Source organism: Desulfuromonas versatilis (genome assembly GCF_019704135.1).
Taxonomy (GTDB): domain Bacteria; phylum Desulfobacterota; class Desulfuromonadia; order Desulfuromonadales; family NIT-T3; genus Desulfuromonas_A; species Desulfuromonas_A versatilis.
On the sequence record NZ_AP024355.1, the window covers coordinates 2,446,978 to 3,369,723 of the forward strand.

The 922,746-nt window shown below is 61.9% G+C and carries 797 protein-coding genes, 8 tRNA genes, 2 other RNA genes, 5 pseudogenes, 2 CRISPR repeat arrays, 3 riboswitches and 1 other annotated feature (1 of these 818 only partly in view); of the genes and pseudogenes, 178 read left to right on the forward strand and 634 right to left on the reverse strand.

The window, feature by feature from the left end:
- The 12 genes from surE to murJ form a co-directional block, all read right to left on the reverse strand.
- Window positions 1-503 carry the 5' portion of a 5'/3'-nucleotidase SurE gene (gene surE / locus DESUT3_RS11010; protein ID WP_221248528.1) on the reverse strand. 277 nt of this gene lie to the left of the window's left edge, so 503 of the gene's 780 nt are visible here — the first part of the coding sequence; it begins with the start codon at window positions 501-503; its stop codon lies off the left edge, out of view.
- Between the two features lie 34 nt (window positions 504-537).
- Entirely contained in the window at window positions 538-909 is a 372-nt protein-coding gene (locus tag DESUT3_RS11015; RefSeq protein WP_221248529.1) for a MerR family transcriptional regulator, read from the reverse strand.
- A 33-nt stretch (window positions 910-942) separates the two neighbouring features.
- On the reverse strand, window positions 943-1,224 hold the full coding sequence (locus tag DESUT3_RS11020; protein WP_221252527.1) for an integration host factor subunit alpha: 282 nt from the start codon (window positions 1,222-1,224) through the stop codon (window positions 943-945).
- Window positions 1,225-1,306: 82 nt separating this feature from the next.
- Window positions 1,307-3,721, reverse strand: a complete 2,415-nt coding sequence (gene pheT, locus DESUT3_RS11025; protein ID WP_221248530.1) for a phenylalanine--tRNA ligase subunit beta — start codon at window positions 3,719-3,721, stop codon at window positions 1,307-1,309.
- Between the two features lie 60 nt (window positions 3,722-3,781).
- Window positions 3,782-4,798 carry a phenylalanine--tRNA ligase subunit alpha gene (gene pheS, locus DESUT3_RS11030; RefSeq protein WP_221248531.1) on the reverse strand — a complete coding sequence of 339 codons (1,017 nt, stop codon included), beginning with the start codon at window positions 4,796-4,798 and terminating at the stop codon, window positions 3,782-3,784.
- Between the two features lie 263 nt (window positions 4,799-5,061).
- Entirely contained in the window at window positions 5,062-5,418 is a 357-nt protein-coding gene (gene rplT, locus DESUT3_RS11035) for a 50S ribosomal protein L20 (protein ID WP_221248532.1), read from the reverse strand.
- Between the two features lie 113 nt (window positions 5,419-5,531).
- Window positions 5,532-5,729, reverse strand: coding sequence for a 50S ribosomal protein L35 (gene rpmI, locus DESUT3_RS11040; protein ID WP_221248533.1), 198 nt, complete (start codon window positions 5,727-5,729; stop codon window positions 5,532-5,534).
- Between the two features lie 73 nt (window positions 5,730-5,802).
- Window positions 5,803-6,318: a translation initiation factor IF-3 gene (gene infC / locus DESUT3_RS11045; RefSeq protein ID WP_221252528.1), complete on the reverse strand. Its 516-nt coding sequence runs from the start codon at window positions 6,316-6,318 to the stop codon at window positions 5,803-5,805.
- 11 nt (window positions 6,319-6,329) lie between these two features.
- On the reverse strand, window positions 6,330-8,246 hold the full coding sequence (gene thrS / locus DESUT3_RS11050; RefSeq protein WP_221248534.1) for a threonine--tRNA ligase: 1,917 nt from the start codon (window positions 8,244-8,246) through the stop codon (window positions 6,330-6,332).
- Between the two features lie 72 nt (window positions 8,247-8,318).
- Window positions 8,319-8,393 (reverse strand) — tRNA-Val (locus tag DESUT3_RS11055).
- Between the two features lie 101 nt (window positions 8,394-8,494).
- Window positions 8,495-9,028 (reverse strand): methylated-DNA--[protein]-cysteine S-methyltransferase, encoded by a 534-nt coding sequence (locus DESUT3_RS11060; protein ID WP_221248535.1) that lies wholly within the window; start codon window positions 9,026-9,028, stop codon window positions 8,495-8,497.
- A 4-nt stretch (window positions 9,029-9,032) separates the two neighbouring features.
- Window positions 9,033-10,598, reverse strand: coding sequence for a murein biosynthesis integral membrane protein MurJ (gene murJ, locus DESUT3_RS11065; RefSeq protein ID WP_221248536.1), 1,566 nt, complete (start codon window positions 10,596-10,598; stop codon window positions 9,033-9,035).
- Between the two features lie 261 nt (window positions 10,599-10,859).
- Between murJ and rpsT the strand changes: the two genes are divergently transcribed.
- On the forward strand, window positions 10,860-11,123 hold the full coding sequence (rpsT, locus tag DESUT3_RS11070; protein WP_221248537.1) for a 30S ribosomal protein S20: 264 nt from the start codon (window positions 10,860-10,862) through the stop codon (window positions 11,121-11,123).
- 47 nt (window positions 11,124-11,170) lie between these two features.
- Here the strand turns inward: rpsT and holA are convergent, their stop codons facing one another.
- The 21 genes from holA to rnc form a co-directional block, all read right to left on the reverse strand.
- The gene (gene holA, locus DESUT3_RS11075) at window positions 11,171-12,187 is read right to left on the reverse strand and encodes a DNA polymerase III subunit delta (protein ID WP_221248538.1); all 1,017 of its coding nucleotides are present in this window, start codon (window positions 12,185-12,187) and stop codon (window positions 11,171-11,173) included.
- A 24-nt stretch (window positions 12,188-12,211) separates the two neighbouring features.
- On the reverse strand, window positions 12,212-12,736 hold the full coding sequence (gene lptE / locus DESUT3_RS11080; protein WP_221248539.1) for an LPS assembly lipoprotein LptE: 525 nt from the start codon (window positions 12,734-12,736) through the stop codon (window positions 12,212-12,214).
- A complete protein-coding gene (gene leuS, locus DESUT3_RS11085) occupies window positions 12,733-15,288 on the reverse strand; it encodes a leucine--tRNA ligase (RefSeq protein WP_221248540.1) in 2,556 nt (851 codons plus the stop codon). Before leuS ends, lptE begins: the two co-directional genes overlap by 4 nt.
- Window positions 15,289-15,454: 166 nt before the next feature.
- The gene (gene infA, locus DESUT3_RS11090; protein ID WP_221248541.1) at window positions 15,455-15,673 is read right to left on the reverse strand and encodes a translation initiation factor IF-1; all 219 of its coding nucleotides are present in this window, start codon (window positions 15,671-15,673) and stop codon (window positions 15,455-15,457) included.
- A 189-nt stretch (window positions 15,674-15,862) separates the two neighbouring features.
- Window positions 15,863-16,243 carry a response regulator gene (locus tag DESUT3_RS11095; RefSeq protein WP_221248542.1) on the reverse strand — a complete coding sequence of 127 codons (381 nt, stop codon included), beginning with the start codon at window positions 16,241-16,243 and terminating at the stop codon, window positions 15,863-15,865.
- A 21-nt stretch (window positions 16,244-16,264) separates the two neighbouring features.
- Window positions 16,265-17,101, reverse strand: a complete 837-nt coding sequence (locus tag DESUT3_RS11100) for a GAF domain-containing protein (RefSeq protein WP_221248543.1) — start codon at window positions 17,099-17,101, stop codon at window positions 16,265-16,267.
- Between the two features lie 34 nt (window positions 17,102-17,135).
- Window positions 17,136-18,206: a protein-glutamate methylesterase/protein-glutamine glutaminase gene (locus DESUT3_RS11105; RefSeq protein WP_404826967.1), complete on the reverse strand. Its 1,071-nt coding sequence runs from the start codon at window positions 18,204-18,206 to the stop codon at window positions 17,136-17,138.
- Window positions 18,185-19,063 (reverse strand): CheR family methyltransferase, encoded by an 879-nt coding sequence (locus DESUT3_RS11110; protein ID WP_221248545.1) that lies wholly within the window; start codon window positions 19,061-19,063, stop codon window positions 18,185-18,187. The genes DESUT3_RS11105 and DESUT3_RS11110 overlap by 22 nt, the downstream gene beginning before the upstream one ends.
- A gap of 7 nt (window positions 19,064-19,070) precedes the next feature.
- Entirely contained in the window at window positions 19,071-21,053 is a 1,983-nt protein-coding gene (locus DESUT3_RS11115) for a HEAT repeat domain-containing protein (protein WP_221248546.1), read from the reverse strand.
- Window positions 21,054-21,094: 41 nt separating this feature from the next.
- The gene (locus DESUT3_RS11120; RefSeq protein WP_221252529.1) at window positions 21,095-21,970 is read right to left on the reverse strand and encodes a zinc-ribbon domain-containing protein; all 876 of its coding nucleotides are present in this window, start codon (window positions 21,968-21,970) and stop codon (window positions 21,095-21,097) included.
- A 64-nt stretch (window positions 21,971-22,034) separates the two neighbouring features.
- Window positions 22,035-22,568: a chemotaxis protein CheW gene (locus DESUT3_RS11125; RefSeq protein ID WP_221248547.1), complete on the reverse strand. Its 534-nt coding sequence runs from the start codon at window positions 22,566-22,568 to the stop codon at window positions 22,035-22,037.
- Window positions 22,565-22,936, reverse strand: coding sequence for a response regulator (locus DESUT3_RS11130; RefSeq protein WP_221248548.1), 372 nt, complete (start codon window positions 22,934-22,936; stop codon window positions 22,565-22,567). Before DESUT3_RS11130 ends, DESUT3_RS11125 begins: the two co-directional genes overlap by 4 nt.
- A 22-nt stretch (window positions 22,937-22,958) precedes the next feature.
- Window positions 22,959-23,675 (reverse strand): chemotaxis protein CheW, encoded by a 717-nt coding sequence (locus tag DESUT3_RS11135; protein WP_221248549.1) that lies wholly within the window; start codon window positions 23,673-23,675, stop codon window positions 22,959-22,961.
- Window positions 23,650-24,501 (reverse strand): ExeA family protein, encoded by an 852-nt coding sequence (locus tag DESUT3_RS11140; RefSeq protein ID WP_221248550.1) that lies wholly within the window; start codon window positions 24,499-24,501, stop codon window positions 23,650-23,652. Before DESUT3_RS11140 ends, DESUT3_RS11135 begins: the two co-directional genes overlap by 26 nt.
- On the reverse strand, window positions 24,494-26,572 hold the full coding sequence (locus DESUT3_RS11145; RefSeq protein ID WP_221248551.1) for a chemotaxis protein CheA: 2,079 nt from the start codon (window positions 26,570-26,572) through the stop codon (window positions 24,494-24,496). Before DESUT3_RS11145 ends, DESUT3_RS11140 begins: the two co-directional genes overlap by 8 nt.
- Window positions 26,573-26,581: 9 nt before the next feature.
- The gene (locus tag DESUT3_RS11150) at window positions 26,582-26,950 is read right to left on the reverse strand and encodes a response regulator (RefSeq protein ID WP_225911484.1); all 369 of its coding nucleotides are present in this window, start codon (window positions 26,948-26,950) and stop codon (window positions 26,582-26,584) included.
- 72 nt (window positions 26,951-27,022) lie between these two features.
- Window positions 27,023-28,741 carry a response regulator gene (locus DESUT3_RS11155; RefSeq protein WP_221248552.1) on the reverse strand — a complete coding sequence of 573 codons (1,719 nt, stop codon included), beginning with the start codon at window positions 28,739-28,741 and terminating at the stop codon, window positions 27,023-27,025.
- 115 nt (window positions 28,742-28,856) lie between these two features.
- The gene (gene der / locus DESUT3_RS11160) at window positions 28,857-30,170 is read right to left on the reverse strand and encodes a ribosome biogenesis GTPase Der (protein ID WP_221248553.1); all 1,314 of its coding nucleotides are present in this window, start codon (window positions 30,168-30,170) and stop codon (window positions 28,857-28,859) included.
- 66 nt (window positions 30,171-30,236) lie between these two features.
- A complete protein-coding gene (gene era / locus DESUT3_RS11165; protein WP_221248554.1) occupies window positions 30,237-31,139 on the reverse strand; it encodes a GTPase Era in 903 nt (300 codons plus the stop codon).
- A 5-nt stretch (window positions 31,140-31,144) separates the two neighbouring features.
- Complete coding sequence (locus DESUT3_RS11170; protein ID WP_221248555.1) at window positions 31,145-32,158, reverse strand: elongator complex protein 3; 1,014 nt, start codon at window positions 32,156-32,158, stop codon at window positions 31,145-31,147.
- A gap of 3 nt (window positions 32,159-32,161) precedes the next feature.
- Window positions 32,162-32,857, reverse strand: a complete 696-nt coding sequence (rnc, locus tag DESUT3_RS11175; RefSeq protein WP_221248556.1) for a ribonuclease III — start codon at window positions 32,855-32,857, stop codon at window positions 32,162-32,164.
- A gap of 181 nt (window positions 32,858-33,038) precedes the next feature.
- Here rnc and tmk point away from each other — a divergent pair, with 181 nt between their 5' ends.
- From tmk to DESUT3_RS11200, 5 genes are all read left to right on the forward strand, one after another.
- Window positions 33,039-33,686, forward strand: coding sequence for a dTMP kinase (gene tmk, locus DESUT3_RS11180; RefSeq protein ID WP_221248557.1), 648 nt, complete (start codon window positions 33,039-33,041; stop codon window positions 33,684-33,686).
- The gene (gene holB / locus DESUT3_RS11185) at window positions 33,683-34,651 is read left to right on the forward strand and encodes a DNA polymerase III subunit delta' (protein WP_221248558.1); all 969 of its coding nucleotides are present in this window, start codon (window positions 33,683-33,685) and stop codon (window positions 34,649-34,651) included. Before tmk ends, holB begins: the two co-directional genes overlap by 4 nt.
- 49 nt (window positions 34,652-34,700) lie before the next feature.
- On the forward strand, window positions 34,701-35,750 hold the full coding sequence (locus DESUT3_RS11190) for a PSP1 domain-containing protein (protein WP_221248559.1): 1,050 nt from the start codon (window positions 34,701-34,703) through the stop codon (window positions 35,748-35,750).
- Window positions 35,751-35,765: 15 nt separating this feature from the next.
- A complete protein-coding gene (metG, locus tag DESUT3_RS11195; protein WP_221248560.1) occupies window positions 35,766-37,295 on the forward strand; it encodes a methionine--tRNA ligase in 1,530 nt (509 codons plus the stop codon).
- Between the two features lie 67 nt (window positions 37,296-37,362).
- Window positions 37,363-38,754 carry a TatD family hydrolase gene (locus tag DESUT3_RS11200; RefSeq protein ID WP_221248561.1) on the forward strand — a complete coding sequence of 464 codons (1,392 nt, stop codon included), beginning with the start codon at window positions 37,363-37,365 and terminating at the stop codon, window positions 38,752-38,754.
- A 93-nt stretch (window positions 38,755-38,847) separates the two neighbouring features.
- On the opposite strand, the gene DESUT3_RS11205 is transcribed toward DESUT3_RS11200, so the two are convergent.
- The 6 genes from DESUT3_RS11205 to DESUT3_RS11230 all read right to left on the reverse strand — a co-directional run bounded on the left by DESUT3_RS11205 (window position 38,848) and on the right by DESUT3_RS11230 (window position 45,267).
- Window positions 38,848-40,131 carry a uracil-xanthine permease family protein gene (locus DESUT3_RS11205; RefSeq protein ID WP_221248562.1) on the reverse strand — a complete coding sequence of 428 codons (1,284 nt, stop codon included), beginning with the start codon at window positions 40,129-40,131 and terminating at the stop codon, window positions 38,848-38,850.
- Window positions 40,132-40,188: 57 nt separating this feature from the next.
- Entirely contained in the window at window positions 40,189-40,815 is a 627-nt protein-coding gene (gene upp, locus DESUT3_RS11210; RefSeq protein ID WP_221248563.1) for a uracil phosphoribosyltransferase, read from the reverse strand.
- Window positions 40,816-41,026: 211 nt separating this feature from the next.
- Window positions 41,027-41,539 carry a ferritin-like domain-containing protein gene (locus DESUT3_RS11215; protein ID WP_221248564.1) on the reverse strand — a complete coding sequence of 171 codons (513 nt, stop codon included), beginning with the start codon at window positions 41,537-41,539 and terminating at the stop codon, window positions 41,027-41,029.
- Window positions 41,540-41,751: 212 nt separating this feature from the next.
- Window positions 41,752-42,252 (reverse strand): ferritin family protein, encoded by a 501-nt coding sequence (locus DESUT3_RS11220; protein ID WP_221248565.1) that lies wholly within the window; start codon window positions 42,250-42,252, stop codon window positions 41,752-41,754.
- Between the two features lie 77 nt (window positions 42,253-42,329).
- Complete coding sequence (locus tag DESUT3_RS11225) at window positions 42,330-44,720, reverse strand: DUF748 domain-containing protein (protein ID WP_221248566.1); 2,391 nt, start codon at window positions 44,718-44,720, stop codon at window positions 42,330-42,332.
- A gap of 46 nt (window positions 44,721-44,766) precedes the next feature.
- Window positions 44,767-45,267 carry an EVE domain-containing protein gene (locus DESUT3_RS11230; protein WP_221248567.1) on the reverse strand — a complete coding sequence of 167 codons (501 nt, stop codon included), beginning with the start codon at window positions 45,265-45,267 and terminating at the stop codon, window positions 44,767-44,769.
- A gap of 258 nt (window positions 45,268-45,525) precedes the next feature.
- Between DESUT3_RS11230 and hcp the strand changes: the two genes are divergently transcribed.
- Both hcp and DESUT3_RS21330 read left to right on the forward strand, forming a co-directional pair.
- Window positions 45,526-47,136 carry a hydroxylamine reductase gene (hcp, locus tag DESUT3_RS11235; RefSeq protein WP_404827046.1) on the forward strand — a complete coding sequence of 537 codons (1,611 nt, stop codon included), beginning with the start codon at window positions 45,526-45,528 and terminating at the stop codon, window positions 47,134-47,136.
- A gap of 340 nt (window positions 47,137-47,476) precedes the next feature.
- Window positions 47,477-47,674, forward strand: coding sequence for an FmdB family zinc ribbon protein (locus tag DESUT3_RS21330; RefSeq protein ID WP_221248568.1), 198 nt, complete (start codon window positions 47,477-47,479; stop codon window positions 47,672-47,674).
- 191 nt (window positions 47,675-47,865) lie between these two features.
- Here DESUT3_RS21330 and DESUT3_RS11245 read toward each other — a convergent pair whose 3' ends face one another.
- Window positions 47,866-49,287, reverse strand: coding sequence for a phosphoglucomutase/phosphomannomutase family protein (locus tag DESUT3_RS11245; protein WP_221248569.1), 1,422 nt, complete (start codon window positions 49,285-49,287; stop codon window positions 47,866-47,868).
- 42 nt (window positions 49,288-49,329) lie between these two features.
- On the reverse strand, window positions 49,330-49,644 hold the full coding sequence (locus DESUT3_RS11250; protein WP_221248570.1) for a CxxCxxCC domain-containing protein: 315 nt from the start codon (window positions 49,642-49,644) through the stop codon (window positions 49,330-49,332).
- 202 nt (window positions 49,645-49,846) lie between these two features.
- On the opposite strand from DESUT3_RS11250, the gene DESUT3_RS11255 reads away from it, so the two are divergent.
- Entirely contained in the window at window positions 49,847-50,137 is a 291-nt protein-coding gene (locus DESUT3_RS11255) for a PxxKW family cysteine-rich protein (RefSeq protein ID WP_221248571.1), read from the forward strand.
- 65 nt (window positions 50,138-50,202) lie between these two features.
- Here the strand turns inward: DESUT3_RS11255 and DESUT3_RS11260 are convergent, their stop codons facing one another.
- The 19 genes from DESUT3_RS11260 to rimI all read right to left on the reverse strand — a co-directional run bounded on the left by DESUT3_RS11260 (window position 50,203) and on the right by rimI (window position 69,576).
- Window positions 50,203-50,898 carry an LrgB family protein gene (locus tag DESUT3_RS11260; protein WP_221248572.1) on the reverse strand — a complete coding sequence of 232 codons (696 nt, stop codon included), beginning with the start codon at window positions 50,896-50,898 and terminating at the stop codon, window positions 50,203-50,205.
- The gene (locus DESUT3_RS11265) at window positions 50,888-51,241 is read right to left on the reverse strand and encodes a CidA/LrgA family protein (RefSeq protein ID WP_221248573.1); all 354 of its coding nucleotides are present in this window, start codon (window positions 51,239-51,241) and stop codon (window positions 50,888-50,890) included. Before DESUT3_RS11265 ends, DESUT3_RS11260 begins: the two co-directional genes overlap by 11 nt.
- A 31-nt stretch (window positions 51,242-51,272) precedes the next feature.
- Window positions 51,273-52,061: a tetratricopeptide repeat protein gene (locus tag DESUT3_RS11270; RefSeq protein ID WP_221248574.1), complete on the reverse strand. Its 789-nt coding sequence runs from the start codon at window positions 52,059-52,061 to the stop codon at window positions 51,273-51,275.
- A 10-nt stretch (window positions 52,062-52,071) separates the two neighbouring features.
- The gene (locus DESUT3_RS11275) at window positions 52,072-52,713 is read right to left on the reverse strand and encodes a lactate utilization protein (protein ID WP_221248575.1); all 642 of its coding nucleotides are present in this window, start codon (window positions 52,711-52,713) and stop codon (window positions 52,072-52,074) included.
- Window positions 52,714-52,753: 40 nt separating this feature from the next.
- Window positions 52,754-54,043 (reverse strand): DUF512 domain-containing protein, encoded by a 1,290-nt coding sequence (locus DESUT3_RS11280; protein ID WP_318835924.1) that lies wholly within the window; start codon window positions 54,041-54,043, stop codon window positions 52,754-52,756.
- Window positions 54,044-54,099: 56 nt separating this feature from the next.
- On the reverse strand, window positions 54,100-54,651 hold the full coding sequence (gene pgsA, locus DESUT3_RS11285) for a CDP-diacylglycerol--glycerol-3-phosphate 3-phosphatidyltransferase (RefSeq protein WP_221248576.1): 552 nt from the start codon (window positions 54,649-54,651) through the stop codon (window positions 54,100-54,102).
- A gap of 103 nt (window positions 54,652-54,754) precedes the next feature.
- On the reverse strand, window positions 54,755-54,988 hold the full coding sequence (gene hfq / locus DESUT3_RS11290) for an RNA chaperone Hfq (RefSeq protein ID WP_221248577.1): 234 nt from the start codon (window positions 54,986-54,988) through the stop codon (window positions 54,755-54,757).
- A gap of 11 nt (window positions 54,989-54,999) precedes the next feature.
- Window positions 55,000-55,935 carry a tRNA (adenosine(37)-N6)-dimethylallyltransferase MiaA gene (gene miaA, locus DESUT3_RS11295; protein WP_221252533.1) on the reverse strand — a complete coding sequence of 312 codons (936 nt, stop codon included), beginning with the start codon at window positions 55,933-55,935 and terminating at the stop codon, window positions 55,000-55,002.
- Window positions 55,936-55,943: 8 nt separating this feature from the next.
- On the reverse strand, window positions 55,944-57,815 hold the full coding sequence (gene mutL / locus DESUT3_RS11300; protein WP_221248578.1) for a DNA mismatch repair endonuclease MutL: 1,872 nt from the start codon (window positions 57,813-57,815) through the stop codon (window positions 55,944-55,946).
- A gap of 83 nt (window positions 57,816-57,898) precedes the next feature.
- Entirely contained in the window at window positions 57,899-58,804 is a 906-nt protein-coding gene (locus tag DESUT3_RS11305; RefSeq protein WP_221248579.1) for an ExeA family protein, read from the reverse strand.
- A gap of 27 nt (window positions 58,805-58,831) precedes the next feature.
- A complete protein-coding gene (locus tag DESUT3_RS11310; protein WP_221248580.1) occupies window positions 58,832-61,156 on the reverse strand; it encodes a tetratricopeptide repeat protein in 2,325 nt (774 codons plus the stop codon).
- 251 nt (window positions 61,157-61,407) lie between these two features.
- Complete coding sequence (locus DESUT3_RS11315; protein ID WP_221248581.1) at window positions 61,408-62,118, reverse strand: pseudouridine synthase; 711 nt, start codon at window positions 62,116-62,118, stop codon at window positions 61,408-61,410.
- Window positions 62,119-62,176: 58 nt separating this feature from the next.
- Window positions 62,177-62,767, reverse strand: coding sequence for an SMC-Scp complex subunit ScpB (gene scpB, locus DESUT3_RS11320; protein WP_221248582.1), 591 nt, complete (start codon window positions 62,765-62,767; stop codon window positions 62,177-62,179).
- Window positions 62,754-63,524 (reverse strand): segregation and condensation protein A, encoded by a 771-nt coding sequence (locus tag DESUT3_RS11325; protein ID WP_221248583.1) that lies wholly within the window; start codon window positions 63,522-63,524, stop codon window positions 62,754-62,756. Before DESUT3_RS11325 ends, scpB begins: the two co-directional genes overlap by 14 nt.
- A 102-nt stretch (window positions 63,525-63,626) precedes the next feature.
- The gene (locus DESUT3_RS11330; protein ID WP_221248584.1) at window positions 63,627-64,304 is read right to left on the reverse strand and encodes a site-2 protease family protein; all 678 of its coding nucleotides are present in this window, start codon (window positions 64,302-64,304) and stop codon (window positions 63,627-63,629) included.
- A gap of 124 nt (window positions 64,305-64,428) precedes the next feature.
- On the reverse strand, window positions 64,429-67,092 hold the full coding sequence (locus tag DESUT3_RS11335; protein WP_221248585.1) for a CBS domain-containing protein: 2,664 nt from the start codon (window positions 67,090-67,092) through the stop codon (window positions 64,429-64,431).
- 81 nt (window positions 67,093-67,173) lie between these two features.
- Window positions 67,174-68,124 (reverse strand): dihydroorotate dehydrogenase, encoded by a 951-nt coding sequence (locus DESUT3_RS11340; RefSeq protein WP_221248586.1) that lies wholly within the window; start codon window positions 68,122-68,124, stop codon window positions 67,174-67,176.
- On the reverse strand, window positions 68,121-68,978 hold the full coding sequence (locus DESUT3_RS11345; RefSeq protein ID WP_221248587.1) for a dihydroorotate dehydrogenase electron transfer subunit: 858 nt from the start codon (window positions 68,976-68,978) through the stop codon (window positions 68,121-68,123). Before DESUT3_RS11345 ends, DESUT3_RS11340 begins: the two co-directional genes overlap by 4 nt.
- 76 nt (window positions 68,979-69,054) lie before the next feature.
- Window positions 69,055-69,576 carry a ribosomal protein S18-alanine N-acetyltransferase gene (gene rimI / locus DESUT3_RS11350; protein WP_221248588.1) on the reverse strand — a complete coding sequence of 174 codons (522 nt, stop codon included), beginning with the start codon at window positions 69,574-69,576 and terminating at the stop codon, window positions 69,055-69,057.
- Window positions 69,577-69,784: 208 nt separating this feature from the next.
- Between rimI and purM the strand changes: the two genes are divergently transcribed.
- From purM to rpmB, 5 genes are all read left to right on the forward strand, one after another.
- Complete coding sequence (gene purM / locus DESUT3_RS11355) at window positions 69,785-70,834, forward strand: phosphoribosylformylglycinamidine cyclo-ligase (protein WP_221248589.1); 1,050 nt, start codon at window positions 69,785-69,787, stop codon at window positions 70,832-70,834.
- Window positions 70,835-70,902: 68 nt separating this feature from the next.
- Window positions 70,903-71,562, forward strand: coding sequence for a phosphoribosylglycinamide formyltransferase (gene purN, locus DESUT3_RS11360; RefSeq protein WP_221248590.1), 660 nt, complete (start codon window positions 70,903-70,905; stop codon window positions 71,560-71,562).
- 74 nt (window positions 71,563-71,636) lie between these two features.
- Window positions 71,637-72,107, forward strand: a complete 471-nt coding sequence (locus DESUT3_RS11365) for a DUF523 domain-containing protein (RefSeq protein ID WP_221248591.1) — start codon at window positions 71,637-71,639, stop codon at window positions 72,105-72,107.
- A gap of 74 nt (window positions 72,108-72,181) precedes the next feature.
- Complete coding sequence (locus tag DESUT3_RS11370) at window positions 72,182-73,465, forward strand: hypothetical protein (RefSeq protein WP_221248592.1); 1,284 nt, start codon at window positions 72,182-72,184, stop codon at window positions 73,463-73,465.
- Between the two features lie 141 nt (window positions 73,466-73,606).
- Window positions 73,607-73,798: a 50S ribosomal protein L28 gene (gene rpmB, locus DESUT3_RS11375; protein WP_221248593.1), complete on the forward strand. Its 192-nt coding sequence runs from the start codon at window positions 73,607-73,609 to the stop codon at window positions 73,796-73,798.
- A 103-nt stretch (window positions 73,799-73,901) separates the two neighbouring features.
- Here rpmB and DESUT3_RS11380 read toward each other — a convergent pair whose 3' ends face one another.
- The 52 genes from DESUT3_RS11380 to DESUT3_RS11635 form a co-directional block, all read right to left on the reverse strand.
- The gene (locus tag DESUT3_RS11380) at window positions 73,902-74,288 is read right to left on the reverse strand and encodes a RidA family protein (RefSeq protein ID WP_221248594.1); all 387 of its coding nucleotides are present in this window, start codon (window positions 74,286-74,288) and stop codon (window positions 73,902-73,904) included.
- A 49-nt stretch (window positions 74,289-74,337) separates the two neighbouring features.
- On the reverse strand, window positions 74,338-76,491 hold the full coding sequence (locus tag DESUT3_RS11385; protein WP_221248595.1) for a RelA/SpoT family protein: 2,154 nt from the start codon (window positions 76,489-76,491) through the stop codon (window positions 74,338-74,340).
- 143 nt (window positions 76,492-76,634) lie between these two features.
- Window positions 76,635-76,841 carry a DNA-directed RNA polymerase subunit omega gene (gene rpoZ, locus DESUT3_RS11390; RefSeq protein ID WP_221248596.1) on the reverse strand — a complete coding sequence of 69 codons (207 nt, stop codon included), beginning with the start codon at window positions 76,839-76,841 and terminating at the stop codon, window positions 76,635-76,637.
- 48 nt (window positions 76,842-76,889) lie between these two features.
- On the reverse strand, window positions 76,890-77,504 hold the full coding sequence (gene gmk / locus DESUT3_RS11395) for a guanylate kinase (RefSeq protein ID WP_221248597.1): 615 nt from the start codon (window positions 77,502-77,504) through the stop codon (window positions 76,890-76,892).
- Between the two features lie 6 nt (window positions 77,505-77,510).
- On the reverse strand, window positions 77,511-78,389 hold the full coding sequence (locus tag DESUT3_RS11400) for a YicC/YloC family endoribonuclease (RefSeq protein WP_221248598.1): 879 nt from the start codon (window positions 78,387-78,389) through the stop codon (window positions 77,511-77,513).
- A 62-nt stretch (window positions 78,390-78,451) separates the two neighbouring features.
- Window positions 78,452-79,864, reverse strand: a complete 1,413-nt coding sequence (locus tag DESUT3_RS11405) for a sugar transferase (RefSeq protein ID WP_221248599.1) — start codon at window positions 79,862-79,864, stop codon at window positions 78,452-78,454.
- 7 nt (window positions 79,865-79,871) lie between these two features.
- A complete protein-coding gene (locus DESUT3_RS11410) occupies window positions 79,872-80,792 on the reverse strand; it encodes a glycosyltransferase family 2 protein (RefSeq protein WP_221248600.1) in 921 nt (306 codons plus the stop codon).
- A 14-nt stretch (window positions 80,793-80,806) separates the two neighbouring features.
- On the reverse strand, window positions 80,807-84,589 hold the full coding sequence (locus DESUT3_RS11415; RefSeq protein WP_221248601.1) for a glycosyltransferase: 3,783 nt from the start codon (window positions 84,587-84,589) through the stop codon (window positions 80,807-80,809).
- On the reverse strand, window positions 84,586-85,908 hold the full coding sequence (locus DESUT3_RS11420) for an ABC transporter ATP-binding protein (protein ID WP_221248602.1): 1,323 nt from the start codon (window positions 85,906-85,908) through the stop codon (window positions 84,586-84,588). The genes DESUT3_RS11415 and DESUT3_RS11420 overlap by 4 nt, the downstream gene beginning before the upstream one ends.
- The gene (locus tag DESUT3_RS11425) at window positions 85,898-86,695 is read right to left on the reverse strand and encodes an ABC transporter permease (protein WP_404827047.1); all 798 of its coding nucleotides are present in this window, start codon (window positions 86,693-86,695) and stop codon (window positions 85,898-85,900) included. The genes DESUT3_RS11420 and DESUT3_RS11425 overlap by 11 nt, the downstream gene beginning before the upstream one ends.
- Before the next feature lie 253 nt (window positions 86,696-86,948).
- Window positions 86,949-87,560 (reverse strand): D-glycero-beta-D-manno-heptose 1,7-bisphosphate 7-phosphatase, encoded by a 612-nt coding sequence (gene gmhB / locus DESUT3_RS11430; RefSeq protein WP_221248604.1) that lies wholly within the window; start codon window positions 87,558-87,560, stop codon window positions 86,949-86,951.
- Window positions 87,557-87,919 carry a four helix bundle protein gene (locus DESUT3_RS11435; RefSeq protein ID WP_225911485.1) on the reverse strand — a complete coding sequence of 121 codons (363 nt, stop codon included), beginning with the start codon at window positions 87,917-87,919 and terminating at the stop codon, window positions 87,557-87,559. The genes gmhB and DESUT3_RS11435 overlap by 4 nt, the downstream gene beginning before the upstream one ends.
- 10 nt (window positions 87,920-87,929) lie before the next feature.
- Window positions 87,930-89,402 carry a bifunctional D-glycero-beta-D-manno-heptose-7-phosphate kinase/D-glycero-beta-D-manno-heptose 1-phosphate adenylyltransferase HldE gene (gene hldE, locus DESUT3_RS11440; RefSeq protein ID WP_221248605.1) on the reverse strand — a complete coding sequence of 491 codons (1,473 nt, stop codon included), beginning with the start codon at window positions 89,400-89,402 and terminating at the stop codon, window positions 87,930-87,932.
- A gap of 72 nt (window positions 89,403-89,474) precedes the next feature.
- Complete coding sequence (locus tag DESUT3_RS11445) at window positions 89,475-90,431, reverse strand: hypothetical protein (RefSeq protein WP_221248606.1); 957 nt, start codon at window positions 90,429-90,431, stop codon at window positions 89,475-89,477.
- A gap of 20 nt (window positions 90,432-90,451) precedes the next feature.
- A complete protein-coding gene (locus DESUT3_RS11450) occupies window positions 90,452-91,333 on the reverse strand; it encodes an alpha-1,2-fucosyltransferase (RefSeq protein ID WP_221248607.1) in 882 nt (293 codons plus the stop codon).
- An 18-nt stretch (window positions 91,334-91,351) separates the two neighbouring features.
- Window positions 91,352-92,479 carry a DegT/DnrJ/EryC1/StrS family aminotransferase gene (locus DESUT3_RS11455; protein ID WP_221248608.1) on the reverse strand — a complete coding sequence of 376 codons (1,128 nt, stop codon included), beginning with the start codon at window positions 92,477-92,479 and terminating at the stop codon, window positions 91,352-91,354.
- The gene (locus DESUT3_RS11460) at window positions 92,476-92,889 is read right to left on the reverse strand and encodes a sugar 3,4-ketoisomerase (RefSeq protein ID WP_221248609.1); all 414 of its coding nucleotides are present in this window, start codon (window positions 92,887-92,889) and stop codon (window positions 92,476-92,478) included. Before DESUT3_RS11460 ends, DESUT3_RS11455 begins: the two co-directional genes overlap by 4 nt.
- Before the next feature lies 1 nt (window position 92,890).
- Window positions 92,891-93,355: an acyltransferase gene (locus DESUT3_RS21230; protein ID WP_221248610.1), complete on the reverse strand. Its 465-nt coding sequence runs from the start codon at window positions 93,353-93,355 to the stop codon at window positions 92,891-92,893.
- A gap of 41 nt (window positions 93,356-93,396) precedes the next feature.
- The gene (locus DESUT3_RS11470; protein ID WP_221248611.1) at window positions 93,397-94,308 is read right to left on the reverse strand and encodes a glycosyltransferase; all 912 of its coding nucleotides are present in this window, start codon (window positions 94,306-94,308) and stop codon (window positions 93,397-93,399) included.
- Window positions 94,309-94,346: 38 nt separating this feature from the next.
- On the reverse strand, window positions 94,347-95,837 hold the full coding sequence (locus tag DESUT3_RS11475) for a glycosyltransferase family 39 protein (protein ID WP_225911699.1): 1,491 nt from the start codon (window positions 95,835-95,837) through the stop codon (window positions 94,347-94,349).
- 123 nt (window positions 95,838-95,960) lie between these two features.
- Window positions 95,961-96,545, reverse strand: coding sequence for a D-sedoheptulose 7-phosphate isomerase (gene gmhA / locus DESUT3_RS11480; RefSeq protein WP_225911486.1), 585 nt, complete (start codon window positions 96,543-96,545; stop codon window positions 95,961-95,963).
- A gap of 18 nt (window positions 96,546-96,563) precedes the next feature.
- Window positions 96,564-97,766 carry a lipopolysaccharide kinase InaA family protein gene (locus tag DESUT3_RS11485; RefSeq protein ID WP_221248613.1) on the reverse strand — a complete coding sequence of 401 codons (1,203 nt, stop codon included), beginning with the start codon at window positions 97,764-97,766 and terminating at the stop codon, window positions 96,564-96,566.
- A complete protein-coding gene (locus DESUT3_RS11490; RefSeq protein ID WP_221248614.1) occupies window positions 97,763-98,524 on the reverse strand; it encodes a lipopolysaccharide kinase InaA family protein in 762 nt (253 codons plus the stop codon). The genes DESUT3_RS11485 and DESUT3_RS11490 overlap by 4 nt, the downstream gene beginning before the upstream one ends.
- 41 nt (window positions 98,525-98,565) lie before the next feature.
- Window positions 98,566-99,474 carry a glycosyltransferase family 2 protein gene (locus tag DESUT3_RS11495; protein WP_221248615.1) on the reverse strand — a complete coding sequence of 303 codons (909 nt, stop codon included), beginning with the start codon at window positions 99,472-99,474 and terminating at the stop codon, window positions 98,566-98,568.
- A 19-nt stretch (window positions 99,475-99,493) separates the two neighbouring features.
- A complete protein-coding gene (gene rfaP, locus DESUT3_RS11500) occupies window positions 99,494-100,324 on the reverse strand; it encodes a lipopolysaccharide core heptose(I) kinase RfaP (protein ID WP_221248616.1) in 831 nt (276 codons plus the stop codon).
- Window positions 100,321-101,454 (reverse strand): glycosyltransferase family 4 protein, encoded by a 1,134-nt coding sequence (locus DESUT3_RS11505; RefSeq protein ID WP_221248617.1) that lies wholly within the window; start codon window positions 101,452-101,454, stop codon window positions 100,321-100,323. The genes rfaP and DESUT3_RS11505 overlap by 4 nt, the downstream gene beginning before the upstream one ends.
- Complete coding sequence (locus tag DESUT3_RS11510) at window positions 101,451-102,611, reverse strand: glycosyltransferase (RefSeq protein ID WP_221248618.1); 1,161 nt, start codon at window positions 102,609-102,611, stop codon at window positions 101,451-101,453. Before DESUT3_RS11510 ends, DESUT3_RS11505 begins: the two co-directional genes overlap by 4 nt.
- A gap of 30 nt (window positions 102,612-102,641) precedes the next feature.
- Complete coding sequence (gene waaC / locus DESUT3_RS11515) at window positions 102,642-103,682, reverse strand: lipopolysaccharide heptosyltransferase I (RefSeq protein ID WP_221248619.1); 1,041 nt, start codon at window positions 103,680-103,682, stop codon at window positions 102,642-102,644.
- Window positions 103,679-104,710 carry a lipopolysaccharide heptosyltransferase II gene (waaF, locus tag DESUT3_RS11520; RefSeq protein ID WP_221248620.1) on the reverse strand — a complete coding sequence of 344 codons (1,032 nt, stop codon included), beginning with the start codon at window positions 104,708-104,710 and terminating at the stop codon, window positions 103,679-103,681. Before waaF ends, waaC begins: the two co-directional genes overlap by 4 nt.
- Window positions 104,711-104,745: 35 nt before the next feature.
- Window positions 104,746-105,993, reverse strand: a complete 1,248-nt coding sequence (gene lpxK / locus DESUT3_RS11525) for a tetraacyldisaccharide 4'-kinase (protein WP_221248621.1) — start codon at window positions 105,991-105,993, stop codon at window positions 104,746-104,748.
- Between the two features lies 1 nt (window position 105,994).
- Complete coding sequence (locus DESUT3_RS11530; protein ID WP_221248622.1) at window positions 105,995-107,287, reverse strand: 3-deoxy-D-manno-octulosonic acid transferase; 1,293 nt, start codon at window positions 107,285-107,287, stop codon at window positions 105,995-105,997.
- Window positions 107,271-107,942, reverse strand: a complete 672-nt coding sequence (locus tag DESUT3_RS11535) for a lysophospholipid acyltransferase family protein (protein ID WP_221248623.1) — start codon at window positions 107,940-107,942, stop codon at window positions 107,271-107,273. The genes DESUT3_RS11530 and DESUT3_RS11535 overlap by 17 nt, the downstream gene beginning before the upstream one ends.
- A 3-nt stretch (window positions 107,943-107,945) precedes the next feature.
- Complete coding sequence (msbA, locus tag DESUT3_RS11540) at window positions 107,946-109,679, reverse strand: lipid A export permease/ATP-binding protein MsbA (protein WP_221248624.1); 1,734 nt, start codon at window positions 109,677-109,679, stop codon at window positions 107,946-107,948.
- Window positions 109,680-110,825: a lipid-A-disaccharide synthase gene (lpxB, locus tag DESUT3_RS11545; protein ID WP_225911701.1), complete on the reverse strand. Its 1,146-nt coding sequence runs from the start codon at window positions 110,823-110,825 to the stop codon at window positions 109,680-109,682. It lies immediately after the preceding gene.
- Between the two features lie 117 nt (window positions 110,826-110,942).
- On the reverse strand, window positions 110,943-112,037 hold the full coding sequence (locus DESUT3_RS11550) for a DegT/DnrJ/EryC1/StrS family aminotransferase (protein WP_221248625.1): 1,095 nt from the start codon (window positions 112,035-112,037) through the stop codon (window positions 110,943-110,945).
- 135 nt (window positions 112,038-112,172) lie between these two features.
- A complete protein-coding gene (locus DESUT3_RS11555; RefSeq protein WP_221248627.1) occupies window positions 112,173-113,105 on the reverse strand; it encodes a Gfo/Idh/MocA family protein in 933 nt (310 codons plus the stop codon).
- A 19-nt stretch (window positions 113,106-113,124) separates the two neighbouring features.
- Complete coding sequence (gene lpxA, locus DESUT3_RS11560; protein ID WP_221248628.1) at window positions 113,125-113,895, reverse strand: acyl-ACP--UDP-N-acetylglucosamine O-acyltransferase; 771 nt, start codon at window positions 113,893-113,895, stop codon at window positions 113,125-113,127.
- A 14-nt stretch (window positions 113,896-113,909) separates the two neighbouring features.
- Window positions 113,910-114,344: a 3-hydroxyacyl-ACP dehydratase FabZ gene (gene fabZ / locus DESUT3_RS11565; RefSeq protein WP_221248629.1), complete on the reverse strand. Its 435-nt coding sequence runs from the start codon at window positions 114,342-114,344 to the stop codon at window positions 113,910-113,912.
- 5 nt (window positions 114,345-114,349) lie between these two features.
- Complete coding sequence (gene lpxD, locus DESUT3_RS11570; protein ID WP_221248631.1) at window positions 114,350-115,387, reverse strand: UDP-3-O-(3-hydroxymyristoyl)glucosamine N-acyltransferase; 1,038 nt, start codon at window positions 115,385-115,387, stop codon at window positions 114,350-114,352.
- A 4-nt stretch (window positions 115,388-115,391) separates the two neighbouring features.
- The gene (locus DESUT3_RS11575) at window positions 115,392-115,922 is read right to left on the reverse strand and encodes an OmpH family outer membrane protein (protein WP_221248632.1); all 531 of its coding nucleotides are present in this window, start codon (window positions 115,920-115,922) and stop codon (window positions 115,392-115,394) included.
- A gap of 32 nt (window positions 115,923-115,954) precedes the next feature.
- Window positions 115,955-118,249: an outer membrane protein assembly factor BamA gene (bamA, locus tag DESUT3_RS11580; RefSeq protein WP_221248633.1), complete on the reverse strand. Its 2,295-nt coding sequence runs from the start codon at window positions 118,247-118,249 to the stop codon at window positions 115,955-115,957.
- A 152-nt stretch (window positions 118,250-118,401) separates the two neighbouring features.
- On the reverse strand, window positions 118,402-119,085 hold the full coding sequence (locus tag DESUT3_RS11585; protein WP_221248635.1) for an ABC transporter ATP-binding protein: 684 nt from the start codon (window positions 119,083-119,085) through the stop codon (window positions 118,402-118,404).
- On the reverse strand, window positions 119,082-120,332 hold the full coding sequence (locus DESUT3_RS11590; protein WP_221248636.1) for a lipoprotein-releasing ABC transporter permease subunit: 1,251 nt from the start codon (window positions 120,330-120,332) through the stop codon (window positions 119,082-119,084). The genes DESUT3_RS11585 and DESUT3_RS11590 overlap by 4 nt, the downstream gene beginning before the upstream one ends.
- A gap of 88 nt (window positions 120,333-120,420) precedes the next feature.
- Entirely contained in the window at window positions 120,421-121,905 is a 1,485-nt protein-coding gene (gene lysS / locus DESUT3_RS11595; RefSeq protein ID WP_221248638.1) for a lysine--tRNA ligase, read from the reverse strand.
- Window positions 121,906-122,148: 243 nt separating this feature from the next.
- Entirely contained in the window at window positions 122,149-123,039 is an 891-nt protein-coding gene (locus DESUT3_RS11600) for an Ig-like domain-containing protein (RefSeq protein WP_221248640.1), read from the reverse strand.
- Between the two features lie 29 nt (window positions 123,040-123,068).
- A protein-coding gene (prfB, locus tag DESUT3_RS11605) for a peptide chain release factor 2 (protein ID WP_221248641.1) occupies window positions 123,069-124,164 on the reverse strand; the annotation gives its coding sequence in 2 pieces (ribosomal slippage) (window positions 123,069-124,094 and window positions 124,096-124,164; 1,095 coding nt in all).
- A 98-nt stretch (window positions 124,165-124,262) separates the two neighbouring features.
- Entirely contained in the window at window positions 124,263-125,792 is a 1,530-nt protein-coding gene (lnt, locus tag DESUT3_RS11610; RefSeq protein ID WP_221248642.1) for an apolipoprotein N-acyltransferase, read from the reverse strand.
- A 4-nt stretch (window positions 125,793-125,796) separates the two neighbouring features.
- Entirely contained in the window at window positions 125,797-126,660 is an 864-nt protein-coding gene (locus DESUT3_RS11615) for a hemolysin family protein (RefSeq protein WP_225911487.1), read from the reverse strand.
- Between the two features lie 56 nt (window positions 126,661-126,716).
- The gene (locus tag DESUT3_RS11620; protein WP_318835929.1) at window positions 126,717-127,430 is read right to left on the reverse strand and encodes a diacylglycerol kinase; all 714 of its coding nucleotides are present in this window, start codon (window positions 127,428-127,430) and stop codon (window positions 126,717-126,719) included.
- Window positions 127,427-127,828 carry an rRNA maturation RNase YbeY gene (gene ybeY, locus DESUT3_RS11625; protein WP_264082205.1) on the reverse strand — a complete coding sequence of 134 codons (402 nt, stop codon included), beginning with the start codon at window positions 127,826-127,828 and terminating at the stop codon, window positions 127,427-127,429. Before ybeY ends, DESUT3_RS11620 begins: the two co-directional genes overlap by 4 nt.
- Entirely contained in the window at window positions 127,782-130,262 is a 2,481-nt protein-coding gene (locus tag DESUT3_RS11630; protein ID WP_221248644.1) for an HD family phosphohydrolase, read from the reverse strand. Before DESUT3_RS11630 ends, ybeY begins: the two co-directional genes overlap by 47 nt.
- Before the next feature lie 109 nt (window positions 130,263-130,371).
- A complete protein-coding gene (locus tag DESUT3_RS11635; RefSeq protein WP_225911488.1) occupies window positions 130,372-131,301 on the reverse strand; it encodes a PhoH family protein in 930 nt (309 codons plus the stop codon).
- Here DESUT3_RS11635 and DESUT3_RS11640 point away from each other — a divergent pair.
- The 3 genes from DESUT3_RS11640 (at window position 131,290) to DESUT3_RS11650 (ending at window position 134,193) form a co-directional block, all read left to right on the forward strand.
- Window positions 131,290-131,499 (forward strand): hypothetical protein, encoded by a 210-nt coding sequence (locus tag DESUT3_RS11640; protein WP_221252613.1) that lies wholly within the window; start codon window positions 131,290-131,292, stop codon window positions 131,497-131,499. The genes DESUT3_RS11635 and DESUT3_RS11640 overlap by 12 nt on opposite strands.
- Before the next feature lie 62 nt (window positions 131,500-131,561).
- Window positions 131,562-132,854, forward strand: a complete 1,293-nt coding sequence (gene eno / locus DESUT3_RS11645; protein ID WP_221248646.1) for a phosphopyruvate hydratase — start codon at window positions 131,562-131,564, stop codon at window positions 132,852-132,854.
- Between the two features lie 104 nt (window positions 132,855-132,958).
- A protein-coding gene (locus tag DESUT3_RS11650; protein ID WP_404826969.1) for an IS3 family transposase occupies window positions 132,959-134,193 on the forward strand; the annotation gives its coding sequence in 2 pieces (ribosomal slippage) (window positions 132,959-133,328 and window positions 133,328-134,193; 1,236 coding nt in all).
- Between the two features lie 73 nt (window positions 134,194-134,266).
- Here the strand turns inward: DESUT3_RS11650 and DESUT3_RS11655 are convergent.
- From DESUT3_RS11655 to DESUT3_RS11690, 8 genes are all read right to left on the reverse strand, one after another.
- Complete coding sequence (locus tag DESUT3_RS11655) at window positions 134,267-134,716, reverse strand: hypothetical protein (RefSeq protein WP_221248647.1); 450 nt, start codon at window positions 134,714-134,716, stop codon at window positions 134,267-134,269.
- A gap of 14 nt (window positions 134,717-134,730) precedes the next feature.
- Window positions 134,731-136,638, reverse strand: a complete 1,908-nt coding sequence (gene ftsH / locus DESUT3_RS11660) for an ATP-dependent zinc metalloprotease FtsH (protein ID WP_221248648.1) — start codon at window positions 136,636-136,638, stop codon at window positions 134,731-134,733.
- 140 nt (window positions 136,639-136,778) lie between these two features.
- Complete coding sequence (locus DESUT3_RS11665; protein ID WP_221248649.1) at window positions 136,779-137,726, reverse strand: GGDEF domain-containing protein; 948 nt, start codon at window positions 137,724-137,726, stop codon at window positions 136,779-136,781.
- A 196-nt stretch (window positions 137,727-137,922) separates the two neighbouring features.
- Complete coding sequence (locus DESUT3_RS11670) at window positions 137,923-138,240, reverse strand: zf-TFIIB domain-containing protein (protein WP_221248651.1); 318 nt, start codon at window positions 138,238-138,240, stop codon at window positions 137,923-137,925.
- 89 nt (window positions 138,241-138,329) lie between these two features.
- On the reverse strand, window positions 138,330-139,283 hold the full coding sequence (gene cas6 / locus DESUT3_RS11675; protein ID WP_221248652.1) for a CRISPR system precrRNA processing endoribonuclease RAMP protein Cas6: 954 nt from the start codon (window positions 139,281-139,283) through the stop codon (window positions 138,330-138,332).
- Between the two features lie 262 nt (window positions 139,284-139,545).
- The gene (locus tag DESUT3_RS11680; protein ID WP_221248653.1) at window positions 139,546-140,298 is read right to left on the reverse strand and encodes a succinate dehydrogenase/fumarate reductase iron-sulfur subunit; all 753 of its coding nucleotides are present in this window, start codon (window positions 140,296-140,298) and stop codon (window positions 139,546-139,548) included.
- The gene (locus DESUT3_RS11685) at window positions 140,298-142,211 is read right to left on the reverse strand and encodes a fumarate reductase/succinate dehydrogenase flavoprotein subunit (RefSeq protein ID WP_221248655.1); all 1,914 of its coding nucleotides are present in this window, start codon (window positions 142,209-142,211) and stop codon (window positions 140,298-140,300) included. The genes DESUT3_RS11680 and DESUT3_RS11685 overlap by 1 nt, the downstream gene beginning before the upstream one ends.
- A gap of 11 nt (window positions 142,212-142,222) precedes the next feature.
- Entirely contained in the window at window positions 142,223-142,897 is a 675-nt protein-coding gene (locus DESUT3_RS11690) for a succinate dehydrogenase cytochrome b subunit (protein ID WP_221248657.1), read from the reverse strand.
- A 573-nt stretch (window positions 142,898-143,470) separates the two neighbouring features.
- On the opposite strand from DESUT3_RS11690, the gene tgt (DESUT3_RS11695) reads away from it, so the two are divergent.
- Together tgt (DESUT3_RS11695) and DESUT3_RS11700 are read left to right on the forward strand one after the other, a co-directional pair.
- On the forward strand, window positions 143,471-144,592 hold the full coding sequence (gene tgt, locus DESUT3_RS11695) for a tRNA guanosine(34) transglycosylase Tgt (protein WP_221248658.1): 1,122 nt from the start codon (window positions 143,471-143,473) through the stop codon (window positions 144,590-144,592).
- Between the two features lie 32 nt (window positions 144,593-144,624).
- On the forward strand, window positions 144,625-145,428 hold the full coding sequence (locus DESUT3_RS11700; RefSeq protein WP_221248659.1) for a hypothetical protein: 804 nt from the start codon (window positions 144,625-144,627) through the stop codon (window positions 145,426-145,428).
- Between the two features lie 31 nt (window positions 145,429-145,459).
- Here the strand turns inward: DESUT3_RS11700 and DESUT3_RS11705 are convergent, their stop codons facing one another.
- The 17 genes from DESUT3_RS11705 to DESUT3_RS11785 form a co-directional block, all read right to left on the reverse strand.
- Window positions 145,460-146,218 carry a septal ring lytic transglycosylase RlpA family protein gene (locus DESUT3_RS11705; RefSeq protein ID WP_221248660.1) on the reverse strand — a complete coding sequence of 253 codons (759 nt, stop codon included), beginning with the start codon at window positions 146,216-146,218 and terminating at the stop codon, window positions 145,460-145,462.
- Between the two features lie 155 nt (window positions 146,219-146,373).
- Entirely contained in the window at window positions 146,374-147,294 is a 921-nt protein-coding gene (locus tag DESUT3_RS11710; protein ID WP_221248661.1) for a PfkB family carbohydrate kinase, read from the reverse strand.
- A gap of 33 nt (window positions 147,295-147,327) precedes the next feature.
- Window positions 147,328-148,281: an acetyl-CoA carboxylase carboxyltransferase subunit alpha gene (locus tag DESUT3_RS11715; protein WP_221248662.1), complete on the reverse strand. Its 954-nt coding sequence runs from the start codon at window positions 148,279-148,281 to the stop codon at window positions 147,328-147,330.
- 113 nt (window positions 148,282-148,394) lie between these two features.
- Window positions 148,395-151,868: a DNA polymerase III subunit alpha gene (gene dnaE / locus DESUT3_RS11720; RefSeq protein WP_221248663.1), complete on the reverse strand. Its 3,474-nt coding sequence runs from the start codon at window positions 151,866-151,868 to the stop codon at window positions 148,395-148,397.
- Window positions 151,869-152,008: 140 nt separating this feature from the next.
- Complete coding sequence (locus DESUT3_RS11725) at window positions 152,009-152,614, reverse strand: Maf family protein (protein ID WP_221248664.1); 606 nt, start codon at window positions 152,612-152,614, stop codon at window positions 152,009-152,011.
- A gap of 87 nt (window positions 152,615-152,701) precedes the next feature.
- On the reverse strand, window positions 152,702-153,139 hold the full coding sequence (locus DESUT3_RS11730) for a hypothetical protein (RefSeq protein WP_221248665.1): 438 nt from the start codon (window positions 153,137-153,139) through the stop codon (window positions 152,702-152,704).
- A gap of 121 nt (window positions 153,140-153,260) precedes the next feature.
- On the reverse strand, window positions 153,261-154,256 hold the full coding sequence (locus tag DESUT3_RS11735) for a helix-turn-helix transcriptional regulator (RefSeq protein WP_221248666.1): 996 nt from the start codon (window positions 154,254-154,256) through the stop codon (window positions 153,261-153,263).
- A 42-nt stretch (window positions 154,257-154,298) separates the two neighbouring features.
- Window positions 154,299-154,709 carry a nucleotide pyrophosphohydrolase gene (locus DESUT3_RS11740; protein ID WP_221248667.1) on the reverse strand — a complete coding sequence of 137 codons (411 nt, stop codon included), beginning with the start codon at window positions 154,707-154,709 and terminating at the stop codon, window positions 154,299-154,301.
- Window positions 154,710-154,983: 274 nt separating this feature from the next.
- Entirely contained in the window at window positions 154,984-156,540 is a 1,557-nt protein-coding gene (gene guaA / locus DESUT3_RS11745; protein WP_221248668.1) for a glutamine-hydrolyzing GMP synthase, read from the reverse strand.
- Window positions 156,541-156,639: 99 nt separating this feature from the next.
- Window positions 156,640-158,112: an IMP dehydrogenase gene (gene guaB / locus DESUT3_RS11750; RefSeq protein ID WP_221248669.1), complete on the reverse strand. Its 1,473-nt coding sequence runs from the start codon at window positions 158,110-158,112 to the stop codon at window positions 156,640-156,642.
- 199 nt (window positions 158,113-158,311) lie between these two features.
- A complete protein-coding gene (locus tag DESUT3_RS11755; RefSeq protein ID WP_221248670.1) occupies window positions 158,312-159,382 on the reverse strand; it encodes a M42 family metallopeptidase in 1,071 nt (356 codons plus the stop codon).
- Between the two features lie 113 nt (window positions 159,383-159,495).
- The gene (locus DESUT3_RS11760; protein WP_221248671.1) at window positions 159,496-160,149 is read right to left on the reverse strand and encodes a histidinol phosphate phosphatase domain-containing protein; all 654 of its coding nucleotides are present in this window, start codon (window positions 160,147-160,149) and stop codon (window positions 159,496-159,498) included.
- Window positions 160,150-160,236: 87 nt separating this feature from the next.
- A complete protein-coding gene (locus DESUT3_RS11765) occupies window positions 160,237-161,685 on the reverse strand; it encodes a DUF4388 domain-containing protein (RefSeq protein WP_221248672.1) in 1,449 nt (482 codons plus the stop codon).
- A gap of 50 nt (window positions 161,686-161,735) precedes the next feature.
- The gene (locus DESUT3_RS11770) at window positions 161,736-163,622 is read right to left on the reverse strand and encodes a response regulator (protein WP_221248673.1); all 1,887 of its coding nucleotides are present in this window, start codon (window positions 163,620-163,622) and stop codon (window positions 161,736-161,738) included.
- A 58-nt stretch (window positions 163,623-163,680) separates the two neighbouring features.
- Window positions 163,681-165,015 (reverse strand): tRNA (N6-isopentenyl adenosine(37)-C2)-methylthiotransferase MiaB, encoded by a 1,335-nt coding sequence (gene miaB / locus DESUT3_RS11775; protein WP_318835933.1) that lies wholly within the window; start codon window positions 165,013-165,015, stop codon window positions 163,681-163,683.
- Window positions 165,016-165,345: 330 nt separating this feature from the next.
- Window positions 165,346-165,870, reverse strand: coding sequence for a hypothetical protein (locus tag DESUT3_RS11780; RefSeq protein WP_221248676.1), 525 nt, complete (start codon window positions 165,868-165,870; stop codon window positions 165,346-165,348).
- Window positions 165,870-167,177 (reverse strand): M48 family metalloprotease, encoded by a 1,308-nt coding sequence (locus DESUT3_RS11785; RefSeq protein ID WP_221248677.1) that lies wholly within the window; start codon window positions 167,175-167,177, stop codon window positions 165,870-165,872. Before DESUT3_RS11785 ends, DESUT3_RS11780 begins: the two co-directional genes overlap by 1 nt.
- Before the next feature lie 399 nt (window positions 167,178-167,576).
- Between DESUT3_RS11785 and typA the strand changes: the two genes are divergently transcribed.
- Both typA and DESUT3_RS11795 read left to right on the forward strand, forming a co-directional pair.
- A complete protein-coding gene (gene typA / locus DESUT3_RS11790) occupies window positions 167,577-169,388 on the forward strand; it encodes a translational GTPase TypA (protein WP_221248678.1) in 1,812 nt (603 codons plus the stop codon).
- A 436-nt stretch (window positions 169,389-169,824) separates the two neighbouring features.
- Window positions 169,825-169,998: a hypothetical protein gene (locus tag DESUT3_RS11795; protein ID WP_221248679.1), complete on the forward strand. Its 174-nt coding sequence runs from the start codon at window positions 169,825-169,827 to the stop codon at window positions 169,996-169,998.
- Between the two features lie 214 nt (window positions 169,999-170,212).
- On the opposite strand, the gene DESUT3_RS11800 is transcribed toward DESUT3_RS11795, so the two are convergent.
- Window positions 170,213-171,232 (reverse strand): hypothetical protein, encoded by a 1,020-nt coding sequence (locus DESUT3_RS11800; protein WP_221248680.1) that lies wholly within the window; start codon window positions 171,230-171,232, stop codon window positions 170,213-170,215.
- Window positions 171,233-171,477: 245 nt separating this feature from the next.
- Between DESUT3_RS11800 and amrA the strand changes: the two genes are divergently transcribed.
- Window positions 171,478-172,023: an AmmeMemoRadiSam system protein A gene (amrA, locus tag DESUT3_RS11805; protein ID WP_225911490.1), complete on the forward strand. Its 546-nt coding sequence runs from the start codon at window positions 171,478-171,480 to the stop codon at window positions 172,021-172,023.
- Between the two features lie 146 nt (window positions 172,024-172,169).
- Here the strand turns inward: amrA and DESUT3_RS11810 are convergent, their stop codons facing one another.
- A complete protein-coding gene (locus DESUT3_RS11810; RefSeq protein WP_221248683.1) occupies window positions 172,170-172,796 on the reverse strand; it encodes a response regulator transcription factor in 627 nt (208 codons plus the stop codon).
- 646 nt (window positions 172,797-173,442) lie between these two features.
- On the opposite strand from DESUT3_RS11810, the gene DESUT3_RS11815 reads away from it, so the two are divergent.
- A complete protein-coding gene (locus tag DESUT3_RS11815; protein WP_221248684.1) occupies window positions 173,443-174,351 on the forward strand; it encodes a hypothetical protein in 909 nt (302 codons plus the stop codon).
- Between the two features lie 124 nt (window positions 174,352-174,475).
- Here DESUT3_RS11815 and prsR read toward each other — a convergent pair whose 3' ends face one another.
- The 9 genes from prsR to DESUT3_RS11860 all read right to left on the reverse strand — a co-directional run bounded on the left by prsR (window position 174,476) and on the right by DESUT3_RS11860 (window position 184,581).
- Window positions 174,476-175,870 carry a PEP-CTERM-box response regulator transcription factor gene (gene prsR, locus DESUT3_RS11820; RefSeq protein ID WP_221248685.1) on the reverse strand — a complete coding sequence of 465 codons (1,395 nt, stop codon included), beginning with the start codon at window positions 175,868-175,870 and terminating at the stop codon, window positions 174,476-174,478.
- Window positions 175,871-175,979: 109 nt separating this feature from the next.
- Window positions 175,980-176,393 (reverse strand): GxxExxY protein, encoded by a 414-nt coding sequence (locus DESUT3_RS11825; RefSeq protein WP_221248686.1) that lies wholly within the window; start codon window positions 176,391-176,393, stop codon window positions 175,980-175,982.
- Window positions 176,394-176,432: 39 nt separating this feature from the next.
- On the reverse strand, window positions 176,433-178,514 hold the full coding sequence (gene prsK / locus DESUT3_RS11830; protein ID WP_221248687.1) for an XrtA/PEP-CTERM system histidine kinase PrsK: 2,082 nt from the start codon (window positions 178,512-178,514) through the stop codon (window positions 176,433-176,435).
- A 142-nt stretch (window positions 178,515-178,656) separates the two neighbouring features.
- Window positions 178,657-179,727, reverse strand: coding sequence for an SDR family oxidoreductase (locus tag DESUT3_RS11835; protein WP_221248688.1), 1,071 nt, complete (start codon window positions 179,725-179,727; stop codon window positions 178,657-178,659).
- A 160-nt stretch (window positions 179,728-179,887) separates the two neighbouring features.
- Window positions 179,888-181,204 (reverse strand): nucleotide sugar dehydrogenase, encoded by a 1,317-nt coding sequence (locus DESUT3_RS11840; protein WP_221248689.1) that lies wholly within the window; start codon window positions 181,202-181,204, stop codon window positions 179,888-179,890.
- Between the two features lie 774 nt (window positions 181,205-181,978).
- A protein-coding gene (locus DESUT3_RS11845; RefSeq protein WP_221248485.1) for an IS3 family transposase occupies window positions 181,979-183,135 on the reverse strand; the annotation gives its coding sequence in 2 pieces (ribosomal slippage) (window positions 181,979-182,886 and window positions 182,886-183,135; 1,158 coding nt in all).
- A 604-nt stretch (window positions 183,136-183,739) separates the two neighbouring features.
- Window positions 183,740-184,060 carry a helix-turn-helix domain-containing protein gene (locus DESUT3_RS11850; protein WP_221252539.1) on the reverse strand — a complete coding sequence of 107 codons (321 nt, stop codon included), beginning with the start codon at window positions 184,058-184,060 and terminating at the stop codon, window positions 183,740-183,742.
- A gap of 12 nt (window positions 184,061-184,072) precedes the next feature.
- The gene (locus DESUT3_RS11855) at window positions 184,073-184,366 is read right to left on the reverse strand and encodes a type II toxin-antitoxin system RelE/ParE family toxin (protein WP_221248690.1); all 294 of its coding nucleotides are present in this window, start codon (window positions 184,364-184,366) and stop codon (window positions 184,073-184,075) included.
- A complete protein-coding gene (locus DESUT3_RS11860; RefSeq protein WP_221248692.1) occupies window positions 184,363-184,581 on the reverse strand; it encodes an addiction module protein in 219 nt (72 codons plus the stop codon). Before DESUT3_RS11860 ends, DESUT3_RS11855 begins: the two co-directional genes overlap by 4 nt.
- Window positions 184,582-184,943: 362 nt before the next feature.
- Between DESUT3_RS11860 and DESUT3_RS11865 the strand changes: the two genes are divergently transcribed.
- Window positions 184,944-185,213, forward strand: a complete 270-nt coding sequence (locus tag DESUT3_RS11865) for a BrnT family toxin (protein WP_221248693.1) — start codon at window positions 184,944-184,946, stop codon at window positions 185,211-185,213.
- Window positions 185,194-185,424: a type II toxin-antitoxin system BrnA family antitoxin gene (brnA, locus tag DESUT3_RS11870; protein WP_221248694.1), complete on the forward strand. Its 231-nt coding sequence runs from the start codon at window positions 185,194-185,196 to the stop codon at window positions 185,422-185,424. The genes DESUT3_RS11865 and brnA overlap by 20 nt, the downstream gene beginning before the upstream one ends.
- Window positions 185,425-185,832: 408 nt before the next feature.
- Here brnA and DESUT3_RS11875 read toward each other — a convergent pair whose 3' ends face one another.
- The 29 genes from DESUT3_RS11875 to DESUT3_RS12015 all read right to left on the reverse strand — a co-directional run bounded on the left by DESUT3_RS11875 (window position 185,833) and on the right by DESUT3_RS12015 (window position 222,064).
- Window positions 185,833-186,465 carry an exosortase C-terminal domain/associated protein EpsI gene (locus DESUT3_RS11875; protein WP_221248695.1) on the reverse strand — a complete coding sequence of 211 codons (633 nt, stop codon included), beginning with the start codon at window positions 186,463-186,465 and terminating at the stop codon, window positions 185,833-185,835.
- A 517-nt stretch (window positions 186,466-186,982) separates the two neighbouring features.
- On the reverse strand, window positions 186,983-187,384 hold the full coding sequence (locus DESUT3_RS11880) for a GxxExxY protein (protein ID WP_221248696.1): 402 nt from the start codon (window positions 187,382-187,384) through the stop codon (window positions 186,983-186,985).
- 391 nt (window positions 187,385-187,775) lie between these two features.
- Window positions 187,776-188,624 carry an exosortase A gene (gene xrtA, locus DESUT3_RS11885; protein WP_221248697.1) on the reverse strand — a complete coding sequence of 283 codons (849 nt, stop codon included), beginning with the start codon at window positions 188,622-188,624 and terminating at the stop codon, window positions 187,776-187,778.
- 145 nt (window positions 188,625-188,769) lie between these two features.
- The gene (locus DESUT3_RS11890; protein WP_221248698.1) at window positions 188,770-189,861 is read right to left on the reverse strand and encodes an acyltransferase family protein; all 1,092 of its coding nucleotides are present in this window, start codon (window positions 189,859-189,861) and stop codon (window positions 188,770-188,772) included.
- A 2-nt stretch (window positions 189,862-189,863) separates the two neighbouring features.
- On the reverse strand, window positions 189,864-190,559 hold the full coding sequence (locus DESUT3_RS11895) for a GDSL-type esterase/lipase family protein (protein WP_221248699.1): 696 nt from the start codon (window positions 190,557-190,559) through the stop codon (window positions 189,864-189,866).
- Between the two features lie 59 nt (window positions 190,560-190,618).
- The gene (locus tag DESUT3_RS11900; protein WP_221248700.1) at window positions 190,619-193,039 is read right to left on the reverse strand and encodes a hypothetical protein; all 2,421 of its coding nucleotides are present in this window, start codon (window positions 193,037-193,039) and stop codon (window positions 190,619-190,621) included.
- Between the two features lie 93 nt (window positions 193,040-193,132).
- A complete protein-coding gene (locus DESUT3_RS11905; protein WP_221248702.1) occupies window positions 193,133-194,446 on the reverse strand; it encodes a nucleotide sugar dehydrogenase in 1,314 nt (437 codons plus the stop codon).
- Window positions 194,447-194,466: 20 nt separating this feature from the next.
- Window positions 194,467-195,717: a glycosyltransferase family 4 protein gene (locus tag DESUT3_RS11910; RefSeq protein WP_221248703.1), complete on the reverse strand. Its 1,251-nt coding sequence runs from the start codon at window positions 195,715-195,717 to the stop codon at window positions 194,467-194,469.
- 66 nt (window positions 195,718-195,783) lie between these two features.
- Window positions 195,784-196,293 carry a serine O-acetyltransferase gene (locus DESUT3_RS11915; RefSeq protein ID WP_221248705.1) on the reverse strand — a complete coding sequence of 170 codons (510 nt, stop codon included), beginning with the start codon at window positions 196,291-196,293 and terminating at the stop codon, window positions 195,784-195,786.
- Window positions 196,290-197,432: a glycosyltransferase gene (locus DESUT3_RS11920; protein WP_221248707.1), complete on the reverse strand. Its 1,143-nt coding sequence runs from the start codon at window positions 197,430-197,432 to the stop codon at window positions 196,290-196,292. Before DESUT3_RS11920 ends, DESUT3_RS11915 begins: the two co-directional genes overlap by 4 nt.
- Window positions 197,429-198,526, reverse strand: a complete 1,098-nt coding sequence (locus DESUT3_RS11925) for a glycosyltransferase (protein ID WP_221248708.1) — start codon at window positions 198,524-198,526, stop codon at window positions 197,429-197,431. Before DESUT3_RS11925 ends, DESUT3_RS11920 begins: the two co-directional genes overlap by 4 nt.
- Window positions 198,516-199,886 carry a phenylacetate--CoA ligase family protein gene (locus DESUT3_RS11930; protein ID WP_221248709.1) on the reverse strand — a complete coding sequence of 457 codons (1,371 nt, stop codon included), beginning with the start codon at window positions 199,884-199,886 and terminating at the stop codon, window positions 198,516-198,518. Before DESUT3_RS11930 ends, DESUT3_RS11925 begins: the two co-directional genes overlap by 11 nt.
- A 12-nt stretch (window positions 199,887-199,898) precedes the next feature.
- The gene (locus DESUT3_RS11935) at window positions 199,899-201,398 is read right to left on the reverse strand and encodes a lipopolysaccharide biosynthesis protein (protein ID WP_221248711.1); all 1,500 of its coding nucleotides are present in this window, start codon (window positions 201,396-201,398) and stop codon (window positions 199,899-199,901) included.
- Between the two features lie 7 nt (window positions 201,399-201,405).
- Complete coding sequence (locus tag DESUT3_RS11940; RefSeq protein WP_225911702.1) at window positions 201,406-202,683, reverse strand: O-antigen ligase family protein; 1,278 nt, start codon at window positions 202,681-202,683, stop codon at window positions 201,406-201,408.
- Between the two features lie 4 nt (window positions 202,684-202,687).
- Window positions 202,688-203,815 carry a hypothetical protein gene (locus DESUT3_RS11945; RefSeq protein ID WP_221248714.1) on the reverse strand — a complete coding sequence of 376 codons (1,128 nt, stop codon included), beginning with the start codon at window positions 203,813-203,815 and terminating at the stop codon, window positions 202,688-202,690.
- Window positions 203,816-203,832: 17 nt separating this feature from the next.
- Window positions 203,833-204,654 carry a glycosyltransferase family 2 protein gene (locus DESUT3_RS11950; RefSeq protein ID WP_221248715.1) on the reverse strand — a complete coding sequence of 274 codons (822 nt, stop codon included), beginning with the start codon at window positions 204,652-204,654 and terminating at the stop codon, window positions 203,833-203,835.
- Window positions 204,655-204,847: 193 nt separating this feature from the next.
- Window positions 204,848-205,981: an IS4 family transposase gene (locus tag DESUT3_RS11955; RefSeq protein ID WP_221248716.1), complete on the reverse strand. Its 1,134-nt coding sequence runs from the start codon at window positions 205,979-205,981 to the stop codon at window positions 204,848-204,850.
- A gap of 106 nt (window positions 205,982-206,087) precedes the next feature.
- Window positions 206,088-207,266: an XrtA/PEP-CTERM system-associated ATPase gene (locus DESUT3_RS11960; protein ID WP_221248717.1), complete on the reverse strand. Its 1,179-nt coding sequence runs from the start codon at window positions 207,264-207,266 to the stop codon at window positions 206,088-206,090.
- A 158-nt stretch (window positions 207,267-207,424) separates the two neighbouring features.
- The gene (locus DESUT3_RS11965; protein WP_221248719.1) at window positions 207,425-207,796 is read right to left on the reverse strand and encodes a GxxExxY protein; all 372 of its coding nucleotides are present in this window, start codon (window positions 207,794-207,796) and stop codon (window positions 207,425-207,427) included.
- A 46-nt stretch (window positions 207,797-207,842) separates the two neighbouring features.
- Complete coding sequence (locus DESUT3_RS11970) at window positions 207,843-209,075, reverse strand: TIGR03016 family PEP-CTERM system-associated outer membrane protein (protein WP_221248721.1); 1,233 nt, start codon at window positions 209,073-209,075, stop codon at window positions 207,843-207,845.
- Window positions 209,076-209,399: 324 nt separating this feature from the next.
- A complete protein-coding gene (locus tag DESUT3_RS11975) occupies window positions 209,400-210,221 on the reverse strand; it encodes an XrtA-associated tyrosine autokinase (protein WP_221248722.1) in 822 nt (273 codons plus the stop codon).
- 355 nt (window positions 210,222-210,576) lie between these two features.
- Window positions 210,577-212,082, reverse strand: a complete 1,506-nt coding sequence (locus DESUT3_RS11980; protein ID WP_221248723.1) for an XrtA system polysaccharide chain length determinant — start codon at window positions 212,080-212,082, stop codon at window positions 210,577-210,579.
- A gap of 367 nt (window positions 212,083-212,449) precedes the next feature.
- A complete protein-coding gene (locus DESUT3_RS11985; RefSeq protein WP_221248724.1) occupies window positions 212,450-213,241 on the reverse strand; it encodes a polysaccharide biosynthesis/export family protein in 792 nt (263 codons plus the stop codon).
- A gap of 7 nt (window positions 213,242-213,248) precedes the next feature.
- Window positions 213,249-214,613: a TIGR03013 family XrtA/PEP-CTERM system glycosyltransferase gene (locus tag DESUT3_RS11990; protein WP_221252540.1), complete on the reverse strand. Its 1,365-nt coding sequence runs from the start codon at window positions 214,611-214,613 to the stop codon at window positions 213,249-213,251.
- 362 nt (window positions 214,614-214,975) lie between these two features.
- The gene (prsT, locus tag DESUT3_RS11995) at window positions 214,976-217,624 is read right to left on the reverse strand and encodes an XrtA/PEP-CTERM system TPR-repeat protein PrsT (RefSeq protein WP_221248725.1); all 2,649 of its coding nucleotides are present in this window, start codon (window positions 217,622-217,624) and stop codon (window positions 214,976-214,978) included.
- Window positions 217,617-217,991 carry a DNA-binding transcriptional response regulator gene (locus DESUT3_RS12000; protein WP_221248726.1) on the reverse strand — a complete coding sequence of 125 codons (375 nt, stop codon included), beginning with the start codon at window positions 217,989-217,991 and terminating at the stop codon, window positions 217,617-217,619. The genes prsT and DESUT3_RS12000 overlap by 8 nt, the downstream gene beginning before the upstream one ends.
- Window positions 217,992-218,089: 98 nt before the next feature.
- Window positions 218,090-218,186: riboswitch (cyclic di-GMP riboswitch) on the reverse strand.
- A gap of 360 nt (window positions 218,187-218,546) precedes the next feature.
- Window positions 218,547-219,905: a sigma-54-dependent transcriptional regulator gene (locus tag DESUT3_RS12005; protein WP_221248727.1), complete on the reverse strand. Its 1,359-nt coding sequence runs from the start codon at window positions 219,903-219,905 to the stop codon at window positions 218,547-218,549.
- A gap of 204 nt (window positions 219,906-220,109) precedes the next feature.
- Complete coding sequence (locus DESUT3_RS12010) at window positions 220,110-221,150, reverse strand: ATP-binding protein (protein ID WP_221248728.1); 1,041 nt, start codon at window positions 221,148-221,150, stop codon at window positions 220,110-220,112.
- Window positions 221,151-221,368: 218 nt separating this feature from the next.
- Window positions 221,369-222,064 carry a PEP-CTERM sorting domain-containing protein gene (locus DESUT3_RS12015; RefSeq protein ID WP_221248729.1) on the reverse strand — a complete coding sequence of 232 codons (696 nt, stop codon included), beginning with the start codon at window positions 222,062-222,064 and terminating at the stop codon, window positions 221,369-221,371.
- A 395-nt stretch (window positions 222,065-222,459) separates the two neighbouring features.
- Here DESUT3_RS12015 and DESUT3_RS12020 point away from each other — a divergent pair, with 395 nt between their 5' ends.
- The gene (locus DESUT3_RS12020) at window positions 222,460-222,906 is read left to right on the forward strand and encodes a hypothetical protein (RefSeq protein ID WP_221248730.1); all 447 of its coding nucleotides are present in this window, start codon (window positions 222,460-222,462) and stop codon (window positions 222,904-222,906) included.
- A 257-nt stretch (window positions 222,907-223,163) separates the two neighbouring features.
- Here DESUT3_RS12020 and DESUT3_RS12025 read toward each other — a convergent pair whose 3' ends face one another.
- Entirely contained in the window at window positions 223,164-223,949 is a 786-nt protein-coding gene (locus DESUT3_RS12025; RefSeq protein WP_221248731.1) for a choice-of-anchor N protein, read from the reverse strand.
- A gap of 238 nt (window positions 223,950-224,187) precedes the next feature.
- Window positions 224,188-226,458 (reverse strand): GAF domain-containing protein, encoded by a 2,271-nt coding sequence (locus DESUT3_RS12030; protein ID WP_221248732.1) that lies wholly within the window; start codon window positions 226,456-226,458, stop codon window positions 224,188-224,190.
- 271 nt (window positions 226,459-226,729) lie between these two features.
- Between DESUT3_RS12030 and DESUT3_RS12035 the strand changes: the two genes are divergently transcribed.
- The gene (locus DESUT3_RS12035) at window positions 226,730-227,407 is read left to right on the forward strand and encodes a CAAX prenyl protease-related protein (RefSeq protein ID WP_221248733.1); all 678 of its coding nucleotides are present in this window, start codon (window positions 226,730-226,732) and stop codon (window positions 227,405-227,407) included.
- A gap of 129 nt (window positions 227,408-227,536) precedes the next feature.
- On the opposite strand, the gene nrfA is transcribed toward DESUT3_RS12035, so the two are convergent.
- Window positions 227,537-229,042 carry an ammonia-forming cytochrome c nitrite reductase gene (gene nrfA / locus DESUT3_RS12040; RefSeq protein ID WP_221248734.1) on the reverse strand — a complete coding sequence of 502 codons (1,506 nt, stop codon included), beginning with the start codon at window positions 229,040-229,042 and terminating at the stop codon, window positions 227,537-227,539.
- An 18-nt stretch (window positions 229,043-229,060) separates the two neighbouring features.
- Window positions 229,061-229,588 (reverse strand): cytochrome c nitrite reductase small subunit, encoded by a 528-nt coding sequence (gene nrfH, locus DESUT3_RS12045; RefSeq protein WP_221248735.1) that lies wholly within the window; start codon window positions 229,586-229,588, stop codon window positions 229,061-229,063.
- A gap of 296 nt (window positions 229,589-229,884) precedes the next feature.
- Here nrfH and DESUT3_RS12050 point away from each other — a divergent pair, with 296 nt between their 5' ends.
- Together DESUT3_RS12050 and DESUT3_RS12055 are read left to right on the forward strand one after the other, a co-directional pair.
- Window positions 229,885-231,438: an ATP-binding protein gene (locus DESUT3_RS12050; protein WP_221248736.1), complete on the forward strand. Its 1,554-nt coding sequence runs from the start codon at window positions 229,885-229,887 to the stop codon at window positions 231,436-231,438.
- A 17-nt stretch (window positions 231,439-231,455) separates the two neighbouring features.
- Entirely contained in the window at window positions 231,456-232,799 is a 1,344-nt protein-coding gene (locus tag DESUT3_RS12055) for a sigma-54-dependent transcriptional regulator (RefSeq protein ID WP_221248737.1), read from the forward strand.
- A gap of 44 nt (window positions 232,800-232,843) precedes the next feature.
- Here DESUT3_RS12055 and DESUT3_RS12060 read toward each other — a convergent pair whose 3' ends face one another.
- The gene (locus DESUT3_RS12060; protein ID WP_221248738.1) at window positions 232,844-233,251 is read right to left on the reverse strand and encodes a hypothetical protein; all 408 of its coding nucleotides are present in this window, start codon (window positions 233,249-233,251) and stop codon (window positions 232,844-232,846) included.
- 283 nt (window positions 233,252-233,534) lie between these two features.
- Here DESUT3_RS12060 and DESUT3_RS12065 point away from each other — a divergent pair, with 283 nt between their 5' ends.
- Both DESUT3_RS12065 and DESUT3_RS12070 read left to right on the forward strand, forming a co-directional pair.
- Entirely contained in the window at window positions 233,535-235,247 is a 1,713-nt protein-coding gene (locus DESUT3_RS12065; RefSeq protein WP_221248739.1) for a zinc-ribbon domain-containing protein, read from the forward strand.
- A gap of 328 nt (window positions 235,248-235,575) precedes the next feature.
- Complete coding sequence (locus DESUT3_RS12070) at window positions 235,576-236,106, forward strand: DUF3750 domain-containing protein (RefSeq protein WP_225911492.1); 531 nt, start codon at window positions 235,576-235,578, stop codon at window positions 236,104-236,106.
- 45 nt (window positions 236,107-236,151) lie between these two features.
- On the opposite strand, the gene DESUT3_RS12075 is transcribed toward DESUT3_RS12070, so the two are convergent.
- The 6 genes from DESUT3_RS12075 to DESUT3_RS12100 all read right to left on the reverse strand — a co-directional run bounded on the left by DESUT3_RS12075 (window position 236,152) and on the right by DESUT3_RS12100 (window position 239,935).
- Entirely contained in the window at window positions 236,152-236,340 is a 189-nt protein-coding gene (locus tag DESUT3_RS12075) for a hypothetical protein (RefSeq protein WP_221248741.1), read from the reverse strand.
- A 399-nt stretch (window positions 236,341-236,739) separates the two neighbouring features.
- Window positions 236,740-237,129, reverse strand: a complete 390-nt coding sequence (locus DESUT3_RS12080) for a type II toxin-antitoxin system death-on-curing family toxin (protein WP_221248742.1) — start codon at window positions 237,127-237,129, stop codon at window positions 236,740-236,742.
- Between the two features lie 3 nt (window positions 237,130-237,132).
- Entirely contained in the window at window positions 237,133-237,360 is a 228-nt protein-coding gene (locus DESUT3_RS12085) for an AbrB/MazE/SpoVT family DNA-binding domain-containing protein (RefSeq protein ID WP_221248743.1), read from the reverse strand.
- A gap of 134 nt (window positions 237,361-237,494) precedes the next feature.
- A complete protein-coding gene (locus DESUT3_RS12090) occupies window positions 237,495-237,779 on the reverse strand; it encodes a hypothetical protein (RefSeq protein ID WP_221248744.1) in 285 nt (94 codons plus the stop codon).
- A gap of 294 nt (window positions 237,780-238,073) precedes the next feature.
- Window positions 238,074-239,303, reverse strand: coding sequence for an Arm DNA-binding domain-containing protein (locus DESUT3_RS12095; RefSeq protein WP_221248745.1), 1,230 nt, complete (start codon window positions 239,301-239,303; stop codon window positions 238,074-238,076).
- A 200-nt stretch (window positions 239,304-239,503) separates the two neighbouring features.
- Window positions 239,504-239,935, reverse strand: coding sequence for a hypothetical protein (locus DESUT3_RS12100; protein ID WP_221248746.1), 432 nt, complete (start codon window positions 239,933-239,935; stop codon window positions 239,504-239,506).
- A 102-nt stretch (window positions 239,936-240,037) separates the two neighbouring features.
- On the opposite strand from DESUT3_RS12100, the gene DESUT3_RS12105 reads away from it, so the two are divergent.
- The 7 genes from DESUT3_RS12105 to DESUT3_RS21335 all read left to right on the forward strand — a co-directional run bounded on the left by DESUT3_RS12105 (window position 240,038) and on the right by DESUT3_RS21335 (window position 250,307).
- Complete coding sequence (locus DESUT3_RS12105) at window positions 240,038-240,232, forward strand: helix-turn-helix domain-containing protein (protein ID WP_221248747.1); 195 nt, start codon at window positions 240,038-240,040, stop codon at window positions 240,230-240,232.
- A gap of 532 nt (window positions 240,233-240,764) precedes the next feature.
- On the forward strand, window positions 240,765-241,181 hold the full coding sequence (locus DESUT3_RS12110; RefSeq protein WP_221248748.1) for a phBC6A51 family helix-turn-helix protein: 417 nt from the start codon (window positions 240,765-240,767) through the stop codon (window positions 241,179-241,181).
- Window positions 241,182-241,391: 210 nt separating this feature from the next.
- Window positions 241,392-244,784, forward strand: coding sequence for a type I restriction-modification system endonuclease (gene hsdR, locus DESUT3_RS12115; protein WP_221248749.1), 3,393 nt, complete (start codon window positions 241,392-241,394; stop codon window positions 244,782-244,784).
- Between the two features lie 12 nt (window positions 244,785-244,796).
- Window positions 244,797-246,239 carry a class I SAM-dependent DNA methyltransferase gene (locus tag DESUT3_RS12120; protein ID WP_221248750.1) on the forward strand — a complete coding sequence of 481 codons (1,443 nt, stop codon included), beginning with the start codon at window positions 244,797-244,799 and terminating at the stop codon, window positions 246,237-246,239.
- Window positions 246,236-247,582, forward strand: coding sequence for a restriction endonuclease subunit S (locus tag DESUT3_RS12125; RefSeq protein ID WP_221248751.1), 1,347 nt, complete (start codon window positions 246,236-246,238; stop codon window positions 247,580-247,582). The genes DESUT3_RS12120 and DESUT3_RS12125 overlap by 4 nt, the downstream gene beginning before the upstream one ends.
- Window positions 247,583-247,586: 4 nt before the next feature.
- Window positions 247,587-249,983 carry an SEC-C metal-binding domain-containing protein gene (locus DESUT3_RS20950; RefSeq protein ID WP_225911493.1) on the forward strand — a complete coding sequence of 799 codons (2,397 nt, stop codon included), beginning with the start codon at window positions 247,587-247,589 and terminating at the stop codon, window positions 249,981-249,983.
- Between the two features lie 27 nt (window positions 249,984-250,010).
- Complete coding sequence (locus DESUT3_RS21335) at window positions 250,011-250,307, forward strand: Ada metal-binding domain-containing protein (RefSeq protein WP_221248752.1); 297 nt, start codon at window positions 250,011-250,013, stop codon at window positions 250,305-250,307.
- Window positions 250,308-250,465: 158 nt separating this feature from the next.
- On the opposite strand, the gene ssrA is transcribed toward DESUT3_RS21335, so the two are convergent.
- The 8 genes from ssrA to DESUT3_RS12175 all read right to left on the reverse strand — a co-directional run bounded on the left by ssrA (window position 250,466) and on the right by DESUT3_RS12175 (window position 256,357).
- Window positions 250,466-250,817: a transfer-messenger RNA gene (gene ssrA, locus DESUT3_RS12140) on the reverse strand.
- 147 nt (window positions 250,818-250,964) lie between these two features.
- Window positions 250,965-251,423, reverse strand: coding sequence for an SsrA-binding protein SmpB (gene smpB, locus DESUT3_RS12145; RefSeq protein WP_221248753.1), 459 nt, complete (start codon window positions 251,421-251,423; stop codon window positions 250,965-250,967).
- Complete coding sequence (locus DESUT3_RS12150) at window positions 251,413-251,886, reverse strand: SoxR reducing system RseC family protein (protein WP_221248754.1); 474 nt, start codon at window positions 251,884-251,886, stop codon at window positions 251,413-251,415. Before DESUT3_RS12150 ends, smpB begins: the two co-directional genes overlap by 11 nt.
- A 145-nt stretch (window positions 251,887-252,031) precedes the next feature.
- Entirely contained in the window at window positions 252,032-253,297 is a 1,266-nt protein-coding gene (locus DESUT3_RS12155) for an amidohydrolase family protein (protein WP_221248755.1), read from the reverse strand.
- Between the two features lie 19 nt (window positions 253,298-253,316).
- Window positions 253,317-253,718 (reverse strand): aspartate 1-decarboxylase, encoded by a 402-nt coding sequence (gene panD / locus DESUT3_RS12160; RefSeq protein WP_221248756.1) that lies wholly within the window; start codon window positions 253,716-253,718, stop codon window positions 253,317-253,319.
- Between the two features lie 4 nt (window positions 253,719-253,722).
- The gene (gene panC / locus DESUT3_RS12165) at window positions 253,723-254,574 is read right to left on the reverse strand and encodes a pantoate--beta-alanine ligase (RefSeq protein ID WP_221248757.1); all 852 of its coding nucleotides are present in this window, start codon (window positions 254,572-254,574) and stop codon (window positions 253,723-253,725) included.
- A 101-nt stretch (window positions 254,575-254,675) separates the two neighbouring features.
- Window positions 254,676-255,479: a 3-methyl-2-oxobutanoate hydroxymethyltransferase gene (panB, locus tag DESUT3_RS12170; protein ID WP_221248758.1), complete on the reverse strand. Its 804-nt coding sequence runs from the start codon at window positions 255,477-255,479 to the stop codon at window positions 254,676-254,678.
- Between the two features lie 296 nt (window positions 255,480-255,775).
- Window positions 255,776-256,357 (reverse strand): flavin reductase family protein, encoded by a 582-nt coding sequence (locus DESUT3_RS12175; RefSeq protein WP_221248759.1) that lies wholly within the window; start codon window positions 256,355-256,357, stop codon window positions 255,776-255,778.
- A 168-nt stretch (window positions 256,358-256,525) separates the two neighbouring features.
- Between DESUT3_RS12175 and DESUT3_RS12180 the strand changes: the two genes are divergently transcribed.
- The gene (locus DESUT3_RS12180; RefSeq protein WP_221248760.1) at window positions 256,526-256,780 is read left to right on the forward strand and encodes a hypothetical protein; all 255 of its coding nucleotides are present in this window, start codon (window positions 256,526-256,528) and stop codon (window positions 256,778-256,780) included.
- 225 nt (window positions 256,781-257,005) lie between these two features.
- On the opposite strand, the gene DESUT3_RS12185 is transcribed toward DESUT3_RS12180, so the two are convergent.
- The 19 genes from DESUT3_RS12185 to DESUT3_RS12275 form a co-directional block, all read right to left on the reverse strand.
- Window positions 257,006-261,772, reverse strand: coding sequence for an NAD-glutamate dehydrogenase (locus tag DESUT3_RS12185; RefSeq protein WP_221248761.1), 4,767 nt, complete (start codon window positions 261,770-261,772; stop codon window positions 257,006-257,008).
- Window positions 261,773-262,154: 382 nt separating this feature from the next.
- Entirely contained in the window at window positions 262,155-263,039 is an 885-nt protein-coding gene (locus DESUT3_RS12190; RefSeq protein ID WP_221248762.1) for a peptidylprolyl isomerase, read from the reverse strand.
- Window positions 263,029-263,856: a 16S rRNA (adenine(1518)-N(6)/adenine(1519)-N(6))-dimethyltransferase RsmA gene (gene rsmA, locus DESUT3_RS12195; RefSeq protein ID WP_221248763.1), complete on the reverse strand. Its 828-nt coding sequence runs from the start codon at window positions 263,854-263,856 to the stop codon at window positions 263,029-263,031. The genes DESUT3_RS12190 and rsmA overlap by 11 nt, the downstream gene beginning before the upstream one ends.
- 67 nt (window positions 263,857-263,923) lie before the next feature.
- Complete coding sequence (locus tag DESUT3_RS12200) at window positions 263,924-264,412, reverse strand: DUF2062 domain-containing protein (RefSeq protein WP_221248764.1); 489 nt, start codon at window positions 264,410-264,412, stop codon at window positions 263,924-263,926.
- Window positions 264,413-264,447: 35 nt separating this feature from the next.
- Window positions 264,448-265,464, reverse strand: coding sequence for a tRNA (adenosine(37)-N6)-threonylcarbamoyltransferase complex transferase subunit TsaD (tsaD, locus tag DESUT3_RS12205; protein WP_221248765.1), 1,017 nt, complete (start codon window positions 265,462-265,464; stop codon window positions 264,448-264,450).
- A 102-nt stretch (window positions 265,465-265,566) separates the two neighbouring features.
- Window positions 265,567-266,883 (reverse strand): PhoH family protein, encoded by a 1,317-nt coding sequence (locus DESUT3_RS12210; RefSeq protein WP_221248766.1) that lies wholly within the window; start codon window positions 266,881-266,883, stop codon window positions 265,567-265,569.
- 42 nt (window positions 266,884-266,925) lie between these two features.
- Complete coding sequence (locus DESUT3_RS12215; protein WP_221248767.1) at window positions 266,926-267,210, reverse strand: hypothetical protein; 285 nt, start codon at window positions 267,208-267,210, stop codon at window positions 266,926-266,928.
- A gap of 29 nt (window positions 267,211-267,239) precedes the next feature.
- Window positions 267,240-268,391 carry an aminotransferase class V-fold PLP-dependent enzyme gene (locus DESUT3_RS12220; RefSeq protein WP_221252542.1) on the reverse strand — a complete coding sequence of 384 codons (1,152 nt, stop codon included), beginning with the start codon at window positions 268,389-268,391 and terminating at the stop codon, window positions 267,240-267,242.
- Between the two features lie 25 nt (window positions 268,392-268,416).
- Complete coding sequence (locus tag DESUT3_RS12225; RefSeq protein WP_221248768.1) at window positions 268,417-269,364, reverse strand: SPASM domain-containing protein; 948 nt, start codon at window positions 269,362-269,364, stop codon at window positions 268,417-268,419.
- Between the two features lie 243 nt (window positions 269,365-269,607).
- Window positions 269,608-270,612: a GeoRSP system radical SAM/SPASM protein gene (locus tag DESUT3_RS12230; RefSeq protein WP_221248769.1), complete on the reverse strand. Its 1,005-nt coding sequence runs from the start codon at window positions 270,610-270,612 to the stop codon at window positions 269,608-269,610.
- Window positions 270,605-270,919, reverse strand: a complete 315-nt coding sequence (gene pqqD, locus DESUT3_RS12235; protein WP_221248770.1) for a pyrroloquinoline quinone biosynthesis peptide chaperone PqqD — start codon at window positions 270,917-270,919, stop codon at window positions 270,605-270,607. The genes DESUT3_RS12230 and pqqD overlap by 8 nt, the downstream gene beginning before the upstream one ends.
- Window positions 270,920-270,951: 32 nt before the next feature.
- Window positions 270,952-272,019 (reverse strand): YedE family putative selenium transporter, encoded by a 1,068-nt coding sequence (gene yedE / locus DESUT3_RS12240; RefSeq protein WP_221248771.1) that lies wholly within the window; start codon window positions 272,017-272,019, stop codon window positions 270,952-270,954.
- 2 nt (window positions 272,020-272,021) lie between these two features.
- Window positions 272,022-272,564 carry a hypothetical protein gene (locus tag DESUT3_RS12245; RefSeq protein ID WP_221248772.1) on the reverse strand — a complete coding sequence of 181 codons (543 nt, stop codon included), beginning with the start codon at window positions 272,562-272,564 and terminating at the stop codon, window positions 272,022-272,024.
- Window positions 272,565-272,571: 7 nt separating this feature from the next.
- On the reverse strand, window positions 272,572-273,510 hold the full coding sequence (locus DESUT3_RS12250) for a phosphate/phosphite/phosphonate ABC transporter substrate-binding protein (protein ID WP_221248773.1): 939 nt from the start codon (window positions 273,508-273,510) through the stop codon (window positions 272,572-272,574).
- A gap of 164 nt (window positions 273,511-273,674) precedes the next feature.
- Window positions 273,675-274,784 carry a right-handed parallel beta-helix repeat-containing protein gene (locus DESUT3_RS12255; protein WP_221248774.1) on the reverse strand — a complete coding sequence of 370 codons (1,110 nt, stop codon included), beginning with the start codon at window positions 274,782-274,784 and terminating at the stop codon, window positions 273,675-273,677.
- A complete protein-coding gene (locus DESUT3_RS12260) occupies window positions 274,781-275,614 on the reverse strand; it encodes a right-handed parallel beta-helix repeat-containing protein (RefSeq protein ID WP_221248775.1) in 834 nt (277 codons plus the stop codon). Before DESUT3_RS12260 ends, DESUT3_RS12255 begins: the two co-directional genes overlap by 4 nt.
- Window positions 275,611-276,084 carry a hypothetical protein gene (locus tag DESUT3_RS12265; protein WP_221248776.1) on the reverse strand — a complete coding sequence of 158 codons (474 nt, stop codon included), beginning with the start codon at window positions 276,082-276,084 and terminating at the stop codon, window positions 275,611-275,613. The genes DESUT3_RS12260 and DESUT3_RS12265 overlap by 4 nt, the downstream gene beginning before the upstream one ends.
- A 118-nt stretch (window positions 276,085-276,202) precedes the next feature.
- Window positions 276,203-277,567 carry a sigma-54-dependent transcriptional regulator gene (locus tag DESUT3_RS12270; protein ID WP_221248777.1) on the reverse strand — a complete coding sequence of 455 codons (1,365 nt, stop codon included), beginning with the start codon at window positions 277,565-277,567 and terminating at the stop codon, window positions 276,203-276,205.
- Between the two features lie 10 nt (window positions 277,568-277,577).
- Window positions 277,578-278,621, reverse strand: a complete 1,044-nt coding sequence (locus DESUT3_RS12275; protein ID WP_221248778.1) for a sensor domain-containing diguanylate cyclase — start codon at window positions 278,619-278,621, stop codon at window positions 277,578-277,580.
- A 362-nt stretch (window positions 278,622-278,983) separates the two neighbouring features.
- Here DESUT3_RS12275 and DESUT3_RS12280 point away from each other — a divergent pair, with 362 nt between their 5' ends.
- Entirely contained in the window at window positions 278,984-281,218 is a 2,235-nt protein-coding gene (locus DESUT3_RS12280) for a vitamin B12-dependent ribonucleotide reductase (protein ID WP_221248779.1), read from the forward strand.
- Window positions 281,219-281,389: 171 nt separating this feature from the next.
- Here DESUT3_RS12280 and DESUT3_RS12285 read toward each other — a convergent pair whose 3' ends face one another.
- Window positions 281,390-282,082, reverse strand: a complete 693-nt coding sequence (locus DESUT3_RS12285) for a response regulator (protein ID WP_221248780.1) — start codon at window positions 282,080-282,082, stop codon at window positions 281,390-281,392.
- Between the two features lie 240 nt (window positions 282,083-282,322).
- Here DESUT3_RS12285 and DESUT3_RS12290 point away from each other — a divergent pair, with 240 nt between their 5' ends.
- From DESUT3_RS12290 to DESUT3_RS12310, 5 genes are all read left to right on the forward strand, one after another.
- Window positions 282,323-282,766 carry a hypothetical protein gene (locus DESUT3_RS12290; protein ID WP_221248781.1) on the forward strand — a complete coding sequence of 148 codons (444 nt, stop codon included), beginning with the start codon at window positions 282,323-282,325 and terminating at the stop codon, window positions 282,764-282,766.
- Window positions 282,767-282,844: 78 nt separating this feature from the next.
- Window positions 282,845-283,120 (forward strand): YkgJ family cysteine cluster protein, encoded by a 276-nt coding sequence (locus tag DESUT3_RS12295; RefSeq protein ID WP_225911494.1) that lies wholly within the window; start codon window positions 282,845-282,847, stop codon window positions 283,118-283,120.
- Between the two features lie 53 nt (window positions 283,121-283,173).
- The gene (locus tag DESUT3_RS12300; protein WP_221248783.1) at window positions 283,174-283,887 is read left to right on the forward strand and encodes a DsbC family protein; all 714 of its coding nucleotides are present in this window, start codon (window positions 283,174-283,176) and stop codon (window positions 283,885-283,887) included.
- 404 nt (window positions 283,888-284,291) lie between these two features.
- A complete protein-coding gene (locus tag DESUT3_RS12305) occupies window positions 284,292-285,593 on the forward strand; it encodes an MFS transporter (protein ID WP_221248784.1) in 1,302 nt (433 codons plus the stop codon).
- Window positions 285,590-286,387, forward strand: coding sequence for a glycerophosphodiester phosphodiesterase (locus DESUT3_RS12310; protein ID WP_221248785.1), 798 nt, complete (start codon window positions 285,590-285,592; stop codon window positions 286,385-286,387). Before DESUT3_RS12305 ends, DESUT3_RS12310 begins: the two co-directional genes overlap by 4 nt.
- 65 nt (window positions 286,388-286,452) lie before the next feature.
- On the opposite strand, the gene DESUT3_RS12315 is transcribed toward DESUT3_RS12310, so the two are convergent.
- The 10 genes from DESUT3_RS12315 to ilvA form a co-directional block, all read right to left on the reverse strand.
- The gene (locus DESUT3_RS12315; protein ID WP_221248786.1) at window positions 286,453-287,412 is read right to left on the reverse strand and encodes an RluA family pseudouridine synthase; all 960 of its coding nucleotides are present in this window, start codon (window positions 287,410-287,412) and stop codon (window positions 286,453-286,455) included.
- Window positions 287,409-288,704: a tRNA (N(6)-L-threonylcarbamoyladenosine(37)-C(2))-methylthiotransferase MtaB gene (gene mtaB / locus DESUT3_RS12320; RefSeq protein ID WP_221248787.1), complete on the reverse strand. Its 1,296-nt coding sequence runs from the start codon at window positions 288,702-288,704 to the stop codon at window positions 287,409-287,411. Before mtaB ends, DESUT3_RS12315 begins: the two co-directional genes overlap by 4 nt.
- Window positions 288,701-289,783, reverse strand: coding sequence for a tRNA 2-thiouridine(34) synthase MnmA (gene mnmA / locus DESUT3_RS12325; RefSeq protein WP_221248788.1), 1,083 nt, complete (start codon window positions 289,781-289,783; stop codon window positions 288,701-288,703). Before mnmA ends, mtaB begins: the two co-directional genes overlap by 4 nt.
- A 155-nt stretch (window positions 289,784-289,938) precedes the next feature.
- The gene (nifU, locus tag DESUT3_RS12330; protein ID WP_221248789.1) at window positions 289,939-290,310 is read right to left on the reverse strand and encodes a Fe-S cluster assembly scaffold protein NifU; all 372 of its coding nucleotides are present in this window, start codon (window positions 290,308-290,310) and stop codon (window positions 289,939-289,941) included.
- Between the two features lie 42 nt (window positions 290,311-290,352).
- Window positions 290,353-291,561: a cysteine desulfurase NifS gene (nifS, locus tag DESUT3_RS12335; protein WP_221248790.1), complete on the reverse strand. Its 1,209-nt coding sequence runs from the start codon at window positions 291,559-291,561 to the stop codon at window positions 290,353-290,355.
- Window positions 291,562-291,646: 85 nt separating this feature from the next.
- Complete coding sequence (locus tag DESUT3_RS12340) at window positions 291,647-292,078, reverse strand: RrF2 family transcriptional regulator (RefSeq protein WP_221248791.1); 432 nt, start codon at window positions 292,076-292,078, stop codon at window positions 291,647-291,649.
- A 3-nt stretch (window positions 292,079-292,081) separates the two neighbouring features.
- Window positions 292,082-292,777 carry a serine O-acetyltransferase gene (cysE, locus tag DESUT3_RS12345; protein WP_221248792.1) on the reverse strand — a complete coding sequence of 232 codons (696 nt, stop codon included), beginning with the start codon at window positions 292,775-292,777 and terminating at the stop codon, window positions 292,082-292,084.
- 202 nt (window positions 292,778-292,979) lie between these two features.
- On the reverse strand, window positions 292,980-295,031 hold the full coding sequence (locus tag DESUT3_RS12350) for a hybrid sensor histidine kinase/response regulator (protein ID WP_221248793.1): 2,052 nt from the start codon (window positions 295,029-295,031) through the stop codon (window positions 292,980-292,982).
- A 171-nt stretch (window positions 295,032-295,202) separates the two neighbouring features.
- Entirely contained in the window at window positions 295,203-295,391 is a 189-nt protein-coding gene (locus tag DESUT3_RS12355) for a DUF2007 domain-containing protein (RefSeq protein ID WP_221252543.1), read from the reverse strand.
- Window positions 295,392-295,457: 66 nt separating this feature from the next.
- Window positions 295,458-297,011, reverse strand: coding sequence for a threonine ammonia-lyase, biosynthetic (gene ilvA / locus DESUT3_RS12360; RefSeq protein ID WP_225911495.1), 1,554 nt, complete (start codon window positions 297,009-297,011; stop codon window positions 295,458-295,460).
- A gap of 212 nt (window positions 297,012-297,223) precedes the next feature.
- On the opposite strand from ilvA, the gene DESUT3_RS12365 reads away from it, so the two are divergent.
- Entirely contained in the window at window positions 297,224-298,840 is a 1,617-nt protein-coding gene (locus DESUT3_RS12365; protein WP_221248795.1) for a fumarate hydratase, read from the forward strand.
- A gap of 278 nt (window positions 298,841-299,118) precedes the next feature.
- On the opposite strand, the gene DESUT3_RS12370 is transcribed toward DESUT3_RS12365, so the two are convergent.
- Window positions 299,119-300,003, reverse strand: coding sequence for an AraC family transcriptional regulator (locus DESUT3_RS12370; RefSeq protein WP_221248796.1), 885 nt, complete (start codon window positions 300,001-300,003; stop codon window positions 299,119-299,121).
- 184 nt (window positions 300,004-300,187) lie between these two features.
- Between DESUT3_RS12370 and DESUT3_RS12375 the strand changes: the two genes are divergently transcribed.
- Window positions 300,188-301,279 carry an alpha/beta hydrolase gene (locus DESUT3_RS12375; protein ID WP_221248797.1) on the forward strand — a complete coding sequence of 364 codons (1,092 nt, stop codon included), beginning with the start codon at window positions 300,188-300,190 and terminating at the stop codon, window positions 301,277-301,279.
- 289 nt (window positions 301,280-301,568) lie between these two features.
- Here the strand turns inward: DESUT3_RS12375 and DESUT3_RS12380 are convergent, their stop codons facing one another.
- The 10 genes and pseudogenes from DESUT3_RS12380 to DESUT3_RS12425 form a co-directional block, all read right to left on the reverse strand.
- Complete coding sequence (locus tag DESUT3_RS12380) at window positions 301,569-301,925, reverse strand: hypothetical protein (protein ID WP_221248798.1); 357 nt, start codon at window positions 301,923-301,925, stop codon at window positions 301,569-301,571.
- Between the two features lie 152 nt (window positions 301,926-302,077).
- Window positions 302,078-302,269, reverse strand: coding sequence for a cytochrome P460 family protein (locus DESUT3_RS12385; protein WP_221248799.1), 192 nt, complete (start codon window positions 302,267-302,269; stop codon window positions 302,078-302,080).
- A gap of 4 nt (window positions 302,270-302,273) precedes the next feature.
- A pseudogene (locus DESUT3_RS21340) lies at window positions 302,274-302,492 on the reverse strand (alpha/beta fold hydrolase); the annotation flags it as partial.
- Between the two features lie 149 nt (window positions 302,493-302,641).
- Window positions 302,642-303,046 carry a RidA family protein gene (locus DESUT3_RS12395; protein ID WP_221248800.1) on the reverse strand — a complete coding sequence of 135 codons (405 nt, stop codon included), beginning with the start codon at window positions 303,044-303,046 and terminating at the stop codon, window positions 302,642-302,644.
- Window positions 303,021-303,338, reverse strand: coding sequence for a hypothetical protein (locus tag DESUT3_RS12400; protein ID WP_221248801.1), 318 nt, complete (start codon window positions 303,336-303,338; stop codon window positions 303,021-303,023). The genes DESUT3_RS12395 and DESUT3_RS12400 overlap by 26 nt, the downstream gene beginning before the upstream one ends.
- A gap of 180 nt (window positions 303,339-303,518) precedes the next feature.
- Window positions 303,519-305,270, reverse strand: a complete 1,752-nt coding sequence (locus DESUT3_RS12405; RefSeq protein WP_221248802.1) for an MOSC domain-containing protein — start codon at window positions 305,268-305,270, stop codon at window positions 303,519-303,521.
- A 146-nt stretch (window positions 305,271-305,416) separates the two neighbouring features.
- On the reverse strand, window positions 305,417-305,878 hold the full coding sequence (locus DESUT3_RS12410; protein ID WP_221248803.1) for a YHS domain-containing (seleno)protein: 462 nt from the start codon (window positions 305,876-305,878) through the stop codon (window positions 305,417-305,419).
- Window positions 305,879-306,162: 284 nt separating this feature from the next.
- Window positions 306,163-306,645, reverse strand: coding sequence for a nuclear transport factor 2 family protein (locus tag DESUT3_RS12415; protein WP_221248804.1), 483 nt, complete (start codon window positions 306,643-306,645; stop codon window positions 306,163-306,165).
- Window positions 306,646-306,738: 93 nt separating this feature from the next.
- Window positions 306,739-307,419: a cysteine hydrolase gene (locus DESUT3_RS12420; protein WP_221252544.1), complete on the reverse strand. Its 681-nt coding sequence runs from the start codon at window positions 307,417-307,419 to the stop codon at window positions 306,739-306,741.
- A 213-nt stretch (window positions 307,420-307,632) separates the two neighbouring features.
- On the reverse strand, window positions 307,633-308,196 hold the full coding sequence (locus DESUT3_RS12425; protein ID WP_221248805.1) for a carboxymuconolactone decarboxylase family protein: 564 nt from the start codon (window positions 308,194-308,196) through the stop codon (window positions 307,633-307,635).
- 225 nt (window positions 308,197-308,421) lie between these two features.
- On the opposite strand from DESUT3_RS12425, the gene DESUT3_RS12430 reads away from it, so the two are divergent.
- Window positions 308,422-310,020, forward strand: coding sequence for a sigma-54-dependent Fis family transcriptional regulator (locus DESUT3_RS12430; RefSeq protein WP_221248806.1), 1,599 nt, complete (start codon window positions 308,422-308,424; stop codon window positions 310,018-310,020).
- 52 nt (window positions 310,021-310,072) lie between these two features.
- Here DESUT3_RS12430 and DESUT3_RS12435 read toward each other — a convergent pair whose 3' ends face one another.
- The 26 genes from DESUT3_RS12435 to DESUT3_RS12560 form a co-directional block, all read right to left on the reverse strand.
- The gene (locus tag DESUT3_RS12435; RefSeq protein ID WP_221248807.1) at window positions 310,073-310,510 is read right to left on the reverse strand and encodes an HAD domain-containing protein; all 438 of its coding nucleotides are present in this window, start codon (window positions 310,508-310,510) and stop codon (window positions 310,073-310,075) included.
- Between the two features lie 435 nt (window positions 310,511-310,945).
- On the reverse strand, window positions 310,946-311,551 hold the full coding sequence (locus DESUT3_RS12440; protein ID WP_221248808.1) for a hypothetical protein: 606 nt from the start codon (window positions 311,549-311,551) through the stop codon (window positions 310,946-310,948).
- A 191-nt stretch (window positions 311,552-311,742) separates the two neighbouring features.
- Window positions 311,743-312,162, reverse strand: coding sequence for an acyl-CoA thioesterase (locus DESUT3_RS12445; protein ID WP_221248809.1), 420 nt, complete (start codon window positions 312,160-312,162; stop codon window positions 311,743-311,745).
- A gap of 154 nt (window positions 312,163-312,316) precedes the next feature.
- A complete protein-coding gene (mutM, locus tag DESUT3_RS12450) occupies window positions 312,317-313,132 on the reverse strand; it encodes a bifunctional DNA-formamidopyrimidine glycosylase/DNA-(apurinic or apyrimidinic site) lyase (RefSeq protein ID WP_221248810.1) in 816 nt (271 codons plus the stop codon).
- 18 nt (window positions 313,133-313,150) lie between these two features.
- Window positions 313,151-313,636: a WbuC family cupin fold metalloprotein gene (locus DESUT3_RS12455; protein ID WP_221248811.1), complete on the reverse strand. Its 486-nt coding sequence runs from the start codon at window positions 313,634-313,636 to the stop codon at window positions 313,151-313,153.
- A gap of 27 nt (window positions 313,637-313,663) precedes the next feature.
- On the reverse strand, window positions 313,664-314,170 hold the full coding sequence (locus tag DESUT3_RS12460) for a YchJ family metal-binding protein (RefSeq protein ID WP_318835936.1): 507 nt from the start codon (window positions 314,168-314,170) through the stop codon (window positions 313,664-313,666).
- Between the two features lie 31 nt (window positions 314,171-314,201).
- Complete coding sequence (opp4C, locus tag DESUT3_RS12465) at window positions 314,202-315,053, reverse strand: oligopeptide ABC transporter permease (protein ID WP_221248813.1); 852 nt, start codon at window positions 315,051-315,053, stop codon at window positions 314,202-314,204.
- A 185-nt stretch (window positions 315,054-315,238) separates the two neighbouring features.
- Window positions 315,239-315,898, reverse strand: coding sequence for a GspE/PulE/PilB domain-containing protein (locus DESUT3_RS12470; protein WP_221248814.1), 660 nt, complete (start codon window positions 315,896-315,898; stop codon window positions 315,239-315,241).
- A 236-nt stretch (window positions 315,899-316,134) separates the two neighbouring features.
- Window positions 316,135-317,301 (reverse strand): OmpA family protein, encoded by a 1,167-nt coding sequence (locus DESUT3_RS12475; protein WP_221248815.1) that lies wholly within the window; start codon window positions 317,299-317,301, stop codon window positions 316,135-316,137.
- A gap of 124 nt (window positions 317,302-317,425) precedes the next feature.
- The gene (gene galE / locus DESUT3_RS12480) at window positions 317,426-318,415 is read right to left on the reverse strand and encodes a UDP-glucose 4-epimerase GalE (RefSeq protein WP_221248816.1); all 990 of its coding nucleotides are present in this window, start codon (window positions 318,413-318,415) and stop codon (window positions 317,426-317,428) included.
- Window positions 318,416-318,517: 102 nt separating this feature from the next.
- The gene (locus DESUT3_RS12485; RefSeq protein ID WP_221248817.1) at window positions 318,518-319,852 is read right to left on the reverse strand and encodes a UDP-glucose dehydrogenase family protein; all 1,335 of its coding nucleotides are present in this window, start codon (window positions 319,850-319,852) and stop codon (window positions 318,518-318,520) included.
- Between the two features lie 45 nt (window positions 319,853-319,897).
- Complete coding sequence (locus DESUT3_RS12490; RefSeq protein WP_221248818.1) at window positions 319,898-321,565, reverse strand: MraY family glycosyltransferase; 1,668 nt, start codon at window positions 321,563-321,565, stop codon at window positions 319,898-319,900.
- 307 nt (window positions 321,566-321,872) lie between these two features.
- Complete coding sequence (locus tag DESUT3_RS12495) at window positions 321,873-323,219, reverse strand: phosphohexomutase domain-containing protein (protein WP_221248819.1); 1,347 nt, start codon at window positions 323,217-323,219, stop codon at window positions 321,873-321,875.
- A gap of 46 nt (window positions 323,220-323,265) precedes the next feature.
- Window positions 323,266-324,684, reverse strand: coding sequence for a mannose-1-phosphate guanylyltransferase/mannose-6-phosphate isomerase (locus tag DESUT3_RS12500; RefSeq protein WP_221248820.1), 1,419 nt, complete (start codon window positions 324,682-324,684; stop codon window positions 323,266-323,268).
- Window positions 324,685-324,760: 76 nt separating this feature from the next.
- Window positions 324,761-325,303: a dTDP-4-dehydrorhamnose 3,5-epimerase gene (gene rfbC / locus DESUT3_RS12505; RefSeq protein ID WP_221248821.1), complete on the reverse strand. Its 543-nt coding sequence runs from the start codon at window positions 325,301-325,303 to the stop codon at window positions 324,761-324,763.
- On the reverse strand, window positions 325,303-326,181 hold the full coding sequence (gene rfbA, locus DESUT3_RS12510; protein WP_221248822.1) for a glucose-1-phosphate thymidylyltransferase RfbA: 879 nt from the start codon (window positions 326,179-326,181) through the stop codon (window positions 325,303-325,305). Before rfbA ends, rfbC begins: the two co-directional genes overlap by 1 nt.
- A 20-nt stretch (window positions 326,182-326,201) precedes the next feature.
- Entirely contained in the window at window positions 326,202-327,113 is a 912-nt protein-coding gene (gene rfbD / locus DESUT3_RS12515) for a dTDP-4-dehydrorhamnose reductase (RefSeq protein WP_225911497.1), read from the reverse strand.
- Window positions 327,100-328,179, reverse strand: a complete 1,080-nt coding sequence (gene rfbB, locus DESUT3_RS12520; RefSeq protein ID WP_221248823.1) for a dTDP-glucose 4,6-dehydratase — start codon at window positions 328,177-328,179, stop codon at window positions 327,100-327,102. Before rfbB ends, rfbD begins: the two co-directional genes overlap by 14 nt.
- Before the next feature lie 109 nt (window positions 328,180-328,288).
- Window positions 328,289-329,182, reverse strand: coding sequence for a tyrosine-protein phosphatase (locus tag DESUT3_RS12525; RefSeq protein ID WP_318835937.1), 894 nt, complete (start codon window positions 329,180-329,182; stop codon window positions 328,289-328,291).
- A gap of 40 nt (window positions 329,183-329,222) precedes the next feature.
- Entirely contained in the window at window positions 329,223-331,556 is a 2,334-nt protein-coding gene (locus DESUT3_RS12530) for a GumC family protein (RefSeq protein WP_221248825.1), read from the reverse strand.
- 62 nt (window positions 331,557-331,618) lie between these two features.
- On the reverse strand, window positions 331,619-332,671 hold the full coding sequence (locus DESUT3_RS12535; RefSeq protein ID WP_221248826.1) for a polysaccharide biosynthesis/export family protein: 1,053 nt from the start codon (window positions 332,669-332,671) through the stop codon (window positions 331,619-331,621).
- A 331-nt stretch (window positions 332,672-333,002) separates the two neighbouring features.
- On the reverse strand, window positions 333,003-334,118 hold the full coding sequence (locus tag DESUT3_RS12540; RefSeq protein ID WP_221248827.1) for a hypothetical protein: 1,116 nt from the start codon (window positions 334,116-334,118) through the stop codon (window positions 333,003-333,005).
- 135 nt (window positions 334,119-334,253) lie between these two features.
- On the reverse strand, window positions 334,254-335,228 hold the full coding sequence (locus DESUT3_RS12545) for an ABC transporter permease (protein WP_221248828.1): 975 nt from the start codon (window positions 335,226-335,228) through the stop codon (window positions 334,254-334,256).
- A gap of 108 nt (window positions 335,229-335,336) precedes the next feature.
- Window positions 335,337-336,959 carry a peptide-binding protein gene (locus tag DESUT3_RS12550; RefSeq protein WP_221248829.1) on the reverse strand — a complete coding sequence of 541 codons (1,623 nt, stop codon included), beginning with the start codon at window positions 336,957-336,959 and terminating at the stop codon, window positions 335,337-335,339.
- Window positions 336,960-337,003: 44 nt separating this feature from the next.
- The gene (locus DESUT3_RS12555; protein WP_221248830.1) at window positions 337,004-337,855 is read right to left on the reverse strand and encodes a LolA family protein; all 852 of its coding nucleotides are present in this window, start codon (window positions 337,853-337,855) and stop codon (window positions 337,004-337,006) included.
- Window positions 337,852-339,597, reverse strand: coding sequence for a tetratricopeptide repeat protein (locus tag DESUT3_RS12560; RefSeq protein WP_221248831.1), 1,746 nt, complete (start codon window positions 339,595-339,597; stop codon window positions 337,852-337,854). Before DESUT3_RS12560 ends, DESUT3_RS12555 begins: the two co-directional genes overlap by 4 nt.
- A 418-nt stretch (window positions 339,598-340,015) precedes the next feature.
- On the opposite strand from DESUT3_RS12560, the gene DESUT3_RS12565 reads away from it, so the two are divergent.
- From DESUT3_RS12565 to DESUT3_RS12585, 6 genes are all read left to right on the forward strand, one after another.
- Complete coding sequence (locus DESUT3_RS12565; RefSeq protein ID WP_221248832.1) at window positions 340,016-341,584, forward strand: bifunctional aminoglycoside phosphotransferase/ATP-binding protein; 1,569 nt, start codon at window positions 340,016-340,018, stop codon at window positions 341,582-341,584.
- On the forward strand, window positions 341,581-341,832 hold the full coding sequence (locus DESUT3_RS12570; protein ID WP_221248833.1) for a hypothetical protein: 252 nt from the start codon (window positions 341,581-341,583) through the stop codon (window positions 341,830-341,832). Before DESUT3_RS12565 ends, DESUT3_RS12570 begins: the two co-directional genes overlap by 4 nt.
- On the forward strand, window positions 341,829-343,895 hold the full coding sequence (locus DESUT3_RS21235; protein ID WP_318835938.1) for a sodium:solute symporter family protein: 2,067 nt from the start codon (window positions 341,829-341,831) through the stop codon (window positions 343,893-343,895). Before DESUT3_RS12570 ends, DESUT3_RS21235 begins: the two co-directional genes overlap by 4 nt.
- A 21-nt stretch (window positions 343,896-343,916) precedes the next feature.
- Window positions 343,917-345,041 (forward strand): PP2C family protein-serine/threonine phosphatase, encoded by a 1,125-nt coding sequence (locus DESUT3_RS21240; protein ID WP_318835939.1) that lies wholly within the window; start codon window positions 343,917-343,919, stop codon window positions 345,039-345,041.
- Between the two features lie 209 nt (window positions 345,042-345,250).
- Window positions 345,251-345,586: an STAS domain-containing protein gene (locus DESUT3_RS12580; RefSeq protein ID WP_221248834.1), complete on the forward strand. Its 336-nt coding sequence runs from the start codon at window positions 345,251-345,253 to the stop codon at window positions 345,584-345,586.
- A gap of 121 nt (window positions 345,587-345,707) precedes the next feature.
- A complete protein-coding gene (locus DESUT3_RS12585; RefSeq protein WP_221248835.1) occupies window positions 345,708-346,130 on the forward strand; it encodes an ATP-binding protein in 423 nt (140 codons plus the stop codon).
- Window positions 346,131-346,133: 3 nt separating this feature from the next.
- Here DESUT3_RS12585 and DESUT3_RS12590 read toward each other — a convergent pair whose 3' ends face one another.
- Genes DESUT3_RS12590 through DESUT3_RS12600 form a run of 3 tightly spaced genes read right to left on the reverse strand, consistent with a single transcriptional unit; the run spans window position 346,134 to window position 348,462 of the window.
- On the reverse strand, window positions 346,134-346,784 hold the full coding sequence (locus DESUT3_RS12590; RefSeq protein ID WP_221248836.1) for an HAD family hydrolase: 651 nt from the start codon (window positions 346,782-346,784) through the stop codon (window positions 346,134-346,136).
- Entirely contained in the window at window positions 346,781-347,566 is a 786-nt protein-coding gene (gene lgt, locus DESUT3_RS12595; protein ID WP_221248837.1) for a prolipoprotein diacylglyceryl transferase, read from the reverse strand. Before lgt ends, DESUT3_RS12590 begins: the two co-directional genes overlap by 4 nt.
- Before the next feature lie 17 nt (window positions 347,567-347,583).
- On the reverse strand, window positions 347,584-348,462 hold the full coding sequence (locus tag DESUT3_RS12600) for an RluA family pseudouridine synthase (protein WP_221248838.1): 879 nt from the start codon (window positions 348,460-348,462) through the stop codon (window positions 347,584-347,586).
- A 238-nt stretch (window positions 348,463-348,700) separates the two neighbouring features.
- Between DESUT3_RS12600 and DESUT3_RS12605 the strand changes: the two genes are divergently transcribed.
- Window positions 348,701-349,804 (forward strand): Glu/Leu/Phe/Val family dehydrogenase, encoded by a 1,104-nt coding sequence (locus DESUT3_RS12605; protein WP_225911500.1) that lies wholly within the window; start codon window positions 348,701-348,703, stop codon window positions 349,802-349,804.
- Window positions 349,805-350,064: 260 nt separating this feature from the next.
- Window positions 350,065-350,243: non-coding RNA, 6S RNA (ssrS, locus tag DESUT3_RS12610), on the forward strand.
- 273 nt (window positions 350,244-350,516) lie between these two features.
- Here ssrS and DESUT3_RS12615 read toward each other — a convergent pair.
- The 9 genes from DESUT3_RS12615 to pheA all read right to left on the reverse strand — a co-directional run bounded on the left by DESUT3_RS12615 (window position 350,517) and on the right by pheA (window position 359,017).
- Complete coding sequence (locus DESUT3_RS12615; protein WP_221248839.1) at window positions 350,517-350,906, reverse strand: PaaI family thioesterase; 390 nt, start codon at window positions 350,904-350,906, stop codon at window positions 350,517-350,519.
- A gap of 49 nt (window positions 350,907-350,955) precedes the next feature.
- Entirely contained in the window at window positions 350,956-351,243 is a 288-nt protein-coding gene (locus DESUT3_RS12620) for an integration host factor subunit beta (RefSeq protein WP_221248840.1), read from the reverse strand.
- A 12-nt stretch (window positions 351,244-351,255) separates the two neighbouring features.
- The gene (gene sppA, locus DESUT3_RS12625) at window positions 351,256-352,146 is read right to left on the reverse strand and encodes a signal peptide peptidase SppA (RefSeq protein ID WP_221248841.1); all 891 of its coding nucleotides are present in this window, start codon (window positions 352,144-352,146) and stop codon (window positions 351,256-351,258) included.
- Between the two features lie 64 nt (window positions 352,147-352,210).
- On the reverse strand, window positions 352,211-353,953 hold the full coding sequence (locus DESUT3_RS12630; protein ID WP_221248842.1) for a 30S ribosomal protein S1: 1,743 nt from the start codon (window positions 353,951-353,953) through the stop codon (window positions 352,211-352,213).
- A 105-nt stretch (window positions 353,954-354,058) separates the two neighbouring features.
- Entirely contained in the window at window positions 354,059-354,898 is an 840-nt protein-coding gene (gene ispH, locus DESUT3_RS12635) for a 4-hydroxy-3-methylbut-2-enyl diphosphate reductase (RefSeq protein ID WP_221248843.1), read from the reverse strand.
- 12 nt (window positions 354,899-354,910) lie between these two features.
- Window positions 354,911-355,609, reverse strand: coding sequence for a (d)CMP kinase (gene cmk / locus DESUT3_RS12640; RefSeq protein ID WP_221248844.1), 699 nt, complete (start codon window positions 355,607-355,609; stop codon window positions 354,911-354,913).
- Between the two features lie 67 nt (window positions 355,610-355,676).
- Window positions 355,677-356,978 (reverse strand): 3-phosphoshikimate 1-carboxyvinyltransferase, encoded by a 1,302-nt coding sequence (aroA, locus tag DESUT3_RS12645; RefSeq protein ID WP_221248845.1) that lies wholly within the window; start codon window positions 356,976-356,978, stop codon window positions 355,677-355,679.
- A 66-nt stretch (window positions 356,979-357,044) separates the two neighbouring features.
- Window positions 357,045-357,908 (reverse strand): prephenate dehydrogenase, encoded by an 864-nt coding sequence (locus DESUT3_RS12650; protein ID WP_221248846.1) that lies wholly within the window; start codon window positions 357,906-357,908, stop codon window positions 357,045-357,047.
- 26 nt (window positions 357,909-357,934) lie between these two features.
- Window positions 357,935-359,017, reverse strand: a complete 1,083-nt coding sequence (gene pheA / locus DESUT3_RS12655; RefSeq protein WP_225911501.1) for a prephenate dehydratase — start codon at window positions 359,015-359,017, stop codon at window positions 357,935-357,937.
- Between the two features lie 200 nt (window positions 359,018-359,217).
- Here pheA and DESUT3_RS12660 point away from each other — a divergent pair, with 200 nt between their 5' ends.
- On the forward strand, window positions 359,218-360,405 hold the full coding sequence (locus tag DESUT3_RS12660) for a pyridoxal phosphate-dependent aminotransferase (RefSeq protein WP_221248847.1): 1,188 nt from the start codon (window positions 359,218-359,220) through the stop codon (window positions 360,403-360,405).
- Between the two features lie 44 nt (window positions 360,406-360,449).
- Window positions 360,450-360,857, forward strand: coding sequence for a bacteriohemerythrin (locus DESUT3_RS12665; RefSeq protein WP_221248848.1), 408 nt, complete (start codon window positions 360,450-360,452; stop codon window positions 360,855-360,857).
- Window positions 360,858-360,887: 30 nt separating this feature from the next.
- On the opposite strand, the gene recJ is transcribed toward DESUT3_RS12665, so the two are convergent.
- The 9 genes from recJ to DESUT3_RS12710 form a co-directional block, all read right to left on the reverse strand.
- The gene (gene recJ / locus DESUT3_RS12670) at window positions 360,888-362,618 is read right to left on the reverse strand and encodes a single-stranded-DNA-specific exonuclease RecJ (RefSeq protein ID WP_221248849.1); all 1,731 of its coding nucleotides are present in this window, start codon (window positions 362,616-362,618) and stop codon (window positions 360,888-360,890) included.
- The gene (locus tag DESUT3_RS12675) at window positions 362,606-363,478 is read right to left on the reverse strand and encodes a right-handed parallel beta-helix repeat-containing protein (protein ID WP_221248850.1); all 873 of its coding nucleotides are present in this window, start codon (window positions 363,476-363,478) and stop codon (window positions 362,606-362,608) included. The genes recJ and DESUT3_RS12675 overlap by 13 nt, the downstream gene beginning before the upstream one ends.
- A 56-nt stretch (window positions 363,479-363,534) precedes the next feature.
- On the reverse strand, window positions 363,535-364,107 hold the full coding sequence (locus DESUT3_RS12680; RefSeq protein ID WP_221248851.1) for a tetratricopeptide repeat protein: 573 nt from the start codon (window positions 364,105-364,107) through the stop codon (window positions 363,535-363,537).
- The gene (gene secF / locus DESUT3_RS12685) at window positions 364,104-365,039 is read right to left on the reverse strand and encodes a protein translocase subunit SecF (protein WP_221248852.1); all 936 of its coding nucleotides are present in this window, start codon (window positions 365,037-365,039) and stop codon (window positions 364,104-364,106) included. Before secF ends, DESUT3_RS12680 begins: the two co-directional genes overlap by 4 nt.
- Window positions 365,040-365,052: 13 nt before the next feature.
- Window positions 365,053-366,651: a protein translocase subunit SecD gene (secD, locus tag DESUT3_RS12690; RefSeq protein ID WP_221248853.1), complete on the reverse strand. Its 1,599-nt coding sequence runs from the start codon at window positions 366,649-366,651 to the stop codon at window positions 365,053-365,055.
- Window positions 366,652-366,734: 83 nt separating this feature from the next.
- The gene (gene yajC / locus DESUT3_RS12695; protein ID WP_221248854.1) at window positions 366,735-367,064 is read right to left on the reverse strand and encodes a preprotein translocase subunit YajC; all 330 of its coding nucleotides are present in this window, start codon (window positions 367,062-367,064) and stop codon (window positions 366,735-366,737) included.
- A 60-nt stretch (window positions 367,065-367,124) separates the two neighbouring features.
- Window positions 367,125-368,273: a tRNA guanosine(34) transglycosylase Tgt gene (gene tgt / locus DESUT3_RS12700; protein WP_225911502.1), complete on the reverse strand. Its 1,149-nt coding sequence runs from the start codon at window positions 368,271-368,273 to the stop codon at window positions 367,125-367,127.
- A gap of 39 nt (window positions 368,274-368,312) precedes the next feature.
- A complete protein-coding gene (queA, locus tag DESUT3_RS12705) occupies window positions 368,313-369,347 on the reverse strand; it encodes a tRNA preQ1(34) S-adenosylmethionine ribosyltransferase-isomerase QueA (RefSeq protein WP_221248856.1) in 1,035 nt (344 codons plus the stop codon).
- A gap of 89 nt (window positions 369,348-369,436) precedes the next feature.
- Window positions 369,437-369,622 carry a DUF2065 family protein gene (locus DESUT3_RS12710; RefSeq protein ID WP_221248857.1) on the reverse strand — a complete coding sequence of 62 codons (186 nt, stop codon included), beginning with the start codon at window positions 369,620-369,622 and terminating at the stop codon, window positions 369,437-369,439.
- Between the two features lie 336 nt (window positions 369,623-369,958).
- Between DESUT3_RS12710 and DESUT3_RS12715 the strand changes: the two genes are divergently transcribed.
- Both DESUT3_RS12715 and DESUT3_RS12720 read left to right on the forward strand, forming a co-directional pair.
- Entirely contained in the window at window positions 369,959-372,016 is a 2,058-nt protein-coding gene (locus DESUT3_RS12715; RefSeq protein ID WP_221248858.1) for an HD domain-containing phosphohydrolase, read from the forward strand.
- Window positions 372,013-374,229 carry a diguanylate cyclase gene (locus DESUT3_RS12720; RefSeq protein WP_221248859.1) on the forward strand — a complete coding sequence of 739 codons (2,217 nt, stop codon included), beginning with the start codon at window positions 372,013-372,015 and terminating at the stop codon, window positions 374,227-374,229. The genes DESUT3_RS12715 and DESUT3_RS12720 overlap by 4 nt, the downstream gene beginning before the upstream one ends.
- A 59-nt stretch (window positions 374,230-374,288) precedes the next feature.
- Here the strand turns inward: DESUT3_RS12720 and DESUT3_RS12725 are convergent, their stop codons facing one another.
- The 30 genes from DESUT3_RS12725 to rpsB form a co-directional block, all read right to left on the reverse strand.
- Window positions 374,289-376,043 (reverse strand): YgiQ family radical SAM protein, encoded by a 1,755-nt coding sequence (locus tag DESUT3_RS12725; RefSeq protein WP_221248860.1) that lies wholly within the window; start codon window positions 376,041-376,043, stop codon window positions 374,289-374,291.
- 29 nt (window positions 376,044-376,072) lie between these two features.
- Window positions 376,073-376,267, reverse strand: a complete 195-nt coding sequence (locus DESUT3_RS12730; protein ID WP_221248861.1) for a DUF6485 family protein — start codon at window positions 376,265-376,267, stop codon at window positions 376,073-376,075.
- Between the two features lie 21 nt (window positions 376,268-376,288).
- Complete coding sequence (argC, locus tag DESUT3_RS12735) at window positions 376,289-377,326, reverse strand: N-acetyl-gamma-glutamyl-phosphate reductase (RefSeq protein WP_221248862.1); 1,038 nt, start codon at window positions 377,324-377,326, stop codon at window positions 376,289-376,291.
- A gap of 94 nt (window positions 377,327-377,420) precedes the next feature.
- On the reverse strand, window positions 377,421-377,813 hold the full coding sequence (gene rpsI, locus DESUT3_RS12740) for a 30S ribosomal protein S9 (protein WP_221248863.1): 393 nt from the start codon (window positions 377,811-377,813) through the stop codon (window positions 377,421-377,423).
- A gap of 20 nt (window positions 377,814-377,833) precedes the next feature.
- Complete coding sequence (rplM, locus tag DESUT3_RS12745; RefSeq protein WP_221248864.1) at window positions 377,834-378,262, reverse strand: 50S ribosomal protein L13; 429 nt, start codon at window positions 378,260-378,262, stop codon at window positions 377,834-377,836.
- 143 nt (window positions 378,263-378,405) lie between these two features.
- On the reverse strand, window positions 378,406-378,858 hold the full coding sequence (locus tag DESUT3_RS12750; RefSeq protein WP_221248865.1) for a universal stress protein: 453 nt from the start codon (window positions 378,856-378,858) through the stop codon (window positions 378,406-378,408).
- Between the two features lie 117 nt (window positions 378,859-378,975).
- Window positions 378,976-379,710, reverse strand: a complete 735-nt coding sequence (gene truA, locus DESUT3_RS12755) for a tRNA pseudouridine(38-40) synthase TruA (protein WP_221248866.1) — start codon at window positions 379,708-379,710, stop codon at window positions 378,976-378,978.
- The gene (locus DESUT3_RS12760; RefSeq protein WP_221248867.1) at window positions 379,710-380,501 is read right to left on the reverse strand and encodes an energy-coupling factor transporter transmembrane component T family protein; all 792 of its coding nucleotides are present in this window, start codon (window positions 380,499-380,501) and stop codon (window positions 379,710-379,712) included. Before DESUT3_RS12760 ends, truA begins: the two co-directional genes overlap by 1 nt.
- Window positions 380,502-380,568: 67 nt before the next feature.
- Window positions 380,569-381,588: an aspartate-semialdehyde dehydrogenase gene (locus tag DESUT3_RS12765; RefSeq protein ID WP_221248868.1), complete on the reverse strand. Its 1,020-nt coding sequence runs from the start codon at window positions 381,586-381,588 to the stop codon at window positions 380,569-380,571.
- An 86-nt stretch (window positions 381,589-381,674) separates the two neighbouring features.
- Window positions 381,675-382,763, reverse strand: a complete 1,089-nt coding sequence (gene leuB, locus DESUT3_RS12770; protein ID WP_221248869.1) for a 3-isopropylmalate dehydrogenase — start codon at window positions 382,761-382,763, stop codon at window positions 381,675-381,677.
- 238 nt (window positions 382,764-383,001) lie between these two features.
- Complete coding sequence (locus DESUT3_RS12775) at window positions 383,002-383,196, reverse strand: hypothetical protein (RefSeq protein WP_221248870.1); 195 nt, start codon at window positions 383,194-383,196, stop codon at window positions 383,002-383,004.
- Window positions 383,197-383,316: 120 nt separating this feature from the next.
- A complete protein-coding gene (locus DESUT3_RS12780; RefSeq protein WP_221248871.1) occupies window positions 383,317-383,847 on the reverse strand; it encodes a 3-isopropylmalate dehydratase small subunit in 531 nt (176 codons plus the stop codon).
- A 26-nt stretch (window positions 383,848-383,873) separates the two neighbouring features.
- Window positions 383,874-385,169, reverse strand: coding sequence for a 3-isopropylmalate dehydratase large subunit (locus tag DESUT3_RS12785; RefSeq protein WP_221248872.1), 1,296 nt, complete (start codon window positions 385,167-385,169; stop codon window positions 383,874-383,876).
- 122 nt (window positions 385,170-385,291) lie between these two features.
- Complete coding sequence (locus DESUT3_RS12790) at window positions 385,292-386,830, reverse strand: 2-isopropylmalate synthase (protein WP_221248873.1); 1,539 nt, start codon at window positions 386,828-386,830, stop codon at window positions 385,292-385,294.
- Between the two features lie 197 nt (window positions 386,831-387,027).
- Window positions 387,028-387,260, reverse strand: a binding site (T-box leader).
- Window positions 387,261-387,404: 144 nt separating this feature from the next.
- The gene (locus DESUT3_RS12795; RefSeq protein ID WP_221248874.1) at window positions 387,405-388,049 is read right to left on the reverse strand and encodes a phosphatidylserine decarboxylase family protein; all 645 of its coding nucleotides are present in this window, start codon (window positions 388,047-388,049) and stop codon (window positions 387,405-387,407) included.
- Between the two features lie 93 nt (window positions 388,050-388,142).
- Window positions 388,143-389,159: a ketol-acid reductoisomerase gene (gene ilvC, locus DESUT3_RS12800; protein ID WP_221248875.1), complete on the reverse strand. Its 1,017-nt coding sequence runs from the start codon at window positions 389,157-389,159 to the stop codon at window positions 388,143-388,145.
- Between the two features lie 146 nt (window positions 389,160-389,305).
- A complete protein-coding gene (gene ilvN / locus DESUT3_RS12805) occupies window positions 389,306-389,803 on the reverse strand; it encodes an acetolactate synthase small subunit (protein WP_221248876.1) in 498 nt (165 codons plus the stop codon).
- Window positions 389,804-389,844: 41 nt separating this feature from the next.
- Complete coding sequence (gene ilvB / locus DESUT3_RS12810; RefSeq protein ID WP_221248877.1) at window positions 389,845-391,542, reverse strand: biosynthetic-type acetolactate synthase large subunit; 1,698 nt, start codon at window positions 391,540-391,542, stop codon at window positions 389,845-389,847.
- Window positions 391,543-391,603: 61 nt separating this feature from the next.
- The gene (ilvD, locus tag DESUT3_RS12815; RefSeq protein ID WP_221248878.1) at window positions 391,604-393,448 is read right to left on the reverse strand and encodes a dihydroxy-acid dehydratase; all 1,845 of its coding nucleotides are present in this window, start codon (window positions 393,446-393,448) and stop codon (window positions 391,604-391,606) included.
- Between the two features lie 295 nt (window positions 393,449-393,743).
- A complete protein-coding gene (locus tag DESUT3_RS12820; protein WP_221248879.1) occupies window positions 393,744-393,965 on the reverse strand; it encodes a YdcH family protein in 222 nt (73 codons plus the stop codon).
- Between the two features lie 72 nt (window positions 393,966-394,037).
- On the reverse strand, window positions 394,038-394,754 hold the full coding sequence (gene tsaB / locus DESUT3_RS12825; protein ID WP_221248880.1) for a tRNA (adenosine(37)-N6)-threonylcarbamoyltransferase complex dimerization subunit type 1 TsaB: 717 nt from the start codon (window positions 394,752-394,754) through the stop codon (window positions 394,038-394,040).
- On the reverse strand, window positions 394,754-396,085 hold the full coding sequence (gene rseP, locus DESUT3_RS12830) for an RIP metalloprotease RseP (protein WP_221248881.1): 1,332 nt from the start codon (window positions 396,083-396,085) through the stop codon (window positions 394,754-394,756). Before rseP ends, tsaB begins: the two co-directional genes overlap by 1 nt.
- Before the next feature lie 11 nt (window positions 396,086-396,096).
- Complete coding sequence (locus DESUT3_RS12835) at window positions 396,097-397,254, reverse strand: 1-deoxy-D-xylulose-5-phosphate reductoisomerase (RefSeq protein ID WP_221248882.1); 1,158 nt, start codon at window positions 397,252-397,254, stop codon at window positions 396,097-396,099.
- 3 nt (window positions 397,255-397,257) lie between these two features.
- Window positions 397,258-398,091 (reverse strand): phosphatidate cytidylyltransferase, encoded by an 834-nt coding sequence (locus DESUT3_RS12840; RefSeq protein ID WP_318836032.1) that lies wholly within the window; start codon window positions 398,089-398,091, stop codon window positions 397,258-397,260.
- Window positions 398,057-398,803 carry an isoprenyl transferase gene (locus DESUT3_RS12845; protein ID WP_221248883.1) on the reverse strand — a complete coding sequence of 249 codons (747 nt, stop codon included), beginning with the start codon at window positions 398,801-398,803 and terminating at the stop codon, window positions 398,057-398,059. Before DESUT3_RS12845 ends, DESUT3_RS12840 begins: the two co-directional genes overlap by 35 nt.
- A 136-nt stretch (window positions 398,804-398,939) precedes the next feature.
- Window positions 398,940-399,098 (reverse strand): 4Fe-4S binding protein, encoded by a 159-nt coding sequence (locus DESUT3_RS12850; protein WP_221248884.1) that lies wholly within the window; start codon window positions 399,096-399,098, stop codon window positions 398,940-398,942.
- A 37-nt stretch (window positions 399,099-399,135) separates the two neighbouring features.
- Entirely contained in the window at window positions 399,136-399,693 is a 558-nt protein-coding gene (frr, locus tag DESUT3_RS12855; RefSeq protein WP_221248885.1) for a ribosome recycling factor, read from the reverse strand.
- Window positions 399,694-399,698: 5 nt separating this feature from the next.
- Window positions 399,699-400,424: a UMP kinase gene (pyrH, locus tag DESUT3_RS12860; protein ID WP_221248886.1), complete on the reverse strand. Its 726-nt coding sequence runs from the start codon at window positions 400,422-400,424 to the stop codon at window positions 399,699-399,701.
- 21 nt (window positions 400,425-400,445) lie between these two features.
- Window positions 400,446-401,363 carry a translation elongation factor Ts gene (gene tsf, locus DESUT3_RS12865; protein ID WP_221248887.1) on the reverse strand — a complete coding sequence of 306 codons (918 nt, stop codon included), beginning with the start codon at window positions 401,361-401,363 and terminating at the stop codon, window positions 400,446-400,448.
- Window positions 401,364-401,525: 162 nt separating this feature from the next.
- Window positions 401,526-402,308, reverse strand: a complete 783-nt coding sequence (gene rpsB, locus DESUT3_RS12870; protein WP_221248888.1) for a 30S ribosomal protein S2 — start codon at window positions 402,306-402,308, stop codon at window positions 401,526-401,528.
- 207 nt (window positions 402,309-402,515) lie between these two features.
- On the opposite strand from rpsB, the gene lptF reads away from it, so the two are divergent.
- The 3 genes from lptF to DESUT3_RS12885 all read left to right on the forward strand — a co-directional run bounded on the left by lptF (window position 402,516) and on the right by DESUT3_RS12885 (window position 405,755).
- A complete protein-coding gene (lptF, locus tag DESUT3_RS12875; RefSeq protein WP_221248889.1) occupies window positions 402,516-403,703 on the forward strand; it encodes an LPS export ABC transporter permease LptF in 1,188 nt (395 codons plus the stop codon).
- Window positions 403,700-404,782, forward strand: a complete 1,083-nt coding sequence (lptG, locus tag DESUT3_RS12880; protein ID WP_221248890.1) for an LPS export ABC transporter permease LptG — start codon at window positions 403,700-403,702, stop codon at window positions 404,780-404,782. The genes lptF and lptG overlap by 4 nt, the downstream gene beginning before the upstream one ends.
- 64 nt (window positions 404,783-404,846) lie before the next feature.
- Window positions 404,847-405,755 carry an IPT/TIG domain-containing protein gene (locus DESUT3_RS12885; protein ID WP_221248891.1) on the forward strand — a complete coding sequence of 303 codons (909 nt, stop codon included), beginning with the start codon at window positions 404,847-404,849 and terminating at the stop codon, window positions 405,753-405,755.
- A gap of 73 nt (window positions 405,756-405,828) precedes the next feature.
- Here the strand turns inward: DESUT3_RS12885 and ahcY are convergent, their stop codons facing one another.
- From ahcY to DESUT3_RS13040, 31 genes are all read right to left on the reverse strand, one after another.
- Window positions 405,829-407,133, reverse strand: a complete 1,305-nt coding sequence (gene ahcY, locus DESUT3_RS12890) for an adenosylhomocysteinase (protein WP_221248892.1) — start codon at window positions 407,131-407,133, stop codon at window positions 405,829-405,831.
- A 39-nt stretch (window positions 407,134-407,172) separates the two neighbouring features.
- Complete coding sequence (locus tag DESUT3_RS12895; protein ID WP_221248893.1) at window positions 407,173-408,105, reverse strand: ArsR/SmtB family transcription factor; 933 nt, start codon at window positions 408,103-408,105, stop codon at window positions 407,173-407,175.
- 130 nt (window positions 408,106-408,235) lie between these two features.
- Window positions 408,236-408,970: a hypothetical protein gene (locus DESUT3_RS12900; protein WP_225911503.1), complete on the reverse strand. Its 735-nt coding sequence runs from the start codon at window positions 408,968-408,970 to the stop codon at window positions 408,236-408,238.
- A gap of 73 nt (window positions 408,971-409,043) precedes the next feature.
- Complete coding sequence (locus DESUT3_RS12905) at window positions 409,044-409,454, reverse strand: PaaI family thioesterase (protein ID WP_221248894.1); 411 nt, start codon at window positions 409,452-409,454, stop codon at window positions 409,044-409,046.
- Window positions 409,455-409,498: 44 nt separating this feature from the next.
- Window positions 409,499-410,587, reverse strand: a complete 1,089-nt coding sequence (locus DESUT3_RS12910; protein WP_221248895.1) for a TIGR04283 family arsenosugar biosynthesis glycosyltransferase — start codon at window positions 410,585-410,587, stop codon at window positions 409,499-409,501.
- A gap of 98 nt (window positions 410,588-410,685) precedes the next feature.
- Window positions 410,686-411,855 (reverse strand): methionine adenosyltransferase, encoded by a 1,170-nt coding sequence (gene metK, locus DESUT3_RS12915; RefSeq protein ID WP_221248896.1) that lies wholly within the window; start codon window positions 411,853-411,855, stop codon window positions 410,686-410,688.
- Window positions 411,856-411,977: 122 nt separating this feature from the next.
- Window positions 411,978-413,765, reverse strand: coding sequence for a phosphoenolpyruvate--protein phosphotransferase (ptsP, locus tag DESUT3_RS12920; protein ID WP_221248897.1), 1,788 nt, complete (start codon window positions 413,763-413,765; stop codon window positions 411,978-411,980).
- Window positions 413,743-414,009 carry an HPr family phosphocarrier protein gene (locus DESUT3_RS12925; RefSeq protein WP_221248898.1) on the reverse strand — a complete coding sequence of 89 codons (267 nt, stop codon included), beginning with the start codon at window positions 414,007-414,009 and terminating at the stop codon, window positions 413,743-413,745. Before DESUT3_RS12925 ends, ptsP begins: the two co-directional genes overlap by 23 nt.
- Window positions 414,010-414,074: 65 nt before the next feature.
- A complete protein-coding gene (locus tag DESUT3_RS12930; RefSeq protein WP_221248899.1) occupies window positions 414,075-414,869 on the reverse strand; it encodes a PTS system mannose/fructose/sorbose family transporter subunit IID in 795 nt (264 codons plus the stop codon).
- Window positions 414,870-414,876: 7 nt separating this feature from the next.
- Window positions 414,877-415,569, reverse strand: a complete 693-nt coding sequence (locus DESUT3_RS12935) for a PTS sugar transporter subunit IIC (protein ID WP_221248900.1) — start codon at window positions 415,567-415,569, stop codon at window positions 414,877-414,879.
- A gap of 1 nt (window position 415,570) precedes the next feature.
- Window positions 415,571-416,059 (reverse strand): PTS system mannose/fructose/N-acetylgalactosamine-transporter subunit IIB, encoded by a 489-nt coding sequence (locus tag DESUT3_RS12940; protein ID WP_221248901.1) that lies wholly within the window; start codon window positions 416,057-416,059, stop codon window positions 415,571-415,573.
- A 91-nt stretch (window positions 416,060-416,150) separates the two neighbouring features.
- Window positions 416,151-416,552: a PTS sugar transporter subunit IIA gene (locus DESUT3_RS12945; RefSeq protein WP_221248902.1), complete on the reverse strand. Its 402-nt coding sequence runs from the start codon at window positions 416,550-416,552 to the stop codon at window positions 416,151-416,153.
- A 4-nt stretch (window positions 416,553-416,556) separates the two neighbouring features.
- Window positions 416,557-417,423 (reverse strand): RNase adapter RapZ, encoded by an 867-nt coding sequence (gene rapZ, locus DESUT3_RS12950; RefSeq protein WP_221248903.1) that lies wholly within the window; start codon window positions 417,421-417,423, stop codon window positions 416,557-416,559.
- Window positions 417,420-418,394 (reverse strand): HPr(Ser) kinase/phosphatase, encoded by a 975-nt coding sequence (hprK, locus tag DESUT3_RS12955; protein WP_221248904.1) that lies wholly within the window; start codon window positions 418,392-418,394, stop codon window positions 417,420-417,422. Before hprK ends, rapZ begins: the two co-directional genes overlap by 4 nt.
- Window positions 418,395-418,408: 14 nt before the next feature.
- A complete protein-coding gene (locus DESUT3_RS12960; protein ID WP_221248905.1) occupies window positions 418,409-418,870 on the reverse strand; it encodes a PTS sugar transporter subunit IIA in 462 nt (153 codons plus the stop codon).
- 93 nt (window positions 418,871-418,963) lie between these two features.
- Window positions 418,964-419,509, reverse strand: a complete 546-nt coding sequence (gene hpf, locus DESUT3_RS12965; RefSeq protein WP_221248906.1) for a ribosome hibernation-promoting factor, HPF/YfiA family — start codon at window positions 419,507-419,509, stop codon at window positions 418,964-418,966.
- Between the two features lie 98 nt (window positions 419,510-419,607).
- Window positions 419,608-421,068: an RNA polymerase factor sigma-54 gene (rpoN, locus tag DESUT3_RS12970; RefSeq protein ID WP_221248907.1), complete on the reverse strand. Its 1,461-nt coding sequence runs from the start codon at window positions 421,066-421,068 to the stop codon at window positions 419,608-419,610.
- 60 nt (window positions 421,069-421,128) lie between these two features.
- Window positions 421,129-421,854 (reverse strand): LPS export ABC transporter ATP-binding protein, encoded by a 726-nt coding sequence (gene lptB / locus DESUT3_RS12975; RefSeq protein WP_221248908.1) that lies wholly within the window; start codon window positions 421,852-421,854, stop codon window positions 421,129-421,131.
- A complete protein-coding gene (gene lptA / locus DESUT3_RS12980; RefSeq protein WP_221248909.1) occupies window positions 421,851-422,348 on the reverse strand; it encodes a lipopolysaccharide transport periplasmic protein LptA in 498 nt (165 codons plus the stop codon). The genes lptB and lptA overlap by 4 nt, the downstream gene beginning before the upstream one ends.
- The gene (lptC, locus tag DESUT3_RS12985) at window positions 422,345-422,926 is read right to left on the reverse strand and encodes an LPS export ABC transporter periplasmic protein LptC (protein WP_225911504.1); all 582 of its coding nucleotides are present in this window, start codon (window positions 422,924-422,926) and stop codon (window positions 422,345-422,347) included. The genes lptA and lptC overlap by 4 nt, the downstream gene beginning before the upstream one ends.
- 84 nt (window positions 422,927-423,010) lie before the next feature.
- Complete coding sequence (locus DESUT3_RS12990) at window positions 423,011-423,526, reverse strand: KdsC family phosphatase (protein ID WP_221248911.1); 516 nt, start codon at window positions 423,524-423,526, stop codon at window positions 423,011-423,013.
- Window positions 423,526-424,497: a KpsF/GutQ family sugar-phosphate isomerase gene (locus tag DESUT3_RS12995; RefSeq protein WP_318835940.1), complete on the reverse strand. Its 972-nt coding sequence runs from the start codon at window positions 424,495-424,497 to the stop codon at window positions 423,526-423,528. The genes DESUT3_RS12990 and DESUT3_RS12995 overlap by 1 nt, the downstream gene beginning before the upstream one ends.
- Before the next feature lies 1 nt (window position 424,498).
- Complete coding sequence (kdsA, locus tag DESUT3_RS13000) at window positions 424,499-425,326, reverse strand: 3-deoxy-8-phosphooctulonate synthase (protein WP_221248913.1); 828 nt, start codon at window positions 425,324-425,326, stop codon at window positions 424,499-424,501.
- A complete protein-coding gene (locus tag DESUT3_RS13005) occupies window positions 425,327-426,931 on the reverse strand; it encodes a CTP synthase (protein WP_221248914.1) in 1,605 nt (534 codons plus the stop codon).
- 119 nt (window positions 426,932-427,050) lie between these two features.
- A complete protein-coding gene (gene kdsB, locus DESUT3_RS13010; protein ID WP_221248915.1) occupies window positions 427,051-427,806 on the reverse strand; it encodes a 3-deoxy-manno-octulosonate cytidylyltransferase in 756 nt (251 codons plus the stop codon).
- A gap of 163 nt (window positions 427,807-427,969) precedes the next feature.
- Entirely contained in the window at window positions 427,970-429,283 is a 1,314-nt protein-coding gene (locus DESUT3_RS13015) for a nitrite/sulfite reductase (protein WP_221248916.1), read from the reverse strand.
- Between the two features lie 50 nt (window positions 429,284-429,333).
- Window positions 429,334-431,271 (reverse strand): sulfate adenylyltransferase subunit CysN, encoded by a 1,938-nt coding sequence (gene cysN, locus DESUT3_RS13020; protein ID WP_221248917.1) that lies wholly within the window; start codon window positions 431,269-431,271, stop codon window positions 429,334-429,336.
- Window positions 431,272-431,373: 102 nt separating this feature from the next.
- Entirely contained in the window at window positions 431,374-432,279 is a 906-nt protein-coding gene (gene cysD, locus DESUT3_RS13025; protein WP_404826973.1) for a sulfate adenylyltransferase subunit CysD, read from the reverse strand.
- A 93-nt stretch (window positions 432,280-432,372) separates the two neighbouring features.
- The gene (locus DESUT3_RS13030) at window positions 432,373-433,080 is read right to left on the reverse strand and encodes a phosphoadenylyl-sulfate reductase (protein ID WP_221248919.1); all 708 of its coding nucleotides are present in this window, start codon (window positions 433,078-433,080) and stop codon (window positions 432,373-432,375) included.
- Between the two features lie 21 nt (window positions 433,081-433,101).
- Window positions 433,102-434,550: an SLC13 family permease gene (locus DESUT3_RS13035; protein WP_221248920.1), complete on the reverse strand. Its 1,449-nt coding sequence runs from the start codon at window positions 434,548-434,550 to the stop codon at window positions 433,102-433,104.
- Window positions 434,550-435,332 carry a hypothetical protein gene (locus tag DESUT3_RS13040; protein WP_221248921.1) on the reverse strand — a complete coding sequence of 261 codons (783 nt, stop codon included), beginning with the start codon at window positions 435,330-435,332 and terminating at the stop codon, window positions 434,550-434,552. The genes DESUT3_RS13035 and DESUT3_RS13040 overlap by 1 nt, the downstream gene beginning before the upstream one ends.
- A 375-nt stretch (window positions 435,333-435,707) precedes the next feature.
- Between DESUT3_RS13040 and DESUT3_RS13045 the strand changes: the two genes are divergently transcribed.
- Entirely contained in the window at window positions 435,708-436,922 is a 1,215-nt protein-coding gene (locus DESUT3_RS13045) for an ammonium transporter (RefSeq protein ID WP_221248922.1), read from the forward strand.
- A 127-nt stretch (window positions 436,923-437,049) separates the two neighbouring features.
- Here DESUT3_RS13045 and DESUT3_RS13050 read toward each other — a convergent pair whose 3' ends face one another.
- The 7 genes from DESUT3_RS13050 to DESUT3_RS13080 form a co-directional block, all read right to left on the reverse strand.
- Window positions 437,050-437,361, reverse strand: coding sequence for a hypothetical protein (locus DESUT3_RS13050; RefSeq protein ID WP_221248923.1), 312 nt, complete (start codon window positions 437,359-437,361; stop codon window positions 437,050-437,052).
- Window positions 437,358-437,612 (reverse strand): zinc ribbon domain-containing protein, encoded by a 255-nt coding sequence (locus DESUT3_RS13055; protein WP_221248924.1) that lies wholly within the window; start codon window positions 437,610-437,612, stop codon window positions 437,358-437,360. The genes DESUT3_RS13050 and DESUT3_RS13055 overlap by 4 nt, the downstream gene beginning before the upstream one ends.
- Before the next feature lie 12 nt (window positions 437,613-437,624).
- Entirely contained in the window at window positions 437,625-438,329 is a 705-nt protein-coding gene (locus DESUT3_RS13060) for an ABC transporter ATP-binding protein (RefSeq protein ID WP_221248925.1), read from the reverse strand.
- Between the two features lie 43 nt (window positions 438,330-438,372).
- Window positions 438,373-439,530, reverse strand: coding sequence for an ABC transporter permease (locus tag DESUT3_RS13065; protein WP_221248926.1), 1,158 nt, complete (start codon window positions 439,528-439,530; stop codon window positions 438,373-438,375).
- 9 nt (window positions 439,531-439,539) lie between these two features.
- Window positions 439,540-440,058, reverse strand: a complete 519-nt coding sequence (locus tag DESUT3_RS13070) for a DUF2318 domain-containing protein (protein ID WP_221248927.1) — start codon at window positions 440,056-440,058, stop codon at window positions 439,540-439,542.
- Window positions 440,059-440,159: 101 nt separating this feature from the next.
- Window positions 440,160-441,005 carry a cation transporter gene (locus DESUT3_RS13075; protein WP_221248928.1) on the reverse strand — a complete coding sequence of 282 codons (846 nt, stop codon included), beginning with the start codon at window positions 441,003-441,005 and terminating at the stop codon, window positions 440,160-440,162.
- 285 nt (window positions 441,006-441,290) lie between these two features.
- Complete coding sequence (locus DESUT3_RS13080) at window positions 441,291-442,013, reverse strand: DUF5714 domain-containing protein (RefSeq protein WP_221248929.1); 723 nt, start codon at window positions 442,011-442,013, stop codon at window positions 441,291-441,293.
- A gap of 233 nt (window positions 442,014-442,246) precedes the next feature.
- On the opposite strand from DESUT3_RS13080, the gene DESUT3_RS13085 reads away from it, so the two are divergent.
- On the forward strand, window positions 442,247-442,390 hold the full coding sequence (locus tag DESUT3_RS13085) for a hypothetical protein (RefSeq protein ID WP_221248930.1): 144 nt from the start codon (window positions 442,247-442,249) through the stop codon (window positions 442,388-442,390).
- A gap of 122 nt (window positions 442,391-442,512) precedes the next feature.
- Here DESUT3_RS13085 and DESUT3_RS13090 read toward each other — a convergent pair whose 3' ends face one another.
- The 11 genes from DESUT3_RS13090 to DESUT3_RS13140 form a co-directional block, all read right to left on the reverse strand.
- Window positions 442,513-443,160 (reverse strand): metal-dependent transcriptional regulator, encoded by a 648-nt coding sequence (locus DESUT3_RS13090; RefSeq protein ID WP_221248931.1) that lies wholly within the window; start codon window positions 443,158-443,160, stop codon window positions 442,513-442,515.
- 4 nt (window positions 443,161-443,164) lie between these two features.
- Window positions 443,165-443,317 (reverse strand): hypothetical protein, encoded by a 153-nt coding sequence (locus DESUT3_RS13095; RefSeq protein WP_225911505.1) that lies wholly within the window; start codon window positions 443,315-443,317, stop codon window positions 443,165-443,167.
- 34 nt (window positions 443,318-443,351) lie between these two features.
- Window positions 443,352-445,313 carry a ferrous iron transport protein B gene (feoB, locus tag DESUT3_RS13100; RefSeq protein ID WP_221248933.1) on the reverse strand — a complete coding sequence of 654 codons (1,962 nt, stop codon included), beginning with the start codon at window positions 445,311-445,313 and terminating at the stop codon, window positions 443,352-443,354.
- Window positions 445,314-445,376: 63 nt separating this feature from the next.
- Complete coding sequence (locus DESUT3_RS13105; protein ID WP_221248934.1) at window positions 445,377-445,808, reverse strand: Fur family transcriptional regulator; 432 nt, start codon at window positions 445,806-445,808, stop codon at window positions 445,377-445,379.
- A 151-nt stretch (window positions 445,809-445,959) separates the two neighbouring features.
- Window positions 445,960-446,709: a cytochrome c biogenesis CcdA family protein gene (locus DESUT3_RS13110; protein WP_221248935.1), complete on the reverse strand. Its 750-nt coding sequence runs from the start codon at window positions 446,707-446,709 to the stop codon at window positions 445,960-445,962.
- Window positions 446,710-446,715: 6 nt separating this feature from the next.
- Complete coding sequence (locus DESUT3_RS13115) at window positions 446,716-447,252, reverse strand: TlpA disulfide reductase family protein (RefSeq protein ID WP_221248936.1); 537 nt, start codon at window positions 447,250-447,252, stop codon at window positions 446,716-446,718.
- A gap of 70 nt (window positions 447,253-447,322) precedes the next feature.
- On the reverse strand, window positions 447,323-447,742 hold the full coding sequence (locus DESUT3_RS13120; protein ID WP_221248937.1) for a metallopeptidase family protein: 420 nt from the start codon (window positions 447,740-447,742) through the stop codon (window positions 447,323-447,325).
- Window positions 447,739-448,200, reverse strand: a complete 462-nt coding sequence (locus tag DESUT3_RS13125) for a PaaI family thioesterase (RefSeq protein WP_221248938.1) — start codon at window positions 448,198-448,200, stop codon at window positions 447,739-447,741. Before DESUT3_RS13125 ends, DESUT3_RS13120 begins: the two co-directional genes overlap by 4 nt.
- A gap of 56 nt (window positions 448,201-448,256) precedes the next feature.
- Window positions 448,257-449,588 (reverse strand): trypsin-like peptidase domain-containing protein, encoded by a 1,332-nt coding sequence (locus DESUT3_RS13130; protein WP_221248939.1) that lies wholly within the window; start codon window positions 449,586-449,588, stop codon window positions 448,257-448,259.
- 45 nt (window positions 449,589-449,633) lie between these two features.
- The gene (locus tag DESUT3_RS13135; RefSeq protein ID WP_221248940.1) at window positions 449,634-450,989 is read right to left on the reverse strand and encodes a sigma-54-dependent transcriptional regulator; all 1,356 of its coding nucleotides are present in this window, start codon (window positions 450,987-450,989) and stop codon (window positions 449,634-449,636) included.
- A 15-nt stretch (window positions 450,990-451,004) separates the two neighbouring features.
- Window positions 451,005-452,093 (reverse strand): two-component system sensor histidine kinase NtrB, encoded by a 1,089-nt coding sequence (locus DESUT3_RS13140; RefSeq protein ID WP_221248941.1) that lies wholly within the window; start codon window positions 452,091-452,093, stop codon window positions 451,005-451,007.
- Window positions 452,094-452,355: 262 nt separating this feature from the next.
- On the opposite strand from DESUT3_RS13140, the gene DESUT3_RS13145 reads away from it, so the two are divergent.
- The 10 genes from DESUT3_RS13145 (at window position 452,356) to DESUT3_RS13190 (ending at window position 460,746) form a co-directional block, all read left to right on the forward strand.
- Window positions 452,356-453,300, forward strand: a complete 945-nt coding sequence (locus tag DESUT3_RS13145) for an AEC family transporter (protein WP_221248942.1) — start codon at window positions 452,356-452,358, stop codon at window positions 453,298-453,300.
- A gap of 2 nt (window positions 453,301-453,302) precedes the next feature.
- Window positions 453,303-454,304, forward strand: a complete 1,002-nt coding sequence (locus DESUT3_RS13150; protein ID WP_221248943.1) for a glycosyltransferase family 2 protein — start codon at window positions 453,303-453,305, stop codon at window positions 454,302-454,304.
- Between the two features lie 74 nt (window positions 454,305-454,378).
- Window positions 454,379-454,972 carry a 50S ribosomal protein L11 methyltransferase gene (locus tag DESUT3_RS13155; RefSeq protein ID WP_221248944.1) on the forward strand — a complete coding sequence of 198 codons (594 nt, stop codon included), beginning with the start codon at window positions 454,379-454,381 and terminating at the stop codon, window positions 454,970-454,972.
- Window positions 454,973-455,216: 244 nt separating this feature from the next.
- Window positions 455,217-456,230 carry a [citrate (pro-3S)-lyase] ligase gene (locus tag DESUT3_RS13160; protein ID WP_221248945.1) on the forward strand — a complete coding sequence of 338 codons (1,014 nt, stop codon included), beginning with the start codon at window positions 455,217-455,219 and terminating at the stop codon, window positions 456,228-456,230.
- Window positions 456,230-456,493 (forward strand): citrate lyase acyl carrier protein, encoded by a 264-nt coding sequence (gene citD, locus DESUT3_RS13165; RefSeq protein ID WP_221248946.1) that lies wholly within the window; start codon window positions 456,230-456,232, stop codon window positions 456,491-456,493. The genes DESUT3_RS13160 and citD overlap by 1 nt, the downstream gene beginning before the upstream one ends.
- Before the next feature lie 3 nt (window positions 456,494-456,496).
- Window positions 456,497-456,970, forward strand: a complete 474-nt coding sequence (locus DESUT3_RS13170; RefSeq protein ID WP_221248947.1) for a PPC domain-containing DNA-binding protein — start codon at window positions 456,497-456,499, stop codon at window positions 456,968-456,970.
- A 2-nt stretch (window positions 456,971-456,972) separates the two neighbouring features.
- Complete coding sequence (locus DESUT3_RS13175) at window positions 456,973-457,893, forward strand: HpcH/HpaI aldolase/citrate lyase family protein (RefSeq protein WP_221248948.1); 921 nt, start codon at window positions 456,973-456,975, stop codon at window positions 457,891-457,893.
- Window positions 457,880-459,418, forward strand: coding sequence for a citrate lyase subunit alpha (gene citF / locus DESUT3_RS13180; protein ID WP_221248949.1), 1,539 nt, complete (start codon window positions 457,880-457,882; stop codon window positions 459,416-459,418). The genes DESUT3_RS13175 and citF overlap by 14 nt, the downstream gene beginning before the upstream one ends.
- Window position 459,419: 1 nt before the next feature.
- A complete protein-coding gene (locus tag DESUT3_RS13185) occupies window positions 459,420-459,896 on the forward strand; it encodes a citrate lyase holo-[acyl-carrier protein] synthase (protein ID WP_221248950.1) in 477 nt (158 codons plus the stop codon).
- Complete coding sequence (locus DESUT3_RS13190; RefSeq protein WP_221248951.1) at window positions 459,868-460,746, forward strand: triphosphoribosyl-dephospho-CoA synthase; 879 nt, start codon at window positions 459,868-459,870, stop codon at window positions 460,744-460,746. Before DESUT3_RS13185 ends, DESUT3_RS13190 begins: the two co-directional genes overlap by 29 nt.
- A gap of 302 nt (window positions 460,747-461,048) precedes the next feature.
- Here the strand turns inward: DESUT3_RS13190 and DESUT3_RS13195 are convergent, their stop codons facing one another.
- The 7 genes from DESUT3_RS13195 to DESUT3_RS13225 form a co-directional block, all read right to left on the reverse strand.
- Entirely contained in the window at window positions 461,049-462,089 is a 1,041-nt protein-coding gene (locus DESUT3_RS13195; protein ID WP_221248952.1) for a hypothetical protein, read from the reverse strand.
- Between the two features lie 58 nt (window positions 462,090-462,147).
- Entirely contained in the window at window positions 462,148-463,002 is an 855-nt protein-coding gene (locus DESUT3_RS13200; RefSeq protein WP_221248953.1) for an REP-associated tyrosine transposase, read from the reverse strand.
- An 8-nt stretch (window positions 463,003-463,010) separates the two neighbouring features.
- Entirely contained in the window at window positions 463,011-463,355 is a 345-nt protein-coding gene (locus tag DESUT3_RS13205) for a DUF3024 domain-containing protein (protein WP_221248954.1), read from the reverse strand.
- 58 nt (window positions 463,356-463,413) lie between these two features.
- Window positions 463,414-464,103, reverse strand: coding sequence for a retropepsin-like aspartic protease (locus DESUT3_RS13210; RefSeq protein ID WP_221248955.1), 690 nt, complete (start codon window positions 464,101-464,103; stop codon window positions 463,414-463,416).
- 266 nt (window positions 464,104-464,369) lie between these two features.
- On the reverse strand, window positions 464,370-467,816 hold the full coding sequence (locus tag DESUT3_RS13215) for a pyruvate carboxylase (protein WP_221248956.1): 3,447 nt from the start codon (window positions 467,814-467,816) through the stop codon (window positions 464,370-464,372).
- A gap of 333 nt (window positions 467,817-468,149) precedes the next feature.
- Window positions 468,150-468,878 (reverse strand): slipin family protein, encoded by a 729-nt coding sequence (locus DESUT3_RS13220; RefSeq protein WP_404827048.1) that lies wholly within the window; start codon window positions 468,876-468,878, stop codon window positions 468,150-468,152.
- A 56-nt stretch (window positions 468,879-468,934) separates the two neighbouring features.
- A complete protein-coding gene (locus DESUT3_RS13225; RefSeq protein ID WP_221248958.1) occupies window positions 468,935-470,314 on the reverse strand; it encodes an NfeD family protein in 1,380 nt (459 codons plus the stop codon).
- A gap of 157 nt (window positions 470,315-470,471) precedes the next feature.
- Between DESUT3_RS13225 and DESUT3_RS13230 the strand changes: the two genes are divergently transcribed.
- Entirely contained in the window at window positions 470,472-471,860 is a 1,389-nt protein-coding gene (locus DESUT3_RS13230) for a sigma-54-dependent transcriptional regulator (protein ID WP_221248959.1), read from the forward strand.
- Between the two features lie 655 nt (window positions 471,861-472,515).
- Here the strand turns inward: DESUT3_RS13230 and DESUT3_RS13235 are convergent.
- The 4 genes from DESUT3_RS13235 to DESUT3_RS13250 form a co-directional block, all read right to left on the reverse strand.
- The gene (locus DESUT3_RS13235; RefSeq protein ID WP_221248960.1) at window positions 472,516-472,881 is read right to left on the reverse strand and encodes a response regulator; all 366 of its coding nucleotides are present in this window, start codon (window positions 472,879-472,881) and stop codon (window positions 472,516-472,518) included.
- A gap of 110 nt (window positions 472,882-472,991) precedes the next feature.
- Entirely contained in the window at window positions 472,992-473,801 is an 810-nt protein-coding gene (locus DESUT3_RS13240) for an ABC transporter permease (protein WP_221248961.1), read from the reverse strand.
- Window positions 473,798-474,565, reverse strand: a complete 768-nt coding sequence (locus tag DESUT3_RS13245; RefSeq protein ID WP_225911506.1) for an ABC transporter ATP-binding protein — start codon at window positions 474,563-474,565, stop codon at window positions 473,798-473,800. The genes DESUT3_RS13240 and DESUT3_RS13245 overlap by 4 nt, the downstream gene beginning before the upstream one ends.
- A 2-nt stretch (window positions 474,566-474,567) precedes the next feature.
- On the reverse strand, window positions 474,568-475,311 hold the full coding sequence (locus DESUT3_RS13250; protein ID WP_221248962.1) for a uracil-DNA glycosylase: 744 nt from the start codon (window positions 475,309-475,311) through the stop codon (window positions 474,568-474,570).
- Window positions 475,312-475,565: 254 nt separating this feature from the next.
- Between DESUT3_RS13250 and DESUT3_RS13255 the strand changes: the two genes are divergently transcribed.
- The gene (locus DESUT3_RS13255) at window positions 475,566-476,477 is read left to right on the forward strand and encodes a zinc dependent phospholipase C family protein (RefSeq protein ID WP_221248963.1); all 912 of its coding nucleotides are present in this window, start codon (window positions 475,566-475,568) and stop codon (window positions 476,475-476,477) included.
- 50 nt (window positions 476,478-476,527) lie between these two features.
- Here DESUT3_RS13255 and coaBC read toward each other — a convergent pair whose 3' ends face one another.
- The 23 genes from coaBC to DESUT3_RS13370 all read right to left on the reverse strand — a co-directional run bounded on the left by coaBC (window position 476,528) and on the right by DESUT3_RS13370 (window position 505,043).
- The gene (coaBC, locus tag DESUT3_RS13260) at window positions 476,528-477,724 is read right to left on the reverse strand and encodes a bifunctional phosphopantothenoylcysteine decarboxylase/phosphopantothenate--cysteine ligase CoaBC (RefSeq protein ID WP_221248964.1); all 1,197 of its coding nucleotides are present in this window, start codon (window positions 477,722-477,724) and stop codon (window positions 476,528-476,530) included.
- A 48-nt stretch (window positions 477,725-477,772) separates the two neighbouring features.
- Complete coding sequence (locus DESUT3_RS13265) at window positions 477,773-478,402, reverse strand: MBL fold metallo-hydrolase (protein WP_221248965.1); 630 nt, start codon at window positions 478,400-478,402, stop codon at window positions 477,773-477,775.
- A gap of 3 nt (window positions 478,403-478,405) precedes the next feature.
- A complete protein-coding gene (locus DESUT3_RS13270; protein WP_221252551.1) occupies window positions 478,406-479,560 on the reverse strand; it encodes a 3'-5' exoribonuclease YhaM family protein in 1,155 nt (384 codons plus the stop codon).
- 2 nt (window positions 479,561-479,562) lie between these two features.
- Window positions 479,563-481,149 (reverse strand): NAD(P)/FAD-dependent oxidoreductase, encoded by a 1,587-nt coding sequence (locus DESUT3_RS13275; protein ID WP_221248966.1) that lies wholly within the window; start codon window positions 481,147-481,149, stop codon window positions 479,563-479,565.
- 76 nt (window positions 481,150-481,225) lie between these two features.
- Window positions 481,226-482,392: a response regulator gene (locus DESUT3_RS13280; RefSeq protein ID WP_221248967.1), complete on the reverse strand. Its 1,167-nt coding sequence runs from the start codon at window positions 482,390-482,392 to the stop codon at window positions 481,226-481,228.
- Window positions 482,393-482,675: 283 nt separating this feature from the next.
- Window positions 482,676-483,122 carry a universal stress protein gene (locus DESUT3_RS13285; protein WP_221248968.1) on the reverse strand — a complete coding sequence of 149 codons (447 nt, stop codon included), beginning with the start codon at window positions 483,120-483,122 and terminating at the stop codon, window positions 482,676-482,678.
- A gap of 29 nt (window positions 483,123-483,151) precedes the next feature.
- A complete protein-coding gene (locus DESUT3_RS13290; RefSeq protein ID WP_221248969.1) occupies window positions 483,152-483,544 on the reverse strand; it encodes a sigma-54-dependent transcriptional regulator in 393 nt (130 codons plus the stop codon).
- A 162-nt stretch (window positions 483,545-483,706) separates the two neighbouring features.
- Window positions 483,707-484,528 carry a purine-nucleoside phosphorylase gene (locus DESUT3_RS13295; RefSeq protein WP_221248970.1) on the reverse strand — a complete coding sequence of 274 codons (822 nt, stop codon included), beginning with the start codon at window positions 484,526-484,528 and terminating at the stop codon, window positions 483,707-483,709.
- On the reverse strand, window positions 484,529-485,089 hold the full coding sequence (locus DESUT3_RS13300) for a response regulator (protein WP_221252552.1): 561 nt from the start codon (window positions 485,087-485,089) through the stop codon (window positions 484,529-484,531).
- A complete protein-coding gene (locus tag DESUT3_RS13305) occupies window positions 485,086-486,054 on the reverse strand; it encodes a helix-turn-helix domain-containing protein (RefSeq protein WP_225911507.1) in 969 nt (322 codons plus the stop codon). The genes DESUT3_RS13300 and DESUT3_RS13305 overlap by 4 nt, the downstream gene beginning before the upstream one ends.
- Window positions 486,055-486,058: 4 nt before the next feature.
- The gene (locus tag DESUT3_RS13310) at window positions 486,059-486,808 is read right to left on the reverse strand and encodes a tetratricopeptide repeat protein (protein WP_221248972.1); all 750 of its coding nucleotides are present in this window, start codon (window positions 486,806-486,808) and stop codon (window positions 486,059-486,061) included.
- Window positions 486,809-486,818: 10 nt separating this feature from the next.
- Window positions 486,819-487,370, reverse strand: coding sequence for a hypothetical protein (locus DESUT3_RS13315; protein ID WP_221248973.1), 552 nt, complete (start codon window positions 487,368-487,370; stop codon window positions 486,819-486,821).
- 25 nt (window positions 487,371-487,395) lie between these two features.
- The gene (locus DESUT3_RS13320; RefSeq protein WP_221248974.1) at window positions 487,396-488,307 is read right to left on the reverse strand and encodes a PfkB family carbohydrate kinase; all 912 of its coding nucleotides are present in this window, start codon (window positions 488,305-488,307) and stop codon (window positions 487,396-487,398) included.
- Window positions 488,308-488,385: 78 nt separating this feature from the next.
- Window positions 488,386-489,249, reverse strand: coding sequence for an S-methyl-5'-thioadenosine phosphorylase (gene mtnP, locus DESUT3_RS13325; RefSeq protein ID WP_221248975.1), 864 nt, complete (start codon window positions 489,247-489,249; stop codon window positions 488,386-488,388).
- 102 nt (window positions 489,250-489,351) lie between these two features.
- The gene (gene rlmN / locus DESUT3_RS13330; protein ID WP_221248976.1) at window positions 489,352-490,407 is read right to left on the reverse strand and encodes a 23S rRNA (adenine(2503)-C(2))-methyltransferase RlmN; all 1,056 of its coding nucleotides are present in this window, start codon (window positions 490,405-490,407) and stop codon (window positions 489,352-489,354) included.
- A gap of 110 nt (window positions 490,408-490,517) precedes the next feature.
- A complete protein-coding gene (gene ndk, locus DESUT3_RS13335; protein WP_221248977.1) occupies window positions 490,518-490,931 on the reverse strand; it encodes a nucleoside-diphosphate kinase in 414 nt (137 codons plus the stop codon).
- A 152-nt stretch (window positions 490,932-491,083) separates the two neighbouring features.
- Complete coding sequence (locus DESUT3_RS13340) at window positions 491,084-494,125, reverse strand: OmpA family protein (RefSeq protein ID WP_221248978.1); 3,042 nt, start codon at window positions 494,123-494,125, stop codon at window positions 491,084-491,086.
- Window positions 494,126-494,152: 27 nt separating this feature from the next.
- The gene (locus tag DESUT3_RS13345; protein ID WP_221248979.1) at window positions 494,153-495,007 is read right to left on the reverse strand and encodes a DsbA family protein; all 855 of its coding nucleotides are present in this window, start codon (window positions 495,005-495,007) and stop codon (window positions 494,153-494,155) included.
- Between the two features lie 94 nt (window positions 495,008-495,101).
- Complete coding sequence (locus DESUT3_RS13350) at window positions 495,102-495,959, reverse strand: hypothetical protein (RefSeq protein ID WP_221248980.1); 858 nt, start codon at window positions 495,957-495,959, stop codon at window positions 495,102-495,104.
- A gap of 156 nt (window positions 495,960-496,115) precedes the next feature.
- Window positions 496,116-497,438, reverse strand: coding sequence for a putative metal-binding motif-containing protein (locus tag DESUT3_RS21245; protein ID WP_221248981.1), 1,323 nt, complete (start codon window positions 497,436-497,438; stop codon window positions 496,116-496,118).
- A 44-nt stretch (window positions 497,439-497,482) separates the two neighbouring features.
- A complete protein-coding gene (locus tag DESUT3_RS13360) occupies window positions 497,483-498,427 on the reverse strand; it encodes a thrombospondin type 3 repeat-containing protein (RefSeq protein ID WP_221248982.1) in 945 nt (314 codons plus the stop codon).
- A 548-nt stretch (window positions 498,428-498,975) separates the two neighbouring features.
- Window positions 498,976-503,235, reverse strand: a complete 4,260-nt coding sequence (locus DESUT3_RS13365) for a translocation/assembly module TamB domain-containing protein (protein ID WP_221248983.1) — start codon at window positions 503,233-503,235, stop codon at window positions 498,976-498,978.
- A complete protein-coding gene (locus DESUT3_RS13370) occupies window positions 503,229-505,043 on the reverse strand; it encodes an autotransporter assembly complex protein TamA (protein WP_221248984.1) in 1,815 nt (604 codons plus the stop codon). Before DESUT3_RS13370 ends, DESUT3_RS13365 begins: the two co-directional genes overlap by 7 nt.
- A 222-nt stretch (window positions 505,044-505,265) precedes the next feature.
- Here DESUT3_RS13370 and DESUT3_RS13375 point away from each other — a divergent pair, with 222 nt between their 5' ends.
- The 6 genes from DESUT3_RS13375 (at window position 505,266) to DESUT3_RS13400 (ending at window position 529,287) form a co-directional block, all read left to right on the forward strand.
- On the forward strand, window positions 505,266-506,261 hold the full coding sequence (locus DESUT3_RS13375) for a L,D-transpeptidase family protein (protein WP_221248985.1): 996 nt from the start codon (window positions 505,266-505,268) through the stop codon (window positions 506,259-506,261).
- A 301-nt stretch (window positions 506,262-506,562) separates the two neighbouring features.
- Window positions 506,563-509,385: an FG-GAP-like repeat-containing protein gene (locus DESUT3_RS13380; protein ID WP_221248986.1), complete on the forward strand. Its 2,823-nt coding sequence runs from the start codon at window positions 506,563-506,565 to the stop codon at window positions 509,383-509,385.
- A 36-nt stretch (window positions 509,386-509,421) separates the two neighbouring features.
- Window positions 509,422-510,225 (forward strand): hypothetical protein, encoded by an 804-nt coding sequence (locus DESUT3_RS13385; protein WP_221248987.1) that lies wholly within the window; start codon window positions 509,422-509,424, stop codon window positions 510,223-510,225.
- Between the two features lie 43 nt (window positions 510,226-510,268).
- Window positions 510,269-515,773, forward strand: coding sequence for a CxxxxCH/CxxCH domain c-type cytochrome (locus DESUT3_RS13390; protein ID WP_221248988.1), 5,505 nt, complete (start codon window positions 510,269-510,271; stop codon window positions 515,771-515,773).
- 107 nt (window positions 515,774-515,880) lie between these two features.
- Window positions 515,881-524,352, forward strand: a complete 8,472-nt coding sequence (locus tag DESUT3_RS21150) for a CxxxxCH/CxxCH domain c-type cytochrome (RefSeq protein ID WP_221248989.1) — start codon at window positions 515,881-515,883, stop codon at window positions 524,350-524,352.
- A 243-nt stretch (window positions 524,353-524,595) separates the two neighbouring features.
- A complete protein-coding gene (locus DESUT3_RS13400) occupies window positions 524,596-529,287 on the forward strand; it encodes a CxxxxCH/CxxCH domain c-type cytochrome (protein ID WP_221248990.1) in 4,692 nt (1,563 codons plus the stop codon).
- Window positions 529,288-529,452: 165 nt separating this feature from the next.
- On the opposite strand, the gene DESUT3_RS13405 is transcribed toward DESUT3_RS13400, so the two are convergent.
- Together DESUT3_RS13405 and DESUT3_RS13410 are read right to left on the reverse strand one after the other, a co-directional pair.
- Complete coding sequence (locus DESUT3_RS13405; RefSeq protein WP_221248991.1) at window positions 529,453-530,148, reverse strand: hypothetical protein; 696 nt, start codon at window positions 530,146-530,148, stop codon at window positions 529,453-529,455.
- A 50-nt stretch (window positions 530,149-530,198) separates the two neighbouring features.
- Window positions 530,199-531,557, reverse strand: a complete 1,359-nt coding sequence (locus DESUT3_RS13410; RefSeq protein ID WP_221248992.1) for a tetratricopeptide repeat protein — start codon at window positions 531,555-531,557, stop codon at window positions 530,199-530,201.
- A 155-nt stretch (window positions 531,558-531,712) separates the two neighbouring features.
- On the opposite strand from DESUT3_RS13410, the gene DESUT3_RS13415 reads away from it, so the two are divergent.
- Both DESUT3_RS13415 and DESUT3_RS21345 read left to right on the forward strand, forming a co-directional pair.
- The gene (locus DESUT3_RS13415) at window positions 531,713-531,946 is read left to right on the forward strand and encodes a ribbon-helix-helix domain-containing protein (RefSeq protein WP_221248993.1); all 234 of its coding nucleotides are present in this window, start codon (window positions 531,713-531,715) and stop codon (window positions 531,944-531,946) included.
- Entirely contained in the window at window positions 531,933-532,190 is a 258-nt protein-coding gene (locus tag DESUT3_RS21345) for a type II toxin-antitoxin system RelE family toxin (RefSeq protein WP_221248994.1), read from the forward strand. The genes DESUT3_RS13415 and DESUT3_RS21345 overlap by 14 nt, the downstream gene beginning before the upstream one ends.
- 198 nt (window positions 532,191-532,388) lie before the next feature.
- Here the strand turns inward: DESUT3_RS21345 and DESUT3_RS13425 are convergent, their stop codons facing one another.
- The 5 genes from DESUT3_RS13425 to larA all read right to left on the reverse strand — a co-directional run bounded on the left by DESUT3_RS13425 (window position 532,389) and on the right by larA (window position 537,598).
- Window positions 532,389-532,697 (reverse strand): hypothetical protein, encoded by a 309-nt coding sequence (locus DESUT3_RS13425; RefSeq protein ID WP_221248995.1) that lies wholly within the window; start codon window positions 532,695-532,697, stop codon window positions 532,389-532,391.
- Between the two features lie 135 nt (window positions 532,698-532,832).
- Window positions 532,833-533,315, reverse strand: coding sequence for an SRPBCC family protein (locus DESUT3_RS13430; protein ID WP_221248996.1), 483 nt, complete (start codon window positions 533,313-533,315; stop codon window positions 532,833-532,835).
- Window positions 533,312-534,841, reverse strand: a complete 1,530-nt coding sequence (locus tag DESUT3_RS13435) for an SDR family oxidoreductase (protein ID WP_221248997.1) — start codon at window positions 534,839-534,841, stop codon at window positions 533,312-533,314. Before DESUT3_RS13435 ends, DESUT3_RS13430 begins: the two co-directional genes overlap by 4 nt.
- 278 nt (window positions 534,842-535,119) lie before the next feature.
- A complete protein-coding gene (locus tag DESUT3_RS13440) occupies window positions 535,120-536,229 on the reverse strand; it encodes an aminopeptidase (protein WP_221248998.1) in 1,110 nt (369 codons plus the stop codon).
- 91 nt (window positions 536,230-536,320) lie between these two features.
- Window positions 536,321-537,598: a nickel-dependent lactate racemase gene (gene larA, locus DESUT3_RS13445; protein WP_221248999.1), complete on the reverse strand. Its 1,278-nt coding sequence runs from the start codon at window positions 537,596-537,598 to the stop codon at window positions 536,321-536,323.
- A 330-nt stretch (window positions 537,599-537,928) separates the two neighbouring features.
- Between larA and DESUT3_RS21350 the strand changes: the two are divergent.
- Window positions 537,929-538,235 (forward strand): annotated as a pseudogene (locus tag DESUT3_RS21350) (putative metalloprotease CJM1_0395 family protein); the annotation flags it as partial.
- A 135-nt stretch (window positions 538,236-538,370) separates the two neighbouring features.
- Here DESUT3_RS21350 and DESUT3_RS13455 read toward each other — a convergent pair.
- The 9 genes from DESUT3_RS13455 to DESUT3_RS13495 all read right to left on the reverse strand — a co-directional run bounded on the left by DESUT3_RS13455 (window position 538,371) and on the right by DESUT3_RS13495 (window position 547,974).
- Window positions 538,371-539,204: a DUF547 domain-containing protein gene (locus tag DESUT3_RS13455; protein WP_221249001.1), complete on the reverse strand. Its 834-nt coding sequence runs from the start codon at window positions 539,202-539,204 to the stop codon at window positions 538,371-538,373.
- Window positions 539,205-539,529: 325 nt separating this feature from the next.
- A complete protein-coding gene (locus DESUT3_RS13460; protein WP_221249002.1) occupies window positions 539,530-540,120 on the reverse strand; it encodes an XTP/dITP diphosphatase in 591 nt (196 codons plus the stop codon).
- Window positions 540,121-540,122: 2 nt separating this feature from the next.
- Window positions 540,123-540,857, reverse strand: a complete 735-nt coding sequence (gene rph / locus DESUT3_RS13465) for a ribonuclease PH (RefSeq protein ID WP_221249003.1) — start codon at window positions 540,855-540,857, stop codon at window positions 540,123-540,125.
- Window positions 540,854-541,927, reverse strand: coding sequence for an N-acetylmuramoyl-L-alanine amidase (locus tag DESUT3_RS13470; RefSeq protein WP_221249004.1), 1,074 nt, complete (start codon window positions 541,925-541,927; stop codon window positions 540,854-540,856). The genes rph and DESUT3_RS13470 overlap by 4 nt, the downstream gene beginning before the upstream one ends.
- Window positions 541,928-542,003: 76 nt before the next feature.
- The gene (locus DESUT3_RS13475; protein WP_221249005.1) at window positions 542,004-543,044 is read right to left on the reverse strand and encodes a DHH family phosphoesterase; all 1,041 of its coding nucleotides are present in this window, start codon (window positions 543,042-543,044) and stop codon (window positions 542,004-542,006) included.
- A 3-nt stretch (window positions 543,045-543,047) separates the two neighbouring features.
- Window positions 543,048-543,551 (reverse strand): TIGR00725 family protein, encoded by a 504-nt coding sequence (locus DESUT3_RS13480; protein ID WP_221249006.1) that lies wholly within the window; start codon window positions 543,549-543,551, stop codon window positions 543,048-543,050.
- Window positions 543,552-543,701: 150 nt separating this feature from the next.
- Entirely contained in the window at window positions 543,702-546,380 is a 2,679-nt protein-coding gene (locus tag DESUT3_RS13485; protein WP_221249007.1) for a heavy metal translocating P-type ATPase, read from the reverse strand.
- A 20-nt stretch (window positions 546,381-546,400) separates the two neighbouring features.
- Complete coding sequence (locus tag DESUT3_RS13490) at window positions 546,401-547,642, reverse strand: tetratricopeptide repeat protein (RefSeq protein ID WP_221249008.1); 1,242 nt, start codon at window positions 547,640-547,642, stop codon at window positions 546,401-546,403.
- 113 nt (window positions 547,643-547,755) lie between these two features.
- Window positions 547,756-547,974 (reverse strand): tautomerase family protein, encoded by a 219-nt coding sequence (locus DESUT3_RS13495; protein ID WP_221249009.1) that lies wholly within the window; start codon window positions 547,972-547,974, stop codon window positions 547,756-547,758.
- 387 nt (window positions 547,975-548,361) lie between these two features.
- Here DESUT3_RS13495 and DESUT3_RS13500 point away from each other — a divergent pair, with 387 nt between their 5' ends.
- Window positions 548,362-548,988 carry a hypothetical protein gene (locus DESUT3_RS13500; RefSeq protein WP_221249010.1) on the forward strand — a complete coding sequence of 209 codons (627 nt, stop codon included), beginning with the start codon at window positions 548,362-548,364 and terminating at the stop codon, window positions 548,986-548,988.
- 525 nt (window positions 548,989-549,513) lie between these two features.
- Complete coding sequence (locus DESUT3_RS13505; protein WP_221249011.1) at window positions 549,514-549,819, forward strand: hypothetical protein; 306 nt, start codon at window positions 549,514-549,516, stop codon at window positions 549,817-549,819.
- Window positions 549,820-549,880: 61 nt separating this feature from the next.
- Here DESUT3_RS13505 and DESUT3_RS13510 read toward each other — a convergent pair.
- The 6 genes and pseudogenes from DESUT3_RS13510 to DESUT3_RS13535 all read right to left on the reverse strand — a co-directional run.
- Window positions 549,881-550,060 (reverse strand): annotated as a pseudogene (locus DESUT3_RS13510) (SelT/SelW/SelH family protein); the annotation flags it as partial.
- A 144-nt stretch (window positions 550,061-550,204) separates the two neighbouring features.
- A complete protein-coding gene (locus tag DESUT3_RS13515) occupies window positions 550,205-550,924 on the reverse strand; it encodes a TVP38/TMEM64 family protein (RefSeq protein WP_225911508.1) in 720 nt (239 codons plus the stop codon).
- 100 nt (window positions 550,925-551,024) lie between these two features.
- Entirely contained in the window at window positions 551,025-551,369 is a 345-nt protein-coding gene (locus tag DESUT3_RS13520) for a toxin (RefSeq protein WP_221249012.1), read from the reverse strand.
- Between the two features lie 92 nt (window positions 551,370-551,461).
- Entirely contained in the window at window positions 551,462-551,851 is a 390-nt protein-coding gene (locus DESUT3_RS13525) for a hypothetical protein (protein ID WP_221249013.1), read from the reverse strand.
- A gap of 24 nt (window positions 551,852-551,875) precedes the next feature.
- Window positions 551,876-552,325: a nucleoside recognition domain-containing protein gene (locus DESUT3_RS13530; RefSeq protein WP_221249014.1), complete on the reverse strand. Its 450-nt coding sequence runs from the start codon at window positions 552,323-552,325 to the stop codon at window positions 551,876-551,878.
- On the reverse strand, window positions 552,322-552,771 hold the full coding sequence (locus DESUT3_RS13535; RefSeq protein ID WP_221249015.1) for a hypothetical protein: 450 nt from the start codon (window positions 552,769-552,771) through the stop codon (window positions 552,322-552,324). Before DESUT3_RS13535 ends, DESUT3_RS13530 begins: the two co-directional genes overlap by 4 nt.
- A 186-nt stretch (window positions 552,772-552,957) precedes the next feature.
- Between DESUT3_RS13535 and DESUT3_RS13540 the strand changes: the two genes are divergently transcribed.
- Window positions 552,958-553,677, forward strand: coding sequence for a UDP-2,3-diacylglucosamine diphosphatase (locus DESUT3_RS13540; RefSeq protein WP_221249016.1), 720 nt, complete (start codon window positions 552,958-552,960; stop codon window positions 553,675-553,677).
- Between the two features lie 158 nt (window positions 553,678-553,835).
- On the opposite strand, the gene DESUT3_RS13545 is transcribed toward DESUT3_RS13540, so the two are convergent.
- The 9 genes from DESUT3_RS13545 to DESUT3_RS13585 form a co-directional block, all read right to left on the reverse strand.
- Complete coding sequence (locus tag DESUT3_RS13545) at window positions 553,836-555,194, reverse strand: YihY/virulence factor BrkB family protein (RefSeq protein ID WP_221249017.1); 1,359 nt, start codon at window positions 555,192-555,194, stop codon at window positions 553,836-553,838.
- A 107-nt stretch (window positions 555,195-555,301) separates the two neighbouring features.
- The gene (locus DESUT3_RS13550) at window positions 555,302-555,859 is read right to left on the reverse strand and encodes a YkgJ family cysteine cluster protein (RefSeq protein WP_221249018.1); all 558 of its coding nucleotides are present in this window, start codon (window positions 555,857-555,859) and stop codon (window positions 555,302-555,304) included.
- A gap of 63 nt (window positions 555,860-555,922) precedes the next feature.
- Window positions 555,923-557,329 carry a M16 family metallopeptidase gene (locus DESUT3_RS13555; RefSeq protein WP_221249019.1) on the reverse strand — a complete coding sequence of 469 codons (1,407 nt, stop codon included), beginning with the start codon at window positions 557,327-557,329 and terminating at the stop codon, window positions 555,923-555,925.
- Window positions 557,330-557,332: 3 nt separating this feature from the next.
- A complete protein-coding gene (locus DESUT3_RS13560; protein WP_221252555.1) occupies window positions 557,333-558,814 on the reverse strand; it encodes a M16 family metallopeptidase in 1,482 nt (493 codons plus the stop codon).
- A 199-nt stretch (window positions 558,815-559,013) separates the two neighbouring features.
- Window positions 559,014-559,991, reverse strand: coding sequence for an MlaD family protein (locus DESUT3_RS13565; protein ID WP_221249020.1), 978 nt, complete (start codon window positions 559,989-559,991; stop codon window positions 559,014-559,016).
- A complete protein-coding gene (locus DESUT3_RS13570) occupies window positions 559,988-560,740 on the reverse strand; it encodes an ABC transporter ATP-binding protein (RefSeq protein WP_221249021.1) in 753 nt (250 codons plus the stop codon). The genes DESUT3_RS13565 and DESUT3_RS13570 overlap by 4 nt, the downstream gene beginning before the upstream one ends.
- Window positions 560,737-561,513, reverse strand: coding sequence for an MlaE family ABC transporter permease (locus tag DESUT3_RS13575; protein ID WP_221249022.1), 777 nt, complete (start codon window positions 561,511-561,513; stop codon window positions 560,737-560,739). The genes DESUT3_RS13570 and DESUT3_RS13575 overlap by 4 nt, the downstream gene beginning before the upstream one ends.
- A gap of 49 nt (window positions 561,514-561,562) precedes the next feature.
- On the reverse strand, window positions 561,563-563,947 hold the full coding sequence (gene lon / locus DESUT3_RS13580; RefSeq protein WP_225911509.1) for an endopeptidase La: 2,385 nt from the start codon (window positions 563,945-563,947) through the stop codon (window positions 561,563-561,565).
- 21 nt (window positions 563,948-563,968) lie between these two features.
- Window positions 563,969-564,199 (reverse strand): hypothetical protein, encoded by a 231-nt coding sequence (locus tag DESUT3_RS13585; protein WP_221249023.1) that lies wholly within the window; start codon window positions 564,197-564,199, stop codon window positions 563,969-563,971.
- Between the two features lie 201 nt (window positions 564,200-564,400).
- Here DESUT3_RS13585 and pfkA point away from each other — a divergent pair, with 201 nt between their 5' ends.
- The 7 genes from pfkA (at window position 564,401) to DESUT3_RS13620 (ending at window position 574,383) form a co-directional block, all read left to right on the forward strand.
- On the forward strand, window positions 564,401-565,363 hold the full coding sequence (gene pfkA, locus DESUT3_RS13590; RefSeq protein ID WP_221252556.1) for a 6-phosphofructokinase: 963 nt from the start codon (window positions 564,401-564,403) through the stop codon (window positions 565,361-565,363).
- 114 nt (window positions 565,364-565,477) lie between these two features.
- Window positions 565,478-566,071, forward strand: a complete 594-nt coding sequence (locus DESUT3_RS13595; protein WP_221249024.1) for a superoxide dismutase — start codon at window positions 565,478-565,480, stop codon at window positions 566,069-566,071.
- A gap of 241 nt (window positions 566,072-566,312) precedes the next feature.
- A complete protein-coding gene (locus DESUT3_RS13600; RefSeq protein WP_225911710.1) occupies window positions 566,313-567,287 on the forward strand; it encodes a lytic murein transglycosylase in 975 nt (324 codons plus the stop codon).
- A 182-nt stretch (window positions 567,288-567,469) separates the two neighbouring features.
- A complete protein-coding gene (locus tag DESUT3_RS13605; protein ID WP_221249026.1) occupies window positions 567,470-569,917 on the forward strand; it encodes a mechanosensitive ion channel family protein in 2,448 nt (815 codons plus the stop codon).
- A gap of 543 nt (window positions 569,918-570,460) precedes the next feature.
- Window positions 570,461-571,342 carry a universal stress protein gene (locus tag DESUT3_RS13610; RefSeq protein ID WP_221249027.1) on the forward strand — a complete coding sequence of 294 codons (882 nt, stop codon included), beginning with the start codon at window positions 570,461-570,463 and terminating at the stop codon, window positions 571,340-571,342.
- A gap of 26 nt (window positions 571,343-571,368) precedes the next feature.
- On the forward strand, window positions 571,369-573,738 hold the full coding sequence (locus tag DESUT3_RS13615; protein WP_225911510.1) for a cation:proton antiporter: 2,370 nt from the start codon (window positions 571,369-571,371) through the stop codon (window positions 573,736-573,738).
- A gap of 141 nt (window positions 573,739-573,879) precedes the next feature.
- Window positions 573,880-574,383, forward strand: coding sequence for a YqhA family protein (locus DESUT3_RS13620; protein WP_221249028.1), 504 nt, complete (start codon window positions 573,880-573,882; stop codon window positions 574,381-574,383).
- Between the two features lie 116 nt (window positions 574,384-574,499).
- Here DESUT3_RS13620 and DESUT3_RS13625 read toward each other — a convergent pair whose 3' ends face one another.
- From DESUT3_RS13625 to DESUT3_RS13700, 16 genes are all read right to left on the reverse strand, one after another.
- On the reverse strand, window positions 574,500-575,009 hold the full coding sequence (locus DESUT3_RS13625) for a GNAT family N-acetyltransferase (protein ID WP_221249029.1): 510 nt from the start codon (window positions 575,007-575,009) through the stop codon (window positions 574,500-574,502).
- Between the two features lie 94 nt (window positions 575,010-575,103).
- Window positions 575,104-575,925 (reverse strand): alpha/beta fold hydrolase, encoded by an 822-nt coding sequence (locus DESUT3_RS13630; RefSeq protein WP_221249030.1) that lies wholly within the window; start codon window positions 575,923-575,925, stop codon window positions 575,104-575,106.
- 33 nt (window positions 575,926-575,958) lie between these two features.
- The gene (locus DESUT3_RS13635) at window positions 575,959-576,939 is read right to left on the reverse strand and encodes a Vgb family protein (RefSeq protein ID WP_221249031.1); all 981 of its coding nucleotides are present in this window, start codon (window positions 576,937-576,939) and stop codon (window positions 575,959-575,961) included.
- A 137-nt stretch (window positions 576,940-577,076) separates the two neighbouring features.
- Entirely contained in the window at window positions 577,077-577,604 is a 528-nt protein-coding gene (locus DESUT3_RS13640; protein WP_225911511.1) for a DUF1579 domain-containing protein, read from the reverse strand.
- A 328-nt stretch (window positions 577,605-577,932) separates the two neighbouring features.
- A complete protein-coding gene (locus DESUT3_RS13645; RefSeq protein WP_221249032.1) occupies window positions 577,933-578,340 on the reverse strand; it encodes a putative toxin-antitoxin system toxin component, PIN family in 408 nt (135 codons plus the stop codon).
- Entirely contained in the window at window positions 578,337-578,600 is a 264-nt protein-coding gene (locus tag DESUT3_RS13650; RefSeq protein ID WP_221249033.1) for an AbrB/MazE/SpoVT family DNA-binding domain-containing protein, read from the reverse strand. Before DESUT3_RS13650 ends, DESUT3_RS13645 begins: the two co-directional genes overlap by 4 nt.
- A 442-nt stretch (window positions 578,601-579,042) precedes the next feature.
- Entirely contained in the window at window positions 579,043-580,362 is a 1,320-nt protein-coding gene (locus DESUT3_RS13655; protein ID WP_221249034.1) for a CDP-alcohol phosphatidyltransferase family protein, read from the reverse strand.
- 160 nt (window positions 580,363-580,522) lie between these two features.
- Window positions 580,523-581,872 (reverse strand): sigma-54-dependent transcriptional regulator, encoded by a 1,350-nt coding sequence (locus tag DESUT3_RS13660; protein ID WP_221249035.1) that lies wholly within the window; start codon window positions 581,870-581,872, stop codon window positions 580,523-580,525.
- Entirely contained in the window at window positions 581,854-583,851 is a 1,998-nt protein-coding gene (locus DESUT3_RS13665) for an ATP-binding protein (protein WP_221249036.1), read from the reverse strand. The genes DESUT3_RS13660 and DESUT3_RS13665 overlap by 19 nt, the downstream gene beginning before the upstream one ends.
- 91 nt (window positions 583,852-583,942) lie before the next feature.
- Window positions 583,943-585,811 carry a hypothetical protein gene (locus tag DESUT3_RS13670; protein ID WP_221249037.1) on the reverse strand — a complete coding sequence of 623 codons (1,869 nt, stop codon included), beginning with the start codon at window positions 585,809-585,811 and terminating at the stop codon, window positions 583,943-583,945.
- Between the two features lie 193 nt (window positions 585,812-586,004).
- Entirely contained in the window at window positions 586,005-586,613 is a 609-nt protein-coding gene (locus DESUT3_RS13675; protein WP_221249038.1) for an MlaC/ttg2D family ABC transporter substrate-binding protein, read from the reverse strand.
- A 22-nt stretch (window positions 586,614-586,635) separates the two neighbouring features.
- Window positions 586,636-587,400, reverse strand: coding sequence for an MlaA family lipoprotein (locus tag DESUT3_RS13680; RefSeq protein WP_221249039.1), 765 nt, complete (start codon window positions 587,398-587,400; stop codon window positions 586,636-586,638).
- A gap of 54 nt (window positions 587,401-587,454) precedes the next feature.
- Window positions 587,455-587,901, reverse strand: coding sequence for an outer membrane lipid asymmetry maintenance protein MlaD (gene mlaD / locus DESUT3_RS13685; RefSeq protein ID WP_221249040.1), 447 nt, complete (start codon window positions 587,899-587,901; stop codon window positions 587,455-587,457).
- The gene (locus DESUT3_RS13690; protein WP_221249041.1) at window positions 587,888-588,691 is read right to left on the reverse strand and encodes an ABC transporter ATP-binding protein; all 804 of its coding nucleotides are present in this window, start codon (window positions 588,689-588,691) and stop codon (window positions 587,888-587,890) included. Before DESUT3_RS13690 ends, mlaD begins: the two co-directional genes overlap by 14 nt.
- Before the next feature lie 39 nt (window positions 588,692-588,730).
- Window positions 588,731-589,519: an MlaE family ABC transporter permease gene (locus DESUT3_RS13695; protein ID WP_225911512.1), complete on the reverse strand. Its 789-nt coding sequence runs from the start codon at window positions 589,517-589,519 to the stop codon at window positions 588,731-588,733.
- A 149-nt stretch (window positions 589,520-589,668) separates the two neighbouring features.
- Complete coding sequence (locus tag DESUT3_RS13700) at window positions 589,669-590,424, reverse strand: sulfite exporter TauE/SafE family protein (protein WP_221249042.1); 756 nt, start codon at window positions 590,422-590,424, stop codon at window positions 589,669-589,671.
- 186 nt (window positions 590,425-590,610) lie between these two features.
- Here DESUT3_RS13700 and mscL point away from each other — a divergent pair, with 186 nt between their 5' ends.
- Both mscL and DESUT3_RS13710 read left to right on the forward strand, forming a co-directional pair.
- Entirely contained in the window at window positions 590,611-591,048 is a 438-nt protein-coding gene (mscL, locus tag DESUT3_RS13705; protein WP_221249043.1) for a large conductance mechanosensitive channel protein MscL, read from the forward strand.
- 36 nt (window positions 591,049-591,084) lie between these two features.
- On the forward strand, window positions 591,085-591,489 hold the full coding sequence (locus DESUT3_RS13710; RefSeq protein ID WP_221249044.1) for a DUF4332 domain-containing protein: 405 nt from the start codon (window positions 591,085-591,087) through the stop codon (window positions 591,487-591,489).
- A 54-nt stretch (window positions 591,490-591,543) separates the two neighbouring features.
- On the opposite strand, the gene fdhD is transcribed toward DESUT3_RS13710, so the two are convergent.
- From fdhD to fdnG, 4 genes are all read right to left on the reverse strand, one after another.
- The gene (gene fdhD / locus DESUT3_RS13715; protein WP_221249045.1) at window positions 591,544-592,956 is read right to left on the reverse strand and encodes a formate dehydrogenase accessory sulfurtransferase FdhD; all 1,413 of its coding nucleotides are present in this window, start codon (window positions 592,954-592,956) and stop codon (window positions 591,544-591,546) included.
- Window positions 592,957-593,134: 178 nt separating this feature from the next.
- Window positions 593,135-594,364: an NrfD/PsrC family molybdoenzyme membrane anchor subunit gene (nrfD, locus tag DESUT3_RS13720; protein ID WP_221249046.1), complete on the reverse strand. Its 1,230-nt coding sequence runs from the start codon at window positions 594,362-594,364 to the stop codon at window positions 593,135-593,137.
- Window positions 594,365-594,368: 4 nt separating this feature from the next.
- On the reverse strand, window positions 594,369-595,208 hold the full coding sequence (locus DESUT3_RS13725) for a 4Fe-4S dicluster domain-containing protein (RefSeq protein WP_221249047.1): 840 nt from the start codon (window positions 595,206-595,208) through the stop codon (window positions 594,369-594,371).
- Window positions 595,205-598,210 (reverse strand): formate dehydrogenase-N subunit alpha, encoded by a 3,006-nt coding sequence (gene fdnG, locus DESUT3_RS13730; protein WP_221249048.1) that lies wholly within the window; start codon window positions 598,208-598,210, stop codon window positions 595,205-595,207. Before fdnG ends, DESUT3_RS13725 begins: the two co-directional genes overlap by 4 nt.
- Before the next feature lie 410 nt (window positions 598,211-598,620).
- Here fdnG and DESUT3_RS13735 point away from each other — a divergent pair, with 410 nt between their 5' ends.
- The 9 genes from DESUT3_RS13735 (at window position 598,621) to DESUT3_RS13775 (ending at window position 609,497) form a co-directional block, all read left to right on the forward strand.
- Window positions 598,621-599,997: a sigma-54-dependent transcriptional regulator gene (locus DESUT3_RS13735; protein ID WP_221249049.1), complete on the forward strand. Its 1,377-nt coding sequence runs from the start codon at window positions 598,621-598,623 to the stop codon at window positions 599,995-599,997.
- Window positions 599,994-601,979, forward strand: coding sequence for a cache domain-containing protein (locus DESUT3_RS13740; RefSeq protein WP_221249050.1), 1,986 nt, complete (start codon window positions 599,994-599,996; stop codon window positions 601,977-601,979). The genes DESUT3_RS13735 and DESUT3_RS13740 overlap by 4 nt, the downstream gene beginning before the upstream one ends.
- Before the next feature lie 822 nt (window positions 601,980-602,801).
- Window positions 602,802-604,142: a nucleotide-binding domain-containing protein gene (locus tag DESUT3_RS13745; protein ID WP_221249051.1), complete on the forward strand. Its 1,341-nt coding sequence runs from the start codon at window positions 602,802-602,804 to the stop codon at window positions 604,140-604,142.
- A gap of 185 nt (window positions 604,143-604,327) precedes the next feature.
- Window positions 604,328-604,885, forward strand: a complete 558-nt coding sequence (locus DESUT3_RS13750; RefSeq protein ID WP_221249052.1) for a Pycsar system effector family protein — start codon at window positions 604,328-604,330, stop codon at window positions 604,883-604,885.
- A 338-nt stretch (window positions 604,886-605,223) separates the two neighbouring features.
- Entirely contained in the window at window positions 605,224-605,385 is a 162-nt protein-coding gene (locus DESUT3_RS13755; protein WP_221249053.1) for a hypothetical protein, read from the forward strand.
- A gap of 172 nt (window positions 605,386-605,557) precedes the next feature.
- Window positions 605,558-606,346, forward strand: coding sequence for a hypothetical protein (locus tag DESUT3_RS13760; protein ID WP_221249054.1), 789 nt, complete (start codon window positions 605,558-605,560; stop codon window positions 606,344-606,346).
- A gap of 195 nt (window positions 606,347-606,541) precedes the next feature.
- Window positions 606,542-606,706, forward strand: coding sequence for a helix-turn-helix domain-containing protein (locus DESUT3_RS21355; protein WP_221249055.1), 165 nt, complete (start codon window positions 606,542-606,544; stop codon window positions 606,704-606,706).
- A gap of 7 nt (window positions 606,707-606,713) precedes the next feature.
- The gene (locus DESUT3_RS13770) at window positions 606,714-607,586 is read left to right on the forward strand and encodes a transposase (protein WP_221249056.1); all 873 of its coding nucleotides are present in this window, start codon (window positions 606,714-606,716) and stop codon (window positions 607,584-607,586) included.
- 231 nt (window positions 607,587-607,817) lie between these two features.
- Window positions 607,818-609,497 (forward strand): hypothetical protein, encoded by a 1,680-nt coding sequence (locus tag DESUT3_RS13775; protein WP_221249057.1) that lies wholly within the window; start codon window positions 607,818-607,820, stop codon window positions 609,495-609,497.
- A 59-nt stretch (window positions 609,498-609,556) separates the two neighbouring features.
- Here the strand turns inward: DESUT3_RS13775 and DESUT3_RS13780 are convergent, their stop codons facing one another.
- On the reverse strand, window positions 609,557-609,850 hold the full coding sequence (locus DESUT3_RS13780) for a hypothetical protein (protein ID WP_221249058.1): 294 nt from the start codon (window positions 609,848-609,850) through the stop codon (window positions 609,557-609,559).
- A 197-nt stretch (window positions 609,851-610,047) separates the two neighbouring features.
- Here DESUT3_RS13780 and DESUT3_RS13785 point away from each other — a divergent pair, with 197 nt between their 5' ends.
- From DESUT3_RS13785 to DESUT3_RS13800, 4 genes are all read left to right on the forward strand, one after another.
- Window positions 610,048-610,317, forward strand: a complete 270-nt coding sequence (locus DESUT3_RS13785) for a hypothetical protein (RefSeq protein ID WP_221249059.1) — start codon at window positions 610,048-610,050, stop codon at window positions 610,315-610,317.
- Between the two features lie 411 nt (window positions 610,318-610,728).
- Entirely contained in the window at window positions 610,729-612,726 is a 1,998-nt protein-coding gene (locus DESUT3_RS13790; protein WP_221249060.1) for a hypothetical protein, read from the forward strand.
- A gap of 69 nt (window positions 612,727-612,795) precedes the next feature.
- Window positions 612,796-614,655, forward strand: coding sequence for a HEAT repeat domain-containing protein (locus tag DESUT3_RS13795; protein WP_221249061.1), 1,860 nt, complete (start codon window positions 612,796-612,798; stop codon window positions 614,653-614,655).
- A gap of 298 nt (window positions 614,656-614,953) precedes the next feature.
- Window positions 614,954-616,351 (forward strand): sensor histidine kinase, encoded by a 1,398-nt coding sequence (locus DESUT3_RS13800; protein WP_221249062.1) that lies wholly within the window; start codon window positions 614,954-614,956, stop codon window positions 616,349-616,351.
- Between the two features lie 235 nt (window positions 616,352-616,586).
- Here the strand turns inward: DESUT3_RS13800 and cydB are convergent, their stop codons facing one another.
- From cydB to DESUT3_RS13815, 3 genes are all read right to left on the reverse strand, one after another.
- A complete protein-coding gene (gene cydB, locus DESUT3_RS13805; protein WP_221249063.1) occupies window positions 616,587-617,717 on the reverse strand; it encodes a cytochrome d ubiquinol oxidase subunit II in 1,131 nt (376 codons plus the stop codon).
- Window positions 617,714-619,237, reverse strand: a complete 1,524-nt coding sequence (locus DESUT3_RS13810; protein WP_404827049.1) for a cytochrome ubiquinol oxidase subunit I — start codon at window positions 619,235-619,237, stop codon at window positions 617,714-617,716. The genes cydB and DESUT3_RS13810 overlap by 4 nt, the downstream gene beginning before the upstream one ends.
- An 86-nt stretch (window positions 619,238-619,323) precedes the next feature.
- Window positions 619,324-619,548 carry a DUF4492 domain-containing protein gene (locus DESUT3_RS13815; RefSeq protein ID WP_221249065.1) on the reverse strand — a complete coding sequence of 75 codons (225 nt, stop codon included), beginning with the start codon at window positions 619,546-619,548 and terminating at the stop codon, window positions 619,324-619,326.
- 480 nt (window positions 619,549-620,028) lie between these two features.
- On the opposite strand from DESUT3_RS13815, the gene DESUT3_RS13820 reads away from it, so the two are divergent.
- Complete coding sequence (locus tag DESUT3_RS13820; protein ID WP_221249066.1) at window positions 620,029-622,326, forward strand: Ig-like domain-containing protein; 2,298 nt, start codon at window positions 620,029-620,031, stop codon at window positions 622,324-622,326.
- Window positions 622,327-622,341: 15 nt separating this feature from the next.
- Window positions 622,342-623,496, forward strand: a complete 1,155-nt coding sequence (locus DESUT3_RS13825; protein ID WP_221249067.1) for a hypothetical protein — start codon at window positions 622,342-622,344, stop codon at window positions 623,494-623,496.
- A 74-nt stretch (window positions 623,497-623,570) separates the two neighbouring features.
- On the opposite strand, the gene DESUT3_RS13830 is transcribed toward DESUT3_RS13825, so the two are convergent.
- From DESUT3_RS13830 to pdxR, 9 genes are all read right to left on the reverse strand, one after another.
- Entirely contained in the window at window positions 623,571-624,155 is a 585-nt protein-coding gene (locus DESUT3_RS13830; RefSeq protein WP_225911513.1) for a cytochrome P460 family protein, read from the reverse strand.
- A 217-nt stretch (window positions 624,156-624,372) separates the two neighbouring features.
- Window positions 624,373-625,374: an RT0821/Lpp0805 family surface protein gene (locus tag DESUT3_RS13835; RefSeq protein ID WP_221249068.1), complete on the reverse strand. Its 1,002-nt coding sequence runs from the start codon at window positions 625,372-625,374 to the stop codon at window positions 624,373-624,375.
- Window positions 625,375-625,586: 212 nt separating this feature from the next.
- Window positions 625,587-626,192 (reverse strand): superoxide dismutase family protein, encoded by a 606-nt coding sequence (locus DESUT3_RS13840; protein ID WP_225911514.1) that lies wholly within the window; start codon window positions 626,190-626,192, stop codon window positions 625,587-625,589.
- Window positions 626,193-626,331: 139 nt separating this feature from the next.
- Window positions 626,332-626,559: a DUF3820 family protein gene (locus DESUT3_RS13845; protein ID WP_221249069.1), complete on the reverse strand. Its 228-nt coding sequence runs from the start codon at window positions 626,557-626,559 to the stop codon at window positions 626,332-626,334.
- Between the two features lie 53 nt (window positions 626,560-626,612).
- A complete protein-coding gene (locus DESUT3_RS13850; protein WP_221249070.1) occupies window positions 626,613-628,037 on the reverse strand; it encodes an MATE family efflux transporter in 1,425 nt (474 codons plus the stop codon).
- A 221-nt stretch (window positions 628,038-628,258) separates the two neighbouring features.
- Entirely contained in the window at window positions 628,259-628,987 is a 729-nt protein-coding gene (locus DESUT3_RS13855) for an amino acid ABC transporter ATP-binding protein (RefSeq protein WP_221249071.1), read from the reverse strand.
- A 49-nt stretch (window positions 628,988-629,036) separates the two neighbouring features.
- Complete coding sequence (locus DESUT3_RS13860; protein WP_221249072.1) at window positions 629,037-629,708, reverse strand: amino acid ABC transporter permease; 672 nt, start codon at window positions 629,706-629,708, stop codon at window positions 629,037-629,039.
- Window positions 629,709-629,836: 128 nt separating this feature from the next.
- Window positions 629,837-630,580, reverse strand: a complete 744-nt coding sequence (glnH, locus tag DESUT3_RS13865) for a glutamine ABC transporter substrate-binding protein GlnH (protein ID WP_221249073.1) — start codon at window positions 630,578-630,580, stop codon at window positions 629,837-629,839.
- Between the two features lie 297 nt (window positions 630,581-630,877).
- Complete coding sequence (pdxR, locus tag DESUT3_RS13870) at window positions 630,878-632,272, reverse strand: MocR-like pyridoxine biosynthesis transcription factor PdxR (RefSeq protein ID WP_221249074.1); 1,395 nt, start codon at window positions 632,270-632,272, stop codon at window positions 630,878-630,880.
- A gap of 56 nt (window positions 632,273-632,328) precedes the next feature.
- On the opposite strand from pdxR, the gene DESUT3_RS13875 reads away from it, so the two are divergent.
- From DESUT3_RS13875 to secD (DESUT3_RS13885), 3 genes are all read left to right on the forward strand, one after another.
- Window positions 632,329-632,700, forward strand: coding sequence for a pyridoxamine 5'-phosphate oxidase family protein (locus tag DESUT3_RS13875; RefSeq protein ID WP_221249075.1), 372 nt, complete (start codon window positions 632,329-632,331; stop codon window positions 632,698-632,700).
- 189 nt (window positions 632,701-632,889) lie between these two features.
- Window positions 632,890-633,216 carry a hypothetical protein gene (locus DESUT3_RS13880; RefSeq protein ID WP_221249076.1) on the forward strand — a complete coding sequence of 109 codons (327 nt, stop codon included), beginning with the start codon at window positions 632,890-632,892 and terminating at the stop codon, window positions 633,214-633,216.
- A gap of 135 nt (window positions 633,217-633,351) precedes the next feature.
- Window positions 633,352-635,952: a protein translocase subunit SecD gene (gene secD / locus DESUT3_RS13885; protein ID WP_221249077.1), complete on the forward strand. Its 2,601-nt coding sequence runs from the start codon at window positions 633,352-633,354 to the stop codon at window positions 635,950-635,952.
- A 128-nt stretch (window positions 635,953-636,080) separates the two neighbouring features.
- On the opposite strand, the gene DESUT3_RS13890 is transcribed toward secD (DESUT3_RS13885), so the two are convergent.
- From DESUT3_RS13890 to DESUT3_RS13930, 9 genes are all read right to left on the reverse strand, one after another.
- Complete coding sequence (locus DESUT3_RS13890; protein ID WP_221249078.1) at window positions 636,081-637,139, reverse strand: GSU2403 family nucleotidyltransferase fold protein; 1,059 nt, start codon at window positions 637,137-637,139, stop codon at window positions 636,081-636,083.
- 189 nt (window positions 637,140-637,328) lie between these two features.
- Window positions 637,329-638,534: direct repeats of the CRISPR family, unit length 37 nt; unit sequence GCTTCAATGAGGCCGGGGCGGAAATGCCCCGGAAGAC.
- 109 nt (window positions 638,535-638,643) lie between these two features.
- Window positions 638,644-639,185: direct repeats of the CRISPR family, unit length 37 nt; unit sequence GCTTCAATGAGGCCGGGGCGGAAATGCCCCGGAAGAC.
- Window positions 639,186-639,391: 206 nt separating this feature from the next.
- Window positions 639,392-639,679, reverse strand: a complete 288-nt coding sequence (cas2, locus tag DESUT3_RS13895) for a CRISPR-associated endonuclease Cas2 (RefSeq protein ID WP_221249079.1) — start codon at window positions 639,677-639,679, stop codon at window positions 639,392-639,394.
- Window positions 639,680-639,684: 5 nt separating this feature from the next.
- Window positions 639,685-641,355 (reverse strand): CRISPR-associated endonuclease Cas4g/Cas1g, encoded by a 1,671-nt coding sequence (gene cas4g/cas1g, locus DESUT3_RS13900; protein ID WP_221249080.1) that lies wholly within the window; start codon window positions 641,353-641,355, stop codon window positions 639,685-639,687.
- A gap of 133 nt (window positions 641,356-641,488) precedes the next feature.
- Window positions 641,489-641,860 carry an endonuclease domain-containing protein gene (locus tag DESUT3_RS13905; protein ID WP_221249081.1) on the reverse strand — a complete coding sequence of 124 codons (372 nt, stop codon included), beginning with the start codon at window positions 641,858-641,860 and terminating at the stop codon, window positions 641,489-641,491.
- 147 nt (window positions 641,861-642,007) lie between these two features.
- Window positions 642,008-643,624, reverse strand: a complete 1,617-nt coding sequence (csb2, locus tag DESUT3_RS13910; protein ID WP_221249082.1) for a type I-G CRISPR-associated protein Csb2 — start codon at window positions 643,622-643,624, stop codon at window positions 642,008-642,010.
- 14 nt (window positions 643,625-643,638) lie between these two features.
- Window positions 643,639-644,697 (reverse strand): type I-G CRISPR-associated RAMP protein Csb1/Cas7g, encoded by a 1,059-nt coding sequence (cas7g, locus tag DESUT3_RS13915; RefSeq protein WP_221249083.1) that lies wholly within the window; start codon window positions 644,695-644,697, stop codon window positions 643,639-643,641.
- A 2-nt stretch (window positions 644,698-644,699) separates the two neighbouring features.
- Window positions 644,700-645,533 carry a hypothetical protein gene (locus DESUT3_RS13920; RefSeq protein WP_221249084.1) on the reverse strand — a complete coding sequence of 278 codons (834 nt, stop codon included), beginning with the start codon at window positions 645,531-645,533 and terminating at the stop codon, window positions 644,700-644,702.
- Entirely contained in the window at window positions 645,533-648,241 is a 2,709-nt protein-coding gene (gene cas3g / locus DESUT3_RS13925) for a type I-G CRISPR-associated helicase/endonuclease Cas3g (protein WP_221249085.1), read from the reverse strand. The genes DESUT3_RS13920 and cas3g overlap by 1 nt, the downstream gene beginning before the upstream one ends.
- A 338-nt stretch (window positions 648,242-648,579) precedes the next feature.
- The gene (locus tag DESUT3_RS13930) at window positions 648,580-649,551 is read right to left on the reverse strand and encodes a helix-turn-helix transcriptional regulator (protein WP_221249086.1); all 972 of its coding nucleotides are present in this window, start codon (window positions 649,549-649,551) and stop codon (window positions 648,580-648,582) included.
- A gap of 486 nt (window positions 649,552-650,037) precedes the next feature.
- Between DESUT3_RS13930 and chrA the strand changes: the two genes are divergently transcribed.
- The 4 genes from chrA to DESUT3_RS13950 all read left to right on the forward strand — a co-directional run bounded on the left by chrA (window position 650,038) and on the right by DESUT3_RS13950 (window position 652,753).
- Window positions 650,038-651,390: a chromate efflux transporter gene (chrA, locus tag DESUT3_RS13935; protein ID WP_221249087.1), complete on the forward strand. Its 1,353-nt coding sequence runs from the start codon at window positions 650,038-650,040 to the stop codon at window positions 651,388-651,390.
- 265 nt (window positions 651,391-651,655) lie between these two features.
- Complete coding sequence (locus DESUT3_RS13940; RefSeq protein WP_221249088.1) at window positions 651,656-651,919, forward strand: muconolactone Delta-isomerase family protein; 264 nt, start codon at window positions 651,656-651,658, stop codon at window positions 651,917-651,919.
- 202 nt (window positions 651,920-652,121) lie between these two features.
- Window positions 652,122-652,400: a ribbon-helix-helix protein, CopG family gene (locus DESUT3_RS13945; protein ID WP_221249089.1), complete on the forward strand. Its 279-nt coding sequence runs from the start codon at window positions 652,122-652,124 to the stop codon at window positions 652,398-652,400.
- Window positions 652,397-652,753, forward strand: coding sequence for a hypothetical protein (locus tag DESUT3_RS13950; protein ID WP_221249090.1), 357 nt, complete (start codon window positions 652,397-652,399; stop codon window positions 652,751-652,753). The genes DESUT3_RS13945 and DESUT3_RS13950 overlap by 4 nt, the downstream gene beginning before the upstream one ends.
- Window positions 652,754-652,877: 124 nt before the next feature.
- Here DESUT3_RS13950 and DESUT3_RS13955 read toward each other — a convergent pair whose 3' ends face one another.
- The 14 genes from DESUT3_RS13955 to DESUT3_RS14020 form a co-directional block, all read right to left on the reverse strand.
- Window positions 652,878-654,272, reverse strand: a complete 1,395-nt coding sequence (locus DESUT3_RS13955; RefSeq protein WP_221249091.1) for an NADH-quinone oxidoreductase subunit N — start codon at window positions 654,270-654,272, stop codon at window positions 652,878-652,880.
- Window positions 654,262-655,926: a complex I subunit 4 family protein gene (locus DESUT3_RS13960; protein WP_221249092.1), complete on the reverse strand. Its 1,665-nt coding sequence runs from the start codon at window positions 655,924-655,926 to the stop codon at window positions 654,262-654,264. The genes DESUT3_RS13955 and DESUT3_RS13960 overlap by 11 nt, the downstream gene beginning before the upstream one ends.
- A complete protein-coding gene (nuoL, locus tag DESUT3_RS13965; RefSeq protein ID WP_221249093.1) occupies window positions 655,919-657,835 on the reverse strand; it encodes an NADH-quinone oxidoreductase subunit L in 1,917 nt (638 codons plus the stop codon). Before nuoL ends, DESUT3_RS13960 begins: the two co-directional genes overlap by 8 nt.
- 3 nt (window positions 657,836-657,838) lie before the next feature.
- A complete protein-coding gene (nuoK, locus tag DESUT3_RS13970) occupies window positions 657,839-658,141 on the reverse strand; it encodes an NADH-quinone oxidoreductase subunit NuoK (RefSeq protein WP_221249094.1) in 303 nt (100 codons plus the stop codon).
- Window positions 658,134-658,631, reverse strand: coding sequence for an NADH-quinone oxidoreductase subunit J family protein (locus DESUT3_RS13975; protein WP_221249095.1), 498 nt, complete (start codon window positions 658,629-658,631; stop codon window positions 658,134-658,136). The genes nuoK and DESUT3_RS13975 overlap by 8 nt, the downstream gene beginning before the upstream one ends.
- Window positions 658,628-659,188 carry a NuoI/complex I 23 kDa subunit family protein gene (locus DESUT3_RS13980; RefSeq protein WP_221249096.1) on the reverse strand — a complete coding sequence of 187 codons (561 nt, stop codon included), beginning with the start codon at window positions 659,186-659,188 and terminating at the stop codon, window positions 658,628-658,630. The genes DESUT3_RS13975 and DESUT3_RS13980 overlap by 4 nt, the downstream gene beginning before the upstream one ends.
- A 1-nt stretch (window position 659,189) precedes the next feature.
- Window positions 659,190-660,356 carry a complex I subunit 1/NuoH family protein gene (locus DESUT3_RS13985; RefSeq protein ID WP_221249097.1) on the reverse strand — a complete coding sequence of 389 codons (1,167 nt, stop codon included), beginning with the start codon at window positions 660,354-660,356 and terminating at the stop codon, window positions 659,190-659,192.
- Window positions 660,353-661,762, reverse strand: a complete 1,410-nt coding sequence (locus DESUT3_RS13990) for a 2Fe-2S iron-sulfur cluster-binding protein (RefSeq protein WP_221249098.1) — start codon at window positions 661,760-661,762, stop codon at window positions 660,353-660,355. Before DESUT3_RS13990 ends, DESUT3_RS13985 begins: the two co-directional genes overlap by 4 nt.
- A 145-nt stretch (window positions 661,763-661,907) precedes the next feature.
- Window positions 661,908-663,191 carry an NADH-quinone oxidoreductase subunit NuoF gene (nuoF, locus tag DESUT3_RS13995; protein ID WP_221249099.1) on the reverse strand — a complete coding sequence of 428 codons (1,284 nt, stop codon included), beginning with the start codon at window positions 663,189-663,191 and terminating at the stop codon, window positions 661,908-661,910.
- On the reverse strand, window positions 663,188-663,652 hold the full coding sequence (locus DESUT3_RS14000) for an NADH-quinone oxidoreductase subunit NuoE family protein (RefSeq protein ID WP_221249100.1): 465 nt from the start codon (window positions 663,650-663,652) through the stop codon (window positions 663,188-663,190). Before DESUT3_RS14000 ends, nuoF begins: the two co-directional genes overlap by 4 nt.
- The gene (nuoD, locus tag DESUT3_RS14005) at window positions 663,649-664,860 is read right to left on the reverse strand and encodes an NADH dehydrogenase (quinone) subunit D (RefSeq protein ID WP_221249101.1); all 1,212 of its coding nucleotides are present in this window, start codon (window positions 664,858-664,860) and stop codon (window positions 663,649-663,651) included. Before nuoD ends, DESUT3_RS14000 begins: the two co-directional genes overlap by 4 nt.
- A gap of 10 nt (window positions 664,861-664,870) precedes the next feature.
- On the reverse strand, window positions 664,871-665,335 hold the full coding sequence (locus DESUT3_RS14010; RefSeq protein WP_221249102.1) for an NADH-quinone oxidoreductase subunit C: 465 nt from the start codon (window positions 665,333-665,335) through the stop codon (window positions 664,871-664,873).
- A 64-nt stretch (window positions 665,336-665,399) separates the two neighbouring features.
- Entirely contained in the window at window positions 665,400-665,891 is a 492-nt protein-coding gene (gene nuoB / locus DESUT3_RS14015; protein ID WP_221249103.1) for an NADH-quinone oxidoreductase subunit NuoB, read from the reverse strand.
- On the reverse strand, window positions 665,882-666,247 hold the full coding sequence (locus DESUT3_RS14020; protein ID WP_225911515.1) for an NADH-quinone oxidoreductase subunit A: 366 nt from the start codon (window positions 666,245-666,247) through the stop codon (window positions 665,882-665,884). The genes nuoB and DESUT3_RS14020 overlap by 10 nt, the downstream gene beginning before the upstream one ends.
- Before the next feature lie 450 nt (window positions 666,248-666,697).
- On the opposite strand from DESUT3_RS14020, the gene DESUT3_RS14025 reads away from it, so the two are divergent.
- On the forward strand, window positions 666,698-666,877 hold the full coding sequence (locus tag DESUT3_RS14025) for a hypothetical protein (RefSeq protein ID WP_221249105.1): 180 nt from the start codon (window positions 666,698-666,700) through the stop codon (window positions 666,875-666,877).
- A gap of 99 nt (window positions 666,878-666,976) precedes the next feature.
- Here the strand turns inward: DESUT3_RS14025 and DESUT3_RS14030 are convergent, their stop codons facing one another.
- Both DESUT3_RS14030 and DESUT3_RS14035 read right to left on the reverse strand, forming a co-directional pair.
- Window positions 666,977-667,393 (reverse strand): Spy/CpxP family protein refolding chaperone, encoded by a 417-nt coding sequence (locus DESUT3_RS14030; RefSeq protein WP_221249106.1) that lies wholly within the window; start codon window positions 667,391-667,393, stop codon window positions 666,977-666,979.
- Between the two features lie 134 nt (window positions 667,394-667,527).
- On the reverse strand, window positions 667,528-668,709 hold the full coding sequence (locus tag DESUT3_RS14035; RefSeq protein WP_221249107.1) for a PQQ-dependent sugar dehydrogenase: 1,182 nt from the start codon (window positions 668,707-668,709) through the stop codon (window positions 667,528-667,530).
- A gap of 335 nt (window positions 668,710-669,044) precedes the next feature.
- Here DESUT3_RS14035 and DESUT3_RS14040 point away from each other — a divergent pair, with 335 nt between their 5' ends.
- On the forward strand, window positions 669,045-669,347 hold the full coding sequence (locus tag DESUT3_RS14040) for a MoaD/ThiS family protein (RefSeq protein ID WP_221249108.1): 303 nt from the start codon (window positions 669,045-669,047) through the stop codon (window positions 669,345-669,347).
- Window position 669,348: 1 nt separating this feature from the next.
- On the opposite strand, the gene DESUT3_RS14045 is transcribed toward DESUT3_RS14040, so the two are convergent.
- Both DESUT3_RS14045 and DESUT3_RS14050 read right to left on the reverse strand, forming a co-directional pair.
- Entirely contained in the window at window positions 669,349-669,648 is a 300-nt protein-coding gene (locus DESUT3_RS14045; RefSeq protein ID WP_221249109.1) for a hypothetical protein, read from the reverse strand.
- A gap of 182 nt (window positions 669,649-669,830) precedes the next feature.
- Window positions 669,831-670,262 (reverse strand): DUF995 domain-containing protein, encoded by a 432-nt coding sequence (locus DESUT3_RS14050; protein ID WP_221249110.1) that lies wholly within the window; start codon window positions 670,260-670,262, stop codon window positions 669,831-669,833.
- Between the two features lie 429 nt (window positions 670,263-670,691).
- Between DESUT3_RS14050 and DESUT3_RS14055 the strand changes: the two genes are divergently transcribed.
- Entirely contained in the window at window positions 670,692-672,221 is a 1,530-nt protein-coding gene (locus DESUT3_RS14055; RefSeq protein WP_221249111.1) for a SulP family inorganic anion transporter, read from the forward strand.
- Between the two features lie 13 nt (window positions 672,222-672,234).
- On the opposite strand, the gene DESUT3_RS14060 is transcribed toward DESUT3_RS14055, so the two are convergent.
- The 7 genes from DESUT3_RS14060 to DESUT3_RS14090 form a co-directional block, all read right to left on the reverse strand.
- Entirely contained in the window at window positions 672,235-673,134 is a 900-nt protein-coding gene (locus DESUT3_RS14060) for a sensor domain-containing diguanylate cyclase (protein ID WP_221249112.1), read from the reverse strand.
- Between the two features lie 130 nt (window positions 673,135-673,264).
- Window positions 673,265-675,604, reverse strand: a complete 2,340-nt coding sequence (locus tag DESUT3_RS14065) for a PAS domain S-box protein (RefSeq protein ID WP_221249113.1) — start codon at window positions 675,602-675,604, stop codon at window positions 673,265-673,267.
- 187 nt (window positions 675,605-675,791) lie between these two features.
- On the reverse strand, window positions 675,792-676,970 hold the full coding sequence (locus tag DESUT3_RS14070; protein ID WP_221249114.1) for an LbtU family siderophore porin: 1,179 nt from the start codon (window positions 676,968-676,970) through the stop codon (window positions 675,792-675,794).
- 164 nt (window positions 676,971-677,134) lie between these two features.
- On the reverse strand, window positions 677,135-677,260 hold the full coding sequence (locus DESUT3_RS14075) for a FeoB-associated Cys-rich membrane protein (RefSeq protein WP_221249115.1): 126 nt from the start codon (window positions 677,258-677,260) through the stop codon (window positions 677,135-677,137).
- Window position 677,261: 1 nt separating this feature from the next.
- Entirely contained in the window at window positions 677,262-679,505 is a 2,244-nt protein-coding gene (gene feoB, locus DESUT3_RS14080) for a ferrous iron transport protein B (protein WP_221249116.1), read from the reverse strand.
- Entirely contained in the window at window positions 679,505-679,729 is a 225-nt protein-coding gene (locus DESUT3_RS14085; RefSeq protein WP_221249117.1) for a FeoA family protein, read from the reverse strand. Before DESUT3_RS14085 ends, feoB (DESUT3_RS14080) begins: the two co-directional genes overlap by 1 nt.
- A complete protein-coding gene (locus DESUT3_RS14090; protein WP_225911517.1) occupies window positions 679,726-679,995 on the reverse strand; it encodes a FeoA family protein in 270 nt (89 codons plus the stop codon). Before DESUT3_RS14090 ends, DESUT3_RS14085 begins: the two co-directional genes overlap by 4 nt.
- A 206-nt stretch (window positions 679,996-680,201) precedes the next feature.
- On the opposite strand from DESUT3_RS14090, the gene DESUT3_RS14095 reads away from it, so the two are divergent.
- Window positions 680,202-680,918 carry a TVP38/TMEM64 family protein gene (locus DESUT3_RS14095; protein WP_221249118.1) on the forward strand — a complete coding sequence of 239 codons (717 nt, stop codon included), beginning with the start codon at window positions 680,202-680,204 and terminating at the stop codon, window positions 680,916-680,918.
- Window positions 680,919-681,090: 172 nt separating this feature from the next.
- Window positions 681,091-682,578 carry a dihydrolipoyl dehydrogenase family protein gene (locus DESUT3_RS14100; RefSeq protein WP_221249119.1) on the forward strand — a complete coding sequence of 496 codons (1,488 nt, stop codon included), beginning with the start codon at window positions 681,091-681,093 and terminating at the stop codon, window positions 682,576-682,578.
- A gap of 195 nt (window positions 682,579-682,773) precedes the next feature.
- On the opposite strand, the gene hypF is transcribed toward DESUT3_RS14100, so the two are convergent.
- The 10 genes from hypF to DESUT3_RS14150 all read right to left on the reverse strand — a co-directional run bounded on the left by hypF (window position 682,774) and on the right by DESUT3_RS14150 (window position 697,795).
- Window positions 682,774-685,041: a carbamoyltransferase HypF gene (hypF, locus tag DESUT3_RS14105; RefSeq protein WP_225911518.1), complete on the reverse strand. Its 2,268-nt coding sequence runs from the start codon at window positions 685,039-685,041 to the stop codon at window positions 682,774-682,776.
- Between the two features lie 320 nt (window positions 685,042-685,361).
- Window positions 685,362-687,107 (reverse strand): SLC13 family permease, encoded by a 1,746-nt coding sequence (locus tag DESUT3_RS14110; RefSeq protein ID WP_221249120.1) that lies wholly within the window; start codon window positions 687,105-687,107, stop codon window positions 685,362-685,364.
- 432 nt (window positions 687,108-687,539) lie between these two features.
- Window positions 687,540-689,282 carry an SLC13 family permease gene (locus DESUT3_RS14115; protein WP_221249121.1) on the reverse strand — a complete coding sequence of 581 codons (1,743 nt, stop codon included), beginning with the start codon at window positions 689,280-689,282 and terminating at the stop codon, window positions 687,540-687,542.
- Between the two features lie 328 nt (window positions 689,283-689,610).
- Window positions 689,611-690,996, reverse strand: coding sequence for a sigma-54-dependent transcriptional regulator (locus tag DESUT3_RS14120; RefSeq protein WP_221249122.1), 1,386 nt, complete (start codon window positions 690,994-690,996; stop codon window positions 689,611-689,613).
- A 222-nt stretch (window positions 690,997-691,218) separates the two neighbouring features.
- The gene (locus DESUT3_RS14125; RefSeq protein WP_221249123.1) at window positions 691,219-691,887 is read right to left on the reverse strand and encodes a sensor histidine kinase; all 669 of its coding nucleotides are present in this window, start codon (window positions 691,885-691,887) and stop codon (window positions 691,219-691,221) included.
- Window positions 691,787-693,724 carry a HAMP domain-containing protein gene (locus tag DESUT3_RS14130; protein ID WP_221249124.1) on the reverse strand — a complete coding sequence of 646 codons (1,938 nt, stop codon included), beginning with the start codon at window positions 693,722-693,724 and terminating at the stop codon, window positions 691,787-691,789. Before DESUT3_RS14130 ends, DESUT3_RS14125 begins: the two co-directional genes overlap by 101 nt.
- Before the next feature lie 70 nt (window positions 693,725-693,794).
- A complete protein-coding gene (locus DESUT3_RS14135) occupies window positions 693,795-694,031 on the reverse strand; it encodes a hypothetical protein (RefSeq protein WP_221249125.1) in 237 nt (78 codons plus the stop codon).
- A gap of 221 nt (window positions 694,032-694,252) precedes the next feature.
- The gene (locus tag DESUT3_RS14140; protein WP_221249126.1) at window positions 694,253-695,221 is read right to left on the reverse strand and encodes a polyprenyl synthetase family protein; all 969 of its coding nucleotides are present in this window, start codon (window positions 695,219-695,221) and stop codon (window positions 694,253-694,255) included.
- Between the two features lie 33 nt (window positions 695,222-695,254).
- On the reverse strand, window positions 695,255-696,796 hold the full coding sequence (locus tag DESUT3_RS14145; protein WP_221249127.1) for a sensor histidine kinase: 1,542 nt from the start codon (window positions 696,794-696,796) through the stop codon (window positions 695,255-695,257).
- Window positions 696,797-696,817: 21 nt separating this feature from the next.
- Complete coding sequence (locus tag DESUT3_RS14150) at window positions 696,818-697,795, reverse strand: helix-turn-helix domain-containing protein (protein WP_221249128.1); 978 nt, start codon at window positions 697,793-697,795, stop codon at window positions 696,818-696,820.
- A gap of 263 nt (window positions 697,796-698,058) precedes the next feature.
- Between DESUT3_RS14150 and DESUT3_RS14155 the strand changes: the two genes are divergently transcribed.
- The 6 genes from DESUT3_RS14155 to DESUT3_RS14180 all read left to right on the forward strand — a co-directional run bounded on the left by DESUT3_RS14155 (window position 698,059) and on the right by DESUT3_RS14180 (window position 704,323).
- Window positions 698,059-698,379: a cytochrome c3 family protein gene (locus tag DESUT3_RS14155; protein WP_221249129.1), complete on the forward strand. Its 321-nt coding sequence runs from the start codon at window positions 698,059-698,061 to the stop codon at window positions 698,377-698,379.
- Window positions 698,380-698,580: 201 nt separating this feature from the next.
- A complete protein-coding gene (locus DESUT3_RS14160) occupies window positions 698,581-700,326 on the forward strand; it encodes a histone deacetylase family protein (RefSeq protein ID WP_221249130.1) in 1,746 nt (581 codons plus the stop codon).
- A 364-nt stretch (window positions 700,327-700,690) separates the two neighbouring features.
- Complete coding sequence (locus tag DESUT3_RS14165; RefSeq protein WP_221249131.1) at window positions 700,691-701,770, forward strand: D-alanine--D-alanine ligase family protein; 1,080 nt, start codon at window positions 700,691-700,693, stop codon at window positions 701,768-701,770.
- Complete coding sequence (locus DESUT3_RS14170) at window positions 701,748-702,764, forward strand: D-alanine--D-alanine ligase family protein (protein WP_221249132.1); 1,017 nt, start codon at window positions 701,748-701,750, stop codon at window positions 702,762-702,764. The genes DESUT3_RS14165 and DESUT3_RS14170 overlap by 23 nt, the downstream gene beginning before the upstream one ends.
- Complete coding sequence (locus DESUT3_RS14175; protein ID WP_221249133.1) at window positions 702,751-703,233, forward strand: GNAT family N-acetyltransferase; 483 nt, start codon at window positions 702,751-702,753, stop codon at window positions 703,231-703,233. The genes DESUT3_RS14170 and DESUT3_RS14175 overlap by 14 nt, the downstream gene beginning before the upstream one ends.
- Before the next feature lie 4 nt (window positions 703,234-703,237).
- On the forward strand, window positions 703,238-704,323 hold the full coding sequence (locus DESUT3_RS14180) for a KamA family radical SAM protein (protein WP_221249134.1): 1,086 nt from the start codon (window positions 703,238-703,240) through the stop codon (window positions 704,321-704,323).
- 360 nt (window positions 704,324-704,683) lie between these two features.
- Here DESUT3_RS14180 and DESUT3_RS14185 read toward each other — a convergent pair whose 3' ends face one another.
- From DESUT3_RS14185 to DESUT3_RS14200, 4 genes are read right to left on the reverse strand one after another with little or no spacing between them, the layout of a single operon-like run.
- Window positions 704,684-706,933 carry a transglutaminase family protein gene (locus tag DESUT3_RS14185; protein WP_221249135.1) on the reverse strand — a complete coding sequence of 750 codons (2,250 nt, stop codon included), beginning with the start codon at window positions 706,931-706,933 and terminating at the stop codon, window positions 704,684-704,686.
- A gap of 41 nt (window positions 706,934-706,974) precedes the next feature.
- Window positions 706,975-707,736 carry a hypothetical protein gene (locus tag DESUT3_RS14190; RefSeq protein ID WP_221249136.1) on the reverse strand — a complete coding sequence of 254 codons (762 nt, stop codon included), beginning with the start codon at window positions 707,734-707,736 and terminating at the stop codon, window positions 706,975-706,977.
- A gap of 6 nt (window positions 707,737-707,742) precedes the next feature.
- Window positions 707,743-708,723 carry an alpha-E domain-containing protein gene (locus DESUT3_RS14195; protein WP_221249137.1) on the reverse strand — a complete coding sequence of 327 codons (981 nt, stop codon included), beginning with the start codon at window positions 708,721-708,723 and terminating at the stop codon, window positions 707,743-707,745.
- Window positions 708,724-708,766: 43 nt separating this feature from the next.
- The gene (locus DESUT3_RS14200) at window positions 708,767-710,218 is read right to left on the reverse strand and encodes a circularly permuted type 2 ATP-grasp protein (protein WP_221249138.1); all 1,452 of its coding nucleotides are present in this window, start codon (window positions 710,216-710,218) and stop codon (window positions 708,767-708,769) included.
- Between the two features lie 165 nt (window positions 710,219-710,383).
- Between DESUT3_RS14200 and DESUT3_RS14205 the strand changes: the two genes are divergently transcribed.
- Window positions 710,384-711,019: an HAD family hydrolase gene (locus tag DESUT3_RS14205; protein WP_221249139.1), complete on the forward strand. Its 636-nt coding sequence runs from the start codon at window positions 710,384-710,386 to the stop codon at window positions 711,017-711,019.
- 459 nt (window positions 711,020-711,478) lie between these two features.
- Complete coding sequence (locus DESUT3_RS14210) at window positions 711,479-713,632, forward strand: thioredoxin domain-containing protein (RefSeq protein ID WP_221249140.1); 2,154 nt, start codon at window positions 711,479-711,481, stop codon at window positions 713,630-713,632.
- 35 nt (window positions 713,633-713,667) lie between these two features.
- Here the strand turns inward: DESUT3_RS14210 and DESUT3_RS14215 are convergent, their stop codons facing one another.
- From DESUT3_RS14215 to DESUT3_RS14225, 3 genes are read right to left on the reverse strand one after another with little or no spacing between them, the layout of a single operon-like run.
- Window positions 713,668-715,317 (reverse strand): putative manganese-dependent inorganic diphosphatase, encoded by a 1,650-nt coding sequence (locus tag DESUT3_RS14215; RefSeq protein ID WP_221249141.1) that lies wholly within the window; start codon window positions 715,315-715,317, stop codon window positions 713,668-713,670.
- 13 nt (window positions 715,318-715,330) lie between these two features.
- The gene (locus tag DESUT3_RS14220; RefSeq protein ID WP_221249142.1) at window positions 715,331-716,146 is read right to left on the reverse strand and encodes a DUF3108 domain-containing protein; all 816 of its coding nucleotides are present in this window, start codon (window positions 716,144-716,146) and stop codon (window positions 715,331-715,333) included.
- An 8-nt stretch (window positions 716,147-716,154) separates the two neighbouring features.
- Window positions 716,155-717,096 (reverse strand): calcium/sodium antiporter, encoded by a 942-nt coding sequence (locus DESUT3_RS14225; RefSeq protein ID WP_221249143.1) that lies wholly within the window; start codon window positions 717,094-717,096, stop codon window positions 716,155-716,157.
- A gap of 248 nt (window positions 717,097-717,344) precedes the next feature.
- On the opposite strand from DESUT3_RS14225, the gene DESUT3_RS14230 reads away from it, so the two are divergent.
- Both DESUT3_RS14230 and DESUT3_RS14235 read left to right on the forward strand, forming a co-directional pair.
- Window positions 717,345-717,647, forward strand: a complete 303-nt coding sequence (locus tag DESUT3_RS14230; protein ID WP_221249144.1) for an ArsR/SmtB family transcription factor — start codon at window positions 717,345-717,347, stop codon at window positions 717,645-717,647.
- Window positions 717,644-718,819, forward strand: a complete 1,176-nt coding sequence (locus tag DESUT3_RS14235) for a class I SAM-dependent rRNA methyltransferase (RefSeq protein WP_221249145.1) — start codon at window positions 717,644-717,646, stop codon at window positions 718,817-718,819. The genes DESUT3_RS14230 and DESUT3_RS14235 overlap by 4 nt, the downstream gene beginning before the upstream one ends.
- 225 nt (window positions 718,820-719,044) lie before the next feature.
- On the opposite strand, the gene DESUT3_RS14240 is transcribed toward DESUT3_RS14235, so the two are convergent.
- The 4 genes from DESUT3_RS14240 to DESUT3_RS14255 are packed head-to-tail and all read right to left on the reverse strand — an operon-like array spanning window position 719,045 to window position 722,638.
- A complete protein-coding gene (locus tag DESUT3_RS14240; RefSeq protein WP_221249146.1) occupies window positions 719,045-719,863 on the reverse strand; it encodes a methyltransferase domain-containing protein in 819 nt (272 codons plus the stop codon).
- Entirely contained in the window at window positions 719,860-720,663 is an 804-nt protein-coding gene (locus DESUT3_RS14245) for an alpha/beta fold hydrolase (RefSeq protein WP_221249147.1), read from the reverse strand. Before DESUT3_RS14245 ends, DESUT3_RS14240 begins: the two co-directional genes overlap by 4 nt.
- Window positions 720,664-720,665: 2 nt before the next feature.
- A complete protein-coding gene (gene bioF, locus DESUT3_RS14250) occupies window positions 720,666-721,835 on the reverse strand; it encodes an 8-amino-7-oxononanoate synthase (protein WP_221249148.1) in 1,170 nt (389 codons plus the stop codon).
- Window positions 721,836-721,837: 2 nt separating this feature from the next.
- Window positions 721,838-722,638 carry a 6-carboxyhexanoate--CoA ligase gene (locus tag DESUT3_RS14255; protein WP_221249149.1) on the reverse strand — a complete coding sequence of 267 codons (801 nt, stop codon included), beginning with the start codon at window positions 722,636-722,638 and terminating at the stop codon, window positions 721,838-721,840.
- A gap of 153 nt (window positions 722,639-722,791) precedes the next feature.
- On the opposite strand from DESUT3_RS14255, the gene ccsA reads away from it, so the two are divergent.
- The 5 genes from ccsA (at window position 722,792) to DESUT3_RS14280 (ending at window position 729,254) form a co-directional block, all read left to right on the forward strand.
- A complete protein-coding gene (gene ccsA, locus DESUT3_RS14260) occupies window positions 722,792-723,583 on the forward strand; it encodes a cytochrome c biogenesis protein CcsA (RefSeq protein WP_221249150.1) in 792 nt (263 codons plus the stop codon).
- Window positions 723,584-723,589: 6 nt separating this feature from the next.
- Window positions 723,590-724,642, forward strand: a complete 1,053-nt coding sequence (locus DESUT3_RS14265) for a cytochrome c biogenesis protein ResB (RefSeq protein WP_221249151.1) — start codon at window positions 723,590-723,592, stop codon at window positions 724,640-724,642.
- Between the two features lie 241 nt (window positions 724,643-724,883).
- A complete protein-coding gene (locus tag DESUT3_RS14270) occupies window positions 724,884-727,712 on the forward strand; it encodes a DUF4388 domain-containing protein (RefSeq protein WP_221249152.1) in 2,829 nt (942 codons plus the stop codon).
- A gap of 144 nt (window positions 727,713-727,856) precedes the next feature.
- Window positions 727,857-728,252: a response regulator transcription factor gene (locus tag DESUT3_RS14275; protein ID WP_221249153.1), complete on the forward strand. Its 396-nt coding sequence runs from the start codon at window positions 727,857-727,859 to the stop codon at window positions 728,250-728,252.
- 6 nt (window positions 728,253-728,258) lie between these two features.
- Complete coding sequence (locus DESUT3_RS14280) at window positions 728,259-729,254, forward strand: response regulator (RefSeq protein WP_221249154.1); 996 nt, start codon at window positions 728,259-728,261, stop codon at window positions 729,252-729,254.
- Between the two features lie 97 nt (window positions 729,255-729,351).
- Here the strand turns inward: DESUT3_RS14280 and DESUT3_RS14285 are convergent, their stop codons facing one another.
- The 7 genes from DESUT3_RS14285 to xseA form a co-directional block, all read right to left on the reverse strand.
- Window positions 729,352-730,551 (reverse strand): sensor domain-containing diguanylate cyclase, encoded by a 1,200-nt coding sequence (locus tag DESUT3_RS14285; protein ID WP_221249155.1) that lies wholly within the window; start codon window positions 730,549-730,551, stop codon window positions 729,352-729,354.
- 2 nt (window positions 730,552-730,553) lie between these two features.
- Window positions 730,554-731,384, reverse strand: coding sequence for an HDOD domain-containing protein (locus DESUT3_RS14290; protein WP_221249156.1), 831 nt, complete (start codon window positions 731,382-731,384; stop codon window positions 730,554-730,556).
- Between the two features lie 188 nt (window positions 731,385-731,572).
- Entirely contained in the window at window positions 731,573-733,498 is a 1,926-nt protein-coding gene (dxs, locus tag DESUT3_RS14295; RefSeq protein WP_221252564.1) for a 1-deoxy-D-xylulose-5-phosphate synthase, read from the reverse strand.
- A 55-nt stretch (window positions 733,499-733,553) separates the two neighbouring features.
- The gene (locus DESUT3_RS14300) at window positions 733,554-734,444 is read right to left on the reverse strand and encodes a polyprenyl synthetase family protein (protein ID WP_221249157.1); all 891 of its coding nucleotides are present in this window, start codon (window positions 734,442-734,444) and stop codon (window positions 733,554-733,556) included.
- Window positions 734,445-734,469: 25 nt separating this feature from the next.
- On the reverse strand, window positions 734,470-734,697 hold the full coding sequence (xseB, locus tag DESUT3_RS14305; protein ID WP_221249158.1) for an exodeoxyribonuclease VII small subunit: 228 nt from the start codon (window positions 734,695-734,697) through the stop codon (window positions 734,470-734,472).
- 75 nt (window positions 734,698-734,772) lie between these two features.
- Window positions 734,773-735,615, reverse strand: a complete 843-nt coding sequence (locus DESUT3_RS14310) for a M23 family metallopeptidase (RefSeq protein WP_221249159.1) — start codon at window positions 735,613-735,615, stop codon at window positions 734,773-734,775.
- A complete protein-coding gene (xseA, locus tag DESUT3_RS14315; protein WP_221249160.1) occupies window positions 735,612-736,811 on the reverse strand; it encodes an exodeoxyribonuclease VII large subunit in 1,200 nt (399 codons plus the stop codon). Before xseA ends, DESUT3_RS14310 begins: the two co-directional genes overlap by 4 nt.
- Before the next feature lie 114 nt (window positions 736,812-736,925).
- Between xseA and DESUT3_RS14320 the strand changes: the two genes are divergently transcribed.
- On the forward strand, window positions 736,926-738,317 hold the full coding sequence (locus DESUT3_RS14320) for a ParA family protein (RefSeq protein ID WP_221249161.1): 1,392 nt from the start codon (window positions 736,926-736,928) through the stop codon (window positions 738,315-738,317).
- Between the two features lie 27 nt (window positions 738,318-738,344).
- On the opposite strand, the gene DESUT3_RS14325 is transcribed toward DESUT3_RS14320, so the two are convergent.
- The 49 genes and pseudogenes from DESUT3_RS14325 to DESUT3_RS14565 all read right to left on the reverse strand — a co-directional run bounded on the left by DESUT3_RS14325 (window position 738,345) and on the right by DESUT3_RS14565 (window position 790,332).
- Window positions 738,345-739,583 carry a divergent polysaccharide deacetylase family protein gene (locus tag DESUT3_RS14325; RefSeq protein ID WP_221249162.1) on the reverse strand — a complete coding sequence of 413 codons (1,239 nt, stop codon included), beginning with the start codon at window positions 739,581-739,583 and terminating at the stop codon, window positions 738,345-738,347.
- Window positions 739,584-739,650: 67 nt separating this feature from the next.
- Window positions 739,651-740,976 carry a S41 family peptidase gene (locus DESUT3_RS14330; protein ID WP_221252565.1) on the reverse strand — a complete coding sequence of 442 codons (1,326 nt, stop codon included), beginning with the start codon at window positions 740,974-740,976 and terminating at the stop codon, window positions 739,651-739,653.
- Window positions 740,977-740,999: 23 nt separating this feature from the next.
- Window positions 741,000-742,112 carry a murein hydrolase activator EnvC family protein gene (locus DESUT3_RS14335; protein WP_221249163.1) on the reverse strand — a complete coding sequence of 371 codons (1,113 nt, stop codon included), beginning with the start codon at window positions 742,110-742,112 and terminating at the stop codon, window positions 741,000-741,002.
- 62 nt (window positions 742,113-742,174) lie between these two features.
- A complete protein-coding gene (gene ftsX / locus DESUT3_RS14340) occupies window positions 742,175-743,071 on the reverse strand; it encodes a permease-like cell division protein FtsX (protein ID WP_221249164.1) in 897 nt (298 codons plus the stop codon).
- Between the two features lie 78 nt (window positions 743,072-743,149).
- Window positions 743,150-743,860, reverse strand: a complete 711-nt coding sequence (gene ftsE / locus DESUT3_RS14345; protein WP_221249165.1) for a cell division ATP-binding protein FtsE — start codon at window positions 743,858-743,860, stop codon at window positions 743,150-743,152.
- Window positions 743,861-743,866: 6 nt separating this feature from the next.
- Window positions 743,867-744,277 (reverse strand): type IV pilin protein, encoded by a 411-nt coding sequence (locus DESUT3_RS14350; protein WP_221249166.1) that lies wholly within the window; start codon window positions 744,275-744,277, stop codon window positions 743,867-743,869.
- Window positions 744,278-744,284: 7 nt separating this feature from the next.
- A complete protein-coding gene (locus DESUT3_RS14355; RefSeq protein WP_221249167.1) occupies window positions 744,285-744,788 on the reverse strand; it encodes a prepilin-type N-terminal cleavage/methylation domain-containing protein in 504 nt (167 codons plus the stop codon).
- 7 nt (window positions 744,789-744,795) lie between these two features.
- Entirely contained in the window at window positions 744,796-747,375 is a 2,580-nt protein-coding gene (locus tag DESUT3_RS14360; RefSeq protein WP_221249168.1) for a secretin N-terminal domain-containing protein, read from the reverse strand.
- A 101-nt stretch (window positions 747,376-747,476) separates the two neighbouring features.
- On the reverse strand, window positions 747,477-748,373 hold the full coding sequence (locus DESUT3_RS14365; RefSeq protein WP_221249169.1) for a hypothetical protein: 897 nt from the start codon (window positions 748,371-748,373) through the stop codon (window positions 747,477-747,479).
- Window positions 748,370-748,942, reverse strand: coding sequence for a type 4a pilus biogenesis protein PilO (pilO, locus tag DESUT3_RS14370; RefSeq protein WP_221249170.1), 573 nt, complete (start codon window positions 748,940-748,942; stop codon window positions 748,370-748,372). Before pilO ends, DESUT3_RS14365 begins: the two co-directional genes overlap by 4 nt.
- Window positions 748,943-749,497 carry a PilN domain-containing protein gene (locus DESUT3_RS14375; protein ID WP_221249171.1) on the reverse strand — a complete coding sequence of 185 codons (555 nt, stop codon included), beginning with the start codon at window positions 749,495-749,497 and terminating at the stop codon, window positions 748,943-748,945.
- Window positions 749,498-749,507: 10 nt separating this feature from the next.
- The gene (pilM, locus tag DESUT3_RS14380) at window positions 749,508-750,422 is read right to left on the reverse strand and encodes a type IV pilus biogenesis protein PilM (RefSeq protein ID WP_221249172.1); all 915 of its coding nucleotides are present in this window, start codon (window positions 750,420-750,422) and stop codon (window positions 749,508-749,510) included.
- A 2-nt stretch (window positions 750,423-750,424) separates the two neighbouring features.
- Window positions 750,425-752,149 carry a GspE/PulE family protein gene (locus tag DESUT3_RS14385; RefSeq protein WP_221249173.1) on the reverse strand — a complete coding sequence of 575 codons (1,725 nt, stop codon included), beginning with the start codon at window positions 752,147-752,149 and terminating at the stop codon, window positions 750,425-750,427.
- Between the two features lie 10 nt (window positions 752,150-752,159).
- Window positions 752,160-753,368 carry a type II secretion system F family protein gene (locus tag DESUT3_RS14390; protein WP_221249174.1) on the reverse strand — a complete coding sequence of 403 codons (1,209 nt, stop codon included), beginning with the start codon at window positions 753,366-753,368 and terminating at the stop codon, window positions 752,160-752,162.
- 107 nt (window positions 753,369-753,475) lie between these two features.
- A complete protein-coding gene (locus DESUT3_RS14395) occupies window positions 753,476-754,600 on the reverse strand; it encodes a multiheme c-type cytochrome (protein WP_221249175.1) in 1,125 nt (374 codons plus the stop codon).
- Between the two features lie 35 nt (window positions 754,601-754,635).
- Window positions 754,636-755,457, reverse strand: coding sequence for a cytochrome C (locus tag DESUT3_RS14400; RefSeq protein ID WP_221249176.1), 822 nt, complete (start codon window positions 755,455-755,457; stop codon window positions 754,636-754,638).
- An 85-nt stretch (window positions 755,458-755,542) separates the two neighbouring features.
- The gene (locus DESUT3_RS14405) at window positions 755,543-756,601 is read right to left on the reverse strand and encodes an SMP-30/gluconolactonase/LRE family protein (RefSeq protein WP_221249177.1); all 1,059 of its coding nucleotides are present in this window, start codon (window positions 756,599-756,601) and stop codon (window positions 755,543-755,545) included.
- Window positions 756,598-757,563 carry a peptidylprolyl isomerase gene (locus DESUT3_RS14410; RefSeq protein WP_221249178.1) on the reverse strand — a complete coding sequence of 322 codons (966 nt, stop codon included), beginning with the start codon at window positions 757,561-757,563 and terminating at the stop codon, window positions 756,598-756,600. Before DESUT3_RS14410 ends, DESUT3_RS14405 begins: the two co-directional genes overlap by 4 nt.
- A gap of 151 nt (window positions 757,564-757,714) precedes the next feature.
- Window positions 757,715-757,791 (reverse strand) — tRNA-Asp (locus DESUT3_RS14415).
- Between the two features lie 41 nt (window positions 757,792-757,832).
- Window positions 757,833-757,908 (reverse strand) — tRNA-Val (locus DESUT3_RS14420).
- A 13-nt stretch (window positions 757,909-757,921) separates the two neighbouring features.
- A tRNA-Asp gene (locus DESUT3_RS14425) sits at window positions 757,922-757,998 on the reverse strand.
- Window positions 757,999-758,128: 130 nt separating this feature from the next.
- The gene (locus tag DESUT3_RS14430; RefSeq protein ID WP_221249179.1) at window positions 758,129-758,401 is read right to left on the reverse strand and encodes an HU family DNA-binding protein; all 273 of its coding nucleotides are present in this window, start codon (window positions 758,399-758,401) and stop codon (window positions 758,129-758,131) included.
- Between the two features lie 103 nt (window positions 758,402-758,504).
- Window positions 758,505-760,928, reverse strand: coding sequence for an endopeptidase La (gene lon, locus DESUT3_RS14435; protein ID WP_221249180.1), 2,424 nt, complete (start codon window positions 760,926-760,928; stop codon window positions 758,505-758,507).
- A gap of 50 nt (window positions 760,929-760,978) precedes the next feature.
- Window positions 760,979-762,229 carry an ATP-dependent Clp protease ATP-binding subunit ClpX gene (clpX, locus tag DESUT3_RS14440; protein WP_221249181.1) on the reverse strand — a complete coding sequence of 417 codons (1,251 nt, stop codon included), beginning with the start codon at window positions 762,227-762,229 and terminating at the stop codon, window positions 760,979-760,981.
- Between the two features lie 24 nt (window positions 762,230-762,253).
- Window positions 762,254-762,838, reverse strand: a complete 585-nt coding sequence (gene clpP / locus DESUT3_RS14445) for an ATP-dependent Clp endopeptidase proteolytic subunit ClpP (protein ID WP_221249182.1) — start codon at window positions 762,836-762,838, stop codon at window positions 762,254-762,256.
- Between the two features lie 11 nt (window positions 762,839-762,849).
- Window positions 762,850-764,169 (reverse strand): trigger factor, encoded by a 1,320-nt coding sequence (tig, locus tag DESUT3_RS14450; RefSeq protein ID WP_221249183.1) that lies wholly within the window; start codon window positions 764,167-764,169, stop codon window positions 762,850-762,852.
- A 109-nt stretch (window positions 764,170-764,278) separates the two neighbouring features.
- Window positions 764,279-764,361 (reverse strand) — tRNA-Leu (locus DESUT3_RS14455).
- 177 nt (window positions 764,362-764,538) lie between these two features.
- Window positions 764,539-764,614: transfer RNA gene (locus DESUT3_RS14460), tRNA-His, on the reverse strand.
- An 80-nt stretch (window positions 764,615-764,694) separates the two neighbouring features.
- Window positions 764,695-764,771: transfer RNA gene (locus tag DESUT3_RS14465), tRNA-Arg, on the reverse strand.
- Window positions 764,772-764,775: 4 nt separating this feature from the next.
- Window positions 764,776-764,852 (reverse strand) — tRNA-Pro (locus DESUT3_RS14470).
- Window positions 764,853-764,988: 136 nt separating this feature from the next.
- Entirely contained in the window at window positions 764,989-765,450 is a 462-nt protein-coding gene (locus DESUT3_RS14475; RefSeq protein ID WP_221249184.1) for a hypothetical protein, read from the reverse strand.
- 208 nt (window positions 765,451-765,658) lie between these two features.
- Window positions 765,659-767,995, reverse strand: coding sequence for a tetratricopeptide repeat protein (locus DESUT3_RS14480; protein WP_221249185.1), 2,337 nt, complete (start codon window positions 767,993-767,995; stop codon window positions 765,659-765,661).
- 177 nt (window positions 767,996-768,172) lie between these two features.
- Window positions 768,173-770,365 carry a GumC family protein gene (locus DESUT3_RS14485; RefSeq protein ID WP_221249186.1) on the reverse strand — a complete coding sequence of 731 codons (2,193 nt, stop codon included), beginning with the start codon at window positions 770,363-770,365 and terminating at the stop codon, window positions 768,173-768,175.
- A 36-nt stretch (window positions 770,366-770,401) separates the two neighbouring features.
- Complete coding sequence (locus DESUT3_RS14490; RefSeq protein WP_221249187.1) at window positions 770,402-771,202, reverse strand: SLBB domain-containing protein; 801 nt, start codon at window positions 771,200-771,202, stop codon at window positions 770,402-770,404.
- 63 nt (window positions 771,203-771,265) lie between these two features.
- Window positions 771,266-772,618: an outer membrane beta-barrel protein gene (locus tag DESUT3_RS14495; RefSeq protein ID WP_221249188.1), complete on the reverse strand. Its 1,353-nt coding sequence runs from the start codon at window positions 772,616-772,618 to the stop codon at window positions 771,266-771,268.
- A gap of 153 nt (window positions 772,619-772,771) precedes the next feature.
- Window positions 772,772-774,715 carry a polysaccharide biosynthesis protein gene (locus tag DESUT3_RS14500; RefSeq protein WP_221249189.1) on the reverse strand — a complete coding sequence of 648 codons (1,944 nt, stop codon included), beginning with the start codon at window positions 774,713-774,715 and terminating at the stop codon, window positions 772,772-772,774.
- Window positions 774,716-774,920: 205 nt separating this feature from the next.
- Entirely contained in the window at window positions 774,921-775,577 is a 657-nt protein-coding gene (locus tag DESUT3_RS14505) for a response regulator transcription factor (RefSeq protein WP_221249190.1), read from the reverse strand.
- A gap of 53 nt (window positions 775,578-775,630) precedes the next feature.
- A pseudogene (locus DESUT3_RS14510) lies at window positions 775,631-776,910 on the reverse strand (DegT/DnrJ/EryC1/StrS family aminotransferase).
- Between the two features lie 391 nt (window positions 776,911-777,301).
- On the reverse strand, window positions 777,302-778,102 hold the full coding sequence (locus DESUT3_RS14515) for a GNAT family N-acetyltransferase (RefSeq protein WP_221249191.1): 801 nt from the start codon (window positions 778,100-778,102) through the stop codon (window positions 777,302-777,304).
- On the reverse strand, window positions 778,086-778,727 hold the full coding sequence (locus DESUT3_RS14520) for a sugar transferase (RefSeq protein ID WP_221249192.1): 642 nt from the start codon (window positions 778,725-778,727) through the stop codon (window positions 778,086-778,088). Before DESUT3_RS14520 ends, DESUT3_RS14515 begins: the two co-directional genes overlap by 17 nt.
- A 382-nt stretch (window positions 778,728-779,109) precedes the next feature.
- Entirely contained in the window at window positions 779,110-780,045 is a 936-nt protein-coding gene (locus tag DESUT3_RS14525; RefSeq protein ID WP_221249193.1) for a GNAT family N-acetyltransferase, read from the reverse strand.
- Between the two features lie 132 nt (window positions 780,046-780,177).
- Window positions 780,178-780,786: a sugar transferase gene (locus DESUT3_RS14530; RefSeq protein WP_225911519.1), complete on the reverse strand. Its 609-nt coding sequence runs from the start codon at window positions 780,784-780,786 to the stop codon at window positions 780,178-780,180.
- Window positions 780,787-780,828: 42 nt separating this feature from the next.
- A complete protein-coding gene (locus tag DESUT3_RS14535) occupies window positions 780,829-781,968 on the reverse strand; it encodes a glycosyltransferase family 4 protein (protein WP_221249195.1) in 1,140 nt (379 codons plus the stop codon).
- Between the two features lie 135 nt (window positions 781,969-782,103).
- Complete coding sequence (asnB, locus tag DESUT3_RS14540; protein ID WP_221249196.1) at window positions 782,104-784,086, reverse strand: asparagine synthase (glutamine-hydrolyzing); 1,983 nt, start codon at window positions 784,084-784,086, stop codon at window positions 782,104-782,106.
- An 8-nt stretch (window positions 784,087-784,094) separates the two neighbouring features.
- Window positions 784,095-785,255 carry a glycosyltransferase family 4 protein gene (locus tag DESUT3_RS14545; RefSeq protein ID WP_221249197.1) on the reverse strand — a complete coding sequence of 387 codons (1,161 nt, stop codon included), beginning with the start codon at window positions 785,253-785,255 and terminating at the stop codon, window positions 784,095-784,097.
- 159 nt (window positions 785,256-785,414) lie between these two features.
- Window positions 785,415-786,539 carry a glycosyltransferase gene (locus tag DESUT3_RS14550; protein ID WP_221249198.1) on the reverse strand — a complete coding sequence of 375 codons (1,125 nt, stop codon included), beginning with the start codon at window positions 786,537-786,539 and terminating at the stop codon, window positions 785,415-785,417.
- On the reverse strand, window positions 786,536-787,669 hold the full coding sequence (locus DESUT3_RS14555; protein WP_221249199.1) for a glycosyltransferase: 1,134 nt from the start codon (window positions 787,667-787,669) through the stop codon (window positions 786,536-786,538). The genes DESUT3_RS14550 and DESUT3_RS14555 overlap by 4 nt, the downstream gene beginning before the upstream one ends.
- Complete coding sequence (locus DESUT3_RS14560; protein WP_221249200.1) at window positions 787,659-788,849, reverse strand: O-antigen ligase family protein; 1,191 nt, start codon at window positions 788,847-788,849, stop codon at window positions 787,659-787,661. Before DESUT3_RS14560 ends, DESUT3_RS14555 begins: the two co-directional genes overlap by 11 nt.
- Before the next feature lie 19 nt (window positions 788,850-788,868).
- Complete coding sequence (locus DESUT3_RS14565; protein WP_225911520.1) at window positions 788,869-790,332, reverse strand: lipopolysaccharide biosynthesis protein; 1,464 nt, start codon at window positions 790,330-790,332, stop codon at window positions 788,869-788,871.
- A gap of 328 nt (window positions 790,333-790,660) precedes the next feature.
- Between DESUT3_RS14565 and DESUT3_RS20985 the strand changes: the two are divergent.
- Window positions 790,661-791,486: pseudogene (locus tag DESUT3_RS20985) on the forward strand (integrase core domain-containing protein); the annotation flags it as partial.
- A 104-nt stretch (window positions 791,487-791,590) separates the two neighbouring features.
- Here the strand turns inward: DESUT3_RS20985 and DESUT3_RS14580 are convergent.
- The gene (locus DESUT3_RS14580) at window positions 791,591-793,018 is read right to left on the reverse strand and encodes a hypothetical protein (RefSeq protein WP_221249204.1); all 1,428 of its coding nucleotides are present in this window, start codon (window positions 793,016-793,018) and stop codon (window positions 791,591-791,593) included.
- A 575-nt stretch (window positions 793,019-793,593) separates the two neighbouring features.
- Here DESUT3_RS14580 and DESUT3_RS14585 point away from each other — a divergent pair.
- The 4 genes from DESUT3_RS14585 to DESUT3_RS21160 all read left to right on the forward strand — a co-directional run bounded on the left by DESUT3_RS14585 (window position 793,594) and on the right by DESUT3_RS21160 (window position 794,527).
- Window positions 793,594-793,926, forward strand: coding sequence for a transposase (locus DESUT3_RS14585; RefSeq protein WP_221249205.1), 333 nt, complete (start codon window positions 793,594-793,596; stop codon window positions 793,924-793,926).
- 86 nt (window positions 793,927-794,012) lie between these two features.
- Window positions 794,013-794,204, forward strand: coding sequence for a hypothetical protein (locus DESUT3_RS14590; protein WP_221249206.1), 192 nt, complete (start codon window positions 794,013-794,015; stop codon window positions 794,202-794,204).
- The gene (locus tag DESUT3_RS14595) at window positions 794,183-794,362 is read left to right on the forward strand and encodes a hypothetical protein (protein WP_221249207.1); all 180 of its coding nucleotides are present in this window, start codon (window positions 794,183-794,185) and stop codon (window positions 794,360-794,362) included. Before DESUT3_RS14590 ends, DESUT3_RS14595 begins: the two co-directional genes overlap by 22 nt.
- 30 nt (window positions 794,363-794,392) lie before the next feature.
- On the forward strand, window positions 794,393-794,527 hold the full coding sequence (locus DESUT3_RS21160; protein WP_264082173.1) for a hypothetical protein: 135 nt from the start codon (window positions 794,393-794,395) through the stop codon (window positions 794,525-794,527).
- Between the two features lie 944 nt (window positions 794,528-795,471).
- Here the strand turns inward: DESUT3_RS21160 and DESUT3_RS14600 are convergent.
- Window positions 795,472-796,866 carry a pectate lyase family protein gene (locus DESUT3_RS14600; RefSeq protein WP_221249208.1) on the reverse strand — a complete coding sequence of 465 codons (1,395 nt, stop codon included), beginning with the start codon at window positions 796,864-796,866 and terminating at the stop codon, window positions 795,472-795,474.
- Between the two features lie 252 nt (window positions 796,867-797,118).
- Window positions 797,119-799,983, reverse strand: coding sequence for a Calx-beta domain-containing protein (locus tag DESUT3_RS14605; protein ID WP_221249209.1), 2,865 nt, complete (start codon window positions 799,981-799,983; stop codon window positions 797,119-797,121).
- A gap of 139 nt (window positions 799,984-800,122) precedes the next feature.
- A riboswitch (cyclic di-GMP riboswitch) is annotated at window positions 800,123-800,198 on the reverse strand.
- Between the two features lie 1,033 nt (window positions 800,199-801,231).
- Here DESUT3_RS14605 and DESUT3_RS14610 point away from each other — a divergent pair.
- From DESUT3_RS14610 to DESUT3_RS14630, 5 genes are all read left to right on the forward strand, one after another.
- Window positions 801,232-801,954 carry a PHP domain-containing protein gene (locus DESUT3_RS14610; protein ID WP_221249210.1) on the forward strand — a complete coding sequence of 241 codons (723 nt, stop codon included), beginning with the start codon at window positions 801,232-801,234 and terminating at the stop codon, window positions 801,952-801,954.
- Entirely contained in the window at window positions 801,942-802,985 is a 1,044-nt protein-coding gene (locus tag DESUT3_RS14615) for an ATP-grasp domain-containing protein (RefSeq protein WP_221249211.1), read from the forward strand. The genes DESUT3_RS14610 and DESUT3_RS14615 overlap by 13 nt, the downstream gene beginning before the upstream one ends.
- 400 nt (window positions 802,986-803,385) lie before the next feature.
- A complete protein-coding gene (locus DESUT3_RS14620) occupies window positions 803,386-804,060 on the forward strand; it encodes a succinate dehydrogenase cytochrome b subunit (RefSeq protein WP_221248657.1) in 675 nt (224 codons plus the stop codon).
- Between the two features lie 11 nt (window positions 804,061-804,071).
- A complete protein-coding gene (locus DESUT3_RS14625) occupies window positions 804,072-805,985 on the forward strand; it encodes a fumarate reductase/succinate dehydrogenase flavoprotein subunit (protein WP_221248655.1) in 1,914 nt (637 codons plus the stop codon).
- Window positions 805,985-806,737, forward strand: a complete 753-nt coding sequence (locus DESUT3_RS14630; RefSeq protein ID WP_221249212.1) for a succinate dehydrogenase/fumarate reductase iron-sulfur subunit — start codon at window positions 805,985-805,987, stop codon at window positions 806,735-806,737. The genes DESUT3_RS14625 and DESUT3_RS14630 overlap by 1 nt, the downstream gene beginning before the upstream one ends.
- Window positions 806,738-806,808: 71 nt before the next feature.
- On the opposite strand, the gene DESUT3_RS14635 is transcribed toward DESUT3_RS14630, so the two are convergent.
- The 25 genes from DESUT3_RS14635 to DESUT3_RS14755 form a co-directional block, all read right to left on the reverse strand.
- Entirely contained in the window at window positions 806,809-807,903 is a 1,095-nt protein-coding gene (locus DESUT3_RS14635) for a radical SAM protein (protein WP_221249213.1), read from the reverse strand.
- Window positions 807,904-807,988: 85 nt separating this feature from the next.
- Window positions 807,989-808,693: a hypothetical protein gene (locus DESUT3_RS14640; protein ID WP_221249214.1), complete on the reverse strand. Its 705-nt coding sequence runs from the start codon at window positions 808,691-808,693 to the stop codon at window positions 807,989-807,991.
- Window positions 808,694-808,926: 233 nt separating this feature from the next.
- Window positions 808,927-809,322, reverse strand: a complete 396-nt coding sequence (locus DESUT3_RS14645) for a response regulator (RefSeq protein WP_221249215.1) — start codon at window positions 809,320-809,322, stop codon at window positions 808,927-808,929.
- Window positions 809,323-809,384: 62 nt separating this feature from the next.
- A complete protein-coding gene (locus DESUT3_RS14650; protein WP_221249216.1) occupies window positions 809,385-811,232 on the reverse strand; it encodes a sensor histidine kinase in 1,848 nt (615 codons plus the stop codon).
- A gap of 96 nt (window positions 811,233-811,328) precedes the next feature.
- Window positions 811,329-812,609 carry a FecR family protein gene (locus DESUT3_RS14655; protein WP_221249217.1) on the reverse strand — a complete coding sequence of 427 codons (1,281 nt, stop codon included), beginning with the start codon at window positions 812,607-812,609 and terminating at the stop codon, window positions 811,329-811,331.
- Window positions 812,610-812,635: 26 nt separating this feature from the next.
- The gene (locus tag DESUT3_RS14660; RefSeq protein WP_221249218.1) at window positions 812,636-822,511 is read right to left on the reverse strand and encodes a tandem-95 repeat protein; all 9,876 of its coding nucleotides are present in this window, start codon (window positions 822,509-822,511) and stop codon (window positions 812,636-812,638) included.
- Between the two features lie 45 nt (window positions 822,512-822,556).
- Window positions 822,557-823,159 carry a hypothetical protein gene (locus DESUT3_RS14665; RefSeq protein ID WP_221249219.1) on the reverse strand — a complete coding sequence of 201 codons (603 nt, stop codon included), beginning with the start codon at window positions 823,157-823,159 and terminating at the stop codon, window positions 822,557-822,559.
- Between the two features lie 98 nt (window positions 823,160-823,257).
- Window positions 823,258-824,670 (reverse strand): WD40/YVTN/BNR-like repeat-containing protein, encoded by a 1,413-nt coding sequence (locus DESUT3_RS14670; protein ID WP_221249220.1) that lies wholly within the window; start codon window positions 824,668-824,670, stop codon window positions 823,258-823,260.
- An 86-nt stretch (window positions 824,671-824,756) separates the two neighbouring features.
- Window positions 824,757-826,193, reverse strand: coding sequence for a WD40/YVTN/BNR-like repeat-containing protein (locus DESUT3_RS14675; RefSeq protein ID WP_221249221.1), 1,437 nt, complete (start codon window positions 826,191-826,193; stop codon window positions 824,757-824,759).
- 41 nt (window positions 826,194-826,234) lie between these two features.
- Window positions 826,235-827,758 (reverse strand): HD domain-containing phosphohydrolase, encoded by a 1,524-nt coding sequence (locus DESUT3_RS14680; RefSeq protein ID WP_221249222.1) that lies wholly within the window; start codon window positions 827,756-827,758, stop codon window positions 826,235-826,237.
- Window positions 827,759-827,889: 131 nt separating this feature from the next.
- Window positions 827,890-827,969: riboswitch (cyclic di-GMP riboswitch) on the reverse strand.
- A gap of 48 nt (window positions 827,970-828,017) precedes the next feature.
- Window positions 828,018-829,541, reverse strand: a complete 1,524-nt coding sequence (locus DESUT3_RS14685) for an HD domain-containing phosphohydrolase (RefSeq protein ID WP_221249223.1) — start codon at window positions 829,539-829,541, stop codon at window positions 828,018-828,020.
- Between the two features lie 704 nt (window positions 829,542-830,245).
- On the reverse strand, window positions 830,246-830,962 hold the full coding sequence (locus DESUT3_RS14690; protein WP_221249224.1) for an ABC transporter ATP-binding protein: 717 nt from the start codon (window positions 830,960-830,962) through the stop codon (window positions 830,246-830,248).
- A 101-nt stretch (window positions 830,963-831,063) separates the two neighbouring features.
- A complete protein-coding gene (locus tag DESUT3_RS14695; RefSeq protein WP_221249225.1) occupies window positions 831,064-831,822 on the reverse strand; it encodes an ABC transporter ATP-binding protein in 759 nt (252 codons plus the stop codon).
- The gene (locus DESUT3_RS14700; RefSeq protein WP_404827050.1) at window positions 831,819-832,778 is read right to left on the reverse strand and encodes a branched-chain amino acid ABC transporter permease; all 960 of its coding nucleotides are present in this window, start codon (window positions 832,776-832,778) and stop codon (window positions 831,819-831,821) included. Before DESUT3_RS14700 ends, DESUT3_RS14695 begins: the two co-directional genes overlap by 4 nt.
- Window positions 832,778-833,683: a branched-chain amino acid ABC transporter permease gene (locus DESUT3_RS14705; RefSeq protein ID WP_221249227.1), complete on the reverse strand. Its 906-nt coding sequence runs from the start codon at window positions 833,681-833,683 to the stop codon at window positions 832,778-832,780. Before DESUT3_RS14705 ends, DESUT3_RS14700 begins: the two co-directional genes overlap by 1 nt.
- A gap of 88 nt (window positions 833,684-833,771) precedes the next feature.
- Window positions 833,772-834,896 carry a branched-chain amino acid ABC transporter substrate-binding protein gene (locus DESUT3_RS14710; protein ID WP_221249228.1) on the reverse strand — a complete coding sequence of 375 codons (1,125 nt, stop codon included), beginning with the start codon at window positions 834,894-834,896 and terminating at the stop codon, window positions 833,772-833,774.
- A gap of 430 nt (window positions 834,897-835,326) precedes the next feature.
- Entirely contained in the window at window positions 835,327-836,121 is a 795-nt protein-coding gene (locus tag DESUT3_RS14715) for a c-type cytochrome (RefSeq protein ID WP_221249229.1), read from the reverse strand.
- Between the two features lie 75 nt (window positions 836,122-836,196).
- Complete coding sequence (locus DESUT3_RS14720; RefSeq protein ID WP_221249230.1) at window positions 836,197-836,982, reverse strand: hypothetical protein; 786 nt, start codon at window positions 836,980-836,982, stop codon at window positions 836,197-836,199.
- 50 nt (window positions 836,983-837,032) lie between these two features.
- Window positions 837,033-838,799, reverse strand: coding sequence for an ABC transporter ATP-binding protein (locus tag DESUT3_RS14725; RefSeq protein ID WP_221249231.1), 1,767 nt, complete (start codon window positions 838,797-838,799; stop codon window positions 837,033-837,035).
- Window positions 838,800-839,918 carry a hypothetical protein gene (locus tag DESUT3_RS14730; protein ID WP_221249232.1) on the reverse strand — a complete coding sequence of 373 codons (1,119 nt, stop codon included), beginning with the start codon at window positions 839,916-839,918 and terminating at the stop codon, window positions 838,800-838,802.
- 243 nt (window positions 839,919-840,161) lie between these two features.
- Window positions 840,162-841,943, reverse strand: coding sequence for an amino acid ABC transporter permease (locus tag DESUT3_RS14735; protein WP_221249233.1), 1,782 nt, complete (start codon window positions 841,941-841,943; stop codon window positions 840,162-840,164).
- Window positions 841,944-842,039: 96 nt separating this feature from the next.
- The gene (locus DESUT3_RS14740; RefSeq protein WP_221249234.1) at window positions 842,040-842,867 is read right to left on the reverse strand and encodes an ABC transporter substrate-binding protein; all 828 of its coding nucleotides are present in this window, start codon (window positions 842,865-842,867) and stop codon (window positions 842,040-842,042) included.
- Between the two features lie 79 nt (window positions 842,868-842,946).
- Window positions 842,947-843,675, reverse strand: coding sequence for an amino acid ABC transporter ATP-binding protein (locus DESUT3_RS14745; RefSeq protein WP_221249235.1), 729 nt, complete (start codon window positions 843,673-843,675; stop codon window positions 842,947-842,949).
- Window positions 843,676-843,795: 120 nt separating this feature from the next.
- Window positions 843,796-844,854: a threonine aldolase family protein gene (locus DESUT3_RS14750; RefSeq protein WP_221249236.1), complete on the reverse strand. Its 1,059-nt coding sequence runs from the start codon at window positions 844,852-844,854 to the stop codon at window positions 843,796-843,798.
- Window positions 844,855-845,324: 470 nt separating this feature from the next.
- Entirely contained in the window at window positions 845,325-846,254 is a 930-nt protein-coding gene (locus tag DESUT3_RS14755) for an electron transfer flavoprotein subunit alpha/FixB family protein (RefSeq protein ID WP_221249237.1), read from the reverse strand.
- A gap of 210 nt (window positions 846,255-846,464) precedes the next feature.
- Between DESUT3_RS14755 and DESUT3_RS14760 the strand changes: the two genes are divergently transcribed.
- On the forward strand, window positions 846,465-846,875 hold the full coding sequence (locus DESUT3_RS14760; protein WP_221249238.1) for a helix-turn-helix domain-containing protein: 411 nt from the start codon (window positions 846,465-846,467) through the stop codon (window positions 846,873-846,875).
- Window positions 846,876-846,998: 123 nt separating this feature from the next.
- Complete coding sequence (locus tag DESUT3_RS14765) at window positions 846,999-848,132, forward strand: IS4 family transposase (RefSeq protein WP_221248716.1); 1,134 nt, start codon at window positions 846,999-847,001, stop codon at window positions 848,130-848,132.
- A gap of 376 nt (window positions 848,133-848,508) precedes the next feature.
- Here DESUT3_RS14765 and DESUT3_RS14770 read toward each other — a convergent pair whose 3' ends face one another.
- The 5 genes from DESUT3_RS14770 to DESUT3_RS14790 all read right to left on the reverse strand — a co-directional run bounded on the left by DESUT3_RS14770 (window position 848,509) and on the right by DESUT3_RS14790 (window position 857,627).
- A complete protein-coding gene (locus tag DESUT3_RS14770) occupies window positions 848,509-850,287 on the reverse strand; it encodes an acyl-CoA dehydrogenase family protein (RefSeq protein ID WP_221249239.1) in 1,779 nt (592 codons plus the stop codon).
- A gap of 268 nt (window positions 850,288-850,555) precedes the next feature.
- The gene (locus tag DESUT3_RS14775; RefSeq protein ID WP_221249240.1) at window positions 850,556-851,728 is read right to left on the reverse strand and encodes a thiolase family protein; all 1,173 of its coding nucleotides are present in this window, start codon (window positions 851,726-851,728) and stop codon (window positions 850,556-850,558) included.
- A gap of 150 nt (window positions 851,729-851,878) precedes the next feature.
- Entirely contained in the window at window positions 851,879-854,266 is a 2,388-nt protein-coding gene (locus DESUT3_RS14780; RefSeq protein WP_221249241.1) for a 3-hydroxyacyl-CoA dehydrogenase/enoyl-CoA hydratase family protein, read from the reverse strand.
- A 258-nt stretch (window positions 854,267-854,524) separates the two neighbouring features.
- Window positions 854,525-855,916: an OmpP1/FadL family transporter gene (locus DESUT3_RS14785; RefSeq protein ID WP_221249242.1), complete on the reverse strand. Its 1,392-nt coding sequence runs from the start codon at window positions 855,914-855,916 to the stop codon at window positions 854,525-854,527.
- Window positions 855,917-855,980: 64 nt separating this feature from the next.
- Complete coding sequence (locus tag DESUT3_RS14790; RefSeq protein WP_221249243.1) at window positions 855,981-857,627, reverse strand: fatty acid--CoA ligase; 1,647 nt, start codon at window positions 857,625-857,627, stop codon at window positions 855,981-855,983.
- A gap of 360 nt (window positions 857,628-857,987) precedes the next feature.
- On the opposite strand from DESUT3_RS14790, the gene DESUT3_RS14795 reads away from it, so the two are divergent.
- The 5 genes from DESUT3_RS14795 to DESUT3_RS14815 all read left to right on the forward strand — a co-directional run bounded on the left by DESUT3_RS14795 (window position 857,988) and on the right by DESUT3_RS14815 (window position 863,863).
- Window positions 857,988-858,824 (forward strand): SDR family oxidoreductase, encoded by an 837-nt coding sequence (locus DESUT3_RS14795; RefSeq protein ID WP_221249244.1) that lies wholly within the window; start codon window positions 857,988-857,990, stop codon window positions 858,822-858,824.
- Between the two features lie 651 nt (window positions 858,825-859,475).
- A complete protein-coding gene (locus DESUT3_RS14800; RefSeq protein WP_221249245.1) occupies window positions 859,476-859,676 on the forward strand; it encodes a cold-shock protein in 201 nt (66 codons plus the stop codon).
- 149 nt (window positions 859,677-859,825) lie between these two features.
- The gene (locus DESUT3_RS14805; protein WP_221249246.1) at window positions 859,826-860,281 is read left to right on the forward strand and encodes a MarR family winged helix-turn-helix transcriptional regulator; all 456 of its coding nucleotides are present in this window, start codon (window positions 859,826-859,828) and stop codon (window positions 860,279-860,281) included.
- Window positions 860,282-860,336: 55 nt separating this feature from the next.
- Window positions 860,337-860,780: a DoxX family protein gene (locus DESUT3_RS14810; RefSeq protein ID WP_221249247.1), complete on the forward strand. Its 444-nt coding sequence runs from the start codon at window positions 860,337-860,339 to the stop codon at window positions 860,778-860,780.
- Window positions 860,781-860,905: 125 nt separating this feature from the next.
- Complete coding sequence (locus DESUT3_RS14815) at window positions 860,906-863,863, forward strand: insulinase family protein (RefSeq protein ID WP_221249248.1); 2,958 nt, start codon at window positions 860,906-860,908, stop codon at window positions 863,861-863,863.
- A gap of 109 nt (window positions 863,864-863,972) precedes the next feature.
- On the opposite strand, the gene hrpB is transcribed toward DESUT3_RS14815, so the two are convergent.
- The 3 genes from hrpB to DESUT3_RS14830 form a co-directional block, all read right to left on the reverse strand.
- Window positions 863,973-866,468 (reverse strand): ATP-dependent helicase HrpB, encoded by a 2,496-nt coding sequence (gene hrpB / locus DESUT3_RS14820; RefSeq protein ID WP_221249249.1) that lies wholly within the window; start codon window positions 866,466-866,468, stop codon window positions 863,973-863,975.
- Window positions 866,469-866,562: 94 nt separating this feature from the next.
- Entirely contained in the window at window positions 866,563-867,732 is a 1,170-nt protein-coding gene (locus DESUT3_RS14825; RefSeq protein ID WP_221249250.1) for an aminotransferase, read from the reverse strand.
- Between the two features lie 49 nt (window positions 867,733-867,781).
- Complete coding sequence (locus DESUT3_RS14830) at window positions 867,782-868,918, reverse strand: M20/M25/M40 family metallo-hydrolase (RefSeq protein ID WP_221249251.1); 1,137 nt, start codon at window positions 868,916-868,918, stop codon at window positions 867,782-867,784.
- 336 nt (window positions 868,919-869,254) lie between these two features.
- Between DESUT3_RS14830 and DESUT3_RS14835 the strand changes: the two genes are divergently transcribed.
- The 5 genes from DESUT3_RS14835 to DESUT3_RS14855 all read left to right on the forward strand — a co-directional run bounded on the left by DESUT3_RS14835 (window position 869,255) and on the right by DESUT3_RS14855 (window position 873,950).
- Window positions 869,255-870,508, forward strand: coding sequence for a M23 family metallopeptidase (locus DESUT3_RS14835; RefSeq protein WP_225911521.1), 1,254 nt, complete (start codon window positions 869,255-869,257; stop codon window positions 870,506-870,508).
- Window positions 870,509-870,688: 180 nt separating this feature from the next.
- Window positions 870,689-871,783: a GspE/PulE/PilB domain-containing protein gene (locus DESUT3_RS14840; RefSeq protein WP_221249253.1), complete on the forward strand. Its 1,095-nt coding sequence runs from the start codon at window positions 870,689-870,691 to the stop codon at window positions 871,781-871,783.
- Window positions 871,784-871,820: 37 nt separating this feature from the next.
- Window positions 871,821-872,150: a hypothetical protein gene (locus DESUT3_RS14845; protein WP_221249254.1), complete on the forward strand. Its 330-nt coding sequence runs from the start codon at window positions 871,821-871,823 to the stop codon at window positions 872,148-872,150.
- A gap of 48 nt (window positions 872,151-872,198) precedes the next feature.
- Window positions 872,199-873,332 carry a tetratricopeptide repeat protein gene (locus tag DESUT3_RS14850; RefSeq protein ID WP_221249255.1) on the forward strand — a complete coding sequence of 378 codons (1,134 nt, stop codon included), beginning with the start codon at window positions 872,199-872,201 and terminating at the stop codon, window positions 873,330-873,332.
- Between the two features lie 27 nt (window positions 873,333-873,359).
- Complete coding sequence (locus tag DESUT3_RS14855; RefSeq protein ID WP_221249256.1) at window positions 873,360-873,950, forward strand: acyl carrier protein phosphodiesterase; 591 nt, start codon at window positions 873,360-873,362, stop codon at window positions 873,948-873,950.
- Between the two features lie 2 nt (window positions 873,951-873,952).
- On the opposite strand, the gene DESUT3_RS14860 is transcribed toward DESUT3_RS14855, so the two are convergent.
- The 9 genes from DESUT3_RS14860 to DESUT3_RS14900 form a co-directional block, all read right to left on the reverse strand.
- The gene (locus DESUT3_RS14860; RefSeq protein WP_221249257.1) at window positions 873,953-874,819 is read right to left on the reverse strand and encodes a carbohydrate deacetylase; all 867 of its coding nucleotides are present in this window, start codon (window positions 874,817-874,819) and stop codon (window positions 873,953-873,955) included.
- Complete coding sequence (locus DESUT3_RS14865; protein WP_221249258.1) at window positions 874,819-875,658, reverse strand: rhodanese-like domain-containing protein; 840 nt, start codon at window positions 875,656-875,658, stop codon at window positions 874,819-874,821. The genes DESUT3_RS14860 and DESUT3_RS14865 overlap by 1 nt, the downstream gene beginning before the upstream one ends.
- Before the next feature lie 202 nt (window positions 875,659-875,860).
- On the reverse strand, window positions 875,861-876,565 hold the full coding sequence (locus DESUT3_RS14870) for a TIGR04211 family SH3 domain-containing protein (protein WP_221249259.1): 705 nt from the start codon (window positions 876,563-876,565) through the stop codon (window positions 875,861-875,863).
- Between the two features lie 113 nt (window positions 876,566-876,678).
- Window positions 876,679-877,161, reverse strand: coding sequence for a hypothetical protein (locus DESUT3_RS14875; RefSeq protein ID WP_221249260.1), 483 nt, complete (start codon window positions 877,159-877,161; stop codon window positions 876,679-876,681).
- Between the two features lie 319 nt (window positions 877,162-877,480).
- Window positions 877,481-877,975, reverse strand: a complete 495-nt coding sequence (locus DESUT3_RS14880) for a hypothetical protein (RefSeq protein ID WP_221249261.1) — start codon at window positions 877,973-877,975, stop codon at window positions 877,481-877,483.
- A gap of 410 nt (window positions 877,976-878,385) precedes the next feature.
- On the reverse strand, window positions 878,386-879,738 hold the full coding sequence (locus DESUT3_RS14885) for a sigma 54-interacting transcriptional regulator (protein WP_221249262.1): 1,353 nt from the start codon (window positions 879,736-879,738) through the stop codon (window positions 878,386-878,388).
- 18 nt (window positions 879,739-879,756) lie between these two features.
- A complete protein-coding gene (locus DESUT3_RS14890) occupies window positions 879,757-880,359 on the reverse strand; it encodes a hypothetical protein (RefSeq protein ID WP_221249263.1) in 603 nt (200 codons plus the stop codon).
- Window positions 880,356-881,801: a HAMP domain-containing sensor histidine kinase gene (locus DESUT3_RS14895; protein ID WP_221249264.1), complete on the reverse strand. Its 1,446-nt coding sequence runs from the start codon at window positions 881,799-881,801 to the stop codon at window positions 880,356-880,358. Before DESUT3_RS14895 ends, DESUT3_RS14890 begins: the two co-directional genes overlap by 4 nt.
- Before the next feature lie 135 nt (window positions 881,802-881,936).
- A complete protein-coding gene (locus DESUT3_RS14900) occupies window positions 881,937-883,271 on the reverse strand; it encodes a radical SAM protein (RefSeq protein WP_221249265.1) in 1,335 nt (444 codons plus the stop codon).
- 278 nt (window positions 883,272-883,549) lie between these two features.
- Between DESUT3_RS14900 and DESUT3_RS14905 the strand changes: the two genes are divergently transcribed.
- Window positions 883,550-885,268 (forward strand): B12-binding domain-containing radical SAM protein, encoded by a 1,719-nt coding sequence (locus DESUT3_RS14905; protein ID WP_225911522.1) that lies wholly within the window; start codon window positions 883,550-883,552, stop codon window positions 885,266-885,268.
- A gap of 37 nt (window positions 885,269-885,305) precedes the next feature.
- Here DESUT3_RS14905 and DESUT3_RS14910 read toward each other — a convergent pair whose 3' ends face one another.
- Window positions 885,306-886,211 (reverse strand): patatin-like phospholipase family protein, encoded by a 906-nt coding sequence (locus DESUT3_RS14910; protein WP_221249266.1) that lies wholly within the window; start codon window positions 886,209-886,211, stop codon window positions 885,306-885,308.
- A gap of 30 nt (window positions 886,212-886,241) precedes the next feature.
- Entirely contained in the window at window positions 886,242-887,936 is a 1,695-nt protein-coding gene (locus DESUT3_RS14915) for a DUF6178 family protein (protein ID WP_221249267.1), read from the reverse strand.
- Window positions 887,937-888,106: 170 nt separating this feature from the next.
- Here DESUT3_RS14915 and DESUT3_RS14920 point away from each other — a divergent pair, with 170 nt between their 5' ends.
- The 10 genes from DESUT3_RS14920 (at window position 888,107) to DESUT3_RS14965 (ending at window position 899,357) form a co-directional block, all read left to right on the forward strand.
- Window positions 888,107-888,931, forward strand: coding sequence for an XdhC family protein (locus DESUT3_RS14920; RefSeq protein ID WP_221249268.1), 825 nt, complete (start codon window positions 888,107-888,109; stop codon window positions 888,929-888,931).
- Between the two features lie 235 nt (window positions 888,932-889,166).
- Window positions 889,167-890,696, forward strand: a complete 1,530-nt coding sequence (locus DESUT3_RS14925) for a MopE-related protein (RefSeq protein ID WP_221249269.1) — start codon at window positions 889,167-889,169, stop codon at window positions 890,694-890,696.
- Window positions 890,697-891,032: 336 nt separating this feature from the next.
- On the forward strand, window positions 891,033-891,773 hold the full coding sequence (locus tag DESUT3_RS14930) for an outer membrane lipoprotein-sorting protein (RefSeq protein ID WP_225911523.1): 741 nt from the start codon (window positions 891,033-891,035) through the stop codon (window positions 891,771-891,773).
- 6 nt (window positions 891,774-891,779) lie between these two features.
- A complete protein-coding gene (locus DESUT3_RS14935; RefSeq protein WP_221249270.1) occupies window positions 891,780-893,003 on the forward strand; it encodes an ABC transporter permease in 1,224 nt (407 codons plus the stop codon).
- 10 nt (window positions 893,004-893,013) lie between these two features.
- Window positions 893,014-894,246, forward strand: coding sequence for an ABC transporter permease (locus DESUT3_RS14940; protein ID WP_221249271.1), 1,233 nt, complete (start codon window positions 893,014-893,016; stop codon window positions 894,244-894,246).
- Between the two features lie 108 nt (window positions 894,247-894,354).
- Entirely contained in the window at window positions 894,355-895,098 is a 744-nt protein-coding gene (locus DESUT3_RS14945; RefSeq protein ID WP_221249272.1) for an ABC transporter ATP-binding protein, read from the forward strand.
- Window positions 895,099-895,127: 29 nt separating this feature from the next.
- Window positions 895,128-896,324 carry a hypothetical protein gene (locus DESUT3_RS14950; protein WP_221249273.1) on the forward strand — a complete coding sequence of 399 codons (1,197 nt, stop codon included), beginning with the start codon at window positions 895,128-895,130 and terminating at the stop codon, window positions 896,322-896,324.
- Between the two features lie 114 nt (window positions 896,325-896,438).
- Window positions 896,439-896,885 carry a transposase gene (locus DESUT3_RS14955; RefSeq protein WP_225911524.1) on the forward strand — a complete coding sequence of 149 codons (447 nt, stop codon included), beginning with the start codon at window positions 896,439-896,441 and terminating at the stop codon, window positions 896,883-896,885.
- Window positions 896,886-897,287: 402 nt separating this feature from the next.
- Window positions 897,288-898,004, forward strand: a complete 717-nt coding sequence (locus DESUT3_RS14960; protein ID WP_221249274.1) for a DUF4197 domain-containing protein — start codon at window positions 897,288-897,290, stop codon at window positions 898,002-898,004.
- 150 nt (window positions 898,005-898,154) lie between these two features.
- On the forward strand, window positions 898,155-899,357 hold the full coding sequence (locus tag DESUT3_RS14965) for an OmpA family protein (protein WP_221249275.1): 1,203 nt from the start codon (window positions 898,155-898,157) through the stop codon (window positions 899,355-899,357).
- A gap of 201 nt (window positions 899,358-899,558) precedes the next feature.
- Here DESUT3_RS14965 and DESUT3_RS14970 read toward each other — a convergent pair whose 3' ends face one another.
- The 5 genes from DESUT3_RS14970 to crcB form a co-directional block, all read right to left on the reverse strand.
- Window positions 899,559-900,266 (reverse strand): lipid-binding SYLF domain-containing protein, encoded by a 708-nt coding sequence (locus DESUT3_RS14970; protein WP_221249276.1) that lies wholly within the window; start codon window positions 900,264-900,266, stop codon window positions 899,559-899,561.
- Window positions 900,267-900,289: 23 nt separating this feature from the next.
- A complete protein-coding gene (locus tag DESUT3_RS14975; RefSeq protein ID WP_221249277.1) occupies window positions 900,290-900,937 on the reverse strand; it encodes a class I SAM-dependent methyltransferase in 648 nt (215 codons plus the stop codon).
- Between the two features lie 5 nt (window positions 900,938-900,942).
- Entirely contained in the window at window positions 900,943-901,404 is a 462-nt protein-coding gene (locus DESUT3_RS14980; protein WP_221249278.1) for a tellurite resistance TerB family protein, read from the reverse strand.
- A gap of 187 nt (window positions 901,405-901,591) precedes the next feature.
- Entirely contained in the window at window positions 901,592-901,924 is a 333-nt protein-coding gene (locus DESUT3_RS14985) for a DUF190 domain-containing protein (RefSeq protein ID WP_221249279.1), read from the reverse strand.
- 144 nt (window positions 901,925-902,068) lie between these two features.
- A complete protein-coding gene (gene crcB, locus DESUT3_RS14990; RefSeq protein WP_221249280.1) occupies window positions 902,069-902,440 on the reverse strand; it encodes a fluoride efflux transporter CrcB in 372 nt (123 codons plus the stop codon).
- A gap of 256 nt (window positions 902,441-902,696) precedes the next feature.
- Between crcB and rpoH the strand changes: the two genes are divergently transcribed.
- The 3 genes from rpoH (at window position 902,697) to DESUT3_RS15005 (ending at window position 906,341) form a co-directional block, all read left to right on the forward strand.
- Window positions 902,697-903,545 (forward strand): RNA polymerase sigma factor RpoH, encoded by an 849-nt coding sequence (gene rpoH, locus DESUT3_RS14995; RefSeq protein WP_221249281.1) that lies wholly within the window; start codon window positions 902,697-902,699, stop codon window positions 903,543-903,545.
- Between the two features lie 110 nt (window positions 903,546-903,655).
- Window positions 903,656-904,393 carry an outer membrane protein assembly factor BamD gene (bamD, locus tag DESUT3_RS15000; RefSeq protein WP_221249282.1) on the forward strand — a complete coding sequence of 246 codons (738 nt, stop codon included), beginning with the start codon at window positions 903,656-903,658 and terminating at the stop codon, window positions 904,391-904,393.
- A gap of 379 nt (window positions 904,394-904,772) precedes the next feature.
- Window positions 904,773-906,341: an acetyl-CoA hydrolase/transferase C-terminal domain-containing protein gene (locus tag DESUT3_RS15005; protein WP_221249283.1), complete on the forward strand. Its 1,569-nt coding sequence runs from the start codon at window positions 904,773-904,775 to the stop codon at window positions 906,339-906,341.
- Window positions 906,342-906,562: 221 nt separating this feature from the next.
- Here the strand turns inward: DESUT3_RS15005 and DESUT3_RS15010 are convergent, their stop codons facing one another.
- From DESUT3_RS15010 to DESUT3_RS15055, 10 genes are all read right to left on the reverse strand, one after another.
- Entirely contained in the window at window positions 906,563-908,464 is a 1,902-nt protein-coding gene (locus DESUT3_RS15010) for a CHRD domain-containing protein (protein WP_221249284.1), read from the reverse strand.
- Between the two features lie 113 nt (window positions 908,465-908,577).
- Window positions 908,578-910,257: a CHRD domain-containing protein gene (locus DESUT3_RS15015; RefSeq protein ID WP_221249285.1), complete on the reverse strand. Its 1,680-nt coding sequence runs from the start codon at window positions 910,255-910,257 to the stop codon at window positions 908,578-908,580.
- 267 nt (window positions 910,258-910,524) lie between these two features.
- The gene (locus DESUT3_RS15020) at window positions 910,525-912,228 is read right to left on the reverse strand and encodes an alkaline phosphatase family protein (protein ID WP_221249286.1); all 1,704 of its coding nucleotides are present in this window, start codon (window positions 912,226-912,228) and stop codon (window positions 910,525-910,527) included.
- A 128-nt stretch (window positions 912,229-912,356) separates the two neighbouring features.
- Entirely contained in the window at window positions 912,357-912,869 is a 513-nt protein-coding gene (locus DESUT3_RS15025) for a peptidylprolyl isomerase (RefSeq protein ID WP_318836035.1), read from the reverse strand.
- Between the two features lie 223 nt (window positions 912,870-913,092).
- On the reverse strand, window positions 913,093-914,241 hold the full coding sequence (locus DESUT3_RS15030) for a hypothetical protein (RefSeq protein WP_221249288.1): 1,149 nt from the start codon (window positions 914,239-914,241) through the stop codon (window positions 913,093-913,095).
- 150 nt (window positions 914,242-914,391) lie between these two features.
- Window positions 914,392-916,398, reverse strand: a complete 2,007-nt coding sequence (locus DESUT3_RS15035; protein WP_221249289.1) for a cytochrome-c peroxidase — start codon at window positions 916,396-916,398, stop codon at window positions 914,392-914,394.
- A gap of 164 nt (window positions 916,399-916,562) precedes the next feature.
- The gene (locus DESUT3_RS15040; protein WP_221249290.1) at window positions 916,563-918,704 is read right to left on the reverse strand and encodes a CHRD domain-containing protein; all 2,142 of its coding nucleotides are present in this window, start codon (window positions 918,702-918,704) and stop codon (window positions 916,563-916,565) included.
- Window positions 918,705-918,883: 179 nt separating this feature from the next.
- A complete protein-coding gene (locus tag DESUT3_RS15045) occupies window positions 918,884-919,561 on the reverse strand; it encodes a response regulator (RefSeq protein ID WP_221249291.1) in 678 nt (225 codons plus the stop codon).
- Complete coding sequence (locus DESUT3_RS15050; protein WP_221249292.1) at window positions 919,558-920,601, reverse strand: sensor histidine kinase; 1,044 nt, start codon at window positions 920,599-920,601, stop codon at window positions 919,558-919,560. The genes DESUT3_RS15045 and DESUT3_RS15050 overlap by 4 nt, the downstream gene beginning before the upstream one ends.
- Window positions 920,602-920,722: 121 nt before the next feature.
- Window positions 920,723-921,925 (reverse strand): class I SAM-dependent rRNA methyltransferase, encoded by a 1,203-nt coding sequence (locus DESUT3_RS15055; protein WP_221249293.1) that lies wholly within the window; start codon window positions 921,923-921,925, stop codon window positions 920,723-920,725.
- Window positions 921,926-922,072: 147 nt separating this feature from the next.
- Between DESUT3_RS15055 and DESUT3_RS15060 the strand changes: the two genes are divergently transcribed.
- Complete coding sequence (locus DESUT3_RS15060) at window positions 922,073-922,723, forward strand: hypothetical protein (RefSeq protein ID WP_221249294.1); 651 nt, start codon at window positions 922,073-922,075, stop codon at window positions 922,721-922,723.
- Window positions 922,724-922,746 lie beyond the last annotated feature (23 nt).

Sequence of the window (922,746 nt, forward strand, 5' to 3'; positions counted from 1 at the left end):
GGTCTGCCGGGAGGCACATTGACGTTGAGAAAGGTATCGGGCGGCAGTTGGCGATCCTGGACCAGGCGCCCCAAACTGAGGGCGAAATCGGCAGCGGGGAGAAAATCGGCTTTGCTAAAGGAATCTCCGGCGAGCGACACGGCAAAGGCGGGGACGCCCATCAAAGTAGCTTCGAAAGCTGCGGCAACGGTTCCGGAGTAGGTAATGTCGTCGCCCAGGTTCCCTCCGCGGTTGATGCCGGAGACCACCAGGTCGGGTCGAACGGAGAGCAGGCCGTGGATCCCGAGGTTTACGCAGTCGGTGGGGGTACCGTCGATGGCGAAGAAACCGGGGCGGACCTCTTCGGCCCTGAGTGGGGAATGCAGGGTCAGGGAGTGGCCGACGGCACTGCGCTCCCGGTCGGGGGCGACCACGACCACCTCGCCGAGATCATTCAGTCTCTCGGCAAGAACCTGGATGCCCGGAGAGAGGATCCCGTCGTCATTGGTTACCAGTATCAGCAAGTATTCCTCGACTAAACCTGCCGTGGAGGGGGAGTCAGTCTGGTTTGCCTGAAGTGGACAGAGAGTCCCTGAGTCGCTTCAGATCCTCCCGCAACTCAGCCAACGCCTGCTGTTGGGGCGTTTGCGCAAGGGGAAGACTCATCTGGGAAATATTGACTGGACCGTCTTCGCGGAGCTTTTTCCTGGCTCCAGCGATGGTGAAACCCTGCCGGTAGAGCAAGTCCTTGAGATACAGAACCAGCTCGATGTCCTTGCGCCGGTAAAGCCGTTGTTTGCTCTGGCTCTTGGCTGGCCGGAAAACGCCGAACTCCGATTCCCAGTAGCGCAAAACGTGCGGCTTGATGCCGGTAAGTTCGGCTACTTCGCCAATCTTGAAATAGAGCTTGTCGGGAATCTCGATGTCCATGCCCCACGCCACAGAGCCGGGACGGGAGGAAGGTTATTCCCCCCCGTTGATAGCTGCCTTAAGGACCTGACTGGGCTTGAAGGTGAGGATTTTCCGCGAACTGATTTCGATTTCATCGCCGGTCTGCGGATTGCGACCACGCCGGGTGGCTTTGTCCTTGACCACGAAATTGCCGAAACCGGCGATCTTGATCTTTTCCCCCTTCTCGAGGTTATCTTTCATCAGGTCGAAGACTGTTTCAACGATTTCGGCGGATTCCTTTTTGGAGAATCCGGTTTTCAGGTACACATTTTCGATAAGATCCGCCTTCGTCATATAGCCTCCACTTCCCGTAGTGCACAGGTCCTTGAATTTGCTGGTTTTATACCACAGGAAAATACAGTTATCAACCTGTTTTTCAACGTATTTCCGCATTCAGTTCGCGACAGAGGGTTGCCACGATCCTGCCGTGAGCGGCCTGAATTTCCTCGTCGGTAAAGGTCTTCTCCAGGGACCGATAGCGCACCCGGATGGCCATGCTCTTTTTCCCCTCCGGGATCCCCTTGCCCCGGTAGACATCAAAAAGCACAACATTTTCAATATGTTTGCTCTTGACACCCTGAATCTTCTCGAACAGATCCGCGGCACTTACGCTTTCATCGACGAGCAGCGCGGTGTCTCGATAAACATCCGGAAATTTTGAAATCTGGCTGAACCCGGGGTGAGACTGGGCCAGCGAAAATACCATTTCCAGGTCGAGGTCGGCCAGGTAGACCGGGGATTCGATTTCAAAATTCCCCAGCACCCGCGGATGCACCTCCCCCAGGGTGCCGAGGATTTTATCCCCAACGCGCAGGGTGCAGGACTTGCCCGGGTGCAAAAAGGGTTCGCTGCGGCTGCTGTCGAAGACCAGGCTGCCGACGCGGAATTGTTCGAGCAGCGATTCGATGACCCCTTTCAAATCGTAGAAATCTACCGTCTGGCCGTTTTGGGCCCACCCCTCGGGTTCGCGCCGGCCGCACATGGCCGCTACCAGGCGGGCCTTTTCCCGGGGAAGTTCCTCCTGGGGATCGACACAGAAAACCGGGCGCACCTCGACCAGGCGCAAATCGAGCGAGCGGTAGGCGAGATTGCCGGCCACGGTTTCCAGAACGCTCGGCACCAGCGTGGTGCGCATGACCGACTGTTCCTCGGTCAAGGGGTTGAGGATTTTAACCATCTGCCGTCGCGGGTCCTGGCCGTCGAGACCGATCCGTTCCAGCGCCGCGGGAGCGATGAACGAATAATTGATGACCTCGGAAAAACCCACTTTGACCATGTGGTCACGGGCGGATTTCACCTGCCGCTGGTGCTCAGGCAGCAGGTGGCAGAGGCTGCGTCCGACGGGCATGGTTACCGGAATCCGGTCGTAGCCGCCGAGCCGCGCCACTTCCTCGATCAGGTCGATCTCCCGCTCCAGGTCCGGGCGAAAGGAGGGGACGGTCACGTACAGGGCACCATCCTCGCGGTCGATGGCCAGTTCGCAGCCCAACCCGATAGAGCGCAGCATCTGCTTGATGTCCAGGGCGTCGATCTTAAGGCCGAGCACCTCACTGGCCTTTCTGGCGGTGATGGTCAAGCGGCGCTCCGCCAACACGCTGGGATAGACGTCGATGGCCCCCCGGGCAATGGTCCCCCCGGCCAGCTCGGCGATCAACGCCGCGGCGCGGTCCAGCGCAACCCGGGCCATGTTGACGTCGGCCCCGCGCTCGAAGCGGTGAGAAGATTCGGTATGGATCCCCAGTCTTTTGCTGGTTCTCCGGATGGTCGCAGGATTGAAATAGGCGGCTTCGAGCAGGATATCGACCGAGTCGGGCTGAACTTCGGAATTCTGCCCCCCCATGATCCCGGCCAGGGCGACCGGGCCCTCGGCGTCGCAGATGGTCAGGTCACCCGCTTCCAGCACGTGCTGCTTGTCGTCCAGGGTAGTGAATGCCTCCCCCTCCCCGGCCCGACGAACGACTATCCGTCCTCCGCGCAGCAGGTTGTAATCGAAGGCATGCAGCGGATGGCCCAACTCCATGAGCACGAAATTGGTCACATCCACCACGTTGTTGATGGAACGCATCCCCACGGTCTGCAGTTTGCGAACCATCCATTCCGGCGAGGGTCCGATCTTGACTCCCCGGATCAACCGGGCGGAATAACGCGGACAGAGACCGGGTTCGTCCACCGTCACGGAGCTCTGCCCGCGGATGTCGTCGCCGTTCTCCACCAGCTCGAATTTGGGCAGGCCAAGGGGGGCGCCGACCATGGCCGCCACCTCCCGGGCAACGCCCACCACGCTCAGGCAATCCGGGCGATTGGGAGTCAGGCCGATTTCGTAGCGCACGTCCTTCAGGCCGAGCGCGGCCATCACCGGCTTACCGAGGGCAAGGCCCGGCGGCAGGATCATGATTCCTTCCGATTCCTCGGCGAGACCCAACTCCTTTTCGGAGCAGAGCATACCCATGGACTCCTGGCCGCGAATCTTGGATTTCTTGATCTTAAAGTCGCCGGGAAGAACCGAACCGACCTGGGCGAAGGCCACCAAATCCCCGGCCCTGTGGTTTTTTGCGCCACAGACCACCTGCACGGTATCGGTGCCGGTCTCAACGCGGCAGACGGTCAGCCGGTCCGCATCGGGATGGCTGTCGACGGCGGCGAGCCTGGCAACGATAACGCTGTCGAGCCCGTCCCCGAGCTTTTCCATGGCGTCGACCTCGAGCCCAGCCATGGTCAGCCGATGGGAAAGCTCCTCGGGGCTGAGATCGAAATCAACAAATTCCTTGAGCCAGTTATAGGTAACGATCATCGGTTCAGATCCTTGGTTATCAAATAGTTGCCAACTGCCCTTCTATAAGGGAAAAACCGCTCAGAACTGCTTCAGGAACCGCAGGTCGTTGGCAAAGAACAGACGCAGGTCATTGACACCGTATTTCAGCATGGCAATTCTCTCCAGACCCATCCCGAAAGCGAAACCTGAGTAGACCTCGGGGTCGTAATTCACGGATTTGAAGACCTCGGGGTCGATCATGCCGCTGCCGAGAATTTCCAGCCAGCCGGAATTCTTGCACACCCGGCACCCGGAACCTCCGCAGATGACGCACTGGATATCGACTTCGGCGCTGGGTTCGGTGAAGGGAAAGAAGGACGGCCGGAAGCGGACCCCGACCCCCTTGCCGAAAAACTGGGTCACGAAGGTGGTCAGAACGCCCTTGAGATCGCCGAAGGTAACGTGGCGGTCGACCAGAAAGCCCTCAATCTGGTGGAACATGGGGCTGTGGGTGAGGTCCGAGTCGCGCCGATAGACGGTGCCGGGCGCGATCACCCGTACCGGCGGCGCCTGGCGCAGCATGGTGCGGATCTGCACGGGCGAGGTATGGGTGCGCAGCACCACATCGTCGGAAACGTAGAAGGTGTCCTGCATGTCCCGGGCAGGATGATCCTTGGGGATGTTGAGGGCTTCGAAATTGTAGAAATCCTTCTCCACTTCCGGCCCCTCGGCTACCCCGAACCCGAGAGAGGCGAAAATCTCGGTTATCTGCTCGGCGACCAGGGTGATCGGATGTTTCGACCCCAGCGCCCCATGACGCCCGGGCAGGGTTACATCGATCTTTTCTTCCTCAAGACGGCGGCGCAGGTCGCTTTCCTGAACGACCTCGAGCCGGGTCTGAAAGAGGGATTCAATCTGCTCCTTGACCCGGTTGGCAAGCGCACCGACAACCGGCCGCTCGTCAGCGGAAAGTGCGCCCATCTCCTTCATGATCCGGGTCAGCTCCCCTTTTTTGCCAAGGAATCGTACCTTGATCTCCTGCAGCGCGGGTTCACTGCCTGCCGCTTCCAGGGCAGCCAGAGCGTCCTGCAACATCGCTTCAAGTCGTTGCTTCATTTGCAATCCCAGGTGTGTATGGTTTGACTTCCATCCCCGCAAAGCCATGACGGAGGCAATGTCCAACCTCCCCGAATAACAGGGGGCGGATGGCCCGGATTCGGGACGTCGGGCTGTCAGGTATTGATCCTGGAGGCACGGGGAGAGTTGGGATAGTCGGGTGTAGAGAAGTATCGGGGCAGGTCCGCCCAATCGGTCCCGCCCCTCCGTCCACCGCAAAAAAAAAGAGATGAGGGAGGCCCTCATCTCTTTTTTTCAGAGTCTCACTGCAACTGGGCCTTGGCCTTGGCGACAATGGCACTGAATCCGGTGGGATCGGTGACCGCAAGCTGTGCCAGGATTTTCCGATCCAGCCCGATTTCGGCCTGCTTCAGCCCGAAAACCAACCGGCTGTAGGAGAGGCCGTTTTCGCGGGCGGCTGCATTGATCCTCGCGATCCACAGCGCCCGGAAATCCCGCTTTTTGACCCGGCGATCGCGGAACGCGTAATTCAGCGCTCTGTCGACGGCCTCGGTGGCGCTGCGAAACAGTTTGCTGCGCGCCCCACGATAACCTTTGGCGAGCTTTAGAACCTTGTTGCGTCTGCGTCTCGCTTTTACTCCACGTTTTGCTCTCGGCATTTTTTGCTCCTTCTGTGTTCAAAATAAACGGCATCACTGCCGTTGCCGGATCTGAAGGGGGAGACAAGTGTCCCCTCAGTTCACGGACTTAAAGCCGAGCCGGAACTCTCGCCCTAGAGATAGGGGATCAACCGGCTGATATTCTTGTGATCGCGCGCATCGACGACGGTGGACTGGCGCAGGTCGCGCTTGCGCTTGGTGCTCTTCTTGGTCAGAATGTGGCTGGTAAAAGCCTTGTTGCGGCGGATTTTGCCGGTTCCGGTCTTGCGGAAACGCTTTGCAGCGCCGCGGTTGGTTTTGATTTTGGGCATGACCCATCTCCTTCCGGGTGGTTATTTGATTTCGTTTTCGACTCGGCGGGAATTCCCGCACGGCCGCAACGGTCTATTTCTTACTGGGGGCAATCACCATGTGCATGAACCGGCCCTGCATGCGGGGCATCGATTCGACCTGGCCGAGGTCCTTGACCTCTTCGGCGACCTTTTCGAGCAGGTTCCTGCCGAACTCGGGGTGAGTGACTTCGCGGCCGCGGAACATGACGGTGACCTTAACCTTGTTCCCTTCCTCGAGGAAGCGCCGAGCGTGCTTGACCTTGAACTGGAAGTCATGCTCCTCGGTCTTCGGGCGCATCTTGACTTCCTTCAATTCGACCTTGGCTGTCTTTTTCCGGGCCTCCGCGGCACGCTTGCTGGCCATGTACTTGTACTTGCCATAGTCCATGATCCGGCATACCGGAGGCGTTGCCCCCGGGGAGACTTCCACCAGGTCGAGGCCGCGTTCAGCCGCGGCAGCCAGCGCGTCCTCCAGACGCAGGATGCCAAGCTGCCCGCCCTCGTCGTCGATGACGCGAACTTCCCGGGCGCGAATGGCGCGATTGACGTTGGTCTCTTGCTTAGCTATGGTGCCACCTCCTAGTGGTATTGCCTGCACTCTTCCTGAACGAAGCGGACGAACTCGGCAGGCGTCATTGGGTCAAGGGTCTTGCCGTTGCGGAAGCGCGGGGCCACCGTCCCGTCGGCCATTTCCTTGTCCCCGACAACAAGCATATACGGGACCTTTTCCACCTGAGCCTCGCGGATCTTGAATCCGAGTTTCTCATTGCGGAGGTCCTTCTGCACACGAACACCCTCGGCCCGCAGCGCGCTGTAAACCTTTTCTGCGTACTCGGCCTGATTGTCCGTCACGTTTACCACGACGGCTTGCACGGGCGAGAGCCAGAGCGGGAAGTTGCCTGCGAAATGCTCGATCAGCACCCCGACAAAGCGCTCAATGGCCCCGAGGATCACTCGATGCACCATGACCGGACGGTGCCGCTCCCCGTCACGCCCTACGTAGGTGAGATCAAAACGCTCGGGCAGGGTAAAATCGCACTGGATTGTAGCACATTGCCACCTTCTGTCAAGCGCGTCCTTCAGCTTGATATCGATCTTCGGCCCGTAAAAGGCGCCGTCCCCCTCGTTGATTTCATAGGGGAGCCCCGAGTCGTTCAGGGCGCTCATCAGGGCACCGGTGGCACGCTCCCAGTCGGCGTCGCTGCCGATGGACTTCTCCGGGCGGGTGGAAATCTCCATTTCGTATTCGAAGCCGAAGATCCCCATGACGTCCTGGACAAAACGCAGCACTCCCTTGATCTCGGCGTCGAGCTGTTCGGGCATGCAGAGAATATGGGCATCATCCTGGGTAAAGCCGCGCACCCGCAGCAGGCCATGCAGCACGCCGGACTTTTCATGCCGATGCACCGTACCCAACTCGAAGTACCGCAGGGGAAGATCCCGATAGGAGCGCATCTGCGACTTATAGATGAGCATATGGGCCAGGCAGTTCATCGGCTTGATGCCGAAGCTCTGTCCTTCGACCTCGGTGAAGTACATGTTTTCCCGGTAGTTTTCGTAATGCCCGGAAGTCTTCCAGAGGTCGGTGCGCAGGATCTGCGGCCCCATGACGATATCGTAGCCGCGCTTGAGGTGCTCGCGGCGCTCGAAATCCTCGAGCAGGGTACGCAGCAAAGCCCCTTTGGGATGCCAGATTACCAGGCCCGGCCCGGCTTCCTCATTGAACGAGAACAGGTCGAGTTCGCGCCCGAGGCGGCGATGGTCGCGCTTTTTGGCCTCTTCGAGCCTGAGCAGATAGGCCCGAAGCTCTTTTTTGTCCGGAAAGGCGGTGGCGTAGATGCGCTGCAGCATGGCATTGCGCTCATCGCCCCGCCAGTAGGCCCCGGCCACGCTGATCAGCTTGAAGGCCTTGAGATGCCGTGTGCTGGGCAGATGCGGACCGCGGCAGAGATCGACAAAATCTCCCTGCCGATAGAGGGAGACGGTTTCGTTGGGAAGGTCCTCGATCAACTGGACCTTGAAAGCCTCACCCATGTCCCTGAACAGCTGGATGGCGCTGTCCCGGCTCATCTCCTCGCGGACGATGGGCAGGTCCTGTTCGGCGAGCTCACTCATTTTTTGTTCGATGCTGTCGAACTCTTCGGGAGTGAAGGTGTGCTTTTCGCTGAAGAAATCGTAATAGAAACCAGTCTCGATGGCCGGACCGATGGTCACCTGGACCTGGTCACCGTAGAGAGACTTGACCGCATGGGCCATCAAGTGGGCGGCCGAATGCCGGTAGACCTCGAGGCCGAGCGGCGTACCAAGAGTGACAAGCTCGAGCTTCGAATCGACGTTGAGAGGGGTGTTGGCGTCGACCAGGCGTCCGTCGACCTTGGCGGCAACGGTATCCCTGGCCAGCCTCTCGCCAATGGAGCGGGCCACGTCGAGCGGGGTGCTCCCCACGGGAAACTCCCTGCGAGATCCATCCGGCAATGTCACATGAACCTGGTCCATACTGCTCTCCGCGAATGAAAAGAGGCATCCGGGGATGCCTCATTCTTCTGCTGACGGTTGTCGCGATTTAAATGGTAGGCACGGGCGGGATTGAACCGCCGACCCCTACCGTGTCAAGGTAGTGCTCTCCCACTGAGCTACGTGCCTACAACCGAAACGCCGACAACATTTATCAAAAGACCCCGAGAGATGTCAAGCACTTTGTTTTGCAGATCAATTTTTGCCGGTTTTGTTTCAGGCTTCAGGTTTCAGGTCTCACCTCCCGATTGTTCGAACCTGAGCAATTGCTCTTTTGAGGCGATGCCAGCCCCGCCCGAGTAGCCGACCATCTTGCCTGCGCTGCCAAGCACCCGGTGGCAGGGAACAATGATCGGAAAAGGGTTGCGGGCCATGACTCCGCCTACGGCTCGCGCCGCCCGAGGGCTGCCGGCCAGGGAGGCAAGCTCGGCATAACTCAGAGTCTGGCCGAAGGGGACCTCGCGCAGGGCTTGCAGGACACGAACCGCAAAGGGGCTCAGCCCCCGAAAATCCAGGGGCAGGTCGAAACTCCTGGAGCGCCCCCCGAAATAGCCGGCCAGTTGGGCTATGGCCAGCTCGAGCAGCGCATTGTCCTGCAGCAGGGCATCAGGGTAAGCTTGCCGCAGATGCGCCAGCACCTGCTGCTTCTGGCGATGGAAGAAAACCTCCACCAGCCCCGCCCTGCCCGCCGCCAGGCCCAGCCAGCCCACCGGCGAAAACCAGAGGCGACACCTGGCGCCGTCGACCTCGACTTTCCTGTTCACCGTTTCACCTCGCGACTTTTCGCCGCAGCATCGAAAAAACCTCCTGGGCCTCGCCAACGCGCATCAGCAGGCACCCGCCCCAGTATACCAGAGCCCCGGCGCCAATGCCCGCCGCCAAAAGCGCGGCCTTGAATGCGCCCCTTCCCGCCTCGGCCCAGGGGCCGAAGGACAGCGTGAACCACACGACCAGCCCCATGGCGGCGGTAGGCAACAGGATTTTAAGCAGGGTCAGGTAGACCGCCCTCAAACCCAGCAGCCCGAGTTTCCGGCGAAGGGCTACCAAAAGAGCTACCGCGTTGAACAGGGAGGACAGGGTCAACGCCAGTGCCAGCCCGACATGCTGCAAAGGCCCCATCAAGGCCAGCCCAAGCCCTGCGTTGACCAGAAAAGTGAAGAAGGAGATCAGAACCGGCGAGCGAGTGTCCTTCAAGGCATAGAAGGCCGGCACCACCACCCGGCTGACCCCGAGGAACAACAGACCCGGAGCGTAGGCGGCAAGCGCCAGGGCGGTCTGCCTGACCTCTTCGTAGCCGAATGCCCCTTTCATGAAGAACAGGCTGTAAACCGGGACGGCACAGAAAACCAGACCGACGGCCGCCGGAAGAGTGATCAGAATGATGATCGACAGGGCGAAGCGAAAAGAGTCCTTGAGGCCTTCATGGTCACCGAGGGAAGCCTGGCGACTCATGGACGGCAGCACCGCCTGGGCCAGCGCCACAATGAAGATGCCCTGAGGGAACTCGAACAGGCGCTGGCTGTAATAAAGATAGGAAACGCTCCCTTCGGGCAGAAAAGAGGCCAGCAGCTTGGTCACCACGGCGTTGACCTGGTAAATGGCCACCCCGGCGAGCCCCGGCAGCATCAACCGGCTGACCCGGACGACGGCCGGATGCCGGAAATGAAAATCCGCCCGCAGATGAACCCCCATCCTCCGCAGCACGGGATACTGCATGACCAGTTGCACCACCCCGCCGACCAGAACGCCGACGGCCAGGGCCATGATCGGTACCTCGAAATAGTCACGCAGGAAAATCGCACAGAAAATCATCGCCAGATTGAGCAGCAATGGCGAGACCGCGGGATAGAAATAATGCCCCTTTACGTTGAGCACCCCGGTCAACAGGGCCAGCAGACTGACGAAAAAGATGTACGGGAACATGACGCGGTTCAGCAGATCGGTCAGGGCAAGCTTGCCCTCGACGGCGCCGAAGCCGAAGCCGATGGCCCTTACGATCAGCGGCGAGCAGAGCACGCCGACCACCACCACGGCGCCCAGGACCAGAAACAACAGCGTCCAGCAGATATTGGCCACCCGCGCGGCTTCCTCTTCCCCCTGTCGATGTTGAACATCGGCGAAGGTCGGCACAAAGGCGGCGGTCAAAGAGCCTTCGGCGAAAAACCTCCGCAGCAGATTGGGAATGGTGAAGGCCATGAAGAAGGCATCGGTGGCAAAACCGGCGCCGAACATCCCGGCAACCACCATATCCCTGATCAGTCCGGCGACCCGGCTCATGCTGGTGGCTAACCCCATGACGCCGGTAGCCCGCGTTATCTGTTTTTTTTCCGACATACCTGCAGCCCTGCCCTCCCCGGGCGGAAATAACAGTCAGGATCGGCAGCGCGCCGACCGCCAACCCTTCAGAAAATCCCCCAACAGTGGATTATTTTTATTTAATTCCCCATTGCGAGTAAATAAGTTACTGATGCCATTGATCATTCCAATTTCGATTGGAGTATTTTTAACTTGACGAGGCCATCAGCCGGTGATATAAATCTAGCGCTGCAAACAATTACAAAAAAAATTTTCATCCCTGTTTCGGAGGAAAGAACCTTGGCCAATCACAAGTCAGCGCTTAAACGCAACAAGCAGAACGCGGTCCGCAACGCCAGAAACACCCACATCCGCTCCACCATGCGGACTTATGTCAAGCAGGTTCGCGAGGCCGTTTCCGGCGGCGACCAGGCAGCGGCGAAAACCGCCCTGGAAAAAGCTATCCCGTTTATCGACAAGGCTGCCACCAAAGGCGTGATTCATAAAGCCACCGCCAGCCGCAAGATTTCCCGCCTGACCAAACTGGTCAACGTCATCCAGTAGTAACCCAGCTTTGCCAATTTAAAAGGGGCCCGTTCAGGGCCCCTTTTTTATTCTCTCCCCGCAGCCGCGTCCCGATGAGCCGCAATGGTGAGAACCAGGTTCTCCAGGACCGCCGATGGATGGGCGCCACTGGACTTGAGTGCCAGGTCGGCGGCGAGAAAAATATCGAAAAACACCGGGTATTGCCGGGGTCCGAAGCTTTTACACTGGCGGACCAGCCCATCGATGAAGTAGGGATTGACCCCGACGCGACGGGCCAAATCCCTGTGGGGCACGCCCTGCTCAACCAGCTCCCGGGTTTTCCAGAGCTGGCGAAAATGCCGGACCATCATGTTAAGAATCAGCAGCGGCGCCACCCCTTCGTCCAGCAGGCGCCCCAGCAGGCGCAGCCCCTCGGCCGCGTCCCTCCTGCCGAGGACGTTGGTCAGATCAAAAATGCTGTCCACTCTGGTATCGGAGACGATGGCGGCGACGTCGGCCGTATCGACCAGGGTCTTGGCGCCGAGGTAGTCGAAAAGCTTGCCGAGTTCGCCGTGGACCTCCTGCAGGTTGCTCCCCACCCGCCGGCAGAACAGGGCCAGGGCATCCTCGGTAAAACTGCGCTGCCGCTCCCGTGCCTGTTCCTGAACGAAGGCCGGGATCTGGTTTTCGTATAACTTCTTGAATTCGACCAGCGCCCCGTGCTTCTTGAACTCCTGGAAGAATTTCTTGCGCCCGTCGATCTTGTCGCCGACAAAGGTAAGACAGGTTTCGGCGACGGGGTCTTTCAGGTAGGGGATGAAGGCTTCGAGCTGGGCGGCAGGGATCTCCTGGGCATCCTTGATCAGCACCAGGCGGTGGCTTGCCAGCACCGGCAAGGTGCGAGCGGTGTCGAGAACCGCTTCGGCCTGCAGGGTCTTGCCGTGATAAAGGCTGAAATTGAAATCCCTGGTATCGGCCGCGACCAGCGCCTCGCGGATAGTCTGCACGGCCTTGTCCAGATAGAACCCCTCCTCACCGTAGAGGAACAGCAGTTCGGGGATCTTTCTTGCCTGGATGGCACGTTTAAGCTCTGTCGGAGTCATTCCACCTCAACCCGGCAGCCAGGGTCAGAAGTCATCGCTAAGCCTGAAATAGAGCTCTTCGGCGAGTCGCCTGCTGATCAGGGCGATGGCCGCGGCCTCGTTGTCCTCCTGGATGTTCTTTTCGAGGCCGGCCGGGTATTCCTGGGCCCAGGAAACGAGCCCTTTCCAAAGCACCCGATCGTCGGCAGAGCGCCGCAACAAGGCGTTTACACTCATGCTCGAACGAAATTCGAGGATGTTGTCGTCCTGGTCGTAGGAGATGGCGTCGGTCCGGTAACTGGTCACCGCCCCGGACAGGACCGCGTCGGCCTCCTCGAGCGCCTCCACCACACGAAAACCACCGCGCCTGGAGAACTCGCTTACCAGCGCATTGGTGAAACTGACCTCGAGAAACGGCTCAGACCCGGGGTTGACAAAAGGCTCGATGCGCAGCTTTCCCACTGCGGCGAGGGCCCCCTGCCCCTCTCCCCTGCCAGGCGGATGATACCCGCAGCCACCCGCCGCCAGCAGCAGGGCAAGGCCCAGCACGATAAGCCAGAAGCGGATCACCCTGCCACCACGTTGACCAGGCGCCCCGGGACCACGACCACCTTGCGGACGCTCTTGCCTTCAAGAAAGCGTGCGACGTTGGGGTCGCCAAGCGCAGCTTCACGGACGGCGGCTTCGTCGGCACCGGCAGGCACGGTCACCTTTCCCCGAACCTTGCCGTTGACCTGGACCACGATCAGTTTTTCATCCTCGACCAGCGCCGCCTCGTCCCAGCTGGGCCAACCGGCCAGCAGCAAATCCTCCTGGTGCCCCAGCCGGGCCCAGAGCTCCTCCGCGATATGGGGCACGAAGGGGGCCAAAAGCCGGACCACAGCTTCGAGAGATTCGCGCAGCACCGCGGGGTTTTCCCGTTTGGCCTCGAAAGCGTAGATGGCGTTCACAAGCTCCATGACCGCGGCGATGGCGGTGTTGAAGTGGAAGCGGCCATCGATATCCTCGGTGACTTTTTTTATGGTCCGGTGAGTAATCCGGCGCAGGGTGCGGGCCTCCCCCTCGGAACCTGGATGCTCCTGGGGGCCCTGCATCAACTCGAGATTATCATAGACCGCCCGCCAGACGCGGTGCAGGAAACGGTAGCAGCCCTCCACCCCCTGCTCGTTCCACTCGAGATCCTTCTCCGGGGGGGCGGCAAACAGCGAAAACAACCTGGCGGTGTCCGCCCCGTAACGATCGATCAGCCCGTCGGGGTCGATGACGTTCTTTTTCGATTTGCTCATCTTCTCGGTGCGGCCGACCTTGGCCTCGCTCTGGCATTTCACGCAGCGGCCGTCGACGAGTTCCTCGGGAAAGAGCCAGCCGTGCTTCGGGCAGGACCAGGTTTCCTTGCAGACCATGCCCTGGGTGAGCAGGTTGGTGAAGGGTTCGTCCACCTGCATCATCCCCAGGTCGCGCAACACCTTGGTGAAGAACCGGGCATAAAGCAGATGCATGACCGCATGCTCGATGCCGCCGATATACTGGTCGACAGGCAGCCAGTATTCAACGGCCTGGCGGTCGATCGGCCCGGAGGGGAAATCGGGGCAGGCGTAGCGGGCAAAGTACCAGGAACTCTCGACAAAGGTGTCGAAGGTGTCGGTCTCGCGCCTGGCCGCCTCGCCGCACTGGGGGCAGGTGACGGTCAAGAAGGATTGGTTTTTTGCCAGGGGCGAGCCCCCCTCGCCGGTAAATTCGACGTCGGTCGGCAACACCACCGGCAAATCTTTTTCGGGGACGGGGACCGTCCCGCAGACGTCGCAGTAAATGATGGGGATCGGCGTACCCCAGTAGCGCTGCCGGGAGACCCCCCAGTCGCGCAGGCGGTAGTTGATGGTCTTTCTGCCGATGCCCTCCACTTCCAGGAACTCGGCGATCTTTTCCTTGGCCGTCTCGTTTTCCAGGCCGTCAAACTGTCCCGAGTTGACCAGGCGGCCGGGACCGGTCCAGGCCTCGGTCATGGTTTCCGGGCTCAGGGTCTGCCCCTCGGGCTGGATGACCACGCTCAGGGGCAGCCGGTATTTCCCGGCGAATTCGAAATCCCGCTGGTCGTGGGTGGGGACGGCCATGACCGCGCCGGTCCCGTATTCCATCAGCACGAAATTGGCCAGGTACACGGGCATTTTCTGCCGGGTAAGCGGATTGATGCAGCAGGTTCCGGTGAACACGCCCTCTTTTTCGAAATCATCGCTGGTACGCCGGGCCTTGTCCTGCCGCCTGACTTTGGCGATGAACGCCTCGACCTCAGCGCGTTGCCCCTCGGTTACCAGCTCCATGGCCATGGGGTGCTCAGGCGCCAGGCTCATGAAAGTGGCGCCGAACAGGGTGTCCGGCCTGGTGGTGAACACCCGGATCTTGTTGACGCTGTGTTCGATGGGAAACTCGATCTCGCATCCCGTACTGCGACCGATCCAATTGCGCTGCATGGTCAGCACCGGCTCGGGCCACCCCTCGAGGTGCTCGGTCCAGTCGAGCAGTTCCTGCGCATACTCGGTGATTTTAAAGAACCACTGGTCCAGTTCCTTGGCTTCAACCTCGCTGTCGCAGCGCCAGCAGCAGCCGTCTTCGACCTGTTCGTTGGCCAAGACGGTCTGGCAGTCGGGGCACCAGTTGACGGCACTGGTTTTCTTGTAGGCCAGCCCCCGCTCGAACATTTTCAGAAAGACCAGTTGTTCCCATTTATAGTAGTCCACATCACAGGTGGCGAATTCGCGGTCCCAGTCGTAGGAAAGGCCCATTTTCTTGAGCTGGGAGCGCATATTGTCGATATTTTCATAGGTCCACTTGGCCGGGTGCGTGCCGTGCTGGATCGCCGCGTTCTCAGCGGGCATGCCGAAAGCGTCCCACCCCATCGGGTGCAGCACGTTAAAACCCTGCATCCGCTTGAAGCGCGCCACCACATCGCCGATGGAATAATTTCTGACATGTCCCATGTGAATGCGCCCGGAGGGATAGGGGAACATCTCCAAAAGATAGTATTTTTTCCGGGTGGGGTCTTCGCAGACCTTGAAGGACTTGTTTTTCTGCCAGAAACTTTGCCAGGTGGATTCCACCGACTTTGGATTATAGCGCTCTTCCATGAATCCTCCGCAGCCATGAGGCCTGCTGGTTACAAACAGGAAAACCGGCCTGAGCCGGTATGCAGCAACAACTGGGGCACGAGGGTCTTCCCGCCGGCGGTCCGGGGACGCACCCTCGCCGCCGCTCCTCATCCTCCCGGCCCGGGTTATGGACCTTCCGGCGGACCTATTTCTCCCGGTAGGTAATGCGGCCCCTGGTCAGGTCGTAAGGCGACAACTCGACGGTGACCCGGTCCCCCGGAAGAATACGGATATAAAACTTGCGCATCTTCCCGGAAATGTGCGCCAGTACAACGTGGCCATTATCGAGCTTGACCCTGAACATGGCATTGGGCAGAGGTTCGATTACCTCGCCCTCGACTTCGATCGCTTCTTCTTTGGCCAAAGGTTCCTCCTTGAAGGTTTAAATGCCGCGCGAACCAGCAGGTCCCGCTGCGGCAATTCAGTGGTTTTGCGACTCGGGCACGCTATTTAACAAGATTTCACAGGGAAAAGTCAACCCTCGGACGAGGGTCGGCAAAATTTTCGGCAACAACGAGGGAATCCAACATTGCCTCGGCAACCCGGTCGGGTTCTATACCTTTAGAAGCCTTTTCACGGCTTCGAGAACCCGGGTCGGCTGGATCGGTTTGGTGAGATATTCATTGGCTCCCAGGGCCATGGCCCGTTCTCTGTCCTCCTGGGCACCTTCGGTGGTGATGATGATGATGGGAACATCCTTGTTGGCGGGATCATTACGCACCAAGCTGACCAGTTTCAGCCCATCCATGATGGGCATATTGATATCGGTCAGGATAAGGTCGAAGCGGTTGCCAGCAATTTTCTTCAGCCCGTCAACTCCGTCCGAGGCCTCGACAATCGTAAATTCCCTTACCCGCTTCAGGGCAAAGACAATCAACTGACGCATGGTCGGCGAATCTTCGACGATAAGAAGCTTGAAATTTTTCGCGGACACGAAGAACCTCCCCCTCCAGGGCTATTTGGTCAGCAGCTCAATGAATCCCTGCATGGTTGAAAGTTTTCTCTCGGATTCGGAATACAACTTGGACGAGAAAATAGCAGTCGCGGCGTGGCCGGCAAGCAGCGTGAACAACTCGTAGTCCACCTCGGCGAAATGGTCCTTCTGCACCAGTAGTTTATAAATGACAATGACGCCAATGACCTGCTCTTTGATCTTCAGCGGGATGCAAACCATGGGCCGGGAAAGTTCCCGGCTGTAACCGGCTATCTCCTCGATGAAATAGTTTTCCCCGGTTTGGGCTGCCTGACCGATGATTCCCTTGCCCATGGGGACTATCGGAAAATCTCCCGTGGCGATCCCCTCGCTGGCAACGGCCTGCAGTTTTTTGGCTTTCTCGTCAAGCAGAAGAATGCCGAATTCTTCCCCACCGATCAAATTAATGATGATTTCCATGATGATCTGCAGGACTTCACGAAAATCCAGGGTCGAATGCAACTGGTAGGAGGCTATGTAGAGGTTGGCGAGTTTATTGTTCTCAGCTTCGATCTCGACATATCGGTTGGCGAAATCGAGATTTTCCTTTTCGACCTGCCTGATCCGGTCGAGAATTTCCACTCTTTCCTGTTCAAGGTCCCTTACCTTACGCCTGAGATGATCTTTCTCAGGGTCCTGGCTATCCGAGGGGTACGATTTTTCCGGGCCCCTCAGGGACTCCTTGAGCTCCAGCAGTTGGAAACGCAGCCGTTCGTTCTCCTTGAGCAACTCCTGGGTGAACTCGGCCCCCTTCTTGAACGCCTGGAGAAACTCTTCGGCGCGTTTCACTATCGAGCGGTCGTCATCCCGTTCGGTCATCCCTCATCTCCCGTGGTATATCTGTCTGCTGGAATCAGTTGTAACAGCGGCGCAGAATTTCGCTGCAAATCAGCGGCAAGGGCACCACCTTGTCCACTTTGCCGGTGGCGATCGCCTCTTTGGGCATGCCGAACACGACGCTGGTCTCCTCGGCCTCGGCCAACGCCTGGCCGCCTGCCTTCTTGATGTCCAGGACCCCCTGGGCCCCGTCGTTGCCCATGCCGGTCAGGACCACGCCAAGCAGGTCAGCCCCGAAAACCTCAGCGGCGGATGTGAACATGGCATCCACCGAGGGAACGTAGCGCTGCCCCTCCCTGGGTTCGACGACCTGCACCGACACCTCATCTCCGACCCGGGTAAAAACCAGGTTCCTGCCCCCAGGCGCAACCAGCACGCGACCAGGCAGCAGCAGGTCGCCCGATTTGGCTTCGGCGATTTCGAGATGGCTGTACTTGTTGAGCCGCTCGGCAAAGGCGCGGGTGAAGACCGGCGGCATATGCTGGGACACGGCAAAGGCGATGGGCACCGGTTCCTGGATCGCGGAAAAGATCGCCTGGAGCGCCGGCGGCCCTCCCGTCGAGGCCCCGATCACCACATGGGAAATGGCCTGGCGGGCACTGCTGTTGGCTAACCGGGTGCCGGCACTGCAGGGTGGCTTGACCATGGTGCGCGTGAGCACCTTGCGCAAATCGGTTCGCGCCACCTGGAGAACCTTCTGCACAAGATCCTCGCGGATCTTGACGAGCTCGGGGGAAACCCTGGCGGAAGGCTTGGGTATGAATTCGACGGCGCCCAACTCGAGTGCCTTGAATACGTTTTCATCCTCCGCCAGTGCCGAAACGACGATGACCGGCGTCGGGCGCTGCTCCATGACAATCCGCAGAAAGCCGAACCCGTCCATGCGAGGCATGGCCAGATCGAGGGTGACCAGGTCGGGCTGCAGGTCGAAAACCTTGCGCAGCCCTTCTTCGCCGTCGCAGGCATCCCCGACCACCTCCACGCCGGGGATGGCCTCGAGCATTTTGGCAATAGTCCTGCGGTTGAACGCAGAATCGTCAATAACCAGTATTCGCAGCGGCGAGGTCATGACACCCCTTCCGGGCATTCGGACAGCGAAGGCCTCTGATACACCATGTCGTGGGTAAAATGCCTCAGGGCAAATGCGTTGGAAATATTCATCAAAGATTCCGAGTGACCGAGCAACAGGTACCCCTCGGGTCGCAGCCGATGGTAAAAGCTCTCGATTACCCTGCGCTTGGCGGCCAGATCGAAATAGATGATCACGTTGCGGCAGAAGACCACATCCATTTTACCCAACAGGGCGACCCGCGCCGAATCGAACAGGTTGAGATAGCTGATGGACACCAGGTCCCTCACCCGATCTGAAATCCGGAACTTGCCTTCCGTTTCGGAAAAATAACGTCTCTGGTAATCGGGCTTGGTGCTGCGAAAGGAGCTGGCACCATAGAGCCCTTTCCGGGCGATCTGCAGCACCCGTTGGCTGATATCCGTGCCGATGATTTCGATCTTCCAGTCCCGCAGGGAAGGTTCTTCGAGCAGCAGCATGGCCAGAGTGTACGGCTCCTCGCCGGAAGAGCAGCCGGCGCTCCAGATTCGCAGACTCCGGTCGCCGTTTCGTTCCTTGCGCTCGCGGATTTCGGGAATGATTTCCTCGCTGAAGGTTCTCAGCTGAAAATCTTCGCGGAAAAAATAGGTTTCGTTGGTGGTCAATGCATTGACCACCTCGGTCAACTCCTGGTCACGGTCCTTGTTGTACCGCAGCAGATAATAGTAATCCTTGAACGACTTGAGTCGATGCTGCTGCAGCCGTTTTCCCAACCGCCTTTCCAGCAGGTACTTGGAATCGGGCGTGAAATGAAGTCCGCAGTGCTGGTACACCAGGTCCCGCAGCAAGCGGAACTCTTCATCGTTCATGGGGATTTCGGGGTTGAAAAAAAGCATTTCTACCTCACCCCCGAGTCTGGGTCAACTCTTGGAGAAAATCCTGCAACAGTTGGCGGACCAGTTCCTCACCTTCCACCAGCAGGCGATCTTCCAGAAATTTTCTACAGGCCGGCCCCTCCAATTCGACCATGGCCCGGATAAAGTTGGCCCTGACATCCCAGTGCCGGTGATTGATCAATCCCTGCCGATTCGCGCCGACCCATTCGCGCCGGCCGCTGCCCGCCAGGATCTTGACCGCCGCGGTTACGACTTCCTCATCCTCGTGGGCCAGGGCCTTCTGGGACAGTTCATAAGCGAGCTGAGGAGAGGATTCGCCCAGGGTCTCCAAGGCGGCAATGCCCACCAGGCCGACCGGGTCGAAAAGAGCCTGGCTGATGAGAGTCGTCGCCCGCTCCCCCCCAAGACGCCCCAGAGAACGAACCGCCGCGGCACGCACCCAGATATCCTCGTCCTGCAAAGCAAGTTCCAAAGGCGCCAGTGCCTCCGGATCACCGGTGGAGCCGAGAACCTCGGCGGCCAGTCTGCGCACATCGGCATCCTCGTCGGTCAGGGCGAGCCGCAGGGTGTGCAGATGGCGACTGCCACAGTGTCCCTCCATTGCCCGCACTGCCGCGCGACGGACGTCCGCTGATTCGTCTTTTAGTGCGAAGGCGAGATGCTCCGCGGTTTGGCTGTCCTGACACTGCCCGATAATGACAACCCCGTGCATTCGCAACTGCGGATCGTCTTTTTCCAGCAGGGGTACAACCTCCTGCAGCAGAGTTCCTCCAGCCAGGGGGGCGAGTTCCATCAGTGCCTGGGCGGCAGCCTGTCGTATCTCCTCGGATTCCGCTGCCAGAGCCCCGATCAGATCGGGGATGGAGCCTGGGTCGCCGATCTGCCCCAGGGAGCGGGCACAGACCTGAACCAGGTCGGAATCCCCGGAATGCAGTCCCGATACCAGCAGGGGCCGCGCCGCCCCGCAACGGGCAGCACCGTAGATGTAGGCCAGATAGATTCGCCGGTCAACCCCTGCGGTCTCCCAGAATTCAAGCAGAAGGTCAGCCGCCACGTTGCAGAGTTTAACCAGGCCGGCAAAAGCATCCTGGCGAAGTTCGACGTCTTCCAGCAGATCGAGAAGCTCGGCGGCAAATCGTCCATCGTCAAGCAGGCCGACAATTTGCAAAGCCGCCTCCTGCACCTGGCGGTTCGGGCTTTTGAGCAGGCCACCTACCGCCTGCCTGGCGGATTCGCCGACCGAACCGGCAAGCTGGGCCGAGACTGCCGGAAACTCATGGCTGATTCGCGCCAGGGCGACGGCGGCAGCTTCGCGGACGTTGCGCATGGGGTCAATCAGGCCCTCAACCAGGGGCTCAAGACCGCCGGGGCCGCCGATTCGACCCAGGCAGTCGAAAAGAGCCTTGCGCAGCAGCGGTTCATCCCCAAAAGGGAGAAGCCGACCCACCGGTACGGGCGCTCCGATCTGCCCGAGGGCCTCCAGAATGGTGAAGCGATACAACAGGTCCGCGTTTTCCATGGCCAACAGCAGGGCCGGAACCGCATCGGCCAGTTTGAGCTTGCCGAGATTTTCCGCACCGGCGGCCCGAACGTTCTCGTCGGAATCCTTCAAGGCCGCGATCATCGGCTCAAGGCAGGAGTTGTCGCCGATTTCCCCGAGGATGTCCAGCACGAATTTGCGCACGTCAGGATCACCACAGTCGACCTCCTCGAGCAGAAAGGGGATTGCCTGACGACCCAATCTCGTCAAAATGTCGACGGCCGCATTGCGCAGACCCGCATTGTCGTGGGCATGCAGCAATTCGACGATTTGCCCGGCAAGTTCGCCGGCGCTCGGCAGGGACAAAAAGAGGTCGCTGGCTTCTTTGCGCACCCGCCAGCTCTCATCGCCGAGCGCCTGCAACAGGTGATCGGGTGGGGTTTGAAATCCGCTGCGCGCCAAAAGCCGCAGACCATTCAGCCGCTCTTCCTCCCTGGAGGATTGCAGCAATTGTAAAATCTTCCCGCTCTCTTCCACCGCAGCTCCCGTCATTATTTCTGTTGTTTAGCCTGAAAAAGCTCATTGCCGCGCCGGGCAATCATTTTCTCAAGGGCCAGACGAAGGTAGACTTCGCCGCCGGAGATGCCAGGCAGTCGCCTGGCGAATGTCCTGTGCCCCTCGGCGATCGGGTCGGCCAACAGGTCGTAAACCCTCCCGGAACGGACTCCCTCATCGACGAGATCCTGATGAAAAAGCACGATATCGGCCGCGATCATTTCCGCAAGCTGCCGCGCCTTTTCCCGGTCCGCCGCCGGCGCCGAATCGCCTCCGGGCGGCTTGCCCGGGGTGGCGGCAGGCTCGGCGATGCCCGATTGCCCCGGATCCCTCTGCTCTTCGCTGCCAGTTTTATGCCGGAGACGGCCCGTCAACTCCGAAATAAGGGGTACGAGATCGGATTCCAACCGATGGACTTCTATGCAGGCATCGGCCCCATACAGATCGCCGGGGGGGCGCTTGTAGGCCTTACGATTGTAACTGGATGAAATCAATATGACTTTTGTATTCTCAAGATAACTGTCGTTGCGTACCTGCTCCACCAGTCGAAAACCCGGGACGCCGGGTAAGGCAACATCGATCAAGAGAACCTCGGGGGTCCAGGATTTGAGGGAGGGCAGGACCCGCATCCCATTTTGACAGGCCTGCCAGCCTATCCCGCCCCGGGTCAGGAGGTCACCAATGGCGAGGCACAGGGTGCGATCCCCATGCGCCACCAGGGTTCTCAGCTGATTGTGCGGGTACTGCTCCGCCCGGATTTCCTGGCTGAACACCCCCCCGCACTTCGCGCAGCGAATCTTCACCCGCTTGCCGTCCAGGCGCCGCTGGTCGAAGCTGAAACGAGTTGAGCAGAATGGGCATTCGATGACCATGAAATCCTCTATTATCGACGAACGAATATCTCGGGGGGGGGAGGCTGACAAGGACCAGGACTAATCAGGCACCGGAAACCGAACCGGCGCTTTGCCTGATCATATCCAGATCGATTTTCTCATCGGTGGACAGAATCCGCTCAAGATCCAGGATCATGACCAGGTCCTCCCCTCGGCGACAGACACCGAGAAAGAATTCCGAACCTTTGCCTTTGAGAAAATGGGGGGCGGGTTGAACTTCCTTCCGGGAGTAGCGACGGACCTCGAACACCTCGTCGACCAGCAGCCCGGCGATACGACCGGAGAGAGTGCAGATGATGATGCGCGCCTTGCCCTGCAGGCCACCTGCACCATGCTCGAAGCGTTTGCACAGGTCCACCACGGGGATGACGGATCCCCTGAGGTTGATGACCCCCTCGATAAATGATGGGGCCTTGGGCACCGGGGTAAGTTTCTGCGGTCGGATGATCTCCTTGATCCGCATGATGTCCAGCGCGTAGGACTCCGCGCCGATTCGAAAACAAGCCAGCTGGATTTCCTTGCGCCCCTCCTTGTGCTCGCCGGAGCCCCCCTCTTGCGTCACCAGGCTTTTGTTCATCTGGCCAGAAACCTCTGAATTGTCTCGATCACCATGGCGGATTTAAACGGCTTGGTAATGTACCAGTCGGCCCCGACCCTCTCTCCGCGGGTCATATCCTCACGGCTCTTCTTGGCCGTAAGCATGATCACCGGGATGTGTTTGGTCGCGGGATTTTTCTTGATCCGCTGACAGACCTCAAACCCGTCTATTTCTGGAAGCATGATGTCGAGCAAAACCAGATCAGGCTGTTCCTGGGCCAGAGAATCCAGCGCCGCCTGGCCGTTGGAGACCCCGGTTACTTCATAACCTTTGGAGGTCAGAAGGATACTTTCCAGCTTAAGCAGGCTCTCCTCGTCTTCGACGATAAGGATTTTTTTCTTGGACACTGGGACACTCCTTCCTCAAGGATCAGATCAATTCCGGGTCCAGTACATTCTGCAGATTCAACAGGATCATCATGCGTCCATCCTGCCGGCCGACACCTGCGATCAACTCACGTTCATGCCCGGTCAACACCGAGGGTGGCGGCTCGATGCCATCCTCGGCAATCCCCACTACCTGATTAATGCAGTCAACCAACAAACCCGCCGTTCGGTCATCATTTTGACAGACAATAATCCGACTGGCGGGGGTGATCTCTGCGGTACCGAGCTTCAAGCGCCGTTTCAGGTCGTACACCGGTACAATGATGCCACGCAACGAGATGATTCCCAAGATGAATTCGGGCACCCGGGGAATATCAGTTATTTCTCTGGGCTTAATTATCTCGTGGATGGCCACGATGTCCAGTGCGTATACCTCTTTTCCTAGCTCGAAGGTCAACCACTGCCGCTTTTGCTCCTGCTGATTCTCGCTTTGCGAGAGGCCCTTGAGATATTGCTCCTCGGTGGCAAGCTCCAGCGATCCGCAACCCGAGAACAGCGCCTCCAGGGGGTCGACAGTCGCGGTCGCCGTACCGGCGGGCTCGGGCGCTGGGGTCTCCATGGCTTCGAGATCGAATTCCAGCGGCTCACCCTGAATCGAGGCGGCAGGTCTGCCCGAGCCCCGCCCCACGGAAGGTTCGGCCTCGGTGGCACCCTTTTGGTCCGCCTTGGCTTTTTTACGGATGTCGGCAAGATCCATCATTCAGCTTCCCTTGCATGGGCTCAGCGGTCAGGTCAAGTTCGGCCATGACCGCATCCAGTACCGCCGCATTCACCGGTTTAACCTCCCGGCCAAATGCCTCAAGCAGGGCCAGAGAGGCGGCATGGTTGATTTTCCGGGGGATTCCCCCCGAAAAACGGAAAATTCCCGCAACCGCACCAGGGTCGAACAACCCGGGGGCACCGCCGGCAATCCCGACCCGGTAATCCAGGTATTCGGCAGTTTCCTCCAGGGAAAGCGGCTCCAGGTGAAACTGCATCCCGATACGCTGCCGCAGGGGTTCGTACACCCGGTGGGCCAGCCGTTTGCGAAGCTCCGGTTGCCCCATGACTACGATGCTCATCAGGTTCCGGTCATCCAGTTGAAAATTGGTCAGCAGCCGGATCTCTTCAAAGGTGTCCTTGTGAGGCACCAGTTGGGCCTCGTCAATCACCAACACCGGGCAGAGGTTCTGCCGATACAGCCCGTAGAGTTCGGCACCGATCTGCTCGAGCAATTCGGTTTTGAACCTGGCCGGTTCCGCGACTCCGAGCCGCAGGGCCAGGGTGCGCAAAAACTCCAGCGGAGTGAGCCTGGGGTTGATGAACAACAGGATCTTGAATCCCTCGCCCAGCTCGTCCATCAGGGCCCTCGAAAGGGTGGTTTTTCCGCAGCCGATCCCCCCGGTCAGGAGAATCAGATCCCTTTCCTCCACAGCATAGTGCAGCCTGGCCATGGCCTCGCGATGCATCCGACTCATGAACAGAAAACGCGGGTCGGGCGTCTTGCTGAAGGGTCTCTCGTTCAGCCCGAAAAACCGTTCATACATAGAATGAGGCGTCCCCACGCAGGGCTTCGCTCATCAACCCGCCGACATCGAGAACCAGGATGGTCTTCTGGTTGCCCAGATCGGCCGCCCCGGCAATCCCCCGGACAAAAGACAGGCTGTCGCCGAGAGACTTGATGACCACATCCTGCTGGCCGAGCAGTTCATCGACGACGATCCCGATTTTCTTCTCCGCCAGACCGACAACGGCGATGAAATGTCTCTTGCCCTCGCCGGGTTCGGCGGAAAGTTTGAAGGTCCTGTCCAGCCAGAGCAATGGCAGGGTGCTATTGCGCAATTCGATCACCTCGCGGCGCTCGATGGTCTTTATGGAGCTGGCCTCCACCATGAGGGTTTCCAGCACAGAGGTAATCGGGATGGCGTAGGTGTTCCCCCGCACCTTGACTATCAGGGCCTTGATGATGGCCAGAGTGATCGGCAGGGTGATGCTCAGGGTCGTTCCCTGCCCCGGGGTGCTGTCCATCTCGATCATCCCCGAAAGCATGGAGATATTGTTTTTCACCACGTCCATGCCGACCCCCCGCCCGGACAGATCGGAAACCTGGTCCTTGGTGGAAAACCCTGGGGAAAAGATCAGATCGAAAACCTGGTCCCTGCTCAGTTCAGCATGTTCGCTGACCAGGCCCTTTTCCACGGCTTTGCGTCGCACTTTTTCCGGATCGATGCCGCGCCCGTCGTCGCGGACCTCGATCACCACGTGGTTGCCCTTCTGGGAGGCCCAGAGGCAGATCGTCCCCTTTTCAGGCTTTCCATTGGCACGCCTCTCGGCGGCCGATTCGATGCCATGATCCAGGGAGTTGCGGATGATATGCATCAAAGGGTCGGAGAGATCCTCGACTATCAGTTTATCCAGCTCTGTATCAACCCCCCGCACATCGAGGGTAACCTTCTTTTTCAGTTCGCTGGATACCCGGCGCACGATCCGGTTCATCTTTTCGAACAGCTGCCCCACCGGCACCATGCGGACATCCATCACCCCTTGCTGCAACTCGTGCAATCGGCGCTCGAGTGTCCGGGTCGCCTTGGCCAGATCACCTGCCAGAGAGCTGTCGCCCTCCGACTTGAGGTTCTGGCAGATGTTGGCGATGGTCCCCTTGGAAAGGACCAGTTCACCAACGATATTCATCAGGTGATCGAGTTTGTCGATGTCCACCCGTACGGTACGACTGATCGAGCGCAGCGAGCCCCCCCCGGCCTCACCATTTTCGGCTCCGAGGATATCGTTTCTGACAGGGATCGATTCGCCGCCGCTTTCGGCCGAGGGACGCGGCGCCGCTGCAGGTTGAGAAGCAGGGGATTTTCTGCCCTCCCCGCCGCCACAGAGGGTTTCGACCACCAGGTCTGTGTTCTCGAGCTTTTCCCTGATCTGCTCAGCGCCCAGGGAGCTCCCGCAAATAAGTTGAAAGGCGATCTTGTCGGCTGAATCGCCGGCACAGGGAAGAGTGCTGATTACTTCGCCGTGCTTTTTGAGCGTTTCGGAGATCTCGGCGAGTTCCTGATCGAAGGTGGTCAGATCGAAAGTCGCCCTGACCCGGAGCAGAGTGCGCCCTCTCTGTGCGTTGTCAAGAAGTCGATGTTCTTCGTATTCGGTCAGGACACTGAGAATTTCGGGGGTGATGCCGAATCTGGAAAGAGAGATGTCCTCCTGGCCCGGGCCGTTTGCGGCCGCCTGAATGCGCGCCAGGACAGGGTTCAGGTCGAGGGAAAAATGGTCATCCTCGCTTTTTCCGTGAACCAGTCGGGTCAGCGATTCCAAGCCGTCGAACAGCGTCTCAACGAGACCGGGACTGAGACGTACCTTGCCCAGGCGCAGACAGTCGAGCAAGTTTTCCATCTGGTGGGCCAGGCCGGATATATCATCGAACCCGAACATGCCGGCCAGCCCCTTGATGGAATGGGCTCCCCGAAAAATGCCGTTGACCAGGTCGGGGTCGCTGTCGCCATTTTCCGCCGAATCGCCGAGTGACACCAGGTCGACGTTCAATTTTTCGATGATTTCCTCGGCTTCCCCGAGAAAATCCTTGATGGCCTGCGCTGACGCCTTATCTCCCACCCACGCCTCCTAGCCCAGGTATTGCCGGATCAGGGCCTGCAATTCATCCGGTTCGAAGGGTTTTACCAGGTAGGCATTGGCACCCAGTTTCAGCCCTTTTTCCCGGTCTCGTTGACTCCCTTCGGTACTGATGATGATTAGCGGGGTCGACTGGTAGTTCGGATTGCTGCGGACGAAGCTGACCAGTTCCAGCCCATTGATATCTGGCATGTTGATATCGGTGATCACCAGATCCACTTTTTCCCTGGGCAGCAGCCGCAGCGCTTCGAAGCCATTGGCTGCTTCGAAGATCTGGTAGTCCCCCATGACCGCGATGCTCGAGACGATGAGCGCGCGCATGGTCGAGGAGTCTTCGGCTATCAAAATCTTTTTCGGCACAGGATCCTCTCGTTCTAATGGGTTCCCGGAGCGGCAACCCGAAATTCTATTTCATCGAATCCGCAAGGGGCATCACAGCTCGCCATTGCCGCGAAGTCGCCGCTCCAGTAATGCCTTATCCATGGCAAGACCGGCCTGAGAGAGGAAGATCTCCAGGGCCTCGGTTTCACCGATCCGCTTTTTCTTCGGTAGATTGTCACCGTACAATATGGCCGCAACCTCCCCCTCACTGACAATGGGTCCCAGGAAAATCTCCTCGGGGGTTCCCCCCTCCAATTGGTCCTGCAGGTAATGGTCCCATTGACTCGCGCCGGGGCCGACCAGCAGGGGGGTCTTTTCCTGAAGAACTCTCTGGAAGATGGAGTCCTCGCCGCAGGGGATCTGCATCCGCCTGACCCGGGTGTCCGCCTCAGCTCCCTCGCCGTCGAGACCGAACTGGCCAAGGCCGAAAATCTGTCCGTTTTTCACCAAAAAGATCACCGCGCGGTTCATGAACTCACTGGCGAAGCGCAGTACCAGCAGGATTATCCCGCCCCCCAAAGCCGGATTGTTCAGTTCCTGGAGCATGCCGCGCAGCAGGTTCAGACCGGTCGAAACAGAGGATGCGCCGCGTTGCTCATCGGGGGCGACCTCACCGAGCTCCCGCAGCAGTTCCTTTCCCAGGTTTATGGTGACGGCGGAAACCGACCCGCCCCCGGACAGGGCCGCAACGGCATCCCCACTACCTCCGGCAGCCTTGACGATCGCGGTGGCAAGGGCCTCGAGCGACCCCTGCCCGCCCGTCCCGGCAAGATCCGGTTTTTTGGGTTTTTCAAGGATCGTTTCAACCCCCAGGGCCCTGGCCCTCTGCTGCGCTTCCCGGTGGGGATGGTCGGTGATCATCACCACCGGCACCCGCGGGTGGGAGCGCCGCACCTGCTCGAGCAGTTCCAATCCACCCAGCAGGCCTTCGCCGTCCATGCGCGGCATAATCAGGTCGATCACCAGCAGCGTGTTTTTTTCCCCGCCTGGGCATTCACCGAGCAGTTGCAGAAACTCCCCGGCACTGCCGCAGCTGTCTGCCCAATAACCCTTTGCGGTCAGAGCGTTGACCAGCGCAAGGCTGACCCCAGGATCATCGTCAATCAACAGGACGCGAAAGCCATCCGCAGGCGAAACCGGGTCCGCTGCGGCGTTGGCGGCAGCCTGGGCACCGGAACGGGGAAGCGCTTCTGCCTCTAGCAGACTGTCAAGTTCAACCCCCGACTCCGTGGCGTCCATCTCCAGCGACACCCCGCGGTGGCGGGCCTCATCCAGCACCCGGCTCCCTTCCAGGGCCAGCCACTGGGGGTTGAGGCCTTGCTCCAGCATGAACTGAAGCGGGTTGAGGCAGGCATCGGCAAGGTCCGCCGGTTCGCCCAGTTCGAAGGAAAAGGACCCCTCGTTCCAGCCGAAAAAGCTGTAAACCGTGGTTTCAATTTTCTTTCGGACGATGGCGTCGATGGCCTCCCGGAGGACGCCGAAATTTTCTGCGAGAATCGTGCCGATTCTTGGCGCGGGATGGCTGTTGCGCTGCAGGGAAAGGGCTTTTTTCAGCAGTTCGAGATCGACAAGCCCCTCACGGAGCAACAGATCCCCGAGGTTTTCGCGGGAGACGCTGGAGGAGGCGCGAATGACCTGTCCGTTGAGGAAAATGATTTTTCCCTCCCGGCCATTGCTGCGCAGCAGGAGGACGCCGGACTTTCGGCTCAGGCTGACAATCTGGAGAATATCCCCAAGCCCCAGGTCTTCAAGATTACCGACAAGGCTCATAACTCAAAGGGCAGCCTTCAGGTGCGATCTGCCATCTCAAGGTGTAAGAGGCTAGAATTAAACGACAATCAATATATCCCAGGCGGTAGCCGAAGTAAAGGCTTTTCCTGGCCCCTCACCGTTCCCGGTCCTTGAAGATCAGCCGCAGGGGGCTCCCCTCGAAGTCGAAAGCCTCGCGGAACTTGTTCTGCAGATATCGCTGGTAGGAAAAGTGAACCCCCTCCGCCTTGTTGACGAAAATCGTGATGGTCGGCGGGCGCACCCCGGTTTGGGTGGCATAGAACAGCTTGACGCGCTTGCCCTGAAAAACAGCGGGCGGATGGGTTTTTTCCGCCTCTTCGAGAACCCGGTTGAGAGCTGAGGTCTGAATCTGTTTGTCGAACTCGGCGGCAACCTTCTCCACCGTGGCCATGATTTTCCCGACCCGCTGTCCCGACTGGGCGGAGACGAACAGCACCGGCGCGAAACTGAGAAACTTGAAGGAGATGCGCAGCTTTTCCAGGTAGCGCCCCATGGTGGCGTTGTCCTTTTCGACCAGGTCCCATTTATTCACCACCAGGACCACTGCCCGCCCCTTCTCGAAGGCGTAGCCCGCGACCGTCAGGTCCTGATCGGTGATCCCCTCCTGCGCGTCAATCACCACCAACACCACGTGGGCCCGATCCATGGCCTTGAGGGCATGGACCACGCTGTACTTCTCCAGAGCGAGGCTGACCTTCCCCTTGCGCCTGATCCCGGCGGTATCGATCAGCACATAGCGCCGCCGGTTATAAATGAAGGGCGTATCGATGCTGTCCCGGGTGGTCCCGGCCACGGGGTTGGCAACCACCCGCTCAAAGCCGAGCAGCCTGTTCACCAGCGAGGACTTCCCGACATTGGGCCGCCCGATGACCGCGAGCCTGGTCTCCTCGGAATCCTCCTCGCGCGGGGCGCAGGGGGGCAGCAGCTCCAAAACCCGGTCCATCAATTCGCTCACCCCGCGGCCATGTTCGGCCGAAGCGGACCAGAGCTCTTCAATCCCCAGCGCATAGAACTCGCCCAGAGACGCTTCCTGCTTGGCGCCGTCGATCTTGTTGACCACGTAAAGGACGGGCTTTTCCACCTTGCGAAGCATTTTGGCGACTTCTTCATCGGAGGGGGTTAGCCCCTCCTTGCCATCCATGACGAACATGATCAGGTCCGCCTCTTCCACGGCCAGTTGCGACTGTTCGCGCATCTGGATGAGCATCCGCTCCTGGCTGATCGGCTCGAACCCGCCGGTATCGATCAACGTAAAGGGGGTACCGTAACGATTCACCTCGGCATAGTGCCGGTCACGGGTGACGCCGGGCAGATCCTCGACGATCGCCTTGCGCTGGCCGAGGATTCGGTTGAACAGGGTGGACTTGCCGACATTGGGACGGCCGACTATGGCAACAACGGGTATCATGGCAAAAAACCTTGGATAACGGACTTTTGGGGGCCGAGAATCAACAGGGGTGGAACAACGCGCGGGCTACTCGTAGCCGAGTTCCTTGAGCATGCGGGCCGACTGGGTCCAGTTCTTCTGCACCTTGACGAACAACTCGAGAAAGACCCGGGTCCCCAGGAAGCGCTCGATCTCCAGCCTGGCCGCCTTGCCCAGGCTGCGGATCCGGGACCCCTGCTTGCCGAGCAGAATTCCCTTGTGGGTATCACGCTCGACCAGGATCACCGCCTGGATCACCACCAGATTTTTCTCCGGCTCCTCGGAAAACCTCTCCACAGTGACCGCGACCCCGTAGGGGATTTCCTCCCTGGTCTGCTTGAGTATCTGCTCGCGGATCATTTCGGCGGCAATGAAGCGCTCGGGAAGATCCGTCACCATATCCTCGGGATAATAGCGGGGCCCTTCCGGGAGCATCGGCAGGATGGTGTCGAGAACCCGCTCCACGCCATTGCCGGTCAAACCCGAGGCGGGGATGATGGCATGGAAGGAAAAGCGTTGCGAGTAGCTGTCGATCAGTGCAAGCAATTCAGGCTTGGGGACCAGGTCGATCTTGTTGATGACCAGTACCACCGGGACTTGCCCCTTGCCGAGGATTTCGAGGATGAAGTCATCGCCGCCGCCGACCCGGTCGGTGGCCTCGACCAGAAACAGGATGGCATCGACGTCGGAGCAGGCTGAAATGGCCTGATCGACCATATAGCGGTTGAGCTTGCCCTTGCCGCGATGAATCCCGGGGGTGTCGAGAAACAGAATCTGCCCCGTGGGCAGGTTGTGGATCCCAAGGATGCGGTTTCGGGTGGTCTGGGGTTTGTCGGTGGTGATGGCGATCTTCTGCCCGAGAATCCTGTTGAGCAGGGTCGATTTTCCGACATTGGGCCGCCCGATAATGGAGACAAAACCGGAACGGAAAGGCGGGTGTTGGGTTTCCAAATTTTCTAATCCTCGTAAAATGCCAGGTCCATGATCGGGAAACGCCCCCGGCTGCAGGCAAGCGCCCCCCTGGGGATGCGCTCATCCCGGGTGATTTCGATGAAACCGAACTCCGATTGCAAAACTTGCAGATTTTTCCGCCGATGTCCGATGGCATCGCTGAAATCGGCCGGATGAACCGAAATCTCACACTCTCCCTGCAGAGTAGCACGACGCAATGCCCGTTGCCACAGTTGCGAGCGGACCAGCTGGCCGAAGGCGGGATGGTAAGGCCCGGCGGCGATCACCGAACCGTCGTTGAGCCCGGTGGTAGCCTGCAGGCCCATGCGAATCACCGGCACTCCGGCGCCGTGGCAAATCCAGAGCATCTCGGCACAGACCTCCACGGCCTCCTCCAACTCCAGCGGCCGAAAGCCTCCCTGCCGCCAGAGCCGCTCGAGCCCGGTCCCCTTGAGGACCACGGCGGGGTAGATGCGCAGAAAGTCAGGCTTCAGGGCGAGTGCCCGGGCCAGCGACTCGAAGGCTTCGCGGGGCCCTCCGCCGGGCAGCCCTGGCATCAGCTGCAGTCCGAGACGCAGCCCGGCTGCCCGCACCCGCGCGGCGGCCTGCACCACGGCTTCGGCCTGGTAGCCCCGCCGGCAGGTTTCCAGCACCTCAGGGGCAAAGGACTGGCAGCCGATCTCCACGGTGCGCACGCCGTGGCGCCGAAGCAGATCCACCTGGGAGGGATCCAGCCCGTCCGGACGGGTGGAGATGCGGATTCCGCCGAGCCTCCCGCTCTCAAGATAAGGCCGAACCGCTTCGAAAAAGGCGATTTGCCGCGCTGCCGGCTGCAAGGTAAAGCTGCCCCCGTAAAAGGCCACCTCCCCGTCTCCACGTTCGGGCAGAACCTTTTCGAGGGCGGCGCCGACATCCCCGGGCTGCGCGGAATCCCCAACTCCCGAGATGACCTCCTGCCGGCAGAACAGGCACCGCTGGGGGCATCCAGCATGGGTGACAAAAAAGGGATAAACCTGCACGCGCTAACCGCCCAGGCTGGCGAGGGCCTCCCGGGCCGCCTCCTGCTCTGCCGCCTTCTTGGTGCGGCCGCTGCCGCGGCCGATGACCCGGCCTTCGGCCACCACCTCGACGCTGTAGATCCGTTCATGGTCAGGCCCCTCGGCCTGGGCCAGCAGATAACGGGGAGGCCGGCCGCAGCGGGCCTGAAGGATTTCCTGAAGCCTGGTTTTGTGATCCTGCCCGACCTTGCTGCGGGCGGAGCGCTGCAGCGAGTCGAGAAACAGCCCCTCGGTCACCCTGCAGGCCGAATCGAGACCGCTGTCGCGGAAAACAGCCCCCAGCAACGCCTCGAGAGCGTCGGCGAGCAGACTGTCCTTATTGCGCCCCCCGCTGCGCGCCTCCCCCTTGCCAAGCCGCAGGCAGGCGCCCAGGCCGAGCTTGCGCCCGGCCCTGGCGAGGCTTTTTTCGCTGACCACCTCGGCTCGGATGCGGGTCAGCTCCCCCTCGGGGGAGTCCGGATAATCTCTGAACAGGCGGTCACTGATGATCAGATCGAGCACCGCGTCGCCCAGGAACTCGAGCCGCTCGTTGTGCGGGCAGACACGGGCGACCTGCTCATTGCTGAAGGATTTGTGGGTCAGGGCCTCCAGCAGCAGATCCGGGTTGCCGAAACGGTAGTCTATTTTTTCCTCAAGCTCTTTCAACACATCGGTGACCACAGGGGCAATCTCCTTTTCCGCCGGCCTTTCACAAGCAGTCGGCCAAGGGAAAAAATCCGGCTGCAGTATAACGGAATCGGCCCTGCTTATCAATGCAAAGCGTGTCTAAACCAGCTTTTTCCTTGATTCCCTGCCACACAACCCCATATAATAATTTGATTTGCCGAAGCGCTGGGTGACCATGTCATTATTCATCACATTCGAGGGGATCGAGGGTTGTGGAAAGACGACCCAGATCAGCCATTTGGCCGACTACCTGCGGCAGCTGGGGCATTCCGTGGTCACCACTCGCGAACCGGGGGGCTGCGCCATCGCGGACGCCATTCGCAACATCCTTCTCAACCCGGACAACAAAGGCCTCGTCCCCCGCGCGGAACTGCTGCTGTACGCGGCAGCCCGCGCTCAGCACGTTGACGAGGTGGTCCGCCCCGCGCTGAACAGCGGCGCGGTCGTGCTCTGCGACCGCTATTCGGATGCCACCCTGGCCTACCAGGGATATGGCAGGGGTCTCGATAACGCATTGATCTGCCACCTCAACGAACTGGCATCCGGCGGGCTGGTGCCCCGCCTGACCCTGCTGCTGGACATGCCCGCGGCCGATGGCCTGGGCCGGGCCAACCGCCGCAACACCGAGCAGGACAACGCACAGGAAAGCCGCTTTGAAATGGAGTCTCTGCTCTTCCACCAGCGCATCCGCCAGGGCTATCTGGAGTTGGCGCAGCGCGATCAGCAGCGTTTCCGGGTGATCGATGCCCGGGGGGGCATCGAGGAGGTCGCCCTGCGTATCCGCCAGGCCGTCGACCCCCTGCTGTCCAGGGATTGCTCATGACCTTCGCCCAGGTATTGGGACATGAACGGCAGAAGGACATTCTGCGCCGGGCTCTCGACTCCGGCCGCCTGGCCCATGCCTACCTGTTCGAGGGGCCCGAAGGCATCGGCAAGCGCCTGATGGCCCTCGCCGTCGCCAGGGCGGTGGCCTGCGCGGAGGGGAACGGCTGCGGGGATTGTGCCGCCTGCCGCAAGATCGACCACAACAACCATCCCGATCTGCACATTGTCGAATCCGAGGGCGCATCGATCAAGATCGACCAGGTGCGGGCCCTGCAGAAGGAGCTCTCCTACCGCCCGCTGGAGGCCCCGAAGAAAATCTGCCTGATCGACGGCGCCGAGAAGATGAACCCTGCGGCGGGCAACGCCCTGCTGAAAACCCTCGAGGAACCCAGCGGGGACGCCCTTCTCATCCTGCTCACCTCGAGGGCCGAGGGGGTTCTGGCCACCATCCGTTCTCGCTGCCAGCGCCTGCCCTTTGCCAGGCTGCCCAGGCCGACGATCCAAAAGGTGCTTCTGGAGCGGCTCGGAGTCGACGAAACCCAGGGACATATCCTGGCTGCTTTGTCCGAAGGCAGCTTCAAAAAGGCCCTCGGCAAAGACCGGGACCTCTACCTGGAAAAACGCCGCGAGTTGCTCAAGGCGCTGACCGCCCTTTCGACCGGCAGCGTCCTGCCCTTGTTCGACCTGGCCCAGGTACTTGCCGACGAAAAGGAGCGACTTGGGGAAATTCTGGAAATTTTCCAGGCCTTTTACCGTGACCTGCTGCTGGTGCGCCATGGCCGGCCGCAAACGGAACTGGTCAATATCGACCTCCAGGAAAAGATCCACCGCAATGCCCAGCGACATTCGGTGGCCGCGATATTGACCAAACTGGACGCCGTCGCCGCCGCCCGTCGCCATCTTGACCGCAACGTCAACCGACAGTTGGCGATGGAGGTTCTGCTGTTGAAGCTGGCAGCCTGAGCCGCCCGAGGTTTTTCTCCCAAGCAAAGCACAAGGACTATTTCTTGATATGATTCGCATTGTCCCTGTCAAATTCCGCATTGCCGGAAAACATTACACCTTCAAGTCCCTGGATCTGGAACTGCGCACCGGAGACCAGGTCGTCGTCGAAACCGATCGCGGACGCGCCCTGGGGATTGTCGTCAGCGCCCCGAGAGAGGTCCCGGAGAGCGATGCGCCGGATGGACTGAAGACCGTGCTGCGCCTGGCCACCGACGAGGACCGCGCCCTGGCCGACACCAATGCCGCCCGGGAGGAAGAAGCCTTCCGGTTCTGCCTGCAGCGGATTCATGAGCGGAAAATGGAAATGAAGCTGGTCCGCGCCGAGTACCTCTTCGACGGGTCGAAAATCGTCTTTTTCTTCACCGCCGACGGCCGGGTCGATTTTCGTGAGCTGGTCAAGGACCTGGCGCACCATTTCCACACCCGGATCGAAATGCGCCAGATCGGGGTCCGCGACGAGGCCAAGCTCACCGGCGGTATCGGTATTTGCGGCCGGGAGCTGTGCTGCTGCACCTTTCTGACGGATTTTGCGCCGGTTTCGGTGCGCATGGCCAAGGAACAGGGCCTGGCCCTCAACCCCAGCAAGATCTCGGGGCAGTGCGGCAGGCTGCTGTGCTGCCTGAACTACGAATTCGAAACCTACTGTGCCTTGCGAAAGGCCTTGCCCAAATCCGGCCGCAAGGTCCAGGTCGGCGGACGCGAAGCCGAGGTGGTCGGCCAGAATCTGCTGGGCCAATCGGTCACCGTCCGCTTCGCCGATGGCCAGAAAGCCCAGGTGACCCCGGCGCAGCTTGAAAAAGGCGAGCCCCAGGCCGCCGCGGCCGGCGCCTCTGGGCAACCCGCAGCCGGGGAACCCGAGCCGCGCCGGGAGAGGCCGCAGCGCGAAGGAACCGGACGCCAACGCGGAGGCAAAGCCCCCGGCGACCGCCAGAAAAAGCGGACCCGCCCCGCTCCTGCCGAGCAGGCCCAGGAGCCGGCCGCAGAACCCTCGGATGCCGAGGCCGCAAAGACCGCAAAAAAACGGAGCCGGAGCAGACGCCGCCCGCGCCGGAAATAATTCCAGGAGACTTTCATGGACAAGCGCTACTACGTCACCACGCCCATCTACTATGTCAACGACGTGCCGCATATCGGTCACGCCTACACCACCCTCGCCTGCGACGTTCTGGCCCGCTACAAGCGCCTCCGCGGTTACGAGGTTTTCTTTCTGACCGGCACCGACGAGCACGGGCAGAAGGTCGAGAAGGCTGCCCAGGCCGCCGGTGAAACCCCCTTGGAGCTTGCCGACCGGGTGGTCAAAAGATTCCAGGCGCTGTGGGAAAAACTCAACATCTCCAACACCGACTTCATCCGCACCACCCAGGAGCGCCACAAGGAAGGGGTGGCAGAGCTGTTTCGCCGCATCGAGGCCAAGGGAGACATCTACCTTGGCCATTACGAGGATTGGTACTGCACCCCCTGCGAAACCTTCTGGACCGAAACCCAGCTGATGGACGGCAACTGCCCCGACTGCGGCCGGCCCACGGATAAGCTCAAGGAGGAGTCCTATTTCTTCCGCATGAGCAAGTATCAGGACGAGTTGCTCCGGCACATCGAAGCAAACCCGGACTTCATCCAGCCCCGCACCCGCCGCAACGAAATTCTCAACTTCGTCCGCGAGGGGCTGCGCGACCTCTCCATCTCACGCACCACCTTCAGTTGGGGGATTCCGGTGCCGGGCAACGAGAAACACGTCATTTACGTCTGGTTCGACGCCTTGACCAACTACATCACCGCCCTCGGCTACCCCAACGAACAGTCCGGCAATTTTCCCAAGTTCTGGCCGGTGGACGCCCACGTCATCGGCAAGGACATCCTGCGTTTCCATACCGTCTACTGGCCGACTTTCCTGCTCGCGGCGGGGCTGCCGCTGCCGAAAAAGGTCTTCGCCCACGGCTGGTGGACCGTCGAGGGGCAGAAAATGAGCAAGAGCCTGCGCAACGTGGTCGAGCCCAACATGCTCGTCGACAAATACGGCGTGGATGCGATCCGCTACTTTCTGCTGCGCGAGGTCCCCTTCGGCCTCGACGGTGACTTCTCCCACGCGGCGCTGATCCACCGGATCAACTCGGACCTGGCCAACGACCTGGGCAACCTGGTCAGCCGCTCCACCGCCATGGTGCACAAATATTTCGGCGGTACGCTCCCGGTCCCCGGCCCTGCCACGGCCATGGACCAGGATTTTTGCCGCCGATTCCCCGAAGCCGCCAAGACCGTTGACGGGTTCATGGACGAGTTGGCCTTCAACAAGGCCCTGCAGGCCATCTGGGAGCTGGTTGGCGCCGCCAACAAGTACATCGACGACACCGCCCCCTGGGCCCTGGCAAAAGACCCCGACCAGCGTGAACGGCTGGGCACGGTGATGTATAATCTGGCCGAGGCGGTGTTCTGCATCGCGCGGTTGGTTGCCCCCTTCATGCCGGATACGGCCGCGAAAATGCTCGAGACCCTCGGCACCCCCGAGGCCGTCCCACAACCCGTCGGCTCTCCCTGGGGACAACTCAAGTCGGGCACCGTCATTGAAAAGGCCGCCCCGCTGTTCCCTCGTATCGAGAGCGAATAATCCGGGAGATAGAATTACCGCAGTTCTTCAAGGGGCGCGTGGCGCCCCTTGCTTTTGGAGCCTGTAGATGAGCCAATCCCTGCCCCCCCTGATCGACACCCACGCCCATCTCGACCACGACCAGTTCGACAGCGACCGCGAAGCGGTCATTGCCCGCGCCGCCGCGGCGGGAATAAGCCATATGCTCAGCGTGGGTTGCGACCTTGAGAGCTCGCGGCGGGCCATCGAGCTGGCCCGCCGCTACCCCAACATCTACGCCACCGTCGGCATCCACCCCCACGACGCGCTCCAGGCCGACGAGCATGGAATCGCCCAGTTGCGCGAAATGCTCGGGAGCAGTTCCAAAGTGGTGGCCGTGGGGGAAATCGGCCTTGACTTCTACCGCGACCGCGCCCCCCGCGACATCCAGCGCCAGGCCTTCCGCCGCCAGCTGGCCCTGGCCCGCGAGGTCGGTCTGCCGGTGGTCATCCACGACCGCGATGCCCACGATGAGGTACTGCAGATTCTGCGCGAGGAGCGCATCGGGGAGATCGGCGGGGTCATGCACTGCTTCAGCGGCGATCTGCAGATGGCCCGCGCCTGTATCGAGCTCGGCCTCTACCTCTCCTTTCCCGGGACCATCACCTACCCGAAAAACCAGGCGGCCCGCGAGGTGGTCCGGGCCATCCCCATCGACCACATGCTGGTGGAAACCGACTGTCCCTACCTGGCGCCGCAGATTTTTCGCGGCAAGCGCAACGAGCCCGCCCATGTGCGCCACACCGCGGAAATGGTGGCCGAGATCAAGGGGCTGTCCCTGGAGGATGTCTCGCGCATCACCTCTCTCAACAGCTTCAACCTGTTCGGCATGGGCGAGATCGACCAGACCACCAAGATCGCCTACCGCATCCGCGACTCGCTCTACCTCAACATCACCAACCGCTGCACCAACGCCTGTACCTTCTGTGCCAAGTTCAAGGACTTCACGGTCAAGGGCCACCACCTGCGCCTCGACCACGAACCCACCCCAGCCGAGGTCAGGGCCGCCATCGGCGACCCGGCCCGCCACCAGGAGGTGGTGTTCTGTGGCTACGGGGAACCGTTGATCCGCCTCGACCTGGTCAAGGAAATCGCCGCCTGGCTCAAGGAAAAGGGGGTACGCGTCCGGATCAACACCGACGGCCAGGCCAACCTGGTGCATGGGCGCAACATCCTGCCCGAACTGGCCGGACTGGTCGATGCGATTTCCGTCTCCCTCAATGCCCCGGATGCCACCACCTACCAGCACTGGTGCCGCTCGCGCTTCGGCGAGCGGGGCTTCCAGGGGGTGAAGGAATTCCTGGCCGATGCGCCCAGGCACATCCCCTCGGTCACCGCGACGGCCGTTACCCTCCCCGGCATCGACATCGCCGCCTGCCGCAGGGTTGCCGAAGAGCTCGGCGTGGCATTTCGCGAGCGGGAATACAACGAGGTCGGCTGAGACCGCCGCCAAAGCGCAACGACAAAGGCCGGGCTTCTCGAGGGAAGCCCGGCCTTTGTCGTTGCTTGAACCAGTCGCGGTGTTGCCAGCGCCTCAGTGGGAGACGGCGGTAATCCGCTCCTCGTCTTTCTCCGCGCCTTTTCGACCGGGAAGAACCAGGTTGAGAACCACGCCGAGCACCCCGGCAAGACCGATCCCCTTGAGGCTGATCGCCCCCAGGGTAAAGGACAGCCCGCCGACCCCGGAGACCACGATCAGCGAGACGATCGCCAGGTTGCGCGCCTCGAGCAGGTCCTCGCCGGCCCTGACCAGGGTGTTGAGCCCGACGGTCATGATGGCGCCGAACAGCAGCAGCATGATCCCGCCCATCACCGGCACCGGGATGGTCTGCAGCAGCGCACCGACCTTGCCGACGAAGGCCAGCACGATGGCGGAGATTGCCGCCCAGGTCATGATCGCCGGATTGAAGGCCCGGGTCAGGGCCACCGCCCCGGAGACCTCCGAATAGGTAGTGTTGGGGGGACCGCCCAGCATGGCGGCCAGGGAAGTCGCCAGACCGTCGCCCATCAGGGTGCGGTGAATGCCGGGATCTTTCAGGTAGTTCTTGCCGGTGATCGAGCCGATGGCCAGCACGTCGCCAAAGTGTTCGATGGCCGGGGCCAGGGCCACCGGCAGCATGAAAAGCACCGCCTCCCAGTGCCACTGGGGAAGCACGAAAGCGGGCATGGCCAGCCAGGGGGCTTCTTTCACCGGGGTGAAATCGACCAGGCCGAGGAACAGCGACACCAGGTAACCGGTGGAGAGGCCGCAGAGAATGGGGATCAGCCGCAGCATGCCGCGCCCCAGCAGCGACACCAGCAGGGTCACGGCCAGGGAAATCCCGGCCACCCAGACCGCCGTCGACTCGGGGACCAGCACCGCGCTGCCGTCGCCGGTACGCCCCATGGCCATGTGCACCGCCACCGGGGCCAGGATCAGGCCGATGACCATGATGACCGGTCCGGTGACCAGGGGCGGAAAAATCCGGGCGATGAAGCGCGTGCCGCGCCACTTGACTACCAGGCTCAAAACCACATAGAACAAGCCTGCTACCGCCAGACCGCTCATGGTAGCGGGAATCCCCCAGGTCTGCACCCCGTAGATGATGGGGGCGATGAAGGCGAAGCTGGAGGCCAGAAATACCGGCACCCTCCCCCTGGTGAGTACCTGGAACAACAAAGTACCCACCCCGGCGGTAAACAGGGCCACGTTGGGATTGAGGCCGGTCAGCAACGGAACCAGCACCAGGGCACCGAAAGCGACGAAAAGCATCTGGATGCCGACGAGGCAGTCCCGTTTGCGAAAATTGTAGGAGGTGGCAGAGGGTCCTTCGGTCATGGGGAATTCCTTGTTTGCGTTGGTGTCCAAGTTCGCTTGAAAGGATTGGGCAGGGGTTTACTTCGTTCCGAAAATTTTATCCCCGGCGTCGCCCAGGCCGGGCAGAATGTATCCTTGTTCATTCAGCCCCTGGTCGATGGAGGCGACATAGATATCGACATCCGGGTGGGCATCCTGAAGACGTTTGATCCCCTCGGGGGCCGCCACCAGAAACAAACCCTTGATGTTGCGGCAACCGGCGGCCTTGAGCATGTCCACGGCTGCGGAGACGCTGCCGCCGGTGGCAAGCATGGGGTCGAGCACCAGGGCGCAGCGGTCGCGCATTTTGCTGGTGAACTTTTTATAGTAAGCCACCGGCTTCAAAGACTCCTCATCCCGGTACAGACCGACCACGCTGACCTTGGCGCTGGGGATCAGGTCGAGCACCCCGTCCATCATCCCCAGGCCGGCCCGAAGAATCGGCACCACGGTGACTTTCTTGCCCTTGATCTTTTCGACCAGAACCGGTCCCGCCCAGCCGCTGACTGTGTCCTCCTCGGTTTCCAGGTCCTTGGTCGCCTCGTAGGTGAGCAGGCGGGCGACCTCGGAGGCCAACTCTCTGAAATCCTTGGTGCTTATGGTTTTCTTTCGCATCAGGCCCAACTTGTGCCTGACCAGCGGGTGGGTCACTTCGATAACGGCCACGGGTATCTCCTTGGGTCGAATTTCCAGCGGGGAAAAGGGGTTTCCCTATCGGCCATGCAGGATATACGCAACCGCCTTGAATGGTCAAGCCACTTGACCTTAACCTGAATCCATTTGCTCGGCGCCCAGGTTCCCCGACTCAAAACAAATAAAAAGCGGGCCATCCAACCGGCCCGCTTCCCCTGCAGTCTATCCAGTTCGCAAAAACTGGTCAATCGACATCCCTGCCGAACTGTTTGTACTCCTCGATATTGCTGAATTCACCCCAAGCCAGGAATTCATTGGGGGCGTTCACGAAATCGTAAACGTTCTGGATGATATTGAAGTGTTTCTTTTCCTCCTCGGCGATGCGCAGCAGCAGCTTTTTCACCTCGGAGTTTTTCTCACGCTTGGCGGCGTCCTCGTAGAACTTGACTCCCTGGGCCTCGGTCTGCAGGGCGTACCGGTAACCCTCGAGGTCCCCCTGGATCTGCCCCAGAGAGGCTTTTTCCTTGATCAGCTTTGCGAAGACGTTTTTGGCATTGTCCAGGGCCGGGGAATCTTCCATTGCCGTTGCCTGGGTCTGCGCCTTGAGGGCCTGAAACATCTGGAAGTGCTTTTTCTCATCCGCGGCCAGATCGAGGAAGATCTTCCTGATTCCCTGGACTTTGCTTTTTTCAGCGACCTGCTTGTAAAAAGCCTCCGCGTCGGTTTCCATCTTCATGGCGAAATCGAAAACGTTCATCCTTTCCTCCAGTGTCTTTCGGGTTGCAGGCTATGACTGAGCGATAATCGTGGTCGGGGACAAAGCCATCAAAGTTGCGTCAGTGGATATCCATTTGGAAAACTTTAGCTTGCGACGCGATCCTGTCAAGACACGGCGAAATGGTGAATGGCAAAGAAAAAGGCGCCCGGTGAAGGACGCCTTCGGTGACCCGAATCGGCTTTTGGCTGTTTTCAGCGGGCCAGGGACCCGGCAATGGTGTCCCGGCGCTCTCGCAGCACCCGGGCGTGGCGGTCCTCCTCGCCGGCAAGCCAGGCAAAGGCTTCCTTGCCGTCGCTGCTGCGAGCATTGGCGGCAGCCAGGTGGAAATATTCGGCGAATTTCTCTTCGGCTTCGATGGCCAGGTCGAGAGCCTTCAGATCGGAGGTTTCCTCCCGGAGGACCTCATCGAGACGCTCGGGTGAAGGGAAGATCTCGCTGTCGGCGAAGCGCCGCAAATAGGGAAGAAACTGATCCTCGTCTTCCCAGAAGGCGCCATCCTGGTACTTGGGAACCAACGCTTCAAGGGTTTTCAGATGCTCGATCTCGTCCTGGGAGAGCCAGGAAAAGAGTTCCTTGGCCAGTTCACTGGTGGCCCTTTGGACCATCGCCGTGTAGAAGCGGTGCCCGTTCCTCTCAACCTCCATGGCGGCGCGAATGACCTCAAAGCCGCTATAGTCTTCCAATCCTGTCATTGACCCTGAACTCCTGTGGTGAATTTCGTATCGACTTGCCCTGACAGTCAGGAGGCTAGCCTAACCGGGCGGGCCTGTCAATTGCCCAGGATCCCTTTAAGAGTGTCACGCAACAATTGCTTCGCCGGCTCCTCCTTGCCGGGTTCGCCCTCGGCAGGCGCGAGTTTGTCGAGCACCTTTTCCTGGAGTTTTTTCTGCACCTCCTGCTTGACCTTCTGTTCCACCTGTCCCTTGATCGCCGAGGTGTCCAGCGCGAAGCTCGGCCTGGCAGCGGTACCTGTCACCAGCACCGGCACCTGACCCCAACCCTCCTGATCCTTGAGGAACTGGGTGAATTTCCCCTTTTTGTCCAATTTATCGGTCAACGCCGGGGAAATGCGGGCGTCGAGTCGCACATCGAGGGACCCGTCGAGCCCGACGCTCCCCTGCGGCGCCATCCGCAGGTCCTTGCCGCTGAAGTCGCTGGAGAGTTTGACCCGCCCGTTCTCCACGGTGAAGCTGCCCTTGGCCTGGCTGAACTGCAGGTCGCGCAGCTCTTCCAGGTTCAGGAACTGGGAGAACCCCTGCACCAGGTTAGAGCCGGTAAGTTTGCCGTCGGCCAGCACCAGCTTGCCGTTTCCGCCGAGGCTGCGCTTGATCGCATCCGGCAGGGTCCCCGTGCCACTGAACTCCCCGTTGATATTGAGGGTGCCGAACACGGTACCGGAGGCCTTGGGCATAAAAACAGCCACTACCGGTTCGGCCTTGACCCCCTGGACGTTCAGGTTGGTTTTGTAAGCCAGGCCCTTTTTGCGCAGGTCGACGGTAGCGGTTTCACTGAAGGTTCCACCCGCCACATTGCCGGTCATCTTATCGATGGTCAGCACGTTGTCGATCAGTCGGTAGGCCATATCGAAATTATCGATGCTGAGCCCCTGGTAGAGAGCCTGCTTGATTTTCACCGTCCCGTCGGCCTTGAGGGGCAGATCGAAGGGTCCGATTTCACTCGCCGGAGCGCCCTTGGCCGCAGGAGCCGGTTTTGCCTCCTCGCCGGCCACTGCGGGAGCGGCGGCGCCTTTGAGCAGGGGATCGATCAGGAAGCGCTCTGAGGTAACCGCGCTGCTGATCACGATCGGCTTGCCGAAAAGGTTGCCGGCCTTCAGGCCGATGTTGGCCTGGTTGTCGCCAAGCTTGAGCTGCAGGTTGTCAGAGGCGACCGAGTCCCCCTTGAGAGAAAACACACCGCTCAGCGACGGTCGCTCCCCCCCGGCGGTCACCTGCACCCCGTCGAGGGTGAGTTGGCCCTCCTGCAACAGCTTCAGGGGAGCGTCGGTCGTCCCGGCAAGGTGTATCCTGGCATTGAGCTTTCCGGAGGGGTTCAATCCCGCAGCGCCCTGGACCAGTTCCTTGGGCACTGCGGCAAGCGCACTGCGCAGATCGAGGTCGGGGATGGCCAGGGTAACATCGAGCAGAGGCTTGGCCTTGAGATTCTCCACCTTGCCGGCGAGATCCGCCTTGATGCCGTTGAGATCGACCTTGGCCGTCTCTATATCCAGGCGCGAAGCCGCCAGGTCGGTCCTGATCCGGTACTCCAGCCCCAGCCGGGTATCCCTGATGGGAGCATCCTGCATGGCCTCGAGCACCAGGTCGATGTCGCGCAGCAGAATCTTGCCGTTCGAGGCTACCGAGCCGGCTCCGGCCTGGGCCTCGAGGTCGAGATCCACCTTCAGCGAGCCGAGCTTGCCGGGCAACTGCTCGCGAAAATAAGGGGCAAAAGCGGTGACATCGAAATTGGTAACCTGCACCTTGGCTCGGCCGCCCTGTTCCTTGATGCTGGCCTCACCGTCAATGGCCAGGGTCGACCCGTTGAGGCGGGACTTGACGCTGAAGGGAAAGCTCTTCTCCAGGGAGATGTCCCGCGCGCTCACCTGCAGTTCGGAGAGCTTGTAGCGGTAGGGCGCCTGGGCATTGATGCCATAGTCCAGAAACATCAGTTCGCCGTTGTCGATCCCGACCTGGGACACCAGCAGGTTGATGGGAGTGGCGGCCTTGTCCGCATCAGCCGGCGGCGCCTCGGCCTTACCCTCCTCCTGCGCCCCTGCCCCGGCCAGGTCGCTGAAGTTGAAGCTCTTGTCTGCGAGCCGGGCCACGCGGATCTTCGGCGCCACCAGGCGGACCTCGTCGATCACCACCTGGCCGAAAAGCAGGGGCCAGAGCTGGTAACGCAAGACCACCTGGTCGGCGGCGACAAATGGCTCGCTGCCGTCGCGCTCCTGGATGACGAGGTTTTTCAGGTTGATCCCCGAGAACAGGCTGACCTCGATCTCCCCGAGCTGCACCTCGCGCTGCAGCGCTTTCTGGGCCAGGGGCAACACGGCATCGCGGACCCGCTCCGGGGTAATCAGGAATTTGGCCAAAACGGCCGCCGCGATGGCCAGGACGACCAGCAACGCAGCTATCAGGCCAAAAATCTTTCCGAACTTTTTCATTGTTTCCTCCAGAAGCGGATGTATGGCGCGGGCAATACGCCTGAGCTCAGAGGTCTTCGAGGGGGTCGCCAAGCCCGGCAACCTCGATCAGCGCACGCCACTGCTCCAGGGTCACCGGTTGCACCGAAAGCCGGTTGCCCTTGCGCAGCACCTCCATGGCCGAGAGCGTCGGATGACGGGCGAGGTCACCGCGGGTCAGGGGGACGGGAAGCTTGGCCAGGAACTGGACATCTACCATGAACCAGATGGGTGCCGCTTCGGTGGCCCGCGGATCGAAATGCTCCGAACGGGGATCCAGGGCCGTGTGATCGGGGTAGCCGGAACGAACGACCCTGGCCAGGCCGACCACCGCCGGGTCCTTGATGTTGCTGTGATAGAACAGCACCCCGTCGCCGCAGCGCACTTCGTCGCGCAGCAGGTTGCGGGCCTGGTAGTTGCGAACGCCGTCCCAGGGTTCGGTCCCCTTGGGGCGTTTTTTCAGATCGTCGATGGAGAAACAGTGGGGTTCGGACTTCATCAGCCAGTAGCGGCGCTTGGAATTTTTCATCGGTTCGCGAAAAAAATCTCCCTTTTTTGAAAAATTGACCTCCGTCAAGGTCGGAAAGCGGCGAGACGCGTAATGTGGCATCACCATCAGGCGACAACGGGTAAATTATACAACAATTATCGGCCTTCGCCCGGAGCCACAGGCAACATTCGGGCGACAATCAATGAAAAGGAGCAAGCAATGGGCATTCTGGATTTCCTGGGTCTCGGTAAGAACAAACCCACCACCAACAACACCAGCGCAGCAAAGGAGATGAACATGTTCTGTTACCAGTGTGAGCAGGCAGCCAACGGCGGCTGCACCAAGATTGGCGTCTGTGGCAAGCAGCCGGACGTCGCCGCCCTGCAGGACCTGCTGGTCTACGGCCTCAAAGGGATTGCCTTCTGGGCCAACGAGGCCCGCAAGAATGGCAAGAAGGATACCGAAATCGACCGCTTCATGATCGAAGGGCTCTTCACCACCGTCACCAACGTCGACTTCGACGCCGAAGCCATCGCCAAGATCCTGCGCAAGGCCGGCACCATCCTGAATAAGGCCAAGACCCTGGCCGGCCCCGTCAGCGGCGCCGTTCCCGCCGCCGCCCAGTGGCAGCCCGCCGCCGACACCGCCGGCCTGGTGGCCCAGGGCGAAGCCCACGGCGTCAAGAGCGACCCCATCGATGCCGACGTCAAATCGGTGCAGGAGATCCTGATCTACGGCATGAAGGGCTACGCCGCCTACGCCGACCACTGCCTGATTCTCGGCCGGGAAAGCGACGAGATCTACGCCTTCACCCACAAGGCCCTGGCCGCCACCCTCGACAAGAGCCTCGGGCTGATGGATTTCGTCAACCTCGCCATGGAGTGCGGCCGCATCAACCTGGTCACCATGGAACTGCTCAACAAGGCCCACACCGACGCCTACGGCCACCCGGTCCCGACCCCCGTCCAGCTCGGCACCAAGGCCGGCAAGGCGATCCTGGTCACCGGCCACGACCTGAAGATGCTTGAAGAGCTGCTCAAGCAGACCGAGGGCAAGGGGATCAACATCTACACCCACGGCGAGATGCTGCCGGCCCATGGCTACCCCGGCCTCAAGAAGTACCCGCACCTGGTCGGCAACTTCGGCGGCGCCTGGCAGGATCAGGCCAAGGAGTTCGTCAACTTCCCCGGCGCGATCATTTTCAACACCAACTGCATCCAGCGCCCGGCGGACAGCTACAAGGACCGCCTCTTCACCTGGGGCCTGGTGCAGTGGCCTGACGTCAAGCACGTGGACGGCTGGGACTTCTCCGCGGTCATCAACAAGGCCCTCGAATGCCCCGGTTTCCCCGAGGCCCCCGGCAAGGAAATCCTCACCGGCTTCGGTCACAACGCCGTGCTCGGCGTCGCCGACAAGGTCATCGGGGCGGTCAAGGGCGGCCAGATCCGGCACTTCTTCCTGGTGGGCGGCTGTGACGGCGCCAAGAGCGGCCGCAACTACTACACCGAGTTCGCCGAGAAGGCGCCCAAGGACACCGTCATCCTGACCCTGGCCTGCGGCAAGTACCGCTTCAACAAGCTCGACCTGGGCGACATCGGCGGCATCCCCCGTCTGCTCGACGTCGGCCAGTGCAACGACGCCTACAGCGCCATCCAGATCGCGGTGGCCCTGGCCAACGCCTTCGAGTGCGACGTCAACGAGCTGCCCCTGTCGCTGGTCCTCTCCTGGTACGAGCAGAAGGCGGTGGCGATCCTTCTGACCCTGCTCCACCTGGGAATCAAGAATATCAAGATCGGCCCGAGCCTGCCGGCCTTCATCACCCCGAATGTTCTCAACTTCCTGGTCGAGAACTTCAACATCGGGCCCATCACCACCGCCGAGCAGGATCTCAAGCAGATCCTCGGCTAAGCAAATCAGAGTCCGATCAGCAACGACAAAGGCGGGGCATTTTGCCCCGCCTTTGTCGTTGCGTTGCACCCATCCTGGCCCGCCTAATCAAGATAGTTGCGAACATATTGCCGGCCCAGGTAAAGCCCCGCCGACGCCCCGAGCACGCTCAGAAGGTATCCCACCATCAGTCCTAACCTCGAGCCCAGAGCCCATCCGAGCCAGCCTCCCAGGGATATCGCCAGCGTGACAAGAAATGTCTTCATCTTTCCCTCCCCCATATCCCTTCCCCGGGCTGAATCTTCCCTTGCCTATATCTTTTTTTCATATATAAGAAATTTACACTGCAAGGAGGTTCAGCATGCCGATTTTCGAATTTTTTTGCGAAGAATGCCGCCACCGCTTCGAACGCATCACCCGTTCGGGGCAGAAACAGGCCGATTGCCCCCAGTGCGGGAAACCGGCAGCGAAACAGGTTTCGGTTCCCTCGATCGGTTCCTCCTCCCCGGGCATCCCCTCCTCCCCACCCCCGGGATGCGGGAGTGGAGGCTTCACTTGAGGCTGAGCGAATGCCGGCAGTTCGCCGGCAAAAACCTCTTACGGCAACTGACGTTACCGCCAAAAAGCTCATGCACTTTGGGAGGCATGTTTCCTGCCCCGAAAGGCCAGGACCTTTCCCCCCGACCAGGCCGTCAAGCCGCCCCCCCCCCTGCCCCGGTGGGCAACGGCAAACTTTGCCGATAAGGGTGATTATTCGGTGAGGAATCCGTTGGCCCACTTAACCAGGCGTTCCGCCCCAGCCGGGCTGGTCGATTCGCAGTAGACCCGGACCAGAGGCTCGGTTACGGACCTGCGGAACAACACCCAGGAGCCGTCCTCGAGAAGAAACTTGACGCCGTCGATGGCGACGGTGCCGACCACCCTCCTCCCCTCGACCTGGGTCGGGGGGGTGGCCAACTTGGCGGCGTAACCCGACTCGACCTCGGCACAGAGCCGGATGTTGTCCCGGCGGTGGTAGACCTCCCCCACCCGGCGGCCCAGATCGACCAACTGCTCCTTCAGGGTTCTGCCCTGCACAGCCACCATCTCCGCCACCAACAGGCAGGCCAGAATGCCGTCCTTGTCCGGGACATGACCTCGAATGGTCAGCCCGGCACTCTCCTCGCCGCCGAGCAGGACCTGTTTTGCGCTGACATAGGGTCCGATGTGCTTGAAGCCCACCGGGGTTTCGTACACCCTGCGCCCGTGGTGCCTGGCCACCGCATCGACGAAATGGGAAGTCGCCACCGAGCGGACCACGTCCCCGGCCTGCCCCTTGACCCGAATCAGGTAATCGAGCAGCAGCGGCAGGATGTCATTGGGTTCGATAAAGGTGCCGTCGGCATCGATGATGCCATAGCGGTCGGCGTCGCCATCGGTGGCCAGGCCCAGAGCCATTTCGGGACTGGACTTGACCAGTTCGATGAAGTCGCCGAGGCGCGAGGCGCAGGGTTCGGGCGCCGCGCCGCCGAAATAGGGATCGGGGTGATTGTTGACGCTCACCACCTTGACCCCGGCATCGGCAAGAACGGCGTCGAGATAGTCGCGCCCGGCGCCATGGAGAGCATTGACGGCGACGGTCATGCCGGAGGCGGCAATGGCCTGAAAGTCGACCAGTTTGCCCAGGCCCTCCAGGTAATGGGGGCGAGGGTCGATGTCCTCGACCAGGCCGGCAGCATACGCCTGGTCCATGGGCATCTCCTTGAAACAGACCTCGCCCAGCATGGCGTTGGCCCGACCTTCGAGGTCGTGGGTGATTTCCGGCAGGGCCGGGCCGCCCGAAGCCAGGGAGAATTTCAGCCCGTTGTAATCGTAGGGATTGTGGCTGGCGGTGAAATTGATGCCGCCGCAGGCTTTTCGGCGCAGAATTTCATGGGCGATTACCGGACTCGGCGTATCCCGGTTGCAGAGATAGGACTTGATCCCCGCTGCGGCCAGCACCCTGACGGTTTCCCTGGCGAAGTAGCGCCCCATGAACCGGGTATCGTAGCCGACCACCACCCCCCGTTCATGCTCCCCGCTTTCGCGCAGATAATCGGCGATGGCCTGGGAGACGACGCGAACGTTTTCCAGAGTGAAGTCGTCGCAGAATATTCCCCGCCACCCGGAAGTGCCGAACTTTATCGAATGCATAGCAACCTCTCCTGCGAAGTGTAAACCAAGGGGCCGGGGGTATTATCCCCGGCGGGTTCGGGAGCGCCGCTGCTTCTCGTCCCAGGCGCCTGGCGCCGGGTAATCAATGATTCCCTCGACGTAGGGACAATCCTCAGGCAGGATCCCCCTGCGGGCGATCTCCGGAGTGATTTTGACGCAGCCCGGCCGGAGCTTTTCGCGCTGCGGATAGACCGTGCACAAACCGCTACGCCTGTCGAGCTTCTCACAGGGGACGTCGGTATAGTAGACCTGCCCCTGGTATTCCAATTTTTCGTAGCAGCAACGCCCGCAACGCAGGCATTTGCCTTCCCATTCCTTATCCTTGTCGATGGACAATTGTTTCCTCCGTCCTGACCCACACATCCGGGTCCAAACTCCAGAGGTTAAAAGTACTCCATGGATGCATCCGGGTCAACGGGGCCCTGCAGCCAAAGTGCCCCAAGGCTGAATAATTTATCATTGACTCGAAAAGGCAAAATGGCTATAAATAGTGATTCTGGGCACCAAAGAAAAACGCGAACGCAAGGAGGCATCACCCATGCAGTGTCAAACAGTTCTTCCCGGTACCGAGTGTACCTTTTGGTCTAAAAACGGCTGCACCTTCGAAGGAAACTCCTGCCAGAACGTCGTCGAAGCCTGTCAGGGCTGCGAGCGTATCGTCAACGGCACCATCGGCCCGGTCTGCTCGGTAGCCCCGGCACCCGCCCGCAAGTGGTTGGGCGGCCTGTGCAACTTCGCCACCCATCAGAAGGTGGAGATCAAGAACATCGAGCAGAAGATCAACCCCCTCAAGGCCTCCAAGAAGGCCGCGGCAGGCAAGAAGAAGTAAACCGGGAAACCGAATCCGGCTTTATCCTGGCAGGGCAGGCGAAAATCGCCTGCCCTGTTTTTTTTTTAGCGGAAAAAAACAAACATCAGCGGCAGGAGAAACGCCGTGGCCAGCCCGTTGAGGCCGATGGCCAAACCGGCGATGGCCCCCCCAAGGCGATCGATCTCGAGCATCCTCGCAGTGCCGATGCCGTGCGAGGCGGTACCGACCGCCAACCCCATGGCGGCAAGGTCGCGAATCCCGATAAGGCGGCAGAACTCGGGACCGCAAATGGCCCCCAGGCACCCCGTCAGCACCACCAGCGCAGCGGTGAGCGGCGCGACCCCGCCGATCTTTTCTATGATACTGATCGCGATTGGGGTGGTTACGGATTTGGGGGCCAGGGACAGCACCACCTCACGACTTCCCCCCAGCAGCCAGGCCAGCCCCGACGCCGAAACGACCGAGGAGACAGACCCAGCCAGGATCCCGGCCAGGATCGGCCCCTTGCGCGCCAAAATCTCCTGGCGCCGGGTATAGAGGGGGACGCCGAGGGCCACCACCGAGGGCCCGAGCAGAAACAACACGTACTGCCCTCCCTCCGCGTAAACCTCGTAGGGAATGTCCAGAATCAGCAGGAAAACTATGATGGAGACAATCGAGACCGCGACCGGGTTGAAGAAAATACTTCCGGTCCGCAGGTAGAGTTTCTGTCCAAGGGCGTATGCCAGAAGGGTCAGGCCGACGCCAAACAGCGGGGAATGAAGCAGTTCATTCAGCATCGCCCCCCCTGCCCCGGTCAAGCAGGAGCGCTACCCAACCGGTGACCGCCATGACCACGAAGGTGCTCACCAGGGTGGCCACCACGATGGGCAGCCATTCGCGTCCGATCAGTTCGAAGTAAACCATGACTCCGACCCCGGCAGGGACGAAGAACAGGGCCAGATGGGACAGCAGCAGGTCCGTTGCCTCACGCACCCACTCCACTTTGACGATCCCCGTGGCCAGGGCCAGCAGCATCAGGCCCATCCCCAGCACGTTCCCGGGGACGGGGATTCCGAAGCCACGGGAGATCATCTCTCCGAGAAACTGCAGGGCGAGCAGAATCGCGAATCCACGAACCATCCGGCCCTCCTCGACATATTGTCAGATCAACTCATTCCAGTTCAGCCTTCAGCCCCTCGACCACCGCGGCCACTTCGGCCCTTATATCCTTGGCGCCTGCGGAGCGCTCCAGAAGCAAAAACTCCTGAAAACTCTGCAGGGCCTCCTCGTTGCGGTCCAGGTCGAGGCAGATGTTGCCGAGAGTCAGGTAGGCAAAGGCGAACCCCTGGTCAAGGCGCAGAACCTCCCGGCATTCGCGCTCGGCCCCTTCCAGGTCGCCGGTATCGTAATACATCTCGGCAAGGTTGTAATGAGCCTGGGGATCTTCCGGCTCAAATTCGATTCCCTGGCGATAGTACTCCAGGGCCTTGTCGTTCAGTCCCTGGGCAAAGCAGGCATCACCCAGGGAATTGAGGGCGAAAATCGAATCGGGTTCGAGCTGCAGGGCCTTGTGGTAACACTCCATGGCCTCTTCGACCCTGTCCTGGTTGAACTGGACAAGACCCAGGCTTACCCAGGCTTCGGCCTGTTCGGGATCGAGTTCGAGAATCCTGCGGTAGGCGGCCATGGCCGCCTCGGCCTGCTGCCCCTCGAAATAGGCATCGCCGAGAGTGTATAGAATCTCGACATCCTCGGGAGCAAGCTTGCGCGCAGCTTCCAGGGCCTTGAGGGCCGGGCCCACCTGCCCGTCCTCGATCAGCGCCTCACCGAGCAGGTAATTGAATTCGGCGGAGCCGGGCTCGGCCTGCAGCGCCTTGCGAAACGCCTGGATCGCCTTCCGATAGTCCCCGCCATCCAGGGCTTCGCGCCCCTCCTTGACAATCTTTTCAAGTTCTTGCATGAATTTCACCTCAATATCCGAGATTTTCGTTGATCAGGCAGACGCGCAAATCTGTGGCCCTGGGCCGGCGCTCCAGGATCGTGGTAATCCGGCAGATGCGCTGGGGCGAGTTGCAATCGCTGCACAGCCCCGTCTTGGCGCAGGGGGTGTCGTTGCCAAGCCGCTTGGCGTTGGGTGGAGACGCGACCTGTTTGACCCTTTTCAAAGCCGCCTCGAGATCCATGACGATCTTGTTGACCCCGGCGACGACGATCACCTTTTTCGGCCCGAAGGCCATGGCACAGACCCGGTTGCCGGTGGCATCGATATTCACCAGGTTGCCGCTGACGGTCAGGGCGTTGGTGCTGGTGAAAAACAGATCGCAGTTCAGTTGCTCCTGCATGATCTGCCGGCGCTCTTCCGCCGTGAGCCCCTGGCTGCCATGGATCAGGGTAGTTTTCCCCATCTCCCGCAGGCGCCCGGCCAGTCCCAGCTCGGCGACGGTCATGGAGCCGCCGAAACCGACGGTGACGGCCTCGCCGGCCTCGCCCAACAGGTACTCGAGGGCCTCCTGCCGCAGGTCGAAGACCACGGTGGAAAAGCCGTTTTTCTCCAGAGCCGAAGCCGTCTGGTCGAGCAGGCGGCGCCGATGCCAGCTCAAATTAAGATCCATGGTAAGGGTACTCCCTGAAATGGCTTCGCACCGGCGCCCCTCAGCTTCCGGGGTGCTCCAGTGCCTCGTAAATCCCCCAGGGGGAAGCGGAAATCTTCTCCACGGCAACCCCCAACTCCCGGCCCAACTGCTCGAGAGTCATATCATCGAGGAAAACATCTTCCCCCTCGCGCAAAACGACATCGGGAACCAGCAACCGGGCCCCGAGATCCCTGCCCTGCAGCTGGCTGACGATGTCGCGCCCGGTCAGCAGGCCGGTCACGGTGACAAAGCCGCCGAAGAACTCGTTTTTCACCCCGTGCACCTGAATGCTGATGCCGGTTTTCTCGGTGAGCCTCGCGATGAAGGCCGTCAATTCGCTCAGCATCGACTCGCCCGTAAAAGTGGATACCCCGGGGCGTTTCATGGAGACGGCCTCGGCCAGCACCTCAGCGGCCTCAGCCCGGAACACCGGAATCAGGCCGACGCCGTTTTCGATCTGGGCCAGCTCTTCGTAGGCCTCGACCTCCGGGAACTCCCAGCCGGCCTTCAGGTAGAGCTCATCGGCGGCGAACACGAACCTCGACCCGCATTCGGCCACAAAACGCTGCTGGTAGCCGTGCAGGGTTTGCAGAATACCTGCGGCCTCCTCCGTGCTGGGCGGGCGCAGCTCGGGCAGGCGCTTGCGGTAGCCGGTCAACCCGACCGGCACCACCGCCAGGCTCAGCACTCCGGGGTGCAGCCGAAAGAGGTCTTCGATGGTGCGCGCCAGAGCCTCTCCATCGTTGATCCCCGGGCACAAAACCACCTGGGTGTGGAGTTTGATTCCGGCAGCGGTCAGCCGCTGAAGCAGTTCGAGAATCGGCAGTCCCTGCCGGCCGAGCATCCGGGTTCTCAACTGTTCTTCGGTGGCGTGCACCGAGACGTAGAGCGGCGAGAGACGCTGCTGGATAATCCGCTCCACCTCCTCTTCGCCGATGTTGGTCAATGTGACGTAGGCCCCGTAGAGGTAGGAGAACCGGAAATCCTCGTCCTTGACGTACAGCGTCCGGCGCATCCCCCTTGGCAACTGGTGAACAAAACAGAAGATGCAGTTGTTCCCGCACTGTGTCGGCTCCGGGTGGGGGAAATGAAGGCCCAGGGAGTCGAAGGAATCCTTTTCGAACTCGAGGTCCCAAAGTTCTCCGTTTTTCTTCCGGACCTCAAGCAGCAACTCCTCGTCCTGCACATGCAACTGGTAATCGAGAAGGTCGCGCACCACCTCGCCATTGATCGAAAGAAGGCTGTCCCCCGGCTCGAGCTCAAGCTCCTCGCCGATGCTGCCCGGTTCAACGAATATGATTTCCAGCACTGCTTTTTGATACCTCGGTTGGGGCCGTCCACAGCCGGCCGGTTGTTCAATGAAAGTCACCCGGGAGGGGCGCTGCCCATCCGCCGCACCCCATAATAGATGTACTGCAGCACGCAGGCAACGGTCAGGGCGCCGGTCAGGGCGAAAAGTAGCGGCAGTACCTCGCCAGCCAGGCCGGAAACCGCGTTCAGCAGGGCCATGGCCACGGTCACCATCTGCAGGCAGGTAGCGGTTTTGCCGAGCGTCGACGGCAGGGCCCGAAAATCCCCGCCGGAGAAATACAGGATGCCGGCCCCCAGGGAAATGAACAGATCCTTGGAGACCGCAACCACGGCCAGCCAGGCGGGTACGACCCCCGTCGCAGCCAGGGCGATGAACGCCACGGTCATCAGCAACTTGTCTGCGACCGGATCGAGATAGGCGCCCAGTGCAGTGGTCTGATGCATCCGCCGGGCCAGATAACCGTCGAGCAGGTCGGTCAGTCCGGCCAGAACGAACAGCGCCAGGGCCAGAGACAGCCAGTTGTAGATGATCCCGATCAGAAACACCGGAATCAGCAAGATCCGCGACAGGGTCAAGACATTGGGAAGATTCAGTCTTGCGTCCATGGCAACCCCGGGCCCACAAAAGACAAAAGTCCCCGCTGGAGGGCCACTGACCTTCCGTGCAGGGACTTTAGCGAACCGGATCGGGCGGAGTTCGCCCGGAAAATCAGTCTTTGCCGCCGTGCAGCCGGAATGATCCGTCAGTTGAGGTAATGGAGGAAATGGCGTGTTTATAAAGCAGGATGTCGCCACCGCTTTCGATCAGCACGCAAAAACTGTCGAACGACTTGATATATCCATCCAGTTTCTCACCCGACATCATCACTACGGTCACACGAACCCGTTCCTTGCGCGCCTGATTAAGATATTGGTCCTGGATATTGAATGGTGTCTTGGCCATGTCCACTCCTTTTACGGGGCATAAAAATAGTCAATCAACGCTTGAATTCTAGCAAACTCTCGCCGGGAATCAACCCAAATTATTGAATTCTCTTTGCGAAACCAGGTCAGCTGACGCTTGGCGTAGCGCCGGGTATCGCGCCGTATCAATTCAAGCGCTTCCGCCAGCGCGATGCGCCCCTGGAGGTGCTCGACCGCCTCGCGATAGCCGATGGTCTGCAGGGCCTTCAGGGTGGGCTCATAGCCTCGGTCGAGCAGGCCGCGGACCTCTTCGAGCAGCCCCTGTTCCACCATCTGCTGCGCGCGCTGGTCGATCCGCAGATACAGCTCGTCGCGCTCCAGGCTGACCCCGAAACGCAGGACCCGAAAGGGGCGCTCGCCGAAGGCGTGTTCGCGCTGCAGCGCCGAGAGCGGACGCCCCGCCAGGGTGAACACCTCCAGGGCCCTGACGATCCGGACCAAATCCCCCTCGGGCAGACGCTCGGCCATGGCCGGGTCGACCTGCTGCAGGCGCCGATGCAGGGTCCCCGCTCCGCCCTCGGCCTCCAGGGCGTGAAATTGGCGTCGCAAAGCGGGGTCACCCGCGGGGGCATCGATCAGCCCCTCGGTAAGAGCGCGAATATAGAGCCCGGTGCCGCCGACCACCAGGGGGAGCCGGCCGCTGGCGAAAATTCGGTCGATGCAATCCCGGGCCTGACGACAGAAATCGGCGGCCGAAAACGTCTGGTCGGGATCGATCACGTCAATCAGGTGATGGGGAACCCTGGCCCGCTCCTCCGGGGTCGCCTTGGCGGTGCCGATGTCCATGCCGCGGTAGACCTGCCGCGAATCGGCAGAGATGACCTCGAAGGGGTAACGCTCGGCCAGCTGCAGGGCCAGCGCGGTCTTGCCCGCCGCAGTCGGCCCGCACAGCACCACCAGCGGCTGCGGCCCCTGCCCTTGTTCCATTCGGCTCATCAGGTCCTCTTGAACATCCGCTCCACGTCGGCCAGGGCGAGCCGTTTCATCACCGGGCGCCCGTGCGGGCAGTGGCCATTGAAATCGACCTGGTCGAGCTCCGCGAAAAGCGCCCTGATCTGCGCCGGAGAGAGATCCTGATTGGCGCGAATAACGCTGTGGCAGGCCATCAGGGCCAGCACCTCGTCGAGGGCTTCTTCCACCAGCCCGCTTTTGCCGACGCTGCCCAGCTCGCCGGCGACATCCCGCACCAACTGCTCGGCGCGGGCGTCGCCGAGAATCCTCGGCACCGCCTTCAGGGCAAAGGACTTGCCCCCGAAGGGCTCGAGGTCGAAACCGAGCCGGTCGAGATCCTGGCGAAACTCGGCGAGCAGGGCGGCTTCGCGGAACTCTAGCTCGAGGACGGCGGGAAACAGCAGGGCCTGGCGCTCGATATTCCCCTGACGGTACTGAGCCCGCAGCTTTTCAAAACCCACCCGCTCATGGGCGGCGTGCTGATCGATCAGCACCAGGTCGTCCTCGTCCTGGCAAAGCAGGTAACTGCGCCGGTACTGCCCGATCAGCCGCAGCGAGGAGAAAAACCCCGGCGGTCCCTGCTCCGCGGGTTGGGGCTCAGGCATGGCGAAGGGGCCATGCTGCCGGGCCCCCGCGAACCGCGCTGCGTCAGGGGCCGCCTGGCCGAGTTTCCGGCCATAGTTTTCCAGGGCCTCCTGGACCCCCCTGCGGGCCTGGTCGTTCGCGGGAGTGGGCGCCTCCACCGGGAGCACCCCGCGCCCCCCCTCCTGCCGCTCGGCCAGGGGCATCACCAGGGGTTCGCTGTCCCGTTCCTCGGCAGGCTCCACCGCCATGGGCGCAGATCTACCGGACTCAAGCCATCCGGAAGGACGCAGGGCATCCCGGACCGAGTTGGCGATGAAATCGTGCACCAGGCGCTGATCGCGGAATCGAACCTCGTGCTTGGTGGGGTGCACGTTGACGTCGACCAGTTCCGGATCGAGGGACAGAAACAGCACGACGATGGGGTAGCGCCCTTTGAGGAGCAGGTTGCGATAACCGTCCATCAGGGCATGCTGCACCACGCGGTCGCGAATGAAACGGCCGTTGATGTAGGTGTAGATGGAGCCGGTCCCCGAGCGATTGGCGTCCGGCCGAGACAGGTAGCCCGACAGGCACAGCCCCTCGGGGCCTTCCTGCCGCAGCTCGATCAGGTCCTTGAGCAGGGGCCGGCCGAGAATCGCCGCGACCCGCTCGGCGAGGTTCCCGTGACGGTTGACCTCGAGCAGAGGGCGGCCGTTATGCACCAGGCGAAACTGCACCTCGGGGTGCGCCAGGGCCAGTTTGGTCACCACATCGGCAATATGGCCGATCTCGGTTTCGTCGCGCCTGAGAAATTTGCGCCGCGCCGGGGTGTTGAAAAACAGGTCGCGCACCTCGATGCTGGTGCCGGCCGGGATGCCCACCGCGCCGGCCCTTTTGACGGTGCCGCCCTCGGTGTAGATCTCCCACCCCTCCTCGCTTTGCATCGAACGGGTGCTGAGGGTCAGGCGGGAGACCGAAGCGATGGACGGCAGCGCCTCCCCCCGGAAACCCAGGGTCCCGAGGCGAAACAGGTCGGACTCGCTCTGGATCTTGCTGGTGGCATGGCGCTCCAGGCTCAAAAAGGCATCGTCCTGGCTCATGCCCGTGCCGTCGTCCATGACCCGGATCAGGCGCTTGCCGCCGCGTTCGACTTCGATGCGGATTTCCAGGGATTCGGCATCCAGGGAGTTTTCAAGAAGCTCCTTGATGACCGAAGCCGGGCGCTCGACAACCTCGCCGGCGGCGATCTGGTTGCACAGTTTTTCAGGGAGGATCCGGATCTTCTGGGGCATCGAACTCCTCGGGAGTTTTGCGGGTGGAAACGCCAACGGCCGGTAGCACCGGCCGTGGACACATCGATGATATTCTCAACCGGTCAGATTTTCTGCTCGAGCCGGTCCAGCATGTTTTCGATCTCGTCCAGATCGTCCAGCTTCTCCTGCGCCGGCACGCCTCCGGCCAGGGGCTGCTTGAGCAGTCCGAGGTCCCCGGCGACGCTGTGGACGATTTTCAGGTCGACCTCATCGAGCCGGCGCAGATAAGACTCGAAGAGGCAATTGTCGCAAATGGTGTTGATCAGCCGCGGCACCCCGTCGGCAAAATGGTGGATGGCCGGAATCGCCGAGGCACTGAAAAGCATGCGCTTGGCGCCGGCGACCTGCAACCGATGCTTGATATAGGATTCGGTGGTTTCCACGGTCAGCGCACGGAGGTGGTACTTGACCGCGACCCGCTGGGCGAGGGGCTCGTCGAGCTGCAGGCACTCTTCAACCTCGGTAAGCCCGAAGAAAACGATATTCAGCAGTTTTTTCCCGGGGATTTCCAGGTTGAGCAGCCCCCTGAACTCTTCCATCAGCTCACGGGTCTGCAGCATCTGCGCTTCGTCGATCAGGACCACCGCGCGGCGCCCGGACTCCTCGATCTGCAGCAACCGGTCGTAGAGTTGCTTGAGCAGGGTCACCCGGTCGGGGGCCGGCGCCTCGACACCCAACTGCATGGCGATCCGGGTCAGGATCCATTCGGGGGTGATCCCGGAATGCACCATCACCAGCAGAGAGGACTCGTAGCGATCATCGGGCAGGTTGTCGAGCATCCGCCGGGCCAGGGTCGTTTTGCCGGTCCCGACCCCGCCGACCAGGACCGCCAGGCCCTTGTTGGAATCCACCGCGTACATCAGGCGGACCAAGGCCTGGCTGTGCTGCTCGCTGTTGAAATAGAAGCGGGCGTCGGGGGCGTTGGAAAACGGCTCCCTGTCCAGCCCGAAATGCGCTGCGTAACTCATCCACCCTCCCCGCTGCCGGCTGTAATCTTAGACATAGGAGACCCGGTCCTTGTTCCCCAGGGCCTTGCCGGAAGCCTTCCCCTCCTGGTCGTCTTTGCCCAGCTGCTTGCGAACCGCGGCAACCCGGTCGCCGACATTGCGATAAAACAGGTCGCAATCCGCGACAAACAGAAAACAGTCGAGAGCCTCCTGGGGCTTGCCGCTGGTTTCGTAGAGAAGGCCCAGTTCGTACTGAAGGCTGATTTTTTCCCCGTCGCTGAGCTCCGCCGAGCCCAGGCCAGCTTTGAATGCGGCCTCGGCCCCGTCGAAATCCCCCTTGCTGATCAGGCAGACGCCTTTGAGTGTCAGGCAGTCGACACGTCGGTCGGGGTTGCGCAAGGCATGGTCAAACTCGGCGATCGCATCGTCGAGCAGCCCCATTTCCTTGTAGGCGATGCCCAGATTATAGTGGGACTCGCAATCATCCACGTCGATTTGCGACTGAACGCCCTTTTTGAATTCGCCCAGGGCGGTATCCAGGCCGAAACGGTCGGCGCGTGCCGAAGCCTTGGCTGCGGGCTTACCACTTGCGCCGGGTCCAGCGGCTCCTGCGCTTTCGCCGGGAGACGCCTGGGTAGACAGCTTTTTCTTATCGATTTCTTCGAGTTTTGCCTGGGCCTGCCGGCATGCCGGATCGGCCTCGAGAATGCTGCGGCAGACACGCTCGGCGTCGTCCAACAGCCCTTGCTGAAGATAGAATTCCGCCTCCTCCAGGTCGGTCGCGATATCGGGCTTCGATTCACCACCGGAGGTTTCGCTCAGTGCCGCGTCCAGATCCAGATCGAGAAGGTCATCGTCGGCATCAAGGGCCAGCTCGACGGATTCCAAATCGTCATGCGCGGAACCCACCTCGGCGTCGGCAATGACCTCGGGCTCTTCAGCAAGGAAGTCTTCAGCAGGTACGCAGGCCGCTTCAAGATCGTCGAGGTCGTCCTCGAGTTCCAACTCCAATTCCAGTTCGAGAGACTCAGCCTCGACCAGCTCGCCGCCTGCGTCTCCAGAATCCTCTTCGAGGAATTCCAGGGGGATCTCTTCGAGAAAATCCTGGGTTTCCTGCTCTTCCCGAGCAGCGGTCTCCTGGGGCTCCGCGCCGGGAGCATGCCTGCTTCCTGAGTCGGCGCCTGCCAAGAGGCCTGCAGAGGGCAATTCGAGTTCATCCAGGGGCTCCAGGTCTTCAACCGCCTCGTCAAGCAGCGAGTCATCCAGGGTGGGGGTGCCGGAAAGGGCCTCCCCGCCGGGGACGGACAGGGATCCGCTCTCCGAGGCCGGGGCGCTGGAAAGGAAATCGAAAAGTTTGTCACCCTCGCCGGTGACTTCATAGATGGAATGTAGGGTATTGGCAATTTTCCCGTTGCCGGGAAGAGCCTTCTCAAGCCGTTCGTAGAATGCCTTCAGGGACGCAACCCGCCCGCCATCGAGAAACTTCTCCTTCCATTCCTCGAGATGCTCCAGGGCCTGTTTCTCCTTACCGGCATCCAGACTTGCCTGGATGAAACCTTCGCGCAGTTCGAGATCTTCGGGTTGCAGCTTGAGCAGCCTCTCGAAGGTCTTGAGGGCGCTGGCAAAATCCTCCCTCTGCCGATAGGCTCGAACCAGCGCTCGCAGTATCTCGGGGTTGTCCGCCGCCCCTGCAGATAGCTGCTGCAGAACTTCCAGGCCCCGTTCTATGTCGCCCTTGGCAATGAGGGCCTGGGCCTGTCCAAGCAGCATTTCGGAATCTTTGGGAAACATGGGCAGAAAGATTTCGAAAAGCTTGAGGACCTTGGCAAAATCCTTTTTTTGCATCAGGAATTTGCGAACTTCAAACACCTCGGCCCGGGCCTTGTCGGTCATCTTGGCCTGAACGAAGGTTTCGGCGATTTTCACCCGGATGTTGAGGTTCTCGGGGTCAACATCCCTCATTTTCTGCAGAATGTTGATGGTTTCGGGGACCATCCGCTGTTTTTCATAATAGGAGACCAGGCTGCGGTATTCGGCCAGCGCGTTCCCCTTCAGCCCCTGTTTTTCATTGAGCTCGGCAAGCCGGTGGTAAATGTGCACCAGCGAGGGCTCGAGCTTCTGCATCTGCTTGTAGACTGCTATGGATTTGAGATAGAAACCGTTTTCGGCATAGTACTTGGCAACGGCCTCATATTCGGAGAGCGCCTGCTCGTTGTTTTTGACGCGACTGAACAGTTCCGCGAGTTTCTGGCGATTTCGAACGTCCTTCGGGTCCAGCTCGACGATCTTCTGGAAGTCCTTGATTGCCTTGGCAATCTGGCCCTTCTGCAGACTTTTCTGAGCAGAGGCGAGGAGTTTTTCCTTATTGGCCAATATGGTCACCTGAACGGTAAAAGGGCATTTAAATACCTTTGTGAATCTAAACCATCACCTGCGGAACTGTCAAGATTAAAGAAGCTTTCAATTGTGCTGATAAATCCAGACATTAGCGGCATTTCCCGGCGCCCCGCCGGGTAAGGAATTCGTCCGGCCACCCGAGGGTGTTTTCAGCAAAGCTCCGCACCACTACCAACACATGAACCGCCGTCTCTCCCCGGCAGGCTAAAACACAAGTTATTTAAATTTCACATTTTTTTCAGTTTGCCGACTTCTTCGGCAGTGAGCATCCTGAACTTGCCCGGTTGCAGAGTTCCAATTTCGAGAAACCCGATGCGGATCCGGCGCAGCCGGCTGACCGGGCAGCCGACCGCTTCGCACATCCGCCGAACCTGCCGGTTTCTCCCCTCGCGCAGGGATATTTCGAACCAGGTGTGGCTGCCGGAGGCGCGGACCCGACCCACCCGCGCCGGTGCGGTCATCCCATCCTCCAGGCGCACCCCGGTCTCCAGGGACCTGCTGGCCTGCGCCGAGAGCATCCCCCTGACTCTGACCAGGTAGGTTTTCTCCACCTGGTGGCGCGGATGGGCCAACCGGTTCGCCAGTTCGCCGTCATTGGTCATCAGCAGCAGCCCGTCGGTGGTCAGGTCCAGCCTGCCGACCGGGAAGACGCGTCCGGACAGCTCTTTCACCAGGTCCATCACCGTGGGCCGGCCCTGGGGGTCGCGCGCGGTGGTTACATACCCTACCGGCTTGTTGAGCAGCAGGTAGAGCTTTTTCTCCGCGAACTCCAGGGGACGGCCGTCTACCTCGATCCGGTCCAACTGCGGGTCGGCAGTGTCGCCGAGGCTGGCCAGCTGTCCGTTGACAGATACCCGGCGCTCGTCGATCCAGCGTTCGGCCTCGCGGCGCGAAGCAAGCCCCGCCGCGGCAATCAATTTCTGCAAGCGTTGTTTCATCAGGTCAAATCCCCAGGACAACGGGGCTGGAAATGCCGGAAACTCATCCCGGCTATGGTTAGTTGAGTTCCTCTCGCGACGGGGCGGAAGATTCCGTGACGCCCTCCTCCTCGAGCGGGGAAGAATCCAGCGAAAGTTCGCTGAATTCCTTCAGCGTGGGCAGCCCGCGCAGGTCGCGCAGACCGAACAGCTCGAGAAACTCCCGGGTGGTGCCATAGATCATGGGCCTGCCCGGGATATCCTTCTTTCCCAGAATCCGCACCAGGTGCTTTTCCAGCAGAGTCTTCACCACCCCTCCGGAATCGACACCCCGCAGGTACTCTATCTCGGCCCTGGTGATCGGCTGGCGGTAAGCGATGATGGCGAGGGTTTCCAAGGCGGCGCGGGAGAACCGAAACGGCCGGTTGCGCAGCACCCTGCGCAGCCACTCGCCGTGCTCGGGCCGGGTTCTGAACTGATACCCTTCGGCCGCCTCGAGCAGCACAAACCCCCTCCCCAGTCTCTGGTATTCGCCTACCAGGTCGTCGAGGACGGCCTTGGCCGCAGACCTGTCGATTTCCAGAGCCTCGGCAACGCGTTCCGGCCTGAGGGGCGTCTCGGAGGCGAAAACCATGGCCTCGATGACCACCTTGAGTTCAGCCGTATCCAAAGACCTCGTCTCCAATTTCCAGCCGCTCTTCCAGTGCCTCTTCCCGCACGGCGGGCAACAGCAGAATCACGCCGAAGCGGGCATTCTGCATCAGCCTGACCATGCGCAGCTTGACCAGTTCGAGCATGGCCAGAAAGGTCACCACCAGCTCCTGGCGCTGCGGATGGCTCGGGAACAGCTCGTCGAAGGCGATCGATTCCCTCCCCCTGAGCAGTTCCAGGATACTGTTGATACGTTCGGTTACCGAGAGCTGTTCGACGCTGACCTCGTGAAAAGAAGCCTCCGGTTTGCCCTTGAGCAACTTTTGCAACGCCTCGACCAATTCGAACAGCCCCACCGCCGCGAACTCGCCTTCGTCGGCCCCTTCCAGCTCGGGAGCGGGAAACCGCCGGGCGAAAACCTCGCGCCCCAGAACCGGGAAACTGTCCAGGGCGGTTCCAGCCTCCTTGTATTTCTGGTATTCGAGCAATCGCCGGACCAGTTCCGCCCGAGGGTCGGCCTCCTCCTCTTCGGCCTCTTCTACGCCGTCGGGAGGCAGCAGCATGCGGCTCTTGATGTGGACCAGGGTAGCGGCCATGAGCAGAAATTCCCCGGCAACATCCAGGTTCAGGGTCTGCATGGCATCGAGGAAGGCCAGATACTGGGAGGTGATCTCCGCCATCGGGATGTCGGAGATTTCCATTTCATTCTTCCTGATCAGGTGAAGCAGCAGGTCGAGGGGACCTTCGAAATTGTCGATTCTTATCTCGTAGGACATTCAAGAGCTCGCGTCGGACCAGGAAGAGTCAATGGCAAGCTGGCCGGGGCAAGGGTTTCCATCCATCTGCTCCGCTTAGCGTTGTTCCGCCTTGCTCTTCCTCTACCGCCCCAGCAGAAAGTGAATGACCCTTTCGACCATGAAAATCTGCGATCCGGCCAGCATCCCGGTCAGGTTGGATATTACGGGCGAGAGCACCAAGCGCCAGAGGTCGGTGAAAAACACCAGAAAGATGATGAGAACAAAACCGAAAGGTTCAAGCCGGCCCAGCATCGCCGCCTGCTTCTGGGGCAGCAGCCCACTCAGAACCCTCCCCCCGTCCAGAGGCGGGATGGGGAGCAGGTTGAAGACCCCGAGGATGACGTTGATATAGAGGCTGAAAGCCGTCATCAGGCCCACAGGCTCCAGCATCATTGCCAGAGAGCTCCCCGGCCCGACCGAAAGCAGGGACAATCCCTTGAGCGCCAGGGCCGAGAGCAACGCCAGCGAGAAGTTGGTCCCCGGGCCGGCGAGAGCCACCCAGATCATGTCCTTCTTGGGGTTGCGAAGGTTTCCGTAATTGACCGGAACGGGTCGCGCCCAGCCGAACCCGAAGACCAACAGGGCCAGGGTGCCAATGGGATCGAGGTGCTTGACGGGGTTCAGGGTCAGGCGCCCCAGCAGCCGTGCGGTGGGATCGCCGAATTTTTCGGCCACATAGCCGTGGGCCACCTCGTGCAGGGTGACCGCCAGCAGTGCCGGCACCAGCATGATCGAGATTTTTGCGAGAATACTTTCCATGTCTCCATCTATGGAATTCGGGCTGGAAAAACAGCAGGATTTTTCACCCTTTTTACCAGATGCCGGGGGACCAAGTCAACGAAACCGGCAGCCGGTGCCTGGCTTCACAGAGCCCAACGGCCGCTCAGGTTTTTGGGCCGCCCCGGTTGAAGTAGCGCTTGCGCACCAGGGCCAGCTCGTCGTCGCGGGTGAGCACCCGGCCGTCGAGCCTGGCCTGCAGCAGATGGTGGAGGATGACCTTGTATTGCGGCCCCGGCGGGATGCCCAGGGCCAGAAGGTCGTTCCCGTCCAACAGGGGAGAAACATTGCGCAGGTGGGTAAAGAAATGGGAAATCTGCTGGCGCACCTCGTCGGTTCCGGCCTGGGCCATCATCGCCAGAAGCACCTCGGTGGCCAGGGGCTTCAACCATTGATACAGCTCGCTGGCCTTGGTACGGGTCCCCCTGGCCCGCCGCCGCTCCAGGGACTGAAGGCGGGAGCGGGCCTCGGCGCGCTGCTCGCAAAGCATCCCGACATAACGGGCCGGCACGGCCAGCCGCCGGCATATCCCCTCCATGGCGTCCTTGTCCAGCTCGACAGTCAGGCAGAGGAAGTAGACCAGCCACCCTTGGCACGGCTCCCCCGTGTACAGAAGTTCGTGCCAGTGGATGACCCGGCTCGCCTCCTCGAAGCGTTGCCGGATACGCGGGGTCAGTACCAGGGCCGGGTGCAGGTACTTGAGCAGCTGCAGCTCCGCCATCCGGGCCACGGCCGGCACGGGGTTGGCTTCCTTGAGAATGATCACCAGCTCATTGAAGACCCGGGCCCCGCCAACCTTGTCGACAAACCCCATGCGCACCGCGCTGCGCAACAAATGCTCGGTGTGCACCCCGATCCGGAACCCGAGCCGCTGCTCGAAGCGGATGGCCCGGAAAACGCGGGTGGGGTCCTCGACAAAGCTTAGGTTGTGCAGCACCCGCACCGCCTTCTCCTCCAGGTCGCGCTGCCCGCCGAAAAAGTCGAGCAACTCCCCGTAGCGGGGGCCGTTAAGGGCTATGGCCAGGGTGTTGATGGTAAAATCGCGACGGTAAAGGTCGAGCTTGATGGAGGCGTCTTCGACGGTGGGCAGTGCGCCCGGTTCGAGATAGTACTCCATCCGGGTGGAGGCAACATCCACCTTGAAACCGTCGGGGAAGATGATCACCGCGGTGCCGAATTTCTGGTGACTGCGGATTCGACACCCCTGCCGGCGGGCGAACTCGCTGGCGAAGGCGATGCCGTCACCCTCGACGACGATGTCCACGTCGAGGTTGGGCTGGCGCAGCAGCAGATCCCGTACGAAGCCGCCGACCGCGAAAACCTCGCATTGCAGCGCATCGCCGACCACGCCCAGTTCCTGCAGGACCTCCAGCACACGGGAAGGGAGCTGCTCCCGGATCAGCCGCGCGACCTGCCTTTTTTTCAGCGTCAGCGCGCCTTCGTTGATCCCCGTTTCGATTTCGCGGCGGCGCCCGGAGCGCATTCCCGAAACCATGTGGCGCAGCAGGTCGGTGCGGGTGACTACCCCGATGGCCCGCCCCTTCTCGACGACGGGGACAAAGCGCTGGCTGCGCACCACGATCAGCTCCTTGAGCTCGTCCACCGTGCTATCGGAGGCAACCGAGGCGAACTCGGTGCTCATATATTCCCTGGCGGGGACGTCGGCAAGGCCGTGGTGGGCAGCCTTGTCGGCGACCTGCCTCGACAGCAGGCCGACCACCCGGGGACCGTCCATGACGGGAAGGGTGTTGATGTTGTACCGGGTGAGCAGGGTGCGCGCCTCGCGGATGGTGGACTCGGGACCGATTCCCTTGACCGGGAAGGACATCAGATGGCGGGCCTGCCACTGGGGGTTGACGTGGCGCCGGAGAATCTCGGGCAGGCGATCGAGGACCTGAACCAGGGTCAGGTCCCTTACCGTGCCCGAGCCGGCAAAGCTGTGTCCGCCTCCGCCCAGCTCGGCGAGGATCTCGCCGACGGGCACCTCGGGAACCCGCGATCGGCCCACCAGGAAAACCCGGTCCCCCATTCGCGCCGCAACCAGCAGCGCGTCGAGGTTCTCCATGTCCTTGAGCTTGTGGGTGAGCACCGCAAGGTCACCGACAAAATTCTCGACCGAAGCGTGGGCGATGGAGATATCGACACCGTTGACGTTGAGCACGGTGCGGTTCTGAATCAGCTCATGCAGCAGCGCCACCTGCTCCGCCGACATCTCCTGGGTCAGAAAATCGGCGACGGTGTTGAGGTTGGCCCCATGCTCGAGGAGAAAAGCGGCGGCCTGGTAGTCCTTGGCGGTGGTGGAATTGAACAGCAGGCTCCCGGTGTCTTCGTAGAGACCCAGCATCATCATGGTGGCTTCGTCGGGAGTCGGGACGATCCCCTTTTCCATGAACAGCTGGCAGAAAACCGTGACCGTGGCCCCGACCGGCCGGATGACCTCGAAATCCGCCTGCAGATCGGCCTTGCCCGCCGGATGGTGGTCGTAGATGTGCACCTCGACCCCCTTGCGGCGCGCCACTTCGCCGAAAGGTCCGATGCGGTCGGACTGGCGTACGTCGACCAGGATCAGGCGGGTCACCGCGGCGAGGTCGATATCCCGCACCCGCTTGAAGCCATGGGCGTAGACGGCGCTTTGCAGAAAAAACTCACGCAGGCTCCGCTCCTGGGCGCCGGCGAAAACCATCTGGGCCTCGGGATAGAGCTTGCGCGCCGCGATCATGCCGCCCAGGCAGTCGAAATCCGCGTTGACGTGGGTGGTGATGACATCCATAGTCGTGAGGCGTGAGGCGTGAGGCGTGAGGGGAAAAAGCTTTTACGCCTCACCCCTTACCCCTCACTCCTCACCAGAAAGTTAAACCTGCAGGCTGCCGACCAGCTCGTTGATATCGTCGATCCCTTCCTCGATGCAGTACTGTTCGATACCCTCGACGATGGCGGGCATGATCCCGGGGTCGACGAAATTGGCCGTCCCCACCTGCACCGCGGTGGCGCCGGCGATGAGAAACTCGATGGCATCGGAGGGGCGCACGATCCCGCCGACGCCGATGACCGGCACCTTGACGGTCTGGGCCACCTGGTGGACCATGCGCACCGCGATGGGGCGAATGGCCGGGCCGGAAAGCCCCCCGGTCCGGTTGGCCAGGCGCGGGCGGCGGGTCTTGATGTCGATGGACATCCCGGTCAGGGTGTTGATGCAGCAGATGGCGTCGGCCCCCGACTCTTCCACAGCCCGGGCGATGACCGTAATGTCGGTGACGTTCGGGGTCAGCTTGGCGATCAGGGGCTTGGCCAGGTTCTTCCGCACCAAACTGACCACTTCGGCCGCGGCCTTGGGGTCGGTGCCGAAAACGATCCCGCCTTTTTTGACGTTGGGGCAGGAGATGTTGAGCTCCACCCCGGCAACCTCGGGAATGTCGGAGAGCCGCTTGGCCACCTCGCCGTACTCCTCGAGGGTATTGCCGAAGAAGTTGACGATCACCGGGGTGGTGACTTCGCGCAGAAAGGGCAGCTTGTACTTGATAAAGGCGTCCACCCCGACGTTCTGCAGGCCGATGGCATTGAGCATGCCGCTGATGGTTTCGGCGATGCGCGGGGTGGGATTGCCCGCCTTGGGCTTGAGGGACAGGCCCTTGGTGACGATGGCGCCGATGTTCTCCAGATCGAGAAACGGCGCATATTCTTCGCCGTAGCCGAAGGTGCCCGAAGCGGGCATGACCGGGTTTTTCATTTCAATCCCGGCGATGTTCACCGCGAGGCGGGGACCAGTTACGGACTGGCTGGCTTTGGTCGTTTCGCTGCTCATGATTTGCACCCCTCGCAATATCCGGTTTCCTCGCCCATCCGGGCCCAGTCCAGCTGCTCGGCCCGGAAAACCGGCCCTTCCTTGCAGGTGCAAAGGTAGCGCGGGATCTCCTCGGAGTGCCCCGCCCCCTTGACCACACACCCCAGGCAGGCGCCGAGGCCGCAGGCCATCAGCGCCTCCAGGGAGACCTGCAGGGGCACCTTGCGCTCGGCGCAGATCCGCTGGACCGCTTCGATCATGGGCATCGGCCCGCAGGCGTAGACGCTGGCCCCGGGGAACTTTTCCAGCTTGCGCTTGAGGACCTCGGTCACCAGACCTTCTTCGCCGAGGCTGCCGTCGTCGGTGGAGACGTAAGTCTCGACGCCGAGCCGTTCAAATTCGGTCACCGCCAGGATGTCCTCCCGGGTGCGCCCCCCCATGAGCAGGCGCACGCTGCTGGTCTTGGTCAGGTGGCTGGCCAGCATATACAGGGGCACCAGGCCGATGCCGCCGCCGACCAGGATCTTCTCCTCGGCGGGGTTGCCGGGGTCAAACCCCCGCCCCAGCGGTCCGAGCACCTCGACCCGGTCGCCATGGTGAAGCCCGGCCATGATGTTGGTGCCGCGCCCGACCACCTTGTAGAGCAGTTCCAGGTATTCCTTGGGCGGCTGCCCTTCACAGTCGGGGGGCAGAAAACCGGTGCGGAAAATCCCGAAAGGACGACGCAGCAGCGGCGGCAGCGAGGTCTGCACCCGAAACATCACGAACTGTCCCGGACGGGCGCTGGCGCCGAACCCCGGGGCCAGGATCCGCATCCGGTAATAGCCGGGTGATATTTCCTGGTTGGACAGCACCATGGTCTTATAATTCTTCATCTCTCTCACTCTCTCCTGTCACTTGCTCGAATAATCGGCCGAATTAAAACCAGGCCATAGCATGTTCTGGACCGTCTCAAGAAGATGCCAACTCCATCACCAGGGCGTCTTCGCCGTCGGGGTAGTAGGCGCGCCGACGGTAACTGGGGCGAAACCCAAAGGATTGGTAAAGGGCCACAGCCGCCAGGTTGCCGGCGCGCACCTCGAGATAAGCGCTGTCCATCCCCTTCTGCGCCGCCTGCCCCAGCACGTGGCTCAGCATCTGCCTGGCCACACCCAGCCGCCGGAACCGGGGAGCCGTTGCCACGTTGAGGACCTCCAGCTCGCCCTGAAGATACCTGCTGCAGAGAAACCCCGCAAGCTCCCCGTCGACCAGGAGCAAGTCCACGGAAGAGAAGGCGCCCTCCATCTCGCAGCGGAACTGGGGCTCGCTCCAGGGGTGGGTATAGCACTGCCTTTCGACCTCCAGGACCGCAGGCAGATCGGCCTCGTCCATGGGGCGGATGATCCGGAGTTGGTCAGCGGCCCCGGCCACGTCAGCCTCGCCACCGGCCAGGTCGCGACCCAGGGCGGCTGCCCGGCAACGAAGAGCGGTCAAGATTCGGAGCCGGGCCCGCGAGGGGGGCAATCGAAAACATAAATGCCTTTTGTTATCAGGAGCTTTCCGGCCTGCAATCATATGTCACCACCCGGTTCCTGTAAAGGCATAAAGTTGGCCGCGGGGCCCGGCCGGGGACTTTGGCGTTGACAATCCCCGGGCCGTTGATTTAATAATTATCCATTTTCGCTGCAAGGAGTCTCGGGAATTGAACGACAACAATAAGGCCACCTACAAGGATGCCGGCGTTGACATCGATGCCGGCAATCGTTTTGTCCAGATGATCAAGCCCCTGGTGAAAGCCACCTCGCGTCCCGAGGTGCTGACCGACATCGGCGGCTTCGGCGGGCTTTTTTCTTTGAACGCCGAGAAATACAAGAAACCGACCCTGGTCGCTTCCACCGACGGCGTCGGCACCAAGCTGAAGCTGGCGTTCATGACCGACAAGCATGACACGGTGGGGATCGACCTGGTGGCCATGTGTGTCAACGACATCGTCGTGCAGGGGGCCGAACCCCTGTTTTTCCTGGACTATCTCGCTACCGGGAAGCTTTCTCCTGAAAAGGCCGCCGAGATCGTCAAGGGCATCTCCGAGGGGTGCGTGCAGGCCGGCTGCGCCCTGATCGGCGGAGAAACCGCTGAGATGCCCGGGATGTACGCCGAGGGCGAGTACGACCTGGCCGGCTTCACCGTGGGCGTGGTGGACAACAGCCGGATCATCGACGGCTCCACCATCACCGTGGGGGACGTTCTGATCGGCATCGGCTCGAGCGGCCTGCATTCCAACGGCTACTCGCTGGCCCGCAAGGTCTTCTTCGAGAGGATGAAGCTTTCGGTGGACAGCCGGCTCCCCGAACTGGAAAAGCCCCTCGGCGAGGAACTGCTGACCCCCACGCGGATTTACGTGAAAACCATTCTCAACCTGCTGCGCGACTTCCAGGTCAAGGGGATGGCTCACATCACCGGTGGCGGTCTCACCGAAAACGTGCCCCGCATCCTGCCCAAGCATTGCCAGGCCGTGATCGAGAAATCCAGCTGGAGCAAACCGGTGATTTTCGACCTGCTCCGCCAGGGCGGCAACATCGAGGAACTGGAGATGTACCGGACCTTCAACTATGGCGTGGGGATGGTCCTGGTAGTGCCCCAGGCCGAGGCCGACGAGGTCATGGTGCGGCTTTCCGGGCTCAAGGAAAAGGCCTGGATCATCGGCGAGATTGCCAAGTGCCCCGAGGGGGAAGAACCCGTCCGACTCGTTTAACCGCCGCGCTGCGGCACAGGGACGACGGCGAGCAGGATAACGCTCGGGTCGCCCATCCTGGAGGATTCGTGGCAAAGAAACTTCGCATCGGCGCCCTCGCATCTGGAGGCGGCACCAACCTGCAGGCCATCATCGACCGCTGCCAGGAGGGGTCCATCGATGCGGAGATCGCCCTGGTGATCAGCAACAATCCTGACGCCGGAGCCCTGGAGCGGGCGCGCAAAGCCGGCATCCACTGCTGCTGCATCGATCATCGCCAGTTTCCCCAGCGGGAAGATTTCGATCGGGCGGTGGTGGCGCAACTGCGTGAGGCGGGCGTCGAACTGGTGGTCCTCGCCGGTTTCATGCGCCTGATATCCCAGGTATTTCTCGAAGCCTTCCCGGGGCGCATCATGAACATTCACCCGGCCCTGCTGCCGGCCTTTCCGGGGCTGCACGTACAGCGCAAGGCCCTGGAGTACGGCGCCCGGTTCTCCGGCTGCACCGTGCATTTCGTCGATGGCGGCTGCGACACCGGGCCGATCATCATTCAGGCGGTGGTGCCGGTGCTGGACGACGATACCGAGGAAAGCCTCTCCGCCCGCATTCTCCAGCAGGAACACCGGATCTACCCCAGAGCAATCCAGTTGTTTGCCGAGGGGCGCCTGCGTATCGAAGGCCGGCGGGTCCTCGTCGAGGGCCCCCAGCCCCCTGCGTCAGCGGCACTCTGCAACCCGCCGACTGAATAAAATAGACTCGAAGTTCGAGGTTTCAAAGCCTCTAGATACGTCGAACCTCGAACGCCGAACCCCGAACGGTTCCCATGCCCCGTCCCATTCTGGTCAGTGCCTGCCTGCTCGGTCTTTCGACCCGTTACGACGGCTCCTCCAAAAAAGACGAGCGGGTCGAGCAGTTCATCCGGGAAAACGATCTCCTGCCGATCCCCGTCTGCCCCGAGCAGTTGGCCGGTCTGCCGACCCCCAGGCCCGCCGCCCGCTTCATTTCGGGTGACGGTTGTGCGGTTCTGGACGGTACGGGTCGACTGGTCGACGCCAACGGCGACGAGTTGAACCAGGTGTTTCTCAGGGGGGCGGTGGAGACCATGAAAATTGCCCGACTGACCGGAGCCACCCAGGCTCTACTCAAGCAGCGCAGCCCTTCCTGCGGAACACGCCAGGTCTATCGCGATGAAACCCTGGTTCCCGGTCAGGGGGTCACCAGTGCCCTGCTTTCGCGCAATCGAATTGAGGTTTTCAGCGAAGAGGACCCCGAAGGCCTTGAGCTGAACCGTTGATCCGGACAAAGCCTGCATGGCCCCCGGCAAGTTGATATTCGAACCCGCTTTCAATTCCACCCCAAACAAGCGCCGTGTCCCAGTACTACTACGATGTCATAATTGCCGGGCAGAGCCTGGCGGCGACCCTCGCCGGAACTCTCCTCGCCCGAGGCGGCTGCCGGGTGCTGTCGATTTCGGCCCCTGTCGAGCCGCCCAAGGGCTGGCTGTCCAGCTCCTTTCACCTGGAAAAGGTTCTCGAGGGGATGGGGGGACGCTCGTGTTTCGCCCCGCCTGTGCCGTTTCAGGTACTGACCGACCAGGTCCGCCTGGAGGTTCTTGGAAGCTGCCCATTCGAGGACGAGCTGCGCCGGGAATTCCCTGACAACTTCTCCGCCGTTTCCGGTTTATTCCAGGACCTTCAGGCTCTGGGCCAGCGCCTGGAACAGACTCTCTGGGACGCTGGGGGGCTCCCCCTGCTTGGGCTTTCCAGCCGGCTGCGCTTTTTTCGTAAGGGCTTGGGCAAACAGCTCTCCCTGCGGGCGTTGGCCAAGCCCCTCGCCAGCCGCTGGGCCGGCATTCGCCATGCGCCCACCCGAAACGCCCTGGAGACCCTGTTCGCCGGGCTGGCCCTGGCCGATCCGGGCAAGCTGTCCCTGGCTGAAGGGGCATTGCTCTGGAGCGGCGCCCATCGCCCCGACGGCATCTCCTCCCAGGCCTTGCTAGAGTTTCTCCAACTGCGCTTCGAGCAGTTCCACGGCGTCACGGAAGACCCCGGGAAGATGCGGCCCCTCGAACACCAGGGAGAGCGCATCACCGGGCTGTCGGTCAAGGAAGGGGCCCGCTGTGCCGGCGGCCATTTCATCCTGGCCGATCGGAGCATGCTGAAATATTTTCCGGAAAGAATCGCCGCAAGGATCAAATCCTCCCCTCGGCCAGTCCAACGCTCCGCCGTCGAGGTTCAGGGCGAAAAATCCCCCCTGCTCGCGCCCCGGGTCATTCTGCAGGGCAGTTCCCCGCTTCGCCTCGAGATCGCCTCGGGAACTCAGGATATCTCTAGCGTCCTCGAGTATCGCCCCTGCGATGGGGATCCAGAGTTCGACCCTGCTGCCATGCACCAGCGCCTCGGCCTGGCCTTCCCCTTTGCGCGTATGGAATTCCCCGACCTGCCGTCGACTCCTGGTGAGGCCAGCGGGGCGACCGGGGCGTCGAATCCCAGGCTGGGTTTTCCCGGGGCCTTCAACCGGCTGCAACTGGGTCACAACTCATGGCTTTGCCATGGCGAGAGCGTCCTGCCCCACCTCGGGGCAATCGGCGAAATGCTGGTCGGGGTGGCCGTGGCCAATCACCTGCTGCGGATAATCAAGCCCAGGAAATAATCTTTCCCGAATAACTTGTTCAAACCCACTGCAGGGGCGGCACTTGCCTGCCGTGGGCGACATGGCGGACAAAAAGGTGTTGCAATCCGCCGCAGTTCATGTTAGTTATTTGCGTTCTATACTTCCAGGAGGTTGCTCATCATGGCCAAAGTTTGTGAAATCTGCGGAAAAAAACCGACCACTGGCAATAATGTCAGCCATGCACATAACAAAACCCGCAAGGTTTGGTACCCCAATCTGCAGAAGGTGAAAGCGCTGAACAACGGCACCGTGCGCTCCGTCAAGGTCTGCACCCGCTGCATCCGCAGCGGTGCGGTGACCAAGGCCGTCTGATTCAGGCCTTTTCCGGAGCGAAAAAACCGACAGAGGGGTGGTTCAAGCGAACCACCCCTCTGTCATTTTCCCCGACCGCGCCGGAAATCCGACTGGCCCCTATCTACTTGCCGGCGTAGGCGACCCACTCGATCTCGATGGAGACCCCCTTGGGCAGGGCGGCCACCTGAACCGTGGAGCGTGCCGGCGGAATCGCCTTGAAGCGGCTGCCATAGATCGCGTTTACCGCGGCGAAGTCCTTTAAATCCGTCAAAAAGATGGTGGTCTTCACCACTTGTTCGAAGGTGAGGCCTGCGGCAGCCAGGGCGGCCTCCATGTTGGCCATCACCCGCTCGGCCTGCGCCTCGATCCCCCCGGCGACAACCTCCCCCGTAGCAGGATCAAGGGGGATCTGCCCCGAGAAAAAACAGAACTCACCAGCCCTGATCCCCTGAGAATACGGGCCGATGGCGGCAGGCGCCTGGCTTGTCTCGATTTTCCGAATTGTCATTGTCTCCTCCCCTGAATCCCCGCCGGCTGCATACAACAGAAACAGCGGCTCAATTTCTCATCCGCTCCACCTTGTATACCCCCTTGAGCTGCATGAGGGCATTGATCACCTGGTTGAGATGCTCCAGGTCCTGAACATCGACCTCAAAGGTATTGACCCCGCGGCGATCGGGGGTCGAGTGGACATTGGCACTGATGATGTTGGCCTCGCAATTGGAAATCGCACCGGTAATCCCGGTGAGCATCCCCTTCTGGTCGAAGCAGTAAACCCGGATTTTGGCCGCTCGGGTTGCCTTGCGCTTCTTGTCCCATTCCACCTCGATCCGCCTTTCCGGATCCCCCTCCATGGCATGGGGGCAGTCCGAGGTGTGCACCGTAACCCCGCGGCCACGGGTGATAAACCCGATGACAGGGTCTCCCGGCAGGGGGTTGCAGCATTTGGCGAACCTGACCATGATGTCTTCGACGCCCTGGATCTTGATGGCGCTCGAGGGCTTCTTGCGGATTTTCTCGAAAACTTTACCCAGCCTGCTTGGCTTGGGCTTTTCGGCCTTGAGCTTGTCCTGGGGCACCACGCGCCCGATAACCTGCCCCAACGGCACTTTGCCGTATCCGACGCCGGCGAGCAGATCGTCGGCGGCCTTGAACCCCAGATCCTCTACCGCGTGGGCAAATTCGTCCGAGCTCAACATCCGCTTCAGGCCAAGGCCGTATTTGCGCAGCTCCTTATCTACCAGATCCTTGCCGAGCTCGAGGCTCTTCTCCCGCTGCTCGGTCTTGATCCATTGCCGGATCTTGTTGCGGGCCTTGGAGGTGCGGACAAATTTCAGCCAGTCCTTGCTCGGCGTCTGGTTGGGAGCGGTGAGAACCTCGACGATATCTCCGTTCTGCAGCTTGGTTTTGAGAGGAACCAGCTTGCCGTTGATTTTCCCGCCGATGCAGCGATGGCCGATGTCGGTGTGAACCGCGTAGGCAAAGTCGACCGGGGTCGATCCGATGGGCAACTCCTTGACATCCCCCTGGGGGGTGAAGACATACACCTCCTCGGGAAACAGGTCGACCTTGACCGAATCCATGAACTCGCGGGAATCTTTGAGCTCCTGCTGCCATTCGAGCATCTGCCGCAGCCAGGAAAAACGCTTATCCTCGCGCCCCGCGGCAGAGGAGACCCCTTTTTCCTTGTATTTCCAGTGGGCGGCGATCCCCTCCTCGGCGATCCGGTGCATCTCGTGGGTGCGGATCTGCACTTCCATCCGCTCGCCGTAAGGCCCCATGACCGTCGTATGCAGCGACTGGTACATGTTGGCCTTGGGCATGGCGATGTAGTCCTTGAACCTCCCGGGGATCGGCTTCCAGGCTGCGTGAATGATCCCCAGCGCCCCGTAGCAGTCGCGCACATTGTGCACGAGAATCCGAAAGGCGATCAGGTCGTAGACCTGATCGAAATCGATCCCCTGCCGCTCCATCTTGAGGTAAACGGAATACAGGTGCTTGTAGCGCCCGTAGACTTCTCCCTCGATCGTCTGTTCGGCAAGCTTCCCGGAAATGGTCTTGCGCACTTCCTCGATGTAATTGACCCGTTCCTGCTTGCGCTTGGTGACTTTTGCGCCAAGCTCCTTGTACGACTCGGGCTGCAGATAACGAAACGCGAGATCCTCGAGCTCACTCTTTATCCAGCTGATACCCAGGCGGTTGGCCAGCGGGGCGTAGATATCCAGGGTCTCCTGGGCAATTTTCCGCTGGCGCGCCTCGGCCTGAAAATCGAGGGTACGCATGTTGTGCAGCCGGTCGGCGAGCTTGATGAGGATGACCCGGATGTCCCGGGCCATGGCCAGGAGCATTTTGCGAAAACTCTCGGCCTGGCGCTCCTCCCGGGTGCGGAAGGTCATCTTGCCGATCTTGGTCACCCCGTCGGCAAGCCGGGCCACCTCGTCCCCAAAGACATTGGCCACCTCGCCCAGGCTGGTCAGGGTATCCTCGAGGGTGTCGTGGAGCAGCCCCGTCACCACCGTCGGGACGTCCATCCGCAACTGGGCGAGAATATAGGCCACCTCCATCGGGTGGGTAAGGTAGGGCTCCCCGGACAGGCGCACCTGTCCCTGGTGGACCTTGGCGCTGAACACGTAGGCCTTGCGCACAGAGTCGAGGTCGGCGTTGGGATCGTAGCTGCGTATTTTCTCGAGAATGTCGTCTAAACGGACCATGGGGACTCTACCCGGGAAGCGAATACCGGAATCGGCCGCCAATCACTGCCCTGGCAATGGCGTAGAGCCTGTTGGGGAGGGGAATTGCGGGCGCAAAAAAGGCAGACGACCGGCGGCCGCCTGCCCCAGGAGCATTTGCCGGGCTACCTTTTCCGGGCAGGCAGTTCGTACTCGACCTTGCCGGCCGCCACCTCGCGCAGAGCCAGGACGACTTTTTTGTTCGCCGCTTTGTTCTCGATAAGAGGCTGGGCCCCCTTGTACAGCTGCTTAGCCCGCTTGGCCGACACCATAACGAGCAGGAACCGGTTGGGAATCTGACGCAAACAATCTTCAACGGTAATACGTGCCATTAGAAGCTTTTCTCCTTGGGATAAATCGGCTCGGGCCGCCTGGGCCCGTCATGCCCCGAATTCAAACACATCCTTCAGCCCGTCGAGCACCCTGCCGCTACGGCAGCCCTCGGCGAGGACGATCGACTTCAGTTCGGCAAGCGCCTGCTCGAAGTCGTCATTCACCACGATGTAATCATACCAGGCCGCCTCGCGGATTTCTCCCCGGGCGTTGGCGATGCGCCGCTCAATCACTTCGGCCGAATCGGTGTTGCGCCCGACCAGGCGCCGACGCAGTTCCTGAAAATCCGGCGGCAGGATAAAGACGAACACCCCCTGCCGATAGTTCTTCTTCAACTGGGCCGCGCCCTGACAATCGATGTCGAGCAACACGTCCTGGCCGGCGGCCCGGGCCTCTTCCAATGTCGCCAGGGCCGTTCCATAGCGGTTGCCGTGAACCTCGGCCCACTCGGCAAACGCCCCCTCGGCGACCATCTTCTCGAAGGCCCCCGCGGAGACAAAGTGGTAATCGACACCATCTTTTTCACCGGGTCGCATCGGCCGAGTAGTGTACGAGACAGAATGCCGCAGCCCTTGGAAAATGTCAATTATTTCCTTGCAAAGCGAGGTTTTACCAGCACCTGAAGGAGCGGAGACTACAAAAAGAATACCTTCCCGTTTCATCTTGTCCTACTCGATATTTTGGACTTGCTCGCGGATTTTTTCCAACTCAGCCTTGATGCCGACCACCGTCCTGGTCAACTCGGAATCATTGGACTTGGACCCCATGGTATTGACCTCACGGTTAAATTCCTGGGTCAAAAAATCCATCTGCCGCCCGACGGGTTCCTCCGCCTGGAGCAATCCCCTGAACTGCTCGAGATGGCTCTTGAACCGGGTGATCTCCTCGCTGATATCACAACGATCGGCAAAGATGGCCACTTCCTGGGCCACACGTTGAGGATCGAAGGCGACATCTCCGCCCAGCTTTTCCAGCCGCTCGGAAAGCTTGCCCCGCCACTCCTCGGCGACCCGGGGGGCGCGCGCCTCGATCTTGCCGAGCATCTCTTCGATCAACCTGAGGCGCTCCTCGATATCCGCACAGGTGGCCGAACCTTCCGCCACCCGCATGGCCTCCAGGGCATCGACGGCTTTGCCGATGGCGGCCTCCAGGGCTTGCCGGAGCAGGCTTTCCGAAAGCGCCCCCTCCTCCAGGGAAATGACGTCGCGCTGCTGCACCAGCAAAGACAAGGGAATGCCGCCGTCCACCGGGAAGCTGTTGCGCATTTCCTCGAACAGTTCCACGTACGCGGCCACCAGGGGCCGGTTCATGACCGGCTTGGCCGCGGCCAGCCCGGTGAACTCGAGGTTCACGAACACATCGATTTTGCCGCGCCGCAACCGCTCCCCTACCCGCTTCTTGGTCTCGTTCTCCAGCGCCATCAGGGAGCGGGGCGCCTTGACGGTAATGTCGCAGTAGCGGTGATTGACGGATTTGATTTCTACGGAAACGGAAAGTTCGGCGCTGGCGCCCTCCCCTTTGCCGTACCCGGTCATGCTTTTAATCATCGAATGCCACCTTGTAGAAACTAGTTATCGACCATCGAGATTGACAAGCCGCAACCTCGAATCTAACAGCTCCCCTGCCGGGTAAATACCACCACCAGGGTTTTCAGAAGTATCCTAATATCCAGCCAAAGGCTCCAATTGTCAATGTATTGAAGGTCGAGTTTGACGATTTCATCGAAATCGTCGATGCGACTGCGCCCGCTTACCTGCCATAGGCCGGAGATCCCCGGCTTGATGCTGATCCGCCGCCGCTGCCAGTTTTCATAGCGGTCCACCTCGGCCGGCGTCGGCGGACGAGTGCCGACCAGGCTCATCTCCCCCTTGAGCACGTTCCAGAACTGGGGCAGTTCATCCAGGCTGGTCCTGCGCAAAAACCTACCGACCCGAGTGATGCGCGGGTCGTCTTTGATTTTGAAAATGGCCCCATTCATTTCGTTGCGGGATTCCAGATCTTTCTTCCGCGATTCGGCATCCGCCTGCATGGAGCGGAACTTACAGCACTTGAAGGACCTGCCGCCCTGGCCGACCCGCGGCTGGCAAAAAAATACCGGCCCCGGGGAATCGAGCTTGATCGCAAGAACGATAAGAGGACTGAGCACCAGGGTTAAGCCCAGCCCAACCAAAGCGCCGCAGATATCCAGACAACGCTTGGCGAGCAGTTGCTGCGCGTCGAAACACTTGGAATGAAACGTCAGAATCGGGATTTCCTCGTGGAAAAAGCTGAGCTCCTTCCGGGAGAGGCCGATCTCGTAGAAATCGAGCACCATTCGCACCGTGATCCCGAGCTCCTCGAGGTCCCGGACATAGCCGTCGGCGTCGAGAAACAGGTCCTTGGGCAGGCAGAAGACCACCTCATCCACCGTGTGGCGCTTGCAGATCTCCAGCAAATCGTCAACATGGCCGAGAACCCGGATCCCGTCGACGTCCTCCAGCAAGGGAGGATCGGTCACCTGGACAAACCCGGCGACCCGCAGGCCCCAATCAGCGTGGTCGATAAGCAACTGCTGAAAGCGGCGAGCCTTGTCCCGGGTACCGACAATCAGGATCTGCCGGAAGTTGTAGCCCAGCCTCCTCAGGACACCCAACCCGGCCCGCAGAAGGCCTTTCTCAAGGGTTAATAGCCCAAAGGAGGCCAGGACGAAGATGAGAAAAAAACTGCGGCTGAAAACTTGTCGATCGGTGAAAAAAATAACCGCAGCGACGATAAAAGCGCCCCAGACATGCACCGAAGCGATGCGCGCGACTATTTCAAATCGCGAAAGCCGGCGGATGGAAGCAAACATTCCCTGGCGGGCCAGCAGGTATACCCAAACCGGAATGATTACCAGCAGCGTCCAGATATATTCATGAAAGGCAAAGAGATCCGGGTTGAACTGGCGTCGAATTTCATAGGCAAGCAGGAAGGCCAGAATGATGACCAGCACATCGAGAGCGATGGTCAAACGGGTGAAAAGTGTGGATTGCTGGCGCAGCATGAAAACCCTAAAGCTCCTTCCCCCAGAAAGCCTTCTGCATGCTCAACCGGCGTTTGACGGCCACCGGCAGAAGCTTTTCGGCAAGCCCTGCCCGAAACCCCAGATAGCGGATGGGAGTCCGGATGAGGGCCGATGGGATCAGCCAAGGCGCCTTGGCCGCTAGATATTTCATCTCCGACTTGAGAAACCGCAGCCCCTCCCCTTCTGCACCGCCGAACCGCTCACGGACCCAGGGCTCACGAGCGTGAAAAACGCCGATATCGAAATAGCGTTGAAACTCCTGTCGGAAATTGTAGTTGTGAGAATGATAGACCTGCGCCTCGGCGCAGTAAGCGATCTTCCACCCGGCCAGGATCATTTTGGCGGCCACGTACGTATCCTCGCTGACGATGCAGCGCTCCGGAAATCCGCCAACAGCCTCCAGCGCGGTTCTGCGATAAGCAGCGAAGGAGTTGGAGCTGAAGGCGGTTTTAAGTCCCCAATTCCTGGTATCGTCTAAAGATTTTTTTAAACTCCTTTTCGAGTAGTTAAAAACTCGAGCATGGGCTTCAATCGGACCTGATCCCAAATGTGGCAATTGGCGACCATAGGCGAGGCCAACAGATGCATCGTCAAAGCAATCCAACAAGTGACCAAGAGCCTGAGGGTCAGCAAGAAGAACGTCTTGTGTCAAAAAAATTATGACTTCGGCCTCATTAAGTGCTTCAATAGCCCTATTTCTAACACCCCCGTGGTCGAAATTTTCTCTTTTGATAACCTCCACTAAAAAACCATTATCTAAAGCCTTTTCCACGGTTGCATCCGCGGAACTGGAGTCCACTATTAGCACACAATACGGTCTATCGATCTGGCAATTAAAAGAGTCTAAAAACTTCTCCCAATTGTTTCCAGGATTCAATGTAGGTAAACAGATCGCAAACTTCTTCATCAAACCTCTTAATTTTAATATTCTCCAATAGATGACAAGGCTCGATTCAGACTTTCGTGATAAGCTCTGTGTAAATCGAGATGTCGTTCTAATCTTTTTCTGGCATCTGCTGGAGTCCTAAAAAGACTGGTTGTTTTTTGAACAAAAACAAATGAATTCCGATACCCATATCTAAGCCACAAATTCCAATCTTCTAACTGCTCCAAGGACAGATCGAAACCACCCCTTTCTAAATATATATTTTTATTAAATAGAATCGATTGTATAGGGATAAAGTTGTGATCTTTTAGAACAGAATAATTCCACTCCTGATTAAAAACACTTGGACTACTGTACGATACCTCCTCATAAGACCTGCCATGGATATTTGTTTGAACTTCAAACGCCAGGGAGTACGCTGCTGAGGCATGAGGATTTTTTAGCAGACAACTAATCAAAGTTTCTACATGATCTGCATAAAGAAGATCGTCATCATCTAAAAACATACAATAGTCGCCTGAGGCTACCTCAAGGCCCTTGTTGCCTGCGAAAGACCGACCATTTTTTGGACAGGGGATAAATTTAATAGATACAGTTGGAAGCTGGTCTTGTAACTTCTCGATCAAAGGAGCCACCGAGTCCCCGCCATCCTGAACAACAATCCATTCAATATTTCCATAGGTTTGATTGGCTACACATCGTGCAGCTTGTCTCAAAAACACATCCCTCCCTTCGCATTCAAATGTTCTCGTTATTATAGAAACTTTAGGGCCACAAAGAACCGGAGACACTCGATACGTCGCACCATCTCGCGTATTCTCATAATCAAAAAACCTAAAAGGGTAATAAGCTTTGCAAGGGCCCTTACCTTGAAGGAAATGTGGTGTGTTTTTTAACAACCTATATAGGTTAGAAAAGGTGGATTTCTTTGCCCCCGGGAAAGGCTCCTCAGGCCTTAAGGCAAGCCAGGCCAGCCCGATAAAACCGGTAAGTTTGTCTTTCAGGTTCCCATATCTAATTCGAATGGCCGCATTGGCATAGGTGCTTCCAATAAATTGAAGCGGCTTCAACAATACCCCTGCCCCACTACAACCATCCTCATAACTGTAATGATAAACGAAAGCACTCGGACAATAACGTAATTTATACCCAAAAAAACGAAAACGATACGACAACTCGACATCTTCGCCATACATGAATATTTTTTTGTCATAGCCCCCCACCTGAAAATAGGCAGACCGCCTCATCAAAACGCATGCATGAGATTGCCATGTTGTTTCTAAAGTAACTGGATCATAATGTTTTGGATGCTCATAAGGGACCTGTCTAAATTCCCATGAGGCAACATCGTCTTCATCATTTAGAGCAAATTCCACTATATTCTTTATGGATTCTGGGGAAAATTCCAAATCAATATTACTTATTATAAAAAAGGCACTACTTCCTTGACAGATAGCCCTGTGATGTCCAGTTCCGTATCCAACATTGCCCTGCCTAAGAATAATTATATTTTGAAATTGATCTATATGTTTGGCCCTTAATTTCTCTAGCTGTTCTAAAGTTCCGTCACTTGACCCATTATCAACAAAAATTAGACTTATCTTTCCATTGTCATAAGACTGGTTTGCAATTGATGGAAAAAATGAATCAATCCATTTTTCGCTATTATAGGTTACTATAGTCAGATCAATCGAAGGATATTCGTCTATATTACTACAAAAAGGGATAACGACGTCTCTATTTTCAACGATTGCATTATGGGACAATTTGTTTTGAGATGAATAGGCAAGACTCTCAAGTGCTTTTGAAATTTTCTGAAAGATATTTCCCCTAAAAGATCTTACCCGGACAAGAAAAGGGAACTCTTGATAGATCGATCTGATGCGAATTGTTCTAAACCGACGAAAAATATTTGCTATTCTCCTAAGCGGAAATGTTATCTTCCAAGACCTCGAATTAACAACTTCCGCCAACTGAGAATCTAGGACTCTGGAGGTCTCCTGGAGATTGTTGATAATTGACTCATACTCAAGCAATTTTTTATTGAGTTTAGACACACTCTTTTCCAACCCGACCACCTGTAGACTTAGGTGATCAATGCTTTTTTCCTTTTCTATCAATGCTTTTTGAATGTTATTGTATTGAATCGGCAAATTTTGACCCCAATCAATATACTGTTGGAACTTGCCCCCATGAACTTCTGCTTGAAACACTGCTTCCATCTCAGAGTACTTCTCTATCAAGTGACTATCAAAATGAAAGCCGACAGCCTTGAATGCCCCTGCAACGAATTCGACCCTTGATTTAAAATTGCAATTAGAACATTTCGAGAACCGGCTCACCGAACCCAACAAGGACAATAGAGCCCTAAACAACAAAAATCCTACTGGGAATTCAGCACTCACCACCCATTCCTGGTCTATTACTTTCCAGTCACCTCTGCAATCCTTAATAAGATTTTGAGGAATTAAATCAATACATCGACCAGAAATTTTTGAATCCAGTGAATCAATTTCCACTCCTCCAGTAATTTCTGAAGGCAATGAGTTAAGAATCCCCAAATATTTTTTTAAAAATGCTCCAACATCCTCAAGTCGCCATCCCTCTCTGGCAACAATTAAAAGTAACTCTTTTTGCAAGTTCTCACCACTAATGTATTCCGTTTTTTCATTTATGCTCCAGACTACATTATTTCCAACAACTGTATTGATCCTATCAAATGAAAGGGGAAATTTAACAACTTCAATCTCCCCGGTGTCGGTAATAACGAATTGCGTTTCTGTACAATATTTATCTTCCCGATTAGTACTAAAGTGGTACCCTAAATTATTTGATGAAAATTTTTCTGAACCTTCCTCAGTTGCCAAAACAACAAACGAGTTCCCTAACTCGAGTGCAATTCCATTATCAAAAAGATGCTCCCAAACCAATTCCGGGGAAAATGCAAGAACAGGGGGCAGTTGGGGGTCACGTCTTACGCTTTGCCAGGCAAGGGCAGCTGCATCAAAGTCATTACAGAAGAATCCGGCTTCAGTAACAATTGACTGAGGGAATTTATAATCGGGGAACGGGACCATGAATTCCATCATTGGGAAACCGGCTTTTGCCAACAAATTTTCGAGCACCCGACGGCCATATGTTTGGGGTTGCTGGCCATTGTAACGGCCCTCAATTCCATACATGGGTTCTCCCAGGTGGTCTTCTGGAGCACCAGCAAAGTATTTTAAACCCAATTGATTTTCTATCGCCAAGATCAGCCGCCCTTTAGGCTTAAGGAGGCTTTTGACTTTATCCAGCATCGAGAGAGCGGGCTCTTCACCTGGCACAAACAGATTGGCATATTCCAACACACCAATCAGGGTGACAACATCGAATTGTTCTCCACAACTAAAAAGGTCGAACCGATCAGCAATTACATCCACATTACTTAAGTCCCTAGTGCGAGACCTTGCAATAGAAGCCCGCCGAGTCGACCCCTCCAACGCCAATACATTAGCACCGCATTCCCCCAGATATCTTGTAATTGCGCCACAGCCTGCACCAACCTCTAAAACCCTTGCACCCTTCAAAAGGCCCACAAACGGCCTAAGCACATTAGACCGATTGCGACTAAGGTGGTAAAGGGATGGCCAATCAGTGCAGTGTTGGCGCAATTCAACTGAAAAAACACCGAGATCATTTGCGTTATTTATAATATCATAAATACGTCCCTCTACTTCATCCCCATCGCTATAAGAAATATCTTGATAATTTGACTTCGACCAAACATAAGTATCTGTTTGAAGTTCGTATCCATACTTCTCAAGGGCCGCCTTCATGATACAGTTTCCTTTATTTCCAATTTTAGATTCAAATCAATTATTCCGAAAACCTTGTGATTCGGCCTTACCTGAAAGTGTATAGCGTCATATCTACGATCATGCGGCGTTACCATATCACCACTGGCAGTTGCAACGCCCAATGAAATAAAGTAATCACCAGGTGCCAAGCGACAAACAAAAGAAGCTTCGACAAAAACGGTTTGTCCTTCCTGACCGAGCCTATTAAAACTTTCCACACCTAGAGTTTCGGAATTTGCCCCATATACCGTAACTCCTTCCAAGGTTTTGACAGTGATTCCTAGAATAGGACGTATTATTTTATTTAATATTTTAAATGAGACACCCAGGACAATCTTTTGCCCTGTTGAAATAGCAGAAGGATATAATTCACCATCGGCAAGTAGATAAAAGTCCAATATTTTAACTGCACCATCACCCCATCTATATTCATGCTGATTGTACCCAGGACGAGTAGAAAATATGTCCTTTTCAAGGCTCAGCACAATTCCAGACTTTTTCACCCCTTCAGGTCCGGCTCCAGACCCGACCACTTGATTTTCATGCATTGGAATTTTGTCTTTTCCAAACAAAATATCCATATAACGGTTGACGACACCCCTTGGCTCCCCACCCTCAACAACCTCCCCCTTCTCGAGGAGTAGTGCTTTAGAACAATGAGTAACGATTTGCTCACTTGAATGGGTAACCAATAAAATACTTGTTCCGTTATCTTTAAGCTTTTTCAGTCTATCGAAGCACTTGGCTTGAAATTTTGCATCACCAACAGCCAAGGCCTCATCGACAATCAAAATATCCGGTTCTACCTGTGCCTGAACAGCAAAAGCAAGTCGCACCATCATCCCACTAGAATATGTTTTTACAGGTTGATCTATGAAATCGCCGATGTCGGCAAATTCAACAATATCCTTGAATCGACCATCAATTTCCTCATTAGTTAACCCTAGAAGCGAGGCATTCAGGTAAACATTTTCACGGCCGGTAAATTCAGGATTAAACCCTGACCCCAACTCAAGCAAGGCAGCAATCCGCCCTCGGGTTGATATGTTTCCAGAGGTAGGATTGAGAGTACCACAGATCAACTGCAGCAGAGTAGACTTCCCGCTCCCATTCCGCCCTACAATGCCTACAGTTTCTCCCCTCTCAACAGTAAATGAAACATCTCGAAGCGCCCAAAATTCTTTAAAATAACTCCTACGCCCGCGAGCCAACATCTGCTTTAAACGATCACGAGGACTGTCATATATTTGATAGCATTTACTTATGCCTTCCACACTTATCGCAATATCAGAGGACATCCGCAAAACCCTTTCTTGTCTTCTGAAACCAGGCGAATCCAAGCCAGGCTACCAAACCCGATAGGACGACAGAAAATAACCAAATTCTCGGATTTATGAGTTGCCCCCAGAACATAGCGTTTCTAATCACTTCAATGATATGGGTCAAAGGGTTTAGAAAAAGAAAAATATGATATTTTTCGGGTAGAGAACTCAATGGGTAGAAAATGGGTGATAAAAACATCAGAACTGTAGTCAAAACAGAAACAACTTGAGTAACATCTCTTAGATAAACACCCAAAGATGCCAAAAACCAGCAAAGACCGGTAGTCAGAAAAACCAAAGGGAGCAACTCCAAAGGAAGAAAAAGAATGGTTATTGGCGGAGCACCAAAAAAAACCAAATAAAAAATCACCCAGACGATAAAACTAATAAAAAAATGGAAAAGTGCTGACCCAATAGTAATTACTGGAAGAATTTCCAAGGGGAAAACAACTTTTTTAACAAAATTTCCATTATTCAAAATCAACCCAGGTGCTCGATTGATGCATTCTGAGAAAAAATTAAAAACTATAAGCCCTGAGAAAAGAACCAGCGCAAACTCGGTCTTTGAACCAGACCCGGAAGCCCCCCACCGTGCCTTGAAAACAACACTAAAAACAAACGTATAGACAGCAAGCATAAGCACAGGGTTAAAAAACGACCAAAGCAACCCCATGACTGAACCGCGATAACGACCAATCACCTCACGTTTAGTCATTTGAAATATCAACTGTCGATTCCACCACAGGCTTTTACATAGAGCCATGAGTGAGATCGGTTGGGCTGCGTGGGGATTACCCAACGAGTGATTAACCATTGCTATCACACTCCATATTAAAATATTGGAATTTGGGCATACATATGAGAAAAGCCCTCGATATCCTGGCCTACCAGTTTCAAGGGCTTTCTGAGGGTGCAAAATATTCGGCCAGATTTTGCCCACTTACAGCATCTCATTTTGGGCGAGTCTTGACGAACATCATAAAAAACAAGGCTGAGTCAAACAATATCGGGTGAAATTATCCATTCACTTTTTCTTTCTCAACAATTCTTGCCGCCGCATGTGCCAAGGTATCGGCAATCTGCACTTTTTGCAGTTCCATCCGGTCAATTTCGATATGCCCATAACCCGTCAGCACTAAGATTTGGGCGCACCCCGCTGCCTTGCCCGCCTCAATATCCGCGATTTTGTCCCCTACCATGAAAGAAGCTACAAGGTCAATCTCATGCTCCCGAGCAGCCTCCAAAAGCATCCCAGGCTTACCCTTCCGGCAATTGCACTTTCTGCGAAACTCACCAAAACCCTCTGTAGGGTGATGGGGGCAGACATAGAAGGCGTCGATTGAAGTACCAATTTTCGCTAATTCGTCCTGTATGTGTCGGTGCAAGACCTCGACATCCTCGAGGGAATAAAACCCCCGGGCGACGCCGGACTGGTTGGTGACCACAATCACCAAAAAGCCGGCTTCCTTGAGCTTTTTAATTGCCTCCGGAACTCCAGGAATGAACTCAAAATCTTCTATTTTGTACAGATAGTCTTTCTCAACGTTAATTGTGCCATCCCGGTCGAGGAAGACTGCCCTGCGGGCGGTCTTTGTGAGGAGTGAGGGGTGAGGGGTGAGGGGTTTCATTCGGAAAACCTTTTTTGAAGCGAGGTTAGCAAGCCCCCGGCAAGGGAGAAAACGGAACCAATGCGCTCAAGCAAGCTACTGGTTTCATCGAGGTATCCCAAATCTTGTGCGAGGACAACTTGAGTTTCGAGTTCACTCAATGATCCCCTGGCGATCGACAGAAACTGAATAAATTCCCGCACACCATTACGCCCAGCTCCTTCGGCAATTTTACTAGGTATGGAAACCGCAGCCCTGCGCATCTGGCCAGTCAAACCGTAGATCTCTTCGCGGGGGAAATCGCCTGTTGCCTCGTAAACTTCCTTAACCAGAGCCCTGGAATCTTGCCAAAGTTTGAGATTATGGTGCTTTCGCCTCACCCCTCTCTCCTCACGCATCACGATATTGCTCGAGAATCCTCTCGATGATATTGGTCGTGGACTTGCCATCCACAAATTGGATCAACTCCACCTTTCCGCCATAGCTTTCAACCAGGTCCTTACCCACCACACCTTCAGGCGTGTAGTCTCCTCCCTTTACCAGAATATCCGGCCGCAGGGCCTCGATAAGCTGCAGAGGGGTGTCCTCGTCGAAAATCACGACGTAATCTATGCATTTAAGAGCGGCCAAAACATGGGCCCGCTCTTCCTGGCCGATGAGGGGCCGCTTGGGGCCCTTGAGGCGCTGGATCGAGTCGTCGGAATTGAGTCCCAGCACCAGCAGATCGCCGAGGCGCCGCGCGTGCTGCAGGTACTTGACGTGGCCCACGTGCAGCAGGTCGAAGCAGCCGTTGGTGAAGACGATTTTTTTCCCGGCATCCCGCTCACGCTCGAGAACGCCCTTGAGAACCTGGCGGTCCTTGATCTTGAGGTCGGTGTCGGGGTGCTGGCGCCCCACCACCTCGAGGATTTCGGCCGGCGCCACGGTGGAGGTGCCGACCTTGGCGACGACGATGCCGGCACCGATATTGGACACCCTGGCCGCATCGTCCAGCGACAGTCCGGCCGCAAGGCCGACGCCGATGAGCGAAAGCACGGTGTCGCCCGCCCCCGAAACGTCGAAGACCTCCCGCGCCTCGGTGGGCAGGTGAATCTCTTCGCCACTGCGCAGGAAAAGGCTCATCCCCTCCTCGCTGCGGGTCAGAACCAGGGCCTCCAGGTCCAGGGTCTGCTGCAGCTTGCGGCCGGCCCGGACCAGGGAGGCCTCATCGGAAATGGCAATCCCCGAGGCGGCCTGGGCCTCTTTGCGGTTGGGGGTGAGCAGGGTCGCGCCGGCGTATTTGCGGTAATCGGCCCCCTTGGGGTCAACCACCACGGGAATGCCGTGCGTCTTGCCCGCCTCGAAGATCGCCTTGAGCAGACCTTCGGTCAGAACCCCCTTGAGGTAGTCGGAGACCAGGATGACCTGACAGCGCCCGGCCGCCGACCTGACGTAGTCGGCCAGTCTCTGCTCGAGAGCGGGGTCGATGGGGTCGCGGCTCTCCCGGTCGATGCGCAGCATCTGCTGGTTGCTGGCCAGAACCCGGGTCTTGCGGCTGGTGGTCCGCCCGGGCGAAAGAAAAACACCGCCGGTGGCGATCTCCTTGGCCTCGAGAAGCCGGCGCAAATGCCGGCCGTCCTCGTCCTCGCCGAGGGCGCTGGCCACCTCCACCTGGCAACCGAGGGTCACCAGATTGTTGAGCACGTTGCCGGCGCCGCCCAGGCGCAGGTCCTCGCGGGCGACATCCACCACCTGCACCGGCGCTTCGGGGGAAATCCTTTCGGTCTTTCCCCAGAGATACTCATCCAGCATCAGGTCGCCCACGACCAGGGCGCGGATCCGGCAGAGACGGTTAAGAAAATTTTCGACTTTTATACGATCCATCAAAAGCATCCGTTACTGGTGAATGGTGATTCGTGACTGGTTAAATCCTGAGACCAGAATTCACAAAAATATCTACGCTTTCAGGCGATTCAGCACTGCCATTGCAAACAGCGGGATGTTTATCTCGTGGTGTCCGGTAATGGTGAAGCCCTTGCCGCCGCCGGAAGTCGGCCTTTTGACCACGTTCTGCAGCGGCCGGTAATGCTGCTGCATGTCGAAGTTGGCGGTGCTGAAGTTCTCCACGTGGTATCCCAGGTTCTGGGCGATGGAAAGGGCCTTCAGGAAAACTTCAGGCATCAGGACCGCGGAGCCGACATTCAGCCAGACCCCGCCGTTGCCCAGGTCGGCAACCACCGAGCTCAGCAGCCGGAAATCCCGAAAGGTCATCTCTCCGGTCACCGCGCCATCGGCCTCGGGGTGCTGGTGAATGATGTCGGTGCCCAGGGCGACATGGACCGTCACCGGGATCCCCTTCTGCACGCAGGCCGCCAGCAGGCTGTGCTCCCGGTGAGGGTGCTCCCCTTCCAGAATCCTGCGCCCGATCGCCTCGCCAAAGCCGATCCCCTTGGCCAGCCCCTCTTTGAGGATGCGGTTCATGCCGCCCCCGGTCTCTTCGGAAAACCCGAAATCGCCCGAATGCAGCACCGCGCCGACGTCCTCGGAGGTGGCGCCCACCAGAGAAACCTCGAAATCGTGGATGGCGGCCGAACCGTTCATCGCCACCGCGGTAATGACATCGGCCTCGATCAGGGATTTCAGCACCGGCTGCAGCCCGCACTTGATCACATGGCCGCCCATGGCCAGCACCACCGGCCGGCCTTTTTCGCGGGCCCCTACCACCGCATCGACCACGCCGCGCAGGCTGTCCGCGCCCAGCAGCCTGGGCAGGGAATCGAAAAACTCCCCGAAGGAGAGGCCTGCCTTCAGGGGCTTGGCAAAATGCTCCTTAATGTTCACCTTGTTGTCGCGGGTGTGAATCGAGTAGGTCTTGATCTTGGCGATATCCAGCGGATGGTATTTTTTAGTCATGGTCTACTTTTGGCAGAGGTTTAAAGGCGCAGCCACCCTTCGGGGATCAGGCTGCTGGTGTCGTATTTGGGCGTGGCGAACCATTTTTTGGGGGCCAGCACAATTTTTCCCGGGTCGGGATTCAACCAGGCGCCCCACCAGGAGAAACCGCTGTTGGCAATGATATGGTGCCGGCAATGGCTCATCAGCCGCAGGTCCTCGTGACCCTGATCGGGACCGTTGTGGGTAACGTAGGTGCTGGCGAAGGAGAGCCTCAGGTTGTCCATAACCCACTGGGGATCGTCGCTGAACACAAAAAAATGCGGCCGATCGACGGATTGGGCTAATTTTTCCACGCATCGGTGATAATAATCAAGACTGCAGGTTCCGTGGACCTCATTGACCTTGGAGATGGAGACATAGTCCCCGCGGCGCACGTGAAGGCTTACCGCATTGACGGACGCTATCTGCTCGATCAATTCGAGGTTTTTCCCGGAAGGGGCCTGCTTGAAGGAAAACTCCCGGCGCAATATATCCGAGATGTCCGAAAAGTATTTTTCGCTGTTCCAGTTGCCCTGAAGATACACATCCCCGGAAAGCTCCAGCACGCCCGGGTCGAAGCCGAAACCCTTCTCCTTGACGTAGCTGGCCGGGCGCCTGGGCTTTTTCCCCAAGAGGCGCCGAAGCAACGTGTTCTCCCCCTGGGTCAGGGCGGCAACCTCCTCGGCCGAGGCGAACCGCTCCTGGATATTGAACACCCCGAGCCCGTATTTCCTCGGGGCCAGGTCTGGATTGCCGGCATAATCGGCGAACCCGGAAAGATCCAATTTCAGTTCGGTCCCCAGGGCGTGAGCCAACCTTCGGCCCGCCGCATAAGGGAACATCTGGTTGGCCAGCCCGCCACTTACCTTGGCAATAACCATTGAAACCTCAAACAAAAGTTAGATTGAACTTTTTGCCCCCTCCAGGGATTCGGCCGTGCGTCTGATTGCATCAACCACCAGAGCGGCATCCTGGACGCTCAGATGGGGGCCCAAGGGGATGCTGAAAACTTCCTTGGCCAGCTGTTCGGCAATCGGCAGTCTCCCCTCATTGATCCCCAGGGGCGCGTAGGCCTCCTGCCGGTGCGGGGGGATGGGGTAATGGACCAGGGTGCCGACCCCCGCCTTGGCGAGCTCCTGCAGGTACAGATCGCGCTGGCGGCTGCGCAGCACGAACAGGTGCCAGACAGGCTCCATTTCACCGGCTACCTTCGGCAGGGCCGGGCCCACTTCGGGAAGCTGGGAGAGGTAGTAGCCGGCCAGGGCGACCCGACGCGTGTTCCACTCGTCAAGCCTGCCCAGCTTGACCCGCAGCAAAGCGGCGTGAAGCTCATCCAGCCGGGAATTCACCCCCTGAACCTGGTGATAGTACTTTTTTTCCGAGCCGTAATTTCTCAGAATCCTTATTTTTCTGGCCAACTGGTCGTCGTTGGTGGTGATCGCCCCACCGTCGCCCAAGGCGCCGAGGTTCTTCCCGGGATAAAAGCTGAACCCGGCGGCATCCCCCAGTCCGCCGACCCGCCGCCCCCTGAAACGGGCCCCGTGGGCCTGGGCGGCGTCCTCCAGCAGCCTGAGACCGTGGCGGTCGGCAATTGCCTTGAGCCGCTCCATCTCTGCGGGCTGGCCATAGAGGTGGACCGCGATAATGGCCCTGGTGCGGGGGGTAACGGCCTCCTCGACCCGGTCCGGGTCGAGGTTGCAGGTCTCCGGATCGGGCTCGACGGGCACGGGCCTGGCACCGGCGTAGGAGACCGCCAGCCAGGTCGCGATGTAGGTATTGGAGGGGACGATGACTTCGTCCCCGGCGCCGATGCCCATGGCCAGCAGGCTCAGGTAGAGGGCATCCAGCCCGTTGCCGACCCCGATGCAGTGCCTGGTCTCGCAATAGGCGGCGAACTCGGCTTCGAAGGCCTCGACTTCCGGACCGAGCACATACCACCCGGACTCCATGACCCGGCGATAGGCGGCATCCAGCTCTTCGCGCAACTCCAGGTAGGGGGCCTTGAGATCGAGGAAGGGCACTCTCATGGCCGACCCCGCAGGGCAGCCTGGAAATCGCTGTATTCCCGATAGTAGTCCGATTCGTCGTACAGGTTGGAGGCAAGCACCATGCAGACCGAGCCGGAAGAGAAGTTGTCGATCTCCCGCCAGATCATGGGGCAGACATAGAGCCCGTAATACGAGCGGTTGAGGTGAAACCGCTTCTTTTCCCGGCCATCGTCGAGAACCACGTCGAAGCTCCCCGACATGGCGACGATCAACTGGTGCAGCTCCTTGTGGGCATGCCCGCCGCGTTCGGCACCGCCGGGAACGTCATAAAGATAGTAAACCCGCTGGATCCCGAAAGGGACATGACGATTTTCCTCGATGAACGTCAGGTTCCCGCGGACATCAGTAATCTTGGGAAGGTCAATGATGCGACAATCGGCCAATGGCATTTCAGTCCTCCAGTTTCTTGACAACGCGTGCGGGATTGCCCGCGACCACCGTTTTGGGGGGGACATCCCGGGTCACCACGGCACCTGCGGCGACCATGGCTCCCTCCCCGATGACCAGGCCGGGGAGCAGGGTGGCATTGGCGCCGATGGAGGCGCCGCGCTTCACCAGGGTCGGTTTCAGTTCGAAGGGTTGGCGGCTGCGGGGGAACAGGTCATTGGTGAAGGTCGCATTGGGCCCGACGAAAACGTCGTCCTCGAGGGTAACCCCGTCCCACAGCTGCACGCCGCACTTGACGGTGACCCGGTCGCCGACCACCACCCGGTTTTCGATAAATACGTGGTCGCAGATGTTGCAGTCATTGCCGATCCGCGCACCGGGGAGGACATGCACGAAGGCCCAGATGCGGGTCCCCTCGCCGATTTGCTCGGATTCGACCAGGGCTTGCGGATGCTCAAAATGTCCCATGAATTCTTCCTCCACGACAAGGCCGGGGTGGTCTGCCCCTGTCAGCCCGTCCGCCTGCTCCCAACCAGCTTCCACCACAGCAGATACCAGAGCAGGCGCACATCCTGCCAGGCGAATTCCCAGCCGCCCTGGAACAATTCCCTTTCCCGCTCCGATCCCCCGCCGCTGTTGTGCAGATAGCGCCCCAGGGCGAGGTAGTGCCGCCGCAGCCGGTGGCGAATCAGCTTCCTGTAGGGCGCAAGCCTGGGCACCTCCTCGAGATACTTGCGAAAGCAGAGAACCTTGTCGGCCCTGGCGAGTTGGGGATTGGTCAGGGAGATATTGGCGCCGTGCAGCCGGTAGCAGTAAACCGGGGTGTCGACAAACCCGACTTTCCCTTCGAGGAAAAGCAGCAACTGAACGTCGAGATCCTCGCAATACCGGTAGCGGGAATCGAACCCCCCGAAACGCAGGAAAACGTCCCGTTTCGCCATCATGGTGTGGATCGGCAGGTTCAGCCCCTTGAGAAACCCGGGTATCGGGTCGGAGTGGCTGAACAACTGGCGTCTGCGCTCATCGAGAATGCGTTCGCCCGGCTCCGCATCCTCCAAAATTCTCAACCCGTCCGCGAACACACCGACATGCCCCGGATGCTCGACCAGAAACTCGGCCCGGGAACGAAGGCTTCCTGCCGGCAGATAGTCGTCCGAGGCGAGCAGGCAGAAATACTCCCCACTGGCCATGGAAATCCCCTCGTTGAGGGTCCTTATGAGGCCGCGGTTTTCCCTTGCCACCAGGCGGAACCCGCCGCGGCGATCCAGCAGCTCCCCGATGACCTCGGCACTCCCGTCCTTTGAACCATCATCGATGACAATCAGGTCGATGTCGGGCCAGTCCTGATCGAGAACGCTCTCGATGGCTTCGACTACATACTGCCGGTGGTTATATGAGGGGATTACAACGGAAACCTGCATCTAAAAAGTATCTCTCCAAATTAGACTGAGGGCAGTTTTCAATAGGGCTTTTTCTGAAAAATCAGGCTTAAATATTTTCCATCAGCAAATTTCTTCCGGAGCCCAAAGGACCCATAGTCGGGAATATCACTTTCATAATTATCTTTGACAACTATCCCGATCAATTCTGCCCCTTCATCGAGTGCGATCTGCTCCATCCGTTTGAAGTCTTCCTCCCCCCTGGTGAGGACGTGAATTATTTCTTCGCGACTTCTCCCTGAGTAAAAGGGAATTTCACCGTTGTTGGTCACCATTTTTTTCTGGTTCAACCCATCCTGCTCACCCAACCAGATTCCCGCTTCCTTCCCAGAGACCACCTGATGTTCGAGTTTGGCAATCGACTTGTAAGGGGGAACCAAAAACAGGCCGAGGAAAACCAGGGGAATCGCAATCCCAAGTCGGGGGTTGCGATTTCTTAAATCCCACATTTTTTGTAGGCCGAAACCAATCCAAGGGAACAATAAAACTGCAGGAGCAAAAACGTAGCGTGATTCGATGAAATTCATGTTCAACAGGAAAACAAAACAAACCAACAAGTATACTGCGGCCGAAAATAGTAAAATCAGGCTGCCTCTAGAAAACTTCTTGCAAAACAAAACCCCGGCAACGAAAACTATCGAGAAAGGAGAAAAAATCGTCCTCGCCAGACAAAACAACAATCCAATAAAATAGATAAGTCGAATGTGCTCTCGAGCAATCGAGGCAAAATCGTTATGATTCCACCCAAAAGGCGTTGCCATCTCCATGTTTTTCAACCCGGTTTTAATCTCCGGGATGATGCTGAAGATACCACCGCCGAGAACCTGGTGCAGATAATAAGACAAATTGTTGTAATCGGCTATGCCTGAATTTTTCAGGTCAGACAGATGGTAGGCCCCTGCAAGAGAAGAGAGAACGATCAGTAAAACGACAGCCTGTCTGATGCAAGATGCTCTTTTTCCAGGCTCCGAAAAGCGTACCAACCAAAGATAAATGAAGAATATTACCGGGAACAGGATCCCTTCAACACGAAAGAAAGCCGAGATTACCGCTGAACCAAGAAAGAGGAAACCATACACGATGCGCTTGTCGATTAAAGCGCGCCACGCAAAATACCCCGCCCAGGCAAAAAGACAAAGGAAGGTCGGGTCGCGCATGACCTTGACGGCACAGTCGTTGAAACCCGGTGCGACCACAAAAGCCAATCCACCCCAAAATGCGGCGGCGGGACCAAACAATCCGCGGGTGAGAAGGTAGACAGGGACCAGGGCGAGAACCGATGTCGTCAGGGAGATCAACTGGCCGGCCAGGACCATATCGCCCACCAGGAAATGGGCCCCGGCAATCAGCAGCGGGTAAAGGAAAAGGGAGCGATTTAATGCCAATCCATCTTGCCAGGCTCCCTGGGCGAATTTTTCCGCCTGGGCGATGAACAAAGGCCCATCATCGGGAAGAACCTCCATGAGGTTCAGCAACAGGAGCTTCAAACCGAAGGAGAAAAACAGCAGCACGATCAATGCCCTGTGCTCTTTCAATCGGTCGGGCCAGGACTGCGGGGGCATTAAGGTTCCCTTGAAAAGCTGGTTGACTGGGCAACTCGACTGCTCCGAGAGGCCCCGGCGGTCTGCGTGGATTCAATCCTCTCCAAGCTTGAACAGAATCTGCTCGACCAGGTCGCAAACGATATGCAGGATCACAATGTGTGCTTCCTGGATCCTGGGCGTCTCTTTTACCGGGATTGTCAGGCACAGGTCGGCGAGTTGCTTAATGGTCCCCCCGTCCCTGCCGAGCAGCCCGATGGTATGACAACCGATGCCCCTGGCCCGCTCGAGGGCCTGGTGAACGTTGGGGGAATTGCCGCTGGTGGAAAGGCCGATCACCACATCCCCGGAACAGGCCAGGGCTTCGACCTGGCGGGTAAAAATCGCCTCGTACCCATAGTCGTTGCCGACGGCAGTCAGAATCGAAGTGTCGGTGGTCAACGCGATCGCCGGCAGCCCTTTCCTTTCCATGGCGAAGCGCCCCACCAGTTCGGCGGCGAAATGCTGGGAATCAGCGGCCGAGCCGCCATTGCCCATGATCAGCACCTTGTTGCCCTTGGCCAGGGCCTGCCCGATCAGCCGGGCACACTCGAGGACGGTGCCGGAGAGCCGATCGGCGACCATTTCCATGGTCTCGATGTTTCTGGCGAATTGCCCTTTGATATATTCCACGTTCATGCAAAGACTCCAAACGGATTAGATTTCGCTGCGGACACCGGACCAGCGTTCCCAGCAGGCTCGAAAACCTCGATCCAACTCGTGATCCCCGGGGCTTAGGCGGTGAAGATCGCGAAAGACATGCTTGATGTCCTTGCGGACCTTCGCCTCGCGAACCCGCCCATAGACCCGGCTGCAATCCATGTCCACCAGGAACAGATCGTACCCTGCGCCCCTGGGTGCCGCGAGAATGTTGTCCCAGTTGGTATCGCCGTGAATCGCCCCCAGGCGGTGGAGCCGCCCGAACAGGACCGCCAGCTGAACCAGGCAGGATTTTTTTCCGCCAGCCGAGAGCGACTCCCAGAGCCGGGTCAGGGTCTTGGTGCCTTCTAAATATTCGGACAGGATATACGAATGGCCGAGAAACCGGAAGCACCTTTCTTCCACGCACAGAATCGGGTCCGGGATGGCCGCCCCCCGGGCGCGGAACCCCCAGGAGGTGATCCACCCCCGCAGGGCCCGCGAGCGCCGGAAAACGTGCCGAAGGCTGTAAGCCCAGCCTCGGCGGTTGTAGCGCTTGAGGACATAGTTACGCCCGGCCGCTTCGATCTTCACCGTCAGGCAGCTGTTGCCCCTGCCCGGCAGGCGCTCGCCGGAACCGATCAGGCCATCGGGGTCGGCAACAAGCCTCTCCAGCAGCGCCTGGGCCTCGTCCGAATCCCGACGGTAGTACTGCAGGCGCCCGCTCCTGCCGGTCACAAATCCCTGCCCGGACCGCAGGCAGGCGCGTTCCGCCTGCTTCCAGCGGGCCGCCGCCATGCGCCTGGCAGCACCGTCGACTTGCAGGGCCAGGGCCACGCAGTCCCGCAAGCCCCCCCCGCCACCAAGGTAATGGCGGAGAAAGCGAAATCCGCAGCTTCGACTCAGCCGGGGAAGCAGGCTCGCGTACAGCCTGGCGAGGTCGCGTCTGCGCCAATCCCGCCAGGCAAGGCGGATGGCCCGCGAGGCAGGAATCCGCAGCCGAAAATCTCCCGCCCCGCCGCTGACCAGCACCCCACCCAACCCCGGGGGGCCAAGGACACGGCGACGCTCATGACTCTCGCGAATCAGGGTGGCGAGCTTCTCCACCAGGCGCAACTTCTCCCTGGGCGACAGGCCGCCCCCCGCCTGCCAGAGTTCCGCGAAGCTTGTTTCGGCTGCCGACTCAAGACGTGTCGGCGGTTGATCGAATTGCCCCGTCACTGGACCCTCCCCCGCCAGGCAGCCTCCGCCGCGGCCTCCAGTTCCAGGCCCGAGCGTTCCTTGCGTAAATCGCGCAGAAACCGCTCCAGGTCTTTGCGCAAACTGGCGAAGCGGGCCCGGGCCGGCAGCCGCCCGCCATCCAGGTCGACCAGGCAGATTTCTTCATCCCCGGCCGTGCCGGCGACCAGGATGTTGTTCCACTTCAGGTCGCCATGGACACACCCGCGGCGGTGCATATCCCCCAGAACCGCCGTCACCCTGCCCAACAGGGACACGCAGGCATCGCCGCTGCGGGTTGCCCAGGCCTGCTGCAGGTTGCAGGAGCCTTCGGCGAATTCAGTCAGCAGGTAGGACCTGCCCAGCAGACGGAACCTGCGCTCTTCCAGGCACAGCACCGGGCGCGGCACCGGCACCCCCCGAAAGAGGAATCCCCAGTTGACGCACCAGGTGCGCAGGGCCCGCGATCTGCGCAAGGCGTTGCGCAGCCGGTACCCCCAGCCGAGGCAGTTATAGGCCTTGAGGAAATAGGAACGTCCGCCGATTTCCACCTTGACGGCAAACCCCCGGCTGCCGGGCTTGAAAACCTCCCCCTGCCCGAGCAACAAGTCGGGGTCGGGCAACAGCGCCTCCAAGGCCTGCAGCGACGCCGGGGAATTCTCCCGGTAGATGGTAAACCCCTGGCGCAACTCGCGTACCCAGCCAGCCGCCCCGCCCAGACAACGTTTTTTTACCTGCCGCCACGACAGGGCCTCGTTCATCGAAGGCTCGCTTTTATCGAAGGATCCGCCGGCAGAAGACATCAGACAGTGGGCTGCTCTTTTTTCACGAAGGAACGCAGAAATTTCCTGAGATAGGACCACTCCAGGAGCAGGGTCGGCCGGGCCGCGATCCCCTGGAGGTAATAACGCCGGGCTTCGACTTGCCGGCCGGCCAAAGACAGGGACCGGGACAGGGACAGGCACTGCCTCCCGAACATTTCGGCCCGCAGGGCCATGAATTCGGCCGGCAGCACCTTGGGATCGAACAGGACGTCGATAAGCGCCGTGCCGGTTTTCATGATCAATTCGATGTTGTTGCGCAGACTGTCGTCATGCTTGAAGATTTCCAGGACCGGTTCCGCAAAGGAGCTGCAATCGTAGAGCGCCAGGGCCTGGGCGAAAACCGGGATATCCTCGCTGTTGCGGATATGGACCGGATAGCGGATGCTCTGGAAGATTTCCCGGGCCATGATGGTCGCACCGTTGGAAAGGCCGAAACGCCGCTGGACGTAGCGGCGGAAGTTCTCCATCCGGTCGGCGGACAGGGATTTGGCCGGATGGGTTTTCCGCCGGCCGTCGGGATGCACCGAGATGTGCCCAGCGGTGACCATCTGCTTGGCGCCGTTGGCGGCCAGATAGCCCCTGAACTTCTCCAGGGCCCCGTCCAGCAGCCGGTCGTCGGCATCGAGAAATATCAGGTACTGCCCCGCCGTTTCATCGATGCCCCGGTTTCGCGCCGCAGCCGGCCCCTGGTTCTGCTGGCGGACATAACGGACCCTGTGGGGGTGAGCCTCGGCCAGCCCCCTGCCGACCGCAGGGGTCTCGTCCTGCGAGCCGTCATCGATGATGACCACCTGGTAATCTTCCCCCCCCTGGGCCAAAACCGACTCGACCGCGCGGGGGAGCAGATGCCCGTAGTTATAGGCGGGGATGACAATGGAAAAGGTCATGCGTCGCTCCGGCTTCGGCCTATCGACCGAGACTGGGGTTCGAAGCGGGGTCGCGCCCGAACTCCTTGCGGTAAAGGGCCAATGCGCGCCGCTCGACCCGCTCCCAGAAAACCCGCTCGTCCTGCAGCAGGCTGCGCAGCGCGCGCCTGCGGTAGGCGCGCATGAAGCGCAGTATATCACGCCGGGTCAGGCCGATGTCCATGCTGGAAAAATAGAGTCCTGCCACGTCCTTGACGATCCAGCGCTGCGGGGTGCGGGGCCGCAGCTGCACCCGGTGCAGGTCGATCAGGTGCAGCCGGAAGGCCTCCTGCCTGCTCACCCGCTCGAGGTCGGCCAGGGGCAGCAGGAAGTGGCAGATGTAGAAATCCCGATGATTGACGCCGTTCTCATGCAGCGCCGCGGCCATGCCGGCAACCTTCTCGATCAGGGCCTTTTTCAGCCCGAAGGGCGGAGGATTCGTCTTCCAGTCCCGGCACAGGTCCTCCAGGCTGATGGTATCGGCCAGCTCTTCGGTCACCAGGAACGACTGGATCCGCGCCGGATTCCAGCCGCGGCAGCCGTAGCCGGCGATCCGCATGGTCTCCACCCCGAGTTCTTCGCAGCGGCGGATCGCCCGCCGCTCGTTGTCCGCTCCGAGCACCGGCAGCTTGAAGTGGCTGAGATTTTTCAGAATCTCCTTCCAGCCGACCCCAAAGTGAAGCTTGGCGAAGTACCCTTTTTCCCCGAGGAAAAAACGCAGGGTCCGGCGTCCGGCGAGCTCCCGGAAGACTTCCCCCTCAAGGGAAAGCATCTGCTCGAAGCTGGGCGGCTCGGCGAAGCGGCCGCGAAAATCGGGCTCCAGCTGCATCATGCCCCCCTCCCCTTCAGCGCCTTGGCTTCGATAATGTCGGCGGCCCGCTGGGGCAGGCTGAAGATATCCGCCTGCGCGGCAAAAGCCAAGGCATTGCTGCGCCAGGTTTCCCGCTCGGCGGAGTTCAGCATCAGGGAGAGCATCCGGTCGAGTTCCTCCTGGCGAAACGGCGAGGGGACCAGCAGCCCGGCCCGACTCTGCCGAACATAATGGGCATAGCCGCAGATCTCGGTGGCCAGCACCGGCAACCCGGCGGCCAGCGCCTCCACCAGCACGGTGCCGGTGTTTTCATAGTAGGAGGGGTGCAGCAGCAGATCCGCCGCGGCCAGAAAACGGGGGACGTCGCCCCGCCCGCCGAGCAGGCTCAGGCGCTGTTCGACACCGAGCTTGCGGGCCAGTTTGAGGAAGGGCCCGGCTTTCCCCTGGCCGATGACCACCAGCCGGGAGCGCTGGCGCAGCTTGTCGGGGAGCGCGGCCAGGGCCCGCAGCGCGCGGTCAAGCCCCTTGGTCTTGAAGCCGGAGCCGACCATCAGCACCAGCAGCTCCTCTTCGGCCATCCCCAACTCCCGGCGCACCTCAAGCCGGGTCGCCGCGTCCTCGGGCTTGGCGATCCGGTCGCGGTCGATGCCCGGGGGCAGAAAGTGAAACCGCTCCTCAGGGGTGCCGTATTGGGCGATGAAATGGGGTTTCTCCACCTCGGAGATGAGCAGGATCTCGGTGGCCGCCGCCGGCGCGAAGACCGCCCGCTCAAACTCGGCGTAGCAGCGGTAGCGCCCCCCCAGCCGGTACAGGGGACCGTGTTTCTGGCGCACCTTGGCTTCAAAGCAGGGGTCGGCGGCAAAGTAGACATCCAGCCCCGGCATCTTGTTGAAGCCGACCACCGCGTCGAATCCGCCCCCGGCGATGGCGGTTCGGGCCCGGCGGGCGAACTCCCGGCAGCGCCCGTGGTTGGAGAACTTGCCGGAGGGGAGCAGGTTCACCTCGAGTCCGGGGGGAGGTTCTCCATCCCACGCCATGGTGAAGACCGCCACCTGGTGCCCGCGCCGCAGGCACTCCTCGGCGATGCGCCGAAAGTCCCTCTGCAGCCCGCCGAAGGGGAAATATTTAAACAGGCAAAAAGCGAATTTCATAGTCCAGAGGTTGGATCGCCGGGGCCTTGTCGGCGCAGGCTCAGGGCGGCATCGGTGTAGACCTGTTCGTAGGCGGCGATCATCCGCGCCGCGGAAAAATCCTCTACGGCCCGCCTGCGGGCCGCCTGGCCCCAGCTCTGCAGGCGCTGGGCGGAACTTCCGGCGACCTCGGCCAGCGCCTCGCCGATCTCCTCGGGGGACTCGGGAGAAACCAGCAGACCGATTTGCGCATCGCCGAACACCTCGGGAATCCCCCCTACCCGAGAAGCGATCACCGGCAGCCCGGAGGCCATGGCTTCGAGCAGCGCCAGGGGCAGCCCCTCGCGCAGCGAAGGGAGCAGAAAGGCATCCAGCGCCTTCAGAAACTCCGGGATATCGCGGCGAAAGCCGAGCAGGTGCACCCGTTCGGTCAACCCCTTGGCGGCGATAAGGCCTTCCAGTTCCGGGCGCAGTTCCCCTTCGCCGGCGATCAACAGGTTCGCCGCGGGAAACCGCTCGGCCATATGGGCGAAGCCGAGGATCAGGTTGCGGTGGTTCTTGACCTCGGAGAGCCGCCCCATGGTGCCGAACCAGAAGCCGTCGGCCTGCCCGGGGGCAAACCGGCTGCGGGCCGCGTTTTTTTCCAACGCCGCGGGAAACCGGTCGTACTCGAGACCGTTCTGGATGGTGACGGTGCGCTCCTCGCTGAGCCCCCAGTTGGAGGCGACCACGTCGGCGCTCACCCCCTTGGAGATGCCGATGATCCGGTGCAGCCGCCGGTAGAGCAGCCAGTTGAAGGCCCTGCGTCGCCAGGTTTTGGCCGTCCCCAGCCCGTGCAGCGTGGCCAGCACGGCCGGTTTGGGCCTGGCGAGCATGGCGGCGAGCACCCCGATGGGGGTGGAGCGGTGCTGCTGGCAGTTGACGACCTGGACGTTTTCGCTCTCGATGATCCGCTTGAGCTTGAGCAGCAGCGGCACGTTGGAGAAGCGCAGGTTTTTCCCCTTCAACCCCAGGTAATAGGTCTTGTAGCCCAGCGCATCCAGCTGGTTTTTGCCGTCGTTCTCCCCGCTCATAAAGCAGATCACGGTCCGGAAGCGCCTGGGATCGAGCCGGACCTGGAGATTGAGCAGCGGGTAATCCCCCCGGTAACGGTGGATGATGTGCAGAATATTTATCATCGCCTCAGCGCCTCCTCCTGCCCGGCCGGCCTACCCCCTGAGGAGCCGGCGCAGGGCGGAAAATACCTCGTCGGTGGTGATACTCCGGCCGCATTCCCCATCCCGCGGGCAGCTTTTGCGCAGGCAGGGCGAGCAATCCAGGGGCGCCTGCAGGCGGATGTGCGCCTCCCCCCGCGGACCGTTGCGGCGGGCATCAGTCACCCGGAAAATGGAGACCGTCCGCGTCCCCAAGGCGGCGGCGATGTGCACCGGGCCGGTGTCGGCCCCGACCACCAGGTCGGCCTCGTCGAGCAGCGCCACCAGCTCGGGCAAGCTCCCGCGGGGCCAGATGACCGCCTGGCCGCCGCAAGCCTCGCCGATCGCCTCGGCGGCGGCGTTTTCCTCGGTATTCCCCCAAGTCAGCAGCGGACGAATTCCCAGCTCACCGCACAGCCTGGCGGCCAGTTCCTGCCAACGCTCCAGCGGCCACAGCTTGGTGCCCCAGGTGGTCCCGTAATGCAGCACGACCACAGGCTTCCCGGCAAGCGCCAGGGCCTCGAGTTGCTGCCTCACCCGGGCCAGGGCCTGGTCGTTGACGTGCAGGGGGCCGGCCGGCAGCACCTCGACGCCACCGGGGACCGCGGCCCTGCCAAGGGCCAGGGAGCGGTCGCTGATGTGGAAATCGCCCTGGGAAAGGGGCACCCTGCGGTTGGTGGCGAGCAGGTTGGGCCATTCGCGTACCGCGTCGCGGGCGAAGCCGAAGCGCTGCGGGGCGCCGCACAAGCCGGTGAACAGGCCGCTCTTGCTGTTGCCCTGCAGATCGAGCACCAGGTCGTAGCCTTCGGCGCGCAGCTCGCGGATCGTCCCCCAGGCGCCACGCAGGGCGGCCAGAGCCCCGGCCTTGCGCCAGGCCTTGGTGCGCAGCCTGTGCACTTTGCGCAGCAGCGGATGGCCATCGAGCAAGGGCGCGAAGGACTCCTCGACCAGCCAGTCGATCTCCATGCGGGGGTCGGCGCTTTTCAACCAGGCGAGCACCGGCAGGGCATGCACCACATCGCCGAGCGCACTCACTTTGACGATCAGAACTCTCATCGGGTTTTATTCAGCAGCGAACGGGCGCCTTCCAGCACATCGTCGGCGCTGATCGCCGTCATGCAGCGGTGGTCAAGGGGGCACTCGCGCAGCAGGCAGGGGGCACAGTCGCAATGCTTCCGGATGATCCGGCAGGTCTCGGCCAGGGGCGAGGTCGTCGTGTGGTCGGTGGGCCCGAATACCGCGACGATCGGCACCGCGAAAGCCGCGGCCACGTGCATGGGTCCAGAGTCGTTGGTGACCATCAACCGGCAGCGGGAAAGCAGGGCCATCATCTGGCGCACCGAGGTCTCGCCGATCAGGTTGAGGGGCCCGCAGGTCATGGCCCGGGCGATGTCCCGGCCGATCTCCCGCTCGCCGGGGCCGCCGGTCAGCAAGACCTTGACCCCGAATTCCCGGGCCAACTGGTCGCCGACGGCGGCGAAACGCTCGGGAATCCAGCGCTTGGCAGAACCGTAGGCGGCGCCGGGGTTGATGGCCATCCACTCCCCGTCCCCCAGAGTGCTCTCGGCCCAGGCCGACTCCTCTGCGGTGCTTTCAAGGCGCAGCAGGCCGTCTCCCCCGCTGATCCCGAGGCGCTCGAGCATGGTCAGGTAATAGCGGGTATGGTGCAGTTTCTTGTCCGCCTCGCTGATGGGGACCGCGTGGCTGAGCAGAAACCCTCGCCCGTCGGTGCGAAAGCCAGCCCGGCGGGGAATCCCCGCCAGGGCGGCCATGATCCCGGCCTCGATGGCATTCTGCAGCAGAATGGCCAGATCGAAGCGCCCCTGGCGCAATTGGCCGCAGAACCGCAGCATCCCCCGCCACCCCTGGTGCGCACCTTTCTTGTCGAAGACCAGGACCTCGTCGCAATAGGGGTGATGACGGAACAGTTCGGCCACCAGCGGATTGGCCACCACGCTGATCGTCGCATTCGGGAAGTGGGCCCGCAGGGCCCCCAGGGCCGGGGTGGTCATGACGGCGTCGCCGATCCAGTTGGTGGAACGCACCAGGATACGGCGGATATCATTGTTTTTCAGCGGTTTCAATACGGTTACTCGTTGAGCGCCGGAGGTGGCTTATATCATGCCTGGTCGAGGCTTTGCGCCTCGTCGATGAGCATCACGGGGATATCGTCCCGCACCGGGTAGAGCAGGCGGCAGGCCTCGCAGACCAGGGCATCGCCCCCTTCACGCAGCTTGACCTCCCCCTTGCATTGAGGGCAGGCGATTATTTCGAGCAATTCGGGGGAAAGGGGCATGGTGTTCTCCTCAAAAAGGGCGTTGAGCTTCGCTTCGAGTCCGCCTGGTTGAAAAAACTCCAGGGACAAAGGCACCTGGTAGCAGGGGATGGAAAAATCCCCCTCGCCAAGCTTGACCCCGTCCTTTTCCGTGGTGATCAGGTAATCGACTTCCGCCGCCACCCGGGCAAGCCTCTCAAGTTCCCGAGGCCCGTAGCCGGCGTGATCGGCAAAGCCGATGGCGTGGCTTAGGGCCAGGCCCGCGGCGCGCAGATCGCGAAAAAAGCCTTCGGGGTCGGCGATCCCGGCGAAGGCAGCGCCCCGCAGGCCCGCCAGGTTCGCGAGCTCGAGAGGCTCCCCGGCAAGCGAGATGGCCTCCCCGGCCAGCCGATGCCGGCAACGCAGCACTGGCCGGGACAGCCCGCGCGGCCCCGGCTCGTCCCCCCGGCTGCGGGTCAGCAGGAAGAGGTCGGCGCGGCCCAGAGCCAGCGGGAATTCCCGCAGCAACCCGGCTGGAAGCACCTTGCCGTTGCCCAGCGGCCGGCGGCCGTCGAGCAGCACGATGTCGAGGTCGCGCTGAACCGCCAGGTGCTGAAAGCCGTCGTCGAGCACCACGACATCTGCGCCGAACTCCTCCTGCGCGACGCGCACCCCCTCGGCCCGCCGGGGGGCGACGAGCACGATCGCCTCGGGGAGGCGCCTGGCCAGCAGATAGGGCTCGTCGCCACAGATATCCGCTGCCACCAGCGGCCCCTGCCCGCCGCAGACCAGCGTCACGCCGCTGCGGGCGCTGCCGCCGTAACCGCGGCTGACCACCGCCACGGTTTTTCCGGCCCGCAGCAGGTGCCGCACCACGAACTCGACTGTGGGCGTCTTGCCGGTGCCGCCGACGCTCAGGTTGCCGACGGACACCACGGGCACCCCGGCCCGATAGGAAGCCAGCGCCTGCCGCCGGTAGAGAGCGACCCGCAGCAGACCGGCCACCCCGTAAAGCCAACCCAGGGGGGTCAACAGCACCAGCAGCAACCGCTCGGCGCCACCGCGGGCACCCTCGCTGGCCAGACGCCGGTAGAACCCCTGCAGGCCCCTCATCTCAGGGCCCCAGCAGCGAGTCGATGACCTTCAGGGTCTCGGCGGTAGCCCCGGCGTTTTCACTCAGCAGGGCGTTGCCACGCTCGCCCATGCGCTCCCTGGCTTCGGCGTTGACCAGCAGACGCCGGACCGCGTCCGCCAATTCGCCTCCGCCGGCGACGGCCATCCCTCCGCCGGACTCCAGCAGAAGTCTCGAAATCTCTTTAAAGTTATGCATGTAAGGGCCGAACACCACTGGCTTTTTAAGCAGCGAGGCCTCAAGGACGTTGTGGCCGCCGACATCGATCAGGCTACCGCCGACGAATACCAGGTCGGCCACGGCATAGAACTTCAGCATCTCCCCGAGGGTATCACCCATCAGCACTTCACCGGGGACCAGCTCGCGCCCCAGGGCCTGGCTGCCGCTGCGCGCATGGCTGGTAAGCCCCTTCCCTGCGAGCATCTCGGCCACCGCCCGGCAACGCTCGGGATGGCGCGGCACCAGGATCAGGAGCAGATTCAGCCCCTCGTCCAGCAGTCGCCGGTAGACCTCGGCGATGATCTCCTCCTCACCGGAATGGGTGCTGCCCGCCACCCAGACCAGCGTCCCGGCAGCGAGTTTAAATTCCTCTTTCAGCCGCTGCACCTCAGCCGCATCGGGGGCGCTCCCTTTCATGTCGAACTTGAGGTTGCGGGTCACCCTGATTTTGTCTTCCGGAGCCCCCATCCGGGCAATCCGCTCCGCATCGAGGGCGGTCTGCATGCAGAAGGCCGTGAACATTTCCAGGATCGGGCGGACCACACCCCGGGCCAGTCGGTAGCGGGGAAAAGAGCGATCGGAGATCCGGCCGTTGACCAGCACCACGGGAATTCGCTGCTGCCGTGCGACGCGGACGAAGTTCGGCCAGATCTCGGTTTCGACAATCACGATAAAGGCCGGCCGCACCTGCCGAAACACTCTGCGCACGACCCAGGAGAGATCGAAGGGGAAGAACAGGCACAGATCGATCTCCCTGATCCCCTCGGCGATGGCGTGCCCGGTCTCGGTCACGTTGGACAGCACCAGCGCCGCTTCAGGATAGGCCTGGCGCAGACCCTTGAGCAGGGGGATGGCGGCGCGGGTTTCGCCCACCGATACGGCGTGCACCCATATTACCCGCTTCCCGCGAATCCCCGCAAGCCGCTCCGGCCCATAAAACCCCAGCCGTTCGCGAATGCCCCGGCGGACCTTGCCATGGCGCACGCCCCGCAGCAGATAATAGGGGACCAGCACCAGGGCCGACAGGCTGAGGATCAGATCATAAAGCAGATACACCGTGTTTCTCCAGCTGTGCGCAGGCGCGGCGAACGTTCATCTCCATGGCCTTTTCAAGCCGCTCCCGGAAATCCCCGACGTCCTCGCCCGGTTCGAACACCAGCGGCTCGCCAAAGGCATAAACGCCCCTTGAGAAAGGGTACGGCAGCAGGAACCGGTCCCAGGACCCGAAGCGGTGCCCGCGGCTGCAGACGAAGGCCATGGGGATGACCGGACGGCCGCTCAGCCGGGCAAGCTGCACCACCCCGTCCTTGACCTGGTGGCGGGGGCCCTTGGGGCCATCCGGAGTAAGCACCAGGTCGAAAGGCTGCCGGCCCAGCTCGACCAGTTCGCGGAATGCCTTGCGCCCGCCCCTGGAAGAGGAGCCGCGCACCGCGTCCTGGCCGAAGCAGCGCATGGTCCGGGCGATCAGTTCGCCGTCTTTGGAGGCGCTGATCAAAATCCTCGCGCCCGGGCCCCGGTAGCCCTTGACCATCAGCAGCAGCTGATCATGCCAGAAGGCGAGGATCACCGCCTGCCCGGCATCCCATAAGCGCCGCGGATGTTCTTCGCCGATGGTCTCGATGCGCATGCTGCGATGCAGCCAACGAATGATCCTGGCGGCCAGCGGCGGCGCCAGACTGAGAAGCAGCCGGTCTCCGAGATGCGCGGCCATGGCTCAGCCCTCGAACTGCATATCGTAGAGCTTGCGGTAGAGGCCCCCGGCCTCGAGCAGCTCACGGTGGGTGCCGATTTCGCGGATGGCCCCCTGCTCCATAACCACGATTTTGTCGGCGTGCATGATGGTCGAAAGCCGATGGGCGATGACGAAGGTGGTGCGGTTCTTCATCAGGTTGGCCAAGGCTTTCTGCACCATGGTTTCGCTTTCGGTGTCCAGGGCGCTGGTGGCTTCGTCCAGAATCAGCACCGGGGCGTCGCGCAGGATCGCCCTGGCAATGCACAATCTCTGGCGCTGACCGCCGGACAGGCGCAGCCCGCGGTCGCCGATGCTGGTGCGGAACCCTTCGGGAAGGGCATTGATAAAATCGTCGGCGAAGGCCTTGCGGGCGGCCTCGAGGATCTCCTCGTCGGTAGCCTCCGGCTTTCCGTAACGGATGTTCTCGGCAATGCTGGTGTTGAAAAGAAACGTCTCCTGGTCCACCAGGGCGATATGGGAGCGCAGGCTGTCCAGGGTGAACCGCCGCAGGTCGACCCCGTCGATCCGGATGGCTCCAGCGATGGGATCATAGAACCTGGCCAGCAGGCCCGCCACGGTCGATTTCCCGGCACCGCTGGGGCCCACCAGGGCGACCACCTCGCCGGGGGATGCCACGATGGAGAAATCCCGGACCACCGCTTCATCGCCGTAGCTGAAGCTCACCCGGTCGAAGGCCACCTCGCCCCGCACCGAGGAAACCTCGACGGCGTCGGGAGCATCGGCCACCTCCGGCACCTCGTCCATCACCTCGAAGACCCGCTCGGCGGCACCGACGGATTTCTGCACGGTGTTGCTGACCTTGGTGAGCTTCTTGACCGGGCCGTACATCATCAGCACGGAGGCGACAAAGGAGAACAGCTCGCCCTGGGTCATGGCGCCGGAGATAACCCGGTGGATGCCGTACCAGACCACCGCCGCCACGCCGAAGGAGGCCAGCAGCTCGATGACCGGGGCGGAGGCCGAATCGTACTTCAGCACCTTTCGCATATAGCGGTAAAAGCTGAGATTCTCGTCCCGGAAACGGCGATCCTCGGCCCTCTCCGTGCCGAAGGCCTTGATCACCTTGATGCCGGAGAAGGTTTCCTGGAGCACCGCGGTCAGGTTACCCATGGTGGACTGCCCCTTGCGGGTGTTGTCCTTGATCTTGCGCCCGATCACCGAGGCGGGCACCACCGCGACCGGCAGGATCACGAAGGCCAGGCAGGCGAGCCGCCAATCGGTGTAGAAAGCCAGTCCAGTGAGGCCGACCAGGGTAAAACCCTCGCGCACCGCTTCGACCAGGATGTCGGCGGCCGAGCGCTGCATGATGCCGACGTCGTTGAGCACCCGGGACATGAGCCCGCCGGAGGAATTTTTCGAGAAAAACCCCATGGACAGGGACAGACTGTGGCGATAGAGGTCATTGCGCACGTCCTGAACCACGAGCTGGCCGGCGGTTTTGATGAAATACTCCTGAACGTACCGGGCGCCCCCCTTGAGGGCGGCCAGACCGATGACGAAGACCGGCACCAGGGCGGCCAGGGCGGCATTGCGGTCGGCAATGATCAGGTCGATAAAGGGCTGCACCAGCTTGGCCGAAGCGACGTCGGTGCCCGCAACCACCAGCGAGGCGGCGAGCGCCAACGCGATTCGTCCGGCATAGGGGCGGGAGTACTTCAGCAGCCGGGAATATATTTGCTTGCTAGTCAGTGCCATTCAAACCGCTTTTCCACCGGGCGTTCTCCGGCTCAGATCCGAGGCCATCCGCGCCACCCGCAGCGAACACCCCCCCTCCCCCATCCGGTCTTTTACCGTGGCCAGCCCTTCGCGCATCCGGGCATTGTACTGGGGATCGTCGAGGATCCGCAGGATCTCCTCGCTGATGGCTTCGGGGCTTGCCGCGTCCTGGATGAACTCCCGGACCACGCCCCGGCCGGCGACGATGTTGGCCAGACCGATGAAGGGGACCTTGATCAGGCGCTTGCCGATGGCGAAGGTCAGCGGCGCCATTTTATAGATGATCGCCATCGGGGTTCCGACCAGGGCGGTCTGCAGGGTCACGGTGCCCGAAACCGAGATGACCGCATCACAGGCGTTGGCGACATCGTAAATGCTCTCTTCGACCAGGGTAACCGGTAGGGACCGACCCGCCAGAGCCGTGCTGAACTGGTCGGACTCAAGCGAAGGCGCCACGGGGAGCAGAAACCGGGTATCGGGTTTTTGCTGAAGGATCCGTTCGGCCGAGGCGAGGATGGTTTCCAGGCAGTAGCGAAGCTCGTTCTTCCTGCTCCCCGGGAACAGCCCGACCACGGGCCCCGGCCCGGGGATGCCGTGCCGCGCCCTGACCTGCTCGGCGGTCTGCTCGACGTGGACCTCGTCCAACAGGGGGTGCCCGACATATTCGACCTCGATGTCGTGCCCGGCGTAGATCTCCGGCTCGAAAGGGAACACCGCCGCCAACCGGTCGACGATCCGGGCGATCTTTTTCACCCGCCCGCGGCGCCAGGCCCAGACCTGGGGGCTGACGTAATACAGGACAGGCACTCCGGCCAGCTTGGCCTGGCGGGCCAGGCGCAGGTTGAAATCGGGAAAATCGATGAGGATCAGCAGGTCTGGACGCTCCGGTCCGTGCAGAATCCCCTTGAGGCGGTTGAACGCCCGGTAGATCTGCGGGAAATGGCCCAGGACCTCGACCAGCCCCATAACGGAAATCTCTTCCCCGGGAATCAGGATTTCGCAACCGGCAGCCGCCATGCGCTTGCCGCCCACCCCGAAAAAGGCCAGTTCGGGATCGATTTGGCCGGCCGCCCTGATCAGGTTCGCGCCATGCAGGTCTCCGGAGGCCTCCCCAGTGACGATCAGGGCCTTGCGCGCGGTTCGGTGAGGAGTGAGGGGTGAGCAGTGAGTTGTAAAAGCCTCACTATGTTCCCCCCCCCTGGATATTTTCGCCCCGTGCTTCACGCCTTACGCCTCACGCATTTACAGAGCCCCGAGAATGACGTCGCAGACCCGGTCGATCTGGGCCTCGGTCAGTTCGGGAAACATCGGAAGAGAAAGCACTCGCTTGGCCACGGATTCCGCGACCGGCATGCTCACTCCGGCGTAAAGCTCGCGATAGACTTCCTGGCGGTGCAGGGGAATCGGGTAGTAGACGGCCGAGGCGATCCCGGCGGCGGTCAGTGCCTGGTGAATGGCATCGCGGGCATCGCTCAGAACCGTGTACTGGTGATAAACGTGCAGGCCCTTGCCGTCCTCGGCCGGGGGGGTGACCTTGGTTCCCTGGAGCCGGGCCGTATATCGGTGGGCGTTGCGCCGGCGCTGCTCGTTGTATCCGTCGAGATGCTTGAGCTTGGCGCGCAGCACCACGGCCTGCAGTTCATCGAGCCGGCTGTTGTAGCCGATCACCGAATGATGGTAGCGCTCGCGGCTGCCATGGTTGCGGTAGACCCGCACCTCCTCCGCCAGACGATCGTCGTCGGTGACGATCATGCCGCCGTCGCCGTAGCAGCCGAGGTTTTTGCTGGGGAAAAAGGAAAAGCACCCCAACTCGCCGTAGGCACCGGACCTGCGGTCCCCGTATTCGGCACCGAAGGACTGGGCGCAGTCCTCGATCAGGCGCAGCCCGTGTTTCCGGCAGAGTTCGCGGATCGGTGCCAGGTCCGCAGGCTGGCCGAACAGATGCACCGGGAGGATGGCTCGGGTCCTGTCGGTAATGGCCGCCTCGATCAGTTCGACGTCGATATTGAAGGTCAGCGGGTCGATGTCGACGAATACCGGCCGACCGCCCACGTAGGAGATGGCCTCGGCGGTAGCGATAAAGGTGAAGGGGGTGGTGATCACCTCGTCCCCCTCCCCGATTCCCGCGGCCCGCAGGGCCAGGTGCAGGGCGTCGGTCCCCGAAGCCACCCCGATGGCATGGCGCACTCCGCAATAGGCCGCGACCTCCTCCTCCAGGGCTTTTCCCTGGGGCCCGAGAATGAAGTGGGTTGTCTCCAGAACCGTGCGAAACCCCGCTTCGATTTCCTGGCGCAGGGTTTCGTACTGACCTTTCAGGTCGACCATGGGAATCTGCATGACGGTTATCCTCGACTGGTTGTTTTTTTTGCCCCGCACGATGGCGGGGGGGTAAAACAAAAAGCGGGGCCGGTTCGGCCGAACCCCCGCCCCTGCTAAACGGCCGGGCACCCCCGGCATGTAGTGCTGTGGCAACTACAGTTTCTGGTTGATCAGATGGGCCAGCTCCAGGGCCCGTTTGCCGTCTTCCCCGGAAACCATCGGTTCGGTTCCGCCGCGCACCGCCTCGGTGAAGGCGCTGATCTCCGCCATCAGGGCATCGCCCTGCTCGAAACTCTTCATTTCCATCACCACGTCCGGCAGACCGGGAATCATCTGGGTGCCGGGCTGTTTGCGGTAGATGGCGATCTGCCGTGCCTGGTAATCGATGGAGATGTAGGCGTCGGCCTGGAAAATCCGGATCTTGCGAACCGCCTCGCGGCTGACCCGGCTGGCGGTGACATTGGCAACACAGCCGTTCTCGAACTGCAGCCGCGCGTTGGCAATGTCCACCTCTTCGGAAAGCACCGGGACACCGATGGAATTGACGGTTTTAACCGGGGAGCCGACCATGCTGAGGATGATGTCGATATCGTGGATCATCAGGTCCAGCACCACGTTGACATCGGTCCCCCGGGGTTTGAAGGGGGCAAGCCGTTGGGATTCGACGAACCGCGGTTGATTGAGAACCCCCTTGAGAGCCAGGATGGCCGGGTTGAAGCGCTCAAGATGCCCGACCTGAAAGACCAGGTTGCGGCTGCGCGCCAGGGCGATCAACTCCTCGGCCTCGGCAACGGTGCGGGTAACCGGCTTCTCCAGCAGGATGTGACAGCCGGCTTCGAGGCACTTTTTGGCCACTTCGAAGTGGTACTGGGTGGGGACCGCGATGGAGACCAGGTCCACCTCGCCAATCAGTTGGTCCAAGTCGGAGTAGGCCCGGGTGCCGACTTCGTCCGCCACCGTCTGCGCCCGAGCGGGGTCATGGTCCACCACACCGACCAGGTCGACCTGCTCGAGCAGTGCATATTTCTGTGCGTGGAACCGCCCCAGGTACCCGACCCCGATGACACCGGCACGAAGTTTTCCCATGGCCCCTCTCCGGCACCCCTCAGCGGGCGATGCCACGCTCGCTGTTGCGGATGAAGTCAATGAACACCTTGAGCTCCGCGGTCTGTTCCAGTTCGGCATCGATCCGCGCCAGAGCCTCGTCAAGCCGCAGGCCCGAGCGAAAAACGAGCTTGTAGGCCTTTTTGATCCCGCGAATGGCCCCTTCGGAAAATCCCCGCCGCCCGAGGCCGACCAGGTTCAGCCCCACGGTCCTGGCCCGGTCGCCCTGCGCCAGGGTGTAAGGGGGGATGTCCTGGGTGACCATGGCGCCGCCGCTGATCATGACATGGCAACCGACCCGGGAAAATTGGTGAACCGCCGAGAGCCCGCCGAGGATGGCGAAGTCGTCGACCGTCACGTGTCCGGCCAGGGTGGCGCCGTTGGCCAGGATCACCCGGTTGCCGACAATGCAGTCGTGGGCGACGTGGGAGTAGGCCATGAACAGGTTGTCGTTGCCGACCACGGTCTTGGAGCCGCCGCTTTCGGTACCCCGGTGCATGGTCACGAACTCGCGGATGGTGTTGCGGTCGCCGATTTTCAGGCAGGAGTTCTCGCCATGGAATTTGAGGTCCTGGGGGGCAGCGCCCACCGAGGCGAACTGGAAGATCCGGTTGTCCCGGCCGATTTCCGTAGGGCCCTCGATCACCGCGTGGGCCCCGACGCTGGTGCCGGAACCGATGCTGACATGGTCGCCGATGACCGCGTAGGGTCCGACCTGAACGCCTTCGCCGAGAACGGCCCCGGGATGTATGATCGCAGTTGGATGAATCATGCTCAACCTTTGCCTCAGCGGTCCGCGAAGGTGGCCTTCAGGTCGGCCTCCGCGACCAGGGTCTCACCAACGAAAGCCTTGCCCTTGAAACAGTAGAGTCCCCTTTTGCAATTGACCAGCTCCAGTTCCATCCGCAGCACGTCCCCGGGGACCACCGGCTTGCGGAACCGCGCGTTGTCGATACCGGCGAAGTAGGTGACCTTGTCGGTACCGACCTTGTCGGTCATCATGGCGAACACGCCGCCGACCTGGGCCATCGCCTCGATGATCAGGACCCCGGGCATGATGGGGTGCCCCGGGAAGTGCCCTTGGAAGAAAGGCTCGTTGATGGTGACGTTCTTGGCGCCGACGATCCGCTTCCCTTCCTCGATTTCGAGGATCGAATCCACCAGCAGGAAAGGATAGCGGTGGGGGAGCATCTCCATGATCTGTTGGGTGTTGAGTACCATACAAACTACCTCTCTTTTAACGACTTTTCCAGATCCTCGAGCTTCTGCCTGAGGCTGGTGATCTCCTTGCGCATTTCCGGCAGCTTGGGAACGCACATCTGGGCCTTGAGCCATTCCTTGTGCGGCATGACCGGCAGGCCGGAGAGCACCTGGTTGGGCTCCACGTCCCGGGTCACACCGCCGCGGCCGCCGATGGTGACGTTGTCACCCACCTTGAGATGGCCGGCGGTGGCGGACTGGCCGCCGAAGGTGCAGTGGCGGCCAACCGTCGTGCTGCCGGAGATGCCGACCTGGGAGACCATGACGGTGTCCTCCCCGATCACGCAGTTGTGCCCGATCTGCACCAGGTTGTCGATCTTGGCGCCGCGCTTGATCCGGGTGACCCCGAGGGCGGCGCGGTCGACACAGGTGGCGCTGCCGATTTCGACATCGTCTTCCAGGACGACGATCCCGACCTGGGGAATTTTGAAATAGCTGCTGCCATCCGGGGCGTAGCCGAACCCGTCGGAGCCGATGATCGCCGATGGCTGAATGATCACCCTGTTGCCGATCCGACAATCTTCGCGCACCACGACATTGGCGTGCAGGGTGCAGTCCTCGCCGACGGTCACGCCTTCGTACAGCACCACCCCCGGATAGAGGATGGTGCCACGACCGATGCTGACCCTCTCGCCGACCACGCAGCCGGGGTGGACGGTGACCCCTTCGCCGATCACGGCACTCGCGGCAACCCTCGCACCGGCCATGATCCCCTGCGGTTCGGGCCGCCGAACCTGCAGGTGGGTCAGCACCTTGGCGAAGGCCAGGTAGGGATTGGCGCAAATGACCTGGGCTATGGCCAGCCCCTCGACGGGGTGGCTGAGGATGACCGCCGAGGCGCGGACCTGGGACAGTTTGGCCAGGTAGCGCTTGTGGGAGACAAAGGTGATATCCCCCTCTGCGGCCTCATCCAGCGAAGCAAGCCGCCGGACCTGCAGATCCGGATCGCCAATTACCCGGCCGCCGACCAGGGTAGCCAGTTCTCCAAGCGTTGCCGTCGCCACGAGCCTAGTTCCCTTTTTCCTTCTGGTACTGGGCGTCGTAGGCCTTGATCAGCTGGTCGGTCAGGTCCACCGAATCATCGGCGTAAAGGACCGAACTTTCGGTCTTCTCGAGGACCATGGCGTAGCCTTCCTTCTTGCCAAGGTCCTTGAGGACGTTGAACAGCTTCTCGAGAATCTGCCGGGTGAAGTCGGCATCCTTCTGCTGCAGCTCCTCCTGGATGTCCTTGGTGAAGCGCTGGAACTCTTTGAGCTTCTGCTGATAGTCACGCTCCTTGGCGGCGCGGGCGTCCTCGGAGAGCAGCACAGCCTGTTTCTCGAGCTCCTCCTTGAGCTTCTTGATCTCCTTCTGCCGGGAGTCGACGGTACCTTCGTATTCCTTGACCTTGCCGGCAATCTTCTCCTTGGCCTCCTTGCCGGCCTGGGAAAGATTCAGGGCCTTCTGCAGATCGACATAGCCGATTTTGCCATCAGCCCCGAAGGCGGGACCAGCCATCAGGAACGCCGCTGCCACAGCCAAAACGAAAAAACGCTTCATTGCCATCTCCTTCTTGGGTCTATGAATTATCGCTAAAAGAACTTGCCGATGGAAAACTCAAACTTGCTGCGGTCCTCGTCCTCGCGGGGATCGAGGTTGTAGCCCCACTCCAGCCGCAGGGGCCCCATGGGGCTGAACCAGCGGATCCCGGTGCCGACACTGTAGCGCATTTCGGAAAAATATTCCTGGTCTTCCGACCATGCGTTGCCGGCATCAAAGAAGAGAAGCCCCTTCACCCCCATTTCCTTGACCAGGGGGAAAGTGTACTCGAGGTTGAAAATCGCCTCCTTGGTCCCGCCTATGAATTCGAAATCGTCTACGAGCACGGTCTCGATGTTCCCGGTGTTGGGGTTGACCTGCTGGCTGGTGCGGCGCACCCGCGGCCCGACCTCCCGCGAATTGAAGCCGCGCAGGGTATTGATGCCCCCGAGGAAGAAACGCTCGTCAATGGGAATTTCCTGCCCCCCGATGCGCTGCACGTACCCAAGCTGGCCGTGCATCGAGAAGACGGTCCCCCACTTGAAGGGGAAGAAGTGTCGATAGTCGAGGATGTACTTGCTGAACTTCTCCGAGCCGCCGAGGCCGGCGAATTCGACGGACCCCTCCGCCACGTACCCGGTAGTCGGGTCGAGCCGGTAGTCGGTGGTGTTGCGGGTCAAGGAGCTGTAAATGGACGAGAGCGTCGAGGTTCCCTCCTGTTCGCGAATGAACAGCGAGGCGTCGTCATCGACATCCATGATCTCCTTCTCTTCGTAGCGATAGATGAAGAAGGCACGGTTGTACTCACCGACAGGAAAGCCGAGCTTCACGTCGCCGCCGGTGGTCCGCTTGGTGAAGTCGCTCCACTCTCGCTCGGTCTTGTAGACATCAAAGCCGAGGGAGAGGTTCTTGTCGAGGAAATAGGGGTCGAGCAGGCCGATCTGGTAAGTCGTACTGCTGCTGCCGAAGGCCCCGGAGAGATTGAGCTTGAGTGCCCGGCCGAGGAAGTTCTCCTGGGTAATGGAGCCCTGGCCGATGACGCCGTCTACGGAAGAATAGCCGAAACCGAGGCTGAAGGTGCCGGTGGGGCGCTCTTTGACCTCGACGTTGACGTCCATGTGGGCTTCGTCGGAGCCGCGCGCGGTGGAGATGTTGACCTCCTCGAAAAAACCGAGGTTGTTGACCTTGCGCCGGCTGTCCTTGAGCTTGGTCGCGCTGTACAGGTCGCCTTCGTCGAGTTTCATCTCGCGGCGGATGACCTTGTCGCGGGTCTTGGTGTTGCCGCTGATCTGGATCCTTTCGATGTGGACCTTGATCCCCTGTTCGATGTCGAACTTGAGGTTGACCAGCTTCTTTTCCGGTTCGATGTTGGTCAGCGGAGAAACGTTGACGTAGGCATATCCCTGGTCGGCATAGAGATCGTTGACCGCGAACACGTCTGCCCGCAGCTGCTTGCGGCTGAACACATCACCGGGCCGCAGCAATACCAGCTCCAGGATCTCCTCGCGGCTTTTGAGCAGGTCACCCTGGACCTCGACCTCGCCAACCCGAAACTGCTCCCCCTCCTCGACCTCGATGAGGATATTCAGGTACTTGCCGTCTTCGGTGGGCGTGACCACGGGCTGCCTGACCTTGACCTGTACGTAACCCTGGTTGTAGTACTGGTCGGCGATGATCTCCAGGTCGTTCTGCACCACCTCTTCCTGGTAGGTCCCCCGCCCGGTGAGCCAGGACAGGAACCAGCGCTCCTTGGTCACCATGACCTTGGCCAGCTCCTTGTCGGTGAACACCTTGTTCCCCTCGAAATCGATACGGTCCACCAGGACCTTGTCGCCCTCCTTGATCTCGAAGGTGACCGAAGCCTCGTTCTGGTCGTCGATTTCTACTTTGGGAGTTATTTCGGCGGAGTAGAACCCCTCCTCCAGATAAGCGGCCTTGATCGCCTTGACGCTTTTGTCGACCACGCTGGGGTTGTAGATATCGGGAGTCTTGAGGGCCGAAAGCGGCTTTAGCTTGTCGGTGGAGAGTTCCTTGTTGCCGGTGAATTCAACCTTGCGGACCAGGGGGCGTTCGGCGAGGCGGTAAACCAGCGTGACTGCGGCATCCTGTTGCCGGATCTCGGCCTTCACGTCCTCGAAGCGCCCCAGTTTGAAAATGGCGCGAATATCGGTGTCGATCTCATCGAGAGAGATGGTTTTGCCGGGTGCGGCCTGCAGCACCGACCGAATGGCGCTGGTTTCAACCCGCCTGTTGCCCTCGATGACAACCTCACTGAGCTGATAGGTCTGCGCCAAAGCGGCCGCCGGAAAAAACAACAAAACCAGGGCGGCCAATACCCTCATCAACATACCAGAAATTCTCCGTCCTGACAGGCTTTTAAAGCGGTTCATTATAGGGAAATGCCCTTGGGGTGTAAATCAAAATCTGCCCGTCCGAGGCCTTTGCCGGCCCGGGATGCCAGCGCGGGACAGCCTCCTGCGGCGCCCGTTCGGCCCCAGGCTCAGGTCCGGACCAGACCGTCCTCCATGTGCACGATGCGATCGAGGCGCCCGGCTAGTGTTTCACTGTGGGTAACGATGATCATGGTTAGGCCATGGGCCTGATGCAGCTGGTGCAGCAGACGGTAGATCTCGTCCGTGGTGCGACTGTCGAGATTGCCGGTCGGCTCGTCGGCCAGCAGGATCCGCGGCGACATGACCAGGGCCCGGGCAATGGCGACCCGCTGCTGCTCGCCGCCGGAAAGCTGCCCGGGCTTGTGCTCGAGCCGGGGCCCCAGACCAACCTCGCAGAGCAGCTCCCTGGCCCGGTCTGCCGCCTCGCGGGGTGACTTGCGTGCAATCAGGGCCGGCATCATGACATTTTCCAGCGCGGAGAATTCGGGGAGCAGTTGGTGAAACTGAAACACGAACCCGACCGTCTGGTTGCGGAACCTGTCGAGCGCCGCCCCCCTGAGGGAGAAGATGTCGGTCCCTTCGATGTGCACCGATCCGCTGGTGGGGTGATCGAGCGCCCCGGCGATGTGCATGAACGTGGTCTTGCCGGCCCCGGAGGTGCCGACAATGGCAACCCTCTCGCCGGAGGCGATGTTCAGGTCGATGCCGCGCAACACGTCGACCTGGCCCTGGCCTCCGGAGAAGCTTTTCGTCAACCCCTTGATTTCGATCATCGCAGCGTCCCCGGTCATTCGTAGCGCAGGGCCTCGGCCGGGTCCATCTTGGCGGCCCGCCAGGCAGGGTATATGGTGGCCAGCAGGGAAATGGTCATGGCGACCGCCATGACCGCCAGCACATCCGAGGAGTTGACCACGGAAGGAAAATGATCCATGCCGTAAACGCTCTGGTCGAAGATCCGGATACCGAACAGGTTCTCCAGCGCCTTGATGATGGGGTCGGCGTTTTTGGCGATAAGCAGCCCCAGCGCTGTGCCGAGGACCGTCCCCATGACCCCGATGATCAGCCCCTCCAGGATGAAGATCTTCATGATGCTTCGGGAGGTCCCCCCCATGGCGCGCAGGATGGCGATATCCTTATGCTTTTCCATGACCACCATGATCAGGGTGGTGGCGATGTTGAAGGCGGCGACCAGAACGATGATGCCAAGCACGATGAACAGCCCCAGCTTCTCCAGCTTGAGGGCGGAGAGGAAGGACCCGAAGAGATCCTCCCAGGAGCGCACCACGTAGGGGTAGCTGAATTCAGAGCGCAGGGTCGAGGCCACCAGGTTGGCGTGATCGAAGGAGTCTACCTCGATCTCGATCCCGGAGACTCCTTCGGCGGAATCGAAAAAGCGCTGCGCCTGGCCGAGGGCGACGTAGGCGAAGTAGGTGTCGAGGAAGCCGCCGCGCTGTTTGAAAATCCCTACCACCCGAAACGGCTTCATCTTGGGGATCATGCCGAAGGGGGTGATGGTGAACATGGGGGGGATCACATTGACCGAATCGCCCACCGCAATACCGAGGGAGGTGGCCGTGTCGAGGCCGATGATAATCCCGGGGATGCCCGACTGATCGTCGTAGAGCAGCGTCTGGACATCCTGGTCTTCAATGGACAGGAATTTCTGCTGGAACACCTTGTGCCCGGCCTCGATCCCCTTGACGTTGACCGCCGCCACATTGCGCTGGGAGAGCAGCATCGCCTCCTTGGCCACAAAAGGCGAGGCCGACAGGACATGGGACGCGGCCTTGACCGTACCGATGACCTCCTGGTAGCCGGAGAGTTCCTCGCCGTGTTTCTGGATCAGCACATGGGGGATATTGCCAAGAATCTGCTGGCGCACTCCGTCATGAAAACCGGTCATGACCGCGAGCACCACGATCAGGGCGGCAACCCCGAGGGTCACCCCGGCGATGGAGATGAAGGAGATGACGGAGATAAAGGTCTGCTTGCGCTTGGCCCTCAGATAGCGCAGGCTGACAAACCATTCGTAGCCCATGGGACTCCTGTTTGGGGCCAGGGGTTTGAGGCCGGTGCCTGAACGCAGTTCCGGCCGCCGATCCCCAGTCCCCAGCCTCTGCTAATTCCTACCGGCCTTCCGGCCGAAGCTGCGGGAAGAGAATCACATCGCGAATCGAGGCGGAGTTGGTCAACAGCATCACCAGCCGGTCGATGCCGATCCCTTCGCCAGCGGTGGGCGGCAGCCCGTATTCGAGAGCCCGAATGTAGTCCTCGTCCATGGCATGCGCCTCTTCGTCGCCCGCCTCTTTTTCGGCCAACTGCTTGACGAAGCGCTCCTTCTGGTCGAGCGGGTCGTTGAGCTCGGAAAAGGCGTTGGCCAGCTCCCGGCCGACGACGAACAGCTCAAAGCGATCCACCACCTCAGGGCGCTCGTCGTTCTTGCGCGAAAGGGGCGAAACCTCGGTGGGATACTCGGTGATAAAGGTCGGGTTCCACAGCTTGGGCTCGACCACCTCGTCGAAAATCTCGGTGAGCAGCTTGCCGTGGCCGATATTGCTGTCGAGCTCAAGGCCGAGGGAGCGGGCATACTGCAGCAGTTTTTCGCGGTCCTCGAGAACGGCAGGATCGACCTTGCCGTACTTGACGATCGACTCGCGCACGGTAAGCCGGTCCCAGGGCGCGGTAAGGTCCACCTCGCGCTCCCCGTAGGTGAACTTCAGGCTGCCCACCACCTCCTGGGCCAGGTGGCAGATGAGCTCCTCGGTGAGGTCCATCAGCTCGTGGTAGGTGGCATAGGCCTGGTAGAACTCCATCATGGTGAATTCCGGGTTGTGCTGGATGGAGATCCCCTCGTTGCGGAAATTGCGGTTGATTTCAAAGACCCGCTCGAAGCCGCCGACCACCAGGCGCTTCAGGTAGAGCTCGGGAGCGATACGCAGAAACAGGTCCATCTTCAAGGTGTTGTGGTGGGTGATGAACGGCTTGGCGGTCGCGCCCCCGGCGATCGGCTGCATCATCGGGGTTTCGACTTCGAGGAAATCGCGCTGCTGCATGAACTCGCGGATCAAGCCGATGATCCTGCTGCGCTTGCGGAACACTTCGCCCACCTCGGGGTTGACCATCAGGTCGACGTAACGCTGCCGGTAGCGGGTCTCCACGTCGGTGAGCCCGTGCCATTTTTCCGGCAGCGGCTGCAGCGACTTGGTCAGGATGCGCACCTGGTCGGCGCGCAGGGAGAGCTCGCCGGTCTTGGTCCGGAAGGGGGTTCCGGCCACGCCGATGACATCGCCGAGATCGAAACGGCGGAATTGCTCGAAAGCCTCTTCGCCCACCTTGTCCTTACCGATATAAACCTGGATACGGCCGCTGCGGTCCTGCAGTTGAACGAAGGCCGCCTTGCCGAAGTCGCGCCGGGCCATGATCCGCCCGCCGAGCACATAGCGCTCGCTGCAGCTCTCGAGGGCTGCGGCGTCCTGGTCGGCGTGGGCGGCAGCCACCTGGGCCGCCGTATGTTCAACCGGGAAATCGTTGGCGTAGGGGTTGATCCCCTGCTCCCGGAGGTCCTCCATCTTCTTCCTGCGCTGAAGCAGGATATCGTTGAGTTCTTCCATAAATTCCAATACCTTTCGTGCCCAATTTACAAGGGAGCTACCTTATACCCCGGGGCCGGGCAAGTCAAGGGAAAACCAGGATTCCCGGCCCCTTGCGGCCCCAGTGAAAACGGCCCGCCGGGGCGGGCCGCATGGCGGATCGTTGCTCTGCAAGCCCCCCCTCCCCGCCTGGCCGGCGGCTGGGGAAAGGCGGCTCGCTACCAAGCCCGGGAGAGGACCCGGGCGCTCGCCGAGGCCAAAACCTCAGGGCTTGAACAATACCGAGGTCGTGCCGCTGGCCGTCGTCAGGTCGGCGCCGGTGACCGTCACCAGCAGGGTGTTCTCCCCAATGGGAAGGGCGGTTGCCGAAAATGACCAGTTGGCCCCGTCCTGGGTGAACTCATCGACCTCCACTCCGTTGAGAAACAGGCTGATGGACTGGCCCGAATAGGCTCCGGAAAAATCGTGGCTGGCGCTGCTGACCTCGGGGACGAACGGGTCGAGGGTCAGCAGGGGAGCATCGGCCAAGACATTGAGAGTCACCGAAGCGGTGTTCGCCACCCCGGCCCCGTCGGTCGCGGTGGCGACCAGCACATAATCGCCATCCTGGGGGAGACCGGTGATGTCATAGCTCCAGGCAACCCCGCTGATCTGGGCAGCCCCTTCCGAGACCACCGTCCCGGCAGCATCGCTGATGCTGACAGCGACCGTATTGTCGGCCGCCACCCGCCCGCTGACCGTCTGCGCCCCGTCCGGGGTGGGCGACACGAACTGTTCGATGGTCACCACCTCGCGCACGACCACCAGCGCCAGCGAGTTGTTGTTGCCGATATCATCGGTAGCCCGCACCTCGATCACGTTGGCGCCCACCACGAGATTGTTGACCGTGGCCGACCAGTCACCACCGATCACCAGGATCTGCCCGGAATCGATTTCATTGTCGTTGAGGAAAACCTCCACCGTCGCCCCCGGCTCCACGGCTCCCTCCAGGGTGATGGAGGTGGTCTGGATCGGGGTCCGGAACACGCCCCCCTGCAGGGTCAGGGACGGCGGGTCGAGATCCCCCTCGCCCCCACCGCACCCGGCGAAGGCCAGGGCCCCGACCAGGGCCAGCGGGAGCAGCAGATATCCGGTCAGTTTCTGGAGCAGCGTCATGTCTTTTTCCTTGAAATTCGAAGAGCTGGCTACTTTTTGCTCAGCAGGTAGGCTTCGATGAAATCCTCGATATCGCCATCCAGCACCGCATCGGTGTTGCCGACCTCGTACCCGGTTCGATGGTCCTTGACCAGCCGGTAGGGGTGCAGCACATAGGAGCGGATCTGGCTGCCCCAGGCGATCTCCTTCTTGTCTGCGCTCAGGGCGGCGGACTCTTCCTCTTTTTTCCGCAACTCCAGTTCGTAAAGCCGAGCCTTGAGCTGCTTCATGGCCGTGGCCCGGTTCTTGTGTTGGCTGCGCTCGTTCTGGCAGGCCACCACGATCCCGGAGGGGATGTGGGTGATGCGGATCGCCGAGTCGGTCTTGTTGACATGCTGCCCCCCCGCCCCGCTCGAGCGGTAGGTGTCGACCTTGAGATCCTTCTCGTTGATCTCGACTTCGATATCGTCGGAGAGCTCGGGAAACACGAAGACCGAACAGAACGAGGTGTGACGCCGGGCGTTGGAGTCGAAGGGCGAAATGCGCACCAGGCGATGGATGCCGATCTCCGCCTTCAGGAAGCCGTAGGCGTAATCCCCCTCGACGGTGAAGGTCACCCCCTTGACCCCAGCCTCCTCACCGGGCTGGTAGTCGGTGATCTCGGTCTTGAACCCCTTGGTCTCGCAGAAACGCAGGTACATGCGCAGCAGCATTTCGGCCCAGTCCTGGGCCTCGGTGCCGCCGGCGCCGGCGTTGATGCTGAGGATGGCGTTGTTGGGATCATGCTCGCCGGAGAGCATGCGGGCGAATTCCATTTTCCCCACCCGCTGCTCCAACTCGGGCAGCAGGCCGCGGACTTCGGCCAGGGTCTCTTCGTCCTCGCCCTCCTCGCCCAGTTCAACCAGCACCAGCAGGTCCTCGAGCTCCTGGGCAGCGCCCTCCCAGCCTTCGACTATTTTCTGCAGCCGGGTGCGCTCCTTGAGCAGCTCCTGTGCCTGGTCGCCCAGGTTCCAAAACTCGGGGCGGGCGATTTCGGCTTCCATTTCGGCGACGCGCTCTTTCTTGGCGTCGACGTCAAAGATACCCCCTCAGCTCATTGAGCTTGACCTGAAGTTGTTTCAGACTTTCTTTTTCTTCACGGAACATGGCGATTTCCCCTGCGTAGGTTATTTGAGGTGCGGATTATAACGGGCGAAGCGGCTAAGGACAAGGCCTTTGCCGAATGCGCTGGCCCCGGTGGAAAATCAGGAAGCCGGTTCCAGCCGGCGCCGGGTGCGCGCCAGCCACCAGATAGCCAGCACCAGGAACGCTCCGGGCACCAGGTCGCCGATGCGCGCATACAGCGATCCCCCGGCCCCCAGGCCCACCTTGCCTTCGAGGTACAGGGTCTGGAAAATCGGGGATTGGGTCGAGATCGCCCCCGAAGGCGCAATGAAGGCGGAGATGCCGGTATTGGCGGCGCGGGCGACCCAGATGCGGTTTTCAATCGCTCGAAACCTGGTCATGGCCAGATGCTGATAGGGCGCGGAGGAGCGCCCGAACCAGGCATCGTTGGTGATGTTGATCAGAAAATCGCTCCCCTTGCGCACGTAATCCCGGGCCAATTCAGGAAAAATCCCCTCGAAGCAGACCAGCACCCCGGCCCGGTGGCCGTTGAGCGGCAGAGGGCTGACCGTTCCCGGGGAAAAATCCCCGATCCCCACCACCAGCTTGTCGATAAAGGGGAGATACCGCCCCAGGGGGACGTATTCCCCGAAGGGGACCAGGTGCACCTTGTCGCTGCGCCCCAGCGCCTGCCCCTGCCCCGAAAGCAGGAAGGCGCTGTTGAGATAATGGTACTGGCGATTGACGACCTCGTAGGCCGGGCTGCCAAAAAGCAGAAAGGCACCGGTCTGCCTGGCCGTGCCGGTTACCGCCTCGGCCAGTTCGCCACCGTCCTGGTAATAAAACGGGGTGGCGCTTTCGGGCCAGATGATCAGCTCCGCGGCCGTCGCGGCATGGGCCTCCAGGGAGAGCTCGCGGTAGGTATCGACGGTTCGGCGCTGGTTGGTCGGGTCCCATTTGATCGACTGGTCGATGTTCCCCTGGACCAGAGCGGTCTCCAGGGTCTGCGCCCGGCCGTCGAGGTCCTGGCCGAGACGCCAGTAACCGTAGCCAAGGTTGGCGGCGAACAACAGGGCGCAGGCGATCAGCCCGGCCCAGGGCAGAGCGCGAACCCGGCCGGCCTCTTTGCGCCGCAGACACTCTGCGAGCACCGCGTTGACCAACACCAGCAGGAAGCTGATGCCGTAGACCCCGAACAGGTCGGCCGACTGGATCATGCTCAGCACCGACTGCTGGGAATAGCCCAGGGTGGCCCAGGGAAACCCGGAAAGAAAAAAGGAGCGCAGAAACTCCAGCGCCACCCAGAGTACCGGCAGGGTCAGCACCGCAGAGAGCCCGAGGTGCTGGCGCAGGCGGCAGGCCGCCCAGGTGGCGGCGCCGAAAAACAGGGCGAGATAGGCGACCAGCAGCAGGTAGGCGACCACCGAGAAGACCGGGTGCAGGCGCCCGTAGGTGGTCATCACGATATTCAGCCAGTAAAGAACCAGCCCGAAAAAACCGACCCCCGCGACAAAGCCGCTGCGGAAAGGCCGCCGCTCCATGACCAGAAACAGCGGCACCAGCCCGACCCAGGCCACCGCGGCAAGGTCGATCCGGGGAAACGACAGGGCCAGAACCAGCCCCGACGCCAGGGCCCAACAGTTGGTTGGATCAGGGAGCAGGCGCTTCATGGCGTCAGTTGCCGTTGTCCGCCGGGGGCTTCTGGGCAACGCGCAGGATGCTGACCTTGCGAATTTTGCGGTCGTCTCCCTCGATGACCTTCATGACCAGGGCGCCATCCTGAATTTCCTCGCCTTCGCTGGGTACGTGCCCCAGCAGGTTGAACAGGTACCCGCCGACGGTATCGAACTTGTCCTTGGGAATCTCGAGGTCGAAATGGTCCTCGAGGTCCTCGATGTTCAACCGGCCGTCCACCACCACCGAGCCGTCCTCCTGCTCCTGGAGCCAGTCCTCCTCCACGTCGTACTCGTCCTGGATGTCCCCGACGATCTCCTCGATCAGATCCTCGATGGTGACCAGGCCCGAGGTGCCGCCATATTCATCGATGGCGATCGCCATGTGCACCCGCTTGGTGCGAAACTCCTGAAGCAAATCCTCGATGTTCTTGGTTTCCGGGACGAAGTACGGGGTGCGCATCACCCGGGTGATCTTGACCTCGTCGTCCCGCCGCCCCCAGAACCGCAACAGGTCCTTGGCGTAAACCACCCCCACGATCCGATCGTTGGTCCCCTCGTAGACCGGAACCCGCGAGTGCCCCGAGGAGAGGATCGCCTCGAGCAATTCCTTGAGGGTCGCCACGGTGCTGCAGCAGACCATGTCGGTGCGCGGCACCATGATTTCACGCACGATGGTTTCGCCGAATTCGAAGATGGAGTGGAGCATCTCCCCTTCTTCTTCGTTGATAAGCCCTTCTTCTTCGGATTCGTTGATGATCTGCTGCAGCTCTTTTTCCGTCATCGCGCGGCGTTTGCGGAAAAACAGCCAACGCCAGGCGTCGAGCCACGAACCGGATCTGTTGTTGGGACTGTCGTCGTCCAAAAAACCTTTCCTCCTTGCAGGATTAAATTGATCTTGCCCTTTGGGCACCGGCCCGGTCAGGCAAACAACAGGTGAAGGGCCAGGGTGACCGCCGCGCCCAACCCGGCACCGGCTAGGACCTCCTGGCGGCTGTGAATGCCGAGCAGCAGTCGGCTGTGGCTGACCATGGCGGCCATCGCCAAGGCCAGCAGGCCGATAATCAGATCGACGCGGGCCAGAACGACCGAAGTGCCGATGGAAAACGCAACCGCCGAATGGCCGCTGGGCATCCCCCCGTGCAGCGGGGTTCCCCGGCCGAGACAGGACTTGAGAAGCACCACCAGGATGACCACCGCCAGGACCGATATCACCGGCAACAGGCCGGGAGCCGGCCCCAGACCGCTGAAGCCATCCTGCAGCCCGGGCAGAAAGTACCGTGACAGGGCCAGGTAACCGATCACCACGGCCCCGATGCTGGCCACCAGCACCGCGCCTGCGGCTACGTCCTTGGCCCGGCGAGCCAGGGGATGGTAATCGGGGGATACCAGATCGACCAGGGCTTCCAGGGCGGTATTGAGCAACTCGGCCAGCATGACCATGGTCACCGCAATGCCCAGCAGCACGAATTCCAGAGCCGATATCTTCAACTGCAGCGCCAGCAGGATGACCCCGACGGCGGCGAAAAAATGAAACCGCATGTGGCGCTGCGAGCGGACCGTCCAGAGGATCCCCTCGATGGCACAGTTTACGGCTTCGAGCCAGCCATTCGGTTTCAGCCTGTCGTTCTTCACCCGTTCAGAAACTCCTCTGCGAGCATGGCGAAAATCTCCCGCTCGCGCTCCTCCATGATCCGGGCCTGCTCCTCGGTGCCGCGCTCATGGTCATACCCCAACAGATGAAGGATGCCATGCAGCAACAGAAAGTACAGCTCGCTCTCGAAGCTGACCCCCGCCTCGGCGGCATCGCGGGCGGCGGTATCGGCGGAAATGACCACATCTCCGAGGATCTCCGGGTTCAGCCCCGCCCCGTCCCCTTCCTGCATGGCGAAGGAGATGACGTTGGTGGGCTTGTCCCGCTGCAGATAGTCCCGGTTCAGGTCGCGAATCTGCTCGTCGTCGACCACCACCACCGAGAGTTCAGCATCAGGACATCCCGAGGCGCTTAAGATCCTCCGGGCTACCCTTCGCAGGGGCAACTTCCTTATCTTTTGCCGGCTTTGCCGGTTCTCGATGTGTATCTTCACCGTTTTTCCTTTTGCCTGTCTCCTTGTCCCGCTCCTTGTAGGCGGGTTCGGGATAATCGATCCGGTGGTGGAAAATGCCGGCCAGGATCCGGTTGAAACTCTTGGCGATATTGTGCAGGTCCTTGAGGGTCAGCTCGCACTCGTCGAGCTGGCCGTCGATGAATATGTTGTTGATGATCTTCTGCACCATCCCCTGGATGCGTGCCGGGTTCGGGTCGGTCAGGGTGCGGCTGGCCGCCTCCACCGCGTCGGCGAGCATGATCAGCGCCGCCTCCCGGGTCTGCGGCTTGGGTCCGGGATAGCGGTAGTCACGCTCGTCGACCTGCTGAACCCCGGGATCCTCTTTGCTCTTGGCCTTGTCGTAAAAGAACTTGATCAGGGCGGTGCCGTGGTGCTGGCGGATGATATCCACCAGCGGCTCGCCCAGCTTGCTCTCCCGGGCCAACTCCACCCCGTCCTTGACGTGGGACATCAGGATCAGCGCGCTCATCGAAGGCGCAAGCTTGTCGTGGCGATTATCCTGCCCGTGCATGTTCTCGACGAAATACAGCGGTTTACGGATCTTGCCCACGTCGTGGTAGTAGGCAGCGACCCGGGCCAGCAAAGGGTTGGCATTGATCGCTTCGGCCGCGGCTTCGACCAGGTTGCCGACGATAATCGAGTGGTGATAGGTGCCCGGGGCCTGGATCATCAGTTCGCGCAGTACCGGCTGGTTCATATTGGCCAGCTCCAGCAGCTTGATGTCGGTGGTGTATTTGAAAGCCGATTCGATCAGGGGAATGGTGCCGTTGACGATGATGGCGCAGACCAGGCCGCCGGCCAGGCCGAAGCCGAACTTGTAGAGCAGTTGCATATCGAAGGCGCGCCCGGCCATGACATGAATGCCGAGAATCAGCGCCATGTTGATCAGCGAAAGGCGGAAGCCGGCCCGGTACAGCGTGGAGCGCTCTTTGCACTGGCGCACCCAATGGGCGCCGGTCAGGCTCCCCACCAGGGCGTAGAAGCAGATCACCAGGCTGTTGCCGAACAGGGTCCCCAGGACCAGCGCCGAAAGGATGGCGAAAACCAGGGCGACCTCCGAATTGAGCACGATCCTGACCAGCATCGCGCCGACGGCGAAGGGGAAAACGTAATAGTAGGTTGCGGAATCGATATAGGGGAAAGCGCTTTCCAGTGCGGTGGAGATGAAAATGGCCAGCTTGATCAATACGAACAGGCCAAGGAAAGTCATCACCAGGAAGGTCAGGTCCCGATTGTTCGGCCGGTACTTGCGCACGTTGCGGCGGGCAAACAGGTGGGTGCAGTAGAACAGCAGCAGAATGCAGAGCAGCAGCCCCAACCCCGACCTGAGGGTGCTGTAGTCGCTGCCGATTTCCCGGAGAGCCTTGAGCTTTTTCAGCTGGTCTTCCGAGACCCGCTCCCCCTCGCGGACGACCATCTCGCCCTTCTTCACCTGGAAGAGGACCGGGGTCACGGCCTCGCGGGCCTGCCGCTTGCGGGCCTCGGTTTCGTTCTTGTTGAAAGTCAGGTTGGGCCGCAGCAGCTTCTGGATGACCACGAACAGCGCCTGGCGGTGCCGCGCCCCGAGCCCGCGAACCTCCCGGAGATGCTCCTGCAGCAGGTTCATGGCGTCGCCGACCCCGACGACCGCCGCCAGATCGGTCTCTTCCCATTCGGCCTGGGAAACCAGGTCGCGAATGACCACTCCGCGCTCCCGATCCGCCCTGAACAGCTGAAGGTTGCCAACCACCATGGGGCCAAGGGATTGGGCTATCACCTTGCGCAGCTGCTGATAGAATTCCTGCTCCCGTGCGCTGGGTGGGGACTCCGCACTCTCCGGCGCGGTTACCGCCAGGGCATCGGGCTCAGCCTGCGCCTCCCGCGCCTGGGGGCGCTCTGCGCGGATGGGCAATTCGGCCAGGGGACCCAGCTCCTCTGCGCCGAAATTAACCCCCAGGTGGGTTGCGATCTCCTTGAACAGGTCTTCCCGCGGAACCGATTTGGCCAGACCGGAGTTCAGCTTCCTGATCGCCCCGATCAGCCGATCGGCGATCTCCTGACCAGCGTTGGGATCGAAATCATAGAGCGAGCGCACCTCATCCTCGGCCTCCTGGCGCTTTTTTTCGGTAAGCGTCTCGTCGGGGATGAGCAGGTCGCGCGGCGCTTTTACGTCCCGCGAGGCAATATCCCCCGCGGCGTAATAGTCAGGAATGAATCCCCCCTTGGGGATAATGATGATGGTGAGAAACAGGGCGAGCAGAAAGACCAGCAGGTTTCCCTGAAAACGTTCGCCGAACCAGGGCAGGCGACGCTGGGATACGCTGCCGGATTTGGCTTTACCGCGGGATCCGGCTTCCTGCTTACGATCACTTTTGGTCATGAATTCAGTGCCTCAAATTCAAATCTGGCAACTCCGGGCCACCCTCTCCGCACCCGTGCCGGTTGGAGCCGGGCGGCAAGGCGGGATCAGCTGCCGGATACAAAGGGAGTCAATTATCCGCAGGTTCCGCAACCGGTTTTTTCTGTGCCCGGTCGTAGGCCTGGACAATGGCCTGCACGATGGGGTGGCGGACCACATCGCGGTCGGTGAAACGATTGAAACAGATCCCCTCCACTCCCTTGAGTATCTGCCCGGCCTGCACCAGGCCGGAAATGCGCCCGGCCGGCAGGTCGATCTGGGTGACGTCGCCGGTGATCACCGCCCGCGAACCAAACCCCAACCTGGTCAGGAACATCTTCATCTGCTCGGCCGTGGTGTTCTGTGCCTCATCCAGGATGACAAAGGCGTCATTGAGGGTGCGCCCACGCATGAACGCCAGGGGCGCCACCTCGACGACCCCCTTCTCGATCAGGGCCTGGCCTTTTTCAAAATCCATCATGTCGAACAAGGCGTCGTACAAAGGGCGCAGATAGGGGTTGACCTTTTCCGCTACGTCGCCCGGGAGAAAACCGAGCTTCTCGCCGGCCTCCACCGCGGGCCGGACCAGAACGATCCGGCTGACCTCCTTTTTCATCAGGAAGGAGACCGCCATGGCCATGGCCAGATAGGTTTTCCCGGTTCCTGCCGGGCCGACCCCGAACACCACGTCGTTCTGGCGGATGGCATCGATGTATTTCTTTTGCGCGAGACTCTTGGGGGCGATGATCTTTTTTCGGGCGGAGATGAAGATGGTGTCCAGAAAGATGTCCTTGAGCCGTGCCCTGGAGTCGGCGCTCAGGATCCGTATGGCATAGTCGATGTCCGTGGAGTAAAGCGGATATCCTTCTTTGAGCAGCGACAGAAGCTCATCCATCAACCTCTCGACGAGCTGCACCTGGATGGGTTCACCCTCGATCTGCAGTTCGGTTCCCTTGGAGCCGACCCGCACCCCGAGCAGGCGTTCGATCTGGCGGAGGTTTCTATTTTGTTGGCCGAACAACTGGTTCGCCAGATGGGGATCATCCGCGGCGAATTTGGTTCGGGCTATGCTCTTATTCAAAAAATATCCCTTTGTTTTCGCAAAGATTCAACTGCGAAAAATAACATCGTCCGCGCAGAAAAATCAATTAAATTTATGCCGGCGGCTCCAGGGGGGCAGGCCAAAAAGGGGTTTCAATTTAGCGTCTTTGTGCTATAAATAGGGCCTCATAAAGACCGACCCTGTCGGCATTCAAATCTATTTCCTGCAAGGGGGCTTAAATGAGCGAAATCGTCGATATTTACGCCAGAGAGATCCTGGACTCCCGGGGCAACCCAACCGTTGAGGTCGAGGTCTACCTCGAAAGCGGCGCCATGGGCCGTGCCGCGGTGCCCAGCGGCGCCTCGACCGGCGAGCGCGAGGCGCTGGAACTGCGCGACGGTGACAACACCCGCTACCTCGGCAAAGGGGTGACCAAGGCCGTTGAAAATGTCAACGAAGTCATTTCCGAAGCCCTGATCGGCTGGGAGGCCTCTGACCAGGCCGGCATCGACCGCAAACTGCTGGCCCTCGACGGCACCGACTTCAAAAGCAATCTCGGGGCCAACGCCCTGCTGGGGGTCTCCCTGGCCTGTGCCAAGGCTGCCGCCGAAGAGGCCGGACTGCCCCTCTACCAGTATGTCGGCGGCTCCAACGCCAAGGAACTCCCCCTGCCGATGATGAACATCATCAACGGCGGCGCCCACGCCGACAACAACGTCGATATCCAGGAGTTCATGATCATGCCCGCCGGCGCGGTTTCCTTCAAGGAAGCCCTGCGCATCGGGGCGGAGATCTTCCATGCCCTGAAAAAGGTGCTCAAGGGCAAGGGGTACAATACCGCCGTAGGCGATGAAGGCGGCTTCGCTCCCGACCTCAAAAGCAACGAGGAAGCTCTCGAAGTCATCATGGAAGCCATCCGCGCTGCCGGGTTCAAACCGGGCGAGGACGTTCTGCTGGCCCTCGACGTTGCCTCCTCGGAACTTTTCAAAGGGGGCAAGTACGTCCTGGAGAACGAGGCTCAGCCGGAAAAAACTCCCAAGGAGCTGGTCGACTTCTACGAGGACCTGGTCAATCGCTACCCCATCGTCTCCATCGAAGACGGCATGGCTGAAAACGACTGGGAGGGCTGGAAACTCCTGACCGAACGCCTCGGCAAGCGCATCCAGCTGGTGGGCGACGACCTGTTCGTCACCAATACCAAGATCCTCAAGGAAGGGATCGACAAGGGGATCGCCAACAGCATCCTGATCAAGGTCAACCAGATCGGGACCCTGACCGAGACCCTGGAGGCCATCGAGATGGCCAAGCGGGCCGGCTACACCGCCGTGGTATCCCACCGCAGCGGCGAAACCGAAGACACCACCATCGCCGACCTGGCCGTGGCCACCAACGCCGGGCAGATCAAAACCGGCTCCCTGTGCCGCACCGATCGCGTCTGCAAGTACAACCAATTGCTGCGCATCGAGGATGAACTGGCCGAAGTCGCCGTCTTCAACGGCAAGGACGTTTTCTACAACCTGAAGAACCGGTAGCCCTGCCGGCACACCAGACAAAAAGCCTGCGGCGAAATTCGCCGCAGGCTTTTTTATTTTCTGGGTCCCGTCCTGAAATAAGTTTACACCTGGGAGACTTATTTATGGACGAGTTAGAGGGCAAGCGGAAGAGACGGAGTCAGCGTGATTACACCATGGGCTTTAAATTGCAGGTGGTCGCCGCAGTCGAAAAGGGCGATATGACCTACAAGCAAGCCCAAAAGATTTATGGCATCCAGGGGCGCTCCACAGTGCTAACATGGCTGAGAAAGCACGGCAAGCTGGATTGGACCCACTCTGTGAGGCTGACCATGTCTGATTCTCCCAAAGCCAAAGAGACCCCCGCACAGACCATCAAACGGCTTGAGCGCGAACTTGAGGATGAACGTCTTCGGAATCTGCTTTTGAATGAAGTCGTGGATATTCTCGATGCAGAACATGGGGCCGGACTGCGAAAAAAGTATTTGGCCAAGGAGCGAGACGCCTTCAAAAACAGGAAGGGCTGAGTTTAAGCCATGCTTGCAGGCTTCTTGGCATTACCCGGCAAGCCGTCTATCAACGAGAAAAGCGCATCCGGCAGCGCAGGGTCGAACTGGCACCGGTCCGGGGCATGGTGATGGAGGTCAGGCGATTCATGCCGAGACTTGGTGGCCGGAAGCTCTACCACCTGCTGAAACCCCGGCTTGATGAACAGGGCATCAAATTGGGGCGTGATGGTTTCTTTGACTATCTGCGAGCCCATCAACTGCTGGTAGTACCGGTCAAACGCTACACAAAAACAACGCAGAGCAGACACTGGATGAAGAAACATCCAAATCGATTGGAGAACCAGGAGATCGGGCGTGCTGAGCAGGCCTTTGTGAGCGACATCACCTATGTTGAAACGGATGAAGGTGTTCACTATCTGTCGTTGGTCACCGATGCGTACAGTCGAAAAATCATGGGATATGACGTCAGTGACAATATGCGCGCTGAGAGTGTCGTCAAGGCGTTACAGCGAGCGGCCAGGCAGCGGCAGACCCGCAGATCGCTGATTCACCATTCCGACCGAGGTCTGCAATATTGTTCAGCGATCTACCAAGACGAGCTCAGACGTCAGGGCATGACGCCATCCATGACCGATGGCTATGACTGTTACCAGAATGCTCTTGCAGAGAGAGTGAACGGCATATTGAAGCAAGAGTTTCTGATCAACAGATGCCGAAACTTGCGGGATCTGAAACGGCTGGTTGGGGAATCCATCGACATTTACAATCGACTTCGGCCCCACCTTAGCTTGGGCATGAAAACACCCGATGAAGTGCATAGGAAAGCCACCTCCGAGAGGGAGGTGGCTTAGGTAAAACCTGTCAACCTATTTTAGGACGTGACACTGTGGCCCTCTTCCCCCCGATCGACCAGTCCACTTGTCCTTAGCTCTTTTTGCTTTTGGGCGCAAAAAGCCGATAGGTGCTCTTCTCTTTTTCCCGCTTCAGGGTTCCATCCGCATCCATGGCGGCCAGAACCTTTTGCAGATGCCGGCGGTCCTGGTCGGGGAACTTGCCATAGAGTTCGGTCTGCAACATCCCCTTAGGCCCCTTGATCTGCTTTAGAATCTGCTCCTCCAGGGCGATTTCGACCGATGCCCGGACAGTCTCCGTCGCCGGTGGTTGCGCTGGTGAAGGGACAAGGTTTTTTTTCTCCCGAGGCTGCTCGACGGCCGCGGCCGCCTTTGGAGCCGCTGGCGGTTTCACCTCGCCGCCGGTTGGGGCCTGCCCCAACTCCCTGCGGATGTCCTTCTCCATGCCACTCAGAGTGGTAAAGGCAAAGTAGGCGAAATAGGCCATTCCGGCCAGACCCAAAAAAATCAAAAACCCACCCATCAGTCCCTCCTTCATTACGGGTTCAAGCCGGAGGCGCTCTCCGGCTTGGGTTTGGCGTCGGACGCATCTTCCTGCACCTCGAGTATTTCATTCACTCGACTGCTGTCCAACACCTCTTCCTCCAACAGTACTTCGACCAAGGCATCCAGTTTATGGCGGTGTTCGGTGACGAGTTCATCGGCGGTCTGCTCGGCCTCGCGGATCAGCTTGTCGATTTCCTGGTCGATAAGCCAGGCCATCTGTTCGCTGAAGGTTTTTTCCGTGGCCAACTTGCGCCCCAAAAAGGGATGTTCTTCGCCGCGGCTTACCGTGACCGGCCCGATCTTGTCGCTCATCCCCCATTGGCAGACCATTTTTTCGGCCAATTCGGTGACCTGCTTGAGATCGTTCTCGGCGCCGGTGGAAAGATCGTTGAAGACCACCTTCTCCGCGGCCCTTCCGCCGAGGCTGACCGCAAGCCGGGTCATCAGGTAGCTCTTGGAATAATGGTACCTGTCGTCCACCGGCAACTGCTGCGTGACCCCGAGGGCCCTGCCCCGGGGAATGATCGACACCTTGTGGATCGGATCGGCGCCCTCGAGGAATTTTGCGACCAGCGTGTGCCCCCCCTCATGGTAGGCGGTGATCCGTTTTTCCCGCTCGGAAAGAACCAGCTTTCGCTCGGCACCCATGAGGATCCGGTCCTTGGCCTGCTCGAGGTGGATCATGGAAACGCTTTCCCTGTCCTGCCTGGCGGCGATCAGTGCAGCCTCGTTGATCAGGCTCTCCAGGTCTGCACCGCACATTCCAGGCGTTCCCTTGGCGATGGTTCTCAGGTCGACATCCTCGGCCAGGGGCACCTTTCGGGTGTGGACCTTGAGGATCTCCTCCCGGGCGCGCCAGTCGGGACGCTCCACAACCACCTGCCGGTCGAAGCGCCCCGGCCGCAGCAGGGCGGCATCGAGGACATCAGGGCGGTTGGTGGCCGACATGACTATGACTTCTTCGTGGGGCTCGAATCCATCCAGCTCCGCCAGAAGCTGATTCAAGGTCTGCTCGCGTTCGTCGTTGCCTCCGCCCAGGCCGGTGCCTCGCGAGCGGCCGACCGCGTCGAGCTCATCGATGAATATGATGCTGGGGGCCTGCTTTTTGGCCGTATTGAACAGATCGCGGACCCTGCTGGCGCCCACGCCGACGAACATTTCGATAAACTGGGAGGCGGCGATGGAGAAAAACGGAACCCCGGCCTCCCCCGCAACGGCCCGGGCCATCAGAGTCTTGCCTGTCCCCGGCGGTCCTACCAGCAAGATTCCCCGCGGCACCTTTCCGCCGATCCGGGCGAATTTTTTGGGATTGCGCAGAAATTCCACAACCTCCAGCAGTTCCTGCTTGGCCTCCTCCAGGCCGGCCACATCGGCAAAGGTCACCCGGCTGGTTTCCCGGGTATAGAGGCGGGCTCCGGACTTGCCGAAGCTCCCCATGAGCCCCCCGCCAGGGCCTCCCTTGCCCCGCATCCCCTTGAGAATGAACCACCAGACCCCGATGATCAACACCCAGGGCAGCAGATAGATCAGGGCCGAAGTCCAGGCCGAGGGTTCGGGTTCGGGCCTGACGTCGACCTCGACCTGGCGGGCTTCAAGCTGCTCCATCAGCCCCGGGTCCTGCACCGGCGGCAGGTTGGTGGCAAACAGCCTGTAGCGGGGGGCCGCGTCTGCCATCCCCCGGGTGGGGATGTCGATTTCCTTTTTGAATTCTCCGCTGAGCTTGCTCCCCTCGAAAGTGACCCTGGCGACGTTATCCGCTGCCAGCTCGGCCTTGAAACGGCTGTAGGTGACCTGCACCGGCGCAGCGGATTTCTCCGGCGAATACACCATATACAGGTAGTTGAAGGCGATGATCAGAATGATCAGCAGAAGGATCTGCTGGCGCACGTTTTTGTTCATTTTGGATTCCAGAGCCATCCCCCTGGCAGAACCCCTCTCTCCTCTTGTTCGAGACAGGGACGCGACCACCCCCGCAGCCCCGATCTTCAAAGCGCCCCCTTGCGTCAGGGGCGGCCCGGGCTGAATGTCGCAGAGCGTTTTCAGCGTTTGTTTCGACGCCTGTCCACCAGGTAGTTGCTGCCGGGGAGAGTCTTGACGAAATCCTTTATCTCGGCTGCGACCTGGGCAATTTCGGTAGGTGAGGCAATTTCCCGGTGAGCATCGCTCACCACCGCGATGGAGATGGTCATAATCGGAAACTGCCTTTCCACCCCGTAGCGGTCAATCCCCACCACAAACCCCCGTTCGAGATCTTCCGGAGAATAATACCGGGGAATCAGCTTATCGAAACCATGGATGATATTTTCGCATAGCGCCTTGATATTCTCCGGGGCGGTGATCAGGACGAAATCATCCCCGCCGATATGGCCGACGAAGTCGCCTTCCCGACCATAGGATTTTCTCATATTATAGACCAGTTCGCCGGTGGCCTTGATGATTTCACTCCCCTTGGCGTAACCGTAACGATCATTGTAGGCTTTGAAATTGTCGAGATCGATATAACAAAGCGCGAATTTTTCCCCCTTGCGCATCTTCTCGAGCAGCGATCGCTCGATGGCGATATTCCCCGGGAGCCTGGTCAGGGGGCTGGCATCCAGGCACATTTGCTCGTACTGCTTGAACTTCTTGGCCATCACCGACAGCTCCCGGGCCAGATCCCCGATCTCGTCCCGACTGCGGATCTGAGGCTCCAGGTCAAAAATCCCTTCGGCTATCAAATGGGTAGCATATTTCAACTTGCCAAGCGCGGAGAGGATATGAAACACCGCAAGCAGCGCAAGAAAAAAGCCGCCGACAAGCCCCGCCGCACCGAGTATCACCACCCACAGGACGGCTTCCCGGGCCAGGCCGGAGATTTCCAGCAAAGGCCCTGCAAGGGGCTTCCAGGCGGTAGCATCCCCTGATCCGCCAAGCGCCGAGAAGGCGTCGATCCTGGCCGAAATATCGTTCAGGGTGGATACCGCAACGATGCAGACCGCACCCAGCAACGCCGCAAAAACCAGGTTCCCCGAAATGATTTTAAGGGTCAGCGGAAAACGCATGCCATCCAAATTCCCCGGCAGAAATACCTTTCATCACATGCCCGTCCATGACTGGTCCCTGTTGGCCCTCCCTCCATGAATCAGGTCCCAAATACATTCAAAGGCGGCGGATTACTCCGCCGCCCTTGAACCTGTCGGATGCCTACTCATCATCCTTGAGGATTTTCTGTTCTTGCTTGAACCACTTGTCGAACCAGGTTCGGTGATCCTTTTCCGCGAGCATGGTCAAGTCGCGCGGGCCCAGCCAGACGCCTCCACAACTGGGGCATTTGTCCAATGGGACCCCGCGGAACTCCATGGCTTGGATGGCATCGCCGCATTTCGGGCACCTGTTTCTGCACATTTCCCGGGTGAGCTTTTCCCGAGCTTCTTTTTTCAATTGCTCGATCTGCTCTTTTTCCAGGTTGTAAAAGTACTGGTTCTCCAGGGCCTTTTTCCGTTCCTCCCAGGCATTGGTCATGGCAGCACTCCCCCGATATGTGTTGCTGTTACTCCAAAGTATAACGATTTCGCCGGCTTTGGCAAGTTAAACGGGCCCGCTCGGCAGGATCAGCCTGTCTTTCTCCATAGATTGAACCTCCCCGCCCCGTAGGCCGCTCCCTTGCCGATATTCATCAACGACCCAAGGCTCAAAATCCAGGCAACATCGCAAAGGGCCTCTCCCTCAAGCTCCAGGTCCCCCATAAGTCCGCCAAGATCCTGAATCCGCTCTTCGCCCTCCAATTGACGCCAGTCCTGCCAGCGCAGACGGTTGCCTCTCTGGACAACCAGGTCGCTGGATTCGAACAGAATCCGAGGGTCGTGGACGAGCTCCAGGCCGCAGTGTGTGTAGGCCATGGAAGTAACCCTGCGCAGGATAAACGGAAACATTGCCTGGAATCCGGCTTTGAATACCGGCCTGCCCCGCGAGATCAGCCTGGCGGGGGTCAGCATCTGGACGACCAGCCCACTGGCCTCGCCAAGGGCGGTATCAACCCACCATCCAGCATCCTGGAACGGCGGCGCCAGCCCCCGAAGATCATCCCCGGGCCGCCAGATTACGCTCGGGCTGCCCGAGGCATCGAGGGCATCGATACCAGCCAGCCGAAACGGGCCCTGGCCCATGTGCAGCCCCCGGGGACCCAGCGCCTCGAGGACCCGCCCAAACAGCTCCAGGAGCAAAATGCCCTTCCCCCAGAAGGAGCAGCGGATAGCCAGCGACTCCCCCTGTCGGTAGTCCTTCCAATCGGCTGCGCGAGGCAGCAGGGCAAATGGCGGTCCGGGGCGCTGATAGCGCTTTAGGGCCAGCGGATCGGAGGGCAAAGGGGGGTCGAACAGATCCCGGAACAGGCCCCCCTGGGCGCCCTCCTCCGAAGCGCTCAAGGCCCTCCCCAAGGCGGCCCTCAGGTCCCGTCGCAGCCTCATGGATGCCGCCATGTCGAAGCGGCAGGCCTCGACAAATTCCAGATGGAAATTCACCAAGGCGAACTCCATCCTCTTCAGAATATCCGGATACTCAGACATGGACCCGCCAACCCCTGCGAAAATGTCGTGCCAGTATACCAGCCCTCCCGCAGCCTGGTACAGCAGGAATCCGGGGCGATTTCCGGAGCCTGCCGGCGATCAGCGGGCGGCGCCTTGCTGAACCCCATCCCCCTCCCACCCTCCCCCTTGAAAGGGGAGGAGAGCCTATCCTTAGTAGCCTCTGACCTGCTTGATATGGAGGCAAAAAAATGGGGCGGGCCATTGGGCCCGCCCCGACTGTTTCAGGGTATGACAGCTGCGCTTACTTGTTGTTGCCCGGCAGCATCGCCTTGAGGTACTCGCGGTTGAGCTTGGCGATGAACTTGACGTTGATGTCCTTCGGGCAGCTCGCCTGGCACTCGTAGTGGTTGGTGCAGTTGCCCATACCGCAGGCCTTGGCCTCTTCGGTCATCGAACGCACCCGCCGCGCCGCCTCGGGCACGCCCTGGGGCTGGATCGCCAGCTGCGCGACCTTGGCGCTGGTGAAGAGCATCGCCGAGCTGTTCGGGCAGCCCGCCACGCAGGCCCCGCAGCCGATGCACTCGGCGGCGTCCATGGCGTAGTCGGCGTCCCCCTTGGGGATCAGCAGCGCGTTGCCGTCGGGAACCCCGCCGGTCTTGGCCGAGGTGTAGCCGCCGGCCTGGATGATCTTGTCCAGCGCGGCGCGGTCGACCACCAGGTCCTTGACGATCGGAAAGGCGCGCGCCCGCCACGGCTCGATGAACACGTCGTCGCCGTCCTTGAACTGGCGCATGTGCAGCTGGCACACCGTGGTCTTCTCCTGCGGGCCGTGGGCGCGGCCGTTGATCACCTGCGAGCACATCCCGCAGATCCCCTCGCGGCAGTCGTGGTCGAAGGCGATGGGGTCCTTGCCCTCTTTGATCAGCTCTTCGTTGACCTCGTCGAGCATCTCCAGAAACGAGCTGTCGGCGCTGACGTTCTTGGCCTGGTACACCTCGAGCCGGCCCTTGTCGTTGGCGTCCTTCTGACGCCATACATGCAGTGTCAGATTCATTATTTGTAGCTCCTTACGGCAAGGTGGACGTTTTCGAATTTCAGCGGCTCCTTGTGCAGCTCGGGCTCCTTGTCGGCGCCCTTGAACTCCCAGGCCGCGGCGTAGCAGAAGTTCTCGTCGTCACGCATCGCCTCGCCGTCCTCGGTCTGGTGCTCGACGCGGAAGTGCCCGCCGCAGCTCTCGTCGCGGTGCAGCGCGTCCTTGGCGAACAGTTCGGCGAACTCGAGAAAATCCGCCAGGCGCCCGGCGTTCTCGAGCTGCTGGTTGAACTCGGCGCCGGAGCCTGCGACCTTGAGGTTCTTCCAGAACTGCTCGCGCAGCTCGGGGATCTGCTTGAGCGCTTCTTTGAGGCTCTGCTCGCTTCTGGCCATGCCGACGTTGTTCCACATGATCTTGCCCAGCTCGCGGTGCAGCTCGGCCGGGGTCTTCTTGCCGTTAATCGAGAGCAGCTTCTTGGTCTCGTTCTCGACGGCGGCCTTGCTCTCCTTGAAGGCGGGGTGGTCGTCCTTGATCTTGCCCGGGGTGATCTGGGCCAGGTAATGGGCGATGGTGTAGGGGATGACGAAGTAGCCGTCGGCCAGCCCCTGCATCAGCGCGCTGGCGCCCAGGCGGTTGGCGCCGTGGACCGAGAAGTTGGCCTCGCCCAGCACGAACAGGCCCGGGACGTTGCTCATGCAGTTGTAGTCGACCCACAGCCCGCCCATCGAGTAGTGGGGGGCGGGGTAGATGCGCATCGGCTCTTTGTAGGCGTTCTCGTCGGTGATCTTTTCGTACATCTCGAAGAGGTTGCCGTAGCGCTCGCGGATGGTGTTCTCGCCCAGGCGCTTGATGCTCGCGGCGTAGTCGAGATAGACGCCGCGGCCCCCGGGGCCGATGCCGCGCTTGTCGTCGCAGGCTTCCTTGGCCGCGCGCGAGGCGATATCGCGCGGGGCGAGGTTGCCGAAAGAGGGGTACTTGCGCTCCAGGTAGTAGTCGCGCTCCTCTTCGGGGATCTCGTTGGGGTGGCGCTTTTCGCCCTCTTTCTTGGGCACCCAGATGCGTCCGTCGTTGCGCAGCGACTCGCTCATCAGGGTGAGCTTGCTCTGGTGCTCGCCGGACTGCGGGATGCAGGTGGGGTGGATCTGGGTGTAGCAGGGGTTGGCAAAATAGGCGCCCTTCTTGGCCGCCTTCCAGGCCGCGGTGACCGAGCAGCCCATGGCGTTGGTCGACAGATAAAAGACGTTGACGTAGCCGCCGGTGGCCAAAACCACCGCGTCGCCCCAGTGGGACTCGATCTCGCCGGTGATCAGGTTGCGGCAGGTGATGCCGCGGGCCACCCCGTCGACCACCACCAGATCGAGCATCTCGCGGCGGGCGTGGATCTTGACCGAGCCGGCCTTGGCCTGGCGGGCAAGGGCGCTGTAGGCGCCCAGCAGCAGCTGCTGGCCGGTTTGGCCGCGGGCGTAGAAGGTCCGGCTGACCTGGGCGCCGCCGAAGGAGCGGTTGTCCAGGTACCCGGCGTAGTCGCGGGCGAAGGGCACGCCCTGGGCGACGCACTGGTCGATGATGTTGTTCGAGACCTGGGCCAGGCGCCAGACGTCGGCCTCGCGGGCGCGAAAGTCGCCGCCCTTGACGGTGTCGTAGAACAGCCGATAGATGCTGTCGCCGTCGTTGGGGTAGTTCTTGGCGGCGTTGATGCCGCCCTGGGCGGCGATGGAGTGGGCGCGCCGCGCGCTGTCCTGGTAGCAGAAGGCCTCCACGTTGTAGCCCAGCTCGCCCAGGGTCGCCGCGCCGGCGCCGCCGGCCAGGCCGGTGCCGACCATCAGGATCTTGAATTTACGCTTGTTGGCCGGGTTGACCAGTTTCATTTCCTGGCGATGCTTGTCCCAGCTCTGCTGAATCGGTCCGGTTGGACATTTGCCATCTAGAATCACGGTTCAACCCCCTAAATTTTGACGAAGCCGATAACGATGAGAAGCGGAATGGCGATGTAGCCCAGAAGCAAAATCGCCGAGAGCGCCTTGCCGCCGACGTTGACCGCAGGCAGGGTGTTGGCGTTGGTCAGCCCGAAGGTCTGCACAAAGCTCTGCGCCCCGTGGGACAGATGCAGGAACAAAAAGACCATCGAGACCACGTAGATCAGGCTGACGAAGATTTTCTGAAAGCCCTTGACCACCATCAGGTACACATCCGGGCGCCCCAGCGCATCGAGGTTGGCCTTGGCGCTGATCGCCGGGTCGGTCACCTGCACGGTGAAGTGCAGCAGGTGGTAGATCACGAAGGCCAACAGCACCAGCCCCGAGACGATCATGGTGCTCGAGGCGAAGGTGGCGCGCTGACGCTTCTGGATGGCGTACTTGGCGGGGCTCGCCGCACGGTTCTCCAGGGTGAGCTGGATGCCGTAGATGATGTGGATGGCGAAGGCCGCCAGCATCACCAGGCGGAAGATGTAGACCACCGGCCCCAGGCTGTGGAGCTTCTCGGCATAGGCGTTGATCCCGTCGGGCCCGACGAACACCGAGGTGTTGCCGAGCAGGTGGACGATGACGAAGCCGAGCAATACCAGCCCGGTGACCGCCATCAGAATCTTTCTGCCCACTGAACTTTGTGTCATCTGCATATCCCCTTGTGTTGGAATGGTTCAACGGCTCTTTCTTAAGAGCCCTGGACTGCAACAGCATTACTAAAAAAGCAGTGGCTGCCCCCGCTGGCGCGAAAAACCGAAACGCCCAACCGCACCAGGATGGCCCCACCAACGGCCACCGCTACCCCCGGGAGGATCCCGCCAACTGCTCTCTGTCCGCATCGTTCTCTCTCCTTGAACTGCCAAGGGTAACCGCCCGCCAAAACAGGTGAACCCGCCCTCCGGAGACGGCCACCACAAAAGAGATAAATAACGGTTTTTAGTAACATTGCGGCGTATACATGTCAACTGTTAAGTTGGACACTGTATGCAATTTAGCGTATCTCTGCGGGGCACTTTGTGCCACTTTATGCACAGGTTTTCATGGGACAATTTCTCAAGCAAATCTGGATATTCCGAGGCAACCACAGGCAGTTGCCAAGCCGTTCCGGTTCTGCTAATGTGAGCTTGCCCGGGGTGCAGAACCCCATCCGGCAGCTCAGCCCTGTCTTCAGCCATAATAAAACCTGAGCAGGTAAAATTCACTTCACCAAGGAAACATCCGCACCCATGCTTCAATTTGAACTTCTGGCCAAAGATAAATCCACTGCTGCCCGCCGGGGCCGCATCACCACCCCCCACGGGGTGATCGAAACCCCGATCTTCATGCCCGTCGGCACCCACGCAGCCATGAAGGCCATGACCCCCGCCCAGGTGGAAGAAACCGGAGCGCAGATCATCCTCTCCAACACCTACCACCTGCATCTCAAGCCCGGCGAGGGGTTGGTGCAAAAGGCCGGTGGCCTGCATCGGTTCATGAACTGGAACCGGCCGATCCTGACCGACAGCGGGGGGTTTCAGGTCTTCTCTCTTCCGAAAAAGAAAATCACCGAGGGCGGAGTGTTTTTCCGCCACGAGGTCACCGGCGAGGAGATCTTCCTCGGCCCCCGCGAGGCGATCGCCATCGAAAACGCGCTGGGCGCCGACATCATCATGGCCTTCGACGAGTGCATCCCCTACCCTGCCACGCACGATTATGCCAGCAAGTCGATCCGCAAGACCATCCGCTGGGCCGAGGAATGCCTCAAGGCGCACAGCCGCAGTGACCAGGCCCTGTTCGGCATCGTGCAGGGGAGCATCTACGAGGACCTGCGCCGCGACTGTGCCCGCGAACTGACCGCCCTTGATTTCCCCGGCTATGCCGTCGGCGGGGTGAGCGTCGGCGAAGGACTCGAGCTGCTGAAAAAGGTGGTCGAATACACCGCCCCCTTCCTCCCGGAACACAAGCCGCGCTACCTGATGGGGGTCGGCCTGCCCGAGGACATTCTGGAGAGCATCGAGCGGGGCATGGACATGTTCGACTGCGTCATCCCCACCCGCTACGCCCGCAGCGCCACGCTGTTCACCAGCCGCGGCAAGATCCGCCTGACCAATCGCCGTTACCGGCGCGATTTCTATCCCGTGGATGCGGCCTGCGACTGCTACTGCTGCCGCAATTTCACTCGGGCCTACCTGCATCACCTGTACAACGCCAACGAGATCCTCTCCGCCATACTGGCGGCGATCCACAACGTGCACTTCTACCTGAGGCTGGTCGAGGGGGCGCGCACGGCCATCGAGAAGGGGGAATTCGCCGACTATAAACGCGAGTTTTATGAGCAGTACGGCTTCGGGGGGGATTCGGACGCTTGAGCGCGTCCGCAGGGGGGGGGATGATTTAATCCATGGATGAGGCGGCGAAACGGAGCGGACTCGACCCGGCACTGGCCAGGCGCCTCCAGGGCGCTCTGACCGCCGGCGGCGAAGAGCTTTTTCAGGTCATCACCGACCCCGCTCCGGAGGTGCTGCGGGCGGCGCTTCGCAACCGCAGCCTCACCGAGGATCACCTGCTGGCCCTGCTCAAACGGCGGGATTTGCCCGAGGACCTGCTGAAGGCGCTCTATGGGCTGAAAATAAGCGACTCGAGCCGCCGAATAAAGCTGGCCCTGGCCAGAAACCCCGCCACCCCCTCCCAGGTGATGCAGGCGATCCTGCCCCAACTCTATCTGTTCGAGTTGGTGGGGCTCTGTTTCCTCCCCGGGGTCACCCCGGATCAGAAAGTGGCTGCCGAAAGGGTCATTCTGCAACGGCTGCCGACCACCCCCCTGGGCACCAAGATCACCCTGGCCAGGCGTGCCACCAGCGTCGTAACCGGCGAACTGCTCAAGGAGGGGAACAGCGCCCTGATGGAAGCCTGTCTGAGCAATCCGCGCCTGAAAGAGGTTTCGCTGTTCCAGTTTCTCAACGGAGCCAACGCCACCCCGGATGCCATTTCCAGCATCGCCCGGCATCCCAGGTGGAAGTCCCGCCCCAACCTGCAGATGGCCATCCTCAAGAACCGCAAGACACCGGCGATCTGGTTCACCCTGTTTCTCCCCGGCACCCGCACCCCGGATCTGAACAACCTGCTCGCTTCGCGCCGCCTCACCCCGCCCCAGAAGAAGCTGGTGGAAGAGGAACTGGGCAAACGGGGAGTCAGGCGAAAATAGCCCCCCGTCACTCCTCACTCCTCACTACGCCTTACTCCATCGCCACGACGAAGCTGTTGCGGTGCCCGCGGGCCTCGAAATCCACCTTGGCGGCTTCGGCCTCTTCCAGGGTCTTGTACCTGCCCACCCGCACCCGGTGGAAAAGCTTGCCCCCGACCCACCCCTGCTGAACACTCGAAACACCGTAGCGGCTTTTCAGGTCGGCGGCCATGCGCTGGGCGTTTTCCGCAACGGTGAAGGCGGCGACCTGAATCGCGTAGCTGTCCACCACATAACTCTTGGGATGCTGATAGGTGACGCGGCCGGCCTGGTCGGTCTTCTGGTAGCCGAGGGCCTCGATTCGAACCGGGGCCGTGCCCGGCCCCACCACGCCGAGCTCCTTGGCGGCAGTAAAGGACAGGTCGATGATCCGCCCCTGGACGAAGGGCCCGCGGTCATTGACCCTCACGGTGGTCTCCCGGCCGTTGGCCTTGTTGTGGACCTTGACGTAAACCCCAAGGGGGAGGGTCTTGTGCGCCGCGGTCATGGCGTACATGTCGTAGATCTCACCATTGCTGGTTTTTTTTCCGTGGAAATCCTCGCCGTACCAACTGGCAATCCCATCCTCGACAAACCCCTGGTGGCTGCGCAGCGGATCGTAGCGGGTGCCGTTGACCAGATAGGGCTTTTCATGCCCCTTGAGTTCGCGGTTCTGGGGCGTGTCGATGACCCGGACGTCGTACTGAGGACCGGCGCAGGCGCTGAGCAGGACGAGAACGACGCAATAGAGCGGAAAATTCTTTAATTTCATATTGTTTTTAACCCAAAAAGAAAAAAAACATTCACCACGAAGCACACGAAGTGCACGAAGAACGACAAAAAACAGCGACCCAGGAATTTAACTTCATGTCCTTCATGTCCTTCATGTCCTTCGGGTCCCTTGTGTCCCTCATGGTTTTCCTCAATTTATTTCCTGAGAATCGACTGTTCCAGAAGCGACCGCACCTCCTCAAGGCGAGGGATAGCCGTCCGCCCTCCCAGCGCCCGGGTTTTCAGGGCCGCGCAGGCCGCCGCGAAGCGGACCGTCTCGCGCAGGGGCCACCCTTGCAGCACCCCGTAGATATACCCGCCGTGGAACACGTCGCCGCACCCCGTGGTATCGACGGCCTCTACCCCGAAGGCTGGCTGATGGAAGGGCTCCCCTCCCCTGAGGAGGGTATGACTGCCCGCCGCTCCCAGGGTGACTGTCACCGCCTGGGCGCCGTTCTTCAACAGCGCCTCCAGGACCGCCGCAGGGTTCATCTCCCCGAACGCCTGCCGGGCGAATTTCTCGCTCACCACCAGATGGTCGATGAATGGCAGCAGTTCGGCCGTCCCCTCGCGAAAGCTCCCGCCGTCGAGCACCGTCGGGACACCCTGCTCCCGCGCGAAACGTGCGGCCGCCAGAGATGCCTCGACCTCCAGGCCGTCCAAATGCAGCACCGCGGCGCGACGAATCACCTCCCGCGCCGCGGGGGTAAAAGAAAAGGGGCGTTTTCCGCCCCTGGTCCAGAAAATGTTGCGATGCCCGGTGGTCTTTTCAACAGCAATGAAGGCGAACTGGCTGGTGCCCTGCGGGTCGACCTGGAGATGGGCGCAGCCAACCCCCTCGGCAAGCAGGCCGGCGCGGATTTTTTCGCCGATATCGTCCCCGCCGACCACCCCGAGGTACTCGGTCGACACGCCCAGACGCGCCAAAGTAACCAGGGCGGTGGCCACCGGCCCCCCGCCCTGCTGAATCATATCGGTCAATTCGGCCTTCTGGTCGACTGGCGGATAACACCCTACCCGCCCCAGCACATCCCAAGAGCACTGCCCAAGCCCGACAACCAAAGCTCTACCGACCACCGATCACGCCTTACGCCTTACGTGTTACGGACTTTACTCCTGCACCCGGCTCATGGCGCGGAACTTCTGGTAGCGCTGTTCCACCAACTCCTCGGGGGAGAGTTTCTTGAGTTCCTCAAGGTGCTTCTTGATGCATTTCTTCACCTCGCTGGCGGCTGCGGATACGTCATTGTGCGCGCCGCCCAGCGGTTCGGGAATCACATCGTCGATGACGCAGCCCAACTCCGCGATGTCGGCGGCGGTAAGCTTCAGCGCCTCGGAGGCCTGCGGCCCCTTGGTGCCGTCGCTCCAGAGGATGGCGGCGCAGCCTTCGGGCGAAATAACCGAGTAGACCGAATATTCCATCATCAGCACCCGATTGCCCACGGCAACGGCCAATGCCCCGCCGGAACCGCCTTCACCGGTGACGGTGACGATGACCGGCACAGTCAGCGCAGCCATCTCGCGCAGGTTGCGGGCAATGGCCTCGGCCTGTCCGCGTTCCTCGGCACCGATGCCGGGAAAGGCGCCGGGCGTATCGACGAAGGTGAAGATCGGCAGACCGAACTGCTCGGCCATCTGCATGACCCGCAGCGCCTTGCGGTACCCCTCGGGGTTGGGCATGCCGAAGTTGCGGTAAACCTTCTCCTTGGTGTCGCGCCCCTTCTGGTGGCCGATGACCACGCAGGGCTCGCCGTCGAGCCGCGCAAAGCCGCAGACCAGCGCCGGGTCGTCGCGGAAGTTGCGGTCGCCGTGCACCTCGAACCAGTCGGTGAAGATGTGCTGGACAAAATCCAGGGTGAAGGGGCGGTTGACGTGGCGGGCCAGCTGAGTGCGCTGCCAGCGGGTCAGGTTCGAAAAAATATCCTCACGCAGCTTCTGAGCTTTCTTTTCCAGCTTCTTGATGTCATTGGAAAAGCTAACTTTCTCCGTGGAAAATTCCCGCAGTTCGCGGATCTTCTGCTCCAGCTCAACTAGCGGTTTTTCAAAATCGAGATGAAATTGCATTCCTGGTCTCCTGGTCAATTATTCCGGGAAAACGTCCCCAAAATCACACGCGCCCCCCTTCGGGCCGGCAAGTGGCATCGCCCGGAAGGAAAGGCGCTCGTAGAGCCCGCCCCCTATTCGAAAGTAACGACATTATAGCCGAACAGTTTTTCCGTATCATCCAACATTTCGTCACAGGCCGCAACCTTTAAACCATCGGGCAGCCCGATCACGGTTTCGCTGCGGTTGGGGATCACCAGGTGCAGCAGCACCTCGCAGCCACCCCGGTATTTCTCCACCACGCCGCGCAGGGCGCGCAGCTGCCTCTCCTCCAGTCCCGGGGTGGTCAGTCGGATGTGCACCTTCTTGGTCATCCGCTCCTTCACTTCGCCAAGGGAAAGGACTTCGGTCGCCAGGAGCTTACACGATTCTTCCCCGACATCCAGGGTGCCGCTGATCAGCAGAGGCTCCTCGCTCTTCAGCAGGTCCATGGCTGCGGCGTAGGCTTCGGGAAAAACCACGACCTCAACGAAGCCACTCAGGTCCTCGAGGGTGACGAAGGCCATCCGGTCGCCCTTCTTGGTGGTGAGCTCCTTGAGGCCGGTGACGATGCCGCAGACCCGGACGTCCTCGCGGTCGGCCCGCTCGGAAAGGCCCGAGGTTTCGCAGGTCGCGAAGCGCTTGATGGTGGCGCTGTGCCGTGCCAGGGGATGCCCGGTGATGTAGAAGCCGAGAGATTCCTTCTCAAAGCTGAGCAGAATCTTTTCCTCCCACTCCTCGACATCGGGGAGTTTCCCGTAGCCGTTGCCCTTGCTGGAGACGATCTCCTCGGCCCCGAACAGCGACTCCTGCCCCATGGCCTTTTCGCGCTGAACCTTCTGGGCCGCCTCCATCACGTCCTCTAACGCTGCCATGTACTGGGCGCGCCTGCCCTGCAGCGAATCGAGAGCCCCGCACTTGATGAGCGCCTCGATGACCTTCTTGTTGACCTTCTGCAGGTTGACCCGCTCGCAGAAATCGTTCAGCGAGGTGAACTCCCCCTCCTTGCGGGACTCGAGGATCGTCTCCAGAGCGGCGGAGCCGGCGCCCTTGACGGCGCCAAGCCCGAAGCGCATGGATTTGTCGTGCACGGTGAAGGTGCGGTCCGAGGCGTTGATGTCCGGGGGCAAGACCTCGATCCCCATGGAGCGCACTTCGCTGATGTTCTTGATGACCTTGTCGGTGTTCTCCATGTCCTCGGTCAGCAATGCCGCCATGAACTCCACCGGGTAGTGGGCCTTGAGATAGGCGGTGTGGTAGGCCACCAGGGCGTAGGCCGCAGAGTGCGATTTGTTGAAGCCGTAGGCGGCGAACTTCTCCATCAGGTCGAAGACCCCCTCGGCCTTCTTCAGGTCGAGCTTGTTCTCCTTGGCCCCCTTGAGGAAGATCTCCTTCTGCTTGGCCATCTCCTCGGGTTTCTTCTTGCCCATCGCCCGGCGCAGCAAGTCGGCGCCGCCGAGGCTGTAGTTGCCCAGCACCTGGGCGATGAGCATGACCTGCTCCTGGTAGACGATGACCCCGTAGGTGTCCTTGAGGATCGGCTCGAGCTGGGGGAAGTCGTAATTGAACTTCTCCAGGCCGTGCTTACGCTTGATGAACGAGTCGACCATCCCCGAACCGAGCGGGCCGGGCCGGTAGAGGGCGACCATGGCGACCAGGTCCTCGAAGCAGGAGGGCTTGAGCTTGACCAGGTACTCCTTCATCCCCGAGGATTCGAGCTGAAAAACCCCGGTGGTCTCCCCCTTGCTGAGCAGTTCGTAGGTCTTGGCGTCGTCGTCGCCGACCAGCTTCAGGTCGAAGTCGGGATTTTTCCCCTCGCGGATCAGCCGCACCGCGTTGTTGATGACGGTCAGGGTCTTCAGGCCGAGAAAGTCGAACTTGACCAGGCCGATCTTCTCCACGTAGCTCATGGAGAACTGGGTGACCTGTCCGCCCGACTTGGGGTCGGTGTACAGCGGGCAATACTCGGGGAGCGGCTTGGGCGTGACCACGACCCCGGCGGCGTGGGTCGAGGCGTGCCGGGTCAGCCCTTCCAGCGCCAATGCGACCTTGATCAGCTCCTTGCCCCGGGGGTCTTTTTCCGAGAGTTCCTTGAGCTTGGGCTCCTGGGCCATGGCATCTTTGAGGGTGATGTTGAGGATCCCCGGGACCAGCTTGGCGACCTTGTCCGTCTCGGCGAAGGACATGCCGATGGCGCGGCCGACGTCGCGGATGACCCCCTTGGCGGCCATGGTGCCGAAGGTGATGATCTGGGCCACGTTGGCTTCGCCGTATTTCTGCCGCACGTAGTTGATGACGTCTTCACGCCCGTAGATGCAGAAGTCGACGTCGATATCGGGCATCGAGATGCGCTCGGGGTTGAGAAACCGCTCGAACAGCAGGTTGTAGGGCATCGGGTCGATATCGGTGATGCGGATGGCGAAGGCCACCAGGCTGCCGGCGGCGCTGCCGCGCCCCGGGCCGACGGGGATGTCGTGGTCCTTGGCCCAGTTGATGAAGTCGGCGACGATGAGAAAGTAGCCCGGGAACCCCATCTGCTTGATACAGGCCAGCTCGATGGCCAGGCGTTCGCGGTATTTTTTCTCTTCTTCGGCCGAGAACTCGGGACGCACCTTGCGGATGTCCGCCAGGCGCTCCTCCAGTCCCTCCCAGGACTGCTCCTCCAGAACGTCATCCAGGGTTTTTTCCGCGGGCTTTTCGTACTGGGGGAAGTGGTAGGTGTTGAAATCGAGCTGCAGGTTGCAGCGCTCAGCGATCTTTACCGAATTCTCCACCGCCCCGGGATAGGCTTTGAAGAGCTCGGTCATCTCGTCGGGGGTCTTGACGTAGAACTCGTTGTTCGGGAAACGCATCCGCGACGGATCGTCCATGGTCTTGCCGGTCTGGATACAGAGCAGCACCTCGTGGGCGTAGGCGTCCTCGCGGGTCAGGTAGTGACAGTCGTTGGTGGCCACCAGGGGCAGTCCCAGTTCCTGCGAGATCGTCACCAGGCCCTTGTTGACCACCTCCTGCTCGGGGATGAAATTTTCCTGCAGTTCGAGGTAGAGCCGCTCGTCATCGAAAATCTCGGCCATCTCCCGGGTGCGCTGGAGAGCCTTGTCCATCTGCTTTTCGAGAATCAGCGAAGGGATCTCGCCGCCCAGGCAGGCGGTCATGGCGATCAGCCCCTCGTTGTGCTTGCGCAGCAGTTCCCAGTCGACCCGGGGCTTGTAGTAGAAGCCCTCTCGGTAGGCTGCGGAAACCAGGTAGCAGAGGTTGCGATAGCCGGTCTGGTTCATGCACAGCAGCACCAGGTGCCCCGAGGCCTCGGAGGAGACCCGGGCGTTGCCCTTTTCGAAGCGGGAACCCGGGGCGACGTAGATCTCGCAGCCGATGATCGGCTTGACGCCGGCGGCGGTCGCCTTGGAAAAGAACTCGATGGTGCTGAACATGTTGCCGTGATCGGTCACGGCGACGGCGGGCATTTTATAGTCCTTGCAGCGCTGGATCAGGTCGGGGATCTTGATCGCCCCGTCGAGCAGGCTGTACTGACTGTGCAGGTGGAGATGGACGAAATTGGCGTGTTCCATAAAAAACCAGTGGGCAGTGGACCGTGGTCAGTGACCAGACAAAACCAGATCCCATGAAAACAAAAAAACCGAATTACGCTTGCCGGAAGGCGCTGCGCTAGACGGTCTAGGGAGGCTGGGGCATATTACCACCGGAGGGGCTAAAGGGCAACCTCCGGTTCGTCGCTGAGGGTCTTGACGCCGAACTCCTCGAGCATGCCGTTGAGCTTGATCAGCGGCAGGCCGATCAGGGCGGTGTAGTCCTCCCCCTCCATGCGCTGCATCAGGGCGATGCCCAGCCCCTCGATCTTGAAGGAGCCGGCACAGTCCAGGGGCGATTCACGGCGAACGTAGTCGCGGATCTGGCCCACAGAAAGTGCTTTAAGGGTTACGGTATAAGTTGCCAGTTCGGTGAGAGATTTTCCCGATTTACTGTCAAGCACCGACACCCCCGTATAGAAGGTGTGGGAGCGCCCCGCCATGTCCTTGAGCTGCTCCACCGCGCGCTCGAAGCTGCCGGGTTTGCCGAGGATTTTGCCGCGCGAGCCGACGAAAACCTGGTCGGCGCCGATGATCAGGGCATCGGGGTAGCGCTCGACGAGGCTCTTGGCCTTGTGGTGGGCCAGGTGCTTGACCAGCAGTTCAGGGGCGACCTCCTGGTCGATCTCCTCCTGGTAGAGGGGCGCGGCGACATGAAACTGCAGCCCCAGCTGCCGCAGCAGCTGAAGGCGGTAGGGACTGGTCGAGGCCAGTACGATGGTGCGCATCGGGGCAATCCTCGGTCTGGGCAAAGGGGAATTTCCCTCTTTTTAACCCACGCCGGGACGAATTGCAACGACTTTGCCCGTCAGGGATCAGGACTGCCATTCCCCCTGCTGCTCCCGGACCTCCTGGGCCAGGGCGCGCGGGCGACGATAGGGGTGAGGCCTGGGAACATCGCGGTGTGGGCGCTGCTGCGAGCGCTCTCCGGCTTCCTCAGCGCCTTCGGTGAGCAGGCGGACCTTTTCCGCAAGGCTAAGGCCCGCCACGGCCTCGGTAAGGGCCGTCTCCAGTTCCCCGCGCGCGGCGTTGCCGAAAAATTCCCGGAGGCTCGCCCCATCCAGCCATTCATCGGCAAACGTCACCCCGGTCCGGGCGCCTACCTCGACCAGAACCTCCCCTTCATAGCGCCCATCGCCCACCGTGCCCGAAACGGCAATGACCGTCCCGCCGGCAACCCCGCGCGGTTCGATGCCGTGGATATCAAGATAAAGCCCGCTGCCGTTTTCCGCCATCATGTTCAACCAGACCATGGTTCGCCTCCCTGGGGTGAGTTTGTTTTGTCATGATGGAAGGATAGCGGAGGCCTGCGACAGAAAGTGTCACAACACGTGAGGCGTGAGGCGTGAGGCGTGAGGCGTGAGGCGTGAAAGGCTAACTGCCCTGGTGGTGCTTGGCGAGGGCCTCTTGCAGGCCGCCAAGGAAGGCTTCCCGCAGGGTGGCGGGCTCCAGGACCTGGACGTGAGGGAGGTAGGAGTAGAGCCAGGAGAGGATCTCCTTCTCGCCACTGGCTTCGAGGGTGAGAAGCACCGAGCCGTCGGGCTCATCGACCAGGCTCTGGGTGGGGTGCCAGGTCCGTTCGCGGATCAGGTGGGCGATCTCGGGGGCGAAGCGGATGCGGATCTCCATGGGGGTGTCGTCGATCAGGCCAAAGGCACCGCCGGTCACCTGCTCGGCGGAAAAGTCCTCGGGGACCTCGAAACGCTCCCTGCCGACTTCAACGGCCTGGATGCGGTCGATGAGAAACAGCCGCAGGTCCTGGCGGTTGTGGGCGTAGCCGGCCAGGTAGAGCGAGTCCTTGTAGAACAGCAGGGTGTAAGGATCGAAAAGGTAATCCTCGGCTTTGCGGTTAGGCGGAGCGTAGCGGATGGTGCAGCGATACTGGTAGAGCAGAGCCTGGCGCAGCCCCTGCAGGGCCTCGCGCTTCTCCCGGTAGTCCCGAAGCCCCTGGAAACGCGGCGCCCCGGCCTCGGCGATCCGCTCGAGATGCGCCACACTGCGCGGCGGCAGACTGGAACGGATCCGCCCGAAGATCGCGTCGAGGTCGTCCTGAAACGGGGTCCCCCGCAGAAAGGCGAGCTGCCCCCGGCAGAGGTAGAGGGTCATCAGCTCCTCCAGAGAGAAGGTGATCGGGGGGATTTTTTTGAAGCCGGTGAGAAACCGGTAGAGCACCCGGCCGTCGGCTTCGCGGTCGGATACGAGCGGGTACCCGGCGTCGCGGATCGCCTGCAGGTCGCGAAAGATGGTGCGGCGGTTGACCTGGCATTCCTCGGCCAGGTCGTCCACCGTCGCTCCGTAGCGCGCCTCGAGGATGCGGATGACATCGTGCAGCCGCGCCGCCTGGCTGTATTTTTTTGAGGGCTTGGTCACGCAGCCTCCGGCTGCGGGGTTTCAGGTCCCAGGTCTCAGGTTTCAGGGTTCAGATTTATCCTGACCTCTGTCTCCTGATTCCTGATTCCTGTCTTGATAATACGTATACTTGTGCGCCTTGCCCCGCACCTTGTCCTTGGGGTACTTGCGGATGTTCTTCTCCATCTTGGCAAGGACCACCTCGGAAAGGTCGAGGCCGAGGAAATTGGACAGGGACAGGGAGTAGATGACGATATCGGCGAGCTCCTCGCCGATATCCTGCAGCGCCTCGGGGCTGAGGTTCTTGGACTGCTCGACGGTCAGCCACTGGAAGTGCTCCATCAGCTCCGCCGCCTCGATGGCGATGGACATGCTGAGGTTTTTCGGGGTGTGGTACTGCTCCCAATCCCGTTCGCGGACGAACTGCGCCATCCGCTCCTTGAGCTCCTGCAGGGTGGTCTGCGCGTCGGTCATAAAACCTCCGTGGGCCGTGGGCCGTGGGCCGTGGGCCGTGATCCGTGGACCGTGGGCCGTGGGCCGTGATCCGTGATCCGTGGGCCGTGATCCGTGGGCCGTGGACCGTGGGCCGTGGGCCGTGATCCGTGATCCGTGATCCGTGATCCGTGGGCCGTGATCCGTGGGCCGTGGACCGTGGGCCGTGGGCCGTGGACCGTGGACCGTGGGCCGTGGGCTGTAAAGCCCTAAAAGCTTCTTCGGATCACTGTCCACGGTCCACTGATCACCGCTTTTACTCCCACTCGATCGTCGCCGGGGGCTTGCTGGAAATGTCGTAGGTGACCCGGTTGATCCCCTTGACCTCGTTGATGATGCGGCTGCTGATGTGGGCCAGGATGTCGTAGGGCAGCGGGTACCAGCCGGCGGTCATGAAGTCCTTGGTCTCCACGGCGCGCAGGGCCACCACGTACTCGTAGGTGCGGCCGTCGCCCATGACGCCGACGCTCTTGACCGGCAGGAAGACGGCGAAGGCCTGGCTGATCTTGTGGTAATGCCCGGTGCGGTAGAGCTCCTCGATGTAGATGGCGTCGGCCTGGCGCAGGATATCTGCGTACTCCTTCTTCACCTCGCCGAGGATGCGCACTCCAAGGCCCGGCCCGGGGAACGGGTGGCGCCAGACCATGGCGTGGGGCAGGCCGAGCTCTTCGCCGATAGCGCGGACTTCGTCCTTGAACAGCTCGCGCAGCGGCTCGAGCAGCTGCAGCTTCATGTAATCGGGCAGGCCGCCGACGTTGTGGTGGCTCTTGATGCTGTGGGCCTTGCCGGTCTTGGCCCCGGCCGACTCGATCACATCAGGGTAGATGGTCCCCTGCGCCAGCCACTTGGCGTCGGTGAGCCTGCCGGCCTCTTCCTCAAAAATGTCGACGAACTTGTTGCCGATGATCTTGCGCTTGCGCTCCGGATCGGCGACCCCGGCCAGGGCGCCGAGGAAGCGCTCCTCGGCGTCGACGCGGAGCACCTTGACCCCCATGTTCTCGGCGAAGGTGGCCATCACCTGGTCCCCCTCGCCGAGGCGCAGCAGGCCGTTGTCGACGAACACGCAGGTGAGCTGATCGCCGATGGCCCGGTGGATCAGCGCCGCCGCCACCGAGGAGTCGACCCCGCCGGAAAGCCCGAGGATCACCTGGTCGGTGCCGACCTGCTCGCGGATGCGCGACACGGCATCTTCGATGATGTGTCCCGGGGTCCACTGGCCGGAGCAGCCGCAGATCTTGCGCACGAAGGTGTCGATGAGGATCTCGCCGCGCGGGGTGTGGTTGACCTCGGGGTGGAACTGCACGCCGTAGAGCTTGCGGGCGACGTCCTGGATGGCGCAGACCGGCGCGTTGCCGGTCCCGGCGACGACCTCGAAGCCGGCCGGCACCTTCTCCACGTGGTCGCCGTGGCTCATCCACACCGGGCTCTTGCCGTCGATGAAGAACCCGTCGAACAGCGGACCCGGCTTGCCCTGGGCCAGCAGGTCGGCGTGGCCGAACTCACGCTTGCCCGCCGGCACCACCTCGCCGCCGAAATGCCGGCTCATCAGCTGCATGCCGTAGCAGATGCCGAGCACCGGCACGCCGAGCTCGAACAACGCCTCCTCCACCGCCGGCGCCCCCTGCTCGTAGACCGACTTGGGGCCGCCGGAGAGGATGATCCCCCTGGGCGCAAAATTCCGGATCGCCTCCAGCTCCATGTCGAAGGGGTGCAGCTCGCAGTAGACATGGGCCTCGCGCACCCGCCGGGCGATCAGCTGGGTGTACTGGGAGCCGAAGTCGAGGATGAGGATTTTTTCGTTGTGGATGTCCATCAAATTACCTTATTTGGAAAGGCTGGTGCCTTGGGTTTCCCTAGGTCCCATGCGTCCCATAGGTCCCATGAGACGAATGGGCCTTATGAAGGCAGAAAACTACGAGTTTCGTTCAACGCGGTAGTTAGGCGCCTCGTGGGTAATCGCCACGTCGTGCACGTGCGACTCGCGCAGGCCGGCGTTGGTGATGCGGATGAACTGCCCTTTTTCCTGCAGCTCCTTCAGGGTGGCGCAGCCGGTGTAGCCCATGCCGGCACGCAGGCCGCCGATCAGTTGGTGGATGTTGGCCGAGAGGCTGCCGCGATAGGGGACGCGCCCTTCGATCCCCTCGGGGACCAGCTTGACATCGCTTTCGACATCCCCCTGAAAGTAGCGGTCCTTGCTCCCCTGCTTCATGGCGCCGAGGCTGCCCATGCCGCGGTAGGTCTTGTAGGTCCGGCCCTGGTAGAGGATGGTTTCGCCCGGCGACTCGTCGGTGCCGGCGAACAGCGAACCGATCATGATCACGTCGGCGCCGGCGGCGATGGCCTTGGGCAGCTCGCCCGAGTACTTGATGCCACCGTCGGCGATCAGCGGGATGCCGGCCCTGCGGGTCACCCTGGCGACGTCGGCGATAGCGGTGATCTGCGGCACCCCGACCCCGGCGACCACGCGGGTGGTGCAGATCGAACCCGGCCCGATGCCCACCTTGACGCAGTCGACCCCGGCCTTGATCAGGGCCTCGGCCGCTTCGGGGGTGGCGATGTTGCCCGCAATCAGCTGCAGCTCCGGGTAGGCGCGGCGGGTGTCCACCACCGCGTCGATGACCCCCTGCGAGTGGCCGTGGGCGGTGTCGACGATCACCGCGTCGACTCCGGCGCGCACCAGCGCCTCGAGGCGCTCCTCACGGTCGGCGCCGACGCCGACGGCCGCCCCGACCCGCAGGCGACCGAAGTCGTCTTTACAGGCGGAGGGGTACTTGCGCACCTTCTCGATGTCCTTGATGGTGATCAGCCCCTTGAGGGCATAGCTGTCGTCGACCACCAGCAATTTTTCGATGCGATGTTGGTGCAGGTGATACTTGGCTTCTTCGAGGGTGGTTCCCGGAGGGACGGTGACCAGTTTGTCCTTGGTCATGACATTGGAGATGGGCTGGTCGAGCTTGGTTTCGAAGCGCAGGTCACGGTTGGTCAGGATGCCGACCAACTTGCCGTTCTTGGTGATGGGGACCCCGGAGATGCGGTATTTCTCCATCAGCTCGAGAGCTTCGTAGATCTTCTGGTCGGGATCCATGGTGATGGGATCGACGATCATCCCGCTTTCGCTCTTCTTGACCTGGTCGACCTCGAGAGCCTGCTCGGCGGGGGTCATGTTCTTGTGCACGATCCCCAGCCCCCCTTCGCGGGCCATGCAGATGGCGGCGCGGGCCTCGGTCACCGTGTCCATGGCTGCCGAAAGCAGCGGGACGTTCAACTTGATTTTCCGGGTCAGGTGGGTGGTGAGGTCAACTTCCTTGGGAAGAACGGTCGAATGGGCGGGAACCAGCAGGACGTCGTCGAAGGTCAAACCCTCGCGGATCTCAAGATCCAGCATCTCCATCTCCTTGTGCGGGGTTAATCTTTATATGGTGGGAAATATTAATCGGCGAATATAGTCAAGCCAAACGCCGAAGGTCAAGTTAAAAGGGTCCAAAGCGTGAGCCCCCTCACTCCTCACTCCTCACTCCTCACTCCTCACTCCTCACTCCTCACTCCTCACTCCTCACTCCTCACTCCTCACTCCTCACAGCATCTCAATTCGGAATAAACTGCTTCCGATCCTCGATCCGGTAGACCAGGCCCGCCAGCAGACGCACCGTGTTTTCCAGATCCGCCAGCGAAAGGACCTCGGAGGGGGTGTGCATGTAGCGCAGCGGCACGCTGACCAGGGCGGCGGCGACGCCGGCGCGGGTCAGCTGCATGACGTTGGCGTCGGTGCCGGTGGCGCGGGGGGCGCCCATCACCTGACAGGGGACCTCGTCCTCGCGGGCGGTGCGCATCAGCAGCTCGAACAAGGCCGGGTTGATGTTGGGTCCCCGGGCGATGATCGGCCCGCCGCCGACCTTGAAATCGCCGGGGTCCTTCTTGTCCATCTCCGGGTAGTCGGTGGCGAAGCCGACTTCCACGGCGATCCCCACGTCGGGGTCGATGCCGTAGGCGCTGGTGGTGCCGCCGCGCAGGCCCACCTCCTCCTGCACCGTCGAAACCCCGAACAGCTCCACCGGCGGGGCACCCCGGCGGCGGACCTCCTGCAGCACCCGGGCGACGATATAGGCGCCCATCTTGTCGTCGAAGGCCCGCGAGGTCACCCGGTCGCCCTGCAGGCGCTCCAGGCCCACGGCGAAGGTCACCGGGTCGCCGATGGCCACCAGCGCCTGGGTTTCGGCCCGGGTGCTGCTGCCAATGTCGATAAACTGGTTCTTGAGCTTGATGACCGTCTCGCGGTCCTTGGCCTCGATCATGTGGATCGGCTTTTTGCCCACCACGCCGAGCACCCGGCCGCCGGCGGTGTGGACATAGACCCGCTGCCCCGGGACCAGGTGAGGATCGACGCCGCCGATGGGCGCGAAGAAGATGTAGCCGTTGTCGTCAATGTACTTGACCATCAGGCCGATCTCGTCGCAGTGCCCGGCCAGCATCACCCGGGGGGCGTCCTGCCCTGCCCCGCCGATGCGGGCGATCAGGTTGCCCATCACGTCGGTACGCAGTTCATCCGCCACCCCTTCCAGCTCGCGGCGCAGAATGCGCTGGGCGGGCTGCTCAAAGCCCGAAGGGCTGGGGGTTTCGACCAGTTCTTTCAGAAATGCGAAGTTTTTATCGTCCATAACCAAATTCCATCCCTTAAAAAAAACCAGGGTGGAGCTGGTGCCCCACCGCTGAAACAGCCTAACACAGTCGGCCGGCCACTGATTACTAATTACTGATCACTTCTCACTGCTCACCTACCCACCGCCTTGCGCACCAGCGCCTCGGAATTCTTTCGCGCCTGTTCAAACTGCGCCTCGCTCAAACCGGCGCCGAGAGCGATCTTTTTCGCCATCTCCAGCGAAACCAGGTCCCCCGGTGCGTGGGCATCGTTGTTGACCACCAACTTGGCGCCGTGGGCCAGGGCCATCCTGGCGACATGGCCGTTGGTCAGGCTGTGCCCCTTGCGGGTGGTGATCTCCAGACAGATTCCGCGCTGGGCGGCAAGGGCCGCCTCATCACCGGTAATCAGGCCAGGGTGAGAGAGGATGTCGATATCCGCCTCCAGCGCAGCCAGGTTGGTCCCCGCGGCCACCGGCTCGACGATGGTTTCGCCGTGACAGACCACGATCTTCGCCCCCAACCGGCGCGCTTCGACCGCGGCGGCCTGGATTTCGGCAGGCGGGATGTGGGTCAGCTCGATACCGGGGATCACGGTGATCCCCCAGGCTCGGCCAAGGTCATCAGCCACCTTGAGCAGACGGGGAATGATCAGATCCATGTTGGACAGATCCCCATGGTCGGTGATGCCAAGGGCGCGATACCCGGCCACCGCCGCACGGCGCACCAGTTCGGCGGGGATCAGTTCCCCGTCGCTGAAAAGGGTATGAGTATGCAGATCGATCATCAAAGCCTCCGAAAGAATCCTGCCGGGAGGGAAAAATCCATCCCTCCCCGCTGGTGAAACCGAGGACTGGAGCGGGCTGCTCGGGTCTCAACCGGCAGTGGCCCCTGCGGCCGGTGCCGGGGCATCCGGGCCCTGCTCCGGCCCGACGAAGCGTCGCGCGAAAAGTTCCAAAAGCCGCCGCAGCGACTTTCGCTCCCCCTCCTCGAGAACAAACACTCCGGGAGAATCGCCGGAGAAAGCCAACTTTATCACGGGCACCCGCGCCCGAAACTTGAAAAACTCCTCCGCCTTGGCCAGGTTCCCCAGGGAAACCACCCCGAAAAGACGCCTGCAGAAAGGCGTCCAGAGCGGGGCCGCCTCGTCCGTGGCCGGCAGAGAGAAGAGCCGCAGGCTGAAGGTTTCGGCGACATTCAACCGCCCCACCTCGCCCAGCCCCAGGCTGACGTCGCTGAGAAGAAAATCCCCCTCCGGCTCGAACTCGGGGATTCCCTTGAGGCTCTGCACGAACCTGCGGATATCCGCGGCGCAGGAGGCAAGCAGGATCAGCTTGGCCGAGGCCTCCTCAAGCAGCACATCGCGCTCGCCCAGGTGGTCCTTCAGGGCGATCACCTCCGCCGAGGAGAGCAGCGGCAGCTGCATCGGCAGGCCGCCGGGCTCCTCGCGATGCTCCTCGATCAGCCCCTTGGCCAGCAGCACCTTGAGAACCTGCAGAATCTCGAAATCCGAGCGCGGACAATGGTCCAGGATATCCCGCACCCGGGGATAATACTCGAGGATCATGAGGATTTCCTGGGTCGCCGGCCGCAGCCCCCGTGGCAGCCGGTCGCGGGGTACCTTGAGAACCAGCAGGGAATCGGGGTGCGGCATGGCCTCGGCCTGGGCGATCAGTTCGTCGATCTGGCGCAGGCCGTCCATGATCAGGTGGTCCATGGGCCGGGCGATGCGCGCCTCGGACTCGACCCGTCCCGGATTGAACCGGAACTGGCCTTCTTCCCAGCGCAGCAGCCGGTAAAAGGCCTTCTCCCCTTCGGTCCTGCCGCAGCGGGCGTTCACCACCGCCCCGCCCATCAGGTGGATGGAGGCACGCTCCTCGCCCCGCACCAGGTTGAGCACCCCGTCCTTGCGGTTGAGACCGAAGATCTGCAGCAGATCGACCAGGGAGACCTGGTTGAGGCTCCCCTCGATGTCCTTCTCCTGGCGGCTGACCCGCTCGGTGCGTTCTCTGCGCTTGAAATGACCGAAGATCAGCCCCAGCACCTGCTCGGCGTTGAAGGGGCGCGGCACGAAGTGATCCTTGTGGCGCCTGAAACCTTCAATCAGCTCGCCTTCGCGGCCGATGTAGAAAAACGACATCCCCTCGGTGCGCGGGTTGGCGAGCAGAATCTGCGAGAGCCGTTCTGCGGGCAGCAGGGGGATGCCGGTATCGACCACCATCAGGTCGGGGTACCAGGTCAGCGACAGCTCCAGGGCCTTGGCACCGTCCCGGCAGACCTGGACCTCGAACCCCTGCTGGGAGAGGACCTCCGTCAGATTCAAAAGCGCCTCCTGGGCACTGGCCAGGAGGATTTTGGTGAACATTCGCCTCATCAGATCTGCGCCTGCAACTGGTACTGTTCCTGGAGTTTGGTGATCATGTTTTCGACGAAATAGAAATCCGAGGTGTGGAAGCCGACAAGTTCATCCCCCCGCCTGCGGGCGAACAGGGCATAGGCATAATCCTCGTTGAGGTAGAGCACGAAGGAGATCTTGCCAAAATACTCGTCGGGGATGAAGATCGGCACGATACGCTGATAATCCCAGGTGACCCGCCGTTTGCCGCCGAGCAGAAACAGCGAGGTGGCGGATTTTTCCAGGGCCTCGGTAAAGCGCAGCGATTGCTTGACCCTCTCGAAGTCATCACAGCCGCGGTAGATGATCCCCCGCACCCGGTGCGACTCCACCAGCTCCCGGCAGAAGGAGCGCATGATTTCTTCGAGCCGCTTGGCGGGCATCCGGAAAAAGCGACCGCGCTGGGGATCCTCGTAGGCGGCCAGTCGCGATGAGACCTGAAGCTTTTCCCCGTCAAAGCTGTAATCGGCGGGCGCCCCGAGCAGCCGGGCGACCACCGGCCAGAAGGGAGCATCCTCCATGTTCTCACGGTGAAACAGGCTCTCCTTGAGCCGTTCCAGGCGCCGCTCCGCGGCCCGTCCCAGGTCCTCGAAAGTGCTGCCGTCCCCGGGAACCGAGCCGGCCCGCAGGTAGACCCGGATCGGATAGCTGCGTTTCAGGTCACAGAGGGTGAGCTTGCCGCGCAGCGCCTTGCGAATCCGTTTCTGGGTCACCAGGGAACCCCAGTAGTCGGTCTCCGGCAGCAGGATGTAGAACTCGTTGGGCGAAGCCTGGGCCATGATATCCGCGTCACGCAGCGCGGTGTTCACCGTTTCGATGAGCCGCCCCATGGCCGCCTCGAGCTCCCGGTCCAGAAAGTGGCTGTTCAGCTCGGCGTAGTTCTCCACCACCAGCTTGACGAAGGAGAGATTCCGCCCGTAGCGCCGAGCCTTGTGCAACTCCTTTTCCACGTGGTCCCGGAAAAAGGCCATCTTGTAGGCCTCCCCCCGCGGCACCCGCAGGCTGCTCTGCTCGAGGTTGCGGTAGAGCAGCACGTTGTGCAGCGTGCTGGCGGCGAATTCGGCAACCATCCCGGCTACCTTGAGGTCGCGCCGATTGAAGGCCTCGCGGCCGGCCGGGGCCTCGATGCGCACCAGCGCCACCGGTTCGAGCCCCGAGAGCAGCGGCACCCACATGGCCGCGCCCTGCCCGATCAGGGTCGCTTGCCCGGAAAGCATGACTTTGCGTTCGGCGCCGGTGGGGTTGAATGCTTCCTCCCCGGCCGCGAGCTTGACCAGCCCGCGACGGCAGCGTACCCGGTACTGCTGGCCGCCGTAGCCCGGCAGCCAAAGCACGCCCCCCTCGGCCCGCAGCAGATCCATCAGGGTATCGAGAATCAGGTCGCCGAGCCGGTCGATGTCATGCACCTTGAGAAAAGCGAGGCACTTCTGGTAGTAGGAGAGAATGGAGAGATATTCGATATTTTCGTCGACGAGTTTCTTGTGTTCCACCCGCAGCGACTGGCGGAACAGGGCCTTGTTGACGACCAGCAGAAACTCCTCGGGATTGATCGGCTTGAGCAGGTATTCGGAGACGCCCCGCTTCATCGCCTCGACGGCTTTCCCCACCTCCTGGCGGCCGGTGACGACCAGCAGCTCCTGGTCGGGGTTGAAGCGCTTGACCGCCTCGGTGATCTCCACGCCGTTCACCGCCTCGACCTCGGGGTCGGTGATCACCAGGTCGAAATCCTCGGCGCGCAGGCACTCCATGGCTTCGGCTCCCCTTGCGGCGGCACGCAGGTAATACCCCTCGGGCTCCAGCGTATCCTGGTAGAGCTTGCGGAAAAAGGGGTCGGAGTCGATGACGAGGATTCGGCCTTTGGCCATACTTGTTAAAACCCGTGATCAGTGACCCGTGGGCAGTGGTCCGTGAAAACCCGACGGTTCAATTCTCGGTGCCGGTGGCGAGTTCTCCGAGTTGGGAGTTCTTGAAATTGGTTGTCACCTTTACCGGCACGACTTTGCCGACCAGTTCGGTCGGGCCGTCGAAGTTGACGATGCGGTTCCAGGTGGTGCGGCCGAACAGCTGGTCGCCCCCCTGGCGGCTCTGTCCCTCCACCAGCACCGGCAGGGTGCGCCCGACATCCCCCTCCCAGGTGGCACGGCTGACCGCTTCCTGCTGCTTGAGCATGCGGTCGAAACGAGCCTGTTTTTCCTTGGCGCCGAGATCGTCGGCCAGCTGCGCCGCCGCCGTTCCCGGGCGGGGCGAGTAGAGAAACGAGAAAACGTCGGCGTAGCCGACCTCGGCCATCAGGCTCAGGGTGTCCTCGAAATCGGCCGCCGTTTCACCGGGAAAGCCGACGATGATGTCCGAAGTCAGCCGGATCTCGGGACACACGGCCTTGAGCCGTCGCACCTTGCCGAGATACTGCTCGCGGCTGTAGCCGCGGTTCATCAGCTGCAAAATGCGGTCCGAGCCGCTCTGCACCGGCAGGTGGATATGCTTGCAGAGCTTGACCAGTTCGCCGAAGCAGTCGATGAGCTCGTCCGACAGGTCCTTGGGATGCGAGGTGGTGAAGCGGATCCGCTCGATCCCCTCCACCTCGTGAACCTGGCGCAGCAGCTCGGCAAAGCCGATCTCCCCCTGTTCCTTGCAGCCGTAGGAGTTGACGTTCTGGCCGATCAGGGTCACCTCTTTCACCCCGGCGGCGGCCAGAGCCCTGACCTCGTCGAGAATCTCGGCGCTGGGCCGGCTCACCTCGCGGCCCCGCACGTGGGGGACGATGCAGTAGGAGCAGAAATTGTCGCACCCCTGCATCACGGTGACAAAACGCGTGATCGAATCACCCTCGGTGCGCTGGGGGAAAAGCTGGATGCGGGTCTCGCGATCCAGAAACTCGGTCTCATGGCAGCGCCCCCGGTTCTCCTCCACGCTGCGGACCATATCCGGCAGTTTGTGAATGTTGTGGGTGCCGAACACCAGGTCGAGATAGGGCAGCTTTTCCAGCAGGCGCTCCCCCTCCTGCTGGGCCACGCAGCCGCCGACCCCGAGAATCAGCTGCGGATTTTCATCCTTGAGGGGCTTGAAACGGCCGAGATGGCCGTAGACCTTGCGCTCGGCCTTATCACGCACCGAGCAGGTATTGAGCAGGATCAGTCCCGCCTCCTCGGCGCTATTGACCTGGCTGTAACCGATCTGCCGCAACAGGTCGACAATCCGTTCGGAGTCGACCACGTTCATCTGGCACCCGAAGGTCTCCAGGTAGAATTTCTTGTCCATGAACACGCTGTTGAAGTCCTCTGTTCGTAAGGCGTAATGCGTAATGCGTGAGGCGTAAGGCGTAAGGCGTGAGGCGTGAGGCGTGAGGCGTGAGGAGTGAGGCGTAAAGGCCCTTGCAGTCACCCATTACGCATTACGGATTACGCCTTACGAGCTTTCAGATATCCGGAAATGGTAATCAATGGAGAGGGAAAAAGTCAAACGATTAAGGCTCGTGACTGGTGACTCGTGACTCGTGACTCGTAACCACGGTCCACGGTCCACGGTCCACGGACCACGGTCCACGGTCCACGGTCCACGGACCACGGTCCACGGTCCACGGTCCACGGTCTACTCCCCACGCTGCACGGCAACGCCGTTGGCGCGCAGGGCTTCCTCGAGCAGGTCGGTCATGCTCCGCGGGTGTTCGATGCAGCAGACGACGAGGGGGCTGGGTGAATCGCTGCAGCTCACCCGCACCGTGCCGAGAGACTCGCCGAGGGGTTTAATGCGGAAATAGCTCAGCTGCGCCAAGGGCATGGATTGGAAGCGGATGCTGCGCAGCCCCCGCAGGGCCAGGATGCGCCGATCGGTGACGGCGTAGTAGACCTTCTCCCATTCGAGGCGGGCCAGCACCAGGTGCCCGACAGAGAGGTAGAGAGCGATGATGATAAAGGGCAGCGGCATCCAGCCGAGCCAGGCAGCCTCATACACCTTGGCCAACTGGTAGCCGACCACTTGCCAGTAGAGCGCCAGGACCAGAAGCAGGATGCCGAACAGGGAATGTTTCCAGTTGCGGAAGGTAAAGCAGCGCGGAGCGGGCCGCCCCTCCCAGCGCAGCACCTCCCCCGCTTCCAGGTAGCTCGACCAGTCCATCAGCGCCCCCCGAGGGCCTGGGCGCGCTTGGCGGCGGCCTGGCCGAGCTTGCCGTTCGGGTCGGCCTTGGCCACATCCTGGTAGAGCGAGAGAGCTTTCTGCCGCTGCCCGGTCTTCTCGTACCCTTCGGCCAGAAGATAAGCCCCCTGCAGGGTGGGCAACAGCTTCATGCTCGCTTCGAGTTCGCTCACCGCCTGGGGGTTCTGCCCGCCCTGCAGGTAGGCGTACCCCAGCCCCAGCCGGGTCAGAAAATATTCAGGTTGCAGCTGTGCGGCCTTCTGCAGGTGGCGGCGCGCCGACTGCGTGTCCTCGGCTTTGAGGTAGGCCATCCCCAGGCCGGTGAGGATCAAGGACTCCTCCGGCGCCGCGGCGGCGGCCTTCAGGTAGCTTGCCACGGCCCCGGAAAGATTCCCCTGCCCCTCAAGTTTGCGGGCCTCGTCATAGAGCTCGTAAGCCCCCTTGACGCTTCTCAGGCGCGCCGTGGCCTGCTGCAGGGGTTGGGGCAGCAGCGAGTAGTTGGGGTTGTTGAGGGTCTGCGGGTACTGGCGCCGCACGTAGTCGCGGTTGGCATCGAGCCGCTCTTTGGAAAAAGGGTGACTGCGGAACAGCCCGGTCAGCCACATGGGCTCGGCGCCCCCTTCGATCTTGCGGTAGAAGAACTCCTGGAGCTGAATCGCCCCCTGCGGGTCATAGCCCGATCGGACCATGTAGTCGATGCCCAGGGCATCGGATTCGCGCTCCTGGTCGCGGCTGTACGACTTGTCGATCAGGTTGGCCGCCAGCCCTCCGGCCTGCTGGGCCAGAGTGCCCAGGCCGGTATCTCCGGCAACCCCGGAGAGCACCGCCATACCGACGTTCAGCAAGGTGCCGCGCTGCATCCCCTGCACCGAATGCCGCGCATCGACGTGCCCAACCTCGTGTCCGAGCACCGCGGCGAGTTGGGCTTCGTTCTCCATGTTGACCAGCAGCCCCCGGCTGACGGCGATAAAACCGCCCGGCAGGGCGAAGGCGTTGGGCGAGGAATCATTGACCACCTTGAACTGGTAGGGCAGGTCGCTGCGCGCGCTCACCCGCCCCAACCGCTGCCCCACCCGGTTGACGTAGGCGGCCAGGGCCGGGTCGGGGTATTCGCCCCCCATCTGCTGAATCACCTGAGGAAAGGTCTTCTGGCCGATGTCGACCTCTTCCTGGGTCGACACCTGCATCAAGGCCAGCTCGCTGCGGCCGGTGACCGGGTTGACGGCGCAGCCGCCGGCGAAAAGGGTCAGGACCAGCAGAGCGAGGAAAATCCCGTTGCGGATATTCATGAAGTTGATCTCCTTGTTATTTAGAGCCAAGGGCTGGAGCAACCGCCCGTTCGCTGCGCTCCCTCAAGGCGAAAAGTACACAAAGAAAAACCAAACAATCGCGCCCCTGCCCATCGTTCTCCTTGAAGTCCCTGGAGTCCCTGGAGTCCCTGGAGCCTTTGGCGGCAACCGGCTCATCCACTTCAGATTGGGCCCACCAAGCCCACCCAGCAAAAACAATTTGCAAGGTTAAATTCTAGAATGGTTCGGCGGGGATGGCAAGCCTTGCGTACTCGGCGGGAAAACCTGGACGAGATTTTTTCCTGGCGTATCTCCAAGCTTTTGCCTATAGTGGTAAGGTTTTGCAGAAACCGCAACTTAAAAGATCAAAGTGCCAGCAAGGAGCCCTGAATAAACGTTATGCCGCAGAATATCCGTAATATCGCCATTATCGCCCACGTCGACCACGGCAAGACCACCCTGGTCGACGCCATGCTCAAGCAGTCCGGCGTCTTCCGTGAAAACCAGGTCATCACCGAGCGCGTGATGGACAGCAACGACCTGGAAAAAGAGCGGGGCATCACCATCCTGTCGAAAAACCTCTCCATCCACCACGGCGGGCTCAAGATCAACATCGTCGACACCCCCGGCCACGCCGACTTTGGCGGCGAGGTGGAGCGCGTCCTGAAAATGGTCGACTCGGTGCTGCTGCTGGTCGATGCCTTCGACGGGCCCATGCCCCAGACCCGCTTCGTGCTGAAGAAATCCCTCGACCTGGGCATCAAGCCGATCGTGGTCATCAACAAGATCGACCGCCCCGGCGCGCGCCCCGAGAAGGTCGTCGACATGGTTTTCGACCTGTTCTGCGAGCTCAACGCCACCGAAGAGCAGCTCGACTTCCCCATCGTCTACGCCAGCGCCAAGCAGGGCTTCGCCAAGCGCGAACTCGACCAGGAGTCGGCCGACCTCGAGCCGCTGTTCCAGATGATCGCCGAGCGGGTGGCGCCCCCCGAGGCCAACCCCGACGCCCCCCTGCAGATGCTGGTGACCAGCATCGCCTACAACGACTACATCGGCCGCATCGCCACCGGCAAGATCTTCAACGGCCGCATCAAGGCCGGCGAATCCGTGGCCCTGGTGCAGCGTGACGGCAAGGTGATCCGCGGCCGGATCTCCAAGCTGCTCGGCTACGAGGGGCTCAAGCAGGTCGAGCTCGCCGACGCTATCGCCGGGGACATCGTCACCGTGGCCGGCTTCGACGACGTCGGCATCGGCGAGACCTTCGCCGCCGCCGACAAGCCCGAGGCCCTGCCCTACGTCGCCATCGACGAGCCGACCCTGTCGATGAACTTCATCGTCAACAGCTCGCCCTTCGCCGGCCGCGAAGGCAAGTGGGTCACCTCACGCAACATCCGCGACCGGCTCATGAAAGAGCTGCGCACCAACGTCTCGCTGCGCGTCGAGGACACCTCCAACACCGACACCTTCAAGGTCTCCGGCCGCGGCGAGCTGCACCTGTCGATCCTCATCGAAAACATGCGCCGCGAAGGCTTCGAGCTGGCCGTCTCCAAGCCCGAGGTCATCTTCCGCGAAATCGAGGGCGAGCGCTGCGAGCCCTTCGAGTACCTGGTCATCGACGTCCCCGAAGAGCACCAGGGCACGGTGATCGAAAAGCTCGGCCCGCGCAAGGCCGAAATGGTGGCCATGCATTCCATGGACGGGGTCAACCGCCTCGAGTTCGTCATCCCGGCCCGCGGCCTCATCGGCTTCCGCACCGAGTTCATGACCGACACCCGCGGTACCGGCGTGATGAACCACACCTTCCACGGCTACGCCCCCTACAAGGGCCCGATCCCCGGCCGCAAGAACGGCGTGCTCATCGCCATGGAGGCCGGCGAGACCGTCGCCTACTCGCTGTTCGGCCTGCAGGACCGCGGCATCCTTTTCGTTCCGCCCGGAATCGAGGTCTACGAGGGGATGATCATCGGCCAGCACGCCAAGGAAAACGACCTGGTGGTCAACGCCAGCAGGGGCAAGAAGCTCACCAACGTCCGCGCTTCCGGCAGCGACGACGCCATTCGCCTGACCCCGCCCCGGATCCTGACCCTGGAGCAGGCGCTGGAGTACATCGACGAGGATGAACTGGTCGAGGTTACCCCCAAGTCGATCCGCCTGCGCAAGAAGCATCTCGATGCCAACGAGCGCAAGAAACACGAGAAGAAAAGCAAATAGTTTTCACCACTGCTCCGAAATAGAACGGGAGGCCGCCATCGGCCTCCCGTTTTTTTTTCCTCATCCATCCCCCCTCTAAATGCCGGGACGGCTTTGCATAATGCTGTTCTCAAGTCTGCTGAGCGAAAATTTTTATATATTTTTTTCCGATCCCCTCGAAATGGTCTGACCAAATACATCATTTTTTCCCAGATAGTATTAACCCGTTGCACTTACCTGAAATACCTGGGGTTTCATTCTTTTATTTCATTTTTTTAACTTTTTCAAAAAAAAACACTTTCCCCCTGGTACACATGTCAAACCTGAAATTCTACCCAAACCCATGTTATTGCATGGTTTTATCAATTTTTCCCCTTGCAATGGGGGCCTTTGGGCCCTATCCTTCACACATGGTCTGGAAATAATAACCAGATATTGCACGGAGGAGGAACAAGCCATGGATGTTGAATGCCCGGTCTGCAAATCGAAGAACAAGGTCGAAATTGACACTCACTCGGACGGGTTCGCCGAGAACCTGGAGGAATGCGGCAACTGCGGCGCGGTATGGACCATGAAGGGAACCGTTGAAGTCCTGCTCCACAAAGCGAACGCGGCCTGGTCCCAGCTATAAATTCTCACCCGGGAGCGGCCCACCCGGACCTTGTCCGGCAGCGGGCCATCGCTGGATTCAGAATCCGGAAACCACCAGGGCGAGCCCTGGCTGCCCCACACTCCCCATTTGTTTCCGGGTCCTGAGTCCGGCCCGCGGACCTTCCCCGCGAGGAACGCCCTGGTCGGCGAAGCAAAGCAAGAGCCGCTGTCCGGCCGCCGGCCAGCACAATATCTCAGCCGCCCTGGAGAATTTTCTCCACGAGCAGGGAGGCTAGCTTTTCCCCCAACGCCCCAAGAGCCTCCCCCCCGGTGTCTTCTCCCGAGTTAGATTCCCTTCCAGCAGAAAAGCGCCAGGTTCCAAGCGACCGTTGCCCCTCGGCAATCACCTCCACGGCGCAGGAGACCCCGACATCTCCCCTTCCGGACCCTGGAAACTCCTGCAGCGTTCCCCGCAGCTCCAGGTCCCGATCCCATGGGGGAGCAAGGGTCATCCCCAGCCCCGTCAGTTGCCGGATAACCATTCCCCGCAAATTCTCCGCCCGAGGTCCGCGGATTTCCACCCCGAAGCGGATCCCGGCAACCGCCGCATTGGCCCTGGCACGCACTTCGGCATCGTCCAGTGCGGTTGGTGCCACCGCCGAACCCGGCTGGAGGGTTGCCAGCGCCCTGGCGACAGCCTGCCGACGGTCGAGGTCCTCCAGCGTCCGGATATAACCCGCGGCCGCCTCCAGGGGCGAAGCTGCGGCTCCGGCCTGGTCCCAATGGGCCACGAGCTTCGCATCCGCCTCGGCAAGCAGTTTCCGCAGGCGTTTGGCTCCCCGTTCACGCTCCAGAAGGGCCAGGGCGTGGAACAATTCGCCGTCATATCCGGGCCAGACATCGCCGATCGCCACTTCCTTTTCAACCGACTCGAAGATTTGCTGCCGCACGGCCTCCATTTTTTGCGCATAGCGGTCCCGGGAGGACTCCCCGCCCCGCCGGTGCCAATCCCTCGCAAGAGCCTCCCCAGGCTCCCCCGCCTCGGCCAAGGGCCCAAGGACCTTGGCCCTGGCCATCGACTCGGCCTGCCCCCGCTGCGGGTCCACTCCCACCGCCAGCAGATAGCTCGCCGAGGGGTAGCGTGGGTCCTGCCCGTCGATCCAATCCGGCACCTTTCCGCTGCAGGCGGACAGGGCCGCCAGCAGGACCAGACCCACCCAGGCCAGCGGACGCAGACATCCTCTCCAGGCGCCCTGATTATCCTTTTTCTCCATGTGCTCCTGTTCCATAAGCAACAAACTCAATCCCTTCATGGACCCTGTCGTCCCGGGGCCTTCCCCTCGCGCCCAGGTGTCAAAAGTCTAACGTGCCCAGGGTCCATGGCAACCCGCAGCATTAAACGGTGGTCGACCGGCTTGATATGGCTTGCCGAAAATTCTTGAAAAAACCGCACATTCCCTTTATAGTGCGCACTCGTTGGATGATCGATTGCGATGACAGGATCAACCCGGGAGGGTACGTGGAAAAAGCCTTGACCGAAAAGGAAAAAAGCGTCCTTTTGAACATCGCCCGAAACGCCATCGAGACCTTCGTGCGAACCGGCAATAAGTACGTCGAACCCCGCGAGGAAAAAGCGCTCAACATGCGCAACGGCTGTTTCGTCACCGTCAAGCAGAAAGGGCAGTTGCGGGGGTGCATCGGCAGCTTCCAGTCCGAGTTGCCCCTGTTCAAGGAAGTCGCCGAAATGGCCGTGGCCTCGGCAACCAAGGATCCCCGGTTCTACCCCATGAAGGAGCCTGACCTGGCCGATTTCCAGCTTGAGATCACCGTCCTCTCCCCCCTGCAGAAAATCGAGAACATCGAAGAGATTGAAATAGGCAAGCACGGCATCTACCTGGAGAAGGGTTACTACCGGGGCGTGCTGCTGCCCCAGGTGGCCACCGAACACGGCTGGGACCGTTTGACCTTCCTGAAACAGACCTGCCTGAAGGCCGGCCTTCCCACAAACTCCTGGCAGGCCGAGGATGCCGAGATCTATATCTTCAGCGGCCAGGTTTTCTCCTGAGCCGAGCCGGCACAACCCCGAAACTGAAAAAGCCCTCCGCGTGAGGGCTTTTTTATTTGGCACTTTCCGGCGGTGACCTTATCGGCACTCCGCGCCGGCCGGATTCCGGAACAGCCGCTGATTTCTGCGAGACTCCCGATCAAGACTTAGTGGAACGGACGGGAGCTTCGGTCGGTGGCCTGCAGGACCAGCTTCAGGCGTGAGGAGACGCCGAATTTTTTGTACAGGTTGTTGCAGTGGGACTTGACGGTCTGGACGCTGATGCTCATGCGCCTGGCCGTCTCCTTGTTGGAATAGCCGGAACAGAGGTAATGGAGTATTTCCGCCTCTTTCCTGGTCAGCTTGATGTTTTCTGGCCCGGAGGTCGGTGTGCTGATCGACTTCTTGATGGTCTTGTGGTCGATCCAGAGATCGCCGCCGTACACCTTCTGAATCGCCTTTTCCAGCATTTGGGAATCGGCGTTCTTGGTCATGATGCCTGCCAGGCCCTTGGCCACCATGGCCTGCAGGCCGCCATGGGCGAGAAAGGGGTCCGCCGCATCGGTTATCAGCAGCATCTTGGCCGACTCTCCCTTTTCGAAGGCCTCGAATACCGACTGGCAACTCCGGTCATCGGCAATGACGATATCGGGCTCGTAGGCCATCATCTGCATCAGGTCAAGGTCGTTGCAGGCAATTCCAATGACGTTTATATTCTTGTTCTCCTCGACCATGGTCCGGATGCCTTCTCCGAACAGGTAAATTCCGCAACTGATTAGAAGATTGATCGACATCCCCGGATCTCCTTCGTCTGGTCCCTGGTTTGCCTTGCGGATTTCCAGCCAAGGCCATCCTGGCCTGGCCAGCCTCGCGAGTTATCTGGAACCTCTTCTGGACTTTTCTTAAAAAAAACACATTTAAATCCTCTGTCAAGTTTTTTGCTTCAGGTAAAGCCCGGATACAGTATTTTTTGTACCCCATCTAAAGGGTTAATTTTTTGAGGCAATTTCTCCTTCAGAGGTTTTGGATTCGATTCCAGAAAGCAGGATGTGCCCCATCAGCCAGGACCACGAATCTTGCTAAAACCTCCGAAAATCGCCGGATTCAGCAGGAGAAGTTCTGTTTGGCCCGATTGGCACCCAGACTACGGCAAACACACCCCGGGCATTTTTGACACTTGATTCGCAGCGAAGGCGCGAGTGGAATTAGCCCTGACAATTGTCAAATTAATTTTTGCCAAGCGTTTTATTAGCGCTTATAATTAGCCCCGGCTTGCAGAAATGGCCCAAAATGCGCGATTAAGTTCGTCGCCCGCGGAGGCGGGGGTCATCCGACGCGCCTGCATTCCCGTGGGTCCGGCACCGGGATGACAGCTGCCTGAATCCAATTGGCATTTTTTTTGCTGAAAACCCTACCGACACCACCAGGAGGGGAAACCTTATGACTATCCTTTTCCGGGCACTGCTTATCGCCCTTTGCTTCGTCATTCATACCGGCTCGGCGGTCCGCGGCGCGGAGATCACCCTTGCCTGGGACCCCAACACCGAACCCAACGTGGCCGGCTATAAACTGTATTACCGGTCCGACGCCCCCGACCTCCCCTTCGACGGGGCCGAGGCCGATAATGGCCAGAGCCCTTCCCCCATCGATGTCGGCAACGCCACGACCGCTTCCGTGGATCTCCCCGACGACGGGAAAATATATTACTTCGCCGTCACCGCCTACGACACCTCGGGGTATGAATCCAGCTATTCAAACATAGTCGCCAGCGACTGGGTGCCCGGCCTGCTCTCCCCCATCGGCGGTGAGCTCGCCTCCACGACCCGGGTCACCTTCAGTTGGACCACCCCGCCGGCCGGCTACAATGTCACCTGCACCCTGGTGTACGGCACCGATCCGGCCCTGCCCGTCGCCGGCTCTGCGGTGGCGTCCCCCGCTCTCCCGACGTTCCCCGGCCTCCCGGCGGCCCCGCTCAGCGCCCTCGCCGGCGTCATGGCCTTCGGGATCGCCGGGCTAAACCTGGCCCGCACCCGCCGTGTCCGGCAGTGGCTCGCTCTGGCAATGCTCGTTGCAGGTTTCGGTTTTGCTGCGGCTGGCTGCGGCGGTGGCGGTGGCGGAGGAGGCGGTGGCGAGCTTCCCCCCATCACCGACGGAGGCGATCCCCTCCCCGACCCGGGGCAGGATCCTGTAGATGGTCTTGGCGACACGGTGGTCGTATCGGGTCTCACCAGCGACTACCACGACGCCTTTGATCTCGCACCCGGGAAAACGTATTACTGGAAGATCATCGCCGAAGATGATCAAGGGACGGTCTTCACCAGCGTGACGGAGAATTTCGTAACGGAATAGACGCAAAAAAGCGGGCTCATGGCCCGCTTTTTTGTGGTCGGTGGTCGGTGGTCGGTGGGCCGTGGGCCGAAAAGCTTGCAACTCCCCTTACTCCTTACTCCTTACTCCTCACTCCTCACCGCCTTCAAACATGCATCCCGTGCTTCTTCATCAGGTCATAGAAGGTCGGCCGGCTGACCCCCAGCAGTTCAGCCGCCCGGGCGATGTTCCCGCTCTCCTGCTCCAGCGCTTTCACCACCAGTTCCTTTTCCACCAGGCTGCGGGCATCCTTCAGGCTCATACCCTCCAGGTTCAACCCGCTGACGCCCCCTGCGGGCAGGTCCGGTTCCGCCGGAGCGGCTGAAGCGGCGAAGCCGAGATCCTCGGGCTCGACAATCGGATTTTCGGCCATGACCACCGCGCGCTTGACCTTGTTCTCAAGCTCCCGCACGTTCCCCGGCCAGTGGTAGTCCCGCAGGCAGCGCAGCGCGGCGGCGCTGTACCCCCGCACCCGCTTGTTGAAATCACTGCTGAAACGGCGCAGAAACAGGTTCGCCAACAGCACCACGTCTTCGCCCCGCTCGCGCAGAGGCGGCAGGATGGCGGTAATCACCCCGATGCGGTAGTAGAGGTCTTCGCGAAAATCCCCAGCAGCGATGGCTCTCTCGATGTCGATGTTGGTGGCGGCGATAATGCGGGTATCCACCGTGATGTCCTCCCGACCGCCAACCCGCTGGAGCACCTTCTCCTGAAGAAAGCGCAGCAGTTTCACCTGCAGTTGCGGGGGCATTTCTCCAATCTCGTCAAGAAACAGGGTGCCGCGGTGGGCATACTCCACTTTGCCCTGCACCCGGGCCTGGGCGCCGGTAAATGCCCCCTTCTCGTGGCCGAACAGTTCCGATTCGAGCAGGTTTTCGGGGATCGCGCCGCAGTTGATGGCGACAAACGGCCCGTCCTTGCGCAGCCCCTGCGCATGGATGGCCCGGGCCACCATCTCTTTGCCGGTCCCGCTTTCGCCGAGCACCAGCACCGGCACATCGGCCGAAGCGACCTTGCGAATGGTGGTGAACACCTCCTCCATCTGCAGACACTGGCCGAAAACCCCGTGCATCCCGCGGGCCTCGCCCTGCAACTCTTTCTGCAGGCGCAGGTTGTCCTCCTCGAGGGCCGAAAGGTGAAAAGCCCGCTGCAGGATCACCTTCAGCTCCGCCAGTTCGATGGGCTTCTGGTAAAAGTCGTATGCTCCCAGGTGCACCGCCTTCAGGGCGTTCTCCCGCTCCTCGTTCCCCGAAAGAACTATCACCTTGGTATCCGGACTGATCCGCAGCACCTCATCCAGGCAGCGCAGCCCCTCCGTTGCCCCGTCCGCGTCCGGCGGCAGCCCCAAGTCCAGAGTCATCACCTTCGGCCCATGCTCGCGAAACAGTTTCAGCGCCTCGGTCACATCCCCAGCGGGTATCACCCGGTAATTCTTCCCCAGGCCCCACTTGAGCTGTTTGCGAATTTCAGGGCTGTCGTCAACGATAAGTAGTTTTTCCAATTCGAAAATCCTTGGAAAGCAGTTCAATTGGACGCTGATAAAATCTGATAAATACCGATCAAAAAATAATTGAATTCATAAACTTGGATATTTTTCGGTGTAAAGGCTATTATTTCCTTCTGTTTTCAAAAACTTTACGTTTAATTTCAGGTTTAGGACCGAAATTCAACAAAAGACCAACTTCTGCCTTAGTCGCTTTAAGGTAATTTAACAACTGAGCTTCATGGTCAATGGACAATGCTTTAGCGGCTTTAATTTCAACAATCAATTTTCCTTCAACAAAAAGATCGACAAAATATTCGCCAACAGAATTTCCATTATAATAAACGTTGATCGGGTACTCACTATCAGCAGCAAGCCCTTTTCCCTGCAATTCAAGGAGAAGAGCCTTTTGATAAACTTTTTCAAGAAAACCGTATCCTAATTGATTATAAACATTATAAAAACAGCAGATGACCAAATCAGTCAACGAGGCATGTTTGTAATTACAATATCTTCTGCTTTTGCGGTTATCAGCGTTCATCAGATTTGATCAGCGTCCAATTCGCTTTTTCAAGCCATTCTAAACCGCCTCAACGCCCTCAGCGGCTAACTCTTGCTCCGCCAGGGGAACCCAAACGGTGAACACCGCCCCCTCCCCTTCCCGGCTCTCGACCTCGATCCTGCCCCCATGGGCCTCGACAACCTGCCGGCACTGGTAGAGGCCGATGCCGAAGCCCTTCTTCTTGGTGGTCTGGAAGGGCCTGAACAGCCGGGTGCGGATGAACTCCTCGCTCATGCCGCTGCCCTGGTCGCTGACCCGAACGAAACCCATGCCGTTGCTCCCCACCGCGACCCGCACCGGGACCTCCCCCCCGCAGGCTTCGCGGGCGTTGACCACCAGGTTCAATACCACCTTCTGGATCTCGACGGCGTCGATCAGGGTCAGCACCGGTTCGCCGCTCAGCTCGATGCCATCCCCTCCGGCGAGGCGGATGCCGTCGCGGGCGGTTTTTAGCAGGTCCTCGGGGAAGAGCTGCAGCGAGGACTTGCCTTCCATGTTTTTCAGTCGGGCGATAAGGTCTTTCATTTTTTTGACGGTGCCGTCCAGGGTTTCCAGCATGTCCTCCTGGAACTCCGGGTCGTCCAGGTAGCTTTTGGCATTGTCCACCACCAGGGCCAGGCTGGAGACGAGGTTCTTCAGATCGTGCATGACAAAAGCCGAAACCTTGCCCATCGCCGCCATTTCCTGCGCGGTTGAGAGCTGGGCCGAAAGGTGCAGGCTGAGCAGCGACGAGGTGGCCTGGTGGGCCAGCACCTTCATCAGGTCGTAATCCTCGTAGGTCAGGGTCTCGCCGGGGTTGATGCGCTGCCCAAGGAAAACAATTCCTTCGAGCTGTTTTTCAAACAGCAGGGGCACCGCCAGCTCAATCCCCTGCTCCCGGCAGAAATACTCGATATCGGCGAGCTCGGCCGAATGCTCGTCGGCCACGTTGAACACCCAGTCCTTATCCGCCAGGTGCCTGGCAAACGCCCCCTCGCCGGCGAACCTTCTCGTCGGCAGCCCCATCTGGCTGCCTGCGACCGCCTCGAAGCGCTCCCCTTCCGGGTCGGCGAGGAAAAGGAGCGCACCCTGCACCGCGAATGTCTCGCAGTAGGCGCCCAGAATGGCCTGCTGCAATTCCACGATGCTGCGGGCCGAGGAAAGGCGTTCGGTGAACCTGAGCCATTCCTTGCGATAATCGAATTTGGCGCGATAAAAGTGTTTGTGCAGAAACACCTTGACCTTGCGCCGGTACCTTTCCGAGAGCATCACCAGCAAAACGGCCAGGGCGGCCAGCACCGCCACCAGCACGAACACCGAGCGCTGGGCGGAAAACTCCAGGTAGCGCATCCCCTCGCCGAGCAGGCCCAGGCCCACCAGGTAGATCCCCACCGCCGCCACCACCAGCGAGCGGTAGGCTACGTCCCGCGAAACCCGCACCGCGCTCGCCTCGCCCCGACGCAGCCGCGAATAACCCATCATCCCGACGCCCAGGGCCAGCAGCAGCGAGCGCGCCGGCACCAGGTTCATGTCCAGCGAGCGATAGAGCAGCGCCTGGCTGTAGTAGAGAAGCAACACGCCGAACACTGTCCCCGCGCCGACGATTTCCAACTTAATGCGCCAGGCCACGGCCCGCGGTAAAGCCACCAGGGTCCGCTCCAGGTGAAAGAGCGCCACGGCCAGGTAAAACATCAGGCCGACGTAAAAGAAGTATCCCGAAGGCCCGAGAAACAGCATCCGCTCCTCGGCAAAATCGGGTGAATAAAAAACCCTCTCCACCGGGGCCAGCGCAGCAAAAACCGGAAACGACAGCGCCCCGGCCAGCAGGACCCGGGAAAACCAGGAAAACCCCCGGATCGCCTGTTCCCTGGCAAAACTCAGCGAAAACAACAAAAAGCAGAAGGGCAGCAGCGACTCGGCTATCAGCGCGCCTTTTTTCAGCGAACGCAGATCATCCGTCCGGTACAGACAAAGCAGATCCAGAATTTCCAACGCGGCAAAGCCCGCCAGCCCCGCCAGCAGAGAAAACACGGCAATGTCCCGCCGCTTCTGGACAAGCAGAAAGGCCATGAAGGCGAAAACGGCGATAATCCCGGTTATGGAGGGCAGGTTGGTTAGCATTTGATACAGTGATCAGTAATTAGTAATGAGTGATTAGTTGAAAGGCCGTGATTCGTAAGGCGTAAGGCGTGATGCGTAAAAATCAAAGACGACTTACTCATCACTTATTACTCATTACTACTCACGCCTTACGATTTACGCCTTACGGCATTTTCTGCCCACGGCCCACGGCCCACGGTCCACGGCCCAAAACCAAATGCGTCTCATACCACCCCAGCGCCTCGTTGAGCCCCTCTTTGATGGTGTGGGTGGGCGCGTAGCCGAGCAGCCGCCGGGCCTTGCCGATATCGGCCTGGGAATGCAGCACGTCCCCGGGGCGGAAATCGCGGTGAACCGGCTTGGCTTCCGCCAGCTGGGGGTGGCGGGCCGCCAGTCCGTCGCGCAGCAGGTCGAAGAGTTCAACCAGGTTGGTGCGGGCATTGACCGCGACGTTGTAGACCTGGTTGAGCGCCTCGGGGTTGTCGGTCAGCGCCGCGAGGATGTTGGCCTGCACCGCGTTCTTCACGTAGCAGAAATCCCGGCTCGTCTCCCCGGTGCCGTTGATGAACACGGTCTCGCCCTGCAGAAGGGCCGCCGTCCACTTGGGGATCACCGCGGCATAGGCCCCATCCGGGTCCTGCCGGGAGCCGAACACGTTGAAATAGCGCAGTCCGATGGATGCAAAGCCGTAGCAGCGCGCGAACACCTCGGCGTACAGCTCGTTGACATACTTGGTCACCGCATAGGGGGAGAGCGGCCGGCCGATGACATCCTCGACCTTGGGCAGCCCCGGGTGGTCGCCATAGGTGGAGCTGCTGGCGGCATAGACGAAGCGCCTCACTCCGCAGTCGCGGGCGGCCACCAGCATGTTGAGAAACCCGGTGACGTTGCTCGCGTTCGAGGTGAGCGGATCGTCGATCGAGCGGGGGACCGACCCCAGCGCCGCCTGGTGCAGCACGTAATCGACGCCGGCGCAGGCCTTTTGGCAATCGACAAGTTCCCGAATATCACCCTCGATGAAGGTGAACCGCGCCCACTGCTCCGGCGTCAGCAATGCCCGAACATCGTCAAGGTTGGCCTGTTTTCCGGTCGAAAAATTATCCAGCCCCACCACCCGCTGCCCATGGGAGAGCAGAAACTCCAGCAGGTGCGAGCCGATGAACCCCGCCGCCCCGGTCACCAGCCAGGTTTGGGGGCTGCGCTTGAGTTGTTCTTTGATTTTGTTGAATTGCATTTTTCCCTGTAATCCGTAATTCGTAATACGTGATGCGTAAGTCGTAAAGGGCTAAGACCCGTGATGCGTGATGCATGATGCGTAATCAGTTTAAATGCAGTCCTAAATACTTATTACCTATCACGCCTTACGCATTACGCCTTACGGGCCCTCCCCCCCCTCAAAGCCGCCAGTAAACCATCCCCTGCCCTTCGACCGCGCCCTTGTCGAAGAACGACTTCACGTCGATGACCACCCCGGCGCCGTTGCCGTTGGCGCAGACCTCTTGCAGCCAGGCGGCGTCCAGCTTTTTGAAGGCCTCATGCGACACCGCCAGGATCACGCAGTCCACCTTGCCGATGCCGTCGAGGCCGGTCAGCTCCACGCCGTATTCATGACGCGCCTCCTCGGCGTCGGCGAAGGGGTCATGGACCAATGCCTCGACGCCGTACTCCTGCAGCTCGGCGAGGATGTCCACCACCTTGCTGTTGCGGATGTCGGGGATGTTTTCCTTGAAGGTCAGGCCCAGCACCAGGATCCGGCAACCCTTGACGGCCTTGCCGGACTGGATGAGCTTCTTGACGGTCATCTCGGCCACGTACTTGCCCATGCCGTCGTTGATGCGGCGGCCGGCCAGGATCACCTGGGGGTTGTAGCCGATGGCCTCGGCCTTGTGGGTCAGGTAGTAGGGGTCGACGCCGATGCAGTGGCCGCCGACCAGGCCGGGGGTGAATCTCAGGAAGTTCCACTTGGTGCCGGCCGCTTCCAGCACCTCCATGGTGGGGATGCCCATGCGGTTGAAGATGATCGCCAGCTCGTTCATCAGGGCGATGTTCAGGTCGCGCTGGGTGTTCTCGATGACCTTGGCCGCCTCGGCCACCTTGATGCTCGAGGCCCGGTGCACCCCGGCGTCGACCACCAGCTCGTAGGTCCGGGCCACGGTTTCCAGGGTCTCGGCGTCCTGCCCGGCCACCACCTTGACGATCTTGTCGATGGTGTGCAGCTTGTCACCGGGGTTGATCCGCTCGGGGCTGTAACCGACCTTGAAGTCCACCCCGCATCGCAGGCCCGACTCCCGCTCCAGAATCGGCACGCAGACCTCCTCGGTCACCCCCGGGTAAACCGTGGACTCATAGACGACGATCGCCCCCTTGGCCAGGTTGCGGCCGATGGTGGCCGAGGCTTTTTCCAGGGGCGAGAGATCCGGCTTGCGGAACTCGTCGATGGGTGTCGGCACCGTCACGATGATGAACGAGGCCTCCTTGAGCTGTGCCGGGTCGGTGGTGTACTGGATGCGGGTATCGGCCAGCTCTTCCCGCGTCATTTCCCCCGTCGCGTCAAAGCCCTTGCGCAGCTCCTCCACCTTTTTCACGCTGATGTCGAACCCCACCACCTCGGCCTTCCTGCCGAAGGCCACCGCCAGCGGCAGACCGACATACCCGAGCCCCACCAATGCAATCCGCGCCTTGCGCGCCTTGATATCCTCCACAGAAACCATGAGTCAATCTCCTGAATTAAAAAATCTGCCGCGTTGCAGCAGTCAAAACCCTTAAGTTGGAAGCTGACCAAGCAAAAACCGAAAGGCAATTGTACGCAGATCAAATCTGATTTTCGCGGATAAAGCTAAAAACACAAACAAGAACCAACAAATTCAAAATTGGACGCGGATGAACGCAGATAAACGCCGATCAAACCAAAAACCGCTCTAAAATCACTGGTCTTAAATCCGCAATTATCAGCCCTTATCAGATGTGATCCCCGACCAATTGCCCTTAATTCCCAGACCCGGCCTTAAGCCTTTGCCCCATCAGACTTGATCAGATTTGATCAGCGTCCTATTGCCCTAGGTTGTGCCTGTCTAAAAGAAAAAAACAAAAGCAAATTGGACGCGGATGAACGCAGATAAACGCCGATCAAACCAAAAACTTCTCTAAAATCCCCGGTCTTAAATCCGCAATTATCAGCCCTTATCAGATGTGATCCCCCACCAATTGCCCTTGATTCCCAGACCCGGCCTTAAGCCTTTTGCCCTATCAGACTTGATCAGATTTGATCCGCGTCCTATTGCCCTAGGTTTTGCCTGTCTAAAAGAAAAAAACAAAAGAAAATTGGACGCTGATGAACGCAGATAAACGCGGATCAAACCAAAAACCGCTCTAAAATCCCCGGTCTTAAATCCGCAATTATCAGCCCTTATCAGATGTGATCCCCCACCAATTGCCCTTGATTCCCAGACCCCGCCTTAAGCCTTTTGCCCTATCAGATGAAGTGGTCAACTATTTCCGGACAGTAAAATAGGATTTTTTTCCGCGACAGCAGGAGCACGCCCGCCATTTCTCTGATGGGGGCGGTACCAGTTGTAATAATCCATAAGATATCGGCCAATATCCTTTTGGGCCTCATCGAAAGATGTGTAACCGGCTGAAGGCATCCATTCACTTTTATAGCTGCGAAACACACGCTCCATCGGTGCGTTGTCCCAGCAGTTGCCCCGCCGGCTCATGCTCTGTTTTATCCGATAACGCCATAAGCGTTGGCGAAATGATTTGCTGGCATATTGACAGCCTTGATCTGAGTGAAACGTCACAGCCGTAGGCTGCCCGCGCAACTGGTAAGCATGGTCAAGTGCCGCAATAGTTAAATCGGCATCGACTTTTTCAGACAGACTCCAACCAACGACTCGGCGGCTGTACAGATCCAGGATCACGGCGAGATATATCCATCGCCCTTGTGCCCAGACATAAGTGATATCGCCACACCAGACCTGGTTTGGCTGCTGAACATCGAACTGTCGATCTAAGTGATTCGGTATGTCCGGCCTCTCAACTTTTGCCACTTTGTAGGCGGGTGGCCTGGGTTGTTTACTGACGAGATTAGCTTCTTTCATCAGCCGCCGAACTTTAAAGCGCCCGACAATTTCACCGTCTTGGCGTAGCTTGCTCATAATGCTTCGGCTGCCTGCGGACTGGCGACTTTTGTTGAATATTTCAGTAGCTTTAGCGCGCAACCGCAAACGCTCGACATCAATTTTTTTGCGGCGATCCCGATAGTCGTAATAGCTCGAACGGGGAATTTCCAATAATGAACACAGCTGCTGGACGTTTCCATGCTCCCTTAAGTGGTCGATCAGCGCGAAGATTTTAGATCGTCCGACATTAAGAGAGCGGTAGCCTTTTTTAGGATCGATTTCTCTCTTTCCAGTTTTCTGACTTGTTCCTCTAGCTCTTGGATTCGTTGTTGCTCGGGTGTCAACGCCTGTGCTTTCGGTGTCACTCCGCCATATTCGCCCTGAAGCTGTTTAACCCAGCGGCTCATGGCCGTTGACCCGACACCTGTCGCACGACAGGCTTCGGCTATTGAATAGCCCTGATCCACAACAAGTCCGGCGGCTTCGCGTTTGAACTCTTTGGTAAAGGTCCGTCTTCCCATAACTCTGAACACTCCTTGAAGGTGGCTCAATATACCACCTTAGTTGGTGTCCGGGGTTAGTAGACCACTTCAAGACTTGATCAGATTTGATCAGCGTCCTATTGCCCTTGATTTTGCCTGTCTAAAAGAAAAAAACAAAAGCAAATTGAACGCGGATGAACGCAGATAAACGCGGATCAAACCAAAAACTGCTCTAAAATCCCCGGTCTTAAATCCGCAATTATCAGCCCTTATCAGATGTGATCACCCACCAATTGCCCTTAATTCCCAGACCCCGCCTTAAGCCTTTGCCCTATCAGACTTGATCAGATTTGATCAGCGTCCTATTGCCCTTGATTTTGCCTGTCTAAAAGAAAAAAACAAAAGCAAATTGAACGCGGATGAACGCAGATAAACGCGGATCAAACCAAAAACTTCTCTAAAATCCCCGGTCTTAAATCCGCAATTATCAGCCCTTATCAGATGTGATCCCCGACCAATTGCCCTTAATTCCCAGACCCCGCCTTAAGCCTTTGCCCTATCAGACTTGATCAGATTTGATCAGCGTCCAATTGCCCTTGGTTTCCAGATTTTTCCAACCCCTCGTCAGGATCGCCAAGGGACCTCAATCCGTCACAACTTCCAACGGAACGCCCAAAGCGCTTGCGGTTGCAGTTGCAGTTGCAGTTGCAGCAAGAGTATCGACGGTCCCCTGCCGCTTGCCGGGTTCAATTTGGGACAGGTAGGGTTTGCTGTTTCCGGCTTTATCTGCGAGGTCCTGCTGAGTCAGGCCCCGGTGCTCGCGCCATGACTTTACCGGCGACTCTCCGTCGAGCTCGCGGCGAAGGATTTCAGCGGGAACCACAAACTCGCGGCCAGCCTGGTAGGCTTCCTGGAATTCTGCCACAGCTTGCGCATCAGTCTTATCCTCAAGCAACTCCAACATGCGCAATTATTCTCACTCCCTCTCAATCCAATAGGCAGGCTTTCGCCTCAAGTGAGCAACGGCGACAACTGTAATAGCATCACCGTTCAAACCATAAAAGATCCCATAGGGAAAGCGGTTGACGAGGCAACGTCTGACTTTTTCACCAACCAGCGGCTGGAGGGTTGGAAAACTCGCTATGAGCCGGATTGTTTGATCGATTTCGTCGAGAAACTCGTACCCGAGACCGACTGCCTGTTCTTCATACCATGCAAAGGCATCGTCAAGTTCAGCCTGCGCCAGCGGGAGAAAAGCGATTTTCATCATTTCTTGCGATACTTGGCCATGACCGAATCGTAGGAAACAGCCTCGACCTCCCCACGCTCAAAAGCATCCCAACGAGCGCTCGCTTCTTTAACCCAGATCTTTTCAATCGCCTCGTCAGGCTTGATAGTGTCCCGAATGAGGAGATCGATTATTTTAACCCGCTCAGAAGGGGCAAGTTTTTCAATCTCTTTCACCAGTTCTTTCGTGGTTGGCATCTTTTTTTGCTCCCTATCCTCATCAAATTTCTTGGGTTTGGCCTCTCATCAACTCTTACCTTGTTGAAGCCAAGAGGTCAAACTCTTTTAATCTTACTTATCGGCCCCCCTCCCCCCCGTCAACCCCCAGATTTAAAATAAACCAGCACGTTTCATGGCTTGACCATATCTGCCCTTGTCAGATTTGATCAGATGTGATCCCCAACCAATTGCCCTTGATTCCCAGACCCCGCCTTAAGCCTTTGCCCTATCAGACTTGATCGGATTTGATCAGCGTCCTATTGCCCTTGGATTTCCGACCTTGCCTTCTCTAAACACCCAAAATTGACAACCATATACCTAACAGGTATATTTCAAACACCATGCACTTCGAATTCGACCCGGAAAAAAGTGCCGCCAATCTGGCCAAGCACGGCATCGACTTCGTCGAGGCGCAGGCCCTCTGGAGCGACCCAGACCTGCTTGAAATCCCTGCAAAAAACCTCGATGAACCGCGCTACCTGGTCATCGGCAGGATTGGCAAAAAACACTGGTCCGGGATCATAACCTACCGCCAGACTATAATTCGGATCATCTCCGTCCGGCGGTCACGAGCAGAAGAGGTTTCTTTGTATGAAAACGAAAGCATCTGACTTCGACAAGAAATTCGATGCCGGAGAAGACATTACCAAGCACCTGGATCTCAGCAAGGCCCGGCGCCCGGAGCAGGAACAGAAAAGGGTAAATGTGGATTTCCCCCTCTGGATGCTGCAATCCCTCGACAGGGAGGCACGGCGCCTCGGCGTCCCCCGCCAAGCCGTTATTAAAATCTGGATCGCCGAACGCCTCGAAAAAATTGCCTGACAATCAGGCTACCTGATTTTTTGCCTTATTAACCCACTACTGCAAAGATCATATTTGGACGCAGATTTCCAGGATAAACGCGGAAAAAAAAGCCAAAACCAGATCTTCGACGGGTTTGCCTTATCCGCGTTCATCAGATTTGATCCGCGTCCCAACCAGCCTTGCGCCTTTAGCCTTATCCGCATTAACCAGACTCGATCAGATGTGATCCCCGACCAATTGCCCTTGATTCTCAGACCCCGCCTTGAGGCTTCTGCCCTATCAGATCCGATCAGACCTGATCAGCGTCCCATTCCGCCTTTCGCTTTTAGCCTTAATCAGACTTTATCAGATTTGATCAGCGTCCAATTGCCCTCGATTTTCTGATCCCGCCCTCACTCATCACTCATCACTCATCACTCATCACAATCAGTTAGGCAAAACCCGCTGAATATGCGGATAAAAATCCCGGATAAACCGCTCCCCCACCGCCACGGCCTGCTCCACATCCTCCTCGAACGGCACCGAGACCCGAACAAAGGCCGAGTCCCTCCGGTTGTGCAGGATCGAGTTCTTCACCTCGGCGAACTTCAGCGCGTACTCGTCATTCAGAGTCCGCCCCTTCACCTGGTACCAGTAAAGGAAAAGCTCCTTCGCATAACCGTTCTGGTAAGTCGACCGAACCAGGTTAATCCGCTCCCCGCCCAGGTTCATCTCCCCCGAAACCGACGACATCTCATGCCAGCCGCTGCCCGGCAGGCAGTGCTTCGGCGAATGAATCGGCCCGCTCTCCGGCCCGCCGCCGTGGTAGCCCAGGTAGATCGAAACCCTCTTCCCCTCCCCGTCCTGGTACATCCGCGAGATATAATCCGTCGGCTTCAGCACCTCCAGCACCCGCTCATCAAAACGCGTCTCCTCCGCCATCCGCCAGCCGTTCTCATGCCGGGGAATCTCCTCGAGCGGCTTGCTGGAGGGCACGTAGACGTCACCGTGGGTGTGGACGAAAATGGCCGCGGCGATCAAGAGCCCGTAAACAATAAATAACCTATATTTTGAGATCAATGGACTCTCCTAATCTTGTCAAACAAGCCAAGCTTCCAAAGGAAAAGGAATAAACCAAACCATGTTGGGACGCGGATTTTCAGGATAAACGCGGATTTAAAACAAAAGCCGAATCTTCACAGGGTTTGACCTTATCCGCGTTCTTCCGCGTTCATCCGCGTCCAATTGGGGTTGCCAGTTTTTTCTTTGTCCCCATCTCCGACAAAACCACCCAAGTGGTAACAAAACCAAAACGAAAGGCATTTCTGGACGCGGATTTTCAGGATAAACGCGGATTTAAAACAAAAGCCAGATTTTCACAGGGTTTGACCTTATCCGCGTTCTTCCGCGTTCATCCGCGTCCAATTGGGGTTACCAGTTTTTTCTCTGTCCCCATCTCCGACAAAACCACCCAAGTGGTAACAAAACCAAAACGAAAGGCATTTCTGGACGCGGATTTTCAGGATAAACGCGGATCAAACCAAAAAAACAATAGTAGAACTTGAAAGGAATTGACCCTATCCACGTTCATCTGCGTTCATCCGCGTACTCTTTGACTTTTCTTCCTCCCATTCTCAAAGGCCTTACGCACAATTTGAGGTTTTGGACCAAAATTCAAAAGAAGCCCCACTTCAACATCAGTAGCCTTAAGATAGTTCAGAAGTTGCGCCTCATGTTCTGGAAGAAGCGTTTTCACTGCCTTTATTTCAACAATTACCTTGTCCTCAACAACCAGATCGGCAAAATATTCTCCAACGACTTGGCCGTTATATGAAACAATAATGGGGCTCTGGGCTACAGCCTTGAGATCTTTGGCTGCGAGTTCAAGTCCCAAGGCATTTTCATAAACTTTTTCCAGAAAGCCATAACCAAGCTGCCCATAAACATTATAAAAACAACAAATAATAAGATTGGTTAGATCGTATTCTTTTAATTCCATAACAAATAAGATTTCCTTCAGGCCCTGTCCTTATCCGCGTTCATCTGCGTCAAATTAAGCCTTTTGCCTCTTCCCTTAATCCAGTATCTTTACAACCGAAAACAATATGGGACGCGGATTTTCAGGATAAACGCGGATCAATCAAAAAGAGTTCAAGAGCTCCTTATGCCTAAAAAGGTGTTGCCCTATCAGCGTTCATCTGCGTTCATCCGCGTCCAATTAAGCCTTTTGCCTCTTCCCTTAATGCAGTATCTTTAAAACCGAAAACAACATGGGACGAGGATTTTCAGAATAAACGCGGAACAACTAAAAAACCTAACAGTTCCTCAGCCTTGAAAGGTTTTGCCCTATCCGCGTTAATCCGCGTTCATCCGCGTCCAATTACAGCTTTTCAAGCCTTTCTCTCACCCCCAACCTTCCGCAACACAGCACCAGTTCCGACCAAAAGCACCATCGCAAGCACAAACACAGCCATCCCCGCAAACTCGTGAAAAAACCCCTCCGCCGCAGCCGCACCGTAGTACTGCGCCAAAAACCCGGTCACAATCACCCGCACCATGTTGGTGAAAATCGCGATGGGGATCGCCATCAGGATCAGGAAGGTCTTTTTGAAGGCGGTCTTCTGCGACATGAAGGCAAAGGCTACCGCCAGGGCGATGAGCGACATCAGCGAACGCAGGCCGCTGCAGGCGTCGGCGACTTCGAGGACGGTGTTGGGGAACATGATGATGTTCCCCTCGCGCATGACGATGACGCCCAGGGCCTTGAGGGAGATGACGGAGAACTTGGCGACGAAGAGCTTCAGGGGGAAGGCGGCCGCATCATAAACAATGTACGGCAGCGGGACCATGAAGATCAGAAAACCGATGGGCAGGGCCAGGATCTTGAAGACCTGCCAGCCGAACAGGTAAAGGACGATGCCGGCCAGCAGAACAACCAGCGACGAGCGCATGGTGAAATACTCGGTACCGGCGATACCGACGATCAGCATTGCAAGGCCGCCGAGGATGACCAATAAGCCCAGATTGCTTGGGCGAACCGGGGAGGCGTTGAGCTCGGCCTTCTTCTGCAGGAGGAAATAAATCGAGATGACCGGGACCAGGAAACCGTGGGAATAGTTGGGGTCATTGCTCCACTGATCGACCATGCCAGGGAAGATTGTGGCATAGGCCGCGGCTAACAACGGAAGGGACAACAGAAGCGGAAACTTGTTATTGGAAATAGCTCTTGAAAATGTCAAAAGTCCCCCCCCACCAAAAAGGTCAAATGCGAATTTGATTCCGATTTATACCCCGAAATTGGCATATAAGCCTAAATTAGGCCTGATATTCACTTGGTTCTTTATGTTTGTCAGCAGTTACCTTGCTCCAACCCAAGGACCACCCTTAAGAGGGCTCGGGTTCGCTAGCAGCCACCTGCTCCCTCTTAATAGTTCCAAGAGGTTCCGGTTTTCTAAATTTGGTCCGCAAACCTAAAAAGGGCTGCTCAACTAAATGATACGAAAAAATTGCCGCAGCAAATGCCAGGATAATATTTAGTGGAAATGCGCATAATATTGATTCTGACGCCCTATTAAGGAAAGGCTGCTGCCAAAGATATAGGGAATAACTTAAAGCTCCCAAGTATGCAAAAATTCTTGAGTTGAGAACATGCCCTGTTCTTGTTTCAGGATTTCGAATTGCCCAATCAATTAAAAGGGCAATGACAAAATTCATCAAAGTGGTCCCTACCGTATAACTAATTGAAATATAGCTACTAAAATAATTCAGAGTTAAAACACCAAATGCGATTAGCGGGACCCATACACCACCAATACATCGGTCTTTAATTTTAGGTGCTCCCCAGTAATGTCGAAGGCCAGCTAAAAGGCAACCGGTGGCAAGAGCATCGCAGACAGTCTGAAAACTTTCTCCAATACCTGGACGTTGAGATGGGAAAAACTCCCAAGTCAAAACCCGGATAATCGGTACTGCGACAACTACTCCAAGGGCAAACCAAAGCCCCCTCCGGTTCCCAAAGAAAATGAGAGCAATAGGCCATAGCAAATAAAATTGCTCTTCCACAGCCAATGACCACAAATGACCAACCTCCCAACCACGATCATAATGATAATTCATGGTATAGGTGAGGGAGTGCAATACATCAGAAAACGAAAGTTGTATCCAACCAAATGAATTCGCAGTGACGACGCATGCGACAAAAAAGTATAAAGCTGGGAAAATCCTTATGGTCCGACGGATGTAAAAATTTTTGAGAGAAATCTGTCCATATTTTTCTCGCTCCTGGAGAAGGAGGGTTGTTATCAAAAACCCAGAGAGAACGAAAAAAATCCGCACCCCAAGGTTACCTACATGAAGTAAGTCACCAAGGCGACCTGGCAAAGTGAAGTAACGCGTGCCATTGCAATGGGCAAGCAGGACAAAGGCCACGGCAATACAGCGAATGCCATCCAGGCAAGGGATGCGTGATGTACTCACATCTACTCCTTTTGTTTCAAAAGGTCTTTGATTGCGTGAGCCCATTGAATATATCCGGATCCGTTAAGGTGTATTCCGTCATTAGTGTAATTCGCGCTTAAATTTCCGTCTTCATCAACCAATTGAGGTGTTATATTAAGAAAAATTGCAGAATGCCTTGCGGCTAACTCTTTTAACTTTGAGTTCAGCAATGCAATTTTCTGATTATTGACATCACCTCTGTAGATTGAACTATTAACTGGGAATACGGCATTTATTACAATAAGGGAATCTTTGGCAACCTTAGGGATATCGGTAACCAAGGCTTCATAGTTGTCTGCAATAGAGGTTGGGTCAAGTCCCTTTGCTAAATCGTTAAAACCAACCATCAATATTGCTACAGCAGGTTTCCCGTAAATGGCTTCAGACAAACGATCCAGTACACCACCAACGGTATTCCCACCAATCCCACGGTTATAAACGTTGCAAACCTCAAGGAGTTCGGACCACTCTCCTCTGTCAATGTGGCTGTCCCCAAGTAAGACTATCCCCCCTGGCTTTACTTCCCCCAATACTGAGAATTGCGAAATGCGATCGGCAGAATAAAGTTGACTACCAGGAATCGGTCGCCAAAGCATTGGACGGATTGAAACAACAGCAGCCAGTACCCACCCTCCTAATACCAAGACATTAATAGGCTTAAAATTTTTTTGTATCATTAATTTTAGAATTAAACAGCAGGAGTTTATAAGATTGGCATATTAATTATATAGTCAAACTAGTCTGTCTCCCCTGTTAAATTTTTCAGCAATATAGGAGCGCTGAGCCTTCCGGTTGCAATGACACCGCTGTCAGAAGCATAGTAGACTCTCCCTTCCTCTGGATAGCTGCCAGCCTTAAGAGTAAAGACTTGGTCAACATTCTTGTTCTTTGGGGCAATGAAGGTGTATTCGACATTGGGCACAAGATCAACAAGTATGTGCCTTGGCCCGTAACCATAGGGAGGGTACCCTGGATCTGCAGGGACGACATAGGTGACATCCTCGCTCACCAAAGCGCCGTCCTTGTCAGCCGAGAACATGGCTACCCAGCTGCCATCGGGGTTGATAGGGTCAGAGATGAAGACGCCCCGCATGTTTCCGGATGCCGCATCAATTCGGGCAGTCTCAGTCATGTCCTGTTGGTTTTTGTCAGTCGCCTCGATGACGTGGAGGAACTGGTCGTACTCCTGCGTCACGGCGGGGGTGTATTTGACCCGCCAGTAGCCGGTTGCCGGAACTGTTTCGGTGAACGTGCCGCCAGTCGGGTAAAGGGTTTTGGTGAAAGCCTTGCTACTTCCCTTGGTGACGGTAATGGTGTCGCTAGAAGTCGTCGGATCGGCCATGTATTGTGTGTACCATTCCTTGAGGTTTCCCGCAGCCGAGTTGCTTTGTGTTACGTCACAAACCACGAAGAATCCGGGCCGGATATGCAACATGGAGCGCCTGAAAAGTTTTGCTTTGTCGGTTTTCCACACCCGTTGGTAGGCGTTAGTAATGTCCCCAGAAACATACGAATAAGCCAAACCGTCCTCCACCCTGTCAACGGCTGGCACTGTTTGATCGGGGTTTGAAGCCCAGTGGTCGGAGTTGTTAAAAACTACCGTATTATGCGATGCGGAAGCCCGATTCATGTTCTCATGTGTCAACAAACGATCCGCCCCGCGCTGTATGGTAAAATGCCCCTCGTCAAAGACTTCATGCCCCGAATAGGATTTCCCTTCAAGCCGAATCGAAGAAAAAATCGAACCTACACTATTATCCCAATCCGAGCGACTGGTGAAAAAGCCCGTGCCTTTGGCTAGATATGAGAGAGGCTGGGTCGAAAACCCAGCGGAGTCAATATCTGTTTGATACCATAGGGTTTTGACCCAAAGAGGGGGCGCCGTGTCAGCAAAAGGAACGGTATCCACAAGGGTCTGGGCGACCTTGCCAATTTGTGAAGAGGGGTTTAGCCGCTGGTGTATCCCTGTAAATGTATAGGCCGGATAGCGGCGATGCACACCAATTGTGTTCCCGGTCCACTCGCCGTAAATTGGGACACTGACCAAATCGGGGCCAGTCCGGTGTACAAGAGCGTGAACCAATTCCTCGGGCCAGGCGGAGCCAGATATAAGTGGATCGCCGGTGGCAGTATAATAACCATAGATTCCGGGGAGGGCATAAATCCAACCACTGCCGTAGTTCCACCCCTCTGAGGTGTCCCCGCCGGATAACTTCAGGTCGTTTTCTACCTGTTCGAGTATCGTCCCGGTGAGGATTGACTTGTATGCAGACAAATAAGTCGCTGCATCTGGATTGCTCCCGTATGTGGCCACTGGGATCAAGGACATAAGGTAAGCATGCCCACCCATGAAGTTATTGGCCATATCTCCATAGGTATATGCCTTGGTTGATTTATCAGAGACATCAGTGCAGTTGTTTGTCCCTGTGCAATCTCCATTCCGGTCTTCATGGTATCGAACACCGCTTACTAAAACGCCATTGTTATAACTTGACCGAACCCCCCGAATCCAATCGAACCAGCGATACATCATAGATTCAAGGTCCAGCCGATCTTGTGGGCTCAAGGTGTCATAAATCCAGTCATAGACAATCGGAACGGCGGCAATCCCACGGGATGAATACCCGAGCTTATAGGAGTTAAGGGGGGTCCCTATTGCCGCAGATTCGCCGGCATTAACCGTGACACCATTCCGCTCCCCAGGCCTGATGGCGTTGAGGCCGTTATACTCCTCCCCCACGCTAAGGCTTTTGTATATGCCTTCGATCAGGATTTCTCGCAGATAAGCCGCATAGCTTGCTGCCTTTGATGGGTTATCATCTTTAAGCACCTGATATGCAAGCCCAAAATTCATCAGGTATTCCGCATACCCGTTCATCCGATAACCCATCCAGTAAACCTGGCCAGAGTCATAGGAGATGCCGCCCTCGTTGGAATCGGCTGTATTTCCCAGACGGGCATCGCACCACGCCTCCAGGGCAACCCAGTCGGCATCGCTTGCTGATTGCTTAGCATTTAACCGGGAAAGCTCTGCAGCATTCAACCAAATGCGTGGGTGCGCACCATCAGGAAGGTAATCGGGAGGACCAAATGAAAATGCAATACCCTGCAATCCAATACAACTGAGAATCAAGGTTAAAAGGAAATGTTTTCTCACTTTAACACTCCTTTTGGAGGAATATCGCCGAACAAAAAAAGAATTCATGCCTCATAGAACTTAACAGCCACCCCTATTGATATAATTACATTTTTACCAACAAATCCCCTCGTAACGACCTTTTTGGGTTCGATTAGACCCAATCCTAACAAAATCAATTACAATTTGACCACTGTTGATATGCCTTAAAACATCGGAAAATTCTTTTGATCCATTTCCAATTACAATTACTTCAGAGTTCTCCAATACGTCCTGAACGCTTCTAACCATTAACCGTGAAATATGTGGAATATGATTTAAAATATAGTCACGATTCGCGCCAGTTATGGTGGCCATATTCACGTTTTTATCGTAAAGCTTCAGTTCATATCCTTTTCCAATCAAACTTTCTATAACATCTACAATAGGGCTTTCGCGCAAATCATCAGTACCCTCCTTAAAACTAAACCCAAGGACCCCAATTTTACGTTTTCCATGGCCCATAATCATTTTAAGTCCACGCTGTACTTGCAATTGGTTTCCTGGGAGGATTGCATTAAGTACAGGGGTTTCTATATCAAGAATTTTTGCCTTATAGGTTAGCGCTCGAACATCTTTGGGAAGACATGAGCCGCCGAAGGCAAAGCCGGGCTTTAAATAATAAGGCGAAAGGTTCAACTTTTTATCTTGGCAGAAGATGTCCATTACTTGGTGCCCATCAATTTCCAAGGCCTTGCAAATATTACCAATTTCATTTGCAAACCCAACTTTTAATGCATGCCATACATTGTCTGTATACTTGACCATTTCCGCTGTAGCGACATCGGTGCGAACAAGAGGAGCATCTAGGGATGCATAAATTTGGGCTAACATCTCACCACTTTTTTCATCTGTCTCACCTATTACAGTCTTAGGAGGGTTAAAGTAATCGTTAACTGCCGTGCCTTCGCGCAAGAATTCTGGATTATTACAGACACCAAAGTCAATGCCCGCTTTCTTTCCTGAACTCTCCTCAAGCGTTGGGATAACAACATCTCGCATAGTTCCAGGCAATATAGTCGATCTCGCAACGACCACGTGGAAAGCCGTCTTCTTTGCGATCGCAGCACCAATCTCTTCACAAACACGGCGAACATACTTTAAATCAAGGCTACCATTTAGCTGACTGGGTGTCCCTACACAAATAAGTGAGATTTCGGTTTTAAGAACAGCAGCAACAGAGTCATTTGTGGCTGAAAGTCGTCCTGACTTAAGACCATCTGAAATAATTTCACCAATTTCATTCTCAATAATGGGCGAAAGCCCCCGGTTAATTAGATCTACTTTTGTTAGATTAGGGTCAACGCCAATTACGACATGGCCATCTCTAGCTAAGCAACCTGCGGATACAGCACCGACATAGCCCAAACCAAAAACACTAATGTTCATTATATACCCCCCAATTTTTATTAGTTCTTAACTCCGCCAACCACCCCAAGGCACATCTGATCAAACTTATCAACTACAGGGCCCCACGTGAATTGCTCACGTACCAGTTTTTGTCCAGCCCTTCCTATTTCCAGTGCACGATCTTGACCCTGCAGTAATTCAATCACCCTACTCGCAAACATTTCAGACTTATCGGCGATAAATATATTTTCGCCATCAACTACAGGCAACCCTTCAGCCCCTATTGTCGTAGACACTACAGGGACTCCCATTGCCATGGTTTCAAAAATTTTAATCCTCGTACCACCGCCGACGCGAAGTGGCACAACAGAGACTGCAGCACGGGCAATAAAAGGCCTTATATCGTCAACACTTCCCGTCACAGATATGCTGTTATCCAAATTTGCAAGTTTACGCACTGCGGAGGTAGGGTTACGTCCAAGAATTGTAAGCTTGGCAGTCGGAAACGATTCCCTAATTAGGGGGTATATATTTTTCGAAAATTCAATTATACCATCAATATTTGGCATCCAATCCATCGACCCTAAAAACACTATATGACCCGGCTCTGGCTGATAAACACATGAAGAGAAAAAGTCAACATCGACGCCAGTAGGGACATAACCAAGCACGTTTTCCAACCTAAACTGATCTTTAAACTGTTTTTGATCGGCTTCACTCACAGCAATGACACCTGCAAATTGAGAACATGTTTTCGCCTCATAACTTTTATAACGTTGCCACTGCAAATACATGTAAGCTTTTTTCAGTAAATTTCCTGAAACTTCGTAATGTCTTTTCCAAATCTGGCTCTCGACATTATGTTGAAAAACAATTGACTTAGCCATTGGAAAGTCTTTACTAATGATATTTCTACTCATTGACAAAAAATCTAGAACAACAATGTCGTAATTGTATTCTTTTACAATTTCACTAATTTTTTGATGGGCCTCTTTTTTGTAGTATTTATCAATAACATAAGGCATGTCCGAAAATAATAGATTTTTTAAAAGTTCAAGATAGAATTTAAAGCTTCCCTTGGGCTCATCCTCACAAGGGATCCAAAATTGCTTGGAAGAATATTCCCCTGCCCGTTCTTTGGCTTCATTCGGAGTAGATTTAGTTATTAAAGCTATGTATGTAATATTGTGCCTCTTGTGCCACTCTTTCAACATTTGATAGGTTCTTATTTTACCGCCTGAATCAAGTGGATGAAGTGGGTCGGCCTTAATCCAAAGTATTTCTTTTGGACAAGATTTTTCCTGCAGCATATGGTATGTATCCCCTCAGTTTATTATTGAAAAATATCAAATATTTACCTTACATAAATCCCACATTCACGACTCAATATTTTTCAATATTTTCGCCGGAACTCCTCCCATCACAACATTTGAAGGTACGTCTTTAACTACAACAGCATTCGCTCCAATAATTGAACCATCATCTATTCTAATGTCTCCCAATACTTTGGCACCTGATCCAAAAAAGATTTTACATCCCAATTTAGGACTTTTCCCTTTCTCAGCACCTATCACAACACCACTCTCTATTACAACATCATCACCAGCCGTAACAGCCGAATTAACGACCACACCGACACTATGCAGAATAATGAAGCGCCGACCGAACTTAGCATCTAAACCGATGACACAACCACATAGAACCGAATTAAGCTTATGGAAAAGAAGGGCTATAGGCTTGGCCCACAGGCGTCTATTCGACCATGCCATAGCCCGATAGAGGACCATACTGAGGGTCGCATCGCTCAGCCAAGCCCTCGCAACCAGCCCGTGTGTATCTGCGCCATAAAGCCAACGCGCTTTGGCCTTGATGTCCTCAAAAATCATCCATCCTCCCCGGACAAAATAGATGCCAATGTGGCGGCATTCACCCGCCAGGACTGAACTGCTATTCGTCGCTCACCCAGCATGGGTCCAAGGAATACCTTTTCAAGAGCCACCTTCAAACTCTCTGGATTCCTTGGTTGGACCAATGTAATCCTATCATCTTCTCTGGCCAACTCTGGCACGCCACCTACCGCTGTTGCGACAACCGGGGTATTGCATGCAAGGGCCTCAAGAATCACATTTGGGACGCCCTCCATATAGCTGGGAAGACAAAGAACGTCCGCAGCATTCATCCAAATAGCGATATCCCGATGGCTGATGCTCCCCGCAAAATAAACCCTTTCCGCTACACCTTCCCTGGCAATGCATTCACGAAAGCACCTCTCCCAAGGCCCAGCCCCGACCACAATCAGCCTTTCGTTGGAATTCACCCGCGCCCTGCGCGAGAAAGCGACCGCTAATTCCCCCAAGCCTTTTGTTTTCAAAAGGTTGCCAACATAAAGGAGCAGTCGTTCTCCAGCGCCCAACCTCAGCGTCTGCCGGCAATCGGCTTTATCTCGTGGATAGAAAATCTGGTCGTTGACACCATTGTAAACAACGTGACACTTGGCCGCTGGAACACCAAAGTCAACCAATCGGCTTTTCAATGCCTGACTAACACAGATGACCCCCCTCGCTCGGGCGATTGCCTGCAACGACACCTTGGTCAATACCCCACCAGGAGAAAGACGGTTAACGTCAGTACCATGAACTTTCAAGTAAAATGGGACCCGCCACTTTTCGGCCAACCTTCCAGCCGCCCAGCCATCCGGGTAAAGCCACGCACCAATAACCAGAGCGAAGGGGCGTTGCCGATGCATGGCTTCTGCTGTAGCACTGACGGATCTCAACAGCATCTTTCCATAGTAAGCCCGCATTATTCCTGGTGGGTACCAATAGACAGGGTACGCATGAGAATTCTTATCTGCCACCTGCCTACCAACTTTGGCGCCAATTCGATCCACCCATGGAATTGGCGAAAGAACAGACACATCGAACAGGTCGGAAAGGGCCTTAACCTGTTGGTAGTTAAAGGTGGCCTGATTCGGATGGGCAGGATTTGGATACAGATTCGATAGAAACAAAAGACGCTGTTTCATTTAGGCCTCAACACCGCTTGATAAATCTCAAGGTACTGCCTAGCCGCGCCTTCTATGCCGAATTTCCCTAAAACGCGTTCCCTACCGGCCTGTCCCATCCTCTTTCGAAGGTCAGGGTCCCTTAATAAGGTGGAAATTTTGTCAGCGACGGCTTCATACTGGCCAGCCGGAACGATGAATCCGGTCACACTGTCCGAAACTACCTCGGGGTTGCCACCAACATCGGTCGCAATAATCGGTATCTGACAGCTCATCGCCTCCAAGAGGGTCAGGGATACCCCTTCCGTGCGCGAGGTAAGCGTAAAAACATCGAACTCGGGCACCAACTGCGGAACGTCATGCCTGGTGCCCATGAACATAACAACCTCATCGAGCCCTTCTTTAGCGACAAAATCTTCCAGTTCCTGTCGCATAGGCCCATCACCGACCAGCATTAAGCGAAACTTGTGGCCAGCTCGCGTGAGCACCAAACAGGCCTTCAGCAAGGTGATGTGATCCTTTTCCGGAACCAGCCTAGCAACTGTTCCAACGACTGGGGTGGCATCATCGATACCCAGGCTTTTCAGCAGGCGCCTCTCCCCCTTGGGCGAAAAAACCTCCGTGTTTATCCCATTCAGAATCGTCCGAACTTTCCCTTTCGGGATCTTTTCAATCTCCCGACAAACCAAGGCTGAGTCTTCTGATACCGTGACAACCATTTTGGTCAAGGCTGAAGAGATTCGGTTGAGCCATACTTTTTTCTTATGCGTTGGGCAATTACGCCCATGTTTCGTATGCACTACCGGTACGCCGCAGACCAGACCTGCCAGGGAACCGTAAAAATGCGGGGCAGGATTGTGCGTATGGATTATATCGATTTTCTCCCGTTTCACGATTTTAGCCAGTTCGGCAATAATACCCAGACGTAGACCAGGAGTCTTTCCGATTTCAAATACGTCCTTAACGTCTAAAGCACGGGCAAGCCCACCGGCCTCTTCCAGACACACAATTTTCGCATCGACTGTAAGACCAAGAGCGAAAACAAGGTCAAGGACGAACTTTTCCAGGCCCCCAACATGTAGACCAAGTGTTACATGCAGGACTTTAATTTTCATGGCTAACAGGCTGCAAATTTGAAATGGTGACTCGATATTTTCCTGATGCAGTTAAGGGAATATCAGGGACAATATCAAATCGGATCTCCATATTTTGCCCGACGCCACATTTGATATGATGTTTAAGTTCTTCCATTTTTTTATTAGAAAATGGTTCGCATAGAACTAACTTTATAACAAGCAGCTTTAAACTTTCTTGTGTGACCTGAAATCTATAAACTTCTGGCAGTTCCCGAAACAACCGAGGAAAAAATTCACCAGGAAGATTTCTGCCATTGACCGTTTGGATGGCGTCTAAGGATCGCCCAACAACATCACCGAGCAACTCCAACCCGCGCCCACAAGAGCAAGGCAGATCGGATACTAACCCTAAATCACCTATTTCGTATCGGACAAAGGGCATCCCATAATTATGAAGATCTGTGATCACGATCCGCCCCATCTCCCCTGGCTTGGCGTGCCTGCCGTCATCCTGAAGGATTTCTACTATCAAGTTTTCCATACTTATGTGAAGGCCCTCTCGTTTTTCGCACTCGCAAGCAATTAGCATAAACTCCCTGCAACCATATGTATTGTAAGCCTTACAACCGAAGGCGTTTTCAATAGATTCTCTTTGAAATGGGTAAAGTTTTTCTGCAGCGCTAAGAATTGATTTTGGCTGGAAAAGTGTTTCTCCGTTACTAGATATGAACCTTGCAAATTCGTACAATGGGTTGGTATAGCCGATTATCGCGTCAGGTTGAAATTTTTCAAGGCTTTTCATACAACACAGCATCTGTTCAAAATCGAAATCAAAGCAATTGAAGTAAATATGCCTATCGAACCGTTGGTGAAAATATTCTTTCAATTTTTTTATTGTTGACCTGGATTCTAGGCTTACTCCCCATATATGCGCCTGCTTTGTCCCGGGGCCAGCCCCCAACCATGAATACCCCCTTTTCGACATGGCAACCCGCCATTCGTAACTCTCCTTGGTATAGCCAAAGTGCAGGGGTTGGCCGGTGGACCCTCCGGTTGATTTTTTCCAAAGCGAAGCACGATAGGGTGCGCAGACGAGGTCGTTGAAGTTTTTCCTGATGAGATCCTTCGTCAGAATCGGGAGCTTTTCCAGATCGCCTAAAGATTGGAGGCGATCCGGTTTGAAGTCCCAAGCCGAAAAAAGCTGCCTGTAATAGGTTGAATGCTTTTGGGCATAAACAAGGAGTTTCCTAAGGGAATCAAGCTGGTTTGAACGAAGTTCATCGAGGGAGCGCCATTGGCTCTGACAAGCCGCCTCGTAAAGAGCCGCAGTATTTCTGCCCTTTCCTGCTTCGAAAGCAGGAAAAAGAACCCTCTGGTATAACTTCTGATAAATATCCATTCCAAACCATCCTCAACTGACAAAAGAAAGCCCGAATTTCCTGAAAACTTCTTTTCGGCCTTCCGTATCCATGTAAAAAGCGAAGCAACAGATTAAATAAACAACAACTGAAACAAAAATCATCCCTGAAAATTTCAAGTAGGAATCAATTGAAATTGCTCGATGAACTAAGAGGCCAGGGATAGAAAAAAAAATGCCGGCACTAAGCGGAATCAAAACACCACGGAAAAGATAGTCCCTGACGGGGACCTTAAGGACTCTGCAGGTGTACCAGATGAGGCCAACGGTGTTCACAAAATTTGGAACTGTCATCCCCCAAGCCACCCCATAAAGCCCATAGACCGACCCCCACCAGAGGCTCAGAAGAAGGTTCAGCAACGCCGTCCCGGCCATCAAAAAGGTTGGGAACCGCAGATGCGACGTCCCCATCAGGATCGGGAAGGCCACCCCCCTCTGCACGAGGAAAAAGAGAGATGAGAGAGTGAGAACTGAAAGAATATTGCCCGACACCTCTCGGTATCTCTCCCCCATCCAGAGAGCAATGAAGTCGCCGCCAAAAATAAAGAGGCCGAAGCAGACCGGCACCACGATGAAGGCGGTTAGCCTGCTGTACTTCAAATAAATATCTTGCAATCCACTTTTTTTGTTAAGCGCGTCAAACTGGCTTACCCTAGGCATTATGGCATTGGATACACCAGACACCAGTTGCATGAAATAGATAATGAAATTATTGGCAATCGTGAAAAACACGATTGCTTGGACCGAAATTACCGACCCGACAACCATTGAGCTAGTATTAAAGCTAATTTTACTAGCGAATTGAAATAATAAAACATAAAAACTGTAGCCGGCCACCATTTTGAAGACATCAAAGTTAAAATATTTTTTTCTAATTCGTATCTCTGGGTGCTTGAATCGAACAAAGATATAAAAGAAAGCAGCCTGCAGTAATGTTACCCCCATAAGCAACTCACCAAGGACCAGCATCCCGTTTTCGTATTTCAGAACGACAAAGGTTAGAACAACCCGCACCAAGAGCAGCAGGTTCTTGACCATGTTGAAATAAACGAATTTTTGTAACCCATGCAGCAACCCCTCGAATACTTCGAAGGAAAAACTCAAGGCAACATTAAGAGAGACAATAATGGTCGCCAACCTGGCAACCCGCCGGAACTCTGGCGGCACTTGGAAGACGACATCAATCAAAAAGGCAATACCGATACCGCAGATGAACACCACGGCACCAGAGATTGAAAAAAAAAGGAAGTTCGAGCTGACCACTTCGTTAACTTTTTCCATCTCCCCCCGAGCATAGTATTTGGAGATGAAACGGACGTTGGCCAACGGGACGCCAAGTTGCAACAGGGCAAAGTAGCCGGTAATCGAGGAGATGAGCAGCCATATCCCATACTGCTCCTCCCCTAGAACCTGGACGCAGAAAGGGTAGAGAAAGAATACGGAAACTACTGAAAGGATGATATTGGACCAGTTGGCAAGAACGTTTTTCAGCATGTCGCGCTCACAACATTAATCTTACGATGATATTAATCCCGACAATCTGCGCGACGACCATCCCGCCTACGCTGCCCCAGCTGAAACGTTCAGCAACCTCTTCCCGCGAGCACCCTATTAAGCCCCCCCCCCGGCCGTAAATGCTTGCCATCATCAGCGCGCACACCATAAAGGGCAGGAGGATATAGGATCTGCTGAGAAAAAATATAGCCGCCAGAAGTCCTACGCCGCCAGCAAGGCAGGCGGCCACGAAACGCCGCCTCCGTTCGGCTTCCAGTGATTCGGTTTCGCGAAAAAGGTTCCGCTTTCCCCAGCGCAAGGGGTAGAAGAATAGCCCGAGGAAAAAGAAGGAACCGACAAAGCCCAACTCTGCAAGTACCAGCATGTAGGAATTATGCGCCGTCAAGTAATGGTAGTCGGTGAACATTCCCTTCCCGACCCCGAAAATTGGATTAGACTTAAACATCTGAAAACCAGCGTGCCAAGCCTCCACCCGTCCATAAGCCGATTCCTCTTCCGCCGAAATTTGCGCCATCCGGCTCGGCCCGAACACCATCAGAGCCGTTGCCAGAACCAGCCCGACCGCCACCCCCTTCACGCTTCTAAAACGCAACACCAGGTAAGTAAACACCGAAGCGAGCAACGCCAACACCGCCCCCCGCGAGTTGGTCAAATAGAGTGCATAAATCAGGGGAGGTAGGCAGAGGGCCAAAAGGTATTTGCGATTTACCAGTAGGTTAACCAGAAATGGCACCGGCAATACGAGGGCCAGCCCGAAGTCGTTCGGATCGTTAAACGGGCCAAACCAGCGGACACGAAGCAATCCAACCCTCCCCTCCTCGGCATTCTGATACTGAATTAACGGCTCCATCCCCCCCCACGAAACCCCATGCACCGACTGTAGCCACGCCTGGTAAGCGAGAAAGATCGTCAAACCTGTCAGCAGGAAAACGAACCCGTTGACCTTCTTTTCCGAGTCAAGGGCATGCGCTACCAGAAAATAGCCAACGATTGATGGCAAGAAGTCCCGCACCCCGTCAATAGCCCCGCCGATGTAACCGTGACTGAGATGAGAAAGAACGATCGCAATTACGAAACCGACCATCATGACGTCGGTTTTGTATCTGAACAACTTAATCTTCCCGCTCCCCCAAGCCATAAGGAGGGCCACAATCGAGACCACCCCAAGCACCATGAAAATCGGACTGCCATACAGCCCCGGCATCCATTCAAATGGCCGGATGTAATACAGTGAGATATACAGGCAGAGCAAAAAGAACAGCATCAAATCAGGCAGCCTCGCCAGATGGCAAGCTCCTCCGTCCCACACCGAAAAGGTGATCGCGCATCAAATCCAAGCCCATCGGGCTTTCAGATTCCAATGCTCGGATAACGTTGGTCATCTCCCTGGCACTTACGTAGTGTCGGGCTGCACCGGTTTCTTCCGCACCCCCTGAAAGATGAGCGAAAAGAGCGTCAGCACCCTGCTGGTCGAAAAACCACTTCAGGTTTTCCTCCTGGGTACCATGGGCATACAACTTCACGAAAATGTGCTCTTCTGCTCCCCGCACGCAAATGCCCTGATTGATCCAGTCCCGCACCCGCCCTTCGGTAACCGGATTGCTTGCAATTAGGCCACTATTTTCGATTCTCGGCACAATACCAAATTTTCGGTTGTGCCATGCCGGGCAGAGCGGACCCTGAACCATCAACAACCCTTCACCGCTGTCCCCTACCTGGGCATCCCTGCCCCAATCATGGGATTTGGGCCTGCCAGGATCATCCACCGCATAGTAAATACTATTCACCTTACGGGTCTGGGTATTGCTCGGCGCCGAAGGCATGGTGAAATCGGCATAGCACCCCGTTTCCTGCAAGATGGTGATCTCGTCATTCACCCCGCACCAGCGCCCATCCGGCCGCGAGTTATCCAAAGCCCAGTTGCCATGGATAAACCCGTAGACGATCTCCCCGGTGCGCTTATCCACCGAAAGCAGCCCATGCTCTTCATGCAGCCGCTTCTTGTAATCGAGAAGCGTCCGCCGCAGGTTCTCTGACGTGTCGTTGTCGTGGTGCAGGTGGATCTCAACCTCGCCATACCCTGCATGGCAAAGCTCTGCCAAAGCGTCGAGGTCGTCTTTCTGGTACTCCTCTTCGGGATAGAAAAAGCTGTATTTCAGCATCTCACCATCAGAGTCCCGGTACTTCTCGGCGATCTTCGGCCATTCGTCCAGCCAGCGCTGTAGCCGTCTGCGGGCCGTCGCCTTGTCGGCCTTATTCCAGTAAGGCTCGAAATGGTCGCAGATGCAGAAGTAAATATGCTTCGGCTTTACATGCGGCCCCAAAAACCGCCGCTTGAGGTCGCGGGCGAAATAATGGGGGAGCCAGTTCAGGTTGTCGGCAATTTTGCGAATCATTCAATATCCAGAAAAAATCAGGCGCCCGTCTGTCGGTAAAGCCCCTTGGCGGAAAACCATCCACCGTGCTTGCGGTAGTAATAGAGCAGCCCGCCGAAATGGCTGAGCGACACCTTGGAAAATGGCTTTTTGTGCGAAATCTGTTGGGTGTGATGGAGGACCGTAAAGCCGGGGTAGAAGAGGATGCGTTTTTTCGCCTTGCGGACCCGCACGCTGTAATCGAGGTCTTCAGGGGAATAGAAGATCTTCTCGTCCAGGTACCCGACCTGGTCTGTCAACTCGCGACGAAACAGCCAGCAGGCGGAGATCGCCGTATCCACATCGGTTTCTTCGGTGAAGGGAAATTCGGAATAGAAATCGAGATTCGGCACCTGCACCCCGAAGACCGCCTTGGGGATTTTGCTCAGCTTCTGCCAGAAGGTCGGGAACCTTTTCACCGAGTTCTGCACCGACTGGTCAGGGAGCAGCAGCCTCGGCACCAGAAGCCCGATGGAGTCATCCCGGTCAAGCCTGCTCAAGGCATCCATCAGGCTCCCCTCCCCCAGCTCGGTGTCGGAATCAAGGATGCAGATATTGCGGCCGTTTGCTTCCCGCATGCCGATATTTCGCGGATAGGTCGTTCCGGTATTCTTGCCGAGCAAAACGGAACGAAAACGCCCAGGGTTCTCCTTTTGGAATTTGCCGAAGATGGCCTCGCTGCCATCCGTTGAGCCGTTGTCGACGACGATGATCTCGAAGTCGATCCCCTCCGACTGGCACTTGGACACGATCGACCCGAAACAGTCATCGAGGAACTTTTTCGAATTCCAGGTCAGGATAATGAATGAAATATCTCGCATTTTAGAACCCATACTTGGATAACTTATTGTTTTGGACGCGGATCAAATCTGAGTTACGCGGATTTAAAAACAAAAAAGCTTTCAAGTTATTCCTCATTTCTTGATTTGCCCTTAGATCTTATCCGCGTTCACCTGCGTTCATCCGCGTCCAATTAGGCCTTTCGTCTTTCTCACCCACTGCTGTCTCACAAATTCACAGCAGGGCTAACTGATTGTTTCGTATAGTGTTTTTGCGTGGAGACGGCTTGAATAGCTCTTCTAAATCGCGCTTCTCGAATAAATTTAGCTGTAATATCCGCAACATGCGCTGTAACGAAGCTCCGACTTTCGACTGGAACTTCAGGAACGAGAGTACCAAGTAGGCACATAGGGCGATCCAAAGCTGGGTCTTCACCGCGTTCATGGATGTGCCCAAGAAGCTCTTCACCTTCAGGTTCTGTTTGATCCACTTGAAGAAGAGCTCGATCTGCCAGCGTTCTTTGTAAAGATCGGCCACCGTTTGGGCCGGGATCTCCAAGGCATTGGTCACGAACTGGTAAATGATGCCCGTTTCCTCGTCCCGATACGTGACCAAGCGGAAGGTTTCGGGCAGCTTGCCCAAATGGATTTCTCGGTCCTCGATCACCCCCGGGCTCTTGCGGCCACGGCGTTTTTTGCCGGGCGTGACGATGGCGTTGCTCTTGAGGCGGGTGACAAAGAATACCCCGTCCTCACACAGTTCCTGATACCAGGTGTAATCGGTGTAGCCTCGGTCGAAGACCACATAGGAGCCCTTGGGGAGTTCGAGCTCTCTGGCATGGTTGATTTCATGCTCCTTGCCTTCGGTCAGATCGACAAAGGCGGGTAAATAGCCGTCGGCATCGAGCCCGACATGAAGCTTGGCCGCCCCCTTGTTCTTCTGGTACTTGGCCCAAGGAAACAGGGAGAGTGTCAGGTCGAGCAGGGAAGCATCCAGCAGGTAGATTTTTCCGTCGAGTTTGAAGCTTTTGTTCCGTGGCGCCATTGACTGGCAGCGGGCCAACAGGCGCTGAAACAGCTCTTCGTAAAGAGTGTGCGGCTGACTTTCGTTACAGCGCGCCAAGGTGGCTCTGCTGAACACCTTGACGCCCAAGTGGTAGAGCTTGCTGCCCTGAACGCTGAGATTGTCAACGACATCCCGCAGGCTGCTCCGACCTGTCAGCTGTGCTGTCAGCATGGCGACAAACTGGGTCCAGCGGGAGAACGAACGAAACTTCTGCCCGACGTGATGCTTGTTCGCCAGGGATTGAAATTCATGTCTCGGAAAAATTCGTACAATTTGAGAAAGAACGGTGCTACAATGGGCCACGGCTCGGAACTCCTTATTGTTATTATGGTTTTGGCGAACTCATTATAACATTTTGGAGTCTCCGGGCCTTCTATTTTTTGATCAAACTATGAGACAGCAGTGTTTCTCACCCAAAAATCCGCGCCCAGACCCCTCTTTTCTGCACCTGCACCCGAGGCTCCAGAATATCGATCGGTTTGGGCTTCGCCGCGGCAGCCTTCTCCGCCTTCCCCTCTTTGCGCATCTCCACCAGGACCTCGGCGATCTTGGCCAGGCCATCCTCCAGCCTGCGGAAATCTTTCTCCTGCCTGTCCACCAGCTTCTTCAGGATCACCTCCTGGGCGGCGAGGCGTTCGGCGAAATGCTCCTTGCCGAGCTGCACGGCGTCAAGCTGGGAGAAGCGCTCCTCGAGGCGGTCGATACGCTCGATGATTTCTTCGAAATTTAGTGATGAGTGATGAGCGATAAGTGATGAGTTCTCGACCGCAGGGACATTGGGCGGTACCCAGGCGACGTCGCCGATGACTTCCTCGACCATGGCGAGGGTCAGCTGGCGAGTCTCTTCGACGAAGGCGGCGAGCAGCACGAAATCGCAGAAGACGTTGATCAGGCGGGGGATCCCGCCGCTGTAGTTGAACAGGGCGTCGAAGGTCCCCTTCTGCCAGTCGAGGGCCGCGCGGTTGCCGGCGGTCTCGAGGCGGTGGTAGACGTAGTCCTCGGTCTCCTGCCGGCTCAGCGAGTCGAGATGACAGTTGATGCTGATGCGCTGGCGCAGCTGGCGCAGTTCATTGCGGGAGAGAACCTTCTTGAGCTCGGGCTGGCCGACCAGGATGATCTGGATCAGCTTGAAACTGTCGGCCTCGAGGTTGGAGAGCAGGCGGATCTCTTCCAGCGCCTCGGCGGAGAGGTTCTGCGCCTCGTCGATGATCAGGATCGGCCGGACCCTCTCGGCGGCCCGCTCGACCAGAAAATCGTTCAACTCGCGCAGCAGCTCGACCTTGCCCTTCCCCGTCGCCTCGAGCCCGAAGTCCTCGTTGATCATGGCGATCAGTTGCTCACCGTTGACCGAGGTGTTGAACACCAGCGACAGCGCCACGTCGTCCTCGAGATTGTTGACGATGTCGCGGATAATGGTGGTCTTGCCCGCACCGACCTCGCCGGTGAACAGAATAAACCCCGCCCGCTCCCTGATCCCGTACTGCAGGTAGTTCAGGGCCTTTTTGTGCGACGCGCTGGGGAACAGGAATGCCGGGTTCGGCACCAGCTCGAAAGGTTTGGATTTCAGACCGAAAAAGCTTTCATACATACTTTAAAAATCCTTATTTAGCCACGGATCAAATCTGATAAAATCTGATTTATTTAACAATCGAAAAAGGCTTTTCCAAGTAAATTAATATTCTTTTCACTCTTTTGACTTATCCGATTTAATCAGATCTTATTCGTGGCTAATTTCATCCTTTAGGATTATCCAAAAACCCTTCTTCTAAACTCTGGCTTTGGTCCAAAATTCAACAAGAGACCTACTTTTCTTCCTGTTGCTTTCAAATAATTAAACAACTGAGCATCATGTTCAGATACAAGCTTTCTGCATGATTTAACCTCAATCACAATACAATTATTTACTAGCAAATCAGCGAAATACTCACCAACTATGGTCTCTTTATAAAAAACAGAAATAGGATATTCACTTTCAACTTCAAGGTCCTTTTCTTCCATTTCTATCTGGAGCGCATTTCGGTAAACCTTCTCTAAAAATCCATGGCCTAACCGATTATAAACATTGTAAAAAGAACAAATTATCAAATCGCTTATTTCAGAATGTTCAATGTTTTTCATTTTTAATCAGATCTGATCAGACCTTATCCGTGGCTAATTCCCGCAGTTAAAACCTGAAGTTTGCTTCTGCGAAGCAGATGTTATTGCGGTAATCATTCACATCCACATTCGAGCTGTTCTCCCGGTACTTGTACCCCAGCCCCAGCCGCACGACCTTGAACTGCCAGCCGATGTTGGCGCCGCCGCCGTAGCGGTGGGCGGTTTCGTCTTCGGGGAGGAACTTGAGGTATTCCCAGTCGCCGTGAAGGTCGACGGTGACCTTGCCCCGCAGGGGGATGCTGATGACCAGGTCGCCGCCGGCGGCGCGGTCTTCGCGGTCGAGCCGCTGGTAGAGGCTGCGCCGGGCGTCGCCGGAGAGGATCACCGAGACGCGCTCGGTGAAGGCCAGCGAGGCGGTAGCCTTGCGGTTTTTGTAGGAGCCGTCGTTGACCGAGACGTTGAACTCCTCGGAGTAGTAGGCGCTGCCCGCCCAGCGGCTGCTGAACTTGTAGGCCCCGCCGACCCTGCCGGTCTTGATCCAGAAATCGTCGCGCCCGCTGTACTCGATGCGGGTCACCCCGGCGCGGCCTTCGAGGGTGAGCTTGGGGTTGACCCGCCAGATGCCGCCGCCGAAGGCGTCTTCGCGGTGGTAATCGTCGGTGCTGTCGGCGTCGTGCAGGGCGGCGGAGACGCCCCCGAGCAGGGTGAAACTGTTATTCAGCAGGTCTTTCTCCAGGTCGAGGCTGGCCGCGTGCCGCTCGGAGTCGTCCCCCTCGGAGGAGTCGTAGTCGATCTTTTCGTACTGGTAGCCGGCCGTGGCGCGAAACTTCTTGATCACCCGGAGCCGATACTGGGGGTTGACCAGCAGGCGGTTGCGGTTGGTCTTGTTGACGACGGGGTTGTCGTCCACCACCTGCCGCCGCTCGTCGACGGTGACCCGGGTCAACTCGTCGCTGACCCGCAGGGTAAAATCCCGCTCCGGGAAAAAGTCGGCCACGGCCCGGATACGCTGGGTGTCGCTCGGGTCCGTCTCTTCTTCTTCGGTATTCCTCTCGTAGAACTGAAACTTGAGCCCGTAATCCAGATCGAGGTTCAGGTAATTGGAGTCGAACAGCAGCCCCAGGCCCGGCAGGACCGTGGTGATGTAGTCCGACGACTCGTCCGCCGGGTCGAGAAACAGGTTGTCGGTGTACTCCTCGCGCAGGGACACATAGGGCTTGAAGTCCACCCGCGCCCACGATTCGGTCAGGTTGCCGAGGATCAGCCCTATAACAACAATGCAAACAACAAAACGATTCAAATCATAAACCTTTTAATTGGCCACGGATCGGATCTGATCACGTCTGATCAAGCAAAACCTCTTTGGCCACGAATGGACACTAATGTTCACGAATTTTCTGCTAATCAATGCCCACTTATCACTGGTTTTTATTGCCCACTGTCCACGACCCACTGACCACTTCATTTTGGACGCGGATAAAATCTGATGAACGCGGATTTAAAACCGAAACATAAAAAAGCTTTTTTTTTCGCCTTGATCAGCGTTTATCTGCGTTGATCCGCGTCCAATTGCCTTGGTTTTTGCAGTGAATTCAACGGCCCACTGTCCACGGCCCACAGACCACTAGTAGTAATAATAACTCCCCTTCTTCTGCCGCACGCTGGAGTCGTTGTACACCACCCCGAGCAGATTGACCCCCTTGACCGTCTCCAGCGCTTCTTTGACATGACTCGCCTTGGCGCAGCCTTCGCGGATGACGAAGAGCACGCCGTCGGCCTGGGAGGCGAGGACCTGGGCTTCGGCGAAGGGGAGCACCGGGGGGGTGTCGATGATGACGTAACGCTCGGGGTAGCGGGCTTTGAGTTCTTTGATGATCTGCTTCATCCGGTTGGAGGAGAGCAGCTCGACGGGGTCGGAGACCACCCCGCCGGCCGGCAGCACCACCAGCTTGCCGATGCCGGTCTTGACCAGGGCGTCTTCCAGCGAGGCGTCGCCCTTGAGGCAGTGGACCAGCCCGACCTGGGGCTGCAGGCCCAACAGCTTATGGATGCTGGGCTTGCGCAGGTCGGCGTCGACCAGCAGCACGGTGTGGTCGTACTCCTGGGCCAGGGTCGTGGCCAGGTTGAGGGCGGTCAGGGATTTGCCTTCCGCGGCGACGGTGCTGGTGACCACCAGGGAGTTTTTGAACTGCTTGCCCTTGGTCAGGCGGATCACCATCGACTTGAGCTTCTTGTACTCCTCCGCCACCGCCGGCAGCGCCTTGCCCGAAGCCACCAGGAACGGGTTGTCGACAGGCAGCGGTTCCACCTCCAGCAGCCGCTCCATGCGCCCCCTGCGCGGCGGCTCAACCCTTACCGAAGGCTCTACCTTCGGCGGAGCGACCGGCAATGGTGTGACATCCCGAAGCTGTGCGGCCTTTTCGATGGCCTTGTCGATACGACTCATTTACTGCAACCCCCTCTTTGGAAACCCGTAATTCGTGATTCGTAAATCGTAATTGGTGAAAATCTGAAACCTAAATTGGCCACGGATAAAATCTGATCAAACCTGATATGGCAAAACCCGAAAACGTTTTTCGAACACAGATAAAATCAGATGGACACAGATGAGAGCAAAATCGTTTTCCTTGCTGTTGGCTTTAAAGACTTTATCCGCGTCCATCTGCGTTCATCCGCGTCCAATTAGCTTTTTGCTTTCCCAAGTTTTTGCCTTATCCGTGAAAATCAGATTTTATCCGTGGCCAATTCAGCCTTTAGCCTTCGCCCTTCCCCCTCACGCCTCACGCCTTACGCCTCACGCCTTACGAGAGCCTTTTAAGCGCTTCCCAAGCCAGCAGCGAAACAATCCCCCCGAAGTAGAGCAGGGCGCAGGCGTAGACCAGGACATCCTTGCGGCGCACCGAGGCGGCGACGGCCTGGTCGGTGATGGTGGGGATGACGGCGAGAACTTCGACGCCGAACCCGTCGAGCTGGTTCACGTCCTTGACCGAGGTGTCGACGCTGTCGAGCAGGAACACCACCACGAAGCCGCAGCCGAAGCCGGCCGCGATGGCCAGCAAAAGCATCTTGACCATGTTGGGGGAGACGGGGACTTCAGGGAAAATGGCCGGGTCGACGATGCGGAAGGTGGTCGCCTTGTCGCCGATCTCCATCTGCTTGGAGACCTCGGACTGGCCCATGCGCATGAGCAGCTCTTCGTAGATCTTCTTGTGCGAATCGCGCTCCTGGATGAGCATGGTCAGCTGCTTTTTGGTTTCGGGGACGAACTGGAGCTCCTTCTCCCGCTCGGTGGACAATTCCATAAGCCGGTCGCGGCGCGCCTCCAGGGAGCTGATCTCGGCCTCGACGTCGAGGAGCTTCTGGGTCACATCCTGGTAAACCGGGTTGACGGAAAGGGTCTGGGTTTCCGCCGGCTTCGGGGCCCCCTCTTCCTGGATGCGCTTCTTCAACCCATCGAGTTCGGCCTTGAGCCGAACCACTTCCGGGTAGTTTTCCGTGTAGGAAAGCATCAACTGGGCGATCTTGGCCTGGAGCTGGGCGATGCGGTCGCTGTTCAGCTTTTCGCTGAAGATGGTCACCGTCGGCTCCAGCTCGGCCTGCTGGCTCTTCAGGCGGCGTTTTTTCGCGCCCAGGGTGTCGATGGAGAGGTTGAGGTTCTCGATCTCTTTCTGAAATTCCTTGACCTCCTGCAGCAGCACCTTTTCATCGCCGGAGTACATGATCCCCTGGCTGCGGCGGAACTCGATAATGGCGTTTTCGGACTCGTCGAGCTTTTTCTTGAACAGCACGATCTGCTCGTCCAGAAAGCGGTTGGCGCCGTAGGTCTCCTCCCGCTTGGCGGAGAGGTTCTCCTCGACATAGGTGCTCACCAGCGTGTTTATATATTTCTGGGCGAACTCGGGGTCCTGGTCGGTGATGGAGACGATGAACAGGTCGTTCCCCTTGATCTTGAGGTCGGTACGCCGCTGCAGGTCGGTGATCATGTCCTGCAGTTCGGCGCTGTTTTTGGCCCGGGTGTCCCAATCGAGCTCCGCCAGCACCTTGCCGATGATGTCGCGACTGAGCAGGGCATATTTAAGCACCCGGATGCGATCATCCATGTCCGGCGTGACGGCGATGCCTTTGATCAGGTTGTTGATGACGCTGCGCTCGATGAAGACGGTGCTGTCGGCCATGTATTGTTTGGGCCGATAGTAGCTTGCCCCGGTAACGCAGGTCATCACCAGCAAAGAGACGGCAAGAAACAGATACCGCCGCTTCTGGATCATTTTGAGGTATTTGAATATTTCGCTGAATTGGTTTTCCATCTGTAAAATCCAGTGGACCGTGGACAGTGGTCCGTGGTCTGTTTAAAATCCGGTGGACCGTGGACAGTGGTCCGTGGTCTGTTTAAAATCCGGTGGACCGTGGACAGTGGTCCGTGGTCTGTTTAAAATCCGGTGGACCGTGGACAGTGGTCCGTGGTCTGTTTAAAACTTATGAACCGTGATCCGTGGACAGTGGTCCGTGATCCGTTAAAACTTGTGAACCGTGGTCCGTGTTCAGTGATCCGTTAAAACTTGTAACCCGTGGTGAGTGGACAGTGATCCGTTAAAAGCTGGTACGCAGTGGCCGTGTTATGTTCCACTGCCCACGGCCCACGGTCCACTAGGCTTTTCTCCTGCCCACCGCCTTTCAAAACATCCCCTCCCGCACGATCACATAGTCACCAGGGGTCAGGGCCACGTTCTGGGTGACGTCTTTGCCTTCGGTGACGCTGCCGATTCTGACCTTGATCTGGTCTTTGTCCTGGCGGTGGATGATGACCGAGTTTTCTTTGGCGTATTCGGTGAACCCGCCCGCTTCGAGGATGGCGTCGAGGACCTTCATCCCTTCGCGGTAGATGATGTACTTGGGGGCCTGAACGGCGCCGACGACGTAGACCTTGTTGCGCTCGTTGGTGGGCAGGAAGATGATGTCCTCGGCCTTGAGGTCGAAGTCGCGGGAGAATTCGCCCTTGACGTAGATTTCGTAAAAGCCCCCCTTGCGCTCGCCGTCCTGGCGCAGCAGGTAGGCGCGGCTGAGGTCGACGTTTTCGAGACTGCCGAGGCTGCAGAGCAGCTTGAACAGGGAGGTGCGGCCGGTGAGGCTGATCACCTGGGGGGCGACGCCGCCCCCGGAAACATAGACCCGGTTGTTGGTGATGCGGCTGACCGAAACGGTGACAATGGGTTTTTTGACGAAGTTCTCCAGCACCACCGCGAGCTCTTTACTCAGGGCGACGGGGGTCAGGCCCGTGGCGACCACGTCGCCGGCGGCCGGCAGGGTGATCTTGCCGTCGGGGCGCACCGTGACCTCGACGCTCAGCTCGGGGACGCCCCAGACCGAAACCTTGAGCAGGTCGCCGTCGCCGATCACGTAATCGCCGGCCAGGGCGGAGCCGGCCCACATCAGCAGCATCAGTACAAACACCAGGCACTTGTTCATTTGGGGACTACCTTCCTCCGCGGCCGTAGAGCACGACCTTGACAGTTTCGAGAATGATCAGGAAATCGAGCATCAGGCTGTAGTTCTTGATGTAGTACAGGTCGTAGCGCAGCTTTTCGAGGGAGTCCTTGTCCGAGGCGCCGTAGGGGTAGCAGACCTGGGCCCAGCCGGTGACGCCGGGCTTCATGTAGTGGCGCTTGGCGTAATAGGGGATCTTTTCGCTCAGCCGCTCGACGAACTCGGGACGCTCGGGGCGGGGGCCGACGAAGCTCATGTCGCCACGCAGAACGTTGAACAGCTGGGGAATCTCGTCGAGGCGCGATTTGCGCAGGAACCCGCCGACCCGGGTGATGCGGGGGTCGTTCTCCGTGGCCCACTTGGCGCCGGTGTGTTTTTCGGCGTCGTTGCACATGGTGCGGAATTTGAGCACGTTGAAATGACGGTTGCGCTCGCCGACCCGGACCTGCTTGAACAGGGCCGGCCCGGGCGAATCGAGCTTGACGGCCAGGGCCACCAGGGGCCAGAACGGCAGGGCCAGGATGATGCCGAGGGAGGAGAGCAGAATATCGAACATGCGCTTGTAGGCCCGCATGAAGGGGGTGACGCGGAACCCGCTGGAATAGATGAACCAGCTCGGCTGGATGTTCTCGATAAGCAGCTTGCCGGTCATCTGTTCGTAAAACGAGACCGAATCGACCACCTCGACCCCGCCGGCGAGCTTGCAGCGCAGCAGGTCGCGAACCGGCAGAACCCCGCGGCGCTCGGTAACCGCCACCACCAGCTTGCTGGCCCGTTCCCGCTTGATGACCGCCTCGATCTCATCCTGGTGGCCGACGATTTTCTGCGGCGGGACGGTCATCAGGTCGGCCCCGGGCCTCACGAAACCGGCGAACTGGTAGTTGTTGCGGGACATGGGGATGGTCGCCTCGATGGTCCTGGCCAGGGGGCCGATGCCGAGGATCAGCACCCGCTGGGCGAAGCCCGGAAGGCCGGTCATCGCCAGAAAGGCCCGGTGCACCAGGTACTGGACCACCCCGCAGGCGATCAGCGAGAGCGACAACACCCCCCGGCCGATCATCATGTCGGGGAAAACGTAGTACACCGCCGACAGGAGCAGGAAGGCCAGGGACAGCGACACCGCGAGCCGCGCGGCCAGCTCGAGGCGGTCAACCTGCCGCTCGCGCCCATAGAGTTCGCAGAAATAGGCGGCGAACACGACGCAGGTGGCGAACAAGGCCACCTTGACCCCGCCGCCGGCGAACAGCTCCCCTACCCCAGCAAAACCCAGGAAGCGGAGTCCGTGGCCGAGGATCAGGACCAGCGCCGCAGCCAGGGCATCGGTCGCCAACAGAAGAATGATGGATCGCTGCATCAGTCGATTGGTCCCCAGGATATCGCCATGGGTTTCTGCGGCCCCGGCAATTGCCGCGCCGGCAGCGCTGCCGGCCGTATCATCCTGCCCCAGGGTCTTGTCCTCGAGCCCACCCCATCTAAACAGCGCGGCGCGAAAGGATTTTCCCATGACGTTGTCCCCCTCGTTAGAAGCCGTGGTCCGTGGTCCGTGGTCCGTGATCCGTGGTCCGTGATCCGTGGTCCGTGATCCGTGGTCCGTGGTCCGTGGTCCGTGGTCCGTGATCCGTGGTCCGTGATCCGTGGTCCGTGTCCACGGCACACTAGCTTTTACTGTCCACTGTCCACTGTCCACGGATCACTAGCTTTTACTGTCCACTGCCCTTACTGCTTCAACTCCTCCAACAACGCCGAGGCCACCTTCACCTCATCCGCCTGCCCCTTCTCTACCACCGTCTCCAGTGGGCCGATGGCCTCGTTTTTTTTGCCGGCGGCTTTGTAGGCCTGGCCGAGGTGCAACTGCACGGCGGGGACGTCCGGGAGCATGGCGGCGGCCTTTTCCAGGACTTTGATGGCCTCTTCGGCGCGACCGTTTTTGACCAGCACGTAGCCGAGGGTATCGAGCACGCTCGGGTCGGCGGGGGCATTGCGGTAGGCCTTGAGAGCCAGGGTCAGAGCCTCTTTGGGGTCACCATAGTTCTCGGCGTGGAGGTAGGCCAGATTGTTGAGAGCCGGGGTGAAATTCTCATCTTTGGCGAGCACATCCTGGTAGAACTTGCGCGCCTTGCGCTTGTCGCCGAGCCCGTCGTGCAGGGCGCCGAGGGCGAAGGTAGCGGCGACGAAGTCAGGGCTTTCCGCGATAATCGCCTCATAGATGCCGACAGCCTGGTCGCTGCGGCCGTCCGCGGCATGGAGGGCGGCGAGCTTCATGCGCAGGGTGACCTGATCCTTGACGGCGGCCAGCCCCTTCTCGATGACCGTTTGCGCCTTGGCGCGGTCGCCGAGTTTTTCGTAAACCGAGGCCAGCAGCCAGTAGCCGTAAGGGGCGTCGGCCGCGGCATCGATCCGGCCCTGGGCGAGAGCGATGGCCTTTTCCACCTCGCCCTGGCGCAGGTGGACGGCGATCAGCAGCGGCAGCCCCTTGCCGGCCTGGGCCTTTTCAAGCTCCTGGAACAGCTCTTTGGCTTCTTCGAGCTGGCTGCGATCCACCAGCAGCTTGCCGCGCATCTCGAGGATCTCGGGGTTGGCCGGCAGTGCGGTGTAGGCGGCATTGAGCACTTCCAGGGCCTGGCTCATGTTCCCCTGGCGCGCATGGAGCCTGGCCAGGGCCAGGAAACCCTCGGCCTGCCCGGTCTGCTTGGCGGCCTGCAGGGTTACGAGCGCCCCTTCGGCATCGCCGGAGAGTTCCTGCAGCGCGGCCATCCGCAGCAGCGCCTGGAGGTTCTGCGCATCGACGTGGAGGATCGCGCGGTATTCGGCGAGGGCCTTGTCAGGCTCGTTGGCGGCGGCGTAGAAACCGGCCAGGTTGAAATACGGGGCGAAATAATCAGCCCTGATCTTTTTGGCTTTCTGCAGGGCTTCTACCGCTTCGACGTTCTTCTTCTGGGCCAAATACGCGGCGGCCATGTAGTTGTAGAGAAGGGCGTCTTCATCCTTGCCGGTGAGGCCTTCCTGCAGGGTGGCGATAGCGCCGGGGTAATTCTGCTGGCGCAGATAGTAGGATGCGAGCAGCAACCGGGTGTTAAGGTGCTCGGGTGCGATCTGAATCGCCTTGACCAGTCCTGCCTCGGCCTGAATGGGGTTGCCCTGGGCGAGGCTGAACAGCCCCTTCTTCAGGTGGGCGTCAGCCAGGGTCGGGTCGATCTCGATCGCCTTGTCGAGGTTCTTCATGGCCTGGTCGAAGTCCCCCTTGGCCAGGTAGGCGCTGCCCATGATGTTGTGGGCCAGGCCGTTGCGGGGATCGGCATGAACCACCTTGACCGTTTCGGCGATGGCGTCATCGAGGCGCTTCTGCTTGAGCAGGGTCATGGCGACCATGAGGCGCGACTGAGCGTGGTCGGGCTGTACATCGAGCCCAGCCTGGAACTGGTTGAGCGCCAGCTCGAACTGTTCGAGCTTATAATGGGTCAGGCCGAGGAAATAGTGGCCCACCAGGTCGGGAAGGGATTTGAGGGAGTTCTGCAGGTTGACCACGGCCTGCTCGTAATCGCCATTCAGGTAGTCGACCATCCCCTGGAGGCGAACCCCGGCCGGATGCTTGGGGAACCGCCCCTGCAACTCGGCGGCAATACGCCCGGCTTCGGCCGGTTCACCGCTGTCGAGGAGGAGCACCCCGGCCATGAACAGGGCTTCGACGTTGTTGGAATCGATCTTGGCGATCTTGCGGTACAGGGCCAGGGCCGCGTCGCGGTTTCCGTCGCGAGCCTCAAGGCGCGCCAGGGCGAAATGGGCCGGGATGTTATTCCCGTCCTGGCGCAGGATCTCCTCGAGCTGGGCGCGGGCTTCGCCGGCACGATTGCCGATCAGGAAGACCCGGCAGAGATCGAGCCTGGCGGAAAAATTGCCGGGGTCGAGTGTGATGGCCTCCCGGTAATAGCCCTCGGCTGCGGCCATGTCGCCCTTGATGGCATGGCTTCGCCCCAGGGATTCGATAGCCCTGGAGGTCTTGTCGTGACCCGAGAGGTATTTATTAACCTGCTCGATGGCCAGGTCGGGTTTTTCCGTGGCATTGTAAAGCTCGGCCAGCTCGAGGGGGATGTCGCCATTATCCGGGCTCTGCAGAAGAACTTTCTGCAGCTCCTTTTCGGCCTTATCGAATTTGCCGGTCTTGATGTAGGCCTGGGCGAGCCGGTGACGGGCCTCGAAATAGTTGGGGTCCTTCTCGAGGGCGCTCCGGAACAGGACGATGGAACCTGTATGGTTCCCCTGGTCGACCAGTTTGACCCCCTCCATGAGCAGCTCTTCCTTGCTCTGGCTCTTGCAGCCGGCGACCAGGGCCAGCAACAGCATCATCAGTACGATTCGCTTAAACAATTCGGCACCCTCCCTCTAATCCGACCTCGCCCGACAGCACCTGGCCAATCAGCACGTTGAACCGATCGTAGTCGATCGGCTTGACCATGCAGTACGAGCGGGTCACCTTATTCATTTCCTCCATCAGCGAATCGCTGATGCAGTCCGACAGTACCAGGACCGGCACATCCGTCCCCTTAAGTGACTCGAATACCCCTGCCCCGTAGGGATAACTGGTGATCACCAGCCCGAAGTCCTCGGCCCGCATGGGGGCGGACGGCTTGAAGCCCGCTCGGTGCTCAGCCCGATACCCGTCCATTTCGAGCAGCGCGGAGCAGATGCGGCCAAATCCGTTCTCATCGACGATCAGTATTTTTTTCGGCTTCACCGCACTTCCCGAAAAAAGCGGGCCCCTTCCCACCTGGGAAGGAGCCCGGATTGCACTCAAGCAAAAAACAACCCGGAATTCGCAGCGCGTGGCGTCATCCCGGCAGCCAGGCTGTCCTCGCCATCCTGACCAGCAGGCGGCGGAGGACCCTTGGCTTTGCGTCACCAGGTCTCCCTGGCTTTGCCTTGAGCGGAACTAATAGCTATTTTTTTTGAATTTCCCCAAACGTGAGAATGGTCAAAAACACTTGCATATAAAGCGTTTCTTATCATTAGCAACCATTGTGCCATCTCCGCAACTCATTGAAATTGCCGATAATGGCCAATCCGCCAGACCAGCACCATGAAAAACCTGTAACCCTTGGGCACAATCGCGGCGCAACGAGTGTGTCCGATGGATACACTGCTCCTAAATACCTAAATTTTCGCAAATGGAGTGTGTCTTATGGAAACAGTTCGGAGGGGGGGGTGAGGCGTGAGGGACCGTAATACGTAAGGCGTAAGTCGTAATGGGGGGTAGAACTAACCACGAATTACGAATTACGAATTACGGCCCTCAAGAAATGCCATAATCCTTGAGCCGCTTATAAAGCGCCTTGCGAGAGAAGCCAAGCATCTGCGCGACCTTGGATTTGTTGCCGGCGCACTCTTCCAGCGCCTGGCGGATGGCATGGGCTTCCATCTCCTTGAGGGTCTTGCCCTCGGCGCGGCGCCTTTCTGTTTCGGGGTAGGGACGCTGGAAAATTTCTTCGGGAAGTTCCTGCTCGGTGATGTCCCTGCCCGGGGCAAGGGCGACGGCGCGCTCGATGACGTTGCGGAGTTGACGGATGTTGCCAGGCCAGTCGTAATTGCGGAAAATGTCCATCACCTTCGGGCTGAGCCCCAAAACCTTGTTCTCGCGCGCACAAAACTCCTTGAGGAATTCTGAAACGACCAGGGGGATGTCGCTTTTACGTTCGCGAAGGGCGGGCATATCGATCCGCACCACGTTGAGGCGATAGTAAAGATCTTCGCGGAATCGGCCGGCGGCAATCTCCTTGAGGAGATCCCGGTTGGTAGAGGAGACCAGCCGGAAGTTCACCGACACCCTTTGGTTACCCCCAAGCCGCTCGATCTCTTTCTCCTGCAGCACCCTAAGCAGCTTGGCCTGGACCGAAATGTCAAGTTCGCCGATTTCGTCCAGGAACAGGGTTCCCCCGGAGGCCTGCTCCACTCTGCCGATCCGCTGCGCTGAAGCGCCGGTGAAGGCCCCCTTTTCGTATCCGAATAGTTCGGACTCGATCAGTTCCTGAGGGATGGCGGCGCAGTTCACGGCGACAAAGGGCTTGTTTCTGCGGGCGCTTCCGAAATGCAGGGCACGGGCGACCAGCTCCTTGCCGGTCCCCGTTTCCCCATAGACCAGCACGCTGCTCTCCGAATCGCGGATGGCCTTGACGACCTCGAGGACCTTCTGGATGCCGAGGGTTTTTCCGACCAGTTGCGGCTGGTTGTCCTGCCCCGCAAGTTGCTGCTTGAGAGCATGCAGTTCCCGCTTCAGCTGTCGCTGCTCGACGGCACGGGCGAGTATCCCCTTGAGGTTGAGAAAGTCGGGCGGCTTTACAAAATAATAGAATGCCCCCCGCGTCATGGCCGACACTGCGGACTCTACGGTTCCGAAGGCGGTGAGAAAAATAACCGGCACGTCGGGGAAATGCTCCGCGACGTGATCAAACAGGTCAATGCCGCTGCGCCCGGGCATTTTCATGTCGGTAATGACCGCATCGACCTCATGGCTGTCGAGGGTATCGACGGCCTCGTCCACGTGACGCGCTTCGAAAACCCGGTATCCTTCCTCATTGAGAATAGCGGATAGCACGCGGACAGCATTCGGTTCGTCGTCCACGATGAGGACACTGCTTGCTTGGGATGGGGACATCTGGTCGGTTCCGTTATTTGTTATCCGTTATCCGTAATTCGTAATTCGTAATTCGTAATTCGTGATTCGTGATTCGTGGGCTGTGGGCTGTGGGCCGTGGGCCGTGGGCTGTGGGCTGTGGGCTGTGGGCTGTGGGCTGTGGGCTGTGGGCTGTGGGCCGTGGGCCGTGGGCCGTGGGCTGTGTTACTCCTTACTCCTTACTCCTTACTCCTCACTCCTCACTGGCAACTCCCCATCCCCAGCGGCCGGCAGGCACAACCTGACCACGGTCCCCTTCCCGCCTACGGTCTTCACTTCCAGAGATCCGCCGTGCTTCTGCATGATCTCCCTGGTAATGAACAACCCGAACCCCTTACCCTTGGCGAGGGCGGTTTCAACCTGCGGGATCTCGAACCCCTTGACTGCCCCTTCGGGCATCCCCGGCCCATTGTCCTCAATTTCGACGATTACGTTGCGCCTTCCGCCAAGCTCTTCCAGGCAGCTATGAACGGAGATACCCCCGCCACGGGGGAGCGCGAGGATGGCATTGTTGAGGACATTGAGAATGGCGTGCTCGACCTGGAATGGGTTCAGACGAAGGGGAACCACCTCGCCGTAGCTGAAATCAATGCTCACCCCTGCCGCATCGGCCTGCATGGAGACAAACAGCTCAAGTTTCCCCAGAAGGGTGTTGATATCAACCAGGCTCTGCTCGAAATCATAAAACGAGGTACTCAAAAAACCGGTGATGAATTTATCCAGCCGGGAAATTTCGTCCTCCATGATATCGGTGAATTCAACCAGGTTGGCCTCGTGACCGTAGCGTCCCTTGAGATAGACCACGGCCCCCTTGATGGCGTTGAGTGGGTTGCGCACGCCGTGGGAGAGGATGGAGGCGACTTTGCCGATGTCAATCAGGTGCTGGGATTGCTCAAGCTGGCTGGAAAGCGTGCAACCGGTAAAGCCCTCGACCCTTACCTTGGCCCCGATCACCTCCTGTTGCTCATTATCCAGGGGGGAAATCCGCACCATGGCATTGAATGCTTCGAAGGGGCAGCCGAAACGGTAGTCATCCAGGGAGAGCGCTTCGCCGGTCTTCAACACCAGCATGACGGCATCGCAGTCCTCGTGCAGGATCCGCGGGAGCACATCATAATAGAAGGCACCAAGCAGCGCTCCTGAAAGACCGACCCGGGTCTTTCGCAGTTCATCATTGCAGGAGACAATCCGCAGGGAATCGTCGACGGTAAATTCAACCAGGGGCATGGAGGTCTCACCATGTCGGTTTTTCTTACACCGGATACTACCCCGACCACCAGGACCAGAAACTCACCCGGAAACAGGATCGGATATCACCTTAAGGCCTATACCAATACCAAACCCCGAGCGGAAAATCAATACATTCTCATAATGGGCTGATTACCAAATAAGAAAGGCGGTGCCGAAGCACCGCCTTTCCAACCATCATGTATCAAATTTACGGATCAGGCCTTTTTGCGCCGCTTGAGGTAAGCCAGGCCGACCAGGCCGGAACCGAGCAGGATCAAGGTGCTGGGCTCGGGAACCGGGGCAGGGATATCGAACCTCTGAACCACGCCACCGGACCTAAGGTTATATTGGCTAACGATAACCTGGGGATTGGCCAGATTATCTCCGATGTAGATGTCAGTTGCCATAACCGGATTATTAGTCAAAACAAGGCTTTCCAAGTAAGTAGATCCTAGTTCAAACCCAACAACGGAAGAACCGACGGGACCGTCAATCACGAAATCGATTCCATCCCAATGGGGCCCTGAGAAGGAGGAAAAAGTTATAAACGGAAACGGAACTGACCCCTCGCCGAAAGTGTCAGGCCCCTCAAAAGAAACAGGAGTGACACTATCCAGACCAAACCCTGACAGCAGAATAGTGCCGTACCAAGTTGCGCTAATATCAGTCAACGGGTCATTGTACCCAGTCCATCTGATAGACCAGGATTTTCTCATGTCATCGTTTGACCATACATAGTAACCTGGACCATTTCCGCCGGCAATAGTCGGGTCAAATGGGACTTGATTCCCTTCCCAAATGGCAGTGAAATTCCCTCCATCCGTTGCGCCATAATAGGTTGGGATAGCCATAGCGGCGCTGGCAATACTAAGAATTGCCAAAAACATTGTAACAGCAAAAAACTTTTTCATCGAACCCTCCTCTTCCTAGTTTTATTCATTTCACCTCGAAATGACCGTCGTCATCCCCTCTTGCAAAACCCGGACCAGTGTTTCAGGTATTTGTTTTTCCGCCATTTTCCACCATAGGCGTTGTCCATTGTTAATATATCCGACAAGCCTATCCGTGAAAGAGGCAAAGGGGACGGGCAAAGGGGACGTTCTTGATTAATTAACTTTTTCACCCTATACTCCTACCCATGCCACGTTCATCCCGAATCGACATACCAGGCCTGCTACAACACGTCATCGTCCGCGGCATCGAAAGACGCCCTATCTTCAAGGACGAAGAAGACAAAGCCTCTTTTCTCTCCAGATTCTCAAAACTGCTGCTCCAAACGGAAACCGACTGCTTGGCCTGAGCGCTGATGGACAACCATTTCCACCTGTTGCTGCGCCACCAGCGCTCGGGTCACCTCTTCCAAGATCGCTACAAATCAATCGTCTGCGATAAGGACAACTATCTCCTCGAATTGATCCGCTACATCCGCCTGAATCCCCTCAGAGCCGGGGTGCTGAATCGCCTCGAAGACTTGGACAGCTCAGCCTGGACAGGCCATTCGGTGCTGATGGGCCACCAAGAATTGAATGGACAGCAAACGGATGCGGCACTTTCACTTTTTTGCAAAGGGCTCACAGAAGCGCGTAAAGAATACCGACAATTCATTTCCGAGGGTTTCGAGGCAGGACCGGATATCGCCTTGGATGGTGGCGGCAAGCGCCGAAGCAGGGCCTTGGACCCCGTCCTTGGGGAGGAGGATCTTTTTGACGATCGGATATTGGGCGGGGGGGCCGGTGGGCAATACCGACGATGATCTGGAAAAACTCCTGACGAAGGTGACCGAGAGTTTCCAGGTCGACAGGATCGCCCTTACACAACCTGATCGATACCGGAATCTTGCCCGGGCCCGGGCGGTACTCTGTCACCTGGCGATGAGATATTCAGGGGTCAAGGGTACTGAACTGGCGAAGCACCTTTCCATGACGCAGGCAGGTGTTTCTGTTGCCGCTGATCGTGGTGCGCCATAATGCTCGATAATTTACCACCGTCCCTAATTTGCGTATCCCGGCCCTAGTCGAACTTTCTTCGCCTAAGAAACAAACCCAGTCCGATCAATCCGGCACTGAAAAATAGTAGCGAACCAGGTTCGGGGACGGGAGCAGCAATCGTAGAGGCATCATGTGAAAAGGGCGCGAAGAGGTCCCTGTCGATATCTAGTGCACCATTATTTCCGGGCTTTTTGCTGTAGAGGTCAAAGTGCAGCAACAAATCATTACCGGCGTCGACCCCGATCAAACCCGTGGTGTCAAATTGAAATGCGGCGTAATAAGCCGTATTCTTCAAACTCGTCTGACTGCTGTCAAAATTTGCCCCTGGCTCGCTTTGGGTATTGTATGCAACGATTTTGTTGTCAGAATTGAATTGGAACTCAAACTCGAAAAAATAAGTATTGAAAATATCGTGAGGGCCTAAGTCTTTTCCGTCATGCGGTTGAACAATATCCAGATTTTCTATTGGTGGATTGCCCCAATTCATATCTTCTGTGGCGTTAATGGTCTTTCCATCGACAGTAAAATGGGCATTAAAGTCTTGACCGAATGAGACTTTTGGCACCAGCGCACTCGATATGTAATATGTCTTGTCGAGGTACGCGTCCACCTTGCTCGCATTATTCGTCCCTGGAGTCAAGATGGCGAACAGGGTAAACACACCATTTTCAATTTTCACATCCTCGTGGGAAGGGTCGTACCAACCCCCGCCGATATCAAGCTGGAGGGTGTTGATGGCAAGCGAATTGCGAGGAAACAGACTCAATGAAATCAGAACAAGGAATATACACAAAAATCTTGGTCCCATGGGACGACCCCCTCGCTTGGAAAATCTGATAATCACTTGATATATTCTTGGGCGTACAGAGCAGCAAAAAACGGGCCACGGCATAACTAGCTTAAAATGCAGATCTTTTTTAAAGCAAAAAAGATCTGTAAAAAGTGCCGACACTTTTTAGGCATTCCCACATTCCGTGAAATCCGTAAAGCGTTTTTATTTCAGATCACTTATTACTAATTACTTATCACGCTTTACGCCTCACGCCTTACGAATCCCCGCCAATCACCGCCCCTCGCAGCGCCTCAACCACCCTCGGATCATACAAACTCCCCGCCCCCTCCTGAATCTCGCGCAGGGCCTCGGGAACCGTCTTCGCCTTGCGGTAGGGCCGGTCCTCAGTCATGGCGCAGAAGGCGTCGACAACCGCCAGGACCCTCGCCAGAAAGGGTATCCTTTCCCCCACAAGTCCATCAGGGTACCCCTGGCCGTCGTATCTTTCGTGATGATGCAGGATGACCTGGCGAACCTCCTCCGAGAATTCCAGGCCTTCGAGAAGCTCCAGGGTCGTATAGGGGTGGCTTTTCAGGGTGCTGGCCTCGGCGGCGGTAAGTTTCTTTTTCTTTTCGAGAAGGTTTTTGTCGAGCAGCATCAGCCCAAGGTCATAGACCATGGCGACGTAAAGCGCCAGTTCCTTGTCCTTTTCGTTGGCACCTAGCTGGTCGAGAACCTTCCCCATCAAATCGGCGTGACGGGTGTCCTTTTTCGGGTAGCGGCTTTCTGCGTTGAGCAGCGCGTCAAGCGATCCGACCGTCCGCCGCAGGTCACCGCCCTGCCCGGCCTCAGCCTGGATTTTTTCGATAAACCTGGAAATCCGCTCACCGATGATGGTGGCGATTTTCAGGTCGCGCTCGGTGAAGGGCTGGTCGGTTTTCTTGTTGTTGAGGTTGAGCACCCCGATAACCTGGCCGCCGCATTTCAGGGGCAGGGAGATCAAGGACTTGGAGTTGTACTGTCGGTCGAAGTTTTTCTGCCCGAAACGGGGGTCGGCTTCGATGTCCTCGATCAGCAGGGGCTTGCCCTCGTAGGCGACCCAGCCGGCAATGCGATCACCGAGTTTGATGCGCGTGTTGCGGATGATTTCATCCTCGAGCCCGCGGGCGGAGTTGATCACCAGGTCGCCGGTCACGTGATCACTGAGCATCAGCGAGCAGGTATTCACCCCGAGCAGTTCGGAGGTGAACTCGATGACGCGGTCCATGGTCATAGCCAGGGCGGCTTCGATTTTCTGCCTCTCCCCCTTGGGTATCAGCACCGTGACCCGGAACCCCTCCTTGCGGTTTTCGGCAAACACCCGCCAGCCATTGACCTCGGCAGCCTTGCGGGCCAGGTAGAGCTTGAGACTGGGCTCGGCCTTGTCCTGGCTGAACAGGTTTTTCGAGGAAAAGAAATCGTCGACAACCCGTTCAGGCAGCGCTTCGCCGGTTTGCAGGACAACATCGAGCAGGTCGTTCTGAACGATGTGCAGGGAAATTTCGCCCTGCCGCTTCAGATGATAGCTGATTCCCTCGAAAAGATTCAGAAACATCTGGCTGACCAGGATACGATCGCCGGCGACCTCCGGGAGTTCTTCGGGAGGGGCCAGGTTGAGGGCAATCTTCTTTCTTTCGAGCAGTTGCTTCAGAAGATGCGAACGGAGGATTTCGCGCAGCAGCTCGGCCAGGGAGAAGAGGGTCTTGCGCAGCACCCGGTTTTCTTCGCCCAGACGAAGAAAATCCAGCTGCCTGTCGACGATGGAGATGAGTTTGTCGGTTTCGCTCTCGATGATGTCGTGAAACTCGCGCAATACGTCCGAGCCGGCCAGATCGGATTTTTTCAGGTAGTACACCGCTCCCTTGACCGAATTCAACGGGGTGCGCAGTTCGTGGGAAACCCGGGTCAGAAAGTCGGTCTTGGAGAGGTCCATGGAGATGAGCTTTCGGTTGAGCTCTTCCATTTCCGCGCTTTTTTCCCGGAACCGCCTGACGAGAAAAGAGTTTTTCAGGGCCAGGGCCGCCTGCCCGGCAATGACCTTGAGCAGGGAGAACTCATCTTCGCTGAAGGGTTGCCCGTTTTTTTTATCGTTGATGTTGAGGACGCCGAGGAGCTCCTCTTTGCCGATAATCGGACAGGAGATAAACGAGCGGGTTTTGTAACGGTCCCGTTGGCTGTTCTGAAAGCGAGGGTCGCTGTCGATATCTTTTACAAGGACGGCTTCTCCCCGGGCGGCCACGGTGCCGGCTATCCCCTCGCCGATCTTGATCCGATAAGACTTGGCAAGCTTGTGCTCGAGACCGCGGGCGCTGAGAATATAGAGCTCTTTTTGCCCCCCCACCAGCATCAGGGAGCCTTTTTCGGCGCGGGTGTGGTTGATGGCCAGATCGAGAATCAGGTAGGAGATGGTGCTGACGTCATCGGTAGCGAGAATCGCGTTGCCGATTTCCTCGATGATCGCCAGTTTTTTCTGGCAAAGATCGTTGGCGGTTTGTGAGTTGGTCATAGCCCTGCAACAATTCAGGCAAGGGGAACGTGGGTCCCGGCTTGAAACGAAAAATGCTTAATACGACTCAGCAAAATTCGCGCCGCGCCTCCAAGGTATTAGTTTCTCGTCAGTTTATCAGGAGTCATCGGCTTTTGTTAAAATCTTCGACAAAACCGGAGCCAAGCATTTTTTTTTGGTTGCACCCAAAAGTTGGAATAATCTTAACCCTATGTTAGCATTCGCTCCTGAATTGAACCTAAACCTCGACACAGGAGGCAAGACACCCCTCATGGCTTTGGCCCGCATTTTTCCTTTTGCCGTGTTCATGGGCTTCATCGGTGTCGAGGAGCTGCTGCGCATGGCCATCGACCAGGGGCTGATCAGCCAGGGCGGCTCCTTCCTGCCGTATCTTTACCCGGTCAAAGCGCTGGTAACCGCCGGGGTGGTGGTTTTTTTCCGGAAGAGATACGACGAACTCCGCCCTGCTGACCTGGGGAGGGTTGATCACACCCTGGCAAGCATCGTTGTCGGGCTGATTGTTTTTGCGCTCTGGGTCAACATGGACTGGCCCTTCGCCACCTTTGGCGACCCCAAGGGGCTCGACCCCTCAGTTTTCGAAGATACCCGCCTGCGTTCCTGGATGATTGCCTTTCGCCTGTTCGGAGCGGTGCTTGTGGTCCCGGTCATGGAAGAGTTGTTCTGGCGCTCTTTCCTGCTCAGATATGTCATCGGCAACGATTTCACCAAGGTGCCCATCGGGGCCTTTTCCTGGACCTCGTTCCTGGTCACCGTGGTTCTGTTCGGCCTGGAACACAACTACTACCTTGCGGGCATGATGGCCGGCGCGGCCTTCAACCTGCTGCTCTACTACACCAGGAGCATCGCTCAGTGCGTTCTCTGCCATGCCGTGGCCAACCTGGCCCTTGGGGTTTACGTGCTGCAGACAGGGCAATGGCGGTTCTGGTAGAACCTGCCGCGGCAGGCGCCGGGCCTGCCGTTGAATTCTGCGCATTACCTCCCCAAACAGACCGGGCCTGTCCGCTTGTGGCGAACAGGCCCGGTCCCGGTTGTACGGATCAATTGCGGAGGATCAACCTCAGTTGGGGTAGGAGGTCTTCAGCTCCATCCCTTCTCGCGATTTCGGGTCGTAAATCCCCTTCTCCGCACCCTGCTTGAACCACTCCTGCTTCAGCCCGTTGAGGAACTGCTGCTTTTCCTCGACCAGTTTGTCGTAGGGCAGGCCGATGATCTGCTGGGCCTTCTCCTTGGTGGAGAAGTCGGGAGCCTGGAAGTCGCCGGCGTTGTACTTGGCGAGGATCGCGCGCAGCTTGATGCGGGCTTCCTGGCCTTTGTTGATGGCGCTGCCGAGCACCCGCAGGGTTTCTTCAGGGGCGTGGAAGAAGGCGCCGTGGCCGGCGATGGAGTAGTCCCAGCGCCACTGGCCGTGACGGATGTCCTGCAGGGCGGGCTTCATTTCCTCTTCGGTGGCGCCCAGGTCCCAGGCCTGCTTGGCTTCGAGATGGGCCTTGGCGAGGATGTCCATGGCGGTGCGGGACAGCTCGTCCTTGCGGGCCAGTTTCTCTGCGATGGTGGCGCGGAATTCCTGCTCGGTGCCGCTGTGGCAGTTCAGGCAGGTGTTGGCGATGTTGTCCAGCGGGCTGCCGATCTGGTGGTTGGTGTACTTGACCCCGCCTTCACGCACATAGGGCATGTGGCAGTCGGCGCAGGAGAGCCCCTGCTTGCCGTGGGCGCCGGTGATGAAGGTTTCGTAGTCGGGATGCTGCGCCTTGAGCATGGGGGTTTTGCTCAGCGCATGGGTCCAGTCGACGAAGTTGCGCTGGTCGTAGTAGGTCTCGATGTCCTCGGCCACCATGCCGTTGTCCCAGGGGAAGGTGACCACCTTGGCGACCTGCTTCTGACCCTGGTCGTCGGTCCATTCGGTGTCCTTGAAGTAGTATTCGGCATGGCACTGGGCGCAGACCAGCGAGCGCATGTCCTGATGGGTGGCCTCGGCGAAGGGCTTGCTCCCCTCGGCATCGAGGGCCCGCTTCAGGTAGTCGCGGGTCAGGGTCAGCTTCATGGTGTCGTTGCTATGGCAGTCGGCGCAGCCGATGGGGTTGACGATCTCGCCGCCGTGACGGGCCCACTTGCCGGTGTAGAAGTCCAGCTCGCCCTTCTTGTCGATCAGCCGCGGCACGTCGGAGGACTTGCAGGTCCAGCAGGGGGTCGGCATCGGGCCGGTCTGGGGATTGAGGGGAGCGCCGGTGCGCAGGGTGTTCATGTTGTCCTCGAGCATGTAGAAGTGGCCGCGAGGTGCGTTGTAGTCCTTGGAGAAGCCGTAGCCGGCCCAGAGGATCACCAGCTCCGGGCTGCCCTGGAGCACGTCCTTGATTTCGTCGCTCTTCTTGGTGCCCATGTAGGTCTCGTACTGGCGGGGGAAGTACTTGCCCCACTCGGAGCTTCTCGGCTCCAGTTTCGGAATCTTCGGCACTTCGTTGATGGCCTGCTGCGCGGCCTTGTTTTCCTTGATGGAAACGCCCAGCAGCAGCATGGGAACCATGACGGTGACACAGACGATGGTCAGCAAGGTTGATTTTCTCATGTCTCTCTCCTGTAGTTTTTAAAGTTCTTTGACGCCAAGGTTGTTATGAGCGGTGGTCAGGTTTCTGGTAGTTCCGTGGGGGACCTCGCGGTGGCAGTCCCAGCAGCGGCGCCCCATCTGCACGTCAGCATCCCCGTGTTGGTAGAGCTCGCTGTTGGCCAGCATCTGGGAAACGGCCTCCTGGTGGCAGGAGATGCAGTTGTCCTGGATCCGGCGCGCCGCGTCGTCGGTGACCCGGAGATTGCTGCCGTAGCTGCCCAGGGTCATGGCCAGCGAATGGTTGAAGCCGTCTCTGGATTTGGCGATCATCTTGTTGAGGAAAGAATCGCGCGGCAGATGGCAGTCGACACAGGTGGCCTCTTCCCGATGGGAACTGTGCTGCCAGGTGGCATAATGGGTGTTCATCGTGTGACAGTTGATGCAGACCTTCGGATCGCTCGACAGGTACGACAGCATCCTGGATTCATTCACCAGGAAGGCCGCCGTTCCGATGACGGTCGCCACAGCACAGATGGACACATAGGTCATGAGTTTTTTGGTTTCCATAAGCAGCCCTTTGCAAAAATTGATGGTATGCCGATGCCCCCGGTCACTCTCTTGATTGATCAGCTTTACGCTTGCCCCCTTTCGGCTTGCAGCTTTATCTGAGCAACCCCCGTGCCAGATTTTTTATCAAGTTTTTTCAATAACTTACAGAATTGGAATGTTTTCCGGCGCTACCGGATGGTAGCCCTGGAGGCTGACTTGTGTTACCATCCGGTAGCATCGGTTAAACCTCTGCCCGCCCGTTGCGGGGAGAGGAAACCCACCACCTTCTCTTGCGCCAAGAGGCCATTCGTCCCATGCAGTTAAAAACCAAGTTCATCATTTTCGTGGGGCTGGTGACCTGCTGCTCTTTCGGGGTCACCTTTTACCGCACCTCCAGCTTTCAGGAGGAGCTGGTGGTGGAGCAGGCCACCCGCCAGGCCAAGATGCTCTTCGACCAGATCCGCATCACCCGGCAATGGGTGGCGGACCACAACGGCCTGTTCCTGGTCAAGGGGCCGGGGGTCGAGGAAAACCCCTTTTTGCAACAGGGGCAGATCAAGGACGAGATGGGCAACTGGCTGGTCAAGCGCAACCCGGCCATGGTCACCCGCGAACTCTCGGCCTACGCCGCCAGCGAAGGGATGGGGCAGTTCAACGTGACCAGCCTGCATCCGCTCAATCCGGCCAATATCCCCGACGCCTTCGAACGCCGCAGCCTGGAGATCTTTGAAGAGGGCGCCGCCGAAGCGGTGACCATGGAGCTGGTCGAGGGCAGGCACCGGCTGCGCTACATGGCCCCCCTGAAGGTGGAACGCACCTGCCTGAACTGCCATACCGACCCCGGCTACCAGGTCGGCGACATCCGCGGCGGGATGAGCGTCTCGATCCCCATGGACTGGGCCTTCGCCGAAATCAACACCAACAATCGACTGTTGTTGAATATCGGCCTGGCCACCATCGTCATCGTCTCGCTGACCATCTTTCTGCTGTTCGACCGGTTGGTGGTCAACCGCCTGAAAATTCTCGCCCGGGCCATGGACCAGTATCCCGAGCGGCGGGACTTCGAGCGCTTGCTGGTAGCCGACCCCGAGGATGAAATCGGCACCCTGGCCGCCCATTACCGCAATCTCTGTCAGCGCCTCGAACAGTCCCAGCGCGAACTCGACGCGACCCGCGAGCAGGTTTTCCAGAGCGAAAAGCTCGCCGCCCTGGGGCGCCTGGTGGCGGGGCTGTCCCACGAAATCAACAACCCCCTGGGCGGCATGCAGAACTGCATCCAGACCATGAAAAAGAGCCTGGACAAACCGGAGCTGCAGACCCGCTACCTGACCCTGCTCGGCCAGGGGGTCGAACGGATCAAGGGGACGGTGCAGCAGCTGCTGAAGATCGGCCGCAAGGAGCCGCTGAGCATCCAGCTGGGGGATGTGGACGAGATGATCCGCGAGTGCCTGGAACTCACCTGCATGGGCCGCCGCAACCTCGAGCTGAACCTGCAGCTGCAGGTCGGCAGGCCCCTGGTGGTCGGCCTGGAGGCCCTGCGCCAGGTGATCATGAACCTGGCGGGCAACGCCGTGCAGGCCATGGGGGCCGAGGGCGGCACCCTGCATGCGGAAAGCCGCATCGAGGAAAACGCCCTGGTGATCAGGATCGCGGATACCGGCCCGGGGATCGCCCCGGAGCATCTGGACAAAATCTTCGAGCCGTTCTTTACCACCAAGGAGGTCGGCGAAGGGACCGGGCTGGGGCTTTCGGTCTCCTACTCGCTGGTGGATCGCATGGGGGGAGAACTCAGGGCACAGAACGCACCCGAGGGGGGAGCCGTTTTCACGCTGCGGGTGCCGCTGGTGGAACAGGACGCAACCACTTGAACGGGATAGGGCAAAATATGACGGCACGACTGCTTGTCGCGGAAGATGAAGAGATCATGCGCATCACCGTCCTCGACCACCTGCGCGACCAGGGCTGGGAGGTGGATGAGGCGGCCAACGGCGCGCAGGCCCTGGAGCTGGTCAAGGCCAACCGCTACGATGTTCTGGTTTCGGACATCCGCATGCCGGTGATGGACGGCGCGAGCCTGCTGGCCGAGGTGAAAAAGCTCTCCCCCAGGACCGAGGTGGTGATGATGACCGCCTACGGCAGCACCGACGACGCGGTGAACTGCCTGAAAAAAGGCGCGGTCGACTACATCCTCAAGCCCTTCGACCTGGAGGACCTGAGCTTTCGGATCCGGCGCATCCTCGAGGTGCAGGCGGTCAAGGCCCGCTGCGTGTCGCTGGAGAACAGCTGCGGCCCGCGTCGTCCGCTCATCGGCTCGAGCACGCCGATGCAGCAGATGCTCAGGCTGGTCAGCCAGGTGGCGATGGCCGAAGCTTCGGCGCTTATCCATGGCGAGAGCGGCACCGGCAAGGAGCTGGTGGCGGCGGCCATCCACTACGAAAGCCGCCGCGCCGCCAAGCCCTACATCCGCGTCAACTGCGCCGCCATCCCCGCCGGGCTGCTCGAATCGGAGCTGTTCGGCCACGAAAAAGGCGCCTTCACCGGTGCCGACAAGCAGGTGATCGGCAAATTCGAGCTGGCCGACCAGGGGACCATCCTGTTGGATGAAATCGGCGACATGCCCCTCGACCTGCAGGTCAAGCTGTTGCGGGTGCTGCAGGAGCGCGAGATCGAGCGGCTCGGTGGCAAGGCGCCGATCCCGGTGGATGTCAGGGTGCTCTGCGCGACCGCGAAAAACCTCGCCGAGGAGGTGCAAAAGGGCAACTTCCGCCAGGACCTGTTCTACCGCCTGCAGGTCATCCCCATCAGCGTCCCGCCCCTGCGGGAACGCGGGGAGGACATCCTCGAGCTGGCCGGCTTTTTCCTGCGGGAGTTCGGCCGCGAGCGGGGCCTGCGCCTGGAACTCTCCGCCGAAGCCGCCAAGGCCCTGCAGGGCTACAGCTTCCCCGGCAACGTGCGGGAACTCAGGAACATGCTGGAGCGGGTTTCGGTGCTGGCCCCGGCCTCCAGGATCCAGCTCTGGGACCTGCCGGTGGAGGTCCGTGGCGCAGCCGTCCAGGCCGGAGCTGAGGAGGCCGAGGTGGAGGAGCTCGCCGCGGCGGTGGCCCGCGCCGAGAAGAAGTGCATCCTGGGGGCGTTGAAAAAGACCGACGGCAACAAGACCGAAGCGGCGGCGATCCTGGGAATCAGCCGAAAAAACCTCTGGGAGAAGATGAAGCAGTACGAGCTTTAGCCGCCTTACCCGCGGCACCGCTCGGCCGCAGGCGGCAAACGAGATCAGAGAAAGTCGATGCTCTGAACGTCCCCGCCACGGATCTGGAAGGTGCCGTAGCCCGGGCTGCCGTAGAAAAGATCCCCTCCCTGCAGTTGCAGCCTGACCGCGGAACCGGCGCGCAGTTGCAGGTCGACGGGAACCAATTCCCCCTCCGGGGCGGCAAAGGTCATCTTGCGGATGTTTCTGAAGGGTACGGTCAACTGCCCCTTGCCCACCTCTCCCTCCAGGAAAACCTTCCCCTTGAAGGAGAACTGCTCGAGCTCCAGGGACTGCCCGGAGCGGTCGATCAGCCTGACCCGGAAATTCTCCTCGGTTTTGGGCAGTGCGCCCTCCGGGGGCCCGCCCCGTTCGCCCATGCCGCACAGCAGCGCCGCTACCGATAATACGACCACGAAGATGAGTTTTTTCATTTCATCCCTCCCGCCTGCAAGACAAGCATAGCAATCCGGGTTGAGAATTCAATGCAACCGGTGCCCTACCCGTCCTCCCAAGGGCTTCTGATCCGTCTTTTCTCCTCACCGCCCCCCCCTGATCCCGGAAATGCCCGGCAATTGACCCGGGGGAGGACCTTCCTCCTGCAGAAGTCCATCGGCTGGATCCCGTAAACGACGGCACAACTTTTGCTGAAACACGAATTTCATATACAAGATCGCCATTTCCCCGGTGAAAAGACGAGCTACCCGGAGGTCTTCAATGAGAATCCTGGCCTGCCCCCACTGCGGTTTCAGCAAGCAGGTTCCCGCCGATCGTATCCCTGCGGGGACCAAGCGGGTGAGTTGCCCGAAATGCAAGCAGCTGTTCAACCTCGACGGGGGCACGCCGGCAGCGCCCCGACCGGCGCCACCTCAACCGCCCCCGCCTGCCGCTGCACAACCGAGCGCCCCTGCCCCGAAATCCCCCGCAGCCACCCCGAACCTGGCCGAGCAGGCGGTGATCACCTGCCCCCACTGCGGTTACCGCCGCGAGGTTCCCCGGGAGAAGATTCCGCCGCGGCCTGCCAAGGTGCTTTGCCGGCAGTGCGAGAAAGAATTCACCATCCGCGGGGAACTGTTCCGCGACGCCACCAGGCTGGCTGCCAACCCCCAGCACCCGACCCTGACGCCAGCTGCCGCCAGCGAGGATGCCGACGGCCCGGCTCCGACCCGGCTTGCCGGCCTGGGCGAGCTGTTCTCCCGGACCTGGGAGGTTTTCAAGCGGCGCATCCTGACCCTGATCGGCATCAACCTGCTGGCCATGGTGCTGGCCCTGGCCGCCTATTTTCTGCTGGGATCGGGGGCCGATCTGTTGCGGGGGATGTTCGGGGACAACCCGGTGGTCATGGGATTGGCCGCCCTGGTCATGGTCGGGCTGTCCCTGCTGGTGGTCACGGCGGTCTGCGCGGCCATGACCTACGCCATCGTCGACGAGGACCTCGGGGTCCGCGAGGCACTCGGCTACGGCATCCAGAATTTCCGCTCCTTCCTCTGGGTTTTCACCCTGGCCGGGTTCATCCTCTGCGGCGGCTACCTGGCCTTCATCCTCCCCGGCCTGCTGTTCACCGTCTGGTTCGTCTTTGCCCAGTTCGTGCTCGCCCACGACGACGTGAGGGGCATGGAGGCCCTGCTCAAAAGCCGCGCCTACGTGCGCGGCCACGGCTGGGGGGTCTGCGGTCGCCTGCTCTTGCTGGGGGTGCTGGGGACTGTCGTTTCGCTCATCCCGATCGTCGGCCTGCTGGCCAGCCTGCTGCTCGGGCCCTTCACCCTGATCTATTACCACGAGATCTTCCGCGATCTGCGCGCCATCAAAACCAACCTCAGCTATCCCGGATCGGGCCGCGAAAAGGCCAAATGGCTGCTCGCCGGGACAGCCGGCTACCTGGTGGTGCCGGTTTTCGGGCTGCTGCTGCTCGGCCCGGCGATGTGGCAGGGACTGAACCAGCTGCGCGGCTCCGGATCCTTCGAGGCGTATCAGGCTACCGCGACTTACCGGCCGCAACCCGCCTTCGTGGAGCAGGAGGCGCGGCCCCTTGCCGAAGCGGAACAGCAAACGGGGATGGGTGCTGCGGCCGCGCCGGCACAGTCCCCGACGACCCTGGTGGTCCCCCGAACCGGGGAGAATCCGGCGGAGGTGATGCTCTACGTCTATGCGATCAACTACCGGGGCAGCGTCCGGCTCAACGGCGAGGAGATCTACCCCATCGAGGGCGAGCGCGACATGAATTACAACTACACCGGCAGCGCCACCCTGCAGGACGGACGCAACGTCTTCGAAGTCGCTTACCAGGCCCTGCCCGATGCCTGGATGACCAAGCTGCAGCTCAAGGTCTTCCGCTACGACTGGACCAACGCTCAGGAGACCGTGTTCGCCGAGTGGACCATCGAAGACCCCGGCAGCAGCCGCGCCTTCGAGGTGATTCTCGGCGACTGAGGGAGGTCGGCTCCCCCGGGACGCGGCCAACGCACCGGTGCCGGTGCAGACGCCCGCCTGCCCGGCGGGCCGCGAGCCTAACCGCGCTCAGAGAATCAGGGCGAAGGGAGCCGATCAAGAAAGAGCCCGAACAGCTTCTGGATGACATCCATGCTGCGCATCAACCGATAGCCCGGTTTCTGAAGCCAATAATCTTCCTCCGGGCCGCTGAATGAACGACTCCGCAGCAAGCCGGGGGAGTTGCCGCCGGCCGAATACCTGTGGTAAGAGAGGAAGTAGCAGGCTGGCCGGGGGGGGGGGAGCCGGCTTATCCGGGAGGGAAGATGCCGTGAGAAAGCTATGCTGCTGCCTTTCACTGCTGCTGGTACTTGCGGGCTGCTCGGGGGAGCGGGACTGGCGCACCGCCAGCCGGGAGCCGGCGGGCATCGCCCCCGACCCGGCGCAGACCCGCGAGGCCGTGCTCCAGGTGTATGCCGCGCCGGCCTGGGGGTGGCGCGGCTGGTTCGCCGTCCACACCTGGATCGCCACCAAACGAACCGCCGAACCCTCCTACACCGTCTATGAGGTCATCGGCTGGCGCGAGCGAAGGGGCCTGCCGGTGCTGCGCATCGAAAAGGACGTCCCCGACCGCTTCTGGTACGGCGAAAAGCCGAGGCTGCTGGTCGACCGCAGGGGACCCGAAGCCCAAACCCTGATCGCCGCCGTCGAACAGGCGGCGCGCTCCTATCCCTGGCCCAAGACCTACCGCGCCTTTCCGGGCCCCAACAGCAACACCTTCACCGCCTGGGTGGCGCAGAAAGTGCCCGCCCTGGAACTGGACCTGCCGTTTTCCGCGATCGGCTCCGGCTACGCCGATTGATTCACCGGGCCCCTCAGCAACCTCCCCACTCCGCGGAAAATCCGCTCAGGGTTCGTCCTTTCTCTGGCTGAAAAAATGGATCAGGAAATCGGCGTCCCGGGGGGACAGGTTGAATTTGAAGATGGCTTTCTGAACCAGCGGGGAGACCGGTTGCCCCGGCTCGTCCTGGAGGTTGTCGGAAACCCATTTGACGGCACGCCTTACTTCATCTCCATCGGGCAGCAGGTCGCTCATGACGGGGTTCGCTCCTTGGGTTGGGGGATGGTCCTGGAGGCAGTCGGTCGATTTGTTCCGCCGATCTGCCCCAGGTGACGCAGGGTTGCGTTATAGATAACGTTTATATGGAATCCGGCCTGACCGGGGCCCTCGGTGTAAGAAAATATTTTTCCGGAAAATGCGCTCAAAACGGTGTCTGTCTACCCGGCTTCATTTCCTTGTCTTTTACTGCTGATGTTCGGATTTGTTTTATGTTGATAAAATCTCTTCCTGAAAGAGGATTTCTCAATTGATTATGGCCCCCATTTTGCCGCTCGAAATGGGGCTCCAAGCCAAATATTCGGCCAATTTGCCGGCTTTTTTAGCAATTTCGACAGATTGGCTTGGTCCGACCAAGCAATCCCGAAAGCATTCCGGTCAGATCCTTTTCGCCCAGCGGCGGAGAAAGACCGCCACCTCGGCCTTGTCGCGTTCACCTCGAGCCACCCCCAGAACGATTTCGGCCAGATCATCCTCCGGCGCCTCGAAGTCGTGCCCATTCAGGGCCAGAAAGACGAGCGCGGCCACCACACCGACCCGCTTGTTGCCGTCCAGGAAGGGATGGTTCTTTACCAGGTGAAACAGATAGGCAGCGGCCATTTCAAAGAGATCGGTGTGCAGAAACTCCCCGCCATAGGTGGCCGCCGGCATGCCGATGGCGGATTTGAGCAGGTCGAGATCCCGGATGCCCGGATTGCCGCCGTAACGGGTCACCTGATCCTGATGGATTTCCAGGAGCTCGGCCAGGCTGAGAAACTTTGGTTCCACCGCCTATTCCGCCAGTTTCTTCAGGGCCTTGGGATAGCGGGCGTTCACCTTCTCGAGGGCGGCTTTGAAGGCATCGCGGCGGTCGGCATCCCGCACCGGAGAAAGAATGAGGACCTGCCCGTCGGTGGACACCTCAAAGGGTGTATCGGCGTCAGCGCCCAAGAGCTCCAGGACGGGTTTCTCGATCACCAGCGCCAGGCTGTTCCCATGTTTGGTCAGCGTCTTGATCATGGCCGCTCCTCCAGGAGTGTTTATACATTGTCCATACAAAGATATAACAATGAATGAGAGCCCGTCAAGAACCAGACCTGGAGGTCTGACCCTGGGCCCTTGGCAACGTGGAGGAGCGACCCCGCGCCCCGACCCTAGGGATGTTTTTTGTCGACTTCGGGGGCGTTTTCACCAACCATGACTGGTTTGCCGTTCTGCCAGACCACAGCGTAATGGCTCAGGCGTCTAATCCTTTCAAGCAACGCGGGAAGGAGATAGGCCTTGCGGAAATGCTCATCGTCTTTGATCTCCAGCGCCTCTTTAAACTGTAGTCTGGTCGTCTCTCCGGTAAGGACCGAGAGTACCCCGACTTCCGGGGTTACTTCCGGTGCAACTTCCGGGGTTGAGGTGGTCACCGCATCCAAGGTCATCCACAGCATGAGTTGGGCAAAATTATTTAGTCTCTGAAAACACAAGAGATGGCAGAAATCCTCAACTCTGGCGATGCCATCCAGACCTCCCCTGCGTAGGCTCCCCTCCACTCGCTGACGCGACCTTCCCTGGCCGCTTTTCGTCCACTGGACGCGCTCGCTGCGCTTCGATCCCCGCGACGACGTCGACCAATTGAAAAGGGGCCCGCCCCTGGATGGGCGGACCCCTTTTCAATTGGTGGAGGTGGCGGGAATCGAACCCACATCCGAAACACCGCAACCGCCCAAAATATTTAGCACTTTTCAACCGTCATTTTGCTTAAGTGCAGTATGCGTGTAGTTTTGACCCAAATTCGACCAATCCGTAACCATCTGATAGCCGTTCTTCTTGGAGCTATCAGGTACCCACTTGCCATAGTGCTTCAGAATCATCTCCGTGTTGACGTGACCCATCTGAGTGGCTATCCACCAAAGGTTCTCCCCTTGGGATATTAAGAACGACGCATAGGTGTGCCGGGTCTGGTATGGGTTCCGATAACGGATACCACATTTCTTCAACAGTGGCTTCCATGCCGACTCCCTTATCTGCTTGTCGGTCAGCCACGGTACCCCCTTCTTGGGATGATGAAAAACAAAGTCAGAGTGAAGGAATGTATAGGGTTTCTGCGCCTTCAATGCTTCCAACGCTGGGGGGAGCAACACAACGGACCGGACACCTGCTTCGGTTTTCGTTGTCTTCTCCATACGTTCCACAACAGCACGCTGCACCTTCACCTCCCCCTTCTTCCAATCAATGTCTCCCCATTGCAATGCCATCAGCTCCGATGTTCGCAGTCCGGAAAACAGGGCAAACTGAAAAAGGTTCTTCACCTGGCCGGTTGCCTTACTGAGCAGCAGGTTGATTTCATCAAGTGACAGCGGGTCTACCTCGAACTTACTCTGGCTGGTTTTCTTGTCTAGCAACTGGGTCAAGACAACTTTGTCCAACGGGTTTTTATCAATAATGTCGTCATTGACGGCCTGCTCCAGCACCAGCCTTAATGGGGTCAGGATATTCCGAACTGTTTTTCCAGTTAATTGCAAACCAGAAATCCATGAACGGATCATCTGCGGGGTCAGGTCACGAACCCGGACATCTCCGAACAGGGGCCGTAAATGTGCTTTAACAACCCCCTTGTAACCCCGCACTGTACTGGCTTCCTTGGTCTTCTCCGACAAGGCGATAAAGTCAATCAGGAGTTCGCCTACAGTGACATTGGTAACGACATGCCCGAACACCTTAGCCCGCTTGGAGTCGGGGAAATAGTCCGAATATTTAAATGTCTCCTTCTCTATGCGGTTCAACACCTCAGCCCGAAGATTTGCTGCATACTTGATGTTCTGCTTGGTTGGCTCAAGCTTCAGCGTCTCTCGACAAGACACCCCCCGGTAGGAAAAATAAATTTGGAGGCTGGCAGAATGCTTGTGCTGGCGAACAGTAACACCCTTCGGAAGCTCTAGTTCTGACTTACCTTGTTTCCATGCTCCACCCATTTTTCCGTCTCCTCTGTATTGACCCACAACTTGCCATCGGGTGCCAGAGTTGTATGTTTACCGTCTAGCCATACCCCCTTCTTTCGTCTGGCGTGAACGGCGGCGGCTGTATCACCAGTAATCTCACAATACCGGTTCAGCCTTACCCACTTGTGGGGCTTTGAAGTCTTCTGAAAAATAATTGGCATAGTGCCCCCCCATCAGGAAGAATGAAGCTTCAGCAAGTCATCTGCCGTAGACTTGATCGACTCCCACCTATCACGAATTGCCTTAAACTTGGGGCCGTCCTCCCCAGTGTAGGCAGGGTCTTCCTGGATCACCTTCCAAATCACCTGCTCAAGGTCTGACAAAAATTCCGGCGCAATCAGGGCAAGCTTCACTATCCGATCTGGCTCTAGCGGGTCGTACACTTCATCTGGAATGTACGCTTCTACTTCCACCCCGCCTTCCCGCTTAATAATGGTCAGCCCTTGTTCCAGAGGCACCCTGATTGCATCCAATATCAAAGCCGATACTGTGGTTCCCTTCTTTTGGGCCAACAGTTCCAATGCAAACTTGTCTTTCGCACTGATCCTCAGTGCCAGCCTATCCGCCTTATCTGGACTAGACCTCCTGCCTTTCGCAGCCGTCATAGAACCTCCCTAGAGTTACTTATTTTTACACAATATATCTTGTTACTTTTTTGTTGTCAAGTGTACCTGTTTTGGGGTACATTGCAGGCAAAGGAGACAGGCATGAAAATTGACATCGAAATATTGCCGGACGGACGGATGGACACTGCCAACACGGCGGCCTACATCGGATATAAAGTCCACACCCTTGCGCAGTGGAGACATGAGAAGAAAGGTCCCCCCTACATCAAGCGTGGGCGTGTTTATTATTTCAAAGATGACGTTGATGCTTGGTTAAAAGAAGGTGGAAAACGCTAGACCAAAACACTGACCTAGACAGGTCAATTTTTCTCCCTATCTGTGGGCGGCTAAATACGTTGGCACAGATAGGCTACAAAGTCGTTACCAAGGGTCCCGACAAAGCGACACCGTGGGGCTAATTTCAGAGCGGGTCGGGGGCGGTCTTGCAGGCCGTGATAGTCTGAGAGAACCTAAACCACTGCAAGGGGTGTTTAGGTGCGACGTGAAAGAATCTGTTACGTTGCAAAAAAGCCGTCCCCCACTTTTAATTGTGGGTAGGGGGGCTTTTATGCTCTGTGAAAGAGAATTGGCCCCTGCGACGACGTAAGGAGGAGCCAGAGGAGGAGGGGGGTCCGGGGGGAGGAGGAGTAAAAGTAGTCTCGCAGCTGGACACCCCCCCCCCCGAAATTCAATATTCAATCACAATCCGGACTGAGCCTATCTGCGGCAGTCTGAATACTCCCAACCTACTCTTGATCACAGAGAAAAGCTAATGCTCCCATGACACGCGTGCAATTAATTGCACTGCCCCGAAGAAAGGCGAAGAAACATGAATAAACTGACCAGTAAACAGATCAAAGCCCTCCCCCTAATGGCTCAAGGCATGTCGGGAGTGGATGTTGCCAAAGAGGTTTCCGTTACCCCCCAAACTGTCTCCGGGTGGAAAAATGATCCTGAGTTCATGGCGAACCTCAACAGCATCAGGATGGAGTTTCTGGAGAGTGCGAGATGCCAACTTCAGCAATCCCCCACCAGAGCGGTACAGACATTGATCGATCTGATGGAAAACTCAGAAAATGAGGAAATCAGACGCAAGGCCGCCTTGGATGTTCTCCGGCTCACTGGTTTTGAACCGGGGAAGCATGGGTGCTATGCGTGGGGTGTCGGCCCCACCGATGTAGAATCTATGACCCACCAAATAAACGGCACTATGGATATTCACAATATGCTGAAAGGACTGCTGTAGCCTGTGCAATCAATTTCACCCGACTTGATGGCACACTTTACACAGTAGAAAGTCAGTCTCTGCTAGCCGTGTCATGAGGGCCAGTGGTTTGTTGCCACTGCAACAGGGGCCAACATAAAGCGGTCATTATTCCCCAATGATTGAACATCATTACCGGAATGTGGTAGATTTCGGTTTCGTCAATGATGTGTTATTCCAGGGAGGGAACAAATGACCGGGGCAGAGACACTACGGGGGCTGAAGTCACCGAACTTTTCCTTTCTTGCCAGTCATGACGCCCTGCTGGTCAAATACGCCGCCCAGGCTGAAAAGTACCTCTTCGAAGACCCCAACACCGCCCTGATCAAGCTGCGGCAGTTTGCCGAGGTTCTGGCCCAGCAGGCCAGCGCCTATTCCGGCCTTTACCTCTCCCAGGAAGATAGCTTCATTGATGTGCTCGACCGCTTGGGGGCCAAGTCGATTCTGACCCCTGAAGTCCTGCAACTGTTTCATGGTCTACGCAAGGCGGGCAATCAGGCCGTGCATGGCCATGGAGGGAGCCAGCGGGAAGCCCTCTACCAGCTGCGCATGGCCCGGACCCTGGCGGTCTGGTTTCATCGCTCCTTCGGCAAGGCCCCCAACTATAAGCCGGGTCCCTTTGTCCCTCCCCCTGATCCAGCGCAAGCCGAAGAGGCCTTGAAGTCAGAGCTTGAACGCCTGCGGGGAGAACTGACCGAACACCGCCACCAGACCGCTGCCCAGCATGAGGCCTACCAGAAGGAAGCCGAAGCCAAGATCAAGGCCGCTTACACTGAGCTGAACACCGCCCTGGAACTGGCAGAGGAGACCGAAGATAAGCTGCAAGCCGAGAAGCAACGCTTCCAGAACCATATCCAGTACCTTCAAACCCAGGCTGCTGCCCAGACCACGGACCAGAGCGCCGAAGTGGTCAAGCAGGCCCAGGCCGCTGCCCAGCATCTCGACCTGAACGAAGCCGACACCCGCAAGATCATCGACGCCCAGCTGCGAGATGCCGGGTGGGAGGTGGATAGCCAGGCCCTGACCTTCAAAGGCGGCACCCGCCCCCAGAAGGGGAAGAACCTCGCCGTTGCCGAGTGGCCGACCAGCAGCGGCCCTGCCGACTACGTGCTGTTTGTCGGGCTCACCCCCCTGGCCGTGGTCGAAGCCAAGCGCAAGGCTAAGGATGTTCCGGCCAGTATCGAGCAGGCCAAACGCTACAGCCGGGATTATGTCATCAAGGCCGATGAGGTCCTGCCCGGTGGTCCTTGGAGGGAGTACAAGATTCCCTTCCTGTTCGCCACCAACGGGCGGCCCTATCTCAAGCAGATCAGGACCAAGAGCGGCATCTGGTTTCTCGACGGACGCCTGCCGACCAATCACCCCCGCCCCATGCAGGGCTGGTATTCTCCTGCCGGTCTGGTCGGCCTGCTGGGGCACGACATCCCCACCGCCCACGACAAGCTCAAGGCCGAAGCCCCGGACTACCTCCCCCTGCGGGAATACCAGCTCGACGCCATCAAGGCGATTGAAAACGGGCTGACCAAGGGGCGTACCGAGATGTTGCTGGCCATGGCCACCGGCACCGGCAAGACCCGTACCTGCATCGGGCTGGTTTACCGGCTGGTCAAGGCCAAGCGGTTCCGCCGTGTGCTGTTCCTGGTGGACCGCACCGCTCTAGGGGAGCAGGCCTCCAATGCCTTCAAGGATGTGCGCCTGGAGAACCTGCAAACCTTTACCGACATTTATGACGTGAAGGAACTGGGCGACATCCAGCCCGATTCCGATACCCGCCTGCATATCGCGACCATTCAGGGAATGATGAAACGGCTGCTCTACCCGAGCGACGAGACCAAGCCGCTGCCGGTCGATCAGTACGACTGCATTGTGGTCGATGAGTGTCACCGGGGCTACAACCTCGACAAGGAAATGAGTGACGCCGAACTGACCTTCCGCAGCGAGCAGGACTACATCTCCAAGTATTCACGGGTACTCGACTACTTCGATTCGGTCAAGGTCGGGCTCACCGCTACCCCTGCCCTGCACACCACCGAGATTTTCGGTCCACCGATTTTTGAGTACAGCTACCGGCAGGCAGTCATCGACGGCTATCTGGTCGATCATGAACCCCCCATCCGCATCGTCACCAAGCTGGCCCAGAACGGCATGGGCTGGAAAAAAGGTGACGATATGGAGCTTTACCGGGTGAAGACCGGCAAGGTTGATCTGTGCCGGGTTCCCGATGATGTCAAGATTGAGGTGGAGGAGTTCAATAAGAAGGTCATTACCGAAAATTTCAACCGAGTGGTCTGCCAGGAGTTGGTCAAGCATATCGACCCCGACTTGCCCGGCAAGACTATGGTCTTCTGCGCCACCGACAGTCATGCCGACATGGTGGTGGACATGCTCAAGGAGGAGTTCACCAACCTTTACGGCGGCATTGACGATGACGCCGTGGTCAAGATCACCGGGGCCGCCGACAAGCCCCTGGAGAAAATCCGCCGCTACAAGAACGAACAGCTCCCCAGCATCGCGGTCACAGTCGATCTGCTGACCACCGGCATTGACGTGCCAGAGATCGTCAATCTGGTCTTCATTCGCCGGGTCCGCAGCCGCATCCTTTACGAGCAGATGCTGGGGAGGGCAACCCGTCTCTGTCCCGAAATCGGCAAAGAGCGGTTCCGCATCTTCGACGCGGTTGACCTCTATTCGGCAATTGAAGATTTCACCACCATGAAGCCGGTGGGTTCCCCCCAGATCAGCTTCGTGCAATTAATTGCAGAACTTTCCCAAGTTGAAGACGAGGCCGCCAAGCAGGAAGTTTTCGACCAGCTGGTGGCCAAGCTGCAACGCCGCAAGCGTTCCCTCAAGGGGAAAGACCTCGAAGACTTAACCACACTGGCCCGGATGCAGCCCGAGGAGCTGATCAAGCATATCCGCAAGGCGGGTATTGCAGGCACCATCACGTGGTTTGGCTCCCATGCGGGGGTGGCCGAAATACTCGACCGACAGAACGAAGGGCCGGGGGCTTCGCTGATCATCTCCAAGCACGACGATGAACTGGTGGAGGTGGGCCGAGGCTACGGGGACGCCAAGAAGCCGGAGGACTACCTGGAAGGCTTCCGCACCTTCTTGCGGGACAACATGAATCTGATTCCCGCCCTGAAGATCGTCACCACCAAGCCCCGAGAACTGACCCGGCAGCAGCTGAAGGAGCTGCGGCTGGCCCTCGACAAGGCCGGGTATTCCGAAGCCAAGTTGCGGGTGGCCTGGCATGAAATGACCAATGAGGATATTGCCGCTTCGATCATCGGCTTTATCCGCCAGATGGCCCTTGGTTCGCCGCTGATGTCCTATGAAGAACGGGTCAGGCTGGCCATGAAAAAGATTCTCGCCAGCCAGCCCTGGACCACCCCCCAGCGCAAATGGCTGGAGCGCATCGGCAAGCAGCTGCTGGCCGAAACCATCGTGGACCATGATGCCCTCGACCGGGGGGAATTCAAGGCCCAAGGTGGGTTTGCAAGGCTCAACAAGGTATTTGAAGGCAAATTGGATCAGGTCCTGAGCGACCTGAATGAAGCTCTCTGGCAAGACGCCGCATCCTAGAAAGAAGACCGTATGACCACCACCCACGACATCGTGCAAAAGCTCTGGAACCTCTGCAACGTCCTGCGGGACGATGGCATTACCTATCACGAGTATGTCACCGAACTGACCTACCTATTGTTTCTGAAGATGGCCAAGGAGACCGGCACCGAATCCCAGATTCCTGCCGGGTACCGCTGGGACGATCTGGCCAGTAAGGATGGCGTTGATCAGCTGAACTTTTACCGCAAGTTGCAGGTTTACCTTGGCACCGAAGCCAGCGGACGGGTGCAAGTCATCTTTGCCAACGCCTCCACCGCCCTGCGCCAGCCGAAGAACCTCAAGAAGTTGGTGGAAAGCATCGACGCCCTCGACTGGTACAGCGCCCGCCAGGAAGGGCTGGGCGACCTTTACGAAGGGCTGCTGGAGAAGAACGCCAACGAGAAGAAGAGCGGAGCGGGCCAATATTTCACACCCCGTGCCCTGATCGAATGTATGGTCAGGCTGATCAAGCCCCAGCCCAAGGAGCTGGTGCAAGACCCGGCAGCCGGGACCGGGGGTTTTCTGATCATGGCCGACCGCTACGTCAAGGAGCTGACCGACGATCTGTTTGACCTGCCCGAAGCAGTCCAGACCTTTCAGCGCAAGGAAGCCTTCTACGGCATGGAGCTGGTCCCCGATACCCACCGGCTAGCCCTGATGAACGCCATGCTGCACGGCATCGAAGGGGACCTGCTGCTGGGGGATACCCTCTCCCCCGATGGCACCACCCTGCCCAAGGCCGATGTCATCCTGACCAACCCGCCCTTTGGCACCAAGCAGGGAGGCGGCATTCCCACTCGTGACGATTTCACCTTCCCCACCAGCAACAAGCAGCTGGCCTTCTTGCAACACATTTACCGGGGGCTCAAGCCCGGTGGCCGAGCCGCCGTAGTGCTGCCCGACAACGTGCTGTTTGAAGGAAATGTCGGCAGGCAGATTCGGGCCGACTTGATGGACAAGTGCAACCTGCACACGATCCTGAGACTCCCCACCGGGATTTTCTACGCCCAGGGGGTCAAGACCAACGTGCTGTTCTTCACCCGTGGCAAGACCGACAAGGGCAACACCAAGGAAGTCTGGGTCTACGACCTGCGGACCAATATGCCGCAGTTCGGCAAGCGTACCCTGCTGACCCACAAGCACTTCGAGGAGTTTGAAGCGGCGTACGGTGAAGACCCCAAGGGGGCCGCCGAAAGTCTGACCCAGCGGGTCGATACCGGAGAAAAAGGACGCTTCCGCAAATACAGCCGGGAGTGGGTTGCCGAGAGGGGCGACAGCCTGGACATTATCTGGCTCAAGGATGAAAGCAACGGCGGCACTGAAGACCTGCCCGACCCCGAAGAGCTGGCCCAGGAAGCTCTTGGGGAGCTGGAGGCGGCTATGAACGAGTTACACGGGATTCTTGAGGAACTGGGAGCGGAGGTTGAGGCGTGAGTGATGTGCTCCCTGATGCTTGGGAATTAACAGAAATTGGTTCGCTGACTGTACCAACTGAACAAAGGGTCCCCCTCAAGGGGGAGGCCTTCACCTATGTCGATATTTCATCTATTGATCGGGAGACAAAACGAATAGCTACCCCCCAGACTTTGAATGGGGATAATGCGCCTAGCCGGGCAAGAAAAGGCATTATGCAGGGTGATGTCCTAGTCTCAATGACAAGGCCAAATCTAAACGCTGTGGCAATGGTTCCTAAAGAACTTGACGGCGAAATTGCCTCAACTGGCTTTGAAGTCCTCCGAGCAAAATTAGTAGACCCGAGGTGGTTATTTCACTACGTTCGCACCCCGATTTTTGTGGATGCCATGTCTAGTAAAGTTCAAGGGGCATTGTATCCAGCGATCAAGTCAAAGGATGTGCGAGAGTTCCAAATTCCCCTCCCCCCCCTCAACGAACAAAAGCGCATTGCCGACAAGCTCGACACGCTGTTGATGCGGGTCACGGCCTGCCAGGAACGGCTGGACCGTGTGCCGCTGATCCTCAAGAAGTTCCGCCAGGCGGTTCTTGCGGCTGCGACTTCGGGAGCGCTTACTGAGGATTGGCGGGGGGGATCTGAGTTTACAGTTTCACACAAGGTTTTTAGCGAGTTAGTCGCTGATGCTAGGACAGGATTAGTCAGATCATCAAAAGAACAGTCATCAAGTGGTCAGTATGACTATTTTAAGATGAATAACATCGACAATGAATGGGGACATGAAAAGGAAAACTTAGTTCGTGTCAATGCCACAAATTCCGAAGTTGACAATCATCGTTTGAAAAATGGTGATTTGCTCTTCAATACAAGGAATAGTCTGGAACTTGTAGGAAAATCATGTGTTTTTATGAACTACTCAAATGATAGCGTGGTTTATAATAACAACATATTAAGAATTAGATTTCATAAAAACATTAACCCTCATTATATCAATATTTGGCTGCGCAGCCCCAAAGGTAGTGATGTTCTAAATGGCATTAAATCGGCAACAACAAGTGTCGCTGCTATTTACCAAAAAAAATTGATGGCTATCAATATTCAACTGCCAAACTTCGATGAGCAGAAAGAAATAGCAAACCGAGTTGAAAAGCTCTTCGCCCTTGCCGACAGGCTCGAAGCCCGCTACACCACCGCCCGCAAGCAGGTAGACAAGCTCAGCTCGGCCCTGCTGGCCAAGGCCTTCCGTGGGGAGCTGATCGAGCAGGACCCGAATGACGAGGCTGCATCGGTGCTGCTGGAGCGGATCAAGGCCGAAGCCGCCAAGGCACCCCCGGTAAAACGCACCCGAGGCCGGAAGAAGTCTTAATCTGATGACTGACAATCCATCCTCTACAGAGCCACCCTCTCCCGACGAACTCTGGTTCAAGGCCCTCACGCTGAAGAATGGTGGCAATGCAGAAGAGGCCCGAAAAGTCGTTGAGGCCTTACGTCAGCGAATCGAGAACACCGCTTCCCAAATTAAGGATTTGATACTGGCTCAGACGCCGCAGAGCCTGCTTGGCTTTCTATGGGGTGGATTACTGATTGGAGTAATTAAGCAGCAGAAGGCAGAGGAAGTTGATAGACCAGAGCACAACCCTGAAAACCTTCAGGTTGCGCTTGAATATGTACATGCGGTCCTCAGCTGCTTCGTGGGTCACCCTGAAGGAAAGAATGTCCTCGAAGAAGAAGCTGCAAAAGAAATTGTCCGACTCTCAGAAGATCTGAGAAAATCGACCATGTTCTATTGCATGGCGACCACCGAGTACAGGGGTGGCGGAGAATTCGGCGAAGAAACCGGACACGTTGAATTCACTGCAAAAACGACCTGGGTACTCATCAGAGGGCATCGTTATCAGGTACTAGAGGAAGAGTTCTTCAATTACATGCTTGCCCCTCACAATGAAGCTCTTTTGAGCGTCTATGGCAATGGGGCAGCTGAAATTGCTTCAGGCGTTCAGGACATTGCCAATTCAATGCGTGATGGGTTTGAGCACGCCTATAAGGAATTGGACAGACAGAGGGAGATTGCTTGCGAACAATTACTTGAAAGTGAAGCACCCTCGGCTGAAGAAGCCATAGAAGCCTATCGAAAAGACAATCCCGAATTGATGACCAAAGGCTACGCCGCCATTCAAGACCTGTTCTTCGGTGGCATTTGCAACCTGAGCAAACATACGCAATTGCCCGAGCCCCTTCTTCAGGATCTTGCATATGAGCGTGGCACAAATACCGAGTTCTTTGAACCCGGCCCCCTCTGTGGAACGTTGCTTCGAACCCTTCCCGCCCGCATCAAACCCCTGGTTAAACTTGACGATGGCTACTATGCCCCAGACGCTCAATTTATCAGAGACGCAGCCTACCGGGCTATTCAGCGGGGCCTTCTGGCCCGGATGCCTGGATATAAAGAGGAATGGAATCGCCGCCAGAAGGCCCTGACCGAGGGGGCTTTTGCAGATATATTTCGTGGCCAGCTGTCAGGGGCAGAAATTCTGACCGAGGTTTACTACCAGGACCCGACAACGGGCAAGTGGGTTGAGAATGACACGCTGATACTGCTAGACGATGTGCTGCTTCAGGTGGAAGTCAAGGCGGGCCTAGGGGCCATGCATTCGCCTGCAACAAACTTCAAAAACCACGTCAGGGCAATTCAGAATCTTGTCGTCAATGCGTACCGACAAACCAGACGCTTTTTGGAGTATCTGAACTCAGCCGCTGAAGTCCCTCTATTTGAACTTCGGAACGGGGAGTATATCGAAGTTCGCCGTATCCGATTGAGTGATTACCGCTTCGTCGTGCCAATTGGACTTACGGTAGAGTCATTCTCTCCCTTTGCAGCGATGTGCAAAGTGCTCCCCGAGGTCGAACCGATCCTGGGCAAGCAACCCTTCATATCGATGTCGATTGACGATTTGTTCGTGCTCAATCGCTTCCTGCCGACGACCGGAGAACTTCTCCACTATTTGGAGGTCCGACAGGTCGTTGCGGGTATCAAGCAGGTCAAGCTGTTTGATGAGTTCGATCATTTGGGTGCATACATCCAAAAGAACCGCTTTGACTTCACCATCCAAGAACAACTAGCTGAAGGAATGGACGGGCTCACTTGGGACGGGTTCAGTGCCGAGGTCGATAGGTATTTTGAGGGGGACCGGTGGCAGAATGAGCCTCCACCTTCGCAGCCCTATCCTGACGAGGTAAAAACACTTCTCGCCGCACTGGCCGAAACACGCGCACCGGGCTGGATCAAGGCAGATTCAAGTATCCGCAACTTGGATATGGATACACGTGAAAAAATTGCCGAAGGCATCAATACGCTAGCTCCTACCCTCAGGCAACACCCCCACCGCTATTTCGCCCTTGATGTCGATCCGGCGCTATTGTTGTATATGTGTCGTGACAACCAGCCCGACTTCAATGGGGGCATCCGACAAGCTGAGATCGTTTCCCTCTCATTGAATCAACCGAGTGTCATGGTCATTTGCTTTTCATACCGACCAGACGGCGAGATAAACAAGGCGCAAGGCTTTACGGTTAAGCGGCCACCTATGATCAGGGCAGATTACACCGAGTTACTTGCCAAGGCAGAATCTATGAAGGCAAGAATCGTTAAAAATGTTCCTGCCTCTGGGATAGTCAAACAGGCAGTAGGCGGGAAAAAGATTCGGCCCAACGATAAGTGCTTTTGTGGCAGTGGCCGAAAATACAAGAAATGCCACGGGCGAAAATAGTTGAGAGGCTTGAGGAGGGGAATAAAAATGGACAAAACATACAAGCTTCTTGCCGCTGACGGCAGCACTATCATCAGCCCTGCCCCAGGCACCCTGGGCGGCAACAGCAAAGCTAAAATATACGGCCAGCTTAGCTGCTTAGCGGCCAACCGTGCCTTAGCTAAGGGGTATGCCCGCCATCGGGTATTTTTCGCCGATGAACGAGCCGCCATCGCTGCTGGGTATCGCCCCTGCGGAAGCTGCATGAGGGATCAGTATAAACGGTGGAAAGCTGGCGGGACTCCAAACACTCCAAATTACCCTTGGCTTGTAAGTCCGGCCTAGGATGGTGAACAGGATTTTTTCCGCGTGCAGTTTGCGTGCAGTACGGGAGACAATCTGAGCGCATCTAATGTATCCCAACATAGCAGTGCAATTAATTGCAACGCACTGAACACAAACAAGAAAAGGCCAGTTCATGGGAACCGGCCTTTTCTGCCAAATGGTGGAGGTGGCGGGAATCGAACCCGCGTCCGAAAATCTTTCACGTAAGGCTTCTACATGCTTAGTCTGTATTTTAAATTAACCTGGCAAACCTCCCACAGACAGGATTTTTGACAGGCGAGCCTGCTTTGGTTTCGCTTTCAGGCCACAGGCACTCCCGAAAACTATCCCGCTAAATTAACGTCTCAAGCCCTACACGGGCGATAAGTCAAGAGACGCGGCTGCAATTAAGCAGCCAGTGCGTAACGAACGTCGTTGTCGGCGTTTGTTTGTGTTGGGCTTTTTTACGGAGCCTGCCCACTCCGGCATGCCACCTTCGCTTCCAATCCCCGTCGAAACCTTGGCACCCCCTTAAAGACCGTGATTCGTGACTGGTTTAACTGGTTTAACTGGTTTAACTGGTTTAACTGGTTTAACTGGTTTAACTGGTTTTTTCGTAACTGCACCCCAATAGTCTCATAAATGGTGCAGGATTTCAAGCATTTGTCCTGCGGGCCACTATTTCTGGTGATCGCGGATGGCGCGGGCGGTTTCGCGGTCGTGCTGTTTGCGTTTGAGGGTTTCGCGCTTGTCGTGGAGCTTCTTGCCGCGGCCGAGGCCGATCTCGAGCTTGGCGCGGCTGTCCTTGAAGTAGATCTTGGTCGGCACCAGCGAGAGGCCGCGCTGCTCGACCTTGATGGTGAGCTTTTCGATCTCTTCGCGGTGCAGCAACAGCTTGCGCATGCGGGTCGGGTCCGCGGGGTTTTCGCGGTTGCCGTACTCGTAGGGGCTGATGTTCATGTTGTTGATGAACACCTCGCCGTCCTTGATGCGGCAGAAGCTCTCCTTGAGGTTCACCTTGCCCAGGCGCAACGACTTCACTTCGGTGCCGGTGAGCACGATCCCGGCCTCGTAGACCTCGTCGATGAAGTAGTCGTGGTAGGCCTTCTTGTTGGTGGCGATGATTTTAATTCCCATTTTTCAGATCGTCGGGCAAGTGTTCGTCCAGGGGGATGATTTCCACGATGCGGGGCATGTAGTTCTCTTTGGGGATCGCCCGGCTGCCGACCTTGATGACCATGTATGAGCCGGCCAGAAAGGCGGTCCCGAGAATGGCGGACAGCAGGTTGGGATCCACACCTTCGAGCTTTTCGCCGACCAGGTTGCCGATCACCGCACCGACCAGCAGGGCGATCAGCGGGACCATGTACAGCACGAAGGAGGACTGCAGGAAGTTCTTGGTGCTGGTGACCAGCCGAACCCGCTCGCCGACCTGGGCGCCGATGCTGTTGTGCGCTTCGATCACCTTGCTCTTGTTGTCAGTACCGACCTGGCAGGCTTCCATCGATGCGCAGTTTTTGCAGAAGCTGCTCTTCTCGCAGAGCACCGCGGCGATGTGCTTGCCGCGAAGCTCGATGACGGTTCCCTGTTCCTCGATCATGGGGTGGCCCCTGGGTTGCGGTTTTTCCTGAAGTTTACCACCCTCCCCATACCTGGGCGCGGAGCTGCGCTGCCGGGCGAGGATGACGTATTGCTTCTATCCACGGGGAGCATCCATCCGCAGAATTGCGAATTATAAAGAGGAGTCAGGATTTTTGCAACACTTCGCGCCCCTTGAGGTAGAGAGCCTCGACCTGCCCCCTGCGCCCTTCGGCGCAAAGGTGGGCTTCCAGGTCGTCCAAGCGGGGCACGGCTGCGGGGCGCAGCACCTGAAAGCTGGCCTCCATGCCTTCCGCCAGGGCTCCCATTCGGTGGTCAAGCCGCAGGGCCCGGGCCCCGTCAAGAGTCGCCAGGCGCAGCAGCTGGTGCGGCCCCAAGTCCCCCTGCAGCCAATCGGCGGCGAAGGCGATCTCGTCCCAGAGTGACAGGGAGTCGCAGCTGGCCAGGCTGTCGGTACCCAAGGCAAGAGGTACGCCGGCCTGCCGGTAGGCCGCCGCAGGAGCCCGGCCGACCCCGAGGTTGGCATTGGAGCGGGGACAAAGCACCACGGTAACCCCCGAGCCGGCGAGCAGCGGCATGTCGCGGGGCTCGACCTGCACCCCGTGCACCAGCAGCATGGGGGCGGCAAGTGCGCCGCGTTCGGCGATGTAGCGGGCCGGAGTGCGGTGGGCCGGTGGCGGCACCATATCGCCCCAACCGACGTAGGGAAAGAGGGTTTCGGCGACGGGACCGGCGGAGTCCTGCAGGAAATCGACCTCGTCGGGAGACTCGGCGAAGTGAACCGAAAGGGGGACCTTGCGGCGGCGGCCGAACTGCAGAACCTCCTCCAGGTAGTCCGCCGAAACCGAATAGGGCGAATGGGGCGAGATCCCCAGGAGCATTTCCCCGGCCTTGACTTCGCCGAGAATTTCGCCGATGCCCCGCAGCACCTTGCGGCCGATCAGCGGATCGCGACCCAGGGTTTCGAGGTACAGGTTGCCCGCCATCGGTGAGCGGCGATAGGCCTGCCGGGCGGGAAAGTAGGAGAGGATATCCCCCACCGCCCCGGTGCCGGCGGCCAACGAAAGGCGTATCCCCTCGGCCAGCGAGGGGATGAAGCGGGTGATCTCCACGCCGCGCTTGACCCGGATCACCCGCAGGATCCAGTCGACAAAGCTGCGCACCTCGGCGGCCTCGCCCACTTCGTTGAGCCAGCGGGGGAAGTGGGTCAACTCCAGGTGGGTATGGGCGTTGACCATGGGCGGGAGCAGGACCGCGTCCCCGAAATCGACCACCTCGGCCCCGCCATGGGCGGCGAGCATCTCCTTGCGGGTCCCCACCGCGACGATGCGCCCGTCGCGAACCAGCAGCGCCCCATCCTCGATGGGCGGGGCGCTGATGGGGGCTAGAAATCGTGCAAGGTAAAGAGTCATGGGCGAAGTTCGTGGTTTCTCAAATGGCTTTCTTGAGCTGGCCCTGGCCGGGGTTTTCCTGTTTGCGCTCCAGGTCCACCTGCTCGTTCTTCTCGTTGACGAAGACCAGTTTCGGCTTGTGGCCGCGGGCCTCTTCGGCGCTCATCTCCTGCCAGCTGGCGATAATCACCAGGTCGGTTTTGGAAACCAGCCTGGCGGCGGCGCCGTTGATGCAGATGGTCCCGCTGCCGGGCTGACCGGCGATGGCGTAGGTCTGGAAGCGGGTGCCGTAGGTGACGTTCCAGATGTCCACCGCCTCGTTCTCATAGATGTCGGCCGCCTCCATGAGCAGGGGGTCGATGGTGATGCTCCCCTCGTAATGCAGGTCGGCGCCGGTGACGGTGGCGCGGTGGATCTTGGACTTGAGCATTTTGCGGGTCATTGCACTAGGCCTCCTCGATTAGGTACTGGTTGTCGATCAGGCGGGTTTTGCCGATTTTAACCGCCAGCAGAATCACCGAATCGACAGTGACTTGGGCCATCTCCTCGAGAGTGCGCCCATGGCAGATCTTCAGATAGTCGATAACCGCGTCGGGCTCGGTCTCGATGCGCCGGCGCACCGCCTGGAGAATTTTCCCGGCATCGGCCTCGCCCTGGGCGACCATGCGACAGGCCAGGGCGATTGCCTCGCTGAGCGACAGGGCCTGGCGCCTCTCGGCGGGCGAAAGGTAGCTGTTACGCGAACTCATCGCCAGCCCGTCGGCCTCGCGGATAATCGGCATACCGAGCACCTCGACGGGGAGGTTGAGGTCCTGGGTCATCCGCTGAATAACGGCCAACTGCTGGAAATCCTTGCGCCCGAACAGGGCCACATCGGGCTGAACGATGCCGAAGAGCTTGGCCACCACGGTGGTCACACCGCGAAAATGTCCGGGCCGGCTCGCCCCGCAGAGGGTCTCGGTCAGCCCCTCGACATTGACGTAGCTGGCATACCCCTTGGGGTACATGTCGCGGGCCTCGGGGGCGAACAGCAGGTCGACCCCCACCGACTCGGCCATGGCGGCATCGCGGCTCAGGTCACGGGGGTAGGATTCGAAATCCTCCCCCACCCCGAACTGGGTGGGGTTGACGAAGATGGACAGGACCAGCAACTCGCCCCGCTCGCGCCCGGCGCGCAGCAGCGACAGGTGCCCCTCGTGAAGAAAGCCCATGGTCGGCACGAAGCTGATCCGCTGCCCCTGCCGCCGGGCGGCCAGGCAGAGCTGCTGCATCTGCTGGATGTCGGTTATTATTTTCATAAAACCAATAATCAGTGATTAGTAATCAGTGATCAGTGAAGAGCAAAAGCGCTTTTGATGTTTGCTAGTTACTCATCACTCTTTACTCATTACTCGAGGGTTTATTTGAAGGAATGCTCGTCGTCGGGGAAAATCCCCTCCTTGACCTCGCGGATGTAATCCCTGACCCCCTGGCTGATGATGCCGGAAACGTCGGCATACTTCTTGACGAACTTGGGGGAATATTTTTCGCACAGGCCGAGAATGTCGTGGATCACCAGCACCTGGCCGTCACAGTGGATCCCGGCGCCGATGCCGATGGTGGGGATAGATACCGATTCCGTGATGCGCTTGGCCAGGGGCTTGGGGATTCCCTCCAGGACCATGGCGAAGGCGCCGGCCTGCTGCACCGCCAGGGCGTCGGCGAGCAGCTTGTCGGCCTGCTCCTCCTTTTTCCCCTGCACCCGGAAGCCCCCCATGCGATGGACCGACTGGGGGGTCAGGCCGATGTGCCCCATCACCGGGACATCCATGTCGACGATGGCGCGGATGGTATCGGCGACGTTGGTCCCGCCCTCGAGCTTGACCGCGTGGGCCCCGCCCTCCTTGACCAGCCGCCCGGCATTCATCCGGGCGTCGCGCCGGTCGACCTGGTAGGAGAGAAACGGCATGTCGGTCACCACCAGGGCGCCCGAAGTGCCCCGCACCACGGCGCGGGTGTGGTAGATCATCTCTTCCATGCTCACCGGCAGGGTATTGTCGTAACCGCTGACCACGGAGCCCACCGAGTCGCCGACCAGGATCATATCGATGCCGGCCAGGTCCATCAGCCGGGCGAAGGGGTAGTCGTAGGCGGTCAGGACGGCGATTTTCTCGCCTTCGGTTTTCATCTTCTGGATGTCGAGAACGGTCTTCTGCTTTTTCACTGCTCGTCCATAATTGGGGAAAACGAAAAATGCCTTCCGGACACCGTCCGAAAGGCATGAACCGACGTAAGAGGGGCCGCCGCAAGGCTGCCGTTCCCGCATCGTGCCGCTATCGCCTTCCGTCCCGGTCCATAGGATCCAGGCGGTATCAGAAAGATTGCTGCGCGGCCGATCTGCTCCAGTGCCAGTACCGGGCCAGCCGCGATAAAGCTTGGTCTAAAAAAGCGTTCTAGTCTATAGCATATGCCGTTTACGGATGTCCACTGTTTTCTCCCGGCGGAAACTGCCGGGGATTCCTATTTTTTCTCGAACAACCGGACGCCGTCGCGGTAGGCCTCGGCGGCTTTTTCCCCCAGGCTCCAATACTGACGAATCCCCCCCAGGTAGACCAGGGGGTCGAAGGATTTGGCAGCGCCGCGTCCTTCGGCGTCAAAGGCCTGTTCCGCCGCGTGAATTTCCAGGATTTCGCCGAGGATCAACCGGTATTCACCCAGTTCGACTTCTCCGCTCACCCGACACTCCACGTTGAGCGGGGATTCGGCCACCAGGGGTGCCGCGACCTTCGACGCTGGGACGCAGTTCAGCCCCGCGGCAGCGATCTTGTCCTCGTCACGACCGGATTTCAACCCGCAGTAATCAGCCTCGACGGCCAGGGAGGCGGGGACCATATTGACCACGAAGCAGCCGGTCTCCTGGATGTTGCGGTAGGTCAGCCGGCCCTGGTTGAGGGCGACGGCCATGGTCGGCGGAGTCTTGCTGACGATGCTCGCCCAGGACGCGGTCATCAGATTGGCCTTGCCCGCCCCGTCGACGGAGGAAACCAGTGTGGTCGGCTGGGGGAAGAAAGTCACGCAGGGACCGAGTTGCCGTTTGTTCATCGCTCGATGCTCTCCATTTTAATTGGGGTGCCGGGCCGGTCCTCTTTATGCCAGACTTGCGGAGAAAAGACAAGGCCTCAATCGCCTTGCGGCAGGTTGCAAATAATCGCTTCGGGGATAAAAATGAAGATAGAAGGACCGGCCGGCCCGGTCAATGGAGGTGTGTTTATGAAAGCTCTGGAAATACTCGACGAGATCCGCTGGCATGATGGATGGTCTTCGCGCATCGGGCAGACCCTCGAGGTCAGGGACAGCACCAAGGACCTGTACATATTCAACGAAAAGCACCAACGGGAAGAGATCCTGAGAGTCCTCAAGGATGTGCCCGAAAACCTCTATCGGCTCTTCGACCTCGAAGAGGCACCCGAGGAGGATTGCGACTACATGGCGGATTCGGGGATGTGCTACCGCAAGCTTCACTGATGCGGCGGTCCACCAGAAAAAGGCGAATTTCGACCTGATGTAAGTGACCATGAAGGTCTTTTGCCCAGATCTTTGGCCACCACCCGTTCGCGCCGCTCGCTGAAGTTCACGAAGGGCACGAAGAGATGCCATGCCCGCTCTAAGCTACTTTTTGACCGGCGTGGCAAATCAATCTTTAACGGACCTTGCCGGGCCGAACCACCCGGCGTCCCTCCGCCCCTGGATTCAGGGCAGCATCCCCTCCAGGGCGTTGATCAGCACGGTGAAGGGGTTGTAGTTGACGGGGGTCACCCCCCGCAGCCCTTCGCGCAGCTTGTGGTAGAACTTAAGCTGCTGCCGGCGCCTGGCGAAATACCGCTCCGGGTTCCCTTCGGCGTTCTGGAGTACCGCCAGGGTCAGGCGGTAGCCGGCGTTCTGAAAACCATCGCGAATCGCCTGGTAGGCCATGCGATCCCAACGGTCGCGGGTCTGCACCGCCTCGGCATCGCGCAGGCAGTCGCGGATCGCCAAAAGCTGCCTGACCTCCCCGTAGATCCGCGCCACCGAGTGCAGATCGGCACCGGTCTGCTGCATTAACGAAACCACCGGCAGGAAATCCTCGAGATAGGGCAGCGCCGCAGCCTGCCTCGCCAGAGAGGCCGGCAGGCCCGCCTCTTCCAGTTCGGCCGCGTTGTCCTTGCAGTTCTGCCAGTCGGCCTCGGGGAGGATCCCCCCCAGTTTCTTCTCAAACGCCTGCACCTTGGCGGCATAGTCCTTCACCAGTTCGGGATCGGGCCGGACCGCCATCTCCTGGGCCATGGCCCAGCTGCAGAGATGGCCCAGGGTCTCCTCGAGGCGCAGCAGCACCTGGTACTGCTGGCGGGAGGGGATCTTGTTGTCGAGGGCGAAAAGCCCCTGTCGCAGGGCAGCCCCCTGGAGCACCTGGTCGAAGCTCAAATAGGCCGCGGCCGCATCGATGAGGGAAGTCCCCGCCTGCCTGGAGAGGCGATTGAGCATGGCGCTGCCGGCCTGGTTGACGATCGTGTTGGTGATCACCGTGGCGGTGATTTCCCGGGCCAGGGGGTGCTCCCCCAGGAGCTTTTCGAAGCGCTGGCGGATCGGTCCTGGAAAATAGCCGAGCAGGTATTCCTGCACCCCGGGCTGGTCGGGCAGGTCGCTTTCGAGAAGCTCCTGAAACAGCTGCATCTTGCTGTAGGCCATGAGGATGGCCAGTTCGGGCCGGGTGTACCCCTGCTTCTTGCGGAAGCGGATCTCTTTGCCGGTGGGCAGGAACTCGCCGCGCCGATCCATCATGCCGACGTTCTCCAGGCGGTCGGACAGGTCGAGGAAAGGTTCGACGTTGGCCGCGCAGCGTGCCTGGTCGAGAGACAGGCAGAGGCTCTGCCCGTAGTTGTTGTCCAGCACCGCCCGGCAGACCTCCTCGGTGACCTCCAGCAGCAGGCGGTCTCGCTCCTGCCGCTCCTCCACCACCTTGTTCTCCTTCAAATAGCGCATGAAGATCTTGAGGTTGACCTCGTGGTCGCTGCAGTCGACCCCGGCCGAGTTGTCCACCGCATCGGTGTTGAGGCGGCCGCCGCCCAGCGCGAACTCGATCCGCCCTTTCTGGGTCATGCCGAGGTTGCCCCCCTCGCCCACCACCTTGGCCCGCAGCTGGCCGGCGTCGATGCGAAGTCCGTCGTTGGCCCGGTCGCCGACATCCTCGTGCTTCTCGGTGCTGGCCTTGACGTAGGTGCCGATGCCGCCGTTCCAGAGCAGATCGACCTCCGCGCCGAGCAGCAGGCGAATCAGCCCCTGGGCGTCGAGCGACTGATGACGAATCCCCAGCCATTGGCGTACCTGGGGAGAAAGGGGGATGTCCTTGGCATCGCGAGGGAACACCCCGCCACCCTCGGAAATCAGCTTGCGGTCATAGTCGTCCCAACTCGAGCGCGGCAGGTCGAACAGCCGTTGGCGCTCCCGGAAAGAGGCTTCCGGATCGGGGTCGGGGTCAAGGAAGATGTGCCGGTGGTCAAAGGCTGCAAGCAGGCGGATCTGCCTGGATAAAAGCATGCCGTTGCCGAAGACGTCCCCGCTCATGTCGCCGATGCCGACCACGGTAAAGGGCTGGGACTGGATGTCCCGGTCCAGTTCGCGGAAATGCCGCTTGACGCACTCCCAGGCGCCGCGGGCGGTAATGCCGAGCACCTTGTGGTCGTAGCCGCGGGAACCGCCGCTGGCGAAGGCGTCATCCAGCCAGAAACCGTACTCGGCGCTGATGGCGTTGGCGGTGTCGGGCAGATGGGCGGTCCCCTTGTCCGCCGCCACCACCAGGTACGGGTCCTCCTCGTCGTAGGTGACGATCCCGGTGGGGCGGACGATGCCCTCGCCCACCCGGTTGTCGGTCAGATCGAGCAGCCCTCGGATCAGGGTCTGGTAAGCCGCCTTGGACAAGGCGGCCCCCTGCTCCCGGGTGGTGAAGGGGGTCTTGACCACAAACCCGCCCTTCGATCCCACCGGCACGATGAGGGCGTTCTTGGTCATCTGCGTCTTCATCAAGCCGAGAATCTCGGTGCGGAAGTCGTCGGGGCGATCCGACCAGCGAAGCCCCCCCCGCGCCACCTTGCCGCCGCGCAGGTGAATCCCTTCCATGTCCGCCGAGTGGACGTAGATCTCGTACAGGGGGCGGGGCGCCGGCATGTCGATGATGCCGATCGCACTGATTTTGAAGGAGAAGAAATAGTCGGGCCGCTCCCGCCGCAGGAAGAAATTGGTGCGCACCGTGGAATCGATGAGATTGAACAGGGTGCGAAGGATGTTGTCCTCGTTGACGTCCTTGACCGCGGCCAGGGCCTCGATCAACTGCTGGCGGATCGGCGAGAGGGCCTGCTCCTCGCGCTGCATGGGGTCGGCCAGGGCGGGGTCGAGGCGGAAGCGGGCCTCGAAATAGCGGAACAGCAGCTTGGCCGCCTGGGGATTGTTGATCAGGGCGAAGGCGACGCGGCGCTTGGTGTAGGGCGAGCCGAGCTGAAAATAGTAGTTGCGGTAGCCGCGGAAAACGTCGATGTCGCGCCAGGAAAGCCCGGTCAGCGGCAGCAGGCGGTTGAGAAAATCGTTTTCCGCCTCACCTCGGCGCAGCGCGCCAAGAGCTTCGAGCAGCTTTGCGCGCATGGCGTACAGGCGCCTTTTCACCTCGGGGGCGGGGCGAATGGCGAAGCTCTTGATATAGATCTCTTTGCCTTCCAGGCTGATGGAGAAGTCCACCTCGTCGATGACCCAGAGGTTGAGATTCTCCAGCAGCGGCATCAACTCGTTGAGGAAGCTCTTTTGCGGGCTGTAGTACTGAAGGCGGAAATATTCCCCCTGCTCCTGAAAGGGGCCCCAGAGATCGAAGAGCTCCTCGCCCGATTCGAACACCTTCTCGATCCCGTCGATATCGCGGATGGCGAAGCGCGGGTGAACCAGGGTCCGGTACTCCCGGGAAAAACTCTGGCTGTATTTGCGCCACAGCCGCCCCCCTTCCAGATCGCCGTGGGCGCGGTCTAGCAGCTTGCGCAGGCGCAGAATCCAGGGCCGGGTGATGTTGGTCAGCCCCCGCTCCAAGCGGTCGAGATCGAGGTGGATCTCGTCCTGGCCGGGGAGCACCGAAACATGCAGACTCAGGTAATCCGTGGAGATGTGAATGATCTTGGACTTGGCCGAGGGGGATTTGAAAAAGCGGCGCAGATAGGTCTCGATGCGCGAGCTGTACTCGGTGGAGTAAAAAGCCCGGGGCATGATGACCAGCAGGGTCAACCCCCGCACAGCCAGGCTCCTGGCGGCGACCACCTTGACCGCCCCCTGGCGGTAAAGCAGGGTGAAGGAGCGCACCGTCTGTGCCAGCTCCTCGGCCTCCATGAAGAACAGCTCCAACTTGGGGAAGGTGTTCAGAATCGCCATGGTTTTGCGGTAATCATGGCAATTCTTGGGAATCCCCAGGGTTTCGAGGGCTTTTTCGATCCGCTTTCGCAAAGAAGCGATGGCGGTGGTCAGCTCATCACTGGCCTTCTGCGGAAAGAGGCCGAGAAACTGGTGCTCGTCCCACCTGCCGGCGGAAATTTTCTCCCGGAAGCCCAGGTAGACCAGGCGGTCGTCGCGGTGCACCGGGCTGGTCCGCTCGATCTCCTCGGCGACCACGTCGGAATCGCGCAACAGGCGCTGCCTGAAGAACGGCTCGAACTCCTCGAGGCCGCGCTGTTCCCGGCAATCCAGCTTAGCCGGGTCTGAGGGGATCCCGAGGGACGATCCGTCCACCTCCTGCACCGAGCAACCGCGTCCCCTGGCTTTGCTGACCTGCAGGCGCCGGTAGGAAAACACCAGGAAGTTGTCCGCCTCCAGCCAGCGCATGAAATCACCGAAGGGGGCCATTTCCGGCAGCTTCACCATCTCCTTCAGGCGCCTGGAAAGCTCCTTGTGATCCCGGGCAACGACCAGGGCGCTCTGAAAAATCTCCACCACCCCCTGCTCAATGCCGGCGTAATGTTCTTCACCGACCCCTTCCAGCTCGATGACGATGAAGGATTCCTTGCTCCCCTCCCCGTCCAGGCCGGCCAACCGGGTCAGTTCCCCCTTGGTTCTGCGCACTCGGATTATGGGGTGGGACAGGACCTGGAACCGCACCTGCTGCCGGGCGAGATAGGCCTGCAGCGAATCGACAAGATAGGGGACATCGGGGCAGTTGGTCAGCAGCAGGGTGTGCCCCTTGTCACCGAAGGGGACGAGTCGGACAGCGACCTCGTCGCGCCTGCTTTCGATGAACAGGAGAAATTCCTTAACCCAATCGGCGAGCTGTCTGGCGGAGGGTGGCGCCAGGTAGGAGAAGGGGGTGCAGGCGAGCAGGATTTCTCCCAGGGATTTGAGGCATGCAAAGCGCTCGCCCCCGGTTTCGCCCTCGAGCAGGGCGAATACCTCGCTGGCCTTTTTGGCGAGATCCTCGTGGGAGATTAGGTTTCCCGGCGGTTCAAAAAGGATTTTCATGGCATCCTCGGGGAGGTTGAGGGACCCGAAGAACATCGGCAAAAAGCGCCCGGCCGTTCAGCCAAACCACCCGGCAGGGGCCGGGTCCCGGCGCGTCTGATGTGATTAAATCTAAATCATCACTGGGCTTTTGGCAAGAAATGGTTTGTCTGGGCGAAACGGGAGTGAGGAGTGAGGAGTGAGGAGTGAGGAGTGAGGAGTGAGGAGTGAGGAGTGAGGAGTGAGGAGTGAGGAGTGAGGAGTGAGGAGTGAGGAGTGAGGAGTGAGGAGTGAGGAGTGAGGAGGATTGCAGCTGATCTTAAACGGATTGAAAAGGGTTATATTCTGGCTCCTGAATCCTGGATGCTCCCCAGGGCGGGCCCTGCCCGCCCTGGGGTTGAACTCAGGCCTGCAGGATTTCGATATCGGCGCGGCGGCGGAGGTCCTCGACCCACTGCTTGAGCAACTGGGCACCGGCGGTCTCCTTGAGAAAACGGCGGATCGACGGGCGGGCTTCCTCGAGGCTCAGGCTGCTGTCAGGCTCATGATCGAGAACCCGGATCAGGTGGACGCCGAAGGGGGTCTCGACGATGTCTCCGACGGCCCCCACCTGCTGGGAGAACGCGGCGTCGGAGAAGGGTTTGACCATGTCGCCGCGGTGGAAATAACCCAGGTCTCCACCCCGCTGGGCACTGGGGCACTGGGAGTGTTCCCTGGCGAGGTCGGCGAAATTATCCGCGGTTGCCTGCTCCTTGATCCGGCGGATTTTTACCAGGGCCTCCTCCCGGTCGCCCGGCGGGGCCTTGACCAGGATGTGACAGGCCCTCGCCCGCCCCGGCTTTTTCATTTTCTCCGGGTGCCGGCGATAGGTTTCCAGGATCTCCGCCTCAGCCGGCTCGGCAACCTGGGCGAGCTTTTTCTCGCTCATCAGGTTCACCGTCAAATCCTGGCGCAGCATCCGGTAATAGGCGATGGGCTGGATCCCGGCCTTGGCGAGGGTGGCATAAAACTCCTCCTCGCTGGGGAAATTGGCGATGACCTTGTCGATCTCCGCCGACACGGCATCGTCGGCGGCCACCACCCCTTCAGCCAAGGCCTCCTGGTAGATCAGCTCGCGAGCCACCAGCTTTTCCATGGCGAGGGCGCGAATCTCCTCCAACTCCTCCACCGAAAGCTGCTCCATGGGCTTGCGGTGCATCTCCATGGCGAAGCCCTGCAGGGCGTTGTGAAAGTCGAATTCCGTAATGATCTTGCCGTTGACCACGGCGACCTTGTCGTCACTCACCATTATCTCCTTGATCCTCCGGCCTGCTGCCCGGATTGGCTTCCATCAGCACCTTCGCCAGGCGCGCGAACTCGGCCAGGTCCAGGGTTTCGCCACGGCGGCCGGGATCTATGCCCGCCACCTGCAGGGCCTCATCCAAACCTTCGAACCCGAATCCCGAACCGACCAGGGCGTTGCGCAGGGTTTTGCGGCGTTGCGAGAAAGCTCCCTTGACCACCCGGGCGAAGAACCGATGATCGGCAACCGGCACCCTGGGCGCTTCCAGGGGCTCGAAGCGAAGCACCGACGAGTGTACTTTGGGTGGCGGAAAAAACGCCCCGGGAGGCACGGGCGTTACCTTCTTGATGTCGAACCAGAGTTGAAAAAGCACCGAGAGGATGCCGTAGTCCTTCCCCCCCGGCGAGGCGCAGAGCCGGTCGCCGACCTCCTTCTGGAACATCAGGATCAGCCTGCTGAAACGCTCGCGGTGCTCCAGAACCTTGAACAGGATCTGGCTGGAGATGTTGTAAGGCAGGTTGGCGACCATCTTGTAGGGCGGATGGTCGAAAAGCACCGCCCAGTCGAGTCGCAGGGCATCGCCCTCGTGCACCACCAGGTTGGGCTCGGGGCGCTCGGCCCACTGGCGAGCCAGGTCCCGGTCGATCTCGAGCACGTGGACCCGACCGGCCGCCTCCAGCAGGTGTTCGGTAAGCGCGCCGAGCCCCGGGCCGATCTCGACAACCCGGTCCCCGGGCTCAAGTCCGGCAGCCGCGATGATTTTGCGAACGATATTGGGATCGCGCAGAAAATTCTGGCCGAAGCGTTTTTTGGGACGATGCATAAAAACCGTGAGGGGTAAGGAGTGAGGGGTGAGGGGTAATAGACGAAAGCATCCAACGCCTCAACCCTCACTCCTCACGTCTTCTCTTGGGTCTGGGCCAGCGCGGAATGCGCCAGGTTTTGACCACGGGGATCATGCGCAGGGTCAAGGCATAGGCAAGCACGGCGCAGATGACACCGTAAACCAGGCTCCCCAGGCAAAGCGGCGTCACCACCTCCCAGCCCAGGGTCTTGAAGGCCGTAAAGGTAAGCTCCTCGGGCAGGTTAAGCCGGGGCATCCCCAGCAACACACGCCCCGACTCGTATTCCAGCGCGTAAATGAAAGGGGCGGTAAAGGGGTTGGTGATCCAGACGCCGACCGCGGCGGCCAGCCTGTTTTCGCGCAGCAGAAAAGCAAAGAAAATGGCGATGGCCATCTGGAAGCCGAAGGTCGGGGTCATGCCGATGAAAATGCCCAGCGCCATCCCCTTGGCGATTTCGTCCGGAGCCCCCTTGAGCCGGCAGAATCGGACAAAAACCAGCTTCGTCTGCCTGATGAATCCCCACTGCCGCCACATATTCCGTTGCCGACGCACCCTCCCCCGATCGCAGCCTAGCGAATGCCTGCCCGGTCCAGGGACCAGGAGGCCACGGCGTTCAGATCGAGCGGGGCGCGATAGCCGGCGGCCAGGTAATGCTCCCCGGCCACGCCGAGCATGGCGGCATTGTCACCGCACAGCCCCGGGGAGGGGAAGAACACCTGGCCCCGGTTCTCCGCGGCCATCTCGCTCATCATCCGGCGCAGCCCGCTGTTGCAGGCGACACCGCCGGCCACCACGACCCGCTCCAGGCCGGTCTCGCGGGCGGCCCGCCAGGTCTTGCGGCACAGAACCTCGACCACCGCCTTCTGGAAGCTGGCGGCCAGGTCCTTGAGGTGCTCGCCCTCGATCGGTCCCGGCTGTCTGCGAACGTAATTGAGCACGGCGGTCTTGATGCCGCTGAAACTGAAATCGAAATTGTCCTGGTGCAGCAGCGGCCTGGGGAAGTCGATGGCGTCGGGGTTGCCCTGCGCCGCCAAGCGGTCGATGAGCACGCCTCCCGGGTAACCCAACCCGACCAGCTTGGCGACCTTGTCGAAAGCCTCCCCCGAAGCGTCATCCAGGGTGCGGCCGAGACCCTGGTAGCGGCCGATCCCGTCGACCCGGTAGATATGGGTGTGGCCACCCGAAACCGCCAGGGCCAGGTAGGGGAAGGCGATCTCCTGCTCCATCAGGGCCGCCAGGATGTGCCCCTCGATATGGTGCAGCCCGACCAGCGGCAGGTCGCGGGCAAAGGCGATAGCCTTGGCGGTGGAGAGTCCGACGAGCAGCGCCCCGACCAGCCCGGGCCCGCGGGTCACGGCAACCCCCTGGATAGCGTTGAGATCCACCCCGGCCCGTTCGAGGGCTTCGCCGATGACCACCGAGATTGCCTCGACGTGCTTGCGCGAGGCGAGCTCTGGCACCACCCCGCCGTAGCGGGCGTGCACGTCGACCTGGGAGGCGATCACGTTGGAGAGGATCTGCCGCCCGTCGCGCACCACCGCCGCGGAGGTTTCGTCACAGGAAGATTCGATACACAATAAAAGCATAAATCCAGTGATCAGTGATTAGTAATCAGTGACGAGTGAAAGCCGGAAACCAAGAGGGAAATACCAGGTTACTCCTACTCATCACTTATCACTCATTACTCGTTACAGTAAATTCGCCGCCAGTTCGGCCAGCTGCGAGCGCTCGCCTTTGGTCAGGGTCACATGCCCGGCGATTTCCTGGCCCTTGAACTTTTCCACGGTGTAGGTCAGCCCGTTGCTGGAGGAGTCGACGTAGGGGTTGTCGATCTGGTAGGGGTCGCCGGTCAGTACGATCTTGGTCCCCTCCCCGGCCCGGGTGATGATGGTCTTGATCTCGTGGGGCGTCAGGTTCTGGGCCTCGTCGACGATCATGTACTGCTTGGGGATGGAGCGGCCGCGGATGTAGGTGAGCGGCTCGATCTGCAGGATCCCCATGTCGACCAGTTCCCGGTAGCCGCGCTTGCGCTTGCCGCGCTCGTCCACCCCGCTGAGCAGCAGATCGACGTTGTCGAAGATCGGCTGCATCCAGGGCGAGAGCTTCTCCTCCACGTCGCCGGGCAGGAAGCCGAGGTCCCGCCCCAGGGGGAAGACCGGCCTGGAAACCAGCAGGCGGCTGAACACCCCGTCGTCGGCCGACTTGAACAGCCCGGCGGCGATGGCGAGCAGGGTCTTGCCGGTGCCGGCCTTGCCGACCAGGGTGACCAGTTGGATATCGTCGTTGAGCAACAGGTCGAAGGCGAACTGCTGCTCGCGGTTGCGCGGATGAATGCCCCAGAGCCCATCCTTGGGGGGACGGATCAGGGGCTGCAGCCTCTGGCTGGCATGGTTGTAGCGGCCTATGGCCGTATGCGAGGGGTTGGTGGACTCGGCGAGAGTGACGAACTGGTTGGGGAAATATTCTCCCGGAAGATCGATGTACCCCTGGCCGTAGAAACGATCGACGGCGTCCTTTTCGTCCAGGACCTCACAGGTCCCGGTGTAGAGCTCGTCGATCTCCACCTTGTCCGAGGTGTAATCCTGCGCAGTCAGCCCCACCGCGTCCGCCTTGATGCGCAGGTTGGTGTCCTTGGTGACGAACACCACCGGGCAGTCGCACTGCTCCTTCATCTGCAGGGCCACGGCGAGGATCCGGTTGTCGCCCCGGTCGCTGCGCAGTTCGGGGGGCAGCCGCTTCATGGACTGCTCGGTGTAGAGAACCACCTTCAGCAGGCCGCCCTTCTCCAGTTCCACCCCGTCCACCAGGTGCGATTTGGCCCGCAGAGAATCCAGAAAGCGGGAGATCTGCCGGGCATTGCGGCCGATCTCGTTGAGATCTTTTTTAAAGCCGTCAATCTCCTCGATGACCGTAATTGGAATAATCAGGTCGTTGTCCTCGAAACGAAACAGCGCCTGGGGGTCGTGCAGCAGAACATTGGTATCGAGGATGTAGGTTTTTTTCATTTCAGTCTTCCTGGCCAGAATGCGACCGCAGGGTCCGCCGGTTTATCGGTCGTAGGGGAGAACGTCGATGCCTTCCGAGGTAGCCAGCAGCTTGAGGTAAACCGGGTAGTTCTTGCCCGGGATATTGCGCTTGCTTTCCAGGATCACCTCTCCCTCGCTGTTGAGAGCGTTGAGAACCTGCTCAGGCGACTCGTCGATGATGTACAGGTTGTAGATCCGGGTGGACATCAGTTCGGCGCGGGTCACGGGTTTTTCCGGGGGGAGCGAGCAGGCTGCCAGCACGGCCAGCAGCAGGGCGCCAAGGAGGCGAACCAGTACATTTTTCATGATGGGACTCCTTGCTGGTGGATACCCGGTCAGGCCGGCGGATGGGCTGCCAGGGCGGCAACGGCGGCGACCAGGTGCTCAATTTCGTCCAGGGTGTTGAAATACCCCGGGCTGACCCGGACCGTTCCGCGCGGAAACGTGCCGATGGTCCGGTGGGCGTCGGGAGCACAATGCAGCCCGACCCTGCAGAGGATACCATGTTCGTGATCAAGAAGAAAACCGACTTCTGCCGGGTCGCGTCCGGCGAGGTTGAACGATACGGCGCCGCCATGCAGGTGCGGCTCCAGGGGGCCGTACAGTTCCACCTCGGGGATGCCCCGCAGAGCGCAGAGCAGGTGCTCCAGCAATTCCGTCTCGCGGGCGCGAATTGCCGCAATCCCCTCCTTGCGGATGAAGTCGATTCCAGCCTTGAGGCCGGCCAGGCCGGGTGTATTGAGGGTGCCGCTTTCGAGCCGCTCGGGCATCTGCTCGGGGGGAAGGTCGGATTGGGAGTTGCCTCCGGTACCGCCGTAAATAAGCGGAACCGGATTCAAGCCTTCGCGGGCATAGAGGAAACCAGTCCCCTGGGGCCCCAGCAACCCCTTGTGCCCCGGCGCGGCGAGCAGGTCGATCCCCATGGCCTCGACGTCGATGGAGAAAATCCCGGCGCTCTGGGCGGCGTCGACCAGAAAGAGAATTCCCTCCCGGCGCAGCCAGGGTCCGATGGCCTCGATGGGTTGCAGGGTGCCGGTGACATTGGAGCAGTGCGAGAGCACCACCATCCGGGTCTTTTCCGAACAGGCCTCCCGGATGGCCGCCGGGTCGACGAAGCCGCGGCGGTCGGCGGAAACCTTGATGACCTGCACCCCACGGTCCTGCAGCACTCGCAGCGGGCGGGCGACGGCGTTGTGCTCCATGCTGGAGGTCACCACCCGGTCGCCGGGCCGCAGGATTCCGAACAGGGCAACGTTGATCGCCTCGGTGGCGCTTGAGGTGAAGGCCACCCGGTCCTCGTTGCGGACGCCGAACAACTCGGCTACCGCCTCTCTGGCATCGAATACCAGGCGGCTGGCCGCCAGGGCGAGTTGATGCCCGCCACGCCCGGGATTGGCACCGCCGAAGCGCAGGGTGTTATCCACTTCGCGGTAGACGCTCTCGGGCTTGGGCCAGGTTGTGGCAGCGTTGTCGAGGTAGATGGCCATAGTGGTCAGCGACAGGGGGGTCAAGTCAATCGGAGCGGGGCTCCCGGCACATGAGGTCGCGGTAGCCCGCTTCCCGGTTGAAGAAACGGGCCAGGCCGCGGCAGCCTCCCAGGCACAGGGGGTAGTCGCGGCACCCGCGGCACCCCTGGGGGACTTCGGCGATCTCCTGGCGGATCTGCAGCCTTTTGGGCGAGCTCCAGAGCTCCTCGAGGGAGTGCTGGTGCAACGAACCGAGCTTCTCGGGCCACGAGGAGCAGGGGAGCAGGTGGCCTTCGGCATCGACATGCCCCAGGCTGTTGGCCGCCTGGCAGCCGCCGTACTCGCTGCGCCCGCCCTGTTCGCCGCGCGGAAACAGCAGCTCCCAGATGAACAGGTCGTGAACCTCCAGGTTCACTCCCCGGCGGTGGTTTTCCGGATCGGGGCCCAGCAGCCGGCGCAGCTTTTCGAGCTCATCGGGCCCCGGGATACCAGCCGCCGCAGAGGGTGAAAACCTATCACCGATGCGGGTGTTTGGCAACTTAATTCGCCCCACTCCCAGGTCCCTGCCAAACTCGAGCAGCGGCAGCAACAAGTGGAGATTGCCGCGGTGGGGGGTCATCTGCAGGGCCGGCTGGTAGCCATTTTCCCTGGCCTGTTCGACGACCCGCGCCAGGTCGGAAAAGTTTTCCCCGTTGCCGGAGAGGATCGCCCCGGCATCCAACAGCAGGGCGTCCAACGGCAACCCCGGAACCAGGCCGGCGACCTCTGCAGCCGAACCGGTGAAAACCAGCAGGATCCGCACCCCACCATGGCTGAGAACCTGGAGGATTTCGTGGATGCGGGGGTGGGCCAGCGGGCGCTCTTCCAGGGTCACGAAGAATACCCCGGCAGCGCAGAGCCGCTCGGCGATCCGCAGGGGTTCTTCAGCGGGGGTGGATTCTCGGGTACCGTGAAGTTCCCAGGTCACCCGTAGTGGCGTGTCAAGCAGATCCATAAGGCAGGCTGAACCGGTGGGCCTTGCGACCCTCCGGGCGAGGAAAAAAACGGGGGCAGCACAGCTGCCCCCTTGGTCCTTAGCAGGGATGGACGTTCGAGGAACCGACCACCCGGGGCTTCATGTACTTCTTCATATCCCTCACCTCCTTCAGTTTTGTGGGTGCCTTGACACCCGGCTGATACTGCGTTTCACCGACCATGGCCGACACGCCGAAACCGCCTTCGCATCGGCAGAAAGGTATCATTTCCAGCAGTGGGGGTCGGGCTGACTGAAGTCACCGGTGGTAGCAAAGGAGCGAGCCGTGCACCCCCCCAGGCACTGCTCGAACGCACCGCAACCGACACACTTGCCGGTCGCCTCCTTGTTGCGCATCCGGTTGAGGACAGGTGAGTCATACCAGATGCTGTCGAAATCGTCCCGAAGGATATTGCCGACCACCAGCGGGATGAAACCGCAGGGCGTAATATCCCCATTGGGGCGTAAATTAAGGGAAAGCTTACCACAGCTGCTGCCGTTTACCAACGAGTTTTCCTCGTAACCGGGCAGCGAGGCGATGATCGGGTCGTCGAAGGAGATCAGCAGATTTCTGGCCTCCTGCTTGGCCTTGAGGGCCTCGACATAGAACGCCTTCCACTCCTCGGGCGACAGGTCGAGTTCCTCGCGGTTTTTGAAACCCCGCCCGCTGCATTTGAAATTGTGCAGGTAGACCTGGCCGACTCCGCGATCCCGGGCCAGTTGCAGGAGATCCTGGAAGTTCAGATGATTGATCCGCGAGATCACCGAACTCATGGTACTTTTCAGCCCCACCTTGCGCAACGCCTCCAGGGCGCCCACGGCCCGCTCGAAAGAGCCCGGCATGCAGCGAAAATCGTCGTGCAGGGCGGCAGCGGCGCTGTCGATGCTGATGCCGACGCTCTTGAAGCCGCAGCGCTTGAGTTCAGCGGCGGCCGCTTCGTCGACCAGCCAGCCGTTGGAGTTCATCGAGACGTTGAGCCCCTTGCCGGTGGCATAGCTGGCGATCTCGAAAAGGTCCTCGCGGATCAGCGGTTCCCCACCGCCGAAATTGATGAAAGGGACCTGCTTCTCGGCCAGGACATCGATGATGCGCAGGATGTCCGCCGTGGCCAGCTCCTCGACCTGCTCTTCGCGGCTGTAGCAGTGCGAACAGCTGAAGTTGCAGCGGAACGACAAAGTCCAGTTGAAGGTCAGGGGGGCGGAAAACAGGTCGGTAATCTTTTCAGCCATGGCTCAGCCACCCTCTTTCCAGCAGATCGTCGACGAACTCGGCGACATCTCCGCTCAACTCCTCGCGCTCCACCTCGAACTGCTCGGCCAGGGCCTCGACCACCTGCCCCAGGTCCCGGGTCCCGTCGCACAGGGCCCAGATCCGTCCCCCGACCAGGTTGAGCTGGTGCATCATGCCGGAAATGATCAGGATGACCGCGCCGCGGTCTTCCACCTCTTCACCCCGCTCCAGGGCCTTGAGAATCTCTTCCTCGCGGCGCTTCTCGACGCGCCAGACGATATCGGGGTTGCGTACCAGAGCCTTCAAATCCCTTTCCTTTCACCGGTTCGGGGCGCCCTTCAGGCGCTCGCCCGCTCCCGGAACAACAGACAGCTGAGCAGCACGAAAACAAATCCAAGCAGCACCGCGGCCTTGCCGGCCAGCGAGACGCCCGCCGCGGTGGCGGCGATCCCCCAGGACTGCACCAGGCCACCGCCGATGAACATGCCGACGACCACCAGGCCGGCATCGGCGTCCCCCTCCCCGGCCTTGACCAACTGCCGGAAGGGGCAGCCGCCAATCAGCACCGAGATCCAGCCAACCAGAGCCATCCCCAAAAAGCTCCAGAGGTGCTCGAGGTGGGCGCCGGGTTGGCCGTAGAGACCGGGGTTGAAGCGCCCGGTGGCGGCATTGAAGGCCACCGCCGCGCCGACAAAGGCGAGCAGGCCCCAGAGCAGCGGCGAACGCCGTCCCATCAGCAGGGTGTCGCGGACGCTGCCGGTGATGCAGAAACGGCTGCGCTGGGCCAGCGCGCCGAGCGCCAAGCCGGCACCGAGGGCCAGCAGCCAGGGGGCGTGCTGGGCGGCGCTGCCGCGCCCGGAGAAGATCAGGAAGCCGGGGCGGGCCAGCAGAAATACCAGCAGCAGCAGGAAGAACCCGGGGACCAGCAGGCCGCTGCCGCCCCGCTCTTCGTGGTGGCGACCGAGGTGCACGCCGCGGGCGAGCCCCTTGAGGCCGATCCAGACGCCGGCAAGCAGGCCGGCCACCCCGCCGAGGGCGGTCAGGTCGCCGGCGGTGAAGCGCAGAAACAGCTTGATGGGACAGCCGATGAAGACCGCGCAGCCGACGATCAGAAAGATGCCGGAAACCAGCCTCGGCAGCGGCGCGCTGCCGCCCCGCGAGCGGAACTCGCGAAAGGCGCCGGCACTGGCCAGGGCGCCGAGCACGAAGCCGATCAGTTCCGGGCGCAGGTACTGCATGCGCGGGTTGTCGTGCAGCCCGAGAGCGCCGGCACTGTTCTCGATGAAGCAGGAGACGCAGATCCCCGAGTTCTCGGGGTTGCCCCAGACCGCCAGCAGCACCCCCAGCCCGCCCAGCAGCAGGCCGGCGGCGACCACGGTCCAGCTATGTGTCTCACGCCAGTTCATTCTTATTCGCACCCGCCGGCGAGCCGGCTCTGCAGATAGTAGAGGTTGCGCAAGGCGGTCTCAAGGGTGCGGTTGTCGGGGTTGGCGCGGGCCCGCCGGCCGATCTCGTCCAGCCCGCGATCCACCAGCTGACGGATTTCCGTCTGCATGGAGAGGGGGCTTTTCTCGTCGACGTAGTCGCCGTTGAGCTTCACCCCCTGCACGTAGCTGGCAATGGACTCCTCGAGCGCACCGAATTCCTGGAGAATCGCCCCCTTGAGCAGGTAGCCGTGGGCCTCGCCGGGGTAGGCGCGCCCCAGTTCCTCCAGCTTGAGCAGGGCCCGCTGGGCTTCCCCCTGGGCCCGCAACTCCTCCACCGGGCCGTAGATCTTCTGCAGAAAGGCGCTGCGGGCCTGGTAGGCCAGCTCCCGCTCGATCCCCTTGTCGAGGGAAGAGGCCTGGCGGGCGTCGCTGCCGCGCGGGGCGCCGAGCAGCAGCACCGCCAGCGCCGCCAGGGTGCCGGCGAGGCCAAGCCAGATCAGTCTGTCGAATCCGTCACGCGCCATTAGGGACTCAGAATTCCTGGTACGGGGGCATGTTGGCCCGCTTGGCCATCACGCGGATCGGGTCGTAATCGCTGTCCAGTAGCTGGTCGAAGCCGTCGATCCAGGCGGACTTGAGCACCTTGACCTGCTCGCCGTCGATGGTCACGGTCTCCTCGGGCTTGAGTTCGAGCAGCGCCTTGCGGAATTTCTCCACCAGCTCCGCATCAATCTGTTTGGAGGCGCCGAAGGTGCAATAGGGGATGATGGGGCTCTGGGCGATGATATGGAAGTCGTCGGCGGTGATCTTCCCTTCGCGGGTCATGACCTCGAGATCGAGGGCCGGGGCCGCCGCCACGTCGAAATCGCCGAAATAGACGCCGTAGACCACCTTCTCGTGCTTGAAGGAGCCGGAGGGAATGGCGTAGTAGCCCAGGTCCCGCTCGGGGTCGAGCCCGGCCTCCAGCATCAGGTCGTACTGGGCCAGATAGCCGGTGGGCGCCAGTTGCGGCCCGAACAGCATGCGCTTGCCCTTGAGATCTTCCAGGGTTTCGATGCCGCTCCCCTTGCGGGAGATGATCGCCCCGGCGGTGCGTGAGCCGAACTGCCCGCGCCGCTCGGCGGCCAGCAGCCGCAGGTCGTGGTTTTCCTTGAGGATGATATAGACCAGCGAGTTGGAGTGGGTGAACTCGAATTCCCCCTTGGCGAAGCGCTCCTCGAAATCCTGGGTGTCCACCGGCACCGTCTCGAAGTCGACCCCGAGCTTCTCCGACAGGTAGCGGGTCAGGGGGCGGAAGCGCTGCAGGGTCTCCTCCTCGCTGTTGCAGTTCATGTAGCCGATGCGCATTTTGGGGCGCTCGGCGGCCCGGTCGCAGCCGCTCAGGGCGACCAGGGCGAGCAGGCAGGCCGCTGCAATAACAGCAGGACGGGCAAGGGCGATCAGGGAGCGGGATTTGAGGATAATGTTCATGTTTTGATATTTCTGGCCCTTTGGGTTTTTTTTAAATACGAAGTCTTATTCACCACGAAGGCCACGAAGGCCACGAAGAAAACCGGATTGATTTTTATGCCTTTACTTCGTGACCTTCGTGTCCTTCGTGGTGTGCGCTTTATTCTTTATTGGATTTGATCTAACTAGGGTTTCCGTTCAGGCAGCGGCGGCACCTTGAAGGGCGGCGCCTCCTTCAATACGGGCTCGATTTCCACAGGGCCCATCCCTGGCCGCTGGCGGCCGTCGCGGATCATCGAGCGCAACTCCTGCGCGGAGGTTGTCCCCCACCAGTTGCCGGGGGCCTGGACCGGGCCGGCTCCGTCGTTGAGCAACGCGTAGATGCCGTTGTCCTGGATCAGGTTGCCGCTCAGCGCCCCGCTGGAATCGAGCCAGCGGATTCCGGCGCGGCCGTTGTCGGCGATCCGGTTGCCGCTTACCCGGACATCAGACTCTTCAAGAAAAATGCCATGTTCGCTGTTCCCGGACAGATCGTTTCCCTCGACCTCTCCGGTGCTGCGTTGCAGGTAGAGTCCCTTGCGGTTGCCGACAACGCGGTTGCCCCTGGCGACAAGGCTCGAATCGCGGAGGCTGACCCCGTTGATGAGGTTTTCCTCGAAGCGGCAACCGGCCATGGCGACCTCGCTGAAGACGCAGCGCATCCCCCAGTGGTTGCGGGCAACCACCAGGCCCTCGAGGTTCACCTCCGAGTTGCGGAACTGCAGGCCGTTGAGGTTGTCGACAACCTCGGAATCGCTGATATCCACGGTCGATTCCTGGAACTGGGCTCCCCGCACGTTGTAGCGAAAACGGGAGGTTTTGATGGCCGCCCGGGCGAAATGGGCATGGAAGCCGCGGTAGCCGTATTCGACGATGCAGTGCTCGAGCAGGTTGTCTTCCTCGGAGGCCATCATGTTGAGCGCCCCCCAGTCTCCGGGCGAGGGGGATGGCGCCGCGGAGGTAAACAGGATCGGCGCATCGGCGGTGCCCAGAGCGCGAAACACCCCCTGGATGAAAATTTCGTGTTCGCCGATTCCGTCGCCGTTGCTGTCGTAGGGGGTGAAGCGGACCACCGTTCCGGGGCGGATTTCCAGCGTCGCTTCCGGCGCAACCGTCAGGATTCCGTCAATCAGCACCTCCCCCTCCCAGACGGTATCCTGGTAGAGGGAGTTCTCCCCGGTGTAGCGAAGCGGCTCGCCGGAGTGGGCCGGAATTGCAGCCAGCAGGCCGACCAACAGGCACCACAGAATTCTCATGGCCCGCCCCCGCGCAGCCAGCGCAAGTCTTCGCGGTTGCCGGCGAACTGGCCGGGATCAAAGGGGAATGCGTTCTGGAAAGCGGCCAGGCCGATAGCATTACCGCTCACCCGGTTGCCCTCCAGGGCCGGGCGGCTGTCGCCATCGGCGAAAATCCCCTCTTCGTCATTGCCGGTGACCCGGTTGCCTTGCACCTGGGGGCTGGAGCCTCGCCAGCAGAAGATCCCCCCCTCCCCTTCGGCAATCAGGTTGTCACGGATCTGCGGAGAGCTGCCCTGCTGGGCCACAACCCCGTAACGACAGCCGAGAATCCGGCTGCCGCGGACCAGGGGGGAGGTCCCGATGCAGAGAATGCCGGTTTCCGCCCTGGCAATTTCCGCCCCTTCGATCACCGAAGGCTCCGCCCGGTCGAGCAGGACCCCGGCCCAGGCGACAGCCTCGCCCTCCGGCGCCCCCTCGGGGATGAAGCGGACCGGTTCCTGATCGGTGCCCGCTATTTCAAGGGCGCCCCGGACCAGCAGCTCAGTATCGGAAGAAAGGTATTCGGGGTCGATCTTGGTGCTGTCGTCATATCGCACCCGTACTGTAGTGCCGGCCAGGATCCTCAGGGTGCTGCCCCTGGGCACCAGCACATCGCCGACCAGCACCACCTCGCCGGACCAGACGGTCAAACCGGAGAGGACCCCGACCGCCTCCAGTGGCTCCCGGGCCGGGCCGGCCGGGCTCTGCGCCGCAGGTGCAGCCAGTCCGCCAGGCTCGGGAGCGCGGGAAACGGCGCAGCCGCCAAACCACACGCAAAGCAGCAGTGCTGCCAGCCGCAGCCCCGTCATATCCACCCCTGGTCCATGAGGAAACGACGCGCCGCGGCGGCCGGCGGAGCCCCCGCCTCGACCCGGGCGGCCAGTTCGGCCACCTGCTCGCCCCTGAGCAGGCGGGCCAACTTGCGCAGGGCCGGGGCGACGGTGGTGAACTGCAGATCCTGCAGGGGGCGCTTGCCCGAGATCAGGGCCGGTCCCCCCTCCACGACCAGCAGGGCCGGTTCAGCGACGGTATCTCCATCCCAGAACACCATGTCGACCCGCTCCGCCCGCAGCTCGACCAGCGGCTGCTTGCCGTTCAGCTCGACCCGCACCGATTCGGTGCCGGTCTTCTCCTTGACGTAGAGGGACACCACCTCGTAGAGCACGTCCGCCCGGGCACCGGTGCCGGTCCCAAGGTAGAGCTTCGGTCCGAAACAGGCCTCGGCAGGCAAGGCAAAGGCGAGCAGGGAAACGAGCAGCAGCAGGAGAGATTGTCGCATTGTTGAAATCCGGCCCGGGTAAGAAAAGGGAAACGGTTGTTGGCAGAAAAACCAGCAATTAGCGTACCATACCGGGCGCTTCGGAATCCAGAGGGGCAAATTGGAGAAAGACGGGAGCTCAGTCGAGCAGTCGGTATTTTTCCATCTTGTAGCGCAGGGTGGTGCGCTTGATCCCCAGCGCGGTGGCTGCCCGGGTCTGCGAGCCTTTCTCCCGATTGAGGGTCTGGATGATCAGCTGCCGCTCGAGGTCCTCGAGAATTTCGGTCAAACTGCCGCCGCGCTCGGGCAGCTCGAGGCAGATCTGATCCTGGCCGGAGAGCCCCTGCGGGAAATCTCGCGGGGTGATCACCTCACCCCGGGACAGGACCACCGCACGCTCCATGACGTTCTGCAGTTCGCGCACGTTGCCGGGCCATTCGTAGGCGAGCAGGCAGCTGAGCGCCCGGGGGGCGAGCTGATCCACCTTCTTGCCGGTTTCCAGGGCGTATTTCTGCAGAAAATGCCTAGCCAGCGCTTCGATATCCTCGCGCCGCTCCCGCAGTGGCGGCAGATGGATGTTGACCACGTTGAGCCGGTAGTAGAGGTCCTCGCGGAACCGCCCCCGTCGCACCTCCTCTTCGAGGTTCTTGTTGGTGGCGGCGACGATGCGCACGTCGCTATGGATGGTCTTGGTGCCTCCGACCCGCTCGAACTCGTGCTCCTGGATCACCCGCAGCAGCTTGACCTGGGCGTTGAGGCTCATTTCGCCCACCTCGTCGATGAACAGCGTCCCCTCGTGGGCCAGTTCGAAACGCCCCTTCTTGGTGGCCAGGGCCCCGGAGAAGGCCCCCTTTTCATGGCCGAACAGCTCGCTCTCGAGAACCCCCTCGGAGAGCGCCGCGCAGTTCAGCACGATAAAGGACTTCTCCTTGCGCGCCGAGCTGTAGTGGATGGAGCGGGCGACGAGTTCCTTGCCGGTGCCGCTTTCCCCGGTGACCAGCACGTTGGCGTTGCTCTGGGCAACCGAGGAGGCCACCTCGAACACCTGCTTCATCCCCTGGGAGGTGCCGATGATGCCGGAAAAGCTGTAGCGCTGCTCCAGTTCCTGGTGCAGGTAGCGGTTTTCGGCGAGCAGCCGCTCGCGCTCCAGGGCCTTGGCCACGGTCAGCTTGATCTCGTCGGTTTCGAAAGGCTTGGTGATGTAGTCGTAGGCGCCGGCACGCAGGGCCTGCACGGCGCTCTCGACGGTCCCGTAGGCGGTGATGACGATGATCGGCAAACCCGGATCGAAGGACTTGATCTCCCGAAGCAGTTCCAGCCCCCCCATCCCCGGCATCTTGATGTCGGTAATGACCAGGTCGAACTCCTCGGCCCCAATCTGCTGAAGTGCCTCTTCCCCGGACCCGACAGTCAGGGTGTCATGCCCTTCCTTGGCAAGGACCCGGGCCAGCAGGCGACGCATTCCCTCTTCGTCATCGACGATCAATATCCGTTCGGCGCCCATCCAATCCCCCTCATGAGACGTAGTAGACCTTGTTCTTCCCCTCGTGTTTGGCCTTGTACAGCAGCTCATCCACCGTCCCCATCAGGGCATCGGGATCTTTGCCGTCGATGGGGTAACAGGCGACGCCGGCGCTGACGGTCAATCCGCAGGCGGCAAATTCGCCGAGCAGGCCAGGCGTCTCCTTCTCTACGGCGGACCGGGCCCGTTCGGCGGCGACGATGGCATCGTCGATGATGGTCTCGGGCAAAATCGCAATGAATTCTTCGCCGCCGTAGCGAAATACCAGGTCGCATTCGCGCAGCGCGCTTTCCAGTATCCCGGTGACCGCCAGCAGGGCCTTGTCCCCGTTGGGGTGACCGTAGGTGTCGTTGAACTGCTTGAAGTTGTCGACGTCGAACATGACCAGGGCCAGCGGCTTATTGTGGCGCCGTGCCCTGAGCATTTCGTCCTTGAGCATCTTTTTGAACTGCCGGTGGTTGTACAGCCCGGTCAGCCCGTCGGTACAGGCGAGGCGCTGGGCCCTCTGGTGCAGGCAGGCGTTGTCGACACTCATTGCCGCAAAAGAGGCCAGCACAGAAAGCAATTGCAGACGTTCCCTGGAAAACCGCCGGGGTTCAAAGGCATCCAGGTAGAGGACCCCGAGGACCTTGTTCTGGATTTTCAGGGGGACGCAGATCAGCGAGCGAATCCCTTCCTGGATGGCCAGGGGATTATTGAAAAAAACTGCCGTTCCGGTGTCCTCGACCACAAAGGGCTCCCCCTCGCTGAGGATCCGGTCGGTCAGCCCCCCTTTGCTTACCAACCAGGTGCTTCTGGCCACGAAAGCCTTGCTCAGGCCGCTGTGAGCGTGCAGGGTCATTTCGTTGCGGGACTCTTCGTACAGGGCAATGCTCCCGGCGGGCATGTCCATGATGGCCATGGCGCTGCCGAGTATATTCTGCAGCACCTCGTCGAGGTCCAGCGAGGAGACGACTACCTGGGCGACACTCAATAGGTCCTTCAGGCCGCGAATTTCCTGCTCCAGAAACTGCCGATTCTGTTCCCTGCCCTCCATCGGCCCGCCTTTCAGAAATTCCAACTTGGACATTTAAAAACCAAGAGGCCCTGATTCTTAGCACGTCATGCGAAATATTGTAAAGCACTATTTAACTACTTGATTTTACAATAGGTGTTTACCCGAGAGCAAGTCAGTTGCCTGATCGGCCCCAGCCGGCTGGCCCAAGGCGCTGCGGGCCGTTCGCGCCTTAAGTGACGGGGATGAAATGATTTTTTCGAACTGCTTGACAGCCACGAGATATTGTGGTTTAAAAATGCAGCCACCACAGAATATAGTTTTTTTCTGAAATTTCAACTCGCACGCCCATATCCTTGTTTCACCGACTGAAAACCACCGACCCAGCAAAAGGACACCGACCGATGAAATTGACGGCCGACCAGAACACCCTGCCCCTGAGCAAAAACGCCCTCACCGTCCTCGAACGCAGGTACCTGAAACGGAACAGCGAGGGAAAGGTCCTCGAAACCCCCGCCGACATGTTTCGCCGGGTCGCCGAGGCGATCGCCGCCGCCGAATCGCGCCTTGGCACAGGAAACGATCCGCAATCCCTGGCCGCCGAGTTTTACCAGATGATGACCTCCCTCGAGTTTCTGCCCAACTCGCCGACCCTGATGAACGCCGGGCGCGAGCTCGGCCAGCTATCGGCCTGCTTTGTGCTGCCGGTGGGCGATTCGATGGAGAGCATCTTCGAGGCCATCAAGCAGACCGCCCTGATCCACAAAAGCGGCGGCGGCACCGGCTTTTCCTTCTCCCGGGTGCGCCCGGCTAACGACGTGGTCCGTTCCACCAGCGGCGTCTCCTCGGGCCCGCTCTCGTTCATGAAAGTCTTCGACGCCGCCACCGAAACCATCAAGCAGGGCGGCACCCGGCGCGGGGCCAACATGGGGATCCTGCGGGTCGACCACCCCGACATCATGGACTTCATCATGGCCAAGCGGGACCAGACGGTCCTGACCAACTTCAACATCTCCGTCGGACTCACCGAAGCGTTCATGGATGCCGTGGAATCCGGGGGGGAGTACGACATCGTCAACCCCCGCACCGGGGAGCCGGTGAAAAAGATGCCGGCGCGCAAGGTTTTCGAGCACATCGTCGACCTGGCCTGGACCAACGGCGAACCGGGGATCATCTTCCTCGACCGGCTCAACCGCGACAACCCCACCCCGCACGTGGGCGAGATCGAGGCCACCAACCCCTGCGGCGAGCAGCCCCTGCTCCCCTACGAATCGTGCAACCTGGGCTCGATCAACCTGGCCCGCCTGGTTACCCCCGAGGGCCAGGTGGACTGGGACAGGCTCAAGCATATCGTGGCGCTCGCGGCCCGGTTCCTCGACAACGTCATCGAGGTCAACAACTACCCCATCCCCGAAATCGACCAGATGACCCGCGCCAACCGCAAGGTGGGCCTGGGGGTGATGGGCTGGGCCGACATGCTGATTCTGCTTGGCATCGCCTACAACAGCCCCGAGGCTGCCGCCCTGGGCGAGAAGATCATGAAGTTCATCACCGAGGAGGCGCGCAGCACCTCCCGCCAACTGGCCGCCGAGCGCGGCGCCTTCCCCAACCACAAGGGGAGCATTTTCGACAAGAAAGGCGCCAAGCCCCTGCGCAACGCCACCAGCACCACCATCGCGCCGACCGGGACCATCAGCATCATCGCCAACACCTCCAGCGGCATCGAACCGCTGTTCGCGGTCTCCTACGTGCGCCAGGTGCTCGACAACGACGTGCTGGTGGAAGTCCATCCGCTCTTCGAAAAGCTCGCCAAGGAGCGCGGCTTCTACTCCCCCGAGCTGATGAAGGTCATCGCCGAACACGGCACCGTGAAGGATATCGCGGAAATCCCCGAGGATGTGCGCCGACTGTTCGTCACGGCTCATGACATCACCCCGGAAGACCACATCCGGATGCAGGCCGCTTTCCAGACCCATACCGACAACGCGGTTTCCAAGACCGTGAACTTCTGCAACACGGCCTCCAGGGAGGACGTGGCCACGGTCTATCGCCTGGCTTACCGGGAGGGCTGCAAGGGCGTCACCATTTACCGGGACGGCTCGCGGGACATGCAGGTGTTGTCGGTCGCCAAGAAAGAAGAAAAGCAGGAGGCCGAGAAGGCGGTGCCCATGGAATCGCACAAGGCCGGGCGCAAGCGCGAACGGCCCCGGGCCCTGCGCGGCGCCACCTACCAGATGGAAACCGGCTGCGGCCCCCTCTACGTCACCATCAACGAGGACACCTCGGGCCTGTTCGAGCTGTTCACCACCATGGGCAAGGCCGGCGGCTGCGCCGCTTCCCAGTGCGAGGCCATCGGGCGGCTGGTGTCCCTGGCCTGGCGCAGCGGGGTTCAGGCCCGCCAGGCGGTCAAGCAGATGATCGGCATCACCTGCCATAAGCCCGCCGGGTTCGGCGACAACCGCATCACCTCCTGTGCCGACGCCGTGGCCAAAGCGATCCAGCTGCACATGCTCCCCGAAGGGGAAGCCCCCACCAAGTACGTGCTCAACGGCGGCGCCTGTCCCGAATGCGGCGGGCCGGTCGAACACGAGGGCGGCTGCTGCGTCTGCCACTCCTGCGGCTACTCCGAGTGCGCCTGAGCCCAACGCGGCTCAAAGTCCGGCCCTGGAGCCAAAAATAAAATGGCCGTCTTTGCCGAACATGGGCAAAGACGGCCGTTTTATTTGAATTCCGTGCCGGTCGCGGAGTTTGGGCAAGTTACTCAAGCGTCCCGGAACCGAGCGCCGATCAGGCCCTCTTTCTTACCGCCCTCAGGAAATTCCTGCGCCTCCCAGGACCCGCGCGATCCGCTGCGCCGCCTCGGCCCGCAACAGGCGAAATTCCACTCCCACGCCTTGGGGAAGCCTGGCACTGCTGCGCACCGGCCCGCTGTTTTCCCAGGCAACCCGTGCGTTGAGTTCGAGCCCCTCGAGCCCAGGCAACTGCAGGGAGAGTTTCAAGCGGGCCTCGGCAGCCAATTTTTCCACGGTTTCCAGGAACAGCCCGTTCTGGCTGAGGTTGACCCCACGCGCCTCGAAGCTCTTGCCGTCCACCCTGACAGTGACCGCAAAAGAGGTGGCGCAGCGCGGCTCACGACGTTCGATAATCGGGTGGAAACGCCTCCCCACTTCCAGAAAAGCTCTGCGGTCCAAAGGTTTGGTGAGGACGCCGTCGCAACCCGCCGCCCGGCAATCATCGACCCCGGTTTCCCGGCTGGGAGCAAATACCATGATCACGGGGATGGATCGGTGTTCCGGGTTAGCCTTGAGAATCCGGCAACAGGTGATTCCATCCATCACCGGCATGTTCACATCCATGAAGATCAGGTCCGGGCGCTCCAAGGCAACACGTTCAAGGGCCTCCTGGCCGTTCCGCGCGGTCTGGATGGTCGCCCTGGTCGGTTTGAGGAGATCTTTTTGCACCTCGATAAAAAATTCGACATCATCAACCAGCAAAATGTTCAAGCTTACGTCCCCCTGCCGACAGCAAAATGGTGGGTTTAATAGATGACATTAATTCTCCGCGCCCAATAAAGCAATATTTTTAATAATTCAACCCGCTAGAGAGCCCGCCCTGCCCCCCCGGCCGCGGGTTCCTGGTCCGGGTGAATTGACCGGAATCGGGTTCGACTTGCCAAGGGGGAGTTTTTTCTGCTATTAACCAGGTCTACCTTCCAATACATTATTTCCCAAAAGGAGTACCCCATGTTGCGCGACAGGAAGAAAGGGTTCCAGCTGCTGTTCGCCACCATCACTCTCGTCGCCGCCTGCGGACTGCTGTCCCCCCGGGCCATGGCGGCCCAGGAGCCACGCGCTCCGGAACTGGCCATCGACGTGCTGAACGGCGGCATCATCATCAACATCGAAAACACCCCCAAGGCAGACTTCGAGGCCTACCACCCGCTGCGCAGCAGCATCATCTACATCAACGACCGCCCCATCTACCTCATCGATTACACCAGCAACCCCCAGGTCAAGTATCGAACCGAAACCTTCAACATGGACGCCAAGGTCAAAAGGTATGTGTTCCGCCACCAGCCGGCCATTTCGATCGAGAACGGCGACCGGATTTTTATCGAATGGATCACCAACGCCGACGAGAGGCACATCGGCCGGATCCTCTCCAACAGCGTGGTATGGCAGCAATGAACAGTCGCTTGCCGACGCCCGGGGTCGATTTTATACTGAATGGGCCCGCAATCTCGAACCATGGATGAGCGCAGGAAAATGATGGACAGCCCTTCCGAGCATGGCTGGGAGGACCTCTGCCGCCGCTGCGGGGAGTGCTGCTTCGAGAAGTGGGTGGATGACCACGGTGACATTCACCCCACGGCGATCCCCTGCCGCTTCCTCGACATCATCACCCGCGAGTGCAAGGTCTACCACAAGCGTCTCGAGGTCGGCGAAGGTTGTGTCAAACTTACACCCCAGGTGGTTGAGGTTGTCCAGTGGCTCCCCGAGAATTGTGCTTACCGGCGACGGGTGCACGGTTCGGACGGCTAGGAGGCTGCGGGACTGGCTCGGACAAGTTCCCCCACACATTCAGGAGCCTTCAAATGTACAGGAAACGCTTAGCACTGGTTTTTGCCATCCTCTGCCTGCTGGCGCAGGCAGGCACCGTCCTGGCCGCCGACCAGCCCGTCGCCGACCCGAAGGTCGCCGAGACCTTCCGCCAGGCCTTCCCCCAAGTCGCTTTCCAGGAGATCTACCCGAGTCCCATCCCCGGCCTGTATGAGGTCCTGGCCGGCAACAAGGTGTTGTATTTCGCTCCCGCCGGCAAACACCTCCTTGTCGGCGACCTCTGGGACAGCCAGGGGCGCAACCTCTCCCGGGAACGGATCAACCAGGTGATGTCGAAGAAGGTCGCCGATATCCCCCTGCAGAAGGCCCTGAAAATCGGCGACGGGCCGAAAACCGTTATTGAGATCACCGATCCCGACTGCCCTTACTGCCGTGAAGCCTCAAGGTTTTTTTCCACCCGAAAAGACGTGACCCGCTACGTCTTTTTCTTCCCCCTGAGCATCCACCCCGAGGCCGAGGCCAAGGCCCGCTACATCCTCTCCTCGCCCGAGCCCTCTAAGGCCTACGAGGAGGTCATGACCGGCCAGTTCGACAACAAGCCCCTTCCCGAGTTCAAGGACAACCACCAGCTCGAGACCCACCACCAGATCACCGAGTGGCTGGGAATCCAGGGGACCCCCAATTTCTGGATCAACGGCGTGTTCATCTCCGGGGCCAATTTTCAGACCATCGAGGAACTGCTCAAGTAACTCCCGCTCGCCCCGCTGCTTGTCTGCCTCCGCCCCGGCCCCGGCCGGGGCTTTTTTGTGCGCAACAGGCGGGAGCCGCAAGGGGTGTCAAAATTTGTTTTTGCCGCGGGCCAAATCCCCGGCAGGAACCTTAACCCCCCGGGGAAACCCCCGTCAACTCCCCGATTCCACGTCTTGAGCTTAATTGGCATTGCTCTTGCTATTTCTATCGGGCAAACAACGAATCCTTGGCCCCGGTGTTTCTCCTCCTGAACCCGGGGTCTTTTTTTATTTCCTGCATCTGCTGAAATGGTCTCCCCCCGGCCCCGCCAGATTCCCATGGGCAGACCAGCCCGCCTCTGCTATAGTTTTCACCTGAATTCATCCTGCGTTCGGCAGGCTCCCCACCACACGAAAGGTCTTCCATGTTCCGCACCCCCAGAGACAAGGCCTGGTTCGGCTGGTGCATGTACGATTGGGCTAACTCGGCCTTTGCCACCGTCATACTGGCTTCGGTTCTCCCCGTCTATCTGGCCGGGCTGGTCCCGGCACAAGGGGCGACCCTTTCCCTTTTCGGCCTGACCCATACCCTGCCGGCGAGCGCCCTGTGGGGCTACACGGTTTCGTTTTCCATGCTCCTGGTGGCGGTTTCGGCCCCCTGGCTGGGCGCCAGGGCCGACCATCGGGGGCTGCGGCGCCGGCTGCTGATCGTGTTCGGGTTGATCGGCGCCGTTGCTACCTCCCTGCTGTGTCTGACCGGACCGGGCGATTACCTGCTGGTGGCCGGCCTGTTCGTGGTGGCCAATGTCGGTTTTGCCGCCGGAAACATCTTCTACAACGCCTTTCTTCCCGCCCTGGCCCAGGGTCCGGAGCTCGACCGGCTTTCGGCAAGGGGCTTCGCCCTTGGCTACCTGGGGGGCGGCCTGATGCTGCTGATCGCCTTCGTGCTGATCCAGGGGTTTTCCTGGTTCGGCTTCAGCGACCGCGCCGCCGCCACCCGCGCCGCTTTTCTGCTCACCGGCCTGTGGTGGGGAGGGTTCGCCCTGCCGACCTTCTTTTTTGTGCGCGAGGAGGTCTTCGTCCACCCCCCGGGGCCGCTGCTCAAGGGGCTGAAGGGCTACCTGAACACCTTCGCCCAGATTCGCAGGTATCCGGATCTACTTATTTTTCTGGTGGCGTTCCTGTTTTACAACGACGGCATCCAGACGGTAATCGCCGTATCGGCCATATTCGGTCGGGAGGAGCTCGGCCTGTCGCAGACGACGATCCTCGGCACCTTCCTGATGATCCAGTTCGTCGCCATGCCGGGGTCTTTGCTGTTCGGCCGGGCCGCCGAACGCTGGGGGGCCAAGCGCGCGATCATGGTCGGGCTGGTGCTGTTCGTGGCGGTGACCATTTACGCCTACAGCATGCGGGAGGGGTGGGAGTTCTGGGTGCTCGGCTTCGTGGTGGCTTTGATTTTCGGCGGCTGCCAGGCGATCAGCCGCTCGCTCTACGCCGCCCTCATCCCCCCGGGTAAAACCGCTGAATTTTTCGCTTTCTACGCCATCAGCGGCAAGTTCGCCTCGATCTTCGGTCCCCTGGTCTTCGCCCTGATCGCCGACCTGACCGGCTCGACCCGCCTGTCCATCCTGGCCCTGGCCCTGTTTTTCCTGCTCGGCCTGGTTCTTCTGGCCCTGGTGGACGTCGCCAGGGGCACCGCCGCCGCCCAAGGAGAGATGCCATGACCTCGGTTTACCTGAAACCGCCCCCCCCGCGCCTCTTCGGCCACCGGGGCGCCTCGGCCCATTTTCCGGAAAACACCCTGCCGGCGTTCCGAGCTGCCGTCGAGGCGGGGATGCCCTACCTCGAGATGGACGTCTGGGCGACCGCCGACGGGGCGGTTGTGGTCCATCACGATGAAACCCTCCAGCGCCTCTGCGGGGTCGATCGCCGGGTGTCCGAAATCACCCTGGCTGAGCTCAGACGGATGGATGCCGGCTGGGGGTTCACTCCGGATGGAGGGGGCCACCCGTTTCGCGGCAAAGGAATCACCGTACCGACCCTTGACGAGGTGCTGAAAGAGTTTCCAACCGCCTTCTGCAACATCGAGATCAAGCAAAGCGCCCCTTCCATCGAGCAGCTGGTCCTGGATACGGTCAGGGGTGCAGGGATGGAGGCTCGGGTGCTGCTGGCTGCCGAACAGGACGCCATCATGACCCGCCTGCGCCCCCTGTGCGGCACCATCCCCACCAGCCTGAGCTACGGGGAGACCGCGGCGTTTTTCGCCTGGCTGGGCGGGGGGTGCAAGGGAGACTACCAACCGCCGGGGGTGGCCCTGCAGATCCCGGAGACCTGGGGCGGTCGTTTGCTGGTCAGCGCCGAGTCGGTGCAGGCCGCCCATGCGGTCGGGCTCGAGGTCCACGTTTGGACCGTCAATGACCCGCAATCCGTGGAGCGCCTGCTCAAGCTGGGGGTGGACGGCCTGATGAGTGATTATCCGGAGATGCTGGCTGGGGTGGCGGGGAAACACAAGGATTGATGAAAATCGAATAGCCCTCAAACGTTTTGTCTTTTCGAGCTAGAGATTGAAGAGTCGTCTCGGTCTTAGGCAGGATGGGCAGAACCGAGGGAGCGCTGGATTTCCTGGAATTGGGGATCGACAGCGAGAACAGCCAGGAAATCCTCCGGCGGGGGAGTGGTGAGGGTCAGGATCTCCGCCGAGCAGGGGTGCCGGAAGCTGAGGCGGAAAGCATGGAGCATATGCCGGGGTACCGGCAGGCTGCGGCTTCCGGCCTCAACCAGCATCGGCCCGCCATAGAGTTCGTCGCCCAGCAGGGGGAACCCCTCCCCGGCCAGGTGTGCGCGGATCTGGTGGGTGCGCCCGGTACGCGGCCGCGCCTCCACCAGGCTGAAGGTCGCGCCCCGGCCAAGCAGGCGAAAATCGGTCTGGGCCGGCTGGCCGCCGCTTCTCACCGCAAGGGTACGCCCCCGGGCAGCGGCCCGCAGGTGGTTGGCGACCGAAAAACTCACCGGCGGGTGCCCGGTCACCAGGGCCAGGTAGGTCTTTTGCACCTCGCGCCCGGAGAACTGCCGGGCCAACGCGAGGTTGGCCCCGCCGTCGAGGGCAAACAGCAGCAACCCCGAGGTGTCGACGTCCAGCCGGTGCAGCAGGATCGGCCTGCCGCCCCCGGTTTGGTCGAGGTGGCCGCAAACCCAGTCCAGAGCATTGGGGCGCAGCGAGCCCGTCGGGTGGCTTTCCATCCCCGCCGGCTTGCACAGGGCCAGCAGGTGCTCGTCGGCAAACACGACCTGGGGTTCGATTACAGTTTCAGCCGCGGTGCTGCGCTCCACGGTGAGCCGAACGGTTTCTCCTCCTGCCAGCAGGTGGGAGGCGCGCTTTACCACCCGGCCATCGACAAACACCTGCCCGCCGTCAAGGGCCCTTTTCACCGCCTTGCGGCTGACCCCCTCGAGGGAGCGGGCCAGAAACAGATCGAGCCGCTCGCCGGCCGCCTCCGGCCCGGGGCAGAGGGTCTCGCGGGACTGGACGGTGGCGGCGTTCAAAGCAGCTGCCCCTTGAGCCCGGCCAGCGTCCACTCCCGCACCCGCACCCGGGTCAAGGAGCCTTCCAAGCCCTCGGGCCCGGCGAACAGCACCGACAGGTAGTTGCGGCTCAGCCCCCGGTACAGCCCCCCTTCCCTCCCCCCTTCGACCACCACTTCGAGTTCCGCCCCGATAAACCGTTCGGCGAAAAGACGATTCTTCTCCTCGCCGAGGGCGCGCAGGCGGGCGGCCCGCAGCTTGACGACATCGCCGGACAGCTGCCCGCTCATGGTGGCGGCGGGGGTTCCCGGGCGGCGGCTGAAGGGAAAGACGTGCAGATGGCTCACCGGAAGGCTTTCGATCAGGCGGCAGGTGTTTTCGAACTCCCCTTCGGTTTCCCCGGGGAACCCGGCAATGACGTCGAGGCCGATGGCCGCGGTGGGCATCCGCCCGTGGATTCGGTCGATCAGCCCCTTGAAAAAGGCGGTGGTGTAGTGGCGGTTCATCCTCTGGAGCACCCCGTCGTCGCCGGCCTGCAGGGGGACGTGGAAATGCCCGCAGAGGATCGGCGATTCGGCGACCAGTTCGATGAGTTCTGGGGGAATCTCGGTGGGCTCGATAGACCCCAGCCGCAACCGGCGCAGGTCGGTTTCGCTCTGTACCCGGCGCACCAGCTCCACCAGGCTGCTGCGCGGCTCCAGGTCCTCGCCGTAGCGGCCGATGTGGATGCCGGTGAGCACGACCTCGGCATACCGGGAGTCGCTGAACCCTGCAACCTGCGCCACCACCTGGTCCGCGCTCAGCGAGCGGCTGCTGCCCCGGGCGTAGGGGATGATGCAGTAGGAGCAGAAGGCGTCGCAGCCGTTCTGGATCTGCACGAAGGCGCGGCTGCGTTCGGCGAAGCTGGACAGGGACAGGGGGACGGCCTCCCGGGAGCGGCGAATGTCCGAAACCGCGACCCGCTGCTCTTCGTCGTCCTCGTCGAGGTAGCGCAGAAAGTCTTTCTTTTCGTCGTTGCCGAGCACCAGCGCCACCCCGGGGATGGCCTTGAGCGCCTGGGGATCGACCTGGGCGTAGCAGCCGGTCACCACCACCCGGCAGTCGATGTTGAGCCGCCGGGCGCGGCGCACCAGGTTGCGCGACTGGGAATCGGTGGCCGCGGTCACGGTGCAGGTGTTGACGATCACCAGCTCGGCCCCTTCCTCGAAAGGGACGACCTGGTACCCGGCTTCGCGCAGCCGCTCCTCGATGGCGGCCGATTCGAACTGGTTGGTCTTGCACCCCAGGGTGGCGATGGAGACGGTACGGCTCATTCGATCCACCCCCCGCCGAGCACCTGGTCGCCTTGGTAGAAGACCGCCGCCTGGCCGGGCGTGATGCCCCGCTGGGCCTGGGCAAAGACGACCCGGGCCCGTCCTCCCGGCAGGGGGGTGATGGTCGCCGGCACCTCGCTGTGCCGGTAGCGGATGCGGCAGCGCGCCTCAATCGCCCCCGAGGGTTCGGGAATATGCCAGTTGACCTGGTGGACGCTGAGTTCCGAGCGCTGCAAGTGTTCCTGCTCGCCGACCACCACCTGCCTGTTTTCGGCATCGATGCCGACCACGAACAGCGGCTGATGCCAGCCGATCCCGAGGCCCCGGCGCTGGCCGACGGTATAGCGGTAGGTCCCCTGGTGACTGCCCAGCACCTGCCCGGAGACATGCACGATCTCGCCGTTCATGGCCCCTGCGCCCCGCTCCTCTTCGAGAAAGCGCACGTAATCGCCGTCGGGCACGAAGCAGATATCCTGGCTCTCGGCCTTCTCGGCGACCCGCAGGTTGAAGCGGGCGGCGTGGGCCCGCACCTCCTCCTTGGTCATCCCGCCCAGGGGGAAGAGCACCCGGGCCATCTGGGGCTGGGTCAGGGTGAACAGGAAATAGCTCTGGTCCTTGGCCGGATCGAGCCCCTTGCGCAGGCAATGGCGCTCGCCGTCCTGCTCGATCCGGGCGTAATGCCCGGTGGCCAGGCAGTCGGCCTCCAGCTCCCGCGCCCGGCGCAGCAGCAGCTCGAACTTGAGCACCTGGTTGCAGAGCACGCAGGGGTTGGGGGTGCGCCCGGCGAAGTAGTCGTCGCAGAAGCGGTCGATGACCTCGCGCTGGAAATCCTTCTCGAAGTTCACCACGTAAAACGGGATGTCGAGGCTCTCGGCCACCCGGCGGGCGTCATACACGTCGTCGAGGGAACAGCAGGTGCCGAAGGTTTCGCCGTGCTCCGCGGTAAAGGAGGAATAGTCCCAGATCTGCATCGTCATGCCGATGACCTCGTGCCCCTGCTCCTTGAGCAGTGCGGCGGTAACCGAGGAGTCCACTCCGCCGCTCATGGCCACGACGATTCGTTTTTTTCTTTCCAGCATGGAATTCCCGACAAGCACAAGGAGGGCGATCCGCCCCGGTCATCCCGGGGCGAAGGCCCTCCTTGGAAAACGGTGAACTGTGGACCGTGATCAGTGGTCAGTTTAAAGCTCCTGGCTTTTTCTGCTCACTGCCCACGGTCCACTGTCCACTGGTTTTAAGCCCCGTGCGTTTCCTTGTAATTCTTGATCGCCTCGTGCAGGGCGTCGGCGGCCAGGTTCGAACAGTGCATCTTCTGCGCGGGCAGCCCGTCGAGGGCTTCGGCAACGGCCGCGTTGGTCAGCTCCAGGGCCTCGTCGATGGTCTTGCCCAGGGCCATCTCGGTAACCATGGAAGAGGTGGCGATGGCCGCGCCGCACCCGAAGGTCTTGAACTTGATGTCCTTGATGACGTTATCCTCGACCTTGAGAAAGATCTTCATGATGTCGCCGCAGGAGGCGTTGCCGACCTCCCCGACCCCGTCGGCGTTATCGATCTCCCCGACGTTGCGGGGGTTGGAGAAGTGGTCCATGACCTTTTCGGTGTACATGTCTCGTGGCTCCTTTCGAATATCAGGCTGAAGTCTTGTGATTTATACGCTGCGAATCACCCGGCATTCGTCACAGGTGAGGGGTTTGCCCTGGCGGTTGTAAAGCGGGCTCATCTGCCGCAGGCGCTCGATGATTGCGGGGAGTTCCTGCAGCACGAAATCGATGTCTTCCTCGGTGGTTTCGGGCCCCAGGCTGAAGCGGGTGCTGGAATGGGCGAGCAGCACGTCGACGCACATCGCCCCCATCACGTGGGAGGGCTCCAGCGAGCCCGAGGTGCAGGCCGACCCGGAGGAGGCGGCGATCCCCTTCATGTCGAGGTTGAGCAGCAGCGACTCCCCCTCGATATAGGCGAAGCTGACGTTCAGGGTGTTGGGCAACCGCAGGGTGGGATGGCCGTTGACCTTGATCTCGGGGACCTGTTCGCGGATCCCCTGCTCCAGCTTGTCGCGCAGCCGCTTCATTTTGGCGGCGCACTCTTCGAGCTGGGCGCCGGCCAGATCGCAGGCCACGCCGAGCCCGACGATACCGGCGACGTTGTGGGTGCCGGCCCGGCGGTTGCGCTCCTGGTGACCACCGTGCAGCAGCGGGGTCATCTTGGTGCCGCGGCGGATGTAGATGGCGCCGACCCCTTTGGGAGCCCCGATCTTGTGTCCCGAGAGCACCAGCAGGTCGACGTTGGCCTTCTGCACGTCGACGGGGACCTTGCCCACCGCCTGTACGGCGTCGGTGTGAAAGCGCACCTTGTATTTGCGGGCGATGGCGCCGATCTCCTCGATGGGGAACAGGGTGCCGGTCTCGTTGTTGCCCCACATGACCGAGATCAGGATGGTCTGATCGGTGATCGCCGCCTCGAGTTCCTTGAGGTCGATCATGCCGTCGGCATCGACGCCGAGATAGGTAATCCGGCACCCCTGCTTCTCGAGGGCCTGGCAGGTGTTGAGCACCGCCGGGTGCTCGACCTTGGTGGTGATGATGTGGTTTCCCTTGTCCCGGAGAGCTTCGACGGTCCCCTTGATGGCAAAGTTGTCACCCTCGCTGCCGCAGGAGACGAAGACCACCTCCGCGGGCGAGCAGTTCAAAAGTTTCGCCACCTGCTCGCGCCCCTTCTCGACGGCGCCGGCGACGGCGCGCCCCGCCCAGTGCACGCTGGAGGGGTTGCCGAACTGCTCCCGGAAAAAGGGGAGCATGGCGTCCAGCACTTCCGGGCGCACCTGGGTGGTGGCATTGTTGTCAAGGTAAATCCGTTTCATTTCGGTTCCTCCGGTTTTTATTGTAGACGGCCCGCCGCGGCGGACCTCAACCTGATAAATTCTCTCCCTCGGCCGCAGGCGGCGCTCAGGCCCCCTCGCCGCCCAGCCGTCCCCTGGCTTCCCGGGTCAGGTCCTCGAGGGTGATCGAGGAGAGAAAGCCGCGAATCCGTTCGCCGAGGCCGTGCCAGACCGTGTGGGTGATGCACTGGTCGCTGCAGGCGCACTTGCCGTCGTTATCCATGCAGGAGACGGGGACCAGGGTCTCTTCGACGCTGTCGATGATCTGGTCGACCCGGATCTGCGAGGCGGGCCTGGCCAGCAGATACCCCCCGCCGGGGCCGCGGACGCTGGTGACGATCTTGCCCCTGCGCAACTTGACGAAGAGCTGCTCGAGGTAGGTCAGCGAGATCTCCTCACGGGCGGCGATGTCCCGGATCGACACCGGTTCGTCCTCGCCGTAGAGGTGCAGGCTGACCATGGCGCGCACCGCGTACTGGGCCTTGGTGGAAAGCCGCATGGATCAGACTTCCTCTTTTTCGTACACTTTGACCAGGCCGCGCAGCCTCTCCTGCTCTTCGGTGAGTTGGCGGACCTTGCGCTCCAGGGCGCGGATCTGATCGAAAAGACAGGAGATCGCCTTGGCTTCGGGGTCGGGGAGTTGACCGTGCTCCAGGTCGGCTTTGGGTTCGTCCACCTTCTTGCCCCCGGCCAGAACAACGCGGCCGGGAACCCCGACCACCGTCGAGTTGGGAGGCACCTCTTTGACCACCACCGAGTTCGAGCCGACCTTGCTGTCGTCGCCCACCGTGAAGGGGCCAAGGATTTTTGCACCCGAACCGACCACCACGTTGTTGCCCAGGGTGGGATGGCGCTTTTCCTTGGCCCAGGAGGTGCCGCCGAGGGTCACCCCGTGATACAGGGTGCAGTTGTCACCGATCTCGGCCGTCTCCCCGATCACCACCCCCATACCGTGGTCAATGAAAAATCCCTTGCCGATTTTGGCGCCGGGATGAATTTCGATGCCGGTGAAAAAGCGCCCGAGGTGAGAGACGAACCGCCCCGGGAAAAAAAGCTTGCGTTGCCAGAGAAAATGGGCCGCGCGGTGAAACAGAACGGCATGAAACCCCGGGTAGCAGAAGATGATTTCGAAGACGCTGCGCACCGCAGGGTCCCGCTCGAAGACCACCCTGAAATCTTCTTTCAACGTCTGAAACACGCCATTTCTCCTTTATCCACGGATAACAAAAGCCGGAAACGCCAGGTCTGACCCGGCACATGCCACACAGCAGTCCGCCTGCCCCGCTGAATTTTCATAACCGATAACATACCTGAGCAAAACTGTCAATTATTTTGGCGAGAGATGGCTGCACTGGAAAGCCCACGGCTGGAAATGCGCTGCCAGGCCAGGGGAAAGCGCTTCAGGAGCCTTGCTTGGGGAGGGTGAAGAAGAATCGGGTGCCACGGCCGACGGTGCTTTCGGCCCAGATCCTTCCGCCGTGGGCGTCGATGATTTTTTTGCAGATCGACAGCCCCAGGCCGGATCCGCGGCGGGCCTCGTCCCGATAGAGCTGGGAGAATGGCTCGAACAGCCTGGACATCAGGTGCGCCGGGATCCCCGCTCCGCTGTCCTCCACCATCACCCGCGCCTCTGTCGGCAGGTCGTGGAGGACCACCCGAATCCGGCCCCCGGGGCGGGTGAACTTGACGGCATTGCCCACCAGGTTGACGATGACCCGGTGCAGGCACTCGGTGTCGAACAGGGCGGAGCAGCGCTCGGGGACCGAGACCTCGAACTGCAGGTCCTGGGCGGCGGCGAGCGCCGGCATGTCCCGGCAGGCCTCGCGCAGCGCGCCGCAGAGATCATGCTGGGCGATTTCGAGGACCATCTTGCCCGCCTCGAACCGCGAGAGGTCCAGGATGTTGTTGACCAGTTCGACCAGCCGGTCGCTGCTGGCCAGGGCGGCTTCGAGAAATTCCTTCTGCTCCCCGGTCAGGTTGTCGGTACCCACCTCCTGCAACAGCGAGCAATAGCCGCTAAGGATGGTGACGGGGACCTTGAGGTCGTGAACCGCCGCATTGAGATATTCGGCCCGTTCCCGCTCGGCCAGGCGGAGTTTTTCGTTGACCTGCTGCAGGTCGGCGCGGGCGTCCCGTAGCTCCTGCTCCAGGCGCCGCTTTTCGGTGACCTCGCGAATGGCCGCCACCCGCAGTTCGCCGCGGATCGCTTGCCTGCTGAGACTCAACGAGAGCAGGCGCTGCTGGCCTCGGGCCGTGCGGACCGCCACATCGAACCGGGCGTTGGGGAGCACGTCCTCGGCGTCCTGTTTCTGCCAGGTCAGTACCCGGCGCAGCGACTTTTTGTCCAGGACCGAGGCGAGGTTGAACCCCGGCAGCCGGTCCCGGGGCACATCGAGGATCTCAAGGGCTGCCCGATTGGCGAAGACGGCTTCGGCGGCCGGGTTGAAGGCGATCAGCCCCTCCGAGGCGCACTCGAACAGCTGCTCGTAGATATCCTTGACCGAGAGTTCCTCCTCCACCTGGCGCTTGGCGCTGCGCAGCAATTCCGACTCTTCCCGGAGCTGGCGAAACTGCTGCGCGTTGCGCAGTGCGTTGGCCGAGGCATCGATGATCTTCTGGCACAGATTTAGCTCGTGGCCGGAAAAATCCCCCCGCGTCCCCTGCAACCGGGCCACCAGGGCTCCGGCCACCCGCCTTGCGCAGCGAACCGGAAAAGCCAGGGTGGTTTCCTTCTCCGACCCGCCGCCCCCTCTGCCACCGCCCCCCGGCTGAGGTGCCCCCTCACCTTCGACAACCAGTGCCTTTCCCGTTTCGATGACCTTCCGGATGGTCGGCGAGTGGTCGAGAAAAATCCGCAGACCCGCAAGGTTCGGATCATCGCTGGTGGAAAGTACGTAGCCGCCGCGACCGTCCTCCTGGACAAGGGCGGTGGTGCCCCCGTCGACCCCCTCCAGCAGTTGGGTTATCTTGCCGGAGACCTGGCGCAGGATGTCGCTGGTTTCAATCGAGGCGCTGACGCTGCTGGCGACATCGAGCATGGCCTCGTAATCCCTGGCCTTGCGGTCAAGGGTTTCAAGGGCCCGGCATTTCAGCAGCCCCCCCTGGATGCGGGCCACCAGTTCGGAGCCGTCCAGCGGTTTGGCGAGATAATCATCGGCCCCGGCCTGAAAGGGGTTGACCGAGGCTTCCAGGTCACTGCGGGCGGTCATCAGCAGGATCAGGGTGTATTTGAATTCGGGAAGGACACGCAGCCTTCGGCAGACATCCAGGCCGTTCAGACCGGGCATGACCAGGTCGAGGAGGATCACCTCGGGGTGATGGGTCCGGGCCAGGCTCAGGGCCTGCTCGCCGTCGCCGGCCTCGAGGGTGGCATAGTCGAACCCCTGAAGCAGATCCTTCAGGACCTGGCGGATGAAGCGGTCATCATCGGCGATAAGGATAGTGGGCTGCAAGCGGATCCCCTCCGGGGGGTGCGACAGTGATCATGACATTAAACATCTCAAAGTAGCATAGATCGTGCCGAAAATGGAGATATTTCGCAGAACCCGCGACAGCTGAACAAAAAAACGCCTCCCCACTGCCGGAAGCGTTGATCGAAATGAAGTGCTAGGGAGCCTCTCCCCTCAATGGCGCGTGGCCTGGCCCAGCAGTTCCTCGGCCCGGGGCAGGTCTTCCTCGGCTACATGGATCTGCTGAGGGCCGATGCCGCGAACCGGTTCGGGCCGCAGGGTGTACTCGATGGCCCCCTTGCGCAATATGGCCTCGACCCGGGAAAGGTCCCGGCTGTCCTTGGGATCGTAAAACAGCACCATGGTCATACCCCCTTTCTCTGGCTCACCCGATGGATTGCATAACTATTTTACCACCGGAAAGCCCAATTACAGAAAGAGCCGATAGGCGCTGTTTTCCGTTTCCTCCACGTAACGATAGCCCAGGTTCTCCAGAAACTCCTTTAACTTTCCCTCTTCCCCCGGCGGGATCTCCAGGCCGATCAGCACCCGCCCGAAATCCCCCCCCTGGGTGCGGTAGTGAAACAGCGAAATATTCCAGTCCTGCCCCATGGCGCTGAGAAACTTCACCAGGGCCCCGGGGCGCTCGGGGAACCAGAAGCGGTAGAGAACTTCGCTGAAGGCCTCGGCGGAGCGGCCTCCGACCATGTAGCGGATGTGGGTCTTGGCCAGGTCGTTGTCGGTGAGATCGATGTTCTGAAACCCGTGCCCGGTCAGCTGTCGGCCGAAGGCCTGCCGCTCCTCGGCGTCACGGATGGAGATGCCGACAAAGATATGGGCCTCGCTGCGGCTGGAGAGCCGGTAGTTGAACTCGGTGACGTTGCGGCCGTCGCCGAGTTCGGCGCAGAAGCGCCGCAGCGCCCCGGGTTTTTCCGGAATGGTCACGGCGAACAGCGCCTCCTGCTTTTCGCCGATCATGGTCCGCTCGGCGACGTAGCGCAGCCGCTCGAAGTTCATGTTGGCCCCCGAGTTGACCGCAACCAGGGTCTGCCCGGCGACCTTGCGCTCGCGCACGTATTTTTTCAGCCCCGCCACCCCCAGCGCGCCGGCCGGTTCGACGATGGAGCGGGTAGCCTGATAGACGCTCTTGATCGCCCCGCAGATCTCGTCGGTGTCGACCCGGATGATCTCGTCGACGAAGCGCCGGCACATGTCGAAGGTCAGCTTGCCGATCTCGCGCACCGCCACCCCGTCGGCGAAAATGCCCACCGAATCGAGCGACACCCTTCGGCCCTGCTCCAGCGAGCGCGCCATGGCGTCGCTGTCCACCGGCTCAACCCCGACCACCCGCACCTCGGGGCACAGGGCCTTGAGGTAGGCCGCCACGCCGGCGATCAGCCCACCGCCGCCGACGGGCAGGAACACGGCATCCAACTTTCCGGCGCTCTGGCGCAGCAGTTCGTCGGCCACCGTCCCCTGCCCGGCGATGACCAGCTCGTCGTCGAAGGGATGGATAAAGGTCATCCCGGTCTGCTCGACCAGCCGATCGCAGTGGTCCTGGGCCTCGGAATAGCTGTCGCCGTGCAGGATCACCTCACCGCCCAGGGCCCTTACTGCATCGACCTTGATCTGCGGCGTGGTGGCGGGCATCACGATGACCGCCCGGATGCCCATGCGGCGGGCCGAAAAGGCCACCCCTTGGGCGTGGTTGCCGGCCGAGGCGGCAATCACCCCGTTTGCCTTCTCCTGTTCGGAGAGATGGGCCACCTTGTTGTAGGCGCCCCTCAGCTTGAAGGAGAAGACCGGCTGCAGGTCCTCGCGCTTGAGCAGCACGCGATTGCCCAGCTTGGCCGAGAGGGCCGGGGCTTCCTCGAGGGGCGTCTCCATCGCGGCCTCGTAGACCCGGGAGGTCAGGATCATCTTGAGCATCTTCTGCATGGCGAAACCATTGGGTGAGGGTAAAGTCGACGATACAACGGCCACCGGGGGCGAGGCCTTTCGCCCACCTTTCCTAGCACAACTGGGCCGTCTCCGCCACCAATTTTCCGCGAGTCCCGCACCCGCCCCATACCCCTGTGAGATTAACCATTTTTGAGCTTTTCAAGTGTATACAATTTGTTTATACTTGGCCGGATACAGAATCTCGCGGCCTTGCGCCGCTGCCATACCACATTCCATCACAAGGAGAGAGAGACATGCCGGAATTCAAGTACCAGGATCCGTTCCCGCTGGGCAAGGACCAGACCAAGTACCGTCGGCTGGAGGGCTCCGAGAAGTTCGTTTCCGTCGCCAATTTCGATGGCAAGGAAGTGCTCAAGGTTGATCCCGAGGGGCTGACCACCCTGGCCAACCAGGCCTTCCGCGACGTCTCCTTCTTGCTGCGCCCCGAGCACAACGAGCAGGTCGCCAAGATCCTCTCCGACCCCGAAGCGACCATGAACGACAAGGGTGTGGCCATCGCCTTTTTGCGCAACGCCGAAGTTGCCGCCAAGTTCGAGCTGCCGACTTGCCAGGACACCGGTACCGCCACCATCGTCGGCAAGAAGGGCCAGCAGGTCTGGACCGGCGTCAAGGACGAGGAGTTTCTCTCCAAGGGGGTCTACAAGACCTACACCGAGGAGAACCTGCGCTATTCCCAGACCATCCCCCTCGACATGTACAAGGAGACCAACTCGGGCACCAACCTGCCGGCGCAGATCGACCTCTACGCCAGCGAGGGGATGGAATACAAATTCCTGTTCGTCACCAAGGGCGGCGGCTCGGCCAACAAGACCTATCTGTTCCAGGAAACCAAGGCCCTGCTCAACCCCGAGAGCCTGGAAAAATTCCTGGTCGCCAAGATGAAGACCCTGGGCACCGCGGCCTGCCCCCCCTATCACCTGGCCTTCGCGGTCGGCGGCACCAGCGCCGAAACCTGCCTGAAGACCGTCAAGATGGCCAGCACCAAGTACTATGACGCCCTGCCCACCACCGGCAACGAGGGCGGCCAGGCCTTCCGCGACCTGGAGCTGGAGGAGAAGCTGCTCAAGGCCGCGCAGGCAAGCGGCATCGGCGCCCAGTTCGGCGGCAAGTACTTCGCCCACGACGTACGCGTCATCCGTCTCCCCCGCCACGGCGCCTCCTGCCCGGTCGGCATGGGGGTCTCCTGCTCGGCGGACCGCAACATCAAGGCCAAGATCAACAAGGAGGGGCTCTGGATCGAGGAACTCGACCGCAACCCCGGCCGCCTGATCCCCGAGGCCTACCGCCGCAAGCACGAACACGGCGTGCGCGTCGACCTCAACCAACCGATGGCCAAAATCCTCGCCGAACTGACCAAGCACCCGGTCGCCACCCCGCTGCTGCTTACCGGCACCATCGTGGTCGGCCGCGACATCGCCCACGCCAAGTTCAAAGAGATCCTCGACAGCGGCAAGCCGCTGCCCGATTACCTGAAGAACCACCCGATCTACTACGCCGGCCCGGCCAAGACCCCCAAGGGCAAGCCCTCGGGCTCCTTCGGCCCCACCACCGCCGGTCGCATGGACTCCTACGTCGACCTGCTGCAGGCCAACGGCGGCTCCATGGTCATGATCGCCAAGGGCAACCGCAGCCAGCAGGTCACCGACGCCTGCAAGAAGCACGGCGGCTTCTACCTCGGCTCCATCGGCGGCCCCGCCGCCCTGCTGGCCGAAGAGAACATCAAGAAGGTCGAGTGCATCGACTTCCCCGAGCTGGGCATGGAAGCGGTCTGGAAGATCGAAGTCGTCGACTTCCCCGCCTTCATCCTGGTGGATGATAAGGGCAACGACTTCTTCAAGGGCCTGATGTAAGCCGAACGACAGGGCCGTATCCCGCAGGGAGCACACGGCCCTTATCCTGCAAATAGCTAAAGCACAAAACAGCAAGAGCCTCCCGGCCTTATTGATTGGGAGGCTCTTCTTGTTTTATGGCGCGAATCGAGGGCTGGATGCATTGCCTTCGGTGTTCCATAATTCCTTAGAAAATCCAGGAACCGATTATGAGAGGATTTATAGGAGACAGCTTCTTGTCGTCCTAAGCAGCTCCGAATATGGTCGTTTTTAGGATATGGTCACCCTATCTGCATACATCAGGTGGCACGCATCTCCTTCATCAACTCGGCAGGACTTTGTCCGAAATACCTTTTGAATTCACGGCTAAACTGGGAGGGGCTTTCATACCCAACCTTGTCGGCGGCAAGATAGGCTTTCATGTTTTCCTGCACCATGAAATCTCTTGCTTTTGTTAACCTGATTTTCTTCAAATATTGCAGAGGAGAATCGGAAGTGACCTCTTTAAAAGCACGATGGAAGGCAGAGACACTCATATGGGCCGTCTTGGCCAACTGTTCCACATCGAGCTTCTCTGCATAATCGTTCTGTATACTACTCAAGACACGTGCCACCTGGGAAAACGTGTCACTATACATGGCCAGCGAATGGAGCACCGGCGCCTGGGTGCCGCAAAGAGCCCGATAAAGGACTTCCCGCACGAGAGTTGGTCCTAAAATCTGTGCTTCCTTCACGGACTTCAAGCACTTGACCAGCCTCGTCGTTGCATCCAGCATATCCTCGTCCATGACTGCCGGGCCGACCCCACGTGGCAATGATCTATCCCCGCCATTACCGATCTCCGTTACAAGATCAATTCGACCGATCAGGTCACGCAACTGCCCAATATCAATATCTATGACGAGGCCGCGCACTGGTTCCTCAGGACTGGCAAAGGTCTCGTATTCCATCGGCATGGCCACCGAGACCACCAGGTAATGGTTCGCGTCATATCGAAACTTCTCACTACCCAAGTAGGCAATCTTATGGCCTTGAATAACGATGCAGATGCTGGGTTTGTAAACCGTCTTTTTCCTGGGGATATATGTTGTCTCTTGAAAAAAATGCACTCCGTTGAGCAGGGACGGAGACGGTCCGTCATCTTTCATCGGAAAACTTTGTAGCAGCTCAGCAATCTTGGACACGAAACACCTCCTATCCCAAATGTCATTTTAGGCAATACCAATAACGAAAATCCACCTGAAGGTCAATATCCAAGCAGAAATAGGCAAGCTTTTGAGAGAAACAGGTATTCCAGGTCAGCACCCGGGACGCTACATTTATTCGCAGAATATTAACAGAGTAAAAAAACGTAAAGGAGAAACGACTATGAAAAAGTGGAAAACCATCGGCTTGATTGCCGCAATGATTGGAGCGTTAACCATGGCCAACACCCCTGTGTCAGCAAAAGACCTCTCTCTTGAAACCAAATGGGACAAGACCTTCGACAAGAGCGCCAAGGTTGACCACAAGAAGGTCACCTTCAAGAACCGCTATGGCATCATCCTGGCGGCTGACATGTACCAGCCGAAGAATGCCACCGGCAAGTTGGCGGCAATTGCTGTCAGCGGCCCCTTTGGCGCAGTGAAGGAGCAATCGTCGGGTCTATACGCGCAAGCCATGGCCGAACGCGGCTTCGTCACGCTGGCGTTCGACCCCTCCTACACCGGGGAAAGCAGTGGCGAACCGCGCAACGTCGCCTCGCCGGACATCAACACCGAGGATTTCAGCGCCGCTGTGGATTTCCTTGGCTTGCTGCCGAATGTTGACCGCAACCGCATTGGCGTCATCGGCATCTGCGGGTTCAGCGGCATGGCACTGACTGCCGCCACCAGCGATTCGCGTATCAAGGCGCTCGCCACGATTTCCATGTACGACATGTCCCGCAGCATGAGTCGCGGCTACAAAGACAGCTACACGATGGAGCAACGCCAAAAGGTCATCGACTACCTGAGCCAGCAGCGTTGGGCAGACGCGGAAAGCGGCGAGAATGCACTCGGCTATCACGAGGTGCCGTTTGACGACAAGGGCAATATCGTGAAGGGGCAGCGCGTGTTGCCTGAATCATTGCCCGAAAACCCGAACCCGGTTCTGGTGGCATTCTTCAACTACTACAGGACTTCGCGAGGATTCCATCCGAGGGGCATCAATTCAACGACGGCGTGGACGGCCACGACCCCGATGTCCTTCTTCAGCTTCCCGATGTACGCGAACATCGAGATGATTTCGCCGCGTCCGATTCTGCTGATCGCAGGGGAAAACGCCCATTCGCGCTACTACTCCGAGGATGTTTACAAGGCGGCTTCCGATCCCAAAGAATTGCTGATCATGCCAAATGCAGACCATGTCGATCTGTATGACCAAATGGATAAGATCCCGTTCGACAAAATCACAGAGTTCTTCGGCACGCATCTAAAGTGACGTGATGGCCCGAGCGGGGATGAGTACAACAGCCCCCGGTTTTGCCGGGGGCTGTTCAAGTCAAAGAACAGAAGGAGTCCCGCATTTCGTCTTACTGGATTTTGACAATCCCTGAAATGCCAGACCACAGCTTTCTCACAGGTCCTCTGCTACAAGAAAGCGTTATCCCCCAATCCCAGGACGTTTGTCACTTTGCCCCACCATCCCCAGCTTGGCCCTGTTGTCAACAAATAGAATTGTCCGGTTTTGTAGCAAATGAATTGTCCACTTTGCCTGGCAGGGAGGGTACTCAGGCCGCATCCTCTTCTTGGCTCTCTTTGTTCAGCCCGTTGGGGTGGTAGTTGGCCAACCTTCGCGGGCCGTGAAAGATCGCCAGGGAGCCGTCTGGATAGCGATGGACCCGGACTTTAGCATTGATGTAGTTGCACCGATGCTGGTCCTGGGGGATCTGAAGGGTGAGCCGTTCGAAAGTGATGCAGTTGTTGCGGCCAACGGTTCTGTCGTACTGCTCGCAAAGAATGTCGTCGATCACTTGGCCGGCGAGCAGCGGGACGAAGCAGGATCCCTTCTCTGCGGCCGCTTCTTTGAATTCGGCATTGAAGGCGGGCAGGTAACGTTCGCGTAGGTAGCGGTTGGCCTCGGCCATTTCAGTGATGCCGGAAAAAAAAGGGGACGGATTTATTTTTGAGGCACCTCATCGCCGAAAAACTCAACTCAAATAAGACATGCGTGGGGGAAGGTTCCCCATTCCCCCCCCCCCAAAAAAAATCCTCGGCAATTGTCCTCTGCGACCATGTGTTAATTGAGGGGTGGATACCCGTAGGTATAAACCCAGTCGTTCTCCTTTACAGGGAGGTGGCACTGGATGCACTCGGTCTTGTAGTCTTTGGTTACGGTTGTGGCCGGATCGTCCGCGCTGAACAGCGCCCAGCCCCAGCCATCGCCCCAGGGCGGGTTGCCGGGAAAACGGCCTTTGGCGTCCTTGACCATCACGAACCACCAGGACGAACCGCTCCAGGTTGTCGATGTGGTCCTGCAGCAGGTAGCTTCGGTCCTGGGGCGTTTCGCTTTTGCCGAAGCCCATGTGGTTGGGGGCGATCACGCGATGTCGCGGCGAAAGAGCCTCGATGAGGTGCCTGAACAGGTATCCCCAGGTCGGCTCTCCGTGAAGGGCCAGAACCGTTTCGCCTCTACCCTCGTCCACGTAGTGCATCCTAAAACCCGGCGCCTAGCTGTAGCGGGCTTCGAAAGGCCAGGTGCCGTCGAAGGTCTCCTCGGGCGGGACGGCCGGCAGGTGCCGCAATTCGTTTTTGTCGGTTGCCATGTCTCACCTTCTGTAAATGGGGTGTGAAGTCACCGCTTTCACCTTCGCTCCACCGCCTCGTCGGCGACGGCGACCGCCTCGATCTCGAGCAGCGCCTCGGGGGAGTAGAGGGAGCTGACCTCGACGATGGTGTCGGCCGGATAGGGAGGCGTGAAATAGCGACCACGCAACTCGACGATCTTCGGAAAGTTCGACATGTCCCGAAGGAAGATCGTGACCTTGATGACGTTCGCGAGGCTTGAGCCGCCGGCCCGCAGAACCCGCTCAAGGTTGGCGAAGACCTGCTCCGCCTGGGCGTCGAAGTTGCCGGCGCCGACGATTTGTCCGTTGCCGTCGATCGCTGCCTGGCCCGAAATGAAGAGAAGCTCGCCGACCCGATAGCCCTGGGCGAGGCGGAAGGGTTCGTACGGGTCGGGGTCAATCGTGATCCTCTGGATCTTCATAGGTTTTCCTCCCGGATGAAGGTCTTGTTTGAGTTCCGGTTGTTGCCAAAACTCCCAATGCCAGCAGCAGATTCAGGAAAAGCAACAGGGGCACGACGATACTCGGCGCCAGCACCATCGGGAATTCAAAAATGAAGGTGAAGCCCGGCTCGTTCATCCAGTAGTTCGTGAACCCAAAGGTCGGCAGGATGATGATAGCGGGGCCGATGAGGCTCCAAAACCGCAGTGCGCGATGCCTGATGACCTTTCGCAGCAGCAGCCTGCCCACGAGGAGGGCGGAGAGGCCGTACAAACTTTGGGCCCTGCGGGCGATGAACAGGCAGAAGACGAAAACGGCAAACAACGGATATGGGGAGTAGGGGAAATTTCATGAATGGAAGTTCCCCTCTTTTCGTTGTTTCCTTCGCTTGTTCCGGTTCCCGGATTTTCCATCCCGTCGACGCGCTTCAACACACCCGGCGCGTCGGCAGGCTCACACATCGATCACCAGGTCCGTCCTGGGCCGGGCGCAGCAGAGGAGCACCCGTCCGGGATAGGGCGGATCCAGCGGCTCGACGACATAGTCCACCTCGCCTTCGAGAAGTTCATGCATGCAGGTCTGGCAGATCCCCGAGCGGCAGTCGAATTCGGGAAAGATCCCCTGGTCCTCGGCGAAGTCGAGCAGGTTGTCGTAATCGGGGTCCCACCGGGCCGTGACCCCCGATTTGAGAAAAACGACCTCGAAATCGGCGGCCCCTGAGGCCGGTTTGGGTTTTCGCAAGGGGATCCGGGTGCCCTCAGTCAGCAGGGAGGCGGGGCCGAAGAGTTCGTAACGAATCCGGCCCTCGGGAACGCCCCAGGCCCGCAGGTCTTGAAACAGCGACTTCATGAAAGGGGGTGGGCCGCACAGGAAGAAATCCATCTCCCTGTTCGGGAGCAGTCGCTTGAGCAGCTTAACGCTCACATGGCCGGAACTGTCGTAGTCCAGCCCCTTGATGTCGTCGGGACGCGGTCGGCTGTAGCAGATATGCACCCGGACATTGTCGTTCTCGGCGGCCAGTTGGCGCATGTGCTTGCACATGGCGTGATGGAGGCCGTTGCGGGTGCCGTGCACGAACCAGACCGGCCGCGTCTTGCCGACATGGACGATGGCGTTGAGCATGCTGATCATGGGGGTCAACCCCACGCCGCCGCTCAACAGCACCACCGGCGTCTCCTCCGCGGGATCCAGGTAAAAATCGCCGCGCGGCGCCGCCACGCTGAGCCGCGCGCCCGGCTCGACCTGGTCGTGGAAGTAATGGGAGCCCGAGGCGATCGAAGGGTCAACCGGGGGTGGTTCCCGCTTGATGGTGACGCGGTAATAGCCTTCGTGGCAGGGTCCGTCGGAGAGGGAATAGGTGCGGATCACCGGCCGGGGCCAGCCGGGGATGGCCAGCTTGAAGGTGAGATACTGCCCCGGCAGGTAGACCGGCAGGGGTACACGGTCTTCGGGAATGATGTAAAAGGAAGTGATGTCCCGGCTTTCAGGCACCTTCTTGTCGACGACGAAGGTCCGAAACCCCTGCCAGGCCCTGGCCGCAGCCCGGGGCTTTTTCGGGGCACCCTCCGAGGTCCCAATCAGCTCCGCGAAGGCGTCGCGCCAGCCCTGCGATAGGGCGGGGATGCGCAGCGCCCGGTGGAGCCTGTCGAGGTTGTCGTAGTCGAAATAGAGCAGATGGGCCGTTTCCCGCACCGACATCTGCTCCGGACCGGGTTTGACTCGCTCAATGGTGTCGCCGGCGCCGACCATACCCTCTTCCAGTACCCGGAAATAGAATCCCAGACGACCGCTGGCCAGAAACTGCCGAGAGAAGCCCGGCATCTCCATCTTTATCTCCAGCTTGAAGCAGGGGACCCGGGGCTGGCTCACCTCCAGCAGGGCCTCGCCGATCCGAAAGACGTCGCCGATGTGGACCTGGTCGTCGGGCAGGCCTTCAACGGTGAGGTTTTCGCCGAATTGGCCGTAGGCGAGATCGGCTCGCCCCAACTCCCGCTCCCAGTAGTGGTAGCTGGCGAGGTCATAGACGTAAACCGCCTTGTCGACGCCGCCGTGGACGGTCAGGTCAGCCTGGCCGTCGCCCTCCAGGTTGAGTTTTCTCACCATGACCCGCCCCGCCACCGACTCCTTAAAGATGCCCGAAGTCACCGATTTACCGTCGTAAGCGATGGTCTTGGGCTTGGAAACATTGACTGAGAGGAGTTTCATGACAGCAACCTCCATACTAACGGGTCAAAGGCTCTGAGCCTCCAAGGGCCTCTTGATATGACCGACGATCGTCTCCAGGTCCTCTTCCAGGCGCTTTTGCATGAAACAGGAGGCAGGCCTGATGCCTGCCTCCCTAGTGTCGGGCCCTACAGTTCGCTTGGAACCTTATCCTTGATCTTCGGCCAGTTGACATCCGCTTTCTGGATGTAGCCGGGGATGTCCTTCAGCCATTTGTTTTGGATATCGGCATCGAGATTGAGGTACAGCTTGCCGTCCACGATCCGCCAGGCCTCCGGATCGCTGTAGAATTTTTTGCCCACCGCGACCCCATAGGCGCAGTAGCCACCAAAGGCAGGCAAGTATTGTTCGGGGTTTTTGTCGAAACGCTCCTTATTCTTCTCGTTGGCAAAAAGGTAGGTTTCGCCATCGTGCTCAGAGACGAACCAGCCGCTGCCACGCATCGGTTCCTTCTCGGTGTGATAGGACACTACGTCAAAGCCTGAAACAGCGACGGTGGCCTGTTCTATGCTGCCTGCCAGTGCCGTTTGGCTGGTAACAACCAACAGCAGTGCAATCAGGGTGATGGAATAATATCGGAGTCCGAACATGGCTTTTCTCCTTTTTAACGGGTTTTCCTTCTTTTATTAACCCTGTTTGCAAGTTCATTCTACTTTCGCTCGATGAATTCGCAACATCCTCCAGGCGGTTTGGAAAGGCCACGCCCTAACCAGTTTTGCGGGCCTGTCCCGCCCCCTGCTAAGGCCCTAATTGACTTTTCATGGTCTTTCTCCTTCCCATCGGAAGGGGGCAAGCCCCTGGAAGCCTTTCGGCCAAGACAAACGAAAGTCGATCGTCCAGCGAGGCCTGCTCTTGCTGGACCCGACGGTCAAACTCAGGCACCCAGTTCGGAAAGGCCCGGGTGGTCATCGGGGCGACGACCCAGCGGCCAGTGGAATTTACGGTCCTCCTCCCTGATGGGCAGATCGTTGATACTCGCGATGCGCTGGCGCATCAGACCGTGCTCGTCGAATTCCCAATTCTCGTTGCCGTAGGCGCGAAACCAGTTGCCCGCATCATCGCGCCACTCATAGGCGAATCGCACGGCGATACGGCTTTCATCAAAGGCCCACAATTCCTTGATGAGACGGTAGTCCAATTCCCGCGCCCATTTGCGTTGCAAAAACTGCCTGATGGCCTCTCGCCCGGACAGAAACTCGCTGCGGTTGCGCCAGTCGCTGTCAATGGTGTAGGCGAGAGAGACCCGTTCCGGGTCCCGCGTGTTCCATGCATCCTCGGCCATGCGCACCTTCTTTATCGCTGTTTCCCGGGTGAAGGGGGGCAAGGGAGGACGGCTGATGCCCTCGATGTGTTCCATGGATTCTCTCCTTGTATATCGGTTTTCAAATAGTTTTCCTTACCTGTTGCGGGTGCCACCCGGACCGCCGGATCCGGGTGGCGGTAAGTATTGCTAGCGTCCAGCCATGGTCTGGATGGCCTCCTGGGTGGTCCAGACGGTGTTGGCCAGGAAGCGGAAATTCACCACCGCGGCGGCATAGCCATCACCCTCTTCGACCTGCGCGGCGGCGGTTGCGTCCTTCACCACGGCCACCTCAAACCCCTGCTCGAGCAGCTCGCGCAGATGCGACTCGGTACAGAGGTTGGCCGACATGCCGGCCAGGATCACCTTGTCGATGCCGCGCTTGCGCAGCTGCAGCACCAGATCGTTGGTCTCAGGGCCGTAAACCTTGTGCGGGCTGGTAACCACGGTCTCGCCGTCCTGAATGTACTTTTTGTAGCGCTCCAGCCAGTCCGCCCCCGAGCCTGCGAAGCCGGTTGTATCGAGGGCGTCCTTGCGGTCAAACATGCCGATAGTGTGCATCAGCTTCTCCAGCGCCCCTTCGAAACGCCAGCCGTGGTCGTGGGGGTAGTAGTAGTGCGGCGAGATGAATACCGGAATGCCGCTGCTCTTGGCGCTCTTGAACAGGGCCTCGATGTTTTCGACCGTGTTGTTGGCGACAACGCTCTTGCCGACCACGCCCCAGGTCACCCCCTTGGGGCTCAGGAAGTCATTCTGCGGATCGGTGATGACCAGCGCGGTGCGGCCTTTCTCGACTTGCATGCCCGGATCGGGGATTCCGGCCAGCGCCATGGCGGGAAGCAGTAAGGCGAAAACCAGCAGGGTGGAACCGAAGGTCTGTTTCGTGTTCATGGAATATCTCCTTTTTCATGGGTGTTGGGTCGATGAGCAGGAGCGCGCCAGTTGCCGGCGGTTTGTTAAGGGTGAGCGTAGTTTCTTTCATAGCACTTCTGCTCTTGGTTGCCGGACAGGGCACCCGCCCGGGTGCCCTGCCCCGATCAATGCTCAGGCGCTCTGCCGCTCCTGTTGATCGATCAGCGGCGCTACGGCCGGGAAATCGACCTTCGGGTCAGCCACGTGGTTGAAGTAGTTGGTGAACAGGTTCAGAGCGACGTTGGCCACGATTTCGGCGATCTCTCCGTCGCTGAACCCGGCCTTGCGAACCTGCGCCAGCTCATGGTCGTCAACGCGCCCGCGCTCGGTAACCAGCTTGCTGGCGAAACGCAGGGCAACGCGGGACTTGCTTTCCGATGACTCACCCCGGCGACTATCCAAAATCTCCTCCTGGCTCAGGCCGGCCATCTGCCCCAGGGCGCTATGGGCAGATAGGCAGTACTGGCAGCCGTTGGCTTCCCCGACGACCAGGGCGATCTGCTCCCGCAGCTTGCCCGGCAGGCTGCCACCCCCCAGGGCACCGCTGAAATTCAGGTAGGCGGTAAGGACTGCGGGCGATTGGGCCATGGTGCGCATCATGTTCGGGGTCATCCCGAGTTTTTTCTGGACACCTTCGAGAAGCTCCCTGGCTTTTCCCGTTGCCTCTTCAATTGCGATGGCTTTGATCCGTTCCATTGTTTTTCTCCTCTAGGGTTGGGCGGCTCAATGCCGCTTTGACTAGAAACAAGATCAATGACCATGCCAAATGAAAAAAATGCTTCAATGTGTCGATTTCAAAAGGTTTTTTTGATTCCACCCCAATGCGGAGGCGCAACCAAAACTGGTTGAAAAACGAAACTTGGTTGCACGGCAACCAAGAGTTGTTACCCTTGCCGTATGATTCGTTCGCTAGATCCGGAAATGGGGCTGGAAGATTACCGGTCACTGCTGCTTGACATGCCCCAGGAGCGCACCCTGGCCGGGGTTCTGAACCTCATTGTCCAGCGCCTGGCCGCCCGTTCCCAGGCCGCCCTCGCCAGAATCTGGCTGCTCAATCCGGCCGATATCTGCAGCGTCTGCCCATTGAAAGAGGAATGCCCCGGCGAGGAGGCTTGCCTGCACCTGGTCGCCAGCGCGGGCAAACCCCAAAATTCTCCCGGAGAGGACTGGTCGCGCCTGGACGGCGAATTCAGCCGGTTTCCCGTGGGCGTGCGCAAGGTCGGAACGATCGCGGCCACTGGCCAGCCAATCGAAGTCCTCGACATCGAGGCGGATGACGCCTGGATCGCCCGGCCTGACTGGGCGCGGCAGGAGAGGATCAGAGGCTTTCTCGGCCAACCCCTGGTCTGCCGGGGAGAAATGCTGGGGGTGCTGGCGCTTTTTACCCGGGCGCGGCCCGCTCCAGCGGAGGTGCAGTGGCTGCGGATGGTCGCCGACCACGCCGCCATGAGCATCGTCAATGCCCGAGCCTTCGAGGAAATCAACCGTCTGCACCGACAGTTGGAGCTGGAGAGCGATTTTCTGCGCCAGGAGATCGTCGAAATCGGCGCCATGGGTGAGTTCGTCGGCCAGAGCGCGGCGCTGCAGAACGTGATCCGCCAGATCGACATGGTGGCGCCGACCGACGCCAACGTCCTGGTCCTCGGCGAGTCAGGGACCGGCAAGGAACTGGTCGCCCGCGAAATTCACAAACGCAGCGAACGGCGCGAACGGCCGATGATCAAGGTCAACTGCGCCTCGATTCCCCGCGACCTGTTCGAAAGCGAATTTTTCGGCCACGTCAAGGGCGCTTTTACCGGGGCCCTCAAGGACCGTGGCGGACGCTTCGAGGCGGCCGATGGTGGGACCTTGTTTCTGGACGAGGTGGGAGAGATCCCGCTCGAGTTGCAGGGCAAGCTGTTGCGGGCCTTACAGGAAGGGCAATTCGAACGGGTTGGGGAAGAGCGAACCCGGCAGGTGAGCGTGCGGGTGATCGCCGCCACCAACCGCAACCTGAAAGAGGAGGTCGCAGCCGGCAACTTTCGCAGCGACCTGTATTATCGGCTCAACGTCTTCCCGATCGAGGTGGCCCCGCTGCGGGAGCGCAAGGAAGACCTCCAGCCTCTGTGTTCCCTGTTCCTCCGGCGGGCCGCCCGCAGGTTCGGCCGCTCGCTGCCGGGGCTTACCCAGGCCGACCTACTGCAGTTGCAGAATTACGACTGGCCCGGCAACGTGCGCGAATTGCAGAACATCATCGAAAGGGCGGTGATCGTCAGCAAGGGGAACCGACTGCGGCTGGACCTTGAAGATTCGCCCGGGGAACTTCAACAGGCGAAAACATTCGAAGTCAGCCAGGAGCCGGGCAAAATCCTCAGCGAAACGGAAATCCGCCACCTGGAGCGGCAAAACATCGAAACGGCGCTGAAACAGTGCTCGGGCAGGATTTACGGCCCGCAAGGCGCAGCCCGTCTGCTCGGCCTGCCGCCAACCACCCTGAACGCCAGGATCAAGAAAATGGGCATCAAAAAGGACAGAAACTGATGGTTTGCTTTTCCAGGTCCGGTGCGCACACCTCCCTGTAACGAGGCTCGGCTCAAGCGGCCAGCATCTCCGTCAGTTCACCGATATGCTCCTCGCAAAGCCCCTTCCCCGGTCTGGTCTGCAGCAGCCGGGATTTGAAGGGGGCCACATCATCGCGGTCATCCAGAATGGCAAAGTTGGATACCGGCTTCGGAGTCTGCTGCAGCCATGCCATAATCTCAGCCCCCCGAGTTTCGCCTTCCAGGTAAGGGGTTGTGCCGATAACCCGGCCATCGGCATGCAGCCCGGCGGTAATGAGCAGTTCTTCAAGCTCTTCGGCCGTGGCCCCCAGGCGCCAGGTTGAGGTGACCACGATCTCGAACTCGATCATTTCGGCAATGCGGTTCAAAACCTGAACCTTGTCAGGGTCGAACAGTTCGCCCCTCGCCAGGTTTTCACGGGTATTGAGAACGTCATCAAAATCGAGAAACAGGATTATCGAGGCTTGCATTGCGTTACCTCCCTTCCCCGGGCATGCCGCGCGACGCTTTCCCATGTGGGTACCAAGCCAGGAGCGTCGCGATTTATAAATGGCTGCGCCAGAAGGCCTTGCGACTTTTTTTACCCTCCGAATTGCATGCACAATGCCAACCTGAATAGCTCAACAAATCCCTGTAATTGCATTCACATTCTCTTCCCGAGAGCGGCATGGCCCGGAACCAGAAATTGGTGTTCGACGACTTCTCGTGGCCTGAGAAACGAAATTTGGTGATCAGGAGAAGACAAAGGGAAAGAACGTTGTGGGGTTAGTTCCGGGAACCGGATGCCGAATTGGGCGTCCCAGGTGATTGTCTGGCGGAAGAACGCCGCCGGATGAAATTCGCTTCGGAGAGCAATCCTCGCTTCAAAGGGAGGCGGTACCTGACCTGCCTGATGCGCAGCATCCTTAGTTCTTTCTTACCGGATAGTAAAAATCCCGGCACACAGGGCAAAGCCCGTGACTGACGTCCGGATGGGGGGCAGCCACCAGGGCGGGTATCCAGTCCCACCGGTCCTTGACCCGCAGATTCTTCACTCTCCTGCAGTGGGCGCACTGGTGAGCGAATCCGTGGGGGTCGAAGTAGTCATCGGGGTTCTCCTTTTCCGGCGATCTCTGCATCTCCCGCTCGATCAGGAGGCTGTTTACCACCAGGAACCCGGCGGAATTTCGCAGGGGGTAAACGATCTGGTGCATCAGCCGGTAGACCTCCGGGGAAGAGCATTCGTATTTATGTTCCCAGGGGCGCCCCGCGTCAAGACACCGGGCAAAGCCGTCGTTAAAAAAGTCCAGCAGTATGGCGGGAGTGGCCGTAAGAAGAGAGCTGCCCAGCGGCCACTCCCTGGAAATCAGCGGTTCCCCGCCGTTCTCTGCCGCAAACCTGAACCAGCCATCGTTGAAAAAGGAGAAGCTCAGATCCGGCCACAGCCCGAAGTTCGAGTGTTCCGGACTGTTCAGGATCTCGAATTCGAAACCCTCCAGAAGTCCCTGGAATGCGGGATGGATTTCGGGCATTGAAGGCTCCTCGTAGAACCAATATAACCGATTTTACTCTTTAAACCAGGGGCCTCCGAAACACCTCCAGTTTCTCCATCTTCCTTGTCAAAAAAAAGGCCACTCCATCCTGGAGAAGCCTCTGGCCCGATACCACCATCCCCTTCAAAAGGAGGCTGTATTTCGATGCTGATATGTCCGCAACCGATCGCTCACAAGGAGGCCCCCTCGAATTTCTGGAGCGCCCCCCTGAACCCGGCCGGAAGCCTCCGCGGCCTGCGCTTCTGGTAGTCGAAGGCGACCAGAGCCGTGGTCCCCTCGGCTGTCGCCCTCCCCTGCCGCTCGATGCGGTAGCGCATCACAAAGGAAGAATTGCGCAGCTCATCCACCCGCACGCCGATCTCCAGCTCCTCGCCCAGAAACATCTCCGCCAGGTATTTCACCTGGGCTTCGGGGAGGATGATCCCGCACCCCTCGCCGATGTCGATCTCGCCGTAGGGCCCGAGGTTGGCCAGGTAGGCGATGCGGGCGTCCTGAAAAAAATTGAGCACCGCCGAGTTGGCCACGTGCCCGCCGTAATTGACATCCACGACGCGCACCTTATAGGGGATGGTGAAGCGAAAACCTTCCATGGTGGGATCCTTTGCGAATGCTGTGACCACAGACACTACATGGGAGCAAAACGGCCTTGATTGCCACCACGAAGGGCACGAAGAAAAACCCCGAGGAACAAGGTCTTAACTTCGTGTCCTTCGTGTTCTTCGTGGTTACTAAAAAGGGGCCTCCTCACTTCTGGCAAGAAGCGCAGAAATAGCTCGCCCGCTGGCCCAGGCGCACAACCCTTATGGGCCGGCCGCACCCGGGACAGGGCTCCCCCTCCCGGCCGTAGACCCGCAGCTGGAGGGCGAAGTAGCCGGGCTTGCCCCCCTCGCCCCGAAAATCGCGGATCGTCGTTCCACCGGCGGCGATGGCTTCAGCGAGCACCTTCCGGATCGCCTCGGCGAGCAGTCGGTAGCGCTTGAGGCTGACGGCGCCGGCCTCCCGGCGGGGGTCGATCCCGGCGCGGAACAGGGCCTCGCTGGCGTAGATGTTGCCGACCCCGACCAGGACCCGCTGGTCCATGATGAAGGGCTTGACGGCCACTTTTCGGCCCCGGGAGCGCTGGAACAGGTAGTCGCCGTCCATCTCGGCGGCGAAGGGTTCGGGCCCCAGTTCGGCGAGCAGGGGGTGGTCCTGCGGGTCGTTGGGCAGCCAGAGCAGGGCGCCGAAGCGCCGCGGATCGTTGAAACGCAGGCAGTTGCCGTCGCTGAGGGCGATGTCGACGTGATCATGCTTGCCTGCCGGGGTCGCCTCGGGGACCACCCGCAGGTGGCCGGACATGCCGAGGTGAATCAGCGCCGTCCCCGCCCCGAAGCGCAGCAGCAGGTACTTGGCCCTGCGTTCGACTCCGAGGATGCTTTGGCCGCAAAGGGTTTCCTCGAGGGTCCGGCTGATGGGCCAGCGCAGCTTGGCCACGCGCACCACGACCCGGGTGACGATGCGCCCGGTGATCAGCGGCTCGATGCCGCGGCGGGTGGTTTCGACTTCGGGGAGTTCGGGCATAAGGTCAGTGGTCAGTGGTCAGTGGTCAGTGGTCAGAAGACCAGATTCAACGGTTTTCTGCAATTCCCGCAGGTAGGCAGCGGCCTCGGGGGTGCCCTCGGCGGGTGCCCAGGGGGCCCAGTCCTTGTCGGAGAGGGGAATATAGGGGCCGGGCTTGGTTTCGAAAAAAACCGAACCGGAATCCAGTGCGATCAGGCCATGCCAGGTCCCCGCAGGGATGTCGGCGCAGTTTGCCCCCGCCCCCAGGACGATCTGGTTTTCGACCGCACCTTCACCGGAGAAAACCAGCAGCGCGATCCGGCCGCGCAGCAGGACGAAGGTTTCGGATTTGGGGGGTTCGAGATGGCGATGGGGGCGAATGTAGCTGCCCGGTTCGACGGCGTTGAGAAGTCGCTGGCAGGGATCCTCGTAACTGTCGTGGATGTTGAAGTTCCTGCGCAATCTCGGGCTGGCCTGGGCTTCGCCCACCAGGCGATCGATCAGGTCGTCGTCGATAATTTTCATGGCCGGTCCGGATATTCGATAACGGGGTCAGAAGTAAACCTTGTCCTTGACCTTTTCGAAGTCATCCCAGCCGATATCGGCGATCTGGCCCGTGTATTCCTCACGGGAGAGCTTCTGGCTGGAATGGTAGCGCCAGCCCTCGGGCGTGCGCAGAAACAGGGAGAGCTCGAAACTCTCGCTGCGGGTCCCCTTGAACCGGGTATCCAGGTAAAAAATGACCCGGGCCTCGTCCCCGCCGGTTTTTTCCATGAGAATCCGGCATTCGAGGATCTCGAAGTCTTCGGCCAGGGTGCGCTGTCCATAGCGCAGATAGGCAGCCCGGTCGGGGAATTGCTCGATAAAGTAGGACTCGGGGTGGTAGGAATCGTAGATAAATTCAAAGTCCCCCCGGCCAAAGGCCCGGGCCCGGGCCTGGACCAGCTCGACAGGGGCAAGGTCCGGGATCGGACGAGGCTGCCCCGCTTTATCCAGGCAGCATTTTTTGTACTTTTTCCCGCTGCCGCAGGGGCAGGGGTCGTTGCGGCCGACGCTCATCCGTGGGCTCCTCGAAAAACCTCCATGCCCTTCACTCGCCTTCCTTGATGCGCGGATCCAGGGCATCGCGGATCCCTTCACCAAGCAGGTTGTAGCCGAGAACGGTGACCAGGATCGCAAAGCCGGGGAAGACCGAAAGCCACCAGGCGGTCCCCAGGGTCTGCTTGCCGGCGATCAGCATATTCCCCCAGGACGGGGTGGGAGGCTGGACGCCGATGCCGAGAAACGAAAGGGCGCTCTCGGTGAGGATCGCTCCGGCCACCCCCAGGGTCGCATGGACCAGCACCGGGGAGAGGGCGTTGGGGAGAATGTGTCTGAAGATCACCCGTAGATCGGCGGCCCCCAGGGCCAGCGCCGCCTGGACGAAGTCGCGCTCGCGCAGCGAGAGGAACTCGGCGCGCACCAACCGGGCCACCCCCATCCAACTGGTCAGGCCGATAATGATCATGATGTTCCAGATGGACGGCTCCAGAAAGGCGATGACCGCCAGGATCAGGAAAAAGGAGGGGAAGCAGAGCATGATGTCCACGAAGCGCATGATCAGCGAGTCGACCCAGCGGCCGTAATACCCGGCCAAAGCACCGAGCACCGTGCCGATCAGGGTGGCGATCCCCACGGCCACGAAGCCGACCAGCAGCGAGATCCGGGCGCCGTAGAGGATCCTGGCCAGTACGTCCCGGCCCAGGTCGTCGGTCCCTAGAGGATAGGCCCAGCTCGGAGCCTGCAGGCGGCTGGCGATGTCGATGGCGCCAGGGTCCCTGGCCAGGACAGGAGCGACCAGGGCCATGAGGAACATGAGCAGAACGATGACCAGGCCGCTCATGGCCATCCGGTTGGCCTGCAGGCGGCTCCAGAAAACATCTCGCAGGAAAAATGAACGCATGCTCGTCCCGAAAATACCGATTGAAAACCAGAGGTGTTGTAAAGCCTGAATCCATGGGTTCGGGGCGGGAAAAGACCATTGCCCGGGAAAGACGCACGGATTGGGGTAAAGGTTAAAGGAGAATGCCCGAAGGTTCAAGGGCAGAATCGGCATTTTCGGCGAAGCAGGCGCCGGGGCGCCTCTGGCTACTTGAGCCGCTCGTAGTCTTGAAGGGAGAGGACACCCCTGTCGCGCAGCAGAATCAGCAGCTGCTGCAGGCGCTGCTCCAGGCTCGCGGGGGGCTGGTCCGCCCCGGAGGACCCGGATAGCAGAAGCTCAGGCGATTCTTCCAGGTCGAAAAGCTCCGCCTTGTTCTCACGCACGGAGGGCGGTGCGGAGACCAGGTCCTCGTCGGCCGGAAGCGGTCCGTAGTGGCGCTCTATGGCCTCGAGGATCGACTTGCGCGAGGCGATGGCGGGCTTGACCCGGCAACCGGTGGCGAACTGAAGAGCGTCCAGCACATTGAGGTTGGTCGGATCCGACATGGCCACCAGCAGGTAGACCGTGCCATACATCTCCTTGCGGCCGATGGGGATGATGTTGTATTCGACCGCCTTTTCCATCGGCACATAGCCGAGCACGTCGGCGGGAATCTTGCGCCGCGCGGGGTCGATCTGGGGCAGTTCGAGCTGCTCGGCGAGAAAATCGAGCAATTTTTCCTCGGTCACGTAGCCGAGCCGGATCAGGGAGCCGCCCAGGCGGCCGCCCCAGTGCCGCTGGTAGGACAGGGCCGAGTCGAGTTGAAATTCGTCGATAATCCCGGCGTCGATGAGCATTTGGCCAAGTTTTACATTTTTTCTCGCCACGACAGATCCCTTCAGGTCCAGGTTGCAGTTCACATCCGTTCCGATGTTACGAGGTTCATGCAAAAAAGGTGCAAACCACCCGAAAGACCTGCCCCAACCAGCCAACCCGGCCCTTTTCAACCCCGAAGGGACGGAGCGGACACCGGCTGATGCTGCCGGAACCCTGGGCCGTGCCGCAAAAAGGCCGGGGAGCCCCCGGCCTTTTTGCGAACCAATGCTGGATTAGCGGTTGTCGATCAGGGCGCCACGGTCAGCACCACCCGCCGGTTGAGTCTGCGCCCTTCTGCGGTGGCATTGTCCGCCACCGGCTGCTCCGCGCCGAAACCCGCTGCCTTGATCTGTCCGGGTTCGATACCGAAATGCCGAATCAGGTAAGCCCGCACGCTTTCCGCCCGCTGCAGCGAGAGTTTCAGATTGGCCTCCGCGGCGCCGGTGCTGTCCGTATGGCCCTCGACCACGGCGTGGCTCCCCCCGCTCTGCTTCATGAAAGCGGCGGCGGCGGCGAGTTCCTGATGGAAGCGCTGCGCGACTTCGCTGCGCCCGGTGGCGAAATGAATGTCCAGCATCAGGGACCGGGGCTTTTCCAGAACCGGGGGGCAGCCCAGGTGATCCACCAGGACCCCTTCGGGGGTGCCGGGGCATTTGTCCATGGTGTCGAGGATTCCGTCGCCGTCGCTATCGGTGGAATCAACCATCACCGCCGCCTCGACCCTCCCCTGCCCGACTGCGGCCTTGTCGGCCATCTCCGCCTCGGAGAGCGCCGCCACCACCGGTGCCTCGGCCGGGGCCGGCACCGGGGCAATTTTCGAAGGCCCGCCCTGTTCCACGGATTTTACGGCCGGGGAACTGCCACCGAAGTGAAAGGTCAGACCGGCACTGTAGGCCAGGTTCTGAAAGGCATCCCGGGTGTGAGCACCCTCGTTCACGTTCAGCTCAAAAATATGGCGGGCGTCGAGACGCAGGGCGACCTTGTCGGAGACGAAATACTTGAGGCCGACGCCGTAATTGAGCAGCGGGTCCTCGTCCGAGCCACCGCGGTCCAGATCTTTGACCATGTAGCCGAGGCCGGCGGCAACATAGGGGACAAACCGGTTCTGCGGAAAAAAATGGTAGAGCAGATCAAGCTGACCGGCATAAAGAGTGAGGTCCTGGGACGAGTTTTCGAGATTGGTTTCGAGGTACCTGAGCAGACCCTCCACCGCGATATGCTCATCGATGTTGACCCCCAGGGCCAACCCGAAGACCGCATCATCGTCGATATTCTGATTTCCCTCGAAAACATAACTTCCGGCAAGCGGGGTCAGGGTGAAGGCGCCCGACGGGTTGGCGGCCAGGACAGGAGCGGCGGCAAGAACCAGGGCCGCAACCAGGCCCAGCAGCAGGCTGAAACAGCGTCGTTGCATGGAACAATCCTCCTTTTGGATAACAAGGCACCCCAACATGGGACACTATGGAATAAATAAAATGATGCAGTCCTGGGCTGCGGTGGGTGCTGTGGACCAGCCCCGGCGAGCCCGGCCGGCGAATCTACCCCTGGCGGCTGGCCAGTTTTCTCTCCCAGTCCCAGGCGGTCCGCAGGATGTAATCCAGATCGTCGAAACGGGGCTTCCAGCCCAGGGCGGCGACAATCTCGCGGTTGTCGGCGATCAGGTTGGGCGGATCGCCCTCCCTGCGCGCAGCTTCCACCACCGGAAAATCTATGCCGGTGACCTTCTTGGCGGCTTCGACCACCTCGCGCACCGAAAAACCGTGCCCGTACCCACAATTGTAGATCCCGCTCCGCCCGCCCGCGCCCAGGTGCCGGAGGGCCACCAGGTGGGCCTCGGCCAGGTCATCGACGTGGATGTAGTCCCTGATGCAGGTCCCGTCGGGGGTCGGGTAATCGGTGCCGAAGATTTGCAGCTGGTTGAACTGCCCCAGGGCGGTTTTTAGCGCCCGGGTGATCAGGTGGGTGGGGTTCTTGTAATCCTGGCCGATCCTGCACTGCGCATCGGCGCCGGCTACGTTGAAATAACGCAGGGCGATGTACTGAAAATTTTCATCGGCCTGGTCCAGGTCGGCCAGAAGCCGCTCCGTCATCATCTTCGAGGCCCCATAGGGGTTGATGGGGGCCAGGGGCGCCCCTTCTGCCACGGGAATCACCTCGGGGATGCCGTAGACCGCCGCGGTGGAACTGAAGATCATCCGGTCGATGCGCTGCTCGCGCATCACTTCGATGAGGTTCAGGGCATTCACGGTGTTGTTTCGATAATATTTCAGGGGGTTGGTGACGCTCTCCCCCACCTCGATGGCGGCCGCAAAATGCATGACCGCGGCGGGCCGGAAATCGGCGACGACCCGGCTCAACCGCTCGCGGTCCGCCAGGTCCCCCTCGACCAACCTGCCGCTCAGCACCGCCCAGCGGTTGCCCGTGGACAGGTTGTCATAGGTAAGCACCTCGTAGCCGGCTTCCCCCAGAGCTTTGACGACGTGGCTGCCAATGTAGCCGGCCCCGCCGGTTACCAGAATACGTTTCATCTCGATTTTCCTCTTGTTTTATAAAATCCGCACCGGATTAAAGTTGCGCCGGTGGGCAATCCCCCCCCTGCGACAACTGTCCAAAATCCCTGGAGAAGGCTCCTAACGCCTGCCAATACCCGTGTATTCGAACCCTTCGGCCTTGACCCTGGGGGGATCGTACTGGTTGCGGCCGTCGAAGATGATCGGTTGTTTCATCATTTTTTTCATGGCCGAGAAATCGGGGTGACGGAAGGGCTTCCACTCGGTCACCAGCACCAGGGCGTCAACGTCCTCCACCGCCTCGTACTGGTGTTTCGCCAGGGACAGGGAGCCGTTCTCGAACCAGGCCGCGGGGAATTCGTCCCGGGCCACGTCCATCGCAACCGGATCGTAGGCCCGAACCCGCGCACCGGCCCCGATCAGAGAGCGCAGCAGCACCACGGAGGGCGCCTCGCGCATGTCGTCGGTGCCGGGCTTGAAGGCCAGTCCCCAGACCCCGAAGACCAACCCGGAAAGATCGCTGCCGAAGCGGGCGGTGATTTTTCGGCTCAGCACGTGCTTCTGCTCTTCGTTCCGGCCATGCACCGCCTGCAGAACCACCGGTTCGAGCCGGTTTTCCTCGGCCATGCGGATCAGGGCCTTGACGTCCTTGGGAAAACACGAACCGCCGTATCCGCAGCCCGGGTAAATGAAGGAGTAGCCGATCCGGCTGTCGGAGCCGATGCCCAGCCTCACCTTCTCGACATCCGCCCCCAGGCTGTCGCATAGCCCGGCGATCTCGTTCATGAAGCTGATCTTGGTGGCCAGCATGGCGTTGGCGGCGTATTTGGTCATCTCGGCATCCTTGATCCCCATCATCAGGATGCGGTCGTGGTTGCGGGAAAAGTCCATGTACAGGGTGCGCATGAGTTCCCTGGCCCGGTCGCCGTCGGAGCCGATGATGATCCGGTCCGGCCGCATGAAGTCATCCACCGCCGCCCCTTCCTTGAGAAACTCGGGATTGCTGACCACGTCAAAGGGGATCTCTACTCCCCGCCGGGCGAGCTCCTCGCGGATGACGCCGCGGACCTTTTCGGCGGTGCCCACGGGAACCGTCGATTTATCGACCACGACGCAGTAATCCTGCATCTGTGTGCCGATCTCCCGGGCGACGCCGAGCACGTATTTCAAATCGGCCGAGCCGTCCTCGCCGGGCGGGGTCCCCACGGCGATGAAATAGATATTCGACTCCTTCATCGCCTCGGCCAGCGAGGTCGAGAAGCGCAGGCGCCCCTCCTTGAAATTGCTGACGACGATATCGTCAAGCCCCGGCTCGTAGATGGGAATCACCCCGTTCATCAGTTTCTCGATCTTGCCCCGGTCCACGTCGACGCAGGTGACGGTGTTGCCCATTTCGGCGAAACATGCCCCGGTCACCAGGCCTACATAGCCGGTGCCGATCACGGTCAGGTTCATAGGGTTCGACTCCTTTGCGTTATTTTCAGAAGGACTCCCCGGTGTTCAGGTGCCCGGACCGAGCCAGCTGCGCACCCCGAGAATCAGCAGCACTCCAAGGATGGGATAAACCATGTACCCGGATTTTATGCGGTTCTGGCCCGCCATGATCTTGAGGGCCAGGTACAGAACCAGCCCCCGCCAGATCAGGCTGGTGTAACCCATCAGGGCGGGGGTCTGAAACAGGACGATCGCCGCGAAGACGGTGAAGCTGAAGACCAGAAAATCCACCGTCGACAAAAAATGCGCTCCGCGCTTGGGGAAAATGGTCATGCCCAGCACCAGCAGGGCCATCGTCCCCAGGGTGAAATCGGCGATCCGCAAGGGGATGGGCCGGCCGGCACCGAGCGGGGTCTGATTCTCCAGGCAGAAGACGAAAACCAGCCCCACCAGGAAAAGGATGGCCAGCAGGTAACTGTTGGCGGTATCCCGGGTGAAATAGAGCAGCCCGGCGCCGCCGATGAACAGCAGCAGGCACACCTGCCACAACCGGCCGCCGGCCGCCTCCCCCCAGACCAGTGAAATGAGCAGAAATACCAGAAACAGGGCCGCCACCCCGGGCGGCACGAGCATCGCGCAAAGATCGGCAATCCGCCGGTAGGTGGCGGTTTCACGGATCCCCCCGGCGGAGTCCTTGGCGAAGAACCGGAACCGGTCGCGGTGGCGACTCAGGTAGCGCAGTCCGACGTAAGCGGCAACGGAAAAGAGCAGATAGAACCCGAGCAGAAAATATTCCGGCCGCTGATGAAAGAGGATGGCGAACAGGGCCCAGAACAGCGAGATGCCGTAGATCACCAGCACGGTAAAGCGGTGTTCCAAGCCCAGGTCGAGGAACTTGTGATGAACGTGGGTGCGGTCGGGGGCGAAGGGGCTCTTGCCCTCCACCACGCGACGGGTCATGACCCAGATGGTGTCGATCAGGGGGAGCCCGAGAATGAGCACCGGCACAACAGCGGGGATCGCGCTCCCCTGCCCCTGGGTGAGCAGCACGGCCAGAAAGCCGAGCAGATACCCCACCACCAGGCTTCCGGTGTCCCCCATGAAGATCCGTGCGGGATAGAAGTTGTACTTCAAAAACCCCAGGACCCCGCCTAGGGTGGCGGCACACAGCGCCATTGCGGAAGCGTTGCCGTCAAGATAGCCGAGGGTGAGAAACGCCGAGAGGGCGATAACGGAGACCCCCCCGGCGAGGCCGTCCAGGCCGTCGATCAGGTTGACCGCGTTGACCACCCCGACCACCGCAAAGATGGTAAACAGTACCGCGAGCAAGGGGTTCAACTGGATCGCTCCGGTTCCGAACAGGTTACCCAGGGAGTGAATCTTGAGATCGGCCACCGTGATGGTGATGACGCAGCCGAAAACCTGCCCGAAAAATTTCCACCGCGGGGAAAGACCGTGCAGGTCGTCGATCAACCCCGTCACGAACACCACGAAGCCGCCGGCGAGGATGCCCCGCAGGCGGAAATCGAAGTCGAAAAAAACCAGCAGCGAGAAAACCGCGGCAATGAAGATGCCGATCCCGCCGACCCGGGGAATAACCTGGGTGTGGACCTTGCGGGCATCGGGAACGTCGACGGCCCCTGTATCCAGGGCCCAGCGCCGCAGGGCGGGCACCATGATCAGCGCCGCAAACAGCGCGGTCATGAAGATAAACAAGTAGTTGGTCGAATCCACCCGCGGCACCCCTCCCCGCAAAGAAAATCCCGGCACACCGGGCCCCAATCAACAAAAAAAAACGATTCTCCTCCCCCGCAGGACCAGGAAGGGTATTGCAAGGATCACCGGGGTCCATTGACCATGCCCGGGCCCGAAGCGGACGCAGGCGTCGCACGGCTTTCCGGCCCCCTGTGGGCCGTTCCGCCTGCGCCGCCTGCGCCGCCTGTGGCTCCAGGCTCCCGATGGTCGGGAGGATGCATTATCAAGGACTTATGTTAATGCGCCAATGGGTATCTGACAACAAAAACTTTCACTCCATTTGGCATTAACCATCGAGCATGCCGAGGATCTCCCGGGTTCGGGCCTCCATCACCCGGGCATCACCCCGGGCCTCGACGTTGAGGCGCAAAACCGGTTCGGTGTTGGAACAGCGCAGGTTGAACCGCCAGTTTTCGAAGGCCATGCTCAACCCGTCGACATGTTCGACCAGCAGGGCCGCGGGGCGATAATGCTCCTCGACCCGGCGAATGGCCGCCTGGGGGTCCGCCAGGCGCCGGTTGATCTCGCCGCTGGCCGGATAGGCCTTCATCCGTTCGCTGACCAGGGCCGACAGCGGCTTGCCGGTTCGAGACATCAATTCCAGGACCAGCAACCAGGGGATCATGCCGCTGTCGCAGTAGGCGAACTTCCTGAAATAGTGATGGGCGCTCATCTCCCCCCCGTAGACAGCGTCCTCGGCCCGCATCCGCTCCTTGATGAAGGCGTGGCCGGTCTTGCTCTGCACCGCTATACCTCCGGCGGCAGCGACCAGGTCGATGGTGTTCCAGGTCAAGCGCGGATCGTGAATGATGCGCGCGCCCGGGTGGTGGACCAGAAGCGCCGAGGCAAGCAGGCCGACGATGTAGTACCCTTCGATGAAGCCGCCCTGTTCGTCGAAGAGAAAGCAGCGATCGAAATCACCGTCCCAGGCGATGCCTACGTCCGCGCCATGCTCGCGCACGGCAGCAGCGGTCGCTCCGCGGTTTTCCGGAAGCAGGGGGTTGGGGATGCCGTTGGGGAAGGTGCCGTCGGGTGCATGAAAGACCTTGATGAATTCAAAGGGCAGGTGCCTCTCCAGCAGGTCGATCACCGGCCCGGCGCAGCCGTTGCCGGCGTTGACCACCACCTTGAGGGGGCGCAGCGCCGCCACGTCGACGTAATCAAGCAGGTGCCGGATGTAGTCCGGCCTGCTCTCCAGGGGCCGGACCACTCCTTGGCGCCCTACGGGGGCGAAGCGGCCCGCGGCCGTCAGCTGGCGGATGCGTTCCAGGCCGCTGTCGCCGCTGATCGGCTTGGAGCCCTCGCGAACCAGCTTCATCCCGTTGTAGTCCATGGGGTTGTGGCTGGCCGTTACCATGATGCCGCCGTCCATTTTTTCGTGGAAGGTCGCGAAATAAATTTCTTCGGTGCCGCAAAGGCCGATATCGAAGACGTCGACTCCCCCTTCGGTGAGGCCGCGAGCGAGAGCGGCGCCGAGCCCTTCGCTGGTCAGGCGCACGTCGCGCCCCACCACCATCCGCGACGGCTGGAGAAACTCGGCACAGGCCCGCCCGATCCGGTAGGCGACGTCCTCGTTGAGTTCGTCGGGAATCCGGCCGCGGATGTCATACGCCTTGAAACAGCTCAATTTCATGAAATAACCTCTTGCCCTTAATCGGCGAACATCTCCGGAACGCGGGTCAGCGTCCGTAGACGTCCTCCATCCGTTCGATGTCGTCTTCCTGGAGATAACTTCCCGACTGCACCTCGATGATCTCCAGGTCGATCTTCCCGGGGTTTTCCAGGCGGTGCACGACCCCCAGCGGGATGTAGGTCGACTGGTTCTCCGAAAGCAGGAAAACCTCCTCCCCGCGGGTGATGCGCGCGGTGCCGCGGACCACCACCCAGTGTTCCGCCCGATGATGATGTTTCTGCAGCGAGAGCGAGGCTCCGGGCTTCACCGAAATCCGCTTGACCTGGAAGCGTTCGGCGCTGTCGATGCTTTCGTAAGACCCCCAGGGACGGTTGACCCGCCGATGCAGCAGGGCCTCGCCGCGTTTGCGGGCCTTGAGCTGCTCGACGATCGCCTTGACGTCCTGGACCCGGTCGCGACGGGCCACCAGCACCGCGTCGGCGGTTTCGACCACCACGTGATCCTCCAGGCCGACGGCGGCGATCATCCGGTTGTCCGCATGCAGGTAGCAGTTGCGCGAATCCTGCACCAGCACATCGCCGCGCAGCACGTTGCCGTCACCGTCGCGGGTGCCGACCTCCCAGAGTGCGGACCAGGACCCCACATCGTTCCAACCGGCATCCAGGGGGAGCACCACCGCATCGGCGGTTTTTTCCATGACCGCATAGTCGATGGAGTCGCTTGGACAGCCGGCGAAGGCGGCGGGTTCCAGCCGGGTGAAGTCAAGATCCCGCACCGCACCGGCAAAGGAGCCCCGGCAGGCCGAAACCATGGCGGGGGCCAGCCGCTCCAGCTCCTCAAGGTAACGGGAGGCTTTGAACAGGAACATCCCGCTGTTCCAGAAGTAGCCGCCTTCCTCGAGATAGCGCGATGCAGTGACCAGGTCGGGCTTCTCGACGAAGCGGGCGACCGCATAGGCAGGGGAGTCCACTCCCGTCTCCAGGGCCGACCCGGCCTTGATATAGCCGTAGCCGGTCTCCGGACCGGTGGGGACCACCCCGAAGGTGATCAGGCTCCCCTGCTCGGCAAGGCGCCGCCCGCCCTCCACCACGGTGCACAGCGACGCGGCGTCGCGAATCACGTGATCGGCTGGGAGCACCAGCAGCAAGGGGTCATCCCCGTCGGCAAGGGCCTGCAGGGCGGCCACCGCCACGGCTGGCGCCGTGTTGCGCCCAACCGGCTCAAGGATGATCGCGCTGGCGGGGCGCTCCACCAGCCGAAGCTGTTCCGCCACCATGAAACGGTGGCTCTCGTTGCAGACCACCAGGGGCGCGGCCAGATCGCTGACGCCCGCCAGGCGGCCGACGGTATTTTGCAGCATGGTCCCCTCGTCGACCAGGGGCAGCAGCTGCTTGGGGTAGAGTTCTCGAGACAGGGGCCACAAGCGGGTACCCGCCCCACCGGAAAGAATTACGGGAATGATCATGGCAGTTTCTCTGAACAGGGTTTCAGGTCAGTGGGCCGCTAAAGCCCGGCCTGCAGGCGATAGACCACGCAGGCCCTCAATAGGTCTCGGCTATTCGAAAGCTCCCCCCGGCGGCATCTTTGGCCGACACCAGGGGCTGTCCCTCGATGGGCCATTCTATGCCCAGGTCGGGATCGTTCCAGGCGATGCAGCGCTCGTGCTCGGGGCAGTAATAATCCGTGGCCTTGTAGAGAAAGTCGGCCACTTCCGAAAGCACCAGGAAGCCATGGGCAAACCCTTCGGGAATCCACATCTGGCGCATGTTCTCGGCCGACAGGTGCGCCCCGACCCATTTGCCGAAGTCCGGGGACGATCGCCGCAGGTCCACGGCGACATCGAAGACCTCGCCGCTGACCACCCTCACCAGCTTCCCCTGGGGACGGTGGACCTGGTAATGTAGCCCGCGCAACGTCCCCCGCACCGAACGGGAATGGTTGTCCTGGACAAATCGGGTCTGCAGACCGGTGGCCTCCTCCCAGCCCCTCTGGTTGAAGCTTTCGAGGAAAAACCCCCGGACGTCCCCGAAAACGCGCGGCTCGATAAGCAGAACGTCGGCTATCGAGGTGCGGAGGGTTCGCATTACAGGCCGTCCCGCAGGATCATTTCCAGGTAGTCGCGATAGCTGGATTTGGGGGTATTTTCGACAATCGTCCGCAACTCGGCCCGATCGATAAAGCCCTTGCGGAAGGCGATCTCCTCCAGGCAGGCGATCTTCAGGCCCTGGCGGGCCTCCAGGGTGCCGATGAAGTGGCTCGCCTCGAGCAGGCTCATATGGGTGCCGGTATCCAGCCAGGCGATGCCCCGTTCGAGTTTTTCCACCCGCAGTTCGCCGCGCCTGAGGTATTCCATGTTAACATCGGTGATTTCCAGCTCCCCCCGGGGAGAAGGCTTGAGCTCGCGGGTGATACCGATCACCCGGTTGTCATAGAAATACAGACCCGGCACCGCGAAATGCGACTTGGGCCGCTGCGGCTTCTCCTCGATCCCCAGGGCCCGCCCCGACTCGTCGAACTCGACGACCCCGTAGCGCTCGGGGTCCTTGACCGCATAACCGAATACCAGGCCGCCCCCATTGAATTCCTGGGCCAGGCGCGCCAGTTCCATCCGGCCGTAAAAGATGTTGTCGCCAAGAATCAGCGCCACCGAATCGCCGCCGATGAACTCCTCTCCGACCAGGAATGCCTGGGCGATCCCTTTCGGTTCGGGCTGCACGGCGTAGGAAATACGGATCCCGAAGCGGCTGCCGTCTCCAAGCAGGTCACGGAAGCGGGGAGTGTCCTGAGGGGTGGAGATGATCAACACTTCACGGATGCCTGCGCGCATCAGGGTGGCCAGCGGATAGTAGATCATCGGCTTGTCGTAAACCGGCTGAAGCTGCTTGCTGGCTACCAGCGTCAAGGGGTAAAGACGACTGCCGGCGCCGCCGGCCAGCACGATTCCCTTTTTGATCCCGGACATGCTTGACACCTCGTGGATGGTCAGTTGGATGTTCGTGTTTGCAGGTAATGCCGCAGGCTTTCCTGCCAGGGAGGAACGGATTGCCCCGTCACCGCGCGATACTTGGCCGTGCTGAGAACCGAATAGGCGGGCCGCTGGGCCGGCAGAGGATAGTCCTCGGTGCGAATCGGCGCCACCTGCCGGGCCTTCACCGGGCCCCCGGCCTCGCGGACCAGGCGGACTATTTCGGCGGCGAAATCGAACCAGCTGCACTGGCCGGCGTTGGCAAAATGATAGATTCCGTAAGGGCTTCGACCCTCCACCTGTTCCAGCTCGAGGAGCCGGAACAGCGCCCGGGCCAGATCCCCCGTGTAGGTGGGGGAGCCGACCTGGTCGGCGACGACGCGCAGCTCCTCGCGCTCGGCGGCCAGGCGCAGGATGGTTTCAACAAAATTCTTTCCGCCGGGGCCATAAAGCCAGCTGGTGCGGATGATGAAATACCGCTGCAGCCCACTGGCGAGAATGGCCCGTTCGCCGGCGAGCTTGGAGCGCCCGTAGGCAGAGCGGGGATCGGGCGCGTCCTGCTCCAGGTAAGGCTCGGCTTTCAGCCCGTCGAAGACATAATCGGTGGAGATGTGCACCAGGGTGGCGTCGAGCGCTGCGGCGGCCCGGGCCAGGTGCATTGCCCCGACGCCATTGACCCGGGTGGCAAGCTCCTCCTGACTCTCGCAGGCGTCGACATTGGTGAAGGCGGCGCAGTTGAGGATCAGCTCCGGCTGCAGCCGGGTCAGGGTTTGCCGAACTCCCTGCTCATCGGTCAGGTCGAATTCCGGCAGATCCAGCGGCAGGATTTCCCAATTCGCGGGGGCATTCTGCGCCACCATGGTGGCCAGCATCCCCTTGGCCCCGACCAGGGCAAGCCGCCGCGGGCCGGCCATTTCAGCGGCCCTCATACATTTTTCGGTAATATTCCTGATAGGAGCCGTCGAGCACGGACTGGATCCAGGCCCCATTGGCAAGGTACCAGTCGATGGTCTTGCGGATGCCTTCCTCGAAGCTCACCGAGGGGGACCAGCCCAGTTCGGTCCTGATCTTGTTGGCGTCGATGGCATAGCGGCGGTCGTGGCCGGGGCGGTCCTTGACGAACTTGATCAGGCCGCGCCTGGGCAGGCCTCCCGGCAACGGGCCGACCTTCTCGTCCAGAAGGTCGCAGATGGTCTGGACCACCTCGAGGTTCTGCTTTTCGTTGTTCCCCCCGATGTTGTAGGTCTGCCCGGGTTCGCCATTTCGCAACACACTGAGGATGGCCGAGCAGTGATCCACCACGTAGAGCCAGTCGCGCACGTTTTTCCCGTCGCCGTAAACCGGCAGGTCCTTGCCGTTGAGGGCGTTGTTGATGATCAAAGGGATGAGTTTTTCGGGAAAGTGGTAGGGACCGTAGTTGTTGGAGCAGTTGGTGATCACGGTCGGCAGCCCGTAGGTGTGAAAGTAGGCGCTGACCAGGTGATCCGAGGAGGCCTTGCTGGCCGAATAGGGGGAGCGAGGATCGAAGGGCGTCTGTTCGGTGAAAAGGCCGGTTTCACCGAGCGACCCGTAAACTTCATCGGTGGACACGTGCAGAAAACAGCGCCGGGTGGCGGGCGCCGGGCCGGGGGAAGTCTCCCCCAGCCAGAACCTGCGGGCGGCCTCCAGCAGAGTGAAGGTGCCGACGATGTTGGTCTGGATGAAGGCCGCCGGGCCGTCGATGCTGCGATCCACGTGGGACTCGGCGGCAAAGTGCACGACGGTGTCGATCCCCTCCTCGGCAAAGATCTTTTCGACAAGGGGAGCATCACAAATGTCACCCTGGACGAAACGGTAGCGGGGATCGGCGGCGATGTCCGCCAGGTTCGCTGGATTTCCGGCGTAGGTCAGCTTGTCGAGATTCACCAGCCGGCAGTCAGGGAGCCGGCCGAGGGCCAGGCGCACGAAATTGGAGCCGATGAAACCGCAGCCGCCGGTCACGAGGATGTTCTGCATGTTCTTGTCACCCTGAAAGATGGTTGAGGTGTGGCGGGCGGGAGTGAGCCCGGCTTGAATCCACCCGGGTTGTTTTATCGTTTTTTAATGCAAATGCCAAAGGAAAAATTCATCCGGCGGCGAAAAGCGCCGGACACCCTTCGGCTCCCTCGCTGTCAGCGATTATGAGGCCCTTTTCGAGCATGGAACTCAGGCCCGCGGGCTGGTGAGCGTCACTGCCGAAGTGGGTGTACATGCCGAGGGCCAGCAGTTGTTTTCCCACCTGCTGGACATCCTTGCCGTAACGGCCGGCGAAGCTGCCGAGGTTGCCCTGGAAACAGCACCCCATGTCGCTGAGGGCGAAAAGCAGTGGTTTGGCGGGATAATGAGCATCCACCGGGCGGTGGCGGGTGAGGAGCCTTTTGACCCGGAACAACACGCCGCTCCCTTCCTTCTGGGGAGCAAACATGGCATGGCGCTCGGGGTGAGCCAGAACGGGTTTGAGCCCAGCCCGAATGGCAGCGAAAATATTTTCCTTGATCAGGTCGGGGATGCCGCGGGAGGGGGATTCGACGAGGATGTAGTCGCTGTCGCCGAGGGTCTGCGGGTCGGTCAGAAACTGGGGGAAAAACTCATCGAGGTAATACTCCATCCCCGGCCGCAGTTTCAGCAAAATCCCCGCTTCGTCCAGCAAGACCTGCAGATCCCGAACGGCCCTGCGGACAATCGCCGGCGTGTTTTCCCACACCCCCTTGATGCAGTGGGGGGTGCAGTAGACCTCTGCAAATCCGGCAAGTTCCAGAGTGCGGGCAATCTTCAACGACTCGCTGGCCGAACCGGGCCCGTCATCAATCCCGGGTAGAATATGGCAGTGAAAATCGATTAGCCCTGCCGGGACGCCTGATTGTGAGTTCTTCGCTTCCAAAGGTTTGTGTACTGCCTGTATTTCGTTTACCTGGGCATCGACTCCCCTGCCCGCCTCCATCCGAAGCCCGCATAGGCAAAGGCCCCCGCCGGGGCTCATCGCCTGCCGGCGGCAGGCGGATAAGAGAGCACCCGCCTGGTCAGTCCCGTTTCTTCAACCACTTCCTCTTTTTCGTTGTCTCTTCGGAGCCGTCGCCATAATACCCGTAGGAGCCATAGTACCCGTAGGAGCCGTAATAGGCCTCCTGCTTGCGGGTCTTGTCGTTGAGGACCATGCCGGCAAAGGGAGCGGAAACGGATTCGAGGACCTCCCGCAGCTGGCGGGCGGCCTTGAGGGGGACCCGGCCGAGTTCCATCACCGCCACGACCAGATCGGCCATGGAACAGAGGATCTGGGTGTCGGTAACCAGCAGCGAAGGAGGCGCGTCGATTACGACGTGGTCGTAGATTTCCTTGAGTTCCCCAAGCAGTTGCCGCATCTGTTTGGAATCGAGAAGCTCGGCCGGGTTGGGCGGACTGGCCCCGGCGTTGATGAAGTCGAAATTTTCGATGCCGGCGTTGTGCAGGGCACCCTCGAAGTCGGCCTGCTTGGCCAGGATCTCGGTCAGGCCCGGGGTTTTCGGGGTGCCGAAGACTTCGTGCAGGGTAGCCTTGCGCAGGTCGCAGCCGAGCAGGATGACCCGGGCACCGGTCTGCGCGAGAATCACCGCCAGGTTGGAAGCGATGGTCGATTTGCCCTCCCCCGGGAAGGAACTGGTGACCAGAATCACTTTGTGGCTTTCATTGATCCTGCTGTAGTTGAGCGCGGTACGCAGGCTGCGGAAAGCCTCGGCGGCCGGCGACTTGGGTTCGAGATGGGCCACCAGCGACCCCTTGCGGCCCTGCTGCTCGCCCTTTTTCCCTTCGATGTGGGGGATGGTGGCAAGAATTGGCTTGCCCATGACGCGTTTGATGGCGTCGGGGTCCTTGAGGGTGTCGTCCATGTACTCCCGGAAAAAGGCCAGGCCGACCCCCAGCATCCCGCCGACGATGATGCCGAGCAAAAGGTTTTTCTTCTTCTGGGGCTTTACCGGCTTGTCGGGACTGACCGCGGGGTCAATGACGATGATGTTGCTGATGGTGGCGGCACGGGCGATGCGCGCCTCCTCGTGTTTCTGCAGCAAAAACGTGTAAATTTCGGCATTGACCGTGGCGAAGCGGGTCAAACGGGCCAGTTCCTGCTCGGCCTTGGGAAGCTTTTTCAGCTCTGCTTCGTAGCGGGCCATCTCGTCGCTCAGGGCAGCAATGCGCAGCGCCATGGCGTTACGGGAGGAAGTGAAGGTGCTCAGCAGTTTGCGCTGGATGCCGGCGATCTGGTCCTGGATGGCCTGGGCCGCGGGATGGGCCGGGGTGACCTCGACCAACAGGCCACGTTTCTGCACCTCCAGGTCGGCGAGTTTCTTGGCCATTTCGGCAACCACGGGCTCGTCGGCCAGAACCGCCGGGGCATAGGTTTCACCCCGGGCCAGGGCCGTCTCGAGAGCTTCGATGGCGAACTCGGCCTGTTTTTTCCGCAGGCCGACCGCGCTGCGCTCCTTTTCGGCCTCGGTGAGCCGTTCGATCAGGGCCTCGGCTTCGCGGTCAAGGCGCACCACCCCGGTGCTGGTTTTGAACCCCTCGAGGCTCTGTTCGGCGGTGTCGAGCAGACCCCTCACCTCTTCGAGTTGCTGCTCGATGAACTCGACGGATTTGCGGGCCTCTTCGGTTTTCAGGGAGATGCTGCGATCCAGGTAAACCTGCGCCAGGGTATTGACCACGTCCCTTGCGAGCTCCGGATCGGTGTTGCGGTAGGAGAGTTTGATGATGTTGGTCCCCTTGCCGACCTCCGAAGCACGAACCTCATCGCGAAGCGCGGTAACACTTTCGCTGAACGGAACCAGGGTAAGCCGGAAGCTGTCGCCGGATTCGCCCCGAATCCCCTTGAGCAGCAGGGACATGCCGTCCCCACGGGCCAGGGCTCCGTCTCTGCCGGTGGCGACCACCTTGCCCGCATCGTCCTTGACCTCGAAACTGTCGGCGCCGGTCAGCACGACCTTGTAGTCGGGCTCCTCGGCCGAGGAGAGAAACTCGAGGATTTCGAACTCAAGCCCGTCGCTGCGCCGCTCTACGCTCCAGTTGAGATGAAGGCGGCCGACGACCTCCTCGGCGTTGGTGCGGGATTTGAGTATTTCGATTTCTGTTTCGATGGGGTTTTCGCGGGAGAGCCCGAGATCGGTGAGCAGCCCCCCCTTGACCTTTTCGTCCCGTACGTGCAGGGTTGCCGTAGCCTCGTAAACCGGCTTGACCAGCAGTGTGAACAGGGTCACGCCGAAGACCACCGCGAAAAACGCGACCAGGATGGTTTTTCTTCGCCGGCGCAGGACCGCGAGATAATCCTGCAGGTGAACTTCCTCGAACTCGGGGTGGACATACTGATCGGGCTTATGAGTATCCATCGAATGCCTGGTCACAAAAGAAAGGTTGAAAAGAATTGTCCCGACTTGTCAGCCGATTCGCGTTATTCCTCGGTCAGAAACTTGATCTGGACGAAAGGCTGCAGCACAGCACTGATCGCCTGGAGGGAAGGCAGGATCTCCTGGATCGCCTGGTTCCAGTTCCCCACCGCGCTGCGCGGCAAATAGACGATGTCCCCCTCCACAAGGGGGAATGGCAGGCTGTCTCCCTCCAGGGTCTTTTTCAGGTCGAGAACCAGCAGTTGACCGCGGGTCGCCGACAGGGAGCGAATAATCCGCACGAACCGTTGGTTGCCTCCGGTTTCGTCGAGCCCGGCGCTGGCAAGGGCCTGGACCAGGTTCAACTGGCCGTTGGGCATGGGCACGGGGCCGGTTTTCTTGACGGCGCCGAAAACGAAAACATTCTGATTGCGGTCATCGGGTACGAAAATCGTATCTCCTGCCTGCAGCAGGACGTTCTGCTCTCCGGCGCCGTCACGGAGCAGGTGATAGATATCCACTGGCAGGGTCTGCTGGCCACGAATGAGGCGCGCACTGCGCAGATTGGCGGTATCGAGAAGCCCGCCACCGAGGGCCAACCCCTCAAGCAGGGAATAGGAGCGATCCATGTAATAGGTTCCGGGCACCCGGAACTGTCCAAGCAGGTTGACGCCCTGGCTTTTGAACTCCGCCACCTCCACCACGACCCAGGGGTCATTGAGGTACAGGGCAAAGACCTGTTCGAGATTCGTCTGGATTTCGCTCAGGGTCAGGCCGGCTACTGGCACGGTGCCGACCAGGGGCAGGCGGATATTGCCGTTGCCATCGACACGGCTGCCGACAACCTTGGTGTTGCCGGTCAGTTGCGGACTGCCCAGTTCGGCGCGGCCATTGACGTTAATGAACAGCGAATCCCCCGGGCCGACGCGGTATTCCCGGGAGCCCTCTGTTTCGCGTCGCAGGGGGGCGACTTCCACCGCCTCCTGCTCGACAACGGGGGAATCGACGACCTCCTTGACGGTCCCGGCAGGCAGGTCGACGTAAGAAGAACAGCCGAAAAGTTGACCAAGAGTCAAAAAAAGCGCCAAGGCCAGAAGTCTATGCCGAGCATGTAACATTTTCGGAAATCCTCGTTATGACTGGTGAAGCTGAGCAATTGCGAAGGCCCCAGAAACGCCGGGGCCGCACCGAGGGATCAACCTGCACGGACCGTGCCTTTCGGGCAGGCAGAGAGAGAGGGGGGGGGTGCTGCCGTTTCCCGACACAATACCCGGGAATACGCCCTCCGTCCGGAGAGAACAGCCCAAGCCCTGGGGACAGACCTGGTCACCGATCCCCGACAACAATTCCAACCCATGAATTTAAAAGAGATTTTTCAACACATGGTTATAGCAGAACCGGCAGATAATTGCAACGCATTATTAACCGACTGGAATATATTCCCCGAATCTAGTTAATGTCCCAGGTGCCGCTTAAGCCAAGGCGGGCAACCCCGTAGTCGTTATCGAAGGAACTTTGCGACTGCCGATTATAGGTAAAGGGGATCACGCCGTTGAACTGTCGCCGATAATAGGTTCCTCCCAGATGGAGGGCCAGGGTGTCGGTGAGAAAATAGCTCAACTCCGCACTGAGGATATGGTTGTCGTCAAAGTCGCTGAGATCATCACTACGGCTCAGTCGAATATAGCTGTAATCCAGGTTACCGAGCAGCCCCAGGGGCAGCGCGGCCTGCATGTCGAATCCGCCTTTCCAGTAATGCTCGTCCCGGTCTTCATCGACGGGGAACACCTCGGCCAGGGGACGGATTTCCTCGGGCAGAAGTTCGGGAAGATTACTGTCGAGTTCGGTGCGCACTGAGGTGGCGCCGTATTCGACATACAGGTTGGGCCAGAAATTTCCCAACCGGCTGCCCAGCGTCAGGCGCAGAAAGGCGGTCACATCCTGCATGTCCCGGAGCGCGACCTCCAGGCGGGGATTGCCGGCCTTGGGCACCGACAGCACGGTGCTGCCGTCACTGAACTGGTATTCGGAATCGGTTTCCCGAACCGAGAAGTCGGGGTCGACCTGCTTGACCCAGGCGTTGATGTGGCTGATGTTGGTGAAGCTCTCGTCGTTGGACTTGTTGATCCGCACTCCGGCATCAAGCACCAGCAGGGGCTCCTTTCCGGGCCCATTGCCAAGCAGTCCCTGGCGAACGGAGGCCTCCGCCGTATGGAACTGGACATCCACCACGCCCAGTTCAAGGTCGCGGTAGGAATATTCAAAATGGAGATTGGTTTCCGGAAACAGACCGTAGTTGACCAGCAGCCGCCCCCCGTAGAGATCCCCCAGGGACGGGCTTCTCACCTCCGGGTCCAGGGTCGACACGGCCGACCCGCGGAAATTAAAGACGTCCAGAGTCCCATTCATCAGCAGGTAGTCGGCCGAGATTTCCAGTCCGCCACGACCCAAAAAAAAGCTGCCAGGGTAGTCCCTGAGCAGCCAGGCCTCGTTCGCCCTGGCCGGCACTGCCGCCGCAAGCCCGACAAGGAAAGCCACCACCGCCAGCCCTACCCTGCCCTTCATGCAATCTCCCTCCCGCTCGAATTCCAAAGGTTTCTGCAGCCTGCAACTCATGCAGCTGCAACGATACCAGAGTTCGAAGGGATTACCACCGAATGGCTTAAAACTTTCTCATGACGGACACCTTCGAGCAGGAGGTCATGCCTTGCGTATGCGTGGGTCGGCCAGGGCATAGCTGATGTCGGCCAGCAGATTGCCCACCAAGGTGAGAACCGCGCCGATCACCAGAACCCCCATGATCAGTGGGTAGTCGCGCATCATGACGCCGTCATAGAAGAGCTTGCCCATACCTGGAATGGCGAAAATGGTTTCGAAAATGACGCTGCCGCCGATAAGCCCGGGGACCGACAGGCCGAGAATGGTAATGACCGGAAGCAGCGCGTTGCGCAAGGCGTGGCGGTAGATCACCGCCCTCTCGGAAAGGCCCTTGGCGCGGGCAGTGAGAATATAATCCTGCCTTATGACCTCGAGCATGTTGGATCTCATGTAGCGCGAAAACCCGGCCAGGCCCCCGAATGCGGAGACGAAAACCGGCAGGACCAGATGATGGATGCGGTCCCAGACCTGTTCGATCCAGCCGAGATATTCGTAGCCGAGGGACTTGACCCCGGCTATGGGAAACAGCCCCAGCCGCACGCCCAGATAGTCCATCAGCAGCAGGGCCAGCCAGAAGGAAGGTGTGGCGAAGCCGATGAAGACGAAAATGGTGGTGCCGCGGTCGAAGGCCGAGTTGCGCCGGGTGGCGGAAATTATTCCCAACGGCACCGCCACCGCCAGAATCAGGGCGATGGACAGGACGTTGATGAGTATGGTGATCGGCAGCCGTTCGACAATCTTTTCGAAAACCGGCCGACGGTCCTGAGCAAAGGAGTCGCCAAAGTCCAACTGCACCAGGCGACCCAGCCACTTGCCGTACTGCACCAGCAGCGGCTTGTCCAGATCGTACTGCGCCCGCAGCCGCTGCTGCAGTTCTACGCTTGCCTCAGGGTTGAGCTGGGTCTGCATGTCCGTCGGCTCCCCGGGCGCAAGATGAATGACCAGGAAGGAGATCAGGGTGATTCCCAGCAGCAGCGGTATCATGAGAATGCAGCGTTTCAGTATGTAGCGAAGCATGAGGGCCCTTCTTCCGAATCCTGGATCAGCTGCCTGGCTGGAGTTTGTGGAGCACCGCGCGGCGCATTGGGGTCACCGGGGCGCCCTGCCTTTTCCGGGCCCGGGTCATTACCTGGTGTACTTCTGCTCGTCCCGGGGTACGTACCACCTTATGAAATTGTGCATGATGCCGGCCGGAGCGGGTTCAATCCCGCGAAACCGGGAGGCCACCACCGGCAGCGCGTCGGGGACGTAGAGAAAGCAGTAAGGCTGCTCCTCGGCCAGAATCTCCTGGAAGCGGTCGTAGATCTTCTTGCGCTCTGCCTGATCCAGGGTGCGCCGGCCGCGGTCCAGCAGGTCGTCAACTTCGGGGTTCTGGTAATTGATGAAATTGAGCTCCCCAAGCTTGGTTTTGCTGCCGTGCCAGACGTTGTATCCGTCAGGATCCGGCGGGATGGTCCAGCCGAGGATGGTGGCGTCGAAGTTGCCCGGGTTGATGAACTCCTTCAGGAAGGATGCCCACTCGATGACCCGCAGCTTGACGTCGACCCCCACCTCCTTGAAGCGGCGCTGAATGATCTCCCCGGTTTTGATCCGCTGGTCGTTTCCCTGATTGGTGACGATGGTGAATGCCAGGGGTTTCCCTTCACGGTCGAGGACGCCGTCCCCGTCGCTGTCCCTCCATCCGGCCTCGGCCAGCAGTTTCCGGGCACGTTCGGGGTCGTAGGGGTAGCGCGCCACGTTGGGGTTGTGGGGCCAGGTCTGCGGTTTGTAGGGCCCGGTGGCCACCTGCCCGAGCCCCAGCAGCACCCCGTCGATCAGCTCCTGTTTGTTGATGGCAAAGCCGAGGGCCTGGCGCACCCGGACATCCTGGAACAGGGGGCGGCGCAGGTTGTAGCCGAGGTAGGTGTAGCTGGAGGCCGGGTAGCGGTACTTTTTGAAGCGGCGGTTGAAGGCCAGGGTGTCGGTCTGGGTGGAGTACTGGATCGGGTTCAGCCCCATGTGGTCGAGCCCGCCCGACTGCAGCTCGAGAAACATGGTCGACTGGTCGGGGATGATCCGGTAGACCACCCGCTTGATATAGGGAGTCCCCTCGAAATAGTCGGGGTTGGCCTCGAGGACGATCTTCTCCCCCGGGACCCATTCGGCAAACCGGAAGGGCCCGGTTCCGACGGGTTTGCGCGACAGGGGACTCTTGGTGATTTCGGTTCCCTCCAGCAGGTGCTTGGGCAGCACCTGCATCGCCCAGCTGATCAAGGCGGTGGCCAGGGGCTGTTCGTAGGTCACCTGGAAGGTGTAGGGATCAGGGGCTTCGGCCTTCTTGACCAGCAGGTAGCGCTCGGCATAGGCGGTCGGCGTATTGGGGTCGACATACAGCTGGTAGGTGTAGAGCACGTCCGCGGAAGTGAAGGGCGTGCCGTCGTGCCACCTGACCCCCTTGCGCAGATGGAAGGTGAAGGTCAGGTTGTCCGGGGAGATGTCCCAGGACTCGGCCAGTTCGCCTTCGATATTGAACTCCTTGTCGTAGCGGACCAGGCCGTTGTAAACCAGCCCGTTGATATCCGAGGAGGCCGAATCCGAAGCCAGGACCGGCAGCAGGTTGCTGGCGTCGCCGATGGACCCCATGATGAGGGTGTCACCAAAGGCAGGCGGCCCGGCGCTTTCACCGGTCACCGGGGCTGCCTCCTGCCGCTCGCAGGCGCTCAGCGCCAGGAGCGCGGCCAGAATCAAGAAGATCTTTGGAAAACGCATGAATAGTCCTTTAACCGCAGAGCAGGATGGTCGGTTGCCCGGGCTCAGGGGATGCTCCGGACCCTGTACCCCGGCGGCGGCGAGAGGGCGAAGCGCTCCGCGGGAATTTCCACATTGGTCTGCACTTCGGAAAAGGCCAGGGTCGCCACGACCTGCTGGGAGGGAACCTCCAGGCTGGCCTGGGACGGAAACTCCCCGCCGGGTTCGGCAAATCCCCCGTAGCGGATGCGCAGCATCAGCTCCTCGTCCCGGTAATAGACCGCCTCGACCAGGCGCAGCTCCCTGTCGAAACCGAGTTGCTGGCGGCGCCCTTCCCCATCTGCCAGTTCAAGCAGATACCCCCCTTCGGGGCGAAATTCCATGCGCCGCTGGTCATGCCCGATGACCGGCGCCTGGTAGAGCAGGATGTGGACCAGGTCGGCCAACCGCAGAGGCATGCGGATAAATCGCTGCAGGTTCCCTGGCGACGGCTCACCCCGGTAGAATTCACCCTCCCCGGGCACCAGAACCGACATTTCCACCCCGTCGGTGGCGAGCAGCAAGACCGGCTGCCCGAACCCGAAGGGGTTGAGGGTTTCTGCCCGCAGCCGATCGGGCTTCTGGGCGAATATCACCTGGGTCGCCGACAGGGAGCGTTCCCCGGCCTCCACCCGCACCTTGGCGAGCCCCTGCAGGGAATGGTAAGCCAGGCCAAAGTGTTGCAGCCTCTCCATCAGTACCCGCTCCATCTCCGGGGGGACGGGGGCAACCGAGGGCGGCGGAGCCAGCCGCGGCGCACAGGCCGACAGCAGCAGCCAGGCGAGGACACCCAGAGCGACGAGTCTCGAGAGTGGGGCGCGGACCGGCTGGACGATGAAATCTGCGGCCCGAAGAACCAGATCGTTCCGCGGGCTCATGGGCGATCCCCCTTCAATTGCTCCAGCAGCATGCGGGTCTTTTCATCCTCCGGTTTAAGTTCCAGCACCCGTTCATAGATCCGCTGGGCTTTCCTGGTGAGGCCCAGCGCCTGGTAGACTTCCCCGAGATGCTGCAGGACCACCGGATCTTCCGGCAATTTTTCCACCGCCTGTTCCAGTTCGATGCGAGCCTCGCGGTAGCGCCCCAGGCGGTAATAGACCCAGCCGAGGGTGTCGCGGATGTGGGCCTCGGGCTTGAGTTCAAGAGCCTTTCTGGCCAGGGCGTAGGCCTCCTCCAGGTTCTCTCCGGCTTCGGCATAGCCGTAGGCCAGAAAGTTGAGCGCCTCGGCGTGTTCCGGATCCGCCGCGATGGCCAGGCGCATGGCCGTCATGGCTTCCGCGCGCCGCCCGCTCCCTTCCAGGATAATGCCACGGTGGTAGAGCAGGCCGCCGTTGTCGGGAAACCTCTGCAGGCCCTCCTCCAGCACGGCAAGGGCCGGGTCGGTTTGCCCGGCAGCCTCGTACAGGGACGCCAGGTACGAAAAGAGCTCAGGCCGATCCCCATCCCGGGCGATACGGGTGCGGATGGCGGCTATGGCCTCGTCGGTGCGCCCCAACTGGTGATAGAGAAATCCCAGGTGAGAAAGGGCGTCTGGATATAGGTCGGACTCTTCCGAAACCGCCTGAAATGCCTCCAGAGCCCCTTCGTAGTCGCCCAGGCGCTCCAGCGCACTGCCAAGATAATAACGCGCCTGGGCCTGGGTCGGATCGCTCGCCAGGATTTCGGTGAAGACTTCGGCAGCCGCCTCCCAGTTTTCCAACTCGAGGTAAATCAGGCCGATCTTGCGCCGGGCCTCCAGATCTTCGGGGGACAACTCGAGAATGGCTTCCAACTCCACCAGGGCCTGATCGAGACGATCCTCGACCACCAGCATCCGGGCGATGTGGTGGCGCATGCCAATATTCAAAGGGTCTTGCTCCAGTGCCTTTCTGTACACCACCAGGGCCTGGTCGATCCGGTCCTCTTTTTCCAGCAACTCTCCGAGTTCGAGGTAGGCGGTATCGAGATCTGGCTGGCTCTCGAGAAGATCGCGATAGATCTGTTCGGCCAGACCGGTCAGGCCCATTTCCCTGTAGAGCCGGGCCAGGGTCAATTCAGCAGCGGTATAATCGGGGCTCCGTTCCAGCAGCTTCTTCAGAGTCCCCACCGCCTGCTCCAGGTCTCCGCCCCGGGCATGGGCAATGGCCAGGTGCAGAAAAGCGCTCTGCTCATCGGGAGCGAGTTCGGTAGCCCGTTGATAGTAGGCGGCAGCCTTGGCGAATCGTCCGCCGTTGAAATTGATGTTGCCGAGCAGCAGATTTGCCTGCACCGAATCGGGATTTTGGATCAGTGCGTCTTCGGCCGCCCGCAGGGCCAGTTCGACCTGCCCGGTTTCCAGGTAGATTCCGGCCAGGGAAAGGCGCAGAAAGTCCGAGTGCGGGTCAGCCTGGATCGCACTCTGCAAAGCTTCGACGGCCCCCTCCTGATCACCGGCCGCGGCCAGCATCCTGGCCTCGCCAAAATGGAACATGGCCAGCGATTCGCTGCTGGACACCCGGGGAAGAACCCCTTCGTGGCCGAATTCCTCGGCCGGAGCACGCCCGGTCGACGGTCCGCCGGTCATGCAGCCCGGCAAAGCGGCGAAGGCCACGGCAAAGGCAAGAAAGACAAGGAAAGGCCGCAGAACTACAATTTTCTTCAAGAGTGCGATCCCCGGGTGAGAGACTGGCGAATCAAGGGTTTGAATGCAAGGTCAGGCAGTAAGGTACCCGGCCGACGAGCGATGGACTCTGAACCCGTCCCGTTGCCAGCAACGTCCTTGGCTGTCCAGGTCGACCTGAACACCAAGGGGGCGATTGCCGGATAGAAGTCTGCCAAATCAAGCACTTTGCAACTATCATGCACCGCTAAAAATTACCACACCGCACCTGCAGCGTCAATTTATTATCGGGACGGCCTTCCTCTTTACACAACCTCGTTGTGTGATAGAGTTTTTTGTGAAATCAACGATTTAGATCCGATGCCATGGACCAGAGATCGGCGATCACTTCGAGAAGGGGGGCCAGGCGATTCGCCGCAACTGGGCGCAATTCTCCTCGATGGGATTTCGGAGGGTTTCGATGCCGCTGAACGACCTCCACAGGGCCCTTTTGAACCCGGCCTCCTACCCCGACGAGTCGGGTCCAATCGAATATCGGGAGACCCACGTCTCCCGTCTCTACCTGACCCCGCGTCACGTGTACAAGGTAAAAAAGCCGGTGGATTTCGGCTTTTTGAATTTCACCACCCTCGACCGCCGACGTTTTTACTGCCAGGAGGAGGTCCGTCTCAACCAGCGCTTCTGTCCCGACACCTACCTGGGAGTGGTGGAACTTCGTCGCCAGGGAAACCGCATACGGGTCGACGGCGATGGCGACATCATCGACTTTGCGGTAAAGATGAACCGGCTCCCCGAAAACCTCATGCTCGACCGGCTTATCGAAGCAGATGCTTCGGGACTCGAGGCGAAAATGGATCGGCTGGGGCGCAGCCTCGCCCGCTTCCATCAGGAATCGGAGATAATCCGCGGCGAGGGGGGGCGCAGCAACCTGGAAGTGGTCAGGCTCAACTGGCAGGAGAATTTCTCCCAGACCGAACCTTTCATCGGCCAATCCCTCTGCCCGCAGGCCCAGGCCCTGTGCGCCGGTTACGTCGCCGACTTCATCGAGGCCCACGGCCCGATGATGCTGCGGCGAGAGCAGCAGGGTTTCGTGCGCGAAGGCCACGGCGACCTGCACGCCGAGCACATCTGCATGAGTGACCCGGTGCGGGTCTACGATTGCATCGAATTCAACCAGCGCTTCCGGATTGCCGATGTCGCAGCCGACCTCGCCTTTCTGCTGATGGATCTGGACTTTCGCGGCCGCAGGGAACTGTCGGCCCGGCTCCTTCAGGCCTACCATGAAACAGCGGGCGAGGCTCCCGAGCTGCGAACCCTGCTTCCCTTCTACCAGATCTACCGCGCCTGGGTCCGCGGCAAGGTGGAGTCGTTCCTCGCTGCCGACCAGGATGCCGCGCCGCCGACCCGCGAGGCGGCCCTGGCCCATGCCCGGCGCTATTTCACCCACGCCCTCGGCTATCTCGGGCCACCGGTGCTGCTGCTGACCTGCGGGCTGATGGGGGTCGGCAAAACCACGCTCGGCGCAGCCGTGGCAGGGGCGCTGGGCACCTCAGTGCTGCGTTCGGATGTCCTGCGCAAGGGACTCGCGGGGATCAGCCCCGAGGTGCATCGGGCCGATGTCTTCGGCAAGGGGATCTACAGCCAGGCAATGACCCGCCGTACTTATGATCACTTGCTTGAGCAGGCCCTGGATGAGGTCTCTACGAACGGTTCCGCGCTGGTTGACGCCTCCTTCGGCCGGCGCTCCGAGCGCGAAAAATTCCGCCGGGCCGCCGCCGCGGCCGGCATCCCCTGCCTGACCCTCTACATGCGCTGCGATCGTCCGACCCAGTTGAATCGCCTGGTGGCCAGGCAGAGTCAAGCGGATGCCTCCGACGGCCGCCCCGAGCTGCGCGACCGGCAGGAGAAACACTTTGAATCGCCGGAAGGGGAAACCGGCCTGATCGTGGTCGACACTGCCCATGATGTCGATTATAATGCCAACCTCATTCTCGCCCAAATCCTTGAAAAGGCAGGGACCCGCCAATGAAGGGAGCGAACCCAAGCCATATCCGCCAGGCCTGGCTGTTTTTCTTTCTGCTCGGGGTAGTGATGCTCAACTATCCCATGATCCATATTTTCAACAAAATCACTCTCATAATTGGAGTGCCGGCCCTGGTGCTGTATTTCATGATCGGCTGGCCTGCTTCGATCGCCGTGATCTATATATTCTGCCGGAAAATCCGCGCCAGTGATGCCGAGGATTCCGGAGAACCCCCGGGGGACAACCAGGAATGATCCCTGTTTCCACCGTAGCCGCCATCTCCCTGCTCTATTTCGTGCTGCTGTTCGCCGTGGCCTTCTACGCCGACCAGCGCCGGGAGCAGAACAGGAGCATCATCTCCAATGCCAACATCTATTCGCTGTCGCTGGCGGTCTATGCCACCTCCTGGACCTTTTACGGCAGCGTCGGACGGGCAGCCACCACCGGTCTGGACTTTCTTCCGGTCTACCTCGGCCCGACCCTGATCGCCTTCATCTGGTGGTTTCTGCTGCGCAAAATGGTGCGCATCAGCAAAGAACACAATATTGTCAGTATCGCCGATTTCATCTCGAGCCGGTACGGCAAATCGATCCTTCTGGGGGGATCGGTCACCGTGTTCGCGGTGCTGGGGATCATGCCCTACATCGCTTTGCAGCTCAAGGCTGTGGCCCACACCTTCGATCTGCTGTCCCTGCCCCCCGATGCAGGGGGCAGGGGTGTCCAGAGCCTCATCCCCGAGCTGCCCGCCTACATCGACACCGGCTTCATCGTGGCGCTTTTTCTGGCGCTGTTCGGCGTCCTGTTCGGCGCCCGCCACCTGGACGCCTCCGAACGCCATGAGGGCCTGGTTGCCGCCATTGCCCTGGAGTCCCTGGTCAAGCTGCTCGCTTTCGTGGCCGTGGGCGTGTTTGTGACCTACGGGCTTTTCGACGGGTTCACCGATATCTTCTCCCGCTTCCTTGCCGAATTCCCGGACCGCTCCCACCTGCTGCTGCTCGACACCCAGCAGATCCCCTACATCAAGTGGTTCTCCCTGACCTTCGTCTCGATGATGGCCTTCATGTTCCTGCCCCGGCAGTTTCACATCATGGTCATTGAAAACTCGGACGAGTCCCACATCCAAAGCGCCATGTGGAAATTCCCCGCCTACATGTTCCTGATCAACCTGTTCGTCATCCCCATCGCCCTGGGCGGACTGCTTCTCAATGACGGCGACACCAGCCTTGCCGACTATTTCGTCATTCACCTGCCGCTGGCCAACGGCCAGCCCTGGCTGGCCATGCTGGTGTTCATCGGTGGATTTTCGGCCTCGGCGGGCATGGTCATGGTAGAATCGGTGGCCCTCTCCACCATGATTCTCAACCACCTGGTGATGCCCTTCATCATCCGCTTCAGCATCCAGGGTTCAGACATCTCGGGACTGCTGATCAACATCAAGCGGGTGGGAATCGTGGCGGTCATTTTCCTGGGGTATCTCTACTACCGCATCATCGGCGATTCTGCGGCCCTGGTGAACATCGGGCTGATCTCCTTTATCGCCGCCACGCAGTTCGCCCCCGCGGTGATCGGCGGTCTCTACTGGCGCAGGGCGACCCTGCTCGGGGCAGCCACCGGGTTGATCCTGGGATTCGTGGTCTGGTTTTACACCCTGCTGATCCCTTCCTTCGTGCGCTCCGGATGGTTGGAGAGCGACATCCTGGAACAGGGCCTGTTCGGCCTGAGCGCATTGCGCCCCCTCGAACTGTTCGGCCTGAGCGGATTCGACATCTGGTCCCATTCGCTGTTCTGGACGCTGTTCTTCAACATCGGCGCCTTCCTGGCGTTTTCCCTGTTCACCGCCCCCGGCAGGGCCGAGCTCGAGCAGGCCAGAAAGTTCGTCGACGTGTTCGGCAAGCCGGCGGAGACCGGCCCGCGCAAACGCTTCAGCAAAGCGCCTTCGATCATGGAGTTTGTCGAGCTGATGACCAAGTTCATTGGTGAGAAACAGGCCCATGCCGCCATCGCCGAATATCTGGGCGATCGCGAAATCGATGCCAAGGGGAGCCTCTCCGAATATGAAATCCCCGGCCTGAAGCGCTTTACCGAACGAACCCTGGCCGGCTCGGTCGGCGCTGCTCCGGCGCGGATCATCATCGAAAACTACCTGGCCACCAAGGGGAGCCAGATGGAGGACGTGTTCGACGTTTTCGGCACGGTCTCTCTCAGCCGCACCGCCAGCCGGGAGCAGTTGAGCGTTCTCTACGAGGCGGCCCGCATCGTCGCCAGCGGCGGCGAGCTCCAGGTGATCATGGACAAGATCCTCGAGATCTTCAAGTAGCAGTTCAAGTTCGACCTCTGCGTGATCCGGCTGCTGGACGAGGAGCGCATGTCCCTTACGGTGCGCAGCCAAAAAGGGATGAGTTCCGAGCACCTGGGCGAATCGGAGCGGGAGCTGAGCATGGATACCTACATCGGCTCCGCCTTTCTGACCAACTCGGTGACCATGGCCAACGACACCGACTGGCTGGAAAAGCCCGCTACCGCGGTGATCATCCACCGCGAGGGGATCAAATCCTTCGCCCATGCCCCGATCACCATCGAGGGCCAGCCCATCGGGGTCCTTTCGGCCTTCTCCAGATCGGCCAAGGGGATTTTCACCGAGGAGTTCCTGGAGCTGTTCAGCAACCTGGCCAGCCAGGTCGGAGTCGCGGTGCGCAACGCCCAGCAAACCAACAAGCTGATCTCCGCCCGGGAGAGAGAGCGCGAAATGCAGATCGCCAAAACCATTCAACTCGGCCTGTTGCCGGACCGAACCCCCGACCTGGCGGGAATCGGCCTGGCTGGCATCTGTGTGCCGGCCAAGGAGGTCGGGGGCGATTATTACGACTTTCTTACGCGCAGCGCCACCGAACTCGACCTGGTGATCGCCGATGTTTCGGGACACAATGTCGGCGCAGCCCTGATCATGGCCGAGACTCGCACCTTCATCCAGGCCCGCGCCACCGAGATCGAAAACCCTCGGGATATCATGGGCGCCCTCAACGAATTCTTTTTCGAGGACCTGACCCGGGCGGAATTGTTCATCACCATGTTTTACCTGCGCTTTGACAGCAATTCGCGCAAGCTTCGCTTTGCCAGTGCCGGCCACAGCCCGCCGCTGATCTGGCGGCCCGGAGCCGAGGCCTGCGAAAGGCTTGACGCCGAGGGTCTGATCCTGGGGATTCGCCGCGGGGTCACCTTCGAGGAGCACGAGGTCCAGCTGCGGGCCGGTGATCTGCTGCTGCTTTATACCGACGGGGTTACGGAAGCCGAAAGCGGCAACGGGGAGTTTTTCGGAGAAGAGCGGCTCTGCACCCTGCTGCGCGAGCACCACGGCAAATCACCCCAGGAGCTGATCGACACCATCCTCGACCAGGTGCGGCTCTTTTCGGGGGTGCAAACCTTTACCGACGATGTCTCCCTGGTGGTCATGCGAGTGGCTTGAGAGCAGGATTCTCAACTGAACCGTGGTCTTCTGGGGCTGACCTGTGGTATCTTTAAGCAAGCATCTAACTAGCTAAAAATATTGCCGGCCCCGGGCATTTTTCGGAACCTTCGGCCGATCGGCGGGCGGGCAGGCCAAATTTTCATAAGAGTGAACCGGCGGGGAGACGAAGTGCCTCGTGCCGGACCATGACAGGGAGGAGACAACTGATGATGGTAAAAATCGAGGAAAAAGGGTCGGTAATTCTCATCGAAGTCAAGGAAGAGCGGCTCGATGCCCACAACAGCGGGGAGTTGAAAACCCAGATGCTCAACCTCTTCGAAGAGGGAAAGAACGACATCGTGGTCGATCTCGGCGATGTACGTTTTGTCGACTCTTCCGGGCTGGGGGCCCTGGTATCCGGCTTCAAGAACGCCAGTGCCCGCAATGGGAACCTCAAGCTTTGCGGCCTGCAACCGCAGGTCAAATCGATGTTCGAACTGACCCGGCTGCATCGGGTATTCGAAATCTTTCCAGGCGCACAGGAGGCGCTGGACAGCTTCTAGCGGGTCGTAGTGCCGGCTTTCGGAAAAATCGAGCATTGCCACATCCGGGCGGCGGTCTCCAGACCGCCCCTCAGTGGAAAACCCGGCGTTGCCCAAGTGGAAAATCGCCTTCGGGGGGCCTATGAACGAAAAAATCGAGGTGGACATCCGGGTCCCGAACCAGACCCGCTACCTGGGGTTGATCGGCAAGATCGGTGAAGACATCGCCCGCACCCTGCGACGCTACAAGGGAGACCGGGAAGAGCTGGCCTATCACCTCAATCTGGTTCTGACCGAGGCCATGACCAATGCGATCCGCCACGCCAATGAGGACGACCCCAAAAAGGAGGTCCACATCGTCATCAGCATCCAGGATGAAAACCTCAATATCAAGGTCTTTGATCAAGGCCAGGGATTCGATGTCTGTGCCATCTCCACCCCCGATTTCAAAGGCCTGGACGAGCATGGCCGGGGCGTCTTCATCATCCGCACCCTGATGGATGAAGTGACCTATCGGAAACTTGACGGCGGCAACGTCCTGGAGATGATAAAAGCCCTCCGCTAAGAGTCAGGTACTCCCTTCCCCCTGCCCCCCCGGCATTCCCAGCACCCATTCGACAAGCTCCCCGTGCCCGGAAATCGTCCGGGCCCCCTCGGCCTGCCACTTGTAAGCCGCAAAAGGCACACCGGCGCTCCGGGCGGCATCCCGGTCCAATTCCGAATCACCGACAAACAGCAGCTCGTTCATGCCAAGGCCCAGCTCGCGGGCGGCCATCAGCAGCATATCCGGATAAGGCTTGGGCCGGGGTACATGGCGGCAGGTGACTACCGCGCTGAAGTAGCGGGAAAGATCGAAATATTCCAGGATCTCCGGCATGCTGGTGCCGCGGTTGGTGGCGACCGCCAAGGGCATCTTTGCCGAAAGGAGACTGAGCGCCTCGGCCATGCCTGGTTCGGGGGTCATATGCGGAATGAACCGGCGGTAATTCATGGCCGCGGCCACCTCGAGGGCCCGTACCGCCAGGGCCGGCCCCAACAGCACCTCGAACACCCGGGGGCTGGCGGCGGTGTGACAGAGATGGGCCCTCTCCCGGTCATCCGGGGATACCGGCGCGACCCCGAACTCATCCAGCACCGCATTGTAATAGGCCAGGTTGGCCTGGCGGCTTTCGAAAAGCACCCCGTCACAGTCGAAAATGATTCCCCGTGGTCCGATCATGGCTGAATTATTCGCCTCCGGCAGTAAAGGATTCCAGCCACTCCAATCAGAACCATCGGGATCGACAGCAGTTGCCCCATGGTTGCGCCGGCCCAGAGAAATCCCAGGTGGGCATCGGGTTGCCGGAAAAACTCGACGATAACCCGAAATCCGCCGTAAAGGGCAAAGAAGCTGAAAAACGGAACTCCGTGGGGCGCCTTGCGGGAATGCAGCCACCAGAGCACGGCGAACAGGACGGCCCCTTCGAGAAACGCCTCGTAGAGCTGGCTGGGGTGCCGGGGCTCGGGGCCGGCCCCGGGGAACACCATCCCCCAGGGGACATCGGTTACCCGCCCCCACAGCTCGCCGTTGATGAAGTTGCCGATCCTGCCCAGCCCCAGACCGATGGAGGCTGCGGTGACCAGGATATCGCCGACCAGCAGGGGCGGGAACTTGCGCCGCAGGCAGAACAGGCTCGCCGCGACGATCACCCCGAGCAACCCGCCATGGAAACTCATCCCCCCCTCCCACACGGCGAAAATCTCCAGGGGATGCCGGATATAATAGGAAAAATTGTAAAACAGGGTATAACCGAATCGCCCCCCCAGTATAACCCCCAGCACACAGTAGAACAGGAGGTCGGAGAGGGTGTCACCGGTCAGCCCGATGTTGCGCTTTGCTGCCAGGGCACGGATGACGAAATAGGCGATCAGGAAGCCGAGCAGGTACATCAGGCCGTACCAGCGCACGGCCAGCGGGCCTACACTGAAAATCACCGGGTCGATCTGTGGATAGGTAAGCATGAAATATCCTTGCAGTTTCAGCTCGGGTTTTGACGCAGCACCTTCATCAGATGCTCCATGTCAGCAGGGATGGGAGCTTCGATATCGAGCGCATCTTTGCTGACCGGGTGCGGTAGCGAAAGCCTCCAGGAGTGAAGCATCTGCCGGGGGATCGGCTCGCCGCAAATCCGGTCGGGCCCGCCGTAGCGGACATCGCCCAACAGGGGGTGGCCACGTTCGGCAAAATGCGCCCTGATTTGATGTGAGCGCCCGGTGAGCAGTTCGATCTCGACCAGGCAGGCGCCGGGGAAGCTCTCCACCACCCGATAACGGGTGATCGCCTCCTTGCCGCCCCTTGCGACCGAGCGCACCAGGTTGCTGGCCCGATTTCGGGCCAGTTGGGAGCGGATCTCCCCCGCGGCGGGCTCGGGCTGCCCCGCAACCAGCGCCAGGTAGAGTTTGCCCACGTCCCGCCCGGAAAACAGGGCGGTCAAGGGCCGATGGGCACGGGGGTGGATGGAAAAAATCATGACCCCGGAGGTATCGCGGTCGAGGCGCTGGACCATGCCCAGGGCCGGGCGCTGCTGTGGCCGAGCGGGGTCCTGCAGGTAGCGAAGCAGGGCATCGTAGAGGGTGCCCCGGTAGCGCGCCGGGGTTGGCTGGGTTTCCACCCCCGCGGGCTTGTCGATTGCCAGACAATAGCGGTCCTGGAGCAGAATCTGCCCTGCAGAAAGGGCGAAGGGCTCGAGGGGAAGCCCATCGAGAAAGACCTCCACCACCTCCCCAGCCCCTACCGGATGTGAACAGCGCCGCACCCGGCGCCCGCCGACGTGCACACCACCGATATCTACGACCTTGCGGAAAAAACTGCGCGACAGCTCATCGGTTGCCGCAGCTACGAATTGATCAAGGCGCATTCCCGCCACGTCGGAACCGGGAGTAAAGCGGTACAATTTTCTGCTCGGCGAATTCATCGGCTAAAAGAGCTCCGGGAAAAGACTCGATCGGGCTGGCATCCTAGCACAAAATCGCCCAGAACCAAAGCATCCGCGGGAGGCACCCATTGTTATTCGCCAGGTGTCACCCTCGCCGCATTGCGGCGCGAACCCACTGGGCTATAATGAAAAACAAATCAAAAATGACTCAGGAGGGTTCATGGAGATCGACACCCTGTGGGAAACGTTCTACGACGACCTCGGCCCGGAAAAGATCATTCACATCCATGACCCACGTTCAGGCCTTAAAGCGATCGTGGTGATCGACAACGTGGCCCGGGGCCCGGCCATCGGCGGGGTGCGCCTGGCCCCCGACATCACCACCGAGGAGGTTTTCCGCCTGGCCCGGGCCATGACCCTGAAGAACGCCGCCGCCGGCCTGCGCCATGGAGGGGCCAAGTCCGGCATCATCGGAGACCCCCACCTTGCCGACAAGGAGCCGCTGATTCGGGCCTTCGCCCGGCGGATCCGGACCCTGACAGACTACATCCCCGGCCCGGACATGGGCACGAACGAGCATTGCATGGCCTGGGTCAACGATGAGATAGGCCGTTGCGTGGGGTTGCCCAGGTCCCTGGGTGGGGTCCCCCTGGATGAGATCGGCGCCACCGGCTTCGGAGTGGCGGTGGCCGCCGAGTTGGCCCTGCCCCACGCTGGGCTCAGCCTGCAAGGAGCCAGCGTCGCGGTGCAGGGATTCGGCAACGTCGGCAGGCACGCCGCGCGGTTCCTCGAGCAAAAAGGGGCGAGGCTGGTTGCGGCCAGCGATTCCCGGGGCACAGCCTACAAAAAGGGCGGATTGGACGTCGCCACCCTGATCGACGCCAAGCAGCGGGGCGGTTCGGTCATCTCATTGCCGGGGGCGGAAATTTTGCCGAGCGAAAATGTGGTGGAAATCCCCTGCGACCTGCTGATCCCCGCAGCCAGGCCCGATGTGATCCACGACGACAATGTCGAACGGGTTCAGGCCCGGGTGATCATCGAGGGGGCCAACATTCCGATTACCGAATCAGCGGAAAAGCGGCTCCACCAGCGAAACATCCTTTGCATCCCCGACTTCATCGCCAACGCGGGGGGGGTCATCTGCGGTGCCGTGGAATATCGTGGCGGTAGCGAGGCCGAGGCGTTTGCGGTCATCCGGGAGAAAATTGCCGAGAACACCCGGGAAATGCTTGCCTTGATGGAGATAAAGGGGTTGCCGCCCAGGGGGGCGGCCCAATCGATGGCCGAGGCCAGGGTGCGTAACGCCATGGCCTTCAGGCGCTGAACCGGACCACCTGCATTCAGGCGGCCAGGCCATCCTCGCCAAAGGAAGGCAGCCTCAGGATGGGATAAGTTCCCCTGCCCGCGCCCCCCTGGGGATGCATAAACGGGCGATGAAGGGCGCGATCGCTCAAGAAGCGGAAAACGTCCACGCACCCCGGTCCATTGGGGCGGCCAGCGGGCACAACTATTTTTATTTCTGTACTTGACACTTCTTTAGGAAGTGCTAATATTCAAACCAAGTCGAAAGCTTCAGGTCTTTGACAATCTCTAGGATGCGCGACAAGAAGCCTCGTGGCGTTGGCCAACATTATCAACACCGGCCCTGGTCAAAGCAGCGGTGAGCCTGCCCATCTCGAATGGGACGCCTAAAGCGGCTTTCAGGGGCTTTCAATAGTTCCATGGTCGAGACTTCGAGCTGCTACCGGCATCCTGGAGGCCTTTCAGATTGGCATTACCCGGCCCACACGACCCAGGTTTACGCGCCAGTTCGCGGGGGTAGGATGGAAAGCCCCTGCAGCCAAGGAAAATCGAAAGATGTGTTGCCATGTCAGGTCCGCGCGGAGCTGAACCTGGAACCTTCGAGTAGAATTCGGGATGGGGCTGGCGAGAGGCGGGTCGTGGTAATGCCAATCCAGCAAAAACAAAGACCCCGTTCCTGGGAACGGGGTCTTTGTTTTTTTTTTGGGGGGGCTGGCAGGGGCCTCTGCTCCAGATCATCCCTGAGCGTCGAGGACATGCCCATCAAGCACGTAACAGGTAAACACCCCCTCGAAAACCACCTTCGAGGTCATTACCACGCATTCGACCTGGCGTTTTTTTCCTTTTTCTTCGACAACCCGGGCCGTTGCTTCCAGCACCTCTCCGCAGACTACCGGGGCGAGAAACCGGGTCTGAGCGGCCCCCAAAACGACATTGGGATCGTTGACCGCCAGCATGGCGGCATAATCGGCAAGCCCGAATGTGAATCCGCCGTGGACCAGTCCGCGATCGTCCGCGCTCATTTCTGCCAGCGTCTCGAGCCGGACGCGGGCAACTCCAGGGCTGATTTCGACCGGCTGGCCGACCAGTCGGAGGGAGATTCCGAGATGGGTTCTGGGCTCCATGAGATTCTCCTAGATGGCAGGACGTGTAGTGGGGTCAGAATCGCCGGAGTCAGTCCAGCTCCGAATTCACCCGCTCCCGAAGCTCCTTGCCGGTTTTGAAGAAAGGAGTCTTCTTGGCAGGAATCTTGACCACGTCGCCGCTTTTGGGGTTTCTGGCTTCCCGTGCGTTGCGCTCGCGGATGGTGAAGGAGCCGAAGCCGCGGATTTCCACCCGGTCCCCTTCGATCAGGGCATTGCCGATGCTATCGAATATGGTGTTGACGACCAGTTCGGCCTCCTTCTTGTTCACCATACCGTTACTGTAGGACAGCCTCTCGATAAGTTCACTTTTGGTCATGCGAATCGCCTCCTATTTTACACCAGACCACAAGAATTGAGGACCAGCCCCGCCCCTCTCCTGCAAACCGCGCTGCAGCTGGCTGGCTGTCTCTTCGATCAGGTAATCAAAAATTTTCGGTTTTTTTTCGGCCGGGTAGATGACCCTGGGCTCTCCCTCGATGCCGGCCATCCGGGCTGCGACGTCAATGGCGTCCTGCAGGTTGCCAAGCTCGTCGACTAACCCCTGCTCCAAGGCCTGCCGCCCGGTAAAGATGCGGCCATCGGCCAGGGGCGCGACCTCCTCGGTGGTCATTTGCCGGCCTTCAGCCACCGCCGAAACAAACTGCGCATGGACGTCGTCGATCAGGGACTGCAGAATGGCCCGATCCGCTTCGCTCATGGGGCGCACCGGAGAACCGATGTCCTTGTGTTCGCCGCTCTTCACCACCTGGCTTTTGAGGCCGATCTTTTCCAGCAGTTCCTGGAAATTGGTGAACTCCATGATCACCCCGATGCTGCCGGTGATGGTGCCGGGGTTGGCGAGGATGCTGCGGGCCGGAGCGGCAACGTAGTACCCCCCGGAGGCGGCGACGGAGCCCATGGAGGCCACCACCGGCTTGATTTCGTTGGCCTTGCGGACTTCCTCGTAGATTTCCTGTGAAGGCCCCACTCCCCCGCCGGGAGAGTCGATCCTCAGGACAATGGCCTTTACCGAGGAGTCCTCTCGGAAATTTACCAATTGTTCATTGATGGTCTTCGAAGCGGTGATCACACCCGCTATTTCGATGACCCCGATCTTTTCCCCGATGGGAAAGCTTCTGGAAGGACCTGACAAACCGGATACGGCGTACACCAGGGCCAGAAAAAAAAGAAAGATGGCGCCCAGAGTCAGGAATGCCATCAGGAAGGGACGCTTTTTCATAACCTAGTCCGGAAAAACCCCTGCGGCCTTGGCCGCAGGGGTTTTATCGCAGGCAAGAAATAGATTATTCTTCGTCTTTGCCGGTGTTGGCTTTGCCCAGCGCCCCCTGGAGAAGATCTCCCAGGTTCGAAGTGGCGCTCTTCTGGGCACCGAGGAACGCGTCGACCTCGGCCTTCTCCTTCTGGTCGGAGAGGTGCTTGATGGACAGGGCGATCTTGCGCTCGGCGGTGTCCACGTGCAACACCACCGCTTCGAGATCGTCGCCAACCTTGGCGAAGTTCTTGGGCGTGTCGATCTTCTCCTTGCTGATCTCGGAGACGTGAATCAGCCCTTCGATCCCCTCTTCAACCTCCACAAAGATGCCGAAGTCGGTCACCGAGGTGACTTTGCCCTTGATGATGGTGCCCGGAGCGTAGCGGGTGGGGATGGAAGACCAGGGGTCTTCGGCCAACTGCTTGACGCCCAGAGAGAAGCGCTCGTTCTCACGATCGATATTCAGCACCACGGCCCGCACCAGGTCGCTCTTCTTGTAGATTTCCGAAGGATGCTTGATGCGTTTGGTCCAGGAAAGGTCGGAGATGTGCACCAGACCGTCGATCCCCTCGTCGACCCCGACGAAGATCCCGAAATCGGTGATGTTCTTGACCTGACCCTCGATGATGGTGCCGATCGGGAATTTCTCGCCGATCACATCCCAGGGATTGGGCTCGACCTGCTTAAGGCCCAGGGAGATCCGCCGGTTGGGGATATCCAGGGCAAGCACCACGGACTCAACCTCATCACCAATGTTGAGGATCTTGTTGGGGTGCTTGATGCGCTTGGTCCAGCTCATTTCAGAGACGTGGATGAGCCCCTCGACACCCTCTTCCAGTTCGACAAAGGCGCCGTAATCGGTAAGGCTGACCACCTTGCCGGTGACCTTCTCCCCGACAGGGAATTTCTTCTCGACTTCGAGCCAGGGATCGGGTGCGATCTGCTTGAGCCCCAAGGAGACACGCTCCTTCTCACGGTCGAATTTAAGCACCTTGACCTTGATCTTGTCGCCCACCGAGATGATGTCCGAGGGGTGATTCACGCGGCCCCAAGACATGTCGGTGATGTGCAGCAGGCCGTCGATGCCGCCCAGGTCGATGAACGCCCCGTAATCGGTGAGGTTCTTGACCTGGCCCTCGACCACCTGACCCTCCTCGAGGGTCTTGAGGGTATCGGAACGCAGCGACTCGCGCTCCTCCTCAAGCAGCACGCGGCGCGAGAGAACGATATTACCGCGGCGCTTATTGAGCTTGATGATTTTGAAGCGGAAGGTTTCCCCAAGCATCTTGTCGAGGTTGCGAACCGGCCGCAGATCGACCTGGCTGCCAGGCAGAAACGCGTTGACGCCGATATCGACCGACAGCCCGCCCTTGATGCGGGAAACGATGCGCCCTTCAACCACGGCGTTCTCTTCCAGGGTGTTCCAGACCTTCTGCCGGTCGGCTTTTTCCTTGGAGAGACTGATCAGGCCGTTTTCGTTTTCGGTGCGCTCTATAAGCACGTCGAACTGGTCGCCGACCTTGAGTTCTTTGACTTTGCCGTTCTCGTCGGTGAACTCGGAGATGGCGATGATCCCTTCGGATTTCCCGCCGACGTCCACCACGACCGTATCAGGATTTACCTGTACGATGGTTCCCAAAACCACGTTGCCGGATTTGAGTTCCTTGAGGCTGCTCTCGAACAGGTCCTCGAAGCTCTGTTCCATGTCGTCGAACTCTTCGTCACTGTCCATCATTTCGTCTTCGTTGTTGAATTTTCCCTTGTTTTCCACCATCAGGTAACCTACCCCCTAGCGATTTTCCCGTCGTGTAAACGACAGCATGACTTGGAAGTCATGAAAAGGCACCATAGCATAGAGCCCTTTAAAAAACAAACCTTTTTATTTCCCGACCGTTCCGACCCTCTCGAGAACTTCCTCGATGATCCAGCGTGGAGTGGACGCCCCCGCGGTGATCCCCACGGTTTGGACGTTATGGAACCACCCGGGATCGATCTGCGAGGCCGTTTCGATGTGGTGGGTGGCGGGCAGGATCTCCTTGCAGATCTGCGCCAGCCGAGACGTGTTGGCGCTGTTGAAACCGCCGATGACCAGCATCAGGTCGGACTTGGCGGCAATCTCCCGGGCCTCGTTTTGGCGCACCGAGGTGGCGTCGCAGATGGTATTGTAGACCCGCAACTCCAGGCTCTTTTCCAGGCAGACGCCGACAATCTGCTGCAGATTCTCAAAGGATTGAGTGGTTTGTGCCACCACCCCGATGCGCTTCTTGCGCGGCAGGGCCTCTGCCTCGGCGCGGTCGGCAACGGTGAAGACCTCGCCGCCCGAGGCGTAGGAGACGATTCCCTGGACCTCGGGGTGCTCGGCCTCCCCCACCAGCACCACGACATACCCTTCGCGGCTGAGCTTGCGGGCGAACTCCTGTGCTTTTTTGACGAAGGGGCAGGTCGCATCGACGATTTCCAGATCGCGCCGGCGCAGCTCTTCGAGTTCATCGGCCGTGACCCCGTGGGAGCGGATGATGACCGCTCCGCCGGGGACATCCTCGACCCGGCGCACCACCTCGACCCCCTCTTCCTCCAGCTTCCTGACCAGCTGGGGGGAGTGGATGATCGGCCCGAGGGAACAGATGCGGCTGCATTTTCCCGCAGCATCGAAAGCCATGGTGGTCGCCCGCTTGACGCCGAAGCAGAACCCCGCGCTCTTAGCCAGAATGATTTTCATCGGCCCTCTCCTTCAGCGATCCGCAGGCAATCCAGCGAGCTCGCGGCGGCGCCTCACTTCCTGAAGCATCAGCTCCAGAACCGCTTCGATGCCCATGGAGGTGGAGTCGATGGCCACCGCGTCCGCGGCCTGCAGCAGCGGCGCGTGGGTCCGGGCGCTGTCGGCGGCGTCGCGGGCTTCGACCTCGGCGATGGTCTGCCCCAGGTCCACCTCCAACCCCTTGGCGATCAGCTCCTGATAACGGCGACGGCCCCGTTCGGCGGCGGTGGCGAGCAGGAAGAACTTCACCTCGGCCCCGGGGAATACCACGGTGCCGATGTCCCGTCCCTCAAGCACCACCCCCCCCTGCTCGCCCATCCCGCGCTGCAGGCGCACCATCGCCTGGCGTACCGCGCTGCAGGCCGAGACCCTGGAGGTGAGCAGGCTCACCTCGGGGGTGCGAATCGCCTCGGAGACGTCCTCCCCGTTGAGCAGCACCCGCTCCGCCCCGTCGCCGCGCAGAAACTCGATCCGCAGCCGCCCGCAGAGCTCCTCCAGGGCGACCTCGTCCGCCGGGTCGATCCCGGCGCGCCGCGCCGCCAGGGCAACCGCCCGATACATGGCGCCGGTGTCGATGTTGGTGTAACGAAGGGACCGGGCCAACAGTCGGCTCAGGGTACTTTTCCCGGCGCCGGAGGGTCCGTCGATGGCAATAATGAATTCTCGCTGCAACCTTCTGAAACTCCTTGCTTGCCTTTACTTTTGTTGTCTTATTTTATCCGCGCCTGTCCGCCAACCGCTACCCCTTGCCACCAGTGGCCTGGCCCAGCAGGTCCCAGAAGTTGGGGAAGCTGGTGGCGGTACAGGCGGTGTCCTCGATGGTTACGGCAGCCTTGGCGCACTGGGCTGCCACCGCCAGACTCATGGCGATGCGGTGGTCGCCATGGGAATTCACCGTCCCGCCCGAGAGGCCCTGACCGCCGTCGATAACCATACCGTCCTCGCGGGCCGCGACCCGGGCGCCCAGCTTGGTCAGCTCGGAGGTCATGGCGGCGATCCGGTCGGTTTCCTTGACCCGCAATTCGCGGGCGTCGCGGATGGTCGTGGTCCCCTCGGCAAAGCTTGCGGCCACGCTGACCACCGGGAATTCGTCGATGGCCCGCGGCACCACGGAGCCGCCGATTTCGACCCCCTTGAGATCGCTGGACCGCACCAGGATGTCGGCGACGGGTTCACCGGAAAGCTCCCGGGAGTTGAGCAGTTCGAGGGAGCCGCCCATCTGCTGAAGAATGTCGATGATGCCGCTGCGGGTAGGGTTGACCCCCACGTTGCGCACCAGCAGTTCGGACCCCGGGGTAACCAGGGCCGCAACCAGGAAAAACGCCGCCGAGGAGATGTCTCCGGGGACAAACACTTCCCGCCCGGTCAGTCGGGGGTGGCCGACCACGGTGACGCCGCCCTCGAAGGGGCGCACGTCGGCGCCGAAAAACCGCAGCATCCGCTCGCTGTGGTCACGCGAAAGATGGGGCTCGCGCACCGTGGTTTCCCCCTGGGCGTAGAGCCCGGCCAGCAGCAGAGCCGACTTGACCTGGGCACTGGCGATGGGGGAGTCGTAGACCGCCGGCTGCAACGACCCGCCCTGAATCGCCAGTGGGGCAAGATCGCCCCCCCCGCGGCCCCAGATCCGGGCGCCCATGGTCGAAAGGGGGCTGAGCACCCGCTTCATCGGCCGCTTGCGCAGGTACTTGTCCCCGGTCAATACGGAAAAAAAGCCCTGGCCGGCCAGCAGACCGGTCATCAGCCGGATGGTGGTACCCGAGTTGCCACAGTCGAGGATGTCGCCGGGTTCGGCGAGCCCATGCAGGCCCTTGCCGTGGATCTTCAGAACCCCGTCGGCATGCTCTTCGATCTCGATGCCCATGGCGCGAAAGGCGTTCAGGGTAGCGTGGTTGTCCTCACCGTGCAGGAACCCGTGGACCAGGGTGGTTCCCTCGGCAAGCGATCCGAGCATGATGGAACGGTGGGAAATCGACTTGTCCCCGGGCACGGTGATCTCTCCCCGCAGCCCTGGGGATGGTTGGATGGTTCTGGTTTCGGTCATGGCTGGCAGCCCCTGCAATGGGTTGGTGATTGGCTTGATGGCAACTTCCGCACGCCGGGCGCGGGCTCAGAGGATGGCATCGCGGCTTTGCTTGGAACGCAGGAAAAATTCGAACAGCCGCTCGGCGTCCCCCCGGCGCACGTCCTCCTTGAGTTCGGCGAAGAACCGTTCGAAAAGCTCCATCATCTCCAGCAGGGCCTCGCGGTTGGTCAGGGCGATGTCCCGCCACATGGTGGGGTCGGAGGAAGCGATCCTGGTGAAGTCGCGGAAACCTCCGGCGGAGTATTCAAGGATGTTCTCCTCGTAACGATCGTAGGAGCCGACGGCATTGACCAGGGAGTAGGCCACCATGTGCGGCAGGTGGCTGATGGCCCCGAGAATCCGGTCGTGTTTCTGCACGTCCATGACCACCACCTCGCTGCCGACACACCGCCAGACCTGCCTGACCAGTTCAAGGGCCCCCCGGTCGGTGCGCGCGGTGGGGGTCAGAATGCAGCGCCGGTTCCGGTAGAGCGTGGCGAAGGCCGCTTCGGCTCCGCTCTTCTCGGTTCCGGCAATGGGGTGGCCGGGGACGAAATGAACCCCCGCGGGGACCAGGGGCTCGATCGCCTTGACCACTGAGCCCTTGACGCTGCCGCCGTCGGTAAGAATCGCCCCGGATTTCATGTGGGGCAGCGCCGCCGCGGCAATGGCCGGAAGGGTCTGTACCGGCGTAGCCAGAAACACCAGGTCGGCGTCGGCGACCCCGTCTTCGACCCGGTCGCTGATGCGGTCTATCACCCCAAGCTCGAGGGCCCGTTCGAGATTGGCCCGGCCGCGGCCGATGCCGACCACCTCACCGACCGCTCCTGCGGCTTTCAAACCCAGGGCCAGCGATCCGCCGATCAGTCCGACACCTACCACGGCGAGCCTGGGAACCAGTACGTTCATTTCATTCATCCGCTCAGCCTTTGCCTTCACCGGGCGCTCGGATAGGAGCCGAGCACCTTGAGAAACTGGCAGTAGCCGCGCAGCTCCTCCACCGCCTCGCGGACATGGTCCTCGGCGATGTGCCCCTCGATATCGAGAAAAAAGATATATTCCCAGGCCTTTTTCTTGAGCGGCCGGCTCTCGATCTTGGAAAGATTGATCCGGCGCTTGCTGAACGGTTCGAGCATCCGGTAAAGAATGCCCGGCTCGTCCTTGACACTGAACATGACCGAGGTCTTGTCGCGCCCGCTGCGCGGCGGCGAGGCCTTGCCGATCACCAGAAAGCGGGTGAAGTTGTTGGGGTTGTCGGCAATTTTCTGTTTGACCACCCGCAGATCGTAGAGCGAAGCGGCCATTTCGCTGGCAATCGCCGCCGCCGATTCATCCTCGGCCACCATCTGGGCGGCCAGAGCGGTGCTGGCGACATCGACCAGGGCCACGTCAGGCAGATTATCCTCCAGCCAGTGACGGCACTGGGCAATGGCCTGGGGATGCGAAACGACCTTTCTGACATCCTCGATCCGTCCGGAGCGCGACAGCAGGTCGTGGGAGACTTCGAGCAGGATCTCGGCAATGATCTGCAGGTCGGACTCCATGAACATGTCGAGGGTATGGGAAACAATCCCCTCGTTGGAGTTTTCCACGGGGACCACCCCGTAGGGCGCCCGGCCGCGGATCACCTCGTCGAACACCGCGGTGATGCTCTTTTGCGGCACCAGGTGGGCCGACATGCCGAACTGCTGCATGGCCGCCACGTGGGTGAAGGTGGCCGGCGGCCCGAGAAAGGCTACCTTCATGGGCTGCTCGAGCGACAGGCAGGCGGAGATCACCTCGCGGAAAACCCGCCGCACCCCTTCGTTGGGAAAGGGTCCGGGGTTGGCGGCGGTGAGCCGCTGATAAATCGCCTTTTCTCGACTGGGGACGTAAAAATCGCTCCCCTGGCCGCTCTTGGCGGCGCCGACCCGGATGACGACCTGCGCCCTGCGGTTGAGCAGATCCAGGATCTCATTGTCGATACTGTCGATCTGATGGCGCAAAGCCGCCAGGGTTTCTTCGATATTTCCAGCCACGCATCCACCTCCCCTTGCCGAAGACAGGATTGGAAATGTAGCTTATCCGTCCTCAAAAAGCAACGCCCGCGGCCCCCCGGGCCGGGAGCCCGCCAGGGCGGAGGACCCGGGTGCCCGCTCTGCTTTCCCCTTGACCGCTGTGCCGCGGCCCGGCTAAACTTCCCAACCGAAATCAACCACATGACCCAGGGGAGTCGTCCATGTCCATTTCGATCAAGGTGCAAAGCTGTATCGAGCGAGCCTCGTGGATCCGCAAGATGTTCGAGGAAGGCGCCAGGCTCAGGCAGATCCACGGCGAAGAGAACGTCTTCGACTTCACCCTGGGCAACCCTTCGGTGGAGCCACCCGAAGCATTTCGGCAGAAGCTGCAGGAACTGGCCAACAACCCGATTCCCGGCATGCACCGCTACATGAACAACGCCGGCTACGAGGAGACCCGCGCGGCGGTCGCCAGCCGGCTCTCCGAGGATTCCCCCCGCAAGGTCGAAGCCCGCCACGTGGTCATGACCTGCGGCGCGGGCGGCGCCCTCAATGTGGCCCTGAAAACCATCCTCAACCCCGGCGAAGAGGTCCTCATCCTCGCACCCTACTTCGTCGAGTACAAATTCTATGTGGACAACCACGGCGGCGTGACCAGGGAGGTCTGGACCGACCGGGAGACTTTTCAGCTCGATCTCGACGCCATCGAGGCCGCCATCGGCGCCAATACCCGCGCCGTCATCGTCAACTCGCCCAACAATCCCACCGGCGTCGTCTACCCCAGGCAGGACCTCGAAGCCCTCGGACGGCTGCTGGAGCGCAAGCAGCAGGAGTTGGAGCGGACGATTTTCGTCATTTCCGACGAACCCTATGCCAGGATCGCCTTCGACGGCTTGCAGGTGCCGAACATCTTCTCCTGCGTGAAAAATTCCATGGTGGTCACCTCCCACTCCAAGGACCTGGCCCTGCCGGGCGAGCGAATCGGCTATCTCGCCGCTAATCCCGTGATGGAGGACGTGGAGCGGTTCATGGAAGGGGCGGTATTCTGCAACCGGGTCCTGGGTTTCGTCAATGCCCCGGCCCTCGCTCAGCGCCTGGTCGCCCAGCTTCAGCATGTCAGCGTCGATGTCGCCGAGTACCAGAGAAAACGGGACCTGCTCTACAATCATCTGGCATCCCTGGGTTTTTCTATGGTAAAGCCCGGAGGAGCGTTCTACCTGTTTCCCCGCTCGCCGCTGCCCGACGACCTGGAGTTCGTGCGCCTTGCCCAACGGCACAACGTGTTGCTGGTTCCCGGCACCGGTTTCGGCGCTCCAGGCTATTTCCGGATCGCCTATTGCATCGAAGAGCAGATCATCCGCCGAAGTCTGCCGGCCTGGCAGACCATCGCCCGCGAAGCGGGCCTTTAGGCCAGGCGGACAGGCGAGGGCACAACCTCGATGCGGGAGGGGGCATGAACATCTACTGGACAGCGGAACTGGCTACGGGGATGGAGCTGATCGACCAGCAGCACCGGGAACTGTTTGCCCGCATCGACCGCCTGGTCGGGGCCTGCATGGCGGGCAAGGGCCGCGAAGAAACCGGCCCGATGCTGGAGTTCATGGAAAACTACATGGAAGAGCATTTCGCCGCCGAAGAGCGGCTGATGGCTGATAGCGACTACCCCAGGGCCGAATTCCATGTGCAGGAACACGCCCTGTTCCGGGAGCGCCTGGAGGTCTTCAAAAGGGAGCTAGCCGACAAGGGGTCCGAGGCGGATCTGCTGACGGCCGTCAATCAGTCCATCGTCGACTGGCTGTTCGACCATGTCTGCATCGAGGACCGCGACCTGGGCGCACACCTCCGGGCGCAGCAGCGCTGACCCGCGCCACGGGCGCCTCACTTCCCGGCATCACCCTCCCCCGGTTGCGGGCCGCAGGTCCTTGACCCGCAACTGGACCGAAACCCGTCCCTGCCAGTCATTCAACCCCGGGGCGACCAGAAGGTCGACCTCACCTGCCAACTCGCTCAATCTGGATCCCAGGCCGAAACCGATACCGGGGAGCGTATAGCCTCCCTGGCGGGCGACAAACCGCAGATGGGCGTTTCCCACCACCTGTGCCTGCTGGGCCCGAACCCCTCGCAGGACGAAGGTGGGTTCAGGATTGCCGGCTCCAAAAGGGGCAAACCCGCCCAACTGTTCAACCGTCTCGAAGGTAAGTTCCTCGACAAGGGCCTCGCCGTCGTGGGCCAGGCAGGGCAGCAGCTCCTGCTCGCCCAGGGAGTTCTGGGCGAACTCCTCGAAGCGGGCGGCAAAGGGCTCCACATCGGGCCCCAGGATGCTCAGGCCTGCGGCATACTCGTGGCCGCCAAAGCCGGCCAGATGTTCCTGGCTGTGCTGCAGGGCCCGGTACAGGTGGAACCCCGGGATCGAGCGCCCCGAACCCTTCCCCTGGCCGTTTTCCAGGGCAATCAGCACGCAGGGTCGATGATAGCGTTCGACCAGGCGGCTGGCCACGATGCCGATGACTCCCGGGTGCCAGCGCTCGTCGGCCAGCACGATGGACTTCGCTCCGCCGGTTTGCCGCCCTTCGAGCAGCTCCAGCGCCTGCCCCAGGGTCTCCTGCTCGATCTCCTGGCGCTCACGGTTGAACCCGTCAAGCATTTGCGCCACCGGGCGCGCCTCGTTCTGGGAGCCGGCCAGCAGCAGCTCCACCCCGAGGGCCGCATCCTCCAGTCGACCGGCTGCATTGAGCCTGGGGGCAAGCCGAAAAGCGACATTGCCGCAGTTGACCTGATCCACCGCGGCGACCTCCTTCAATGCCTGAATGCCGGGGCGTCCGCCCCGGTTGAGCGCCTCGAGCCCGTAGCGGGTCAGGGTCCGATTGACCCCCTGCAGCGGCACGATGTCGGCAATGGTCCCCAGGGCCACCAGGTCCAGGGAGCGGCGCAGGTCCGGCTCGGGATGGTTCTCGAAATGTCCCGCCTCGCGAAGCGCCTTGCGCAAGGCGATGAGCAGGAAAAAGGCGACCCCTACACCCGCCAGGCTCTTGAAAGGAAACCGGCATCCGGGCAGGTGGGGGTTGATGATGGCGAAGGCTTCGGGAAGAGAATCCGGCGGCTGGTGGTGATCGGTGATGACCAGGTCAAGCCCAAGCTCGGCGGCCCGCCGGGCCTCGGCGCAGGCCGATACCCCGCAGTCCACGGAAAGGGCGACGCGGGCCCCGGATGCCGCGGCGCGCTCCAGGGCTTCGGCGGACAGCCCGTAGCCGTCCCTGAGCCGCAGGGGAATGTGGTACTCAACCTCGCCGCCCAGGGCCTGCAGGCTTTCCACCAGCAGTGCGGTGCCGGTGATGCCGTCCACATCGTAATCGCCGTGCACCGCGATCCGCTCCCCCGCGACGACAGCCCGAACCAGCCTCTCCACGGCCCGGTCCATGCCCTTGAGCAGAAAAGGATCGGGTAGATCGGCCAGCCGGCATTCCAGGTATCCCCTGGCTGTTCCGGGGGTGCTGATTCCCCGCAGCCAGAGCACTCGCGCCGCAAGTGGCGAGATGCCAAGTTGGCGGGAAATCCTCTCAAGCCCGGCGAATTCGGGTTCCGTTCCCCGCGCCTCCCAGCGCCGGCGAATCACGGGGTCCATGAAATACCCGCCCCTTCGACAGGCCCGGGCGCCGGAGGCAGATACTCTACCCTGCCCAGATGGGCCTCACGCCGGCCATCGAAAAAGCCCGCCTCGATCACTGCAGGATCCATGGTGCCCCAGTAATTGTGGGGCAGGGGAACGTCCTCCGGGACTTCCTCGCCGAACACCACACTGTACTCGCGACTGCGCAGGATGTTGTTGTGCTCGATACGAACATCGCGTGGGTGGGAGGTGATAAAGATCGCTCTCTGGTTATCCGCCAGTTCGTTGAGGCAGATTACCGGAGCGCCGAAATGGAAGCGGATGGCCGAACCATTGCGCCGCAGCAGGTTTTTTTCGGCCAGCAGTTGAGTGTTGTTGAAACGGATGCCGACCAGGTTGTCCTCGAAAAGAGAGTGCTCCACGTAAACCACCGAGTCACGGCCGTGCAGGGCACTGTCGGCCTGGGAAAAGCGGCAGTAGCGGAAAACGGCCTCCGGACTCCCCTCAAGGTTGATGGCCCCCCAGCTTCCGGGCGCTGCCGCGGGATCGCCCGCGCGAAACTCGATGGGGGATTCCGCGGTCCCCTCGGCAACCACCCTGCCGCGAATGATCAGTTCACTGCCAGGAAAATTTGGATGGTCGGTCCACTGGTCCTGGCCGTCCCGGGGAGGAAGGAACATTACCCGGGTTCCCGGGGCGATGACCAGGCGGGAGCCTTCGCTGAGCACCACGTCCCCGGCGATTCGAATGGTGCCGCTCCAGAATACGTCCCCGTCCAGGGAACCGGAGACCAGAACCGGACCGCCAAGGCAGCCGCCCAGAAACACGGCCAGGAAAACACCGGCGAGCCTGAATATCCTCGAGAGTAATGTCATATTTGTGGGTGCCAACGACGACGGGCCGGGGGAAGGCCCCGGCCCGTGGCTTGTTGTTACTGGTTGGCAGGGGCGCTGCCCGGCTGGGTCTGGAGCAACGACATCTCCCGCCGGATCTGGTCGGCCCCGGGCCCTGACGGATTTACCTCCAGGTAGCGGGTCCAGGCCTCCCGGGCCTTCTGCAAGTCCTGCAGATCGTAGCGATAGACGATCCCCAGGTTGAAGAGGCTCTGGTGATGGGAAGGGTTTAGCTGGTTGGCCTTGCTGAAATTCTCGATGGCCCGGTCGAACCAGCCCAGGCTGCGGAACATGACCCCCTGGTCGGTCAGCACGTTGGGGTCATTGGGATCAATCTCCAGCGCCTTGTTGTAGGCCTCCACCGATTTCATCGGGTTGTTGGCGTCGAAATAGGCATTGCCGAGCTCCACCCAGGCATTGCGGTTGCCCGGATCCTTGGCCAGGATGCCTTCGAGCATCTGGATCTGCTGCTGGCTGTTGACCGCCGGCCCTGCCGGGACCGAGGTCTGCGAAGGCGGCGTCGACTGCTTTCCGCCCTTGGTGACCAGAATGCCGACCAGGGCCCCGACCAGCAGGGCGATGATGACAATCAGGATATTCTCTTTTTTCATGCCGTCTTCTCCTTGGTTGGGACCTTCCCGGCATGTCCGGTCTTGCGCCCCTCCCAGTAGATGAGGATCGGGCTGACCACAAAGATGGTGGAGTAGGTCCCGGCGATGATCCCCACCAGCAGGGCGAAGGCGAAGTTGTGGATCACCCCGCCGCCGAAAATGAACAGGGCCGCAACCACCAGCAAGGTGGTTCCGGAGGTCAGCAGGGTACGGGACATGGTCTCGTTGATGCTGCGGTTGACGATCGCGGCGAAACCTTCTTTGGCGTGTTTGCCGAGGTTTTCCCGGATCCGGTCGCAAATGATGATGGTGTCGTTGAGCGAATAGCCGATGATGGCCAGGAACGCGGCGATGATCGGCAGGTCGATCTCCTTGTTGAACAGGGAGAAGGCGCCGAGGGTGATCAGCACATCGTGAACCAGGGCGACGATGGCCCCCACCCCGTAGCGGAACTCGAAACGCCAGGTAATGTAGATCAGGATGCCGATCATCGCGTAAAGGATGGCCATCAGGCCCTTCTCGCGCAGATCCTTGCCGACCTGGGGGCCGACCATTTCGGTGCGCCGCACCTCCACTTTACCCTCGCCGTAAACCTTCTCGAGGGCCTCGGTGACGGTCTGCGAGAGCCCCTTGAGCTCGGTGGTTGTCTGCTGGGCCCGGACCAGGAACTCGTTGGCGTCGTCGCCGAACTGCTGGACCACCACGTTGCCGAGTTCGACCTCTTTGAGCGCCTCCTTGATCTGCCCCGCGGAGGTCGGTTCGGCGAACTGGATCTGCACCAAGGTTCCCCCGGCGAAGTCGATGCCATAGTTGGGCCCGCCCTTGAACAGCAGGGAGGCCACCCCGATCAGGATCAGAACCACCGAAAGGATAATCGCGGCCTTGCTTTTGCCAATAAAATCAAAATTGATGTCAGGTCTGATGATTTGCATTCCGGGCTCCTTTTCAGATGCTCAGCCGCTTCACCTTGCGGCCCTCGATGAAGAAGTCAAAAACGACCCGGGAAACGAAGATCGCGGTAAACATGGAGGCCAGGATGCCGATGGAAAGGGTCACCGCGAAACCCTTGACCGGTCCGGTCCCGAACTGGAACAACACCAGGGCGGCGATCAGGGTGGTGACGTTGGCGTCGACAATGGTCAGCAGGGCTTTGCTGTAGCCGGCATCAAGAGCGTTCAGAGGGGTCTTGCCCAACCGCAACTCTTCACGGATGCGCTCGAAGATGAGCACGTTGGCATCCACCGCCATACCCACGGTGAGCACGATGCCGGCGATACCGGGAAGGGTCAGCGAAGCCTTGAACAGCGAGAGCATGGCCATGATGAAGACGATATTGAGCACCAGGGCGAGATTAGCCACCAGGCCGGACAACCGATAATAGAGAGCCATGGCCAGGATCACCAGGATGCCGCCGATGATTACCGAAAGCACCCCCTGGTTGATCGAGTCCCTGCCCAGGGAGGGGCCCACAGTGCGGTCCTCGAGGATCTTGACCGGAGCCGGCAGGGAACCGGCCCGCAGCACGATGGCGAGATCCGTGGCCTCCTGCTCGGTGAAGGCGCCGCTGATCTGCGCGCTGCCGCCGGAAATGCGCTCGCGGATGACCGGTGCCGAATAGACGGTATCGTCCAGCACGATGGCCATGCGTTTGCCGACGTTGGCCGCGGTGATCTGGTCGAAGCGCTTGGCACCGACCGAGTTGAAGTCGATGGCGACATAGGGCTCGTTGAAGCGGGTATCGATGCGCACCTGGGCATCGGCCAGCAGGTCGCCGGTCAGCACGGTCTTGTCGAAAACCACGATAGGGGTCTCGGTTACCGCACCGGTCCGGTTGTCCACCCGCCGCTCAAAGAGCAACTGGGTATTCGCGGGCAGGATCCCCTTGACCGCTTCCTGCGGGTTGGCCTCCTCGGCGACCATTTTGAATTCGAGCCGCGCGGTTTTGCCGAGCAGGGCGATGGCCCGGTCGGGGTCCTTGACGCCGGGGAGCTGGATCAGAATCCGGTTGCCGCTCTGGCGCTGCAGGGTCGGCTCGCTGACGCCGAACTGGTCAACGCGGTTGCGCATGGTCTCCAGCGCCTGGCGAACCGCGTAATCCTTGATATTGGTGATCTCGTTGTTGCTGAGTCGATAGTTCTTCTGGATGTATCCGCCCTGGTCGGTCAGGGTCATCGGCTCCAGGGTCGGGAAGTTGGTATCCATCAGGGCATCGACCTGGGCCCCGGCGGCCTCGTCATAGACGGTGATGGCCAACCGCTCGCCGGGCAGGCGCTCCACCCGCTTGAAGATGATGTCCTTTTCGTTGAGCAGAGCCTCGGCCTGATCGGAAACGCTGTCCAGACGGCTCTCCACGGCTTTGTCGACATCGACGCCGAGGACCAGATGCATCCCCCCCTGCAGGTCGAGACCCAGGTGAATGGGATCGAAAGCATCGGTCCACCAGCCAGGAAGACTATCCTTGAAAAAGCTGGGAGCGAGGGCCAAGAAGGACACAACCAGGCAGAGCAGGATCAAAAGCCCCCGGTATTTGACGCTTTTGGACATGGCGTTAATTTTCTCCTTTGGGTTTCATTCCAGGCCGCCCCCTCCGATGGCGAGGCCAGCCCCAGGTCTGCGGGCAATCCAGGTTACTGGTCCTGCCGGGCCGAAACCACCGAAGAGCGATTCACCTTGATTTTCACCCCGGTTGCCACCTCGATGGTGACCACGGTGTCCTGAACGGCGACCACTTTGCCGTGAATGCCCCCGGCGGTGACGACCTGGTCTCCCGCCTTGAGGGACTCGATCAGCTCCTTGTGCTGCTTCGCCCTTTTCTGCTGGGGGCGGATCAGCAGAAAATAGAAAATGGCGAACATGATCACCAACATGATGATCCCTTCGTAGCCGGAGCGGCCGCCCTGCTGCCCGGCAGCATTGCCTGCCATGGCAAAAGCCTCGGAAACGCCAAACAAATTCATGAAAACATCCTCCTTGGGGTATGAGATAACGCTTTAAGTGCCGCTGGTTAACCTTTTGTTTTACAAAGCATCTTCTGCGGCAGCTGGGGTAGCCGCCTGACGCCTGCGGTAAAAATCGTTTTTGAATGCCAGAAATCTGCCCGCCTCGATGGCCTGCCTGACTTCCTCCATCAGGTGGAGATAATAGTGCAGGTTATGGTGCGTATTGAGCACCGAGGCGAGGATTTCGCCACTCTGGTACAGGTGACGCAGATAGGCCCTGCTGTAGTTGCGGCAAACATAGCAGCCGCAAGCGGGATCGATGGGCAGCGGGTCCTCGAGGTAGCGCGCCTGCTTGATGCTGATCTTGCCGAAGGTGGTGAACAGCACCCCGTTGCGGGCGTTGCGGGTCGGCATGACGCAGTCGAACATGTCGACGCCACGGCTGACCCCCTCGATCAGGTTCTCCGGAGTGCCCACCCCCATGACGTAGCGGGGCTTGTCGGCCGGCAGCAGCGGAAGGGTCCAGTCCATCACGTCATACATGAGGCTGGCTTCTTCACCCACCGACAGTCCGCCGACGGCATAGCCGTGGAAACCGATTTCGAGCAGGTCCTCGACGCTGGCGGCGCGCAGGTCGCTGTGCATCCCGCCCTGCACGATCCCGAACAGGGCCGACCCGTCCTCGGCTCGATGCGCCTGCTTGCAGCGCCGCGCCCAGCGCGAGGAACGTCGGGTGGAATCCAGCACGTATTCACGGGAGGAGGGATAAGGAATGCACTCGTCGAAGGCCATGATGATGTCCGCACCGAGGGCCTGCTGAACCTCGATGGAAGACTCGGGGGTCAGCGTGTGGCTGGAGCCGTCCAGGTGAGACTGGAAACGCACCCCCTCCTCGCTGATCTTGCGCAGGTCGCCCAGGCTGAACACCTGGAAACCACCGCTGTCGGTGAGAATAGGCCGGTCCCAGTTCATGAAGCGGTGCAGCCCCCCCAACCGCTGCACCAGGTGGTGGCCGGGGCGCAGGAACAGGTGGTAGGTGTTGGCCAGGATAATCTGCGCCTGCACCTCCTTGAGGCTTTCCGGAAGCATGGCCTTGACCGTGCCCTGGGTGCCGACGGGCATGAAAACCGGAGTCTCGATGGTCCCCTGCCGCGTGTGGACTCGGCCCCGGCGGGCCTGGCTCTGGTCATCCTGTTTTAAAAGATCGAAGGAAAACTCTCTGGACAAAAATGTACCTGCTTGCATAAAAGGTCTGCAGCCGCCCTGTCAGGCAATCAGCATGCAGTCGCCATAACTGAAAAACCGGTAGCCTTCGCGCACCGCCTGACGATAGGCCTCCAGCACGAAATCCCGGCCGGCGAAGGCGGATACCAGCACCAGCAGGGTCGACTGGGGCAAATGAAAATTGGTGACCAGCGCATCCACGATCCGGAATTCGAAACCGGGGTAGATGAACAGGTCGGTAACACCCTGCCCGGGCAGCAGCCGCCCCTGGTCGTCGACAGAGTATTCAAGGGTCCGGGTGGTTGTCGTACCCAGGGCGACCACCCGCCGCCCCTCCCGCCTGGCCCGGTTGACTTCTTCCGCGGTGGTTTCGGGGACAGTGAAGACCTCGCCGTGCATTTGATGCTCGAGGAGGTTTTCCGTCCGCACCGGGAAAAAGGTCCCCAGTCCTACGTGCAGCGTAACCGGAACGATCCGCACACCCTTTTCGCGCAGCGCCGCGAGGATCGGCTCGGTGAAATGCAGACCGGCGGTGGGTGCGGCTACCGCTCCCTGGCTGCTGGCGAAAACCGTCTGGTAGCGGTCACGATCGAGATCCTCGTCGTCGCGCCGGATATACGGCGGCAGCGGAATCCGTCCGACCCTTTCGAGCACCTCGCCAAAGGCACTCCGACAATGGAAACGGACATGTCGAAAGGGGGGCTCGCCCCCCTCCAGGACTTCCCCTTCCAGCTCTCCGTTCCCCAGCAGCAGCTGGGTTCCGGGGCGTGGGGTCTTGGAGCATTTGGTCAGACAGACCCAGTCCTCGTGTTCGCCAACCAGCCGGCGGACCAGAAAGACCTCTACCTTCCCGCCGCTCTGCTTGGAACCGAGCAATCGGGCCGGAATGACCTTTGTGTCATTGTAAACCAGAACATCGCCGCTTCGAAAATGATCGACGATGTCGGAAAATTTTCCCGATTGAACCCGGCGCCGTTTCCGGTCCAGGGTCATCAGCCTCGAGTCGCCGCGTCGGGGGGGCGGATACTGGGCTATCTGGTCTGCTGGAAGCTCGAAATCAAAATCGCTGAGTTGCATGTAAATTCAATCTGCTGGTCGTTTTTCGACCCCCGAAATCAGGGTCTAAATCAATCACAATTAAGGGGTAAAGTCAATTCTTTTCCCCCCTAGCCACTGACCAGATAGACCGCCAGCAACCCGGCGAGCATCAGCATCAGGCCGAGACCGCGCAGAGTCGCTTCCGGGGCAGCCAGCATCCGTCGCAGATAGCGCTTCATGCCCGCCGGAGAGAGAAACCAGGGGATCCCCTCCAGCACCAGAACAACGCCCAAAACCTGGACCCAGAACTCCATCCGCCCCCCTGACTCCGCTGAAATTAAGGAACTTTTTGGCAGATATATTGCAGCCTTTCACCCTTGTTTAAAAGTGAGGTATATTAAGTAGCCGCAGGCGCCCTGTCAAGCAAAAGCCCGGAGGATATCCCCACAGCGCGGCGCCCCCCTGCGGTGGCGCACAACCGGGAGTCCCGGGTGCCAAGAGCCTGCCGAGACCTGCACAGAATTGGAAGAACAGGTTCAGCCGCCAGGCGACCATCCCGGCATTTGGCGGCCTGATCGGTCTTTTGGCGTTTACACCATCAGCAAGGGCGGGCCAACCCCTGATTTGGCCGCAATCCAACCGAGTTCCGGATGAATTCTCTGAAGATTAAAATCCTCAGCATTACCACGATCATCATGGTGATGGCGGTCGGGCTCACAGCCTGGCACAACCTGAGGACCCAACAGGCGATGCTGGCCCAGATCGCCATCCAGAACGGCCGCATCCTGGGCGAGACGATCCGCAACAGCATCATCACCGACATGGCCAATGGTGAGAATGCGGCCGTCGGCCACATACTGGAAAAAATCAAGAGGGAACCGACCATCGCGGCCGTCCGGGTGTTCGACGATTCCGGTCGGGTCCTGATTTCTGCGGCCCCGGAGGAAATCGGTGACATCGTCGATGCCGCCGACCTGTTGGCATTTCGCTCCGGGAAAACGTCCTATTCCATTGAAAAGCACGGCAGCAGCTTCCACAACACCAACCTTCCCATCTACAATGCTCCGGCCTGCTACAGCTGCCACGGTCCCGAGAAGGAAATCCTCGGTGTGCTGAGCGTGCATCTGTCGCTGAACGCCCTCGATAGTCTGCAGAGCGCCGGCCGCGAAGCCACTTTCCTGTCCTCCGTCGGCATGCTGATCATTCTCATCCTGGCCATTTCGGGCTTTATCCTGTTTTACGTCGACTCCCCCATCCGCAAACTGGTGGCTGCCATGACCCACCTGGAGCGGGGGGAATTCGACCGTGCCGAAATCAAGCTGACCAGCTCCCGGGAAATGACCCAGCTTTCCGGCAAATTCAATTCCATGGTAGAGCGGCTCAAAGACCTGATCCAGGCGACCGTACGCCATGAGCGGGAATTGGCGATAAGCCAGGAAAAACTGGCTCACCACGATGAAATCCGCAACATGAACATCACCCTCGCCGAACGGCTCAAGGAGATCGAGTATCTCAATATCAGCCTGGAGGAACGCATCGAGGAGATCGAGGAGGCCAATTACAAGATCGCGGACCTGGCCAGCGACCTCGAAAACAAGAACACCAACCTGGAACGGGCGGTAACCCGCCTCTCGGCTATCTACAAGTTGGGCCTGGCAATCAATTCAACCATGGATCTCAACCAGCTGTTCCATCTGCTGGTCAATCGCACGGTCAACACCCTCAAAGCCAGGGTCGGCTACCTGCTGCTGCTGGAGAAGGATACCTGGAGCGCAAAACTGGCCGGAGCGACGGGCCTGCCGCCTGGGGTCGATCCGGACATGCGCCTGGAGCTGAAACCCGGGGGGGTGGCCTACTGGGCGATAAGGAACTGCCAGCCCCTGCTGATTTCGAGCATGAACGAGGCGCGGGAATTCAGCAGGATCAGTCGCCTCGGCTATACCCGCGAAACGGTGATTTGCGCACCGCTGCTGATCAAGGACGAACCTATCGGCGCCATCACCATCGCCAACAAAGCCGACAATACCGCCTTCAGTCTGGATGATCTCGAGCTGCTTGGGACCATCGCCGCCCAGGCCAGCATCGCCATAAAAAATGCCCGGCTCTACGAGGAGCAGCAGCAAACCTACCTGAACACGGTCCAGGCCCTGGTTTCCGCCATCGAGGCCAGCGACGCCTATACCCGCGGGCATTCGGAGCGCGTCAAGCGCTACAGCGTTGCCCTGGCCAGACGCATCAACCTTGCCCCGACTACCATCAAACGCCTGGAACAGGCGGCCATTCTCCACGATATCGGAAAAATCGGCATCGATGTGGCGCTGCTCAACAAGCGGGAAACCCTCTCCCTTGAAGACGTCGACATGCTGCGCCAGCACCCGGCCATAGGGGGCCGGATCCTGGAACCCATCCAGTTCCTCAGGGAGGTGCGGGAAATCATCGAACAGCACCACGAACGTTTCGACGGTGGAGGCTACCCCCATCGCCTGACCGGCGAAAACATTAGCATAGAGGCCCGGATCCTCGCGGTCGCCGACACCTACGACGCCATGACCTCCGATCGCCCCTACCGCAAGGCACTCAGCCACCAGTTCGCCCTGCAGGAGATCGCCTCCCAGGCCGGCAGCCAGTTCGACCCCCAGGTCGCCAATGCGTTCCTTGGGATGTGCCAGGAGGAAGGTTTTCAACCCGGTCTTGCCAGAACCCCATGATCAAGTTCAGGCTGCAACCGCCCATGCTGTGGGGTACCACCCTGCGGAAAAAAATTCTCCTGCCGTTTTTCCTCGTCCTGTTCCTGCTGGGGGTCGCAGCCACACTTGGTTCGGCATTCTTCGTCACCGGGGCCCTGTACAGAACATCGGACGAGCGCCTTCTCACCAGTCAGGAGGCCACTTTCAGGGCGCTGAAACAGCAGGAGGCCCTCCTCCAGACCTACGCCCATCTGTTCAACTACACCAACGCCCGGGTCGCGGCCGATTCGGGCCCCTCCCAGGCGGCGGCGCTGCAGGAGACCCTGTTCGAATCCCTGCGCCAGGAAAACATCTCCATCGCCCTGGTCCCCTCAGGCACCGGCCTGGCGCTCCCCTACCCTTCGCTGCAAGAGCTGTTTTCAAAGGTGGAGAAAACCACCCTCCCGGCCTTCGGGTTTGCCGCGGACACCGGTTCGGTGCCCGCCCTGTGTTTTGCCGCTCCAGCCATCCAAAACGGCAAAGTCAGCCAGGTGAACCTGCTGCAAACCCCCCTTACGCCGGAATACCTGAAAAATCTCTCGCCGGATCGCCGCATCAATTTCTTTCTGCAGTCGCCCGAGGGAAAGCTGCTTGCGGGGACCAGGCCCGGTCGGGAAATCCCCCGGCTGGGCCCGGAGGAACTGAAGGCGGTGTTCGCCGGCATACCGGTTTTCAAAAATTCCCCCGATCCTCTGCCCTACCGCTTCCTGTTCCAGGCTATCCCCCTGGGAACCGATGGCCTGGCAATTTCGGTGCATGAGCTGCCACTTGCCGATGTCGAAATGCTGGTCAGCACCCTGGCCACCCGCTCCATTACCACCGTGCTGGCGGCGTTGCTGCTGGGCGCCTGGCTCTACTGCAGGACCATCCGCCGGATCCTTTTCCCGGTCCAGGAGCTGACCAAGGCCACCAACGCGGTCAGCCGGGGTGATCTGAACTACAGAATCCGGGACTGCGGGGCCGATGAACTGGGCCGAACCGCCGAGTCCTTCAATTCCATGCTGGCACGCCTCGAGACCCTCTACGCCGAAAAGCTGGAGCAGGAAAAACACCTGGCCCGCACCCAGGAGGAGCTGCGGCACCAGGAGTCGATGGCGCAAAAAAATCATGCAATCGCCAGGGCCAACCAGGAACTCAAAGGGAGATTGCGCGAGATCTCGGCCCTGTACCAGCTGAACCAGGCCATGATTTCGACTCTCGATCTGGGCGTTCTGTTCGACCGCATCCTGCAGGTACTCAAGGACGTGATCCGCTGTGAGGAGATGGTTCTGATGCTGTACAACCCCGGGGCCGAAGAGCTGGATGTGCGCAAAACGGTGGGCATCGACCCTGAACTGCTCAAAGGAGTGGCCTTCAGGCTGGACGAGGGGATCACCGGCCGGGCAGCGCGCAGCCAGCGATTGCAGTACATAGCCAACCTCGAGGCGGAGACCCAGAATCTGAACTACAAGGGCAAACGCCAGGGGCGCGGCTCCATGGTCGCGGCGCCCCTGGCGGTCAAAGGGCGCCTCGCCGGGGTGCTCAACTTGCACAAACCCACCACTCAAGGTTTTTCCGAAAAGGAGCTGCGCCTGATTCAGGCCATCGCCAATCAGGCCGCCATTGCCATCGATAACGCCCAGCTATACGAGAAGACCCGCAACCAGAGCAACACCGATGAGCTGACCCAGTTGGCGAACCGAAGGCAGTTCCAGGTCATCCTCAAGCGGGAGCAGGCCCAGGCCCGGCGCTACAGCTCGAATTTCAGCCTGATTATGATCGACATCGACCATTTCAAAAAGTACAACGATTTCCACGGCCACCTCCAGGGGGACCTGGTCCTGAAGCGGGTTGCCGACCTGCTGCTGCAGAATACCCGGGGGATCGACCTGGTAGCCCGTTTCGGTGGAGAAGAGTTCATCATTCTGCTGCCCAAGACCAGTGGCGAAGGGGCCGTCGCCGCCGCCGAGAAGCTGCGCCTGTGCGTTGCCGAGGACCCCTTCCCTGGTGCCGAGCACAGCCAACCCGGGGGGCAGCTCACCCTTTCGCTGGGGGTAGCCGAATTCCCCTCCCACACCAAGGATGTCTACGAGCTCATCGACCTGGCCGACCGTGCTCTGTACATGGCCAAGGAGTCCGGACGCAACCGCACCGTGGTCTGGAAACCACGACAGGACGCTCGGCCGGATTCCCCCCCGTTGTTTCCCGACCACTGAAAACCTGCAAAAACCACAACGCCGCGGCAAAATGCCCCGGCGTTTTCTTTTGTTTCGCGCTAATTCCCTCCCCGCCGCCGTTCCAGCAGCAGCCGGCCGTCCTCCTGGCGCCCGCAGCGCCTCAGAGCCTCGAGGACATCCTGGCGATGCTCGGGCAGATGCCAGAGCAACAGGGCCTTCTGCAGGCGCTTCTCCCGGGGGCTGCGGGGCACGTTTACCGGCTCCCCCGTGAAAGGGTCGCAGCCGGTGTGGTACATGCAGGTTGCCAGGGTTCCGGGTGTGGGGGTGAACTCCTGAACCTGCTCGACCCTGAGCCGGTTGCGCTTGAGAAACAGGGCCACATCCACCATGTCGGAGAGGGTCGAACCCGGATGACCGGCGATAAAATAAGGGACCACTCCCTGGCGAAGACCGAGTTTCCCGCTGGTCTGCCGGTAATAGGCCAAAAACTGCTCGAATGCGCCCGGCCCGGGCTTGCGCATGACCCGGGTGACCTTATTGCTCGCTGACTCAGGTGCCACCTTGAGCAGCCCCCCCACGTGATGTTCGAGCAAGGCCTCGAAATACTCCTGCTGATGTTCCATCAAATCGTAGCGGATACCCGAAGCCACGTAGGCATGCTTGACGCCGCGCTGGCGCCGGACCTTGCCTAGCAGCTGCGCCGCCCGCCGACCCGAGGTCACCAGGTGACGGCAGGGCCTCGGGTAGAGGCACCCGGCACGCCGGCAGGTCCTCCGGGCCTTGTCGCTGCCACATTCCAGTCCGTACATGTTGGCGGTGGGGCCGCCGATATCGGTAACCGTGCCGCGAAATTCGGGATGGTCCGCCAGCCGCTCCAATTCATCCAGGACCGACTGCTCGGAGCGGCTCTGGATCTGCTTGCCCTGGTGATGGGTGATGGCGCAAAAGGCGCACCCTCCGAAACAGCCGCGGTGGGTGGTAATGGAAAACCGGATCTGTTCGTAGGCCGGAATGGCCTCGTGGTAACTGGGGTGGGGAAGCTTCTGGAAAGGGAGTCCGTAGACCCGGTCGAGGGCCACCTCATCCAGGGAAGCGGCCGGCGGCTGCACCACCACCCAGCGGGGGCCATGCTGCTGGGCCAGCACCCGGCCGGAATAAGGGTTGGCCTCCCCGGCGGCCAGCCGGAAGGCTTCGCCGTAGCGCGCAGGGTCCTGGCTGACCTCTTCGAATGAGGGAAGCACCACGGCCTGTTCCGGCGGTTCCGGGGACAGGTGGGCGGTCCCGGAAATATCGCTCAGCGAGGACAACGACTCACCGCCCTGAACCCGCCGGGCGATCTCCAGCAAGGGCGTCTCCCCCATGCCGAAGACCAGCAGATCGGCCTTGCTGTCCACCAGCACCGAGCGGCGCACCCGGTCGTCCCAGTAGTCATAGTGGGCGAGCCGGCGCAGGCTGGCCTCGATGCCGCCGATCACCACCCCAAGCCCCTTGAAGGCCCCCTTAAGGGCGGCAGTGTAGGCAATCACCGCCCGGTTGGGGCGCCCCCCTGCCCTCCCCCCGGGGGTGTAGGCGTCGTTGCTGCGGATCTTTTTCGCCGCCGTGTAATGGTTGACCATGGAGTCCATGGCCCCGGCGGAGACCGCGGCAAACAGTCGCGGGCGGCCCATAATACGCAGGGCTTCGGGATCTTTCCAGTCGGGCTGGGCGATAATCCCCACCCGGTACCCCTCTGACTCGAGCAACCGCCCGAGCAGCGGGATGCCAAAGGCGGGATGGTCGACGTAAGCATCCCCCGAAACCAGCAGGATGTCGAGTTCCTCCCACCCCCTCGCCGCCATTTCCCGGCGGCTCATGGGCAGGAAGGCCTTTTGCGCGGCGGTGCTCAGCGGCTTTGATCCTTGATGAAATTGGCCACGGACCGATCGTAGCTGCGCTCACCCTCGGGGGTGAAAAAGCAACCGGGGATTTCCCCGCGCCCCTGGTGGCGGGCGACGCATTTACAGCAGTTGCCACGGATGTCGCAGGCGCTATAGGTGCAGGTACAGTGCTTGAGAGACTGGCTGGAAATGCACTCCATCAAACAACTCCTTTGCTAGGCTCAGGGAAAAACGGGCAGGCCGGTCAGGCCGGCACTTTCTTCGAAACCGAGCATGAGGTTCATGTTCTGAACGGCCTGCCCGGCCGCTCCCTTGACCAAATTGTCGATGGCGGAAACCACAATCACCCGCCCGGTGCGCGAATCGCTGACCACGCCCAGATCGCAGTAGTTGCTGGCCCGGACATAGGCAACGTTGGGCAGGCTGCCGGCGGGATGCACTCGGACGAAAGGCTCGTCGGCATACTCCTCGCGAAAGGCCGCCAACAGCTCGGCGGTGGTGCGCGACTCCTGCAGGCTGGCGTAGCAGGTGGAGAGAATGCCGCGGTTGACCGGCAGCAGGTGCGGGGTGAAATTGATCATGACCGGTTTGCCGGCCAGATCGCCGAGAGTCTGCTCGATCTCCGGAGTGTGCCGGTGTTTGGCCACGCCATAGGCCTGGAAACCCTCGTTGACCTCGCAGAACAGGCTGCCGACCTTGGCCGAGCGCCCCGCGCCGCTGGTGCCGGACTTGCTGTCGACGATCAGGCTGGCGGGGTCGATCAGGCCGCGCTTGAGCAGCGGCGCCAGGGCCAGGGCTACGCTGGTCGGATAGCAGCCCGGGTTGGCCACCAGCCGGGCGCAGCGCACCTGCTCGCGGTAGATTTCCGGCAGGCCGTAGACCGCCTCCTTCAGCAGCTCGGGGCTGCTGTGCTTTTGGTACCAGGCCTCGTAGACCGCCGCGTCCCGCAGCCGGTAGTCCGCCGAGAGGTCGATGACCTTCTTTCCCGCGGCGAGCAGATCCGGCACCACCGCCATGGCCGCCTGGTGGGGCAGCGCGGTAAAGACCACGTCGGCCTTTTCGATGACGACGCCGGTTTCCGAGCCGTCGCAGGCCAGGGTGATGCGCTCGAGCAGCGAGGGGAAAACCGCCGCGATCTGCTCGCCGGCGTTCTGCCGGGAGGTGAGGCAGGCGATCTCCACCTGGGGGTGATTGGCCAGCAGCCGGATCAGCTCGACCCCGGTGTAGCCGCTGGCGCCGACGATGGCAACCTTGATCATGGCAAACTCCGCGTAAAAGGAAAGGGAAACCCGAGGGTTTCCCTTTCCTGACTAACATATTGCGCTGTGAAACCGTTCCGGCGGTACGCCGCGATTAACGCTTGGAGAACTGGAAGCTTGCGCGGGCGGCACGACGCCCGTACTTCTTACGCTCTTTCGCGCGGCTGTCGCGGGTGATGAAGCCAGCCTTCTTGAGAACGGCACGCAGTTCAGGATCGGCCTCGAGCAGGGCCTTGGTAATGCCGTGCTTGATCGCACCGGCCTGGCCCGAGGGGCCGCCGCCGGCAACATTGACGAAAATATCGAACTTGCCGACGTTGTCGGTCAGTTCCAGGGGCTGCTGCACGACCATCTTGGAGGTTTCCCGCCCGAAGTAGTCGCCCAGAGCACGTTTGTTGACCACGATGTTACCGGTGCCGGGCTTCAGCCAGACCCGAGCCACGGAAGATTTCCGTTTACCGGTCGCGTAGAATTTCTGTTCAGCCATCTTTATCTCCTCAATTCAGCTTAAAAGGTCAGATCTTTGGGCTGCTGGGCGCTGTGGGGATGCTCACCGCCGCTGTAAACCTTCAGCTTCTTGAACATCTGGCGGCCCAGCTTGTTCTTGGGCAGCATGCCCTTGACCGCCTTCTTGATGAGATCTTCAGGCCTTTTCTCCAGCAACTTTTCAGCGTTGATCGACTTCAGCCCGCCGGGGTAGCCGGAGTGCTGGTAGTACATCTTGTCGGCCATCTTGTTGCCGGTCAGCTTGACCTTCTCGGCATTGACCACGACGACAAAATCGCCGGTGTCGACGCTGGGGGTGTAGATAGCCTTGTGCTTGCCGCGCAGCACGCGGGCGATCTCCGCCGCGGCACGACCCAGCACTTTGCCCTCCAGGTCAACAACGAACCAATTTCTCTTAATATCTGCCTGCTTGGCGACTTGGGTGCTCATCGAGTTCCTCTCTTCACTCCACTGTGATTTCTGTATCGGGGCTCACAGAAGCTGTGAATTTAGCTAAAAGCACCGGGCATGTCAAGATTTTTTTCGGCAAAAAAAATGCGCCGGATGGCAGGCCTGAATCCGTCTCGAACCACTCAGAGAATCCGCGGCTTGATGCTCAGAACCGGGCAGGAGGCGTGCTGCACTACCCGTTCGGCGGTACTTCCGATGAGCAGGTGGGAAAGACCGGTGCGACCGTGGGTCCCGATGACGATGAGCCCGGCATTTTCTTCATCGGCGAGTCGGCAGATCTCCTTGAAGGGGATTCCGGCGGTCACCCGGCATTCGATATGAATGCCGGGGTGTTCCGCCCGCCGGCGCTCGGCTTCTTTTTTCAGGCCAGCCTCGGCTTCACTGATGCGCCGCTTGCGGATCTCGAGGGGCTCGCCACCCAGGTTGGCGAAACTCTCCACTTCGCCGCTGGCCACCACATGGTGCAAAACCCAGGTGGCGGGGAACAATTTCCGCAGGCCGAAGGCAAACTCGAGCGTTTCGATACTGTAGGAGGAAAAATCGATGGGGACGATTATTTTCAACGGCTTTTGCATTTGCCCTCAAACTCTGGAGTAAGGCGCCTTTCCGGCGAACCAACTATACCCCGGAGAGGCGAATTTGCAACCTTCAGGACAGGGATTAAAAGGTCTCCCCCCGGGCTCGGCAGGAATTCAGTACCAGACTTCCATCAGGCACAGGCCCTGGGGCGGGGCGGTGCGCCCGGCGGCCGGCCGCCCCCCTTCCCGCAACAGGCGCGGCACATCAGCTTCCGGGCGCCGGCCAAGACCGATCTCCACCAGGGTCCCCACCATGACACGAACCATGTTCTTGAGAAATCCTGCGCCCTTGACATCGATGTGCAACAGCTCTCCCTCCCGCAGCAGTTCCACTGAGAACACCTCCCGCCGGGTGCTGCGCGCCTCGCAGCTCGAAGAACGGAAGGCCGAAAAATCGTGGCATCCGACAAAACCGGCGGCGGCCCTGGCCATGGCGATCTCGTCCAGGCGGGAACGCAGGTGCCAGCTGTAGCGTTCGGCCAGCGGCGAACGCACCGGCGCAAGATATAGGGAATACCGGTACCATTTGCCCCGGGCGCTGAACCTGGCGTGAAAGTCCTCGTTCACCTCCTCGACCCCGCGCACGGCAATATCCCGGGGAAGCAGGCGGTTGACCCCCTCCCGGTACGCCGATTCGGGAAGCTGCCTGAAGGTATGAAAATGGGCCACCATCCCCCGTGCATGCACCCCGGCATCGGTCCTGCCCGAGGAATGCAGCCGCACCTCTTCGCCAAGCACCCCGCAAAGTGCCTGTTCCACTACCTGCTGGACGGAAATCCCGTTGGGCTGAACCTGCCAGCCGACATAATCGGTACCGTCGTATTCTATGGTCAATTTGATGGTCGCCATCAGCCAAGCATCCACAATGCGCCCAGGACTGCGAGGCTCGCGCAGAACCAGAACAGTTCCCCCTTCGGCAGACGGGGCAAAGCTTCGATGGCGGCGCCTCCCTGCAGTCCGGCCTCCCCGCGGGCCATACACTGGGCCAGGGCATCGGCCCGATCGACCAGCCGCAGCATCAGCGGGGCGACGAGGCCACCGAACAGGCGAATCCGCGCCGGCAGACCCAATGGCGGTTTTTCTTCAGGTTGGCCGGACTGCTGCCGGTAAACCTCGAGGGCCTCGTCACGAAGGATCGGGATAAACTGCATGACCAGTCCAAGCAGCAGCGCCCACTCGCGTGCCGGCAGGCCGAAACGCTGCAGGGGCGCCAACAGCGAGGCGATCCCCCCAGCCAGATGCCCTGGCGAAGTCGTCAGGGTGAGGAGCGAGGAAAAAACCACGGCCAGCGACAATTGCCAGCAGACCTGCAGGCCCCGCAGCAGCCCGTCGAGGGACAGCCAGGCAAACCCGAAAAGCGTCCTGCCTGGCGAAAGGAATAGATGCAACAGGAGAGAAAACAGCAACAGCCAGCGCAGCACCCAGAGGCCCCGCCACCAGATGCGCCACTCGAGACGGCAGAGCAGTGCCAGCACCAGGGCCAGGGCGCTGAGCCCGCCAAGGCGCACCGGGCTGGGCCCGGCGAAGCAGGCGATGACAAACAGCGGCAGCCCGACCAGCTTGAGGCGTGGGTCGAGCCGGTGCAGCGGCGAGTCCCGGGGAACGTATCGCCCCAGGGTAAGGTCAGCGAGAAAAGCCATGGTCACGGGCAAGAAAAGGGGGCCCGAGGCCCCCTTTTCTTCAGTCAGTCTGCCGAATCGGTTTCGGCTACAGGTACCTGGCCGCCAGGATCTCGGCGATCTGCACGGCGTTGGTGGCGGCACCCTTGCGCAGATTGTCTGCCACCACCCAGAGGTTGAGGCCGTTGTCGATCGACTCGTCCTCGCGGATGCGCCCGACATAGGTCAGGTCCTGGCCGACGGCGTCGATCGGCATGGGGTAGAGGTTGTTGGCTACATCATCGACCAGTTCGACCCCGGGGGCAGCGGCGAGCAGTTCACGGGCCTTGGCGGCGCTGAGCTTGACCTCGGTTTCGATGTTCACCGATTCGCTGTGCCCGTAGAAGACCGGGACCCGCACCGTGGTGGCGGTCACCCGGATGCCGGAGTCGCCCATGATCTTCACCGTCTCCTGCACCATCTTCATCTCTTCCCTGGTGTAGCCGTTATCGAGGAAGACGTCGATGTGGGGCAGGCAGTTAAAGCCAATCTGGTGCGGGTAGACCTTGCACTCGACAGGTCGGCCGTTGAGCAGTTCACCAGACTGGATGCGCAGCTCGTCGATAGCCTTCTGACCGGTGCCCGACACCGCCTGGTAGGTGGAGACGACCACCCGCTTGATCCTGGCGAAATCGTGCAGCGGCTTGAGGGCCACCACCATCTGGATGGTCGAGCAGTTGGGGTTGGCGATGATCCCCTTGGCGCTGTAGCCGGCAATGGCCTGGGGATTGACCTCGGGAACCACCAGCGGCACATCGGGGTCCATGCGCCAGGCGCTGGAGTTGTCGATGCACACCGCCCCGGCTTTGGCGGCAACCGGGCAGAATTCGAGACTGCGCCCGCCGCCGGCACTGAACAGGGCGATGTCGATCCCCTTGAAGGAATCCTGGGTGAGCCGTTCGACCATCACCTCTTCGCCGCGAAACTCGAGAAAGCTCCCCTCGGAGCGCTCCGAAGCCAGCAGGCGCAGCTGATTGACCGGGAAATTGCGCTCGGCCAGCACCTCGAGCATCTGATTGCCGACGGCGCCGGTGGCGCCGACCACGGCCACATTGAAAGTTCTGGACATTTTCAAGCTATCCTCTCCCCCGTCCGGCCCGGACGAAGCAGGCTGCGGCAGCCGGACACCCTACAAAAGGGCGCCCGGCCCCAGGATCAGAGATTGGCGACAATGGCATCGCCCATTTCACGGGTGTTGATCTTCTTCTCGCCAGGCTTGCCCTGGAAGATGTCGGCGGTGCGCAGCCCCTGGTCGAGCACCTTCTCCACCGCAGCTTCGACGGCATCGGCCGCCTCGTTGAGGGCGAAGGAATAGCGCAGCATCATGGCGGCCGAGAGTATCTGCGCGATGGGGTTGGCGATCCCCTGGCCGGCGATGTCCGGGGCGCTGCCGCCGGAGGGCTCGTACATGCCGAAGGATCCCTCGGCGAGCGAGGCCGAAGGGAGCATGCCGAGCGAGCCGGTGAGCATCGCCGCCTCGTCGGAGAGGATGTCGCCGAACATGTTCTCGCACAGCAGCACGTCGAACTGCTTGGGCCAGCGCACCAGCTGCATGGCGGCATTGTCGACGTACATGTGGTTGAGCTTCACGTCGGGGTACTGCTTGGCCACCGACTCGACGATCTCGCGCCAGAGCACCGAGGTGGAGAGCACGTTGGCCTTGTCGATGGAGGTCAGCCGCTTGTCACGCCTCTGGGCCGCCTGAAAGGCAACGTGGGCGATGCGTTCGATCTCCGGGATGCTGTAGCGCATGGTGTCCACCCCGATGCGCTCGCGCCCCTGCCCTTCGATCCCCTTGGGCTGGGAGAAGTAGATGCCGCCGGTGAGTTCGCGTACCACCAGCACGTTGAAGCCGCCGGAGATCACCTCCTCCTTGAGGCTCGAGGCGCCGGTCAGAGCCGGAAAGATGATCGCCGGGCGCAGGTTGGCGTAGAGCCCGAAGATTTTGCGCAGCGGCAACAGGGCGCCGCGCTCGGGCTGCTCGTCGGGCGGAAGGCTCTCCCACTTGGGTCCGCCGACGCTGCCGAACAGGATGGCATCGGCGCCCTTGCAGATATCGACGGTGGTCTGGGGGAGGGCCTTGCCTTCCTTGTCAATGGCAATCCCGCCGACGTTGGCAAAGGTGCGCTCAAAGGCGACGGCGAATTTCTTTTCCACCGCATCGAGGACCTTGAGGGCTTCGGTCATCACCTCCGGCCCGATTCCGTCACCAGGAAGTACTGCCACTTTGAATTTCTGCGCCATGCTCTCTCATCTCCTTTTATCGGATTCAAATAAATATTCAAAGGAACAAAACACCATAAAGTCCCCTTTTTTCAAACGGTTGTCACTATAGGAAGGGACCCGGTCTTTGTCAAACCTTTTTTCCCCGGCAACCAGACCAGACCGCAGCACGGCGGGGGGCGCACCAAAAAAACAAACCGCGCCCTGAGGCCCGGCAAAGTGTTCATGATCCGATTATCCGGCATTCGCCGCGGGTTTTTCAGTGCAGGTCTTCCGGAGGGCGAGTGCGCACCTCGAACTCCCGAGTGGTCAGCTCCTTCATGCGCCGAGAGGCGTTGTAGGCCTCTTCCACGGTACCCAGGACGTCGAACTGTTTTTGGGGGGACAGGCTCCGGTAAAAACGGATCAAAGCCAGTTCGTCGCTACTGAGCAGCTGCCAGCGTTCTTTTTTCATGGAGCCTCCCTTCTGTACAGCCTAAGGAATTTCTTGCCCTTATATTCTAGCGTAGTGGAGGCATTTTTCAGCAGCAGAGACTAAATATCCCCCGCCGGCATACCGGCGGGGGGTATCAGATTAATAGCGTGCGTCGGCGAACTCGACCCAGCCGCCGGCCTGAACAAGAGCCTTATCGAAGGGGCTGATCTCGAAGGGAAAAGCCTCTTCGCCCTGGCCGCTGCGAGCCACCACCTTCTGCCCCTCGACATCCACGTTGACCTCGACATCCCCTGCTTGCTGCAGGGCGAACAAACGGTCAAGCTGCGCCTTGGGCAGTTCGATGGCGAGCATGCCGCAGTTGAACATGTTCTGCCGGAAGATCCGCGCATAGCTCTGAGCGATGATGGTGTGGATCTCGTTGACTTCGAACACCCAGGGGGCGTGTTCGCGGGACGAGCCGCAGCCGAAATTTTCGCGGGAGACCACCACCCGGGCACTTTTCAACGCCTCGCCCTTGGGATCGAACCCCTCGAGCTTGAGGTCCTCGAGGCAGTAGGGCTGCAGTGCCTCCTTGGTAACCTCGGTGAGGTACTTGGCGGGAATAATTTCATCGGTATTGATATCGGACCGGTCGAGAAAAATCGCCGGGCCGCCAAAGGTCTTCTTCATGGTACGGATCCTCCCTCTGTATGGGCTCAGGCTGCAGATTTCTGCAGGGTACGGGCATCGGTGATAACCCCGGTCACGGCGGTGGCGGCGGCGGTAGCGGGGCTCATCAGGTGCACCATTCCCCCCTTACCCATGCGGCCGTTGAAGTTGCGGTTGCTGGTCGAGGCGCAGACCTCGCCTTCGGCGAGCACGCCGTTGCTCATTCCCAGGCAGGCCCCACAGGTGGGGTTGGTGACACAGAACCCAGCGTCCATGAAAATCTGGATGATCCCTTCGGCGAGAGCGTCACTGAAGATCTTCGGCGTGGCCGGTGAGACAATGCCGCGCACGCTCTCGGCAATCTTGCGCCCCTTGAGGATCTCGGCGGCCTGGCGCAGGTCCTCGATACGGCCGTTGGTGCAGGTGCCGATGTAGATCTGGTCGACGGCGGTGCCGGCCAGCTCGCCGACCGGCTTGACGCAGTCGGGCTTGAAGCCGTAGGTGACCTGGGGCTCGAGGTTGGACACATTGAAATCGAGCACTTTCTCGTAGCTGGCATCGGGGTCCGAATGCCACTTCCTGAAGTCCTCGCAGGCCGCCTCGCGGCTGGCGTAATCGTTCTGGATAAAGGGCCACAGGTAGTCGACGGTGGTCATGTCGGGCAGGCAGATGCCGCAGGTGCCGCCGGCCTCGATGGCCATGTTGCACAGGGTCATACGCGCCTCCATGGACATGGCCTCGACAATCAGACCGTGGAATTCGAGCACGCGGTCAGTGGCGCCGTTGACGCCGATCTGCCCGATGACATACAGAATCACGTCCTTGGCGTAGACCCCCGCGGGGAGGTCGCCTACCAGGTTGACGCGGATCGTGGCCGGCTCGCGAAAGGCGCACACCCCCTTGAGGATGCCCACCTCCAGGTCGGTGGTCCCCACCCCGGCGGCAAAGGCGCCGAAGGCGCCGTGGGTGCAGGTGTGGCTGTCGCCCATGATGACGGTGAACCCGGGGCGGATGTAGCCCTTCTCGGGGAACAGGGCGTGGCAGACGCCGTTGTGGCCGACATCGAAGAAATCCTTGATCTGGTGGCGGCGGGCCCAGTCGCGCAGCATTTTCGCCTGCAGGGCGGTCTTGCTGTCCTTGGATGGGGTGACGTGATCGATCACCGCCTTGATCTTGGTGTTGTCGAATACCCGGTCCTTGCCCCGCCAGAGCAGGTCGGCGATGGCCACCGGGGTGGTGATTTCGTGGCAGAGGACGCGGTCGATGTCGAGAACCTTGGCGCCGGCAAACGGCTCGTCCCGAAGGTGCGCGTCAAAAATCTTTTCAGCGATGGTCTTTCCCATGACTTCTCCTCGGATCTGAAATGCGAAGCATAATTCTCGAATTTTAGCCCAGGGGCGGCATTTATCGCAACCCGCGGAGCCTGGCAAAGACGGGGGCCGGCCGGCCCCCGCCCGGCTGCGGATTACAGATGGACGCTGGTGCGGCTTTCCACCGAGGCCGCCTTGTTGAGTGCATTGACGTAAGCCTTGGCGCTGGCCACGATGATGTCGGGGTGGGCCCCCTGCCCGAGCACCTCGCTGCCGTTGGTCTCCAGGCGCACGGTGCACTCGCCCTGGGCATCGGTGCCGCCGGTGATGGCTCCGACTGAAAAGGTGAGCAGCCGCGCCTTGCTCTTGGTGAGCTTCTTGATCGCCTTGAAAGTGGCATCCACCGGGCCGTCCCCCATGCAGGCGGTGCGTTTGCGCTTGCCGTCGACTTCGAGCTCGACGGTGGCGGTCGGCGCCGCGAAGGAACCGGAGGAGACGTTCATCTGCAGCAGCTTGAACTTTTCGGGGACGCGGATGATCTCGTCGGCGACGATCGCGTCGAGGTCCTCGTCGAAAATCTCCTTCTTCTGGTCGGCCAGGGCCTTGAAGCGCACGAAGGCCTTGTTGATGTCCTCCTTGGAGAGCTCGTAACCGAGTTCGTCGAGACGTTGGCCGAAGGCGTGGCGCCCCGAGTGCTTGCCGAGAACCAGCTTGTTTTTGCTCAGGCCTATCGACTCGGGGGTCATAATTTCGTAGGTGGTTTTTTCCATCAGCACCCCGTGCTGATGGATGCCGGCCTCATGGGCGAAGGCATTGGCGCCGACGATGGCCTTGTTAGGCTGAATGACGATGCCGGTGATGGTGGAGAGCAGCTTGCTGGTCGGCGAGATGTGCTCGGTGACCACCCCGGTCTTGTAGGGGAGGATGTCCTGGCGGGTGCGCAGGGCCATGACCACCTCTTCGAGCGAACAGTTGCCGGCGCGCTCCCCGATGCCGTTGATGGTGCACTCGACCTGCCCGGCACCCGCCTGCACCGCGGCGAGGGAGTTGGCCACCGCCAGGCCGAGGTCGTTGTGGCAGTGAACGGACAGCACGGCCTTTTCGATGTTGGCAACATTCTCCTTCAGGTAGCGGATGATGTTGAAGTATTCCGAAGGGATGGTGTAGCCGACCGTGTCCGGGATATTGACGGTTTTGGCGCCGGCGGCGATGACCGCCTCCACCACCTTGGCCAGAAACGGCAGGCGGGTGCGCACCGCGTCCTCGGCCGAGAACTCGACATTCGGCGTATAGCCGGCGGCCCGTTTCACCGCCTTGACGGCCGTCTCGATCACCTGCTCCTCGCTCATCTTCAGCTTGTACTTCATGTGGATGTCGCTGGTGGCGATGAAGGTGTGGATGCGGCCGCGCTCTCCGGCGTACTTGAGGGCCTCCCAGGCGCGGTCGATGTCCATGTCGTTGGCCCGGCACAGCCCGGCGATCTCCGGGCCCTTGATGCTCTGGGCGACCCGCCTGACCGCCTCGAAGTCCCCCTCCGAAGCGATCGGAAAGCCGGCCTCGATGACATCGACGTTGAGCTTCTCGAGCTGGTGGGCGATGCGCAGCTTCTCCTCGATGTTCATGCTGGCGCCGGGAGACTGCTCGCCGTCGCGCAACGTGGTATCGAATATCTTGATGGTATGTTCCTTGCTCATGAGCTCCTCCATTCAAGTCCAGGCCCCGGGGGCCAGTGGGCCGGGGCAGTCCGTGTTGCTGCAAAGTGCGATCTTGATTCGATCAGGTGTCTGAGTGTGGAGATTTAGGTCTCCCAGGTCCGATTCCACGTGACCACCCCCTTTCCGGCCGTCAGCCTCCACAGAAGAAAGGCTGGGAAAAAAAAAGCTCCCGCCCCGTCAGGGGCGAGAGCTTGCGCTTCGCGGTACCACCCTGTTCCAGCCCCTTGGGAGGAGCCCTCAGTTGACCCTTTACGCAGGTTCACGGTGGAGATTACTGTGGCCACCAGATGGCAGCCGGTTCACATCCACGGCTCCGAGGCGAGTTCGAATCCTTACCGTACCGGCTCGCAGCAACCGCCGGCTCTCTGAAACGGAATTGGACTCTACTACTCCTCTTCCCAGCCTTTGTTCTTACATGAGCGTTAAATAAACCAGATATCCGCAGGATATGTCAAGGCTATTAAAACCATCAGGAATTAACAACCCTGTTTTTTCGACATCCCGATACCCGGTTTGGCGGGGTTGAAGCCCCGGGGCGTCTTACCCCCCGGGGCTATCTGAAATACCCCAGGATCGACTCCCCGGCCCGAGTCCGCTCGCCGAGGCCGACCTTGATCTCGGACCCCAGCGGAAAGTAGACATCGACCCGCGATCCGAAGCGGATCAGGCCGTAGCGCATTCCCCGCTCGAGAACATCGCCGACCACCGGGTAGGTGACGATCCGCCGGGCGATCAGGCCGGCGATCTGCACGAACAGCAGCCGCTGCCCCTTGCCGGTTTCCAGGAAGATCCCGCCCTGCTCGTTCTGCAGGCTGGCCTTGTCGAGGGCGGCGTTGAGGAACTCACCCTTGTGATAGAACATGTCGAGCACCTTGCCGGAACAGGGGGCGCGGTTGACATGCACATCGAAAACCGACATGAAAATGCTGACTTTGATCGCCCTGCTCTTGAAGTAGCGATCTTCGTTGACCTCGCCGACAAACACCACCTTGCCGTCGGCCGGGGCGATGACCGCATCGGCGTCGGCGGGGGCGCTGCGCTCGGGATTGCGGAAGAAGTAGATGGTGAACAGGGTCAGCCCCAGAAACACCAGGGTCAGCAATCCCCACCCCAGCAGGGCGAACACCAGGGTGACAAAGGCGAAAAGCCCGATAAATGGGTAGCCTTCGGTGGCCACCGGCTGATTCTGATTGCGCATGGCTCTCCAAAAACGTGAGGCGTAAGGCGTGAGGCACGAAGAGAAAGACTTCCCCTCCCCCTCACGCCTCACTCCTTACTCCTCACGGCAGTGTTAGTTACGTTCCTTGTCGACGATCTTGTTCTTGCCGATCCAGGCCATCATCGAACGCAGCTTGCCGCCCACTTCCTCGATCGGGTGCTCGGCACCCTTGCGACGCAGGGCCGAAAGAACCGCCTTGTTGGCCTTGTTCTCCAGCATCCATTCGCGGGCGAATTCGCCCTCCTGGATCTCGCGGAGGATCTCCTTCATGGCCGCCTTGGTCTGCTCGGTGACCACCCGCGGGCCGCGGGTCAGGTCGCCGTACTCGGCGGTGTTCGAGATCGAGTAGCGCATGTTGGCGATGCCGCCCTCGTACATCAGGTCGACGATCAGCTTGAGCTCGTGCAGGCACTCGAAATAGGCCATTTCGGGGGCGTAACCGGCTTCCACCAGGGTCTCGAAGCCGGCCTGGACCAGGGCGCTGGCGCCGCCGCAGAGCACGGCCTGCTCGCCGAACAGGTCGGTCTCGGTCTCTTCCTTGAAGGTGGTCTCGATGACCCCGGCGCGGCCGCCGCCGTTGGCGCTGGCGTAGGCCAGGGCGACATCCTTGGTGTTACCCGCGGCGTCCTGGTAGATGGCGATCAGCGAGGGCACCCCGCCGCCACGGGTGTATTCGTGGCGCACCAGGTGGCCGGGCCCCTTGGGAGCCACCATGAAGACGTTGACGTCAGAGCGGGGGACGATCTGCCCGAAGTGGATGTTGAAGCCGTGACCGAAGGCCAGGTAAGCCCCCTTTTTCATGAAGGGCTCGATCTCCTCGCGGTACATGTCGCCCTGGAGCTCGTCGGGCACCAGGATCATGATCACGTCGGCAACCTTGGCCGCTTCGGCGGTTTCGAGAACCTGCAGGCCGGCCTTTTCGGCTTTGGCCCAGGAGCTGCTCCCCTTGCGCAGGCCTACCAGCACGTCGATGCCGCTATCCTTGAGATTGTTCGAATGGGCATGCCCCTGGCTGCCGTAGCCGATCACGGCGACCTTTTTCCCTTTGAGCACGTCCAGATTGGCGTCCTTGTCGTAATAAACTTTCATCCCGGTTGTTCCTCCTTCTTGGTGGAAATCCACCTTTTAATTGACCTGGCTTTATACCACAGAAAACCTCCGCCTGCCAATGACCTTTTGGCGGCCCGTCGAGGTTCCTGCGCTTCGAAAAAAACCGGCTTGGAGCCGGTTAAAACTCATTCGGTCCCCTTCCACCCTTTCGAGCCCCGGCCGAGAACGATCGGCCCGGAGCGCACCAGCTCCTTGATTCCCATGGGCCGAAGCAGCTCGATGATTGCCTCGAGCTTGGAAGGTGCCCCGGTGATTTCGATGGTGTAGGTGCGGGGGGTCACATCCACCACCTTGGCCCGGAAGATATCGGCGATGCGCAGCACCTCGGCCCGGGTCTTTTCCGTCGCGGTGACTTTGATCATGGCCATTTCCCGTTCGACGTAATCCTGCCCCGTGAAATCGATGACCTTGATGGTGGAGATCAATTTATTGAGCTGCTTGTTGATCTGCTCGAGGACCTGGTCGTCCCCGCTGGTGACGATGGTCATCCTGGAAATGGTGGGGTCCAGGGTCGGGGCGACTGAAAGGCTCTCGATATTGAAGCCCCGACCCGAAAAAAGGCCGGCCACCCGGGTCAGGACTCCGAACTCGTTTTCAACCAACACTGTGATGGTATGGCGCATGAAACCAATCTCCTCCGAAAATTTTCAAATATTCCAAGCCGTTAGGATGCAAGAACCATTTCATTGAGCCCGGCCCCGGCGGGAACCATCGGCATGACGTTCTCCTCCCGGGCGACCTTGAACTCCATGATCACCGGGCCAGGGGTGTCCAGGGCCTTGCGGATGACCTCTTCGACCTCGTCGGGGCTGGTGGCCCGCAGGCCGGTGGCGCCGTAGGCCTCGGCCAGCTTGACGAAATCGATGGGCAGCTCCATGCAGGTCTGGCTGTAGCGCTTGTCGAAGAACATCTGCTGCCACTGGCGGACCATGCCGAGAAAATTGTTGTTGAGGATGGCGATCTTGACCGGCAACCGGTGCTGAACCAGGGTGGCGATTTCCTGGGAGTTCATCTGAAAGGAGCCGTCCCCGGAGATGTCGATGACCTGCCGGCCCGGGCAGCCGACCTGGGCCCCCAGTGCCGCGGGCAGCCCGTACCCCATGGTGCCGAGCCCTCCGGACGAAAGAAAAGTCCGGGGATGGCTGAAAGCGAAAAACTGGGCGGTCCACATCTGGTGCTGGCCGACCTCGGTGGTGATGACGGCATCGTCTTGGGTCAGCTCGCGGATTTTTTCGATGACGAACTGCGGCTTGATGACCGTATCGGAGGCCTTGTAGAACATGGGGTGCTGCTGCTTCCAGTCATCGATCTCCCGGCGCCAGGACTCGGTTTCCCGGACCTGTTCGTCGACCTCGTCGGCGGATTCGGCAAGCTTGAGCACCAGGCGGTGCAGCACCTCTTTCAGGTCGCCGACGATCGGCAGGTCGACCCGGACGTTCTTTTTGATCGAGGTGGGGTCGATATCGACGTGGATGATCTTGGCATGGGGAGCGAAAGTGGCGATCTTGCCCGTCACCCGGTCATCGAAACGCGCCCCGATGGCGATCAGAAGATCCGACTCGGTCACCGCCATGTTGGCGTAGTAGGTCCCGTGCATCCCCAGCATCCCCAGGGACAGCGGATGCCGCCTGGGAAAGGCTGACATGCCCATGAGCGTCGTGGTCACCGGAGCCTGGATGGCCTCGGCCAGATTTTTCAGCTCCCCGGTCGCATCGGCCAGCGAAGCGCCGCCGCCGACGTAAATCACCGGCTTGCGCGCCTTGAGGATCATCTGCACCGCCTTTTCGACCTGCCGCACATTGCCGCTGTAGGTCGGTTTGTAGCCGCGCAACTCGACGGTGTCCGGGTAGACGAATTTGGTGGTGGAGACCTGGACGTCCTTGGGCAGGTCGATCAGCACCGGGCCGGGACGCCCGGTGCGGGCGATGTAGAAGGCCTCCTTGACGATGCGGGCCAGGTCCTTGATGTCCTTGACCAGAAAATTGTGCTTGGTGATCGAGCGGGTGATGCCGATGATATCCACCTCCTGGAAGGCATCGTTGCCGATCAGCGGCGTGGGCACCTGCCCGGTGACCACCACCATGGGAATCGAATCCATGTAGGCGGTGGCGATCCCGGTGACGGTATTGGTGGCACCCGGCCCGCTGGTGGCGATCACCACCCCGACCTTGCCGGTGGCTCGCGAATAGCCATCGGCGGCATGAACGGCGGCCTGCTCATGGCGGGTGAGGATATGCCGAATGGGCGAATCCACCAGGTCATCATAGATATTGATGACCGCCCCCCCGGGGTAGCCGAACACGGTCTCCACCCCTTCGAGCCGCAAGCATTCGAGCAGAATTTTCGATCCGGTCATTTTCAAGAAGCACTCTCCTCCAGGAAACAAGCACTAAATAGCTGCGCAATGGATACTTGCCCGGTTCTCAACCCAGCTGGGAAACGTCCCGCACGGCCCCATCGGCCGCGCTGGTGGTCAGGGCCGCGTAGGCGCGCAGCGCCGGACTGACCGCGCGTTGGCGGTCGACCGGCTTCCAGGCCTTGTCGCCGCCGGCGTCCATCTGTTCACGGCGCTTCTGCAGTTCGGCCTCGCTCAGCTCCACCCGGATGCTCCGCGCCGGAATGTCGATCTGGATCATATCCCCTTCGCGGACCAGGCCGATGGCCCCTTTCTGAGCCGCTTCGGGCGATACGTGGCCGATGGAGAGGCCCGAGGTGCCGCCGGAGAACCGGCCGTCGGTCACCAGGGCGCAGGCCTTGCCTAGCCCCTTGGACTTGAGATAGCTGGTGGGGTAGAGCATCTCCTGCATGCCCGGCCCCCCCTTGGGCCCCTCGTAGCGGATAAGCACGACGTCGCCGGCCTTGACCTGATCCCCCAGAATCCCCTCGACCGCCGCCTCCTGGCTTTCGAAGATCCGGGCCGGACCGGAGAACGTCCAAATCGACTCGTCCACCCCGGCGGTCTTGACGATGCAGCCGTCGGGGGCCAGGTTTCCGTAAAGAACGGCCAGGCCGCCGTCCTTGCTGTAGGCATGCTCCAAGTCACGGATGCAGCCGTTCTCCCGGTCGAGATCCAGGGACCAGCGGGTCTCCTGGGAAAAGGGCTCGAGGGTCGGCCGGTTGCCGGGAGCGGCGCTATAGCGCTTCTTGGCCTCCTCTGCGCCGGTGGAGCGCACATCCCAGCGGGCGATGGCCTCGCCCATGCTGGCGCTGTGCACCGTGGGCACGTCGCGATGGATCAACCCGCCGCGATCGAGTTCGGCCAGGATGCCGAAAACCCCACCGGCGCGATGCACATCTTCCATGTGAAAATGCGCCACCGAAGGCGCCACCTTGCAGAGGTGGGGCGTATCCAGGGAGAGCCGGTTCATGTCGCGCATGCTGAAGGCCACTTCGCCTTCGCGCGCCACGGCAAGCAGGTGCAGCACGGTGTTGGTGGAGCCGCCCATGGCGATATCGAGACGCATGGCGTTTTCGAAGGCCTTGAAGTTGGCGATGGAGCGAGGTAGCACCGAGGCGTCGTCCTGCTGGTAGAACCGCCGGCAAAGCTCGACGATACGCTGACCGGCCTCGACGAACAGTGCGCGGCGATCGGCGTGGGTGGCGACCAGGCTGCCGTTGCCCGGCAGACTGAAGCCGAGAGCCTCGGTGAGACAGTTCATGGAATTGGCGGTAAACATCCCCGAGCAGGAGCCGCAAGTCGGGCAGGCGCTGCGCTCGTACTCGCCGACCTGCTGGTCGCTGATGCCCGGGGAGGCCGCCGCGACCATGGCATCGACCAGGTCCAGGGCCACGGCTTTGCCGGCGATGGTCGCCTTGCCGGCCTCCATGGGGCCGCCGCTGACGAACACCGCCGGGATATTGAGGCGCATGGCGGCCATCAGCATCCCGGGGGTGACCTTGTCGCAGTTGGAGATGCAAACCAAGGCGTCGGCACAATGCGCATTGACCATGTATTCGACGGTGTCTGCGATGAGCTCCCGGGAGGGCAGGCTGTAGAGCATCCCCCCATGGCCCATGGCGATGCCGTCGCAGATGGCCATGGTGTTGAATTCTTTGGCGATGCCCCCGGCCTTGGCGATTTCACCGGCGACCAGCTGGCCGAGATCCTTGAGATGGACATGCCCCGGGACGAACTGGGTAAAGGAATTGACCACCGCGATGATCGGCTTGCCGAAATCTTCGGTCTGCATGCCGGTGGCGCGCCAGAGCGCCCTGGCTCCGGCCATGTTCTTGCCCTGGGTAGTGGTGCTCGAGCGGTACTTAGCCATGGAATTCGCCTTCTGTCCCTTTCTGCATCAATTCCCCTCTCTGCGGGGATTAAATCGCCGGCTGCCTGCGGGACAGGCAGCCGGCGCGTGTTTTTTCAAACGGATTCAGGTGCCGGCCGAGGTCGCCGACCGGCGGGGTGAGCCTTTCTATCTGCGGGAGTGTTTGTTGCCAAAGCCCGGAGCAGCTAGGTTTGGCCCCGACGATGTTTTTTTCAACCCGGGCAAACTCCCCCTGATACAGGAAAGGGTCCGGGCAAACCACCCAAACCCTTTCGCAACCCTATCTCCAATCCGGCTACTGCCGGAACTGTCGCATCATGCGTTCCATCTCGTCCTTGCCGGCGAGTTTGAGTTTCTGCACTTTTTTTCGTTCCACTTCCTCTTCCGGGGTCAGGAAGGTTTTCTCGTCCAGCTGTTCCAGTTCTTTCTCAAGTAAATGGTGTTCCTCGTAGAGCATCCTGAAACGGGCGTTGCTGTCGAACAGTTGCTCCACAAGCGCCTGATCTTTCTCATCCATCGAGCACCTCCTTGACAAAGTTAAAAAGGGAGTGGAAACGCCATTTTAAGATAGCGGATGGGTATGCCGATGTCAACCTTCAATCGAGGCCTCTTCCTGCCTTCTGGCCCACATGATTTCGGCCTCTGAGGGGCGGATGTAAGCGGGGCGAAGCTGCTCCAGGGGAATGCTCCGCCCTGCCTCCAGCTCCTCGAGAGCAAGGGCCGCGGCGCTCGAGGCGCGGGGCAGGTTGAGCGGCCAGGGGACGAAGTGGGCACGCGAACCCAGCTGCCGAACGATGAGCGTCTGATAAACGACCGCACCGTCGCCGATGAACACCGTCTCCCCCTCCAGCCGGGAAAGCAGTTTCTCCGGCGGCAGGACGCTCTCGTCCATCAAGGGCTCCATGCGCCCCCCGGCCCCGCCGTAAAGACCTGCGTAGACCTCGCCTTTGCGGGCATCGAGCAGGGTGCAGACCGGATGCCGGGCGAAGGGTGCCTGCACGGCCAGGCTGCGCAGCGAAGAGACGCCCAGAACCGGTTTGGCGCAGGCCAGGGCCAGCCCCTTGACCGTTGCCAACCCGACCCGGAGGCCGGTGAAGGATCCGGGGCCGAGAACCACGCCGAACCCGTCGATCTCGCCCAGCTCGACGCCGGCATCACCGAGCAGCTGCCGCACCGTGGCCAGAAGCCTGTCGGTGTGGTTGGCCTTGACGTTGAGCAGGATCTCGCCGAGCAGCTTGCGCCCGCGGGTCAGGGCGACACTTCCCGCCTGGGTCGAAGTGTCCAGGGTCAGAAGGGTGGCGTCCATCACTGCCCCCCGAAAAACAGCCGGACGATATCGTTGTAGAAGGCCAGGCCCATGAGCAACAGCAACAGGATCAGACCGATCTGCTGAGCGATCTCCCGGGCCCGCAGGGACAGGGGGCGGCGCAGCACCAGCTCGAACAGGTTAAAGAACAGGTGTCCCCCGTCGAGGATCGGTATCGGCAGCAGGTTGAGGATGCCCAGCTGAATACTGAGAAATGCCAGGATGGTAAGAACGCTGGACAGGTCGGTCTGGGCAGCCTGGCCGGCAATCTGCACCACGGTGATCGGACCGCCGATATTCTTGGCGGACACATGGCCGGCAAACAGCTTCTGAATGAAGACCAGGGTCAGTTCGATCAGCTCCAGCGCCCTTTCGGCCCCGGCCCGGATGGCATCCACCAGGCCGAACCTTTTGAAAACAGTATCCTGATGGGGAGCTATGCCGATCAGGTAATCGGCCCCGTCGGCCTCTTCGCGCACGGGCGTGATGGTGAGTTCCAGGAGCTCACCTCCCCGCTCAACCACAAAAGCCTGCGGCTCGGCGCCCAGTTCCTGGATATTCACCTTGAGGTCGTACCAGGACTCGATGGGCCGATCGGCAATGGCGACGATCCGGTCGCCGACGGCCAGGCCGGCTTCCTGCGCCGGCATCCCGGGAGCGAGCCCGCCCACCACCGCATCCTGGCGGGGCAGCAGACCGAGGGACTGCAGCCCTTCGACGCCACCATCCTCGGGAGTCATGACCAGCCGGGTCAGGCTGCCCCCCCGGGCGACTTCGATATCCAGGGGCGATCCGGCATGGGAGATGATGGCATTGTTGGTAGCCGACCAGGTCGCCACCTCGTCGCCGTTTATGCTGACCAGGCAGTCGCCGGGCTCAAACCCCGCGCGCGCACCGTCAGTGCCAGCCACGACATGTCCGATACAGGGGGAACGATCGAGGTAAGCCGGCAAGTTGACGCCGACCAGGTAGGCAACCGGCAGCACCAGAAACGGCAGCAGCAGGTTCATGAAGGGGCCTGCGGCGATGATGGCGGTGCGCCGGGAGACCGGTTTGTTGGCAAAAGAACGCTCCAACTCCTCGGGGCTTAAAGGGGCCTCTTCACCCTCCTCCCCGCCCCCCTCGCCTAGCATCTGCACATAGCCCCCGAGGGGAATGGCGCAGATCATGTACTCGGTTTCCCCCCATTTTTTCGAAACCAGCCGGGGGCCGAAGCCGAGGGAGAACTTGAGGACCTTCACGCCAGCCATTTTGGCAACGCAGAAGTGTCCGAACTCGTGTACGAAAACCAGGATGCCAAGCATGATAATGCCAGCGATCAGGGTCACCATGAATCCTCCGGTCAATGGGCGGCGGCGATTATCCGGCGGGCTGACTGGCGGGCCTGTCGATCGGCCCGCAGATATCCGTCGATGTGGCTCAGCGGCTCGCCCGGATGGCTGTCGAGGGTAGCCCGGATGATTACCGGGATGTCGAGGAAAGCGATCTGGCCGTTGAGAAACGCCTCAACCGCCACCTCGTTGGCGGCATTGAGCACGGCGGGGGCCGAGCCCCCTTCCCGCAGGGCCTCGTAGGCCAGGCTCAGGCAGGCGAAGCGGGCCGGATCGGGTGTCTCGAAGGTCAACGACCCCAGCGAGCAAAGATCCAGCGGCGGCAGGTTCAGGGGCAGCCGTTCCGGATAGCTGAGCGCATAGGCGATCGGCGTCTTCATGTCCGGGATCCCCAGCTGGGCGATCACCGAACCATCAAGATACTCGACCATGGAGTGAACGATGCTTTGCGGATGGATGTGCACGGCGATCCGCTCGGCCGGCAGGTCGAAGAGCCAGCGGGCCTCGATCACCTCGAGCCCCTTGTTCATCATGGTGGCGGAATCGATGGAGATCTTGCGCCCCATGCTCCAGTTGGGGTGATTCAGGGCATCACCGGGAGTCACGCCCTTCAACTGGGCCAGCGAGTGGTTGCGAAACGGCCCTCCGGATGCGGTCAGGATCAGGCGCCGGACATCGCTGCGCCGGTGCCCTTCGAGAGACTGGAAGATGGCCGAGTGCTCACTGTCGACGGGGTACAGGCTGACCCCCTTGCGGGCCACCGCCTCCATCACCAGCGGCCCGGCGGTAACCAGGGTCTCCTTGTTGGCCAGCGCGATGTCCTTGCCGGCTTCGATGGCCGCCATGGTTGGCACCAGGCCCGCAGCCCCGACGATGGCGGAGAGCACCATATCCACCCCGGAAAGGGAGGCACAGGCGATCATCCCTTCAACCCCACAGAGGATCTCGGGCGCCTCTGTGCCGAGCCGCTGCCGCAAGGTGGCGGCGTCGGCCGGGTCGACCACCGCGACGAGCAGCGGGCGGAACCGGCGGATCTGCTCTTCGAGTCGCGTCAGATTGCTCCCCGCGGTGAGCGAGAGCACGCGGTAGCGATCAGGGTAGGCAGCGACGATCTCCAGGGCGCTCACCCCGATGGAACCGGTGGAGCCGAGAATGGCAAGATTTTTCATAGACTATCCCTGCCCCGCGAATTTCAGCAGGGCAAAGTAATAAGCGGCCGGAAAAGCGAACAACAGGCTGTCGAGCCGGTCAAGAATCCCGCCATGACCGGGGATCATGCGACCGGAGTCCTTCACCCCGAAGCTGCGCTTGAGCATGGATTCGAAAAGGTCCCCCACCTGGCCGAGCGCTCCCAGGCCCAGACCCACCACCAGGCAATCGAGCCACGAGAGCACAGGAAGAAAGGCTGCACTGGCCAGCGCCGCACCAAACACGCTCCCGGCAAGCCCCCCCAGGGCTCCCTCCACGCTCTTGTTGGGACTGATCGCCGGATAGAGTTTGCGCCGACCAAAGTTGATCCCCGTGAAATACGCGCTGGTATCGCCGGCCATCACCACCACCAGGACCAGAAAAATCCACTCCCGGCCATAGGGGAGTTCGCGCAGAAGAACCATGTGGCTGAGCAGCACGGGGATATACAGGTAGCCGAGCAGCACCAGGGACAGATGCTGCACCACCTTGGCAAGATCACCAAAACGAAACAGGAACAGGGTGGCGAACAGCAGCACCACCAGGGTCAGGGCCGCGGGGATGGCTTGGGCGCCGGCCAGGCAGCACAGCGGCAGCAGGACGCCTGTCCCGATGGCCAGGGCCCGTTCGCCGGAGCGCTCGGCGGCAAGGCTCATGGCATAAAACTCCACCAGGGCCAACCCGCAGGCCCCGGCGATCAGCAGGGCGAACCAGGTCGCATTGGCGTAGCCGATAAACCCGATCAGCAGCGGCAGGAGGATGAGCGCCGTAATGATTCGCTGTTTAATGATCGGCCTCCCCTTCTGAATCGGCGGAATCCTTGAGCTGAGCGCCGGTCAACCCGAAGCGCCTCTGCCGGTGGCCGAATTCGCCCAGCGCCTGGTGCAGGTCCTCGATGCCGAAGTCGGGCCACAGCGAATCGGTAAAGTAGAGTTCGGTGTAGGCCAGCTGCCAGAGCAGAAAATTGCTGACCCGCATCTCTCCGCTGGTGCGAATCAGCAGATCGGGGTCGGGGATATCCCTGGTGTCGAGAGCGCCGGAAAATACCCGGTCGTCAACCTGCTCGGGTACCAGCCGCCCTGCCAGCATCTCGGCCCCCAGGTGGCGCACCGCCCGCAGGATCTCGTCCCTGGCCCCGTAGGAAAGCGCCAGGGTCAAAACCATTTCACGGTTTTCAGCGGTGCGGGCCACGGTGTCCTTGAGCACCTGGGCGACTTCCCGGGGGAGCCGGCGGATGTCACCGATGACGTTGAGCCGGATGCGCTGGCGGAGCATGGTCTCCAGCTCGGAGCGCAGATAATGGCCGAGCAGCCCCATCAGGGCGTTCACCTCGTCGTCGGGGCGCCCCCAGTTCTCCGAACTGAAGGCGTACAGGGTGAGATATTCAACCCCCAGGCTGCGGCATTCCTCGACGATGGTCTGCACCGCCTCCACGCCGCGCTGGTGCCCGGCGATGCGGGGCATTTGACGAATCTCGGCCCAGCGGCCGTTGCCGTCCATGATGATGGCCAGGTGTCGTGGAATACGCATGCAGGATGGTTCTCGCTTGGTCGGGCTGATTTTTAAGGAGCCTAACCTAGCACGAAAACATCGGTTCAGGCAAGAAGGGATGCGCGGGAGGGGGAAAAGCACGGGGCGCCGTCGCCGGCGCCCCGCGGTCGCTACATTATTCGATGATGGCGTTGACCGGGCAGCTGTCCACGCAGGCTGCGCAATCGGTGCAGTCGTCATTGATGGCGTACTTGTCGCCGGATTCAACGATGGCGCCCACCGGGCAGGCGTCCACGCAGGTTCCGCAGGCGATGCATTCGTCATTGATCTTCATAGCTACTCTCCTTTGTTGTATTGGCCCGGGAAATCGTTCAGATTTCCATGACCTCCTTCTCCTTGGCCGCAATGGCCTCGTCGATCTTCTTGACGAACTCGTCGGTCAGCTCCTGAATCTCTTTTTCGCCGCGCTTGAGTTCGTCCTCGGAAATTTCCTTGTCCTTCTCGAGCTTTTTCATGGTTTCGTTACCGTCACGCCGGGCGTTGCGCACCGCGATCTTGGCATCCTCACCCATGCGTTTGATCAGCTTGACCATTTCCTTGCGCCGCTCCTCGGTGAGCGCAGGGATGATGATACGGATCAACTGGCCGTCGGAGGAGGGATTGAGCCCCAAGTCCGACTTGAGAATCGCTTTTTCGATTTCGGGGATGAGGTTCTTCTCCCAGGGCTGAATGGTGATCAGCCGGGGTTCGGGCACGCTCAGCGTCCCCACCTGGTTAAGCGGGGTGGGCGTCCCGTAATAATCGACCCTCACCTCGTCGAGCAGGGTGGTGGAGGCGCGCCCGGTGCGGACCTTGGTAAAGTCCTTCTTCAGGGCATCCACGGACTTGCTCATCCCGGTGCGGGTCCTCTTGATGACGTCTGCATACATGGCGGTCACTCTCCTTTGACAACCGTACCGATCGACTCGCCGAGCACCACTTTCTTGATGTTGCCCGTGGAGGTCAGATCGAACACGACAATGGGAAGATTGTTGTCCATGCACAGGGAGGTCGCCGTGGCATCCATCACCTGCAGTCCCTTTTTGAGCACGTCCAGGTAGGTCAGGCTGGGATACTTGACCGCATCCTTCACCTTGGCCGGATCGGCGCTGTAGACCCCGTCAACCTTGGTCGCCTTGAGAATCACCTCGGCGCCGATCTCCATCGCCCGCAGGCTGGCGGCGGTATCGGTGGTGAAGTAGGGGTTGCCGGTGCCGGCGCCGAAGATGACCACGCGGCCCTTCTCCAGGTGCCGAACGGCCCGCCTGCGGATATACGGCTCGGCCACTTCCTGCATTTCGATGGCCGACTGGACCCGGGTCACAACCCCCACCTTCTCCAGGGAATCCTGCAGGGCGAGGCTGTTCATGACCGTGGCCAGCATCCCCATATAATCGGCGCTTGCCCGGTCCATGCCGCGGGAAGCCGCAGCTACCCCCCGGAAGATGTTGCCGCCGCCGATGACCAGGGCGACCTGCACCCCCAGACCAACCACCTCCTTGATCTCGGAGGCGATGTTGGCGATTACCTCGGGGTCGATGCCGTACCCCTGCTGACCGGCGAGGGCCTCCCCGCTGAGCTTGAGCAGAATCCGCTGATATCTTGGCTTGGCCTCTGCCATGGACGTCTCCCCGGGAAAAGGTTATTTCGTGCTCAGCGCGGCAACCTCGGAGGCGAAGTCATCGGCTTTCTTTTCGATCCCCTCGCCCAACTGGAAGCGGCAGAAGCGGGTCAGGGCAACCTCGGCGCCAATTTCCTTGGCGAGGGCGGCGACAACCTTGTTGACCTTCTGGTCGGGATCGATCACATAGGCCTGCTCAAGCAGACAGATCTCGCCGAAGAACTTGTTGACCTGTCCTTCGAGAATCTTTTCGATGATGTTGTCGGGCTTGCCACTCTCCTTGGCCTTGACCCGCATGATGTCCTTCTCGCGATCGAGAACCTCGGAGGGAACCTCTTCGCGCTTGAGGTACTGGGGGTTGGCGGCCGCCACGTGCATGGCCAGTTGCCGGGCAAGGGCGACAACGCGCTCGTCGTCGGCCTTGGCGGTGGCCAGCTCGACCAGCACCCCGATTTTGCCGGCACCGTGAATGTAGGAGGCGACCACCCCGGGCTCTGCGGCGAAGCGGGCAAAGCGGCGGATGTTCATGTTTTCGCCGATGGTGGCGATCTGGTGGGTCAGCTCTTCGCTGACGGTGCGGCCGGTACCGGGAAAGTCGACGGCGCCGAGCGCCTCGATGTCTGCGGGAGCTGCCTTAAGAACAGCTTCGGCAACGCCGGCGGCGAACTGCTGGAAGGCTTCGTTCTTGGCCACGAAGTCGGTCTCGGCATTGACCTCGACAACCACGCCGAAGCTGCCTTCGCCGGCTGCCACGACCATCCCTTCGGCGGCGACGCGGTCGGCTTTCTTGGCAGCGGCCGAGAGGCCTTTTTTGCGCAGGAAGTCGATGGCCTCTTCGAGGTTGCCGCCGGTTTCGCCAAGGGCTTTCTTGCAATCCATCATGCCGGCACCGGTCTTGGCGCGAAGTTCGGCGACCATTGATGCGGTAATGTTTGCCACGTTTACCTCCTCTATGGTTACGGGTAAAACCCGATCAGTTAGTTGAGATTCCGCCCGACCAGGCGGACGTCACGTTCCCGGCAACCCATTTGGGCCGCCGCATTTAGGAGAAAGGGTGACCGGCGCCGGCCGGTCACCCCATTTTGTGGATTTGCGCTGCGATCAGGCTTCGGCGGAAGGAGCTTCAGCAGCCGGCTCGGCGACAGCTTCGGCCTCGGCAGCGGTTTCGCCGCCTTCGGCGTCGCTGCGCAGGGCGGTTTCACGGGACTGCCCCCCTTCGATGCAGGCATCGGCCATGCGCGAAGCGAACAGGCGGATGGCGCGGATGGCGTCGTCGTTGCCGGGGATGATGAAGTCGATTTCGTCCGGGTCGCAGTTGGTGTCGACCACGGCCACCACGGGAATCCCCAGCTTGCGGGCTTCCTTGACGGCAATCGCCTCCTTCTTCGGGTCGATGACGAAGATGGCCCCGGGCAGCTTGGTCATGCCCTTGATACCGCCAAGGCTCTTTTCCAGCTTGGCCCGCTCGCGCTCGAACTGCAGCGCCTCTTTCTTGGTCACCAGTTCGTAGGTGCCGTCCTGGGCCATGGCTTCGATCTTCTTCAGCCGGTCGATGCTGGCTTTGATGGTGGAGAAGTTGGTCAGCATGCCACCCAGCCAACGGTTGTTCACATAGAACTGCCCGGCGCGGAGGGTCTCCTCCATGATGGCGTCCTGGGCCTGCTTCTTGGTGCCGACGAAAAGGATCTTCTCGCCGCCCTCGACGACCTCCTTGAGGAAGGTGTAGGCGTTTTTGAAGTAACGCACCGTCTTCTGCAGGTCGATGATGTAAATGCCGTTGCGGGCCCCGAAGATGTAGGGCTTCATCTTGGGGTTCCAGCGCTTGGTCTGGTGGCCGAAATGCACCCCGGCCTCCAGCAGTTGTTTCATGGTGATCTGTGCCATTTGGTACTCCTTTTCCGGTTCGGTTTCCTCCGCCCCCTTCACGCCCGCCGGAGCCTCGGGCACCATGCCCGGGGACCCTCCGTACGGATCGGGGAGCGTGTGTTTTGAACAACGGGTGTGTATACCATGCGACCCTGGTCATGGCAAGGGAAAAATCACCCTCAAACCGGTTTACAACCCCGGGCAACTAGTCTAAGATTCCGGGTCATGTCCGCCTATCGCGTCTACCGCTACATTGCCCGGGAAGTCACTGTTCCTGCCATTCTCGGGCTGCTGATCTTTACCTTCGTGCTGCTCATGGGGCGCATCCTCAAGCTTGTTGAGATGGTCATCAACAAGGGCGTGCCGTTTGCCGACATCGCGCTGCTGTTTGCCTGCCTGCTCCCCGCCTTTCTGGTTATCACCATTCCCCTGGCCTTTCTGCTGGGGGTCCTGCTCGGTTTCGGTCGCCTGTCGGGGGACAGCGAAATCATTGCCATGAAATCATCGGGGATCAGTCTCTACCAGATGATGCGACCGGTGTTGGCTATCGCCTTTGCGGCCAGTCTGGCGACGGGGGCACTTACCTTGTTTGTCGAGCCGGTCGGCAATGCCGCCTTTCGCAGCCAGGTGTTCCAGATTGCCTCGAGCAGGGCCAGCGTGGGGTTGCTGCCCCAGGTTTTCAACGACGAATTCGACGGGCTGGTGATCTATGCCCAAACCATCGACGACCGCAGCAGCACCATGGGCGGGGTTTTCATTTCCGACGAGCGGGTCGGCAGTTCTCCCTCGGTCATTCTCGCCCAGCGGGGTAGAATCATCTCGGACTCCCAGGCGCTCACCCTCACCATGCGACTGGAGAACGGGGCGGTTCACCGGCAGCCCAAATCCGGGGGCCAGGACGCCTACCAGGTCATCGAGTTCAACACCTATGACGTCAACCTCAACATGGGGCAGGAGCTGGAGCCGACCGAGCGCCCCAAAAAACCGAAGGAGCTTACCCTCGGGGAATTGAACCAGTCCATCGCCAAAATCGATGACCCGGACCAGCGCCGCACCCTCCAGGTCGAATTGCAGAAAAGGCTGGTTCTGCCCTTTGCCCCCATTATTTTCGCCCTGGTCGGCGTCCCCCTGGGAATCCAGACCCAGCGCTCGGGGCGCGGCGGGGGATTTGCCATGGGGCTGGTCGTCTTCCTCGGCTACTACGTGATGTTCTCCTTCGCCGAAACCCTGGCCGATGAAGGTGGGCTGCCGCCGGCGGTCACCATGTGGCTGCCCAACCTGCTGTTTCTGACCGGGGGACTTTACCTGCTCCGACAGACCGCGCTGGAGCGGAGGCTGCGTTTTTTTGAACTGTTCACCCAGGGGCCCATCCGCTTGCTGCGGCAGTTGAGAATAGAGCGGAGGCGTCCGTGACCCTGCTCAACCGCTATATACTTTCCACCTACGGGCGGATCTTTCTCCTCGCCCTGGCGGCCTTCGTCGGCATCTATCTGCTGGTGGATTTCTTTGAAAAGGTCGACAACTTCATCTCTCACCAGGCCAGGCCGTCGCTCTACCTGTTGTACTTCTCGAACAAAATCCCCCTGATCGTGGCCCAGGTCACCCCCCTGGCGGTGCTCATGGGGGTATTCCTGACCCTGGGAGGCTTTTCCAGCAGCAACGAGCTGACCGCCATGAGAGCGGGGGGATTGAGCCTGGTGCGGATCAGCGCCCCTCTGCTGGGCGCGGCTCTGCTTACCACCCTGGCGGTAATGGCGGTCAACGAATACGTAGTTCCCTTAAGCGTAAAAAAGACCAATCACATCCTGCGCACCGAGGTCAAAGGCAAATCCGACCTCGCCTTGACCAAGGACCGGGTCTGGTTCCGCGAGGGCCAGGCCATCATCAATGTACGCCAGGCGCTTCCCGCCAGCCAGGCACTGCAGGGGGTGAGCATCTTCGACCTGGATGAGAACTTCAGGCTGAAAAAACGCGTCTCCGCTGCCAGTGCCATCTTCCAGAACGGCACCTGGACCCTCGAAAACGTCACCGAGCGTCGGTTCGAACCGGGCAACGGCGGCCAGCACGGGCTGGACAAGCTCCCCTCGCGCCCATTGGTTCTGAGCAAGACCCCCGAGGACTTCCAGGTCACCACCGAGAAAAACGAGGAACTCGGGTTTCGCCAGCTGCGCGAACTGGCCGGGCGCCTCAAGGCCGAAGGATACGACAACACCCGCTACCTGGTCGACATGCACAGCCGCCTCGCCACCCCCTTTGCCTGCCTGATCATGGCCTTTCTCGGCATCCCCTTCGCCCTGCAGAAGGGTCGCGGGGCGAGCCTGGCCATGGGGGTGACCATCAGCGTGGCCATCGGCATCGCCTACTTCATCCTCCAGGCCACCCTGCTCGCCTTCGGCTACTCCAACATCCTGCCGCCGCTGATCGCGGCCTGGTCGGCCAACCTGCTGTTCGCCCTGCTGGGGTTCTGGCTGCTGCTCAGGACCCGGAGCTGACCTTCACCTTGTTTTCAGCAGGGCCTGTGCTTTAATTACAGGAGGAACCCTCCGCGGGGGATCAATGCGAACTCTCATCACACTGCTTTTGCTGGGGCTTTTTCTGCAGCCGGCCTTCGCTGCGCCGCCGACCCTCACTTCGGTTCGACCCACGACCGTTTCCGCCGCCGGCGCCGTCACCATCACCGGCGGCCCCTTCACCACCGGCACCAGGGTTGTGCTCGGCGACCGGGAAATCGTTCCCGGCCAGGGGGGGCCCGGCCAGCTGGTTTTCAGCGTACCCCCCATGGAGCCCGGCGAATACGCCCTTTTCCTGCGCGACGGCGAGGAGTTCAGTCAGCAGTCCTTCACCCTGCGGGTGGTGGAACCGACGCCCCGCATCCTCTCCCTTTCGCCGAGCAACATCGATGCCTGCTCCTCCGAGGCCGAACGGCGGGTGAGCGTGGAATTGGACGACTTTCTGCCGGGTGCGACCCTGCTGCTCAACGGCTCGGCGCTCCCCTACTCCACCGCCGGCGGCGGCACCATCGCCTTTACCGCCCCGCCCCTGGAGGCCGGAATTTATGGTGTGCAGGTGGTCAACCCCGGCGGTGCCCAGTCCCTGCCCCACTCGCTGTGGTTCAACGACATCCCCGAGATCCAGAGCGTGGACCAGGGGACTGAGTACGTCAACTACTACGAGTTGGTCATCCGGGGGAAAAATTTCTTCTACAACTCGACCCTGGTGGTCAACGAATACCAGGCGGGCTTTTCCGACCTGCCGCCGCGCCAGCGCACCATCATCGCCCAGGGGCGAAGCTCGGGCCAGGAAACCGGCTACGCCAGAGCCCAGGCCGACAACGTCTTCTACGTCGACTGCAACACCTTGATCTACTACCGCTACCCCTACAGCACCCAGCCCAAGCCCCTGGTGCTGCAGGTGATCAACCCCGACGGGAAAAAAAGCTCTCCATATCAGGCCTCGCTTCCCTGATACCAGGTGCGGTGAAACAAAAAGCCCCGCTTGCAAGGCGGGGCTTTTTGTTTGGGTATCGCGATAACCTGGATCAGTAGCGATAGAATTCGGGCTTGTACGGCCCTTCCACCGGGATGCCGAGGTAGTCGGCCTGCTTGGCGGTCAGTTGGGTAAGCTTCACGCCCAGCTTGTCCAGGTGCAACCGGGCCACCTTCTCATCGAGCAGCTTGGGCAGCACGTACACCTTGTTCTCATAATCGCCGGCGTTGCCCCACAGTTCGATCTGGGCGATCACCTGGTTGGTGAAGGAGGCCGACATGACGAAGGAGGGGTGCCCGGTGGCGCAGCCGAGATTGACCAGGCGGCCTTCGGCGAGCACGATGATCTTCTTGCCGTCCGGGAACACCACGTGGTCGACCTGGGGTTTGATGTTGACCCATTCGAGGTTGCGGATGCTGGCGATGTCGATCTCCAGGTCGAAGTGACCGATGTTGCAGACGATGGCCTGATCCTTCATGGCCTCCATGTGCGGGCGGGTGATGACGTCGCGGCAGCCGGTGGTGGTGACGAAGATGTCGCCGAGGGCGGCGGCCTCTTCCATCGTGGTCACCTGGTAACCTTCCATGGCGGCCTGCAGGGCGATGATCGGGTCGATCTCGGTGATCAGCACCCGGGCGCCGAGCCCGCGCATGGCCTGGGCGCAGCCCTTGCCGACGTCCCCGTAGCCGGCGACGACCACGACTTTGCCGGCCACCATGACGTCGGTAGCCCGCTTGATGCCGTCGGCAAGCGACTCGCGGCAGCCGTAGAGGTTGTCAAACTTGCTCTTGGTGACCGAGTCGTTGACGTTGAAGGCGGGGCACTTCAGGGTGCCGGCCTTGGCCATCTGGTAGAGCCGGTGCACACCGGTGGTGGTCTCCTCGGACAGGCCGCGGACCTCCTTCATCAGTTCGGGGTACTTCTCGTGCATCACCTGGGTCAGGTCGCCGCCGTCATCCAGCAGCATGTTGGGGGTCCAGCCCCCCGGCCCCTGGATGGTCTGCTCGACGCACCACCAGTACTCATCCTCGGTCTCGCCCTTCCAGGCGAACACCGGGATGCCGGCCTTGGCGATGGCCGCGGCGGCATGGTCCTGGGTGGAGAAGATGTTGCAGGAACTCCAGCGCACCTCGGCGCCGAGGTGGATCAGGGTCTCGATGAGCACGGCAGTCTGGATGGTCATGTGCAGGCAGCCGGCGATGCGCGCCCCCTGCAGCGGCCGACTGGCGCCGAACTCCTCGCGCAGGGCCATCAGCCCCGGCATTTCGGTCTCGGCGATCTCGATCTCCTGGCGGCCCCATTTGGCCAGTGCAAGGTCCTTTACCTTGAAGTCGTCCTGGGTGATGCTAGCTTCCATGATGTTTTTCCACTCCTTGAAGGTTAATGGCGGTTCTGTTCAATCAACGGCCGCGGCGGCCCTCGCCGCGCTAAGGATGAATGCCCCCTGCTCGCCGGGCTGCCCGACGAGCGCCTGATAGTCCTGCACCGTGAACCCCGTGGCGCTCAGCCACCCTTGCAGCTCTTTTTGCTCGAAACCGAGCCACTGATCGGCCAGCCGCTCGCGGACCCATTCGAGCTCGTGGCGCTGCAGGTCGGCAACCAGCAGCCGGCCGCCAGGGGCAAGCACCCTGTTGAGTTCGCACAGCACCGTCTGGGGCTGAAGAGCATGGTGAAACACCATGTTCAGCAGCACCACGTCAACCTCCCCATCCGACAGGGGGAGATGATCCATTTCGCCAAGCCGCAGGTCGATGGAAGCGAGCCCCGCGCCGGCCAGCCGCTCTCGGGCCTCGCGCAGCATGGCCGGCGAATGGTCGACGCCGATCAGCCGCCCCGCCCTGGATGCCAGGGCCGCCAGCAGGGCGCCGCTGCCTACCCCCACCTCGAGAACGACCCGGCCCGGTTCGACCATGGCAACCAACTGATTGCGATAATCGGCCACCGGCAAGATCTTCCCGGCCAGCTCGTCCCAGTCCCGGGCATGCTGATCAAAGAAACGCTGGCTGCGGTTGCGCTGCTCCTCGAGCAGCCGGGCGAGCTCGGCCATGTCCCGCCGGTGCTCAGGCAGGCCCGCCTGGCGCCGCTGCAGGCTCGGCCAGATTTCACCGAACAGCCCCTCGGCGCCGTTCACCCGGTAATACCCCCAGGTCCCCTGGCGTTTGACCGAGAGGATGCCGGCCCCGACCAGGATCTTGAGATGGCGCGATATCCGCGACTGGCCCATGCCCAGGACCACGGTCAGGTCCTGGACGGTCAGTTCCCCCTGCGAGAGCAGGGCGATCAACCGCATGCGGGTGGGGTCGGCGAGAGCTTTCAGGGTTGCGAGCATATAAATCAGGTCCGCGAAGATTACTAAATCAACTTTTCCTGATTTAACATATCGACCCTGGCTGGTCAAGGGACAAAAAAGGGGCGGATCGTTTCGATCCGCCCCCTGCCGCTTCAGGCGCAGCTCCCGACTACATCGCGAGCATCAGGTTGTGCAGGACACCGGTGTTTTTTTCCACGAGCTGCAGGCGCAACTGAACCGCGGAGGGAGCTTCCCCCGGGAAGAAGAGGAACCCCCGGGCGAGGGTCCCCGGTTGGATGGCTCGGTTTTCCAGTTGCTTGTTGGCCAGGTCCCGGGAAATCTGCCGGCCTGTCTCCTCGGAGCTGGCCGCATTGGCACCACCGATGATCGCGCCACCGGCCACACCGGCCGCCGCCCCCTTCATCGCAGCATCGCCGACATTTTCCCCGGCCAGAATGCCAATGGCCGCACCGATCAGGGCACCGCCGGCGGCCCCGAGGGTGGCCCCCTTGCCGGCCCCCTTGCCGATGGTTCCGAACTCGGAACTGCTCTCCACCCGGCTGTAAGCCGTCCGGCTGTCGAGCAGATTCCAGTAGTTGCCCTGGGCATCGATCAGGAAGGTTTGACTGGGAACGATCTCGAGCGCGTGTTTGCCGGCGTTGTCGATCACGATCTGCACGGGCAACAACCCGGCGCCCCGAATGTCGAAGCCGAAAGCCTGCTTGGCTGCCTTCTTGTCAACGAAGGGCTCGGCGGCGACCTGGGCGCCTCCGGCCATCTGCATCCCCTGATAGGCTGCCGGTGGCCTGAAGGGCACCTCCTGGCTCGTATAGGTGGTGCACGCGACCAGCAGAAGCGCGCCCAGCATTGCGAACAGAACCTGATACCAAGACTTTCTGGACATAGACACCCCCGTATAAGAAAACTCTTGCTGATATTTTACCACAGCTGGTAGGCCGAACAACAACATCAAGCCCTCAGCCCTGCCCAGGTGGCGAAATAACCTGCAGCGTCGCGGTACCGTGGGCCACCAGCCTCCCCTCCCCGTTGACCACCCGCACCGCCAGGCTCACGGTGCGCCGGCCCAGGTGGAGTATTTCCGAGCGGGCGACGAGTTTTTCTCCAGGCTCGGCGCCGCGCACGTAGTTGACGTTGAGGTTGGTGGTGGTCACCTTGCGCCCCGCGGGGAGCAACGGCCGCGGGAAAAAACAGACCGTATCGACCAGGGTGGCGATAAGACCGCCGTGGGCGCCGCCGAAATAGTTCAGATGCGCCGGCCCCACCTCCACCTCCATGACGGCGAAAGCATCGCCGATCTCCGTCAGCCGGATGCCGAGGGTTTGCAGCAGGGGGATAGCGTTGCCGGACTCCAGGGTGGCAGGTTTCATGCAGACTCCTCCGAAGACAAGAGCGGCCCAGGGGACTGGGTGAATCAGCGCTGCGCCCGGCGCAGCCGCAGGAGCAGCCACAGGGCGTTGAACCAGCACCAGACCAGCAGGGTTGCCCCCAGGTGCCCCGCCGGATTGTCGGTCAGGCGGTCAAACCAGCGATCAAATACCCTCAGCACAGCCAGCGGCCCCTGCGCCGGGGGGATGTAACGGCGGAAACTGCGCCAGGCATCCCAGGCCAGGGCCAACTGCCATCCGTGGCGCCGGACATAGCCACCGGTCCGCCACCAGAGCTGCAGGCGCTCCGCTACGCCCTTGGCGCGCAGCAGTTCGCGGATTTTATCGAGAAAAGGCAGCAGATCCAGCCCCCTGGCCTGGTCCTGGCGCCGATAAATCGCCGCCGCCTCGCGGAAGAACTCGCTCCAGCCGATGGCCGCGAAGTTCATGATGAGGGCGTTGAGGACCTGTCGGGCCAAAAGTCCTTCGGTGACGAAGCGCCTGGACGAAGTCTCCACCTCGGCCGGAAGCAACAGCCAGCGCCCCCGCTGCCTGATCCGTTCGGCCAGCCGGGTGTCCTCCATGATCGGCAGGGTTTCGTCAAAGGGGCCGACTTCGGCGAAATAGCGCCTCGCCAGCAAAAACCCCTGGTCCCCATGGGTGCATTCCGGCCGGTCGAGACGGGCCTTGGTCTCGTAATAGTAATAGGCAAAAGGAGCCCGCCCCTCGTGGTCGTAAAAGCGCAGGGCAAAATGCCCGGCAACGCCCTGGTGGCCCTGGGCCTCGATCGCCGCCCCCAGCGCATCGATCCCCCGCCGCAGGGCCAGCGGGTCGGGAAACCGGGAATCGACATGCAGAAACAGCAGCCAGGGTGCCTGCACCCCCTGCGCGGCGGTGTTGAGCTGGCGGCTGCGCCCGGCAGCAGAGCTGCGCAGGATAATGGGAAAGTCGAAGCGGCCGGCGAGCCGGCTGATGTTCTTCAGCGTGTCGTCGCTGGAGCCCCCGTCGGCGAAAATCAGCTCGAAGCGAACCTCCCGCTGTTCGGCGAGCGCCTCGACAAAAGGCCCGACGGCGGCGGACTCGTTGAGCACCGGGACGATGACGGCAAGTTCGGGGCAGGCACCGGCAGCTAGCATAAACGACGATTGTTCGACGAAGGTTGAAACGAAGCGCCCAACAAAAAAGCGGACCCTTGCAGGTCCGCTTTTTTGCATGGCGACAGGATCATCGCGGCCTAGAGCCCGGCGCGCTTGCGCAGAGACTCGGCCCGGTCGGTGCGCTCCCAGGTGAACTCGGGAAGCTCGCGCCCGAAGTGGCCATAGGCAGCGGTTTTCTGGTAGATCGGCCGCAGCAGGTCGAGGGTCTTGATGATTGCGGCGGGGCGCATGTCGAACTCCTCGCGGGCGATCCGGGCGATGTCGTTGGAGGGGATCTTGCCGGTGCCGAAGGTGTTGATCATGACCGAGACCGGCTCGGCGACCCCGATGGCGTAGGCCACCTGAACCTCGCACTTGTCGGCAAGCCCCGAGGCGACGATGTTCTTGGCGACGTAGCGGGCCATGTAGGAGGCGCTGCGGTCGACCTTGGAGGGGTCCTTGCCGGAGAAGGCGCCGCCGCCGTGGGAACCCTGACCGCCGTAGGTGTCGACGATGATTTTGCGCCCGGTCAGGCCGCAGTCCCCCATGGGACCGCCGACCACGAAGCGGCCGGTGGGGTTGATGAAGTACTTGGTTTTCTCGTCGAGCAGCTCGGCGGGGATGATCTTCCTGACCACTTCCTCGACGATCCCCTCCTTGAGGGTTTCGTAGGTCACCTCCGGGGAGTGCTGGGAGGATACCACCACCGCATCGACACGGATCGGCTTGTCGTTGATGTACTGGATCGAGACCTGAGATTTGCCGTCGGGACGCAGAAACGGCAACAGGCCGCTTTTGCGCACCTCGGAGAGCCGCTTGGTCAACTTGTGAGCGAAGGTAATCGGCATCGGCATCAGCTCGGGGGTCTCGTTGCAGGCGTAGCCGAACATCAGGCCCTGGTCGCCGGCGCCCTGCTCCTTGAACATCCCCTCGCCTTCGGTAACGCCCATGGAGATGTCGGGGGACTGGCGATCGATGGAGGTCAGTACGGCGCAGGTTTCGTAGTCAAAACCCATGGAGGAATCGTCGTAACCAATCTCCTTGATGGTCTGGCGGACGATCCCCGGCATGTCGACGTAAGCCGTGGTGGTGATTTCGCCTGCGATCATGGCCATGCCGGTGGTCACCAGGGTTTCGCAGGCCACCCGGGCCTTGGGGTCCTGGGCGAGGATGGCGTCGAGAACGCCATCGGAAATCTGGTCGGCGATTTTGTCGGGATGCCCCTCGGTTACGGACTCGGACGTGAAAAGAAAATCGGTCATTGCCATGGAGCAGAATCCTCCTGTCTGGGTTGGTTTTGAACAAAGTTGCAATTTAAGGGGAATTGTTCGAAATTGTCAAGCCCTTAACCGGCCCTTAAACGGTTGGGTACAAAGCGGCCGGAAAATGCTCAAATCGGCATGGGAGCGAACAACTCGGGAAAACGCTTGCCCATCTCCTCCTCGAGCAGGCGCGAGACATCCTGCGCCGTGGGCAGACTCGAGAGACGGGCCAAAAGCTGCTCTCCGTCCTCCCGCGTCACCTGGCGCAGCACCCTCTTCACCCGCGGAATCCCCGGGGCATTCATGGAGAGCTCGTCGATCCCCAGCCCCAGCAGCACCAGCAGATAGAGGGGATCGCCGGCCATCTCGCCGCACATGGCGACCGGGATCCCTTTGTCCCTGGCCGCCTGGCAGATCATCCGCAGGGCCCGCAAGATGCCCGGATGCATCGGTTCGTAGAGGTAGGCGACATGTTCGTTGCCGCGGTCCACCGCCAGGCAGTACTGGATCAGGTCGTTGGTGCCGATGGAGAAGAAATCGGCCTCCTGCGCCAGCATGTCCGCCACCAGCGCGGCCGAGGGGGTTTCGATCATGATCCCCACCGGAAGCTCGGCGGCGAATGCTACCCCTTCGGCAGCCAGCTCGGCCCGTGCCTTTTCGAGACACTCACGGCAGGCCCGCAACTCGGCCACCCCGGAAATCATCGGGAACATAATGCGCGCGGGGCCGAAGGCCGAGGCCCGCAAAATGGCCCGCAACTGGATGTGGAACAGGCGACGCTCTTTGAGGGAGAAGCGGATCGCGCGCAGGCCCATGGCCGGGTTGGCCTCGTCGGCCAGGTTGATCTCGGGCACGAACTTGTCCCCGCCGACATCCAGGGTGCGGATGGTCACCGGGTTGGGGGCCATTTTTTCCAGAATATCCTTGTAAACCTCAAACTGCTCCTGCTCGCCGGGGGGAATCCTGCGGTTGAGAAACAAAAACTCGGAGCGGAACAGGCCGATGCCCTCGGCGCCCTGGGCCAGCACCAGGGGGATCTCGTCGGGCAGTTCGACGTTGCCCCGCAGCGCGACATGGTGCCCGTCCCGGGTTTCCGAGGCGAGTTCGCGATAGCTGAGCAGTTCCTTCTCCAGGTAGTCGTAATTCTGTTTCTTTTTCAGGTATTCACGAAACGTCTCGTCGGAGGGGTTGAGAATCACCGTGCCGTGGCTTCCGTCGATGATCACCGGGGTCGGCTCCTTGACCAGAGCGGTGATGTTCTCCAGGCCGATCACCGCGGGAATCCCCATGGAGCGCGCCAGGATGGCGGTATGGGAGGTTCGGCCGCCGACATCGGTGACAAAACCGATGATCTGCTCTTTTTCCATCTGCATGGTGTCGGCGGGGGAAAGATCGTGAGCGACCACCACCACCTTGCGGTCGAGGCCGGCAATCGCCTGCTGTCCCTCTCCCAGCAGGTTGCGCAAAAGCCGCTCGCCAATGGAGTCGATATCCGACCCGCGCTCGCGCAGGTACTCGTCCTCGATGCGCTCAAACACCTCGCGAAAGCGGCGCAAGGTTCGTTTGAGGGCCCCCTGGGCGTTGATCTGCTCATTGCGGATCAGCTCCAGGGTGCTGTCGATCAGCATCTGGTCCTCGAGGATCAGCAGATGGGTATCGATAATATAGAGATGCTCGGCCAGCTGGCGGTCGGAAACGGCGGCCTTGACCTCTTCGAGCTGCATTTTGGACTGCTGCACCGCCTCCAGAAAGGCGTTGACCTCGAAGGGGATTTCCTCGGCGGCAATCGGCCGCTCCACCGCCCTCACCCGCTCCCGATTGACCGAGTGGGTCTCCCCGATGCTGATCCCGGGGGAGGCCCCGATGCCGATCAGGAAAGTGTCCAGGGGTATTTTATTCTTCCCCGAATCCGTCATCGATCAGTTGCCCGATGGCACTCATGGCCGCCGGGCCATCCTCCCCGTTGATGGTTACCAGTATCTTCGACCCCTTGGGAGCAGCCAGCATCAATATGCCCATGATGCTCTTGCCATTGACCTCCACCCCCTCCTTCTCCAGGGTGATGTCGGAGCGGAAACGATTAGCGGTCTGCACCAACTGGGCGGCAGCCCTGGCGTGCAGGCCGAGCCGATTTTTGATGATAAACTCTTTTTTCTCCATAACCCTTCGCAGCTTTCGAAGTAACCACCAGAGCAACGGCCGGCGTCCGGGTCCGCGCCGGCCGGTCAGAATTTGAGCCAATCCCCTCCAACCCATGCGGGCAAATGCTGATTGAGCTGAACCGCCAGCAGTATCATCCCGGCAATACTCAGGACCAGCAAAAGGGTGGAAACCCCCTTGCGCACCAGCCACCCCACCAGCACCACCGCCGGAATCACCGCCAACCCCCATGCGGCCCGCACCCCTTCGCCGTGCAGGGAGATAAAGGCCAGATAAGCGCAGAAACAGCCGAGCAGGACCACCGTCCCTTCCTTGCAGCGGATGGCCAGATCCGGCAGCCTTCTGGCCTGGATGAGCTCGACCACCTTGAGACCGAGCCGGTACCCCCCGAACAGCCCGGCGACCCGAAACACCAGGTGAGGAAGGTTGAACAGCAGCAGAAACGCCACGGGAGCCCAAAGCGACCCTTTTACCGCAAAAAACAAGGCGATGCCCGCGGCCAGAGGGCGGATCCCCCCCCAGAACAGGGCATCTCCCATGGCGGCATACGGGGCCATGATCATCCCCTTGAATTCCTTGACCTCGAGATAGGTCTTCTCGCCCCGTGAGCGCTTTTCCTCCAGGGCCAACGCGGTCCCCAACACCGCTGAGGCCATGAAGGGGTGGGTATTGAAGTATTCCAGATGCCTCCGGTAAGCCAGGGCCAGTTCCTCCTCCCGGTAATAGAACCGCAGAGCCGGTGCCAGCACATAGAGTGTCCCCAGGCTCTGGAGGCGCTCGAAATTCCAGCTCGCCTGAAGAATAAAGGAGCGCAGCAGCACCCTCAGCAGGATGGCGGCTGGGAGTTTTGAAGGGGCCACACTCACCTCACAACAGCCAGAGCATCAGAAATGCCGAGGTAAAGGATGCCCCGAACAGGGTCAGGGAACGACTCACGTTGATGGTCCCGAGAATGACCGCGGTGCCCACCAGCGGGAAAACCATCCAGAGCCAGCCCTTGGCCGGGTCCACCAACTGGAGCAGCGGCGAGCCGAAAAGCAGCAGCACCGCCGACCCTGCCCCAATAATCACCAGGTAAGTGGCCAGCGAAGCCAGGGCGAAATGCGACAGCCCCAGCAGATGACTCTTCTCCGCAGCCTCCAGCTGGCCGGCATCCAGAGAATCCAGGGCGCGCTTCAGCAGTTCGCCGTTGCGGGTCCGCGCCCAGCGGTCGAAAGCCTGGCCGATTCGCCCCAGCGGCAGGGCGACCAGGGTGCAGAGAACACTCGGTGCCAACCCCGTGAGGCCGAGCGGCCCCTGAAAAACAATGGCCAGGGCGGTTGCCCCGACGGCCACCTGGGTATCATCCGGGGGGATGGCTGCCCCTACCGGAAGCCGCCCCAGCCAGAGCAACTCCACCAGCGCCCCGACCTGCAGCCCGACTGCCGGTTCTCCCAGCAGCAGGCCGGTAAGGGGGGCGGCGACGATAGGCCGGGACACCATCACCTGAAGAACCGCGGTACGATCGAGGCCGACAAACACCGAAACCAGTCCGGCTATGAGAAAGTCGACCCCGGGCATGTCACCCCTCCACGCTGTGCAGCAGGTGCTTCCAGCTTCGTTCCCGGTCGGGCGGCACGCATTGGCAGACGATCCGCACCCCGTCCGCCTCGAGCTGCTGGAAATTCAAGACATCCGCGGGGTCAAGAGCGATGGTGCAGGAGTAGCGCACCTTGCCTTCCCCGCCGTGCATGTTGCCCAGGTTGAGTTCCTTGAAATCGACCCCACAGCGGTGGGCCTTGACCGCATCGCCGGAGCTGGCGAAAAGCAGCAGCACCTTGCTCGCATCAAGAGCGTGGGAGTGGAAGGCCCGGGCCACGTTTTCGACGCTGTCGATAAGCACCTTGATTCCCTTGGGCACCGCGGCGGCCATCAGGGTTTTCTGGAAACTCACCCGGGCCACCTCATCGTTGGCCACCACGATGCAGTCAGCGCCGATATGCGGCACCCAGGCCTCCAGGACCTGGCCGTGAATCAAACGATTATCGATGCGGGTTAGAACGAGACTCATGTCTTTTGACTGCCTCCTGTCGGAACCAGTGCCTGCCGAGGGGCGGTGGCTGGAGGGGGAACCTGCCCGAAGCCGGTCGATGGGTCACCAATCAGTTTTGCAGAAATTCGCTGGCAAGGGAGATGCTTTGCTGACCGTAGGCCTTGAGCATTGCAGCCAGCTCGAACAGGGATAGCCCCTCCTGGCTGTTGAAGAACTTGAGAACCATGGGCAGGTTGACCCCGGTCAGGACCTCGATTTTTTTTGGCTCGAGCAGCGAAAGACTGATATTGGCCGGCGTCCCGCCGAACATGTCGGTCATCACCACAACCCCCTCCCCATCGCCGCCAACGGTAGCGATGGCTTCGATCACCCCGCTGCGGATGGTCTCCACGCTGTCCTCCTTGCGAATACAGACAGCCTTCACGTTCCTGGCCGGACCGATGATCATCTCGGCGGCGTTGATAAGCTCCTGGGCCAGGTTGGAATGGGTGGCGATTACCAGTCCGATCATGGGTTCATACCTTGGCAATGTCCCGGTGAAGCACCTGGAGTTGGATCCCCTCGCCAAGAACATGGGCCCGAAGAGCCTCCACGATCGCCACGCTGCGATGACGCCCGCCGGTGCAGCCAATGGAGATGGTCAGGTAGCTCTTTCCCTCGTGGCGATACTGGGGAAGCAAAAAGTCGAGCAGCGACTGAAAGCGGTTGAGAAAATCCTGACAGGCGGCCTGCTTAAGCACATAATCGCTGACCTCCCTGTCCAGTCCGCTCAGCGGCTGAAGTTCCGGCACGAAATGCGGATTGGGGATAAACCGCACGTCCAGCACCAGGTCCGAACCCGCCGGGATCCCGTTGCGAAAACCGAAGGACTGGAGTTGCACCAGCATCGGGGTGGCCTCGTCATCTCCCCGGGCCAGCTGGGAAATCTTGGCCCGCAACTGGTGGGGGGTGAACCACGAGGTGTCGATGATGTTGGTCGCCCTTTTGCGCAGTCCGGCCAGCAACTGGCGCTCGTTGCTGATTCCCTCCTCCAGCTTGGCGGTGAGGGCCAGCGGATGGCGGCGACGGGTCTCGGAATAACGGCGGATCAGCACATCGTCCGAGGCGTCGAGAAAATAGACTTCGGGCACGTAACCGGCGCGGCCGAGAGCCTCCATGGTGGTCTCGACGCCGGCCAGAAAATCCCGGTTGCGCACATCGATGACCACAGCAAGATTGGCCGTAAACCGCACCCCCTGTTCGGCCAGTTCGAGAAACTGCGGCAGCAGCGCCAGCGGCAGATTGTCGACGACGAAAAAGCCCTCGTCCTCCAGGGCCCGCGCGGCGGCGGTCTTACCCGAGCCGGACAGGCCGGTGATGATGATCAACCGCTTGCGGCTCATTCGAGATTGTCCCCGATGATGGTGTGGGCATGCAGGTGGGCCATCTCCGCCATACGCCGCTCCAGACGATCCTGAAACTCCAGGGCGCTGTGGTACCCCATCTCCTTGAGCAGCTGATTGCGGGCGGCCACCTCGACAATGGTGGTGATATTGCGGCCGGGGCGCACCGGAATCCGCAGCAGGGGTATCTCTATCCCCAGCAGGGAATAGGACAAGTCCTCCAGGCCGAGCCGGTCGTATTCGACCCCTTCCTGCCACTCGACGAGTTCGATCGCCAGATCGATCTTCTTGCGCTCGCGGATTGCGGCAACCCCGAACAGGTGTTTGATGTTGATGATCCCCAGTCCGCGGATCTCCATGTGGTAATGCAGCAGATCGCTCCCCTCGCCGAAGAGCACTGCGGGAAGCTTCATGCGCACTTTGACCACATCATCCGCCACCAGCCGGTGCCCCTTGAGCACCAGGTCGAGGGCGCATTCACTTTTGCCGATGCCGCTTTTTCCAAGCAGCAGCACCCCGACACCCAGCACATCCACCAGCACGCCGTGCACGGTGGTTGCCGGGAGCAACCGCTCCTCGAGAAATTTGGTAACCAGGGAAATGAAGGTCGAACTCTGGTGATGGGAACGCAGCAGGGGGATTCCCTGGCGCTCGGTCTCCTCCACCAGCATCGCCGGGGGCGTTTGCCCCTTGGTGATGATGAAGCAGGATATATCCAGGGCGCAGAGCTGTTTCAGGTTGGTTTCCGCCAGGTCCCGGGGAAGATGATTGAGATAGGTCAGTTCCGTGGAGCCGAGCACCTGGATGCGGTCGGGGTGCAGGTTGGTCGTGTACCCCGCAAGGGCGAGCCCCGGTTTCTGAATGCGCGGGACCCTGACTGACTTGAGAAGACCGCGCTCCCCGGCAAGCAGTTCGAGGTCGAGCCCGGCCTCCTTCTCAGCCAAAAGTTCCTGGATACTCAGTCCCGCCATAGCTTCCGGAGGTATTAGAGGTTAGCTTCTTCCTCGGCGATGATGTCGTAGATCCCCTGACCGTCGCCGGCCTCCATCAGACGGCGGCGCACGGCGGGGTTTTTGAGCAGTTTGGAAATCCTCGCCAGGGTCTTCAGGTGCACCCCGACCGACTCCTCAGGAGCCACCAGCAGAAAAAAGAGGTGGGCCGGCTTGCCGTCCATGGAGTCGAATTCGACCCCAGCCTTGCTGCGCCCGAAGGAGATGAGCAGGTTGTCGATGTCCTTCAATTTGCCGTGGGGGATGGCGACTCCCTCGCCGATGCCGGTACTTCCCAGCCGCTCCCTCTCCTGCAGGACCTGGATCACCTCATCCCGGTCAAGACTGCTTGCGGCTTTGCGCATGGCGTCGGTCAGTTCGGCAAGAACCTCATTCTTTCCCTCGGCCTTCAAATCGGCCACGATGGCCGCAGGATTAAGCAGATCAACGATCTTCATACCCATCCATCAAGATACCAGTGCAGTGAACCGTTAAAATCCGCGGGGGGACGGGCAGCCGCCCCTCCCCCCTTGCAATTTGTATCCGGCCGATTATTTCTGAGGGACAATGACACCGTAGTTGCCGTCTTTGCGACGGTAGACGACATTGATCTCCTCGGTAGCGGAGTCGGTGAACACCAGGAATTCCTTCTCCAGCAGATCCATCTGCATGACCGCCTCTTCAACCGCCATGGGCTTTACCTGAAAGCTGTTGCTGCGAATGATGACCGGCTCCACGGCCCCCTCTTCGACGCTCTCGGCGGCAAAAACGGTTTTGCGGATTTCACGGCCGCGACCCGCTTCGGGTTTGTGGTTCTTGATTTTTTCCTTGTAGCGCTTGAGCTGGCGCTCGATCTTGTCCAGGACCGCATCGATGGCGGCGTACATGTCGTTGGTTTCCTCGGAGGCCTTGATCCCGATCCCCTTGGCGTTCATGGTGACCACGGCCTTATGGCGAATCTTCTTCTCGACCGAAAGAACCACCTGCACGTCGATCGGCTCATCGATATACTTTTTGACCCGGGCAAGCTTTTCATCCGCGTAGGCACGCAGAGGCTCGCTGGTTTCCATATGACGAAAAGTGACATCAATCTGCATAAGAAAAAACCTCCTGGTGATAGTCCCCTTCGCGGGGACGCTGATACCTTTATCTGAAGTATATCGCTCCCGGGGCCAATGACCAACGGGGAGAGGGGTTAAAAAAGCCTCTTTCTTTCGGTGGAGGAACCCACCCCGAGCATCTCGCGGTATTTGGTGACGGTGCGTCGCGCGATATCGATGCCGTGCTCCTTGAGGATCTCCACGATCTTCTGGTCGGAGTAGGGTTTTTTGGGATTCTCCGCGCCAATGATCTCCTTGATCTTGCTCTTGACGCTCTCCGAGGCGATGGATTCGCCCTGGGTGGTGCTTATACCGCTGTTGAAGAAAAACTTCAACTCAAACAATCCCTGCGGGGTCTGCACGTACTTGTTGGTGGTGACGCGGCTGATGGTCGACTCGTGCATCTCGATGTCCTCGGCCACATCCCGAAGAACCAGCGGCTTCAGGTATTCGATCCCCTTGTCGAAGAATTCCCGCTGAAACTTGACGATGCTCCTGGTGACCTTGTAGATGGTCCGCTGGCGTTGGTGAATGCTCTTGATCAGCCAGACCGCGCCGCGCAGTTTCTCCTGGATGTATTCGCCGGCCTTCTCGTCGACCTTTTCGGCACCGGAGAGGGCGTTGCGGTAAAAGGAATTGATGCGCAGGTTGGGCAGGCCCTCGTCGTTGAGCACCACCACGTACTCCTCGCCGATCTTGTAGACGAAGATATCCGGGGTGATGTAATGGACGTCCTCCTGGCCAAAGGCGCTGCCGGGCCTGGGGTCGAGATTGGAAATGATCTTGGCCGCCCCCAGCACCTCGTCGAGGGGCACGCCGAGGGCCCTGGCGATGACGGGGTATTTGCGGTTCTCCAACTCGCCGATGTGATCACGAAGTACGGCCTCGACGATGGAGCCCTCCATCCCCAGGCTCTGCACCTGCCTGAGCAGGCACTCCTGGAGGTTGCGGCAGGCAATGCCGGGCGGATCCAGTTCCTGCACCAGCCTCAGAACCGCCTCGACCTTTTCGGGTTCGACCCCCGTACTGCCGGCGATCTCCTCGGTGGTGGCCCGCAGGTAGCCGTCCTCGTTGAGGTTGCCGATGATCTCGCCGGCGACGGCCCGGTCCGCGTCATTGATGCGGGACAGGCTAAGCTGCCACATCAGGTGATCGAAGAGGGTACTTTTTTTGGTCAGCAGGTTCTCGTAGGAGGGCCGGTCCTCATCCTCTTCGTAAAAGTCGGCCGTCGAACCTCCGAGGTTATACCCTTCGAGATAGGTCTGCCAGTCGATGTCGCTGAGCCCCTCGCTTTCCCCGGCAACCTCCTTAACTTCCTGGGCCGGGGCTTCGCCTTCCTTGTTCTCGGGCCCGCTTTCGCTGACTTCCTCCCTCAGTTCCTTTTCATCCAGGGTCTCGACCCCTTCTTCCAGAACCGGGTTCTCCTCCAATTCCTGCTGAACCATGTCGACCAGTTCCATCCGCGACAGCTGCAACAGCTTGATGGCCTGCTGCAGTTGCGGCGTCATGACCAGTTGCTGGCTCAGTTTCAATTGTTGGCGGATCTCTAGTGCCATGCTGCTCCCGGGGGGCGGGCCCCGCTTGTTTTGATGGATTGACTGAACCTGCCGGGCGTCTCAGAGCCTGAATTTTTCACCCAGGTAGATGGCCCGCGCACGGGGGCTTTCCGCGATTTGCTGCGGTTGCCCGTATTCAAGGATTTCCCCTTCGTTGAGGATATAGGCCCGGTCGCAGACACCGAGCGTTTCCCGGACGTTGTGATCGGAAATCAGGACACCGATGCCCCGGGACTTGAGTTCGGAAATAATATTCTGGATGTCAATGACGGCGATCGGGTCTATGCCGGCGAAGGGCTCGTCGAGGAGGATGAATGCAGGCTCGATGACCAAGGCCCTGGCGATTTCAACGCGCCTTCGCTCGCCGCCCGAGAGCGCATAGCCCGGGGACCTGGCCACATGGGTCAGGCGGAAATCCTCCAGCAGCTGATCCTTTCGCTTGCGCCCCTTCTCCTGGGAAAGTCCCAGCGTCTCGATGATCGCCAGCAGATTCTCCTCAACGGTCAACTTGCGAAAAACCGACGCCTCCTGGGGCAGGTAGGCGATGCCGGCCTTGGCCCGTTGGTACATGGGCAGGTCGGTCAATTCCAGGTCGTCGAGAAACACCTTGCCCCGGTCCGGCCTGACCAGCCCGACCACCATGTAGAACGAGGTGGTTTTCCCCGCGCCGTTTGGCCCGAGCAGCCCGATCACCTGGCCCGAGGCCACCTCGAGATCGACCGAGCGCACCACCTGCCTGCCACGATAAGCCTTGCAGAGTTCCCTGGCCCTGAGCCGGCGACTCAAGGTTTTTTCCCCTGGGGATGGAATATCGCATTCACCCGAGAGGAGCCGCCACCCTTGACGATGCTCTTTTCTTCGTTCAGAAAAACGGTGATCTCCTCACCCTCAACGAAGTCGGCACCATCGTTGACCCTCGGCGATCCGGTCAGCACCACCTTCCCCTCGCGATTGTAGAAGACGGCCTTCTGACCCGTGGCCACCCGGTCGCCCTGCACAATCCGCACCCCCTGCTCGGCTTCGACCCGATCGATCTCCCGCCCCTTGGGGGTGTAGACGATGATCAGTTTCTCCGCATAGATGGAGATCGGCCCCTGGGTGGCCATGACGTTGCCGAGAAAGGTGACCAACCCCCTGGAGTCGTCACCCTCGAGACGGTCGGACTTGATCTGGATGGGCTGATCGTTCGAATACCCCAGGCCCGCGCCGGTCTGCGCATGGATCGGGCCGGCAACGAATATCGCTAACGCCGCAAGGGCCAGGACTGCCTTATTCCTCATCGTCTTCTAACGTCACTTTCGCCTGGGATCAGAGCGGTAACCTCGGCCAGCAACTCGTAGGTGTAATCCTCGACATTGAGGCGCATCCCTCTGCCGGTAACCTGGAGTTCCTTCCCGACCACGCGCACCCGATCCACCGCGGAAATCATGTTCTCGTCGTTCCGGTACGCCAAGCGCTCCGTGTAGAAGGCGTCTCCCCGGGGGTTGGTGACCACGACCTCCCCCTCCACCTCGACGAGCCCGACCTCATGATTGATCTGCCCGAGGTTCGCCTTCAGAGTGCCGTTCTCCTCACCCTTTTCGTCGAAGAAAGTCAGCTCGACATTTTCGATGCTGGTGACACCCTGCCGCACGCTGTGGGCAGCCGAATCGGCCACCAGGGTCCAGCGGCGGACCCCATCGCGGGTCTCTGTATAGTTGATCTTTTTTAAAGCCAGGTCGATGTTGCTGGGGAGCGAGTCCAGAACCTCCTCCGGACCGCCGCCGCGGAAATTGACCGCCACCGTCACGGCCAGGCCGCAGGCCAGCGAAAACATCAAAAAAACCAAGAAATTACGAACATTTAACTTTCGTGCCATGGTTGGATAGAGTATACCATCATAGAACAAGGGTGTAAAGGCGATTTTCCGGAGGTTGGCACGGGATTTGAATCTGATGTATGGTCAGGCGAAATACCTGGCGGTCAGCTCTTCCCAGCGGCCGGTCTGCTTAAGGATCAGGTCACACAGTTCGCGCACCGCGCCGCGGCCGCCGGGCCTGGAGGTCACGTAATGCACGCAGGACTTGACCTCCTCGACGGCATCGGCCACGGTTGCGGCAAAGCCTACCCTGCGCAGGATCGGCAAATCGACCACGTCGTCACCGACGTAGGCCACTTCCCGGTCGCCGATCCCCAGTGTCTCGAGGATTTCCCGGTACGGCACCAGCTTGTCCTTGGCCCCCTGGTAGAGGATTTCGATGCCCAGCTCCTCGGCGCGCCGATTGACCACCGTCGACTCTCGGCCGGTGATGATCCCGACCCGGATGCCGACCCGCTGGATCAGTTTGAGCCCGTGACCGTCCTTGACGTCGAAGGCCTTGGTCTCCACCCCGTTGGCGTCGTAGATGATCCGGCCGTCGGTCATCACTCCGTCGACATCGAGCAGCAGCAGCTTGATCGGCTCCAGACGCTCCCTCATCACACCACCCCCGCCTTGAGCAGGTCGTGCAGGTGCACGATCCCGACCGGTGCCTGATCCTCATCGTGCTCGAAAACGAACAGCGAGGTGATGGAGTGCTGCTCCATCTTCTGCAGGGCCTTGGCGGCAAGGTTCGAGCGCAGAATGCGCTTGGGGTTGCGCGACATCATTTCGCCGATGGGGCGGTTGAGCCCGTCGAAACCTTTTTCGATGACCCGGCGCAGGTCGCCGTCGGTGAACACGCCGAGCAGCGCCCCGGCAGGATCGACCACCCCGGTGATGCCGAGCTTCTTGCTGGTGATCTCGAACAGGGCCTCCTTGACCGGCGTCTCCGGTTTGACCAGGGGGATGGCCGCACCCGCGTGCATGATCTCCTCGACCCGCAGCAGCAGGCGCTTGCCAAGGGATCCGCCGGGATGATAGAGAGCGAAGTCCTCCTCCCTGAAGCCCCGCTGCAGCAGCAGAGCGACTGCCAGCGCATCGCCCATGGCGAGGGTGGCGGTGGTGCTGGCCGTGGGCGCCAGTCCCAGCGGGCAGGCCTCTTCCTGGATGGAGATGTCGAGGAACACGTCCCCGGCCTTGGCCAGGGTGGAGGAGGGGTTGCCGCTCATGGTGATCAGCGGCAGGCCCATGCGCTTGATGATCGGCAGGATGCGCACCACCTCCTCGGTCTCACCCGAGTTGGAGACCGCCACCACCAGGTCGCCCTTCATCAGCATCCCCAGGTCGCCGTGAATACCCTCGGCCGGGTGCAGGAACAAGGCCGGCGTGCCGGTGGAGGCCATGGTCGCCGCCACCTTCTGGCAGATCAGGCCCGACTTGCCCATGCCGGTGATGACCACCCGCCCCTGGCAGGCCAGGACCATTTCCACGGCTTTGGAAAAATTGCCGTCGATCCGCTCGATCAGCGCCGAGACCGCTTCGGCCTCGATGCGCAGGACCCGCTTTGCCGATTCAACAATATCGTTCACTTCAGTTGCTTTCCTTGACAATGGCGTCGATCGCCAGGATTTCCTTGAGCATCTTGGGCACATCGCCCAGCGGCAGCGAGTTGGGTCCGTCGCACAGGGCCTTGTCGGGATTTTCGTGGACCTCCCAGAACAGCCCATCGATGCCGGTGGCTACAGCCGCCCGGGAAAGAGCCCCCACATACTGCCGCTGCCCCCCAGAGGAGGTGCCGGCGCCGCCTGGCAACTGCACCGAGTGGGTGGCGTCGAAAATCACCGGGCAGCCGGTTTCGCGCATGATGACCAACGAGCGCATGTCGGTTACCAGGTTATTGTAGCCGAAGGAGGCGCCGCGCTCGGTGAGCAGGATCTGGCGGTTGCCCGTCGACTCGATCTTGCCCACCGCGTTGCGCATGTCCCAGGGGGCGAGAAACTGCCCCTTTTTCACGTTGACCACCCTCCCCGTCTCGCCGGCGGCGACCAGCAGGTCGGTCTGGCGGCTGAGAAAGGCGGGGATCTGGAGGATATCGAGAACCTCGGCCGCAGGGGCGACCTGGCTGAGGTCATGCACGTCGGAGATGACCGGCACATCGAAATCCCGCTTCACGCGCTCGAGAATCCGCAGCCCCTCCTCGATGCCGGGACCGCGGAAGGAGGTGACCGAGGTGCGGTTGGCCTTGTCGTAGGAGGCCTTGAACACCAGGCCGATGCCCAGATCCGAAGTGAGCCGCTTGAGAAACTCGGCAATGCGCAGGGTCAGCCCCTCCTCCTCGATGGCGCAGGGGCCGGCGATCAGAACCAGGGGGCGGCCGCCGCCGAACACGGCGTTGCCGACGGTGATCTCGCGAACCATCTACTTCTCGCTCCTCTGCTTGAGACAGGCGCCGACGAAGGATTCGAAGAGCGGGTGGGGAGCCATCGGCCGCGACTTGAATTCGGGATGGAACTGGCAGCCAAGGAACCAGGGGTGTTCGGCCAGTTCGACGATCTCCACCAGGTCCGACTCGGGGTTGATCCCCGAGAGCACCAGGCCGCTCTTCTGCAGTTTCTGACGATAGGTGTTGTTGAACTCGTAGCGGTGGCGATGGCGCTCGGTGAGACTCTGCTGGCCGTAAATGCGCCGCGCCAGGGTCCCCTTGCCCAATTCGCAGGGATAGGTTCCAAGGCGCATGGTCCCGCCCTTGCCCTTGACCTTCTTCTGCTCCTCCATGATGTGGATCACCGGGTTCTTGGCGTCCTCACGGAATTCGGAGGAGTAGGCCTGTTCGATGCCGCAAACGTTGCGGGCGAATTCAACCACCGCCATCTGCATGCCGAGGCAGATGCCGAAAAACGGCTTCCCCTTTTCCCGGGCATACTGGATGGCGGCGACCTTCCCCTCGCTGCCGCGTTCGCCGAAGCCGCCGGGGACGAGGACCCCGTCCACGTCGTCGAAGGTGCCGTTGACCCCGTGGCGCTCCAGCGACTCCGAGTCGACGTACTTGAGATTCACCCGGCAGTCATTGGCGATGCCGCCGTGAATCAGGGCCTCGGAGAGCGACTTGTAACTCTCGGTGAGCTCGACGTACTTGCCGACGATGGCGATGCGGATTTCCGAAGCCGGCTCCTTGACGCGCTTGACGATCCGCTCCCAGGGGGTGAGGTCGGGAGCCTTGGTCCAGATGTTGAGATAATCGACGATACGCTCGTCGAGGCCCTGCTCGTGGTAGGCGATGGGGACCTCGTAGATCGACTCGACGTCCCGCGCGGTGATGACCGCCTCCTCCTTGACGTTGCAGAACAGGGCGATCTTGGCCTTCATGTCCCGGGGAATCTCCCGGTCGCAGCGGCACAGCAGGATGTCGGGCTGGATGCCGATCTCGCGCAGCTCCTTGACGCTGTGCTGGGTCGGCTTGGTTTTGAGCTCGCCGGCGGTGGGGATGTAGGGGACCAGGGTCAGGTGGATATAGAGCACGTTTTCGTGGCCGCGGTCGGTGCGGAACTGGCGGATCGCTTCCATGAACGGCAGCGACTCGATGTCGCCCACGGTGCCGCCGACCTCGACGATGGCCAGATCGACCCCCTTGGCGTTCTCCAGGATCTTGGCCTTGATCTCGTTGGTGATATGCGGGATGACCTGCACGGTGCCGCCGAGGTAGTCGCCACGGCGCTCCTTGCGGATGACCGAGTCGTAGACCTGGCCGGTGGTGAAATTGGACTTGCGCGACAGTTGGGCGGTGGTGAAGCGCTCGTAGTGGCCCAGGTCGAGGTCGGTTTCAGCTCCGTCATCGGTGACGAACACCTCCCCGTGCTGGAAAGGGCTCATGGTGCCGGGGTCGACGTTGATGTAGGGGTCCATTTTCTGCATGGACACCCGCAGCCCCCGCGCCTCCATCAGGGCGCCGATCGAGGCGGCCGCCAGGCCCTTGCCCAGGGAGGAAACCACGCCACCGGTGATGAACAGAAACTTGGTTTTCATTGAAACTCCTTTTGCTGGTACAGGATACGATAAGCGCGCAACTGCGGCATAAAATCAAAGAAAGAATCTTACACAGATGCCCCTAAAAAGAAAACCCCAAATCTTTCGGGGCTTTTATTTCAAATTCGGTTAATTTTCAGATATTCCCTGACCTTCTCGAGGTCTTCGGGAGTATCCACTCCCAGCGAACTCAGCGAGGTCTCCACCACGCGGATTTTATGCCCGTGCTCCAGGGCCCGGAGCTGTTCGAGCTTTTCCAGGTTTTCCAGGGGGGTGACGGGCAGCCCGGGGTAGGCGAGGAGAAAATCGCGGCGGTAGACGTAGAGGCCGATATGCTTGCAGGCCTGCAGCTCTTGAAACTGCTCCTGCAGACCGTCGGCAAAATCCCGGGGGTGGGGGATGGGCGCGCGGGAGAAATACAGGGCAAAGCCCTCCCGGTCGGTCACCACCTTGACCACGTTGGGGTTGAGAAACTCTTCCACCGAGGCTATGGGGGTTTTGAGCGTGCCCATGGGGATGGAGGGGTCGGTGGTCAACGGCTCCACCGCCATGTCGATCATCCGCGGGTCGATCAGCGGCTCGTCCCCCTGGACGTTGACTACGATATCGGTCTCGATCCGGGCCGCGACCTCGGCCAGCCGGTCGGTGCCGGTGGGGTGGTCGCTGCGGGTCATCTGCACCTCTCCGCCAAAAGCCTGAACGGCCTGGCGGATTCGCTCGTCGTCGGTGGCCACGATCACCCGGTCGACCAGCGCGGAGCGGGAGGTCCGCTCGTAGACCCACTGGATCATCGGCTTGCCGGCAATCTCCGCCAGCGGTTTGCCGGGGAAACGACTCGAAGCGTAACGGGCGGGAATAAGGGCGGTGACGCGCATGGGAGGTTCCTTTCGGGAAGGATAAAACCGCCCGTAGAGTAATGAAATACCCGGGGGTTGTCAAGCCGGGCAAACGCCCTCGGGGGTTAGGTTTTCGGCCCGATGCGAAAAGGGGCGGCCACCTGGGCCACCCACTTTTTTCTCCTCACGGCTCACCTGCGGTTCAGGTGAGTTTGCCTACCGCCGCGACCAGCTCCTCCAGGCCGATCCCTTGCTGCACCGGCTCGCCGAAACCCTCGCCCTCGCGCCGCAACAGGTCGAAGAGCGGCCGGCGCTCGCCATCCTCGCCGGCGACCTTTTTCACCGTGACGATGCCGAAATCGGCCAGCTGCGGCTGGGAACAGGAGTTGGGGCAGCCCGAGATCGCCCAGCGGCCCGAGCGGGCCTGTCCGCCCATGGCGCCGATCAGCTCGCGGGCGACATCGCGCACCGGGGCCAGCCCCATGCGGCACTCGTGGCTGCCGGGGCAGATCCGGAAGCTGACCGCCTCCTCGGGCGCCGGTCCGGCCAGCCCGACCGCGGCCAGCGCTTGGCGCACCGCCTCGACAGGACGCCCCTCGCCCGGCAGCAGCGCCAGGTTCTGGTCGGCGGTCAGGGCCAGGAAACCCTCTGCCTGTTGGGCGGCGACCCGGGCCAGGGCACGGAGCTTCTCTGCCGAAATCTCCCCGGCGAAAACGGGCACTTCAACAAATTCCAGAGAATCCGCCTGAGGTTTTGCCGTCAGCTGCTCGGGCAGGGGGTTGGCAATCTCGAGGGCGCTGACAGCCGCCATCTCGGCGGCCACCAGGTCGCGAAGCCGAGCCTCGCCGATATCGTTCAGCAGGTGCTTGAGACGCTTGCCGGCCTGGCCGTTGGCCTTGTAGACCCGCACCACCGCCTCGATGATGGGGAGCAGGCGCTTCTCCGCCACCCGGTTGGCGAACAGGAACCCCGGCTGGGGCTGGCGGCCGAGCCCCCCGGCCACCCAGACGTCGTAGAGCTCGCGCCCCTCTTCGCTGCCGAGATAAACCAGGCCGACGTCCTGGATCAGGTGGCGGGCCCCCTGATAGCCGGCGTCGACGCCGATCTTGAACTTTTTCGGCAGCCCCTCGAAATGGGGGTTGCCGGCAAAATGCCGGTGCAGCTTGCGGGCCAGCACCTGGGCGGTGCCGAACCCGGCGGCGAAGGTGGTGCTGCAGGAGATCCCGCGCACCGCGCCGCCGCAGGCCCCCCGGGAGGTCAACCCCACCGCGGCGAGCATGCGCGTCACCTCGGCGAGGTTTTCGTAGCGCAGCCAGTGGATCTCGATGCTGCCGCGGCTGGTCAGGTGAAGCTTGCCGTTGGAAAACCGCTCGGCGATAGCGCAGACCTTCTCCGTCTGTTCGGCGGAGATCACCCCGGCGGGGACCTTGACCCGCAGCATCAGGTCCCCCTCGGCATTCTGCTGATAGATGCCGTTGATCCGCAGTTTCTGGTAGTCGATGGTGGTGTCGGACATGGACTCGATCCCTTCGATGTTTACTTGGACAGACCCTTCGGGCCGCCTCATTATATGCCTGCGGTCCCCTCAAAGGTCAACGGCGCGGCGTCGCAGCCGGTCAGCCGGTAGAGCTCGTGGACGAGCTTTTCGGCCAACTCCTCCGGCGCCCCCTGGGCCCCGTGCACGGTGATCTCGGGGTTCTCCGGCGGCTCGTAGATGGCGTCGATGCCGGTCACGTCCTTCAGTTCGCCGGCCCGGGCCTTCTGGTAGAGGCCGGTGGTGTCGCGGGCCTCGCAGACCTCCAGGGGGGTGTCGACATAGATCTCGACGAACTCCCCGGGTTCGAGGATCTCGCGGGCCGTGGCCCGCTCGCTGCGGAAAGGCGAGGTCACCGAAGCGAGCACGATCAGGCCGGCATCGACGAACAGTTTGGAAACCTCGGCCACCCGGCGGATGTGTTCCACCTGGTCGGGGTCGCTGTAGCCCAGGTCGTGGTTCAGGCCGTGGCGCAGCTGGTCGCCGTCGAGGATGTAGGTGTGCTTGCCGTGGGAATGCAGCTTCTTCTCCACCAGGGCGGCCAGGGTCGACTTGCCCGCCCCGGGCAAGCCGGTGAACCAGAGCACCTTGGGCCGCTGCCCCTTGAGAACCGCGCGGGCGGTCTTGTTGATCTCGATGGCGTGCCAGTCTTCGCCCGCTGCGCGCTGCAGGGGAGCGTCGATCATCCCGGCGCCGACGGTAGCGTTGGTGAAGCGGTCGATGAGAATGAAGTTGCCCATGCCGCGGTTGTCGCCATAGGGGTCGAAGGAGATCCCCTTGCTGACGCTCAGGCTGCACACCCCCACCTCGTTGAGCGCCAGGGTCTTGCCCGGCTCGTGCTGCAGGGTGTTGACGTTGACCTTGAAGTGCAGATCGCTTACCTGGGCCGGGGCGGTGCTGGAGCCCGCCTTGATCAGGTAGCTGCGCCCGGGCAGCAGCGCCTCCTCGTGGAGCCAGACGATCTTGGCCTCGAACTGGTCGGTGTGGAAGGGGCGGTTTTCCGGCGTCGCCAGGGTATCGCCGCGGCTGATGTCGATCTCGTCGCTCAGGGTCAGGGTCACCGCCTGGCCGGCGGCGGCCTGGTCGAGATCCCCGTCCATGGTGACGATGCGCGCCACCTTGCTGGTCTTGCCCGAGGAGGTGACCGCCACCTCGTCGCCCGGGCGGATCGAACCCGAGGCGATGGTGCCGCAGAAGCCGCGGAAATCGAGGTTGGGCCGGTTGACCCACTGCACCCGCATGCGGAAGGGCTTGCCCGCCGAGGCATCGGCCACCTGGACGGTTTCCAGATACTCCATCAGGGTCGGGCCGCCGTACCAGGGGGTTGAGTCGCTGCGCACCAGGACGTTGGCCCCCTCGAGGGCCGAGATGGGGATGGGAGCGATCTGCTCGAAACCCAGCCCCTCGGCGAAGGCCTCGTATTCGGCGCGGATCTGCTCGAAGCGCTCGGCGCTGTAGTCCACCAGGTCCATCTTGTTAATGGCCAGCACCACGTGGCGGATGCCGACCAGCGAAACCAGGTAGCTGTGGCGCTTGGTCTGGGTCAACACCCCCTTGCGGGCGTCGATGAGAATCACCGCGACCTGGGCGGTGGAGGCGCCGGTGACCATGTTGCGGGTGTACTGCTCGTGGCCGGGGGTGTCGGCGACGATAAACTTGCGCTTGTCGGTGGAGAAGAACCGATAGGCCACATCGATGGTGATCCCCTGCTCGCGCTCGGCCTGCAGGCCGTCGAGCAACAGGGCGTAGTCGATATTCTCCCCCTGGGTGCCGACTCGCTTGCTGTCGGCTTCCAGCGCGGCGAGCTGGTCCTCGAAGACCATCTTCGAATCCCACAGCAGCCGCCCGATCAGGGTGCTCTTGCCGTCATCGACGCTGCCGCAGGTGATAAAGCGCAGCATCCCCTTCTCTTCCTGGCTCTTCAGGTAGGCGTGGATGTCGCGGGCGATCAAATCGGATTGGTGAGCCATTGCAACCTCTTTTATGAACAGAAAAACCTCTTTGGGGGCGCGCCTGATTCGGCTGATCCGTCGGATCGGACCGATCGGTCGGATCCGTCGCGACCCAAGCTCCTAGAAATAACCTTCCTGCTTCTTCTTCTCCATCGAGCCGCTCTGGTCGTGGTCGATGAGCCGGCCCTGGCGCTCGGAGGTGCGGGTGAGCAGCATCTCCTGGATGATCTCGGGCAGGGTGGCGGCGGTCGATTCGACGGCGCCGGTCAGCGGGTAGCAGCCCAGGGTGCGGAAGCGCACCGACTTCATCTGCACCTGCTCGCCGGGGCGCAGCTGCAGGCGCTCGTCGTCGACCATGATCAGCATCCCGTCGCGCTCCACCACCGGGCGCTGTTTGGCGTAGTAGAGCGGCACGATGGGGATGTTCTCCAGGTAGATGTACTGCCAGATGTCGAGCTCGGTCCAGTTGGAGAGCGGAAAGGCGCGGATGCTCTCGCCCTGGCGCACCTTGGCGTTGTAGATGTTCCACAGCTCGGGGCGCTGGCTCTTGGGGTCCCAGCGGTGGCTGGCGCTGCGGAAGGAGAAGATGCGCTCCTTGGCCCGCGACTTCTCCTCGTCGCGGCGGGCGCCGCCGAAGGCCGCGTCGAACTTGAACTTGTCCAGGGCCTGCTTGAGCGCTTCGGTCTTCATCACGTCGGTGTGCAGGGCCGAACCGTGGGAGAAGGGGCCGATCCCCTGGCGCACCCCCTCCTCGTTGACGTGCACCAGCAGCTCGAAGCCGCATTCGCGGGCCATCCGGTCGCGAAACTCGATCATCTCGCGGAACTTCCAGGTGGTATCGACGTGCAGCAGCGGAAACGGCAGCTTGGCCGGGTAGAAGGCCTTGCGCGCCAGATGCAGCATCACCGCCGAGTCCTTGCCGATGGAGTAGAGCATCACCGGCTTTTCGAACTCGGCGGCGACCTCGCGGATAATGTGAATGCTCTCGGCCTCGAGCTGGCGCAGGTGGGTCATTTTTGGGGTCATCGTTGTTGTCCCTTGTTTCATCGTAGGGGCGAACCTGTGTGTTCGCCCTTGTTCGAAATGCGGGCGAACACACAGGTTCGCCCCTACGGATGCTCAACGTTTATGTAATCCGCATTCCTTGTTCGCTGGATCTTCCCACCACCAGCGCCCGGCCCGGGGGTGCTCGCCAGGCTGGACGGCCCGGGTGCAGGGGGCGCAGCCGATGGAGGGGTAGCCCTGCTTGTGCAGGCGGTTGACCGGCAGGCGCTTCTGCTCGGCGTACTCCCGGACCTGCTTTTCGCTCCACTCGAGCAGGGGGTTGATCTTCACGATGCCGCCGTTGGCCTGGTCGATCTCGATGGCGCGCAGGTCGCTGCGGGTCACACTCTGCTCGCGGCGCAGGCCGGTGATCCAGCCGGCAAGCCCCTGCAGGGCCCGGCCCAGGGGCTCGACCTTGCGGATGCGGCAGCACTCGTGGCGATTCTCGAGGCTCTCGCGGAAGGAGAACAGCCCCTTCTCCCGCTCCAGCTTTTCCACCGCCTCGCGCTGGGGGAAGTACCAGTCGATGCGGATGCCGTAGCGCTCGGAAACCGCCTCGGCCACCTCGTAAGTCTCTTCGTTGAGCCGGCCGGTGTCGAGGGCGAACACCCGGACCTCGGGGGCGATTTGGCGCAGCAGGTCGATGATCACCACGTCCTCGACGGAGAACGAGCAGGCCAGGGCCACAGGGCCGCCGGCGGCGGCGACGCCCGCGCGCAGGATCTGCTCGGCGCCGGCGTCGGCAGACAGTTGGGGAAGGGTTGCAACGTGCTCTTGGCTCATCGGTTCATTCCTTTTCTATCGTCAGATATGCAGGCCGAGCAGCGGCCAGACCAGCCAGGCCGATGCCAGAAACAACAACCAGGCGAGGGTCATGATGAGCGCGCCCGGCAGGACCATCTCGCGCATCTTGAGGACCCCGGAGGAGAAGACGATGGCGTTGGCCGGGGTGCCCATCGGCAGGCAGAATGCCAGCCCGGCCGGCAGGGCGATGGTCAGGGTCATCACCCGCGGGTCGATCCCCATGCTCTGCTGCAGGCTCATCCCCACCGGCATAAGGATGGCGATCACCGCCGCGTTGCTGATGCACTCGGTGAGCACCAGCGAAAGCAGGGAAAATGCCGCGATGACCAGAAAGGGCCGATCCAGCCACCCCGCCAGCACGCTGTCCGCCAGCCATTTGGCGGCGCCGCTCTTCTCCAGGGCCGAGGCCAGGGTGATGGCGCCGCCGTACATCAGGATCACCCCCCAGTTGACGTACTCCTCGATGGTCTGCCAGGAGACCACGCGGAAAACGAACAGGGCGGCTACCGCGAAGATGCCGATGCTGGCCAGCCCCAGCTTTTTGCCGAGAAACACCCAGGCGAGGATGGTCAGCACCATGATCAGGGCGACGATCTGCTCGTTGAAGCTCATCCGGCCCATCTCCAGGCGCTGGCGGCGCAGAAACAGGATGCCGCTCTCGACGCTGGCGATGTCCCGGGGAAACAGCTTGAGCAGCAGGACGAAACCGACCAGCAGCAGCGGGATGACGATCGGCAGGGCGGCCGCCATCCACTCGAAAAAGGTGAAATCGAGCCCCGTCGCCTCGCGCAGCATCCCCACCGCCAGCGGCGCCCGGGCGCCGCCGAGGAAAGTAGCAATGCCGCCGATGACGCAGCCCCAGGCGATGGCCATGTAGAGCAGCTTGCCGAAGCCGCTCTTTTCGGCGGGCAGGTCGAGGCTGCGCACGATCTCGACCACCACCGCGAACATCATCGCGGCCACCGCGTGCTCGCTCATGACGAAGGAGAGCAGCGCCGAAAGGGAGAACACCGTCAGCGCCAGCCGGGTCGGGGTGCTGCCGAAGCGCGCCAGCATCGCCCGGGCCAGGCGGGTGGAGAGCCCGCTGCCGGTCATCACCGCCGCCAGCACGAAGGCGCTGAGGATGAAAAAAACCGCCTCGTTGCCGAACAGGGCGTAGGTCTTTTTCGCCTCCATGATGCCGAGCACCGGGATGGCGGCCATCGCCAGCAGCGAGGTAACCGCCAGCGGCACCAGCCCCGACACCCAGAGCACCACGCAGACCCCGAACACGATCAGCGAGTGGTACCCCTGGTGGGAGAGCCCCGCCGGGGGAGCGAAGCAGAACAGCACCCCGCCCACCACCAGCAGGGCGGCGATGACCTGGTAGCGCAGGGTCCGGTCGGCCAGGATGCGCCACAGCGGCCGCCGGTCGATCTTCAGCGGCTTGTCGAAAACCACCGGCTCCATCACAGCCCCGCCGACTCGAAAGAGGCTTCGACTTCGCGTACCCGCAGCTGGCGCCGCAGGTCCGAGGCGGTGCGCAGCCGCGCATCGTCGACCTTGTCGAGCAACGCCCCCAGCCCCCGTGGGCGCGGCGGGGTCACCAGGGGGGTGGCCAACTCGATCAGCGGCCGCAGCGGCTTGAGGGCAACCCGGTACTTCCGCCAGCAGCGGGCCAGGCCCTGAAAGGCATCGTGCAAATCCGCTTCGCTCGCCTCCCCGCCGGTATCGTCCAGGCTGAGCATCGGCACCACCCCCCGCTCAGCCAAGGCATCGAGCCGCGGCAGGGAGCGAGGATGGGCCGCAAGGGAGCCCACCACCGACCAGCGGGGGAACACCGAGCAGGCATGCTCCAGGGCAGCCTCTCCAGCCAGGCTTGGCATCTGGCCCTCCGCTGGGATCTCCAGCAGATCGAGTCCGGCGGCATAGGCCCTGTCGATCAAGCCATGGGCGGGCGGTGTTTCGAAACGCCCGAGGACGAAGCCGCGAAAGTTGCGCTTGATCTGCCGCACCAGCTCCTCGGCGCCGAGGTACGCCTCGTCATCGGAGAAATCGAACCAGAACAGGTCGACCGGGCACTGGCAATCACTCTCGAAAATCGTTTCCAGGGTCGGCCGGGTCGGCAGGTCGGCCCCCACGAAAAACACCTGATCCACGCGACGCAATTCCCCGGGCACGGCGGGAGTGACCGGCGCGGAGCGAAGTCGATAAATTTTCTGCGGATCCAGGTTCATAGTTGCCAGGCCCATGGGGGCATCTCGAGCCCCGCAAATTTTCTTTAGTATGTCGTTCGGGTTTTATGTTGCAGAGCCTACCCTAAACCAGGCTGCACGGTCAAGATTAAAAATTGTACCGGCCAATTTTTTGTTGATATTTTTACTGTATTTTATTTCGCGGTCTTTTGTACGGTGGATTCTCGTATTTTATAGAGCCACGTCCGCCTGCCCAATTGCAAGGCATGGCTGCCTGCTTTTTCATCACCAGGATAGGACCCTGCCCTTTCCAACCCACTCAAGCCATTGAAATCACATGGCAAGCCTGCTGGCACAAGACTTGTAAACCGGCAATCCTTTAATCCTGCGGCAACGGAGCCGCAGACCTATAGACGAGGAGGTCTGAAGACAATGGAGTCTGCCATCGATTCCCTGCGCCATGGCGGGGACGTATTGTTTCTCATGCTCGGCGCGGTCATGGTGTTTGCCATGCATGCCGGGTTCGCCTTCCTGGAAGTGGGCACGGTCCGCAAAAAAAGCCAGGTCAACGCCTTCGTCAAGATCCTTTCCGACTGGTCCGTCTCCACGGTGGTCTATTTTCTGATCGGTTACCCCATTGCCTACGGGACCAATTTCCTGCGCCCTGCCGGGGAATTGCTCGGCGCCGACATGGGGTATGAACTGGTCCGCTTCTTCTTCCTGCTCTGCTTCGCCGCCTGCATCCCCGCCATCATCTCCGGCGGCATCGCCGAACGGGCCCGCTTCTGGCCCCAGGTGCTGGCCGGCGCCATCTTTGCCGGCATCACCTACCCGCTGTTCGAATCGCTGATCTGGGGCCAGAACAGCGGCGGGCTGCAGGGCTTTTTCGAAAATACCTTCGGGGCCCCGTTTCACGATTTCGCCGGCAGCGTGGTGGTCCACTCCATGGGCGGATGGCTGGCCCTGCCCGCGGTGCTGTTTCTCGGCAACCGCCAGGGGCGTTTCGTGCGCGGCAAGAGCCACCCCATCCCGATCAGCAACATCCCCTTTCTGGCTCTCGGCAGCTGGATCCTGGCGGTCGGCTGGTTCGGCTTCAACGTGATGAGCGCCCAGAAACTCGAAGGGATCTCCGGGCTGGTGGCGGTCAACTCGCTGCTGGCCATGGTCGGCGGGGTGCTGTTCGCCCTGGTGGCCAGCCGCAACGACCCGGGCTTCGTTCACAACGGCGCCCTGGCGGGGCTGATCGCCATCTGCGCAGGCTCGGACCTGGTGCACCCCCTGGCGGCCTTTTTCATCGGCGGCCTGGGGGCCCTGATCTTCGTCTATGGCTTTCAGTGGGAGCAGGAGAAACTCAAGATCGACGACGTGCTCGGCGTCTGGCCCCTGCACGGCATCATCGGCACCTGGGGCGGCATCTCGGCGGGGATTTTCGGCAGCACCGCGCTCGGCGGCATGGGCGGGGTGTCCTTCGTCTCCCAGCTGGCCGGCAGCCTGATGGCCGTGGCCTACGCTTTGGCCACCGGGGCTCTCATCTACGGGGTGATTACCAAGACCATCGGCTTTCGCCTGGACGATGATCAGGAGTTCCGCGGTCCCGACCTCTCCATTCACAACATCCATTCCTACCCCGAGGATTACGTCCGCTGACGCCTCCTGGGACCTGGACAAAAAAACGGCCGCCCGGTTCTCCCGGACGGCCGTTTTTTATTGCGAAGAGCTCAGGTGTACGCCCGGCAAGGCGTGGGATCTCTGGTCTGTTCGGGTCCAGGCCGGCTCAGCCCTGCCGGCCTGGCTGCCGCGAGCAGCCGCAATCGGGACAATACCGCCATTCAGGCACCAGCAGAACCCCGCAGCCGCAGCGCAGCCGGCTTATTCTCCTGCGGGTACGGAGCTTGAGCGCCAGCAGCAGGCCTCCGGCTGCCAGGCTCAACCCGATCAGCCCGGTCCCGAAGGGGCCAAGGGTCATCAGGGTGCTGGTCGTGCAGCGCCCGCAGCAGAACGACCAGAGGTTGTAGCAGAATACCGTTCCGGCAGCCCCGAGGCCGGTGGCCAGGGCCGCGGCGCCGAACACCAACCCGCGCTTCATGGCTTCGCCCCCTTGGCGGTGCCGCAATGGGGACAGAAGCGGTGCACCCGGGAGGTGCCCTGGCCGCAGCCGCCGCAGGGCTCCATGACCTGGGTCCGGCAGCGCGGGCAGATCAGCCAGTCGGCTTCCACGGTCCCCGAACATCCGGGGCACCGGCCTGCTGCCGGCGCGGGGACCTCCTGGGCCCGCTCGAGTTCGCCGAGGATGGCGTAGGCCAGAAAGGCCAGTATGACCAGAAAGACCAGAACCAAGGCCCTCTCTCCCTATCCGGCAGCCTTCAGGGTTTCGGCGGCCGATTCGTCCTCGGCGACCCGCCCGTCGCGCAGCACCACGGTGCGATCGAAGTAACGACGATTCTCCGGGTTGTGGGTCACCATGATGATGGTCAGCCCCTCGTCGTTCAGTTCCCGAAACAGGGCCATGATCTCCTCGGCGGTGGCGGTATCGAGGCTGCCGGTCGGCTCGTCGGCCAGGATCAGCGGCGGTCGGTTGACCAGGGCGCGGGCGATGGCCACCCGCTCCTGCTCGCCGCCGGAGAGCTGGCTGGGCAGGTGCAGGGCGCGCTCGGCGAGGCCGACCCTTTTCAGCACCTCCAGGGCCCGGTCGCGTTTCTCGGCGGAAGGCATCTTCTTGACCGCCAATGGCAGCATGACGTTTTCCACCGCGGTCAGGTACGGCACCAGGTTGAAGGACTGGAACACGAAGCCGAGGTACTCCCGCCGGAAATCGGCCAGTTTCTCCCCCCCCAGGGCGTACAGGTCGATGCCGTCGATGACCAGCTTGCCCGAGGTGGGGTGCGCCAGGCCGCCGAGAATCGACAGGAAGGTGCTCTTGCCCGATCCCGAGGGGCCCATCACCCCGAGAAACGTCCCCTCGACGACGGCGAGATCCACCCCCTTGAGGGCCTCGACGCAGTCCGCCTCGCTGGTATAGTGCTTTTTCAGTCCCGTTATCTGAATAAAGGCCATAGTTTTTTTCCAATCACCAGTCACGAATTGCCAGTTACCGGTTTCAGAGTGCTCTAAGCGCCTCGTTGGGGTCCATGCGGCTGGCGTGCAGCGCCGGGTAGAACGAAGCCAGGGTACCGACCACCAGGGCCAGCAGGATCGACCCGGCGGCCAGTTCGGGGCTCCAGATCAGCATCGGATGCTCCTCGGCGAGAAACGGCAGGATCAGCCGGGTCGCGCCCATGCCGACGAAAAAGCCGAGCAGCCCGGCCAGCAGGCTGACCGAGGAGGCCTCCATGAGGATCAGCCCGATGACGTGCCCGCGCCGGAAGCCGAGGGCGCGGAAGATGCCGATTTCGCGGGTGCGCTCGTTGACCGAACCCATCATGGTGACGAACACCACCAGGGCGCCGATCAGGATCACCACCCCGGCCACGCCCAGCGAGAAGGTCTTGAACTGCTCCAGGGCGTGCATGCGGGTCTTGACCACCTGCTGGATGGCGCTGACCTTGGCCTCGGGCAGCGCCGTGGAGATCTGGTTGACCATGTCCTCGATCGGGCAGTCGCCGCACAGGGCCGCGACCTCAACCAGCGAAACCTTCCCCTGCTTGCCGAGCAGCCACTGGGCCGCGGGGAGCGAGACGATGAGCAGTTCGTCGTCCTGCGAGCCGGTCTCGCGCAAAATGCCGCTCACGGTGAACTCCTCGTCGCCCAGCTCCAGGGTGTCGCCCATGGCCAGGCCGAGGCTGCGCGCCGCGGCGCTGCCGGCGACCAGCTCGTTGTCGTTGGCCAGGGGCCGGCCGTCCACCGACCACCAGCGCTTGATGTGGAACTCTTTTTCGTAGTCCACCCCCATCACCAGGGCGCGCTTGTCCCCGATCGGCACGGCGCCGAGCACCTTGGGGGCCACCGCCGCCACGTTGCGGGCGTTGGGGATGCTGGCGATGCGCGCCAGGTCCTGCTCACGGATTTCCTGCTGGTCCACCGTCACCCCGCCCAGGGAGATGCCGCCGTAGGAGAGCGAGAGGCTGTCGCTATGGGGGGTGATGACGATGTTGGCGCCGAAGCTGTCGAGCTTGTGCTCGGCCTCCATGGTCAGCGAGCTGGTCAGGGAGAGCAGGGTCACCACCGTGGCGATGCCGATCAGCAGACCGGTCACCAAAAAGGCCATGCGGGCCTTGCGGCGGCGCAGGTTGTTGAAAGCGATATTACGCAGTCGCATGATCGATCCCTACTTGCCGGTGCCTTCGAAATACCAGGCCCCCTGCAGCAGGTCGGCGGCGGCGATGACCACCTGGTCGCCCTGCACGGTGCGGTTCAGCGGCGCGGGGTTGCAGCCGCCCTTGGCCTCGTTGATCATGTTGGAGCGGAATTTCTGGTCGCAGTTGTTGCAGACCATGTGGTTGCCTTCCTGGCGATACCCCTTTTTCTCCCGGTAGCAGACATCGCAGGTATCGAGTGCGGCGCGGATCACCCCGTCCTCGCTCTTGAGAACGAAGAAGTCGATGATCTTTTGGCCATCCTGGAAGCTGAAGAAGTGGGCCTGGCCGTCGCTGACCTTGGCTACCGGGATGGTGATCTGCCCGCCCGTGGCGCTCACCAGCGGATACTTGCAGGCGTTGGCGCCCATGTACTGCCAGCCGAGAAACCCGCCGCCGACCAGCAGCACCAGCGCGATGACGATGACCGGCAGCAAGCTCTTCTTCTTGCCCTGCTCGAATTGAGCGCGTTTTTTGTTGCGATCTGACATATCTGTAGGCTCCTTATTCCCTGAATACTTCTAAAAATGCTTAGATTTTTTTCCAGAGGTTTTCACTGATCACTAATTACTCATCACTTCTCACTGATTTTTCACCCGCAGCACGACCCGCCGCAGCCGCCGCCGGCAGCGGCCTTGAGAGCCGGATCGTAAACCTCCACCGAGGTGGTGCTGGAGAGGTTCTTGAACCAGCTGTTCAACTTGACCTGGCGCGCGGCGGGGTCGGTCTCCCCGGCCACAACGTGGTCCTCGATGTTGCGGTTGATGATCAGGTCCTCCTTGACCCGCGCGGCGAATTCCTCCTCGCCGCCGAAACGGGCCTGGATCATGGCATCGAAATTGGGCATGCCGGCGCGCATCTTCTCGATCTCCGCGGCCACTTCGCCATCCTGAACCACCACGCGGTTCTGCTCGGCGGCCAGCAGCAGCAGTTCGCGCTGCAGCATTTCCTGCCAGACGCCGCGCCGCAGGCCCGGCTCCATGTCGGCGGTCGCCTTGGGGCTGCGACGCTCGGCGAGGCGTTTTTCGAAGTCGGCGCGGCTGACCAGGCGATCGCCGATCTTGGCGACGTAGTCCTTGGCCAGGCGGCTGGCATCCTCGCGCAGGGCGCGGTAGTCGGCGGCTGAGAGATTGCGGCTGAGCTCGGCCGGATAGCCGGCTTCGCTGATCCTGGCGGCGATCGCCTCGGTATCGATGCTCGCGGCCGCGTATTCGACCTTGGCCCGGCCGCTGGTGACGTTGACATCGACACTGCCGACGCCCTCCACCCCGGCCAAAGCGTTCTGGATGTTCTTGGCGCAGGAGCCGCAGGTCATCTTCTGCACCTTATATTCGGCCAACCCGTATTCGCCGCCGTCGGAAAAACCCGACCAGGCGAAGGCACCGATCGCCACCAGGGCCACAACAACCACCAGACTGAGTACAACGCGCATCTTCATGGGATAACTTTTCTCCTTTTGAAAAAAATGAGCCTTTTAGTGTCGTGCTCAGGACTTCAGGAGGCGAACCGAAGAACTGTTTCGGTCTCCGTAGACCACTTCACAAGCCGTGCCAGCCAGAAACAAGGGACTGGGCTTAACAATATCGGGGAGTTGGAAGGTTAAGCCAGCCGCAGGAGAGTCCTTGTCTGTTGGATATCCCCCAGCGGATGTTGAATATTCTGCAGTCGCTTCACCTTCGGAAGTGCGGTCGAAACAACCAGTGGCAGGCCCCGAGCCCCGGGTTCAGAGGGGTCCTTCGCCAGGGGGAAAATAACTGCACCTTGTCATGGCGCATTCCCGGTTGCGGGCCACATCCCGGCAAATGGCCCGGCCGGTAGCCGCAGGCAGATCAATGCCCAACTCCTCCCCAAGAAACCGGCGCCCCTCACGCACCGCGTTGCGCAGCGCCCGCTTGCAGCAGCGCGCCTCGCCGTCGCCGGCGGCGATCAGCCCCAGGGCTGAGGCGCGGTTGGCCAGGGCCCGCTCTTTGCCCTTGAGCGGGGTCGCACCGGTCAGCAGACTGACCGCCACCCCCAGGGAGATCCCCGCACCGCAGCCGCCCAGATAGCCGCAGGCTCCGCCGGGGACCTGCATGCCGCGGCGCAGGGCTTCGGCAACCGCGTTGTCGGGGATGTGGCGCCCTGCTTTGGCCACCGCCAGCAACAGGGCCAGGGCGACCATGGGATGGTGCTCCGGGCCGTGCATGGGCAGGGCGGGCAACTGCAGGAGTTCCTCGAGGATCTGCTCGGGCGCTGCACCCCGCACCCGCCCGGCGAGTTTTTCCAAAACCGCCAGGGAACCGGCGCCGTGACAGCTATCGCAGACGTAATGCCCATCGGGACAGCAGATGAGAGAGGTGCCGGCCTGCCCGCAGTACTGGCAGGAAACCGCTTTGGCCTCTTGGGCGTAAATCAGATCCGCGCCGCAGACCATACAGTGTTGCGCCTGTGGAACTTGTGGTGGCATGAGGGGCTCTCCTTGAATGTGATCACAACCTCCAAATTAACCGATGATGCATTGCGGAGTCAAAGTGGAGGTTTTTTTGCAGATACACCGGAGCGGCCCACCGCCAAGGGCTGACAACGCGGTGGCAGCAAAGGGGGCGGGAATTTAAAAAGGTATAATTCCGACCTTTACGAAACTCAGACGGGGAAAAAGCTTGCTAAAATGGAATTGAAACCACCAGGCAGGAGGACGCTATGAAAATATCCCAAGTGCTTCTCGATCATCCTCTCGAAGTCTGTTTCTGGGGTTTTTTTCTCGGCCTGGTGGTGATGGGCCTGGTCAAGGGGCTGCTAAATACCTGGTCGTGGCGGGACGAGGAGCATCTGCATGATCATTGAAGCGAGGGGACCCAGCGGCCCACCCTCACCCCGCCCCTCTCCCTGAGGGAGAGGGGGATTAAACGCAAAAAGGGAGCGAAAGCCGCTCCCGTTTTGCCTTTCTCATCTTTGCCCCCTCGGGGTCACCCCTTGCGCACGAAAATCTCCCGGGCCAGTTCGGTGTCCACGGCGAATTCGGAATGGCCGACCTTGAAGACGAAGGTCGGGTAGGTGCGGGTCAACAGCAGCTGGTTGCCCGGCAGCACGCCCATGCTCATCAGCTTTTGCATCTTCTTGGTGTCGCCGGTGGCGAAGTAGGCGATCTCGGCCTTTTCTCCCGCCTTGAGTTCGGTCATGGCGACCACCCCCACCTCCCCCTGGCGGCGGGCCTGTTCGCAGCACTCGCCGGGCGGGATGGGGTTGCCGTGGGGACAGGTGGTGGGGTGGTTGAGCAGGGTGCAGATCTTGGTGTCGACCCCCTGGTGCAGCAGGTGCTCGAACTCGCAGGCCTTGGCGTTTCCGGCGGCCCCCTTGAGGTTGAGCACGTCCATCATCAGCCGCTCGGCGAGCCGGTGGCGGCGCACGGTCATGCGCGCCTCGGGCCTGCCCTCGGGGCGCAGGTAGACGCGCTCGTCCTTGACCTCGACATAGGCGAGCCGATCGAGCTCGCCCAGCGCTTCGTCAGTCGGGCCGATCCCCAGGGTTTCGAAACTCGCCGCGTTGTCCCCCTGCTCCTCGGTGGCGATCCACAGGGCCTCGAGAATTTCCTCTGCCTTGGCGGAAATCTTCATCAGACTACTTCTCTCCTTTTTCGGGGTCGGCCTTGAGCCAGCGCTTGAGCAGCCGGGGCGGCGCCGGGTTCTCGTAGCCGCAGTGGGGACAGCAGATCTTGTGGCAGCCGCCGGACATGGGGCAGCCACCGCACCCTTTCTTGGTCTCGCTGTCCAAGGATATCTGCTTGCCGCAGAAGCCGCAAATCATATCAGAGAATTCCGGTGAGCAGCAGGAAACGGTTGAGCAGCCAGCCGCTGCTGAAAGCCAGCAGGGTGACGAAGGCGAAAATCCCCAAGGAGACTTTCCAGCCGCGTTCCTTCTTCATCATCAGAAACTGGGCCACGCAGGGGACAAACAGGGTCAGGGTCACCGCCGCCACGGTCAGCTGAACCGGCGACAGCAGCCCTGCGGTCTGCAGGTCGTAGAGCCCGGCGGCGCCGAAATCCCGGCGGAAAAAGCCGAAAATGAAGGCGGCCGAGGCCTGCGAAGGGAGCCCGAGGGCGCTCATGACCGGATTGAGCAGGGCGACCAGCCCGTCGAGAACCCCGGTCATCTTGCCGGCCCAGAGCAGCACCGAAGCGATGATGAACAAGGGGAAGATCTCCAGGAAGTACCACTGCATCCGGGTCAGGGTCTTAACCAGCACGTTGCGCGCCTGGGGCAGGCGCAGCGGCGGCAGCTCCATGTAGAACATCGGCCGCTCGCCGGGGACGACCTTGGCGGCCAGAAAGCCGATGACCAGGAAAATCAGCGCCATGCACAGCGACCAGACCCAGAGCGCCCCCGGGACCTCGGAGAGCAGGCCGAGGATCACCCCCAGTTGGGCGCTGCAGGGGATGGCCAGGGCCAGCAGCACCGTGGCGATAATCCGCTCGCGCACCGTCTCCAGGGTGCGGGTGACCATGGTGGCCATGGTGTCGCAGCCGAAGCCGAGCACCATGGGGATCACCGCGCGGCCGTTGAGCCCGATTCTCTTGAAAATCCGGTCGACCAGCATGGCCAGGCGCGGGAAGTAGCCGGTATCCTCGATGACCGAAAAGACCAGGAAAAACGTGCCGACGATGGGCAGCACCAGGGCCACCGCGTAGCGCACCCCGAGGGTGAACACGCCGTACTCGCCCACCAGCAGCTCGTTCAGCCAGTACCAGGGGATCCAGCGGTTGGCATGGTCGATCACCCAGGGATTGATGCTCTCCTCGAACAGCGACCCTTCGAGAAAATCGACGATGGTGCCGGCGCCGAACCCGCCGACGAAATGATACAGCCCGAAATACAGCACCGCCAGCAGGATCGGGAACCCCGTCCAGGGGTTGAGGGTCAGGTTCGATAACCGCTCGCCCAGAGTCGGCCCGTGCCGGTCGTCCTGCTTCACCACCCCGTCGAGCAGCCCCCTGCAGACCCGCTTGCGCTCCAGGTTGATGCGCAGGTGCAGGTCGGTGCGCCGTTCAAAGACCGTCCGGTTGACCTCCTGCTCGATCTCGGCGAAGCGTTCCGCTTCGGCGCTCCTCACCAGTTCGAGGACCTCCTCGTCCTTTTGCAGCAGCAGCAGCGCCAGGGCCCGGCCGTTCAGGGCGTATTCGCCCTGCAGAAGGGAGCCCACCCGCAGGATGTCCCGTTCGAGGTCGGTGGCATAGCCGAAAACCGCGCGCCGGGAAGAGTCGAAGGCAGCAATGGCCTCGCGCACTTCCTTAAGCCCGCGGCGCCGGGCCATGGCCGCGCCGATAACCGGGATGTTGAGCTTTTCCTGCAGCAGGGACAGATCGATCTGCATGCCCAACCGCGCGGCCTCGTCCATGATGTTGACCACCAGGATCAGCGGCAGGCCGGCCTCGGCGAGCTGCAGGGTCATCGGCAGCATCCGGTCGAGGTTGCGGGCGTCGATGACATGAAGAACGACGTGGGGAGTTTCCTGCAGCAGAATCTGCCGGGCCACCCGCTCTTCCTCGGTAATCGGCAAAATCGAATACATCCCCGGCGTATCGAGAACCTCATAGCGGGTGCCGGCGATTTCACAGTGGCCGCGGGAAACCTCCACGGAGGTCCCGGGGTAGTTGGAGACGGTGGTGTAGGCACCGGTAAGGGCGTTGAACAGAACGCTCTTGCCGACATTGGGATTGCCCACCAGGATGATCTTGCGGACCCGCGTTTCAGTTGATATGCCAGAAGTCATTAAGGAATGCTCAGCTGCTTAAGATTGAAAATCATTATCAGGCCTGGGTAAAAAAATTTTTGCTCAGGTTTCTGAGCATTTGGCGCACAGGCCGTAAAGTTCGAGGCGGTGCCGGGAGATCTTGAAGCCGTGGGTCCGGGCCACTTCGTCCTGCAGCTGCTCGATGCGGGGGTCCTCGAACTCCAGGATGGCCCCGCAAGCGGTGCAAACCAGGTGGTCATGGTGCTCCTCGCTGGTACTCGACTCGTAGCGGGTCTGGCCGTCGCCAAAATGGCGCTCCTCGGCGATACCGCTTTCGGCGAACAGCTTCAGGGTTCGATAAACCGTGGCATAGCCGATGCTCGGATGCTTTTTGCGCAGCCGCAGGTAAAGCTCTTCGGTGGAGAGGTGCGAAGGGCAGCGCAGGAATTCATCGAGAATGATTTCCCGCTGCCTGGTCGTTTTCAGTCCCTTTTGGGCCAAGTAGTCGGAAAAACTCTTTTTCAGTGGAGCCATCAGTCTCTCATCCGGTTGAATTCGAAATTCAACTTAAGGCAGCCCAGGGGAATCTGTCAAGGGCAAACGAGCGGAGGGCGCGGACCGACGGCACACAACGGCCGACGCCCTGAGCGTTGCCCACCCCGCCCCTCCCAGCCGGTTCCCAGTTTCAGCCGGTCATCGGGACCCAGCGGTACAGGTACCCGGAGAGCATGCCGAACATGTCGAAGAAAAGCAGAACCCCGGCGATCATCAACAGCACCCCGGTAATGATCTCCAGGATCCGGATATGCTTGCGGAATTTGTTGAAGAAACCCAGAAAGCCGTGGAAGAGCAAGCCTGAGAGCAGAAACGGCACACCCAGGCCGGCCGAATAGGCGCTGAGCAGAACGATTCCCTTGGTGGCGCCGCCCGAAGTGCCGGCCACCAGGGTGAGGATGCCGCCGAGAATCGGGCCGATGCAGGGGGTCCAGCCGGCGGCGAAGGCCAGCCCGACCAGGAAGGTGCCGACAAAGCCGTGAGGCTTGTTGTGAATCTGCACGCGTTTTTCACCGAGCAGGATGCCGAAATGGAACAGCCCGCTCATGTGCACCCCGAACAGAAAGATCAGGATGCCGCCTATCTTCTGCACCCAGCCCAACCCCTCGCGCAGGTGCTCCTGAAAGGTGAAGGAGGCGAGCCCCGCCACCGCGCCGAGGGTGATGAAGACCGCCGAAAAGCCGCAGATGAAGATCAGCGAATGGAACAGCACCGCCAGACGCACCTTGGCGTCGGGGTGGGCGTCCTTGAGCTGGCCGAAGGACAGCCCGGTGATATAGGTGATGTAGGAGGGAATCAGCGGCAGCACGCAGGGGGAAAAGAAGGAAAGGATCCCTGCCGTGAAGGCAATCCAGAGTGTGATGTCGGCGCCGCCTTCCATACGTGACTACTCCTTCACCAGCGACTGCAGATAGCTGACCATGTCAGGGGCTGCCCAGTCGCGAGCGCCGATGACGTGCTTGACGATGATGCCGTTGCGATCGATGATGAAGGATTCGGGGAAGCGGTACACGCCGTAGCGGGCCTGGACTTCGGCATCGGTGTCCAGCAGCACGGTGAAGGAATGGGGCTGTTTTTTCAGGAATTCGCCGACCGTTTCCCGGCCGTCGGCCTCGACGTTGACCGCCAGCATGACGAAATCCTCTCCCGCCATCACCCGGTTGAGTTTTTCCATGGAAGGCATCTCGGCCAGGCAAGGGGGGCACCAGGTGGCCCAGAGGTTCAACAACACCACCTTGCCCTGCATCTGCGCCAGGGTTACCACCTCATCCTGCATGTTTTTCAGGGCGAAATCGAGGGCCGGCTGGCCGACCCTGACGCCCTGAGTGGGCGTCTCCTGCGGCCGTTGCCCGGCTGCATACCCCAAATAACCCGCCCCTGTTGCCAGCAGCAGTACCACCGCCGCGATTAACGCCTTGCGCATTCCGGGAAAATTCCTTTCATATAGAAATTACGATGTCAGCTGCCATTTCTAACCCTTGACCGGGGAAAAGTCAAGAAGCGTCCTGACCTTCGGGGCTAAAATCACCTTCGTCCCCGGCCCACAGCCGTTCGATCTCATCCATCTCGTCCTCGCTGAAACCGAAGTAGTGGGCCAATTCGTGGATGAGGGTTTCCCGGATCACCTTGAGCAGGGGGTCGCCGGTTTCTTCGACGTAATTTTCCACCGCCATCTGGTAGATGGTGATGACATCGGGGAGGCACTGGCCGTACTCGTGGCCACGCTCGTCCAGCGGCCAGCCGCGGTAGTAGCCGAGCAGGTCCCGGGGGTCGTCGAAGCCGACCTCCTCGAGGGTCTGCGGATCGGGCCAGTCCTCGACCTGTATGCTCAGGTTCTCGACCCGCTCGAGAAAATCGACCGGTATCGACTGGAGGGCCCGCTGCACCAATCTTTCGAAATTCTGCCGATTCAATCCTCATACCCCTGACCGCGGGCGACGCGGAACACCGCACAGAAAGAGGCAACCGCCCTCCCCTGCTCGTCACTCAGCAGCGCCTCGCCATGAAAGGTGCGTCCCTTCGGGCCGCTCACCCTGGCCCGGGCGGTCACCCGGCCTTCCAGGACCGGCGCCAGGAAGGTCAGCCCGATCTCGGTAGTGGCAAAGTGGGTCCCCTCGGGGAGCAGCGACTTGATGGCCATGGCCACCGCCGTGTCGGCCAGCGAGGTCAGGGCGCCGCCGTGCATCAACCCCGCCCCCTGGGCCAGCTTGACCGTAAAGGGGACAGAGAGCACCGCTTCGCCCCCTTCGGCCTTCTCGATGGTCAGCCCGAGCAGCTGCTCGAAGGGGGCGGTGTCCAGCCAGCCCTCCAGCTCGAACTGCCGTTGCTCCGGATCACGAAGGGTTTCCCTGTCAACCAACAGCCTGGACATCGTTATCCCACCCCCGCTCCTGCCGCCTCACTCCTCACGCCTCACTCCTCACTGCCTCAAGGCAGATCCACATAATAACCTCTATTGCCGCGGACGATCAGGAAACTGACCGGGAAGCGGCCGAGCCGTTTGAGCAGCAGCTCGCCGAACTGCTTGGCGCCGGTCACCCGCTCGCCGTCCATTTCGGCCACCAGGTCGCCGCGGCGGATCCCCACCCTGTCCGCAGCCGACCCGGACAGGACCCGGTCGACCACCACCGAGCCGTCGCGATCCCCGACCGTGAAACCGAAAACCTTCTCTGCGTAGCGCGCCCCGTACCCCTCGGGCATGGCGGCCAGCCGCACCTCGCTCTGCAGCTCATCGGTGCCGCGCAGCAGGGAAAGGCGGATCCGGTCATCGGGGGTGTAGGTGGCGAGCAGGTTGGTGAACTCGGTGGGCGATTCGACGGCGATGTCGTCCAGCGCCAGAATCACATCAGCGACCTGCAGGCCGGCATTGGCAGCCGGCGAACCGGCGTCGACCTCGGTGACCAGCACGCCCCCCGCCCCCCGCGAGCGGGCCAGGGCCCTGCCGATATTGCCGGGGATCAACCCGAGGTAGGCCTGGCGGATGCGGCCATGTTCGATCAAATCGCCCAGCACCCGCTTGGCGATGTCGATGGGCACCGAGAACCCGATCCCCTGAGCCTGCTGGGCGATGGCGGTGTTGATGCCGATCAGTTCGCCGTTGATGTTGAGCAGCGGCCCCCCCGAATTGCCGGGGTTGATCAGCGCGTCGGTCTGGATGAACACCGAAACCACCCCGCCCCCCACCGGCAGGCGCCGGCTGGTGGAGCTGACGATGCCTGTGGTGACCGAATGGTCGAGCCCCAGCGGGTTGCCGATGGCGATCACCGTCTCGCCGAGCATCAGGTCGGCCGAGCTGGCCGGGGGCAGATACGGCAGGGGCCCTTCGACCGCGATGCGGATAATGGCCAGGTCGATGCGTTCGTCCTCGCCGACCAGGGTCGCCTCGACCTCCTTTTGGTGGCCGGGCACGGCGACATAGATCTTCGAGGCTTGCTCGATGACGTGGGAGTTGGTCAGGATGTAGCCGCGCGGGTCGATGATGACCCCCGAGCCGATGGACTGGGTCTTGTAGGTACGCTGCGGAGCGAAGCCGCGGAAAAATTCCTCGAAGATCGAGTCGCCGAACCCGAACAGCGGCGAAGCCTGGCGGCGCACGATCTGCTCGGTGCGGATGTTGACCACCGCCGGTCCGGCCTTCTCCACCGCCGCGACGACGGGAGATCGCCGCTCGAAGGCCGCAGCGGTCGACACGACGCTCAAAAGCGCCAACAGCAGCGTCAGCGTCGCGAAGATTCCCCTTGTTTGCTCCTCACTCCTCACTCCTCACTCCTCACTCCTCACTCCTCACTCCTCACTCCTCACTCCTCACTCCTTACTGATCCTATACTTCTCCATCCGGTAAATCAGGGTGTGCCTGGGAATGCGCAGAAAGGCCGCGGCCCGGGTCTGGTTCCAGCCATTGCGGGACAGGGCCTCGCGCACCGCCTCCTTCTCGAGATCCTCCAGGGAATAACCATCCTCGGGGAGGTTGAGCACCCGGTTTTCCGGGGCCGAGGCCCGGCGGGTGATTTTGGGGGGCAGGTCTTCCTTTTCGATCCGGTTGCCGTGGCGCAGAATGATCATCCGCTCCACCACGTTCTCCAACTCGCGGACGTTGCCTGGCCAGCCGTAGGCCTCCAGGCACCCCAGGGCCTCGTCGGAAATGCCGACCTCCAACCCGCCGCCGTGTTTTTTCAGAAAATGCTTGACCAGCAGCGGAATATCCCCCTGGCGGGCCCGCAGCGAGGGGAGGTCGACGGGGATGACCGCCAGCCGGTAGTAGAGATCCTCGCGGAAGGTCCCCTCCTCCATGGCGGCATCAATATCGAGGTTGGTGGCGGCCACCAGGCGCACATCGACCTTACGGGGGGCCCCGCCCACCGGTTCGATCTCCCGCTCCTGCAGGGCGCGCAGCAGCTTCGGCTGCAGCTCCAGCGGCAGCTCGCCGACTTCGTCGAGAAACAGGGTCCCCCCCTCGGCCAGCTCAAATTTCCCCTTGCGGTCCTTGATCGCCCCGGTGAACGCCCCCTTGACGTGACCGAACAGCTCGCTTTCGAGCAGTTCGCGGGGGATGGCGGCGCAGTTCACCGCGACAAAGGGCCCCGCTTTACGCTCGCTGCCGGTGTGGATGGCCCTGGCGATCAACTCCTTGCCGGTGCCGCTCTCGCCGGTGATCAGTACGGTGGCTTCGGTGCCTGCCACCCGCCTAACCACCGAGAATACCTTCTGCATCCCGTCGGACATCCCGACCAGGTGCGAAAAATCGGCCTTTTGATCCAACTCCTCACGGAGCCTGGTGTTCTCGTCCTTGAGCCCGCGGAAGGAAAAGGCCTTTTCCACCACCAGGCAGAGTTCGTCACGGCCGAAGGGCTTGGCCAGGTAGTCGTAGGCGCCCAGTTTCATCGCCTCGACGGCCTTCTCCACCGTGCCGAAGGCGGTGATCACCAGCACCAGGGTCTCGGGCCTGCTCTCCTTGATACGCTTGAGAACCTCGTAACCCGAGAGTCCCGGCATCTGGATGTCGGTAATCACCACCGCCGGGGTTTCCAGGTTGAAAATCCGCAGCCCCTCCTCTCCGTCGGCAGCGGTCACCACCCGGTAGCCGGCCTCGTGAAGGGTGAATTCGGTGACCCGCCGCAGCGAATCGTCGTCGTCGATGACCAGTACGGTCTTGCGTTCCAAATGCGGCTCCTAATTTCAATCTATGGGAATATGAATGAGAAACCGGGTCCCCTCGCCGAGGCGGCTCTGTGCCTGGATGCGCCCGCCGTGCCCCTGAATGATGCGGTGGGTGATGGCCAGACCCAGGCCGGTACCATCCCTGCGGGTGGTGAAAAAGGGGTTGAAGATCCGCTGCAGGTTTTCCGCGGGGATACCCTGGCCGGTATCCGTGAATTCGATGGTCGCCAACTTGGCCTCGCAATGGGTGCGAACGCTCAGAACCCCGCCTCCGGGCATCGCCTGCAGGGCATTGAGCACCAGGTTGAGAAAGGCCTGCTTGAGCTGTTCCTGGTTGCCGGCCAGACGGGGGATCTCCTCCGCCTCGAAGTGGACCTCCACGGCGGCTTTGAGCGCCTGCTGGGCGGTCAGGGTCAAAACCTCGCGCAGAGCCTCGTTGACGGACACCACGCCCCGCTCCGGCGAGGCCGGACGGGCGAATTCGAGAAACTCCTGCACCACCCGGTTGAGGCGATCGACCTCCTTGATCAGGATCTGGCTGAACTCGTAGCGCTTGTCCGCAGGATCGATGCCGTCGCGGAGAATTTCGGCGGTGCCGCGGATCGACCCCAGGGGGTTGCGGATCTCGTGTGCCATGCCGGCCGACAGCTCGCCCAGGGCCGAGAGCCGGTCGGCCCTGCGCAACTGCTCCTCGATCTCCAGGATCAGGTCGGCCTGCTCGCGCAGCTTGCCGTAGCTCTCCTCCAGATGCTGCGCGGTCCGCTGGTAGCGCAGCTTCTGGGTCAGTTCGCGCTGGCTCAGAAAACCGGTGAGAAAGCCGATGATGTTGTACAGCAGGATCTCCAGGTACTGCTCCACGTCCGTGGTCGGATGGTGGCCCCACTGGAACACCACGTGGGGGGCGTAGAGCACGGAAATCCCGATCGCTGCGGCGATCCCGCCGCGCAGGTTGAACCAGAGCCCGCCGAGGACGATGGGAATATAGTAGAGCCGCCGGTAGATATCGTGAAAGAAGACCTCCTGGGTCGCGGTCAGGTAATGCAGGGCCGTGATGCCGAGAATCATTCCCAGCAGGATGGTCAGCCGAATCCAGTCTTGTCTGCGCATACCCTGATTTTTAATCGAAGCGGGGCACGGGTTCAAGTGAATTCACAAGGTTCGCCTGGTCCAGGGAGATTGGCAGCCGAAAAAAACGCCCCCTCCCTGCGGTCAAGAAGGGGGCAACAGGAGACAAAAGCGTTACGCGCGCTTTTGCTTAGAAAAACTTTAGCAGCAATTCCTCCGTAGTGAAGCGAGCGGGAGAAATTATTGTTGGACAGGTGCGGAAACCCTGAGTTATTCTTGGAGGTTCCAAGTCGCGGAGTGCTTCATGCCCCTGTTCCTCGAAATCCTGACCATCGTCCTGCCCGTCTTCCTGGTCATCGCCCTGGGGTACCTGCTGAAACGCTTCGCCCTTATCGACGCCGCGTTCCTGTTCCAGACCAACCGCCTGGTCTACTATATCTGCCTGCCCCTGCTGCTGTTCTACAAGATCGGCACCGCCGATTTTTTCGCCAATTTCAACGGCACGCTGGTCATCGGCTCCAGCCTCGGCCTGGTCCTGGGGTTTCTCGGCTCCTACGCCTACGCGGCGCTGCGCCGCTACCCTCCCGAGGCCCGGGGGGTGTTCAGCCAGGGCGCGTTTCGCGGCAACCTCGCCTACATGGGGCTGGCCATCACCATGAACGCCTACGGCGAAGCCGGCTTCACCCGGGCCGGCATCCTGATGGGCTTTCTGGTGCCGGTGCTCAATGTGCTGGCCATCCTCGCCCTGATGATGCCCCACCGCCAGGCCGACGCGGGGCGGGGGACCGGGTTCTGGCTGCAGCAGATCGCCCTCAACCCCCTGATCCTGGCCTCCTTCGCCGGAATCATCTGGAGCTTTTTCTCCCTGCCGATGCCGGTCATCCTCGATCGCAGCCTGCGCATCGCCACCGGCATGACCCTGCCGCTGGCGCTGATCGCCATCGGCGGCTCCTTTTCCCTGGAAAAACTCAGGGGCGACCTGGTCCGGGCCGCCTTCGCCACCGGCATCAAACTCTTCTGGCTCCCCCTGCTCACCGCCCTGCTGCTGCTGCAGTTGGGGGTCTCGGGGATCGACCTGGGGATCGGCGTGCTGATGGCCGGCACCCCGGCGGCAACGGCCACCTACATCATGGCCCACCAGATGAAGGGCGACGCCGAGTTGGCCGGCTCCATCGTCATGATGTCCACTTTGGCCTCGGCGGTCACCTACACCCTGGCCCTGTTGCTGCTGCGCAGCCAGGGGATCTGAACATGCCGCGGATCTCGGTCCTGCTGCCGGTGCGCGACGAAGAGCGGCTGCTGCCCGCGGCCCTGGCCTCGCTGCAACGCCAGAGCCTCAAGGACTGGGAACTGGTGGCCGTCGACGACGGCTCCAGGGATTCGACTCCGCGCATCCTGCAGCGGGCCGCCAGGCTCGACCCCCGGATCCGGGTGCTGCGGCGCCCGGCCGAAGGCCTGGTCCCGGCGCTCAACGCCGGGCTCGCCGCCTGCGGCAGCGCCCTGGTGGCGCGCATGGACGGCGACGACATCAGCCACCCCCAGCGGCTGCAGAAGCAGGTCGAACTGCTCGAGGAGCGGCCGGAAATCGACCTGGTCGCCTGCGGGGTGCGCCACTTCCCGCGACCGCTCCTGCCTCCCGGCATGCGAGCCTACGAGGCCTGGCAGAACAGCCTGCGCGAGGAAGCCGAGATCCGCCGCGACCTGTTCGTGGAATCGCCCTTTGCCCACCCTGCCGTGGCCTTTCGGCGCGATCGGGTGCTGGCCCTGGGCGGCTACCGGCAGATGGGCTGGGCCGAGGACTACGATCTGTGGCTGCGCCTGGCCGCGGACGGCGCCCGCTTTGCGAAGAACCCCGAAACCCTGCTGTTCTGGCGTGATCGTCCGCAGAGGCTGACCCGGATTTCGCCCCATTGCAGCGCCGAGGCCTTTCGCGCCTGCAAGCTCCACCACCTGCGCCGGGGTTTTCTGCGCGGGGCCAGCGAGGTCACCCTGTGGGGCGCCGGCAGCGAGGGCAAGGCCTGGCGCCGCACCCTGGCCACGGCGGGGATCGCGGTGCGCCGCTGGATCGACATCGCCCCGGGGCGCATCGGGCAGAGGATCCACGGCGCCCCGGTGGTCCATCCCGGGCAGGTGGCGCCGGACCAGGGGAAAATCCTGATCACCGTCGGCACCCGCGGCGCGAGAAACGAGGTTCGCAAGCGGGCAACTGATGTTAAACTGTCAGAGTGCGTGGATTTTCTCTGCGTCACCTGACCAACCGTCCGGCCCAGGTGTTTCCCCCGACCTGAACGGGCAGCGCCCACCACCGACCGAGGAACCAGAGATACATGGGCAGAGAATTCCGTCCCTTCGACATTGGCCGCCGCTTTCGCGTGCTCCCCGAAAAAAGTCCCATCTCCTCCATCGACCGGCTCGACCTGATCATGGCGGCAGGGGCCTTCGGCTCGGGCGAACATGAAACTACCGCCAGCTGCCTGGAGCTGCTCGAGACCCTGCCCGCCGTATCCGGCGCCAACCTGCTCGATCTCGGCAGCGGCACCGGCATCCTCTCCATCGCCGCCCTCAAGCTGGGCGCCGGACAGGCGGTGTGCGTCGATATCGACCCCGCGGCCATCGCCACTTGCCGCAAAAACTGCGAGCTCAACCGGGTCTCCGACCGGGTCAGCCACATCCAGGGCACCCTGACCGACGTGCCGCAGAACGGTTTTGACATGATCCTGGCCAACATCTACGGCGACATCCTGCTCGAGGTCGCCGAGCAACTGGTCGCCAAGGCCAGGCCAGGCGCCTCCCTGGTCCTTTCGGGGATCCTCTGGGAATACAACTTCGATGTCCGCCAGCGCTACGAACGGCTCGGCTGCGAAGTGCTGAAAAACCGCATGCTGGAAGAATTCAGCTCGGTCCTGCTGCAGAAGCGCTGAAGCGTTCCCTCCCGCATTTTTCTACCTCTTTCCCATTTCTCTTTTCCTCCCCGGCATTTAAATTCCCCCATCCCGATTTTTGCGCCCAATTGCAGGCGTCGAGAAAATTCCCTTGGGCCTTCAGCCCGACCATGGTAAGATCTTTCACTGGTCAGACCAATTTCCTGCCGACCGGTACCGAAAAAAAAATTTCCAGGCGCAACTCGTCCATTGGTATACGGCAGGCCCATGGTAAGTTTGTTTCATGGTCGTCGAACTCATCGGCAAGCGCGATTATCAATTGGCCCGCCAACTGATCGAAGGCAGCGGCCTCACTTTCGAGCAGGACTTCGACAATCTCGTCGGGGTCTTCGAAGGGGGGCGACTGGTCGCGGTTGCGGCACGCTCCGGGCGCATCCTCAAGATGTTCGCCATCGACCCCGACCACCAGAGCGGCTCGCTGCTCGGGGAACTGGTCACCGAGCAGGTACGGCTCGGCACCCTGGCCGGACTCGACACCTTTTTCGTCTTCACCCCGCCGACCAGCGCCCCGTCCTTCCAGGCCCTGAACTTCACCCCGCTGGTGCGCCACCACGAGGCCTTTCTGCTCGAATACGGCAACGGCCTCGGCCGCTACCTGGAGGACTGCCGTCCCTTGCTGCGCCCGGGGGCCAACGGGGCGGTGGTGGTCAACTGCAACCCCTTCACCCTGGGGCACCGCTACCTGATTGAGGAAGCGGCCGGGCGGGTCGATACCCTGTATGTCTTCGTGGTCCGGGAGGACCGCTCGATCTTCCCCTTCGAAACCCGGTTTCGCCTGGTCAGGGAGGGGGTGCGCGACCTGGAAAACGTGGTGGTGCTCGACAGCTCCCACTATGCGGTGAGCGGGGTAACCTTCCCTTCCTACTTTCTGAAGGATCCCTCCAGGGCAGCATCGCTGCAGATGGAGATCGACCTCACCCTGTTCGGCCGGCATCTGGCGCCCTTCTTTCAGGTCGCGAAACGCTTCGTCGGCAGTGAACCCTTCTGCCGGACCACCCGCCTGTACAGCGAGGAGATGTTCCGGGTGCTGGCCGCCTTCGGCGTCGAGACGGTGCAGCTCGAGCGCCGCGAAGCGGCCGGCGAGGTGATCAGCGCCTACCGGGTGCGCGACGCCATCCGCCGCGAAGCCTACGAAACAGTGCGCCGCCTGGTGCCGCCGAGCACCTTGGCCTACCTGCTCTCGGACGAGGCCCGCGAGCTGCGTGAAAAATTGAAAACCCATCACAGGAGGCATTGATGGAAATCAGGAAAAAAGCCCAGGCCGGGACCATGCAGTCCAGCGACCTGATGGTGTTTCTGGAGCCGGCGCAGACCCTGCGCATCGACATCGAGTCGACGGTGAAAAAACAGTTCGAGCACCTGATCAGGCAGCAAATCGAAACGGTGCTGGAAAAACACGGCGTCAGCGCCGGCCTGGTCCGGGTCACCGACCGCGGCGCCCTCGACTACGCCATCGTCGCGCGCCTCGAAACCGCCCTGCAACGGGCCGCGGAGGGTTGAGCCATGGAAGGGTTCTGGTACAAGGAATGGTCCCAGGGGCGGCGCTTCGTCATCAAGATTTCCCCGGGGGAGCCGCTGCGCAAGCGGCTGCTCGAGTTCGCCGCCAGCGCCGGGGTGAAAAACGCGGTCATCGTCTCGGCCGTCGGCTCGGTTAAGAACGTGCGTTTCCGCGGCATCAAGGCCGGCGCCCGGCTGCCGATCACCGAGCCGCGCATGCACCAGCACGAAGCCGCCGGCCCGCTGGAGCTGCTCGGCCTCGAGGGGAACCTGATCACCGACGAAAAGGGCGAGATCGACAGCCACCTGCACGTGCTGCTCGGCAAGTCCTCGGGCGAGGTGGTCGGCGGCCACCTGTTCGACGCCGAGGTCTTCGCCACCTGCGAGATCCTGCTCACCGAGATGCTGGTCGAGGGGATCGAGCGCCACCCCTCCAAAAGCGGCGGGGTATCGACCATCTTCATCGACGAGGAGGCCTGACCATGGCCGGATTCCAACTGCGCCGTTCACTGCTTTACGTGCCGGGCAACATGCCCTCGATGCTGCAGAACATCCCCATCTTCCAGTGCGACGGGGTGATGATCGACCTGGAGGACGCGGTGCCGCTCAGCGAGAAGGACGCCGCCCGCAGCCTGGTGCGCTCGTTTCTCCAGACCTACACCGAGCGCAACAAGGAAGTGCTGGTGCGCATCAACGCCCTGGACACCAAGTGGGGCCATGACGACCTCAAGGCGGTGCTGCCGGCGCTGCCCGACGGCATCCGCCTGCCCAAGGCCGACCGCCCCGAGATCGTCGAGACCCTCGACACCCTGCTCACCGAGTTCGAGGAAGAGCTGGGCCTGGAGATCGGCCGCTTCCGCATCCTGCCCTCCATCGAAAGCGCCGAGGGGGTGATCAACTGCATCAAGACCGCGCGCAGCACCAAGCGCCTGATCGGCCTGGCCTTCGGCGCCGAGGACTACACCGCCAGCCTGGAGATCGAGCGCACCAAGCGCGGCGAGGAGCTGTTCGCCGCCCGCACCCGGGTGGTCTGGGCCTGCAAGGCCGCCGGCATCCAGGCCATCGACACCATCTTCTCCGACGCCGGCGACATGGAGGGGCTGCGCCGCGAGACCGAGCTGATCAAGACCCTGGGCTTTTCCGGCAAGTCGCTGGTCAACCCGCGGCAGATCGAGGTGATCCACGAGGTCTTCGCTCCCAAGCAGGCCGAGGTCGACTACGCCCTGCAGGTGGTCGAGGCGATCCAGCGGGCCCGCGAGATGGGCACCGGGGTCATCTCCCTGGGGGGCAAGATGGTCGACGCGCCGGTGGTCAAGCGCGCCGTGCGGGTGCTCAAGACCGCCCAGGCCCACGGGCTGATCGACATCGAACTTAACGAAGAGGTGATCTATGGTCAGGAATAGCCTGGGGCGGCTGCTCCCCGAAACCTTCAACGGCCGGCCGGTGCTCCCCTACGCCGACCCCTTCTCCCTGCGCCTCGAGCGCGACCACGCCAGCCGCCCCCTGCGCCGGGTCAACCCCGGGCAGAGCAAGCTGCTCGGCAGCCTGCGCGAGGCCGTCGAGGCCAGCGGCCTCAAAGACGGCATGACCATCGCCACCCACCACCACCTGCGCAACGGCGACGTGCTGCTCGGCCAGGTGGTGCGCGAGATCGACGCCCTGGGCATCCGCGACATCCGCATCGCCTCGAGCTCGGTGCACCCGGTGCACGCCGAGCTGATCCCCTACATCGAAAAAGGGGTGATCAGCGCCTTCGAGTGCGGGGTCAACGGCCCCATCGGCGAGCAGGCCTCCAAGGGCGAGCTCAAGTGCCCGATCATTGTGCGCACCCATGGCGGGCGGGCCCGCTCGATCATCAGCGGCGAGGTGCAGGTGGATGTCGCCTTCATCGCCGCGCCGACCTGCGACGAGTACGGCAACATGAACGGCGCCTTCGGCCCTTCGGCCTGCGGCAGCCTCGGCTACGCCCACACCGACGCCCTCTACGCCAAGTGCGTGGTCGCGGTCACCGACAACCTGGTCCCCTACCCGGCCGCGCCGATCTCCATCCCCCAGACGCTGATCGACTACGTGGTCCCCGTCGAGACCCTGGGCGACCCGAAGAAGATCGTCTCCACCACCACCCGCATCACCCGCGACCCGGTCGGCCTGCAGATCGCCCATTACGCCGCCCAGGTCATCGAGGCCTCGGGACACCTGAAAGACGGCTTCTCCTTCCAGACCGGCAGCGGCGGCATCTCGCTGGCGGTGGCCGACAACGTGCGGCGCATGATGCGCGAGCAGAAGGTCAAGGGGAGCTTCGGCTGCGGCGGCATCACCGGCTATTTCGTGGACATGCTCGAGGAGGGGCTGTTTCAGGCCCTGTTCGACGTGCAGTGTTTCGACCTCAAGGCGGTGGAATCCATCGGCCGCAACCCGGGGCACATGGAGATCAGCGCCGACATGTACGCCAACCCCTTCAACGCCGGCGCGGTGGTCAACCGCCTGGACTGCGTCATCCTCGGGGCCACCGAGGTCGACGTGAACTTCAACGTCAATGTCAACACCGAGTCCACCGGCTACCTGCTGCACAACACCGGCGGCCACTCGGACACCGCCGCCGGCGCCAAGCTGGCGATCATAGTCGCCCCCTCGATCCGCGGCCGGCTGCCCATAGTGCGCGACGAGCTGACCACCGTCACCACCCCCGGCGAGACCGTGGACGTGGTGGTCACCGAGCGGGGGATCGCGGTCAATGAGAAACACGTGGAGCTGAAAAGGGAACTGGAGCGGCGCAAGGTGCCGGTCAGGGACATCCGTCAGCTGCAGGAGGAGATCTACAACGTGACCGGCCGCCCCCGTCCCCTCGAATTCGAGGACGAAGTGGTGGCCCTGATCGAATACCGGGACGGTTCGATAATCGATGCTGTACGAAAAGTTAAGGAATAAATTGCTGGCCGCCCGCGACCGCCGCCACCTGCTGCTGCAGCTGGCCCTGCGCCCTGAACGCGCCGCGGTCCTCACCCTGTCGCTGAACATCCCCGGGGCCGAAAAGCAGCCTGCCGGCAGCAAGGGGCTGTTCCAATGGGCCGAGCGCCGCCTGGGCGAAGCTTTGCCCGGGCTCAAGCTGCTCTACCGCAAGACCGACGGGCTCGGCCCCTACGCCCTGTTCGCCACGGGACAGCAGGCCCCCGAGGCCAAGCGCCGCTGCATCCAGATCGAGAACGCGGAACCCTTCAGCCGCCTGCTCGACATCGATGTCTACGACCCCACGGGGCGGGCCATCGACCGGGCTGCGCTGGGCCAGACCGAGCGCAGCTGCCTGGTCTGCGGCAAGCCGGCGCGCGAATGCATCCGCCTCGGCCTTCACCAACCCGAGGAACTGACCCGGAGAGTCCATGAACTTATCGCACCTTTTGCAGGCTGAGGAGCTGGCCGAGGCGCTGGTCGAAGGACTGCGCAGGGAGCTCTACCTGACCCCCAAGCCGGGGCTGGTCGACCTGTGGGACAATGGCTCCCACAGGGATCTCGATCTGGAGATGATGGATGCCTCCATCGAGCTGATCGAGGAATACCAGCACCGACTGCTCGAGGCGCTCCGCAGGGACGCGCCCCTGAAAACCCTGGTCGCCATCGGCCAGGACGCCGAAGTGGGCATGTTCAAGCGTTTCGGCACCAATACCCACAAGGGGGCGATCTTCCTCTGCGGATTGCTGGTGGCTGCCCAGGCCCGCAGCGGAGCGCGGGAGCCGGCGCAGCTCAGCGCCGCCACCGCCGAGCTGGCCGAAGAGTTCTTCGCCCTTGGCCAGGTCCCGCCCAGCCACGGCAAAAAGGTTCGCCAGCGTTTCGGGCGCGGCGGCATCATCCTCGAGGCGCTGCGCGGCCTGCCCGCCCTGTTCCAGACCGCCCTCCCCGCCTGGCGCGACGGCATCGCCCTGTGCGGCGATCCGGCCGAAGCCGGCTTCTTCGTCCTCGCCAGGCTCATGCAGCAGGTGGAAGACACCACCGCCCTGCATCGCTGCGGCGAGCTCGGCCTGGCCCGCCTGCGCCAGGACGGCCGGTTCCTGGAAGCCGCCCTGAGCTCCGGGCGCAGCGTGCGCCAGCACCTGACCCTGCTCAACGAGGAGTATTGCCAGATGAACCTGACCATGGGCGGGGTCGCCGACCTGCTCGGGGTCGCCTTCGGCTACCTGGAGTACCGCGGCGAATTAAAAGCGGAGGAACGTGCGCAGAGACTGCCGGGGATGGCACTGCCCGGCGGCTATGTCTGCCTGTAGAGGGGAAAGCGCCCTAAAGCCTTTTGTTAAGAAAGGGGCTCGTGGCGGATTCAAGCAAGGGGACGCCGGTCTCGGAACTTTGGGTTTTCCTGCTGGGGAGCGTTCTGATAATCCTTAGCCGAAGCAGAAGCTTTGTGAAACAAAAGATAGGAGCGGCCCTGCCTGTTTTTCGGGTAGGGCCGCTTTTGGCTTATTAAATAGTGAATTATTGAAAATGCATCCCAAAACCTTGATAACTTGGAAGCCTGACCCTCTGTCCCTTTTAAAAAATTATCCCAGGGGCAAGTCTTGTAAAATAATAATCATTTCAACTTCCTGCGCTTCTGATAGAAGTCGCCCATGTCGTCATATATGGGCTCGAGATTGATTTGATAAAATCCCAGTCCGCCTTTTCTCAGGCCAATGTCGAATACATGGTCTGTTGGAAAGGATTCCCAGTAACCATAATCGTTCCTGATCTCAAGTTCTGGTGGGCCGACATTCACAGGCGACAGGATATTGTCGCCGGCGTAAATGTACCGGTAATACTGGAGACCTACCTTGTCCGTCAGTTGGTTGACTCTTAACAGCCCGGGATAAAGCGCCAATGAGGCGGAGATACCGATCAACATGGCAAGCGTAACGGCTTCTGGGGTCGGAACCCTGCCAAGCATCAGCAACAGAAAACTCGCCATGAGCAGGCAGAAACCTCCTGCGGCCATGTAGAGAAAGGCTGGCCGCCCAGCATAGCCCTCGGAAATAAACGCTCCGTCGGTAAATGCGTAAAGAGCAAGAAGTGCCATCGTGGCCATGGCCATGATGGCCGCCTTATCCTTACCCAAATCGAACAATGGTACATCATCGGGGGTGGTCTTTTTTCCGACCGTTTCTGCCAGATATGTATGCAATCGAAATTGATCCACTTTGGGCGAGATCAGGATCTTATGGGTAACGCCGGACTTGTCCAAGATTTCAAGTGCGCAGCGTCCTTTGGGGTCGCTCCCATCTGTGACAATGCTGAAGTGTTCTATGTCCTCCAACTTGATCTGCAAGCGGTCTTGGTCATCATCCTTGGTGTTGCCGGCGGAAAAGACATTAATGGTATTTCCGGTTATTGCAACGGAGCGCCATTTATATCTGGCCGTCAGAATGTAGATGGCAACAATGACAACAGCGGTGGCGACCCCTGCAGCGCCCTCAACCACCTTGTCCTGGTCAAAAATTCCGGCGGCAAAAGCAATCAGGAGCCCAAGGGTTGCAACAAGAGCCGTCTCCCTCAATGATAGGGCTTTCAGTTTGAAGCCGGGCTCTATCCAGCGGAATTCAGATTTATAGGTATAGGGATTGGCGTATCTACGGCTCATCTTCGGCACTCCAGACAAAAAAGCCACCCATCGCGAGCTAAGAGGGTCGCTAAGAGGGTCAAGTCTTTACTCTTGCATTTCCGATGATCCGGCTCACTGCCGAATAGTGCAGGCCAAGCCGGTCGGCGACCTCCTTTTGGCTGTACCCCCACTTTTCCACGGCTTCGACAATCTTTCCGTTTCGTTCATCGCGGCCCTGAACGGCCGAGAAAAACTCATCAAGTTCCGGCCGCCCGGCAACTCGTTGGAACCTGGGAATCTCGCCGATCTCTGATTTGTCTTCGAGAAATGGTTGGAGCATCTCGAAAAAGCTCTCACTGCCGAGTGCGACCTGCCCCCTCACCTTTTCGAAAGGACTGCCGGCCTTCATTCCGTCCCGGACGAAGGATTGGAACCGGCTGACAGCCGTTTGCCTCTCCTGCCCGAAATTTGCGAGCACCCAGTCGACGCTGAGGCATGGGTGAACCTCACCCATTCTGCAGGTTCCCCTATAGCTGCTCCAAAGCCAGTCCTCCGGCGCCTTCGTAGCGCCGGCCCGCACCGGGTTGAGAGCGACGTACCGAATAACCTCCAGCAGATGTCTTTCCTTCTCGATGAGAATGGCCCTGTAGCGCCCCTGGAAGAGGTGCCCGCTCTTGCCGTGCCGGCGGTTGAAGGCCTGGGTGTAGACGCCCCCCACCTGCCGCATCCCCTTGGAGAGATTGCCGTCAGGGGTTTCGATGACAAGGTGGAAGTGATTGTTCATGAGGCAGTAGGCATGGCAGAGCCAGTTGTAACGCCGGGCGGTATGGGCAAGGATGCCAAGGAACCGCTCCCGATCCCCATCATCGAGGAAGGTGTCCTGGCGATGGTTGCCACGGGAGGTGACGTGATAGAGGGCACCGGGAAATTCGATGCGCAGCGGGCGGGCCATTTCTCCTCCTATCCCCAGTAAATCCCGGTGGAGTCCTGATCGATCTCCTGAAGGAGACGGTCGAAGTTCTTCACCGGGTCGATATTCATGTCGGGATGCCAGCGGGAATTGCGATCGGCGCAGTAGAGTGCCCAGAGGTTCTCTTCGGTATCGTAGCGGAACTGCGCCACTGATATTTCAACCCACTTCTCCGGCATCCTGAATGCGGGGCGGCTTTCGAAAAGGGTGATGGTGTTGCCGCGGAATTTGAAGCTGAGGCGGATTTCGTTGTGGAGATGATTGGGGATTTTTTTCTGGCAGTAGGCGGAAAGCTTCTTTTCGACGAGTTGTTTGACGAGAGGGGGGAGAGGCATGGGTTGGGTCCTTCCAGGGATGGATTTTCGGAAAGGATAGAGGGGATGGGTTACAACCTCACGGCTGCTCCCAGCGGATCACCTGCTCAGCGAAATCGACCTGAAACTGCCGGTGCTTGAGAAAATCCATCCCCAGCAGGCCGTCGACGGTATCGGTCGGATCGGCATTGTCGATGATGTAGGCGGTAAACCCCTTCATCTCGTAGGGGCCGATGCGCAGCGCGGCGATTTGGACCTGGTCGGACTGGATGACCTGGCCAGAGGCCAGTTTACTGTGGGCCTTTCTCTGGGCGACAAGCCCCAGCCCGCGGATGGATTTGCGGTAAAGAACCGTGTGGGTCGCTCCGGTATCCAGCAGCATGTTCAATTGGACGCTGCGCGGACCGTAATTGAGCGAGACCGGGATCAGGATCTGGTGCCCCTCGATGATGACCGGGGTTTCCTGCGGCTCGAGCACGGCAAGCCGGGCCGTTTTCCGCTTGTTCTCCGAACCCTGCTCCTCTTTCGCGAGGCCGTTGCGCCGCTCGAGTTCCAGCGCCCTCTGCTGCGGCGAGAGATCGTCGAGGGCCTCTCGGTAGACCTTGAGCTTCTCCCGGTACTGCTGGGGGATGCGGGTTTCGTCGTCGACGAACACGATGCTGCCGTTCTGGTCAACGTACCTGTAATACTTCGCCTCCAGGGTCCCCGGCATCCCCGTCGCTACCAGTGCCAGAAGCCCGAGGGTCAGCAACTGCCAAACCCTGCCCATCCGCCTGCCCTCCGATTGTTCATTTAAATTTCTTGAATGAGCCCTATTTTAAGCAGATTCCTTTCCAAAAGCCAACCGCTTGTTTTTCAATAATCTTATCCCTGCATAGGGATATTGCCACCGGCTGCGGAAAAAGTTTCGCCACACGGAACTCCGGGTGGCCGGGGGCCAGTAAAAAATCTCTTACAGCGGGATTCTTACCGCGTCAAAACAACAAAGCCGGCCCCTGTCGAGGCCGGCTTTGTTGTCACTTATTTCGGTTTGGATCAGTCAAGAACCACCAAAAGGTCGCCCTGCTGCACCTGGTCGCCTTCTTTGAACAGCACTTCCTTGACCACCCCGTCCTTCTGGGCCTTGACGTTGGTCTCCATCTTCATCGCCTCGGTGGAGAGCAGGGTGTCGCCGGCCTTGACCGCGTCGCCGACGGCGACCAGCAGTTTGAAGAGCTTGCCTGGCATCGGCGCGCCGACCTGCCGGGAGTCGTCGGGATCGGCCTTGGCGTGGCTGGTTTCCTCGGTGGCGACCGAGAGGTCCTTGACCCGCACCTGACGCGGCTCGCCGTTGAGCTCGAAGTAGATGTTGCGGGTGCCGTCGTCGTGGACCCGGCCGATGGCATTGAGCTTGATGATCAGGGTCTTGCCCGGCTCGATGTCGATGCTCACCTCGTCACCGATGTCGAGGCCGTAGAAGAAGACCGGCGTCGGCAGGAACGAGGTGTCGCTGAACTCCTGGCGGTGGCGGTCGAACTCCTCGAAAACGCCCGGATAGAGGGTCGCCGAGAGCACGTCCCGCTCGGAGATGGGGTGACCGACCTTCTTCTCCACCTGGGCCTTCTTGGCGGCGAAGTCGACGGGTTCGAGCAGTTCACCCGGGCGGCAGGTCAGCGGCTGCTCGTCCTTGAGGATGATCTTCTGCAGCTTTTCGGGAAAGCCGCCGTAGGGCTGGCCGATCATCCCCTTGAAGAAGTCGACCACCCCCTGGGGGAAGGTCAGCTGCTGACCGCGCTCGTAGACGTCCTCGGGCTGCAGGTTGTTCTGGATCATGAACATGGCCATGTCGCCGACGATCTTCGACGAGGGGGTCACCTTGATCACATCGCCGAACATGTCGTTGACCTTGCGGTACATCTCCTTGCACTCCTCCCAGCGGTGGCCGAGGCCGAACCCCTCGACCTGGGGCTTGTAGTTGGAGTACTGGCCGCCGGGGATCTCGTGGTGGTAGACCTGGGCGGTGCCGCTGCGCAGCTCGGACTCGAAGGGGGCGTAGCAGGGGCGCACGGTCTCCCAGTAGTTGGCGAGCTGCTGCAGCCCGTCCTGGTCGAGCTTGGGATCCCAGATGGTGCCGTGAAGCGCCGCCAGCAGGGCGTTGAGATTGGGCTGGGCGGTCAGCCCCGAAACCGAAGAGAGGGCCACATCGACGATGTCGACCCCGGCTTGGGCGGCCATCAGCAGCATCGCCCCGCCGTTGCTCGAGGTATCGTGAGTGTGCAGGTGAATGGGGATGCCGATCTCCTGCTTGAGGGCGCGGATCAGCTTCTCGGCGGCGAAGGGTTTGAGCAGACCCGCCATGTCCTTGATGGCCAAAATGTGGGCGCCCATCTTCTCGAGTTCCTTGGCCAGGTCGACGTAGTACCGGAGGGGGTACTTGTCGCGCTTGGGATCGAGGATGTCGCCGGTGTAGCACATGGCCGCCTCGCAGACGGCGTTGTTCTTGCGCACCGCGTCCATGGCGACCTGCATCCCCTTGGTCCAGTTCAGCGAGTCGAACACGCGGAAGATGTCGATGCCGCTCTGGGCGGCCTTGGCGACGAATTCCTGCACCACGTTGTCGGGGTAGTTGGTGTAGCCGACGGCGTTGGAGCCGCGCAGCAACATCTGGAAGAGGATATTGGGCACCTTCTTGCGCAGCCGGTCGAGGCGCTCCCAGGGGTCCTCGCGCAAAAAGCGCATGGCGACGTCAAAGGTCGCTCCACCCCACATCTCCAGCGAGAATAGCCCGCCGCCCAGGTGGGCGGTCGCCTCGGCAATGCGATCCAGGTCAAAGGTGCGGAAGCGCGTGGCCATCAGCGACTGGTGGGCGTCGCGCATGGTGGTGTCGGTGACCAGCAGGCGTTTTTCCTTGAGCGCCCACTGGGCCAGCCCCTCGGGTCCCTTGGCGAGCAGGATGTCGCGGGTGCCGCGGGGGTGCTGGGTGCCATAGGGAATCTCGGGCACCGTCGCCTCGCGCAGGCTGCTGAAATGCAGCGGCTGCTTGATGCCGGGGTAGCCGTTGACGATGGTGTGGCCGATGAAGTTGAGGATCTTGTTGGCGCGGTCCTTCTTCACCGGGATCAGGAACAGCTCGGGGTGGCTGTCGATGAAGGAGGTGTCACACTTGCCCTCCCGAAAGGTCGGGTGGGTGATCACCCGCTCGAGAAAGCCGATGTTGGTCTTCACCCCGCGAATGCGGAACTCCTGCAAGGCACGGTGCATGGTCCGCGATGCGTCGGCGAAGGTCAGTCCCCAGGTGGAGATTTTGACCAGCAGCGAATCGTAGTGAGGGGTGATCACCGCCCCGGCAAAGCCGGCGGCCGCGTCGAGGCGCACGCCGAAGCCGGCCGCGGTGCGGTAAGCCTTGATGGTGCCGAAATCGGGGGCGAACTGGTTGGCCGGGTCCTCGGTGGTGATCCGCGACTGGATGGCGTAACCGCGCAGCTCGATGTCCTTCTGGCTCTTGATGTTGATCTCCGGGTCGGAGAGCTTGTACCCCTCGGCGATGCGGATCTGCGCCTGGACCAGATTGCGCATGGTCACCAGCTCCGTCACCGTGTGCTCGACCTGGATGCGCGGGTTGACCTCGATGAAGTAGAAATTCTCTTCCTTGTCCATCAGAAACTCGATGGTCCCGGCGTTGACGTAGTCCACCGATTTGGCGATCTTCAGCGCGTAATCGCAGAGTTGGGCGCGCTTCTTGTCGTCGAGGTAGATCGAGGGGGCGATTTCGATGACCTTCTGGTGACGGCGCTGCACCGAACAGTCACGCTCGTAGAAATGCACGATGTTGCCGTGCTTGTCGCCGAGGATCTGCACCTCGACGTGCTTGGGGCGCTCGATGTACTTTTCCAGGAACACGGCGGGGTTGCCGAAGGCGGCCTTGGCCTCGGAGGCGGCGCTCTTGAGCCCCTCGAGCAGTTCCTTCTGGCTGCGGGCCACGCGCATGCCGCGGCCGCCGCCACCGGCCGAAGCCTTGACGATGATCGGATAGCCCGCCGACTTGGCGAAGATCAGCGCCTCCTCTTCGGTAGAGATGGGCTGCTCGGTCCCGGGAACCACCGGCACGCCGGCCTCGACGGCCATCTTGCGCCCGGAGACCTTGTCCCCCAGCGCCCGCTGGATTTCCGGGGTGGGGCCGATGAAGGTGATCCCGGCCCGCTCGCAGGCCTCGGCGAATTCGGGGTTTTCCGAAAGGAAGCCATAACCGGGGTGGATCGCGTCGACATCCTTCTTGCGGGCCAGGTCGATGATCTCGTCAATCCCCAGGTAGGCGTCGATGGGCCCCTTGCCCTTACCGACCAGGTAGGCTTCGTCGGCTTTGTAGCGGTGCAGGGAGAGCTTGTCCTGCTCCGAGTAGATGGCCACGGTGCTGATCCCCAGTTCGGTGCAGGCCCGGAAGATGCGGATCGCGATTTCGCCGCGGTTAGCCGCCAGGATCTTCTTGAACTTTTTTACCGCCATGTGCTTCCTCCTCCGCGCGACGCCTGCCGGCGCCGGCAACTATTTAACCCAAAATAAAACAACTACAGCAAGCCTAAATATTTTAGCAAAACTAAAATTTTTATGTATTTTTAAATATTTAGATCAATATGCACGATGACGCACATCTAACCAGAAAGGAGAAACACTGTCAATATAGAATATTGTTTTAAAACTTAACCCATTGAATTAACAAAGCAACTTCGACCTCTTTTCGCGGAATCATCCAATTGTGTATGACGGCCGCCAACCCATGGGAAAAGGCGCCGCCCACCTGGGGTTCGGCGCCTTTTTAGGGCAAATTGGTCCGCAGCTCTATTTTTCTTCCAGGCCGGCCTTCCCCAGAAATGGCCGGATCAGGTCGATGGGCACCGGGAAGATGATGGTGGAGTTCTTCTCCGTAGCCACCTCGGTCAAGGTCTGCAGAAAGCGCAGCTGCAGCGCGCCGGCCTCGGAAGAGATGATCCGCGCCGCATCGGCGAGTTTCTGCGAAGCCTGGAATTCGCCCTCGGCATGGATGACCTTGGAGCGCCGCTCGCGCTCGGCTTCGGCCTGCCGGGCCATGGCCCGCTGCATCTCCACCGGAAGGTCGATGTGCTTGACCTCCACGTTGGCAACCTTGATCCCCCAGGCGTCGGTCTGCCGGTCGAGAATCTGCTGCAGGTTCTGGTTGATCTTGTCGCGATGGGCTAGCAACTCATCCAACTCCGATTGCCCCAGCACGCTGCGCAGGGTGGTCTGGGCCAGCTGGCTGGTGGCATAGAGAAAGTTTTCCACCTCGATCAGCGCCTTCTCCGGCCCCACCACGCGGAAATAGAGGACAGCGTTGACCTTTACCGAAACGTTGTCCTTGGTGATGATGTCCTGGGGAGGCACGTCCATGGCGACGATGCGCAGACTCACCTTGACCAGCTTGTCGACCACCGGGATGATGAAGCGCAGCCCGGGCCCCTTGACCCCCGCGAAGCGCCCGAGGCGAAACACCACCCCCCGCTCGTATTCGAACAGCACCCGCACCGCGCTGCCGACAATCGCCACCAGCATGGCCACCAACACCGCCCAGCCAATCAGTCCGACAGGGATCATTCGCGACCTCCTTTTCAGTTTAGGTTTTCGCCTGGGGATTCACTGCCGGGCCCGGGACTGGTCCGCCGTTCGGCCGCCCGGACTTCAAGGCGCATATTGCGCGCCATCTGCACCACCTCGATCACGGCCCCCCGGGGAATCGCCTCCGAGGAAAAAGCGTCCCAATACTCGCCGTGCACGAACACCCGCCCGGTTTCATGGATGTCGGTGAGCGCCTCGCCGCGCTCCCCGGCCATCCCCTCGGCCCCGGATACGAAGCGGGTTTTCTGGGTCTTGACCACGAAATACAGGGCGATGATGAAAAACCCGCTGGTCACCGCCACGGTCACCAGGATCACTTCCCAGGAGATCTGCATATAAGGCTCCGGCGTATCCACCAGGATCAACGAACCAAAGGCCAGCGAGACGATGCCGCCGACGGTCAGCATGCCGTAGGAGATGACCTTGATCTCCAGGACGAACAGCACCACCGCCAGCAGAATCAGCAGCACGCCCACGTAATTGACCGGAATGGTCTGGAAGCCGAAAAAGGCCAGCAGCAGGGCCAGAGCGCCGATGGCCCCCGGCAGGATCACCCCGGGCTGGGAGATTTCGAAGAAGATCCCCAGGATCCCCAGCATCAGCAACATGTAGGCGACGTTGGGGTTGCTGACGGTGTTGAGGATTTTCTGGCGCCAGCCCATTTCCGCGACCACCAGCTCCGCCCCGGCGGTATGCAGGGTCAGCCCCTGCCCCTCGCGCAGATAGCGGCGCCCGTCAAGCCCCTCAAGCAGCTGCTTATCGTTTTCGGCGATCAGGTCGATCACCTTGAGTTCCAGGGCCTCGGAGGCCGGCGTGGAGATACTCTCCCTGACGATCCGCTCGGCCCAGTCCACGTTGCGGCCGCGCTGCTCGGCGATGCTGCGGGCATAGGCCACGGCATCGTTGAGCACCTTGTCCATCATCGTGCTCTGCTCGTTCTGGCCGCCGGCGCCGCCGCTGCCGATGGCCACCGGATGCGCGGCCCCGAGATTGGTCCCCGGAGCCATCACCGCAAAATCGGCCGCCAGGGTGATCAGCGCCCCCGCCGAGGCGGCCCTGGCGCCGGAGGGCGCGACGTAGACGATCACCGGAATGCGCGAGCCGAGGATCCCCTGGATGATGGTCCGCATGGCCGTATCCAGTCCGCCGGGGGTATCCAGTCGAATGAGAAAGGCTTTGGCCTGCTGGCTGTTGGCCTGCTGCAGCTGATCGACGAGAAACCCGGCGATCACCGGGTTGATCACGTCGGCGACCTCCACCACCCTGATGACCGGCGAGGTCGCCTGCAGCGGCTGGGCGTCGACAGGCCCGCCCCCGCCTGGCAGAAGAATGACCCCCAGCAGCACCAGCCATATTTTCCAGAGCTTTTCCATGGTTAAAGATTACCCCATGGCTGTCTGGTGTCAAATGGTTGAAAATGGTAGCTTTTTTCTGAAACTGGGTGGCGCAATCCCCTTGCCCTGCAGCGCCGAACGTGCTAAGTTAGTTTGCGTCAATGGAATGACGCCCCCTTTCATCGCAACGGTGACTATGAAAAATCTCTCCCAGATTCTGATCATCGACGACGAGCCGCACAACCGCGAGGCGCTCAGTCTGCTGCTGGGCAGCGCCGGATACCAGGTGGAAACCGCGGCATCGGGCGAAGACGCCTTGAAGATTCTGGCCAAAAACCCCTTCGAAGTGGTCATCACCGACCTGTTTCTGCCGGGGGTCAACGGCATCGATATCCTCAAGAAGGTCAAGGACGATTTCCCGGCGACCAACGTGATCCTGGTCACCGGCAAGGCCTCGGCGGAGACGGCCGTCGAAGCCATGAAGGAAGGGGCCTTCGACTACATCACCAAGCCCTTCAACTTTGAGAAGCTCAAGATCCAGGTGACCAAGGCCCTGGAAAAAAGCCGCCTGGTGGCGGAGAACCGCTACCTGCGCCAACAGCTTCGCGGAAAATACAAATTCGACAACATCATCGGCAACAGCCCTGCCATCCAGCAGGTGTTCATGCGGATGGAAAAGATCGTCAACACCGACTCCACCATCCTGATCCTCGGGGAATCGGGTACCGGCAAGGAGCTGGTCGCCAAGGCCATCCACTTCAACGGGGCGCGCAAGGACAACCCCTTCGTCGCCATCAACTGCGGGGCCATTCCCGCCGAACTGCTGGAGAGCGAGCTGTTCGGCCACATCCGCGGAGCCTTCACCGGCGCGGTGGCCGACAAGCCGGGGAAATTCGAGCAGGCCAACAACGGCACCATCTTTCTGGACGAGATCGGCACCATGCCCATGCACCTGCAGATGAAGCTGCTGCGGGTGCTGCAGGAGCAGGAGGTGGAGCGGGTCGGCTCGGGGAAAAAGACCAAGCTCAACGTGCGGGTCATCTCGGCCACCAACGCCAACCTCGAAGAGGAGGTCAAGAAAGGGCGTTTCCGCGAGGATCTCTATTATCGGCTCAACCTCATCCCCATCCAGCTCCCCTCCCTGCGCGAGCGGCGGGAGGACATCCAGTTGCTGGCCCGGCACTTTCTGCAGAAATCCTGCAAGGAGATGAACCGCCCTCTGATGACCGTCTCCCCCGGGGCGATGCACGCCCTGGAGCGCTACGACTGGCCAGGCAACGTGCGCGAAATGGAGAACGTGATCGAGCGCACCGTCGCCCTTACCGACGGCGAGACCATCGAGAGCCGGGATCTGCCCTCCAACATCGGCGGCGGCGAGGAGGCGGGCGAGGAGAGCGCCATCCTCTGCCCGCGGGTGACGGAACAGGGGGTCAACCTGGTGCAGGTCGTGGAGGAGATCGAGCGCTGCATGATCAAGCAGGCCCTCGAACTGGGCAAAGGGGTCAAGGCCAGAGCCGCCAACCTGCTCGGCATCAACCGGACCACCCTGGTGGAAAAGATCAAGCGGCTGGGAATCGACACCTGATTCGTCGGACCCGTCTCCCGAAAACAGCAAGGGCCCGGGCGGGAAGCCGCCGGGCCCTTGCTGCGTTCCAAGGAGAGAGAGAGCTTATGCAGGGCCCGGATCCACCGGGAGCGCGCCGCCCAAGGCCCTGAATAACAGGGGCATCCCGACGAACCCAACCATGCATAACATTGTTTTACCTCACGATCAGGCAACTGTCAATTAATTAATTTTTTCCACATCTGGTTCGGTTTGGTCTCCGCCGCTTCGCGGCCCCCTCGCTCCCCGGCATGCGCCAGCCTCCTCCCCGGGCGGGTTCCGGTTCAACCCGCGCGCGAACCCGCTGCCAGCAACAAAAAAAGCCGCCCCTTATGGAGCGGCCAGGAAAATTTTTTGGCAAATATTTTCTCAGCCTGGCCGGTAATTGGCGCAGCGCCCACTCTGATCCAACCGGATCAAGGTTTCGCCCGGCATAACCCGCCGTCCGCATCGGCCGCCCGAATTATGCTCACACTTTGCCCCGCAGGATACCTTCATCATTTTCTTCACCTCCCCCGGAAAGTTAGACCTCGCTAAGCAAGCCAATTAAACCACACTTCCGGAAAAAGGAAAGCGCCTGCGGCACATTTTGCATCCAGGCGAACCGCTGGAAGGGCCGACCTCGCGCCGGGGTTGTTCAACACAGGTAGCCGGACACCGTGCGCTTGATTTCGGCGATACTGAAAGGTTTGGAAACATATTCGTCGGCCCCGCAGGCCAGGGCGTCGGCCCGGTCGACCGCCTGGCCCCTGGCAGTTACCACGATCACGGGGCAGTGCCGCGTGCCGAGGTTTCCCTTGAGCCGTCGCACGGTCTCGTAGCCGTCCATCCCACCAGGCATCATGACATCGAGCAGAATTAGATCCGGCGAGATATCCTCGGCCCTGCGCAAGGCGTCTTCTCCGCTGTCGAGAAGATGCAGCCGCCGTCCGTCCCCCTTGAGCGCGATCTCGAGCAGTTGCCGGATATCCGGCTGATCATCCACAATGAAGATGTTCTTCACCAGAACCTCCCTTGCCGACTAACCCCAGCCCCTCCTGCCCAATCCCATCTCGGGATTGGTCCTTAATGATAGCATCCTTACCGGAAAATGGAAGCGCCCCGGCGAGATTCTCACCCTCCTGCCCGGGGATTGAAGTCGGAAAGATCCCGCAACTGGTGGTTTGAGGTGAAGTATCCCCGGTAACCCTGCACCAGGATGAGCAGAGAGGTGGCCGCGACGCTGCCGGTGATCACGCACATGATGGCGATCTGGTACTTGACGGCAATGATCGGCTCGGTCCCGGAGAGAATCTGCCCCGTCATCATCCCCGGTAAAAAGACGATCCCCATGGCGGCCATGGAATTCACCGAGGGGATCAGGGCGGCACGGAAGGCGCTGCGCACGGCACTGCGGGCCGCCTGGGTGGAAGTCGCCCCCAGGCACAGGGAGGTTTCGATCTCCTCGCGGCGCTCCTTCATCTCCGCCGCCAGGCGCTCGGCGGCCAGGGTCGCGCCAGTCATGGAGTTGCCGATGATCATCCCGGCAAGCGGTATCAGGTAGCGCGGATCGTACCAGGGCGACAAGCCGATCACCAGGTTGCAGAAGAAGAAGGTCGCACCGCCGCAGCCGACGAAGATCGCCAGGGCCACCACACGGTAGAAACGGGGCATCTTCTGTTTGACCCGCCCGGCCACCGCCTGCACGGCAAAGACCCCCATCATCAGCAGGATCAACAGCACCGGCGCCGCGCTTTGCAGGGCGAATATCAGGTGCAGCACATAGCCGACGGCAAACAGCTGAACCACCATCCGCAGCGAGGCCCAGAGCATTTCCCGCTCCTGGCCGATTCCCCGCCACCGCGCCAAACCCACGGTCAGCAGAACCAGGCCGTAGACCAGCGCCAGGTCGGCCGTGGTCAGATCGATGATTCCCCGGTTCATGGGCAGGCCTCCTCAAGCTCTTCGGGGGCGGAGAGAAAACGGCGCAGGGCTCCGGTCCGCGGGGCGGCCAGAAGCTCTCGGCAGGCTCCCTGTTCGAGGATCTCCCCCGCCTCGAGGTAGACCAGCCGATCGGCAATCCTTTCCGCCAGACGCAGGTCGTGGGTCACCATCAGCACCGCCCCCCGGCGCCGGCGGGCAAATTCGGCCAGTCCGGCGCCGAGCCGGTCGGCGGTTGGCCGGTCCAGCGCGCTGGTCGGTTCGTCGAGCAGGACGATCTCGGGAGCGGTGACCAGGCAACGGGCCAGGTTCAGGCGCTGCTGCTGGCCCAGGGAAAGGGAGCGGGCCTCCTGTTCGAGCAGATCGGCCGGAAATCGGCAAAGCTCCAGGGTCTCGGCGACCAGGGGGGAATCAAGGGGGGGGACGGGCTCGTGGCGCAGGGAAAAAGCCTTGAGCAGGTTTTCCCCGGCGCTCCCGGGGAACATGTAGGGCTTCTGCAGCACCATGCCGATCCGGCGGCGCACCTGCAGGGGGTCCATCTGGCGGAGGTCCTCGCCATCGAGCAGAATGCTGCCGGCGCTTGGTTCCTCCAGCCGGTTGAGAAGGCGCACCAGGGTGCTTTTGCCGCCCCCCGAGGGGCCGACCAGGGCGAGGATTTCTCCGGCGAACACCTCGCAGGAAACCCCCTTGAGGATCTCCACGGGGTTGCCGTCGCGACCGCGCGCCAGCTTGCGGACCTCATCAATACGGAGTCTGGCCGGCTCCAAGCTCAGCGCCCCTCCCCGGACAGCTGGCGCAGCTTGGCGAGAACCTGTTTCATGTCCTCCCAGACCTCGCGTTTGGAGGCGGGATTGCGCAGCAGAAAGGCCGGATGAAAGGTCGGCAGCAGCGCGACCCCCTCGTACTCTCGCCAGTGCCCCCGCAGTCGGCTGATCGGCGCCTGGTCGCGCAGCAGCGTCTGAGCGGCGAACTTGCCGAGGGTCACGATGACCTGGGGACCGATCGCGGCGAGCTGGCGCTTGAGAAAGGGTTCGCAGGCCTCGATCTCTTCGGGGCGGGGATCGCGGTTTTGCGGGGGGCGGCACTTCTCGACGTTGCAGATATAGACCTCTGAACGCTCAAGGCCCATGGCGAAAAGGATCCGATCGAGCAGTCGCCCCGCTTCGCCGACGAAGGGCTCGCCCTTTTCATCCTCTTCGCGGCCGGGTGCCTCGCCGACGAAAACCAGGCGGGCATTGGGGTTGCCCACCCCGAAGACGATGTTGCTGCGCCCCTGGCACAGCGGACAGCGCTGGCAACCTTCGAGCTCGGCACGGATCTCCTCCAGGGTCTCGGCCCTGCACAGGGCGTCGCCGCCCCGGTCGACCCCACAGATACCGGGAGGACAGGCCGGCAATTCCGCGGGCAACTCCTGGAGGGGGATTTCCCCAATTCCGACCTGCTGGAGATCCTGGAAAAAACCGCGGATCTGGCCGAGGGTTTCCAACAATTCACTGTTAATGGGATCAGTCATATTTTTTTGAATATTTACAGCTGCTCTGGGAACGACTAGAATTTAACCTGACACCGTGAGTTCCGACCGGGCCAGCGCGCAAGCGGTTGGCCTTCCCGGGCGTTCAGAAAACCAACGACGAACCCACGGGGGCGTCGCGGATTTTTTGAATCCCTTGTCCGGGCCGAGCACTTACCCCAATTTCCGCCCCGAACCCACGGATTGCAATGTAAATCCCCCCTATGCGGGGATTTCGCAATTACCCGACCGAGCCGATGGCTTTACTGATAGCGTTCTTCACCCTCATCCTGGCATTCATCCCGGAGCCGGCCCTGGCTTGGGGGATCGGCGTGCATCTGCAGATCGGCTCGCACATCCTGGCCAACCTGCAGCTGCTCCCCCCCGCCCTGCAGACCCTGCTGACCACCTACCCCCACGATTTCCTCTACGGCTGCATCAGCGCCGACATCACCCTGGGGAAAAAGTACACCCACTATCTGCAGCACTGCCATTCCTGGCGCATGGGCAAAAACATCCTCGAGGCGGCCCGCACCAACTCGCAGCGGGCCTGCGCCTACGGCTATCTGGGTCACCTGGCGGCCGACACCGTGGCCCACTCCTACTTCGTTCCCTTCAAGATGGTGCGCTCTTTCAACACGGTGATGCTCAAGCACACCTATTGGGAGATCCGCTTCGAAGCCCACATCGACCCGGAAATCTGGACCTTGGCGCGGACCATCGCCCGCAAGGACTTCGCGGAGAACGACGCGCTGTTGCGCAGCGTGCTCTCGGACACGATATTCTCCTTCAAGACCAACAAGCGGATCTTCAACTCGATGCTGCTGCTCAATCGCCTCCAGCAGTGGCAGAAGATGCTCCGCTCGCTGGCGATTTCCTCCAAATGGACCATCAGCGAGGTCGATCGCGAAGACTACCTTGGCCTGGCCCGCACCATCACCGAGAGCATCCTGGGCGACCTCGAGCAGAGCCCCTACTGGAAAGCGGACCCGACCGGCGAACGGGCCATCAACGCAGCCAAGATGATCCGCAAGAACCTCAACCTTCTCTGGCTCGACGGCAAGCTCCCCGAGCGGGAAGCCGAGGAGATTCTGGCCCAGCTCAAACCCCGCTTCCGGGAAGGGATCACCAGCCCCGACCGCCTGCTGGAACTGCTCTCCGTGATCTAGAAAGCCGTGGGCCGTGGACCGTAAAAGTTTTACGCCTCACGCCTCACGCCTCACGCCTTACGCAACCCCGCCACCCGGTCGAGCAGCCGGTGGGCCACCTCGTCCTTGCTCATCTGCGGCAACTCCTCCACGCGGCCGTCGGGATAAAGCAGCCTCACGATGTTGGTATCCACGTCGAAGCCGGCCCCCGGCTGGGAGACGTCGTTGGCGACGATCATATCGAGGCCCTTCTCGGTGAGCTTTTTGCGGGCGTTGGCCAGCAGGTCGGCGGTTTCCGCGGCAAACCCGACCAGGATCCGCTGCTCCTTGATCCGCCCCAGCTCGGCCAGGATGTCCGGATTCTTCTCCAGGGTCAGGGTCAGCGCCTCGGCGCCGGTCTTCTTGATCTTCTGCGCGGCGGCCTGGGCGGGGCGGTAATCGGCCACCGCCGCGGCCTTGATGATGATGCTGGCGGAGGCGGCCTGCGCCAGCACCGCCTCGCGCATCTGCCTGGCGCTGACCACCTGATGCAGCTCCACGCCGCAGGGTGCGTCCAGGCAGGTCGGGCCGCTGACCAGGATCACCCGGGCGCCGCGGTTTCTGGCGGCCGCCGCGATGGCGTAGCCCATCTTCCCCGAGGAGTAGTTGCTCAGGTAACGCACCGGGTCGAGCTCCTCGCGGGTCGGGCCGGCGGTGACCAGCACCGTCTCCCCGGCCAGGTCGGCAGGGCCGAGCAGGGCCTGGGTCTGCTCGAGAATGGCCTGGGGGTCGGGCAGCTTCCCCTTCCCCTCCCAGCCGCAGGCGAGCATGCCCGTGGCCGGTTCCATGAAGTGATAGCCCAGCCCCGTCAGCTTCTCCTGGTTCTGGCGGTAGAGGGGGTTTTCCCACATGTTCACGTTCATCGCCGGCACGAACAGCACCGGGGCCTTGGTGGCCATGATGGTGGTGGTCAGCAGGTCGTCGGCGATCCCCCCGGCAACCTTGCCCACCACATTGGCGGTGGCCGGCGCCACCACGAACAGCTCGGCCCGGTCGGCCAGGGAGATGTGCCCGATCTCCTTCTCCTGGTAGAGGTCGAACAGGTCGGTGTGCACCGGATTGCCCGAAAGGGTCTGAAAGGTCAGCGGGGTGACGAACTGCTGGGCCGCCCGGGTCATGATCACCGACACCTCGGCGCCGGCCTTGACGTAAAGCCGCAGCAACTCCACCGCCTTGTAGACGGCGATGCCGCCGCTCACCCCCAGTACGATCCGCTTGCCTCTCAGCATACCCTGACCCTCGCTTTCGCGCTTGTTGCCCCCCGTCTCAAGTCCACCTCAGGCCCGGTCCCCGACAAAGGGGTTGCTGGCCTTTTCCCGGGCGATGGTGGTGTCGGGACCATGGCCGGGGTGCACGATGGTCTCGCCGGGCAACACCAGCAGCTTCTGGCGCACCTTGGCAACCAGCAAGGCGTGGTCGCCTCCCGGCAGATCGGTGCGGCCGATGGACCCGGCGAACAGCGAATCTCCCGAAAACAGGTGATTGCCCGCCAGCAGGCAGATCCCACCGGGGGAATGACCCGGGGTGTGGATGACCTCGACCCGCCGGGTGCCAAGGCTGAGCACCTCGCCGTCGTTCAGGGTGCGCTCCGGCTCCGGCGAGGGGACGGCCTTCAGCCCGTAGAGGGCGGCGTGCTCGACCGCCCGCTGCAGCAGCGGCACATCCAGCGCATGGATCAGCAGCGGAGCGCCGGTTTTCTCCACCAGCAGGCGGTTGGCACCGACATGGTCGAAGTGGCCGTGGGTGTTGACGATCAGCTTCACCTGCAGCCCCGCCCTGCGCACCAGCTCCAGGATTCTCTCGCCGTCGTCGCCCGGGTCGATGATCATCGCCTCGCCGGTTTCGGGGCAGCTGAAGATGGCGCAGTTCACCTGCAGCGGGCCGACAGGCAGAATTTCAGGGTTCATGACTCACTCCTTGTCATCGTCGGCGGTGAACAGGTCCAGGCTCTTGCCCCGCAGCTGGTCGGCCAGGGAAAACCCGAGCCGTTTGCCGTGGTCGGGCTTGGCCCCCCGCTCCCGGGGTTTTTCCTGTTGCGGCTTGGCGGGCTCCTGGGCCCTGGGCGGCTCCACCGCGACAGGGGCCGCAGGTCGGGTTTCGCCCTGGGGAGGGTCGCCCGCCGTCCCCTTGAAGAAATAGCGGTCGTAGAGCCGGTGGTAGCTGGTCCAGGAGTTGCTGTTGTCGGGCTCTTTTTCGATATGGGTCCGCACCCCGTTGATCTTCGAGTCGAGATCATCCAGATAGTTGAGGATCACCGCCTCGAGGGTTTTGGGCCGTTTGGGCGAGCCGTACTCGTACTGGCCGTGATGTGAGAGCAGCAGGTGCTTGACCAGGGTCACCAGGGGTCTGGGAAAGCCGGGCAGCTGGCGGACTTTCTCCTCCACCATCTCCACCCCCATGACGATATGCCCGAGCAATTTGCCCTCGTCGGAGTAATCGAAGGAGCGCTCGTAGCGCAGCTCGCTGACCTTGCCGATGTCGTGCAGCAGCGCCCCGACCACCAGCAGGTCGCGATTGAGCCCGGGATAGCGGGCGGTGACGTCCTCGGCCAGGCTGGCTACCGCCAAAGAGTGCTCGAGCAGGCCGCCCAGGTAGACATGGTGCATCGACTTGGCCGCCGGGGCCTGGCTGTAGGCCTTCAAAAACGCCGCGTCGGCCAGAAACGCCTCCATCAGCGACTTGAGATGCGGATCGCTCAAGGCACCGACCTTGCCGCGCAGCTCGGCCACCATCTCCTCGGGCCGGCGCTGGGAGACCGGCAGGAAATCGGCCAGGTCGATCTGCTGCTCCGCGACCCGCTCCAGGTCCTGGATCACCAGCTGCATCTTGCCGAGATAGACGCTGGCCTTGCCGCTGGCCTGGATGAAATCGTCCTTTTCGAAACGCCCGGCAAACTCGTCCACCCGGTCCCAGACCCGTCCCTCCACCTCGCCGGTGCGATCCACCAGCTTGAGGGTCATGTAGGGCTTGCCGTTTTTGGCCATGGCCATGATTTTATCGCGCACCAGGAAGGGGCTCTCCACCCAGTCTCGCTCACGGATCTGCTCCACGAAAACTTTCTTCAACATCAACTCCCGATTCTTACTTGGTTTACGATCTGCTCGGCGGCCCGCAGGCCGTCCAGAGCGGCGCTCATGATGCCGCCGGCATAGCCGGCGCCCTCGCCGGCCGGGAAGAGCCCCGGGTGGGAGAGCGACTGGCCGTCCGCGCCGCGCACGATCCGCAGCGGCGCCGAGGTGCGGGTTTCCACCCCGACCAGGCAGGCTTCCGCGCTGACGAAGCCGCGCATCCGCCGCTCGTAATGGGGCAGTGCCCGGCGCAGGCCCCGGGACACGAAATCCGGCAGGACCCGCGTCAGGTCGGCTTCGCGCACCCCGGGTCGGCAGGTGGAGAACAGCGGGCCACGCCCCTTGCCGAGAAAGGCCAGCAGGTTCTGCCCGGGAGCGTGGTAATCGCCGCCCCCCTCGCGAAACGCCGCCTCCTCCCAGTGCCGCTGGAACCGGACCCCGGCCAGGGGGTCGTCCCCAGGAAAATCCTCGCGCCGCACGCCGACCACCAGCGCACTGTTGGACCAGGCCCCGTCGCGGCGCCGCGGGCTCATGCCGTTGACCACCATGCCGCCCGGCTCGGAGGAGGAGATGACCACCTCGCCCCCCGGGCACATACAGAACGAGTATACCCCACGGCCGCTCTCCGGGTCATTCCAGGTCAGGGCGTAATCGGCCGCCGGCAGGCTTGGGTGGCGCTCGAAACCGTACTGGATGCGGTTGATCAGCTCCACCGGGTGTTCAACCCGCAGGCCGACGGCAAAGGGTTTGGCCTCGAGCCTGACCCCGCTGCGCTGCAGCATCCGGTAGGTATCCCGGGCGCTGTGTCCCGGCGCCAGCACCAGGCTGTCGCAGCCGGTTTCGTCCTTCTCGTCGAATACCGCGGCACTGACCCGCCCGCCGCTGGTGGCGATTCCGGTCAGGCAGGTCTCGAAGCGGATATCGACCCCCGCGGCAAGCAGGGTCTTGCGCAGATTGATCAGCACCAGGCGCAACCGGTCGGTGCCGACGTGGGGCTTGGCCTGGGTGAGGATCTCCGCCGGCGCGCCGCACTCGACCAGGGTCTGCAACACCAGGCGGATCCATGGGTTGTTGACCCGGGTGGTCAGCTTGCCGTCGGAAAAGGTGCCTGCCCCGCCTTCGCCGAACTGCACGTTGCTCTTCGGGTCCAGCCCCTCCCCGTTCCAGAAGCGGCGCACATCCCGCACCCGCTCCTCCACCGGGCGACCGCGTTCCACCAGGGTGACCGCGGCCCCGCAGCGGGCCAGGTGCAGGGCGGCAAACAGCCCGGCCGGCCCCATCCCCACCACCACGCAGCGGTGGCTGCGCCCCACCGGGACAATGCCCGGCGGCGCGCTCGGAAGGGCCGCCTCCAGGCGGCGATTGGCCTGGTTGCGGCGCAGCACCCCGGCTTCGTCGGCATGGGTGAACTCCAGGGTGAAGACCCGCAGGACATTGGGCTTTTTACGGGCGTCAATGCCCCGGCGCACCACCCGCAGCTCTCCCAGGTCCGCAACCTGGAGCCCCAGTTCGCGAGCGACCTTTTGCGCCAGCAGCGATTCGGGCTCCTCGAGGGTCAGGGTGACTTCCCTGAGTCTCAAGCCCATGGCAGGCAATCCTTGCCCACCCCGGGCCAGCGGACGCGGCGCTGTGGGCGATGCCAAAGGGGGAGATTCACGGCGCTCAACTCAGGGGCAGCTCGATGTGGAAGACCGTGCCTTGCCCCTCGGTGCTTTCCACCGAAATCCGGCCGCCGTAGGTCTTGACGATACGCAGCACCACCGAGAGACCGAAGCCGGTCCCCTTGGTCTTGGTGGTGAAAAAGGGGTCGAAAATCTTGTTCAGATTCTCCTTGGGGATGCCGCGGCCGGTATCGGAAATATCGACCCGGATCTTGGTCGCGTCGTGGTCGAGGCGCACCCCCAGCCGCCCGCCGTCCTGCATTTCGTAGATGGCGTTGGCGATCAGGTTGTTGAATATCTGCTCGATTTCGGTGGAGTCAGAAAGAATTTGCGGCGGGGTGGAGAGCAGCTGACTGTCCACGTCGATCCCCAGGGCTGCCAGTTGCGCGTCGAAGCCTTCCAGGACCCCTGCGAGGACCTCGGCGACGCTGACCAGCTCCAGTTCAAAGCGAGGACGTTTGCTGGCGGCCAGCAACTGCACCAGGATGCCGTCGATGCGGTCGACCTCCTTGAGGATCTTATCCGCGTAACCGGACATCTCCGGGTCCTGTTCGAGACCGGACCTGAGGATCTGCCCGAAAAGGCTGATGGAGTTCAGAGGATTGCGGATTTCATGGGCCATCCCCGCCGAGAGGTGCCCGAGGGAGGCCAGTTTCTCGGCCTGCAGGATTTCGGCGTGGGCCCGCTCGAGTTCACGGGATTTTTCTTCGACCCGCTGTTCGAGCTCCTGGTTCCACTTCTCGATCTCCCGCAGCAGCCGTTCGCGCTCCTGGCGCAGCTCCTTGTTGTGCAGTTCGATGCGCCGAATGCGCAGGACGTTTTCCAGCCGCTCGACCAGGTCCTGGTTGTTGAAGGGCTTGAGGATGTAGTCCGAAGCGCCGGCCTTCATCAACTCGACGGCAATCTCCTCGCTCCCCTTTCCGGTGAACATGATCACGTAGGTATCGGGAAAGCGCTGGCGGATCTGTTTCAGGGCGGTCATGCCGTCCATCACCGGCATCATGTAGTCGAGCAGCACCGCCGCGGGCTTTTCGCGCTCCACCACGGCCAGCCCCTCGGCGCCGCTTTCGGCGGTAAGGACTTGGTATCCCCTGTTTTTGAGGATCATCGAGGTGAGCTCGAGAATGATCTTCTCGTCGTCCACCACCAGAATTCGATCTTTGACCATGCTTGCCGACACTTTCTGAGTATTGCTCCAACGATTCAGCAAGGATACGTAGGGGCGGGGTTTCCCCGCCCTCGGCTCGGGAACCGCGCCCCGACACCACCACCGGATTTCGATATTCAACTACCGAAGCAATAACGACAACACCCGGGAAACCGGGACACAGAATAACCTTCCCGGTCTGGTTTGACAAGGGGGAAAGGCCGGCCTTGGCGGGGTGGGGACAAAACGGAAAAGACGGCCGGCGGGCCGTCTTTTCCGGTATAGGCGGGGACCTCTGGCGAGGCTACTCCTGGATGCGGATGGTCATGACCGGGATGGCGGATTTGCGCACCACCTTCTCGGCGGTGCTGCCGAACAGCACGTGATCCAGGCCGGTGCGCCCATGGGTACCCATCACGATCAGATCCGCGGAAACCTCTTGCGCCTTCTTGATGATCTCGTCGTAGGGGATGCCGGGCACGATAAAGGTCTGGTAATTGTCAAAATCGCGCATGTGGGTGCGGCAGAACTTCTCCATCATCTTTTGCGCCCCCTCCTCGATTTCCTCCTCCAGTTTTTCGAAGGAGATGTGCGGCACATAGAAGCCCCGCAGGTCCACGGGTTCGTTGATGACATGAACCACGTTCAACCGGGCCCCGAACTTCCTGGCCAGGGCAAGGGCATACTTGAATGCATAGTCGGAGCTTTCCGAAAAGTCCGTCGCGTAGACAATGCTCTTGAAGTCTTTCATCGCTCCTCCCCAGGGATGGTGGCTGACAACTAGGAGTTACCAACGTGCTGTTTACCGTTGTGGATCTTCTTCATCACCGATTTGAGTTCATCAAGTTTCACCGGTTTATGGATGTACTCGAACGCCCCGAGATTCATCGCTTCCAGGTAAGACTCGACTCCCCCGTAAGCGGTGATCATGATGACGTTGGTGCTGGGGTAGTTGCGGTTCAGTTCCCGCAAGAAAGCCAGGCCGTTCATTCCGGGCATGTTGATGTCGCTGATCACCAGGTTCACTTTCTGCTGACGAAGAAATTCCAGCGCCTCATAGCCGTTGCCGACACTGTCGACCTGGTACCCTTCCTGGGACAGGAGTTTGCTCAGCCCGATTCGAGCATTCTCCTCGTCGTCTACGATTAAAATTTTGTCGATTTTTCGCCCCAAAACATCTACTCCTTGGCATATTTTCAAGGAAATTCTACCATGCGCCAGTGCACTGTCAAGCAACAGACAGGCTGATTCCCTTCGAAAAAAATAAATGATTCCATGGCCTTAAAGGACCCACGGAAACCCTGCGGGGGTCTTGGGAACAGGATCGGGGGAATTTCAGACGGGATTTTGCTGCCAGAGGCGGATAAGCTCCCTGGCCAGGGCGCTCAATTGCTCCGCGCCCCGGCGGCCGACGGCCAGGACCTCCTCGTGGTTCAGGGGCTGGCTGGCGAGTCCGGCGGCGGCATTGGCCACCAGCGAGAGGCCGACGACCTCCAGCCCCAGGTAAGCGGCCAGGATGGCCTCGGGGACCATGGACATGGAAACCACCTGGGCGCCAAGCAGGCGCAACATGCGGATTTCGGCAGGCGTCTCGTAGGAGGGGCCGGGCATGGCGGCGAGCACCCCCCGGTGCAGGCCAATCCCCAGCGCCCGGGCCCGGGTGAGAAGCCCCGAGAACAGGTCCTGCCGGTACAGGGCCGAGAGATCGACGAAGGGGTTGTCGTCAACCCCGCGCAGGGGATTGTCACCCAGCAGGTTGATGTGGTCGGCGATGTACACGAAATCGCCCGGACGATACGCCGGCTCGATCCCCCCCACGGCGCTGGTCAGCAGCAGCCGGGGGCAACCCAGGCGATGGGCGATGGTCGCCGGCAGCGCTGCCTGCCGGGCGCTGAGCCCCTGGTAGAGGTGAAAGCGCCCCTGAAACAGCAGCACCCGCCACCCCTGCAGGGTTCCGCCAACCAGCCGCCCCGCGTGCCCCGCGACACTCCCCTCGGGAAAACAGGGGAACTGCCCGTAGGCGAACTCTTCCGCCTGGTCCAACTCGGCAGCCAGCGCCCCGAGCCCTGAACCGAGCACGATGGCCAGGTCAAAGGGGTCGTCTCCGCAGCGGCGCAACACCGCATCGGCCAACTGGTCGATCCCGCTTTGCGGCATTTAACCCTCGAGCAGTTTTTTGACCCGATACTGCAGCTGTTCGGGCTTGAAGGATTTGTTGATGAAATCGTTGGCCCCGGCCAGTTCCACCCTGGCGACGTCGGCCTCTTTGCGGTACACCCCACTCATGGCCATCAGGCGAATGGCCTGCAGGGAAGCGTCGGCCCGCACCTCGCGGATCAGCTGGTAGCCATCCATGCGCGGCAGGTTCAGATCCAGCAGAACCAGCTCGGGGCGGTCCCGGCGGATGATTTCCAGGGCCTCGACCCCGTCGGCGGCGGTCAACAGTCGGGCCCCGAGGGGCTGAAGAACGTCCAGAATCAGCTCCCGAAAGAATTTTGAGTCGTCCACCACCAGGATGGCCGGTCCCGACGCCGCCTGCCGCGGCGCTGCTGCCTCGGGACTTTCCTTTGCCGGCTGGGGCTCAGGCACCGGGGCCTCTCCCAGATCGACCTGGAATTGATGATTGCATTTGGGGCACCTGACCCGGGCCACCGTCTTTTTGACCCGGGAAGGGTCGACCCGGTAGCGGGCACCGCATTCAGGGCATTGTATGGTCATTGTCCATCCTCGTTCAGCGAGCCTGGAGAAATGTTCAGCACCAGCTCGGAGCGATCTTCCAGCTCCACCCTCTCCTGGTTGAGCCAGACCCTCAGGGCGGCGGGGTCGGAAACCGACAATCGCGCGCTGGAGCGGACTTTCCAGCTCAACACGGTGGCCGCTGCCAGCTCATATCTGCGCTCCGCCTGGCCATCCACCGAGATGCCGATGGAAACGGGAGCCAACGCCTCAACCTTCATCGCCGCCCCGCCGGGGTTGAGCTGGGCCAGCGGTTGTACCGGAGCCTGGGGTGGAGCCCCGGTCTTGACGATCGGGGCAGGCTCGGCGGCCGGAACCGGCTCGACAAGCGCAACGGAAGTTTCTTCGGTTGCCCTTTCCGGTTCCCCGGGGCCCGGGTACTCGCGCTCCTCGGAGGCCGGCTGTTGCGCCTCCTCCGCAGCTGGCTGTTGCGCCTCGGGCGCAGCCGGCTCGGGAACAGCTTGCGGAAGGGCAGGCCCCGGAGAATCACCTCCCGGAGCATCGCTCGCGGCCAGCGGCTGAATCACCTCCGCAGGTTCCTGCGGCAGGGAGTCCTTGAACAGCAGCGCTCCAACCAGCGTCGCCAAAACCACCAGCGCCGCCAGCAGCAACCGCACCAGGGGGCGGCTGGGGGAAGAACTCTCGATGGGAATCGAGGTGAGCTCACCGGCCAGCGCCTGCTCGCCCTTGTCCTGCCGATTGCCGGTTTGCTGCCGATAACGCTCCAGCAGGCTCCCCGCCTCCAGCCCCAGCGATGCGGCATAGGTGCGCAGAAACCCGCTGAGATAGACCTCGCCGGGAAACACCTCGAAGCGGTCCTCCTCCAGGGCCTGCAGGTAGGCAAGCTTGATCCTGGTCTGGCGGGAAACCGTTTCGAGCGTCATGCCACGCTGCTCTCTGCGCTGCCTGAGCAGCGTTCCCAGGCTGGGCTGGTCGGGTGCGGTCATCGGCCTATTTCAACAATTTGAGGTAGTCTTTGGAGAGCCTGGCCCACTCGCTGTCCGGGGCGAGGCGCAGCACTTCGGAAAAGGATTCGGCCGCCTTTGCCATTTCCCGTTCCTTCAGATAGGACAGGCCCAGCTGGTAGTGCCCCTGGGCGAACTCAGGCGCCATACCCAGGGCTGCCTGGTAGGCCTCGATGGCCAGGTCGTTTTTGTCCAGCGCGTAGTAGGCCTCGCCGAGGCGAAACCGGGCCGGAACATATTGGGGGTTGCGGGAGAGGGCCTCCCGGTAGGCGATTAACGCCTCCAGGTAATCGCCTTTTTGAAAATGGGCGAAACCGGCGCCGGTCAGGGCCACTTCAGGGCTGCCGAACAGCAGGTTGCCCGAAGCCTTGCGAAAATAGACCAGGGCGTCGTCCCAGCGCTGCATGTCCAGATAAAGCGCCGCGAGGTTGTTCTGGAACTGGGGCTCCTGCTCACTGTAGTCGATGGCCAGCAGGTAGTGCCGTTCCGCCTCGGGGTAGGCCTTCTTCAACTGGTAGGCCTGGGCCAGCGCCCCCTGGATGTCTGGACGCCGCGGGGATTCCTTTTCAGCGATCAGGAACTGTTTCAAGGCGGAGGTGTAATTCCCCTCCCGCAGATAGGAAAGGCCGAGAATGTAATGAACCTCGGCATCGTCCGGCGCCTTCTTGGGAGCGCCGCAGCCGCTCAGCAGCGCCAACAGCAGCAGCACGGTCGTCAGGTACAGGTTTCTGCGCACTTGCCCTCCCTTACAGTGAGGCCAGAAAGCGTCCGAGGTTTTCCAGCAATCCAGCACGTTTTTCCGCCATCTCGGCGGGGGTCGGCGGTGCCACGAGCTCTTCGGCAGCCTCCGGCGACGGGGCTATTGCGGAAGAAGCGGCGGGCTTCTGCGCAGGTGCCGCAGCGGGCCGCTGCAGCGGCGCCAGCCCCCGGCCCAGGGGGAGCGAAGCCCAGCGGGCGGTTCGTTCGGCTTCCCCGAGCTGCTGCAGGTCGATCTCGTCCAGTTGGAACCCCATGGACTCGGCAAAGCGGATGCCATCCTTCAACGGGCCGCCAACCTTGTCGCGGGCCACCTCGCCCCCGTCGTTGAGGTAAAAGGCCAGCTGGTGGTTCTCCCGCAGATGGAGCGCCACCGCGACCCTCACCCCCCGCTGCCCCGCATAGGCGCACAGGTAGGCGGTGGCCATCTGCCCGGTCAAACCCGGCAAGGCCACCTGCACGTCGCTCATGGATTGCATCAGCTTCAGCACCCGGCCAACCGGCACCTCCAGCCGAGTCATTTCCTTTTTCCAGCTGAACATCGTGGCCTCCCGGGCCCGGTAGCGGTCAGCCGATCCCTTCGAACTCGGTCAGCAGCTTGACCTTCTGGAAGCGGTTCTCGATTTCCTTGGACTCGAGGGACCGCAGGCGGTTGAGGCTGAAATCCTCGACGGTGAACGAAGCCATGACGCTACCGAAGACGATCGCCTTGCGGACATTGGCCTCCGAGTGATTGCGGGTTGCGGCCAGGTAGCCGACAAAGCCTCCGGCAAAGGTGTCCCCGGCGCCGGTCGGGTCGTAAACCGACTCGAGGGGGAAGGCCGGCGCGGCGAATGTCGAGTGTTCGGTAAACATGAGCACCCCGTACTCGCCCCGCTTGACCACCAGGGTTCGCGGCCCCATGGCGAGAATCGAACGGGCGGCCTTGACCAGGTTCGCCTCCCCGGCCAGCTGCCGGGCTTCGCCCTCGTTGATCAGCAGGGTGTCCACCTTGCGCAGGGTTTTCAGCAGTTCGGCCCGCTTCCCCTCGATCCAGAAATTCATGGTGTCGCAGGCGATCATGGCGGGCCTGCGTACCTGCTGCAACACCTCGAACTGGAGTTCGGGGTCGATGTTGGCGAGAAACACGTACTCGGCGTCTTCGTAGCCGGCGGGAAGCTCGGGCTTGAAGGTTTCGAAGACATTGAGCTGGGTATCCAGGGTGTGCGCCTCGTTGAGGTCGTACCCGTAGCGCCCTTTCCAGCGGAAAGTTCTGCCCGGGGCTTTCTTCACACCTCCCAGGTCGATGCTGCGCGAGCGCAGAAAATCGAGGTGTTCCTCGGGGAAGTCCTCCCCGACCACCGCCACCAGGCTTACATCGGTGAAAAAGCTCGCCGAGGTCGAGAAATAGGTCCCCGACCCGCCGAGAATCTCCTCCACCTGGCCGAATGGGGTTTCCACCGAATCGAAGGCAACCGAACCTACAACCAGAATACTCACGGCAATCCGTCCTTGTTTTCCTGAAAAAGTTTAACCGCAAAGAAGCGGGTGACGCAACCCCGCCGCCGCCAGGCCGGCTCAGAGATACTTGCCGATCAGCGGCTCCAGCCGCTGCCTGGTCTGCTCCGGGATCAGTTCCTTGTGGGTCATCACCGCGAACTTGAGCGCCTCGCCGCAGGCACAGCTGCGGGATTGGGAAAGGCGCTTGACCGCCGCCTTGATGATGTTGCGGGCGGTGGCGACGTTCTGCTGGATGATGGCGATCACCGCCTCCACCGACACGTCGTCATGCCCCTCGTGCCAGCAGTCGTAGTCGGTGGCCAGGGCCACCGTGCCGTAGCAGATCTCCGCCTCGCGGGCCAGGCGCGCCTCGGGGATGTTGGTCATGCCGATCACGTCCACCCCCCAGCTGCGGTAGATGTTGGACTCGGCGCGGGTGGAAAAGTTGGGCCCTTCGATGCAGATGTAGGTCCCTCCCTTGTGGGTGGTGGCGCCCACTTCCAGGGAGGACTGGTAGAGGATCTCCGAGAGATCAGCGCAAAGCGGGTCGGCGAACTGGACATGGCCGACCACCCCCTCCCCGAAGAAGGTCGAGGCGCGCTTGCCCTGGGTGCGGTCGAAGAACTGGTCGGGGATCACCATGTGTCCGGGGGCGATCTCCTCCTTCATGCTGCCGACCGCCGAAACCGAGATGATCCGCTCCACCCCCAGCTTCTTCATGCCGTAGATGTTGGCCCGGTAATTGACTTCCGAGGGCAGAAACCGGTGCCCCTGGCCGTGGCGGGGCAGAAACACCATCTTCACCCCTTCCAGAGTGCCGGTGATATAGGCATCCGATGGAGCGCCGAAGGGGGTATCCAGAAGAACTTCCTGCACATCGGTGAGCCCTTCGATCTCGTAAAGACCGCTGCCGCCGATGACGCCGATGGTGGGTTGGGACATGTGAATCTCCTGTAAAAAGATCGTGAGGAGTGAGGCGTAAGGGGTAAGGAGTAAAAGCTTTTCTACTCATTACTCGTCACTGATCACCGGTCACTGAATTTATCAAGGCGCCGGCAGGCGCCCTTGCTGTTTTTCAAGTTTGCCCTTGAGCTGGCCGCAGGCCGCCGAGATGTCCTGCCCCTTGCTGGCGCGGCGGATGGCGACGATGTTGCGGTCGAGCAGGTAGGTCTGGAAGGCCTCGATGCTCTCGGCCAGCGGGGCGCGAAACGCCGACCCCTCGTGCTCGTTGAAGGGGATCAGGTTGACCTTGGCCGCGATGCCGTGCAGCAGCTTGACCAGGCGCTTGGCGTCCGCCGCGGTGTCGTTGACCCCGCGGATCAGGATGTACTCGAAGGTGATCCGCTGCCGGGGCTGCAGCGGGTACTCGCGGCAGGCGGCCATCAGCTCCTTGAGGGGATAGCGCCGGTTGACCGGCATAAGCTCGTCGCGCACCTCGTCGGTGGTGGCGTTGAGGGAAACCGCCAGGTTGACGCGAATCCGCCTGCCCAGCTCCAGCATCTGGGGGACCAGCCCGGAAGTCGACAGGGTGATCTTGCGCGGGCCGTAGTCGAACCCCTCGGTGGTGTAGAAGATCCGCAGGGCCTTGATCACGTTTTCCAGGTTGTGCAGCGGCTCGCCCATGCCCATCATGACGATGTTGTTGATCGGGCCGTCCTTGAGGGCCGCGCAGACCTGGTTGACGATCTCCGCCGGCTCCAGGTCGCGCAGCAGGCCGAAGGTGCCCGTCAGGCAGAAGGCGCACTGCATGGCGCACCCCACCTGGGTGGAGATGCACAGGGTGGCGCGCTCGCCCTCCATGGGGATGCGCACCGATTCCACGGTCTGGCCGTCGGCGAGGCGAAACAGGTATTTTCGGGTCCCGTCCTGGCTCTGCTCGGTAACTTCCGGGACCCAGTCGGAGATGAAAGCCCGGCCGGCCAGCTCTTCGCGCAGCACCTTGGACAGGTCGGTCATTTCTGCAAAGGAGCAGGCTCCGCGCTGATAGATCCAGCGCATGATCTGGCGGGCGCGAAAGTTTTCCTTGCCCATCCCGGCGAGAAAATCGGTCAACTCCTCGAGGGTGAGGTTTTTCAGGTCGATCAGGTTCGTATCGCTCATGCTGTCCATTTGCCGCGGGGGAACATCTTTCCCGCTGATTTTACAATAAAAAAGCCCCTCGGATTGTACCCGAAGGGCTTGGCATTCACAAGGCTAAACTGGCTTTTCGATTAGAGCAGTTCCAGCCCGGAGAAGAAGTAGGGGATCTCGAAGGCCGCGGTCTCGGGAGCATCGGAGCCATGGGTGGCGTTCTCGCCGATGGAGGAGCCGAACTCCTTGCGCAGGGTGCCTTCGGCGGCTTCGGCCGGGTTGGTGGCGCCCATCAGGTCGCGCCACTTCTTGATCGCGCCTTCGGCTTCGAGCACCATGACGACGCAGGGGCCGCTGCTCATGAAGTCGGTCAGTTCGCCGAAAAACGGGCGGGCCTTGTGCACGTAGTAGAAGCCCTCGGCCTCGACCTTGCTCATGTAGAGCTTCTTCAGGCCGACGATCTTGAACCCCTCGGCGTAGATGCGGGCGATGATCCTTCCGGCATAACCGGCCTTGAAGGCATCGGGCTTGATGATGGCGAACGTTCTTTCCATGGCTTATGTCCTCCGTTCTCTATAAATCTTGGTTGGATGCGCGCAAATGTCCGGCTTTTTAGCATCACCCCGGAGAATTGTCAAGCGCTAGGTCGTCCGCCGGAGACAATCCGGGCAAACGCCCGGGAGGCGGCTCTGAGCGGGCCCGCGACTCAGGGCAGCACCCGCACCACCACCCGGCGGTTGCGATGGCGCCCCTCCTGGGTGGAGTTTTCGTCCACCGGCCTTTGTTCACCATACCCCCGGGCCTCGACCCGCGCGGGGTCGAGACCGAACCTCTCGAGCAGGACCCTGCGGACCTCGAGGGCCCGCTGCCTGGATATGCGCAGGTTGACTGCCTCCGGGCCGACGTTGTCGGTATGCCCCTCGATCAGGACCCGGCTGGCGGGATGGGACTTCGCCAGGGCGGCAATCTCCTCCAGTTTTGTTTCGAATTCGGGGGGGATGCCGGTCTGCTGGGCAAAGACGTTGAAAGAAAACTCCCCCAGGTCCTCCCCGGGGGCGGTCGGTGGCGCAGAGGCAGCGGGAACCTGCGCAGGAAGCGTTTTCTCGCCCGCGTCCGGCTCGCCCAGCGCGGTGCCGAGGGGCCCGACCCGCGGGGGCATTGGCCCGGGTCGCGCCTCGGGCGGCGCGGGCGGGGAAACCACCTCTTTGACCACGGTCTCCGGCGCCGGTTTCAGGGGCGGCTGGCCCGGGGACGGTACCGAAGGGGCGATGCGAGGCGCCGCGGCCCCGGGCCCCGTGCTGCCGGAAGAGGCCTGGGGCCGCTCATCCTTCGCGGCCGGCAGGGCGAACACCTCCAGGGTCATCCCGGTGGCTCCGACAGCGATGCGCTGCCCGCCGGGCGCCACAAACCCCGCCGGGTCCGGCTCGATCGAGGCAGTGCCGGGGAGCAGGGGCCTGAAATAGGCCCGGAACAGGTTCCCGGCACCCCCCAGGGGACTTCCGCCCGGGCCGGGGGCCTGCTCGATGGCGACGCGCCCCGGGGCCGAGGTCACCGTGAACAGGGCCGTGCCCGGCCCGCTGCGCGCATCTTCGGCGCGCAGGAATTCAAGCTTCTGCGCATCGTAGGCCAGTTCCACCCTGGCCGCGGTGAAGCTTTCGCCCCCCGCAAGCCGCCCCACCACCGCCAACTCCCTGCCGACGTAGCCACGGTCGGGCCCGATCAGGGCGAGGCTCACGGCCGGCCGGGTCGCCCCTGCCGCCTCGGCCACACCTTCGTTAGCCGGTTCGGCTGCCGGCGCCGGGGCTAGAGACGGCCCGGCCGGAGAAGCGGCGGGGGCCCTCCCCTGCGGTGTTTCCCCGGCGGGCAGCTCCGGCTCTGCCGGCAACTGGAAGGGTCCTTTGGGCCGCATCGCCGGGGCAGCGTCGACTTCACCGGTATCGTATTCAGGCTCGTAGGATGCGGAAAACGGACCGAAGCTCGGGCCGGTCCTGAGGGCGTCCTCGGTCCCCGACCAGATGCTGGCCACGTCCTCCCGCGGCAGATCCATGGCCTTGACCACGTGGGGGGTGATGGAGAGCATGATCTCCCGCTTCTGTTTGTCCTCGGAATGCCCGCTGAGCATATCCCCGAGCACCGGGATCTTGCCGATCACCGGGATCGTGGTTTTGGTCTTGTTCAGGGTGTCGCGGATCAGCCCGCCGAGAATGGTCTGCTCGCCGTCGCTGAGGGTGAGTTCGGTCTGGGCGTTGGTGGTGGTGATGGTCAGGGCGATGGAGCCGCTGGTGGTCTGCTCGCGATCGGAGACGCTGCTGACCTCCAGCGCGACCTTGGTCAGGATGGTGCCGTCGAGACGGATGCTCGGCTCGACGTCGAGCTTGACCCCGACATCGACGTACTGGATGTTGTCGGTGCGGTTGTCGCCGTTGATGGTGACGGTGATCACCGGCTCCCGGGTTCCGACATGGACCTTGGCCTTGCCCCGGTTCTTCACCCGGATTCTGGGATTGGCGAGGATTTCCGAGTCGGTCAGGGTCTTGGCGAACTCGAAGGTGGCTACCGGCAGCGAGTAGAAGGTCTCCAGCCGCCCCAGGCCAGAGGCCAGGTTCTCCGTACTCCCGCCGGGGGAAACCGTGTTGTCGAGGATGCTGCCCCGGTTGGGATTGCCGAAGCCGAGCCCCACCGAGTAATCCTGCAGGGTCGGGCCGAAGCGCAGATCGTCGCCATGGCTGACCTCCACCAGTTCCACGTCGAAAACCACCTCGGCATCGTCCCGGTCGGCCGCCTCGATGATTCGTTGGGCGAGCTTGATCACCTCCGGTTCGGCGCGGATCACCAGGGCGTTGAGCTCCTCGTGGACGTAGATCCGGCGCAGCTGCAGCATGGTGCGCAGCATGACCACGGCTTTTTTGGCGTCGATGTTGGAGAGGTAAAAGGCCTGGATCAGCTGGTCGGAATAGAGCTTGAGCTTGTCCGGGGTGCGGGGGAACACGAAAATGGTCTTGGGGTTGAGAACCTTTCTCTCCAGCCCGCTCATCTCCAGGATCAGGGTCAGGGCCTGGGCGAAATTGGCCTGTTCGAGCAGCAGGGAAACCGGTTGCGGGCGAACATCCTCCTCGAAGATGAAGTTGATCCCCGACAGGTCGGTGAGGATGCGGAACACGTCCTGCAGCGGGGTTTTGCTGAAGCGCAGGCTGATGGGGCTGGTCGACTGCAGGTCCAGCTCGATCCCGTCCAGCACCGTGCGCCGCTGCTTGGCCAGCTCCCCCTGCAGCCGCTCGCCCCGCGGGTTCTGCGGATCGAGAGAGCGCGCCCTCTTTACCAGGCTTTCGGCCTGGCGGAGCTGCTGCTGCCCCAGGTAGATTTCGGCGGTCTCCAGCAGCCGGGAAGCCCGCATCCGGTTGCGGGCCAGCTGGAGCTGCTGGCCGGCCGCCTCCAGGCCGGGGTCGAGGCTGACCGCCAGTTGGAAGTGGACGGCCGAGGCGGCCGCATCGCCCTGCTCCATCAGCAGCTTGCCCTGGCGCAGGTGCCCCAGGGCGGCCTGGCCGCGAGCGTACTGCAATTGCATCCGGTACTCGTGACGCTCCGGGTCGCTGGTCACGGCCTCCATGTAGCGGTTGACGGCCCCGTCATAGTCACCGGCCCTGGCCAGCTCTTCCCCCTCCTGAAAAGCCCGGTTCCCGGCGCATCCCGCTATCAGCAACACCGCCAGCAAAAGAGCCGTTAAAGCCTTATGCTCCAGCAGTTTCACAGGCCCCCCTTGGCAAAGGAAGACGATTTACTTCATTTTTCTCCCCCCCCGACCGAGGGCACCCTCGATGGCCTCGGCAAACCCCTCGGGGCTCTTGTTTTTCAACAGACGACCATTGACGAACACCGTGGGGGTGCCCCGCACTCCCCCCTCGACCCCCTCCCCGGTATCGCGCGTGATCAGCGCCCAGAGCTCCGGGTCCTGGCGATCCTGCTCGAAGCGCTCGAGGTCCAATTGCAGCTGCTGGGCGAACTGCTGGAATTTCCCATCATCAAGCTGGTTGTAATTGGCAAACAGCAGGTCGTGATAGTCCCAGAACCTGCCCTGGCGGTGGGCCGCCAGGGCGGCAATGGCGGCGCTTCTGGCAAAGGGGTGGCTGCGCAGGGGGAAGTTCTTGAAAACCACTTTGACCTTTTCGGGATAACTGGTCAGCAGTTGCTTGAGCTGCGGAGCCAGCCGGGCACAGTAGGGGCACTGAAAATCGTCGAAGACCACCACGGAAACGGGCGCATCGGCGGGTCCCAGCGTCGGGGAGGCGGAGAGGTCGAATTCCTGCACGAAGCTCAACTCCACCACCTTGAGGGTCTTGGCGCGGGAGTTTTTGAGAAGCAACCGGTCTCCGCCCGGGAGCAGCTCGAAACCGTCGGTTCCGCTGCCGGCGGGGATTTTGCCTTGCAACTCGCCGCCCTGGGAATAAACCAGGATGTTGCCACCGTCGCCCATTACATAGATTTTCTGCCCTTCGGCGTCGACCCGGACCGCCAGGGGGGCCTCTTCAAGCTTGAGCGCCGGCCCCTCCTGCCAGTCGAGGGTTCCCGCCGCCTGGGCACTTCCCAACTGAAGGGCGAGCAGGCCACCAGCCATGGTTGCAAGCATTTTCATCGACACAGGGATTCCTTTCTCGTTGCTGTGTTTAATTTAACAGGTTTTCCGGCTTTTTCCCGAGCATCCATTAGAAATGGACAATGGTAAAAATTCACCCTTGGGAGCCGTGCCGAAAAATCAGCAGCAGCCCCCCCCTCGCCAGACGCATCAGCTGATCGGCGAACAGGGCCCAGAAGACCGAAATGCCGAGCATTTCCAAAAATTCTTCGATCGCCTTGGAAAAATGCCGGACCGCCGCCGGGGAGAAGCCGCCCTGCTCGGTCATCCAGGCATGCAGGTTCCAGGGATGGGCCTCGCTCATCCCTTCGACGAAGTCGAGTCCCACGGCCAGGGCCAGGCAGCCAAGGGCCAACAGCAGGGCCGAGCGGGCACCTTTCCGGCTGAGCTGCCGCCAGAGAAAAACCAGCAGAAACAGGCCTGCTGCCGCCAGCAGGGGCAGAAAGAGCAATTGCCAGGGGTAGCTCGGGAAAATTTCCAGCAGCCTGCCACCCCAGGTCAGGGCGGCCTGGTCCCCTTCCCCCGGAAGAACAACCGCCTTGAACGCCGAGCCGACCCGCTCATGGATCAGGGCGCCGTCATCCACGGCCATCCCGGTGAAAAACAGTGCCAGAAATGCCCACCCCCACACCCGGCCGCGACTCTCCCCCCGGGCCCGCACCACCAGGACCACCAGCCAGAGGGTCAGTCCCGCCAGCAAGGTCTGGCTGGCCATGAACCAGGAGGCCAGACCGTCCTCCCTGGCGATATTGAACAGCCGGCGGATGGGCCCGATGTCGATCAGCCGCCCCCAGTTGATCAATGCGTCGGCCAGCAGCAGCAACAGCTCGATGGTCAGGCAGGCACCGAACAGCCGGCGGCGTACCTGGGCGGATTGCATCTCCAGCGTCACCGGCCCTGCGGCCTCGAGTGGGCTCGTACCCCGGGAATCTGCAGTTGATCTGTTGGCCATTCCGTACCTTTCTTCCCTTGACTTCGTTGAATCCCCCGAATTCAGGATCATTATACATTCTTCGGGCTCAAGACAATGGCCTAAGCATGGCGGTGGATGAAAAAAAAGGCCCACGCCTGGTCGGCGTGGGCCCATTTTCTGCTGAAGCACAGGAGCTTAGAAGTTATGGCAGGTGCTGCAGCTGTAGCTATGGAGACTGTGCATTCTGCTGTACCCGGGGGAAGCTTCGTACCCGTGACAGCTGGCGCAGAGGGTCTCCATGGGCGCATTGAGGTTATGGGGGGGCGGCTGAACCACGGGGATCTCGCACCCCGTCGCGTCCACCTGAGCCCCCGCGGCGGTCCCGGGGCACTGGTCCTGGGCATTGTTCACACCGTCGTTGTCGCTGTCGAGCTGGCTCTGGGCGCAGCCGCTGGCGTCGACATTCTGCCCGGACGGGGTGTTGGCGCAGGCGTCGTTGGCGTCGATGACACCGTCGTTGTCGCTGTCGGGCGGCACGACGGTGCACCCTTCGCCATCCACTTCGACCCCGGCTGGGGTACCGGCGCACAGGTCGATGGCATCGGATACGCCGTCGCCGTCGCTGTCGAGCTGGTAGGCGGAACAGCCGTTGGTGTTGACGCTCTGGCCCGCCGGGGTGTCGGGGCAGGAGTCGGCCGCATCGGCCACGCCGTCGGCGTCGCTGTCCGGGGGCAGCACTTCGCAGCCGCTGCCGTCCACCGCAACCCCGGCGGGGGTCGCGGGGCACTGGTCGAGGGCATCGGAGACGCCGTCGCCATCCGCGTCGCGCTGGGAGTCCGAGCACCCCTGGGCATCCACCGCCTCGCCGGCAGCGGTAGCCGGGCAGGCATCGGCGGTGTCGATCACGCCGTCGCCGTCGCTGTCGGGATCGGGAACAACCACCAGGTCATCGGCCATGCCGTTGCAGTTCTCATCGATGTTGTTGCCGGGGATTTCCGCGGCAGCCGGGTTGATCGCCCCGTCGCTGTCGTTGCAGTCCTGGGCCTGGACGAAACCGTCCTGATCCAGGTCGTCATCGTCGACCATGCCGTTGCAGTTCTCGTCGACGCCGTTGTAGGGGACTTCGCTCGCCGTCGGGTTGACGGCGGCATCGTCGTCGTTGCAGTCGGCGCCGCCGAAGGCCAGGCCGTCAAACCCGTCGCCATCGACATCGGTCACCACCGGGGGCTCTTCCACCGGAGGCTCCTCCACGGGAGGTTCTTCCACCGGAGGCTGATCCACCGGGGGCTGATCCACCGGGGGCTCTTCCACCGGACCATCCTCGTCGCTGGAGTCATCGTCTTCGCTGCGGTCGTCTTCGCGCTGCTGCTTCGCCTTGGCGATCCGCTCCTTCCAGCTGTCCCCGAAGTTGCGCCTTTTCTGGAACCAGGACCAGTCTCCGGCGAAGGAGTTGGAAAGATTGGGCCCGGTGGTCGCCAGCAACAGGAATATGCCGATAATGCCTAGAATTCTTTTCATTTATGCCTCTCGATCAAGAATTTGTATGATTCCTTTGGGCCCGCTCAGAAGTTGTGGCAGGTCGAGCAGTTGTTGCCGTGCCGCGACTGGAGCGAGGAGTGGCTGTAATTGGCCGGGTCCTTGAAGCCGTGGCAGCTGCGGCAAAGGGTGGTCGCGGGGGCCTTGAGGATGCTGGGGGCGGCCACGACCTCGCAGCCCACGGCGTCCACTTCCACGCCGGCGGCGGTGTTCGGGCACTGGTCCTGGGCATTGTTCACGCCGTCGTTGTCGCTGTCGAGCTGGCTGGCGCTGCAGCCGCCGGCATCGACCTGCTCGCCGAAGGGGGAGTTGGCGCAGGCATCGTTGGCATCGGTGACACCGTCGTTGTCGCTGTCCACCTGGCTGTTGCCACAACCGTTGGCGTCGGCGGCATCCCCGGCGGGGGTCCCGGGGCACAGGTCGCGGGCATCGGATACGCCGTCGCTGTCGCTGTCGAGCTGGGACGCCGAGCAACCATTGGCGTTGGCCAACTCGTTGGCCGGGGTATTCTGGCAGGAGTCGAGCTCGTCGGCCACGCCGTCGCCATCGCTATCGACGGCCACCGGGGGCTGTTCAACCGGGGGCTGTTCAACCGGGGGCTGTTCAACCGGGGGCTGTTCAACCGGGGGCTGTTCAACCGGGGGCTGCTCCACGGGGGGCTGCTCCGCGGCCCAATCGGCGTGGCACTTCAGGCAGTCCTCGGTGACCGGCTTGCCGGCCATGGCGCGGCGGTGTTTTTTTACCGCCAGGCCATCTCTTCTGACCCGGGGGCGATCATCGTCATCGCTGTCATCGTCATCGCTGTCATCGTCGTCGCTCTGCGCTGCGACGAGGTTGGCGTTCCAACCGGAGTTTCTGTACGTTCTTTCGGAGTTTTCCCTTTCGCCGTCCCTGGCCTGGGCTTCGCGGATTCCGGGGAGGACCAAGGCGACCATCAGGAGCAAACTCAACAGACTCACCCACTTTTTCATGCGCGTTCTCTTCCTTTCCTGGTTGACTGGTTGTTCATATCGTCCGCCGCATGGCGAAACCTTCTCTCAACGCCTTCCCCTATCAGCAGAAAGGATGCCAGCAAACAGGATTTCATTGGTCCTGAAAGGACTTGCGCATTTTTCAATTGTTTGAAACCACAAGGTCTTTTTCCATCGACGCGGATACGGAGAAATATTGAAAGTGGCCAATTTCATACTCCTGGGCAGGCAGCCCCGGCGCTCCGTTTTGGCCTGAAGTCCCCGGGAGGGGATTAAAAGTGTCGCGGAGGGGCGCCACCCCCCGGTAATTTAACCAGAGGAAAATTTACAGGAGTATTGGCCCGGGGGGGAAATGCTAAGGGTATCACCTCGAGCAATTGCCCCAACTGGTTGGTATTCAATCAATATTTTGCAGGGAGGGAGCAGTTTCGGCGAACCGGGAAGGCGGCTGAACCCTCGTCGCCCCTTGGCGACAGAGGGTCTATTGGGGCAAGAAAGGACGGTCGCAAAATGGCGACGCGCGCCGCAGGAAGCGGGGGAGGAAACGTTTATTGGAATTCGATCTTGTAATAGAGGTCGGCGCCGCTTTCTACCCCGACGTTGGTCTCCAGCTCCCAGCGGCGGGTGATGCTGTAGCGCAGGCGGAATTCGTTGGCGTTGTTCACCAGCCCCCGGCCGATGCTGATGTACAGCTCGGGGGTCAGATACTTGCCGAGGGTGATCATCGACGACTCCACGTCGCCGTCGCCGGCCTGGATGTCGATGACATCGAGCCCCAGGCGGCGCTGCAGCCGGTCCTGGAGCACCGTCGACTCTCCCTTGGACAGCAGGGCTCCGGCGGCCACCATGAGCATGCTCGCCTGGCCGCTGTCGGCCCCGACGGGGTGGCCGAGGACCACGTAGCCGAGGATGTCGGTGTCAGGCATGCCCGGCTCCGAGTAAAGCTTCACCACCGGCGCCCTGGGGGTGCCGCTGACCCGCACCCCCGCCTTGACCTCGCCGACGGTGCGCAGGGCCAGGACATCGAGGGTCGGCCGGTCGATGGGCCCTCCGGCGAACAGCACCTTGCCCCGGGTCACGTTGAGCTTGACCCCGTAGGTGGAGTAGGAGCCGCGCGCCACGCTGATCTCCCCCTGGGCGGTGACGTCGGCCGGGCCGGTGGCGGCGAGGTTGACCGCGCCGGCCAGCCGGGCGTCCACCCCGGCGAGCCTGATCAGCACACTGTCGCCCAGCACCACCCGGACGCGGACATCGAGCTCCAGGGGCATGGGCTTGTCCGTAGGCTGGGCCGCGTCGACGATGATCACGTCCTGGCTCGGCTCCACCGGAGTACGCCCCTGCTTGCCGGTGACCAGCACCTCGGGGAGGGTCACCTCGCCGCGGACTTTGAGATGGCGCAGGTCCCCCTCGAGCTGCAGGTCGGGCTTGACCTGCACCTGCAGCTCGGGCAGGTTGATCAGCTGGAATCTGTCTCCGCCGAGCTGAGCTTTGTACCCGGCGAGCCGCCACTCGCTGAGGCGGATCTCGCCCTCCCCGGTGAGCCGCCCCTTGCCCGAACGCGCTTCGAAAGCCTGGATGCGGATGGTCTCGCCGGCGAACCCCGCCCGCAGGCCCACCCCCTCCAGCTGAATGCCCGCCGCCGGAAGGTAGGCGCCGGCCTTGGCCAGGCTCAGCTCCCCTGTCAGGCCGGGCTGCCGCCAAGGACCGGACATTTCGAGATCGAGCAGGAGCTCCCCGCGGCTCTCCTGCACCACTCCCGGCAACAGCGCGGCCAACAGCCCCTTTTCGTTCATGTTGCCGGCGAGCCGGGCCCGCAGCTCCCCCTGCGGGTCGATGGCCACGGGCAGCCGCGCCGCCAGGGGGAGCAGAAATTCCCCCTCAAGCTTTCCGTAGTCGGAGAGCGCCAGGGCCAGTCCGCCCGTCAGCGCGGCGCCCCGCCAGTCCCAGTTCAGTTCGGCCTGGCGCAGCTGCGCGGAGATTTTCCCCTCGCCGTTCTCCTGCCACTCCAGCCCGCCCCCGCCAATTCCGGCCCGCCCGGTCACCTCAAGGCTCCCGTCCGGCAGCCAGCGCCCCTGGGCCTGCCCGGCCAGCACACCCTCCAGGGTCACTTCGCGGGGCAGAAATGGGCGCAACCGGGCCAGGTCGAGCTGCTCCCAGTCCAGGCGGAAATCCCCCTGCCGCGGCAGCTGCAGCCGACCGGGTTCGACTGAGTCGAGCCTGGCCCGCAGTTGGCCACCATCCTTCAGGGCCGCATCCAGCTCCACCAGCAGCCCCGCGGAACCCCAACTGAAATCGCTGCGCACCCGGGAGATCTCCAGAGCCAGCTGCTCCCGCTGGATCCGCCCCTGCAGGCCGAGCGTGCCGTCGAGTTCAAGTTCGCCCGAAGCCTGCCACTGCCCGCGGATATCCCCGCTGCTGCTGCCGTCGAGCTCGATCCCGGGGAGCCAGGGGCGCAGCTGGGACAGGGACAGGGCGTCCCAGTCCACGGCGAACTCCGCCTGCTCCGGCAGCCCGAAACGGGCCGGCTGGTCCGAGGCGACATCGGCGCTGAGCCGCTCGCCGCCCCCCAGGACCAGGCGCAGCCCGGCAATCAGCCCCCGGCCGTCCCAATCGAGGTCGACCCTCCCCCGGCTGATTTCCAGCTGCTGCTCACCGCGCCGCAACAGGGCCTCGAGATCGACCCGCCCGGCCATATCCATCGGCCCCGACTCGGGCCAGAGCACTTCGGCATCCGCCGAAACCCGCCCCTTGGCTTCCAGCTGGCCGAGCCAGGGGTTGGCCCGGGCCAGGTCGAGCCCTCCGGCCGAAACTCTGGCGTGGCCGCGCAACGGCTGCAGGGACAGATCGGCGTCGGCCGCGAGGGTCTCGCCGCGCCGGCTGGCCAGGGCCAGGCCCTCGAGCCACAGCCGCTGCGGCCCTGCGGCCAGTTGCGCGGGCCGCTCCAGCCCCCAGTTGCCGAAGCGACGGTCCTCCCCGCCGGCCTCGGCCAGGGTGCCGTGCCAGGCGCCGTCCCGATAGCCACCGGCGGCTTTGAGCCGGGCGTTGCCGCCGTCCCAGGCCAGCTCGAGCCGTCCCTGGTGGCTGGCGAGGCTGCCGTCGATCCCAAGGGCAAGCCGCTCGAGACGGTAATCCCCATAGGCCAGCGCGCGCCCGCGGGCGTCGATATGGATCGGCGCGCCGCGCCCCTGATGGCGCAGGGTCAGCTTGAGCTGTTCGGCCCGCACCCCGAAACCGGCCAGTTCCCGGGCGAGGCCCTCGAGCTCGCCGCTCAGGTAGGCATCGCGCCAGCGCAGCCACCCCTTGGCCTGGAGCGCCCCCTGGGCTGCGGGATAAAGCCCGTCCAGGCGGCGGATGTCGACAGCCAGGGCCACCCGCTCGGCCAGCGGCCCCGCGGCGGAGAGGTCGAAGCCGTCCCCGTGCAGTTCGAGCCGCCCGATGTCCAGCCGCTGCCCCTGCAACCGGGCGTCGAGATCTCCGGTCAGCGCCTTGCCGCGCAGGCGGCTGTCGAGCAGACGGGCTGTCGCCCTGAGGTCGAGGGGGCCACCGGGGGGAATCCGCACTGCCGAATCCACCTCCAGGTTCACCCGGCCCGGCCAATCGGCGCTGAAGACCGCGGGATCGAGGCGGCGCCCGGCGAGCTGGCCGGCGGCCTCGAACCCCTCCGCCCAACCGAGGCGCACGGCGCCGCTCAGGTCGCCGCGCAGCCAGCTTCCCTGAAGATCGGCCAGCGAGATCCCCCTGAGGTCGCCCTCCAGGCTCCCCGCCAGCGTTCCCCCCTGCCACCCCGCTACCCGGTTGGCCAGGTCAAAAGTCCCCCGGTAACCGCTCGGACGCCCCTGCACCCTGAGGGTTCCGCTCACCCCGGTGGCGACGCCGGTCTCCTCTTTCAGATCGAGGTCGCTCAGCAGCGCCTCGAGGGCCAGCTCGGGATCGGCCTCCAGGGTCATGTCCCCCCGGATCTCGACCCGCCCGGGTTGCTCCGGCCGGGTCAGCGCCAGCGAGGCGACCCGCAGGCGCTCGGCGGCAAGGGCCAGCTCTGCCTGGGCATGGTAGCGGGCCCGCTCGCCGCTGCGCGCCTCGAGGGACAGGACCCCGGCCACCCCGGCCGTGCCCTCGTCCCCCTGCAGGTCGGCCTCAAGCACGAACCCATCGAGCCCAGCCGCCGCCCTGGCCAGCGTGGCCTCGGCGGAGAGTTCCAGCAGCGGCTCGACGAAACCGGCGCGCAACTGCGCCTGAGCACTACCGAGGCTGCTGGCGATCTCCAGGCCGGTGACGGAAAGGATCCCCTCGTGCCAGCCCAGGGCCACCGCCGCCCGCTCGATCACCAGCGGTTCGCCGGTGGCCGGGCGCAGGATCAGCTCCGTAACATCGAGACGCCGGATGTCCGCCTGCAGGCGTAGCGGTAGCCCCGAGAGCCGGGGCCAGGAAAAGGCGAAGGGGGCTTTTTCCCGGGGCTCGGGGGGTTCCTCCGCGGGCGGCGGCAGGCGCACCTCGATCTTGGCGCCGCGCAGCTGCTCCACCTCCAAGTGCCCCCGGAGCAGGGCGGCCAGGTGCCAGTCCAGCTCCAGTTGCGCGGCGCTCGCTCCCCCTTGGGGCCAGTCGACCTCGAGCTGCTCGAGGCGCAGCCGCTTGGCCAGAACGCCGTCCACCCGCCCCGCGGCGATCTCGAGCGGCGTCCAGCGCGAAGCGGCCCCCAGCGCCCACTCGGCCCCCGAGGTGGTCCAGAGCAGCCAGTAGACCGCGGCGGCCAGCGCGGCGGCCAGGGCCAGGCAGCCCCAGAGGACGTATTTGACCAGACGGTTTACCATCCGAAACCGATGCTCACATGCAATTTAAGAGAGGGATCGGCCACCCCGAGCTGGCGGGCCAGATCCACCTTGATCGGCCCCACCGCCGTGTAGCGGCGCACCCCGAGTCCCGCGCCCTGAAAGAACTTGATGCTGGAAAAGGAATTGAAGGCATTGCCGGCGTCGTAAAAGGCGGCCACCCCCCAGCTCTCGCCGATGGCCCGCTCCAGCTCGATGCTCCCCACGGCGAGGTTCTTGCCGCCGACCACGTCGCCGTTGTCGTCCTCGGGCCCCAGGGACTTGTACGAGTAGCCCCTGACGCTCTGGTCGCCGCCGGCGAAAAACCGCAGGGAGACCGGGAATTCGCGCAGCGGTTCGTTCTGCAGGCTGGTCGCCGCCTCGACCCGGGTGATCAGGGAAAGGCGGCCCGGCAGCGAAACCAGGGCGTTGCCCGACACCAGAAACTGCAGCAGCCCGGTATCCGAGCCGAGCACCTGGTGGCCGCCGCGGCTCTCCAGGCTGTAGAAATACCCGTTGCTGGGGCGTACCGGGTCGTTGTAGCGGCGACGAGAGAAGCGGACCCCGGGCAGGATCATCTGCGAGCTGTTCTGCTCCTCGCCGATGCTCGATTTCTCCTGGAGCAGGCGCAGAAAGACCGACCCCAGCCGCCCCTTGCCGAAGCCCCGCACCCGCTCGGCCTCGGCGAACAGTGACTCGGTCTCGAAGGTGTCGATGTCCTCGTGCTCGTAACCGACCCGAAAAATGGTGAAGCTCTCGATGTTGCGGTAGCCCGGCATGGTGTAGCTGCCGACCAGCGACTGGCGCAGCTGGGCGATCAGCAGATCGGCCTTCAGCTCGTGCCCCAGGTGAAACAGGTTGACGTCCTTGTAATTGAGGGAGACCCGCGGCCCGGTGTCGGTGCCGTAGCCTACCCCCGGGCGCAACCGCCGCCGGGCCGAAGGGACCAGCTTGATGTCGACGGGGACTTCCCGGTCCTCGGCCAGGTCCTTGCGCGGGGTGACGATCACCTCGCGGAACCGGTCCGAGTCGAGGAAATTGAGCTGGGTCTGGCCGAGCCGCGCATAGGAGAAGTCGTCGCCGCGCTTGAACGCCTGGTAACGCAGCAGAAAACGTTCGGGGTAGTCGGGCGCGCCATGCACCAGCACGTCGCCGAAACGAAAATGGGCCCCGGTATCGAGCACCAGGTCGATTTCGGCGCTGCGCTCCCCGCGGTGCACCCGGACCTCATGCCGGCTGAACTCGGCATCGAGGTAGCCCAGGTCGATGGCCCGGGATTTCAGGGCCCCCTTGCCCTTTTCGTAGAGGTCGTGGCGCAGCACGGCGCCCCGCTCCAGGGGGAACCTCCCGACCAGGGCGCGCAGTTCCTTGACGTTGGCGCCGGCGCCCTCGATATCCAGATGCAGCTCCGTCACCCGCACCGGTTCGCCGGGAGTGACCTCGACCTCCAGAAGGTAGCGCTTGTCGCCGGTCTTCTCCAGCCGGGTGGTCACCTCGGCATCGTAATAGCCAAAGGGGGCCAGGGCCGCGGCGACCTTCTGCGGCACCTGGCGCTCGAAGCGCTTGAGCCAGCGCAGGTCGGGCACCCCGTCACGCACCAGGGCCGATGGGACCACCAGGGCGGCTTGGACGTTTTTCAGCAGATCGTCCTCGAGGCCCTCGACGACCACCTGAACCGGCTCGGCCGCCCCGAGCAGCGGCACATCCTCGAGCAGCGGGATCTGGGCCCCGGCCATGCCGGGCCACAAAACCAGGGCGGCGAGGATCAGCAGCGACCAGAGGGATACAATTATATATAAGCGTCGTACCATGGCAGCGAAGAGCCCACAGGGCAAAATATCCGACCGCACACCAACCTGGGTTGGCGTCGTTGGCGTCGTTGGCGTCGTTGGCATTCAAGAATATAGGATAATGGAGGAAACGGGAATTGGAAACTCGCTGAGGCGAACCCAACCGGGGCTTCCCACCTTAGGGGGGCGCCGGATGAAAAAGTACTGTTTCCCTTTTCCGGGGCTTTTACCTATAATGGCGCGATGCGACCCCTGGGCCTTGCAATCAGCATTATTATCTTCACCCTGCTCCTGCTGCCGGGAAATGGGCTGGCCTGGCATCCCCGGCTCGAGGCGGACTCGATCATCGACGGCCGGGGGCCCGCCCCGATCGTCGGCGAGAACCTCCCCTACGTGGTTGGCCAGGGCGAGACCCTCATCGAGCTCGCCCGCCGGGCCGGCGTCGGCTACGGGGCCATGGTGCGGGCCAACCCCGGGGTCGACCCCTGGCTCCCCCCGCCCGGCAAGGAGATCATCCTCCCCTACGCGGCCATTCTGCCCCTCGGCTCCGGACCCGGCATCACCATCAACCTGGCCGAAATGCGCCTCTACCTGGTCTGGGACGAGGCCGGCAGCCGCCGGGTGCGCATCTACCCCATCGGCATCGGCCGCGAAGGGCGCAACACGCCCGAGGGACTCTACAAGGTGATCAGCCGGGCGGAAAACCCCTCCTGGACCCCACCCCCCTCCATCCGCAAGGAACGCCCCGAGCTGCCGCCGGTGGTGCCGCCCGGGCCGGACAACCCCCTGGGGGATTTCTGGATCGGGCTCTCCGCCGAGGGGATCGGCATCCACGGCACCCACAAGCCCCTGGGGATCGGCCGGCGGGTCAGCAGCGGCTGCATCCGGCTCTACCCCGAGGACATCCGCGACCTGTTCGGCCGGGTCAAGGTCGGCACCCCGGTGCGCATCATCTACCAGACCGTGAAGCTGGGCGTCCACGACAAGGGGATCTTCCTCGAGGCCCACCCGGACGAGTTGGGCAAAAGCGCGGGGCCCCTGGAGGAAATCGCCGGCCAGGCCCAAGCCCTCGGCTATGACCTGCGCGTCGACCAGCAATTGCTCATCGACCTGGTTCGCCAGGCCCGCGGCCTGCCCCAGATGATCGCACAGATCGTCGGCGGGCAGAAAACCCAACCTGTCGAGCCCCCCGCCGACAAATCCGTCGCCGCCCTGCCCGCCCCGCTCCGGGATCCGTAGATCACCTCAGCCGGTTTTTTGACTCAAACCCATATTAAACTCCCCGCTCCACCCGCCCTCTCCTCTCCAACTACCTGCCAATACTTGACTCCGTCCCTCGCACAAGCCCCCCAACTGCCCCTGGCAAGCAAATTGCATTAATTGGTATCAACAACAAGGTTTCCACTAGGAACCCCGGCGTTCCATCAGGCCCCAAATGAGCAGCAAACCTGTCCCGCTCGGCCAGGAATTTGATTATTCAGGAGGACTCACTATGAAACGGTCCGTTTTGAACATCTGCCTTATCACGGTGATTTCGCTGATGGCCAGTGTCATATGGCCCAATCCCGCGATAAGCGCCACCGCACCGGTGATTCAGTCCCTGGGGCAGATGCGCTACGGACAGGGGGTCCCCACCCGCATCGCCCTGGATGACCTGGGCAATCTCTACCTGGCCGACACCCGGCAGTCCAAGGTCGTCAAATTCGACATCTACGGCAAACAGGCCGCCTCCCTGCCGGTGCCCCAGCTTTCCGGCGCCATCGCCGTCAGCCCCGACGGGTCGAAGATCTACGCCGCGTCCAACCGCACCGCCGTGGTCGTGCTCGACGGCGCCACCGGTTCGGTGCTCGGCCACCTCGGCGGCGGGCAGAACGAGTTCGGCTACGCCTACGACCTCGACCTCGACAAGGACGGCTACATTTTCGTTGCCGACTCCCAGAAGCTCAGCATCCGCTCCTACAACCCCAGCGGCGCCCTCCAGCTCCAGTTCGGCAGCCAGGGCAGCGGCAACGGCCAGTTCAACTCCATCGCCTCGCTGGAGGTCAACCGGGCCACCGGGGAGATTTTCGTCTCCGACACCTACCTGACCAATACCATCATTCCCCGCATCCAGGTCTTTGCCTCCAACGGCACCTTCCTGCGCTCCATGAACAGCACCGCAGGCTTTGCGGGGACCGCCACCCAATACTCCTTCGCCGGGATGGCCTTCGACAATGCCGGTCGCGGCTACTTCCTCAACGACGGCCAATCGACCCTTATCGCCGTCGGGCTCCCCTCCTCGCACCTGCTGACCTATTCACAGAAAGGCGTGGCGGCAGGCCAGCTGATGACGCCCTGGGATGTAGCCTACGATCCCTCCACCAAGCGCCTGTTCGTGCTCTGCGCGGACAACCGGGTGGAGATCCTCGGCATCGACGGTGGCCAGAACCCGGTCTACGTCAACAACAAACCGAGCGTCCCGGCTCCGGTCTCGCCGATGGCCGGCGGCGAAGTAGCGACGGTCACTCCGGCCCTGGCCTTCCGCGGCGCCAGCGATGCCGACGGCGACCCGCTGAGCTACGACATCGAGGTGGTGCGCAACGGCCAGACGGCCCAGACCCTGACCGGGGTGGCCGCCGCCCAGGACCCCGCCTCGGTGAAGGTCTCCTCCCCCCTGGAGGAAAACGCCGCCTACAGTTGGCGGGTGCGCGCCTTTGACGGAATCGACTATTCGGACTGGAGCGGACTGCAGAGCTTCGTGGTCAACGCCCAGCAGGAAGCCCCCACGGCGCCCGAGCTGGTCGCGCCCCTCGGCGGAGAGACCCGCAGCGGCGCCGAAAGCCTGAACTGGCAGGCCTCAAGCGACCCCGACCCCTCGGACCGCGTCAGCTACAAACTGGAGATTTCACCCTCGGCCGATTTTGCCCTGAACGACGCCGAAGAGCTCCTCGACGCCACCTCGATCCAGCTCAGCGACCTGACCGCCTACCCTGCCCTGAATGAAGGGCAAAGCTATTTCTGGCGGGTCATCGCCCTGGACAACCACGGCGAGGCCTCCCTGCCGAGCTCAGCCGGCCAGTTCGTGTACGACACCACCCTGCTCAAGGTCAGCGCCAACATGCCCGGGGCCAGGGTCTACCTCGGCGGCAACTACGCGTACGCCGGCCGCTTCGTCGGCGAGGCCCCCCTCGAACTGCGCGACATCCCCGCCGGGCCCTGTTCGGTGGTGGTGGAACGCAGTGGCTTCGAGACCTTCATCGCCCAGATCAATCCCCTCGAGGGGGAAAACGCCGAGGTTTACGCCGAACTGGTGCCGGTCCTGGTGCCGGCGGGTCCCAAATCCCATTCCTTGACCGCCGGTGATCAGAAACTGGCCCTGCCGGCCGACGCCACGCCCTTCGCGGTGGACTTCGACAACGACGGGACCACCGACCTGCTGGTCGGCGACGCCACCGGCGCGGTCACCCTCTACCGGGGCCTGGCGGGCGACACGCCGCGCTTCGCGGCGGGGGTTCCGGTCAGCCTGCCGCTGATCCCCGGGGCCAGCCCCTTTGTCGCCGACTGGGACAACGACGGGCGCAAGGACCTGCTGCTCGGTGGCGCCGACGGCTCGGTCACCCTGTTTCTCAACACCGGCAGCGAAGCAGCCCCCGCCTTCGGGGCCGGGCAACCCCTGCCGGCAGCCGCCGTCTCCGGCGGAGCTATCCCCGCGGTAATCGATCTCGACGATGACGGCGCCAAAGACCTGGTCGTCGGCGACGACGCCGGCAAGCTGTTCCTGTTCCGCAACGTCGGCAGCGATCAGGCCCCTGCGCTGCTCGCCGCCGGACAGGTTGACTCGGCCGGCGCCATGGCGGGGCCCTGCTTCGTCGACTGGGACGGCGACGGCAACCGCGACCTGCTGCTGGCTGCGGGCGATGACCTGCTGTTCTGCACCCGCCAGGCCGACGGCAGCTATGCCGGTGCGAAGGCCGCCTTCGCCGAAGAGCAAGCCCCCGGCAAGCGGGCCAGAAAGGCCCTCGGCAGCCTCAACCTCGGCAGCCGCACCCGGCTCTTCGCCCTGGACGTCGACCGGCTCAAGGGCAAGGACCTGCTGGCCGGCAACGCCGCGGGCGAGTTGATCTGGGTACGCTCCAACGGGCGCAACGCCGATCCTTCCTTCCTGGCGGCGCTCAAGGACAAGGTGGCCCAGGTCAACCTGCTGCTGCAAACCTCACCCGGAGAACTCGGGGCGCTGGGCTCGAGCATCGACAGCCACCTGGCCAGCGGCCAGTACAAGGCCGCGACCCGGGCTGCCGCCAACCTGCTGGCCAACGCCCCGGCCGGCACGGAACTGGCAACAGCCGCCGGGGAACTGGAAAAATTGCTGCAATTCGCCAATTAAACCATGACTCGGAGCCAAAGAGACAGGACAGATGCAATGAGTAAAATGGCCAAAAAGATCATTCTGGGAATCGTCACGCTGCTGGTAGCTGCCGGCGCCGCGCATGCGCTCGGCCCGCAAAAAGTGGCCAATACGCCGCACAATCTTTCGTCGAATCCCCCGGACCCCTGGTACCAGTACGAGTCGAACGAGTCCCAGATCTGCATTTTCTGCCATACCCCCCATGGTGGCACCCTGGATGGTCCGCTCTGGAACAAGGACCTGACCGACCCGGCCTTTGCCGGCACGCCATTCACCCATTACAGCAGCGCCACCCTCCAGGCGGCGGGGGTGGCGGATGCCAACCGGGCGGTCAACAAGGAATCCCTGCTCTGCCTGGCCTGCCATGACGGCAGCATCTCGGTCTACGAGATCATCAACGTCAACCGGTTGAATCCCACCGGGACTCCGGAGAACGAAAGCGGGATGATCGCCGACGGGCTCATCGTAAGCATGGGTTCCAGCCCCGGCCCCAAAGTCGGCGACAGCCGGAACGACTCCGGCACGCTCAACGGCTTCACCCACGACCTCTCCGACGATCACCCGATTTCCCTGAGCTATACGCTCGTCCAGGGCAACCTCACCGACACCCAGCTCAACGATGTCACCTATGTCGAGGGATTGCCCGGGGACCGTCCCCGGTTTTTCGGCGGGGACAAGCGCGTGGAGTGCGCTTCCTGCCACGACCCCCACGTGGACTATGACGCCTTCGGCGCGGGGACCGGCGACAACCAATATACGCCGTTTCTCGTAATGTCGAATGCCAACAGCCAGATGTGCCTGGCCTGCCATGTCAAATAACGGAGCAAAACTGCTCCCCCGATTCAGATACAGGAGAAAAACCATGAGGGTGAGACTTCTGGTTGGAACACTGGCGACAGCAACGCTACTTTGGGCAGCGGGAATCGGCTGGGCGGCTACGCCCATGCACGCCTTCGATTGCAAGAACTGCCACCGGCCTGACGTCAGCTTCACCTCCCTCGGCAACACGGCGGCGACCAACATCTGCCTTCGCTGCCACAAGGATTCCCCGGAGGTAGTGACAACCTGGGCCGATGGGCGCGGCGCGAAGACCGCCAACGGCCTGTTCTCCCCCCATGACGCCAGCAACGCCATGGGGACAGTCTCGCCCCTGCTCGGCGGCTCCCCGAGCTTCCAGACCTCGCACAACTGGGCGGCTCCCAAGGACGTCGTGCCTGCCGCCGGGGCGGTCAAGCCGAGCAACCTTTTCTACTATTCGCGCTACGGCACCTCCAACGGCAAGGTGACCTGCACCCGTTGCCACAACCCTCATGAGGACATGGTCACCAACTCCAAACTGCTCCGCCCCACCCAGGAAGGGGACTTCTGCCTCGACTGCCACAAGCCGTGGAACGTCGGCGCCGGCGTCGACGCGGTGCTTTCCCATCCCCTGGTGGTCGATTACAAGAGCATCGCCCAGGGCAACCCCAAATTCAATTACCCCATACTGGTCAGCGGCGACATGACGCTGACCAGCGGCGACCTGAGCAACGGCGGCATCACCTGCACCACCTGTCACGGCGTGCACTGGACCGATTCCGATTCCGCCTCGGCGGACGGCATCGGCAACCAGGGCAGCCTCAGCGACGGCGACGGCAAGCTGCTGCGCAGCGACGGACCGAACCGCACCGGCGCCACGCCGACCCAGACAGCCCAGCTGCGCTCCAACCTCTGCCAGGCCTGCCACACCTATAAACTTCACGGCGTCCAAGGCGATCCCATCGGCTGTCTCGACTGCCACAGCGGCCATTCCTACAATGGCGGCGGCACCAAGACCAACGCTTTTGTCCTGCGCTACGAGACCGACATGTCCCACATGCCGGCCAGCAAGGGGATCAGCGGCCCCACCGTGGTCACCGGCCTGAGCTACCAGTTGGCAGGCACCCCCTGGCTCACCTCCACCAAAACCGGGTACTGCCAGCGCTGCCACGACCCCGCTCTGCCCCACAACGGCTACGGCGACCTTGCCACCCCCAGCGGCGGCCAGGCCGAGTGCGCCTCGTGCCACACCCACGACAACACCTCCGGCTCCTTCACCGCCTCCTGCAACGACTGCCACGGCACCCCGCCCTCGAGCGCCTCGCCGGCCCCGGCCGCCGGCGGCTACGCGGTCAGCGGCGCCAACGATTATTCCACCGCCCAGTTCGGCGGCCAGAACATCTACAAAAACGAGGCGAACACCCCCCACCTGAGCCACGCCGGGGGCGCCGACTACAATTTCGCCTGCGACGTCTGCCACAAGAACAAGTCGCACAACAGCGGCACCTTCCAGGACGTGTTCATCGCCCCCGCCCATGACCTGGCCACCGGTGCCGGCAGCCTCTCCCCCGGCTACGACAAGACCGTCACCGCCGGCAACGACGGCAGCTGCTCCAACGTCTACTGCCACAGCAACGGCGACCCGCGCAGCCGCGGCACCTTGAAGCCGGCCAGCGTCCCGGCCTGGGAAAACGGCAAGGACCTCATCCGCGGGCTTAGCGCCGACAACCGCTGCAAATCCTGCCACGGCAACGACGCCACCAGCATGAACAGCAGCAACAAGGACAACTCGGCCACCCACCAGAAGCACCTGGGCAAGGGCTATTCCTGCAACGTCTGCCACAGCAGCACCGCCAGTTCAAGCACGGTCCTGGCCGGTGGGGCCATCGGCGGCACCCACATCAACAACAGCGCCGATGTGAGCTTCGCGGCCACCTTCGGGGCCGCCATCCCCCTCACCGTGGGAGGCACCCCTTACGACGCGGCCACCGGCACCTGCATGGTCTACTGCCACTCCAACGGCAAGGGGGCCTACGCCTCCCCGAAAGCCGACTGGGACGTGGACACCTCCGGGGCCTGCGGCACCTGCCACGGGCATGACGCCGCCAGCGCCAGCCCGATGGGCTCGGGCAGCCACGGCGCCCACATCAACGACTCCGCCAGCCAGGTCGGCCGCAACATCGCCTGCGGCGAATGCCACAGCACCACCGCCTCGGGCAACGCCATCGGCACCCCGGCCAACCATGTCAACGGCCAGGTGGCGATCGGCATCGCCTTCAACGGCGGAAAAACCGACTGCAGCAACATCTACTGCCACAGCAACGGCAACAGCGGCAACCTGGTCTACAAGACCGGCTACACCTGGGGCGCCACCAACCTCTCCGGCTGCGACGACTGCCACGGCGACGGCGCCGGCAAGGCCTACCCCACCTATGCCAACGGCGGCATCGGCAACGTGGACTCCAACAGCCACAGCGCCCACGTGGTCGGTGGCGGCTACGCCTGCGGCGAATGTCACAGCCAGACCTCGACCGCCGGCACCAGCATCAACGGCAGCACCCCGGCCAAGCACCTTGACCAGGCCATCGACGTGGCCGGCGCCAAGATCACCAGCTGGACCGCCGGCACCCATTCCTGCAGCAACGTCTCCTGCCACGGCGGCAACAGCCCGGTCTGGGGCGACAGCCTCGGCTGCGCCGACTGCCACACCCGCTCCGCCGGCGACCAGGATGATTTCACCTACGACAACGGTACCATGGCCATGGTCGACACCGAAGAGTGGACCTACTCGGGCCACGGCCGCGCCAGCGCCTATCCCGTTACCGGGAACAACGGTGCGGGTTTCATCGCCGCGGCCAGCGGCGCCGACGCCGACCCCTGCCTCTACTGCCACGACGGCAGCATCAGCCACGGCTCGGCCAACTACTTCCGGGTACGCGACAACGGCAAGGCCGATCTCAACGGCGCCTGCCTCGGCTGTCATGAAACCGGCTCCGCCGGGGTTGACCCCGACGCCGCCGGCAGCGACTACGCCAGCGTGAACTCGACGCTGAAGATCGACAAGTACCACGGCGGCGCCCGCCACAACGGCAGCGACCGCGACGCCGGCCGCTGGTGCTGGGACTGCCACGATCCCCACGGCGACACCGAGGGCCCGGGCGTGCGCATCCAGATGGTGCAGCGGCGCCTGGCCGTCAACCCCGATGCTAACGGGAAACCGGCCAGCCTGACCGGAACCGACATCATTTTCACCGACAACACCGTCGGCGCCGGCCCCGGCGGCTTCGCCCGCGACAACATCACCGGCAGCGACGGCATCTGCAACGCCTGCCACACCCAGACCAACCAGTACAAGAGCGATCTCGGCGCCAATGGCCACCCGACCGCCCAGTGCACCCAGTGCCATGGCCACAGCGGCGACCCGACCTACGACATGTTCGCCTTCAAGGCCACCTGCTACAACTGCCACGGCGGGGACGTGCTCGGCGTAGACGAGCAGAGCTACTGGCCCGGGGCCAACGTCGGCGGCGCGGATGGCGCCGGAAGCATCAACGACGCCGGCCGCCACGGCAAGCACCTCGTCGTCATGGCCCTGCGGGTCTACGGCGAAACCGCCAGCGGCGCGGCGGACAACGATATTCTCAAGGACAACACCACCCTCAACCCGGCCCTGACCTCGGACCAGAAACAGCGGGCGCTTTGCGGCTACTGCCACGCCACCCCCGGGGCCGACGCCGACCACGCCAACAGCACCCCGGCAGACGACGCCGAGGTCACCCAGTTCAAGAAACTCTGGGACGGCACCGCCGACGCCGGCGCCCCGACCTTCACCCGCGCCAACGGCACCTGCTCCAACATCGACTGCCACAACAACAAGACCACCGCCGCTGGCACTTACGGGTGGTACAACACGGGGCCGAGCGCCTGCATCATGTGCCATGTCGATGTCACTACCGATCCGTCCCATACCCTGCATACCGGAGGCTCCTGGAACTTCTCCTGCGACAACTGCCATAGCGGAGGGCTGAATTGGGGGACCAATCTTCCCCCGTCCGCCGGCCATATCAACGGCACCCTCCTGGTGTCCGGAAACCGCAGCTTTACCTATGACGCCTCGGGCCCGAAAACCTGCAGCACCAACGAATGCCATAACGACGGCAATATGAATGCTCCCGATGTGGCCTACGACTGGGCGGTCGGCAAAACAGCCGGATTCTGCATGGCCTGCCATGGGTTCCCAGTCGACTCCAATCTGCATTTGCAGCATTTCCTGGCCAACGAAGGGACAATGACGGCTCAATTCGTCGGTTCCCAGATTTTCTGTGCCGACTGCCATGCCCACATGGCAGCCAACGGTGCAGGCCATCTCGATGGCGACGTCGACTTTAAAGTGGCCATCAGCTACAGCGGCGACATGGCGATCCAGGATCGCAGCAACCCCGGGATCGAAGGGAACGAGTATGGCAAGTGCACCACCACAACCTGCCATTCCAACGGCCAGGGCAGCGCGGTACAAACCCCGATGTGGAACCGCAGCCCGCAGACCTCGGATGACTGCAGCATCTGCCATACTGGGGTGCCCAACACCGGCTCCCACGGCAAACATGTCAAGGACACCTTCAGTCCGGCCAGCTACATCACACCGGATGACAGCACCACGGATGATGACTACATTTTTGCCTGCGGCAAATGCCACGGCGTCAATATCGGCAACCACATCAACAGCAGCATCAGCCTCGACGCCGGCCTCGGCATGTCCCTTGGTACCTGCACTGCCACCTACTGTCACTCAAACGGAGCTGGGACGTCCGTCGACAGTCCGCCCTGGGGAGGCTCCTGGAGTGATATTGGCGTGACGGACAAGTGCGCCGGCTGCCACAAAAACTCGCCCGACACCAACGCTCACCGCGAGCATGAAGTGGGCTTCCATTACGACGCGGTCTACTCCGGCTTCGAAGGCTTCCTGCCGGTAACCGACAGCGATCCGATCCCTGCCGGCCTCACCGGGACTCGAGATCAACTTCGCGGCCATGGCGGCAACGAGGCCGGCAACGGCAGCCCGGCAACCTCTACGGTCATCACCTGCAACATCTGCCACAACGATACGGTCATCGCGCCCTATAACGCCCTCGGTGAAACCTGTGCCGCATGCCACACGCCGGTAGCCTCCCCCACGGATGACGACCGGTGGGAAGGCAACGTGGCCCTGGAAATCGCGAAGAAGACCAAGCACGTCAACGGCGATCGCGATGTCAAATTCATTGACCAGACGATCAAGTCCAAGGCGCAGCTGCGCGATGACATCACCGACGTCGAGGAACTCAATGTCAGCTGGAATCGCCCCAACGGCTACAAGAGCGCGGACGGTCTGTCCTATGACGAGTCACCCGACACCCTCTTCAATACGGGCATCTACGACAACACCACGGACCCGGCCAACCCGACCTGCATCGTCTCCTGTCACCTGATGACCCAGACCCTGGTCGACACCCGCCTCGACAAGGAGCCGGTCGGCTGGGCAGAGGGAGGCCGCATGTGCATCGACTGCCACACCCGGTTGCCGAAGTAATGGAGGGATTCATGGAGGACGCCCCTAAAAAGGGAACTGGCCTAAGATTGGCCCCAATCCGCATCGGAGACCCTGTGAGCCAAGATAAAAAAATGTTGAGGGAAAAAATGAGAGAAGATGTTTTCGCAAGCTGGTGGAAGCGCGACTGCTGTATTCTTGTCGGCCTCTTTCTGGCCCTCGCGATCCTGGCCGGCTCCGCAACGGCCTGGGCGGCGTCGCCCGTTGCCCTCCTCGGCAGCTGGAGCAAGACCCAGCAGGCCAACCTCGCCTTCACCCCGGCGGCGGGCAGCGACCGCGTCATCCTTGTCGCGGTGACCGGCGAGGACGCCAACCAAGCTGCCACGGTCAGTTCCGTGACTTACGGCGGTCAACTGGTCACGCCCATCAACTCGGCGGTGCGCGGTGCAGGTTATTCCAACATCGCCTGGCTCGGCTTCTGCAACGAGACCTGTATCAGCAACGCCTCGGGCAACAGCATCGTGGTCAACACCAACGTCGACAACCAGTACGTCGTGGCCGCGGCCGCCTACGCGAACGTGGACCAGACCCAGCCGGTTTTCGCCCATAACGCCAACACCTCCAACTCTTCCACCATTACGGCAAGCCTCAACAACGCCGATGGGAACAAGGTCGTCTACGTGGTCGCCTTCAACGGCAACCAGGCCAGCTCCACCCCCAGCACGGGGTTCAGCAACAGGGTGCGCCACGATGCCGGCGGGAACTCCCACACCATGGTGGTCGACGACCGCACTGCCACGACCAGCGCCACTCCGCTGAGCATCTCCACCAGTTCGGGATCGGGGAGCAGCCGCACGGCCATCGTCGCCGTCTCCCTGCAGCAAAGGCTCTGTGCGGCCAGCGCCCCCACCGACCTGCTCGCGGTCGCTCCTCACGGCGGCCGGGTCGATTTGACCTGGAGCTACGACGGGACCAACAACGACTACTACACCATATACCGCAACGGGACCCCCATCGGCACCAGCACCTCAGGCAGCTATGCCGACCTGGCCGTCACCGTCAGCACGGGCTACAACTACACCGTGAAGGGCTTCAACCAGGCGCTGAACTGCGAAAGCGATGCTTCCAACACAGCCAACGTCACCACCGGCCCCTGCGCCCCGACCACCGGACCGATCACGGTGGACGGCGGCCAGCTTTCGGGCCAGGTGGTCAACCTCACCTCCCTGGTCAGCGCCAACGGCGCCACGGTCTCCACCTACACCGTCAGCCAACTGCTGGCCCCCGAGCTCCACGAGCTGGAGTCCTTCACCAGCGGCGACCCGCAGGGGTGGAGCGCCAAGTGGACCACCGACAACGAGGGGAACCCGCCCGGCAACCGGGACCTGGCCACGGGCATCAGCACCCGCTCCGACGGGACCGGCCCGGCCACTGCACCCACCGGCTCGTTCCTCTATTACGAAGCGTCCGACTCGGCCACGGCTCTGGCCCGGCCTGCGGTGCGCTACCTGACCCATGTCGGGGCCTTCAATGCCAACGCCAACGAACTGCTGGTGTCCTTCAAATATCACATGTACGGCAGCCAGATCGGCTCCCTGGAACTGCAGGCCAACAGCGGCAGCGGCTGGACCACCGTGTGGTCCAAAACTGGGAACCAGGGCAACTCCTGGAAATCAGCCTCCGTCGACCTGGAGGCCCTGGGCTACAGCAGCGGCAACGTCAGCCTGCGCTTCAAGTTCGCCTACGGAACCGGCTACCTCGGCGACATCGCCCTGGATGAAGTGCTGGTACACGGCCCCGGCCGGGCCGGCACCGTCTATTTCACCGGCAACGCCACCGCCGCCCAAAGCGCCGCCACCAACGGCGGTTCGCCCTGGCCCGACGCCACCACCTTGCGCCTGGACATCTTCGGTGCCGACAACTGCAGCACGGCGCTCAACGATGTGGGGACCTTCGACTTCTATGTCGACAATACTCCGCCGACGGTCAACTCCTTCACCCTGCCAGCGACGGCCGTATCCCCCATCTCGGTGCTGGCCTTCTCGGTAACCGACAATATCGGCGTCACCGGCTACCTGGTCACCGAGTCTCCCGCGGCCCCGGCCGCCAGCAATCCCGGCTGGCAAAGCACGGTTCCGACCCACATCCGCACCGCCAGCACCGGCAGCGTCACCTTCTATGCCTGGGCCAAGGACGCCGCGGGCAACGTCTCGACCAGCCGCAGCCAGGTGGTCACGGTGTCGGCCGACGGCACGGCGCCCACCGTCGACAGCTTCACCATGCCCGATTCGTCCTTCTCCCCCATCCCGGTCAGCGCCTTCTTCGCCTCGGACAACAGCGGCGTGGTGGCCGGCTACCAGGTCACCGAAAGCGCCACTCCGCCGGCAGCCGGCGACGCGGGCTGGCAAGCCAACCCGCCGGCCAGCGTAACCACCGCCAGCACCGGCAGCGTCACCTTCTACGCCTGGGCCAAGGACGAGGCCGGCAATGTTTCGGCTCCGGCCACTCACGTGGTCACCGTCAAAGTTGACACCAACCCCCCGGTGGTGACTTTCACCATCCCCGGGACTTCTTCTTCGCTGACCTTCAATGTCTCCACCTACGGCGCGGTGGACAACGTCCCGGACGTTGCCAGCAATACCGGGGTGTCCGGCTACATGATCACCGAAAGCGGGGTCGATGCCGACCCCAGCGGGCCCAGCGACCCGCGCTGGCTCGGCGCCCCGCCGCTGAAACTGACCGCCTCCACCGACGGCTCGCGCACGTTCAAGGCCTGGGCCAAGGACTCCGCCGGCAACATCTCCGCCGCGGTCAGCAGGTCAATCACCATCACCCTGCCGGCCACCTGCGACTATGACATCAACCCCGCCGGCACCTACATCGAGGCGGAGAACTACACCCAGATGACCGCCCCCTCTCCCTGGGAGTGGACCGTGGTTACCACCCCCCTGGCCGATGCCAGCGGACGCACCTCCTCCGGCGGCTACCTGAGCACCACGGTCGGCGGCACCGGCACCACCCCCAACGGCTCCCGGACCGACTACCCGGTCAACTTCACCAGCGGCGGCACCTACTGCATCTGGATCCGCGCCCTGGATGCCGCCGGGGCAGGCGGCGGCGACTCCACCTTCTGGGGGATCGACGGCAGCCTGGTCGGCACCATCACCCAGACCGCCGACAACCAGTGGTCCTGGGACAGCGACACCCAGAACGGCAGCAACTGCACCACGGTCTCCAGCGGGCCCCACACCATCAACCTCTGGCCCCGCGAGGCCGGCCAGAAGACCGACGGCTTCTTCATCGCGACCCTCGATGCCAATGCCGACCCCTCGGCCGGAGGCATCTTCACCGGCGATGACGACCAGACGACCACCGTGGCCGCCCTGGGCCCCAAGGGGGTCAAACTCACCGTCGACCCCACCTGCGTCGACAGCAGCGGCGGCGGAGCGCCCGGCTCGGGAGGCGGGGGCTCGGGATACATCGACATCCCCGACGGCCAGACCACCAACGGCAACCCCATCAACCCGGAGAACCTCTACGTCACCGATCTCGGCGCCGCGGTCCGCCAGTACCGCGCCCTGGGCCGGGAGAGCGACGGGTTCAACGGTTTCTCCCTGAACTCCAAGTGGAGCAAGACCGATATTGGCGGCAACAGCACGCCGGCCCCCAGCGTGGTCAACGAGCAGCTCAGCCTGACCGGGCGGGGCGCCGACATCTGGGGCAACAGCGATGCCTTCGCCTTCCTCTACCAGGGGGGCAAAAGCGGCAGTTTCACCATCGACGTCAAGGTTGACTCGGTCCAGCCGGTCAACGGCTGGGCCAAGGGCGGGATCATGGTGCGCCAGAGCCTGGCCAACAACAGCCCCCATGCAATGATCGTCCTGACCCCCGACAACGGGGTGAGCTTCCAGCGCCGGCGCCTGAGCGGGGGCACCTCCTACTCCACCACCGCCGCCGGGGTCAGCCAGCCCAAGTGGCTGCGCCTGAAGCGCACGGGGAACAACTTCTTCGGCTACTACTCCAACGACGGCATCAGCTGGGTACTGGTCGGCAATGACACGGTCAACATGACCGACCCGGTCAACATCGGTCTGGCGGTCACTTCCCACACCACCGCCGCCAACTGCACCGCCGTGTTCGACAACTTCATGTTCATGCCGGCCAGCGTCAGCGGCATGAGCGAGACCTGGAACAACACCAGCAGCGCCTCCCCCGCCAGCATCGCCACCACCGGCTGGAGCGACGGTGACTATGCGCTGAGCGTCCGCGGATCCGGTGTGGAACCTGAGACCAACACCTTCAGTTTCAGCAGCTGCACCGATGTGACCCCGTCCACCATTACCGTCCACTCGGGGCAGACGATCGGCGGCTCGGCGTCCAGCCTCAACGCCCTGTTCGATCACACGGGCAACGTCGGGACCTTCCATTTCCAGATCAACGGCATCGACGTGCTCAACCCCTGGAACAGCTACTCGGTGGTCCCCGACGGCACCTCCGCCTCGGTCACCCTGAAAGTCTTCGGCACCGACCCGGACTGCGGCGGAAAGTCGCTCAGCGCCAGCGGCACCATCACCGTCAACAACAGCTGCTCCGACCCGGACCCCTCCACCATCACCATCCTTACCGGGCAGTCCACCGGCGGCGGCAGCGTCGATCTGACCGCCATGGCCAGCACCACTGGCGACGTGGCGGCGGGGGGCCTGACCTACAAGATTAACGGGCAGGTCATCGGCGATCCGGCTTCCTGGGACAGCCGCTCCTACGGGACGACCACTCCCCAGGCGGTGACTTTCGAGGTGTCCGGCACCGACCCGGACTGCGGCAACGTGATCACCGCGGTGAACCTGATCGAGATCGACAACGCCTGCGTGTACAACCCGCCGAGCATCAAGTTCGCCAAGGACCTCGATTACGTCGGCCCCGGCCGGGCCATCCCCTTTACCGTCACCGTGCGTAACGAGGACAGCTTCAACTGCGGCGCCTCCACGCTCACCGTCACCATGGATGGGGACAGCAACCTGACAAACTTCGACCCGTCTTACTTCCCCGATCCCAGCAGCATCACCGATGCGGCCTTCAGCGTGGCCGGGGACAAAAAATCCGCGAGCATCACCCTGGCGGGACGCCAGTCCGCCCAGCTGGAACTGGCCGTTTCCGCCAAAGCGGGCGCGCCCGAGTGGAACTCCAACATAACCACCCTCAGAGTCAGCAGCGACAGCGGCTCGGATAGCGAGACTGCCGAGACGGTCGTCTTCCTGGTCTCGCCCATCACCCACAACAGCGTCACCACCAACTCGGCCAAGTGGGGCGGCACCGTCGACGGCGACGGCAACACCGTGACCCAGGGCAATTGGGGTACCAGCGATGACGGTTCCAAGTACGGCAACTTCGACTGCCTGACCTGCCACGAAAAAGGCGGCCCCAACGTCAAGTGGCTGCGCGGCGCCATCGACATGCCCGCCGATTCGGACGATCCGACCTGGGGGACATCGGGCCTGAGCAGCCTCACCATCAGCTTCCTCGACCAGCGCCCCGGTTCCGACGACTGGGGGAATGACGACCCGCTCGGGACCGACGCCCATCCGGCGGACAGCAAAATCGGGGCGGGCCGCACCGGCTCGACCCGGGCCTGCGAAGTCTGCCATTCCGTCACAATGTACCATCGCTACGACACCGAGGCCGACCCCGACGGCGCCGGCCCCCTGACCGGTCAGGCGGTGTACAACCACTTCAATGACCGGGACTGCACCGACTGCCACCGTCACAGCCTCGGCTTCACCGCCAGCTGCACCGGCTGCCACGGCAATCCGCCGCTGGAGGCGACCCTGGGCGGCCCCAACGGCCTGGCCGACATCCCGGGAGCAACCGGGTCGACTACCCCGGGCACCCACTACAAGCACGTGGTGGTGCTCCAATACCCCTGTGTCTATTGCCACGCCGGCTGGCGCGACGTAGGCGAGATGCCCAAGGTGGTCGGGGGCAAGCAGGACATCAACCACAAGTTCGACGTCTTCGGACGCCAGCCGGCCGACATCGACTACGCCACCGCCATCACCGGCCATTACACCGGCCAGGACGGGGTCTCCTACGAGGGGGTCGTCACCCCGACCGGCCAGGGGACCATGACCTGCGAGAACATCTACTGCCACGGCGGCACCGACACCATGGGCGGCACCAACCCCCAGTGGAACGGCAACATCGCCTGCAACTCCTGCCACGGCACCAGCGCCACCAACACCCCGCCGGGCTACAGCCACACCACCCACGTGGGCAAGATGGGCCAGGCCTGCACCGTCTGCCACGGCGACGGCACGGTCAATCCCCTGCCCGGCAGCAACGGCCACGTCAACGGCAGCGTCGGCTGGGACCTCACCGGCGCGCCCAACACCGGCGCCGCGGCGACCTACAAGGGCTCGACCATGGGCGAGACGGGGAAATTCGCTCCCAGCGCCATCTACGACGGTTACGGCACCTGTACCAACGTGGCCTGCCATTACGGCACCGAGACGCCGCCCTGGAACAGCGGCCCGGCCACCTGCACCACCTGCCACAACAACGGCACCGACAACGGGACCCTGACCAACGCGGCCCCCGCCACCGGTGAGCACGATGCACACATGGTCGCGGCCTCTGGTTCGCTGAGCGAGAAGATGATCAACGCCTTCATCAACAAGTGCGAGAGCTGCCACGGCGGCGGCGCCAACACCGGCACCCACCCCGGCCATATCGGCGCCTCTCACGGCACCTCGCCGGTGGATCTGGCCGATTACGTCGACTTCGGCGGCATGACCTACGACCACGGCACCGAAACCTGCACCAGCCTCTGCCACGCGGCCAACGACCCGGGGATCTGGGGCTCGCACCAGCCGCTCTCCTGCGAGGCCTGCCACATGGCGCCCTACCTCGGCCCGACGGTGGTCGATCCCGACAACGAAGGGACCGGCATGGCCGCGCAGGGCTTCGGCTCGCATCTCAAGGTGACCAAGGGTGAAACCATCAGCACCACCACCAACTGGATGACCCAGTGCCAGAAATGTCATCCCTACCATACCGGCGGGGTGGAAATTCCCGAACCCACCACCAGCTGGGACAACCCCGGGACCGCCACGGTGGAATCCGAGAACATGGCGATGAAACTCGGCCTGATGTTCCCGGTCACCGGCGGCATCCACCTCGGCGGCGCCTCGACCAGCGGGTCCACCGAGGCGGACATCTGCTGGAACTGCCACGGCACCGACAGCCAGGTCAACGAGTGGGGCTACAACTACGACACCAACGGGGCGAACTTCCCGGAAACCAAGATCACCCCCGACACCACCTCCCCCACCGGCCACACCTACTGGGACGACAGCGGCGCCAGGGGCTCGTACAACTACGGCTACCTTTACACCAGCAACCACAGCTCCGGCACCTACAACAGCGCCAATGCCACCTCCAAGTGGGTGGACAGCAACGGCTGGGGGCACTATCGCCGGGACGGCTACCAGCATCACAACTACCCCGAGGCCGGTTACCCCGACTACATCCTGAGCCGGCGCATCACCTCGGTGCACTCGGTGAACTTCGATCCGGCCAAGCAGAAATCCTCGGTGGCCACCGCCATCAACGGGAGCGGCGTCGTCGTGCCTGCTGCGCAGGAAGTGCCGCAGAACATCCGCTGCAGCTACTGCCACGACGTGCACGACCTGAACAAGGCCATGACCGACACGGCCGCCGGCGTCTTTGAGAACAGCACCGGCCGCCCCTACCTGCGCGGCACCTGGATGGGCAACCCCTATGCGCCGGACCTGCCGCCGCTTTCGAATTACGAAACCGCCTACAACACCACCTATAACGACAACACCTACAATTCTAACAACAGGACCTTCTCGAGCGGCTACGACACGCCACGCCTCTTCTCCAACTCGCAGACCTCGAAGATGAAGGGGGGCTATTTCATCGACGCCAACAGCAACCGCCCGACGACCGACCCCAGCTACGACAGTCTCGAGGAGACCGCCGGCATCTGCGTGGTCTGCCACGGCAAGGACGTCAACAACATGGACTTCTACAGCAACACCACCACCACCATGTGGCGCACCGGCCAGGTCAACGGCCACGCCAACTCCACGCTGGGCGGCGAGGGGGCGGCTCATGCCAACGCCATGAACATCTTCGATGCTACCCGTGGCCAAACCAATCGGGTCATGGCCCATCAGTCCGGCGTCGCCCAAGGCAGAGAATGGGGAAAAAACAGACTCGAGGGCGGTCCGTTCCAGAACAGCAGCGGCATGGACAAGGCCTTTGACACCAGCAACCCGACCCTTAACGTGACCGGCTGGTACGGCGGGACACCCAACAGCGATCCCTCCTCCAAGCCGGCCGAGTACAGCACCTGGTACAGTGCCAATGGGATCGGCACCGACGGCAGCGGCGGGGGAATGGCGCACAGCTTCACCTGTTCCAAGTGTCACAGCCCCCACGCCACTGGCCTGCCGGCGCTGCTGATCACCAACTGCCTGGATAAGAACGTTTCCTCCTGGGCCTTGGGGTCGGCCAACCCGTCCGTTTCCCAGGCCAACAACTGCCACCGCAAGGAAAGCACCTCAACGGGATGGCACAAACTGGCGCCCGCACAGTAACTAAAACCTGAAAATCAGCAGTTGCGAAAAAGCACGGGGGAGAATCCGAGTTAAGGATTCTCCCCCTTGTTTCGTCAAAGCGCGTAATTTCTTTCCCGATTCCGCCTTGTAACGCCCTCCTCTCCCCGTCTGCCATTTCCCCCCCTCGATAAACAAGCTCTCCCCTCCTCCTGTCGGCTGGCTTGATATTTGCATTAAAATAACGAAATAATTAATCTGGTCTCTAAATGGAGGAGGCTTTTCATGGCCACAGTTGTCGGAAAAATGGGCAAGGAGATGGACGTGGAGAATAGCCGCCCCGCGAAACCATTACTTTTTTCATGGTTCTTCTTCTGTTTCCTCGCCATCGGCACGCCAATCCGGGCTGAAGCGGCCAATCCCACCACTGCCGGAACCGCCACGGCCGTCCAAAGCACCCTGAACGCCATCGGCGTCACCATGCCCTATACGGGTGACGACAACGGCACCAGCAGCTACACCGTCCAATACAAGCTTTCCGCATCCGGCAGCTGGACCACCTGGATCGCCGGCGCCTCGAATACTCCCAGTCCCTATGTCAAAAACATCACCGGCCTGGTCAACGGTTCGACCTACGACGTGCGGGTCACCTACCTCGATGCCAGCGACGGGCTCTCCAACCCGGGTTCTGCGACCCAGACCATCTCCAACATCACCCTCGCCTCCTGGGTCGACAACCCGGGCCTGCACAACAGCAACCGTTTCCCCGGCACCACCAAGCACAGCGGCAGTTGGGGCGTTCCCGGCGGCCAGTACGGCGGCTTCACCTGCCAGACCTGTCACGGAAAAAACACGGGCAACATCAAGCAGATCGTCAAGTCCGGCCTGAGCGCCCCCACCGGCACCTTCCCCGCCCAGGCGGCCGGCGGCAGCATCGTGCTCACCACCACCGACCAGCAGGGCAACCCATCCGGGATCGGCTTCGGCGACGACTCGGCAGCCCGGGACGTCAATTTTGTCAAGGTCTGCGAGGCCTGCCATTCGGTCACCAACTATCACCGCTACGACACCTCGGGGCAGAGCAACCTCACCCACTACAACGGTCAGGACTGCACCAAGTGCCACCAGCACAAGGATGGCTTCAAGGCCGGTTGCAACGCCTGCCACGGCAACCCGCCGACCCAGGACAGCGACCTGGTCTACCAGCTCGACGCCCCGGACGATACCGGCTCCCGCACCTGGGGCGAACACCAGAAGCACGCCGTTGTCCTGGGCTATGCCTGCAACACCTGCCATAACGGCTGGGAAAACAACGGCGAGATGCCCAAGGCCGGCAACATCAACATCGGCTTCAACGCCTTCGGCAAAACCACGGGCAGCTACGACGGCCGCACCCTTGGTGCACCGCAGAACGGGAAATACACTGCCGCAGCCGGCCTGACCCTGACCCAGACCAAGACCAGCGGGGCAACCACCTGCGCCTTCTATTGCCACGGCTACCAGGTGCCCCAGTGGAACCCGGCCGCCACCGCGGCCTGCGGCGCCTGCCACGGCAAGGTCGCCGGCTACGGCGACAACCGCGACGGCATCCCGGACGGATCGGCCGGAGTCGGCGGCAGGGCTCTTTCCGGCGCCCTGACCGGCTTCAAGGTCGGCAAGCACGCCAACCACCTGGACGACAGCGTCGCGGCCACCGGCGACCCCTGCGCCCTGTGCCACAACGGTGCCGGCTATGCCGACGCCACCCACGTCGACGGCACCACCAACCTCAGCATGCATGCGTCGGCCGGCGGCAGCGCCAGCTATGCCACCGGGTCTCCCGGCACCTGCAGCAACCTCTCCTGCCACGGCAACGCCCCCTGGGACTCGGCCGCCACGGGAGGCTGCGACTTCTGCCACGGCGGTGGCGGCCAGTACTGGCCCAACGGTTCAGCCTACCCTGATCGTTCCGGCCGCCACGACAAACACCTGACCGCGCTGGCAGCCAAGCTGTCCATTACCATCCCGGGAACCGACGCGCAGCAAAAGCGGATGTGCGCCTATTGCCACAATGACGCCACAGGCGTCGGCGGCAGCGGTCACAACGCCAACGGCGGCGACTCCACCGCCGACCTGGGCGGCTTCAACCCGATCTGGGATGCCACCGACCCGCCCAGCGTCGCCGATGCGGGCGCCGCCTTCGTCTCTGCCAACGGCGGCTGCAACAGCATCGACTGCCACAACAACAAGGCCACCGGCAGCACCACCTACGGCTGGCGCAATTCCGGGCTGAGCGCCTGTATCATGTGCCACGTCGACGTGACCACCGACAGCACCCATGTGGCCCACACCGGCTCGGCCGCCAACTACGGGCGGACCATCGTCTGCACCGACTGCCACAACGCCACCACCTGGGCCAGTTCGGCCCCGGGCACCGGGCACCTGAACGGCAGCTGGACCATAGTGAATTCAACCTACACCGGGACTTCAACCACCCAAGCCAAGGGGACCTGCGGCACCAACGCCTGCCACCAGAATGGTCTGAGCGCTGCCCCCCTGCGCGCCTACACCTGGGGCACCGCCCTGGCCAACGACTGTGCCAGCTGCCATGCCGCGGCGATGGCCAGCAACAAGCACAACCAGCACCTGGTGAGCAACTCCCTGCCAGGGACCGACCTGGACTTCGGCACCGCCGACGAATGCCGCGCCTGCCACAACACCACCACCTCGGGCACCGGCAGGGCCAGCGGTTCGGCCCACCTGAACGGCACCCGCAACCTGGCGTTCAACGCGACCTACAACTATGAAAACCTGGCCGCGGCCCGCGCCGCCGGCGCCGGTGCGACCACCACCTGCTCCAACGTGCGCTGCCACAGCGGGGTCACCACCCCGCAGTGGAACTCGACCGTCACCTGCGGCAGCTGCCACAACACCGGCGGCACCGGCCCGCTGCCCGGCCAGGCCGGGGTGACCCGCAGCCACCCCTACCACGCCAACAACGACAGCAACTACACCGACTGCGACAAGTGCCACGGCGCCTCGGGCGTGACCGTCTCGGCCACCTACACCGCCACCGGCGGGGGCGGCGCCGGAAAACTCCATCAGAACCTCGTGGTGAACCTGTGGATCAACGGCGCGGCCAACCGCTACGCCGGCGACGCCAGCCCGGCCGGCGTGAACTGGGCAGCGGGAGCCGGCCAGGCCGACGACGGCACCTGCAGCAGCACGGCCTGCCATGGTGGCAAGACACCGCAGTGGGGTGTGTACAACGATACCGTGTCGGGCTGCCGGGTCTGCCACGACCCGACTTTCGGCAGCTATGACGGCACCAGCAATCCACTGCCGCCCGCGGTAGCCCGGATTACTGCCGCGAGGCCCCACACCGACCCCGACGGGACCGGAGGGACCTATTCTGCGGGCGACTGCCGCGGCTGCCATGCAGGGCACAACCAGGGGGTAGCCATCAGCCTGCCGCCAACATCTTGGCCGCTGGCAGCGGGCGAAACCCACGTCAATGGAAACATGCGAACCCTGCTGGGCTTTACCGGCTACACGGGGTCTTCGATCAGCATCGGTGGGCCGGCTGCGGCGCTGGTTGATGGTGCGGCTCGTCCCCTGGTTCATGCGGCCATCCGTGGTAAAACCACCGAAGCCGAGGTCTGCTGGAGCTGTCATGACTCCCTGTCCACACCAGTCAGCGAGTGGGGCTACAATTCGGACCCCGATGGCACCACCTGGCCGAAAACGGTTATTGCCAGTGTCGCTGACGGCTCTGTGAGTTCCCACAACTTCGGCTGGCTCTACAGTGCCAAGACCGGCGGGGTGAAAGTTTCAGATTGGACCACCTCCGGAGCCTGGATTCGAGACGGCTATCGCAGCGTTCTCGACCGTCCCGTGGCTTCGATTCACGCGGTGAGTTTTACCGATTCCGATCATTCTTCCAGCGTCGCCAACAACCTCGTCGCAGGCAAGGTAAAGCGGGGCGCGAGCTCAGGTTTGCCCAATCCGGACACCGGGACTCCCGTCTTGGAGAGCAAGGCGGCGATCCGTTGCACCTATTGCCACGACGTCCACGACACCTTTGGGCCCAACAGCAAGCCCTACGTCCGCGGCTCCTGGTTGAGCAACCCCTACCCGCCGGATATGCCGCCTCTGGTCGGGGACACCTATCCTGCGGCCAACAAATACACTCATGGAACCAACTCGACCGTACCCGTACCGCGACTTTACGTTTCAACCTCGAAAAACAAGGGGGGGTACTTCATCGACCAGAACAGCGGGCGCCCCACCGACTCCCAGACTCTCCCGAATTCTGCGGGCCTCTGTACCATATGCCACGGCAGTTCCGTAGACAGCATGGATTACTACACCGGCGCAAAATTGTGGCGCCCCAGCCAGGTGAACGGTCATGCCAACTCGACCATCGGAGGCGGCGGGGCCTCGAATGCCAACGCCAGGAACATCTTCGACGGTCGCCGGGGAGCCACCACCGGGTTCTTCATGGCTCTACAAGATTCGGTCAATGTCAGCCAGTGGGGCAAGAACAAAGGGCCCACCGGGCAGCAGGTCAAGGGCACCGCACCCTTTGGCAGCACCTTTAGCTATCAACCGGCTGATGGCGGCGTACCTCCGGCAAAAAACACCGGCTGGTATGGCGGCACCGAAGGCAACAGCACCCGTGGAGCCCAGTACAGCACCTGGTACAGCGGCAACACCACGGCCACCCATACTGCATCCATCGGCACCGACGGGGTCACAACCAGGGCCCACACCTTTACCTGCTCCAAGTGCCACAGCCCGCACGCCGCGAAGCTGCCGGCCCTGCTCATTACCAACTGCCTGGACCAGCCCCTGGGTACCTGGACCGCCAACGCCAACTCGGGACGCGGCACAATCGGCCCGAACGGCACCTCGACTTGGCTGCCTTACGTAAAGAACAACTGCCACAGCAAAACGGCAAGGGATACCGGATGGAATTACCTTGAGACGAGTCAATAGTCCGGGAATAAGGAGAGAACTACCAGAAAGGAAGGCCCGGGAGCGATCCCGGGCCTTTTGCGTGGTGTGAAATTCCGCGTATGGCAACGCACGGTTGGCCCAGATTTGCCTTCAGCAGAGCGCAGGTATGGGCGACGCGTCCCTTCCCTCAACAGGGAAGTAAGTTCAGGGGGTGATTTTTTCGATGGAGATCTCGTCCACCAGCACCGGTGCGCGATCCTCGGAACCCTCGCGGTAAAAGATCAGGTGCACCATCCGGGTCTTCTCCCCGGTGACAAAAGTGAAACTTTGCGGCTCCCAATTGTTGTCGCCGCGTAATTTCAGGCCCTCCTGGACCCCCGTCTGCCGCTGTTCGGCCAACGAACGCGGGTACTGTTCGCCAATCCAGAGAAATTCGTCGAATTCGAGAATCCCGATCCCCGTCTCCCCTCCTTCGGGCAATGCGGTTTTGAAACGGGCACTGACCCGGTAGGCCGTTTCAGGCTCGACGGCAAGGGGGGAGAAAAACCCCAGAGAATCGAGTCCGGCGACACTTCTGAAGCTGAAGGCCCGGCCACCCTGGCCGAGAGGGATGGGAACCTCCACCACCCCCGAGGTTCGGACTACGTGCTCAATATAGGAGTTCCAGAATGGAAGTCCCACTTCGTCCTCATTCTCGGGCCGGTAATCGCCAATGCGCGGGAACAGGGAAAGCCTCGGCTGGCCTTCGAAATCTTCCCTGAGCGGCGGGGCGGGCGGGACGGGTTGGCCTGGCTCAGGGGCGTAGGCGCTGGAGGCTACCGGGGTCCCTTCCCGACGGGGCCCGGGTTCCCCGGGATGGTCCTCCTGGCGGCAGGCGCCAAGCAGCAACAAGGCCAGCAAGGACGCCGCCACTCTCCCGCCACGCCCGATCCTTGATCTTTTTTTGGCCATCACTGACTGCTTTCCTTCGACTCCGGCCCCGGGCCTTTACCCATGCCCGCCTTTTCCATGGTCTCGATGAGCCCGGGGATATCCGCATGGTAGTGCGCTGACCAGGCCAACTGCTTCAGCGGTTTCAGCAGTTCAAGGGCGTCACTCTTTTCATCCATCTGCAGCAGGATGTCGCTCCTGCTCAAGTTGATGAAGGGGTTGTCGGGAAAGGTCATCGCCGCTTTTTCGAGAAGCACCAGAGAGGCGGTCGGATTTTTGTCGTTCATGGCCACCTGGGAGAGATCGAGGTATGCCGCCCCGTATCCCGAGTCCATGGCCACGACCCGATCGAGGGTTTCCAGGGCGGCGTCGATTTCACGGTTTTCGAACTGGATCTTGTAAAGATCGTACTGGGCGGTGGCATCCCCGGGGGCCAGTTCGGCAGCCTTCTGGTGCATCTCCTTCATCTTCTGGGGCTGGAACATGTCCGCGCCGTAGAGCGCCTCGGCCCGCATGCGCCAGAGCTCCGGCATGTCGGACTGCAGCATTTCGGGCTTGCGGAACAGCTCGGCGAGGTTGGTCAATAAAAAGCGGGTATCGAGGGAAACCACCCCTTCGATGGTTGAATAGGAGAGGGTCACGTCCAGCACCTTCCACCCCATGTCGCGCAAGCTGATCGCCAGTCCGTGCAGCAGGTCGTAGAGGGGGGTCTTGACTTCGTCCTGGTACATTCCCTTGAAATACCCCAGGTCGACATGAATCAGCGCCGGGGCCGTGATATCCGGCAGGGCGAACGGGTGCACCGCCCTGAAGGGTATGCCCTGGACCTGCCCCTCGAACACGCCTCCCGCCAGGACCAACTGCCGGCCTTCCTCCTCGGTCAGGAACCCGGCCTCGACCACCTGGCCACTGAACGTTTCCAGGGAGAGTTCATCGATCTTGACCTTGGAGGGGAAAACCCAGGTCACCTGGGAGAAAAACCCGGCCTCGAGGGCCGCGCGCAGGGTCTGGGTGGGCAGCAGCAGGGGTGCTTCGCGGAAAAAACTGCCATGGGCCCGCAACTCCCGGGCATCCCCTCGCTTGACCATGGCCAGAGCCTCGGATTTCACCGTCTCGGGGATTTGGTCCAGAAACGGATGAATGGAGAACAGGACCAGTTCGGGCCTGGCCTGGGCATGCCGCTGCCAGGTGGAGATTGCCTCGGTGGGAAGCTCGACGAGCACCGGTTCGATGGCCGAACTCATGACCGGGACAGCTTCGCTGGAAGCCTGGGTGGCCGCAGGCTCGGGGGGGGCCGGTGTGGCCACCGGCTCGGTTTTCTTTTCGCAGCCACTCAGCAGCAGGCCGAACAAAGCAATTAAGACAGCCAGATTCTTCATGAATTCTCCCTGGATCGGTTGCGGGTCAAGGTCCCGATTATAGGACAGCATCCGGGAAGGTTACAGCAAAAATCCGGCCAATTTGGGGGACAAGGAAAATAGAGCATTTTGACATCATGACGTCATGGAGTTATGATGCCTGAAAGGAGGTGGGCATGGAAAGCCAAACCAAAAGATCAACGATATATTTCGACCCTGACCTTCACCGGGCACTGCGAATGAAATCCGCCGCTGCCAATCGCTCCATTTCAGAAATCGTCAACGATGCTGTGCGCCGGGCTCTGCAGGAAGACCAGGAAGATCTCGCCGCTTTCGAAGGCCGTGTAGCGGAGCCGACCATCACTTACGAAGAGCTTCTTGCCGACCTGAAGGCCCATGGCAAGTTATAAGCTCGTCTTCAAAAAGTCCGTCGCCAAAGACCTTCGAAGTATTCCCAAGCCGGATCTAGATCGAATTTTGAAGTGTTTTGAATCTCTGGCACAGAATCCCCGCCCACTTGGATGCGAGAAGCTTTCAGGGCAGGAGAGGTACCGTTTGCGGCAAGGAGTCTATCGAATCCTGTATGAAATCAGGGATGAGGAGTTGGTTGTCACCGTGGTCAAGGTCGGACATCGGCGGGAGGTTTACAGGTAGCCTCGAGCAACCGCATTCGTGGTTAAGAAAAAGGGTCAACCACTGGGGCGCGGGGAAAAGGCAGCCTAAAGGCCAGATTTCAGCCGACGGATCAGCCTGATCGGACCAATCGGTCAGATTCGACGTGGCCGCAACCGGGTTCGTCGGCCCAAAGAGAAAGCCCCGCTGCCGGGGCTTTCTCTTTGCTTGATCTACGATTTACTTCTTGAGGGTCATTTCGAAGGCCTTTTCGGCCTTCTGGGCCGCGGTTTCGGCGCGATTGGCAGCGCTTTCAGCGCGATTGGCCGCGGTTTCGGCGCGACCGGCGGCAGATTCTGCCTTCTGGGCCGCGGCTTCGGCGCGGCTGGCTGCCGCGTCGGCACTTTGGGCGGATGCAGCCGCCTGTTTGCTGGCGCTCATCGCCTGATCAAGCATGGCCTTGTCGGCCGGCGAAAGTTTCGCTGAGCACCCGGCGAGCAGCATGAGGCCAATCCCGGCAGCACCCAATGTCATTTGCAGTTTGCGCATCTTTTTCACCTCCTTGGGGGTTATGGCACCTAGTTATAAATGAAGCAGATTCTTACCACCTGTCAATGCCAGTTTCAATTTTTTTTTGAATATTTCCAAGGGCCTATCCCCTCCCAGCGCGAGCGGGTCGATCCCTCATGAAAATTTTGGAGAGTGGCTTCCACTGCCGAACCGTCGGTCGAGAACCATGCGGCGGTAACGAAAGATTTCTGCCAGCCTGGGGGCCACCAGCAGGCGGTTGACCACCTGCCCCAGGGGGCCGAAACCCAGTGCGTAATGGACCAGGTCTTCCATTTCGACACCATCGGCCACAGGCCGGAAATCATGCTGGTGGTGCCAGAAGCGGTAGGGGCCGAAACGTTGCTCATCGACGAAAAACTCGGGTTTTCTGGCCTGGGTGATCTCGGTGACCCAGCTCACCGCCACCCCGGGGACCGGGCGCAGGCGATAGGTGATGAGCATCCCCGGGTACATTTCGGCCGGCAGCGGCGAGGTGACTGAGAGGTTCAGCCAGGGGGGAGTGATGCGGGCCAGGTTGGCGGGATCGGAGAAGAACTCCCAGGCCGTCTCGCGGCTGATGGGGAACACCTGCCGGTACTGCAGGGTGTAGAGCCTCATCGCGGGGCCGTCCGGCGGTCGGCCGGCAGGCGCTCCGGCCCCTGGAGAATCCTCCCGTTGACCCGCTCGGCGATCCCGCGCAGCATCCCGTTGAAAACCACCCCGTGCAGGGGATAGACCGCGACCCAGTATAAAATTCCCCACAACCCGCGGGGCAGGAAGCGGGCAATCTGCTTCAGGTCGGTGCATCCCGGTTTGGTTTCACCCAGCCGGAACTCGAGCACGGCTTCCCCGGGCAGCTTCATTTCGGCCACCAGCAGCAGCCGGTGCGGCTTTTCGATGGCGAGCACCCGCCAGAAGTCGAGGGCGTCGCCGGGCCGCAGCTCACTGGCATCGCGCCTGCCGCGGCCGAGCCCCACGCCGCCGAGCAGGCGGTCGATCCAGCCGCGCAACTGCCAGAGCCAGTTGCCATAGTACCAGCCGGTGCGCCCGCCGATGGCAGCCACCGCCTGCCAGACTTCGTCGATGGGGGCCTCCAGCATCACCCGGCGCCCGTCTCTGTACACCGTCCCCCCGGCCCAGCGCGGATCCTCGGAAAAGCTCCATTCAGCCGGGGGGACCACCCCGGCGTCGGTCCAGGAGCTCTCCACCTGCTGCTGGCGAAGCCTCACCAGGGCCAGGCGGATCGCCTTGCGGCAGTCGAAAAGTCCCTGAGGGATGAGCTCGCGGATGCGGGTGTCGGTGCAGATCACCGGGTTGCGCAGCCCCTCGGCCAACGGCATGGCGATGGCGGCCGGGACCGGCGTTACCAGGTGGATCCAGTAGGCGCTCAGCCGCGGGGTCAGTACCGGGACGGGGATTATCCAGCGCCGGTGCAGCCCGGCTTCCTCGGCGTAGATCTCCATCAGCCGGCGGTAGCTGACCACCTCGGGCTGGCCGATGTCGAAGGTGCCGCCGATGGTTTCCGGGCATTCGAGGCAGCCCACCAGGTACTGCAGAACGTTGCGCACCCCGATGGGCTGGCAGGGGGTGTCGATCCAGCGCGGAGTGATCATCACCGGCAGCCGGTCGACCAGGTAGCGCAGGATCTCGAAAGAGGCGCTCCCCGAGCCGATGATCATGGCGGCCCGCAGGATGGTGGCCGGCACCCCGCCCGCCTGGAGGATGCGCCCCACTTCGCTGCGGGAGCGCAGATGGTGGCTCAGCGAAGGGTCATCCTGGCCCAGGCCTCCGAGGTAGATGATCCGCTCCAGCCCTGCCGTCGCGGCGGCCGTCACCATGTTCTGCGCAGCCTCTCGGTCGGTGCGGGCGAAATCGGTGACCCGCGGATTCATCGAGTGCACCAGGTAGTAGGCGGCGCCGCAGCCGGCGGCAGCCTCCGCCAGCGAGTGGAGGTCCAGCACGTCGGCCTGGACCAGTTCGAGCTGGGGATGCCCGGACCAGGCCCGGCTGCGCAGCTTGGCGGGGTTGCGCGCCGCGGCCCGCACCCGGTACCCGGCTTCGAGCAGGCGCGGCACCAATCGCCCCCCGATGTACCCCGTGGCGCCAAGCACCAGGATAGGCTTTGCGTTGTTTTCTGCGCTCATGGCCCCTCTGCGAAAGCTGCCTGCTTACATGTAGCTCATTTTACTGGAGAAAGCGGAAAGTACAAGGACGGCCTTGACATAGAGAACCTTTTTGGTTATATTTATCTCCAAGAACAGAAACCTCCTTTACCTCCTTTGTGGCGCGTTTGCACACCTCCTGGCAGGCGCGCCTTTTTTTTGCTTTGGCGGTCAAAAAACACAGGCCGCGTCTTATTCGTCGGATATCGGTCGGTTCGGACCTATCCTGCGGTTAAGGCGCGGCCTTCAATCTTTAAAACTCAAAGGGGTCCGGGTTCGCCCTCGAGCATGCCCACCGGCAGCAGGGTGGCAGCGCGGGTCAGTTCATCCAAAGCCTCACCGCGGCTGTCCACGGGCAGTTTGCCGAGCTTTGCCGCTTCGGTGTAAAAGGCCTCCAGATCGCCCCCGGCGCGTCCCAGCAGTTCGCGGAACGCCGGCACCAGCACCCGGTAGGTGCTGATGGAGACCAGTCGGGCGTTGTTCAGCCCCTCCCCGAACCAGCGGTCATAGCCGTGGCTGCCGCCCCAGCTTGACTTGAGCTGATCATAGGCGGAGCGCATCTCGTCGTAGATCTCCTGCTTGCGGGCCCGCTTCTGCTGAAAGGGCAGCGGCCTGGCATAGAGCTCCTTGAGTTTTTCGCGGTATTCCAGCACGGTCTCGATAAACTGCTCCTCGCGGTGGAATTCGGCGAGGTAGGCCCCGTGCCCCTCCCCTTCCCCCCGGCTGGCCAGCCAGCGGGCCACCCCTTCGAGTTCGACGGTTTTGGCGAAGGCCTCGTTGAAGCCGGAGTCTCCCTTGACGTAGAGCCGCTGGTGGGCCAGTTCGTGAAAGATCAGCCCGGCCAGGTTCGGTTCGGGGCGGTTGCAGAAGGTGTTCAGCACCGGATCGTCGAACCAGTTCAGGGTGCTGTAGGCGGCCACGCCGTAGACCGTCACATCATGCCCCGCCGCCCGCAGGCCGTCGGCGAAACGCTCGGCCTCCTCGCGCTTGAAGTAGCCGCGGTAGGCCACGCAGCCGGCCACCGGAAAGCACCATTGCAGCGGCTCGAGCGAGAATTCGGGGGCCGCCACCACGTTCCAGACCACGTAGGGACGCTCCAGGTCGGCGTAGGAGCGATAGCTGCCGTTTTCCGGCAAGCGCAGTTCACGACTGGCGAAATCCCGGATTTCGAGAATGGTCTGCAGCTGCTTCTTCAGCTCGGGCCTGGTGTCCGGATCCTCGATGACCTGGGGAATGGGCCGGCAGCGGCGCATCACGTCGACGTGCCCGCTGACGCACTGGGCGTAGTAATCGAAGTTGGAGCAGGAAGCCAGCCCGGCCAGGGAAAATCCGGAGAAGGCAAGTATGAAAAGGATCGTTCGACGTCTCATAGCCTTTAAAATAGCACAGGGTCAAAACTTTTGAGAATCCGGAAGGCACAGTTCCAGAAGTTCTCCTGACTCCTGACTCCCCAAAAGCTTTTCACCCCGTTTGCAGAATCACCAGCGGCCCGTCGGGCACCACCGCCCAGCGGGCGCCCTGGCCGAAGCGCCAGAGCAGTTCCTCCACCGCGGTCTCGATGGAGCTGACCGGATGGAAGTGGAAGCGCCGCAGGGTTTCGGCATCGATCCCCCGGGTGTAAATCCAGATATCGTTTTTCAGCATGACCTGGTAGGTCTCCTGGGCGCACCACTGATCGGGGATGAAGAACTCCTTGCGCATCAGCTTGCCGATGAACTCCGCGGGGGTGGTGGCATGCTCGAAGACCTCCCGGTATTCCTCGCTGCCGAAGCCCTCGAGGCACTCGGTGGCGATGAGAATCACCCCGCCCTCTCGGGTGGCCCCGGCCACTCCCGAGATCCCCTTGGAGGTCTGGTAGAGGTTGCAGTCCAAAGGCGCGCCGGCGTTGGTGGTGACCACGAAATCCAGGGGCGCGTCGAGGGTCCGCACGCAGAAGCGGGAGAGAAATTCCACCCCCCGCAGGTGGGCCTGCACGGGATGCCCGGCGAACACCCCGGTCAGGCGCTTGGCCGTGTCGAGGGTGACGTTGACGATGAAGTCCGCCCCGGCCTGCTCCATGATCGCCAGGGCCGCCTCGTGAAAGGGGTTGCCGTCGAGCACCCCGTAGCGGGTCCCGGGGTGGGCGACCATCTCGGGGCCGTGCATGTACTCCAGGGTCCGCAGCGAGGAGATGCCGGGCAGGATCGACTTGCGCCCGCCGGAGAAGCCGGCCCACATGTGCGGCTCGATGAAGCCGGTGAGGATCTTCAGGTCGGCGTCGACGTAATGCCGGTTCACGTAGGCCGGCACTCCGTCGCCGATCAGCCCGACCTGCACCATGTCCGCGTCGCGCTTGGAGAAATGGTTGATAATCCGATACCCGGCGGCGACCTCGGGTCCGACCAGCCGCTCGAGCTCGGCCCCCTCGTTGGGGCGATGAATCCCCGTGGCCACCAGGATGGTGATCGCCTCGCGGCGGATGCCGGCGGCTTCCAGGTCGGCCAGAATCGGCGGCAGGATCAGGGAGTTGGGCACCGGGCGGGTAATGTCGCTGATGACGATCACCGCGTCCCTGCGCCCCCGGGCCAGCCGGGTCAGCGGCGGCGAGTCGATGGGCGCCGCAAGCGCCGAGCGCACCGCCGCGGCGCCATCGTCCAGGGGCGAAGCCTCGGCCGGGGTCAGCACCCCTTGAAAGTTGGGGGTTTCCGGAAGTCGCAGCGGCAACCCCTCGGTGCCGTACTTGAGCCTGACATCCATCATGGGCACCTCCCTTTGTCGATTCCTCCCAGTATAACCGGAATCCTGGGATATGGATCAGGAGGAAAGTCGGGGCTTATCCGAAAAAAAGGAACGATTATTGCATTAACATTTTCACAGACTGCAACCTGGAACTTCACGGATGACGGCATGGCTACCGAACCGACCACCAGCTCCCTGAGCGAAACTTACCTGTCCCTGGAACAGCCCGCGCTGCGCAATGCCCGCGCCGAGGCCCTGCCGACGACGGACTCCCGGCGCGTCCCCAACCCCAGCCCGGCCGCCGAGGGCAAGGACAGCGTGGTGCTCAGCGAAAAGGCCCGGGTGCTCAGCGAATTGACCGCCCGGGACCGGGAAGTGCGAGCCCACGAGGCCGCCCATGCCGCCGTGGGCGGTCAGTATGCGGGCGCCCCCTCCTACACCTACCAGAGTGGGCCCGACGGGCGACGCTACGCCATCGGCGGCGAGGTGCAGATCGACACCTCGCCGGTGCCCGGCGATCCCCAGGCCACCCTGGAGAAGTCCCGGGTCATCCGCGCTGCGGCCCTGGCCCCCGCCCAACCTTCTTCGGCGGACCGGGCCATCGCCGCCAGGGCCGCCGCCATGGCGGTCCAGGCCCGCTCGGAGCTGGCCGCGGAAGCTGAGGGCTCCTCCTCGGCTGCGGACCGCTCTGCCCCGGCGGACCAACCGACGAACGCTCCTCAGCCCACCGCGGCTGCCACAGATTCCCTGCCGGGCAGGATTCTGGACATCCGCGCCTGAACCTCACCTTCCCCTATTCATTGAGCGCCCAGTCGTAATCATCGGCGAAACCGCCGCTGTGGTCGCGCAGCCTCTCGCCCAGGGGCGGGTCGGCAAAACCTATCAGGTGCTGCAGCACCCCCTGGACGCTGCCGCCGAAATCGACCTGGAACCACTCGTAGATGGACGAGACGACCAGTCTCTCCCCCTCCAGGCGCACCCCCCGCGGATGATTGACGTAGGCCCGGGCCCCCTCCTCGAGCAGGCGCTCCAGGTTGGCGGCGGAAAACGGGCGCGGCTGCAGATTGGGACACCCCAGGCTCGCGCAGTTCAGGGCATAATGGACCCGGTTGTCGACGAACACCGGGCGCAGGATGCGGTGCTCGATGTCGTTCAGCGAGAGCCGCTCGCCCTCGATCAGCAGCAGTTGCGCATCCCAGGGGCCATCGCTGAAAAATCCCGGGGAGATATCGATGTCCCGGATGCTGTCCACCGGGTAGTGGTCGAGGACCACCTTGACGGTCAGCGCGTTATAGAGGTTGATCCAGTAAGCCTTCTGTTCTTCGCGGTTGAGCGTGGAGACGGCGACCTGCTGCAGGTGCTCCAGGTAGGAGGCGAGCCCCTGGCGATCCTCTTCGCTTACTTCCCGGTAGCGCAGGCGGTGGATCCCCGAGGGGTGGTCGGTCACCAGGTAGCGCTTGAGAAAACCGCCCCAGGCCGCATGGTTGACCCGCTGGTTGCTGGCCGGGTCATGGGCCTGCCAGCGCGGCCAGAGCTCGGGCCTGGGAGCGGCGGGAGCATCCGGGACGGCCATCAGCAGCAACCCTGCCGCCAGCAGGGCAAGCCACAGCGATCTTGCAGTGATCATCAGCACCTCCTGCGGTTTTCATCCTTCTAACATCATAGCAGATCATCGCTTCATTCCCGGGCTTTCGAAAAAACCCTCCCCTCCCCCGGTCGCTGCCGGCCGAGGAGACAAGTTAAATTTTTCTACTATACTTAGGAAAATCCTTCGTCACGCTTGGGGAGGCCTGCCATGAGAAAAAATCCACTATGGTTCCTGGCTTTTGTCGTCTTCATGCTGTTCATTTTGAGCGGTATGCTCAAATAACCCGCCATCTCAACCCCCAAAAAAGAAGGGCCGACCCCATCGGGCCGACCCTTCGCAAACGCCTGCGTCCCGGATTCCCCGCTCAGGGGAGGGACTTCAGGTAGTCGAGCGCCTGGCGCAGGGCCTGCCCGCGGTGGCTGATGCGGTTCTTGATCTCCAGGGGCAGCTCGGCCATGGTTTTGCCGTACTCGGGAACCAGGAACAGCGGGTCGTAGCCGAAACCGCCCGCTCCCCGGGCAGCATCGAGCAAAACCCCCTGCACCCGGCCGTGAAACAGCCGGCAGTCCCCATCGGGGCCGCACAGGGCCATGGCGCAGAAAAAAGCCCCCTGGCGCTTTTCCGCAGGGACCCCGGCCAGCTCATCGAGCAGGCGGCGGTTGTTGTCGGCGTCGCTGGCCTGCTCCCCGGCATAGCGAGCGGAGTAGACGCCGGGAGCGCCGCCGAGGGCCTCGACCACCAGCCCCGAGTCGTCGGCCAGGGTCAGGCGACCGGTGGCGGCGCAAACCTCCCGGGCCTTCTTGGAGGCGTTGGCCTCGAAGGAGTCGCCGTCCTCGACGACCTCGGGCAGCTCCGGGAAGGCGTCCAGCCCCTTGACCATTATGCCGCTGTCCTCCAGAAGTCGGCGGATCTCCTTGAGCTTGCCCTGGTTGCGGGTTGCGACCACCAGCTCCATGCTCAATCCTCCAGGGCCAGGCGCTGCAGCGCGCTCAACTCGCGGCAGCCGCTCAGGGCCAAATCGCGCAGGGCGTCGAGCTCCTCGCCGCTAAAGGGCTCCTCTTCGGCGGTCCCCTGTACCTCCACGAAGCGCCCGGAGGCGGTGACGACGAAATTCATGTCCACCGAGGCGCGAAAGTCCTCGTCGTAGTTCAGATCCAGCGCCGGCTGACCGTCGACGATCCCGACGCTGACCGCCGCCACCCCCTCCTTGATCGGCGAGGCGGCGATCAGGCCCTTGGCCAGCAGGCCGCGGACGGCATCGGCCAGCGCCACGTAGGCGCCGGTGATAGAGGCGGTGCGGGTGCCGCCGTCGGCCTGGATCACGTCGCAATCGAGCTTGATGGTCCGCTCGCCGAGGGCTTCGAGATCGATCACCGCACGCAGGGCCCGGCCGATCAGCCGCTGGATCTCGTGGGTGCGGCCGCCGACCTTGCCACGGGTCGATTCCCGGGGGGAACGAGAATGGGTGGCCCGGGGCAGCATGGCATATTCGGCGGTCACCCAGCCGCGCCCCTCCCCCTTCATGAAGGGCGGCACCCCCTCCTCGACGGTGGCGTTGCACAGCACCCGGGTATCCCCGAAGGAAACCAGCACCGAACCCTCGGCGTAGCGGGTGAAGCCTCGTTCGAATTCGATACGGCGCAGCTGATCGGCGGCGCGGCCGTCTTTGCGTGTTGCAGCGGGTAGTGTCACTGAGCTGTCTCCTTTAGTTCTTCGGCAAAATTGCGCACCCCCTGGAACAGGGCGGCGGCCAGCCGCTCCTGCCCCTCGGGGCTGCTCAGCAGGGCCTGGTCGGCGGCGTTGGTCAGGTAACCCATCTCCACCAGGACGGTCGGCAGGTTGCCCCGCCCCAGGGGCAGCAGCGGCGCCTGGTAGATGCCGGCCACCTCCAGCCCCTGCCCGTTGAAGGCGTCGCGCAGGCGGCGGGCCAGGCGCATGCTGTCCCCCTGGGCGCCCGGCACGGTCTGCCCGGCGAATTCCTCCTGGGGCCGGATGACCAGGTTGATCCCCTGGGGCTGCCCGCTCAGGGCCGCCTGGGCATGCAGCTGGATGAGGGCGTCGACATCGGTCTTTGCGGCGGCCTCGAGCCGCTGCTGGGTGCTCAGGGAGTAGTCGCCGTCGCGGGAGAGGTAAACCGGGATGCCCATGTTCATCTTGAGCAGTTTTTCCAGCCGCTTGGCCACCCCCAGGGCGATATCCTTCTCCTTGACGGCGCCGATCCCCAGGGCGCCGGTTTCCTGCCCGCCGTGCCCGGGATCGATGGCCACCGCCCGCAGGGGGGCGGCGGTTCCGGCGCCCTTTTTGCGCAGCAGCAGGGCGAAGAGCTGGTCGAGGGGGGTCTGCTCCTCCACCAGGGTTTCGGTCTGGGGATTGAGGTTGCGGTAGTACACCGACTGGGTCAGCAGGTTGGGGAAATGAACGGTCAGAAAATCTTCCGAAATCCTCAGCCGGCCGTCGATGAAGCGGGGCGGGTGTTCCAGGGGGATGAACCGCTCGGTCAGCCGCAGGTAGTTGCTGCCGGGCGAGATCCGTGCGTTCCCGAAGGGGGTCTTGATGGTGTAGACATGGTCGACCGAGTCCCATTTCCCCGAGAGCTGCAGGGCCGCAAGCACTTCGTCCACGGGCAGAAAGGCGACCCCGTCGCGCATGTAGACTTCATTGATGGTGACCGGCGCCTGGTTGCCCAGGGCCAGCTCCACCACCGCCGCGGCCGGACTGGCCAGCAGCAGCAAAAGCAGCGATACCCAAAAAGAACGCAGCATTCTCACCTCGCGCAACACAGGCGCACTTTATACCCCAGGGCTCCGCCCCCTGTCAACGCGGCCGCCCCGGGAGCCATCAGCGGTTTCTGACCAGGCGGCGGGCCCGCGTCAAGGGCCTGCCGAGAACCTTGAGCAGGCGCCGGGTGAGATCTTTCTCCAGGGCCCGCTGAGCGCTCAGGCTCCCCTCCTCGCCGGGGATCTGTCCCCCGGCGATCATGCCGTGGCCGCCGGCGGTGCCCAGGCCGTCGACCACGGTGCGCATCACGTCGCCGGCGTGGATCCGGTGCGACAGGGTGCGGAAGGAGAGAATCCCCGTCCCGTGAAACCTCGCCATGCCGAGCACCACGCGGATGTCGTCGGCGCGCAGCAGGAAATCGGCCATCTCGGCCACCATGTCGGGGTTGTCGATGTCGTACAGGTTGAACACCAGCACGTCCCCGTAGGTGCGCGCATTGGAGATGGCCTTGCAGAAATAGAGAAAATAATCCCGCGGCACCGGGGGGTGGATGATCTCGAACAGGATGTGGTTGTTCACCAGCGGCAGCAGGTGCAGGTAGGCCTCGCGGTCGGCCCGGCACCAGTCGCGGCCGAGGTCCTGGGTCTCGGACTTGATGGCATAGAACAGGATGGTGGCCAGCCGGGTGCTGATGGAGACCTTCTGCGCCTGCAGGTATTCGAAGAGGATGGTGGCCGAGGCGCCGTAATCCTCGCGGATGTCGGTCCAGCGGCAGGTGCGGCAGATGTCCCGCGCCTGGTGATGGTCGATCACCAGGTGCACGTCCCGCTCGGCGGGGAAGGAGTTGTTGCCGGTGCCGGGCTGGGTGTCGACCATGCAGACCACCTTGTACTGGTTGAGGTCCAGGGTATCCAGCGGCACCGCCTGGATCTCGAGCTTTTCCACCATGACGCGGTTCTCGCCCCGCCCGATCACCCCGCCGAAGGCGATGGTCGCCTCCTGGCCGGTCTTGACCAGGACCAGGTGTTTCAGGGCCATGGCCGAGGCCAGGGAGTCGGGATCCGGGTTGTCGTGCGCCACGATCAGCACCCGCCCCTTGCCACGCATCCACTCGATGAATTTCTCTGAGAATTCGCTGGACCAGGTCAGATCCGTCGGCATCCTTTACCCTCCCTCATGATCATTGCAGCAGCCTAACCGCTCCAAAACTGACCGCACCGCCTGTTCGGGGGTGTCGCAATAAACCGCGCCCGGCAGCCCGGGCCAGCTGCCCAGGGCCGCGACGGGACGTTCGAGCTTGAGGCCGATGGCCATCTCGGACAGCGTGCCGAACTCACCCTCGACGGCGATCAGCGCCCGGGCGGTGTGGGCGATGATGACGTTGCGCGCATGGCCCATGTTGGTGGGCACCGCCAGGGTTACCCAGGGGTTGGCCTGCTCGGCCCCGGCGCCTGGCAGAATCCCGAGGGTCTCGCCGCCGGCCTCGACGCAGCCCCGGCAGGCCGCCTCCATGACCCCGCCGAGCCCGCCGCAGACCAGCACCGCCCCGGCCTCGGCGATCCGCCGGCCGACCTCGCGGGCGGCGGCGTAGCCCTGCTCGCTGGGGTTCGCCGCGCCGATCACGCCGATGATAAGGCGGGGCTTGGGGTTCGCGGTTCGACGTTCCATGTTGGAAAAACCTTGGTTAAAAGGGCTTTGGGCCGCGTCGGATCCGACGGATCGGTCGGATCGGACGCGGCCAAGCCCTGGCAGAATGGGTCGGATCGGACGCGGCCAAGCCTTGCCAAAATCCGTCGGATCGGACGCCGCCCGAGCGGTTCAAAGCCTTCGCGCGTAACGTTTCAACAGCAGGCTGTTGGTTACCACCGAGACGCTGGAGAAGGCCATGGCCAGCCCGGCGAATTCGGGTTTGAGCACGATGCCGAAGGCCGGGAACAGCACCCCGGCGGCCACGGGGATGCCGACCACGTTGTAGACAAAAGCCCAGAACAGGTTCTGCTTGATCTTGACCAAAGTTTTGCGCCCCAGGCGGATGCCCCGCTCGACGTCGCGGATGTCGCCCTTGACCAGGATGATGTCGCCGGTCTCCTTGGCGACGTCGGTGCCGCTGCCGATGGCGATGCCGATGTCGGCCTGGGCCAGGGCCGGGGCATCGTTGATGCCGTCGCCGACCATGCCGACAAAATGCCCCTGCTGCTGGTAACCGCGCACCACCTCGAGCTTGTCGCCGGGCAGCACCTCGGCCTCGACCCCGTCCAGGCCGAGCTGGCCGGCCACGGCGGCGGCGGCCGCCCGCCGGTCGCCGGTGATCATGACCGTCTTCAGGCCCAGGGCACGCAGCCGCTCGATGGTATCGGCGGCGTTCTCCTTGAGGGTGTCGGCCAGGGCCACCACCCCCAGGGGAGCGCCTTCCCGGGCGATGTAGACCAGGGATTTGCCCTGGCCGGCAAGCTGCTCGGCGGGAGCGGCGAAGGCGGCGACATCCACCCCTTCGCGCTCCATGAGCCGGTGGCTGCCGGCCAACACCCGCTCGCCCTCCAGGGTGCAGATCAACCCGTGGCCGCCGACCTCCTCGACGCCGCTCACCGCCGGCGGGGCGAGCCCGTCTTCCTCGGCCCGGCGCACCACGGCGCGGGCCAGGGGGTGACTGCTCGCCGCCTCGGCCGCGGCCGCGATCCGCAGCAGCTCATCTTCCGCGACCCCGGAGGCGGGGTGCAGATCAGTCACCGAAAACTCGCCGCGGGTCAGGGTGCCGGTCTTGTCGAGCAGGACCACCTGCAGGCGCGAGATGTTCTCCAGCACCGAGGCGCGCTTGAAGAGGATGCCGGCGGAAAGCCCGACGGCGCTGCCGACCATGATCGCGGTGGGGGTGGCCAGCCCCAGGGCGCAGGGGCAGGCGATCACCAGCACGGCGATGGCCATCTTGAAGGCGAACAGGAACTCGGCGCCGAACATCCCGTACCAGGCGACAAAGGTCAGCAGCGCCACCCCCACCACCGCCGGCACGAACCAGTTGGAAACCGCATCGGCCAGCCGCTGGATGGGCGCCTTGTCCCCCTGCGCCTCCTCGACCATGCGCACGATCTGGGCGAGCACCGTCTCTTCGCCGACCCGGGTGGCCTTGACCAGCAGGCGCCCGGTCCGGTTGAGGGTCGCGCCGGTGACCGGCGAGCCGGACTCCTTGTCCACGGGGACCGACTCGCCGGTCACCATCGACTCGTCGACGGCCGACTCGCCCTCGACCACCTCGCCGTCCACCGGCACCTTCTCCCCGGGGCGCACCACCACCAGGTCGCCGACCTGCACCCGGCTGGCGGGCACCTCCTGCTCCTTGCCGTCGACCAGCAGCAGCGCCCGGTCGGCCTGCAGCTGCAGCAGCTTCTTCAGCGCCTGGCTGGCCTTGCCCTTGGCCCGGGCCTCGAGCCACTTGCCGAAGCGGATGAAGGTGATGAGCATGGCGCTGGTTTCGAAGAACACCTCGCCGCCCACCCCGAACAGGTGGAACAGGGCCAATACCGAGTAGCCGTAGGCGGCGCTGATCCCCATGGCCACCAGCACGTCCATGTTGGCCGCGCGGTTTTTCAGGGATTTCCAGGCGCCCCGGTAAAAGGTCAGCCCGGCGGAGAACTGCACGATGGTGGCGAGCAGGGCGTTGAGGTAACCCGTAGCGGCGCCGAAGGGCCCGGTCCACATCAGCGGCATGATCGGCAGCGACAGGGCCGCCGCGAAGATCAGCCAGTTGCGCTGGATGCGGGCCTCGCCGGCCTCCTCGGCGGCGTCGCGAGAGACCAGCGGCGTGTAGCCGGCGTCTTCGACCGCCTGAAAGATCGCCTCGCGGTCGAGGCGCCGGGGGTCGAACTCGACGCTGCCGGTATCCTCGGCAAAATTGATCCGCACCGAGCGCATCCCCTCGAGGGCCCCGAGCTTCTTCTCGATGGTGCCGGCGCAGCTGGCGCAGTGCATACCGCGGATGGCGAAGCTGAGCTTGCCGTCGCTGCCGCCGGCGCCGGTTTGCCGGGCCCGGTAGCCCAGGTCCTCCACTTTGTGCAGGATATCCGGGATCTGCAGTCGAGCCGGGTCGAATTCCACCGCGAGCTTCTCGGCGGCGAAATTGACCGAGGCGGAAACCACCCCCGGCATACCGGCGACCCCTTTTTCGATGGTGTTGGCGCAGTTGGCGCAGGTCATCCCCTTGAGCAGCAGGGTGGCCCGCCGGCTCGCCACCGGCGAGGCGGCCGGCGTCGGTTTCGGTGATGGTGGGGCGGGGGCCTCGTCCGGCGCATCCTCGGCCACCCTGAAGCCCGCCGCGACAATGGCCGCCTCGACCTGCGCCCGATCGAGGCGCGCCTGGTCGAAACGCACCAGGGCCTGCCTCTGCTCCAGGGAAACCTCGGCACTCTCGACCCCACCAAGGACCTGCAGGGCCTCGGTGAGCTTGCGCACGCATTTCTGGCAGGACATTCCCTGGACGGGCAGGACAATCTGTTCCACGGACACGCTATTCTCTCCCGAGAGGACTAGCCGACCCCGATCAGCTTGAGAAACCCTGGGGTGTGGCGGATCGGGTCAAAGTCGGGGTCGGTGCGGGCGTCATCGATGAAATGCCGATCGAGCTTCGAGGCCTTGCGCAGCGCCTTGAGCGCCCCCTCCGCGTCCCCCTTGCGGGCCAGGGCGCAGGCCCGGTTGTAATACGCCAGGGGGTAGCGGGCGGTGCGCTTGATGATGGCGTCGAAGCAGGCCAGGGCGTCGTCGAGCCGCCCCAGGTCGATGAGCACGTTCCCCTTGTTGTTGAGGGTGTAGATCGAGTCGGGGTCCCGCGCCAGGCTTCGTTCCAGGGCCTCGAGGGCCCCGGGCAGATCCCCCTGCTTCTCGAGGATCACCCCCCGGTAGAAGTCGGGCTCGGGGCTGTCCGGCTCCAACTCCTCGGCTGCGTCCAGCACCTCGAGGGCCTCGGCGTAGCGCTCCAGGGCGATCAGCAGGCTGGTTTTCTCGATGTAGGCCTCGTAGAATTCGGGGTCCATTTCGAGCGCCGCCTCGAAGTCGGCCAGGGCCTCTTCGATTCGCTCCAGGCGGGCCAGCGACAACCCCCGGTTGTAGCGGTAGGTGGGCACGGAGGGCTCGCGGGCCACCGCCTGGCTGTAGCCCTCCAGGGCGGCTTCGTCACGGCCCGATCCGGCCAGGGCGTAGCTGCGGCCGTTGAGGCTGCCGGCGTCGGTGGGGTTGATGGCCAGGGCCCGGTTGAAGCTCTCGATGGCCTCATCGAAACGCCCGAGACGGTTCAGCGTGTAGCCGCGATTGAAATAGACATCGGGCGAATCGGGCATGCGCCGCAGGGCCTGGTCGTACATGGCCAGGGCTTCCTCGGTACGGCCCATTTCATCCATCAGGTTGCCCATGTTGATGTAGGCCTCGGGGAAATCCGGCTGCAGCTCGAGGGAGCGCCGAAAATGGTGCAGCGCGGGCTCGTAGTCGCCGAGACGCTCCAGCAGCACCCCGTAGTTATGGTGGATGGCACCGTTGCGGGGGTCGAAACGCAGGGCCTTTTCATACAGGGCCAGGGCGGTCGCCTCGTCGTTGAGGTTGGAAGCCGCCACCGCGCAGATGTTCAGGGCCTCGATGTCGAAGGGATGCTCCTCGAGGTAGTCCTGGGCCAGGTCGAGCGCCGTATCGTTCTCTCCCCGATTGAGGGCCATCTGGGCCAGCTCGAGCTGCTCCCCCTCATCCTGCTGATCGAGAAAGTCTTCGTATTCTTCTTCCATAAAAGCGGCTCCGGATCTGCGGGGATTGCGCCGCCCCGGCGGCGCGAAAGTTGATCAATATAGCAGATATCCCACCGCATTTCACCCCTTGATCGCAGCAACGGGGAAGGAATTCACCCCTTGGACACCCCCGGGTCCCCGGCAGCGCGCAGAGCCGCCACCGTCTGCCCGCGGATGCCCCAGTTCTCCGGGGCGATGTCCTCGATCACCACGTGGGTGGAGGCCGGGTTCTTGTTGAGCACCCGGACCAGCAGGTCGGTGATCCCAGCGATCAGTTCTTCCTTTTGCGCAGCTGTGGCCCCGGCAGTCAGCTTGACGTTGACGAATGGCATGGTTCTTCCTCCTGTGGCTGGAAATAAATGGCAGCTCCTGCACTCTCCAGTATAGACCTCCCGGAGCCCGTGCGGGCCAGTCAATTTTGGGGAAACCGCGATTGGCGAACCTTCAGGCTGCGACCCGGCAGCACAGAGCCCGGCGCATGGATGCGGCTCGATTCGCAGCCCCACGTCCCGCGGCAGGCCAGAGCAGCCGCCGCTCCCTGCCCTTGGATTATACCCCGAAATCCAGTCATTCCAATAAGGTGCATTATTTCTCCCGGAGCATCCGGCCAAACGGGAATGGCCTCCACTTGTCCGTTGTTTCCCACGAGGGGTAAAATACTATAGAGGGCATGAAAAGGTGCCGGTTACCTGCAGAGCCTCTTGGAAAGGAAGGCGACGATGCGTGGCTGGAAATGGATACCGGGAGTATTGGCGCTTGGCCTGCTGGCGCTGGTCGCCTGCACCACGACGCCCAAGCAGCCGGCGCTGCTCGATCCGCAATATTCGCAGATGAACATCAGAACCGTGGCCATCCTGCCGGTGGTGTTCAGGGACCGCGCCATTGACGCGCTGTTTGAATACCGGATCGGCGAGGAGATTCGCTGGCACGCCCGCAAGGTCTTGGGGCAGAAGGGTTACGATGCGGCCTTTGTCGAGGTGACCGAGAACCGCTCGTTCGTCAGGCCGTTCCGTCCCGACGAATCATCGCCGGCCCAGCTGGCCAACCTCGTCCCCACCGGGAGTGATGCCGTTCTGATCATCTGGGTGGAACATTTCCTGGATGCGGGCGGGTTCCCCGGGCATGGCGATGATGGCGAGTTGGCCATGGGCAGCATCGATCCGCTCGAGATCTACGCCTCGGCGGACCTGATCGCCACCAGCACCCGCGAGAGGGTCTGGAGCGACCAGGGTTACGGCCGCGACAGCACCGTGCCGAGCATCGGCATGCAGTGGTGGTTGCCGCCGCTGCGACTGGCGGACAGCCTGTTCACGACCTTGCCCGATGCCGGAGCAGGGAAGATCTAAAGAGTAAGAGCCGGCAACCATGAGCCTGCGGCCACAGCGCGCCGCACCACAATGCATCCCGACCAGGAATACGGACGGCCTCAATGCCGTCCGTATTATTTTTGGTATTTTGCAACGTTCCACGCAGTGGCAAGCAGCAATCCCTTGCATTTTCCGCAAGTTGTGGAAAATAGGGCAATCCCTGAATGTTTCACGGCGGCAACGTTGAGTGGGCCGGAGCGATTTCCTCTCCCCTTGCCGACCCCAGCAGGAATGCGGTCCGGCGGGCGGATAAAAAATTCAATCCAACGTTTTAAAAAATTATCTTGCTTTTATCAAAGGCAGGTATATTCTCCCGCGGTGGTTTGCCGATAATCCATAAAAAGATTTAGTAATAACAGGCGATTAAAGTCAGGGAGGAAAGAGCCGGGTATCCTCGAATACCCTTCCAGCAACCCCTCGGGGCAATGCCCCGAATTCATTCGTCCCTTACTGAAAAAACCACCGGCACCACTCACACACAAATCACGAAAACGGAGAAAACCAATGAAGAAGCTTACCCTGATCGCCGCCCTGATCCTCGCCCTCGCCGCTGTGGGCTGCACCAAAAAAGAATCGGTAACCGAGACCCAGCCGGCCCAGGAAAGCCCGGCCGCCGTCCAGGCCCAGGAAGCCGCTCCCGCCCAGGAGGAAGCCCCCGCTCAGGAGACCGCTGCCCAGGAAACCGCCGCAGCTGAGGAAGCCGTCCAGGGCGAAGCCGCTGGTCAGGAAGGCGCTGCCGACCAGGCCCAGGCCACCGAGCAGGCCCCTGCCCAGACCGCCGAAACCGCTGCACCGGCTGAGCAGAAGTAATTCACTACCCGTCACACCCGCAGGAAAACAACCGGCCGGGAGCCAAGGCTCCCGGCCGGTTTCATTTTGTGCCGCTGATTTTATCCGCCAACTGCTTTTCGTCGGGAAAGCTCCCGGTCGCTTTTTTCGAATAGACCAGGTTGCCGTCCACCTTGACCTCGAAGACCCCGCCGCTCGATTCGATCAACCGAACCTCGGCAGGAACCGCCTGCTTGATTCTGTCCGCCAGACTGGCGGCCCGGCTACGGTAGCCTCACTGGTTGCAGTATTCAATCGTTACCCGCATACAGACCTCCCTTGATGTGGTAACCGGGATCGATGGTGGAATTATACCACTTCGACCCGCTCCGGGGGCAGACCATGCTGAGGGGGGGCGAGTTTGGCCTCAGGGGGAGCCCGGTCTGCCGGCGGCCCGGCGGGCCTGGAAAAATTTGAGGAGCTTCTTGGCCACCAGGGGGAACAGCCCGAGCAGCACGAAGGAGAGTATCAGTCCGGGGGAGAGGATGCCTGCCAGGTTTTCGATCCGGCCAAGCTGGGTTCCGGCATTGACGTAGACCATGGTCCCCGGCAGCATGCCCAGCTGGCTGACCCAGTAATAGGTCAGCGTCTGCATCGGGGTCAGGCCCATGACCAGATTGATGACGAAAAACGGGAAGATCGGCACCAGGCGCAGCGAAAAGAGGTAAAAGGCCCCCTCCCTTTCGATCCCGGCGTTGACCGAGCGCAGCCGGGCCCCGAAACGGGCCTGAACCCAGTCGCGCAGCAGAAAGCGGCTGACCAGGAACGCCAGGGTGGCCCCCAGGGTACTGGCGAAGGAGACCACGAACAGCGCCGGCCAGAAGCCGAACAGGGCGGCTCCGGCCAGGGTCATCACCGCGGCTCCGGGCAGGGACAGGGCGGTCACCGAGACGTACAGCAGAAAATATCCCGCCAGGGTCAGCAGCCGGTGGCTTGCGTAGTAGCCCTGGAAGGCTTCCTGGCGGGCCTTGAGTTCGGCCAGGGTCAGGTAGCGGTGCAGGTCGAAGGCGAAAAACAGGACCACCAGGGCGGCAATCCCGGCGACCAGGACGATTTTTTTGCTTTGCGCGGGCATGGGTTCCTTCATGGGCGCCGGCCCCCCGAAAAACCTGGGGGCAGACAAGGGGATGAGGTCGGCGCAGCCAGGCCGGGGAGGCTAGGCGCAGCAGGCAAAGACGCCGGGCCTGTCACACTACCTTGAGGTGGGCCGGTTCGTTCTTGTGGTAGACGTCGAAGAAAATCACGCTGTGGTCTTCCACCTGGTGGCAGTGGCCGCAATGGTCCTGCAGCTTTTCACTCTGCTTGCGGCAAAGTTCGCACCAATGGTAGATCAGCCGGTAATCTCGCCGCCCGACATATTTCTTCATGCGCCGGTGATGGGCCCCGTGCATCCAGCCGTCGGCGTCGGTGGGATTGGCCAGCAGCCGGTCGATGACCTTGAGAATCCGGGCATGACCGGGGGGATCCTGCTGACGGATCTTCTCCAGCCGGGAGGTGAAATTGGGGGTGGGAAAGTAACTGAAACGGGTCATGGCAACCTGTCCGGAAAAAAATCAGTGCTCATGGGGATGACCGGGCCTGACTTTCAAGGGTAAAGGCAGCAACGGCCCCTGTCAATCGCTATTCAGCTCTCTTCGGACGCCTCGAACAGCCGCCGACGGGCCGTCTCCAGGGTCAGCTCGAACCCGTCTTCGTCGACCAGCCGCACCTTCCAGCGGCACTTGCGGCACTGAAACGCACTGTAGGAGACGGGCTTGCGCACGGTGCGGTTTCCGCTGCTTTCGAATTTCCAGCTCGTGCGCCGTTGAAAATCGGAGAGCGCCGTCCGGCAGCGGGGGCAGAAGGGCTCCGCGTTGCGGTTCCACAGCGCGTTGAAACGGGGGAAAAGGCGATTGGCCCGCCGCCGCTGCAGAAAAACCAGCGCCACGGCGACGGCCAGCAGCAGAACCGCGGCCAGGGCCAGTCCGTAGGTCCAGGGTCCGGGGGTGGTCAAATGGGAATATGGCGACGACATGAGATAAGGCGACCGAAGCGGAACTTATTGAAGGGCATCCTGGCGCTTGCGCCAGAGCCGGGCCAGGATGGCGGTCAGGGCCCCGGCGAGGACCACCCGGACACCGAGCATGATCCAGGGATCGCCGCCGATCACCACGAAGATCAGGGTGTCTTCCACCACCGCGTGGCAGGTGGCGAGAAACAGGCCCATCAGGAACAGTTCGCGGCGCGGCAGCCCCTTTGCCCGGGCCACCCGGATGATGATGCCGGCGCCGTAGGCGATGCCGAGAAAAATCCCCGTGAACAGCGGCACGGCCGCGTCCCGGGTCAGCCCCATGCCGCGCATCAGCGGGTCCAGCGCCCGGCCGGCCCGCTTGAACACCGGCAGGTAGCGCAGCACCTCGAAGGCGGTGACCAGCGGCACCACGATCAGCAGCAGTTTGAAGGATAGTTTGAGACCCCCGGCAAGGGCCGCCAGCAGGGCCTCCATCATCCCCCCCAGAGCAGGTGCAGGCCGTGCAGAACCAGTCCCGCGACCAGGGCGATGAGCAGCCGGCAGCCGGTGAGCAGCCCGCCCCGGGCCCCGGTGGAGCCCAGCACCGCCCCCTCGACCAGCAGGTTGTGGGCGATCCCCATCATCAGCCCGCACTGGGTGACCTGCCAGGGAGTCAGCTCGAGGGGAGCCATGATGGCGATGGCGGCGTAAAGGTTGAGCAGCCCGGCGGCGATAAAGGCAAAGGCCGCCTCCCCCGGGAGGCCGAAGAGCTGCATCAGCGGCGCGAACCAGCCACCCAGCACCTCGATCACCGCGGTCCCCTTGAGCAGGTCGACGACAACGTAAAGCGGCAGGACGAACTTGACCAGCTTGGCGGTGGTTTTCAGCCCCTCCAGAAAACCGGTTCTCAGCCGGGTCGCCACATCGGGCACAATCTCTTCCACGCAGACCTCACACAGGGGATCGGCCGGGGGGGAACACCGGCCACGAGGGCGCATGATAACCGCGAGCGGCTCCTTTGTCCAGGCCTCAACGGGGTGCCGGAAAGCGTTTTTTTTCGAGTGAGGATCCTGGCCCGGGCGCTTCGGGATTCTTGACTTTGCCCACCTGCGACCCTATAGTTCATTCCCATGAAAGATGTCTTCCTCGCCGATGCCCACCTGCTTGACCCCGCCGACGGCAACTACCGGCGGCTGCTCGAGTTTTTCGAGTCGCTGCGCGGCCGCACCCGCACCTTGTACCTGCTGGGGGACATCTTCGAGTTCTGGATCGGCTACCGGCATTCGGTCTTCGCCCCTTACGTGCCGGTGCTCGAGGCGCTTCGCCGGCTCCGCGAGGACGGTGCCCGGATCGTCTACGTGGAGGGAAACCACGACTTCCACATGGGACCCTATTTCCGGGAAACCCTCGATTGCCAGGTCCTGCCCGATGGCGGCTCGATCCGGATCGACGGGTGCCTGGTCCACATCAGCCACGGCGACCTGGTCAACAGCGCGGATCACGGCTACCGCCGGCTGCGGATGCTGCTGCGCAGCGCCCCGATGCGCCTGGTGATAAAGCTGGTCCCCCCCGACTGGGCCTGGGGCATCTCGCGCTGGGCCAGCCGGCAAAGCCGCAAGGGCCATGAAGAAAAACGCCGCCGCTGGGTCCCTGAGCAGATGCTCGAGAACCACGCCCGGCAGCGCTTTGCCGAAGGGCACCAGGCCGTCATCACCGGCCACTTCCACGCCCCCCTGTTCCGTGAGTTCGACCAGGGCCCGCTCATCGGCCTCGGCGACTGGATCACCCAGTACTCCTACGCCACCTGCGAAAACGGCCGCTTCGAACTGCACACCTTTAAAGGCGAGTGAATCGTAATGCGTAATGCGTAATGGGTTTTAAAGCCTTTGCCCCCAAAACATAACGCCGCCTCACGCCTCACGCCTCACGCCTCACGCCTCACGCCTCACGCCTCACGCCTCACGCCTCACGCCTCACGCCTCACGCCTCACGCCTTACGCCTTACGCCTCACGCCTCACGCCCCTTTTTCTCAGTCATCCGCTGCACCAGGTCGTGCAGGGTGAGGCTCCCCAACACCTTCTGCCCGGCGGTTTCCATGTGCGCCTCGAGTTCGCGGATCACCTCGCCCTGCGGGGTGGGGCGCAGGCGGGTGAAGTCGACGCCGTCTTTTTTCAGCCCTTCCAGAAGGGCGTGAATCTGCAGGGTGTCGGGGGAGCGCCCCGGCTGATAGGCGAATTTTTCCGCCTCGCCGTCGCGCACCTCGGAGAGAAAACCGAGATCGACCAGCTGACCGAGGACGTCTTTCGCCAACCGCGGCGGCAGGTCGAGTTCGGTGGAGATCCGGCTGATGTCCCAGTTGCGCTCCCCCCGGGAATAGGCCTCGCCGATCACCAGCATGACGGTGAGGGCGATCTGCTCGCGGCTGGAGAAGTTGACCTCTTCGCCGCGGATGTCGTTGGGCACCAGGCGCAGGTTCTGCCAGGCGTAGGCCAGCTCGAGGCCGAGCAGCACGATCAGCCAGCTCAGGTAGATCCAGACCATCAGGATCGGCAGGGCGGCCATGGTGCCGTAAATGGCGTTGTAGCGGGCCACCCCGACCTGAAAATGCACATACCCCCATTGGGCGAGCTGCCAGAGGGTGCCGCCGAAAATGCCGCCGATCATGGCCGCCCGGTAGGTGACCTTGCAATTGGGCATGAACAGGTAGAGGGCGGTGAAGGCGATCCACATCCCCACGAAGGGACCGATCTTGAACAGGAACAGCAGCGCCTCGCCCACATAGGCCAGCTCTTCGAGCCGCTCCATGAAGGCCATGCTCTGCAGGGTGGAGGTCATGGAGATGGCCAGCACGACCAGCACCGGGCCGAAGGTGACCACCGAGAAATAGTCGGCGAAGCGCCGCATGATGCTGCGGGTTTCCGTCACTCCCCAGATGTGGTTGAAGCTCTTCTCGATGTTGGAGAGCAGCGCCAGAACCGTCAGAAACAGGGTGCAGAAACCGAACACCCCGAGCCTGGCCATGTTGGTGTTGTTGATGTAGCCGATGATCTGGCCGACCACCTCCTCGGTGCCGACGGCGATCTTTTCCAGGATCAGCGGCTCCAGGGTGTTCTGCACCCCGAGCCCCTTGAGCACCGCCACCATCATGGCCAGCAGCGGCACGATGGACAGCAGGGTGGTGTAGGTCAGGGCCGAGGCGCGCAGCAGGCAGCGATCGGCGATGAAGTCGCGGATCACGAAGGCGGAGATCCGCAGCGGACGCAACAGCAGGAAACGGCTGCGGCTCAGGGTGGTCGGGTCGAGTTCCCAGATCTCCCGGGTCAGAAAGAGTTTGAGTCGATCGATGTTCTGCCTGAGATTCGCCATGGGCCGGGTACCTTGTGAATGGAAATACCGCCTGCCTGGCGGCCGCATCCGCCCGGGCCGGCGGTGGCCGCGATATCGGGGTTGCCCTGACCCGCCGGGCGCTCGGGCTACTCCGGCTTCAACTGCAGCGCCTCGGCGATGGTCAGTCGCTTGCCGGCGAGGGATTCATCCCCCAGCAGGGTAGCCGCGAACAGGCGGTTGACCGAGACCAGGGCGGTATTGAGAACCTCGAGGTTGACCACGGCGCGGGCCGGCAACGAACTCATGTCCCGGAAATTTTCCGGGCAGAAATCAACCTTCTGCCCCTGCTCCCCTGTGCTCAGCAGGGGCAGGCCGTGGGTCCTGCAGATCAGGGGCCGGGCGGCATAGAGCAGGCAGGCTCCGTCCTCGAGCAGCGGGCAGGGGCCCTCCGGCGACGCCGCGGCGGCCCGGGCCCGGATATGGTCGGCCCGCGCCCCGCCGAGCTCCTCCAGGGCCAGGGCGAGGGCCGCGGCTTCCACCTGGAACAGGGCCAGGTGCCGACAGCAGGCGTCGCAGCCCCGGCGGCAGGCGATCTGCGCGGAGAACTCTCCGACGATGCGGGCGCAAAGTTCATCGACCCGCGCAACCAGTTGCCGGTAATTGGCCAGGCCGGGATCTGCCGAATGGGCGGCAATCTTTTTCATGAGAGGCATTCTACTCCACGTCCGGGGGCGCAGGTCAAGCTCGTGCCGGGCCGGCCGAGGGGATTATTGCCCCGCCTCGACCCTGCGGACCGTCCCCAGCGCCCCGGGGTCGCCGTCGAAGGCGGCCCTGTCACCGACCAGCACCAGGGCCTGGCGCTCGGGGTTGAGGTACCTGCGGGCCACCCGCAGCACGTCCTCGACGCTCACCGCGGCCACCTTCTCCCGATAGGTCTGCAGGTAGTCCTCGGGGTAGGCGTAGTAGTCGAGGCGCATCTTCTGGGTGATCACGTCGTGGCTGTCCTCGAAGGCGAAGACGAAGGAGTTGATCAGGCTCTCCTTGGCCAGCTGCAGCTCCTGCTCCGACACCGGCTGTTCGCGCAGCTCGGTCATGATCCGGCGCATCAGCTTCACCACCTCCAGGGTCGACTCGCTCTTGGTTTCGCAGCCGGCGATGAAGGGCCCGGGCAGGCGGCGCCCGACCTGGTAATAGGAGTAGACCGAGTAGGCCAGCCCCCGGTCGGAGCGCACCTCGCTCATCAGCCGCGAATTGAAGCCGCCGCCGCCAAGGATGTAGTTCATCACCCGCACCGCCTGCAGGTCGGGGTTGTCCTTGTCGACGCCGATCTCCCCGAACATGATAGTGGTCTGGGGGATCGACTTCTCGGCGACCCAGACCGCCGGCGGCGCCGGCTCGACCAGCGGCGGCAGGGCGACCGTCGGGGCCTGCCCCCGGGGCCAGTCCCCGAAGGCCGACTGCAGCAACTCCAGCAGCTGCCCGCGGTCGAAGTCCCCGGTGATGCCCAACCAGAGGTTGCTGGGGTGGAAATAACTCCGGTGATGCTCCACCAGGTCCTGCCGCGCAACGGCGGTAATACTCTCCACGGTGGCGACCCGGCCCAGGGGATGCTCGCCGTAGAGGGCCTGCATCAGGGCGCGCGAGGCCACAGAGCCCGGGTCGTCGTCGCGGCGCCGGATCCCCTCGATGGCCTGTTTGCGGGCCAGTTCGAGCCGGCCTTCGTCGAAGCGGGGGCGGCGCAGCACATCGGCGAGGATCGCGACCCCCTCGCGCAGATCGGCGCTGCGCAGGGACATGCCGGCGGAGACGGCGTAGGTGTCGGCCGCCACGGAGAGCTCGGCGGCCAGGAATTCCAGCCGGGCATCGAGCTCCTCGGGGCTCATGGAACCGGCCCCGCCGGTGCGCAGCAGCGAGGCGAACAGGTCGGTCGCCCCGGTCTTGTCGGCCGGGTCGCCGATGGTGCCCCCGCCGATCATGGCGGAGATGCTCACCAGCGGCAACTCGTGGTCCTCCTTGAGGTAGAGGCGGATCCCGCTGGGCAGATCGATGCGCTCGACCTCCGGAACGTGGAATTCAAGGGGGGCGAAGCTCAGCTGGTCGGGGCGCGGGGTGGCCGGGGCGCAGGCGGCGAGCAGCAGCGTGGCGGTCAACAGCAGCGGCAGCAGACGGGACATAGCTTATTTTTCTCCCTTGGCAAGAATCGCCACGGTGCGGTTGGCGGGGGTGAAATATTTGGCCGCGACAGCCTGGATCTCCGCGGCGCCGATGCCGGCCACCACCTCGTCGTAGGTGACCAGGTAGCGCCAGTCGCCGAGCAGGGTCTGGTAGTAGGTGAGCATCCGGGCCAGGCCGCCGTTGCCCTTGAGAAAGCGCAGCCGGTCGGTGCGCAGCCAGTTCAGGGCCTTCGCCAGTTCTGCGGCGCTCACCGGCTCGGCGGCCAGGCGTTCGAGCTCTTGGTAAACCGCCGCTTCCACTTCCTCGGCGGTGTGGGGGTGCCTGGGGATCGCGGAGATCACGAACAGGTTGTCGTAGCCCGATCCGGGGGCGCCGTAGGTCGAGATGGAGGTGGCCAGCTGCTTCTCCAGCACCAGCGAGCGATACAGCCGCGAGGTGCGCCCCTCGGCCAGGATGTGGTCGATGAGATCGAAGACGTAATCGTCGCGCTGCGGCAGGGTCGGCTTGTGGTAGGCGATGGCCAGTCGGGGTTCGGCGTCGAACTCGATGCGCACCCGCTTCTCCCCCACCCCGGACGGCTCGATGGCGGTAACCCCGGGAACCGGGGTGCCCGGAGGGATGTCGCCGAAATAGCGCTCCACCATCGCCAGCGCCTGGTCGAATTCGATGTCCCCGACCAGGGCGACCACGGTGTTGACCGGCGCGTAATAGCGCTGCAGAAAATCGCGGGTCTCGGCCAGGGTGAGATTGTCGATGTCGGACTGCCAGCCGATCACCGGGTTGCGGTAGGGGTGCACGGTAAAGGCGTTGGCCACCAGGGTCTCGTAAAGCAGGCCATCGGGGTTGGACTCGTAGGAGCGCCGCCGCTCCTCCTTGATCACCTCCCGCTCGGTGTAGAACTCGCGCAGGACGGCGTTTTTCATCCGGTCGGCCTCGATGGCCGCCCACAGCTCCAGCTTGTTGGCCGGCAGCGAGATCAGGTAGGTGGTCAGGTCCTTGCTGGTGAAGGCGTTGTAGCCGGAGCCTCCGTTTTCGCTGTAGATCCTGGAAAACTCATCCTTCACCACGAACTGCTTGTGGCGCTCCTGCAGGCTGGCCAGCTGGGCCCTCAGCTCCTCGAGGCGCCGGGGATCGACCCCCTTTTGCCCCTTGATGGCGTCGATCTCGGCGCCGACCTGCTCGATCTGCTCCAGCAGCTTCTTTTCCGCTTTGAAGTCGGTGGTTCCCAGGGTCTTGGTCCCCTTGAACAGCATATGCTCGAGCAGGTGGGCCACCCCGCGCTCCTCGCTCGTTTCGTGAACCCCGCCGACTCCGATGGTGATGTAGGCGGAAAAGGTTGGCGAATCGTGGCGCTCGACCACCAGCAGCTTGAGGCCGTTGGCCAGGGTATGCTCACGGACTTTTTCCTCGAGGGTCTCGGCCCCGGCCAGGCCGGCCAGCAGCAGAAACAGGGTCGGGATAGCGGCGAAGCGAAAAATGTACATTAATTTTGACACTGCGAAGCTCCTGAAATAACTATGGGAAAGTTGCGATTATAACCGAGGGACGACGTAAACCTAAGGAAAATCGGTTTGCGCGCCCCACCCTCACCCCTACCCGCGTACCGAGGGAGAGGGGGCATTCTCCAGGTTTTGTTCGCTCTTGGACCTTCTCCTGGATTCTGACTCCTGAATTCTGTTTTTTTCAAAACAGCGAAAACCGCACATACCGGCCGGGGTTCTCGCGCAGGTCGCGCAGCAGGATATCCAGGTCGTCGAGGGTGCGATTCAGCTTGTCGTGCAGCTCGTCCTCGGTGACCAGCCGCCCGGCGGTCCCCTCCCCGTTGCGGACCGCGGCGGCCAGGGCTTCGAATTCGGCCAGCGAGCTCTGCGCACGGCGCAGGGCCGCCAGCCCCTCGTTGTACAGGGCCGGGTCGTTGACCAGCCGGCCGAGGGTGCCTTCGGGGTTCTCCAGCCCGGCGACAAAGGTTTCGAAGCGCCGGGCGGCCGCCTCGCCGCGGGCCGCAAAGGCCACCAGCCGGTCATAGAGCCCGGGGTCGTTGAGGGCCTTGGCCAAAGTCCCCTGCCCCGTGGTCATGGTCTCGTTGAGCCCTTTGAACTGCTCGGCGAAGCCGACCAGGGTATCGTACAGGGTCGGGTCGGTGAGCAGCTTGCCGAGACTTCCTTCCCGGTTCTCGATCTGCTCCGCCAGCTGGCCGATGCGGTCGAAGGCCACGTAGGCCCGGTCGATGACCTGGTCCAGCCCCAGGGGAGCGACCCCGTGCAGAGGCTCAGCCGGAATCCCGAGCCTGTCACCGGGGACGATTTCCACGTATTTCTCCCCCAGCAGGCCCCGGGTCTGGATCGACACCCGGGCGTCCTGCCCCAGCCGGCCGGCCGCCGACTCCTCCAGGCGCAGAACCACCGACACCTGGTCGGATTTGAGCGGATCGGAGAAGGCGATCTCCGCCACCGAGCCGATCACCACCCCGGAGAGCCACACCGGCGCCCCGACGCGCAGGCCCTGGACATCGGGCAGCACCACCTCCACGGTGGTGGTCGGGGTGAAAATGCGGGTTTTTTCGCCGACAACGAAAGTGGCCAGCCCGAGCAGGGCCAGGGCCGCGATCAGGAACACCCCCATGCGCACCTCGGCCCAGGAGATCTTCATGCTGCGCTTCACCGCGCACCTCCCGAAGCCCCCGCTTGCCCCCCGCCGGGATTGAGGAACTCGCACAGCTGCGGGTTGGGGCAGGATTCGAAACCCCGGCGGTCGCCGTCAAAGAGGATTTTTCCGTCGTCGATGAACATGAAGCGCTCTCCCACCCGGTAGGCGCAGACCAAGTCGTGGGTCACCACCAGGGTGGCCTTGCCGTGGCGCTGGCACTCGACGATGAGCTCGTTGACCCGGCTCGAGGCCAGCGGATCGAGCCCCGCGGTCGGCTCGTCGAACAGGATGCAGGCCGGTTCCACGGCGATCGCCCGGGCAATAGCGACGCGCTTGCGCATCCCCCCGGAAAGCTGGCCGGGGAAGAGGTCGATGGCGTCCTCCAGCCCCATGGCGGCCAGGACCCGGCGGACGATGGCCTCGATCTGCGCCACCGGCAGCCGGCCTTCCTCGAACAGCCGGTAGCCGACGTTTTCGCCCACCGTCAGGGTGTCGAAGAGGGCGCCGCCCTGGAATACCATGGCCAGGCGCTTGCGGTGCTCGATCAGCTCTTTTTCCTCCAGGGCGTGGATGTCTTCCCCGTCGAGTTGCACGCCTCCCCGGTCGGGTTTCCACAGGCCCAGGATCACCCGGAGAATGGAACTCCTTCCGGCCCCGGAGGGCCCGAGAATCACCGCCCGCTCGGCCTTGCCGATTTCGAAGGAGATGCCCTCGAGCACCTGCCGGCCGCCCAGCGACAGGTAGACGTCCTCCAGGCGGATCATGGGAACAGCACCAGGAAGATCTTGGTCAGGAAAAAGTCCGAGACCAGGATGAATACCGAGGAGAGCACCACGGCCCGCTTGGCCGCCACCCCGACCCCGGCCGAGCCGTGGCGGGCGCGCATCCCCAGGTGGCAGGAGATCGAGGCGATGACCAGACCGAAGAACAGGGGCTTGGCGCAGCCCAGGAACACATCGGAGATGGTCAGGAAATCGATCACCGAGAGCCAGTAGTAGGTGGCGTTGATCTCGGTGGTGGTGCTGATGATGAAAAAGCCGCCAAGGATCGCCACCGCGTCGGCGAACACCGTGAGCAGCGGCATGCTCAGCAGGCAGGCGAGAAAGCGCGGCACCACCAGCTTGCGCACCACGTCGGTCCCCTCCACCAGGTAGGCGTCGATCTGCTCGGTCACCTTCATGGTCCCCAGCTCGGCGGTGATCGCCGAACCGACCCGGCCGGCGACCATCAACGCGGCCAGCACCGGGCCGAGTTCGCGCACGATGGAGGCGCCGATCACGCTGCCGACCAGGTTGGTGGCCCCGAAGCGGTTGAACAGCGCCACCCCCTGCAGGGCCATGACCATGCCGGTAAACACACCGGTGAGCATGACGATGAACAGGGACTCGAAGCCGATGCGGTCGAACTGAAAGACCAGCTCGCGGAAATAGATGCGCCGGGAGAGGGACTTGAGCAGGGCGGTCAGGGTCAGCCGGGCGTAGGCGTCCACCTCGACGAGATAGACCTTGATGCGGTTTTCGAGGGCATTCAGCAGCATCGTTCAAAAACCCCTCCGGCGGGTCGGGCGGGCTGCGCCAAACCGCCGGTCAGGGCTGGACGCCGCACTGCGGCAGCTCACCGTCGCGGAACCGGCCGCGGGCCTGGCTGTCCCGCGCCGGCAACAGGGTGTGCTCCACCACCTCCGCCATGCTCTCGACGAACAGGATCTGCATCGCCCCGCGGGAGTTCTCGTCCAGGTCCTTGAGGTTATCCCGGTTGCGCAGCGGCAGCAGCACGGTCTTGACCCCGGCACGGCGGGCGGCCAGGACCTTCTCCTTGACGCCGCCGATGGGCAGGATCCGTCCCGAGAGGGTCAACTCGCCGGTCATCGCCACGTCGCGCCGGGCCGGGCGCCCGGTCATCAGCGAAATGATCGCCGTGGCCAGGGTGATCCCCGCCGAGGGCCCGTCCTTGGGGATCGCTCCGGAGGGGACGTGGAGGTGGAGGTCGCGGTTCTCGAGGAAATCGCTGGCCAACCCGAACTGTTCGGCCTGGGCGCGGACGAAGGAGAGCGCCGCGCGGGCCGACTCCTGCATGACTTCGCCGAGGCTGCCGGTCAGGATCAGGTCCTTCTTGCCGGTCATGCTGGCGGCCTCGACGAAGATGATGTCTCCGCCCGCTTCGGTCCAAGCCAGCCCGGTGACCACGCCGATCCGGTCCTCTTCGCCGGCGATGTCGGAGAAAAACTTGCGCGGGCCCAGCAGCTCCTCCACCTCCGCCGAGCTGATCAGCGAGCGGGCGGGCTGGCCCTGGGTGATCTGCCTGGCCACCTTGCGGCAGATCGCGGCGATCTTGCGCTCCAGGGTGCGCACCCCCGCCTCGCGGGTGTAGTCGCGGACCACCTTGAGCACCGCGGCATCCTCGAATTTCAGCGGGGACTTGGCCAGCCCGTTCTCTTCCACCTGCTTGGGGATCAGGTAGCGAAAGGCGATCTGCTTCTTCTCCTCGTCGCTGTAGCCCGCGAGGTGGATGATCTCCATGCGGTCGCGCAGGGCGTGGGGGATGGGGTCGATGAGGTTGGCGGTGGTGATGAACATGACCCTGGAGAGGTCGAAGGGGACATCCAGGTAATGGTCGGCGAAGTTGTTGTTCTGCTCCGGGTCGAGCACCTCGAGCAGGGCCGAGGCCGGGTCGCCGCGAAAGTCCTGGCCGATCTTGTCGATCTCGTCGAGCATGAAGACCGGGTTGTTGGCCTCGACGCGGCAGATCTCCTGGATGATGCGCCCCGGCAGGGCGCCGATGTAGGTGCGCCGGTGGCCGCGGATCTCCGCTTCGTCCTTCATGCCGCCCAGGGAGATGCGGATGAACTTTCGCCCCATGGCCCGGGCGATGGATTTGCCCAGCGAGGTCTTGCCGACCCCGGGCGGGCCGACGAAACAGAGGATCGGGCCCTTGGTGGTGGTCTTCAGGGAGCGCACCGCCAGGTACTCGAGGATCCGCTCCTTGACCTCCTTGAGGTTGTAGTGGTCCTCGTCCAGCACCTGCTCGGCCCGGCCGATGTTGAGGCTGTCCTCGGTGCCGCGGTTCCAGGGGACGTTGCAGAGGTACTCCAGATAGGTGCGCGCCACGGTGTACTCGGGCGATGCGGGGTTGATGCGCTCGAGCCGGGCCAGCTCCTTGTCGGCGACCTTGCGCACGTTCTCGGGCATGCCGCCGCGCTGGATGCGCTTGCGCATCTCGTTGAGCTCGGCGGTGCGCGGATCTTCGTCCCCCAGTTCCTCCTGGATCTCCTTCATCTGCTCGCGCAGCAGGTACTCCTTCTGGCTCTTGCCCAGGCGCCGGGCCACCTCGGACTGGATATTGCCCCGCACCTGGAGTTTCTGCACCTCGTCGGTGAGATGCATGTAGACTTCCTTGAGCCGCTCGATGGGATCGAGCATCTCCAGCAGCCGCTGCTGATCGCGCAACTGGAGATTGAGATAGACCCCGACCATGTCGGCGAGGCGCCCGGCATCCTCGAGCCGGTCGATCATCTTGAGCACGTCCCCGGGCAGGGGCCGCCCGTAGGCGAGGGCGATCTTGAGCAGGGCGTTGACGCTCTGCACCAGGGCCTCGGCCACCAGCCCGCGCCCGTCCTTTTCGACCAGCGGCTCGATGACCGAGACGAAGAACGGCACCTGCTGGGTGGGACGCACCAGGCGGATGCGGCTGACCCCCTCGAGCACCGCCTTGCCGCCGCCGTCGGGGAAGCGGAAGACTTTGCTGATCCGGGCGGCGGTGCAGATCCGGCCCAGGTCTTCGTAGCGGCAGGGGTCTTCCTTGCTCAGGCAGGCCGCCACCGCCACCATGTGGTCGTTGCGCATGGCCTCTTCGATGACCGGCATCCCTTCGGCGCCGACGAACAGGGGGAACACCATGTTCGGGAACAGCACCTGTTCGCGCAGGGGGTAGACGGGGAGCGTCGGGGGCAGCAGCTGGGGCCGTTCAATCATCAGTCAGTCCTCCCGGGCGGTTCAATCGGATTCCGGATTGACTTCGCGAATGGTCTGGTCGAGAATTTGGGGAAACTGCTCCGCGAAGGAGGGGTTGACGGTCCCCAGAAAATTTCTCAGGGCGGCGACCTCGAGCTTCAGGCGATCCACCTCCATCCGCAGCTCGAAGACCCGGCGCTCGGTATCGTCGGAGGCCAGCAGCAACTCTTTCTCCAAGCGACTGATCCGTTCCTCGAGGGCGATCTCGTTCATCCGGGCACCTTTCCAGTCTGGCAGCCGCCGACAGTGGCGGAGCCGACAGAGAGAAGAAGCTGCTTGACACTGGCCTAAGCCAAGAATATCAGTAGCCCCAACCCTGTCAAGGCAGCCCAAGGCCCCGGCCCGGACCGGCCCCGCAATCGATACACCCAAGGCAGCCAGGATACCTTCAAGCCAGGAGATTTACCGATGGGAATCAAACGAATCGCCGTGCTCACCAGCGGCGGAGACTGTTCGGGAATGAACGCCGCGATCCGCGCGGTGGTGCGGGCCGCCCTCGCCGAGGGCCTGGAAGTGGTCGGCGTCCAGAAGGGCTACCACGGCCTGATCGACAACCACTTCCAGCCCCTGGACACCCGTTCGGTGAGCAACATGCTGCAGCGCGGCGGCACCTTCCTGCAGAGCGCCCGCTGCCGGGAGATGTACGAAGAGCCTGGGCAGCAACTGGCCGCCGAGAACCTGGCGGCGCTGGGGGTGCAGGGGCTGGTGGTCATCGGCGGCGACGGCTCGCTGCGCGGGGCGCTGGCCCTGACCCGGCGCGGAATGCCGGTGATCGGCATCCCCGCCTCCATCGACAACGACATCCCCTTCACCGACATGTCCCTGGGGGTCGACACCGCCCTGAACAACATCATCTACGCCGTAGACTGCCTCAAGGACACCGCCTCCTCCCACGACCGGGCCTTCGTGGTCGAGACCATGGGGCGCAACTGCGGCTACCTGGCGGTCGCCGCGGCCATCGCCTCGGGCGCCGAGGTCACCCTGCTCCCCGAGGCCCCCTACGACATCGCCGAGGTCTGCTCCCACCTGCGGCGGCGCTTCGACGAAGGGCGCAGCAACTCCATCATCATGGTGGCCGAAGGGGCCGGCAACGGACAGAAGATCGCCGAGCAGATCAAGGACGCCATCGGCTTCGAAACCCGGGTGATGATTCTCGGCCACTACCAGCGCGGCGGCTCCCCCTCGGCCTTCGACCGCATCCTGGCGGCGCGCTTCGGGGTCGGCGCGGTGGAGGCGCTGCTGGCCGGCGAACGGGGCAAGATGCTCGGGCTGGCCGCAGGCGGGCTCAAACTCACCCCCCTGGAGCAGGTGATCGAGGCCGGCAAGCGGCCCATCGACCAGATCATGCTGAGCCTCTCGCAGGTGCTGGGAATTTAGCCGGGCGGGTATCAGGGAGCCTTGAAATCCGCCCGGGGCCCTATACACTTTGTGCCTGAACTGTTTTCGCTTCGCCTGCCGCAGCCGATTTCATCTGGAGCAAAGGAGATGCTTATGCCTGTCGTTCATCCCGATCTGCCCTATGCCAAGAATGCCCTCGAACCCCACATCAGCTCCCGCACCTTCGAATTCCACCACGGCAAGCACCACAAGGCCTACGTCGACAACGCCAACAAAATGCTCGAAGGGAGCGAACTGGCCGGCAAGAGCCTCGAGGAGATCATCCAGGCGGCCGCCAAAGACCCGGCGAAAAAGGGCCTGTTCAACAACGCGGCCCAGGCCTGGAACCACGCCTTTTTCTGGAAGTGCATGAAGCCCGGCGGGGGCGGCCCGGCCTCCGGGAAGATCGCCGACAAAATCAAGGCCGACTTCGGCAGTTACGAGAAATTCGTCGAGGCCTTCAAGAACGCCGGGGCCACCCTGTTCGGCAGCGGCTGGGCGTGGCTGGTGCTCAAGGGGGGCAAGCTCGAGATCGTCCAGGGGGCCAACGCCGAAACCCCCGTCGCCCAGGGGCTCAAGCCGCTGCTGGTGGTCGACGTCTGGGAGCACGCCTACTACCTCGACTACCAGAACCGCCGCCCCGACTTCCTGCAGGCCTTTCTCGATCACCTGATCAACTGGGATTTCGTCAACGCCAACCTGGGCTGACCCACTTGGGGCAAGTCCCCTCGACAGAGACCACCGACCAGGGCGGCGGCCCGCTCCCCGGGGCCGCCGCCCGAACCTTCCGGGGAAAACCTCCACCAGCCTCCGCTCATTCGTTCCACGCCTTGGCGCTGTTCTTGCTCCAGCTTAAGAGCAAGTCGGTTCCAAGCCGCCCTTCAGCGGCGCCGAATAACTGAAAAATCGGGCGATCCGCCCCAAGCCATGGAGGCGCAAGTTGTCAAAAGTGAGTCACTTTTCCGTCATCGCGGGTACGTTTTTTTGGCTTCTGACACTTCTCTGCACTCCGGCGGCGGCCCGCACCGACTTCGCCCACTGGCTCGAGGGGCTGGAGCGCGAGGCGCTGGCCTCGGGGATCTCCGCCCAGACCCTGCGGACCCACCTGGAGGGGCTGGAGCCGATCCCGCGGATCATCGAACTCGACCAGGGCCAATCCGGCACCCGTAAAGGCGGGCGCCCTAGCCTGCAACGCTACCTGGCGCGGGTGGTGCCCGACTCGCGAATCCGCACCGCGCGGCAGAAATACCAGGAAAACCGCGAGTTGCTCCAGCAGGTCGGCACCCGCTTCGGCGTCGACCCGCAGTTCATCGTCGCCCTATGGGCGGTGGAGAGCGATTTCGGGCGCCGCACCGGCAGCTTCCCGGTGGTGGGGGCCCTGGCCACCCTGGCCCACGAGGGGCGCCGGGGGGACTTTTTCCGCGGCGAGCTGCTGACCATCCTCCAACTGCTCGACCAAGGCCGCATCGCCCGCTCGGAGATCCATGGCTCCTGGGCCGGAGCCATGGGCCAGGTCCAGTTCATGCCCTCCTCCTTCCAGAACTTCGCCACGGATTTCGACGGCGACGGCTGGCCCGACCTGTGGAATTCGGTGCCCGACGCGCTGGCCTCGGCGGCCAACTACCTCTCCGTCTCCGGCTGGCAGCGCGGCCAGGGCTGGGGGCAGAAGGTCCGCCTGCCCAAGGGCTTCAAGGGCAAGTCCGACCCTGACCGGATGCGCACCCTCAAGGAGTGGCGCAAGCTGGGGCTCAAAGACGTCAAAGGCCCGGACAGCCGCAAGGCCGCCCTGGTCATGCCCGAAGGCCAGGGGGCGCCGGCCTACCTGGTCTACGCCAACTACCGGGTGCTGCGCCAATGGAACCGCTCCAATTTCTTCGCCATGTCCGTCTGCCACCTGGCGGACAGGATCGCCGCCGCCAAATAGCCGCGCCAGCCCCCTCCCCTGGTTTCGCAAGCGGGCCGGCCTGAAAGCCGGCCCCCGGGGCTCAACGCTGCCCGCCCCCTTCCTACCGGTTTGCAATCCTTCCCCAAACTGCTAGAATATCGCGCCTGCAGTCCGCTTTGGCTGATCGGCCACCTATTCGCGCGTCCATCCCCGGAGGGATCATGCAACGCCTCTTTGTCCTTTGCCTAGTGCTTCTCGCCCTGGCCGCCCCGGCCGCTCTGGCCCAGCAGAACGAAACAGCGCAGCCGGCGCCCTCCGCTGAGGTCTCCTTCCCCGGCGTCGCGGAGATCGTCCCGCGCCTCGCCCAGCTGGGCGAAAGCGTCCTGCAGGCCGACTCCCGCATTGCCTCGCTGCAGGAGAACGCCGGTTTCGAAGGCCAGATCGCCGCAGCCCAGGAAAAGCAGCAGGAGCTGAAAAAGAAGATCACCGAGTACGGCGAAATGAGCACCTGGAGCAGCGACCGCCTGCTCGAGGTCAGGGGTCGGCTGCTCGAGCACCGCGCCACCCTGCGCAAGCTGCTCGACACCCTCTCCTCCCGGCTCGCCGAGCTGGAGGCCCTGCGCAAGGACTGGAGCTCGCGCAAAGAGTTCTGGGAAGGCTGGCACGAGGCGCTGAAGGGTTCCTCGATGCAGCCCCCGAAGGATTCCTTCCGCCAGGCCCGTGGGATGATCGAGGAGATCCTCGCCAGCACCGCGAAGACATCCACGCCCTTTGTCACCCTGCAGCAGGAGGTCACCACCCTGCAGACCGGCTCCGCGGAGATTCTCAACCAGCTGGAGACCACCCTGAGCAGCCAGCGCAAGGAGCTGTTCAAGAAGACCGCCCGCTCCCTGGCCAGCCCCGATTATTACCGGCAGTTCAACGCCGAGCTCTTCGAGCAGGTCACCCAGGGCATCTCCTCGGCCCAGGGCCGCGGCGTCGAGTTCCTCCAGGAGCAGGGGTGGATTCTCGGCCTGCAGCTGCTGCTGGCGGCGGGGTTGGGGGTCTTCATCATCCGCCATGGCCAGCGCGCCCAGGTGACCCAGGAGTGGCAGTTCATCCTCCGCCACCCCTTCGCCACCGGGGTCTTCGTGGCGATCAGTTCGCTGAGCTTTCTTTACACCACCCCGCCCGGGCTCTGGCGGCTGCTGCTCTGGAGCCTGGCGGCCTTCCCGGCGGCGGTGCTGATCTCGGGGCTGCTGCGCAACCCGCGCAAGATCTTCATGGTCAACCTGCTGGCCGCGCTGCTGATCCTCTCGCTGGCGCTGCAGATCATCTCGCTCCCCCAGCCCCTTTACCGCCTCTACCTGGCGATGCTCTCGCTGCTGGGGATCCCCCTGCTGCTGATCCTGGCCGGCGGCGACCGGCGCGCCAAGCAGGGGCGCTCCGACGGCTTCACCATGACCCTGCGCGGCGGCGCGGCGATCCTCGCCGTCTCCTTCGTCTCCCAGGCGGCCGGCTACACCAACCTCGCCTCGCGGCTGATCGAGGCCTCGGTGCAGACGGTCTTTCTCGGGCTGTTCGCCGCCATGGCGATCCGCCTCGGGCTGGGCGGGATCGAGTTTTTCTGGCGCCAGGATTTCATCAAAGCCATCCCCTTTCTCCACCGCTTCGGCCATGAGCTGGAAAAGCGGCTCAAGGGGGTGCTGAAGATCCTGGTGATCGGCTACGCCCTGCTGCAGACGCTGGCGGTCTGGGGCTTCTACGACACCGCCGCCCAGGCCTGGAGCAACCTTCTGGAGATGGGCTTTTCCGTCGGCGAGAACAACTTCTCCATCCAGATGGTGCTGCTGGCTGCCATCGCCCTGTATCTCTCCCTGGTCGTCTCCAAGCTGCTCAGTGCGGTTCTCGAGTCCGAGTTCATCCCCCGCACCGGCATGGACCGGGGGATCGGCGACTCGATCCGCAAGCTGCTGCACTACGTCCTGGTGACCATCGGCTTTCTGATCGCCATCGGCATCATGGGCATGGAGTTGAAGAACTTCGCGGTGCTCGCCGGCGCCTTCGGCATCGGTATCGGTTTCGGCCTGCAGAACATCGTCAACAATTTCGTCAGCGGCCTGATCCTGCTCTTCGAGCGCCCGGTCAAGGTCGGCGACACCGTGGTCCTGGGGACCGACTGGGGGACCGTGCAGAAGATCGGCCTGCGCTCGACCATCGTCGAGACCTTCGACCGCTCGGAGATCATCGTCCCCAACTCCCAGCTGATCTCCGACAAAGTGACCAACTGGACCCTGACCAGCACCATGGCCCGGGCCATCGTCCCGGTGGGCGTGGCCTACGGCACCGACCTGGACCGGGTGATGGAGATCCTCAAGGAGGCCGCCGCCCAGCACCCCGAGGTGCTCAAGGACCCCGAACCCGCGGCGATCTTCATGGGTTTCGGCGAAAGCTCCCTCGACTTCGAACTGCGCGTCTGGCTGGCCGACGTGGGCCGCCGCCTGGGGGTGCGCAGCGACCTGGGCCGCTACATCGAAAAACGCTTCCGCGAGGCCGGGATCGAGATCCCCTTCCCCCAGCGCGACCTGCACCTGCGCTCGGTGGAACAGGGGATTCTCGAGCGGCAGGGTCCCCCCCTGCCCCGGGAGGCCGCCGGAGCGGCCGACCACCAGGCCCAGCCGGGGGCCTGATCCGGCGGAGCGGAAGCTTCACCTTCTCGCCCCAAAGAGGCATTGAACCTGGGAGGCCGTTTTTTTTCGGACCGGTTTACAAGCGACGTCCGTTTGGCAAGCGCAGTTTCTGGTGCTTAGTTGTTATAAGAAGCGCATTCGCAAGAACTTGACCGCCTGGAAACCTGAGCGGTGCCTTTTAATAGGTGACCCTTTGTCTCCTGCTGGATTATCGGAACCGGCATAAGTTATCATTTCACATATGCATCCCCACCTTGCCCCTCCGGTGGAACTGGAAAAGCCGGACCGCGGTGGCAAGATTGACCTGCAACCATTTTGCAACGGTGGCTTGCTGTCGGATGCTTCCCAGTAAGTTCAGGCCTGCTGCCCAGGCAATCATTTAACCCCGATCGGCCTGAGGTCTGTCCCTCAGCCCTTGATCCCTGGCGGATTGAAATCTCTGCCGCCTTGAAATTTTTTTTTCCAGCAATCATTGCGGAAATGTACCCAGAGGCAGACAGGTAACCACCTTGCAAATCAATCTGGACAGGATAATTTTTCGCCATGACAAAAATTAACCAAGTACTGGCCGCGACCGATTTTTCTGAACCGGCACGGGTCGCCATGAAGCGAGCAATATCGATATGCCAGGGGCATGGCGCACACCTTGAGGCAGTGCACGTCATCGAGGAATTGCCCCCCGCGGAGTTGTTGTCCCTGGAACGGAGCCAGGAAATCTCCAGGCACCAACTTCTGGAAGAATTGGAGAAAACCGGCTCTGGTGGAGTCGAAGGCAATTGCCGGGTAGAGACGGGCAAGGTCTTTGTCTCCATCATTCGCAGCGCGCGAGAGATACCGGCAGACCTTATTGTTGTCGGCGCCCACCACAACCCCTCGTTTCGGGACCACTTTCTAGGCACGACAGCTGAAAAATTGGTTCGCAAGTCTCCGATACCGGTTTTGGTGACCAAGCAGCCGCCTAAAAGCCCATACAAGCGAATTCTGGTGCCGATCGACTTCTCGGATGCTTCCATGGACGCATTGAACATGGCCCTTGCTTTGGCGCCCCAAGCCAGTGTCGAACTGCTTCATGTTTACAGCTTTTGGGGGGAAGGACGCTTGAGCATGGCCGCTTATGGAAAGGATGTTCTGGAGCAATATCGACAGGAGGCCCAGAAAATGGCGAAATCTTCGATGAAAAAATTTGTCGAGGAGAATGACATCGCCTTACCTCCATTCAGTCAACATTTGCGCCAAGGCCATGCCGCATCCGAGATTATCAAGTTTGCCAAGGAACTGGATGTCGAATTGATCGTGATGGGGACCACCGGGCGTTCGGGGCTCCGGCAAGTGTTGGTGGGCAGCGTGACAGAACATGTATTGCGTGCTGGCCCCTGTGATATTCTCACGGTCAGGTCGCCAGAGTTTCAATTCGAGCTCCCCTGAAGCGCCATCCTGGCGAAGGCGTCTTGGTGCCCTACCTGACGGGTGCCGCTATTAATACTGGCAGCCCTTCTAAAAAAACCACCTGCTATTGGAACATTATGGACGGCATCTCCTTCATACAAGATCTTGCCATTGTCCTGCTCGGCGCCGGCATCGCCGGGGTTTTGTGCAAGCGCATCGGCCTGTCGGTGATCGTCGGCTACCTGGTCGCCGGGATCATCATCGGTCCCCACACTCCGCCATTTTCTTACGTCCGCGATATCGAGCGCATCCAGACGCTCTCCCAACTCGGGTTGGTCTTCCTGATGTTCGGCATCGGCTTGGGACTGAGTCTCACGCGACTGCAAAAGATGGGGTTGTCGACTTTGGTTGCGACGGGCCTCGGTGCCTTCCTGGTGCTCAACCTGACGCAACTGCTGGGGAAGGTCGCCGGCTGGGAAGCGGAGAAAAGCCTCTTCGTCGCCGCAATGTTCATGGTTTCCAGTTCAGCCGTCATCGCCAAGATCATCAAGGAATTGAACCTCCTCCACGAGCGCTCCGGCCAACTGGCCCTGGGGGTTACGGTGCTCGAGGACATCGTCGCGGTGGTCATGCTTGCCGTTCTCGGCGCCCAGGTTGCCTCCGCCGAAGCGGGCTCCCCGGCCATCGGGACGCTTCTGGTCGGACTGCTTGCCTTCGTCGTGCTGCTGGGCATCACCTGCCTCCTCATTATTCCCCGACTCCTGCAGCGCCTTGACGGCAAAGCCGATCCCGAGCTGCAGACGATCATTGTGGCCGGCGTCCTGTTTTTTGTTGCGCTTACCGCTGTGAAGTCGGGTTACTCTCTCGCCCTTGGCGCCTTTCTCCTTGGCGCCATTGTCGCCGAGATGCCGCAGCGCGGCGGTGTGGAGAAATCGTTCGCCGGCATGCGCGATATTTTCAGCAGCGTCTTCTTCGTCTCCATCGGGATGATGATCGAGGTGAAGCTGATGCTGGGAGTCTGGTTCTGGATCCTGGCCCTGACCGTCTTTACGATGGCGGCCCGCGCCCTTTCCACGGGCCTTGCCCTGATGGTTGTCGGCACGCCCCCCCGTGAGGCACGCCGGGCTGGCCTCGCCCTGATGCCCCTTGGAGAGTTCACCTTCGTTATCGCCGGGCTGGGGGTGGGAGCGCAGGTGCTGCCGCCCGAATTCTATTCCGTCGCGGTCGGCGTCTCCATTCTCACCGTGCTGCTGACTCCGCTGATTAACCGCTGGGCCGAGCCGCTCCTGGTGAAAATCGAAAGGGCTGAGCCGCGCTTGTTTCACCGCGCCCTGGCGATCTATCACAATTGGCTGGCTCAACTCGCCTGCGCGCATGCAGGGCGCGTTTGGTGGCAATTGAGCAAGAAACGCCTGGCACAGGTTGCCCTGGAGATGCTCTTCATCACCGGACTGCTCATTTTCTCCGAGCGACTGCTGGGGGCATTTCTGCAGAGTCCCCTCGCGGTGACGTGGAGACCCGAAACGGCGGGGCTTCTCTTTTGGGCGGCGATCGGGATCATGGTGCTGTTCCCTCTCATTGCTATCTGGCGCAACCTCGCTGCGACGGCGATGATTTTCGCCGAACTGGCCACCAAGCGCAGCCGGGTTCCCGGCCCCCTGGTCGAGAATTGCCTCAAGGGTCTGAACGCCGTTGGCCTTGGATATTGGCTCGCCTATATCCTGCCCTACGAGTCCCTGCCGCGTTGGGCATGGATCGTCATCGCGGTGGTGCTGGTCCTCATTTTCTGTATTTTCTACCGGCGCCTCATCAAACTGCACAGCCGTTGGCAGAGCGATCTTCGGGACGTCTTTGCCGAGGTCAAACACCTTGAAGCTTCGCCAGCCACGCCCTGGCTGGAAAAAACCGGGTCCTGGGGCCTTAGCGTCCAGGAGTTTCTGGTGCCGGCGCGGGCGGCCTGTGTTGGTCGCAGCATCGCCGATTTGCGGGTACGCTCAGAGTTCGGCTGCACCATTGTGGAAATCGATCGGCAGGGGTATGCGATCATCGCACCCGAGTCGACGCAAGCAATCTATCCGGGAGACCGACTGCTCCTGCTCGGAAGGCCCGAGCAGATCGCCGCTGCGCGAACCGGGCTCGGCCAGCTACAAGAAGCGGAGGGGTTTTCCAATTTCGACCAAGCCCGTCTGGAGAGAATTGTGGTCCCCCCCGGACCGCACCAGGGCGGCTCCCTCGCAGATCTGCAAATCCGGCGGCAGACAGGGGTGCTGGTGGTCGGCATCGAGCGGTCCGGCGAGAGGATTGAAAACCCGGAGGGAGGTCAAATCATTGACGAGGGAGACGAATTGCTCGTTCTCGGAACGCCTGAACAGGTCCGTCATTTCAAGCGATGGTTTACGGATTTCCAATGGCCCCAGGCTACCCAGGGCGGGTGATGACCCGTCTTCCTTGAGTCGGGGGAAGGCTGTCGAAAAAGGAAGCTGACGCACCGAGCTGTATACATTTGCCTTAACCCTGCCTCGCCGTTACAATCCCGCCACCCGAAAAAATACCATCCTCTCAAGGAGTCTCCCCCCATGGTCAAAGATGTCCTCGGCCGAAGCCGCTACCTCATCCTCATCCTCATCGCCGTCGCCGGCGCCTTCCTCGCGGCTACCGCCCTGCTGGTCTACGGCGGCATCGAAGTCATCGTTCTGATCAAGCAGACGATCACCTACGGCGAGGTCTCGCCGAAGGGGGCGAAGGCTCTGGCGCTGGCCTTCATCGAGATGGTCGACCTCTTTTTGCTCGGCACCGTCTTCTACATTGTCGCCCTCGGCCTCTATGAGCTCTTCATTGACGACACCCTGGTCCTGCCGCACTGGCTGGAGATCCACGACCTGGACGGGCTGAAGAACAAGCTTGTCGGGGTGGTGATCGTCGTGCTGGCAGTCACCTTTCTCGGCCAGGTGGTGACCTGGGACGGCGTGCGCGACCTCTTCGGCTTTGGTGCCGGCATCGCCCTGGTCATCGCGGCGTTGACCTGGTTTCTGGGCAGCAAGGGGAAAAAAGGTGGAGGGGCCGGCGAAGCCGGCGGCTGAGCCAGGGGGGGCACGGAATGGGGGGGGACAATACCAATTTCGATGTGAAAATCAGGTATTATGTCCCCCTATTTGTCCCCCTGTTTGCGGAGAACTTCTCCCCTCCCCCTAGCCGTTCAGGCACAAACCGAAAAAGCCGGGTGGTAATCCACCGCCCCCTGCACAGGGTCCTGCGTAAATGAAAGGGCCAGGAAATACTCGGGCGGAACACCCGCAAGGGTCAGCCCTTTCTTCTCTTCAAAACCAAAACGGCCATAGTATCCCGGCTCCCCGAGCAGCACACATCCCTTCGCACCGAGAAGCCGCAGCCGCTCCAGAGCGTCCTGGACCAACCTGCCGCCAACCCCCTGCCCCTGGTAAAGGGGGAGCACGGAAACCGGCGCCAGGCCGAACCAGTCGCAAGCCCTGCCGTCGATCGTCACCGGAGATAGAGCGATATGCCCTACGATCTGCCCGCGCAGAACGGCGACCAGAGAGAGAGTCAGGGCGCCCGCCGCTCGCAGGGCGTCGACCAGGAGATGCTCCGTCTGATTGCTGTGGGGATGTTCCTGAAAGGCTCCGGCGACCACTTTTCGGATGACATCGATATCGGAAGGTTCTTCCGGGCGAATCTGCAGGTTGTCCATGACGTCCTCTTGGCTGAGCGCACCCCTGGCGGAAGCTGTTTTATGGGGGGTAACCGGCAATGTATCACCGGATCGCGGGGCTGCCGGGAATTTTTCAGGGGTGCGCCAAGAATCCGCGAATCGCAGCCACCAGCGCCCCCGGGTTTTCCTCGATGACCAGGTGACCGGCCTCCGCAATCGTCTGCAGAGCCGCTCCCGGAATCATGCTTTTAAGGGCTTCGCCTTGTTCCGCGGGAATCCAGCGATCCTCCCGTCCCCACAGGATCAACACCGGCCGGGAGATGTTGCCATAGAGCGGCTGGACCTCGTCGGTGTAGGCGGAATCGGCCTGGGCGATCTGCCGGTAGAAGGCCGCTTGTCCGCCGCCGTCCTGCCAGAAGGAGACCATCCGGCTCAAAACCTCATCGGCGATGGGCTTGAAGGCCGCCGTCTGGATGTAGGCCCGAACGATGGCCTCGTGAATGTAATGGGGAACGCCGGCGAAGGCGGCTTCATGTTGCTGCACGTGCCTGAAAAAGGGCGATCCCCAGGGCGAGATGGCGACGGGATCGATAAGCACGATCTTCTTGAAATCGCATCCATCGAGCAGGTGGGCCCTGAGCAGGGTCGCCCCGCCGAAATCATGGCCGATGATCGCAGGCGTTTCCAGCTTCCAAAAATCCAGAAGCCCCGCGAGCACCTGGTTCTGAATGCCCAGCGAGACATCGCCGGGTGATTGGTCCGATTGGCCGTAACCGAGCAGGTCGTAATAGTAAACCCTGAAGTCTTCCGCCAGCGCCGCAATGAGATGACGAAAATTGAAGGACGACCAGGGCGTGCCATGCACCAGGACCAGCGGCGGCCCCTCCCCCCGGATGCCGTAGCGCACCCTGCGCCCCTGAAAATCGAAAGACTCCGGCAAGCTCCATTCGCTCATGAAATCCGCTCCCAGGGCGGGGAGCCCCCGCCCCTACTCGACACTCACCACGCCAACCTTGTTCACCCCGCTGCAGGCAAGATAGAGATCCCCCTGCGGCGTCGCCACCATGTGGCGCACCACCCCGCCGCCCGAGGGAATCGCCCAGGAAGCGAACTTCCCGGTGCGGGGATCGAAGCGGACGATGGTGTTCGGGTCGGCGCCCGATTCGCTGTACCAGAGCATCCCGTCCGGAGTGGAAGCCATGCCGTAGGGCGCGCCCCTGCCGCCGGCCGGCGAGGGCCATTCGCTGACCTTCCCGGTGTTCGGGTCCAGGCGCCCCAGGTAGCCGCGGGCGTAGTCGGTGTACCAGATCAGGTCGTCGGGGGTGACGGCGATGCGCCGCGGCCTTGCCCCCTCGGGCAGGAGGTATTCGGTGACCGCCAGGGTGTCGGGGTCGATGCGCCCGATCTTGTTGGTCCCGAATTCGCAGAAGAAGGGGACGCCCCGGGAGTCCACCACGATGCCGTAGGGCCGGGAGCCGGGGGTGGGAGAGGAGCGAAGATCAATTTTGCCGGTGGCCGGGTCGAGCCTGCCGACGAAGTTGCCGCGCTGGATAGTGAACCAGAGAATCCCTTTGGCATCGAAGATCAGGGTGTGCGGGTCACCGGCCGCGGGGTCGGGCATGGGGTATTCTCTCACCTGGCCGCTGCGCGGGTCGAGTTTGCCGATATAGCCCTTGGCGTTGGCGGTGAACCAGATGTTCCCTTGCCGGTCCGCCACCAGCCCGTGAGGGCCCGAATCGGGGGTGGGTAGAGGGTACTCGCGGATCTCGCCGCTGGCGAGGTCGAGCCGGCCGAGGTGATTGGCCTGCATCCCCGTGTACCAGAGAGCGCCGTCGGGAGCCACGGCCGGATCATGGGGAAACGCCCGGGCCGTCGGGAGAGCCCATTCCCGGATTTGCACCTCCGCCGCCAACAGGTGCGGGCAGTTCAGCCCCAGAATCAAAACCACGAGCAGCAATTGCCTGATCATGACGCAATCCTCCCCCGGTCGAAAATTCTCCTTTCAGCCGCCTTTCACGGTCCATTATACCCAAGGGCCCGCCTTGCCGGGTATCCTTCTTGAATTGGTTCGGCGCTGTCCGCCCGAGGGCTCGACGGACCGCAGTCCTATTTTTTCCGCCGATAGGTTGCCGACATGATCTCTTGCCAGTTGTCGTCGGCACCCAGCATGTACGAAGTCAGCACCCGCTGGTCATCGCTGCGAAACTCGATCACATCCCTGAAACTCGACATCCTGCCTTCCATGTCGGGCCCTTGGGCGTTGAGGGTCAGTACCCCTTCGGCTGCGTCGAGTTCGCCGTCGTACACCCAGAGATGGGGCATCATCGACCCGATCCAGGTGCCTACGAACCGCCTGGTCGCCAGGGAGTAGCCCAGGGTCATCAGGGTGGTCGCGGTTCCGCCGCAGCCCATCTCACCCTCCCCCTCGGCCAGCACCCAAAAATCGCCCAGCGGGCGCACGCGCTCGGTCCCGTAAAAGGTTTCGGGAGGTTTGTCCGGCCCCATCATCGCCGAGACCTGGTAATCCCATTCGCCTAAAAATTTTGCCAGCCACCGGTGCTGTTTTTGGGGTTGAGCCATCAACCCCGAGCCTTCGGGCATGCCGGCCCGTTCCGTGCCCTGCTTGTTTTCCATGATAGCGTCTCCGTGTTCCAATTAACCCTGAAGGGATTCGGCCTTGAAGCCACCGTCCCCCTATTCCCCTTAGCTTGATTGTACCTCCTCTTCAAGTATCGGTCGGTGCGGCACGTCAAGAGGGGAAAATGATTCTGTGCAGCACGAGTGGAACGCTATCAGGCTACGTGACTGGTTCTTTCGTGCTATTTTCCAGGCTGATTTATTTTGAGTAGTTATTTTTGGAAACCCGGCAGATTCAAATCGCAAGTACACCACTCCGGGCTCGTCCTTTGTAACCCTGCCTGGTCAGAAATTGGATTGGCCTGGTTCTCTGCAACTCCAAGGGTCAGTCTGCCAAATACCTGTCCACGAACGGCCTCGGCTTGAGTATTTCAATCTCCCGGTAACCATCGACATCGAGGAGGTGTTTGTCACCGCTGACAATCAACCTGCTGCCGCTGGACAAGGCACAGGCAATGAACTTATCATCGTCCGGGTCTGCGCTTACCGATTCCGGGAGTGGCTGAGCCTGGAACATTTCGGCTTCTACGACCACCAGGTCCAGCAATCCGGTTAAATCCACCGCCGGGAACTTTTCATGCAATACTGCTGCTACCCTCTGGTATTCCTCAAAAATCTCGGGCGTCAGCACCAGCTGAACCCTGCCATCTCTCCAGCCTTGAAGAATCCGGTTTGGAGGCCCGGAAAAGAAAATCCCCGAAATGAATACGTTGGTATCCAGGACGATTCTCACTTGCGCCCTCGCGCCTTGGCGATTGCCTCCTGGATATCGGCTTGTTTGAGCCCGGCAGTTTTGGCTTCCCGCCTGGCCTTTGCGATGAGGTCGTCAAACTCCTGTAGCGGGGGCGGTGAGATCGCCTTCAGGATGACAACGTCATTCTCCGCCACCACGACAAACTGGGCCCCGGCTTTAAGATTGAGCCGCTTGCGTACCTCTTCGGGGATTACGACTTGCCCCTTGGACGACATTCTGGTTGTTGCTACTGTTCCCACGGCATCCTCCTTGATGTTCTTACCAGTAAGATTATAACGGTGACCAGGAGCAGGGGCAAGGCCCATCCGCCTCACGCAGACAAAAGGAGGATGCCCTGGCATACACTGCGTCCCAACCCACCACCAGCTAACCGGCTCCCCCCGGGCGGGACTGGCGGTCAGGCGTGGTCGTCCTCCTCCCCGGAGGCCCGCAGAAACTGGCCCAGGGGTTTGACAGGCCGGGATCCACGGTTAAAGGTTTCCCATGACCGCGGCGACCGGGAGCAGTTCGGCAGGAACAAGCGTTTCAGGAGAGGCTTATGAAGAGAGAGCTGGGAAGGGTGCTGGCCGGCGCGCTGCCGCTTGGGCCGGCAGGCCCTGGTCGCCGAACGCGAGAGATGCCTGGCCAGGCCAACACCCCGCCCCGCTGGGAACGGGGGGCGTTGGCCTTAAGCCGGCAGCCTCAGGTCTTGGGGGAAGGTTTCCTGAACAGCCGCCACAGGGGCGAGGCCAGGTAGCTCAGGGCCGCCACATAGCTCAGCAGCAACGGAGCCAGGTACTCGTCGCGCCGCACCCCCTGGGCGAGCAGGAACAGGAACGCCCCCAGCACCAGCACCAGCACGATCTTGGGGATCTTGGGCAGGATGGTGCGGCCGAAATGGGCGTAGGGGACGCGGGAGATCATCAGCAGGGCGGTGGCCACCACGATCACCCCGTTGACCGCCTGACTGGGGACCAGCACGCAGGTGGTCCCCGCCACCAGCGCCCCGGCCGGCGAGGGCAGACCAGAGAAGGTGGCGACCCCGCCGAGGATCCCCTGCTTGCGCTTCTCGACCACGAAGCGGATCAGGCGGTAGACCACCGCCCCCAGGTAGAGGCCGCCGATCAGCACCCCCACCCACAGCTGGGTGAAGCAGGTGGCGACGATCAGCCCCACGGTCAGGCCGAAGCTGGTGCCGTCGGCCACGTCGTCGAAAATCTCCCCCTTGGGGGTCGAGCCCCAGCGCTCGGCGGCCCGGCCGTCGAACAGGTCGAGAAACTGGCCGAGGAACACCAGGCCCAGGGCATAGACCGGCGGGCCGCCGGCCAGCACCACCCAGCAGCCGCCCAGGCCGCACACCAGGTTCATGATGCTCAGGATATTGGCGTACCAATAGTTGGGGATCAGCTTGAAGGCCAGCGAGCAGAACGCCAGGGCGGCGCAAATCCCCAGCAGCGGCTGGATGGTGCGGGCCAACAGGGGGAGCGGCCCGTAGATCCATTCGAGCCCCACCACGATCAGCAGCACCACCACCAGGAAGGTCTTGGCCTTGCCGAACAGGTTGGCCGCCTTGACCTTGATGAAGTTGCGGGAGAACTGGCCGACGATGTCGAAGCTCAGAAACAGCCCGACCAGCAGCGGATCGAGCCAGCCCAGCCAGGCCAGGTAGATCAGCATGGGCGAGTACATGAGCTTGTCGGAGAGCGGGTCGATGGTCTCGCCCTCTTCGGTGTGCAGGTCGCACTTGCGGGCGATCTCCCCGTCGGTGATGTCGGTGATCATCCAGAAGGTGAAAAACAGAAAGCAGAGCCGGGGGAACCCCAGGTGCAGCAGGATCACCGAAATCACCCCCATGGGATAGCGGGCGCGGCTGATGGAGTTGGGGTGGAGCCAGCCGTGGCGGCGCACCCAGGCGATCTGGGCGGGGGTGCGCAGAAAGCGGGCGACGGCGAACCGCTCGAGGCCGAGCATGAGCAGCACGGGGATGGCGATCTCGATCAGAATGGCACTGTTGGTTGTCATATCACCCTGGAAAAATTGAGGGAATCAAGGGGGCGGCAACCCGCCCCGTCCAAATTCTTCCATTATGCCATCCTGCCGGCGGTATTCAAAGGCGAAATTGGTTTTGCGCGAAACGGCGTCTCGGAAGGAGCCCGGCCCGCGCAATTCATGAGGGGGCAGATCAGTCGACCCCGTACTCCTTGAGCTTGCGGCGCAGGGTCAGGCGGTTGATCCCGAGCTGGTCGGCGGTCTGGGTCTTGTTCCCCTGGTTCTGCCGGTAGACCCGCAGAATATGCTCGCGCTCGACCTCGGCCAGCGTCCCCCCGCCGGCGCCAGTCGCCTCCCCCGCCGGGGACGGCGCGAGCGAAAGGGGCAGGTCCGCGGCCTCGATCACGCCCCCCGGGTGCAGCAGCAGGGTGCGTTCGATGATGTTGCGCAGCTCCCGGACGTTGCCCGGCCAGGGCTGGGCCAGCAGGCTCTGCCTGGCGCTCTCGCCCAGCCGGCAGTCCTTGCCCGGGGCGCGGGCGAGAAACTCCTTGAGAAACAGCTCGGCAAGCGGCGGGATATCCTCCGGCCGCTCGCGCAGCGGCGGAACGACCAGGGGGAACACGTTGAGCCGGTAGAAGAGGTCTTCCCGGAAACTCCCCTCGCGCACCCGCTCGGCCAGGTTGCGGTTGGTGGCGGCGACGATGCGCACGTCGACCTGGACCGGGCGCCGGCCGCCGAGCCGGGTGACCCGGCGGTCTTCGAGCACCCGCAGCAGCTTGGCCTGCAGGGTCAGCGCCATCTCCCCCACCTCGTCGAGAAACAGGGTGCCCCGGTGGGCCAGCTCGAAGAGCCCCTTGCGGCTGGTTTTGGCGTCGGTGAAGGCGCCCTTTTCGTGGCCGAACAGCTCGCTCTCCAGCAGGTTGGCGGGGATCGCCGCGCAGTTGACCTTGAGCAGCGGTCCGTCGCTGCGCTCGCTCAGGTAGTGGATGGCCTCGGCCACCAGCTCCTTGCCCACGCCGCTCTCGCCCAAAACCAGGGCGGTGGTCCCCTTGGAGCCCGCCACCAGGGTGATTTCCCGCTTGATGCGCTCCAGCGCGGCCGAGGCCCCCACCAGCCGGTCGAGGGAGCCGCGCAGGCGATGCTGCTGCCCCTGGCGAAAGGAGCCGACCTGTTCGCGCAGCGCCTGCTCCTCCAGGGCACGGGCGGCGACCAGCTGCAGCTCCTCGAGGTCGAAGGGCTTGTTGATGTAGTCGAAAGCCCCAAGCTTCAGCGCCCGCACCGCCGTCTGCACCTCGGGGAAGGCCGTCAGGACCACCACCTGCGGCCCCTCGCTCCCCTGGATCTCGCGGAGCAGTTCCAACCCCGAGCCGTCGGGCAGCTTGAGATCGAGAATCACCAGGTCGAAGGCCTGGCGGGAGAGATGGGCGCGGGCCTGCTGGAGACTGGCTACCCCCTGCACCTCGAGCCCTTCCTCCGCGAAAAACTCCACCAGGCTCTCGCGCACCAACTCCTCGTCCTCGACGATCAGGATTCTTCCCCGCATTCCGCCCTCCTTTCCGGCAGCAGCACCTGGGCGACGGCGCCCCCTTGGGGATGATTGGCCACCTCCACGGTTCCGCCGAGCTCCTCGACCAGCTTGCGCACTATGGCCAGGCCCAGCCCCGTCCCCTCGGGCTTGGTGGTAAACAGCGGCTCGAAGATCCTGTCCCGGTCCGTAGCGCTGAACCCCGGGCCGTTGTCGCGCACCTCGACCCGCACCCGGCCACCGCCGCGGCGGGCTTTCACCTGCACCATCCCCTTTTCCCCCACCGCCTGCAGCGCATTGAGCACCAGGTTCATGAACACCTGGTGCAGGTACTGCTCGCGGGAGCAGACCGGCAGGGGTTCGCGGGGCATGTCGAGGGTCAGCTGCGCCCCGCGGCGGTCGGCCTCCTCCTTGAGGATGAACTCCACCTCGCGCAGCGCCCGGCAGACATCGACCTCGGCGCTTTGCTGCGCCTGGCGGGGGGCGACGTAGCCGGTGAGATGGCCGAGAAACGCCCCGAGCCGCTCCACCAGGGCCAGCATCTTCTCCAAGTCCGCGGCCAGGGGCGAGTCGGGTTCGGCCTTGCGCCGCAGCATCTGCAGACGGGTCTTCAGGCCCGCCAGGGGATTGCCGATCTCGTGGGCGACGGTGGCCGAGAGCATGCCCAGCGCCGCCAGGCGGTCGGCCAGGATCAGCTGTTTTTCGAGACTGGCCATGGCCTTGCGCGCCTGCTCGGCCTCGGCCTCGGTGCGGCGCAGCTCCTGCACCTTCTGGTCGACCTGCCGCTGCAGGTTGCGGTTCCAGTCGAGCAGGCGCTCGCGCGACTCGGCCAGAGAGGCGGCCATGGCGTTGAGCTCCGCGGAGAGCTGTCCCAGCTCGTCGCGGGAGCGCACCTCGGAGCGCCGCCGGTAATCGCCGCCCGCCACCCCTTCGGCGAAGCGCAGGAGCTGGCGGATCGGCAGGCTGAAGCTGCGCGCGGCGAGCATCGCCAGCAGCGCTGCCAGCAGCACCAGCGGCCCGGCGACCAGCAGCGAGGTCTCGCGGATCCGCCGCAGGTCCGCAGCCAGCACTTCGTTGGGGTACACCTTGGCAAGCTGCCAGAGGCGGTCCGGCGCCGCCTGAACCGGGGCCGAGGCCAGCAGCCAGTCGCCCGAGCGGATCACCGCGCCGCCTGCCGCGGCCTCGTCACGCAGCGCCAGCCCCCGCCCCCAGAGCTGCAACTCTTCCACCGACCCGGCCCGGAAGCGGCGGGCGCCGCCAGCCTGCTCCATCTCGACGAAGCGGTTATCCTCGTTGAACAACACCACGCGGATCCCCGGCGAAGGGCGCAGCGTCTCCAGGGCATCGAGCAGCTCTTCGCCGAACACGTTGATCACCACCACCCCGCGCAGCTCCCCGCCGGGGCCGGCCACCGGCGCGGCGACCCGCACCACCAGGCGGCGGGGCTCCTCGATGACGCCGAACTCCTCGTTGAAATCCAGCCGCGAGAGGTAGGCCTGCCCCGGCGCCAGGGCCATCGCCTCGCGGAAATAGTAGCGATCGCCCTTGTACTGAAGCTGCTCCTTGGGGACCAGGACCAGCTCCCCGGCCTGGTTGTTGACCCGCAGGTTCTCCATGCCGTCGGCGGCGATGAAGCGCACCTGGTAGTAGGCCCGTTCGGCCCGGACGATCTGCAGGAACTCCTCCTCCACGGTGCGCCACTGGGCCTCGGTCATCCTCGGCTCCAGGCGCCGCTGCAGAAACCTGGCCAGGGAGAGCACCTCGCGGCGCACTCCGCCGAGGTGCGTCTCCAGGGCCGCGGCGGCGGCTTCCACCCCCACCCGCAGCTCCGCCGCCACCCGTTCGCCCAGGGCCCGCTCGGCCTGGTAGAGAATCAGGCTGCCCAGCAGGGTCATCGGCCCCAGGGCCAGGCCGACAAAAGCCACCAGCATCTTGGCGCGGATCGAGAAGCGCCAGCGGGCGGCGGATTGTTTTTCAGTATTCGCAGCAGGTTGCATCGATATATTGTAGCCCAGGATTAATTCACCGACAGGAGAAAAAAACGGGGGTGCCGAAGCACCCCCGCAAACCTTGCTGAATCAGGTTTTCTCAGAACAGCCCCTTGCCGGCCTTCTGCAGCAGCTTCTCGATCCCCTGCCGATGCAGTTCGTCGGTGGGCGCTGCCTCGACGCCGGCCTTGCCCTTGGCTTTCTCCCAGATCTCGGGGTCGGCCCCGTGGCAGGCCACGCAGGTACCCGAGCGGCTGATGCGCTGCTGCTCCTCCTTGTTGAAGGGGCGCGCCCCTTCACGGGCGGTCTCCTGCAGCTGGTTGCCCTCTTCGTCGACGATCCGCTCGAGTTCGAAGTCGATGGGCAGGCCGTTCTTCTGGCTGTCGTAGAAGCCGCTGCCCAGGCCCAGGGCCTTGCTGCTCATGTGGCAGTCGGCGCAGCCGCGCCCCTTTTTGCTGATGGTGTGGGGCTGGATCGGGTTGGTGCCGATGCCGCTGGTGCCGTCCACGGTGGTGTAGACCTTGTTGTGCACCAGGCTCTTCTCGCCGTCCACCTGGGTGAAGACCACCTGGCAGCCGGGGATGAAAGGGCTCACCTTGCCTTCGCTGTTGATCCCCAGGGTCGGGGTCTCCCAGCGCAGGTACGAGCGGGACTCGTCCCAGGCGAAGGCGCTGCTTTCGCGGTTGTTCTTGTGGCTGGCCATGCTCTGGTCCTTGGCCGGCTTGGCGTTGAGCCAGTCGCCGTTGGGCTTGCCGATATCCTGCTTGGCGTGGCAGCCGTAGCACTGGGGGGCCCAGCCGGCGTGGCAGGCGTAGCATTCGAGCTTCTCCAGGTGGCTGGCCACCGCGACGTGGGAGACGTACCCCTCGTCGCTGAGGGTGGCGTCGGCCAGCTGGGGCACCACGTGCTGCTTGCCGTCGAGCTTGGAGGTGAGCACGATCTTGCCGTCCTGCTCCTTGAGGTTGGGGTAGGGATTGCCCCAGGAGGTGGTCAGCTGCGAACGCCGGGTGCCGGTGCCGTGGCAGTCCTCGCACTCGATCTCCACCGCCTGCTCGCGCTTCTGGTAGATGTTGCCGTCGCCGTGCAGGTCCTGCTTGGTGTGGCAGTCGATGCAGGTCAGCCCCTTGTCGTAGTGGATGTCGGCCTGCAGGTGGTTGTAGTTCTTGCCGTGCAGCTGGCCCTGCTTGCCCCCCTTGTCGGTGTAGGGGGTGCCGTAGCCGTCGCTCTCCATGGTGCCGATGTAGCTCACCCCGGTGCGCCCGCCGCGGTTGTGGCAGTGCAGGCACTGGGTCTCGGGGATCTTGCTGGTGATGCGGTGGAAGCGGGGACGGTCCTTCTGGTCCTTGGCGATGGCCTTGTCGCCCCCCTCGTAGGTGCCGGCGTCGGAGTAGACCACGTGGCAGGCGGCGCAGCCGCTGGCCCGGTAGTCGCCGTCGCGCTGGTGGCCGTCGCTCCACAGGTGGCAGCGCAGGCACTGGTTGCGCAGGTAGTCGTCGGCCGGGGTGTTGTCGGGCCCTTCGGGCTTGGCCGGATCGTAGAACGGCAGAGCCTTGAGCTCTTTCACCGCGCCGGGGCGGCTCGGGTCGGCGTCGGCGACCGCCACGTTGGCGTAGATCCCCTCGCGCCCCTGGGCGCCCCAGGCATAGCGGGTGCCGCTGATCTTGCCGGCGCTGGTGGCGTGCAGCGATTTCATCGCCTTGTCGACCTCGTCGGCGTGGCAGGTGCCGCAGGTCTGGTCGACCACCCGCAGGTCCGCCGGGTTGGCGAACATCCCGGCGTGGGCGGCTTGCTGTTCGGTCGCGGCGCCATCGCCCTTGTGGCAGTCGGTACAGCTCAGCTCGGCCATCCCCGGCACCTCGGAGATCCGCTCGATCCCCTCGTGACAGCTCAGGCACTGTTCGGCGGCCAGGGCCATCCCCGGCAGCTGGACGCAGGCGATAATCGCCAGGGCCATCCATAGTCTCTTCATCGGTCGCCTCCTTGTGGCAGGAAAAAATGGTTAGCTACTACTTATAGCAGAAACCTTGCCAATTTCTTTACCGTTTATTTTCAGCTACTTACAAAGAGAAAACAAAAGGGGTGGTTTGTTTTAAACCACCCTTCACCGGTTCAAAACAAACCACCCCTCGGATTTATCAACCATGGCCGGGTCCCGCGGCCGTCTATCCCTGCCCTTCGGTCGCTTTCAGCTCCCTGATCTTCTCCTCCATCCTGGTGAACAGGCCGCTCATTCCTTCGCGGCGGATGATTTCGTTGTAGGTGCTGCGGTAGTTGCGCACCAGGCTGATCTCCTCGATGATCACGTCGTAGACCAGCCACTGATCGCCGCGCAACACCAGCTTGTAGGTAATGGGGATGTCGGCGCCGGCGGTCAGCACGAAGGTGTCGATCTGGGCCCTCTCCCCCTCGACCTTCTCGCCGGCGTAGCTCACCTTTTCATCGGTGTAGGCTTCGATGCGCCCCAGGTAGGTCGCCTCGAGCAGGTCGGAGAACAGCGCGATGAAGCGACTCTTTTCCGTTGTATCGGCCTTGCGCCAGGCCGGCCCGAGAACCCACTGGGACATGGTCTCGAAATCGAAACGGGCCCGGATAAGCCCGGTCAACTTCTGGCGGCGGGCCTCGCTCTCCATCCCCTTGTCGCGCAGGGTGGCGATGACCCCGTCCACGGTCTGCTGCACCTGGTCCATGGCCGCGGTCGCGGCCAGCCCCCAGGCGGCAGGAACCACCATCCCCAGCACCAGCAGGATGGCGGCAAAACGCTTGAACTTCATTTATTCCTCCAATGGGCGGCGGCTACTTCTCGATCAACGCCTCGCGCCGCTGGGTGTAGGCGTTGCGGATGAACAGGTAGGGGTCGAGCTGCTCGCGCTTGATCCCCTCGTAGGTATCCTTGTCCAGCGACAGGGCGTTGACACGGTCGTAGGCCTTGACTCCAACATACTCCAGAGTGCCCGGAACCAGGAAGGGGACGGGGTCGAGGTACCCGTCGCCGAGCCGGCCGACGCCGTCACGCAGGTTGGTCGGCCCGAACACCGGCATCACCAGGTAGAAGCCGGAACCGACGCCGTAGCGGCCGAAGGTCTGGCCCAGGTCCTCCTCCTTCTTCAGCCAGCCGTTCTGCTTGGCCGGGTCGAAAAGGCCAGCCACGCCGACGGTGCTGTTGAGCAGGAACCGGCGCAGCTCGTTGCCCGCGTCGCCGATTTTGAGCTGCAGGGCCGAGTTGACGAAGCGCACCGGAAAGGCGAGGTTGGAGAAGAAGTTGCCCACCGAGGTGCGCACCGGCTCCGGCGCCACGGCCCGGTAACCCCGGGCCACCGGCTTGAGCAGGTAGAAATAGAGCTTGTCGTTGAACCAGAACATCCCCCGGTTGAAGGGTTCGATGGGATCCCAGACCTCCAGGGGCTCCTCCTCGAAGAGCTCATCGGCCTCCAGGTCCGCCGGAGCGCTGGGCGCCCCGGCACCGGTGGGGTTGAACACGTCCTGCGCCCGGGCCGCCGGGCAAAGCGCCGTCAGGGCCACGAGCAACAGCAGCACCACCAATTTGCCAGCTGGTTTCATCTTCCGGGTCTCCATCTCGCCGGCCGGGGCACGGCGGGGTCGGGGTTTGCAGGTTTATTTCTTCTCGAAAATGTACTTGCTGACCAGCTCCTCGAGGTTGATGGCGGACTCGGTCTCCAGGATCCGCCCGCCCGCCTCGATGTACTGCTCCATGCCGCCCGGGGCGATGTCCACGTAGCGGTCGCCGATGATCCCGGCGGTGCGGATCGAGGCGATGCTGTCTTCGCTCAGCCGCACCCCCTGGTCCAGCTCCATGGTGACCACCGCCTCGTAATCCTCGGGGTTGAGCCGGATTTTGGCCACCTTGCCGATGCGCACCCCGGCGATCTCCACGGTGCTGCCTTCCTTGAGCCCCGAGATCGAGCCGAAACGCGCCTCGACCGAATAGGTGGGGTGGCCGAACAGGTTCACATCGCCGAGCTTTACCGACAACCAGGCGAAACAGACGAACCCCGCGACCAGGAACAGCCCAACCGCGGTCTCCACGTTAAACCGTTTCATATAGAACGCTATCCTCCTCTTCGGCACTGGAATAGATGGGGCCCATGGTGGTTTCGACGAAATCCCGGATCAGGGGATTTTTCGAAAGCTGGAACTCCTCGGGCGACATGCACCCCTGGATGACCCCTTCGGCCAGCAGCGCCACATAATCGGCCAGCTTGAAGATCTTGGGCACGTCGTGACTGACGATGACCGCGGTGTACTTGAGCTTGGCCTGGGTCTTGTGGAACAGCCGGTAGATTTCGTTGCTCTTGTGGACATCGAGGCCGGTGGTCGGCTCGTCGAAAAACACGATGCGCGGCTGCAGAACCAGGGCCCGGGCCAGGCCGACCCGCTTGCGCATGCCGCCGCTGATCTGGGCGGGGTATTTCCCCTCGGCCCCCTCCAGGTCCATCATCGCCAGCTTGTCCATGACGTTGTCGCGGATCTCCGCCTCCGAGGCGTCGGTGCGCTCGCGCAGGGGCAGGGCCACGTTGTCGAACACGGTCAGCGAATCGAACAGGGCGGCGTTCTGGAACAGCACGCCGAAATCGGTGCGGATTTTGTTGAGCTGCTTTTTCCCAATGCGGGTCAGGTCGCTGCCGAAGACCCTCACCTGGCCCCGGTCGGGCCGGATCAGGCCCAGCATGTGCTTGAGGATCACGCTCTTGCCCTGCCCGCTGGCCCCGACGATCACCGTCGTGGTCCCCTCGCGGACCTGCAGGTTGATCCCCCGCAGCACCTGCTGGCGCCCGAAGGACTTGTGCACATCGATCAGCTCGATGGCGATCTTTTCCTGGTTGTCACTCATGGCGCTGGAACCGCTCCTCCCTCTTCCCCCGGGTTGGCCTCACAACAAGATGGCGCTGATCAGGTAATCCCAGACCAGCACGCTGACCGATGAGAGCACCACCGCGTCGGTGGTGGTGCGGCTCACCCCCTCGGCCCCGAAGCCGCCGTTGCGCTCCAGGTGCAGGTTGTAGCCCTTGGCGGCGGCGATCCAGACCAGCAGCAGGCCGAAGACCAGCGACTTGACGACGCCCATGCGGATATCGGCCCACTCGACGCTGGTGTACATGTTCTGGAAATAATTCCCCTCGCTGGCCCCCAGCAGCAGCACCCCGATCAGGTAGCCGCCGAGGATGCCGACCACGTCGAAGATGAAGGTCAGCAGGGGCATGGAGATCACCCCCGCCACCAGCTTCGGCGCCATCAGGTACTTGAAGGGATCGACGGCCATGCACTCCAGGGCGTCGATCTGCTCCGAGTTGCGCATGATGCCGATCTCGGCGCAGATCGCCGAGCCGGCCCGGCCGATGACCATCAGCGCCGCCACCACCGGGCCCAGTTCGCGGATCAGGCTCAGGGCCACCGCCGAACCGAGCAGCCCCTCGGAGCCGAACTTGCTCAGGGTGTAATACCCCTGCAGGCCGAGAACCATGCCGGTGAAAGCGCCGGTGAACAGAATGACGAACACCGACTTGGCGCCGATAAACTGCACCTGGCGCACGATGGGGAAAATTTTGTAGGGGGGCCGAAGGATGCTGACCAGGCAGGCACCGAGGAAAATCCCCATGCGCCCCGCCTGCTCGAGGAAATAAAGGCACTCGTCCCCGATTTTCTCGAAAACTTTAAGCACTTATACCACCTGTCGAAAAAAGGCCCCGGCACGCCACCTGGGCGGGGGCCGGACTTAATCGTAACTGCCCTATAATACTATCATTTATCCGGGGCATGTCCATACCGACGATGAGGATTAAAAGCACTGCCGAGAGGGCGGCCGTTCCCTCAGGGGGGAAGCAGAAACACGTGGGCCAGGGCCCGCAGGCTGAGCAGGCAGATCAGGCCGCCCACCAGGTACATCAGCACCCGGACCGGCAGCCAGCGGCAGAGCCAGGCCCCCAGCGGCGCGGCGAACACTCCGCCGGCCACCAGCCCCAGCACCGCCTGCCAGTAGCCCAGGCCGATGGTCAGCAAAAAGGTGCAGGAGGCACTGGCGGCCACGAAAAACTCGGCCAGGTTGGCCGAGCCGATGGCCAGGCGCGGAGACTGGCCGCGGGCCACCAGGGAAGAGGTCACGATCGGCCCCCAACCGCCGCCGCCCAGGGCGTCGAAAAAACCGCCCAGCAGGCCGAGGATGCCGGTCTGCAGACGCTGCACGGGGCGGGCCTGGAGGTTTCTTCGGGTAGCCTTGAACAGGATCAGGCAGCCCATCACCGCAAGGTAGGCGGCCACCAGGACGCGGACCGGCCGGACCGGCAGGGTGGTCAGAAAATAGGCGCCCACTATCGCGCCACCCGCTCCGGCCACGGCCAACTGCCGAAACAGGCGCCGATCGACGTTTTTCAGCAGCAGGTGCGAGGCGCCCGAGGCGCCGGTAGTGAAGACCTCGGCCAGGTGCACGCTGGCGCTGGCCACCGCCGGTGGGGTGCCGAAGCTGATCAGGAAAGTGGTCGCGGTGACCCCGTAGGCCATGCCGAGCGCCCCGTCGATGATCTGGGCGCAAAAGCCGATCAGGAAAAATATCCACAGGTCCGATTCCATGACAGTTCGCCGACCCGCGCCATGCGGCAACCAGAGGCTGTATCAAGGATAGCAATCCGCGGGCGGAAGAAAAGCCCCCAGAGGAAAGGGAAGCGGTATTTCCCCCGCCGGCTTGCGTTTCGGCAAAAGCGGACTAGTCTGATCTTTATAGCCGAAATTAAATCAATCCAATCAACGGAGGACCCCATGCTCCAGGAATTCAAAAAGTTCGCCATGCGCGGCAACGTGGTGGACATGGCCGTCGGCATCATCATCGGCGCCGCCTTCGGCAAGATCGTCAGCTCGCTGGTCAAGGACGTGATCATGCCGCCCATCGGCCTGCTCATGGGCAAGGTCGACTTCAGCAGCCTGTTCATCAACCTGAGCGGCACCGACTATACCTCGCTGAAAGCCGCCCAGGAAGCCGGCGCGCCAACGATCAACTACGGGGTGTTCATCAATACGTTGCTCGACTTCGTCATCGTCGCCTTCGCCATCTTCATGATGATCAAGGCGATGAACCGGATGATGGAGAAAAAGGAAGAAGAACCCCAGGCGCCCGACACCAAGGAGTGCCCGGAGTGCCTTTCGGAGATCCCGATAGCGGCCAAACGCTGCAGGCACTGCACGTCGCAGGTCGCCTGACGGCAATGGCAACCCACTCACGGAAAGGAGAAACAAATGCCCAATCTGACTGAAATCGAGGGAATTGGTGCCAGTTACGCGGAAAAGCTCAAGGCCGCAGGGGTCAGAAACATCGCCGGTCTGCTCGAGAAGGGGTGCTCGGCCAAGGGGCGCAAGCAACTTGCCGACACCACCGGACTGAGCGCTTCCCAGATTCTTAAGTGGGTCAACTGCGCGGATCTGTTCCGGATCAAGGGGATCGGCCAGGAGTATGCCGACCTGCTGGAGGCCTCGGGGGTCGACTCGGTCCCGGAGCTGGCGCAGCGCAAGGCGGAAAACCTGCATGTCAAGATGGCCGAGGTCAACGAGCGCAAAAAACTGGTTCGCCAGTTGCCGACCATGGACAGGGTGCAGGACTGGATCGCCCAGGCGAAAAACCTGCCCAAGCTGGTGATGCACTGAGTCCGCGCCGGCCCCTCCCCTGCTCCGGGGAGAGGGCCACCGCGGGTACTCGCCTCAGGCCCGGTTCGCCCTGGCCTCGGGGAGGGGGCCGTCTTCTTTGCCGCCGCGCAGGGCGAAGTATTCCTGCGGGGTGTTGATGTTGAGAAAGGTCCGGCCCTGGGGATCGTGGGCGGCCAGGTTTTCGGGGCCGAGTTCGCGCACCTGCACTTGGGGAAAGAAACTCACGATGCGCCGCTGGCCGCGGTCGAGCACCGCCTCCATGGCCGGCAGGCAGCTCTTGTCGTAGAGGGCGTGCAGGGGTTCCAGCCCCTCGGCACCCCGCGGGATAACGACCTCGCCCCCTTCGCCGTGGCTGCAGATTTCCCGGACCACCTCCGCCGAGACGAAGGGCATGTCGCAGGCGACCACGAAGGCCTTTGCGTTGCGGGCGTGGCAGAGCCCCGAGTGGATGCCGGCCAGGGAGCCTTGGGCAAAATAGATGTCCGGCACCTTGCGGCAGTCGATCCCCTCGTAGAGACCGGGCGAGTTGGTGACCAGCAGCACCTCGTCGAACAGCCCGGCCATGACCCGATGGATGTGCTCGATAAAGCGCGCCCCGTCGATGGGCAGCAGCGACTTGTCGCACCCCATGCGCCGGCTCTCGCCGCCGGCCAGGATGACCCCGGTGACCCCGGGGATTTTTTTTGCCGTCGGCGCCAACTCGAGCCCCTCGGGGCGGCAGTAGAGCTCGAAGGACTCCCCCCGCAGGTAGCCGACCAGGGTGATGCCGGCCTGTTCGCACATCTGCACCGCCAGGTCGGTGGGCGAGGTGCGCGAGGCGATCAGGGCGATGCCGAGTTTCGCCGCCTTGGCGGCCATCTCCGTCGACACCCTCCCGGAGGTCACCAGCATCTTGCCGCGCAGGTCGATGTTCTTGAACAGCGCCTCGCCGGCGAGGCGGTCCAGGGTGTTGTGGCGTCCCAGGTCTTCGGCGTAGAGCAGCAGCTGCCGCCCGTCGCCCACCGCCGCCGAGTGAATCCCGCCGTGGCTGCGGTACTGCTCGGCCCGCTGGGCGAGGCCCTTCATCAGCTCGAAGACCGAAGCCGGGGAAAAGCGTGGCTGTTCCCGCACGGCCGCCGCATCCGGCGCCGCTGCGGGCTCGAAATTGAAGGTGATCCCGGTGCCGCAGCCCGAGGTCAGGGTGGGCTTGAGCCGCTCGGGGACCTCGCCGCGGATGCGCACCCGCGCCGCCCCGAACTCGCGGCAGACGCCGAGGGTCTGGATCTCGTCGAGCCCGGAGATGAACCCCTGGTTGCGCAGGAAGCCGGCCACCAGAAAATTGAGCTGATGGGGCGAGGCGACCAGCGTCGCCAGTTCGCGGTCGTTGACCGTGAGCTGCAGGGGGTACTCCTGCACCACCTGGCGCCCGTGGCTCGCGAGGCGGCCATTCTTGAACTGGTAAACGGTGCGATTGCCGGAGTGATCCATAACAACTTCCTTTACCATTTTAAAATTCGCGGTTTTCCAGACAGGAAAAGCAGAGCTTCGCTAAACAAGCAATTTCAGTTCACCACGAAGAGCACGAAGAACACGAAGAAAAGCTAAAAATGCAGTTTTTTACTTCGTGTCCTTCGTGTCCTTCGTGGTTATAAAAAAGCCCTTCTGCTTATCGCCCCTGCGAAACCGGCTTGGCCGCGGCGGGTGCCTTGGCTTCGGCCGGGTGGCCGTCGATCTTGTGGAAGCTGTCGGGCAGGCTGTAGTCGACGGTTTCCGGATGGTGCTCGAAGATCGGGAAGTACTTGGCGATCAGCACGAAGAACAGCACGTGCGCCGCGATGATGCCAAGGGTCACCAGGGTTTCGATGAGCGAAGGCAGGTAGATCTGGTCGGGGTGCATCATGCCGATCATCGAGACGTTGAAGCGGTTGAGCACCAGGCCGAAGATCACCAGGCCGGCGGCGATGGCCCGGCGCCGGTCGTTCTCGCGCACCGACTTCTGGGTGAGCATCAGAAACGGCAGCAGGAAGCCGACCCCGACCTCGAGGAGGAAGGAGAGGGTCAACCCGGGACGGTCGAAGAACGGCCCGTGGCTCAAGAACAGCAGGCTGTAGGCCCGCACCGCCAGGTACAGCCCCAGGGTCCAGGGGAGGATCTTGGCCAGGGTGCGCAGCAGCACCCCTTCGTTGGGCTGCCCCATCCACTTGTGGCTGGCGGTGGCCTCGAGGATGATGATGCACATGCCGGTGCAGATGGCGCTGATCCAGAACAGCAGCGGCAGCAGCGGGTTGTACCAGAGGTTGTGCAGCTTGTCGACGGCGATCAGGAAGAAGGTGCCGAGCGAGCTCTGGTGCAGGGTGGAGATGGCCGCGGCGAGGATCACCAGGGGCATCTCCAGCCAGCGCAGCACGCGCAGCGGCAGGTGCCAGCCGAACCTCTCCGCCACCGGAGAGAGAAATTCGAGGAACAGCACCGTGGTGTAGGCCATGACGCACATGGCCACCTCGAACATGGGCGAGTGCAGGTTCCAGTAGCGCAGCACGTGCCAGCCCTTGTGGGGCTGGCCCAGGTCGAGCAGCAGCCCGACGCTGACCAGCGAGTAACCGAGAAAACCGGTGACGATGGCCGGCCGCACCAGCGGCTCGAGCTTCTTGATGTGGAAGCAGTGGACGATGGCCCCGAGGGTGAAGGCGCCGGCCGCAAGCGGCACGGCGGTCACCACGTCGAAGCTGATCCACAGCCCCCAGGGGTAGGTGTCGTTAAGATTGGTGGTGGCACCCAGCCCGAACACGAAACGGACCAGGGAAGCCGCCACACCCACCACCACCAGCGCGAACATCAGCTTGACGAACCAGTGGTAGCCCTTGATTTCATTGACGACGAGTTTAGCCGCAGTCATCGGTTCAGTCCTCCTTCGGCTCGCTGGTCTGGGCCGCCTGCGCTTCGCGCTCTTTTTTCAGGCGGTCCTTGCGGTGGTTGATCCACGAAATGGCGGAAAGTCCGCCGCCCACGGTGAGAAAGGCGGCGGGCACCAGGCGCAGGGCCTGCCAGGTGTAGCCCGGCAGGGGGCGCAGGGTGACCGGCTTGAAGCCCAGCTCGTCGAAGGGGAGCGGGGTCAGGTAGATGACGCTGGTGCCGCCCGCCTCGTCCTTGCCGTAGACCTTCTGGATGTAGCGGTTCGGGTGAGCCGCCAGGCGCCGCTCGGCTTCCTTGATCATCTCGTCGCGGGGGCCGTAGCTGATCGCCGTCGGGCAGGTGGTGGCGCAGGCGGGCTTCATCCCCTCCTTGACCCGGCTGTAGCAGCCGGTGCACTTCTTGACCAGCGGCAGGGCCTTGCTCCACTCGTACTTGGGCACGCCGAAGGGGCAGGCGATCATGCAGAAGCGGCAGCCGATGCAGCGCTCGGCCTTGTAGATGACCGGACCCTCCTCGGTCTTGTGGAACGCCCCGACGGGGCAGACCGAGGCGCAGGCCGGCTCGTTGCAGTGCATGCACATCTCTTTGTAGAAGGCGAACTCGTTCTGCCCGTTCTTCTGGTAGTCGCGGAACTTGATGCGGGTGAACGTCTTCTCGCTCATCGCCGGCGGGTTCTGGTACCCCTCGCCGCTGAAGAACTCGGTCTGCTCGGCATCCAGCTGGTTCCACTGCTTGCAGGCCACCTGGCAGCCGCGGCAGCCGGTGCACTTGGTCATATCGATGAGAAACGCCTTATTCTTGGAAAAATCCTTCATCTGGGCACTCATGCGCTCTTACCCCCTTTCTCGATGTTGCACAGAAACGCCTTGTACTCGGGAATGGTGGTATTGGCGCAGCCGACCGCGGTGGTCAGCACGTTGGCGCTGTCGCCCTTGGCCAGGGCGGCGAAGCCGAAGTGCCAGGGGAGCCCCACCTGCTCCACCAGCCGTCCGCTGACCCGCAGCGGCTTGATGCGGCTGGTGACCAGGGCCCGGGCCTGGATCGAGCCGCGCTCGGAAGAGACGGTGACCAGGTCGCCGTTCTTGAGCCCCTTCCAGGCGGCCAGCTCTTCGCTGATCTCGATGAACATGTCGGGCACCAGCTCGACCAGCCAGGGCAGGTTGCGGGTCATGGCGCCGGCCTGCCAGTGCTCGGAGACCCGGTAGGTGGTGCCGATGTAGGGGAACTTCTCGGCGTTGCTGAGCTTGCCGGGGATGGCCACCGCCGGGTTGCACTGCTGACGGCTCATCATGTTGGCCACCGGGCTCTCCATCGGCTCGTAGTGCTCGGGGAAAGGCCCGTCGGCCAGGCCCGCGGCGAACAGCCGGCCGTAGCCCTCGGCGATCATGATGAAGGGGTTCTTGGTGCCGTCCTGGCTCATCGGCGCCCAGCCGCCGTCGGGGACGTCCCCCTCCCATTTCTTGGTCAGCTCGTTCCAGGCGATGACCGCCTTTTTCGGGTTGAGCGGTTTGCCGTTGAGGTCGACCGAGGCGCGGTTGTAGAGAATGCGCCGGTTGACCGGCCAGCACCAGGCCCAGTTGTGGTACATCTCGAGCCCGGTGGGGTCTTCGAGGCCGCGGCGCTGCATCATGTTGCCCGCCTCGGTGAACGAACCGCAGTAGAGCCAGTTGCCGCTGGTGGTCGAGCCGTCGTCCTGCAAAAAGGCGAAGCTGGGAACCTGCTCGCCCTTCTTGTAGAGCTTGCCCTTGATCTCCACGTCGCGGGTGAAGGTGCCGTTGCACTCCTTGGCCACCATCTCAATGTCGGGCTCATGGCCGTCGCCGTAGTTCCACGACAGGTTGACGATCGGCTCGGGGAAGACCCCGTCCTTCTCGTAGAGGGCCTTGATGCGCTTGTACATCTGGTCGACGATATAGGCGTCGCTCTCGGCGTGGCCGGGCGGGTTGACCGCCTTGTAGCGCCACTGGGCCCAGCGCCCCGAGTTGGAGATGCTCCCCTGCTTCTCGACGCTGGAGGCGGCGGGCAGCAAAAAGACCTCGGTGTCGATGGTCTTGGGGTCGACGCCGGGGCGCTTCCAGAAGATCGAGGTCTCGGTCTCCCACAGGTCCGCGGCGACCAGCCACTTGAGGTTATCCAGCCCCTTGGCGATGGAGCTGGCGTCGGGGCCGCCGACGATGGGGTTGGTCCCCATGCAGACCAGGCCCTCGAAGCCGCCTGCCTGCAGGCGCTCCATCAGCGGGATGAAGGAGTAGTTGCCGCTGCGCTTGGGCAGGTACTGGTAGCCGAAGTCGTTCTCGGCGCTGGCGTTCTCACCCCAGTAGGCCTTGAGCAGGCTGGTGATGTACTTGGGATAGTTGCTCCACCAGTTGGCGCTGTTGGGGTCGTTGGACTTGGGGGTCACCTGCTCCAGGTAGGTCGCCAGGTCCACCTGGCCGAACTGGGGGACCGACAGGTAGCCGGGCAGGATGTGGTAGAGGATCGCGTAGTCCGTCGAGCCCTGGACGTTGGACTCGCCGCGCAGGGCGTTGATGCCGCCGCCGGCGATGCCGACGTTGCCCAGCAGCAGCTGCAGCATGGCGTAGGAGCGCACGTTCTGGGTGCCGTAGGTGTGCTGGGTGGTGCCCATGGCGTACATGATGGTGGCCGCCTTGTCCGGGCGCCCGGTGGCGCAGAAGGTGCGGGCCACGGCCATGTAGTCCTGGATGGCGGTGCCGGTGATCTCGCAGACCATCTCGGGGGTGTAGCGGCTGTAGTGGTTCTTCATCAGCTGGTAGACGCAGCGCGGGTCCTGCAGGGACTTGTCGCGCAGGGCGTTGCCGTCCTTGTCGCTCTTGTACTTCCAGCTGTCCTTGGTGTAGCTGAAGGTGTCGGCGTTGTAGCCGCTGAAGAGGCCGTCCGCGAAGGAGAAGGCGTCATCGACGATGAACGAGGCGTTGGTGTAGTCGACGACGTAATCCCTCTGGATCAGGTCGTTCTGCAGCACGTAGTTGATCAGCCCGCCCATGAAGGCGATGTCGGTGCCCGGGCGAAGCTGGGCGTAGAGGTCCGACTTGGACGAGGTCCGGGTGTAGCGGGGGTCGACGCTGATCAGCTTGGCGCCGTTATCCATCGCCTTTTCCACATACTTGAAGGAGATGGGGTGGTTCTCAGCAGGGTTGGAGCCGATACAGAGGATGACATCGGCGTGCTGGATGTCGTTCCAGTGGTTGGTCATTGCACCGCGGCCGAACGAGGCTGCCAGACCGGCAACCGTAGCGGAGTGTCATATTCGGGCCTGGTGTTCGAGGTAACTGACCCCCATGGCGCGGGCGAACTTGCCCAGCAGGTAGCACTCTTCGTTGTCCAGCGCCGCGGCGCCGAGCATGGCCATCCCCTCGTTGCGGTTGACCAGGTAGTCCTTGCCGTCGCGCTTTTCGCTCTTGACGAAGTTGCGGTCGCGGGTCTCCTTCATGAGCTTGGCGATGCGCTCCATCGCCCAGTCCCACGACTTCTCTTCCCACTTGTCGCTGCCGGCGGCGCGGTACTGCACCTTGGTCAGGCGCCGCTCGTTGTTGGCCACCTGGAACAGGGCGCTGCCCTTCGAGCAGAGCGAGCCGCGGTTGATCGGATGCTCGGGATCGCCCTCGATGTTGACGATCCTGCCGTCCTTGGTGTGGACCAGCATGCCGCAGCCCACAGCGCAGTAGGGGCAGACGGTGGTGCTGGTCTGCAGCCCCTTGGTGCGCATCTCGGGCGAATCGACGCCGGCCAGGGCCGGTTTGCCGGAAACGGCCAGGGTGCCGGCCGCCAGGCCGCCGCCCTTGAGGAAATTTCTCCTCGAAATACCCATGTGCTTCTCTCCTTTCATCGTGTCTGCATTGAACCCCAAAATCGAATCAGGGTAATTCGCATGGCAGGTTTGGTTGGCGGGTACTTTTGGCAACAGATGTGCCAAACCGTCTACGGGGAGGAACAAACATTTTTTTATCAGCCATAACAATTGTTTACGGTATACAAACTGCTACAGGCACGGGAAATTCGCCCGCGTCGAACTGTATACAATCGACCCAGGCGGGTAAAATGTATCCACCCGGATACTCCCGGAAGGCTCTAAAAATAAAGGTTTTTTATCTCTAAAGGGCTTTTCTTAAGCTGCCGTTTACGGTTATGATGCCTGCTCAGCACCGCCGCGGCAGAAAGGAACGGATGGTGCACGTCCCCTTTGCCGAAGGGGGAGAGTCCAGAAAAGGGAACCGAGGCATGGAAAACAGAATTCTGGTGTGCGACGACGAAGAAGGGATGCGGCGCTACCTGGCCAAGATGCTCGCCAACTGGGGGTTTCGGGTCGACAGCTTCGCCAGCCCCCAGGCGCTGCTGCAGTTGCTCGGCGAAACCGACGGCAGCCCCGACCTGCTGCTGCTCGACGTCAAGATGCCCGAGATGGACGGCATCGAGGTGCTGCGCCGGGTGCGCGAGCTGCGCCGCGAGCTGCCGGTGATCATGATGACCGGCCACGGCACCATCGAATCGGCCGTCGAGGCGATGAAGCTCGGCGCCTACGACTACCTGAGCAAGCCATTCCCCCAGGAGAAGCTCTACGCCCTGGTGCAGCACTGCCTCGAACGCGAGCGGCTGCGCGAGGAGAACCTGTCGCTGAAAAAGGAGCTGCGCGAGTCCGCCGCCCCCACCCAACCGGTGTTCGCCAGCGAGAACTTCGCCGAGGTCTACGAGCTGGCGCGGCGGGTGGCCGAAACCGACACCAGCGTGCTGGTGCTCGGCGAAAGCGGCACCGGCAAGGAGCTGATCGCCCACACCATCCACGACGCCAGCCCCCGCCAGGCCAACCGCTTTCTCGCCATCAACTGCGCCGCGCTCTCCGAAACCCTTCTGGAAAGCCAGCTCTTCGGCCACGTCAAGGGGGCCTTCACCGGGGCGGTCCAGGCCCAGAAGGGCCTGCTCGACGAGGCCGACCAGGGGACGCTGTTTCTCGACGAGGTCGGCGATCTGAGCCCCTCGCTGCAGGCCAAGCTGCTGCGGGTGCTGCAGGAGGGCGAATTCATCCCCGTCGGCTCGACCCGCACCCGGCGGGTCGACGTGCGCTTCGTCGCCGCCACCAACAAGGACCTCGAAGCCGAGGTGCGCAAGGGCAACTTTCGCGAGGACCTCTTCTACCGGCTCAACGTCATCACCCTCGAGCTGCCCCCGCTGCGTGAACGCCCCGCGGACATCGAACCTCTGGCCCGCCATTTTCTCGCCAAGGTCTCCCGCAAGACCCGCCGCCCGGTCACCGGCATCAGCCGCGAGGCCCTCGCCGCCATGCGCGCCTACCACTGGCCCGGCAACGTCCGCGAGCTGGAAAACGTCATCGAGCGCGGCGTCATCCTGGCCCGGGGGGCCGAGATCACCCTCGACCTGCTGCCGCTCAAGGCCGCGGCCGGCCAAGCGCATAAAAACGACGGAGCCGCTGTGCCCCTGACCCTGCGCGACGCCGAATACCAGGTGGTGCTGCGGGCGCTCAAGGAGACCGGCTGGAACAAGAGCCAGGCCGCCGGGCTGCTCGGGGTAACCCGCAAGACCCTCGACCGCAAGATCAAGGATTTCGACATCTCCCCCGCCGACCTGGAAGACGAGGCATGACGCGCCCCGATACCGGGGCCTTTTCCATCCGCGGGAAAATGACCCTGGCGGCCCTCACCCCCCTGGCCGCCATCCTGCTGCTGGTGGCCTTCGCCGCCTTCTACCTGATCAACGCCTGGATCGTCGGCCAGACCCAGCAGCGGGTACGCAACGACCTCAACGCCGCCCACGAGGTGCTCGGCCATGAACGGGAGCGGGTGCTGAACGTGGTGCGCTTCACCGCCAACAGCTCCGCCCTCGCCGAGGACCTCGATGCCGGGCGCCTCGAGCGGGTCGCCGGGGAGATGAAGGCGATCCTGCTCCGGGAAAAGCTCGACGTCCTGACCCTGACCGACGCGCAGGGGCGGGTGCTGCTGCGCGCCGCCAACCCCGAGGCGGGCGGCGGCGAAGCGGCCCCCCTCCCCCTCCTCGGCCAGGTGCTGGCCGGGGAGGATTTCAGCGGCACCCTGCTGCTGGCCTCCGAGCAGGTCCTGGCCGAGGGCGAGGACCTCGCCCATCGCGCCCGGGTGCACCTGCGCCCCCCCTTCCCCGCCGACCGTCCCGCCGTCGAGGCCCGCGGGATGCTGCTCGCCGGCGCCTCCGCGGTGAAAAACCCCGACGGCCGCACCCTCGGGGTCCTCTACGGCGGCGTGCTGCTCAATGGCAACCTCGCCCTGGTCGACCGCATCAAGCAGATCGTCTACGGCAACCAGACCTTCGAAGGGACCGAGGTCGGCAGCGCCACCATCTTTCTCGAAGACCTGCGGGTCGCCACCACCATCCGCCTCAGCGAGGGCTCGCGGGCCATGGGCACCCGGGTCTCGACCGAGGTGGCCGACGCCGTGCTCGGCCGGGGCGAAACCTGGCTGGCCCGCGCCAGGGTCGTCGACAAGTGGTACCTGACCGCCTACGAACCGCTTCGCGACCCGGGCGGCCGGGCCATCGGCGCTCTCTACGTGGGGCTGCTGGAAAAACCCTTCACCGCCCTCAAGCACCGCGCCGCCCTCGCCCTGCTCGGCCTGCTGGTGCTCGGCTGCGGCCTCGGATTCCTGGTGGCGCGGCTGGTCTCCAGCCGCGTATCGCGCCCCATCCTCGAGCTCGAATCGGCCGCCGAACGCATCGCCCGCGGCGAGCGCGACGTCGCCCTGCCGGTACCCGGCAAAGACGAGGTCGGGCACCTGATCGACACCTTCAAGCGCATGACCGGCAACCTGCAGCAGCGCGACGAGCAGCTGCGCGAGCTCAACCGCCAGCTCGAAGTTAAGGTGCAGGAGCGCACCGCCCAGCTCGAGGAGAAGAGCCTGCAGCTGATCCAGGCCCAGGAGGAGCTGCTGCGCTCGGAAAAGCTCGCCGCCATCGGCTCGCTGGCCGCCGGCGTCGCCCACGAGATCAACAACCCCGCCGCCATCATCCGCGGCAACGTCGAGATCCTGCTGATGGATATCCCCGTCGGCGCCGACGGCCGCGAGGAGGCCGAGGAGATCCTCAAGCAGACCGAGCGCATCTCGCTGATCACCCGCAACATGCTCACCTTCGCCCGCGAGCAGGAGATCCATCCCGAGATGATTCAGGTCAACAGCCTGCTTGGGGAGATTCTCGACCAGGTCGGCCACCAGGCCCCCCTCGACGAGGTCGCGGTCGAAAAATACTTCACCGAGGTTCCCCCCATCGTCGGCGACTACGAGCGGCTGCGCCAGGTGTTCACCAACATTCTGGTCAACGCCCTGCAGGCCATGGAAGGCCGCGGCACCCTGCGGATCGCCACCGACAGCAACGGCAAGGCGGTGGAGATCGCCATCAGCGACAGCGGCCCCGGCATCCCCGCCGAGATCCGGGAAAAGATCTTCAACCCCTTCTTCACCACCAAGAGGACCGGCACCGGCCTCGGGCTGTCGGTCTCCTACGGGATCATCAAGGCGCTGGGCGGGGTGATCGAGATCGAGAGCCAGGAGGGCGAAGGGAGCACCTTCCGGGTGCGGTTGCCGGTGGAGGGCGGAGAGTAGAGCTTATTTCACCTGCGGAAGTTGGAAAAAACGCAGAGAAAAGGGGCGGCCCCGTCATGGGTCCGCCCCTTTTTCAATTCGGGAGGCATAACCATCTATTCTCTCAGCCCTCAGGCTGAACGATGAATACACCGAAAAACCACCGGGGCGCTCAATGGAAGTCATTGATTTCGATGCTATTCTGCTTGACTTCTGCCCCCGCATTTTTCAGAATGATTCGGTTGAATTGGAGATTCTTCACGGCCCAGGGTCAAAAAACCCGAATGCCGGACTATCAGATATCTCCCAACTTCGCAGGGACCTTCTCCCGGTAAAGTATGCATTTCAACCTAACTGGAGGTGTCGCATGGCCAAGGCGAAAGGACCAAGGTTAGAGGCCGGGTCAGACAGACGACCAGTTTCCGTGCTTACAAATCCCGTCTGGGCGTAGATTTTTCCGCCTCGCTAGCATACAAAAGAAATAAACGGTGAAACTTAAAACTCTCCTATGGATAATGCTTTTTGATACCACTCCCAAAAGTGCTTTTTCATCCGACTGCAAGATAAAAAATGGCTTTGGCGAAATCCAGTTGCCAGATAGTATATTTTACAAAGAAAAGTTTAAGAACTGCCCTTTTTTATGGTAATGGCATACTTATCTGGCGAAACGGTTCAACTTATGAAGGGCAGTTTAAAGATGGTCTTATTAATGAACAAGGTGGCAGAAATAGGATCTGATAAATTCAAGACACTCCAAGTGGCTGTCAATATAATAAAGTTTTGCGTACCTCCATTGCTTTTAATTTCAATTCTTTTCATCTTAACTATCCACTGAGGCCAACGATGAGGAACCTTGAAAGTCTTTTCAATGAAGTGTTCGATATGGTTGGAACCGAAACCAGGGTGTTAGAAAAGGCATCAAATTCAACAGCCTTAAATGAGAAGTTTGAGACATTGCCATCAGGGCCACAGCGCGAATACATTCTTCAGTCCCAGATTAGACCCATATTTGGAAAAGACGGCATCAATTCTACCCCCATCGGAACACATCCAGATTTTCTTCATCTTGAAAATGGTAGCTCTAGAACGGTCAACCAGTATGTATGCACCCTTTTTGTTGACATAAAGGGGTCCACCCGCCTTTCATTACTCTACCCTTTAGACCTCGTATATAAATTCAAAAATGCGGTTATAAAGACGTGTGTAGAAGTTATTCGTTCTCTTGATGGTTGTGTTCATAGAATAATGGGCGACGCAGTAATGGCCTTTTTTGGAGGCAATGCCACGGAAAAGGAAGATGCAATTGCAGACGCAATCAATTGCGCCACAACCTTACGAGCCGTACTTGAAGGCAGCATTAAGCCTTGGATGGTAAGGAATGGAATTGAAGCGAAAGACTTTGGTTTTAGGGTTGGTTGCGACTTTGGTGATGACAGGGAGGTCCTTTGGGGAAACTTTGGTTACTCCAATGTAGGTGAAGTGTCGGCCACGGGTCTTCCCGTTGATATGGCCTCTAAATTACAGGGGCTTGCTAGCAAAAACCAAACTATGCTTGGCCAAGGCATATTGAACTTCATAAATTGGCCCGAAAACTATTCTAAAATAAAGGAGAATACAAGATCTGGTGAAGCGCGGCAACTGCCTATAGTTACTCCGAATCTGACTAATAAAAACGGTAATCCAATAAATTATCAAATGCGCCTATTGAGGTATGAAACCTACATCGAGTGCAGTGCTCTTCCTCGTTCCCTTAAGGCGAGTTTAGGAGACACGCGTGTAATCAACAACACGGCCATATCATACAAATGTTACACCGTCACGGATGGTAACGAAGTAGAGTATCTTCCCTCTTCAAGGTTTTTAGAAAAAAATGTATCCCTTATTTTTAAAGTCATTGTGAACACAAGAATTAATGGGCTCTACTTCCCACTGACTGCAATTTTCACTAAAATGAACAATGGTGAAGACGTTCCAATGGAAGAACGGGAAAAAGAATATCCACCAGTAGAAAAAGTCCTGAAAAAACCTATCCCTAATAAGTTCACTAAGTCTCCAAGCCAGTTCGCTAAAGCAACCCTAAATGAGGCAACCTTGTATAGGGGCCTTCATACTATGAAATGTGAAATAGTTGACAGAAATAGAAATATTCTTTTTCGCGATTGGATTGGAGTAATGATCAAATAGAGTTTAAAACGGCGCTGCACTCGGACTTGTTGGATGGCGGCGGTTATCGAAAGATTTGTACTAGTTTGTTCATCGTTTCACAGCCGGCGAGCTAAAACCGTATGGCAAGCAAGAAGAGAAAGGCGGTATTACAAAAGTAGTCCGATCACCCTAATGGTTAAGAAAATCGCTTACAGGAGGTAAGCATGAGCGAAAAGGACAATGAACAAAAAAAACCTGCAAATGATTATCCCTCATCATCACGAGTCGAACTTCTCGTAAAAATTATAAATAGATACGATACCTACATTGTTTCAACTAATGCCAAGGCCTCTCTCATCATTGCATGGAATGGTATCGTCATTGGATCTATTTTATTGAAGTACCAGGAGGTAATAGGGCAATTCTCATGCATGAATAGGTTATCAGCCCTTGTACCTATTTTGTTGGTATTCTGTGGTTTTTTTGCCTTACTATCCACTGGATTGATTTTTGGGGTCGTTTTCCCATTTTTGACTCAAAGTCGCGATGGTAAAGTCAGCTTGATATTTTTCGGTTCTGTCGCAGAAATGAAAACAGAAGAATACGTCAATGCAATGCAATCTGCATCAGTTAACGACTTGATTGTTGATTTAGCAGGCCAGACATCTGTTTTAGCTTCTGGTCTCAATTCAAAAATGAAAAGGCTTCAAAGAAGTATCTGGGCCATATACGCAGAACTTACGATAATTGCAGTTCTTTTGATTTTGTACGTGTTGAAATGAAGAGGATTGTATGGCGAGGCGCCCACTTACTCGTAAATGGAATCCATTAATTCATACGAAGGTGAAGGACCACCTTAAGGCAGCCAGAGCGCGCTTAAGGTTGTCGTGATCACCAATTCCGAACGGGATAACAATTCCTGACCCGAGTGCAATTGTAATTGGCGGCACAAAGAAGATGGATGCCGCCATTCTTTTTTTTGATCTCGAAAGTTTCACCAAAATATGTGCATCCATTTCGACGGATAGACTCTGGCACTTCTATACTTCGTGATCCCTAGCGTAATGCATATAGTGTGTTATGGGGCGGCTTCTTTGAAAAAAATACTGGTGATATGGTAATGGCTATTATAGGGCCAGAGACGAAGGATCGTATCATTATCGCTCAAGAAGCTATTCAATGTGCAATGGATATTCGCTATGTGGTGGAAAACGAAGTACAGGCAATGCTTGCATCGGATGAGTTACTACATACTAACTTTAGGATAGGTATTGATTTTTGAGAAGTTCTGATAGGCCGTATTGGCATCCACAGTTACAACTTCCTGTCAGTTGTTGGGACTATTGCAAAGCTAGCCTGTAAACTTCAAGGGTTTTCTCGGTCCAATGGGATTTGTATAGGTGATTCTCTGGCCCGCAGCCTAAATCCGTACCTTCAACTACATGCAGAAATCGGTGAGCATCCAAATTGGGCTTGGCAATACACACACACTGGACAGGCATATAATTATTATCATTACAATCTGGATTGGCCCGAACCGCTTGAATGGATTCGTCGTGGTTTTATCAACCAGCCATCCTTCTGACAACATGGTGAATTCAATGGATTTATCGAAAGAGCGAATAATCGATGCTTTCGCAATGATAGTTGACATAAACGGATATACTCCGATGATAGCTAATGCGAAATACATAAATGGTATTGCACAATTTGTTAGAGATGTGCTGCTCGGCGGGATCCAGGCAGTAGAAAAAAATGATGGTGTTGTTGTGGGATTTATGGGAGATGCCTTCCTAGCCGTCTTTGAAAATCCTGATTCAGTTTTTATGGCATGTATTGGAATAGCGAAGGATCTTGACAGATTATGTGAGTACTTAGCATCAGACAAGGAAAGGTGTCAAGATCATTGGGAATTTCATCAAGGTGGTCCAGGGATAAAAATAGCAGTTGAGTACGGATGGGTTGATATTTCTACAATATGGAGTTCTTTCCTTGGGGAACAAAAATTACTTGCAGGAACCTGCATTAACTATGCGAATAGGATTTCAAGCGCCGGGATAGGGAATAGGTGCCACATCGGACCTAGAGCTATGGAGGCTGGGATGAATAAGTGGGGGTGCGAAGGCCCGTTTACTATTGCGGGGAAAACGGGTGAAGGGGATTACACTTACTGGCAGTTGGGTTTGGGGGACATTTGGAGAGAAGGTTTTATTGAACCCGGTCAAGAAAAATACTGGGGCTAGTACCGACATGACTAGGTCACTCCAGCTCCAGGGTAGAGTAGAGAGCAGGTCACTGCGACTGTGTCATCGATGCTGTAAAAATACCCCCCTGTGGCAATTGAAAATTACCCCCCTGAATTCCACTCAGGGAGGAAAAGATGATTCACCCCAACGAGCAACATCAAGTAGAACATTGCCTTCAGCACCCAAATGCAAATGGTCGGCAGAGACAAGTACGGTGCGATTCGCGAGCTGCATAATCGCGGGGTGCCGAAAAAACAGATTGCCCGGCAATTGGGCGTTACGGTGAAGACGGTCCGCAACTGGCTTAACAAAGCACCACGGGGTCAGGTCTTGAAATATCACTTTTTCCGTCTATAGTTCCACCATGGCACGACCATTACGCATAGAATTCCCCGGTGCGGTTTACCATGTCACTTCGCGCGGCAACGCCCGGGACGATATTTTCTTGGACGATCAGGACCGCGGGAAGTTTCTCGCCATTCTCGGGCAGGTGGTGCGACGCTTCAATTGGCTCTGCCACGCCTACTGCCTGATGGGGAACCATTATCACCTGCTGATCGAAACGCCCGAAGGCAATCTCTCGGCCGGAATGCGTCAGCTCAACGGAGTCTACACCCAGGCCTTCAACCGCGCCCACAACCGGGACGGCCACGTTTTCAAGGGACGATTCAAGGCAGTCCTGGTCGAAAAACAGAGTCATCTGTTGGAGCTTTGCCGCTACGTGGTTCTCAACCCGGTGGCCGCTGGCATGGTGAATCGTCCCGAGGAGCACCCCTGGAGCAGTTATCTCGCCACCCTCGGCGAGACGCCCACCCCGCCCTTTTTAACCACTGACTGGGTACTGGGAAACTTTTCCAGAACGCCGGCAGCCGCCCGCCGGCACTATCAGCAATTTGTGGCCGATGGACTGGCGAAAGAGGAAACTCCCTGGAGCCAACTGGTGGGACAGATTTTTCTGGGCTCCGAGGCCTTCATCCGACAGGCCTGCGACATTCGGGAAAGCCAAGCAGAATTAGGAGAGATTCCCCGCGAGCAGCGCCATGCCGGGAGGCCTTCTCTGGAGGAGTTGTTTCCTGCGGACGGTCCGCTACCGAAACCGGAACGCAATCGCCTGATCCGCAGCGCCCACGGCCGGTACGGATACCGGTTGACAGAGATTGCCAAAGCCCTCGGCATCCATTACACCACGGTCAGCAAGGTGATCAACCAGCAAGAAAACTTATTTTTCAAGACCTGACCCCGATTTTTTTGATGCTGCGAAGACAGGTCAGGATTAAACGACAACCCCGTCACAGACTTTTCCCCAGCCCCAGGTAATCAAATCCTGTCCCACTCTCCATCAGCCACGCAAAAGACACCCATTCCAACCTGAAATCAATCCATTGAGCTATTGCGACCGGACCGAGTCGAAGGCTAGAATTTTATTAAATGCGACTTAACAAAGATTGATTCGGTGGGAGGTCTGACCATGAGTGATCCGATAAAAAACATTCGCTGTCTGATAGTCGTTCTGCTGGCCCTGGTCTTGGGCGCCCACGCCGGCCTGGCGGCCATGCTCGCGCCCAGCCGGGCCGACGTGCCTTCGGCTACGGAGCAGATCGCTCCGCTGCTGTCGGGGATGGGCAAGCACACCTTCGAGGTCACCACCGGCTCGCAGAGAGCCCAGCAGTTCTTCAACCAGGGGATCAACCTGGCCTACGGCTTCAACCACGCCGAGGCCGGCCGTTCCTTCCGCGAGGCGGCGCGCCTCGACCCGGAAATGGCCATGGCTTACTGGGGCCAGGCGCTGGTGCTGGGGCCCAACATCAACATGCCGATGGATGCCGCCGACGAACCCAAAGCCCTGGAGCTGATCGAGAAGGCCCAGGCCTTGAAAGCCAAGGCCTCCGAGCGCGAACAGGGCTACATCGAGGCCCTGGCCACCCGCTATTCAGGCAAGGCCGAGGAGCGGGCCGAGCGCGACCGGGCCTATGCCGAGGCGATGAAGAAGCTCTCGCAGAGCTACCCCCACGACCTGGATGCCGCCACCCTCTACGCCGAGGCGCTGATGGACCTGCGCCCCTGGAACTACTGGACCCGCGACGGCCGCCCCTATCCGGGGACGCCCGAGGCGATCGCGGTCCTCGAATCGGTGATGGAGCGCAACCCCGAGCACCCGGGCGCCAACCATTTCTACATCCACCTGCTCGAACCGGCCGACCCGCCCAGGGCCGAGGCGGCGGCCGACCGGCTGCGCTTTCTGGTCCCCGACGCCGGACACCTGGTGCATATGCCGGCGCACATCTACCTGCGGGTGGGCCGCTACGCCGATGCATCGGCCGCCAACGACCGGGCCATCGCCGCCGACGAGAGCTACCTCAGCCAGTGCCGGGCCCAGGGGATCTATCCCCTCGGCTACTACCCGCACAACATCCACTTTCTGTGGTCCTCCTCGACCATGGAGGGGCGCAGCAAGGTAGCGCTGGAGGCCGCGGGCAAGGTGGTTGAGCAGATTCCCGCCCAGGCCGCCAGCGAGATGCCCCTGCTGCAGACCTTCCTGGTGATTCCCGACTACGCCCTGACCCGCTTCGGACACTGGGAGGAGGTGCTGCAGCAGCCCGCCCCGGACGAGGACAAGCCCTTCCTCGCCGGGATCCGCCACTACGCGCGGGGGCTGGCCTTTGCGGCCCTGGGGAAGCTGGGCGAGGCGGAGATCGAACTGGCGTACCTGAAGAAAATTGCCGCTGAGCCGGCGCTGGCCGAGCTGATTCTGTTCTCGCCCAACAACGCCGCGGACGTGCTGGCCATCGCCGTGGAGGTGCTCGCCGGCGACCTGGCCGCGAAACGCCAGGACTACCCCCGCGCCATCTCGCACCTGGAGCGCGGCGTGCGCCTGGAGGACGGCCTGGCCTATATCGAGCCGCCGGACTGGCACTACCCGGTGCGCCAGGCGCTGGGAGCGGTGCTGCTGGAAGCGGGCATCGCCCGGGAGGCCGAAACGGTTTACTGGGAAGATCTGCAACGCAACCGGGAAAACGGCTGGTCGCTGTTCGGGCTAGTGCAGGCGCTGCGGGCCCAGGGGAAGACCGAACAGGCCGCGGAGGTCGAAAAGCGCTTCAACAAGGCCTGGGAGCGGGCCGACGTGCAGCTGAGCGCGTCGCGCTTTTAGGAACGTTGCGGGGGTTGGTGCCTGGTGAGCAGCCACCAACCCCCTCCGGGAACTGCCCCTCAGCCGGCCAGGCTGAAGCCGTCCCCCGCATACTGGATGTTGGCGGGGTCAGAGGCGCGCGGCGGGGAGACCGCGTGGACGCCGCCGCAGGACGGGCAGCTGCCGACAAAGGTTTTCAGGACGAAGGGGGCCTGGCATCCCTGGCAGGTCGCCGCCAGGCCGCCGCCGGGGATCTCCCGCCGGCGCAGCGCGCCGCCATGGGCCTGTGCCACGAACTCCACCAGTTCCCGCCCCTCGGCATAGGGCCCGCCGCCCCCGTGGCCGTGGGCGCCGCCGCAGTTGCATCCCGACATAGTAAATTCTCCTTTTGCGATGGGTTGTTGTTTGGACAGAGCAAGGTTAGCGCTTCTGCCCCGGCGTTTCTCTGACCTGGGTCAAAAACTTTCAGATGCGCGTCGCGGGCATGGTTAGAAAATTTTACAGACAAAATCCGCAAAACCGGGCATTATCGACATCTGTTCTTCGTAATCTATTCAAGGAGGATGCGCCGATGACCGAGACCGAAAATCTGCACGGCAAAGGGATGGAAATGCTGCAGGAGGTGGCCCTGCGTTACGCATCCCAGCACGGCCTGAAACCGGAGCGGATCGAATGGGCCCAATCGGGCACCGAGGACTGGTGGCTGAAGGTCACGACCGCAAATCATTCCGTCAAGGTTGTCTTCTCCGGCGACGAGATCGAGGATTTCGCCGAGGGGGGTTCCGGGTCGTCCGGGTCCAACGTCAAGATCCGCAACGCTTTTGCCCATCTCGCAATGTAGGCCGGGCTGGGGGGACAGGGGGAAATACAGCTGACCCTCCCCCGCCGCCCGACCATCCATAAAACCTGATCACCTCCCGGCCATACCACGCCCCCCCCTGGGTAAATCCCTGCCATTTGACGTGAAATAAACCCAAAAAGGACCGTTTTTCACCTTTTAATTTCCTGCCCCCCAAAAATAGTCCGAGAAAGAACATTCTTTTTCCGGCAACTTAGGTACTTCCGCCCTCACGGCAAGAGATTCTCTTCATTATTGGCGCACAACTTGCCCGGTTATCTCCGGGACTATCCCGCTGGCCAGGGCATCGGTCAGGCCGGGTCCTGCTGGAAGTCCATCGCCCGTTCCATTGCCCGGGACAGGGTGGGGATCATCTTCATTTGTAGTCTGAACACGCGCTTAGAGGAGGGATCAATGAAGCGAGTATGCTGGATGTTGGGCAGGGCCCCCCGTCGTCGATGTTTTCCCCTGGTTGCCCTGCTGGCCGCCGTCGCGTTTCTCGGTGCCGGCTGCGATTCGGGCTCGGTCGATCTGGGCAGTTCGGTCACCCCGCTTTCGACCGGGAACAATTTCCAGACCGAGGATGTGCGGGTCCAGACCGCTGCGCCGCAGGCCGGCCACCCCATGACCCTGGAGGTGGAGGTCACGGCTGAACAGGATGCCGAACAGATCCCCCTGGCGTTTTACCTTCTGGACAAGGAGGACTTCGACGGGGACGCCGCCGAGATAAAACAGTACTTCGCCGGGGAAATGCTGCTTGCAACGGCCGCCGCGGGCTCCCACGCCTACACGGTGACGGTCGCGGTCCCCGGGGAGGTTCCCGCCGGGGATTATTACCTGATCACCCTGGCTGACCCGAGCGGGCTGCACGAGGAGCTCGACGAGAACGACAACTTCCCCGACCCCGAAGCCACGGCTCTGGCCGACATCAGCGCTACCGTCCACATCAGCCGCGACCATGCCGAAACGCCGAACCTGATGATCGAGGATGTCAGCTTTGACAGCGACGTCATTCTGTTCGAGGCCGACGACTACGAGGACAACGGCCTGGTGCACCAGATCGAGGACATGCCGGACCTGCAGATCGGAGCCACGGTAAAAATCCGCTCGGTGGGGGTTCTGCCGGTCACCGAGGTCCCCCTGACCCTGTGCGTCAATACCTGGTTTGGCTGCGAGCCCCTGGAAATCTGGGATTCCGCGAACCTGGAACTGACCCAGACCCTGGTGCTGGACCAGTTGGAACCGAACGAGGTGAATATCGTTCACCTCGGGGCGCGAATCAGCCAGCAGACCTGGCAGAACATCTGGGATTATGTGTACCAGATGGGCGAGGATACCTTCGACCTGGAAATCGCCCTGGACGGCGCGGATCTGATCGCCGAATTCGAGGACGCCGGAGGCGCGCTCGGCAACGACAATCTCCTGGTCCGCCAGCTGCGTCTGGTGCCCCCGGAGGAATATCCCTACAATCCTTACGATCCTTATGATCCCTATAATCCCTACGAGCCCTACGAGCCCGGGCTTTTGGCCCTGGGCGCCGCCGGGGCCCAGGCGGCCTACGCAACGCCGCTGGCCGTCGATCCCAACAATGGCCTGCTCCAGTACTCGGATGACTACGGGAAAACCCTGGCCAGCGACTATTTCTCCGCGGGGGTCGAGTTCAGCGCGTTGGCCCGCCTGGACAACGGCGGCGCCCTGGGGCATGTCCAGGGCAGCGTGCCGCTGAAGGTTTTCGGTCACACCTTCGACTTTGCCTACATCAACGTGATGGGGCAGGCAGTCCCCCACCGGGTCCAGGACTCCGGGTTTGATCTCGACGTGCGGTTCGCCGGCAACACCCTGTACAGCCGCTCGGGCGATGCCGGCTTCAGCTGGGACAACGACTGGAACGTCACCAAGTCCAAAGGCTATACGACCCGGTTCTGGCTGGGGATCGTCCCCATGGCCCTCACCGCCTCGGCCAGCGGTTCGCTGGGGTTCGGGATCGAGGCCGAGATCGCCGACGACTTTGTGACCAATGCGGGCCCCTACGTCGATGTCGGCAGCAATGTGACCGCCGGCATCGACCTGCTCATCGCCAGCGGCGGCGTCACTGCCGACATGTCGCTGATCAAGGACACCTTCAAGGGCGACGCCTCGGCCAGCATGACCCTGGCTGACGGCGGGGCCACCCTGAACGGAACCCTGGCTGAACAGATTAGCAACCAGCTCCAGGGCCCCCAGGGGAAGGTGAGTCTCTTCGTCTCCTATCCCGACGGGGTGAGGTGGTGCAAGTCCTGGGGGGTCCCCTACCCCTGCGGCGTGCGGACCGCCTACAAGTCCCAAACCCTGGTCAATTGGCAAAGCTACAGCCGAAACGACGTCCTGCTCTCCAAGCAGCAGTCGACCTCGGTCTCCCTCAACCAGTTGTAAGGACTTGCCTGTCGGCGCCGCTCCCCCCGCCCCGGGAAGGGGGCGGCGCCGGCGGGCAAGCATGATTTGATGCGACTTCTCAAAACAGGCGGCGTCCTGGCCGCCGGCTTGGCCCTGGCCTGCGGGATATGGTTGCTGGCCCCGCATGACAGCGATGAAGCGCAGCGCGGAGGCGCCGCCAAGCCGCTCCCGCGTGCCCTGAGCTGGCACGCGGGAGACCGGCAGAGCTACGAACTGGAAATCCAATCGGCCAACGACCTTGCGGCCGGCGCCCCCCGGTCCGGAGGCCGCCTGCAGCAGAGGCTCTCGGGGGTGCTTCATCTGCAGGTATTCGAGGTGACGGCCGAACGGGTTGAGGTCGGTTTCCAGCTGGCCCAGGCTACCCTGTCGGTGAACGGTGTCGACCGGGAGGAAATCAACCGGCAGCTGAGCAGGGCGTTCATGCTGGAACTCTCGCCGACGGGGACTCCCCTGGATTGGCGTTTTACTCCGGGGCTGGACCCCAAGCTGGAGCGCCTGCTCCAGGAAATGATCCTGTCCTTTCAATTCGTGGAACCCGCTGCCGCTGCGCCGAGCTGGGAGACCGAGGAACGCCACGGAGCGGGGACTTACCGGTCCCTTTACCGCAGGATGGACGATGGCAGCATCGTCAAGCAGAAACTCGGCTACCTGTCCTTTGCACAGGAGGGCCCCACCGCCATCGCCGACGGGCTGGTCCAGGTGGACAGCTCCAGCTTCACCTTTCTGGTGAATGACTCGAAAAGCTGGCTCGACACAGCCGAATTCAGGGAACTTCTCTCCGTTCAGTCGGGCGGCGACGCTTTGCTCAAGGCCGAAATCACCGGACACCTGCGGCACCTCGAAGGTTACCAGGGATCCTTTTCGGAGATTGACCGACTCCCCCCGGGAGCTGCCCCCCTCGCAGTTTCGACAACCCCTGATCTGCCGCCCGTTCAGGAAAAAACCCCCGTAGGGGACCTCCCCCAACCCTACCCTACAGCATTCCGGGCCATGCTCGCGGAGCTGGTTCGCGGCGGCGCGGGGAGAATCGAAACCCTGTACAAGATCCGCGACTATCTTCTTGAGTTTCCTGATGCGGCCCACCTGGTGGTCGGCTATCTCCAGGAGCACCACCTCGTGGACCGCAGCGCCGCGGATCTGCTGCATGCCCTGGAGCTGGCCGGACACCCGACGGCACAGGCGGCGCTGCTCTCGGTCATGGCAGATCCCCAGGGCCATCACCTGAACCGGCTTCGGGCAGTGATCGCCCTGGGGGGCGTGGCCAACCCCACGGCGGAAACGGTGGACGACCTGTGGCTTGCCTATGAGGACCGCGGTTCCGCCGAGCGCGAGGATCTTTCCAACACCGCGATTCTGGCTATAGGGGTGTTGGGTTCGACAGCCAGGTCATCGGGAGACGGCCCGATGCATTCGGCCATCACCGCGCGGCTTGTCGAGGCCGCAAGCGGCGCCCCGGGGCCCATGGCCCGCGCCACCGTGTTGAAGGCCATGGAGAATACCGGGGATGAAAGCCTCGCCGGCAGGGTCCAGGCGGACCTGGACAACCCCTCGCCCAGGGTCCGCGCCGCTGCGGCCATCGCCTTCGGCACGCTGGCCGGCGCGGATTCGGCTCCGGATCTGGCCGGGCGAATAGAAACGGAGCAGGTCCCCAGGGTGAGGGCGGCGCTGGTGGAAGGGATGATCAATGCCGGAAACGCCGACCCGGCGGCCCTGGAGCTGATCGCAGGCCTGGCCGGCGCGGAAACCGACGAGCCGACCCGGCTGCAGATGGCCAAGTACCTGGGAGGAAACCTGGATTCCTCGGCCAGCGGTCGCAATACCCTGGAGCGGATGCTGCGGGAGGATCCCTCCAGGCGCATCCGCAAATACCTGGGCAGGGTCCTCTATAAATCGCAACCGGGGCCCTGAGCAAAGCCGGCGCCCCGCTCCCTCGACAGCCCCCTGTCGCCTTCCCTGCGCTGGCTGGCCCTATCCCTTCCCCCCCAACCTACCCCCCCGCCCCCTCCTGCACAATTAGGTAGCCAGGCCCCGGCATCCGGCGGGCACGGCAAGCCCTGAGAGGTTATACTTGGGGGTAACGCCGCCCGGGTTTCCCCGGCGGCCATGCGATTCCGGCCAGAAGACCGCGTTTGGCCGCAGAGGTTTGCCGCCACGCACCCCTGCGCCCGTCAGGTCCCGGAGCATCCTGCCCGAGGAGATTTCCGCAATGAGAGAGAGGGACCTCGGATTCATCGAGGAGGGGCATCGTTTCCGGATGGTGCGCTATTTTTCCATCGCCAGCCTGCTCTGCATCCTGGCAGCGGCCCTGCTGCTGGTCTTCATCTTCCGCAAGGTCACCATCGATACCATCGTCGAGGTGAGCGAAAGGGGCAACCTGCCCCTGGCCCAGGCCTCGTTGAATTCGGTCCGGCCACAATTGACGGGGTATCTGGACTCGGTACAGGGGATGACCGCCGCGCAGGCCGGCGCCCTGGAAACCGACGACCCCCTGCGCCATGCCCTGCAGGCCCTGATGAAAAACAGCAGGCTGGCCCGGATCAAACTCTACAACGACCAGGGACTGGTGGTTTTTTCAACCCTCCCGTCCCAGATCGGGCACGACCAGAAGGACAACGCCGGGTTCCTCTCGGCCATGAGCGGGCAGGAAGTCAGCAAGCTGATCTACCGGGACAGCTTCAATTACCTCGACAACGAGAGCGAGGAAGACAACCTGATCCAGAGCTATGTTCCGGTTTGGGATGACCAGGCTTCGCAGGTGCTCGGGGTGTTCGAAATCTATACCGGGGTCGACACCCTGGTCCAGCGCACCGAGCGAGCCTCGATGCTGGTCGGCGCGGGTGTCGGGCTGGTCCTGATCCTGCTCTACAGCCTGCTGGTCGCCATCGTGCGGCGGGCCAACTGGATCATCGAGGGCCAGCAGGCCCTGATTCGCGAACGGACCATGACCCTGGAGATTCTTTCGGCCCAGATGCTCACCGCCCAGGAGGAGGAGAAGAAACGGATCGCCAGGGATCTGCACGAGGGGATCTCGCAAACCCTGAGCGCGGTGAAGACCCAGGTTGAACTGGCCTGCCAGGGGTCCCACAAGGACGATCCAGCGCTCGGGATGAAACCCCTGCTCGCCCTGGTTCCGTCAATCCAGGGGGCCATCCAGGAGATCTCCGATTTCGCCATGGCCCTGCGGCCGGCCAGTCTCGACGATTTCGGCCTGCTTGCGACCCTGGATTGGTGGTGCCGGGAGTTCCAGGCCGGCCACCCGGACCTGAAGATCGCCAGCAGGTTCGATATCGAGGAGAAACAGATCCCCGCAGGACTGAAGGTGGTCATCTACCGGATCATCCAGGAAACCCTGGGCGCCCTGGCCAAGGAACAGCGGGCGACCCGGGTGTGGTTGAGCCTGGTATTTCGGAACGGGCAGGTGATGTTGGGTATCGAGGACGACGGCAAGCCCTCCGGCGCCGCCGGGGAACCTGCCGGGCAGGGTTCGCCGGCCGATGTCGGCCTGGCCTTGATCAAGGAGCGAGCCCGGTTGTCGGGGGGCAGCTTCCGGCACACCCCAAATGACCAGGGAGGGGTGCTTCGCCAGGCGGCCTGGCCCTGTTGAGCCGCAGCGGGCGAGGGCTCCGGGGATTTTCCAGGCCGCGCTCGCGGCGGCAGAGGAAGCCTGTCTCCACGGAAAAACAGCGGGGGGCCCCGATCCGGCACCGGGATCGAGGCCCCCCGCGATTTTTTTCCGGGCAACTTACAGCAGCTCGGTCTTTTCCAGCAGTTTCACCGCGGCGAAGTAGGACACCGCCAGCAGTATCAGCCATCCGGTCAGCAACATATCCGTTCTCCTTTCAGTAACTCTTGGAATCCGCCGCCACTTCCTCGGCGGTCAGCTTTTGGCTGTCCATCTGCCGCCAGACCCAGGCGATGTAGGCCAGCACGAAGGGGACGGCGATGGCCACGTAGCTCATCATGGTCAGGGTGTAGTGGCTGCTCGAGGCGTTGTAGATGGTCAGGCTGCTGCCCAGGTCGGCCTTCGAGGGGTAGAAGGAGGTATCGTTGAACCCAGCCAGGGAAAAGAGCGCCAGGCAGGTCAGCACCGTCCCCACCCCGGCCGGCCAGATCCCCCGTACCGATGCGGAGAAGCGATTGAGCGCCACCCCGGAGACCACCAGCACCAGCCCGATCAGTAAAAGCCCCAACACCAGGGGCATCTCGAACAGGTTCTGCAGGTACTTGCCCGCCACCAGGCTGACGGAGCCGTCGCCGGGGTCGACGGCGTAGCCGTCCATCATCACCAGGCGCACCAGGACGAAGAGCAGAAACGGCAGCGCCAAGAGCAAATTGATGAAGGAGGACTTCTTCAGCCGCTCCACCAGGCTCTGGTGGCCCAGGTTGTTGGCCAGGTACAAGGCGCCCAGCACCCGGGCGAGAAACACCAGGAACAGGCCGAGGCTCAGGTTGAACAGGCTGAAGGCCGCCTCCAGGCCGCGCAGCGGGTGGGTCCAGCGCACCAGGTTGTAGTCGTTCAGGGTGAAGTTGGAGCCGGTGAAAAAGGTGCCGATGGCCGCGCCGATCAGCAGGATGCCGAGCGAGCCGTTGATGAACATGAAGATCTCGTAGGTGCGCTGGCCGAGAACGTTGGCGGGCTTGCGCCGGTACTCGTAGCTGACCGCCTGCATGACGAAGGTGAACAGGATGGCGATCCATACCCAGTAGGCGCCGCCGAAGCTCGAGGCGTAAAACAGCGGGAAGGAGGCGTAGAAAGCGCCGCCGAACAGCACCAGGGTGGTGAAGGTCAGCTCCCACTTGCGGCCGATGCTATTGACGATCAGGGTCTTTTCGCTTTCGTCGGCGGCCAGGGTCCAGATCAGGGTCTGCCCGCCCTGGACGAAGGTCAGGAACACGAACAGGGAGCCGACCACCGAGACGATCAGCCACCAGAGCTGCTGCAGGGTCGACCATTCGAGATTGCCGATCATGATTTACCTCCTTCGGGCCCAAAAGAAATCTGCCGGGTCATAATCTTGATCTCGGCAATCAGCAGAGCGCTGAACAGCAGCAGGAACAGGAAAAAGGTGACCGCCACCGTGCCCGTATCGAGGTTCGAGCGCGCCACCGTCACCGGCAGCAGGTTCTGGATCGCCCAGGGCTGGCGGCCCACTTCGGTGACAATCCAGCCGGCCTGGGAGGCCAGGTAGCCGAGAAAGATGGAGCTGACGCCGAGTTTGAGCAAAAGCGGCTTGTCCTCCAGCCCGTCCTTGACCGACAGGTAGAGAAACGCCAGGAACAGCAGGATGAAGAACATCCCCAGGCCGACCATCACCCGGAAGGAATAGAAGGTCAGGGCCACCGGGGGGACCGCCTGGTCCACCGACTCCAGGTAGCCGTAGCCGAGGTAGTCGCGGTGCGCGTCGAACTGGCTGAGCGCGGCGGCCGCGGCGCTTTGGTCGCCGTTTTTGCGGGCCGCCTTGTAGTCGCCCAGCCCGGCCACGGCCAGCCGGCCGCGCTCGATTTTTTGGTCCACGCCGACGATCCCCTCCTTTTCGTTACCCAGGGCCAGGTCGTTGATGCCCGGCACGAAGCCATCGAAACTGCGCTTGGCCAGCAGGGTCAGCATGCCGGGGATCTCGACGCTGAAGGCGAAGGGCTCCTGCTCGTCGCCCGGTTGTTTGCCCGGGTTCACCATCCCGATCGCGATCAGCCCGGTCGGCTTCTTGCCATCCCACAGCGACTCCATAGCCGCCAGCTTCATCGGCTGGGTGCGGGCGGTGATGAAGGCGTGCTCGTCGCCGGTGAAGGCGACGAACAGCGAGCTGAGCAGCCCGAAGACGCAGGCCACGGCAATGGAGCGCTTGGCGAAGAGCTGATGGCGTTTTTTCAGCAGGTAGAAGCTGGAGACAGCCACCACGAACAGCGAGGCGAGCAGACAGCCCGAGGCGGTGGCGTGGCAGAAGTGGCTGATCGCCACCGGCGAGGAGATCACCGCCCAGAGGTCCTGCATCTCGAAGCGGGCGGTGTCGGGATTGAACTTCATGCCGATGGGGTTCTGCATCCAGCCGTTGGCCACCAGGATCCACAGCGCCGAGAGGTTGGAACCCACCGCCACCATCCAGGTGGAGAACAGGTGCATCTTCTTCGACACCCGCTCCCAGCCGAAAAACATCACCGCGAAGAAGGTCGCCTCGATGAAGAAGGCAAAAATCCCCTCGATGGCCAGCGGCGCGCCGAATATGTCCCCGACCATCCAGGAGTAGTTGGACCAGTTGGTGCCGAACTCGAACTCGAGGATGATCCCGGTGGCCACGCCGATGGCGAAGTTGATCCCGAACAGGGTCATCCAGAATCGAGTCAGCTTTTTCCACTCCGGGTTCCCGGTGCGGACGTAGATCGATTCGAAAAACGCGCAGAGAAAGGACAACCCCAGGGTGAGCGGCACGAACACCCAATGGTACATCGCCGTCAGGGCGAAGGTGGCTCGGGCCCAGTTGACCTGGCCCATATCAATGCTTTCAATCACGCTGTTCCTCCTGTCTTAGAGTGAGTACGGACACCAAGATCTGTACAGGCCCCCACCGGCCACGCCGCTCATCTTCCGGTCGGGCGGTCCGGCGAATGGGTCAACTGCTGCAGAACGTGTGCGGAGCGTTGGGCGTCGGTGGAAAAATTGCTGGCGAGAAAATCGGGGAAAAAGAAGGTCTTCAACACGGCGAACATAATGAACAGCTTGATGGCGATCACCGCCCACAGGGTGCGACCGAGCACCATCGAGCGAAACCCCTGGTAATAAAACAACCAGATTGTCTTCAGCATCTCTCCACCCCATTCCCCCGTGCGCTACGTTGGTTCATATCAATTCTGGTAACCTTTACACTCACGAGTTGACTTGTCAAGCCATGTATGACTTTTTTGGTTCTATTTTGTGGTTAGTTAAGGGGCCGGCATCGGTCACCCATGCTCCCGGAAATAGAAAAAATCATGAAAAAACCATGACTTGCCGCCCCCCATGGGATTCCTGATTCAACCCCATGGGGGGCGTCCCTTCAAACCTTTTGTAAAGTAGGGAAACCCTACCCATGATTAATGGACATCACCCATGGTTTGAAATTCAATTAACTGGATAATAAAGAAAACAAGTTTTCTGATGGAGTGTATAGAAGATTCTTATCTGGAGTCCTCCGGCGGGATCGAGTCACCGCCGATCCGGAACCCGGAAAAGCCCAACCCCTTCTTCCCCCTTCCGGGGGAGGACCACTGCGCCCCAGGGGCGATGTGAAGTAAAGGAGAGTCAGGATGAGAAAACTGTATTCGATACTGGTGGGATTGCTGTTGCTTGGCGGCACGGCAACCTCCGCTTTGGCGGCACTGGCACCGGCGCCCGATGGCCTGGGAATTGCCATCGAACCTCATGGTTTCCCTGCATTTTTTCAGGATACCAACGGACTGCAACTCGAGCCCTGCCTGCCCGCTCCGGCAGGGAACGCCACGCGGGGCGACCTGTGCATCTTCGACCCGCCGGCCGGAAGCCCCCTGGAGGTCGGCAGTGAGATCTTCTGGTGGATGGCCGAGGCCGAGGCACCGGCTCTGGTTGCCGGTGGAAAAGCCCTGCTGACCCTGGCCCTCGAGGGTGCCTTCACCGCCGAGGAGCCGGTAGACGGCCAGCAGATGACCTTCGGCCGGGTGCGGATCCGGGTCGATGTGCCGACCCCGGGGACCTACACCGTCACCCACCCCTTCGGCACCCAGGTCTTCGAAAACGTCACCGTTGAGGATGGCATCAACATCACCGAGGATATCGGCGCCATCAATATCCTGTTCCCCGAATTGGCGTTTCGCGGGGCCCTGGGGAGTTCCATCGGCCCCTTTTTGACCTGGCCCGATTTCGACCAGGACCCCACGCTGCAGGTGCTGGAAACCGACCCGGAAACCGGCCTGCCCACCGGCACGGTGCTGGAGCAGTACGTCGGCGACCCCAATGTACCCCACGTGGTGACCGGCGGTCCCAACGGCAACCTCTTCCGCATCCAGGGGCCCAACGGCCTGAACGCCCAGACCGAACTGTTCACCGTCATGGGCAAGGTGTACGACCCCTCCGTCGCCCGGACGGCGCACATCTTCCCCGACGCGCCGACCCCGAACCTGTTCGCCGTCGGCCCGGTTAACCGCGAGACCCCCATCAACCCCGCCACCATCGGCGAGATCACCGGGATCGACCATGAGGGCTACCCGGTCGGCTATCCCCTCTGGTACCAGGACGCCGTGCTGGTGACCGATCCCGAAACCGGCGACCCGGTCATCGACCCGGTGACCGGCGAACAACAGCGCGAGGGGGGCCTGCAGCTTACCATCTGCCCGGCCACCGACCCCATGTGCATCTCGGCTCCCATCGATCCGGCCGACCCCGAATCGGTCGCCCTGCGCACCGGCGAGGAAGGGTTCTGGTGGTCGGGAGAGGCCTTCATCAACGAGGACACCACCGACCTCGAGGGCAACCTCCCCGCCAATCTCGACGGCCTGCTGGTGCTCGCCCTCGAGGCGGCCTTCGGCGGCCCGGGCGTGCCGGCCGAGGGCCAGCAGATCGGCTTCGCGCGGGTCAGGATCCGTATCGACACCCCGGTGGCGGGCACCTACACCGTCACCCACCCCTACGGCACCGAAGTATTTGAAAACGTGGCGGCCGGGCGGCGGGCCATCAACATCACCCGCGACGTCATGATCACCGACCCGGCCGACCCCGACGGCGCCTTCAACGGGGCCCTCTACGGCGACATCGGCCCGAGCTTTTTGACCTGGGACACCTTCAACCCCGATCCGCTGCTCAACGACCCGGCCCTGGTCAAACCCTACGACCCGGCCGACCCGCTCTCGCCTAGCGTGCTTTACATCGGCGACCCGGTTACCCCCCACGCGGTGGCGGGCAGCCCCAGCGGCAACAACTTCTTCCGCATCCGCGGGCCCAACGGCATCGATGTCCGCACCCGGCTGTTCACGGTGACCGGCAAGGTCTACGATCCGCAGACTTTCGAGGTGTTTGTCAACCCCGACGCCCCGGTGGCCAGCCCCGACGAGGAGACCCTGAACCTCGGCCAGGCCAGCTCGGTAACCATCGCGGTGCTCGACAACGACACCTTCGACCCGCCGGTTCAGGTTACCGTCCTGCCCGCCGGCGAAGCCTTCGGTCCGGCGGACGGCACCGCCACGGTCAATCCCGACGGGACGGTGACCTACACCCCCAACGCGGGTTTCGACGGGGTGGACACCTTCGCCTATCAGATCACCGACAGCACCGGCCTCACCTCGGCCAACGCCCTGGTGACCGTCACCGTGGTTCCGGTGGAGACCATCACCGTGCGCAAGGCGCGCCTCGAGCTGCGGCGGCTGCGCTGGGACATCCAGGGCACCAACAACTTCGACGGCACCACCCTGAGCATCCGCGCCGGGTCGGCCAACGGGGATGAGATCGGCACCGCCATCGTCAACCGCGGTCGCTGGTCGTTCCGTGGAACGTCTACCGCCAACCCCAACGTGACCACCATCACGGTCGTCTCCCCCAACGGTCCCTCGGTCACCCAGCCCCTGCAGGTGCGCTGATAAAGGAGGAATGTCATGAACAGACTTTTCAGATACTCGTTTTCGGCACTCGTGGCCGCCCTGCTGGCGGCCGGCTGCGGCGGGGGCGGCGGCAGCAGCAACACCACCGCGGCACCGACCACCCCTCCCCCCGGGGCCCTGCAGCCGGGCGGCAGCGGCGCAGACCTCGGGCAGGTGGCGGATGACCAGGGCAACGCGGTCACCGTGGATTTCTCCAATGCCCTCGACATCAATGACAACAACCAGGTGGTCGGCTTCGCCGCCGCCACCGCCGGGGCCTCCTTCAAGGCCGCCCTGTGGGCGGTGGATGCCCAGGGAGCGGCTACGGTCACCCCGACCAGCCTGGCAGCGCTGGCCGGCAACACCTTCAGCGCCGCCTTCTCCGTCGCCAACTCCGGCGACGCTGTGGGCCAGTCGGCCAAGGGGGCCCAACTGGTGGCGGTGATCTGGAAAGACGGCGCCGCCGGCCCTGAGGAGCTGCCCGCCCTGTCCGCTGCCGGCAACAGCGCCGCCTTCGGCATCAGCCCCGACGGCAGCGGGATTGTCGGCGAAGCTTTCGACGCCACCACCGGCACCACCCGAGCCGTGATCTGGCGGGTGGCCGCCGACGGCGCCATCGCCGCCCCGCAGGTTTTGCCGACCAACATCTTCGTCAAACTGACCGCCGACGGCAGCCTGCCGGTGGCCTTCAGCTCCGCCCTGCGGATCAGCGACGCCGGAGTGATCGTCGGCGAGGTGGAAGACGGCGAAGGGGTCCTCCATGCGGCGGTCTGGGAGCCGGGGGCCGGCAGCGCCTACACTCCCTTCGATCTGCGCAACGGTGGCGAAGAAGGCAGCTCGGCCCTGGCGATCAACGGCGCCGGCCTGGTGATCGGTGAATCGGAGACCTCCGGTGGCGAGTTTGTCCCGGTCTACTGGAGCAAGGACGCCACGGGCGAATACAAACGCACCGAGCTCGCCGCCGCCGGGGGCGCCGGGGGCGTCAACAGCGCCGGACGCATAGCGGGCTGGGAGACCAGCGCGGCTGTCGACAACGCCGTGGTCTGGAATGCTCCGTCCCTGGCCAAGGCCACCCTGTTCACCAGCAGCAGCCAGGCCTATGCCATCAACGACAACAACCTGGTGGTCGGGCGCAAGGGCTCGGTAGGGTTCATCAAACTGGTTGAATAGCTCCAGCCTTCACCTTAGAAACGAAGAGGCTGCCACGCCCGTGGCAGCCTCTTCGTTTTTCGGGCATGTCTGCCTCACTGCAGGCTCGGGTAGCCCTGCAAGTAGACCCAGTCCGTCTCCTTGGCGGGGATGTGGCAGGCCATGCAATCCTTCTGAAAGCTGGTCGCCACGTTTTTCTTGGGATCTTCCGCCTTGAACAGGGCCCAGCCCCACCCTTCCCCCCACAGGGGGTTGCCGGCGAAGCGGTTTTTCCCGTCCTTGACCATGACGAACCACACCGCCGGCTCCCCGGCCCAGCTGGCCCTGCCGGTGGTCAGGTCATCGGTCTTGACGGTGCGGATCTCCTTGACCAGCACCGCGCCATCGGGAAACACGCCGTTCTTCCGGAACGCGGCGACCGATTCGGGTTGCGTGTACACGTCGTGAAAGCCGTAGCCGGGGGCTTTTTCATCGGGGACCACCCAGCTGCCCAGATGTACCCACTCCCCCCGGACCCCGAGGGGAAGGGAAATCGCCCCCTGGGCATCCACGTAGGGCGAGAAGCCGGCGGCGGCATCCAAAATGCCCTTCATGGTCTCCTTGAGGTCCACCGCCCCGGCTCTCTCCCCCGAGGCCATCAGCACCAAAACCAGAAATCCTCCCCACCACAGTCTGCGCATCTTCAATCCTCCCGTTTTGACCGGGACCCCATTGTCCCGGGTGAATAACGAACCCTGCCAGAAGAGGCCCGGCAGAAGGGCGGCGCCACCTCCCCTGGCTCTTCCCTGGCAGGATAAAGATACCACGCTCGGTGCCGATTTCCTGCGCAGCGGATGATTTCGGAGCGCGCAGAAAAAAGGCGGGATTTCTCCCGCCCTTGTTCAACACCGATTCCGCTTATCTGCGCCCGGAACCTCCGCGATGGCCAGAGCCGCCGCGCTTCCCGGACCCACCCTCGAAGCGCCCGCCGTTGCCCCGGAAATCCCCCCGGAACTGCCGGTCGCCACCGCCGCCGCGGTGGTCGCCGCGGAAGAATTTGCCGCCGCGGTCCCCGCGCCACATCCTGTCGCCGCGCTCGCCGCGCAATGACCGGTTCCCCTCGAAGGAGCGACTACCGCGCTCGCCGCCGAACCTGGGGGTGTCGAACACCCTTTGCGGACTGCGGATTTTCACCACCCCACGAAAGTCCCGCTCGCCACTGCGGTCCCTGCGAGCATCGAAACGCCCCTTGTCGTCGATGCGCCGCCGCCCATCGAAATGCTGCCGATCATGGATCTTGGCCGATCCCCGGAAATGCCCATCGCCATGGACATTGAATACCCGCCGGTGCTGGGAATGGTCATGGAAAACGTGTTTGCGGAAATGCTGGCCATGGTGGAAGCGGTGCCCCTTGAAGTGATGATGGCCGCTGGAAAACACGAAGCTGAAGAAGATCGGGTACGGATAGTAGAAGGGGTCGTAGTAGACCCAGGGGTAGGCGTACCGGTAGGGGTCGCGTTCGACGTAGATGTAGGCAGGATTTGCGACCACCTGGGCTGCGGCGGTCGGCGCCTCATCGCTGACGATCTGCCAGGTGCCGTCGGGCTGCCGGCAGGCGGTGCCGTAGCCCTGTTCCTGGCGGCCGGCGACGATGATGGTCTGGATGAATTCCCGGCAGTACAGGCCATCGCCGTTCTGGTAGGTCTGCACCGGCACCATTGCCCCCGAATGGCCCGTGTCGGGGTTGATCCAGGTGCTTTCCTGGCTTGTCTGGTTGTATTCCAGGGCGTACTGGAAGGTTTCGGTCATTGCCGCCTGTTCCGTGGCATCGAACGGCTCACCGCTCTCCTGCCCCCAACCCGGGGCCAGAGCGGCCACGGCCCAGATCAGCACGCACAGCATCGAGATCCACCGTTTCATCGACGTCTCTCCCTCGAAAAGCCGTCCCGTCGGTGGTTTCCCCCGAATAGCTGCGTGGCGGGGAAGTATTTGCTGCTCAATTCTTTTCCGGTTCGAAACCCCGGAACCTGGCCCACCAACCACCAGCGAGGCGTGCTTGCTATCGACTGCATTCGGTCTGCCCTAATTATACCAGAAACAGTCCTCTGCCGGCCCGCTGCGGCGGTTTGGCCCTATTGCGCCTCGATCACCCCGCAGGCGACCCGCGCACCGGCGTTGCCGGTGGGCTGGGAGGTCAGGTCGTCGGCCTGGGCATGAACGATGACCGCCTTGCCGACCACGGAATTCGGCCCGCTGAGCGAAATATGGGGATCCAGCCGTTCATAATGCGCAGTTCCGTCCTCCGCGGCCTCCAGGTTGCCCAAATCCCCTGCATGACGCTCCGTTGCCGGGTTGTCCGGAGCGCCGTGGGGGGTGCTTTCCGGGTTGAAATGACCGCCCGCGGAGGTGGCGTCCGGGGCGCTGCAGTCCCCCTTCTCGTGGAAATGGAAGCCGTGCTGGCCAGGGGTCAGGCCCTTGGCATCGACTACCACCAGCACGCCTCCCTCCTGCTCGGTCAGGGTAAGGGTGCCGCTCGCCTCATTGCCCTCGGTGGGCTTCAGTTCGGCCACCGCGCGGGCCGGAGCGGACTCCGCCATGGCCTTTTCCTCCGGGGCAGAAGGCGCCGGGGTTTGCTGGGCGCTTTGCTGGGGGGCGTCTTTCTTTTCGCAGGCCCCCATGAACAGCAGGGCGAAAAGCGAACAGGCGATTATCATCCATCTGTTGGGTTGTCCGATCATGAAAACTCTCCTTGTCGAGGAAGCTCAGGGCGCCTCGCTGAATTCGCGGCAGCTGCCGGGGCGGGCCCGGCCCATGGTTCCCCTTATACAACCCTTCGGAGGGAAGTCAACCGGCGGCCGGCCACCGTTTCCGGGCCGGTCAACCGGGGCCGGGCCGCAGCGGCTCAAAGAGAAACTCCAGGCCGTTTACCTTGATCTCGTAAACCGTCTGCAGCATCCGCCCCAGCTTCCCCTCGGGAAAGCCCTGGCCGGCGAACCAGACGACGTAGGGCTCGGGCAGGTCGATAAGCAGCCGCCCGGCGTATTTGCCGAAAGGCATGCGGGTTGCCGCCAGCTCCAGCAGCGCCTGGTGGTCGAATGGTTCCATGGTCCTCCCCTTCCCTCTTTCCCTTGGCAAGTGATCGTTTTTGAGCCTGCGGTTCAGGCGCCCCCGCCCGAAACAGCCAGCGGCCCGCCGGGCTCGTCGCCGATCATGGCCAGATGTTTCCAGCGCCCGCTGCGGTAGCGCAGGTAGAACACTCCGCTGAAGCAGAGAAACAGCCCGATCAGCGCCAGCCAAGCGCTTTGCGGGGGCAGCTGGAATACCTTGAGCAGGACGAACAGCAGCGGCACCAGCAGCCAGTGCATGGTGACCGAGACCGTCATGGCCCAGAAGGTGTCGCCGGCGGCGCGCAGCGCCCCGCTGAACACCACCATCACCGCGTCGGCCAACACGTAGAGCGAGGCCAGCCGCAGCATGCCGACGGCCAGCGGCGCCGCCTGGGAAAAGGTCTCGTCGGCCCCCTGGGGGCGAAAGATCTCGACCAGTTGCTCGGGCAGGCAGACGAACAGCAGCAGAATCACCGAGGAGTAGATCCAGCCCATTTTCAGCCCCGAGATGGCGGCCCGCTCGGCGATCTCGGGATGGCTTGCTCCCAGGTAGCGCCCCACCAGGCTGACCACGCCGATCTGGATGCCGATCAGCGGCACGAAGGAGACCATGTCCCAGTTGAAGACGACGGTGACCGCGGTGGCCGTAGTCAGCCCGTGGGAGTGGAAGATGAGGATCATGACGGTGAAGGCCAGCAGGTTGAGAAACATCTCCACCCCGGCGGGAGAGCCGAAACGCAACAGCTTTTTCATCACCGCCCGCTCCAGGCGCAGGGCGTCGAGCACACCGTAGGCCTGGCGGTTGTCCCTGCCGAAATAAACCGCGACCAGCACCGCCAGCCCGCACAGGCTGCCGAGCAGCGTCCCCCAGGCCGCCCCGCGGATGCCCAGGGCGGGCACCCCGAAGCGGCCGAAGATGAGCAGGTAATTGGCGCCGACGTTGACCAGCATGGCGACCAGGGCGGCGAGCATCACCACCCGCGTGCGGCCGATTCCGGAGAAGAAGCTCGCCAGGCAGGTGCGCAGCAGCACCGGCAGGGCGCCGTAGAGCAGGATGTCGAAATACTGCCGCTGGGGCGCCAACTGCTCCGGGGCGATCCCCGCCAGGGCGAACAGGCCGTGGGCCAGCGGCCGCCCCGCCAGGATCAAGGGATAGGCGACCAGGGCGATGAGCAGGGCCTGGGAAACCACCAGCGCGCAGCGTTGCCGCTCTCCTGCCCCCAGGTACTGGGCCACCAGGGCGGTGGCGTAGCCGGTCAGGCCGATGAAGAAGGTCATCATCATGAAGCTGGTCAGTCCGCCGGCCATGGCCGCGCTCATCTGCTCCGGCCCAAGCCGCGACAAAAACAGCCGGTCGGTGAAGATCAGCAGCGTCTCGCAGCCGTGGGAGACCACCATCGGCAGGGCAATGGCGAGCATCTCGCGCATGCCGCCCGGCGTGGGGACCACAGAATGAGGCATTTGCGTCTTGTCCATGAATCTTTTCACCCCGGGGCAGACGCGCGGCCTGCCCGCAAAAAACAAGAAACTGCTGGCGCCCGAAGCGGCTCCAGCAGTTCCCCTATTTCAACGCCGATGGCGCGGAAAGTCAATACGCCATCTCCGCCACCGAGATTTCGGTTCAAAAACCGAGCAAAATCGACCATCTCCAGATTCTGGCGCAGGGCGGAGCGAATCGATCGGTCACCTTACCCAGGTTAGATATGTGATACCCGGCTCAGAAAATCCTTCAGTCGGGGGTTTTGCGGATTGCCGAAGAACGCCTGCGGCGGGTTTTGCTCCTGGATCCTGCCCTGATCGATGAAGATCACCCGGTCCGCCACGTCCCTGGCAAAACCCATCTCGTGGGTGACCACCACCATGGTCATCCCCTCTTTGGCAAGTTGCTTCATGACGTCGAGGACCTCGCCGACCAGCTCGGGGTCGAGGGCGCTGGTCGGCTCGTCGAAGAGGATGACCTTGGGCTTGAGGGCCAGCGAGCGGGCGATGGCTACCCTCTGCTTCTGCCCGCCGGAGAGCTGGTCGGGGTAATTCTGCGCTTTTTCCGCCAGCCCGACCTTGGCGAGCAGTTCCTTGCCCAGCTTGTCGGCTTCGGCTCGGGTCATGCCGCGCACCTTGATGGGGCCGAGGGTGACGTTGCGCAGCACCGTCATGTGCGGAAACAGGTTGAACTGCTGAAAAACCATCCCCGCCTCGGTGCGCACCAGGTTGATGTCGGTCTGCGGGTCGTAGAGATCGTAGCCGTCGACGACGATGCGCCCCGAGGTGATCTCCTCGAGGCGGTTGATGCAGCGCAGCACCGTCGATTTGCCCGAACCCGAGGGGCCGATGATGCAGACCACTTCGCCGGCGCGCACCTCGAGGTCGACCCCCTTGAGGACCTCGAGGTCGCCGAAACGCTTGTGCAAATTTTCAATCTTGATCATGGCGGCCCCTTCCGTGTCAGTGCGGTCGATGCGCTGCATAAATCTTCGTCTAACGCCGGGCGCGGCGCATCAGCCGCCCCTCGAGAATCTGCAGCCCCTTGGCGATGGTCAGGGTCATCACCAGGTAGGTCAGGCCGACGGTGAGCCAGACCTCGAAGGCGCGGAAGTTGACGGCGATGATCTCCTGGCCGACGCGGGTCAGTTCGGCGACGCCGATGACCACCAGCAGCGAGGTGTCCTTGAGGCTGATGATAAACTGGTTGCCGAGCGGGGGGATCATGCGTTTGAACGCCTGGGGCCAGATGATGTAGAGCATGGTCTGGGCGTGGGTCAGGCCGATGGAGCGGCCGGCCTCCATCTGGCCTTGCTCGATGGACTGCACCGCGCCGCGGACGATCTCGGCGATATAGGCCCCCGAATTGACGGCGATGGCGATGATCCCGGCGGTGATCGGCGCGATGCGCAGGCCGCTGGCCATGGGGATGCCGAAATAGAGAAACATGACCTGGACGATGAGCGGCGTGCCGCGGATCGTTTCGACGTAGAGACCGCCGAGCTTGCGGATCGGCAGGCGCCGCGAAAGTTTCATCAGCCCGGCGAGGACCCCGATCAGAAACCCGAAGAACAGCCCGCCGAGGGTGATGATGACGGTCAGTTTCACGCCGCTGAGCAGCAACGGGAAGGTTTCCACCATCACCTGGGGTTCGAATTTGAATGCCATGGATTACCCCGAAAGAGGTGGGAGAAGGCCGGGATGGGGGGGCCGGACGCCGCGGCCCACCCTCACCCCGCCCCTCTCCCTGAGGGAGAGGGGGATTTCACTGGAGACAATGGGTATCCCCGAGGAACTTATTTCGGATCGGTATTGAACCACTTCCGGTAGAGCGCCAGGTAAGTGCCGTCGTCCTTGAGCTTTTTCAGGGCGGCGTTGACCTTGGGCACCAACTCGCTCCCCTTGGGAAAGGCGATGCCGTAGGACTGACCCATGTAGAGGGGGCCGACGACCTTGACCTGGCCCTTGCCGGCGGTACGCATGAATTCGGCGATGACCGGCGAATCGAAGATCACCGCGTCGGCGCCGCCGGTCATCAGCTCGAGGAACATGGCGTCGTTGTTGGGAAAGAGCTTGACGTCCTTGGCCTGGGCCTTTTCCTTGACGAAGTCGGCGCTGGTGGTGGCGAGTTTGGTCGAGACGACTTTGCCCTTGAGGTCCTCGACGCTCTGGATGCCCTCGTTGTCGGATTTGACCAGGATCAGCAGCCCGGCGTCGTAATAGGGGTCGGAGAAGTCAACCACCTCGGCGCGCTCGGGCTTGATGGTCATGCCGGCGATGCCGACGTCGAGCTGGCCGGTCTGCAGGCCGGGGATGATGCCGTTGAAATCCATCGGCTGCAGGGTGTAGTCGACACCTATCTGCTTGGCGATGGCGTCCCAGAGCTCGATATCGAAACCGGTGTGTTTGCCGCTGCTGTCCTTGAATTCAAAAGGGGGGAAATTGGTGTCGGTAGCGACGGTCAGCTTGGCGGCCAGGGCGCCGCCGGCAAAGCTAAGGAGAAACAGCAGTACTGAGAGAAGCTTGAACGCGTTTTTCATGATGCCTCCGTTTCCGTTGAATTGAATCTGCCGTCAAAAAGGGCCCCCGGGGGAGCGCGCATAACTGGTCAAGCTTACCAGCATTTTCCAGAAAAAAAAGATCCCGGAGGTGCCGAACCGGCAGGAGGCGTTCCCAGGTGCGGCCTTGCCATTCCAGGGATGCCGCCCCCCCCTCGCAGCTTGGACCAGCGGGAGGACCTGCAGGCGGCCCGCATCTGCCCCCACAAAAATATTGAGAACTGGACCTACAATTGGGGACAACAGGCGGTTAGTATTTACTTCACCGAAAGGAAAATCTCAAGGACACAGGCGGGCCAGCAGGCCGATCCCCTGTTCGATGTCGGCGGCGCTCAGCCCGCCGAAGCCGAGCAGGAGCGTGATACCGCAGGGCTCCCCCGCAGCATAGAAGTCGGACAGGGGCAGGATACGGATGCCTTCCTGGCCGGCGCGCTGGAGGATTTCGGCTTCGCCGGGCAAGCAGTCGGTCAACTGGAGGACCACGTGGAGCCCCGCCCCCTGGCCGACGACCTTCGCCCTGGGGCCGAAGTGCCTCTCGATGGCCCGCAGCATGACGTCGTGCTTCTTTTTGTAGAAGATGCGCATGCGCCGGACGTGCCGCTCCCAGTGGCCCTGCTCCATGAAGGCGGCCATGGCGCGCTGCTCCAGCAGCGGGACGGCGGGCTGGTAGTTCCTGAACAGCCGGCGGTAGGCGGCGAGCAGCCCGGGGGGCAGCACCATGTAGCTCAGGCGCAGCGCCGGGGACAATACCTTGGAGAAGGTCCCCAGGTAGACGATGTTCCCCTGCGGCCGCAGCCCCTGCAGGGAAGGGATGGGGCGCCCCTGGTAGCGCAGTTCGCTGTCGTAGTCATCCTCGATGACCAGGTTGCCCCCCTTCTCGGCCCAGTCGATCAGCTTCAGCCGGTTGGCCACCGGCATGACGTGCCCCAGGGGCAGCTGGTGCGAGGGGGTGATGTAGGCGATGGTGCCGGCGCTGGCCCGAAGGGCGTCGAGATCGAGGCCGGCCGTCCCGACCTCGACGGGGATCACGGCAAACCCATGGTTCCGGAAAATGTCCCGGGGCAGGTGGTAGCCGGGGTTTTCCACCGCCACCGAGAGGTGGAGCCCCCTGACCAACTGCGCGACGATGTCCAGGCTCTGCTGCAGGCCGGCGCAGACCAGGATCTGCCCGGGGTCGCAGAGCACGCCCCGCGAACGCTCCAGGTAACGCTGGATGTTGCAGCGCAGCCCCCATTCCCCCTGGGGGTCGCCGTACTGGGCCAGATCGCCCGAGCCGGCGCGCAGGGCGCTCAGCAGGCAGCGCCGCCAGAGGGCGGCCGGAAAACTCTGCGGGTCGAGGCGCGCGGGATGAAAATCGAAGCGGCAAGATTCTGCCTTCCCGGGTAACGGGCGCCGGTCGCGCGGCCGTTTCGGCAAAGCCTGCGGGGCAGCCTCAGGATCGAGGGCCGAGATGAAATAGCCGCTGCGGGACCGGCTGTAGACGTACCCCTCGGCCAACAGTTCCTGAAAGGCACCCTCGACGGTGTTGCGGCTGACGGCCAATTCCGCCGCCAACTCCCGCACCGACGGGAGCCGGGAATGGGCCGGCAGCTTCCCGCTGAGAATCCGCTCGCGGATCTGCTGGTAGAGTTGCTGGTACAACGGAGCAGGGTCGCCGGGGTTCAGGGTAAACATGGGCAGCATCCGCAAGACGACGTGTAATTGATAACAACAAAAAAGGAGTTCAAACGATGATACCTGAAAAACTGCTCGAAATTCTCAAACAGGACGGCGTGGTCGCCATCGCCACCCTGGGCCAGGACGGCCCGCACATGGTCAACACCTGGAACAGCTACATCCGCATCTCCGCCGAGGGCAACCTGCTGATCCCCGCCGGGTACATGCACCGCACCGAGGCGAATATCGCCCACAACCCCGAGGTGCTGCTGACCCTGGCCAGCAGCAAGGTTCAGGGCCTGCACGGTCCGGGGGCCGGTTTTCTGATTAAAGGCAAGGCCGCCTTTGAAACCTCCGGCCCGGACTTCGAGCTGATGAAGGCCAAGTTCAGCTGGCTGCGCGCCGCCCTGGTGGTGACACCGGCCGAGGTGACCCAAACCTGGTAAGCGGTTTTTCTCCAGGGCTGCAACAGGAAACTGCTGGCGCCAGCGGCGGCTCCAGCAGTTTCTTCATTTCAACGCCGATGACTGAAAAAGTCAACCTGCCAGGTGGAGCGAAGGCCCCGCAGACAGCGCGAATCCCCTTCACTTTTCCCCCCTTGTCACCGCGAGCCGTTCCATGCTAGCGTGCTGGGCATGACCAATCACGGGTTCCTCCACCCTTACCGAAAGTCCCTGCTGCGCTTCGTCCTGCTGGCTTTCGTCATCCTCGCCTCCGGCGGTGCATATTCCGCCGACCTCGGGACCTCCCGGGGCGTCGAGGAGATCTGTTTCCAGGTCAAGGTCACCCCCGACTCGTCCAACCTCGGCGTCACCAAAACCATCCAGGTTTTTCACGTCACCCAGGTATTCTCCCCCCAGGCTCTTTGCTGCCTGCACCTCGCCGCCACCAGGCCCGCCCCGCGAAGCACCCTGGCCGCCCTGGTACCGGCCACCCCCTGCCGCGCCCCACCCGCAGTCTGACAAACCTTTAATTCCCATAAAAACCAAGCGGTTTTCCGCTGGGGGGTGCCCTCGTGCGCCCACCCCGAGACAACATCATATCGATGCCGCCTCCGCCCACGCGCGCCCGAAGGCGGCCTGAAAGGAATAGCAACCGTGTCCAGACAACCCCATTGGCGGGCAGGCCTGACGGTCTTTCTGCTGCTGTTATCCATCGTCTACCTGGCCCCGACCCTGAACGCCACCCTCCCCGCCTGGTGGAAATCCCCCCTGCCCCAGCAGCGGATCAGCCTCGGGCTCGACCTGCAGGGGGGCTCACACCTGGTGCTCGACGTGCAGACCGAGGCGGCCGTCGAGGGCTACCTCGATCGGCTTGCCACCGATCTCGAAGACGGCCTGAACGCCGCCAAGACTCCCTTCAAGAAGATCGCCCGGGCCGGCGGCGATGGACTGAAACTCTCCATTTACGACCAGGAGTCGCTGGCTGCCCTCACCGCGCTGGTGAAGAAATCCCACCCCGAACTCCGGGTGGAGCCCGGCCCCGACGAGGGCGCCCTGATCCCGGTGGAGATCCGCATCCCCGACCAGCCTCTCCAGGAGCTCAAGGACCGCACGGTGCTGCAGGCGCTGGAAACGATCCGCAACCGCATCGACCAGTTCGGCGTGGCCGAGCCGGTGGTCCAGCGCGAAGGCGCCGAGCACATCGTGGTCCAGCTCCCCGGCATCAAGGACCCGCAGCGGGCCATCGAGCTGATCGGCAAGACCGCCCGGCTGGAGTTTCGCCTGCTCGATGAAAACGCCGATCCGACCCGCCCTTCCACCCTGGCGGAGGATGTCGAAATCCTCATGGAGAAGCGGGTCGATGACGCCGGCATCGAAGTGGGCCGGACCCCGCTGGCGGTGAAAAAGCGCGCCGTCATCACCGGCGAACTTCTCAAGGACGCCCAGGTGCGCATCGACACCCGGTTCAACCGCCCCTACGTGGCCATCGACTTCGACACGGTCGGGGCGCGGATCTTCGACCAGATCACCGCCGCCAACGTCGGCAAGCGTTTCGCCATCGTCCTCGACGACACGATCTATTCGGCGCCGGTGATCCAGGAGCGCATCTCCGGCGGCAGTGCCCAGATCAGCGGCACCTTCACCGGCAAGGAGGCCGCCGACCTGGCCATCGTGCTGCGCGCCGGTTCGCTGCCGGCACCGGTCAAGATCATCCAGAACCTGACCGTCGGCCCCTCCCTGGGCCAGGATTCGATCCACAAGGGGCTGCTGGCCGGCGCCACGGGGGTGCTGCTGGTCGTCCTGTTCATGGTCGGCTACTACCGCTTCGCCGGCCTGGTGGCCAACGTCGGCCTGGTGCTCAACGTCGTCTACCTGATGGGGATGCTGGCGGCCCTGGGCGCCACCCTGACCCTGCCGGGGATCGCCGCCATCGTGCTGCTGGTGGGGATGTCCGTCGACTCCAACGTGCTGATCTTCGAACGCATCAAGGAAGAGCTGCGCCTCGGCCGAACGCCGGGGACCAGCCTGGCCGCGGGTTACGACAAGGCGTTTCTGACCATCATGGACTCGCACGTGACCACCCTGATCACCGCGGCGGTGCTGTTCCAGTTCGGCACCGGGCCGGTCAAGGGGTTCGCCGTGTCGCTGAGCCTGGGCATCATCATCAACCTGTTCACCTCGCTGGTGGCCACCCGGGTCATCTTCGACCTGGTCCACCGCCGCTCTCCGCTGAAAAACAGCAGCTTCGGCGGCTCCGGCTTCCGCGTGTTCCAGCGGCTGCACTTCGACTTCATCGGCAAACGGGCCATCGCCTTCGCCCTCTCGGCGCTCATCCTGCTCACCGGCCTGGTGGGGATCGTGCAGATCTCCCGGGGCAAGGCCAACCTAGGGATCGACTTCACCGGCGGCACCGCCGTGCAGCTCAAGTTCGACCAGCCCACCTCGCTGGAGAGCGCCCGCGACATCCTGGCCCGCCAGGGGCTCAAGGAGGCGACCCTGCAGGAGATCCGCGAGGGGAACAAGCTGCTGATCAAGGCTGGCAAGGGGACCGGCGGCGAGCAGAGCGTCGCCGAGACGATCAAAAGCGCCTTCCGCCAGGAACTGCCCGAAAACCCCTTCGTGGTGGAATCGTCCAGCGAAATCGGCCCCTCCATCGGCCACAAGCTCAAGCAGGACACCCTGGTGGCGGTGGCCATCTCCCTGCTCGGCATCCTCTGCTACGTCGGCTGGCGCTTCGACCTGAAGTTCGCCGTCGGCGCCCTGGCCGCCACCCTGCACGACGTGGTCGCCATGTTCGCGGTCTTCTTCCTGCTCGGCAAGGAGATCAACCTGCTGTTCATCACCGCCGTGCTGACCATCGCCGGCTATTCGCTGACCGACACGGTGGTGGTCTTCGACCGCACCCGCGAGAACCTGCGGAAAGCCGGCAACGAACCGATCCCCGGCGTCTTCAACCGCAGCCTCAACGAGGTGCTCTCGCGCACCATCGTCACCTCGCTCACCACCTTCCTCGCCGCCTTCGCCCTCTACCTGTTCGGCGGCGAGGTGATCCACGACTTCGCCTTCGCCCTGGTGGTCGGGGTGCTCATCGCCACCTACTCCTCCATCTTCGTGGCCAGCCCGGTGGTGGTGGAGTGGTACCTGCGGGAGAAAAAGAAGCCCGGCTCCTCGGATTCTGGTGCGCTACCGGAATCCGGGGAGAGGCCTACACCCGTTGCCGTGGAGGCTCCGGCGGTGGTCGGCAAGCTGCGCTGAGTCAGGGCAGGAGATTGAAACGGAGGATCGGCCGGCCGATCCTCCGTTTTGAAATCCCCCTCAATCCCCCTTTGTCAAAGGGGGACCTTTGTTTGGCCCCTTTACCAAAGGGGTGCTAGGGGGGCGGGCTATCCGGGCCGAAGCAGAGCAGAGATCTCCCCTGCCTCGGGATGGAGTTTTGTCATCGCTGCCAGGCCTCGGGCGGTCTTCTGCTCCCAGGAGGCTCCGCGGGCCTTCAGGGCTTCCCAGGCCTGCAGAAGATCGCCCGGGCGCTCCTCACCAAGTACGGTGAACAGAAGAGAGGCCTGCCGCAGATCCTTGGCCCTTTTCACCTGCTCCGAAACAGGCCGCTCCTGCGCCACAATCAGCTTGTGGAACGCATAGCGGGCGGGATCGGGGATATTGACCAGGACCCCCGTCGAGTCGATGACGGCTGCCGGCTGCGGGGCCTCGATCAGATAGTCGAGGTATTTGAGCCCCTGCGCGGCGGTCCTGAACTTGGGGACAGGGACAGGCCGGTATTCCTCCCTCTTGTTCTTGGCCGGAGTCAGCACATCCACCCGAAGAGGGCTCTTGCGCACCTTGAAAGAGGTCGATGGGCTGTTGGGATCAAAGGAAGGTACCGGGGAAAAACCCATCTGCAGGCGTTCCAGGGCACCGGGAAGGTCGGCCTCCGGCAACTCCGGAATCGCTACGTCCAGATCCCGCTCCCAGGCAATGTCCACATCCTGCGTTTCGAGCCCCCGCCTCTCCCACCGGCAACCCAGCAGGTTCCCCATGCTCGCAAAGGCGTGCGTGCCGACCAGGACGGCCCCCATCCGGAACACCCCCGCATCGGCCAGGGATTGCAGCACCCGGACATGGGCATGCGTCGCAGTGATTGCTCCCCCGACGCGCAGTTGGGCACAGAGCCTTTGGATGCTCTGCTGGTCCGCCCGAAAGCTTTCTTTTTCCCCCTCGAACTTCGCCACGAGGCGATTCAGTTCGGGGCCTGCCCTGCCGATATAGACCTGTTTGCGCTCTCCGCCAGGCTCGGAATACTGGAAGTAGTAGTAGGTCTCTCCCTTGACGATCTTCTTCACGAATCCGCCCCGAAGAGAGCCGATGGACCGCTGTGCCTCCAAGGCTGTCAGTTGCTCCATCAACTCGGCATAAAGTGTCTGGGTTTCGAGCGGTATCCGTTTCATGAAAATGTCCGTTCCCGGCTTCTCGCATCCGTTATACTCATATTACTAAAAACCTGATGATAACAAACCCCGAAGTGGTTATACTCAGGTTTCAAATAAACTGAGTATAACTATGCCCGCGGATTTGTCCAGGGGGTAGTTTTTTCCAACTGCCCAAAACCCGTCGGAATTTTCCCAGCGCCCCTGGTATCTTCATTGGGGCCGGGGCGGAAATGCCCCGGAAGACCCTGGCCGGTGCGGCGCTGGGCTCTTTCGGGCTGGCGCTTCAATGAGGCCGGGGCGGAAATGCCCCGGAAGACGATGGTGTTGCCCCGGATGGTGATCCCCTCCAGGGCGCTTCAATGAGGCCGGGGCGGAAATGCCCCGGAAGACCCCGAGTCCGATTTTCTCCACCTGGTTGAGGTCGAAGCTTCAATGAGGCCGGGGCGGAAATGCCCCGGAAGACGACCGCCTTGCCCCCGTTGGCCGCCGTCTCGCGCACGCTTCAATGAGGCCGGGGCGGAAATGCCCCGGAAGACACATCATCACCGTCAACTGGGAGGTTGAAATGGTTGCTTCAATGAGGCCGGGGCGGAAATGCCCCGGAAGACCGCGAGGACGGCCACCTCGGTAATGGTCGCAGCTGGCTTCAATGAGGCCGGGGCGGAAATGCCCCGGAAGACAACGTCGCACGACGGGACGGGTTCAGCTGACCATTGCTTCAATGAGGCCGGGGCGGAAATGCCCCGGAAGACGTGTCGCTGATGTTTTTCGGCTTGCAGTCCTGCTCGCTTCAATGAGGCCGGGGCGGAAATGCCCCGGAAGACCCGCAGAAGAGGATCATTTTTCCCACCTTGCGGCGATGCTTCAATGAGGCCGGGGCGGAAATGCCCCGGAAGACCAGGTGATCCGGCAGGCCGTCGCGGAGATTCGGACGGCTTCAATGAGGCCGGGGCGGAAATGCCCCGGAAGACTCAAGCATGTCTCCGGCGGCTGGTCGGTTCTGGGCGTGCTTCAATGAGGCCGGGGCGGAAATGCCCCGGAAGACCTTCGGATTGGCCCGAACGTTCTATCTCGTCCACCCGCTTCAATGAGGCCGGGGCGGAAATGCCCCGGAAGACCTTTCACAACGCTATACACGCTGGGCTGAGCGTGATGCTTCAATGAGGCCGGGGCGGAAATGCCCCGGAAGACGGATCGGCGGGAGCCCGGCGCGGGAAATCAGATGCCGCTTCAATGAGGCCGGGGCGGAAATGCCCCGGAAGACGGCCCTCGACCGTTTCCCCGGATTGCAAGACAAGATGCTTCAATGAGGCCGGGGCGGAAATGCCCCGGAAGACAACCCGGCTTTGAGCAGCCAGCTTTCCTGCTCGATGCCGCTTCAATGAGGCCGGGGCGGAAATGCCCCGGAAGACATGGAATTATCCCGCCACAAAGACCCCCGCACGTTGCTTCAATGAGGCCGTACATGATGCAGATGCGCTCCACCACGTTGCGCAGCTCGCCACAAAGACCCCCGCACGTTGCTTCAATGAGGCCGGGGCGGAAATGCCCCGGAAGACGCACCGGGTCGCGGGGGCTGAACTCGCCCGCCCAATTGCTTCAATGAGGCCGGGGCGGAAATGCCCCGGAAGACTCCTTCCTTGGGTGCCGATGGTTTACGGTATTAAATGCTTCAATGAGGCCGGGGCGGAAATGCCCCGGAAGGTGGGACGGCAGCGCCCTGACCGTCAAGGAGCGCCAGGCTTCAATGAGGCCGGGGCGGAAATGCCCCGGAAGATGGCGGCCAGGGTGCAGCTCTACGCCAACCTCAAGAGGCTTCAATGAGGCCGGGGCGGAAATGCCCCGGAAGCCGACGGAACAGCAAAGCTGTATGTCAGGTCGTGGCGGCTTCAATGAGGCCGGGGCGGAAATGCCCCGGAAGACCGACAAGCCGACCGAGTTCCCACCCGAGGCCCAGCTTCAATGAGGCCGGGGCGGAAATGCCCCGGAAGCCGGAAGCGCCCGAAAGCCCCCCGGAGTTGCAGCAAGCTTCAATGAGGCCGGGGCGGAAATGCCCCGGAAGACTCTTCTCCCGGACCCTGATTTTTTGCGGGGTGGCGGGCCGTTATTCGAGAGGTTATCATTTTGCGTCCCAAGGTCCATAGCCCAATAACATCTGCTTCCCTTCCTGAATAAATTTCTTTCAGTTTTCAAAGAGCTTATAAAATTCGAGTGCTCTCGGCCACAAACGCGTCACCGGAGCACTCGACTACGTTCGGCGAAAAACAGACCTAAACGATCACTGCCTCCCGCCGCACGGGCTCAAATGCCTTGCCGATGCTATGCACATGCGGTTTGACATTCTCTGCCGGCCCTAGGTCGAGTATAAGCACATGGTCCTCCCTGTGGTGGACGATATCACCGATCGCCGCCTCCATTTCGATCATCCGCCGTCGACCGAGCCGACATTGAAACACCGAAAGCTGCAGCCATTCACCGTAACCGTGCATGGTTTTGAACAGTTGCCGCCATCGCTTGGCATTGCTGATATCGTAGCTGACGATGTAGAGATGATCCATGGCCATCACCTCGTCACGAACACGGGGAAATTGGGGATCTCCCCTAACAGAAAACGAACCAGAAGCCGCGCCTGCACCTCGAACAGCCGTCGGTAGCTGATGCGGTATCGGAATATGGGGTGGGTCACCTCCTGACTCATGCGCCGCTCGAAGGCAGCGATGAAACTTCGGCGGCCCTTTTCGCTGAGGTTGCAGCTGCCGGCAGCGTGGATGAAATCGTCGGGCTGAACCTCGCCGTTGTTAATGGCCATGAGCACCGTCGAATCGGCGATCAGGGGGCGAAAAGGCTCCATCATATCCAGGGACAAAGCAGGTCGGCCGAAGCGCGCCTGATGGTAAAATCCCCGGTAAGGGTCGAGCCCCACCGCCGCCAGGGTCACAGTCCACTCCCTGGTCAGCATGGCATAGGCGAAGGAGAGCATGGCGTTAACCGGATCGCGCGGAGGGCGCCGGTTACGGGTGGTCAGATCGAAGGGAATCTTCTCGTTTTCGTCCCTTTTGAACATACCTGAGAAGTTCTCAAAATAGCGGCCGGCCGCCGTCCCCTCGATCCCGAGCAAAGTATCGAGGGTCCTCATGCGAAACGCGTTCCGCAAGTCGCGCCGCAGGGCGTCGAGAGTCGGTGAAATCTCCTCGACATTCCCTTTCCAGTTGCGCTTAAGCAGAGTGCGGCTGTTGGCGATCTTGCCGGCGACCAGCCGCCGCGCCAGTTTGAGGCAGGCCTCCTCATCGAAGCTGGCGCGGTACTGAACGGTGCGAGTTTCGACATTACGGTGCCCCGTGCCCACAGTATGACCCATGAACCAGCCGCCGTAACTCAGCCAGGTGACTGGGATTTCCCGCGCCAGGCACTCGTGAAGCGCGGGGGTGGTCAGGCTCGAATTTCCGAACAGCACCACCTGGGAGGTTTCGCCATAGCGCGCAGCAGCGACCTTTTCCTTCTCGACCTCGACCACCAGGGTGTCTCCGGCCTTTCGCACATAGGCACGCGGCGACTGCACGTAGAGGGGCAAGCCGTTTTCGGTGTGAGGATAAATGGGGCGCGGTTCGGTGCCCGCGTGGCTGAGAAACCGCACCTCGTCGGGCAGACAGATCCCCACCAGCGAACAGCGCGGGCATTTGGGGCTGTCTTCCAGCGGCGGGGGGATCTCGCCGATACTGGCCGACTCGCGGAAACCATCAATGGCCGCCAGGGTTTCATCGATCAGTTCGCCGTTGAAAGGCACGCCTACCCGCTCGCGCGATTCGACGAAATAAATGAACCCCTCGTCCACCTGAAACCCGTGTTCGCGCAGCAGCAGTCCTTGGGCACAGAGCTGCACTCGCTCGGGCGCATAGACCCCGCCGGCCACGTGGGGTCGCTTGCCCCGTTTGTAATCGACGGGGCGCACCACTTCCCCCTCCCCTTCGACCAGATCGATCTTGGCAGTGATGCCGAGAAGAGCCGAGCTGAGCCCCACCGAGCGAGCATGAATCGTTTCCTCATCGTCAGGCGCCTCGGGCAGTCTCTGGCGGCTCTCCTTGTCGACCCGACGGTGCTTGAGCTTGCCGTCGACCGTATCGGCGCTGTGGGCGAACTCGCCCTGTACCCACATGAGGTAGCCGAGGCGCGGGCAGTAGACGTATTCGTTGAGCATCCGGGCGGGGATGAAGGGAAGATCTGGATTTTCTGCCATGAGTGTGACCTCCTTTCGCTCCATCGAAATCCCCCTCAATCCCCATTTTTCAAAGGGGGAGGCTCCTCTCCCCGGAAAGCTGGACGGGTGTCGGCCAAGGTGTGCAACCATCCCCCCCTTTGATAAAGGGGGGTCAGGGGGGATTTCCAATCACCTGCTGCATCTGCCTCAAAATGGCTTCCAGCACTCCTTCCGTCTCCTGCAATACCTGGATGTTGTTAAACCGCAGGACCCTAATTCCCAAGCCAGCAAGATGCTGATCCCGCTGAAAGTCCTTCACACGGTGGTCAGGTTCGTAATGCTGGGAGCCATCGACCTCGATCACCAACCGGCACGCCGGAGCGTAAAAATCGACTATAAAACGGGCGATCGGCTTTTGACGGTAAAACTGCACGCCCAACAATTGCTTGCGGCGCAGGTGTGACCAAAGCAGTCGCTCGGCATCGGTCAGGTTTTTGCGTAAGTCGCGAGCTGGCTCTTTAAGGCCGGCATTGTATTTGAGCATTGCAATCTCCGTTGGTGACATTCCCGGAATCGAAATCCCCCTCAATCCCCCTTTTCCAAAGGGGGACTTTGAAGAGCGAGATAACATACCCAGCCCGAAAGAGAAAGACTCCCCCCTTTGGAAAAGGGGGGGCGGGGGGGATTTCCTTCAATCGGCCGGGGCGAAGAGGCCGAGGCCGTAGAACCGCCCGCCGCCGATACAGACGGGTCCACCGATCGAAACCGGCCTTTGTTGATCGTCACGCCACCGGACTTTAACGTGATAACGGGGGAATCTCTTGAGATGATCGGGCACACCATAGCGACCCGCCAGAGAAGCGCCGCGCCAATACCCGACCTTGCGCCATTCAATCAAGGCATTTTTTGCCAGCGCCTCGGGGAAATACGCCTGCCTTATCGCTTTGCGGAGCAAACCATCGATGCGATCATGAAGATGGTCCCGCAGCCGTTTTTGCTCCTCCGCGTTGGTTACGATTTGGAGTCGCCGCCTGTAATGCGCTGGGTCATCGTACCCCGGAAGGACTACGGGAGTCACCGTTGCCCAGCATGAGGATGGGCGGATGTATGCACAAATCACCTTATCCGAGCCGGGCAGCAAGGAGAGCAACGCCATCGCCTCTTTATCATCCCCCTCGGCTTTTCCTTCTTTCTCCAGCATCTGCCCCGAGAGTGCGCGACGAGCCCAGTTGATCTTGTCACCACTTGCTTCATCAAAGGCGGTGACAATTACTCGCCGGACACTGCCAACCACCGGCGCTTTGCCGTCTCCGCGTGCTTCGAGGCTCGGCAGCGGAAGATAGGCAAGCCGCTGCGACCCAACTGGCTGATGTTTTTCGTCCCCAATAGATTCACCATGCCCGAGGATGCAGCCGTTTATCCCTTCCTCTGGCCAACCCGAGCCTTGCGCTGCGCGGCGCGCGGCATGGCGCGTCATCCCGGCCACGGTGAGCGCCCATTTTACCGTATCAAAGGGACGAAATCCGCTGGCGTCCGTTCTCAGCAGGGAGAATGCGGCGACTTCCCGCAGCGGTGGATCAATATCCCGGCGATAATTGACCTTGTCGTAGACAACCAAAGGCGGCGGGGGGACGAAGCTGCCGTCTGCCAGACGCCCCAGAAAACCGGCATGCCTCGCCTGCAAATCAGCCAGTGTCCCTCTGACCGGTACCCGCAAGCCTCCCTCGCCGGTCCCGGCATGGGGCAGCCAACGCTCACCAAACAGAGCTTCCACTTGCTCAGCGGAAAGTATCGTTCCGTTTCCCACCACCACATCGATACCCCAGCCCAATACGTTAATGTTTTGCGCCGGCCCAGCGATGGCCTTAACATGGCCGACAATCTCAGCGTTAACGGGCTCGTGCATTCGCCAGAGGTAATGGATCGAACTACCATCGAGTAAATGAGTGGGTTGTACGGTTTTCATCGAGCGCTGCTTGGCTGGAGCTTTATCGCCAGGCGGATCTTGGCCAACGGCCCAATATGAAGCTGGAAGGTCCATGGCGTTGTTCGGCACAGACAGCCGGTATGGAGAGACCGAGGACAGGCCGGATGGCGCGATGATAACCGGCGCAGTCTGTGCTTGGAGCCACTGCAATGCTGCACTGTCTCCATCAGATAATGCCCCTCCGTTCATCCGGGCTGCGGCAGCCACCAGCGCCTGAAAAACCCGCAATGGCGATGGGGGCCATTCCGGCTCACCACCATCCCGTCTGCCGTGGAAACGGCAGTCGAGGAAGTCGATTGTCAATGCAAAGTACATGGTCATGACATGCCCCCCGGTCATTTCGCTTTTTTCTTTGAACCACTGTCGGTTACGTCTTTTTTCGCCAAATTTATGTCAAAGAGCACTTCCCGACCCGGCGCAACTCCATATTCCTTTGCAACGGCCTCAGCATAAACGAGCGCCTCGTCGTGCTTGAGATTTGCATCTTCGCGGCTGCCATCATTGAAAACCACTTTGAACTCAAGTGGTTTTTCAAGATCGCGGACAAGATTACACCCTTGGCGCAAGTATCTAGCTGCCGACGATGTGAATGCAGTTAAGGCAAGGCCGAGTATGTAGCGTTGAAGAGTCTTGGACTTTACTTTGTCCGGTCCTGCCGAAAGTAAACGGAGCGCGGCAAGATGGAGCGTGGCGTCACGGCGAATGCCCCCCGTAGCGATCACGCCACCATGCGTGCCTGTTGCAGGCACATGGACGAACCCGCGTTCCGCGTATGCATCCTTAATCTTTTTGTCGGATGTATCTTCAAGCAGCTCTTGACCCAAATAATCCGTCGCCGGGTTGAACTGTGCCGACCGAGTCAATTTGTGTACGTTAAACGCTCGGATTTTAGAATCAACCAAGCGCGGAAGTTTAGCTTGGGTATCCCGGGAATCCCAAACTCCGAAAACAAGCGAAGTCGGCGCAATTTTTGCCAGAAGTTCCGCATTACCGTTTTGCACTGCCTTGAAGGCCTCACGGAGTTCTTGCTGTAATGCGGAGCAACGGACAATGGCATCGCCAGCGCGATGACCAGCCTCCAAGAGGTTAACGCGCTTGGTGCCAGCCTTCACTACCACCTGCGGCACCAGATCGGCATACTCAGATGACATGAACATGGGTTCAATCCGGTTAGCTTGCGAACCAACGCTATCTATCAGGCAAACATTGGTCCCGTCCGGGAACTCGTCAATGTTGTATCCACCCTTGAAGGTCTTGTCCTCGCTGGCAGCAAAAGTCGCGGGGAACAGCACACCATCATGGCCCTCGACCGGCATCAATTTTTCACGTATTACCAGTGCGGCTGGTCCAGAGTTTTCAAGCCAGTGGTCAAACTTCTGCACTAGATCGTTCATTGTCAGCTCCTTTGAATTGGGGTGGCAGGGTTAAATGCCTTGTGCTTCCTCTGGTCTGTTCGAAAAGCGTTTTCAAAGCGAAATCCATCACCGTTCCCAAGGAGGCCAGAAACAGCCATAGGAATGGTGGCAATCGGCAAGGGGTAGTGCCATGTAAAGTAGTCGAACACCCGTGGAGTCTCGGTTGGCTTCGGGCGGCACCTTTGAAGGCCGATAAAGCACAGGGCTTCTACTGCAGGGTAGGCAAGAGTTGTCATCGCCAAAGAGTCCGGCGAAAAACCAACATCAATGGACCATGCGTTTGCACCACGGCGCGCGTCGAAATAGAAGGGCTCCCGCTTTTTTCGTTTAAGACCTCGTTTACCGCTTGATACATTCACTGAGGGGTCAAAAACTACCGTGCCTTGGTTCATTGGATCTTCGTACTGCGGTTCAATGGCATGGCACATCGCAATAAAAATCTTGCGTTCGTCCATCGAACCAGCCCATGTTTTGATTGACTTATCTTTCCACCAATCCAAACGGAGGTTTATTGGCATTTCAATGATCAACGGATAGACTTCACCAGATAAATCTTCGTCTCCCTCGCCTGGCTCTACATCGTTACATTCGGCGTTATTCATCGAAAGCCGAATACTTTGTGCCGCTTCCAGCATTTGCGACAAAGAACCGGTGGTATCCTTTGTCAGAATGCAGAAATGACCATTCTCAAACCATCCCTCTGCACCTACCCAAAGCCTGTCGGCAAGTTCAAGCAGCCCGCAGCAAGCAAAGAATTGGCCGGGGTTAGAGGGATCAACGGGAATGCTGATCATGGGCGTTGGCATCGAATGCATCAGACACCTCCTTGTGAGGGCGATACACCGCCATCAGCGAAAACTTCGCCGGGTCCAAGCTGAGACGCCATGGCGTCGGCAGAGCGCACAAGTGATTCGAGATAGGCAAGTCCCCAGCGACCATACTTCCGCTGCAATCGACCGTAACGGCGGGGAATTTCATTAACAATTGCCATTGTGACCATATCCGGCCAATTTGGATCAAACGTCTCATGGGCAGGGAAGTGCGGCCTGGCACGGCCATGATGGGCGGCGACAAGGTGCAGGACGAGGTCCCGTATCTCGGCCGGTAACTCCAGAAACTCCGTGTCGCTGGATAAATCGACAAGCGAACCGAACTCGTGGCGATATTCGCTAAGATTGATCGGCCACATTCCTGGCCCGGATTTCGCCAGCACCTGTTGCGGATAGTCGCGATTGCCGATGGAGCGCTGCCAAACCAAGCGATCTTTCCCGCGGTCATGCCAGCGAGTCGCCAGCACAACCGCCTTTGCTTCTAGCCCCTCCAAACCTAAACGGTCAACGAGCCTTGTTGCGAAATCCTCGGCAGAACAAAGGTGGGGTGTCAGCTCTTCCTTTATTCTTGCTGTCCTCGACCCCTCATCGTCGGCGGAGCGGGGCCGCACATACCAGTGCCAGTAGCGCCGACTGGTCGAATCTGCCTCTTCATCCTCCTCTTCGTCGCCATCGGGACGCACGTCGATAGTTCGCACCAGCCGCATCCATAGAGGAGGATCATCGTCATCCCAGACGCGACAGCGCCGGGGCCTGCCATTCCCGTCCAACCAGTGATCGGCTATGTCATAAATCGCCCCGGAGCTATTACCAGCATCGCCATTTAATATGCCGCCTTCGAGACCACCGACCACCGGCGGTAACAACACCGTACAATCGGCGAGGTTCAGCACTGGCTTCTTTTGTTTGTCCCGCTCGACCAACCTCGTCAAGGAGAGCACTTCAACAACGCCGTCAGAATTAAGGAGCCAGACGGGCGTCAACGGGCAGCGGGCGGCAACTTTCTCAAGCTCGGAAAATACCCGCGGAGTCTGGTCACGCAACAATTCGTGGGGCTTGAGAGGATAGTCTTCAAGCAGGTCTTCCGGTGGGGGGGCTTGCGACATCCCGCCGACAAAACCGACCTCATCCCGCCACGCAATGTGGGTTGCGGGCTGTTCCCACTCAGTAACGCCATGCAGCCAATCGGCAACGGGCGGACGACCGGGCAGTTTCTGGCGGACGGTGGTCAGCGCCCAGGCATCAAAAAGAATCTCGCTCGTGGGAAGAATTCCTGGAGGTGGCGTAAAAGCGGCTTGCCGGTCGGCAACGGGTATTTTGCTCAAGGCCACCGGATTCGCATCCCGACGCTGATCATCACGCATGGGCAGCCGTTGAAGTACGGTCAGGGTTCGACCACAGGCCCGGTCGAAGGGGGTAAAAGGCTTCTCCTTTGTCTTGGTCGATGATTCGGGTTCGCGCGCATCCGCGTCTTTTGCATAGGTGCGATGTACGACATCGATACGGGCATCGCCTGCACCGAAACGATTCACCCGCCCGAAACGCTGCATCATGCTGTCGAAGGGCGTCAAGTCGCAGACTAAATGGTCCGCCGAAATGTTGACCCCGACCTCCCCAGCAGAGGTACATAGGAGATAGACGGTGCCCGTTCGCGGCGTCGCTTCCGTTGATGGTAAGAAACGGGCAAAGATTGAATTCTCCCTGGCCAGGGCGTCGCGCTCATAGCCGCGCAGGGTGCCGGTCAGCGTCTCAACACACTCCGGGACAACTTTGCGCAGTGCGGCGGCCACCTTCGTAACCTCTCTCACCCCACGCAGAAAAACGAGAATTGCCTGGCCGCTGTCTTTGTATCCTTTGGCAAGTTGTTCTACCTTGTCCGCCACCCTTCTCTCGTCGTCAACAGGATGAAAAGCAATCCCCTTTTTCGCTCCGAGCCGTTTCCGGGCAACACCATGGGTCTGATCTTCTTCGGTAAATAAATCCTCCTCGCCACTTGCATCTGAGCGAGAAGTTGCGGTTAACTCCATAACACGGAACAGTCCAAATTCCTGGCAACGCCGCTGTTCGGCAGCAATGGCCGAAAGCATCTCCTGAAAAGCAGGCTCGAGATGGGCTTCATCATGCACCAGCAAGGCATCCTGGCCAAGAAACCCAGCATGCAAAGGACGGGATTTGAATCCGCACCCATAGCCGGAAAACAGCAGCCTGCTGCCGATCATATCCACCGTACCAACGATGATCGCGGGCCGGGCAGGGTCATGCCGCCACTCTGCATTGTCTGCAAATTGTCCACGAAGCGTGCTAAGCGCCAAAGGTATTGCATCGGCTCGGGCCTGGAGTGACCGCAAAGCCTCGGCGATAGCCCAAAGGGCCGGATTGGCGACGAGCACTTTTCGCATTTTCTCAGCCTCGTCGGTAGCCTGATCCACAATGGTTCTTCGGTTAACTACGTAAACAAGTCGCCTAGGATACCCTGACATGGAGCCGTTCAAGGCATGATGGACAAGCGCCAGGAGCCATATTGCAATGATCGACGTTTTTCCTAGGCCCGTCGGGGCGGGGCAAGCCTCACGAAATTGTTTTTCAAGGAATTCACCAAACAGCTTTCTTTGCCATGGGAATGGTCCATGGCCCGTGAGGCATTCAAACTGCGAATCGAAACTTAAATGTGTATCCATGAACACCTCCATCATTTACGCAAGGTTCGCTCCACCCATTAGCCGATACCTGGTAGGTGGATATTCCGCTCCAAGAGGTTCCTGGTTTTCACCTGGCAGTGTTCAATAACCCATTCCGGACCCCCACCCTACCACCCCAAGGTAGACACCCAGTGTCCCCCCTCACAAAAAAATTTTTATTTTCTGCTGAACCACCAACCCTCTACCCATATCCAAGTCCCCCTTTGAAAAAGGGGGATTTAGGGGGATTTGCTTTTGCCGGGCCTGTCTCCGAAAAAAATCCCCCCGAGCCCCCCTTCTCAAAGGGGGGATTCCTGAGCTGCCTTGTTTTGGACAAGCGGTGGGTGCCAGTGTTACCCATTGCGGTAAACTCCCACCATCCTCCCGATCTCCTCCCGCACCTGGCGCCGCAGCTCCTCCGGCTCGATCACCTCGACATCGGCACCGAACTGCAGCACCCGCAGCTTTATTTCGCGAAAGTCGGCGACGGGGAAGCTCAGATCGAGGCTGCCGTCTGGGTGTTCGGATAGCCGCTGATGGGGGTGCCAGAGCTGTTCACGGATCCAGGCGGCACGGAAGGGCGAGAAGCGTAGGACGACATGGGTCAGACCTGTGCCCTGAAAGATGCCGAAACCTCCTTCTAGCTGCCCTTGCCAGTCTGCCCGGGGCCGGGGGTCAAAACACTCTGGGAGAATCTTCGGTTCGGTCATACGCGAGAGGAAAAACTTGCGCCAGTCCGATCGCCGCCGGCAGTAGGCGATCAGTACCCAACTGCCCATGTAATGCTGCAGGTGGTGGGGTTCGACTCGGCGAGTGCTGCTTTTTCTTGTGCGCGGGGATTGATAGGTGAAGCTCAGCAGGCGTTGCTGCAGCAGGGCCTCGGAGACCGTGCGGAAGGTCTCGGCCTGGGCCGGAGCGTAGCCGTTCCAGGTGGCGGAAAAGACCTCATCCATGCGGGCTTCGCTGAGGCCGAGATCCCCCATGGAGGCGAAGAGCTTTTTGCCAAAGGAGGCTATAGACCGGCTGATCAGACCACCGGCACTGGCCGAGAGCAGGTTGCGAGCGAGCAGGATGGCGAGAAGCTCTTCCTGGGAGACCTGGATCGGCGGCAACTCGAAGCCATGTTCGGTGTAATGGTAGCCGCGGCGGCTGCCATCATACTCCAGCGGCGCAAATAGGCGGTCGGCCATGCGGTCGATATCGCGCTGGGCGGTTTTTCGTGAGAGCTCAAAACGCTCTGCCAGCCCCGCTGCGTTGGGGAACTTTCCGGCTTTGACCTGGCTGTGAAACCACAGGTAGCGCTCGTAGACAAGATGGTCGCCCAATGGCTGGCCCTCCTGACAATGCAGAATCGAACATGCTATGGGATTGAAGGATGATCGTCATTCAGGTACCAACCTAGATAATCTATTATTAATAATTGACGATGCAATAAAATTTTCAAACATTTTACATTCTTCCGCATGCAAGGAAGTTGGCCTCCTAAAAATTAACGAGAAAACCGGGTATTCCACAGCGAAGTCTCCATTGGATTTTCAGGGGCAAAGGGTCACCCATTAAAAGACATAAGGCCAGCCCTTGAAGACTTCAGCTTTCATCGCCTGCGCCCCTGCCTAAAAAGGGGACGGATTTATTTTTGATTCCGGTCCCCGCCCAATTTTTCTCCAGGAAAGGGTGCGCGAGTTGACAACATGCAGCATGCAGCACGTTTCCTAGGTGACCCTGTTAAATTAAGGAAGAAGATTTGACAAGCAGGAGGGCCTCAAGAACACTTCAGGTAAAGAGTCGCCGACTCTCACGAGGCATTCCGCATGAAGCCAACCGACCCAGTTGGAGCACCGCCGCCCGCCCCCTCCTTTCGCGAAGCCCTGCGGATCTGGATCAAGGTGGCGCTTTTGAGTTTCGGCGGACCTGCCGGACAGATCGCGGTCATGCACCGCCTGGTGGTCGAGGAAAAGCAGTGGATCGGCGAGCGCCGGTTTCTCGTCGCCCTCAATTACGCCATGGTCCTGCCGGGCCCCGAAGCCCAGCAGCTCGCGACCTACCTGGGGTGGCTGCTGCACGGCACCCGCGGCGGCCTGGCCGCAGGCACCCTCTTTGTCCTTCCCGGATTTTTGGCCATCCTGGCGCTGAGCATCCTCTACGCCTATTTCCGGGACCTGGCGGTGGTGGAAGCCCTCTTCTATGGCCTGAAGCCGGCCGTCATGGCGGTGGTGGTCGCGGCCCTGGTGCGCATCGGCAAAAAGGCCCTGCGCAATGGGGTCCTGGTCCTGCTGGCCGCGGCCGCCTTTGTCGCCATATTCTACCTGGAGGTTCCCTTCCCCATCATCATCCTGGGCGCTGCCCTCATCGGCTGGCTGGGGGGACGGCGACATCCGGAGATCTTTTCGCCGCCGGCCGCTGCAAAAAGTGAGGCCGGAGGGGAGCTTGAGGCTCCGCCCGTCCCCTGGCGACGCTCCCTGCGCCTGCTGGCCGTCTGGCTGCCCCTGTGGTTCGCCCCCTTGGCCCTGCTGGCCCTGCTTTTCGGTCCGGAGCATCTCTTCGTGACCCAGGGGGTCTTTTTCAGCAAGATGGCGGTTGTCACCTTCGGCGGGGCCTATGCCGTCCTTTCCTACGTTGCCCAGCGGGCGGTGGAGGATTACGGCTGGCTGGCGCCCGGGGAGATGCTCGACGGGCTCGGCATGGCCGAGACGACCCCGGGGCCGCTGATCCAGGTCGTCCAGTTCGTCGGTTTCATGGGCGCCTTCCGCCTGGTCGAAGACCTCCCGCCCCTGGCAGCGGGACTGATCGCCTCCGTCGTTGTCACCTGGGTCACCTTCGTGCCCTGCTTTCTGTGGATCTTTCTCGGCGCGCCGTACATCCAGCGCCTCCAGAACAACCAGGCCCTCAACACCGCCCTGTCGGCGGTGACCGCGGCCATCGTCGGCGTGATCCTCAACCTGGCGCTTTGGTTCTGCCTCAACACCCTCTTTGGCAACCTTGCGGAGAGTCACGTCTACGGCCTGCGCCTGCTGCTCCCCGCCTGGAACACCCTCGATCTGCCGGCTTTGCTCATCGCTGCCGTCGCCTTCCTGCTCCTTTTCCGCTTCCGCACCGGACTTATCCCCACCCTCGCCGGGAGCGCCGCAGCGGGGCTTCTCTACCGCATGCTTTTGCATGCTTGAGAGCGATGAAATCCCGCCTTTGTCCATGCGGCCGATCCTCGGGGCCGTGGTCGAGCCAAGGGTTTCGTCAAAAAAAAAACCGCCCGGCCGTTCTCAGAACAGGGAAGGAGACGGAATGACCCTGCCCCCGCACAGCATTCGACATCTCCGCCTGGTCAACTAGAATGAAATAATTCCAACATGGAAAGGAGAACGAACCATGAGATACCTGGTGACCGGAAAAGAAGGACCGGGCTTCGCATCCCCGGAGGAGGCTGCACAGGTCTTGGAGAGGACAATCCTTCCAAGCTTTGATGCGCTGATCAGGCTGGAGGAGCAGAAGAAGATTCTGGCCGGAGGCTTGCCGCTGGGAGATCGGGCTTTCGTGTTCATTGTCGAGGCCGCCTCCAACGAGGAGGTCGATCGCATGCTGCGAACCATCCCCATGTGGGGTGCCCTCAAGTGGTCGGTAACCCCACTGCAGAGCTTCGCTGGCCGAGCGGGTCAGGAAAGGGAGATTGTCGAGCAGATCAAGAAGAGCCTGCACTGAGCGCGGCTGGTTTTGCCGGCATACTGATGGGCCCTGCCCAAAGGAGAATGCCCCACCCATGATTCCCATAGGCCAGGCAAGCCTTCGGAATTGATGATTTTCCTCTTTGAGGGGTTGATTCAAGCCAAGGGAAACGGCGCGGGATTGACTCATCTGCTAGCAGGTGCTAGCATTCAGAAAAAGACGAAAATGGGAGAGAGTCATGACCCGACAGCTCAACTTAAGAGTGGATGATGAATTCGCCGAACGGCTGGAGAGGCTTTCGCGCAGAATGGGGCGGTCGATGGCGGCTGTACTCGAGGCGATTGGCAGTCCGGCGATTGAAGCGGCCGAGGCTGACATCCAATTCGAGGCGGAGGCGCTGGCAGCTTGGGAAGAATATGAGCTTACCGGAACTCATGTGCCGGCCGAAGAGGTGGATACCCTGTTCGACGCGGCCCTCGATCGTGCCAGGGCAGTCGCGGAGAAGCAAAGAGGATGACTCGCAGGGTGGTCGCTACGCCTCTGTTTGTTCGCCGCTTGAAGGATTTTCTCGATGAGTATGCGGAACTCGGGGCCATTCGCTTCGTTGAGCGCTTGCAGGCAAGTTACCGGACGATGGTGGAAAATATTTCCAACCACGAAGAGATCGCGCCCGCACGCAGAAGGTCGGTCGGGGGAAAGAAAATAACCGTCAGGGAATATGTGTTGGATGCCGGCGCCCGGGATTTTCTCGTTCTATATTGGGTGCCGCCTGAGCCCCTGGAGCCAGTGGTGCTTTTGAATATCAGAATTGGTGGCCAAAACCGGTTTCGTTGGAAAGAGGAGACCAACCAAGCCACCGATCCGGGATAGAAAGGATGATCTCCCTCAAGGTGCCGCCGGAAAGGGGTTGAACCTGCGAATACAGTAAGCGAAAAGGAGGACCGGTCAGCCGGTCCTCCTTTTTGTTTACCTGCCTTCTATAACCGCCCGATTTTCAGAGCCCGCCGAGCAGCCGGTGGAAGACCCCCGGAGCCACCATGAAGAGCATCAGCACGGCGCTGCCGAGGAGCATGCCGCCGAAGGCCCAGCGGGCGGCGGGGAGCGCCGGGCGCGCCGGGCGCGCCGGGGCCGTAGCGGGCCGGAACAGGCGGTAGACGATCCCCAGGTAGTAGACCACGCCGAGATAGCTGCCGGCGAAGGCCAGCACCGCCGGGACCAGGTGCCCGGAGGCGATCACCGACTTGAAGATGAAGAACTTGGCCAGAAAGCCGGGCAGCGGCGGGATCCCCGCCAGGGAGAGCACCGAAACCGCCAGCAGCAGGGCCGGCAGGGGCCGGGCGGCGAAGGCGCCGTCGAGGACTTCCAACTCGTCCGCCTCCCCCTGGGCGAGCAGGCCGAAGCAGGTGCAGGCGACGATGGTGGTGACGGCGTAGACCGCCACGTAGTAGAGCAGCGCCTCGACCCGTCCGCCGCCGGCATCGGCCAGGGCGAAGATCATGTAACCGCCGTGGGCGATGGAGGAATAGGCCAGCAGCCGCCGGAAGGCGCCCTGGCGGATGGCGGTGACGTTGCCGTAGAAGATGGAGAGGACCGCCAGGACGATGATGGCCCCATCCAACTCGCTGGGCAGGGGCGCCTCGCCGAGGATGCGCACCAGAGCCAGCACCACCGCCCCCTTGACGATGGAGGCGAGCAGCGCGGTGACCGGCAGCCTTGCTCCGGCGTAGGCGTCGGGGGCCCAGCCGTGGAAGGGGAAGACCGCCGCCTTGAGGAAGAAGCCGCTCAGCACCAGGGCGCAAGCGGCCAGGCCCAGCGGGCCGTCGGCCGTCGCGGCGACGAAATCGCCGATGGCCAGGGTGCCGCAGCTGCCGTAGCCCAGGGAGAGGCCGAAGAGGATCAGGCCGCTGGCCACCGCGGAGAGCAGCAGGTACTTGAAGGCCCCCTCGCTGGCGCTGGAGAGCCCGCAGCGGTGCACCATCAGGGCGAAGGCCGGCAGCGAAAGCAGTTCGATCCCCAGGAACAGAGAGATGAACCCGGCGCTGTCGAGCATGACCAGGGCGCCCAGCAGCGAGGCACCGAGCAGCAGCCGCGACTTGATGCCTGCGTCGCTGCTCAGGCAGCAGACCCCGTAGATGCAACCACAGCCGAGAATCACCAGGCGGCCGAGCAGGGCGAAGCGGTCGATGACGATCTCGCCGGGCACCGGCGCCGCGCCGTACCCCTGCGCAAGCTGCAGCAGCAGCACGGCGCAACCGGCCCCGGCGACCAGGGTAAAGAGCGGGCCGGCCAGGCGCGCGCCGCGGCCGAGGATTTCGCAGAGCATCAAGGTCACCAGCAGCGCCAGCAGCAGCTGTTCGGGCAGCAGGGCGTAGAAGAAATCAGCGGGCATGGGATTCTCCGTTGTCTTGCCGGGGGAAGGACATCCCCAGGATGGCGGCCAGCTGTTCCAGTCCCCCTTTGGCAAAGGGGGATTGAGGGGGATTTGCCTCGGCGGGGCGCAGCGAAATCCCCCCTGGCCCCCCTTTTTCAAAGGGGGGGACGGCGGCCCGGGCGGTCACCGCGGCCACGTCCGGCTGCACCCGGGCCATGAAGGGGGCCGGGGCGATGCCGATCGCGAGGATCAGCAGCAGCAGCGGGAGGAAGGCCAGCGCCTCGCGTCCACCCAGGTCGGGGAGGGCGCTCCCCTCGGGCGCCTGGCCGAACAACAGGGTGCGGGCGAAACGCAGCATGTAGCCGGCGCCCAGCACCATCCCCGAGCAGGCGAGGATCACCGCCGCCAGCGGCAACACGCCAAGCTCGGCTTTCCAGCCGGCCAGGGCCTGCTGGAAAGCGCCGAAGAGGATCATGAATTCCCCGGTGAAACCGCTGGTCAGGGGCAGGGCCACCGAGGTCAGCACGAAGAGCATCAGCACCACCGCCAGGCGCGGGGCGAGGGTGGCCAGGGCGGTGAGTTGCCGGTAGGCGGCGCCCCGCCGCTGCTCGAGCAGTCCCAGCGCCAGGAACAGTCCGGCGACCGCCAGGCCGTGGCTGAAGGTCTGGAGCAGGGCGCCGTGCAGGGCGCTCTGCTGAAAGCTGAAGATCCCCAGCACGATGTAGCCCATGTGACTGAGCGACGAGTAGGCCACCAGCAGCTTGAAATCCGCCTGGCGCAGCGCCAGCACCGCGCCGTAGAGGATGCTGAACACCGCCAGCGCGATCAGCCAGGGGGCCAGGGCCGCGGCCGCCTGGGGGCAGAGGGGGATGGCCAGCTTGAGCAGGGCGAAGGCCCCCATCTTGGAGAGGGCCCCGGCCATCAGCGCGGTGCCGGCCGGCGGCGCTTCGGCGTAGGTCAGCGGCAGCCAGGAATGGAAGGGAACCAGCGGGCATTTGATGGCGCAGGCCAGGACGATGGCGGCGAAGACGAAGAGCTGCGTCCCCCAGCCAAGCTGCAGGTCGAGCAGGGTTGCCAGCTCGAAGGACCAGCTGCCGGTCTGCTGCCAGCACTGCACCCCGAGCAGGATCACCGCCGCCAGCAGCAGCACCGAGCCGGCCAGGGTGTAGAGGAAAAAGGCCTGGGCGGCTTCGCGGCTTTTGGCCCCGCCGAAGACCAGGATCAGCACGAACATGGGGATCAGCACCGCCTCCCAGCAGACGAAGAAGAACATCAGGTTCTGCGAGAGAAAGGTCCCGAGCAGCCCGGCCTCGAGCAGCAGCAGCAGGGCCAGAAACAGCGGGCGGCGCGCCTCGGCGCTGGGCCAGGCGCAACCCAGCGCCACCGGGAAGAGCAACGCGGTCAGCAGCAGCAGATAGAGGTTGAGCCCGTCCACCGCCAGGTGCAGGTGGACGCCGAGTTCGGCGATCCAGGGGAGGTTGAGGTCGAAGGCGCCGCTGCGGGCGGCGGCGTAGCCGACGAAGATATGGGCTGCCAGGGCCAACACCGCGAGCATCGTCACTAGCGCAGCAGCGCGGGCCATCCCGGCAGAGCGGGCCCCCAGTACCGATACCAGCAGCGCCCCGGCCAGCGGCAGCAGGCAGATCAGCAGCAGCAGCGTCGCATCAAACATGGGCCACCCCCCACCAGAGAACCAGGGCCAGGCCGACGAAGACATAGAAGACGTAGGCCTTGACGTTGCCCGACTGCAGCCGGGAGAAGAGCCGCGAGGCGCCCCTCACCCCGCCGGCGGGCTTGTTGAGAATGCTCTCGTTCAAGGGGATCTCCACCCGTCGGGCGAGCAACCCCTCGGAGAACCAATCGAGGCAGCGCACCACCACCTGCTGGTAGAGAGCGTCGAAGAAGTAGCCGCGGCTCACCAGGGTATAGGCGTAGCCGGCCCGCTGCCGGGTCCGCAGCGCCCATTCGGGGCGGCGCAGGAAGAACAGCCAGGCGAGCAGGATGCCGCCGAGGGCGACGGCCACCGAGACCAGCATCAGCAGCAACTCCAGGTGGTGGTCGGCGAGCGCCCCCTCCCCTGCCCCGCCGAGCACCGGGGCGAGAAAGTCGTAGAACGGGGCCGAGACCCCCAGCCACTGCCGCCAGAGCCCGGGCAGACCGATCAGCCCCGCCGCCAGCGAGGCGCCGGCGAGCAGCACCAGGACGACGGCCATGGCCGGCGGCGCCTCGTGAATCTTCTTGAGCTGCTGCTCTGCCAGGTTGCAGGGCCCGAAAAAGGTCAGGAAGATGGCGCGAAACATATAGAAGGCGGTCAGGCCGGCGGTCAGCGCCCCCACCAGCCACAGGGCCGGAGAACCGCCGGGGGCGGCCCAGGCGTTCCAGAGGATCTCGTCCTTGGAGAAGAACCCGGCCAGCGGCGGCACGCCGCACAGCGCCAGGCTCGCCACCAAAAAGGTGGCGAAGGTCAGGGGGATCTTCCTCGCCAGGGCCCCCATGCGGCGCATATCCTCCTCGCCGTGCAGGGCGTGGATCACCGAGCCTGCGCCGAGGAACAGGCAGGCCTTGAAAAAGGCGTGAGTGGTCAGGTGGAAAAAGGCCACGTTGAAGGCCCCCAGGCCGCAGGCCATGAACATATAGCCGATCTGGCTCATGGTCGAGTAGGCCAGCACCTTTTTCAGGTTGAACTGGGTCAGCCCCATGCTGGCGCCGATCAGGGCGGTCGCCGCCCCGCCCCAGGCGACCAGGGTCATGACTTCGGGAGCCTGCAGGAAGACGCCGGAGAGCCGCGCGAGCAGGTAGACCCCGGCGGTGACCATGGTGGCGGCGTGAATCAGGGCCGAGACCGGGGTCGGGCCGGCCATGGCGTCGGGGAGCCAGACGTGCAGCGGCAGCTGCGCCGACTTGCCGCAGGCGCCGATCAGCAGCAGCAGGGCGATGAGGTTGGTCATCCCCGGGGTCGGCGCGCCGGCGGCGAAGGTGGCGGCGATCCCCTGGAAGTCGAGGGTGCCGCAATGGAAAAAGAGCAGGAACGCCGCGAGGATGAAGGCGGTGTCGCCGACCCGGTTGACGACGAAGGCCTTGATCCCGGCAGCGGTCTTCTCGGGGTCCTTAAACCAAAAGCCGATCAGCAGGTAGGAGGCGATCCCCACCCCCTCCCAGCCGGCGAACAGCACCAGCAGGTTCTTGCCGAGCACCAGCAGCAGCATGAAGAACAGAAACAGGTTGAGGTAGGCGAAGTAGCGGGCGAAGCTCTCGTCCTCGGCCATGTAAGCCACCGAGTAGAGGTGGATCAGCGTCCCCACTCCGGTCACCAGCAGGCACATGACCGCGGCCATCGGGTCGAACCAGAGGGCCGCGTCGACCTGGAACCCCTCCAGGGCCGCCCAGGCGAACAGGGTGACCTCGACGGGCGCGCCGCCGTCAGCCAGCCATCGGAACAGGCCAAAGCTCAGGGCGAAGGCCGCCGCCGGCAGGGCACAGGCGATCAGGGCGACCAGTCTGCGGGGGAGCCGGGCACCGAACAGGCCGTTGACCAGAAAGCCCAGCAGCGGCAGCAGCGGGATGAGCGTCAATTGGTTCATGGGCTACCCTTTCAGGCCCTGGTGGGCACCCAGGTCGAGGGACCCGTGGCGCTTGACCAGCAGCACGACGATGGCCATGGCCAGGGCGATCTCGCAGGAGGCGGCCACGTAGATGAAAAAGGTCATGGCGACCCCGGGCAGGCTCTGGCCGCGCACCGCAAAGGTTACGAAGCTCAGCACCACGGCGTTGAGCATGATCTCCAGGCACATCATGACCACCAGCAGGTTGCGGCGGATCACCACCCCGAGCAGCCCCAGGGAGAAGAGCAGCGCCGCCAGGGCGACGAGAAACTGGTACCTATCCATCGCGTCCCTCCTTGAGCGCCGTCCAGGCGGCGAGAATCCCCACCAGCAGCAGCACGGTGGCCAGTTCGAAGTGGAACCAGTAGTGTTTCATGAACGCCAGGGAGAAGCTGGCGAAGGTGAAGGGATCGGCCACCGCCGCGCCCTGCGGGACCGCGGGGAGGGTGCCGAGCAGCTTCCAGAAGGCCGCCGCCACCAGGGCCGCCGTCGCCAGCGCCGGAGCCGCCAGCCGGGAATAAGGGTGGCGGAAAGAGCTGTCGCGCTCGTCGAGCAGCATGATGGTATAGACCATGAAGACCATCACCGCGCCGACGTAGATCAACACCTGGAACACCGCCACCACGTGGGCCCCGAGACAGGCGTAGATGGCCGCCAGGCTGATCATCAGGCTGACCAGGGCCAGCGCCGCGCGCATCGGCTGGCGCAGCAGGATCACCAGCACCGCAAAGAGCACCGCCAGCAGGCTGAAAAAACCGATCAGGATGCCGCTCACGGGTGCACCTCCTCGCGCCCCGCCGCCGGGGCGGGATATTTTTTCGCCGGGTCGCCCGCCGGCTGCCAGCCAAGCAGCAGGTCCTGGGTGGCCCACATATTTTCCCGGTCGAAGCCGGGGAAGTCGGGGACCTCCTTGGCCATGCGGATGGCGTCCTCGGGGCAGGCCTCGACGCAGAAGCCGCAGAAGATGCAGCGCGAGTAGTCGATCTCGAAGCGTTCGGGGGCCTTGGGGTGGGTCGGGTGCTCGAGGTCGGCCCTGGAGAGGATCTCGATGGCGTAGGCCGGGCAGATGGTCGCGCACATGTTGCAGGAGACGCACTGCACCTCGCCCCCATCGCGCCGGGTCAGCACGTGGCGGCCGCGGTTGACCGGGGAGTAGTCGGCGCGGGTCTCCTCGGGGTAGTAGGCGGTCAGCGCCCCCTTGCGGAAGGTCAGCCACTTCCACAGGTTGCCGAAAAAGACCCCGCCGGTGATGCTGAGGCCGCGCACCACCTCGGGGAGGTAGAGGCGCTCCCAGAGGCCGAGGGTCGGTTTGTTCCAGTAGTCCTTCTTCATCCTAACCTCTCAGAACCAGCCAGCGCACCACCACCGTCGCCACCAGGTTCAGCGCCGCCAGCGGCATCAGGAACTTCCAGCCGAAATCCATCAGCTGATCGTAACGGAAACGCGGCAGCGACCAGCGGATCTGGATCATGAAGCAGCCGGCGAGAAAAATCTTCACCACGAAGGTGACCACCTGCAGCAGCACCACCGCCAGGTGGGGCAGCTGCCAGCTCACCCCGAAGGGGAAGACGAAGCCGCCGTCGCCCAGGTACGGCAGGTTGTAGCCGCCGAGAAACAGGGTCACCAGCAGCGCCGAGGCGACCACGATCTCGATGAACTCGCTGAGCATGAACAGCCCCATCTTCATGGCGCCGTACTCGGTGAAATAGCCCGAGACCAGCTCCGACTCGCACTCGGGCAGGTCGAAGGGGACCCGCTTGTTCTCGGCGATGGCCGCGGTGAGAAACAGCACGAAGGCTAGCGGCTGCAGGCAGATGCCCCAGGCCGGCAGGGCGCCGAAGAGCAGCTGCGACTGCCCCCGCACCATGGCCCCCAGGTCGAGGGTGCCGTAGCTGACCACCAGACTCAGCAGCGCCAGCCCCATGGTCACCTCGTAGGAGATCATCTGCGAGGCGGCGCGGGCCGAGCCGAGCAGGGAGAACTTGTTGTTCGACGACCAGCCGGCGAGCATGGTGCCGAGGATGCCGATCCCCGAGATGGCGAGCACCACCAGGATGCCGGCGTCGAGGTGGGCCACCTGCATGCTGTAGCTGCGCGCGCCGAAGAACTCGCGTAGCGCCGCGCCCAGCGCCGGGAAGAGCGGATCGAGCAGCTCCCCGGGGATCAGGGTGCCGCCGAAGGGGACCACGGCGAAGACCAGCAGCACCGGGACCGCCGCCAGCCAGGGGGCGAGGTTGTAGCAGAAGCGGTCGTAGGTGTTGGGGGTGAAGTCCTCCTTGAGCAGCATCTTGGCGCCGTCGGCCAGGCCGTGGAACAGCCCCCAGGCCACCAGCTTGATGTTGGTGAAGGGGATGCGGAGGTAGGCGCGGTTGGCGCCGATGCGGTCGGCCATGATCGCCGACTGCTTGCGCTCCACCCAGGTGAACAGGGTCGCCATCCCCAGCATCAGGCCGATGGCGAACCCCATGTAGAGCAGGTAGATGACCAGGTCCTGGATCATGCGCCGAGCCTCCCGAAGATGTCGCCGGCGTGCTGCGCCGACGCGGGCTTGTCGAAGACCTTCTCGAAGCGGTTGACGATCCCGTCGCAGTTGGTGTAGCTGCCGTCGCGCTCGAAGGGGGTGGAGAGGGGAATGAACAGCTCGGCCTCGGCCTCGCGCCCCGAAGCGAAGGCCGCGAGGTGAATCACCCGGGGATCGCCATAGGGGGCGTAGTCGACGCACTCGCCCCAGACCAGCACCAGGTCGTGGCCGGCGTCGGCCGTCCAGGGGCGCTCGCCGAACAGCTCGGCCACGCCGCGGCTGTTGGGGTTTTTGTCGGCCCGGATCAGCCAGCCGTCCTCCAGCACCTCCCCGAGCGCCGGCTGGCAGTCGCGCCGGGTATAGACGCTCAGCCGCTCGCCGAAAGCCGCCTGGAAGGCCGCCAGCTCTTCGTTGGAGGCCTGGGCGGAAACCAGCGCGGCGGGCTTTTTCGCCTCGCTCAGCAGCTGCCGCCCCAGGGCCAGCGCCTCCTCGACGGCGACCTCGCGGCCACGGACCTGCGGGCTCGACAGCCGCGGCCGGGCCATGGCCTTGTGCAGATCGTAGCCCTTGTTGCAGAGGAAGCGGCCGTTGATCTCGGGGTTCTCGAAAGGGGTGATGCGGTAGGCGCTGTGGTTGAGGCCCTGGTCGAGGGAGCGCACCTGCCAGTGGCGGTTGCGGCGCCAGACGTTGACGCTGCAGCAGCGGGCGCAGCCGCTGCAGACCGAGCGCACCGCCTCCAGGTACCAGACCCGGCTCTTGTAGAGAAAGTCGCGGGAGAGCAGCGCCCCTACCGGGCAGAGCCCGACGATGTTGTCGCCGTAAGGGTCGTCGAAGGGCTGCTGTTCCAGGGTCTGCACCCGGGCGTGGTTGCCGCGCTCGGCGATGCCGAGCTGGTTCGAACCGGAGAGCTCCTGGGTGAAGCGCACGCAGCGGCTGCAGAGGATGCAGCGCTCGCTGTCGAGCAGGATGCGTTCGCCCAGCTCGTAGAACTTGGGCTTGCAGCTGCGCGGCTCCTCGGCGAGGGGTTCGGCCTCGCCGAAGCGGACCTGGTAGTCCTGCAGCCGGCACTCGCCCGCCTTGTCGCAGATGCCGCACTCCCCCGGGTGGTTGATGGCGATGAACTGCAGCACCGCCGCGCGCGCCGCGCGCACCTCCTCGGTGTCGGTCTCCACCACCATCCCCGGAGCCACCGCCTGGTTGCAGGAGGGGACCAGCTTGGGTCGGCCGTCCACCTTGACCAGGCAGATACGGCAATTGCCGGCCACGGAGAGGCAGGGGTGGTAGCAGAAGTGGGGAATCTCGATGCCGCTGCGCAGCGCGGCCTGCAGGACCGTCTCCCCTTCCTGCGCCGCGATGGTCTGGTTGTCGATCTTCAGTTCGATCATGGGTCCTTCAATCGGGAAAATACTTGAAAATTCTTAAAAATACTTTCTCACCACGAAGGGCACGAAGAACACGAAGAGAACCAAAAACCGAATTTTTTCCTTCGTGTCCTTCGTGTTCTTCGTGGTGAAGCCGGATTTTGCGGTTTCAAACCTCCAACCGCCCCCCGAACATGGAGCGGCCGGTGTCGACGAAATACGCGAATTCGTCGCGGAACTTCTTCAGGAAGCTGACCACCGGCATGGAGGCGGCGTCGCCCAGGGCGCACACCGTGTTCCCCATGATCCCCTTGGTCGCCTGTTCGAGGCGCTCCAGGTCTCCCTGGTGGCCCCTGCCCGCGGCGATGCGGGCGATGATCTTGTCCATCAGCGCCGAGCCCTCGCGGCAGGGGGTGCACTGGCCGCAGGACTCGTGACGGTAGAAGCGGGTCAAGACCTGCAGCAGGCGCACCATGCAGGTCCCCTCGGCGATGACGATGATCCCCCCCGAGCCGAGCATGCTGCCGGCCTGCTGCACCGATTCGGCGTCGAGGGTGACGGCGTCGATCTCCTCGGTGCGCAGGATCGGGGTGGAGGAGCCGCCGGGGATCACCGCCTTGAGCGCCTTGCCGCCGCGGATGCCGCCGGCGTCGCCGAAGATCATCCTGCTCAGCGGGTAGCCCGTCGCCCGCTCGTAGAGCCCGGGCTTGTTGACGTGACCGGAGATGCCGAACAGGCGCGTGCCGCTGTTCTTCTCGGTGCCGATGGCGGCGTAGGCGGCGCCGCCGTGGGCGACGATCCAGGGGACGGTGGCCAGTGTCTCGACGTTGTTGATCACCGTGGGCGCCTGGTAGAGGCCCTTGACCGCCGGGAAGGGGGGTTTGTTGCGGGGATAGGCCTTGAACCCCTCGAGGGAGGTGAGCAGGCTCGACTCCTCGCCGCAGACGTAGGCGCCGGCGCCGCGGTGGACGATGATGTCGCAGGAGAAGTCGCTGCCGAGGATCTTCTCGCCGACCAGCCCGGCCGCCCGGGCCTCTTCGAGCGCCTCGCGCAGCCGGCGCAGCGGCAGGTCGAACTCGCCGCGGATGTAGATGAAGGCGTGGCGTACCCGCAGGGCGTAGGCGGCCAGCAGCATCCCCTCGATGAGCTGGTGGGAGGCGTGCTCGAAGATCCAGCGGTCCTTGAAGGTCCCCGGCTCCCCCTCGTCGGCGTTGCAGCAGAGGTAGACGGTGGGGCTCTGCTTGTCGACGAAGGACCACTTCATCCCCGTGGGGAAGCCCGCCCCGCCGCGGCCGCGCAGCCCCGAGGCCTTGACCTCGGCCTCGATGTCCGCCGGTTGCAGCCCGCCCAGGGCCTTTTCCAGGGCCCGGTAGCCGCCCCTGGCGCGGTAGGCGGCCAGGGTGTGGGAGTCGGCCGTCACGGGGAAGTTGAAGAAAATGCGCGGTTCGCTCATGACAGCTCCTGCAGGATCCGGTCGACCTCGGCCAGGGTCAGCCGCTCGTGGTAGGTATCGCCCACCTGCATGACCGGCGCGGTGCCGCAGGAGGCCAGGCATTCCACCTCGAGCAGGGTGAAGCGGCCGTCGGCGGTGGTCTGCCCGGCCTTGATCCCCAGCTTCTTCTCGAGGTGGCCCAGCAGCCGCTCGGCGCCGCTCAGCGAGCAGGCGATGTTGCGGCAGACCTTGACCACATGCTTGCCCACCGGCGCGCGGTAGAGCATGGAGTACCAGCTGAGCGCCTCCTTGACCTGCATGGCCGGCACCCCGAGGTATTCGGCGATGAACAGGGCGTCGCCTTCGCTCAGGTGCCCCTTCTCCTCCTGCATCAGCTGCAGCAGCGGCAGCACCAGCGAGGAGCTCATCTGCGGCGGATAGGTGCGGCGCAGGCGGTCGAATTTTTCGATCATGCAGTTCATCGGTCGCACTCCCCGCCGATCATGTTCATCGAGCCGAAGGTGGCGATGATGTCGGCCAGTTGATACCCTTCGAGCAGCGTGTGCATCCCCCCCATGTGGGCGAAGCTCGGCGAGCGCACGTGCAGCCGGTGGGGACGTCCGCCGCCGTCGCTGACCAGGTAGAAGCCGAGCTCGCCGTTGGGCGCCTCGTGGGCGCGGTAGACCTCGCCGGCGGGAACCTGGATGCCGTCGATGACCAGCTTGAAGTGGTTGATCACCGCCTGGGTGCGGGTGTAGACGTGGGCCTTTTCAGGAAAACTCACCCGCGGATCGGCGACGCTGACCGGGCCGCCGGGCAGGCGCTTGACACACTGACGGATCATCGAGACCGACTCGTCCATCTCGCGCATGCGCACGTAGTAGCGGTCGTAGTTGTCCCCCTGGATGCCGACGGGGACTTCGAAGTCCAGTTCGCCGTAGGCCAGGTAGGGGCTGTCCTTGCGCAGGTCGACGGGCAGCCCGGTGGAGCGCAGGATCGGCCCGGTGTAGCCCCAGTTCAGGGCGTGCTCGGGGGTCATGGCGCCCACGCCCCGGGTGCGGTCGATGAAGATTCGGTTGCGGTCGAGCAGACCGTGGATGCGCTCGATGTAGCGCTCGTAGAGCTGCAGGATCTCCTCGAGCCGCTCCAGCCACCCCTCGGGCAGATCGCGGGCCAGCCCGCCGATGCGCACGTAGGAGTAGGTCAGGCGCGCCCCGGTGAGGTGGTTGAGATGCTCGAAGATGTAGTCGCGCACCGTCATCAGGTAGAGAAAGGCGGTCATCGCCCCCAGCTCCATGACCGTGGCGGCGACGCAGGTGATGTGGTCGACCAGCCGGTTGTATTCCGAGAGCAGGGTGCGCAGCCAGAGGCAGCGCGGGGTCAGTTCGAGCCCCAGCAGCGTCTCCACCGCCTCGGCGTAGGCGAAGTTGTTGTTGAGCGCCGAGCAGTAGTTGAGCCGGTCGGTGTAGGGGATGATCTTGTGGTAATGGTGGTGCTCGGCCTCCTTTTCGAAGCCGCGGTGCAGGTAGCCGCAATGCACGTCGGCCTTCTTCACCGTTTCGCCGTCGAGCTCGGCGATGACCTGGATGGTGCCGTGGGTCGCCGGGTGGGAGGGGCCGAGGTTGACCACCACGCTGTTGGGATCGGCGGTCTGCTCCAGGGGGGAGCGAACCGGGGATTTGATTTCCACGTAATTCACCTTATTTGCGATACGGGACCAGGGGCTGTTCGCGGTCGATGGGGTAATCCTTGCGCAGCGGATGCCCCTCGAACCCTTCGTAGAGCAGGATCGGCCGCAGATCGTCGTTGCCGGCGAAACGGATGCCGTACATTTCGTGGGCCTCGCGCTCGAGAAAGCGCGCCGCGCCGTACCAGTGGCTGAGGGTCGGCACCCGCGGGCTGGCCTCCTCGACCCGCGTCTTCAGACGCACCCGCAGGTTGTTGCCCGAGCTGTAGAGGTGGTAGACCACCTCGAAGCGCGGCCGGCGCTCGGGAAAGTCGACGGCGGTGACGTCGAGCAGCAGGTCGAAGCCGAAATCGTCCTTGAGCCGTCGCACCAGCGCCAGCAGGCGATCGGCCGGCAGTTCGAGAACCAGCATGCCGAAGCTCTCCCAGGCCCTCTCGTAGAGGCCGAGCAGATCGGATTTGATGTCGTCGTGGATCATCGAATGCTTCTTTCGTCCTTTTGTCTTTACGTGGTTGGGCCTGTCACGCCTCACGCCTCACGCCTCACGCCTCACGGTCTTTCTGCTTCTCGAAGGGCAGAATCGGGTGGCGCTCGCCGGCGATTTTGTCCTGCAATTTCATGATGGCGTCGATGACCATCTCCGGGCGCGGGGGGCAGCCCGGCACGTAGATATCCACCGGGATCACCTTGTCGACCCCCTGCAGCACCGCGTAGTTGCGATAGAAGCCGCCGCTGGTGGCGCAGGCGCCGAAGGCCATCACCCACTTGGGCTCGCACATCTGCTCGTAGACCTTCTTGATGACCGGCGCTTCCTTGTGGGTGATGGTCCCCACCACCATCAGCAGGTCCGACTGGCGCGGGGTGAAACGCGGCAGGGCGGCGCCGAAGCGGTCGGTGTCGTAGAGGGTCGAGCTGACCGACATGAACTCCATGCCGCAGCAGGCGGTGACGAAGGGATAGGGGAACAGGCTGAACTTGCGCACCCAGCCGACCAGTTCGTCCTTGCGGGTGGTGAGAAACTCCATCATCGCCATTCGAGGCCGCCCTCCTTCCAGATGTAGACGAAGGCCAGGGCCAAAAGCCCCATGAAAAACAGAAAGGCCACCAGCGAGGCCGTCGCCAGCCCGCCCTCGCCGGTGGAGGAGGCCCAGAGGAAGAGCAGCACCGTCTCCAGGTCGAAGAGCAGAAAGAAGATGGCCACCGGGTAGTACTTGATCGACAGGGGACGCACGTTGCGCTGCTGCAGCGGCCGCGAGCCGCACTCGAAGGGCTCGAGCTTGACCGCCGTGGGGGCGACCCGCGGGCCCAGCAACCGGTTGAGGGCGACGATCAGGCCGACCAGGCCGAGGGCGGCGAGCAGGAAGAGGAAAAACGCGAGGTAAGGACTCATGTTCATTTCCCGACAAGGGTTGGCGCGGACAAGGAATAAAAAAGCCCGACAGGGACGACTCTCCCCTCGGGCTTCGTTGCCAGAGGCTTTATCGGTTGAAAATCTTCGCCCCAAGATGGCCGGACGATCAAAACCGGGTTTCCAATGCTGTGCCAAAGCATGAGCAACAACGGTGCCAAGGCCCACCACGGCCTGCAACGCCGGGAAATAAACAGTTTTCTACTGGTCCCGAGATCCTTCGGACCTGCTCCGCAATGGAGCGGCCTGTGCCCGCTTGGAACGATCTGCTCCAAATTCGCCCAGGCCCGCGCATTTGACGGCTGACCCGGCGGGAGGCTATGATCAAATTAAGGAACTTTGAGGTTGGATTTCCCGAGTTCAGGCCGCGAAATCGGGCTTCAGGCAGGGCGGACACAGGTGGTCCAGCCTGTCCGAAGAAAGGAGTCACCCATGAAGGGAAAGAAAACAACCGGCAAACAAGCCCAGTCGGAAAAGGAAATGCACGTCAAGATCCGCGGTACGGATTACGACATCACCAAGGCCCGGAAGAAAGAACTGACTTTCGGAAACTTCGGCCTGTCGCGAGACGAGGTCGCCACCAAGAGCACGCCGGAACCCTTCGGCCCCTGACGACAGGGCCGACCCATCGCTCTTCAACCCTGCGCCGCGGGTGGCGAAGCGGGGAAGGCAAATAGGCCGCACCAGGGGATGGCGCGGTCTTTTTTTGTCTCAGTGCCAAGCGCAGCGGTGATGTCCCCGCGCCCTTTTTTCCTGCAGCAGAGCGGCCGCCCTGGCCCGCTGCTCGGGAGTGAGCAGCGCATGAAACTCGGCGAACTTTTCACCGAAGAAGGCGATAAGCTCGCTGGCCCTCGCCTGGTGCCCGGCGACCAGGGGACGCAGCGTCGCGTCATCGACCCGCTCGCTCTGCAGCAGGCCGAGCATCTCGTCGAAGCTTTCGGCCCGGTGGGCCTTCATCTCGGCCGCCTTGGCCAGGACTTCGAGCTTGATTTTTTCAAGCTGCAGCTGTTGGGCCTGTTCCAAATCGAGCTTCTCCACCAGGTGAGCCACCACGTGATCGGCCCGCTGCTGGGGGGGGCCGTGGCTCCAGCGGGTGCAGCCGCCCACCGAAACGAGGAGCAGGACCATTACCATAACCAGTATGATGCCACCTGACTGCCTGCGCATGATCTCCTCCGCTGGTAAGAAAATCTTCCCCCCTCGGAAAACCGCCTGTCGACCTCTGGAGCGGGGCCGGCGGCCAATGAGATTCGGCACCTCCTTCACTGCTGATCGATGCGGAAAATTTCCCCGGCCGCATAGTCGGCCAGATACACGCGTCCCGCCTCGTCCTCGCCGAAGGCCGAAATCGAAAAGGCGCTGTCGACGAGCAGTTGGTTAGCCCAGCCGCCGCCGACGGGCCTGAGCCCCCAGATGCGCCCGCTGCAGAAGTCGCCGTAGAGGTAGATTCCCTGCAGGTCTGGATTGCCGGGGCCGCGGTAGACATAGCCGCCGGTCACCGAGCAGCCCAGATCATGGCCGTAGGCCGCCACCGGCGCCACGTTGCGCGCCGGGGCGACGCAGCCGGCCGCAGGGCTGAAGCAGTCGGGCCCTTCCAGAACGTTCCAGCCGAAGTTGGCGCCGCCGGGGCTGGCCACCTCCTGAAAGTTGATCTCTTCCCAGCGCTCCTGGCCGACGTCGGCGACAAACAGGTCCCCGGTCAGCCGGTCGAAGGAGAAACGCCATGGGTTACGCAGCCCGCTGGCCCAGATCTCGTCTCGAGCAGCCGGATCGAGGGCAAAGGGGTTGCCGGCTGGGATGCCGTAGGGAGCCGCGCCGCTTTCGACATCGAGGCGCAGCAGCTTGCCGAGCAGTTCCCCCAGATTCTGGCCGTTGCCGAGGGGATCGCCGCCGCTGCCGCCGTCGCCAAGCCCTATGTAAAGAAAGCCGTCGGGGCCGAAGGCCAGCTGCCCGCCGTTGTGGTTGGAGAAGGGCTGGGGGACGCTGAGCAGGATCTGCTCGCTCCCGGGCAGGGCGAGGTCGGGATCAGCGGAGAGGAAAAACCGGCTGACCACCGTCGCGCCGTCGCCGGCGCGGGTGTAGTTGACGTAAAAATATCCTTTTTGGGCGAATCCCGGCGGAAAAGCCAAACCCAGCAGTCCGCGTTCGCCACCGGCGAGCACCCGATCGGCAATATCGAGAAAAGCAACGGGGAGCAGCACTCCGTCCCGCAGGACCCGGACCCGCCCTCCCTGCTCGGTGACGAAGAGCCGTCCGCTGCCGTCACCGGCGTGGCCGATACTGGTGGGGGCGGCAACCCCGGAAGCCGCGCTGGTGAACACCAGGGAAACCGATGGCGTCGGGACCGGGGGGTCACCGCCGCCACCGCCACCGCCACCACCGCCGCAGGCGGACAGGCCACCAAGAACAAGCAAAACCGCAAGGACAAGCGAGGTATTTTTCATAGGATTTCTCCTTTTGCTTCGCCCCGGCCCTGGTCAGCGCTTTCGGCCGGTCACTGCCTCATGCCCCCCATCCACTACTTAATACTATACGACAGTTTCCCCGGCCTCGGCTCGCCACCGCGCGAACCGCCTCCGGCGGGCTGGTGAACCCGGCCCCAAGCCCGCTTAACCGAACATCCCGGTGAAGGATGCCAAGCACCCCGGACCCGTAAAATGCGAATTCCCCGACCACCAGGCGGGGAATTCGTTTTCCTGAACGATTATTTCATGTACCCTGTGGCCGGTACCCTTTGTGCAAAGGGACATTCAATCCAAAGCCCGGGAGCTGCCATTTCATGAACGAACTGCCCAACACGGTCATCCGCATCTATGGCTGCCTGCGCACCCTGCGCAATGAACGCGGCCTCTCCCCCACTGCCGAGCTCTGGCTCCCCCCCGAGGGGCGCAAGGCCGCCGAAGTCGCGCAGGAACTCGACCTGCCGCTGGAGAAGATCGAGGGGGTTTTCTGCAACCACCGGGCCTACGACCTGGAGCGCCTGTTGAAACCCGGCGACGAAATCGCCTTCATCCCTACCGGGGTACCCGGGCCCCACCGGTTCATGCTCGGCATCCACGAGGCGGGCAAGGGACACCTCTGATTCAGGCCTCCTCCAGGGGAATATCCAGGCTCTGCAGCAGTTCCACCAGGTGGTTGTGCAGCAGGGGCTCGATAGAGCCCGCACCCGGCTCGACAAGACCGTTCTGGACCCGGTTGAGATGACTGGCGTAGGCCAGGGTCAGGGAGACCTCCAGGGCCTGTTGCCGAAGGGTTTCGCACTCGCGCATGATTTCCAGGGTCATGATCCGCCATTGGCGGGAGTCGGCGTCGGCCAGCCGCTGCGCCATGACCCGGTCGTAGTTGATCAACCTTTTCAGGGTGGTGTCGCTGATTCTAAGCATCCTTACCCCCTTTGATTCTGGGTAAGCCGTGACGTCTCACGCCTCCTGTTGCCATGCCCTACCGGTCTGGTCATAAACCGGCAAGGTCGCCGGGTCCTGCAGAGTACCGGCCTGATATTAATAGGTTAGCATCCTACCGAAGCTATGCAACCTGCCCGCCCTCCTCCCCCCCTACTGCAAGCCTACAACCCGAGGGGGTTGCCGTCCTTGAAACTGCGGTAGGTCACCACCCGGCGATGTCGGCCGCTTTTTTTGACCACGTACTTGGCGTAGCCGCCGGGCTCCTTGACGATGATCCGGCACTTCTCCTTGCCGCCTTCCATCGCCAGGCAGATCCGCCCTTTCTTGTTCACCCGCCAGGTCCCGGTCCTGATTTCCCCGTCCTGCCATTGATGCAGGGTCCCGTCGGCCAGGTAGTAAGTCTGGCTGAGCCGGCCCGCGCCGGTCACCGACTCCACCGTCTTCTCCGCAAAAAGCGCCCGCACCTGGTCGACCTTGAGTGTGCCGGCAGGCAGCGCCACAGCGGCCTTGGAAGGGGCTTTTTTTGCGGGAAGGGCGCAGCCGAAGAGCAACAGGGCGAACGCCAGCGGGAGCAACAGTTTCGCGGATCGCATGGGGGACCTCCTCAAGAGAAAAAAGTTAAGGGCGAGAGGAAACACAGCTGAATTTTCATGATACGAAGTAATTTAACCGTTCCAGCCGGTCTTGCAACGGCGCTTGAACGAAAGACGGACACCGCCGCCGGTCGCTCGATGCAGCGTCCGTTAATCGGATTTTTCTTGCGTCCAGGGCGCTCAGCCTTTATAGTGCGCGCCTTCTCGTGGGGGATTAAGACGCACAGGGCGCAACGCCGCGCCCTCCCCTGCTGGTCAGTTGTCCTCCTGTCGCGCCGCCGTTAATGGCGACACCGGCGCCTGCAGCAAACTCCCTCCAGCCGCGTTTTGTCCCGATTGCAAACTGCTCTTCCCGAGCCCCCTGCGGCTGCGGGCTGAGTAAGTTTTGTCTTTTTTTACCTGGTTTCAAACCGATCGCAAAGGAGTCCCATGGTTGCGTTTCTCGTCAACAAATCCGCCAATCTCAAGGACGATGTCCTCTCCGGGCTGACCGTGGCCCTGGCCCTGGTACCCGAGGCCGTCGCCTTCGCCTTCGTCGCGGGGGTCGAGCCGCTGGTCGGGCTGTATGCCGCGTTCATGGTTGGCCTGATCACCGCCACCGTCGGCGGCCGACCGGGCATGATCTCAGGGGCCACCGGGGCCCTGGCCGTGGTGATGGTCACCCTGGTGGCACAGCACGGCATCGAGTACCTGTTTGCCGCGGTGGTGCTGATGGGGCTGCTGCAGGTCGGCGCCGGCCTGCTGCGCCTGGGCAAGTTCGTGCGGCTCATTCCCCATCCGGTGATGCTCGGTTTCGTCAACGGGTTGGCGATCGTGATCTTTCTGGCCCAACTCGGCCAGTTCAAGCAGGCCGGCCCCGACGGGGCCCTGCATTGGCTTTCGGGGGGGCAGCTCGGGATCATGCTCGGGCTGGTGGCGCTGACCATGGCCATTATCGTCCTGCTGCCGAAACTGACCCGCGCGGTGCCGGCGGCCCTGGCGGCGATCGTGGCAGTGACGGCGCTGGTGCACGGCCTGGGCATCGATACCCGCTCGGTGGCCGACATGGCTTCGGTGGGCGGGGGGCTGCCCCGCTTTCACTTTCCGGAGGTCCCCCTGACCCTGGAGACGCTGAGGATTATCCTCCCCTATTCGGCGATCCTGGCGGCGATCGGCCTGATCGAATCGCTGATGACCATGACCCTGATCGACGAGATCACCGAGACGCGGGGCCGTGGCAACCGCGAATGCATCGGCCAGGGGGTCGCCAACCTGGTGACCGGGATGTTCGGCGGCATGGGCGGCTGCGCGATGATCGGCCAGAGCATCATCAACGTCAACTCCGGCGGTCGCGGGCGGGCCTCGGGGATCGCCGCGGCCCTGTTCCTGCTGATGTTCATCCTGTTCGGATCGGGCCTGATCGAGATGATTCCCCTGGCGGCCCTGGTTGGGGTGATGTTCATGGTGGTGATCGGCACCTTCGCCTGGTCGAGCCTGCAGATCCTGCACCGCATCCCGCGCAGCGACGCCTTTGTGCTGGTGCTGGTCTCGGCCGTCACCGTGGCCACCGATCTGGCGGTGGCGGTCGGCGTCGGGGTGGTGGTTTCGGCGTTGGGTTTCGCCTGGGACAATGCCCGGCGCATTAGCGCCCGCAGTTCGCTCAGCAGCGAGGGCACCCGGGTCTACGAACTGAGCGGCCCGCTATTCTTCGCCTCGGTACAGAGCTTTCACGGGCAGTTCAGCCCCCAGGATGACCCCGAGGAGGTGATCGTCGATTTTCGTCACAGCCGGGTCTGCGATCATTCGGGACTCGACGCCATCAACAGCCTGACCGAGCGCTATCTGGCCCTGGGCAAGCGCCTGCGCCTGCGCCACCTCTCCGCGGAATGCCGCAGCCTGCTGAAAACCGCAGGCGGCCTGGTGGAAGTCGACGTGATCGAGGACCCCAAATACCACGTGGCCACCGACTCCCTGGCCTGAACCGGGGGCCGGCCTATCCAATGCGCACGCAGTTTTTGAGTTTTTTCCCCTGATACATCAGCTGGTCGGCCCGGCGGATCACCCCCTCCGGGCCATCGCCGGGCAGGGCCATGGTCGCCCCGATGGTAATGGTGACCTGGACCCTTTCCATCTCCAGCAGCAGGTAGGAGCTTTCCACCAGCATTCGCAGTTTTTCCGCGATGGCCGCCAGTTGGTCCGGGTCCAGATGGGAGAGGATCACCACCAGCTCCTCGCCGCCCCAGCGCCCGGCGACGTCGGATTCACGGATATTGTGGGACAGGTTGTTGGCGACCATTTGCAGGACCTGGTCCCCGACCCCGTGCCCATGCCGGTCGTTGACCTTCTTGAAGTCGTCGATGTCGACGAAAAGCACCCCGTAGGGGACGTTGTAGCGATCCGCCTCCCCCTGGCAGGCGCGCAGCTTCATCTCCAGAAACCGCCGATTGGGCAGTCCGGTGAGCACATCGCTCAGCGCCGCCTGCTTGAGGGTCTCCAGGTAGTCGGCCGGCACCTTGGCGGCGGCGGCTTCGCGAAAGACCTCCACCGCACCGATGATCTTCCCGGCAACGTCCTTGATGGGAGTTACGGTGATCTCCACCGGAACGCGGTGCCCCGCCTTGTTGTGCAGAAAGACGTGGTCTTTGCGCACCTGGCCGTCCCCCAGGGTCAGGGCCAGGGGGCAGCCGTTCTTGCAGATCGAGCGGCCATTCTCATCGATGTGCTCGAGAATATTGTCCGAGCAGGAGCAGCGCACCACCTCGTCCCAGCAAAAGCCGCTGATCCGCTTGGCGGCCTGGTTCCAGTAGATGATCCTCTGCCCCAGATCGACGAAGTAGACCCCGTCGTGCATCTGATCGAGCAGGTTCTTGAAAAAATCGACAGAATATTCCATTCCAGCTCCCGGCCTGTAGATGTCCCCCCCACCAGGCGATCCCGGTCCGGCCCATCCGACCAGCCGGCCTTCAATCGTTGGATTAATTTTACCAGGCGGCGAGGCGAAAGGAATCCCCCGCCCTGGAAAATTACTCGGTCGCCTCCTCGTCGAACCAGCAGATTTCCCTGAGGGGAAAAGAAATGAAGAAGGTGCTCCCCTCCCCCGGCCGGCTGGTCACCCCGACGCCTCCCCCGTGGGCCTTGGCGATCTCCTTCACCAGGGGCAGCCCCAGCCCCGAGCCGCCGACCTTGCGCAGGTCGGTGTTGTCGACGCGGAAAAACCGGTCGAAAATCCTCTCCTGCATCTCCGCAGGAATGCCCTGCCCCTGGTCGCGCACCCAGAGGACCAGGGCATGGTCTTCGAGCCGGGCCCCCAGGGTCACCTCGCCGCCCTGGGGCGAGTACTTGATGGCGTTGGAAACCAGGTTCTCCAAGGCCCGCCGGACCTTGTCGGGGTCGGCCGGCAGGGGCGGCAGCTCCGGGGGGCAGTCGATCCCGAAACGGTGAATTTTGCTCTGGGGGGCAAACAGCTCGGCGAGCTCATGCAGCAGAGGCAGCACGGGCACCGGCTCGTAGTGGGCCACCCCGAACCCGGCCCGCAGCCGCTGCAGGCTGAGCAGGTTGTCGATCAGCTCCTTGAGCCGGTTGCCCTCCTTGGCCATGATTTCCAGGTATTCCCGGCGCTGCTCCGCGGGGACCTCGTGCTCCAGGAGAAATTCGGTGAAACCGAGCACGGCGGTGAGCGGGGTGCGCATTTCATGGCTCACCGCCGAGAGCATCTCGTCCTTCATCTGGGAGAGCTTCTGCCGTTCGGTTATGTCGCGGAGGATGACGGCGAACATGGGGCGGTTCTTCCAACGGAAAGTCCCAGCGGCGATCTCCACCGGGAATGGGCCGCCATCTTTTTTCCGGTGCAGGGCCAGGGGGATGTGGCGCAGGCGTCCGGCAAGAATCTCCTCGATCCGCTCGCGGCTGGTTTCGGGCTCGGCGGTCAGGTCATTCACATTGAGCCGGACCATCTCCTCCGGGCTCCAGTGGTAAAGGCGGGCCGCCGCGTCGTTGGCCTCCACCACGTTCCGGGTCCGGGCGTCGAAGATGATGATCGCGTCCGATTCCGAGGAGAACAGCAGTCGGTACTTCTCTTCGGATTCCCGCAGCTCATCCTCCGCCTGTTTGCGGCTGGTAATGTCCCGGGAGACCCCGACCAGGCCGGCCAGCCTGCCGCTGCCGTCCCGAAAGGCGCTCTTGGTGGTCAGGTAGGTGCGCAGGCTCCCGTCGATGGGGACCAGTTCGTCAAACGCCTCGACTTTGTGCCCGGCGAGGACCCTGCGATCGTTGGCCTTGAGCTCGGCGGCGACGTCGGCAGGTAGCAGGTCCTCGTCGGTTCGCCCCAGGATCGACTCCACGGGACGCCCGAGAATCCTGGCCCCGGCGGAGTTGATCATCTGGTAGCGCCCCGCGGGGTCCTTGGCATAGACCGCGTCCTCGGTCCCCTCGAGGATGGCGTGCAGCAGGTTGTAGTTGCGGCTCAATTCCGCTTCGGCCTTGCGCCGCAGGCGGATGTCCCGAACCAGGGCCCACATCCCGCCCCCCATTCCCAAAGCCAGCCCGGCCGAAAGAAACGCCAGCAGCTTCAGTCCCCAGCCCCACCCCGAACGGTACTGAACCAGTTGCAGGTACAGCCCGCCGATGGAGGGATGCAGGGGGGCGGCCAGGGACAGGCGCGGGTCGATATCGCGGCGCGCCTCGCAGTCGCCTACCGGAGTCCCCAGCATGTCGGTGAAGCAGGCCCGGTAACTCAGGGTCAGGTCGGGCGTCAGGGTCCGGCGCAGCAGGCCCGAGAGGGACATCACCCCGCCGAAGGTGCCGAGAAATTCGCCCTCCCGATAAACCGGCAGGTAGACCTCGATGGCGGTTAAGCCCTGCAGGACCACGAAGGGCCGGGTGTAGACCGGGTACTTCAGCTCCCTGGCCAGGCGCGATGCCCGCTTGGGTTCGGGCAGAGAGAGGCTGAGGCCGATGACCTGCTTGTTCGGCTCGTAGGGAGCAGTCCAACGGATGACGAAATCACGATCGGCGAAAGTGACGTTGATCAACTCGGGGTTGCCACCGGCGAACAGGGATACCCGGTTGCGGAAATTCTCCTCGCTGAGGCGCCCTTCGTTCATCTCCACGACCAGCAGGTCGAGAAAGTCGCGGATCGCGTCCAGGCGCAGACGGATGGCCTTCTGGGCCGCGGCCAGGTTGCGATGCAGGCTGTCCTGGCGCTCTTCGAACTCCCGCGACGAGACCAGCCACAGCAGCGAGCCGAGCAGGCCCAGGAAAACCAGGGTCAGAAACGCCGGACCGTACCAGGTTCCGGAAAACAATCCCGCCGCGCCGCCGACGCGGCGCCACTGCTCGTAGGAGGTCGCTGATCTATCGCCCATTTAATCCCGCCGGAAGCCTCGTCGATGCTTAAATGACATCCTTAAAACTTACCGTATTTCCGGCAATTTGCACCTATCGAGCATTATTTTCCCGCGGGAGGGCAAATAAAAAAACAGGCCGACCCCCTCAAGAGGATCGGCCTGCCGGCTGTTGCTGGCCCGGAGCGCTTGGCTCCAGGCGGGGGCATCAGAACTCGTAGGCAAGCTGGGCGGTGACCAGGTGACGACGGTCGGCCATGCGCCCGGCATCGTCCGGGGAGGAAAAGTCGGGATCGAACTCGCCCCTCAGGTATTCCAGGGACAGGCTGGTGTTCTCCCACACGCCCCAGGAAGCGCCGACCCCGTACTGCAGCTCGGGCTGGTCGGCGAATTCGTCGCTCCCTTCCACGCGGGCCGCGAACTCCAGAGCCTCCAGGGCGTACCAGGCGAGTTCCAGGTTCCAGGCCAGCGGCTTGTCACCCGAGCCGTCTCCGTCAACGTCGAGGTCCCCGGCAGCGAAGGAGCGCACCGCCCCCAGGATCTCCCCCGAGAGCTCGAAAGGGCCCGCATTGGCCACCGCGAAGGCGCTCCAGCCGCCGACCCGGCGCCGGTAATCGACCCCGCCGAGCAGCTCGGCATCGGTGTCGGCCAGGTCGGAGAGATAGCTGGCGCCCAGCTCCAGCCCCTCGACGGGGGTAAGCACCAGGGACGCTCCCCAGTCGCGCAGGTGGTCCTCCTCGCCCTGTTTTTCCGCATCGCCGTTGAAGGCGAAGGCCGAAAGCCCGAACACCCCGTTCCCCCAGCCGGCCAGCAGGGCCGTTTCGCGGCTTTCACCCAGCTCGAGGGTCAAGGGGTCGCTGATGAAATGGCTGTTGAACACTCCGAAGGGGACGTACTGGCGCCCCACCCGGGCGTTCCAGGGGCCGTGGTTGAAGCTGATGGCCGCCTCGTCCACCTCGATGTCCTCGTCCCCGTCTTCCTCGAACAGGAAGATCAGGTTGCCGCTGATCGCTTCGGTGAGCTTGGCGTCGAAACCCAGCTGGGCGGTAGCCAGGGTCAGGTCGCTGGCCCCTTCCGAGCCGCCGCCGCGAAACTTCACATCCTCGGCGACAGCCTCCACCTCGATGAGCCCCGAGATGGTCAGGCGCTCGCTGATCTGCGAGGCCAACCCCGCGGTCTTCTTTTCCGCCAGGGTGTGGTAAAGCTCTGCCTGACGGGCTTCCAGCTCGCTCATCCGCTTCTCGACGGTTGAATCCGTGGATGCCGCCGGAGCGGCGACAACGCCCCCCTGCTCCCCGGCAGGTTGGCCGTCATTGCCATGGGCCAACGCCATTGCCGGGATCAGCAGGATGGCCGCCAGAAGCGCTAAAGAAACTCGATTGAACATGCTCTCTCTTTCCTCCTTTGGGTGTGGTTCCGCAGAACTTCGATAGATTTGAACCCGGCGCCGAGGTCGGCCGCCGGCCCTGGCCGGAAATGCCCGGCATTGTTACTTGATTATCATTTTCATTTCAATGGGATTTTTTAGCCCCTCTCGCGAGGGGCTCGGGATCAATGTTTATGGCAACCGCAACCGCTGCAGCTGCTGCACCCCTTCTTCTTCCAGAAGGAGCGGTAGAGCAGATACCCGGCACCGGCCAGGATCGCCGCCATCCAGATGAAATCGGCAAGTGCCATCTCACACCCCCAGGCCGAGCAGCCGGCCGCCCTGGTAGATGATCAGGGCCACCCCCCAGGCGAGGGCGCTCTGATAGGCGAAGGCCACCCCGAACCATTTCCAGGAGCCGAACTCCTGGCGCATGGCGATGGCCACCACCACGCAGGGCATGTAGAGCAGGACGAAGGCCATAAAGGCGAAGGCGGAAAGCGGCGTGAAGGCCCCGGCCACGGACTGCTTCAGCGGCGTGTCCCCTTCATCCTCGGCCGCCAGGCTCGAGACGCCGAAGGTGCCGGCGACATTGGCGGCGGCGTCACCGAAGGCGCCGAAGAAGGAGGTGACCATTTCCTTCAGGTCCTCGCCCAGGGTGGGAGCGAGCTCCAGCTGCGCCTCCTGCTCGATGGCGTCGGGAGCGTAGATCTCGCCCATGGTCCCCACCACGATCTCCTTGGCGATGACCCCGGTGAGCAGGGAGGAGGCCGCCTCCCAGTTGCCGAAGCCGAGGGGCTCGAAGATCGGCGCGATCAGGGCCCCGGTCTGGCCGAGGTAGGAGTCGCGCTTGCTCTCCACCCCCCAGGGGAGGTTGAGCGCGAACCAGACGAAGACGGATACCGCCAGGATGTAGGTACCGGCCTTGATCAGGAAGTGCTTCCCCTTCTCCCAGGTGTGCAGACAGAGGCTGCGCAGGGAAGGCATGCGGTAGGGGGGCAGCTCCATGATGAACATGGGCGATTCGCCCCGGAACAGGGTCCTCTTGAAAAGGATCCCCATGAGAATGGCCAGCACGATCCCCAGCACGTAGAGCGACCAGATGACGCTGCCGGCGGCGGCGCCGAAAAAGACCCCCGCGAACAGCACGTAGACCGGCAGCCGTGCCCCACAGGACATCAGCGGCAGCAGCAGGGCGGTCAGGGCCTTGTCCCGCGGGTTCTCCAGGGTGCGGGTGGCGTAGATCCCCGGCACGTTGCAACCGAAGCTCAGCAGCATGGGAATGAAGGATTTGCCGTGCAGGCCGATGGCGTGCATGGCGCGGTCCATGACGAAGGCCGCCCGGGCCATGTAGCCGCTGCCTTCGAGGAAGGTGATGAAGAACATCATGGCAAAGATGACCGGGACGAACACCAGCACGAAGCCGACCCCGGAGATCACCCCGTCGAGGGCCAGCGAGACCGTCCAGTCCGGCGCCCCGATCGCCCCCAGCCCGGCGGCGGTCCAGCGGGCGAAGGGCCCGGCGATCATGGCGTCGAGCCAGTCGGCGAAGGGCGTGGAGAGATCGAAAGTCAGCTTGAACACCAGCCACATGGCGGTGAGGAAAATGGGGATGCCCAGAAAGCGGTTGAGCACGACGCGGTCGATCTTTTCGGTCAGCTCGGCCTTGCGGATGTCCGGCTTGCGCAGCACCTCCCGGGTCAGCCCGGAGGCCAAACCGTAGCGGGCGTCGGCCATCAGCGCCTCGATGTCCTCGCCGTGGGCTTGGCGCAGGTGGCTCAGCGCCTCCTCGGGAAGGGCGTCCGGCCCCAGGTTGACCTCCTTGCGCACCTCGGCGTCCCCTTCCATGAGCTTCAGCGCCAGCCAGCGGCTCGGATAGCGCTTGATCAGCTCGGGGTGTTTCTCGGAGAGGGCGGCGACGGAAGTTTCCACCGCGGCCTCGATGTCCGGACCGTAGTTGAGCCTGGCCGGAGCGACCTCGCCCTTGGCGGCGGCGGTTTCCAGGACGGTTTTCAGCAGGTCGTCCAGGCCGGTCTTGCGGGTGGCGGCGGTCGGCACGATGGTCAGGCCGAGCATCTGCTCCATTTTCAGGATGTCGAAGCGATACCCCTTGGCCTCGGCCTCGTCGAAGACATTGAGGGCCATGACCACCGGGATGCCCAGCTCCAGCAGCTGCACGGTCAGGTAGAGGTTGCGCTCGAGGTTGGTGGAGTCGACCACGTTGACGATCAGGTCGGGACGCTCGCTCACCAGGTAGTCCCGGGCGATGATCTCCTCCTGGGTGTAGGGCGAAAGCGAATAGGTCCCCGGCAGGTCCACCAAGCGGATTTTGCGCCCGGCGAACTCAAAGGTGGCTTCCTTTTTCTCGACGGTCACCCCGGGCCAGTTGCCCACGTGCAGGCGGGTCCCGGCGATGGCGTTGATCAGGGTCGATTTGCCCGCGTTGGGGTTGCCCGCCACCGCCACCGTGATCACCGGCTGCGCAACCGGCTGCAGGTGCGCCTTCTTGTCCCCCGGAGCGCCCGCCCCGGCCATCTTCTTCGCTTCCTGAGCCATTACTGCACCTCCACGCTGATCCCTTCCGCTTCCTTCTTGCGCAGCGAAAGGTTGTAATTCTTCACCGACACTTCAATGGGATCGCCCAGCGGGGCGACCTTGAGGACCCTCACCCGCTCGCCGACCAGCACCCCCATATCCATAAGCCGCCGCTTCATCGGGCCGATCGAGCCGATCGCGGTGATCTTCCCCTGCTCCCCGGGCTTGAGCTTCGCCAGATTCATCCTTGCCTCCTCACCATGATTTTCATTGCCAGCCCGCGGGCCAGGGCAATCCGCGACTCATCCACCCGCAACAGGATGGGGCCGCTGCCGTTGTTCAACATCTCCACGGATTTGCCGATCCGCAGCCCCATGTCCTCCACCCGCACCTCGCTCTTGCCCTGCTCGCCGGAACCGGCGCAGCGCTGGGCATTCTGAGCGAACCTGATCTCGACGATTTCTCCCTGGTCGCCAGGGCTCAATAATCCGAGGGGCATCATGATCTGCATATCTCCTTGTCTGGAAAAGGACCGGTTGCGGAATCGGAGTTGACTTTGACTTTCAAAATTCTTGGCATTCTATTCAGGAGGCCTCTCCCGGTCAAGAGAAAATTGAAATTCGTTTTCATTTTTACCAAGAACGAGGAGACGCTGGCGTCGCCGGCCCCAGGCGGTAAACTGAAAGGAGATAACCCATGAGAACGGGAAGCTTGCCTATGACGACCCACAAGATGCCCCATCCGGCGGGATCGAAGCTCAAACTGATCCTCCCCGTCGCGGCGGTGGTGGCGCTGCTCGCCGCCGCCCGCTATTTCCAGGTGCAGGAGCTGCTGAAAACCGCCCTCGACTGGATCGCCGGCCTCGGCGCCTGGGGCTACCTGATTTTCCTGCTGATCTACGTGCTGGCCTGCGTCGCCTTCATCCCCGGCGCCATCCTCACCCTTGGCGCGGGGGCGATCTACGGCGTGGTCCAGGGTTCGATCCTGGTCTCGTGTTCCGCCACCCTCGGCGCGACGGCGGCCTTTCTGGTCGGCCGCTACTTCGCCCGCGACCTGGTGGCGCGCAGAATCGAGGGGAACCCCAGGTTCAAGGCCATCGACGACGCGGTGGGCCGCGAGGGGTGGAAGATCGTCGGGCTGACCCGGCTCTCGCCGGTCTTCCCCTTCAATCTGCTCAACTACGCCTACGGGCTGACCAAGGTGTCGCTGCGCGACTACTTCTTCGCCTCCTGGATCGGCATGATCCCCGGCACCATCATGTACGTCTACATCGGCTCGCTGGCCGGCAGCCTGGCCCGCCTGGGCGCCGAGGGCCGGGCCCGCACCCCGGGCGAATGGGCCCTGTACCTGGTCGGGCTGGTCGCCACCGTGGTGGTCACCATCTTCGTCACCCGCATCGCCAAGAAGGCGCTGGAGCAGAAGGTGGAAAAATGAATTTACGTTCCAATGACGTGGGACTGCCGATCCGCCACGAAGGCCACGAAGAACACGAAGGGATAAAAAGCAAGATCCCAACTTCGTGGCCTTCGTGTTCTTCGTGGTGAATAGAGGCCTTTTTGAACCGATTTGACAACAACTTCAACATCTTAATGAACAGGATCAAGCCATGACCGATTACGATTACGACCTGGGAATTCTCGGCGGCGGGGCGGCCGGGCTGACGGTGGCCGCCGGCGCGGCCCAATTCGGCGCCAAGACCCTGCTGATCGAACGGGAAGAAAAGCTTGGCGGCGACTGCCTGCACTACGGCTGCGTCCCCTCCAAGACCCTGATCCGCACCGCCTCGGTCTGGGCCCAGGCCCGCCGCAGCCGCGAGTTCGGCCTGCCCGAGGTGGAACTGCCGCCGGTCGACCTCAAGGCGGTGATGGACCGGGTCCGCGCGGTCATCGCCCGGATCCAGGAGCACGACTCCCCCGAGCGCTTCTGCAACCTGGGGGCCGAGACCCGCTTCGGCCCGGCGCGCTTTCTCGACGACCACACGGTGGAGGTGGACGGCTCACGGGTCTCGGCCAAGAGCTGGGTGATCGCCACCGGCTCGCGCCCCGCGGCCCCACCGGTGGAGGGGATCGAGGCCGTCCCTTACTGGACCAACGAAACCCTCTTCGCGCAGACCCGGCTCCCCGACCGCCTGCTGGTGCTCGGCGGCGGCGCCATCGGCCTGGAGATGGCCCAGGCCTTCCAGCGCCTGGGCTCCAAAGTGATCCTGGTGGAGTTTCTCGACCAGATCCTGCCCCCCGAGGATGCCGACGTCGCCGAGATCCTCAAGGAGCGTCTGCAGAGCGAGGGGATGGAGATCCTCACCGGGACCCGGGCGGTCCAGGCCGAGGGGAACGCCGAGTCGGTGCGCCTGAGCGTCGAGCCGGCCGCGGGGGGCGGCGAACGCCGGGTGCTCGAGGGGGACGTGCTGCTGGTCGCCACCGGCCGCAAGCCCAACGTCGAGGGTTTGGGCCTGGAGGCCGCCGGGGTGGAATTCTCCGCCAAGGGGATCCCCACCGACGCGCGGATGCGCACCAACCTGCACCACATCTACGCCTGCGGCGACGTCACCGGCAAGTTCCAGTTCACCCACATGGCCGGCTACGCCGGGGGGGTGGCCCTGACCAACGCCATCCTGCACCTGCCGCGCAAGGCCGACTTCAGCAAGGTCCCCTGGTGCACCTACACCGACCCCGAAGTGGCCAGCGTCGGCTTCAACGAGAAACGGGCCCGCCAGGAAAAGATCGAATACCGGGTGCTGGAGGAGAAGTTCGCCGACAACGACCGGGCACTGGCCGAGAACGAGGCGGGAGGCAAGATCAAGGTGCTGGTGGACGGCAAGGGGAAGGTCATCGGCTGCCAGATCGTCGGCGCCCACGCCGGGGAGTTGATCCACGAATGGATCGCGGTGATCAGCGGCGGGGTCAAGCTCTCCACCATCGCCGGGGCGATCCACGTCTACCCGACCCTGGCGGAGATCTCCAAGCGCGCGGCGGGGAGCTACTTTTCCGACAAGCTCTTCAGCGACCGCACCAAGAGCGTGCTCAAGTTCCTCTTCCACCTCAAGGGACGCGCCTGCACCCCCACCGAACCGAGCGCGGAGGCCAAACACGGGTGAAACAGGGGGGCCGGCGGCAAATTTTGTTGTCCAGAAAAAATTTGCTGCTGGCCCCGATACTCTGCAACAAACCGAGGGGACATTCTTTTCTATTTCTCTAATTTACATTCCCAGCAGCCCGCGCCGCTCATCCCTCATGCGGAGAAAACTGACTTTTCAAGACCTGACCCCGGACTTGGGGCGGAGGCAAGCGTTTCAGGAGACCGCCAGGCGGCCGGCGATCACCGCCTGGCCGAGGGCCAGGCCGCCGTCGTTGGGGGGGACCAGCGAATGGGTGTGGACGGTGAAGCCGTCCGCCTCGAGCAGGGCGAGGCTGGCCTCGGTGAGAAAGCGGTTCTGGAACACCCCGCCGGACAGGGCGACGTCCTGCAGCCCGGTCTGCTGCCGCAGGCGGCGGCAGACATCGAGGATCAGGGCGGCGAGGCCGCGGTGAAAGCGGGCGCTGACCAGGGAGGTGGAGGCGCCCGCCTGCAGGTCGGCGCAAAGCGCCCGGATCAGCCCGGCCTGGTCGAAGATCAGCATCCCCTCTTCCTCGACAACCCTGACCGGGTAGGCTTCCGCCTCGCCCTTTCCTTCGATGGCCATCTCCAGTTCGAGCGCGGCCTGCCCCTCGTAGCTGACCGTCCGCCGCACCTCGGCCAGCGCCGCCACGGCGTCGAAGAGCCGCCCGCAGCTGGAGGTCAGCGGCGAATTGATCCCCTTTTCGATCATCTGCAGCAGCAGCTTCAGGTCCCGCTCCGGGGTCTGCCGCACCAGCTCGAGATCGGGCAGGTCGCGGCCGAAGGCCTGGTGCAGGTAGGCCAGGGCCATGCGGAAGGGTTCGCGGGTGGCGGCGTCGCCCCCGGGCATGGGGACGTAGCGGAAGTGCCCGGCGCGGCGGTAGCCAGCGAAGCCGCCGACCAAAAACTCCCCTCCCCAGATGCGGCCGTCGGTCCCGTAGCCGATGCCGTCGAAGATCACCCCGATGGCCTCGCCGCGCACGCCGTTCTCGGCCAGGCAGCTGGCCAGGTGGGCGTGGTGGTGCTGCACGGCGACCCGGGTCACCCCTTCGAGCTGCTCGGCGTAGCGGCTGGAGAGGTAATCGGGGTGCAGGTCGTGGGCGACCACCGCCGGCTCGAGCTGCAGGATCTCGCGCAGGTGGGCGATGGTCCCCTGGAAGGAGCCGTAGACCTGCTGGTTTTTCAGGTCGCCGACGTGCTGGCTGAGATAGGCGCGGTTCTCCTGGGTCAGGCAGACGGTGTTCTTCAGCTCCGCCCCCAGCGCCAGCACCGAAGGCTGGGACTCGGGGAGAAACACCCCGCGGGGCACGTAGCCCCGCGAACGGCGCAGCAGCAGGGCCTTGCCCCCCATCACCCGGGCGATGGAGTCGTCGGTGCGGGTGTGGATGCGCCGGTTGTGCACCAAAAAGTAGTCGGCGATGGCGCCGAGCCGCTCGCGGGCCTCGGCGTCCTGAAAGGCGATCGGCTCGTCGCTGAGGTTGGCGCTGGTCATCACCAGGGCGAGAAAACCCTGCTCCAGCAGCAGGTAGTGCAGCGGGGTGTAGGGGAGCATAACCCCGAAATAGCGGTTGCGCGGCGCCACCAGGGGCGAAATCGGCCCCCCCGGCTTCTGCCGCAGCAGCACGATGGGCCGCTCCACCCCGCGCAGCAGGCGTCGTTCGGTCTCGTCGAACAGGGCGTAGCGTTCGACCCGGCTCTCGTCGAAGGACATCAGGGCGAAGGGTTTCTCGTCCCGCACCTTGCGCCGGCGCAGCTCGGCCAGCGCCGCATCGTTGCAGGCGTCCGCCGCCAGGTGGTAGCCCCCCAGCCCCTTGACGGCGAGGATCCGCCCGGCCCGCAGCAGCTCGACGCTGCTTGCCAGCGGATCGGCGACGGAGACCGGCTCGCCCCGGGAGTCGAGCAGCGTCAGGGCCGGCCCGCAGTCCGGGCAGGCGTTGGGCTGGGCGTGAAAACGCCGCGAGGCCGGGTCGTCGTACTCGGCCCGGCAGCGCTCGCACATGGGGAAATCGGCCATGGTGGTCTGCGGCCGGTCGTAGGGGATGCCGGTGACGATGGTGTAGCGCGGCCCGCAGTTGGTGCAGTTGATGAAAGGGTAGCGAAAGCGCCGGTCGGCGGGCTCGAACAGCTCCGCCAGACAGTCGTCGCAGACGAAGGTGTCGGGTGAGACCTGGGCGCTGCGCGTTGCCAGCGACTGGCTCTGGCGGATGACGAACGCCCCTTCGCCAACGACGGGAATGTCGCTCCACTCCAGGCGCGAGATGGAGGCCAGCGGCGGCAGCTCCTCGCGCAGCGCGCGCAGAAACGCCTCGAGACGCCCCCCCTCCCCTTCGGCCTCGATGGTCACCCCGCGGCTGTCGTTGAGCACCCAGCCGCAGACGCCCGCCCTACGAGCCGCCTGGTAGACGAAGGGTCGAAAGCCCACCCCCTGCACGATCCCCTCGATGATGATCCGCTTGCGCTGCAAATAAGACTCCCTGAGTTAGGATGAATCCACTCCCTTTTACCACCGATCCGCGTGTGCTGGCAATCTTTGGAGGTGGCCAGTTCAAGAAACCATTTTTTGATCTGAAATCGAGATATTTTGGGTCGGATCAAGGAAGGCCGAGGGTGAGCACGGAGGCGTACCCAGGTACGCCGCACACGCGATCCCTCGGCCTGACGCGGAGCCGGCGCAAAATAGCCGATTTCGGGCAAAAAATAAAAAATTGCCCCGTTCCGGAGGAGGTGGAACGGGGCAATTTGGCCCCGTGGGGACGGGGCCGGCAAATCATCATTGCGCGGAATTTATTTGGCGATCACCGTCGCCCAGGTCGGCAGCTGGTCGATGACCACGCCGAACACCGGGATGACCAGGGCGTAGGTAACCGCCACGGTGATGATGATGCCCAGGATGTTCAGCCCGAAGCCGCTCTTGGCCATCTGCGGAATGGTCACGTAGCCCGAACCGAAGACGATGGCGTTGGGCGGGGTGGCCACCGGCAACATGAAGGCGCAGGAGGCGGCGATGGCCGCCGGCACCACCAGCAGCAGCGGGCTCTGCCCGAGGCCGATGGCGACCGCCGAGAGAATCGGCATGACCATGGCCGCGGTGGCGGTGTTGGAGGTCAGCTCGGTGAGGAAGATGATCAGGGTCGCTACGGCCACGACCAGCACCACCACCGGGGCGTTTTCCAGCAGGCTGACCTGGCCGCCGATCCAATCGGCGAGCTTGGTCTCTTTGAAACCGGCCGCCATGGAGAGGCCGCCGCCGAAGAGGATCAACCCCCCCCAGGGCATCTTGGCCGCCCAGTGCCAGTTCATGACGAACTCGTTGCGCTTCATGTTGACGGGGATCAGGAACAGCACCAGGGCGCCGATCATGGCGATGGCGGCGTCGGTGACCAGCTTCGGGTCGGGGAACATGAAGCCAAGGTTCTTGCGGAAGATCCAGGCCAGGGCGGTCAGGGCGAAGACCAGCGCGGTCCAGCGCTCTCCGGCGCTCATGCTGCCCATCTCGCGCAGCTCCTGGTTGATCAGGTCGCGGCCGCCGGGCACTTTTTTCAGCTTCATCGGGTTGGCGACCTTGGTCAGCCAGACCCAGCACAGCGGCAGCAGCACCAGCACCAGGGGCACGCCGACCTTCATCCAGGCGGCGAAGGAGATCTCGTAGCCGTAGGTCTTCTGCAGGTAGCCGGCGAGCACCGTGTTGGGCGGGGTGCCGATCAGCGTGGCGATGCCGCCGATGGAGGCGGCGTAGGCGATCCCCAGCATCAGGTTGAGGCCGAAGGCGAACTGGTCGGGCGAGAAGTCGATCTGCTTGTCCAGCCCTTCCTTCTTACCTTCCTCGACGACGTGGGTGATGATCGCCAGGCCGATGGGCATCATCATGACCGTGGTGGCGGTGTTGGAGACAAAGGCCGAGAGCGCCGCGGTGGCCACCATGAAACCGAAGATCAGCCTGCCGGGCGAAAAGCCGACGGCCTTGACGATGTTCATGGCGATGCGCCGATGCAGGTTCCAGCGCTGCATCGCCAGAGCGATGATGAAGCCCCCCATGAACAGGAAGATCAGGTGGCTGGCGTAGGGCGCCGTCGCCTTCTTGGTATGCATGATGCCGAGCATCGGGAACAGGGCGATGGGCAGCAGACTGGTGGCGGGGATGGGAATCGACTCGCACATCCACCAGGTGGCCATCAGCAGCGCCACGGCGGCCATCCTCTGCGCGGAAGGCTCCATCCCCGCGGGGGTCGGGATCAACAGCATCAGGACAAACAGCAGGGGGCCGAGCACCAGCCCGAGCTTCTGCCGGCCGGTGTACGACTTGGGCTCCCCCTCTTCGACGCCACCGGGGCCGGTCTTCACCCGCTGGGTGTGTTCCGCGGGTGCTTCTTCCATTTCGTCGGCCAGATCGACGTCCTGCTCCTGGCGCCCGTTGCTGAACTGGAGGTTCTTCCCCTTGAGCTTTCTCAGCACCCCCTTGGGGCTGAAAAGAACCAGGGCCTTGGTTTCCTCGTGCATTTCCCAGAGGCGGTTCCATGCTGTAGTGATCATTATTGACCTCTCTCCTTCCTGGTGATAATGACAATTATATTGTCATGAATTGGCGACACGTTTTTTCATTTAGAGCAACGTGGGTGCCAAATGGGCCGGAAACAGGCGAGAGAGGATGAAAATCATGTATACATCTACCATTTTTCAACCACTTGGAGATGTAATTTTTTCACCTTTTTAAAATATCGTTATAATTTTGCATGATTTCCCAACCTTAAAAAGGGAAGAATTCTGGCCGATTTTGGCCAACCAATCTCCCGAAAACAAAATCCATTTTTTCTCTTGCATAAAACTGGTGAATTTCCGCCTGGATTTGAAAAGGCGGAAATTCGCCCACACCCCTGCCGGGCAAAAAAATGCCCCGTTCCGGAGGAGGTTTGGAACGGGGCGAGGCAGCCCTCGGGTAAGGGCTCAAACGGATTGTTTTGCAGGTTACTTGGGCACCACCGCCGCCCAGGCCGGCAGCTGATCGAGCACCACGTCAAACACCGGAATAACCAGGGCGTAGGTGATCGCCACGGTGATGACGATGCCGAGGATATTGAGGCCGAAACCGCTCTTGGCCATCTGCGGGATGGTCACGTAGCCCGAGCCGAAGACGATGGCGTTGGGCGGGGTGGCCACCGGCAGCATGAAGGCGCAGGAGGCGGCGATGGCCGCAGGGACCACCAGCAGCAGCGGGTTCTGCCCCAGGCCGACGGCAACCGCCGAGAGAATCGGCATGACCATGGCCGCGGTGGCGGTGTTGGAGGTCAGCTCGGTCAGGAAGATGATCAGGGTGGTGACCGCCACCACCACCAGCAGGATCGGGGCGTTCTCCAGCAGGCTGACCTGGCCGCCGATCCACTCGGCGAGCTTGGTTTCCTTGAAGCCGTCGGCCAGGGTCAGGCCGCCGCCGAACAGGATCAGCACCCCCCAGGGCATCTTGGCCGCCCAGTGCCAGTTCATCACCCACTCGTTGCGCTTGAGATCGATGGGGATCAGAAACAGCACGATGGCCCCGGCCATGGCGATGGTGGCATCGGTGATCATCTTGGGGTCGGGGAACAACCCGGCTACCTGGGGCTGGAAGATCCAGCACAGGGCGGTCACCAGGAAAATCAGCGAGGTCCAGCGCTCGCCGGCGCTCATTGAGCCCATCTCGCGCAGCTCGCGGTTGATCAGGTCGCGGCCGCCGGGCACTTTTTTCAGCTTCATGGGGTTGGCGAATTTGGTCAGCCAGATCCAGCACAGGGGCAGCAGCACCACGACCAGGGGAACGCCGACCAGCAGCCAGTTGGCGAAGGTGATCTCGTAGCCGTAGGTCTTCTGCAGGTAGCCGGCGAGCACCGTGTTGGGCGGGGTGCCGATCAGCGTGGCGATGCCGCCGATGGAGGCGGCGTAGGCGATCCCCAGCATCAGGTTGAGGCCGAAGGCGAACTTTTCGGGGGAGAAGTCGATCTGCTTGTCGAGCCCCTCCTTCTTCCCCTCCTCGATGACGTGGGCGATGATCGCCAGGCCGATGGGCATCATCATGACCGCCGTGGCGGTGTTGGAGACGAAGGCCGAGAGAGCCGCGGTAGCGACCATGAAGCCGAAAATCAGGCGACTGGGCGAAAAGCCGACGGCCTTAACGATGTTCATGGCGATGCGCCGGTGCAGGTTCCAGCGCTGCATCGACAGGGCGATGATGAAGCCGCCCATGAACAGGAAGATCAGGTGGTTGGCGTAGGGCGCCGTGGCCTTCTGGGTGTTCATGATCCCCAGCCAGGGCAGCAGGCCGATGGGCAGCAGGCTGGTGGCCGGGATAGGGATCGACTCGCACATCCACCAGGTGGCCATCAGCAGCGCCACGGCGGCCATTTTCTGCGCGCCAGGCTCCATGCCGGCGGGAGTGGGGATCAGCAGCATCAGGGCGAAGAGCAGCGGACCGAGAAACAGTCCGACCCTCTGGCGCAGGGAATATTCACGGGGCTCGCCCTCCTCGACGCCGGAGGGGCCCGATTGCAGGCGGCGGGTATGCTCTGCCGGTGCTTCTTCCATTTCGTCGGCCAGGTCCACGTCGTGTTCCTGGCGGCTGCTGAACTGCAGGACTTTGTTTTTCAGCAGGCGGGCGGCCGCTTTTGGCCGGAAAATAAATAGCTGTTTGGTCTCGTCATGCATCTCCCAAAGAGTGTTCCACAGGGCGCTCAACATACATTCCTGTCTCCTTCCAGGTTGAGAATACGGGCCGCTTCGGGCCGGAGGAAAAAAATCGTTTCCGCCACATCAGCAACCCCAATGCCAACCTGAAGAGGACTTCGAAAAATCCATTCGGGGAAAAGAGAAAACCATCTTGTTTACAGCATCTTGCGCAAAATACCGTTTCGCATATTTCAGAATGATGTTCCACAATCCGCCCAAAGGTCCGCTCCCCCGGAAAAAGAAAAGCGACCGAAATCGGCCGCTCTTCATTTCTGCAAAATTTTCAAGCTATTGAAATTACACAGATTTACCCCGACTGATCAAATTCGGCCAGCGGCCGTTAATCGCCTTCGATCTCGTACTTCTCCAGCTTGTAGCGCAAGGTGCCGCGCGGGACGTTGAGAAGCCGCGCGGTTTTGGCCACGTTCCCGCCGGTGATGGCGATGGCTTTGCCGATCAGCTCCTTTTCGATCTGGCCGATCATATCCTCGAGCATGATTCCCTCGGGCGGAATTTCGTACGAGAAGGGGGCCTCCTTGCGGGGGGCTTCGCCCCAGATTTCACTGGGGAGGTTGTTGGGCCTGATGGTCTCGACGTTGTACATGATGCAGATGCGCTCCACCACGTTGCGCAGCTCCCGGACATTGCCCGGCCAGTGGTAGCGCATCAGCAGATCGAGAGCGTCACGGGAGACCTCGCGAATACGCTTGTTGAACTCCCGGCTGAAACGCTTGAGAAAATAGTCGAGCAGCTGCGGGATGTCCTCGCGCCGCTCCCGCAGGGGCGGGATATGGATGGGGAAGACGTTCAGCCGATAATAGAGGTCCTCGCGGAAAACCTTCTCGTCGATGGCCTCTTTGAGGTTGCGGTTGGTCGCAGCGATCACCCGCACGTCAATGTCGATGTTGCGCGTGCCGCCCAGGCGGCGGATCCGGCGGTCTTCCAGGACCCTCAGCAGCTTGACCTGGAGATTCATGTCCATTTCGCCGATTTCATCGAGGAAAATGGTGCCGCCGTTGGACTCCTCGAAGAGGCCGATCTTGCGGGTCTTGGCGTCCGTAAAGGCGCCGCGCTCGTGGCCGAAGAGCTCGGTTTCGAGCAGGTTGAAGGGGAGCGAGCCGCAGTTGATCTCAACGAACGGGCGCTCCTTGCGCGGCGAGAGGTTGTGGATGCCCCTGGCCACCAGTTCCTTGCCGACACCGCTCTCGCCGGTGATCAGCACCGTGGCCGTCTCGTGCTTGGCGACCTCGCGGATCTGCCGGTAAACCTGCAGCAGCTGCGGGCTGCTGCCGATCATGTCGGTGGAGCCGATGAGCTCTTTCTCCTTGCCGCCGCGACGCAGCTGGCGAACCTCCCGCCGCAGGTTCTGGGTCTCCAGGGCGAGCCTGACGATCAGGTGGATGGCGTCGGCCTTGAAAGGCTTTTTGATGTAGTCGTAGGCCCCCATCTTGAGTGCCTCCACGGCGCTCTCCACCGTCCCGTAGCCGGTGATGATGATCACCAGCAGCTCGGGATCGATCTCGCGCATGGCGCGCAACACGTCCAGGCCGCTCTGGTTGCCGAGGTTCAGATCGAGCAGGACCAGGTCGATCTCCTCCTCCCCCACCAGCTTGACCGCCTGGTCGCCATTTTCGGCGGAGAAGGGGTGGTAACCGTCTTCGGCCAGTATCCTTTCCAGGTTTTCCCGGATGAAAGCTTCATCGTCGACAATCAGGATTTTTTCCATGCAGACTCCTTCTAGATCCCTGTCGGAGATTCGGACAAGCCCTAAAACGACGCACCATAGCCGAATAATCTGCCACCCGCCGCCTGGGGATCCCATCCAGGCGATATATTAATCCCCCACTCCCAGCAAAGGCAACAAAAAAGCGGTGAATTTTCGCCACCGACATTTTTGTTTTTTATTTCAATGAATTAAAGCAGGAAACTAAGACAGGAAGGATTGCCTTCAGGCCGATCCGGGCAGGGGAAACAGCAAGGTGAAGGTGCTCCCATGATCCAAACGGCTTTCGACTTCGATGCGTCCGCCGTGTTCGGAGACGATGTTGTGGGTGATCGCCAGCCCCAGGCCGGTCCCCTCGCCCTTGCTGGTGTAGAAAGGCTCGAAGATCAGGGGAATGCGCTCTGCAGGCATCCCCTCGCCGGAATCGCTGATGATCACCCGCAGCTGGCGTTCGAGGCAATCGGCGGAGACGCGCAGGGTCCCGCCCTGCGGCATGGCATCCAGGGCATTGGTGAACAGGTTGAGAAAGGCCTGTTTGAGCTTGCGGGCATCGAGCAGCAGGCCGGGCAGGTTCTCCCCGACCTCCTCCACCACCGCCACCCCGGCCCTCTGGCACTGTTTCTTGACCAGGAACAGGGTGTCCCGCAGAACCTCGCCGATCGCCCCCGGCTCCAGGGTCACCTGGGGATGGGCGGCAAAATTCAGCAATTCGCCGACCAGTTCCTCGAGGCGCTCGATCTCTCCGAGGGCCCTGCGAATCAGGGCCTGGTCGGTGGGTTGGCTGAGCAGACGGTCATGCAGTTCGTCCAGCAGCAGGCTGACCCCGGTCAGGGGATTGCGCACCTCGTGAGCGATCCCCGCCGAGAGCCTGCCCAGTGAAGCGAGCCGCTCCATGCGCTCCATGTGCCGGCGCAGGTTGACGCGCTCGGTCAGGTCCTCGACAGTGAGGATGTGCCCCCCCCCCGCCGCGCTGGGCCAGGGGCAGCAGCGCCAGACGAAAGGTGAGATTCTTCCCTTCCCGCTCCAGGTAGACGTAGCGACTCCAGGTCCCGGTCCCGGGCCTGTCGCCGGCATCCTCCAGAGTGGCAAGGACTTCGGGCCAGGCGGCGAGCAACCTGCGGGTGGGAGCCGGCATCGGGGGACTGTCGAGCTTGAGAATGCGGCAGGCAGGCCCATTGGCGGAGGTCACCCGCCCTTGCCCGTCGAAGGTGAGGATGCCGGTCTCGATATGCTCGACGATGGTCTGCTTGAAATTGCGCTCGCGAAGGATCTCACGCCGGGAGCGGCGCAGCGCTTCCAAGGTCTTGACCAGCTTGCTCCGGCGCGAGTTGAGTTCGGCGGCCATGGCGTTGAAGGAATCGGTCAACTGCCCGACCTCGTCGTGGGAGGTGACCAGCAGCTTGGTGGAGAGGTTGCCGCGGGCCATCTCCTTGGTCCCCTCGATCAGCTGGTTCAGGGGTTCGGCGATCCCCCGCGAGAGCAGGTAGGCGACCACGAAGACCAGCAGCCCGGTGGCGGAAATGAGCAGCCAGGTTTCACTGACGAAGCGGGTGAACTCCTTGCGGATCAGCGTCGAGGTCTCCATGGCCGGTTTATGGAAGATCTGCAGTTCGGCGCCGATGGTGATACCCCCGAAAACCCCCTTGCCCCCGTATTGCCCCCCTGTGTAGAAGATGGGCGCATAGGCCATGATCTTGCGCGAGCCGCCCACGTTGGTCACGTCGACCACCCCCGAGCGGCCGGCGAACACGGCCTGGGCGGCGACCGGATAATTGGCATGGACAAAGGCGGCGTGCAGCAGGTTGTAGGGGATGTTCCCCTGCCGGACATCCTCGGGGCTGGAGTCGGCCCGGTAGGGTGGGACCAGGCGCCCAGAACGATCGAGGCCGCGGATGTCCCAGTACTTGGGGTGGGTGATGATCCACCCCTCGTTGTCGAACATGAAGGCGTAGTTGCCGCTGTCGTAGGAAGGGAAAACGACGTAGCGCTCCTCGGTGGGGATGATGTGCTGGGTGAATTCCATCAGGTGACGGTGGTCCAATGAAAGAACAACCACTCCCTGCAGTTCGCCGTTGGCCGCATGCACCGGCATGGCGAAGCGCAGCACCCCCGTGTAGCGGGTCCCTTCGACGGCGGCTTCGGGCGTCGGAGCGCCCTGCAGCTGCTCTTCGCGGTTCACATGCCAGCCGGTCACGTGGGAGACGTAAACCTCTCCCGGCGGCAGTTGCCGCGCCTCCAGAAAATAGGTTTCGCTGCGATAGGTGGTGTTGGCGGGATCGGAAACGTCCCGGGAGGTCGGGGCGAGCGCTCCCTCCACCAGACGCAGGCGTTCGCGACCCTCGGGCCCGATGAAGGTCAGTTCGCTGTAGAGGGGAATCAATTCGCGGATCTCGGTGGGCGCGGCATTGGTGCCGCCCCGGTGCCAGATCTCCTTGCGGTGGTTGTCGCTGAACCTGGCATAGACCCCGGGGTCGACGGGCAGCAGCGCAAGGTCCCTCAGGTCCTCTTCCGCCGCATTGAGCAGATCGGAGACCTGGCGGGCTACCGTTTCGGCCCGCAGTTCCAGCGCCAGGGCGGCCTGCGAATCGAGGGCGTCGGCGGCATTCTCCCGCAGCAGGGATTCCACCGCCCTGAGGCTGTGATTCGAATTAAGGGCCAGCAGCGCCAGGGGGACCAGCGACAGGGCCCAAAAAGCGTACAGTACCTTCTTGTGGAGGTTGAGGCGAAACATGGGGGGATTATAACAGGGTTGGGCAGGCGAAGAGAAGCACTAAGGGAGGGTTTCCCACGGGGAGCGAAGGTCAGTACTCGCCTTGAAACTGACGCAGCACGCGCCGCGAGCCGACGGCAAGCGGGAGTATCTGCCGGTGTTTGGCCAGGGCGGCTTCCAGGGACGGGCCATCGTTGATGATCACGTCCCAGGGTGCAAAGACGGTCTTGGCCAGGTGGGTGCCACCGGGCCGGCTGAACACCGCCACTTCGTAGTCACGGCCCTCGATATGAATCAGGCAGGTATGTACCAGGGTTTCGCCGAACATTCCCCCTCCAGAAACCGGGAACGCCCCCTCAAGGGGTCGGATTAATTTTTTGCCTTATCGGTTGCTGTCATGAGCAAAACCCGGGCCAATCCCCTGCGTGAACGAGCCGGCCGGGAAATAGCGGCAATCTGTCCCCTTTCCGCAAAAAAAATCGCCCCCCGTCGAGTCGACGGGGGGCGATTTGGCGTTTGCCGGGTAAGTTAAATAACCGAAGGGGGCCTTTATTTGCGGCGGCTGACCACATAGTCGGCGATTTCGAACAGCGCCCGCTTTTCGGCGCCATCGGGGAAGCCGGACAGGTGCCCCTTGGCCCGCTCCACCAGTTCCAACGCACGCCGACGGGTATATTCGATACCGTCGTACCTTTCGATCAGGCTGATGACGGTGGCCAGGGCCTCGTCGGTAAGCTCCTCGAGTTCGACGATTTCCGCAACGGCCTCGCGCTCGGTCATAGTGCACTGGCGCAGTGCATGGATGAGCGGCAGGGTCATCTTCCCCTCCTCCAGGTCATGCCCCTTGGCCTTGCCGAATTCCGACTGATCTGCGACATAATCGAGGGCATCGTCCATGAACTGGAAGGCAATGCCCAAGTCCATCCCGAACTCCCGCAGGTTCTGCTGCTGGGCCCCTGAAACCTCTCCGAGAATGCCTCCGCACTGGCAGGCGGCAGCCATGAGCACCGCCGTCTTGGTGCGCACCACGGTCATGTAGCGCTCTTCGTCCATGTCGAGGTCGCAGGTGCTGATCAACTGCAGCACCTCGCCCTCGGCCATCATGGTGGTGGCCTCCGAAAGGGCTTTGAGCACGGCGAGACTGCCCCCGCCTACCATGATGGAGAAGGACTTGGCGAACAGGTAGTCCCCGACCAGGACCGAGGCCTCGTTGCCCCATACGGAGTTGGCCGAAGCATTGCCGCGGCGCAACACCGCATTGTCCACGACGTCATCGTGAAGCAGGGTGGCGGTATGGATGAATTCCACGACGCTGGCCAGGCCGATGTGGTAATCGCCCCGATAGCCGCTCAACCGCGCGCAGAGCAGCAGCAGCATCGGCCGAACCCGCTTGCCGCCGCTGGCCAGAACATACTCTCCGACCTTACGGATCAGCACGACCTCGGAATCGAGGTCCTTCTTGAACTGGGTTTCTACCTTTGCCAGGTCGTCTTGTAGCAGAGAAAGGGCGTTTTGCATCGGATATCTGCCGTCCTCGTCGGAAAATTTCACCTATCCTAAAGAATTGATCGGACCCTTGTCAAAACATTTTTCCTCTCCCGCAAGGGGCAATTCCAGCCGGAACCTGGCCCCGCCGCCCGGGGCGTCGCCCACGGAAAGCTTGCCGCCGTGTTCCTCCACCAGCCGACGGCAGACCGATAGCCCCAGGCCGGTCCCCTCCCCCTTGGCCTTGGTGGAAAAAAACGGTTCGAAGATCCGCTCGCGCAGCTCCAGGGGGACCCCCGGGCCACTGTCGCAGATCTCGATCACGGCCCACGCCTCCTGCCTCCGCACCTCCACGGCCAGGGTCCCGGCATCCCCCGTCGCCTGGGCGGCATTCAACATCAGGTTGACCAGCACCTGGCGCAACTGGTCCGCGTCCCCCATCAGCGAGCCCCCCCAATCCGGCCCGGGAGCAAAAGTGACCTCGATCCCCTTGAACAGCTTCTGGGGCTTCAGCGAGGCGATGGTCTGGGAGATCATGGCATTGAGCGCCACCGGTTCCCAACGTCCGGGGGAGGTGCGAGCGAAACCCAGCAGGCCGCCGGTGATGCGTCGGCAACGCCGGCACTCCTCGATGATCGCCTGGACATCGGCCCTGCGGCTGTCCCCCTCGGCCATCTCCTCCAGCAGAAGCTCGGCGTAGCCCAGGATGATGCCTACCGGGTTGTCGATTTCATGGGAGACCCCAGCGGCCAGCTGACCAATGGCGGCGAGGCGCTCGGTGCGCACCAGGTTTTCCTGCATCTGCCGCAGCTCGGAGTTGGCTGCGGACAGGGCGCGGTTCTTCTCGGTGAGCTGGGTGCGGCCCTCGAGCAGACTGGCCGCCATCTCGTTAAACGCCCCGGCCAGGGTCCCGATCTCGTCCCCCCGCAGGTTGTTGATGCGGGTCTCCAACTCCCCCCTGGCGACCGCCCTCGCCCCCTCGGTGAGTTCGCTGAGCGGGCGGGTCACCCGCCTGGCCACCAGGGCGGCAAGCAGCAGCGAACCGCAGATGGAGAGCAGGGCGATGCGCAGAAAGTCATTTCGCACTTCGCCCAGTCGCGCGTCGACCGAGGCGTAGGAGACCAGGTAACGCACCGAAAGGATATGTTCACCGGTGGGACCGAAGGCGGGGGAGAGAACATCGAGCACCCGACGGCCATCGGACAGGGTCAGGGTCTGGACCGTGGGCTCGCCCTGTTGCAGTCGCCGGGAGAGGGAATGCTCTTCCGTGTCCAGCGGGGGAAAATCATCAAAGCCTGGCAGATCGGGGGAATCGAACAGGCTGCGCCCGGTCGGCGCCAGCAGGGAGAAACGGATCAGGTCCCGGTTGAGGCCGAGAAAATCAAGAACCTGCCTGAGGTTGGCCTGGTTTTGGGGAGGGAACACGCCGCGAAAGGTTTTCAGCAGTTCGGGAGTCGCCAGGCGGGCGAAGGCCAGGCTCTGGCTGCGCAGATAATCCTCCCACAGACGCGCCTGGTTTCTGGCCAGGACCAGAAAAGTCGACAGCAGCACCGCGACCAGAAGGCAGCTGGTAAAAAAAAAGAGTTTTTTTCCTAGGGTAATCCGCATCGGGGGAAAAACCGCAATTGGCTACCGAGGCTCATCAGGCCAGGCCGGTTTGGGTTCTTCGGCAACCGGCTCGGAAGCGGGTTCCTCGACCGGTTGCCGGACCGGCACGAAACTGTGCTGATCTTTTTCCCAGCGGTAGCTGCCGGCGTCCCAGATTTTCTCCAGTCCGGACCAGTCGAGATGCACCCCGGCCATCTCTTCGACGATCACCGAAGCCTGCAGCATCTCGCCGTCATCCACCCTGCCGTCGCCGTCGACGTCCGCCCACAGATAGGGCTGGACCTCCACCCTGGATATTCCGGAAACGGGAAAAGGCGCGTCGCTGCCGGCCTTGGCAACCACCTCGCCGCTGAACAGCGCTTCGGACTCCAAGGGGGTCTCCGGGGGTACCTTGACCAGGTAGGAAATCCGCGGCGGGGCCTTGGAGGGCTTGACGATCCAACGGGCGGTACCGGTCTCGTTATCCAGGCTCGAGGCCGGCGGAAAGGCCTCGATCAGAACCCAGCCGGGGGGGAAATGCTCCCTGAGGATAAAACCATGCTCCTGGGCCTCGGGACCCAACTTCACCTGAACCGGGATCACGCTGCCGGGGGCGGCAAAGCTGGAAAGCCAGCGTTCGGCGGGAAATTCGACCTCAACCACCTGGGGGTCGTCCGGCAGGGCAAACAACAGAACGGCCAGGGCGCCGGCCACGAAGAGCAGCAGTGGCAGAGACAATCGGCGCCGGCGCCCCGGGGCCGGCGGTTCCGCCGCCCCCTCGGGCTCCTCAGCGGGTGCCGGTTCGAGAATCTCGGCGATGTCGACCTCGAGCGCCTCGGCGAGGCGCAGGATATTGTCGCGCTTGACCGATGGGGTACGGTTGTTCTCCCATCGGGAAATGGTATCGGTGGTCACCCCGACAACCTTGGCGACATATAACTGGGTCAGCTTTTTTTCTTCACGTATCCGACGGACGGCATTTCCGTCCAGGCTGACCGTCGGCGAAAGCTCGTTTTCCATGGTCGTTTCCGACTTCGGGATTGATGTATCCCTGCAGTGTAGCAAACTCGCCCGGGACGAGTAAACCGCAAATTTCGACCCGACATGAGACCTCCACCAACCCGACATTGATCGTTTCAAATACTCGAAATGACTAATTGTTTTATCGACATCGGGTCTCAAGACTACAGATGTCTGATGAAATTTCACAGAAAGTCGTTTAGGGTTAGCGCAACTGTTTCGGGCAACAACGCCCAACCATCAAATCTTGGGAGGTAAAGAACATGAAACGTCTGATCGCCGTACTGCTCACCGCTGGTTTCCTTGCCGCTGGCACCCTGATCGCTTTTGCCGCCGAGCCCCCTGCTGAAGCCAAGTTCGAGGCCAAAAACGGTGCCGTCACCTTCAACCACACCCTCCACACCGGCAAGGTTGCCGACTGCGCCACCTGCCACCACGCCGGTGTCGAAGCTGGCGCCTGCCGCAAGTGCCACGGTGTCGACGCCGCCGCCCCCTCGATGAAGGATGTCGGCCACAAGGCTTGCAAGGGCTGCCACAAAGACCAGAACGGCCCCACCAAGTGCAACGAGTGCCACAAGAAGTAAGATTTTCCGAACATACTTGTTAAGACCAAAAGGGGCCGCGATCGCGGCCCCTTTTGGTCTTCCGGAATCGGCCCACCTCCCCCTATCTTGCCGTCCCCTGCCCCATAGCCTATTTCGCTGGCAAAATTCGCGGCCGGGTGTATAAATGAGGGCTGTTGTACAATATTACAGCACCCTTTCTCTTGCAGCCGAGGACCGACCATGTTCAGAATCCGCCGAATCTTCGACGACGCTCTGCCGGCCAATCGTGACGCCGTGGCCCAGGTGCAGTTGATCCTCAAGGAACAGTTCCCGATGCTGGCCGCCGCCGACATCGAAAAGATCCCCGATCTCCTGCGCAACCCGCTCAAACACCGCTTCCGGTCCATCCTGTACATCGCCGAGGAGCAGAAAGGGGCGGTTCAGGGTTTCGCCCTGCTCTCCCACGAACCCAATCTCAAGTTCTGCTATCTCGACTACATTTCCGCCGCCCCCCGCGTCACCGGCGGCGGTATCGGCGGCGCCCTGTACGAGCATCTTCGCGAAGAGGCCCTGTTTCTTGGGGTGGTCGGAATTTTCTTCGAATGCCTGCCGGACGACCCGGCCCTGTGCCCCGATGCGGAAATCCTCAAGCAAAACCGGGCCCGTCTCAAGTTCTATGAAAAATACGGTGCCTTCCCGATCATCAGCACCGCCTACGAAACCCCGGTCAAACCCGATGACGACAACCCGCCCTACCTCGTGTTCGACAATCTCGGCCAGCAAGCGCCCCTGCGGCCGGCCAAGGCCCAGGCCATCGTCCGGGCGATCCTCGAGCGGCGCTATGGCCATCTCTGCCCCAAAGAGTACATCGACATGGTGGTGGCATCGTTCCGAGAGGATCCCATCCGCACCCGTCCGCCCCGCTATCTCAAGAAGGAGGAACCGGCCGAGGTGCCTGCGGCGACTGGGCGCTTCCGGCGGATCGCCCTGGCGGTGAACGACCGCCACGACATCCACCACGTACGCGAGCGCGGCTACGTCGAGTCACCGGTGCGGATCCGCTCGATTCTCAGGGAGATCGAAAAACTGCCCATCTTCGAACGGGTGGAGGTGGGCGAATACCCGGAAAAGCATATCCGCGCAGTCCACGACCCCGAATATATCGAGTACTTCCGGCGGGTCTGCAAAACCCTCGAACCGGGCAAGTCGGTTTACCCCTACGTATTCCCCATCCGCAACGCGGCACGACGCCCCAAGGAAATGGCGGTGCGGGCCGGCTACTACTGCATCGACACCTTCACCCCCTTGAACCAGAATGCCTGGAACGCGGCGCGGCGCGGGGTGGACTGCGCCCTGACCTGCGCCGACCGGCTACTTGAAGGGTATCGCCTGGCCTACGCCCTGGTTCGGCCCCCCGGCCACCATGCCGAATACCGCTCCTTCGGCGGCTTCTGCTATTTCAACAACGCCGCGGCAGCCGCCCACTACCTGAGCGGCTACGGCAAGGTGGCCATCCTCGACGTCGACTACCACCACGGCAACGGCCAGCAGGTGATCTTCTACCAGCGCAGCGACGTGCTCACGGTCTCCATTCACGGCCATCCCAAGTTCGCCTACCCCTATTTCAGCGGTTTCGAGGATGAAACGGGCGAGGGAGAAGGGCTGGGCTTCAACCGCAACTATCCCCTGCCCGAGCAGTTGGACACCGCCACCTACCTGAAGACCCTCGACCGGGCCCTGAAAAAAATCAGCGACTACCGGCCCCGCTACCTGATCATCTGCCTGGGACTGGATACGGCCAAGGGCGATCCGACCGGGACCTGGAGTCTCTCGGCCAGGGACTTCAACGATCTCGGCAAGCGCATCGGCGCACTGCCGCTGCCCACCCTGGTGGTCCAGGAGGGGGGGTACAAGAACACGGTTCTCGGCATCAACGCCCGCCATTTCCTGACCGGCCTCTGGTCGGGAAAAATCACCTCGCCCTGAGCCCCGCCCGCCCGCTGCCCCGGAGCTGTTTTCGGCTCCGGGGCAGCCTTTGGGACCCCGCCCGGGATAAATTCGGAAAATATTTTTCCGCGACCTTGCAATTCTCTCATATTGATGTACAAGTACTTGAACCGAATGGGGTTTTTCGACCACTTTTTTTCCCGTTGACAATAATTTCAAAGGGGAGTATACGCTCATTCAGACGCGCGACATTCCGGTCCGGGAACGCAGCAGACGACCCAAGCATAAAAAGCGACCCCTTTTTATAGCCCCCAGCCGCCAGGCTACCCGGACCTACCGAATGCGCCGTTGCTCTCAACCGGAGAGACCATTTGTTCCAACAAGGCTTTTAAAGGGGTTCAAAATGCACATTGCTCTCGCCTTCAATCTGCGGGAGGAGTCCGTTCAGGAGGACGACCAGCCTCCCTCGGAACCTCCTTCCGGATCCGCCGCCCATTCCGACGACCTGTACGCCGAGTGGGACGATATCCACACCATCAAGGCTGTGGAATCGGCCCTCGCCAGCCGTCACCAGGTTTCCCTGGTAAACGCCGATCTCGACGCCTTCGCCACCTTCCGCGACCTGCGCCCCGACCTCGTCTTCAATATCGCCGAGGGTCTGCTGGGCAACAGCCGCGAGGCGCAGATTCCGGCCATGCTCGATATGCTCGGCATCCCCTACACCGGCAGCGATCCGGTGACCCTCGGCATGTGCCTCGACAAGCGTCGCGCCAAGGAGATCCTGGCCTATTACCGCATCCCCACCCCGCGCTTCGCGGTGGTCGGCTCGCTGGCCGAGATCCCCGCCCGGCTGCGCTATCCCCTGATGGTCAAGCCGACCCTCGAGGGCTCCAGCAAGGGGGTCACCGACAAGGCCCTGGTCGCCGACCGCCGCGCCTTGGTGCGCCAGGTGGAGTGGGTGCTCGACACCTACCGCCAGCCGGCGATCGTCGAGGAGTTCCTCCCCGGCCGCGAGTTCACCGTCGCCATGCTCGGCAACGGCGAGTCCCTGCGGGCGCTGCCGACCGTGGAGATCAACCTGCACACCCTCCCCGAGGGGGTCAATCCCATCTATTCCTACGAAGCCAAATGGATCTGGGACCAGGAGGAGAATCCGCTGGAGATCTTCACCTGCCCGGCCAAGCTCGAACCGCTGCTGCAGAAACAGATCGAGGACATCTGCAAGCGGGCCTTCAACGCCCTGGGCTGCCGCGACTGGACCCGCATCGATGTGCGTCTCGATGCCACCGGCCGCCCCAACATCATCGAACTCAATCCCCTCCCCGGCATTTTGCCGCGCCCGGAGCAGAACAGCTGCTTCCCCAAGGCGGCGCGGGCCGCCGGGCTTTCCTACGACCAGATGATCCTCGCAGTGGCCGATGCCGCCTGCGAGCGTCACAATCTGCGCCAGGGGGGTATCGATGAACGTCGCCGTATGCTTTAACAAAGTCCCCCCCAAACTCTACAAGGGCGAAGCCGGCGACCGCATCTCCGAGGAGGGAGCCGAGGCCGAGGCCAAGGCGGTGCGCAAGGCTCTGCGCGAGCTCGGCCACAGCGCCAGCCTGGTGGCGGCCGGCAACGACGTGGGCAAGCTGGTGGACGACCTGCGCAAGGCCGAGCCCCAGGTGGTGTTCAACCTCTGCGAAGGCTTCTGGGGCGACAGCCGCAAGGAGATGCACGTCGCCGCCCTCTTCGAGCTGCTCGGCTACGCCTACACCGGGGGGACCCCGCTTTGTCTCGGGCTGACCCAGGACAAGGCCCGCACCAAAGACCTGTTGATGCGGCACAGCCTCCCCACGCCCAAGTACATCCTGGTCAAGATGGGCGAGCAATACCCCAAAACCCGGGATCTGGCCTACCCGCTCATCGTCAAGCCGCGCTTCGAGGACGCCTCGCTGGGGATTACCGGCGAGAGCATCGTCGGCAATGAGCGCGACCTGAAAAAACGGGTGGAGTATATCCACGCCACCTACCGCCAGGGCGCACTGGTCGAGGAGTTCATCGAGGGGCGCGAGTTCAACGCCTCGGTGCTCGGCCCGACCCCTTTCGAGGTGCTGCCGCTTTCCGAGATCCGCTTCAACCCCGGGCTGAAACACGCCATCGTCAGCTATGACGGCAAATGGCTGGAGGACTCCCAGGAGTACGCCCACACCGAACCGGTCTGCCCCGCCCCGCTCAAGGCCAAGGAAGAGCTGCTGGTGCGCGACGTCTCGCTGCGTGCCTGCAAGATCCTCGAAACCCGCGATTACGCCCGGGTCGACATCCGCCTGCGCGACGGCATCCCCTACATCCTCGAGGTCAACGCCAACCCCGACATCTCGCCCGGAGCGGGGATCGCCCGTTCAGCACGGGCGGCGGGCCTGACCTACCCCAAGTTCATCGAGCGCATCCTGACCATGGCCATCAAACGCAAGGAAGCCGCCCATGCGAAGCCTTAACCGCAGCGACCTGCCGCAACTCACCCGCATCCTCGAAGCCACCGGCGCCTTCACCGACGTGGAGGTGGACTGCGCGGTGGAACTGCTCAACATCGTCCTCGACGACCCCGGGCAGCAGGACTACGTCGTCGCCGTGGCCGAGGACGCCGGGAAGGTGGTCGGCTACGTCCTCTACGGCCCGGTGCCGCTGACCCAGGGGAACTACGACCTCTACTGGATCGCCACCGACCCTGCGGTGCAGGGCAAGGGCTTCGGCCAGCAACTGATGCACCACGTCGAAAACGAGGTCCGCCGCCTGGGCGGGCGCATGATCTGCCTGGAGACTTCCTCCCAGGGAGGGTACGAGAAGACCCGCAAGTTCTACGATCGGGCCGGCTATGTGGAAGAATCGCGCATCCGCGACTTCTACAAGACGGGGGACGACCGCATCACCTACGTCAAACGCTTTTCAGTTCAAAAGGAGAACTGAGTCGATGGAAACCTGGCAAAAACTTCTGCAGGAAAGCATCACCCGTCCCGGAGATCTCACCCGCCGCTTCGGCGTCGACCCGCGTCCCCTCGAGCAGGTGGCCGAGGCCTACCCCATGCGCGTCAACCCTTACTATCTCGGCCTGATCAAGCAGGTCGGCGACCCGATCTGGCGCCAGGCCGTCCCGTCCGAGGAGGAACTGCAGGACAGCGTCTGCCCGGCCGACCCCCTCGAGGAGGAGAACCAGAGCCCGGTCCCCAACCTGGTGCACCGCTACCCCGACCGGGTGCTGTTCCTGGTCTGCTCCGAGTGCGCCATGTACTGCCGCTTCTGCACCCGCAAGCGCAAGGTGGGCGGCGAGAACATGGTCATCACCCGCGAGACCATCGAGCGCGGCCTCGACTACATCCGCAGCAAGCCGGAGATCCGCGACGTAATCCTCTCCGGCGGCGACCCGTTGCTGCTCTCCGACGAGCGCCTGGAGTGGATTCTCAAGGGGCTGCGCGCCATCCCCAGCGTGGAGATCATCCGCATCGGCACCCGCGTGCCGGTGGTGCTGCCCCAGCGCATCACCCCGGCCCTGGTGCGGATGCTGCGCAAGTTCCACCCGCTGTTTCTCAACACCCACTTCAACCACCCGGACGAGATCACCGAGACCTCGGCCAAGGCCTGCGGCCGGCTGGCCGACGCCGGCATACCCCTGGGCAACCAGTCGGTGCTGCTGCGCGGGGTCAACGACGACCCGGCGGTGATGAAGCGGCTGATGCAGAAGCTGCTCTCCATCCGCGTCAAGCCCTACTACATTTACCAGGCCGACATGGTCCAGGGGACCGACCACTTCCGCACCAGTGTCGAGGAGGGGATCGAAATCATCCGCGCCCTGCGCGGCCACACCTCGGGGATGGGGGTGCCGGCCTTCGTCATCGACGCCCCCGGCGGCGGCGGCAAGATCCCGCTCCTCCCGGACTACCTGCAGAGCCTCGGCGAGCAGGTGGTGCTGAAGAACTACCTCGGCGAGAGCTACACCTACCTCAACGCCGCCCGCCCCGTCGAAACCGAACGGCGCAGCGCCGTCAACGACCGCGACTGAAAAAAACCCCGGGGGCCGAAAGCGGCCCCCGGGGTTTTCAGTTTGTCCCCAGCTTCCCCCTTTGAACTCGCCAGAGCGGAGTGGAGGTTTCGGGAAAAAGACCGGCAAATGTCTGAGCGCAGCGAGTTTTTGCCGGGCCCCGAAACATCTGCGCAGCGGAGGGGACCTGCGTCAGCAGGCGGGTTCAACGGGGGCGCCCTTTTGATCCAAACTTTTGGGCGATCAAAAGGTTGGTCGCCGTCAGGGGGCGAGTCCCCTGGATTTTCTTGGGCAAGCAAGAAAAGTATCTCGCCATGGCGGGGCGAGTCCCGCCGGTTTTAAGGGCTTTTTCAAAAGCAGGGACCAGCTTCTTCTTTTCAATTATCCCCCATACCGCAAATCCAACGTCAAAGGCGTTTCCTCCCGCACCCGCAGCTCAGGCACCACCACCGCCCCCTGCCCCCTCGGCAGGACCACAAACCGCTCCTCCCGCCGCCGCCGCGCCTCCCGCACATCCCCCGGAAAATCCTCGTAATCGCCCCCTGCGGGCGGCCCGACGTGGTAGCGACAACTTCCCAGCAGCCGCCCGCTTTCGATCTCCACCACCTCCAGGACCAGCGGCGTATGGGGCGCGATTTCCGGGTGCCGGGCCTCCTCGAGGGGCCAGGCCTTGAAGCGGATTCCCCCGACGACCCGGTCCGGTTCGACCGCCTCCAGAGGCACCCGCCGGCCGTTGCAGAGCACGGCGAACCGCTCGGGTTCGGGGGTCCTCAACAGCACCTGCATCCGCTCGCAGGAGGAGTCGACCGGCCGTGAGGCGCCGCCGCCGGCCGCCGCATCGCCCAGCACCGGCCAGGGCTCCAGCGCCTGCCGCAGCTCCAGCACGGCTCCCTCGGCCAAATCCGCCGTCCCGCAGACCGGATAGCGAAAAGCGAGATGGGGCTGCAGCCAGTCGGCCTGGAAGGGAATGCCGGCCTCCTGCAGCTCGGCGCACACCTCCGCCAGATCCGCGGCCATGAATTCGGGCAGGGCAAAGCGATCCTGCAGGGCGCTGCCCCAGCGCACCAGGCTCCCCCGGTAGGGATGCTCCCAGAACCGCACCACCAGGGCACGCACCAGCAGGGCCAGCACCAGATCGAAATGGGGATGGGGCTGCATCTCGAAGCCACGCAGCTCGACCAGCCCGCAACGGCCACGGGGATTGCCAGGGGGCCAGAGCTTGTCGAGGCAGAACTCGGCCCGATGGGCGTTGCCGGTCACATCGACCAGCAGATGCTGCAGCAGCCGGCCAAGCGCCAGGGGTTCCATGGGCTGGTAGGAAGAGATCTTGGAAAAGGCGAGTTCGAGTTCGCCGAGGGCATCCTGGCGGGATTCGTCGATGCGCGGTGCCTGGCTGGTGGGCCCCGTGAACAGCCCGGCAAAGCCGAAGGAGAGCCCGGGGTGGTTCTGCCAGTAGGTGATCAGGCTGCGCAGCAGGTCGGGGCGTCGGAAAAAGGGACTGTCTGCGGGGTCGGCGGCGCCCAGGGTGAGGTGATGGCCGCCGCCGCTGCCCACCGGCCGCCCGTCCCGGAGGTACTTGACGGCGGTAAGCCCGCAGGCACGGGTCTCCTCGTCGAGCCCCTCGGCGATGGCCAGGGTAGCGGGCCAGTCGCTGGCCGGCTGGGTGTTGACCTCGATCACTCCCGGGTCGGGGGTGATCTGGAAAAAAATCAGCCGCGGATCGGCGGGGGGCGCCTCCCCTTCGATCCGCAGCCGCTGTTCGGTGTCGCCGGCCGTGGCCTCGACCGCAGACAGCAGATCGAGGTAGTTGTCGGCACTCCCCATGGGGGGCATGAACAGGTGGAAAACCCCGTCCTTTGATTCGGCGCACAGGGCCACCCGGATGGCATTGTCGGCGACCAGCCCTTCGCCCTCCGCAGCAGGGCCCGGGCGGGGCTCGGCGGGATCATATTCCCAGACCTGGTTCTCCTCCCCCACCCGGTCAAGCTGCTCAAGGGGCAGACGCAGGCCCAGCGGCGCATCGCCCGGGACCAGCTGCAGCGCCCCCTCGGGCAGCGTCCAACGGCAACTGACCCATTGCGGGCCCGACTCCCCCGCAACCCGCAGCAACGGCAGCACGTAGCCGCAACCGGTCTTGCCGGAGCGCTCCCGGGCTTCCAGGAGGCAGCTGCCGGGCACCCCGAGCCGCGCGGCAAGCCGGCGCATGTACGCCTCGACCCTGGCGATGCTGGTTTCCCGTGCCCGCCCCTCGCCAAACAGCAGTTCCTGCCTGGTCCAGAGGGGCCGGCCGTCACTGCGCCAATAACAGCCAAAGGCCCAGCGGGGCTGGGTTTCGCCCGGATACCATTTGCCGAGGCCATAGTGCCGCAGAGCCCCTTGGGTGAACCGCTCCTGCAAGCGCAGCAGCAGCCGTGCCGCCAGCCGGCGTTTCTCCTCGCCGAGAGCCTCGGTGGACCACTGGGGGGCGCTGCGGGCACCGCGAAGCAGATAGGTCGGCTCCCCCCCCATGGTCAGGCGTACGCCGCCCCTGGCGAGGCGACGATCCAGATCCCTGGCAAGGCCATCGATCTCTGACCAGATCACCTCGGGGTACCCCCCCGGGCGGGCTTTCGGTACGCGCTTCGGGGTCATGGCGGATGGCCCTTCTGTTCCCGGGCAAGGGGATCGGCAGCTTACTCCTTGATGGGACAGGTGGCTACTTCGCCCGGCGGACTGAGCTTGGCCTTGATCCGGTCGATCCACTCGGAGGGGAGCTCGAGGATGGAGTTGCGCAGCCGATCCATCCACCAGCTTGAGATCTCCTCAAGATCCTCCTTTGAATAGCGGTGCTCGACGATGCGGAAGGAGTCCTTTTCGTAAAAGACCACGTCCACCGGCAGATCGACGTCGGTGGCGCTGATCCGGGTGGAGTCGAAGGCGAGAATCCCCACCTTGAGAGCGAAGCTCAGTGGATCTTCGAAAGTGAAGGTGCGGTCGAGAATCGGCTTGCCGTAGCCGCTGGCGCCGACGATCTGGTAGGGCGTCCCCTTGGAGACTTCCACCCAGTTCCCCTGGGGATAAAGCATGTAGAGCTTGGGTTCGGTGTCCCGCGACATCTGCCCGCCGATGACGCAGTGGATGTCGAAGCGCAGCCCGCTTTTCTCCAGGGCCGGCTGGTCCTCCTCGGCCGCCTTCCGAATCTGTTCGGCAAAGCAGTTGACCGCCTTGTAGAGCCGGTCAAAGGGCTCCTGCTGGGCCTCGAGGTACTCCTCGAAATAGGTCAGGGCCTTGTCCCGCGCCGAGCGCAGCCCCGAGGTCATCAGGAACATGGCCCATTTGGGCCCCTGGTAGATGGATACTTTTTTCGCGGTGATGGCCTCGTAGCCCGAGGTGATGCGCGTATCGGCGATCCCTACCAGGCCGGTGCGCACCCGCATTCCAAGACAGAATGTCATTGTTTTTTACTCCGCTTCCTTGGTTCTGACCGGTTCACCGACCGGGCGAAGGGCGAAAAAGGTCTCGAAGATCGCGTTGCCGACGTTGTTGATCCGGGTCTGGGTAGCGTCCAGGTATTCGTGAAGCCCCTGGGAGAGAATCTCCTCGATGGTGATGTAGTCCATGTCCGCCAGCAGCTTGCCGAGGGCCTGGTCGGCCCGGTTGGAGAAAGAGCCCCGCGGGGTGCCGGTGATGTTGCGCATGGAGATTTCCGCGGCGATCAGACAGCTGTGGATGGCCCGGGGGAACTTCTGGTCGAGGACCAGGAAATCGACGATCTTCTCCGGGTCGATGCGCCCGTGACGCTTGCGATACATCTCGAAGGCGCTCGCCGAGCGCAGCAGCGCGGCCCAGAGAATGTTGTCGAAGGGGGAGCCGACGTAATCGACGGAGGGGAGCAGCACGAAGTATTTGACATCGAGGATGCGCGAGGTCTTGTCGGCCCGCTCCAGCATCCGCCCCAGGCGGCCGAAATGCCAGCCTTCACCGTGGGACATGGTACTCTCGGTGACCCCGACGAACAGGTGGCTGGCGGTCATGATGTCGACGAAGAACTGGTGCGGCAGGTCCATGCCCAGCCCTTGCTGGGCGGCCTCGTTGACGGTCAGGTAAAAGGTGTTGACCTGCTGCCACATCTCCGAGGAGATGTACTCGCGCACCGAGCGGGCGTTTTCGCGGGCCGAGCGCAGGCAGGAGAGGATCGAGTTGGGGTTGTTGCGGTCGAAGGTCAGAAACTGGATGACGTTGTCCCGGCTCGCCTTGCCGTACAACTCGTCGAACAGTTCGTGGTCGCCGGTGGTGTTGACCAGCGGCAGCCACTGCTCGGCGGCCCCCACCGGCAAATCGAGGATCATGTGAAAATTGGCGTCGATGAAGCGGGCGACATTCTCCGCCCGCTCGATATAGCGGTTCATCCAATAAATGGAATCTGCAACCCGGCTCAGCATAGGCTCACTTCTTCCCTTCCTTGATAAAATCAGAACAATTCATTCAGGGCTGCAGCGGACAGCTCGAGTTGATGACCCAGGTGTCCTTGCTGCCGCCCCCCTGGGAGGAGTTCACCACCAGAGACCCCTTCTTGAGCGCCACCCGGGTCAGCCCCCCGGGAAGCACATAGGTGTCTTCGCCATAGAGGATGTAGGGGCGCAGGTCGACGTGCCGCCCCTCGAAATGATCGTCCACCAACACCGGCACCCGGGACAGGGAGAGGGTCGGCTGGGCGATATAGTTGCGGGGGTTGGCCTTGAGCCGCCGGGCGAATTCCTCGCGCTCGGCCGCCGAGGCGTGGGGACCGACCAGCATCCCGTAGCCGCCCGATTCGTTGACCGCCTTGACCACCAGCTTGTCCAGGTTCTCGAGCACGTACTTGAGCTCCTCCTCGCGCCAGCACCCGTAGGTGGGGACGTTGCGGATGATCGCCTCCTCGCCGAGGTAGTACTTGATGATTTCGGGCACGTAGGCATAGATGGCCTTGTCGTCGGCAACCCCGGTTCCCGGGGCGTTGGCAAGGGCGACCCGCCCTTTCTGGTAGGCCTCCATCAGGCCGGGTACGCCAAGCATGGAATCGGGCCGGAACACCTTGGGATCGATGAAATCGTCGTCGATTCGTCGGTAGATGACGTCCACCCTTTCCAGCCCCTTGGTGGTGCGCAACATCACCTCGCCCCGGTTCACCACCAGGTCGCGCCCCTCCACCAGCTGCACGCCCATCTGCTGGGCCAGGAAGCTGTGCTCGAAATAGGCCGAGTTGTAGATGCCAGGGGTCCAGACCGCTACCACGGGGTCACGGACGTTGCGCGGCGCCAGTCCCTGCAGCATGTCGAGCAGCCGGCTTGGATAGTCGGTGACCGGCTGGACGCTGCAGGCCTCGAAGACCATGGGAAAGGTGCGCTTCATCACCAGGCGGTTTTCCAGCACGTAGGAGACCCCGGAGGGGCAGCGCAGGTTGTCCTCCAGCACGTAGTAATGGCCGTCGCTGCCGCGCACCAGGTCGGTGCCGGTAATGTGGCACCAGATGCCCCGCGGCGGCTTGAGGCCGATGCAGGGCTTGCGGTAGCCCGCGGCGGAGAAGACCAGGTCGGCCGGGACGACGTTATCCTTGATGATTTTCTGCTCGTTGTAGACGTCGTTTATGAACAGGTTCAGGGCATGGACCCGCTGCTTGAGCCCCTGTTCCATGATCGTCCACTCGTCCCCCTGGACAATACGCGGGATGATGTCGAAGGGGAAGATCCGCTCGGTTCCGGATTCATCGCCGTAGACGCTGAAGGTGATCCCCAGGTGCAGCAGCGCCCGCTCGGCGGCGCGCTGACGGCGCATCAGTTCTTCGGCAGGCAGGGAGTTGATCCGTTCCACCACCAGGTCGGCGCCGGGCCGCGGCCTCCCCTTGTCGTCGAACATCTCGTCGAAAAAATTTTCAGTCTGGTACCCGTCGAACTTCATAGAAACCCACCTTCCAAAAAAAATTGTAGATTAAATTAAAACCGGAAAAACCGGCGAAGTCAAATCGGCCAGGCTACCGTGGGCAGGGGTGCTTTTTTCCCCCACACAAGGTCCGGGTCGGGTTAAAATACCGCTTCAGTCATCCGCATGGGGAGCGCATATTTGATGGTTAAGGGGATATTCTGGGACAATGACGGGGTGCTGGTCGATACCGAGCACCTCTATTTTCAGGCCACCGCCGAGGTGCTGGCAGAAGCCGGCATCGAACTGAGCCGGGAGACATTCATCGAGATCTCCCTGCGCCGCGGCGAGAGCGTATTCTGCCTGGCCGAGGACCGGGGCTGCGGCGTTCAGCAGCGCGAACAGATGCGCCTGCGCCGCAACGCCCGTTACGGCGAGTTGCTGCGCGGCAAGAAACACACCCTCGACGGGGTCGAAGAGACTTTGCAGGCCCTGCACGGGCGCTGCCTGATGGCGGTGGTCACCAGCTCACGCCGCGACCATTTCGAGATCATCCACGAAAACTCAGGGCTGCTCGGCTATTTCGACTTTATCCTGACCCGCGAGGATTACACCCACTCCAAGCCCCACCCCGAACCCTACCTGAGCGCCCTGAAGCGCAGCGGGCTGCCGGCCGAACGGTGTCTGGTCGTGGAAGACTCGGAGCGGGGCCTGCAGGCGGCGGTGAGTGCCGGCCTGCGCTGTCTGGTCACCCCGGGGGAGCTGACCCGGGGGGGGGATTTCACCGCCGCCTGGCAGGTCCTCGAGGACGTTCGCCAAGTACCGCTCCTGGTCCGCTGAGCCGCTCCGCAGCAGCCTGCCAGCCCCCTGTTCGGCCCGGTCCGGCTGTTTTTTCCGATTCCTGATTTTTTTCTTGAAATCTCCGGACCGGACCGCTAGTATGAGCCCCAACTTCGGCCTGCATGTCAGTCCGTAGGGTTGACCCCGTGTACCCCCCCCCTCCGTACACGGGGTCTTTTATTTTCCGCCTCCTGGCATTGCTGTGCCTCTCCCCCGAAAAAAGATTAAACCAAAATAATAAATTTCCTTCTGCTCGACTTGATTCCGCTAACAAGTCGGATAGAATGGTCAGCATGTTCCCCTGGCTCCCCAAGCCAGGGGGGTTTTGCCCCGTGATCCCCCTCCTTCACGGGGCTTTTTTTGTTTGCTTCCCTTCCCCGCCCCCGCCATCCGCCACGCGTTTTCCGCTACAATAGATAAAAGCCTCCCATGCCAAAATTCTTCAGCAGGAGCCCAGCCATGACCTCCAGGCCAACCCGGGAAGACCAGGTCGCCCGGCTTTCCCGAATCGATAAAGCCCAGCTGCCGGCCGACGGCGGCGAACTCTTCAACCGCCTGATCTTCGAAAAAAGTCCCTACCTGCTGCAGCACGCCGAAAACCCGGTGGATTGGCATCCCTGGGGCGAGGAGGCTTTCGCCCGCGCGCAGGCGGAAGACAAGGCGGTGTTTCTCTCCATCGGCTATTCGACCTGCCACTGGTGCCACGTCATGGAGCATGAGAGTTTCGAGGACGAGGAGGTCGCCGCCGTTCTCAACCGCAACTTCATTTCCATCAAGGTGGACCGGGAGGAACGGCCCGACATCGACAATGCCTACATGAGCGTCTGCCAGATGATGACGGGCAGCGGCGGCTGGCCGCTCAACCTGGTGCTGACTCCAGAGCGCAGGCCTTTTTTCGCCGCAACCTACATCCCCAAGACCTCCCGGGGGGGGATGGTCGGCATGATCCAGCTGATGAGGAAGATCGCCGAACTCTGGCGCGCAGACCGCCCCCGCCTGGAAACCACCGGTCAGGAAGTAGGCCGGGCCCTGCAGCGCCTGGAGCAGGAAGCCCATGACCGCCAGCCGCTCAGCGACCTGCCGCTGCGCAAGGGGTTCAACGATTTTCTCGACAGCTTCGACCGGCAGCACGCCGGCTTCGGCAGCGCGCCCAAGTTCCCCACCCCCCACAACCTGGCACTGCTGCTGCGCATCGGGCAGCGCTTCGGCAGGCCGCAGGCCGCCGACATGGCCCTGCAGACCCTGCAGGCGATGCGCCTGGGGGGCATCTTCGACCAGGTCGGCTTCGGCATCCACCGCTACTCGGTCGACGCACGCTGGCTGGTGCCGCATTTCGAAAAAATGCTCTACGACCAGGCGCTGGTCGCCTCGGCTGCACTCGACGGCTTCCAGGTCGGCGGCGACGGGTTCCACGCCCAGACCGCCCGGGAGATCCTGGAATACCTGCTGCGTGACCTGCGGGATCTGGAGGGTGGATTCTACTGCGGCGAAGACGCCGATTCAGAAGGGGCCGAAGGGACCTTCTACCTCTGGACGCCCGAGCAGGTCGAGCAGGTGCTCGGCGCCGACCTGGCCAAGGTCTTCTGCCGCAGCTACGACATTACCGACCAGGGAAATTTCGAAGGGAAAAACATCCCCCACCTGGAACAGGACGTGGGAGCGCTGGCAGACCGGGTCGGTGTCGACCCGGCGCACCTGGCCGACCTGCTCGGCGAGGCGCGACAGAAGCTGTTTGCCGCCAGGGAAAAGCGGATCCGCCCCCACCGCGACGATAAGGTGCTGACCGGCTGGAACGGTCTGGCCATCGCGGCCCTGGCCCGGGCCGGAGCCCTGCTTGGCGAGCCGCGCTTCATCGCCGCGGCGCAGGCCGCGGCGGATTTCGTCCTGACCCGCCTGCGTGGCAGCGACGGCCGCCTGCTGCGCCGCTGGCGCCTCGGCGAAGCGGCGATCCCGGGGTTTCTCGAGGACTATGCTTTTTTCGTCTGGGGACTGATCGAACTGCACCAGGCGACCTTCGTCACCGAGCGCCTGGCCCAGGCGCTGGAACTGAACGGGGAGATGGAACGGCTGTTCGCCGATGGTCAGGGGGGCTTTTTCGATACCGGCAGCGACGCCGAGTTCGTGCTCAGCCGGGGGCGCTCGATCCACGACGGCGCCATCCCTTCGGCAGGATCTGTGGCGGCGCTCAACCTGCTGCGCCTGGGCCGGCTGACCGGCGACCTGTCCCTCGAGGAGCGCGGCCAGCAGCTGCTCAGTCTGCGCTTCGGGCAGATGGCCGCCCACCCCCAGGCCTACAGCCAGGCCCTGATCGCCCTGGACTTCGCCCTCGGCCCGGCCATCCAGGTGGTCCTCGTCTCGGGCAGCGACGGCAGCCCTCCCGAGGAACTGCTCAAAGAGCTGCGCCGGCGCCTGCTGCCCACAGCGGTGGTGCTGCTGACCCACCCCGGCGACCGCGAGTTGGAGAGTCTCGCCCCCCTGGTCGCCGGCAAGCAGCCGGTCAAAGGCCGGGCGGCGGCCTACGTCTGCATAGACAGAGCCTGCCGGGAGCCGGTGACAACAGGGGAGGAGCTGGCAGCCCTGCTGGACGCCCTTCGCGCCGATGGTGACGGCTGACGCCTGCCAGGACTCACGGATCGAGGTTTAGGCAATCAACCCTGCAGCACCTTGAGCAGGTGCGGGACCAGCTGCTTTTTGCGGGAGAGGACCCCTTTCAATTCGAAGAGGTTCTCGCCCACCTGGGGATAGCCCATCAGGTAGGGAAGCTCCTTGCCGCCGAGGCCCAGCAGCAGGCTGGTCCCCTGGACGATGTCGGTGATCAGCAGCCCGGCCACGTCAAGCTTACGTTCCTGGCGCAGCTGCTCGAGGTTTTCGGTGATCCGTTCGCGCATGTTGTGGAATTCGTGGAAGCTGACCACCTCGACCTGCCCCACCCCGAAGCTGCGGTCGCCGGCCTGGTACTCCTTGAAATCGGCCAGCAGCAGGTGGCGGATGCTGGGGTAAGCACCAAGGGCGCTGCCTGCGGCAAAGATGCGCTGGCCGAATTCCTGGGGGTCGCGGTCGCAGAGCGTTCCGAGCCAGGCGGCGATCTCCCGGTCGATCTCGGTGGTGGTGGGTGACTTGAGGATCACGGTGTCGGAAAGCAGTCCGGCCAGCATCAACCCGGCGATCTGCGGCTCTGGCTCCAACCCGCACTGGCGGTAAAGGGTGGCGACCACGGTGCAGGTGCTGCCCAGGGGCTGGTTGATGAAGCGGATCGGGTAGTCGGTGTGGAAATTGCCGAGCCGATGGTGGTCCACCACCTCGCGAATCTCCACCTTGTCGGCCCCGGCCACGGCCTGGGAAAGCTCGTTGTGATCCACCAGGATCAACTTCACCGGCGAGGAGGCCAGCAGGTTGCTTTTGGTGGCCACCGCCGCCACTTTCCCCTCGGCGTCGAGCACCACCACGCCCGGGTCCTGGGTGTGCAACAGCTTGAGTTTCAGGTCGTCCAGGCGCTCGTTGAGGCCGGCGGACTGGAAATCCTCCTTCACCAGGTTGCGCACCGGCGTCGAGAGGCGGGTCAGCCAGGTACTGGTCGCCGAATCGTAGGGAGTGGAGAGAATCGTCACCCCGTTGCGCCGCCCCTTTTCCACGATTTCCGGATCGACGGGCAGGTTCCCGGTAACCACCAGGATGCGCACGCCGATGTCCACGGCCTGTTCGAGGATCAGCCGCCGGTCGCCGGTGATCAGGATCATCCGGCGCGGGTCGAGCCCCTGCATTTTTTCCCGGAAGGTGGAACTGGCCATGGCACCGACATACAGATCGAAGCTGCCTGTCTCATCCCCGTCGGCCAGGTGCAGGGGGGTGGCCTTGAGGCACTGGCAGATGGAGTCGGCGGAGGTGAGCACCTGCCGGATCTCCTCCTCGCGCGCCGGGATCAGAAAACGCTCCGAAACCCGTTTGAGAAACAGCAGCCCGAGCGGCCGCCGCTCTCCATCGATGACCGGCAGCATGCGGATGCTGTGGCGGTGAAACAGCTCCAGCGCCTGGGAAAGCGGCGCATCGCCGGCAACGGTGACGACCCGCTCGCCGATCACGTCGCGCACCCGGGGGTAGACATCGACCAGCAGCTGGGGGACCTGCACGCCGAGGGTCTCCAGGACGAACTCGGTCTGGCGGTTGATGTCCCCCGCGCGACCGGGCCTGATCTCGGCCAGTCCCTGGCGCTCGCGCAACCGGGCATAGGCGATGGCGCTGCAGATGGAATCGGTGTCCGGGTTTTTGTGTCCGATGACGAAATACTGTTCTTGTTTCATTTGGCTTCCTCGGTTAATTCCGGTCCCGCAGAGTACCTTTCACGTCTCCGAGCCCGATGATATTTTCCACGATCCCCCGCGCGGGGCGACCGAAATTGTCGAACCAGACGTACACCGAACCACCGCCGGTGTCGAACACCTCTTCATCCACATCGACCCGCGCCAGCACTCCCCCTTTGGGGAAGAAGTCCAGCTTGGAGCGCTGCCGGTCGGTCAGGATTTCCACGACGATCTCCCCCTCACCCTTGCGGCTGAACGCCGGGATCACGAAGCGCTGCCCCGACTGGACCGGACCGAAAAAACCGGCACGAAAATTAAAGAAGGCCGTCAGGATGTCGTTGGGCGGATTTTCGGCCTGCATCGGGAGGCTCTGCTCGCCGTAGACCTCTCCCTCGCGGATCTTCTGGAAAACCACCCGGTGCCCGGGGTAGTCGAAGCGGTACAGTTTGCCGCGATTGCTTTTTTCCGCCCCCTTGCCCTTGATGATGAGCGACTCGTGCTGCAGCGAGCGCAATCGCCCTTCCGGGCCTATCTCCATGTGCGAAACATAGCGCTGCAGACGGTCACGGGTCAGCCATGCCGCCACCCCCAGGGTGCGTGCCTCGAGCGTCGCCACGAAGGTCCCCGGCCGCTCCCCGGGCCGCAGAGAGAGCTCCCCCTCGGCGAGCCGGTCAAACCACAGAAATGAGATATCGTAGGTGAGCACTTCGCCAACCAGCGCTTCCAACGGAGCGGGGCCGGAACTGAGATTAGCCTGGGGCTGTGCCTCGGCCGCCATCCCCTTCCCGGTGGCCAGAAGCAACAACAGAAGCAGCAGGCTGTATTTCATGGCGCACCTCACAGGAAAAGAGCCAGAATGAAGGCTGAATAGGCGCAGAGCAGCAGCCCCCCCTTGACCGGCCCCAAGCTCAGCCGATGCCGGGCCAGGGGAAGCAGGGCGACGCTGAACAGGAGCATGACCGGCAGTTCGAAACGCAAAACCCCGGGGTCAATGGCCAGCGGCCGAATCATCGGGCAGATCCCGAGCACGAACAGGATATTGAAGATATTGCTGCCGATCACGTTGCCCAGGCTGATGTCCATCTGCCCCCTGGCGGCACTGACCAGCGAAGCGGCCAACTCCGGAAGGCTGGTCCCCAGGGCCACGATGCTGATGCCGATCACCAGCTCCGAGATGCCGAAGCCGCGGGCAATGGTCACCGCCGAGCGGACCATCAGTTCGGCGCCGGCCCCGAGCCCGCCCATGCCGATCAGGATGAGCAGCAGATCCTTGTTGCGCGAAGCCCTCTCCCTGGCCACCAGCGCCTCGGGGGCCGGCCGTTCCAGCCCCTGTTCCCGGGCCCGGCGCAGGCAGTAGCCCAGGAAAACCGCCAGCAGCAGAAACAGCAACAGCCCTTCACCGAAGGTGAGCCTGCCGTCCAAAGCGAACAGGAACAGCAGAAGCGAAGCCCCGATCATGAAAGGCAGCTCCCGCTTCAGGGTACTCGGGGGGACCGCCAGGGGCTTGAGCAGCGCCGCCGCTCCCAGGATCAGTCCGATATTAGCCACGTTTGAACCGATGATGTTGCCCGCGGCGATATCGGAGGAGCCCCTGAGCGCGGCGGACAGAGAAACCATCAGCTCCGGCATGCTGGTGGCGAACGCCACAATGGTCATACCGATGATAAGAGGGCGCACTCCAAAGGACAGGGCGAGCCGGGAACTGCCCTTGACCAGGCTTTCAGCGCCGAAATAGAGCACCAGCAGTCCGCTGACGAACAGCGCTGCGGCCAAAACCATAATTACATCCTCTCTCACCGTCCGGGTCATGGGCCAGCACCCGGAACCGCAACAGCGGGCATAGATACAACGCTGTTGCGGATAAGGCAAGTGTTTTCCCGGGACGCCGCCCGCTTTCCAGGGGAAGAAACCGTCGAGGTTGCCTCCCTGCCGCGGACCGCTTCCCGCTTGACATTCACCGCCGTTGCTTACTATGATCGGAAAAATTCATATATTTGGTTATTTCCCCTCAGGCAAAGAGGTTATTGATGGAGCAGGTTGAATTTGACAAGATGCAGAGTTTCGACCGGGAGGCCGAAATTCTCAAAGTTCTCGGCCACCCGGTGCGCCTGAAAATAGTTGCCGGGCTGCTCTCCCAGAGCTGCAACGTCAAGAAGATCTGGGAATGCCTGGGGCTTCCCCAGGCCACCGTTTCCCAGCACCTGGCCCTGCTGAAGAACAAGAGGATCATCGAAGGCCGGCGCGACGGGGTCGAGGTCTATTACCACGTCATCAGCGAGGAGGCCAGCCGGATCGTTGGAGCGCTGTTCGAAGCGGGCCCCTGCAAGTGAGCCGGCTGCACCTCAAGCCGGGACACGACCGCCGGGTCCGCGGCGGCCACCCCTGGATCTTCAGCAACGAAATCGGACGGCTGGAGGGCGACCCCGAACCCGGGGCCGCCCTTGAAGTTTTCACCCACCAGGGCGAGTTGGTCGGTACGGCCTATTACAACCCCCAATCCCTCATCGCAGCGCGCCTGCTGTCGCGCCGCCGCGAGTCCATCGACACTGCCGAATTCTTCCTGGAGCGCTTCGAGAAGGCCCTCGCCTACCGCCGCAGCCTCTACGGCGAGCTGAGCGCCCTGCGCCTGGTTTTCGGCGAGGCGGACGGGCTGCCCGGGTTGATCGTTGACCGCTACAACGACGTCTTATCGCTGCAGTTTCTGACCCTGGGCATGGAGCGGCGGCGCGAAGCGATCCTCCAGGCGCTGGACCAACTGCTCGAGCCGAGCGCCGTCGTGGCCCGCAACGATGTGGCGGTCCGCGAACTCGAGGGGCTGCCGCAGAAAATCGAGCTGTTGGCCGGCAAGCTGCCCGACGAGCTGGTCATCAACGAGCACGGCCTGCGTTTCCGGATCGACGTCACCGGCGGCCAGAAGACCGGGCATTTCCTCGACCAGAAGGAAAACCACGTGGCCCTGCAGGGGCGCGTGGCGGGCCGACGCGTGCTGGACATGTTCTGCTACTCGGGAAGCTGGTCCATCCACGCCGCCCGCTACGGAGCCCGGGAGGTCACCGGGGTCGACGTCTCGGCCGGTGCCGTGGCCCTGGCCCGGCAGAACGCCGAGCTCAATTTCCAGGACAAGGTCTGCGACTTCGTCCAGGCCGACGCCTTCGACCTGCTGCGCGACCTGCAGCGCGACGGCGAGCGCTTCGGCACGATCATCCTCGATCCGCCCGCCTTCGTCAAAAGCCGCAAGAAACTCCAGGAGGCGATCCGCGGCTATCTCACCATCAACCGCCGCGGGATGGAACTGCTCGAGCCCGGCGGTTTCCTGTTCACCTGCAGCTGCTCCTACCACATGGACCGCGAGACCTTCCTCGACACCCTGCGCAAGGCCGCCCAGCAGGCCGGCCGGGAAATGCGCCTGATCGAAATGCGCGGCCAGGCCTACGACCACCCGGTGCTGCTCGCCTGCCCCGAAACCGAATACCTCAAGTGCGCCATCCTGCAGGTTGTCTGACGGCCGGAACCGGCTGACCGACCCTGAATCGCGAACGCGCCCCTAAAACTCCCTCTCCCTCAGGGAGAGGGTTGGGGTGAGGGTGGGGTAGCCGCCCCGGCCGCGTCCGATCCGACGGATCAGCGGCGGCCGGAGCGGAGGTTTACCTTCCGGCTTTGCCCTTCTCTCCAGAACGACCGCCAAGCATCCAGTATACTGGCCAACAAGCCGTGTTCAACGCCAAGTTCAGGGAATTAAAGGTTTACGGGCCAGGGCGTAGATGACCTGGTAGGTGGCGGGGATGGACCCGGCGCCGCCGAAGTCCTGCTGGTAGAGTTCGGCCATGCGCTGCATGACGCGGCGCGAGGAGAGCCCCGCGGGACGGTCGCTCGAAGCGTTCTGCGCGCCGATCTTCTTCAGGCTGCGCAGCAGGGCCGGCACGTCGGGATGGTGCTCGATCTCGTCGGCGCTGCGCACCTCGATCGCCTCGAAGCCGGCCCCGTCGAGGGCCTGCCGCACTGCCGCCTGGGTCGGGAAATCCTGGGCGTGGGAGGGATGGTCGGCGCCCGCTTCGGCCACCGCCCGGCGATGGCTGGTGCGCAGCTCGTACAGGGTCCGCTCGCCAAACAGGGCGATCCCGAGGCCGCCGCCCGGGGACAGCACCCGCAGCGCCTCGGCAAAGGCCGCCGGCAGGTCGTTCAGCCACTGGTAGACCGAGGAGGAGACCAGCAGCCCGAAACGGCCGTCGCGAAACGGCAGCGCCTGGGCGTCCGCGTCCAGGGCGAGGGCCCCGGCCAGCTGGCCGGCGGCGTGCAGGGTCATGCCGTGGGCCAGATCGCAGAGCACCAGCGGCCGGTTGGCGAATTCCCGGGCCACACTCGCGGCCAGGGCCCCGGTGCCGGTCCCCACGTCGAGCACCGGCCCGTCGGAAGGGCTCTTGCGCCTGAGCAGGGCCAGCAGTTCATCGACCACCCGCTTCTGCACCAGGGCGTAGCGGTCATAATCCTCGGCGTGACAGGAGAAATGCCGGCGAACCTGGCGGGTATCCACCACCGTGGGGGTCATCCCAGAAACTCCCGCCAGAGGGCGAAGGTCGCCTCGGGCCGCGACAGAAAGGGGCCGTGGCCGGTTTCCGGCAGCAATGCCAGCCGCCCCTGGGGCAGCTGTTCGGCGAGGTAGCGGCCGGCGCCGGCCGGGGTGATGCGGTCGAGTTCGCCATGCACCACCAGGGCCGGGCAGTCGACGGCGCCCAGGTCCCCGCGCTGGTCCGCCCCACCCAGAGCCTCGAGGGCGGCAAGAGCAACGTCCGGATCAGGAAGCCGCCCCGCGCGCACGGCAAACTCGACGATCCGCCGGTACCGCTGGCGGGCGATTTCTTCGCCCGCGAACTGCAGGGCGAAGAAATCGCCCATGGTCTTCAGGTAGGCACGCTGGAGGTTGCGGGCCATGGCCCGCACCTGCCCCGCCGGCAGGCCGTGGGGCCAAGCAGCGCTGGCGGTGAAGCAGGGGGTGCTGCCGACCAGCAGGATCCGTTCGATCCGGGCTCTCAGCCGCGGATAGAGCTCGAGCAGCACCTGCCCCCCCATCGACCACCCCAGAACCGCGGCATTCTCCAGATCGAGCCCTGCGAACCACTGGGCCAGATCCCCCCCCAGTTCGGCAAAACCGTAGCCCGGGCCGGGGTCCGAGGCGCCATGGCCGCGCAAATCGGGGGCCAGCACCCGGAATTCCCCGGAAAAAGCCTCCAGCGCTTCGCTGAACACCACCGACGACATGGACCAGCCGTGCAGCAGCACCAGGGGGCGGCCCGCCCCGGCCTCGCGGTAGGCCAGACGGCGCCCGTCGGCCAGGCAAAAGGACTGCATGCTCAGACCTCCGCCAGGACCTGGGCGATGAGCCCGGCGGCCCACTCCAGCTCATCAATGCGATGATCGGCCATCAAGGTCGCCCGCAGCCGGCAGCGACCGCCGGCCACGGTGGGGGGGCGGATCCCCTGGACGAAGACTCCCGCTTCGAACAGGCGCGCCGAGGCGGCCATGGTGCGGGCCGGCTCGCCGGTCAGCACCGGGACGATCTGGGTGGTGCTGCCGAGCAGATCAAAGCCTTGCGCAGCCAGCAGCCCGGCGAACAGCTCGCGGTTGCGGCGCAGGGCTTCGCGGCGCCGGGCCCCCTCCTCGCTCTCCACCAAGTCGAAGGCCGCCTCGGCGGCGGCCAGCACCGCCGGCGGCAGGCTGGTGGAGAAGATGAAGGGGCGCGAGCGGTTGATCAGGGTCTCGATCAGCACCCGGTCGGCGGCCAGGTAGGCGCCGAATCCCCCCAGGGCCTTGCCGAAGGTCCCCATCTGCAGATCGACGGCGCCCAGGCAGCCGAGTTCCTCGGCGGTGCCCCGGCCGGTCTGCCCCAGCACCCCGGTGCCGTGGGCGTCGTCCACCATCAGCAGCGCATCGTAGCGCTGTTTGAGTTCGACCAGCGCGGGCAGCGGCGCCACATCCCCGTCCATGCTGAACACCCCGTCGCTGACGATCAGCCAGCGCCCCTTGCGCCTGGGGGCTTCGGCGCGCATCAGCCGCTCGAGGGCATCGGCGTCGTTGTGGGGGTAGACCAGGGTGCGGGCTTTGGCGAGGCGGCAGCCGTCGACGATGGAGGCGTGGTTGAGGGCGTCGGAGAAAATCAGGTCGTCGGGGCCGGTCAGCCCCTGGATGATGCCGGTATTGGCGGCGAAGCCCGAGTTGAAGACCAGGGCGGCCTCGCTCCCCTTGAAGGCGGCGATGCGCCGCTCGAGGCGCTCGTGCAGTTCCATGGTGCCCGAGACCAGGCGGCTCGCTCCCGAGCCTACCCCGTAGCGGGCGGTGGCGGCGCAGGCGGCATCGACCAGGCGCGCGTGGCTGGCCAGCCCGAGATAGTTGTTGGAGCACAGCAGCAGCACCTCGCGCCCCTCCATGGTCACCCGCGGGCCCTGGGCCCCGCCGATGGTCCGCAGCGAGCGCAGCATCCCCTGCTCGCGCAGCTCATCGAGCTGGCGGCGAAATCCTTCCATGCTCAGTTCTCCCATTCGATCTCGCCGTTGATGCGTCCGACTTCGGTGATCAGCAGGGCGGCGTGTTCGAGGTAATCGATCAGGGCCGGCAGGTCGAGTCCGGCGCGCCGGATGAAAAAAGCCCGTCCGCCCCGCTCTTCGCCGGCAGGCTTCAAATGGGGCATGCGCTGGTACCCCCCGAAAGGGGTGGCCACATAGCCGGCGGTGTAGTCGGGGTCGTCTGACCAGCAGAGTTCGGCGACCACCCCCGGCGCCGAGAGCACCTTGGCGGCCAGCACCAACGCCTCGCGCACGTGGGGATTGTCGAGCCCTCGCTCGGCCAGGCGCAGGCGGAGCTGCAGCTCGGCGCCCGGCGCAAGGTCCATGCGCGAAGCCCGCACTCCCCGGGCCCGGTCGGGCTCGAGGCGCTCGCCGCTGTCGGCATCGACCAGCATCGCCCCGCGCATGTTGCCGCCAGTCGGCGAGGCGCCCTGCGCCAGGGCCTCGATGGCCAAAGAGGCGGCGACCTCGCGCACTCCCGCCGCAACCAGCAGACGCAGGGCCGCCTGACGGCCCTGCCGGTAATCGGCGACACAGAGGGTGGTCAGGTCCGGCAGCCGGCCGCTGGCCACCGCCTCGGCGGGCAGCGCCTCGACGGTGAGAACGATCTGCTCCGCCTCCCCCCGGGGATGCTCCAGGGCCCGGCGCAGCAGGGCTGCGGCCAGGGATTCGAGGTCCTGCCGGCCGCCCAATCGCTCGGCACCGGAGAGATGAGCGCCCTGGCGGCTGGCATGCATGCGGATGCTGTACAATGTGCGCGTCATAAGGGGCGAAATTATCACGCGGCCCCCGCATTGTCAACCTAACGAAAGAACAGGGTTGACAAGCACGGGGTCTTTTCGCCAAAGTCTGTCTGTGGTAGCCTTGGTGCCACGTTTTTCTATCTTTCCCCATGAGAGGATTCGGGCCTTAAGCCTATGGACAGACTGCTTCTCAACACCGCCTTCGCCACCTACCTGCTCTCGGTCCTGCTCTACCTGGCCCACGCGCTGCTGCGCCGGCCCTTGTTGTGGCGCAGCGCCTTCGGCCTGGTGCTGGCGGGCTTCGCCCTGCAGACGGTTTGTCTGGTTCTGCGCTGGATACAGGCCGGCTACCTGCCGATCACCAACCTGTTTTCCACCCTGTTCTTTTTCAGCTGGGCGCTGGCGGCCTGCTATCTCTACTTTGAAATCCGCTACCGCATTCATGCCGCCGGGTTGTTCGTGATGTTTCTCAACCTGCTGCTGCTTGGCTTCGCCGTGCCGCGCAACCCGGCCTTCGCCCCGCTGATCCCGGCCCTGGACACCCCTCTGTTCACCCTGCACGTGGTGTTCTCGTTTTTCGGCTACGCGCTGTTCGCCATGGCCTTTTCCCTGGGCGTACTCTACCTGGTGCGCCGCACCACCGGCAGCGAGCTGCTTCCCGAACTGTCCCTGCTGCGCAAACTGAACGAGGAGTCGATTTTCCTCGGTTTCTGCCTGTTCACCCTGTGCATGCTCTTCGGCAGTGTCTGGGCCCAGGTCGCCTGGGGCTACTACTTTTCGTGGAACATCAAGGGGATATGGTCCTTCCTGGTCTGGCTGTTCTATGCCGGGATGTGCCACGCCAAATTCGTCCGCCGCTGGCAGGGGACCGGCTACGCCATACTCTCCATCGCCGGCTTCGGCGTGGTGCTCTTCACCTACCTGGGCATTGGGCTGCTGATGAGCAGCAATCACCCCCTCGAGTAATCGACCATGAATCTGCTATCCAGAACCTGGGACTGGCTCTGCTCTCTGAAACTCGCCATCGTCCTGGCCACCGCCGCCACCCTGCTGATCATGGGCGGCTCGCTGCTGATCCCTGGCAACCCGCGCATCTTCGCCAGCATGGACGCCCTGCCGTTGGGGACCTGGCTGAGCCAGGTGGGCTCACGGGCCCCAGGGCTGAGCTGGTGGGTCTACGCCGCCGCCGTGCTGATGGTGCTGCTGGGGATCAACACCCTGTGCTGCTTCATCGACTGGCTGCTGCGGCTGAACTCGCGCTGGCGCAAAACCGGCGAATACCTGATCCACCTCGGTTTCATTCTGGTCCTGACAGCCTATGTCTGGGGCAGCGCCGCGGGTTTTCGCAGCGAAGCGCAGCGCATCGCCGTGGGGCAGACCCTGGCGATTCCCCAGATGCCGGGCCACTACCTGCGCCTCGAGGCCTTCGAACCGGTCTTCGGGGCCGGCGGCCGGCCCCTGGACATGGTCAGCACCCTGACCCTGTTGATGGGGGAAACGGTCGTGGCCAGCGGCACCGTCCGCACCAACCACCCGCTGACCTATGGGGGCCTGGCAGTCCTGGCCGTCTCCCTTGACCGGTCGGTCGAGGGGTTCCGCTTCTTCCAGCCAGGACGCGGCCAGCTCACCCTGACCTCGGGCTCCACCCTCCCCCTGCCGGGAGGCGCCCTGCTGGAAGTGCTCGGCTTCGTCCCCCATGCGCGCCGGTTGCCGGACGGCAGGGTGGTTTCCCTGGGGGAGAACCTGATCGACCCGGCCATGGAATTTCGCCTGCGCCGCCCGGGAGAACCGCCGCTGCACTTCTGGCATTTTTTGAAAGGCGGCTCCCCTCCCCAGCTGGGAACCATCGGCGTGGAGCTGCGCCCGACGGAGCCGGCATTCGGCTACGTGAGTATCCTCAACATCCATCACGACCCCGGCACCCGGCTGGCCCTTGTCGGGGCCGTGGCCATGCTGGCCGGGGTGCTACTGGCGCTGGTCTCCTTTTACCGCAAGCGCAGCCGGGGCGACCGTCCAGAAATCTAGGGCCCGGATTCGCTGGGGAAAGAGGCTGCCGCCCCCGGGCCCCGGCCTGACGCCGCCGGAGAATCGTGTTTTTCTCGCAAAATCGCCGGGTTGATTAGCCATCTCCGGTTCTCAGCGGCCATTTCCCGCTTGCATTAAACTCCGGCAGCCCCTAGTATTGGGATTTGACAATTTTTTCGCATCCGGGACGCCGATCCGGCAATTTTCTGCGACTCACTCGGGTTAACAGGGAAGGTTTTTCGTGCGCATTCGAATGATCAGGATGGTCTTGCTCATCACCGTGCTGTTCAGTCTGGCCCTGCCGGCTCATGCCAGGGTGACCTTCGGGGTGGTGCCTGCCGCCAACTCCCTGATCCGCTCCGAAAGCCAGGCCGTAGGTTTTGCCGCCGAGCTCGAGCGCCGCCTCGGTGAAGAAGTCCGCATCCGGCTGTTTGCGGACGAGGCCACCCTGCACAACTGGCTCAATCGCTTCCGCGAAGTCGACCTGGCTGTTCTCAGCCGCGGCTACATTCAGCGGCAGCCGGCCGGCGAATTTTTCGCTCTTGCCGAGAACCTGCGTTCAGAGATGGCCGGTGCCGAACCCGCCGACCCGATTGTCGCCCGCCAGGGGCTGAGTCCCCAGGTGATGAGAAAGCTGCAGCTGGCCCTTTACGCCCTGGCTTCGGACCCGGCGGCAAGAGGGCTGATCGGAGCTCCCAAGGCCCCGCCCCCTCCACAACCTGCCGCCACCCCTCCGGTCGTCACGCGCAAACCCGCAACACAAGCGCCCACGCCGCCGCCTGTGAAAAAGGCCCAGGCGCCCCCTGCCCGTTCGCCCCAGGCGCAGGCCCCAATCGCGGCGCCCGCGCCCCCGGCGGTCGCTCCTCCTGCGCCCGAACCCGCTCCGGAAACACCTCCGATGGCGGTGGCCCAGGAGGCGCCCGAATCCGCAGCGCCGCAGGCACCCGAGAAACAACCGGCACTCGAGGCCAAACCTGAGCCCATGGCCAACCCAGGCGACGCCGGTGCCCCCCAGCCCAGGATCTGGAGCGATGCCGACCCGGCTGCCGCTCGGGCGCCCGACTCACCCGCTCCGGCCAGGCCGGAGGCGGCTGGCGGCGAAGGCCGCCCCACTTTGGAAGATTACTCCCGCAGCGCGGGCGGACAGGCCCCTACCGCTGACGACACCGATGGCGCAACGACCTGGTTCCAAAGCGATCTGCCTCTGGTGCCGCTAATCTCCCTGCTGGTGCTCAGCCTGGCTGGCGCCTTGATTTTCGCTACCCGCTACCGGCAGAGGCAAACCCGCGACGCCTTCGCCTGGCATTCAACCCCCCCGAGCCCGGCGGGAGCAGCAAAACCAAGGTCCTCGACTTCCGGGGCGCCTTCACCGGCCGGCGCGGCCGCTCCGCAGTTGAAAAAGACCCGGGCCCAGGCTACACCCGGGAAACCGGTTCCTGCCTCACAGCCCGCCGCACCGGCCGCCGTCAGGCCAAAACCCGCGCCACCTGCTGTGTCGGTGGAGGTTTCCGGTTCGACGGCTCCTCCGAATACGCCCCGGCCCCACCATCCTGAGGCCCCCCTCCGTGAACCTGGCGACCAAGCGCAGCCGGTGCCAGCCTCGCCGCCCGTCGCCAAGGTTGAATCGCCCGGCGCGACAGCGCCGCCCGTGCCTCCCCTGGAGAAACCGGCTCAGCCCCCAGCGGCCCCTGCGGCCGAGGCCGGGGAAAAGCCCTTCCCCTTCGCCTCGACGGAGGATCTCGTCGATCCCGAATTCACCCCGCTGGGACCGAACAGCGAGGTGCTGAACCGCTACCGGAACCCCTTCGAGGACGATGAGTTCCAGGAGCAACCGGAGCAGGAAATGCCGGCCGCCCCCACCGGGGAAGCGGACCAGGCCGAAGCTGTCGCCCTGGAGGAAACGCCCGCGGTTGGCGAGGAAGCGCAGGAGGCAGGACCAGAAGCCGTCCCCGGGGAACCCGAAGAGGTGCCCCTGCAGACCGACGCCAGCCAGGAAACCTTCTCGCTGCTGGGGGTAGAGCAGAACCAGGCCTGCGCCGGGCCCGGCATCAGCCTGGCGGAGGTGGATGAGGAAGAATGGGCGGAGGTTCCGCTCGAGGAAACCGCGCCGACCCCGGCCATCGAGGTGGCCGCAAACGAGGAACCTATCATTCTGGAGAGCCAGGGACAGGAGTTCAGCTACCAGGATGCCGGTGAGCCGGTGGTGGAAGTCGCCGAGGGGCACGGGCACGGTGAGGCAGTGGAAGCGGCGGGAGAAGAGCCGGCGGCAGTGGAGACTCCCGCCCCGCTCGAAAACCTCGCTGCGGCGCAGACACCGTCCTCCCCTCTCAACCTGGAAGGGAACGTCGCCGCCATCAGGATGCCTGCGCTGCTGCAGTTGGTCGCCTCCCAGTCCCTCCCCGGCACCCTGGTCATCACCACGCGCCATGATGAAAAAAGGCTGCATTTCCGCAACGGCAGGATAGCCTTGGCGGCCTCGGTCAATCGGGCCAATCGCAACCAGACCGGTTTTTTGATGAACAAGGTCGGCTACCTGCTGATCCGCCAGGGGAAAATCACCGAGGAGCAGCGGGACAAGGCCCTGGAGTTATGCGGCAAGGACCCGAGCAAACGTATCGGCGAGATGCTGCTGGAAATGGGGGCCCTGAACCGCCAGTCGCTTCTGGAGGCACTGCGCAGCCAGGCTGAAAGCGTCATCTTCTCCCTCTTCATCTTTCCGGAAGGGCATTTCCGGTTTGGCTATGAGGAATACCCGCTTCGCCCCGAAGACGATCTGGCCCTCGACATAGGGGATCTGCTGGAAAATGCCCGCCGCAACGAAGCGGAATGGGACAACATTCGTGAGGCGATCCCGTCCCTTGATACGGTGCTCGATTACACCCCGGCGGGTCGGGACAAACTTGGCAATGCCCGCATGACGGTCCACCAGAAGTTGGTGCTCTCCCTGATCGACGGTCGGCGCCCGATCAACGAGATTTGCGTCGCCGCCACCATGGTCGATCTGGAAGTTTACAAGTTCCTCTATTTCATGGTTCACGCCAAAATTCTCCACCGGGTCAACCGGCGTTGATGGGAGCAGCCAGGTTTCACTCCAGCCGTTTTTCCCCCGCAGCTGGTATAGTTGTAGCGAAGTGTCCCTGGCCGCCGGTACGCGTGGATGCTCCGCACCGGCGGGAACCGGCGTCCCCACCACAGATTGCAGGAAAGGTTATCGATGAAGGCAAGAATCCTCTTCGTTGAGGACGACCCCACCGTGCTCGAACTGGGCAGGACCGTTCTGACCAAGCTCGGCCACCAGGTCCTGACCGCCACGACCGGCCCCCAGGCCTACGAGCTGGCTTGTCGAGAGCATCCCGACGCCATCGCCCTGGACGTCATGCTGCCTGGGATGAACGGCTTCGAAGTGGCAAAGTTGCTCAAGGAGAACCAGTCGACCAGAAACATCCCGATCGCCTTCGTATCGGCCAAAAACCAGAGTCACGACATCGTGGAGGGGTTTAACAGCGGGGGAGCCCTCTACCTGACCAAACCGTTTACCGTCAACGCCCTGAAAACCACCATCGAAAGCCTGCTCCAACCCAAACCGGAAAAACCCCACGCCAGGCACTGATTCACCATGAGCGCCATCCGAACCCTGATCGTCGACCCCGCCGCCGACCGCCGCAAGGAACTGCAGCTGCTGCTGGCTGATCAACCGGTGGAAATCACCGAGGCCGCCTCTTCCGAGCGGGCCCTCGAGCTGCTGAAAAACCAGCTGGTCGAGGTGGTCCTGACCGACACCGAGCTGCCGGGGAAAAGTGGGCTTTACCTGCTCCAGACCATCAAAAAAAATCACCCAGAAATCGAGGTGATCGTCCTTTCCCACAACGCATCGTCCTTCAATGTCCTGCAGGCACTGCGCAACGGCGCTGCGGATTTCATCGTCCGCCCCGTGGACACCGGCGAACCCCTGATCAATGCCCTCAATCGGGCCATCGACCACCTGGGACGACGCCGGCGCCAGGAGTTGAGGCTGCGCGAACTGGAGCGGAAAAACGGCCACCTCAATCAAATGCTGGCCCGGATGAAGTCCCTGCAGAACGCCGTCGACAAGCTGGCCTCAGCCCAGGAAGTCGGCGTGCTGCTGCAATCCCTGGTCGACACGGCCATGGCCGAACTGGGCGCCGACAAGGGGGTGCTGGCTCTGGTGGACCAGGCCAGCAACTCCCTGGGGATCAAGGCCGGTGGTGGCATACCGGCTTCGGTAACCCGTATTTTTTCCAACCAGCTCCCCGCCGGGCTGCTGGTCGCCATGGCCCGGCGGGGTAAGCCGGTGCTGATTCCGGGGGAACTTCCGGAAGGCCTGGCAAGGCTCTCCAGCCAGGCGGAACGCCAGATCCTGCTCACCCGCCCCGGACTGATCAGCGCTCCGCTGCGCATTCGGGAGAAGGCGGTAGGCCTTGCGGTGGTGCTGGGCCATGCCGAACAGAAGCCCTTTGACGAACAGGACCTGCATTACCTCCTCCAGCTTTCCCACCACGCGACCATTGTCCTGGAAAAACTGGGACTCATTCACCAGTTGAAGCGGGGCCGGGAGATCGGGGCTTTTCCCTGCGCCACCGGCGCGCCCTGAGTCCCGGCTAAAAGCCGGTTCAAACAGAAAGGGGTCCGACACAGCCGGACCCCTTTTTCCATTCTCCAAATCCAACCTGCCCGTCTCGCGAAAATGCTCAGGAACGGAGCAGCCCCCCTGTGACCCCGTCTCCCCCCCCTGTCTTTTGGGCGTTCAGGTGGCGGTCGGCTTCGGCATACAGGTTGTCGAGCAGTTCCGAAACATCCAGGGTGACCCGGCTTCCCAGCTCCTGGGCGGCAGAGATGGCCGCCGCCCCGATGCTCAGGGTAACCAGCAGCTCGCTGCCATCCACCACCCATTTCTGACGACGGGCCGCATCCAACAATCGGTTGGCCAGTTGCAAACTCCCCTCCAGGTCTGTTTCGGAAACCAGCACGGCGAACTCGTCCTCCCCCACCCGAGCGAGGACATCCGACTCGCGCAATTGGGACAGCAGGGTTTTGGCGATGTCCCGCAGGACCATGTTGCAGGCTGGTTGGCCGAAGCTATCGTGCACAGCCTCGAACCGGTCGAGGCCGATCAGCAGAAACGCGACGGGGCGGCGGTAACGTACCGCCCGCCCCAGGGCCAACCTGCTTTCGGTGAAAAAGAACCTGCGATTGTAAAGCCCGGTCAGCTCGTCGACCATGGAGAGGTTGCGGTAATGGTTCTGCAGCCGTCGCGTGTCCTGCAGCACGGCTTCGAGTTGCCGGGTACGCTCGCCAACCTCCTCTTCAAGCCTGCGCAGCAGGCGATTGGCGATCAGGATCTGTCCCAGGAAACTGCTGTACAGGGGAACCATCCGCTCATGCCATTCATTGAAATGGCCCGGCACTGGGTGGGACATGTTGACCACGCCGATGATGTCTCCTCCGCTACGGATAGGCGCACTGATGACGCAGCCCAGGTGGCGCATCCCCAAGGCGGTTTCGACCTGGCGGAACCTCGGGTCGGTTCGGGTATCCCGGCAGATCTGCGCCTCGCCGGTCCGAACCGCCAGCCCCATCAAGCTGCTCAGCACTTCGAACTGTTGCCCGGGAGCCGCCCCCTTCTCCTGGGGCACTTTGCCGGAGTCCCAGTCGAACCAGTCAAGGCCGGCAGCATTCACCAGCCGCTCCCCCTCGCGGAGAAACACCGAGCAGCGCTCGACACCGTAATGCTCCACCAGGGCGGAGAGGGCCTGGTGGAGCAGGGTTTTCTCGTCAGCCAGGTGGACCTCCATGGTCCCCAGCCGCTGCAGGGTCGACAAGGAAGCCATCAGTTCCTCGAACACCCCCGCCATCTCCTGCAGACTCTGGGCAATGCCCGGCGTTTCCATGGTCAACCTCCGCTGCCGGCCATTTGCCGGGCCAGGCTCTTGAGTTCGTCGAGCTGTTCCAGCATCCCCTGGATGGCTGCTTCACAATCCCCCGCGGCAATCAACCCTGCGCCCCATTCGGCCGGCAGGGGCGGCATGGCGCCCTCCATAAACAGCCGGTCGGCGATCCGTGCGGCCCCGCCGACAAGCCTCACCAGTGGCCAGTGGTTCCCCGTGTAGTCCACCGCACCATGATGGCGAACGGCCAGCACAAGGTCCTCGGGCAGGCCCCAGCGCTGGGCCAGCCAACCGCCTGCCAGCCGGTGGTCCATGCCCAGCCGCGCTTCGATCCGGCGGGACAACTCCCCCACCGCTCCGTGCTTCAAGGCCTCGTTCATTTCCCGGGGAAAGGTATGCACCAGGGCCAGCAGCCCGAGGTTGTGGATGAGCCCTGCGGAATAGGCCATGGCCGGTGAGACCTTTTCCTCGCTGGTTACCCCTGCTGCCAGGTCTCGGGCCAGCGATGCGGTGGCTATGGCCACAAACCAGTGCCGGGGCACCTGATATTCCGGGCAGGTCGAAGTCTTGAAGGCGCTGGCCATGGACAGAGCCAGGATCAGCCCCTTGGAGATGGAGAGCCCGAGCACCCGGATGACCGCTTCACGCACCGAATGTATATGCCGGCGCTGACCATAGTAGGCGGAGTTGGCGCAGCGCAGGATTCGCACCGCCAGTTCCGGGCTTTTCTCGATGAGCCGCACCAGTTGCTCGAGATCGGCCTGTTCGTCCCCGGCAACCCGCAGCGCCTCGAGGGCAATGCCCGAGGGGGGGGGGATTTCCTGCAGTTGGAACAACCTGAGACGGGTCTCCTCAGGTAAACCCGCGGCTTCGCATTCCGGCATTCAAGATCTCCTATGTCCCAATTTCCGCAGCTGCTGCACTGCCGGTGACCTGCCCCAGGACGCGGGTATATCCCGCCCGGGGCAGAGCCGATGTCCTCGCGCCGGTTGCCGGGCACAGAAGGCCAAGGCTGACTTTTCGCTCAACAGATCGCCGGGCTGCCGACGGCACCGTCGCCAGCAGCGGCGGCCTCCGGCAGACCGACAAAGCGTTGAATGCTGCGAACTATGCCGGCAGCATCCAGGCCGCACAGGGCCCTCAATTCGTCCTGGCTTCCCTGTTCGACGAAACGGTCCGGCAGGCCGATGCGCAGGACCCGCGGGCTCACCCCGGCGTCGGCCAGCAGTTCCAGAACCGCGGAGCCGAAGCCGCCCTGCAGGGCATTTTCTTCCACGGTGATCACCAGCCCGGTGCGAATCGCCTCGCCCAGCAGCAGTTCGCGGTCGAGGGGCTTGAGGAAGCAGGGATCGACCACGGCCAGGGACAAGCCCTGGGTCTGAAGCTGCTGCGCGGCCGCCAGAGCCTCGGCGACACTCACGCCGATGGCGAAGATCACCCCGTCTTCTCCCTGCCGCAGCAACTCGCCCTTGCCGATGGGCACAGGCTGCGCTCCCCCCTCCAGGGCGGCGCCGGTCCCGTTGCCGCGCGGATAGCGGTAGGCGAAAGGCCCGTCAAAGGCCAGGGCGGTGGCCATGGCCCTGCGCAGCTGCGCCTCGTCGCGCGGGACCATGAACACCAGGTTGGGGATATGGCGCAGGTAGGAATAGTCGAAGACACCGTGGTGGGTCGGGCCGTCGGCCCCGACCAGCCCTCCGCGGTCCATGGCGAAGGCGACCGGCAGGTTCTGCAGGCAGACATCATGCAACACGTTGTCGTAGGCCCGCTGCAGAAAGGTCGAATAGACCGCCACCGTCGGCCGCAGTCCGTGACAGGCCAGTCCGGCCGCGAAGGTTACCGCATGCTGCTCGGCGATGCCCACGTCGTAGAATCTTTCCGGGAAGCGCCGGGAAAACTCCCCGAGGCCGGTCCCCTCCAGCATGGCCGCGGTGATGGCCACCACCCGCGGATCCTGCTCGGCCTGTTCGACCAGGGTTTCGCCGAATACCGCCGTGTAGCTGCGGGTCCCTCCCTTGCCGGCCTTGACCTTGCCCGTTTCGGGGTCAAAAGGACCGATGCCGTGAAACAGCGAAGGATTTTCCTCGGCAGGAGCGTACCCCTTGCCTTTTCGGGTCGCTACGTGAATCAGGGTCGGTCCCTGCAGTTTCGAAACATTCTGCAGGGCCTCGATCAACTCATCGAATCGGTGCCCGTCGATGGGGCCCACGTAGTCGAAGCCGAACCCCTCAAACAGCATGCCGGGGGTCAGAAATCCCTTGAGTGAATCCTCGGCCCGCTTGGCCAGGCTCAGCAGGTCGCGTCCGAAGCGGGGCATGTGGTTGAGCAGGTTTTCCGTCTCCCGTTTCAGGCGCATGAACAGGTCCGAGGTCATTTTCCGGCTCAGAAACGAGGAGAGCGCGCCGACATTCGGCGAGATTGACATCTCGTTGTCGTTGAGCACCACGATGAGGTCCTTGTCGAGATGTCCGGCCTGGTTGAGCCCCTCGAAGGCCAGCCCCGAAGTCAGGGAGCCGTCACCGATGACCGCCACGATTTTCTCCCGCCCGCCTCGGACATCCCGGGCCGCGGCCATCCCCAGCGCGGCGGATATGGAGGTGCTGGAATGGCCGACGTCGAAACAGTCGTGAGGGCTCTCCTCGCGTTTGGGGAAACCGCTGAGCCCACCGAACTGGCGCAGGGTGCAGAACCTCGCCAACCGGCCGGTCAGCAGCTTGTGCGCATAGGCCTGGTGGCCGACATCCCAGACGATCTTGTCCCGGGGGGACTCGAAAACCCTGTGCAGGGCGATGCTCAGTTCGACCACCCCCAGTGAGCTGGCCAGGTGCCCGCCGTTGGCGGAGACCGTCTGGATTATCTGGTCCCGGATCTCATCGGCCAGGGTCCTCAGTTCGGCGAGGCTGAGCCGGCGAAGGTCTTCGGTGCTTGTCAGATTCTGCAGGATCTCGCTCATGGGCTTCGGTCCTTTTTCCATTTGCCGCCCCTCGGCGGGGCCGGGGGGCGAAGGATCACGAGGTTCGATCGACAATGTAGTGGGCGATCTGCCGCAGGGGCTCGGCGCGCTCGCCGAAGGGCGCCAGGGCCTCGTTGGCCAGGTCGCGCAGTTCCACGGCTCGGTCCCTGGCCGCCTCCAGTCCCAGCAGGGCGGGATAGGTCGCCTTGCCCCGCTGCTGGTCACTGCCGACATCCTTGCCCAGCAGTGCCTGGTCCCCCACCACGTCGAGAATGTCGTCGGCGATCTGGAAGGCCAGCCCGGCCGCCTCGCCGTAGCGGGTCAGCGCCCGGAAGGCCTCCTCGTCGCAGCCTCCCACCATGGCGCCGGCCTGGATGGAGGCCAGCATCAGCGCGCCGGTCTTGCGGGTGTGAATATATTCCAGGGTCGGAAAGCTGATCTCCCTGCCCTCCGATTCCATGTCGACAACCTGCCCGCCGACCATCCCCTGCGACCCGGCGCAGCGGGCGATGGTGTGAATCACCCGGCAACGGGTCTCGGCCGCCACCCCGGGCAGCACCTCGGGGTGGGAAAGCAGGATGAAGGCCTCGGTGAGCAGGGCGTCCCCGGCCAGAATGGCCGTGGCCTCGCCGAACACCTTGTGGTTGGTGGGGCGGCCACGGCGGAAATCGTCATCGTCCATGGCCGGCAGGTCATCATGGATCAGGGAGTAGGTATGGATCATCTCCAGGGCGCAGGCTACCGGCAGGACCAGCTCGGAATCCCCGCCCACCGCCTCGCTGGCGGCTATCATGAGGATGGGCCGCAGGCGCTTGCCCCCGGCGAACACCGAATAGCGCATGGCTTTGTGCAGAGCGGGGGGCAGCACGCTCTCGCCGGGCAGATAGGTGTCCAGGGCCTTGTCCACGCGGCCCAGGTGGTGTTTCAGATAGGAGTTCAGTTCCATGGGGGCTCCGGGATGGATGCTGGGTTCAGGGCTCTTCCAGGGGGGCGGTGGTCAGATTGCCGTCGCGGTCCTGCAGCAGGACTTCGACCCGGGTTTCCACCGCCTTGAGCAGTTTCCGGCAGCGGGCGGCGCTCTGCACCCCCTGCTCGAAGCAAGCCAGGGACTGCTCCAGGGAAAGTTCCCCGCTCTCCAGGCGCTCCACCGACTCCTCCAGGGCGCTCAGGGCAGCCTCGAAGGATGTTTTCTCTTCCATACGTCACCTCGAAAACTCTTTAAACATCAAATTATCGCCGGGCAAACAACCCTGCGTCAAGGCTTTTAACCCGCCTCATTCTCCCAGCAGTCGATGCAGCGCCAGGGGATCGATGCGCTCCGAGCGCAATTTTGCCCCCCAGTGCAGGTGGGGCCCGGTCGAGCGGCCGGTGCTGCCCACCAACCCCAAAACCTGGCCGGCCTCCAGGGGATCCCCCTCCCGGCAGCGGATTTCGTCCAAATGGGCATAAAGGGAGAAGAGGCCGCCGCCATGGTCCAGGATCACCGTTTTTCCCGTGTAGTAGAGCTCCCCGGAAAAAGCGACGCTCCCCGGGGCCGGGGCCTGGACCGCGGTCCCCCGTGGGCTGCGAAAATCCACCCCGGCATGGGGCGAACGCGGTTTGCCGTTGAGAATCCTGCGCAGGCCGAAAGGGCTGCCGAGCGGGTCGTTCACCGGCAGCGCGAATCGGCTCAGGGCCCGCGGGGAACTCTGGGTGGCGAACAACTTCTGCAGCTGGGCCCGCTCCCGGGCGATTCGCTTGAGAACCTTCGGGTCTTGCGGCGAAACCATTTCCTCGGGCAGGGTCAGCCGCTCCTCGGGGTGACTGGCGCTGCGCACCACGAGGTCCAGCCGCCAGTTGGACGTCGCCCCCTGCCGGTCGAGCAGCGCGACCTCCAAGGGGTAGGTTCCCGGCGGCAACTCGAGGTCGGTGCCGAGCAGCGCCATGGCGCCCTCGGGAGTCGGGGCCAGATCGATAATCTGGCCCCGAAAACGGACCGTGGCACTGGAGGGGGTGGCTCCCTCCCACCGCAGCAGCGCCACCCCGCCGGCCTCGACGGCCGACGGCGTCAAACGAAGCTCACCCGCCAGGCAAGCAAGGGGAAGCAGAAAAAGCACGGTCAGCAACAGGCTTTTCACGGTTCGATCTCCTCAACACGGGCCCGCAGCTGTCCGCGAGCCAGGCGAATGCGCAGTCTCCCGCCAGGGACGAGGGATGCCGAGTCCCGGACGGCTGCGCCGGTCTTCTCGTCGAACACGATGGCATAGCCCCGATTCAGGGTACGCAGTGGGGACAAGGCATCGAGGCGCGCCGCCGCGGCCCCCAGGCGCAGGCCCCGTTCGCGCAGGCCGCCGGCCATGGCCTGCCGGAGCCGACGTTCGAGCTCGAGCCAGCGCTGGTCCATTCTCGCCAGCTCCTGCCGGGGGGAACGCAGCCGGCGGGCCAACCCGTCAACCCGCTCCCGCAGCAATCCGAGGCGCCCCTGCATCTGCCCGGCCAGGCGCATGACCAGGTGGTCGAGGTGCCCCTCGAGCTCGAGGCGGCTCTTCACCACCAGTTCCGCCGCTGCGCTGGGCGTGGGGGCGCGCAGGTCGGCGACAAAGTCGGCGATGGTGAAATCGACCTCGTGACCCACCGCGGAGATGACCGGAATCCGCGAAGCGTGGATGGCGCGGGCCACCGGCTCCTCGTTAAACGCCCAGAGATCCTCCAGCGAGCCGCCGCCGCGGCCCACGATCAGCACGTCCGCCTGCCCTTGGCGATTGAGCGCGGCAATCGCCCCGGCGATCTCCGCGGCGGCCCCCTCCCCCTGCACCCGCACCGGGAAAAGCAGCACCCGCACCCCGGCGGCGCGCCGCTTCAGCACGTTGAGAATGTCGTGGATGGCCGCCCCCGTTGCCGAGGTTACCACGCCGATGGTGCGGGGAAAGGCCGGCAGGGGGCGCTTGCGTTCGGCGGCGAACAGCCCTTCGGCGCTCAGCCGGGCCTTGAGCTGCTCGAAGGCCACCTGCAGGCTTCCGGCCCCCAGGGGCTCCATGGTTTCGACCACCAGCTGGATTTCACCGCGTTGGGAATAGACCGAGACCCGCCCGGAGCAGACCACCTGCATGCCGTTTTCCGGCCGGTACGGCAGCAGCCGGTTCTGGGTGCGGAACATGACCGCGCGCAGCTGGGCCCCCTGGTCCTTCAGGGTGAAATAGTGGTGCCCCGAGGCGGGTGTGGCGAAGTTGGATATCTCGCCCTCGACCAGGACCTGGACGAAGTTTTCCTCCACGACCTCCTTGAGCAGGGCGACAAGGCGCGAAACACTGAGGGCGGAACCCGAAACGGGCATTGAATCACCTACTATATCTTGTGGCTATGGATTGACAAAAAGAACGAAATACCCTACATATGGCTCGCGGCGACAAAACTTCAGGCGGCCCTTTCCGTGCGCGGAGGATATATCATGCAACTCCCCTACGTGGTGACCATATCGAGCGAAAAAGGCGGGGTGGGCAAAACCACCCTGGCCACCAACCTGGCGATCTATCTCAAAGCGCTGAACGAGAACCTGCCGGTGACGGTGCTCAGCTTCGACAACCACTTCACGGTGGATCGAATGTTCCGCATCGGCCGCCGCCAGCCCCAGGGCGATGTCTGCGACCTGTTCGCGGGGGTGCCCGCCACCGAACTGCTGGAAACCGGCGAGTACGGGGTTCAGTTCATCCCCTCGAGCCGCAAGCTGGCGGCCTTGCGCGAGCACCTGCGCTCTCCGGAAATACTGGCCGGCCTGCTGGCCGACTCGCCTCCCGAAGGCGTGGTGGTCATCGACACCCGCCCCGACCTGGACATCTACACCCAGAACGCCCTGTTCGCCGCCGACCGGGTGATCGTGCCGGTAAAGGACGCGCCCTCGCTGGAGAACTGCCGAAACCTCTACGAGTTTTTCGACGCCCAGGGCTTGTCGCGGCGGGCCCTGCGGCTGCTCCCCTGCCTGGTCGATTCGCGGATTCACTTCGACGGCCCCTTCCGCGACCCCTACCAGCTGCTCAAGGCCTATGCCATCAACCGGGGCTACAAATGCCTCGAGGGATACATCGCCAAGAGCCCCAAGGTCGAGTCCCTCAATACCAATCCGCAGGGGAAGGTCTACCCGGTGCTGACCCATGGCCGCGGTACCGACGTCCACCTGCAGTTCGCTCACCTGGCGCGCCAGGTCTATCTCGACATTCTCGATGCCGGCCAGCGGCGCCTGGAAGATTTCCGCCAGCAACGCCAGGCCCAGCTGGCCCGCCGGGCCAGCGCCTTCGATGACCGCCGGGCCGGGCTGCAGCCAGGCTGCCTGCTGTGCGGAAAACCCCTGGTGGACCAGCAGGGCATAGCCCCGGTGGGCTATTACTGCGAAACCTCCGACGGCAGCCTCAGCGCCTTTGTCGAGGAGGATTGTTTCTGCGATGCCATCTTCCGCGGCATCTACCAGTCGCGGCGCGAGGTTGGCCCCGAAGACCCGCTGCGGGAGCTGTTCAGGGAGTCGGCCCAGAGTTCCTACTTCGTGCTGCGCCGTTCCTCCGGGGCCGACCTGCCGAGACTGTGCTTCCACCGCTTCGATGATGAGGGCCTGGAAGTCTCCGTCAAGGAGGTGGAACTCAGGTCCCTGGAGGGAGGCCAGGCGGGACGCTGCAACGCCCCGCTGTTGCGCCTGGCCGAGCAGGTGCTGCCCCCAGGGCAACACTCCGGCGATCGCTTTCTGCTGATTCGCCGGGTGAGCAGCGACCTTCCGGAAACGGTCCTCTTCGACGAGGAGTTCGCCGCCCTCGGCGAGGTCCGGGAGCGCATCGCCGCCCGCCTGCCCCGCTGATCCCCTCTTCCGGAACGCAGAGGGGGACTAGCGCTGCAGCAACTGGGACACGGGGACCACTTCGACCCCCAACTGCCGGAAATACCCCTGCTCGCGCCGCAGGGCCGCCAGGGTCTGGGCGTGGGGATGGCAGATCCCCACGGCGCTGCCCCGGCTCTGCGCCAACTGCGCCAGTTTGCGGATTTCGCGGGCGATGGCGTCGACCTCCTGGACGTTGTCCAAAAAGCGATCCCGCACCGCGGCGGGCAAACCGAGCCTGCGGGCCTCGGTATAGGCCACCGAGCGCCCGGAGGTCAGGCTGTCGACAAAAAACAGCCCGGCCGCCTTCATCTCCTCGAGCACCACCTCCATCTGCGGGCGATCCTCGGTAAACCGCGAACCCATGTGGTTGTTGCCACCGGCGGCATAGGGGACCTGGGCCAAGAACCCCCTGAAGCGGCGCCGGATCTCCTCCGGGGACTGGGCGAGCAGCAGGGCGTCGTCACCCGGGTTGGTGGCGGGGTAGCTCTGCGGCTCCATCGGGATATGGATCATCACTTCGCGGCCCCCGCGGTGGGCCATTTCGGCGACCCTCGCCGCATGGCTCTCCCCTGGCAGAATCGCAAAGGTCACCGGCACATCGAGAGCCAGCAGTTCCCTGGCGGCCTGCGGGTCGCGACCGAGATCGTCCATGATGATGGCCACCCGCCCTCCCCCTGTCCGGGGCGCAGTGATCTGCGGAGCGCTCGGCGCCGCGATCTGCGGAGCACTGAACCGGAGCCTGAACCAGGGGCCCTGCTCCCAGAGAATCTCCACCTGCCGGCCGCCCGGGTCAGCCACCAGGCGCAGGGGATCGGCAAGTTTCTGCACCCGCCGGGCCCAATCGTCAAGGATCTCCTGAGACGGGAGGTCTCCACGGATCTCATAGAGAACCAGCCCAACCTCACTGGTCATCCGGATCTGCTCGGGAGCAATTCCGCTGCGCCAGAGCGCGCTTTCCACCTCCACCCTGACATCGTCGAGAAGATCCTCGCGGCTCACCCCGGACGGTTCGGGGATCTCCGGGGTGGTGAGCAGCGGTGCCGGCGCCGTTGGCGGAGCCGTTGCCGGGGCGGGGCGCAGGGTTTCCCGCAGGTGGGAGAGCAGCACCAGGCTGGCAATCAGAAATCCGAGCAGGAACAGGGCCGCCAGCAGAACCTTGACGGACTGGCGGGGCCGAGGAGTTTTTTGGGGGCTGGCCGACCGGCCGGATTTGACGGGCTTGCGGGACTTTTTTTTCTGCGGCATAAAGGCGTTAAATCAAATAGAAAGAGGGGGGATGACCTATCCCCCCTCCTGGCTGGTAACAGGCTTCTCAGGCGGCGTGGCCGTTGATCCCCTTAAGGATCTGCCACCCCTTGAGCAGGTCGAGGGCCCTCATCAACTGGTAGTCCTCCTTGTCCTCGGGATCGAGGGAGAATTTACCCGGGGGCTCCGCCTGCGGCTCGGCACTGCGGTTTTCAAGATCCTCAGGAGTTTCGAAGTGGTTTTTCAGATCCTTTTCCCGGAAGTGCCCGTCCTTGGTTTCCGTTATTTCCACGGGCTTCACGACGATATCCGGTACGATGCCGCGGGCCTGAATTGAACGGCCGCTGGGGGTGAAATAGCGGGCGGTGGTGAGCCGCAGCCCCGAGTCGTCGCTCAGGGGGATGATGGTCTGAACCGACCCCTTGCCGAAACTCGCAGTCCCCATGACCACGGCCCGGCGGTGGTCCTGCAGGGCCCCGGCCACGATCTCCGAAGCGCTTGCGCTGCCGCCGTTGATCAGCACCACCATCGGGTAGTCGGGTTCGGTTTCCCGTTTATGGGCGGAAAAACGCATCCGGCTCCCTTCCTCACGCCCCTCGGTATAGACGATCAGCCCCTCGCCGATAAATGCGTCGGTCACCTCGATCGCCTGGTCCAGAAGTCCTCCGGGGTTGTTGCGCAGATCGAGCACCAGCCCCTCGAGCCTGCCGCCGTTCTCGCGGCGGATTGTTTCCAGGGCCTTCTGCATATCCTCAGCGGTATGCTCCTGGAACTGGACCAGGCGCAGATAGCCGAAACCGTCCTCGAGGGTATGCGCCCTGACACTCTTGATCTTGATGATCTCGCGGGTCAGGGTGAATTCGCGGGGCTTGTCGAAGCTCTCGCGCATGATGGTGATGGTGATGCTCGTCCCCTTGGGCCCGCGCATCAACTTGACCGCCTCCATGATGGTCATGTCCTTGGTGAAGCGCTCCTCGATCTTGAGGATCTGGTCCCCGGCCTCGAGACCGGCGCGGAAGGCGGGGGTGTCTTCGATGGGCGAGACGATGGTCAAAAGCCCGTCGCGAACCGTGATCTCGATTCCCAGGCCGCCGAATTCACCCCGGGTATCGATCTTCATTTCCTTGTACATCTCCGGCGGCATGAAGGAGGAGTGAGGGTCGAGGGAGGAAAGCATCCCGTTGATCGCCCCGTAGACAAGATCCTTGAGGGGGACCTCCTCCACGTAGCTCTTGCGCACGATGGAGAGCACGTCGGTGAACAGCTGGAGGTCCTGGTACTGGGATTTGGCCTCGGCGCTCACCAGGCGGTTGACCTTGCCGATCGACATCCAGCCCAGCAGGACCATCGCCAGCAGACACACCAGGATAGTCGACCGTTTTCCCTTGAACATCATTATCCTCCGGTTAAAATGGGCTAACGCTTGACAAGCCAGGCTTGCGGGTCCTGAGGTGCGCCGCCCTTGCGGATCTCGAAATATACCGTCCTGCTCCCCTCGAATCCCGAGGCGCCGACGGTTTCGCCGGCGGCGACCCGGTCCCCGACCTTTTTGTTGAGCCGGGAGGCATGGGCGTAGAGGGTAAAGAAGCTGTCCCCGTGATCGACGATGAGCAGGTTGCCGTACCCCTTGAACCAGTTGGCGAAGGCGACCCGCCCCGCGGCCACGGCCGCAATGGGCTGATCGACGGCGGTGGCGATCTCGATGCCGTTGCTCTCGAACATGGTGCCCAGCTCGGGATGCCTGCCGGTACCGAATCCGACCTTCACCGGACCTTTTACCGGCCAGGGGAGACGCCCCTTCAGGGCCCCAAAAACCCCCGACTTTTCACTATACTCGCGGGGTCTGTCCGATTCAAGTTTTTTGATCAGCGAGCCCAGGCGCTTGGCCCGCTCGCGAAGCTCGCCCAGCTGTCCGGAGAGACTCGCCTCGTCCTTGCGGACCCGGGCCAGCAGATCGGCCTTGAGACGGGAAGCCTTCTGCAGCGTCTGCTGCTCGGCGGTCCGCTCATCCAGTGCCGCTTGCTGCTGTCTGCGCAACTGTTCCAGTTGCTGCAGGGAGGCCTGGAGCTTTCCCAGCTGCTGCCGGTATTCGGCCATGAGCTCCCGGTCCCGCCGGACGATGCGCCCCCAGTAGATATAGTCCTCGGCCAGGCGTTGGGGCGATTCGCCGGCCAGCAGCATCCGCATCCCGCCGCCCTCGCCCCGCTTGTAGAGAACCACCAGGCGTTGACGGACGCGCGCTTCGATTCCGGCGATGTCGCGGCGCGCCTGACCCACCAGGGCCTCCTGCTTGCGGGCATCCTGGGCAAGGGAATCGATCTGTCGGTTTAAGGTCGAAACCCGCTGGGTCAGCTTGTCGAGTTCCCGATCAACGGTTTTCAGATCCTCGGCCAGTTTCCCCTTTTCGACCTGCTTTTTCTCCAGCTGACGGGAGGTCTCTTCGATGCGCCGCTGAATATCCTCGAGGGTCTTGCGGCTCTCATCGAGCTTTTCGCCCCAGGAGCCGGACACCGAGAGGAGAATCGCCAAAAGGCTGGCGGCCAGGACTGCGCCCGGCTTCCTTTCATATGGGCGTGGGAAACGAGGCACCGTTAGATCCGGACAAATTTGCGCAGAGACATCAAGCTGCCGAACAGGCCCAGCGCCACCCCTGCCGAGACCAGCATGAACTGAAATGATGTGGGTAGAAAGGAGACGCCACCGATGTTGGTGACCAGCAGCAGGTCGGTCAGCCCTTTTTTCAGAAATATCTGGAACAGGGCGTAGGTTCCCCCCAGGGAAAGCAGCCCCCCCAGGGCCCCCTGGAAAGCCCCCTCGATCAGAAAGGGTGTCTTGATGAACATGGAGGTGGCGCCGACCAGGGCCATGACCTCCAGTTCATCACGCCGGGCGTAGATAGTCAGTTTGATGGTGTTGGACACGATGAACAGAGCGGCAAACAACAGAAAACCACCGAGAATGGCTCCTGCCACCTTTAACATGGAGACAAAGGCCTCGAAGCGCTCGAGCCACTGCTGGCCGTAGTGCAGGTCGCTGAGTGCGGGCTTCTGCCGCAGGCTGGCGACCAGGGCCTCAACCCCCTTCGGGTTGCGAAAATCTTCTTGCAGCGAGATCTCCAGGGAAGCCGGCAGGAAATCGGCTTCCATCCCCTCGAGCAGTTCGGCGTCACTTCCAAGCCGCTCGCGGAACCTGGCGAAGGCCTCCTGGCTGGTGACGAAGGTGACCCGCTCCACCTGGGGCAGGGCTTCGATTTCACCGATCCAGGTCTTGATCTGGTCCTTGGGGGGCAGCACCTCGAAATAGGCGGTGACCTCCACCTCCTGGCTCCATCGCGAGGTAAGCTGCTGAACATTGAGCACGACGATGGCGAAAAAGGCCATGATGGTCAGGGCCACCGCCACCGTCCCCACCGCGACGCTGCAGATGAAAGGGCTCTGGCGCATGTTGCGCAGCGCCCTGAGAAAGAAATAGACGAGTCGTTCGAGCAAGGCAAAACCTCTTCAATCAGTCCGTGAGGCGTAAGGGATAAAACCCGAGGGGCGAAGGCGTCCTTAAACTGGCGCGGCTCACAGCTCCCACCTTTCTGCCTCCTCCTCGCCGGGCACCGTATCATAGGGGGCGCGGTCGTCCACCAGGCGCCCCTGGTCCAGGGTGATGACCCGCCGGGGGATGCGCCGGATCATTTCCCGGTCGTGGGTGGCCAGCAGCACGGTGGAGCCGCGGGCGTTGGCCCCCTTGAACAGCTCCATGATCTCCAGGGCGACTTCGGGGTCGAGGTTGCCGGTCGGCTCGTCGGCAATCAGCACCACCGGGTCGATCACCAGGGCCCTGGCCACCGCGACCCGCTGCTGTTCACCGCCGGAGAGTTCCAGGGGGTGGCGCTGCAGTTTGTGCTCGAGGCCCACCATCTTGAGGGTATGAAACACCTTCTTGCTGACCTCGTAGCGCTTGCGCCCCTGCACCTCGAGCGGAAAGGCGACGTTCTCGAACACCGTGCGCCGGTTGAGCAGCTTGAAGTCCTGGAACACGATCCCCAATCTGCGCCGCAGCCGCGGGATGCGGCCCAGGCCCATGCGGGTGACGTTCTGGCCGTCGATGAGGATCTGTCCCCGGCTCGGTTTTTCCGCGCAGTAGAGCAGCTTGAGAAGGGTCGACTTGCCGGCCCCCGAAGCGCCGGTGATATAGACGAAATCGCCCTTGGGGATTTTCAGGTTGATCTCCTCCAGGGCCGCGGAATCTTTCTGATAGGACTTGCAGACGTTGTGCAGTTGAATCATCGGCGCCTACCACTCCCGATAAGGAATACCATTGAGCCCCACCAGGTCGCTGCTGCTGTGCACGTCGAACACCCCGCCCTCGACGAACTCGCCGTCGGGGCCGGGCTCGGGCGGGATGGTCTCCCAGGTTTCGCTCGACTGGGTGAAAGGGTCAACGGGGATCCCCCGCAGGTAGCGGTTCTCCACCAGTTCGGCCAGGTCGTTGGGGTACTGGGCCTTGTCGGCGAAATAGGCGTCGATCGCCCGGCGGATCTGGTAGAGGTCCTCCAGCAGAACCGCCTCGCGGGCCTTGATGAGACTGCGCTGGTAGCTGGGTACGGCGATGCTGGCCAGAATGCCGATGATGGTCATGACGATCAGCAATTCGATCAGGGTAAAGCCCCTGGCATTGCCGCGCTGCGTTTTTAACAGGCTCATGGTTTACTTACCAGGTGTTGTAAATGGTTCCGTCCAGGGCGGTCTCCTCGCTCTGCGAGTAGACGTCGTAGATGTCCTCGCCGCCATATACGGTGGAATCGGGTTCGTCGGCGTAGGAGCGCAACCCCCACCCCTCGTCGTACTTGTCGAAGGGATCTTTGGGGATGCGCCGCAGGTACTTTTTCTTGAACTGATAGAGTCCACCCCAGTCGGTCCCCTCCACCAGGTCCTCCAACTCTTCGGGGTAGCCGGTTTCGTCGATGGCCGGGGTGTATCTTCGGGGCTGCCCGGCCTCGGGGTAGGCCGCCTTGAGAAAATCCGCATGGTAATCGTCGATGGCCGTGCGGATGGTCCGCAGCGCCCGGCGCAACTCCAGCTCCTTGGTGCGCTTGACGGTCACCTCGGCCATAGGCAGCACCGCCGCCGCCAGGATGGCCAGGATCGCCATGGCGATGATCAGCTCGACCAGGGTCAGGCCCCGTTGCCCGCGCGGGTTGAACGCCTTGTTCATGATACTCCTAACGGATCTCCACGGCCAGCCCCGAGCGGTCGACACTGAGCCGCTGCCCCGCCGGACTGCGGAAATTGATCCGGTCCAGGTTCAGCAGCGCGGTGCCGGCCCCCTTGGCGCGGAAGACCAGCCTGGCCAGGGTGCCGCCGCCGCTGGCCCCCTGCCCGCCGAGGCCCTGCTTGTAGCCGATGATCAGTTGGCCCCGCTCGGGGTTGGCGCTCGAGGTAAAAATGGTGGGCCGCCCGCCCTGGCCGAGGAAGCTGCCCTCTTCGGCCCTGATGAATTCAGCCTTGGCCGCGTCGTAGTTGACGAACAGCGGGGCGCTGTAAAGCCCCTCGACCTCGGCCACCTCGATCGCCAGGGTGAACTCCTGGCCGACCGGGACCTGCTGGGGCCCGCTCATGTACACGCGGGCCTTGCCCCCGGCAGCGGGTACCTCGATGGCCGGAACGACCACCTGGGGCACGGCAGGAGCCGGTACGGCCGCAGCCTGCGGGGGCGCGGCCGGCAAGGGTGCCGGCGCTACGGGGGTGGGCTGCTCCACCACGGCGGCAGTGGGGCCGGCCGCCGGGGGTGCGGGCGACTGGAGAGGCTCGATCGGCCCGGCAGGCAGCAGCGACCCGGGCTGCAGCTCTCCGGCTGAAGGTACCGGCGGGACGCCACCGGGCAGGACACGGGCGCCGGGGGCCGGCTGCAGTTCGAGCGCCGGGGTCATCTCCGGATCGGGGAGCTCGGACGGCTGCTGGCTGGAGGGGGCCAGGGGAATCGGTCCCTGGTCCGTCACCGGTTCGAAGGTGGTAGCAAAAGCGCCGAAATTGGGGCCGGCTTTCAGGTCATCCTCCCCGCCGGACCAGATACTGGCGACGTCGACCCGGGGCAGATCGAGACTGCGCACGATATGTGGCGTGATCGATAGCAGAATTTCCCGTTTCTGCTTGGTATTGTTATGACCGGTGAACAGGTTGCCGATGACCGGCAGTTCCCCCAGGAAGGGGATAGTGGTACGCCCCTTGGACTTGTCGTCACGAATCAGCCCACCGATGATTGTCTGCTCACCATCCTTGAGGGTCAGACCGGTCTGGGCGTTGGTCGTGGTGATGGTCAGGGCCACCGAGCCGTTGGTGGTCGTCTGGCGGTCGGAGACACTGCTGACCTCGAGGGACAGTTTGGTGGCCACCGTGTCGTCAAGCTGAATTGTCGGCTCGACATCGAGCTTGATACCAACGTCAACGTATTGAATATTGTCCGAGGTGGTTTCCCCTGATGTGGTTACGGTAATCACCGGTTCGCGGGTACCGATATGCACCTTGGCCTTGTCCTTGTTCTTGACACGGATTTTGGGGCTGGCCAGAACCTCGGAGTCGGTAAGTGACTTGGCGAAATCGAAAGTGGCGGTCGGCAGCGTGTAAAAGGTATCCAGGTTTCTCACGCTGTGGACCAGATTCTCGGTGCTGGTGCCGGAACTCAGGCTGTTGGCCACGATGGTGGCCGGGTTGCCCTTGCTTACCCCGACTGAGACGTTGTAGTTGCTGAGCTTGGGCCCGAGGGTCAGGGTATCGGTGTGGCTCACCTCCACCACCTCAAGATCGAACACCACCTCGGCATCGGCCCGGTCCGAAGCCTCGAGGATCTGCTGGGCCAGGCGGATCACGTCCGGGTTGTCGCGGATCACCAGGGCGTTGAGTTCCTCGTGGACGTAGATCTTGCGCAGCTGCAGCATGGTGCGCAGCAGGTTCACGGCTTTTTTCGCATCGATATTGGAAAGGTAGAAGGTCTGGATCAGCTGGTCTTCGAACTGCTTGTCCTTTTCCTTGGTACGTGGATAGACGATGATGGTTTTGGGATTGAGCACCTTCTTGCCGAGGTCGTTCATCTTCAGCAGCAACTGCAGGGCCTGGGCGAAGCTGGCCTCCTCCAGGAACACCGAAACCGTCTGCGTGCGGATGTCCTCGTCGAAGATGAAATTGATCCCCGACAGCTTGGTCAGGATACCGAAGATATCCTTCAGTTGGGCGTCCTTGAACTTGAGGGTGATCTTCTTGTCCGAGGCCACGTCCAGCTCCTGGCCGTCGATGACCGTCCGCGGCCCTTCGCTGGCCCTGGCGAGCAGTTCCCGGGCACGGGCGTTGCCCGGAGCGAGAATCAGCGCCTGGTCGAGATTGTTCTTGGCCTGGGAGAAACGCCGGGACTTGATAAACTCCTCGGCTTCATCCACCAACCCCTCGGCGCGCAACTGCTCCTCGGCCAGTTTCAACTGCTGCCCGGCAGTCTCGAGGGTATTATCCAGGGCGAACGCCTGGCTGAAAGCCGCAGCGGCGCTGCGGTAATCATCCTGGTCCAGGTATTTTCGCCCCTTTTTTAGATACTCGGTAGCGGCCTGGCTGCGGGCCATGCGCAGCCGGCTGCGGTACTCGTTATTGTCCGGGTTCTGCGAAACCGCGAGCATCAGCTGGGCGACGGCTTCGTCGTACTTCCCCTCCTGGAGCAGCTGTTCCCCGTTTATAAAGGCATGGTTGGCGGCACACCCTCCAAGCATCACCACCAAGGCCATCATCGAAAGAAATCGACTGATTCTCTTAAAATTCATCTGCTTCCCCATTTCCTGCAGAGCGCATTTCACGAAAGCGAAAAAAAATCCCCCTGGTACCAACCCCAGAAAGGGTTCCCTCCTGGCCATGGACCGCGCCATCATTCCCCATATGGTTTCACCACCGGGCTGGCCGGCAACGGCTGCAGAATACCCGACGAGCCGTTCTCCTGCTGCGGCGCGGGTACCGGCGGCGGCATGATCGGCGTCGGCAACGGCGTGGGCGTGGCGGCCGGGGCCTGGGTCTGGTCGGCAGGCGACACCGGCTCCGGCGGCTGGCCGAAGGCCTCTTCCGTTTGCTGATATTCCTCGGGCGCCTCGGCACCGCCCGCGGGTGCAGGAGATGGGACCGGTGCAAACGAGCGCCCCCCCGGAACCCGGGGCGCGGCCACCCCGCCGCCGCGCGGAGCCTTGAAGGAGGTCGGACCCGTCGTCTCCTCCTTCAACGCCACGGTAATCACACCCGTCACTCCTTGCTGCTCGATGGTCAGGGCTTCGCTGGAGATGCCGGTAACCAGAAACTCGCTTTTGCCGCCGAACCTGGTCCCCTCGCGCACCACGAACAATTCATTTTGCTGGGACAGGAAAACGGTCTTCACCCCCTCCTTCTCCAGGTAGCCGAGATAATCGAAGCGGGCCAGTTGCCGGGGCGCCGCGACCGGCACCGAGGGGACCACAGGCCGCGGCGGCGCCGGGGCCGGCGGCCGGATTGCCTGAGGTGGCGGCGGTGGGGGTGGCGGAGGAGGGACGTCCCAGGCGTTGAAAATGTCCCGACGAGGCTCGCCGAAGGCGAGGATCTCCCGATCAAGCAGGTCAAGACGCAGCCCATCGGGGGCCTGGGAACCGGGAGCAGGCGTTCCGGGGGTGCCGGAGCGGGGCTGCTCGGCCGCACCGGTTGCCGCCACGCGCTGCTGGCGCGGGGTTGCCCAAAAGGCATAGACGAGGGCCAGCACAAGGATGCCGACAAGTGTGGCCAGTACCAGACGCTGCCGTTTCATTCGATTTCCATCCTGAATACCGTCGACAGCATGAGCCGCAGACTGACCCGGCCCTGGCCGGGCTCACCGGCACCGCTCAGGGTGATTTTCTCGATGGCTATCAGCCGGGTCGACTGCTCGAGCAGGTAGGCGAACTGTTTGACCTGCCGATAGGTCCCGGTGACGGCGAAGGTCAGTCCATAACGCAGCAGTCGCTCCTCGGTGATTTCCTTTGGATCGTAGTTGACCTGATCGATGGTCAGCCCGGCCTGTTGGGCCAGGGCGAAAAGCTCGTTGATCAGGGAGGTGAAATCGGAGCGCGGCGGAACCCGCTCGCGAAACGCCGCGAGGTCCTGCTGCCCCTGATGAAAGGCCGCCAGGGGCGTCCCCGCGGACGCCTGCTCCTGCTGGCTCTTGCGGGAGAGCGCCTGGGCCTCGATGAACTCACGCTCCAGGCTCTCCAGTTCGGGACGGACCCACTGGTTCAAACCGGTAAATACCAGCAGGTTGAGGACCAGCAGCCCGGCAAGGACCGAGGGCCAGAGCTTGTTCAGCCGCCAGAGGGCTTGGAAAATCGTTTCCCGCGCCATTCAGAACGCCCCCTTCACTACGATGGAAAAACCGACCACGCTCTGCTGGCTGGCCCCTTCCTTGAAATCCACCCGCCCCTGGCTCAGCAGATAGACGTCGCTGAATTCCGCGGACTGCATCAGCCGGTCGAGAAAATTGCGCATGTCGCCCACGTTGCGGGCCAGCCCCACGAGCCTCAGACTGGAGTCCTTGTAATCGGGCTGAATCTCGGAAATCCGGACCCCCGCCGGCAGGACCTCCTCCAGCCGGTCCAGCAGACCGGTCCAGGAGAAGCTGTCCTGCAGGATTATCTCGTTGGCGAAGGCGATCCGCTCGTGCAACTGCTGCTGGGCAGCGGGGCTGAAATCGGCGTCGCTGCCGCGGCGACTGGCCATCTCCTGCTCCAGTTCGGCGAGCCGGGCGCGCAATTGGGCTCCCTGGGAGCGGCTCTGGAATATGGCCGCCCCGTTCCAGGCGAGCAGCGCCACCAGCGCAATCCCCAAAATGAGATACAGGGCGTTGACGGCCCGGCGGTTGAGATAGGTCCGGCTGGCAAGGTTCAAAGTCGGTTTCATTCCGGTCCCTTCACAGCAGTCGCTCGGTTACGCCGACGGCGGCGACAATCTCCATGTCCCTTCCGGCCGCCAGGTTCAGCGGGGTTTTGGCCATGCGATCGAGCCGCGGATCGAGCAACACCACATCGCGCTCGAAGGCCGAGCGCAGGGCCTCCAGCAGCGGCTCCCGCTCCGGCCAGTCGGTGTGCAGGTAAACCGGCGCCCGGACAAAGCCCGGTTGGCTGTCGCGAAATCCGGCGCAGGAGAGGTTGACTTCCTGAAAGACCTTCCCCGGTTCAAGAGCGATGCGCTTGGTCCGGTGAAAGACCGGCAGCCGCCCATGGTAATACTGCAGGCTGAACGAATTCCCCTCGACCCCGACCAGGATGAAATCCTCTCCCGATTCGAGCCTGGAGCGGTAGTAGTTGTACAGGTTGACCGAGTGGAAATCGATCAGGGCGGCGTTGTAGCCAGCCTCGGCCAGCGCCTCCTCGTATTGCTGGAGCACGCTTTTTACCATCAGGGACACCATCAGCCGATAGCGGCCGTTTTCGGTCCGCTCGAGCACCTGGTAATCCAGCTGGACGTTGCGCGCCTCGGTGGGCAGGCTGTTCTTCAGCTGCCACTTGACCACCTCGACCCCTTCATCGCGAGATTTGAAGGCGGTCTCCACTTCGGTGAGCAGCACCCGCCCGATCTGATCGGGAAGAGCCAGGGCAATGCGGTCTTCCTTGCCGGCCAACGGGTCGAGCACCTCGCGCACCGCCTGGATAAAGCGGGCCCGGTCGGCAATGTTGGGCTCGCGCACCGACAGCTCCAGGATCCCCCGGTCGAGGCCTATCATCCGGCCACCCGACAGCGAGGCGCCGGTCCCCTGGCGCAGCAGGGCGACGGCGTAGAGCGATTCGGGGCGGATATCAAGGCCGAGATAGGTTCGACGGATCACGCTCACACCACCTTTTCCACGAAGGTCACCCGGTTGATCTCCTTGAGGGTCGAAATCCCCATCAGCACCTTTTCCACCGCGGACTCCCGAAGAAACATGGTACCGGCCTCCCGGGCGGCACGCTTGAGCTGGACCACCGAAGCCTTGCTGACGATCAGTTCGCGGATGTCGTCGTTGAGGTCGAGCAGTTCGACAATGGCGCTGCGGCCGTGGTAGCCCATGCCGTTGCACTCGTCGCAGCCGGCCCCCTCGTAAAAGGTGTGGTCCCGGTACTGCTCGTAGTCGAGGCCCGACTCCTCGAGCTCTTCGCGCCCGTACTTGATCGGCCGCTTGCAGTGGGAGCAGATCTTGCGCACCAGGCGCTGGGCGGCGACACAGTTGAGGCAGGAAACGAAATTGTAGGGATCGATCCCCATATGCAGAAACCGCCCCAGCACGTCGAATACGTTGTTGGCGTGCACCGTGGTGAACACCAGGTGGCCGGTCAGCGCCGACTGCACGGCGATCTGGGCGGTTTCAGGGTCGCGGATCTCGCCGACCATGATCTTGTCGGGGTCGTGGCGCAGAATAGAGCGCAGGCCGCGGGCAAAGGTCAAGCCCTTTTTCTCGTTGACCGGGATCTGCACCACCCCCTTGAGCTGGTACTCGACGGGATCCTCGATGGTGATGATCTTCTCCTCCTCGTTGTGGATCTCCGAGAGGGCGCCATAGAGGGTGGTGGTTTTGCCGCTGCCGGTGGGGCCGGTGACCAGCACCATCCCGTAGGGTTCGCGGATCATGCGCCGAAAGCGGCTGAGCTCGCGCTGGGTGAAGCCGAGCGCCTCGAGGGTCAGCCCCTTGAGGTCCGAGGCGATGGTTTCCTTGTCGAGGATACGGATGACGGCATCCTCGCCGAAGATGCTCGGCATGATGGAAACGCGAAAGTCGATGGACTTGCCACCGACGCGAACCTTGAAGCGCCCGTCCTGGGGGATGCGCCGCTCGGAGATGTCCAACTCGCTCATGACCTTGATGCGCGAGATGATCGGGCTCTGGAAGCGGCTGTCGAGGGGTTCGGTGGCGCGGTAGAGCACCCCGTCGATGCGGTATTTGATGATCACCCCATCGAGGGCCGACTCGATGTGGATGTCGCTGGCACGCTTGATCAGGGCGTCGTACAGGGTCGAGTCGATCAGGCGGATGATGGGGCTGGTGTCGGCGGTGAGCTTTTCGATGGAGAGGACTTCCTCGCCCTTGTCGGTCTCCTTGACCAGCTGCAGCTTGAAATCCTCGGAGACCTCCTCCAGCACCCGCTTGGATCCTTCACCCCGCTCGAGGATGCGGGTAATCTTGTTCTCCACGGCAACGCGCAGAATCAGCGGGGTATCCAGCAGCAGCTCGATGCTTTCGCGGGTGGCGACGTCGGTGGGATCACCGATGGCGATCTCGAGCCCCTCGCTGGTTCGGCTGATCGGCAAAAACCGATAGCGCAACGGCATCCCTGTAGGAAGGGAGTTGATCAGCTGCTGATCGGGAACGAAGCCGTCCAGTTCGAGGTATTCGAGCTGAAACTGGGCGGCCAGCGCCTGGGCGAGCAACTCCCTGGAAAAGAAGCCCTCCTCGACTCCGGTGAGGCCGAAGGTCCTGCCGTTGGCCTTCATCCTTTCGAGGATCAACTTGACCTCGGCCGGGGTGATGGCTCCGATTTCGACCAGGATTTCGCCGATTTTCTTGCGTTCGAATTGCATCTATGGGTTCCTAGCGGACCGTGCCGGCCAGCTGAAAGATCGGCACATACATGGCAACGACAATCCCGCCGATGAGCAGGCCCATCATCATCATCATCATCGGCTCGATCAGGGTGGTCAGCCGATCCAGGCGCCGGGCCACCTCGTCCTCGTAGTACTCGGCGACATCCCCGAGCATCTCGGCGAGCGAGCCGCCCGTCTCGCCGACCCCGATCATCCGCAGGGCAATGCTGGGGAAAAACCCGGTCTGCTCGAGCGCCTGGGAGATCGCAGTCCCCTCCTCAACCCTTTGAATGGCCCGGGTCAGGCGGGATTCGAGCAACCGGTTGTTCAGGGTCCCCCGGGACATCTGCATGGCCTGGACCGCGGGGATGCCGCTGGAGAGGGTGGTCCCGAAGGTGCGGCAAAAGCTCGACAGCGCGTAATCGATCAGCAGCTTGCCGAAAAAGGGGGCCTTGAGCTTGAGCCGGTCGAACAGCATCCCGCCCCGCTCCGAACGCAGAAAAATACGAACCCCCACCAGGCCGGCCACCAGCAGGGGCAGGGTCAGCGGCAGGCTTCCGGTCAGTCCCTCAGCCACCGCGATCAGCATGCGGGTCATCAGCGGCAGCTGTACATTGGCATCGGTGTAGATCTGGGTGAAACTCGGCACCACGTAGAGCAGCATGAACAGCAGTACGCCGATCACCGCAATCGTCAACAGTGCGGGATAAAAAGCTGCGCCGCGCACCTTGGCCTTGAGCGCCTCGACCCGTTTCTGGTAAAGGATGTAGCGCCCCAGGGTGACCGGCAGGTCTCCGGTTCGCTCCCCGGCCTTGATCGAGGCCACGTACAGATGCGGGAAGGTTTTGGGATACTTGCCGAAAGTCTCCGAAAGGGCGCTTCCGCCCTTGACGTCCTGGCGGATCTCCCGCAGCACCTCGAGGAGGGTTCCCGGCTCGATCCGCTCGATAATGGTGTCGAGCACCTGCAGAATCGGCAGCCCCGAGCGCAGCAGAACCAGCAGCTCCTGGTTGAAGGAGAGAAAGCGGCGGCCAGCCAGCGTCCCGCGCCCCAGGTCCGTCCCCCGCAGAAACTGAAAGGGGAGCTTTTTTACCTGAAAAACATGGAACCCCTGCTGCTCCAGGCTTTCCCGGAGCAGGTCCTGATTGACGGCGTCGAACTCCTTCTCGACCACCCGGCCGTCAGCGGTTCCGATTTTGCAGCGAAATGAGGGCATGGCCCATATAAATACCATACCGGCTATTAAAATTGAATGAAAAATCCAACGCAGAAGGGCCGGAGGAAGATTCCCCCGGCCCTGAAAGTCTAACAGAAATTTGACGATTAATAGCTTTTCGGGTTGTGCTCGACCCCGTGGCAGGTAAGCAGACAGGAGCCGTGGCGGGAGGCGACCCCCTGGGCCTTGAATTCGAGTTTGTCGGCCGAATTGGCCTTGACCACCTCCTCGTTGAAGCGGATCAGGTACTGGTAGCGGGAACTGCCGTGAGCGTCATGACAGGTAAAGCAGGAGGTCCCCTCCAGATTGGCGGCACTCCGCCCCTCGATGTGCAGAGCGTGGTAGGGGAAGCTCTCGTTGCCGAGGATACTGCTGCGGTCGTGGCACTTGTAGCAGAGCCCGTAGGCGTACTCGCTCTCGGGGCGCCCGTCAGTCATCTCGTAATTGACGTTCAGCAACCCCCGATACCTGGAGCCATGGGGCCCGCGGGGGCCGTCGGGGTCGTCGCTGCCGTGGCAGTCGCTGCAGCTGATCATCGATACATCGCCCGGCTTCTCCGCCTCGGCGACGTAGGGCGACTTGAGGCTGATCACGTACTTGTTGCGCCCCTCCGCCTCCACCGGATGGAAGGAAGGGTTGGTCGCCTTGAACTCGGCATGCTTGTTGGTGGAAGAGGCCGGCAGGTTGGCGCTGCTCGAGTGGCAGCGGTAGCAAAGCTCGTATTCTTTGTCGATGTCGGCGATGAAGTTGCCGACCCGCTTGCCGGAGATGCCGCGGAAGGGCTTGCCGATATCAAGCACGTGGGGCTGGTGGCAATCGACGCATTCGGCATGGCGGGCCGCGTTGACCTGCTCTTCGGGGAGCGTCTCGCGCTGGCGGTGGACGCCGCTGGTGGTCAGCACCGGGTGGGCGTAGGCCTTGCGCAGATCGGTGTGGATATTGGCCAACTCGAGGCGGCTGGCGTTTTTGAGCATGCCCCGCCGCTCCATCTCTTGGCGCCTCGCCGTATCGCCGTGGCAGTCGAGACAGACATTCTCTTCGCCGCTGATTTTCATGGCCATGCCGCGGTGGCAGGCCCGGCAGCTGCCGGGGAGCAGCTCTTTGTCGCCATGGGCACCCTGGAGCACCCCGCCGGAGGGTCTGCTGATCGCCGGGGATGAGGGGCAGATCGCCACGATCATGGCCCCGGAAACGGCTAAAATCGCTATCAGCTGCAAAATCTTCCTAATCATTTTTCCCCTTGTCTCCCTGGCCATGGATCCCCCACCTACATGTTGTGGGAGTTGCCGAAGATCACCCCGCCCGCATGACAGTTGTCGCAGACATTCAGGTAGGGATCAGCTGCGGAAGGATTGCGCCAGAAAGGCAGGCCCGAGGCGTTTTCCGCGCGGTTGTCGTTATGGGGATCATGGCAGGTGGTGCACTGCATCCGGTCCTGTGCATCGAGCGGGGTGTTGATGCCCGCGACGATGTCGTACCCATAGGACTTCCCGGTGGCCGCGACGGTATGATAGTTGTTGATATCGGCTCTCACCGCCGCGTCGTACCTGAAGGAGACGGGATGGGAGAGGGCCAGATCGACAATTTTCTTGTCGACCAGCGGGTCGGCACCCGGCAGGTCGGCCAGGGTACTGATCGGGTTATCGTCGATATCGACCATATCGATCGCCCCGCCGACCAGCACGTTGCCGACGGCCGTCACCCCGTCGTGGCAGGAAAGGCACATCCGCGAGGCCCCGTTGGGGTAGTTGGCGCCATAGCCCGAACTGGCGCTGGCCGTAGGATCATCGATAATGGCGATATTGGCGGTCCCATTTCCATACAGCGGATAGGCCCCGGCGTTCTCGCCGCGGTTCCAGAGGGCGGACTGGGCGGAGGCCCCGTGCGGGGTGTGGCAGAAGATGCAGACCTGGGTCTCGGTATCGGCATGCACCGGGTTCGTGGCGTTGTCCGCGGACATGTCGTGCAGGTTCCCGTTGGCGGTACTGACGCCAGAGGCGTTGACATTGCGCAGGGGCTTGGCAAACACCGGGCCGACCAGCAACAGGTAGATTGCCAGGGCGCCGGAGACCTTTTTTAGAAAAACCATCGTCATCCCTCTTCAACAGGTTTTCGACTACTGCCCTATCCCTTCGATGCAAATAGAGGGCCAAGCCGTGGCCGAATTCCGCGGATCAGCGCTCGGCGAGATATTGGAAAATCTGTACCCGGCGGTTCAGCGAATCGACCACGTACAGGTGGTCCTGTCGGTCGATAAACATTCCGGCCGGCAGGTTGAAGAACCCGGGAGCATCTCCATTGCCTCCCACAAAAAGCAGAAGCTGCCCCTCGCGACTGAATATCTGCAGGTTGTCGAAGGCGGCGTCGGAAACGTAGAGATGCCCCTCCGAGTCAACCGCCACCCCCCGCGGCCGGGCCAGGGCGCCGGGAACATCGCCGGAGCCGCCGATCCCGCCGACCAGGGTGCCGTCGGGATTTTGCACTTCGACCTTGAAATTCATCGTGTCCAGCACGAATACACTGCCATCCCGGCCCAGCGCCACGCCTGTGGGCCGATTGAACCGTCCGGTGGCGGCGAGCAGGCTCCCCAGCGCCCCCTGGTGTTCTCCCCGGCCATTGAAGACATGCACGACCCCCTTCAAGACATCGGCCACGTAGACACTTCCGGAAGCGTCCACCGCCAGGCCGGCGGGCCGCCCGAATCCCCCGGGCGGCTCGAAAGCCCCCCGCAACTCCCCGTCCAGATCCAGGGCGAAGACCTTGTTCAAGCCGGGATCCGAAACATAGAGGGTCCCCTGCTGCGGATCGAACCCGATTCCAGCGGGAGAAACAAACGGCTGGTCGCCGGCCTGGCCCCAGTATTCGACGCGGCGGCGACCCAGGTCGAAAGAATTAATCAGCCCGGTTCCCGGATCAGTGACCCAGACCCGGCCGTTGCCGTCGGCCGCCACCGCAAAGGGCGAAACCAGGGGCATCCCCTGCTTTTTTTCACCGGTCACCCAGCGAAATAACCGACTGCCTTTCGAATCGCCCTCAAAATCGCCGACCCCAGTCAGGCTGCGCAGGTAGCGGAGCCGAGCGGTTTCCGGCGGAGAGGGCCAGACCTGGTCGACGGCAGGATCCCTCCAGTCCAGCTCCGGCAAAGGGCCCGTTGCGCAGCCGACGAGGGCAAGTGCCGACATCACCAGCAGAGCCAGGCGGAAAAGCCGGCAAAGCGGCGCGAGCGCTCTCACGGGTTGAATTTCTCCACGGCATACTGCTTTTCAAGCCCGGCCAGCCACGCCTCGTAGAGCTCCTTGCGCTTGCCCGACTCAAGAGTCTGGCGGATTTTCCCCGCCACTTCCTCGAAGCCCAACTGCCGGGACTCGTTGACCTCGACCAGCTTGATAATGTGAAAACCATACATGGTCTTCACCGGGTCGGAGATTTCTCCGGCCTTCAGTTTCTTCAGGGCCGCCTCGAATTCGGCAACGGTCTGCCCCTCGTGGAAGTAGCCAAGATCCCCTCCAACGTACTTGCTGCGATCGTCGGAGTTGTAATAAGCCAGGTTGTAAAAATCCTCCCCCGCCTTGGCCTTGGCGGCAAGTTCCTCGGCCCGTTTCTTGAGCGCGGCGCGCTCCTCGGCGTTGGAGGAGGGGTTGACCTTAACCAGGATGTGGCTGGCCTTGAACTGCCGCGGCCGTACATAGCCCTCCTGGTGCTTGCGGTAAAACGCGGCCACCTCCTCATCGCTCACCTTGACCTTGTCGTCAATGGCGAGCTTTTCCGCCTTGGCGGCCAGCAGTTGTCTGTAAAGGACGGCCCTGAAGTCCTGCAGGCTCACCTTGCCAAGGGCCTGCTGCAACCCCTGTTCGGAGCCGTATTTGTCAATTATCGGCTGCAATGCCTCCTGGACGGCCGCGTTATCCACGGCGATTTCCTCACGGATGGCATATTGAACCTTGTAGGCCTGCTCGATCAGTTCGTCGAGTGCCTTCTGCTTGATTTCCGCCAGCTTCTCCTCCGACAGGCGGCCATGAAAACCGACCTGCATGGGGAGCACTTTCTGGACCTGCTGCTGCAGCTCAAACCTGGTGACCGGCACACCGCCGACTTTGGCGACCAGCCCCTCCGCGCTCTCCTGGGCCAAAGCCACGGAAACGACGGAAAGCAGAACCAGGGCGGTCAAAAGCAGGCGACACTTGGGCAAAGACATGGGAGACTCCTGGCAAATGTGAGATTGATCGGTAGAAACGGGCGGGCAACAGCCTTAATACTAGGAAAAGGCTCTTCCGGAAGTCAAGCGGCCAATGGTCCCTGAACGACAAAAGGCGTCTCCGCTCTGGAGACGCCTTTTGTCGATTTAATGGCGGGGCTGACGGGACTCGAACCCGCGACCTCCGGCGTGACAGGCCGGCGTTGTAACCGACTCTACTACAGCCCCATTGGACAATCTCTGCAGCAGGCACAAGGCCCGCTTGTATCTGGTGGGCGAAACAGGGATCGAACCTGTGACCCTCGGCTTGTAAGGCCGATGCTCTCCCAGCTGAGCTATTCGCCCTTGCAACCTAATATGGCGGGGCTGACGGGACTCGAACCCGCGACCTCCGGCGTGACAGGCCGGCGTTGTAACCGACTCTACTACAGCCCCGCATCAGGAAAGAAAATAGGAAGCAGAAGGAAGCCCTGGTGGCTAGAGGAGAAAAGACAGGCTCTTCCGGTTCCTATTTTCCAACTTCTATTTTGATCTATTGCAAACTGCCAGTAACTACGTGGAGGACTTAGTTGACGGAGTCCTTGAGGGCCTTGCCAGCCTTGAACTTGGGGCTTTTGGCCGCAGCGATCTGGATTTTGGCGCCAGTCTGGGGATTCTGACCGGTGCGGGCGGCGCGCTCACCAACACTGAAGGTACCGAAACCGACAAGAGCAACCTTCTCACCAGCTTTCAGAGCGTCGGTAACGGAGTCGGTAAATGCTTTGAGAGCCTTCTCGGCATCGGCCTTGCTCAGTCCCGCCTTCTCCGCCATTGCATTCACAAGATCCGCTTTTGTCACAACATACCTCCACTTATTAGGAATTATTATAGCCCTGCTGAAACCGCGATATATATATCAGAGTTTAAAAAAGAGTGTCAAGAGATTATTTCCAGGTTTTTCACTAATGGCGCACCGAATCCTCCGCCTCTTTCACCAGGTCCTCTCCGGCAGGCAGCGGTTGGGCGGAAACCTCACCCAAAAGGGCCTCGCGCAGCACCTCGTCGACATGGGCGACAGGGATGACCTGCAGCGACTTGAGGATCTGCGCCGGCACCTCTTCGAGGTTTTTTTCATTGTCCTTGGGGATGAGCACCTTCTGGATTCCAGCGCGCTTGGCCGCCAGCAGCTTTTCCTTCAGGCCGCCGATGGCCAGCACCCGGCCGCGCAGGGTAATCTCTCCGGTCATGGCCAGGTTGCGATCGACCGGCCGGCCGGTCAGGGCCGAGGCCAGGGCGGTCGCCATGGTGATACCCGCCGAGGGGCCGTCCTTGGGAATCGCCCCCTCGGGAACATGGATGTGAATATCCAGGCGGGGGTAAAAATCCTTCTCCAGCCCCAGTTCGCTCCAGCGGGAGCGCACATAGCTCAAAGCGGCCTGAGCCGACTCGCGCATGACCTCGCCGAGTTTGCCGGTGATGGTAAGCTTGCCACCCCCAGGCAGGATGGTGGTCTCGATGTTGAGCAGTTCGCCGCCGACCTCGGTCCAGGCAAGCCCCGTGGCCAGGCCGACCCGGTTCTCCTCCTCCATGGTGCCGTAGGAGTAGCGCGGCACCCCGAGGTGTTTGCGAACCTGGGCCACGCCAATGCTGTAGCTCTTGTTCTTGTCCTTGGCCTTGACCACCTCGCGGGCCAACTTGCGGCAGATGTTCGCGATCTCCCTCTCCAGGTTACGAACGCCAGCCTCGCGGGTATAGCGGCGGATAATTTCGTAGAACCCCGCCTCGGAGAAGTTGACCAACTCCGCAGTCAGACCGTGGGCCTCCAGCTGCTTGGGCAGCAGATATCGCTTTGAGATGTGGAGCTTTTCCTCCTCGGTATAGCCCTCGATGCGGATGATCTCCATGCGATCCTGCAGGGGCCGGGGAATCGAGAAGAGGGTGTTCGCCGTGGCGATGAACATGACGCTGGAGAGATCGTACTCCACGTCGAGAAAGTGATCGCCAAAGGTGCCATTCTGCTCCGGATCGAGGACTTCGAGCAGGGCCGAGGAGGGGTCCCCGCGAAAGTCGGTGCTCATCTTGTCGATCTCGTCCAGCAGGAACACCGGGTTTTTCACGCCGACCTTGCGGATGCCCTGCACGATCTTGCCCGGCATGGCGCCGATGTAGGTGCGCCGATGGCCGCGGATTTCCGCCTCGTCCCGGACTCCGCCGAGGGACATGCGGACGAACTTCCTCCCCAGCGACCGCGCGACCGAGCGCCCGAGGGAGGTCTTGCCGACCCCCGGCGGACCGACCAGGCAGAGGATGGGTCCCTTGATCTTTTTCACCAGGGCCTGCACCGCGAGGTATTCGAGGATACGCTCCTTGACCTTTTCCAGGCCGTAATGGTCCGCCTCGAGAATCGCCTCGGCGCGATCGAGGTCCACCCGGTCGCGGGTCCCCTTTTTCCAGGGGAGCGAGACCAGCCAGTCCACGTAGTTGCGCACCACCGTGGCTTCCGCGGACATGGGGGACATCATCTTGAGCTTGCGCAGTTCGGCGCGGGCCTTTTCGGCGGCCTCCTTGGACATTCCGCGTTTTTCGATCTTTTCTTCGAGATCGCGGATTTCCTGCTTGAACTCGTCTTTTTCGCCGAGCTCCTTCTGGATGGCGCGCATCTGCTCGTTGAGATAGTACTCCTTCTGGCTGCGCTCCATCTGGCTCTTGACCCGGCTGCGGATCTTCTTCTCGATCTGCAGGATCTCCACCTCGCGCTCCATCAGCGCGAGCAGGCTCTCCAGGCGCTCCCGGGGGGCTAGTTGGCAGAGGATATCCTGCTTCTCGGAGATACGGACACTCAGGTGGGCGATAACCGTGTCGGCGAGCCTCCCGGGATCGGTCATGGCCGATACCGAGGAGACCATTTCGGGGGGAACTTTCTTACCGAGGCTGGCGTAGTTCTCGAAGGTGTCGACAACCGTGCGGATCAGGGCCTCGATTTCCGGCGAAGCCACCGCGATATCCTCCAGCTCCTCCGCCTCGACGAAAAAGGCCTCGTCCTGCTCGGAAAACGCCCTGATCCGGCCGCGGGTCTTGCCCTCAATGAGAACCTTGACCGTTCCATCGGGGAGCTTGAGCATCTGGATGACCTGCCCGACCGTGCCGACCTCGTAGATATCCTCGGCAAGCGGCTCGTCGACCTTGGCATCCTTCTGGGTCGCCAGAAAGACCAGCTTGTCCTTCTCCATCGCCCCCTCGAGGGCATTGATGGAGCGTGGCCGCCCCACGAAGAGAGGGGTCACCATGTGCGGGAAGATAACGATATCCCGGAGTGGAAGCAGCGGATAAAGCCGGACGCCAGAGACTGCGGCGCTGGGGTTGTCTTGTTCCTTGTCTGAAGTCATAAGATATCAATGTACCGAAAAGTTGGGGCCGATCACGCGATCCGGAAGGATCAAGCGGATTCGGCGCACTCATACAGGACAATCGGGCGGGCCCTGTTGAGAATCACGTCTTCGTTGATGACCACTTCCTTGACCCGGTCCTGGGACGGAATATCGTACATCACATCAAGCATGGCGTTTTCCAGGATCGAGCGCAGACCTCGCGCGCCGGTCTTGCGCTTAAGAGCCTCGCGGGCCACCGCCACCAGGGCGCCATCGGTAAACTTGAGGTTGACCTTCTCCATCTCGAAAAGCTTCTGGTACTGCTTGATCAGCGCGTTTTTGGGCTCTTTGAGGATCTGGATGAGAGATTCCTCGTCCAGTTCGTTCAGGGTAGCCACCACCGGCAGTCGGCCGATGAACTCGGGGATCAACCCATACTTGAGCAGGTCGACGGGTTCGACCTGGGAGAGGGTTTCACCGAGCCGCTTCTCTTCCTTGTGCTTGATTTCGGCGCCGAAGCCCATGGTCTTGGCGCCGGTACGCTGGCTGATGATGTTCTCCAGCCCGGCGAAGGCGCCGCCGCAGATGAACAGGATATTGGTGGTGTCGACCTTGAGGAACTCCTGTTGCGGATGCTTGCGCCCACCCTTGGGCGGCACGCTGGCCATGGTCCCTTCGATGATCTTCAGCAGCGCCTGCTGCACCCCTTCGCCCGAGACGTCCCGGGTGATGGAGGGAGAATCGGACTTGCGGGCGATCTTGTCCACCTCGTCGATGTAGATGATCCCCTTCTGCGCCTTCTCCAGGTCGTAATCCGCCGCCTGCAGCAGGTTGAGGATGATGTTCTCGACATCCTCGCCCACATAGCCCGCCTCGGTGAGGTTGGTGGCGTCGGCGATGGCAAAAGGCACGTTGAGCACCTTGGCCAGGGTCTGCGCAAGCAGGGTCTTGCCGCTGCCGGTGGGGCCGAGCAGCAGGATGTTGCTCTTCTGCACTTCGATTTCACCGGACTTCCCGGCCACCTCAACCCGCTTGTAATGATTGTAGACGGCGACGGCGAGAATTTTCTTGGCACGCTCCTGGCCGATGACGAAGTCATCGAGGGTATCCTTGATTTCCGAGGGGCGAGGCAACCGCGAGGTGCCCTCGGCGGTCGAACCTTCCAGCTTGGCCTCCTCGGCAATGATATCCTTGCACAGCTCGATGCACTCGTCGCAGATGTAGACTGCGGGACCGGCAATGAGCTTTTTCACCTCATCCTGGGCCTTGCCACAGAACGAGCAGGTAAGCTGCCCGGATTGGCTGTCGTTCTGACTCACTAAGATTGCCTCCGCACTAGAAAATCACTGCTTTCTCTCGACGATATCGTCGATAATACCATATTTCTTCGCCGCCTCGCTACCCATGAAAAAGTCGCGTTCGGTATCCGAGGCGATCCGCTCGAGGCTCTGCCCGCTGTGCTTGGCCAGAATCCCGTTGAGCTCCTCGCGCATGCGCAGAATCTCCTCCGCGTGGATCTTGATGTCCGTCGCCTGCCCCTGGAATCCGCCCAGGGGCTGGTGGATCATGATTCTGGCATTGGGCAGGGCGAAGCGCTTGCCCTTGGTCCCCGCGGCAAGCAGGACCGCCCCCATGCTGGCGGCCTGTCCCACGCAGATGGTGGAGACCGGGGCCTTGAGGTACTGCATGGTGTCGTAGATGGCCATCCCGGCGGTGACCACCCCGCCGGGGGAATTGATATAGAGGAAAATATCCTTGTCCGGATCCTCGGATTCTAGAAACAGCAACTGGGCAATGATCAGGTTGGCCATATGATCCTCGATCTGCCCGCCGAGGAAGATGATCCGGTCCTTGAGCAGCCGGGAGTAGATATCATATGCCCGCTCTCCACGCCCGGTCTGCTCAACAACCATGGGAATCAGATTCATAAGTTACCCCTTCATTCCTGGTCTTTGTCTGCGCCTGCCAGCTCTTCCTTGGCGACATCCACCACCGTGGACTTCTCGAACAGAAACTCCAGCACCTTTTCCTCGAGCATCTGGGCCATCAGCCCCTGCCGCGCATCGTCCCCGGCATAATATTTCTTCACCGCGTCCAGGGGAGCATTGGCCATCTCGGCAATTTTCAAGAGTTTATCATCGATCTCCGAACCCTCAACCTTGAGATTTTCCTGGCGGGCGATGGCCTCGAGGATCAGGCTCCCCTTGACCTGGTTGACGGCGGTGTCCCGATACATCTGCCCGAAGGACTCCTCGTTCATGCCGAGCATCTCCAGGCTCATCCCCTGGCTCTGCATCCGGTTGCGGATATTCTCCAGCATGTACTTGAGCTGACTGGCGACCATGGCCTCCGGAACGTCAAAGGGATTGCGGGCGATCAACTCGTCCATCAGGCGCTCTTTCAGGTCGCCCTCGACCCGGTTTTTCTCCTGGGTCTGGTAATTCTCGTCGATCTTGCCGCGAAGCTCCTCGAGAGACTCCAGGCCGAACCCCTTGGCGAACTCGTCGTCCAACTCGGGCAGAACCTTGGCCTTGATCTCCTTGACCTTGACCTTGAAGGTCGCCGGCTGACCGGCCAACTGCTTGTTGCCGTAATCCTCGGGGAAGGTCACTTCGATCTCCCGCTCCTCGCCACGCTTCATCCCCTCGAGCTGCGCCTCGAAACCGGGGATGAAGGAGCCCGAGCCGAGCTCGAGCACATGGTCGTCGGACTTTCCGCCGTCAAAGGGCTGACCCGCCATAAAGCCCTCGAAAGCGATATTCAGAAAATCGCCTTCCTTGGCCTCATCACGCTCGGCCACCTCCATCTGGGCCCGCGAGGCGCGCATCTCGTCGAGACGGGACTCGACCATCTTCGGATCGGCTTCGAATTTCTCCCGCTGCAGGCTCAGCCCCGTGTAATCCTTGACCTCCACCTCGGGCTTGACCTCGACCTCGGCCTGGTAGGTAAAAGGCTTGCCAGGCTCGAGACCGCTCCCCTCGACGATTTCCGGGTCGGAGACGGCAGCGATCCGATTATCCACGATCGCCTTGAAATAGGTATCGTTGATCAATCGGTTGAGAACCTGCTCCTCCATCTGGGGAGCGTAGTACTTTTCGATGACCCCGCGAGGCACCTTGCCCTGACGGAACCCCTTGATCTTGGCGGTCTTGGCGATCTTCTGGTAGGCCTTTTCAATTTCGGCGCTGACCGTTTCGGCCGGGACCTCGAAAGAAAGTTTTTTCTTTACGCTGCTGATGTTCTCTACTTGAACGGTCATTACTTTACCTCACAACTGGATTTTGTTCAGAAACGGCAACCCGCAGAGCGGCGTCCGCGGGCCACGAGAGGGGATCTTATTGTCGGGCCACGAAGGCCAAAAAGGCAAGTGGTGCGAGAGGGGGGAGTCGAACCCCCACGGTTGCCCGCTGGATCCTAAGTCCAGTGCGTCTGCCAATTCCGCCACTCTCGCAAGACCCGGGGAGACAGACTCCCGGGAACCGCAAACAGGCATGCCGCCGACCGGGACCAGCGGCACCCTCCGGAAACCACGGCCCCGGAATAGAAAAGCCCAACTTTTTGCCGACTCACCTGCAGCGCGGGCGCTGCATTAACTGGTGCGGTAAAAAGGTGGGCCAGAGAGTTCATTTGGGGTGAGTGAAGGGGATCGAACCCTCGACAACTGGAGCCACAATCCAGTGCTCTACCAACTGAGCTACACCCACCACAAAAATTAACTTCGCGATACTAACCAAGCGTCCGGGGATTGTCAACGGAAATTTTCCCCTTCCGACGGTCTTGAAATTGGCGCGCCAGGAAGGACTCGAACCCTCGACCCTGTGATTAGAAGTCACATGCTCTATCCAGCTGAGCTACTGGCGCGTGATGGTCGGGGCGACTGGATTCGAACCAGCGACCCCCTGCTCCCAAGGCAGGTGCGCTACCAGGCTGCGCTACGCCCCGACGAGGCCAACCTTCTAGCACGCAAGGCAAAAAAAAGCAACCCCAATCTGGCATCGAGGCTGCTTCGATTTTTGCGCATTTGGACCGGCACGGCACCCCGCCACTGGTCCATCGCCGGCAAGGGCCAGTTAAGGCTTCAAGGGGCCGGAGGAACCAGTGTGGCACGGATTTCGATTCCCGAGGCAATTTCCTGCCCGCCGGGCACCACCAAATTGGGCGCATCGGGCTTCTGGCCGTCGAGGGTCCCGTAAAAGCCCAGGAAATCGTTGGGCTGTGCTGGGCCGTCCAGGTGCTGGTTCATCCGCACGATGCCATATATATAATAGGTCCCCGGCGGAACGTTGTTGAAAAAGTAGTCGATGGCCGTGTTGCAGGCGCAGATCCCCTCGCTTCGAGCCACGAAGGTCGTCGGATCGGTATCATCGTCGATGTAGACCTGGTAGGTCGGGGTATCCACCGCCTCCGGCAGCATCAGCGTCCCCAGCACGTTGGCGTTGACCGGCACCGGGTCACGGTCCGAGCCGCCCCCCCCGCAGCCCACAAAGACTACCCCCAGCGCCATTGCGACCGAAATCCACCCGTAGGACATCCTCCTCATGACTCCCTCCTTTCCCTCCAAAGCCAAGATCCTGGAAAACGGCAGCCTCTGCCGTTGGGCGGTACAAAGGATCCACCCTAATCATTAAGCTCAATTAACCATGAATGCATTAAGAGTCAAGGAGGGCGGGAGCAAATCGGATAAAAAGAGCCTTAAATGAAACCTATTCCCCACATATTTGATACTTTGGCATGAAAACTTATGAGTCTCAACGGTCAGCATCCAATTCCTCGAGATGCTGACGGGCGACGGTGTTGCCCGGGTCGAGCAACAAGGTATTGCGAAACTCCTCGACCGCCCGGTAGGTGATCCCCAACTGCAGATAGAGCAGTGCCGCGGCCTGCCTGAGCTGCGGCGACTCGGGCAGGGCCCGAATTCCCGCCAGCAGCGCTTCGAGGGCTTCGCGGCTGCGGTTGCGGTCCTGGTAGTACTCATAGAGCCGCCAGAACGAGGTGGCCTCCGGCGTCGGTTCCTGTCCGGCAAGAACCGTGGCGCGCAGATAACCGGCCTCCGCGCCGGCCTGATCTCCCCGGCCCACCAGGTAATCGGCATAGTTCACCCATACGGTTGAATGGCCAGGCAAAGCCTGGGTGATTTTCCCCTCGGGCAAACCGGAAAGCGCCATCAGCATCAGGTAGTCTCCTGTCTTGGCGGGCTGCAGGGCCATGGCCTGATGAAACTGCTCCACCGCCTCATCGACCCGCTTCCCAGCGACCAGCCAGAGTGCATAGACCTTGTGCCGTTCGGCGTTGCGCGGGTCGTTCGTCACCCCTGCCAACAGAAGCCGCGCAGCCTTGTCGGCATCGCCGGTGGCGTCGTATACCAGGGCGATCCGTTGCAGGTACTCTCCATTCAGGGGGGCAAGCCGCAGGGCCTCGGCGAATGCCCCCAAGGCTTGTTCATTATCCTCCAGATCCAGGTAGCTGTCGGCCAAGGCATAGCGGTACCTGGAATCAAGAGGAGCAAGGCGCGCAGCCTGGCGGGCGGCCTCAAGCATTGAGCGGGCCGCGGGCTCGGCAAGCGTGCCGGGCTCCCGCTCTGCCGGTTTTTCCAGGAAGATTTTGCGCCCGGCCAGGTCGCCGCCCTGCACCATGGCCACGAAAATCAGAAGCAGCGCCGTAGCGACGAGTCCTCGGGAGACCTTGGCCGGCGCCATGGCCGGCAGATCGCTGTCCTGCTCCGGGCTGCGCGAGCGGGTGTTGGCCACCGCCACGGAAAAGCCCAGCAGAAAAAACAGGTGCAATCCCAGGGCGTCGGAGTCCGGAAGACGGTCCAACAGTCCCAGCACCAGCAGTGAAACCACCCCGGCCGCGCCCCCAAGGTAAAGGCAGAGCGAGGTTCTACTCTTTCGCCTCCACCAGGAGATCGCCCCCTGATGGAAAACTTCCACCAGGAAAAACCCGGCCAACAGAAGCCCCGACAGGCCCCCCTCGGCGGCAACACGGCCCAGTTCCCCCTGGCGCAGCAGAGCGAAGCCCCCCCCGTCGGAGTCCAAGGGGAAACGGTCCGAGACGCTGGGCAGGGTTCCCCAACCCGTTCCCGCGGCGGGGAAATGTCCGAGGATCGCAAGGCCATCTCCCCGCGGCGTCGACCGTCCTGGGTCGCTGTAAAAGGCCGCTTCGGTGGCCAGGGGCCCGCCCATGCCGACCCCCCAGTGCAGAAAAACCGTCGCGCCCAGAAACAGGGCCGCAAACAGCGCCACCACCAGGGCCCTGGCACGATGGACCCGACGAGCCAGGAGGACCAGAGAAACCAGAAGCGCCGCAGCCAGGGTGATGGTCAGGAGCAGCGGACGGTGGGCCAGAAAAATGCCGGACAGGGCCAGCAGGCTAACCAGGCCGAAAAAAAATTGCCGGCGATTGGGTGCCATGCTGAACAGGTCGATCAGCTGCCCGCGAAACCCGAGGTAGGTCACCCGCGGCTTCTGGGCCAGATACCACCCCAGGGACAGGCAGGCCCCAAGGGCCATAAAGGCTGCGAACTGATCGACCTCGGAAAGGACCCCGGCCGGGGCCAGGGATTTCAGCAGGCCCCAAAGCGCGAAGGAGGGGTACAGCAATTGAGCGAAGCCCAGCAGGGTGAGCGCGCCCAGGAAATAAATCAGAGTGGTCACCACCCGCCGCTGCTGCTCGCGACTGGCCAGCAGCTGCACGGCGGCCAGGTAGACGGCAGCCCAGGAGAGGATCCGCAGGCCTGCGTGGAGAGTTGCCCGGGGCTCGATGGAAATCGGCATCCAGGCTCCGGGGCGGACCTCCCAGGCGGTTTCGGCGTAGAGTCGCCAGGTCGCCGGGGAGACCAGGCGAAGCAGCAGCGGGGGTAGCGGAAACAGCTGCATAGCGGCGAATAGCAACAGCAGCCCCAGCGGGACCAGGCCCGGGGCGCCGTAAAAGGGGGTGGATCCGGCACGCCCCCGCACCAGGCACAACAGCAAAAGCCCCATCCCCCCGACCTCGGCCAGCATCCTGGACCAATGCCCGTCGCCGCCCCCGAAAAGGGGGACGGTGAGCAAAATGCCAAGCAGCAGTATGCGACCGAAACTAGCCATGAGTGCATGCCCCCGCCGAGGGTTCGGCGGTCCTGGTGGACGGGAAAGGTCGCACCACCGCCGGGACTTCGATTCTGGCCGTCATCACAGGCATATCCCCGGGACGCCGAACATCCAGGGGCCACGGAGGGACAAACTGGAACCAGCCGAGCGGCCTGAATCCCCGGTCATCTGGCCTCAGGCAATCCTCTCGCCGGCCATGGAGCCTTTCTGGGCCGGTTCGGGAGCTGCGTAATAGGCATTGTAATAATCCTCCCCCTCTTTGTGATCCAGGGAATTGATCATCAGGCCAAGCACCGGCGCGTTGATGTCGTGGAGGATCTTGAGGGTCTTTTTCGCCACCTCGTAGGTGGTCTGTCCGGCCCGGGTCACCAGGACCGTCCCTTCAAAGAACCGGCTCAGAATCCGCGCATCGGCCACCGAAAGCACCGGGGGCGAATCGCAGATGATGATATCGAATTCCTGCTTGAGGGTATCGAGCAGCTTCTTCATGCGGCTCGAGGCCAGAAGCTCCGAGGGGTTGGGGGCGATGGGGCCCGCCGGGATGACCGTCAGGTTGGCGAGCGGCCCTTTTTCCAGGATGTCGCCACCCGTGGTGCCGGCCAAGTAGGTGCTCAAGCCCTTTTGGTTGGTGAGCCGGAAGATTTTGTGGATCCGCGGTTTGCGCAGGTCGCCGTCGATGAGCAGGACGCGGTGTTCGGACTGGGCCAGGGCCACGGCGAGATTTACCGAGGTGGTGGTCTTGCCCTCGCCGGGGAGGGAGCTGGTAATCAGGATCTTCCCGGGCGGCGAGTCGGCGGAGGAAAGCAGCAAGGCCGTGCGCAGGGCTTTGTAACTTTCCGCGAACGCCGAGCGGGGCTCCTTCAGCACGACCTCCTCGATCGGATGCCGATCATGACATAGGGGGACGATTCCCAACACCGCCGCACCCAACCCGGCCTCGGCCTCCTCTGGATTCTTGATCGTATTGTCGAGATATTCCAGGAAAAAGGCCAGCCCGACCCCGCCGAAAAGCCCGAGGATGGAGCCGAGCAGCAGGTTGACCCCCTTCCAGGGCTTGGCCGGCTTGCCGGGAGCCTTCGCCTCTTCGACAATCCAGAGGTCGGCGGCCTGGTTTTCTTCGGTAATACTCTGCTCCTTCATGCGCAGCAACAAGGCGTCGAACATCTGGCGATTGGTGTCAACCTCTCGTTTCAGAGCACCGTACTGAATGAATTTCTCGTTGAGCACCAGGGCTTCGGATTTGGTCTTCGCCAACTGATCGCGCAGACCCGCCTCCACCGATACAGCCAGCTCGTATTCATTTTTTATCGATTCGATGATGCGGGCGACTTCGTGGCTCCGTTTGCGCCGCAGCACCTGCAAATCACCCCTGGCCTTGATCATCACCGGATGCTTCTGGCCGAATTTGCCCGAGAGCTCCATGATGCTCTTTTCGGCCTCCACGATCTGGGCGCGCAGGGCCTGGAGCGTGGTGTCCGAGGCAATGGCGGCGACAGTTTCTGCAAGGTCCGTATCCCCCGAGACCCCTTTGACCTTTTGGTACAGTATTTCGAGCTCCTTGCGTTTGGACTCGGCCCGCACCAGCTGGGAGCTGATCTCCGATAGTTGCTCCGGGACCACGGCCACACGGTCTTCCACGGTCAGAATGTTGTTGGCCCCCATGTAAGCCTGCAGGTTCTGCTCGGCATTCTCCAGCTTGGCGCGCTCCACCTCGGCCTTCTTGCTCATCCACTCCAGGGTCCGTCGGCTCGACTCCATCTTCATCTCCAGGGTCTCCTCGACGTAAGCCTTGACCGTCGCATTGGGGACCAGGGCGGCCAGCTCCGGATTGGGCGATTCGTAGATGATGCTGACGATGCGGCTGTTCTCCAGGGGACGGACTTTGAGGTTCTCAAGCAGCTGGTCGGCTATCCACTCCTTTTTCGAGGGCTGCGCAGAGGGTTCCCCATCGGGCTTGCGGATTTTAAGAAAAGTGGCCAGCTGGTTCTTCAGATCCTTGGTCCAGAGCCAGAGGGACTGAAGCCCCGAGGCGCTTTTTCGACTCTCCTGGCGGTAAGCGTCGTAGTTTTCCTCCAGCGAGAGCATCGCCATCACCCGGTAGGCCACGGCCCGGCTCTTGAGCAGCTGGTACTGGGTTTCGTAAAACTCCGGGTCCATGGAGTCGGCGCGCCCCCTGCCCGTCAGATCGCTCGGCTGAACCTTTTCGATGACGATGCGAGTTTTCCCCTCGTACAACGGCGTGGCGGCAAAAGTCGCCAGCAGCACCAGCAGAAAAGTGGCCCCGAAAAAGGTCGTTACCGCCCCACGGCGCTTGGAGACCACCTTGAGGTAGTCCCGCAGATGCATTTCCCTGTCGCTGATCAACATAAAAGCAAATTCCTCGCTTGACGATCCTGTGGCGGATCAGAAGAAACTCTCTGGAACCACGATGACATCCTCGGGGAGCACCGGTACATCCATGGAGACGTTCTTGAGGATCTGTTCACTCCCCCTGACCTTGCGGATGATCCGTACGCGGCTCTTGGAGGCGATGGGGGAAAACCCCCCGGCCATGGTGATGGCCTTGATGACCGTCGTCCCCTCCTCCAGGCGATACGAATTGGGTCGGCCCACCTCTCCGGTCACGTAAAAGACTTCGGCCTTGGCGACAAACACGTTGTCCCCGTCCATGATCGGCGCATCCAGTGTCGCCAGCCCTCTTTCCAGCAGGTCCTTGAGATTCACGGTGATCAGCTGCTCCTGGTCGCCGCCGGGACCGGACTTGCGTTTGATAGTGGCCTTGTCGCCGGCCTCGGGGGTGAGCCCCCCGGCCTTGGAGACCAACTCCAAAAGGGAGGTCGGCCCGCTCAGCTCGTAAAGGCCCGGCGTCCTCACCTGGCCGATGATAATCGCTCTCTTGCTGCGAAACTCTTCGACAAAAACGCTGACCTGCGGGTTGACGATGTACCCGTCAGCCAGTTTTCTGGCAAGCTGGTCGGAGACCTGGGCCACGCTCAAGCCACCGACCTTGACCTGGCCGAGCAGCGGAAAATGGATTGTCCCGTCACTGTTGACCCGGACAGTGGCGTCCAGGTCCGGGTTGTCGTAGACGGTCACCTTGAGCACGTCGCCGTCGCCCACCTGGTAGTTGGTATCCACCGCCCAGGCTGGGGGATTCAGGCTGAAGAGCGCCAGGAGAACTGCCATCAGCATCCATCGCTTCATGATTCCACCTTTTCCCGGGGAGCGGAGTATTCCCGCCGTCCGTCGCCGCATCGGGGTGTTTGCTCAGATGGCGGCGGTAAGCGTGAGCAAAAAGATGTTGGACTGGTAATCCGAGCTGTCGAAGTTCGAATCCCGCTCCACGTAGTTGTAGCCGGCACTCAGATTGAGCCATTTGCGCAGGGAAAAGCCCAGGGCGAGCCCGGCACTGTAGTAGTTGTCCCGGCGTTTGCCGGTTTCCAGATTGACCACAACATCCCCCCCCCGGTAGCTGTCGCGGATGTAGTTGAGATCGGCGATGGCCCGCACCTTGGAGGTGATGCGCTGAGAATAGGCCACCCCGACCCGGTGGGTCAGGACATTACTGGGCCCGGCCAGGATGTCGGTTTCGTTCACCTGGCGCGTGGTGATTAGGGCGACCGAGGTCTTGGGGGTGAAGTGATAGTCGAGCCGTGCCTCACCGATGAAATCGTGGTTGTCGTCGGGATCGCGCAGCCGGCCGTCGAACTGCTTCACGCCGTAACCGAGCTTGCCCTGCAGCCGGAGCTTCTCACTGGCATCCCACAGCACCCCGGCAAAGTAGTGATGCTCCTGGCTGTCGGGCAACAGGTCGCGATCGTAGTCGATGTCGACGAATTCATATTCGAGAAACAGCGAGGTCTTGGGCCAGAACTGGTGGAAGGCGAACAGGCTGAACCCGTTGTCGTCGCGGTCCCGGAACCGCTCAGCGGTTTCGTCGTAGCTGAGGGTGTACCAGGAGTAGTCGGCGCGCAGCCGGGTTTTCGGGGTGATCCGGTAGACGGCGAGGGCATTGAGCACGTTGGAGGTGAACTCGTTGAGCTGCCGGGAGTTACCGGTGGCGTAGGGGTCCTGCTCAACCTCGTAGATGTCCAAAAGTTCCAGGGACAGGCCGCCGCGGAAATTGTAGCGGAACACCCCTTCGCCCCGGTGGTTCACCGTATTCTCCTCGGAAAAATCCGCATGGCGGTTGATGTTGGCGCGGTACAGGGCATAGGCCTGCATCCGCCGCGGGGCCTCGGTATCGAATCGGGTCAGTTCAAACCCGCCCGGTGCCGTGTTGAGCGTCTCCACGTCCAGAAGGGGTTGCCGGCCGGCCGGTAGAGAAAACCAGATCCCGGGGGTGATGACCGTTACGAAGTCGCTTTCCTGGTTATCTTCAGTGTTGAACAGGTTGTCCGTGTAATATTCCCCGAGCGAAAAATAGGGATGCAGGTAATTCCAGGTCTGGCCGAAGGCCGAATCGGGACTCACCTCCAGGCCCTCGGGCATCATGGTCGAATCGTACCCCGCCGAGGAGGGCAAGCCACCTACCGCGCTGGACAAACTCGCGGCCGCAAGGGGATTGGCCCCAAGGAAAAGAAACACCGCGCCTGCCAGAACCAGTTGTTTGATTCGCATTTAACCCCCTAAGCTGAGGTGGGCCTTCAACCCAAGGTAAAAAAAAAGCACCCTTCCGTATGGTTAATAACTACCAAAAGAAGGGGCGCTGTCAATAGTCATTGCTAATTAACCAAGACAAATACTGCATACTCCCCCAACCAAGCCTTTGGCTCAGGAGCGCAACAAGACATAGGGGGCCGGCCCCTCGCCTGCTCCCGGGGGGATCGCACGCCCGGGGTGAGGCAAGGCCAGGTCGCGGCTGATCTTGTATTCCGGAACTATCCTGTTGAGAACCCTGAGCGCCCCCTCCAGGTCCATGTGGCGACAGGACTGGTAAAGGTCCTCGATCTGCGCCTTCAGGGTTGCAGGATCGTGAAAGACAGCGTTGGCGACGCAGATCTTTTCGTGCCTGGTCGGACGCACTCCTTCGTCATCCAGCAACAGTTCTTCATAGAGCTTCTCCCCGGGACGCAGGCCGGTGAAGACGATCTCGATATCCTCGTAGGGCTTCAACCCCGAGAGTCGGATCAACTCCTCGGCCAGGTGCAGAACCTTCACCGGCTCGCCCATGTCGAGCAGCATGATGTCCCCTCCCCGCCCCATGCTGCCGGCCTGGAGAACCAGTTGCACCGCTTCGGGAATGGTCATGAAAAACCGGGTGATGTCGGCGTGGGTGACGGTCACCGGGCCGCCCCTACGGATCTGCTCCTTGAATATCGGCACCACGCTTCCGTTGCTCCCCAGGACATTGCCGAAGCGCACCGTCACGAAGTTGGTCGGGCTGGTCCGGGCGAGGGTCTGCACATAGATCTCGGCCGCCCGCTTGCTCGCACCCATGGCGTTGGTGGGACGCACCGCCTTGTCGGTAGAGACCATGACAAACTGCTGGACGCCAAAATCGTGGGCCCGGTCAGCGAGATTCCGGGTTCCGATGACGTTGTTGCGGATCGCCTCGATGGGGTTGTGCTCGGACATGGGGACATGCTTGTAGGCGGCGGCGTGAAACACCACCTCGGGCCGCCAGTGGCTGAAGATGTATTCCATTCGCGCCAGGTCGCGGATATCGCTCAGGCTGGTTTCGAAGGCCACGGCCGGAAACCTCTCCCGCAACTCGTTTTCCACATGGAAAAGGGGGGTCTCGGCATTGTCCAGCAGCAGGACGCAGGCCGGCCCAAAGCTCGCCACCTGGCGACAGATTTCACTGCCGATGCTGCCGCCGGCACCGGTCACCAGGATCCGCTTGTTCTGCAGATAACCGCGTATTTCCTCCAAATCGATCCGCACCGGTTTGCGGCCCAGCAGGTCTTGGAGTTGGACGTCTCTGATATGCTGCACCGAAACCGCATCGGTGATGATGTCCTCTACCGAGGGCAGAATCTTCGATTTAACCCCTGCCTTGCGGCAGCGCTCGAGGATTTCCCGCAGCTCCTTGGGGCCGAGCGCCGGCTGGGCGATCACCACCTGGTCCACTCCGCGCTCGCGGCACAGCCGCTCCAGCCGGTCCACCGGCCCCAGGACCGCGACGCCCTGAAAGCGCTGTTGATGCCGCTCGGGATCGTTGTCGATGTAGCCGATCACCTCCCGGTTCAAGTGGGGGTTCTGGCGGATCTCCCTGACGATCGACTGGCCCACGGCGCCCGCACCGACGATCAGCAGATGCTCGCGGTTGGCGATCTTGTCCTTTTGGTAAAGAATGTGGTTCTCCCGCAGGATTCGGGTCAGGACCCTAGCTCCGCTCAGGGCCAGGAAGCAGAACAGCCCGTCCAGAACCAGGACCGAGCGGGGCAAGGCGGTCAAATGATGGATCGTCACCACGTAAAGCAAAAAGCCCAGCGAGGCGTAACAGTTGGCCCGCAGCAACACCAACAGGTCCGGCAGGGAAACGTATCGCCACCAGCCCGAAAAGAGCCTCATCCGCCAGAATACCGCCAGTTTTATCAAGATGATGGCGGGGAGGGTCGCGTAGAAAGCCTCCCAATATGGTGCGGGGATGTCGCCGTCGAACCTCACTAAAAACGCCAGCAGAAACGATGACGAAACCACCAGAGCCTGAAACCCCAGCATCAGGGCCGAACGCAGACTGCCTCTATTCAAAAGCCCAACCGAAATGGCCATTTCAATTCCCTGCCTTTAAGAAATTTAATAATTGTTAACAATAGAATAAAAGACAAGCGGAGTAATTCAATTACCCTAAGGTTGGGGAGAAGGCCGGAAAATAGGAGGGAGGATGACCCTGCACCAATGTTGCAATTTTTTCTTAAAAACCCCGGCAACAGGGCGGGAGCATTCGGCGACCGGTGGCCGGGGTCCGAGGCGCGAGTCAATCGGTGCTGACATTTCCCCCGGTGCCGGCGTTGAGGAATTTCGAAGCCGAGCGGGAAGCTTGCAGGGCCAGTTTCACCCGGTTCTTGACCCCGAATTTCTTGAAAAGGTGGTTGCAGTGGGACTTGACGGTCTGCTCGCTGATGTTCAGCCTCTGGGCGATCTTCTTGTTGGTGTCGCCCGCACAGACATATTTGAGGATTTCGGCCTCTTTCTTGGTCAGCCGGATGTTGGGCTTTTCCTCGCTTTTACTGACCAGGGCATTGCTGATGGTCTTGTGATCGATCCAGAGCTCGCCGGCATGCAGCTTGACGATGGCCTTTTTCAGCAGCTGGGAATCCGAGTCAAACGGCATGATCCCCGCCAACCCCTTGGCAACCATCTCCTGAAGATCCACGTAATTAAAGGGCCCATTCTCCTCATTGGCCAGCAGCAGCACCTTGGTCCCATTAACGGGCAGGTTCTGGGTGAACACGTGCTCGCAACTGGTCCGGTCGCACAGGACCACGTCGGGAGAGTCCCTGAGCATGGTGGTCAATTCCTCCGCTCTGCAGGTCACCCCGCCGACGACCAGCTGTTCGGCATCTTCCAGCAATTTCCCCAAGCCCTCTGCGAGCAGATAGTTGCGGCAGCAGATCAACAGTCGGATTGGCATCGATCATTCCTTTCGGGAGCGCCCAGCAAGTTTCGCCCCCTCGTTGCTCATCTTTAAGTGGCCGCGGCCATGACTTTGGCGGCCACCTGGCAGGTGTCTTCCATATCCGCCTGGTTCAGGGTGGGGTGAACCAGGAACATCAGGCTGGTCTCCCCCAATTCCCGGGCGGCCCGAAGCCTTTGGGGAGGCCCCAACCCCGCGTTCCGGAAAGCCTTTTCCAGGTAAATCTCACTGCAGCTGCCGCTGAAGCAGGGAATCCCCTCCGCCACGATCGCTTCGAGGATGCGGTCCCGGCTCCAGCCTTCCCGCAGCTGCTCGGGACGGACGAATGCATAGAACTTGTAGTAGGCATGCCCCACCACCGCCGGCGGCAGGGGGACCCGCAAACCCGGAATTCGCCCCAGCCCCTGCGCCAGCACGGCGGCGTTGCGGCGGCGCTGTTCCACCCAGCCCGGCAGTTTCCCGAGCAGCACCCTGCCGATGGCAGACTGCATTTCGGTCAGCCGCCAGTTGGTTCCGAATGACTCATGCAGCCAACGAAAACCCGCCGGGTGCCGGCGGTTAAAGACTGCCTGGTAGCTTTTTCCGTGATCTTTGAAGGACCAAGCCCGCTCCCAAAGACCGACGTCGTCGGTGGTCAGCATCCCCCCTTCCCCCCCGGTGGTCATAATCTTGTCCTGACAGAAGGAAAAAGCCGCGGCATCCCCCAGAGAGCCGACCATTTTCCCCTTATAGGTGGCCCCGTGGGCCTGGGCGCAGTCTTCGATGACCTTGAGGCCGCGCTCCCGGGCCAGCTCCAGCAGCGGATCCATGTCACAGGGCCAGCCGGCCAGGTGCACTGCGATTATCGCCCGGGTGCGGGGCGAAAGCACCCGCCTCACCGTCTCCGCGGTCAGGTTCTGGCTGTCGGGGTCCACATCGGCGATCACCGGGATGGCCCCGCGCATCACCACCGCGCTGGCCGAGGCGATAAAGGTGCGGCTGGTGGTCACCACCTCATCTCCCGGGCCGATGCCCAGGGCAAACAGGGCCAGCTCCAGCTGCCATACTGGGGTGCCCAACACCGGCTCCCACGGCCCGGGCCGATGCCCAGGGCAAACAGGGCCAGCTCCAGGGCCACCGTCCCATTGCTCAGGGCGATGGCATGGCGACTGCCGACCATCTGCGCGAACTCCTGCTCGAACTTTCGGCCTTCCTCGCCCGTCCAGTAGTTCACCCTCCCCGAGCGCAGCACGGCCGAGGCGGCATCCACCTCGTCCTGGGCAAAACAGGGCCAGGGGGCAAAGGGAGCCTGGCGAAGGGGAGCCGGGGCCCAGGGGGCTGCGGTTTTCATTGGCACATCCTTGTCTCGTCCGGAAGAACCCTGCTGCTCCCGCCAGGGCCGCCGGGAGTTCTGGAAAAAACGGCCCACGCACCGAGTCTGCCGGCAGATTAGCTACATGCTCACGCTGTTATTCATTGGCCCGAGGTTGGTGCCACCCGCACCGGAACCCCGGGCGGGTCAGGACCCTTTGTGGTCTTGTGGCTCCGATGGAATTAAAGACTACCAATATAAAAAGAAAAAACAATCCGCCATTGGTTTGACAAAAACAGCAAACCTTTTGTGGTCCATTTCCCTGAAAGATTCGGAGATAGGGTGGAGAACAGCTTAAAGAGAGGGCCAGCCTACGGTCCGGGGGAAACCCGCGCGGGTGATATGGGCATGCGCAGCCGGCAGGACAAGGCTAGAGTTTATTCTCCAGCGCTTGCATGAGCGGCGAAATGCCGGCCTCCATCCTCAAGGAGGTGTCCAGGGTCCTGGCCTTGTCCAGCCATCCCGCGGGGGGCGTCTTTTCCGGGAGAATCGCCAACAGGCGGCGGCCGGGGTCGAGCCGACGCAGCAGGCCGAGGGCGTCGCCATCCTCGAGAATTTCCGGGCTGGTGATGCGAAACCAACGATCCCCGAGCATCCCCACCTCGTAGACCTGACCGGCGGTACGCACCTGAAACCTGGAAAAACCGAACCGCCTTTGGCAAGCCATGGCCTGGGGCAGCTGGCACAAATAGCCGCTGACATCCGGCGGGCATTCAGGCAGCGAGATGGCCCACCAGGTATGACGGCCAGTTTCCTCGAAACCCAGGGCCCGGTACCAGCTCACCGCCTTGACATTGGAATCAAACACATCAAGGAGCAGGCTCCTGCAGTTTCCCGCGCCGAGCGTTTGCAGCGAGCGATACAGCAGCAGCGAGCCAAGGCCCTTGATATTTTTCTGCTTGTCGGCACAGATGTAATTCAGGAACAGTTGAGGCGGGCGGCAGAGGATTTCGGCGAAGCCGGCCATTTCACCTCCGCTGGCGGCCACCAGGTACCTGGTATCGGAAAATCCCCCGGGCACCTCGAGCTGCTCCCTCATGTAAAACGGGAAACCGCCGCTTCCATAGATCAGGCGATCGGTCAATTCGGCGCCGAAGGATCTCAGCGCCAAGGAGCAGACGGCCCCCACATCCCTCACTTGGGCAAAGCGCACCTCAACCTCCAGGTTCACCAGTGCTCCTCCATGTTGGGTTGTTGTCTCTACCGGCCCGCTCCTGATCGAGATCGAGCATGATGCGCCCCGGGTCGACCTCCGCCCCTCTGCGAGTCAGGACAACGGCCAGGGTCCGATAAAGAATGCGCAGGTCCAGAAACAGTGAGCGGTGGCGTACATACCAGGTGTCCAGTTCGAACCGTTTCGCCCAGCAGAGCAGGTTCCGCCCATGGATCTGGGCCCAACCGGTAATCCCCGGTCTCACCTCGAAGCGGACTTTCTCCGCCTCGGTAAAATAAGGAAGATAGCGCGGCAGCAACGGCCGCGGGCCCACCAGGCTCATTTCGCCCCGCAGCACGTTGATCAGTTCGGGCAATTCGTCGATGCTGGTCTTGCGCAAAAAGCGGCCCAGGGGCGTCAGGCGAAGGTGATCGGGGAGCAGGCGCCCCTCACCGTCCACCTCCGAGGTCATCGTGCGAAACTTGAACAGGGAAAAGATTTCGGCCCCCCGCCCCAGCCGCTGCTGCCGGAACAGCACCGGCGCCCCAAGCCGCCAGCGGATCAGCAACGCGGTGAGCAGCAGCAGGGGGCTGAGCAGGAGCACCCCCAAAGCAGCTGAAATGATGTCGAGGCAGCGCTTCATAAAATTTCTCGAGGAAACACCCCCGCCCCAAAGCACGCCAGACCAGGCCCCCTCAATGGCTCGACTTTGGATGGCGATGGGCCCAGAACTCCAGAAGGTCATGGGCGGTACCGCATTTCAACAGGTATTTTGCGTAAACCTTGCACAGTTCCCCGTCCAACATGCAATTGCCGCAATCGCTTTCGAAGTTCGGGCAAGGGTCATTTTCGGCGCAGCCCGACGCTCCAGCGCAGGAACGAAAGTCCAACTTGATTGCCTCCATGAGGTTTCCTCTGCATTCATAAAGCTTTACGAAACTGCATGGTAAAGCCTGTCCACGCAAGGGACGAAATCGACATAACACCGCTGAAATTCTTTAAATCACCTCCTTTTTTTTTCGAAATCAACTCACCCTTATGCCTTTTCGGTAGCAGGGGAAAAAATCCTCCCCCCCGGCACTGCCAGTGGCAACTCCCCCCCGGGCCCGGGAGCACAGCTCCTGGTAGCCTTGCGCATCCTGAACCAGGCGCAAGGTGAAAAAAGGACTGCGAAATTTGGAAAACCCGGCTTTGAAATGGTACAGGGGATCGATTTCTCCACCGACGCCGCCCCCCAGGTGGAACACCTCGCTCCCCAGATCCTTTCCCCAGCGACGGACAAAATCAAACATCAGCTTCGTCGGGGCATGACTCAGGTACTTCTCCTCGGTGCCGGCCAGGTGGAACTCCACAATCCCTTTACAGGTGGTGAACAGGCCGGCGGCAGCCACCTCCCCCGTGGGGGAGAGCACCGAGCAAAGATTGAGCTTTTCACTGAGCGCCTCTTTCAACCCGTCGAAATAGGCATCGGAGAACTGGTAATAGTCCGTGGCTCCGACCCTCTGCATGGTCTGGCGATAGACCCTTTTGAAATCCCTGGCCAGGCTCCAGTCGTTGATGAGCGCCTCGAAACCTGTGCGAAGCAGTTTGTTGATGTCGGTCCGGTGGTTTTTCCGGGTCTGCCGCCAGATCTCTTCACTCGACTGCAGCAGGTCGATGAACACCGTATCGCCATGCTGCACCAACCGCCCGAAATCTGCGGCGCGTTCAAGGGATAGGGGCAACAGCGGGTGCAGGCGCAGAAAGATGGAAACAATCCCGCTCTGCCCGCACAACTCCCGAAACGCCGGAAGAAAATGATCCAACCGCCGGGCGGGCTCTCCGGCCAGCAGCGGTGAAGGGTAACCATAGGGGGAGCAGGCATCGGTCCAGGCGGCCGGGGCCTTGAGAAATGCCGGCAGATGGCGCCGCACCAGGGGAATCAGGCAGCAGGCACCCTGGTCCTCGGCCCAGAAAGCCATGGGCTCGCCCCCCTCATAATTGGCGGCAAAGCGAACATATTCAGGAAGATGGTAAAAATCGTGACGGGTCTGGCCAAGAAACTTGGACCATCTTGCATCATTCGGGCTAATGAACTCCGCGTTGATCATGCTTCAGCGCTCCCGGGGCTCATCCTCGCCGCCTTGCTGGTTTCCAAGAAAAAAGGGGGCCGTGGCATAGCCTTCGGCACTGATCCCCTCGCGCCGAATGACCTTGATCAGGGTAAGCCAGAGAATCTTCACATCCAGGCTCAGCGACTGATGGTCCACATACCAGACATCGTGGCGGAATTTCTCCTCCCAGCTCAATGCGTTGCGCCCATTGACCTGGGCCCAACCGGTGATTCCCGGCCGCACCTCATGGCGACGCGCCTGCTCCGGGGAGTAGCGGCCCAGATATTCCATCAGCAACGGCCGGGGCCCCACCAGACTCATTTCCCCTTTGACCACGTTTAACAATTCGGGCAATTCGTCCAGGCTGGTACTGCGCAAAAACCTGCCGAATCCGGTAAGGCGCTGCTCATCCGGAAGCGGTTTTCCCTGCGGGTCCCGGGCATCCAGCATGGTGCGAAACTTGTAGATGGTAAAGGGCCGGGCCTTCCAGCCTGGCCGGGCCTGGCGGAAGAGCACCGGCGCCCCGAGTTTGAAGCGCACCAGCAGCGCCAGCACCAGGAACAGGGGCGACAGCACCAGCAAGGCCGCCCCCCCCAGGGCAAAATCCATAACAGGCTTGACGCCTCTGCGATAAACGCTGCCGGCCATGACTCACCCCGCCAACGCCCTGCTGTAGAGGGCTTCGTGCATATGGATGATATTGTGGATGTCATAATCGGCCATGCGGGCCTTTCCGCGGGCCGCCATCTCCCGGGCCAAGCCAGGGTTCTCCAGGATCCAGGCCATGGCACAGCGCAGCCCCTCCACGTCCCCCACCCGCACCAGCAGGCCCCGGTTGCCGGCGAGAAGGTCACTGGTGCCGCGGATGTTCGAGCCGATACAGGGAACCTCCAGGCACAGCGCCTCCATCAGGCTTCTCGGCAACCCCTCATGCACCGAGGGCAGCACCACGGCCGCCGATGCTTTCAGCAGGGTCGGGATATCCCGACGAAAGCCCAGGAAGTGGACCCGCTTTTCCAGCTTCAGTTCGGCCGCCAGGGAGCCCATCTGCTCCGCGAGGGGGCCGGTACCGGCGAAGGCCAGATGGGCACCGGGATGGTCAAGGCTGGCAAAAGCCCGCAACACGTCTTCATGCCGCTTGCGGGGGATGAACTCGGCAATCATCAGAAACAGCCGGTCCTCCGGCTGCAGCCCCATCTCCCCGCGCACGCCCTCCAACTCACCGGCGCCGACCAGGCCAGGGCTGTAATAAGCGGTGTCGACCCCGATCCCGGGCATGTAAGTCACCCGTTCAGGAGGGACGATCCGGTACTTTTTCGCCGATTCGAGATCTTCCTGGTTCATGACCACCAGATAGTCCGTCCAACGACCCGCTAACTTTTCCAGGGCCAGGTAAAGCCCGTTGCGGAGGCGACTGCCCCCCCGGTAGAAGTGAAACCCATGGGCTGTGTAGATTACTTTGGGGCGAAGCTTGCGGTCCAAGCTGCGCAGGGAAAACCTGGTGACAAACGAGGCAACCGGGGTATGCACATGGACCAGGTCGTACCCCCCCGAGGCAACCGCCTCACGAACCGCCCCGGGGACCTGCAACAGGTTCTTCCCCTCGTAGGGGTTTCGCGACCAGGCCACATCCCAAACCCGGTCAAACGCCGCGGTGCAACCGCTGCATCCCGAAATCCCCTGGGCCATGCCATCCACGCGCCAGCCCTGGGCGCGAAAATGTTCCGCGAACGGCAGAATGAACCCCTTCAAGGTCTCGGGGACGGTTGCCGCGAATAGGGCTCGAGTCATTGCCCCTCCTGTGGTTTTGAAGTTTTTTATTTTTATTTATTAATATTACCCGGCCTATGGGGGAATTCAACAGGGGAAAAAGACGCAGAGAATATCCTGCATCAAGGCGCTGGGAAAATCGGGGGGAGGGAGGGATTACGGCCGGGCTTCCAGCCAGGATTGAAACATCAGAACATTCCAGAGACTTGCCTGCCAGTTGGATTTTCCCGTGAGATGTTCGGCCCATCTGCGCCTGATGGGAGCCGGTTCAAACAGCCCTCCGTCACGCAGGCGCCTTTCATCCAGAAGCGCCTCGGCCCACTCCCGCAGGGGGCCGCGGATCCAGGCGTCGATGGGGATGTCGAACCCGCGCTTGGGCCGCTCCACCAGTTCAGCGGGGACGTAGCGGTACAAAACCTGTCGCAGCAGCCACTTCCCCTGTCCGTTGCGGATCTTCATATGCAGCGGAATTTTCCAGGCGAATTCACAGACCCGGTGATCCAGCAGAGGCACCCGGGTTTCCAGACTGACGCTCATCGCGGCCCGGTCCACCTTCACCAGGATATCGTCGGGCAGATAGCTCAGCATGTCCAGGTACATCATTTTTTCAGGGAACGAGGAAAAGCCCTCCCCCCAGCCAGGCTCGGAAAAGATGCTCAACCGCCCCTGGGCCGGATCGACCAGCGGCAGGTCGCCGCCCCAGTTCGATGAGAGATTGAGATAGAGCTCCTCGGGCGAAGAAGCGGGCAGAATGGCGGCCAATTTGTTCAATTTGTCGCTGAGCCTGCCCGCCCTGCCGAACTTCCCGGCCTGGGCGGAGAGCCACCCCGGCCCACGGTCGACAAAACTGGCGGGCAGAGATGTCAGGCCGCTTGCGAGGCATTGGCGCAGTTTCGGGGGCAGCCAGCCGCAGCGCTTCCAGATGCTGGTGGCCAGAAAGTATCGATTGTATCCCCCGAAAAGCTCATCTCCGCCATCCCCCGAGAGGCTTACCGTGACGTGCCTGCGGGTAAGCTTGGACACAAGAAAAGTGGGGACCTGGGACGGGTCGGCAAAGGGCTCGTCGTAAAGTTCCGGCAAATCCGGTATCACCGCCAGGGCATCCTCGGGCGTCACGTAAAGCTCGGTGTGTTGCGTCCCCAGGTGCTGGGCCACGGCGCGGGCATGCCTGGCCTCGTTGTAGTCCTCCCTGTCCACCCCGATGGTAAAGGTCCTCACCGGCAGCGAACTCTGGGCCTGCATGAGGGCGACGATGGTGGAGGAATCGATCCCGCCCGAAAGAAAGGCTCCCAGGGGGACATCCGCCACCATCTGCTGACGCACCGCATCGCGAAGCAGCGAGTCCAGGGCGGCCGTCGCCTCCTTTGCAGTCCCTGCAAAGGGGCTGCCGACTCCAGCCAGGGCGGCGGTGCGGGCCGACCAGTAGCTTTTTTCCGGCAGCGGTGTAGGTTGGCCGCCACCGTTGTCTCTCAGCCATTCCAGGCTGACACAGGCGAAGGCTCCGGGGGAAAGCTTGAATACCCCCTCGTAGATGCTGTAGGGAGCGGGTACGTAATTGAACCTCACGAACAGGGCCAGGGCTCCAGGGCTGATGTCTCCCCGCCATCCCGGGTGAGCCCCCAGGGCCTTGAGCTCCGATCCGAAGAAGAAGGCCCCCTTCCCCCAGCCGTAATACAGCGGCTTTTCACCGAGCCGGTCACGCCCCAGGTAAAGAAGGCGCCGCTGGCGGTCCCAGAGGGCAAAGGCGAACATCCCTATCGACTGCTTAAGGGTCTCCTCGACCCCCCAGAAGGCGATGGCCTCGAGCAGGACCTCGGTATCCGAAGCCCCCCGCCAACCGCCATCCCAACTTGTAGCTTCCAGGCGTTGGCGCAGCCCCTGGAAATTGTAGATCTCCCCGTTGAAGACCAGGACATACCGGCCGCAGCGGGAGACCATGGGCTGATGCCCTTCCTGGGAGAGATCGATGATGGCCAGACGCCGGTGGCCAAGGGCGACCCCCTGGTCGGGATCGACCCAGTGGCCCCCATCATCCGGCCCGCGGTGGAGCAGTTTGTCCGTCAACCCCTGGACCACGGGCCCCAATCCCCTTCCCACCGGCCCCGTCCCCAATTCAATAAACCCCGCAAAACCGCACATAGGCAGACTCAGGCCTTTCCCCTGGAGCGGGGCGATGAGGCCATTACCCCCTCGTACAAATCCTCGTACTGTTTGACGACCCGCTCCAGGGAATACTCCCTGACCACGCGCTCCCTGGCGAGTTGGCCAAGCCGCCGTCTCCCCTCGGGACCCATATCGAGCATTTTTTTCAGCGCCCCATACAGGGCATCGGGATCGCGAGGTGGAACGACCAGGCCGGTAGTGCCGACAATAGCCGCCGAGTCGCCGACGTCGGTGACCACGCAAGGGACTTCGCAGGCCATGGCTTCGCCAATGGTGTTGGAAAAGGCCTCCCCGTAGGCCGATGACGAACAGGCAATATCGAAGGCTGCGGTAACCTGGGGCATGTCGCCTCTTCTACCGAGAAGGTGAACCCCATCTCCCATCGCGGCATCGCGCATCAACCTCGTGAGGGCATGGTTGGTTTCGTTGATGTCGTTCCCGCACAGGACAAGCCTGACACGATCCCCCCCGGTCCTTAATCTGGCGGTCGCCTTGAAAAAAGATCCATGATCCTTTTGGGGGTCAAAACGCCCGGCCAGCCCAAGCACAATCGCGTTTTCGGGGATCCCAAGTTCGGACCGAATTCGGCCGCGGGCCTCTGGATCGGGCCTGAAAGTGTCTACATCAAAACCGTTGGGGATTACCACCATTCGATCGTCCCGATATCCAAGCTCAGCATGAATTGTTCTAGCTGATTCGGCGCAACAAACAATGAAATCCGTCAGAAAGGAGGAAAGTCGCGCACAGGCCTTAACCGTCCATATGGTCTGTTTTCCACTGAGGGTCGGGTCTAGAATTCCGTTTCGAATATTCCAACCGACCTTCGTTTTTCCTGCCATTTTTGCCGCCAGGCCTCCAATGAGGTCAGCATGATACATCCAGGTTTGAACAATATCGGGGCGCGAGCGCTTAAGAATAATCGACAATGTCAGAATCTTCCTGGGATCGGGAACCCCTCTTCTCATCCCAAGGCAAGATACGGGAATTCCGTGGTCTTGAAGTTTCTCGCCAAGAACCCCCATATCGAGCAGCGAAGTCACCTCTGGACTGAATCGTGCACGGTCCAAGCGGGACAGGAGCTTGAACAACATCATTTCCGCACCACCTGTCTCCAAACCTGTGACAACAAAATGAATTTTAATCATGTGCGGGTATCTAACCTGGGCGGATATTCTTTCAGAGATAGGCCAATTTATTCTGAGATGGTTTGTATACAAACTCTCTCAGTACATGCATTCGATGTCATGGAATAAAATTTTTTTTTGATGTGGGGAGACACTACACCGGCCATCAAATGAACCCACCTAAAATCCACCCTCCTCATTAATTATTTCTACATATTTTCTGGAGGCATATCCGACATCATATACATTAAGACCATTCAATCCTTCAGGAAGGATTTTTTTATTTATAACCTCAAGAATACCATTAGCTAATCCATGAATATCCCCCACAGGGACAATACGACAATATTTGTTTTGACCTATGATCTCTGATGGTCCGCTTGGGCAGTCAGTTGACACCACTGGAATCCCAAGACTGAGTGCTTCTATAATTACAGTTGGCAGACCTTCAAAGAGCGAAGACAACAAAAAAACCGACGATCTGGAAAGGTATTTATAAGGGTTAGAGACAAAGCCTAACATCTCGATATCCTCCTTATAACCACATTTACCTATAATTTCCTCAAGGGACAGCCTCTCTTCACCTTCTCCTAGAAATACTAGTTTTGCTTTGATATGCTTCCTAACTTCACAGAAAGCGTATATTGCATCTTTAAAATTTTTCTGAGCAGAAAGTCTACCAACACAGAGTATTATTGGTGTATGTTCCTGTGAAAACCATGGATGATCCAAAGGTTCTTTTGCTTTTTCTTTTAAAGAATTATCAATAACTGGATTATAAATAACTTTCATTTTATTTTTTGGGAGCTTATATTTGTTCTGGTAAAATTCTTTGACACCTTCTGAGACTGCTATAATATTATTGGCAAAGGGGAAAATTAAACCAATAAAGCAATCAAATGCTTTTTGTTTTATTTTGACAATATTATTAATTGTTTCATCATCATAGGTTGGTTGAAAGTTGGCATGAAGTGTAATAATGGAGCGGCATCCAGCCCGTGATATTTTTTGGGCCAAAATACAAATAATATTTGCATGATCAAGTCCGGAAATTAAGGCCGTTGGCTTATCTTTCTTAAGATACTTAATTAATCCGAATAAGCACAGAAAGGTCCTTTTTGATCTCAAATCAATAATTTCGATTTTGCTATTAAGAAGATTAAAAAACTTTCCATCTTTTTTTGCAAGAACAACGTCAACTTGATACCCGAGTTCAATTAAACCATTGGCAAGATTTACCATCACACGTTCAGCTCCTCCGCCATACAAGGATGGCAGGAAAATGGAAATTTTATTTTTATTCATCGCCTCCCCCTACTCAACTTTTTTGAACATGCAGCCAAATACACATTTTCGAGTTCACTAACAGTATTTTTTAAATTAAATTTTTCCTCAACAACCACTCTGCCAAATTTTCCCATTTTTTTTCTTATATTGCCATCAATCAAGAGCATTTTAACCCTATAAACCAAGTTCTTAACATCACCTCGGTCAACAACAAATCCATTTTTTCCATCCATCAAGAAAGAACTCATATCAGTACACCTAGTTGACACCACTGGTATTTGATAGGACATTGCCTCAAGCAAGACATTTGGACAACTTTCCGAGTCGCTAGTTAAAACCAAAATGTCAATTTTTCGATAGAACACTTCCATTTCTTTAACAATACCCAACAATGAAACATGGTCCTGCAAACAATTTTCTTCGACAAATTTTTTAACTTGCTCCATCATGGGTCCATCCCCAGCAACTAAAAATTTTGCAAAAATTCCTCCATCAAGAAGAGTCTTGGCCATATGCAAAAACAACAATGGATTTTTAATTTGATGAAGGCGTCCAGCGAAACCGACCGTAAGTGAATTACCATGTTCATTTGAATGTTTATAATGTTTTTCTTGCGTTAAAATTGGTAGCTCAACCCCATTTCTAACTATGGAAATTTCATTGCCATTAACACCCGAGTTTTTTTTAAGATTATTTTTAAGCTCTTGAGAATTGACGATCCAAGATGTAAATCTGAAATTCAACAGCCTATAGACAAAATCCCACGGCCTACACAACTCAACATTACCCTGCAGTCCACCAAACACAACAGGGACCCTATTCATCAATGCTGGAAACCCTCCATAGAAGTTGGCAGTATGCAACCAGCAGTGAACAATATCAAAGCCCTCTTTTTTAATGAATTTGGCGACCTCATACAGACATTTAAATTTGTTCCATTTTTCTGAACCTAAAAATATCGTCTTAACCCCACCACGGCACAGAATAGCCTGCGGGAAATCGACTATCGGCATAAAATATGCGACACTTACGATAAACTTTTCCCTATCTAATCCTACGAGTATCTTCGCCAGCTGTACCTCGGCCCCACCTACACCTAAATTGCTACAAACCACTAAAACCTTATATGGCCTGTTTTTATCTACCATAATTCTTTGCCCCTTGAATAACATTAGTTTTTCTTTCAAAAATTGCTAATGCCAATATAAATCCGTAATTACTTGGTGCAAAGACAGTGGTAAATTGAGCCATAAAGAATATGGACATATACAAAAAGCCCTCTATTTTAGAAGTCAAATCCACCACATTTGAACAGATCAATCTTTTGACAGAAAAGACTAAATAAAAAATCCACAAAACATACGAGAAGGCAGCGAGAGACCCAAAAGCATAATGCAAATACAGAAACGCCGAGTGAGGCTTGATCCCAACAGAGGAATATCCACCCTGCCCACCTTGTCCATAAATAATCGTATCTTTCATGTCTTCCAATGCTACTTCCCAGTACCCAATTCTTTGACTTTCAGTTTGAAATCTATAATAATATCCACTATATATTTTTTCTATACTTTCGTAAAATAGCCCTATTGATATAATAGCTACTACCACAAGCAGTATTAACGTCCATTTTTCTTTTTTTTCAAATGTTGTTAATGAAAAAAAAACAAGTCCAACCAACATCATTATAAGTCCCTGCCTTGACAAAGTTAAAAGCACAACTGAAAATAAACTAAACACAATAACCAACCTGAATATCCTGTTAAATTTTTTTTCACCCCTCATGCCGAAAAGTAAAATCAAACCAACGATGACAGCCAATTGGGCAAGGTCATTCGAATTTGCGAACATTGACCCTACCCCTCCCTCCAGATTGAGCCTTTGTGACCCATGGACATCTCCGTAATATTCACCACCTATTGCAATAGCTCCATATACACACAATGCCATTACAAGACATGCCCTATATACTACAACTTTTTTATCGACAACATAATACATCATCAACAGAACGCTAACGAAAAATAGTATTTCTCTATCTAATTTTCCCTCAACTTTAAAGTTAGTTATGCTTGCAAATAGCAATATGGCAGATGAAAAATAAATCGACATGCATAATTTCTCACCTCTAAGCCTCACGAATAAAAAAGTCAATAATCCAGAACCGACTATTATGGCCCCAGACAAACCCTCTACTCTCAAAACACCCAATTGTGGAGCAAAAACCCTGATTGATATTGATAAATACAAACAACACTCTATCAACAACTTACAGAAGTCTGCTTCGAATACTGCCGAGTCGTTATGTTTTTTTGATAAAATAAACGCCATGACGCCTATGACCTCTGCTTTATTGCTTGACTTCCTTGACTATGCAGATTTTTATTTTTTTGCAAATACTTACGATCTCAGTTGGTGCATATTTCTGAAAGTACAATAATGCAAGAACAGAAACGCATAGCGTCCCGACAATAAGCTTTGGTAAACTTTCATTTACGATCATAACAGGAACAACAGCCGAAAAAGAGAATACACCTCCACCCAATGCTATTAAAAACTCTTTTAACGGGAATATAAGGTTGCACTGAGTTTTCAAATACTTGATAAGAGGGACCGAACCGGCTATAAACCCGAGCCCCATTGCTATTGGCACACCAACTTCCCTCAATATTGGCAACAACACCAAATAACTCAATGAGGTTACAAATGCTGAAGTTGTATATTGTATAAACAGCCTTGATGGCAATAACAACCTCAAAGAGGCTTCTCTTGTTATTTGCCACACAAGAGATGCAATAATAGTAAAGCCAAATAAGGCCAACACTTTTCCTGCTTCTTCATATTTTGCTCCTGCGTATAGTTCTACCAATGGAGAACTAACTATAAACAACATTGTACAAATTGGGGCTATCATAAATGTGGAGACAACAAAACCTTTTTCATAATGTCGCTGCAATTCTTGATGTCCCAACGTCTTTATTTCGCCAAATTTAACTCCCAATGGAACAACTACCGCCAATAATAACTGATAAAGGTTGTCATATAACCTTCTAACTATATGGTAATTGGCCAACCCTTCGGCCCCCAAGAACGTACCGATAAGCGGTTTATCAATTTGATCCACAAAACTCCGAACAACCTTCAACCCTAGATAACTCCTACTTTGCTTCCAAATATCGGTAAAACTATAAATTTCACGGACAAAAAGACCTTTCAAATAGTTAACCCTCAGGCATATCCCCAAAATTGTACCTACGAGATGTCCTGTTATAAAACCTTCAAGCCCATAAGAAAAAAACCCTATAACGCAAAACAATTTTTGAGCAAAGAATGTTATTACATTTATTTTTGAGTTACTGTGAAAATATTGAAATGAGGTTTGAACATGACTGAATGTTGATGACACCGCCATAAAAAATGAAACAACAGCCACATACTTTAGAATTTTACTATATTTATGATCTGCAAATATTAGTACTGCGATATAGTCGGAAAATAAAATAATTACCGACGTAAATATAACCATTCCTACAGTTCTATATATTACTATACTAGTTACGAATTTTTGCAAATCAATCTTTGTTTTTGTCTCCTTTATCTCTAAAGCATTTTTAACCACCAATGTTCCCATTCCAAGCCCACCTATAATTTCTCCCCAATCCGCGAACATTGTTAAAATAGCGTAAATAGCCATTTGTTCCTTTGAAAAAACCCGAGCGAAGAAGGCTATAAATACCACTGATAAAATTGTATTGAAGCCCTGCGCTAACAAGATGCTTATAGACGACTTAACTAACCCGTCTCCTTTCTCCATCGCACACCCTCGCCCTAATTAAACGCCGCCAAGATTCGTAATTTAAAATTTACTAAATTTTTCATCCTTTGCAACATTCCAATTTTCAGGCCCCCAAAAGGAGGTCCAAGGCGCAGCAAAGATTTGGCAAAGACGGGCGAATCCCACTTATTTTGAGACTGGAAAAGCCTGACAATTGGCCTCAAAACGAAAAAGTGGTCATGACATCCTTGGCAGGGCAAAAACGGAGCCTTCAAAGCTTCACCCCAGCCCAGCAAAGGAGATCGTCATGACCACCAAACATAAGGAACACGCCGCAAACTTCAGCTCAGATAAGGTGGTCGGACTGGCCATCCCTCCTTACAGCCTGCAGCATCCATCGCAGGACCCCCTCGAGGCGGCTCAGCGACTAGTTCTTCAAGGTACCAAAGTCTGCTCAAGCAGTGTCCGTGGCGTCTGGCGCCGGCACAATCTCTTGACCAAGCAAGAACGCCTGCTGCCCCTGGAAAAATCAATGAGAGAACAAAGCCTGGAGCTTTCGGACGAGCAGATCAAGCGGCTGGAACGCCTTAGCCCCGAACTCCTGGAGCGGCACATCGAAACCAAGCACACTGGCGACCTGGTCGCGGTTGATACCTTTCTTGTCTGCACCCTCAAAGGCGTGGGGCGTATCTACCTGCTGTCGGGGTAGTCTGTTTTTCCGTTATGCCTGGGGGCGCCTCTGCACCAGCAAACTGCCGGGTACGGTGGCCCATGTGCTCAACGAGGACGTGCTACCGCTTTTCGACCAGCACCAAGCCGCCATTGCGACGGTCCGTTCGGACAATGGCCGTGAATTCTGCGGACGCCCCGACAGGCATCCCGATGTGCCGTTCCTGCAGCTCGAAGGGATCGAACATCGCACCACCAAGGTGCGCCGGCCGCAAATCAATGGCTTCGAGGAAAGGCTGCACCGCACCTTGCTAGACGAGCACTTCCGCATCATGGGTCGCACAACTTAGTACGAGTCGCTTGAGCAGATACAGAAGGACCTGCATACCTACCTCCATCACTACAACCAGGAGCGTGCCCATCAGGGGCGCAACATGAACGGCCGGGTGCCATACCAAGCCTTCATCGACGGATTACCAAAGAGAGGGACAAAGAGCAAAAAGGCAACAAAAGAAGCTGCGTAACTCGTCACCCCGCCAGGGCGGATGTGTCAGGTGACAACTATCTCTTTACAGTACACATTTACACAGGATCCCTTACAGTCCATTCTGCAATGTATTTTTTTATTTTATTCAAAGCAGAATTCATAGCTTATCGGGTCATTGTACACGTCTTGGTATTTACAGTATATATACTCTTCTATATTTGTATATCCATTATTATTACTATCTGTATCTGGATCTTTTGGTATATGAAACCTTCTAAATGTAGGTTTCCTATACACCTCCGGCCATTCTATGTCTCCGTCCTTTATTCTCCACCAGTCTTTTCCGGGATTCTCAAGATTTTTAATTATGCGCATCTCTATTGCATCTCTTTGTGATGGTCTTGCACCAGAGTTTTTAACAACATAATCAAACACATTCTCAACATTAAGGATTAGTGTATTATCCATTTCTGGCGGGCTATAAACAATGGAATCACCGCCATAATCAACGACATCTTCACCTACTAAATCGTCACCCTCAAAAATATTACTGGAAACATAGACACTATGTTTACCTTTTGTTATCTTTTTTACCCAAATGCTAGGAATTTTTTTATTCCTTTTCCCTTTAATAAAATGATTTCCAACCACGCTCACCCTTACCGGGCCATCATTAACCCCAAGTTCTACAAACCCCCAGACACTATCAAAACCTAAATTATTTAGAATCACCACACTGCTCTCCCGGCTCACCATTGGAACCCTCTCACTTGCGCCAGAAATTAAATTTTTCACAATACTTACTCTACTAACTTTATTTTCACCTAAAAAGTAGGAATTATTATGACTCCCTGAGCCAATTGCTATTCCTGTTCCACCGCCAAGGCTTTCGGCTATAATATTATTGCTTATAGTTATATTATAAATCGAGTCTCTATTCGTCCATACCGCCACTATTTCATCTGACGCCCACATAAATGTGCAATGATCAACAATAACATTATATGCCCCTGATATAACCCTAAGTGAATGTGATTCTCCATCTTTTTTTCCATTTCTAACCCTTATATGTTGAATTAAAATATCATGTGTCTCTACTGTGAGCCTTCCTCCTCCGATCTGGATCCCCGGAAACGGGGCGGTTTGACCATAAATTGACATATAGGGATTTTTTATTTCAAGATCACTTTCTAAAACAATAGACCCTCCTACTTCGAAAACCACAATACGCGCACCAGGTGAATTAATTGCATTACGCAAAGACCCTGGGCCATTATCATTTAAATTTGTAACCTTGATTAATTTGCCACCTCTCCCTGCAAGTGAATTAGCACCAAACCCCTCAGCGCCAGGAAAAACGCTTACAGCAGAGCCCATATTTAAATTGTCACTTTTATTGTTATTTAAAAAGGTTCCGCTGACTTTAAAATACTCTTCCGATGGAGACATCCCACTTTTTTGATTTTCTTGCGCAAAGGCAATACAGTTTCCTTTCGTCACAAAAGAGGCAAACAATAAACATATCAACACCTTTAAAATTAACCTTTTGCAGATGATTTTTCTGACCATAGTCCCTCCCTTTTAAAAATGGCACTGCAGCTCCACATTTTTCCACAACAATAGGCCAAAAAATTTCAACTTAATTCAGATAGTTACACCTGCCATAGCCGATACCACAAAAAACTCACATCCCCCCAGCAGCATTGATTTTCTTTTAATTCCCACTCAAATATTAGCACTGTCAAATTGTTTTTCAATCTTCGCGGAGTGCAGATTTAAGTTCCAAGTTCACCACTTTTGGTCTCATCGAAGACCTCCTGGGGCGTCAGGTAACCGAGGAATTTTCCTGGTCTGCTGTTCCACCGACTGACAGCCATTTGCAACGCCTTAGCTGAGAGGCCCTTGAAGTTGGGTCGCCTGGAAAAATAGAAGCTCAACAAACCATTGGTTTTTTGGTTCGCCCCCGCTACCAAATTGTTTATGGTCTGCAATATAAACCGAGAGCCTGGCGTCGCTCTTCAGATCTTTGAACTGACTGAATTCTTTACCGTTGCCTAGGAGGTTGTTGAAAAACTAATTTACCCAAACCCTTGACATTGCGAAGTTTGCCAACTTGGCCTTGCTATGATTTCGCGCATAAACAATTGAATTTACACAAGAAACGTTATGCGCGGCAAAGACCAGAATTTACAGGCCATGTCGATAAGACGCTCAACGATCTGGCTCCGTTGCTTCGGGATATGCATTCCCACACCGGCCGCCCCTCGACTCCGCCGGAGCAGTTGCTACGTGCATCTCTTTTGCAAGTGCTCTACTCCATCCGCAGCGAGAGGATGCTGGTCGAACAATTGGATTACAACCTGTTGTTTCGCTGGTTCGTCGGGCTGTCCATGGGCGATAAGGCCTGGAATCATCCGACCTTTTCAAAAAACCGGGACCGGCTGATGCAATTCGAGGTCGCGACCGTGTTCTTCTAGGCGACCAAGGCGCTTGCCGAGTGCGCCGGCCTGATGTCGAAAGGGCACTTCACAGTGGATGGCACCCTAATCGAGGCATGGCATCGATGAAGAGCTACCGCCCCAATGACGACCAGGACCAGGACCCACCAGCACCCGGTGGCCGCAATCCGGATGTCGACTTCAAAGGGCAGCAGCCTAAAAACGATACCCATCAGTCCACCACCGACCCGGATGCCCGTTTACCTAAGAAGGGCAAAGGCAAGGAATCGAAGCATTGCTTCTGGGCCATGCCCTGATGGAGAACCGTAACGGTCTGGTGGTCGGCAGTCGTTTGCTCCTGGCCAATGGCACCGCGGAATGGGCGGCCGCCCTGGAAATGGTCGGGGAACTGCCCGGGGCTCACCGGGTCACGATTGGAGCCGACAAGGGTTACGATGCTCCGGTATTCGTCTAGGGGCTGGAAAATCTCCTTGCAACACCGCATGTGGCGCCAAAGGACAAGGGGACCACCATAGACAAACGCACCACGCGCCATGAGGGCTACCGGATCAGCCAGCGGGTGCGCAAACGTGTCGAGGAGATTTTCGGCTGGCTCAAAACCACGGGTGGCTTGCGCTAGACACGACACCGGGGGCTGGAAAAAAGCGGTTGGATGTTCGAATTCTAAATATTAACCTACAATCTGGTACAGATGCGTAATCTGATCTGGTCGATATAGAGAAGATGCCCATAACAAACCAGCCCCAGACAGAATAGCCGCTGCAAAAAGCCCTTAGTCGGGGCCAGAAAAGCAACAACCAAAGAAACAACAGATTTTCAAATATCCAAAAAATATTTTCCGGGAGCGTCAGAGCGATTCCCGGTTTGTTTTTCAACGGCCTGTTTGAAGTCGTCTTGGAGTTTTATTTACGCCACCCAGGCTCATTTGGGCCTGACCCTTCCCATATACAGAGAACGTCCAAGAACATCATCAATAAGAAAACCCCGCCTCGTGAGAAGCGGGGCTTGTCAGTAATCTGAGCCAACCAGGTTCTTTGTTATTCTTTCGCCCATCGCATAGCGAATGACCTCTTCGGCGAAGTCGTTCTAATGGGCTGCGAGCTACAGCCAACTTTCGGAGGTCAGCATGTTGCGGATGTCGGTTAGCCAGCCCCGATTGGGAGCCTCGACCTCAAAGTTCTGTTCCGGAAAATTTTCGGCGACCAGCAGGGTATGTTTGAATTTCGTTGTTGCCTTGAATTTCTTTACCTTCTTGCAGCGAATACCATATCCCTTGCGGATGCACTTGTTCCGGAGAATTCCGACTTTTACACCATGCACGGCGGGATCGGCCTGTAATCGTTCCTAGCCATAGAACTCCCGGTTTGTCTTGTGAGCCGCCTTGATCATGATAAAAAGCCGTTTTTCCTCCTTCTAACGTGTCGGATCTGGGCTTTTCAGCCAGGAGTTGTAACCGCTTGCCGAAACATCCAGAGTCAGGTAGAGCAAGGGCATTTGGAAATCAGATCGAAGCTTTTTGATCACCACATACCGGCCAGCGACTCCTTGGCATAAGATTATTGATCACATCCGCCCTTCAGCTTCCAATGCAAGCTCATAAAGCACTTCCTCGATATTAGTGTAGCCGTTGCCGTCATCATCACCATTTGGATCATATGGGATAAACGAATCAAAACTTCTACTCGTCGGATAATTGTACTCCGCAGGCCACCCGCCTGCCTCGGACACGGAGAACTTAAACCCTCCCACTTCTCGCTCAACTTCGTTTATCAGCCTAACTTCAGCTGAGTCCCTCTCTGCGGGCCGAGCTCCAACGTTTTTCAGAACATATGCCTTGACTTGGCTCGCCGCGATTAGTTTCGTATCATCTTTAATGGGGGGACTGTTTACAACAGACCCACCGTCATAATCGGTAAATGTCGCAGGGATAACACCACTTCCGCTCGTCACGTTATCACTTACGTAAACCTGATGCTTGCCACTGGAAATATCCATCGTCCAAATACTCGGCGAATTTTGATTCCTATTTCCAGTAACAAAATGATTTCCGACGACAGTGGCCTTTACCGGGCCGTTGTTTACTCCTAGCTCAACAAAACCCCATTCACTATAATATCCAAGGTTATTTGCAATCATAACATTGCAATCTCTACTAACCATCGGAAAACGTTCGACACTGTTGGCATAGAGATTCTTAATAACGCTAACCTTATCTACAATATTTGCACCAAGGCTATAGTTATTAAGAGAAGTACCTGCACCGATGGCCGTCCCCTTACCACTGCCTCCAATTCCTTCGGCAATTATATTGTTGCTCAAAGTAACATTATAAATGGGCTTATCGTTTGTCCAAATGGATGCAACTTCATCTGACGCCCACATAAAAGTACAATGGTCGATTACAACATTATAAGACCCAGATATTACACGGAGAGAGTGGGAAGCCCCATCGGCAATCCCATTCCTGGACCGGATATGCTGAATAAGAACATCGTGGGACTGGACCGTAACCCTGGCTCCAGTCACTTGGACACCGGGAAATGGTGCAGTTTGACCCGCAATAGTGATAAAGGGGTTGCGAATTTCCAGATCACTACGAAGAGCGATCCTGCCCCCCACCTCAAAGACGACAATGCGTGGGCCTGAAGCTTCGATTGCCGCGCGCAGCGAACCGGCGCCACTGTCGTTCAAGTTTGTCACTTTGATGATTTTACCACCCCGTCCCGCAGGGCTTTCCGTCCCAAAACCTTCCGCTCCCGGGAATGCCCTCAGGTCGGCTAAAATACGAGGCGGCGCTAAAGATGTTGACGCATCATCCCCAAAACTAGCATCGGCCTCATCCGAATATTCACCTACTGAAAATCCACCAGTCGGGCCATCATCATAATCCTCACCGGTTCCACCCCCACACCCTGAAACAATCAACCACAGCGCTATGACAAACAGTATTTTCTTCATTTCACCATCTCCTTTTCATACTTGATAAGCTTCCTACTACTGTTTCAACTTCCATCAATCTTAACGACTTTATTTTCAAGCAACAGGCATGCCACTACATAATACACTTTTCAGGCTAATTCATTTGTGCCTAACATCTTCATTGCAACTTACAGTCCAATATTTCAACATACAAAACAGGTTTTTTTAAAAAAAAGCCCCCTCAAACTTCAAGGGGGCTTAGCAATACAATTATATTCAGTAAAAATTGGATTAATTTCTGCCTTCTGCCTGCATAGCTAGCCGATAAAGCACTTCCTCAATATTAGTGTAGCCGTTGCCGTCATCATCACCATTTGGATCATATGGGATAAACGAATCAAAACTTCTACTCGTCGGATAATTGTACTCCGCAGGCCACCCGCCTGCCTCGGACACGGAGTACTTAAACCCTCCCACTTCTCGCTCAACTTCGTTTATCAGCCTAACTTCAGCTGAGTCCCTCTCTGCGGGCCGAGCTCCAACGTTTTTCAGAACATATGCCTTGACTTGGCTCGCCGCGATTAGTTTCGTATCGTCTTTAATGGGGGGACTGTTTACAACAGACCCACCGTCATAATCGGTAAATGTCGCAGGGATAACACCACTTCCGCTCGTCACGTTATCACTTACGTAAACCTGATGCTTGCCACTGGAAATATCCATCGTCCAAATACTCGGCGAATTTTGATTCCTATTTCCAGTAACAAAATGATTTCCGACGACAGTGGCCTTTACCGGGCCGTTGTTTACTCCTAGCTCAACAAAACCCCATTCACTATAATATCCAAGGTTATTTGCAATCATAACATTGCAATCTCTACTAACCATCGGAAAACGTTCGACACTGTTGGCATAGAGATTCTTAATAACGCTAACCTTATCTACAATATTTGCACCAAGGCTATAGTTATTAAGAGAAGTACCTGCACCGATGGCCGTCCCCTTACCACTGCCTCCAATTCCTTCGGCAATTATATTGTTGCTCAAAGTAACATTATAAATGGGCTTATCGTTTGTCCAAATGGATGCAACTTCATCTGACGCCCACATAAAAGTACAATGGTCGATTACAACATTATAAGACCCAGATATTACACGGAGAGAGTGGGAAGCCCCATCGGCAATCCCATTCCTGGACCGGACATGCTGAATAAGAACATCGTGGGACTGGACCGTAACCCTGGCTCCAGTCACTTGGACACCGGGAAATGGTGCAGTTTGACCCGCAATAGTGATAAAGGGGTTGCGAATTTCCAGATCACTATGAAGAGCGATCCTGCCCCCCACCTCAAAGACGACAATGCGTGGGCCTGAAGCTTCGATTGCCGCGCGCAGCGAACCGGCGCCACTGTCGTTCAAGTTTGTCACTTTGATGATTTTACCACCCCGTCCCGCAGGGCTTTCCGTCCCAAAACCTTCCGCTCCCGGGAATGCCTTCAATGGGCCGGATATAACTGGAGGGTTGGTAGGTGTCGAAGGAGTTCCGGCCACATCATCATCCTTAATGGTAACCACCGCAGAAGTTGTGGCACCGAGGGTTGCACCACCGGTGGGGTTTTGCAAAAGGACCGTGAAGGTTTCGTCACCTTCGTAGGTGCTGTCGTTGTTGATGGTGATCGGCAGCACCTTGCTGGTTTCGCCGTCGGCAAAATTCACCACGGTCCAAAGGAAGGTCCCGTAGTCGTTCGACCAGTCGGCGGTGCCGTAGCCATCGAAGGTCATGGTCCGCCACTCCACGGTGGCTGCGCCGCTACTGCCGCCAACGCGGTTGATGGTAATGTTTACCTTACCGGCGTTTTCGTTCACCGAATAGGCCGCAGCGTTGAAAGCCAGGGCCCCGGGGCCGGTCGGTGTCGGAGTCGGAGCGGGGGCCGGAGCGCTTGCCGTATCATCGTCCTTGATCGTCACCAGGGTGCTGGTTTTGGTACCCAGAGTGGCGCCACCGGCAGGAGCTTCCAACAGGACCGTGAAGGTTTCATCCCCTTCCACAGTGGAATCCTGGTTGATCGTGACACTGATCACCTTACTTTTTTCCCCGGCCGCGAAGCTCAGGGTCTGGGAGGGATAAACCGTGCCGTAGTCACTGGCCCAGTCGGCAGTCCCGTGCCCGTCGAAGGTCAGGGTTCGCCACTGAACGGATACCGCGCCGTCACTGCCGCCGGTCCGATTGACGGTGAGGTCGATTTTTCCGGCGCCTTCGTTGACCGAGGAATTGGCCGCGCTGAATTCCAGGGATCCGGGTCCGGTGGGAGTGGGAGTGGGAGTGGGAGTGGGAGCCGGAGTGCTCGCCACATCATCGTCCTTGATCGTCACGAGGGCCTTGGCCTTGGCCCCCAGGGTGGCGCCACCGGCAGGAGTCTCCAACAGAACGGTAAAGGTTTCATCCCCTTCGACCGCGGTATCCTGGTTGATGGTGACGCTTATGGTTTTGCTCTTTTCGCCAGCCGCAAAGCTGAGGGTCTGCGAGGGATACACCGTGCCAAAGTCGCTTGCCCAGTCGGCGGTGCCGTTGCCGTCGAAGGTCAGGGTCCGCCACTGAACCGAGACGGCTCCATCACTGCCGCCGGTCCGGTTGACGGTGAGGTTGATTTTGCCGGACCCCTCGTTAACCGAGTAGGTCGCTGCCGAAAATTCAATGGCCCCGGGCGCAGCCGTCGCCGGGGGAGTGACCACCGGCGGGGCAATCTGCACGGTAAATGAGACGGGGACCGAAACTGTCGAATTGCCGGCGGCATCAAACGCCTTGGCAGTCAGTTGGCGCTGGCCATTGAGCGCCTCGGTAATCTGCAGGCTGGCCGAATAGGGATTGCTGGTGTCGGTTCCAATCAGCTTGCTGCCGTCATAGAACTCAACTTTGGATACCCCGATGTTATCCTGGGCCACCGCAGCGACGGCCAAGGTCTGTGCGGTGGTCACCACGGCACCCGAACCCGGGTTGCTGATGGCCACCGTGGGCGCGGTGGTGTCGGCAGTCTTTTCCCAGGGGAAGACCCACCAGCGAGCCGCCTGGGCCTGGGGAACGGAAACGCCCAACAGGCAAAAAACCATTAGAAGGTTGAAAATAAATTGTAGGCTATATCGTCGTCTTCTGTTCATTTCTAAACTTCTCTCCTTTGGGGTGATGGACGCATCCTGGTCCTCCCCGGGTTTTGGACCCCTCCTAGGAAACCCTTCTTTGCGCGAAAAAAAACGCTTTATCCCTGGTGATCCAAAGAAAAGCGCTGGAGCCCTTCTCTTCGGCAGCCCGGCAGTCCGTTTCCGGATCCGCGGCTTTGCGCCACCAGATCGCTCTGGCTTAGCCTTTTTCGGAGGAGATCTTCTGTTTATCGATTTTTGTTTTACTTCAGCGTTTGTACCAGCCTGGCCAGCTATCCGCCTCATTTGCACCGACCATGCCAACCCATAAGATGCTGTTTTTTGGTCCATTTCTCCTTGCCTCCTCAAATTAAACCGGGCCAAGGCCATAAACTTGAAACCTCGGCAACCACTGCTTCATTAAGCATCGGAAGGAGCCGCCACTGATTGTTTTCGACCTTTTAGTCGGACTGAAGACCCTCCCGATTAATGAAGAACATGATCGACCGAGTCTCCAGGGCTCCGTTCCCAGGCCTTTGCCTATTTGCGACAGTTGCCCCGCCGGATGGATTTTCCTTCGGGGAGACACTCCTTTGTTTCCCATAATTGGCAGGAGTCGACCGCCTTAACGCGAATAGACACTCAACTGCAGACAATACTTGGCTGAAGGCGCCGTCCTTACCTGGAGCAACAGCCATGCCCGAATGATTTTTTATGCAATTTCTTACATTTGCGGCCATTCAGCGGGGGATTGGGAGGCCTAAGGAATTGGGGGTTTGGTGCAAAGGTGTCCCCCGATGGCGACACCTCAAGCCTCAACTCCCTCACGGGAAATAATCCTTGAATGAAGTACCTTCACCTGGACGCATTCCGCTATAGAGCCTCCCCACTCTCTAACCTCCTGATTAATCGAAAAAACCGATGGAGTTGGGCGCATGCTCAGAGCCGAGGGGCGAGGTTTTTTATTCGCCCGGAAAAGCTCGTCGCCAAGCAGCGACAGAGACCGTCCGCCCAGATGCGCAACACCGGGCTGGATTTCAATATGTTAATGGGAAGAAAAACAGAGACTTACGAGGGCTCTGCCAGTGTTAACCCGAAAAATTTTTTAAGTTTCCATCACCTTTGCCCCTGTGGGGGGCTTGATCTTTAGACCCTTCAATTTAAAATAAATTAACAACTATCATTTCCGCTCCGACAGTCCTGGCGCAATCCATTTCCCCCCGGACCCTTCCCTCAGGGGCCACTCACAGGTTTGGAGGCAGGTTCAAGATGGTAAATACCGGTGACGGTACGTTTATTCATTTTTCCCTCATCGAGCCGGCCTGGCTGCGCAGGGAAATGCACCTGCACACCAACTACACCGACGGCAAGCCGAGCATCGCCCAGGTTATCCAGAGGGCCGAAAAACTTGGCCTGGCGGAAATTGCCTTCACCGAGCATGTCAGGGCCGACTCCGAGTGGTTTCCGGGTTTTGCGCAGGAGGTCCGGAGTCTGGCCGCCTCCTCCCCGGTACGCGTGCTGGTTGGCGCTGAAGTGCGCATCAAGGATTTTCAGGGGACCTTGGACATTTCTCCGGAAATCCGCCGGCATTGCGACATCGTCCTGGCCAGCGTTCACCGCTTCCCCGGCCGACAGGGAGAACGTCTCGAGTTCCAGGAAATCGAGCGGGACAGGTTCGCCGAGATCGAGTACCGCCTGGCCCTGGGATTTCTGAAAAACGGTGGCGCCAACGTTCTTGCCCATCCGGGTGGGATGTCGTTGCGCCGCCTGGAGCATTTCCCCGAGGATTATTTCGCCAGCCTCATGGAAGAGGCGGCCAGGGCCGCTGTGGCCATGGAAATCAACAGTTCGTATCACCACCAGGTTTTCGATCAGTATCTAGCCCAATTGAAAAAACACGACCCCCTGGTATCAGTCGGGTCGGACGTCCATGAACTGGAGCGGCTTGGCGAATGCTCAGTACGGCTGAAGGAGATCCTATGGAAAGCTTGAACGTTCTCGTCACCGGGGCCGGCGCCTTGGTCGGGCAGGGGGTCCTGCGGAGCCTGCGGATGGCCTCGAGGCCCCTGCGCCTGGTCACCGCGGACCCCGACCACCGGGCGGCGGGCCACTGGCTGGGCCACTGTGCCTACACGATCCCCATGGCCACCGACCCCGCTTTCCTGCCCCGGGTCGAGGAGATCATTCAACGGGAACGGATCTCGATTCTTTTCATCGGCACCGACGTGGAATTGATCCTGCTTAGCCGCGAGCGCGAAAATCTGGAACGCAAGTTCGGCGTCCGGATCGCCGTGTCGCCCTTGCGGGTCATTCAAATCGCCGACGACAAGTGGCTGACCGCCAAGTTTTTCGAAGAGGAAGGCTTCCCCTTTGTCCGCTCGGCCCTGTCCGACGACCGGCAGGGGATCCAAAGGCTCATCGACACCGTCGGGTTTCCGATCCTGGTCAAGCCCAGGATCGGGGCCCGCTCGGTCGGCGTACAGATTGCCAAGGACCGCGAGACCCTGGAGGATATGTGCCTGAGCCGCAGTGACCTGGTGGCGCAGGAGTTGTTAAGCGAAAACCAGGGTGAATTCACTTCCGGCTGCCTCGTAGCCAAGGGACGCTGCCGGGCGGTGGTGGTTTTGAAAAGAGACCTCAAGGACGGCAACACCTACCGGGCCTACGCCGACACCACCGGAAGGTTCGACAGGCGCATCGCCGCCATGGCCGAACGGCTCGGCGTCGAAGGACCGGCAAATTTCCAGTTCCGCATCCGCGATGGCGAGCCGGTGGTTTTCGAGATCAACGCCCGCTTCAGCGGGACCACCCCGTTGCGGTGTTTTTTCGGGTTCAACGAGGTGGAAGCCTGGCTGAACCACCTCGCCGACGGGGCCCCGATCCCGGAGGCCCAAATTCGCAACGGCGTTGTCTTCCGGACCTGGTCGGACATTTTCGTAGCCCCGGAACAGTTGGAAGAGCTCCAGAACAGCGGCCGGTTGGAAACCCCCACCTGCCGCTCCCATCCCTTCGTCAACGACTAGTGCACTGTGCGGTTGGTCCTTACTTTTAACCACCCGGGAAACTAGAGATTAACCCCATTTTTCATTGCTTTCCCCAAGACGCACCGGAGTGCGTCTCCCCGGGAGGGGCCGGCCGCGGATTTCTTTTGGATTTTTGCTTTGCATTTTTCCACAACGGCGTTTAATATGCGGAGATCAAACGGTATACAGTATACAAAATAAACCGTTTTGGTCAGAGCTGCGGTGTTGTGTCCCCGACCTTTCGGGGCTGTCGAATCATTCGACCTTTTGCCAAAGGAGAGAGAGCGATGCGGACAGAGAGCAGCTGGCGGGATCCACCTGGGACGGTTGTCTTTTGTTTTGAAGTTGCAGTCCAGGGCTCTTAAGAAAGAGCCGTTGAACCATTCCAACACAAGGGGATATGCAGATGACACAAAGTTCAGTGGGCAGAAAGATTCTGATGGCGGTCACCGGGCTGGTATTGCTCGGCTTCGTCATCGTCCACCTGCTCGGCAACACCTCGGTGTTCGTCGGGCCCGACGGGATCAACGCCTATGCCGAGAAGCTCCACAGCCTGGGGCCGGTGGTCTACATCTTCCGGCTGGTGATGCTGGCGGCCTTCGCCATCCACATCATCTACGGCATCCAGCTCACCCTGGAGAACCGTGCGGCGAGCCCCGCCAAGTACGCCATCCAGAAGCGTCAGCGCGCCACCTTCGCCTCGAGCACCATGATCGTCTCGGGGCTGGTGCTGTTGGCCTTCGTGATCTACCACCTGCTGCACTTCACCGTGCAGGTGACCGACCCGGCGATCAGCGCCAAGGCCAACCTCGATGCGCTGGGGCGCCCGGATGTGTACCTGATGGTGGTCAAGGGCTTTCAGAAAATCTTCGTCAGCCTGATCTACGTGGTCTCGATGGTCTTTTTGTTCCTGCATCTGTCCCACGGGGCGCAGAGCTTTGTGCAGACCTTCGGGCTGACCAACGCCAACACCCTGCCTGCGGTCAACGTCGGCGGCAAGGCGCTCTCGGCGATTTTGCTTCTGGGCTACATCGCCATTCCGCTTCTCATCGTTATCGGCTTCGTCAAAATTTAGGGGGTTGAACCGTGATTCTAGATGGCAAATGTCCAACCGGACCGATTCAGCAGAGCTGGGACAAGCATCGCCAGGAAATGAAACTGGTCAACCCGGCCAACAAGCGTAAATTCAAGATCCTGATGGTCGGCACCGGCCTGGCCGGCGGCGCCGGCGCGGCGACCCTGGGCGAGCTGGGCTACAACGTGGAGGCCTTCTGCTACCAGGACAGCGCGCGGCGCGCCCACTCCATCGCCGCCCAGGGCGGCATCAACGCCGCCAAGAACTACCCCAACGACGGCGACAGCATCTATCGGCTGTTCTACGACACCGTCAAGGGCGGCGACTTTCGCGCCCGCGAGGCCGACGTCTGGCGCCTGGCCCAGGTCTCGAACAACATCATCGACCAGTGCGTCGCCCAGGGCGTGCCCTTCGCCCGCGACTACGCCGGGTACCTGGACAACCGCTCCTTCGGCGGCGCCCAGGTCAGCCGGACCTTCTACGCCCGCGGCCAAACCGGCCAGCAGCTGCTGCTGGGCGCCTACAGCGCCCTTGCCCGCCAGGCCAAGGCCGGCTCGGTCAAGATCCACGCCCGCCGCGAGATGCTCGATCTGGTGGTGGTCGACGGGGTGGCCCGCGGCATCACCTGCCGCAACCTGATCACCGGCGAGATCGAGTCCCACTGGGGCGACGCGGTGGTTTTGGCCACCGGCGGCTACGTCAACGTCTTTTATCTGTCGACCAACGCCATGGGCTGCTCGGTCACCGCGGCCTGGAAGGCGGCCAAGAAGGGCGCCTATTTTGCCAACCCCTGCTACACCCAGATCCACCCCACCTGCATCCCGCAGTCCGGCGAGCACCAGAGCAAGCTCACCCTGATGAGCGAGTCGCTGCGCAACGACGGACGCATCTGGGTGCCCAAGAAAGAGGGCGAAAAGCGCCACCCCAACGAGATCCCCGAAGAGGAGCGCGACTACTACCTGGAGCGCAAGTACCCCTCTTTCGGCAACCTCGCCCCGCGCGATATCGCCTCGCGCGCGGCCAAGGAAGCCTGCGACGACAAGCGCGGCATCGGCCCCGGGGGCCGCGGCGTCTATCTCGACTACGCCGCGAGCATCAAGCGCCTGGGCGAGAACACCATCCGCGAGCGCTACGGCAACCTCTTCGAGATGTACGAAAAGATCACCGACGAGAACGCCTACAAAGAGCCGATGCGCATCTACCCCGCCCCCCACTACTCGATGGGCGGGCTGTGGGTCGACTACAACTGCATGAGCAACGTCCCGGGCCTGTTCGTGCTGGGCGAGGCCAACTTCTCGGTCCACGGCGCCAACCGCCTGGGCGCCAGCGCGCTGATGCAGGGGCTGGCCGACGGCTACTTCGTCATCCCCTACACCATCGCCCATTACCTGGCCCAGATCACCCCGGGCAAGATCAAGGACGACCACCCCGCCTTCAAGGAGAGCAAGGCCGCCGTCGAGAACGAGACCAAGAAGCTGCTCTCGATTAACGGCAAGAAGACCCCGGCCGAGCTGCACCGCGAGCTGGGCAAGATCATGTGGAACAACGTCGGCATGGCCAGAAGCGAGCAGAGCCTCAAAGAAGCGCTCAAGCAGATCCCCGAGCTGCGCGAGCAGTTCTGGAAGAACCTCAAGGTCGCAGGCTCCGGCGCCGAGTTCAACCAGCAGCTCGAGAACGCCGGGCGCCTGGCGGATTTTCTCGAGTTCGCCGAACTGTTCGCCAAGGACGCGCTGCACCGCGACGAGAGCTGCGGCGGGCACTTCCGCGTCGAGCACCAGACCGAGGACGGCGAGGCGATGCGTGACGACGAGAACTTCTGCTACGCCGCGGCCTGGGAGTTCAAGGGCGCCGACAAGGAGCCCGAGCTGCACAAGGAGCCGCTGAAATTCGAAAACGTCCACCTTGCCGTAAGGAGCTACAAATAATGAATCTGACACTGCATGTATGGCGTCAGAAGGACGCCAACGACAAGGGCCGGCTCGAGGTGTACCAGGCCAAGAACGTCAGCGCCGACAGCTCGTTTCTGGAGATGCTCGACGAGGTCAACGAAGAGCTGATCAAAGAGGGCAAGGACCCCATCGCCTTCGACCACGACTGCCGCGAGGGGATCTGCGGGATGTGCTCGCAGGTGATCAACGGCCGCGCCCACGGCCCGCAGGAGAAGACCACGGTGTGCCAGCTGCACATGCGCCAGTTCAAGGACGGCGACGACGTGTTCATCGAGCCCTGGCGGGCGCGGGCTTTCCCGATCATCAAGGACCTGGTGGTCGACCGCGCCGCGCTGGACAAGATCATCCAGGCCGGCGGCTACACCTCGGCCAAGACCGGCGGGGTTCCCGACGGCAACGCGCTGCTGATCCCCAAGGGGGACGCCGACTACGCCATGGACGCCGCCGAGTGCATCGGCTGCGGGGCGTGCGTGGCGGGCTGCCCGAACAGCTCGGCGATGCTCTTCACCAGCGCCAAGGTCGCGCAGCTGGCGATCCAGCCCCAGGGCAAGCCCGAGGCGGCGCGGCGGGTGCGTTCGATGACCGAAGAGGCCAAGGCCTGCGGTATGGGCAACTGCACCAACCACTACGAGTGCCAGGCGAGCTGCCCGAAGGACATCAACGTCAAGTTCATCGCCAAGCTCAACCGCGAGTACCTCAAGGCGATGCTGCCGGGCAACAACAAGTAAGCTCAGCTGTCATACCCTGAAACAGTCGGGGCGGGCCCAATGGCCCGCCCCATTTTTTTTCGCCGGCAGGCTTACCTGCCCGAGTAAAGGCGGCGCGTGGGCCGGAAGCCCAGGGTGCGGTTGTCATAACCGCAATGACAATTCGGACACTGGAGGGCAAATGCGCTGCGGGCCGCGGTCATGTGTTCGGGACCAAAGAGCATTTGCCCCAATCTCTTTTCGTGCAGGTTGCCCAGCTTGAAGGTGACATAGCACATCTGCACCGTACCATCCGCCCCCACCCACACCAGTCGGTGACTGTCGCAGGGCACCCGCATTTGCGGCCCCTTCACCAACCAATCGGGGATGGAATTCAACACCGCCCTGGGCTGCGTGATCAGGTCGGGACGCCGGGCTTTCATCGCAGCCAATTGCTCAACCACCCACTCGATGGCCCCGCGGTCCTCGGCAGCGAATTGCAGCTCCCGGTCCACCCCCATGGAAAAATAGGGCAGCGAGTAATGAATCAGGTTCACGCACAGGGGGGTGTCGTGGCGCTCGACAAAAGCGAGGGTCTCGCGCAGCGATTCGGGGCGGCTGGTCGGTCGCATCAGCACCCAATCGAGACAGATCGGCAACTGGCTGCCGTAACGCTCCCTCACCCAGGCGAGGCCCGCCTCGAGGCGGGCGAAACTCCCCGGCCGCTGAACATAATCGTCATACTCCGCACCGGCTCCATAAAAACCGATCGAGACCTTTCGCAGCCCGGCGGCGAACAGCTCATCGGCCCGCTCTCTCAGCAGCAAGCCGTTGGTGGTTACCCAGATATTAAGACCAAGGCCTGTCGCATGCTCGACCATTTTTGCCAGGTCCTTATGCAGCAAAGGTTCCCCTCCATAGAGGCGAACCTTTTCGAAACCCCGGGCCTTGGCGTCATTCAACAGCTCGCGGACCACCGGCAATTCCAGCTGCTCCCCCGCCATGAAGCCGCGACCGTAATGGCACCCCTTGCAACGCAAATTGCATTGGGCGGTGATGGCGACGAAAAGCGACCTGGGCTCCGGCTTGATGACCTGGGGAATCCTGGTGGCCACCGTATTTCGCCAGCTGTCGACCCAGGTGTCGGTCAGCTTGAGCAGGGTCTTGATTTTAGGGTGCCTTTTGCAGGTTGGTTCAAGCAGTCTCACAATTACCGATCTGGCTGACATACCGACCCCATCAAATGCATATCAATAACTTCAGAAAGAAAGCCTACATTTCCAGATTTTATTTTCAAAACTGGATTCGGCTGATATTCCCCCGTACAGGTGCGCGGCAAAACCCTAGAACCGAATTGAGGATTGATTGCGAAAACCTCAACACAGGATTAATCTTCCTGAAATATGACTTATTCTTATATGAATCACCCATCTCTGCAAGTGCAACCGGTTCAGCCTTGCTGCTATATATTTTAAAAACGAAGTCTTCATAATCCTTGTAGTCGAAATAGCATTTCATTTTATGCAAACATGGCAATGCATCAATTGGGAAAATCCCCTCAAGGTCAATCAGGCTGTAACTGCCACCGTATTTCATCACGTGGCTGGGGTTGAACTGCGCATGAAAAAAGCCGGTTGTTCTGGTCCTGGCCTTGATCAGGCTGAAAAATCGCTCATTCAAGCTCAGGCTTCGGACTGGACGGCATTTGCCCATCACGTAACCACGGCAAACCCCCCGATGAAAAATTACGGATTTCAAAGCCGGGGTGGTTTGCTCATCGTAAAACCCCGAGTCTATGCCCTGCAGGATGTTGTCCCGACGAACATGGGTCGGGTTCCAGATCTTGAGATAGACTTCTTGAGGCTTGCCGCTCCAGGAAATATTTCCGGATTTAAAAACCCACCGTGAATGATCCTGCTCCCCGTACCAGTCGTAGACCTCCTTAACCAGGGCCAACCGGTCGAGATCAATGTCAGACAACTCTATTTTTCCGATCATTGACCATCTACAGAAGCGTTATCCTGTTGCAATCGCTCAATGAATTTCTCTCGCCGAGGCCGACTTCGCGGGGAGGTCTGCTTCCAAACCTGCAGGTCAAGGGTACTGTCTTTTTTATCGCAAAATTAACCGGTGTCAATAAATGGCGACCTTCATTTTTCGCCAATGAAAACGGGGGCGGCCTGACGGCCTGCCCCCGATGATTCTGTACGGCCCCTCGGCACGACACCCTTTCATCCCGGCTCCGGTTGAATTGTCAGGCTCTCCAAGGCCCGAGTCACCGTGGTGCAGAGCAGTTCCAGGTCCTTAAGGGGTTTGGCCAGAAACTCGAAAGCGCCGGCTCCTTTGGCCGTCTCCAGGTTGGAGGTGGAATTGTCGCTGCTCATGACGATCACGACCGTGGCCGGGGCGATGCGTTTGACTTCCGCCAACAGGTCGAGACCGCTCAGGGCCCCCATGTGAATATCGGTGATCACCAGGGGGAACGCCTGCCGCCGAAAGATCTCGAGCGCTTCCTCACCGCTGGCCGCGGTAGTTACCCGGAAGCCTTCTTCCTCCAGGGTTTCGCTGACGAAATCCCGGATCATCAGGTGATCGTCCACCACCAAGATCTGGCTTCTGTTCTTCATACCCAGTCTCCCCTCGTGAGGCCAACCGCTCCTGGCATCCAATACGCAATAGTCAATCTTGCTCAGGCCCCGGCGGCAGCTGGAGCCATTGCCGTTTCCTGCTCCCCCACGACCGCCTGGTGCTGCGGCAGGGTGATGACGAAGGTCGCGCCTTCCCCGGGTTCACTTTCGACCCGGATCTGCCCCCCGTGATCCTCGATGATACGGTAGCTGACCGACAGGCCCAGACCGGTCCCCTCTCCCGACGGCTTGGTGGTGAAGAAGGGCTCGAAGATCCTGTCCCTTACTTCCTTGGGCATCCCCGGGCCGGTATCGCTGACCCGAAGTTCAAGGGCCCCGTCCTCAAGCTGTCGCGTGGTCAGCCGCACCTCGCCGGGCTCTCCCTTCATGGCCTGCTGGGCATTGAGCATGAGATTCATCAGCACCTGCTGGATCTGGTTGCCGCTGCCGTTGAAGCGCGGCAGCTCGGAGCCGAGGTCCCGCTCGATACGGATTTTGGCGATACCGAGTTGGTGCTCGACGATGGCCGCGGCATCGGTCACCACGGCGTTCAGGTCCGTGGGCTGGAACTCGACGTTTTCCCGCCGGGCAAACTTCATCAGGTTTTCAATGATCTTCTGACAGCGTTTGGTTTCTTTTTCAATAATGGACAGATGCTTGTGCAGGGTGGACTCCGACTCGGCCTTGCGCAGCGCCAACTGGGCAAAACCGAGGATGCCGGCAAGGGGATTCTTGACCTCGTGGGCGATGCCGGCCCCCAGCTGCCCGAAGGCGGCCATTTTCTCCGATTGCAGCAGCTGCGCCTGGGCCTGCCGGAGGGCCTGTTCGCGGTGGTGAAGTTCGCCTGCCATCCGGTTGAAAGAGCTGGCCAGCTCCCCGATTTCGTCACTGCCCCTGACCTCGACCTGAATGCCGAAATTCCCCTGGCCGATGCTCCGGGTCGCCTGGGAGAGCCGCTCCAGGGGGCGGGTGATCCGCCGGGACCAGACCAGGCTCAACAGCGCGGCGACCACCAGCAGCATCAGGGAGACCACGACCAGGTGATTGAGCAGCTCCCTGGTCGTCAGGTAGGCGGCGGTTTTGGGAATCTGCACCCCCACCAGCAGCCCCTGCCCAGAGGTACGGGCAAAGGCGCCCACCATTTCCCGGCCGTCGGCAGCAAACTCCAGGGCGCGCACCAGGCCCTTGATGTTGCCATCCTCGCCCAGTTGGGCCAGCCACTCCCCCTTAGCCGGCTTGCCGATCTGCAGCGGGTCGCTGTGCGCCAGGTAGTTGCCACGGCTGTCGAGGAGAAAAGAATCGAAGACTTCCGATTGTCGGGCGAGTCGCAGCAAGGTCTCGAGGCGCACCGTCGCGGTCATGACGACCTGTTCGTCGCTACCGCCCGCCGGGATACTGACCAGGGTCAGAGTCGGCAATTCAGCAGCCAGGGTCGAGTTTTCGACCAGCCCCAGCCCCTCGAGCGCATCGGCGGTAATCGGCGAGCTTAGCCGGTAGGCCTGCAGGTCTTCCTTGGTCAGCCCGGCCTGGTCGAGGGCCGCGGCATCATAGACCAGGGCGGCTTCAACGCCGTCCCGGTAAAGGGCCACGGCGACGAACTCGCGAAAATCCTCGAACAGCTGCTGCAGCAGCTTCTCCTTCTGGCCACCGGGCAGTCCCGGCTCAAGCATGATGCGCGCAAAGACCTCGGAGCGCTCCCGGTAACTGCCGAGCATGGCCTCGACCTCGGTGGTGGTGTGCAGGGCCATGGTCGAGGTCAGGTCGTGGATGTAGGCCGTCTTGTCGGTATGGAACAGGTTGGCCATGGTAAAGGTAATGATGCCGACCGCCGTCGAAACCAGCAGCAAGAGAGAAAACATGATCTTGAACCGGATCGACAGCCCCAATTTCTTGTTCTTGGTTTTTTCCATATCAGCTACCCAGTGTTTGGTTTGGCTTTCTGCTCCAGTTTAGTGTTCGCCGTGCCGACTGCTGCCTTTTGCCCGACGGAGGCAGGTCCACCTCGTTCAGAACTTGCCGTTGACCTTGCCGGTCTGGTAGCTCACGTTGCCGGTGGCGTCCACGGCTTCGACCACCAGCACGTTGAGCCCGCGCCGCAGTTTGAGCTGATGGTCGAAGCGGCCTGCGGCATCGGGAACAACCGCCTGGTCACCGATGAAGATCCGCGTCCCCGGTGCCGTGACCCCGCGCAAGGTGCAATCCTCCCCATGGACCACCGCGGGGGGGAATTCCACCTGCAGCAGCGGCGGCTCGGCATCCCGAACCAGGGCAAAGCGGCGGGCCGGCCCGGGGCGGCCTTCGGCGGGGCCGTTGATGCCGCTGACTCGCCAGTAATAGGTGCCCTGCCGCAGGTTGCCATGCACGAAGCCCGGCTGGGAGAGGATTTCGTTAACGGCGACATCCTTGAATCCGGGATCGCGGGCCACCTCAAGCCGGTAGCGATCGGCCTGGGGCACCATCGACCAGTCGAAGCGAACCTTGGGCGACAGCTGGCGGAAGGCGAAACTGCGGCCATCCTCGGGCGCCAGGGATTGCGGCGAAGCGGGCAGAGGCCGGGGCGGTTCGGGGGCCTGGTCGGGGGCGACAGTGGTCGACTGGTTCTCGGCCACCTGTACCGTCTTGCCCTGGGCGCTGACCTCGGCCTTGCCCTGGTAGACGGCGATGGTGGAGGACTTGTCCGGATTGACCGTGACCAGAAAGGCGTCCTCGCCCTGCGCCACGCCCGCCGGCTGGGTGATGACCGCCCGGGCGTTGGGCATCTCCACGTCCATGCGCAGCAGCTCACCTTGGGCGGCCACGGCCCGGCCGCGCAGGATCCCGTCCATGAGAACCAGGGTCGAGCGTTTTTCCCGCCGGGCAGCCACCTGACCGAACTCGCGAATGATGATCAGCGAGTTCTCCCCCAGATCGAGATGGCTGTGCTGATCGAAACGGATGCGCGCCCGCGAGTGACCCAGGGTCTGCACGGCGTCGCGGCTGTAGAGAGCCAGTCCCCTGTTCGCGGGGGACCAGGCGATGGCGTCAGCCGGCTTGCGCTTGACCGTGTTGTACACCTCGATCAGGGTCGCGGTCAGTGGCTCCAGCTCCTCGGTCTGCCAGGCACGGTCCTGGGCGAGGTGCCGGCGCCCCTCCACCCGGCTGGCCGGTTCGAGGGGGGCGACGATTTCCCTGAGCGGGGTACCGCTGGGAAACAGCAGCGGCAGCAGGGCCAGGATCCCCAGGAAGAACGCCAGGACCAGGCCGATGACGAAAACCGCCTCGAACAGCTTTACCAGCCACGTTTTCAAACCCTTGTTATCCATGACGCCGCCTGTCAGTAGACCCCTTGCGCACGTACGAACCACCCTTCGACGGAGTAGTCGTTGTCGGAAAATTCGTCATCGGAGAAATCGGTGAAGTTGTAGCCGACGCCGAGGCGGAAATTCTGCACCATCTGCCAGGTGACCTCGATCAGCCACCCCTGGCGCTGGTCCTGGGCCTCGTCCTGCACCAGCATGCGGTATTCGGCGCCGACATCGATCTTCGGCAACAGGTGATAGTTGAGCCGGTGGATGGAGAGCCAAGTGGTGGTTTCGCCGGACCCGCGATTGCCGAGCTTTTCTTTCTTGATGCGGATCGCTTCCTTGTCCACCCACTCGAGGTGGCGGTTGATGTCCAGCGACCATTCGGCCGAAGCGACGTGGGACTGGCTCTCCTCGCGCTCGTCGCCCAGCAGGTTCTGCGCCTGCCGGTCGCGCAGGTAGGTGTAGCGCAGCAGGGCGTTGAAGCGGTCGTGGGCCACCGGTCGATAGGCAAGGCCCAGGCTCGCCTCGGTGAAACGCGCTTCGACGCGCTCGAGCTCTTCGTCGCGGGTGACGCTGTAGCGGTATTTGCCGAGCAGCGTGTAGTCGGGGTTGAGCCTGACCTCGAGGTGGTTGGTGGTCAGGTACTGGGTGCGCTCCACTCCGCCGCGCTCGCGGCGCACCTCGTTGCGGGTCGAGATCTTCAGCCCGTCGCGGGGATTGTAGGAAACGCCGCCGGAGACGGTGTAGCGGCGGGTGTCCTCGGGCTCGCCGGGAATCTCGCCGTACTCGCCGGAGAGCAGCACCCGCACCCCCTTGAACAGGTCCCAGCGGCGCTCGGCGCCGAACAGGGAGAGGTTGCGGTAGCCGTCGGGCGAACGCTCCCAGTGGTACTCGGAATAGACCTTGGTGTTCTCCCCGTAGGGGGTTTCGCCGCCGACGATGGTGGTGCGCACCCGCCCCGCCCGCTCCTCGGCGAGGCGCTGGGTCAGGTAGATGTGCCCCTGGCCCACCGCCAGGCTCGCCCCGCCCTGGGCCGAGTTCCCCTCCGAGCCGACGGTGCCGCTGGCGTTGAGGGCGAGCAGGTCGTTGACCTGGTACTCGGCCCCCAGGGTGGTCTGGTCGTTGCGCGGTCCCTTGACCGTCTGCTGGTGCTCGAGCCAGCTGGTAAGGCGCTCGGTGATATCCAGGCGGAAGCGGGCGGCGGCCAGCTGCGAATCCTCGAGTTTGCGCCCCGATACCTCGCGGCTCTGCCTCACCTGGTACTCGCCGGTCACCCCCCAGCGACCGTGGTCGTGCTCCCACTGCAGGGTGCCGGTGTCGGCCTCGCCGAGGGCGGCCGGGTCGCCGGCCTCGAGCTGTTCGCGGTCGTAGCGGGCCAGCAGCCGGTCGCGGCCGCTCAGGCGCAGGCGCAGGTGGGCGCCGTATTTTTCCGTCCCCTGCTCGGCGAAGTTGCCGGCGGACAGAAAGCCCGGGCGCAGCTGCTTGATGTAGGCCCCGGCCTGATAGCGGTCGGGCGAGCCGAACCACTCGCCGATATCGACCTCAAGGGCGGTTTTCCAGGCCGAGCCGTCCTGATCACCGCCGGCGGCGAAGCTGCGATAGGAGAGGCCGCCGTCCTCGCTGATGCGGGTCAGGGCGTCGGCGCCGCTGCTGGTGGCGTATTCGCCAAGAATGCGGGTGCCGTCGCCGAGGCGGATCTCGGCGTCGAGGCCGCTCAGTTCGTAGCTGCCGGCCTCCAGCTCGTCCTGCACGTAGCTGCCCCCTACCGCCAGGTGGTCGCCGAGCTGCTGGCGCACCCGGCCGCCGAAGGCGGTCTTCTCGAAGGATTCGAGCTCGGTTTCGTAATCGACCTGGATGAACACCGGGTTGCCGGGCAGAAGCGCCCGGTCGACCAGCCGGCCGTCCTGGTGCACGCTGGCCACCGGCCGGTGGAACAGGATGCGCCCCTGGTCGTACTTGATCGTGTAGTCGACGTTCTGCTGCTGGGGCACCCGGGCCAGCACCAGCCCGGTGTTTTTGTCGCGCACCACCAGGGTGACCTGCTCGCTGCCTTCGATGACCGGGTCCTGGCTCAGAAAATAGAGCGAACCTCCGGTGGCCCGCAGCTCATCGCGGATGTGCGCCTGGCGGACCTCGGCGGCGAAGGCCTCCACCTTGGTGTGAGGGTCGCCGTAGCGGGTGCGTGAGGGCGACTGGTAGACCAGGTGACCGCCGTAGAGGGTGCGCTGGTAGGCGGCCAGCTCGGTGTCGCTGAGGTTGACCGCATAGTTGCCGAGCAACAGGTGCAGCTCGTCGCTGTCGAGGGCCAGGTAGAGCTTGCCCTGACTCTGGGTGTCGTAGACCAGGGTGCTGTCGTCGCCGTAGACCGGGTAGAGCTTGTCGGGGTCGAGGTTGGTCAGCAGACGGTCGTTTTCGACTTCGTCCAGATCGGAGAAGAGGTTTTCGGCCTTCTGCTGGCCGGTGTCCAGGGCGGCGGTGATCAGGTAACGCCCGGCGATGACCCCCTTGAGGTAGAGGGCGATGCGGCCGTCGGAGACGACCTGGCTGGACTTGTCGACCCCGGCGTTGTCCAGGTTGCCTCTGGCCTTGAGCTGGCTCACCTTGCCGTCGGCGAAGGCCAGGAAGAACAGGCGGGTGTCGCTGACCTCGAGGGCCTGTTCGATGGCGCCGCGGTTCCCCTCGGGGTCGCTCACCTCGACCTTGAGCGTGCTCTTGCCGTCGGGCAGCTCCAGGGTCGAGGCGAAGCGGCCGTCGGGGCGCACCGCCACCCGCAGGCCGTTGACCAGCACGCTGTTGCCCGGGTCGGTGGTGCCGGAAACGGTCAGCACCGGGGTCTGCAGTTTGCCCCCGGCGGGGGGGAGTTTGACGGTCAGGCTGGGCACCGGTTTGGCGAGCATCACCAGTTTGCCGTCGGCCTCGCGCTCGGACAGGGTCAGGTCGACCCCGCCCACCCGGGTGACTCCCGCGGGATTGCGCACCAGGATGGCGAAGGGGTTCTCGCCCCGGCGCAGGGGCAGCTCGCCGGTGAAGGTGCCGTCGGCACCGACCTGCAGCGGCTCGCCGTCGAGTTCCACCTGGTTGCCCGGTTCGGTGCGCCCCACCAGCCGGTACTGCAGAAGGGGCTGTTGCGGGTCCTGTCCTGGCGCCTGGGGGAGGTCCCCGGCGGCCAACCGCGTCTCGCCCACCGGGTCGACGATCTCCAGGGTAGGCACCGGAAAGCTCACCCTTGAGGTGCGCCCCTGCTGATCGCCCATTTCCACATCGAGCCGCTCGAGGTCCTCGCCGTTGACCTGGGCCGCAAAACGCCCCCCCTCGGTCACTTCGACTTCACGGCCGTTGAGGCGCACCTGCGGTTCGGTGCGGAACTGGTCGTGCAGGCGGGCTCGCTCCACCTCCTGGAACTCGCCCTTGATCTCCACCCGGCGGTTGAGCGCCCTTCCCTCTTCCATGTCGTTGCTGGCGATGGGACGCGACTCGCCGAACCAGCGCACCACGAAGCGTTCGCGGGGGAGCTTGCCCTGCTCCACCAGAAAGGCCACCGCCGCCTCGGCGCGGCGCTTGGCGAGATCGAGGTTGTACTCGTCGGTCCCCACCCAGTCGGTGTGGCCCTCGATGACGATCCGCTCATCGGGGTAGTTTTTGAACACTTCGGCGGCCTTGCGCAGGGCGTCTCTGGCTTCGGGGCTGAGGGTGGCCGAGCCGGAGATGAAGGCGCTGCCGGTCAGGTCGAGGGAGATCGCCGAGCTGCAGTTGACCCCGAACAGCCGCCGGCTGCTGGTCGTGTGGCTGCCGTCGGCGTAGCGAACCTCCATCTGGTACTGGCAGATCGAGCCGCCGGGGACCAGCTTGCCAGCATCGGTGCGGCCGTTCCAGCGGATGGCGGGCGGCGGGTTCCCCCTGCCTTCGAAAACCCGCAGCGGCTCGCCGGCGCCGTCCATGATGACGAAACGCCAGCCGGCCACCTCGCGCCCGGCATCGACGCCCAGGTCGAAGCGCACCGGTTCGGCGAGGGCGCCCCCCTTGATGTCAATCACCTCGTCGAGGTCCTCCAGGGTCATGCGCACGCTGTTGCCCGGCAGGGCCAGGGGTTCGCCGTTGACCAGCAGGGTCATGCCGCCGGTGTTGCCCACCACCTCGAGGGGGCGCCGGTACGCTTCGCTCTCCAGGCGCAGTCCGGTCTCCCCCTGGTCGCCGATGCTGCGGCTCTGGTAGCGGTAGCGCACCCCGAAGTTGGCCTTGGCCAGCAAGCCCTCTGTGAGGCTCAGCACCCGGGTTTCGCCCTGGGTGGCCTCGGCGCCGGCGGCCAGGCTCTGCAGGTTGATCTTGACCAGGCGCTGACCCGGCTTGACCGCCGGGAAGTGGTAGCGGCCGTACGCGTCGGTGAGCACATAGGTGCCGTCGTCGAGGGCGACCATGGCGCCGGGCACTCCTTCTTCGCCCGGATCCTGCCAGCCGTCGCCGTCGTGGTCCTCGAAGACCTTGCCGATGATGGTCCCCAGGTCAAACAGCGGGTCGACGGCCACCCGCACCCGTGCCTCGGCGGGGTTGGAGAGGTAGCAGGTTTCGCAGACGTCGCGGGCCACGGCGCGGTTGACGAAATCGCCGGTGTTGGCTCCCGAGCCGACCACCAGCTGGTAGCTCAGGGTCACATAGCCCGGCTCGCCGGGGTCGGCCCTGCCGTTGCCGTTGGCGTCGGCCAGGGCCGGCACGGTGCCGATATCGAAGCTCAGGGTGCGGCTGCCGGTCGGATCGGCGGCCCTGGCCCCGTTGACCAGGGTGCTGCCTTTCACATACTTGAAATTCGGCGGCAGCTTGTCATCGACCCGCACCGCGGTCACGTCCCGGTCGACGGTGTTGCGCAGCGCGATGCTGTAAGTGACCACGTCGCCGACCAGCACCTCGCTGCGGTTCGAGGACTTGTCCAGCTCGAGGACCTGCCCCTGGGTGAAGATGACCAGGGGCCGTGCGGCCAGCTCGAAACCGTCAGTGAGGTTGGTCCCGGTTACGGTGGCAACCCCCGGCACTGTGGAGGTCAGCGAGGCAACCACCGCCCCGTTCAGATCGGAAACGCCCCAACTCGGTGCGAAATTCGCCGGACTGCCGACAGCCAGGGGGGCGATGGCACCGGCCGTCGACTCCCAGGCCGCGCTCCAGGAGATGTTCTTGCCGGAGACAGCTTTGTGTTCGGCGTCATGCAGGCTGGCAGTGACAATACTCGCCGAAACCCCGTCGGCGATGACCAGGGTCGGCACCGCGGTCAGGCTGGAATACTCCGGATGGGCGCTGCGCTCGCGCACCGTGACGGTGACCGAGGCAGCGGCCGTGGCCCCGGACGAATCGCGTACCGTGTAGCTGAAGGTTTCGCTGCCGAGGAACCCGGCGACCGGCGTGTAGACCAGGCCGGCGCCGCCCGGGGCAACGGCGACCGCTCCTCCCCGGTCGGGGGAACCCACGGCGCTGATCACCAGGGTGTCGCCCGGGTCGGGATCGCTGTCGTTGCCCAGCACATCCAGAGGGTTGTCGCGGCTCCCCTCGGCCGCCTCGAAGGCATCGTCCTGGGGGGCGGGGCCGGCATTGACCTCGTTGACGGTAATATTGATGGTTTCCTCGGCAAACCGAATGGGGGAACCATTGTCGCTCACCCGGATGGTCACCGGGTAGACCCCAGGGCCCTGAGCTTCGCTGGGCGTCCAGGTGAAATCACCCGTGGGGGTGATCGTCGCCCCGGCCGGGGAACTGCCCTGCAGGCTGTAGGTCAGGATGTTGGCCGGCAGATCCGCGTCGCTCGCCGTGGCGGTGAAGGTCAGACTCGCCAGTTCGTCCACCGAATGATCACCGATGGGGGAGAGGCTCGGAGCACTGTTGACCTCGTTGACCGTGATGTTGATGGTCTCTTCGGTGAACAGGTTCGACGGACTGTCGTCGGTCACCCGAACCGTCACCGGATAGACGCCGGGACCCTGGGCTTCGCTGGGCGTCCAGCTGAAAACCCCGGCGGGGGTGATCGCCGCCCCGGCCGGCGGGCTGCCCTGCAGGCTGAAGGAAAGGCCGTTGCCGTCAGTGTCAGAGGCAATGGCGCTGAAACTCAGCGCCTGAAGCTCATTGACCGACCGGTCACCAATGGGGTTGAGGGTCGGCGGGTTGCTGACCTCGTTGACGGTGATGTTGATGGTCTCTTCGGCAAACAGGTTCGGCGTGCCGTTGTCGGTCACCCGAACCGTCACCGGGTAAACCCCGGGGCCCTGCGCTTCGCTAGGCGTCCAGCTGAAATCGCCGGTGGCCGTGATCGCCGCGCCGGCCGGCGGGCTCCCCTGCAGGCTGAAGCTCAAGGTGTTCGCCGGCAGATCCGGGTCGGTCGCAGCTGCTGTGAAGGCCAGGGCGGACAGTTCGTCCACCGTCCGGTCGCCGATGGGGTTGAGGACCGGCGGGCTGTTGACCTCGTTGACCGTGATGTTGATGGTCTCCTCGGCGAACAGGCTCGGGGTGCCGTCGTCGGTGACCCGAACCGTCACCGGGTAGACGCCGGGCCCCTGGGCTTCGCCGGGCGTCCAGCTGAAATCTCCGGTGGGGGTGATGGACGCTCCAGCGGGGGGGCTCCCCTGCAGGGTGAAAATCAGGTTGTTCGCCGGCAGATCCGCATCGGTCGCCGTGGGGGTAAAGGCCAGGGTGGACAGCTCATCCACCGAGCGGTCGCCGATGGGGTTGAGGACTGGCGAACTGTTGACCTCGTTGACCGTGATGTTGATGGTCTCTTCGGCGAACAGATTCGGCGTGCCGTCGTCGGTGACCCGAACCGTCACCGGGTAGACGCCGGGCCCCTGGGCTTCGCTGGGGGTCCAGCTGAAATCTCCCGTGGCGGTGATGGCCGCGCCGGCCGGCGGGCTTCCCTGCAGGCTGAAGCTCAGATTGTTGCCATCCGGGTCTGAACCGCTGGCGGTAAAGGTCAGAGGCGCCAACTCATCCACCGTCCGGTCGCCGATGGGATTGAGAGATGGTGCCTGGTTGGTATCCGTGACCGTCCACTGAAATACCACCTGCCCCTGCATCACCGGGGCGCCATTGTCGGTAACCGTGACAGTGACGGCATAAGGGCTGCCGGCTGCGGCGGTCAATCCGACAGTCCCCGAAATCTCCCCGGTGCCCGGGTTGATGGTCAGTCCGGACGGCAGCCCCGCGGCCGAATAGGTCAAAAGGTTGGCGGGCAGGTCATTATCCACGGCACTGATCGATAAACTGACCGCATCGCCCTCTCCGTTCGCCTGATCCCCGGGATTTGTGACCAAAGGCGCCGTGTTGACCTCGTTGACCGTGATGTTGATGGTCTCTTCGGCGAACAGGTTCGGCGTGCCGTCGTCGGTGACCCGGATAGTCACCGGGTAGACGCCCGGTCCCTGGGCTTCGCTGGGAGTCCAGCTGAAATCCCCGGTGGCGGTGATCGCCGCGCCGGCCGGCGGGCTGCCCTGAAGGCTGAAGCTCAGGCTGTTGGCCGGAAGATCCGAGTCCGTAGCCGTGGCGGTGAAGGTCAACGCCTGCAGTTCATCCACCGCTCGGTCGCCAATGGGGTTGAGGGTCGGCGGGTTGTTGACCTCGTTGACGGTGATGTTGATGGTCTCTTCGTCGAACAGGTTCGGCGAGCCGTCGTCGGTCACCCGAACCGTCACGGGATAGACGCCGGGACCCTGGGCTTCGCTGGGCGTCCAGCTGAAATCACCGGTGGCTGTGATCACCGCGCCGGCAGGCGGGCTCCCCTGCAGGCTGAAGCTCAGGTTGTTGCCATCGGAATCGGTGGCAGATGCGCTGAAATTCAGGGCCGACAGTTCGTCGATCGTCCGGTCGCCGATAGGGGTAAGAACCGGGGGGTTGTTGACCTCGTTGACGGTGATGTTGATGGTCTCCTCGGCAAACAGACCAGGCGAGCCGTCGTCGCTCACCCGGATGGTCACCGGGTAGACGCCGGGCCCTTGCGCCTCAGTGGGCGTCCAGCTGAATTCGCCGGAGGGGGTGATGGCCGCGCCGGCCGGCGGGCTCCCCTGCAGGCTGAAACTCAGGGTGTTGGCCGGAAGATCCGGGTCCGTCGCCGTGGCGGTGAAGGTCAACGCCTGCAGTTCATCCACCCCTCGGTCGCCGATGGGGGTGAGAACCGGGGCGATGTTGACCTCGTTGACCGTGATGTTGATGGTCTCCTCGTCGAACAGGTTCGGCGTGCCGTCGTCGGTCACCCGGATGGTCACCGGGTAGACCCCTGGCCCTTGCGCCTCGGAGGGCGTCCAGCTGAAATCGCCGGTGGGGGTGATCGCCGAGCCGGCCGGCGGGCTGCCCTGCAGGCTGAAAGTGAGATTGTTCGCCGGCAGATCCGGGTCCATCGCGGTTGCGGTGAAGGTTAATGCCTGCAGCTCATCCACCGCGCGATCGCCCACCGGGTCGAGCACCGGCGGGTCGTTGATCGGATTGACGGTGACCGTCACCAGGGCGCTGTTGCTGCCGCCATTGCCGTCCTCGATGGTATAGGAGAATGTCTCCGTCCCGAAAAATGCCGCCGCCGGGGCGTACTGTATGAAGTCGTCGGTCAGGTCGGCGGGCGTGCCGTTGTCGTTGATAATCGCAGTGCCGCCGTTGTCGGTGGCGCCGACCGCTGTGATGCGCAGGGTATCGCCGTCCGGGTCGGTGTCGGGCCCGCTGCCGTTGTCGGCCAGAACATCCAGGGTCTGCAGGGGGCTGTTCTCGTCGAGGCTGAAGCTGTCCGGCTGGGCCACGGGGTTTGAGTTGCCCACCACGACGGTGATGCTGTTGGCATCGCCCGGGTCGAAGTCGGCATCGCCGGATGCGGTACTCTGAAAACCGACCAGGGGGGTCGCCGTGTCGTTGACCTCCGAGGTAAAGTCCCCCGAACCCGGAGCGGCCGGGGCATCGGCAGCGAAGAGGATCCGGAGATTGGTCCCTGAAACCGTGATCCTGGAGCCCAGGGTAATGGTGATCTGCGGCGCCGACACCGAGGCGCAGTATTCATTGATTCCCGGAGTGGGGCAGCTCGCACTGGCCGTCTGGCCGCTGCCGTCCCGCAGGACGCCGGTCACCGAAAAATTGCTGAAGCCGGCGGGTGCGGTGATCCGGGCCTGGTTGACGCCGGTATCGTTGGCACCGACCTGGGGCAGGATGTCATAGACGAAACTGTTGCCAGGGCTGCCGGGGGAGATCAGGTTGGGCGCTATTTCGGCGACGGCACTGGTGATTGCATATCCTTGCGCGGTAACAGTGAGGATGTCGCTGTCCCCAGCGGTCCCGTTGGCGTCTCCGGGCAGGGTCGCCTGAGAGACCTCGACCGTGGTGGTGTCATCGATCTCCGAACTGAAAAGGGCGCTGCCCGGAGACGCCGGCGCGACCGCGTCGAAGGTGACCTGGATGCGGGGGTCAGGCGTCAGGTCATTGACTTCGTCGCCGAGCAGAATGGTGATCTGCTGCCCGGCGATGGTCGCGCAGGCCTGTCCGGCGCCGGGGGCCGGGCAGTTCTGGGGTTTTCCCGCCCCACCGACGGAAACGGCAGGGGTGCCGGAGAGGGCGTAACCGGCCGGGGCGGTGATACGGACCCAGTTCAGCCCGGTATCTGTTGGACCGATCTGCGGGAGGATATGATACTTGAAGGTATTGCTGCTGCCGACCACCACCTGGTTCGGCAAAATCTCCGCAGCGGCGGTGGTCACCGCGGCGGCGGCCAGGCGGTTCACCGTCGCGGTGGAGCTGCCCAGGGCGATGGTGCCGCTGAAAAAACCGGTGGCCGTGTTGGACAGGGCATGGGCCAGCCCCCCCAAGGGCCCGGCAAGCATGGCGAAGACGCAAAACGCCGCCGTCAGCCAGCGCCTGGGGGCGCGGCCGAAATTTCGGCATTTTTTGCGATAAGTCTTCGTCATTTCAGTGCTCGCCATGGGGGTCGTTTGCGACCCGTTTCAGGTTGATCAGTTCACCCGGGCCTTGATCCGGATGGCCACCCGGTAGGGCTCGGCCAGGGGGTCCGGAGCCGAGGATTTCGGAACGGTCAGCGCCAGGTTGTTCGGCGCCCCCAGGGTCGCTTCGTTCGCGGTGGTCAGATTCCAGTCGAGCTGGTCGTCGCCCTGCGCCGGGGTGAGGGTGTTCCAGGTCAAAGCGTTCCAGCTCCCCGCCCCGGTCCCGTTCTGCAGCCACTGGGCGGCGTTGGCGGCGTTCATCTGCAGCCCGGGGGTCGCCACGGTACCGAGGATCTGGAAGGTGGCGGGATCGAGGGGATTGACGATGGTGAACTGGGTCGGGTCGACAAAATCGCGCACCCGCACATCATCGAGAGCCAACGCGGTGGTATTGTCGAGGTAAATCACGAAATAGACGTCGCTGCCGGCGACCACGTTCCCGCCGTTGAGGATGTTGCCGCTGGTGTCGCGGATCTCCTTGACCAGCCCGGGGGTGACCACCTCGACGGTAAATACGTTGGAATCGCCCACCGTCGCCCCGCCCGCAACTCGGGTCGCCTGATTGTTCGCGGCCTGGACCAGGCCTACCGCAGCCGGCAGCAGCAGCATTGCCACCGCCGCAATCCAAGCAAAATTTCGCTTTCCAGAGAATCGCACCATGCGATGAATCATCCTGTTGAACAGAGGTTCTCTCGTCATCGATCAGGTCCCCTCTACTGGAGTTGAACCCTGAAAACCATCCCCCAGACGGTGTTGGCGCTGACGTCGATCTGGGAGTTGGGGGCTGGTAAACCTGCCCTGACGGTATTGCCGTTCTGGCTGACGACCGTCCCCGGTCCCGCGGCGGCCGCGATCGCCGTGTAAATAGCACTCTCGTCCCCCGAGCGGCAGGCAGCAGTGCTACAGGTTCCCTGTTTGAGGTTGCCCTGGTACAAAAAGGCGCCGTCCAGGACATCCTCGGCCCGCAGATCGATGATCTGACCGCCGCCGTTGTTGACATGGACCAGAAAATCGACCAGCGTCCCCTTGGGCAGCCGCACACCGGAGGCAAGCCGGGTCCCGTCGGTCAGAAACGCGGCCTTGGCCAGGGATTTGGACAAAGTGGCGTCGGTGAGCTTGTAGATGGTGCCCCGGGCGCCCACCACGTAGCCGGTGTTGGCATCCACCGGGAACTGGACTGCATACAAGGCATTTCCGGTGGGCGGCTGGCTCGGATAAAGCCCCCAGTTGGCACCGCCGTTGGTGGTGTAAAGCACCGTCCCCCCGGTCCCGACGATGAAGCCGGTGGTGCTCGCCGGAGGGAAATGGATCCCCTCGAGAGAAGCCGAGACTCCCCCCACAGAACGATCCTGCCACGGGGGGCCGGGCCCGTCGCCGCCGTTGTTGGTGCGCAGTATTCGGCCCAGCTCGCCCACGGTGAAGCCGATTTCGTTGTCCAGAAAATACACTTCGTTTAAATGCTCGAAAACACCGGAAGCCAGGGGTGTCCAGGTTTCTCCCGCGTTGCTGGTTTTAAAAATGATCCCGCTGTTGCCCACGGCATATCCGGTCAGAGCATCCTGGGGGAAATGCACCGCATTGAACGTGTCCGGAGGGTTCAGATATTTCATTACCCAAGGGGTCGCTCCTCCGTCGGTGGTTTTGTAGATCCGCCCGCTGCGGGCAACAACATGCCCCTGGGTGACGCTGGTCATATAGACATCGGAAATGGCGCCCGCCCCGGGCGGATTGGGGGTATACCAGCCGGTCTGGTTGGTGATGGTGGACCCGGCATTGGTGATTTTCACGATCGCGCCCCCGGTCCCCACCACGAAGCCAGTCTGGTCGTCCACCGGAAAATGCACCGCATACAGGGTGGAATAGACGCCATAGCTGAGAATCCTCCAGGGGGTCGCGCCGCCATCGGTGGTCTTCAGAATAAGCCCCCCACCGCCTACCGCATAGCCGACCTGGTCGTTTCCCGGGAGGGGAAACTGGACGTCGTTGATATCCGGGACAATCAGCGGAACGGGAATCCCCGCCCCCGCCCAGTCGATGCTCTGCGGAATCCAGGCGGCTCGGGCAGGCAGCGCCAGAAAGAGCAGAAAAAACCCGCAGACCGCCAGGCTCCTTAAGGGGGCCGGCACTTTCGGGATTCTTCCACGATCACTCAAACCCATACGCCTCGACATCCTAAAACTCACCGACGACCCTTACCCGTCGACCAGGCCCCCTACTGGAGCACCACCTCGTAGGTCAGAGCCCAGACTCGGTTATTCCCCACATTCAGCACCGCATTCCCCGGCAGGCCGACCTCGATGGTCGCTCCAGAAATCCCGGCCACATCGGTCGAGTTGATGGCGTCGCCGACAACGGTGGTCGCGTTAGCAAACAGGGTGGTCTCTTCGGCGGGAGTCAGCGGCACTCCCCCGAAGGAACTTGTGTTCATGGTGCCGACCCTGAGGGTCCCAGGCACGTAACCGAAGGCCGGGTCGAGGACATCGACAAAGCGCACATCGTTGGTGGCGCTCTGGTCGCTGAACAGGTAGACCATAAACTTGATGCGGGTCCCCTTCGGCAGGCGGATGCCGTGGGGGATCCAGGTGCCGCCCTGGTCGAAAGCCTGTTTGGTGAGGGACACGGCGGCATTGCCGTCGATCAGTTTGATGGTGTCCCCGCCCTTGCCCACCGCATAGGCGAAGGTGCCCGGAGCCACTACGGACAAGCCCTGCAGGTCTTTCTTGGTGATCACCCCCGACTGCGGGGACAGGCTCCAGGTCGAGCCGCCGTCGCCGGTCTGGATGATGGTCCCCTTGCCGCCCACCGCGTAGCCGATGCCGCCGCCGGCCGAAAAATCGACGGCATTCAGGTCATCTCCCGTAGGTGAGGCGACCGGACTCCAGGTTTTGCCGTTGCTGGTGCGATAAATCATCCCGCCATCGCCGACGGCGATGGCCTGCTTGTCGGTCAGCATGGCGATGGAGTAGAAACTGAACAACCCGCCGGGCCCCTGGTTTTCCCAGGTCGCCCCGCCGTCTTCGGTGCGCAGAATCGTCCCGCTGGCACCGACCGTGTAGCCGATGTCATCCGTGTGAATGCCGTTGCCGTCGTTGTAGAAAAACACATCGTACAGTTTGACGGTCGCTCCGGTGGTGTTGAGCTCGCTCCAGTTTGCGCCCCCGTCCGTGGTCCGTAAAAAATTCCCCCCGCCGCCAACCGCATAGCCGATCTGGCTGTTTACAGGCAGGGCGGGATTGGGGAAATGCACCGCCATCAGCTGATTGCTGCCTGGGGTGGCAGGAGAAATGGTCGGCCCCCCGGAGGCATTGGTAATTTTGGTAATCAGCCCGCCGTTACCCACGGCAAACCCTGTGTTGTTGTTAATAAAGTGGATGCCGTTGAGGCTGGCGCCGGCATAGCCGATGTAGGTCCAGGACGCCCCCCCGTTGGTGGTGCGGAACATGAAGCCGGCGTCGGCGGCAACGAACCCGACCTGGTCACTGACCGGGAAATGAACAGCATTGAGGTGATCCCCGTAGGGCGTGGGGATGGGTATCCACACCGCCCACAAGGAGGAAGGGATGCCCCACAGCACAGCAGCCAGAAGGCACTGGGCCAGGATGCGGGGCAGCCCGGTGGGTTTTGGGAGGGATAACTCATTCTTCTTCATTTACTGAATACCCTGTTTATCCGGCCTACTTTCGCTTTTTATTACTGTTCGCCCGCGTTCAGAATCTTCAGAAACGCCTCCACCACCTGCGGGTCGAACTGGCTCCCCGCTCCCCGGCGCAACTCGGCGACGGCGGCGGCCTTGCCAATCCCTTTGCGGTAGGGGCGGTCGGCCATCATCGCGTCGTAGGCGTCGAGCACCGCGACGATGCGGGCCTGGACGGGGATCTGCTCGCCCGCTTTGCCAAAAGGGTACCCCTGGCCGTCGAAACGCTCGTGATGCATCTCGATAACCGGGATGACCGGAGCCAGAAAGGTCATGCCGCGGATGATGTCGCCCCCTTTGCGGCAGTGTTCTTTCATGACCGCAAACTCTTCCTCGGTGAGTCGGCTGGGCTTCTGCAGTATCACCTCGGGGACGCCGATCTTGCCGATGTCGTGCAGCACCGCGCCGAACAGCAAAATTTCAAGCTCCTGCCAATTCAGGTCCAGGGCCCGGCCCACGGGCTCAACGAACTTGAGCATGCCGTCGGCATGCTCGCCGGTGGTGTGGTCCTTGGCATCGAGCGCCTCGGCAAAAGCCAGCACCGCCTGGTAGGTGGACTCCCGCACCTCCCTGCTGGCCGCGTGAGCGGCATTGAGCCGGAGCACCAGTTGATCTGCGACGGTGGCGAGGAATTCTTCATCTTCAGCGCTGAATGGCTCCCGATTGACCCGGTTGCAGGCATTGAGCACCCCCATGGCCAATCGCCCCGCCCCGCCTGAATCAGCTTCGAGAAGCGGCACCGAGACGAAGGCATCGGCCTGGTAGCCACGGTGGACATTGGTCGGGATGCCGGGGTTGGGATCACGGGTGCAATAGCGCAAGGCCCACCCCTTTTCCGCCACCAGCCCGGCCACCCCCTCGCCCAGCCGGACCCTGCCGGCCTCGGGGGGGAAGGGCTGCAGGCCGACCGAAGCCACAATTTCCAGATCCCCCGCCTCTCTGTCCAGAAGCATCATGGAGACCCGCTGGGCGTCCAGTTCCGCGGCGACGAACCGCACGGCCGCCTCCTGCAGTTCCCGGGCATCCCTCGCGGCGTTGAGCGCCTGGTTGATCCGGGCCAGCCCCATCAGGCGCTTAACGGCCGTCTCCAACTGCTCGGCTCTCCGGGCCAAGGCTTCGGCCTGTTGCGCCTTGAGCTCTTTTTCCCTGCGTTTCTCAAAGGTTGTGCGCACCAGCGCCGAAACGGCGCCCAGATCAGCGAAGGGCTTGGTGAGATAGTCGGCGGCCCCCAGGCGCAGGGCCTCCACGGCCGTCTCCATGGAGCCGTGGCTGGTGATGAGCACCGCGTCGGTCTGGGGGTGGCTCCGCTTGATTTCCTCCAGCACCCGGGTGCCGCTCATATCCGGAAGCACCAGGTCGAGCAGCACCAGGGGGAAAGGCTCGCGGCAAAAGGCCTCCAGGGCCTCCCCACCACAGGTAACCGTGGTGACCTGGTACCCTTCGTCGCCAAGCAGCTCGCTCAACAACAGACAGACCGTCTCGTTATCGTCCACAACCAGGATTCTCTGGGAATCGTCCACGCTTGTCGCCCTCTGGCAGGTCCCGGTTCGCTCCCGGTCCCGCCGCATAAACAAAACGCCCACCTTCTTTCCGAAGATGGGCGTCTGCCCTATTCCCCCAATTCATCCAGGGGGAATATGACGCGTCTCTCTTCGGCAACCCGGCTGTCCACCCTGCGGGGGACCCGTGGTTTTGCGCCGCCAGATCGCTCTGGCTTTGCTCTTTTCGGAGAGTTGGTGAACCAGCCGCCGCCGGCGGCTGAAAATCAGCACTGTTTTCCTACATGGGAAATTCTTTCAGCATGGCCAAAAACACCTCGACCACCACCGGGTCGAACTGGCTCCCCCTCCCCTCGCTCAACTGCCCCAGGGCCTGGACCCGGGTCAGGGGACGACGGTAGGGGCGCTCGGCGGTCATCGCGTCAAAGGCATCGAGCACCGCCACGATCCGGGCCTCGAGGGGGATCGCCTCCCCGGCCAGCCCCTTGGGATAACCGCTGCCGTCGAACCACTCATGATGCGCCTCGATAATCGGAACCACCGGCGCCATGAAGGTCATCGACCGCAGAATGTCCCTGCCGACCCGGGTGTGGTTTTGCATGATCTGGAATTCTTCGGGGGAGAGTTCGGCAGGCTTCTGGAGGATGCGTTCGGGCACCCCGATCTTGCCGATGTCGTGCAGCACCGCCGCGTAGCGCAGGATCTCGGTCCGCTCCTCGGGCAGACCCAGCCGTTCGGCCATCGGTTCGGCATAGCGGAGCATTCCGCCACTGTGCTCACCGGAAGTGGCGTCCTTGGCCTCGAGGGCCTCGGCCAGGGCGAGGATGGCCTGGTAGTGGGTGTCCTTGAGCTCGCGGTTCACCGCCATGGCGTTGTCGATGGCCACGGCGATCTGGGAGCCGAGGGTGTCGACGAACTGCAGGTCCTCTTCGCTAAACGGCTCACCGCTGGCCTTGTTGCTGACGTTGATCACCCCGATGACCTCGCGGTCGCCCTTGATGGGGACGCTGATTATCAGGGGGGTGGAGACAAAGGTGGAGGTCCGGTAGCGGCCCTCGCCTGTAGGAGCCAGATCGGCCTGGGTCATCTGCTCCTCGGAGATCAGGGCCTTGCCTTTCTGGGCCACCCAGCCGGCCACCCCCTCTCCCAACCGGCAGCGGGCACCTTTGACCTTGTCGGGGTCGATGCCGTGACTGGCCTTTATTTTCAGCTCCCCGGTGCGCTTTTCCAGCAGCATCAGGGAAACCCGCTCGGCATCGACCTCGCGGGCCACCAGCTGTACGGAAAACTGCAGCAGTTCCTTGAGATCGAGGATCGAATACAGCGAGCGGCTCAACTCGTTCAGGGAACTCAGGCGCTTGACCGCCGTTTCCAGTTGACGGCTCTTGCTGAGGATCTGCCGGTAGAGCCACTCCTTCTCTTCGATCCTGCGACGCTTGCTGAAGGTCTCGCGAACCAGGTTGGTCACCTGTTCGAGGTTGTCGAAAGGCTTGGTCAAATAGTCGGCGGCTCCCAGACGCAGCGCTTCGATTGCCGATTCCATGGTGCCGTGGCTGGTGATCATCACGGCATCGGTCTGCTGGGATAACTGTTTGATGGCCTTGAGAACTTCGGTTCCGCTGATCCCCGGCAGCATCAAATCGAGCAGCACCAAAGGGAAGGGATTCTGCTGAAAAGAATCCAAGGCGGCTTCCCCGCTCAAGGCCGTGGATACCTCGTACCCTTCAGTCTCCAGCACCTCACTGAGCAGGGCGCAGATCATTTCGTTGTCATCGACAACCAGGATCCTATGCCGTTCGGCCATGAACCCTCCGGAATTTTCGCGGTGCGTTACAGCAGTCCAACAAACACCAGCCATTGCTACCCGAGAGAGAACCTCGAAGCCGTCGCCCCCGGGGTTCCTCCAGCCGTCCCCTCAGAAATAGACCTGATCAAAGCCCTCCTTCTACGGCTGGAGTTCGGCGCCGGAGATTCTTCAGGTCAACCATCAATAACAAAGGGCTATTTCTCTCATTTGTTTTTGTAATTCTTTAAACTTTTTATTGAAGATATTTTGAACCAAAATACTATGTTTTCTATTTCTCTTCAAATTAAATCTTCGAAAAACCTCGAAAACATGACCACTTCAGAGAGAATTTGAAATTTTTGACATAAAAAATTTCATGCCAGAAATATGCCGGTTTTTTATATTCACCTGCATTCGGAGGGTCCAGAGTTTGTCTCGAGAGGCCGGTCCCTTAATTGGATTTCTCTATTCCCCCGATTTTCCAGCCCCGACAGAAGATCTCGAGAAAGGCACAGAGGCAGCCGGATTGGTTGCCGCCGGGGAAAAACCGGTATGCGAACACCGGCGGGTCCAGCCGGAACATGCCATGGCCTTTTCAGGGGGGAAAATGGTGAAATAACGGACTATGGGTCAGGATGGACGGGGACAACCTGTCGGGGCGGGGCGGGCGGGATCGGGCAAGTCAACCACCAGCGGGGCGGCCGAGCGGGCGAGGAGCGGCGTCAGTGCCCGCCCCCGCCGAGGTAGGCGTTCTGCACGTCGGGGTTGGCGAGGAGGTTTTCGGCGCTGTCCTCGAGCACCACCCGGCCGACTTCGAGCACGTAGCCGCGATGGGCCAGGCGCAGGGCGGCGCGGGCGTTCTGCTCGACCAGCACGACGGTCAGGCCCGACTGATTGATCTCCTGCAGGGTCTTGAAGATCGCCTTGACCAAAATGGGCGCCAGTCCCAGCGAGGGTTCGTCGAGCAGCAGGATGCGCGGCTTGGCCATCAACGCCCGGCCGATGGCGAGCATCTGCTGCTCGCCCCCCGAGAGGGTGCCGGCCAGTTGGGAGCGGCGCTGGGCGAGCACGGGGAAGAGCTGGTAGATCCACTCTTCGGTCTGCTTGATGTGGGCCAGGTCGCGGTTGGTGAAGGAGCCGAGCTTGAGGTTCTCGTGCACGGTCAGGGTGCCAAAAACCCGCCGCCCCTCGGGAACCTGGGCCACCCCGGCCGCAACGATCTTGTGGGCGGGCATTTTGCTGAGTTCCATGCCGTCGAAGACGATGCTGCCGCCCGAGGCCTTGACCAGGCCGCTGATGCTCATCAGGGTGGTCGATTTGCCGGCCCCGTTGGCCCCCAGGACGCTGACGATTTCGCCCTCGTTGACGTGCAGGTTGATGCCGTGCAGGGCCTCGACGTTGCCGTATTTGACGTGCAGGTCTTTTATTTCGAGAAACATGTTGAAACCTTAAAATTAAAGCCCCGGCCGCAATTCATCTGACCGATCGGTCCGATCCGACGGATCAGTCGGATCCGACGCGGCCGGGGCGGCCTTGATTATCAATCCGCCCCCAGGTAGGCCTCGATGACCTTGGGGTTTTTCTTGACCACCTCCGGCGGGCCCTCGGCGATCTTTTCACCGTATTCGAGCACCACCAGGTTCTCGCAGGCACGCATCACCAGGGCCATGTCGTGCTCGATGAGCAGCACGGTGATGCCGCGCTCGCGCAGCTTGCGGATCAGTTGCAGCAGGCGTTCGGTCTCCTGCTCGTTCATCCCCCCGGCGGGCTCGTCGAGGATCAGAAAGCGCGGCTTGGTGGCCAGGGCGCGGGCGATCTCGAGCAGGCGCTGGTTGCCGTAGGAGAGGTTGCAGGCCAGGTTCTCGGCCTGGTCACGCAGACCGACGAACTCGAGTTCGGCCAGCGCCAGCTCCAGCACCTCGCGTTCTTCACGGCGCTCGGCGGGGGGCTTGAACATGCCGGAGAAAACCCCGGCCTTCATCCGGCAGTGGGCGCCGGCGAGCACGTTCTCGATGACCGACATGCGCTGGAACAGGCGGATGGTCTGGAAGGTGCGGGCGATGCCCAGGGTGACGATGCGATGGGTCGGCAGGCCGGTGATATCGCGGCCGTCGAAGACGATCTTGCCCAGGTTGGGCTTGTAGTTGCCGGTGATCAGGTTGAAGGTGGTGGTCTTGCCGGCGCCGTTGGGGCCGATCAGGCCGACGATGGAGCCCTCCTCCACGGTGAAGGAGACGTTGCCCACGGCGGTCAGGCCGCCGAAGGTCTTGGTGACGTCGGTGAGGGTCAGCAGGCTCATGAGGCTTTCCCCCCTTCCCCCTTGAGGCCGAGGAATTTGAATTTTCGCGGGCCGGGCGGCAAAATCCCCTGGGTGCGCACCACCATCATGACCATCATCACCAGGCCGAAGACCAGCATGCGGCCGCTGGCGAAGCCGCGGAACATCTCGGGCAGGCCGATGATCAAAAAGGTGCCGAGCAGCACCCCGGCCATGTTACCGGCGCCGCCGAGGATGACGATCATGAACACCACCACCGACTCCCAGAAGCTGAAGGACTCGGGGGAGATGATGCTCATCTTGGCGGCGAACAGGTTGCCGGCCATCCCCGCCCAGGCGGCGCCGACCACGAAGGCGGCCAGCCGGTAGCGGCCGGTGTTGATGCCGCTGCCCTCGGCGGCCACGGCGTCCTCACGCAGGTAGTTGAGGGCGCGGCCGAAGCGCGAGTGGTGCAGGCGGTGGAACAGAAACAGGGTGATCGCGACGAAACCCCAGATCAGCCAGAAAAACTCGTGGGGGCGGCGGATCCGGAAGCCGAAGATCTCGGGGCGGTCGATGCCGAAGATGCCGTTGGGGCCGCCGGTGATGCCGAAGACGTCGTTGATCAGGGCGATGCGGATGATCTCGCCGATGCCGACGGTAACGATCAGCAGATAGTCGCCGCGCAGGTGGATGACCGGGCGGGCGATCAGCACCGCGAACAGCCCGGCGGCCACGGCGCTGGCCGGCAGGGCCCAGAGGATCGGCACGTCGAACTGGGTGTTGAGAATCGCGCCGCAGTAGGCGCCCACCGCGTAGAAGGCGGCGTGGCCCATGTTGTACATGCCGGCGTCGCCGAGGATCACGTTGAGGCTCAGCGCCAGCAGGGCGTAGAGCCCGACGCTGTTGAGCACGTCGACCCAGTAGGCGTTGAGGTAGGCCGGCGAGGTGACCAGCACCAGGGCGAGGATGGCGTAAATCAGGTTCCTGCGGTTCATCATATCTTCTCGGCCACCCTTTCTCCCAGCAAGCCCTTGGGGCGCACGATGAGGATGGCGATCAGCACCACGAAGGCGATGGCGTCCTTCCAGGCCACCGAGATGTAGGCTGCGCCGAGGGCCTCGATGACCCCGAGCAACAGCCCGCCGACCATGGCGCCAGGGATGTTGCCGATGCCGCCGAGGATCGCCGCGGTGAAGGCCTTGAGCCCGTAGATCCAACCCATGGTGAAGTTGATCTGCCCGTAATAGAGCCCGACCATCAGCCCCGCCGAACCGCCCAGGGCCGGGCCGATGAGAAACACCAGCATGATCACCCGGTCGACGTTGATCCCCATCAGCTTGGCCGCGCCCTGGTCGATGGCCGCGGCGCGGATGGCGGTGCCGACGCGGGTCTTCTGGGTGAACAGGTAGAGGGCGGCCATCATCACCAGCGACACCACCAGGATCAGGATGCGCATCAGCGGGATGTAGACGCCGAAGATCTCGATAGTGGTGCGCGGCAGCACGTCCTGGGGGTAGACGTAGAACTTGGCGCCGTAGATCAGCATGATCGAGTTCTGCAGAAAGATCGAGGCGCCCAGCGCCGAGACCACCGCCGAGAGCCGCGGCGACTCGCGCAGCGGGCGGTAGGCGGTGCGCTCGAGCAGCATGCCGACGATGGCGACCAGGCCCATGACCATCAGCGCCAGGATCGAGGCGCCGGTGAAGGGCCCGACGTGGTCGCTAAGCCCCAGCGAGGTCAGCAGGGTCAGGCCGAGGTAGGCGCCCAGGGTGAACAGGTCGCCGTGGGCGAAGTTGATCAGCTTGAGCACGCCGTAGACCATGGTGTAACCCAGGGCGATGAGGGCGTAGATCCCACCCACGGCCAGTCCGTTGGTCAGCTGTTGAAAAAACTCTTCCATGAAACCTCGTTACCGGACAAATGGCGGGGAGCGGCCGTGTGGCAGGGCCGCTCCCCGGGGTCAGGCTGAAGCAAAAGCCAGGGCAGAATCAGGGCTGCAGGACGAACTTGCCCTCGGCGTCGACCTTGTAGACCTTGTAGACTTCGCCCACGCGGTCGCCCTTGTCGTTGAAGGTGATGGTGCCGGTCAGGCCTTGCGCGTCCTTCATCTTTTTGTGCATGTAGTCGGCCAGGTCGTCGGGCTTGGTCGACTTGGCCCCTTCGATGGCGGCGGTCACCGCCAGGAAGCCGTCGCCGGCCAGCACGGCCCAGATGGAGCCGGGGGCGGCGCCGTATTTCTTCTGGTAGGCGGCGAGGAAGTCCTTGGCCTTCTGCGCGGGCAGGTCCTGGGGAACCGGCGGGCTGAGGAAGTAGAAGCCCTCGGCGGCCTTGTTGCCGGCGATCTTGACCAGGTCGGGGTTGTTGGTGGCGTCGCCGCCGAGGAACGGCACGTTCCAGTTCATCTCCATCTTCTGGCGCAGCAGCAGGCCGGCCTCGGGGTAGTAGCCGGTGAAGAAGACCGCTTCGGGCCCGGCGGACTTCATCTTGGTGAGGATGGCGTTGTAGTCGCGCTCGCCGGGGGTCAGGGCGTCACTGAAGACCACTTCGATCCCCTTGTCCTTGAGCAGGGCCATGGTCTCTTCGGCCAGCCCCTTGGCGTAGCTGGTGTTGTCGTGGAGCACCGCGACCTTCTTGAAGCCCATCTTCTCCAGGGTGCCGGCGGCGACCCGTCCCTGCTCGTCGTCGCGGGGGCAGGTGCGGAAGAAGTATTTCAGCCCCTTTTCGGTCAGGCGCACGGCGGTGGAGCCGTTGGCCACCTGGGGGATCTGGAAGTCGTCATAGATGGTCTGGCTGGCCTCGGTGACCGAGGAGCCGTAGGTGCCGACCACCGCCACCACGCCCTGGGTGGCCAGGCGCTGGGCCGCCAGCGAGGCGGTGCGGGGGTCGCCGCCGTCGTCCTCGACCAGGATCTCGATCTGGTCGCCGTTGATGCCGCCCTTGTCGTTGATGTCCTTGGCGAGCAGTTCGACGATCTGCTTCATGTCCTGACCTTCACTGGCCCAGGAGCCGGTCATGGGGGCCATGAGACCGATCTTGATGGACTTGGCCGAGGCCAGTCCGGTTCCGCCAGCCGCCATGCACAGCGCCAGCGCCAGGGTCAAAAACCGCTTCATCGATAACACTCCTTTCGCAATCGGGGGAAATCCCCTTCAACCAGGATACGACGGGCTCTGCACCAAGCAACATGGCGCACCCGGAATTCATGGAATGCCGTCACCGTTTCTACATCCCGACCGGGGAGGAACGGGGCCGCCGCGATCGGATGGCCAAGGTTGGATGCAGGCGGAGCCGGTAAGAGGCCGAAAGGTCTGACCTTAAGGCCGTGGGCAAGTTTAATCCAACCCGAAGCAATGATCAAACATTATTTTAAGCGAGTCAAACAGCCAGGCCGGTCTGGCGGTTCTGCGCGGTCAGTCCTTTCAGGGTTTTGGCCGGTGACAAGGCGCTTCGACGCAGGCCTGAGCAAAGCAGAGCCGAAGAGAGGCAGCGAAGCCTGCGGGCCACAGCGCCAGCATGGAGGGCCAGAATAAACCGCACGGGACCCTAGCGTTTCGGCAGCTCCGAGCAATAGGCCAGGATGTCGAGTATCTGCTGGTCCGAGAGCTGCAGGTCGGCGCGCCCGGAGGGTTTCCCGCCGCGCATGCGCCCGGTATAGTGCATCTTGCTCGAACGTCCCCAGCGCACCCGATGCAGGGCGACCACCGGGTTGCCGGCGACCCGCCAGCCGACCCCCTGAACCCCGTCTTTGCGGCGCAGGTCAATGCCCCGGCCATCGGACCCGTGGCAGTCGGCGCAGCGCTGCTCGTACAGAGCGCGGCCTTTGGCGGCATCCCCCGCCACCCTGCCGTCCGCGGCGATGACCTTGGAAGGGTCGATCAGCTCTTCGCGGATGAACCGCACCAGGGCCCAGACCTCCTGACGGGTCAGGTAGTCTCCGAAGGCATGCCCGGCCGGCCCCCGGGCGATGGTCTGGTACAGCTGCCCGGGAGGCAGCTCCCTGACCTGGGAGCGCCCCCGGACCCGGTGCGCCTCTCCGCCGTCGCCGGCCGACCATTGATTGCCGCTAAAGTCCCAGCCGTGACAGGATTTGCACCGGTAGGTGTTGGTGACGTGAAATTCCCCCCGCCGGGGGTAAAGCGGGTTCTGCTCGCTGAGCCGGGTATGCACTACCCGGGGCCAGTCGTCGTACAGCTGCCCCCCCAGCCCGGCATCGGCGAGTTGATAGCCGTCTATCGACGGCGGTTGCGGCATGTCGTTGGCCAGCTGCCGGTTGATGCACCCTGCGCTGAGAAACGCCAGGACGCCCGCCACTGCGAGGGAAAAGTACCTTTTTCTCATGAACAATCCTCCGCGAATACAGTGCAGGAACACACATCGCTCGGCAGGGGGGGCAAGTCCCATTTTGCAGCGAGCTCAACCCCTGCGGATTTTTCCGAACAGAAAGCGGAAAACCGCCTCCCCCATCTGACCTGCGGTCATGCAGGTCATGAAGGCGTGGTCCGAGCTGGCCAGAACCTGGAAGCGAAAGGGGGTTTCCAGCCCCCTGGAACGGGCCGCCTGCTGCATGGCGGCGACCCAGTTGCGGCCACGCTCCAGGCGGTTAGCCCCCTGCTGCCGATCGAGCCGCGCCGCAGTGTTGAAATCCTCGTCGCGCTCCACGTCGAATTCTCCGACCAGCACGCAGGCGGGGATCTTGAGGCAGCGCCGGGGCTTCAGGCACAACCCGGGAAGCCTGCGGCTGGGGCGCCAGCCCCTGGGAAAGCGCCGCGCCTCGTCGGGAAAGGTGTACCAGCCCGGCGCCCCCATGGCATAGCGGGCGACCCGGCGCGGGTGGACCAGCGCGAAACGGTGCACGAACTGCCCACCGCCGGAAAACCCGAACATCCGCAGTCGGTCGGTGCGGGCTCCGCTGAGCATCCCCACCTCCTCCACCAGCCGCTCCAGGACCAGGTCCGGACGCTGCGCCCCGCTGCCCTCGACAAGCCGCTGGTAGGCGGGGAAGTCCTTTTGGCTGAACAAGGGGGCGACCAGCGGAACCGCGTAGCGTTCGGCCAGCGGGGCAAAGGCCTGGGCGTGCTCCCAGGCATTGCGCGAAATGCCGTGGACCGCCACGAAAAGCGGCCTGCCGGCGCTGCCGCCGCGGGGAAGGTAAAGGAAGTACTCGAGGCCTCCGGGCCCGGCGAGCCTGCGCTTGAACACCTGTCCGGATGGTAGTTGAAAGGAGCCAATAGCGCTTTGGGCAAGGTCAGTCATAAAAAATCCGCATCGAGTTTGCAATCGCCGCCAGCACCGGAGGGGGGCTGGCTTTCGGCGTCCTGGGGAGCGTCGGTGGAAACCGCGGCGCCCTCCCCCGACTCCCAGCGATGGCGCAGGTCCGCGGGGGGCCCGGCTTCCAGCAGCCGCCCCCCTTCCATGTACCAGAGTTCATCGGCGGCCAGGATTCGCTCCGGGTTGCGGGTGACCATCAGGACCGTCCCCCGGTATTGAGCCAACACCCGGTCGAGGGCCGCTCCGGCGGTCAAATCGAGGTTGGCGTCCGCCTCGTCGAGCAGCAGCAGCGGCGGATCGCCCAACAGAGCCCTGGCCAGGGCAATGCGCTGACGCTGGCCAACGGAGAGATTGCTGCCCCCCTCGAGCACCCGGGTCTGGTCCCCCTCGGGCAGGTCGGCGAGCACCTGCTCGAGATCACAGAGCCGCTTGACCCTTTCCAACTCCTCGGGGGATGCCTCCGGGTAGCGGTACAAGAGGTTCTTGACGACCTTCCCCCGCAGCAGCTGCAGCTCGCCGCTGACCAGCCCCACGGCCCTGTGCACCGAATTCAGGGAGTGTCGGCACAGATCCTGGCCATCGAGCAGGATACGCCCCCGATCCGGATCGATCAAGCGGGACGCCAGGTAGAACAGGGTGGATTTTCCGGCCCCGTTGGGGCCGGCGAGAACGATCCGGCGGCCGGGTTCGGCCACGGCGGAAAACCCGCGGATGACCTTGTCCAGGTGGACCTTGCGAAACTCCAGGCGCCCCGGGCCGGGAACCAGGTCGGGGGCGTCCCTGAGCTCCTTGACCAGGGTGGGGGTTTTCAGAAAATCAAGGATCTTGCGCCGCGAGACCCGGGCGTTCTGGTAAAATTCGTTGACCCTCCCCAGCTCCCGGACCCCCGGCGCCAGCAGCCCGACAATGGTCAGGGCGGCAACCACCGTCCCCCCCGAGGCGCGCCCCGCCGCCACCTCCAGCCCCCCGATCAGCACCACCACCGCCCCCGCTGCGCCGGCGGCGATCTCCGCCACCGCCCGCAGCCTTCCGGCCGCCCGGGCCTTGTCGATCATCGCCCGCTTGAGCCGCCGGCTCTGGCGGGCGACGCGGCGCCGCTCGCGCTTGACCTGACCGAAGGCCTGGACCACATCGAGGCGGGCGATTTTCTCGTTGATGTTGGCGGCGATGTAGGAACGCCGGCGACGGGCCTCGAACAGGGTCCGGCGCATGGCCTCCCCAAGCCCCAGGCTGCGCCCAAGGCCGAGCCCCAGGCACAGGCCGACGGCCAGGGCCAGCGGCCAGTTGAGCACCGCCAGGGCGCCCAGGGCTACCAGGGAGGTCAGGCTGGTGACGAGGATCCGGGCCAGGCCGAGGCTGACCCAGTTGCGCAGGGCGGTCAGGTCGCCGACAAAGCGCAGCATGACCGCCCCGCTGCTGCGCCGCTGCAGGGCCCGCGGCGCCATGGAGCTGAGCGAGCGAAACAGGATCAGGCGGATATGGTGCACGTAGTCCTGCCCCATCCGCTCGGCGTCGATCCGCTCGAGCATCCGCAGCCAGGCCAGGCCCGCGGCGGCGCAGAACAGTCCCAGGCCGATCCAGGCCAACCCCTTCACCTGCACCGGGGCCCCATGAATGAGCAGCTGGTCGAAGGCCTTTCTCACCAGCAGCAGGGTGGCCACCGCGGCCAGGGATTGCAACAGCCCGTTGGCTACCAGGCGGATGAAGCTCCGCCGCCGCCGGTCAGTGAATACGGAAGGAAGACGCATTTACCCCGACAGGTTGGAAAGCGCCGCAGGTACGGCCTGGACCACCGGCGCGGACTTGAGCGCCCCCCGGCGCGCCAGGATATCCGCGATCAGTGAATGGGCAATGGAGGGGCATTGCAGCGCTTTCGAGGTCAAAGCCGGCACCCCGGTGAAGGCCTGGGCCTCACGCATCCCGAGGGGCGAGCTGGTGAACACCCCGCTGATTCCCAGCAGCGGCAGTCCCCGCCGGGCCAGCCAATCGGCACCGGCGGTGGCACCGACGGCGTCCAGGGCGGCGAACAGCACGCCGTCGAGCTTCTGGGTGAAGGCCGGCAGGGAAAGCAGCCCGGCGGTTTCCTCCTGGTAGATTCCGTCGGCGATCTCCATGACGATCACGTCCACTCCGGCGGCCTGCAGGTGGCTGATGAGCAGGTCCGCCACGCCGTCAAGTTCCTCGAAGCTGCGGCGGCAGGTCGAGGGGAGCCCGGCATCGACGATGTCCAGAACCGGCATGGCCCCGGCGTCGAGCATGCACCACAGGTCCCCCCCGGCGCCGGTCCCGGTGATCTTTACCCCACCAACCTTCAAGCCGTAGCGTACCAGGCCCCGGATCAGGAAGGCCGCCGTGGTGGTTTTTCCCGAGTTCATGGAGGTGCCGACCACCGTTAGCAGGGGGGGCCGCGGCCCGCTCATGACCCGCAAGGGCAATTTATAGTCGCCGATATTGAGCGGCCGACCCTGGGCATCGCCGAGCAGTCCGAGGGGGGTGATCTCGGTGGGGGGCTTGACGCTGGCGTGCCTGGAGAGCATCCGCCCGGCGATGCCGCCCCCGGCCACCAGGTGGCAGGGCTTGAGGTCATCGGGCACCGCCGCCTCGAACTGGTCGGGGGCATAGCGGTAACCGTAGCAGACAACGATCTCGTCACCGAGGAACAGCTTGGATTTACGGCCGTGGCAAAGTTCGACCCTGGGGTGCTGGCGAACCCGATCGACCCGGGCGAGGATCAGGTCGCCGGCCTTCGGTTCCAGCTTTCCCGTCACCAGGGTCGCCATCGCCTTGCGCGGCACCCTGCGCACGGCATAGGTGAACTTTGCCCGAAAAAGGCGGGACTGTTCGATTGGGGTAACGGTGGTTGCCATGAATACCCTCCTTTGCGAAACTGGCCCCGGCGCGGGAAAAATACTGCCCAGGGGGAGGTCCTCCCCGCAGGCGGTGCCGAATGAAATCGGAATGGGAATTTGCAAGTAGTGTACTGCAAAAGGTTATTTTTTCCAGTCGCCAGGGCAAGGCACGCCTTGTCCCCCGGCAGGAAAAAAACAGAGGCCGCCCCCGTAAATTTCGGGGCGGCCTCAGAAAAGCGGAAAAGCGGCAGCGCGGAACCCTTACATCCGCAGGCGCACCTTCTCGGGGCTCAACCGCTGTTCGAGGCGGTTGGCGAGGATGCTCATGGCGTAGCAGCAGACGAAATAGAGGATGGCCACCGTGCAGTAGATCTCGAAGGGGTAGATCATCAGCCGGTTGTTGAGCCCCTGGGCGACGAAGGTCAGCTCGAGCACGCCGATGACGTAGGCCAGCGAGGTATCCTTGAAGATGGCGATGAACTGGCCGACGATGGCCGGGATCATCTGCTTGAGGGCCTGGGGCAGGACGACGTAGCGCATGGTGCGGTAATAGTTCAGCCCGGTGGAGAGCGCCGCCTCGACCTGCCCGGGGGGGATGTTCTGGATGCCGCCGCGGACGATCTCGGCCAGGTAGGCGCCGGTGAAGACGGTCAGGGCGATGGTGGCGCTCCAGAAAACGTTCAGATAGGTCCCGGTAAAGATCGGCAAAAAGAAATAGACCCAGAAGATCACCATGATCAGCGGCGTGCCGCGGATGACCTCGATGTACAGAGTGCAGGGCAGGCTCAGGATGCGGTTTTTCGCCCGGCGCCCCAACCCGACCAGCAGGCCGATGCCGAAACTGACGGTGATGGCGATCAGCGCCATCAGCACCGAGAAGCTCAGGCCCCCCAGCCCCATGAACAGCTCGCTCTCGTCCCCTTGCGGGAAACGCCAGATCAGCAGGGTGCGCAGGTTGTCGAAGGCGATCTGCCACTTGAGCCCCGCCAGGCCGCTCAGGGTCATGTACAGCAGGTAGACCACCGCCGCCATGAACGCGCCCTTGGAGGCCAGGGTCAGCACCTTGGTGAGCCCCAGGCGCACCTGGCGCAGGGCGGCGCGCAGCGGCGAATAGCGCAGCGACTGGGAGCGCGGGGCCAGCACCAGGGAGACGGGGTGAGCGAGGGCGCGCCAGAGCATCTCGAAAGGCCAGAAAAACACGTCGGCCAGCCGGTAGCCGAGGGTGCGCTGGTTCGGCGAGACCACCTGCAGGCGCAGGTTGACCATGTTGAGGATCGCCGAGATCGTCAGCGACAGCGCAAGGTAGATCAGGGTGGCCGCGGTGGTTGCTTCGAACCCCTTGAAGGTCAGCGATTCGATCTGCTGGGACTGCCAGCAGAGCTCGGCCACGCCCACCACCATCGCCAGCGAGGAGTTCTTCATGTTGTTGAGAAACTCGCTGCCCAGCGGCGGGATGATGGCCCGGAAGGCGAGCGGCAGGATGATCGTGCGCAGCGCCTGGAAATAGCTCAGCCCCGAAGAGTAGGCGGCCTCGAGCAGCCCCTTGGGGATCGACTGCAGCCCGGCGCGAATGACCTCGGCCATGAACGCCCCGGTGTAGATCGACAGGCCGAGGGTTGCGCTCCAGAGTTCGAAATTGTGGGCGAAGACCCAGTCGCGGGCGACTTCGGGCAGCGCCATGGGGAAGGCGAAGTACCAGAAGAACAGCTGGATCAGCAGCGGCGTGTTGCGAAAGAACTCGACGTAAGCCGACGACACCCAGTAAAGGGGCTTGAAGTGGGAAAGCCGCCCCAGGCCGAACAGGGTGCCCAGCAGCAGGGCCGCGCCGGAGCTGACCAGGGTGATGTAGAGGGTGAGCTTGAGCCCGGAAAGCAGGTTGAGCCCCAGGTTTTCGCCATAGGTGGGGTTGACGGTGTAGAGCACGCTCCAGTCGAAGTCGTAGCCGAAATCGAACACCCAGCCCCAGTAATACACCATGACGGCGGCGATGCCGAACAGCACCAGGTACTGCGCCCAGACTTTTTCAATCCACTTTCGAAACATCACTTCTCACTCAACATCCCCGCGGGTGGGGTGATTGACAAAAAAACTCCCTCTCCCCGGGGGGGGAGAGGGAGCGAACGGATCAGCCGCCGATGCTTACGGCCACATTTCGACCTTGCGGGTCAGCGGGAAGGAATAGGGGGTCTCCGGCCCGTACCACTTGTCGTAGATCTGCTTGTAGGTGCCGTCGTTCCACATGTCCTGCAGGGTGAAGTTGACCGCGTCGCGCCAGGCCGAGTCGTTCTCCGGCAGGCCGATGCCGTAGGGCTCGTCGCTGAAGAAGTCGCCCACCAGCTCGAACTCGCCGGGGGCCTGGGCGGCATAGCCGAGCAGGATGGTGCTGTCGGTGGACCAGCCGGCCACCCGGCCCATGCGCAGGGCCTGGAAGCACTCGGATTCTTTCTGGAAGCTGATGACGTTCTTCTCGAAATCGGGGTCGCCCAGTTCTTTGAGCAGGTTCTTCACGTTGAGTTCGCTCGTGGTCCCCTGCATGGTGGCGATCTTCTTGCCGACGAAATCCTTGTGATCCTTGAACTGCCCTTTTTTGGAGAGGATCTTCTGTCCGTCGAAGAAATAGGTGATGGAGAAGTCGATGGACTTGTCGCGCTCGCGCTTGTGGGTCATGTTGGCCACCGACATGTCGATGCGCCCCTGCTGCACGAAGGCGATGCGGGTCTTGTTGGTCACCGGCACGCGCTCGAGCTTGACGCCGAGGCGCTTGGCGATCTCTTCGGCGATATCGACGTCGAAGCCGACCCATTCCTTCTTGTCGTTGTAGAAGGCGCCGGGGATCGAGTCGGTCATGATGCCGGCACGAACCACCTTGTCCTTCATCACCTGGTCGTAGGTGGGACCGGCGACGGCGGCCTGGGCCCAGGCCAGAACCAGGACGAGGGCCGCGATCAGATACTTGGGTTTGCGCATGTCGTTCCTCCTGTACTGAAAATTGGACAAATAGGCCGCAACAGCCACCCGAGGCTGCCGGCCGAGCCACGAAACGGGTTCAGTGCGACAGGATCTTGCTCAAGAAGGACTTGGTCCTTTCGTTCTGCGGGTTGGAGAAGAACGCCTCGGGGTTGTTCTCCTCGACGATGCGCCCGGCGTCCATGAAGATCACCCGGTCGGCCACCTCGCGGGCGAAGCCCATCTCGTGGGTGACGCAGACCATGGTCATCCCCTCGCGGGCCAGCCCCTTCATGACGTCGAGCACCTCGTTGATCATCTCCGGGTCGAGGGCGCTGGTCGGCTCGTCGAAGAGCATGATCTTCGGCTTCATGGCCAGCCCGCGGGCGATGGCCACCCGCTGCTGCTGCCCTCCGGAGAGCTGGCTCGGGTACGACTCGGCCTTGTCGGGGATGTTGACCTTGGCGAGCAGGTCGCGGGCCAGCTTCTCCGCCTCGTTTTTCGGCATCTTGCGTACCATGCAGGGGGCCAGGGTGATGTTCTCCAGCACCGTCATGTGCGGATAGAGGTTGAACTGCTGGAAGACGAAGCCGACCTCGGCGCGCAGCAGGGTCAGATTGGTCTTCGGGTCGTCGAGAGCGACGCCGTCGACCACCACCTTCCCCTTCTGGATCGGCTCGAGACGGTTGATGGTGCGGATCAGGGTACTCTTGCCCGAACCGCTCGGCCCGCAGATGACCACCACCTCCCCCTGCTTGACGTGCAGGTTGATGTCGTTGAGCACATGCAGCTGATGGAACCACTTGTTGACGTTTTCAAAGCGAATCAAGGATCTGCATCTCCCGGGGCGCACCCAGCCGGGTCAAGCCTGCCCGAGCCGCCCGCCAAAAGGAAATCGGTCTTACCAATTGCCCAAAGTGAACCTTATACCACAAAATTTTCCGAGAGCCTACGACGCCGCGGCGACTTCGCAGACATCCTGCAGCAAAGCCTCCACATCGGCCTCGGTGGTGCTCCAGGAGCACATCAACCGGGCGTGACCCGAACCGATAAAGGTATAGAAATACCAGCCGCGCTCGTTCAGGGCCCGAATCATCGGCTCGGGCATGCTGACGAACACCGCGTTGGCCTCGCAGGGGTGACTGAGTTCGACCCCGGGCACCAGCTTCAACCCCTCGGCCAGCAGGCGCGCGCAGTGGTTGGCGTGGGCGGCGTTGCGCAGCAGGGCGCCGTTTTCCAGCAGGCCGATCCAGGGGGCCGAGAGAAAACGCATCTTCGAGGCGAGCTGCCCCGATTGCTTGCAGCGGTAGTCGAATTCGCAGGCGAGCTCCTTGTTGAAAAAGACCACCGCCTCGCCCAGAGCCAGGCCGTTTTTGGCCCCGCCGAAGGTCAATACGTCGACCCCGGCCTTCCAGGTGATCTCCTTGGGGGCCACCTGCAGGGAGGCCAGGGCATTGGCGAAACGGGCCCCGTCCATGTGCAGGCGCAGGGAAAGCCGGCGGCACAACTCGCCCACCTCGCCGAGCTGAGCGGGCGTATAGACCGTCCCCAGTTCGGTAGCTTGGGTGATGGAGAGGGCCTTGGGCTTGGGGTAATGGATGTCCTTGCGCCGATTGACCGTGTGTTCCACCGCCTTGAGATCGACCTTGCCGTGCTCGCCGGGCACCAGCAGGATCTTGGTGCCGTTGGAGAAGAATTCCGTGGCCCCGCACTCGTCGGTCTCCACGTGGGCCATCTCGTGGCAGATGATGCTGTGGTAGGAATGACAGAGGGCGGAAAGGGCCAGGGAATTGGCCGCGGTGCCGTTGAAGACGAAAAAGACCTGGCAGTCGGTTTCGAAGAAATCGCGGATCAGGTTGCAGGCCCTGGTGGTCCAGGGATCGTCCCCGTAGGAATTGGCATATCCATGATTGACCGCCGCCATCGCCTGCCAGGCCTCGGCGCAGATCCCCGAATAATTGTCGCTGGCGAACTGGTTTTTCAAAGGCTTCTCGATTGTCGAATTCATGATTTATTCGGTTGTGTCTGGACAGAGAATCGTAAAACGGGGAGCCGGAACCGCTCCCCGGGCCGCCAGAGATCGTGCCACAACCCTTGTTTGGAGGCAAGAAAAAGATTTTAATCCAGCGAAATACCAAGCAAATGAAGGAAATCTCAACGGATAGAATACCGCGGCCTGTCAACAGGGACGCCAACCCGCCGGGCCGCCCTGATCGAACCCCGCAGGGAGTACACTGTATACATCAGGTTTTCCCCACAGCCCTCGGCCAGGGGCTTAACTACCTGAAATTACATCGCCCAAAACACCTGACTATTTTTTGGGCAAATCGCTAATTCCTTCAAAGAAATGACTCCTTGGACCCTGCCATGGGGTTTGTCCAAAGAGTTATTCACAGGGCGTGTGGAAAAGCCGGTGCCATTTCTGGGCCCGGTCAAATTTCCGCTTTGCCGACGGCCACTTGCCCCGAGACAGGAGGTTCAGGCGCCCCGCAGGGCCTTGACCCTCTCGGTCAGGGCCGGGACGAACTGCTTGAGGTCGGCCACCACCAGCACGTCGGCCACCTCGCCGATGGGCGCCTCCTTGTCGGTGTTGACCGCCAGGATGAAGCCGGATTTCTTCATCCCCGCCAGGTGCTGGATCGCCCCGGAGATGCCGCAGGCCACGTACAGCCTGGGCGCCACCGTCTGCCCCGTGGTGCCGACCTGGCGGCTGTGGTCGAGCCATTCGGCATCGACCACCGGGCGGCTGGCGCCCAGTTCGCCCCCCAGCGCCTTGGCCAGCGCGGCGATCATCTCCACGTTCTCCTTTTTGCCGATGCCGCGCCCGGCGCTGACGATGATCTCGGCCCGGGTCAGATCGACGGCGGCCTTTTGCGCGGCTTCGTAGCCAACGAATTCCAGGCCGCCGGCCGCTGCCTGGATGCTGAGCGGTTTGACCTCCGGGGTGCCGGCGGGCTCGCCGGGCAGGCTGAAGGCTCCGGCCTGCAGGGTGACCACGGTGCGTGCGCTGGCGGGCTTCAGGGTGCGGCGCAGCTTGGCGTTGCAGGCCGGCACCACAAAGGCGCCCTCGGCGTAGTCGAGCACCTCGGAGGCCTGCGCGCACTTCAGCGCCAGGGCCAGCCGCGGAGCCAGGTCCCAGCCGTAGGAGGAGTGGGCGAGCACGATCAGCTCGGGCTGCTCCTGCTCGATGACCTGCAGCAGCAGCTGCTTGTGCAGCGCCGGGTTGAACTCGCCGGCGGCCTTGGCCTCGGCCAGGTAGAGCGGCCCGTCGAATCGGGGCAGGGCCGCCTCGCTGCCGACCAGGAACATCGCGGCCTGGGCGCCGATTTTCCGGGCGAAGGCCAGCAGCTCGTAGGTCGAGCCGAGCAGCTTGCCGTCGCGGTATTCACCAACCAGTAGAGCCTTCATGGAAGACCTCCTTGGAATTCAGGAGCCAGAATCCAGAAGCCGGCAGGGCTTTGCCTTCTGAATACCGGCTCCCGGATTCCCATGGACGCAGCAAGCTGCGGAGAATCGAACCCGCTTGGATTTATAATACCCGTTGCCGATTGACATGCCCCGGCCTGGATGCTAAACAGTCTAATTAACTACCTCGACATTTAACGTAAAGGTTATGCTATGCAACCCTCCGCCGATGCGCCCGTCCAGATTGGCGAGGTGGCCCGCCGCCTGGGCATCACCACCCGCACCATCCGCTATTACGAAGAGATCGGCCTGATGGGACCTCCCGAACGGCTGGTCGGAGGCACCCGGATGTACGGCCGGAACGACATCCTGCGCCTGCGCTTCATCCTCAAGCTCAAGGAACTGGGGATCACCCTCAAGGAGATGCAGGAGCTGGCGGAAAATTTCGACATCCACGATCAGAGCTTCGACAGGATCACCCCCAAGCTCCTGGAAATCCTCGATGGCCATATCGGCAAAGTCGACCAGAAAATCGCCAATCTCACCTCCCTGCGCAGGGAAATCGTCGACTACCGGGACCGCATTGCGGAAATCCTCAGCGACCAGGCACCTCCGGCCCGCTGAACTCCTTCATGAAGTTTACCACACTGCTGTCTCATAGTTTGATCAAAAAATAGAAGGCCCGGAGACTCCAAAATGTTATAATGAGTTCGCCAAAACCATAATAACAATAAGGAGTTCCGAGCCGTGGCCCATTGTAGCACCGTTCTTTCTCAAATTGTACGAATTTTTCCGAGACATGAATTTCAATCCCTGGCGAACAAGCATCACGTCGGGCAGAAGTTTCGTTCGTTCTCCCGCTGGACCCAGTTTGTCGCCATGCTGACAGCACAGCTGACAGGTCGGAGCAGCCTGCGGGATGTCGTTGACAATCTCAGCGTTCAGGGCAGCAAGCTCTACCACTTGGGCGTCAAGGTGTTCAGCAGAGCCACCTTGGCGCGCTGTAACGAAAGTCAGCCGCACACTCTTTACGAAGAGCTGTTTCAGCGCCTGTTGGCCCGCTGCCAGTCAATGGCGCCACGGAACAAAAGCTTCAAACTCGACGGAAAAATCTACCTGCTGGATGCTTCCCTGCTCGACCTGACACTCTCCCTGTTTCCTTGGGCCAAGTACCAGAAGAACAAGGGGGCGGCCAAGCTTCATGTCGGGCTCGATGCCGACGGCTATTTACCCGCCTTTGTCGATCTGACCGAAGGCAAGGAGCATGAAATCAACCATGCCAGAGAGCTCGAACTCCCCAAGGGCTCCTATGTGGTCTTCGACCGAGGCTACACCGATTACACCTGGTATCAGGAACTGTGTGAGGACGGGGTATTCTTTGTCACCCGCCTCAAGAGCAACGCCATCGTCACGCCCGGCAAAAAACGCCGTGGCCGCAAGAGCCCGGGGGTGATCGAGGACCGAGAAATCCATTTGGGCAAGCTGCCCGAAACCTTCCGCTTGGTCACGTATCGGGACGAGGAAACGGGCATCATTTACCAGTTCGTGACCAATGCCTTGGAGATCCCGGCCCAAACGGTGGCCGATCTTTACAAAGAACGCTGGCAGATCGAGCTCTTCTTCAAGTGGATCAAACAGAACCTGAAGGTGAAGAGCTTCTTGGGCACATCCATGAACGCGGTGAAGACCCAGCTTTGGATCGCCCTATGTGCCTACTTGGTACTCTCGTTCCTGAAGTTCCAGTCGAAAGTCGGAGCTTCGTTACAGCGCATGTTGCGGATATTACAGCTAAATTTATTCGAGAAGCGCGATTTAGAAGAGCTATTCAAGCCGTCTCCACGCAAAAACACTATACGAAACAATCAGTTAGCCCTGCTGTGAATTTGTGAGACAGCAGTGAGTTTACCACCGAAATCGAGGTTCGCTTCACCGAAGGCCGCACCCTGATGGCCTGCTACGCTTAGCGCCAGCGGCAAGAGCGATCCGCGCCCCGAAACACTGTGGGTCGACCCCGAGCAGGAAAAACTGATTTCACCACGAAGGTCACGAAGATCACGAAGAAAGTCCTTAAACTATTGCTTTGACCCTCGTGCCCTTCGTGTACTTCGTGGTACGCAAAGAATTTCCCAAATCCCGGACAAGCCCAAGGCTCACGGAATCTTCGGCCCCCGCGAAAACGTCCCTTTCACCAGCTTCTTCAGCTGCTTTTTCACCGCCCCGATGACCTAGGGTCTGGCCCGGTCCCGCGGGTTCGCGCTCAGAAGATGTACCGTCCCTCTTCGCTGGCCGCCCGGGCCAGGGCCCGCTTGGCCTGCAGCAGGCCGCTGGCGTCGTACCTGGTGAAACGGCGCACCCCGGAGAGGATCATGGCCAGGTTGTCCCCCTCCTCGAGGTAGAAGGCCCCTTTTTTCGCCGCGCTGCCGGCGACTTCGGTGGCGCTGAAGGTGAAGACCTTGACCGCGGCCCTGAGCAGCTGCCGCTTACGCTCGCTGGCCGAGGGGTGGATCTTCTCCGCGCGCAGCACGGCGCTCTCGATGGCGAAGATCTGGATGGCCAGGTCGGCGGCGGCGATGAGGATCTCCTGCTCGTCCTGCAACCCGGCCAGGTGCTTCTTCACTGCGGCCCCGGCAAGAATCAGGAACAGGGTCTTGAGGCATTTCAGCAGCGCCTTCTCGGCGGCGAAGGGGTCGCTCTGGTCGAGTTCATCGAAGCTGGGGGTCATCAGCGCCTCGAAGGCCTTCATCGCCTCGGCCTGCAGGGGGAGTTCGCCCTTGAGCGACTTGCGCAGGATCATGCCGGGGATCAGCAGGCGGTTGACCTCGTTGGTCCCCTCGAAGATGCGGTTGATGCGCTCGTCGCGGTAGAAACGCTCGGCGGGATACCCGCTGACGTAGCCGTAGCCGCCGAAGATCTGCACCACCTCGTCGACCACCCGGGCCAGCACCTCGCTGCAGAAGACCTTGGAGATGGCGCACTCGGGGGCGTACTCCTCGATCCCCTTCTGGTACTCCTCGTAGTAGTTGTCGATCCCCTTGTCGATGGTCGCCAGCTTGGTGTCGAGCAGCCCGGCCAGGCGATAGACGAGGGATTCGGAGGCGAAGGTCTCGGCGGTCATGTCGGCGAGCTTCTCGCCGATGGCGCCGAAGGAGCTGATTGGTTTGCCGAACTGCTTGCGCTCGTTGGCGTAGCGGATCGCCTCGCCCAGCGCCATCTTGGCCGCGCCGGTCACCCCGGCGCCGAGCTTGAAGCGCCCGACGTTGAGCACGTTGAAGGCGATCTTGTGCCCCTTGCCGATCTCGCCGAGCAGGTTTTCCACCGGCACCCTGCAATTGTCGAGGATGATCGGGGTGGTCGAGGAGCCTTTGATGCCGAGCTTCTTCTCCTCGGGACCGACCACCAGCCCTTCGAAGCCCCGTTCGACCAGGAAGGCGGTGAAGTGCTGCTTGTCGATCTTGGCGAACACGGTGAACAGCTCGGCGAAGCCGCCGTTGGTGATGAACTGCTTGACGCCATTGAGGAGGTAATACCTGCCGTCCGCGGAGAGGGTCGCCGTCGCCTGGGCACCCAGGGCGTCGGAGCCCGAGCCGGGCTCGGTCAGGCAGTAGGCCGCCACCCACTCGCCGCTAATGATCTTCTCGAGGTATTTCTCTTTCTGCGCCTCGGTGCCGTAGTAGATCAGCGGCAGGGTGCCGATCCCCGAGTGGGCGGCAAAAGCCACGGAAAACGAACCGGAGGGGGCGAGCTTCTCGCCGACCAGCATGCTGGTCGCCTTGTCCAGCTCGAGCCCGCCGTACATCTCGGGGGCGTCGATCATCAGCAGGCCGAGCTCCCCGGCCTTGCGCATCCCCTCGACCACCAGGTCGAAGTTGCCCGCGTCCATCTCCTCGATGTGGGGCGCAAGCTCGCTGGCGACGAACTGTTCGGTGGTCTCACCGATCTGCTTCTGCTCGTCGCTGAAATCCTCGGGGGTGAAGACCTCGTCGCAGCCGACCTCGGTCACCAGAAATTCGCCCCCCTTGAGAATTCTCCGCTTCATTTTCATCCCCATGTCTCCTCGATTGGCGGTTTATTCAAGGTTGATTTGGTCAAAAACCTGATTCACCACCCGCTCGCTCTGCTCGCTGAAGGACACGAAGATCACGAAGAAAACCCTTAACTACTGTTTTTTCCCTTGCCTTGGCCCTTCTTCGTGTCCTTCGTGTCCTTCGTGTCCTTCGTGTCCTTCGTGTCCTTCGTGGTGAGGGTCTCAGGTAGCCGGCGGGCATGGCCCGCCCTGCGCAACTTCGCGCTTCGTGGTGAAAACCTCAGATCCTTTCAAAAATCCCCGCCGCGCCCATGCCGCCGCCGATGCACATGCTGACCATGCCGTAGCGGCCGCCGCGGCGCTTGAGCTCGTGGAGCAGGGTCGCGCTCAGCTTGGCGCCGGTGCAGCCCAGGGGGTGGCCGAGGGCGATGGCGCCGCCGTTGACGTTGATGATCTCCGGGTTCATCCCGAGCTCCTGGATCACCGCCAGGGACTGGGCGGCGAAGGCCTCGTTGAGTTCGACCAGGTCGAGGTCGCCCTGCTTGAGCCCGGCCATCTTCAGGGCCGCGGGGATCGCCTCGACCGGTCCGATCCCCATGATCTCCGGCGGCACGCCGCGCACCGCAAAGGCGACGAAGCGGGCCAGCGGGTCCTTGCCGAGTTTCTTCAGGCACTCTTCGGAGACCACCAGGGTCGCGGCGGCGCCGTCGGTCATCTGCGAGGCGTTGCCGGCGGTGACCGTGCCGTCGAGCTTGAAGGCCGGCTTGAGCCGGGCCAGCGCCTCGACGGTGGTGTCGGCGCGCACGCCGTCGTCGACGGCGACCAGTTCCTTCTCTTTTTTCACCTTGTTGCCGACCACTGCGGTCTTTTCGATCTCCACGGGGATGATCTCGTCGGCGAAGCGCCCGGCGGCGATGGCGGCGGCCGCCTTGGCGTGGCTGGCGGCGGCGAACTCGTCCTGGGCCTGGCGGCCGATGGCGTACTTGTCGGCGACCAGTTCGGCGGTGATCCCCATGGAGGCGAAGGACTCGGGCCACTCGGCGACCAGCGACGGGTTGGCGCTGTACTTGTTGCCGCCCATGGGGACGATGGTCATCGACTCGGTGCCGCCGGCGATGATGCAGTCGGCAAAGCCGGCCATGATCCGCTCGGCGGCCAGGGCGATGGTCTGCAGGCCCGAGGAGCAGAAACGGTTGACGGTCTGGGCCGGCACCTGGTAGGGGATGCCGGCCTTGAGCGCGGCAATGCGCGCGACGTTCATCCCCTGCTCCCCTTCCGGGAAGGCGCAGCCGAGGATCACGTCGTCCAGCGTCGCGGCGTCGATGCCGGTGCGCTCGATCAGCCCGGAAAGCGCCGCCGCCGCCAGGTCGTCGGGGCGCATGTCTTTGAATTTCCCCTTGTAGGCCCGGCAGCCGGCGGTGCGGTAAGCGGCCACAATGTATGCTGTTTTCATCTGTTATATCCTCCGATCCAGGATTTTATCCGCTTCTTTTTTAATATTCACCACCCGCTCGCAAGGCTCGCTGAAGGCACGAAGAGCACGAAGAAAACCGATGCTTTGAAAGACTTTCCTTCGTGTCCTTCGTGCTCTTCGTGGTGAAAATCAATTCCGCAGCGGCTTGCCGGTCTTGAGCATGTGCTGGATGCGCTCGGCGGTCTTCTGGTTGCCGCAGAGGCTGAGGAACCCTTCGCGCTCGAGCTGCAGCAGGTACTCCTCGGAGATCGGGGTGCCGGCCGGCACGTCGCCGCCGCAGATGACATCGGCGATGAGGCCGCCGATTCTCTTCTCGTACTCGGTGACGTAGCCCCCCTGGTGCAGGTTCCAGAGCTGGCTCTTGATGCTCGCGGCGATGCTGCGTCCCGGTGCGGGAATGTTCTCCACCGGGCGCGGCGGGCGGTAGTTGACCGCCAGGGCCAGCACCTGCTGCTTGGCGTCGGCCAGCAGGCGATCAAGGTCCATGGTGATGCGGTCGCCGCGGCGCAGATAGCCCATCTCGAACAGCTCGGCGGCGCCGGTCGAGACCTGGGCCTTGCCGATCTGCTGAAAGTACTTGAAGATGAAGGGCGAGACGTCGGTGCCGAACTGGCGGGAGAGCTCCACGGCCCGCAGACACATCTCCTTGGTGCCGCCGCCGGCGGGCAGGATGCCGACGCCGATCTCCACCAGCCCCATGTAGGTTTCGGCGTAGGCGTTGACGGCGTCGGCGTGCAGGGTGAACTCGCAGCCGCCGCCCAAGGTCAGGTTGAATGGGGCGACCACCACCGGCACCTTGGCATATTTAAGGGCCATGGTCGCCGTCTGGAAGGACTTGACCATCATGGCGATGTCGTCGTAGGCCCCTTCGGCCTGGGCCACGGCGAGCATCATCAGGTTGGCGCCCACCGAGAAGTTGGCCCCCTGGTTGCCCACCACCAGGCCGACCCCTTCAGTTTCGGCGCGCCTGAGCGCCTTGTGGGTCATGGCCAGGATGTCGCCGCTGATGGTGTTCATCTTGGAGTGGAACTCGAAGCCGAAGACCCCGTCGCCCAGGTCGACGATGGAGCAGTTGGCGTTTTTCTCCACCACCCCGCGGGCGCGCTTGAGGATCTGCAGGTCGATCGCCCCCTCGCGGGCCGGGACCGGGCCGTAGGCGCCCTTTTGCAGGTCGTAATACTGCTTCTCCCCCGCCTCGTTGAAGCGGTAGAAAGCCTCAACCCCCTGGAGCGCCTCGGGGACCGCGACGCCGTCCTTTGCGGCCCGCGCGACGAAGGCCGGCACGCCGATGGCGTCGAGCATCTCGAAGGGGCCGATCTCCCAGTTGAAGCCCCACTTCATGGCGTTGTCGACGTTGATCACGTCGTCGGCGATCTCGGGGATGCGGTTGACCGCGTAGATCAGGGTGTCGCGCAGGCTCTTCCAGGCGAACTCGGCGCCAGGGTCGTCGCCCGCCACCATCATCTTCACCCGCTGGGCCGGGTCATCCACCTGCTTGACCGCCTGCACCGAGGCGAACCTGGGCTTCTGCGCCGGCCGGTATTCGCCGCTTTCGTAGTCAAAGTAGAGGATCTGCCGCTGCCCGCCGGCCTGCTCTTTTTTGTAGAAGCCCTGCTTGCTCTTGTTGCCGAGCAGCCCCTGCTCGACCATTTTGACCATGAACCCGGGGACCTTGAAGACCTCGCGCTCCTCGTCCCCGGTCAGCAGCTGGTAGGAGTTGTTGCCGACATGCACCAGGGTGTCGATGCCCACCAGGTCGGCGGTGCGAAAGGCGGCGCTCTTGGGGCGGGCGGTGGCCGGGCCGGCGACACTGTCGACCTCCTCGACGCTCAGGCCCATCTCCAGCATGTGCTCGATCCCCTTGTAGATGGCGTAGACGCCGATGCGGTTGGCGATGAAGTTGGGGGTGTCCTTGGCGTAGACGATCCCCTTGCCGAGCCGCCGACCGATGAACTCGGCCATGGCGGCAACGGTCGCCGGGTCGGTTTCGCGGCAGGGGACGATCTCGAGCAGGCGCATGTAGCGCGGCGGGTTGAAGAAGTGGGTGACCAGGAAGTTCTTGCGCACCTCTTCGGGGAGCGCCTCGGCCATCTCGTTGACCGACAGGCCGCTGGTGTTGGTGGAAAGCACCGCCCCGGGCGCCAGCTGGGGAACGATCTTGGCGAGCAGCTTTTTCTTGATCGGCATGTGCTCGATGACCACCTCGATCACCCAGTCGCATTCCTTGAGGCGGGCCAGGTCGTCCTCGAAATTGCCGATGCGGATCTGCGCCGCGTAATCCTTGAGATAGAGGGGGGCCGGCTTCATCCTGGCCAGTCCCTCGAGGCCTTCGCGGGCGATGCGGCTGCGCACCTGCGGGCTCTCCAGGGTCAGGCCGGCGGCCTGCTCCTGGTCATTGGGCTCGCGCGGCACCATGTCGAGCAGTTCGACTTCCAGGCCGGCGTTGGCCAGGTGGGCGGCGATGGTCGCCCCCATGACCCCGGCCCCGAGTACGGCTACCCGGTTGATCTGTTTCATCGCCTTCCTCCCTTCGGAAATGGCCTGCGGCGGCCAGGCAGACCGCCGACTCCAGGTAGAATATTAATATCTTAACCCGAGACGCGACCCGGCGGGCCCCTGGTGGCTGCCCGCCCGGATTTGCCGTCAAGTTATATCAATTTATATCTGCCCTTTACGTTTAAGTCAAATCGCGATAAAACATATTTCTATTTATTCGCCGCAACCCGACCAGCCCCCTCCCCCCAGCCGAAACCGGGGGGAGAGGAATGCGCCTGGTCAGAAATTGTAGGTGAACTGGAGGCTGGCGATATCGACGGAGTTTTCGTAGGTGCCGACCAAGGTCCCGCGACCGGCATCCTCGGTGCCAGGCGCCGCGGTCTTGTTGATCTTGCTGTCCTTGACGAACAGGTGCGCGTAGCCGAAGTCGAGGCTGGCGCTGCGGTTGAACTTGTAGCCGAAGCCGAAGGCGGTCCAGAAGCGGTCCTCTCCGGGGATGCGGGGGGTGCGATGCTCGGCGTCGGGGATCGGCTCCTCGTCGAAGGCCAGGCCGAAGCGCAGGGCCCAACTCTCGTTGGGGTTGAAGGTGGTGCCGAGGGAGTAGCGCCAGCTGTCATCCCAGTTTTCGGTAGTCAGGCTGGGGTTGTTGGCCAGGGTGCCGTCGAACTCGATGAGCAGCTTGTCGAAGGTGCTCCATTCGGTCCAGGTGACGTCGGCCATGACCGCCCAGCGTGGGTTGTAGCGATGGTAGTAGCTGAGCGAGGCGCTGGCCGGCAGGGTGATGTCGCCCCTGACCCCCTGGCTGGTGAAGGTGGAATTGGCGATGGTGGCGAGGGTCACCCCGGGCCCGGCGGGAAACCCGGCCAGAAACGCGGAGGGCACCTCGAAGTCGGCGTCCCCTTCCAGTTCATGCTTGATCCGCGAGCGATAGGCCATCCCCAGCCGGGAGTCCTTGGTCACCTCGTAAAGCAGCCCCAGGTTATAGCCGTAGCTCCAGTCGTCGGCCTTGAGATCGGCGAAAACATCGGCCTGCGGATTGCTGGCCAGCGGGGCAAAGCCGGCATTGAGCTGGGCGGCCTGCAAACCGAAGTCGATCATGCTGGAGAGCTCGGCCTCGATGTACTGGGCGCTCACCCCGGCGCCGACGCTGAGCTGGTCGTTGATCCGGTAGGCCGCCGACGGGTTGATGTTCACCGTCAGCACCTTGGAGTCGACGGCATGGTAGCGCCCCACCCAGGTCTTGTCGTACTCGGTGGCCAGCCCGAAGGGGGCGTTGATGCCCAGGCCGAAAGCCCAGCCGTTGTCGAGGTTGATGGCGTAGTAGAGGTTGGGGGCCACCCCCAGTTTTCCGGCATCTCCACCTTCACTTCCATTGATGGGAGCTGGAGCGGATGGTGTTGAAAACACGTTCTCGGCCCGGTCCTTGTCGAATTTCGCGGAAGGTTTTATGAAGTGGATGGCGGCAATCGCCTGCTGCCCCTCGAGCCGGGTCAGGCCCGCCGGGTTAAAGAAAATCGTGGTGGCGTCTTCGGCGATGGCCGAGCCGCCGGCGAAGGCGTTGCCCAGATTGCTCACCCCCTGCTCGATCAGGGCGAAACCGGCCGAAAATGCCGGCGATGCCGTCAGCATCAGACACAGCACGCCCACCACCAACCTGCTCAGCATCTTCATAAGTCTGCTCCTTTGTGAAAATTGCAATCAACCCGAGGCGAGGCGCGCCCCCCCCAGTTCCTCATCAAAGATATTTGTCGCGCAGCGCCACCTTGTTGATCTTGCCCACGCTGGTCTTGTCGATCGCCTCGACGAAGCGGACCCGGTCGGGGACGCTCCACCTGGAGACCACCCCCTTGTCCACGTACCCCTGGACGTGGGTTCGTATGGCCTCCTCGTCCAGGGCCGCGCTCTGCCCTGGCCTGGCCACCACCAGGGCCAGCGGGCGCTCGCCCCATTTCTCGTCGGGCATCCCGATCACCGCCACCTCGGCCACCGCCGGATGCCGGGCGATGATGTCCTCCAGCTCCAGGGAGGAGATCCATTCCCCCCCGGTCTTGATGACGTCCTTGATGCGGTCGGTGATCTTCAGGTAGCCGCGCTCGTCGGCGCAGGCCACGTCCCCGGTGTGCAGGTAGCCGCCGTGCCACAGGGTTTCCGAGTTTTTGACGTCCTTGAGATACCCCTGGGTCAGCCAGGGGGAGCGCACCACGATCTCTCCACCGCTCCCCTCCCCGGCGGGCACCGGGCTCATTTTTTCATCCACCAGGAGGACCTCGACCAGGGGCAGGGGACGCCCGGTCCGGCAGCGGATCTCGGCCTGGGCATCCTCATCCCCTTCGAGCATCTCCGGGCTCAGGTGGGCCAGGGTCAGCACGGGGCAGGTTTCGGACATCCCGTAGCCGGAGAAAATGTCGATGCCGCGCCCCAGGGCGGCCTTGCAGAGGGCCTTGGACATGGCGGCCCCGCCGATGATGACCTTCCAGCCCGACAGGTCGACCCCGTCGATCCCCGGGTGGGCCAGCAGCATGTGCATGATGGTCGGCACACAGTGGGAGAAGCTGACCTTTTCCCGGGCGATCAGCTCGAGCAGGGTGTCCGGGGCGTAGCGGCCCGGGTAGACCTGCTTGATGCCGAGCATGGTGGCGATGTAGGGGAACCCCCAGGCATGCACGTGGAACATGGGGGTGATCGGCATGTAGACATCCCCCTGGTGCAGGCGCCCCTGGGTTTGCGGGGTGGCCATGGCGCTCAGGGTCCCCAGAGAATGCAGCACCAGCTGCCGATGGCTGAAATAGACCCCCTTGGGCATGCCGGTGGTGCCGGTGGTATAAAAAGTGGTCGCCCGGGTGTTTTCGTCGAAATCGGGAAACTCGTATTCCGCCGGGCACCTGTCCAGCAGCGCCTCGTATTCGGCGTCGATCTCCAGCGTGGTCTGCGGCATGTTTCCCGAATCGGAGAGCAGGACGTATTTTTTCACCGTGTCGATCCGGCCCTTGATCTGCTCCAGCACCGGCAGGAATTCCTCGTTGACCAGCAGCACGTCGTCTTCGGCGTGGTCGATGGTATAAAGAATCTGCTCGGGAGAGAGCCGGATGTTGACCGTGTGCAGCACGGCCCCGATCATCGGCACGGCGAAAAAGCATTCGAGGTAGCGATGGCTGTCCCAGTCCATCACCGCCACCGTATCCCCGGGCTTCACCCCCAACCGCCGCAGGGCGTGGGCCAGTTGGCCGATCCGCTGGCGCAGGGTCCGGTAATCGTAACGGATGCGGTCCCGGTAAACGATCTGCTGCTCGGGGTTGTTGACCAGGGGGGAGAACAGCAGGTTCTTGATCAGCAGCGGGTAGGCATAGGCGGAGGCAGTGCGCTGCACGAGGCTATCTTCCATCGTCATCACCTTTCCATCACAGATTTCACCGACAAACTCCATATCGGCCCCGCTGGCTGCGGAGCGCGCTACACGTAGTTGCTACCCGGACACATTAAGCCATTCTGCAGTCCTTTTCAACGTCAGAATACCTTTTTTCGGTATAAATAAAACAGCATTCCAGAGAAGCAATGGCCCCCAGGAAGAGGGGAATGTCCCCTCTTTGGCGACGATGGGCTCCCCCCGGTCCGCATGGTCAACCCGGAGCTGTCTTGACGGGAAGGCCAAAACCTCCTAAAACTCTTTCTGCAGGCAGGCGACATCCTCGAGAAAACCTCCCGCCCCCGGGGCCGGGACCAACCCCCTGGAAAGGTGTGCGACATGGCTTCACTCAAAGGCAAAACCCTGTTCATCACCGGTGCCTCCCGCGGCATCGGCCAGGCCATCGCCCTGCGCGCCGCGGCCGACGGCGCCAACATCGTGATTGCGGCCAAGTCGGCGCGCCGACACCCGAAACTGCCCGGGACCATTTTTACCGCGGCCGCCGAGATCGAAGCGGCAGGGGGACGGGCCCTGCCCCTGCAGGTGGACATTCGCGAGGAGCAGCAGGTGACGGCGGCCGTGGCCCAGGCCGTCAGCATGTTCGGAGGCATCGACATCCTGGTCAACAATGCCAGCGCCATCTACCTGGCGCCAACCCTGCAGACCCCCATGAAACGCTACGACCTGATGCAGCAGGTAAACGCCCGCGGCACGTTCCTCTGCTCCCAGGCCTGCCTGCCCCACCTGCTCGAAGCTGAAAATCCTCATATCCTCACCCTGGCCCCGCCACTGAATCTGAACGCCAGGTGGTTCAAGGGGCATTGCGCCTACACCCTGGCCAAATACGGCATGAGCATGTGCGTGCTGGGTATGGCCGAGGAATTCCGCCAGGCCGGGGTGGCGGTCAATGCCCTGTGGCCGCGCACGGTGATCCATACCGCGGCGCTGGCCATGCTCGGCGGCCTGGTCAACCCTGAGAACTGCCGCAAGCCCGAAATCGTCGCCGATGCCGCCCACGCCATCCTGACCCGCAACAGCCGCTCCTGCACCGGGAACTTTTTCATCGACGAGGACGTTCTGCGCGAACAGGGGCTGGGCAACCTGGATCGCTATGCCGTCAAGCCCGGTGCGGAACTGGCCATCGATCTGTTCCTGGAACAACCGGCAGAAAATTAGCCACCGGTGGTGAACGGCCGACCGGTCGGTACGCAAGAATCAAGGGACCGATCACCACCGGAGCCGAAGGCTATCCACAGTCAAACTGATATTTTCCGCCTCGGCAGCGCAAGCCGCAATTCGCCCTGCCATGCCAACAACAAATGGTAAGCAGTTGAAATATTTATATTTTAAATGGTGACTTAATTTTAGGCAACTTGTTAGCCCTGGCCATTATCAAGGTGCCGCATCAGTGGATCCGCACTTATCCCCGAGGTTATCCACAGCCTTTGTGGAAGAACCGGAATACCCGCACAATCTTAAGGGGTTTCTCCGCGCCCCCCCGGGCAGGGGCAGGATCTTCATCCCCCTTCAGGGCTTCCAGATCTGATAAGCGCACCAATGAAAGACGGCCAACAAAATTCGCCTCCGCAAGCGCCTCCCGCAGCCCCTGGCGCTGGGACATCCCCTTTTTGAATGGAGCACAGTGAATAATAGCTTGATTTCCATCTATTATTTATGTTAATTGAATTCATTAATTAGCACCTCCCCAGACCAGGGCATTATTCGAGAGGACAGATTCTCCCGCGCCTGAACTGCCAGGGGGGGCTTGATGGGGCGGCCAGGTTGCAGCTGCGGGAGATGGCGAACCAGTCACAAAGGAGTGGGACAATGGCAGAAGGTACTGTGAAATGGTTTAACAATGCCAAGGGCTTCGGGTTCATTGAACAGGCGGACGGACCGGATATTTTCGTCCACTTCTCCGCCATTCAGGCAGATGGCTACCGCAGCCTGGAGGAGGGCCAGAGAGTCAGGTTCGATCTGCAGCAGGGGCAGAAGGGGCCGGCGGCCGCCAACGTGGTAATAATCTGAACGCTCTTCCCCAGAAATTGCAGAACAGGCCCCGGGTGCTCCCCCGGGGCCTGTTTTTTTCCCTCGCATCGCCCCCCCCTCCCCCGAAATTGACTTCACGAAATCCGCCGTGGTACCTTGATATCAAACGGTTCGATTTGGAGACAAAAATGCCGAAAAGCAACCACGGCAGCAAAGAAGAGCGGCTTGCCATGGATGCCTACGTCAAGCTGATGAGGGCAGCCGAAACGGTCAGTTCGTCCACCCATCGGCACCTGGCCGAAGTCGATCTCACCCCCAGCCAGTTCGGGGTGCTGGAGGCTCTCTACCACCTCGGTTCCATGTGCCAGCGCGACCTCGGCAGAAAAATCCTCAAAAGCAGCGGCAACATCACCACGGTCATCGACAACCTGGAAAAAAGGGGGCTGGTCCAGCGGCGGCGGGAGCAGAGCGACCGACGCTTCATCTCCATCCATCTGCTGCCTGGGGGCAAGGAGCTGATCCAGACGATCTTCCCCAGGCACATGGCCGGGATCGCCGACAAGTTGAGCGTTCTGCCCAAAGAGGAGCAGGTCGAGCTGGCCAGGATCTGCCGAAAGCTCGGTCTCGGCAGCAAGCCGCGGTAACCCGGGGCAGGTTCTCCTCGCTGCCCCACACCCTGTTCGTTCAAGGAGAACCACCATGCTCAAACCATTATTCCAAACAGGCAACGACGTTTCGAGCCTGATTTTGCGGGTGGCCCTCGGAGTGGTCATCCTCCCCCACGGACTCCAGAAACTGCTGGGAATGTTCGGGGGCTACGGCTTTGCCGGCACCATGAACCATTTCACCCAGAACATGGGGATCCCCTACCTGCTGGCCCTGCTGGTCATCGTCGCCGAGTCTTTCGGCGCCCTCGGCCTGATCCTCGGGCTGTTCACCCGCCTGGCCGCCCTGGGCATCGGCTGCGTCATGCTCGGCGCCATCCTGATGGTTCATGCCAAAATCGGCTTTTTCATGAACTGGAGCGGCCAGCAGGCCGGTGAAGGCTTCGAATACCACATCCTGGCCCTGGCCATGGCCCTGGCGCTGCTGATCAAGGGGGGCGGCATGCTCTCGCTTGACCGCAAGATCGCCGGCGAATAAAAAACGCTCCCGAGCGCAGAAAAAGGCCGACTCCCGTTGGAGCCGGCCTTTTAATTTTTCGGTGACATCCACACACAGTGCGATAAACTGTCACTAAAACTACACATATCCGGAGAAGAAGCGAAATGGAGAACTCCCCCCTGAAAACCGGTCAGCGGATTCACGGCTTTGCCGTCACCGACCTCACCCCGCTGCCCCACCTGAACCTGGTCCTGGTGCAACTGCGCCATCTGCGTACCGGGGCGCGCATGATCCACATCGACTGCGAAGACGACAACAACCTGTTCGCCGTCGGTTTCCGCACCCCGCCGGCAGACTCGACGGGGATCGCCCATATCCTGGAGCACACCGCCCTGTGCGGCTCCCGGCGCTTCCCGGTGCGCGACCCGTTCTTTTCCATGCTCAAGCGCAGCCTCAACACCTTCATGAACGCCATGACCGCGGGCGACTGGACCCTCTACCCCTTCTCCAGCCAGAACCGCAAGGATTTCGACAACCTGCTGGGCATTTACCTGGATGCGGCGTTTTTCCCCCTGCTCAACGAACGGGACTTCAGCCAGGAGGGGCATCGCCTGGAGTTCGCCGCCCCGGCCGATCCCGGCTCGGACCTGCTGTACAAGGGGGTGGTCTACAATGAGATGAAGGGGGCCATGTCCGACCCGGCCTCGCTGATCAGCCGGCGCATGGGACGCGCCCTGTACCCGACCACCACCTACCGGCATAACAGCGGCGGCGAACCGGCGGAAATTCCCCGGCTCAGCTGGGAGCAGCTGCGGGAATTCCACGCCCGCTTCTACCACCCCAGCAACGCCTACTTCTTCAGTTACGGCAGCTTTCCCCTCGAAGAGCACCTTAAGACCATCGAGGAGCAGGTCACCGGCCATTTCGAGCCGCGCAGCGTCGACAGCGAGGTCCCCCCGGAGCAGCGCCTGGACCGGCCCCGCCGGGTCATTGAAACTTTCCCCCTCGATCCGGGTTTGCCCACCGCAGGCAAAACCATGGTCCAGGTCGGCTGGCTGACCTGTGAAATCACCGAGACCTTCGACCGGCTCTCCCTCTCGCTGCTGGCCAGCCTGCTGCTCGGCAACCCGGCGGCCCCCCTCTACAAGGCCCTGCTCGACTCCAAGCTCGGCAGCAACCTCTCCCCGGGGATCGGCTTCCACGACGACTACCGCACCACCTTCTTCGCGGCCGGCCTGCAGGGGACCGAGCCGGAGCATGCCGAGCGGATCGAGCAGCTGATCCTGGAAACCCTCGAGCAGGTCGCCCGCGACGGGTTCACCCGCGAACGCATCGAGGGAGCCATCCACCGGATGGAATTTTCCAACAAGGAGGTCACCGGTGACAGTTACCCTTATCCGCTGGTCCTGCTGATGCGGGTCATGGGCCCCTGGATCCACGGCGGCGATCCGGTGGCGGCCCTGCAGCTCGACGAGAACCTGGCGCGGCTGCGCCGCGAGCTCGATCGCGGTCCCTTCTTCCAGGAGTTGATCCGCCGCTACCTGCTGGACAACCCCCACCGGGCCACCCTCACCCTGAAGCCCGACCCGGAACAGGGCCCCCGGGAGGAACAGGCCACCGCCAGCGAACTGGAGCGGATCAAGGCATCGCTCTCCCCGGAGCAGACCCGCAAGATCGTCGAACGGGCCGCTGAACTGCAGCAGGCCCAGGAGGCCGAAGAGGATCTTTCCTGCCTGCCGACCCTGGAGTTGGAGGACATCGCCAGCGAAGAACCGCCGGTGACCGGCACCACCACCCGGCAAGGCTCCGTGGACACCTGGTGGTTCGAGCAGCCCACCAACGGCATCGGCTATTTCAGCGCCCAACTCGACCTCGAAGGGCTGGCCGAGGAACAGCTTCCCTATCTCCCCATGTTCTGCACCCTGCTGACCCAGGTCGGCGCGGCCGGGTTCAGCTACCTGGAGATGGCCCAACGGATGGAGGCGGCAACCGGCGGCATCAGTTTCCGCACCTCGGTCATCGAGGATCCGGCAAATCTCGGGCAGGCCCGGGGCTTCGTCGAAGTCAAGGCCAAGGCCCTGGAGCGCAACCAGGAGAAAATGTTCGCCATTCTCGCCGATATCTTCAGCGCGCCGGACTTCTCCGCCCGGGAGCGGCTGCGCACCGTGATCAACCAGATGAAGGCCTCCCTGGAAAACTCCATCCCCGGTGCCGGCCACAGCTACGCGGCCCGCTCGGCGGCAAGCGGCCTGACTGTCGGGGGGCGCCTGCGGGAGATGTGGAGCGGACTCGACCAGGTAAGGCTGGTCAAGCAGAGTGCCGCCCTCGACCAGTCCGGGCTCGACCAATTGGCGGACCGCTTTGCCGCCATCGCCGGGCAGCTGCTCTGCCGGCAACGCATCAGCTGCGCACTGACCGGGGAGAAGCCGGCCCTGGCCGCCAACGGCCAGGACCTGGACGGGTTCCTCCAGGGGCTCCCCTCCATCAGCCGGCAGGCCGAGGCGAAGGCGCCCCCCTTCACCCCCCGGCCGCTTCGCGCCGGCTGGAGCACCTCGGTGCCGGTCAACTACGTCGCCCGGGTCTTTCCCACCGTCCCCTTCACCCATCCGGACAGCGGCCCGCTGCAGGTGCTCTCCAAGCTGCTGCGGGCCAACTTCCTGCACCGTGAAATCCGGGAGAAGGGGGGGGCCTACGGCGGCATGGCCTCCTGCGACCCCGAGGCGGGGATCTTCGCCATGCTCTCCTACCGCGACCCCCAGCTGCGCCGCACCCTCAAGGTCTACGACGATGCGGTGGCCTGGGCGGTGGCCGGCAGGTTCGACGGCGAGGCCATCAAGGAGGCGATCCTGGCGGTGTTCGGCGATCTCGACCGCCCCCTCTCCCCCGGCGGCAAGGGACACAGGGAATTCGCCAACCAGCGCCAGGGCCTGACCTTGGAGATGCGCAACGAACAGCGCCGCAGAATCCTCGCCGTCGACCGGGCAACCCTGGTGGCGGTGGCCGAGAAATACCTGCTGCGCGGGCGCCCCGAAAGCTCGGTGGCGGTGGTTGCCGGGGAGGAGGCGCTCAAGAAGGCCAATGCCGAACTGGGGCCCGAGGCACTGGAGGTCCGGCAGATCTGAGCCTCCGCTCCCGGAAAACCTGACCTGACAACGACAAACGGCCTGTCTTCGGACAGGCCGTTTGCATTGCCCCCTCCCCCTCAGGGAGAGGGACGGGGTGAGGGTGGTTTCACCCCCGCCGCTTGGCAAACCGGGTCGGTTCGGCGTTCCAGGGGTCATCGGGCCAGGGATGTTTGGGGTAGCGCCCCTTGAGCTCTTTTTTGACCTCCGGGTAGACATTCTCCCAGAAATTGCGCAGATCCTGGGTCACCTGGATGGGCCGGCGGGCCGGCGAAAGCAGGTGCAGCAGCACCGCCACCCGCCCCTCGGCCAGCCGCGGGGTGTCGGCCAGGCCGAACATCTCCTGCAGCTTTACCGCCAGCACCGGGTGGCCCTCAGCGGGGTAGTCGAGGGGCACGCGGGAGCCGCTGGGGACCTCCAGGTGGCTTGGCGCCAGCTGGTCGAGCCGGCGCTGGCGGGCCCAGTCGAGCAGCGCTCTGAGCGGCTCGACCAGGTCGAGACGGGCCAGTTCGCCCAGGGACTTCACCCCGCCCAGGAAGGGGCCGAGCCATTCCTCGAGGCTGGCGGCCAGCCGCTCCGGCGAAAGGTCGGGCCAGCCGTCGTCCGGGAAGACCCGGGCCACGAAGCGTACCCGAGCCGCCAGCCGACGGGCCTCGCCGCTCCAGTTCAGAGCCTCGAGGCCGCGGCTGCGAATCCCCTCGAGCAGCGCCGGCAGCGTCTCCTCGGGCCGGGCCCCCACCTGGCGGCTGGCCAGCACCAGCGCGCCCAGCCGCCGCTCCTCGCGGGCCGCCACCCGCCCCTCCCGCTCGTCCCAGCTCACCGCCCGGGTCCAGCCGCGGACCTCGGGAAAAAGCTCTTCGATACTTCCCAAAGAAAGGGCGCTGGCCTGCTCGATCTCCCCCTCGCCCTTGCCGCCGCGCACCTCCACCGCCACGATGAACGGCTGGGCGTGGACATTGGAGCGGGGCGAGAGCCGGGCCCCCTGTCCCCCCGAGAGCAGGTAGCGACCGGACCCCGGCTGACGCTCCCGCCCGATGCGCTCGGGGAAAGCCACCGCCAAAAGCCGCCCGACCCGCTCCGCGTCGGCCGCCGGCGCGCCGGGGCCGCAGCCGGTCACCTGCCGCCAGTAGCGGACGGCCCGCTCCACGGCGGCCGCCCCGCCGCGCCCGCCCTGGCGGCGCCCCGCGGCCAGCGCCTCGAGGCGATCAAGCAGGTCGCTGTCGCTCTTGCGCGAGGGCCCCTCGCCGCGGCGGAACAGGTCGCGCTCGCCGAGCAGGGCCGCCAGTTCGCAGCCCAGCGGCAGGTCGTCCCACTCGCGGGCCGCCGCCAGCAGTCGGGCGATGCGCGGGTGGGCGGGCAGAGCCCCCATCGCTTCGCCGCGCGGGGTGATCCGCCCTATCGGGTCCAGGGCGCCGAGGGTCTCCAGCAGCTGCCGGGCGCCGGCCAGCGCTCCGGCAGGCGGCGGGTCGAGCCAGGCCAGGCTCATGGGATCGGCCACCCCCCAGCGGGCCAGGTCGAGGGCCAGCGGGGCGAGGTCGGCGCTGCGGATCTCCGGCGGGGTGAAGGGGAGCAGGCTGCCGTGGGTCCCCTCGCTCCACAGCCGGTAGCAGACCCCGGGCGCCAGCCGCCCGGCCCGGCCGGCGCGCTGCTCGGCGCTGGCCCGGGAGATGCGCAGCGTCTCCAGGCGCGAGAGCCCGGCGGCCGGGTCGAAGCGGGGCTGGCGGGCCAGGCCGCTGTCGACCACCACACATACCCCCTCGATGGTCAGGCTGGTTTCGGCGATATTGGTGGCGAGCACCACCTTGCGCCGTCCGGCAGGCAGAATCGCCCGCTCCTGCTCGGCGAAGGGGAGCTCGGCGTATAGGGGGCAGATCAGCGGCCCCTCCGCCGCCGGCGGGTCGGCGAGCAGCTCGGCGCAGCGGCGGATCTCGCCGGCGCCGGGCAGAAACGCCAGCAGGTCCCCCTCTGCTTCGCGCAGGGCGCGCCTGATCGCCGCGGCCGTATATTCCGCGGGTTTTCCAACGGGGTCCTGCTCCAGGTAGCGGACCTGCACCGGGAAGCTGCGCCCCTGGCTGGTCAGCAGCGGCGCCCCGCCCAGCAGGTGCGCCACCGGCTCCGCGTCGAGGGTCGCGGACATCACCAGGATCTTGAGATCCTCGCGCAGGCCGAGCTGGGCATCGCGGCACAGGGCCAGGGCCAGGTCCGAGTTGAGGTTGCGCTCGTGGAACTCGTCGAAGATCACCAGCCCCACTCCCTCGAGGGTCGGGTCGGTCTGCAGGCGGCGGGTCAGGATCCCCTCGGTGACCACCTCGATGCGGGTGACCCGCGACACCCGCCGCTCGTAGCGGATGGCGTAGCCCACGGTGCGCCCGGCCTCCTCGCCAAGCAGCGAGGCCATGAAGCGCGCCGCGTTGGTCGCCGCCAACCGCCGCGGCTCGAGCATCAGGATCGAGCGTCCGGCCAGCCAGGGCTCGTCGAGCAGCGCCAACGGCACCCGGGTGGTCTTGCCGGCGCCGGGCGGCGCCTGCAGCACCGCAGCGTCGCGGCCGGCGAGGGCTTGTTTCAACTCAGGGAGGATGGGATCGATGGGGAGATTCGAGGTCATGGGTGCAAAAAAAGTCGCGGCCGCGACCGATCCGACGGATAGGTCCGATCAGTCTGATCCGACGCGGCCGCGACGGCTGTTTTCCCTTCGGTTTTCAATAGGCAAATTCGCGAAACCTCGCCACCGCCTCGGGGATCTGCTCCTCGCGGATGTTGCCGAAGGCGAGCCGCAGGTAGTTCTCCAGCCCGGGGCCGAAGACCTCGCCGGGCAGGCAGATGAGGTTGGCCTGCTCGGCCAGGCGGCGGGCCACCTGCCTTCCGCTCTGTCCGTCGAAGGGGTGGCGCACCCAGGCGAAAAACCCGCCGCTGGCCGCCAGGCGAAAGGGGTTGCCCGGCACGTTGAACTCGGCGCGGAAGCGGTCATGGCGCCGCTGCATCATGGCGCGGTTGGCCGCGACCCAGCCGTCGAGGTGCTCGCAGCCGAAGCGCACGGCGTGCTGGGTGACCCGGGGCTGGCAGACGGCCATGGAGTCCTGGGCCTTGAGGGCGTGGTGGATGAACAGCTCGGAAGCGATCAGCGCCCCGGCCCGGTAGCCGGTCAGGGCGAAGGTCTTGCCGAAGGAGGCGAGCTGCACGAAATGCTCGTCCCAGTCCCGGTCGGCGAACAGCTCGTGGGGCGGGCCGTCGACAAAGGCGTTGTAGGTTTCGTCCAGCACCAGGGCGAGGCCCCGACTCCGGGCCAGTTCGAACAGGGCCCGCACCGTCGCCGGGGGGATCACCGCCCCCGAGGGGTTGCTGGGCGTCACCAGCAAAATCGCCCGGGTCCGCTCGGATATCAGTCCGGCGAGCACCCCGGGATCGGGCAGCCCCCCGCGGGCCTCGTCGAATGGGGCGAACACCGGGCGGATGCCCAGGGTCTGCAGCCCCATGGCGTGGTCGAAATAGCAGGGGGCCTGCAGGATCACCTCGTCCCCCTGCCGGCAGAGCACCGCCATGGCCAGCCAGAAGGCCTGGCTGGCGCCGATGGTCAGGCAGAGCTGGCCGGGGCGGGGCGCGGCGCCGTAATGCCGGGCGTACCAGGCACAGACGGCCTCGCGCACCTCGGGCAGCCCCTCGTCTGGGCTGTACTTGGAAGTCGCGGGGTCGTCAAGCACTCCTTTGAGGTGCTCGACCAGTTCCGCCGCGGGGGGATAGTCGGGAATCGCCTGGCACAGATCGACCAGCGGCCGCTGCGCCGGGAACGCCCGCCCGGCGACCCACCCCTTCACCTCGGAAATGGGTGGAAAATGCACCTTTTCGATATTGGAAGAAATCCCGAATTTCATCGCCCCACCAAATACTGACCACGGTCCACTGGTCACCGTCAACGGCAGTTCAAGCCCGCCTTATCACCTCCACCAGCAGTTCGGCCACCCGCGCCATGTCGGCGACCTTGACGCATTCCTCCACCGAGTGGACGTTGGTCATGCCGGTGCCGAGGATGACGGTCTCGATGCCATGGCCGTTATAGATGTTGGCGTCCGAACCGCCCCCCGCCGAGCGAACCTCGATGGACCGCCCGAGGCTGGCGCCGGCCTCTTCGACCAGACGGATGATCCCGGCGTCCCGCGGCACCGCCATCAGCGGGTAGTCGGAAACCACCTCGCTTTTTACCTGGGCCTGCACCGTCCTCCCGTCGATCTCCACCGCCAGCTCGCGGGCGGCCTGTTCGAAACAGCTGAGCATGTGTTCGGTCTGCCGGGCCAGCTTGCCGGCGTCGTGGCTGCGCGCCTCGCCGACCAGGGCAACCCTTTTCGGGACGATATTGGATGCCAGCCCCCCCTCGATGGAGCCGATATTGGCGGTGGTTTCCTCGTCGATGCGCCCCAGCTGCATGCCGTCGATGGCCCGGGCCGCGACGCGGATCGCCGAGAGTCCCTTCTCCGGGCTGATCCCGGCGTGGGCTTCCCGGCCGGTGATTTCGAATTCGAGCTTGTTGGCGCAGGGCGCCCGGTGGATCACCAGGTCGACCCCCGAGGTGTCCAGGGCCAGACCGCGGCGGGCGCTCACCTTGCTCAAGTCGAGCAGCTTGGCACCGAGCAGGCCGACCTCTTCGCAGATGGTCACCACCACCTCGATGGGGCCGTGGGGGATGTTCTGCTCGCGGACCACCTCCAGGGCCTCGATGATCTCGACGATGCCGGCCTTGTCGTCCGCCCCCAGCACCGTGTCGCCGGCGCTGGTGAACACGCCGTCCTTGAGCACGGGAGTCACCCCTTCCACAGGGCCGACCGTATCCATGTGCACCGAAAGCATGAGCGGTTCGCACGATTTTCCGTGGGCGGCAAAGCTGGCGATCAGGTTGCCGCTCTGGCTTCCGGCTCGGGGTCCTGCATCGTCCATGACCACGACGGCCCCCAGGGCCTCGAAGCGCTTCCGCAGGTATTCGGAAATCTCCCCTTCGCAAAACGAGGGGCTGGGTATCGCGGCCTGCCGGGCGAATTCGGCCGCCAGGCGTTCGTTATTTATCATGCTCGAAGGTCCTCGCTGTCAGTTGGTTGAGTTCCATTTCACCCCCAGGGGGAGGGGGCGCGCGCTGCCTGTTAAATGGCGCCCTCACCCCTTTGTGTAGCCCATTTCCCCCCGGGTTTCAACATAATTGCTCCGGCGACCGGACCCGACCGGTGGGGCTGGACAAAAACCGGCCGATGCTGGTAACATGCCCCCTCTTGCATCGCTTGGGGTAACCCTGAGCCGGATTACATTGACGTACAGATAGGTCCGCAGAGGAAAATGAACCTGAATCACGATTTTAATCCTCCCAGGAGGGGAAATCTGCACCCGCGCCGGAAGCATTGGCCGCTGGCCGTGTTGCTGCTGGCATCGATTGCCGCTCTGGTATTTTTTCTACTCCCCGGCCAGACCCCCGACCCGGAAAACGAAGCCCGGGCTCCGGAGCCTGCGGCCCTGCAATCCCCGCCTCCGGAACCGGAGCCGAAGCGGGAGGTCCTCGAGGGGAACATCAAGCCGGGCGACACCATCACCTCGCTGCTGGGGGGGTATTTCAGCCCCCAGGAGATCCATGCCCTCAGCGGGCAGAGCCGCAAGGTCTTTCCCCTTTCCGGGATCTGCGCCGGCCAGCCTTTCAAGATCTGCACCGTCGACGGGACCTTCGACAGCTTTGAATACGACATCGACCGGGACCAGCAGCTGATCATCCGCAAGGCCGAAGAGGGTTACGACATCCAGAAGATCCCCATCGAGTACGCCGTCAAAACCGACCTGGTTCGCGGCACCATCACCTCGAGCCTGTTCGAGGCCGTTTCGCAGAGCGGGGAGAGCGCCGAACTGGCCATGGCCCTGGCCGACATTTTCGCCTGGGACGTCGATTTCATCCGCGACATCCGCCAGGGGGACAGCTTCCAGGCGCTGGTGGAAAAACGCTTCCGCGAAGGTGCGCCGGCCGGCTACGGCAAAATCCTCGCGGCGGAATTCACCAACCAGGGGTCGACCTTCCGGGCCTTTTTGTATAAAGACGGGGACCGTTCGGCATCCTACTTCGACGCCGACGGCAACAACGTGCGCAAGGCCTTCCTCAAGGCGCCGCTCTCCTTCACCCGCATCTCCTCGGGCTTTACCCAGAAACGCTTCCACCCCATCACCAAGACCTGGAAGGCCCATCCGGCCATCGACTACGCCGCGCCCACCGGAACCCCCATCAAATCCGTCGGCGACGGCACCATCATCAAGATCGGCTACACCAAGTACAACGGGAATTTCATCAAACTGCGCCACAACAGCTCCTACGAAACCCTGTACCTGCACATGAGCAAATTCGCCAAGGGGATGAAGCAGGGCAAAAGGATCGAGCAGGGGCAGGTGATCGGCTACGTCGGCAGCACCGGCCTGGCCACCGGCCCCCATCTGTGCTTCCGCATGTACAAGAACGGCTCCCCCGTCAACCCCTACAAGGTCAAATCCCCGGCCTCGGCTCCGATCGCCCGCGAACGCCTGCCCCAGTACAAGGAGGCCATTGCGGCGCTGATCGACAAACTCGAGACCGGCCAACTGCAGCACGCCAAGGTGGCCGACAGCAGTGACGCATCCTCCCAAAGCAATTGACCGGCGACGCCAGCCCGGCTGGCGTCGCCCCTCCCCTCTCCAGCCAGACCTGCCCCCGCTACCGGCACCATCCTTGCTTTCAACCTGGTTTAACTCTAAACTGTGTAAGCATACTGGCCACTTGGGTCCAGCCCAGAGCCAAGTCCCGTTTCCGACTCACATTTTCGGCGGAGCGTCCCCATGGCCCTGAAACTCGGTGAACTGCTGGTCAAGGAAAAACTCCTCAGCGCGACACAACTCGAGGACTCGCTCAGAAACCAGGTGATCTTCGGCGGCCGGCTGGGAACCAATCTGATCGAAATGGGCCTGCTTTCCGAAACCCAGCTGGCCCAACTTCTGAGCAAGAAACTCGGGGTCCCTTACGTCAACCCCGAGCATCTCATGACCATCCCCGAGCAGGTGATCAAGCTGATTCCGGCCGAAATCGCCGGTAAGTACCGGGTCATCCCCCTGCGCCGGGACAACCGACGGCTTTACGTCGCCACCGCCGACCCCACCGATTATAAGGCCATCGAGGAGATCGCCTTCCGCACCGGCTTCATCATCAAGCCGGTGGTCACCACCGAACTGCGCCTGATCCTGGCCCTGGAGAAATATTACCGGATCCCGCGGGAGAGGCGCTATGTCCCGACCAGCAGCGAACCGGGGACGGAACCCGAGATCGAGACACCCACTGCCCGGCCCTCCCCCGAGGCGGGCCACCCCAGCGGGATTCTGCTGAGTGAGCCGGCCGAGGCGGACTCGGCATGGTACATGGCCATCGAGGATCTGGCGGCCGAAGCGGCTGAAATGCCGGCGGAGAAGGTCTGGGAACTGCTGGCCCAGGCAAGAAACCGCGAGGATATCGCCGATACACTGACCAGCTACCTGGGCCGACAGTATTCGGGGGCCGCGCTGTTTCTGTTCCGCGATCAGGCGGCCTGCGGTTGGCGGGCCAAGCGCGAGGGGGAGACCCTGGACGATTTTTCTGCGCTGCAGATCCCGCTGGAGACCCCTTCGGTGTTGGCGACCATCCACCAGGGGGCCAGCTATTTCCTGGGCCGGCTGCCCGAAACCGCGGCCAATGCCAGAATCAGCCGGGCGCTGGGGGCCCAGGCAGCGCCCCAGGCGCTGCTGGTGCCTCTTAAGCTGGCCAATCGGGTGGTGGGGGTCCTGTATGTCGACGACAGCCGCATTGCCCTGGGCGAGTCGCTTCTCGATTTGAAAAAACTCGCCGCCAAGGCAGCCATGGCTTTCGAAATCCTTATCCTCAGAAACAAAATCCTGATGACTTGAGCCGGCCGGCCGCCGGTCCGAAAAAAAGGAGTAAAAAATGAAAAAACTGGCACTCGGGTTGCTTATCGTAACGATGGTTGCCGGATGCCTCACCTCCGGCCATACCAATCAATCCGCTTCCGGCTCCACCCGGCCGGAATCCCAGGAGATCATGGAGTTTGCCGGGACAGTCGTCTTTGTGCCGCTGGAGGGCGGTTTTTACGGAATCCTCGATGATTCCGGAAAACGCTTCGACCCGCACAACCTGCCCGAACAGATGCGCCAGGATGGGCTTCGCGTGCAGGTCAAAGCGCGCCCGGTGACCGGCGCCGTGGGCTTCCACATGTGGGGAACCATCGTGGAAATCCTGGAAATCCACCCAAAATGACTGGGTCCTGAGCAGCGATTCGGGAACCTGAAAGGCCTTAGAGACTAAATGGACACCCCTCCGCCTCAATCTACCAATCCAGGGCAGGCGTCCAACCATGCCAAGGTCGTAGAACTATCCAAAAAGGGCTACCAGCAGTTCAAGCGAAACCGCTACAGAGAAGCCAAGGAAACCTACCGCCAGGCCCTGGAGCTCGACCCGCACAACCCCTACGCCCTGACCGGCCTGGGCGACGTATTGCGCCAGCTCAAGGACTATCGAGGCGCCGAAGAGTCCTATCGCAAGGTCCTCGAGCAGAACCCGCGCAACCTGTTCTCCCTGCGCGGGCTCGGCGATACCATGCGGGACGTGGAAAACTACGCCGCCGCGGTCGATCTCTACCGCAGCTACCTCGAACTGCGCCCGGACGACATCTTCGTGATCACCCGCCTGGCCGACAGCTACAAGACCCTCAACCGCAACGACGACGCTGAAAAAACCTACCACCGGGGCCTGGGGGTCAACCCCCGGGACCACTACCTGTTGATGGGCCTGGCAGACCTTTACCACAAGATGGGCAGCCACGAATTGGCCATCGAATTTTACGAAAAGGTGCTCGAGCTCAGCGGACCGATGGTCAACATCCATACCATCGTCGGCAACCTGGCCCGCCGCCGCTGCGAATTCGACCGGGCCGAATTTCATTACCGCAAGGTACTGGAACAGGAGCCGAACAACACCTATGCCCTCTACGGCCTGGGCGACACCTACCGCTGGCGGCGGGACTATCCGAAGACCATCAAATACTGGGAGCGGATTCTGGAATTATCCGAGGGGACGGTGCAGATGCTCTCGCGCCTGGGCGACGTCTACCGCAACCTGGGAAGTTACCTGGAGGCCGAGCGAACCTACCTGCTGGCCCTGAGCAAAGGGTACGAAAAATTCTCCCTGCTCGGCCTGGCCAAGCTGCGCTGCCTGCAGGGGCGTCTCGACCAGGCCCTGGCCTGCTTTGACGAATTTCTCAAGAAAGAAGGGGCGGACCGCAAGATCATCTTCGAACTCGGCGACCTGCTGGTGCGTACCGGGCGCCAGGAAGAGGCCCTGGCCTTCTACCGCCATGCCCAGTCGAAAAAGGAACTGCCTTCGCGGATGCGGGAAATGGTCGAAGAGCAGCTCGCCAAGCTCGAGGAGGGAGGCCCCTAGGCACCCGCCCCCGATTGAAAGGGAAGCGTGAATTACCTGCTGCATCTCTACCTGGCCGATCCCACCCCGGAGAGCCTGCTCGGCAACCTGATGGGCGATTTCGTCAAGGGGCGGCTGGACGAGAGCATTTCACCCGAACTTCGCCAGGGGATCACCCTGCACCGCCGCGTCGACAGCTTCGCCCACGACCATGACCTGGTCAGGCGCAGCAAAAACCGCATCTCCCCGCGCTACGGCCATTACCGTAGCATCATGGTCGATATCTTCTACGACCATTTCCTGGCCCGCAATTGGCAGCGCTACGCTCCGATGCCCCTGGAAAGCTTCGCCGCAGGCGTCTACCGGCTGCTGCAGGAACGCGAGGCGCAGCTGCCGACCGGCCTGCGGCGCATCGCCCCGCGGATGATCGCCCACAACTGGCTGGTCTCCTACCGCGACGTCCAGGTCATCGGCCGGGTGCTGGCAGGGGTGTCGGGCCGCCTGCGGCGCGCCAACCCCCTCGCCGAAGGGCTCGGCGAACTGACCCGCAACTACGATGTTCTGCAAGAGGATTTCGAGACCTTTGTGACCGATCTCGAGGCGTTCGTCGCCGAGATCAAGGCCGGCGGGGTGCCGTAGAGCTAGGGCAACGGTATGTCGGTGAAATTCACCAGCCGGATGTTGCGGTTTCTGATCGCCTCGAGCACATTGGGGTCGCACAAGGCGCTCAGTTCCTGCATGCGCCGCGGCGAGGAGAACCCCGAGCCCTCCGGGAGCCGTGCATAGCCGGGATGGCACATCAGTTCGCTGGTCCCCTCCGGCAGCCGGTCAAGCAGTGCCAGCAATTCATCCACCCGGCCCGGGCGGGGAAAATGGATGCCGGCAAAGTGCTGCGGGAAAACCAGCCCCGCCGCCGAGAAAACCCGCGCCGCCTGGCCTGCCAACTGGCCGAAAAAGGCCCCCTTGACCCCGCGCCGCGGCGACCTGCCCCAAACCGATTCCAGCGGAAGCCGGATCCGCAGAATGCCGTAACGCCGGGCCAGACGTGCCGCCACCTCGGCGAGTTGGGGGAAAACGTGGATGTGGTTATGCCCGTCAAGATGACTGGGCTCAATCCCGCGGGCCTGGGCAGCTTCGATCTGAGCCGCCCATTCCGCCTCGACCTCATCAGGGCGGTAGCCACCACAGAGGGCCCGGCGCCAGGCCTGTTGCTTGGGGAGAAAGCAGCCCCTGGCATCGGTCAGGGTGGCCGACCCGCCCAGGATGGGCCGCCCCTCGCTTAGGTTGAGGTGAACCCCGATCCCCCTGCCGAAGGCCGCCTTCAGCGACCGGGTCAGCCCGACTTCCCACCCCTGGTTTGTCAAAATCGTGACACTCGTGACAATCCCTTGACGTGCCGCAGCCAGAATTCCCAAGCTCCTTTGCCGGTCGCAATGGAAATCATCGGCGTTGACGATCAGCGCTCGGGGCGAAGGTGGCAGGCTGTCCGCCCGGCTCGCAGCGGCCATTACAGAAAATGCTCGAACAGCTGGGTGAGTTTGCGCAGGTGTCGCCGCTCCTCGTCGGAGATGACCTCGAAGACCCGGCAGGCATGCTCGTCGGACAACTCGCGCTGCAGGATCAGGTAGCGGTCATAGGCATTGGTTTCAACGGCAATGGCCAGCTCGACGATGTCCTTGATCTGCCGGCCCCGCGCCCACTCCAGGGCCTCTTCGACAGCTACCCCCCCTTCCATCATCCCGCGCCGGGGTTCGGCGCTCAGCACTCCGGAGGGAAAATCCTCCCTGGCCGGCCGCCCGGCCAGCCCTTCGTAAACGGCCAGCAGGGTCGCCTTGTGATGTTCCTCGGCAGTTGTCAACTCCCGGAACAGGCTGGCGGCTTCACGGTCCTGGAGCATCTCCGCGAGCTGGGCATAAAAGCGGCGGGCGCCCTCCTCCAACCACCAGGCCAGGGCGACATACTGCTCAGGGGTCGAGGCGAGATCGAAATAGGCCAGGTCGGGTTCGGGCGCCCCGCGGGCGACCAGGCCGTCCCAGGCCTGCAGCCCGCCCCCCAGGTTCCAGACGTCGGCGAAGCCGGCGTTCTCCAGAACCGCAGCCGCGGAGCGGCTGCGCACCCCGGAGGAACAATAGACGATGGTGGTTTTTCCCCGGTCCAGGGCCAACAGCCCCTCTTCCAGTTGCCCCATGGGGATCAGCACGGCCCCGGGAAGATGCCGCTTCTGGTATTCCGCGGGTTGACGCACATCCACCAGGTGGAATTCGTCCGGATGGTGGACGGCCATAAATTCCTTGGCCTGCTGGGCCGTCATGCTGCGGACCGGTCTGAAAAAATCAAGAATTGCCATACACAGCCTCTTCCCCGCCTAGAGTTTCAACCCCGCGGCGCTCCTTGCCAGGGGAACGCCCTGGCCGATATTCTCAGCCGAACAGAGCACCCCATCGGAATCGCCCACAAAAAAAGCGGCCACCTCCTAAGAGGATAGCCGCCAAGAAAAATTTGTCAACAAAAACAAAAGGTTAAGAACAAGCAGCGGAGGTCTTGGCGGTTCAGAAACCGCCTCGCTTCTTTTTCCGGGAGAGTTTTCCGGCGATCCAGCCGACGAAGAACACCCCTCCACCCGCCAGGAACCACTGCAGCATCCCGGTGCGCAAAAGGCTTTCGTTCTCCTGCCGCAGCTGCTCCACCTCGGCCAGGATGCGATGGTTCTCTTCCTCGAGACGCTCGGCCTCCTGGGCCAACTGCAGCACATTCTCCGATTTGCTGCGCAGTTCGTCGTAGCGGCCGGTGACTGCCTGGAGTTCCGTTTCGGCCTGGGCAAGCTTCTGCGCCAGCGCGTCCGCCTGTTCCTGCAGCTCGGACTCGGAGGCGGCGTGGGACTGACGGTTGTCCTTGAATTGGGAGGCCAGCTCGGTGCGCCTCTGCTCAATGTCGTCTATTTTTCCCCGCAGGCCGGCGATTTCCGCTTCCAGGCGGGCGATCACCTGTGTCTTGGGGATATCCCGGCTCAGGTACTGCTTGAGGACGTAGCCCTCCGCGCCTTCCTGCGTGCGTACCCGGACATATTCCCGGTCTTCTTCCAGAACCTCTACGGGGGTATCGGTCTTGAGGGTTTTTACGATCTGGTATTCGCTCCCCTTGCCGGCGCGCAGGGTGATGATCAACTGATCGGAGACATAGCGGGTTTCGGCTTGCGCCGCAGTGACCAGCACGGTAGTCAGCAGCAGGCCGGCCAGGCCGCGGATTGATTTCATACCCTCCCTCCAGGCAATACGGCTTGTGAATTCAACGTCTGCCGGATGATAACGCCAAAGGGGCAATAATCGCAAGGAGTTAGTATGGCCTGTCCGGAAAAGCCGCTGCCGGGTCACCTCAGCTCATAAATGAAACTGTCCACCAGGTCGAGGCCCGCGGTCATCACCTCGGTCTGCACCTGGTAAAGCCCCCGGCTGCTGCAGTAGATGCCGGCGGCAAAGCCGCCTTCCACCGGCAGTGCCCGCGCCTTGATCCGGGTCCCCTGCGGTCCGATAACGTCGTATTTCACCTCGGCCGAATAGATCAGCTCGCCGGCCGGATCGGAAAGAAACACCACCAGTTCGGGACCAACCGTCAACCCCTCCGCGGGAAGCTCCGAAGCTTCCGCTGGCGAGAGTTGACCGGAGGGCTGCCTGAAGGCCAGCCGATAGTCTAAGCGATGTCCCTGGACGACGGAGGTGTGAATGGGTTCGAAACGGCCGCCCGGGCCGAAGGCGTCACCGCCATGAAAGCCGGCCTGACCGGCATAGGCCGCCAGAGCCATGGCGACGCCGATGGCCAAGACCACCAGGCTTCTGATGATGTTGCTTTCCATGAAAACTCTACTCCTCGAGCTCGGTGTCCCGCCTTACCCCGGGACCATTGAGCAACCTGCATGCCCATGTGAATTTATCGTTTAATTACCGGTTCATGCGCGACCGCTCGGCAACCCGACCGGGGTCGCCGGGCCCGCCCCTCGGCGAATCCGTCGCCAGGATGCGACAGGCTTAAGGAAAATGGGGACAAACGCCTTAACGGCCAGGGTTCAGGACGTATGCCGATGGCGACACTGCCTTGCGGCACCAAGACTCCGCGGACAACGGTCGTGCAAAAAGCCGGCGCCCCGGATGCAGGGCGCCGGCAGAGCGGTCGGATCAATCGATCAGACAAACAAATTGATCGCTCAAGGACCCCTTTTCGGTTTTGACTTCCGCCTGAACCAGGTAGGTGCCCGGCGCCTGCCAGTCCACCAGGGCCCGGTACCCTCCCCGCGCTGCCTCGGCCGAGGCGACCCGCTTTTCTCCCTGGGGGTTGACCACCGTGTATTTCACCGCCGCGTCACGCACGGGCCGACCGTCGGGCCCGCCGATAAACAACAGCAGTTCGCCTTCCTGGGTTCGGGATTGGGAAGCCGGGTCGACCAGCATGAAGGCGAGGTTGAACCCCTCGACGGTGGCAATCCTGACCTCCCTGGCTTCGTTGGACGGGGCGCCGGCCTGGGTCCCCCCCAGGGAGGCCTGGCCAACCTGGGCGCTCAGCAGCAATCCGCCCAGCGCAACCAGGGCCGCTGTGCTGCGCCAGCCCCGATGACGAAAAAGGCCCGGACGACCGGGTCTGGTATGCGGTGTTTCACTTATCCATTTGGTCATTTTTTTCCTCCAATTTTCATTTGGGCGGCGGACCGCAGGCGCAACCCCGCCGCAGGGATGACAGGCCCCCCCGGGCCGGGCCCGGAAGCGCACTGACCCTGTCTTGAGCAACGCCCGTGCCAGTCCGTTTTTCTACTATAATTTCAGCTGTTTATGCCGAAGTGACAACGTTTAATGGCTGCCGATGTGCCCGGGTTTCCCCGACACTTGTTGGGGGAATTTCTGACCAGTGACTAATTTATAATAATTTCGGCAGGTTAGCCACGACCAACCCCTGTCTCGAATTACTGACAGGGGTAAGGAGGCACGCTGGAAACGGCCTCGGAAAAAAGCAAAACCCCCTTCCGGAGAGGCTCCGAAAGGGGGTGTCGTCGAATGCCGACCAGGCGGCGCACGCCGCCGGCCCCGGGTCAGCTTTTGAACATGGTGGGCACGATGTGGTGGCGCTGCAGGAGCTTGTAGAAGTCTGTCCTGTTGCGCTTGGCCAACCGTGCCGCCTGGCTGACGTTGCCCCGGGTGATCTGCAGCAGGCGCACCAGGTACTCCTGCTCGAACTTGCGGCGCGCCTCGGCGAAGGAGGGGATTTTCTCGGGATTGTCCCGGATGGCGCTTTTCAGCAGGTCGGCGGAAATCACCGGGGTGGTCGCCAAGGCCACCGCCTGCTCGACCACGTTGATCAGCTGGCGGATGTTTCCCGGCCACTGGGCGGCCAGCAGCACCTCCATGGCTTCCGAGGAGAAGCCATTGATCTTCTTGCGGTTTTTCTTGGTGAGTTTGACCAGGAAGTGGTTCGCCAGCAGCGGGATGTCTTCCCGGCGCTGGGCCAGGGTCGGCAGTTCCAGGGAGACCACGTTGAGCCGGTAATAAAGGTCCTCGCGGAATTTCCCCTCGGCGAGTTCCTTCTCCAGGTTGCGGTGGGTCGCCGAGATGATCCGCACGTCGACGGGAATGGCGCGGGTCGAGCCCAGCGGACGCACCTCCTTCTCCTGCAGCACCCGCAGCAGCTTGACCTGCAGCGGCAGGGGCATGTCGCCGATCTCGTCGAGGAACAGGGTGCCGCCGTGGGCCGATTTGAACAGGCCGGCATGGTCCTGAACCGCCCCGGTGAACGACCCCTTGGTATGCCCGAACAGCTCCGACTCGAGCAGGGCTTCGGGGATGGCCCCGCAGTTGACCGCCACAAACGGTTGATCCTTGCGCGGGCTGGCCAGGTGAATGGCCTTGGCCAGCATCTCCTTGCCCGAGCCACTCTCGCCCAGCAGCAGAATGCTCGAGCCGCTCTCGCCGGCCAGCTTGGCCTTGGCCAGCAGGTCTTCCATGATGGGGCTCTGGGTGATCAGGTCCCTGCGCCATTCGGAACCGACCTCTCCCAGGTCGCGGCCGGGGCCTGCGGAGACCTTCAGCGCCTTTTCCACTTCCAGGATCAGGTCACGGCCGTTGAGGGGCTTGGTCAGAAAAGAAAAAACCCCCTGTTTGGTGGCTTCGACAGCATCGGGGATGGAGCCGTGGGCGGTAATGATGATGACCGGAATGGAGGAGTTGATGTCGCGGATGGCCTGGAACAGGGCCATGCCGCCCATCCCCTCCATGCGCAGATCGGAGATCACCAGGTGGGGACGAAAGACGGTGAACTGGCCCAGGGCCTTCTCACCGCTCTCGGCGGTGCTGACCTCGTAGCCGGCGCCCCCCAGGCGCATGGAAAGCAGGCGGAGCAGATCCGGGTCGTCGTCGACCAGCAAGATCCTGAACTTTGAGTCGGGCATGGCTGGATTTCCTTTTGTTCATTTGCCGGGAGTGCGCTGCTTTTCCCGGTCGCTGAGGATTTTCTCGATGTCCTTCAGCTCTTTCAACTGGCGTGCCAAGGTCTCGGCCCGCTCCTTTTCAGCAGCCAGGGCCTGCTGCAGGTCCTGATGCTGGCCAACCATGAGGGTGAGCAGGATCGCCAACCCTTTGAACCCGTCGTCATCCGCGGCCGAGCCCCGCAGCGCCCCCTGCAGCAGCTTGGTGGCATACTCGCGGTTGCTGAACGGTTTGCCCGGCAGCAGGGACATGCAGACCAGCCGCAGGCGATCGTAGCTGTCTCCCGATTGCTCGAACTCTGCTTTCAACTGGCCGTATTCCCGTTTCTGCTCGGCCACGGGGAGCTCCTGAAAGCGGTTGAAATAGGCCAGGATTCCCTCCACCTCGCTGATCGCGACCAAAGGCGCGGCACTGGCCGTCGCGGGCGCCGGGGATTCGACGACCACCGGGCGGGCCTTGTCGTTTTCAATCGGCTTCAGGCCCACCGAGCGGGTCCAGCGGTCGAATTGGGCGCAGCCGCCCAAAAGCGGGGCGAGCAGGGCGAAAAGCAACCCGACCCTGAAGAGAAGCGTCCGCGGGATCATGCGTCGGCCCCCCTCTCGCTCAGCGGCAGGGTGACGCGGAAATGGCTGCCGACCGGGGTCTCCAGCAACTGGATGGTTCCCTGGTGAGCCGTCACGAATTCCCGCACGATAGACAACCCCAAACCGGTCCCCTTGATATGTCCGGGGGAGGGAAGAACCTTCCCCTGGTAAAACGGTTCGAACACCTTGCCCCGCTCCTCGGCCGGAATGCCCGGCCCGCTGTCGACCACCTCGAGCACCGCGCCCTGCGCCTCGCGGGCAACGCGGATGGTGATCCTGCCATTGGCCGGGGTGTATTTTATCGCATTGGAAACCAGGTTGTCCACAATGGTCCTGAGCCGCTCCCGGTCTCCCTGCAGGTGCACCGGTTCGAGCTTCATATCGAGGCCGAGATCCTTCTTGAGCACCACCAGCTTGTAGTCGCCGACCACTTCCCGGGCCAACCGCTCCAGATCGACCTCCGAGTAGTGCATGGGCGAAATGATCGCCTGGGCCTTGCTGAAGCCGAGCAGGTTGTCGATGAGCTTCTGCAGCTGGATGCTCCCCTTGCGGATGATGCCGGCGATCTCCCGCTGCTGCGCCCCGAGCGGGCCCACCACCTCGTCGGCGAGCAGCTCCGCCCCCTCCCGGATCGAGGCCAGCGGCGTCTTGAGCTCGTGGGAGACCTGGGCGACGAACTTGCTCTTGGCCCGCTCCACCTCGGCCAGCTGGTTGCGCAGCCAGTCGAGCCGCTCGCCGAGAAACTCCAGGTCGCGGGGCCCGCGCACCTGTGCCGGGGTCTCCATATCCCCTTCGCCAAGGCGATGTATGGCCTTGACGATCTGCTTGATCGGCCGCGAGAGCAGGTGGGTGAACAGGGCCACGAACAGGATCGAGAACGGGATCAGCGCCACGGCCTGCCAGATCAGGGTTTTCTGGGCCGCCGAAACGGATTTCTGCATCTGGTTGACCTCGCGGACGATCAACTCGTTGTTTTCCGAGTAAAGCCGGTTGGCCATCCGGTTGAGTTCGGTGAAGCGCTCCAGGGCCGCCTTCTGCGCCTCGGAGCCCCGCGGCTGTTCGGAGAGGGCGGTCACCACCTCGTGCACCCCCTTCTCCATGTCCCGCAGCCGCTTGTGCTGGGCATCCTCCAGCGGCAGGGCCAGCAGCTGGCGCAGGGTGCGGTCGATCTCCTCGTGCAGGCCGCCGACCTCCTCGAGCAGGTGCTGGTCGCCGAGCACCTCGTACTGCCGGGCCCGCCGCTCCAGGGCGATCAGGTCCTCCACCAGGATCCGCCCCCCCTGGGTGGCGCCCACCGAGCGGAACACCGCCAGGGTCCCCTGCCGGGCCAGCTTGCCCATGGCGATTTCGGCATTGATCAGCGCCACGATGAGCGGCAGCGAGACAAAGCCGAAGCCGAGCAGGACCAGCAGCAGAAAGGATCGCGGACGAAACAGGCTCATGGTTTAAAATCGGTGGTCAGTGGGCCGTGTGAAGCCGTAACTCGTGATTCGTAACTCGTAATTCGTGATTCGTAACTCGTGATTGGTTTAATAATCTTTGACCCATTACGCTTTACGCCTTACGGACTTTCGGCGTCACTCCCCCGGCAGCGGCCAGTCGCTCTCGTAGCCCTCGGGGTAGAAGGTCTCCCGGGTGCGGTTGAAATATCCGTACTGCAGGCGGGGGATGCGCGCCTTAACCCGGTCCATCATGGTCTTCATCCCCATCCCCTCGCCCTGGGCGCCCATGGCGTTCCAGTACATGACCGGGTCGATGCTCAGGTTGCGCAACTGCACCAGGTCGACGCCGGCCTCCTCGACCAGGGTCTCCAGCGCCGCCACCTCGTCCTCCCGGTCGCTCACCCCGGGGAACACCAGATAGTTTAACATAGTGAACATGCCGCGGGCCTTCGCCCTGTGGATCGATTCGAGCACGTCGGCGAACTTGTAGCCCCGGGGGCGGTAATAGGCGTTGTAAAAGTGCTCCTGCACCGAGTTCAGCGAGACCCGCACCGAGTCGACCCCGGCGTCGGCCAGCCGGTCGATGGCGTCGGGGATCGAGGCGTTGGAGTTGAAGTTGATGGTCCCGCGTGAGCTCTGCCGGCGCATCTCGCGCACCGAGGCGCAGATGGTCTCCGCCTGCAGGATCGGGTCCCCCTCGCACCCCTGGCCGAAGGAGACGATGGCGTTCTCGGCCTGCTCGAGGTGCGGCACGGCGACCTCGCAGAGCTCCTGCACCGTCGGCACGAAGCTCAGCCGCTCCTGGCTGGAGGGGCAGCACTCGGGGGCCTCCTGCAGCGAGATGCACCCCAGGCAGCGCGAGTTGCAGACCGGCGAGGTGGGCAGGGGCGCCTCCCAGCGGCGAAAGAAGAGGTTCTTGGCGGCGAAGCAGTGATAGTCCACCGCGCAGCGCGACAGCTGCTCGAGCAGGCGGTTGCCGGGGTTCTCCCGCAGCGCCTTGCGCACCAGCGGGTCGAGCTGGCGATCGTCGAAGTGCTCCGGGCGCCACTGGGTGTTACGGTCGACCCGGGCCGCGGCGACGTAAAAGCGCTCTTCCTCGACGCACCAGCCCACCGCCGTGTAGGACCACAGCGGCAGCTGCACCTGCTTGCGGCCGTAGTCGGCGGCCGGCAGCAGGGTCCGGGTGTAGGCCGGGGTCATGAAGGCGGAGACCGCCTGGATGGGCCCGCCACCCCAGGAGCGGGGCAGGCTCTGCGCCGTCAGCAGCTTGCGGCTGCGGCGGTCGAAGCCCATGGGGGGAGTGCCGGGGATGGTGAACAGCCGGCTCCCCTCGGGCAGCGGGATCATCTCGTCGGGCCGCGGCAGGCGCGCCTGCATGCCGTTCATCCCCGCCAGCAGCAGTTCGGGGTGTTCGAATACTTCGCCGGCGGCGTCGGCCACCACGGCGAGAAAGGTTTTCTTGCGGCTCATGCCTGAATTATATCCTGACTTTGCTTGTTGAAATTCAAATGGCCAATTTGTTTACCACGAAGCACACGAAGGGCACGAAGAAAAAATTAAATTGAGGATTTTCTTCGTGTTCTTCGTGGCCCTCGTGGTGAAAACGGGCTTTTCGGGTTCAGCCTGCCAAATGGATTCCCGATGAAAACAAGCGGAAACGATAACACAACTGTGCAGAAAATGGAATGTTTCTCCCCTGAACCCGCCCCCCGGCCAGTTTGCCCTTTGCAAGCGCACGGGGCTCGGCTATGCTCCAGGCCATGCGCACGATTCTGACCACCCTGCACAGCAAGTTCATCCACCCCAGCCTGGCCCTGCCCTGCCTGGCCGCCTACTGCGGCGAGGGCTGCGGCGAGCTGCTGATTCGCGAGTTCACCGTTCACGAGCCCCGGGAAAACGTGCTGGCCGCCCTGCTCGCCGAGGCCCCCGACGTGGTCGCCTTTTCGGTCTATCTCTGGAACCGCCGCGAAACCCTCGAACTGGCCGACGCCCTGGCGGCGGCCCGGCCCGAGCTGCGCGTGGTGCTGGGCGGCCCCGAAGTCTCCTTCGAGGGGCCCGGGCTGTTTGAGCGCCACCCGGGGCTCGCCGCCCTGGTGCGCGGCGAGGGGGAGATCCCCCTGCGCGCCCTGCTGCGGGCCTGGCAGCGGGGCGCGCAGCCCGCGGGGGTGGCGCGGCTCGCCTGGCGCGACGCCGATCGCGTCGTCGAGGGCCCCGCGGGGGCGCCGCTGGCGCGGCTCGACGAGATCCCCTCCCCCTTCGCTCTGGGGCTGGTCGATTTTTCCCGCGGCTTCGTCTATGTGGAAACCAGCCGCGGCTGCCCGTACCGCTGCGCCTTTTGCATGAGCGCCCTCGACGAGTCGGTGCGCAGCTTCTCCATGGAGCGGATCCGCGCCGACCTCGGCCTGCTCATGGAGCGGCGGGTGCCGAAGGTCAAGCTGGTCGACCGCACCTTCAACTACGACGCCGCGCGGGCCCTGGAGATCTTCCGCTTCATCCTCGAGCACAACCGCGGCAGCCACTTTCACTTCGAGATCGGCGCCCACCTGCTCGACGCCGCCACCCTGGAGCTGCTCGCCGAGGTCCCGGAGGGGATGTTCCAGTTCGAGATCGGCGTCCAGTCGACCCTCGCCGACACCCTGGCGGCCATCGACCGCCGCGCTTCGCTGGAGCGGCTCGAAGCCAACGTCCGCAGCCTGCGGCAGATGGGCAACATCCACCTGCACCTCGACCTGATCGCCGGCCTGCCCGGCGAGGGCTACCGGGAGTTTCTCGCCTCCATCGACCGGGTGGCGGCGCTGCGCCCCCAGCACCTGCAGATCGAACCGGTCAAGCTGCTGCCCGGCGCCCCGCTGCGGCTGCGCGCCGCGCAGCTCGGCATCCGCTTCGACCCCCATCCCCCCTACGCCGTCCTGGGCACCCCGGAGCTGAAGTTCGAGCAGATCGAGCAGCTGCGGGGGATCAGCCGCCTGCTCGACCTGAGCTTCAACAGCGGTCGCTTCGATGGATTTCTCGAGGGGCTGCAGGCGGCCTGCGGTTCACTCTCAGCGGCGCTGGAGCGGCTCGAGGCCTTCTGGCGCGAGCAGGGCCTGTTCCGTCATCCCCTTTCGCAGCGCGGTGTGTTCGAAAAGATGGGGGAGTTCGTCGAGGCGGGATTTTCCGGCGAACTGGGGCAGGAGCTGCGCGAACGGCTGGGGCGCGACTTCGCCCGCAGCGAAAGGGTGGTGCCGGGCAACGCCCCGGCGTTTCTCGACTCGGAACTGAGCCCGGAGGAGCAGCAACGGGTGCGCGCCGCGGTCCGCGAACAGACCGAGGCCATCCGCGGCCAGGGGATCAAGCTGCAGCATTTCGCCGCCCCCTTCGAGCGGCTGCCGGAAAAGCGGGGACGCCAGGTGCTGCTGTTTCTCTACTTCAGCAAAACCGGCGCAGGGCTGCGGGTCGAAGAGCGACTCCTGACTCCTGACTCCTGAAGCTCCCTTCTTCCTTCTCCCCTCTCCCTCACAACACTCAACGCATCCCGAAAAGCCGCCTGATTTTCCTGGCCTTGAGCTTTTTGCGGATCTCTTCGATCTGGGTGTCCACCTCCTCGGCGCCGCGGCGGATGATCTCCTTGGCCTGGGAGAAATCGGCCCAGTGGATCTTGCTGACGCTGGGCCGAAGCACGTAGTCGGCGTTTTCGAGCAATTTTTCCGAGAGCATGTACCGGGTGATGGCGTCGGCCCGGAACACCGTGTCGAGGCCGTTGTCGGGCTCTTCGAATTCGCGGATCTCGCTGCTCACGTCGACCCCGATGACGAAATCGGCGCCCAGCCCCCGCGCCGGCGCCACCGGTACGGCGTCGATCCAGCCGCCGTCCACCAGCAGCCGGCCGTCGTGTCGCACCGGATGCAGGATGCCCGGCAGGGCGCAGGTGGCGGCGATAGCCTGGCGCAGGCTGCCGCGATCGAGCACGACCTCGCGCCCCGAGATCAGATCGAGGGCTGCGGCCGCGAAGGGGAGCTGCAGTTCCTCGATGGCCACGTCATCCACCAGGAAACCGAAGTTTTTGTCGGCGACTTCCTCCGAAACGAAGGCGCGGCGGGTCATCGACATGGTGTAGAAGAAGCTCTTGCGGGCCAGTTGGGAGAAGCGGAAGAACAGCCCTTCGCCGTCTACCAGGTCCTTTTCGACCATAAAATCGAACTTCGATTCCTGAAAGGCCTCGCTGCCGAGATAGGCCTCGATCCGCTGCTTGAGGTAGGGCACCTCGGGCCGGAAGGCGTAAATCGCGCCGATAACCGCTCCCATGCTGGTGCCGGTGACCACATCGACCGGCACCCGGTGTTTCAGCAGCCCTTCGATCACGCCGATATGCGCCAGTGCCCGGGCGGCTCCGCCCCCCAGGGCCAGGCCGACTTTCAATCCTCTGCTCAAGCGTTCACCTCCCCGAAAGCGCTGCCTCGATCAGTCCATTCTGACAATCAACCCGCTCAGATAGCGGGGGTCGAGATCCTCGACAGGCTGGGCACAGAATTCCTGCTCCCACAGGCCGAGACAGTAGTCACCGAAAGCGCCCGCCCCGGGCGCCAGCGATTCCAGCCAGTGCACGGTTTCACTGCGCAGCGCCTGGTGCAGCTGGCCTTCGGCGCAGATCCGCGCGTGCAGTTCGGGAAGCTGGGCCTGCGGAATCGGCTCGGGGAGAAACGGCCTGCCCAGCACCCGGTTGGCCAGGGCGGTCAGGAAAAAATCGGACAGGGCCAGGTCCTCCGGGTCGTCCGGGAAACACCCCTCGAGGCGCAGTTCGGCCGGCGCGCTCAGCTGGAAGGGGAAATGCTCCTGGAACAAGGCCGCCTGCACTTCGAGCCGGCCGAGCCACTCGCCGCTGAGGCGCAGTTCGCTGAGACTCGAGAAGGGGCGCTCGCCGCCCCGGTCTTCCTGTTCGAGCCCCTCGAAGAAGCGGGGTTTGCGCCGGGAAAGCCCGTCGAGCAGGGCGCGGAAGGGCCCGTCCAGGTAGGGAGCGAGCGCCCCTTTGGCAAGCGGCGTCGCGCGCCGCTGCAGTTCCAGCGTCAGACTGAAGCCAAGGCGGAACAGAACCTCCAGGTAGATCTCCTCGAGCAGCCCCGTCGCCTTTTGCAGGTCTCCCCCCGAGAGGTGCTCCAGGGCCAGGTTGACATACCGGTAGACCTCGTCGGTCTGCTCCTGGACCTGCTGCACGTCCCCGACGTCGGTGCGGTCGGCAACCATCACCTTGTTGAGCAGGTAGGTCAGCTCCCAGCAGAAACCGGAGCTCACCCCGCCGGCGAGGATCTCGGCCAGCAGGTTCCTGGGCCGCGCCGCGGCCAGCGCGAAGCCGGGAGCCTCCACCCCCTCCTCGCCGGGCAGGACGCCGCTCTTGCGGTAGCCGGCCGGGTCGAAGCCGGCCGGATCGATAAAGGCGTAGACCCCCAGCGCCTCGAAGGGATCGGGGAACCCGCGGTCCTGCAGGCGACCGGTGCGCAGGCGGTAGACCTCTTCCTCGAGCAGCGACTCCTGCTCCCAGCGAACCGCCTCGAGAAGCTGGGCGGCAAAGGCTTCATCGCGGCGGAACAGAAGCTCGAGCAGGTAATTCACGATCTTGCCCCCCTCCGCGTCGAGGTATTCGACCTCGTAGCCGCCGGCCGCCCCCGAGCGGGCCTCGTCGTCGTCGACATCCGCGGGGCTGCGGGTGACGCTGAGAAACTTCTTCAGCAGCAGCACCAGCAGTTCCTGGTCGATCTCGCGCAGCGTGGCGAAGACCCTGTCTTCCTCCCCCTCGGCCAGCACCTGCAGCCATTGCAGGGCGGCGCTCCCCTCGAGAAGCTGGTCGCGCCAGCAGTCGAGGTCGAGAAAAGTGGTGAACTGCTCGGTGGTGACCAGCTCCATCAACTCCGGAACGTTCTCCGGGCCGAGTTCCTTGATCAGCATGAACAGCTCCTGGGACGGCAGCCGCCGCACCAGGCGGCGCACGTCGCTGGCTTCGAGCAGCAGTTCGTATTTCTGACGCCCGCGGGCCCGGCGCACGATATCCAGGCGTTCGCTCGGGCTGAGGGCGTTGAATTCCTTGGCGGTGATGCTGCGCGGTTCGCGCAGCAGGGTCAGGTGCCCCACCTTTTTCTCCGGGGGCAGGTCGATTTTGGTCATTCAGTTAAACTCCTTGGACAGCGCGGTTTTTTCAAGTCTGCCAATGTAATCCAGGGGGCCGGTTTGGTCAAGTGTTTGCGGCACCTCTCCCCCTTGCAGGGGGCTCGAAGCTTGCTACACTAACCCTTAGGTGCCGGGCGCCTCACGCCCTGCCGACAGAGGTGACCTGCATGGACGATCTCCATATTTACGAAGAAATCATTCGCCTGCACAAGGCTCGCCGTTCCGCGGCCCTGGCGACCCTGGTCGAGGGTTCCGACGCGCCGCAGCGCAGGGTCGGGGCGAAGATGCTGGTGCGCGATGACGGCTCCACCCTCGGGACCCTGGGTGGCGGGCCGCTGGAAAGCGAAGTGATCGACATCGCCGCCCAGGTGATCCGGGAGGAGACGCCCCGCAGCGTCCCCTTCGAACTGGCGGCGCCCAAGGGGGGGCCGGGCCTCGGCCGACTGCTGGTGTTCATCGAGCCCGCCACCCTGCCGCCACACCTGTTCATCATCGGCGCTGGCGGCGTCGGCCGGGCGGTTGCCGGCGGGGCCCGCTCGGCGGGTTTCGCCGTCACCAGCATCGAGCCTCCGGCCGAAGCCCCGGGCTACGAGGTGGACGGCAACGCCAGCCGCTCCCTGGAAGACCAGCCCCGGGCCCTGCTCGAGGATTTTCCGGTGGATCGCCGGGGGTACATCCTGATCGCCTGCGGCGACCCGCAACTCGATTTTCCCGTCGCCCGGGAGGCGCTGCAGACCGAGGCCTGCTACATCGGCCTGCTGGGCAGCAAACGCCAGCGCATGGCCCTGGAGCGCTACCTGGCCAAGGAGGGGGTAGCCTCGGAGAGCTTCGCCCGGATCATCTCGCCGGTCGGCCTGGAGATCGGCGCGGAAACCCCGGAGGAGATCGCCGTCAGCATCGTCGCCCAGTTGGTACAGCACCGCCGGCTGCATGCCGCCGCACCGGCTGCCCGCAGGGAGACTCAGGGCCAATCGCCCCCCCTCCACGGCTGAACCGCGGAAGCCCGTCGGAATTTGTCACCGCCACCCGGTCCTTTCCCCGCCGGGGAAGCCCCAAGGCAGCCAGCACCCGGAACCTGCCTTCCTGATTTCGGCCACTTGGCGCCCCTTCCCTCCGCTCTTGCCGCTGGCAGAGCTCTTGCTAAATCAATCCTGCAAGCCTTAACCTTGGGGCGCGTTTCGCCCCCCGGGAATTCGCAACCCAATCCACCGCGAAGAGGACTCGACCTTGTTTCTGACGGCCCTGAAGCACCGTTTCGGCCCGCCGACCATGCCGGCCCCCCTCGCCTGGGGGTGCTCGGCAGTGGCGCTGGCCCTGCTTCTGGCGCCGGCCGTGGGGCGGGCGGCAGAAGGGTCGCGGGTGGGGCCGTTCCCCATCGTCTACCCCGCGTCGGTTTCGGCGGTAACCGACACCGACGGTGACGGTCTCGGCGATGATCGGGATCAATGTCCGGGAACCCCCCTGGGGCATTCGGTGGATGCGCGCGGCTGCGCGCCCTCGCAGCTCGACGCCGACAGCGACGGGTTCATGGACCACGTGGACGCCTGTCCGGAAACCCGGCCCGGGGCCCCGATCGTCGCCAACGGCTGCTCCGCCGAACAGCTGGGCAAGCCGGCCGCAGGCGAAACCGCCGCCGCGGCCCAGGAGCCGCTTAACCAGTCCGCAACCCTGGAGCCGCTTTTCGCCGCCCTCATCGACAAGCCCCCCGGGGCGTCCCCGGCCTATGACCGCGACGGCGACGGCTTTGCCGCCGCGGCCTTCGGCGGCGACGACTGCGACGACAATTCCCCCTCCGTCCATCCGGGGGCGCCGGAAATCCCCTACAACCTGGCGGATGAAAACTGCAACGGCATGGCCGACGACGACGATTTCGACCAGGACGGCCTCCCCTCCTCCCTCGACCCCGACGATACCGACCCGGCGCTCTCCGTCAGCCGGGGCAGGGGGTTGGATGGGACCCTCCCGGCGGCCATCGCCGGGCCTGCGCCCGGCGCCCCACACCCGGCCGAGGCCGGGGTGGATTGCAGTTCCTGCCATGGCCGCAGCGAGCCCCCGGAAAGCGGCTGCACCGCGGCTGCCGGGTTCGCCTCCGCGACCCCTCTGGACTGCTCCGGCTGCCACTCCGGGCGGCACCTCTCCTCGGCCGTCAACCGCCACCTGCCGCGGGTGGCCTGCCCGAGCTGTCATCTGCCCCCAACCGCCCGCGGCTTGGGTACCGGGGGAAAAGTGTCGGCAGCACCGGGGCCCCAACTGCGCTTCTGGGACGGCCGCAGCCCCGATCCCCAGGCCCTCCCGGAACCGGCACCGGCCCTGGGCAGAGAGAGCAACGGGGGAAAGCTCTACCCCTTTGTCTTTCGCGCCGCCGAACTGGCGGTCACCCGGCAGACCCGCCAGGCGATCGAATTCGACGCCGACGCCTATCTCGCCACCGGCGACCCCGACGCGGCGGTGCGCCGCGGCCTGGAGAGGATGGGGCTGCCCGCCGACACCCCCTACGACTGGATCAGCACCGTCGCCTGGCAGCCCCTGGCCCGCGAGGTCGGCTCCGTCGACACCGCCCTGGGCTGCCTCGACTGCCACGGCAACGAGCGCATCGACTTCACCGCCCTGGGTTACGGCCTCAAGGGCCCCGCGGAGGAACTCTGCACCCAATGCCATGGCGACCTCCCCTCGCGGGGGTTTCTCGCCACCCACGACCGGCATGTGACCCGCCGGGGGTTCGACTGCGGCGTCTGCCACCGCTTCAGCGGCTCCTGAGCCGGTCGGCATCTGCCATGCAATCTCCCTCCGGGCGCCCTCGCGGCGCCCTTTTTTTATAGCTTCCTTTGGCCGCCCCCGATCCGTCGGATCTGACCGATCGGACCAATCTGTCGGATTCGATGCGGCCGAAATCCAGACAATGGGCAAAGCATGCGATGCCCATCCTGCGACGGCTGAAAACCAATGGGACGCGGATTAAATCTGATCAAATCGGATAAGGCACTGCAAACCAGTTGCTCCAGCCTCAGGGGTGCGAAAAACGCCCACGGTTTTGCCCCCCATGGCATCCCGCGCTATAATGAACGCGCCTATTTCCAGCGAAAGGTCCTGCCGATGCCGATCCGCCACAGCCTGTTCGCCCTGATGCTGCTTCTGCTGCTCCCCGGAACCGCCTTGTCCCTCGATTTGGCCGAACTGGTGCGCGAGGTCGAGGTGCAGTACACCGGCCGCTCCTCCTTCGCCCTGGTCTCCATGGAGGTGCGCACCGAGAACTGGGAGCGGCGCATGGAGATGGAGTCCTGGTCCTACGGGCGCGACTATTTTCTCACCCGCATCACCGAGCCGGCCAAGGAGAAGGGGGTCACCACCCTCAAGGCCGAAAAGGAGGTCTGGAACTACCTGCCCAAGGTCGACCGGGTGATCAAGGTGCCCGCCTCGATGATGGGCGGTTTCTGGATGGGGAGCCACATCACCAACGACGACCTGGTCAAGGGGAGCCAGGTCGACAAGGACTACACCTTCGGCCTGCTCGAGGAGACCGACCAGAGCTGGCTCATCGAGTGCCTGCCCCGCCCCGAGGCGGCCGTGGTCTGGGGCAAGATCCATTACCGCATCGCCAAGGCCGGACGCATCCCCATGCAGGTGGAGTATTTCGACGAGGCGATGGAGAAGGTGCGCGAGATCCTCTTCGAGGACGTGCAGAGCGTCCAGGGGCGCGCCATCCCCCTGCGCATGGTCGTGCAGCCCCTCGACAAGCCCGCGGAACGCACCGTCATGCAGTACCGGGACATCGAGTTCGACATCGCCATCGGGCAGGAGTTCTTCTCGCTGCGCAACCTCAAGAAGCGCCCCTGAACCCCCATGCTGCTGACCCTGGCCACCCGCAACATCTGGCGCAACAAGCGCCGCACCCTGCTGACCCTCTCGGCGATGGTGGTCTCCTCCTCGCTGCTGATGCTCTCGCTGGGGATCTTCTCCGGCATGCTGATGGATATCCTCGCCTCGGCCACCGAGCAGTACCACGGCCACGTGGTGGTCTCCAGGTCCGGCTACCAGGACGAACGCGACATGTTCCTCAACATCGCCGACGAGCCGCAACTGCTCGCGCGCCTCGCCGCCTCCCCCGGGGTGGTCGGCGCCTCGCCGCGGCTGCGCGCCTTCGGCCTGCTCTCGCGGGGGAACAACACCTACCCCGCCGAAATCCTGGGCATCGAACCGGGCCGCGAACGGCAGGTCACCCACCTCGACCACAAGCTGATCGCCGGCAGCTACCTGCCCGACGATGCCGGCCGCCAGGTGGTGATCGGCCGGGGGCTGGCCGAGAAGCTCGGCGCCACGCCCGGTGACGAGGTGGTGTTCGTCACCCAGGCCGCCGACGGCTCCATCGGCAACGATCTGCTCACCGTGAGCGGCATCTTCGAAACCGGCGATGCGGGGCACGACAACGCCCTGGTCATGGCCGAGCTGGCCTGGCTGCAGGAGGTGATGGTGCTGCCCGGACGGCTCCACGAGGTGGCCCTGAGCGTGGCCGACCCGCGCCTGGCGGATGCGGCGGCCGCCGATCTGGCGGCCCGGCTTCCCGCGGATTTCGAGGTGCTCGACTGGGGCAGGCTGCTTCCCGAGATGCGCGAAGTGATCGCCAGCTACGACGTGAGCCGGATGATCCTGGTGGTCATCCTTTATTCGGCCACCGGCTTGGGGATTCTCAACACCTTCTTCATGTCGGTGCTCGAGCGCACCCGCGAGTTCGGCATCCTCATGGCCATGGGGATGAAACCCTGGAAGCTGCGGGCCATGGTGCTGCTCGAGACCCTGGTCATGGGGCTGCTCTCCCTGGCCGCCGGCATCACCCTGGGGCTGCTGCTGACCTGGTACATGCAGGCGGTGGGGATCGACCTCTCGGGCTACCTGACCCCGGTGACCTACGCCGGCGGCACCATCCTGCCGCGGCTGAGCGCGGTCTTCGAGGCAAAAAACATCTGGGTGCCGGCGCTGATCCTGCTGGCCACCTGCCTGCTCGCCGGCTACCTGCCGGCGCGCCGGGCCGCCCGCCTGCGGCCGGTGGAAGCGATCAGGGAAAACTGACTTTCAAGCCATGAATTATCTAAGCCTTGCCTGGAAAAATCTCTGGCGCAACCGCCGCCGCACTCTCATCACCTTGGCCGCCATGAGCCTGAGCCTGATGCTGGTGCAGGCGTTCCACAACCTCTCCGCCGGGGTCTATCGGCAGATGGTCAACAGCGGCGTGCGGGCCGGCTCGGGCCACATCGCCGTCTACCGGGGCGATTACGTGCGCAGCCGCGACGAGAAGCTCAGCTTCGCCGAGGCCGGGCTGGCCGGGCGCCTCGCCGCCATCCCCGAGGTGGAAGGGGTTCTGCCCAGGGTCTACCTTCCCGGGCTGGCCCAGTCGAGCCGGGAGAGCCGCGGCATCCTGCTGACCGGCGTCGACCCGGCGGCGGAACTATCCGTCAACCCGTTTCTCAAGCAACTGGCGGCCGAAGACATGCTCCCCTCAACCGAGGGCCGCGAGGCGATCCTCGGCGCCCGCCTGGTCAAGGAGCTGAAGATCGCGCGGGGCAACAAGTTCGTGGTCACGGTGCAGAAGCGCGGCGGCGAGCTGCAGAGCGAACTGCTGCGGGTGCACGGGGTGGTCAAAACCGGCATCAAGGAGATCGACGGGGGGCTGGTGATGGTCGGGCGCGAACGGGCGGCGGCCATGGGCGGGATCCCCGGGCAGGTGCACGAGATCGCGGTGATCCTCGACGACCCCGAGGCCGACCGCCGGGTCTTCCCCCGGGTCGAAGCCCTCATTGCCGACCAGCCGGAACTGCGCGCCCTGCCCTGGGAGGAGGCGATGCTGAATCTGGCCAACGCCATCAAGCTCGATTACGCCAGCCAGAAATTCATCTTTGTCATTATCCTGCTGATTGTTACTATTGGCGTGGTCAACACCCTGCTGATGTCGGTCATGGAGCGGATGCGCGAATTCGGGGTGATCCTCGCTATCGGCGCCTCGCCGCTCCGCCTGGCCGGGATGATCATGGCCGAGGCGACGCTGCTCGGCGTGTTGTCGATGATCTTCGGCACCTTGCTCGGCTCACTGGCCACCTGGTACCTGGTGCGCTACGGCATCGACCTGCGCGCCCTCATCTCCGAGAACCTGGAGTACGGCGGGGTGGTGTTCGACCCGATCCTGCGGGCCATCTGGGACGTTCCCTGGATGCTGCGCATCGCCTGGTACGTCGCCGGCCTGTGCCTGGCCGCCTCGCTCTACCCGGCCCTCAAGGCCGCCCGCCTCGCCCCCGTCGAGGCGATGCGGCATGTTTGATAACACCAGTGAAGAGTAATAAGTGATTAGTGATCAGACAAAGACCTTGCCTGGCGCTTCTGATTTCACTCATCACTTATTACTCATTACTCATCACTAGGCCCCACCATGTCCTTAATCGAGCTGAACAACATCACCAAGATCTACCCCCTGGGCAGCCAGCAGGTCACCGCGGTGGCCGAGGTCGACCTGAGCATCGGGGCCGGGGAGTTCACCGTGCTGGCCGGCCCCTCGGGCAGCGGCAAGACCACCCTGCTCAACCTGATGGGCTGCCTCGACCAGCCGACCCGCGGCAGCGTGACCATCGCCGGCAAGAGCGTCGGCGAGCGCTCGGTGCGCGAGCTCGCCGACTTCCGGCTGCACAACATCGGCTTCATCTTCCAGTCCTACAACCTGATCCCGGTGCTCACCGCCGCCGAGAACGCCGAGTTCACCCTGATGCTGCAGGGGTTCGCGGCCCCCGAACGGCGCCGGCGCATCGCCGCGCTGTTCGAGGAGCTGGGCATCGGCGGGCTCGAAGAGCGCCGCCCCAACGACCTCTCCGGCGGCCAGCAGCAGCGGGTCGCCGTGGCCCGCGCCATGGCCGCCGAGCCCTCGGTGATCCTCGCCGACGAGCCGACCGCCAACCTCGACTCGAAAACCAGCGAGGATCTGCTGCGGCTGATGCGCCGCATCAACGCCGAGAAGGGCACCACCTTCGTCTTCAGCTCCCACGACGCCCTGGTCATCTCCCTGGCGCGGCGGGTGGTGCGGCTCAAGGACGGGCGGCTGGAGGCGGATGAAAGGCAGGATGGGAAGAATTCAGAAGTCAGAATTCAGGAGTCAGAAGAAAACCTCAACCAAGGGCCTTGATGTTTTCAATAATTCCCCGGCGAAAAACCGTGGCCGCAGTTCTGAACACGCTGCTGCTTTTGCTGCTGCCTGCGCTGGCTCATGCCGAATGGCTGGCCGAGCCCCGGGTCGGCGGCCATTTCAAAACCCTCAACCTGCTGCTCGAGGCGCCCCCCGCGGATCTGGGAAGCTCCGGGGAGCTCTCCTCGAACCGCCTGCGCCTCGATTTCGCCGGCACCCTGCCCGGCAGCGTCAAGGGCGAATTCTCCGTCGAGGACATCCTGCTCTACACCGACCCGCCGAGCCTGGCGCCGCTGCCGGGCGATTCGCCCAACCGCCGCCTCGACCTGGAAAAAGACTGGAACCGCGGCGGCCGCTTCGCCCACCAGCTGTTCGTCGACCGCCTCAACCTGCGCGCCCACCTCGCCGGGCTCGACTGGACCCTCGGCCGCCAGGCCGTCGGCTTCGGCCGCATCAGCCTCTTCTCGCCCCTCGACATCATCGCCCCCTTCCCCCCCGACGCCCTCGACACCGAAGTGCGCCCCGGGGTCGACGCCCTGCGCGCCAGCCGCTACTTCGGCATGACCGGCCAGGCCGGGGCCATCGCCGTGTTCGGCCAGGGCAGCGACGACAACTCCTACCTGGCCACCCTCGAGGGGGGACCCACCGGCGTCGACCTGCTCGGCATCGCCGGGGTGCTGCGCGAGCGGACGATGGGCGGCGTCGGCCTGGCCACCCAGCTCTTCGGCATGGGGCTCAAGGGCGAACTGGCCTGGTTCGAGGGACGCGACCCCGACCGGCCCGGCGGTGATCTGCACGACGACTTCGCCATCGCCGGCCTCGAAGCCGACTACCGCTTCGACAACGGCCTGATCCTGTTCACCCAGTACCTGCACAACGGCGCCGGCGCCGGCGACCCCGCCGCCTACCCCGAGGCCCTCGCCTCCGCCGCCGTCCAGGAGGGGCTGAGCTTTCTGCTCGGCCGCCACTACCTGCTGGTCGCCCCCAGCTACCAACTGCACCCCCTGGCCACCGTGAGCGGCCTGCTCATCTGGAATCTCGAAGACGATTCCTTTCTGTTGCGCCCCCTGCTCGACCTCTCCCTCTCCGACAACCTCGCCCTGCAGCTGTTCTGGAACCTCACCCACGGCGCCAAGCCCCGCCAGGTTTTCGGCCTCCCCATCCCCCGCAGCGAGTTCGGCAGCGCCAGCGACAGCGGCGGGGTGTTTTTGAAATATTTCTTCTAAATTTTTTCCATTAATTTTCTTTACACAGGCCCATCAGGGTAATAGTTTCAGGGGGATGGGTTTGCCTGATCATGGCGCGCACACTTAGGTGCGCCCCTACGCCTCTGGACCGCCATGCCTTACGATCCCGATATTCACCACCGTCGCTCCTTCCGTTTGAAAGGGTACGATTACTCGCGATCCGGTGCCTATTTTGTGACAATTTGCGTGCAAAACCGGGAATGCCTGTTCGGGGAAATCGCGGATGGGATGATGGTTTTGAACGACGCCGGACAGATGGTTACAAAATGGTGGCAGGAATTAACGAATAAATTCCCCACCGTCCGCCCCGGCATCTCTGTGGTCATGCCCAACCATTTCCACGGAATCGTTTGGATCGTAGGGGCGGACCTGCGTGTTCGCCCTGCCCCGCGCATCCGCACCGGTCTTGAAATCGGTCCCAATTCCAATCATGGCAAAAACCAGGGCGCACACGTAGGTGCGCCCCTACCGGAAATTGTTCAATGGTTTAAAACAATGTCCACCAACGCCTACATCAACGGCGTGAAAAACCACAATTGACCCCCTTTCCCCGGCCGTTTGTGGCAACGCAATTATTACGAACGCGTCATCCGCCACGACGACGAATTACACCAGGCCCGCCAATACATCACCGACAACCCGGCAAAATGGGCCCAGGACCAGGAAAACCCGGCCAATCAGCCGTAGGGGCGGACCTGCGTGTCCGCCCTGCCCCGTATATCCGCACCGGTCTTGAAATCGGTCCCAATTCCAATCATGGCAGAAACCTGGGCGCACACGCAGGTGCGCCCCTACACGCCCCCCCAAAAAAATCCCCCTTCCCTTTTTCTCAAATTCTCTGCTAATATCCGCCCGTCGCTCCCGGCTGTGGGGCGGCTTTTTTCGTTTGGGCGCTTTTTAGCCCGCTAAAACTCTCTTTTTCCAGAAAGGAAACAACTTACTATGCGGCGGCAGATTACCGCGTGTCTGGTGCTGTGTTCCCTGATGCTCTCCTCCTGCGGCGGTTCCCCGGTGGACCGTCTCAAAAATGGCGTGAACGCTCTGGGCGAACAGGCCACGGCCCTGGGGCTGAAACGGGCCATGGGGGTGGGGGTCCGCGAGGTGGTGAACCGGCTGGGTCAGGTCGGCGGCTATCTCGACAACCCCCTGGTGCGGCTGGTGGTGCCGCCGCCGTTTCTGCTGGCGGCGGACCTGCTGCGCATGGGCGGCACCCTGGTGCAGAAGGACCCGGTGGAGGCCGGCCTGAACCTGGCCGCCGAGCGCGCGGCGCCGTTGGCGGGGCCGATTCTGCTGGCGGCGCTTGAGCAGACCTCGGTGCCCACCATGCGTGAACTGCTGAATGCCGGGGAGACGGCCGCGACCGACTACCTGCGCAAGCAGACCGAGGGGAAGCTGGTCGAGGTCTTTCAACCGGCGATTTCCGCGACCCTGGCCGAAACCGGGGCGCTGGAGCAGTACCGGAAGGTCATGGAGGGCGCCAAGGACTTGCAGCCGGCCGAACAGCCCGCCGAGGGGACCGTGGCCGAACCCGCGGTCTCCCTGGAGCAGTACGCCACCACCCAGGCCATCGATGGCCTCTTCAAGCTGCTCGGCTCCGAAGAGCAGCGCATCCGCCAGGGGCCCGAGTTCGGGGACCTGGGGCTGCTGCCCGGCAAGTGATCCGCCGGCCGGAGGGCTGGGGCTGCAACGCTCCAGAGGGAGCGAAGGAGGGCACTTGTCAAACGGTTTTGCTCTGCTAACCTTTGAGCCAGTGCGTCTTCATTGTTTTTTATTCATCCCTGCTGCGATTGACCGGGAAGGAGGAATCCCATGAAATCTTCCAGGTTGTGTTGTCTGGCCCTGGCATGGCTGCTGTGCGGGGTGCTGGCCGCCTCGGCCTGGGCGGAGAACCGGCCGGGCGCCTTCACGCTGACGCCTTTCGTCGGCGGGCAGCTGTTCGAGGGCGACCAGAGAATCGAGGATGAATTGACCTACGGGCTGGGCCTGGGCTTCAACCTGACCCGGCGCTGGGGGATGGAGCTGGCCGGAAGCTATGTCGACACGGCCTTCGAGTCCCCCGCCTCGGGCGATGTCAAGGCGCTGGCCTACCACCTGGACGTGCTTTACAACTTCATGCCGAGCAGCGCCTTCGTCCCCTATCTGGCCATCGGCGGCGGCGCCATCACCTTCGACCCGGACGGAGGCGGCAGCGAGACCGAGGCCCTGGGCAACTACGGCTTCGGCCTGAAGAGCTTTTTCACCGACAACCTGGCCCTGCGCTTCGACGCCCGCCACCTGCTCTACGAGGCGAACAGCGACCTGGAGCACAACCTGCTCATGAACCTCGGGCTGAACCTCAACTTCGGCGGCGCCAAGGCGGCGCCCCCGCCCCGCCCGGAGCCGGAGCCGCCGAGGGACAGCGACGGTGACGGGGTTTACGACGACCACGACCGCTGCCCCGGCACCCCCTCGGGGGTGAGGGTGGACGCCAGGGGCTGCCCGCTGGACAGCGACGGCGACGGCGTGGCCGACCATCTCGACAAATGCCCCGGCACCCCCAAGGGGGCGCCGGTGGACAACCGCGGCTGCCCGCTGGACAGTGACGCGGACGGGGTGGCCGACCACCTCGACCAGTGCCCCGGCACGCCCAAGGGGACCATGGTGGACGAGACGGGGTGCGATTTGAAGTTCACCCTGCACATCGAGTTCGACACCGACAAGGCGCAGATCCGCCCCGAGTATCACGCCGAGCTGGCCAAGGCGGCGGAGTTCACCCAAAAGTACCAGGCGCCGACCTTCCTGATTGCCGGCCACACCGACAACGTCGGCAGTGCCGACTACAATGCCGAACTGTCCCTGCGCCGGGCCGAAAGCGTCCGCCGCTACCTGATCGAGAAGTTCGGGATCCCCGCCGAGCGGTTGGTGGCCCGCGGTTACGGCTTGACCAAACCCGTGGCCGATAACCGCAGCGCCGAGGGGCGGCAGAAGAACCGCCGGGTGGAGGTCATCTGCTGCGTGGTGATCCCCGAGTAGGCGGACCCCACCTGCATGGCGGCGCCCGAATACGAAAAGGGCCGGGAAATCCCGGCCCTTTTCGCATGAAAGAGGATGTCTGGCTGGCCCCTCCCGTGCGGTTTGTCCTGGGGCGCCAGGGGCAGATCTGCGGGTCGGCCCGGGGCGAACCCCCAGGTTCGCCCCTGCAACCATAGAGAGACGCCGATGGGGTTCGCTTTGCTAATCGGCAACAGCCGGGGCGAAGCGCCGCAGGCGTGCCCTGAGCTGGTCCACCTCGGGGTAGCGCGGCAGGCCCTCGCCGTCGAGCAGCATGCGCGGCTGGACGTTGCTGCGGCGATAGAACTCGCGGTTGGCTTCCTGATCGATCTGCAGCACCGCGCCGGCCAGGGAGACCCCGGCGAACAGGCCCCGGCTTCGCGAGTAGGAGTAGATTTCCGCGGCGAGCCGGCCATCGGTGGCGCCTTCCACCTGCCGACCCACCGGCCCGGCAGAAACCGCCGCGTCGGCGCCGAGGGTGATCTTGCCCTCGAGCAGCCCTTCGATGCTGCGCCGGGTCTTGAACACCAGGATGACGTCCGTCGACTGGGCGCCGATCTGCAGCCCGAGGCTGCCGCCGGTCAGGGAGACGAAGGCCGGATGGCTCCAATCCCCCGCCGGCCCGCGGACCAGCACCACCCCCTTGCCGTAGCGGCCGCCCAGCACCACCCCCACCTTGATGGCGCCCGGGATGATGACGACGCCGTAGGCGTTGGTCAGCAGCCGGGGCGGGATACCGCTTTCGGGGATCCCCACGGCCTGATCAAGCACTTCGATAACGTCACGCAGCTTCTGCGGTTCGGCCAGGCGCGCCTCGGCCGGGGCCGGCAGCAGCGCGGCGCAGAGAAGGGCCAGGGCAAGCAGGGTCGAGCCAAATACCTTTTTCATCATCCTTTTCCACTCCTCAGGTGCAATCAGCAATTCGAGTCCGGGCAATCGGCGCCCAGGGGCGCCTCAGCGCGGCTTTTTGCCGCGACCAGCAGGTAGGGAACCCGCGGATGGTTGGCCACCTCGAGCCGCAGCACCTGCCAGTGCGCCGAGGGGAGCCGGCCGAAGATCCCGGCGACGGCCCTGCCCTCTTCGGCCCCGCCGGGGTGCCCCGGGTAAACGACTACGGCAATGCGCCCCCCCACGGCAAGCCGCCTGGCCGCCGGCGCCAGGGCGGCCAGGGTGGTGGCCGGCTGCGTGACCCGCGTCGGGTCACCCCCGGGGAGATAGCCGAGATTGGCGATGACCGCCCGCAAGGCCCCGGTCTGGTAGCGCTCGAGATGCGCATGGCTGTCATGGGCCAGGTAGACCCCCGCCCCGGGCAGCGGCCCCGGCGCCGCCGGCCGCCAGGAAATGCCGGCGAGACGCAGACGCTCGGCAGTGGCGGCCAGCGCCTGTTCCTGAACATCGAAGGCCAGCACGGTGCCGCCGGCCCCGCTTTGGCGGGCCAGAAACAGGGTGTCGTGGCCGTTGCCGGCGGTGAGATCCAGCGCCGCCTGGCCGGGCTCAAGGACCTCGGCGAGCAGTTCGTGGGACCAGGCAACGATGCGGGTCAGGGGCTTTGCTGCGGACACGGGGTTCAGGAGCTGGCGCGCTGTTCGGCGAGCACCTTGAGCTTGGCTTCGATCATCTGCCGGTGAGAGATGTGCAGCAACTTGGCGAGCTGGCGCATCAGGTACTCCTCGTACTTGTCCAGCACCCCGTCGACATAGACGATACGCCAGAGGCTTTCGATGACCTCGAGTTTCTGCTCCAGGGAAAAGTTGGCGTCGATCTGCCGGGTGAACTGGTAGATGTCGAGGCTGGCCTCGCGCTCCTGCTGGGCCAAGGCGATGAGTTCCGCCGTGGCCTCCGCCGACAGCTGGAACTTGTCGGCCAGCAGATCCTTGACCAGCGTCGCTTCCATGGCGTGAAACTCGCCGTCGGTGTGGGCCATTTCGAGCAGGAGCACGCAGGCCGCCACCTGGATGCGGTCGGGCTCGGCCGCCGCGCCTTTTTCAGGCCCGGCCACACCGGTCAGCTTGCGGAGCAGGTTCAGCATGAAAATATTCCCAATCCTAAAAACGCATTTGGCCACGGATCAAATCCGATTAAATCTGATTTCAAGGCTTTGAAAGGCTCTGATCAGCAACCCTCAGGTGATCAACCCTGAAGATAACAATGTCTTTGACTTAATCAGAACCTATCCGCTTTTATCCGTGGCAGATTGCCTTTGGGGGTTGTTTAACTTACTTTCGATAGCGGATCACCCGAGCCTTTTCCAGGGTGATCATGCCGCCTTCGATCATTGCGTCGAGCCTGGGCAGCAGGGCCTCGATCTTCTCCTGGCGCTCGACCACTTCGATGACCACCGGCAGGTCGTTGGAGAGCCGCAGCAGCTTGTCCGAATGGGTGACGCTGCGGGCGCCGAAGCCCATGGCCCCCTTGAGGACCGTGGCGCCGGCGAATCCCTCCTGGCGAAACAGTTCCACCAGCGCCTCGTAGAGCGGTCGCCGCTGCCAGCGGTCGCTTTCGCCGATGAAGATGCGCATCAGCGTCTGTTCGCCTTCGAGCTTGGTCATCCGTTTCCTCCCGGTTTCCGGTGGTTGCTGCCCAGGTTTCAGCTCGATGGATTTCCGTAGGGGCGAAGCTGAGTGTTCGCCCTGGTCCATGGGCCAAGCTCTCCGAATTGCCGCCCGCCCCTGGGAAAATCCGCGGAGTCGCCCCTACAACTGGCGCGCCAGGTAAATCCCCAGGCCGGCGAAGGCCAGGCAGAGCAGCACGTTGAGCAGCACGTTGGCGCCGGCCTGCAGCAGGCTCCCCTCTTCGAGCAGGCGGAAGGTTTCGTAGGAGAAGGTCGAAAAGGTGGTGAAGCCCCCCATGAAGCCCACGGTGATCCCCATGCGCAGTTCGCTGCCGAGCAGTGAGCTGCGCAGGCTCCCCTCCATCACCAGGCCGAGCAGGAAGGACCCGAGCAGGTTGACCGCCAGGGTCCCGTAGGGCAGGCCCCGTCCGGCCAGGGCGTAGGCCCACCCGGATAAATAGTAACGGCCCAGGCAGCCCAAGGCGCCGAACAGGCCGATATAAATCAGCTGCATGAAATGACCACCGTCCGAAAATGCGCGTCGCGCCCGTTCCGGCTCCCTATCCAGCCGGCCCGCCAGGGGCCATTATCCGGCGCCCTCCGCGCCCTGTCAACCGCCAATCTCCCCGCCCGGAACGCGTTTTCTGTCCCCGGGCGGTGGAGCTGGCATCTTGAATTATTTAATACCTTTTGCTATATATATTTAGCACTCACCGGAACAGAGTGCCAACAGCTAGTCAATACAAGACTTTTTCGAGGAGACGGAGTCGATGAGCAATCTTTGCCTGCCGGTTACCGCCGACACCTTTGAACTTTACATGGCCGAGATCAACCACTTCGACCTGCTCAGCCGCGAGGAGGAGGTCGAACTGGCCAGGCGCTACCGCGCCAAGGGCGACCTGGAGGCCGCCCACCGCCTGATCTGCGCCAACCTGCGTTTCGTGGTCAAGATCGCCCAGGAGTACCGGGCCTACGGAATCCGCATGCTCGACCTGGTGCAGGAGGGAAATGTCGGGCTGATGATGGCGGTCAAGAAATACGATCCGGAGCGGGGCATCCGGCTGATTTCCTACGCGGTCTGGTGGATACGCGCCTATATCCACAATTTCATCATCCGCAGCTGGTCGCTGGTCAAGATCGGCACCACCCAGGCCCAGAAGAAGCTCTTTTTCAAGCTCAACCAGACCCGCGCCGCGGTACGCCGCCTGACCGGGCGTGAGGACACCCAACTGGTGGCCCGCGAACTGGAAGTAAGCGACGCCGAAGTGGAGGAGATGGCCCTGCGCATGGGCTCCCGCGACGCCTCGCTCGATCTGCAGCTCACCGAAGGCGAGGACTACAGCCTCATGGACACCCTCGCCGACGATCGCGAGAACCAGGAGGCGCTGCTGCTGCAGAAGGAAGAGCAGCGCCTGCTCAGCTCCCAGGTCGGCGATGCGCTGCAGCGGCTCAACCCCCGCGAGCGGCGGATCGTCCGTGAGCGCATCCTCGCCGAGCAGCCCCGAACCCTGCAGGAGCTGGCCGATGACTACGGCATCAGCCGCGAACGGGTGAGACAGCTGGAAAAGAACGCCCTGGACAAGCTGCGCCACAGCCTCCAGGCAGCGGAGGCTGGGTGACCAGGCAGGGCCAAGGGGCGCCCGCGGACCCGATTGACATTGACAAACACCGGCACTTCCCGTACTTTCTTCGGGTCTTGAGGAATATCTTTGCCGAGGGAAACTCCTAGATGAAACGGTTGCTTCTGACACTCCTTATCCCCCTGCTGGCCGCCGCCTGCACTTCGACGGTGGTGCCCCAGCCCAAATCCGCCGAAAGCTACCTGCAGGAAGGTGAGAACTTTTTCGAGCGGGGCCTCTACGACGACGCCATCGGCGCCTGGGAAAAGGTGCGTGACTCCTATTATTCGCCCGAACTCAACGTGATCGCCGAGCTGAAGATCGCCGAAGCCTATTACCTGGACGAGCGCTACGCCGAGGCGGCCGCCGCCTACGAGGATTTTCTCAAACAGCATCCCGACCACGAAAAAACCTCCCGGGTTCTCTACGAGCTCGGCATGTCCTATTACAATCAGCGGCTCTCGGCCGACCGCGACCAGGGCGCCACCCGCAACGCCCTGTCCACCTTCGAAAGCTTTCTCCAGCAGTTCCCCCAGGACCCCAAGGCCGAAGGGGTTCAGGTCATGGCCGACCGCTGCCGGGACCTGCTGGCCGACCACGAGCTCTACGTCGGCAGGTTTTATTACCGCACCAAGAAATATGCCGCCGCTTCCAGCCGCCTGGAAGGGCTTTTCAAGCGCTACCCCAACTATTTCCACCGGGACGAGGCCTACTATTACCTCGGCCAGGCCTACCTCATGAAAGAGGATCGGACCCGCGCCGCCCAGGCCTTCAACGAGCTCTACCGAGAGTTTCCCAACAGCGAGTTCATTCTGCCGGCCCAGAAGCTGCTGGAAAAGCGTTATTGAGCCCCCGCCCCCCCGCCACGCCGCTGACCGTTCCGCCCTCCCCCCCGGGAGGGCTTTTTATTTTCGTTAAATATTCAGCCCCACCTGGCCAGGTGGGGCGCATACCACAAGTGGGATAATTGTTTTTACTTGACTTGCCGTTTACGTCATTATATAAAAGTTAGCGCTGGATATAACGGAATTCTAAAATGGCGTGTTAGAGCATTTTTAAGCCCTTATTATTCCAGCCTTTTTGACTCTAACTATATTTTTTGACAGGATTTTTTCACCGAACCAAGCCCTCAGGCAGACCTTTCACGGCGTTCTAAATCCGCTATTCAACCTTTTGGTCGGTAGCGCACCCTGTCGGTGCCACGACAAATTACGAAGGAGGAGAGAGATGTCTACAATTCAGAGCCGCATCCGCCGCAAATCCCTGCTCAACAAGGTGGTACAACCCGAAGAGCTCATCCCGATGTTCAAGAACGGGATGAACCTCGGCTGGTCGGGTTTCACCCCCGTCGGCTACCCCAAGGTCATGCCGGTGGCACTGGCGGACCACGTCGAGCAGAACAACCTGCAGGGCAAGCTGCGCTTCAACCTGTTCATCGGCGCGTCGGTCGGCGTTGAAACCGAGGACCGCTGGGCGAGCCTCGACATGATCGACCGCCGCTGGCCCTACCAGACCGGCAAGAACATCCAGAAGGGGATCAACTCGGGCAAGATCCGCATGGGCGACAAGCACCTCGGTCACTTCGCCCAGGATATCGGCTACGGCTTCTACACCGAGAACGGCCGCATCGACATCGCCATCATCGAGTGTACCGACATCGCCGAAGACGGCGGCCTGGTTCTCTCCGGCTCCTGCGGCATCTGCCCCGAGCTGTGCCAGGTGGCCGACAAGATCATCATCGAGCTCAACACCGAGATGCCCTCCCACGAGGGTCTGCACGACATCATCGAGCCGGTGGCTCCGCCCAACAGGCTCCCCTACCTGATCACCGACGCCGGCTCCCGCGCCGGTAGCCCCTACGTGCGCTGCGACCCGGACAAGATCGTCGCCATCGTCGAGTCCAAGAAGCTCGACAACGGCCGTCCCCTGGGCCCCCCGGACGAGATCTCCGAGCAGATCGCCGACCACATCCTCGACTTCCTGCAGAATGAAGTCAAGCGCGGCCGCCTGCCCAAGAACCTGCTCCCCCTGCAGTCGGGCGTCGGCAACATCGCCAACGCGGTCGTCGGCGGCCTGGTCAAGGGCCCCTTCAAGAACCTCTCGGTCTACACCGAGGTTCTGCAGGACACCATGCTCGACTTCTTCGACAGCGGCAAGCTCGACTTCGCCTCGGCCTGCTCCCTGTCGCTCTCCAATGAGGGCTTCAAGCGCCTCTACGCCAACTGGGACGAGTACACCAAGAAGATCGTCCTGCGCCAGCTGTCGATCTCGAACCACCCCGAGCCGATCCGCCGCCTGGGGTGCATCGCCATGAACACCCCGGTCGAGTTCGACATCTACGCCCACGCCAACTCGACCCTGGTCGGCGGTACCCGCATGATCAACGGCCTGGGCGGCTCCGGCGACTTCCTGCGCAACGGCTTCCTGAAGATCATGCACACCCCCTCGGTGCGCCCCAGCAAGTCCGACCCCACCGGCATCACCTGCGTGGTTCCCAAGGCGCCCCACGTCGACCACACCGAGCACGACCTCGACGTGCTGGTCACCGAGCAGGGCCTGGCCGACTGCCGCGGCCTGGCGCCGAAGGATCGCGCCCAGGTCATCATCGACAAGTGCGTGCATCCCGACTACAAGCCGATCATCCAGGAATACTTCGACATGGCCAAGAAGATCTGCCTGGAGAAGGGCGTCGGCCACGAGCCCCAACTCTTCGACCGCTGCTTCAAAATGCAGTGGAACCTGGAGAAGAACGGCACCATGAAGGTCGACAACTGGGACGTCAAGATCGACTTCTAAGCATCGCTGCAGTTGCAACTGCAATCGCCCCTCCGGCTCGCCGGAGGGGCTTTTTTTGTGGGGCGCGAGGGATCCCTGGCCCACCCTCCCCAACCCTCTCCTTGAGGGAGAGGGAGTCTTCGGGAGGCCATGGCAAATAACCGACATGCAGGTACCGCACAAAAAAACGGGCCGCTCGTTCAAACGAGCGGCCCGTTTCCGTGATCCCCCCCTGGTTAGGCTTAGCGCAGGCGCAGGGGAATGGCCTGCGCGCTGCCGGCGGAACTCAACACGAACACCTGGGTGCTGGTCCCGGGGTTGGCCACCGACTTGCCGCTGAAGCGCCAGAGGCCGGAGGTTCCGGTGCCGGTGACCGCCGCGGTCCCGATGACCGGGCCGGAGTTGGACCCGGCCCGCAAGGCCACCGCGTTGCGGCCCAGCTGCCCGCGAATCTCGCCCGGCGGGTTGGCCACGGTGTGCACCTGGATGTAAGCCTGCCCGGCCAGGATGGCGTCGACCACGGCGGTGAGATTGGCCAGCGGCCCGCCCACCGGATTGTCCACGTCGGTCACCGTGGTGGTGTTGCGCGGATCGCCCGCCGGGAACCGGGTGGCCGGGGTCACCGTGAGGGGGCTGTTGGTGCCGGCGGGCACGCCCACCGTGCCGATATCGCCATCGGCGTCGAACAGGGTGACCGTGATCGGCCCCCGCTCGCCCAGGGCCCCGACGTGGATGTGGGCGGCGGTGATATCGACAAGCCCGTCGATCTGCAGGGTGTAGTCCAGGTCAGTGACGGTGCCGGCGCCGTCGCGGATCACCGTGAGGGTGATCGAACCGCTGCCGGTGCTGGCGGCCATCAGCGGGGTGTTCCAGAGCCCCGCGAGCGGGGTAAAGAAGAAGGTGTTCCCCGCGCCGTCGATCCCGCTCAGCCGGGTGATGGTGCTGTTGCCCTCGATGTCCCACTTGAGCAGCTTGGTGCGCAGTTCGGCCGAGGCGGCGCCAAGCTGTTCGACGACCACCGTCACCTGGGCCGTATCGACCAGGCCGCCGGTGTCCTGCACCAGGTAGCTGAAAGAATCCGCCCCGGAAAAGGTCGGCGGCGGCACATAGGTGATGGTGCCGTCGGCATTGATGGTGGCGCTGCCGCCGCGGGCCGTGGCGACGGAGCTGGTGGCGCCGATGGCGTTGTTGATCAGGTTCACGGTATCGCTGCCCAGGGCCACGGCCAGGGGATTGATGACATGGTCGTTGCTCCCCGCGACCAGGGTGTCGACGTCGTTGGCGACGACGTTGATAGTCACCGGCGAGCCGAGGGCGGTGGTGGCGAAATCGGGGACCGCGTTCGGCGCCAGGTTGACGCCGGGGATGAACAGCTTGCCGGCCACATCCCACAGGTCGTTATTGGTCAGGGTGTTGGTGGCGCCGAAGGCTCCAGCCGGGCCGGTGATGGTCACCGTGGCGCCGTTGACCAGCCCGGTGGCGTCGATGGTCGAGGCGATGCCGGGGACGCCCATGAAGCCCGCCGCGGGCGCCGGCGCCAAACCGCTGAAGAAGGCGGATACACCGTTATTGGCGCCATCGGCAGCAACCGGCGGAACCCCGGTGGCCAGGGCCGCGCTGAAGGGCGGAAGATCGCCCGGGCTGCCGGCGATGTCGATGGTTTCGTTGATGACCAGGTCGCCGGCCGGCACATTCACGGTCAGGGTCCCGAAGGGATAGGTGATGGTGTAGGTCCCGGCCACCGCCACGTCGAAGCGGGCACGCAGACGCACGAAGGGGTTCTGGTCCCCCGGCGCCGGATCTTCGGTGAGAAATGCCGCTTCCATGGCCAGCTCGAACAGGCCGTTGCCGACCGGGTTGGCCAGGTCGGCCCCGGCGGCCCACCAGAAGGCCTCGGCGCCGAAACCGATCTGCTGGGAATAGGGGTTACCGGGTACCGGCGGATCGAACAGCGGGCAGTTGGCCGCCTCCAGGCAGATCTCCACCTGGGTGCCGTTCTGGTCCTGCCACCAGAGGGGGAAACCGTTCTGCAGGTTTATCGGGCCAACAGCGGCCAGATCCGCCCATACCGCCTGGGGCGCAGCGAGCAGCCCGCTCAGGGCGAAGACGCCCGCGACAAAAAGTTTTCTGGTAATGATCAGCATGATTGGGCCTCCAAAATACATCTTCCGCTACAGCCCGCCTGGGCAGGATGTATGGACGGGTGAACATGGCAGCAGCCGGAGGGCGGCGGCTCAGGCCGCCCTCCGGCTCTCCCCTAGCGGCGCTCCAGAGGAACGTCTGGAACGGCAATCGCGTTGCTGGATATGGCACGAATTCCCCCCCCTGTCGGCGGCAGAGCCGTCGATTTACCCTGGAACGACCAGCTGCCGTCGGCCTGCACCGGCACCTCGCCGATGAGCCGCGCCGGGCCGAGTTGGCCGCGGATCTCCCCGCCGGGATTCCCGTCGGTGTGAACGTTAACGTAGGCCCTGCCGGAAAGGATGGCGCGGAGCGCATCATCAAAGGTGTTGATCCCCTGGGCCGGTTGCGGCTGCAGATCGGCCGCGGTCAGGGTGCCCGAGACCGGGCTGCCGAACAGGCCGATGGCCAGGTTGAAGATGATGGGGCCATCCACCCCGGGAGCACCGACATGGATGTGGGCCGCCTGGGTGTTGAGCAGGTTGGCGGTGCTCAGGGTGAAATCGAGCGAAGCCAGGTCGGCTGCCGGGGTGACCAGGGCCGAGCCGCTGCCTGTGGTGGTCACCGGGGGGACTTCCTGGGCCCCGCTGAGCGTTGCATTCACGGCCAGCGGCTCACTCAGCAGCAGGATGCTGTTGTCGGTCGCATCGGAGCTGGTCCCCTCGATGCGCCATTTGAGCAGATTGGGCCGCAGTTCGGCACGGTTGACCGCCAGCGCTTCGACCTCGAGGCTCACGACGGCCGGCGCCGATTCGTCCACGCCCGCCAGGCCGGCGAAGTTGCGGACCGTGTAGCTGAAACTGTCGGGTCCGGTAAAACCGCCATTGGGGGTGTAGCGCACCATGACCTTGCCGTTCTCCACCGCCATGACCGCCGTCCCCCCGGTAGGGGGCGTGGCGATGGTCACCGAGCCTGGGTTGATGGGGATGTCGGTGAAGGTGTCGTTGGCCAGCACGTCGATCAGCACCGGGGTGCCCGGCGTGGTGGAGGCGACGTCGTTCAGGGGGGTCGGCGCCGTGTTGCCGTCCCCGGTGAAGACCTTGCCCATCAGGGCGAACTGGTTCTCGATGGCCACCTGAACGCCGTTTCTTTCAATGCGCACGAAGTTGTTGCCCGTGGGGCTGCCGAGCACGGTGTGGAGCAGGTTGGGGTTGCCCACGTGGGGTTCCCCGTTGACATCCAGTTGGGGAAGCTCCGAATCCCAGAACAGGAAAGGGCCGATGCGGCTGGTGAGCGCCAGGTCGAAATCGCAGGGCCCGGCGACGCAGCCGATATCCTCGGTGAAATTGATCTCGTTGCCGGCAACCAGGGCGTCGACGACGAAGGTGTCCTCGCCGTAGGGATGAATCACCCGGTAGGTCCCCACCTGGTCGACATCCAGCCGGATGCGCACCCGGCCGAAGGACATCTGGTCACCGTCGATCACGGCTTCGTTGAGAAATGCCCCTTCGAGGTCGAGGCCGACCCCGCCGACAATGCCGGGCTGGTCGAAGGCCACCGCTGCCGAAAACCAGAAGGTTTCAACGCCAACGCCCAAAACCGGGTCGATCCCCCCCTCCTCGGGGCCGACCAGCAGACAAAATCCGTTGTCCTGGGTGCAGAGCTCCATCTTCAAGCCGTTTGCATCCTGGTACCAGAGCGGATAGTTGTGGGGCGGGGTGACGGGGCCTGTAAGCGTAAGCTCAGCCATACCCAACGAAGGTACGACGAGCAGAAAGCCGATGGCCAGCAGCCGGACTGCAAAATGGCGGACCATAAATTCCTCCTTCTCCGGGGGAAAACCCCTTTATTCAGTTCATGGCTCGGCTCAAGGCGAACCGGACTGTTTGTTTACCCTTAGCCTAAGGTTTATTCACTGTTAACTTTAGGTTTATCAAATCCGCTTTGGATCGCTATAGGTGGCCTCCCCCATCCGTGGGTAGGAAAACCCTACTTCAGAACCAACAAAGGATAATTCGGGGGAAAGATAGAAAAGGGATGAAGCCAGATTTGGAGGGATCGTGCGGCCAGGAAAAGACCCAGATCAGTCGGTTGCGCCTTGACGGCGAAGCGGCAGGAACAGTTCGTGATACAGCCTGGCATGGCCGACGATTCTTTCGCATTCCAGCAGGGGATGGCCGGCTGGAAGGATCAAAAAAGGGCGCATCTGCGGGCCGCCCACCGAGCCGTGGCCGCCGACCTGGTCGTCGAAGCAGGCAATCCGCTCCCCGTCGTAGGCGCCGAACAGAACCAGGTCGCCGCAATTCTCGCCACCGGCGAAGGCCACCAACTCGGGGAGCAGCTCCAGGGGGTCGCCGTAGGGCTCAAGAAACCTGAGTTCTGCGCCGGGCGGCTTCTGCCCCGGCGTAACACAGACCCTTCCCCCCGGGTGAAAGAAGCAGACCTCGGGCCCGGCCCCCCGGGCAATGACGAAACCGATCCCCTTGTGGCGGCTCAGAAACCGCAACAACAAAGCGTTGTCCCGCTCGATCTCGGTCCAGCTCAACCGCTGCGGCTGCCCGGCAAAGTAGAGGTGGGCCAGGGAACTGGAGTAGGTGATCACCACCCCCTCGCGGGGGTCCACCTTGATCGTTTCCGGGACCAGTTGGCTGATCTTGCGCTGCATGTAGTTCTTGGTCGCCCGGAACAACCGCTGCCGCCAACCGCTTCGCCGCACCTCCAGCTCCTTTTCGAGATAGCCGAGCTGGACCCCCGGAAACGCCAGCTCTCCCGAGGAGACGGTGGCCCGCTGGTTCTCACGCAGAAAAGCGCTGACCGCCTCGCCCAGGGTGGCGCCGAACTTGTTGTGAAAGGGAAAACCGGGCGTCTGCCCGTGATCCGAGAGCAGCACCAGCTCGTAGTCCGCCCCCGGGGCATGGCGCAGCATGCGCATGACTTCGCCGATGCGTTTGTCGGTGTACTTGAGGTTTTTCAGCGCCGGCCGCGATGCCGGGCCGAAATGGTGAGCCAGCTCGTCATAGCCGCTGTAGGTGGTGTAGATGACGGGAACCCCGGCGTAGATGTCGGCTATGACCCCGAAGGTCTGCAGCTCGCGCAGGATGACGTTGCAGATGATGCGGATGAAGGGGAACAGCCCGCTGCTTACGCGCCAGGGCCGGGTCTTGCGGAAATGCCAGCGGTCGTAGAGGTTGGTGAAGTACTCCAGCACCGAGGCGCCGAGCATGCGCGAGACCCGCAGCGGATGCAGCAGCATCAGCAGCAGGATGCGCAGGCCGCCGAAACGGCCGAACAGCGTCTGCGGCCTGGGCGAAGAGACGGTGAAGATACTGCGGGACGCCCCCCCGTCGAGGATGTTGGAGTAGGAGGAGCCCCCTTCGAGCAGCCCCGACCGGCCGGCGAAGAGCTTTTCCCGGAAATGCTGGACGTGATCCAGGTCGTTGCAGCTGATCAGCTGCCCGGTCCCCTTCTCATACCAGCGGAAAGCCGGAATCCCCGAGCTGTCGCCATAGAAGATGGCCGCCTGGGCGGCCGGGGTGGTGCTGGGAAGCCCGGAGAGGTATTCACGCAATCGATAGCCGCGCGCCAGGTGCCGCTCGAGATTGGGCACAAACCCCATCTCCATGGCCTGAAGCAGGTGGGGATAGGCCAGCCCGTCGATCTGGATGCCGACAAACCCCTTTTTCCGCCCCGCGCCACGGTTGGCCAACCGCTCCTTGCGAAACGGGTAGAACTTGAACCAGTAATATACCCTGAACAGTCGGTCGATCCAGTTCGTCCAGTCCACCATGCCCCTCTGCGGTCGATTTGAACGAGTATAGCACAACGTTCATTAATGCCAAACCAACCTGGGGAAATTGCAGAAAAAAAAGCCGGTGCAGCGGCACCGGCTTTTCAGGATCTCGCCTACAGATCTTTTTATTCCACCACGCTGGCCTTGTTGATGACCACCGGCTCCTTGGGCACATCTTGGTGAAAGCCCTGGTTGCCGGTGGCGACCTTGCGGATCGCGTCCACGGTTTCCATCCCCTCCACCACCTGGCCGAACACGGCATAGCCGTAGCCCATGGGCGTTTTTCCCTGGTGATTGAGGAAATCGTTGTTCACCACGTTGATGAAGAACTGGCTGGTGGCGCTGTCCACCACCTGGGTGCGGGCCATGGCGATGGAGCCACGAACGTTTTTCAGGCCGTTGTCGGCCTCGTTCTTGATCGGCTTTTTGTTCTTCTTCTCCTTCAGCTCGGCGGTCATGCCGCCGCCCTGAATCATGAAATTCTCGATCACCCGATGAAAAACGGTTCCGTCGTAAAACCCGTCCTTGACGTAGGCCAGGAAGTTTTCCACGGTGATGGGGGCTTTTTCCGGATTCAGCTCGATTTTGAAGTCGCCCTGGCTGGTTTCGAACAGAACAACGGGATTTTTATCGCTCATCATGATCTCCTTGTTGGCTTTGATTTGGCGCAACTTTAGCAGCTGCCCCGCAAGGCGTCAATCCCAATGCGCCCCTTCCAACGCCAGGGAGAGCGAGGCCCCCCTGCCCTGCCCGGGTGGGGCGGGCCCGCGGGAAAGGCGGCAAAAACAGGCTGGCCCGGGCGATAGGCCCGGGCCAGCTTGGGTAAAGGATGTGCCGCTCAGCCCTGCTGCGGCGGAAGCCCTACTGGGGGACGGCGACAAAGGCCTGGTTGCCGGAGACGCCGACGGTCAGGTTGGCTTCGTTCAACCCGAAGGCCTGGCTGATTCCGCCACCGCTGAGCACCGCATTGGGCAGCGCGGTGTTGCGGTTGTCCCAGACCGACGCCAGGGCGGTTCCACTGCGGCCGTCCGCGCCGGCAATGCGGTTGATGCCGTTGTTGGCATAGGCGCTGCTGTCCGACCCGGCCTGGCCGAGATCGGCCGTGGCGGTCACGGTCCCGGCGACCAGGTCGACGGTCCACTGCACCGCGTGGATCTCGCCATTGGCGGCTTCGGACTCGCCCACCACCTCGCCGAGGTCGTTGGCGCTGTAGGCGATGCTGGCGATATCACCCGCGGCAAGTTTGCCCAGGTCGATGGGTCCGCCGGTCACGGCGCCGGTGTTGTCCACCAGCCAGAGCACCGCGTGGATTTCGCTGCCGTTGTCGGCCTCACCGACCACCACCCCGCCATCGGTGATGGAGTAGGCCGAGCTGGTGGTGCCGCCCGGGAGATTGCCGAGCAGCACCGGGGCTGCCGCCTGGTCATTCCAGAGCACCGCCACCAGATTGCCGGCGTCGGCTCCCTCGCCGACAATCTGGCCGAGACCGTTGGCGCCGTAGGCGGCAGTGGTGGTCAGGGTCCCCTTCTGCAGGGTAGTCGCGGTGGTCGCCCCGGTGTCCCAGATCACCGCGCTGAAGTCAGCGCCATCGGCCGACTCGCCGACCACCATGCCGCCGTCGTTGGCGCCGTAGGCGGCACTGTAAACGTTTGTCGGGATCGGGTCGAGCTGGGTGACGAGGCTGGTCTGCGCCACCTCGTCGAAGGTCCACCTGACCGCCTTGATGTTGGCCAGGGCGTCATCGCTGAAACCGACCGCCATGTCGCCGTTGGTGATGTCCGTAGCGACACTGAAAGTGCTGGCCGGAGCGAGAAAGTCGAGCAGAAAACCGCTGAAGGCGGCGAACACGCTGGCATCGTTGGGCGCCGCATCGGAAGCGTTGGGGATCCCGTCACCGTCGATATCGTTGTTGACCCCGCCGCCGCCACCGCCGCCACCACCGCCGCAACCCGCGAAGCTCAATGCCGCGGCAGCCAGCAGACCGACCAAAATCGTCTTAAAGTTTTTCATTAGGTCCTCCTTTACGAAATGGCAAGAATCCAGCTTGCCAATCTTTTTTGTCAAGTTACCTAACCAGATACCAACACCGCCCTACCTTGGCAATGCGGGTTTTCCCTACTTCCGGCTACCGGATCCCCTACTTTTGGGGCCGATACTCTCTTATGGCTGGTAATGAAACTGCTGGCTGCTCATCCCCTCGGGGGCAAGGACCGGGCCCAGGGGCGGCAGGCCAGCGGCCTGACGACCCTGGGCTCCCACCGCGGGGATCTCCCGCAGCCGGTCGACCAGCACCCTGCTGCGCTTGGGGTTGCCCGCGATGCGCTCTTCGTGGCCATCGGCGACAAACAGTTGGGGATGGTCGAAGGGGGCCTGCTCCCAGCGCACCCGCTCATCGGTCAGCGCCAGCAGAAAGTCCACCAGGTTTCGCTGCCTGGCCTCGTTGCCCTGCAGTTGGCCGATGGTGTCGATGAAGGGGTCGAGATTGTCGAGGTTTTCCTCATGGAAGTTGCCACCACGGGTGTAGAAATCGACGACCTGCATGAGAGTCGTCATGCCGCCGTCATGCATGTAGGGGCCAGTCAGTTCGACGTTGCGCAGCCCGGGGGTCTTGAAGGCGCCGTTGACCGCCTGGCGGGTGACGGAATCCACCGTCGGCGGACAGATGGTCGGGGGATCGGCCAGGAAGTTGGTCACACAGCCGGGCTGGGCGATGGGGATAAACCCGAGGTTCGCCGCCCCCGCGAAATGCTGCCCGGTAAAGGACAGGGGCATGGGCTGGCCGTTGGCCATGGTGAAGGGGCCGGTCCCCCCGCGGCCGAGGTCATCCGCGGTAGGCGTCACCCCGATGTTGTAGAAGCCGATGTCGTAGTTGGCATTTTCTCCGTTGCCCATCCCCATCAGCTCGATCAGCCCCGCCTCGCCAGCGGCCCTGGCCAGCGACACCGAGGCGCCGGTCAGTTCCGGCCCGATGTGGCAGTTGGTGCAGCCGGCACCGCCTGACTGGAAGATGTTCAAGCCGAGCAGGGCGCTTTCGCTCAGCGCCGTCGCATCCCCCTCCAGGAAGCGGTCGAAGGGCGTCTGGTCGGAAATCAGGGTAGCCTCGTAAAGCTGCACCGCCAGCCCGAAGAACAGCGAGAAGTTCATCTCCATCTGGCTGTACCCGTCGATCCGGGCTGCGCTCTGCCAGAACTCGGGGAGGAAGGCACTGCGGATCATGTCGCCGTAGCTGGTGGCCAGGCCCTTGCCGCTGGCATCGCGCAGGGCCCCCAGGCGACTGTCGCCGGGGTGTACTTCCTGCTGGGCCAAGGGCCGCAGGCTGAGCATCTTGCGCCCGATTTCAGGCCAGGAGCGGCCGATCCACGACATCTCCACATCGGACAGGGGCGGCCCCACGGCCTGGGAAGCGAGGCTGGCGTTGTCCAGGGCGAAGGGGTTGTTGGCCAGATCTCCGGTCAGGTTGAGGTCAGTCAGGCCATTGCCGGTATCGATGAGCACGCGGGCCTCGGTGTCCATGATGCCGAAAGGATTAACGCCGTTGAAGTAATGGTTGGCGCGGCCGTCGAGGAAGTTGGTGAAGTTGAATACCGCGTTGATCATGCTCGGCGCGTTGCGTTCGGTGGTCTGGCGAACGTTGCGGCCGTTGCGATGAAAAGTGGCGTCGCGCTGGGTGCGGCCGGGCTCTTCGGCCCGCCCCGGGATGACCCGCAGGAACCGGGTCTTGTTCACCCCCTGGGCGCCGGTGCGGTCATCGCGTACCGTACGGGCAGAGGTACGGTCCCCGTCATCGGCGAAGCGGACCATGGGGAAATCTCCAGCGGTCAGCTCGCTGTTGGGTCGAGCGCCGCCGTCAAACGTCCCATTGCTGCCGGCGCTCAGGGTATTGCGGGCCCGGCTGTCGGTTCCGGCATGAAAGTGACAGGTGGCGCAGGCGGTCTGGCCGTCGCTGCCCAGCTGCATATCCCAGAACAGAGCCTTGCCCAGCCTGATGGCGGCATTCTTGTCGGCGACGAACCGCCCCAGGTTGACCGGTTCGGGCACCGCTACGTCGCCCAGCGAAATGGGATTGGCGGTCTGCGCCGCGGCGACTGCCAGCAGCCCGCCCGCCAACACCAGGCCCAAGGCGCCGGCGATGGTTGCGGATAACCTCGGAATGGTCCCTTTGATCATGAAATACTCCCTCTGAAACCCGCCTGCCCCCAGGCAAGGGGGCTGCGATTCACGAATTTTCTGCTAATGGACGATGCTCAAGCTGTTGGCCACCGGCCGGAGACCGGCATACCCGGCGTCCCTGCCTCGACTCGAAGGGATGGTTACGGCTCCCGCAGGGCCGCTCAGCGCATCCGCAGGGGGACGCCAAGCACCCGGACTTTGTTGCTCGACTCCACGCTCACGCTGGGAATCTTGCCCGGGGCGGCGGTGGATTTACCCTTGAATTCCCAATCTCCACCAACCACCGCGGCGGTGCCGATCACCGGCCGCTGCAGTTGGCCGCGGATTTCCCCGGAGGGGAAAGCGCCGGTATGAACGTTGAGGTAGACATTGCCGCCGAGGATGGCGCTCACCGCATCGGCAAAGGAGCTGACCCCCGCTGCGGCCCGGGTCTGCAGGTCGAAAGCCGTCAGCGTCCCGGCGAGGCTGCCGGTGAAAGGCCCGTCCACCCCGCTTTCGTAGAGGGAGAAGATCACCGGGCCCTCTGCGCCTGCGGCCGCCACATGGAGCTGAATCCCGGTCACCGCCGTGGCCGGCAGCGGCGCAACGTCCAGGGCAAATTCAATTGCGCTCTCGGTGACCCGCAAAAAGATCTGCCCGCGGGCCTCGCTGTTTACCGCCGGGACCTGAACTTGCTGATCCGGGGTCAGCCGCGCGCGCGGCCCACCGTAAAAGGTCAGAAGGTTGTCGGTGGCGTCGCTGCTGGTCCCGCTCAGGTGCCATTTGCCGGTCTTGCCCCGGTAATCGGCCCGAGCGAGCAGCAACTCTTCCACGGTCACGCTGACGGTCGCCGGAGTGGAGATCAGGCCCCCTGCGTCCTGGATCACGTACTGGAAGCTGTCCTCCCCGGTGAAGGCGATCCCCCCGACGGCCGGCGGAGGCGTATAGAGGAAGCTGGTCCGCCCCGTCGAAATGTTGGTAATCCTGCGCACGGTACCGCCGGCCAGGGTGGGAAGATTGGCGGTCAACTGGGGCATGCCGGCGGCATTGAGCACCGGCCCCGCCGCGTCGGCCAAAGCGATGGCCTGGGGCGCGATGCCGTAGGCGTTGCCGGCCCCCAGCACATCCAGGTCATTGGCGACCACATCGATATTGACGCTGCGCCCGGCAGCCGTGCCGGCGACATCGGCCGCGGCGACCGGCGCCAGGTTGGGCTGATCCTCGAAGACCTTGCCGATCAGCAGGAAGTCGTCGATCTGCACCACTTGAGAAGCTGCGTCGGCGTTGAGGAAAAAGCCGCCGAAGCTGCCATCGGCGTCGGGAGGATTGCCGGCGGCATCGGCAACCAGCTCGATGCGGAAAAAGTTCGCCGGAGCCGCCTCGCCGGCGGGGATGAAAGCGCTGCCGACCGCCGGCTGGAAGATATCCACCGGGATGGTCGGCGCGGCCGGCGCGGGAGGCGCGAAGGGCAGCCCGATGTAGGTCGCCCCGCCCAGGGAGACCGGGCCGCCGGTGAAGGTGGCCGGATCGAGCGGATCGAAGACCCCGCCGTGGGCGGCGGCAGGAACCAGGAACGGCCCGATGGTGAGACCATCGGCGTTGACGATGCCCGCGTCCAGCGAGGGGGGCGTGGGAGCCGGCGGCGCGGCCGGCAGGGGCCCGTCGAGCATGGCGGCCAAAAAGTTCTGGGCGGCGGCGATGCCCAGGTCCTGGGTCTGGTTGATGGCCCGGACCCCCGGAGTGGTAACCACGTAGTCCCTGGTCCCGTAGGGGTGGGTAACCCGGTAAGTGCCGACCACCGGGGCATCGACGCGGATGCGGATGCGGCTGAACACGGCCTGGTTGCCGTCGACCAGCGCCGCGGCGTTGGCCCCTGTGGCCTCCAACGCCAGCACCAGCAGGGCAGAGCTGGGTACAGCGATGCCGGTGCTGCTGAAGCTCCCCAAGGCGGCCGCGGACCAGTAAATAGCCTCAGCACCGAAGTTGGCGGGGAAGGAGGCGGGGGCAAAGGGGGCGGGGGGCTCGTACTCACAGGGGTTGATCACCACTCCCGGCGCCACCTCCAGCGTCGAGTCGAGGCAAAGCTGCAGCTTCAGGCCGTTGGCGTCCTGGTACCAGAGAGGAAAGCCGTTGGCCAGGCTGACCGCCACCTGGGTGGGGTCGCCGTCGGGTGCAACCCCGACCGGCAGGATCGAGGTCAATGCCGGCGGATCGCCGGCCTGTTTGCCGGAAATAGAATCCAGTGCCCCCATGGACACGCCGGGCAGCAGCAGAACAATCGCCCACAATCCAACAGTTTCGCGGAATCGCGAAGAAAATTTCATAACCGTTCACCCTCTTAGACAAAGCAAATCGTTGCCGGTATGTAAAACCGTGTTTACATTTTTACCCGTTTGAGGTGCGAAGGCTATGGGGAGCTGGCCCCATTTGGAGGTAGGGATACCCTACTTTGGGAGAAAATCCTTCAAACTTCTGCGGGGGAGATGATGAAAACGGGACGGGTTCAACTGGTCCAGAACTCGGGGTCGAGAACCCCGATGCGGATGGCGTACTTCACCATGTCCACCGGGTTGGTCAGGCCGAGCTTTTTGCTGATGTTGGCCCGGTGCTTTTCGATGGTCTTCGGGCTGACGCAGAGAATCTTGCTGATTTCACTGGTGGAGTTGCCCTCCACGACCAGCAGGAAGACCTGCTGCTCACGCTCGCTGAGCGACTCGAAACCGCTCTCCTTGACTTTGCCGGTCTGGGGGTTGCGGGTGTTGAGATAGGATTCGATGACCGCAGCGTGAATCTGCGGGCTGAAGTAATAGCCCCCCTTGGCGGCCGAGCGGATGGCGGCGAACACGTCGGCGCTCGGCGCGCCCTTGAGCACGTAGCCGTTGGCCCCGGCCTCCAGGGCCTGATGGGCGTAGGCCTCCTTTTCGAACATGGAGAGCATGATGATCTTGGTGTCGGGGGCCGCCTCACGGATCACCTTGATGGCTTCCAGACCGTTCATGCGCGGCATGGCGATATCCAGAAGCAGCACATCAGGGCGCAGCTTCCTGCACCGGTCCAGCGCCTCGACCCCGTCGGCGGCCTCTCCCGCCACTTCCAGGTCGGCCTGGGTGGAGAGCAGTTGCCGCAACCCCTCCCGGACCAAGGCATGGTCATCAGCAATCACGACCCTGATCTGCCTCATCCGGCCAACCCCATTTCATCCATATTACCGGCCAGAGGCAGGCGCACTTCGATCCGCGTACCCTGCCGACGCGCCGAGACAATTCGCATGTGCCCTCCCACTGCAGCGACGCGCTCCCGCATCCCCACCAGCCCAATGGCCCCGGGGTGCTGAACCCGTCTACGAACATGTTCGGGGTCAAACCCGACCCCATCGTCTTGTATGGTCAACATTATACACTCTCCGACGCGGTTCAGGTCAACCTGAACCCGCTTGGCGCCACTGTGCCTCGCCACATTGTTGAGCCCCTCCTGGCAGACCCGGAACAGGGTCAGCTCCACCTCGGGGACCAGCCGCAGATGGCACTGGGGCGGCTCGAATACGGCCTCGACGCCCGGCAGGAGCCTGGAGAACTCCTCGATGTGCCAGCGCAGGGCGGGGCCCAGGCCGAGCTCGTCCAGCATGGTGGGCCGCAGGTCGTTGGTGATGCTGCGCAGGTCCCCGGCCAATTTGTCGACCAGTCCCCCCAGTTGCTGAAACTGGCCGGAGGTCTGCTCATCCGGGCCCGGCAAAGTGTTTTTGAGGGTTTCGATCCCGAAGTGCAGGGCGGTCAGGGTCTGGCTGCACTGATCGTGCAATTCGCGGGCCAGGTGCCTGCGCTCTTCTTCACCGGCACGCAGCAGGCGCCGGGACAGGTGCCGAATCTCCTTCTCATTCTGCAGCCGCTCCACCAGCAGTTCTTTCAAAGGGATGTAGAACAGAAAATAGGCTGGCGACAGAACCAGAACCAGCACCCCGGCGTCCAGCAGGGCGCCGACTTTGTCGCCCATGGGGGGAAACTGCGCCATCAGCATCATGGCGCCGAATTCAGCGAAAAACACCCAGGCCGCCAGGGCCGCGATCAACTGGCCCGGGTGCTGGATCAGGTAGTGCGCGAGCCGGCTCCCCCGTGGTCCCTGGTCCGCAGCCCCCGGGTTCGAGGTGCAGCGCAGAGCCAACAGCTCTGCCCCTGCCAACTCATTGGGATTGTCGAGTACCGCGCCTTCTGCCGACTTGTTCATGCGAACACCCCGCTTGGACAGCCCCGCGATCCGAACCCGCCGGCACCAGGCCGGGTTCCTCGGCGTCCATCGCTCCCCCGCGAAGGGGACAGTCACTGATCGCCCGGAGGTTCCCCAGGGTTCAGGCCCGGGCGGCTATCACGTACTTGAGGTAGCGCCCCTCGGGAAACGATACCGGGAACGGAAAGTCCTCAGCCTGGCCAAGAACCCTCAGCACCCGCAACTCGCTCCCGGCCTGCAGGGCGCCACGCCGCAACTCCTTGAGGTAGTCGGCCAGTTCAACCTTCTGGTGATTGGACGAAGTAATCATCAATCCGCCCGAGGGCAGCAGTGCCAGTGCCGCCGCGACCAGGTCGGAGGTGCCGCCCCGGGTGGTAAAGCGGCTTTTGGTGGTGGTGGAGAAACTCGGCGGATCCATCAACACCACATCAAAAGACTCCCGGTTGCGGACCATCTCCTCGAGCACCTTGAAACAGTCGCCGACAATGAAGTCGTGGCGCTTGGGGTTGAGACGGTTGATGCCGAAATTTTCTTTTGCCCAGTCCAGGTAGCCGGCCGAGGCGTCGACGCTGACCACCCGTTCGGCACCGGCCGCGGCGGCGGTCACGGAAAAGGCGCCGGTAAAGGCGAACAGGTTGAGCACCCGCTTGCCCTTCACCCTGCGGGCCAGGTCCTGGCGGTTGCGCCGCTGGTCGAGAAACAGGCCGGTATTGAGCCCCTCCTTGAGATCGACCAGGTAGCTCAGCCCGTTTTCCTGCACCTCCACCCGGGCAGGAGCGGCTTCGCCGGCCAGCAGCCGGCTGTAACGCTTGCCTGCTTTTTCGGCGGCCAGCCCCCGGGTCTGCTGGGGGCGGAATTTTTCATAGATCCCCCGCGGGGCGAGCAGCTGCTGCAGAACCGAGGTCACCAAAGGAAGATGCGGGTTCCAGGCGGCGGTATAAAGCTGCACCATCAGGTAGTCGCCATAGCGCTCGAGGGTCAACCCCGGCAGGCCGTCCCCTTCGCCATTGACCACCCGGTAAGCATTGGTCTCGCTCAGATCGGCATGCTCGCGGCGTACGTTCAAGGCCAGTTCCAGGCGCCGGCGCAGCCATTCACGGTCCAAACTCTGCCCCCCCGGTCCCAGCACCCGGGCCACCACCCGATCGCCCGGGTCAAGCAGCGCGGTGGCCAGCAGCGAGCCCTTCTCGTCGACCAGGTCGACCAGGTCGCCCGCTTTTCCAGGGGGCCAGGTGCGGGTATGGCGGTCGGCAATCACCCAGGGGTGTCCCAACTCCAGCATGCGAACGGTTTCCGGACCGACCACACAACGTTTGTTTGCCATCAGCGAGCGCTTTCTGTTCGAGGATGAAATCCGCGGATGGCCGATTGTACCTGCAAACAATTCTTTCGCCAACCCCAAATCCCTTCACCGCTCAAACGGACTGTGCTAGACTGCCCCTCCACCGTCAGCACCCCAGGAGGACCGACCATGAGCGACGCCCCGAAATCCAGCGGCGAAAAGCATATCGAAACGATCATGAGGGAGCTCGATCCCGGCTCGCCGCGCTACCTGGTGCTGGATACGGCACGCCGTTTCAAGTCATCCTGGGTGGAGCTGGGCGAGCGGCTGCTGGCAGTCAGCAGTGCCAACCTGTTTCGCGAGTGGGGGTACGACTCTTTCGAAGATTACTGCTCGCGGGAAATCCGCATCAAGAAGCCCACGGCCCAGAAGCTGACCCTGGCCTACCGCTACATGGAGAAGGACGAGCCCGAGTTGCTGGCGCGGCAAAGCGAGCTGAAGCCCCTGCCCGATTTCCGCAACATCGACCTGCTGCGCCAGGCGCGGGAGGAGAAGAACTTCTCCAACGAGGAATACGCCGAGCTGCGCAAGGCCGTGGTTGAAGAAGAGCGCAGCCACCCCACCATCCTCAAGCGCTTCAAGGAGGTCGCCGCCCGCGAGGAGCCCCCCGCGGACCCCTCCGTCCATCTCAAGGCCGGGCTGAGCGCCGCCCGGCGCCTGGATACCGCCCTGCGCTCCGCCGAGCAGATTCCCGAGGAGATCTGCGGGCAGATCGCCCGCATCGTCGAGTACCTGGAAACCCGCCTCGAAGCCGCCCAGAACCAGGCGGAGGACGGCTGAGGGCCGTGGGCCCTGGGCCGTAA

What these genes read in the sequence shown, in the direction of transcription:
- DESUT3_RS13795 (WP_221249061.1), top strand. Translation starts at nt 612,796, where the DNA reads ATGCGACTTCTCAAAACAGGCGGCGTCCTGGCCGCCGGCTTGGCCCTG.
- ahcY (WP_221248892.1), bottom strand. Translation starts at nt 407,133, where the DNA reads ATGGAAGCTAGCATCACCCAGGACGACTTCAAGGTAAAGGACCTTGCA.
- tmk (WP_221248557.1), top strand. Translation starts at nt 33,039, where the DNA reads ATGTCATTATTCATCACATTCGAGGGGATCGAGGGTTGTGGAAAGACG.
- DESUT3_RS12185 (WP_221248761.1), bottom strand. Translation starts at nt 261,772, where the DNA reads ATGAAAATCCTTTTTGAACCGCCGGGAAACCTAATCTCCCACGAGGAT.
- DESUT3_RS14525 (WP_221249193.1), bottom strand. Translation starts at nt 780,045, where the DNA reads ATGGCTTTCTGGGCCGAGGACCAGGGTGCCTGCTGCCTGATTCCCCTG.
- rplM (WP_221248864.1), bottom strand. Translation starts at nt 378,262, where the DNA reads ATGAGCACCCAAGTCGCCAAGCAGGCAGATATTAAGAGAAATTGGTTC.
- thrS (WP_221248534.1), bottom strand. Translation starts at nt 8,246, where the DNA reads ATGGACCAGGTTCATGTGACATTGCCGGATGGATCTCGCAGGGAGTTT.
- DESUT3_RS13385 (WP_221248987.1), top strand. Translation starts at nt 509,422, where the DNA reads ATGAGTAAAATGGCCAAAAAGATCATTCTGGGAATCGTCACGCTGCTG.
- der (WP_221248553.1), bottom strand. Translation starts at nt 30,170, where the DNA reads ATGATACCCGTTGTTGCCATAGTCGGCCGTCCCAATGTCGGCAAGTCC.
- DESUT3_RS13595 (WP_221249024.1), top strand. Translation starts at nt 565,478, where the DNA reads ATGCCTGTCGTTCATCCCGATCTGCCCTATGCCAAGAATGCCCTCGAA.
- DESUT3_RS13520 (WP_221249012.1), bottom strand. Translation starts at nt 551,369, where the DNA reads ATGACCCGTTTCAGTTACTTTCCCACCCCCAATTTCACCTCCCGGCTG.
- hrpB (WP_221249249.1), bottom strand. Translation starts at nt 866,468, where the DNA reads ATGACCTCGAATCTCCCCATCGATCCCATCCTCCCTGAGTTGAAACAA.
- DESUT3_RS13845 (WP_221249069.1), bottom strand. Translation starts at nt 626,559, where the DNA reads ATGGAACCATTCGACCACCAGGCGCTGCTGGAGCTGGCGGCAACCCGC.
- DESUT3_RS11190 (WP_221248559.1), top strand. Translation starts at nt 34,701, where the DNA reads ATGATTCGCATTGTCCCTGTCAAATTCCGCATTGCCGGAAAACATTAC.
- DESUT3_RS11230 (WP_221248567.1), bottom strand. Translation starts at nt 45,267, where the DNA reads ATGAAAAATTCCAAGCGCCGCTACTGGCTGATGAAGTCCGAACCCCAC.
- DESUT3_RS12710 (WP_221248857.1), bottom strand. Translation starts at nt 369,622, where the DNA reads ATGGAGTTCTGGGTCCAGGTTTTGGGCGTTGTTCTGGTGCTGGAGGGG.
- DESUT3_RS13610 (WP_221249027.1), top strand. Translation starts at nt 570,461, where the DNA reads ATGACAAAAATTAACCAAGTACTGGCCGCGACCGATTTTTCTGAACCG.
- DESUT3_RS13035 (WP_221248920.1), bottom strand. Translation starts at nt 434,550, where the DNA reads ATGGAGCCGGTGGTTTTCGACAAGCCGCTGAAGATCGACCGGCGGCCG.
- DESUT3_RS12455 (WP_221248811.1), bottom strand. Translation starts at nt 313,636, where the DNA reads ATGAAAATTATCGACGACGACCTGATCGATCGCCTGGTGGGCGAAGCC.
- DESUT3_RS14760 (WP_221249238.1), top strand. Translation starts at nt 846,465, where the DNA reads ATGCAACCCTCCGCCGATGCGCCCGTCCAGATTGGCGAGGTGGCCCGC.
- DESUT3_RS13210 (WP_221248955.1), bottom strand. Translation starts at nt 464,103, where the DNA reads ATGGGCAGGGTTTGGCAGTTGCTGACCCTCGGGCTTCTGGCACTGGTA.
- DESUT3_RS12720 (WP_221248859.1), top strand. Translation starts at nt 372,013, where the DNA reads ATGATCAAGTTCAGGCTGCAACCGCCCATGCTGTGGGGTACCACCCTG.
- DESUT3_RS13490 (WP_221249008.1), bottom strand. Translation starts at nt 547,642, where the DNA reads ATGGAAGAAGAATACGAAGACTTTCTCGATCAGCAGGATGAGGGGGAG.
- DESUT3_RS13215 (WP_221248956.1), bottom strand. Translation starts at nt 467,816, where the DNA reads ATGGCGGTAAAAAAGTTCAAGAAGATCCTGGCGGCTAACCGCGGCGAA.
- DESUT3_RS14675 (WP_221249221.1), bottom strand. Translation starts at nt 826,193, where the DNA reads ATGAAGAAGAATGAGTTATCCCTCCCAAAACCCACCGGGCTGCCCCGC.
- clpP (WP_221249182.1), bottom strand. Translation starts at nt 762,838, where the DNA reads ATGAATCTGATTCCCATGGTTGTTGAGCAGACCGGGCGTGGAGAGCGG.
- DESUT3_RS14890 (WP_221249263.1), bottom strand. Translation starts at nt 880,359, where the DNA reads ATGATCCCGCGGACGCTTCTCTTCAGGGTCGGGTTGCTTTTCGCCCTG.
- DESUT3_RS14285 (WP_221249155.1), bottom strand. Translation starts at nt 730,551, where the DNA reads ATGGAAACGCCGGGCATTGCCCAGAGTCTGCAGGAGATGGCGGGGGTG.
- DESUT3_RS11800 (WP_221248680.1), bottom strand. Translation starts at nt 171,232, where the DNA reads ATGGAGAAAAAGGATAATCAGGGCGCCTGGAGAGGATGTCTGCGTCCG.
- DESUT3_RS13635 (WP_221249031.1), bottom strand. Translation starts at nt 576,939, where the DNA reads ATGATCAGGCAATTGCTGCTCGTGGTTTTGATTCTGGGGCTGAACTGC.
- dxs (WP_221252564.1), bottom strand. Translation starts at nt 733,498, where the DNA reads ATGAGCGAGATCCTGCAGAATCTGACAAGCACCGAAGACCTTCGCCGG.
- DESUT3_RS12035 (WP_221248733.1), top strand. Translation starts at nt 226,730, where the DNA reads ATGGCTTTGGCCCGCATTTTTCCTTTTGCCGTGTTCATGGGCTTCATC.
- DESUT3_RS14580 (WP_221249204.1), bottom strand. Translation starts at nt 793,018, where the DNA reads ATGGTCAGAAAAATCATCTGCAAAAGGTTAATTTTAAAGGTGTTGATA.
- DESUT3_RS14000 (WP_221249100.1), bottom strand. Translation starts at nt 663,652, where the DNA reads ATGAACTGCATGATCGAAAAATTCGACCGCCTGCGCCGCACCTATCCG.
- DESUT3_RS14965 (WP_221249275.1), top strand. Translation starts at nt 898,155, where the DNA reads ATGAAATCTTCCAGGTTGTGTTGTCTGGCCCTGGCATGGCTGCTGTGC.
- DESUT3_RS14175 (WP_221249133.1), top strand. Translation starts at nt 702,751, where the DNA reads ATGCGAAGCCTTAACCGCAGCGACCTGCCGCAACTCACCCGCATCCTC.
- tsaD (WP_221248765.1), bottom strand. Translation starts at nt 265,464, where the DNA reads ATGCTTTTATTGTGTATCGAATCTTCCTGTGACGAAACCTCCGCGGCG.
- DESUT3_RS14560 (WP_221249200.1), bottom strand. Translation starts at nt 788,849, where the DNA reads ATGGCGTTTATTTTATCAAAAAAACATAACGACTCGGCAGTATTCGAA.
- DESUT3_RS11825 (WP_221248686.1), bottom strand. Translation starts at nt 176,393, where the DNA reads ATGAACGCTGATAACCGCAAAAGCAGAAGATATTGTAATTACAAACAT.
- DESUT3_RS14035 (WP_221249107.1), bottom strand. Translation starts at nt 668,709, where the DNA reads ATGAAAAATACCTCGCTTGTCCTTGCGGTTTTGCTTGTTCTTGGTGGC.
- DESUT3_RS14620 (WP_221248657.1), top strand. Translation starts at nt 803,386, where the DNA reads ATGCAGATGACACAAAGTTCAGTGGGCAGAAAGATTCTGATGGCGGTC.
- DESUT3_RS14090 (WP_225911517.1), bottom strand. Translation starts at nt 679,995, where the DNA reads ATGCAGATCATGATGCCCCTCGGATTATTGAGCCCTGGCGACCAGGGA.
- DESUT3_RS13690 (WP_221249041.1), bottom strand. Translation starts at nt 588,691, where the DNA reads ATGAGTGACAACCAGGAAAAGATCGCCATCGAGCTGATCGATGTGCAC.
- DESUT3_RS14650 (WP_221249216.1), bottom strand. Translation starts at nt 811,232, where the DNA reads ATGGAAAAAACCAAGAACAAGAAATTGGGGCTGTCGATCCGGTTCAAG.
- guaB (WP_221248669.1), bottom strand. Translation starts at nt 158,112, where the DNA reads ATGCTGGATCTTGAGATCCGCGAGGGTTTGACCTTCGACGACGTCCTG.
- DESUT3_RS13540 (WP_221249016.1), top strand. Translation starts at nt 552,958, where the DNA reads ATGAAAGATGTCTTCCTCGCCGATGCCCACCTGCTTGACCCCGCCGAC.
- DESUT3_RS13890 (WP_221249078.1), bottom strand. Translation starts at nt 637,139, where the DNA reads ATGAAACGGATACCGCTCGAAACCCAGACACTTTATGCCGAGTTGATG.
- DESUT3_RS14185 (WP_221249135.1), bottom strand. Translation starts at nt 706,933, where the DNA reads ATGACCCCGAAGCGCGTACCGAAAGCCCGCCCGGGGGGGTACCCCGAG.
- DESUT3_RS12675 (WP_221248850.1), bottom strand. Translation starts at nt 363,478, where the DNA reads ATGACATTACTCTCGAGGATATTCAGGCTCGCCGGTGTTTTCCTGGCC.
- DESUT3_RS14685 (WP_221249223.1), bottom strand. Translation starts at nt 829,541, where the DNA reads ATGGCCGAACGGCATAGGATCCTGGTTGTCGATGACAACGAAATGATC.
- DESUT3_RS13575 (WP_221249022.1), bottom strand. Translation starts at nt 561,513, where the DNA reads ATGCTGCTGAATGCCCTCGAAAACCGCATCAAGGTCTATCTCGTCGAG.
- DESUT3_RS14780 (WP_221249241.1), bottom strand. Translation starts at nt 854,266, where the DNA reads ATGAAACAGATCAACCGGGTAGCCGTACTCGGGGCCGGGGTCATGGGG.
- DESUT3_RS14955 (WP_225911524.1), top strand. Translation starts at nt 896,439, where the DNA reads ATGCCTTACGATCCCGATATTCACCACCGTCGCTCCTTCCGTTTGAAA.
- DESUT3_RS12460 (WP_318835936.1), bottom strand. Translation starts at nt 314,170, where the DNA reads ATGAGCGTCGGCCGCAACGACCCCTGCCCCTGCGGCAGCGGGAAAAAG.
- DESUT3_RS14365 (WP_221249169.1), bottom strand. Translation starts at nt 748,373, where the DNA reads ATGAAACGGCAGCGTCTGGTACTGGCCACACTTGTCGGCATCCTTGTG.
- DESUT3_RS12600 (WP_221248838.1), bottom strand. Translation starts at nt 348,462, where the DNA reads ATGCGCCTTGATCAATTCGTAGCTGCGGCAACCGATGAGCTGTCGCGC.
- DESUT3_RS14225 (WP_221249143.1), bottom strand. Translation starts at nt 717,096, where the DNA reads ATGGTTTTGGCCGCAGCGCTGTTCGTCAGCGGACTGCTGGTGCTCTAT.
- rpoH (WP_221249281.1), top strand. Translation starts at nt 902,697, where the DNA reads ATGAGCAATCTTTGCCTGCCGGTTACCGCCGACACCTTTGAACTTTAC.
- DESUT3_RS13200 (WP_221248953.1), bottom strand. Translation starts at nt 463,002, where the DNA reads ATGGCCCGCCCGCTGCGCATCGAATTTCCCGGTGCCCTCTATCACGTC.
- DESUT3_RS15035 (WP_221249289.1), bottom strand. Translation starts at nt 916,398, where the DNA reads ATGATCAAAGGGACCATTCCGAGGTTATCCGCAACCATCGCCGGCGCC.
- DESUT3_RS12025 (WP_221248731.1), bottom strand. Translation starts at nt 223,949, where the DNA reads ATGGGACCAAGATTTTTGTGTATATTCCTTGTTCTGATTTCATTGAGT.
- DESUT3_RS14935 (WP_221249270.1), top strand. Translation starts at nt 891,780, where the DNA reads ATGCTGCTGACCCTGGCCACCCGCAACATCTGGCGCAACAAGCGCCGC.
- DESUT3_RS11345 (WP_221248587.1), bottom strand. Translation starts at nt 68,978, where the DNA reads ATGAAGAATTATAAGACCATGGTGCTGTCCAACCAGGAAATATCACCC.
- cas6 (WP_221248652.1), bottom strand. Translation starts at nt 139,283, where the DNA reads ATGTCTGAGTATCCGGATATTCTGAAGAGGATGGAGTTCGCCTTGGTG.
- DESUT3_RS14860 (WP_221249257.1), bottom strand. Translation starts at nt 874,819, where the DNA reads ATGGCCGCTGCGAGCCGGGCGGACAGCCTGCCACCTTCGCCCCGAGCG.
- DESUT3_RS13560 (WP_221252555.1), bottom strand. Translation starts at nt 558,814, where the DNA reads ATGTACATTTTTCGCTTCGCCGCTATCCCGACCCTGTTTCTGCTGCTG.
- DESUT3_RS11950 (WP_221248715.1), bottom strand. Translation starts at nt 204,654, where the DNA reads ATGCGAGATATTTCATTCATTATCCTGACCTGGAATTCGAAAAAGTTC.
- DESUT3_RS11325 (WP_221248583.1), bottom strand. Translation starts at nt 63,524, where the DNA reads ATGTCCTACGAGATAAGAATCGACAATTTCGAAGGTCCCCTCGACCTG.
- DESUT3_RS11905 (WP_221248702.1), bottom strand. Translation starts at nt 194,446, where the DNA reads ATGAACATTAGTGTTTTTGGTTTGGGCTATGTCGGTGCTGTATCCGCA.
- DESUT3_RS14070 (WP_221249114.1), bottom strand. Translation starts at nt 676,970, where the DNA reads ATGTTCAATCGAGTTTCTTTAGCGCTTCTGGCGGCCATCCTGCTGATC.
- DESUT3_RS12415 (WP_221248804.1), bottom strand. Translation starts at nt 306,645, where the DNA reads ATGGAACACATCGAGGGCATCAGCCGTCCTCCCTTGCCCCCCTTCACC.
- ilvD (WP_221248878.1), bottom strand. Translation starts at nt 393,448, where the DNA reads ATGGCTAAGTACCGCTCGAGCACCACTACCCAGGGCAAGAACATGGCC.
- citF (WP_221248949.1), top strand. Translation starts at nt 457,880, where the DNA reads ATGGTCAGGAATAGCCTGGGGCGGCTGCTCCCCGAAACCTTCAACGGC.
- DESUT3_RS12095 (WP_221248745.1), bottom strand. Translation starts at nt 239,303, where the DNA reads ATGGGTGGAGCATGGAAACAAGGTAAGTCAGAACTAGAGCTTCCGAAG.
- DESUT3_RS13295 (WP_221248970.1), bottom strand. Translation starts at nt 484,528, where the DNA reads ATGCCGCAAAGCGGGATCGACCAGTTGGCCGATGCGGTGTTGCGCCGC.
- DESUT3_RS13880 (WP_221249076.1), top strand. Translation starts at nt 632,890, where the DNA reads ATGACCAATCACGGGTTCCTCCACCCTTACCGAAAGTCCCTGCTGCGC.
- DESUT3_RS12570 (WP_221248833.1), top strand. Translation starts at nt 341,581, where the DNA reads ATGAAGGGAGCGAACCCAAGCCATATCCGCCAGGCCTGGCTGTTTTTC.
- DESUT3_RS11255 (WP_221248571.1), top strand. Translation starts at nt 49,847, where the DNA reads ATGCAGTGTCAAACAGTTCTTCCCGGTACCGAGTGTACCTTTTGGTCT.
- rlmN (WP_221248976.1), bottom strand. Translation starts at nt 490,407, where the DNA reads ATGAGCGATACGAACCTGATCGACCTGAAAAACCTCACCCTCGAGGAG.
- hfq (WP_221248577.1), bottom strand. Translation starts at nt 54,988, where the DNA reads ATGGCCAAGACACCATTCAATATCCAGGACCAATATCTTAATCAGGCG.
- DESUT3_RS12405 (WP_221248802.1), bottom strand. Translation starts at nt 305,270, where the DNA reads ATGAAACTCCTCTCAGTCAATGTTTCCAAGCCCAAGACCATCGCTTAC.
- DESUT3_RS21245 (WP_221248981.1), bottom strand. Translation starts at nt 497,438, where the DNA reads ATGAAAAGAATTCTAGGCATTATCGGCATATTCCTGTTGCTGGCGACC.
- DESUT3_RS12020 (WP_221248730.1), top strand. Translation starts at nt 222,460, where the DNA reads ATGGACAACCATTTCCACCTGTTGCTGCGCCACCAGCGCTCGGGTCAC.
- DESUT3_RS21335 (WP_221248752.1), top strand. Translation starts at nt 250,011, where the DNA reads ATGGACAAAACATACAAGCTTCTTGCCGCTGACGGCAGCACTATCATC.
- DESUT3_RS14275 (WP_221249153.1), top strand. Translation starts at nt 727,857, where the DNA reads ATGAAGGCAAGAATCCTCTTCGTTGAGGACGACCCCACCGTGCTCGAA.
- queA (WP_221248856.1), bottom strand. Translation starts at nt 369,347, where the DNA reads ATGCAACTCAGCGATTTTGATTTCGAGCTTCCAGCAGACCAGATAGCC.
- lptC (WP_225911504.1), bottom strand. Translation starts at nt 422,926, where the DNA reads ATGGCACGAAAGTTAAATGTTCGTAATTTCTTGGTTTTTTTGATGTTT.
- DESUT3_RS13275 (WP_221248966.1), bottom strand. Translation starts at nt 481,149, where the DNA reads ATGGGCTTGAGACTCAGGGAAGTCACCCTGACCCTCGAGGAGCCCGAA.
- DESUT3_RS12355 (WP_221252543.1), bottom strand. Translation starts at nt 295,391, where the DNA reads ATGGTGCTGTTTTACGATCCCAAGGACAGCCGGGACCTTTCCCGGGTC.
- DESUT3_RS13495 (WP_221249009.1), bottom strand. Translation starts at nt 547,974, where the DNA reads ATGCCATTCGTCAACGTCAAGCTGACTGCCGGGGCCACAGCTGCGCAA.
- DESUT3_RS13315 (WP_221248973.1), bottom strand. Translation starts at nt 487,370, where the DNA reads ATGTTCAGCTGGAAAAAGGAAATGACTCGGCTGGAGGTGCCGGTTGGC.
- DESUT3_RS14970 (WP_221249276.1), bottom strand. Translation starts at nt 900,266, where the DNA reads ATGATGAAAAAGGTATTTGGCTCGACCCTGCTTGCCCTGGCCCTTCTC.
- bioF (WP_221249148.1), bottom strand. Translation starts at nt 721,835, where the DNA reads ATGGAAGGATTTCGCCGCCAGCTCGATGAGCTGCGCGAGCAGGGGATG.
- galE (WP_221248816.1), bottom strand. Translation starts at nt 318,415, where the DNA reads ATGAAACGTATTCTGGTAACCGGCGGGGCCGGCTACATTGGCAGCCAC.
- DESUT3_RS14360 (WP_221249168.1), bottom strand. Translation starts at nt 747,375, where the DNA reads ATGAATTTTAAGAGAATCAGTCGATTTCTTTCGATGATGGCCTTGGTG.
- DESUT3_RS12050 (WP_221248736.1), top strand. Translation starts at nt 229,885, where the DNA reads ATGCAGTTAAAAACCAAGTTCATCATTTTCGTGGGGCTGGTGACCTGC.
- DESUT3_RS13440 (WP_221248998.1), bottom strand. Translation starts at nt 536,229, where the DNA reads ATGAGACGTCGAACGATCCTTTTCATACTTGCCTTCTCCGGATTTTCC.
- DESUT3_RS11700 (WP_221248659.1), top strand. Translation starts at nt 144,625, where the DNA reads ATGGATGAGGCGGCGAAACGGAGCGGACTCGACCCGGCACTGGCCAGG.
- DESUT3_RS12780 (WP_221248871.1), bottom strand. Translation starts at nt 383,847, where the DNA reads ATGAAGAAGACCTTTGGCGGCCCGGCGATTTTTCTCGACCGGTCCGAT.
- DESUT3_RS13815 (WP_221249065.1), bottom strand. Translation starts at nt 619,548, where the DNA reads ATGCTGAAGACAATCTGGTTGTTTTATTACCAGGGGTTTCGCTCGATG.
- DESUT3_RS12010 (WP_221248728.1), bottom strand. Translation starts at nt 221,150, where the DNA reads ATGCCCCTGGTTGAATTTACCGTCGACGATTCCCTGCGGATTGTCTCC.
- DESUT3_RS13655 (WP_221249034.1), bottom strand. Translation starts at nt 580,362, where the DNA reads ATGACAACCAACAGTGCCATTCTGATCGAGATCGCCATCCCCGTGCTG.
- DESUT3_RS13220 (WP_404827048.1), bottom strand. Translation starts at nt 468,878, where the DNA reads ATGCTGGTGGCGATTGTCGGCAGCGCGGTGCGGGTGCTGTTCGAATAC.
- DESUT3_RS11015 (WP_221248529.1), bottom strand. Translation starts at nt 909, where the DNA reads ATGGACATCGAGATTCCCGACAAGCTCTATTTCAAGATTGGCGAAGTA.
- DESUT3_RS14865 (WP_221249258.1), bottom strand. Translation starts at nt 875,658, where the DNA reads ATGGCAATTCTTGATTTTTTCAGACCGGTCCGCAGCATGACGGCCCAG.
- DESUT3_RS13835 (WP_221249068.1), bottom strand. Translation starts at nt 625,374, where the DNA reads ATGAAACGGTGGATCTCGATGCTGTGCGTGCTGATCTGGGCCGTGGCC.
- DESUT3_RS13830 (WP_225911513.1), bottom strand. Translation starts at nt 624,155, where the DNA reads ATGCGCAGACTGTGGTGGGGAGGATTTCTGGTTTTGGTGCTGATGGCC.
- tig (WP_221249183.1), bottom strand. Translation starts at nt 764,169, where the DNA reads ATGACCGTTCAAGTAGAGAACATCAGCAGCGTAAAGAAAAAACTTTCT.
- DESUT3_RS14590 (WP_221249206.1), top strand. Translation starts at nt 794,013, where the DNA reads ATGAAGAGCTACCGCCCCAATGACGACCAGGACCAGGACCCACCAGCA.
- DESUT3_RS12775 (WP_221248870.1), bottom strand. Translation starts at nt 383,196, where the DNA reads ATGAAAAAAGAACGCTGGCAGCTGCTCAGTAGCGACGAACTGGCTTTG.
- DESUT3_RS11220 (WP_221248565.1), bottom strand. Translation starts at nt 42,252, where the DNA reads ATGACAGGATTGGAAGACTATAGCGGCTTTGAGGTCATTCGCGCCGCC.
- DESUT3_RS12150 (WP_221248754.1), bottom strand. Translation starts at nt 251,886, where the DNA reads ATGATCGAGGAACAGGGAACCGTCATCGAGCTTCGCGGCAAGCACATC.
- DESUT3_RS12445 (WP_221248809.1), bottom strand. Translation starts at nt 312,162, where the DNA reads ATGGAAGGTTTTCGCTTCACCATCCCCTATAAGGTGCGCGTCGTGGAT.
- DESUT3_RS13140 (WP_221248941.1), bottom strand. Translation starts at nt 452,093, where the DNA reads ATGCGCAGACAAGACTGGATTCGGCTGACCATCCTGCTGGGAATGATT.
- DESUT3_RS14885 (WP_221249262.1), bottom strand. Translation starts at nt 879,738, where the DNA reads ATGCCCGACTCAAAGTTCAGGATCTTGCTGGTCGACGACGACCCGGAT.
- DESUT3_RS12340 (WP_221248791.1), bottom strand. Translation starts at nt 292,078, where the DNA reads ATGCGGCTTTCCACCAAGGCCCAGTACGCGGTGCGCGCCATGGTCAGC.
- DESUT3_RS13190 (WP_221248951.1), top strand. Translation starts at nt 459,868, where the DNA reads ATGAACTTATCGCACCTTTTGCAGGCTGAGGAGCTGGCCGAGGCGCTG.
- hcp (WP_404827046.1), top strand. Translation starts at nt 45,526, where the DNA reads ATGTTCTGTTACCAGTGTGAGCAGGCAGCCAACGGCGGCTGCACCAAG.
- DESUT3_RS12535 (WP_221248826.1), bottom strand. Translation starts at nt 332,671, where the DNA reads ATGTTACATGCTCGGCATAGACTTCTGGCCTTGGCGCTTTTTTTGACT.
- DESUT3_RS15010 (WP_221249284.1), bottom strand. Translation starts at nt 908,464, where the DNA reads ATGCTGATCATTACCAGAAAACTTTTTGTCGCGGGCGTCTTCGCCCTG.
- DESUT3_RS14145 (WP_221249127.1), bottom strand. Translation starts at nt 696,796, where the DNA reads ATGCGGATTACCCTAGGAAAAAAACTCTTTTTTTTTACCAGCTGCCTT.
- DESUT3_RS11925 (WP_221248708.1), bottom strand. Translation starts at nt 198,526, where the DNA reads ATGAAAATTAAAGTCCTGCATGTAACACTTGGTCTACATGTTGGGGGC.
- bamD (WP_221249282.1), top strand. Translation starts at nt 903,656, where the DNA reads ATGAAACGGTTGCTTCTGACACTCCTTATCCCCCTGCTGGCCGCCGCC.
- DESUT3_RS13085 (WP_221248930.1), top strand. Translation starts at nt 442,247, where the DNA reads ATGAAAATATCCCAAGTGCTTCTCGATCATCCTCTCGAAGTCTGTTTC.
- DESUT3_RS11120 (WP_221252529.1), bottom strand. Translation starts at nt 21,970, where the DNA reads ATGGTCATCGAATGCCCATTCTGCTCAACTCGTTTCAGCTTCGACCAG.
- rfbB (WP_221248823.1), bottom strand. Translation starts at nt 328,179, where the DNA reads ATGCAGAACATCCTCGTGACCGGCGGCTGCGGTTTCATCGGCTCCAAT.
- DESUT3_RS14700 (WP_404827050.1), bottom strand. Translation starts at nt 832,778, where the DNA reads ATGAACCGCAGGAACCTGATTTACGCCATCCTCGCCCTGGTGCTGGTC.
- DESUT3_RS12105 (WP_221248747.1), top strand. Translation starts at nt 240,038, where the DNA reads ATGAAAATTGACATCGAAATATTGCCGGACGGACGGATGGACACTGCC.
- DESUT3_RS14545 (WP_221249197.1), bottom strand. Translation starts at nt 785,255, where the DNA reads ATGATTAAAATTCATTTTGTTGTCACAGGTTTGGAGACAGGTGGTGCG.
- DESUT3_RS14810 (WP_221249247.1), top strand. Translation starts at nt 860,337, where the DNA reads ATGCTCAAACCATTATTCCAAACAGGCAACGACGTTTCGAGCCTGATT.
- DESUT3_RS12795 (WP_221248874.1), bottom strand. Translation starts at nt 388,049, where the DNA reads ATGCGCAATCAGAATCAGCCGGTGGCCACCGAAGGCTACCCATTTATC.
- bamA (WP_221248633.1), bottom strand. Translation starts at nt 118,249, where the DNA reads ATGTTGATGAGGGTATTGGCCGCCCTGGTTTTGTTGTTTTTTCCGGCG.
- miaB (WP_318835933.1), bottom strand. Translation starts at nt 165,015, where the DNA reads ATGGACAAGAAATTCTACCTGGAGACCTTCGGGTGCCAGATGAACGTG.
- lon (WP_225911509.1), bottom strand. Translation starts at nt 563,947, where the DNA reads ATGATTGAACGGCCCCAGCTGCTGCCCCCGACGCTCCCCGTCTACCCC.
- DESUT3_RS14480 (WP_221249185.1), bottom strand. Translation starts at nt 767,995, where the DNA reads ATGGCTAGTTTCGGTCGCATACTGCTGCTTGGCATTTTGCTCACCGTC.
- DESUT3_RS14600 (WP_221249208.1), bottom strand. Translation starts at nt 796,866, where the DNA reads ATGAAGAAAATACTGTTTGTCATAGCGCTGTGGTTGATTGTTTCAGGG.
- DESUT3_RS12155 (WP_221248755.1), bottom strand. Translation starts at nt 253,297, where the DNA reads ATGACTCTTTACCTTGCACGATTTCTAGCCCCCATCAGCGCCCCGCCC.
- DESUT3_RS13820 (WP_221249066.1), top strand. Translation starts at nt 620,029, where the DNA reads ATGAGAAAACTGTATTCGATACTGGTGGGATTGCTGTTGCTTGGCGGC.
- DESUT3_RS14980 (WP_221249278.1), bottom strand. Translation starts at nt 901,404, where the DNA reads ATGCTGAACCTGCTCCGCAAGCTGACCGGTGTGGCCGGGCCTGAAAAA.
- DESUT3_RS11795 (WP_221248679.1), top strand. Translation starts at nt 169,825, where the DNA reads ATGGATGTTGAATGCCCGGTCTGCAAATCGAAGAACAAGGTCGAAATT.
- DESUT3_RS12990 (WP_221248911.1), bottom strand. Translation starts at nt 423,526, where the DNA reads ATGAGGGAGCGTCTGGAGCCGATCAAGCTGCTGCTGCTCGATGTCGAC.
- DESUT3_RS11680 (WP_221248653.1), bottom strand. Translation starts at nt 140,298, where the DNA reads ATGAATCTGACACTGCATGTATGGCGTCAGAAGGACGCCAACGACAAG.
- mnmA (WP_221248788.1), bottom strand. Translation starts at nt 289,783, where the DNA reads ATGCTGGAAAGAAAAAAACGAATCGTCGTGGCCATGAGCGGCGGAGTG.
- DESUT3_RS11705 (WP_221248660.1), bottom strand. Translation starts at nt 146,218, where the DNA reads ATGAAATTAAAGAATTTTCCGCTCTATTGCGTCGTTCTCGTCCTGCTC.
- rpsB (WP_221248888.1), bottom strand. Translation starts at nt 402,308, where the DNA reads ATGGCACAGATCACCATGAAACAACTGCTGGAGGCCGGGGTGCATTTC.
- DESUT3_RS11850 (WP_221252539.1), bottom strand. Translation starts at nt 184,060, where the DNA reads ATGTTGGAGTTGCTTGAGGATAAGACTGATGCGCAAGCTGTGGCAGAA.
- DESUT3_RS13050 (WP_221248923.1), bottom strand. Translation starts at nt 437,361, where the DNA reads ATGAAGCGCGGGTTGGTGTTCGGCGCCGCGGCCCTGGCCACCGGCCTC.
- DESUT3_RS13640 (WP_225911511.1), bottom strand. Translation starts at nt 577,604, where the DNA reads ATGGAAAACAAGCAGGGCACGGAACGGGCCGGCATGCCCGAAGGCTCG.
- DESUT3_RS11840 (WP_221248689.1), bottom strand. Translation starts at nt 181,204, where the DNA reads ATGGTTTCTGTGGAGGATATCAAGGCGCGCAAGGCGCGGATTGCATTG.
- rpoN (WP_221248907.1), bottom strand. Translation starts at nt 421,068, where the DNA reads ATGGCACTAGAGATCCGCCAACAATTGAAACTGAGCCAGCAACTGGTC.
- cas4g/cas1g (WP_221249080.1), bottom strand. Translation starts at nt 641,355, where the DNA reads ATGGCAGAAAATCCAGATCTTCCCTTCATCCCCGCCCGGATGCTCAAC.
- sppA (WP_221248841.1), bottom strand. Translation starts at nt 352,146, where the DNA reads ATGAAAAAGCGTCCCTTCCTGATGGCATTCCTGACTCTGGGCGCCATC.
- DESUT3_RS12110 (WP_221248748.1), top strand. Translation starts at nt 240,765, where the DNA reads ATGAATAAACTGACCAGTAAACAGATCAAAGCCCTCCCCCTAATGGCT.
- DESUT3_RS12935 (WP_221248900.1), bottom strand. Translation starts at nt 415,569, where the DNA reads ATGCCCGGGGTCGACTTTCTCATAGCCGGACTGGTTTCGGTGTTTGTC.
- DESUT3_RS11760 (WP_221248671.1), bottom strand. Translation starts at nt 160,149, where the DNA reads ATGATCGATCTGCATACTCATACCCTTTTCAGCGACGGGGAACTGATC.
- prsK (WP_221248687.1), bottom strand. Translation starts at nt 178,514, where the DNA reads ATGCTAACCAACCTGCCCTCCATAACCGGGATTATCGCCGTTTTCGCC.
- rpmB (WP_221248593.1), top strand. Translation starts at nt 73,607, where the DNA reads ATGGCCAAAGTTTGTGAAATCTGCGGAAAAAAACCGACCACTGGCAAT.
- DESUT3_RS13155 (WP_221248944.1), top strand. Translation starts at nt 454,379, where the DNA reads ATGGGCAGAGAATTCCGTCCCTTCGACATTGGCCGCCGCTTTCGCGTG.
- DESUT3_RS13105 (WP_221248934.1), bottom strand. Translation starts at nt 445,808, where the DNA reads ATGGCTCCACTGAAAAAGAGTTTTTCCGACTACTTGGCCCAAAAGGGA.
- DESUT3_RS13225 (WP_221248958.1), bottom strand. Translation starts at nt 470,314, where the DNA reads ATGGAAAAGCTCTGGAAAATATGGCTGGTGCTGCTGGGGGTCATTCTT.
- DESUT3_RS13990 (WP_221249098.1), bottom strand. Translation starts at nt 661,762, where the DNA reads ATGATCGAACTGAAGATCGACAACCAGACCATCGCGGCGCAGGAAGGG.
- DESUT3_RS12220 (WP_221252542.1), bottom strand. Translation starts at nt 268,391, where the DNA reads ATGGCCATCTACCTCGACAACGCTGCCACAACCTGGCCCAAGCCCGAG.
- DESUT3_RS12060 (WP_221248738.1), bottom strand. Translation starts at nt 233,251, where the DNA reads ATGAAAAAACTCATCTTCGTGGTCGTATTATCGGTAGCGGCGCTGCTG.
- DESUT3_RS14140 (WP_221249126.1), bottom strand. Translation starts at nt 695,221, where the DNA reads ATGCAAAACGCCCTTTCTCTGCTACAAGACGACCTGGCAAAGGTAGAA.
- dnaE (WP_221248663.1), bottom strand. Translation starts at nt 151,868, where the DNA reads ATGGAACACGCCAATTTCGTCCATCTCCACCTGCACAGTCAGTACAGC.
- DESUT3_RS12885 (WP_221248891.1), top strand. Translation starts at nt 404,847, where the DNA reads ATGCGAACTCTCATCACACTGCTTTTGCTGGGGCTTTTTCTGCAGCCG.
- DESUT3_RS14825 (WP_221249250.1), bottom strand. Translation starts at nt 867,732, where the DNA reads ATGAAATTCGGGATTTCTTCCAATATCGAAAAGGTGCATTTTCCACCC.
- DESUT3_RS14240 (WP_221249146.1), bottom strand. Translation starts at nt 719,863, where the DNA reads ATGACCCCCACGGTGGTGGATACCCGCCAGGTTCGCCGGCATTTCTCC.
- DESUT3_RS12725 (WP_221248860.1), bottom strand. Translation starts at nt 376,043, where the DNA reads ATGAGCCGCCGGGAAATGGCGGCGAGGGGGTGGGAGGAACTCGACATC.
- DESUT3_RS13750 (WP_221249052.1), top strand. Translation starts at nt 604,328, where the DNA reads ATGAGCGAAAAGGACAATGAACAAAAAAAACCTGCAAATGATTATCCC.
- DESUT3_RS13585 (WP_221249023.1), bottom strand. Translation starts at nt 564,199, where the DNA reads ATGAACGAGATCGCCCTCGAGGAACGGATCAGTCGCTTGGAGAAAGAG.
- DESUT3_RS11020 (WP_221252527.1), bottom strand. Translation starts at nt 1,224, where the DNA reads ATGACGAAGGCGGATCTTATCGAAAATGTGTACCTGAAAACCGGATTC.
- DESUT3_RS14300 (WP_221249157.1), bottom strand. Translation starts at nt 734,444, where the DNA reads ATGGAACTGAACTCCTATCTGAAACACCACCTGGGCCGCGTGGACAAG.
- DESUT3_RS14195 (WP_221249137.1), bottom strand. Translation starts at nt 708,723, where the DNA reads ATGCTGAGCCGGGTTGCAGATTCCATTTATTGGATGAACCGCTATATC.
- DESUT3_RS11585 (WP_221248635.1), bottom strand. Translation starts at nt 119,085, where the DNA reads ATGACCGGGGACGCTGCGATGATCGAAATCAAGGGGTTGACGAAAAGC.
- guaA (WP_221248668.1), bottom strand. Translation starts at nt 156,540, where the DNA reads ATGGACATCCACAACGAAAAAATCCTCATCCTCGACTTCGGCTCCCAG.
- DESUT3_RS11205 (WP_221248562.1), bottom strand. Translation starts at nt 40,131, where the DNA reads ATGACCGAAGGACCCTCTGCCACCTCCTACAATTTTCGCAAACGGGAC.
- brnA (WP_221248694.1), top strand. Translation starts at nt 185,194, where the DNA reads ATGAAAACGAAAGCATCTGACTTCGACAAGAAATTCGATGCCGGAGAA.
- DESUT3_RS15015 (WP_221249285.1), bottom strand. Translation starts at nt 910,257, where the DNA reads ATGGTCCGCCATTTTGCAGTCCGGCTGCTGGCCATCGGCTTTCTGCTC.
- DESUT3_RS11990 (WP_221252540.1), bottom strand. Translation starts at nt 214,613, where the DNA reads ATGCAGCGATCCATCATTCTTCTGTTGGCGACCGATGCCCTGGCTGCG.
- DESUT3_RS14215 (WP_221249141.1), bottom strand. Translation starts at nt 715,317, where the DNA reads ATGAAACAAGAACAGTATTTCGTCATCGGACACAAAAACCCGGACACC.
- DESUT3_RS12530 (WP_221248825.1), bottom strand. Translation starts at nt 331,556, where the DNA reads ATGGATACTCATAAGCCCGATCAGTATGTCCACCCCGAGTTCGAGGAA.
- tgt (WP_221248658.1), top strand. Translation starts at nt 143,471, where the DNA reads ATGCTTCAATTTGAACTTCTGGCCAAAGATAAATCCACTGCTGCCCGC.
- DESUT3_RS13770 (WP_221249056.1), top strand. Translation starts at nt 606,714, where the DNA reads ATGGCACGACCATTACGCATAGAATTCCCCGGTGCGGTTTACCATGTC.
- lgt (WP_221248837.1), bottom strand. Translation starts at nt 347,566, where the DNA reads ATGCTTACCTATCCACAGATCGACCCGGTGATTTTCAGTGTAGGCCCG.
- DESUT3_RS11425 (WP_404827047.1), bottom strand. Translation starts at nt 86,695, where the DNA reads ATGGCTCTATGTAAAAGCCTGTGGTGGAATCGACAGTTGATATTTCAA.
- DESUT3_RS14755 (WP_221249237.1), bottom strand. Translation starts at nt 846,254, where the DNA reads ATGAAGGCTCTACTGGTTGGTGAATACCGCGACGGCAAGCTGCTCGGC.
- DESUT3_RS13350 (WP_221248980.1), bottom strand. Translation starts at nt 495,959, where the DNA reads ATGGCCAACAGATCAACTGCAGATTCCCGGGGTACGAGCCCACTCGAG.
- DESUT3_RS12895 (WP_221248893.1), bottom strand. Translation starts at nt 408,105, where the DNA reads ATGCTCGCAACCCTGAAAGCTCTCGCCGACCCCACCCGCATGCGGTTG.
- DESUT3_RS12845 (WP_221248883.1), bottom strand. Translation starts at nt 398,803, where the DNA reads ATGCGTATTCCACGACACCTGGCCATCATCATGGACGGCAACGGCCGC.
- DESUT3_RS13110 (WP_221248935.1), bottom strand. Translation starts at nt 446,709, where the DNA reads ATGGAAGGCGGCGCCGACATCACACTCTGGATTGCCTTCACGGCAGGG.
- DESUT3_RS13555 (WP_221249019.1), bottom strand. Translation starts at nt 557,329, where the DNA reads ATGTCCCGTCTGCTGCCGCTGCTGTTGACCGCCACGCTGCTGCTCGCC.
- DESUT3_RS12555 (WP_221248830.1), bottom strand. Translation starts at nt 337,855, where the DNA reads ATGAGCCCGCGGAACGATCTGGTTCTTCGGGCCGCAGATTTCATCGTC.
- DESUT3_RS13480 (WP_221249006.1), bottom strand. Translation starts at nt 543,551, where the DNA reads ATGGAACGTCGAACCGCGAACCCCAAGCCCCGCCTTATCATCGGCGTG.
- DESUT3_RS14040 (WP_221249108.1), top strand. Translation starts at nt 669,045, where the DNA reads ATGAACGAACTGCCCAACACGGTCATCCGCATCTATGGCTGCCTGCGC.
- DESUT3_RS14555 (WP_221249199.1), bottom strand. Translation starts at nt 787,669, where the DNA reads ATGGTAGATAAAAACAGGCCATATAAGGTTTTAGTGGTTTGTAGCAAT.
- DESUT3_RS13115 (WP_221248936.1), bottom strand. Translation starts at nt 447,252, where the DNA reads ATGCGCAAGGCGTTAATCGCGGCGGTGGTACTGCTGCTGGCAACAGGG.
- cysD (WP_404826973.1), bottom strand. Translation starts at nt 432,279, where the DNA reads ATGACCCCAAAAATGACCCACCTGCGCCAGCTCGAGGCCGAGAGCATT.
- DESUT3_RS13305 (WP_225911507.1), bottom strand. Translation starts at nt 486,054, where the DNA reads ATGACCGCACCCGACCAGCCCAGCCTGGGAACGCTGCTCAGGCAGCGC.
- DESUT3_RS11535 (WP_221248623.1), bottom strand. Translation starts at nt 107,942, where the DNA reads ATGGCCGCGCATCTCGGAGACCGGCTGCTTCTCAGTCTGGCGCCGCCG.
- opp4C (WP_221248813.1), bottom strand. Translation starts at nt 315,053, where the DNA reads ATGCGTTCATTTTTCCTGCGAGATGTTTTCTGGAGCCGCCTGCAGGCC.
- DESUT3_RS14790 (WP_221249243.1), bottom strand. Translation starts at nt 857,627, where the DNA reads ATGGAAGATAGCCTCGTGCAGCGCACTGCCTCCGCCTATGCCTACCCG.
- pgsA (WP_221248576.1), bottom strand. Translation starts at nt 54,651, where the DNA reads ATGGACGCAAGACTGAATCTTCCCAATGTCTTGACCCTGTCGCGGATC.
- murJ (WP_221248536.1), bottom strand. Translation starts at nt 10,598, where the DNA reads ATGTCGGAAAAAAAACAGATAACGCGGGCTACCGGCGTCATGGGGTTA.
- DESUT3_RS11935 (WP_221248711.1), bottom strand. Translation starts at nt 201,398, where the DNA reads ATGCTGAAAAACGTTCTTGCCAACTGGTCCAATATCATCCTTTCAGTA.
- DESUT3_RS14705 (WP_221249227.1), bottom strand. Translation starts at nt 833,683, where the DNA reads ATGGAAGAGTTTTTTCAACAGCTGACCAACGGACTGGCCGTGGGTGGG.
- DESUT3_RS11555 (WP_221248627.1), bottom strand. Translation starts at nt 113,105, where the DNA reads ATGGGAAAACTTCGTGCCGGTGTCATCGGGGTCGGGTACCTGGGGCGG.
- DESUT3_RS13660 (WP_221249035.1), bottom strand. Translation starts at nt 581,872, where the DNA reads ATGCGGGGAAGAATCCTGATCGTCGAGGACGAGGAGTTGGTGCGCGAG.
- rpoZ (WP_221248596.1), bottom strand. Translation starts at nt 76,841, where the DNA reads ATGGCACGTATTACCGTTGAAGATTGTTTGCGTCAGATTCCCAACCGG.
- DESUT3_RS12245 (WP_221248772.1), bottom strand. Translation starts at nt 272,564, where the DNA reads ATGGCGCGTGACGGATTCGACAGACTGATCTGGCTTGGCCTCGCCGGC.
- DESUT3_RS13735 (WP_221249049.1), top strand. Translation starts at nt 598,621, where the DNA reads ATGGAAAACAGAATTCTGGTGTGCGACGACGAAGAAGGGATGCGGCGC.
- DESUT3_RS13800 (WP_221249062.1), top strand. Translation starts at nt 614,954, where the DNA reads ATGAGAGAGAGGGACCTCGGATTCATCGAGGAGGGGCATCGTTTCCGG.
- DESUT3_RS13775 (WP_221249057.1), top strand. Translation starts at nt 607,818, where the DNA reads ATGAGTGATCCGATAAAAAACATTCGCTGTCTGATAGTCGTTCTGCTG.
- leuB (WP_221248869.1), bottom strand. Translation starts at nt 382,763, where the DNA reads ATGGCGCAGAAATTCAAAGTGGCAGTACTTCCTGGTGACGGAATCGGG.
- DESUT3_RS11980 (WP_221248723.1), bottom strand. Translation starts at nt 212,082, where the DNA reads ATGGAAAACCAATTCAGCGAAATATTCAAATACCTCAAAATGATCCAG.
- DESUT3_RS12180 (WP_221248760.1), top strand. Translation starts at nt 256,526, where the DNA reads ATGAAAGCTCTGGAAATACTCGACGAGATCCGCTGGCATGATGGATGG.
- DESUT3_RS14160 (WP_221249130.1), top strand. Translation starts at nt 698,581, where the DNA reads ATGTTCAGAATCCGCCGAATCTTCGACGACGCTCTGCCGGCCAATCGT.
- DESUT3_RS12785 (WP_221248872.1), bottom strand. Translation starts at nt 385,169, where the DNA reads ATGGGAAAGACCATCGCTGAAAAGATTTTTGACGCGCACCTTCGGGAC.
- DESUT3_RS14125 (WP_221249123.1), bottom strand. Translation starts at nt 691,887, where the DNA reads ATGGAGCGGCTCGCTTCACTGGGCAGGCTCTCGGCGGGGATCGCTCAC.
- DESUT3_RS14115 (WP_221249121.1), bottom strand. Translation starts at nt 689,282, where the DNA reads ATGTTGAGCGCCCTGTGGAACACTCTTTGGGAGATGCATGACGAGACC.
- DESUT3_RS13980 (WP_221249096.1), bottom strand. Translation starts at nt 659,188, where the DNA reads ATGAAGAAGGACTACTGGAACAAACCGACCCTCGGCCTCTGGGAGCGC.
- DESUT3_RS14410 (WP_221249178.1), bottom strand. Translation starts at nt 757,563, where the DNA reads ATGTCTTTGCCCAAGTGTCGCCTGCTTTTGACCGCCCTGGTTCTGCTT.
- DESUT3_RS14565 (WP_225911520.1), bottom strand. Translation starts at nt 790,332, where the DNA reads ATGGAGAAAGGAGACGGGTTAGTTAAGTCGTCTATAAGCATCTTGTTA.
- DESUT3_RS12900 (WP_225911503.1), bottom strand. Translation starts at nt 408,970, where the DNA reads ATGTCCAGAAAGTCTTGGTATCAGGTTCTGTTCGCAATGCTGGGCGCG.
- csb2 (WP_221249082.1), bottom strand. Translation starts at nt 643,624, where the DNA reads ATGACCATGTACTTTGCATTGACAATCGACTTCCTCGACTGCCGTTTC.
- truA (WP_221248866.1), bottom strand. Translation starts at nt 379,710, where the DNA reads ATGGCGACCATCAAATTGACCATAGAATACGACGGTACCGATTATGTC.
- DESUT3_RS11490 (WP_221248614.1), bottom strand. Translation starts at nt 98,524, where the DNA reads ATGAACGAGGCCCTGTCGTGGCGGCAGGTAAAAAAACGTTGTCTGGGC.
- DESUT3_RS13425 (WP_221248995.1), bottom strand. Translation starts at nt 532,697, where the DNA reads ATGCGCAAACTGCAAATGACATTGGGTGCTGCCGGGATTGGCCTCATG.
- DESUT3_RS12835 (WP_221248882.1), bottom strand. Translation starts at nt 397,254, where the DNA reads ATGAAAAATCTTGCCATTCTCGGCTCCACCGGTTCCATCGGGGTGAGC.
- ndk (WP_221248977.1), bottom strand. Translation starts at nt 490,931, where the DNA reads ATGGAAAGAACGTTCGCCATCATCAAGCCCGATGCCTTCAAGGCCGGT.
- asnB (WP_221249196.1), bottom strand. Translation starts at nt 784,086, where the DNA reads ATGTGCGGTTTTGCGGGGTTTATTGAATTGGGGACGGGGCCGGTGGGA.
- DESUT3_RS12615 (WP_221248839.1), bottom strand. Translation starts at nt 350,906, where the DNA reads ATGGAGCCCAGAACCCATCTCGGAATCTCCCTCCGACTGGTCGGCCAG.
- glnH (WP_221249073.1), bottom strand. Translation starts at nt 630,580, where the DNA reads ATGAAAAACGCGTTCAAGCTTCTCTCAGTACTGCTGTTTCTCCTTAGC.
- DESUT3_RS14615 (WP_221249211.1), top strand. Translation starts at nt 801,942, where the DNA reads ATGGAAAGCTTGAACGTTCTCGTCACCGGGGCCGGCGCCTTGGTCGGG.
- DESUT3_RS14320 (WP_221249161.1), top strand. Translation starts at nt 736,926, where the DNA reads ATGCAACTCCCCTACGTGGTGACCATATCGAGCGAAAAAGGCGGGGTG.
- DESUT3_RS11855 (WP_221248690.1), bottom strand. Translation starts at nt 184,366, where the DNA reads ATGATGAAAATCGCTTTTCTCCCGCTGGCGCAGGCTGAACTTGACGAT.
- yajC (WP_221248854.1), bottom strand. Translation starts at nt 367,064, where the DNA reads ATGAATTTGTTTGGCGTTTCCGAGGCTTTTGCCATGGCAGGCAATGCT.
- DESUT3_RS13265 (WP_221248965.1), bottom strand. Translation starts at nt 478,402, where the DNA reads ATGAACCCTGAAATTCTGCCTGTCGGCCCGCTGCAGGTGAACTGCGCC.
- DESUT3_RS13400 (WP_221248990.1), top strand. Translation starts at nt 524,596, where the DNA reads ATGGCCACAGTTGTCGGAAAAATGGGCAAGGAGATGGACGTGGAGAAT.
- DESUT3_RS12905 (WP_221248894.1), bottom strand. Translation starts at nt 409,454, where the DNA reads ATGAAACCTGCCACCCTGGAGTCCGGCAACGCTATCCCCCTGCTGCAA.
- DESUT3_RS14110 (WP_221249120.1), bottom strand. Translation starts at nt 687,107, where the DNA reads ATGATCACTACAGCATGGAACCGCCTCTGGGAAATGCACGAGGAAACC.
- DESUT3_RS14205 (WP_221249139.1), top strand. Translation starts at nt 710,384, where the DNA reads ATGGTTAAGGGGATATTCTGGGACAATGACGGGGTGCTGGTCGATACC.
- DESUT3_RS13710 (WP_221249044.1), top strand. Translation starts at nt 591,085, where the DNA reads ATGCCCAATCTGACTGAAATCGAGGGAATTGGTGCCAGTTACGCGGAA.
- DESUT3_RS11975 (WP_221248722.1), bottom strand. Translation starts at nt 210,221, where the DNA reads ATGAGTCGTATCGACAAGGCCATCGAAAAGGCCGCACAGCTTCGGGAT.
- DESUT3_RS13160 (WP_221248945.1), top strand. Translation starts at nt 455,217, where the DNA reads ATGGTCGTCGAACTCATCGGCAAGCGCGATTATCAATTGGCCCGCCAA.
- DESUT3_RS12545 (WP_221248828.1), bottom strand. Translation starts at nt 335,228, where the DNA reads ATGCTTCGCTACATACTGAAACGCTGCATTCTCATGATACCGCTGCTG.
- DESUT3_RS11275 (WP_221248575.1), bottom strand. Translation starts at nt 52,713, where the DNA reads ATGGATCTTAATTTGAGCTGGCATCGGCGCCGCCTGCTCGACCAGACG.
- DESUT3_RS15005 (WP_221249283.1), top strand. Translation starts at nt 904,773, where the DNA reads ATGTCTACAATTCAGAGCCGCATCCGCCGCAAATCCCTGCTCAACAAG.
- DESUT3_RS14390 (WP_221249174.1), bottom strand. Translation starts at nt 753,368, where the DNA reads ATGCCCTCATTTCGCTGCAAAATCGGAACCGCTGACGGCCGGGTGGTC.
- DESUT3_RS13065 (WP_221248926.1), bottom strand. Translation starts at nt 439,530, where the DNA reads ATGCGACTGCGTAATATCGCTTTCAACAACCTGCGCCGCCGCAAGGCC.
- DESUT3_RS12375 (WP_221248797.1), top strand. Translation starts at nt 300,188, where the DNA reads ATGAAAAAGTGGAAAACCATCGGCTTGATTGCCGCAATGATTGGAGCG.
- DESUT3_RS12190 (WP_221248762.1), bottom strand. Translation starts at nt 263,039, where the DNA reads ATGGTGAGTGACGACAAGGTCGCCGTGGTCAACGGCAAGATCATTACG.
- DESUT3_RS20950 (WP_225911493.1), top strand. Translation starts at nt 247,587, where the DNA reads ATGACTGACAATCCATCCTCTACAGAGCCACCCTCTCCCGACGAACTC.
- metG (WP_221248560.1), top strand. Translation starts at nt 35,766, where the DNA reads ATGGACAAGCGCTACTACGTCACCACGCCCATCTACTATGTCAACGAC.
- DESUT3_RS11400 (WP_221248598.1), bottom strand. Translation starts at nt 78,389, where the DNA reads ATGATTAAAAGCATGACCGGGTACGGCAAAGGGGAGGGCGCCAGCGCC.
- DESUT3_RS13230 (WP_221248959.1), top strand. Translation starts at nt 470,472, where the DNA reads ATGAAAAATCTCTCCCAGATTCTGATCATCGACGACGAGCCGCACAAC.
- DESUT3_RS12175 (WP_221248759.1), bottom strand. Translation starts at nt 256,357, where the DNA reads ATGAACAAACGGCAACTCGGTCCCTGCGTGACTTTCTTCCCCCAGCCG.
- DESUT3_RS14200 (WP_221249138.1), bottom strand. Translation starts at nt 710,218, where the DNA reads ATGAAGTTCGACGGGTACCAGACTGAAAATTTTTTCGACGAGATGTTC.
- DESUT3_RS12630 (WP_221248842.1), bottom strand. Translation starts at nt 353,953, where the DNA reads ATGGTGGAAAACAAGGGAAAATTCAACAACGAAGACGAAATGATGGAC.
- ilvC (WP_221248875.1), bottom strand. Translation starts at nt 389,159, where the DNA reads ATGAAAGTTTATTACGACAAGGACGCCAATCTGGACGTGCTCAAAGGG.
- DESUT3_RS11550 (WP_221248625.1), bottom strand. Translation starts at nt 112,037, where the DNA reads ATGCAGATTCCCATGGTCGACCTGAAAGGTCAGTACGAAACCCTGCGC.
- DESUT3_RS14120 (WP_221249122.1), bottom strand. Translation starts at nt 690,996, where the DNA reads ATGGAAAAAATCCTGATTGTCGACGATGAAGCTTTCATCCGGGAAAAC.
- DESUT3_RS14530 (WP_225911519.1), bottom strand. Translation starts at nt 780,786, where the DNA reads ATGGATTTTGCCCTGGGGGGGGCGGCCTTGCTGGTGCTGTCGCCCCTG.
- DESUT3_RS14475 (WP_221249184.1), bottom strand. Translation starts at nt 765,450, where the DNA reads ATGAGGAGGATGTCCTACGGGTGGATTTCGGTCGCAATGGCGCTGGGG.
- DESUT3_RS12680 (WP_221248851.1), bottom strand. Translation starts at nt 364,107, where the DNA reads ATGAAAAAAGAGAATATCCTGATTGTCATCATCGCCCTGCTGGTCGGG.
- cas3g (WP_221249085.1), bottom strand. Translation starts at nt 648,241, where the DNA reads ATGATGGAGGTGTTCATGGATACACATTTAAGTTTCGATTCGCAGTTT.
- DESUT3_RS13125 (WP_221248938.1), bottom strand. Translation starts at nt 448,200, where the DNA reads ATGTCCAGGCTGTTGGTTGACAGGGAAACCCTTCGTGATCCGGAGCAA.
- hprK (WP_221248904.1), bottom strand. Translation starts at nt 418,394, where the DNA reads ATGGCGGGACTGAGTATCCAGGAACTTTTGGCTGAGAAGGAGGCCGGG.
- DESUT3_RS14830 (WP_221249251.1), bottom strand. Translation starts at nt 868,918, where the DNA reads ATGATAAATAACGAACGCCTGGCGGCCGAATTCGCCCGGCAGGCCGCG.
- DESUT3_RS13045 (WP_221248922.1), top strand. Translation starts at nt 435,708, where the DNA reads ATGGAGTCTGCCATCGATTCCCTGCGCCATGGCGGGGACGTATTGTTT.
- fabZ (WP_221248629.1), bottom strand. Translation starts at nt 114,344, where the DNA reads ATGGTACTCAACACCCAACAGATCATGGAGATGCTCCCCCACCGCTAT.
- DESUT3_RS13860 (WP_221249072.1), bottom strand. Translation starts at nt 629,708, where the DNA reads ATGGCATTCAAATTCGAACCCCAGGTGATGGTGGAAACCTTCCCGTTG.
- tsaB (WP_221248880.1), bottom strand. Translation starts at nt 394,754, where the DNA reads ATGGACGCCACCCTTCTGACCCTGGACACTTCGACCCAGGCGGGAAGT.
- DESUT3_RS12565 (WP_221248832.1), top strand. Translation starts at nt 340,016, where the DNA reads ATGCCGCTGAACGACCTCCACAGGGCCCTTTTGAACCCGGCCTCCTAC.
- DESUT3_RS12765 (WP_221248868.1), bottom strand. Translation starts at nt 381,588, where the DNA reads ATGTCCAGAACTTTCAATGTGGCCGTGGTCGGCGCCACCGGCGCCGTC.
- DESUT3_RS13680 (WP_221249039.1), bottom strand. Translation starts at nt 587,400, where the DNA reads ATGAAACCAGCTGGCAAATTGGTGGTGCTGCTGTTGCTCGTGGCCCTG.
- DESUT3_RS12210 (WP_221248766.1), bottom strand. Translation starts at nt 266,883, where the DNA reads ATGAAAAAAACCTACATCCTCGATACCAATGTTCTGCTGCACGACCCC.
- DESUT3_RS14960 (WP_221249274.1), top strand. Translation starts at nt 897,288, where the DNA reads ATGCGGCGGCAGATTACCGCGTGTCTGGTGCTGTGTTCCCTGATGCTC.
- DESUT3_RS14710 (WP_221249228.1), bottom strand. Translation starts at nt 834,896, where the DNA reads ATGAAGCGGTTTTTGACCCTGGCGCTGGCGCTGTGCATGGCGGCTGGC.
- DESUT3_RS13810 (WP_404827049.1), bottom strand. Translation starts at nt 619,237, where the DNA reads ATGGGCCAGGTCAACTGGGCCCGAGCCACCTTCGCCCTGACGGCGATG.
- aroA (WP_221248845.1), bottom strand. Translation starts at nt 356,978, where the DNA reads ATGACCGAAACCAGAACCATCCAACCATCCCCAGGGCTGCGGGGAGAG.
- lptA (WP_221248909.1), bottom strand. Translation starts at nt 422,348, where the DNA reads ATGAGGAATAAGGCAGTCCTGGCCCTTGCGGCGTTAGCGATATTCGTT.
- DESUT3_RS12620 (WP_221248840.1), bottom strand. Translation starts at nt 351,243, where the DNA reads ATGACCAAAAGTGAACTTATCGAGAGGCTGTCCTACAGTAACGGTATG.
- feoB (WP_221248933.1), bottom strand. Translation starts at nt 445,313, where the DNA reads ATGACTTCTGGCATATCAACTGAAACGCGGGTCCGCAAGATCATCCTG.
- nuoB (WP_221249103.1), bottom strand. Translation starts at nt 665,891, where the DNA reads ATGGCGATGATGGAGTTTCTCACCACCCGCAAGGACGAACTGGTCGGC.
- DESUT3_RS14845 (WP_221249254.1), top strand. Translation starts at nt 871,821, where the DNA reads ATGAAAAAACTGGCACTCGGGTTGCTTATCGTAACGATGGTTGCCGGA.
- DESUT3_RS11785 (WP_221248677.1), bottom strand. Translation starts at nt 167,177, where the DNA reads ATGAATATCCGCAACGGGATTTTCCTCGCTCTGCTGGTCCTGACCCTT.
- DESUT3_RS11305 (WP_221248579.1), bottom strand. Translation starts at nt 58,804, where the DNA reads ATGAGTTACGCAGCGCATTTCGGGCTGGACAGGGAGCCGTTTTCCAAC.
- DESUT3_RS14245 (WP_221249147.1), bottom strand. Translation starts at nt 720,663, where the DNA reads ATGCAGTCCTTTTGCCTGGCCGACGGGCGCCGTCTGGCCTACCGCGAG.
- DESUT3_RS14255 (WP_221249149.1), bottom strand. Translation starts at nt 722,638, where the DNA reads ATGACGCGCACATTGTACAGCATCCGCATGCATGCCAGCCGCCAGGGC.
- DESUT3_RS11455 (WP_221248608.1), bottom strand. Translation starts at nt 92,479, where the DNA reads ATGAGAGTGCCCTTCCTCGATCTCAAGGCCCCCTACCTGGAGTTGCGC.
- DESUT3_RS14325 (WP_221249162.1), bottom strand. Translation starts at nt 739,583, where the DNA reads ATGCCGCAGAAAAAAAAGTCCCGCAAGCCCGTCAAATCCGGCCGGTCG.
- DESUT3_RS11340 (WP_221248586.1), bottom strand. Translation starts at nt 68,124, where the DNA reads ATGAGCAGCGAAACGACCAAAGCCAGCCAGTCCGTAACTGGTCCCCGC.
- DESUT3_RS12120 (WP_221248750.1), top strand. Translation starts at nt 244,797, where the DNA reads ATGACCACCACCCACGACATCGTGCAAAAGCTCTGGAACCTCTGCAAC.
- DESUT3_RS12300 (WP_221248783.1), top strand. Translation starts at nt 283,174, where the DNA reads ATGTACAGGAAACGCTTAGCACTGGTTTTTGCCATCCTCTGCCTGCTG.
- DESUT3_RS13060 (WP_221248925.1), bottom strand. Translation starts at nt 438,329, where the DNA reads ATGGCCTTTATTCAGATAACGGGACTGAAAAAGCACTATACCAGCGAG.
- DESUT3_RS12065 (WP_221248739.1), top strand. Translation starts at nt 233,535, where the DNA reads ATGAGAATCCTGGCCTGCCCCCACTGCGGTTTCAGCAAGCAGGTTCCC.
- DESUT3_RS13875 (WP_221249075.1), top strand. Translation starts at nt 632,329, where the DNA reads ATGATACCTGAAAAACTGCTCGAAATTCTCAAACAGGACGGCGTGGTC.
- DESUT3_RS12100 (WP_221248746.1), bottom strand. Translation starts at nt 239,935, where the DNA reads ATGACGGCTGCGAAAGGCAGGAGGTCTAGTCCAGATAAGGCGGATAGG.
- DESUT3_RS14400 (WP_221249176.1), bottom strand. Translation starts at nt 755,457, where the DNA reads ATGGTTTTTCTAAAAAAGGTCTCCGGCGCCCTGGCAATCTACCTGTTG.
- DESUT3_RS12260 (WP_221248775.1), bottom strand. Translation starts at nt 275,614, where the DNA reads ATGACGGGGCTGCGGCTGGCAGCACTGCTGCTTTGCGTGTGGTTTGGC.
- DESUT3_RS14190 (WP_221249136.1), bottom strand. Translation starts at nt 707,736, where the DNA reads ATGACATTCTGTCTTGGAATGCGGGTGCGCACCGGCCTGGTAGGGATC.
- panD (WP_221248756.1), bottom strand. Translation starts at nt 253,718, where the DNA reads ATGACCCGCAAAATGCTCAAGTCCAAGATCCACCGCGCCACCGTCACC.
- DESUT3_RS11135 (WP_221248549.1), bottom strand. Translation starts at nt 23,675, where the DNA reads ATGATGGATCTTGCCGACATCCGTAAAAAAGCCAAGGCGGACCAAAAG.
- DESUT3_RS14490 (WP_221249187.1), bottom strand. Translation starts at nt 771,202, where the DNA reads ATGAAGCGATGGATGCTGATGGCAGTTCTCCTGGCGCTCTTCAGCCTG.
- DESUT3_RS14375 (WP_221249171.1), bottom strand. Translation starts at nt 749,497, where the DNA reads ATGAAACCGACTTTGAACCTTGCCAGCCGGACCTATCTCAACCGCCGG.
- DESUT3_RS11730 (WP_221248665.1), bottom strand. Translation starts at nt 153,139, where the DNA reads ATGGTCTGGTTGAACATGATGGCGGAAAACGGCAGCGGGCTTTATCTT.
- DESUT3_RS14030 (WP_221249106.1), bottom strand. Translation starts at nt 667,393, where the DNA reads ATGGTCCTGCTCCTCGTTTCGGTGGGCGGCTGCACCCGCTGGAGCCAC.
- DESUT3_RS11590 (WP_221248636.1), bottom strand. Translation starts at nt 120,332, where the DNA reads ATGGGCTACGAATGGTTTGTCAGCCTGCGCTATCTGAGGGCCAAGCGC.
- DESUT3_RS11380 (WP_221248594.1), bottom strand. Translation starts at nt 74,288, where the DNA reads ATGACAATTCGGAAAATCGAGACAAGCCAGGCGCCTGCCGCCATCGGC.
- DESUT3_RS14165 (WP_221249131.1), top strand. Translation starts at nt 700,691, where the DNA reads ATGCACATTGCTCTCGCCTTCAATCTGCGGGAGGAGTCCGTTCAGGAG.
- nuoK (WP_221249094.1), bottom strand. Translation starts at nt 658,141, where the DNA reads ATGGATAGGTACCAGTTTCTCGTCGCCCTGGCGGCGCTGCTCTTCTCC.
- hldE (WP_221248605.1), bottom strand. Translation starts at nt 89,402, where the DNA reads ATGGATCGTATAAAAGTCGAAAATTTTCTTAACCGTCTCTGCCGGATC.
- DESUT3_RS11200 (WP_221248561.1), top strand. Translation starts at nt 37,363, where the DNA reads ATGAGCCAATCCCTGCCCCCCCTGATCGACACCCACGCCCATCTCGAC.
- DESUT3_RS12550 (WP_221248829.1), bottom strand. Translation starts at nt 336,959, where the DNA reads ATGCGTTTTCCAAAGATCTTCTTGATTCTGGCCGCGCTCCTGGCGCTG.
- DESUT3_RS13390 (WP_221248988.1), top strand. Translation starts at nt 510,269, where the DNA reads ATGAGGGTGAGACTTCTGGTTGGAACACTGGCGACAGCAACGCTACTT.
- DESUT3_RS15050 (WP_221249292.1), bottom strand. Translation starts at nt 920,601, where the DNA reads ATGAACAAGTCGGCAGAAGGCGCGGTACTCGACAATCCCAATGAGTTG.
- nifU (WP_221248789.1), bottom strand. Translation starts at nt 290,310, where the DNA reads ATGTACACCGAAAAGGTCATGGACCACTTCTCCAACCCCCGCAACGTC.
- leuS (WP_221248540.1), bottom strand. Translation starts at nt 15,288, where the DNA reads ATGGAAGAGCGCTATAATCCAAAGTCGGTGGAATCCACCTGGCAAAGT.
- DESUT3_RS14155 (WP_221249129.1), top strand. Translation starts at nt 698,059, where the DNA reads ATGAAACGTCTGATCGCCGTACTGCTCACCGCTGGTTTCCTTGCCGCT.
- DESUT3_RS13605 (WP_221249026.1), top strand. Translation starts at nt 567,470, where the DNA reads ATGCAACGCCTCTTTGTCCTTTGCCTAGTGCTTCTCGCCCTGGCCGCC.
- DESUT3_RS14220 (WP_221249142.1), bottom strand. Translation starts at nt 716,146, where the DNA reads ATGAAATACAGCCTGCTGCTTCTGTTGTTGCTTCTGGCCACCGGGAAG.
- DESUT3_RS14915 (WP_221249267.1), bottom strand. Translation starts at nt 887,936, where the DNA reads ATGACCAAAATCGACCTGCCCCCGGAGAAAAAGGTGGGGCACCTGACC.
- xseA (WP_221249160.1), bottom strand. Translation starts at nt 736,811, where the DNA reads ATGCCCGTTTCGGGTTCCGCCCTCAGTGTTTCGCGCCTTGTCGCCCTG.
- ftsE (WP_221249165.1), bottom strand. Translation starts at nt 743,860, where the DNA reads ATGATTCAACTGCACAACGTCTGCAAGTCCTATCAGAAAGATTCCGCG.
- DESUT3_RS11155 (WP_221248552.1), bottom strand. Translation starts at nt 28,741, where the DNA reads ATGAGCCTTGTCGGTAATCTTGAAGACCTGGGGCTTGGGGATATTCTC.
- DESUT3_RS14210 (WP_221249140.1), top strand. Translation starts at nt 711,479, where the DNA reads ATGACCTCCAGGCCAACCCGGGAAGACCAGGTCGCCCGGCTTTCCCGA.
- DESUT3_RS13545 (WP_221249017.1), bottom strand. Translation starts at nt 555,194, where the DNA reads ATGGCGAATCTCAGGCAGAACATCGATCGACTCAAACTCTTTCTGACC.
- DESUT3_RS12440 (WP_221248808.1), bottom strand. Translation starts at nt 311,551, where the DNA reads ATGCCCGAAATCCATCCCGCATTCCAGGGACTTCTGGAGGGTTTCGAA.
- DESUT3_RS12290 (WP_221248781.1), top strand. Translation starts at nt 282,323, where the DNA reads ATGTTGCGCGACAGGAAGAAAGGGTTCCAGCTGCTGTTCGCCACCATC.
- DESUT3_RS21355 (WP_221249055.1), top strand. Translation starts at nt 606,542, where the DNA reads ATGGTCGGCAGAGACAAGTACGGTGCGATTCGCGAGCTGCATAATCGC.
- DESUT3_RS13195 (WP_221248952.1), bottom strand. Translation starts at nt 462,089, where the DNA reads ATGAGCCGTAGATACGCCAATCCCTATACCTATAAATCTGAATTCCGC.
- DESUT3_RS13500 (WP_221249010.1), top strand. Translation starts at nt 548,362, where the DNA reads ATGCGTGGCTGGAAATGGATACCGGGAGTATTGGCGCTTGGCCTGCTG.
- DESUT3_RS14395 (WP_221249175.1), bottom strand. Translation starts at nt 754,600, where the DNA reads ATGATTAGGAAGATTTTGCAGCTGATAGCGATTTTAGCCGTTTCCGGG.
- DESUT3_RS12075 (WP_221248741.1), bottom strand. Translation starts at nt 236,340, where the DNA reads ATGAGCGACCTGCTGCCCGATGGAGATGAAGTAAGGCGTGCCGTCAAA.
- DESUT3_RS15060 (WP_221249294.1), top strand. Translation starts at nt 922,073, where the DNA reads ATGAGCGACGCCCCGAAATCCAGCGGCGAAAAGCATATCGAAACGATC.
- chrA (WP_221249087.1), top strand. Translation starts at nt 650,038, where the DNA reads ATGAAGCCAACCGACCCAGTTGGAGCACCGCCGCCCGCCCCCTCCTTT.
- DESUT3_RS12305 (WP_221248784.1), top strand. Translation starts at nt 284,292, where the DNA reads ATGTTCCGCACCCCCAGAGACAAGGCCTGGTTCGGCTGGTGCATGTAC.
- DESUT3_RS14550 (WP_221249198.1), bottom strand. Translation starts at nt 786,539, where the DNA reads ATGAATAAAAATAAAATTTCCATTTTCCTGCCATCCTTGTATGGCGGA.
- DESUT3_RS21330 (WP_221248568.1), top strand. Translation starts at nt 47,477, where the DNA reads ATGCCGATTTTCGAATTTTTTTGCGAAGAATGCCGCCACCGCTTCGAA.
- DESUT3_RS11385 (WP_221248595.1), bottom strand. Translation starts at nt 76,491, where the DNA reads ATGGTCCGTTTAGACGACATTCTCGAGAAAATACGCAGCTACGATCCC.
- DESUT3_RS12940 (WP_221248901.1), bottom strand. Translation starts at nt 416,059, where the DNA reads ATGAGTCTCGTTCTAACCCGCATCGATAATCGTTTGATTCACGGCCAG.
- nrfA (WP_221248734.1), bottom strand. Translation starts at nt 229,042, where the DNA reads ATGAGAAAATCAACCTTGCTGACCATCGTCTGTGTCACCGTCATGGTT.
- DESUT3_RS14895 (WP_221249264.1), bottom strand. Translation starts at nt 881,801, where the DNA reads ATGAGCCTGTTTCGTCCGCGATCCTTTCTGCTGCTGGTCCTGCTCGGC.
- pyrH (WP_221248886.1), bottom strand. Translation starts at nt 400,424, where the DNA reads ATGGCAGAGGCCAAGCCAAGATATCAGCGGATTCTGCTCAAGCTCAGC.
- holB (WP_221248558.1), top strand. Translation starts at nt 33,683, where the DNA reads ATGACCTTCGCCCAGGTATTGGGACATGAACGGCAGAAGGACATTCTG.
- DESUT3_RS11105 (WP_404826967.1), bottom strand. Translation starts at nt 18,206, where the DNA reads ATGCCCGGAAGGGGTGTCATGACCTCGCCGCTGCGAATACTGGTTATT.
- ilvN (WP_221248876.1), bottom strand. Translation starts at nt 389,803, where the DNA reads ATGCGCCATACCATCACAGTGTTGGTTGAAAACGAGTTCGGAGTCCTG.
- feoB (WP_221249116.1), bottom strand. Translation starts at nt 679,505, where the DNA reads ATGGCTCAGGAAGCGAAGAAGATGGCCGGGGCGGGCGCTCCGGGGGAC.
- DESUT3_RS14735 (WP_221249233.1), bottom strand. Translation starts at nt 841,943, where the DNA reads ATGTTTCGAAAGTGGATTGAAAAAGTCTGGGCGCAGTACCTGGTGCTG.
- DESUT3_RS11860 (WP_221248692.1), bottom strand. Translation starts at nt 184,581, where the DNA reads ATGCCAACCACGAAAGAACTGGTGAAAGAGATTGAAAAACTTGCCCCT.
- DESUT3_RS11910 (WP_221248703.1), bottom strand. Translation starts at nt 195,717, where the DNA reads ATGCTGCAGGAAAAATCTTGTCCAAAAGAAATACTTTGGATTAAGGCC.
- DESUT3_RS11895 (WP_221248699.1), bottom strand. Translation starts at nt 190,559, where the DNA reads ATGATACAAAAAAATTTTAAGCCTATTAATGTCTTGGTATTAGGAGGG.
- DESUT3_RS13415 (WP_221248993.1), top strand. Translation starts at nt 531,713, where the DNA reads ATGGAAAGCCAAACCAAAAGATCAACGATATATTTCGACCCTGACCTT.
- DESUT3_RS11865 (WP_221248693.1), top strand. Translation starts at nt 184,944, where the DNA reads ATGCACTTCGAATTCGACCCGGAAAAAAGTGCCGCCAATCTGGCCAAG.
- DESUT3_RS11335 (WP_221248585.1), bottom strand. Translation starts at nt 67,092, where the DNA reads ATGGATGTCATCACCACCCACGTCAACGCGGATTTCGACTGCCTGGGC.
- DESUT3_RS13855 (WP_221249071.1), bottom strand. Translation starts at nt 628,987, where the DNA reads ATGATCAAGATTGAAAATTTGCACAAGCGTTTCGGCGACCTCGAGGTC.
- pheS (WP_221248531.1), bottom strand. Translation starts at nt 4,798, where the DNA reads ATGAAGCAACGACTTGAAGCGATGTTGCAGGACGCTCTGGCTGCCCTG.
- DESUT3_RS12425 (WP_221248805.1), bottom strand. Translation starts at nt 308,196, where the DNA reads ATGGAACGGATCAAAGCCATCGCAATTGAAGAGGCAACGGGAAAAGCC.
- ptsP (WP_221248897.1), bottom strand. Translation starts at nt 413,765, where the DNA reads ATGACGGATTCGGGGAAGAATAAAATACCCCTGGACACTTTCCTGATC.
- DESUT3_RS14505 (WP_221249190.1), bottom strand. Translation starts at nt 775,577, where the DNA reads ATGCCAATCCGACTGTTGATCTGCTGCCGCAACTATCTGCTCGCAGAG.
- pheT (WP_221248530.1), bottom strand. Translation starts at nt 3,721, where the DNA reads ATGATCGTTACCTATAACTGGCTCAAGGAATTTGTTGATTTCGATCTC.
- DESUT3_RS14085 (WP_221249117.1), bottom strand. Translation starts at nt 679,729, where the DNA reads ATGAATCTGGCGAAGCTCAAGCCCGGGGAGCAGGGGAAGATCACCGCG.
- DESUT3_RS13985 (WP_221249097.1), bottom strand. Translation starts at nt 660,356, where the DNA reads ATGATCCAGGACCTGGTCATCTACCTGCTCTACATGGGGTTCGCCATC.
- DESUT3_RS13075 (WP_221248928.1), bottom strand. Translation starts at nt 441,005, where the DNA reads ATGAAGATGCGCGTTGTACTCAGTCTGGTGGTTGTTGTGGCCCTGGTG.
- DESUT3_RS13850 (WP_221249070.1), bottom strand. Translation starts at nt 628,037, where the DNA reads ATGGACAAGACGCAAATGCCTCATTCTGTGGTCCCCACGCCGGGCGGC.
- DESUT3_RS14010 (WP_221249102.1), bottom strand. Translation starts at nt 665,335, where the DNA reads ATGATCCACGACGACATCAAATCCGATCTGCTCGGCCTCTACGAGAGG.
- DESUT3_RS14870 (WP_221249259.1), bottom strand. Translation starts at nt 876,565, where the DNA reads ATGAAATCAATCCGCGGCCTGGCCGGCCTGCTGCTGACTACCGTGCTG.
- DESUT3_RS14180 (WP_221249134.1), top strand. Translation starts at nt 703,238, where the DNA reads ATGGAAACCTGGCAAAAACTTCTGCAGGAAAGCATCACCCGTCCCGGA.
- DESUT3_RS11725 (WP_221248664.1), bottom strand. Translation starts at nt 152,614, where the DNA reads ATGCGCACCATCGTACTGGCCTCGACCAGTCCCTACCGCCTTCAGCTG.
- DESUT3_RS14630 (WP_221249212.1), top strand. Translation starts at nt 805,985, where the DNA reads ATGAATCTGACACTGCATGTATGGCGTCAGAAGGACGCCAACGACAAG.
- DESUT3_RS13250 (WP_221248962.1), bottom strand. Translation starts at nt 475,311, where the DNA reads ATGACTGATCCCATTAACAGTGAATTGTTGGAAACCCTCGGCCAGATC.
- DESUT3_RS14230 (WP_221249144.1), top strand. Translation starts at nt 717,345, where the DNA reads ATGGAGCAGGTTGAATTTGACAAGATGCAGAGTTTCGACCGGGAGGCC.
- DESUT3_RS14905 (WP_225911522.1), top strand. Translation starts at nt 883,550, where the DNA reads ATGCTCCAGGCCATGCGCACGATTCTGACCACCCTGCACAGCAAGTTC.
- DESUT3_RS11470 (WP_221248611.1), bottom strand. Translation starts at nt 94,308, where the DNA reads ATGCAGGTTTCCGTTGTAATCCCCTCATATAACCACCGGCAGTATGTA.
- DESUT3_RS13785 (WP_221249059.1), top strand. Translation starts at nt 610,048, where the DNA reads ATGACCGAGACCGAAAATCTGCACGGCAAAGGGATGGAAATGCTGCAG.
- DESUT3_RS14520 (WP_221249192.1), bottom strand. Translation starts at nt 778,727, where the DNA reads ATGAAGCGCTGCCTCGACATCATTTCAGCTGCTTTGGGGGTGCTCCTG.
- rplT (WP_221248532.1), bottom strand. Translation starts at nt 5,418, where the DNA reads ATGCCGAGAGCAAAACGTGGAGTAAAAGCGAGACGCAGACGCAACAAG.
- DESUT3_RS11505 (WP_221248617.1), bottom strand. Translation starts at nt 101,454, where the DNA reads ATGAAATTCGCTTTTTGCCTGTTTAAATATTTCCCCTTCGGCGGGCTG.
- DESUT3_RS13170 (WP_221248947.1), top strand. Translation starts at nt 456,497, where the DNA reads ATGGAAGGGTTCTGGTACAAGGAATGGTCCCAGGGGCGGCGCTTCGTC.
- DESUT3_RS12265 (WP_221248776.1), bottom strand. Translation starts at nt 276,084, where the DNA reads ATGCGACAATCTCTCCTGCTGCTGCTCGTTTCCCTGCTCGCCTTTGCC.
- DESUT3_RS14150 (WP_221249128.1), bottom strand. Translation starts at nt 697,795, where the DNA reads ATGGAAAACGAGCTTTCGCCGACGGTCAGCCTGGACGGAAATGCCGTC.
- crcB (WP_221249280.1), bottom strand. Translation starts at nt 902,440, where the DNA reads ATGCAGCTGATTTATATCGGCCTGTTCGGCGCCTTGGGCTGCCTGGGC.
- DESUT3_RS14930 (WP_225911523.1), top strand. Translation starts at nt 891,033, where the DNA reads ATGCCGATCCGCCACAGCCTGTTCGCCCTGATGCTGCTTCTGCTGCTC.
- DESUT3_RS11715 (WP_221248662.1), bottom strand. Translation starts at nt 148,281, where the DNA reads ATGCAATTTCATCTCGATTTTGAAAAACCGCTAGTTGAGCTGGAGCAG.
- rsmA (WP_221248763.1), bottom strand. Translation starts at nt 263,856, where the DNA reads ATGCATCGTCCCAAAAAACGCTTCGGCCAGAATTTTCTGCGCGATCCC.
- rpsI (WP_221248863.1), bottom strand. Translation starts at nt 377,813, where the DNA reads ATGGCTGAACAGAAATTCTACGCGACCGGTAAACGGAAATCTTCCGTG.
- larA (WP_221248999.1), bottom strand. Translation starts at nt 537,598, where the DNA reads ATGATGGATGTCAGGCTCAAGTACGGCACCGAGGGGTTGCCGCTGCGA.
- DESUT3_RS13360 (WP_221248982.1), bottom strand. Translation starts at nt 498,427, where the DNA reads ATGAAAAAGTGGGTGAGTCTGTTGAGTTTGCTCCTGATGGTCGCCTTG.
- DESUT3_RS12310 (WP_221248785.1), top strand. Translation starts at nt 285,590, where the DNA reads ATGACCTCGGTTTACCTGAAACCGCCCCCCCCGCGCCTCTTCGGCCAC.
- DESUT3_RS12410 (WP_221248803.1), bottom strand. Translation starts at nt 305,878, where the DNA reads ATGTTCGGACTCCGATATTATTCCATCACCCTGATTGCACTGCTGTTG.
- DESUT3_RS12270 (WP_221248777.1), bottom strand. Translation starts at nt 277,567, where the DNA reads ATGGGCGCCGAACGGATATTGATCGTCGATGACGAAGAGGGAATGCGT.
- xseB (WP_221249158.1), bottom strand. Translation starts at nt 734,697, where the DNA reads ATGGAAGAGAAAACATCCTTCGAGGCTGCCCTGAGCGCCCTGGAGGAG.
- DESUT3_RS14800 (WP_221249245.1), top strand. Translation starts at nt 859,476, where the DNA reads ATGGCAGAAGGTACTGTGAAATGGTTTAACAATGCCAAGGGCTTCGGG.
- DESUT3_RS11245 (WP_221248569.1), bottom strand. Translation starts at nt 49,287, where the DNA reads ATGCATTCGATAAAGTTCGGCACTTCCGGGTGGCGGGGAATATTCTGC.
- DESUT3_RS14060 (WP_221249112.1), bottom strand. Translation starts at nt 673,134, where the DNA reads ATGGAATATTCTGTCGATTTTTTCAAGAACCTGCTCGATCAGATGCAC.
- DESUT3_RS13090 (WP_221248931.1), bottom strand. Translation starts at nt 443,160, where the DNA reads ATGAAGATTTCCGCCAAGGCAGAGGAAATTCTCGAGGCCCTGTGGATC.
- DESUT3_RS14535 (WP_221249195.1), bottom strand. Translation starts at nt 781,968, where the DNA reads ATGACTCGAGCCCTATTCGCGGCAACCGTCCCCGAGACCTTGAAGGGG.
- DESUT3_RS12280 (WP_221248779.1), top strand. Translation starts at nt 278,984, where the DNA reads ATGAAATTGACGGCCGACCAGAACACCCTGCCCCTGAGCAAAAACGCC.
- DESUT3_RS14695 (WP_221249225.1), bottom strand. Translation starts at nt 831,822, where the DNA reads ATGAGCCTGCTGACCCTCACCGACGTCACCAAGACCTTCGGCGGCCTG.
- DESUT3_RS13920 (WP_221249084.1), bottom strand. Translation starts at nt 645,533, where the DNA reads ATGCATTCGATGCCAACGCCCATGATCAGCATTCCCGTTGATCCCTCT.
- coaBC (WP_221248964.1), bottom strand. Translation starts at nt 477,724, where the DNA reads ATGCTGAGAGGCAAGCGGATCGTACTGGGGGTGAGCGGCGGCATCGCC.
- DESUT3_RS12055 (WP_221248737.1), top strand. Translation starts at nt 231,456, where the DNA reads ATGACGGCACGACTGCTTGTCGCGGAAGATGAAGAGATCATGCGCATC.
- DESUT3_RS13300 (WP_221252552.1), bottom strand. Translation starts at nt 485,089, where the DNA reads ATGACCATACAATGCCCTGAATGCGGTGCCCGCTACCGGGTCGACCCT.
- DESUT3_RS13630 (WP_221249030.1), bottom strand. Translation starts at nt 575,925, where the DNA reads ATGAGCGAATGGAGCTTGCCGGAGTCTTTCGATTTTCAGGGGCGCAGG.
- DESUT3_RS12525 (WP_318835937.1), bottom strand. Translation starts at nt 329,182, where the DNA reads ATGAGCCCCGGCGGGGGCCTTTGCCTATGCGGGCTTCGGATGGAGGCG.
- DESUT3_RS13435 (WP_221248997.1), bottom strand. Translation starts at nt 534,841, where the DNA reads ATGAGCGCAGAAAACAACGCAAAGCCTATCCTGGTGCTTGGCGCCACG.
- DESUT3_RS11915 (WP_221248705.1), bottom strand. Translation starts at nt 196,293, where the DNA reads ATGATTTTTGAGGACATCAAGGCCAAAGCGCGTTGGCTTTATGGCGCA.
- ispH (WP_221248843.1), bottom strand. Translation starts at nt 354,898, where the DNA reads ATGAAAATCATTCTGGCTAAGAGCGCGGGGTTCTGCTTCGGCGTCAAG.
- DESUT3_RS13430 (WP_221248996.1), bottom strand. Translation starts at nt 533,315, where the DNA reads ATGAGGCTCTACACCCTGCAGTACCGGCAGGTGTTCCCCATCAGCCGC.
- DESUT3_RS12760 (WP_221248867.1), bottom strand. Translation starts at nt 380,501, where the DNA reads ATGGCTTTTCTCGCTGACCTTACCCTGGGGCGATACGTTCCCCGGGAC.
- hsdR (WP_221248749.1), top strand. Translation starts at nt 241,392, where the DNA reads ATGACCGGGGCAGAGACACTACGGGGGCTGAAGTCACCGAACTTTTCC.
- cas7g (WP_221249083.1), bottom strand. Translation starts at nt 644,697, where the DNA reads ATGAACGATCTAGTGCAGAAGTTTGACCACTGGCTTGAAAACTCTGGA.
- waaC (WP_221248619.1), bottom strand. Translation starts at nt 103,682, where the DNA reads ATGAGAGTTCTGATCGTCAAAGTGAGTGCGCTCGGCGATGTGGTGCAT.
- recJ (WP_221248849.1), bottom strand. Translation starts at nt 362,618, where the DNA reads ATGGACCCCGTGATTCGCCGGCGCTGGGAGGCGCGGGGAACGGAACCC.
- DESUT3_RS14095 (WP_221249118.1), top strand. Translation starts at nt 680,202, where the DNA reads ATGACGACCCACAAGATGCCCCATCCGGCGGGATCGAAGCTCAAACTG.
- DESUT3_RS11365 (WP_221248591.1), top strand. Translation starts at nt 71,637, where the DNA reads ATGCCCCGTCCCATTCTGGTCAGTGCCTGCCTGCTCGGTCTTTCGACC.
- DESUT3_RS12380 (WP_221248798.1), bottom strand. Translation starts at nt 301,925, where the DNA reads ATGGCCGAGGCCAACCGCTACCTACGCGAACGTTACCTGCCCGCCTTC.
- DESUT3_RS13365 (WP_221248983.1), bottom strand. Translation starts at nt 503,235, where the DNA reads ATGGTAAACCGTCTGGTCAAATACGTCCTCTGGGGCTGCCTGGCCCTG.
- DESUT3_RS11770 (WP_221248673.1), bottom strand. Translation starts at nt 163,622, where the DNA reads ATGGCCAAAGGCCGAATCCTCGTCATCGACTCCGACCCCTTTTTCCGC.
- fdhD (WP_221249045.1), bottom strand. Translation starts at nt 592,956, where the DNA reads ATGGATCACTCCGGCAATCGCACCGTTTACCAGTTCAAGAATGGCCGC.
- DESUT3_RS14025 (WP_221249105.1), top strand. Translation starts at nt 666,698, where the DNA reads ATGAAGGGAAAGAAAACAACCGGCAAACAAGCCCAGTCGGAAAAGGAA.
- DESUT3_RS11810 (WP_221248683.1), bottom strand. Translation starts at nt 172,796, where the DNA reads ATGTCGATCAATCTTCTAATCAGTTGCGGAATTTACCTGTTCGGAGAA.
- DESUT3_RS14330 (WP_221252565.1), bottom strand. Translation starts at nt 740,976, where the DNA reads ATGTTCAAGGGAAAACGGTCGACTATCCTGGTGTGTCTGCTGGCGATG.
- DESUT3_RS12420 (WP_221252544.1), bottom strand. Translation starts at nt 307,419, where the DNA reads ATGGCGCTGGCCGGAATCCCCGATCCGGGCATGCAAGTCGAGAAAGGC.
- DESUT3_RS14725 (WP_221249231.1), bottom strand. Translation starts at nt 838,799, where the DNA reads ATGCGTCTTCCTTCCGTATTCACTGACCGGCGGCGGCGGAGCTTCATC.
- DESUT3_RS13410 (WP_221248992.1), bottom strand. Translation starts at nt 531,557, where the DNA reads ATGAAGAATCTGGCTGTCTTAATTGCTTTGTTCGGCCTGCTGCTGAGT.
- DESUT3_RS13015 (WP_221248916.1), bottom strand. Translation starts at nt 429,283, where the DNA reads ATGTCCGACACCACCATCGACTACCAGAAACTGCGGATCAACGGCATC.
- DESUT3_RS14495 (WP_221249188.1), bottom strand. Translation starts at nt 772,618, where the DNA reads ATGCGAATCAAACAACTGGTTCTGGCAGGCGCGGTGTTTCTTTTCCTT.
- DESUT3_RS12925 (WP_221248898.1), bottom strand. Translation starts at nt 414,009, where the DNA reads ATGGAGAAAAAAGAGTTTATCATCAAAAATCGGCTCGGCCTGCACGCC.
- DESUT3_RS14750 (WP_221249236.1), bottom strand. Translation starts at nt 844,854, where the DNA reads ATGAATTCGACAATCGAGAAGCCTTTGAAAAACCAGTTCGCCAGCGAC.
- rpmI (WP_221248533.1), bottom strand. Translation starts at nt 5,729, where the DNA reads ATGCCCAAAATCAAAACCAACCGCGGCGCTGCAAAGCGTTTCCGCAAG.
- DESUT3_RS12395 (WP_221248800.1), bottom strand. Translation starts at nt 303,046, where the DNA reads ATGAAGATCCAGAGGATCACGATTGACCCCGACCCGTACGAACCCTTC.
- DESUT3_RS15045 (WP_221249291.1), bottom strand. Translation starts at nt 919,561, where the DNA reads ATGAGGCAGATCAGGGTCGTGATTGCTGATGACCATGCCTTGGTCCGG.
- DESUT3_RS11780 (WP_221248676.1), bottom strand. Translation starts at nt 165,870, where the DNA reads ATGGACTGGTCGAGCTACCTGGAAGCGGGGGAGGTGCTGCGCTGGGAG.
- cas2 (WP_221249079.1), bottom strand. Translation starts at nt 639,679, where the DNA reads ATGGATCATCTCTACATCGTCAGCTACGATATCAGCAATGCCAAGCGA.
- DESUT3_RS14730 (WP_221249232.1), bottom strand. Translation starts at nt 839,918, where the DNA reads ATGGCAACCACCGTTACCCCAATCGAACAGTCCCGCCTTTTTCGGGCA.
- DESUT3_RS12660 (WP_221248847.1), top strand. Translation starts at nt 359,218, where the DNA reads ATGTCCATTTCGATCAAGGTGCAAAGCTGTATCGAGCGAGCCTCGTGG.
- DESUT3_RS12030 (WP_221248732.1), bottom strand. Translation starts at nt 226,458, where the DNA reads ATGACCAACTCACAAACCGCCAACGATCTTTGCCAGAAAAAACTGGCG.
- DESUT3_RS12945 (WP_221248902.1), bottom strand. Translation starts at nt 416,552, where the DNA reads ATGATCGGACTGGTAATCGCCACCCATTCCAACCTGGCCCAGGAGCTT.
- DESUT3_RS11450 (WP_221248607.1), bottom strand. Translation starts at nt 91,333, where the DNA reads ATGGTTATTGCCAAGGTAAGTGGCGGGCTGGCCAACCAGATGTTCCCT.
- lptF (WP_221248889.1), top strand. Translation starts at nt 402,516, where the DNA reads ATGTCCGCCTATCGCGTCTACCGCTACATTGCCCGGGAAGTCACTGTT.
- DESUT3_RS13030 (WP_221248919.1), bottom strand. Translation starts at nt 433,080, where the DNA reads ATGAGCCAAGAGCACGTTGCAACCCTTCCCCAACTGTCTGCCGACGCC.
- DESUT3_RS13070 (WP_221248927.1), bottom strand. Translation starts at nt 440,058, where the DNA reads ATGTCAGATCGCAACAAAAAACGCGCTCAATTCGAGCAGGGCAAGAAG.
- lpxK (WP_221248621.1), bottom strand. Translation starts at nt 105,993, where the DNA reads ATGAGGGGCCTGCAGGGGTTCTACCGGCGTCTGGCCAGCGAGGGTGCC.
- citD (WP_221248946.1), top strand. Translation starts at nt 456,230, where the DNA reads ATGGAAATCAGGAAAAAAGCCCAGGCCGGGACCATGCAGTCCAGCGAC.
- DESUT3_RS12960 (WP_221248905.1), bottom strand. Translation starts at nt 418,870, where the DNA reads ATGAAGATCGTTGATCTGCTTAATCCTGCGGCCATCGTGGCCGATTTG.
- DESUT3_RS14940 (WP_221249271.1), top strand. Translation starts at nt 893,014, where the DNA reads ATGAATTATCTAAGCCTTGCCTGGAAAAATCTCTGGCGCAACCGCCGC.
- DESUT3_RS12540 (WP_221248827.1), bottom strand. Translation starts at nt 334,118, where the DNA reads ATGAAGGGCAGGGTAGGGCTGGCGGTGGTGGCTTTCCTTGTCGGGCTT.
- DESUT3_RS15055 (WP_221249293.1), bottom strand. Translation starts at nt 921,925, where the DNA reads ATGGCAAACAAACGTTGTGTGGTCGGTCCGGAAACCGTTCGCATGCTG.
- DESUT3_RS14770 (WP_221249239.1), bottom strand. Translation starts at nt 850,287, where the DNA reads ATGAAGCGGAGAATTCTCAAGGGGGGCGAATTTCTGGTGACCGAGGTC.
- ccsA (WP_221249150.1), top strand. Translation starts at nt 722,792, where the DNA reads ATGGACAGACTGCTTCTCAACACCGCCTTCGCCACCTACCTGCTCTCG.
- DESUT3_RS12850 (WP_221248884.1), bottom strand. Translation starts at nt 399,098, where the DNA reads ATGAAGATCAATGACGAATGCATCGCCTGCGGAACCTGCGTGGACGCC.
- DESUT3_RS13780 (WP_221249058.1), bottom strand. Translation starts at nt 609,850, where the DNA reads ATGTCGGGATGCAACTGCGGCGGCGCCCACGGCCACGGGGGCGGCGGG.
- DESUT3_RS12665 (WP_221248848.1), top strand. Translation starts at nt 360,450, where the DNA reads ATGAACATCTACTGGACAGCGGAACTGGCTACGGGGATGGAGCTGATC.
- DESUT3_RS13955 (WP_221249091.1), bottom strand. Translation starts at nt 654,272, where the DNA reads ATGCCCGCTGATTTCTTCTACGCCCTGCTGCCCGAACAGCTGCTGCTG.
- rfaP (WP_221248616.1), bottom strand. Translation starts at nt 100,324, where the DNA reads ATGATGCAGCTGGAGCCCGATTTTCGCGGCCGCTTCGCCGAGCCGCCC.
- DESUT3_RS14815 (WP_221249248.1), top strand. Translation starts at nt 860,906, where the DNA reads ATGGAGAACTCCCCCCTGAAAACCGGTCAGCGGATTCACGGCTTTGCC.
- DESUT3_RS11410 (WP_221248600.1), bottom strand. Translation starts at nt 80,792, where the DNA reads ATGAAGAAGTTTGCGATCTGTTTACCTACATTGAATCCTGGAAACAAT.
- DESUT3_RS14280 (WP_221249154.1), top strand. Translation starts at nt 728,259, where the DNA reads ATGAGCGCCATCCGAACCCTGATCGTCGACCCCGCCGCCGACCGCCGC.
- DESUT3_RS11125 (WP_221248547.1), bottom strand. Translation starts at nt 22,568, where the DNA reads ATGAACAAAAGCCTGGTGACGCAAGAGGGGGGCTCCGGCGAGCACAAG.
- DESUT3_RS12085 (WP_221248743.1), bottom strand. Translation starts at nt 237,360, where the DNA reads ATGATCAAGACGCTGACCAAACATGGGAACAGCCTGGCGCTGGTGATC.
- DESUT3_RS14605 (WP_221249209.1), bottom strand. Translation starts at nt 799,983, where the DNA reads ATGAACAGAAGACGACGATATAGCCTACAATTTATTTTCAACCTTCTA.
- DESUT3_RS12650 (WP_221248846.1), bottom strand. Translation starts at nt 357,908, where the DNA reads ATGAACGTACTGGTTCCCAGGCTCGCCGTGGTAGGTGTCGGACTGATC.
- DESUT3_RS13700 (WP_221249042.1), bottom strand. Translation starts at nt 590,424, where the DNA reads ATGGAATCGGACCTGTGGATATTTTTCCTGATCGGCTTTTGCGCCCAG.
- cydB (WP_221249063.1), bottom strand. Translation starts at nt 617,717, where the DNA reads ATGATCGGCAATCTCGAATGGTCGACCCTGCAGCAGCTCTGGTGGCTG.
- DESUT3_RS14130 (WP_221249124.1), bottom strand. Translation starts at nt 693,724, where the DNA reads ATGTTTCGCCTCAACCTCCACAAGAAGGTACTGTACGCTTTTTGGGCC.
- DESUT3_RS14065 (WP_221249113.1), bottom strand. Translation starts at nt 675,604, where the DNA reads ATGGGCGATAGATCAGCGACCTCCTACGAGCAGTGGCGCCGCGTCGGC.
- DESUT3_RS13040 (WP_221248921.1), bottom strand. Translation starts at nt 435,332, where the DNA reads ATGGGCCTGGCAACTATGAACCTGGATCCGCAGAAAATTTATCGACTT.
- DESUT3_RS13825 (WP_221249067.1), top strand. Translation starts at nt 622,342, where the DNA reads ATGAACAGACTTTTCAGATACTCGTTTTCGGCACTCGTGGCCGCCCTG.
- DESUT3_RS11405 (WP_221248599.1), bottom strand. Translation starts at nt 79,864, where the DNA reads ATGCTGCGCCAGCAATCCACACTTTTCACCCGTTTGACCATCGCTCTC.
- DESUT3_RS13380 (WP_221248986.1), top strand. Translation starts at nt 506,563, where the DNA reads ATGGCCAGTGTCATATGGCCCAATCCCGCGATAAGCGCCACCGCACCG.
- DESUT3_RS11215 (WP_221248564.1), bottom strand. Translation starts at nt 41,539, where the DNA reads ATGAACGTTTTCGATTTCGCCATGAAGATGGAAACCGACGCGGAGGCT.
- DESUT3_RS11630 (WP_221248644.1), bottom strand. Translation starts at nt 130,262, where the DNA reads ATGACCAAAAGTGATCGTAAGCAGGAAGCCGGATCCCGCGGTAAAGCC.
- DESUT3_RS15040 (WP_221249290.1), bottom strand. Translation starts at nt 918,704, where the DNA reads ATGAAATTTTCTTCGCGATTCCGCGAAACTGTTGGATTGTGGGCGATT.
- DESUT3_RS11510 (WP_221248618.1), bottom strand. Translation starts at nt 102,611, where the DNA reads ATGATAAATATTCTGCACATCATCCACCGTTACCGGGGGGATTACCCG.
- DESUT3_RS13505 (WP_221249011.1), top strand. Translation starts at nt 549,514, where the DNA reads ATGAAGAAGCTTACCCTGATCGCCGCCCTGATCCTCGCCCTCGCCGCT.
- gmhA (WP_225911486.1), bottom strand. Translation starts at nt 96,545, where the DNA reads ATGAACGTGGAATATATCAAAGGGCAATTCGCCAGAAACATCGAGACC.
- lon (WP_221249180.1), bottom strand. Translation starts at nt 760,928, where the DNA reads ATGACTTCAGACAAGGAACAAGACAACCCCAGCGCCGCAGTCTCTGGC.
- holA (WP_221248538.1), bottom strand. Translation starts at nt 12,187, where the DNA reads ATGACTCCGACAGAGCTTAAACGTGCCATCCAGGCAAGAAAGATCCCC.
- DESUT3_RS14690 (WP_221249224.1), bottom strand. Translation starts at nt 830,962, where the DNA reads ATGTTTCTCGAAATAAAAGACCTGCACGTCAAATACGGCAACGTCGAG.
- DESUT3_RS15030 (WP_221249288.1), bottom strand. Translation starts at nt 914,241, where the DNA reads ATGAAAAACTTTAAGACGATTTTGGTCGGTCTGCTGGCTGCCGCGGCA.
- DESUT3_RS14640 (WP_221249214.1), bottom strand. Translation starts at nt 808,693, where the DNA reads ATGATCGGAAAAATAGAGTTGTCTGACATTGATCTCGACCGGTTGGCC.
- DESUT3_RS14840 (WP_221249253.1), top strand. Translation starts at nt 870,689, where the DNA reads ATGGCCCTGAAACTCGGTGAACTGCTGGTCAAGGAAAAACTCCTCAGC.
- nuoL (WP_221249093.1), bottom strand. Translation starts at nt 657,835, where the DNA reads ATGAACCAATTGACGCTCATCCCGCTGCTGCCGCTGCTGGGCTTTCTG.
- DESUT3_RS21150 (WP_221248989.1), top strand. Translation starts at nt 515,881, where the DNA reads ATGAGAGAAGATGTTTTCGCAAGCTGGTGGAAGCGCGACTGCTGTATT.
- DESUT3_RS12790 (WP_221248873.1), bottom strand. Translation starts at nt 386,830, where the DNA reads ATGAGCAAGGAACATACCATCAAGATATTCGATACCACGTTGCGCGAC.
- mutM (WP_221248810.1), bottom strand. Translation starts at nt 313,132, where the DNA reads ATGCCCGAACTCCCCGAAGTCGAAACCACCCGCCGCGGCATCGAGCCG.
- DESUT3_RS13665 (WP_221249036.1), bottom strand. Translation starts at nt 583,851, where the DNA reads ATGCAACCTGCTGCGAATACTGAAAAACAATCCGCCGCCCGCTGGCGC.
- metK (WP_221248896.1), bottom strand. Translation starts at nt 411,855, where the DNA reads ATGGCAATGACCGATTTTCTTTTCACGTCCGAGTCCGTAACCGAGGGG.
- DESUT3_RS14385 (WP_221249173.1), bottom strand. Translation starts at nt 752,149, where the DNA reads ATGCAATTCGAACGCAAGAAAATCGGCGAAATCCTGGTCGAAATCGGA.
- DESUT3_RS11110 (WP_221248545.1), bottom strand. Translation starts at nt 19,063, where the DNA reads ATGCTTTTTTTCAACCCCGAAATCCCCATGAACGATGAAGAGTTCCGC.
- DESUT3_RS13145 (WP_221248942.1), top strand. Translation starts at nt 452,356, where the DNA reads ATGCCCCTGTTCCTCGAAATCCTGACCATCGTCCTGCCCGTCTTCCTG.
- DESUT3_RS11495 (WP_221248615.1), bottom strand. Translation starts at nt 99,474, where the DNA reads ATGACCTTTTCCATTGTCATCCCCGCCTATAACTACGGGCATCTGCTC.
- DESUT3_RS12275 (WP_221248778.1), bottom strand. Translation starts at nt 278,621, where the DNA reads ATGGAGGGCAGGGAACAGAATCGGCAGTTTCTGGAGCAGGAAATTCGC.
- DESUT3_RS12730 (WP_221248861.1), bottom strand. Translation starts at nt 376,267, where the DNA reads ATGGAGTGCATTTCCAGCCAGTCTCTCAAGCACTGTACCTGCACCTAT.
- kdsB (WP_221248915.1), bottom strand. Translation starts at nt 427,806, where the DNA reads ATGCGCGTCACCGCCCTTATTCCCGCCCGTTACGCTTCGAGTCGTTTC.
- DESUT3_RS13370 (WP_221248984.1), bottom strand. Translation starts at nt 505,043, where the DNA reads ATGGTACGACGCTTATATATAATTGTATCCCTCTGGTCGCTGCTGATC.
- mtaB (WP_221248787.1), bottom strand. Translation starts at nt 288,704, where the DNA reads ATGAGCCGTACCGTCTCCATCGCCACCCTGGGGTGCAAGACCAACCAG.
- DESUT3_RS13755 (WP_221249053.1), top strand. Translation starts at nt 605,224, where the DNA reads ATGGCTATTATAGGGCCAGAGACGAAGGATCGTATCATTATCGCTCAA.
- DESUT3_RS12365 (WP_221248795.1), top strand. Translation starts at nt 297,224, where the DNA reads ATGCCGGAATTCAAGTACCAGGATCCGTTCCCGCTGGGCAAGGACCAG.
- DESUT3_RS11420 (WP_221248602.1), bottom strand. Translation starts at nt 85,908, where the DNA reads ATGTCCTCTGATATTGCGATAAGTGTGGAAGGCATAAGTAAATGCTAT.
- DESUT3_RS14350 (WP_221249166.1), bottom strand. Translation starts at nt 744,277, where the DNA reads ATGAGCCTGTTAAAAACGCAGCGCGGCAATGCCAGGGGCTTTACCCTG.
- DESUT3_RS14055 (WP_221249111.1), top strand. Translation starts at nt 670,692, where the DNA reads ATGGTTGCGTTTCTCGTCAACAAATCCGCCAATCTCAAGGACGATGTC.
- DESUT3_RS12255 (WP_221248774.1), bottom strand. Translation starts at nt 274,784, where the DNA reads ATGAGAATTCTGTGGTGCCTGTTGGTCGGCCTGCTGGCTGCAATTCCG.
- DESUT3_RS11270 (WP_221248574.1), bottom strand. Translation starts at nt 52,061, where the DNA reads ATGCAAGAACTTGAAAAGATTGTCAAGGAGGGGCGCGAAGCCCTGGAT.
- DESUT3_RS14050 (WP_221249110.1), bottom strand. Translation starts at nt 670,262, where the DNA reads ATGCGATCCGCGAAACTGTTGCTCCCGCTGGCGTTCGCCCTGTTGCTC.
- DESUT3_RS12090 (WP_221248744.1), bottom strand. Translation starts at nt 237,779, where the DNA reads ATGCTGTGGATGACCTTGGATGCGGTGACCACCTCAACCCCGGAAGTT.
- DESUT3_RS12485 (WP_221248817.1), bottom strand. Translation starts at nt 319,852, where the DNA reads ATGAACCTGACCGTGATCGGCACCGGCTATGTAGGCCTGGTGACCGGG.
- DESUT3_RS11670 (WP_221248651.1), bottom strand. Translation starts at nt 138,240, where the DNA reads ATGACCAATGCCTGGGAGGAACGGAAAAAGGCCCTGGAGAACCAGTAC.
- DESUT3_RS11690 (WP_221248657.1), bottom strand. Translation starts at nt 142,897, where the DNA reads ATGCAGATGACACAAAGTTCAGTGGGCAGAAAGATTCTGATGGCGGTC.
- pilO (WP_221249170.1), bottom strand. Translation starts at nt 748,942, where the DNA reads ATGGCGCGGGAAACGATTTTCCAAGCCCTCTGGCGGCTGAACAAGCTC.
- rfbC (WP_221248821.1), bottom strand. Translation starts at nt 325,303, where the DNA reads ATGCGAACCCTCCGCACCTCGATAGCCGACGTTCTGCTTATCGAGCCG.
- DESUT3_RS11835 (WP_221248688.1), bottom strand. Translation starts at nt 179,727, where the DNA reads ATGCAATTCAACAAAATCAAAGAACAACTCAAGCGCAGCCCCCAAACC.
- rapZ (WP_221248903.1), bottom strand. Translation starts at nt 417,423, where the DNA reads ATGAGCCGCAAGCGGTTGATCATCATCACCGGCCTGTCCGGCTCGGGT.
- DESUT3_RS13280 (WP_221248967.1), bottom strand. Translation starts at nt 482,392, where the DNA reads ATGGTCAAAGATCGAATTCTGGTGGTGGACGACGAGAAGATCATTCTC.
- DESUT3_RS12435 (WP_221248807.1), bottom strand. Translation starts at nt 310,510, where the DNA reads ATGCAAGCCTCGATAATCCTGTTTCTCGATTTTGATGACGTTCTCAAT.
- DESUT3_RS14900 (WP_221249265.1), bottom strand. Translation starts at nt 883,271, where the DNA reads ATGAGCCGCAAGAAAACCTTTCTCGCCGTGGTGGCCGACGCCGCCGGC.
- eno (WP_221248646.1), top strand. Translation starts at nt 131,562, where the DNA reads ATGAGCGAAATCGTCGATATTTACGCCAGAGAGATCCTGGACTCCCGG.
- DESUT3_RS14075 (WP_221249115.1), bottom strand. Translation starts at nt 677,260, where the DNA reads ATGGCACTTGCCGATTTCATCTGGATGGCGGCGATCCTGGCCGGTGCC.
- DESUT3_RS12295 (WP_225911494.1), top strand. Translation starts at nt 282,845, where the DNA reads ATGATGGACAGCCCTTCCGAGCATGGCTGGGAGGACCTCTGCCGCCGC.
- DESUT3_RS11965 (WP_221248719.1), bottom strand. Translation starts at nt 207,796, where the DNA reads ATGAAAAACATTGAACATTCTGAAATAAGCGATTTGATAATTTGTTCT.
- DESUT3_RS13150 (WP_221248943.1), top strand. Translation starts at nt 453,303, where the DNA reads ATGCCGCGGATCTCGGTCCTGCTGCCGGTGCGCGACGAAGAGCGGCTG.
- DESUT3_RS13725 (WP_221249047.1), bottom strand. Translation starts at nt 595,208, where the DNA reads ATGAGTGCCCAGATGAAGGATTTTTCCAAGAATAAGGCGTTTCTCATC.
- nrfD (WP_221249046.1), bottom strand. Translation starts at nt 594,364, where the DNA reads ATGACTGCGGCTAAACTCGTCGTCAATGAAATCAAGGGCTACCACTGG.
- pdxR (WP_221249074.1), bottom strand. Translation starts at nt 632,272, where the DNA reads ATGTTTACCCTGAACCCCGGCGACCCTGCTCCGTTGTACCAGCAACTC.
- DESUT3_RS13005 (WP_221248914.1), bottom strand. Translation starts at nt 426,931, where the DNA reads ATGAAAACCAAGTTTCTGTTCATCACCGGTGGCGTGGTTTCCTCCCTG.
- DESUT3_RS14045 (WP_221249109.1), bottom strand. Translation starts at nt 669,648, where the DNA reads ATGCTTAGAATCAGCGACACCACCCTGAAAAGGTTGATCAACTACGAC.
- hpf (WP_221248906.1), bottom strand. Translation starts at nt 419,509, where the DNA reads ATGCAGATTGATGTCACTTTTCGTCATATGGAAACCAGCGAGCCTCTG.
- DESUT3_RS11225 (WP_221248566.1), bottom strand. Translation starts at nt 44,720, where the DNA reads ATGAAAAAGTTCGGAAAGATTTTTGGCCTGATAGCTGCGTTGCTGGTC.
- DESUT3_RS13790 (WP_221249060.1), top strand. Translation starts at nt 610,729, where the DNA reads ATGAAGCGAGTATGCTGGATGTTGGGCAGGGCCCCCCGTCGTCGATGT.
- DESUT3_RS13840 (WP_225911514.1), bottom strand. Translation starts at nt 626,192, where the DNA reads ATGATCGGACAACCCAACAGATGGATGATAATCGCCTGTTCGCTTTTC.
- msbA (WP_221248624.1), bottom strand. Translation starts at nt 109,679, where the DNA reads ATGGCACTGACTAGCAAGCAAATATATTCCCGGCTGCTGAAGTACTCC.
- DESUT3_RS12215 (WP_221248767.1), bottom strand. Translation starts at nt 267,210, where the DNA reads ATGAAAAATGTACTGGTTCGCCTCCTTGGCGCCCTGCTGCTGGCCGTG.
- DESUT3_RS13240 (WP_221248961.1), bottom strand. Translation starts at nt 473,801, where the DNA reads ATGAACCGGGGAATCATCGATCTGACCACGGCCGACCTGGCGCTGGTC.
- DESUT3_RS14795 (WP_221249244.1), top strand. Translation starts at nt 857,988, where the DNA reads ATGGCTTCACTCAAAGGCAAAACCCTGTTCATCACCGGTGCCTCCCGC.
- DESUT3_RS12750 (WP_221248865.1), bottom strand. Translation starts at nt 378,858, where the DNA reads ATGCAAAAGCCGTTGAAAATAATCGTCCCCATCGATTTTTCCTCCTAC.
- DESUT3_RS11315 (WP_221248581.1), bottom strand. Translation starts at nt 62,118, where the DNA reads ATGAAACAACGCTTGCAGAAATTGATTGCCGCGGCGGGGCTTGCTTCG.
- DESUT3_RS13470 (WP_221249004.1), bottom strand. Translation starts at nt 541,927, where the DNA reads ATGCTGCGTTCTTTTTGGGTATCGCTGCTTTTGCTGCTGCTGGCCAGT.
- DESUT3_RS14500 (WP_221249189.1), bottom strand. Translation starts at nt 774,715, where the DNA reads ATGGCCATTTCGGTTGGGCTTTTGAATAGAGGCAGTCTGCGTTCGGCC.
- DESUT3_RS12475 (WP_221248815.1), bottom strand. Translation starts at nt 317,301, where the DNA reads ATGCAACGACGCTGTTTCAGCCTGCTGCTGGGCCTGGTTGCGGCCCTG.
- DESUT3_RS13570 (WP_221249021.1), bottom strand. Translation starts at nt 560,740, where the DNA reads ATGATCCGCCTGGAGGACGTCTACCTGTCGCTGGGCGGCCGGCAGGTG.
- DESUT3_RS11920 (WP_221248707.1), bottom strand. Translation starts at nt 197,432, where the DNA reads ATGAAACAGCGTCTTTTGTTTCTATCGAATCTGTATCCAAATCCTGCC.
- DESUT3_RS14355 (WP_221249167.1), bottom strand. Translation starts at nt 744,788, where the DNA reads ATGAACAAGGCGTTCAACCCGCGCGGGCAACGGGGCCTGACCCTGGTC.
- DESUT3_RS11740 (WP_221248667.1), bottom strand. Translation starts at nt 154,709, where the DNA reads ATGACCGACGCGCAGACCACCCTGCAGGAGCTCAAGGAGCGGATGGCG.
- DESUT3_RS13950 (WP_221249090.1), top strand. Translation starts at nt 652,397, where the DNA reads ATGACTCGCAGGGTGGTCGCTACGCCTCTGTTTGTTCGCCGCTTGAAG.
- DESUT3_RS14170 (WP_221249132.1), top strand. Translation starts at nt 701,748, where the DNA reads ATGAACGTCGCCGTATGCTTTAACAAAGTCCCCCCCAAACTCTACAAG.
- DESUT3_RS11960 (WP_221248717.1), bottom strand. Translation starts at nt 207,266, where the DNA reads ATGTATGAAAGCTTTTTCGGTCTGAAATCCAAACCTTTCGAGCTGGTG.
- DESUT3_RS12430 (WP_221248806.1), top strand. Translation starts at nt 308,422, where the DNA reads ATGGGGCTGGAAGATTACCGGTCACTGCTGCTTGACATGCCCCAGGAG.
- lysS (WP_221248638.1), bottom strand. Translation starts at nt 121,905, where the DNA reads ATGGAAGAACTCAACGATATCCTGCTTCAGCGCAGGAAGAAGATGGAG.
- secD (WP_221248853.1), bottom strand. Translation starts at nt 366,651, where the DNA reads ATGTCCAAAAGCGTCAAATACCGGGGGCTTTTGATCCTGCTCTGCCTG.
- mlaD (WP_221249040.1), bottom strand. Translation starts at nt 587,901, where the DNA reads ATGAAACGGTTTAACGTGGAGACCGCGGTTGGGCTGTTCCTGGTCGCG.
- DESUT3_RS11930 (WP_221248709.1), bottom strand. Translation starts at nt 199,886, where the DNA reads ATGGATATTTATCAGAAGTTATACCAGAGGGTTCTTTTTCCTGCTTTC.
- DESUT3_RS13670 (WP_221249037.1), bottom strand. Translation starts at nt 585,811, where the DNA reads ATGAAGAGACTATGGATGGCCCTGGCGATTATCGCCTGCGTCCAGCTG.
- nifS (WP_221248790.1), bottom strand. Translation starts at nt 291,561, where the DNA reads ATGAAACGGATTTACCTTGACAACAATGCCACCACCCAGGTGCGCCCG.
- DESUT3_RS14805 (WP_221249246.1), top strand. Translation starts at nt 859,826, where the DNA reads ATGCCGAAAAGCAACCACGGCAGCAAAGAAGAGCGGCTTGCCATGGAT.
- DESUT3_RS21345 (WP_221248994.1), top strand. Translation starts at nt 531,933, where the DNA reads ATGGCAAGTTATAAGCTCGTCTTCAAAAAGTCCGTCGCCAAAGACCTT.
- mutL (WP_221248578.1), bottom strand. Translation starts at nt 57,815, where the DNA reads ATGCCCCAGAAGATCCGGATCCTCCCTGAAAAACTGTGCAACCAGATC.
- DESUT3_RS13475 (WP_221249005.1), bottom strand. Translation starts at nt 543,044, where the DNA reads ATGCCGACGGATCTGACCTGGTCCAGCGAATTCTCAGAGAAATTCATC.
- DESUT3_RS14875 (WP_221249260.1), bottom strand. Translation starts at nt 877,161, where the DNA reads ATGGAAAGCAACATCATCAGAAGCCTGGTGGTCTTGGCCATCGGCGTC.
- DESUT3_RS11445 (WP_221248606.1), bottom strand. Translation starts at nt 90,431, where the DNA reads ATGACTAAAAAATACCATCCGCTGGATATCGCCAAGATCAAGACCTAC.
- DESUT3_RS14100 (WP_221249119.1), top strand. Translation starts at nt 681,091, where the DNA reads ATGACCGATTACGATTACGACCTGGGAATTCTCGGCGGCGGGGCGGCC.
- rseP (WP_221248881.1), bottom strand. Translation starts at nt 396,085, where the DNA reads ATGGTGACCCTGATCGCTGGCATTATCATGCTTGGCATCCTGGTTTTC.
- DESUT3_RS13175 (WP_221248948.1), top strand. Translation starts at nt 456,973, where the DNA reads ATGGCCGGATTCCAACTGCGCCGTTCACTGCTTTACGTGCCGGGCAAC.
- kdsA (WP_221248913.1), bottom strand. Translation starts at nt 425,326, where the DNA reads ATGGTTCGCGAGATCACCGTCGGCAACGCCGTGTTCGGCGGCGGCCGC.
- smpB (WP_221248753.1), bottom strand. Translation starts at nt 251,423, where the DNA reads ATGGGAATTAAAATCATCGCCACCAACAAGAAGGCCTACCACGACTAC.
- DESUT3_RS13550 (WP_221249018.1), bottom strand. Translation starts at nt 555,859, where the DNA reads ATGAAAAAGATTGCCGCCCATTCGGCAGATCCCGGCCTGGCCAATTAC.
- rfbD (WP_225911497.1), bottom strand. Translation starts at nt 327,113, where the DNA reads ATGAGGGCCGCTGAAATGGCCGGCCCGCGGCGGCTTGCCCTGGTCGGG.
- mscL (WP_221249043.1), top strand. Translation starts at nt 590,611, where the DNA reads ATGCTCCAGGAATTCAAAAAGTTCGCCATGCGCGGCAACGTGGTGGAC.
- mtnP (WP_221248975.1), bottom strand. Translation starts at nt 489,249, where the DNA reads ATGTCCCAACCCACCATCGGCGTCATCGGCGGCAGCGGTCTTTACGAG.
- DESUT3_RS12605 (WP_225911500.1), top strand. Translation starts at nt 348,701, where the DNA reads ATGGAGATCGACACCCTGTGGGAAACGTTCTACGACGACCTCGGCCCG.
- DESUT3_RS11265 (WP_221248573.1), bottom strand. Translation starts at nt 51,241, where the DNA reads ATGGTTCGTGGATTCGCGATTCTGCTCGCCCTGCAGTTTCTCGGAGAG.
- DESUT3_RS11880 (WP_221248696.1), bottom strand. Translation starts at nt 187,384, where the DNA reads ATGGAATTAAAAGAATACGATCTAACCAATCTTATTATTTGTTGTTTT.
- DESUT3_RS15020 (WP_221249286.1), bottom strand. Translation starts at nt 912,228, where the DNA reads ATGGTGGACTGGACGAACTGGATCGACCGACTGTTCAGGGTATATTAC.
- DESUT3_RS12230 (WP_221248769.1), bottom strand. Translation starts at nt 270,612, where the DNA reads ATGGCTGAAAAGATTACCGACCTGTTTTCCGCCCCCCTGACCTTCAAC.
- DESUT3_RS14610 (WP_221249210.1), top strand. Translation starts at nt 801,232, where the DNA reads ATGGTAAATACCGGTGACGGTACGTTTATTCATTTTTCCCTCATCGAG.
- DESUT3_RS14740 (WP_221249234.1), bottom strand. Translation starts at nt 842,867, where the DNA reads ATGCGCAAACCCAAGTATCTGATCGCGGCCCTCGTCCTGGTTCTGGCC.
- DESUT3_RS14660 (WP_221249218.1), bottom strand. Translation starts at nt 822,511, where the DNA reads ATGACGAAGACTTATCGCAAAAAATGCCGAAATTTCGGCCGCGCCCCC.
- DESUT3_RS15025 (WP_318836035.1), bottom strand. Translation starts at nt 912,869, where the DNA reads ATGAGCGATAAAAATCCCGTTGTTCTGTTCGAAACCAGCCAGGGCGAC.
- DESUT3_RS12910 (WP_221248895.1), bottom strand. Translation starts at nt 410,587, where the DNA reads ATGCTAGCTGCCGGTGCCTGCCCCGAACTTGCCGTCATCGTCCCGGTG.
- DESUT3_RS14775 (WP_221249240.1), bottom strand. Translation starts at nt 851,728, where the DNA reads ATGAAAACAGCATACATTGTGGCCGCTTACCGCACCGCCGGCTGCCGG.
- secF (WP_221248852.1), bottom strand. Translation starts at nt 365,039, where the DNA reads ATGCAAATCATCAGACCTGACATCAATTTTGATTTTATTGGCAAAAGC.
- DESUT3_RS12820 (WP_221248879.1), bottom strand. Translation starts at nt 393,965, where the DNA reads ATGGATGAGAAAGATCAGGCGCTTGTGGAGCAACTGTTCGACAGCAAC.
- DESUT3_RS13740 (WP_221249050.1), top strand. Translation starts at nt 599,994, where the DNA reads ATGACGCGCCCCGATACCGGGGCCTTTTCCATCCGCGGGAAAATGACC.
- DESUT3_RS14020 (WP_225911515.1), bottom strand. Translation starts at nt 666,247, where the DNA reads ATGAGTCCTTACCTCGCGTTTTTCCTCTTCCTGCTCGCCGCCCTCGGC.
- yedE (WP_221248771.1), bottom strand. Translation starts at nt 272,019, where the DNA reads ATGAACTGGCGTGAGACACATAGCTGGACCGTGGTCGCCGCCGGCCTG.
- nrfH (WP_221248735.1), bottom strand. Translation starts at nt 229,588, where the DNA reads ATGGAAACCAAAAAACTCATGACCTATGTGTCCATCTGTGCTGTGGCG.
- DESUT3_RS12715 (WP_221248858.1), top strand. Translation starts at nt 369,959, where the DNA reads ATGAATTCTCTGAAGATTAAAATCCTCAGCATTACCACGATCATCATG.
- DESUT3_RS13905 (WP_221249081.1), bottom strand. Translation starts at nt 641,860, where the DNA reads ATGCTCAAATACAATGCCGGCCTTAAAGAGCCAGCTCGCGACTTACGC.
- DESUT3_RS13675 (WP_221249038.1), bottom strand. Translation starts at nt 586,613, where the DNA reads ATGAAGTTCAAGCGTTTTGCCGCCATCCTGCTGGTGCTGGGGATGGTG.
- DESUT3_RS14645 (WP_221249215.1), bottom strand. Translation starts at nt 809,322, where the DNA reads ATGAAGAACAGAAGCCAGATCTTGGTGGTGGACGATCACCTGATGATC.
- DESUT3_RS11100 (WP_221248543.1), bottom strand. Translation starts at nt 17,101, where the DNA reads ATGACCGAACGGGATGACGACCGCTCGATAGTGAAACGCGCCGAAGAG.
- DESUT3_RS12500 (WP_221248820.1), bottom strand. Translation starts at nt 324,684, where the DNA reads ATGATCATTCCCGTAATTCTTTCCGGTGGGGCGGGTACCCGCTTGTGG.
- DESUT3_RS13945 (WP_221249089.1), top strand. Translation starts at nt 652,122, where the DNA reads ATGACCCGACAGCTCAACTTAAGAGTGGATGATGAATTCGCCGAACGG.
- DESUT3_RS11985 (WP_221248724.1), bottom strand. Translation starts at nt 213,241, where the DNA reads ATGAACAAGTGCCTGGTGTTTGTACTGATGCTGCTGATGTGGGCCGGC.
- argC (WP_221248862.1), bottom strand. Translation starts at nt 377,326, where the DNA reads ATGATCAAGGTTGCCATCGTCGGCGCCAGCGGCTACACCGGGGTCGAG.
- DESUT3_RS11600 (WP_221248640.1), bottom strand. Translation starts at nt 123,039, where the DNA reads ATGACGCTGCTCCAGAAACTGACCGGATATCTGCTGCTCCCGCTGGCC.
- lnt (WP_221248642.1), bottom strand. Translation starts at nt 125,792, where the DNA reads ATGAAGCGCCTGCTCCCTGATCCAACCAACTGTTGGGCCCTGGCGTCG.
- DESUT3_RS12580 (WP_221248834.1), top strand. Translation starts at nt 345,251, where the DNA reads ATGATGGTAAAAATCGAGGAAAAAGGGTCGGTAATTCTCATCGAAGTC.
- DESUT3_RS13205 (WP_221248954.1), bottom strand. Translation starts at nt 463,355, where the DNA reads ATGCCTCTCCCCCCTCTCGTCAAACAACTCGTCGAAAAGAAGCTTTCC.
- DESUT3_RS13375 (WP_221248985.1), top strand. Translation starts at nt 505,266, where the DNA reads ATGCGACCCCTGGGCCTTGCAATCAGCATTATTATCTTCACCCTGCTC.
- DESUT3_RS13525 (WP_221249013.1), bottom strand. Translation starts at nt 551,851, where the DNA reads ATGTCGTCGCCATATTCCCATTTGACCACCCCCGGACCCTGGACCTAC.
- DESUT3_RS14265 (WP_221249151.1), top strand. Translation starts at nt 723,590, where the DNA reads ATGAATCTGCTATCCAGAACCTGGGACTGGCTCTGCTCTCTGAAACTC.
- DESUT3_RS12495 (WP_221248819.1), bottom strand. Translation starts at nt 323,219, where the DNA reads ATGAAATTGAGCTGTTTCAAGGCGTATGACATCCGCGGCCGGATTCCC.
- DESUT3_RS13620 (WP_221249028.1), top strand. Translation starts at nt 573,880, where the DNA reads ATGGTCAAAGATGTCCTCGGCCGAAGCCGCTACCTCATCCTCATCCTC.
- ftsH (WP_221248648.1), bottom strand. Translation starts at nt 136,638, where the DNA reads ATGAACAAAAACGTGCGCCAGCAGATCCTTCTGCTGATCATTCTGATC.
- DESUT3_RS14880 (WP_221249261.1), bottom strand. Translation starts at nt 877,975, where the DNA reads ATGACCAAATGGATAAGTGAAACACCGCATACCAGACCCGGTCGTCCG.
- DESUT3_RS13255 (WP_221248963.1), top strand. Translation starts at nt 475,566, where the DNA reads ATGGCTTTACTGATAGCGTTCTTCACCCTCATCCTGGCATTCATCCCG.
- DESUT3_RS11415 (WP_221248601.1), bottom strand. Translation starts at nt 84,589, where the DNA reads ATGAAGGCGGCCCTTGAGAAGTATGGATACGAACTTCAAACAGATACT.
- DESUT3_RS14985 (WP_221249279.1), bottom strand. Translation starts at nt 901,924, where the DNA reads ATGACCAAGCTCGAAGGCGAACAGACGCTGATGCGCATCTTCATCGGC.
- DESUT3_RS13345 (WP_221248979.1), bottom strand. Translation starts at nt 495,007, where the DNA reads ATGAAAATGCTTGCAACCATGGCTGGTGGCCTGCTCGCCCTTCAGTTG.
- DESUT3_RS11815 (WP_221248684.1), top strand. Translation starts at nt 173,443, where the DNA reads ATGACTATCCTTTTCCGGGCACTGCTTATCGCCCTTTGCTTCGTCATT.
- DESUT3_RS12250 (WP_221248773.1), bottom strand. Translation starts at nt 273,510, where the DNA reads ATGAACATTATCCTCAAATCCCGCTCCCTGATCGCCCTTGCCCGTCCT.
- miaA (WP_221252533.1), bottom strand. Translation starts at nt 55,935, where the DNA reads ATGGAACAAGGGCAGGGGCCGCAGCCGCTGGTGGTGCTGTGCGGGCCG.
- DESUT3_RS21235 (WP_318835938.1), top strand. Translation starts at nt 341,829, where the DNA reads ATGATCCCTGTTTCCACCGTAGCCGCCATCTCCCTGCTCTATTTCGTG.
- DESUT3_RS12385 (WP_221248799.1), bottom strand. Translation starts at nt 302,269, where the DNA reads ATGGTCAAGGACGCCAAAGGCCGTTTTCCCGGCAACCCGCCCTGGGGC.
- DESUT3_RS12015 (WP_221248729.1), bottom strand. Translation starts at nt 222,064, where the DNA reads ATGAAAAAGTTTTTTGCTGTTACAATGTTTTTGGCAATTCTTAGTATT.
- DESUT3_RS14485 (WP_221249186.1), bottom strand. Translation starts at nt 770,365, where the DNA reads ATGTTGATCAGCGACAGGGAAATGCATCTGCGGGACTACCTCAAGGTG.
- gmhB (WP_221248604.1), bottom strand. Translation starts at nt 87,560, where the DNA reads ATGAAACCCCTCACCCCTCACCCCTCACTCCTCACAAAGACCGCCCGC.
- DESUT3_RS13625 (WP_221249029.1), bottom strand. Translation starts at nt 575,009, where the DNA reads ATGGACAACCTGCAGATTCGCCCGGAAGAACCTTCCGATATCGATGTC.
- cysN (WP_221248917.1), bottom strand. Translation starts at nt 431,271, where the DNA reads ATGGCTCACCAATCCGATTTGATCGCCCGCGACATCCACGCCTACCTG.
- lpxA (WP_221248628.1), bottom strand. Translation starts at nt 113,895, where the DNA reads ATGATTCATCCAACTGCGATCATACATCCCGGGGCCGTTCTCGGCGAA.
- DESUT3_RS13080 (WP_221248929.1), bottom strand. Translation starts at nt 442,013, where the DNA reads ATGCCACCACAAGTTCCACAGGCGCAACACTGTATGGTCTGCGGCGCG.
- DESUT3_RS12590 (WP_221248836.1), bottom strand. Translation starts at nt 346,784, where the DNA reads ATGATCGGACCACGGGGAATCATTTTCGACTGTGACGGGGTGCTTTTC.
- DESUT3_RS11945 (WP_221248714.1), bottom strand. Translation starts at nt 203,815, where the DNA reads ATGATTCGCAAAATTGCCGACAACCTGAACTGGCTCCCCCATTATTTC.
- DESUT3_RS11330 (WP_221248584.1), bottom strand. Translation starts at nt 64,304, where the DNA reads ATGGAAAGTATTCTCGCAAAAATCTCGATCATGCTGGTGCCGGCACTG.
- typA (WP_221248678.1), top strand. Translation starts at nt 167,577, where the DNA reads ATGCCGCAGAATATCCGTAATATCGCCATTATCGCCCACGTCGACCAC.
- DESUT3_RS14945 (WP_221249272.1), top strand. Translation starts at nt 894,355, where the DNA reads ATGTCCTTAATCGAGCTGAACAACATCACCAAGATCTACCCCCTGGGC.
- DESUT3_RS12005 (WP_221248727.1), bottom strand. Translation starts at nt 219,905, where the DNA reads ATGTCCCCATCCCAAGCAAGCAGTGTCCTCATCGTGGACGACGAACCG.
- DESUT3_RS11655 (WP_221248647.1), bottom strand. Translation starts at nt 134,716, where the DNA reads ATGGGTGGGTTTTTGATTTTTTTGGGTCTGGCCGGAATGGCCTATTTC.
- rfbA (WP_221248822.1), bottom strand. Translation starts at nt 326,181, where the DNA reads ATGTCCGGGATCAAAAAGGGAATCGTGCTGGCCGGCGGCGCCGGCAGT.
- DESUT3_RS14785 (WP_221249242.1), bottom strand. Translation starts at nt 855,916, where the DNA reads ATGAAGATGCTGAGCAGGTTGGTGGTGGGCGTGCTGTGTCTGATGCTG.
- DESUT3_RS13460 (WP_221249002.1), bottom strand. Translation starts at nt 540,120, where the DNA reads ATGGAGCTGGTGGTCGCAACCCGCAACCAGGGCAAGCTCAAGGAGATC.
- DESUT3_RS14135 (WP_221249125.1), bottom strand. Translation starts at nt 694,031, where the DNA reads ATGTTCGGCGAAACCCTGGTACATACCTGCCTGATTCATATCGAGGGC.
- frr (WP_221248885.1), bottom strand. Translation starts at nt 399,693, where the DNA reads ATGTATGCAGACGTCATCAAGAGGACCCGCACCGGGATGAGCAAGTCC.
- DESUT3_RS12200 (WP_221248764.1), bottom strand. Translation starts at nt 264,412, where the DNA reads ATGTGGCGGCAGTGGGGATTCATCAGGCAGACGAAGCTGGTTTTTGTC.
- DESUT3_RS13530 (WP_221249014.1), bottom strand. Translation starts at nt 552,325, where the DNA reads ATGATGGAGGCCCTGCTGGCGGCCCTTGCCGGGGGTCTCAAACTATCC.
- DESUT3_RS13455 (WP_221249001.1), bottom strand. Translation starts at nt 539,204, where the DNA reads ATGATCACTGCAAGATCGCTGTGGCTTGCCCTGCTGGCGGCAGGGTTG.
- DESUT3_RS13285 (WP_221248968.1), bottom strand. Translation starts at nt 483,122, where the DNA reads ATGAAAGACTTCAAGAGCATTGTCTACGCGACGGACTTTTCGGAAAGC.
- DESUT3_RS11940 (WP_225911702.1), bottom strand. Translation starts at nt 202,683, where the DNA reads ATGCTGTTCTTTTTGCTCTGCCTGTATATCTCACTGTATTACATCCGG.
- DESUT3_RS11575 (WP_221248632.1), bottom strand. Translation starts at nt 115,922, where the DNA reads ATGAAGCGTTTTTTCGTTTTGGCTGTGGCAGCGGCGTTCCTGATGGCT.
- DESUT3_RS12225 (WP_221248768.1), bottom strand. Translation starts at nt 269,364, where the DNA reads ATGGATCTGCTTGACACGCCACTACGGGTGACCTGGGAACTTCACGGT.
- nuoF (WP_221249099.1), bottom strand. Translation starts at nt 663,191, where the DNA reads ATGAGCGAACCGCGCATTTTCTTCAACTTCCCCGTGACGGCCGACTCC.
- DESUT3_RS11460 (WP_221248609.1), bottom strand. Translation starts at nt 92,889, where the DNA reads ATGCCATTGGCCGATTGTCGCATCATTGACCTTCCCAAGATTACTGAT.
- DESUT3_RS14850 (WP_221249255.1), top strand. Translation starts at nt 872,199, where the DNA reads ATGGACACCCCTCCGCCTCAATCTACCAATCCAGGGCAGGCGTCCAAC.
- DESUT3_RS14715 (WP_221249229.1), bottom strand. Translation starts at nt 836,121, where the DNA reads ATGAGAAAAAGGTACTTTTCCCTCGCAGTGGCGGGCGTCCTGGCGTTT.
- DESUT3_RS12585 (WP_221248835.1), top strand. Translation starts at nt 345,708, where the DNA reads ATGAACGAAAAAATCGAGGTGGACATCCGGGTCCCGAACCAGACCCGC.
- DESUT3_RS21230 (WP_221248610.1), bottom strand. Translation starts at nt 93,355, where the DNA reads ATGGGACATTTTGAGCATCCGCAAGCCCTGGTCGAATCCGAGCAAATC.
- DESUT3_RS13515 (WP_225911508.1), bottom strand. Translation starts at nt 550,924, where the DNA reads ATGAAGGAACCCATGCCCGCGCAAAGCAAAAAAATCGTCCTGGTCGCC.
- DESUT3_RS13745 (WP_221249051.1), top strand. Translation starts at nt 602,802, where the DNA reads ATGAGGAACCTTGAAAGTCTTTTCAATGAAGTGTTCGATATGGTTGGA.
- panC (WP_221248757.1), bottom strand. Translation starts at nt 254,574, where the DNA reads ATGAAAATAATAACCGACATCCAGCAGATGCAGCAGCTCTGCCTGGCC.
- DESUT3_RS13960 (WP_221249092.1), bottom strand. Translation starts at nt 655,926, where the DNA reads ATGTTTGATGCGACGCTGCTGCTGCTGATCTGCCTGCTGCCGCTGGCC.
- gmk (WP_221248597.1), bottom strand. Translation starts at nt 77,504, where the DNA reads ATGAAACGGGAAGGTATTCTTTTTGTAGTCTCCGCTCCTTCAGGTGCT.
- DESUT3_RS11755 (WP_221248670.1), bottom strand. Translation starts at nt 159,382, where the DNA reads ATGGACGATAAAAACTTCGCATTTCTGAAAGAACTGGTCGAAACCCCC.
- DESUT3_RS11140 (WP_221248550.1), bottom strand. Translation starts at nt 24,501, where the DNA reads ATGTATGAACGGTTTTTCGGGCTGAACGAGAGACCCTTCAGCAAGACG.
- DESUT3_RS14920 (WP_221249268.1), top strand. Translation starts at nt 888,107, where the DNA reads ATGGACGATCTCCATATTTACGAAGAAATCATTCGCCTGCACAAGGCT.
- DESUT3_RS11260 (WP_221248572.1), bottom strand. Translation starts at nt 50,898, where the DNA reads ATGCTGAATGAACTGCTTCATTCCCCGCTGTTTGGCGTCGGCCTGACC.